The organism is Arthrobacter sp. zg-Y20, assembly GCF_030142075.1.
GTDB lineage: Bacteria > Actinomycetota > Actinomycetes > Actinomycetales > Micrococcaceae > Arthrobacter_B.
Genome location: NZ_CP126241.1, coordinates 1 through 909,249, shown reverse-complemented (window position 1 = coordinate 909,249; position 909,249 = coordinate 1). Strand labels below are relative to the sequence as shown.

The following is a 909,249-nucleotide window of genomic DNA, read 5'->3' as shown; positions in this document are numbered from 1 at the left end:
TTGGCAATGGGCTCGTCGCCCCACTTGCCGGAAGCCTCGAATTCGCCGTAGGCCACGAAGCCGCGGGCGTGTACAACACGCTCCGGGATGCGTTCCCGGTCGAAGTGGCTGATCTTCTCCAGAAGCTGGTAATTTTCCAGCGTGGCCGGGCCGCGGGCACCCACGGTGCGGGTGTTCTGGTTGTCGTAGACCGGGTGTCCCTGCCGGGTGGTCAGCGTCTTGGGGGCTTCGGCGTTGTTCTGGCCGTTGCCGGAATTCTGTGTTTCTGCGTCTGTCATCACGTGCTCTCTGAGTGTGAGGTCCATAGCTGGCTGACAATATCTACCCTTTCAACTCTCATGAAAACCGGAGCCTGAGTCAAGTTGATAAGCAGCCTGATAGTAGCGGCGGGAGGCCGGGATTGGCACACTGTGCTCATGACTAGTGAAGAGCGGCCCCCGGTTGTTGAACTCAGTCCCGAGCAGAGTTGGAAGTACCTTGAGCACACGCAGCACGGCCGGTTGGCCCTGAGCGTGCTCAACGAGCCCGACATTTTCCCGATCAACTACTTCGCGCACGACGGCGTGATCACCATCCGCACGGCTCCGGGCACCAAGCTCGCCGAACTTACGGTGAATTCCCGTGTGGCGCTGGAAGCGGACGGCATCACCAGCGACCAGGCCTGGTCCGTCGTCGTCCGGGGAACCATCCGGGAACTGGAAACTTCCGAAGAGATCACTGCCGCGGATCAGCTGCCGCTGCAGCCTTGGGTGCGCACGGAGAAATACCGTTATGTGGAAATCACTCCGATCTCCGTGACCGGCCGGTTCTTCAACCTGGGCCCGGAGCCGGACCGGGGCTGATCCCCTACGCCGAAGCCAGCGTGCGGGCGTCCGGGATCCGTACGCCGGCGGCCGCCAGCCGGTCCGCCGTCTCCTGCGGGCCCACCTGCTCCCCCACCGTGCCGGCCTGCTCCAGCGGCACCACGGAATGGACCACCGAGTCCTCGTACAGGTGCACCATGTTGAAAGACTGCCCGGCATCCTGGCCGCGAGTTCCCGGCGTCACCAGGTCCTGCGCGTAACAGGTGGCCGAAGCCACGGACACCGGGATCCCGGCGAAGGTGCTGAAGGTCGAGTAGTGCAGGTGTCCTGCGATCACGGCGCGTACGTCGCTGCCGGCGATTACCGCGGCCAGCTCCTGCTGGTTGCGCAGCTCCACCAGCACGGACAGGTCCTGCACGCTGGGCACCGGTGGGTGGTGCATGGCCAAAATGGTGCCGTCCGGCGCGGGGGTATGCAGTTCCCGGCGCAGCCAGGCCAGTTGCTCCGCCGTCAGCTCCCCGTGGTGGTAGCCGGGCACGGAAGTGTCCAGGGTGATGACCCGCAGTCCGTCCAGGTGGTGCACCTGATCCACCGGGGTCATCTCCGGGGCTCCGTTCAACAGAACCTGCCGGAAGGCCGCCCGGTCATCGTGGTTGCCCATGGCCCAAATGACCCGGGCACCCATGCGTTCGGCAGCCGGGACGACGACGTCGCGCAGCCGGGCATAGGCTCCCGCCTCGCCTCGGTCGGCCAGGTCTCCGGTGAAAACGATTGCTTCGGGCTGCTGGCCGCTTTCCTCAAGCCGTGCAAAGAGCCTTTTCAGATTGGTGAGGCTGTCCACGGCTCCGTAGAGCCGGCGCTCCCCGGCCAGCAGATGCGTGTCACTGAGATGGAGGATGAAATGGCGGGGGCGGGGATGCTCAGCCCGGAGGAAATCCATCAGAACCTTCTGTGTCGGCAGCTTGCTGCGGCGTATCTCCTCCATAAAAGCAGACATGGCGACCGGGGGGTAAGCACCTCGGGCGTGTTTCGCGTCCTTTTACTCCGGGCCGAGTTGGTTGTTCTTCGCCCGGCTGCTCTGGCGCCCGGACGGAGGCGGCCGTAGGCTCGATGCAGGTTTGCACCGTTCTGTGATCGTTCTGTGAAGGGACTCCCATGAAACTCAGCCATATTCCCCTGCGGCTCGTCACCGGCGCGTACATCCTTAATTCCGGCCTGAGCAAACGCGGGCTGGACGCCGAAAGCGCTGCAGGACTGCAGCACATGGCGGCCAACGCCTTTCCGCAAGTGGAGGACATGGAGCCGGTGAAGTTCGGCAAGCTGCTGAGCAACGCCGAGATCTGCGTGGGACTCACCCTCCTCCTCCCGTTTGTCCCCAGCCGACTGGCCGGCTTGGTCCTGGGCGCATTCTCCGGCGGCATGGTCCGGATGTACCTCAAGACCCCCGGAATGACGGGAGAGGACGGCATCCGTCCCACAGCCGACGGAACGGCCTTGGCCAAGGACATCTGGATGGCCGGCATTGCCGCAGCCCTGGTCCTGGACCGCAAGAAGCCCAAGGTCAAGACCGTCAAGGTTCCCACTCCGGTAAAGGGGGCCGCCGTGATTGCCGGAGCCCAGGGCGCCGGCAAGGCCGCGAAGGCTGCGAAAAAGGCTGCCAAGGCGGGCGTGACCGCCAAGGCCGTGGCCAAGGCAGGCAAGGCAGCCAAGGATCACGCCGGCAAAAAGTAGTCCGTTTTCACGGCACCCGCCGCGCACCGGCCCGGCGGTAGCGGTGTGACCCCCGCCTTTGCCAGGATCACCGCCGAGTTGGCGGTACGTTAGTGTCATCAAATTTGGGGGGGGGGGAACAGATGACAGAAAATGGTGCCGGCAAACACTCACTGCCTACTACGGCGGACGGCCGGCGAAAACGGCAATACAACCCTGCCGGGCTCCTCGTCGCGGGCTTCCTGTTTGTGCTGGTGGGGACGCCCCTGGGTATCAGCAGTCTCGTCGACGGTTATACCGACCAGCACTTGATCGACACCGGCACGAAGGCGCAAGGAACTGTCACCGATATCAGGGAGAGCCGCAGCAAAAACGGTCGGCATGAACACGTGACGGTGACCTATACAGCCAAGGGCGGGGAATGGACCGTGGAAGGTTCCCACCGGATGAAAACCCCCGGCTTCGAACCTACACTCGAGGATTCCAAGCAAACCGTCTATTACGATCCCGAAGACCCTGCGAAGGCAGTGATCCTCGGCTGGGATGCCAAAATGCTGGACGGCTACGCGGTAGGCGGCGGCTTCGTGGGGATAGGCGCCGTCATGATGGGCATCAGTCTTTGGCGAATAAAGAAGATGCCTCTTCCCCCTGCCGCCGACCACAGCAACGGGGCAGCGGTTAGCTAACCGGCCGGCGTCAGCCCCGAGCCACCTTGGCCAGCGAGGCACGCACGGTCGCCAGCTCGGCGGAATCCAAGCGGTCGATGAACAGGTCCCGGACCAGGGCCACGTGATCCGGGAGGACCCGTCCAATCAGTTCCAGGCCAGCAGGAGTGAGGGTCAAGCGGATGGCACGCTCATCCGCAGCGTCGGAGGTCCTGGCCACCAGCCCCTTGCCTTCGAGCTGGCCTGCCTGATAGCTCAAACCGCTTTTGGTGACCACCAGGGCCCCGGCGAGTTCGCTCATGCCCACTCCATCCGGCGCGGAGCTGAGCTGGGCGAGGATTGAGAACTGGACTTCGGTCAGTCCGTGCGTCCGGAGCTGCTGCGTGACGGCCCGCTGCAGGCGGTCCCCTGCGGCACGGAGCACAAAGTAGGCGGCAAGTTCATCCTCGTTGAGTGGAGTGGTCAAAAAGTTCCCCCGGCTATTGTTCAAATTTGAACAACATGTTATGTTTCCCGTGTTAGTTCAAATTCGAATATTAGCAGGCGGTACCCGCCGCTGGACAGGACACTCCAATGCGTATCTCAATTCTCGGCACCGGACATATGGGCCGCACCCTCGGAGAAGCTTTCTCCAAGGCAGGACATGATGTGGTTTTCGGTTCCCGTAACCCGGACCAGCAGGTGGACCTGCCCGGTCCGGCAACCGGGTACACCGAAGCGGCCCGCGACGGCGACGTTATCCTCAGCGCCCTGGCCGCGGCCCACTCGATGGATATCCTGCCCTCCCTGCGCGAGCCCCTCTCCGGGCGGGTTCTGATCGACATTGGCAACGCCGTGAATGAGCAGATGGAACTCATTTACCCAGATTCGAGCCTAGGGGAGCGCCTCCAGAAGGCCTTGCCGGAAACGAAGGTGGTCAAAACCCTCAACACCGTTGGCGGGCCCATCGGCGTTGACCCGGCACGGCTGTCCGCGCCGACCAGTATTTTCCTGTCCGGGGACGATCCGGAGTCGAAGGCACTGGTTTCCCGGCTGCTGGCCGACCTCGGCTGGGAACCCGAACGCCAGGTGGATCTGGGCGGAATTGCCACCGCACGCGCCGTCGAACACTATTTCCTGCTCTTCGCAGCGCTGATGGGCACCTTCCGCAGCCCGGCATTCAACATCGCGGTCACCCGGTAGCCGGCGGCGAATGGCGGACGGGCGGGCCGGGTAACGCCGCTGCGCGGTCCGCCACGGCGTCCAGCAGCACCACCAGCGCATGTCCCCCTCGCCCGGCCGCGTTGTTGGCGAACCGGTCCAGGGGAAAGGACACCGCGTGCAGTTCGGTCCCCTGCCCAGTGGAAACCAGCTCCACCTGCAGGACCAGCGTGATCGTGTTCTTCTGCCCGGTCCCCAACCAAAGGGTCCGGCCGGTTTCGGCCAGCAGCCGGTACACGCGGTGGTCGGCGAGCGCCAGCTCCAGAAGCTGGCGGGCTTCGGAGTACGGCCGGTCCAGCAGCACCCGGCTCCGGGCCACCCGGCCGCGGCCGGCCGCAGTGCTGTGGCGGCCCCTGCTTTCCACCTGCCGCCGTACGGCCAGCCAGCACCAGAGGAGGACACCCCAGAGCACCACTTCGGCCAGCAGTAAAATGCCCTCAAGCGCGTATCCGTCCCCCTGTTTGGGTTTCAGGAGGAGCACAGCTGCAAACATCCCCGCGATCAGGAGGTTGCCGGCCAACAGCCATCCCGGCAGCAACCGGTTGTCCTCCGCAAGCCGGCGGTCCTGCACATACCCCTGCGGATCAGCTTTCAGTAACTGGACCTGGCGGGTGTTTCTCCGGACGGCCGCAATGGCTACCAAGGCTGCGGCAGTCACTTGTCCAGCTACCGTCCACGGACTGCCGTCCGCGTCCCACTGGCGGATGAGCAGGCCCACAAGGTAACCAACCACCGCAGCGGCAACCAGCACCGCGGGCACCAGCCATCCCTGTTTCCATCTCCAAGACATGAGGGGCAAAGTAAGGAACGCAGCGGGAGCGGGCAAGCGTAGTGGCAGAATTTGGATATGCTCAGCGACCGCTATCCCATCCGGCAGGTCCGGGAACATCCGTTGGAGCCACTGGACCGGAAGACCTGGCCGGCCACGCTGCCGCCGGTGGCCCAGTTGCTGCAGTCGGGATTGGACCTGGCCGCGGCCACCGTGCTGGTCGGTGACAACGGCAGCGGGAAATCCACGCTGGTTGAAGCCATTGCCCTGGCCTACGGCCTGTCCCCGGAAGGCGGGTCTACCGGTGCCATGCACACCACCAGGCCCACGGAGTCCGCCCTCAGCGGGCATCTGCAGCTGGTGCGCAACCCCGGCGGCACCAAACGCGGTTATTTCCTGCGGGCCGAAACCATGCACGGCCTTTTCACCTATCTGGAGCAGAATCCCTCCACATCGCAGGCAGACGTTGAGTTCCATTCCCTCTCCCACGGGGAATCATTCCTCTCACTGGCCGTGGACCGGTTCCGGGGTCCCGGCTTGTGGATTCTCGACGAGCCCGAGTCTGCGCTCTCCTTCTCTGGATGCCTGGCCCTGCTGGGCATCCTCAAGGACCTGGTTGCCGATGGACGCTCCCAAGTGCTGCTCTCAACCCACTCGCCTGTGCTCGCGGCACTTCCGGGCGCCCGGATCCTGGAGCTGGGGCCGTGGGGATACCGGGAGAAGGACTGGGAGGACCTGGACCTGGTCAGTGGCTGGAAGAGTTTCCTGGACGCCCCGGAACGGTACCTGCGCCGGCTGTGATCCGGCCCGGGCAGGCCGCCCTCCCCCGCTGCCTTGGAATATTTCGCGGATCCGGCCGTTGAAGTGTTCATGAGCACATTGGAGAGCACCCCTCGGATTCGGACCATCGGCTTCATCGGCAGCGGGAACATCGGTTCGCAGTTGGCGCGCTTGGCGGTCAAGCAGGGTTACGACGTCGTCCTGAGCAACGCGAGCGGCCCCGAAAAGCTGCAACCGCTCCTTATGGAACTGGGTGACCATGCCCGCGCGGCCACGCCGGCCGAAGCCGCTGCCGCGGGCGAACTTGTGGTGGTCACCATCCCGCTGAAGAGCTACCCGGACGTGCCCGTGGAGGAGCTGCGCGGCAAGACGGTTATCGACACCATGAACTACTACCCGCAGCGGGACGGGAACATCGCCGAGCTGGACAACGAGTCCACCACCACCAGTGAGCTGCTGCAGAACCACCTGCCCGATTCACACGTGGTCAAGGCCTTCAACAACATCACTGCGGACCACCTCACCAGCCAGGGGACGTTGCCCGGAACGCCCAACCGCCGCGCGCTGCCCATTGCCGGCAACGACGCCCAGTCCAAGAAGCTGGTCACCTCGCTGATCAACGAGTTCGGTTTCGACGTCGTCAACGCCGGCCCGCTGTCCGAAGGCTGGCGCTGGCAGCGGGACACCCCGGCCTACGTTGCGGCGCTGGACGTCCCGGGCTTGGAAAAGGCGCTGGCCGAGGCCGTCCGCTACGCGGATATGCCCTAACACAGACGGACGCGCCCCGGCACCCCCTGCCGGCCAGCCCGGCCCGGATAACAAGGAAGCCTCCCGCCGGTACCGGCGGGAGGCTTCCTTCTTTAAAGAACGGCTACGGGATCAGCACCAGGCGGATCGGGTTGCCTTCCTTGGCGTCGAGGGCCTGAACGGCCTTCTCGGCGTCGGCCAGCGGAATGCGGCCGCTGACGGACTTGGCAAAGTCCAGCCGGCCAAGGCGGGCCAGGGACACCAGCTGCGGGACGTGGTGCGCCTCGGAGCCGTAATGGCCGCGGACCTGCTTGCGGGCATAGGAGAACCCGGTGCTGTCATTGATGGTCATCGGCTTGCCGGACAGGCCCACCAGCACCAGGCGTCCGTCCCGGCCCAGGCAGTTGATGGCCTGGGCGCGCACGGCATCCACGCCGGCGAAGTCCAGGGCTACATCCAGGCCCTTGCCGCCCGTGGCGGCCTTCATGGACTCGGCGAAGTCTTCCGCCATGGGGTCCAGGGCGATGTCCGCACCGAATTCCAGGGCGCGTTCCCGGGCCTCGGGAAGGGGATCAACGGCAATGATGGGCGCCGCGCCAACCAGGCGCAGCAACTGGACGCCGTGGGCGCCGAGCCCGCCGATGCCCCACACACCCACGGCTTCACCGGCGCGGACATCTGCCGTGGAGGCAATGGCGCCCCAGGGGGTGGAGACGGCATCGGGAATGATCGAGGCCTGGTCGAAGGGGATGTCATCGCCCAGCGGAACCAGCACGCCGGCGGGAACAACCAGGTACTCGGCCCAGCCGCCGTCGTAATCCACGCCCATGGTGAGCGTGACGCCGTTATATTCGTAGCCGGCCTGAACCACTACGCGGTCACCAGGCGCCACGGACGTGACGCCCGCACCGGGCAGGTCCACCGTGCCGGCCACCTCATGCCCGAGCGTCACTTCGCTGCCCTTGAGGAACTGCGGACGCAGCAGGCCCTGGATCAGGTGGACGTCGGAGAGGCAGACGCCGGCCGCCCCCACCTTGATGCGGACAAAACCGGGGCCGGGCTCCGGGATCGGAACTTCCTGCATGGCGAAAGTGCCCGTTTCAACATTGAGACGTCCGGCAATCATGGTGCCGGTAGAAGTGCCGTTGGACATGGAAAACCTCTTTTACGCGGAAACTGCGGCGGCAGATGCACGCCGCGGTTCCCATTATCTGCCCGCGTAACAAATGCGCAAAAAGGCGGACGGGCGGTAGTCTGTCCGGCCACCGCCCGCCCGTTTTCCGCTGGCTTCCGTGGAAGGCCCGGCTACGCCTGCAGGATCACTTTCAGAGCGCCCGTCTCCGCAGCCCGGGAGAAGGTGTCATACGCCTGCATGATGTCGTGCAGCGGATACCGGTGGCTGATGAATTCCTCAGCCGGCAGTTTCCCCTCGGCCACCAGTTTCAGCAGCATAGGCAAGGTGTTGGTGTTCACCAGGCCCATGCTGATGTCGATATTCTCGATCCACAGCCGTTCCAGGTCCAGGCTGACCGGTTTCCCGTGCACACCCACGTTGGCCACGTTCCCGCCGGGCCGGACAATGTTGGTGCACATCTCGAACGTGGTGGGGATACCCACGGCCTCCACGGCAACGTCCACGCCCCAGCCGTCCGTTTGGGCCATGACCTGCTCGCGCCAGTCCGCGTCCCCCGAGTTGACCCCGTGCGTAGCGCCGAACTTACGGGCCTGCTCCACCCGGTTGGCGTCCAGGTCCACCGCAATGACCTTGGCCGCCCCGTAGAGCCGGGCAGTGGATATGACCGCCAGGCCCACCGGCCCGGCCCCCACCACAGCCACCACATCACCGGGTTTGGTCTGCCCGTATTGCACCCCCATTTCGAAGCCGGTGGGGAAAATGTCGCTGAGCAGCACCCCATGCTCCTGGGAGACGTTCTCCGGCAGGTGGTAGAGCGAGGTGTCCGCATACGGGGCCCGCACGTATTCGGCCTGGGTGCCGTCGATTAGGTGACCAAAGATCCAACCGATCCCGACGGAGCCTTCCTCGCCCAGGCAGTGCGAATACAGGCCGTCGCGGCAGAAGGAACAGGAACCGTCAGCGGACACGCAGGAGAGGATGACTTTGTCCCCCACCTTGAAGTTGGTGACGCCGCTGCCAATTTCAGTAACCGTTCCCACCCCTTCATGGCCCAGGATCCGGCCGGGCGTCACGGCCGGTACATCGCCCTTGAGGATGTGCAGGTCGGTGCCGCAGATGGTGGTGGCATCAATCTTGACGATTGCGTCCCGCGTCTCCTGGATCTGCGGATCGGGAACGTCCTTCCAGGACTTCTGTCCGGGGCCTTCGTAAACGAGTGCTTTCATAATGTCCTCGCCTGCCGCTCATCCGACCCTGTGCAGTGCCTGGAATGCGCCTGCACTTCGGGAGCTTCCCGGAGCGTGCCTGCCGTGCGGCAGACCGCCGTCGGATGTCTTCCAGCGTAGGTCCTGCGTGGGCGGGGGTGGAAGAAGCGGGGAGCTATACGCCGTCAACATACAGCCATTGCCCGCCCTCGCGGACAAAGCGGCTGAGCTCCTGCTGCGTGCCGCGTTCTCCGGCCTGCCGGTAGTGCGCCGCAAACTCCACGGTGCCCTCGGAGTCCAGGGGCCCGCCGCCGGAAACCGCAAGGATGTCCAGGCGCCGCCATTCCAGCTCCGGGTCCAGTTCCAGATGGGCCGGACGGTGGTCCGGGTGCCAGGTCGCCAGCAGGTAGGGCACGTTGCCGACGGCGAAGGCACTGTAGCGCGAACGCATCAGGGCTTCGGCGGTGGGGGCGGTTGCGGAGCCGGAGTGGAAGCGGCCGCAGCAATTTCCATAGGTTTCGCCGCTCAAGCAGGGGCAGCGGGATTCGGCGGTGACGGGTGTATGGATACTCACCCCTCCAGTATCGCGCGGACGGCGGGGATACGACGGCGGGGATACGACGGCGCGGACGGCGGGGATACGCCGGCGGACGGGCGCTGCGGGCGCCCGGCGACTGCGCCCTAGCGGCCGAAGGCGTCCTGCAGCCGCTGCAGGTTCTGGCCGATCTCACCGGGAATGGTTCCGCCGTCCGGCAGGGCACCCACGCGCCCGAGCATCAGGACCACCGCTGCGGTCAAGACCGCCATCACGACAACGGCAAGCAGTGCCCGGGCTGCGGCTGACGGCCGTTGGTCCGCCATCACCTGTACCTGCGGCATCCGAACCGCGGACACTGCGGGGGCAGCTGGGATACCGACAGTTGGCGGCACGGCGGGCGGAGAGGTCACAGGCAGCGGCGCGGAGGGGTGCTGTTCCCCCGCGGCGGCTGCCGGTACCCGATCGGAGCCCGGAGCCTGGTCCAAGGCCGGTACCGGGTCGGACGATACGGGCTCCGATGCCGGACTCGATCGCTGCCGGGCTGCGGGGGCGGGACCGGGCACGGGCACGGGACCGGGACCGGACACTGGACCGCCGGATGCCGGCAGGGCCTCGGCGCTGCGCCCGGGTGGGAATGTGCGGGCCTCGACGGTAGCGGGACCGTTCCAGAGTTCTTCGGAAATGGGCGACGGGCCGGAGCGCTCGGACTGCGTCCGCGCCGCCCCTTCCGCCCAGCGGTGATCCAGCAGTGCCGCGGAGACTTCCGCCGCCGTTGGCCGCAGGTCCGGGTCCCGGGTGGTCATGGCAGCCAGCAGTCCCCGCCAGTGACTGTCCAGGGACGCGGGAACCTCCGGGTCCCGGCTCAGGCGGGCGACGGCGGATTCAATGGCGCTGCCGCTGAATTCCACCCGGCCGGTGACGCATTCCAGCAGGACCAGGCCCAGCGAGTAAATATCGCTGGGAGCCTCGGCCGCTACGCCGGATGCCTGTTCCGGGCTCAGGTAGTTCGCAGTTCCCAGGGTGGCCCCGGCCGCGGTGATGCGGGCGCCGTCGATAATCCGGGCAATACCGAAATCGGTTAGCTTAGCCCGTAGCGCGGTCCCGGGGATGGCCGGCGGAAGCAGGACGTTAGCCGGTTTGACGTCGCGGTGCACCACGCCCCGGCTGTGGATGTAGGCCAGCGCACCGGCAAGTTCGGCGCCGATGTAGCCGACGTCTTGGTGGCGGATATCGGTTTCCCGCAACCGCTTGCGCAGGTCCGAACCCTCCACCAGTTCCATCACCAGATAAGTGCGCGGCTCGCCGGCTTCACCGTCATCACGCCCGGCGTCGTCCTTACCGGCGTCGAACAGGGTCACAAGCCCCGGGTGGGATAAGGAGGCGAGCAGCCGCATCTCATTGTCCTGGCGGCCGACGTCATCTGCAGCGACGGCGCTGGCCCGGAAGAGCTTCACCGCAATGTCGCGGCCGAGCGCTTCGTCCAGGCCCCGGTAGACGGTGGCCATGCCGCCGTGGCCGATAGGTTCGATGAGTCGGTATCTGCCTGCAATGAGCCTGCCCAGGCCACCCGTTGCATTGGTTTCCATGCTGCAACCTTCTCTCGCCCTCCATATAGCGTAGCGGAGCAGATTCACGGCGTAGATGGCCCGTAGCGACTTTTTTTCTACTCAGTTTTACCCCTCGTGCAACCCCGGTTGCTGCGCTAAACTGGCCCGCCACCAATGAAGCGGCGGCGGGCCAGCGGAGTCCCGATCAGGTCGTCCCGGCGGCGGGACCGGCCAGGACGGACTTCGGGAGGCGGTGGATGGTGACAGCACCGACCGCGGAGAAGGGGTGCAGCGGATCCGGTTCAGCGGAACCGGTGGGGCCGCCCAGCTGGGAATGGCCCACGGCGCTCATGACGGCATACGCATCGCCGCGGTCCCATCCGTGGTCAGAGACCAGGAAGTGGAACATATCCTCATAGCCGCGCCTAATGCTCTCCTGCACCGGATCGCCGAGTCCCACGAAGATCCATTCATCGGCGGTCTCCACCCGGGGAGCACGCAGGTTCAGGTCCCGGACCACGTCCACACTCACGACGGCGATACCTTCCGCCTCAATCGCCACGAAGGAGGACTCCCCTTCGGCCATGATGGCGTGGATATCACCGATGGACAGGTAGGCACCCTCCACCATCACGGGGAGGTAGACCGTCGACCCCGGCCGGCACTGCACCAAATCCATGTTTCCGCCCTGCGGGGTGGAGGGCATGATGGTGGAATTGCTGCCCTCCGCCGGTGCCGTGCCAATGCAGCCGATCATGGGCAGCGGCTCGAAGGTGTGCCGGTCCGTGACGTGCACCCCGTCGTCATCGATCGGGACACGCCGGGTGAACATCTCCTCGCCCATCACGTACTGCAGGGCTCCTGAGCCCGGCAGGCTGACCGACCAGCCGCGGTCCTTCAAGCGGATGTCGTGGATGGTGACGGCCAGGGCATCGCCGGGCCGGGCGCCCTCCACATAGACGGGCCCGGTGACGGGGTTGATCCCCACCGTCAGTTTCTCCATGTCATGGAATTCATGGAGCTGGGCATACACCTCGTCGCTGGTCTCGAATCCGATAGTCTCGCCGGTGCCCGGAGTGATTTTCAGCGCCGGGCTGCCGGAGGCGGAAAACCCGAACCGGCCGTGTGTCTTATCCAGAAAGTGGTCCATGGGTTTATGCCTTTCCCGTGCCCGGAGCGGTTGCCGCGGGTACGGAGTCGTCGTCGCTGGAAATTTCGGTTTTCCGGCCCGTGGCGCGGTAATAGAGGAACACGCCGGCGCCGATGAGGAGCCACACAAGCCCGCCGACCTTGGCTTCGATGTTCGCGTTGACCAATACGTAGCCGATGATGAGGAAACCAACCACGGGTACGGCCAGGTGCAGCAGGAAGTTACGGGACTTCTTCCGGATGAGGTAAAACACGATCACCGCCAGATGCAGGAGCATAAAGCCGAACAATGCCCCGAAGTTCACCAGCGAAGAAATCAGGTCGATCTGGCCTACGAAGAACAGGACCAGGACTGCTGAGATACCCGAGACGAGCAGGATGGCGTTCTGCGGCACCTGCCGCGAGTTAATGCGGCTCAACATGGCCGGCAGCTGACGGTCGCGGCTCATCGAGTAGAGGAGCCGGGAAGTGGCTGCCTGGGCAGCCATGGCGTTAGCGATGCCCACCCCCACCACGTTGACGGCGAGGAAGGCGGTAGCCCATCCGCTGTTTGCGGCGGCCTCGACAATGGTGAAGAAGGCGTTTCCGGCTTCGTCATCCCCGAAGGTCTCCCGGCCGCCGGCCAGTGCGCTGGCCAGCCAGGTCTGCAGGATGAAGCAGGACGCCACGATGATCAGCGCCGCGATCATGGCCTTGCCCGCGCTGTTGCGGCTGCCGGTGGACTCTTCCGCCATGGTGGAGATGCCGTCAAACCCGAGGAAACTGAGCACGGCAATCGACAGGGCTGAGGCAATCAGCGGGCCCGACACAGTTTCCGGATTCCACATCGGGGCCCACGTGAGTTCCGCTCCGGGGACCGTTCCGCCGTTCAGTGCCGTGACCGCAATGACCACGAAAATGACGATGAACAGGAGTTCAACAGCCAGGAAGACCCGGTTCATCAGCTTGATCGAGCTGACACCGGCAAGATTGATGGCGGTATTGATGAGGACGAACACCACTGCCCAGATCCAGCGGGGGGTGTCCGGGAAGATGCCGACCATTGATTCGGCCGCAAAAACGTAGAGCAGAGTGGGTACCAGCAGGTAATCAAGCAGGATGGCCCACCCCGCGAAGAACCCGGCGGTGGGGTGGATTCCGCGGCCCACGTAGGAGAAGACCGAGCCGGCCAGCGGGATCGACTTCGCCATCTGCGCGTAGGCCAGTGCCGTGAAGATCATCGCAATGAGTCCGATGAGGTAAACGAGCGGGACCATGCCGCCGGACGCATTGTAGACCGTGCCGAAAATGGCCCACGGCGCGATGGGGAGCATAAAAATCAGGCCGTAAATGAGAAGGTCGGCCGTGGAAATGGAACGGCGGAGCTCCTGCTTGTAACCCAGGGACTCTAGCTCCTGCTGGGCATCGCGCTCCGGAGAGGGTGCAGAACGGTTCATTGCATCGGACTTTCGGACTCGGTGGGGGCCGGCGGGGAGCCCGACGGAAATAGCGGCGGTCGGGTCCGGCGAAAATCATCATTGCCGAGGAAAGGTATCGAGACAAGACCAATCAGCCCATTAGGATGTTTGTTACGCGCCGACGCCGCTTCGTCCGAAGGCTGTAGCGGCTTACCAGGAGGACTGCAATGACCGGTACCGTCAGCGGTCTGGACACGCCGCTTGAAAGCTCGTCCCGGGTGGACGAAATAGTGGACCGCCTGATCACCGCCATCGCCATCGGCGAGTACCTTCCCGGTTCCAAGCTGCCGGCTGAACGGGAACTGGCGTCCTCGCTGCAGGTTGGCCGGATGACGGTGCGCGCGGCCATCGCCCGGCTTGTGGAGCAGGGGCTGCTGCGGACCCAGCGCGGCCGGAACGGCGGATCCTTTGTCCGGGACGAAGGCCCGGATGCTTCCTCCGACCCGGCCGTCCGCCGGATCCTTTCCGGCCGGTGGGAAGCACTGCGGGATACCTGCGAAGCGGTGTCCCTGCTGCAGGGAACCATCTGCCGGGCAGCAGCGGAAAACCGGACGGCTGAGGATATCGCTGTGCTGAACGAGAGCCTGAACGCGTTCCGTGCAGCTGCCTCGGGCCTGGAGTCCCAGCGGGCGGACGGGCTGCTGCATCTGGCGGTCAGTGCCGCAGCCCACAATGCCACCCTGCAGTCCGTGCTCCAGGAGGTGGAGGCACGCGTCAGCATCGCTGCTCCGTCCCACGTGTGGGGGGATGCTGCGGGCATGCGGCACATGGAAGAACGGGCGCTCCGCGACCACGAGCTCCTCGTGTCCGCGATTACGGATCAGCGCTCCTCCGATGCCGAGCGGCTCGGACGCGAACACGCCCGGATTGACTTGGAGCTGCTCGAAAGTGCCCTGCACCGTTCGGCGTAGCCATGGTCCCCGATTCCGGCCCGGGCGCCCAGCCCACGGAGTGAGATTGCTCTCGCTGGAACTGCTGGTCCCGGTGCGGCTGACCGGACCGGGATGGATAAGTACTGAGGAAAATCCGCACCCTTAACCGTGCAGGAACGTAAAAAGCAGGGCGGGATTTCTCCCGCCCTGCTTTCGATTCACGCCGGCCCGTGAAACGGACCCGTAAGTCTAGTTAGACAGGCTGGATGTTGACGGCCTGCGGACCCTTGGGGCCCTGCTCGGTGTCGAAGCTAACCTTCTGGTTCTCTTCGAGAGACCGGTAGCCACTGGCGTTAATAGCGGAGTAGTGGGCGAAAACATCGGCGCTGCCATCATCGGGTTCGATGAAGCCAAAGCCCTTTTCAGCGTTGAACCATTTCACGGTACCTGTTGCCATTTTTAATCATCCTTCTAAACGAAACCAGCCCCGACCGTCGGGGAGTTTCATGCTGCGGTGTCCGTGGTGGCAAATTACAGAAAAAGCGGCTGGCCCTGGATCTGGGTTTCGCCGCTTGAACTTACATATTGCGCAACACCGCAACTGGTAAAAGTATACAACGGTGCCCCTGCCGAGTCACCCCTCCGGAAGCCCCTAGGGTGGAAGTATGGACTCCCCCATTGAGCACTACCTCCGCAGGATCCACGCTGAACTGGCCGGGCTGAAGGACGGCGCCCCGTACAGCGGCATACCCGCCATGGCCAAGGTGAACCCGAACAGCTTCGGGATTGCCCTGGCCACCGCGGACGGCTATGTCTACGAAGTGGGTGACACCCGCGAGGAATTCAGCATCCAGTCCATTTCCAAGCCCTTCACCTACGGTCTGGCCCTTTCGGACCTGGGCATGGACGCCGTGGACGAGAAAGTGGACGTGGAACCCTCCGGGGATTCATTCAACGAAATTTCCCTGGCAGAAGGAACCGGCAGGCCGGCCAACGCCATGATCAATGCCGGCGCCCTCACCGCCACTTCGCTGGTGAAAGGCTCCGGCGGCCGGACCCGCTTCAAGCGGATCCTGGACACATACTCCGCCTTCGCCGGCCGGGAGCTGTCCGTAAGCCAGCGCATCTACACGTCCGAACTGCGCACCGGTCACCGCAACACCGCCCTGGGCTACCTGCTGCGCTCCTTCGGCATCATCGAATCCGACCCGGCACCGATCATCAAGGACTACTTCCGTCAGTGCTCGGTCATGGTGAACGCCCGCGATCTGGCCCTGATGGCTGCCACCCTGGCCAACAGCGGCCGGCACCCGCTCTCCGGGGAAGAGGTCCTGGACCTCGTCTCGGTGGAACGCGTCCTGTCGGTGATGACCACGTGCGGCATGTACGACGACGCCGGCTCCTGGATCAGCAGCGTGGGGATGCCGGCCAAGTCCGGCGTGGCCGGCGGCATCCTGGCGGTCCTGCCGGGGCAGGTGGGCCTGGCCGTCTACTCCCCGCCCCTGGACGCCCACGGCAACAGCGTCCGCGGCGTGGCTGTCAGCCAGCGGCTGTCCCATGACCTGGGCCTGCACTTTGTCCGTGCTGCACGCACCGGCCGTTCGGCCATCCGCGCTGTGTATGACATCACGGCCACCCCCTCCGGCATCCGCCGCACGGACGAGGCCGCGGAGATCCTGGCCGGACACGGCCACCGCGTGCAGGTGATTGAACTCAACGGGGACCTGCTCTTTGCCGGTGCCGAGTCCATGGTGCGGGCACTGAGCGAACTGAACGACGACGTCGAGCTGGTGGTCGCCGATCTGCGCAGCGTAGACGAGGTGTCCGACGTCGCCATCCGGCTGATTGCCGAGGCCGAAGACATGCTGCGCCGGGACGGACGCGAACTGGCCCTGGTGGACATCGAAGGCTCGGTAACCGCTGCGCTCGAGGAGCTGGGCCGGGAAACAGCTTCCTTCACCACCCGCTCGGCCGCCATTGAATGGAGTGAGAACAAACTGCTGGAAGGTTACGGCACCGAACTGGTGCTGCCGGACAGCATAGAACCGGCGGACTCCCCCGCGCTCAGCCCCTTGGACGAGAATGACGCCCGGATGCTGCAGGACATGATGGAGGACCGCGAGTTCGACGACGGCGACGTGGTCCGGCGGGTAGGCCAGCGTTTTGGCGGAGTGTTCTTCATTGTCTCCGGGCACATCACCACGTCCATGCCCGGCCCCGACGGCAGCCGCGTGAAGCTGGCAACGCTGGGCCCCGGAATGACCTTCGGCGAAATGGCGATGGGTGAGGACAAGCGGCAGGAAACTACGGTCAAAGCTGCGGGGCCACTGAAACTGAAGGTGCTGACTGCCGAGGCCATTGAAGAACTGGCCGCGAAGGACCCAGTGCTGAGCATGAACCTGTGGAAGGCGCTGACCCAGGACGCGTACACGCGGGTGGAGCAGTACCTGCGCGAGGCTGCCGTGCGGATCCGGGACTGAGTCGTACCGGTCTCCGGGGGAAGGGGCGCGGTTCCGGTGTCCGGGACGACGGCAACGAACCCGGGCGGAGTCCCGGCCTGGAATATCGCCCGGTTAGTAAATCTGCTGACCCTTTGAAGTTCTGCTGCCCGTTTAAACCGGCAGCAGAAACCAAAACCGTCAGGAAAAACCCAACCCGGCAGCAGAACCTCCGGGCTCGGGAAAGGTGGGTGTCCTGGCCGGTGACGGCGCGTGGACACCGAGGGCGGCCATCAGCGGTTTCCACTCCACCGTCTGCACAATCCCGCTGCGGCCCACGGGAACCAGGGTGCCGCCGTCGGGCACCGGGGAAAGGGTCCGCGGTTCCGGTGCACCGCTCCCGCCGGCAGCCCGATGGCGGCACACCCCAGTCGCGGACAGCCCGCCCGTAGCACTGCAGCACCAGTCAGCGCGGCGTCGCCCCGCACTGCGGGACCGTAGTTAACGCAAAAGCAGGACGGGCGAACCCGTCCTGCTTTAGGCTGTTACGGCAGTGAAGCCGTTACAAAGTCTCTAAGAAATTAGAGGGCCTGGATGTTCGAGGCCTGCGGGCCCTTGGGGCCCTGCTCGGTGTCGAAGCTAACCTTCTGGTTCTCGTCCAGCGACTTGTAGCCGTTGGAGTTGATAGCGGAGTAGTGAGCGAAGACGTCGGCGCTGCCGTCGTCGGGCTCAATGAAGCCGAAGCCCTTTTCGGAGTTGAACCATTTCACGGTACCTGTAGCCATTTTAATATTCCTTCTGCATTGAAACGCATCCCGACTTTCGGGAGGTTTCAGTCGCGGTGTTCCTTTACCGCTTTTACAGAAAAGCAGCTAGACCGTTTGGTTTCGCCGCTTGAAATACAAAATGCGCAACACAACAACTGCGTTTCAGCCTACACGACCTTTGGGATAAGTCCAAACCGGGCCCTGATCACTGGCCCGGCAGCATCAGGTCCGCGGGTATCAAGTGACGGTTCGGCACCCTCCGCAGCAGCAGAGGATCGATACGCTGGCCCCGCCTAAGCACGGTGATGTCGCCCGTGGTTTCCAAGATGGCGACGGCCACTTCGTTGAAGTTCCGAACGCCCGCGGCCCGCAGTTTGAAGTACAGCTCGTCCTCCACGACGCGGGCTTTCTTCAGCCCGTCCTGGAGCACTTCGCTGCCGGCCATCAGCAGGATCGGGTTGCTGGACAGGAACCCGCTGTCCTTTTCCCGCACCCAACGTTCCAGCCGCAGCATGGCGAACAGGGTGGCCAGGCCAACAACGCCGGCCGCAAGGGTGGTGGTGTACCCCAGGACCACACGGCCAAGCAACGAGCCGAGGGCGATCACCACGGCCTTGTCCAGCGTTGACCAGGTTGCCAGCGCACGCAGGCCGAAGGCCCGGACCATAAGGTAGAAGGCCGCGTAGATACCTACGGCCCCCAGAACAACCCAAAGCGCTTCTACGGGGGTAATGCCGAGGCTATGCCACACGGCGCATCTCCTTATTCGCGGTATCCGCAGCGGTTCCTGAGATGCTAGCGCCGCGGCGGTGCCGCATATAAGGCGGCACCTGCCCTTACGCCGCCGGGGCCCCCTATTGGCGAGGCGCTCCGTGACTACCCGCCGGTCAGGGAAAGACCGGTTCCCCCATATGCGCGGCAGCCAGCTCGCGCTGAGCAGGCGTCAGCCGCTGCAGGGCGCCGGTGGCACCGTCGACAAACGCCAGTGTTGTCTCTGCCCGCACACAGGGCTTTGACGTCACCGGATCGGAGATCACGTAGCCCAGAGTGATGCTCGCGCCCTTGAGCGCGCTGATCCAGACGTCGACGTCGGCCGGGATGTTCCGGTAGGTCAGCTCGGCTACGTACCGGATGCGGTGTTCAACCACCAGCGACTGCGTGCCGGCCGGGACATCCGTGAACAGCGGCACGGCCGGTGCGTTGCCCGGCCCGCCTGTGCCGCCGGGAGGACCGAAAGCGTGGACACGCGCCTCTTCGAGCATGCGCACTATTTGCACGTTGTTGATGTGGCCGTAGGCATCCATATCTCCCCATCGCATGGGAACGGAGCAGTGGATGGCGGCAGGTGCGGTGTGGGAGTTAGAGCTCATCCCACATCTCTAGCACAGCGGGGCCCGCCTCCCGCCCGGCCGAGCCGGGCACGGGGATGCGAACAGCCGGGCATGCGAAAGGCGGGCAGGAAGAACCTGCCCGCCTTTCTTACGCTGCCTACGCGCTAACGGGCAGTGCTGCGGCTTCGGCCAACAGCTGGAAGGACCGCAGACGGCTTTCCAGGGTGGCGGTCTGCGTGGCGACGATCAGCTCATCTGCCTGGGCGTGCCCGGTGAACCAGTCCAGGTAGTCCCGGACTTCTTCAGGGTTGCCCACGGCGGAGTAACGGCCCATCTGCTTGACCTGCTGTCCGCCCGGGGACTGCAGGATGGCGTCCGCTTCCTCATCGGTGAAGGTGCGGTCGCGGCCGAAGAGCTGGGTTACCCGGCGGCGCTGGGAATCGGCAAACATCTGCTGCGCTTCTTCGCTGGTTTCCGCGGCCACCACGTTCACGCCGGCAATCACGTACGGCTCGGCCAGCTGGGCCGAGGGCTTGAAGTCGCGCCGGTAAATGGTGACGGCGTCCTGCAGCGCCTGCGGAGCGAAGTGCGAGGCGAAGGAGTACGGCAGGCCCAGGGCGGCGGCCAGCTTGGCGCCGAAGAGGGAGGACCCGAGGATGTACAGCGGCACGTTGGTGCCGGTGCCCGGCGTCGCGTGGATGCCCGGGATGAGGGTGTTGCCGGTCAGGTACCCCTGCAGTTCCTGGACGTCCTGCGGGAAGCTGTCCGAAGACATGGGGTCCCGGCGCAGGGCGCGCATGGTCTTCTGGTCACTGCCCGGGGCGCGGCCCAGACCCAGGTCGATGCGGCCCGGGAACAGGGTTTCCAGGGTGCCGAACTGCTCGGCGATGGTCAGCGGCGCATGGTTGGGCAGCATCACGCCGCCGGCGCCGAGCCGGATGCTTTCGGTGTGCGCAGCGATGTAGCCGATCAGCACGCTGGTGGCCGACGAGGCGATAGTGGGCATGTTGTGGTGCTCGGCGTACCAGATGCGGGTGTAACCCAGCTTTTCCGCTTCCCGGGCCAGTGCCAGCGAGGAAGCGAAGGAATCACGCGCGCTCTCGCCCTCATCGATGATGGCGAGATCGAGAATGGAGAGCGGGACAGTCATGGGGGCTTGCCTTTCAGTTGCGTGCGTGTCCGGCTGTTTGTCCGGGCACGGTAGATGCAACCGCGCGGGCCTCCGGCTTATTTCATCCGGGACGGACCACGGTTCTCCGCCGCCGTGAACCGTGGCACACTCCCGCCATGTCCCAGTCTCAGAAGCACCCCCTGTCCCCTGCCGGGCCGGCCAAACCGGTGCGGGACCTGCCGTTGCTGTCCCGCCTGGTGTTGTTCTTCACACCGTTCAGGCGGAAGGCCCTCGGCTTTCTCGGTGCGGCGGCCACCTGGCTGCTGCTCGGCCTTCTTCCGGAAGATGACCCATGGCATCCGGTCAGGGTGCTGCAGTCCGTGATCTGGTGGGGCGCGTGGACCTTCGCGACCGTAGTGCTCGCCAATCGGCTGCGCCGGCCGCTGGCTCTGCCGCAACAGCATATGCTTGCCCTCGCCCGGGAACGCTACGGGCAGGAGGAAAGCTGGCCGTCGCCCAAACATCCGGAACAGGTGCTGGACGCCGTGGTCCGGGCCTTCCCCTCCCCCGGCGCTACGGCTTCCCGGATAGGTGAGAGCGTGCTGGTGGAACTGGGCCGTGCGTACCGCCCGGCCACCGGGCATGCATGGCGGCATCAGGACGCCGTCGTGCACCTGAAGTTCCGGCCAGTTGTTCTGGTGTTCGCCGTTCCCGGACCGGACGGCACCGGAACCCAGGTCCATGCCTGGAGCCGGGATGAACAACGGACCGGCATGTTCGACGTACTCTCGCTGGCCGATGAGATGACAGCGAGCGCCGTGGAGGCTGTCCGTGCTGCCACCACCGGCTGATGCCTATTCCGCTGGTTCCTGTTGCCGGGCCAGGTAACCGGCCAGCCGGTGGAAGGCTTCACTCCATGCGCTCTCGTGTCCTACCAATTCCGAGCCTGGCTCGAAGGGACCTTCGCGGAACGTCATGCGGGTAAGCGCATGGTCCTCACCTGCTGCCAGGGGTTGCAGCTGAACATTGATCACCCGCAGGGGACCGGCCGGCACCCCGTCCGGCTGCCGCCACTGCTGGGTGACCTCCAAACTGTGCGGCGGATCCAGGATCCGGTACTGGCCGCTCCACCAGAGCTCGTCCCCGGTGATGGCATTGACCATGCAGGCCTGGTAATCGCCGCCCACCCGCTGCTGGGCCGAGATACGGTTCGGTGGAACCACAAAACCCTCGGCTCCCCACCAGGACGTAATCCGGGAAAGGTCCAGCCAGGCTGAGTAGATGGCAGCGGGGGCGGAAGGCAGATCCCGCACCATGTGCAGGAAGTCCACCCCGTCGTCGGGAAGCTCGTCATCCATGGGGCGCTCCTAGCGGCACGGGGACGGTAAGCGGCGCGAGTGGGTCTTCCTCCAGTGTGGAACCCCGGCCCGGCGGGCACAATCCCGCCGGGGTCCGGAGCCAGCCGTTAGGTTGGATGATGTGAGCATCCATATCGGAACTTCGGGCTGGGCCTACAACCACTGGCGGAACGTGCTGTATCCGAAGGGCGTACCGGCACGCGTCTGGCTGGAAAAGTACGCGGAGGAATTCGACACCGTGGAACTGAACGGCAGCTTCTACCGCTGGCCGCGCGAAGAAGCCTTCGCTGCCTACCGGGACCGGCTGCCGGAGGGCTACGTTTTTTCCGTGAAGGCCCCGCGCGGACTCACCCACGCCCGCAAGCTGCGGGATCCGGATGAATGGCTGGGACGCATTGACCGCTGCTTCCAGGCGCTGGGGAACCGTGCCGGTGTGCTGCTGTTCCAGCTGTCCCCCGACATGGAGCGCGACGACGAGCGGCTGGACTACGTCCTCGCCCACCTGCCGCAGGACATCCGGGTGGCGGTGGAGTTCCGGCACGAGAGCTGGAACACCGAGGACGTCTTCGGGCTACTCGAGCGGCATGGAGCGGCCTATACGGTGATGAGCGGAGCCCACCTGCCCTGCACCCTGCGCGCCACCGCAGATTTCGTTTACGTGCGCCTGCACGGACCCGACCCGGAACACCTGTACGCCGGTGCCTACTCCGAGGCAGACCTGCGGTGGTGGGCCGAGCGGATCCGGGAATGGGATGCCATGGGCAAGGATGTTTATGCCTACTTCAACAACGACGGCGAGGGGCACGCCGTGCGCAACGCCCGGCGGCTGCGCGAACTGGCGCAAAGTTGATTCCTGTCGGTCCCCGTGGCTGCAGGCCGCTGCTCCGCGGTGCCTAGGCGTCGATGTCCCGCCGTCGGAACCCCGCGAATCCGGCCAGCACGAGCACAACCGTGACCGCGGAGCCCCAGAGCAGTCCGCTCAGGTCCGGAACGCCGGAGGTCACAGTGGGAACATGCCAGAACGGGCTGAGCCCCAGGACCAGGTCCGACAACCGGAGGGTCGGACCCAGCAGGGTGAGGGCAAAAGAGAGCAGCACGCCAACCCAGGCTGCGATGCTGAATCGGGGACGCACTCCCACAACGGCCACGCCCACCGCGGCGGCGGTCCACACGGCAGGAATGGTCAGCAGCGCCTGCAGGAAGCTGGAGCCGAAACTGACGCCGGTGCCTAAGGCAGCAGCGATCGCGGCGATGACTGTGCCTGAGACCAGTGTCAGCAGCGCGGGCAGGAGCAGGGCTGGAACCGCGTTGGACGCGTAGTACGTGCCCCTGCCCAGAGGCGCGGCCAGCAGCGGTTCGAGCCGGCGGTCGAGTTCTTCCGTGCGCACCCGCAGCATGAGTTGGACGCCGGTGACGGCCGCGATGATCCCCACCAGGCTCAGGATGGTTTTGATGAAGGACCGGGTGAGCTCCGAGGAGGACGCCGCTCCCCCGGCCAGGAGCTGCTGCGCTCCCTGGTTCGTGCCGAGCAGGTCCTCGACGGACGTGGACAGGTATCCGAAAACCACACCGAGGACCAGGAACGCGATGACCCAGGTGAAAGCAGCAGCACGGTTAAGCCGCAGGGCCAGCGACCAGGGTCCCCGCAGCCCCCCGTCCACCGGTCCGGGCCGGGGAGCCAGGGCCCCCTGCCCGAAGTCCCGGCGGGCTGAAAGGGCAAAGGCTGCGCCAACCAGCAGCAGCGCCAGCACGGCGGCAGGCAACAGCGGCCACCAGTTGTCCGCTTCCGCCGGGGCCGTCTGGCTGATCCAGCTCATCGGGTTGAGCCACGTGGTCCACTCAGGCGCGGCAAGTGCCTCAAGTACCCCGCGCAGCAGGAAAAGGACACCGAGGACGCTGACGGCAAGACTGTTGGCCGTCCGGGCATCCGGTGCCAACTGGGCCGCCGCTGCCGCTACTCCGGCAAACATCCATCCGCTGGCCGTGAAGGTGGCACCCAGCAGGAGTGAGTCTTCCCAGGACCCGCCGCAGAGCCCGGTGACCACGCCCGAGATGCCGCCCAACAGCACCGATCCGGCCAGCGCCAGCAGGACGGCGGACACCAACCTGGTCCCGCGGCCCATCACCCCGGAAGCGAGAAGTTCCGCTTGTCCGGAATCCTCCTGGCCGCGGGTTGCCCGGGTGACGGTGAAGACAGCTGCGAGGGCGGCCATGAAACCGCCCAAGGCCAGGCTGCGCCACGCGGTGAAGCCGTCCGCGGTCAGGAGATCACCAGGCCTGCCGAAGATAATGCTCAGCGCCGGGTTTGATCCGACGGCGGCAGCCAGGCCTAGCCGGTCCTGCTGGGTGGGAAACACCCGGGGGTAAGCCAGCACCGATGAGGCACAGAGGGCTGTGACCAAGGCGATCCAAGGCACGAAGCGGCGCCCGTCGAACTTTGCCAGCGCGGGAAGCAGCACCCGCGTGCCCGCGAGTCGGTTGCTCATGCGGCCTCGTTGCCGTCCTCGTACAGGCTGAGGAACAGCGTCTCCAACGACGGCGGTTCAACACTCAAGGAGGTCATGCCCAGCTTTGCGAGCCCCGTCATGGCCTGGTCCAGGTCCGGGCCGGCGACGGTTGCGGTCAGTCGCGGTCCGTCCAGGTGCAGGTCATGGAGCCCGCGCACATCGGCTGCTCCGGCGGCGTACTCCAGGGTGGCGCGGACGGTGGACCGCGCCGTTCCGCGCAGTTCCGGCAGGGTGCCCGCGCGCACTATGGCGCCTTCGCGGATGATGCTGAGCCTGTCTGCGAGGTTTTCCACCTCGGCCAGCACATGGCTGCTGAGCAGCACCGTGGTTCCGCGCTGTCTCGCCTTGACGATCTCATTCTGAAACACGTTTTCCATCAGCGGGTCCAGGCCGCTGGTGGGCTCGTCCAGGATCAGCAGCTCGACGTCGGCGGCCAGTGCGGCCACCAGCGCCACCTTCTGCCGGTTGCCCTTGGAGTACTGGCGCCCGCGTTTGGCCGAGTCCAGTTCGAACCGCTCCAGCAGTTCCGCCCGCCGCCGCGGGTCCAGTCCGCCCCGCAGGGAACCCAGCAGGTCAATTGCTTCGCCGCCGCTCATTCCCGGCCAGAGGGACACGTCTCCCGGAACATAGGCCAGCCGCCGGTGCAGCGGGACTACGTCCGTCCACGGGTTGCCACCCAGCAGCCGGACCGTGCCGGCGTCGGCCTTGAGCAGGCCCAGGAGCACGCGGATGGTGGTTGACTTGCCCGACCCGTTGGGCCCGAGGAACCCGTGGACCTCGCCCTGCCGGACCTGCAGGTCCACTCCCCGCAGCGCCGGGAACCTGCCGAAGGACTTCCGCAGCCCTTCGGCGTCGATGAGGCGACCGTCTGCTGTCATGGTTTCCTCCGGCTACGGTGCCGTCCCGGACCCCGCCGCAAAGCGGGGCATCCAGGCGGGAGGGCTAGATGCCCAGCGAGGCCAGCGTGTTGCGCAGGGTTTCTGCCGAGTCCATCAGTTTCTTGGTTTCGGCTCCGTCAAGCGGCATTTCCAGCATTTTGTAAACGCCGTTGTGGCCCACGACGGACGGCAGGGACAGCGCTACGCCGCTAATTCCGTACTCCCCGTCCAGCATGGCCGCCACCGGCAGCACGGCGTTCTCGGCGTTCAGCACAGCTTCCACAATCCGCACGCCGGCCAGGCCGATGGCGTAGTTGGTGGCGCCCTTGCCCTCGATCACTTTGTAGGCGGCGTTGACGACCTCGTTGGTCGCGGCTGCCAGGAATTCCTCCGTGAAGACCTGCCGTCCGCTGACTTTCCATTCCCGGATGGGGACCGGGCCGATGGTCGCGTTGGACCAGACCGGGAATTCCGAGTCGCCGTGCTCGCCGATGATGGTGGCGTGCACGCTGGTCATCAGCACGTGCGCCTCACGTGCCAGCAGCAGGCGCAGCCGCGAGGTGTCCAGCACGGTGCCGGAAGAGAAGATCCGGTTGCGCGGCAGCCCGCCGATCTTCTGTGCTGCGACGGCCAGCACGTCGGCCGGGTTGGTCACCTGGATGTAGACGGCGTCCGGGGCCTGGGCCATCAGCTGCGGGATCAGTTTCTCCAGGATCCGGACGTTGGTGCCGGCCAGGTCCAGCCTGCTCTGGCCCGGTTGCTGGCGTGCTCCGGCAGTAATAACGATGACGTCGGCACCGGCCAGGGCCTCGATGTTGCCGCCGCCGGTGACGGTACTGGCTCCCGTGAACTGCGTACCGTGGGCGAGGTCCAGGGCTTCGGCTTCGGCCTTGGCTGCGTCAATGTCATAAATGGCGATCTCCCGAGCGGTGTCCCGGATGATCGCCGCGTAGGCCAGGGAGGTGCCCACGCTTCCGGCACCCACAATGCCGAGTTTTGTGACGGGTCGGGTGGTGATGTTTGCCATTCTCACGCCTCGCTCACAATAGGAAGGAATGCCCCCACATTAGGCGGGCGCACCGCCGAACGGAACGGCGTGCACGGCAAGGTCAGCGCCCGGCTGCATATCCCTGCATTCCGCGCGGATTGGCCGCAGCCTGCAGCAGGCCGGTTCCGGGGGCGCGGGTCACCGCGGACAGCCGTCCCAGCGCCCAGTCCCCCGCCCGGGTGACCACATGGCCGCGGGCTTCGAGCCCGGCAATGACGTCCTCGCCCAGGCGGTCCTCCACCACCGCTCCGCCGGGAGTCCAGGTCCTCGGCCAGAACGAACCGGGAATGGACGTGGTGTGCAGGGCCGGTGCGTCAATGGCCTGCTGCGGCGTGTAACCGCCCACTATGGTCCGCAGCAGGTACAGCAGCTGCCACTGGTCCTGCTGGTCCCCGCCCGGGGATCCCAGGGCGGCCACCGGCTGCCCGTCCCGCAGCACCAGGGTAGGGGTCAGGGTGGTGCGCGGCCGTTTGCCCGGTGTCAGGGTGGACGGCGCCCCTTCTTCCAGCCACGTCATCTGCAGCCGCGAGCCCAGGCAGAACCCCAGCTCCGGGATGGTGGGTGAGGACTGCAGCCAGCCGCCGGACGGGGTCACGGACACCATGTTCCCCCACTGGTCGGCGACGTCGATGTGGCAGGTATCCCCGCGCGTCTCGCCGGTGGGCGCCACCGTTGGTTCGCCGACGCCGGCGAACTCCCGGCCGCCGTCGGCCGGCGGACGGTACTCAGTACGCAGCGGGGGGACGAAGGGGCTGTGCCCGGGCACCGTGCCCGGCCGGAACTCGCCGGAAGCCGTGTCAGTGATCAGGGTCCGGCGCGCGGCTGCGTAGTCCTCGCTTAGGAGGAAATCCAAAGGAACGTCTGCATCCCCGTAGTACGCTTCCCGGTCCGCAATGGCCAGCTTCTGCGCTTCCAAGATGGTGTGGGCGCCCAGCTCGGTTGAGGGGTCCAGCCGTTCATCCTCAAAGCCGGCCAGGATGGCCAGGGTTTGCAGCAATGCCGGGCCCTGGCCCCAGGCGCCGGTCTTGGCGATGGTGCAGCCGCGGAATTCGAAGGTGACGGCAGGTTCGTAGCCGGCGCTGAACGCGGCGAAGTCCCCGGGTGTAATGACCGCGGCGTGGTCGGTTCCGGAGGAATGCCGGTGCGGTGTTGAGAGGAAGTCCGCGGCGGCGCGGGCCACGAAGCCTTCGCGCCATTCCCTCCGGGCAGCGTCAATCCTGCCCGCACGGGTGGCGTTACCGGACCCGGCCGCCACGAGCCGGTCCAGCACCGCTGCGTAGGTTTCGTTGCGGATGGTTTCCCCCTCCCGGGGTGGCCGGCCTTCCGGCATCCACTGTGCGGCGGAGGTAGGCCAATGGTCGGTGAACAGCTCCGCCACCGCCTCAATGGTGGCCCCAACCCGGCCCAGGACGGGATGCCCGTTGCGGGCGTAATCCACCGCGAATGCCAGGACGTCGGCCAGCTCCCAGGTGCCGTGGTCACGCAGCAGCAGCAGCCAGGCGTCGACGGCGGCCGGAACCGGAGCGGCCAGCCCGCCTGCCCCCGGGACCAGGTCCAGGCCTTCGGCAAGGTAGTGCTCCCTGGTGGCTGCCGCAGGGGCCGGCCCCTGCCCCATCAGCACCACCGGCTCGCCCGGATTCCCGGCAGTCGCGAAAATACCGGTCAGGTCACCGCCGGGGCCATTGAGGTGGGGCTCCACAACATGCAGCACAAACCCCGCCGCCACCGCGGCGTCAAAGGCGTTGCCGCCGCGCTCCAGGACGGCCTGCGCCGAACCGGTGGCCAGCCAGTGCGTGGAGGCGCTCATGCCAAAACGGCCCTGCAGCGTTGGGCGGGTGGTAAAGGATGCAGGCGCCGTATAGCTCACGGATGTCACTTTCAGCCGGGGATGGGTAGTGGCATCCTTGCACCGCCGGCTTTTGAATACAATCGGAGTTTCAGCCCCCGGTTCTGTCTATGTGCCGGTCCCTGCCTAAGGAGACAGCCCGCCAGTGAAGCGCCTGAACGACGTGCCCACCGAACGCGTGCACCTGTGGCTGATGCTGGCCCTGACGTTCTCCACCGGGGTGGTGGACGCCGTCGGCTACCTGGGGCTGGACCGGGTCTTCACCGGCAACATGACCGGCAACGTGGTGCTGCTGGGCATGGCCTTCGCCGGGGGCGCGGACCTGCCCATCCTGCGCCCGGCCCTGGCGCTGGTGTTCTTTATGCTCGGGGCCGCCCTGGCCGGGCGCATGCTGCGCGGGGGCCCGGAGGGCTGGTCCCGCCGTACGTCCGTCTCGCTCGTAGTGGTGGCCGGCTTCATTACCGTCCTCGCCGTCTTTACCCTGGTATTCGACGTCCAGGGCGACCGGGTCCTGGGCAGCATTACGACGTCGGCCCTCGCCGCCGCCATGGGTGTCCAGGCCGCCACGGCCAAGCGCCTGAAGGTCGCCGAGATCACCACGGTGGTGGTCACGTCCACCATCACGGGCCTCGCCTCCGATTCCCGGCTGGCCGGGGGCAACAGCCAGTACTGGGTCCGTCGCATGCTGGCCGTCGCGCTGATCATGCTGGGCGCCGTGGCGGGAGCGGCGGCCCTGAACGTGGGCGTCTGGCTGGGGCTGGTCATCTCGGCGCTGATTTCCATCAGCGTGGCAGCCGCCGGCTACGTTCGGCACCACCGCGAGCGCAGCGGCGCGGGCGAGGAACTGCCTGCGGGCTGACACCGGACGCGTGGGCGCATTCCGGCCTGGGAGCACTACTGCACCCTTCCCGGGGGTTACCTGCCGGAGGCACCGCCGTACGCTTAATGGACGCTTGCATGCTTTCTCCACCCAGCGGACTGACGCGAGGTGTCCATGGAGAGCTTCACTCCCAGCACGGATCCGGTAGCCAACAGCGTAGCCCTCTCAGCCCTTGTGGCCTTGCTGCCCCTGCTGACGTTTTTCCTGCTCCTGGCCTTTGCCAAAACCCGGGCCTACGTGGCCGGGGCCTGGGCGCTGCTGGTGGCCCTCGCCGTCGGAGTGTTCGGGTTCGGCATGCCGCTGGGACTGGCGCTGCTCTCGGCCACGCAGGGCGCCGCCTTCGGCCTGTTCCCGGTGGTCTGGATCATCGTGATGGCCGTGTGGCTGTACCAGGTGACCGTGCTCAGCGGCCGCTTCGAGGACCTGCGGCGGGTATTCGATGCGATAGGCGGCGGGGACCTGCGGGTCCAGGCCATCCTGGTGGCGTTCTGCTTCGGCGGTTTGCTGGAGGCCCTGGCCGGTTTCGGCGCTCCGGTGGCCATCACGGTGACCATGCTGCTGGCGCTGGGGATTGCCCCCATCCGGGCGGCGTCGGCGGTGCTGGTGGCCAACACCGCGCCGGTGGCTTTCGGCGCCCTGGCCATTCCCATCACCACGGCGGCGAACCTGACCGGCTACACCGGCGAAGATTTGGGCTCCATTGTGGGACGGCAGACACCTGTCCTTGCCCTGTTTGTGCCGCTGATCCTGCTCTTTATCCTGGACGGGCGGCGGGGCCTGCGGGACTGCTGGCCGGTGGCACTGTTTACCGGCGTCGTGTTCTCGATTTTCCAGTTCCTGTGCTCCAACTACTTCTCCTACGAGCTCACCGACATTGTGTCTTCGCTGGTGGCGATGCTCGCAGCGGTGGGGTTCCTGCGCTTTTGGCATCCCCGCAACGGTGCCGAGGCGGGCCGGCGGATGAACGCGGAACTTCAGGAGGCGCGGGCCAGCGGCTGGACTGCGGCCGGGTCCGGCGCGGCGGCCGCTGTGCAGACCTCGGCCCATGACACCGCAGCGGACCGGTTGACCCCGTCCCGCGCCTGGATGGCGTTGTTTCCATACGTTGCCGTGATTGTGGTGTTCGGCTTCGTGAACCTGTGGACCTGGGGCATCAACGTGCCCGAGGCCCTGGCGAAGACCATCATCAAGATCCCCTGGCCGGTGCTGCATGACGCCCTGCTGGACAGCAGCGGGCAGCGCCAGTCCTCCACCATCTACTCCTTCGAGTGGCTGATCAGCCCCGGCACGCTCATGCTGATCACCGGGCTGATTGTCACCCTGGTTTATTCGCGGTTCAACGAGGACGGGCGGTATCCGCTGTCCATCGGGGCGGCCCTGCGGGAAATCGGCACAACAGCGGTGCGGATGCGTTCGGCCGCGCTGACCATCCTGGCGGTCCTGGCCCTGGCCTACGTGATGAACTTTTCCGGCCAGACCGTCTCGATCGGCACCTGGCTGGCGGCCACCGGTTCCTTCTTTGCCTTCCTGTCCCCTGTGCTGGGCTGGATCGGCACGGCAGTGACCGGGTCCGACACTTCCGCCAACGCCCTGTTCGCCAAGCTGCAGCAGACGGCAGGCATCGAAGCGGGCCTGAATCCCCAGCTGCTGGTCGCCGCCAATACAGGCGGCGGCGTGATGGGCAAACTGATCAGTCCGCAGAACCTTGCCATCGGTGCCGCCGCGGTGAACATGAGCGGCCAGGAATCCGTACTGCTGCGCAAGGTGGTGGGGTGGAGCGCACTGTTGCTCCTGGCCATGTGCATCCTGGTCTATCTCCAGTCCACGCCGGTCCTGGAGTGGATGCTGCCCTAGGCTCTTCACTGCTGCGAGCTATTCACTGCTGAGCCCTGCCCGCCTTCCCCCTTCCCGTGGCCGGGGCTACACCTTCGTATGAGATCCGGCACGTTGCCCGGCTGGAAGCCATCGCTGGCGGCGAACTTCGAAAAAACGGTGCTTCGGCAGGTCCTAACTTAAAAAGCGTGAAGTTCCTGTCGCTGAAGGCAGCGGTGGTGTTGGCCGGGGCGGCCGCCGCTGCTGGAACAGCTGCCGCCGCTGCCCTGCACTGGGATCCCCGAACCTCTGCCATGCTGATCCGCGGAGTCTTCTCCGGCGCCGGCAAAATGCAGCCCTCGCAGCCGGTCCTGCACCTTCCGCGGGGCAGCGTCACCAGCCACATGGGACTGCGGTACCTCGGCTCCGCCGTGAACCCCTCCCTGGACCTTTTCCTGCCCGCGTCGGCGAGCGCGCCGCTGCCCGTAGTGGTCTGGGTCCACGGAGGTGCCTGGATCTCCGGTTCCAAGAAAGACGTGGAGCCCTACCTGCGGGTTCTGGCAGGCTACGGGTACGCCGTCGTCGGGCTTGGCTACACCATTTCCCCCAAGGCCTGTTATCCCACAGCCGTGCGGGAACTGAACTCCGCCCTCGGCTATTTGCGCGAACATGCGCAGAAGTACGGCCTGGACCCGGACCGGATTGTCCTGGCAGGCGACTCAGCCGGAGCCCAGCTCGCAGCCCAGCTGGCCCTGGGCATCACCAGTCCGGACTACGCGCGACTCACTGGCATAGTCCCCGCCGCCGCCCCGGAACACCTGCGTGGGATCGTGCTGAACTGCGGCCTGTACGACTTCAAATCCGTGGCCCGGCTCACCGGCACTTTCGGGTGGGGCCTGAAGAAGGCCCTCTGGTCCTATACCGGGTCAAAGGACTGGGCTGCCACCGAGGCAGCAGGGCACATGTCCATCTTCGAGCACGCCAACGGGAAGTTCCCGCCCGCCTACATAGCCGCCGGCAACAGTGATCCGCTGACCGAGAACCAGTCCCTGCCACTGGCCGACCGGCTGGAAGAACTTGGGGTCCCAGTGACCCGCCGCTTCTGGCCCAGGGACTACCGCCCGGCGCTGGGCCACGAATACCAGTTCCGGCTGGACCGGCCGGAGGCCCGCCAGACGTTGCAGGAAACGGTCCGGTTCCTGGACACCGTCACCCGGCCGACGGCGCAGGCGCAGTCCCCCAGCCGGCTATACCGGCAGCCGGCGAGGGAGAAAATCAGCGCCTAGGCTGCTGCCGCGGCGCTCAGCGGATAATCACCACGTCCAGGGTCCGCGGCCCGTGTACGCCTTCCACCCGTTCCAGCTCAATGTCGCTCGTGGCGCTGGGCCCGCTGATCCAGGTCAGGGGGTGGGTGGCGTCCAGCCGGCGCAATGCCTCGGGCAGCACTCCGGTGATGTCCCGGGCCCGGACCAGGCAAATGTGGTGGTCCGGAATCAGGGAAATAGCACGGCGGCCCTGATCCGGACTGCCGTCCAGGATGATGGTGCCGGTCTCCGCCACGGCGGCGGCGCTACCGGTCACCACGGCACCGGCAGCATCCAGTTGCGCCACGGAAAGCGGGTCCTCCGCGGAGTCCACCATTCGCCCGGGCGCCAACGCCGTCCAGCGTTCATCCAGCCCTTCCGGAACCACGTAGGAGGGAGCTCCCGCCAGCAGCTCCGCCACACGGACGGGCACCCCGGCCTCGTCCACCACGCTGACTCCCGCCTTGTAGTCAACCAGCCGGTCGCTGAGCAGTTCAATGAGTTCGTCCTCAGCCTTACCGGACTCGTGCCGGTAGTTCCGCGGGATGTCCCCAGCTGCCGGCGCATCATGAAGGGCCGACCGCAGCCGGTCCAGAATCTCCGTACGGGCGCTCATGCCTTCTCTTTCGACGATGTGTTCCCGCGTTCCTTAGCCCACCAGTCCCGGAAGGACCGGGCAGGCGGCGCCGGGAGGTCCCTGCTCTGTGTCCACCCGGCGGCAATGCCGGGAAGTTTCTTGATCTTCTTGTCCGGCCCCGCCGCCAGTTGTCCCAGCGGCAGCGCCTTTTCCACCAGTGCCATCCGGCGCCCGGACCCCATGGCCCAGGAGGCGGCCTTCATGGCCACGTCCATCTGCCCGGGCAGTTTCTTCTTCCCGGCCGCATTCCCGCGGCGGCTCTCCACGTCCACGGACCGCAGGTGGACCAGGATCTCCGGAATGTTGATCTTCACCGGGCACGCGTCGTAGCAGGCACCGCACAGGGACGACGCGTACGGAAGCGAAGCGTTTTCCTCCGAGGTGATGCCGGTCAGCAGCGGAGACAGGATGGCGCCGATGGGCCCCGGGTAGGTGGACCCGTAGGCGTGTCCGCCGGTCCGTTCGTAAACCGGGCAGACGTTCATGCAGGCGCTGCAGCGGATGCAGTGCAGGGCGGACCGCCCCATCTCATCGGCGAGCGCGGCGCTGCGGCCGTTGTCCAGCAGCACCAGGTGCACGTCCTGCGGTCCGTCCCCCTTGGTGACTCCGGTCCAGAACGAGGTGTACGGGTTCATCCGCTCCCCCGTGGAGGATCGCGGCAGCAGCTGCATAAACACTTCCAGGTCCTGGAAGGACGGCAGCAGCTTTTCCACCCCCATCACGGTGATCAGGGTTTCGGGCAGCGTCAGGCACATCCGTCCGTTGCCTTCGGATTCGACGACGCCGAGCGTCCCCGAATCGGCTATGGCGAAGTTCGCGCCGGAGATGGCCACTTTGGCGGAGAGGAACTTGCGGCGCAGGTGCATACGGGAGGCTTCTGCCAGCCGGGCCGGGTTGTCGGTGAGGTCCGGGTCCACGCCGGGCATCTCGCGCAGGAAAATATCGCGCACCTGGCTGCGGTTCTTGTGGATGGCCGGCACCAGGATATGGCTGGGCTTGTCGTGGTCCAGCTGGACAATCAGTTCAGCCAGATCGGTTTCGAAGGCTGCAATGCCCTGCTCTTCGAGGTATTCGTTCAGGCCGATTTCCTGGGTGGCCATGGACTTGACCTTGACCACTTCGTCGGCGCCGGCGTCGCGGATCAGGTCCCGCACAATCCGGTTGGCTTCGGCAGCGTCCCGGGCCCAGTGGATGGTCCCGCCGCGCGCGGTGAAGTTCGCTTCGAACTGCTCCAGCAGTTCGGGCAGGCGCGCCATGACCGAGGCCTTGGTGGCGGCGCCGGCATTGCGCAGTTCTTCCCAGTCCGGCAGTTCGGCCACCACGCGCAGCCGCTTGTCCCGGATGGTGTGCGTGGCGTGGCCCAGGTTGGCGCGCAGCTGGGTGTTGCCCAGTTCCCGTTGGGCCGCGGCCGGGAACGCCTCCGTGGCGTGCAGGTTGCCCTGCCCGTAGGCCGGCAGGGCAGGCATGCCCAGATAGGTGGAACTCATCTCCGGGCCCTTTCCGCGATGCTGCCGGCGGTGCTCCCGGCCGGCTTCCGGAGCGCGTCCGGTGCCGGTGCCGGGTCCTCGCGGGTGCTGGCAAGGATCTCGGCGAAGTGCAGGGTGGCGATGCTGCTGCCCTCCCGGGATAGCCCGCCGCCGATGTGCATCAGGCAGGATGCGTCGCCGCCGGTGCACAGCTGCGCGCCGGTGGCGGAGATATTCGCGTCTTTGTCCGCCAGCATGGCCGAGGACACATCGGCGTTCTTGAGGGAAAAGGTTCCGCCGAAGCCGCAGCACTGGTCCGCCTGCGGCAGGGGTTCCAGTTCCAGGCCTTCGACGGTGCGCAGCAGGTTCGACTGCCGGTCACCGAGCCGCAGCAGCCGCATTCCATGGCAGCTGGGGTGGTAGGTGATCCGGTGCGGATACCAGGACCCCATTTGCGCGGCCGCATCCGTCACGCCCAGGACGTCGGTGAGCAGGGCGGACAGTTCATAGGTGCGGGCGCCGACGGCGGTGGCGCGGGCTTCCAGGTCCTTGTCGCCGATGGCGCGGGCGAGCATGGCGTGCTGGTGTTTCACGGAGGCGACGCAGGAACCGGAAGGTGCCACGGCGACGTCGTAGTCCTCCGCCTCAAACGCCTCCACGTGGTTCCGGATGACCGGTACCGCCTCGGGGAAGTACCCCGAGTTCAGGTGCATCTGCCCGCAGCAGCCCTGGCCTGCAGGGAACACCACCTGGTGTCCGAGCCGCTCGAGGATGGACACCGTGGCGCGGGCAGTGGACGGATACATGGCGTCCACAATGCAGGTGGCAAAGAGTGCAATCTTCATTGGTTGCCTTTCGGCCGAGCCGGTCCTTCGCGTTCTGCCCATCTTCAAACATACTCCCCCGCATTGGTATGCCTGACGCCGGTTTCACGCCTGTTTGTCGTGCGCGAAACCGGGTAGTCCCTGCCCTGCTTGCTGCGTTAAGTGCGGGCGGTGAGGGCCTGCAGCAGCGCGGCGGCGGTGCCGGCGTCATCAACCGTGACCACAAACTGGCGGCCGGTGACGCGGTTCACCTGCAGGGCCGGACCGCTGCGCAGCACCACGCCAAACCGTCCGGGGACCCACCGCAGGCCCCAGCCGCCGAACTCGGCAACGGGGGAAACGGTAACTGCCTCGGCATCCCGAATCTCCGCCAGCGGAACATGGAAGCGGGGAAAACCGGCCACGGAGACCGCTGTGAGGCCGCTGCCGTCCACCCGCACCCGGAATGCTGTGGCGGTGGCCGCGGCGGCGAGGAGCACTACGGTCAGGCCGGTCATTGTCCAGGCCAGCTCCGGCTCCGCCCACAGCCACCCGATGACCGCCCCGGCGCCGACCGCAGTGACCGCACCCAGGATCAGCAGCAGGGCGGGCTTTGACAGGCTGGTCTCGCGGAACCACACGGCGCGTTCACCGGCAGCCAGCGGCAGTGGCTCGGACGGGCTGGCGGCGGGCCGCTGCTGTGCTTTGGGCTGCACGAGCCAGCAGACCGCTCCCACGGCCAGTCCGGCAAGCACGGAGTACAGCAGCGGCAGTCCCACCCCCGGGGCCTGGCGGGCATCGGAGAGCCCGGCCTGCATCAGCTGGGTCCAGGTAAGCAGGGTGCAAAGCATAGTGGTGATGGCAGGGACCGCGGCGCCGAGGAACCGATAGCTCGGTCCGTTATCCGCGTAGCCCGGCATGCTGGTACCTGCCATCAGGGCCGGAATACCCGCTCCCAGCAGCACGGTGAACAGCACAGTGGACCACGGTGAGCCAAAACCGTCCGGCCCCTGTACGCCCCAGTGGATAGCCACGGGGTCCGGCAGGGACGGCAGGGTTGCAAGCTGCAGGGCCAGGGCAATAACCACCACGACGGCGGGAACTCCCAGCGCCACCAGCAGGAACCGGCGGCGGGCAGAGGCACTAGCGTTCATGGGCAATTTCCTTTACGTAGGCGGACAGGGTTTCCGGCGACAGGCCGAGGTTCCGGGCTTTGGCCACCAGGGCCAGGACATCGGCGTGCAGGGCGGCGAGCGGCGCGGCAGCTTCAGTCACCACTGCGCCGCGCCCGCGGCGCAGCTCGATCAGGCCCTCCGCCCGCAGCTCCTGGTAGGCGTGCAGGACGGTGTGCACGTTGACGCCGAGCGACTCCGCGACGTCCCGCGCGGTGGGCAGCCGTTCGCCCGGCTGCAGGCGTCCGGCTGCAGCGTCCGCACGGATCGAGGCGGCCAGCTGCTCAAAGAGCGGCTGGTCGCTGGTTGCGTCCACTTTCATCAGCATGGAGTTATTCTACTACAACTAGAACAACTCCCTTTTTATGTTTGCGCTATTCTCTCTCGCATGACGAATATGGGGAATTCAAAAACGATCAGTCTCAACGTGACATCCAAACGGGCACGGGCACGCGGTGAAATGGTGGTTGCCGCACCGGCTGCCGCACTGCCTCCCGCCGTCGAACGGGCCGCCTTCCAGTTGCCGCGGATGACCGTCACCGGAATCTGGGCCGACCGCGCGGAAATGTCCGCCGCAACCAACTGGAAGTCCTTCGGGGCCAACATTGTGCTCACCTTCGAACCGCTGGACGCCGGCAACACACGGGTCCTGGCCACCAGCACGCCGCAGGTCCCCACCACACTGCTCGACTACGGCCAGGGCAAGTCCGACGTCACCGAAGTGCTGCAGGCGGTAGCCGCCCAGCTCTAGGACGAACTGCCTCTTGAGCTGCAGCGAGGAACTGTTGCCGCCCTCCCGGCCGCGTAGTCCGGTACCAGCGGGTCCAGCTAGGACTCCGACGGCAGGGTGGGCGGAATGGCCGGCAGTTCCTGCAGCGACCACTGATTGCCGTCCGGATCGCTGAAGTACACAAACGTGCCCCAGTCCAGCGGTGTGATGTCGCTGGTTGCCACGCCGTGGTCCACCAGGTGCTGGCGGGCGTCGGCGGCGCTGGGCACCACCACCTGGATCCGCTGGGTACCGGGGACCATGTCCGTGGTACCAGGTCCAATCACCACCGAGCAGGCCGAACCGGGAGGGGTCAGCTGCACAAAGCGCAGGCTTTCGTCGACCCGTTCGTCAAAGTCGGGAGTGAAACCCACCTGGTCCACATAGAAGGCCTTGGAGGCGTCGACGTCGGACACGGGCACCGGCACGAGCTCAATTTTCCAGTCCATCCGGCAAAGCTAAACCGGCCGGTGCCGCGCCGGAACCCTACTTGCGGACAGGACGTGTCCGCGTGTCTTATAAGGCTGCTGAGGAATAAACCCGGGGGCGCGCCGTGTTGGGCCTTACATGACTGATTCGACGGAAACTTCACCCGCCCTGTCCCCCACCATCGACCTCAAGGACCTCGGCACCGTACACCGCCTGGGCTTCGGCGCCATGCGGATTGTGGGACCCGGTGTATGGGGTGAACCCGAGAGCCGCGGCACCGCCGTCGACGTGGTGCGCCGCGCCGTCGAGCTGGGCGTCGACTTCATCGACACGGCCGACTCCTACGGTCCGAACATCAGCGAAGAGATCATTGCCGAAGCGCTCTACCCCTACCCGGACGGCGTCCGCATTGCCACCAAGGTGGGCTTTGTCCGCACCGGACCGGACGTCTGGGTTCCGGTGGGCCGCCCGGAGTACCTGCGCCAGCAGACCGAACTGTCGCTGCGCAAGCTGAAGGTCGAGTCCCTGGACCTGCTGCAGCTGCACCGCATTGACCCCAAGGTGGACCGCGACGAGCAGTTCGCCGTGCTGCGCGACCTTCAGCAGGAGGGCAAGGTGAAGGCCCTCGGCCTGTCCCAGGTCTCCGTCGAGGATCTGGAAGCGGCCGCCAAGTTCTTCACCGTGTCCACGGTGCAGAACCGCTACAACCTCACCGACCGTTCCTCCGAGGACGTGCTGAAGTACTCCGAGGACAACGGCATCGGCTTCATCCCTTGGGCACCCATCTCCGCCGGCGAACTGGCGAAGCAGGGCGGTCCCGTGGATGAGGCAGCCAAGCGCCTGAACGCCAGCACCTCGCAGGTGGCCCTGGCCTGGCTGCTGCGCCGCTCCCCCGTCATGATGCCGATCCCGGGCACCGGCTCCATTGCACACCTCGAAGACAACCTGGGCGCCGCCAATATCTCACTCGATGACGCGACGTTCGCCGAACTCGACGCCGCCGGCGCTGCCGCAGCGCCGGCCAAGTAAGCCTCCGGCATCCCCCCACAAGCAACATTTCCGCCAAGCAAAGGAGAAACAACGCATGGCTAACATCCTAATGGTCGTATCCGCCGCCGATTCCCTCACCATGAAGGACGGCAGCGAACACCCCACCGGTTACTGGGCCGAAGAGCTCGCCGAGTCCCACCGGGTACTGCGCGAAGCCGGACACACCGTCCGCATCGCCACCCCGGGCGGCGTTAAGCCCACCGTGGACCAGGTGTCCCTGGCCCCCGAGTCCGCAGGCAGCGCCGAAAAGGCCGCCGCGTTCACGCAGTACATTGCCTTCATCGACGCGGAGCTGTCCTCCCCGCTGGTGCTCGCCGACGCCGATGTGTCGGAATACGACGCCGTGGTGATGCCCGGCGGTCACGGCCCCATGGCAGACCTCGCGTTCGATAAGGACATGGGCCGGATCCTTCGGGAAGCCGACGCCGCCGGCAAGATCATTGCCCCGTTCTGCCACGGCCCGGCAGGACTGCTGGCCGCCGAAACCGAGGACGGCTTCATTTTCTCCGGCCGCAAGCTCACCGTCTTCACCGACGAGGAAGAGCTGAACGGCGGAACCGGCGAGAACACCCCCTGGTTCGTGGAGGACGTGCTGCGCAACAAGGGCGCCGTAGTGGAGACCGGCCCGGCCTGGACCAGCTACGTGGTCCGCGACCGCAACCTCATGTCCGGTCAGAACCCCCAGTCCAGCGAAGATGTGGCCAAGGCCGTCATCTCCGCCCTGGCCGAGTAACCATATGAGAGTCCTGATCGCCGGCTGCGGCGATCTGGGCACGGAAGCCGGCCTGCGGTTCGCCGCGGCCGGCTTCTCCGTGCTTGGCTGGCGCCGTTCCCCCGGCAATCTGCCGGCGGCCATCACCGGCCAGGCTGCTGACCTCACGGGCGAACTGCCGCGCATCCCCGCCGGCACCGACGTCGTCGTGATTGCCGTTGCAGCCGGGGAACGTACCGAAGCCGCCTACCGCGCCGCCTATGTGGACGGGACTGCAAATGTAATGGACGCACTGGAGCGCGACGGCGTCCGCCCGGCCCGCATCCTGTTTGTATCCTCCACCGCGGTGTACGGCGACGCCGACGGCGGCCAGGTGGACGAGGACACCCCGCCCGCACCCGCCTCGGCCACCGGAGCCGTGATCCTCGAAGCCGAGCAGCTGCTGCATGACCGGCGTCCGGATGCCGTGGTGCTGCGCCTCGCCGGGATCTACGGGCCGGGACGCACGCGGCTGATCGACGCCGTCACCGCCGGCACCGCCGTCATACCCGCCGGCAGCCAGCTGACCAACCGCATCCACCGGGACGATGCGGCAGCGGCCATAGTGCACCTCACCACCCGGGTTTCACATCCGGCACCCATTTATGTTGGAGTGGATAAGGAGCCCGTCGAAATGTCCGACGTGCTGCACTTCCTCGCCGGCGAGCTGGGCCACGACCTGCCCGCCGCGGCACCGGCTTCCAGCAGCCGCGGGGGCAACCGCAGGCTGAGCAGCGAGCGGCTGAGCAGCACCGGATTCGACTTCGCCTACCCGACCTTCCGGGACGGATACCGCGCGGTCCTGGCAGGCGAAGGCACCCGGCACCCGTAGTTCTTTCGTTCCACCGCAACCGCACCAGGAGTGTCTATGAGCGATACCCCGCCCGAAACCGGAAGCCCGGCACCCGCTGTTTCCGGAAACAGTTCCCGCGTCAGTACCCGAACCAGCATCAAATACATCCTGATGCTCGGCGCCCTGGCCGCCCTGCCCGCAGTGACCACGGACATGTACCTGCCGGCGCTGCCTCAGGTCGCCGAAGACCTGCACACCAGCGCAGCGGCCGCCCAGTTCACCCTCTCCGGCACACTGCTCGGCGCAGCGGTGGGCCAGCTCGTTATCGGCCCCTTCTCGGACCGTTTCGGACGGCGGCTGCCGCTGATCATCGGCATCAGCATGCACGTGGTGGTTTCACTGCTGTGCTTTGTGGCCCCGAACATCGGCGCCCTGATTGTGCTCCGCCTCCTGCAGGGCTTCTTTAACGCCGCCGCAGGCGTGGTGTCCCTTGCCGTGGTGCGGGACCGGTTCACCGGTTCCACCGCAGCGGCCATGCTGTCCCGGCTGATGCTGATCATCGGTCTGGCCCCGCTGCTGGCACCCTCCATCGGAGGTGCCGTTTCCGGGCTGTTCAACTGGCGGGCAGTGTTCCTGGCCCTGGCGCTGATCGGCGTGGTGCTCGGTGTCATTGTGCTGCGCTGGATGCCCGAGACGCTGCCGCCGGCACGCCGCCGGGCCAAAGGCGGCGCCAGTACCTTCAGCGGTTTCCGGGTCCTGCTGCGCGACCGGCAGTTCCTGGCCCTGGCCGCAATCCCCGGCCTGGGCATGGCCGTGATCATGAGCTACGTGGTGGGCTCACCGTTCGTTTTCCAGGAGGGCTACGGACTGAGCCCGGGCCAGTACGCCCTGGTGTTCGCCATCAACGGCGTGGGTATGGTCATTTCCGCGCAGCTTAATGCCTGGCTGGTCACCCGCTACTCCCCCATGGGCATCCTGCGGGCGGCCGTAATCCTGCTGCTGGGACTGGCCGCGCTGCTGCCGGTGATCGTGCTGACCGGACTCGGCGGGGCTGCGGGCCTTACCGCAGGGTTGTGGCTGGTGCTCGCCATGAACGGCTTCATCGCTTCGAACTCTTCGATCCTTGCCCTCAGCGACTACGGGCACATGGCCGGCAGCGCCGCAGCCATGATCGGCGCCCTGCAGGTGGGCCTGGCCGGCATTGTCAGCCCGCTGGTCGGCATCCTGGGCGGCAGCGCCCTGGCCATGGTGTCGGTGATCATTGGCTGCGCCGTGCTGATTGTGCTCATCTTGGCCACGGCGACGACGGCCTACCGCGGGGGCGGCTCGAACCGGCCGAACCGGCGCCGGCTGCGTCCCGGAGCTGCCGCGAGTGCGGGCGCTTCCATCCCGCCCGCATCCTAGCGGCCCGGATGAACGCCTAGGTCGCGGCACGGCAGCGGTGCGACTGGATCAGCCCATGGGAACGGGCGGGCCCAGGTAGAGCAGCACGGTGAAGACCGCGGCCACTGCCACCAAGGCAACGACGCCGGCCACCACCGGGCGGCGCAGCACCAGGGCTGCGACCTTGTCCACGGCGTTGGTGGGGTCTTCGCCGCCCGGGGCCATCCGCCAGCCGCCGTCCAGCAGGCCGCGCCGGTCCACCGACTTCTCGAACGGAATGGTGGCCCACGGAATCACGGTGGTCACCAGGCCGACGATGCCGGTGCGGACCGGCCACTTCTGGTTGGCCCACACAAACAGGGTGACCACACCGTAGGACAGGAACACGAAGCCGTGCAGGCCACCGAAGATGGGCGTGAGGGCTTCAAAGTCCAAGACGTATTTGGCGAACATGCCGATCAGGAGCAGTGTCCAGGTCACGGCCTCGGCCAGCGCCACGGTCCGGAAAAGTTTGCGGGGGGTCATGCGGGATCCACCTTCTGCTGGGATTTACCAACAGTATGTCAGCATGGCCCTGCGCGCGGCGAATCCCCTGCCGGCTTTGGGACAGCAATCACGACGACGCCGGTTAGCGGGCGGGGCGGGAGAAGAGGTTGACGAGATTCCCGTCCGGGTCGCGAAACAGCGTGGATCTGTTCCCCCATGGCATAGTGGCCGGTTCAAGCACAACGTCCTCCAGCATGCTCCGGAGCCGGGCGAACTCGGCATCCACGTCCGTGACGAGGAACTCGATGATTGCGGTGTTGTTGCTGCGCGGCACCGGGGCGCTGCCGCCCAGCATGGCGACGGTGGCCGTGCCTGCGATCGCCAGCGTGCCTGTGGCGGTTCGGAGCTCGGCGAAGACCGGTGCCGGCCGGACAGCGGAGGTTCCCGTCACGTTCTCGTAGAAGCGGGTGAGCCGGTCGACGTCGTGCGTGATGATGCGGATTGATGCGAGGTCCATGGTTTCCTTTCAGCCGGGCCGTCCGGCCCGAAGCATCCAGCATCCCCTTCCCTTGCGACACCGTCCTGTCGGTTTTTACGGCTGTTTTCCGTCCGGGCCCACCGTCCGGAGCTCCCCGTAGACAATGCCCAGGTCCTCCGGACGCAAAATCCGGCGCGGGGGCCGCTCCCCGGTGGGCTCCGCTGCGCTGATGCGGTCGCCGCGGAAGGCGCGAAGGCCGTCGCGTAGCCGGCACCATCCGATCAGGTACCAGTGGCTGCCTTTGCCGACACATTCCATGGGTTCCACCTCGCGCTCAGTGGGTGTCCCGTTGCGGTCAACGTAGGTAATCTGCAGGACCTCTCCGGTCCGCAGCACGCCGGCAATCGATTCCGGTGCCTTGTTGGGCGGGCCGGCGACGGGGCGCTCGTCCAGCAGGTGGATCCGGGTGGCGAGGTCCGTAGATTCCCTCAGCGTGCCGCCGTCCATAACGGCAACCACCTTGCGAAGGGCCGACGTCGCTGCAGCGTGGAACGGACTGGTGGCCAGCATTCCCAGTGAAATCATCACGGCCAGGGCCTCGTCCACGTTGAGGCCCAGGGGCGCCAGAGTGTGTACCGGGTCCAGGCAGTAGCCTCCGGTGCGGCCCGGTGCAGCCCAGATGGGCACCCCGCTTTGCTGCAGCGCCGAGAGGTCCCGTTCGATGGTCCGGGAACTGACACTGAATTTCTCTGCCAGCCAGCGCGCGCTTCTCGGCCGCGGCGCCACGGCCCGCAGTTCCTCGACAAGGGCGTAAAGACGGTCGGTGCGGTTCACACCTCGACCTTAGTCTCCGGCACCCTTACTCTTCGGCGCCGTTAGTCTTCAGCATCGGTCAGGGCGGAACTGGTGGCCGCGGCTCCCCGGCCTGCCGCTGCTTGTCGCGGTGAGCGGCAGCGGCCCCGCCCGGGCTCAAACGAGAAGGCAAGATTTACGGGTTTTGGGCGGGAAATTGGTAAATTTTGCCTTTTCGCGGGCCACGGCGGTAATTTTTGCCTTCTCGAACCGTCCGGCGCCCCTGAGGCTCTTAGCCCCTACGCAAAAGGCTGCCGCGGCCGGCACCGAAGGGGATCGGTTCCGGCCCGCAGCAGCCTCTTCCGGACCGCTGCGGTGGGGGACCGCTGCGGCCAAGCTGTTGGGTCGGCTCAGGCCGCGGTGTCCGCCCGGCCCTGCTTCAGGCCCTGCTCGAACTGCTCGCGCGTGGCGTAGGAAGTCTGCGTCCCGCGGCGGGTGACCGAATCCGCAGCGTAGGCATTCGCTGTGGACAGGGAACCCGGAACGTCTCCCGTTTCCACCAGGCAGTGGCTGAAGCAGCCGATGAACGCATCCCCTGCCCCCGTGGTGTCCAACGCGGCCACGGTGCGGCCTTCCACCAAGGTGGAACCGGCGGCGGAGAGCCACAGCACTCCGCGCGAGCCCATGGTGACAATAACGTTCTTCACCCCGCGGTCCAGGATGGTCTGCGCTGCAGCCTGCACTTCTTCCAGCGTCTGCACCGGCATGCCGGTGAGCAGCGCCAGTTCGGTTTCATTCGGCACGAAGTAGTCACACCGGGCTACCTGGGCGAAGTCCAGGTCCGGGCTGGCCGGTGCCGGGTTGAGCAGCACGGGGATGCCGTGCCGGTTCCCGAAGTCGATGGCGGCGTAGACGGTCTCCAGGTTCACTTCCAGCTGCAGCACCATCAGTTTGCACTGCGCAATGGCCTCGGCGGCGTCCTCAATGTCCGCCGCCGTCAGGAAGGCGTTGGCGCCCTTGGCAATGACAATCGAGTTGCGGGAGTTGTCATCCACGAAGATGGGCGCGACGCCGCTGGTGGCGTCCGTGTCCAGCACGTAGGTGGTGTCAATCCCGTTGGCCTCGAAGTTGCGCCGGGTGGTTTCGGCGAAGGCGTCGTTGCCCACCCGGGTCAGCATCAGCACCGAGGAACCCATGCGGGCGGCGGCCATCGCCTGGTTGGCTCCCTTGCCGCCGCAGCCCATGGCAAAGTCCCGGGCCTCAACGGTTTCCCCTTCGTCCGGCATCCGGCTGAGGTAGGACACCAGGTCCACCATGTTGGAACCGATTACTGCAATATCCATGGGGCTATGCCTTCTCTTTGATGCCGGTGCTGACGTGGAAGGAGCGGGTGGCTCCGGGCGCCAGTTCAATTAGTGTCCCTGCGGCCTTGGCTGCCAGGAAGCCTTCTGGCCGCGAGGTGCCGGGCAGGACAAACGAGGCCACTTTCTGGTCCGGGTTGTGCAGCAGCCAGCGGGTAGCCACCGGGAACTCGGCGCCGGAGAACCGGGTGCAGAACGTGACGCCGTCGGTGCGCTCCAGCCGGAATTCCAGCTCATCCCCTCCGGGCAGGTTATCCGCGAGGAACACGATTTCCGGGTCGTAGCCCTGTGAAGCGTCCACCACGTCGGCGGGAACCTTCCCGGTGCGGATGGCCTCATTCAGGACCGTCCATTCCGGCGTCGGGAATACGTGTGCCGGGACGGTTTCCCGCAGCCGGAACGCGCCGTCGGGCAGGGACTGCGTCATGCGGGCCCCGTCCGAGTAGGCGTAGTTCATGTGGCACATGTACTGCAGCGGCATGGTGCGGGCCGCGGACAGGTTGGTCACGGACAGGTCGATGTCGAACATGGCCGAACCGGCGGTCAGCCGGACAGCGGGAACGGCCTCGTAATGGTTCCCGAATCCCTTGACGTATTCGTAGCGTCCGGAGACGGCCACGGAATCGCCGGTGATTTCCAGCCACGCTTCGTCAAAATCCGCGCATGGGAACTCCCCGTGCAGCGGGTGGGTGTCTTCGGGTGCGGGGCAGCCGGCGGCAAGCAGTCCGGAGTGGAAGGCGAAGCAGCCGTAGGTGTCCTCGACGAGCGTGGCGGGATAGGGCTGCCGGAAGGGCGAGTCCATCCGCAGGCTCACGCCGTCGAACTCCGCATCCCAGACCATCTGGCCCAGGAACGGCAGGACCTCGACCCGGCCGCGGGAGTTTGCCACGGTGACGGATTCGACGCCGCTGGGATAGCGGAACGCGGTGACCGTGAACTCCGCGGACTCCACCAGGGTTGCCTTGACGGCGGAGAAGGAACTCCGGTCCAGGTTAATGCGATACATGCTCGGGATTCCTTTCCGGGGTGCCGGCGACGCCGGCGCGGGCTTCGCTGCGGCGCAGGTGGCGGAAGTGCATAAAGACCACCAGGAAGCAGACCAGGGAGACCACGAAGGAGATCTGCAGCGAGTCGGCCAGGTCCGAGGCCAGGCCCTGGACGACGGGGATGACCGCGCCGCCGACAATGGCCATGACCAGCACGGCGCCGCCGGTTTCGGTGTGCCGTTTGTCCGTGATGGTGTCCAGGGTGCGGCCGAAGATGGTGGCCCAGCAGGGTCCGAAGAGGCCGGAGACCAGGATGGCGGCCCAGACGGCGGTGATGTTCGGAACCAGGATCACGTAGACGAGGGCCAGGCTGCCGAGGACGGCGAAGCCCATCAGGACCGCATTGACGTCGAAGCGGGTAATCAGGAAGTTGGCAACAACCTTGCCCAGGAAGAACGCGATGAAGGCGAAGAACATGTAGTTGGTCGCGCTGCGTTCGTTGAGCGAATCGTCCAGGTTCAGGGCCAGCCGGATGGTGAAGGACCAAACGGCGGTCTGCATGCCCACGTACATGAACTGGGCGAAGATGCCACGCAGGAATTCCTTGTTCCGGGCCAGGTAGGCCAGCGTCTCGCCGATCCGCGCGGTTGCTTCATGGGTCTTGTCGCGCAGCGGCTTGCAGTGCGGGAACTTAGTCAGGGCCACCACAATGAACACGACCACGAGGATCATGATGATGTATTTGTACGGCATCAGGGTGCGCTGCAGCATGTCCGCGCTGAAGGCAACCTTCTCGTCCGCCGACATGGTGGCCATCTGGCTTTCCAGCTTGTCCCCGTCGGTGAAGACCAGGTACTTGCCCAGCAGGATGCCCAGGATGGAGCCGATGGGGGTGAAGGTCTGGGAGACGTTCAGGCGCCATGTGGAGGTGGGCTTGGGACCAAGCAGGGTGGAGTACGTGTTGCAGGCCGTCTCCAGGAAGCTGAGGCCAATGGCAATGGCGAACAGCGCCACCAGGAACATGCTGTAGGTGGCCATGTGCGAGGCCGGGAAAAACGCCGCGCAGCCCAGGATGTAAACGCCCAGGCCGATCAGGATGCCGGTCTTGTAGGTGAAACGGCGGATGATCCGTGAGGCCGGAATGGCGATGATGAAGTAGCCGCCGTAGAACGCCGACTGGACAAACGCGGTGGCCAGGTCCGAGAGGGTGAACACGGACTTGAACTGCGTGATGAGGATGTCGTTCAGGCTGGCAGCGGCGCCCCACATCGGAAAGCAGAGCGAAATGAGCAGGAACTGGAACCACGGGATACGGCTGAGGTAGCCGTCCGGCTGCTGGACGGCGGAGGTCTTGAAGAGCATCAGATGGTGCTGCCTGCGAGGATGCTTGCGCCGGCGGAAGCACCGATGCGGGTGGCGCCAGCCTCCACCATGCGGGCCAGGTCCTCGGCGGTGCGGACGCCGCCGGAAGCCTTCACGCCAAGGTCCGGGCCAACCGTTTCGCGCATGATGCGGACCGCTTCCACGGTGGCGCCGTGCTTGGAGAAGCCGGTGGAAGTCTTCACGAAGTCTGCACCCGCGGCAACGCTGCAGCGGGATGCTTCCTCGGTCTGCTCGGCGTCGAGCAGGCAGGTTTCCAGGATGACCTTGACCAGGGCCTTGCCCCGTGCGGCCTCGACGACGGCGCGGATCTCCGCTTCGACGTCGTCCCAGGCACCGGCGAGTGCCCAGCCGATGTTGATGACCATGTCCACTTCGTCCGCGCCGTTGGCGATGGCGTCGGTGGTTTCGAAAACCTTGACGGCGGTGGTGGATGCCCCCAGCGGGAAACCGACCACGGTGCAGATGCCTACCGGTGTGCCTTGGGCGGCGCGGCTGGCCAGGCCAACCCATGCCGGGTTGACGCACACCGTCTTGAACTCGTGTTCAACGGCTTCCTGGACAAGGGTTTCGATCTGCGTTGCGGTTGCCGTCGGGGCAAGCAGGGTGTGATCGATGAGCTGCGAAATCTTCGACATGTGAGCCTCCTCATTGAGGGTGTTCACTCACTGTAGAAGTGGCTCGGAACACATGTCAAATTGCTGTTTTACATGTGTTCAGACTGTCGAAACGGTCCGCTAGGAAGCCGCCCGCTGCCGGGTGGCGCGCAGCACCTGCCCTGCCGTTGCGGCGTCGATCACCAGGTGCGTGGCGTAGCCGGACCGCAGCGCGGCCTCGATGGCGGCCACCTTGTCCTCTCCCCCGGCCACCAGCAGCCGGGTGCGGATTCCGCGCAGGTCCCCCAGCGTGATCCCGACCGTCCGCTCGTCCAGTTGCGGCACGCAGGCGTTGCCGTCGTCGTCGATAAACCGGGAGCAGATATCCCCAACGGCGCGGGCTGCGATGCCGGCCTTCTCGGTCTCGCTGAGGTAGCCCAGGTTGAACAGCATGGCGTCGGCGCGGATGGCGCCCACGGTGAAGACGGCGACGTCGGCATCCCGGCCCATTTCGATGACGCGTTGAATGTGTTTCTCCGCCTCCACCAGCCGTTTGACCTCCACGCTGTCGAAAATCACCGGCAGCGGCAGGGTACGGGCAAAAGCACCGAAGGCATTGCAGAAGAGCGTGATGGTTTCAAAGTCGTTGGTCACCCGGGTGGTGTAGGACACCCCGCCCTTGAGCTGGATGATTTCCACGCCGCTGCGCTCCTGCCGGCTGAGGTTCCGGGCCACCGAATACATGGTCTGCCCCCAAGTCACGCCCACCGTGTCGCCGTCGTTCACGTTTTCGGCCAGCACGGCGGCGCCCACCTTCCCGAGCTGGCCCACCAGGTCCGTTCCGTTTTCGGGCACGACGGCGAGGCGGACGTCCCGGAGCCCGAACACCTCGCGCAGCTCTGCGGCGAGGGAGGACTCCGCTTCCCGCGGGTCGTGGATGCGGATGCTGACGTATCCGCGGTCCTTGCCGTACTGGATGAGCTTGGACACCGTGGGCCTGGACAGGCCCAGGCGCTCGGCCACCTCGCTCTGGGACAGCCCCGCTTCGTAGTAGAGCTTGACCGCGTCCAGCGCCTGGTTCTCGCGTGCGTCCATCAAAGTGACCCCCTTGTCGCTTCTCCCCATGAGTCGCATAGGTGATTGTTCCATCTTGCGACGCCAGTCACACAACAGGGCCGGCCGCGGCGGATTCCGCGGCCGGCCCTGTCCGGTGAAACCGGCTGGTCGGATGACGTCTTTTCGTGCCGGCGCTACACCGTTTCGTGCTCCGGCTCGGCGTCGGGAACCCGACGGTCATTGCGGCGGTGGCGCAGGTGCTGCAGGGCACTGACTACCAGTGCCGCGACCAGCACCAGGTAGAGCGTGACGGTGATGGGACTGCCCACCAGGATGCCGAGGTCCCCCTCGGATACAGCCAGGGCGCGCCGCAGTTCCGTTTCCGCCATCGGACCCAGGATGACGGCGATTAGCAACGGTGCCAACGGAATGCCGTAGCGGCGCATCATGAAGCCGACCAGGCCGATGCCGATGAGCAGCCACAGGTCGATCAGGGAGGAACTCACCGCGTAGACGCCCAGCACCGAGAACACGGTGATGCCGGCGTAGAGGTAGTGCCGGGGAATGCTCAGCAGCTTGGCCCACACGCTGGCGAACGGCAGGTTGATGATCAGCAGCATCACCAGGCCGATGAACAGCGAAGCCAGCAGCGCCCAGACCAGGTCTCCGCTGCGTTCGAACAGCAGCGGGCCGGGCTGCATGCCGTACTGCTGGAAGGCGGCCAGCATGATGGCGGCGGTGGCCGACGTCGGCAGGCCCAGGGCCAGCAGCGCGCCCATCGCGGTACCCGCGGTGGCGTTGGATGCCGCTTCCGGTGCGGCCAGCCCCTTGATGGAGCCGGTGGTGCCGAACTCCGGGTCCTTCCGGCGCTTGGCGAGCTGCTTTTCGGTGCCGTACGCCAGGAAGGTGGGGACTTCGGCGCCGCCGGCCGGGATCAGCCCGAAGGGGGCTCCGAAAGCGGTGCCGCGCAGCCAGGACGGCAGTGCCTTGCGGAAGTCCTTGAAGTTGATCCGGGCGTTGCCGCCGGACTCGATCCGGGTGGCGACGGGGTCGCGGTGGATCCGCGAGGCCACATGGAAGACTTCACCCAGCGCGAGCAGGCCCACGGTGATGACAATGACAGAGATCCCGTCAAACAGCTGCGGCATGCCGAGGGTGAACCGGGCGGTGCCGCTGGGGCCGTCGATGCCCACCAGCGCCAGGGCCAGGCCGATGCCCAGGGCAGCCACACCGCGGATCACGGATTCGGAGACCACCGCGGAGATGGCCAGGAACGCGAAGACGGCCAGCGCGAAGTATTCGGCCGGCCCGAACACGGTGGCCAGCTTCACCAGCGTGGGGGCGAAGAACACCACCAGGGTGGTGGCGATCAGGCCGCCGATGAAGGCGCCGATGGCCGCGGTGGCCAGCGCCTTGGCGGCGTGTCCGTTCTTAGCCATTCGGTGGCCCTCGAAGGTGGAGGCAATGGCTGAGGAGTTGCCCGGCGTGTTCAGCAGGATGCCTGCCGTGGAATCGCCAAACAGTCCGCCGAAGTAGATGCCGGCGAACATAATGAACGCCGCGGTGGGTTCCAGTGAGAAGGTCACCGGCAGCAGCAGGGCCACCGCCATGGCGGAGCCGAGGCCGGGCAGGACGCCGACGGCGGTGCCCAGCACCGCGCCGATAAGCACCCAGAGCAGGTTTACGGGGGTCAGCGCGTGGGCGAACCCTTCAAAAAGCAGTGCGAGCTGATCCATCAGAGCATCCCTCCCAGGAAGCCGGAGGGCAGGTTGAGGCCGAGGCCGGCGCTGAAGGCCAGCTGCACGGCAGAGGCGAAGAGCAGGGATACCCCCACGTCAAAGCCGGGGCGCTTGCTGCCCATGGCGTAGCAGATCACCCAGAACAGGAACGCGGCGCTGAGGATCCAGCCCAGGATGTTCAGCGCGGCGGTAAAGACCACCACGCCGCCCACCACCAGGCCCACGGTGCGCCAGTCGGAGTAGGTTTTCCAGTTCCGCTGCCCCTCCCCTGCTGCGGGGTGTTCGGCGGCGAATTCGTGTTCGCCGGAAAGGTCGTCCAGCATGGCGCCGGAGAAGTTGCCGCGGCCGGGGTGGATCCGGGTGTCGGGGATGACGGGACGGCGGATTATCGAGATCGCCAGGGCGGTGGCGACGGCGAACAGGGCCACGCAGACCAGGATGGGGAAGAACTGCGGCCCGGGTGTTGCACTGCCCTGCACGTTCATGGTGGCGGTGCCGACCGCCAGGAAGACGGCTATGGCGTAGAGGACCGCTACGACAATCAGTTCGCTGCGGCCTTCCAGTGCGCCCCCGCGCCGGTTGGTGGACTGCTGCACGGGTGCCGGTTTGTCCTGGGCGAGGCTCATAGTCCCAGCTCCTTCACGATTGACTGTGCCGTGGAAACTTCTTCTTCGATGAAGGCTTCGAATTCCTCGCCGGTGGCAAAGCTGTCCGTCCAGCTGTTGCGTTCCAGCGTGTCCTTCCATTCCTCGGAGTCGCGCATTTCGGTGATGATGGCGATGAATTCGGCCTTCGCCTCGTCCGAGATGCCGGGGGCTGCGACGACGCCGCGCCAGTTGGACATGGACACGTCCACTCCCTGCTCCATGAAGGTGGGCACATCAACGCCGTCGAGCCGTTCCTCCGAGGAGATGGCCAGTGCCCGGAGGGTGCCGGCTTCGATCTGGTCCGCCACCTCGTTGTAGCCGGACATGCCGGCCACGGTGGTGTGGGACAGCAGGGAGGTCAGGGCTTCGCCGCCGCCGGAGTACGCCACATAGTTCACGTCCCGGGGATCAATGCCGCTCTTTTGGGCCAGCAGTCCGCTGAGCAGGTGGTCGATGGATCCCAGGGACCCGCCGCCTATCGAGTTGGCGCCCGGGTTCGCCTTCCACGCGTCGAGGAAGTCGGCCAGGGTCTGGATTTCGGAGTCGGCCGGGACCACCAGCACGGCGTAATCGTCCGCGAGGCGGGCGATGGGCACGACGTCGGCCATGGACTCTGGATTGTCTGCCAGTTCGATGGCCCCCACCATCACGCCTCCGGTGACCAGCAGCGCGTCTTCGCGCCCCGGGGTCTGGACAAACTGGCTCAGGCCGATGGTGCCGCCGGCGCCGGGCACGTTGACTACCTGCGGATTGTTCACCACGCCGTTGCTGCGGAGCGCCTGCTGCGCCTCGCGGGCAAACCCGTCCCAGCCGCCTCCGGGGGCGGCCGGAGCGATGAGCGTGAGTTTGCTGCGTGCGGTTGCCGTGCCGCCGGATGCTGCTGCGTTGACGAACGCCAGCACCGTGACCACGGCTACGACCAGGGCGAAAAGCCCGGTGCGAATGGTCTTTTTCATGTTTCCCGTTCCATTACTTCGTTGTCGGAGGGGGTGGGGCGCGTTGTACACAATGCAATACAGCTATACCCGAAGTGACCCGCATCACTCTAGTCCCAAACGCGACTCCGGTAACAAAAGGAAGATGTCCCCCAATATTTCGCCGCCGTTGGATCGGGTAGGGAAACTGCGTAGACTCTTCCCCGTTCGCAGATTGAATGTATACAGTTGTATGCAACAGCAACCAGGAGTGCATCATGACAGAAGTTCCGGAGACCGTCAGGACCGAAGTAGTGGTGGTGGGCGGCGGCAACGCCGGGTTTACCGCCGCACACGCCGCAGCCGAACGCGGACGAAAGGTGATCCTCCTGGAGAAGGGTGCCGAGGAACTTTCCGGCGGCAACAGTTTCTACACCGCCGGCGCCACGCGGATTGTCCACGGCGGGCTGGAGGACCTGGCCGGACTGGTGGAACCCGATGACCGGCACGCCTCCACCGTGGTGCCGCCTTACACCGCAGAAAACTACGCCTCGGACCTGGCCAAGGTGACTGAAGGGCGCAACGACCCGGAGCTGACCGAGGTCCTGATCGCCGAAAGCCAGTCCACCCTGCGCTGGCTTAACGGCCTGGGACTGAAGTACCGGCTGATGTACGAGCGCCAGGCCTACGAGCGTCCGGACGGCAGCTACCTGTTCTGGGGCGGGCTGCACGTGGGAAACGTGGGCGGCGGCGACGGCATGATGGCGGACCACGTCCGGGTGGCCCGGGAGCTGGGCACTGACATCCGTTACGCCAGCCCCGCGACCCGCCTTGTGGTCGACGGCGGCCGCGTCACCGGCGTCGTCGTTAGCGGACCCGTTGGTGAGTACCGGATCGAAGCCGAGTCCGTAATCCTCACCGCCGGCGGCTTTGAATCCGATCCGCAGCTGCGCCGGGAACACCTGGGCGAAGGGTGGGAGAACGCGAAGGTGCGCGGCACCCCGTACAACACCGGCGACATGATCCTGGCTGCGCTCGACGCCGGCGCGGGCCGCGGCGGGGACTGGAACACCTGCCACAGCGTGCAATGGGATGCCTTTACGCCGGAGAACGAAAGCAACCGTGAGCTGACCAACCGGCTCACCCGGCAGAGCTACCCCCTGGGCATCATTGTGAACCGCGACGGCGAGCGGTTCCTGGATGAAGGTGCAGACTTCCGCAACTACACCTACGCCAAGTACGGCAAGGAAATCCTCCGCCAGCCCGGGTCCGTCGCCTGGCAGATATTCGACGCCGCGCTGCGCCCGATGCTGCGCACCGAGGAATACGACATGCCCGGTGTCTCCGTGGAAACAGCGGACACCATCGCGGAGCTGGCCGCCAAGACCGGCATCAGCCCCGAAGCGCTGGAGAAAACCGTCGCGGACTACAACTCCTCCATTGACCGCAGCGTGGAGTTCGATCCCAACGTGCTCGATGGCCGGGGTGCCCAAACCGCTCCGGTGAAGAGCAACTGGGCGAATCCGCTGGAAACCGGGCCGTTCTACGCGTTCGGTGTCACCTGCGGCATCACCTTTACGTTCGGCGGGGTCCGGGGCGATACCTCCGGTCGAGTGCTGGACACCGAGGGCAACGCCATCCCGGGGCTCTTCGCCGCGGGCGAGATGCTGGGCGGACTCTTCAGCATCAACTACCCCGGCGGGTCCGGCCTGGCCGCCGGCTGCGTCTTCGGCCGCCGGGCCGGCGCGCTGGCCTGACTGCGCCGCGCTGGCCTGACTGCGCCGCGCTGGCGTCACCGCGTAGGGCCGGTGCGACCGCGCAGGGCCGGTGTGACCGCGTAATGTTGGGACCGACAGTTTCGGTTATATTCCGTATCTCTTCGAGGACGTTCAGTGGCCCAAGCAGCATCAGCACGTATTGACGGTGAGGCGATCTTCGCAACGCTGCGCAGTGAGATCCTCTCCGGCGTGCACAGCCCCGGTACGCCCATGCGGGAAGTAACCCTGGCCGAACGCTTCGGCGTCTCCCGGACTCCGGTCCGGGAGGCGCTCTCCCGCCTGCAGCAGGAACGCCTGTTGGAGCGGGTGGCACGAGGGCTGCAGGTGCCCGAAATCGATCCGGCGCAGGTCATCCAAATCTATGACATGCGGATCATGCTCGAAGAAGAAGCGGCCGGACAGGCAGCCCGCGCGCGGCAGTTCACCGACCTGATGCGGCTGGAGGCCCTGCTGGAACGCGACCGGCAGCTGACGGAGCCTGATGACACCACGCGGATCACCACCAATCTGGAATTCCACGCGGCGGTGTGGGCTTGTGCGCACAATCCAGTCCTGACGGATCTGCTGGAGCGGCTCAGCACGCACCTGGTGCACGCCCCGCAGTCCACGCTGTCCGTGGAGACCCGCTGGGATACCGCACTGGCCGAGCATGCGGCCCTGATCGAGGCCATTGAGCGGCAGGACGTGGATGAGGCACGCCGCATTGCCCGTGCACACATGGAAACAGCCCGCCAGATCCGTCTGAAGCTCCTGCGCGAAGGGGCGCTGCGTCAGCCGCTCCGGCCGTTCACGCGCTAGTGCTGCGGGGCGTAGGTCAGCGGTTCCGTGATCCACTCAATGTCGCTCCACGGATCCATCCGCTGCAGGATGTCGAAGCTGGTGCGGCAGAAGTCCACCACCGCACGCTGGGGATCGGGGGTGGAGAAAGCGTCCTTGAGGGTGAGGATGAATTCGCTGGACTTGGTGAGGAACTCTGCCTGGGGCGGCGCCAGCATGCTGCCGTAGCTGCCGATGTTGGACAGGAACGGATAGGGCATCACGTAAAACGCCGGTTCGATGGAGGACGGGTCGCCGGGCCAGAAACCGAACTCGCAGAACCGCTCATCGAAGCTGTTTGCGGCAATGGCTCCCTTGCCCGGATAGGGAGCGGACTGGCCGCTGTAAATCGCTCCGGAGATGTCCATGGTGCCGAACCAGTACGCCGGCAGATGCACCTTGCCGCGCACCGGTGCCAGGAACTGTGACAGGCTCCGCTGGGCGAAGTGCAGGTTGTCCAGGAACAGTTCCACGGCATGCCTGTCGTAGCTGTGATGCTTGGTGTCGGCATCAAAAGGCACTGGATCATAGAATTCCTGCGGCTCCGTGTTGATGGGCGTGGGAGCTTCGATGAACTCAAGGGCATCCATTAGCTGCTGGTAGAAGCCGGCCACGCTGAGCCCGTCGGTGAGGTCCAGCCGGGTGCGGATGTAATTGGTGTTCTGCACATCGACGTGGTGCTCACGCAGGTTGAAATAGATCTCGAAGTTGGTGTCCGGACCGGGGATCACGCCGGTGCCGATACCCTGCACCGTCAGCGGCATCCGTACATGCGCCCACTCCGGTTCCGGACAGCTTCGTTCCACTTTCACCTTGCCGGCCATCTGCAGGAACAGGTGCAGGGTATCCGCGGTGGCCTGCCAGTCGGGATAGTTCAGGAAGTTCTTGTCCATGGGAAGCACCTCTGCTCGGGGACGGACCTCGCACCTGCTGCTCTTAGTGTGAAACCCGCCCCCGGACACGGTCAACGGCCGCGATTACGTGGACAGGGGTGTCCGGCGTTCGGCGTCGTCTGCCAGGACCGCCTCGCTGAGGGCCTCGCCGCGGCGCTCGTCGCTGTAGACCATAAGCGTTGATCCCACCAAGGCAAGGACAATGGCAATCAGCCCGTAGGTGGAAGGCAGCGTCTGGTACACCGCAAGGGATACAACAATGGTCAGTGCCGGCGCCAGCGCATTCGTGACCGGTGAAACGACGGACGCCTTCCCCCGGCTGAGCGCCATCACGAGGAACAGGGCACCTACGGCATTGAGCAGCTGGGTTGCGGCGGTCAGGGCCGGTGCCTGCCACGGGGCATCAAGCGGGATTCCGCCGCCGGCTACGAGTGCAACAGGTGCGAGCAGCAGGCCGGTGATCGCCATCCAGGCGAAGGTAGTCGCGTCATTCACGCCGATGGTTGCCGCTTTGCGCATAAAGAACGCCTGCACGCCCCAGGCTACGCAAATCAGGATTGAAAGGAGCAGCCAGGTCCCCGCACTGGCATCATCATCGCCGCTGGAGATACTGAAGAGGACCAGTGCGGCAAGGACGGCCACCAGCCCGAGTACTGCAATCTTGGTGAGTCTCTCCCGGAGGAAGACGATCGCCATCACAACAGTGATGGCCGGGGAGATCGAGATGATCGGAAAGATGAGGTATGCCGGTCCGCGGGACAGTGCCTCGAAAAGAAGCAGCTGGCCGCCTGCGCCGGTCAGCCCCACAAGTACGCCGTATACAGCCGCCATGGAACGCCGGTCGAATTTCTGCCGGCGGAGGGCAAACGCCGCCGGAATGATCATGGTTAGTGACCAGATCACGTACACCATTTCGTTCGGATATCCGTAGAGCGTGGTGGGAGAGGCGGAAAAGGCGCCCCAAACGCCCCAGAAAAGAATCAGGAGCGAAGCGTAGACAATCCAGGACTGGGTTTTCCTCATGGTGGTGTCCTTAGGTCGTGGGTTGCAATTGCTGGAGGTTCTCGAGCGCCGGATCGGACAACGGTTGGCCCGCAGTCCGTGCGGCATACAGGGCAGCCCCAATTCCCGGCCCGAGGAGAGGCGTGCGAAGTTCGTAGCGGAACGCGCGGAATCCGATCGCATCGCTGAACATGTTCCGCATGTAAGCGGAACCGAACATTCCGCCGGAATAGGAAAGCGGAACCGCTTCATCTGCGCAATAGCTGAGGTTCATAGCGGTGACGTCGACAATCTGCACAAGTTCACGGCACGCGTCACGGATGATTTCCGCGGCAAGTCCGTCGCCCAATTCCGCGGCCTGGACCACCGTCTTTGACAGGTCCGCGATTGCCATCCGCCGGCCGTGCCACTCGTTTTGGACAATGCCGACCAGGTCCAGGTCGTTGGAGATATTCATGCGTGCCCGCATCACGTCGTAGAGCTCGCTTCGCTGCTTCCGCCCGTCGCTCATCCGTGAAAAGGCGTTCAATCCGCGCACGGCAATCCAATATGCGGATCCTTCGTCCCCGAACAGCTCGCCCCACCCTCCTGCCCTATAGGTACGGCCTGCGCGCTCGCCGTAGGTCATGGAACCGGTCCCGCTGATGACGTTGATGCCGTCCGCTGCAGCGAGCGAGCCGGACCATCCGCAAATCATGTCGTTGTCGCACGAGTAGCGGGACGATCCCAGAATGCCCTCCGGCATGGCACGGAGTTCCGCCACATCCCCGCTGACCTCTCCGTAACCCGGGAGCCCGAAAAATGACTGTGTGATGTCTGCGGGGGCTATGCCTGATTGCAGGGATATTTCTTCTATGCCTTTGCGCAGAACTGTTGCTACAAGCTCAATGCCTTCGTCCACGTAGTAGCAGCTTGGCTGCTCCACTTCGGCCAGTACTCGGCCGGTTGCGTCAATCAGGACAAACGCTGTTTTCGTTCCTCCTCCGTCAACACCTAAATATGTACGCATTCCGGTGGCTGTAGGCGCAGTAAATCCAGGCATGGCCCGCTCCTTTTGGCGTTTGCGTCCCGCGTCGTACCTGCGATGAGTAAAGTGTTCGCTTTGCGCAATAAATATCAATACCCGGTGCTAAAGTGAGCAGAAATTTTGCGCGCGCATGGGAGGCGGGCCGCCATGTCAGACCTGGGAACAGAGGAACTCCGCCCCCATGCCATCAGCAGGAAACGCCTCAACCGTATGCACCGGATATTGTCCGTGCTTCACAACGAGCGCTACGCCTCCCTGGACGGTCTCGCCCAGCAATTAGGGCTATCCAAAGCGACCCTTCGACGCGACCTGGCCGCCCTGGATGAACAGGGGCTCTTGATCAGGACACACGGCGGCGCAAGGGCCAGGGGCTCGAGCAGGGAGATTCCAGTGCGGCTGCGGGACGCCCAGGCGCCGGGGGCCAAAAGCCTTATTGCACGGCAGGCGGCGCTCATGATCCCATCAGGGCCCCACGCCCTTGCAGTCAGCGGCGGCACCACGACGCAGGAAGTCGTACGCGCTCTCCACTATCGAACGAACCTGACCATCATTACGAACGCATTGACCATTGCCGTGGACTGCGCCGCGAATCCGAGGCTGAACGTCATCATCACCGGGGGTACCGTCCGCGCCAGCTCGCTCGAGGCGGTGGGGCCGCTATCCGAATCGGCCTTCGCGTCAATGAACATTGGCACTGCTGTCCTTGGCACTGACGGGATCAGCGTCGAGGGCGGAGTGACTACCCATGACGCCACGGAAGCCCGGACCAACCGGGCGATGGTCGAGGCGGCCCAGCGCGTTATTGTCGTTTCCGACGGATCAAAGGTCGGCAAAATGACCCTGGCGAAAATGGCGGACCTACGTCAGATCGACGATTTCCTGACAGATGAAACCGCAGACCCGACGGCGTTGGAGAAGATATCCCGGGCGGGTGTAAGGGTCCACGTTGTGGCCCGCGCCCGCTAGCCCGCGAGGGGAAGGAGGGACTGCTCCCTGCTGCCGCCGACAACTGTCCGCAGGTTTTCCGGGTAATCCGTAATCACAGCGTCCACCCCCAGCGCCAGGACCTTCGCGCTGTGTGCCGGAGCATTGACCGTGTAGACCCACAGGCCCAGTCCGGCAGCGCGGACCGCTGCGGCGCCGTCGTCGGTAAGGCACAGGTGATTAGCCACCACCCCGGCTGTCCGCGGATCCAACCCGTCCAGGAGCAGGGCGTCCGGATCGGCGTCGACCAGCTGCCATGCCTGCAGGTTGCAGTCAGCCGCCTTGCCCACGGCGGCGGGGTCAAAGGAACTGACCGTCACCGGCCGGGTTTCACGCAGCCGCATCCAGTCATCATGGTCGGCCAGCATTGAGGCAAGGGCCTGTTCAACGCCCGGCGAGCTGGCCGGCGCCTTGATCTCCAGGTTGATGCCCAGGTCAAAACCAACCGCCTCGGGAAGGTCGGCGAGGAAGAGCACCGGCTCTCCGGTGTACTGCGCGTCGAAATACGCTCCGCAATCCAGCTGGCGGAGCTCTCCTGCGGTAAAGGAGGTGATGGGGTCGCCGGCCCGTAACGGGTAGACCTGCGCCACGTTGGTAGTGCGGAAGCCGGTTTCGTCGTGGAAAAGGAACAACTCGCCGTCGGCCGTGAGGCGGACATCGGTTTCGATCATGTCGGCGCCAGCTGCACGCGCCCGGGCGAAGGAAGCCGCTGTGTTTTCGGGTGCCGAACCGCTGTTCCCGCGGTGCCCCACCACCAGCGGAGGGTGCCCTTGAAGTGCCGTCTGTCCTGTCCTGTATGCCACCTGCGGGGTACCTCGTCACACTTCGCACATTGATGTTGCAGCCGCCGCCGGACGGTGGCTCGTCCACTTCGACGTTAGGCCTCCCGCGGGCCTGGCGCCGAACTTCGTGCCGAACGCCACGGCTGTATGTGTGCCACGCTAACTGCCCGGATTTACGGGGTCGCGAACGCTAGGCTAACGGTGCATGAACACCCCGCTTGGGGGTGTTCGAGCAATGTTTGGGGGAAATATGCGGTTACACCATGTCCAGGTTTCAATGCCGGCCGACGGCGAAAACTCCGCCCGGCACTTCTACGGCGAGGCGCTGGGCATGACGGAGGTGCCCAAGCCGCCGTCGTTGGCCGGTTCCACTGCAAGGACCCGTTCGGGAACCGGGTGGAGATCCTCTCCCCTGCGGCAGAGGTCTCGGCGTTGAATATCCAGCAGCCGGTGGAAGAGATCCGGGACGAGATCCTTTCAGCCGCTGCCGCTGTCCGGGCCGCAGCCCGCCTGGAGAACGACGAGTGGCGATCCGGGGTGGCCGCACGGATCGAAGAGTTGTTTGCGGGCGTGACCGAAGCGGGCGACCTGCGGGAGCGCGCTGCTGACTGCCTTGGCCTCTATGGCGGAATGGGCTCCTTCTCAGACGTTGGAACCGAACTCATGTCTGATGCCGTGTCCAAGCTGCGCGTTCCCCTGGTCCGCGCGCGGGCCTTCGAGGCCGAATAGACCGGAGGCGTGATGGAACCTGCTGGCCCAAGTATCAGTATGCTGATCTTCGGTAAACGGAGAGAGGAACGTCTTTGGGCTCGTGGTATGACGCGTTGCTGTGGGGAACGGTGGCCGGATCGGCGCTGGTGATCGGGTCCGCCATTGCATGGAAATGGCATATCCCGCCGAAGATCGTCTCTTCGGTGATGGCTTTCGGCGCCGGTGTTTTGATTTCCGCCCTGGCCTTTGAGCTGGTGGACGAGGCCGTGGAATCCGGCGGCCTCGCGGCCACCGTTTGGGGTTTCCTCGCCGGCTCGGTGGCGTATGTCGGGGCCAATACCCTGCTGGCCCGGGCCGGTGCCCGGCACCGGAAGCGTTCCGGGGACAAGCACCCCCGCGAGGAGGACAGTCCGGGCAGCGGCGGCGCCATTGCCGTGGGTGCACTGCTGGACGGCATTCCGGAATCCGTAGTGCTGGGTTTGGGGCTGGTAACGGCGTCAGCGGTCAGCCCGGCCATGCTTGCTGCTGTCTTCATTTCCAACGTGCCCGAGGGGCTTTCCAGCACTGCGGGTATGAAGCGTTCCGGGCGCAGCGCCAAGTACGTTTTCGGTGTGTGGGGCGGTATCGCGATCTTGTGCGGACTGGCGTCGTTGCTCGGCTTTGTTGCCTTGCAAGGCGCACCCGTGGAGCTGATCGCCTTCATTACTGCCATTGCTGCCGGGGCCATCCTGGCCATGCTCGCGGACACGATGATTCCCGAGGCTTTCGAAGAGAGCCACGTGCTGACCGGTCTGATTGCTTCCTTCGGGTTCCTGGTCGCCTTTTCCATTCACCGTTTGGGCTGAGTACCGGGCAGGGGTGGCGTCAGGGCCGGGCGGGTTTCACGTTTCCGGAAAGTCCCGTCCGCGAATCAAGGCCAGCCCGAGGTTGTGGCCCGCTTCTGCCATGACAGCGCTGCCGTAGTCCGCAAAGCCGCCCGCTCCCCCGCGGTACAGTTCCAGCGCCTTGGCAGCAGATCGACACAGCGACTGCTCATCTGTAATTGCGTTGAACATGGCTTCCACCCAATCAGCCACGTTCTCCCGCTGTTCATCGTCGTCGGTGAGTGCTGCGTGGCGAAGCCCCCTGGCTGCCGAAAGAACGCCGTCACGCACTTCTGCCACGGCTTCCTGCCCGGTGGGCGGTGTTCCGTCCTCAGTCCGGTGAGCAGAAGTGAGTTGCCGGACCTCGAAGGAGGCAGCGGTAATTGGCGCCGGCTCGTCGCGGAGCCGTTCCATTCCTTGGACCGCTTCCGATCTGCTGGCGAACTGCGGGCTCCGGCGGATAAAGTCGCCGTTTTCTTCAAAAACCCGGTATTCCCACAACGGGCGCGGATACGAATGCTGGACCAAGGCCCACGTTCCGTCCCCTAGCTCGAAACGGGGGTTTGAATACCTCAAGATGCTCCTTCTGTATGACCTCACCAGCCGGAGCAATCAGCCGTCCCCTGCCACCTGCGGGCCGCGGGTCGCGGGTCGCGGGTCGCCCCCATGGCGAGCCTACCCCCGCCGCCAACGTTGCCGGGCAACCGGCGATGTGTGCCTTCCAGCGCGGCCCTCCGGGGAGAAACATGGTCAGTTTTTGGAGGGTAGGTAGCGGTGTCAAAAAGACGGGTATTTGGAGTTTCCTACAAGGTCGTTTTGACCCTCTTTTGGGGCCGGAATTGTCAGTGCCGGATGAAATCCTTGAGGCATGGATCAGCTCGGGAACACCGAACGGATAACTGAAGAATCAGAGACAAAACACCAGTCGGCTAAAGGCCAGGCTGGTAAGGCGGGTGCCTCCGACTCGGAGCGCACACTCGCAGTTTTCCGGGCTGATTTGCATGTAGCGGTTAACGACGCCGGACAAGTCGGCGGTGGCTTCGACGCCGCGGCCTCCACCACCGCCTATGCCGGCGCTGCCGGAAATCCAGGCGCTGCCGGAGATCCAGGTTTTGACGCCGGTTTTCCGGACGGCTTCAGCGGGGTGCTGGCCCTGCAGAACCTTGAATCCTTTGACGAACAGACCACCTGCGATGTTTTGGCCCGCGTGGTCCATCTGGTTCGGTGGACGCAGGCACAGGAGGCCCGCCTGATCCACCATATGGAGGAACTCTTTCGGTCCGGTCTCTGCAAGGATTTGGGCCGGGAAGAAGCCGGGCTCGCGTTCAGCCTCGCAGCTTCGGAATGCGCAGCTATTTTGAACGTCCCGCAGACCACCGCGCAGGGGATGATGTTCGAAGCGGACAGGCTCTGCGGCGTCCATACCGCCACCCTGGCCGGATTGGAAGACGGACGGTTCAGCTACGGGCACGCTCAAGTGGTGCTCGACCAGTGTGAGAACATTCCGGCGTCGGAGCTTCCCGGGTTCGAGTCCGAACTGCTGGCCAAGGCAGAAGGCGTAACGAGGAGCCAGTTCTGTGCCAAGGCCAGGCGGCTAAGGGAGCGCAAATACCCGGAGACCGTGCCCGAACGGCATCTGACTGCCTTTGATAAGCGGCGGGTTGTCCTGGACCGGGACGAGGACGGCATGTCGTGGCTGTCGGCGCATTTGCGGGCCGCGGAAGCCCAGCAGATCTACACGGCCTTGAGCACTGCTGCCCGCGGTGAACAGGCCGCCGGTGACTCCCGGACTGCGGACCAGCTGCGCGCCGATGTCCTGGCCCAGCTGCTGATGGGCGGCCTCGGCTCAGCCCCGTCAGGTGCACGAAGTGGAGCGGGCGCCGAAGCAGGCGGTCGAGCAGCCGGCGGAGCAGGCGGTCGAGCAGCCGGCGGAGCAGGCGGTCGAGCAGCCGGCGGAGCAGCCGACCGTGCAGGCGGTCGAGCAGCCGACCGTGCAGCCGACCGTGCAGGCGGTCGAGCAGCCGGCGGAGCGGGCAGTGGACCTGCCGAGGCCGATCCCGACGCCTCAGCAGTCCTGCCGCGGGCCGAAATCATGGTCCTGATCAACGCTGAAACCCTCTTCGGCGCCAACGAGGAGCCGGCTGAGCTCCACGGCTACGGTCCGATCAGCGCCGAAGAAGCCCGCCGACTGGCCCGCAACGCTGCGGGGTGGACGGGTCTGGCCCAGGATCCGAAGACCGGTGAAATCCTCGGCGTGGGCAGGCGTCGGAAAGTCCCCGCCGGACTGGCCCGCTGGCTACGCGCCCGGGACGGGACCTGCCGGTTCCCGGGTTGCAGGGTCAGCACCGCCGTCACGGAAATCGACCACACCATCGACTGGGCGGCAGGCGGTCCCACCGAGCACGGCAACCTTGAACACCTGTGCCGCCGGCACCACCGGTTCAAGACCCTGGGTTATTGGAAGGCCCGCCAGCCAACACCAGGTGTGATCGAGTGGACCTCGCCCACGGGACGGGTTTACCGCACTGATCCTTTCCTGGAATGCGGATCTGCACCCTCAACGCGTGAGCCCGGCGACGTGTTGGAACCCGCACCCTTCTGAACGCCTGTGCCCCAGCAGCCGGGGATCAACCTTCGCCTCCCAACCTCAGTTCCCCGATCCCCGCGACCCGACCGGTGCCGCCACCGGCGCCGTGCTCTGCCGCACCACCAGTGACGTGGCCAAATCCAGTCGCAGGTTGTTGGGCCGCTCCCCTTCGAACAACCGCACCGCCATCCGAGCTGCTTCTTCGGCCATCTCGATCAGCGGCTGGTGCACCGTGGTCAGCGCCGGGCTGGACCACTGCGCCACCTGCAGGTCGTCGTACCCAACAATGGACAGCTCCTCCGGAACGCTGATGCCCAGCTGCCGGGCGGCGTCGAGCACCCCGAGCGCCTGCAGGTCGCTGCCCGCAAAAATGGCGGTGGGCCGGTCCGGCAGGGAGAGCAGTTCCAAGGCGTGGTCGCGTCCGCCGTCCACATGGAAGTTCCCGTACCGGATCAGCTCCCGGTCCAGGGGCAGGGCTGCAGCATTGAGCGCGGAACTGTAGCCGTCAATCCGGGCCAGGGAACACATCATGTCCTCCGGCCCGGTAATGGCGGCAATGCGCGTGTGCCCCAAATCGATCAGGTGCCGGGTGGCCATCATGCCGCCGGACCAGTTCGCCGAACCCACAGAGGGCACATCCGGCGCCGGGTCACCCGCCGGATCGATGATGACAAAAGGAATGGACCGTGCTTCGAGTTGGCGGCGCGAGTCCTGGGCCAGGTCGGAGAACACCAGCACGACGCCGACCGGCCGGCGGGCAATCACGCCTTCCACCCACTCGGGCGACGGCGCGTGCCGGGTACCGCTTTCGGTCAGGACCACGCTCAGTCCCTTTTCACGGGCCACATTCTCCACCCCGCGGATGATCTCCAGCGCCCACGCACTTTCGAGTTCGTGGAACACCAGCTCGAGCAGCCGCGACTTCGCTCCTCCCTTCCGCCGGTAGCCGTGATCCTCCAGCAGCGCCTCCACTTTCGCCCGGGTGGCCCGTGAAACATCGGACCTGCCGTTCAATACTTTCGAAACTGTGGAGAGGGAAACATCGGCTTCCGCAGCCAGATCAGCCAGGGTGACCGGGCTCTGCGGGACGGATGACGGCATGAAGTGCCCTTCGGTGAGGCGATACAAAAACGGAAACCAGTTTATCGAAAAGTGTTGCGCATCACATTACGCCCAACTTATGCTGACCGCGTCAAGTAACTTTCGATCAATATACCGAAACTTTCGGAAGGTGTTCAAAGATGAACAAGCCCTCGCTACGGACCCCGGTCCTGGCCGCAGCCAGCACGCTGGCCCTCGGCCTCACGCTGGCCGGCTGCGGAGGAGGCGGCGAATCCGCATCCTCAGACCGTCCCGAGAACGAGGTTCACGTCCTCGTTTACGGAGACGCGAGCAACGACGTCGAAACCGCCATGGTGGACCGCTTCAACGAAACCTCCGATGTAAAGGTTGTCCTGGACACCATCCCCGGCGCCGACTACCAGCAGAAGCTCCAGACGGTGATGAGCACCGACGCCGCACCGGACATCTTCTTCAACTGGGGCGGAGGCAGCATCTCCAACTTCGTGGACGCTGACCTGCTGATGCCGCTGGATGACTTCATCGAAGAGGACCCGCAGCTCAAGGACGCCTTCCTGCCCTCGGTGTTCGACGTCGCCACGGTGGACGGCACTCCCTACGGGATCCCGATGCGCGGCACCCAGCCGGTCATGCTGTTCAACAACAAGGAAGTCCTCGCCTCTGTGGGCATCACCGAATCCCCGAAGACGTGGGATGACCTGCTCGCCGCCGTCGACAAGCTCAAGGCAGCCGGCAAGACGCCCATTGCCCTGGGCGGAGGCGATGAATGGCCCACCCAGATGTGGTTCTCCTACGTTTATGACCGGGTGGCAGGTCCGGAACTCTTCCAGACCGCACTCGACGGCGACACCAGCGTGTGGGACTCCGAAGAGAGCCGGGAAGCCCTGGGCAAGCTCCGCGACCTGGTGGATTCCGGCGCCTTCGGCACCAACTTCCAGTCCGTGAAGTTCACCGACGGCGGCTCCCCCGCGCTGCTGGCGGGCGGACAGGCCGGCTTCGAACTGATGGGCTCCTGGGAGTACTCCACCATCCGGGACACCAACCCTGACTTCGTGGCCACCAACTTGGGCTGGAGCACGTTCCCCGAGATTGAGGGCGGGAAGGGTGACGCCGCCAACCTGGTGGGCAACACCAATAACTACTATTCCGTCCTCAAGGACACCCGGTACCCGGACACCGTGCGGGACTTCCTGAAACTGATGTACTCGGATGAATTCGTCGAGGCGCAGATGGCCACCGGCAACCTGCCCACTACCACCAGCACCGAGCAGTTCCTGGACCAGGCGACCAACCCGGAGTATGCCCGCTACCAGTTCGAGCTGGTGCAGGACGCCCCGAACTTCCAGCTCTCCTGGGACCAGGCCTATCCGCCGGCTGCCACCCCCACCATCCACAGCGCCGTGGCCGATTTCTTCGCCGGAAGCATCGACGAAGACGGTTTCATTTCGGCCATGCAGTCCCTGAAGAAGTAAACCGGGGCAAAGGCCAGACCATGACCACTCTGCTTCCCCCGCGGCCGCCGGCCGCATCGGACCACCCCGCCAAGGGGCATCCGGTGCGGCCGGGCCGGGCCCGCCTCAACCGTCCCGGCGTGGCATGGACCCTGCCCGCCACCGTGTTTTTCCTGCTCTTCGCCGTGATCCCGCTGATCGCCGTCGTGGTCCTGTCCTTTATGACCTGGACGGGCCTCGGCGATCCGAAGTTTGTCGGCATGGAAAACTGGCAGGAGCTGGCCGGAGATCCGGTAATGCTCAAGAGCCTGTGGCTGAGCCTGCTGTTCATTGTGCTCGGGGTGGCGACCCAAACTCCGGTGAGCATCCTCCTCGGTGTATGGGCGGCCGGGCCGCAACGCAACCGTGCCGTGCTCAGCGCCATCTTCTTCCTGCCGCTGCTGCTGTCCTCGGCAGCCATCTCCGTGCTGTGGCGGGCGCTGCTTGATCCAAACTTCGGCGTCCCGGCGCAGTTCCGCTGGCTGTTCGGAGACGGCAACCTCTTCGGCCACCAGCCCACCGCGATAGGTGTCATCATCTTTGTGGGCATGTGGCAGTTCACCCCCTTCCACACCCTGATCTACCAAGGGGCCGCCAAATCCGTTCCGCCGGTGCTCTACCAGGCCGCGGAAGTGGACGGAGCCGGACGGGCCCGGCAGTTCTTTTCCATCACCCTGCCGCAGCTGCGCAACAGCATCATCACCTCGGTGATCCTCATGGTGGTGGGCGGCCTGACCACCTTCGAAACGGTGCTGATCCTGACCAACGGCGGACCCGGAACAGACACCACCATCACCGCCTTCTACATGTTCGAGGAAGCCTTCCGCCGCTACAACTTCGGCATGGGTTCGGCCATTGCCGTGGTGCTGGTGGTGGTGGCCACCGCCATTTCCCTGGTCATGGTGAAGCTCTCCGGCTACGACAAAATGCGCAGCACCATGGAGGGAGTCTGATGCGTACCCGTCCCAATTACATTGCCGGCGCCGCCGTCACCCTCTGGCTGCTGATCGTGGCCCTGCCGCTGTACGTAATGGTGGCCGCCAGCGTGCAGAGCCGCACCGAATTCAGCGCCAACGGCCCGGTTGCCCTGCCCACCGGTTTCACGCTGGACAACTTCCTGGAGGTGTTCCGCAGCGGCTTCGGCAAGTACTTCCTGAACACCTTTGTGGTCACCGCCGGGGTGGTGGGCATAGTCCTGCTCGTGGTTCCGCCGCTGGCCTACGCCATTGTGCGCAGCCAGTCCCGGTCCACCACGCTGATCTTCAGGTTCTTCCTGCTGGGGCTGGCCATTCCGGTGCAGGCGGTGATTGTGCCGATGTTCTACCTGATCAATTCCGTAGGGCTGTATGACACTCTGCTGGGCATCATCCTGCCCACGGCGGCGTTCGCCCTGCCGATTTGCACCCTGATCCTCTCCGGGACCATGCGGGACATCACCCCCGACCTCTACGAGGCCATGTCCGTGGACGGCGCCTCCACGGCGCGCACGTTCCTGCGCCTGGTGCTGCCGCTGTCCAAGGGCGGACTGTCCACCATCGCCGTGTTCGCCGCCCTGCAGGGCTGGAACGGGTTCCTCCTGCCCCTGATCCTTACCCAGTCCGACTCCACCAAGGTGGTCACCCTGGGCCTGTTCAACTTCCAAACCCAGTACGGCATCAACGTGCCGGGCATCCTCGCCGCAGTGATGCTCTCCATGATTCCGGTGCTGCTGGTGTACCTCTTTGCGCGTCGCGCGCTGGTCCAGGGCCTTATGGGCGTGGGCGGAAAGTAGACATGACAGATACAACAGTTGATTACCTGCCCTGGCGTGACACCTCCCGGACCGCCCGCGAGCGCGCCGCCCTGCTGGCAGCACAGATGACCAGGCAGGAAAAAGTGGCCCAACTCTTTGGCGTCTGGGTGGGTGCCTCCAGCGAGGGCGGCCAGGTCGCCCCGCATCAGCACGACATGAAGGAACCGGTCCCCCTCGAGAACCTGCTCCCTTCCGGGCTGGGCCAGCTCACCCGCCCCTTCGGTACGCACCCGGTGGATGCGGGGATGGGTGCCCTGTCCCTGATGCGCACCCAGCAGCGGATCGCCGGAGCCAACCGGTTCGGCATCCCTGCCATGGCGCATGAGGAGTGCCTGGCCGGATTCGCGGCCTGGGGCGCTACGGCCTACCCGGTTCCGCTGTCCTGGGGGGCCACCTTCAACCCTGAGCTGATTGCCCGGGTGGGCGCAGCCATCGGCGCGGACATGCGTTCCGTCGGGGTGCACCAGGGGTTGGCTCCGGTGCTCGACGTCGTCCGCGACGCCCGCTGGGGACGGGTCGAGGAAACCATCGGCGAGGACCCGTACCTGGTGGGGAGCATCGCCTCCGCCTACATCCGCGGCTTGGAAGGCGCAGGCGTGGTGGCCACGCTGAAACACTTTGTGGGCTACTCGGCTTCCAAGGCCGGCCGCAACCTGGCGCCCGTCTCGGTAGGTGTCCGCGAGCGCGCCGACGTGCTGCTGCCACCTTTTGAAATGGCGGTCCGGGAATCCGGCGTGCGTTCGGTAATGCACGCCTATACCGACGTCGACGGCGTCCCCTCCGCTGCGGACCGGGACCTGCTCACCGGCCTCCTGCGCGAGACCTGGGGATTTGAAGGCACCGTGGTGGCCGACTACTTCGGAGTGGGTTTCCTCAAGGAGCTGCACCGGGTGGCCGGCACCATGGGCGAGGCCGCCGCGGCGGCACTGACCGCAGGGGTCGACGTCGAACTGCCCACCGTGGACGCCTTCGGCGAGCCGCTGCTGGCGGAACTGGAGGCCGGCCGGTTGGATGAGTCCGTGATCGATACCGCCGTGCAGCGGGTGCTGGAGCAGAAGATCCAGCTCGGGCTGCTGGACGCGGACTGGTCGCCGGTTCCGCCCGCCCTGGCCGGCATAGCCCGCCTGGATCTGGACGGCGGCCCGGTGGACAGGGCCTCGGACGGCGCCCCAGCGGTCAGCGTAGCGGGATCCGTAAACCTGGACGGACCGGGAAACCGTGCCCTGGCCGCCGAAGTGGCCGAACAGGCCCTGGTGCTGACCGCGAACAACGGCATTCTGCCGCTGGCCGCACCGGGACGGATCGCCGTCGTCGGGCCCAATGGAGATAATCCGATGGCGTTCCTGGGCTGCTACTCCTTCCCCGCACATGTGGGGGTGCAGCATCCGGAGGTGGCCGCCGGCATCGAACTGCCCACGGTGGCCGCCGCACTGCGCACCGAATTCCCGGACAGCACGATCACCGTCGCCGAAGGCTGCAGCGTGGACGGACGCGCCACGGACGGATTCGACGCCGCCGTGGCCGCGGCCGGGGATGCGGACGTGGTGGTGGCGGTGCTGGGCGACCGGTCCGGCCTGTTTGGCCGCGGCACCAGCGGCGAGGGCTGCGACACGGAATCGCTGGTGCTGCCCGGGGTGCAGCAGCAGCTGCTCGAGGCCCTGCTCGACACCGGCACCCCCGTGGTCTTGGTGCTGCTCACCGGACGGCCCTACGCCCTGGGCCGGGCGGCCACCGATGCGGCTGCCATTGTGCAGGCCTTCTTCCCCGGCGAAGAGGGCGGACCGGCGGTGGCAGGCGTGCTCAGCGGACGGATTAATCCCAGCGGACGGCTGCCGGTCAGTGTGCCTGCCTCCCCCGGCGCGCAGCCCTCCACCTATCTGGCCGCTCCCCTGGCCCGGTCCAGCGACGTGTCCAGCATCGACCCCACCCCTGCTTTCCCGTTCGGGCACGGGATCGGGTACAGCACCTTCGCCTGGGCCGATGCTGCACTGGACGGTCCTGCGGAGTTCGGCGTCGACGGCGAAACAGCGGTCTCCGTGACCGTCACCAATACCTCCGGGCGCGACGGTACGGAGATAGTCCAGCTGTACCTGCACGATCCGGTGGCCTCGGTGGTCCGTCCGGAGCACCGCCTGGCGGGGTTCGCCCGGGTGCCGCTGGCCGCCGGGGCTTCCGCGCGGGTGAGCTTTGGCGTGCCGGCGGACGTTGCGTCCTTCACCGGCCGGAACGGGGTGCGGATTGTGGAACCCGGTGAGTTGCAGTTGCGGCTGGGCGCCTCCAGCACTGATATCCGTGCAACGGCCGGTGTTACCCTGACCGGTACCGTGCGGGAAGTGGACCACACCAGGCGGCTGCACTGCCCGGCGGAGGTGAGCCCGCTGGATTGAGCAGCATGGATTGAGCCGCACCGATTGAGCCGCACCGGTCCGCACCGCCTGCACCCCTACGACACCCGGGAGCCGCATGTATTACGATCTGCCGGCCGAAGAACTTGCCACCTACCGCGGCAGCACCAGCGCTCCGGAGGACCTGGACCGGTTCTGGGCGGACACCCTGGACCAGGCGCGCGTGCATCCTCTGGAGGTGGAGGTCACCCCCTTCCCCAGCGGATTGCGGACGGTTGAGGTCTACGACGTGGTGTTCCCGGGCTTCGCCGGTGACCCGATCCGGGCCTGGCTGCGGCTGCCCGCCCGGAGCATCCGCGGCGACGGCCCGCTGCCGGGCGTGGTGCAGTTTGTGGGCTACGGCGGCGGCCGGGGCGACGCACACGAGAGCCTGTTCTGGGCTTCGGCCGGCTTCGCGCACCTGCAGATGGACACCCGCGGGCAGGGTGCCGGCTGGAGCACGGGCACAACGCCGGATGCCGCCGGCAGTGCCGGTCCCCAGGTTCCGGGGGTGATGACCCGCGGGGTGCTCGATCCGCAGACGTATTACTACCGCCGGCTGATCACCGATGCCGTCCGGGCGGTGGAGGCCATGCGTTCACTTGCGGGCAGGGGTTTGGCGCCGGTGGATCCGGATCGGGTGGCGGTGCTGGGGATGAGCCAGGGCGGCGGGCTGGCTCTGGCGGCTGCCGCCCTGTATCCGGAGGTGGCCGCCGTCGTCGCCCTGGTCCCGTTCCTTTCGGACTTTCCGCGGGCGCTGACCGTTACCGATGCCTACCCGTACCGGGAAATCACCGATTTCCTGTCCATGCAGCGCGGGACGGCGCAGCAGGTGATGCAGACGCTGCGCTATTTCGACGTCGTGAACCTGGTGCCGCGCGCCTCCGCACCGGCGCTGTTCGCGGTGGGCCTGATGGATACCACCACTCCCCCGTCCACGGTGTACGCCGCCTACAACTCCTATGCCGGCCCAAAGGAACTCTCCGTCTGGCCCTTCAACCAGCACGAGGCCGGGGGCAGCGAGGATGAACTCGCCGCGCTGGCGTTCCTGCGCAAGCAGTTCGGGGAGGGCTAGCTCTCCGCACCGGCGTTGTTCCCGGCGGGATTGTCAGCGGTGAAGAGCTGGCAGGTCTTGTTGTAGTACCGGTCGGTGGTGCCCTGCGCCTGGAGCCCGATTTTCCCGCAGACCCGCATCGACGCCGTGTTGGCGGGATTGGTTACTGCCACAATGCGGGGAAGGCCGGCGTCGAACCCATGCTGCAGGACGGCGGCTGCAGCCTCCGGCGCATAGCCCCGCCCCCAGAAGTCCGGGTGGAAGTGCCAGCCGATTTCAATGTCGCCGGACTCCTGCAGTTCCGGGCCCGACGCCGGTATGGGCTTCAGCAGGAGCGTCCCGGTGAGCTGCCCGGCGACGTTGTCCTCCGCCGCCTTCTCCTGCACGGCCCAAATGCCGCAGGTTCCGTCGTCCCGGCGGGTCCACGCCTCGATGAGCGCAACTGCCTCGGTCCGGTCCTTCATCAGCTTCGGGGGGTGGCCGCTGATATAGCGCTGCACGTCCATCCGGGAGTACAGGTCGAGGACAAAGTCGGCGTTGTCGGCGGTGAACAGGCGGAGGGTCAGCCGGTCGGTCTCGAGGGCGCGCATTCGGGCAGTCTATGGTCGCTGCGGATGCACGGCAAGGCTGGCGCCGGCGCCGGCTGAAAGAAGAGGTCAGGGGACCGCGGGTCCCAAGACGTCAGGTGTCTCCCCCGCCGGGTTCGGTTCCTTGAGCTCCACGAAAAAAACGTGGGTTTCCGTCTCACCCGTGTTTTCGCCGTAATGCTCTTGGGCCGGAAGCCAGCGCACGGCACCAGCAGGCAGTTCCACATCCATATGGGATCCCGCCGGACCGGCACTCGAGTGCAACCGCCGCTGAAAGGAGCTGGCCGTAATCATGACGCTGTCGGGATGCCGGTGCGCAACGCTTATGTGCCCCGGGGTGTCCCGGTACTCCAGCACGCGCACACGCTCATTTTCAAACACCACGGCGTAGTGGTCTGGATTGGACTCCACTGGATCCTGGGTCATAGGCGCAATGCTAGAGCCGTGCCCTCCCCCGTAACAGGGGCTGCGGGTCAGGCAGCAGCGATGCCGAAGCCCAGCCGATGCTCCTCTCCCGGAGCCAGCACAATCAAGCCCTCCCCGGAATTGAAGGCATCCGGCGGGCAGGTCATCGGCTCGGCAGCCACACCCAGGCGGCCCATCTGCTCCCCGGAATAGATCTGCAGCCACGGCGCGTCCTTGCCAACCGCGGACAGCACCGAGCCGACGCCGGTTTCGGGGTCCGTGAGGCGGACCTGCCATTCGCCGTCGGGCAGGCCCGCATACGCATGGTCCGCAGTGCGGGCGCCGATGGGTCCGTCGGCCGTAAAGGCCAGCGCAGTGCCTTTCACATCCTGCAGCTCGGCCAGATCCAGCGGACGGCCCGGCTGCTCCAAGGTGCCAAGCACCTGCGCGGCAGGTACCTCCAGCACACACCGGTCCACCGGCACCAGATCCGCGGTGAGGTAGGGATGGGCGGAGACACCGTACGGTGCCGCGGAAGCCCCGGCATTGCGGGCGGCCAGTTCCACGCTCAGGCCGGCCTCGGCGTCGAGCGCGTACACCGCCTCGAGCTCCAGGGTGAAGGGATAGCCCGGCTGGCCCATCAGCCGGTGCCGCAGCACCACGCGGTCGGCAGCGGCCTCGGCTACCTGCCATTCGTCCCAGCACACCAGCCCGTGCAGGGCCATTCCGGTTTCAGGTTCGTTGACGGGCACCTGGTAGTCAGAGCCCTCAAAGGAGTAGCGTCCGCCAACGATTCGGTTGGGCCAGGGCATAAGCACCTTGCCGGTGTAGGCGTGCGGCACGGTGTCCTCGGGCAGCGGCAACACCAGATGCCGGCCGTCCCGGGTCAGCGCGGCCAGTGTGGCGCCAACCGGGTAGATGGTGGCGCGGTAGGAACCGGCCGCCAGTTCGATGGGGCTGCCGTTGGGACCTGTGCCGTGGAAACCGGTGTTCGTCATGGGCACGAGCCTACCGCGAGGCCGGAAGCGTAGGAGTGACAGCGGCCTGCCGGTAGCGGGCCAACACTTCCGGCGCCGGATCGGCCGTCACCACGGTGGACGTGCCGTCGTTCCAGGCCGGCCAGTCCCCGGTGAGGACAGCGGCCGCCTGCCGCGCGGCGCCGTCGGCCACGTATTCCCCCGGCCGGGGCACGGTGACGGGCAGGCCAAACACCGCGGCGATGGACTGCTGCACCGCCTCGGACCGGGCGGCGCCGCCCACCAGGATCACCCGCTGCGCGTCCACGCCGGTGTCCTTCAGCGCGGCGAACCCGTCCGCCAGCGAACAGGCAATGCCCTCGACTGCGGCGCGGGCCAGGTTCGCGGGGGTGAAATTGGCCAGCGTTACCCCGTGCAGGGAACCGGTTGCATCCGGCAGGTTGGGTGTCCGCTCGCCCTCGAAGTACGGCACCAGCACCAGGCCCTGCGCTCCGGTCGGGGCGGAGAGCGCCAGGCGGGTCAGTTCATGCAAGTCGACGCCGAGCATCGCCGCGGTGGCGTCGAGGACCCGGGAGGCGTTCAGCGTGCAGGCCAGCGGCAGGTAGTGCCCGGTGGCGTCAGCGAATCCTGCCACCAGGCCGGTGGCGTCCGACGTCGGCGCGTCGGCGACGGCGAACACAGTACCGGAAGTGCCGATGGAGACCACTACGTCCCCCACCCCGGCGGCAACGCCCAGCCCGGCGGCCGCGTTATCCCCCGCGCCGGGCCCGATCAGGGCTCCGGACGGCGTGCGCCCGGCAGCTTCCAGCGGCCCGAGCAAACGCGGCAGCAGCGGCACATGGCCCAGGACCTGCTTCAGGACCTCCGGCAGGTACTCGCCGTTCGCCGGGGACCAGTAACCGGTGCCGGAGGCGTCCGACCGGTCGGTGGTGAGGGCGGCCAGGCCCTCGGCGCCGCTGCCCGGCCCGTATCCGGCCAGCCGCCAGCTCAGCCAGTCGTGCGGCAGGCACACCGCGGCGGTGCGGGCGGCGTTGTCCGGTTCGTTCTCCGCCAGCCAGCGCAGTTTCGCGGCGGTAAAGGCGGCCACAGGAACCGATCCGGTGCTGTCCGCCCAGTAGCGCGCGCCGTCCGGGCCGGCGTCGGCCACCATTTGTTCAGCCGCTCCCGCAGAACGGACGTCGTTCCAGAGCAGGGCCGGGCGGACCACGGCCCCGGTCTCGTCCAGGCAGACCATGCCGTGCTGCTGCCCGCCCACGGACACCGCGGCCACGTCCGCCAGACCTCCGGCAGCGGCAAGCGCCTCCTGCAGAGCGGTCCACCATGCTTCGGGGTCCACCTCGGTGCCGGCGGGATGGCGTGCAGTGCCCTCGCGCAGCAGGGCGCCGCTCTGCGCATCGCGGATGACTACCTTGCAGGACTGGGTGGAGCTGTCGACTCCGGCGACGAGGGGCATGCCCGGCCTTTCAACAGGTGCTGCCGCCGGCTCCCCCCAGAGGGCCGGCGGCAGCACGGATGGAAGTACTTTTCCGCGTGTGATTCCGGTTAGGTCCGAGAGCCTAGCGGGCACCCATCAGGTGTTCCAGTGCCAGCTGGTTCAGCTTCACGAACCCGAAGTCGCGCTCCGCGGCCGCAGCAGCGTCGAAGTCCTCGAAAGCGGAGGCATCCTGCAGCAGGTCCGTGACGGTTTCCCCGGCGGCCAGCGTGGGCTGCGCCAGTTCGCCGATCCCGGCGTACTGCAGGGCTTCCTGCACCTCGGGGTCGGCCCGGAAAGCGGTGGCGCGTTCCTTGAGCAGCAGGTACATGTCCATATTGGCCTTGGCTGATTCCCAGACTCCGGGGTAGCCCTCGGTGCGGGAGGGCTTGTAGTCGAAGTGGCGCGGGCCCTCGTAGCGCGGACCGCCGTTGGGGAAACCGTTTTCCAGCAGGTCCACGGTGAAGAAGGCGCTGGTGAGGTCGCCGTGGCCGAAGACCAGGTCCTGGTCGAACTTGATGGACTTCTGCCCGTTGAGGTCAATGTGGAACAGCTTGCCGGACCACAGGGCCTGGGCGATGCCGTGGGTGAAGTTCAGCCCGGCCATCTGCTCGTGCCCCGTCTCCGGGTTCAGGCCAACAATGTCGCCGTTCTCCAGCTGGGCAATGAACGCCAGCGCGTGACCGATGGTCGGCAGGAAAATGTCGCCGCGCGGTTCGTTGGGTTTGGGCTCAATGGCCAGGCGCAGGCCGTAGCCCTTTTCCTTCACGTAGCCGGCTACCGTGTCCACGCCTTCCTTCATCCGCTCAAACGCCGCGGCGAAGTCCTTGGACCCGTCATATTCGCTGCCTTCCCGGCCGCCCCACATCACGAAGGTCTCCGCACCGAGTTCGGCGGCCAGGTCAATGTTGCGCAGCACCTTGCGCAGCGCGAAGCGGCGCACGGACCGGTCATTGGAGGTGAAGCCGCCGTCCTTGAAGACCGGATGGGTGAACAGGTTGGTGGTCACCATGGGCGCCTTTAGGCCGGTTTCGGCCAGGGCGTTGGTGAAGTTCTTCAGGATCAGGTCCCGTTCCTGCGCAGAGGCATCGAACGGCACCAGGTCATTGTCGTGGAAGGTCACCCCGTAGGCGCCCAGTTCGGCGAGCTTATGCATGCCTTCGATGGGATCCAGGTTGGCGCGGGTGGGAGTGCCGAAGGGGTCCGTTCCGGTCCAGCCGATGGTCCACAGGCCGAAGGTAAAACGGTCAGAAGGCGATGGCGTCATTGTCACGTTAGCTCCAGGTCGCAAGAATTAGTTGGTAGCCACAACATATTCCGGCGAAGCGGGGGTGTCAACGGTTTCAGCGGGTACGCTGAAAGCGGCAGCCGGGCCCAAGCAGGGGCTGGCAGGCTGGTACACGGGCAGCTTCACGGGCAGTTTCACGGGCAGGGGGATCGGCGGCATGGCCGGCAGGAACAGCAAGACCACGGGCCCGGCCGGAGGCGGGACCGACAGCCTGCGGGCAACTAACCTGTCCCGGGTGCTGACCCTGCTGCACCGGCACGGACCGCTGTCCCGGGCCGAGCTGACCCGCCGGACCGGTTTCAACCGCTCCACCGTGGGCGCCCTGGCCGGGGAACTGGCCGCCATGGGTTTGGCGTATGAAACCAATCCGCCCGCCGGACGGGTGGGGCGGCCCAGCCCCCTGGTGCACCCCAATGAGCAGGTGGCAGCCGTGGCGGTCCATCCCGACGTCGACGCCGTCACCGTGGGGTTGGTGGGCCTGGGCGGGCGCGTGCACCGGCGAATCCGCTGCGAAACACCCGCCGCCCCCGGCGTCCCGGACACCGTGGAGCTCACCCGTGCCGCCCTTGCCGCAATGTCCGGCGAGCTGGAAACCCTGGACCGGATTGTGGGAGTGGGCGTAGCCGTTCCCGGGCTCACCCGCACCACCGACGGCCTGGTACTGCTGGCTCCGCACCTGGGCTGGCGGAACGAACCGCTGGCCGCACCGCTGGCGGAAGCCCTGGACCTGCCGGTCTTCGCCGGCAACGACGCCACGCTGGCCTCCGTGGCCGAAAGCCTATTCGGCGCCGCCGTCGACGCCGGTAACGCCGTGTACCTCAACGGCAGCGCCAGCGGCATCGGCGGCGGAATCATCGCGGCCGGCGAACCCCTGCGCGGAGCCGACGGATACGCCGGCGAACTGGGCCACACCATGGTCCGCAGCAACGGGGCACTGTGCCACTGCGGCCGGCGCGGCTGCCTGGAAACGGAAGTGAACCTGCCCCGCCTGCTGGCGGCACTGGGTCTGGAACGCGCGGACCAGGACACGTTGGATGCCGCCATGGCCGAACCCCGTTCCGCCGCGGTTCGGGCCGAAGCGGACCGGCAGCTGGACCACCTCGCCGTGGCGCTGACCAACTTCGTGAACATCTTCAACCCGGAGACCATAGTGCTCGGCGGTTTCCTGGGCACGCTGTTTGCCTGCAACCCGGAGCGGCTGCAGGGCTCCGTGGCCGGCGACGCCATCGCCGGCCTGGGCGGGCGGGTGCAGCTGCGCCGAGCGGCCCTGCGCTCGGAGCTGCTGCTGGTGGGTGCCGCCGAACTGGTGTTCGCACCGCTGTTGGCCGCGCCGTCGGCGGACCCGGCGAACGGCGCCGCCGCACTCTCCGACGTCGAGGCTAGCTGAAGCGTTCCGCCCGGAACCCGGCCAGCAGCGGATGCCGGCGGCCAGTGAGGATTTCACCGGCCAGCAGCTCGCCGGCAATCAGGCCCAGCGTTGCACCGGAGTGGGTAAAGGCCACAAAACAGCCGGGCACGGTGGGGAGTTCCCCCAGCACCGGCTCGCCGTCGCCGGGAATCGGTTTGCGGCCGGCCAGATGCTCCGCCGCGCGCAGCTCCGGCTGCCCGGCCAGCACCTTGGACGCCTCTCCAATCAGCTCCTGCACCACGGCCGGATCAATGGCGTAGCTGCCGTCCGCGTTCCGCGTGATCCGGTCCAGGTACCAGGAGGAATCCATCGCCAGCCGGTTGCCCGGATGCGGACGGACCGAGACGCGCGGCGTGTTCAGCACCGCGGCCAGAGATGTTTCCACCGGCTCGGTGATGACCAGCAGGGCCAGGTCCGAGGCATCCGGAAGGTCCACCCCCAGCGGCCGCACCACGGCAGGAGTATCGGCACCGGCCGCCACCAGCACCGCATCAGCGGCAATCCCGCGTCCGTCCGCGAGCCTCAGTCCTGCTGCCCGCCCGTCCGCCAGGACGACGGCGGCCTTCCCGGCCCCGGTTACCAGTTCACCGCCGCGGGCGGTGAACTCCTGCATCAGGTGCTGCACCAGGTGCGGCAGGCTCACCCAGCCTTCGCCCGGGTTGTGCAACACCGGACCGGTGACGGCTTCCGGGGCCACCGCGGGGTCGATGCCCGGCAGCACGTTCACCGCGGTGTCCTGCGGCAGCAGCCGGGAGTCGTAGCCGTGCGCCGCCTCGGTGTCGTGCCGCTCCCGCGTGTCCGCCTCATCAGCGGCTGACGCCCAGTACAGTCCGCCGCCGAAACCCAGCCAGCCAATCCCCGGGTTCTGCGCCAGCAGCGTGCGGTAGCGGTCAATGCCGGCCAGCCGCAGCCGGTGGTAGGCCCCAGACTTTGGGCCCGCGGAATTCAGCCAGGCCAGGGACCGGCCGGACGCCCCGCTGGCAATGCCTGCCTCAGTCACCAACACCACCGCGGCCCCGCCGCGCAGCAGCTGCACCGCCGTCGAAACACCCATGATGCCGCCGCCCAGCACGGCAACGCGCCGGGTCCCGTTGGTGTCCGTCATGGCCATCCCCTTGTCCCTGCCCGAAGTGTCCTATTCTCTAGATACCTTCCCTGCCCGCGGGCAGCAGATCAAACGAAAGCCGGCGTGTGCCTTCCTCTCCTCCTTCCCCTCCCACGTCCCGGCCACAGCCGCCGGTTCCCGTCATTGCCGACGTCGACACCGGTATGGACGATGCCCTGGCCCTGACGTTCCTGGCCCGCAGCCCGCGAATCGACCTGCGGGCCGTCACCTGCGTTTCCGGGAACACCGACGTCGACCAGGTGCTGCGCAACACCCTCGATGTGCTGGCGGTGGCCGGGAGGCCGGACATCCCGGTGGCCCGCGGAGCCGAACGGCCGCTGATCAACGAACCGCGCAATGCGCACGCCTTCCATGGAGCCAACGGATTGGGCGGGCTGACCCTGCCGGTCAGTCCGGCGGCTCCCTCGCCGCTGGCCGCCGTCGAGCTGCTGCACCGCACCATCGAGGACTCCCCCGAACCCGTGACGCTTCTGGGCATCGGACCGCTGACCAACATTGCCGTGTTCCTGCGTGCCTATCCGCGCACGGCACGGAAGCTGGCCCGGATTGTGTTTATGGGCGGGTCGGCCGGGATCGGCAACGCCACGTCGCATGCCGAGTTCAACGCCTGGCAGGACCCGGAGGCACTGGCCGTGGTGCTGGATTCCGGCCTGCCCGTGACCATGTACGGGCTGGACGTTTTTACCCTCGCCACCGTGGACGCGCAGCAGTACCTGGCCTTGGAGGGGTCCGGCGATCCGGGTGCACGGCTGGTGGGGACGCTGCTCGCCTCCGGGGCGCGCGCGGCGGTGCAGGCGGCGGCACCGGCGGCGGTTCCGGCGGCGGCACAAACGCTGGCGCAGGCCGACGACGGCGGGCTGCCGCCGGTGACCATGGGCGACGCCGGGGCAGCCTGCCTGATCGCCGCACCCGAGACCGTGGTGCTGCAGGACTATCCGGTCCGGGTGGAACTGGCCGGGCACAGCCGGGGACAGACCCTGGTGGACCGCCGCGTGATTGCCGGCGAGGACACGGTGCACGGACTCCTGGCCCCGGCGCCCGTGATCTCGGTGGCCACTGCCCTGGACCACGCCGCCATAACGGAAACCTTCCTGCAGGCTGTGTCATCGCCGGCGCTTTGACTTCCTAGCGGACGCCCGGGATGCCGCGCTCAGGGCACCAGCGTCGCGTACACCACGTAGTTGTCGTCAAATTCGCCGCTGGCTGCGTCAAATCCGTCGCAGGTGATCAGCCTCAGCTCCGCCGCCTCGGTGTTGCCGTACACCTCCAGGGTCGGAAAGTCGGCCTTCCCGTACTGCTCTCCGCGGTCCACGGTGAAAACCGCCGTGGAACCGTCCTCGCGGGCAACGTTGATGCGGTCCCCCGGGCGGAGGTCGCGCAGGCCGGCAAAGACGCCCGGGCCGCCGCCGGTGGCATTGACATGTCCCAGCAGGACTGCCGGGCCGCGGTCGCCGGGCGCCGGCGAGCCTGTGTACCAACCCGCCGGTGAGCCCGGTGGTTCCGGGGGAACCTCAAGTGTGCCGTCATCGCGCAGCCCCAATGGCAGCAGCTGCGAGTTTGTTCCGATGGCCGGAATGGACAAGGAAACAGGGGCGGCAGCCGCAGGCTGCGCAGCGGACGGGGCCGCCGTCGCAGTGGGCGGGGCCGCCGGCGCAGCGGATTCAGCAGCCGGTGCCGGAAGGGCCGTGGACGCCGTGGACGCAGCCGGACTACTGCCCTCCGGCATGGTGTTTCCCGCACAGCCGCCCAGCAGGAGGAGGGCGGCCGCCGCGCCGGTCAGCACGCGGCGGCCGTGTGCAGATGCCTTCATGGCATCCGCTAGGCGCGCGCGCGGCGGCGGAGGACAGCTACCGCTGCACCGGCCAGCGCCAGGAAGCCAAATCCGGCGCCGGCGACGGCGGTGCCGGCAGCACCGTTGTCACTCTCCACTCCGGTATCAGCACCGCCGGCGGGCATGTCGGCCATCTGCGAGCCGACCAGCGTGCCGCAGGCGGCGGGCAGGGTTGCCGCTGCAGGCAGGGACGGGTCCAGGTCGGACATCTTCGCGGCCGCGGCCTCAGGCATCCGTGACGGGTCCACACCGTGCACCACAACCACCGCACTGCCGTCCTTGAGCGAAGCGGCCGTCTCCGGGCTCAGTTCCAGGGTCCGCTCGTAGGTGTAGGACGATCCGCCCGGGAAGCGTTCCACAGCCAGCGCGGAATCGGGGCTGCTGTCGCCCTCAGTGGTGAGTGAGGTCCCGATGTGTCCGTAGAACGGGTGGCCTTCGGTGGTGTTCACCACGCCGTCGCCGTCTGTATCGGCATCCGGCCCGGGGCAAACACCCTGGGCCGCGATGTGGATGTGCTGGGCATGCGGGAAGGGTCCGTCCATAAAGGTCTCGGCAGCACCGGACACGTTGACGGTGACCTGGGCTTCGGTTCCGTGGACCTCCACCATGGCTTGTCCCGTGGTGCCGGAATTGTTCATCGTGTTCAGTGTGGCCTGGCTGGACCAGGAGTCCTCGCCGTGGGCCATCGCCGGACCGGTGGACAGCGCCACGGCACCCAGGGCCAGGGTAGGAACAGCAAGCAGACGCATCTTCTTATTCATGATCGTGTCCTTCGTGAGGTCGGGTGTGTGTAACAGCACAGGTTCGGAGCCGAGCCGCGAGCGGATGGGTCGCGGGAAGAAAAACCTGCAGAAGCTTCCCGGACCGCCCGTTCCCGCCGGACCCGTCCGTTCGGCGTCCGGCGGCGAACAGTACATATGGACAGACAGCGGATAAACGGCGCACATGGGCCGGACAGCGGACGTGGATCCCGGTGCGGGTGGCGCCGCGGAGTGGTGATGTGACAGTCTTCTCGGCGGGAACGCCCGCCACCGCACCGCGGTTGGGGCGGGGTAGTCGAAGGGACAATCCGTGGAAGCGAATGAATGACCCGCGCATAGACCGGAGGGATCCCGGTCAACCGGCTTCCGCGGATACGTCCCCCGAAGGCGGCGAAAACCACGGGCCGGACCTCGCGGACCTGGTGCGGCGCAGCGGAAACGGAGATGAAGCGAGCTTCGCGGCGCTCTATGACGCCACCTCCTCGAAGGTCTACGGCTTGGCGTTACGCGTGGTCAGGTCCCCGGAGATCGCCGCTGAAGTTGTCCAGGAGGTTTATTTGATGGCCTGGCAGCAGTCGGAGCGGTTCGATTCGGCGCTGGGCTCGGTGCCGGCTTGGTTGTGTACCCTCGCCCACCGCCGGGCCGTGGACCGGATCCGCCAGTTGGTCCGTGAGCGTGAGCGGGAACAAACCTATGAAGAAGAGCGGACCGAACCGCCAGCTGACCAAACCTGGCAGGAAGTGGAACAGAGTATGGACGCCCACCAGGTCCGCGACGGGCTGGATACCCTCAGCCCCCTCCAGCGCGAGGCGGTGGCATTGGCCTACTATCAGGGATGCACGCACCGTCAGGTGGCCGAGCACCTCGGCATTCCACTGGGCACGGCCAAAGCCCGGATCCGTGACGGGTTGAAGAGTCTCAAATCAGTGCTGGGGGGAGAACGGTGAACAGCTCAGACCGCCATGTTGGCGCCGGCACCCTCCATGAGCTGGCGCCGCTGTATGCCGTGGACGCCCTTGAGCCGCAGGAACGCATCGGCTTCGAGCAGCACCTGGCAAAGTGCCCGCAGTGCCGGACCGAGGTGGCGGAGTATGCCGAGGTCGGCGCCTATCTGGCAGCCCAAACACAGGAAGAGCCTCCTGCGGAGCTGCGCAGTTCGGTGCTCGCGGCCATCCACGGCACCAAGCCGGGGCAGATGGCCGAGGTCGCTTCCCTGGACGAGCGGCGACGGAGCCGCCGTCGTTCCCTGCTGGCCACGGCGGCAGCCGCCGTCCTGATTCCGGGCATTGCCCTGGGCGGTTGGGGACTGGGCGTCCAGTGGGAGCAACGGCAGCAGGAGCAGTCCGCAGCAGCCGAACAGGTCCGTGAGAATTCTTTGTTGTCCGCACCCGATGTCACGACCCACCGGCTGGACGTGAACGGTTCGCCGGCCACACTGGTCATCTCGCAGGACCAGGACGCGGCGTTATTCGTGGCCGGCGGCCTGCCGGATGCGGGCGAGGGTGAGGAATACCAGCTGTGGCTGCTTGAGGACGATACACCCATCCCCAATGTGCGCTTCACCGGCGGTGATGTCCGGATCTGGGTCGACGGCGATGTGTCCGCTGCCGGGGCAGTGGCCATGACCGTGGAACCGGAGGGCGGCTCGGAAGCACCTACGCTGCCGATCCTCGCCGTCGCCGAGCTCTAGCATTCACCCGTGCGGCCCAAGGGCTATTCGTAGCTGAAGAACCCCTGCCCGGTCTTGCGGCCCAGCTCGCCGCGGGCCACCTTGTCGCGCAGGATCTGCGGCGGGGCGAACCGGTCCCCCAGCGTGGAGTGCAGGTACTCGGCAATGCCAAGCCGCACATCCAGCCCCACCAGGTCCGTGGTGCGCAGCGGTCCGGTGGGGTGCCGGTAGCCCAGCGTCATGGCAGCGTCGATGTCCTCGGCGGAGGCCACGCCTTCCTCCACCATGCGCATGGCTTCCAGGGCAATCGCAACACCCAGGCGGGAGGAGGCGAAGCCGGGGGCGTCATGGACCACGACGGCGGTTTTGCCCAGGGCGCTGATCCAGTCCCGGGCGGTGCGGGCCAGTACGTCGGAGGTGGCGGCCCCCAGGACCAGTTCCACCAGCTTGGAAGCAGGCACCGGGTTGAAGAAGTGCAGGCCGCAGAAGCGTTCGGGGCGGGACAGTTCGGCGGCCAGCTTGTCCACGGACAGGGAGGAGGTGTTGGTGGCCAGCCAGGCGCCGTCGTCGAGCTGTTCCTCCACAGCCCGCAGCGCGGCAGCCTTTAGCGCGAAGTCCTCCGGCACCGCTTCCACCACCAGCCCGCAGCGGGCAAACTCGGCATAGTCCACGGCAAACACGGCACGTTCGGCCAGCTCGTCGGCGCTTTCATCGGTATCGCCTCGTTCCACGCTTTTGGCGAGGGACCCGGTGACACGGGCGCGGGCGGCGTCGGCGGCGTCCCTGTCGCGTTCCACCACCACCACCTCCGCTCCCGCGAGCAGGAAGGCATGGGCTATGCCGGCGCCCATCCGTCCGCCGCCCAGTACACCCACCCGGTCCGGAACGACGGCGGTGTTCTCGTTTTCATCGGTCACGGCCGGTCTCCTTGCGGTCCAGGAACGCCTGCATGCGTTCAAACTTGGCGGCGGACTCAAACAAGATGCCCTGGGCCAGGTTGTCGATCAGCGGGTGGGCCTCCCGCGGAGCGGAAAACGCGCTTTTGGTCAGGCGGAGGGCCAGCGGATCCGCGGCACCGATCCGGTCTGCGAGCGCGTGGGCGGCCGGCAGCAGCTCGGCCGGTTCGTGCAGTGCGGTAACCAGCCGTGCGGCGAGTGCTTCATCAGCGTCCAGGATCCGGCCTGCCAGCAGCATTTCCTTCGCCAACGGTTCCCCCACCAGTTCCTTCAACCGCCAGGTGGCACCGGCGGCGGCCATGATGCCCAAGCCTGCTTCCGGCTGGCCGATCTTCAGCCGCGGAGTGCCCAGCCGGAAATCGGCAGCATAGGCCAGTTCAGCTCCTCCGCCCAGCGCGTACCCGTCCAGCGCGGCAATCACGGGCAGCGGCAAGGCGGCAAGGCGGGCGAAGATCCCGGAGTTGATGCCTGCCAGCGCGTCGTCGCGGCGCCGTTCGCGCAGCTGGGCAATGTCGGCTCCGGAGGCAAAGACTCCCTTCCCCGACACCTCGGTGCCGGAGAGGATCAGCGTGCGCGGCCGGCGTTCAAGCTCGGCGCATACTGCGTGGAGTTCATCCACCATGAGCTGGTCGATGGCATTGCGGACCTCGGGCCGGTTCAGCCGGACGTGGATCCGGTCATCTCCCTCGGTGACCAGCAGCGTCGAAAATCCGTCCAGCGCTGCAGCGCCTGGCGGGCGGTTTGTCACGGCGGCACGTCCTTTCGTTCCCCGCCCGCGTCCTTGCAGGCTGTCCCGGTCCAGTATTACCCAGCATGCCCGTCCGATATGACACGGCTCACTGGGTTCCCGGTGCCGGGTTCTGATCCGCCCAGCGGATCAGCTCACGGGTCATGGCCCGGTAACCGTCCCGGGTGGGATGCAGCAGCTCCTGGTCCGCGGCCCGTGAGCCGGCTGCCTCCAGCAGGCCGGAAACGTTGGCGGAATGGACATAGGGGTCCCGACTGCAGGCGCCGTGTCCGGTCAGGGCGCCCTCCACCTCATCCACGTAGAAGATGTTGGCGGCAGGGGAAGCAACCACGGCGGAGCGGATGGTCGCGTTCAGGTCGGTGATCAGCTGGCGGGCGAAGGCCTGTTCGCCGGGGTCCAAGCGTCCGCAGCCGTCCTGCGGAGCGTCGAACAGCTGCGGATACGGGAGCACCAGCACCGGTACGGTGACGGCGGCCGCCGTGCGGGCATAGGCCTCGGCCAGGGCCGGCTGCAGGCCCGCGAGCTGCTCTGTCGCGTCCTCCCGCAGCTGCGGGTTCTCGCTGCAGGACTGCGCCTCGAGCAGGCACGCCTGCAGGAGGCCGGCGAAGTCCAGGTCATTGCCGCCTACTGAAAGCAGTACAAGCGTGGGGTCTGCGGCCTGGAGCTGTGCGAGCTGGGCGGGCACAGATTCGGCGTCCCGGCCGGAATCGCCGGTCACCAGTTGCTGCAGCTCTTCAAGGTGGCCGGTGGTGGCACGGGAACAGGCGATATTTGTAATGTTCTCGGGCGCAAACAGGTCCGTTCCCACCGGGTGCAGGCTGCGGTGGCAGGAATCGCGGTAGCCCGGAACAGCCGGCCGATAATCTCCGGCGCCTTCACCCGCAGCGAAGGAGTCACCCAGCAGCACCAGGCGGCCGGCGTCGCCGCTTCTGCCGGCCAGCCAGCCGGAGGGCACCGGGAGGGCCGCCACGTTCGGGTCGGGGGTGGAGGACGGCGCCGGCGTCGAGGACGGGGCCGGGGGTGGCGCTGCCGAGCTGGGGGCGGCTGGCGTTGGGGCGGATGGGGCGGGCCGGTGCTCCGGTGTGGTGCCCGAACAGGCAACCAGGAACACGGCCATGCCCGCGGCGGCCGCCGTCCTGCGCCGCACCCTGATGTTCCTGCGGGACCGCCCGGAGAACAGCAGTTTCGGTGTCCTCATAATGCCCCTCAGGTGGTGTCGGATGAAAAGGCAGCCGGCGCCGTCGCTGGTGCGACGACGCCGGCTGCCGCAGTGCGGTGCGGTGCGGTACCTACTGCTGGCGGCGGTTCAATGCCTCATTCACAGCCGGATCGCCCAGCTGGCCAAGCCAGTTGAGCAGATCCGGGTACGTGGACGGGTTCGCCGCCACCGCTACCCGCGCCCGCGGATGGGTGGCCAGCTCCTGCAGCCGGGCCAGAGGCGTTGCCGGATCGGCTGCTTCTGCCAGGAGGGCGGCATCGGGATCGTCTGCGGGGACGCGGCGGACGGTTTCTTCGGCCGCTTCCTCTTCGGCGGGCGGCTGAACATCAGCCGGCGCCAGGTGCGCTTGCTGCTCCCGCGGGGTGTGCCCCTGAGGAGCCTGCTCCTGAACGGGTGCCTGCTCCTGAGCCGGGGCCTGCTGGTGCTGCGGCTGCCCAGGTGCCGGCTGGGTTCCCGGAGCGGACTGCTGCCCGGGGAACTGCTGGCCCGGTTGTCCGCCAAACTGCGGCGGCTGCTGACCCTGCGGACCAGCGAACTGCCCGGGCTGTGCCGGCTGCTGGAACGGAACCTGCTGCGCACCGTAGAGGGCTGCCGGCGTCGGAATGCCCGGAGTGTGCGACGGCGCCTGCTGGCCCGGAGCTCCTGCAAAGTTGAACCCGGTACGGCTGCCGGCAGCAGGCAGCGAGGTGAAGTGTGCGCGGACCGCACGGTTCAGCCACAGCACGGCAAGCACGCCGAAGGCCAGGATCCAGCCAAGCACCAGGACCATGGACTCGACTGGCGAGCTGGGAATACCCTCACTGAACGGTGAGCCATCGGATCCCGCGACCGCCCAGACAATCATCAGGATCAGGGCAATAACGAACAGCCCGACGGCGTAGGCACTGCCCATCACGAACGTGGACCGTCCGTCGCGGTAAAGCAGCCGCGGCGCCAGCACGGTGCCGACGGCCGCAACGAGGCCCAGGATCAGCGTGACTACCCAGGGGGCAATAACGTCGTACTCGTTCACCAAGGCCACGGTCAGGCCCACCAACGAAAAGACCACGACGGCGCAGGACAGGAGCAACGCCAGGAACAGGAACGGCTTAAGTGCAGCCTTGCGGTCGCCGGGGGCCGCGACAGTACGTTCCGTGAGACGGGCAACAGACGGTGCTGACATCACAACGCCGAACGCCATCCAGAACATCTGAGGGAAGCCGATCCAGCCCGGGGTGACTGAGATATCGAATGCTTGGGTTCGGGTCAGCGAGATAAGGGCCAGGAATGCGGTGCCCACGCCCAGGACGACACCCAGGAAGCGCCAGGGGTCTTCCCCACGCCGGACCCGCAGTGTGATGAAGGCCAGGATGAATACGGCAAGGCCCGAACCCAGGATGGCCAGGACCAGACTGACCCCCATGTGGTCGACATCGATGTCCTCCGACACAACCTGGATCGCTGCTTGGACAAGGTCAACAACTACGACAACTGCGGCGAGACCCACCACGCCAAACGCGATGAACAGCCAACGCCGGTTCCGGGCGCCGTCGGCGTCTCCATCGGCAATTTCCGCGCGCCGCGGTTGTGCGGCAAGCAGCGCTCCGGCCAGGCCGAAGGCCACCGCTGCACCCAGCCCGTAGAAGTTGGAGTAAGCGTCCTTGGCCAGCATGCTCAGGACCAGATACACGAGCACCAGCACCACGTACGGGACATTGGCCAGCAGCCTGATGTCCTGAATGGCCCGGTAACCAACCTTCTGTCCCAGCATTCCGGCACGCCAGAGGTAGCTGACGCCAAGGGAGAGCATGCTGAGGATGGTGATCAGCAGGACGTCGACCCGGCCCCAGGCCTTGGCCTCGTTCTCTTCGTAGGTGTCAAGTCCCCAGCACCAGGTCATAAACAGCGAAAAGAACAGGGCCAGGAACGCAATGCCGTCCCGGACATAGTCGCTGACCGGGACGCCGGCAAATGCGGACGGACGCTTGGGCGCCTGCTGCACGGGCGGCTGCGGGTAACCCTGCGGGTAAGGGTAGCCCTGCGGCGGCTGCTGCTGGCCATAACCCTGCGGCTGACCCGGCAGGCCGTAACCCTGCGGCGGCTGCTGACCGTAACCCTGCGGCGGCTGCTGACCGGGCTGGCCATAACCCTGCGGCTGACCGTAACCCTGCGGCGGCTGCTGACCGTAACCCTGCGGCCGACCCGGCTGCGCGAAGCCCTGCGGATGACCCGGCTGGCCCGGCTGACCGTAACCCTGACCCGGCTGGGCGAAGCCCTGGTGGGGGTGGCCTGCGGCGGGGGCACCGGCGGGGGCAAACTGCGGCTCACGTACCTCGGCGGCGGCTGCAGGGGTCCCCGCGCCGGCGGACTCCGGTCCGGCCGTTCCGGCTTCGCCGGCAGGACCGGCCGCAGGAGTTTCTCCGGAAGGACCCGAAACGGGCTGCGCCGGGGCGGAGCTGGTTTCCGGCGAAGTGTCGGCGCCCATGGCGTGCCCGCACTCCGGGCAGAACCGGCCTCCCGGTTCTTGTGGTTTACCGCATTCTGGACAGAATTTCATGGTGCCTTCCCTTGGGTTTCTACGTCGTGTGCGCCGGCAGTCGCCGGGAAATCTTGAAGAGTGGAGCACCGGTACCGGGACGGGCATGCGGTCCCGGTACCGGTGCACGTTACTTGCGTTCGATGCTGATGTTGTAGCTGAGCATCATGGAGCCGTCACCGCCGTCGATCATCCGGACGGTCATGGTGTGGCCCTTGCCGTCATTGGGATACGGGATGGGGAGCTCGCCGCGTCCTCCCTGCGCAATGTCCAGCTTGTGTTCCTGGCCGTCCAGGGTCACGCCGATGACAATCGGTGACGTGGAGGAACCCATCACAGTCACCACGGCCTCTGACTCGCCGTCGCTGGCAGCCATGTCGTGGCTCATGGTTTCCGCTGGCATCAGCAAGCCGTAGGCAGAGTCCTCCGGGGCGTCAGGCGCCGTCGAGGGCGAGGCGGAGGGTGACGGCGTCGTGGATGGCGACTTCGGCGACGTCGGGGACGTCGGGGACGTCGACGACGAATAGCCGTCGTCCTCGGTCAGCGTAAGTTCCTTGGAATAGTTGGTGTCGCTGCCGTTCTCGGCAAACTCGCCGTCCCATTCATAGCCGGCGAAGACCACCAGCTTGTAGTCACCTGCCGGAATCTCATCGCCGTAGCCCAGGGTGCCGATCTCTTCCTTGCCGTCCTCGGAGTACACGGTGATGGTGCCGAACTCGTATTCGTCTTCGGCCGTCAGTTCCATGTCCTCATCCAGGCTCAGGGAGAGCACCGCGTAACCGGCCGAGTTGAACTCCACCTCAGTGGCTTCATCGGGCACGATATCTCCGCTGGGATCCTCACTGCTGGCGAGCTGCATCAAGGCCAGGGCCTGCTCCCGGGTGAGCGAATCCGACCACCGAATCATCCAGTCAACAACGGTGTCCTCCATGCTGACCCGCCATTTGCCGTCCTCTTTGACCGTGGTCAGGGAGAACTCCTTCACCCCGCCGAACATCTCCGGCGACGCGTTCGAGGAGTAGCCGGAACCGTTCAGGCAGAAGCTGTCCGAATCTGTTTCACCCTCGATGCAGTCCTTGGTCACTGTGACCTCGTCGCCGTATCCGCTTTCCAGCGTGATGTTCTCGACGACGGCGCTGGCACGGTCTCCGTCCGTTTCACCTTCGGAGAAGCGCACGTCGCTCACGTTCAGTTCTTCCCCGGCCACACCCTCCAAGACCGAGTCGAACATTTCGCCGTAAAGGTACAGGAGGCCGCCTTCGTGGACGGACAGTGTTCCGGCCAGCGGCTCCACGCTCCCCTTGTCCATCACCTCGGGCAGCGACTCCACCATGGCCTGCGCCGCCTCGGCGGGACTGTTGCTGCCGCCTGCGGAATCCGGCACGGAGCCGTGGCCGAAGTCTTCGCTCTGGTTGACCATTTCCACCACGCTGTACGTGGGGCTGATGTACCAGCTGCCGTCACGCTTGGTGGCGACCAGTGTCAGGGCCGATCCGTCCGGTCCCAGCTCAGACAGCTTTGTGGTCTCGTCAATCTTTTCCTCGCCCGCGTCACCGGATGCTTCCAACAGGGACCGCAGCTGTCCGTTGGTGGCGTCCGGGTCCATCTGCACCCGGACTTCACCCTCGGTGTACTTGATCAGGGCCGTGTTCTCGTCAATCTCGGTGATTTCCGGCGCAACGTCCGTGAAGGTGATGTCGACGCCGTCGAACGTCAGTTCGTCCTCGTTTTCTTCCTCGCCGCGGCCAACCTTGTCCATGGCGTCTTGGATCCCGAATTCGTCCATCTTCTCTTCGACGTGTTCCTGCAGCCGCTGAAGCGGCTCACGCTCGTTCGGGGGAACCAGCCCGACCAGGGACACCACGTCCTTGGATTCGATAGATTCCAACAGCTTGTCTGCTGCAGCGTCCGGGGAGCCGGCGCCGCCGCGGACGATGTTCTGCACAAAGAAGTACGCTCCGATGCCCAAGGCAAGCAGGATCGCCAGGACCACAACCAGGATGATTACCTTGCGGTTGGGTTTTTTCGGCGTTTCGGAGCCCGACGGCGGCACACCGGGTCCGGCGGGGCCGTTGCCGTTGTTGTTCGCGCCGTTGCCCGGGCCGTTGAAGTTATTGCCGTTGCCCGGCCCGTATCCGCCGGGATTGGCGGAAGCGCCGGCACCCTGGCTCGGGGCGTGCTGGGCGAAGCTTCCGGCCGTTGCGTAGGCGCCGGTGGGGGCGACAACGGGCGGATCAAATACCGAGGTTGTCGGGGTGGACGCACCCGCTTGGGCCGGGGGTTGCTCGAAGCGCTGCGTCGGCTGGGGATCCGTAGGCCAGGGGGTCGGCTGCTCGAAGCGCTGCGTCGGCTGGGGATCCGTAGGCCCGGCGGCCGGCTGCTCGAAGCGCTGCGTCGGCTGCTCATTTTGGTCCCCGGAACCGGCTGTGCGCGAAGCATCCGGGTCGGCAGGAGCTGCGGTTCCACTGTCTTGCTGCGCCGGCTGAGGCGCCTGGCAGTTGGTACAGAATTTCCAGTGCGGCTGTAGTGCAGCGCCGCAGCTCGTGCAGTTTTTCAATTCTCCCCCAGGTAGTTACGCCCGGAAGGAGTAAGTGATGGTCCCCCCGAGCCAACAGATACGTATCGCAGAAGACCCTAGCACGCTGTTCGGCCCACTGTTGCGGCGGTCACAGGCGTGGGAACAAGGAATTCATCTGCGGATACAACCCGCCTGCAGCCAGCGGCGAAAGGTGCTGGTTTCCCCGGACCAGGACTCCCCCGGCGCACGCGGGTTCCCACACTCTGTTACTGAAGTGATTCGAGGGAACCCACCAGCCTCACCAATAACAGAGCGTGGGAAAAACTGCTCACCTAAGAAGCAGCGCCCCGCACTCCCCGCCCGCCGACCGACCCCGGTCCCTCCGCCCGCCGACCGACCCCGGTCCCTCCGCCGACCGACCCGACCCCGGATACAGGACATCCCGCCGCCCAGGTCCTGGTGCAGCGGGATGTCCCTTAGTTATGCAGTTAGTTGCAGTTAGTTGCAGTGATGCAGTGAGTTGCACCCGCCTCGGCTCGAGGCCGTGCAAAGCACAAACGGCCTGCAGCTAGGCTCCGCGCCGCGCGAGGGCCTCGTTTACACCGGCGTCGTCCAGTGCGGCCAGCCATTCAAGCAGTTCCGGGCCTGCCGCGGGGTTTGCGGCAACGGCAGGACGGGCCAGGGGATGATCGGTCGCCAGTTCCTGGAGCCGCAGATGGCTTGTGCCCGGATCCTCCGCTTCGGCAAGGATGGCCACCTCGGCCGGATCCACCTGCGAAGCCGGGGCAGCAGAGGCGCCGCCGTCAACAATGTCGGCCGCCGGAATGTTCATCACCGGGCTGGTGATCCGGCCCGCCTGGTCCTGGGGCAGCGCCTGGTCCTGCGGCAGCGTCTGGTCCTGCGGCTGAACATGATCCTGAGCCTGAGTGTGGTCCTGAGTGTGGTCCTGCATGCAGTCCTCCTTCAAACGGCGCCTTGGTAAGTAGGCTTTCCTTTATCCTTCCAGACGGCGGCCGCCCCTGCCCAATCAAGCGCCTCAGCAAGCACCCCAGGACCCCGGCCCACGGACGCCGCGCCGCGCGCCGCGGCACCGCCCCGCTCCGGCGTCCCCGCGGCCGCTACCGGTGGTAGTTGCCCGCGCCCTTTCAGGTGCGACATACTGAACCCCTAATTCCGTTTGGAACAAAGCCATCCTCTACCTAGTTTTTGCCTACCCCGGCCACCGGCTGCGTGCAGGAACTGAAGGAGCTGCAAGCAGAGTGTTTCTCAAGACTTTCGGTTGGTCGTTCGCCATTACGGCCGTCGCGCTGGTCATCGCGTTCTTCTACGGCGGGGTAGAGGCACTTGTCCTTTGCGCCATCCTGGGTGTTCTCGAAATCAGCCTCAGCTTCGACAATGCCGTGGTCAACGCGCGCATCCTCGAAAAAATGAGCCCCTTCTGGCAGAAGATGTTCCTCACCGTCGGCATCCTGATCGCCGTCGTTGGCATGCGCATCATCTTCCCGCTGCTGATTGTGGGCATCAGTGCCAGCATGAACCCCATCGATGCGCTGCAGCTGGCCCTGGAAAAGGGCGACCCGGAGCAGGAAGGCACCTACGGGTACATCCTGCACGAGGCACACCCGCAGATCGCTGCCTTCGGCGGCCTGTTCCTGCTGATGATCTTCCTGGACTTCATGTTCGAGGAACGCGACATCCGCTGGCTGCGCTGGCTTGAGGCCCCGCTGGGCAAGATCGGCAAGATCAACGGCGCCTCCCTCGTGGTTGGCCTCGCCGCCCTGCTGGCCGCAGCCCTGCTGGCCGATGACAAGCACACCACCGACATCTTCATTGCCGGTGTCGCCGGCCTGATCACCTACCTGCTGGTCACTGGGCTGGGCGACATGTTCGACGTCGACGGCGATGAGGATTACGACGCCGACGACGCCGAGGCGCACGAGCCGAAGAAGGGCCCCAACGGGCTGGTCAAGGCCACCGGCAAGGCCGCCTTCATGCTCTTCCTCTACCTCGAAGTCATTGACGCGTCCTTCTCCTTCGACGGTGTCATTGGCGCCTTCGCGATCACCTCGGACCCGATCATCATTGCCCTCGGCCTCGGCCTCATCGGCGCCCTGTTCGTCCGGTCCCTGACCGTCTTCCTGGTCCGCCAGGGCACCCTGGACGAGTTCGTGTACCTGGACCACGGCGCACACTGGGCCATCGGCGCCTTGGCCGCCATCCTGCTGCTCACCATCGAGCTCGAAATCAACGAGGTCATCACCGGTCTGATCGGCGTGGTCTTCATCCTCGCCGCCCTGACCTCCTCGATTGTCCGCAACAAGCGCGTGGCAGCGGCCAACGCCGCCAATGAACCCGCGTACACCAAATAACAAAGGAGAATCATGGGCCTGAGCCTGCAGAAAGGTCAGTCGCTGTCACTGACGAAGAAGGACGGCGGCGCACTGAGCAAGACGCGTCTGGGACTGGGCTGGGATTCCGCAGCCCCGGTCAAGCGTGGAATCTTCGGCACCAAGAAGGCCGCCGAAGTGGACCTGGATGCCTCAGCCATTTTCTTCGATGCCAACGGCAACGCCGTTGACCAGGTCTGGTACGGCCAGCTGGCCAGCAAGGACGGCTCCGCCAAGCACACCGGTGACAACCTCACCGGTGCCGGCGAGGGCGACGACGAGGTCATCCTGGTAAACCTGCAGGCCGTCTCCCCCGCCGTGCAGCAGATTGTCTTCGTGATCTCCAGCTACAGCCGGCAGACCTTCGACCAGGTGGAGAACGCCTTCTGCCGCCTGATCGACGACTCGACGCCGGGCAGCCCCGAAATTGCCCGCTACCAGCTGACCGACTCGGGCACCCACACGGCCATGGTCATGGCGAAGGTGTCCCGCGACGGTTCGGGCTGGAGCTTCACCGCTCTCGGCGAACGGGCCCAGGGCCGCACGGTCATGGACCTGATCCCCACCGCCGCCCGCTCGCTCTAACCGCACGTCTCAAAGGAGAGCACCTTGTCCAGCCTGACATTGTCCAAAGGAAGCAACCTTTCCCTCACGAAGGCCGATCCGGGGCTGGAACGGGCCCTGATCGGCCTGGGCTGGGACCCGCGCACCACCAGCGGGGATCCCTTTGACCTGGACGCGTCGGCACTGCTGCTGGGCGCCAACGGCAAGGTGCGCTCCCAGGACGACTTCATCTTCTACAACCAGCTGTCCGCCAAGGACGGCTCGGTGGTCCACCAGGGCGACAACCGCACCGGCCTGGGCGACGGCGACGACGAGCAGATCCTGATTGACCTCAGCATCCTGACCGACGACGTCGACCGCGTGGTCATTGTGGTTTCCATCGACCAGGCCGAAGCCCGCCACCAGAACTTCGGCCAGGTGCGCGACGCGTACTGCCGGGTGGTCAACCAGGACACGGACGCGGAAGTGGTCCGCTACGACCTCAGCGAAGACGCGGCAGCGGAAACCTGCATGATCTTCGCGGAGATCTACCGCAACCGCGGAGAGTGGAAGTTCCGCGCCATCGGCCAGGGCTACGCCTCCGGACTGTACGGAGTCGCCACCGACTTCGGCATCGCCCTCGACTAAACCCATCCCCCGTACTAGGAGCTGAATACCATGGCAGGTCTGACCCTCGCGAAGGGCAACAACCTTTCCCTCACCAAGACCGACCCCGGGCTGCAGAAGGCCGTTGTCGGCCTGGGCTGGGATCCCCGCACCACCACGGGCGAACCCTTCGACCTCGACGCCTCGGCCCTGATGATCGGCGCCAACGGCAAGGTGCGGTCCTCCGACGACTTCATCTTCTACAACCAGCCCGCAGCCAAGGACGGCTCCGTCACCCACCTGGGCGACAACCGCTCCGGCGCCGGTGAAGGCGACGATGAGCAGATCCTGCTGGACCTGACCTCTATGGCCGCCGACGTCGAGCGCGTGGTCATTGTGGTCTCCATTGACCAGGCCGACGTGCGCCACCAGAACTTCGGCCAGGTCCGCGGTGCATACTGCCGCGTGATCAACCAGGACAACGACTCCGAGATTGTCCGGTTCGACCTCAGCGAGGACGCCGCACCGGAAACCTCCATGATCTTCGCCGAGGTGTACCGCAACAACGGCGAATGGAAGTTCAAGGCCGTGGGCCAGGGCTACGCTTCGGGACTGGCCGGAATTGTTACCGATTTTGGAGTCCAGCTCAGCTAGGCTCTAGCTTCTCAGCTACACCCCTGCGGGGAGTGCTTCCGCGGGCCGGAACACTCCCCGCACCCATACCGCAGCTCACCTTACGAAAAGGCTGGACCATGACTTCACCGCTGACTCCCCCGGACGCCTCCGAAGCCCTGGTGCTTCAGGCACCCGAACCGCCCGCCCCGGTAGCGCCGAACGACGCTCCCGGAATGGTCCCGGTTCCGGAAGAACGCCGCAAGGAAATCGCCGCCCAGGCGCGTTCCTTCATGGAGGAAGTATCCAAGCTGGACGCCCGCAGCCCGGAGTTCACCGCCCAGGTGGATTCCATCAACAAGCTGGCCGGACAGGAAATGACCACGTCCGCCGGCTACTCCAGCCGCCTGCTGGACCGCTCCTCCACCTCGGTGGCCGGCGCCAAGCGCTCCGGCAACGACGCCCAGAAGAAGGTCGCCACCACTCTGGGCGACCTGCGCAGCACCGTGGAGGACCTGACCCCGAACCAGGCGAACCTGGGCACCGGCCGCAAGATCCTGGGCATCATCCCGGGCGGCAACAAGCTGGCCAAGTACTTCCAGAAGTACGAGTCCGCGCAGGTCCAGCTGGACAAGATCATCAAGTCGTTGATGGCCGGCCAGGACGAGCTGCTCAAGGACAACGCCTCCCTCGCCGGGGAAAAGGTGGAGCTGTGGAAGACCATGCAGACCCTGAGCGAATACTCCGTGCTGGCCGAGTCCCTGGACGCCGCCTGCGTGGAGAAGGTGGACAAGCTCAAGAACTCCGGGCAGATTGAACAGGCCAACGCCCTGGAAGCAGACGTGCTCTTCCCCATCCGGCAGCGCCGCCAGGACATCCTGACCCAGCTCGCCGTCTCCGTGCAGGGCTACCTGGCCATGGACCTGATCCGCAAGAACAACGTGGAACTGATCAAGGGCGTGGAACGGGCCCGCACCACCACCATTTCGGCACTGCGCACCGCCGTGATCGTGGCCCAGGCACTGGCGAACCAGAAGATGGTCCTGGACCAGATCGACGCCGTGAACGCCACCACGAACAACATGATCCTGAGCACCAGCGAAATGCTCAAGGACCAGACGGCGCGCATACACCAGCAGGCCTCCAGCTCCGGCGTGAGCGTGGAGACCCTGCAGCGGGCCTTCGACAACGTGTTCCAGACCATGGACGCCATCGACAACTTCCGTTCCGAGGCTGCCCGCAACATGGAGGGCACGGTGAAGTCCCTGGAGAGCACCATCACCCAGGCGAAGCCGTACCTGGAGCGCTCCCGCCAGAGCGAGTCCCGCTAAATGCCGGGCAGGGCAGCTTCCATGCATGAGGCACGGCCGTGGCGATAGGCAGGTTCTTCGGGTCCCTTTTCGGCAACACGCCGGAACCGGTGGCGGAGCTGGCGCAGCAAGGCGACCAGCCGCCGTCGGGCCCCGACGCCGAACACCGGGAGACCGTACGGTCACTGGTGAACCTGCGCACCGCCGTCCGCCGCGCCGGAGCTGCCCTGCCGCCGATGGTCTCTTCCATGGTCCGGCAGATCGATGACATCCTGGCCCCGCTGCTGGAATACGTGGGCAGCAACGGCGCGTCCACCGAGCAGCGGGTGCTGCTCAACGCCATCATCACCAACTACCTTCCGACTCCCCTGCGGGCCTACGTGGCCCTGAATGACCGGGAGCGGACCGACGATTCCGAGGCCACCGCATTGCTCGTTGAACAACTGACCATCCTCGAGGGCATCGCCCGGGATTTGGAGAACCAGGTCCGCACCGGTGCCATCGCCGAGCTGTCCACGCACGGCCGGTTCCTGGATGACAAGTTCTCCCCCTCCTCCCTGACCTTCGGGGAGCAGTAAATGGGTACCCTGGTGGCCGGCGCCAACGCCGCCCTGACCGCGGAAAACCCGGGCCTGACCTCGGTAATGGTGGGCCTGGGCTGGAATGTGATTCCCAGCCGCGGACCGCAGTCCGAGCTGGTGCCGCTGACCCTGCTCTGCGGCCCCGACGGCCGGGTCCTCTCCGATGACCATCTGGTGTTCTTCAACCAGATCGCCAGCCCCGAGGCTTCGGTGCAGTTCGCCGGCGACGAGGACGAAGAACAGATCGACGTCGACCTTTCCCGGGTGCCCGCGTCCGTTACCAAGATTGTGTTTGCCGTCTACGCGGACCCCGAGCTGCGCGGCCCGGGCACCTTCGCCGCGGTGCGCAGCGCCTACATCCGGGTGGCCCGGGCCGACGGCGGGGAACTGGTCCGCTTCGACCTGCCCGCCGCCAACCGGGACAGCATCACCGCCATGATGTTCGGCGAGCTGTACCGGCACCGCAGTGACTGGAAGTTCCGTGCCCTGGGCCAGGGATACACCACCGGGCTCCGCGGGCTCGCCGCCGACTTCGGATTCGACCTCTAGGCAATGGCCGTGAACCGTTCGCGTGCCGTGCGCACCGACCTCCCCTACCTGAGCCGCCGGGTCAAGCCGCGCGCCGCGGCAGCCCCGGTTGCTGCCGCACCGGCTGCCTCGACGCCGGTTTCGCCGTCGGCTCCGGTCTCGTCCGGGACGCCGGCAAGCCCGCCCCGCACGACGTCGGCTCCCGCAGCTCCGGCCCCGGGTTCCCTCTCACTTTCCCCGCCCCGGCAGCAGGCGGCACCGCCCACGGTCAGCACTTCGCTGTCCCTGGGGCTCTCCCCCAACGCCGAGGCGCACAGCAACCGGGCCACCGCCAACGACGCCGGCTCCCGCAGTTCCGGGTCCCGCGGTTCCGAGTCCCGCGGTTCCGGGGCGCCGTCGTCGTCCGCGCCGTCTTCCCCAGCCGCGCCCGCGGCCTCACCCTCCGCCCCCGCCCCGCTGCACACCCGGCTGTTCCCCGCCCCGGGCATCAAGGAGCTGCGCACCCTGGACACCGGCAACCCGGTCCTGCGCCTGACTCCGATGGAATCGGCAGTGGGCAGCCTTGCCGTCGCCGGGACCATCCGCGCCGTCTGGGAGGGCCGGGACTTCAGCACCGGCAGCCAGCCCGCACCCGGTCCCGGAATCCCCGCCGACGCCCTTGAGGGCGTGGCCGTGGACACCCCGGGCAACCGCCGGCTGGTCAGTTACGAAGATGACCTGGCCCTGATCGCGCTGCGCCATTCCGGGATGCTGCGCCGGGCACTGTTCTTCCCCAAGCCCAAACAGCCCATGAACGTGGGCCTGTTCAACGGGGAATCGGTCACCATCCCGGAAGCGGCCGGAGAACGCAGCTTCTACGTGCTCTCGGTCCTGCGGATCGGCAATGTGCTGGAGCTGCGCGCCGAGGTGATGCCCTACGGGATGGAACTCAAATCCATCTGGGAGGCCTTCGGCTTCAGCATGACCGCACGTTTCCCGTTCCGGGGGAACTGACGCCGTGCGCCACTTCTCCAGCCTCAGCGAGGCCGAAACCGCCCGCCTGTTCCACCGTCCGCCGCAGGACCTGGGCCTGGATTCCGACCCCGGCCTGCTGGCTACTGCGCTTGGCGCCACCCTGTACTGCCCCGGCACCCGCCCGGACCTGGTCAAGGATGTGCGCAAGCAGGCCGCCCGCGGCGTGCTGAGCATGGTGCTGTGCCTGGAGGATTCCATTGCGGACGCCGATGTTCCGGCGGCGGAAACCAATGTGGTGGGCGCCCTGGCCCAGCTGGAGCGGGAAAGCCGGAGCGGCGGCGCAGCGGACCTGATGCTTTTCGTCCGGGTACGCACCCCGGAACAGCTGCTCAGCCTGGCCGAACGCGCCGGCACGGCGCTGGACGTGCTCACTGGGTTCGTGATCCCGAAGTTCGAGAACACCACCGGGTCCGCGCAGCGTTTCCTGGACGCCCTGCACACCGTGAACGCGGCGCGTGAAGCTGCCGTGCCGGGGACCCGGCAGCTGCGGATCATGCCGATCCTGGAATCGCCGCTGATGATCCACGCCGAAACCCGCACATCCACCCTCACCGGGATACAGGACCTGCTGCAGGCAAACCGGGCTGATGTCCTCGCGGTGCGGATAGGCGCCACGGACATGTCCAGCGCCTACGGGCTGCGCCGGTCCCGGGACCTGACCATCTATGACGTCAAGGTGGTCTCCGCGGTGATCGGCGACATCGTGAACATCCTGGGCCGGCCGGACGGCTTCATCATCAGCGGACCGGTCTGGGAACACTACGGTTCCGGGGAACGGGTGCTGCGGTCCATGCTGCGCTCCACCCCGTTCGCGGAGGCGGACGAGCTGGGCCTGCGGCAGCGGTTGCTGACGGCGAACCTGGACGGGCTGATCCGCGAGATCGAACTGGACCTGGCCAATGGCCTGCTCGGCAAAACCGTTATCCATCCCTCGCACGTTCCGCTGGTCCACGCCATGTCCGTGATCAGCCACGAGGCCTACCTGGACGCCCTGCACATCTCCGGTGCGGCCGGCGGCGGGGCGGCGGCGTCCCCGTATAAAAACAAGATGAACGAAATGAAACCGCATCAGGCGTGGGCAGCTTCCACCCTCGTCCGGGCCGCCGCCTTCGGTGTGACCGCCCCCGACACCACCTATGTAGATCTTCTGGAAGCGAGCATGAATTGAGCCAGCACCCCTGGACCGGCGGGTTTGTCCACGAGGCCCTGGGCGTGCGGATCACCTCCGACCCCTCCGCGCTGCTGCCCGTGGAAGACCTGGTGGGCCTGGCGCTGCGCCGGAACCCGCGCCGGGCGCACCTCTTGGTCTCCCGCGTGCTGGCCAAGCACGTCCCCACCGAACCCGCCCTGGTGCTGGCCGCCGGCGAGCTGCTTGGCTCCCTGGCCGGCGCCGCGCTGGGCAGCACGGTGAACGAGGCCGTCCTGTGCTCGGTCGCGGCCGAGGTGCAGGCGGTGCTGCGCGGTGAAGGCGCGGCGGTCGACGGCGACGCCCGCGGCGCCGGCGCCCGCCCGGCTGCGGGCCGGTCGGCGCGCGCCCGGCTCATGCATGCCCGGGAACAGCTCTGGGACCTGCCGATTTCCCACCCCGAAGTATTGACCATCGGGTACGCGGAAACGGCCACCGGGCTGGGCCGGCTGGTCGCGGACACACTGGGCTCCTACTACATCCACTCCACCCGGCACGCCCCGGACGGCGCGCTGGCCTACGGCGCCTTCGAGGAAGCCCATTCGCACGCCACCTCGCACCGCCTGCTGCCCACCGACCCGGCCCTGCTGAACGGCAACGTCCCGGTGGTGCTCGTGGATGATGAGCTCAGCACCGGTGCCACGGTCATCAACACCATCGCCGAACTGCACGCCGCGGCCCCGCATCCGGTGTACGTGGTGGCCTCGCTGATTGACCTGCGTTCCGACGCCGACCGGGCGCGGTTCGACGAGCTGGCCGCCGCGCTGGGCTGCCGGATCGAAGTAGTTGCCCTCGGCACCGGCCGGATCGAGCTGGGCGAAGACATCCTGGCCCGGGCGCAGCAAGTCATCACTGCCCTGCCCGCCGCCGCAGGAAACGACGGCGCTGACCGCGCGGCAGTGGAGGCGACGGCGCAGAAACCGGGCACGCTGACCGTGCTGGACGCAGCGAAGGACTGCCAGCGGCCGCTGCGCAGCGACCGGTTCGGCAATCCCGCGGGAATGTCCTCTCAGTACCTGGGCACCCTGCCCGAGGCCCTGCCGGGCGCCGTGTCCGGCGAGGACCTGGCCGTCATCGCTGCCGCACTGCGCGCCGCCCTGCCCTCGAGCACCGGACCGGTGCTGGTGCTGGGCTGCGAGGAATTCATCCACGTGCCCCTAACCGTGGCCAACGCCCTGGCCGAAACCGGGCCGGTGCGTTTTTCCACCACCACCCGCTCCCCCATCGTGCCCATCGACCGGCCCGACTACGCCATCAACAACTCGGTGGACTTCGCCAGCCATGACCTCACCGAAGACGGCCCCGGCCCGCGGCACGCCTACAACGTGGGCCCGCGGCTCGGCACGGTCCAGGGCACGGGAGGGTCCGCGGTCGGTTTCGGCAGCATTGTCCTGGTGCCCGAACCTGGGACGGATCTGGCGTCCATCACCGGCCCGGGCAGCGTCACCGAGGCGCTGCGCACGGTGACTCCCGCCGTCGTCGTGCTGCTGGCCCCCGCGGACCTGCCCGCCGCCGATGAGTGGGCCGGACACCCGGCAGCCGCTCCCGCCGCGGTGCCGGTCTCCGCGGTGCCGGTTTCCGCGGTGCCGCTGACGGGACCGGAGTTCGGCTCCTATGCTGCCGAGGACGTGACCTGGCTGCTCAAGGACCTGCGCGATGCGCAGCTGGAGGCACCCACGGCCGAGCGGGAAGCGGCCATCCAGTCCGGCGGCGCGAATTATGCCGAGTCGCTGCCGATGGAATACCTGCCCTCGGCCCAGTACCAGGACCTGTACGAGGAGGCCCTGGTCCGCTCCGCACCCCGGGTGGCCGCCGCCGTCGGCACCGTCACCGAACTGGCGCTGGCGGCCCGTAACCGCGAGCCGGTGCTGGTGTCCCTGGCCCGGGCCGGTACACCCATCGGGATCCTGATGCGCCGCTGGGCGCAGCAGATGCACGGCCTGGACCTGCCGCACTACACCATGAGCATTGTGCGCGGGGTGGGCATGGATGAAACCGCGCTGCGCTTCCTCGCCTCCCGGTACGATCCGGCGCGGATCCTGTTTGTGGACGGCTGGACCGGTAAGGGCGCCATCACCCGCGAACTGACCGCCGCGTTGGAGAAGTTCGAGGCAACCGACGGCGTACGGTTCTCCGCGCAGCTGGCGGTGCTGGCCGATCCCGGGCATTCCGTGGAGCTGTTCGGCACCCGGGAGGATTACCTGATCCCCTCGGCCTGCTTGAATTCCACCGTTTCGGGCCTGGTATCCCGCACGGTGTTCAACAAGGAACTCATTGGACCGGAGGATTTCCACGGCGCGAAGTTCTACTCCCACCTGGCCGCAGCGGACGTTTCCCGGGACTTCCTGACCGCCGTGTCCGCGCATTTCGACGCCGTTCGGACCGCCGCCGTCGCGCATGCCGCCGAGCTGGCCGGCACCGACCGGACACCCACCTGGGTCGGCTGGGCCGCGGTGGAACGGCTGAGCGAGGAGTACGGCATCCATAACGTGAACCTGGTGAAGCCCGGGGTCGGCGAGACCACGCGGGTGCTGCTGCGCCGGGTGCCGTGGAAAGTACTGGTGCATCCGGCGGCCCGGACCGACGTGGCACATGTGCTGCTGCTGGCCGAACAGCGCGGCGTGCCGGTGGAGGAAGTCCCGGACCTGCCGTTCAGCTGCGTGGGCCTGATCCATCCCCTGTTCACCGCGGGGGCGGTGGGTGCGGACGGCAAGGCTGTTGCCGGTGCAGCGGCCGGCGCAGGGGCTCCAGCCGGTTCCGGAGCCGCCTCGGGGGCCGACGCGTGAGGACCCTCTTCGCCTCGGACCTGGACCGGACACTGATCTATTCCGCCAACGCCCTGTTCCTGGACACCGAGGATGCCGCCGCGCCGGGCCTGGTGGTCTCCGAGGTGTACGAGGGCAAACCGCTGTCCTTTATGACCCGTGCGGCCGAGGACCTGCTGGTGGCCGCCGCGGAGGCTGCAGTGTTTGTTCCCGTGACCACGCGCACGGTGGCCCAGTACCGGCGGATCCAGTTGCCCGCTCCGTCACCGGAGTACGCGGTGACCACCAACGGCGGGGTGATCCTGCACCACGGGGAGCCCGACGCCGACTGGCAGGACAAGGTCCGTTCCCTGGTGGCCGGCGGCTGCGCTCCCCTGGCCGAGGTGTCGGCGTATCTGGCCCGCCCGGAGTTCGCGGCCTGGACGCTGAAGCTGCGCACGGCTGAGGACCTGTTTGCCTACGCCGTGGTGGACCGGGCGGCACTGCCGGGGCAGTTCCTGCTGGAGCTGGAGACCTGGTGTACGGAGCGCGGCTGGACTGTCTCGCTGCAGGGCCGCAAGCTGTACTGCGTGCCGGTGCCCGTGACCAAGCAGGATGCCGTGGCCGAGGTTGCCCGCCGGACCGGGGCGGAGCGCATCATCACTGCCGGGGATTCGCTGCTGGACCGGCCGATGCTCCAGGCCGCCGACGTCGCCTTCCGCCCCGCGCACGGCGAGCTGGACGACGCCGGCTACCGCGACCGGCACCTGCAGGTCACCGCGGCCCGTGGAGTGCTGGCCGGGGAGGAGATCCTGCGGCGGGTGCTCGGGCTGGTGCGGGGCTAGAAACTGATGGGTGGCGGGGAAGGGACGGGTCAGGAGACGGGCCGGGTTATGCCGAGCGTCCCGGCCGCGTAACTGAGGAATTCCTCTATCCGCCGGTTGAACGTTTCCGGCACCCCGAAGGACTTGCCGCTTCCCATGCGGAAACCGAAGGTGTCTCGGGCATACACCTCCACCGCAGTGCCCGTGCCGAATCCGGAGGCAGTGAACGTCAGGGCGATCGGCAGGTGTTTGCGCCCTTCTTCGGTCATGTTGCCCCACATCCGGTATTCCGCATTGGACCCGAGGTGCACCTCCACCGAGGACTTTTCCCGCCGGACATCTTCACCGTGAAAGGAAAAGGCCGCGGCCAGGGTTGCCAGGACCGCCTGCGGAGGCTGAGGCGCTGTCCACTGTTCCTTCTTCTCCACAATCGGTTTGGTGCTGAACAATGCCATGGCAATTCCCCCTTTTGATGCCTGGATTAAGATTTAGCCGATACCGAGCGCATAGAAGGCCTGCTCATAAAGGGCGGCCGATTCGTCGCCGAGCTTTCCGGTCACGCGGAGGAGCGCCGTTCCCTGCAGATACATGTATTCCCGTTTGTAGGCGGCGCCCAGGGCCAAGTGCTCCTGCAGCTGGGCGAAGCGCGACTGGGCTTCTGCTTCGGTGGCGAAGACTTCCACCACAGCCCCTCCAACAACGCTGTTCTCCGGCGCGGCTGCGGAGGCGTCGGCGATCCACGCCGCCGAGGTGTAATAGCCCGGCTGGCCGATGAATCCGCCCGGGTCATTCTCCGGCGTTACTTCAGTGACCGAGGTGATGCCGGGGACAACTGCCTGCAGCTGCTGGGCAATGGCTATGGCGGTGACGGGCTCGGCCGGGGTGGCCGGCGCCGGCGGGGAAGGGGTTGGCGGGGGCGTTAGCGTCGGCGTCGGAGTGGGGGCGGGCGACGGCGGGGCCGGCGGAGTTGTCGCGGCGGACGACGACGCGCTCCGGGAAGGCGTGGCCGGAGCGGATTCCTTGGCTGCCTCGGCGGAGGATGAACATCCCGCTAATCCGACAGCCGCGGCGAGCAACAGCACGGCAATGCTTCCCTTTTGCATTCTTCCCCCCAATTAGAGACCTGGTATGAGCACAGCCTACTCCGCGGGATCGCTGCTTTCTCCGCCGGAAACCTAGACGGCGTACCGTTCCGCGTGGCTGCGCAGGATGCAGAATTCGTTGCCTTCCGGGTCGGCCAGTACCACCCAGCCGGTTCCATCCGGGCGGCGCTGGTCGTCGACCTGCGTGGCGCCCAGGGTCAGCAGCCGCGCGAGCTCCGCATCGCGGCCGCCCGCTTCGCCCGGCTGCAGGTCCAGATGCAGGCGGTTCTTGACCTGTTTGCGGTCCGGCACCTTGATAAACAGCAGCCGCTGGGAGCCGTCGGGCGAGTAGATCATGCACTCGTCGTCGCCGGGCCCAAAGGGCTCCTTCGGATCTGCATGGAAGTCGAGCACCTGTGCCCAGAACACGGACTGCGCGTACGGGTCGAGGCTGTCAAAGGTTGTGTGGGAGATCGAAGCAGTCATGCGGGGAAGCCTACGGCCCGTTGCGGAGGTTTTGTCGCCGGCCCGCCGGGCGGTCACCGCTCGGGCTGCTCCTCCGGCTGGGGAAGGTGAGCTGTTGCCCACTGCCCCAGTTGCCGCAGCAACGGCACCAGCTGCTCGCCGCTGGGCGTCAGGGTGTACGCCACCGAGATCGGCGGGCCGGGCTCCACAACGCGCGTCAGCAGCAGGGCCTCGGCCAGCTCGGTGAGTCGGTCGGAGAGTACGGCGTCGCTGATTCCCTCCACGGATCGCCGCAGGGCCGCGAAGGATAACGGCCCGGCGCTGAGGGCATCCACAATCATCCCGTTCCAGCGCTTGCCCAGGATGGTGAAGGCAAGGCTGACCGCGGAATCACATGTGTGCATTGAAACGGGGCCTCTATCCATACGGCGATTCTACCGCTACAGTCAGCCTAGTCGCTCTGGAAAACAGAGTTACTAAGGAACTTATTGATCGGAGACCCCCATGACTCTCTTCCGCCTGGATGCCAGCATCCTGCCCGCCACGTCCGCCAGCCGTGCCCTCGGCGACCTCGTCGAGGAGCAGTGGACTACCGCTCACCCTGATTCCAGCGTTCGACGCCGCGACCTTGCCGCTGAACCGATCCCCACCGGGGTCTGGCAGGACGCCGTCCTGGGCGGCTTCTCTCCGGAAGAGGCCCGCACCGAGGAGCAGCACCGGGCCCTCGGCTTCGCCACCGAACTGGCTGACGAACTGACCGGTGCCGATGCCCTGCTGTTCACCGTTCCCCTGTATAACTTCGGCGTCTCGCAGCATTTCAAGACCTGGTTCGACCTCGCCTACACCGATCCCCGGATCAGCCCGGAGGGCACCGCACTGCGCGGCAAGCCGGCCGTGCTGGTCACCTCGCTGGGCGGAAACTACAACCCGGGCACTCCCAAGGAGGGGTGGGACCACTCCACCCCCTGGCTGCGCCGTGTACTGGCGGACGTCTGGGGCCTGGACCTGCGCGTTGTCGAGCGCCCCTTCACCCTCGTGGGCATGAACCCCGCCCTGGATCCGTTCAAGGACATGGCCGCCGCCCTGAAGGAGGAAGCGGAAACCGCCGCGGTGAAGTTCGGCCGGGAACTGGCCGGGCTGCGCCCCAGCCCCCTCGGCTAGGCTCCCTCCGTACACGCACCACCACCACGCGCGCTGGTCGGCCGTCCGAGGACAAAGCGGCACCCGCCCAAAGGCCGGGTGCCGCTTTGCTGCCAGTGGCTACACCCGTTCCAACAGCATCGACACACCCTGGCCGAGCCCCACGCACATAGTCGCCAGGCCACGCGATGCACCCTCGCGCTCCATCCGGTTCAACAGGGTCACCGTGATCCGCGACCCGGACGAACCGAGCGCGTGCCCGAGCGCAATGGCCCCGCCGTCGCGGTTCACCAGCTCCTCGTCCAGGCCGAGTTGCCGGATGCAGGCCAGGGACTGCGCGGCGAACGCCTCGTTCAGTTCCACCGCACCGATGTCCCCCAGCGACCAGCCGGTCCGGTCCAGCACTTTCCGGGTGGCCGGCACCGGGCCGATGCCCATGACCGCCGGCTCCACCCCGGCGGAGGCGCCGTCCACAATCCGGGCGCGGGCGTGCAGCCCGAGCGTGCGCACCGCGTCGGCGCTGGCGACGACGACGGCGGACGCGCCGTCGTTCAGCGAGCTGGCGTTCCCGGCGGTCACCACGCCGTCGGGCCGCACGATGGGCCGCAGCTTCGCCAGCGCCTCGGCGCTGGTCTCCCGGCGCGGACCCTCATCGGTCTTCACCACGCCCTTTTTCGTTTCCACCGACACGATTTCCGCCGCGAACCGGCCCTCCTCCACGGCGGCGAGCGCCCGGGTGTGCGAGCGCAGCGCAAAGGCGTCCGAGTCTTCCCGGCTGATCCTTTCCCGGGAGGCCAGTTCCTCCGCGGTTTCGGGCATGGAATAAGTGGTGCCGGGCAGGTCGTAGAACTTCGGGTTGGTGAACCGGGCGCCGATGGCCGAGTCTGCCAGCTCCCCGGGCTTCGCAAACGCCTTCTCCGGTTTGGCCAGCACCCATGGCGCACGGGACATCGACTCCACTCCCCCGGCCACCACCACATCCGCCGCCCCGGACTTCACCATCTGGGAAGCCAAGAGGATCGCGCTGAGCCCGGAGGCGCAGAGCCTGTTCACGGTCATGGCCGGCACGGTGTCCGGGAATCCGGCCAGCAGGGTCGCCATCCGCGCCACGTTCCGGTTGTCCTCTCCGGCCTGGTTGGTGCAGCCCAGCAGCACCTCGTCCACGTCGGCGGGGTCCAGTCCGGCGCGGGCGACGACGTCGGCGAGCACCAGCGCAGCCAGATCGTCGGGCCGGACGGAGGACAGGGCACCGCCGTAGCGGCCCACGGGAGTACGGACGCCGGAAATCAGATAGGCCTCAGTCATGCTGGCCATCGTACTGTGATGCGGGCCACTTAGGGGTTCCGGCGGCGGTGCCTAGGTGCCGCTGGTTGGGGACTGTGGGGTGCCTGCCGGCGGGGTGCCCGACGGCGATGGTACGGACGGCGATGGGGTCGACGGCGGCGTTGGGGCGGTCGGGACCGGAACGGGGACCATCGTTGGTGTGGGCGTTGCGGTTGGAGTGGGTGCCGGAGCAGGCGGGGTCGGACATGGCGGCGGCGGAGTGGGCGGATCCGTAGGCAGTGGTTCCGCCGGCACTGGCGGTGCCGCGGGCAGCGTCGGCACTGGCTGGCTGGTGTGCTCCCGGGCTGCGTTCCGGCGCGCGGCATCCGCTTGGCGGTGCGCCTCCGCCCGCTCGGCGGCAACACGGGCGTTCTCCACCGCTGCCTGCTCAGCCGCCGCCTTCTCCGCTGCTGCACGCTGTTCGGCGGCCTGCCGATCTGCGTCGAGTCCGGCCCGCAGCCGTTCAGTTTCCGCACGGTCCGCGGCTGCCTGCCGGTTGAGCCGGTCGGTGGCGGCACGCGCCGCAGTGATCCGCTCCGCAGAGGCCCGGTCCATCCACACCAGCTTCCCGGCCATGTCCCGGGTGCAGCGGTAGGCCGTCCGGCCCTGCGTGCGCGCGGCCCCGTCCGGGGAACAGCGCCGGTTCATCAGCGATGCCTCCTGCCCGGCGGTCGGCGACGGCGGGCTCGCTGCCTTGCTGCGCGGCGGCGTCGGCGGGTCCACATCCACCTGCGGGCTGGGTGCCCGTTCCAGCAGGCCGCCGCGCTGCGGGGACGGCCCAGGTTCGAGCGGTGCGATAACGCCCAGTGCCGCGGCGGGCCGCTCGGTCCCCACCGAGGGGGCGGCCATGCTGGTGGCCACCGTACCGACAGCCAGCACGACGACGCTGCCGGCCAACGCCGCTTTCCGCTGCCTGCCGGTGTCCAGTCCGGCCCATGACTGCCGGTGCAGCGCCAGCGCGTACACCCCCGTGAGCAGCAGCAGGAAACCGGCCACCAGGATCCAGACGGCCAGGCCCATCACCCCGAAAAACGCCGCTACGCCAAGCAGAACTGCGGCGCCGACGACGACGGGCCAGGCCGAGCGCGGGGTTTGGCCCGGGACCTGCGGGCGGCGCCGGCGCGGACCGCGCGGCGGAGTGGGGTCGTAGAGCATAGCGCCTCGAGGAGGAGATTCAGCTCGTCAGCAGCGGCCGTCCGGACCCCATGCACCCGTCCACGGCCAGTGCCCTTGGCATCAACGGTAGGCGCGGCCACGGGCAAACCTCTAGGGGTGGGGCGAACATCGCCCGCCGCGACCGGCAACGACGGCGCCGTCGCCCCGCCGCCGCCCCGGTGCGACCGGCACCCCGACGTCCCCGCCTCGACGCCGCCCCTTTGCAGGCTAATCCCCGCACGCTCCGCTAGCATTCCTCATGCCCTTCTTTACCCTGCCAACGCGAAGGCCTCCCCGTGACAACTGTTGACTCCCTCCCGGATAGCTCACTGCCGGTTCCCGGAGACCTGATCGACTTCGACGGCCTCCTGACCGCGGAGGAGATCGCACTGCGCGACACCGTCCGCGCCTTCGTGGCCGCCGAAATCAAGCCGAACATCGCCCGCTGGTACGAGGACGCGGAGTTCCCGCTGGAGATCGTCCCTCAGCTGGCTCGGCTCGGGCTGCTCGGCATGCATCTGGAGGGCTATGGCTGTGCCGGCCGCTCCGCCGTCGAGTACGGGCTGGCCGCCGCGGAACTGGAGGCCGGGGACTCCGGGCTACGGACCTTCGTCTCGGTGCAGGGCTCGCTGGCCATGTCCGCCATCCACAAGCACGGCTCCGAGGAACAGAAGCAGCGCTGGCTGCCGGCTATGGCCGCCGGCGAGGCGATCGGCTGCTTCGGCCTCACCGAGCCCACCGCCGGGTCGGATCCCGCCGGCATGAGCACCTTCGCCCGGCGCGACGGCGGCGACTGGGTCCTCAGCGGCACCAAACGCTGGATCGGACTGGCCTCGGTGGCGCAGGTAGCCGTGATTTGGGCGCAGACCGACGGCGGCATCCGCGGCTTTGTGGTTCCCACCGACACCCCCGGCTTCACCGCCACCCCCATTGAACCGAAGCTCTCCATGCGCGCCTCCATCCAATGCGACGTCCGGCTCGACGACGTCCGCCTGCCCGCCGACGCTGTCCTGCCCGGCGTCGTGGGCCTCAAAGGGCCGTTCTCCTGCCTGAACGAGGCCCGCTACGGCATCATCTGGGGTGCCATGGGCGCCGCCCGGGATGCCTTCGAAGACGCGCTGGCCTATTCCCGGACCCGGATGCAGTTCGACAAACCCCTGGCCGGGTACCAGCTGACCCAGCAGAAACTGGTGGACATGGCCCTTGAAATTAACAAGGGCTTCCTGCTCGCCCTGCACATCGGCCGGAAGAAAGACGCCGGCACGCTGGGCCTGCACCAGATCTCGCTGGGCAAGCTGAACAACTGCCGCGAAGCCATTGCCGTCTGCCGCGAGGCCCGCACCCTGCTGGGCGGCAACGGCATCACCCTGGACTACTCGCCGCTGCGCCACGCCAACAACCTGGAATCGGTGCGCACCTACGAGGGCACCGACGAGGTCCACACCCTCATCCTGGGCCAGCACCTCACCGGAATGGCAGCGTTCCGCTAAACCGGTGCCAGGGTCTGCGCTGCCTCCAGGTCCTGCTGGTCGGTGTCCGCGTCCCGGGTCGGCGCCGGGGGCGACACCGGAGGCGTAACCGAGCGGCCCGACGGCGGCGGCACAGTCGGATCCGGAGGTGCGGGCGGGTTCGGGGGCACGCGGGGGTCCGGCGGCACAGTGGGGTCCGGCTGCGGCGGGGTCGGCGGTACGGTGGGGTCCGGCGTACCGGGGGCAGGCGGTGGCGTTACCGGGTCCGGCGTGCCCGGGGCGGGAGTTCCCGGGTCCGGTGTTCCCGGCGGTGGCGTGCCCGGTGCCGGGGTTGGCGTCGTCGGGTCCGGCGTTGCCGGTTCGGTGGGGTCAGGCGGGGACGGCGGATCCGGAGGTCCTGGCTCGCCCGGAACTTCGGGCGGAGGTGCAGGCGGCAGGGTGGTGGAGGGGTTTTGTTCGGCGGCCCGGCGCGCGGCTTCCCGGGCTTGCTGTTCGGCCCGGAGCCTGTCCGCTTCAGCGCGTTGCGCCACGGCCCGCGCTTCGACAAGCAGGTCCGCTGTTGCCCTATCCATCCAAACCAGCTCCCCTGCGGTGTTGGCCGTGCAACGGTATTCGATCTCGCGCTGCAGCCGCGTTGCACCGTCGGCGGTGCACGGCGAGTTGGCCAGTGCGGCTTCGGCCGCCGGGCTGCTTTCCGGTGTGTCCGCGGGCAGGCGAGCGCCCTGCACATCGGCGCGGACATCCTGCGGCCGCGGGTCTGCGGTCTCGGGCGAAGACGGCTGCGGCTGCGTCGCAGGGGGCGGCGGGGCCGCGGCGGCGCCGTCGTTGGTGGTGCGTGCCGGCTGCGGCACGGACATCACCCCCGCAACCACGCCCATCACCAGCACCACGCCGCTGACCGAGAGGGCGAATTTCCGCTGCTGCAGCGTGTTCAGCCCGGCCCAGCTGCGGCGCCGGAAACCCAGGGCATAGAGGGCGCTGCACAGCAGCAGGACTCCGGCGGCCAGGATCCACACCGCTACCCCGCCAACTCCCTGAAGTACCGCAACCCACAGCAGTGCCGCCACCACTCCGAGGACTGGCCAAGCGGTGCGGGGATTGCGGAGCGGTGAGGGTCGGGCATTGGCCGACGGGCCGGCGGAGGAAACGGACTCGGGATCCGGCTGGTCGGGCGTGGGCTGGTGGGACATAGGGCCTCGGCGGGACGGTGCCGGTGCGCTCCCGCCGCTGACGGTTGGGATTGGTCCGGCGTCTGTTGCAGCAGCTACCGTCCGGGTTCGAGGCTCCGTGAGCTCCGGCGGGGGCTGCCCTTGGAACCACGCTAGGCGGCTCCAAGGGCAACATCTAGGGGTTGCCGAAACTGGTTGCTACGACGCCGCGGTCAGTCACCGGCGCAGGCAACGCCGTCACCGTCGCGGTCCAGACGCGGAGTTTCATAACCTGGCTGGCCCGCATACAGGGGCGCGGCACCTGCGGCCTGAACGGCCTTGCAGTTCGCGTAGTAAACGTAGGCCGGGGCGGGCGGTGCAACATACTGCTGGCGTGCCTGTTCGTCCGCTACCCGCTGGGCTTCGGCAGCAGCGGCGGCGGCGTGCTCATCCGCTACCCGCTGGGCTTCGGCAGCCGCAGCGGCGGCGGCTTCGTCGGCAAGGCGCTGCTGTTCGGCCGCTTCGGCAGCTGCCGCCGCTTCCTCGGCTGCTTTCTTGTCAGCAGCCTCCTTATCGGCCTTTTCCTGGCGTGCGGCAAGGATCTTCGTGGAATCGTCTTTAGTCATCCAGACGAGCTTGCCGTTGTCATTTTCCGTGCATACATACACGGTGCTCTGCGCGCTGGGCGTCGCCGAGGGGGACGCCTTTATGGTCGTGGGTGAGGACGACGGCGAAGCGGTGGCCGATGCCTTGGCGGTCGAGCCCCTCGTGCTGCTGGACGGCGTCGGCGTCGCTGTCTGCTTGACCGTCTGCGTGACTCCGGCTGATTTGCAGGCCTGGTTGGCAACAACGGTCGGCGTCGGCGAAGCCGATGCGGTGGATTTGGTGGGCGACGGCGTTGCGGACGCCGTCGGCTCGGACCCTTCCGACCCGCCACCGCAAGCGGTGAGGGCCAGGACCGCAGTCAGGGTGACCGCGCCTAACGATAGTGAACGGGCGCGAGGCAGAAATGACATGGATCCCCCAGGAAAGAAAGCGTGTGAAAGTGGATGCGAACGCATCGAGTGACACAGTAGCAGCCCGCGGGCCGAAATGTTACCGACCAGTAACCAGATTCTCATCAGCCGTCCGAATCCAAGTAGTTGAGGCACCTTGACCGCCGATTCGAGGCCCGCAGCTCTTCTGCTCCCCCGGCTTCTCTGGCTTGTCCCCGCCCGGGCACGTAGCTTCCATCCCCCTGTGACCAGGCGCCACCGGCGCACGCACGGTGATCGGGTGAGCTTCGGAGGCGCGTTATGGACTGGCTGCTTGTTCTGACCGTGGTGCTGGTGCTTGCGGTCGGCTTTGCCACCGGCTGGCTGGCCAAGGCGTCCGTCGACCGGCGGGAGGGGTCGCGCGCCCTGAACGAGCTGGTGACGTACCTGCACCTGAAGCAGACCCTGGCGCCCATAGAGCCGCGGGCGGCAACCCCGGGGCCGGAGGTGGACCGAGCCCGGTCCGCAGTGGCCGACCTCCGGGAGAAAGTGATCGAAACCCTGGCACAGGTACACACCCGGTCCGGAGCCAACGAAGTGCTGATGCGCATGGCCGCAGCATGCACCCGGTATTTGCGCGTGGCCGGCGACGATCCCGCACGTTATCAGTTCGAGCTCATGGAACTGCGCCGGGGCCTGGTCGGGGAACTGCGGATCCTCAGCGACGGCCGGCGGGACGTGCTGTACCGCGGACCGGGCGAGCACGGAGCGGAACGTGCAGCCCGGAAAGCGGCGCCGAAAAAGAAGTCGGACCGGCCGCGGAAACGAGGCGACCACCTCGCCCGCTGACCCGGCCGCACCCCGCTGACGCTCCCCGGACGCTTCCCCCGTCAGCCGCCAACCCGGGGCAGGGGCACAACGCCGTTCCGGAACGCCCACACCACGGCCTGCATCCGGTCGCGGGCCCCGGTTTTCGTCAAGATTCCCGCCACGTGGTACTTCACGGTGGTGGCCTCCACGAACAGCCGCTCACTGATCTCCTGCGTTGACAGCCCTTCACACAGGAGCGTCAGGATTTCGGTCTCCCGCGCTGTCAGCGGCACAACCAGCGACGCCGGCGCGCTGCGCGGCCCGGCGGTCCGGTTAGCGAACTCAATCAGCACGCGGCGGGTCAGACGCTGATCCAGGGTGCCGTCCCCGCGGGCGACGGAACGGATTGCACCCAGCAGGGCGTCCTCGTCGGCTCCTTTCAGCAGGAACCCGGAGGCTCCGGCTTCGAGGGCACCGAAAACATAATCATCGAGTTCGAAGGTGGTGAGCATCAGCACCCCCGTAGTGTTCTGCGGATCGCCGGTGATGGTCCGCGTCGCAGCGATGCCGTTGAGGCCCGGCATCCGGATGTCCATGCAGATGACGTCCGGGCGCAGCTCGCGCACCAGCGCCACGGCCTCGTTTCCGTCGCTGGCCTCACCCACCACCTCGACGTCGGAGCCGGCTTCCAGGATTACCCGGAGTCCGGCCCGCACAATCGCTTGGTCGTCGGCAATGGCTACTGTGATCGTCATGTCTCGTCCTCATAGGGAATCACCAGGGTATTGGTCCAGCCGCCGTCGTCATCGGCCCCTGTGCGCAGGGTTGCGCCGATCAGTTCCGCACGCTCGGCCATGCCGATCAAACCGTACCCGGAACGCGATCCCTGCCGCGGTTTAGCCGACGGCGCGTCATTGGCAACCGTCAGCCGCACCGACGTCGGCCCGTAGTCCACGCGGACAGCACGGGATGCACCGGGAGCGTGGTTCAGCGCATTGGCGAGGGACTCCTGGACCATCCGGTACGCCGCGATCCCCGCCAGCGGCCGGAGCTCCCGCGGCGTCCCGGACTCTTCAAAGCGGACTTGGGTCCCCGCCTGCGATGCTTCGGCCACCAGCGCCGGAAGGTTCTCCATGGAGGCAACGGGCGCAAGCTCGCCTTCGGCGTCGGGCCGCAGGAGCCCCACCGTTTGGCGGAGGCTGTCCAGTGTGGTCCTCGCGGCGCGCTGCACCTGGCGGATGTATTCGCCGGCTTCCTCAGGGTCGGAGGTCCGCAGTGCCTGTGCAGCCTGGGCGCTGACAATGATGCCGGTCAGATGGTGGGCCGCGACGTCGTGCAGTTCCCGGGCCATCAGTGTCCGCTCCCGCAGCACGGCCTCTTCGGCCAGGCGTTCCTTTTCGCGTTCCGCGGCTTCGGCCCGCTCCTGCAGGGCCGCCAAGAGCCGGACCCGCCCGCCGATAATCTCGGCGGCAACCACTCCCAGCCCAAAGACCAAAGCGGTTCGTGCCGCCGCAAAGGTCGGAATGAGTTCGACAGGAACCACGGCGCTGGCCTGCACGGCGAACATCGTCACGACGACGGCGGCCGCGGCAAGCCCTGCCGGCACCAGATAACGTTTCGGGCCGGCGGTTTCACGGACATAGGCATACACGGCAACTATTACCGCAAGAGTTCCGGTGCCCACCTCGCCCGCGGAAAACAACAATGTGAGGCCGTCCAGGGCGGTGACCAAAAGGAGAACACCGAACGGAAAACGGTGGCGTGCGGGCAATACCGCTGCCTGGGCCAGCATCAGCAGAACCGGCATCAAATCCAGCGGACCTTTAACCGAATCCGCCTCGAAGGTGAGGACGCCCCACACATATCCCACTGCCAGCAAAACAATGAGCACGGTGGGCGCGAACTTCCAGCGGGCCTTCCGCGCCCGGGGCTGGGGCTGGGCCTGGGCCTGGGCCGGGGCCGGGCCGGAATTGATGAGCATCGGATCATTCTCGCTTACCCCAGACGGAGGGCGCCCTATCCGCGAGAACAGGTCCGATCCTGTTCGCAGGCCGGGGGCGCTGCGTTCCGCTTCCGGGAAGGCTGGTTCTCACCACCAACCGAGGGCAACGAGCACCAGGTGCCCCGCCATAACCGGAAGGAACGCCACCATGAATCCCGAAACAGAATCCGCGGCCACCACCCACGAGACCAGGGCGCCGTCGTCGTTCAAGCGCACCGTTGCCTTCGCGGCGACCGGCCTCCTGGCTGCCGGCACGGTCAGTGCCGGCGCTTGGTGGGGCATCAGCTCCGTTGCCGCCGCCGACACCACCGACGCCCCAACCGCGGCTGCCGGCAACACAGTGATCCAAACGCAGTTGGATCAACTGGTGGACCGCGGGTTTCCCGCAGCCCTGGCCTCGCTGACGCATCCGGACGGCAGCCATGAAGATTTTGTGTCCGGCGTCGGAAACGTCGAAACCGGGGAGGACGTTCCGGTGGACGGGGAGGTGCGCATTGGCAGCAACACGAAAATGTTCACCGCCGTCACCGTGCTGCAGCTGGTGGAGCAGGGACAGGTGGAGCTGGACGCTCCCATTGAGAAGTACCTGCCCGGCCTGCTGCACGGCGAGGGGATCGACGGCGCGAACATCACCGTCCGGCAGCTGCTGCAGCACACCAGCGGGCTGCCCGAGTATACGGACGCACTGGCCGTTGATTTCAAGCAGATGCAGCACTCCTACAAGTCTCCCCGGGACCTGATGGACATGGCCCTGGCGCAGCCGGCCCTGTTCAGCCCCGGGGAACGCTGGGAATACTCCAACACAAACTACATCGTGCTCGGGCTGCTCGTGGAAAAGGTGACGCAGCGCCCCCTCGGCGAGGAAATCACCCGCCGCATCATCGAACCCCTCGGCCTGCAGCACACCTATTTCCCGGCCCAGGGCGAACAGGAGTTCCGGGGGGCACACCCGTCCGGCTACCACATGGAGGCCGACCTCCAGCGATACGACGTGACCGAGCTGGATCCCTCCTGGGCCTGGGCGGCCGGGGAAATCATCGCCAGTCCCAGCGACCTGAACGAGTTCAACCGGGCCGTGGTCGACGGCCGCCTGCTCTCCGAGGCGTCAATGGCCGAAATGCAAAAGACGGTGCCCTCGGACGAGACCCTGTTTCCGGGCGCCCAGTACGGGCTCGGCCTGGAGCGCTACCCGCTGAGCTGCGGCGGCGAGATCTGGGGCCACGGCGGAGACATCCAGGGCTACGAGACGCGCAACGGGGTGACCGCCGACGGCACTGCCTTCACCATTGCCGTCACGTCCCTCCCCGCAGCCATCGGTGACCCGGCCAACGAGGAGCTGGTCCTGGAGAACTACAAGTCCGTGACGCAGGCCCTGGACACGGTCTTGTGCTCTAAGTAGCCGCTGGTCCTCGACGCGGAAAGCGGGTCCTCGCGGCAGGAGCCCGGGGCGAAAACGCCCCGGGCTCCCTGCTTTGCACTCCCGCCTTGCACTCCTGCTGTCAGCTCACCAGCAGCTACTCCACCGTGATGAACCCCGCGAGCCGGGTGTCATTCACGGAGCTGCCCACGTAAATGGGCACCTGACCGGTCGGTGTCACCCAGCCGTTCGCCGCAGTGTCCCAGTACTGCAGGGAACGCGGATCCAGGTAGATGTTCACCGTCCCGGCCGCGCCGGGAGGCAACGTGATGCTGGCGTACCCGGCCAGCTGCCGGGCCGGCGTCGGGATGACCGTGGGCAGGTTCCCCACGTACACCTGCACCGTTTCCTGCCCCTCGCGGGTGCCCAGGTTGGTGACCTGCACCGAGACTTCCGCCGCCGGATCCGCCGCGTCTACCACGGGGGTGGACAGCAGGTTCCCGTACTGGAACCGCGTGTAGGAGAGCCCGTGCCCAAACGGGAACAGCGGCGTCAGGCCCTGCGTGGTGTAGGACTTGTAGCCCACAAACACGCCCTCCACATACGGAACCACCGGATCCACCTCGTTGATCAGGTAGAAGGTGTTCTGCTGCCCGGCCTGCGTGGCCTGCTGTTCGGACACCGGGAAGGTGACCGGCAGCTTGCCGGACGGGTTCGCGTCCCCGTACAGCAGCGAGGCCACTGCGGTGCCCTGTGCCTGCCCGGGATACCAGGTTTCCAGTACTGACGGCACGGCATCCAGCCACGGCATGGTGACCGGTCCGCTGGTGGCCAGCACCACAATGGTGTTCGGGTTCACCGCGGACACGGCCCGGATCAGCCGGTCCTGGTCCTGCGGCAGGGTCAGCGTGCCGCGGTCGGCTGCCTCCCCGGTGTAGTCGCGGGCGACGACGACGGCCACCGAGTTGCGCGAGGCGACGTCCACCGCTTCCTGGATGGACGGGGACAGGGCGTTCTCCGGGGCGAACCAGCCCAGCCGCATCATGGCGCCGGGCTGGTCATTGAGGCCGCCGTTGAACTGGTTGGGGGCGTCCGTGGTGTATTCCACCCGGATCGGCACTTCCTGCCCCGCGGCCAGGTTGATCGCGGATTCGGTCTGGTTGTACGGCGCCGGCTCCCCGGTGCTGACCAGGGTGTTGTCGATGTACAGCCGGGCGGTGCCCAGATGCGCCATGGTCAGGGTGTAGTCTCCGGTGGCCGGAGCCACCAGGGTTCCGGTCCACACCACGGACATGGGCGCGGAAACCAGCGGAACCGGCAGTCCGGGCACCTGGGAGGTGTTGATGGTGTCCGCGGAAATACCGGTGCGCAGGTTGATCTGCCGTTCGGAGCGGGCCACCACCGTCTCGCCGGTGAAGTTGTTGATCCCGCTGCGGTACTCGGCCTGCACGTTGGTCAGCACGGTGCTGGGGATCGGCGGGGCGCCGGGCAGCGTGTCCGCCAGCGACACCGGGTCGGTGCCGGCAGCGTATTCCACCGTGGCGTCCCCGGCCCGGGCGGTGATCCCGTCCAGGATGGTGGTCAGCCGTGCCGGGTTGGGAATGGCTCCGGAGCCGCCGCCGTCGATGTACCAATCGGCGTCGGAACCGATCACCGCCACTGAAGGCGTGGTGGAGGCCAGCGGCAGCGCGCCGTCGTTCTTCAGCAGCACCGCGGCGTCCTCGGCAATGTCCTCGGCAATCACGGCGTGCGCGTCCAGCTGGTTCGCGGGCACCGGCACCTCGGTGGGCTGCGGGTTCACGAAGGATCCCGGAGGCGGGTTGTCGAAGATGCCCTTCGCGAACATGGTCAGGGCCACCCGCCGGGCGGCGTCGGTCACCCGCGCCTCGGACACTTCCCCGTTCTGCACTGCCGCCAGCAGCGCCGGCCCGGAGAACTCCAGGCCCGGCCCGGCGACGTCGAGCCCCGCGGCGTAGTCCGCGAAACTGTGCGCGGCGTTGAAGTCCGAGGAGACAAACCCCCGGAAGCCGAGCTGGGTCTTGAGGATTCCGTTGAGCAGCGGCGCGTTGCCGCAGGCGAACTCGGTGTTGACCTTGTTGAAGGAGCACATGATGGCGCCCGGATCGGCGTCGCGGACCACGGTTTCCCATGGCCGTGTGTAGGTCTCCTGCAGGGTCCGCTCGTCCACCTCCACGTCCACGTGCCCGCGCCGGGATTCGAAGTTGTTCAGGTTGTAGTGCTTGACCAGCGCCGAAATGTCCGCGCCCTGTTCGCCCTGCACCTGTGAGGCGGCGATGGACCCGCTGAGCAGCGGATCCTCGCCCAGATCCTCCCACATCCGCCCGTTGTACGGGGTCTTGACCAGGTCCATGGTGGGCCCGGCCAGCGCGTTCCAGCCGGTGGCGCGGGCTTCCTCCCCGCCCACTGCCCCGTAGGCGCGGGCGTAGGTGTTGTTGAAGGTGGAGGCCAGGCCGACGCCGACCGGCAGCGCCGTGGTCACGGTGTCTTCCAGCGCCAGGCCGCAGCAGCCGTCCTTGCTGCGGATGGCCGGCAGGCCGAGCTCGGGCACGCCGGGGCCGCCGCTTTGGACCAGATAGTTGACCTTCTGCTCCAGGGTCATGGCGTTGACCACCAGCAGGGCCCGCAGCTCCGGGGACAGCGACGCATCGCGCCAGGGCTGGTCCTCGATCTGCTGCGGTTCGGGGGCGTCCAGGTTGACCGCTGGAACGGTGGCCGGGACCGTGGCCGGGAAGCCGGCAGCACTGGCAGCCGGTAGGAAGCTGGTGGTGGCGAGCAGTGTCCCGGCCAGCAGCGCCATGGCCCTTCGCAGGATTTTGGCGGGGTTCGGGGAGGTGGATGTACGACGACGGCGGGGCGGCCCGCCGGTGCTGCGGTTTTCTTCCATGGTGGTTCCCTCATACGGGCCGCGTTCACCCCCTGGGCGCGGCGGCTACCGCTGGACATCCGCCGTGTGTTACGGGCGGATCAGGGCACGGCGGGGCGCTCGGTGTATCCCCCGGTGAGGCCGCCCCGGCCGCTGGACTGCCGGACCGAAAGTGCGGGTGCGGCGAGTGATGCCGGAGACGCTATGGACGCGTCCGGGCAGGGTCAACCGAGATGTGCGGGGTTGGCTGCGGGGCGTGCTAGATTGCTTGTCCCATCCGGCGACGCCAGGAGCACCACATGCAGGTTCACCCCCAGGCACAGGCTTTTCTCGACCTTCTGAAGGGCGCTCCGCCGCTGGACACCCAGACGGCCGAGCAGAACCGCGCTGATCTGGAGAATGCCCTGCCCCTGACCGGCGCCGCTGTTGACCTGTTTTCGGTCCGGGACCGGACTATTGCCGGGGTGCCGGTCCGGGTCTATTCGCCGGACGCGCCGAACGGGACGCTGCCCGGGGCGGTCGCCTACTTCCACGGCGGCGGCTGGGTCCTCGGCGATCTGGAGATCGCAGACACGACGGCCCGCGCCCTCGCGCGGCATTCCGGCGCCATCGTCGTCAGCGTGGATTACCGCAAGGCGCCCGAGCACGTGTTTCCCGCGGCAGCCGACGACGCCGAAGCGGTCACCCTTGCCCTGCTCTCCGGGGAGTCGGGGCTGGCCATCGATTCGAACCGGGTGGCCGTGGCCGGGGACAGTGCCGGCGGCAACCTGGCAGCGGTCACCGCCCAGCAGTTGGCCGGCCACATGCCGCCGCTGGCACACCAGGTGCTGGTTTATCCGGTGACCGATGCCCGCGTCGGCTCCACGGCGAGCTACGCCGAGTTCGCGGACGGGCACTTCCTGACCCGGCGGGACATGCAGTACTTCGTGGACACCTACGCCGGTGGTGCGGACCTGGAGGATATCCGGCTCTCCCCTGCCCGGAATCCAGATCTTTCCGGTGTGGCCCCGGCAACCGTGATCACCGGCGAGTGCGATCCGCTGCGGGACGAGGGCGAGGCGTATGCCCGTCAGCTGCGGGAGGCGGGCGTGCCCACCACCGCGGTGCGCTTCGGCGGGCAGGTGCATCCTTTCCTGTACATGGCCGGATTGATTGACGACGCCGGCGCGGCACGGGAGTTCATCGGCGCCCGGCTCCGGCAGGCCCTGGCAGCGGACACGGTCCTGCCCGGATAGGAAAACAGGGGCCCGGAGCGTAGCGCTCCGGGCCCCTGCGTCCGGGTTAGACCACCGTGATGAACCCGGCCAGCCGGATGTCATCCACGGAGCGGCCCACGTAGATGGGCACTTGGCCGGTGGGGGTGACCCAGCCGCCCGCGTTGACGTCCCAGTACTGCAGGGACTGCGGATCCAGGTCGATATTCACCGTCCCGATCCCGCCGGCCGGCAGCGAAATGCTGCCGTAGCCGGCCAGCTGCCGGGCCGGCGTCGGCACGCCGGTGGGCAGGTTCCCCACGTACACCTGCACGGTTTCCTCTCCCGGATAGGTGCCGATGTTGGTCACCTGCACCGCCACTTCGGCGTCCGGATCGTCGGCGTCCACCTCCGGCGTCGCGAACAGGTTCGCGTAGTCGAACCGGGTGTAGGAGAGCCCGTGCCCGAACGGGAACAGCGGCACCGCGCCCTGGGTGGTGTACGCCTTGTAGCCGACAAAAACGCCTTCGGCGTACGGCACCACCGGGGACACCGTGGTGAGGAAGTTGAACGGATACGGCGGGGTCACCGCAGACGCCTGCTGGTCGCTGACCGGGAACGTGACCGGCAGCTTGCCGGAGGGGTTCACGTCCCCGAACAGCACGGACGCCACCGCCCGGCCCTGCGCCTGCCCGGGGTACCAAGCTTCGAGGACGGAGGGTACCGCGTCGATCCACGGCATGGTCACCGGGCCGCTGGTGGCCAGCACGACCACGGTGTTCGGGTTCGCCGCAGTGACCGCGCTGATCAGCGCGTCCTGGTTCTGCGGCAGGGTCAGGGAACCGCGGTCCGCGGCCTCGCCGGTGTAGTCCCGGGCCACGATGACGGCCACGGAATTGCGGGAAGCAACGTCCACGGCCTCCTGGATGGAGGGCTGCAGCACGCCGCCCGGCGGGGTCCAGCCCAGCCGGATCATTGCGCCCGGCTGGTCGTTCAGTCCGCCGTTGAACTGGTTCGGGGCGTCGGTGATGTATTCGATCCGGATCGGAATGCGCTGGCCTTCGGCCATGTTCACGCCGATTTCCTGCGTGGCCAGGTTGTCCGCCGGCTCGTTGATCACTTCCGCACCGTCCAGGAACAGCCGGGCGGTGCCAAGGTGGGTCAGCGAGAACGTGTAGTTCCCGGTGGCCGGCGCCACGATGGTGCCGGTCCACACCGCCGTCATGGGCGAGGCGGCCAGCTCCCCACCCACGCCGGGCACCTGGGAGGTGTTGATCTCGTCCGCGGAGATGCCGGTGCGCAGGTTCACCTGCTGTTCGGTGCGGGCCAGGGTGGGGGTTCCCTCGAAGTTGTTCAGCCCGAGCCGGTATTCGGCATTCACGTCGGTCAGCACTCCGCTGGGCAGCGGGGGCGGGCCGGGGATGGTGTCGCCCAGGCCCACCGGGTCGGTGCCGCGGGCGTATTCCACGCTTGCGTCCCCGGCCCGGGCGGTGATGCCGTCCAGGATGGTGGTCAGCCGTGCCGGGGTCGGCACGGCACCGGAGCCGCCGCCGTCGATGTACCAGTCGGCGTCGGAGCCGATCACCCCGATGGATGGAGTGCCCGCTGCCAGCGGCAGGGCGCCGTCGTTCTTCAGCAGCACCGTGCCCGCCTCGGCGACGCTCTGTGCAATGGCGTCGTGCGCGTCCAGCATGTTCGCCGGGATGGGAATATCGGTGGGCTGCGGATTCACGAAGGTGTCGATGGGCGGGTTGTCCACAATGCCCTTGGCGAACATGGTGCGCGCCACCCGGCGGGCGGCGTCGGTCACCCGCGCCTCGGACACGGTGCCGTTCTGTACCGCGGCCAGCAGGTTCGGGCCGGAGAATTCCAGCCCCGGCCCGGAGACGTCCAGCCCGGCGGCGTAGTCCGCGAAGCTGTGTGCGGCGTTGAAGTCCGAGGTGACAAACCCGGCGAACCCGGTCTGCGTCTTGAGGATCTGGTTCAGCAGCTGGTCATTGCCGCAGGCGTACTCACCGTTGACCTTGTTGAAGGAGCACATGATGGAGCCGGGATCGGACTCCTCCACCATCTGCGCCCAGGGCCGGACGTAGGTTTCCTGCAGCGTCCGCTGGTCCACCAGCACGTCCACGTTTCCGCGCCGGGTCTCGAAGTTGTTGAGCATGTACTGCTTGGGAAGGGCGGAGACGGAGGCGCCCTGCTCGCCCTGCACCTGGGCGACGGCGCTGTCCCCGCTGACCAGCGGATCCTCGCCGAAGGCCTCCCAGAGCCGGCCGTTGTAGGGGGTTTTGCCCAGGTTCATGGTGGGGCCGGCAATGGTGTTGTAGCCGGTGGCGCGGGCTTCCTCCCCGGCAACGGCACCGTAGGCGCGGCCGAGGGTGGGATCGAGGGCGGATGCCAGGCTCAGCCCCACCGGGAGGGAGGTGCTGGGTTCGGTTTCCAGGGCCAGCCCGCAGCAGCCGTCCTTGCTGCGGATGGGCGGGATGCCGAACTCGGGAACCCCGGTGCCGCCGCTCTGGACCAGCAGTTCCACCTTCTGTTCCAGGGACATGGCGGCAACCACCAGGGTGGCCCGCAGGTCCGGGGAAAGGCTGGGATCGCCCCAGGGGAACTGGGAGATGTCCGGCGGGGCGGCCTGCAGGATGTCTACGCCGGTCTGCGCCGGTTCGGCGGCCACGGCGGCCACCGGCAGGAAGCTGCCCGCCATCAGCAGTCCGGCGAGCAGGGCGGTGGTTCTCTTGCGGATGCTTCTCTTGGGGATGGCTTTGCGGAAGATGTGTGGGGTTGGCCGGGACCGGGTGGCCCGGCGGCGGGGTGACTGGTTGATACTTCGCTTTGGTTCCATGGTGCTTCCCTCATACGGGCCGCGTTCACCCCCTGGGCGCGGCGGCTACCGCTGGAATCCGCCGCCACTGGCGTGCGGACAATACGCCGCCGGGGCTCCCCTGCGTCCCCCACGGGGTGCCCCGGCCGCTGACCTGCCGGCCCCGTCAGTGCGGGTGCGGCGAGTGATGGGGGAACGCTATGGAGGCGTCCGGGCAGGGTCAACCGAGATGGGCGGGGTTGGGAGCGACGCGGGCAGATTGGTGCTGCCGAGGGGGTGCGCAACCAAGGTGGACAACCAGGTTGAGCAGGGCCCGCCCTCCCCGGCAGGGGAACCACTGCCCACAGCGCGGCGGCCGGGCAGGATTTACAGGGTAATTACCGGAAGGTTCGTTCAAAGGGGTTGTCGCTGTCGCAGTCCTCGGGCAGCAGGGCCATGGAGAGCAGGTAGGCGACCTGTTCGGCGGCGCGTTCGGTTTCGTTCCAGTCCAACGAGCGGGCGAGCATCCGGCGGATGCCCTGCCGGCTGCCGACGTGCTGGAACACCGAGGGCATGGTGGTTTCCACTCCCCCGCAGCCGCGGTGACGCAGCAGGATGTGCCCGAATTCGTGGCAGGCGGCGTGCGTGCGGTGCAGCCGGTGGTCGCCGGAGGGCAGCAGGATGATGGACTTGGTTTCCTTCTCGATCCAGAGCCCGGTGACGGACGGGATCACGGAGGAGTCAATGTCGCGCAGTTCAATGGGTTTGCCGTGCGTTTTCGTCACGGCGGCGAGCAGGTCATCGAAGGTGACGTGCTCGTCCAGCTCCAGGGCGTCGACTACCGCTTTCGAGGTTGCCCGCTTCGGCTTCCGAAAACGCATTGGCATTGCTTCCCCCTGTTGTTTCACGCGTCCGTGTTTCACAAGTTGCGTCTATGGAAAGAGACTGAACCGACTTTATCGCACGTTGGGGTGGGAGTCGGTGGGGGGGCAGTGGCGTGGCGAGTGGGCGGGGGCGCCTGAGGAGCGAAGGTGGTCGCTCTCGCCGAACCGACACGATAATGGGGCATGCATAAGCGCAGGCTGCTGCTCCGGGCGGTGAAGGCGTTTCACACGTTCGTGTGGTTAACCGTTGAGGGCTGCATGCTTTACGTGCTGATCGCCGGAATACGGAAACGCTCTGACCGCAGGGCAGGGGCCGCGGCCGCGGTGGTCGCTGCTGAGACCTTGATCTTCGCCGGCAACGGATTTCATTGCCCGCTTACGGCGGTGGCGCGGGATCTGGGAGACGAAACCGGATCGGTCACCGACATCTATCTCCCGCAGTGGCTGGCGAAGAACCTTCCCGCGATTCACGTCCCGCTGATCGTTATTGCGCTGGTCCTTCATGGACGGAACATTGCCGCCCAGAAGGCTGTGGAGAGGAACAACGTGCAGCCAGGCCGCTTCACCGGTGCTGCAGAAAGCCCGTCGGCTGGCTGATCTCACGACCAGCGCCGCTCAGGCTCGCGGTGACGCCGGCGGTCAGGGCAGCAACAGGGCCGCGGCGAAGGCCAGGCAGCCGGCGGCATGACCGGCCAGGACCTGCGTGGGGGTGTGCGCGCCGAGCTTTATCCGCGACCAGCCCGTGGCCGAGGCCAGCAGCAGAGCCAGCGCCGCACCGAGCTCCGGGACCGGTGCCAGCAGGGCCAAGCCGACGTAGGCGGCGACGGCGGAATGCACCGAGAGCTTCCACACCAGGTTCGCTACCAGGCACAGCATCATGCCGATGAAAACGCCGCCAATTTCGCCGAACAATTCCGCCGGGGCGTCCAGCAGGACCAGGACCAGCGCACCGATGAGCATGGATGCTGCGGAAGCACCCAGGATCGGAGCCCGCTGGCTGCGCACGCCGATGTGGTGGTCGCTCACCTTGCCGCGGTGTTTCAGCACCAGGATCCCGGCGAAGGGCAGCCCGACGGTGAATAGCGCCGCGAGGATGCCCTGCAGCCAGGTCACGCTCGGGGTGAGCAGGGGCTGGAGCAGCAGGAGTATCCCCACCAGGACGGTCGGGGCGGTGACCTCCGTGACGATGCGGGCCACGCGGGTGGGGGCGGCGGAGGCTTGCGGGGTGTGCTGCTGCAGGGTTTCGGGCATCAGTCGATCCTACTGGGTGCGGAAGGTGTCGCCGTCGGGATAGTGGAGGTCGGGGCCCCCCGCTTCAGCCAATTCCCCAAGCACACTGATGATTTCGTCAGCGTCGTCGCCGGCTTCTGGTTCAACGACCACGCTGACGGTGTCTTCATCCATCAGGTGCGGGTACTTCTCCAGCAAGAATCGCCGCCTGTAAGCGGTGTCCGCAGCGTCGACAATAGATTCCAGCGTTGCCCAGTTGAATCCTCCGCCGATGACGATCCCCGCAGCCGGCACCACCTTTCCCAGTGACTGCTTCGTGAAGCGGACGCCGAATGCCTTCGCAAATTGGTGAGAAACCCGCGCAAGGACCGATTTATCCAGGATTTTCCACGCTTTGCCACGGACGAGTGCCTGCGTGAGGCGAGAAATGTCTGACAAGGCTGCGGTCTTCGCACTGGCCGACATCGCCGTGCCTGCATTCACCACGGACATCACAAACAACTTTTCACTGGGCTCTTCAGGGTCATAGCCGTAAAACAGCGATACATGTCCCACTGAACGGGAGGCCAATCCCAAAACAACGGCGGCGTCACCCGTTATGGCCCCGGCCACCGCAACGCCGGACGGTGCCGCCGCAGCACCGGCTGAGGCGACTGCGACCAAGGCCCCGCCCGAGATGACCAGTCCCGCGCCCATACCTGAGAGTGCCGCCGCGATCGGGTAGTACAGGTTCAATCCCCGACCCCTCACGGCGTCGATCTGCTCGAGATCCAGATGACGCAGCTCTAAGAGCGAGGACACATCATGCCCCCGCTTTTGGTGGGCTTCAACCACCCGGCGCGGGGAGAGCCCAATCCGTGCGGCCCGTGCAAGCATCCCCGTCACGGAGTCGAGAGCCGCGCCACCCCATTCCGTCATCGCTTCGGGAACGGCCTCTGCAGTTTTCCGGGCACCGGACCGAATGACTCCGGCGCCTTTGCCGACCATTTCCTGACCCTTGGAAAACGCCGCCTTCGCTCCTGGACGATCCTCTAGATACTGCCCGGCACGCTTACCGAGACCGACAGCTCCGTTGGCCACCTGCTCGCTGGCTTTTTTCATTACCCGCGACATCGGACGGGGCTTAGCCATCTGAAGGCGACGCCATGCATGAATCTCATAGTTCGAGGGTTTCGTCATGACGAGAACTCTATTCGCATTTTCAGACACCTCGGATGACTTCTCCGTGGCGAGTCCAATCTCGTCTATTCATTCCAAAGATGCCGGGAAGATTTCCTTGGAGCATTAGGTCAGTCGGCGAAAGCACTTCGGCGGCCATACCCCCCGTTCTCCCACAACCCGGCAGACGAGAACCGAAGACCTAGTTACAATGATGGTGAGTATCTCAATATTGGAGGAAATGCGTGCGCCGTCTTGCTGCTGGGCTAATTGGAGTTTCAATGATGGCAACTCTTTCTGCCTGTGGTTCCGCCTCCCCCAGTTCCGTTGAAGACCTGAGCGACGTGATCGAAGAGATGGGCTACGAGTGTGATGAGCCGATCATGGAGGATGCGGGAAATGAGAGTGTGGACTGCGGTGAGGAAATATATGCCTCTTGGTACCCGAGCGCGGCAAAAGAGGTAGCTTCGTTTGAGGCAGTATCGTCAGTTTACGAGGATATCCCCAGTGACTACTCGGTCGAGCTTTGGGTTATTCGCGGCAAGCAATGGCGCATTAGCGGCGATAAGGGTGCCGTCACAAAGGTCGCTGAGTCCCTGGATAAAGACATGGACATGATAAGCAACTAAGCCTGCAACTGGTTCAACTATTCATCGTACTTGAGATCGCTTCGTCTCGAGGCAGGTGGTGGGCTGCCGATTCCTCACATAAGTGATCTATCGGAGCGAAATCTGGAATAGGCCGGAGACCGGGCCAGCACGCATTACGTGCCTGGTCCGTCGCCATCAGTCCGGAGAAGTGTCATGCGCGCTTCCGCGTCACCCCGTCAGGTATTCGAGCCGAGTAGTCGGGGTGGAAGATAGATAGGCTGCGCCAGCAGGGGTCTGGTCTTGTCGTATGGAGCTGAGTAACCTCTAGCCAGCGGACCGCCCCCGCTCCGCCGCTTCCGCCGTCGTCGTTAATCCAGCGGATCCCGGATGATCGGGCAGGTCATGCAGTGCCCGCCGCCGCGGCCGCGGCCCAGTTCGGCGCCGACGATCGGGATGACCTCGACGCCGGCGTTGCGCAGCGCCGCGTTGGTCTGGGTGTTGCGGTCGTAGGTGAACACCACGCCCGGTTCCAGGGCGACGGCGTTGTTCGCGCTGTCCCACTGCTGGCGTTCGGTGGCGTGGTAATCCCCGGCGGTCTCCACCAGGCGCAGCTTTCGATAACCCATGGCTTCGGCGACCACGTCCACGAAGCGGCGGTCCCGGTGGTCCCGGATTTCCATCCCGGGGGCCTTGTCCGAGGGGTGGATGGTGAAGGGGTGGATGCCGTCCACGATGGCCGGGTGGATGGTGGCCAGGTCCCGGTCCGCGAAGGTGAACACGGTGTCCAGGTGCATCGCGGAGCGCAGCTTGGGCATGCCGGCGACGACGATCCGCTCCGCCGCTTCGTCCTTGAACAGGGCCTGCGCGAGCTGGGTGATGGCCTGCCGGGAGGTCCGCTCCCCCATGCCCAGCAGTACGGTGCCGTTGCCCACGGGCATGACGTCGCCGCCTTCCAGGTAAGCCTGGCTCCAGTCCTTTTCCGCGTCGCCCCACCAGATTTTCGCGCCTACGTAGTCCGGGTGGAACCGGTAGATGGCCTGCATCAGCAGGGTCTCGTCGTGCCGGGCCGGCCAGTACAGCGGGTTCATGGTCAGCCCGGAGCCGATCCAGCACGTGGTGTCGCGGGTGTAGAGGGTGTTGGGCAGCGGCGGCAGCAGGTACTCGGGCCGACCGGTGGATTCGCGGACCAGGGCAACGTAACTGCCGAGGTAGTCGTCGGGAACGTCCGACGTCGTCAGCCCGCCGATGAGGTAGCGCGCCAGCTCCGCGCCGGTGAGCGAATCCAGGAACGCACGTGTGCCGGCGACCAGCCCGAGGCCGACCCGGTTGGCGATGATCTTCCGGTCCAAGAGCCAGGTGCGGGCCTCGGGGATGTCCAGCGTGGCGCCGAGGAGGTCGTGGAGTTCAACGACGTCGACGCCGCGGTCGGTCATCTGGGTGACGAAGTCGGCGTGGTCGCGCTGGGCGTTTTCCACCCACATCACGTCGTCAAACAGCAGGTCTTCCCGGTTGGTGGGCGTGAGCCGCTCGTGGGCCAGGCCTGGGGCGCAGACCAGGACCTTGCGGAGTCTGCCGACCTCGGAGTGGACGCCGTAGGTGGAGGCAATGCCCTCTGGGGCGGCAGGGACGGGGGAAGGCATGGGTGACTCCTTTATCAGCAGGCTTAGGAGCATCCTTCCAGACGGAGGGGCGGGGACCGAATCGTTGCTGTTGACCTCCGGCTTTGCGGCTTTGTCAGTCAACACACTGGCGGGGTGCTTTCCGAACTTTCCCGCAGGATCGTCAGCGCAGACAGCCCGCGGCGCACGGATTCCTCGTCCAGCGATGCCAGCGACATGTTGGGCCGCCGGGTGGCGAACCTGCTGGCGCGCAGATTGCGGTGGACGCCAGTCAGCACCCCGACGTGTTTTTCCCGCTCACTCAGAAGCTCAACTGCGGCATCCGCTGGCCACTCGCCGTCGGGCAGCCGGGACATGGGAATGAGATTGAACTCCACCGAGGCGCCCTGGAGAGTCACGGTGCCGAGCCGTCCGCCCTGCGCATCGTGGATCTTCAACCCGCCCGACGAGTGACTGCTTTGGAGCCTTCGAAATCCACCCCAGTGCTGCGGCCTCGTCGATAAACGCAACGAAGTTTGGGACCGACACCTGTTCGTACCCATCCAGCCACTCCCGATAAGGCTCTGCGTCCCACGCTGTTCGATCGCGGGTGGCCGACGATGCTTTCGCTTCCGCCAGTTCCTCACCTTAGGTCTGTGCCATCAGCATCTCAATCGAGCCCTTCCTAAGCCGGGCGTATTCGACGGCAATCATCGACGCGTCCCGTCCCGACATGGCGGAGGTATTCGGTCATCCGCTTCAGCGGCTGCTCGTTGATCGCCTCGACCGACCAACACAATCCAAAGCCCCTGCATGAGACTCTTGGTAACGGCGTCACGCAGCCGGACGCCGTCGTCGGCAGGGAACGGGGATTGACGGGCCCGGTCTTGCCACCGAGCGTCAAGGTCCTCGATGCCTATCTTCCACCGTCGTGAGGAGTAGTCGAACATCTGTCCGACGATCTCGCGTCGGATCTGCGGATTGGAAGCCAGCTTGCACTCTACGAGCGGCACCTTTCCATCAGTCTCCACCATGACGTCCACGCACATGCCAACCGGCTGTCGGATGAGGATCTGTCCCATGCCCTCCGGTTTACCCGGCTTCGTCGCCCAGCGTCCAGATGGTGTGGAGCGTAAGCATCAGTAGTAGCTGGCGAAACCCGCGGCCGAGAATAATCACCGACGGACTAGTTCCACGGCACAATAGACAAGACGCATATGGATCTGAGAGGAACAGCGGTGACGACGGAGGATTCGACCAACCCCCAGAGCGCACCTCCGCCGAGCAAACCCGATGAACGCCTTGACGAAGGTACCGTTGCCACAGCCCCGCTTCGGGCCGAATCCGCATCCGGATCAAGCACCTACGCGACCGGAGGCGGCGGGGTGTCCCTTGCGCACCGCATCGCGGCCATATACATGGCTAGTCTCCTGGCAGGAGAACGCAGAACGGAAGCATCAGAGTTACCCCTCCGGCGTCTCTCATTCCAAACGGGGCCGGCTCATCCGGTCGATGACCTACTTCTCGAGTGCTCTGATGGAACGACCGAAGTCACCGTTGCGGTAGCATGCCGAGCCACCCCGAACTTCGTTCAGAGTGACGAACAGACAGTAAAACTGGTGGGTTCACTCCTAGCCGAGATAGCGAAATTCGATACTTACACACACCAGGTCGCTGTGGCAGTCGCTGGCTGGTCCAATCAGTGGGAGAGTCTCGCCACTGTATGTGACATCGCTCGCAGCACCGCTGACGCGACCTCATTCCAAGCATCCCTGGACGTGAACAAGAGATGGTCGAAAAAGGTCCGCGAACGCTTCGACCACTTCCTTCAAATGGTCACACTTGTCACAGAGGAGACGAGCACAGAGGCGGAGGTTCTCCGATTAGCGTTCAGACTTCTGTCTCGTCTCCGTATTCTGAGTTTCCGAGTGCAAAGCCCCGACGAACGTGACCGCACGGCAGCTGCAACCGCGCTCGACCTCGTTGCAGCAGACACATCCGACGGCATAACCATCAGAAATCGGCTGGAAGCCGAAGCGACCCGATACGACGCCACAGGGGCCGTCGTTGATCTGAACCTTCTCCGGCGAGACCTTCACGCACTCCTAAAGACCAGCGCAACGCGCAACAACCGAGCTTTCAGGGCGCTCTCAGAGCACCGCAGACTAGCAGCTGCCAGTGTCCGAGCCACCCTCGGAAGTGAGTCCACGACTTCCGGCTCACTCGAAATTGCGTTCGCCGACCGCCGCGACAGTCTCATCGCTGCGATCCGAAAGACTGGAACCGATACCGCGGCGCTCGTTGTGTCAGGCGAGTCCGGCACCGGAAAGAGCGCACTAACCCTCTCCTGCATTGCACAGCTCGAAGCCGAAGACCCCGCGGGTTTCGAGGCAATCGTCGTGAACTTCCGCGCTCTCCCCCAAACGAGCATGGAGTTCAGCGCTGCTGTCGGCGTATCTTTAACCGAAGTTCTCGCTGAGCTTTCCGCCCCGACCCGGGTGCTTGTGATTGACGCTGCGGACGCCGCTCTCGAACGCTCCGCCAGCCTCCTCAGCGACCTCGTCCTCGCAGCCGCACAGGCAGGCGTCGGTGTCATCGCGGTTGCCGCAGATACCGCGCGAGAGTTCGTCAACGAACAGGTAACTTTCGGATTCAGTAAGAACGCCAACTCCTTCATCATGGAGCCGCTCGGCAACACCGACATCGCAACAGTCGCAGAACACTTCCCGTTGCTGCGCAACGTCCTGCGTTCCCTGCCCGAAGTATCGCTGCTACGACGCCTGGTCGTCCTCGACCTCTTGGCCCGCACCGGAATCAGGCTCAAAGGTCCCTTGAGCGATTGGGATTGTCTTAGCCTCATCTGGAGCAAAATCGTCCGCAGGGAAGATGACCCAGCAGCAGGCTCCGCCGAAGCACGCGAGCAGACCCTCCTAGCCGTTGCTGCCGCAACGCTCAACCTTCCCTCGGACCGGCATCCCACGGTGATCCTCGTTCCCGCCGCAGTTGACGCATTGCGCCGCGACCACCTGTTGACCCCAGCCAGCCCGTACTTGAGTCGTCCCGAGTTCGCCCACGACGAAATACGTCGGTACGCCACCGCTGTACTCCTGGTTCGCGCACAGCGAGTGACCGACACGCTTCGGATCGCGGGAGGTCCACGATGGGCCCTCTCAGCCGCGACTCTCGCTTGTAAGGGACAACTCCGCGCGCCTGGAGCCCGTGCGCCCCAGGTGTTTGCCCGCATGGTCCAGGAGTTCAGCGCTATCGCAAGCCAGTTCGGACCACGCTGGTCGGATCTTCCAATTGAAGCTCTCCTCGACAACCCGAACGCATACGAGTGCCTGAAGGCCGAACTTGGCAACCAATCCTCCCCTATCAATCTCGACACCGTCGTTCGTGTTGTCGAACAACGCCACCGAGTCAACGGCCTCGTGGATCCCCTCGTGGCCGCACCAATCGTCAGAATTCTTCTCGACGACCCCGAACCCTGGCTGCTGTCGACACCATCGTTCGAGCTCCTCGCCAGCTGGCTGCAGGCTCTCGTAATGCTTCACGTGCCCGCTGGCAACCAGCTTCGTATTGACCTGCGGGACCGCCTAGTCGCTTACTGGAGATCATTCCCGCCACCAGTGCAGGCTCAGAACGATGATGAAGATGACCCGTTAGCGGGGCTGGGTTTTAGGCCCAGCCATGTACTTAGGAAGGAGCTCCCGCACGAGGTCACCAGGGAGGAGTACATCGAGTGCTTAGCACTTCTCGGGCCAGACATCGACGACAGTATCGAGCGATACCTCCTTGCGATCGCCGAGGACGCCCCTGCCTCCCTTGCGCCCGCCGCAGACTCTCCCCTGAGCGCGCGGGCCATCGCCCTGCATGACCCGGAGCTACTAGCCCAACTGATGGAGGCCTACTACATCGACGAGGAAGACACCGGCTGGCATTACGGAGATGGGGTCCGGGACCACCACGGCCGGTGGAAAGGCTTCCCCTCACCGTTCTACGAGTACTACTACGGCGGTTTCTGGGCACTTTTTAATACGGCCTCGTCCAAGACTTCAGCCCGTGTCCTAAACAAGATCCTCAACCACGGCGCCCAATTCCGTGTCTGTACCCTCGCTGGCTTGGACATAGCTCCATTCGAGGTAGCTGTCGACTACAAGCCTGGTTCCCAAGATGAGCGTGAATCCGGGGTGGAACTCAATCTGGACGGTGCCCGACGGCTCTACGTAGGCGACGACCATGTGTGGAGCTGGTATCGCGGGACCTCGGTAGGGCCGTATTCCGGGATGAGCGCTCTCCTCGCCATGGAACGTGTCGCCGAGAGCTGGCTCGACGCCGGGGAGTCTCCGGAACAAGTCCTCGAGACCCTCCTTGAGGGCTGCGAGAATCTCGCCGTGCCCGGGATGTTGTTCGGTCTTCTAACCAGACACCTCGACAAGGTCAAGGACGAGCTCGACCGGTTCCTAGCTGAACCGATCGTGTGGCAACTCGAATTTGCACGCTTAGCTGGTGAGTCCAACGGCCTCGCCCCTCATACCGACGATCTGAAACACCAAGAACGACGCCAATGGTCTCCTCGCGAAGTTTCCGTGACCCTCATGACGAGCGGAAATGGGGAACGTACTCAGGCGCTCAAAGCTGTCGGTGATCTCCTCGTCGCCAACGGATCCGGTCTTGGCATACCGGAGGAGCTTACAAAAAACTGGGCCGCGAGTCTCGACGCAGACCGGTACGAGGTCACTCAGCAGGGCGACCGCCTTTATCTTCAGGTCAACCTGCCGGAGGATCTTCAGGCGGCGCAGGCTCAGCACGCCATCTACGAGGAACAGGTGAACACCAGCCTGCGACTGCAGAACCGCTACTGGGGTTCTGCAAAGCACGACGCCGACTATGTGCCACCCACATCAGCAGAGATAGCCAAAGACCTCACAACTGCGCGCGAGCTCCTCGAAGCGGACACCGACATGATGCCGTCGCAGCCGGTTAACGCCGCCGCGCACGTCGTTCGGGTCGCCGTTCAACGGGCTGTCGCCGGCGAAGCTGCAGCCCTCGGTAACGAATCCAGGTTCGTAGCCCAACTTGTGTTCGATGTGGCCCTATCCTTCAAAGCCTCGGACGACCAGCGAAGAGAAGATCAGTACTTCGATCTTGGCGCCGACCGCGCGGTGGCCAACGCTCTCCCGGCATTCCTAACGCCCGCTCTGGCCGGCCTCCTCTCTCCCATCGGAGCAAGCACAGAAGATCTTTTCGCTGCCGGGATGGCCATTGCTTGCAACGCACCACTCGAAACCAGACTCTATCTATCCCGCGGGTGTGACGTCGTCTGGGCCACGCCGTGCCATGGGGAGCCTTGCATTCACGAGACTGCGCTCGGCTGGCTCCTCGAAACAGCGCGAGGGGCTGAGCTCGGTGAATGGGAGAAGCCCTCACAACGCCCGCGGAATGCCTACATCGACGGTGATATCTCAGCCCGGCTTCAAGAGCTCGATGGCACCTCCATCGATCTCAGAATGCTCGATGCTGCCATTCGAGGCTTTGGGAATGCCGCCGCCAACCGTCACTGCCACACCGCCGAAGCCAATCGGCTTCTCGCTCAGTTCCTCGACATCCAACGCCGGACTATGCTGAGCGATGAGGACCGTGGACGGCGCGCCGACCACCGCGGGACCCACGCCCTGGTCGGTGCCCGCGCACTTCTCGACAACTATGCGATTTCCCAAGACCCTCAACCCATCATCGAGCACCTCGATGCCCTCAGCGCGCACGCTGGCCTGTTGTCCGGACTTCTCCACGGCCTCACGGCTGCCGGCGCGGAGAACGATAGGCGCGCACAAGCGGCGCGCGATCTCTGGCCCTCGGTCCTTGACCAGGCCCTCACGTATACCCGTCGGGACCCCAACCCCTACCGGGATAGCCACTGGGGTGACTGGGCAGCCGCAGCACTTCTGCCCGAACCACTTTCTTGGGTTCAAGGCCTCTATAGGGAACTCAATGGGCCACCCATCGATTGGGTTAAGGGCGAAGACCTTCTCGGTTTCATCGATCAGTGGGTTTTGCTTGGTCACGGCAGAACTAAGTGTGTTGATGCACTCATTCGAATCCTTCGCAAGCTCCCGTTATCCGAACAGGTAACCCACGGTCTCGCTTGGATCACAGAGCTCTGCACCCGAGACGGCCTAATCATCGTAAAACAGACCTGGTACTCGAATGAATGGCTAAAGGAAATTCGAAACACCGCCGATGAATTCAGCAAACTTGAGGATTGGCAGGCGCTGGTCGACGCTATGGTAGTCGCCGGAAATGAAGGTCTTGCCCCTTACAGCCGGTAGCGAACGCATTGACCATGCGGGGACTCGTTCCAAAGTGCCAAGAATAATTGTGGTTTGCCCGGGACAACGGTGTGCTCCCTAGTGTCCCGGGAAGGCTCCTCTCTGAACCCGCGTTATGCCCGCCGGGATGCCACGTAGAATTCAGTACGAGTACGTGCATGAAAAGAACGCTGCACGACAGAGGGGGACCGCCATGAGCACGTCCACCCCCCCCGATTCCGTCAGCACAGAAAGTGGTAGCAGTGGCCGGCAACAACAATGCCAACCTCGTGTGGAGCATCGCAAATATCCTGCGAGGCACCTACAAACCCGCACAGTACGGGTCCGTGATCCTGCCCTTCACCATCCTGCGCCGCCTTGACTGCGTCCTGGAGGAGACCAAGGAAGCGGTCCTTGCGGAACAGGAGGCCAAGAAGGACCTGAACATTCCGCTGGACACCTTCCTGCAGAAGGCCGCGGGGTACAGCTTCTTTAACACGTCGCCCTTCAATTTTGACCGCCTGTTGAATGACCCCAGCAACATCAAGGCAAACATCGAGAACTACATCCAGGGATTCTCGGAGAACACTAGGGATATCTTCGAACGGTTCGAGTTTTACAAAACGCTCGAGAAGCTGGATGCATCGGACCTGCTCTACCACGTCACCAAAGCCTTCGACACGATTGACCTGCATCCGGACACCGTCAGCAACATTGAGATGGGTCTGATGTTCGAGGAGCTCATCCGCCGGTTCGCAGAAGCATCCAACGAAACCGCCGGCGAGCACTTCACTCCGCGCGAAGTCATCCAGCTTATGGTGAAGCTGCTGTTGAATTACGACGACGAAGTTCTCACCAAACCCGGCGTGGTCCGCAGCATCTACGACCCCACCGCAGGCACCGGCGGCATGCTCACCGTCGCCCAGGAACACCTGCACGAGCACAATCCGAGCGCGTCACTGGTGGCCTATGGCCAGGAAATCAACGACGAGTCCTACGCCATCTGCAAGGCCGACCTGCTGATCAAGGGCCAAGACATCACCAAGATCTCCGTCGGCGACACCCTGGCGAATGACCAGAATATCGGCGAGCAGTTCGACTTTATGCTTTCCAATCCCCCGTTTGGGGTGGAGTGGAAAAAGATCCAGCCGCAGATCCAACGCGAACATGAGCTGAACGGGTTCGACGGCCGGTTCGGCCCGGGCCTTCCCCGTGTCAGCGACGGATCGCTGCTTTTCCTGCTGCACCTGGTAAAGAAGATGCGCCCGGTGCACGAGGGTGGCTCCCGCATCGGCATAGTCCTCAACGGTTCCCCGCTGTTCACCGGCGGCGCTAGCTCCGGCGAATCTGAGATCCGCCGCTATCTGATCGAGAACGACCTCGTCTCAGCGATCATCGCCCTGCCGACGGACATGTTCTACAACACCGGCATCGCCACCTACGTCTGGATCCTGTCCAACGCCAAGAAGCAGAAAGCTCCCGGCCGTGCGGGCAAAATCCAACTCATCAACGGTGTGGAGTTCTACCGCAAGATGCGCAAGAGCCTCGGATCAAAGCGCAAAGAACTTAGCCCGGAGGATATCAACCGAATTGTCCAGCTCTACGGAGCGTTCGAGGACGACGGCGAAACCTCCAAAATCTTCGACAACCGCGACTTTGGCTATTCCACTATTACCGTAGAACGCCCGCTACGGCTGAACTTCGCGTTTGAGACCGAGCGCGTCAACGCGGTCTCGGCGCAGAAATCTGTCCTGAAGCTGGCTGCCCAGGACCGGGACATCCTGGAGAAGGTTCTCCGGTCCGCTGTCGAGGAACACCGCCACGTGTACAAGAACCGCGAGGCATTCCTGAAGGTCCTGAAACCGCTACTGAACAGCGCAGGATTCAAGCTGCCAGCACCGGTCTTCAAAGCCGTACTGGCTGGACTCTCGGAACGTGATGAAGCCGCGGACATCTGCACGGGCCCCATGGGCAACCCCGAGCCGGATCCTAATCTGCGGGACACTGAGAACGTGCCATTGAATGAGGACATCCAGACCTACTTCGAGCGCGAAGTCCTTCCGCATGTTCCAGATGCTTGGATCGATGAGTCCAAAACTAAAGTCGGTTATGAGATCCCTTTCACCCGACACTTTTACAAGTACATCGCACCGCGCTCACTGGAGGAAATCGACGTCGATCTGAACCAACTCATCGCGGAGATCACGACGCTGTTGGCCAAGGTGGAACGGTGAATACCCAGCTACGTCACTTATGGCGCGAAATTGATGACCGACTCGGTGACAGGTCCATGCCACCGCTGCTGTCAGTGTCGCAGACACTAGGTGTTGTGCGGCGTGAGCTCATAAGTGACAAACCTCCGCGCGCGGACAGCTTTGACAAGTACAAGATCTGCGACATTGGCGATTTAGTACTCAACCGCTTCAATGCCTACAGGGGATCTCTCGGAATCAGCACGGAACGAGGAATCGTTAGTCCCGATTACCTTGTACTTCGCCCAACCCGGAATTCGCATCCCAAATTCCTAGAATTTATGCTGCGCTCCGAAGAGTTGTCCAACTTCATGAAATCCACGATGGGAGGGCTTGGCGCATCGGATCCGGATGTCTCGGGATTTTCCCGGATAGATGTGGGATCTTTAGGGCAGTACGGCGTGCCAAGACTCGAGTTTCAAGAGCAGCTCGCCATTGCCGAATTCCTTGACCGCGAAATCTTGCAGATCGATGACCTGATCGACAAACAGGAGCGGCTCATCGAGTTGCTGGCCGAAAAGCGCCAGGCCGTCATCACCCAAGCCGTCACCAAGGGACTCGACCCATCCGCCTCCACCAAGAGTTCTGGCGTTCCGTGGCTTGGTGCTATCCCAACTCACTGGAAGATCGGTCCTGTTCGAAGATTCTACGAAATCGTACTCGGTAAGATGCGTCAGCGCGAGCAAGAAACCGCCTTGGACGTTCTTCGCCCCTATCTGAAAGCCGCAAGTGTGCAGCCGGACGGGATGGTCGCGGACGATACAAACAAAATGTGGTTCTCTCCCGCGGAGGTGAGCAACTTGTCCCTACGTCCTGGCGACGTTCTAGTGGTTGAAGGCGGCTCGATCGGACAGTCAGTGGTAGTTGACGCAACCGTCTCCGACTATGGCTTCGAAAAATCTCTAAATCGAGTCCGCCCCCAGAGAGACGCGTGCTCTGAATACTTCCACCTTTACATGGTCATAGCGCGGGCTTCTGGCTACGTGGCTATGCAGTGCTCCGGTGCTACTCTCATGCATTTACCGTCCGACAAGCTGGGCAGAATGGTCATGCCCTTCCCACCAGAATCGGAACAGAGAGAAATAGTAAAGACGGTACAACAACGCCTATCCGCGCTAAGTGGAGTGCAAGATCGGTGCCGGCGGCTTATAGGTCTCCTACAAGAGCGCCGCTCCGCCCTGATTTCCGCAGCAGTCACCGGCAAAATCGATGTACGCGAAGGAGCGGTGTAAGCATGGCATTGCCCCAGTGGCATGGGTTCGTAGACCCCGTTATTCGGATCATGGCCGACGGGCAGGTCCGGCGTAACGCAGAGATCCGGACAGCTGTCGCTGAGCGAGAGAAGCTCTCCGCCGAGGACATGGCGGAAGTCATGTCCTCCGGAGAAGCGCGCTGGGCCAACCGCATCAACTGGGCCGTCTTCGACTCCATGAAGGCGGGCCTCCTGGTCCGTCAGGCCCGGGGGCAGTACCGGATCAGCGATGAGGGACTGCGGCGCGCTAACGAGAGTACCCAGCTCACTCATCAGTCCTTGCGGGAATATGAGCCATACCGTGTGTATCAGGAAATTTCGCGCCGGCCTAAGGCTGCCTCAGCGGTCCCAGTGCCAGGCATCGACGTAGACGGTGCCGCAGTCGTCGAATCTGATCCATCCGAAGCATTGGAGCAGTCGGCCGCGCAGCTGAATCAGGTGGTCATCGAGGAGATCTACCGCAACCTGCTGGAGCTCTCCCCCGATGCCTTCGAGCACCTGATCCCCTTTGTGGTTCGGGCTCTCGGTTATGGCACGGACCGGGAGGACAACCTTAAACCTACGCAGCGTTCCGGGGACAAGGGCGTGGACGGCATCGTCTGGCAGGACGCCCTGGGCTTCGACCGGGTTTATCTGCAGGCCAAGCGGTATTCCGAAGGAAACAATGTCGGCGCGCCCGAGGTCCAGGCGTTCAGCGGTGCGCTGGGGCAGTTTCGAGCCACCAAGGGCATCTTTATCACCACATCCAGCTTCACCAGCGGTGCCCGGGCTGTAGCTCGGGATACCGCGCACTACACACTTATCCTGATCGACGGACAGCGCCTTGCGACACTGATGTTCGAATACGGGGTCGGCGTCCAGGTGGACCGCACCGTCGTCGTCAAGAAAGTCGATCAGGACTTTTTCGACAAGTTCTAGGGGGAAGAACATATGGCACAGCACAACGAAGTGATGTTCGAAGAGGAAATCTGCCAGGCACTCGCGGCCAAGGGATGGATCTACGAGCCTAACCGCAAGGCGAGTGACCTCTACGACGCCGAACGCGCTGTCGTACCCGAAGACATCATCGGCTGGCTGCAGGACACCCAGCCCCATGAGCTGGCCAAGGTCCTCAAACCCGGTGACTCCCTGGCCGAACGGACGCTGGCCGAGCACAACCTGCTCAACCGTCTGTGCAAGGTGCTGGACAAACCCGCCACCAAGGAAGCCGGGATGCTCTCCGTGCTGCGCACCGGGTTCAAGGATGTGGCCGCGAAGTTCGACATGTGCCAGTTCAAACCCGCCATGGGCCTGAACCCCGAAACGCTGGAGCGCTACGGCAAGGTCCGGCTGCGGGTGATGCGCCAGGTGCACTATTCCACGGTTGACACGAAAAAGAGCATCGACCTGGTCCTGTTCCTGAACGGGCTGCCCGTTGCCACCATCGAGCTCAAGACCGATTTCACCCAGAACATCAACGACGCCGTCGCCCAGTACCGCAACGACCGCCTGCCGCGGAACGCGAAGAACAGGGAAGAGCCGCTGCTGGCCTTCGGACGCCGCGCCCTGGTGCACTTCGCCGTCAGCAACGACGAAATCCAGATGACCACGGAGCTGAAAGGCAAGGCGACCCGCTTCCTGCCTTTCAACCTCGGCGACGGCGACCATGCCGGCAACCCGGTCAATCCCACCGGATCCGCCAGCAGCTACCTCTGGGAACAGGTGCTGCAGCCCGACCCCTGGCTCAACATCATCGGCAAGTTCCTGCACCTGCAGGTCAGCGACAAAACCGATCCGGTCACGGGTGAACGCGTTATCAGCAAGTCGCTGCTGTTCCCCCGCTACCACCAGTGGGATGTCGTCACCAAGCTCATCGAAACGGCACGCTCCGAAGGTCCCGGGCACCGGTATCTGGTGCAGCACTCCGCCGGTTCGGGCAAGACCAATTCCATCGCTTGGACGGCTCACCAGTTGAGCTCTCTGCACGATGAGAAGAACGAGAAGATCTTCGACTCGGTCATCGTCGTGACGGACCGTACCGTGCTGGACTCACAGCTGCAGGACGCGATCTACCAGATCGAGCACAAGTCCGGCGTCGTGGTTCCCATCAAGGGCACCGGCGGCTCCAAATCCGCCGAACTCGCTGAGGCCCTGATAGCCCGGACTCCCATCGTCGTCGTCACCATCCAGACCTTCCCCTTCGCGTTGAAGGCGATTGCTGAATCGCACGCTCTCCGGGGGCGCAACTTCGCGATCATCGCCGATGAAGCTCACTCGTCCCAGACCGGCTCCACAGCCAACAAGGTCAAGCAGGCCCTCTCGGTGGAGGAACTCGAAAACGTCAACGACGGCGGCGAGATCGATATTGAGGCCTACCTGGCCGCGGAGATGGCCGAGCGGGCAGAAGCCAAGAACATCAGCTACTTCGCGTTCACCGCCACTCCGAAGGCTAAGACCATGGAGCTGTTCGGCCGCCCGGGAGCCGACGGCCTTCCCGAGCCGTTCCACCTGTACTCGATGCAGCAGGCCATTGAGGAGGGCTTCATCCTCGATGTGCTGCAGAACTACACGAGCTACAAGGTGGCGTACCGGCTGGCACACAACGGCCGCGACTATGACTCCGAAGACAGCAAGGTGGAGAAGTCCGAGGCTCTGAAGTCGCTGATGACCTGGGTAAAGCTGCACCCGTACAACATCAGCCAGAAGGTCCAGGTCATCGTGGAGCACTTCCGCGCCAACATCGCTTGGCGCCTGGACGGCAAAGCGAAGGCCATGGTGGTCACCGGTTCAAGGAAAGAAGCCGTCCGATACAAGCTCGCCATCGACAAATACATCGCCGACGCCGGCTATTCCGATCTGGGCACGCTGGTCGCCTTCTCCGGTGAAGTGAACGACTACGACTCCGGAGTGGAGGCATTTACCGAGATCAACATGAACTCTGGCCTCAAGGGACGGACTCTGCCCGAGGCGTTCTCCACGGACGAGTACCAGGTCATGCTGGTGGCCAATAAGTTCCAGACCGGTTTCGACCAGCCGCTGCTGGTGGCGATGTACGTGGACAAAAAACTCTCAGGTGTATCCGCGGTACAGACGCTGTCCCGCCTGAACCGCACCGCCGTCGGTAAGGACCAGACGTTCGTGCTCGACTTCGTGAACAAGCCTGAAGAGATTCTGGAGTCGTTCAAGCCCTACTTCCGTCAGGCCCGGTTGGAGGGCACCTCGGATCCCAACGTGGTGCACGACCTGCAGAACAAGCTGGATGCCGCTCAGATTTACCTAGATTCGGAAGTTGATAGCCTGGTGCAGGCGTATATCCGGGTAGAGGGCAACAACGCCCTCTCGGGATGGGTGGCGCCTGCCAAGTCGCGCTTCAACACCAGGTACAACGCCGCAGTGGCAGCCGGCGACAAAACCGATCAGGACGAGTTGGATCTGTTCCGCAAGGATCTGGGCTCTTTTGTCCGCGCTTATGATTTCCTCTCGCAGATAGTGAACTTTGCTGATCCTGACCTCGAGAAGCGCTCCATCTACTACAAGCATCTGCTTCCGGTTCTTCGGGTGAACGATGCACCTGTGGCCTTGGACCTGTCCGGCGTCGTCCTGGCCAAGTACGCGTTAAAGGACAAGGGGCAGGCGCAGTTGACGCTCTTGGATGACGATGAGGCACTCCTGAGGCCGGCAACCGAGGTCGGTTCAGGGCAGACGAAGGACCCGGTGCTTGCGAGCTGGGAGGAGATCATCCAGCAGGCGAATCTGCCTTTCGAAGGCGAAGAGCTGGATGCCGTGGCGCACTTTGTGGAGGGCGTGCGGCGCGAGCTGGTGAAGAACGAGACCCTGCAGACGCAGGCGCGCAATAACTCTCGCAGCCATTTCGGCAGCAGTCCGCATCTCGAAAACGCAGTCAGTGACGCTGTGCAGAACTCCATGGAGAGCCACTACAGCCTGAGCCTGCAGGCCTTGGGTGACAAGACGAAAATGAAGGCGCTCTTGGCGATGCTCAGCGGACTGATCTACGAGGAGCTTCAGGAGTAGAGCTGTTTGTACGCGCGCCTAGCAGCGCTGGCTCTTTGAAACTCAAGACCGATATGTCAGTTGCATGAACTCTCTGCCGTCGCCACTCTCCACGAGGCGGGTGAGGATCCCAAACTGTCGGTAGAGAAGAACGGCAGAAAGTTCACTTGGCCGGTTCTTCCGGTCCAAAAAACGAAGCATTCGAGCTACATCTGCGTCACGGACGTCCCGGACCTTGAAATAAACGTAAGGGTATCGAGGCGCCTGTCCCGGGGTGATAACTCTTATAGTCGGCTCGAAGTTTGGGATTTCCCGACGAAGCAATGCGCTCAAATCCGGCACGGAAGTAAGCATCGAACGAAATGCTTCTGCGGCCTCTTGCTCTCCTTGTGCCCCAAACCCCGTGGTACATACGCGGAGTTCTACTACGATGGCCGGCTGATATGGGTCGAGGACTCGCTGTTCGAAGCCCTTTTTTACCCTAGTCCACGCCGTGCGAGCCCTAACCATCCCCGCCCAAACCGCAGATAGTGCTGCAGCGGCTAGTTCCCAGTTGTCTTGGAGCCACACCAATAGCTCGGCAAAAGGTTGACCCCCGGTTGCGGCGCTACCCATGCCTGCGGGGAAGCCTCTCCGATTTGCAAGGCCTCTCTCATTCAAGAACTTTTCTACTACCTCGATGACTTGTTCGGTGGCCGCATCAGAGTCGTAGATGACCGCACCCTTAAAAAACACGACGTACTCAATACCTTGAAAATCGCTCAAAACACTACCCTTCGTTGGCAGAAAGACTTAGGACATTCATCTCGGGCGCGGCCGTCTTATCGGTCTTCACTGGTCCTTCGAAGGATACATAAGGTCACACAAACAGAGTGCACGAACACGTAGGAGAGAAGACGCTAGAGAGCCACCGCACTAGCATCCACATAAACATCCCCAGGCATCGGCCTCTGCAGCTTCCAGGTGATCGCAACCGGCTTTGATCCCGTGTGCGACATGTAGTCCATTTGCCCCAGGCAGGTGTAGGCCATGGTCAAACCCGAGTCGTCGTTTTCACGTGGCCGGGTGAACAACAGCACCTGACTGCCTGCCTTCTTGTGGTTCAGATACCGCTGACCGGTAGGGCTGTCAGGAGACGTGGCGTTCTGGGATTCCCAGTGGAATACCTCAGGACTCATCGCGTAGTCCTTATACATGATCGACGCCGCCCTGTCCTTGGCATCCTTCTCAAGCGTGACGAAGAAGGCATCCGTATTCGTATCCTCGCACCAGGCAACACCTTCACGGTGGCGTGCCCGGCGCCCGTCCAGTGAGAGGTAGCCCAGGCCTGCCAGAACTTCCTCCCGCCGGTAGGTGGCATGCGAGTACAGCGGCACATACTGCAGTCCCCTGCCCAGTCCTTTCGGCGAGTAGCGGGACCGCTGAACACCCAATTCCATAAGCTGCCGGATTTCGGACACAACCGGTGACAGTGCGCGGACGAAGTCCAATCCGGCGTCGTAATCCTCAAAACCGCCGCCTTCCGGCCACAGAGCGAAAAAGAGCATGCGGGCCAGCGTCTGCTCCCGGTCCCCCAACCGGTCATAACGCAGGGTGTCATCCGACACCAGGCGGGCATACGTTTCAGCCCGTTCGGGATCGTCCACGCACAGGAAGGTCGTCATCCGGCGAAGCAGAAGCGCCTCCTCCGCCACGGACACCGTCGGTTTTCCCGCGACGACGGCCTCCGGCCCATACGCCAGATCCACGAGACCGGCGCCACGGAGCAGCGCCGTCCATGAGTCGCCGGTCTTCCGGTAAATGTCTGCCAGGCTCAGTCCGGATGCTTCCAGGAAGTCCTCCAACCTCAGTCCACCGTGGGACTTTACGTCCGCAATGAGCTGACGCTTGCTAAAGCGAAGCTGGGCGCGGATATTGTCGAGAATGATCTTCTGTGCCACCCGGTCCAGCACAATCTGCGAACCGGACGGCAGATGCGGGAATTCATCCTCGACGGCCTTTGCCAGTGGCTTCCGACCCAGCCCCGTGAGTGCCCGAAGCTTGGTCTCGAAGCGGAACTCGCGGTGCTGCTGGCCGATGTAGTCCAGCACTGTGAGCACCGATTTGTCCTTCGCCCGGCGCAGCCCCCGTCCGAGCTGTTGCAGGAAGACGGTGGAACTCTGCGTCGGACGAAGCAGCATGATGGTGTCGACTTCAGGGAGGTCGAGTCCCTCGTTGAAGAGGTCGACCGCGAAGATGCAGTTCAGTTCCCGGCTCCGGAGTCGCCTGAGCGCATCGGACCGTTCATCGCCCGGGGTGTCCCCCGATACGGCGACGGAGGGAATGCCTGCCCCGTGGAAGACCTTCGCCATGTATTCCGCATGCTGTACCGAAACGCAGAATCCCAGGGCGCGCATCTGCTGCGTGGACGAGACCTTGTCCCGCAGCTCGGTAATGACCTTCGCGGCCCGCGCGTCGTTGCCTGTGTACAGGTTGCTGAGCTCACCGACGTCGTAGTTTCCGCGCTTCCATTCAACCTGGGAGAGATCGACGTCGTCGGCCACGCCGAAGTAGTGGAAAGGCACAAGGAGATCGGCGTCCAGCGCGTCCCACAAACGGAGTTCACTGGCGACGCGGCCATCAAAGAACTGCTCCGCAACGTTGACGCCATCACCTCGCTCCGGGGTAGCGGTCAGGCCCAGCAGCTCCTGAGGACGCAGGCGGTCGATCAGTCGCCGATACGTTGGCGCCTGGGCGTGATGGAACTCGTCAATAACGACGACCTCGAACGCGTCGGCGTCGAGCTGTTCGATGCCGAGGGCGGCCAGGGACTGGACGCTGGCGAACACCTGTTTCCATTGGGTCGGCTTATTGTCACCGACGAACAACTCGCCAAAGGAGCCGCTCTGCATCACGTCGCGGTAAGTGCGCAGAGACTGCTCCAGGATCTCTTTCCGGTGGGCCACGAAGAGTAGGGAAAGCGGCCGTCCTTCTGCTTCGCACAGGCGCTTGTAGTCCAGCGCGGCGATAACCGTTTTCCCGGTTCCCGTCGCAGCAACGAGGAGGTTGCGGTGATGACCGTGGACTTCCCGCGCTGCGTCCAATTCCTCCAGCATTTCCTGCTGGTGGACGTAGGGCTGGATTTCCAATCCGGTAGCTGCCGCCGGGAGCGCCGTGGACTTGCCGCCGTTGCGGGCCAGGGCGGCGTCGAGTTTGTCGCCGTCGCGGATAGGGTCGTATGTCTGAAATGCGGGCTGCTGCCAGTAGCTGTCGAAAGTGACCTCGAATTTTTGCAGCAGCTCCGGCGTGCCGACTGCGGAAAGCCGGACGTTCCATTCCAGTCCGTCGAGCATGGCCGGCGCGCTGAGGTTGGAGCTGCCCACATAGGCAGTGTCGAACCCGGTGTTGCGCCGAAAGAGCCATGCCTTGGCATGCAGCCGAGTGGCATGGGTTTCGTAGTTGATTTTGATCTCGGCTCCGTATTTCAGAGCGAGTTCATCGATGGCACGGCGTTCCGTGGCGCCCATGTACGTGCTGGTGAGGACCCGCAGCTTCACACCGCGGTCCCGGAGTTCTGCCAGAGCCGGTTCGAGCAGGCGCAGGCCGCTCCAGCGGATGAAGGCACAGAGCATGTCTACCGTGTCAGCCGAACCCATTTCCGTGCGGATTTCAGCGGCAAGGTTGGGATCGTCCTTACCATTCGTCAGCAGGGCCGGCTGGCTGAGCGGCGTTGATGGTCGGCGCAGCTGGCGACGGCGCAGTTCCTCTGTCGGAAACAGAGAGGTTAGTTGTTGGGGGCCTGGCTGAATCGTGTCCGACACCAGCTGCTGGAGGATCTGATTAACCAGACTGACACGCCCCTCGGGCTTCGTATCGGTCAGGAAGTCACGAACTCTGGATGCGACGTAGTCCGCCAGAATGGCTGGAGACTCATCCTCAGGGATGGATCGGAAAACGGGCTGCAGTTCAGGGTTCTGATTTATCAGGTTCTGTAGGTGCCGCGTGTGCAGGGCTTCGTACAACCCTTGATTCAAGCCGCCGAATTCTCCAGTTACATCCACCTGTCAAGAATAAACGCACTCTCACCGTATGGCGCCGAAGCGCGGCTTGCGGTCCTGTACCAATCGGTTACAACCCGATTTAGTCCGCTGCTGCTCGAAAATCAAATACCACTCGTGGCCCAGCCGCTATGCATGGCTGGGCCACGAGTAATGCTAGGACTCTCCCTGCTCTTCAGCCAGAGTGCGCCCAAGCACCTGGATCAAACGATCCCTCATTCGACGTTTGCGCTCTTCAAAGAATTGGACGAAGCCCTCCAGATCAAGCGGCACACCGTCAAGGTCATTATCAGCAAGGTAAGCGTCCCGCTTCGACTGGCCTGCGAACGCTTTCCCGATCCATTCAGAGGGCAAGGAGTCCTGCTTTTCTATGTTCGCTGTTCCTGCCAGGAGCTGAAGGTTGGGCAGAAGATTCACCGCTCCGAGGTACTCCTCGATCTTGTCACTCTGTATTCCCGCGGCCTCCAGTTTCTTCCGCGTGAAGCGAGACTTCGGGAAAATATGGTCTTCGTGGAACTTCTTGCTGAGATCCAATCCGGGATAGAGGATGGACAGTACTGAGAAGGTGCGTTGCCCGGCATATTTGAGGTTGAGGAGCTCGTCCACCTCGGCCGCATCGAACGACAAGCTCTTTCCAGCGCCAGCCATGGCGCTCTCGATCGCGCCAACCGGAAAACTTGAATGGTTGTCCACGAGAATTTCCCGGATCCGAAGAAGCATCGTATCCAGCCCAGAGCCCCAAATCCCGCGCTTAATGAGTGACCGGGTGACCCACCGCTGTAGGACTTGGCGATCCGGTGCGTCAGCAGTCGAATCAAGGTACGAATCGTTCGCTCGGCGAAGGTACAGGTACTGCGCCATGGGGACGATGACACTGTTAGCCGTGAGATTACGCTCGTTATAACCAAACTGCTGGAGCAGGGTAGCGGCGCGAAGAAGCGCTCCCCTAATCTCTAGCCACGCCCCTTCTACCTTGCCCATGTTTGCCTGCGTGAAGTTGGATACCTTAAAACGGACATCCACACCGGCAATGCTGAGTGCAGTTTTAAGAACGACATCTTTAGAGAAGGAGAACTGACGTCCGGCGTTGCTGTTCAGCTCACTCACAATCGAGCGCACTTCCTCGCGGGCGTCGAGCTCCTTCCATTGGTTAGTGGCCATGGAGAGCAGCAAATCCGAATACGAAAGGGTCGTCCCCCCGCTGTTTACTCGAACAAAGATTTCGAGCACCTTATCGGGATCCTGGTCATTGACCAAGAAATAATTCATCGGCTTGAGAATGCGGACCGCCTGATAAAGATCGTACAGCCTTTGGAAAGCTTCGTCTGAGGCCTTAATTCCTCTCCGATTGAGCTCCTTCATGATCGCGGGGCCCGAGTCGGGAAGATCAAGGACTGTTCCTACTCGGAACCACTTATCTTCAGCGTTTGAGGCAGATTCTGCGTCGCTATCGGTTAGGAACCTAAGATCGTATTTAAGACCTAGCTCCTCATTTTCGGGCTCCTCAGTAAGGTTCATGTACAGCCGCTTTATAGGGAAAGCATCAGAGCTATTCCACCACGCGTACTTCTTTTTCTCTGCAAAACTGCCGTACAAGCCGATGTTCAGGGATGTCAACCGCTGCTGGCCGTCAAGGACTGCAGTGGTTCCAGTCCCCGCTGGCACCGTTGCTTTGGCTGCATACGGGTTGTCGCGCTCATGATAACGAGTCAAAAATTCATAAAACGTGTATGACTGCGCGGTTTCACGTTTAACATCCCAGAGCAAGAACGATCCCACTGGATAACCACGCATTAGGCTATCAAAGAGCCTAATAATCTGATCCGGACCCCACACAAACTCGCGCTGTATTGCAGGCATAAGATAGTCGCGTTGATGAATCGCAGTTAGAAACTCTTCAACGCTTTTTGGCGTCTGAAATGACATAATATTCTCTTTCTGAGTTTGATCAGGACGATCGGATGCCAGGTACCTCAATCAGCTGTCTGCATCCCATCAGCGACAGGTCGATGGCAACGGTCGGCAGGTCGGCGGGGCCACGCACGGCCCACTTTGACTACGGCTCCTGGTCCAGGACCGATGTCCTGGTCCGGCACCCGGACGACGACGGTGTCTGGCTTGGCGGCGTGGGCGCGCTGGGTAGGACGGCGGAGCTGGGCATTTGATGCAGTGCTCAGCCTGTGCCGACTAGGCACGGACAACGTCCCCGGGATTGCCCCGGAGAAGCATGCGACTTTCTGGCTGGTGGATTTCCGCGTCGGCGGAGTCCAATGCCTAATCCCTGCTCCGTGCTGCAGGAGACTGCTGCCGCCGTCGGACGCTTCCATGCCGAGGGCAAATCAGTGCTGCTGCAATGTGTGCGAACCGGCCGTTGCCGGCCCGTACGGGGCAGGCGCGGCCAGGGTCCGCCGCTGGAAGCCCTGCACTGTGTACGCCGGGTGCTGCCGAATGCCCATCCGAATCCGGCGTTCCGGGAGGTTCTGACGGCGGCGGCCGGTCCCGGCGTCGCCTGTTCTAGTTTCTAGTCGCCCGCCACAGACGTTGCCCCATTCGCGAGCCGGCCTTCAGCAATGCAGTCACGGCCTGCCCTGCTTTCTCCGGAATCGCGTCCGAGCTGACGCTCATGAAGGGATCGGAGCGGTCAGCATCGGTTGGGGCACCCTTGTCTGATAGAGGAGAAGCATATTGTCCGTCCGGGTCTTCGTACTGCCACTCAGCTGCGGCAGCGGGTTCCTCAAAACTGCCGTTGTGCTGCGAGGGAAGGAGGACGGCCTCGTCCGTGGTGGCATCTCTCGTCTGCACGGGCCTAAGGTCGGATACGGCTTCCATGTCTGGTTCCAACACGGCAGGCGCGTCTGAACTGACCAGCTGCAGGAAATCCGACTCCGTGAGCACGGTCAGGTCCTGACCGGCGGCCATATATGCCGCTGCCTTCTTCTCTTTGGTCGTCCCGTTTTCCAAATCCACACTTGCGTGGGTTTTGCCGTCTCCCACCAGCAGGAACGCAGTCTTTTTGGTGACGCCTTTGCCGTTGATGCCACCAAGACTCGCGATCTTCTCCATCGCATCCCACCTGCTGTAGGAAACGAGGTCTCCTGTCATGATTACTTGGCGTCCAAAGAACGGGTGCGACGGGTCCGCGGCAGGATCCGGTTGCGGCAGTTCGGATATAGGGCTCTTGTTGCCCCTGCTGAACGCGCTCGGCCTCAGCGACTGCTCGGTTCGTATGCCGCCGCCCGCGGGCGTCCAGAGGTCAGCAACCGTCCGAAGGCCATGACGTTCAGAAAGTGCCAGAACAATCTGTGCGCAGGCAGCGGCGTCGCTACCGGCGTCGTGGTGGGTGAATGAATCGAGTCCCAGTTCTGCCGCAACGAGAGGCAGCCGGTACTTTTCCATCGTCAGGAGACGCTTGGCTAAAGCCAGGGCACAGTGGAAATCGTTGCTGGGTGGCGTCAACCCACTGAACAGGCTGGATGCATGGAGCACTGATTTATCGAACGGTGCGTTGTACGCGACGAGCGGGTGGTCCTCCGCGAGCGTTTGGATAGCGTCGAGAGAGTCCGCCCAGGTGTTGTCAGCGGCCCGGACGATTTCCGGCGTAATGCCGTGGATCGCAATGTTGCGAGGGTGGAATGAGTCCAAGCCCGTTGGGGGCGTTACGTGCCACTCGAATGTCTCGGAGATCTTTCCGTTGCGAACCTGCACAATCCCGACGGCACACACTGATGCCCTTTGGTTGTTGGCCGTTTCGACATCAATGGCTGTGAAATTCAAACCGCTCACCGGTTCCCCCATAACTTCAGCCCTCGCACCCTGGACCGTCACTAGCTGGAGGTACTCATTGATGCGTAGGCTGAGTCAGTTTACGCCAGCCGCCAGCCGCCAGCCGGCGTGTTTAAAGGCTGGGAGTGCTTTTCCCTGTCCCCGTCACCCGAACCTTTCGGCAAGTTCAGATTCCATGCGGGATGCCCTATCCCGCTAATTAGTCAGTCCCGTGCGTCACTAATCAGGAAAAGCACTGCTAACTTCTATAATCGACTTGTGCCATATCGGCGCCTCGGACTACTTGGAGTAGACATGCAAGACGGGCAACCCTTCGGAATCGCTGTGCTAGATGTCTATGACAGCAAGTGGGCGATATGGCAGGTATCGGTTGACTCTTTCTACGGACGCTTGCGCGCATCAACGACTAACGCTGTGGTCCGGGATCGTTTCGAACGTACAGAATTCGAAGCGCTGGTCGGCAACCGTCAGCTACTGGTGACTCCTAGAGCTGCGGTTGCATGCCCGGAAGCTGATATCGCAGGGCCAGAACTGTTCGATGGCCAGCGTTTTGCCGACCTTTGTGGATCTTGGATTGACCTCCTCGACGGGATGTTTCAGGCCGAGAGTATGAGGCGCGAAACAGAAAACGAACGCCGCAAAGAGGCAAAACGAGCTGGAACAGGCGGGACCTATAAAAAGCTCTCCCCCTTGGTCGATCTCGGGCTGCCAGGGCTTCCAGCTGAGTCACTGTGGACCTCCCATGCCTCGTGTGTGGAAGAAGCTCGGCTTGAAGCCTTAAGGGTGGCGAATGGGTGCGTCCGCCTATTGGACTATTGGCTCGACATTGAAGCTGCTCGCACAAGGAAGAACCGCACCTACTTCAACGGTATCGGTGGACCTGATATTCGCTTATGGCCATGCGAAGTGCCGACACTGGCTGGGGTCTGAGCGACAGCCCTCGGCCGTAGCTTCCTTTAGGATTTCACGGAGCCCTTTATGAAGGGCCTCCTAAACGAAAACGAATCCACCTGGTCACGCCTTCCTCTGGCAATTGGCGGGCTACCTCAACGCAACTGGCCCGGCTACGAGCTCGTTCGATCGTAAGTAGGAAAAAGCATGGCATTGTCCTTCACGGCGATAGATTTTGAGACAGCAAATAGTAACCGGGGATCCATCTGTTCTGTTGGGCTGGCGAAAGTCGTCAATGGGAGCATCCTGGAATCCAAGTCCTGGTTGATCGCTCCGCCAGACGGAGGAGGATTTGATGCCTTCAACACCTCGATCCATGGGGTTACCGCTGCAGCAGTAGCCAATGCACCGGATTGGAGCACCTCGCTCCGCGACATCCTTGCCTTTGTGGACGACGACGTCGTCATCGCCCACAATGCAGCTTTCGATCTGGGAGCCCTGCGTAATGCGTGTACGCACGCCGGGTTACCCTGGCCGTCACTGAACTATGCATGCACACTGGTTCTTGCCAGAGCGATTCTGGACCTTCCCGTCTACAAACTCCCGTGGGTAGCGGACGCCCTGCAGATTCCCTCCTTTGATCACCACGAGGCCGGAGCGGACGCAAAGGCCTGCGCGCACATAGCCGTTGAACTCGCCAGGTCAGTTGGGGCAGGAACGGTCCCGGAGTTACTCGATCATGCATCGGTTCGGCTAGGCAGGGTAGAAAACAGCTACTGGTCGGGTTCCCGTAAGGCTCGCCCGATTTCCATGACTGCACCTCGTCCCTACTTGGAGCCTGGTGATATTGATCCCGATGGCCCTATGGCGGGGGAAGTGGTCTGTTTCACCGGCAAAATCTCCTGGTCCCGCAGCGATGCTCAAGAGCTAGTTGTACGTCATGGCGGCACCTTCAACTCGGGGAACCCGACAAAGAAGACGACGCTTTTGGTGACGGGAGACTATGACGAACGTTCTCTGCGTCCGGGAATGACCTTCGGCAGTAAATTGGCCCGTGCTTTCGCCCTAGTGCAGCAAGGCCAAAGACTTGAGATCCTAACTGAAGAGGACTTTCGTCAAAGACTCGCACCAGAGGAAGGAACCCGGGACTCTTCAGTGCGGGTCTCATTATGAGAATCCGCGGAGAGACTGGCGGTTAGGAGCCGGCGGCTGCTTAAACCAACAAACGGGCCCTCACCCGCAAACGCATACTTCGCGAAACGCTCCCCGATCAGCCGATGGGTGGCACCGTCCGGGTGGAGCGCGTCGGGCAACGGATACTCCTCGGCATCCGCTGCCCCGTACAGGCTCAGCCCGTCCAGATAGAACAGATTCGGATCCTCCGCCCGGCGCTCGACCAGCGACTCCAATGCCTCACGGATCACCCGCAGCGTCAGCTGGCCGGCGGCCACACCCGCCGGATCGCCGGTAGCCACAAACCGAATCTGGTCCGTCCCGAAGGACGCCGGATCGAACGCTCCCGGACCGGGAGTGTCCTCATGGATGCCGCAGAAAATCGGCGAAACGAGCACCAGCGGAGTCTCCGGATGCCCTTCGCGGATGGTGTCCAGGAACCCGTGCATCGCAGGCACAAAAGCACGCAGCCGCATCACGTCCCCATTCACCACGTTGATGCCCAGCTTCACGCTGATCAGGTCCGCCGGGGTATCCCGCATCACCTGCGCGGTGAACGGATCCACCATGGCGCTGCCACCCAGACCGAGGTTGTGCAACTCGACGCCGCCGATCCTCGCCGCCACCGCAGGCCAGATGCCCGACGGCGTCGCCGCATTGGAGCCGTGGCTTATCGAGCTGCCGTGATGCAGCCAGACCGGCCGCCCGGAGTCGTACGCCTCCACCGGAGCATCCGACCGCAGGTCCACCAGCTCCACCGACTCGTTGTGCGGCAGCCAGATCTCCACCAGCTTGGATCCCGCAGGCAAGGAAAACGCGCTGACGTGCGACTCCCCCTCCACCTGCCGGCTCGCCCCGGTGGACATGTTGACCTCGGTGTATGAGCCGCCGGCGAGCTCGTCGCTGTGCACCAGTTCGCCGTCGACCAGCAGGTCAACGAACCCCCGCGGCCGGTCCGCGCCCAGGTAGACCACACGCGTGGGATGCGTGACCAGCTCCAGCTGTTGCGCCGTCGTCGTGAACACCAGCCGGACGCCGGAGGGCTGGGACTCCGCCATCATCAGCTGCGGATCGGGGAAACGCTCCCGCACCGATGCGGGCAGCCGGTGCGGCCGCAGCCCCCGGGCGGTGGTTTCGAGTTCCGCGGCGCCGCGAACGAGTGAGGGCGTGATGACAGTGGTGATCATGGGTTAAGTCATATCGCAGGGTCGGTCACTTCCGAAAAGCGCCTGCGGTGCCCCTAGGAATCGGCCGCCGAGCGCCGGTAGCCGCTGGGCGTGAAGCCGAGTACCTCACGGAAGTCGGCGGCCAGGTGCGCGTGGTCGGCATAGCCCAGGTCGGCGGCAACGTCGGCAATGGGGGTTTCCGGATGCAGCCGCAACCGTTCCGCCGCCTCCTGCAGCCGGTAGCGGCGGATCATGGCCAGCGGCGGCAGCCCGACAAACCGCCGGGCCAGGCGCTGCACCGTCCGCACCGAGACGCCGAGCTGCCCGGCAAGCTGGTCCACCCGGGTGATCGACGCATCCGCCGGAATCAGGTCCTCCAGCCGGTTCGCGAGCCGCCCTTCGGCGTCAGGAGTGGGACCGTGTGCTTCCAGCCAACGGGAAGCCGCGGCGACGGCGGCAGCGCGGCGCACCTCAGCGGGGTCGACGACCGGTACGACGCCGGCCCCGGCACCCTCGCGGCCGGCCCCGGCGTCGTCGTCGTCCGTGGAGGGTACGACGTCGGCCATCGCCGCGACTACCGCGGCCAGCAGGTCCGGAGCATCGACGGGAATTTCAGTGTCGCGCAGGTTGCCCGGGTCGTCGGTGAATACCGGCACCGCGGCGGGACGCAGCAGCAGGCCCACCGCCCAGCCCCGGCCCGACAGGTCGCGGAAGGACCGCCGGGTGGCCGGACCGGAAAGCGTGACCCCGTCCTTATCCACCACAAGGTTCAACGCTGGAAAGGGCAGGACCTCCTGCCGGGACACCCGCCCCGGAGCAAGGTTCCATTCCGGAATCCACACCCAGCGGACCCGGTCCGCCAGTTCCGCCGCCGGAAGGATCCGGTGGAACTCCGGCAGCCGCGCCGGGTACAGGGTGCCGCGCCACTGCTCGACCATCGCTCCCCTATCCCCGCAACGAACTTCCTCAACCAGGAGCCCGCAAACCCTGTCGCGAATCTTCAAGCCCGGCCCCTGCCGCGCTGCCTACGCTGGCACCATGACTACAACAAACACACCGAATTCAAGCACACCGAACACCGGAACAACCGGCAAGACCCCAGCCGGCGTCACCGGAACCCACACCACCAACGGCATACCGCACGGTGCCACCAGCCTGACCCCGTTCCTGGCCGTACCGGATGCCCGGGCCGCCATCGATTTCTACCGGGACGTCTTCGGCGCCCGGCCCGTCGACATCACCGAGATGGGCGGGGTGGTGGTGCATGCGGACCTGGACTTCGGCACCGGGCGGCTCCAGCTGGGCGAACCGAACGCGCAGTTCGGGCTGGTCCCGATGCCGTCCGGCGACGAGGACTGTTACTCCATGGGCCTCTACTGCGCCAACGCCGATGAGACCGTAGCCCGGGCTGAAGCCGCCGGCGCGACCATCCGGGAGCCGCTGAGCACCTTCGTCTCGGGAGACCGGTTCGCCAGTATCCGCGACCCGTTCGGGGTGCGCTGGTCCGTGATGAGCCGGGTGGAAGACCTGTCCGAGGAGGAAAGCGCCCGCCGGGTCGCGGAATGGGCGGCAGAGCAGTCCGGCTAGGGGCGCGCGGCCATCAAGACCGCGTAGCTAGCAGTGATTTCATCCGCTGCTCGCTGGAACCGTCGGCCTCGGCCTCGTACACCACCAGTTGCTGTCCCGGTGCTTCTGCCACCTGGAAGGTATAGAAGGTCACCGCTATGGTCCCGGCCTGCTCGTGGTGCAGGACCTTGCCCTCGCGTGTTTTCGGCTCGATCGAAAACAACTGCCAGAGCCGGTCGAACTCCGAGTCGGTCCGCAGCTCGGCGAGCAGCGCATCCCGTTCCTGCCGATCGGGGTGGAAATCCATGGTGGTGCGCAGCGCGCCCACGCAGGATTCGGCCGCGCGGTTCCAGTCGGCGAAGAAGTGCCGGCCCGCCGGGTCCAGGAACACGTTCCGGGCAAAGTTCCCCTTGTCCGCAAAGCCGCTGAAGAGCGCCTCCGCCAACGGGTTGAGCTGCGTGATGTTCAGCAGCGAATCCAGGATGAAAGCGGCCGAATCCGTGGACGTTTCCAGCAGGTGTGCCAGCGAGGGATCCACCGCCCGAGGGGACGCAACCCGCTGCGGCGAGCGCCCGGCGAGCAGGTGCAGGCGCTCGTCCTGGTGCCGGGTCAGCTGCAGTGCCGCCGACAGGGCGGTGAGAACCTGCCCGGACGGGTTCTTCTCGCGGCCCTGCTCCAGGCGCAGGTAGTAGTCGGTGCTCAGCCCGGCCAGTTCGGCAACTTCTTCGCGCCGAAGCCCGGGCACCCGGCGCCGGGTGTGCCTGGCAAACGGATACAACGCTGCGTCCGCAGCGTTGCGGCGGGCCCGCAGGAACGCCCCCAGATTGTCTTCCCCCATGTCACCAGCCTATCGATTGCTGCCAAGGGTGGGTGAAGCGCACCCATGCTCGACGACGGGATTCTCCCTAGGCTCGAAACCAAGACTGCCGGGATCTACGTCGATTCTTCCTGACTCCCAATACTTCCCGGCACGGACCCTAGGAGAACTCAGCATGGCAACGCACGGCAGCAAGACCCAGGACCTCGACGTCGTCGGCATGTGGGTGACGGCGGACGGCTACATCCGGCAGGAACTGCTGCCCAACGGCCGCTATGACGAGGCACGCGGCGACCGGGCCAGTGCCTACACCGGCAGCTACACGGTCACCGGAGCCCACCTGGACTACCGGGACGACACCGGTTTCACCGCAACCGGCGACATCCGCGATGGAGTCCTTTACCACGAGCACCTCGTGCTCTACCGCGAGACTCCCGCTGGATAAGAGCCGGACCCTAGGAGTCCTGGCCCTCGATGCTGATCATCCAGCTCGTCCCGAACCGGTCCGTCAGCATCCCGAACAGGTCACCCCACGGCGCCCTCTCCAGCGGCAGGTCCATCTGGCCGCCGTCGAGCAGCCGATCCCAGTAGCCGCGCAGCTCCTCCGCGTCGTTGCCGCTCAGTGAAATGGAATAGCTGCTGCCCTCATTCAGGTTCATGCCCGACGGCGTGTCCGAGGCCATCAGCACAAAGCCGTTGTCGGTGGTCAGGGAGGAGTGCATGATCTTGTTCCCCTCAGCGGGGTCCTCGGCCATGTTCATGTCGGCGAACGTGCTGGATTCCAGCGTTCCGCCGAACACGCTCTGGTAAAAGTCCATCGCCTCCCGGGCGTTGTCCCGGAAGCTGAGGTAGGGATTCATCTGGCTGGGCATAGCTGTCTCCTTGCAGGTAAGTGCGGACAGTACCCCGCCAGATTAGGCCTCCCGCCCCGCCGGCGAAAAGGGCAAAAACCTACCGCGCCTTCCGCCGGCTGAACCCGAAGGCCACCGCGGCCAGCAGCACCAGGCCCTTGATCACCTGCTGCCAGGCGGCGTCCACGGACAGGATGGACAGGCCCTGGTTCAGTACGCCCATCACCAGAGCGCCGATCACGGCGCCGACCACGGTGCCCACGCCGCCCTGTACCGACGCTCCGCCGATGAACACGGCGGCAATCGCGTCCAGCTCAAACCCGCCGCCGGCCGAGGCCACGGCACCGCCGGCCCGGGCCGTGCTGACCACGGCGGCCAGCCCGGCCAGGAACCCCATGTTCACAAACACAAAGAAGTTCACCCACTGGGTCTTCACCCCGGACATCATGGCCGCGTTCAGGTTCCCGCCCATCGCGTAGACGTGCCGGCCGAACACCGTGCGGTTCAGCAGGAACGAATAGGCGAGCACCAGCACGGCCAGGATGACCACGATGATCGGCATGCCCCGGCTAAAGGCCAGCAGATAGCAGAGGTACATGATCGCCACCACGGCGAGCGCGATCTTGAAGATGAAGGACCCGTTGCGTTCGCGCGGCAGGTCCAGCCGGCGCAGGTCCGCCCGGCCCCGCAGCTGCTGCACCACCAGCGCCACGCACGCGAGCGCCCCGATGCCCAGCGTCACCAGGTCAGGGGTCCCGGTGGACGGCAGCGTGCCGGTGCTGATTGCCGTGTACGGGCGGGGCAGGCCGCTGATGGTGCCGCCGGTGAGCAGGATCAGGGCGGTGCCGCGGAACACCAGCATCCCGGCCAGGGTGACAATAAACGCCGGAATCCCGACGAACGCCACCCAGAACCCCTGCCAGGCACCGATCACGGCGCCGACGACGAGGGAGAGCAGCACCGCCGCCCACCAGGGCATCCCCCAGTTGTTCATGGCCAGCGCGGCAATGGCCCCGACCGTCGCCACCACTGACCCCACGGAGAGGTCGATGTGCCCGGCAATGATCACCATGACCATGCCGATGGCCAGGATCAGCACGTACGCGTTCTGCTGGAACAGGTTGCTGACGTTGCCCGGGTAAAGCAGCCGCCCGCCGGTGAGGATCTGGAACAGCAGGATGATCACGGCCAGCGCGCCGAGGATGCCGTACGCGCGCAGGTCTACCCGCCGTCGTTTCTTGCCGGTCTTGCCGGGCTTGGGCGGCAGCGGGGCCATGGCCTGCTCTGGAGTTGTGGTGGTCACGAGGCTTGTGCTCCTTGGGTCCGGTCAGCTTGGGTCCGGTCGGCGGTCATGTGGCGCATCAGTTCCTCCTGCGTGGCCTTGGCCCGCGGCACTTCGGCGGTGAGCCGGCCCTCGGCAATGGTGTAGATGCGGTCAGCGAGCCCGATCAGTTCGGGCAGTTCACTGGAGATGACAATTACTGCCTTGCCCTGCGCCGCCATTTCGTTGATGATTCCGTAGATTTCAAACTTGGCACCGACGTCGATCCCCCGGGTCGGTTCGTCCAGGATCAGCACTTCCGGCCCGGAGTAGATCCACTTGCTCAGCACCACCTTCTGCTGGTTCCCGCCGGAGAGGTTCTCCACCAGGGAGGAGACGCTGGGGGTGCGGATGTTCATCCGTTTGCGGTAGTCATCGGCCACCCCGTATTCGCGGTTCCGGTCGATGATGCCCAGCCGGGCCAGTTTGCCCAGCGCCGCCGCGGACACGTTCACGGTGACGCTGCCGATCAGGTTCAGCCCGTACCGTTTTCGGTCCTCGCTGACGTACGCAATGCCGTGGCCGATCGCCTCGTCCACGGTGCGGGTGCGGATTTCGACGCCGTCCTTGAAGACCCGCCCGGAAATGCCGCTGCCGTAGGCGCGGCCGAAAATGCTCATGGCCAGCTCGGTCCGGCCGGCGCCCATCAGCCCGGCAAACCCGACAATCTCCCCGGCCCGTACATTGAAGGACGCCCGGTCCACCACCACCCGGTCCACGTCGATGGGGTGGTGCACCGTCCAGTCCTCCACCCGGAACTTCTCCTCCCCGATCCGGGGTTCGCGTTCCGGGAACTGGTGGTCCAGCGGCCGGCCCACCATGGCCCGGATAATCCGGGTTTCAATTTCGTCGCTGTCCTGAACATCGAAGGTTTCAATGGTTTTCCCGTCCCGGATGACGGTGACGATGTCCGCGATGGAACGGATTTCCTTGAGCTTGTGGGAAATGATGATCGAAGTGATCCCGGTGTCGCGCAGCTGCCGGATCAGGCCGAGCAGGTGGGCGGAGTCGTCGTCGTTCAGGGCTGCGGTGGGCTCGTCCAGGATCAGGATCTTCACTTCCTTGGACAGCGCCTTGGCAATTTCCACCAGCTGTTGCTTGCCCACACCCAGTTCCACGATCTTGGTGGCCGGGTTTTCCGCCAGCCCCACCCGCTGCAGTAGCTTCGCTGCTTCCAGGTTGGTTTTGTGCCAGTCGATCACTCCCCCGCGCGCCACCTCGTTGCCCAGGAAAATGTTCTCCGCAATGGAGAGGAACGGGCTCAGCGCCAGCTCCTGGTGGATGATCACAATGCCGTCGCGCTCGGAGTCGTTGATCGAGCCGTAGCTGACCGGCCGGCCCTCCAGCGTGATGGTCCCGTCAAAGCTGCCGTGCGGGTACACCCCGCTGAGCACCTTCATCAGGGTGGATTTCCCGGCGCCGTTTTCGCCGCAGATCGCGTGCACACCGCCGCGTTCCACGTCCACGGAGACACCGTCGAGCGCCCGGACCCCGCTGAATTCCTTCACAATGCCGTCCATTTGCAGGATGACGTCACTCATACGCGTTCTCGCTATCGCTTACGCGGAGCCTGGGGGTACGACGACGGCGGGAAGCGGCCGCCGTCGTCGTGCCCCTGGTCCGGGCCGGAGGAGGGACGGGATCAGTCCGGAAGGGGGCCGGGTCAGAGGCCGGCGTCGGAAGCGGACATGAATTCGGAGTCCACCAGTTCCTCCTGGACCGTGTCCTTGGTGACGACCACCGGTTCCAGGATGTAGGTGGGGACCACTTTCACCCCGTTGTCGTAGGTGTCGGTGTCGTTGACCTCCACCTCGTTACCGGCCACGATCGCGTCCACCATGGTTTCCACCTGGGTGCCGAGTTCGCGGGTGTCCTTCCAGACGGTCATTGACTGGCGGTCCCCCTGCATGGCCTGGACGTTGGCGACGTCGGCGTCCTGACCGGTGATCACCGGCCAGTCCGTTCCCGGTTCGTAGCCGGCGGCGTCCAGGGAGGATTCGATGCCCAGGGCCAGGCTGTCATTCGGGGAGAGGACCACGTCAACCTTCTTGTCCCCCGTGTAGAAGGACTGCAGCCGGTTGTCCATTTCCGCCTGCGCATCTGCGGACTTCCAGCCGAGGATGCCGATGGACGTCCAGTCCTCGTTGCTGGCCGGGGATTTGCCGGAGGGAACCACCAACTGCCCGCTTTCAACGTACGGCAGCAACACGTCCCAGGCGCCGGCGAAGAAGAACGCCGCATTGTTGTCATCCGGGCTGCCGGCGAACGGTTCCAGGTTGTAGGGGCCTTCGCCGTCGGCCAGGCCCAGCTGCTCCTCGATGAACTCGCCCTGCAGCTGGCCCACCTTGTAGTTGTCGAAGGTGGCGTAGTAGTCCACCGCGTCGGTGCCGTTGATCAGGCGGTCGTACGCGATCACCTGGATGTCCTGGGACTTGGCGTCCTCGAGGGTGGGGCCGAGGACCTCGCCGTCGATGGCCGCGACCACCAGGATCTCCGCGCCGCCGGCAATCTGGTTCTGGATCTGGCTGATCTGCTGGTCGGTTTTGTCATCGGCGTACTGCAGGTCCACGGTGCAGTCCTTGGCCTCGAGTTTTTCCTTCAGGCCTTCGCCGTCATTGATCCAGCGTTCCAGGCTCCGGGTGGGCATGGAGATGCCGACGTTGCAGGAAGCGGCCTCACCCTCCCCCTCCCCGTCTCCCGAAGTTCCCGCCGGGGCACACGCGGCCATGCCGCTGGCAAGGCCAAAAGCGAGGAGGATAGCCGAGACATTTTTGATTCTGCTCATGCTGAAACCTTCGAAAAGGACCCTGCTGACGGAATTCGGGTACCCGGCTGCCTAAAGGACGGCGGTGGGGGCCCCGGCTGGCCCGGCGGCTGGATCGAGCGGATACAACGCTGTAACGCCCGTTGAGGGCCGCCGATCCTTCGACTGCAGGCCATCAACTATTTGTAGGCGGACACAACATATCCACATAATGTCGGTTTCGACAAGAGAAATCCGGCTACTTAATCATCCGTGCCGGGGATTTCCTCCCGGCGCGCAGCTACTCCCCGGCGGGGCGTCCCCGCACTGCCGACCACGCGCCGTCGAGCACGGTGTCTCCCACCGGTTCCCAGTCATTCGTCTCGAACAGGGACGCCACGGTGTCGCGGTTCAGGTCGGGGGCCACCCCGTCCACCTCTGCGGTGGGATAGCAGACCCAGAGCGTGCCGCCCGACTCCACCGAGGCCGCCGCGGTGGCCAGTTCGTGGGCCAGGTCCGCCGCCGTGGAAACGAACAGGACAACGACGTCGGCCGGGAACCGTCCGCTGTCCTCGGCCAGGAACGCGGTGGCGGGCACAAACGCGGACAGCTCGGGGCGGCCGTGCGCTCCATAGACGGTAACGCGGGCGCCGTCGGCAATGGCGAAGGGCGAGGCGGATGATTCGGATGACATGGAGGGCTCCTGCATGAGACTGACGGTGGCGCGTCGGCACGGGGAATTCCACAACGGGTTCTTCAGCTGAACTCCCCCGAGCCGGCTTTTGCCCATTCTTTCAGGTTTGACCACCTTCATGCCCCTCAACAGCACCCTTAGTGTCCCAAATCTCTGCGGCAGGCGCGGATCGGGAGGGGAGAACGCGTTCATAGTGCAGATAATGCTGCCTGCTGGCGGGCCAGGCCGCGTTATCTGCACACTGACGAGCCTGCCCCTGCTCCGCCCCTGATGAGCCTAAGCAACGTGGAACCGGAGGTGGGTTCCGCTGGCGAAAGCGGACGTTTACATCCGTTTCAATTGACCGGCTTGTGGGTCCCGTGGACAGCGAGTGAACGGCGTCGTCGTCCTCCGGAGCGGACGGGAGCCCGAACGTCCAGTCCCAGGGTTCGGGCAGCACAGTGGTGAGTCCATGGACTCACCACTGTGGAAAACTTGGCGCATTGACACGTGAACTCTCGGCAGTTGATGCTTCCCGCCGTCGCCGCCCTTGGACCGGTGGGCGGCGGGAAAGGGCAATCCCTGCCGGATTGATGGCCCAAATTAGACCAACTACCAGTTCAACACTCCCGCCCGCCTCTCTACGGACTCGAAGTTGTTGCGCGTCTTGACCGTATCCGCATGGTCATCCCCTAGCAGCCTGGTTCTTTCGACCAGAGCCGTATGGAGATACTGCTTACCCTCATTTAGATCACCTGTGAGCGCTAAAAAACATCCGAGGGTGTTTATTCGACCTAAGGTGTCTTCGTCTCCTATGCCGAAAAGGCCGATGCTCTTCTTTACTAAACCCTTGTATCGCGTCACTGCCTCTTCTGACTGCCCAGCTTTGAATAAGGTCTTACCAAGACTGGCTTCAATAATCAAAGTGTCAGGATTATCTTCGCGAGCTGCAGCCTGTGCATCTATCAACAGTTGCCGGTATTGCAGTAACGATTCCCCTAGTTGCCCCGCTTCCCCCAGGAACCTCGCCAAATTCGACCGAATCACCAGCGTGAGGGGATGCATAGAACCGATCGCTTCGATCGAGTCCTGGGCCAGCACTTCAAGTTGCTCAACTGCGAGCGCAAGGTTGCCCGCTTCGGCTTGCTCGCAGGCCAGGGAGTTCCTTGTTCCTAATGTATCTTCGTCATCCGCGCCTAGGACCCTCGTCTGATCAAGCAGCAAATTTTCATAGTCGTTGATGACCTCTTCTGAGCTTCCTACACCTGCTCGACGACGGTAGGCCACGAGATTACGTCTGGTCAGCAGGGTGCCCGGGGCGTCGGGCCCCAGGACACGAGACTCCATCATGAGTACTTCTTGCAGCTGCTCTACTGCCTCGGCTACGCGGCCGGTTTCGGCATACCAGCACGCGACGTTATTCTGCGCGATAAGCGTATCGGGGTGTTCGGCGCCCAAGACTTTTCGGCGGTCTGCCCACACCAGTTCTTCCTCAACGAGCGCCTCGACCTTCCTGCCAGTGTTGAACAGATTAAGCGCCAGATGGTGCCTCGTAGCAAGCACCGCTGGGTCTTCTGGACTCAGAGTCTGGAGCTGGTCGCCGAGCAGGGCCCGATACAACTCGAGTGCCTCCCCGTAACGGCCGCTGGCCCCCACCCAGAGGGCGAGTCTCGTGCGGACCTTCTGATTGGTATCGGAATCGAGCATTCCCTTGTCGAGGACAATTCTGGCTTTTTCGACCGCTGCGGCTAAGTCATAGTTCCAGTTCGCGGTTTCCGCGAGTGCCCACTGTGCAGCAGTATCTGCATCTGTCCACGCTGCTCCCTCAGCTGGCGGAAGACTATCGAGCCATTCCGCCGCAACAACCAGATCGGGCTCGAGTTGCAACTCGATCCCTTCCCGTCGTTCATCGATCCACTCGATCAGAACGTCACGTGTTTCCTTTTGAAGTTTTTTGTGTTCCGAATCCAAGAGACCCAGTCTTGAATCCCGGGTGTAACTCAAAACCACTTCCTGCAGATCGGTCTCACGCAACCATTGGGCGTTGGCATCCGTGTTGCACCATGCTCCGGGAGACACGGCCGAGCTAAACCCTGCTTCTAGATCCTGGAACGAGAATCCGGCTGCTTTAGAGGCTTTTGCCACGACATCGGGAAGGAACCTCGGCAGGGCCGTCGGCCCGGAATCAGAGGCCTTCGCCCTCGCTATGACTGCAAGAATCAAGGCCTGCTGCACTTCCTCGGGTAACTCAAGCCAGCGTTGCCGCAGCACGTCCATGACTTCAAGGGGCAGGCTCATCAGCTCGTCTTCGCTAAGCACCAGCGCTTGGTCGTGGGAGGCAATGAGTCTCATAGTTGAGCGCATCGTTAGCCACAGCTTCAAGAAGTGGGGGTTGGGCATACGCTCTACCACTCGCTTGGCCGTGTCTTCATCGGTGTTCTTGGCATAGTGACGGAGCAGAGTGATCAAATCGTCACCCTCCAGCTGCTTCACCATCATTGGCGCTGCCCGCCCCTCGTCCATAGCCTGGGCAGCCCAATTCTTATATCCGGGATTGTTATACCCCTCGGGCCAAGCCGTCCCGATAACGAGTACTGGATGTTTTTTGTCAGGCCTTCCTAATTCCGTCAACAGCTCAGCCAGATCATCGCCCATCCGGTGCATATCCTCGATAACTACGATTTGAGGCAGCCCTGGTTTGCCCGGAGAGGCCGTCAAGGCAGTGGAGCGGATGGCGGCGGCAAGCTCTTGTGCCACAGAGACGTGGGATTCGGATGCCGGAGCGACATCGGAGTCGAGCTGTTTGCGGTGCTGACGGTCTTTTGCGATTTTGTTACCGGCCTGGCCTGCCCACCGAATGAGGGTGCCCAGCCCGGGAAATGCTAGCCCGAATGCGCCCAACGCCTCGAACCCACCATCCGTGACGGTGCTTCGAACTTCCTCAATGACCTTCTCTCGAGCCCGGCCAAGTTTGTCCGAAAAACCTGCCTGATCGTTCCAGGCCAGTCCCAGGGGCAGCAGATGAGCGCGTAACTGGGGGTAGGCCGCACCCACCACGTTGACGGCATTCTGCGACTCCATGATCTCGCATTCAAAATGCCACCAGCCAAAGGATGGGAGGGCTTGCGAATGCCATTCAAACGATGTTGGGTCAGGACCTAGCACTTTACGGGATGCCATCGGGTCGATGGAATTATCGTCCTTATGACTGTCCGGCAGCATGCTGGGCCAGTATCCCGGTGCTGGCTGCTTTCTGCGCAGTTCTTCGTAGACTTCGCGCACGATACGGGATTTGCCAATGCCGGATTCCCCCGTCAACACCAGCACACGGGGAGCATCGGTATCCCCATTTTTTATGTCCTCAAGACGGTTCAATATGGCGTCAACAACGTGGTTGTGATCCCCCAGTAAATTATTCACTGCAACATCTTGCCAGCAAATAACCCAAAGGCCGCGTCTGATTAATAAATGCCCGTAACGATTGCCCTTATATCTCGGCGGCCGGATGGATATGCTAACCCATCCAGCGACGCTGGATCGCCTCGCAGGTACCCTTTCCGCAGAAGCAGCTCCTGCCGGCAGAACATCGCCATATTGTTGAACAATCCGACGTGACGGGGCACACTGTAGGAACACCATTGCACCACCGAGCGGGAGGCAGAACCATGACGGTCATTGATCTGAACAGCGACGTGGGCGAGTCCTTCGGCAATTGGACCATGGGCGACGACGCCGCCGTCTTCGAATCCGTCTCCAGCGCCAACGTGGCCTGCGGCTTCCACGCCGGAGATCCCTCCACCATCGCGCAGACCTGCCGCGACGCCGTCGCCGCCGGCGTCACCATGGGTGCCCACCCCGCCTACCGGGACCTGGCCGGTTTCGGCCGGCGCTTCCTGGACTGCTCCTACACCGAGCTGTTCGACGACGTCCTCTACCAGCTCGGCGCACTGCAGGGCCTGGCCCGCGCGGCGGGCTCGGAAATCCGCTACGTGAAGCCGCACGGCGCGCTGTACAACACCATCGTGCGCCACGAGGTGCACGCACGCGCCGTCATCGATGCGGTCCGCACCTTCGACAAAAACCTGCCTGTCCTGCTGCTGCCCGGAGCAGTTGCCCTGGACATCGCTGCCGACGCCGGCCTGCGTGGCGTGACCGAAGCCTTCGCCGACCGCAACTACAACCCGGACGGCACGCTCGTCTCGCGCCGCGAATCCAACGCGGTGATCCACGACGCCGGCCAGGTCACCGCCAACATGGTCCGCCTGGCCACGGAGGGCGTCATCACCGCCGTCGACGGCACCGAGATCCCGATGTCCGCTGAATCGATCTGCGTGCACGGTGACACCCCCGGTGCCGTGGCCATGGCCCGGGCCGTCCGTGCCGGGCTCGAAGAGGCCGGCGTCACCATCCAGAGTTTCGTATGAGTTCCCCCGTGGAGACGGACGCGGGCGGGCACATCCGCGGCATCCGTCCCGCCGGGACGAGGGCGCTGCTGGTTGAGCTTGGTTCGCTGGCCGACGTCGTCGCCCTCCACGCACAGCTGCAGTCCAGTCCGCTGCCCGGGCAAGTGGATGCGCTGGCCGCTGCCGGGACCGTGCTGGTCCGGTTCGACGGCCGCCGCGAAACGGTCGCCGCTGCCGCACTGCTGGAGAACCTGGACTTCTCCCATGCCGAGCTGCCGGACGCCCGCACGGTCACCATTGAGACGGTGTACGACGGCGAGGACCTGGCCGAGGTGGCGCAGCTCACCGGCCTCTCCGAAGAGGCTGTGGTCAACGCCCATACCGGCACGCCGTGGACCGGCGGGTTCGGCGGTTTCGCCCCCGGCTTCACCTACCTGGTGGGCGGCGACCCGGCCCTGAACGTCCCCCGCCGCACCACTCCGCGCAAGGCCGTGCCCGCGGGCTCAGTGGCCCTCGCCGGTGACTATTCAGCCATCTACCCCCGCACTTCTCCCGGCGGCTGGCAACTTATCGGCCATACCAACGCCCTTTTATGGGACCTCTCCCGTCCAAACCCTGCTCTCATCCGTCCTGGCGATTCAGTAATCTTCCATCCCGTCCGTGAATTGATCACCACCACTTCAAGTCCTCAGGCCGAGGCTCCGAGCACGGGCACCGAAGACCCGGCGTCTCCCGCGAGCGAGGGAACGAACGAGGGGCTGGGACACCTCGTGAGTCCCGCATCGCCGACCGAGGAACGACGAGGCAGCGAAGGATCAGGGTCCCCTCTCCGAGCTTGCGAGGAGGAGGGTGGATCCGCAGCGCTAAGGGGCGATGGGGCTTTCCCGCCCGCGCAAGGTGACGATGTGTCCCAAGCCAGCCCCACCTCCCTCGAGGTAACCAGCGCAGGCCTCCAGTCCCTCGTCCAGGACCTCGGCCGCCCCGGTTATGCGGACCTTGGCGTCTCCATAGCCAGTGCCGCGGATACCCGTTCCGCCCGTCAGGCGAACCGGTTGGTCGGCAATCCGGCCGACGCTGCCGTGATCGAGAACCTTCTCGGCGGCCTGGAGCTGACCGCCCGCGGGGACACCGTCCTGGCCCTGTCCGGGGCGCAGGTCCCGGCCGCCGTCGTTTCCCCCGGCGGCGAGCGGGACCGGCCCGCGCCGCTGGACACCCCCTTTGCCCTGCTGGATGGCGAAACCCTGACCGTGGGCACCCCGTTCCGCGGTGTCCGCTCCTACGTTGCCGTCCGCGGCGGCGTGGCCGTGGACCCGGTCCTGGGCAGCCGCAGCACAGACACGATGAGCGGTATCGGCCCGGCACCGCTCGAGGCCGGCACCCTGCTGCCCGTCGGCGCGGTTTCTGGTTCCGCACCGGTAGGCACCACCGAACCCTCTTCCCTGCCGGCAGGCACCGCCCCCGGCAGCCTGGGCGACGGCCGCACCCCCACCCTGCTGCGGGTCACGGCCGGCCCCCGGCAGGACTGGTTCGGCCCCGCCGCCGCGGCAGCCCTGACCGGACACACCTGGCTCGCCACCAACGAGTCCAACCGGATCGGCGTGCGGCTGGCCACCGACCCGCAGGACCCGGACGCCGCCCCGCTGGAACGCATCCGGGACGGGGAACTGCCCAGCGAAGGCGTGGTGGCCGGCTCGCTGCAGGTCCCGCCGTCGGGCCTTCCCGTCCTGTTCCTGGCCGACCATCCCGTCACCGGGGGCTACCCGGTGATCGCCGTCGTCGTGCCGCAGGACCTGCCCGTTGCCGCACAGTTGCCGCCCGGACATCCGGTGCGCTTTGTTTTCTCGAACCCCGACACCCTGGCCCCGCTGTCCGCGGAGGAAACCGCCGGGCTGTTCACGGAAGGAACCCCATGAAGAAGGTCCTGATCGCCAACCGCGGCGAGATTGCCGTGCGGGTTGCCCGCGCCTGTTCCGACGCCGGCATCGCCTCGGCTGCCGTGTACTCGGACCCCGACGCCGACGCGCTGCACGTCCGCATCGCGGACGAGGCCTATCCCCTGCACGGCTCCGCCAGCACGGACACCTACCTGAACATCCCCAAGCTGATCGACGCCGCCCGGCGGGCCGGCGCGGATGCCGTGCACCCCGGCTACGGGTTCCTGTCCGAGAACGCGGACTTCGCGCAGGCGGTGCTCGACGCCGGGCTGACCTGGATCGGCCCCTCCCCGCAGGCCATCCGCGACCTGGGCAACAAGGTCACTGCCCGCGAGATCGCCGTCCGCGCCGGTGCCCCGCTGGTGCCCGGAACGCAGGGCCCGGCTCAAAGTGCCGAAGAGGTCCGTACCTTCGCCGAGGAACACGGGCTGCCGGTGGCCATCAAGGCGGCGTTCGGCGGCGGCGGCCGCGGCATGAAGATTGCTCGTCGGCTCGAAGATGTGGAGGACGCCTTCGAATCGGCGGTGCGCGAAGCAGTGTCCGCCTTCGGCCGCGGTGAATGCTTCGCCGAACGGTTCCTAGATAAGCCCCGGCACGTGGAGGCCCAGGTGCTGGCTGACACGCACGGCAACGTCGTCGTCGTCGGCACCCGTGACTGCTCGCTGCAGCGCCGGAACCAGAAACTCGTGGAGGAAGCCCCCGCCCCGTTCCTCACCGAAGAGCAGCGCGCCACCATCCATGCCTCCGCCAAGGCCATCTGCCGCGAAGCCGGCTACACCGGTGCCGGCACCGTGGAATACCTCGTCTCCCCGGACGGGCTGATCAGCTTCCTGGAAGTGAACACCCGGCTGCAGGTGGAGCACCCCGTCACCGAGGAAACCGCCGGCGTGGACCTGGTCCGCGAGCAGTTCCGCATTGCCGACGGGCTGCCGCTCTCCAACACCTCCGACCCGGTGCCGCACGGGCACGCGTTCGAATTCCGGCTCAACGCCGAGGATCCCGCCCGCGGGTTCCTGCCCGGCCCCGGCCCGGTGGAAGCCTTCGAACCGCCCACGGGTCCGGGCATCCGGATGGATTCCGGCGTGCGGTCCGGGTCCGTGGTGCCCGCCGAGTATGACTCACTGATGGCCAAGCTGATTGTGTGGGGCGAGGACCGGCCGCAGGCGCTGCGCCGGGCCCGCGCGGCCCTGGATGAGCTGGTGATCCGCGGGGTGCCTACCGTGGTGCCGTTCCACCGGGCCGTGGTCCGCTCCGAGGCCTTCACCCGGGAGGACGCCCTTGGGGTGTACACCACGTGGATCGAGTCCGAATTCGCCGAACCGCTGGCCGCGTCCCCGGAAATCGCCGCATCACTGCCTGGCGCCGAACGGGAAACGCTGACCATCGACGTCGACGGCAAGGCTGTGGCCCTGGGCGTGCCGGCCGCGCTGCTGAACGCGCTGCGCGCCGGCGGCGGCACTGCCGCTGCGCCTGCCGGGTCCGGCGGTGCCGGCGCGGCGGCGGACGAGGCTGTGCTCGCCTCGCCGATGGCCGGGAACCTGGTGAAATGGGTGGCCGACGACGGCGCGCAGCTGGCCGAAGGCGATCCGGTTGCCGTGCTGGAGGCGATGAAGATGGAAACCACCGTCCGCGCCCACCGGGCCGGCAGCTTCACGCGGGCTGCGACCGAACCGGGCACCGCCGTCGGACGCGGTGACGCCCTGGGCGAGATCCGCCCCTAAAAGCTCCGGAGGATCGGCCGTCCCCCAGCGGCCGGTTCTCCGGGTTCCGCCTCTGGCGGCGGCACCGCCGCCGTCCGGCTAGATTAGGGAGATGCCTGTGAACCTGGGGGAAGCCACCGAGCGAGCCGACCACGCCAACACCACGGTGTGGGTGGCCGATGTGCTGCGCAGCAGCATTGCCGCCGGAGAACTGCTGCCCGGCACCAAGCTCTCCGAACAGCAGCTGGCCGCGTCGCTGCAGGTCTCCCGCAATACGCTGCGCGAGGCGTTCACCATGCTCAGCATTGAAGGCGCCGTCACCCGGTACCCCAACCGGGGCGTGTTTGTGGCCGCCCCCGGCGCGGACGCAGTGCGGGAAATCTACCGGGTCCGGCGGATGCTGGAACCCTCGGCCGTTCTCTGGGGTCCGGAACTGGACCTGGACCGGCTCGACGCCGTGATCGCCCGGGCCCGGGGCGCGAAGGAGCGCGGGGCCGTAGGCGAAATGGCGGCCGCCAACCAGGCCTTCCACCAGGCACTTGTTGCAATGTCAGGCAGCGAGCAGCTGCAGCAGGTCATGGGCCGGGTGCTGGCCGAAATGCGCCTGGTCTTCCACGCCATGAGCAGCCAGCCGGACTTCCACTCCACCTACGTGGAGCAGAACGCCCGCCTGGTGGAGCTGCTCCGCACGGGCAAACGCGCCAAGGCTGCGAAGGTGCTGCAGTCCTACCTGGATACCGCCGAGGCGGAGCTGCTCGCACACATGCACCCGTAGGTGCAGCGGGCGGGTACCCAGCCGACGCAACGAGGGAACGCTAGGGCACCAGGTACGAGCTGTCCCGGGCATCCGTGATGAGCATGTGGCCGGGTGCGTGGCCGATGGCCAGCGAGGGCTTGGATTCCATCACTGCGGCCTGCGGGGTGACGCCACAGGCCCAAAAGACCGGAACGTAGCCTTCGGTAATCTCCACCGGATCCCCGAAGTCCGGCCGGCCCAGGTCCGCAATGCCGATCTCGGCCGGGTTGCCCACGTGGACCGGAGCGCCGTGCACCGCCGGGTAGCGGGAGGTGATCCGCACGGCGCCGGCCACCTGTGAGGCAGGCACGGGCCGCATCGAGACCACCAATGGACCGGCCATGCTGCCGGCCGGTTCGCAGCGGACCGAGGTGCGGTACATCGGCACGTTGGTGCCCTGGTCGATGTGGGCCACCCCGATCCCGCCCTCCTGCAGGGCTGCCTCGAAGGTGAAGCTGCAGCCCACAATGAAGGTCACCAGGTCATCGCGCCAGTACCCGGTGATGTCGGTGGGTTCGGCAACCTTCACGCCGTTTTCGTACACGGTGTAGCGGGGCACGTCGGTGCGGATGTCGCCGCCGGTGAGCAGCGGGCCGGCGGTTTCACCGGCGTCGAGCACTCCCAGAATAGGGCAGGACTTCGGGTTGCGCTGGGCAAAGAGCAGGACGTCGAAGGCCTGTTCCTTGGGCACGATGATGAGGTTGGCCTGGGCGTAGCCCGCGGACCAGCCCGCCGTCGGGGTGACCAGGCCGTTCCGGAACAGTGCCCGGGCTTCCACCGGGGCCAGGCCGGCGGGGTGCGGAGGTACGGTGGGCGAGGTGGTGATGCCGGTGGGAGTCTCCATTGTCGGGTGTCCTTTCCGGAGTTGGCTACTGCCAGAGCTTGGCGAGGCCGGACAGGGAATTCCAGCCCAGGAACAGCGTCAGCGCCCAGGCCAGCACACCGATGATCAGCAGCCACTTGGGGTATACGTATCCCTGCAGCAGGTCACGGCGCCGCCATGCTGCCCACAGCAGGATGCCGAAGCCCAGCGGCAGGATCAACCCGTTGAACGCGCCGGCGAAGACCAGCAGGGTCTGCGGGGCCTGGCCCAGCAGGAGGTACGCGGCGGTGCAGAAGGCGATGAAGCCCACCGTAATCCAGCTGCGCGTGCGGTCCTTCGTTTCCGGCGTCGTCACGAAGGACACCGAGGTGTAGGCCGCGCCGATCACCGAGGTCAGGGCCGCGGCCCAGAAGACAATGCCGAACATCCGCAGCCCGATTTCGCCGGCGGCGTGCCGGAAGGCGTCGGCGGCCAGGTTGTCGCCGGCAAGGGTGACTCCGCCGGCGACGACGCCCAAGATGGCCAGGAAGAGCAGCGCCCGCATGATGCCGGTGACAATGATGCCCAGCAGCGAGACCTTGGTGATGTCCTTCACGTAGCCGGGGCCGGTGGTGCCGGAGTCGAGCAGCCGGTGCGCGCCGGCGTAGGTGATGTACCCGCCCACGGTTCCGCCGATCAGGGTGGTGATGGTCAGGAAGTCCACCTGCGCGGGCATAACGGTGTTCTTCAGCGCCTCCCCCACCGGCGGTGCGGCGCTGACGGCTACGTAGAGCATCAGCAGGATCATCACCGCGCCCAGGGCCACAACAATCCGGTCCAGGGCGAGGCCTGCCTTTTTGGACAGGAAAATGAAAATGGCGACGGCGGCGGAAATGGCGCCGCCGATTTTGGTGTCCAGCCCCAGCATGGCGTTCAGGCCCAGGCCGGTGCCGGCGATGTTGCCGATGTTGAACACCAGTCCGCCGATAAAGACGAGCCCGGCAAGGACCCAGCCGGCGCCGGGAAGGACCTTGTTGCCCAGGGTCTGGGCGCGCAGGCCGGAAACCCCGATGATCCGCCAGACGTTCAGCTGGACGGCTATGTCCACCAGGATTGAAACGAGGATGGCGAAGGCAAAGGCCGCGCCGAGCTGGACGGTGAAGACCGTGGTCTGGGTTATGAATCCTGGTCCGATGGCACTGGTGGCCATCAGGAACATGGCACCGAGCAGTGCGGTGCGCTTGGCGTTGGGCCGGACCTTTGCCTTAGTGGCCGTGCTGTCCATGCTGGTTCCGATCGCTGGAAGGTGTGGGGTGGGCCACAAGGGCTTCCAGCAGTCTAAAGGTTGTTCAACAATCTGCAAGCGTTTTGTTGAACGATCCGGGGATTGTTAACACGGGGTTTACACGTCGGTTGCGCCTAGGCCCAAAGGTCGATCAGCCCCGAGAGCGAGTTCCAGCCTAGATACAGGGTCAGCAGCCAGGCCAGCACCCCGGCAATCAGCAGCCAGCGAGGGTACCGGTAGCCGGCAAGCAGATCGCTGCGCCGCCAAGCAGCCCACAGCAGGATGGCGACGCCCAGCGGCAGGATGAGCCCGTTGAAGGCCCCGGCAAACACCAGGAGCGTCTGCGGCGGTTGTCCGGCGAGCAGGTAGGCGGCCGTGCAGACAGCGATGAAGGCTACCGTGAGCAGGTTCCGTGTCCGGGTGCTGGTGGTGAGCTTGGTGATGAAGGAAACCGAGGTATAGGACGCACCAATGACCGAGGTCAGCGCCGCGGCCCAGAACACGACGCCAAACAGCCGGATCCCGATCTCGCCGGCCGCCACCCGGAAGGCGTCCGCAGCGAGGTTGCTGCCGGTCAGCACTGCACCGCCGGCCACCACGCCCAGGACGGCAAGGAACAGCAGCACGCGCATCACGCCGGTGACGATCACGCCCAGCAGTGCGGCGCGGGTGATGGGGCGGATGTTCTCCAGCCCCGAGTTGCCCGAGTCCACCATGCGGTGCGCCCCGGCGTAGGTGATATAGCCGCCCACCGTGCCGCCGATCAGGGTCGTGATCGCCAGGAAATCCACGGTGTCCGGCAGCACCGTGTTCTTCAGGGCGCTGCCCACCGGTGGTCCGGCGATGACGGCCACGTAGAGCATTAGTGCGATCATCACCGCGCCGAGGACCACCACCACCCGGTCCAGCGCCAGGCCTGCCCGTTTGGACAGGAAAATGAGGATGGCCAGCACGGCCGAGATCGCCGCTCCAATCCGGGGTTCCAGCCCCAGCATGGCGTTCAGGCCCAGCCCCGTCCCGGCCACGTTGCCGATGTTGAACACAAGTCCGCCGACAAACACCAGGGCGGCCAGTACCCAGCCGGCCCCCGGCAGGACCTTGTTCCCCAGCACCTGGGCCCGCAGGCCGGAAATGCCGATGATTCGCCACACGTTCAGCTGGACGCAAATGTCCACCAGGATCGAGACCAGGATGGCGAAGGCGAACGCCGCACCCAGCTGGACCGTAAAGACCGTGGTCTGCGTGATGAAGCCCGGGCCGATGGCACTGGTGGCCATAAGGAACATGGCCCCCAGGATGGCGGCCCGCTTCGGGTTCGCCGGTTTCCGTTCCCGCTTACCCCCGGAGCGTGCCGATGCTCCCGCGGCCGGCGGATCATTGGGGGTAACCTGCTCATCCATGGCCTGTCCGTTCCACGGGGGTGCATTTCCGCCGCCAGTGTACGGCGGCCGGTTGAAGGGCAGGAAGAGCTATTCCGCCCCGGGCACCGCAGTGCCGGAATGTTCCACCCGTCCGTAGGTCGGCTCTCCCGCAAGGCCGCCCTTCCGGCCAGGAAGCAGCACCGGCCGGGGTGCCTTGACCGGCGTCGCCCGTTGCCGCCAGGCGGTATTCGCCGCCTCGCGGATGCCGGTCCGGACGGCGGGACCGTGTCCAGGCAGGAGCAGGCAGGCATCCAGTTTCGAAAGGATCGCGAGCGCACTGTCTGCCCGCGCGCCGTCGTGGTGGAACATGGGGTGCAGCAGCTGGGGACCGTTCCGGGCACTGATCGCGTGGCCGGTGACCAGTGCGTCGCCGGTGATCACGGCCTTGGCCCGGGACAGGTAAAAGGCGGTGTGCCCGGGTGTGTGTCCCGGCGTCGGGACCGCGACCGGAGAGCCGGGCAGACCCGCCAGCAGCGCATCGTCCCAGGCCGCCGCCGACGGCGCAGGGTGTCCTGCCGCTCCCCCGGACCGCAGCACGTGCACCGCCCAGCGGAAAACCCGGGGCTGCCAGGCCCGCCGCACTATCTGCAGCGGAGTCACGGAGAATTTCTCCTCGCCGCGCAGGTGGTTTAGTTCGCCGGAACTGCAGAGCACCGGGGTGCCGTAGTGCTGGGCGAAATGTGCTGCGGCGCCGGTGTGGTCAACGTGGGCGTGGGTGATGAGGACGGCGACGGCGTCGTCCGGCTCCAGGCCGGCTTCCCGGATGGAGGCCAGGACCAGCGGCAGGTCGCCGCGGTAGCCGCCGTCCACCAGGGTGAACTGCTTAGCCTCCCGCAGGATGATCCAGTTCGACGCCGGCCCCTGCACAAAGAAGATTCCTGCAGCCGGTTCGGTGAGGGTGTATCCGGCTCGTTTCACGGTTCTCTCCTCTCCGGCATGCGCCACCACCCTAACCCGGGTGCTGCGCTCGCGACTCTCATGCTGCCGGAATCAGGCCATCATGGGGTTGGAAAACGCCAGGATCACCCACAATCCAAAAACGGTCATGAAAAGAAGGCCACCCAGCCAATCTGCACCCTTGCGGTGGAACCAAAGGAAGAGAACCCAGGAGACAACTAAGGCAACCGGCCAGGCCAGCGCCGCGGTTAGCAAGAGCCAGACCGGCCCATTGGCGGCCTCGGAGTAATCGGTGGCAACGAGGAACATGAACAGGGCAGGAACGGCCGCGAGGAGATACAGCAGGTTGCCCACGATTAGCAGGCCCTTCATCCCTGCGTCCACCGGGTTGCCGGAGCCTGGACGGACTGCGGGATCATCGCTGCCCCGCAGGCGCTTTTGATCAGCCCTGGCGACCGACGTCCCCGATCCGCGCGTTCCTTTGCGACCGCTTGGATAATCCATGCCCCACCCCCGTGACGTTTCCAGCAGGACCGTGCGCCCGCGCGGCCCACACTACCTGCCGGCCCATGTCCTTCAACGTTTTTCGCCAAAGCTCTTGATTGCTGTCCGGCCCGCGCGTAGCTTCGTAATCAACCGCAAGGTTGAACAACCGGCACCTTGATGACCAGCACCACTACGGACACACAGAAGCTGACCGAACGCATGGACCCACTTGGCGATGACACCTCATCGGAGAACCTGGACCAGGCTTTCCTGGCCCTGGCGGACCCGGTCCGGCGGCACATCATTGCCCGGCTTTCCAAGGGGCCGGCAACGGTCAATGAACTGGCGGAACCCTTCGAGATCTCCAAGCAGGCGGTTTCGAAGCACATCCAGGTCCTCGAGCATGCCAAGCTCGTCACGCGTAGCCGTGACGCGCAGCGCCGGCCCGTCCACCTGAACCCCGCACGGTTGGAGGCGCTCACCGCCTGGATCGGCCAGTACCGGCTGGTCCGCGAGGAGCAGTTCCGCAGCCTTGATGCCGTGCTTCGCGCACAGGCCGCAGCGACAGGCGGCCTGCAGGCAAAGGATCCCCCATGACCAACGCACTGCAGCTCACCGTCCCCGACGGCGTTCCGTTCATCGATTTCAGCCGCGAGGTGGATTATCCCGTGGACCAGGTCTTCCGGGCCTACTCGGAGCCGGACCTGCTGGTCCAGTGGCTGGGACCGCGCGGAATGAAAATGGACATCAACCACTACGACTTCCGCACCGGCGGCTCCTACAGCTACATCCACACCGGCCCGGACGGGGTGCCCTACGAATTCCGGGGCATCTTCCACACCGTGCGGGAGAACGAAGCCGCCATCCAGACCTTCGAGTTCTCCGGCTATCCGGACATCACCAGCCTGGAATTCATGACGCTTGAGGCGCTCGACGGCGACCGGACCCGGATCACGGCGCATTCCGTCTATCCCTCCATGGAGGCACGGGACGGGATGGCCGCTTCCGGCATGGAAGCCGGAGTTGCGGAAGGCTTTGACCGGATGGACGAGCTCCTGGCCCAGCTGCAGCCGGAGGCGCTGCAGGGAAGGGGCGCATGATGAGCAACCCGTTGACGCTGAACGCGCCCGCCGGCGAGCCTGTTATGGACTTTTCCCGTGAGTTCGATTTCCCGGTAGGCACCGTCTTTAACGCCCATATCGATCCCGAGCTCTTTGCGCAGTGGATCGGGCCGAAGGACGTGGCCACGCGCATTGACCAGTTCGAAGCCCGTACCGGCGGCGCGTACCGTTTTGTGCACTCGAGGGGCGAGGACGAGTACGCCTTTCGCGGCGTCTTCCACACGGTGCGCCAGGACGAGTTTGTGCTGCAGACCTTCGAGTTTGAGAGCACTCCGGAGGTGGTGACGCTTGAGTACAGTACTTTCTCGGCGCTGCCCGATGGCCGGTGCCGGCTCACCGGACGCTCGCTCTATCCGTCGGTGGAAGCCCGCGACGGCTTCCTGGACAACGGCATGGAAGATGGCATGTCTGACGGTTATGACCAACTGGATGCCCTGCTCTCATCCGTCGGAATCGGAAGGCAGGCATAACCATGGACTGGACTCTTGAGTTGGTGGTTGTCCCGGTCAGTGACCAGGACCGGGCAATAGCGTTCTACCGCGACCAATTGGGCTTTAACCTGGACCACCAGACCTCAAACGACCAGATGAACTTCGCGCAGCTGACTCCGCCCGGCTCCGGCTGCTCGATCCTCGTGGGCGACGGTGCAGCCAGCCAAGGCATGGTGCCCGGGTCCCTTCGCGGCCTGCAACTGGTGGTCCCGGATGCACAGCTGGCCCGCCAGGAACTGCTGGACCGAGGCGTCGAGGCGAGCGAGGTCACCGTCTTCGACGAGCGCGACGGCGGGACCTTCTTCGGCTTCGCGGATCCGGACGGCAACGCCTGGACCGTGCAGGAAATGAAGGTCCGCGCGGGTTCCCCGCTGATTCCGCCCGAGGCACGCATCAGCTACGGCTCTGAGCAGCAGTGAGCGCTGGTCTGAACGGCAGGGCTTCCCCAACCGGGAAGCCCTGCCGTTCGCCTACTGCGCCTTCCAGTACGCGCGGTCGTTGTCGCTGAGCGTGAACGTCGGCTGGACGAAGATCTTGGCATCCGACAGCGCTTCGGCCGGGACATCCATGCAGATCTGGAAGGTGCCGGCGCCGCCCTTTTCCAGGGTGGGAACGTTGTAGGCCGGGTTGGGCAGGGTTGCCATGCAGGTGGTGGAATCGTACTGCCGGGCATCGGACCCAATGAATTTGGTGGACAGGTCAATCCACGGGTTGCCCTCACTGTCCCCGGAGTATTCCACGGCCAGGTCCACCAGCACGTACTGGCCTGCAGGAGCTTCGTTGTACTCGTTAGCTGCCATGATCGCGTCAACTGCGTTGGTGTTGACTCCGGTCACGGTGACACTGTAGTCACCCACCGTGGCTGCCGTGCCGATGGCCAGCGCGTCTGTTGCTGCGGCTTCCTGCTCCTCGTCGGAGGTGTCGACGACGCCGTCGGCCCCGTCTTCGATGGACTCGGCGACGTCGTCCAGCACCCGGCCGTAGTAGGCCTGGGTTGCCAGCACGCCCACCAGGGACAGCACCACAAGGATCAATGCGGCAATGGACATGCCCTTGGCGCGGGAACGGTTCTTGACGGCGATGACCAGGGCGGGGATGGCGAAGCCCAGCCCGATCAGGCCCAAGACAAAGACCAGGTTGTTCACGAACGGCACCCAGCACAGCAGCAGGGAAACGATCCCGATGACCAGGGCGGTGATCGCCAGGCCCTTGCCAGCTTCTGGGTTGGTGGGCTTGCCGGGCCCGGGAGCGCCGAATCCGGGGCCTCCGAATCCGGGGCCGGGTGCGCCCTGCCCGGGAGCCGGCTGCCCCGCCGGCGGGTTAGGTGTATTTGCGGTGTTCTCCATGGTTTTCTCCCCATTTTTACGAGTACGTACTGAGCGCGGTTTGACCCGCGCCAGGGTCCGATTTCGTTCCCGCGCAAAACGTATCTTCCGGCACTGACATTTCTGCCCGAGGGGTTATCCCCGCTGCCCGGACGGGGGCCATCGGCGCTGAACACCGCACCCTCCCTCGCCAGCCTCGAAAATGGACGTGCCGGCGGCGGGCGTACCATGGATAGGCCGACTATTCGGCTGATCCCCCCAATCTCCAAGGTGCGTTTTCTTTGAAGTCCTCCTTTACCCAGGCCTTGGCCCGCGGGCTGAATGTCCGGCACATCCGCTTCATGGCGCTTGGTTCGGCCATCGGCACCGGCCTGTTCTACGGTTCGGCGTCCGCCATCCAGTCGGCCGGCCCGGCCGTGCTGCTGGCGTACATGATCGGCGGGGCGGCTGTGTTCTTGGTCATGCGCGCCCTGGGCGAGATGGCCGTCAGGCATCCGGTCTCCGGCTCGTTCGGCCACTACGCCAGCCGCTACCTGGGCCCGTTCGCCGGGTTCATTACCGGGTGGACGTTCGCCTTTGAAATGGCCATTGTCGCCATTGCAGATGTGACCGCGTTCGGCATTTACATGGGCTTCTGGTTCGAGGACGTGCCGCGGTGGATCTGGATCCTCGCGGTGGTGCTGCTGATCGCGGCACTGAATCTGATGCGGGTGAAGGTGTTCGGGGAAACCGAGTTCTGGCTATCCATCGTTAAGGTGGCGGCCATCATCGCGATGATTGTGGGCGGCGCGGCCATTGTGGTGTTCGGCTTGGGCCTGCCCGACGGCGCGAACCCGGGCTTTGAGACCATGCTCGGCTCGGGCGGGTTCTTCGCGAACGGATTTTGGGGCCTGCTGGCGTCCTTCTCCATTGTGATGTTCGCCTTCGGCGGCATTGAAACCATCGGCATCACCGCCGGCGAGGCGGATAACCCCAAGAAGGCCATCCCCGCCGCAGTGAACACCGTGCCGGTGCGCATCCTGCTCTTCTATGTGTGCGCGCTGGGCATCCTGATGATGATCTTCCCCTGGCAGGACATCAACGGTGAAACCAGCCCGTTTGTGCAGATCTTCGACTCACTCGGCATCCCGGCCGCCGCGCACATCCTTAACGCCGTGGTGATCACGGCCGCAATCTCAGCCATCAACTCCGACATCTTCGGTGCCGGCCGCGTCCTTTACGGCCTCGCACAGGAGGGCCAGGCGCCGTCGTCGTTCGCCAAAATCTCCCGGAACGGCGTGCCGTGGATGACCGTGGCCACCATGGCCGTGGTGCTGCTGGCCGGTGTGGTGCTCAACGCGCTGCTGCCCGAGTCGCTGTTCACCATCATCGCCTCGATCGCCACGTTCGCCACCGTGTGGGTGTGGCTGATGATCCTGCTCTCGCACATCGCGATGAAGCGGGACATCAAGCGCCGGAGCCTGCCCGCCTCGGAATTCGGGGTGCCGTTCTGGCCGGTTGCTTCCTACGCCGCACTGGCCTTTATGGCCTTCATTGTGGTGCTGCTGGGCATCATCCCGGAGACCCGGGTGGCCCTTATTGTGGGCGCCGCCTGGATTGTGCTGCTGTTCGCTGCCTACCGGCTGTGGGTGCGCGGCGACGGGCTCAAGCGCGCCGAACTCGCGGACGAGACCGGGGTGCCCACGTCCACCACCCAGACCGAGGGCGCACTCACGGACCGGGCGTAGACCGGGCGTAACCGGCTCCGGGTTCAGCCCTACCCCCAGTGGATGGCGGTGGCGATGGCCGACGCGAGCAGACCCGCCACGGCGAGGATCCCGCCGATCATCCGGTTGGGCAGGTCCAGCCAGGAGGGCCGGTTGGTCAGGAACGTGTAGAGCCCGGTGCACAGGGCGATCAGGCCCGCCGAACCCAGCAGGCCGGTAAAGCCGGTTGCCACGCCCTGGGCAATGATGAGCAGCAGCATGATCACCCCCACCACCACGATGGTCCAGCGGGAGCCGCCCGACGTCGTCGTTCGCTTTCCACCCGATGAGCTGCGTCCCGCGTAAGTCATGGCATCAATCCCTACCGGGGCCGCCGTCCCGCCCAGCACGGGAGCGGCGGTAGCCTCGTCGCCCAAAACCGTACTCCGGCTAACCCGGGAGAACTCTGGGTGTCCCGTGTGAATCCCGGCCAGTGCCCGCGGGCAACCGGACCGTGCGGAACAGCGCCAGCCGCAGCGGCCCGAGCCGCAGCGTGAAAACCGGCCAGTCGATCTTGGGCCGCATGATCCCTTCCTGCCCTGTTCCTTCCTGTACCCGGGCCGGCCCCAGCTGTGCCCGTTCCCGGGCCGCCCGCCGGAAGCCGTGCCAGCGCTCCATTTCCCGGGTCCGCTGCCGGTGTTCAGCTAAGGCAAGTTCCACTTCCATGAGTCCCATACCCGCCACGCTAGGCAGCCGCGAAGGTCCTTTCCATGCCCTTGCGGACACCCTCGGTCCGGAATCACAAGCCCTCCGGTACGGTGTCCGGAAGCGCCCGGAACCACGGACCGCCCGCGCGGCTTTATAGACTGAGAGGGTGCCTACTTCCGACGCCGCCGGCCGCTTCGCCCCCAGCCCCACCGGGGAACTGCATGTAGGCAACCTGCGCACAGCCCTGCTGGCCTGGCTCTTCGCCCGCAGCACCGGCCGCCGGTTCCTGTTGCGGATGGAGGACCTGGACCGGGTCCGCTCCGGTGCCGAAGCAGCGCAGCTGCGTGACCTCGCCGCCGTCGGGCTGGACTGGGACGGGGACATCATCCGGCAGTCCGAACGGCTGGAGTTGTACCTGGAGGCAATCGCGGAACTGCGGGCAGACGGCCTGGTCTACGAGTGCTTCTGCACCCGCCGCGAAGTAGCCGAGGCCGCCTCCGCCCCGCACGCCCCGCCCGGCGCCTACCCCGGCACCTGCCGGCACCTCACAGAGGAACAACGCGCGGTACGACGGCGGGAGCGGCCCGCTGCGCTGCGCCTGCGCGCCCAGGTTCCCGAGTTCACCGTGACCGATGAGCTGCACGGCAACTACACCTCGGCCGTGGATGACCTGGTGCTGCTGCGCAACGACGGTGTGCCCTCCTACAACCTTGCCGTGGTGCTCGATGATGCGCTGCAGGGCATCGATCAGGTGGTGCGCGGTGATGACCTGCTCAGCTCTGCGCCCCGGCAGGCGTACCTCGGCTCGTTGCTCGGCCTGCCCCCGGGGCGTTACGCCCATGTGCCGCTGGCCCTGAATACCGCCGGGCAGCGGCTGGCCAAGCGCGACGGCGCCGTGACCCTTCCCGATTTGGCCGCCGCCGGCATGGACGAGGACGCCGCCCGTGAACTGATCCTGGCCTCCCTGGGCCTGCCCGGAAACCTCCAGGCGGCGCTGGCGGAGTTCAACCCGGCGAGCCTGCCCAGGGGACCCTGGATCTTCACCGCCGGGCCCAACGCCGGACCCACCGCCCGGCTGAATCCCTAGCCGTCCCCCACCACCCAACCAGCAAGGAGCAGCACATGAGCATGTCCCACCCGGACCGCACGGACGGCTACGTGGACCTGCGCTCCTACGGGGCAATCGGCGACGGACGGACCGTGGCCCTGGTGGCCCTGGACGGTTCCATCGACTGGTACCCCACCCCGGATCTGGACTCCACACCCGCCTTCGCCCGCCTCCTGGACGCGGAAAACGGCGGGCAGATTGAGCTGCGTCCAGTGGCGGACTTCACCGTGGAGCGCGCCTACGTGGCGGGCACCAACGTCCTGGCCACCACCTTCACCACCGGCACCGGCAGCGTGCGGGTCACCGACTCACTGAACACCGGCGTGGCCGGCCGGCTGCCGTGGGGTGAGCTGGCGCGGCGGATCGAGGGACTCGACGGCGAAGTCCAAATGCGCTGGGCCGTCACCCCGGGCAGCAGCTTCAACACCGCCTCCCCCTGGGTGCAGCAGACGGTGCACGGCCCGGTGCTGCAGGTGCAGGGCACCACCATTGCCGTCCGCGGCCGGGACATCGGCACGGAAGAAACGTCCGAGCGGGACATCAGCGGCACCTTCACCGCCCGGGCCGGCTCACGCCACCTGTTAGCCGTGATTTCCACCCACGACGAACCCCTGCCGCTGCCGGACCCGGACACCATCGACGACGGCGTGGACCGCACCATCGCCAACTGGCAGGACTGGTCCAGGGAGTTCCAGTACGAGGGCCGCTGGAGCGACGCGGTGGAACGCAGTGCTCTTGCCCTCAAACTGCTGCTGCACAGCCCCACCGGCGCGATTGCCGCTGCTGCCACCACGTCCCTGCCGGAGAACGTGCACGGCGGCAAAAACTGGGACTACCGGTACGCCTGGGTGCGGGACACGGCCTACACCCTGCACGCCATGATCCGCTTCGGGCTGCGCGAGGAAGTACACGCGGCGGTGTCCGGGATGCTCAAAAGCGTGCGGGAACAGGGCTCGGATCTGAAGGTGTTTACCCGGCTCAACGGCAGCCGTGCCGAGGACGCCGAGGTGCTGGATATGCCCGGCTGGCGCGGCATTGGACCGGTGGTCAACGGGAACGATGCCGCCGCTCAGCTGCAGATGGGCGTTTTCGGGGACCTGTTCAACATTGTCCAGATGTACGTGGACGCCGGGCATGTGCTGGACACCGGCACCGGCCGCTACCTGGCGGACCTCGCGGACATGGCCTGCGACGTCTGGCAGCGGCGCGATTCCGGAATGTGGGAACTGGACGAGGAGCGGCATTACACCACCTCCAAGCTGGGCTGCTGGCACGCGCTGAGCTGCGCTTCGCATCTGGCGGACCTGGGCCAGATTCCGGGTAACCCGGAACGCTGGCGGGCCGAGATGGAGCGGATCCGGAACTGGGTGGATGCCAACTGCTGGTCCGAGGAACGCGGCAGCTACGTCTGGTATCCCGGCACCGACCAGCTGGATGCCTCCATCCTGCTGCACGCCATCAGCGGGTTTGACCGGGGCGAGCGGATGTCCTCCACCCTGGATGCGCTGCGCGGTGAACTGGGCCGCGGTCCCCTGCTGTACCGGTTCAGCGGAGCCGAGAAGGAAGAAGGCACCTTTGTGGCCTGCGCCTTCTGGATGGCTGCGGCCCTGGACTGCGTCGGCCGCCGGGAGGAAGCCGCCACCCTGATGGATGAGCTGGTGCCGCTGGCCAACGATGTGGGCCTGTACACCGAGATGATCGCCGAAGAAGACTCCGCCTTCCTGGGCAACTTCCCTCAGGGCCTGTCCCATCTGGCCCTGATCACGGCTGCCCTGACGCTGGGCGAAGAAAGGGACTAGCGAAGGACCCCGCCCGGGCTTAGTGGGGCACCTTCCGTACAGCTGATGCGGCCACACGGAGAGGCCGTTGCGCCTTCTGTACAGCTGATGCGGTTCACAGGCCCGCCAGGCCGCATTGCCTGTACAGGAGGCGGGCCGCCCGGAGTCAGGACTCGCAGCCCACGCCGTCGCCGTCGCGGTCGAACTTCGGGTCCCAGCCGGCCTCTCCCACCCGGATGGGTGCCGCGCCGGCGGCCCGGACCGCCGCGCAGTTGGCGTACCCGGTGCCGGGCCCTGCCGCCGGGGCCGCAGGCGCCGGAGCTGCGGGAGCGGCGGCCTCGTCTGCGGCCGAACCAGCCCCAGCTCCGGTGGACACCGCAGCGGTGCCGGCCCGCACCGGCACCGGCTCCTCCGGGCAGCCGGAGAGGACGGTGGCGATGGCATCGTGCTCGGCCTGGGTCATCCACAGCCGGTATTCGGCCTTGACCGCCGTCTGGCGTGCCACGTATTCGCAGCGGAAGGCGTTGTTGGCGGGCAGCCAGGTGGCGGCGTCGCCGTCGGACTTGGCGCCGTTGGCCGGGCCGTCTGCCGCCATCAGGTTCAGCGGATCATTGGCCAGCATTCGGCGTTCCTCGGCGGAAAGCTGCTGGGCACCCTTCTGCCAGGCATCGGACAACGCCACCACATGGTCAATCTGCACCGCGGTGCTGGTGGTGTTGCCTCGGACAAAGCTGATGGTGGCGCCGGTGTACGGATCCTGGAACGTGCCCGAGGCGACCACGCATTCCTGCGTACCGTCCCTGTAAACCACGTCCACCAGGTCGCGGGCAAGGATGTCGTTGCGGGTATCGCAGCCGTTGTGGTCCACGTCTGCCCAGGCCGGGCCGAACTGCTCGCGGTCATACCCGGTCTTCGGGGCGCGGCCCTTGATGGGGATTCCGGCGAGCTGTTCCAGCGCTGTTCCGGCGGCAACCACGGAATCGGACGCGGCGGGCGGCGCGGCGGGCTCCGCAGGGGCCGGGACGCCGGAAGCGGTGTCAGTGGCCGTGGCAGTTGCTGCCGAAGGCGAGGCACCTGGACCGGCATCCGCGGCTGGGGTGCAGCCGGCGGCGCCGAGCAGGACCGCGGGCAGGGCAAGAAGGGACAGGACTTTGGTGCGTAGTGAAGTCATCGCCCTCCATTATCGGCGCCGGCCTCCCGGCATCGGCTCAGGCGCGCCGCACGCCGAACCGCGCCTGAGCCGCGCAGGAGGCGCGCAGGAGGCGCGCAGCGGGGTGCCGGAACCCTCTTCCAATATGCCCGCGGGTACGCGTAGTTTCGGAAGGACCGAACCCGCAGGGCAGAGGTCACCCGCAGGGCACATGTCATGGGAGATGTCGTGGCAACCAATAAGAACGGCACCAAAGAAGTTAAGGAACTGGCCGAGCAGCTGGCCGAACGGGATGGCCGCAGCTTGGGCGCGGCCGAGGGCAACGGCCAGCGGGTGGCCGTCACGGAGGACTACGCCCAGGAACTGGACGAGCTCCAGGAGCTGAACAGCAAGGCCAAGAAGCTCAAGATCAAGGTTGATGAGAACGCCTGGCGGCAGAACTACCCCTACGACACCAAGCTCAGCCGGCGGACCTATGACCGGCAGAAGCGGCTGCTGCAGATAGAGCTTTTGAAAATGCAGCTTTGGGTCAAAGAGAGCGGGCAGAAAATGCTCCTCATCTTTGAAGGGCGCGACGCCGCCGGGAAGGGCGGCGCGATCAAACGGTTCAATGAACACATGAATCCCCGCGGCGCCCGCGTGGTGGCCCTGGAAAAGCCCACTTCCGAAGAAGTCACCCAGTGGTACTTCCAGCGGTATGTCCGCACCCTGCCCAGCGGCGGGGAGATAGTGATGATGGACCGCTCCTGGTACAACCGCGCCGGGGTGGAACGCGTGATGGGTTACTGCACGCCGGCGCAGTATCTGGAGTTCATGCGCGAAGTCCCCGAACTGGAACGCATGCTGGTCAATTCCGGCACACTGGTGCACAAACTGTGGTTTTCGGTGGGCCGGGCCGAGCAGGTTGCCCGGTTCGCTGCCCGGGAAACCGACCCGGTGAAACAGTGGAAGCTCTCCCCCACCGACCTGGCGAGCCTGGACAAGTGGGACGCCTACACGCAGGCCAAGGAAGCCATGTTCTTTTACACCGACACCGGAGACGCCCCGTGGACGGTGATCAAGTCGAATGACAAAAAGCGTGCCCGGCTGGAGGCCATGCGCCATGTGCTGAACACGGTGGATTATCCGAACAAGGACAAGACCGTGGCGCATGCTCCGGATGCGCTCATAGTGGGTCGCGCCTCCAGCCACTTCGAGGAGGACGAGGAGCCGCACGGCAGCTTCCCGGTGGTCCGGCCGCAGGGCAACGCTGCAGCCGGAGCCTGACCCGGCCTGACCCGGCCCGCTAGGGACGCACCGCGTTGGACACCAGCCAGCTGTCCAGGTCCAGGGCACCGCGGGCAAGGGTGTTGGTGGCTTCGAAGTCCCCCTGGTAGGCCGGCAGCTGCCCGAACCAGCGGAACATTGCCTGCGAGTCTGCTTGTCCCGCCAGGGTTTCCAATGGCAGGGCCTCATAACGGCCGGGCATTCCGGCAGCGGCACCCAGGACGCTGGCGATTTCGGTGCCGGTCAGTTCATCTCCGGCAACCCCCACCGCACCGCCGGGAATGTCCGCCGGATCCAGCAGTGCCGCCGCCGCAACCCGGCCGACGTCGCGTACCGCCACCATCTGCAGCGGGATCCCGTCCGGCAACGGCATCCGCAGGACGGTTTCGGCGTCCTCGACGGCAGCGAGGTAGGGCAGGTTCTCCATAAAAAAGACCGGCCGGACCACAGTGAGGCCAATCGGCAGCCCTTGCAGGTACTGCTCGGCGTCGTATTTGCTGTCGAAATGCGGGACACCGCTGTTCCGCTCGGCACCGTCCACCGAACTGAAGACCAGGCGCCCGACGCCGGCCTCCACCGCGGCGTCGCCGAGCGCCTTGGCCATGGGCGCTTCCCCGGCCGGACCGTCCGGGGTATTCATGGTGGTCATGAACCAGAGCGCGTCCAGCCCGTCCATCGCCGGGCCGAGTGTCTCCGGCCGGTCGAGGTCCGCGAGGACCACTTCGGCGCCGCGGGCCGCCAGGTCCCCGGCCTGTTCAGACTCCGGCCGCCGCACCAGGGCCCGCACCCGGACACCCTGCTCCAACAGGGCCTGCGCAGTGGCGGACCCCTGCTTGCCGGTGGCGGCGAAAACGCCGTACAGCTCAGAATTGTCAGTGGACATTGGAATGACTCCTTTTTCGAGCTGGGTTTGTTCCGGTCACGCTATGGCTGCGGCCGTAAATACTCAACGGTTTTACGCCGCCCGCTGAGTGGGAATAAACGGGTGGCTACCGGCAGGTTATGGAGGGCGATTTCCGGCGGCCATCCGGAGGCCGCGCGCGCCGCCATGGACCAGATCATGCGCCGCCATGGAGGAAGCGGGCAGTGTATGGACGGACGAACCGCGGGATTTTACGCCGCTGCCCTAGGATGATCCGGTGATAGCACATGAGGTTGGACAGGGCAGGCCGCTGGTACTAGTACACGGGTTCGAGCTGGACCACCGCAGCATGCTGCCCCTCGAAGCCTCGCTGGCCGGCAGCTCGTGGCGGCGTATCTACCTAGACCTGCCGTGGACCGAACAGGCGGTTCCGGGATCTGCCGCCAGTGCCCAGGACGTGGCCGACGGCGTCGTAAATGAACTTCGGCACCGCCTGGGAGAGGAGCCGTTCGCGATCATCGGGCATTCATTCGGCGGCATGATCGCCCGCCATGTGGCGCACACGATGCGCAGCCAGGTGCTCGGGCTGGCCACCCTCGGGGCGGTGTTCACAGCCGATCACAGCAAGCGGGTGCTCCCGGAACGCGCCGTTATCCGTGCAGATGTTCCGGAGCATGCAGTCGACGACGATTTCCGGGACGTAGCGGTGACCCAGACTCCGGGCACCCTTGCCGCCTTCAACGAGTTTGTCCTTCCCGGCCTTCGCGGCACGAATCAGCAGATGACGGAGCGGATTGCCGCGGACTACGCGCTGCGCCGGGAACCGGAGGCTGCGTATCCGGAACCGTTCGAGGCGCCGTCGCTGCATATCTTCGGGCGGCAGGACCACGTGACCGGGTATGAGGACGGTCTGGCGCTGCGGGACCACTATGTGCGCGGCACGTTCGCAGTGCTCGACGCCGCGGGGCATCACGTGTACATGGAGCGTCCCGCAGTGGTTGCGGCGCTCGTGGACGACTGGCTGGCCAGCATCCCTGCGCCGTCGCCCGCTCTCCTCCGCTAGCCGCTACCCGGCGGCGGATGCCCGGTATTCCTGCTCCAGCATGCCCAGCAGCACCTGGTCGTGGAACGCTCCGCGGTGGAACACGGCAGCACGGCGGCGGCCTTCTTCGACAAACCCCAGTGATGTGTAGAGGTGCAGCGCCCGCTCGTTATAGGACCAGGTCTGCAGTTCCGCCTTATGCGCTCCCATTTCCTCGAACACAATCCTTAGGCCCAGCTGCATCGCTTCCCGGCCCATCCCCTGGTTCTGGAATTCCGGACCGATGATGATCGCCATGGTGGCAATCCGCTCGGGAACGGAGATGCCCCAGACGCTGAGGTGCCCCACCAGCCGTTCGGCGGGGTTCACGATGCTGTAGCCGAATCCCGAGGGTGAATCGTTTTTGCTCCAGGTCCGGAACATGGCCGCCGCCGACTCCTCCGGCCGTGCGGCCACCCGGTTCTGCTGCAGGACGGACTGGGAGGGGTCATTCCACCACTCGGCCAGGTGCGGCAGGTCCGGCTCGCGCAGCTCGCGGAAGCGGACCCGTTCGCCGGCGAGCAGTGCGGCGGACCAGTTCTGCAGATCACTGATGTTGTTCACGCGGCGATACTATCCCGGGCAGCAGAGGTTCCGGCGCACCGGTGCTGGTCGGGGAAGACAGCGGACGGGTAACCTGACCCCGCAGGACCTGACCGATGGGCGCAGCGAACCGCTGCAGAGAGGTCGCCGACCATGGAAAGCACCCAAACCCAGCGTCCAACCGTCGCGGAACGTGCGGCAGCAGGCAAGGACCACCGAAGGACGGTCCCCGTCTCAACGCATCAGGGGTGGGGTCCCGCTTCCGGCCGCCCGGACCCCGTGGCGCTCATCGAAGCACAAAACCGCACCCGTGACCCCGATCTGGTGCCGGTGCGGCACGGCCGGATGCTTGCCTCGCCGTTCACCTTCTACCGCGGCGCGGCCAAGGTCATGGCCGCCGATCTCAAGGACATGCCGCGGGCGGGCCTGACGGTCCAGTTGTGCGGGGACGCGCACCTGTCCAACTTCGGGGTCTTCGCCTCCCCCGAGCGGGCGTTGGTGTTCGACCTGAACGACTTCGACGAGACACTTCCGGGGCCGTTCGAGTATGACGTCCTGCGGATGGCCGCGAGTTTCACCATCGCAGCCCAAAACAACGGGTTCTCCGCAGAAGACGCCCGCACGGTGACCCGTGCAGCGGTCCGGTCCTACCGGGAAGCAATGCGGGACTTCGCCCAAATGGACACGATGGATATCTGGTACGCGCATCTTGCTGAAAAGGACATTTTGGAAACGATCCGGCAGGCGGCGGGTGCCGGCAAGGGCAAGGCGCATAAGAAGGCCGCCAAACACGCCCGAAAAACGGCGGAAGAGACCATTCGGAAGGCCCGGTCCCGGGACAGCCTGCAGGCACAGTCGAAGCTGGCTGAAGAGGTGGACGGGACGTACCGGATTCTCAGCCAGCCGCCGGTTGTCGTTCCCCTTCGGGAGCTCGAAGTTTCCTGGGGTTTGACTGCGGAGGAAATGGAAACCGCCATCCGGGACCAGCTGCGGTCCTACCGGGCGAGTTTGCAGGAGGATCGGCGCCGGCTCCTCGAGCGCTTCGAGGTGGTCGACGTCGCCCGCAAGGCAGTGGGGGTGGGCAGCGTGGGCACGCGGGGCTTCATCGTGTTGCTGCAGGGCCGCGATTCGGGTGATCCACTGTTTCTCCAGGTCAAGGAAGCCACCCGGTCCGTTCTGGAAGACCATCTGCCCAAAAGCAAGTACCGGCAGCCCGGTGCCCGGGTGGTGCAGGGCCAGCGCATGATGCAGGCGGCCAGCGATATTTTCCTGGGCTGGACCCGGGGCGTGCAGGACAACCGCTACCTCTACTGGCGCCAGTTGAGGGATATGAAGGGTTCGATAGTTGTCGAGGCGATGAAGCCTTTCGGCATGGAGCTTTACGCCCGCACCTGCGGCTGGACCCTGGCCCGGGCGCATGCCAGGTCCGGGGATCCCATCGCGATTGCCGCTTACCTGGGCAAAAGCGAAAAGTTCGACGACGCCGTCACCGATTTCTGCGCACGGTACGCCGCCCAAAATGAACAGGACTACTCCGCCTTCGCCTCCGCCGTGCAATCCGGGCGGCTCCGAGCGGTGGAAGGGGTCTAGCCGTGCCCGGGGAACACCGAACCGCCGGCCCAGCGCCAGCACAATGGCCAGCACCTGGACAGGGGCGGCATCCGTGGATGGGAACTTCGATACGGATCCTGCCGCTGTTTCGAATGTTGTTCTAGAAGTTGACGCGGGATATTGGACCTCGTGCGGATCTGGCAGCCTGACTTGGCGTCGTTTTCGACGTCCACCGGAATTCCGGAACTAGGCACGGCGGCATCGCAATTTGCGGAGCCATAGCGGCAATAAATCACATCTGTCCTCCATAAGATCGCACGGCGTCCGGCCCGACGACGGCGGTTACTGTGCCTGCCGGGCCGCGCGTGGGAGCGTGGACTCCATGTTCGTGCTGGGAGCGGCGGTCGCCGTCGTGGTGGGAACCGTGGTGGGCCTGGTCGGTGCCGGCGGGGCCATCATCGCTGTTCCGGCACTGGTCTATCTGGTGGGCCTGCCGCCCGACGACGCCGTGCCCACCTCCCTGATTGTGGTGGGCCTGTCCTCGCTGGCCGGGCTGCTGCCGCGTCTGCACACCGGGATCAACTGGATCCTGGTGGCCGTACTCGGCATTGCAGGTTTTCCGGCGTCCTGGGCCGGTGCTGCGTTGAGCGAACGGCTGGACCCCGATGCGCTGATGCTGCTGTTTGCGGCCCTCATGGTGGTGGCGGGGATCAGGATGCTGCTGGCCGGGCGGAGGATTCCCGGTGCCCGGCCAGCCGCCATACCGGTCCGGGGTCCGCTGCTCCGCGGAGTGGCAGTGGGGCTGGCCGTCGGCTTCCTCACCGGCCTGCTCGGGGTAGGCGGCGGGTTCCTGCTCATTCCGGCGCTGCCCATGTTCTTGGGGGTTCCGCTGCAGCAGGCCGTGGGAACGTCGCTGGCGGTAATCACCATTAATTCCGCCTCGGGGTTTTCCGCGCATCTGGCCGGCCTGGGCATGGACTGGACGCTGACCCTGGCCTTCGCGGCAGTGGCGGTGGCAGCCTCACTGGCAGCAGCACGGCTGTCCCGCCGGCTGGATGACCGGTTGGTGAGCAGGATCTTCGCCCTGCTGGTCTTGCTCGTTGCCGCCTGGGTGACGGTCCAGAGCTTGCCCGCCGTCGTCGGGCAGGCTGCCCCGCCGGAGGCCGGAGCCTACGAAGGCCAGGTCCGGCTGGCGGCGCCGGCGGAGTTCACGGCCAATGTTTACGCCTTTGTTCAGGGCGCGTGTGCAGCCCGGTAACGCTGCCCTTCCGGCCCCTCCGTCAGCTCTCGCTGCGGCGCAGCGAGAGCATCACATTGCGCAGCTGCATTTCCTTCGCTGTGCCCACTTCCTCCGGATCCACGGTGCCGGTGAACCCTACCGCCCCCAGACCGCCGATCTCGGCGGCCGTGTACAAGGGACAAATGTTCGGATGCGGCAGCCGGTCCGTCACGGCAAGGCTCAATGCGCCGTTGTCCTGCCGTTGCGTTTCCAGGTACGCCGGTGCAGTCCCAACCCGCTTGGCGACCTTGTTCAGGTGCGGCAAAGCAGTGGTGGCCTCGGGAACCGGTCCGCTGACAAAGTACGGGCAGGCCCCGCCCAATCCGGACATCCCCGTGATGATGCTCGCAGACTCGTCCCCTTCCGCGTCCTTCACAACATATGTGCTGCGCATGGGCCCCGGATCGCCGGGGCCCGGCGCGTACGCAATGCTCCACCCCTCGGGCAGATCCAGTGAGAACGGATCCCCCTCGGCGTCGTACTGCGTCCAGCCGGCAGGGAGCCCCGCCTCCCCGCCGGGGGCCGACGGCGACGGTGCGGTCACTGCCGGCAGCGGGCCCTCGGTGACCGTCAAGGGAATCACGGCAGTACGGGCGTCATAGCTCCCCACGGGATCGATGCCAAAACGCACCAGGACCCCCGCCTCGACAACACCGAGCACCTGCGCGCCGTGACCGCCCAACGCTTCCTTGCCGATCTCGGTACCCGTTTGGGCGTTGACTGCCAGCAACCCCACCGCAGGGTCATCAAATCCGAAAACATACGCACCTTGGAAACCTGCAGCGGTGGAGGGCAGTCCCGGCAGTACCCAGCTCAGCCGGCCTTCGGCGTCATACGCCTGCACTTCTCCGCTGCCGTCGGCGGCGGTAACGCGAAGCAGGACGTGGCCGGCGTCGGCCAGGAGGATCGCCGGTTCACGGCAGTCGGCGCTCAGGCAGTCGTTGAGCACTTTTTGGTACATGGGGCGGGGATCCACCAGGGCTCCACCGTCCGCGGCAGAGAGCCCGTGGGCAGCGGGCTGGTAGGTGGCATATTCGGAGAGGGAGTAGCTGTACCCCAGCAGTACGGATCCGCTGGCCGGAGAAGCTGTTCCGGTGCCCAGGTCAACAGCCTGCATACCTGCTTCAGTGGACACCAGGACGGCCGTGTCCGTGACCGTCAGGTCCAGCACCCGTCCGGTTTCGAGGGTCCACAGGGTGGCTCCATTGAAATCCGTGTGGAGCAGGGCATGGTGAACCCCGTCCCCATAGGCGAGCACAAAGCCCCGGTCGGTTGGTTCCACAGTCGCGATCCGGGCCTCGGCCGGCAGTCCCTGGAGCGGGGCAGGCGGGTTCTTATCCAAGGCCTGGGGGTCCCGGTACTGCTCAAACCCGTGGATTCCCCCAAAGAGGAGGGAATCAGCCCCAGTGCCGTCCAGGCCGTAGCTGTAGCAAAGCACCCTGAGGTTGACGGCCACGGCACACTGCTGGGTGTTTCCGGCGCCTGCCATGGTTCCGAGGTCCCCGCCGATGGCAGCGTCCACGCCGCCGAACTCCGCTTTTACCGGGCCGGTGGCGGGTTGTGGCGTGGACGAGGATGTTGCCGCCGGAGCCTGGCTTGCCGGGTCCTCGGCTACTTCTGCCGAGCAGGCGCTGGCCGCTACCACGACGGCGGCCGCAAGGAAGGCAAAGCGAAGGTTCTTGATTAGTCCAGCCACAACACTGTCCCCCGTCAGATGTTTTGCACGCAGATCACGCCATTGTGACCCGCGTTACCAATATCGTAGGCACGACACCCCGGAAGGCTCCAAACCGGCCTGCGGGGCCGGCCGCGCAAACCGTCGGCGCTGCGTGAGACGATAAAACCATGCCCGAAACCCTCCCGCTCGTCGACGTCACCGACGTCATCCGCGTGGTTGGCGGCTCGGCGTTCCAGCGCGGCCAGACCTACGCCAGGAGCGGCGCCGTGCAGGCCCTGGAATGGGATGCCCAGGGCGAAGTGCTGCGCGCGCAGGTACGCGGCACCGCCGCGGTTCCCTACCGGACCCTGTTGCAGCTCGGCGCCAAGCGCCAAGGCGATTACCGGCTGCTGGACAACCACTGCAGCTGCCCGCTGGGCTTTGACTGCAAGCATGTGGCGGCAGCAGCCCTGCAAAGCAATATGGACCATCTGCTAGCCCGGCAGGAACTATCCTCCCCCGCTCTGACCCCGTCCGTCCCGGCCTGGCAGCAGTCGCTGCAGACCCTCATTGACGCGGACCTGGCCGGAGCAGCACGGCCTGCCGAGACCACTCCGCTGGCACTGCAATTTGAATTGCGCAACGTAGTGGCGGCTGCTGATTCGCGCTGGGGTGCGCCGGCGCCGCGCAGCCGGCACCGGGCCACTCCCTTCCGCCTCGGGGTCCGGCCGGTTGTGCGCAATACCAAGGGCAACTGGGTCAAGAACAACCTGGCCTGGAGCAACATCAGCTATCAGACTTACGGCCTGCGGCTGGACCCGGACCAGCACCGCTGGTTCTCCCAGTTCCCGGCCCTGCACCGCTCCAACGGCGTGAGCTACTTCGGGCAGAACGACTCCTGGCTGTACCTGGACGACTTCGCCAATCCCCTGCTCTGGCAGCTTCTGGAGGAAGCTTCACGGCTGGGGATCCCGTTTGTGGGCAGCAAGAAAGACATGGACATCCGGGTGGGCAAACTGGCCGTACTGTCTCTGGACGTCCGTGCGGCCGGCGGCGATACACCGGCTCCGCTGCGGCTGCTGCCCACCCTGGAAATCGACGGCACTCCGGTTCCCCTGGAAGCCGCCGGCATCATCGGCAGCCACGGCATCTACGTCCGATCCGCGCAGAACACCGTCACGCTGGCGCCCACCGCCAAAACCCTGACCGAACAGGACAAGGGCCTGCTCCTGCAGGGTGCTCCCGTCACGGTTCCCAAAGCCGACGCACCGGTATTTTTGGAGAAGTTCTATCCGCGGCTGCGGCAGGTCCTGCCCGTCACCAGCAGCGACGAGTCCGTGGAGTTCCCGGAAATATCTCCGCCGGTGCTGGTCCTGTCGGCGTCATTCGGCGCCGACGATGAACTGGTGCTGGGCTGGGAGTGGGAATACCGGCACGGCAGCACCGTGACCCGGCTGCCGCTCACCGGCAAAGCCGCAGCGGCGGACGACGCCGACACCACCTACCGCGACATCCCCGCCGAAGGTGCGCTGCTGGCAGAAGCCGGCAGCACCATGTCCGCAGTGCCGCGGAACCGCACCCTGCGCGGCATCGAAGCCGCGGAATTCACCGAGCATGTCCTTCCCGACCTGGAAAAGGTCGAGGGCCTGCGGGTGGACGTCTTCGGCGAACGCCCGGACTACCGGGAATTGCTCGAAGCACCCAAGCTGAAAATCACCACCGTGGAAACTGAACGCCGGGACTGGTTCGACCTGGCCGTGATGGTCACTGTGGAAGGCCGGCTGGTGCCGTTCGCGGATATCTTCAAGGCCATCGCGCAGGGCAAAACCAAGCTCCTGCTGGTGGACCGCACCTACCTGTCCCTGGACCGCCCAGAGTTCGAGCACCTGCATGCCCTGATCAACGAGGCGCAGGGACTGCAGGAATGGGACACCGGGGAACTGGGGATCAGCCGCTACCAGGCCGGGCTGTGGGCGGAGCTGGAAGAGCTCGCGGAAGAAACCGAGGAAGCCGCAGCTTGGCGGGAATCGGTGTCCGCCCTGCTGGACCTGAAGAGCGTGGACCCGGTGCCGCTGCCGGCGGGGCTGCAGGCGGACCTGCGCCCGTACCAGCATGAAGGATTCAACTGGCTCGCGTTCCTCTGGGACCACGGCCTGGGCGGCATCCTCGCCGACGACATGGGCCTGGGCAAAACCCTGCAGACCCTGGCCCTGCTGGCCCACGCCCGGGAAAAGCAATCCCGGGAGCAGGAGGACCGGCAGCCGGTCCGTCCGTTCCTGGTGGTTGCCCCCACCTCGGTGGTGCCCAACTGGGCATCCGAAGCGGCGCGGTTCACGCCGGGCCTGAAGGTAGTCACCGTGGGCGACACCACTGCCAAGTCCAAGGTGCCGCTGGCCGAGGTGGTGGCGGGCGCCGACGTCGTCATCACCTCCTATGCCGTGTTCCGGCTGGACTTCGCCGCCTATCGGAAGACCGAATGGGACGGGCTGATCCTGGATGAGGCGCAGTTCGTGAAGAACCGCGTAACCCGCGTGCACCAGTGTGCCCGGGACCTGCCGGCGCCGTTCAAGCTGGCCATCACCGGCACGCCCATGGAAAACAACCTGATGGAACTGTGGGGACTGTTCGCCATTGTGGCCCCGGGCCTGTTCCCGTCCGCGCGCAAGTTCGCGGATGAATACCAGCGGCCCATCGAGCGCGGTGACAGCCCCGACCTGCTGGCCCGGCTGCGCAGCCGGATCCGGCCGCTGCTGATGCGCCGTACCAAGGAAGCAGTCGCCAAGGACCTGCCCGAGAAGCAGGAACAGGTCCTGGAAGTGGAACTGCACCCCAAACACCGGAAGATCTACGAGACGCATCTGCAGCGCGAACGCCAGAAACTCATGGGGCTGATCCAGGACATGGACCGGAACCGGATGATCGTTTTCCGCTCCCTGACCCTGCTGCGCATGCTGAGCCTGGATGCCTCCCTGGTGGAGGAGGAATACGAGGGCATCCCGTCAGCCAAACTGGATGTGCTGTTCGAGCAGCTCAACGACATTACCGCTGAAGGCCACCGTGCGCTGATCTTCAGCCAGTTCACCTCCTTCTTGAAGAAGGCAGCGGAACGGCTGGGTGAGGCAGGCATTAAATACGCCTATCTGGACGGCTCCACCCGCAACCGTGCCGACGTGATTGCCTCCTTCAAGGAGGGCGAGGCACCTGTGTTCCTGATCAGCCTCAAGGCAGGCGGGTTCGGCCTGAACCTGACCGAGGCGGACTACGTTTTCCTGCTCGATCCCTGGTGGAATCCTGCAGCCGAGTCCCAGGCCGTGGACCGCACCCACCGGATCGGGCAGAAAAACAATGTCATGGTCTACCGGATGGTCGCCCGGGACACCATCGAGGAGAAGGTGATGGCGCTGAAGGAGCAGAAGGCGAAGCTGTTCACCTCGGTGATGGACGACGACGCCGTTTTCAGTTCAGCGCTCACAGCCGAGGACATCCGGGCTCTGCTGCAATAGGTGCTGCGGTCCCCGGCCGCCCCATGTCCTTCCCGGGACGGGCATTGATTTGTACAGTGGAGTGATGGCCACTCAGGAGCGTCCCATCGGATTCTGGCTCAAGCTTGTCGACCAGCTGGTTGATGACCAGTTCGGTGCCAGCTTCGAAGAGCACGGCGTCACCCGCCGGCAGTGGCAGATGATGAACCTGCTGGTGGATGGCCCGGCCACCCAGAAACAGCTGTCGGACGGTTTGCGGCCGTTTTTCCCTGCCGTGGAGGCCGGCACTTCCGAAGAACTCATTGAAGAACTGCGCGAGTCCGGCTGGGTGGCACTTGAGGACGGCCAGTACCAGCTCACCGATCTGGGCAGCCGCAGCTTGGAGAACCTGCGCGGCGCCGTGGACCGGATCCGGCAGCTGATGACGGAGGATATCGCCGCCGAGGAATACACCGCCCTGCTGGCAGTGCTGCAACGGATGGCCCGGAACCTGGGCTGGGACGGCGACGTCGCCTCCGGGCCGAGGGTGGATACCTGAGTCCGGCGGACATTCGCTCCTAGCAGCGTGCGTTCCTAGTAACCGGCGCGGACGTCCACCAGTCCCTCCAAGACAAACCCCGCCGCCAAGTTCCGTACGTTGCGCTCCACCCGGGCAGTGAACAGCGGACGGATCATGTCCTGTGTTTCCCCGGTATGCGGCGTGATCAAAGCCCGGGGTTCGGACCAGAGGGGATGCCCGTCCGGCAGCGGCTGCGGATCAGTGACATCCAGTGCCGCCCCGGCAAGTTTCCCTTCCGCCAGGGCGGTAACCAGTGCCGCGGTTTCCACCAGCGGGCCGCGGGCGATGTTCACCAGGAACGCATCGGGCCGCAGCAGGGCCAACCGCCGGGCGTCCAGCAGATGCTCGGTTCCTGCCGTCATGGGTGCTGCGAGCACCAGGACATCGGCTTCCCGCAGGGCATCGTCCAAACCCTCGTCGGTGACGGTTTTCTCCGCCCCCGGTACCGGCTGGCGGTGCGCGCGGACCATGGTGATGTGTTCGGTGAACGCCGACACCAGCCGAAGGATTTCCCTGCCCACACCTCCGGCCCCCACAATCACCACGCGTTTTCCGTGCAGCGAGGTGCCCTGCGGCTTGCCCCAGCTCTGCGCCCGGGCAAAGGTATCCACAGATCGCAGCAGGGCCAGGACCAGCGCCAGGGCGAACTCCCCCACCGGCTGGCCGAACGCACCCTTGCCGCTGGTCCACTGGCGGTCGGGGTTGCGCTGCATCAGGTCCTCGTACTGGTCCACCCCGGCCAGGGGAAGCTGTATCCACGTTATGCCGGGATGCTCGGCCAAGACCGTTTCCAGGGCATCCTGGGACAGCCCTTCGGTCAGGACCAGCCCCCTGGTTGCCTCCGAGAGCGGTGCAACCACTCCGCCGCCGGCCTGCACGGCATTGACCAGGTAGTCCCTCGGTTCCGGAAGGATAACAACGCTCGGTTCCATGAACGGACCCCGTTCCGCGTGAGCTGACAGTCCCAGAAGTATAGGCGCGGCACCTACCGCCCCGGCAGGTGCCGGATCGGTTTGCGGTCCCGAACGGTTTACTTGCGCTGGATCTGCGCGAGCATCTCTTCGAACGGCAGCGACGCCGGCAACTGCTGGGCGGTTTCGCGCGGGGAGGGAGCCGGCTGGGAGACCGGGGAAGGCTGTGAGTTCCCGGACTGCTGGGCCGTACCTCCGGGGACGTTCCCCATCAGCGCGGCAAGTTCCCCTGCGGCACGGCGCACCCGGTCATCCAGGGGCCCGGCACCTGCTTCGCCTGCACCCCAGTCCCCGGGGGCGGCATAAACACCCGTGGGGACAACCCGTGCCCGCAGGTAGCTGAACATCGGCCGCATGGAGTAATCCAGCACCATGGAATGCCGGGCGCTGCCGCCGGTGGCCGCAATGAGGACCGGTTTGCCGTCCAGGGATTTGTTGTCGATGACGTCGAAGAAGGACTTGAAGAGCCCGCTCATGGACGCCGTAAAGACCGGCGTCACTGCCACGACCGCGTCTGCGGCCACCAGCTTGCTGATCAGGGCTTCCAATTTTGGCGGCGCATAACCGGTGACCATGGAGTTGGCTATATCAACGGCGTATTCGCGGAGTTCGAATGTGGAGACCGTCACCTGACGGCCCCGTGCTTCGATCTCCTCCCGTGCCGCCTGAGCCAGGGAATCGGCAAGCATCCGTGACGAGGACGGAACGCCCAAGCCACCCGAAACCACAACAAGATCAACCATCCGGTCCTCCTCCACATGCGTTTGCATGTAGTGGTCAACCCCGGTCCGACACCACTTATTCCTCCGGGTGGCGCCTTGGCAGTCCGGTACCGATGCCGACGGAGGCCCGGCAGCTACCCGGCGGCAGCCCGCCCGGCAGCTCTGCCGCTAAAGAGGCAACCGCCCAGGAACGTCCCCTCCAGGGACCGGTACCCATGCATTCCGCCGCCACCGAAGCCGGCGGCCTCCCCAGCTGCGAACAACCCCGGAACCGGCGCGCCGTCCTGGCCCAGCACCCGCGACTCCAGATCGGTTTGCAGCCCGCCAAGGGTCTTGCGGGTCAGCACCGACAGCCGTACGGCAATCAGGGGCCCGGCCTTGGGGTCCAGGATCCGGTGCGGTGCGGCCGTGCGGATCAGGCGGTCACCCAGATAGGTGCGGGCCCCGCGAATGGCCGTCACCTGCGAATCCTTGCTGAAGGGATTCCGGATCTCCCGGTCACGGGCCTCGATTTCACGCCGGACCGCGTCCGCGGAAAGTTGGGGCGCCTCGCCCTGTGCGGAGGAATCCTTGGCCAGCATATTCATTCCCGCCACCAGCTCCTCCACGGAATTGGCGGTAATGAAGTCCTCCCCATGGTCAAGGAAGGCCTGGACCGGGGCCGGCACTCCGGCTGTGGCCCGCTTCAGCACATCCCGAATGGACTTTCCCGTCAGATCCGGGTTCTGTTCGGAACCGGAGAGGGCGAATTCCTTGCGGATGATGGCCTTGTTAAGGATGAACCAGCTGTAGTCGGAGCCCGTGCGGCGCAGGTGTTCCAAGGTCCCCAAGGTGTCAAACCCCGGGAAAAGCGGCACGGGCAGCCGGTCCCCGGCCGCATCCAGCCACAGTGACGAGGGGCCGGGAAGGATCCGGATGCCGTGGTTTTTCCACACCGGATTCCAGTTGCGGATGCCTTCCACGTAATGCCACATCCGGTCCGGGTTGATCACCCGCCCGCCGGCCGCCTGCGCAATGCCGATCCCGCGCCCGTCCACATGTTCGGGCACGCCGCTGAGCATGTTCTTCGGTGCCGGTCCCATCCGGTCCGGCCATGCTGCCCGGACGGCGTCGTGGTCCCCGCCGATCCCGCCGGTAGTAAGCACCACTGCGGATGCGCTGAACTCAAAATCCCCCACGGCTGCCCGGGAGGACGCAGTGCCCCGCTCCGCCGTCGTTGGTTCCAACACTGTGCCGCGCACACCGGTCACGGCGCCGCCGGTGAGGACAAGGTCATCGAGCCGGTGCCGGAACGCCAGGCGCACCAGGCCGCGTTCGACGCCGTCGCGCACCTTGGCCTCGAACGGCGCGGTGATTCCCGGCCCGGTCCCCCAGGTGATGTGGAAGCGCGGCACCGAGTTGCCCGGCCCGCTGGCACCGTACCCGCCGCGCTCGGCCCAACCGACCACGGGAAACAGCCGGTGCCCCATCTGCTGCAGCCAGGCCCGTTTCTCCCCTGCCGCGAAATGCACATAGGCCTCGGCCCACTTACGCGGCCAGAAGTCTTCCTCGCGGTCAAAGCCGGCGGTGCCCTGCCAGTCCTGCCAGGCCAGTTCCACGGAATCCCGTACACGGAGCCGGCGCTGCTCGGGCGAGTTCACCAGGAACAGGCCGCCGAAGGACCACCAGGCCTGTCCGCCTATGCTCTGTTGGCCTTCCTGTTCCACCAGGATCACCGTGCGCCCGGCATCCACCAGTTCAGCGGTGGCTACCAGGCCGGCAAGTCCGGCACCAACAACAATGACGTCTGCGTCTTTTGGCTGCATCCGGCTCACGCTACCGGCAGCACCCGGTACAGGCCAGCATTGCTTGGCACGGTGTCCGGCGCCCTCATGGGACGCACCGCACGGGCACGGCCTGTTGCATCCGTACCGGGGTTCTTAGACTGGACGGTAGGGCCGCTCCTAGGAGAACCGGCGACTGCCGGTGCCGGCTGTGGAAGAAGTGGAGAATCGCATGAGCGAACAGGGCGCCAACGAGGAGAAGGACTCCAACCGGACCCACGGCCAGGAGGCCTCCGAGGGCGATAGCAGCACGAAGCAGAACGAACAGCGCGAACATTCCCAGGAAGCCGCCGAAGGCGACGAAGGGCAGAGCTGAGCGGGACACCCTAGACACGGAACAGGCCCTTGAACCTCCTTTTGGGGAGGGGCAGGGGCCTGTTCCGTGTCTTCGTTGACTTAGCTCGCCGCTGCCTTGCGTCCTGAGTTCTTCGCAGCGTCCAGCACATCTGCATCATGGCTCTGGTCCACCACGGGGCCCGTTCCGGCAATTTCCCGCAGCTGCGCAATTCCTGCCGCTGCGTCCTGCTTTGTGTCAAAGGTGGTGGACACAGCCATCAACGTTCCGTCGCCGGAAATGAGCTTGATCCGGTAGCTGCCTTCGTGGGCGTCCACCAGCTTAAAGTAGCCCGACATCACTTACCTCCTTGTAAGGGGTCTATCAGTGCCTCTAATAGTAAGCCACCTTAGGGCTTTACAACTCCCCCTCCCCTAAATCCGCGTAGCCTGAAACCAAACTGAAACCGGTTCCTACACTGGAACCATGGCCGATACCGTCAGCCCCGAACAGCGCAGCCGCAATATGTCGCGCATCCGCAGCAAAAACACCAAGCCCGAGCTGCTGGTGCGCAGCCTCCTGCACGCCGCCGGCTACCGGTTCCGGCTGCACGGCAGATTCGGCCAAACACGCCTTCCCGGCAAGCCGGACCTGGTGTTCGCCGGGCGCCGCAAAGTCCTGTTCGTCAACGGCTGCTTCTGGCATTTCCACTCCTGCCCGGCCGGCCGGCACGCTCCGCAAACCAACAGCGAGTTCTGGGCGGCCAAGCGGAACCGGACCGTGGAGCGCGACGCCGCAGCACGGGACCGGCTGGCAGCGGCCGGCTGGGAGGCCCTGGTGGTCTGGGAGTGCGAACTCCGTGACCGGAGTGTCCTGGAGCAGCAATTGCGCCGTTTTCTGGGCCCGCCGGGGGCAGCACCGGCCCCGAGCCCCGAGACACGGCACTAGACTCGACCACAGACATCTACAGCAACCAGTACTACGGAGGCGGCAGGCATGGGCAGTTCGGCTAACGGCAAACGGGGCGTCCTTTTTGATGTGGACGGAACCCTGGTGGATTCCAACTACCTGCACGCGGTTTGCTGGTGGCAGGCCTTCCGCCGAATGGAGCACGATGTGCCCATGTCCGCCATTCACCGGGCCATCGGCATGGGCGGGGACAAGCTCGTGGAACATCTGCTGGGCGAGGACCGCAACAAGGACGAGGACGAAAAAATGGACGCCACACACGGCGCCATTTTCTCTACGTGGTGGCCCGCACTGCGTTCCTTCGACGGTGCCAGCGACCTCCTGAAGGCCTGCGCGGATAAGGACCTCACCGTAGTCCTGGCCTCGTCAGCATCCGAAGCTGAACTAAAGTTCCTGCGCACCGTCATCGACGCCGATTCGGCCATCAGCGGTGCGACCAGCTCCGGGGATGCCGAAGCCAGCAAACCCTCCCCCGACATTCTGGAAGCAGCTTTGGAGTCCGGCGGACTGGAAGCGGCAAATACCGTTTTTGTGGGTGACTCGGTGTGGGACGTGAAGGCAGCGGGCAAGCTTTCCATTCCCACCATCGGCCTCACCTGCGGCGGCACCAGCGAAGCCGAACTGCTCGAAGCAGGAGCCGAAGAAATCTATGAGAACCCCCGGGCACTGCTTGCGGACCTGGAGAACAGCCTCCTGCGCACCTTGCTCCAGGACTAAGCCCCCCAGCCAAGGAAGGACCCCTCATGGCTCGCGAACCCCTTGAACACGGCCGGGCAGATGCGGAGGGACCGGCGAACGGCGCCAAAGATCCGCTCGGTCCCAGCGCGCCCCAGCCCGGCCCCACCGGCGAACCCCGCACTCCGGGCCACAAGGCCCACTCCGCCGGCAACATCCGCGATGACCAGGGCACACATGCCGCGGGTACGGTGCCCGCGTCTGGCGACCCACGGGACGCGGAACGGGACGGCGGATTGGATGAGGACCGGCCGGGCGACGCCGGCTGATCCTCCCAGCGGGATCGGGCTCAGGGATCGGGCTCCGCTGCCAGCCCGCTGCCGGCCTACTTCAACAGGCCGGCGGCACGCAGGGCATCGGCCATGGCACCGCCCGGTGCCGGTTCTGCCCTGCTAACCCGCGCTGCACCCTTCCCAGCTGCCTGGGCTGTGGCCTTGGCGCCGCCCTTCGCGGATGCCTTGGCCTTTGGTGATGATGCCGAAACCGGCCCCGGGCGGGACGCTGCCGGCGCGGGCACTGCTGCCCGCGGGCCCTGCCCCCGCGATGCCTGTCCCCGTGATGCCTGTCCCTGCGTTCCCTGCCCGCGCCGCGGCCGGCTCCCGGCCGGGTCTGCAGGGTCGTCGTCGAGCCGCAGGGTCAGCGAGATCCGCTTGCGCTCCGGATCCGCCTCCATCACCTTGACCTTGACCACCTGCCCGGACTTAACCACTTCCCGTGGGTCGGAAATGAAGGTGGTGGACATGGCGGAAATGTGCACCAATCCATCCTGGTGCACGCCCACATCAACAAAGGCTCCGAAGGCGGCAACGTTGGTGACCACCCCGTCCAGGACCATGCCCGGCCGCAGGTCCGAAATCTTCTCGATCCCCTCGGAGAAGGCCGCTGTTTCAAAGGCCGGGCGGGGGTCGCGTCCGGGTTTGCGCAGTTCGGCAATGATGTCCAGGACGGTGGGCAGGCCCACGTGATCGTCCACGAACGCCGCCGGATCCAGGCCGTCCAGGGACGCCCCGGACGGACTCATGGTGGCACCCGCGGCGGTCAGGACCCTGCGGGCAGTCGGATAGGACTCCGGGTGGACGCTGGTGCCGTCCAACGGCTCCGATCCCCCGCTCACGCGCAGGAACCCCGCGCACTGCTCATACGCCTTTGCCCCCAGCCGCGGCACCTTCAAGAGGTCCCGGCGGCGGGTAAAGGGACCGTTTGCGTTCCGGTGGGCCACGATGTTTTCGCTAAGCAGCGGCCCGACGCCGGCCACCCGTGCCAGCAGCGACGGCGACGCGGTGTTCACGTCCACGCCCACCGCGTTCACGCAGTCTTCGATCACCGCATCCAGGGCGCGCTCCAGCTTGGCCGGCGTCACGTCGTGCTGGTACTGGCCCACTCCGATGGACTTGGGATCAATCTTCACCAGTTCGGCCAGCGGGTCCTGCAGCCGGCGGGCAATGGACACGGCACCGCGCAGGGAAACGTCCATGCCGGGCAATTCAGCAGAAGCGAGCGCGGATGCGGAATACACCGATGCTCCGGCTTCCGAGACCACCAGCTTGCGCACGCCTGTCACCAGCTTGATCAGTTCGGCGGCCAGCTTGTCCGTTTCACGCGATGCCGTGCCGTTGCCAATCGCAATCAGTTCCACCCCGTGCGCTTTCACCAGCCCGGCCAGGGCTGCGAGGGCCTCGTCCCAGCGGCGCGCCGGGGCATGCGGGTACACGGTGTCGGTGGCCACCGCTTGGCCGGTGCCGTCCACCACGGCCACCTTCACCCCGGTGCGCAGGCCCGGGTCCAGGCCCATAGTGGCCTTGTTGCCGGCGGGCGCGGCCAGCAGCACATCACGCAGGTTCGCAGCGAAGACCCGGACCGCTTCGGTTTCCGCGTCGGTGAACAGCCGGACGCGCAGGTCCACGGACAACTTCGCCAGGATCCGCCGCCAGGCCAGCTGTACCGTCTGCATCAGCCAGGCGTCCGCCGGACGCCCCCGGTCCGCTACCCCCAGGCGCGCGGCCACCGAGCGTTCATAACGGGCCCGCGCGCCGGCCAGCGCCTCGGCGTCCGCCGGGTCCCCCTCGGTCAGGGCCAGTTCCAGGATGCCCTCCTTCTCCCCGCGCAGCAGTGCCAGCACCCGGTGCGACGGCATCCCGGAGGGCGACTGGGAGAAGTCGTAGTAGTCGGTGAACTTGCGGCCTTCGGTTTCCTTGCCGGGCCGGACCTGCGAGCGCATCCGCCCCTGCCGCCACAGCTTCTCGCGCTGCTCGGTCAGCAGGTCCGCATCCTGGGACACACGCTCGATGAGGATGGCCCGCGCGCCGGCGAGCGCCTCTACTGCATCGGGCACGCCGTCGCGCACATACGCTGCTGCCTCGGTTTCCGGCACGCGGCCGGGATCCGCCAGCAGGGTATCCGCCAGCGGTTCCAGTCCCGCTTCCCGGGCAATCTGCGCCTTGGTGCGCCGCTTGCTCCGGTAAGGCAGGTAGATGTCCTCCAGCCGGGACTTGGTTTCAGCCCCGACGACGGCGGCCCTCAGCTCCGGGGTCAGCTTGCCCTGGGCATCGATCGCCTCAAGGATGGTGCGCCGCCGTTCCTGCAGTTCGCGCAGGTACCGCAGCCGCTCATCCAGGTCCCGCAGCTGTGCGTCGTCCAGGGTGCCGGTGGCCTCCTTGCGGTACCGGGCGATAAACGGCACCGTGGCACCGCCGTCGAGCAGTTCCACGGCAGCACGGACCTGCCACGGCGCAACGCCGAGTTCCGAGGCGAGCTGGGCAATGACCTGCTCGTCCGATGCGGATAGGTGGGCGACGGGTTCTACGCTGCTTAGACTCACCCGCCCAATTCTTCCCCATGCACCCGCTTGTGGCGAGCGGCCGGCCGGGGCGGTTAGTCCTCTTCGGTGAAGAGCCGGCGCCGGGTGCTCAACAGCTCCACTTCCGGCCGGGCCGCCACCAGTCGCTCCGCGGCATCGAGCACCTCCACCACATGCGACCTGTCCGCCGACACCACACTTACACCCAAACCCGAACGGCGGTGCAGGTCCAGCGACCCGACCTCCGCGGCGGAGACGTCAAACTTCCGCCGCAGCTCAGCGAGGATGGGCCGCACCACCGAGCGTTTGCCCTTGAGGGAATGCACATCCCCCAGGAGCAGGTCCAGTTCCAGCGCGCCGATCCACATGGTATCCATCCTTGCCGCAGCGCACCGGCCTTGTCACGCACGCCTGCAGCCGCCGCCCGGTCGGTGTTATGTTCAAAAGATGGCAACGCAGCACCACACCCGCAGGTCTCCCCGCCCACGCAATCTGGTTTCCGGTCTCCTGTTTGGAATCGGGCTGGCTGCCTTCATGGATGAAGTGGTCTTCCACCAACTGCTGCAGTGGCACCACTTCTATGACCGCTCCACCACCTCGGTGGGCCTGTTCTCGGACGGACTGTTCCACGCCTTTGGCTGGTTTGCCGTGGTGGCCGGGTTGTTCCTGTTCGCCGACCTCCGCCGCTGGCACCAGCTCCTGTGGCCGCGCTGGATTGGCGGTGTCCTGCTCGGCGCCGGAGCCTTCCAGTTGTATGACGGCACCGTGCAGCACAAACTCATGGGCCTGCACCAGATCCGGTACGAGGTGGATCTGCTGGCCTATGACACCGTGTGGAACTCGGTGGCGGTGCTGCTGATCGTTGCCGGCGCATGGCTGACGTACCGTACCCGTGCCGCCGTTCCCCCGGGCACGGCAGAAACCACGGCCGATGCATAACCACGGCGGAGGCTTCGCCGCGGAGACGTTGTTCTTTATCCCCGCGGTTGCTGCCTTGGTGGCCTACTGGGCCGGAGCGCTCTCGCCGCGCTCGGGCAGCTGGCCCTGGTACCGGACCCTGTGCTTCACCTTGGGCGTGGGGGCGGTCCTGGTGACCGTGCTGAACCCGTTGGCCGAACTGGCGCATACGGATTTCGCCATACTCAGCTTCTCCCACCTGCTGGCCGGGATGGTCTCGCCGCTGCTGCTGGTGTTGTCCCGTCCCTTCACGCTCGCGCTGCGCAGCCTTGACGTCTTTCCGGCCCGACGGCTCTCCCGGCTGCTGCGCAGCAGGTTTGTCCGCTTCCTGGCTTTCCCCGTTACCGCGGCCGTGCTGAATACCGGCGGAATGTTCCTGATGTTCCGCACCCCGCTGCTGCAGGCCATGCAGGAGTCCATGCCGGTGCACTGGCTGGTGACGTTCCATCTGCTCGCTGCGGGGTATCTGTTTACCGCCGCCATCATCGGCCGGGATCCCTCACCGCACCGGGCCGGCTACCGGCTGCGGGCCATTGTGCTGGTCCTGTCCATTGCCGCGCACAACATCCTGGCCAAGGGCATTTATGCCGATCCGCCGCCCGGCGTGAGCGCGACCGCAGCGGAACAGGGCGCCCTGGTGATGTACTACGGCGGTGCGGTCCTGGAACTGGTGCTGGTTCTGCTCCTATGCCGCCAGTGGTTCCAGTGGTCCCGCCCACGGGCACGAATCGCATCCATATCCGGTCCTCAGTAAGCTTACTAAGTTGAATACCGGCTTTGGCCGGTTCGGTTCGCTGAAGGGTCATTCATGAACGTCACCAGGGAAACCCTGATCCGGACAGCGTCGGAGGTCTTCGGCTGGGAGACGCCCCGCGAAGGGCAGCTCGAAGCCATGACCGCCGTAGCCCAGGGCAGGGATGTCCTATGCGTTATGCCTACCGGACACGGCAAATCCGCCGTCTACCAGGTTCCGGCGCTTGCCCTGCCGGGTGTCGCCGTCGTTATTTCTCCCTTGGTCGCACTGCAGCGCGACCAAGCAGACGCCATTAACGCTGCCGCGGGCCGCACCCGTGCGTATGTAGTGAACTCCGGTCAGTCCCAAGCCCAGATCAACGACGCGTGGGCCGCGGTTGAGGACCCGGATGAGGAGCAGCGGGCCAAGTTCCTGTTCCTCGCGCCGGAACAGGTGGCCAAGGAGGACGTGGCACAACGCCTGAAGAGCCTGGATGTGTCCTTGCTGGTCATCGACGAGGCACACTGCGTCTCTGCGTGGGGCCATGATTTCCGGCCGGACTATCTCCAGCTCGGCGCCCTGGTCCAGGCCCTCGGGAAACCCGTGGTTGCCCTCACCGCCACCGCCGCTCCGCCGGTGCGCACCGAGATTGCCGGCGTCCTGCAGCTGAAGGACCCGTTCCTGATAGCCCAGGGCTTTGACCGGCCCAACCTGCACCTGGCGGTTCGCATGCACGTGGAGTCCGAGGACAAGCGGCGCGCCGTGGTGGACAGTGTTCCGGACCTGGAACACCCCGGCCTGGTGTACGTGGCAACGCGCAAGGAAGCCGAGCAATACGCCGAGGACCTGGAAAAGGCGGGCCTGCGGGCAGCGGCCTTCCATTCGGGCCGGCCGGCCGGGGAACGGGAAGACGTCCACCGCCGGTTCCTGGCTGACGAACTGGACGTAGTGGTGGCCACCACGGCGTTCGGCATGGGCATCGACAAGCCCAACGTCCGCTACGTGGTGCACGCCGGGATCCCGGATTCGGTGGACAGCTACTACCAGGAAATCGGCCGGGGCGGACGGGACGGCAAACCCGCCACCGCCATCCTGCACTACCGGCCGGAGGACCTGGGCCTGCGTCGCTTCTTTGCCAGCAACCGGCCCAGCGACGACGACCTGCGGCAGTTGTTCGCGGTGCTCCGGGCACAGAACGGCACCATCAGCCAGGCCCGGCTGCGGGAAACACTGAACCTCAGCGCGCGGAAACTCGCTGGCCTGCTGAACCTGCTGTACGAGGCCGGGGCCGTCACAGCCAGCAAAAAGGGCTACAAGGCAGGCACCATGAGCCCGGACGAGGCGGTATCCGCCGCCGCCGAGTACGCCGAACGGCGCGAGAACATCGACCAGTCGCGGGTGGATATGGCCCGGCAGTACGCCGAGACCTCGGGCTGCCGCCGCCAGTTCCTGCTCGGCTACTTCGGGGAGAATATGCCCGATCCCTGCGGGAACTGCGACAACTGCGAAAAGGCCGCTGCCGCGGCGGACGTCGCCCCGGAAGACCTGGCCGAGCTGTCCCCGGACGATGCGGCGGACCTCCCGTTCCCGCTGCAGTCCCCGGTGACGCACACCGAGTGGGGACCCGGCGTCGTGATGAGTTACGAGGATGAGACCGTCACGGTGCTTTTTGAAGCGGAGGGCTACAAGACCCTGTCGGTGGACCTCGTACTGGAAAAGGACCTGCTGCAGCCGCTAAACCAGTAGCCCACGGCAACCTTTGCAGCACTCCAACCATTGTGTGCCGGGTCACAGTCCCCTAAGAATGGACTATGACGGTTACCCTCAGGTCCTTGGAAACTGCAATTCCCCCCACTGTGCTGGTGCAGACTGAAGTCCGTGACTGCTTCGCCACCCAGCCGGGCCTGACCCGGCTGGGTGAACGGCTGGTCCGCACCTGCTTCGATTCCGCGGCCATCGACACCCGCCGCACGGCACTGGCCGAGCTGTCCCTCACCGACACCTCCGAGCATCCGGTGTTTTACGACGCCCGCAGCGGATTGCTGCTGAAGCCCAGCACCAAGGTTCGCAACGACATTTTCGCAGTGCAGGCCACCAAGCTTTTCATCGAGGCCGCAACCAAGGCCTTGGCGGCCGCCCCGGGAGTGACGGCGGCGGACATCACGCACGTCATCACCGTCTCCTGCACGGGGTTCTTCAACCCCGGCCCGGACTACAAAGTGGTCCGGGCGCTCGGGCTGGACCCCTCCGTCCAGCGCTACCACCTGGGCTTTATGGGCTGCTATGCCGCGTTCCCGGCCATGCGCGCCGCGAAGTCCTTCTGCGAGGCCGATCCCGGCGCCGTGGTGCTGGTGGTCAGCGCCGAACTCTGCTCCCTGCATGTGCGCACCTCCAATGACCCCGATGCCATCATGGGGTCCTCGCTCTTTGCCGACGGCGCCGCCGCCGCGGTGATCACTGCCCGCGATGACCTGCCCGAGGGCCCCGGCATCCAACTGGACCATTTCGAGACCATCCTTACCCCGGTGGGTGAGGAAGCCATGGCCTGGAATATCGGCGACGAAGGCTTCGAGATGGTGCTGGGCACCTATGTTCCGCACATCATCGACGACCACATTGTCGGCGCCCTTGACCCGCTGCTCGCCCACGACGATTCGTTGGGAACGCTGCCGTACCGGGAGATCGAGCACTGGGCCATCCATCCCGGTGGCCGCAGCATCCTGGACAAGGTGGAGGCCAAGCTCGAACTGAGCGAGGAACAGCTGTTCCCGGCTCGGGAAACGCTGCGCACAGTGGGCAACATGAGCAGCGCTACGGTGCTGTTTGTCCTCAAACGCATCCTGGATCTGCCCTCTGCAGGTGGCAACGAGCGGATTTGTTCCATGGCCTTCGGCCCGGGCCTGACCGTGGAAACAGGATTGTTCACCCGGGTCGGCGTGCCGGTCCAGCCGGCGGCAGCGGTGGCCGGAGAACGCGCTGAGCAGCCGGCGGTAGGCGTCCCTGCATGACGGGTGTGCTCCCGTCGCTGGCTGAACGCGCCGTGGATGCCGTGGAAGAAATGGACCGGCCCGACGCCGATCCCCGGCAATTGGAACGCACCTACGCCCGCTTCTGGCTGATCAACGCCGTTGTATCGGGATGGCGGCGCAACTACGTCCGGTACCTGCGCCCGCTGTTCCGGGAGAGCGGCGGCGGGAGTTTGCTGGATATCGGTTCCGGCGGCGGGGACGTGCCCCGCTGCCTTGCCCGCTGGGCGCGCCGGGACGGCTTCGCGCTGGACATCACGGCGATCGACCCGGATCCGCGGGCGCACGCCTTCGCCTCGGCCCGCCCCCCGGTGCCGGGGCTCGCCTACCGGCAGGCATTCAGCTCCGACCTGGTTGCGGAGGGCCGGTCCTACGACGTCGTGATCTCCAACCACATGCTCCATCACCTCGGCGCGGGGGAACTGGAGGCCCTGCTGGCCGATTCGGAAAAACTCGCCACCAGGCTGATTCTGCACAGCGACATTGAGCGCAGCCGGTGGGCGTACGTGCTGTTTTCGGTGGGGACCTGGCCGTTTTTCCCCGGCTCATTCATCCGCCGGGACGGGCTGACCTCCATCCGGCGCAGTTTCACGGCGGCGGAACTGGCGGAGGTAACTCCGGCCGGCTGGCAGGGCGTGCAGCACCGGCCGTGGCAGAACCTGCTGGTCCATCCGCCGCTGTCCCGGATCCCGGCGCTGGCCAGGGAGTCCTGATCACGGTGCACCAGCTCTCCCCCGCCCCGGCGCCGCAGGCGACCGCAGAACACGTTCCCCGGGCGGCATCCGACGTCGTTATTGTGGGCGGCGGACCGGTGGGAGCCTATCTGGCTGTCCTGCTGCTGCAGGCGGGCATCACCGTCCAGGTACTCGAACAGCGGACCGGGCGCAGCCGGCATTCGCGTGCCATCGGTGTCCACCCGCCGGCCCTGGCGTCCCTCGCCCGGGCCGGAATCGCCGATGCCATGACCGCCGAAGGCGTACGGATCACCCACGGTGAGGCCCGCAGCGCGGGCCGGACGGTTGCCCGGCTGGATTTCGCCGCCGCTTCGGCACAGTATCCGTTTGTCCTGACGCTGCCGCAGATCCGCACCGAGGAGCTGCTCGAGGAACGCCTGCGCGCCCTGGACCCAACGGCGCTGGTACGCGGCGCGCGGGTGGAGTCCTTTACCGACGACGGACGCTGCGTCCGGGTCTGCGGCCGCTCCGGCGGAAAGCCGTTCAACACGCGGGCATCCCTGCTGGTGGCGGCCGACGGCGCCCGGTCCGCCGTCCGTACCGCGCTTGGCACGCGCTGGTCCTCCCGGCAGCTTGCCGATACCTATTTGATGGGCGACTTTCCGGACCACACCGGTGACGGGCCGCTGGGAGTGCTGTATCTGGAGCCGGAGGGAATCGTGGAATCCTTTCCCCTGCCCGGCGGGCTGCGCCGGTGGGTGGCCCACACCGACTGCCTGCAGCGCGGTGCCACGGCCGAAATGCTGGCCGCCGTGGTTCTGCGCCGCACCGGATACCGGCTGGATGCCGGGGCCAACTCGATGCTCAGTGCCTTCGACGTGCGCATCGGCAGGGCGGGCCGGCTGATCCGCGGCCGGACCGTGCTGGTGGGCGATGCCGCCCACCAGATCAGTCCCATCGGCGGGCAGGGCATGAACCTGGGCTGGCTCGACGCCGCCGCCCTGGCCCCGCTGATCGCCGCGTCCCTGCGCGGCCGGCCGGTGGGAGCGGAACTGCGGGAATTTGAACGGCGCCGGCGGCGCGACGCGGTGATTGCCTCCGCGCAGGCCCGGACCAACATGGTCCTGGGCCGGCCGCTGCCGGCACCTGTGCTGGCAATGCGCAACGCCGGGCTGGAACGGGTGTTCCAGGTCCCGGCGCTGGGCAACGCGGTGGCACGGCGTTTCACCATGCAGTAGGTGCCGCGGGAGTTACTTCCGGGTTGCGGCATCCTCCGCGGGGGCGTCCGTTGCCATGGTGTCCTTGGCCTGGACATCGTCAGCCTGCACGGCGGACATGGCCCCGGTCTGGAGTATTTCCGTACCGCCGGTGAGGCCCGGCTCCACCGGGTTGCCGGTGGTCGGCTTGACGTCCAGGGTACGGCGCAGGGCCTGCTCCTTGATGAACAGCACGGCCACCAGCGCAACCACGGAGACTACAGCGGCAATCCGGAAGATGTCCGCGGTGCCCTCGGCATATGCGATGCGGAAGAAGTCCTGGATCTGCGGCGGCAGCTGGGCAAGGTCCAGCGTGGCGGTGGTGCCCCCGCTGGTCGGGATGCCGGCGTTGGTCAGTTCCTCGCTCACCCGGCGGCTGACCGAGCTGGAGAGTACGGCACCCAGCACGGAAACGCCGATGGCGCCGCCGACGGTGCGGAAGAAGGCGATGGAGGCGCTGGCCGAGCCAACCTCCGTGACCTTGACGGTGTTCTGGACTGCAAGGACAAGGTTCTGCATCAGCAGGCCCATGCCCACACCGAGGACGAAGATAAACAGGCTGACCAGGACCATCTGGGTTTCATGGTCGATGGTGCCGGCCAGCGCCGTGCCGATGATGACCAGGATGGTGCCGATGACCAGGAAGCGCTTCCACTTACCGAAGCGGGTGATCAGCAGGCCGGAACCGACCGATCCGAGCAGGTTGCCCGCGATCATGGGCAGCATCAGCAGTCCGGCTTCGGTGGGGCTGAAGCCGCGGGCCAACTGGAAGTACTGGCCCAGGAAGGTGGTGGAACCGAACATGGCGATACCCACGGCCACGGAGGCCAGGATGGCCAGCGCGGTGGTGCGCTGGCTGATGATCTTGAGCGGGATGATGGGTTCGGAAACCTTGGACTCCACCAGGACCAGCAGTGCCAGCAGGATCACGGAGCCGCCCACCATGGCGGCGGTTTCCCAGGAGGCCCACTCGTAGTAGTCCTCCTTGCCGGCAAACGAAACCCAGATCAGCAGCAGGGAGACGCCGGCGGTGAGCAGGATGGATCCGAGCCAGTCGATCCGGGCCGGACGGCGCACGTGTTCCAGGCGCAGGGTGAACTGGAGCAGGATCAGCGCGATGACGGCGAGCGGGACGCAGAGGAAGAAGGTCCAGCGCCAGCCCAGCGGGCTGTCTACGATGAAGCCGCCCAGCAGCGGGCCGCCGGCGGTGGCGACGGCCATGACCGCACCCATGTACCCGGAGTACCGGCCGCGCTCGCGCGGCGGGATGATTGAGCCGATGATCGCCTGCGCCAGGGCAGTCAGGCCGCCCATGCCCAGGCCCTGGATCACCCGCGCGGTGAGCAGCAGCGGCATGGATTCGGAGAACCCTGCCAGCACGGAGCCGGCCACGAAGACGATGATGCTCAGCTGCACCAGTACTTTTTTGTTGAACAGGTCAGCGAGCTTGCCCCAGATGGGTGTGCTGACCGCGTTGGCCAGCAGTGCGGCGGTGACGACCCAGGCGAAGTCGGTCTGGGTGCCGTGCAGCTCGCCCATGATGGTGGGCAGCGCGTTGGCCACGATGGTGGTGCTCAGCATCGCCGTGAACAGTGCGGCGAGCAGGCCGGTGAGGGCCTGGAGGATCTGGCGGTGGCTCATTTCCCCGGGGACGTGTTTCTTCCGGGCGGTTTTTGTTTCGCTCACTTAGTTGCTTGCTCCTGCGGAGATAGGTGTGTGGAGGTTCCGACGGCGGGGCCGGTGGTGCCCGGCGCGGCCGTACGGAGGGAGGTAAGGAGGGATTCGGAGAGCGCCCCGATGGACTCGGAGGCCAGCTGGGCCTGTTCCTCGGACCACTCCGACAGCGTCTGCTGCAGGACGGCGGCCCGCCGGTTCAGGGACTGGGCGAGGACGGACTCCCCCAGTTCGGAGAGGCGGATCAGGTTGGCCCGGCGATCCTGCGGATGGGGGCGGCGGTGGACGTACCCGAGCTCCTCGAGTTCGGCGACATGCCGGCTCAGTCCAGCGGCGCCGATTCCCAGTTTCGCGGCCAGTTCAGTGGCGCGCAGCTCACCGTCTTCGCCGATCATCCGCATGACGCCCTGCAGTGCGATGCCGGGACCGCCGTCGAGGATGCTGTGGTGGGTGAGGGCCCGCAGCGAACGCTGGAGGGCAAAAACACTGCGAACCAGCTCTTCTGCCGTGTGTTGCTGTACGGGCAAAGCAGGCCGCCTCCGAAACAATATTGATAGTTGACCTAGGCAACTATACGAACATTGTTTACCTAGGTCAACTAACTAAACCGCTTTGTGTCATGTCAGAGGTGGGTGGGAGCAAAGAGGCCTATCCGCGCCTCCACCACCACCACGTTGGGGCCTTCCGCAGCGAAAGATTCTTCCAGGGCCGTACGGATTCCGCCGGGAGCGCAACGGCGGGCCGGGACGCCGAACGATTCGGCCAGCTTGACGAAGTCGGGCCCGGCCAGCTCCGTGGCGGTGGCCTTGCCGAAGGCATCCTCCATGTATTCGCGCAGGATGCCGTAGCCGCCGTCGTCCACGATCAGCCAGGTCACCGGCAGGTGATGCTGCCGGGCGGTAGCCAGTTCCGCGATTGAGTACATGGCCGACCCGTCCCCGGATACTGCCAGGACCCGTTCCCCGAGCCCCACGGCTCCGCCAATTGCCCCCGGAAAGCCGTAGCCCAGCCCGCCGGCACCCTGGGCGGAGTGGAAGGCCCCGGCCTTAGCGTCCCAGCAGCTCCAGGCCCAGTAGGCGGAAATGGTCATATCCCAGTAGGTCTGCATCGTCTCGGGTACGGCCGCCCGGATATCTGCCATGAACTGCCGCTCCATGCCCAGATCCTGGCTGTCCAGCCTCGACTGCACCCGCGCCAGGGTTTCGGCCACCAGGTCCTCCGCCGCCTGGCCGTGCCAGTCCGGCAGGACGGCGGCCTGCGGCAGCGCCTGGTCCAGTGCTTGAAGTGCTTGCCGCGCGTCGGCCCGGATACCCAGTGCCGGCCGGTTGGACTCCAGCACCCGGGGCTCGGCGTCAATCTGGATGATCCGGCCACGCGGAGCCATGGTGAAGTAGTTGGAGGTCACCTCGCCCAGGGAGGAACCGATGACCAGGAGGACGTCGGCGTCCTCCAGCACGTCCGTCGTGTGCCGGTCCTCCACCCAGGACTGCAGCGACAGCGGATGGTTCCAGGGGAAGGCTCCGTTGCCGCCGGGGGTGCAGATCACCGGGGCATGGAGTTTCCCGGCAATGGAGAGCAGCTGGGCTTCGGCGCCGCTGCGGCGCACGCCGCCGCCGGCAATAACTGCCGGACGCCGGGCAACACCGAGCCAGCGGACAGCCTCCTTCACCAGCTCGCTGCGCGGCGGGTTGTCGAACGGCTCGGCCAGCGCATCTTCCACGGCCGGAACCATCACCGGATTCAGCAGCACGTTCTGCGGCACCTCGATCCACACCGGACCCATCGGTGCGGAAATGGCCTCGGTCCACGCATCCTGGATAGCGGACGGGATGCCGGAGGCGTGCTGGATCAGCCGCTGGCTCTTGGTGACGTTGGCCGCCGATGCCTTCTGGTCATCAAGCTGGTGCAGCATGCCGCGACGGCGGGCGCCCAGGCCGTCAATGGGAAGCTGGCTGGCCACCACGATCATCGGCACACCGGTGGCATAGGCTTCCTGGAGCCCGGCCAGGGAGGTCAGCGCGCCCGGCCCGGTGGAGAGGAACAGCACCCCCACCTGCCCGGTGGCCCGGGAAAAGCCGTCGGCGGCGAACGCCGAATTGTTCTCCACCCGGGAGGAGATGAACTCCAGCCGGGAGCGGGACAGCGCGTCAAAGAGGCCCAGGGCGTGCTGGCCGGGGATCCCGAAGACCGTGGTGGCACCGAGTGCTTCAAGGGTTTCCACCACCAGGTCCCCGCCGTTGCGCACGGGTGCGGAGGACGCAGCGGAAGGGTTGGCGGCAGCGTCGGCGCTCATGCGGACAGTCCCATCAGGGTGATCAGGTCATAGGCCACGTGCGAGGCGGCCACCGCCGTAATGTCGGCGTGGTCGTAGGCGGGAGCTACTTCGACGACGTCGGCGCCCACCAGGTTCAGGCCGCGCAGTCCGCGCAGGATCTCCAGCAGTTCCCGGCTGGTGATGCCGCCGGCTTCCGGAGTGCCGGTGCCCGGCGCGTGGGCCGGGTCCAAGACGTCAATGTCCACGGACACGTACAGCGGACGGGAGCCGATGCGGCTGCGCAACCTGTCCACCACCTCATCCACCCCCTGCCGGAAAACATCCGAAGAGGTCACAATGCCGAACCCGAACCGGCGGTCCTCCTCAAGGTCCTTTTTGCCGTAGAGCGGCCCGCGGGTGCCCACATGGGATATTGCCTCGGTGTCCAGGATGCCTTCCTCCACCGCCCGGCGGAACGGCGTTCCGTGGGTGTATTCGGCGCCGAAGTAGGTGTCCCAGGTGTCCAGATGGGCATCAAAGTGCAGCAGCGCCACCGGCTGCCCCGCACGTTCGGATGCTGCACGCAGCAGCGGCAGGGCAATGGTGTGGTCACCGCCCAGGGTCAGCAGCCTGCTTCCGGACGCCGTCAGGTCCAGCGCGTGCTGCTGGATGGTTTCGATGGCCTCGTTGATGTCAAAGGGATTCACGGCCATGTCGCCGGCGTCGGCCACCTGCAGGTTCGCGAACGGCGAGGCATCCAGCGCCGGGTGATAGGGGCGCAGCAGGCGGCTGGCCTCCCGGACGTGGTTGGCGCCGAAACGCGCCCCCGGCCGGTAGGACACCCCGCTGTCGAAGGGAACCCCCACCACGGCCACCTCGGCACGGTCCACCTGGTCCAGGCGCGGCAGGCGGGCGAAGGTCGCCGCTCCGGCATACCGGGGGATCCGCGCCGCGTCCACCGGCCCGGTGTTGCCGTTGGCGCTGACGCGGGGAAGCTCATCCATGGGTGTCTCCGGGATCCCCGGGGCGTCCTTGCCCCGGTGCGGTGGTGGTGTGCGGCGGTTGTGTGCGGCGGTTACCCGCGGTTATCTGCAGGTAATCAAATGTTTACCGAAAGGCTAAAGTGGAACTGCGCTCGCGGTCAAGACTAGGCTGAAGGCATGGCGGCCCACGATAACAGCGCAGACCCGAACTACGACGTCGACGTCCTGATTGTGGGCGCGGGCCCCACGGGGCTGGCGCTCGCCGCCCAACTCAGCGCCTTCGGCGCGAGCTTCCGCATCATTGACCGGCGGCAGAGCCCGGGCACCGAATCCCGTGCCATCGCCATCCAGCCCCGCACGCTGGAGGTACTGCGGCCCTTCGGCGTCAGCGCTGAACTGGCGGCAGCCGGCCGTCCCGCCCGGCAGCTGCACTTGCACCTGCCCGAGGAAACGCTGGAAGTGGACCTGTTCGACACCGGCATGGACGATACTGCTTTCCAGCAGCTGCTGTTCCTGTCCCAGACGGAAACCGAACGCATCCTGACGCAGTACCTGCTCTCCCGCCGCGTACGGATTGAACGCGGAGCGGAACTGCAGGACCTGGAGCGGCTGGACCCCGAGGATCCCTTTGCCGGCATGGAAGCCAAGATCCAGCGGATGGACCGCGGAATCGAACGCATCCGTGCGCGCTACGTTGTCGGCGCAGACGGGGCCGACAGCACCGTCCGAGCCAAGGCCGGCATGGATTGGCGCGGCGGGGCCTACCCCGACACCTTCATCCTGGCCGATGTCGAAATTGACGGCGCCGAACCCGAAACGGTGCACTCCTACCCCACCGAAGACGGTTTCCTGTTCCTGTTCCCGCTCGGCGGACCGGCCACCTGGCGGATGATCGGCATCAAGCCGCCGCATCGTCCGACAACGCTTGAAACCCTCCAGGGCATGGCGGACACCTTCACGCACGGACAGCTGACCGTCCGCGATCCGAAGTGGATCAGCACTTTCCGGCTGTCGCACCAGATGGCGGAATACTTCCAGCGGGGCTCCGTGTTCCTGGCCGGCGACGCCGCACACGTCCACTCCCCCGTGGCCGCGCAGGGCATGAACACCGGCATCCAGGACGCCCTGAACCTGGGCTGGAAGCTCGCACTGGGTGCCCGCGGACTGGCCAGCGAAGAGCTGATCGACAGTTACCACGCCGAGCGGCGGCCCGTAGGCCAGGAAGTCGTTTCCACCACGGACCGCGTTTTCAAGCTGGCCACCAGCCGCAACGGCCTGAAGAAGCTCCCCCGCACCAAGCTGCTGCCCGCCGTCGCCCCTAAGGCCATGGCCTGGGACGGGCTGCGCTCCCGCCTCTTCCGCTCCATGTCCCAGCTGAATGTCAACTACCGCGGCAGCAGCGTGGTGGACTCCGGAGCCTCACGGTTCCCGGCAGCACTGTCCCGCGGACCCCGCCCCGGTGACCGGCTGCCCGACGCCGACGTCATCTACCAGGACCGGGAGCGCCGGCTGCAGGACCTCCTGGCCACGCCCGGCTTCTCCGTGCTCCTCTGCGGGCCCGGCTGGCCGCAGGACGCACCGGCGCGGCTCGCCGCTGCCCTGCCGCAGCTCGCGGGCCTGCTGAACGTCCGGCAGCTCACCGCCGGCAGCAGCCTGATTGCGGACGACGCCGGCATCATCAAGGATGTCAGCGGGCTGGCGTTCCACCGCCTGGGCCTCAGCCCGCGCCGGGCCGAACTGCTCGTGGTCCGCCCCGACGGCTATGTGGGCTACCGTTCCGCAGGCCGGGACCTAAGCAGCGCCGTCGAATACCTCGAGGACCTGACCGGGACCGCCGACAGCACCGCTGTCAGCGCCTAGGAACCGCCGGGGCTGACCAGGGTCCAGAGCACAACGGTTTCTTCCCGGGACGGGTTGCGCCAGGAATGCGGCTCGCGCCCGGGGAACGTCACGGTGTCGCCCGTGCCCAGTTCCATGGACTCGTGCCCCAGGATGAGTTCGAAGGTGCCCTGGACCACGTGCAGCACCTCGACGTCGCAGTCCACCGAGTAGAGGTCCGCCTCCCCGGAACCGCCCGGTTCAATGACGGAGCGCACTATCTGCACCCGGCGCTCGGTGCGCGCGGTGAGCAGCCGTTCCTCAATGCCCTCCCCGCCCAAGTGAATCTTCGGGGCCTCGTCCCAGCGGGTCACGTGGGTCTCCGGCGCGGAAAACAGCTCGCCGATGGAGATGGACAGCACCTGGCACAGGGTGAGCAATGACGCGACGGACGGCGAGGTGAGGTCCCGCTCCACCCGGCTGAGGAATCCCTTGGTCAGGCCGGTGGCCTCAGCCACCTGCCCGATGGTCATCCTCCGCGCCTGGCGGGCGGAACGGATCCGCACGCCGATGGCCACCGGTGCGTTGCTCGGTTCTACAGGCAGGGCCTTCATGGTCGGCGCGGATCCTTTCCGGGTCAGTGCTTTTCGGCCGATTCCATTTCGGGCTGGTCCTCCGGGTTTGGGATCTCACCGGCTTCTTCGATGTCCTCGCCGGTGTCCTCCCCCGTCCACACCTTGATAACGGCCCAGCCGACGGCGGCGATGGGGACAGCCAGGATGGCACCGATGATGCCGGCGAGGATGGTGCCGGCGGTCAGCGCCAGCAGGATGACCAGGGCATGGATGCTCAGCGACTTGCCCATCACCACGGGCTGGAGGAAGTTGCCTTCCAGCTGGTTCACCAGGATGATCACGATCACCACAATCAGGGCGACCACGGGACCGTTGGCCACCAGGGCAATCAGCGCGGCAAAGACACCGGCCGCCGTGGCACCGACCAGCGGAATGAACGACCCGACAAAAACAATGACGGTCAAGGGCAGGGCCAGCGGCACACCCAGGAAGAACAGGGCCGCACCGATGCACACGGCGTCAACCATCGCCACGATGGCGGTTCCGCGGATGTAGCCGCCCAGCACTTCCATGACCCGGAAGCCGGACAAACGGGCTTTGTCCCGCCGGTCGTCCGGGAACAGCCGCAGGAAGAAGGCCCAAATGCGGTCCCCGTCCTTGAGGAAGTAGAACAGCACCACGGCCATCAGCAGGAAACCGGTGGCGAAGGACGTGGCTGCGGAGAGGCCTGCAAGCGCGCCGTTGCTGACGGTGCTGCTGGTGGCGAAGTCAATGGCACTGTCACGCGCGCTGCGCAGCATGTTGTCATCTATGGGCAGCGGCCCGTTCTCCACAAAGTCATAGAGCTTTTCGAAGCCCTGCACGGCCTGATCCACCAGTGAGGACCATTCGCTGCGGATGGCGAAGACAATCCCGGTGATCAGTCCGCCGAAGACGGCCAGCAGGAGCAGGAAGGAAAGGCCTGTGGCCAAGGCGCTGGGCCAGCCCTTCCGCCGCAGCCAGTTGACGAACGGGGCAATAGCCGCACCCAGGATCAGGGCCAGCAGCACCGGGATCACCACCAGGGTGATCTGCATCAGCCCGTACACGGCGACGGATACCAGCAGCAGGATCAACAGGATCTGGGCAGAGCGCTGGCCGGCATGGCCAAGTGCGCCGCTCCAGTACCGGGCAGGCCTGGTGTGGTCGGGGTGCCGTTCCGTCTGGTCCGGTTGTGATGCGCTCATGTCCGCTCTTTTCCGCTCAGGCATTGTTCTGGGCGTTGGTGGGGGCAGTACCTTCGTCTGGGGTGGCGGGGTGGCCGCCGTTTTGCAGGTTGTCGCGGACGTGGCGCCGCAGGACCTTGCCGATCAGGGATTTGGGTAGCTCCTGGATCTCCACGATGCGGCGCGGGACCTTGTAGGCGGCCAGCTCGTTGCGGACGTAGGTCCGCAACCCTTCGGCGTTGAAGCCGCTTCCGGGCTTGACCACAACTGCAGCAACCACATCCTCGCCGCCGCCTGAGCGGGCCAGTCCAACCACGGCGGCGTCCTCAACCGAGTCGTGGCGCTTCAGCGCCTCCTCCACCTCGGAGGGTGAGACGTTGAAGCCGCCGGTGATGATCAGTTCCTTGATGCGGTCGCGGATGGTGACAAACCCGTCCTCATCCACAGAGACAATATCGCCGGTCCGGAACCAGCCGCCGTTGAGCAGGACCGCTTCCGTTTCCTTGGGCTTGTTCCAGTAACCGTCAAACACCTGCGGTCCGCGGATCAGCAGTTCGCCGGGCGTGCCCTGGGCAACGTCCATGGCCGGGTTTTCGGGGTCCACAACACGGATATCCGTCAGCGGGAACGGCACACCCACCGTGCCCGGCTTCCGGGAAGGACTAAACGGGTTGCCCAGGGCAACCGGGGAAGTTTCGGTCAGCCCGTAGCCCTCAATGAGGTGTCCGCCGGTGGCCGCTTCCCAGGTTTCGACCGTTTCCAGGGGCAGGTTCATGGCCCCGGAAATAGCGAATCTGATGCCGCGCAGCGAGACGCCCTGTTCTGCTGCCGCGGCTGCCAGCCGGTCGTAGATGGGCGGCACCGCCGGCAGGAACGTGGCGGGGGACTTCTTCATCGCCTGCAGGGTGAGGTCCTCGTCGAACTTCGGGAAGAGGACCAGCCGTGACCCGGTCTTCATGGCGCAGGTCAAGCTCAGGGTGAGCCCGTAGGCGTGGAACATGGGCAGCACGGCGTAGAAGGTTTCCTCGCCGAGCCGGAGGCCCGACGCCCACGCGACACCCTGGGCAGCGTTGGCCATCAGGTTCGAGTGCAGGAGCATGGCGCCCTTGGGGTCTGCCGTGGTGCCGCTGGTGTACTGGATGGCGGCAAGGTCACCGGCCGCGGGACGCGGATACCGCCGGCGCAGCGGCCGGTTGTTCAGCAGGGTCTTCCAGGTGAGCACCTTTCGGGACCCGCTGCGGGGCTTCGTGTCCACGGTCAGCGCCGCGCGGGCCTTACGCGCCTTGGGGACCGGCAGCTTCAGCGCGATCCGGTTGGACAGGGGCATTGCGGAGATCAGGTCCACGGAAATGATGGTCCGCACGGGGATGTCTGCGGGCAGATTCTGGATCTGTTCCACCGTCTTGTCCCACACAATGGCCACCGTGGCCCCGTGGTCCTCAAACTGGTGCCGCAGTTCCCTGTCGGTGTACAGCGGATTGTGCTCCACCACCACTGCACCCAACCGCAGCACGGCGTAGAACGCGACCACGTGCTGTGGTGAGTTGGGCAGTACCAGTGCCACGCGGTCACCCTTGCGCACCCCCAGCTTCAACAGACCTGTGGCAACCCGGCGGATCTGCTCTCCGAGTTCCTCATAGCTGGTGGTGGCGCCGAAGAACTCAAGGGCGGTCTTGGACCGGTACTTGCGGATGGAGGTCTCAACCATGTCGACAAGGGATTCCTCCGGAAGGGTAAAGCCATCCAGGACTCCCTCGCTGTAATGGCGGGTCCACGGGCGGTCCGGATCCGTAAGAGGGTAGTTTTTGCTCACGCATTCGACTTTAGCGCCTGCCCGCCCCTTGACTTAAGTTATTGAGCCTCCAGCTCAACCGGGCCCGCGGCGGACCGCTCCGGGTCGGTCCCGCCTTGCGCCGGCTGATTGCATTACACTGGGACGTTGAAGGGGAGTAGCTCCGGCCCGGGCCTTTGGTTCCGTACGGCCGAGGCCTGTCGACATACTGGACGCCGCGGCGTCCCGGCAGTCCACCCGACGGCACGCAGCCCGGGCGAGCGAGACCTTCGGTCAGAGACCTTTTTAACTGGCCGGATCCCCCTGTTCCGGTCCCTGTCAGGAGCACCGTGAATTCCCAGTCACCGCCGGAGCCGCACAACGGGCCCAGCGTCCCTTCCAATGCCGACCTCAAGCGCTGGCGGCAGTACCTCGCCGACGAACAGGCCGAAGCCGCCACCTACCGTTACCTCGCCGAACGCCGCGACGGGGAGGAACGCGACATCCTCCTCGCCTTGGCCGAGGCGGAGGGCCGCCATGAGGAACACTGGCGCCAGCTTTTGGGCGACGACGCCGGCCGCCCGATGCGCGCATCCTTCCGTAACCGCGCCCTCGGCCTGCTGGCCCGGCGTTTTGGCTCGGTGTTTGTACTGGCGCTGGCCCAGCGTGCCGAGGGCCGATCGCCCTATGCCCAGGACCCTAACGCCACCAGCGCCATGGCCGCTGATGAGCAGATCCATGAAGAAGTGGTCCGGGGCTTGGCCACCCGCGGACGGACCCGGCTTTCCGGCAATTTCCGTGCCGCAGTGTTCGGTGCGAATGACGGCTTGGTCAGCAACCTCGCCCTGATTATGGGCATTGGCGCCGCCGGGGTTTCCAGCACATTCATCCTGTTCAGCGGGCTGGCGGGCCTACTCGCCGGCGCCCTGTCCATGGGTGCCGGCGAGTACGTCTCGGTCCGGTCCCAGCGGGAACTGCTGGACGCTTCCCGACCCACCCAGATCACCCTTTCCGCCGCGAAATCGCTGGATATTGACGCCAACGAACTGGTGCTGGTGTACCGCGCCCGCGGAATGACCAGGGAGGCCGCCGAGCACCGTGCGGCTGAACGAATGGGGCTCTACACCTGCGACTGTGACCCCAGCTTCTCCCTCAACCCCGAGGCCGACACCGAGGACCGCCGCGACGAGCACGAATCCGTCGGCACCGGGCTGGGTGCTGCGGCCTCCAGCTTCTGCTTCTTTGCCTCCGGTGCCGTGATCCCGATCCTGCCGTACATCTTCGGCCTCACCGGACTCACCGCCGTCGTTCTCTCCTGCATCTTGGTGGGACTGGCGCTGCTGATGACCGGCGCCGTCGTCGGTCTGCTGTCCGGTGCCTCGCCGCTCAAGCGGGCGCTGCGCCAGCTGGCGATCGGCCTCGGTGCTGCGGCCGCCACATATCTGCTGGGGATGCTTTTCGGCACCACGGCACTCTAGGGGAAGTACATGGGGAGTTCTCCCCATGTACGAATTCCTTTCGGCAGGTTATGTTCTTCCCGAAACGGGGGAACTGTTGAATATGGGCTCTCCCAACTGTGTCCGCATTTCCAGGGGCAGCAGGAAACCGGTTCAAGGGGGAGAGCATGAGCGAGTACGACATAGATGCCGCAATAGTAGGCAGGATCGTCACCGACACCGAGACGATTCTGACGGCGAGCCAGGGTGTCCACAGCCGTATCCAGGGTTTCATAGACGACGTCGAAGTTGCATTAGGCAGCAGCCCGGTCCTTTCCGCCTTTTCCAATTTCGCCGGAGAAACCCTGCTAAAGGATATTGAGACCGTTTTGACGCGCTCTGACAATGCTGTCTTCGCCACCCGGCGGGCGATTCGCGCCTATGTCATTGGTGACGAGGAAATGCTGGCTAACGCACAGCTGGCGGCTGGCAGTGTTGTCCCGCTGGATCCCCCGGGTTCAACAGCAGGCGTGACATGGGAACCCCCGTCACCCGCGCCGGCGCCTGAGGCGACCGTCCCCGTTCCCGTGCCGGTTGTTCAGGCTCCAGAGGCGACCGTCCCCGTTCCCGTGGCCCAGGCGCCCGAGCCTCCGTCTCCTGCTCCCGTGCCTGGTCCGGCTCCTATTCCCATCCCCGTCGCGGAAACACTGCCCGCCCACCTGCCAGCCGCGCACATCCCCGTCGCGGTAACACTGCCCGCCCACCTGCCAGCCGCGCACATCCCCGTCGCGGTAACACTGCCCGCCCACCTGCCAGCCGCGCACATCCCCGTCGCGGAAACACTGCCCGCCCACCTGCCCGCCGCGCACATCCCCGTCGCGGAAACACTGCCCGCCCACCTGCCCGCCGCGCTTCCGGAGGTCGTCGGCACTGCTCCGGGAGTGGTGACACCCGGGCACCCGGGCCCCATCCTGCACATTCCCGATCCTTCATTTCCGGGGATGGACCCCGGGCACGGGCACGTTACCCTTCCCCTGCCGCTGCCCCTGCCAGAGTCAATCCCGGGCGGTGTGGACCAGGGAACAACACCAGCCGTTCCGGGCCACCCCGGCCCTGCAACCCCCGGCCCCGGGACTACATGGCCGGGCATCGATCCGGGCTTCATTATCGACCCCGCTGACCACCCGTCCGCTGGAATCCCCATCCCCGAAACCGGAGGCGGAGAGCCCAGCGCGGCACCGGAGCCGGTTCAGTTATTCCAAGCAAGCTCCCAAGCGGACGCGGCCCCAACAGCTCCCGTCCAGACATCCCGCGGAAGGTGGGGCCTAACATGAGTTTGATTGCAGTTGACCTGAGCGGTACGGAGAATCTTCCGGATCCTGAAGCACTCAGCACGGCGGCTGCCGGCATAGCGGAGCAAACGGACCAGATGGCGCAAACGCTGAACGATGCGCAGGACAAGTGGCGCACGATCACGGACTACTACCGCGCGCCGGAACAGCAGGTTGTCTTCAGCGCGATGGACAAGCCAAGTGACCACGGCGAGGCAATCGGGCGGGTTGCGGCGTCCGCGCGTAACGCACTTGAGGAATTTGCCGACGCGGTACGGACCATCAAGGCTAAGCGCGCAATCTTGGATGCTGAGGTGGGAGCCGCCAAGGTTGCGGATAGAGCAAGGGAGAATTTGACTCCAGGCTTTGTGCCCGACTTCATTGCCGACTTCGTGGATGAAAAATCTGACGCACTGGTGAGCGCCCTTCTGCAGCGCCAGGCAGATGCGCTGGCAGCGGACCTGCAGGCCGCGGAAGAAACGTGCCGGACGGCGCTGCGGGCACTGCGCCGGCGCACCAGCGACGTCCTCCCGGCCGCCGCAGCGAATGAAAACGAATACGCTGCGTCCGACGCCACCCGTGCGCTGAATAAGGTCCTGAATGGCGACGACGGACCGGACGCCATGCGCCAACTCCTGGCCGCGTTGGCGTTGCTGACTCCTTCCCAAGCTGCGCAGTTCAAGCAGAGCAACCCGGAATTGTTTTCCGGACCGCACCCGGGGCTGGATCCGCGAAGCAATAAGGAGGCCTGGAGCCGGTTGACGGCGGAACAGCGGCAGTCCTTGGCCAAACAATTTCCGCTCATGGTAGGCAACCTCGAGGGAATCCCCTATTCCGACCGGACCGCCGCCAATGCCGTGGCCCTGCAGGCAGAACTGGACCAGACCCCTGATGGCCAGCGCAGGGATGCCCTCCTGGCTATCCAATTGGGAAGTGAATCGACCCATGGTGCAGCGCCCCGAGGCATCATTTCCCTGGATCTGGGCGCTCCGCCCCTTGCTGCGGTAGCCATCGGCAACCTGGACACTGCGGACAACGTCACGTGGAACGTCCCGGGCATGGGAACCGAATGGAAACCGGGTGAAAACTGGACCGATGCGTCCCAGAACATCTATGACGCACAGAGCATGTTGGGTGAGCGCAACCACGCGGTGGTCGCGTGGATCGGTTACGAGACCCCTCCGCAACTCTCGGTGGAACATCTGGAGGTCCTCGATACCGCTCACGCCAGAGCCGGCGGGGAGAAGTTCGCCGCTGCGTTGAACGGGTTCCACGCCGCTGGCGGCGGCCGCGATCCCTACGTGGCCGTGGCCGCACATTCCTATGGAACAACCACATCAGCCTACGGCTTGACCCAAACGGATTTTGACGTGGATTCCGTGACCTTCTTCGGTTCAGCAGGGCTGGACCAGGCGGTTGTTGACAACGCAGCGGACCTGCATATCAAACCGGCGTCAGACGGTACTCCGGCATTGTTTGCCACCAACGCACCGCAGGACGTGGTGGCACCCGGCGGGGCATACGGAGGCTACCGCATCAATCCTCTGGAGGAAGGTTTCGGGGCACACGAGTTTAGTTCATTGGGCGATCCGGCACGGGATCTCGTAGCGACGCGTGGACACTCCGTGATCGGTGGTGGCGCCACAAACCTGAATCCAATCGGCACGCAGAAGGGGCACGGATACCTCAATGATGGTACCCACAGCCTCGATTCGGTGGCGCGCGCTACAACAGGGCGGGGCGATAGTGTCCTGGAACGGGACCAACAGATCATCCCACCGCTCCATGACCCCGAAGAGATGGCCGAGTACCTATGACCTTCCCCCGACTAACCCCGGTTGCCACCACTGTCGCTGTGGCTCTCTCCCTTGTTCTGTCCGGCTGCACCAGCTCCATCGAATCCGAGGACCCTATGTATCAATCAGACAAATCCGGCAACGACGGCGCCATGGACACTTCCAAGCCGACTTCGGAGCTCCTCCAACGGATGCTCGACCTCAACGACGAGACCACAAAGGTCCACGGCGGCGATTGGACATTCTCCGGTCCGGACCGGGCGCCCTGGGAGAAGGGCACAGCCGGGTATTTCGGGCGTGCTTGTCCAGGATCGGACCCGGTGTCCTACCACTACGTCGGCATGATCATGGGACCGGCCGTTGAGGATCCGGAGGCAGCAATATCCAAGTACGTGTCCCACTTCGAAGACCAGGGATTCGAAGAGGTGAACCGCTACAGCGAGGACGTCCCGTCCGACATCGGGTCCGGCTCCTACATCGTCGTCACGCTCGAGGATGCCGAGGGGAACTCTTTGGTTTACCAAGCCGGCAACCACCTCAGCAGCCTGTCCTATGAGGGGCCATGCTCGGAGGATCCCAACATGCTGGTCCGCACCACCTGACAGCAGCTGCCATGGTCCCGACTCCTGCGCGAATTTGACTTGGGACGTTGCATACCGCAAATCTGGAAGGGACACACTCGCGAATTATGTAAAGGAACGCAGAGTCGGGACCGCGTTGCTTTGGGGATACCGGCGGGAAGCAGGCGCACTGATTGCGCCCTCCGCCGGGAGTGGTTGCCATTCTGCTTACCCGTGCCCGCCATCAGGGCCCGGGCCCTTTGCGCTGACATAAGGAAAGGCCTATGGCTACCACTGAAGGTCCCATACGCGACGCTGGAAGGAACGACGGCGATCCCGCTGAACCCGCCCGGCTCTCCATTACCGTTGAGGAATCCACTACCTCCTCCATCCCCGTGGTGGAGCAGGAGCATGAACTCGTCCAGCTGATGATTGAGGGGCAGCGCCAGCAGGAGAAGGCGTTGAGCCGCGAGATCCCGGCCAAGCTGGACAAGGTGCTTTTTGCCGTCACAGCAGTGCTGGCCCTGGCCTTCATCGCTTGGGGCTTCTTCGGCACCGACAACCTGGCCTCGGTATCCCAGACCGCCTTGGACTGGGTGATCACCAACGCCGGCTGGTTCTTTGTCCTGCTGGCTTCCTTCCTTGTGGTGTACGTGATCTGGCTTGCCGTGGGACGCTTCGGGCGGATCCCGCTGGGCAAGGACGGCGAAGAACCCCAGTTCAAGACCGTGTCCTGGATTTCGATGATGTTCTCCGCCGGCATGGGCATCGGCCTGATGTTCTACGGCGTCGCTGAACCGCTGTTCTACTACATCTCCCCTCCCCCGGGTACCGATGATCCGCAGACCGCAGAAGCACTGCAGACGGCGATGGGAACCTCCCTGTTCCACTGGGGCCTGCACCCGTGGGCCATGTACGCCGTCGTCGGCATCGCCATGGCCTACGGAACCTACCGGCTGGGCCGGAGGCAGCTGATCTCCTCCGCGTTCACCTCGCTCTTCGGTGCCAAGCGGGTGGACGGCCCGCTGGGCAAGGTCCTGAACATCTTCGCCATCTTCGCCACCCTCTTCGGCACCGCTGCGTCCCTGGGCCTCGGCGCCCTGCAGATCGGCAGCGGCATGGAGTCGTCCGGCTTCTTCGGCACAGTGGGTACGCCCATCCTCGTAGCCATTGTTGCCATCCTGACCGGCTGCTTTGTCGCCTCTGCCGTGTCCGGGATTTCCCGCGGCATCCAGTGGCTGTCCAACATCAACATGGTCCTGGCAGTGGTGCTGGCGGCAGTCATTTTCGTGGTCGGTCCGACACTGTTCATCCTCAATGTCATCCCGGCCGCCATCGGCGACTACGCAACCAACCTCGCCCAGATGGCTTCCCGCACTGAAGTTGCCGGCGATGAATCCATGCGCGCCTGGCTCTCCAGCTGGACCATCTTCTACTGGGCCTGGTGGCTGTCCTGGACGCCCTTCGTGGGCATGTTCATCGCCCGGATCAGCCGCGGACGTACCATCCGGCAGTTCGTGACCGGCGTGCTGCTGGTGCCGTTTGTGGTCAGCGTGGTCTGGTTCTCGATCTTCGGCGGCGCCGCCATCGGCACCCAGCAGAAGGCCGCAGCCAACGGGGAGCCGGGGCTGGTGACCATGGTGGACGGTGAACCTACCATTTCCTTCGATGGGTCGCTCTTCGACCTCTTCGCCGCCCTGCCCATGCCTAACCTCGTGGCCGGCGCCGTGGGCGTACTGGCCATGATCCTGGTGGCCATCTTCTTCGTCACCGGGGCGGACTCCGCCTCGATTGTGATGGCCTCCTTGAGCTCCAACGGCGCGGAGCATCCCTCCCGCGGCGTCGTGGTTTTCTGGGGCGTCCTCACCGGCGCCGTGGCGGCGGTGATGCTGCTGGCCGGCGGTGATGAACCCTCGGAAGCCCTGGACGGTCTGCAGCGGATCACCATTGTCGCAGCTCTGCCGTTCGCCGTGGTGATGCTGCTGATGACCATCGCCCTGGCGAAGGACCTGGCCCGGGATCCGCTCTCCCTGCGGCGCAGGCTCGCCGTGTCCGTGGTAGGCCGCGCCATCCAGGCCGGCGTGGAAGAGCACGGCTCCTCCTTCGACCTGCACACCCGCGAGCACGACGACGGCCCGGAAACAGGTGCGCCGGTAAACACTGACGAGCCGCAGCGAAAGTAGCTCCTCTGCAATCAGGGGCGGCGGCGCGGGGTTTCCCGTGCCGCCGCCCCTGTGTTGTTATCCAGCGGCGGCGGCCAGTCAGCGGCGCACAAGATTCGTCCGCCAAACTGCCCCCTATCGGGTCCAATACGCACTCGAAGGCTTGTGCCCGTTTCCCCTTCTTCATAGTCTGCGAAAGTTACCACGCGGTAACTATCAGCCCTTCCCCAAGACAATGAGGTCATCATGAGGAAACACCTGGCTATTCTGGGGGTGTCCGCCGCACTGTTGGGTACATCCCTGGCGGCTGCGCCGGCCATCGCAGCACCGGCGGCGCCCGCCATCCGCACCGACGTCGTCATCACCAGTTTTGACGGCACCCCCATCCATACCAACTTCTTCCCGGCCACGGGTCTTGCTGCCGGACAGCAGGCGCCTACCGTGATGGTGGGACCCGGGTTCGGCCTCCCCGGCGGACGCATCCCAACCACAACCACCAATACCCTGATCGGTTCCATCGGCATCGCTCCCCTGCGCGATGCCGGCTACAACGTAGTGACCTGGGACCCCCGCGGTTTCGGCTTCAGCGGCGGCGAAGCCTATGTAAACAATCCCGCTTACGAAGGCCGGGACGCATCGGCCATCGTGGACTTCATCGCCGCCCAGCCCGAAGCCCGCCTGGACGCCCCCGGCGATCCGGTACTCGGCATGGCCGGCGCCTCCTACGGCGGCGGCATCCAGTTTGTCCTCGCCGCCCAGGACCAGCGGGTGGATGCCATCACCCCGACCATCGCCTGGAACGATCTGACCACCAGCCTCTACAAGGCCGGCTCCTTCAAAACCGGCTGGGGTGCGCTGCTCTGCGGAGAGGGCACCGCGCTGGGGCAGCTGGGCTCCCTGGTGGGGAACGACGGCGCCCTCTCGGCTCCGGTGCGGAAGGCCTGCCAGGAGGGCCTGACCTACCCGAACCAGCTCAGTCCGGAATCCATCGCCTACTTTGCGTCCCTGACACCGGACGAAATGTTCACCTCGATCACCGCACCCACGCTGATCATCCAGGGCACCGCAGACACCCTGTTCACCCTCAATGAGGCCACCCGCAACTATGAACTCATCAGCAGCACCGGCACCCCCACCAAAATGCTGCAGTTCTGCGGCGGGCATGGCCTGTGCAACTCCACTGCGGGACCGGACCGGATCACTCCGGCGGTCTTGAACTGGTTTGCCAGGTATCTCCGGAATGAACCGGTGAACACCGGGGCAGCCTTTGAGTTCATCGACCAGAACGGCATCACCCGCGCCGCGCCGGGCTACCCGCAGGCCACCGGATCCCTGACAGGTACCGGGCGCGGCTCGATCCTGCTCTCCCCCGCAGCCATCAGCGGCGCCGTGATCGCCGCCGCTGTGGCGCCCGTGGCAGTGAACGTGCCGATCGTTTCCCCGGCGGTTCCGACGTCGGTCTTCGGGGCTCCGCAGCTGACCCTCACCTACCGCGGCTACGCACCGCGGGGCAACACCCACGTTTATGCCCAGATCATCGACAAATCCCGGGCATCACTTGTACTGGGCAACCAGGTGACACCCGTTCCGCTGATCCTGGACGGCACGGAACATACCCTGACGGTGCCGCTGGAAGAGGTCTCCTACACGGTGAATGCCGCCAGCCGGCTGGTGCTGCAAATTACCCCGGCCACGTCCGTGTATGCGCTGCCCAAGGCGACGGCACTGACCAGCTTCACCGCTTCGGTGGCTTTGCCGACCGTTGCCGCCTACCCGGCTGTGCCCTAGGGTCCACCGGGAACAGAAACGGAAGGGACCCCGCACCGTGGTGCAGGGTCCCTTCCGTTTCCGGCGTTGGGCTACTTGGTGCCGGCAGCGCGAAGCTGGGCTTCCACCTGCTCCAGGCTCTGTCCGCGGGTTTCCGGAACAAAGCGGCGGACAAACACCAGGGCCAGCAGCCCCAGCACCACGAAGATAAAGAAGGTCTTCGAGATCCCAATGGCGTCCATCAGGATGGGGAACGAGAAGCCGACCGCGAAGTTGGTCATCCACTGCACAAAGACGGACAGGCCGATACCGAGGCCACGGACCTTCAGCGGGAAGATTTCCGAGAGCATCAGCCAGGTCACCGGGGATACCGCGCCCTGCTGGAAGCCCAGGAACAGAACCGTCAGGGCCAGGATGATGTATCCGCGGGCATCACCTTCGGCAACGAAGAGCGACACCACGCCGATCAGCAGCAGCGAGGAACCGGTGCCGATGAGGCCGGTCATCAGCATGTGCCGGCGGCGGACCCGGCCCAGCAGCCAGATACCGAAGATGGCAGCCGCAACGGAGACCACGCCGTTGGCGATATTGGCGGTCAGGGCGGCTTCGGTGCCGAACCCCGCGTCCTCCAGGATCTGGGTGCCGTAGTACATGATGGCGTTGACGCCGGTGATCTGCTGGACAATGGACAGTCCCATGCCGATCAGGAGCACCCGCAGCAACCAGGGCTCGGCGAAATCGCGCAGCGTCCCGGTCTCCGCGGAGTCCTTTTCGGCCAGGGTGCGTACTTCTTCGTGTTCCGCCTGCGCGTCTTCCTCGCTGCGGATCCGGCGAAGGGCCGCGAGGGTCTCGGCGAAGCGGCCCTTGGACGCCAGCCAGCGCGGGCTTTCCGGAACAAAGCTGATGCCGATCCACAGGGCGATGGCAGGCAGGGTGGCCACCACGAGCATCCACCGCCACACGCCCTGGTCCTCGCCCCAGAGGTTGCCGATCACGGCATTGGCTATGAAGGCCACCAGCTGTCCGGTGACAATCATCAGCTGGTCGCGGGTAACCATCTGGCCGCGGCGCTCCGCCGGCGCCAGTTCGGCCAGGAACACGGGTACAAGCGCGGAGGCGCCGCCGACCGCCAGGCCAAGAACCACGCGGGAGCCCACCATTACGGCAATGGTGGGCGCCAAGGAGGTGCCCAGCGTGCCCAGCAGGAAGACGGCGGCCAGACCCATCAGGACCCTGCGCCGGCCGAACCGGTCCGTCAGCTTGCCGGAAATGGCTCCGCCGAAGGCTGCACCGAACAGCAGGCTGGACGTAACCAGGCCCTCGGTGACCGGGGTCAGGCCGAGATCGTCCTGCATGTACGGCAGTGCACCGTTGATAACGCCGGTGTCGTAGCCGAAGAGGAATCCGCCAAGGGTAACAATCCAGGACGCACGCCGGAGCGCCCGCCGGTGCGGTGTTGCTTTCGCGGGCTTGGTGGAGCCGTTTGATACTGAGGTGGACATGTCTAACTTTCTTACCGGATCAGTACGCACAAAAACCCCCGTCCTGCGGAAAAATCCGCAGGACGGGGGCATGCGCGGTGGAACTAGAGGGCTGCGAAAACTTCGCGCAGCAGGGTGGCGGTCTCGGACGGCGTCTTGCCGACCTTCACGCCGGCAGCCTCGAGGGCCTCTTTCTTGGCCTGGGCGGTTCCAGCGGAACCGGAGACAATGGCGCCTGCGTGGCCCATGGTCTTGCCTTCGGGAGCCGTGAAACCTGCCACGTAGCCGACAACCGGCTTCGTGACGTTGGCCTTGATGAACTCTGCGGCACGTTCCTCGGCGTCGCCGCCGATTTCACCGATCATCACGATGGCCTTGGTCTCGGGATCCGCTTCAAACGCAGCCAGGGCGTCGATGTGAGTGGTGCCGATGACCGGGTCGCCGCCGATGCCAATGGCTGTGGAGAAGCCAAGGTCGCGCAGTTCGTACATCATCTGGTACGTCAGGGTGCCGGACTTGGAGACCAAGCCGATCGGGCCCTTGCCGGTGATGTTGTTCGGGGTGATGCCAACCAGAGCTTCGCCGGGCGTGATGATGCCGGGGCAGTTCGGGCCGATGATGCGCGTGACCTGGTTGCCGTCAGCATCCACCTTGGACTGGGCGTGGGCCCAGAACTCGGCGGAGTCCTGCACGGGAACACCTTCGGTGATGACGACGACGAGGCCGATGCCGGCGTCGATCGCTTCCATGACGGCGTCCTTGGTGAAGGCCGGCGGAACGAAGACGATGGAGACGTCTGCGTTGGTCTTGTCCATGGCCTCAGTCACGGTGCCGAAAACGGGCAGTTCCACGTCGCCGTGGGTAACCGTGGTGCCGGCCTTGCGGGCGTTAACGCCGCCGACAACCTGGGTTCCGGCCTTGAGCATCAGGGCGGTGTGCTTGGTGCCTTCGCCGCCGGTGATGCCCTGAACGATGACCTTGGAGTCCTTGTTCAAAAAGATAGACATAAGGGGATTCTCTTTCTAAAGGTTCGACAGGCTCTTGGTCAGCGAGCGGCGTAAGCGAGCTCGGCAGCCTTGTCGGCGCCTTCGTCCATGGTGGTGGCCAGGGTGACCAGCGGGTGGTTGGCCTCGGCAAGGATGCGGCGGCCTTCTTCGACGTTGTTGCCGTCCAGACGGACAACCAGCGGCTTGTTGGCTTCGTCGCCGAGGATTTCCAGGGCCTTGACGATGCCGTTGGCCACGGCGTCACAGGCGGTGATGCCGCCGAAGACGTTCACGAACACGGACCGAACCTGCTCGTCATTCAGGATGACGTCCAGGCCGGCGGCCATGACGGATGCCGAGGCTCCGCCGCCGATGTCCAGGAAGTTGGCCGGCTTCACGTTGCCGTGCTTCTCGCCGGCGTAGGCGACGACGTCGAGCGTGGACATGACAAGACCGGCGCCGTTGCCGATGATGCCCACCTGGCCGTCAAGCTTGACGTAGTTCAGGTCATTGGCCTTGGCCTTGGCCTCGAGGGGATCCGCGGCGTCCTTGTCTTCCAGAGCGGCGTGGCCGGCCTGGCGGAAGTCGGCGTTCTCGTCCAGGGAGACCTTGCCGTCGAGGGCGAGGATCTGTCCGTCGCCGGTCTTCACCAGCGGATTGACCTCAACGAGGGTGGCGTCTTCCTTGGTGAAAACGTCCCACAGCTTCAGGATGGCGTTGACCACGCCTTCGCGCAGCTCGGGGGCGAACCCGGCGGCGTCGACGATCTCTTCGGCCTTGGCGGTGTCGATGCCGACGGCGGGATCAACAGCCACGCGGGCCAGGGCGTCGGGACGCTCCACGGCCAGCTGCTCGATCTCCATGCCGCCTTCGACCGAGCACATGGCCAGGTAGTTGCGGTTTGCGCGGTCCAGCAGGACCGAGAAGTAGAATTCCTCGGCAATGTCGGCACCCTGGGCGATCATCACCGTGTGAACGGTGTGGCCCTTGATGTCCATGCCCAGGATGTTGGATGCGTGCTCGAAAGCTTCATCGGCGGTCTTCGCGACCTTTACGCCGCCGGCCTTGCCGCGGCCACCAACCTTGACCTGTGCCTTGACGACGACAACGCCGCCGATCTTCTCAGCAGCAGCTTTGGCTTCTTCAGGAGTGTGCGCCACGATTCCGGCGAGCACGGGTACACCGTGCGCCTCAAACATATCGCGCGCCTGATATTCAAACAGGTCCACGGGCTAGTGTCCTTCTACGTCGAAGTAGGTTTACATTCGATCTGACGATCGCAGAGCAGATGCATCCAGCCGGTCTGCTCCATTGGGAACTTTAGTACCTCGGCGCTTGGCGCCGATCACAGACTACCTCTTTAGTGATGAAGGACACACTTCTATCGCTTGTAGAAATCGGCCGGTCTGCGTTATGAAGAACGGCGCGTTTCAGGACTCCTTCGTCAGCGGCGCATAGCGCAGCAGCAGGCGCTTTTCCCCGATGTCGAACTTCACCTTTGCCACTGTTTTGTCCCCCGCACCTTCCACGGCCAGCACGGTGCCGTGCCCGAAGGACGTGTGGTTGACCTTGTCCCCGGCTGCCACGGAGATGACTTCCTTTTGCGGCTGCACGCGGCCCATGGCCTTGGCCACCGGCGCATTGGCGGTGCTGCCGCCGGTTCCCAGCGGTGTACCGGCGCCCCAGGAGGACCCGGAGTAGCGGCTGGACGTGATGCTTCCCCCGCCGCCGCCCCAGGCCGGCCGCTCCATTCCTTCGCGCTTCCAATCGATCAGGTCCGCCGGGACCTCGCTCACGAACTGGCTGGCCGGGTTGTACTGGCTCTGTCCCCACATGCTGCGAACCTCGGACCTGGTCAGATACAGCCGCTGCCGCGCCCGGGTCAGCCCCACGTAGGCCAGCCGCCGCTCCTCTGCCAGTTCGGCCGGGTCTGTGGCCGAGCGCTGGTGCGGGAACAGTCCCTGCTCCATACCGGTCAGGAACACCACCGGGAATTCCAGGCCCTTGGCGGTGTGCAGGGTCATCAGGGTCACCACGCCCTGCCGGCGGGATTCCTCCACGGCTGCCGCAACTTCCTCCGCGGAGCCTTCCGGCGCGTCGGGGATGGAATCGGCGTCCGCCACCAAAGAGACCTGCTCCAGGAACTCGCCCAGGGACCCTTCGGGGTTGTCCCGCTCGTACTCGCGCACCACGGCCACGAGTTCGGCAAGGTTCTCGACCCGCGACTCGTCCTGCGGGTCGTTGCTGGAGCGCAGCTGGGCCAGGTAGCCGGTCTGTTCCAGTACTGCTTCCAGGGCTGCGGCGGCACCCGAGCCGGAGGCTACCTCCGAGAGGTCATCGATCAGTTTCACGAAGCCGTTGATCGAGTTCAGCGACCGGGTGGCCAGGCCCGGCGCCTCGGCGGCACGGCGCAGTGCGGCCATAAAGGAAATCCGTTCCCGTTCGGCCAGGGCCGCCACGGAGTATTCCGCGCGGTCGCCGATGCCGCGCTTGGGTTCGTTGAGGATCCGGCGCAGGTTCACGACGTCGTCGGAGTTCACCAGGACGCGCAGGTAGGCCAGCGCATCCTTGATTTCCTTGCGTTCGTAGAACCGGGTGCCACCCACCACTTTGTAGGGCAGCCCCACGCGGACCAGCACGTCTTCGAGGGAACGGGACTGCGCGTTGGTCCGGTAGAACACCGCGACGTCGCCGGGGCGCAGGTTTTCCTCGTCCTGCAGCCGGTCAATCTCCTCGGCAATGAACCGGGCTTCCTCGTGTTCGTTCTCGCCCACGTAGCCGATGATCTTCTCGCCGTCGCCCTCAGCGGTCCAGAGCCGTTTCTCCGGCCGGTTGGGGTTGCGGGAAATCACCGCGTTGGCCGCATTGAGGATGGTTTGGGTGGAGCGGTAGTTCTGCTCCAGCAGGATGGTCCGTGCTGCGGGGTAATCCTTCTCGAAATCGTTGATGTTCCGCACGTCGGCGCCGCGGAATGCGTAGATGGACTGGTCGGAGTCGCCCACCACGGTCAGTTCCGCCGGCGGAACGTCAAGGGCGTCGTCGTCGCTGCCCACCAGTTCGCGGACCAGCGCGTACTGGGCGTGGTTGGTGTCCTGGTACTCGTCCACCAGGATGTGCCGGAACCGCCGGCGGTAGTATTCGGCCACGCCAGGGAAGGCCCGGAACATAAACACCGTCTGGGCAATCAGGTCATCAAAGTCCATGGCGTTGGCCTGGCGCATCCGCTGCGCGTAGCCCTTGTAGACCTCGGCCACAGCGGATTCGAACGGGTCGGAGTAATTCGCCGATTCGGCGTAGGACTCTTCGTCCACCAGTTCGTTCTTCAGCGCAGAGATCTTGTTCATGATGGACTTGGGAGTGAACCGCTTGGGGTCCAGATCCAGGCCCTTGGCCACCAAGGTGATCAGGCGCAGCGAGTCCGCCGAGTCGTAGATGGAGAAGTTGGAGTTCATCCCCACCGTTTTGGCCTCGCGGCGCAGGATCCGCACGCAGGAGGAGTGGAAGGTGGAGATCCACATGGTCTTGGCGACGCCGCCCACCAGGTTCTCGATCCGCTCGCGCATTTCCGCGGCGGCCTTGTTGGTGAACGTAATGGCCAGGATCTGGCCGGGGTTCGAGCGGCCGGTGGCCAGGAGATAGGCGATGCGGTGGCTGAGGACCCGGGTTTTGCCCGATCCGGCGCCGGCCACAATCAGCAGGGGCGACCCGGCGTGTTTCACCGCTTCTTCCTGCTGCGGGTTCAGGCCCTGCAGCAGGTCCGCGGCACGGCTTTCGTCCGCATAGGAGGATCCCCGCCGGGTGTGTTCGGCCTGCGGTGCCTGCGCGGCAGGCTCCGGAGCGTTTTTGCGGGGTGCGGGAAAGAGTGGATCAAAGAGGTAGTCCATGATGGCTTTAAGTCTAGGCGCTGCGGCTGACAATCCGGTGAGCACCGCCTGCGGTCCGGTCCACGCCCGGACCACGGGCAGCCGGTCAGGCGGAGGTCAGGGCTTCGTGGATCTCCCGCACGGCGCCGGCGGAACCGGCAATGTGCCAGCGGAACCCGTTTACTTCGACGACGGCGGTGCTGCCGCCGGCAGCCAGCACAATGGCTTTTCCGGGCAGCCAGTCCCATTCCGGGCAGCTGTGCTGGAACCAGGCCCCGGGCTGGCCGGAAGCCACCCGGCCCAGGTCGCAGGAGCCCGAGCCCATCATCCTCAGGGTTGCTGCGCGCGACGCCGCTGCCGTCCACGGGCCCACCACTTCCGGGCGCTGCAGCCAAGTGGGGTGCAAGTAGGTGCCGGCGCATAGCCGGTTCAGCGGTTCGTCGGCCGGCGCACCGATCGGCTCGCCGTTGAGGGTGGCCGGGCGGCCCTTGCCGCCAACCCACAGCAGGTCTTCCTGCGGCTGGTAGATGGCGCCGAGCAGCACGTCGGGGTCACCCGGCAGTTCGTGCGGGCCCGGCTCGGACCGCAGTGCAATGGCCGAGCACCAGTAGGTGGACCCGGTGAAGAAGTTGTAGGTCCCGTCCACGGGGTCGATGACCCAGGACCGGCCGGAGGTGCCGTTGTGGCTGGCACCCTCCTCCCCCACGATGCCGTCGTCCGGACGCAGTTCCCGCAGCCGGCGCACCACCAGCGCCTCCGCCTCGCGGTCCGCGGCGGTGACGACGTCGGACACCGAGGTTTTCTGGCTGGCGGTCAGCCCCTCGGCACGCATCTGCAGGGCAAGCTGCCCGGCTTCGCGCACCAGGTCGGCGGCCAGTTGGAAGTCCTCGGGCAGGGCATTCTCACTCATGCCTCCCAGCGTAGCCGCCCGTCTCCGCCCCGGACAGGCGCAAACGGGCGGGCCTCCCCGGCACAGGAGGGCACAGACGGGGCATTTGGACGGGGTGCAGGTGTGCGGTGCGCGGGTGTGCGGGTGTGCGGGTGTGGCATGTGTACAGCTAATGCGGCTTGGAGGGCTGGCAGGCCGCATCAGCTGTACTTAAGGCACCAGGCAGGCCGCATCAGCTGTACGGAAGGCGACGGTGAAGGACCCCCAAACCCCGCAGCGCCCGGTCCCCGCGGCGCTGCAGGCCGGGCCTCCCCGGCAGTGCGGCCATACTGTACGTATGGGAAAATCAGCAGCACAGCGCGCCGCAAAACACGGAGCTCAGGCCGGCCTGCCGCGGCCCGGCACCCCCGGAGCCCCTGCCGGTCCGGGAACCCCGGGACCGCAGGGCAAGTCCAGCCCCGGCCTGGTGGTCATTGCGGGCGTGGTGACCACGCTCTTCCTCTTCTGGTACCTGCATCTGCTGGTCCTGGGCCAGCTGACCCAGCTCGCCGACGGCTTGGCCATGCCGGATTCGATGGTCTTCGGATACGGCGAAGACCATCTGGCCGCGCTGCGTGCGGCCATGGACGCCGATGCCCTGGGCCAACTCAGCTATGTGCACAAGACCGCCGGGGTGCTTTTCCCGCTGATCTTCGGCCTGACCTGGCTGCTGATAATCGGGCTGAACACCCAGCGCCGGACGCTGCGCTGGGTGCTCTTCAGTGCGCCGATCCTCTTTGTGGTCGCGGACCTGTGGGAGAACATCGCCATTGACAATGCCCTTGGCGCAGCCGAACTATCGGGAGGCGACGCCGCCCTGGCGTGCACGCTGACCGTCACCCGCTGGATCCTGCTGGCCCTCAGCCTTGCGGCGTCCGTGGTTGCCGTCTTCACGCGACGGGTGGGACGGCCACCAGAACCGCTCGCCAAGGATGAAGGTTAGGGCCGGTACCACCACGGTCCGCACCAGCAGGGTGTCGAACAGGACACCGACGGCCACGATGATGCCCACCTGCGTCAGGGTCACCAGCGGAAGCACTCCCAGCACGGCGAACACAGCGGCCAGCAGGATGCCGGCGCTGGTGATGACGCCGCCGGTGGAGCGCAGTGCCGCCAGCATGCCCTGCTTTGTTCCCATGGTGACCGCGTTTTCACGGGCCCGGGTGGTCAGGAAGATGTTGTAGTCCACACCCAGCGCCACCAGGAACAGGAAGGAATACAGCAGGGTCTGCACGTCCATGGCCGGGAAGTCCAGCACATTCTCGAAGACCAGCCAGCTCAGCCCGGTGGCGGCCAGGAAGGTCAGCAGCACCGAGGCCACCAGCAGCACCGGTGCTACTAGGGAGCGCAGCAGGATGGTGAGGACCAGGAAGACCAAGGCAATCACGGTGGTTCCCACCAGGACGGTGTCGTGCTGGTTGGCGGCGAGCTGGTCCACGCGTTCGGCGGCTTCACCGCCCACCAGAGCGCCGTAGTCCTCCCCGGCCAGGTCCGCGCGCAGGTCCGTGATGAAGGTGTTCGCCTCGTCGGTGCCTGCCTCGTAGCCGGTGATCAGTTCAATCCGGGTCTTGCCGTCATGCTCGGTGCCCGCCGTGGCCGCGGTAACGCCCTCGACATCCTGCAGCTGTGAAACGGCGTCGTCGGCCGCGGCAGTGTCCACCAGGACGGTGACCGGCGAGGAGGAACCTGCCGGGAAGCCTTCAGCGAGCGTCTCGGCGGCTGTGACGGCCTGCGGCTTTTCGCGGAACTGTTCGTTCTCGCTGAGGCCAATCTGCATGCTGAACAGGGCACTGCCCAGGGCCAGCAGGACGACGACGGCGATGCCGGCAATGGTCTTGGGGCGGCGTGCGGTGGCCTCACCCAGCCGGCCCCAGAACTTGCCTTCCTTGGCCGGGTCCCCCACCTTGGGCACAAACGGCCAGAACAGTTTGCGGCCCAGCAGCACCAGCGCCACCGGCAGGAGGAACAGGGCGCTGAAGATTGCCAGCACAATGCCGATGGCGGCGGAGAAACCCAGGCCCCGGTAGCTGGCGGTGTCAGTGAACAGCAGGGTCAGCAGCGCCAGGATCACGGTGCCGCCGGAGGCAATAATGGCCCCGCGGGTGCGGGTCAGGGCCTTGGCCATGGCTTCGTACACCGAGCTGTGGGCGCGCAGTTCCTCCCGGTAGCGGGCAATCAGCAGCAGCGCGTAGTTCGTGGCGGCACCGAAGACCAGCACGCTGGTGATGCCGACCGCGGACGGGTCCACGGTAATACCGGTGGCCGGGGCCAGCAGGTCCACCACCTTGGCGGCGAGCTGTTCAATGGCACCCACAATGGCCAGCGGCACAATCCACAGCCACGGAGAACGGTAGGTGATCAGCAGCAGCACGGCAACGACGCCGGCGGTGACGGTCAGCAGCACGAAGTTTGCCCCGGAGAACACTCCGGCCAGGTCCGCACTGAATGCGGCTCCGCCGGTCAGCTCCGCTTTGACCCCCTCAGGGGCTGCATCGGAAACGGCGCTGCGCAGGGCCTCCACTTCCGCGGAGACGGCGTCGCCGTCGTCGGCCGCGGCCTGCAGTGTCAGCGGCACGATCGCCACCAGCTTGTTTTCCGAAACCACAGGCTGAACCTGCGGCGGCGGGCCGGAGGCCCCGGCTTCGGTGGCCGCGGCATTGATCCCGGCAATGGCTGCAGTATCGGCATCGGTCAGCGGACCGCCGTCTTCCCGGGAGATGACCACGATGGCGGAGGATTCCTGTGCGTCTGGGAATTCCTCAAGCAGCTCCGCAACCTGGGTGGACTGGTACTTGTCGTCCAGGCCGCCCACCCCCGTGGTGTCGTTTTCCTCGACTGGCAGGGCAAAAAGGCCAATGATGACGGCCACCCCGATCAGCAGAGTGACCCACGCCGTCTTGGCGTTCTTCACTATCCCTGCGTACATGTGCTTCTCCCGTGACGTAAGTATCTCCATTCGAAAGTATCTCAGATATCGAGATACTTCAATTCCAAGTTAGTATGGATCTTGTGGAAGATCAGGAACTGAGGCGCGACATCGTCGACGCAATCCGCGGTATGAGCGTGGACGGACAGCGTGTGGCGGATGCCTTTGCGCACACCCACGGACTCAACGCCACGGACATGCGGGCCCTGGTGCTCATCATGGAGGCGGAAATCCGCCACGAGGCACTGACCGCCGGGCAGCTGAGCGCCCGGCTGGGCACGTCCTCGGGTGCCACCACCGCGGTGATCGACCGGCTTGAACGCATCGGCCACATCCACCGCAACCGCACCCACTCGGACCGGCGGAAAGTCACCCTGCACTTTGAACCGCTGGCCATGGAGCTGGCCGGAGCATACTTCGGCCCGCTGGGTGCCATGAATGACGAAGTGATGTCCCGCTACACGGACCAGGAGCTGCGCACCATACTCGGCTTTATGCAGTCCATCCGCGAGAGCTATTCGCGGTACCTGGCCCGGCTGGCGCCCGACGGCAGCCAGGCAGCCGGGCCCGACGGCGCCGCACCGGAAACGCTGCAAACGGGCCGCGGGAGAAACGGGTAAGCTGATATCGCCCGCCGGGAAGCCCGGCGGTCCGCCTCCGTAGCTCAGTAGGATAGAGCGGCCCTCTCCTAAAGGGCAGGTCGTCGGTTCGATTCCGGCCGGGGGCACTTTCTGTTTTAAGGCCCCCTGCCTGCCTTCACCCGAACCGGCTAGCGCTGCAGCCCGGGGAAGGCCCAGATTCCCGAGGAACGCATCAGGTCCCGCATAATGACCATTTCTTCGTCCGGGCCCATAACGGACGCCTCTTCGGCGGTGGGGTAGTCGAGGTAGACGGCGTTGCCGATGTCGCGCGGCTTGCTGCCGGACAGATGGGCCAGCAGTTTCTCGGTCTCCCCGAAGACCACCAGGGCACGCCGCATGTGGCTGGCGCTGCTGATGAGCGTCATGCTTTCCACGCCGGCGTCCTGCGCCCGTTCAAGCGAGAAGAGTGCGTTCTCCACCGTGTCCGTTGCCAGGCCCTCCTTGATGATCCGGTCCTCCGCCACGCCGTTCTCCGTCAGCCAGCGGGCCATCGCATCCGACTCCGTGATGCCGCCCTTGGGAACGCCGCCGGTCACGATCAGCAGGGAATCGGGATACTTGTCCGCTGCCGCCTTCGCTACTTTGAGCCGTTCAATCAGTGTTTCTTCCATTTCACCCGTGTCCGAAAGTGCATAGCCGAGGACAACGAAGGCGTGGTGCTGAGCGGGCACTCCGTCCGGGACCTTTGTGTTAAAGGGAACGGCGGCGACGTCGTCGACCGTCTGGATCCGCGCCTCAAAGTCCGCGGCACGTTCAGGGTCCAGCCGCCGCAGTTCTTCCATCCCGGCTGTGTAGGCCGCGGTGTCACCGGTCACCTTTGAGTACACGGTGTGCGTAAGCCGGGCATTGAAGTTTTTCGGATCCAGGGCGAGGATGCCGGCGTAGGTGTCCATGGCCTCCGGAAGCTTCTTCTGCAGCACCTGTGCCGAGGCCAGTGAATACCTCAGGTCCACGTCCCACGGGTCCATTTCCACCGCCTGCGCAAATGCCTGCGCCACCACGTCGTAATCCCCGTGCAGGGTGATGCCTTGGAAGATTTCCTCTTCGGCCTGCAACAGGTCGCCGCCGTACCAGTAGTAGTGCATCGCGATGGCCTCCAGGGCGTCGATGCGCTCGCCTGTGGGGGCGTTGTTGCGGACCGCGCTGAACAGTGACTCGAGCGACTCCCCCTCCCCGCCGGCGTCGGCCCCCGGAGAGGACATACCCGGGGAGGCCGTGGCCGAAGCAGTGGCGCCGGCCGGACCGGAACAGGCCGAAAGCGCAACGACTGAGGCGAGCAGGACGCCCGCAGCGAGTTTCATCATGTCCGCTCCTATGGATTGCTTACTTCACGGCACCCGCGGTAAGTCCGCCGATGAGGCGCTTTTCGATGACGGCAAAGAGAATAATCACCGGCACAATGGCGACGATTGACACGCCGAAAACGTACTGCCAGCTGGTGGCGTATTGGCCGATGAACTTAGTCAGCGCCACGGACAGGGGCTGGTTCTCCGCCGTGGACATAATCACGAGGCTCGCCGCGAACTCGTTCCAGGACGCCACAAAAGTGAAAATCACCGCTGTCACAATCCCCGGCCAGACCAGCGGCAGGTTGATCCGCATCAGCACTTTGAGCCGTCCGGCGCCGTCAATCTGTGCCGCTTCGTCAATCTCCTGCGGAATGGCGGCAAAGAAGCTGTGCATGATCCATAGCGCGAAGGAGAGGTTGAAGGCCGCGTTAATCAGGATCATGGCCACCCATGTGTCGTTCAGGTCCAGCCACAGCATCTGCCGGAACAGTCCGGCCGTGAGGACCGCCGGCTGGAGCATCTGGGTCACAATCACCAGGAACAGGAAGACCAGCCGGCCCGGGAACCGGAACCTTGCGGTGTAATACGCGGCCGGGGTGGCCACCAGCAGCACCAGCAGCGTGGCTAGGACCGCAATGATGATGGTGGACAGCAGGTTGTAGGTCAGCGGGGTTTCCGGGGTGGACCACATGGACTGGTAGTTGCCGAACTGCAGCCCGTCCCCGGGCAGGTACTCGGGGGGAACCGAAAGGATTTCCGACCTGGTTTTCAGCGACCCCACCAGCATGATGAGGTACGGGGTGAGGAAAACCAGGGCAATCAGCGCACCGATGACCGTGCGCGCCCACATCCGCCGGGCACTGACATTGTCGGCGCCGTAGCGCCGCTTCCGGGGTTCCGCAGCGGGCACGGAACCTGCCGGGGGCGCAGGGGCAGTGACGGCCATGTCAGGCCTCCTTCATGGGTCGAACGATCTTCACGTAGGCGGCCACTATCACCAGCACGACGGCGAAATTAACGACGCTGAGCGCACTGGCCACATCCAGGCGCCGGTCGAACTGCAGGACCTTGAAGATGTACGTCATCAGGGTGTCGGCGCTGTAGCCCGGAATGGACCCGGTCATGATCCTCAGGATGGGCAGGTTGTTGAACACGTTGATGATGTTGATCAGCACCGCCACCGCCAGGGCGCCGCGCAACTGGGGAAGCACCACGCTGAAGTAGGTGCGCGCCGGTCCGGCACCGTCCATCTTGGCCGCTTCCAGCGCGTCCCCCGGCACGGCCTGCAGGCCGGCCAGCAGCGTGTAGGTAGTAAAGGGGATGGATACAAACACACCCACCACAATGGCGGCGGCGAGCGCCGTGGCCGTGTTCTTGGTGAACCCGTAGGAGGCATCCATCAGCCCCACGTCCACCAGGAACTTGTTAATGATGCCGTAGTCGCGGTCCAGGCCGTAGTAGAACACGGTGGTAGTCATGACCACGCTGGCCGCCCACGGGACCACCACTGCCATCCGCACAAAGGTGCGTCCTGGAAACGGCTTGTTCAGGAAGTTCGCCAGGGCCAGTGAAATGGCCACGGTCAAGGTGACCACCACCACCACCCAGACCACTGTGTTAAGCAGGATCCGCGGCAGGTTGGGGTCCTCGAAGACGGTGAGGAAGTTCGCCGCTCCCACACCCTCCACATTGGTTCCGGCCTGGCTGATACGCCGGGTGGAGCTGTAGATCATGTAGCCGGCGGGGAAAATAACAATGCCGAAGATCAGCAGCAGGACCGGACCGATCCAGGGCAGCGCGGCCCACACGCTTTCATTGCTGCCCCGCCGCTTGCCGGTACGCAGGCGTACCTGCCGAAGTGTGCTCATGGAGTTCAACCTGTTCTGGGACTGGTGGGGCCGCCGCCTGCGCCGGGCAGCGGCCCCGGGCGGATCAGGCTGCGTCAGCCTTGGACTGGATCTGCTCCAGGACTGCCTTGGGCTCCTGGTCTTCAAGCTGGCCCATCAGCGACTTGAAGGCGCCGTCCGTGGTGTTCCAGGCCGGGTTGGTAGTGGGGTAGAACTTGGCGCTGGGGAGCATGTCCAGGAAGGTCGACAGGTCCTCATCCGAGGCCATCGCCTCGGAGCCGCTCTTGGTAGTCGGCAGGAACCCTTCGGTCTGGACCCAGTCCACGTAGTTGTCCTCGGCGTAGAAGAAGTCCATGAATGCGGTGATGGCTTCCTGCTTATCCTCGTCGTTCTTGAAGGCCATCAGCCGGTCCGCTACGCCCAAGGTGGAGGGCTCGCCGGTGCGGGTGGGAACACTGGCTATGCCGTAGTTCAGGTCCGGGTTGTCCTCGGCAATCTGGCCTACTGTCTGGGGCAGGGCGTAGACCATGCCGATCTTGCCCTGTGCGAACACGTTGATCATGGGGGTACGCTGCGTGGCTCCCGGATCCGGCTGGGTCACGCCTCCGGCAATCATTTTCTTCATGAATTCGGCGGCCTCGAGGTTCTCCGGGGTGTCCACGGCTATGGCGGATTCGTCGCCGAAATCTCCGCCGTTGCCAGCAAACCAAATCAGGCTTTCACCCTGTGCTTCCTCGGAGCCCAGCGGCATGCCGTAGCCGGGGGTCCCGGTAGCCGAGATTTTCTGCGCAGCTGCATACAGTTCATCCCAGGTGGTCGGAGGCTCGGCCACACCCGCAGCCTGGAACAGGTCCTTGTTGTAGAAAAGGGCGCGCACCGAGGCAATGAGCGGGAATCCGTACTGCGTGCCGTCCAGCGTCTCATTGGCCGCAAACGAGTCCTGGAAGTCGCTGATGGTTTCGTCGGACGCCACGTCCTCTGCCGGGTAGAGCAGTCCCTCATCGGCAAAAGCCGAAAACGCTCCGCCGTTGTAGATGTCCGGAGCTTCGCCGGACTGGATCTTGGTCTGCAGCACCGATTCGAGGTTTTCCCACGACTCAACCTGCAGGTTGACCGTGATCCCTTCATTGGCGGCTTCAAAATCCTCGATGACGCCCTCCCACAGCGCCTTGGTGCCGTCCGAGTAGCTCGGCACCAGCAGGTCGATGGAACTTGCGTCGCCGTCACCGTCGGAACCGCTGCCCCCGAAACCGCAGGAGGAAACGGCCAGTGCTCCGGAGGCTGCCAGCGCCACCAGGCCAATTCGAAGTGTGCTCTTCATTGGGTCCTCTTTCAATTGGTTCCCGCCCGGTGCCGAGGGTGCCGAGGGCGGGGAACCGGATAGTAGCGGCCGCATTCCGCGGCGGGGAGGAACGTGCTGGGGAAGGTAATGCTGAAGTAGGTGTGATGGAAGTTGATAAGTATGCAGGACTATCAATCAGGCTCCGTCAGCCTGTTGCAGGAAATAATTGCCCTCTCTGGGCGCGCAGTCAACCCCTTCTGCGGGATATTTACTGCTCGAGTTACCCCTGTCCCGCGGTTGCAGGGTCAACTTGGGCCTCCAGCAGGGTCGAAGTGCATGATTTTTATTGATCTATAGACACGCATACCAATCAAAGTCCATCATTGAGGGACTTTCCGTAGTTGCCGGGCCAGTCACACACCTAGGAGCACCATGTCCCATCTCCCGCCGAGCCGGCATTCCTTCGGGGAATCCGTCCTGGCCTTCGATGTGGGCGGGACAGATATCAAGGCCGCCCTCCAGGACAACGACGGCGTGTTCCACTCCCTGCAGCGGGTCCCCACGCCCCGGGACGCAGCGAGCCCCGGCGAGGCGATAATCCGCGAAGTATCCGGGCTGGCCCGTCGGTACGTGCGCGAGTTCCCGCAGGCATCGGTGCGGGCCCTTGGCTTTGTGGTGCCCGGCCTCGTGGATGAGCAGGCCGGGATCGGCATTGTTGCGGCGAACCTCGGGTGGCGGAACTTCCCGTTTGCCCGGCGGCTGCGCGAGGAGAACGGCATGCTGCCGGTAGCGTTCGGGCACGACGTCGGCCTAGCCGGTGAGGCGGAAATGCACCTCGGTGCCGGACGCGGGCTGCGGGATGCAGTGGTCCTGATCATCGGCACGGGGATTGCCGGAGCGGTGTTCTGTGACGGACGCAGGGTACGTGCAGGCGGTTTTGCCGGGGAAATAGGCCACTCACCTGTCCCGTCGGGTACGCAGTGCGCGTGCGGGGCCTACGGGTGCCTGGAAACGGTGGGCTCGGCCGGTGCCATCGTCCGGCGCTACAACGAACGAACGGGCAATCGGACAACCGGTGCGGAAGCGGTGCTCAGGGCAGCCCGGGCCGGGGAGCCGGCAGCCCGGGAGGTGTGGGACCAGGCGGTGGCAGCCCTGGCCGAGGGAATCTGCCAGCTGGCCGCGGTGCTGGGGACCGAGGCAGTGATCCTGGGCGGCGGACTGTCCCAGGCCGGAGACGAATTAACCGGGCCCCTGGTCCGGGCCGTGGACTCACGGTTGTCTTTCCACCGCCGCCCGGACATCCGGGTGTCCACCCTCGGACAGGATGCCGGGCTTATGGGCGCGGCGCTGCATGCACGGGGGATGCTGGGGGAACCGGCGTGAACGGGTGGGGCCGCGCAGGCGGTGTCCTGACCGTGACCGCCAATCCCGCCCTGGACGAGACCTATGCTGTTTCGGCCTTCACCCCGGGCGGCAGCCACCGGGTTTCCCCTCCCCTGGTCCGGGCCGGCGGCAAAGGCCTCAATGTTGCACGGGTGGCGCACCAGCTCGGCGCGCCGGTGCTGGCCGTTGCCACCTGCGGCGGGCTGACCGGCGAGCGCTGCCGTGAGGACCTCCTCGGCAGCGGAATCCCGCACCGGCTGGTGCCGGTCACCGCGGCAACGCGGCGGACCATGGCGTTCGTGGACAGCACCTCGGGCCTCACCAGCATCTTCAACGAAACCGGGCTGCCCCTCACCTCCGCCCAGTGGCAGGAACTTGAGCGCCAGGTGGACGCCGCCATGTCCGGGGCAAGCGTGGTGGTGGGCTCAGGCAGCCTCCCGCCGGGGGCCCCTGCCGGGTTCTACCCGGATCTGGTCCACGCCGCGGCCGGCCGGGACATCCCCTGCATCATCGACGCCTCGGGCGCGGACCTGGTGCGGGCGGCCGAGGCTGGTGCCTTCGCACTCAAACCCAACCAGCACGAGCTGAGGGAAGCCACCGGCGAAGAAGACCTGCGCCGGGCGGCGCGTTCCCTGCTCGACGCCGGCGCGCGGACGGTTTTCCTCAGCTGCGGGGAGGCTGGACTGCTCGCATTTTCCGCAACGGATCCGGACCACTACTTGCACGCCCGGCTGGGACGGACCCTGACCGGCAACCCCACCGGCGCAGGCGATGCGGCGGTGGCCGCCGTCGCGGTGACTCTGGCCGCCGGCAGCCGGGACACCGCCCGCATGCTCCGCCTGGCGGCCGCCTGTTCCTCCGCCGCCGTGCTGATGCCGGCGGCCGGTGAAATCCCGTCCAGCTACCGCTCCCTGCAGGAGCAGATCACCATCACCTCGCATCATGACCGCACCGCATCCGCTGTACTGGAGGAAAACTGATGGGTCTTACACCAACCCGGACACTCGTGGCGGACGCTTTTGCCGCAGGGACCGGCATCGGCAGCTTCAATGTCCTGCACCTGGAGACGGCGGAAGCCATTGTCGAGGGCGCCGAAGCGGCAGGGCTGCCGGTGATACTGCAGATTTCGGAGAACTGCGCCTCCTACCACGGCGCCCTTGAACCGCTGGCGGCAGCATGCCTGTCCGTGGCCTCGGCCGCAGCCGTGCCCGTTGCCCTGCATCTGGACCACGCGCAGGATGAGGACCTGGTGCACCAGGCGGTCCGGCTCGGCTTCGGCTCGGTGATGTACGACGGCGCGCACCTGCCGTACAGCGAGAACGTGGCGGCCACGGCACGGGTGGTTAAGCATGCTGAGCCGCTGGGCGTGTTTGTGGAGGCCGAGCTGGGGAAGATAGGAGGCAAGGACGGTGCACACGCTCCCGGGGTACGGACGGATCCCTTCGAAGCAGCGGACTTTGTGATGTCCACCGGCGTCGACGCGCTGGCCGTTGCCGTAGGTTCCTCGCATGCCATGGCGCAGCGCACTGCCGCACTGGACCTGGACCTCATCGCGGAACTGCACTCGGCCCTGCCCATCCCCCTGGTCCTGCATGGTTCCTCCGGGGTTGCGGATGCCATGCTGGCTGCCGCCATCGCCGCCGGGATGACTAAGATTAACGTTTCCACGCACCTGAACGGCTTCTTCACCCGCGCCGTGCGCCAGTCGCTTGGAACCGACCCGGACCTGGTCGACTCCAGGAAGTACTTCTCCGCAGGCCGCCGGGCGCTCGCCCCCGAAGCAAGCCGTTTGCTGTCCCTCTTCGCGCTGAGCGCGAACGCGGAAAAGGCTGTCACCCATGGAAAAGACTGAGCGGCTCAACTCCATCCTCGACCTCCTGGCTGCGCGCGGCCACGTGCAGGTTGAGGACGTCATGGCCGAGCTGAAGGTATCCCCCGCCACCGCCCGGCGGGACCTGGATACCCTTGCCGCCCAGCGGCTCCTCACCCGGACCCGCGGCGGTGCCACCATGGAGGCAGTGGCCTATGACCTGCCGACCCGGTACACCCGCGATGACCACACTGCGCAAAAGCAGGCCATCGCGCAGGCCGCCAGTGCGCTGGTGCCCAAGGGCGCGGTGATCGGACTTTGCGGCGGAACCACCAGCACGGCCATTGCCCAGGCCCTGGGCATGCGCCGGGACCTGATGGAACCGTCCAGCAAACCCACGCTCACGGTTGTCACCAATGCCATTAACATCGCCGTGCAACTGGTGGTCCGGCCGAATATCCGCGTTATGGTGACCGGCGGCGTCGTGAACCCGAGATCCTATGAGCTGGTGGGGCCCTACACCGATGTGATCCTTCAGCGCGTAGCCCTGGACCTGGCCTTTGTGGGGGTCAACGGGCTCGACGCCGAGGTAGGCCCCACAGTCAGCGATGAAGGGGAGGCTGCAGTGAATTCACTGATGTCGCAGCGGGCCTCCGAAACCTACATCGTGGCCGACTCCTCCAAAATCGGCACCCGGAGCTTCGCGACGCTGAGCGGCTACGTCTTCAGCAACCTGATCACCGACAGCGGTATCACCGAGGGCGAGAAAGCGGAGTTCGAAAGCCGCGGAACCCGGGTTATTGTGGCGCCGGCGAAAACGGTCACCGGGTCCGCCCAGCGGGCAGGGAGCTGACAATGCATGTGGTGATCCTTGACAGTCCTGCCGAGGTGGGGGATTTCGCGGCGCAGGAAATCCTGCGCGGTGTGGCGGCCGGGCAGCTCCGCACCCTGGGCGTCGCCACCGGATCCTCTCCGCTGGCGATCTACGAAGTCCTGGAGCGGCACCGCAGCCCGCAACTGTCCGCGCTGCAGGCCTTTGCCCTGGACGAATACGTGGGCCTGGACCCGCAGCACCCGGAGAGTTACGCCTCAGTGATCCGCCGCGAGGTCACCGAACGGCTGGGCCTGGACCCTGCCAACGTGCACGTGCCGAACGGTACGGCCGCGGATCTGGCTGCCGCCTGCGCGGATTTCGAGGCCGCCATCCGTGCAGCCGGCGGTATTGACCTGCAGATCCTGGGCATTGGCCGGAACGGGCACATCGGCTTCAACGAGCCCACGTCGTCGCTGGCGTCCCGCACCCGGGTCAAAACCCTCATGTCCGCCACCCGGCGGGACAACGCCCGTTTCTTCGCCGACGCATCGCAGGTGCCCGCCCTGTGCCTCACCCAGGGACTGGGTACCATCGGTGAAGCGCGGAAGGTGCTGCTGGTGGCGCAGGGGAAGGCGAAGGCTCGGGCCGTTGCGGACGCGGTGGAGGGCCCGCTGTCCAGCATGTGCCCCGCCTCCGTGCTGCAGATGCACCCGCACGCCACGTTTGTCCTGGACCCCGACGCCGCCGCGGAACTGAAGCTGCAGGACTACTACCGGGAGGTCCGCAGCGGGATGGACACCCTGCGGTAGGCCCGGCCTAGGACCTGGCGGCGGTATCGCTTTCCGCTGCCGGATCTGCTGCGAACTGTGTGTTGTAGAGCTCCGCGTAACGTCCTCCCTGTGCCAGCAGCTGCGAGTGCGTGCCCTGCTCCGCAATCCGTCCGTCCTCAATCACCAGGATGCGGTCCGCGTTGCGGATGGTGGAGAGCCGGTGCGCAATAACGACGGCGGTCCGGCCCTGCAGGGCCTCCCCCAGGGCGGCCTGGACCGCGGCCTCGGACGTCGAGTCCAGGGCCGCCGTCGCCTCATCCAGGATGACGATGCGCGGTTGTGCCAGCAGCAGCCGTGCAATGGTCATGCGCTGGCGTTCACCGCCGGAAAGCCGGTACCCGCGCTCCCCCACCATGGTCTCCAGCCCGTCCGGCAGGGAGCGCACCATGTCCTCGAGCCGGGCCCGGCGCAGCGCGTCCCAGACCTCTTCGTCGCTGGCCCCGGGGTTCGCCAGGAGCAGGTTGGCCCGGATGGTTTCGTGGAACAGGTGCCCGTCCTGCGTGACCATGCCCAGGGCCTGCCGGATGCCGGCAAAGCTCAGGTCACGGACGTCGGTGCCGGAGAAGCGCACGGCACCCGAGTCGACGTCGTAAAGCCGGGAGAGCAACTGCGCAATGGTGGATTTGCCGGCGCCGGAAGTGCCTACCAGGGCTACCGTCTGGCCAGGGTCCACCCGGAAAGATATCCCGTGCAGGACTTCCTCGCCGCCGCGTGTATCCAAAACGGCCACGTCCTCCAGCGAGGCCAGGGAAACCTTGTCCGCGGTGGGGTACGCGAAGCGCACGTCGTCGAACTCCACGCTCAGCGGACCGGCGGGCACCGGGGCGGGGCTGTCCTTTTCCCGGATGAGGGGGCGCAGGTCGAGGATCTCGAAGACCCGCTCGAAACTCACCACCGCGCTCATAACCTCCACGCGGGCATTGGCCAGGGAGGTCAGCGGCGCGTACAGGCGGGTCAACAGCAGGGCCAGGGTGACGACGTCGCCCGTGTTCAGGCTTCCCTGCAGGGCTAGATAGCCGCCCAGCCCGTAAACCAGGGCCAGCGCCAGGGCGGAAACCAGGGTCAGGGCGGTCACGAAGACCGACTGCATCATGGCGGTCTTGACGCCAATATCGCGGACCCGGGACGCGCGCAGGGCGAATTCCCGGGATTCGGCGTCGGGCCGGCCGAACAGCTTGATCAGGGTGGCACCGGGGGCGGAGAACCGCTCGGTCATCTGGGTGCCCATCGAGGCATTGTGGTTGGCGGCTTCGCGCCGCAGGGCGGCCAGCCGTCCTCCCATCCGCCGGGCCGGCAGCAGGAACACCGGCAGCAGCAGCATGGCCAGCACAGTCACCTGCCAGGACGTCCCGAGCATCACGATCAGGGTCAGCACCAGGGCGACGACGTTGCTCACCACTCCGGAGAGGGTGCCGCTGAAGGCCTGCTGGGCGCCAATGACGTCATTGTTCAACCGGCTGACCAGGGCGCCGGTGCGGGTACGCGTGAAGAACGCCACCGGCATTTTCTGCACGTGGTCGAACACCGCGGTCCGCAGGTCCAGGATGACGCTTTCACCAATGCGCGAGGAGAACCACCGGGTGGCGAGGGAGACGGCGGCGTCGGCAACGGCGACGACGGCGATCAGCAGGGCCAGCCGAACCACCACGCCGGGAGCGGTCCCGGCCACGATGGAGTTGACCACCTCGCCGGCCAGTACAGGCGTGGCCACGGCAAGGAATGCCCCGACCACCGACAGCAGGACAAAGCCCAGCAGCCGGAAACGGTAGGGAGCGGCGAAACGGATGATCCGCTTCAGGGTTTCCCGGGAGATCTTCCGGTCATTTCCGCTGCCGCGCGAGATTTTGTGAAGCGAGCTCCAGGCTGCGCCTTCCATACTCATGTGTTTTCCTCCGTTGTATGCACGTTCCAGCTTAAGCCCCTGTCCCGCTCCGGCCCGGCCGATCGCCAGGGGCTGAAACCGCCGGCGACTTTCCTTTCCACAGCGTGAAACATGTCACGGAATTGGCGCCGTGCGCTGATACACTTCGAAACGCTGCCCCCGTGCTGAACCGGGCACCTACGAAAGGCCGCTATGTCTCCGGCACTGAACCCCCCTGCTGCCCCCACGGAGGGCGTACCCACCTTGGACGCTTCCGTGCCGGAGGCGGCCCCCGGGGCTGTCCCCACGGACGGCGCCGCACGCCGCTGTACCGCGCTGGTGGCCGTGCAGCGGCCAGACGTGTTCTCGGTGACCGCCGGAATCCTCGCCGCCGCGGGGCTGGAACCTGTTGCCGTCCGGGACTTGGACGGGGCCGTTGCTTCCGCACGGGCTGCCGAACCGGTACTCGCCGTTGTCGATTCCAGTGTCCGCCGGATCGCTGGAATGGACCTGCTTAAGCGCCTGCGCCATGAAGTACCGGCCTTGACCAAGCTGCCGGTGATCCTGGTGGCGGACGAAGCCGGCCTCGACATAGACCTTATGGTCGAACTGGGAATTGCGGACTTTGTCGCCAGTCCGGTAGACCCCGATGACCTGACCCGCCGGGTGGACCTTATGCTGGCGACCGCCGAGGCGCGCCGGGGCCGCCGGATGACTGCAGCCCGGCTGCGCGAGGACACCCGCCGCATTTCCGCGTCCATCCGTGCCACCAATGATCCGCAGCAGATGTCGGAAGTAGTGGTCCACGGACTCGGCGAGACCTTCCAAGCGGACCATGTCTTCCTGATGACGTTCCCGGACGAGCGCGTTCCCGAGCTGGCACTGTCCTGGAGCCGTGAGGGAGCCACCGGTTCCATTCCAGCACTGGCGGGATCCACCGCCGTCGAGCTTGCGGAAAAGCTGTGGGTACGGGGCCGCGGACTCGCCGTCGAAGACCATCGCCAGCCGGCCGGCGACGAGCCGGTCCCGCTGAGCCCGGCGTCATTGGCCGCCGGGCTCGGGACGTCCATGATTGTGCCGCTGGGCCACGGGGATAAGGCCTTCGGTTTGGTGTGGCTTGCCGGTGAACGCGGCCCCCGGGACTGGACCAGCACTGAAACCTCCCTGATCCAGCATGCCAGCGGAAACCTCGCCCACGGGCTGGTGCAGGGAAACCTGATCACCGCGCAGCGGATGGTGCTCAAACGCCTGCGGGAACTGGACCAGGCGAAAACGGATTTCGTGGCCACCGTCAACCATGAGCTGCGGACCCCGCTGACCTCCATCACCGGATACCTCGACCTCATCCTGGACGGCTCCGGCGGCGACATCCCCGCCGACGTCGCGGAAATGCTGAAGATCGTAGGCCGCAACGCGGTGCGGCTCAACCAGTTGATTACCGACCTGCTCACCATCTCCCGCCAGGATGCCGACGAGGGCACCCTGGATGTTGAAGAGGTGGACCTTCATGAGCTGCTCCAGGCGGTTGCGGCGTCCCTGGCCCCTGCGGCCGGCGCGAACAACCTGGATCTGCGCTTGGAGCTCGGCCCGGATCCGCTCTGTGTGGACGGTGACAGCGCTGCCTTGGAGCAGGTTTTCACCAACCTCTGCTCCAATGCCGTGAAGTTCACCCCCGCTGGCGGATCCGTCCTGGTCCGGGCAGAGCTGGTGCGTGCCGAGGGCGCCGGGCCGAGCGTCCGAGTGCAGATCACGGATACCGGAATCGGCATCCCCGAAGCCGAGCTGCCCAATCTCTTCCGCCGGTTCTTCCGCGCTTCCAACGCCACCTCGGCCGCCATTCCCGGAACCGGGCTTGGCCTGGCCATTGTGCAGGACATTGTGCTGCAGCACGGCGGGGAACTGGGCGTCGAATCGAAGGTGGGTTCGGGCACCACCGCAACGGTCCTGCTGCCCGCAGGCCGTTAGGCGTACTCCGCACCGGCACCCGGACCCGGGGCCGGTTAGGCGGACACGGGACCGTCGGCGCTAGGCGCTTACCGCGGTGACCGGGGCCAGGATCCGTTCGGGTGCCGAATAGCAGTTGAGCGAGATGCCGCGGCTGAATCCAATCAGCGTGAGCCCCGCGTCCTGGGCCAATTCCACGGACAACGCCGACGGTGCGCTTACGGCGGCGAGCACCGGGATGCCGGCCAACTGCGCCTTCTGGACCAGTTCGAACGAGGCCCGGCCGGAGACCTGCAGCACCATGCCGCGCAATGGCAGCAGCCCGGCGCGAAGGGCCCAGCCCACCACCTTGTCCACCGCATTGTGCCGGCCCACGTCCTCACGCAGGCACAGCAGCTCCCCTTCGGCGCTGAAGAGCCCGGCCGCGTGCACGCCGCCGGTCCGGTCGAAGACCTTCTGCCCTTCGCGCAACCGGTCCGGCAGGGACGCGAGCATCTCCAGGGGCAACCGGACGCCGTCGCCCTCCAAATCAAAGTGGGAGGACTTGCGCACGGCCTCGATGGAGGCCGTGCCGCAGATGCCGCAGGAACTGGAGGTATAGACGTGCCGTTCCATTCCGGTATCCGGCAGCGGGGTCCCGGGCCTCAGCTGTACATCCACCACGTTGAAGGTCTGTTTGCCGTCCTCATCCACACCCGCGCAGTAGCGCAGGCTGATGAGCTGGCCGGGCTCCCAGATCACACCCTCCGAGACCAGGAAACCGGCTACCAGGTCAAAGTCGTCGCCGGGGGTGCGCATGGTGACGGTGAAACTCTTTCCTCCCACCCGGATCTCCAGCGGCTCCTCCCCCGCCAAGACGTCGTCGCGCCGGCTGACGTTTCCGTCCAGCCGGAATTTCGTGACCCGTCCCCGTGTGGTGACCCGTCCCATGATGCCTCCCTGATTCCTGTTTCCTGCTTCTATGTTGCCCCTCCGCGGCGGGATCCGCAGTCAGCGGGTGCCCGCGTACGGCACGTTATCCTGCGGGCGCCCGGTTGACCTGCCAGGGCAGGGGAAGGGCCATCACTGCTTGGTCCCTGATGCAGCCTTCGGGCGGCACCACCATCACGGCGTCCGCTTCGGCCAGGCCGCGCAGCATGCCGGAGCGGAAGTAGGGGGACGGCATGGCCCGGTCCTCCTGGATACTGCACGGCACCAGCCTGGTGCGGCCGGGCAGCGGTTCCAGGTCCACACCGGCCAGCACGTGGCGTTCCCGGGAAATCGGAGCGCCGCGCAGTCCGTCCAAGAGGGGCTGGAGGATGGTAAAAACGGCCATCATGGCTGCCAGCGGGTTACCCGGCAGGGCCACCAGGAGCCTGCCGTCCCGGAGCCGGGCGAGCATGGTGGGGTGGCCCGGACGCATCGCAATCCCGTCGATCAGGAGCTCGGCTTCCACTTCTTCCAAGGCACGGCGCAAGTGGTCGGCCTCGGAACGTCCGGTACCGCCGGTGGTGATGAGGACGTCGCCGGAGGACATCGCAATAGACATTTCGTCCGTGGCTTCGCTGCTGAGCGCTGCTACCACTTCCTCCAGCCGGTCCGGGAGCCGGCGCACCACATCCACCTTGCCGCCGAGCATTGACACCAGCTGCGGCAGCTGCGGTCCGAAGGTATCCCGGACCTGGCCCGGTTCCGGGAGCCCCGCATCAATCACTTCATCACCGGTCAGCAGCAGGGACACCCGCGGTGAACGCAGCACCGGCAGCGTGTCGTGGCCGCAGACGGCGGCCAGGGCAATATGGGCAGGGTTGAGCAGCTTGCCTGCGGGGATGGTGGTCTCTCCGGCAGATGCCTCTTCCCCGGCGGGCCGGATGTGCTCCCCGGCGGCCGGTTCGGATTCGCGGGCCCGGTCGTTGCGGGTCAGGCGCGGCGGCGTGGTGTTCGAAACAGAGCCGCTCTCGGACCGCAGGACGGCGTCGGCGCCTTCGGGAATCAATCCGCCCGTGAGGATTTTCACGGCTTCCCCGGGCTGCAGCGCCCGCCGCCCGGACTCCTTGTGGATCTGCCAGCGTTCCACTTCCGGTTCCTCCTGGGTGATGACCGTCCAGGGCGGAGGCCCGGCTATGGCCCAGCCGTCCATTGCGGCGGAAGCATAATGCGGGACGGGCTGCAGCGCGGAGGTCTCCAGGGCAAGGATCCGCCCCAGCGCTTCGTCCAGTGGAACGGTTTCGTAGGGCAGCGGGCGGGCGGCGGCATAGGCCGCGTGCCGGGCCTGGGCCCAAGACGCATTGGGTTGTGCGGGCAGGATAACGGGAGCGCTTTTTTCACTCATTGCGCATCCCCTTCGTCTGCTGCGTCCCGGCATTCGGCGGCTGCCACCGCCATGGCCGAACGCATGGACGCGGCGTCGGCCGCCTGTCCGCTGCCGGCAGCCAGTCCCGCTGCGTACCCGGCAATAAAAGTGGTCAACGGCGCTGCCGGCCGCACCACGTTGTGGGCTGCGGCCGCAGCGAGGTCAAGCACGGCGGAGATATCCACGGGTGTCCCCTCGAGCTCCAGTGCCTTGAGCAGTCTCCCGCTCCACGCCTCAAGTTGTTCCTGCTGGCTTGGCATTAGTGCTCCTTCGCTTCGCTGGACGATGCTGTTAACGCGGTTCCTTCGGTGCTTACGCCCAAGATCCGCGCGTCCGCCCAAGTGTCGACATCGGCGGTACTCATGGGGGGAACATCAACACCCCTCCATTGCACCCTAGCAAGCAGAGCCTTCATGGACATGTTCGTCAGGCCGCCGGGTGCATGGCCGAGGACGGCCTGACGAAGGTCTGCGGTCCGGTACAGGCCCGCCAGCGGCTGGCTCCTGCCGTCAGCGTCAAGGGCCAGAAGGGTGGAGTCGCCGTCGGAATCATCGCTGCCGGCCGCATCCAGCAGGACTCCGGCCGCAGAGGCAATTCGCGGCATATCGCAGGCCAGGACCAGCGTCCAGTCACCCGAGGCGGGCAGGGCTTCCAGCCCCGCTGCAACAGCGGCTGCCGGGCCGCCGAACACCGGTTCCTCCCGCACCAGCACGGTTTCGCGGGACGCGTCCTCAAGCAGCGGCAGCAGTGAGCCCGGTCCCACTACGGCCACACGCCGGGCCCCGGCAACCGCGTCCAAGGTGGTTTCCAGCAGGGTGCGCCCACCGGTATGCAGCAGTGCCTTGGGGCTGCCGCCGAGGCGGGAGGAACGGCCGCCGGCGAGGATTACGGCGTCGTACACCGGAACAACGGGCATCAGGCGGCAGTGTCGTTCTGCAGGAAGGGGTCCCATTGCGGTGACGGACGCTCCAGTTCGCGGATCTGCCAGCGCGCTCCACGGGGCGCCTTCGGGGAAATACGCAGCTGCCAGCCAAGCTGTGCCAACGTCCTGTCGCCCTTCGTATTGTTGCAGCGCAGGCAGCATGCAACCAGGTTCTCCCAGCTGTCATCGCCGCCGCGTGAACGGGGAACAACATGGTCCACCGTGGCTGCCGCCTTTCCGCAGTACGCGCATTCGTGGTTATCCCGGCGCAGCACGCCCCGACGGGTGGCAACGGTGCCCTCCCGGTACGGGACCCGGACGTACCGGTGGAGCAGGATAACCGAGGGTCTGGGGAGGATTTCAGAGGGCCCGACTACCGGCTCGCCGCTCTCCGCCACCACACTCGCTTTCCCGCTCAGGACCAGCACCAGCGCGCGGCGGAAGGTGATCACGGCCAGTGGTTCATATCCAGCATTCAGAACGAGAGTGCGCATGCACATACCTCTTCGTCGGCCGTCCATGAGCCAGTGAATACTAGACACCGGCACACTTACGGCACATCGGATTGTCTATGCAAGAGTATGACGGGAATGCAGTCTTGGCCATTTCCGGGGCCGAAACCTTGCCCTGGGCGCTGGCGCCTTCTTCCGCCGTCCGGGTCCGTCCCCGGGGACGGACCCGGACGGTTAACGGCAAAAGCTCCCCCCGAAGGAGGAGCTTTTGGCCGGAGAGAAAAGCCGTTATCCGCCTACGCGGATGTAGACGCCGCCCGAGCCGAGTTCTGCCGGTGCCACAACGGTGCTGTTGCCGTTGAAGCCGCCGTGCACGGCTTGGCCACCGCCTACGTATACGGCAATGTGGGCCAGGCCCATGCCGCCGTCGGCGTAGTAGATCAAGTCACCGGGCATGGCCTCGGCTGCGCTGACCGTCCGTCCAAGGGACAGGTAGCCTGCAGGCCATCCGTGGAAGTTGATCCCCGCAGCCGCCAGGGCATTGGTCACCAGCATGGTGCAGTCCTGGTTGACGCCCAGCTGGGCGTAGGCTGCTGCAGCAATGGTGGCGGCCAGCCCTGAGGGGCTGCCCTGCGGTGCCGGTGCGGCGGCGGTGTTGACCCCTGCCGCCGGAGCTGTGTTGGATGCCGGACGGGCAACCTGCGCAGCACCTGCGGCCGGCATTTCCTGAACCTGGAGAGCGGTCTGCGCCTCTTCCACCACAGGGGCTGCCGGCGCCGGCGCGGGAGTGGTGCCCGCAATGCCTTCGAACTCAAAGTGAAGCACAGCTTCTGCAGACACTTTGTCGAGCTTTGCTGCCGTGAGATCCAGGGTGCTCGTCTGGACATCCCGCAGGGGCTCCGTGCCGGAAGCATTGGCGGCCACACCGGTGGTGAGGACCAAGCCTGAGGCAGCTGCGATAACGGCAGCCTGGCGGCCAACCGTTCCTGCGTTTGCACTGACCGCACCTGCAAGGGCGTTCAGCGTGCTGGTGCGTTCAACCGGCGCCCGGTGGCGGGCGCGCTCAATTGTCGAGGTCATGATTGTTCTCGGAGACCAGGGCTTAGGAGACGCGGACGAAGCTGTAGCCGTGCAGGTCGGAGAGGCTGTGCAGACCGGTGTTCATACCGTTCAGACCGCCGCTGATGACCTGTCCGTTGCCAACGTAGATGGCGACGTGGGTAGCACTGATGACCAGGTCACCGGGAGCGGGGCTGCCAACAACGGTGCCGTACTGGAAGAACTGGCCGGGAGCCAGGTCGCCGACGGACTTGCCGACGGAGCGCAGGGCCTTCTCGACCATGGCGGTGCAATCCTGTGCCACGCCGATCTGGCTGTAAGCCGAGGCCACGAGGCCGGCGGCCACATTGCCCGGAGCTACGGCGTCAGCGGCCGGTGCTGCGGGAGTGGAGGATGCGGTCTGTACTGCGCCGTTTGCAACAGGTGCGGCAACACGGGAAGCAGCGGCACGCTGGGTTGCTGCTGCCTGCTGGGCCTGAGCCTCAGCAGCTGCTGCGACTGCGGCTTCTTCAGCTGCTACCTGTGCACGGTAGTCTGCGCCGGAGGTGGAGCTGGGTGCTTCCATGACCGCGAGCTTTACGTCCGCGTCCGCATTAGCCTTGACTGTCCCGGCTACAACGTTCAGCGGGGTGGATTCGAGTGCCTGGCGGTCCATGCTGACGGACGCTGCCTGTGCAGGGAGTCCTGCAGCCAGCACGAGGCCGGATGCTGCCACAACGACGGCGGCCTGACGGCCTACCATGCCTGCGTTGCTGCTGACTGCCTTGGAAAGTGCAGTGATCGGGTTGGTCTGAACGGTGGCTGCGCGACGGCGGCCATGAGCGTGTGATGACACAGGTTTGCCTCTCCCAATTGCCTACGAGGTGAGCTGTCGGATTCGGATGGGAGTCACCCGGTTGCCAGGCCTAAGGCCATTTGCAACTTAACCCCAAGGGCTTCTTGCGAAACCCGAAATTGGTTCCCCCGCCTCTGCCATGCGATTCTGCGAACGGACTTCAAACAGTGGCAGAGCTAGGCGATCTGTTCGAAGGTGCCCGATCTTTGGCCAATCGGGCACGAGGACGAGCGTACAGCAACATTTGCGCTATGTCACGTTCCGGTCACGAAATGATATTCGTGCGGTTACAACCAGTTCAGTGGGTCCACTACTTCGCCGTTTACCATGACCTCGAAATGCAGGTGGCAACCCGTGGAAGAGCCCGTTGTTCCGCTTGCTCCCACCAGGTTTCCGCGCTTGATTTCGCTGCCTACCGACACGGAAATGGCGGAGAGGTGGTTATAGGTGGTTTCGACCCCGTTGCCGTGGTCAATGACAACGCGGTTGCCGCCGCCGTAGGGGTGCCAGCCGGCAAAGACCACTTTTCCGGAAGCCGCTGCGTTTACTGCGGTGCCGCAGGTGGCGGCGAAATCCTGGCCGTTATGCATTTCCCCGGCTGCGCCCGTAATGGGGCTGACGCGGTGGCCGAATCCCGATGTCTCCACCAGCGCAGAATCCAGCGGGGTGGACAGCGTGCCCTTGGCGGCCGCGGGGACCGCGTGGGACCCTGCTGCCACGCCGACGGAAGCCAGCTTGGCGTCCGGGTCATAGCTGCTGCTCAACCCGGCGCGGGCAAATCCGATGTTCGCGTTGGCATCCGCGGAGACCGGCGTGTCGGCTGAAACCGGCTGCGGCTGGACGGGATCGTCAGCGGCCGCGGAGGTGGGCAGCGCTGCGGTGAGGATCAGGCCTGATGTGGCGGCGGTGATGGCCACCTTCTGGGCGGCTCCACCCATGGACAGGGTTTTTGTTTCAACCCGCCTGCGCCCGGAGGGCGGGGAGCTGCGCCGGCGGGCGGGCGCAACAGGGGCAGCCGCACGGCGGCGCCCCGAAGCAGCATGCTTCGACAAGTGTTTCCCTCTCTTGGAACGCCTGCGAAGTTAGCTGTCGGATTCGAGTAGAGAAACTCGGCCCTCGGCTCACCGCCGGCACTGCGTGCTTCTATGCACGTTTTGCCGCCGGCCTCCGGAAGGCTTCACCCCAAGGCAGTTCTACTGCCGGAAATTGGGTCCTCCGCCCCTGCCTGACGAGTTTGGTGCTCCGGTCCGTTGGCAGGGCTCGGCGGACAGACCGGATAACGATGGTGTTTCAACGTCGGAATTCACTATAGGGTAAATGTCCCAAAAGTAACCATTCCGTTACCCGGCGTGTGCCACAAAAACGTGTGCGGCCACTTCTGCCGGCAATTCAAGCGCTCCTTCGATGCCGGGGACACGCACGGAAATGTAGCCGCCTACGACTTCGGCGGTGATTTCCGCACCGGGGCGGAGCCCGGCTTCATCCAGCTGGGACAGCAGCTCCGGCTCCACCTGGATGGGTTCGGCCAGCCGCAGGAGGGTCAGCTTGGATCCTGCCTCTACGGCAGCCACGGCAGAGACCAGGTCATGCACGCCCTGGTGGAAGACCGGTGCCGGCTCTCCGCCGATGCCCTCGAGGCCTGGAATCGGATTGCCGTAAGGGGATTCCGTGGGATGTCCCAGCAGCTCATACAGCCGGCGCTCCACGCGCTCACTCATCACGTGTTCCCACCGGCAGGCCTCGTCGTGGACGTAGGCCCAGTCCAGGCCGATAACGTCCGAGAGCAGCCGCTCCGCGAGCCGGTGTTTGCGCATCACCTCGGTAGCGCGCCGGCGGCCCAGTTCCGTCAGTTCGAGCCGGCGGGTTCCCGCCACCACCACGAGGCCGTCACGCTCCATCCGGCCAACGGTCTGGGACACGGTGGGGCCTGAGTGCCTCAGCCGCTCGGCAATACGTGCCCGCAGCGCCACAATGTTCTCTTCTTCCAGCTCCAGGATGGTCCTGAGATACATCTCAGTTGTGTCAATGAGATCCGTCATGACGGGCCGCTCCTAGTAGAAGGCAAGAGGACAGCGGCAAAACGCGCTGCCCGGGTCTACGCCAACACGTTAGCCTACCGGCCGGACCGCCCGAAAATTGCGGGCTTTCCGCCACACATCCCTGTGGCGGCGGTCATAAACCGTCCGAAAGAATGCGGTGCGGCAGAATGGAAATGCAGACGCGCTTTCCTTTCGACACGCTTGGAGCGACACAATGGGCGACACCGCCGCACTGAAGATTCCCGCTGAACTCCTCCCGCAGGACGGCCGCTTTGGTGCCGGGCCGTCCAAAGTACGTCCGGAACAGATGGCGGCGCTGGAACGTGCCGGCACCGGGCTTCTGGGCACCTCCCACCGCCAGGCACCCGTACGGAACCTCGTGGGCAGCATCCGCGAGGGACTGGCCGAGCTGTTCTCCGCTCCGGAGGGCTACGAGGTAGTTCTGGGCGTGGGCGGCTCCACTGCTTTCTGGGACGTCGCCGCTTTCGGATTGGTTCAGGAGAAGGCCCAGCACCTGTCCTTCGGTGAGTTCGGCTCCAAGTTTGCGGCGGCTACCAATAAAGCGCCGTTCCTCTCGGCATCGAGCATCATCACGGCTGAACCGGGCACCCGTCCGGAACCGGCGGCTGAAGCGGGGGTGGATGTCTATGCTTGGCCGCAGAACGAAACTTCCACCGGCGTTGCCGCTCCGGTGCGCCGGGTGGAAGGTTCCGACGACGGCGCCCTGGTGCTGATCGACGCGACCTCGGCTGCCGGCGGCCTGGACGTGGACCTGGCGCAGTCCGATGTGTACTACTTCGCCCCGCAGAAGAACTTCGCGTCAGACGGCGGCTTGTGGCTGGGCATGTTCTCCCCCGCTGCGCTGGAACGCGCCGCGCGGATCAATGCCGGCGACCGCTGGATCCCGGATTTCCTCAACCTGCAGACCGCCGTGGACAACTCGCGGCTGAACCAGACCTACAACACGCCGTCGTTGTCCACGCTGGTGACCCTCAACGCCCAGATTGACTGGCTGAACGGCAACGGCGGGCTGGCGTTCGCCGCCGGTCGCACCGCGGAATCTGCCGGACGGATCTATTCGTGGGCCGAACAGTCCGCCGTTGCCACCCCGTTCGTGGCCCGCCCGGAGGACCGTTCCAACGTTATTGCCACCATCGATTTCGCAGCGGACATCGACGCCGCCGCCATTGCCAAGACGCTGCGGGCCAACGGCGTCGTGGACGTGGAGCCTTACCGCAAGCTCGGCCGCAACCAGCTGCGCATTGCCACCTTTGTCGCCATTGAGCCCGACGACGTCAGCGCCCTCCTGGCGTGCATCGACTACGTGATCGCGAACTCCTGAGCCTGATTACTGCCAACATGGCCATGCACTGCCCGCAGGGCCCGGACGCTACGCGCTGTCCGGGTCCTGCGCTTTTTCCGGCGTATCTGTGGTCATGCTGAGCCGCCGGGGCAGGTTCCGGTCATAGTGGAACCGCATCCCGTAGGTCCGCCAGGCCCATACGAAACCGATGGCGGCTGCCAGCAGCCCCGAGGCTGCGGCCACACCGAGGCTCCAACGGGGGCCGAACGAGTCCGAAACCCAGCCCACCACCGGCGCGCCCAGCGGTGTTCCGCCCATAAAGATGGCGAAATACAGCGCCATCACCCGCCCGCGCATGACCTGGGCGGTGGTGGTTTGAACATACGCATTGGCGCTCGTCATCAGGGTCAGTGCGGACAGGCCCACCGGGATCAGGGATAGACCGAACAAAATCAGGGTGGGCGCGGCTGCGGACAGGATGCAGGACAAGCCAAAGGCCCCTGCGGCTCCGAAGACAAAGCGCAGGCGCGGCCTGTCCCGCCGCGCGGAAAGCAAGGCGCCCGCGACGGAACCGATCGCCATCACCGAATTGAGGAGGCCGAACGTGCCCGCGTCCCGGCCGAACTCGGTACGTGCCATGGCCGCTATGTAAATGGCGAAATTCATGCCAAAGGTGCCCACGATGAAGATTGCCAGCATCACCATGATGAGGTCGGGCCGGTGCCTCACATAGGCCAGTCCTGCCCGGATGCGGCCCTTCCCCGGGGGCGCCTTGGGGAGCACGCGCAGTTCGCCGGCACGCATATTCAGCAGTGCGAGCACCATGGCGCCGAACGTCACGGCGTTCAGTACAAACACCAGCCCCGGCCCGACGGCGACGGTCAGGAGTCCGGCGACGGCGGGGCCGATCATCCGCGCCCCGTTAAAGGAGGCACTGTTCAGGGCCACGGCGTTGGGCAGATCCCGCTCGGAAACCACCTCGGAGACGAACGCCTGGCGCGCCGGTCCGTCCACCGCCGACACCACGCCCAGGGCCAGCGCAAATGCGTACACGTGCCACAGCTGCGCCTGGCCGGAAATCACGAGCAGGCCCAGGGCCAGACCCAGGGCACCCATGCTGATCTGCGTCATCAGCAGGACTTTGCGCCGGTTGTAGGAGTCGGCTATCAGCCCGGACCACGGGGCCAGGAGGAGCTGTGGCCCCAGCTGCAGCGCCATCACGATTCCCATGGCTGCGGCATCCTGGTTGGTGAGGATGTCGTAGACCAGCCAGTCCTGCGCAGTCCGCTGCATCCAGGTGCCGATATTGGAAACCAGTGCGCCGAAGAACCAGATCCGGTAGTTGAAGAGGCGGAGGGAGCGGAACATCAGCTCAGCGCCCCCTCAGGGATTGTTGAACCAGTTGCCGCAACCGCCACGGATTATTCGTCCTCCTGCGCGTCCGTCTCCTGATGATCCTGCGCGCCGGACTGCGCTGCATCGTCTTCGGGAGCGTCGTCTTCGGGAGCGCCGTCCCGCGCTTGGCCATCCTTGTCCCGGGATTCGGCGTGGGCGTGCTGTTCGTCGTCAACATGTTCCCGGGCGGCCTGTTCGAGGGCCAACTGTTCCTGCTCGGCAGCAATGTCTTCCGGACGCAGCCGCTCCGACCAGGGCACCCACTCCGGAGCCAGCAGCGCATCCTCCGACGGAAGCAGTCCTACTTCACTGACCGTCACCTTCTTGCTGCGCGGCATCCGGGCAACAGTGGCGTACCACTGCCAGCCGCGGTAACCGGGACGCAGCGAGGTGAACCGGTGGGTCACCAGCCGTTCGCCGTCGGCCGCGGCCCCCGCGTACTCCCCAACTTCAGCCGGGGACGCAACTTCGAGCAGGCCTGCACGTGCTTCCGCCACCGCGGCAGCCAGCACGGCGTCGGGCTTCCCCGACCGCCGGGGCGCACGTTTACGGGCCGCCGGTTCGGAGGGCGTTTCGGGAGAGGGAGTTACGGGTGTCATTGTCACTTCAGCGCACGAACCTTATATATCCAAGTCATCGGCAACGGCACGCAGCACAGCGGCCACCTTGGTGGCATGCTTCTTTTCCGGGTAGCGGCCGCGGCGCAGTCCGTTGGAAATGCCATCGAGCAGTTTGATCAGGTCTTCCGTTATAACGGCCATGTCTTCGGCGTCCTTGCGCGTGGCCTTGGCAACCGACGGCGGTGCCTCCAAGATGCGGGCGGAGAGGGCCTGCGGTCCGCGCCGGCCGTCGGCTACACCGAACTCCATGCGCGTACCGGGCTTAACCTCGCTGACGCCGGCCGGCAGGGCCGAGGCATGGAGGAAGACTTCCTGTCCATCGTCCGTGGCCAGAAAACCAAAACCCTTGCCGGTGTCGAACCACTTGACCTTGCCGATAGGCACTTCGGTTACCTCGTTCTTAGTTCCGATTGCGGCAGGACATCTGCCTTGTTGCATGACCGTTCAGTTCCGCCACCGTTTCGGCGTTGCCCAGCAAGCAGCGGGGGGGTACCCGTACCTCTGAGATACTACGGGGAAGTCTGTTCCCTTTAGAATATCCCGACAAGTGAATAGGGGCTCCAAGGCTGCCCCTTTGTCCCGCGGATTTCCGCTGTTAGCGTTAATCACCATGAACAAAACCCCGCCGGACTCCGTCCGGTCCGCCTCGGCCTCTGTTTCCGGCTCCCAGCCTGGGCCCCGCCGCACCCGCGCGTGGATTTCGGGGGCCCTGGCCGCGGCGGCCGGTCTTCTGGCCCTGTTCGGGCTGGGAACCCTGGCTGCCGTTTTGATCCTTGCCCTGCAGGGCCAGTCGGTTGCCCCGTGGCTGGTTGCTGCCGTCTACTTTGCGTTACCTCTCGCTTTCCTGCTGATGGCAGGTTTGGTCATCAGCGGAGTTCGGCGCAGACGCCGAGGCTGATCGGTCCGTTTCCCTTCCCACTCAGGTAACGTGGTGCTGATGTCCGCGATTCGAGCTTTGGCCGATGATCTAGCCGCACGCAGCGACGACCAGCTGCGTGAATTGTTCGCGGCCCGGCCCGATCTGGTCCTTCCTCCGGTCCCCGATTTCCAGGCCCTGGCGGCCCGCGCCTCCACTCGGGTCAGCGTGCAGCGCATCCTTGAAAAGCTGACTGCCCCCGAGCTGCAGGTGCTTGAAGCCGTTGACCTGACCACCAACGAAGATTCCCAGCTCAGCACCACCGCCTCATGGCTGAAGGCCGCAATTGCCGGGTCCACCATCAAGTCCCTGGACGCCATCCTGGCCCACCTCCATTCGCTGGCCCTGCTGCGGCGGGCCAAACCGCATCCGGGAGCGCCGAAAGCTGACGCTTCGCGCCGCTTCTACCTGCCGGTGTCCGTTCTGGGTGAGGCGCTGGGCGCCTATCCCGCGGGTCTCGGCCGGCCCTACTCCACCCTCGCCGCACAGCACCCGGAGTTCGGGCAGCGCCTGGTGGGCATCGTGGAAGGGTTGCGCAGCACCGGGCTGCCCTTGGAGAAAGCGGACACCCCCGCCACGGCTGCCCATTCCCTGCACCACTTGGTTTCGGATCCTGCCGGCTGGGCGGCGCTGATGAACGGGGCGCCTCCGGGCACCACGGAGCTGCTGCGGCGGTTCAAGTACTCCCCGGTGGGCACCATCCCGAAGAAAGCCACCATGGGACGGGCCGTCTTGGACAACCCCTCCCCCACACCGGTGGAGTGGCTGGTTTCCCGCGGCCTGCTGGTTCCCCTGGACGCGTTGCACGTGGAACTGCCCCGTCCCGTGGGCCAGGCGTCGCGCGGGCACGTCATTGTGTCCGATTTCCAGCTCGAAGCCCCCCGCCCCTCTCCCCGCAGTGTCACCCGAAACCTGAGGGATAACGCCGCGTTCGGTGCAGTGGCCGAGACCCTGCGCCTAGTCACGGAACTGCTGGCGCTGGCGGCCGAGAATCCGGTCGGCACCCTGCGTTCGGGCGGAGTGGGTGTACGCGAAGTGCGCCGCCTGTCCGAGTCGCTGCGGCTCGACGGCGCCACCACCTCCTGGCTGCTGGAGCTGGCCGCCATTGCCGGGCTGATCACCCTGGACGCAGCCACTTCCCGGTGGGGCGCCTCCGAAGGGAACTGGCTGAACGAGAACCGCGAAGAGCAGTGGCGCCGGCTGGTTGAAGCGTGGCTGGATGCGGACCGTGCACCTTCCCTCGTGGGTGCTCCCCTGCCGGCAGGCGGCGCGGTCAACGCACTGGCCGCCGAAGTATCCCGGCCCGACGCCCCCGTGGTCCGCCGTCGGGCCATGGAAATGCTTGCCCTCCTTTCCGAGCGCGACAGCGAAAACGGAACGGTGGGGGCGTTTGATCCGGAAGACCTCATCAGTGCCCTGACCTGGCACCAGCCGCGGCTGCAGCGGCGGTTCGCACGCCTGGTTCCGGGCATCCTCAAGGAAGCTGCGCAGTTGGGCCTGCTCGGCTCCGGTGCACTGACGCTGCTCGGCTCGTCCGTGGCCGCCGGGGACTATGCCGCTGCCACGCAGGTGCTGCGCGATGCGTTGCCCGCACCCCTGAATTCGTTCCTGCTGCAGGCTGACCTGACGGCAGTGGCACCGGGTTACCTGGAGCCGGACGTCGCGCGGGAACTGGCGCTGATCTCCACCGCCGAGGGTCAGGGCCCGGCGGCCATCTACCGTTTCTCCGCGGATTCCATCCGACGCGCGCTGGACGAAGGGCACGACGCCGACGGCATTCTTGCCTTCCTGCGCCAGCATTCAGCCACGGAGGTTCCGCAGCCGCTGCGCTATCTGGTGGAGGACACCGCCGCCCGGTACGGCAGGCTGCGGGTGGGAGCCGCCGGGTCATACCTCCGCAGCGACGACGAAGCCGGCCTTAATGCCCTGCTGGCCGATCCGCGGACAGCGTCGCTGGGACTGGTCCGGCTTGCACCCACGGTGGTTGCGGCCAATGTGCCGGCCAAGGAACTGACCTCGTCCCTGCGGGATCTGGGGTATCCCCCGGCACTGGAGGGCCCGGCCCGCAAACCGGTCGGCTCCCACCGGATGGTCCCGGTGGCCGCCCCGTCCTCCTCCAAGACGCGCCTGAACCCGTGGGAACTGACCGATGCGGATCTGGAACGGCAATTGGCAGCCCTGCGCGGCGAAGGACCGCCGCTGCAGGCGAACGGGGAAAGCCAATCCCTCGTCAGCCTGGAGACCCTGCGCAAGGCCATCCGGACCAAGAGTTCGGTGCGGATGGGCGTTGTGGACAGCCAGGGGAATCAGCGGCAGGAGATATTCGTTCCCCTATCGGTGACCGAGGGAAGGGTGCGGGTCTACGATCCGCGCCACGACGTGGAACGTACAGTGTCAGTACATCGGATTATGGATGTGGAAATAGTGGAGGGTAGCCCGGCGCATGGTTGACGGACCGTTGATTGTCCAGAGCGATAAAACGATTCTCCTTGAGGTCGACCATGAGCAGGCAACTGAGGCACGGCATGCAATTGCCGCGTTTGCCGAACTGGAGCGGGCACCCGAGCACATCCACAGCTACCGGCTGACCCCGCTGGGTCTGTGGAATGCGCGTGCCGCGGGGCTCGACGCCGAGCAGGTCCTGAACACGCTCCTCACCTATTCACGCTTCCCGGTGCCGCATTCACTGCTGATCGACATTGAAGAAACCATGTCCCGGTACGGCAGGCTGCGGCTGGAAAAGGACCCCCAGCACGGCTTGGTGCTGCGCACCACCGACTACCCGGTGCTGGAAGAAGTAATGCACGCCAAGAAGATCCAGCCGCTGCTCGGTCCGCGGATCGACGGCGAGACGGTGGTGGTGCAGTCCGCCATGCGGGGGCAGCTGAAGCAACTGCTGCTCAAGCTCGGCTGGCCTGCCGAAGACCTGGCCGGCTACGTGGACGGCACCCCGCATCCCATCATGCTGAATGAAGACGGCTGGGCCCTGCGCCCGTACCAGAAACTGGCCACCGAGAACTTCTGGGCCGGCGGGTCCGGTGTGGTGGTCCTCCCCTGCGGCGCCGGCAAGACCCTGGTGGGAGCCGCCGCCATGGCAACCAGCTCCACCACCACGCTGATCCTGGTCACCAACACCGTTTCCGCCCGTCAGTGGAAAGACGAACTGCTCAAGCGGACCTCGTTGACCGAGGACGAGATCGGTGAATACTCCGGTGCCGTGAAGGAAGTCCGCCCGGTCACGATCGCCACCTACCAGGTCCTGACGCTCAAGCGCGGGGGCCTGTACCCGCACCTGGAACTCCTGGACGCGAACGACTGGGGCCTGATAATCTATGACGAGGTGCACCTGCTGCCGGCCCCGATCTTTAGGATGACGGCGGATCTGCAGGCCCGCCGCCGGCTCGGCCTGACCGCCACGCTGGTGCGCGAAGACGGACGCGAGGGTGAGGTCTTCTCCCTGATCGGGCCCAAGCGGTACGACGCTCCTTGGAAGGACATTGAGGCGCAGGGCTACATTGCCCCGGCCGAATGCGTCGAGGTCCGGGTGGACCTGCCCCGGGATGAGCGGGTGGCTTACGCCATGGCCGAAGACGGGGACAAGTACCGGCTGTGCTCGACGTCGGAGACCAAGACCGGCGTCGTCGAGCAGTTGGTGAAGCGCCATACCGGTGAGCAGACCCTGGTGATCGGGCAGTACCTGGACCAGCTGGACGAACTGGCTGAACGCCTGGACGCCCCCGTCATCAAGGGCGATACCCCGGTGAAGGAGCGCCAGAGGCTGTTTGGCGAATTCCGCGAGGGCAAGCTGAACACCCTGGTGGTCTCCAAGGTGGCCAACTTCTCCATCGACCTGCCCGAGGCCTCCGTGGCCATCCAGGTGTCCGGTTCCTTCGGCTCCCGGCAGGAGGAAGCGCAGCGGCTGGGCCGGCTGCTGCGCCCCAAGGCGGACGGCAAGGCAGCCCATTTCTACACAGTGGTGGCCCGCGACACCTTGGACCAGGACTTTGCGGCCAAGCGGCAGCGCTTCCTGGCCGAGCAGGGTTATGCGTATTCCATCCTCGACGCCTCCGATATCGAAAAGCCTGTCTAAGTTCTCCGACGTTCCGGCAGCTTCCCCGGCTTTGCACCAGATGTTTACTGAGCACTTCCAGAATTCATCCGGCGCACCTACAGACAACGTCCAGCTAAATGTAAGAAACTGGGCAGGTGAACAAATCGTCTGCACCCGAAGCACGCCTCCTTGTTGTCGATGATGAGCCGAACATCCGCGAACTGCTGTCCACCTCGCTGCGGTTCGCCGGTTTCGACGTCGTCGCTGCCGCCAACGGCCGTGAAGCACTGGCCGCCGTGGACTCGCACAACCCGGACCTCGCCGTCCTGGACGTGATGCTTCCGGACATGGACGGGTTCACGCTCACCCGCAGGCTCCGCGCCGCCGGCCAGCATTTCCCCGTGGTCTTCCTGACCGCCCGCGACGACACCGAGGACAAGGTCACCGGCCTGACCGTGGGCGGCGACGACTACGTCACCAAGCCGTTCAGCCTGGACGAGGTGGTGGCCCGCATCCGCGCAGTGCTGCGCCGCACCCAGCCCCTGGAGGATGATGACGCCGTCATCCGCGTGGATGACCTGGAGCTCGACGACGACGCCCACGAGGTCCGCCGCGGCGGCGTCACCATCGATCTCTCCCCCACCGAGTTCAAGCTGCTGCGCTACCTGATGCTTAATCCCAACCGGGTGCTGTCCAAGGCCCAGATCCTGGACCATGTCTGGGAATACGACTTCAACGGCGATGCTTCGATTGTGGAGTCCTACATTTCCTACCTGCGCCGCAAGATCGACCGCAGCCCCGACGCCCCTGCCCTGATCCAGACCAAGCGCGGCGTGGGCTACCTGCTCCGCTCCTCGGAGAAGCGCTAGGGCCTTGGTACGGCGCTGGAAATCCGCTTCGCTGCGGTCGCAGCTGGTCGCCATCATGGCGGTGCTGATGGTGGTGACTGTAACCATCACCGGGTTGGCGACCATCTATGTGCTGCGCCAGATCCTGGTGGGCCGCCTGGATGCCGACATTAACGAGAACGCTCCTGCCGTATCCCGTTACCTGCTGGTTAATGACCCCAGCACCGATGCGTCCCTGTTCCGCTACTACGGCCTCTACCTGAACGAAGACGGCAGCCACGGTCCCGCAACCCACTCCGAGTCCGCGGCGGACATCCCAATGATCCCGGACTACACCTCCGACCAGGTCGCCGAAATGGGCACGCGTGGCTTTGACGTACGCGGCACCTCCCCCATGTCCAAGGGGTGGCGGGTACGGATCTACGACTTCCAGAACCTGCCCGGCTCCGTGGCCGTTGCCATTCCGCTGGATTCGGTGGCCGCTACGGTGGACGAGGCCGCCTCGTTGGTCTTCTCCGTGGGGCTGCTGGGCACCCTGGGCGCCACCGGTATTGCCTATTGGGCCGTGACCCGGCAGTTCCGGCCCCTGAGCCAGGTGGAGAAGACGGCAGCCGCCATTGCCGCCGGTGACCTGTCCCGGCGCGTGGAGGTCGGCAATCCCGCCACGGAAATCGGCCGCCTTTCCCGCTCGTTGAACGCAATGCTGGCGCACATTGAGACTGCCTTCGCCGCCCGGACCCAGTCCGAACGGAAGATGCGCCGCTTTGTCCAGGACGCCTCCCACGAGCTGCGGACACCCCTGGTGACTATTCGCGGATTCTCGGAACTGTACCGGCACGGCGCCCTGCAGAAACCCGATGAAGTTGCCGCGGCCATGGGACGGATTGAATCCGAGGCCAAACGCATGGGCCAACTGGTGGAAGACCTGCTCACCCTGGCCCGGGTGGATGAGCAGCGGCCGCTGGAATACGAACCGGTGGACCTGATGATCCTGGGGAACGACGCCGCCATGGATGCCCGCGCCAGCGCACCGGACCGGGTCATCAAGGTGGTGGGGCTGGACGGGAACGGTCCGCAGAGTGCGCCCACCATGGGGGACGAGGCACGGCTGCGCCAGGTGGTGGCCAACCTGATGACCAATGCGCTGCGCTATACCCCGGACGGCTCGCCCATTGAGGTGGCGGTGGGGGTTGCCCCGGTCATCCACGACCGGATGGACGCCGTCCTGGAGGTGCGAGACCATGGCCCCGGCATCTCGGAGGACGACGCCGCGCGCGTCTTTGAGCGCTTCTACCGCGCCGATTCCTCCCGCTACCGGGAAACCGGCGGCACCGGGCTTGGGCTGGCCATCGTGGCTGCCCTGGTGGCCCAGCACGACGGGACGGTGCGGCTCGCGGAAACAGAGGGCGGCGGCGCCACCCTCTCCATCCGGCTGCCGTACCGGGCACCCGAGCAGTTCCCGGAGAGCCCTGATGAGGTCGAAGACGCTGACGGGGCCGAAGAGGGCAAGGGAAACTGACGGGCGCCCCTGCGCTCCTCCACACCCCTTCCGGCCGTGTAACACCTGTTCCTGCCGTCCACAGGGGTTCCTCCCGGCATGCTCCGGTGCCCGGGGCTGCTTAGCCTTGCCGGTATCCGAACCGCACCCTTACCAGGAGGAAGACATGCCCTTATTCGCCGTGGACAGCGAGGCGCTGGCCGCCAAGAGTGCAGAAGTACAGGGAACCATCGAGCGCCTGAGGGCGGACGTCAACGGCATGCAGGCCGGGCTGGCGTCATTGGGCGAGATCTGGCGGGGCGCTGCCTCGGCCAACTTCCAGTCGCTGGTTACTGATTGGCGGGCTACGCAGGCCCGTGTGGAGGAGTCCCTGGACAGCATTAACCAGGCGTTGGCCTTCGCGTCGGCGCAGTATGCCGAAACGGAGGCAGCGAACACCTCACTGTTCCGCCACTAGACCCGGGTTAAACAAAGCAGGCACGACACCCCAACGGGGTGCCGTGCCTGCTTTACGCGTGGCGCAGAGGCTGAGCCGAGTCAGCCGGGGGCTTAGAAGCCGCCCATGCCGCCCATGCCGGCCATCTCGTCAGCGCCGCCCATGGCGGGAGCCGACTTCTCCGGCTTGTCCGCAACCACAGCTTCGGTGGTCAGGAACAGGCCGGCGATGGAGGCAGCGTTCTGCAGGGCGGAACGCGTCACCTTTACCGGGTCGTTGATGCCGGCAGCCAGCAGGTCTTCGTACTCACCGGTGGCTGCGTTCAGGCCGAAGCCTTCGGGCAGGCCGCGGACCTTGTCCACCACAACACCGGGCTCCATGCCGGCGTTGAAGGCAATCTGCTTCAGCGGGGCGTCGATGGCAACGCGGACGATGTTCGCGCCCGTTGCTTCGTCGCCCTCGAGGGAGAGGTTGGCGAAGGCCTTGAGGCCGGCCTGGATGAGGGCCACGCCGCCACCGGCGACGATGCCTTCTTCAACGGCCGCCTTTGCGTTGCGGACGGCGTCCTCAATGCGGTGCTTGCGTTCCTTCAGTTCCACCTCGGTTGCGGCACCGGCCTTGATGACAGCGACACCGCCGGCCAGCTTGGCAAGGCGTTCCTGCAGCTTCTCGCGGTCGTAATCGGAATCGGAGTTCTCGATTTCGGCGCGGATCTGGTTGACGCGGCCGGCGATCTCTTCAGCGTCGCCTGCACCTTCGACGATGGTGGTTTCGTCCTTGGTGACTACAACCTTGCGGGCCTTGCCCAGCAGGTCGAGCGTGGCGTTTTCGAGCTTCAGTCCAACTTCTTCGGCGATGACCTGGCCGCCGGTGAGGATGGCGATGTCAGCCAGCTGGGCCTTGCGGCGGTCGCCGAAGCCCGGAGCCTTGACGGCTACGGACTTGAAGGTGCCGCGGATCTTGTTGACCACCAGGGTTGCCAGGGCTTCGCCCTCGACGTCTTCGGCAATGATCAGCAGCGGCTTGCCGGACTGCATGACCTTTTCGAGGACGGCAACGAGGTCCTTGACGTTGGAGATCTTGGAGTTGACGATCAGGATGTACGGATCCTCGAGGACCGTTTCCTGGCGCTCAGCGTCAGTGACGAAGTAACCGGAGATGTAACCCTTGTCGAAGCGCATGCCTTCGGTGAGTTCCAGCTCCAGGCCGAAGGTGTTGGACTCCTCGACCGTGATGACGCCTTCCTTGCCGACCTTGTCCAGTGCTTCGGCGATCAGGTCGCCGATCTGCTGGTCACCGGCGGAGATGGAAGCCGTAGCCGCGATCTGCTCCTTGGTTTCGATCTCCTTGGCGGAAGAAATCAGCTCGGCGGTGACGGCTGCAACAGCCTTCTCAATGCCGCGCTTCAGGCTCAGCGGGTCGGCACCGGCGGCAACGTTGCGCAGGCCTTCGCGCACCAGCGCCTGGGCCAGGACAGTTGCCGTGGTGGTGCCGTCACCGGCAACATCGTCAGTCTTCTTGGCAACTTCCTTGACCAGCTCAGCGCCGATCTTCTCGTAGGGATCGTCCAGTTCGATCTCCTTGGCGATGGACACGCCGTCATTGGTGATCGTGGGAGCGCCCCACTTCTTTTCGAGGACTACGTTGCGGCCACGCGGGCCGAGGGTGACCTTGACGGCGTCGGCGAGGATGTTCAACCCGCGCTCGAGGCCGCGGCGTGCCTCTTCTTCAAATGCAATGATCTTGGCCATAACGGCTATCGTCCTTCCGGAACAGTCATGCTTGGAGCAAAAATTTCCATTCCCGGCTGAGGTGCCCGCGACGGACGGCCCGGCTAGCGCGATCTCTTTACGCGGTTCCCCGAACCTCACCCCAGTGGTTGCTGGTTCACTCAACGCCGGGGGACTTTTAGCAGTCATCCGGCAAGAGTGCTAAGTCAATAATTAGCACTCCCACACACTGAGTGCAAGCGATCACGCGTACCTGCTGCCCGCTTCACAGACCATGGCGCCTGCACCGGAGACCACAACTAAAAGCAGCGGCGGAACCAGCGCCGCTAGCGCTGGTTCCGCCGCTGCGGATCCCGTCCCCAAGCCGGGCGGCTGTAGTGCATAACGGGCCTAGACTGCCCGGACTTCCTCGGCCTGCGGACCTTTCTGCCCCTGGCCGATTTCGAACTCCACCCGCTGGCCCTCTTCCAGGGTCCGGTAACCGGAGGCCTGTATCGCCGACCAGTGGACGAACACGTCCGTTTCTGCCTCGTCGAGGGTGATGAAGCCGTACCCCTTCTCCCCGTTAAACCACTTGACGATCCCCTGCGCCATGATGTTTCTCCAACCTAGATTCCAATGCAGCCCTCCGGCGTCGCACTTGGGCTCCGGAGCCGCCGGCCACTGCGCAGGCTTTCGATTCCAGTGGAGACCGAGGCCAGCGCCGCAGACCGGCTGGCAACACTCTAACCACAGTGACGTACATCACAAGTGGGTTGTTGATAACGTTATGGTCTTTTTACACCCTTGGGGGTTGGCGCTCTTCCTACCGGAAGCCGGGGGCCAGGACCACGGTGACGTTCGTGAATCCGGGCGATTCCACCACTGTGGGAATACCCAGGTCGGCGCCCAGCTGCTGGGCGTTCACGGCTTGGGCCGGGTTGCCGTAGTAGACGGCTGTAACCTGCTGGGGTGCTCCGGTCCAGTTCCCAACCGTGCCCACGGCCCATCCGGCACCGGACACACGCCCGGAGACATTGGCGCCAAGCCCGCTCACGCCGCTGGCGTTCAGCACCACAACCGGCTGCGTACGGTCTACCGCAGGCTCAGGCGCAGGCTCGGGCACGGGTTCAGCAGTGTCGCTTGCCGCCGGCGTGGGCTCAGCACTATCTTCGGGCTCAGCCTCTGCGGGCTCACTCGATGCGCTCGGTGCCGGCGTAGCGGTGGACTGCGCTTCAGCGGACGGCCCGGGGTTGCCCGCGCCAATGCCCAGGCGCGGCAGCACGAAGTAGGCGGCGAGGCCGATCATGAGGGCAAGCACACCCACGGTGATCAACAACCCCAGTCCGCTCGAGCGGGTGGGGATAAGGCGTTCACGGTGCACGCCCTGCCGCGCCGAGGTCTCGGGGACCTTGTCGAACTCGTCCCGGGGATATTGGCTCATGGTGGAAATTTCATCCTTGCTCTGAAGGTGCCGTGTTCAACACGCCGGCGTTGGTGGCTAACGCCGGACTAGACGCCCGTGCCCAGTCGGCGGGCGGTACGGGCCTGCTGGCGGCTCGTTCGTAGTCTACGCAATCGCTTGACCAGCATCGGATCGTGGGCGAGGGCTTCTTCGGTGTCGATCAGTGCGTTGAGGACCTGGTAATACCGTGTTGCCGACATACCGAACAAATCACGGATTGCCTGTTCCTTGGCTCCGGCGTACTTCCACCAGGCCCGCTCCAAGGCGAGCATCTGCTGTTCCTGGGCCCCCAGCGGGCTGTCCGGATCCACGGTGCCGTCCAGCGAAAACCGTTCGGCTTCTGTCGATTCCGCCACATACGCTCCCAAAAAAGATCCCGTTTATACCTACCTGCCATGCTAATTGGCAATAACACAGTTGTCATTTAGGCGGCCTGGGGAGCTTCGCCGGGAGGCGCCGGTTGTCCTTCCGGAGAAAAATACCGAAAACTGGAGCAGTGACAACAAATGAACCACCGCTCTTTGCCTACAGCGCTGTTCCGGAACCGGCGGATGACATCCCGTTCCCTTTCGCCGCCCCCACCCCCCTGTCAGCGGTGATGGCGGCGGACTGGGCCGAGGCATTGGCTCCCGCTGTTACCGGCTTCCATGAGATCGCCGCGGATTTGGACGCCGAACGGCGTGCCGGCCACAGCATCCTGCCAGCCCCGGGGAACATCCTGCGGGCCTTCCAGCGCCCGCTGTCCGAAGCAAAGGTGCTGATTGTCGGACAGGACCCGTACCCCACGCCTGGACACGCCGTCGGACTGTCCTTCTCGGTGGACTCCCGGGTGCGCCCGCTGCCGCGCAGCCTGAACAATATCTTTACCGAGCTCCATGCCGACCTCGGCGTGACGCCCGGCCCGTCGGGAGACCTCACGCCGTGGGCGGAGCAGGGGGTGCTCCTGTTGAACCGGGTACTCACCGTCCGTGCCGGCGCAGCAGGGTCACACCGCCGCCGCGGCTGGGAGGAAATCACGGAGCTGGCGGTCCGGGCATTGGCCGCCAGGCGCCGCCCGGACGGAACCCGTCCCCCGCTGGTTGCCGTGTTGTGGGGCCGGGACGCTCGAAGCGTTGTCCCGTTCCTCGGGGGCTCGCCCACGGTGGAATCGGCCCATCCCAGCCCGCTCTCCGCTTCCCGCGGGTTCTTCGGTTCCCGGCCGTTCAGCCGCGTTAATGAGCTGTTGGCGGAGCAGGGCGCCGAACCGGTGGACTGGCGGCTGGGCGCGGTACGGTAGTTTGAGCGATTCCCTAGGAGATAAGTCCATGCCAGAAACTCCCCCGCGCCAGCAGCCCGGCGATTCCGCACCGCGGAAACCGCGGCCGCTGGTGACGCTGGAAGTCCTCCGCCGGGAGCAGATCAGCGAGCACATGGTCCGGATTGTTGCCGGCGGTTCCGGTTTCGACCGGTTCACGCCCAGCACCTGCGCCGATGCCTACTGCAAAATCTGGTTCGGGCCGGACGGAGCGCCGATCGACGGCACGGAGGACCTGGAGAGCATCCGTGCCCGGAGCGAGCGCGACCAGTGGCCGGTTTCGCGCACCTACACCATCCGGAGCGTAGACCGGCTCGCCCGCGAAATCAGCATCGATTTTGTGGTCCACGGCGATGAAGGCCTGGCCGGACCGTGGGCTGCACGGGCGCAGGCCGGCCAGCACCTGACCTTCTCCGGTCCGGGCGGAGCCTTCAACCCCAGCCCGGACGCAGACTGGTACCTCCTGGCAGGCGATGAGTCCGCGCTGCCCGCTATCGCCACCGTGCTCCGGGCGCTGCCGGCCGACGCCGTTGGCCAGGCCTTCGTGGAAGTGGCCGGTCCGGGTGACCGGCAGCAGATCAGCAAGCCGGCGGGCGTGGAAGTGACGTGGCTGTACCGCGGCAGCACTCCGGCCGGCCGAAGCGGGCTGCTCGCGGAAGCCCTCGCTGCAGCCCAGTGGCAGGACGGAACCGTGCAGGTCTTTGCACACGGCGAACGTGAGGCGATGAAAGCCCTGCGGGACATCCTGTTCAGCCACCGCGGGCTGGAGCGTAGCCAGGTCTCCCTCTCAGGCTATTGGGCCGCCGGGCGCACCGAGGATATTTTCCAGGCTGAGAAGCGCACCCCGGTGGGAAAGATCCTTTAGTCCTGCGCCTGCTGGTCACTGCCCCAAACTTCCCACGCTTTGGGACTGCTGTTGCCCGTGGGGTCACATTGGCCCCTCTGGTACCGAAGCGTGGGAATTCCCGTTCCCAGCCCGAACCGGTCGCCCACTTCCGCCCCGCTGGTGCCAAGTCCACCCCGGTGGTGCCAAGTCCACCAGCCGGTGGGCCTTCTTCCGGCTGGTGGATCCTCCACCCCCCTGCCCCCGCAGTCGGCCGATCCTGGTGTCCGATGTGCCGCCCGCACCCGAGCACAAAAAAGCCCGGCCCCTGCGGGCCGGGCTCTTTGCGGTCAGCGCCGCCGGTTGCGGCGGTCGTTGCCGTTGAGGTTCCGGGTGAAAGGCCGTCCCAGGTTGTCACCCAGGACCACGCCGCCGGAGATGGCCAGGATGACGGTAAGGGCGTCGAACAGTCCCACCGCACCTACATACATGTCCTCGGCATCGATGCTCAGCCCGTACATGGAGCGGAAGATCGCCAGCCCCGGGAACAGGAACAGGACCGCCGGCACCGCTACGATCAGCTGCGGCGCCTCCATCCGCAGGGCCACAATCCGCGCCACCATACCAATGAAGATGGCGGACACGGCCGGCGTCAGGCGCGGACCCACCCCGCCGGCGTCGGCCACCTGGTAGACCAGGAAACCGGCCACGCCAATCAGCACCGTGGGCAGGACCAGCCTGCGCGGCGACTGTTCCACAATGCAGATGGTGGCCAGGGCGATGGCCAGCAGCAGCACCGTCACCGGGAAGGAGTATTGGGATGAGGCCACGTCCGTGACGTTCAGCCGGCCCATCCCGAAAAGCGCTCCCGCCACGAGGGCGACGGCGATGCCGGCCACCAGGGCGCCGAAGGTCAGGAACGCGGACAGGAACCGGCCCGAGGCGGTAACCGGGAACCCGTTAATAGCATCCTGTACGGCCGAGACCAGCCGGCCGGTGGGCAGCATCAGCAGGATGCCGCCCGCCACCACGATGCCGGGCGAAATGGGAACCTGCATGGACCAGAACAGCATCGCCATGGCCGTAACCACGAATCCGCTGGCTGCCGTCGTAAAGAAGTCCGGCACACGCCAGCGGCCCAGCACACGCTGGAGGAGGCTGACCATCACCGTGCCGGCGAAACCCACCAAGGAGGCCAGCGGTCCCCCACCGATGAATCCGACAATGGCTGCGGAGAAGATCCCCGCGGAGAACGTGACGGCCCAGCGCGGGAACGGCTTGGGCTGGTGCGTGATCTCGCTGAGCCGGTTGGCGGCTTCCGCGCGGGTCAGGCCGCCGTCGATGATTTCGGTGACCAGCTGGTGGACCAGCCCCAGCCCGGCATAGTTGTTGGTCCAGGAGCGAACCACGCGCATCACGGTGATGGGTGTCTGGTCCTTGGGCGAATAGTTGAGCAGCACCGACTGGTTGGTGATGTCCACTTCAATGCTTTCCAGCCCGAAGGCAGCGGTGACCGCGATGATGGCGGTTTCCACTTCCAGCGCGCCAGCCCCGTAGCGGAACATGGTTTCGGCCATGCTGAGGGCCAGGTCCAGGGTTTTGCGCGCATTGGCGTCCGGGCCTCCGGTACGCACCAACGGATTGGCGTAGGGGCTGCCGGCCAGCCGCTCCACAATGGACATGGCCTGAGTGGGCGGGTTTTCGCCTTGGACGAGACGACGCAGCATCCGCTTGGCTGCTGCGGAGGACCGGTCTGTGCGGACGGCGGTGGAGCTCAGCGGCGACGTACCTGCCGGAACGTTTTTGCGTGTCCGTGCGGGCCGTTTTTCCCGCGGCACAGCCGGCTTGCGGCTACGTTCGGGCTGCGGCGGCCGAAGGGCCTTGGACCCCACCGGGCGTACCACGGACGTGGTGGGCGGCGGCGGCTTGGGCCGGGTGCTGCGCAGTGCCGCGGTGGGAACGTCTGCTGCCGGACGGGCCGAGCCCGGGGCCTTCGACGGCGGAGTGGGCGCCTTAACGCCGCCCCGCTGGGACCCGACGGGCCTTGCTTTCCCGGTCTGGGCCTTCCCGTCCTGCGCCTTTCCCGCGGAGGCCTTCCCTGTGGAGGCCTTCCCCGCCGGTCGCTGGCGCCCGGCGGGGATGCTGATCACCGGGATCAGCCCTGCGGACGGGTCCGGATTCGGTGCCGACTCCGGATTCGGTCCGGACTTGGGGCGGTCCGGACCGGACGTGTTCTCCAAGGGGCTCACCCTTTCGCCTCTGGTTCCGGGTCCTGCCCGGTTTATCTGGTGGTACGGCTTAGTAGAACGGCTGCTGGTGGCGGCGCCAGTAAATCTGCCGCGCCACCTTTTCGCCTATGGTGTTCCAGATCCGGTACCGGACGGGATCCACCACGTAGTCATAGCAGCCAACGAAGTCGGTGACCGTTTTCGAGAAACTGGTCTTGAACAGACCCAGCCCGTGATGCGGGTGGCTCTTGTCCTTGAGCTGGTTGCTCGGCGGGGTGCCGCAGAAGTCGTAGGACGTGATGCCGCATTCGTCCTTGAGCTCGTTGATGGCGGTCCACTGGACCAGGTGCGAATCTCCGTATTGGGACCGCTTGGGTTTGGAGCCGCCGTCCTTGTAAGTGCCCTTGTTCCCGTAGGCGATGACAAAGGCGCCTACGGTGGGTTCCCCGTCTTCAAAGGCGAAGTAGAAGCGGCCCTGCCCGGCGGCCACAAAGTTGGACCAGAACCGGTGGTAGTACTCGTAGGAACGCATCTTGGCCGAGGACCGGTCCTCGATGTGGGCCATCAACTGGTACATGGTCCGCATGTTTTCCTCCGTGGGTTCCACCCGGCGCACATCGGCGCCTTCACGGATGGCCCGCCGCACGGCGTTGCGGCCGCGGGAGGAGAGGTTCTTCAGCAGCTGCTCGGAATCCGGTGTGGTGTCCAGCAGGGCGGTGGAGTCGTTGGGCTGCAGGTTGAACGTTTTAATGAAGCCGGCACCGGTGAACAGTGCCTGCACCTCTTCGCTGTCCTCAATGTCGGGCTCGACTTTGATGGCGAAGACCTTGCGCCCGGTCTGCTTGATGAAGCGGGTCAAGGCGTTCACCACCAGCGGCACGTCTTCGGGCGCGGCGACGTCGGGGCCCTTGATCAGGTACCAGAGGCTGCCCAGAAGGGGAACCTTCTTCTCGATGGCGAGGGCGTAGGTGGTGTAGTCCGGTCCCGTAAAGGCCAGGTACACGGGGTTCCAGCCGTGGTGGGACTTCACCTCCGCGAAGGATGCGGACTGCAGGACGTTGCCGCCGCCGGGGTTCGCCAGCACGTGCTTATCCCAGTTGTCGATCTCCTCGGCAGTGGCCAGGCGTGCACTAAAATCTCGCAAAATACCTCAACTAATGGTTTGTTCACTGCTTCGTTTTCAGCGCATCCGGCAGGTGCGCCGGCCTGCTCGTGAAAAGCGGGCCTCGAACCGGCTCCCAGTCTATCTGTTGCAGCACCGCCCCCACGAAACTTCCTCACCGCCCTCAGCCCGGCGCCGGCAGGAACCAGCGGACCCACGGTTCTTCTTCCGTCAGGTCCCAGGCCCGCTGGATCAGCTGCCGGTCCTCCCCCGTAGTCCGGGTCTGTTCCTGCCTCAGGTACTCCCGCCAGCTGGGTACGTCGTATATCTCCCGGAACTGGTCCCGGTCGGTGATGGAATGCACCAGTTCCCAGTGCGTGGCGCCGGTCCGCATCCGGCTGAGCCGAACCTCATGCATGGCTTGGACAAAGGCGTCGGCCCGGTCCGCCGGCACTTCGTAAGCAATCAGCACGGTCACCGGCCCGGCATCCGGCGGGGGTTCAACGGGAGCGGGGATGTTGAGGTCCGGGTTCGGTGCCGCTGCCACACTGCGGTCCAACTTGCCGGTGCCCGGCAGCAGCGGCAGCACCAGCACACTGGCGCCAACCAGGGCCAGGACGACGGCGGCAAAAGCGAGGGTGGGGGCGTAACCGGCGCCGGTGGCTCCGGATCCCCAGAACACGGCTCCCACGGCCTGGGACCCCGCGGAGATCATCAGGTAGATGGACAGTCCGCGGGCACGCACCCATTCGGGCAAGGTCAGCTGCATAGCGGCGTTGAGGGTGGAGAAGGTGAAAATCCAGGCCATGCCGCTGGCTACCAGCAGGATTGCCACGGCCCAGGCGGGCCAGTACCCGGCGGCGAACGCGCCTGCGGCGAACACCACCGAGCTGATGCCCAGCAGGGCATTTTCACCCACCACCTTGCGTGCCCGCGGCAGGAGCAGGACGCCCAGGATCGCGCCGGCGCCCAGCGCACCGAGCAGCAGCCCGTAGCCGGTGGATCCCAGCCCCAGGTGTCCGTTGACGGCCACCGGAAGCAGGGCATACAGCGCGCTGGCCGGAAACACGAAGAGCCCTAGGCGCAGAAGGATCCGCCGGATCCGCGGCGCCGCCCGGATGTAGCGCATGCCGGCGGCGAGCGCTTCGCCCATATGCTCTCGGTCCGCGGCTCCCTGATCCGGGGCACGCCATAGGTAGATGGCTGCGGCTGTGCCAATGAAGGAGACGGCGTTGAGGCCGAACACAAAGGCCGGACCCACGAGGGAGACCAGCAGTCCGGCAATGGCCGGGCCCACGGCCCGGGCAGTGTTTATTGCCACGCTGCCCAGGGCAGACGCCGTCTGGATCTCCTTGCGGGGAACCAGTTCAGGGGTGATGGCTTGCCAAGCGGGGGTGCTCAGTGCAATGCCGCACCCGATCAGGAACGTATAGAGGAGCAGGGAATCAGGGTTTAGCAGGCCCAGGGCGGCCACTACGGTGAGCGTGGCTGCGGCACCGGCGGCAAAAACGTTAGCGCCCAGGATCAGCCGGCGGCGGTTGAAGGCATCCGCCAGGACCCCGGCAACCAGCCCCAGCAGCAGGGAGGGTGCCAGGTTTGCCGTCTGGACCAGGGACACCAGGGCAGGATTCCGGCTGTTCTCCACCAGGAACCATTGCGCGCCAACGGTCTGCATCCAGGTGCCGATATTGGAGCCGAGCTGGGCCAGCCACAGGATAAGGAACATCCTTCGCCGCAGCGGCGACCAGGGTGAGTCCATACCGGTTCCTTCCGTGCGGTGCATCCGGTCATCTGGTCAGGGGCTGGAGGGAAATCCCTTCCATGCATGGGCAAACCGCTCCCGCGCCGCCTCGGCATTGGCTTGTTCCAAGGCGTGCAGCCTGCCGTAGGTGAACCCGTTTTCCCCGGCCGCTGAAGCCGCAGCCCCCATGCGCCGCAGGTAGGCACGGGTCACCACGCTGTCCTGGTACTCGCCGAGGATTTTCTGCATGTGTTCAGCGGCTTCCACCGTGGCTCCGGCTTCCTTCGGCGCCACCGGTTCCCATACTTCGGCGGCGTAGCGCAGCCGCTTAGCGTCCTTGCGGGCCTCGTGCATGGCCTCGGCGTATTCGTCGCCGTCCAGGTCCCGGGCCTCACGGACCCTGCGGTGCAGCCGTTTCCGGTCCCGGCGGATCATCCGTGCGGCCGCCGGGCCTGCAGGGTCCGCCGCCGTCGTTGTCCATACCGGTTCCGCCAACAGGGTTTCCAGCCGGTCCAGCGCGGAGAAGTACCGTCCGGACCCCAGGGCCTCACGGATGCGTCCGTAGGCCTGGCGGTAGTCATGGAGCAGTTCCTCGTCGATCCGTGCCGCGACCGGCCCCATGACCAGGTCGACGGGTTCGGCTTCCACCAGGTCCCGAAGCCGGTGCCGCATCACCTGCGCGTCCCGGGCTTCGCCCAGGACCCGGGCCAGCCACCGCAGCTCCCCGCGCAGTGAACGCGCCGGTTCCCGCTCGACGGCGGTGCGGTAGCTGGCCAGCGCGGAGCGGAGCCGGCGGGTGGCCACGCGCATTTTGTGCACCCCGTCCGGTTCTCCCCGGCGGACCCGCGGCTCGTGCCGCAGAAGCTCGGCGAACTGCTCACGCAGATAGCGCTGCAGCAGATCCCCGACCGGGCTGTCGGCGTCCAGCGCTTCCTCCGGTCCGACGGCGGGTTCCTTCCCTTCCGCCGGCTCCGCTTCCGCCGGATCCGCCCCGGCCTGCCGCAACAGCGCCTCGAGCTGGTCGGCCAGCACGGTGTCCGGCGCCGCAGCAATCCAGTTCCGGCGGATCCGGGGCACTGCTCCCGGTGCCGCACCCGCGTCGTGGACCTCAACCGTTTCATCGGCAACCCAGCCTGCCGCGCCGCCGCCGCTGTCCAGCAGCGGATACGTCGTCACCCGCGCTTCGGCGGTTTCCACCGGTTCGAGCGGTCTGCCCCGCAACACCGCCTGGAATCCGTCCACCAGTTCCGGTGGCACATCAGCAGGATCCCCTGCCGCTGCGGTGCGTGCGTCCGCCTCCGATTCGCCGGGCAGGGCCGTGCGGACCCAGTGCGTCCCGTCCTCGTCGCTGATCCGGGACACCGCCAGCCCGTGCCGCCGCAGAGCGCTGTCCTCCGTGTCATACCGGGTCTCGGAGCGGTGCCCGGTGCGTGGTTGCCCTACCGCGGCCACTGCGGGGAGCTCGTGCAGCGGTGGAAGCATCAGCGCTTCGGCGGCGGAGAATCTCAGGGGGCTTTCGGTACCAGTTCCGGCAACCATGTGCGCCAGTATAGGTCGGCCGCGGCTGCTCCGGGGAGTCCCCCCGCACTACCGGCAGTGCGGGGCCGCAGGTAGCATCGCGGCATACGAAACTCGAATGGGAGCGGATATCCAACCGGCTCGGAGGCCTTCGATGAACTCAATGCGGTACGTCAAACTCGGAAATTCCGGAGCCACGGTATCGGCCATCGGCCTGGGCTGCATGGCTTACGGCGACCCCGACCGCGGCACCCACCGGTGGACGCTGCGGGAGGAAAGCGCCAGGCCGCTGATCCGGCGCGCGGTGGAACTGGGGATCAACTTCTTCGATACTGCCAATGTGTATTCGGCCGGGCACAGCGAGGAAGTCCTGGGCGCCGCCGTCGCCGAATACTGCCGTCGCGACGAGGTGGTGCTGGCCACCAAGGTGCACGGCGAGATGGGGCCCGGACCCAACGGATGGGGGTTGTCCCGCAAGCACATCCTCTGGCAGGTCGACGCCAGCCTCCGGCGGCTGGGCACCGACTACATCGACCTCTATCAGGTGCACCGCTGGGACGGGAGCACGCCGTTGGAAGAAACCCTGGCCACCCTGGATGAACTCGTGACCGCCGGCAAGGTGCGGTACCTGGGGGCATCCACCATGTATGCCTGGCAGTTCACCAAGGCACTGTTCCTGCAGAAACAGCACGGCTGGGCGCAGTTCATCACCATGCAGGACCACTACAACCTCTTCTACCGCGAGGAAGAGCGGGAAATGCACCCGCTGTGCCGGGACCAGGGGATGGGGGTGCTCCCGTACTCCCCCCTGGCCCGCGGCCGCCTCGCCCGCCCTTGGGGAGCACGGACCGCGCGGCTGGACTTCGACGAACCCGGCAACCAGTTCTACGCCGGAAACGAAGAGGTTGACCGCCGGGTTGCCGACGCCGTGGGTGAAGTGGCCGCCGGCCGCGGGGTAAGCCGCGCCCGGGTGGCGCTGGCCTGGGTGCTGGGCAACCCGGCGGTCACGGCGCCGCTGGTCGGCGCCACGGACGCGGCACAGCTCGACGACGACGCAGCGGCCCTGGGCCTGCAGCTCACCGACGAGGAGTTCCGCCGGCTGGAAGAGGACTATGTACCCCGCCCGGTGGCGGTTCTCTAGCCCTTGACGGACCCAGCGATCAGGAACCCGTCGGTGGAGGTAATGAAGGACAGCAGACCCACGATGGCCGGGATAGGCGTGGCCAGGCGCAGGATGATCGTGAAGAACACCTGGATGTGGCTGGCCCCGACACACGTCAGTGTAAGCGTGTGCACTCAATCCGTCCACCGACTTGCGCTGTGCCGTTGAAGTGGATCAGCTTGCTTACTGTTGCATGCCTCAAAAACCCCGGTATTGCGGTTCAAAAGAGGGCAAACGCGCGCTGCAGCGAAACGCAATGGAAGCGTTTGCATTTTCTGCCGGAACACACCCTAGGATGTGGGCATGCTCAGTTCTGTACTTCATGATTCTTCGGCCCTGGCCCTTGTACATCCCGCCCCTGCGGACCGTGAATGGTGGCGCTCTTCGGTGATCTACCAGATCTACCCCCGCTCGTTCCGGGACCTGAACGGTGATGGGATCGGAGACCTGCAGGGCATCACCGCAGAACTCGGAACACTGGCAGAACTGGACATCGACGCCGTCTGGCTGTCCCCCTTCTACCGGTCGCCCCAAAAAGACGCCGGCTACGACGTCGCCGACTACCGGTCCGTGGATCCCATGTTCGGCACCCTGGAGGATTTTGACGCCCTCGTCGCCGAAGCCGGCCGGCACGGCATCCGCGTCATCGTGGACCTGGTCCCCAACCACTGCTCCGACCAGCACACCCTCTTCCAAGCCGCCCTGGCCGCCGGCCCCGGCTCCCCCGACCGGGACATGTTTGTTTTCCGCGACGGCACCGGAGAGCACGGAAACAACCCGCCCAACAACTGGCAGTCCCACTTCGGCGGCCCCGCCTGGACCCGCGTCACCGAACCCGACGGCACCCCCGGTCAGTGGTACCTGCACCTCTTTGACTCCTCCCAGCCGGATTTCAACTGGGACTCTCCGGCAGTGCACGCGGAATTCGAGCAGACCCTGCGCTTCTGGCTGGATCGCGGCGTCGGCGGCTTCCGCGTGGACGTGGCCCACGCCCTGATCAAGAAATCAGGGCTGCCCGACTGGGGCGGCCGCGCCGACGGGTCCTCCTCCGAGGGCTACCCCGGAGCCGAGGCCCCCATGTTTGGACAGCCCGGCATCCATGACATTTACCGGTCCTGGCGGAAAATCCTTGACTCCTACGACGGAGACCGGGTGCTGTGCGCCGAAGCGACCATCGACCCGCTCGACCGGCTGACCGACTGGGTTCGGCCGGACGAAATGCACCAGACCTTCAATTTCGCCTACCTGCACCACCCCTGGCATGCCCCGGCAGTGCGCCACGTCATTGAATCCTCGCTGCGCGCCTTCGACAAGGTAGGCGCCCCTACCACCTGGGTGCTCTCCAACCACGACGTTGTCCGGCATGCCAGCCGGTTCGGCATCACCACCCATCAGGAACGGCCGGGCGACGGAATTGGATCATCGGATCCGCAGCCGGACTACGGCCTGGGCATCTCCAGGGCCCGCGCGGCAACCCTGCTGATGCTGGGCCTGCCCGGCGGCGTGTATCTGTATCAGGGCGAAGAACTGGGTTTGCCGGACCACACCACACTGCCGGATGAATACCGCCAGGACCCCACCTTCCACCGCACGGAAGGCGCACGCCTGGGCCGGGACGGCTGCCGGGTGCCGCTGCCCTGGACGCCGGACGCCCCGGCACTGGGATTCAGCGACGCCGGCCAGGCCTGGCTGCCCCAGCCTGAGGGGTGGAATGCCCTGGCCCGCGGCGTCCAGCAGGCCGATCCCGATTCCACGCTCAACCTCTACCGGACCGCACTGGAACTGCGCCGCAGCCTGGACCTGGGCAACGGTTCGCTGGCCTGGTACCCCGGGTACGATCCGGAGTCCGTCCTGGCCTTCGTCAACGGCGGCACCGCGGCCCTGATGAACATGGGCAGCGACCCTGTGCCGCTGCCCGACGGAGAGCTGGTGGCGTGCAGCATCAACGGCGCCGTCATGGACGGTTACCTGCTGCCCAACCACAGCGCCTGGGTTCGGCTAAGCTAGCCAACCGCACCCGCAATCGCTCCGGAGGAACACCCGTGCCAGGAATCAAAGACGTCGCAGCCCACGCCGGCGTCTCCGCAGCCACGGTGTCCCGCGCGCTCAGCGGCAACGGCGCGGTCTCCGCAAGCACCCGCCGGAGGGTGCTTGCGGCAGCTGAGGAGCTGGGATTCGTCATCTCCTACAACGCTTCCTCCCTTGCCTCGGGCCGGACGCGGAATGTGGGAGTGGTGATGCCCGGCGTGGGGCGCTGGTACTTTGCCAAGGTGCTGGAGGGCGCGGCGTCGGCCCTGATTGAGGCGGGCTACGACCTGACGCTGTACAACACCGGGGACGGCCCGGGGCACCGGGAAAGCGTGCTCAAGGAGATGCTGCGGCGAAAACGGCTGGACGCGGTAATCACCGTTGCCCTGCGGCTCACCGATGAAGAGCTGGCCCAGCTGCGGGCGGTGGACAAGCCCATTGTGGCCATTGGCGGTCCGCTCCCGGGCACCGCGGCCATCCGTGTGGACGAGGTAGGCATTTCGGCCCTGGCCACCGGGCACCTGATTTCCCTTGGACACACGAGGATTGCCCATATCGGCGGCGGTGAGGAACTGGAGCGGGACTTCCAGCTTGGCGGAACCCGGCGCACCGGGTACGAAGGAGCCATGCGCGATGCCGGCCTCACGCCCGAGCCGGGCTGGGTGGCCAGCGCTGAATTCTCTGTGGCCGGTGGTTTCCGGGCCGCCAAAGCCCTGCTGGCCCGGCCAGACGTCCGCCCAACGGCAATTTTCTGCGCCGCTGACGAGATTGCCGTCGGCGCCATCCTGGCCGCCCGGGACCTGGGGCTTCGGGTGCCGGAAGACCTCTCCGTGATTGGGATTGACGGCCACGACATGGGCGAAGTCTTCGGTCTGACCACCATCTCGCAGAGCCCCGAGGGGCAGGGGGCTGCTGCTGTGGCCGCCGTCCTGGCGCTGATGCGCAACGAGCCGGTGGACGATTTCGGGTTTTTCCCCACCGAGTTCGTGGTCCGTTCCAGCACAGCTGTTCCCGGCAGGTTGCGCGCCTGAACGATCCGGCGGACGCGTGTCACATTGGTTATTGCGCCACGCCCGTTATTGCAGAGATCCCGCGGGGACGGCCATGCTTAGGTTGAGATTGGTCCACTGCCTCCTTTTCCCGCGCCCTGTTACAGAAAGACGTCTGGATACGCATGCTGTCTTTGGTCTTATGGCTCATCCAGCTGGTGTTGGCACTGCTTTTTGCCGGGGTCGGATTCATGAAGCTGTCCCAGCGGCATGCCCGGCTTGTGGACAATCTTCGCTGGCCGGAGGACTTTCCCGCCGGCACCGTGAAGCTCATTGGGCTCCTCGAGGTTCTGGGCGCCGCCGGGTTGGTGCTGCCGGAGGCAACCGGGTGGCTGCCTGTGCTGACCCCCGTTGCTGCGTCCTGCCTGGCGCTGATGATGGCATTGGCCATAGTGGTCCATGTCCGCCGCGGAGAGCGTAACCGCATTGCCTTGGCGGCCATCCTGATGGCCCTCTCGCTGGTGGTTGCACTGGGCAGGTTCGGTGCCTTCTCCGCCCTGGGCATGTAGGAGCCTCGAGTGGCTGCCGCTTTCAAACAACCCGAAAATCCGCCCCTTGCCCGCGTGGTGGCGGACCTCTACGCGCTCCTGCCCTCCGAGTTCACCGCCGCCCGCAACGCCCGCGCCGCCGATGCCGGACGGAACGGAGACAAGGACCTGGCCAAACGCATCAAGGCCCTGCCTAAACCGTCCACCGCAGCCTGGCTCGTGAACCTGCTGGCGGACCGGAAGCAGGATGACCTCGCGGCGGTGCTTGACCTCGGTGCTGCCCTGCGGGAAGCGCAGGAGGACCTGGACCAGAAGCAGCTGCGCCGGCTGAGCACCGAACGCCAGCGGCTGCTGCGTGCCATCGTCCGATCGGCCCGGGACCTGGCCGCGGACCTGGGCCATCCCGTCAGCGAGGCCCTCGCCGGCGAGGCGGAGCAGACCCTTTGGGCCGCAATGACTGATTCAGCGGCCGCCGACGCCGTTGCCAGCGGACAGCTGGTCCGCTCCCTTGCTGCCAGCGGCTGGGAAGAAGTGGACCTCGACGGCGCAGTAGCGGATCCGGACTCGGTGCGGCCCGCCCGGAGCGGGTCCGGGGACCGTACCGCAGCCACCAGCGGGACAGCTCCAAGCCCGGCGAAGGGCGCCGGGAAAGATTCTGCCGCCGACAGCCGCCGCCGGGCCGCGGCCGAACGGTTGGTCCGGAAGCTGCAGTCCGAACTGCAGGACGCCGAAGGCGACGAACGGACAGCGCAGGAGGCGTTCGACACCGCCCAGCAGGAAGTAGATGAAGCAGCCGGCCGCCGCGACCGGCTGACGGATGAAATCGATGACCTGCGCGAACGGATCCGGGAGCTCGAACGGGAGGTCTCGGCAGCAGACCGGCAGGCCGGGCGGCTGGAACGCGAACGGGACACTGCCCGGCGGGCGGCCCGCTCTGCCCGCCGCTCCGTGGAAAAAGCCCGCCAGAAGCTCGCCGATGCCCGGGACGCAGCCGACGCCGGGAAATAGGTACGGAGAATGAAAGCGCCCTACGGGACCGGCCGGAGCATGCCGAACCGGCTGCGGATCCGGGCCAGGTCGGTGGGATGGCCCGTCCCGGGGAACACGCCGTCATAATCCGGCAGGCCGATCACATCCAGCCGGCACCCGGCGTCGTACAGCACGTCCACCACATTGCCGAAGCGCTGCCAGCCGTAGGGGCTGGAACCGCCGGTTTCCGGCACGCCGCAAATCACCCAGTGCCGCCGGGTGGAGGCGAGCTGCAGATAATCCGAGGTGGCGGACTGGGCGTGGCAGAGGTCCTCGAAGTCGAACCAAAGCTGCGTCCCGTCATCGCGCAGAGCCTGCAGCGTCCGGGTACCCGGGGTAAGCTGCGCCGCTTCCCCCGGCCCCGGCAGTGACAGCCCGGCGCGGGCCAGCAGGGCCGGAGCGCACCGGCGCAGGTGATGCCCCGCGGCGAACCCGTTGGTGTTCCGGGCGGTTGTTCCGGCGGTAGGCACGGTCCGGTAATCCACACCTGCATCCAGCGCCACTACCTGAATATTCCCGGTGATCAGTGCGATTCCCGGTTCGAAGAGGTGATGGAACATCGGATCGGGCAGCAGCTCGGCAGGGGCGTAGTTGGACGTGGCCACCAGGACTATCCCCCGATCCAGCACCATGCGCAGCATCCGGGTGATGAAGGCGGCATCGGCCGGATCATTGACGTGGAACTCGTCGAAGCACAGCAGACGCACGGTGCCCAGCATCTGGTCCAGTGCAGCGGCGAACGCTGACTCGCGCCGGTAGCCCGGGTTGCCGTAGCCGGCGAAAACGCGGGCGTGCAGTTCGCGGAAGAAATCGTGGAAGTGCAGGCGGCGTTTGGCCTGGATGTCCACCGACTCGAACAGGGTGTCCAGCAGCCACGTCTTGCCCCGGCCCGGCGGCCCCCACAGATAGACGGAGGCGTTCCCGGCGGCCGGTTCGGGCGAACGCGCTGCAGCGGCGGCGCTCACGAGGGCGGGCAGGGCGGCCAGCTGTCCCCGGTCCAGGTCCATGCCCTGCATGCCGGCGGCCCGGCGGAATTCCTCAGCGGCATTGTCAGCCTGGACGGTACACATGCTTCCGTTCTACCCAACCGGCAGTCCGGCACAAAATGCGTACCGGCTGTCCGGCCGGCTGCGCGCGGCATAACCGGGCCGCCTAACAAGGCTGCAAACCGGCACAAACCGGCACAAATAGGTGCAGGAAATTCGGCCTAATTATTCCAACCGGGCGGTGGTACGGTCGGAGTCCGGCACGGAACGAATAACCATTGCTGCAAGCGGACTAGCCCCGCTATGGAGGAATCATGACCGACCATGTTGCCAATGTCCAAGACTGCTCCGTCACCAACTGCGACTTCAACCATGAGGGCTGTACGGCTTATGCCATCACCGTGGGCGGATCGCGGGAGCATGCCAGCTGCTCCACTTTCATTGATACCTCGGCCACCGGCGGCCTGCCCAAGGTCCTGGCCCAGGTGGGCGCCTGCCAGCGCAACGAGTGCAGGTTCAACGACCACTTGATGTGCGACGCCCACGACGTACGGGTAGGGCCGGGCGCCGAACTGGCGGACTGCCTGACCTACCAGCCCCGGTAACCGATGCCCTCAGTTCTTCTCGCCTCCAACGTTGAGCTGCCCGAGCCCTGGCCCGGCGGTTTCGCCCCGGCCGTGGCCGCTCTGGCCGGCGGCGGAAAGGTGCAGCGGCGGTTTGGCGTGGCCGCCCGGAACCGGGTTCCGGTTCCCGCGGGGACCGAGGTCTGGCTGCTGCAGCGCGGCAGCGACCTGCGCGGCCCGCGCGGGTTGGTTGGCCACGGCACCGTGCCCGGCCCCCTTGCTTCCGGGGGCACCACCCTTGAGGTGGATTTCGATCTCTTGCTCCCCTTGGGCGAGCAGTTGCCCATCGCCCTCCTCCTTCAGCGGATGCCCGGGCTGCCTTGGGCTGGACGGGCCGGCCTGAGCGCACTTCCCGACGCCGCGGTTCCGGCCCTGCGGCGCATCTGGTCCGAATTCATCGGCCCCCAGCCGGACCCGGTGGTTCCCGGCCCGGGGTCCGTTGGCGGCCAGTGGCTGCGGCAGCAGCACGTGAACCGGTTTGAGCAGGACGCCGAGGCGCGGCGGGTGTGCCTGGCTTTCCACGGTGATGCCTGCGCTGCCTGCGGACTGGACCCCGCCAGCCGGTACGGCGCAGCAGGTGCCGGCGTGATTCAGGTGCACCTCCTGGTTCCGGGTCCGGATCTCGCCGAGGACTACCGCCTGGATCCGGTGAGCGATCTGGTGCCGCTGTGCCCCACCTGCCACGCCGTGGCCCACACCCGGGTGCCGGACCCGTTGACCCCGGCCGAAGTGCGCGGACTGCTGGCTGCTTCAGGAGAAGACGCAGGGACCGGCCCGGGAACCGCCGTCGTCGGCCGCGTTGTCAGTGCACGCCAGCTGCAGGCGCAGGAAGACGCTGACCGGCTGCGCGGATTTCGCTAGACTCGAAAATCCATGAGCATTCCAGCGAGCACCTCCAAATCCGTCCGCGTGGACGCCTGGCTGTGGGCCGTGCGTGCCTACAAAACGCGGTCCGCGGCCAATGCCGCCTGCCGTGCCGGGCACGTCCGGCTGAACGGCAACCCGGCCAAGGCCGCGCAGCCGGTACAGCCCGGCGACACCATCCGTGTGCGCCAGCCCGGTTTCGAACGGATCCTGGAAGTACGCCAGCTGATCAGCAAACGCGTGGGCGCCGAGGCGGCGTCGCACTGCTTCACCGACCACACGCCGGCCCGTCCAGCAGCCCCCGCGCTCGGCATTCCGGTGCGGGACCGGGGCGCCGGCCGGCCCACCAAAAAGGACCGCCGCGAACTGAACCGGCTGCGCGGCGGCAGCTAACCTGCTGCGGCGGTGTCACAGCTCACAGCGGGGGCAGCCGCACACGAGCATTTGCGTGCCTAAGATGGTGCCCAACTGTTCTCCGGGACGCTGCCGGCACCGCTGCGGACCACATCCAGCAGAAGGAACCCAGGTATGCCGCAAGCACCAACTCCTCCCCCGTCCCGGCTTGCGAACCTGCGCGATTTGGGTGGCATCGCGGTAGCGGGCGGACAGGTCCGGCCCGGCTTGGTCCTGCGCGCCGACGACGTCGCCACCACCACGCCGGAGCAGGTCGCCGAGCTGGTGGAGGCAGGCCTGCGCACCGTCATCGATCTCCGCTCCCCCGAGGAAGCACAGCGGACCGGGCGCGGTCCGTCCGCCAATCACGGTGTGGAGTATCTGGCCCTGCCCCTGACTGATGCCATGGGTGCTCCGACCGAGCGGGCCGGAGACCTCCTGGCCTCCGTCCGCACCCCTGAGCATGTGGGCCGCTGGTACGCGAAGATCTTCACCGCCCAGAAGGAAAGCCTGGTGCGCGGACTCGAAGCCGTGGCCGATTCCCCGGGCGCCGTGCTTTTCCATTGTGCTGCCGGCAAAGACCGCACCGGCCTGTTCGCCGCGGCGCTGCTTTCAGCGCTGGGAGCGGATCCGGAGGCCATTACCCAGGACTACGCCAAGACGCAGGAACGGTTGCCCGAGGTATACCGGCGGATGGGGTTGAAAGACCTCAGCGGCGGCCTGGATATTCCGATGGACCACCCGGTGCTTGCCGCGCATCCCGCAGCTATGCGGGCCATGCTGGACACGCTGGCCGGACGGGCCGGTGCTGCAGCCGGGGCTGGCGGGGCCGGTGGCGCCGGCGGGGCCGGGGCGATGGCGGTGCTGCGTGCCGGCGGACTGACCTCGGAGTTGGTGGGCAAACTTCGCAGCCGGCTGGTGCAGCCGGTGCCGGCCCAGGTGTAGGGGGCCTTCCGGTGTCCGCCCGCCCGCAGCGCATTGCCTCTGCCCCCGGGAGGGTCAGCACGGGCCCCAAACGGCCTGCTGCCCTGTTGCTGCTGGCCACGCTCGCAGCGGTGCTGTGGGCAAACGGAGTATGGGTGAGCCCATCACTAGCCGGCTCCTACGAGAAGTTCTGGGCGGCTACCGTAGAGGTGCGCGCCGGCGGAATGGACCTCGAACTGACCCTGCGCGAACTGGTCAACGATGTTTTGATGGCCGTTTTCTTTTTCGTCGTCGGGTTGGAGGTGCGCCGGGAATTTGCCCTGGGAGAACTGACCAACCGGTCCCGGGCCGTGGTCCCGGTGGTGGCCGCGGCCGCGGGTTTGGCGGTACCGGCAGTGATTTTCCTGCTCTTAACCATGGGGACGGACAACGCCGGAGCTTGGGGTGTGGTCATTTCCACGGACACTGCCTTCCTGCTGGGCGCCCTGGCCATAGTGGGCCCCAAAGTTCCCGGCCGGCTGCGGATCTTCCTGCTGACCCTGGCGGTGGTGGACGACGTCGCCGCCCTGAGCGTCATCGCTGTGGTCTACACCGATCACTTGAATCCCCTGGCCCTGATCCTGGCCTTCGCCGGATTGGGCGCCGTCTTCTGCACCCGGTACCTGCCCCGGGGCCGCGGTCCCGCCTATGCCGTCCTGGCGGTACTTACCTGGCTGGCCTTCTACGCTTCGGGCGTGCACCCGACCCTCGCCGGCGTCGGCATCGCCCTGCTGGTTCCGGTGTTTGCACCCGGCCGGCACCAGGTGGAACACGCATTGGACCTCGCCCGCGTTTTCCGCCAGTCGCCCAACTCCGGCTATGCCCGTGCTGCCGCGTCCAGCCTGCGGGAATCGATTTCCATTAATGAACGTCTGCACAGCGCATATACCCCCTATGTGGACTATGCGATTCTTCCGCTTTTCGCCCTTGCCAACGCGGGGGTCCGGCTGGATGGGCAGTCCCTGCTGCGGGCAGCGCAGTCGCCGCTGGCGTGGGGCATTGTGTGCGGCCTGGTACTGGGGAAGTTTATTGGCATTTTCGGGGCCTCGGCGGTACTGAAGCGGCTGCGGATTGGGGAATTCGGTCCCGGGCTGACTCTGGGCCGGATTGCCGGCGGGGCAGCGCTTTCCGGCATCGGCTTCACCATTGCCCTGTTCATCATCGGGCTGGCCATCCCCGATCCCGGCGTGCAGAACGAGGCACGCGTCGCTGTTCTGGCCGCGTCCGTCCTCGCTTTCGCCGCAGGGGCGGCGGTCTTCGGAGTCCTGGAGCGGCGGCGCCCCGCGGTTCCGCCGGGACAGGTCTTGGCGCGTCCGGTGAATCCGTCCCGGGACCATGTGGTGGGCCCGCCGGACGCCCCGCTTACGCTGGTGGAGTACGGAGACTATGAATGCCCGTTCTGCAGCAAGGCCACCGGCACCATCATGGAAGTACGGGAGCACTTCGGACCCCAGCTGCGCTACGTGTGGCGGCATTTCCCGCTCTCCCGCGTCCATCCGAATGCCGTGGCAGCTGCGGAAGCGGCCGAGGCAGCCGCTCTGCAGGGACAATTCCGTTCCTACAGCTCCTACCTCTTTGAGCACCAGGATGACCTGCTGCCCGAAGACCTGCTGCGCGCTGCGGAAGAGGTGGGACTCGACATGGAACGCTTCGAGGCGGACCAGCGCTCCGCCGAGGTCAGCAACCGGGTTTTGGATGATGCCCTCGACGCCGAGTCCATGGACCTGAACGGCACACCCACGTTTTTTGTCGGCACCCGCCGGCATCACGGGCCCTATGACGCCGCCACCCTCATTGCGGCATTGGAAGCGTCCCGGCCTTCCCCGTCCTGACCCGGCGCAGCCGGCTAGCCCCGGCGCAGCCGGCAAGCCCCGGTGCAGTCGGTCAGACCCGGTGCAGTCGGTCAGCCGGGTAGGCTCTGTAGCCATGGAAAAGAAGATTTTGGTCACCGGAGCGGGTCGGGGCATCGGCGCCGCAATCGCAGCGGCCCTCGCGGAGGCCGGCTGCACAGTTGCGCTGCATACGGGTCACGACGGCGAGGCGGCCCGCCGGGTGGCTGCCGCCCTTCCCGGGACCGGGCACGCCGTCGTCGTCGGCGATCTGTCCTCGCCGGAGGAATGCGAACGCGTTTTCGCTGAAGCAGTGGGGACCCTGGGCGGGTTGGATGTGCTGGTCAACAATGCCGGGGTGTTCCGGGCGCAGCCGGTGACGTCCGGGTCCTATACCGACTGGCAGCAGGCCTGGCGGCAAACCCTGGACGTGAACCTGGTAGCACCGGCGAACCTGTGCAGGCTGATGGCCGACCACCTGATGTCCCGTCCGCAGGGGCCCGACGGCGGCCGGCTGGTCAATGTGGGCTCGCGCGGGGCGTTCCGCGGGGAACCCGAGAATCCCGCCTATGCGGCCAGCAAGGCCGGACTGCACGCGCTCACCCAGTCCCTGGCCCTGTCCCTGGCTCCGCACGGCGTCTTCGCCGCCGCCGTCGCTCCGGGTTTTGTGGATACCCGGATGGGCCGGCCCGCTTTGGAGGGAGAGAGCGGTGTGGCGATCCGGGCGCAGAGTCCGTTCAACCGCGTGGCCGAGCCGGAGGAAGTCGCGGCCACCGTGGCGTGGCTGGCGACCGAGGCGCCGGTGTGGACCAGTGGCACCATCATCGATGTGAACGGTGCGTCCTACCTGCGGTGACCGGTGGGGGTCTCTGGGGCGTATTGAGCGGCGCCTTCCGGGGTGCCTTCCGGGGTGCCTTCCGGACCTAGGTAGTCGCGTTCGAAAGTCGGGTATTTGGACTTTTCCCAGGAGTCATTGTGGCCCTGTTTTGGGCGCGGAAATGTCAGTGCCTAGTGAAATTCTTGAGGCATGGATCAGCTCGGGAACACCGAACGGATAACCGAAGAGCCAGAGGCTGCACGCCGGACCGCCGAGGGGCGGGCTGGTACCAAGGATGCGTCGGACACGGATCGCACATTAGCGGTGTTTCGGGCGGACCCGGGTGCCGGCACTGCCGCCGACCAGACCAGTGCTGCCTCGGGATTTCCGGATGGTTTCAGTGGAACCCTGGCTCTGCAGAACCTCGAATCCTTCGACGACCAGGCCACCGGTGAAGTCCTGGTCCGGGTCGCACACCTGATCGCGTGGGCGGAGGCGCAGCGAACCCGGATGCTGAACCGGATGGAAACCATTTTCCGGGAGGATTACGCCGGCGCGACCGGCCGGGTGGAACCCGGGATGGCGTTCACCCTTGCCGCAGCGGAGTGTGCCGCCCTCCTGCAGATACCGCACGGCACCGCGCAGCGGCTGATGTTCGAAGCCGGCCTCCTATCTGGCGCCCATACCGCCACGCTGGACGCACTGCAGGACGGGCGCCTCAGCTACGGGCATGCCCAGGTGGTGCTGGACCAGTGCGAAAGTGTTCCTGCCGCCGAGCTGCCGGAGTTTGAAGCTGCCCTGTTGAAGGCCGCAGGTCAGACCCGGTCCCAGCTTTCCGCCAAGGCCCGCCGGCTGCGGGAGACGAAGTACCCGCAAACCATTCCCGTTCGGCACCAGAGTGCGTTCGAGAAGCGCCGGGTCACTGTGGACCGCGAAGAAGACGGGATGTCCTGCCTGTCCGCGCATCTTCGTGCCGCGGAAGCACAACAGATCTACACCGCGCTGAGCAGTGCGGCCCGTGGTGAACAGTCTGATGGGGATTCCCCGACCACGGACCAGCTGCGCTCGGACATTCTGGCCCAGTTGCTTATGGGCGGTCTTGGTTCTGCCCGGTTCAATGACGGGAGTGCACGCCGCGGATCGGGCACAGGACCCGACGCTGCCGGTGGTGGTCGTGCTGCTGGCCGCGCAGCAGGCAGCGGGCCGGAGAAAGCCATCGCTGACGAGGACGCGGATAAATCGGGTGTATTGCCACGGGCGGAAATCATGGTCCTGATCAACGCCGAAACCCTGTTCGGCGCCAACGAAGACCCAGCCGAACTGCACGGCTACGGGCCCATCAGTGCCGAAGCAGCCCGCCGGCTCGCCCGCAACGCGACCCGCTGGACCGGCCTCGTCCAGGACCCGGACACCGGGGAAATTCTGGGCGTAGGCAGGCGGCGGAAAGTCCCGGCCGGGCTGGCCCGCTGGCTGCGTGCCCGGGATGGGACCTGCCGGTTCCCCGGCTGCCGGGTCAGCACTGCACTCTCGGAAATTGACCACACTACGGATTGGGCGGCCGGAGGTCCCACCGACCACGGAAACCTGGCCCATCTGTGCCGGCGGCACCACCGGTTCAAAACCCTGGGATTCTGGAAGGCCCGGCAACCGGAACCGGGCGTGGTGGAGTGGACCTCACCGAGCGGACGGGTCTACCGAACCGAACCGTTTCTGGAACTGGCGCCACCACGCCCTGTACCGGACCGCTTAGGGGAAACAGTTCCGCCGTTCTGAGCAGAGCACCGTCAGCGAGCGCCGCAGTGGGATGTAATTTGCGAGCCGGCCCGGCTCCCCCCAGCAAAGCTCGCCGCCAAAACCCCAGCCAAAATCCCCAGCCAAAACTCCCTAGGCCTGCGGCGGCTGTCCGTTGCTGGCGGTCGTGCCGCCGTCCACGGGAAGGATCGCCCCAGTGATGAAGCGAGCGGCATCGGAGGCCAGGAACAGGATCGCGTCGGCCACTTCATCGGGCTGCCCGATGCGGCCCAGGGCAATCCGTTCCGCGAACTTGGCCTTCTGCTCCTCGTCGTCCTTCTTGTCCTCCACCAGATCGGTCCAGATCAGCCCGGGAGCCACGGCATTCACGCGTACCCCGTCCTTGCCGTGGTCCAGTGCCACTGCGCGGGTGAAGTTGGTGACCCCGCCCTTCGCAGCGTTGTAGGCGCTCATGTTCCAGTCCGCGGCCATACCGGAAACGGATGACGTGTTCACAATGCAGCCGCGGCTTTCGATCAGGTGAGGCATGGCCGCCTTGGTGCCGTAGAACACTCCGGAAAGGTCGGTGTCCAGCACCCGGTGCCATTCCTCGACGTCGGTCTCCTCCACCGGCCCTTGGGAGAGCGTACCGGCGTTATTCACGAGGATGTCCAGGTGCCCGTGCGCGGCGACGGTGTCTTCAACCAGCTTGCGGACATCGTCCCAGTTGCCCGAATCGGCGACGACGGCGGTGGCCCGGCCGCCCGGCAGATCGGCCAGGGTTTCATTGATTTTTTCGGCGACTGTGTCGGTCATGACCACGGTAGCTCCTTCGGCGGCGAACCCGCGGGCCGTAGCCTCGCCAATGCCCGATCCGGCGCCGGTGACAATTACGACCTTGCCCTCAAAACGGTTGTCCATGTGCAAGCCTTCCTCTCAATAAGCAGGTGCCAGCGGTAGTGCCAGTCCTTACGAACCTATCACCGGGCTTTTTGGGCCGTCTCCAGTTCGTCGTCCACATAGACCGGTGCAGCGGCCCGGATGCCCGCGCCCACCATCACCACGGCTGAGCCCAGCAGGATCGCCAACGGCAGGGTCCAACTGCCCGAAACATCGTGCAGCGCGCCAATGGCGAACGGCCCCAAAGCGGCCAGGAGGTACCCCACGGGCTGGATGAAGCCCGAAAGCCGGGCGGTGGTGCGAGGCTCCCGCGAACGGGCAGTGATCAGGGCCAGGGCGGTCGGGAAGGCAAACCCGGCCAGCCCCAGGCACAGCGCCCACAGCCAGGGCAGGGTGGCCGGTGCCAGCAGCAGTCCCGTGTACCCGGCCAGCATTAGAACGCCCAGGCCCGCAATGTAGAACCGCAGCCGGGAGGAGCGGGCCACGAGCGCCGGCATGATCAGCCCGCCGGGAATGCCGAGTGCTGCGATGATGGCCGCCATCAACCCCGCCTGCCCCTGCTCGAGGCCCGCATCGCGGTAAATCTGCGCCGCCCAGCCGAATTGCACGTAGGCGTGCATGGACTGCACCCCGAAGAAAATGCTCAGCGCGACGGCGGTGCGGGAGGAACGCATCTTCATTTCCCTGCGTTGCCGCTGTTCTCCCGCCACCACGTCGCGGCCGGTTTTAACCGCGACAAGGGTCCACGGGACAAAGGCCACCAGGGCCGCTGCACCCCAGATACCCAGGCTCAGCCGCCAGCCGTTGGGATCCCCTCCGGCCAGCACCCCGCCGAGCAGCAGCGGCAGGGTTGCTCCCAAAGCCAGGGTGGTTCCGTAGATCGAGTTCATCAGGGCCAGCCGCGCCCCTCCGTGGCGCTTGATGAACGCCGGAACCAGGATGTTGCCCACCGCCATGCCGGCGAAAGCCAGCACCGTCAGCAGCAGGAACAGGGCAGCGGAATTCACCAGGGACCGGAGCAGCAGCCCGGCAGCGATGGCGGCCAGAGCAAGGAGGATGGACCCGTTGATGCCTGCTTTGCGGGAAATCGCGACTGCGAGCGCCCCGACTACGGCGAAGGTCAACCCGGGCAGCGCAGTAAGCACTCCCGCTGCGGTGGCACCGATCCCCAGCCCGGCCTGCAGTTCTGCCAGCACCGGCCCCACGGACGAAGCACCGGGCCGCAGGTTCACCGCCACCAGGATGACGGCCAGCGCTGTCAGCAAGAGGGGAAGGGAAGGCCGGGTTCCGTGTCCTGCAGGGGTCTTCCGCGTCTGGCTCATTCGAAACTTTCTACCACGCCCTAGGGGCGCGGTGCGGGTTCGTCCGCGGCGATTACAACAAAAGCCGTGGCGGTGTCGGGAGCGATTTCGGTCATTCCGGCGTCGACAATCAGCGGACCGGTTCCGTCGCTTCCGGCCAGTGCAGCGAACCGTTCCCCTGCAGTGAAGCGGACGCCGGCGGGCTCGCCGGCCTCATGCCAGGCCAGTTGCTCGGCGAACGGCAGCTGCAGGAACCAGGACAGCAGGGCGTGGGCGGCCTGGGCTGAAGCCTTCCCCGTGGACATCTCAAGGTCCGCGTTGAGGACGATCACCGGCGCGGACCGCGGCCAGGGCACCGGTTCGTCGTCGGGCAGCTGTGTGCCCGAGACCTGCAGCTTGGCCAGGTCCTTGGGCATCTGTTCGTAAGTGACCGGTTCAAAGGCAATGGCCTGCGCCCGGCCCACGGTGACAGCGCCCGACGGCGCGGCAGCGGCCAAGCGGGCAAAGGTGGTGGGATTGGCACGGCGCACGGTTTTCGTGAACCGGCCGTAGAGCCAATTCTCCCAGGCCTCGCTGTCCCCGGTGGCGGCGTACGCGCGAACGCTGGCGACAGCGGCTGCCGCCACGGCGTCACGGTGCGCTGCGGGGTCGGTTTTGTCCACAAGCAGGACAATGGGCTGGACTTTGTCGAACGGCTGCATAACTCCAGTTTTCCATGACCGCCGGCGGGGAGGCGGACAACCGGGTTGCAGCGCTGCATTCCGGGGAAACGGACGGATCTGGGGATACTGGTTCCATGAGCATTGACGACACAGCCCGCACTGAGTGGCTCCGCTTCCGCGAACGGCGCAATGCGACCCTGGCAGAGGAGCACGGATGGCTCAGCCTGTCCGGTTTTTACTGGCTGCCGGAGCACCCCGCCAAGTTCGACGGCCTGCCCGGGCTCTGGTCCGGGTCCGACGACGGCGCGGTGCTGGCAGCCGCTGCCGCTGACGGCCTGCGGGTGCTGGCCTCTGGTGAACCGGCACAGGGCCGGCTGACGGCGTCGTTGGCGGACGAGGAATCACTGAACTGGGTCGGATTCGGGGCCGGAAGCGGCGGGCAGGTTGTGGTTGAACTTGCCCGCAGGGCCGGACGGTATGCGCTGCGTCCCCGTGACGCTGCCTCGCCCGTGCGGACGTCTTTTAGCGGCGTGCCCGTCTACGAATACGCGCCGGAGTGGGTTCTTTCCGGCCGGTTCGAACCCTACCGCCAGCCTGTGGAAGTGCCCATCCGGACGGCCCATCCGGAAGTTCCGGGGGTACAGCGTTCCGTGGGCGAGGTTCTCTTGTTCCTGCCAGGGGATGCAGCCGAACACCGGTTGCAGGTCAGCGCCGCCGGTCCGGGCACCCTCAACCTGACCTTCCACGACAAGACCAACGGCAGATCAACGGCCGGGTGGCGCAGCCTGACGTTCCCCGCACCTGCACCCGGGGCTGAAGCCGGAACCGGAACCGGGGCAGGCACAGCGGCGGGAGGCACCGTAGTCCTGGACTTCAACTTCGCCGTGAACTATCCCAGCGCCTTCACTGAATTCGGCACCTGCCCCATGCCCGTCGACGGCAACCGGATTGGTGCAGCCGTGGAAGCCGGCGAGAAGCGCCCGGACGCCGTCTAACCTGCCTGTGGTGGTTGCAGGGCCCAAAGTGGGCACCACCCCTGCCCCTGTCTCCGCTGCGGCGGTAGCGTTGGCCGCATGAGCGATCGTCAGCCCCAGCGGCACAGCTCCGAGAAGGCCCCCGCCGGCTCTGCTCCGGCGGCGAAACGCGGCGCCGAAAAGGCCACTGCTGCTGACCGCGACGCGGAGAAACAGTGGCAGGTCATGGAACGGGACGGCGGGCTGTTCACCATCTCGCAGATAGCCCAGCGGCTGGGGTTCGGCGGCGGACAGAACGCCATGGCGCGCCAGCTCACCGGCAAGGGCCGGATACTGGCCGTCCAGCGCGGCGGGCATTTCCTGTATCCGGGGTTCCAGTTCGAGCCTGCCGGCGGGCGGGTCATCCCTGCAGTCAAGGATGTCATCCGGATGGGACGCTACGCCGGCTGGCCGGACGAGCAGATTGCCCTGTGGTTTTATACCCCCAACCGGCAGCTGTCCGGCAAACGCCCTGTCGACGTGCGGGAGAACGAGGAACAGCTGCTGAGGGTGGCGGAAGAGAACATCTCAAAGTAGAACCCCGGTGTCAGGCCCGGCGGAAACGCAGTGTGACCAGTTCAAAGGGCCGCAGCCGCAGCACCGGTCCGGCAGCTCCGGAGACCGCCCCGGATACCTCCCCGCCCAGCACATCCGATTCGACCGTACGTTCCAGCAGGTCGGTGGCCTCGACCGCCATGTATGGGAAGTCAGTGCGCAGCTGGGCCTCCGCCCGGCTGCCGTGCGCTTCGTAGAGCCGCACCACCACGTCCCCGCTGCGGTCCTCGGCCAGCTTCACCGTTTCCACCACCACCGCAGGACTGCTGACCCTGATCAGCGGTGCCAGGTGGGTCCGGGCCGTTCCGGTCACGGTGCGCAGCGGCAGGTTCAGCCTGTAGCCCTCCGCCACGGCATCAGGAATCCCGGAGGCGGGCCGAAGCGAATACCGGAACCGGTGCAACCCCTGGTCGGTGTCCGGATCCGGAAACAGCGGTGCTCGGAGCAGGGACACCCGCACCATGGTGCAGGGCCGCCCGTCCACCACCTCGCGGAAAGTGTCATGTCCATAGGTTGAATCGTTGGCCACGGCGACGCCGAAGCCCGGCTCGCCCACATGGATCCACCGGTGCGCCACGGTTTCAAACCGGGCCGCATCCCAGGAGGTGTTGGCATGGGTGGGCCGGAAGATATGGCCGAACTGGATTTCCGACGCCGCCCGGTCGGCGTGCACGTCCAGCGGGAAGGCCAGCTTGAGCAGTTTTTGCCGCTCGTGCCAGTCCACCTCCAGGTCCAGGTCCACCGCTGAACCGTCCGGGCTCAGCGACACCCGTTCGGTGATCCGGGTGTGCCCGAAGGAGCGTTCAATCCGCAGCACCCGTCCGCCTGCTTCCGGCACCATGGCCTCGGGCTGCATCAAATCCGTACTGCTGAAGCGGTAGTGCGCGTCCAAGTCCCACGCATCCCATTGGTTGGGAGTGTCGCGGAAGAGCTGGAACAGGTTCCCGGGCCGGCCGGCCGGGAACGCCTCCCGGCCGGAGCCGGACTCGATCAGGGAACTGAACAATCCGTCGGCAGTGACCTGCAGCCGCAGCCGGCCGCTGCTGATGCGCCAGCCGCCGCCGGACGGTTCCCACGTCCCCATCCCCGGACCCGGCACCGGTCCCGCGCCCGACGCCGGCGTCCCCTCCAGCGGATACGGCCCCGCATTCAACACCGCCGATTCAGCGCCCTCCCCCAGCAGCGCCTGCGCCGCGTTGCCGATCAGCACTTCCAGTTCCGCGGCCACCCGGACATAGTTCCGCTCCGCCTCCTGATGGACCCATGCGATGGAGGTGCCGGGCAGGATGTCGTGGAACTGCTGCAGCAGCACCGTCTGCCAGGCCAGTTCCAGCTCCCGGTAGGGATAGGCGGCACCGGCACGGAGCGTGGCGGCAGCGGACCACAGTTCGGCCTCGTGCAGCAGGGCCTCGCTGCGGCGGTTTCCTTTTTTGGTGTTGGCCTGGCTGGTGTAGGTGCCGCGGTGGAACTCCAGGTACAGCTCACCGGACCACACCGGCGGGTCCGCCAGTTCTGCCGCGGCCGCCGCGAAGAACTGTTCGGGAGTAGCGAGCCGGACAGTCGGGGATCCTTCCAGGGACTGCGTCCGGTGCGCGGCGGCGAGCATTTCCCTGGTGGGTCCGCCGCCGCCGTCACCCCAGCCGAAGGGCACCAGCGAACTGTTGGCGAACCCCTTCTCCGCGAACTGCCGCTGCGCCCGTGCCAGGTCCTGCCCGGACAGCTCAGAGTTGTACGTGTCCACTGGCGGGAAGTGGGTAAACAGCTGCGTGCCGTCGATGCCTTCCCAGCGGAAGGTCGAGTGCGGCATGGTGTTGGTTTCGTTCCAGGAGATCTTCTGGGTCAAGAACCAGCGTGCTCCCGCAGCCCGCGCGATCTGGGGCAGCGCGGCTGAGTAGCCGAAGGAATCCGGCAACCACACCACTTCCGGCTCCACCCCCAGCTGCTCCCGGAAGAACCGTTTTCCGGCCACGAACTGGCGGGCCAGGGATTCCCCGGAGGGCATGTTGGTGTCCGATTCCACCCACATCCCGCCGGTCGGAACAAACCTGCCTTCACGCACCCGTTCCGCCACCCGGGCGAACAGCTCCGGGTAGTGCTCCTGCAGCCAGGCGTACTGCTGGGCGGAGGACGCCGTGAAAACGAACTCCGGTTCGGTGTCCATCAACTCCAGCACGTTGGCGAACGTCCGGGCCACCTTCCGGACGGTTTCGCGCACCGGCCACAGCCAGGCCGAGTCAATGTGGGCGTGCCCGACGGCGTATACCCGGTGCGCACCGGCATAGGCGGGTGAGAACAACACGGGCGCCAACTGCTGCCGCCCGGCCGCAGCAGTACCTGGTACATCCGCAGGGTCCACGGCAGTCACTGCCCGTTCCAGGGCCCGCAGGATCTCATACCGACGCGGCAGGTCCATGGGCAGTTCGTGCATCAGCCCGTTGAGCGTCCAGAAGTCCCGGACCAAGTTCCACACGCCGGCATCGAACAGGGCAACATCGGCGGACCGGAACACATACAGCGGCGCCTCCCCCGCGGTGTTCCGGTCTCCCAGCGGCGTAGGGGCGAAGGTGAACCCTGCGGCGACATTCGGGTTCGACGCCGCCTCCACGTAAAACTCAAAGGCCTCGCCGGGTGCCTGGGGCAGGGGAACAAACATGTTCCTCGGCTCCACCGCCTTCACAATGCCGCCGTCCGGCGTGTAGACCAGCGCCTCGGCCCCGAATCCGGGACCACCCCCGGGGAACCCCAGGTCGATCAACAGCTCTGCCCGGTTTCCGTTGCCCGGTTCCCAGCCTTCCGGCACGGTACCGGACACCCGGAACCAGGTGGTCCCCCACGGTGCGCCCCACGGCGAACCGGTGCTGAAGGGCCGGTAGTCCCGGCCCACCGCCAGGGAGAACGGCACCGGTTCCCCCGGCGCCTCCCAGACCGCGAGCGCCGCCGCCTGCCGCTCCCGCCATACCCGGCCCGGCAGACGTTCACGCAGGAAGCGGTTGATTCGGGCCTCGACCAGCTCACGGTTCTCGTGCATGCAGTGCCCCTTGGCTACTCCCGGCAGTGGGTCCGCCCGAGGCTAGTACATCCGGTGCCGTTTGAGCTATGCCCGGGAGGCTGCGGGGCCCCTTACAGGGCGATGGCCGCTTCCATCTCGCGCACGAAGTCTTCGGTCTCGGCGGCGTTGCGGAATCCGTAGGAGACCTCACGCACCGCTTCCTGCCGGGTGGACGGGACCGCGTAATACTTGGTCGCCGCGAAATTGCCGGGTTCTTCCACCGGCTCCACCAGGGGTTTGTGGTTCAGCTGCGCGAACTGGCGCAGGGTCGGATCAATCCGCCACTGCCCGGTTTCCACCCAGAAATGGTCCCCCATCCCCGAGCTGCCGCTGGCTACCCGGATGCCTTCCATGCCGCTGCGCGCCAGAAGCCAGGCCAGCGTAAACGACGTCGGAGCACCCAGCCCGGAACCGTAGGGAATATGGTCTTCGGCCACAGCGGCTGCCCGTTCGGCGAGGCTGATGGCGTCCTGGAGGCTGAGAGTTTGCATACCTCCATGATCCCAGCCGGAACGGGGGTCCGTTGCCGGGGCGCCGGCCGAGACTCAGGCAGCCCGGCAACCCCGGCAGCGGGTGTAGCCACCCGTGTGCTGTCAGGACGCGGCCCGGCCGGGTTCCGGGCGCCGCATCCGGTCCGTGGCACGGCGCACCGACGGATCACGTTCGGCGTTCTGCAGCAGGCGGTCGAAGTCCGCCAAGCCCACGTCCCCGCACCGGTAGGACAGCCGGGCCTCAGGCCGGCTGCCTGCAGGAGTTGGCTTCCGCCGGCCGGTGAGGGCGATGCGCAGCTGCCCGCCGCCGTCGTCGTTAATCTGCAGCTGCCGTGTTGCCGCCAGCTCCCGCACGCCCCGGGTATCGACGGCGGGTGCGTTGTAGAAGTATTCGCGGACTACACGGGTCAGGGACTCGGCGTCGGTGCGGTCCTGGCGGGGCCAGCGGACCAGCTTGTCGGTGGCTGCCTGCACCGGGTGGAGGATGAAGCCGAACCCGATAAGCACCGTCACCAGGTCCCCGCCGCCCAGGAAGAGGAACAGCATGGCGGCCATGCTCAGTCCGGCGACCGTGCGCAGCGAATGGCTCCGCCGCGGGCTGAGCGGTATGGGGACCAAAACCGGACTGGTCTGTGCGGGCATCATGACCAGCCGCCCTTCAGCCCCGCCAGCGCCTCGGCTTCGTGGGCGAGCCGCGCAGCTTCGTGCAGCTCCCGGTCATATCTGCTTCGGCTGTGGATCAGGGGATCCTGTTCGGCCCCTGCTTCCAGCAGACGCAGCCGGTTCCGGTGGTTCTCCGCAGTCTGGGCCAGCTTCAGCTGGGCTTTGGAACTTGTTAGCTTGTGCATCAATTCCTCCACACGGGATTCCTTGGTACGGACAACGTCAAAGTGGTGACGAGCCGTGGCTTCGATGCGCACCGCGAGGTCATACATGCGGTGCGCGGTTTGGGCGAGGCTGACAGCCTGGCCGCCGGCCAGATGCTCCTCGGCTATGACGGCTTCCAGGCTTTTCATGCGGGTTTCATAGGACCGCGTAACGGCACCGTAGTGCCGCACCACCTCCCATGCCGCCCGGGCCTGGTTCCGAAGCACCTCCTGACTCGCCGCCGTGGCGGCAATCGCCGCGTCAAGCCGGTCGCAGGTTTGGGTGTAATTGTCTGCGGGTTGCCCGGTCCCGAACTGCACATGCACTATTCGACGGACCCGCCTCAAGTTTTCGCCCACAGCTGCCTCTCTCATCGCCGGATCGGGAAGAGTTGCCGATACAGGGCGCTGCACAACAGCACTTTTCCCATAATTCTTCCGCTGATTACTTCCGCCGCCAAGGCCCTCACCCCTCCGGAAGCTGCCGGGCCAGCCGGTCCAGGTCCGCGGACGTGTCCTGCACCATCTTCTCGGCGGTCGCTATCAGGCCCTCCAAGTTGTCTTGGCTGGCATCGTCGGACGCATTGCTGGCCGCTGGCAGCAGGTCTGTCTGGATCCGGACATACCTGTCGCCCAGGATCAGCTGCAGGCAATCCCGGGCCAATTGTCCGGGCCCGCTCAACACCATGGCCAGGTCTTTTTCCAGGACCTGCAGTTCGGGGGTCTGCTGGGTCTGTTCCGCGCCCAGCCGCAGCCCCGCGTTACGGGTCCCGGTGCTGGTCCCGGTGCCCAGGGAGACCAGCAGGACGCCGTCCACAGCCTGCGGCAATACCGAACCCAGCGAATATCCCAGCAGTGCGGGATCATCAGCAGCCAGCCCGCCGTCTGCCAGTTGCCGGGCCGTCCCCTCCGGATCGGTGTAGGGCACCGCCGGGAAGTACCGGGGCAGCGACGCCGTTGCCTGGGCCGCCAGCGCCATGGATGCGTCGCCCAGGACAGAGGGTTCCAGCCCGCCGCCGGCAAAGTACAGGGCTTCGGTGCGGGCGAGGTCGCAGGTGGTCACTGCTACCGGCCGGACCGCCCGGGACAGGGGCTCATCACCAAGTGCCTCCCCCAGATAATGCTGCAGGGGTTCAGCAGCGTAGCGCGGGGCACCGGCATACTGGTCCGCGGTTTGAGGGGCACCGGCCTGCGGATCTCCGGCGTGCGGATCTCCGGGATCCTGGGGGAAAATTTCCTCGGCGCTGTCCAGATTCAACTGCCGCACCTCGTCGGCGCTGTACGGCGTTCCTCCGTTCCGCGGCGAGACCAGCGCGAGGGCAGCCATGCCGCCGGCCGAGGTGCCCACCACCAGGTCAAAGAGGTCAGCCGTCCGCCGTCCGGTCTGTTCCTCCAGCGCCATCAGCCAGGTGATTGGAATGATGCCGCGGATGCCACCACCGTCAATCGAAAGAATACGAAGCATAAACGGCTCCTGACGGCGGCAGCGGTGGTCCGGTCCCATTAACCCTGCCCGCCCCGGCATAGCCGGTCAATGGAGCGGGCCGTTTCCGGCACCTGCTCTCCGGCACTGCGGGACGGGTGTGGCAGACTGCGGGCATGCAAATCCATCCTGCCCCGCTGCTGGCCGGGTCCTTCCGCGTGCGCCGGGCCTGTCGGGCCGACGTCGGGCCGATCGCGGCGCTATTGGAGGCAGACGCGCTCGGGTCGCCGGAAGCACCGCACCCCGATCTGGACACCTACCGGCGCACCTTCGAAGCCATCGATGCGGACCCCGCCCATTTCCTCGCCGTCGTTGAGGACGGCGCCGGAACCATTGCGGCCACTGCCCAGCTGACTCTGCTCCCGTGCCTGGCGGCCGGAGCCGTAACCCGGCTGCAGGTGGAGGCGGTGCATGTTCGCGCCGATCTCCGGTCACGCGGTCTGGGAGCCGCGCTGATGGACTGGGCCCTTGTCCAAGGGCGGCAAAACGGTGCCGGACTGGCCCAGCTCACTTCCAATCTCAGGCGCGAAGACGCGCACCGGTTTTACCGAAGCCTTGGCTTCGAGCCCACACACATCGGGTTCAAGCACCACCTCACCGCGAACCCCAAGGAAACCGGCACCGAGCAGGAGGACCACAATGTCCCGCACAATCGGAACGGTGAGCCCGAACGGCGGGACACTGACAGTCCGGCCCGCCAACCAGGGCTCCCCGGCTGATCTGCAGGCCGTCTTCGCCGGGCGCGGGGACCCGCACCGCTGCCAGTGCCAGTGGTTCAAGGCCAGCCGGGAGCAGTGGCGGGCCATGCCGCAGGAAGAGCGGGCTTACCGGCTGCGGCAACAGGCCAACTGCGGCAGCCCTGACGCCGGATCAACCAGCGGGCTGCTGGCGTATCTGGACGCCGAACCTGTTGGCTGGTGCGCGGTGGAACCGCGCACCGCCTATCCCCGGCTGGAACGGCTGCGGGTTCCGTGGAGCGGGCGGACAGAAGACAAGACCGACGACGGCGTCTGGGCCGTCACCTGCTTCGTCACCCGGACGGGCTACCGGCGTCAGGGGGTGAGCTATGCACTGGCACGGGGTGCCGTCGGATTCGCCCGGGAGCGGGGAGCCAGGGCCCTGGAGGGCTACCCCATGCTGACCGAGCCGGGAAAGGAGGTGGCCTGGGGCGAACTGTTCGTAGGCAGCCGCAGTGTTTTCGATGCCGCTGGGTTCACGGAGGTCAGCCATCCCACCCTGCGGCGGGTAGTGATGCGGATCGATTTTGAGGCCGCGGCGCCTTCGTTCCCGGACACCGCCGGAGTTTCCCCCTAGGGCGCGGGCCACTTTCCGGTGGCGAAGAGTTCCTGCAGCCGGGCCTCTGCGGGAGCCGGATCCAGGCCCCGGGAAGCCAGCCAGTCGTCGTCGCCGTAAGACGCCGCATAGCGGTCCCCCGAATCGCACATCAGCGACACGATGCTGCCGGCCTTGCCCTGTGCTTCCATCTCGGCGGCGAGCTGCCATACGCCCCAGAGGTTGGTGCCCGTGGACGGCCCCGCATGCAGCCCGGCCACACTCCGCAGGTGCCTTGCAGCGGCCACGGAGGCGGCGTCGGGCACCTGGATCATGTGGTCGATCACGGCCGGAATGAAGCTCGGTTCAGGGCGCGGCCGGCCGATCCCCTCGATCCGGGACGGTCCGCCCACGGCGGGCACATCGGGGGTCTGCCAGGCGGGGAAGAAGGCCGAACGTTCCGGGTCCACCACCGCCAGCCGGGTGGGATAACGGTGGTAGCGGATGTACCGGCCCAGGGTCGCGCTGGTCCCGCCGGTGCCAGCGCCCACCACAATCCATTCGGGCACCGGATGCTCCTCCAGCGACAGCTGGGAAAAGATCGATTCGGCAATGTTGTTGTTGCCGCGCCAATCCGTGGCCCGCTCGGCGTAGGTGAACTGGTCCATATAGTGGCCGCCGGTGCTGCGGGCAAGGTCCTCGGCTGCGGCGTAGACCTCGGAAGGATCGTCCACAAAGTGGCAGCTGCCGCCGTACTGCTGGATCAGCGCGATCTTCTCCGCACTGGTGGTCCTGGTCATCACGGCGATGAACGGCACGCCCAGCAGCTGCGCAAAGTAGGCTTCGGATACGGCCGTGGACCCGCTGGAAGCCTCCACCACGGTGGTGCCTTCCCGGATCCAGCCGTTCACCAGTCCAAAGAGGAACAGGGACCGGGCCAGCCGGTGCTTGAGGCTGCCGGTCCGGTGCGTCGACTCGTCCTTGAGGTACACCTTGACCGCCCAGCCCGTGGGCACCGGAATTTGGAACAGGTGTGTGTCGGCGGAACGTGCCGCCTCGGCTTCGATCCGGCGGATGGCGTCTTCGGCCCAGCTGCGGTCCCGACTGGTATGGCTATTCACCTTCCCCACCCTACGTGGCGGCAGCCACCTCATCCGGCAGCTCGGCAGGCGTCGGGCCGCCCCGGCGTGGAACCCCCATCCGCAACAGGAATACGCCCTGCAGCAGGGCAATGGCCACGGCCGCCCAGAGCGTCGGCACGGCACCGGCCACGGCCAGCAGCATCGCACCCAGAAGCCCGCCAACCACAAAACTGCCCTGGGTGATGGTCCGGCGGGTGGCCGAGAACCGGGAGAGCATCGCGTCAGGGGTCAGCTGAGTGAACAGCGCCGTGCCGTTGACGCTCATGAACCCCAGCGCAAGTCCGAACAGCGTGAAGGAGACCCCTATGCTGGGCACCGCAAGCTGCGGCCACAGAGCGGTGAGCGGAATCAGGGCAAAGTTCAGCGGCATCATCAGGCCGGCAAGCAGCATGGCACGCAACGGCCCGATCGCCCGTCCTAGTCTCGGAGCGGCCACCGCGCCAAGGATCCCGCCGACGGCGCTGACGGACCAGACGGCACCGAAAACAGCCGGATCCAATGCCAGCTCCTCCAAGATGAACCAGGTTTCCGCGGCCTGGTACAGCCCCGCAGCAAAGTTGTTCGTAGCCGCGGTCAGGACCATGGCCAGCAGCAGCCGATGGCCGGTCATGAACCGCCAGCCGTCCGCGACGGCGGCTCGGACGGACGGGCGCTCAGTTTTCGCCGTGCCCGGTTCGTCGTCGGGCAGCCGGGCCAGGCCGACGGCGGCCACCAGCTGGGCCAGGGCGCTCAGCCCCAGCGCGGCGGGTGCCGGCAGCAGCTTCACCAGCTGCCCGGTGGCTGCCGGACCGACCAAGGAGATCACCTGGTCGGTTGCCATCAGGGATGAGGCGGCCTCAGGAATCCGTGGCCTTCCCACCAGTATGGGCAGCAGCGATGTCTGGGCGGCCATGAAAAACGAGTCCGCAATACTCACTACCACCAGCACCGCCAGCAGCTGCCATGCAGCCAACCAGCCCAGGCAGAACAAGGCCACGGCGCAGCCGTACGCAGCCGCCCGGATCCAGGTCATCGTGAACATGGTCCGGCGCCGGCCCCAGCGGTCCACCGCTACTCCGGCCACCAGCCCGAACAGCAGCGGCCCCGCGCTGCTCAGCGGCGCGACCAGGCCTACCTCGGCCTCGGTGGCGTCCAGGACGGTGATCATTGCTACCGAGACGGCGAACATGGCCACTGCATGCCCGGCATGCTCCACCGCGTTGGCCAGCCACAGCCCCCGGAAGGCACGCTTGGACCAGATGGAACCCGATGTGCTGCCCAATGCCGCTCCCCCGCTAGCCCGTCTGTTCACCCGGAGAGCGGACTGACCGGCACCAACGGGTCCAGTCACCCTAAGAGACCAGCGGCCGGGAAGTGCGCAAGACCACGGTGCGCCGCCCCGCAGGCATTTTCATAAGTACCCTGATAATCGTTATGGTCAAAGGGAACCATTCCGTACAGCAGGTCAGCACCAGGAGGACCGATGAATCAGGACAACGTCTCCGAAACCGCCGAATCGCACGCCGGCGCCAACCCGTTGCCCGGCATCATCGAGCAGGACCAGGCACGTTCGGCCGAGCAGGCAGCACCGGACCGGCCCTCATCCGGTGTGGTCCTCGTGGCGGGTGCCGGCGGCGTCATCGGACGGCATGCCGCGGACGAGTATGCCCGCCGCGGCTGGAAGGTCCGCGGTGCCAGCCGCCGCCCGGTCCCGGCCGCCGCATGGGAGCACCTCTCCGTGGACCTCCTCGACGCCGGCACGGCCCGCGACGGTCTTGCCGCGGCGTCGGACACCACACACCTGGTGTTCGGCGCCTACATTGAGCGCCCGACGTCGGCCGAACTATCCGAGGTCAACACAGCCCTGCTGCGCAACACCTTGGACGCGCTGCGCTCGGCCGGTGCTCCGCTGCGCCACGTGACGCTGTACCAGGGCGGCAAGGCCTATGGCGCGCATCTGGGCTATTTCAACGCCCCGGCGAAGGAACGCGACCCGCGGCTGATCCAGCCCAACTTCTATTACGACCAGGAAGACCTGCTCCGCCAGGCAGCCCGGGAGCGCGGATTCGAACTCACCGTGCTGCGCCCGGAAGGCGTGATCGGTTACGCCACCGGCAACCCCATGAACCTGCTGATGGCCATTGCCGTGTATGCCGCCGTCAGCCGGGAACTGGGCCAGCCGCTGCGCTTCCCCGGCACGGTGGCCGCCTACGATGCGCTCTACCAGGTCACCGATGCCGAGCTGCTGGCCCGGGCCGCGGTCTGGTCCGGGTCGGAGCCGGCGGCCGCCGGGGAAATCTTCAACATCACCAACGGTGACCAGTTCCGGTGGCGGCAGCTCTGGCCGGCATTCGCTAAGCATTTCGGCATGGACTACGCCGAACCGCAGCCCGTTCCTCTGGTGGACGCCATGCCGCAGTACGCCGAGCTGTGGGAGCAGATGACCGAGCGGTACGGCCTGCAGCAGACACCGTATGCGGATTTGGTGCGCTGGGAGTTCGCCGACTTCATTTTCCGCTCGGAGTTCGACAACGTTTCTTCCACCATCAAGGCACGGCAGGCCGGTTTCGGCGACTGCCTGGATTCGGAGGACCGCTTCCTGGAGCTCTTCGACGCCCTGGCAGCACAGAAAATCATTCCTGGCCCCGCCGCCTGACCTGTTCGGAAACCACCGGCACCACCCAAGAGGAGTTCCCCGTGAAGATTGTTGGCGTCCGCACCTTCGGCGGCCCCGAGGTCCTGGAGATCCTCGAGGCGCCCGAGCCGCATGCCGGCCCGGGCGAAATCCGCATCCGTGTCCGCGCGGCCGCGGTAAGCCCTACGGACACGGTGCTGCGCTCCGGCGCCCAGGATATGGGCAGGATGGAACCGCCCTACATTCCCGGCATGGACGCTGCCGGTGTTGTGGACGAGGTGGGCGACGGCGCCCGGTGGCGGATCGGTGACGAGGTCATGGCCCTGGCCCTGCCCCGGGAAGGACGCCGCGGCGCCTACGCCCAGTACCTGGTGGCCCCGGCAGACTCCGTTGCCCGCATTCCGGGCGGCATCGGCCTGGAGGCTGCCTCCACCCTGCCAATGAACGGCCTGACCGCCGTCCAGACCCTGGAAAAGCTGGCCCTGCCCGAGGGGAAGGTCCTGGCCGTCACGGGTGCGGCCGGAACACTGGGGAACTACCTGGTCCAGCTTGCCAAGGAGGCCGGGCTCACCGTGGTGGCCGACGCAGCGGACAAGGACGCCGATCTCGTCTCCGCCCTGGGTGCCGACTATGTGGTGGAGCGCGGCGACGACGTCGCGGAGCGGATCCTCGAACTCTTCCCCGAGGGTGTCGACGCCGTCGCTGACGCTGCCGTCATGAACGGGTTGGCTGCCCGGGCGGTGCGCGACGACGGCGGGTTCGCCACCTACCGCGGATGGGACGGTGATCCCGGCCGCGGCGTGAGGGTGCATCCGATCCGGGTGGTTCAGGAATACCATTCCGGCGCGAAACTGGACCGGCTGCGCGCCCTGGCCGAGGCTGACCTGCTGAGCCCGCGGATTGCCGACGTCATGCCGGCCGAGCGGGCCGCCGAAGCCCACCGACGGCTGGAAGCCGGCGGGCTGCGCGGCCGGATTGTGCTCACCTTCTAACGGTTTTTACGGCAGGGGGTATCCCCGGCACGCGCGGCACTGCTAGGGTCCGGGGCATGAAGATTCTGACTTTCGAGTAGCGCGCTGCTGCGCCCTCTCGAACTTTCGCAGACAACCATTTCCAGCTTGTTGAGGCGCGGCCTCCGAGTCCTTCCGTCTGCACTTCCCGCTTGCGGCAACGCTCTTTGGCCTGCCCGCGGAAGGCCCGTGCCGGCGTCGACGGCGCCAGTGACAGGAGTACCACCATGCGTGCACCAAAAAAGAAGGCAACCACCAGCCCGCTGCATGTTTCACCGGAATTATCCGGGCAGGCAGCGGACCTGCACATCAACCTGGCCCCTTCGGCCGAGGCACAGCTCGGAGGAGACGGACGCGACCGTCCTGCTCCCCCGGCTGAAGCCGGCCTGCCCGGCTGGCAGAGCCTGGGCAAGGACACCAAGCCCACCCGGGCCCACACCACCCGGCAAGGCCCCCGCGAGCGCAAGGTCCGCTGGTAGGCGTAGCCGCTCCACGGTTGGACCCACGGCCGGCCGGCACCTTCGGGTGCCGGCCGGTTCCGTTGCGGCCGCGGGCAAGGATAGGCACCGGTCTGCAGCGAGGCAAATCCGTGCCGACAGCCGGCCGGCGGCCGCGGAGCACCGCGGAGTTTAGGGCTCCGGACGCCGATATCGTTAAATGCAGTGCCCGCCCCAACTGGGGGTCCGGCGCTGTCCGGCACCCTCACCCAGGGGCCCTCCGGGCAGCGGCACGCCACTCCACTCCACTGACCGCCCGCAGCGCTGCGGGCCGGCCGGCGTGCCAGAGCGGGGCACTGCAACGCCGGGATTTCGGCCCCGGCGGGAGAACCCCAACGAAGCGGAGATGCAATGCCCCACAAAATCATCCTGGACTGCGATCCCGGCCATGATGATGCGGTCGCCATGCTGCTGGCCCACGGCAGCCCGGAGATCGACCTTCTGGCGGTGACAACCGTCGTCGGAAACCAGACCTTGGAGAAGGTGACACGCAACGCGCTGGCGATTGCCCGTGTCGCAAATATCACAGGCGTCCCCTTCGCGGCAGGCTGTGACCGGCCCCTGGTCCGCACCATCGAAAACGCCCCCGACATCCACGGCGATTCCGGCATGGACGGACCCGCGCTGCCCGAGCCCACCCTCGAACTGGACCGCCGGCACGCCGTCGACCTGATCATCGATACCGTGATGGCGCACGAGCCGAACACTGTCACCCTGGTCCCCACCGCAGGCCTGACCAACATTGCCCTGGCCGTGCGCAAGGAACCCCGCCTGGCCGAACGCGTGAAGGAAGTTGTCCTGATGGGCGGCGGCTACCACGTGGGCAACTGGTCCGCCGTGGCTGAATTCAACATCAAGATCGACCCCGAAGCCGCCCACATAGTTTTCAACGAGAAGTGGCCGCTGACCATGGTCGGGCTGGACCTGACCCACCAGGCCCTGGCCACGGACGAGGTGGCTGCCCGTATCGCTGCCGTCGGCACCAAGCCCGCCAAGTTCGTCGGCGAACTGCTGGACTTCTTCGGCCACGCCTACAAGGACGCGCAGGGCTTCGATTTCCCGCCGGTGCACGATCCGTGCGCTGTCGCCTACGTCATCGACCCCTCGGTGATGACCACCCGGCGCGTGCCGCTCGATGTGGAGCTGACCGGCACCCTGACCCTGGGCATGACGGTGGCAGACTTCCGCGCGCCGGCCCCCGAAGACTGCAACACCTCAGTGGCCGTGGACCTGGACCACCAGAAGTTCTGGGACCTGGTCGTGGACGCCCTCGAGCGGATCGGCGAGGTCGACCTGTGAGTGAAATCGCCCGCCGCCGGGTCAACGTCGGCGCCCTCATGGCCGCACTGCTGGCCGCCTGCGTGGCGTTCCAGCTCAACGCTTCAATGCTCTCGCCGGCCCTGGTCACTATCGAAGAGGAACTGGACACCACCTCCGCCGCCGTCGGCCTGACCCAGACGGCGTTCTTCACCGCCGCCGCCCTCTTCTCCCTGTTCCTGCCCCGGCTCGGCGACATCATCGGGCGCAAGAAAGTCCTGTCCGGGATGCTGGTGGTCCTGACCCTCGGTTCCGTGGTGGCTGCCCTGGCCCCGAACATTGAAGTCCTCTTCCTGGCCCGCCTGATCCAGGGCGTCTCCGGGCCCGTGGTGCCGCTGACGCTGATCATGCTTCGCGTGGAAATCCGCGACGCGAAGCTGTACGGCACCCTGATGGGCGTCATCACCGCCGTCAACGGCGGCATTGCCGGCATCGACGCCGTGGCGGGCGGCTATCTGGCGCAAAACCACGGCTTCTCCTCGGTGTTCTGGGCCATGGCCGCCGTGGGCGCCGTCGCCACCGCCCTTCTGCTTTTCCTGGCACCGGAATCCCGGGCCGAGAAGAAGGAAAAGATGGACTGGGTCGGTGTGGTGCCCCTGGTCATCTCCGTGGGTACCCTGCTCACCGCATTCAACGAAGCGGGCAAGCTGGCCGCAGCCAACTGGCCGCTGGTGATCGGGCTGATGGCCGTTGCCGTCGTGGCCTTCGCAGTGTTCTGGAAGGTGGAAAACCGCACGGAACAGCCGCTGGTGGCCACCTACCTGCTGAAACGGCGGTCCACCTGGGCGCTGCTGCTGACCACGCTGCTCACCATGACCGGCGTGTTTGCCATCATGAACGGCATCCTGCCTGCCCTGGCGCAGGACGGCGCAATCGGGTTCGGCATGGGCGCCGAGGAGTCCGCCTGGTGGACCCTCACCCCGTACGCCATTGCCGGCCTGGTTCTCGGCCCCATTGCCGGCCGCCTGGCAGCCAGCTGGGGTTACGGCAAGGTCCTGCGGATCGGCATGATCGGCTCCGTGATCGCACTGGCGCTGGTGCTGCTGGTGGTCGGCAGCGATTCCAAGGCAGGCCTGCTCGGCGTCTCGGTACTGATCGGCATCACCTACGCGGGCATCGGCAACATCATGCTCAACGGCCTGGGCATTGTGCTCTCCCCAAAGGAAAACCCGGGCTTCCTGCCCGGCCTCAACGCCGGCGCCTTCAATCTGGGCGCAGGCCTGAGCTTCGCCGTGATCTACGCGGTGAAGACCGCCGCCACACCGGCCGACGGCGGGGCCGGCGGCTACTACGGCGGTATTGTTGCCGGTCTGGTCATCCTCGTCCTGGCCCTGGCTGCGTCCTTCCTTATCCCCAAGCCGGCCGCTGCCGAAGTGGCTGCCGCCGCGCCGGCCGCCCGCTGAACCCCGCCCGCCCTCGTCAAGGAGAATTCCCCGCATGCCTGCCGGAAAAGTTGTAGTTGTAGGGTCGCTGAACGCTGACCTGACCGTGCGTACTGACCGTTTTCCCTCCCCCGGGGAAACCCTCAACGGTTCGGAGCTGGTGATTGTGCCCGGCGGCAAGAGCGCCAACCAGGCCGCCGCCGCAGCGATCCTGGGCGCCGATGTCCGGCTGTTCGGCGCCGTCGGTGCCGACGGGCACGGGGACCTGCTGCTGAAGGCCGCCGCCGGTGCCGGTGTGGACGCTTCCCGCGTCCTGCGCCGCACCGGCACTGCGACGGGCACAGCCATGATCGTGGTGGACGCCGCCGGAGAGAACACCATCATCGTTTCCCCGGGTGCCAACGGCACGGTCACCGGCGCCGAGCTTCCGGCGGACCTGTTCGACGGTGCCGCAGTGCTGACCCTCAGCCTGGAGGTTCCGCTCGAAGCGGTTGCCGCTGCTGCCCGGGCCGGGCAGCAGGCCGGAGCGCAGGTGCTCCTGAACCTCTCCCCGTACCAGGAAGTTCCCGCGGAGCTGCTGGCCCTGACGGACGTACTGCTGCTCAACACCCATGAAGCGGCCCTCGTGACGGGCCTTGCCGATCCGGCCGCGGACTGGGAAGAGGTCATCACCGCGCTGGGTGCGCTCGGCGTGCGGCGGACGATCATCACCCTGGGTGCGGACGGCGCCGTCGTGCTGGACGGGACGGCAGCCGGAAGCGAGCGGATACTCGCTGTGGCCCCCACCCGGGTCACTGCGGTGGACACGACCGGCTGCGGTGATGCCTTCACCGCAGCCACCGCCGCCCGGCTGGCAGCGGGCGATTCACTGGCGGAGGCGGCTACCTTCGCTGCCCGCGCCGGAGCGCTGGCAGCCACCCGGGAGGGAGCACAGTCCTCCTACTCCGCACTGCTGGAGCTGGCCGGCTGAGGCTGCTGCTGCCAACGGCCGGGTGCCGGGACGGGATGGCAATCCCCTTCCGGCGCCCGGCCGTTTTTGTGTGCGGTATTCTTCGTGGTTGAACCCGCCTTCTTGGGACAGGGTTCAGCTCTGCCGGGGGGAATGAGCACCAGGTACCCCCTGCGTAAATTCCTTACGAAAGAGGTTGCCGATGCCGTTGTTCCCCAAACGCCTGCTGCTGCCCGCAGCGGCCGTGGCCCTGGGCCTGTCCCTCGCCTCCTGCTCGGCCGGGAATCCGGGCGGTGACTCGGCCGGGGGTTCGGGCGGTCCGTCAGCCGAATCATCGGCGGACGCCGGCGATACGGCACAAACGCCCTCACGGAACACCTCGACGCAGGCAGCCGACATTGACGTCAACAACATTGGCGACACCGTCACCGTGCCCATGAGCAAGGGCAACGTAGCGAGCGTCACGGTCGTCGCCGTCGAGGAAGCCGAATCCGTGGCAGCCCGGAGCAGCACCACCATGCCGGAAAAGGGCTTCCAAAGGGTTCAGGTCATCTGGAAAACGGAAGAAGGCGTTACTGACGCCCGTTCCACCAATTTCACCTTCATGGACTCGGAAGGCCGCTTCAATGCGGCCGAAGCTCTATACATTGACGAAGGCACCCTGTGGGCCGACGGCGTTGCCGCCGGGGAAGAGGTAACCGGTTACCTCACCTTCGACGTCGAGGACGGACCGCACACCCTGATCCTGTCCGACAGCGAGCGCGAGGACGTCGCGCATTTCAAGATGCCCTAGCAGGACCTCCCGGCCGGTGCCGGGTAGACATAATGCGGCGGTCCCGCCGCACGACCATCTCATATGGGGGGAAAGATGCAAGGACAGCAGGAAAACAACAACGGCTTCAATGCCTATCCGCCGGCGCCGGAGCCGGCTTCGCCGCCGGTGCCGCCTGGACCGATGGGTGCTCCTCAGGGCATGCCGGGAGCCTCGGGCGCCTATGGTGCTCCCGGAGCCTATGGTGCCCCCGGTGCTCCGGGGACCCCGGTTATGCCGCAGCGGCCGAAGCAGGTGGACTCGTCCTTCTGGTTGCAGATCGTTGCCCTGGTGCTGACCGTGGTGGCCATTCCCGTCAACATTGCGGTGTTCTATGCAACGGTCAACGATGCCGGCGCCCGGGCAGATGACCCCGCCGTGGCGGTAGGCCTTGTCCTGCTGATCGCGATGGGCGTTATCTGCCTTGCCGTTAACGTACTCACTGCCGTTTTTGTCCGGAAGGGCCGCAACTGGGCCCGGATTGTGCTGACCATCTATGCCGCGCTCCATGTGGTGAGCCTCGTGACTCTGACAAACCTCCTGGCCTGGTGGGGAATCCTGGCGCTGGTTTTGGCCGCGGTGCAGCTCTACCTGACACCGGTTCCGGGGTACTTCAAGATGATGAAACAGTACCGGCTGCAGCAGAAGGCCGGTCTGGCTCCTTAGTCCGCGGCCAGCTCCGGGAATCCCAACGACGACGGCGCCCCCCTTTCGGGAGGCGCCGTCGTTCTGTGCTGGCTGACTGTTGTGTGTCCGCACTGCACCCGCTGCCGGGAAGGGAACGTAGCCGGCTGGGTCAGTTCCCGAAGGAGCCCAGGAGGAAATGCCGGTTCGCTTCTGCGCGTTCCATCAGCTCCTCCCCCGTGAAGTACTTCCGGTCAAACTCCTCCCATTCGCCGACAAACATGGTCCACTCGCCGTCGACGCACACCGGCCAGCAGCGGCGGACCCAGTTGAGCTTTTCACGGACATTGTTGCGGTTGTCCGGTTCGGTGCTGGTGTACTGCAGGACAGTGCAGTTGTGGATCAGCTGCTCCTTGTCGGCATCCCGTTTCAGGAACTCTTCATCGCTCCAGCGTTCCAGGACCAAGCGCGTGGCCCACATGAATTCTCCGTGGGTCACCAGCAGGACATTGTCCCGGGCGTTTTCCCGGTGCAGGGTGCTGAGGATGTTCCGGACACGGTTCTCGGCGACGTTGGCAATGGATTCCCCCGCCGGAGGGGCCCAGTACAGCGGGTCGCTGTCGCGGTACGCAGCATTCTGCGAATACTTCTGCGCGAAATCCTGCTTCGACATGGACCCTATCTCGCCCCAGGAACGCTCACGGATCACCCGGTTCTCCTCCCAGCGCACATCCAGCCCCAGATGGGCGGCGGTCTCGCGGGTCCGGGTGTAGACCGAGACCATGGCGCGGTCGAACTGGACATTCTGTTCCGCGATCCATGCTCCGGCGACCTTTGCCTGCTGCACGCCGAGGTCCGTGAGCCGCCAGGAGCGGTCCGGGACGGTCATCGTCTCTTCGGTATACAGGCTCGGGTCCCCGGCCTTGGCTGCCCGCTGCATCACATTCGCTTCACTCTGTCCGTGGCGAACGAGGAAGAGGTTCCGGGGCATGACCATGGAGGGCTCCTGATAGGTGGGACGACTATTTTGCGCTAGTACATCCTAAAGGCCGGGGCGGTTGCCTAACCGCAACCGGGCAGGAGTTGAATGGGAACCGCCGTGGCAATAAGATTCAGTGTCCGGCAAAGGGTCGGGTGTCAAGGGTGGCCCGCGGAAGCGGGCATCTGGAACGCGAGGTGTGGGCATGTCTGGCCGGATTCTCTATGTGACACGACGGGTTGGCCTCGTCGCGGCACATATCCTGGTTTATGCCCTGATCTGGCTTGGACTGGCGGCGCTCATCGCCGCCGTGGGCATCCGCTTCTTCTGGGGTGAAATCTCCGTCGGGCAGATGCTCATGAACCTCGTTTCCGTGGAGACCGACGGCGGCGGCGGGGCCATTGTATGGATCGGCATCCTGGGCATCGGTGTTGTCCCCCTCCTGATCACCGTCGCCATCGCCCTGTGGCGCTCCTCGAGGCGCCGCCGTCGCCTCCGCAACGGCAACCCGGACTCCCGTGGCACGCAGCCGTTCATGCGGCCCCTCTCCACGCTCCTGGTGGCCGCGGTGGTCCTTGCCGGTACCACCGCCTTCGCTACCACCGTGGGTTTGGGCGACTACATCAAGGCGGCGAACTCCAAGTACGACGTCGGTGACTACTACGTGGAGCCCACGGTCACCAGCGCGGATCAGAAGCGCAACCTTGTGGTCATCTACCTCGAATCCGGCGAAGCGACCCTGGAGGACGACCAGCTTTTTGAAAAGGACGCGTTCGCGCCCCTGAAAGAAGCCACGAAGGCCGAAGAGGGCTGGCAGACCGTGGCCGATTTCCAGCAGTACGAAGGCGGCGGATGGACCATGGCCGGCCTCGCGTCCACCCAGTGCGGCATCCCCCTGAAGGGCAACGGGGCAGGCGGAGGAAGTGCCACCGACAACGGGATCGATGAGGGGGCCGAAACGTACCTGGGCGGTGCCACCTGCGTGGGCGACGTCCTGGACGAGCAGGGCTACACCAACGTCTTCCTGGGCGGCGCCAATCCTTCTTTCGCGGCCAAGGACACCTTCCTGTACAGCCACGGTTATTCCGCGGTCAAGGGCCTCTCCGATTGGCGGGCTGCCGGCGAACCGGAGGAAAACTTCCGCAAGGACTGGGGCTTGAGCGACCAACGCCTGATGGCCCATGCCAGGGACACCCTGGACGACCTCCACGCCGAAGCTGAGAAGACGGGCCGGCCGTTCAACCTCACCATGCTGACGCTGGACACGCACGAACCGGTGCACATCTACGACTACTGCGACGTGGACACGGACAGCGAGGTCACGTCGGTCTTCTCCTGCTCCATGACCCAGGTGGCCTCATTCATCGGGTACATGAAGGAGCAGGGCTACCTCGACGACACCGCAGTGGTGATCATGGGCGACCACCTCAAGCACATGAGTGCCGGGGACGCTTTCCACGAGCAGCTGGACGACCACGAGAACCGGACCATCTTCAACCGGATCTGGGTTCCGGGCGAGACGCCGGCGAACAGTACGCTGCGCGCCGGCTCTGACCAGCTGAACATGTACCCCACCATCCTGGAGGCAGCAGGCCTCACCCTCGAGCGCGGAGAGGCCGGACTGGGCGTATCGGCCTTCGCCACGGAGGTTCCCGGGAGCTCGGCGCAGGCCATGGGCCAGGAGGCCTACACGGAGCTGCTGGAGTCACTTTCCCCGCGGTTCTATGCCAAGGCCTGGGCCGGGGCTGGCACCCAGCAGTAGCTCCGGCCGAGCCCGAAACCGTTCCGGGTGGGGATAGTCGTGCCCGGGGTTGAGGAAGACGTCGTCTTCCGAATTGCCGCCCGCTAGAGGGACGCAGACGCGCTGCGTCGTCAAAGAAAAACCCCTCCTGACCGAGCGTATTGCCGATCAGGAGGGGTTTGGTGGAGCCCCCTGCCGGATTCGAACCGGCGACCCCCTGTTTACAAGACAGGTGCTCTGGCCAACTGAGCTAAGGGGGCGTGCTGGCGGTCGAACAGACCCGCCATTCACGCAGCCGTTGCCAGCCGGATATACCAACCGGAGAAACGGCGCTAGACAAGATTAGCCCAGAGCGCCCGTCCCCGTGAAACCGGATGTGTTTCACGGGGAACGGACGCTCGGGTGGCTCCTGTTACTTGTTGGCGTCGATTGCCGCTTGGACCGTTTCCACGAAGGTATTCAGGTCGGCTTCGCTGCCGTTGACAAAGGCGGTGGGAGTGCCGGAAATGCCGTCGATCCGCGCCATCTGGTCCGCGTACTTCACGAAGGGACGGTAGGTGCCGTCGTCGATGCAGGATTCCACCGCGTCAGCGTCCGCGCCGGCGGCAGCGGCCATGTCCACCAGTCCGGCGTTATCCACCTCGCCATTGGCGTGCTGGGCAAAGATGGCCTTCATGAAGTCCCAGTAGGACTCGGGGCTCTCGGAGGCAACACAGGCTGCGGCATTGGCACCGCGTGAGGAGTAGTTGGTGGGCGAGCCGCCGTCCAGGAACGCGACCGTGCGGTACTCGTACGTGATCTCGCCGGCGTCGAGCCACTTGGCGATCTGATCGTCGTAAGTTGCAGCGAAATCAGCGCAGTGCACGCAGTTGATGTCGACGTACTCCACCAGCGGGATAGGCTGGCCCGGCTCGCCCGCGGTGATGCCCGGCGGGACCGGTGCATTTTCATCCGCCTGGTCCGGAGCTTCGCCGAGGGAATCCACGTCCACGTCGAACGGCTCGGTGGGTTCCAGCGCACTGGTCGAGGTCAGGGTGAAGCCGCCGTACTCGTTGGCATTGGCCGGCGATTCCCCGCTGGAGGGAACCTTGCTGTTGACGTTGTTGACCACAATTGCCGCCACCAGGGCAACCACTGCAAGGATGGCTACCACCACGCCCCAGCGGATCAGGAGCCGGTTGCGGTGTTCCTTCTTCTGCTGCGCCTCGCGCATGGCGCGGGCCTGTTCGCGCGCAGCAGCAGTCCGCTCCGACTTGGTCGGCTTAAGATTCCGGTCAGTCATAGTTCCTCATGTCTCTCAACGCCGGCCGCGTTTCCGGGGCCTCTGGGCACATCTCCAAGTGTAGGCGGAACATACAACCCGCCCGTTGGCCAACGCCCGGGGACGGTACAAAGTTTCCGCGCTTCGATAGAGTGGCAATATACGACTAACCAACTAAGGGGTGCCATTCGTGAACGCTGAGGCCGATCCGAGCAGCAAGGGCGACGTGCCGGACGGGTATGGCGACTTCGATTTCATCGTGGTTTCCAACCGGCTCCCTGTGGACCGGGTAAGCACCGACGACGGCGAGGCGTGGCGCCGCTCCCCCGGCGGGCTGGTTACCGCGCTGGCGCCGGTGATGGCCAAGGCGGACGGGGCCTGGGTGGGCTGGCCGGGCGCACCCGATGAAACCGTGGAACCGTTTGACCACGACAACATGCACCTGAAGCCGGTTCCGCTGAGCACCGACGAGGTGGAGCTCTACTATGAGGGCTTCTCCAACGCCACCCTCTGGCCCCTCTACCACGACGTCATTGCCACACCGGAGTTCCACCGCACCTGGTGGGATGCCTACCGCACCGTGAACCGCCGGTTCGCCGACGCCGCCGCCTCCGTGGCAGCGGAGGGCGCCACCGTGTGGGTTCAGGATTACCAGCTGCAGCTTGTTCCGCAGCTGCTGCGCAAGGCACGGCCGGACCTGAAGATCGGCTTCTTCAACCACATTCCCTTCCCGCCGCTGGAAATCTTCGCCCAGCTGCCCTGGCGCCGGAACATTATTGAAGGCCTGCTCGGCGCTGACTTGATCGGCTTCCAGCGGCCCTCGGATGCCAGCAACTTCCTGCGCTGCGTCCGCCGCTTCGCGGGCTACACCATCCGCCAGCAGCAGGTGCACGTCACCACGGAGGACGGGCTGTCCTACGTTTCCCGCGCTGAAGCGTTCCCCATCTCCATTGACGCTGCGCAGATCGCGGAACTGGCCCAGCGCGAAGACATTATTGAACGCTCCAAGCAGATCCGCCGTGAACTGGGCAACCCGGACACCGTGATGCTGGGCGTGGACCGGCTGGACTACACCAAGGGCATCAGCCACCGGCTCAAGGCCTACGGGGAACTCCTGGAAGACGGCGAAATCACCGTCGAGAACGCTTCGATGATCCAGGTCGCCAGCCCCTCCCGCGAGCGCGTGGAACAGTACCGCCTGCTGCGCGAGGAGGTGGAGGGCACCGTGGGCCGGATCAGCGGCACCTACGACACCATCTCCAATACCGCGCTGCGCTACCTTCACCACAGCTATCCGGTGGAGGAAATGGTGGCGCTCTACCTGGCCGCCGACGTAATGCTGGTTACTGCCCTTCGGGACGGCATGAATCTGGTGGCCAAGGAGTACGTGGCCGCCCGCACGGGCAACACCGGTGCGCTGGTCCTCTCGGAGTTCACCGGTGCCGCCGATCAGCTGCGGCAAGCTGTGCTGGTCAATCCGCACGATATTGACGGCCTGAAGGCCTCCATTCTCACGGCCATGAACATGCCGGCCCGCGAGGCCAGCCGCCGGATGCGGCTGATGCGCCGGCAGGTACTGCAGAACGACGTCGAACGCTGGTCCCGGAACTTCCTGGACGCGCTCGAACAGGACCAGGACCGGGAGGACTAATGATCGATCCTGCCTTGCAGGAAGCACTGGAATCGCTGGCACAGACCCAAAAGCTGCTGGTGGCGGTGGACTTCGACGGCACGCTTTCGCCGCTGGTGGAACGGGCAGAAGACGCCCGGCCGCTGGAAGGTTCCGCGGCTGCTGTACGGGCGCTGGCAGCCCTGCCCCGGACGGATACCGCGCTGATTTCCGGACGTGCCCTGGACAGCCTGCGCAGCGTGGCCTCCCCCGACCCGGAGACCCTGCTGATCGGCAGCCACGGCGCTGAGACCTGGACGGGGCCCAACGCCGAACCGCTGCAGTTGACCCCCGAGCAGGCGCAGCTGCTGGACCGCGCCCGCGCGGCCGTGGAATCCGTGGCCGCCCTGCACCCGGGTTCCCGGCTGGAAGACAAGCCGGCCGGGGTCGTCCTGCATACCCGCGGCATGGAAGCCGTGGTCGCTGCGGAGGCCACCGACGCGGTCCGGCGCGAATTGCAGCTGCTGGACGGAGTGCAGGTCACGGACGGCAAGTCGGTGCTGGAGGCTTCCGTGGTCCACACCAACAAAGGCGAAGGCATCACGGCGCTGCGGGAACTGACCGGTGCGACGGCGGTGCTCTTTGCCGGCGACGACGTCACGGACGAGCGCGGGTTCGAAGCGCTGGCGCCGGGCGACGTCGGCGTGAAGGTGGGCGAGGGCGACACCTCCGCCGCACACCGCGCAGCGTCCCCTGAAGCCTTCACCGAGGTGCTGGAGGAACTGGTGCGGCTGCGCCGCGCCGTCGTCGGCCGATAGCGTCCGCAGCTCCGGCACCCAGCAGTACGGAACCTATGCAATACTGACCCTGTGAACCAGCTCACAGCATCGTTGCCGATGCCTGCCGCCGGTTCATGACCTCAACTACATAGCTCTCCATTCACAACGGATCGTCGGGCACGTACCTGCCCGTGAAGGGAAATACCATGGCAACGGTAACGTTTGACCAGGCCACACGCCTGTACCCGGGGACGGAACGCCCCGCGGTTGACAACCTCAGCTTAGAAATCGCCGACGGCGAGTTCCTGGTTCTCGTAGGCCCCTCGGGCTGCGGAAAATCCACCTCGCTGCGCATGCTCGCAGGGCTCGAAGACGTGAATTCCGGCCGGATCCTCATCGGTGACCGCGACGTCACCGATGTTCCGCCCAAGGACCGCGACATCGCCATGGTTTTCCAGAACTACGCGCTGTACCCGCACATGACCGTTGCGGACAACATGGGCTTCGCCCTGAAGATCGCTGGCATCGGCAAGGAAGAGCGGATGGAACGCGTCCGCGAGGCAGCGAAGCTGCTGGACCTCGAGGACTATCTGGACCGCAAGCCGAAGGCACTCTCCGGCGGCCAGCGCCAGCGGGTGGCCATGGGTCGAGCCATTGTGCGTAATCCGCAGGTCTTCCTGATGGATGAGCCGCTGTCCAACCTGGATGCCAAGCTGCGCGTCCAGACCCGCACCCAGATCGCTTCCCTGACCCGCCGCCTCGGGGTCACCACCGTCTACGTCACCCACGACCAGGTTGAGGCCATGACCATGGGCGACCGGGTAGCGGTGCTCAAGGACGGAATCCTGCAGCAGGTCGATACCCCGCGGAACCTGTACGACCACCCCAAGAACGTGTTCGTGGCCGGCTTCATCGGTTCCCCTGCCATGAACCTCCTAGAACTGCCTGTGGTGGACCGCGGCGTCGCGTTCGGCGGCGCGGTGTACCCGGTGGAAAGTGCCGTCCTCGGCCAGGCTGCCGGCAACACGGTGACCCTGGGTGTGCGGCCCGAAGACCTGGAAATCGTCACCGAGGGCGAAGGCCTGCGGGTTGACGTGGACGTGGTCGAGGAACTCGGCGCCGACGCCTACGTGTACGGACACACCACGCTGGACGGCAACGAGCACGTTATTGTGGTCCGCGTTGACGGACGCCGTCCTCCGATGAAGGGCGACACCCTCCACGTACGTCCGCAGAAGGGCCATGTGCACCTCTTCGACACCTCCAGCGGAGAACGGCTGGCGGAACAGGCATAAGCGTCCTCAGAAAAATATGCGGTGGCTCCCTTGCTCAACTAAACTTTTGGGTGGGGAGCCACCGCTTTTTCGTTACCGCTTGCTCTAGACGTAAGGGCTTTCGCCTATGACAGATTCCGCTTCCGCCAACTGGCAGAACGAACCCACTGACTGGGACCAGGCCGGCAAGCTGCCCCGCACCACACGCGCCTCAACTGACCGGATCAATACCCTTGGTTCGCTGAACATCACGGCAGCCTCCATGGACCCCGCCCTGCTGGATTTGCCATGGCACATCCCGCTGGAGGAATGGCCCAAGGAAAACCTCGCCGCCCTCCCCCGCGGCATCTCCCGCCACGTGGTGCGCTTTGCCCGGCTGGGTGACTCCCTCATCGCCATCAAGGAAACCAGCGAGCACGTGGCGCGGCAGGAGTACCACATGCTGCGCAAGCTCCGCCGGCTCAATGTCCCGGCCGTGGCCCCGGTGGCAGTCATCACCGGGCGCTTGGACCCCAACGGGGAAGAACTGCAGCCCGTCCTCGTGACCCGGCACCTGCGTTTTTCCCTGCCCTACCGTGCTGTCTTCTCCCAGACCCTCCGGGAAGTCACCCTGACCCGGCTGATCGATGCTCAGGCGCTGCTGCTGGTACGCCTGCACCTGGCGGGTTTCTACTGGGGCGACGTTTCCCTGTCCAACACCCTGTTCCGGCGCGACGCCGGAGCGTTTGCCGCCTACCTGGTGGATGCAGAAACCGGGGAGCTATACCCCGAGCTCTCCAAAGGGCAGCGCGAATACGACCTTGAAATTGCCCGGGTCAACATTGCCGGGGAGCTCATGGACCTGGCCGAAGGCGGCCTGATCGAAGAGTCGGTGGACCCGCTGGCCACCAGCGAACGGATCATGGACTCCTACCGCGGACTCTGGGCAGAGCTGACCGAGCAGGAATCCTTCGGGCTGGCGGACCGCTGGCGGGTGGACGCCCGAATCCGGCGGCTGAACGATCTGGGCTTCGACGTCGACGAGCTCTCCATCAGCACGACGCCGGACGGCTCCCAGGTCCAACTGCAGCCCAAGGTGGTCGACGCCGGCCATCACCAGCGCCGGCTGCTGCAGCTAACGGGAATTGATGCCCAGGAAAACCAGGCCCGCCGGCTGCTCAATGACATGGATTCCTACCGTGCGACCAACCACCCGGAGCTGGATGAGGAACTGAGCGCCCATCTGTGGGTCACCCAAGTCTTCGAACCGATTGTCAAAGCTGTTCCACGGGACCTGGGCAGCAAGCTGGAAGCGGCCGAAGTAGTCCATGAGGTGCTCGAACACCGCTGGTACATGTCAGAGAAAGCCAACCGGAATGTGCCCATGGCCGAGGCCGTGCAGTCCTATATGGACACCATCCTGCGTCACCGGCGCGATGAAGCGGCCATCCTGCTCAGCACCGACACCCGGACCATGGAGATCCTTGACGCGGGTGGAGCCCCTTCCTAGGCCGGGGCTCAGTGGCGACGGCGGGGCTCAGTAACCGTAGCTGGGCGCGGAGAACGCAACAATGATGATGACAATGATGTAAATGATGAAAAGCGCGGTTAACAGGCTGCCAATCACGATGCCAGCCACGGCCATTCCGTTGCTCATACCCGCCTTTCGCGACTGCTTCAAGCCGATGATGCTCAAGATAAGCCCAACGAGCGGTGCGAAAAACGAGGTGATGAGCCCGGCCAGGCCCAGGGACTGACCCGGGTTGATTGGCGGCTGGCCGTATGAGGGGTAGGCGCCCTGCTGGCCGTATGAGGGGTAGGCGCCCTGCTGGCCATAGCCGGGGTACGGCTGCTGGCCGTACCCGGACTGATCCTGCTCACCGTAGCCAGGATACGGCTGCTGCACGTAACCAGACTGGTCCTGCTCGCCGTAGCCGGGATAACCGGGCTGCTGACCGTACGGCTGCTGACCGTAACCGTACTGATCTGCGTTGGCCGGTTTGCCGCCGTCCGGCGCGTTCCCCTGCTGCCACTCCGGCTTGTTCTCTGACACGACGCTTTCCCCTTGGAATAGGTGTACGTAGCACAGGGCGAATAGTTCCTGCGCAGGACGTCAGTGTGACGTAGCCCAATCCTAGCCAACACCCGCAAGCTGCCCTAAGCAGGGTGAGCCTAATCTCCTGTGACCTTCTACGCACAGCCCGGACTAGAGCTGGCAGGAGTCGTTAAATGGAAATGTACCCCCTGCCCTTTCTCCGGACCCTAGAAGGAGCCGCCAGATGGAGAACCAATTGGCTGAAACCTTCAGCCGTCCCGACCTGCGCCTGGTCCCCGTCCACGAGGCGACAGCCTCACGCGAATGGTGGCGCTCTTCAGTGATCTACCAGATCTACCCCCGCTCGTTCCGGGACCTGCGCGGGGACGGTGTGGGAGACCTGCAGGGCATCACCGCAGAACTCGGAACACTGGCAGAACTGGACATCGACGCCGTCTGGCTATCCCCGTTCTACCGCTCCCCGCAGAAGGACGCCGGCTACGATGTTGCCGATTACTGCTCCGTGGATCCCATGTTCGGCACGCTGGAGGACTTTGACGCCCTCGTCGCCGAAGCCGGCCGGCACGGCATCCGCGTCATCGTGGATCTGGTCCCCAACCACTGCTCCGACCAACATCCGCTCTTCCAAGCCGCCCTGGCCTCCGGCCCTGGTTCCCCCGAACGGGACATGTTTGTTTTCCGCGACGGCACCGGAGAGCACGGCGAAAACCCGCCCAACAACTGGCAGTCCCACTTCGGCGGCCCCGCCTGGACCCGCGTCACCGAAGCGGACGGGATGCCCGGTCAGTGGTATCTGCACCTCTTTGATACCTCCCAGCCGGATTTCAACTGGGACTCGCCGGCCGTGCATGCCGAGTTTGAACGCATCCTGCGCTTCTGGCTGGATCGCGGCGTCGGCGGCTTCCGCGTGGACGTCGCCCATGCCCTGATCAAGAAATCCGGGCTGCCGGATTGGGGCGGCCGCGCCGACGGGTCCTCCTCCGAGGGCTACCCAGGGGCCGAGGCCCCCATGTTCGGCCAGCCCGGCATCCATGACATTTACCGGTCCTGGCGGAAAATCCTGGACTCTTACGACGGAGACCGGGTGCTGTGCGCCGAAGCGACCATCGACCCGATAGACCGGCTGACCGACTGGGTGCGGGCCGCCGAAATGCACCAGACCTTCAATTTCGCCTACCTGCACCACCGGTGGGACGCACCGGACCTCCGGCACGTCATCGAGTCCTCGCTGCGCGCCTTCGACAAAGTGGGAGCCCCTACCACCTGGGTGCTCTCCAACCACGACGTCGTTCGGCACACCAGCCGCTTCGGCCTGACCGGAGCCGGACCGCGGACCGGCGACGGGCTTGGACCCCTCGACGAACAGCCCAACATGGAACTCGGCCTGGCCCGGGCGCGGGCCGCTACGCTGCTGATGCTCGGACTGCCAGGCGGTGTATACCTGTATCAGGGCGAAGAACTGGGCCTGCCGGACCACACCCTGCTTCCCAACGAGTTCCGCCAGGATCCCACCTTCCACCGCACCGCCGGCGAACGGGTGGGTCGGGACGGAAACCGGGTGCCGCTGCCATGGAAGGCCAACCGGCCCAGCTACGGATTCAGCGATGCAGGAAAGACGTGGCTGCCGCAGCCGCCCATCTGGGGCAGGCATTCCCGGGACATCCAGCAGCACAACCCCGAATCCACGCTGCACATGTACCGCAGAGCTCTGTCTTTGCGCCGGGAGCTGCGTCTGGGCGACGGCTCGCTGGCGTGGTGGCCGGAGCACGACGCCGAGGGGCTGGTTGCCTTTGTTAACGGCGGCATCCTAGTGGCCATGAACATGGGTGAATTCCCCGTGCAGCTGCCCCACCTTCCGTTGCTGCTGGGCAGCGCCGGCGACGCCCTGGAAGGCGACCGGCTGCGCCCGAACCGCACCGTATGGATGCGTCTGGATCCGTAGGCGGTTCCCTGCGGCGCTCCCTGCACCTCTGCCCGCCGCTGGAGCGAAGCCCCCGCCTGCAACTAAACCCCCGGAACGGCTTTGCCCGGGTTGAGAATTCCGGCCGGGTCGAAAAGCGTTTTGACCCGGCGCTGGAGCTCGAGCAGCTCCGCTGCCTGTTCTTCCGGCAGCCAGCGCAGCTTGAACTGGCCTATCCCGTGTTCACCGGTGATAGTGCCGCCCAGCGCCAGCGCAACGCGGATGGACTCGTCCAACGCCGCGTCCAGGCGCTGTCGGCCGTCCGTATCGCCGTCCTGCACCCAGAAGGTCGGGTGCAGGTTTCCGTCTCCGGCATGCGCCACCACCTTCAGGTTCACCCGGTGGTCCGCTGCCATGCGCTCAAGCTCTGCCACGTACCGGACCAGGAATGAACGCGGGACGGCGACGTCCTCACCGACACGCACGCGCCCGGTTACGGGGTCCCCTCGGCTGTGCCGGCGCAATTCGACCAGGTGCTCCGCCTCTTCCGAGCCTTCCATCGTGACGCTTCCGCCCAGTTCGGTGAGCACGGAACGCACCACCTGCGCCTCGGCGTCAGCGCCGAACCCATCCGTTTGAACCAGCAGAAGGGCATCACCCCGGTGCCGCAGGCTGCTGCCGTGCACCTCGTCCAGGGCCAGCAGCGTGGCGCCGTCCAGCAGTTCAAGGATGGCGGGCTGCACCCGTTGGGCGCCAATGGCGAGAACGCCTGCCGCCGCCGTCGGAAAGTCCGGGAAAAACGCAGCGATGGTGCAGGATTGGACCGGCATATACCGCAGCCGCACGGTGATGCCCACGATAACCCCCAAGGTGCCCTCCGAACCGGTGAACAGCCCCGTGAGGTCATAGCCGGCCACGCCCTTAAAGGTCCGGTGTCCGGTGCTGATCAGCGTTCCGTCCGCAAGGACAACGTCCAGGCGGAGTACGGCATCGCGGGTTACTCCGTACTTCGCGCAGCGCAGTCCCCCGGCGTTGGTTGCCACGTTGCCGCCGATGGTGGAAATCCGGTAGCTCGCCGGGTCCGGGCCGTACATCAACCCGTAACCTGCGGCCGCGGTGTTCAGGTCCGCATTGATAACACCGGGTTCGACGACGGCGGTCTCGTCCTCGGCATTTAGTTCCAGGATCCGGTTCATCCGCTCCAGGCTCAGGACGATGCACCCGGGCGTAGCGTGCGCCCCGCCGGACACTCCGGTGCCGGCTCCGCGGGTCACCACAGGCGTGCCGCTTTCCGTGGCCCAGCGCATCACCGCCTGGACATCCCGAACGCTTGTTGCCCACACAACGGCCAACGGCTCGATGTATTCAAGGACCGGGCCCTGATCCGTGGCATACATCGCCCGGATCTCCGGCGATGTATCTATGTGCAGCCCGGGGCCGGCGAGGGGCAGGTTCTGCAAGGCATCCAGGGACATGCCAGCAGACTACCGCGCGCCCATGAACCTCGCGTAGCGGTCCAGTATCTCTTCCCACTCGCCGTTGATCCGCTCGTATTCTTCGGCAGGTTCCGGAAGCCGCTCCAGTCCGCCGTGGCGGACGGTCACCTTGGTGCTTCCATCGGCATCCGGCGTGAACTCGACCCGTACGTCGGTAGGGATTCGGGGGCTATGGCCGGCCACCCAGTCCATTTCCAAGCTGTTGTCCGGCTCCTTGGTTCGCACCGTGGCCCACACCGCTGTTTCGCCGTCGGGTCCGGTTTCGGTCAGCACACCGCCCTCAAACTCGGGGTGGGTTCCCTCGCCAAACTCGGTCAGGTCTTCCGGCCACCACAGGTGCAGGTAGTCGGTGAAACCGTTAAAGGCCTCGTGCTGGTCCCGAGGCACCCGGCAGGAGGCAACTACCTCTGCAACGGCGGCCCGGGAAGCACCGTCGGCGGGGACGGAAACGGGTTCCTCCGCATGTGAAAACAAGGAAAAGCTCATGCCTTCCACCCTATCGCCACGGCCGCGGGGCTTCGAAAAGTCAGGGCACCGGAAGGCCGCCCAGGCATCGATTCCCGGGTTAAACAGGTGAGGCCCGTACCAACACTGGTACGGGCCTCACCCCACAATTTGTCCGGCGGTGACCTACTCTCCCACACCCTCCCGGATGCAGTACCATCGGCGCTGTGGGTCTTAGCTTCCGGGTTCGGAATGGGACCGGGCGTTTCCCCCACGCTATGACCGCCGTAACCCTTCCACCCGCACCACACACCCAAAAACAGTGTGCGTGGGGAAAACAATGGTCACGAACATCAAAAAATCAGACGTAAGTAATATTCAGTTATTGTTCCCAGGGGAACAACCCTTGACGGGTTGTTGTCCGGGAACCACATAGTGGACGCAAGCAGCATGATCACAACACCCTCTACATTGGGAAACCGTTTGAAGTCGTGTTTCCCCAGGTGTTGATGTGGTGTAAGTTATCGGCCTATTAGTACCGGTCAGCTTCACGGGTCTTTAGTCCCCGCTTCCACATCCGGCCTATCAACCCAGTGGTCTGGCTGGGGGCCTCTCACACACAAGGTGTATGGAAATCTCATCTCGAAGCGGGCTTCCCGCTTAGATGCTTTCAGCGGTTATCCCATCCGAACGTAGCTAATCAGCGGTGCACTTGGCAGTACAACTGACACACCAGAGGTTCGTCCGTCCCGGTCCTCTCGTACTAAGGACAGCCCTTCTCAAATTTCCTGCGCGCGCAGCGGATAGGGACCGAACTGTCTCACGACGTTCTAAACCCAGCTCGCGTACCGCTTTAATGGGCGAACAGCCCAACCCTTGGGACCTACTCCAGCCCCAGGATGCGACGAGCCGACATCGAGGTGCCAAACCATGCCGTCGATATGGACTCTTGGGCAAGATCAGCCTGTTATCCCCGAGGTACCTTTTATCCGTTGAGCGACGGCCATTCCACAATGTACCGCCGGATCACTAGTCCCGACTTTCGTCCCTGCTCGAGATGTCTCTCTCACAGTCAAGCTCCCTTGTGCACTTACACTCGACACCTGATTGCCAACCAGGCTGAGGGAACCTTTGGGCGCCTCCGTTACTCTTTAGGAGGCAACCGCCCCAGTTAAACTACCCATCAGGCACTGTCCCTGACCCGGATTACGGGCCGAAGTTAGATATCCAGTATGACCAGAGTGGTATTTCAACGATGACTCCACCCGAACTGGCGTCCGGGTCTCACAGTCTCCCACCTATCCTACACAAGCCACACCGAACACCAATACCAAACTATAGTAAAGGTCTCGGGGTCTTTCCGTCCTGCTGCGCGTAACGAGCATCTTTACTCGTACTGCAATTTCGCCGAGTTTATGGTTGAGACAGCGGGGAAGTCGTTACTCCATTCGTGCAGGTCGGAACTTACCCGACAAGGAATTTCGCTACCTTAGGATGGTTATAGTTACCACCGCCGTTTACTGGGGCTTAAATTCCCAGCTTCGCCCGTAAGGGCTAACCGGTCCTCTTAACCTTCCAGCACCGGGCAGGAGTCAGTCCGTATACATCGTCTTGCGACTTCGCACGGACCTGTGTTTTTAGTAAACAGTCGCTTCCCCCTGGTCTCTGCGGCCCCGATCCCCTCCGGACAGCAAGTGTCCATCAAGGTTGGGGCCCCCCTTCTCCCGAAGTTACGGGGGCATTTTGCCGAGTTCCTTAACCATAATTCTCTCGATCGCCTTAGTATTCTCTACCTGATCACCTGTGTCGGTTTGGGGTACGGGCGGCTAAAACCTCGCGCCGATGCTTTTCTAGGCAGCATAGGATCACCGGATCCCCCCGTGAGGGAGTCCCGTCAGATCTCAGGCACGTCATCAAAGACACCGTGACGGATTTACCTATCACGGACCCTACATCCTTAGACCAGGTCAACCATCGCCTGGCCCGGCTACCTTCCTGCGTCACACCTGTTAATACGCTTACCTCCCAGGATCAGGTCCCGTGCTCGGCCAAAACCCTCACACCACAAGGATGCTCGGGCAGGCTCCGGACGGTTAGTGTCCCCTGCTTGGTATGGGCGGTTTTTCGCCGGTACGGGAATATCAACCCGTTGTCCATCGACTACGCCTGTCGGCCTCGCCTTAGGTCCCGACTTACCCAGGGCAGATTAGCTTGACCCTGGAACCCTTGATCATTCGGCGGACGGGTTTCTCACCCGTCTTTCGCTACTCATGCCTGCATTCTCACTCGTGTAGGCTCCACAACTGGTTTACACCGCTGCTTCACTGCCCACACGACGCTCCCCTACCCATCCAGACGACTGAACCACGAAGGCTTATCTAATATCTGAATGCCACAACTTCGGCGGTGTACTTGAGCCCCGCTACATTGTCGGCGCGGAATCACTTGACCAGTGAGCTATTACGCACTCTTTCAAGGGTGGCTGCTTCTAAGCCAACCTCCTGGTTGTCTGGGCAACTCCACATCCTTTCCCACTTAGCACACGCTTAGGGGCCTTAGTTGGTGGTCTGGGCTGTTTCCCTCTCGACTATGAAGCTTATCCCCCACAGTCTCACTGCTGCGCTCTGACTTACCGGCATTCGGAGTTTGGCTGACGTCAGTAACCTTGTAGGGCCCATTAGCCATCCAGTAGCTCTACCTCCGGTAAGAAACACGCAACGCTGCACCTAAATGCATTTCGGGGAGAACCAGCTATCACGGAGTTTGATTGGCCTTTCACCCCTACCCACAGCTCATCCCCTCCATTTTCAACTGAAGTGGGTTCGGTCCTCCACGACGTCTTACCGTCGCTTCAACCTGGCCATGGGTAGATCACTCCGCTTCGGGTCTAGATCACGCCACTGCATCGCCCTATTCAGACTCGCTTTCGCTACGGCTTCCCCACACGGGTTAACCTCGCGACGTAACACTAACTCGCAGGCTCATTCTTCAAAAGGCACGCTGTCACAGCAATCAGAGCTGCTCCAACGGTTTGTAGGCACACGGTTTCAGGTACTATTTCACTCCCCTCCCGGGGTACTTTTCACCTTTCCCTCACGGTACTTGTCCGCTATCGGTCATCAGGGAGTATTTAGGCTTACCAGGTGGTCCTGGCAGATTCGCACGGGATTTCTCGGGCCCCGTGCTACTTGGGATCCTCTCCAAGCGGCAGCATACATTCCGGTTACGGGGCTAACACCCTCTACGGCCTGGCTTTCAAACCAGTTCACCTATGCACCTGCACTCACTTCACCAATCCGGCAGAATCGGTACGGAAAGTCCCGCAACCCCAGTGATGCAACGCCCGCCGGCTATCACACACCACTGGTTTAGCCTCTTCCGCGTTCGCTCGCCACTACTAACGGAATCACTGTTGTTTTCTCTTCCTGTGGGTACTGAGATGTTTCACTTCCCCACGTTCCCTCCACGCACCCTATGTGTTCAGATGCGGGTCACCCGGTCACTCGCGCGCCGGGCGGGGTTTCCCCATTCGGACATCCTGGGATCAAAGTTCGGTTATCAACTCCCCCAGGCTTATCGCAGATTCCTACGTCCTTCTTCGGCTCCTGATGCCAAGGCATCCACCGTGTGCCCTTAAAAACTTGACCACAAAGATCAATAATTAATATCGCTATCGAGAAAACCATGGAGGCCGGTAAAAACCGGTCACCAGGTTTATCTGAAATTGCACTTAATAATTTTTAAGATGCTCGCGTCCACTATGTAGTTCTCAAACAACAACCCCGTCACACCCATCCCCACCACCAACCAGCCCCCCAAAGGGAACCGGCACCCGTGATGTACCCGGCATGCGCAGGAACAAACAGAAACAAACCACAACCATGAACACCCCCACCCCCTCAAAGAGGGAAGAAGCCCCACAGCCCTGTTGTCTCAGGACCCAACAGTGTGCCAAACGGTCAACCGGTAACCTGCCCGCACCGCTTTCCAGAACCCCAAAGGGAACGTACTCACTGATGCCAGGCAATCATGCCGGCGCCTATCCATTGATATTCCACCCTTGAGCACCCACCGGAAAACATATGCTTCCGACATGGGCATCTCCTGCAAAGCACACATCCAACACTGTGGAAGGACATCCGCTTCGAGGTGCTCCTTAGAAAGGAGGTGATCCAGCCGCACCTTCCGGTACGGCTACCTTGTTACGACTTAGTCCCAATCGCCGGTCCCACCTTCGACGGCTCCCTCCCACAAGGGGTTAGGCCACCGGCTTCGGGTGTTACCAACTTTCGTGACTTGACGGGCGGTGTGTACAAGGCCCGGGAACGTATTCACCGCAGCGTTGCTGATCTGCGATTACTAGCGACTCCAACTTCATGAGGTCGAGTTGCAGACCTCAATCCGAACTGAGACCGGCTTTTTGGGATTAGCTCCACCTCACAGTATCGCAACCCTTTGTACCGGCCATTGTAGCATGCGTGAAGCCCAAGACATAAGGGGCATGATGATTTGACGTCGTCCCCACCTTCCTCCGAGTTGACCCCGGCAGTCTCCTATGAGTCCCCGCCATAACGCGCTGGCAACATAGAACGAGGGTTGCGCTCGTTGCGGGACTTAACCCAACATCTCACGACACGAGCTGACGACAACCATGCACCACCTGTAAACCGGCCACAAGTGGGGGACCTGTTTCCAGGTCTTACCGGTTCATGTCAAGCCTTGGTAAGGTTCTTCGCGTTGCATCGAATTAATCCGCATGCTCCGCCGCTTGTGCGGGCCCCCGTCAATTCCTTTGAGTTTTAGCCTTGCGGCCGTACTCCCCAGGCGGGGCACTTAATGCGTTAGCTACGGCGCGGAAAACGTGGAATGTCCCCCACACCTAGTGCCCAACGTTTACGGCATGGACTACCAGGGTATCTAATCCTGTTCGCTCCCCATGCTTTCGCTCCTCAGCGTCAGTTAATGCCCAGAGACCTGCCTTCGCCATCGGTGTTCCTCCTGATATCTGCGCATTTCACCGCTACACCAGGAATTCCAGTCTCCCCTACATCACTCTAGTCTGCCCGTACCCACTGCAGACCCGGGGTTGAGCCCCGGGCTTTCACAGCAGACGCGACAAACCGCCTACGAGCTCTTTACGCCCAATAATTCCGGATAACGCTTGCGCCCTACGTATTACCGCGGCTGCTGGCACGTAGTTAGCCGGCGCTTCTTCTGCAGGTACCGTCACTTTCGCTTCTTCCCTGCTGAAAGAGGTTTACAACCCGAAGGCATTCGTCCCTCACGCGGCGTCGCTGCATCAGGCTTTCGCCCATTGTGCAATATTCCCCACTGCTGCCTCCCGTAGGAGTCTGGGCCGTGTCTCAGTCCCAGTGTGGCCGGTCACCCTCTCAGGCCGGCTACCCGTCGTCGCCTTGGTGGGCCATTACCCCAACCAACAAGCTGATAGGCCGCGAGTCCATCCAAAACCGCATAAAGCTTTCCACGAACCGCCATGCGGTGGTCCGTCGTATCCGGTATTAGACCCGGTTTCCCAGGCTTATCCCGAAGTCAAGGGCAGGTTACTCACGTGTTACTCACCCGTTCGCCACTAATCATTCTGTGCAAGCACAGAAGTCATCGTTCGACTTGCATGTGTTAAGCACGCCGCCAGCGTTCATCCTGAGCCAGGATCAAACTCTCCGTAAATGTTCATACAGACACAATGCCGGGGCCAAGGAAAATTGGCCGCCAGGCACTGCACTAAATTCGAAACCAGCTAAAAAAACCATTCCAGCCCACGGGGTGGGCGGAACAGTCGATTCAACCAATTAAAATAAATTGGTATCAATAAACTTGGCACACTATTGAGTTCTCAAACAACAGACGCAATCCGAAAATACTCGGGAAAACAATGTTTTCCTTTTCTTCTTCGCTGCAAGGTTTTCCATCTTATTCCATTCCGGCGTTTTCCGCAATTCCCGGTTTTCCTTATCGGAAGCCCGGGAAAGCGTGTCAACCGCCGTTCCGGCCCAGCAAAAAGCCGGAGTCTTTCCTGCCGGCCCCGTGAAGGGCGCACCAGAGAAACTCTGTTTTTTGGTGGGTTTGGCCGCCATGCTTCGGGCGCTTATTTCAGCGTCCCGGCCGCGGCGACTTAGAAGACTTTACACAGGTTCTCCCGCCGGTGCAACTCGTCGGGAGGTGACGCCCGGCGCCCCGTCTCCGAGGTATCCATCCGTCATACGGCAATGCCCTCCGGACGCGGGACTGCCCGCAGCTCCGGCATGGAGCTGCGGGCAATCCTGGTTCAAACGGCGGGTTCCGCTACTGGGTTCGGCGCCGAACCGAAACGAAAACGAGGAAGGTGCCAAGAGCCAGAATGCAGATACCGGCAGTCCACACCCAGTTAGCGCCGTTCACGCCGGTTTTCGCCAGTGCGTCCCTGCCCAGCACGGAGTACGTGTTCGTGACCTCCGCGTTGACGGATGCGCCGCCTAGGACCGTGACCGTTTCCGGGAGAACCGAATCCACCGTCACCGAGGAATTCGCGCCAGAGGCGGGTTCAGTGACTGTGCACGAGCTGCCGGCCGGCACACGGTCAAACGCGGTGATCTGGTCTCCTGCCTGGGTTCCCGCCGGAATGAGGATCTCCTCAGTGAATGAATCCCCGCAAGTGACAACAATCCGCACGTCGCTTTGGAGACCTGCTCCCGGGCCGGTGATGGTTTTGGTCAGCACGAGTGAACCGTAGACGTTGGACACGTCATTGGTGACCAGCGCCTGGACGTCACCGCCCGGCTGGATCTCAACCACTTCCGGAAGACCGGTGGCCAACGCCACCAGTTCGGTAGCACCGGTTTGGGGCACCGTGACCGTGCATGCAGTGCCCGCGGGAATGTCGGTGATCCAGTGCCCGCGGGAATGTCGGTGATCGTTCCCGCGTAGTCACCTGCAGCGCTGCCCGCCGGAATGGTGAGGGCTTCTTCGATACCCACGGCATCGCAGGTCACTATCACCGTGATATCACCCTGCAGGCCGGCGGCGGCGCCCCTCACCGACTTCACAACGGTCAAGGACCCCGGATTGAGGTCCACAGTGTTGGCTACGTCGAGCACGTTCGGTCCGTTGGCGGTAATAGTGACCGTACCCGGCAGAACCGGTGTGACAGTCACCTGTGTGTTGGATCCCGTCACCGGCTCACTCACCTCACAGACCGTACCGACCGGCAGGTTGGGAATGGTCTGGGATACCGTTGCTGCGGTACCGGCCGGGATTTCAATGACGAAAACACCCGCAGCCCCGCAGGTAACGTTCAGGGTAATGGCACCCTGCAGTCCGGCACCTTCTCCGGCGAAAATCTTATTGACCACCAAGTCGCCCGGAATGAAGAACTCGGCCGTCGCCTGTGCGTTTGATTCAACCTGCGAATCCGCCGCCAGAATGAGTTTCTGCGCCGTTGTGACCTGTGGATTAGTGCCGGCATAGAGATAAACGTTTGCCGTTTGTACGGGAACCACTGCCGTGGCAGTGAGCTGCGCCGGATCGGTTGTCTGCGCAGTGTTCCGTACCCACAACTGCGTTCCTGCCGGCACAGTTGTCCCTACAAGGGGGACGGTTCCCGCCGCGTCGGTGTAAAGGGTGTATCCCGGGGTAACTCCAACGGTGAGCTCCGTAACCGTGCCGGACGTGACCGTGAAGGGACCCGCCACTCCGTCCACAGGACCTGCAGCTACCGGGGGCGTAATGCTGACATCTGGAGCGGGAGGTTCAGTGAGCGGTCCCGCGGCCAGGACGTCGGTGACAATCTGCGCGGTGAGTGCCCGGATGGAATCCGTGTCCTCAAGCACGTAGCCGTCACTGAAGAACCAGACTGCAGCCTGGACTGCTGCGGCCCGGATGTTGTCGTTAGCCGCTTCCGGAAGCCCTGGCTGGTCCGGATAGTAGCTGTTCAATACGCGGTTCACGTAGCCGATGTTGGGGACGTTGGACTCATCCCAGCTACCGTTCTCGTACCCGAGCCCCGTATAGGTGGGGTTACGGATGTCGATGCAATACATCTGTTGCGTATTGCCCTCGCCATCCACCGTCGTGATGACACCGGCAAAGGGCTCATCTGTCCGGACGTAACCCGCAGGAAGGTCGCTCGGATATCCAGAAGTGGGATCGAATGCCTGGCCAGCAGGCGGAAGGCCTCCAGTCACGCCTTGGCCCGGACCGGTCCCTGTCATGGTGACCTCGACATCGGCATTGGGAACCGCCCCTCCAGGCTGCGGGCCGGAAAAGACGGCCTGAGCGGTGCAACAGTCGAGAGCAGAAGTATGACCAGGGCTCCCAGAATGGCGAGCGGATAGCCGAGGCGCCGGCGCATCCTCCTTCGTACTCCCCCACCCGGTGTAAATGCTGTTCTTTGCCTCATAAGTCTTGAATCCTCTCTCCAGCTGACCCGAGGGGCTGCAAGGGACGCACTGCGCCCCAAGTTCGAGAGGCTATAGCGGGGATCGAAGAGACGTAAAAATAGGAGCCAACAGACGCACCTCTGGAAAGCCGTTTTTCCCAGAAGTAGTGCCCTGCGAGCTGCATTCGCTTGCGGTTCACGGGTACCGGGGCCGGCGTGTAGGCGCATGAATATAAACACAAAAGCCCGCACCAGGAACGGTACGGGCTTGCAGGGGGATCCCGGGCCGGCCGCTCGGGACCGGACCCCGGGACTAGGGTTGGCGGGTTAAACAGGTGAGGCCCGTACCAACACTGGTACGGGCCTCACCCCACAATTTGTCCGGCGGTGACCTACTCTCCCACACCCTCCCGGATGCAGTACCATCGGCGCTGTGGGTCTTAGCTTCCGGGTTCGGAATGGGACCGGGCGTTTCCCCCACGCTATGACCGCCGTAACCCTTCCACCCGCACCACACACCCAAAAACAGTGTGCGTGGGGAAAACAATGGTCACGAACATCAAAAAATCAGACGTAAGTAATATTCAGTTATTGTTCCCAGGGGAACAACCCTTGACGGGTTGTTGTCCGGGAACCACATAGTGGACGCAAGCAGCATGATCACAACACCCTCTACATTGGGAAACCGTTTGAAGTCGTGTTTCCCCAGGTGTTGATGTGGTGTAAGTTATCGGCCTATTAGTACCGGTCAGCTTCACGGGTCTTTAGTCCCCGCTTCCACATCCGGCCTATCAACCCAGTGGTCTGGCTGGGGGCCTCTCACACACAAGGTGTATGGAAATCTCATCTCGAAGCGGGCTTCCCGCTTAGATGCTTTCAGCGGTTATCCCATCCGAACGTAGCTAATCAGCGGTGCACTTGGCAGTACAACTGACACACCAGAGGTTCGTCCGTCCCGGTCCTCTCGTACTAAGGACAGCCCTTCTCAAATTTCCTGCGCGCGCAGCGGATAGGGACCGAACTGTCTCACGACGTTCTAAACCCAGCTCGCGTACCGCTTTAATGGGCGAACAGCCCAACCCTTGGGACCTACTCCAGCCCCAGGATGCGACGAGCCGACATCGAGGTGCCAAACCATGCCGTCGATATGGACTCTTGGGCAAGATCAGCCTGTTATCCCCGAGGTACCTTTTATCCGTTGAGCGACGGCCATTCCACAATGTACCGCCGGATCACTAGTCCCGACTTTCGTCCCTGCTCGAGATGTCTCTCTCACAGTCAAGCTCCCTTGTGCACTTACACTCGACACCTGATTGCCAACCAGGCTGAGGGAACCTTTGGGCGCCTCCGTTACTCTTTAGGAGGCAACCGCCCCAGTTAAACTACCCATCAGGCACTGTCCCTGACCCGGATTACGGGCCGAAGTTAGATATCCAGTATGACCAGAGTGGTATTTCAACGATGACTCCACCCGAACTGGCGTCCGGGTCTCACAGTCTCCCACCTATCCTACACAAGCCACACCGAACACCAATACCAAACTATAGTAAAGGTCTCGGGGTCTTTCCGTCCTGCTGCGCGTAACGAGCATCTTTACTCGTACTGCAATTTCGCCGAGTTTATGGTTGAGACAGCGGGGAAGTCGTTACTCCATTCGTGCAGGTCGGAACTTACCCGACAAGGAATTTCGCTACCTTAGGATGGTTATAGTTACCACCGCCGTTTACTGGGGCTTAAATTCCCAGCTTCGCCCGTAAGGGCTAACCGGTCCTCTTAACCTTCCAGCACCGGGCAGGAGTCAGTCCGTATACATCGTCTTGCGACTTCGCACGGACCTGTGTTTTTAGTAAACAGTCGCTTCCCCCTGGTCTCTGCGGCCCCGATCCCCTCCGGACAGCAAGTGTCCATCAAGGTTGGGGCCCCCCTTCTCCCGAAGTTACGGGGGCATTTTGCCGAGTTCCTTAACCATAATTCTCTCGATCGCCTTAGTATTCTCTACCTGATCACCTGTGTCGGTTTGGGGTACGGGCGGCTAAAACCTCGCGCCGATGCTTTTCTAGGCAGCATAGGATCACCGGATCCCCCCGTGAGGGAGTCCCGTCAGATCTCAGGCACGTCATCAAAGACACCGTGACGGATTTACCTATCACGGACCCTACATCCTTAGACCAGGTCAACCATCGCCTGGCCCGGCTACCTTCCTGCGTCACACCTGTTAATACGCTTACCTCCCAGGATCAGGTCCCGTGCTCGGCCAAAACCCTCACACCACAAGGATGCTCGGGCAGGCTCCGGACGGTTAGTGTCCCCTGCTTGGTATGGGCGGTTTTTCGCCGGTACGGGAATATCAACCCGTTGTCCATCGACTACGCCTGTCGGCCTCGCCTTAGGTCCCGACTTACCCAGGGCAGATTAGCTTGACCCTGGAACCCTTGATCATTCGGCGGACGGGTTTCTCACCCGTCTTTCGCTACTCATGCCTGCATTCTCACTCGTGTAGGCTCCACAACTGGTTTACACCGCTGCTTCACTGCCCACACGACGCTCCCCTACCCATCCAGACGACTGAACCACGAAGGCTTATCTAATATCTGAATGCCACAACTTCGGCGGTGTACTTGAGCCCCGCTACATTGTCGGCGCGGAATCACTTGACCAGTGAGCTATTACGCACTCTTTCAAGGGTGGCTGCTTCTAAGCCAACCTCCTGGTTGTCTGGGCAACTCCACATCCTTTCCCACTTAGCACACGCTTAGGGGCCTTAGTTGGTGGTCTGGGCTGTTTCCCTCTCGACTATGAAGCTTATCCCCCACAGTCTCACTGCTGCGCTCTGACTTACCGGCATTCGGAGTTTGGCTGACGTCAGTAACCTTGTAGGGCCCATTAGCCATCCAGTAGCTCTACCTCCGGTAAGAAACACGCAACGCTGCACCTAAATGCATTTCGGGGAGAACCAGCTATCACGGAGTTTGATTGGCCTTTCACCCCTACCCACAGCTCATCCCCTCCATTTTCAACTGAAGTGGGTTCGGTCCTCCACGACGTCTTACCGTCGCTTCAACCTGGCCATGGGTAGATCACTCCGCTTCGGGTCTAGATCACGCCACTGCATCGCCCTATTCAGACTCGCTTTCGCTACGGCTTCCCCACACGGGTTAACCTCGCGACGTAACACTAACTCGCAGGCTCATTCTTCAAAAGGCACGCTGTCACAGCAATCAGAGCTGCTCCAACGGTTTGTAGGCACACGGTTTCAGGTACTATTTCACTCCCCTCCCGGGGTACTTTTCACCTTTCCCTCACGGTACTTGTCCGCTATCGGTCATCAGGGAGTATTTAGGCTTACCAGGTGGTCCTGGCAGATTCGCACGGGATTTCTCGGGCCCCGTGCTACTTGGGATCCTCTCCAAGCGGCAGCATACATTCCGGTTACGGGGCTAACACCCTCTACGGCCTGGCTTTCAAACCAGTTCACCTATGCACCTGCACTCACTTCACCAATCCGGCAGAATCGGTACGGAAAGTCCCGCAACCCCAGTGATGCAACGCCCGCCGGCTATCACACACCACTGGTTTAGCCTCTTCCGCGTTCGCTCGCCACTACTAACGGAATCACTGTTGTTTTCTCTTCCTGTGGGTACTGAGATGTTTCACTTCCCCACGTTCCCTCCACGCACCCTATGTGTTCAGATGCGGGTCACCCGGTCACTCGCGCGCCGGGCGGGGTTTCCCCATTCGGACATCCTGGGATCAAAGTTCGGTTATCAACTCCCCCAGGCTTATCGCAGATTCCTACGTCCTTCTTCGGCTCCTGATGCCAAGGCATCCACCGTGTGCCCTTAAAAACTTGACCACAAAGATCAATAATTAATATCGCTATCGAGAAAACCATGGAGGCCGGTAAAAACCGGTCACCAGGTTTATCTGAAATTGCACTTAATAATTTTTAAGATGCTCGCGTCCACTATGTAGTTCTCAAACAACAACCCCGTCACACCCATCCCCACCACCAACCAGCCCCCCAAAGGGAACCGGCACCCGTGATGTACCCGGCATGCGCAGGAACAAACAGAAACAAACCACAACCATGAACACCCCCACCCCCTCAAAGAGGGAAGAAGCCCCACAGCCCTGTTGTCTCAGGACCCAACAGTGTGCCAAACGGTCAACCGGTAACCTGCCCGCACCGCTTTCCAGAACCCCAAAGGGAACGTACTCACTGATGCCAGGCAATCATGCCGGCGCCTATCCATTGATATTCCACCCTTGAGCACCCACCGGAAAACATATGCTTCCGACATGGGCATCTCCTGCAAAGCACACATCCAACACTGTGGAAGGACATCCGCTTCGAGGTGCTCCTTAGAAAGGAGGTGATCCAGCCGCACCTTCCGGTACGGCTACCTTGTTACGACTTAGTCCCAATCGCCGGTCCCACCTTCGACGGCTCCCTCCCACAAGGGGTTAGGCCACCGGCTTCGGGTGTTACCAACTTTCGTGACTTGACGGGCGGTGTGTACAAGGCCCGGGAACGTATTCACCGCAGCGTTGCTGATCTGCGATTACTAGCGACTCCAACTTCATGAGGTCGAGTTGCAGACCTCAATCCGAACTGAGACCGGCTTTTTGGGATTAGCTCCACCTCACAGTATCGCAACCCTTTGTACCGGCCATTGTAGCATGCGTGAAGCCCAAGACATAAGGGGCATGATGATTTGACGTCGTCCCCACCTTCCTCCGAGTTGACCCCGGCAGTCTCCTATGAGTCCCCGCCATAACGCGCTGGCAACATAGAACGAGGGTTGCGCTCGTTGCGGGACTTAACCCAACATCTCACGACACGAGCTGACGACAACCATGCACCACCTGTAAACCGGCCACAAGTGGGGGACCTGTTTCCAGGTCTTACCGGTTCATGTCAAGCCTTGGTAAGGTTCTTCGCGTTGCATCGAATTAATCCGCATGCTCCGCCGCTTGTGCGGGCCCCCGTCAATTCCTTTGAGTTTTAGCCTTGCGGCCGTACTCCCCAGGCGGGGCACTTAATGCGTTAGCTACGGCGCGGAAAACGTGGAATGTCCCCCACACCTAGTGCCCAACGTTTACGGCATGGACTACCAGGGTATCTAATCCTGTTCGCTCCCCATGCTTTCGCTCCTCAGCGTCAGTTAATGCCCAGAGACCTGCCTTCGCCATCGGTGTTCCTCCTGATATCTGCGCATTTCACCGCTACACCAGGAATTCCAGTCTCCCCTACATCACTCTAGTCTGCCCGTACCCACTGCAGACCCGGGGTTGAGCCCCGGGCTTTCACAGCAGACGCGACAAACCGCCTACGAGCTCTTTACGCCCAATAATTCCGGATAACGCTTGCGCCCTACGTATTACCGCGGCTGCTGGCACGTAGTTAGCCGGCGCTTCTTCTGCAGGTACCGTCACTTTCGCTTCTTCCCTGCTGAAAGAGGTTTACAACCCGAAGGCATTCGTCCCTCACGCGGCGTCGCTGCATCAGGCTTTCGCCCATTGTGCAATATTCCCCACTGCTGCCTCCCGTAGGAGTCTGGGCCGTGTCTCAGTCCCAGTGTGGCCGGTCACCCTCTCAGGCCGGCTACCCGTCGTCGCCTTGGTGGGCCATTACCCCAACCAACAAGCTGATAGGCCGCGAGTCCATCCAAAACCGCATAAAGCTTTCCACGAACCGCCATGCGGTGGTCCGTCGTATCCGGTATTAGACCCGGTTTCCCAGGCTTATCCCGAAGTCAAGGGCAGGTTACTCACGTGTTACTCACCCGTTCGCCACTAATCATTCTGTGCAAGCACAGAAGTCATCGTTCGACTTGCATGTGTTAAGCACGCCGCCAGCGTTCATCCTGAGCCAGGATCAAACTCTCCGTAAATGTTCATACAGACACAATGCCGGGGCCAAGGAAAATTGGCCGCCAGGCACTGCACTAAATTCGAAACCAGCTAAAAAAACCATTCCAGCCCACGGGGTGGGCGGAACAGTCGATTCAACCAATTAAAATAAATTGGTATCAATAAACTTGGCACACTATTGAGTTCTCAAACAACAGACTGCTTCCGGCACCAGCAGGCTGATCCATCAGGATCAAAGCCCTGCGTCGCTCCGGAGCAACTTTTCTATCTTAGCCGCGCTTCTGCGTGAGTGTCAAACCGACGTTTGTCCATCCGGCGAACCGGCGGGAAGACGTGCTCCCCAGACAAACAACCGTTCGAACCTCTCGATCAGCGCGGGAATTAAGCTTAGCACGGTTTCTGCCTGGCCGCTTACGCATGCCAGGCAGAAACCGATCCCACCGGCTTCACCGCCGGTGCGCAGTACTACTGCTTGGGCATCAGGTACAGGACACCGAGCGGCGGGACGGTCAGGGTGGCCGAGGCAGGCTGGCCGTTGCACGCCCCTTCAACCGCCTGGACCACTCCCATATTGCCGACACCGGAGCCGCCAAACTCGGCGGCGTCGGTGTTAAGCGCTTCAACCCACTCCCCCGACCACGGCATCCCCAACCGGAAGTTCTCGTGCGGAGCGCCGGCAAAGTTCGCCACGCAGACCAACGGATTTCCCTGATGATCCCATCGGATGAAGGACAGGACGTTGTGCGCCCCGTCGTTCTCATTGATCCACTGGAACCCGGCGGGCTCGTTGTCCCGGTCGGACAGGGCAGGGGTGTTGCGGTAAATCTCGTTGAGCTGCTTCACCATCAGCTGGATGCCCTTGTGCTGCGGGGTATCCGTCAGGTACCAGTCCAGCCCGTACTGCTCGGACCATTCCGCTTCCTGGCCGAACTCCGTGCCCATGAAGATCAACTGCTTGCCGGGGTGCGCCCACTGGAAGGCCAGGTAGGCGCGCAGGTTGGCCAGCTGCTGCCAGCGGTCACCGGGCATCTTGCGCAGCAGCGAACCCTTGCCGTGCACTACTTCGTCATGGCTGATGGGCAGCAGGAAGTTCTCGGTATACGCGTAAACCAGCGAGAACGTGAGCTTGGCATGGTGGTAGACGCGGTTGATCGGGTCTTCGGCCATGTACTCGAGGGTGTCGTGCATCCAGCCCATGTTCCATTTCAGCCCAAACCCGAGACCCCCCGTGCTCGTGGGGCGGGTGACACCGGGGAAAGCCGTGGACTCTTCGGCGATCATCACGATGCCCGGAACCCGCTTGTAAGCGGTTGCATTGACCTCCTGCAGGAAGGAGATCGCTTCCAGGTTTTCGCGTCCGCCGAACGCGTTGGGACGCCACTGGTCCGCAGGCCGGGAATAGTCGAGGTAGAGCATGGATGCAACGGCATCCACGCGCAGGCCGTCAATGTGGAACTCCTCGAGCCAGTAAAGCGCATTGGCCACCAAGAAGTTGCGCACTTCGCGGCGTCCGTAATCGAAGATCAGCGTGCCCCAGTCGGGCTGCTCGCCGCGCAGCGGATCGCCGTGCTCGTAGAGGGTCTGGCCGTCGAACTTGGCCAGCGCCCAGGAGTCCTTGGGGAAGTGTGCCGGCACCCAGTCCAGGATGACGCCGATACCGGCCTGGTGGAGCCGGTCCACCAGGTAGCGGAACTCATCCGGATGCCCGAAACGGGCGGTGGGGGCAAAGTACGAGGTGACCTGGTAGCCCCAGGAGCCGCCGAACGGGTGTTCGGCCACGGGCATGAATTCCACGTGGGTGAAGCCCTGCCATGCCACGTACTCCGCGAGCTGGTCGGCCATCTCGCGGTAGTTCAGGCCCAGGCGCCAGGAGCCCAGGTGCACTTCGTACACACTCATGGGCGAGTTGTGCGGATCGCGTGCTGCACGCGCTTCCATCCACTCGGCGTCCTCAAACGTGTAGGTGGACTCGACCACGCGGGATCCGGTCAGGGGCGGCACCTCGGTGCCCTTGGCCATGGGGTCGGCCTTTTCCCGCCACACGCCGTCGCTGCCCAGGATTTCGTACTTGTAGCGGGCACCGGGTTCGACGCCGGGAAGGAAAAGCTCCCAGACGCCGGATCCGCCGAGGGAGCGCATGGCATTAATGGCACCGTTCCAGCCGTTGAAATCGCCCTTGACGCGCACTGCCTGTGCATTGGGCGCCCAGACGGCGAAGCTCACGCCGTGGATGTCGCCGAGCACTGAGTTGTAGTGGTGCAGGTTGGCCCCGAGCACGGTCCACAGGTTTTCGTGCCGGCCTTCGCCAATCAGGTGCAGGTCCATATCCCCCAGTGAGGGCAGGAAGCGGTAGGGATCGTCGAACATCTGGGGTTCGCCGCCGTCGTAGGTCACCTCTACCCGGTAGTCGGGCACAGTACCGGGGGTCCCTGCCTGAAGCGCGCCTACCCAGATGCCGTTGTACTCGTGCCGAAGCGGCAGCCGCCCGTCGGGCGTCACGGCAACGACTTCCTGCGCCAGCGGGCGCAGCGTCCGGATGGTCACCGTTCCGGACTCGTTTGCGTGGGCACCGAGAACGGCGTGCGGCTGGTAATAGCGGCCTTCGGATACGGCCTGCAGCACGTCTTCGGTCACGGGTACGGGCGCCGGGGCCGGTGCTGCTGTGTCCGGGTTGCCGGCAGCCGGAACATCGGGAGCCTCGGGTTCGGCGGTGGCTGCTGCGGACCGCGGCTTGCGGGGCTTATTCATGGTGCTCTCTTCCTGGCTGTCGTCGTCCGCACGCATGGCGTTCTCGGCCTGGGCCAGAATCTGCCGAACGGCTTTAGCCGGCACACTGACCCAGCGGGGACGGTTTCGAATCTCGTACACAACTTCGTACAGCGCCTTGTCCAGCCACAGGGCCAGGAACAGCGGGTCGCTGCGGTTGATGGCGGTGCCGGTTTCCTTCTCGTAACCGCGCAGGAACGCATCCGAGGCGGCCGCAGCCCAGCGGTAGGCGGCCTCGTTGCGCTGCACGGCGTCAGCTCCATACTCTTCGCCGGCAGCATCTTCGCCGGCAGCGCCGTCGATCAGGGCGACGCCGGCTGCGTAGTCAATGGAGCGCAGCATTCCGACGACGTCGCGCAGCGGGGCATCCGGAACGCTTCGTTCCGCGGCAGGCCGCAGCGGCTCCCCTTCGAAATCCAGGACGATCCAGCCGCGCTCAGGTGCGCGCAGCACCTGGCCGAGGTGGTAATCGGCATGGATCCGCTGCAGGTTGGGCAGGGTCTGGAGGTTTCCGAGCTGCTCCAGCAGGTACTCCACGGCGTCCGCGAAGGGACCCACTGTTTCGCCGGCTTCTTTCCAAGCCCACCGGATCCGGGCGCTGAGCGCGGACAGGAACTCTGCGCGTTCAATCGCCGACGGCGGACGGCTGCCGAAAGCTGCCGCGAGCTGCTGGTGGATCCGGCCGGTGGCAGCCCCCAGCTCTTCGGCCTCTGCCGAGAAGTCCCTGCCCTCAAGGGCTGCCGCGGAGGCGATCCGCCAGGCGTCCTGGCTGCCGGGGAAGAATTCGCGCAGGACCGACAGGTGTCCGGTCAGCAGGGTTTCCCCCGTTTCGTCCGCAATATCCTTCCAGGTGCCCGTGACCCACCCGTACGTTGCCGGCACATCCACCGAGCCGACCTCGGTCAACCGGGCGCTGACCTCGACGTCGGGGCTGACGCCGGCGGCCACAACGCGGTAGAACTTGACGATCAACGGTGCCTCGGGAGCCTGTACGACCACCGAGGTGTTGGACTGTTCACCCTTAAGCAGCTTGGTGGGCAGCGGTTCCACAAACGGCTCCCAGTCCTCGAAGCCGTCCTGGGCAAAACCGTGGGTGTGGCCGTCCAGGGATGATGCCTGGGCCCGCATGAGTTCAAGCCAGGCTGTGACGAACACCGGGTCGGCGGTGGCGTCGTACAGCCACCGCTCCCCCAGTTCCTCGTGGTGCGCCCGTCCCAGCAGGGACGCTTCGAGTTCGGGCGCAGCGTTTGACCGGTAGCTCACCGGCACGCTGATCACATCCCGGCGGTCGCCGGAGACGACGGCGATGAGGTGCACTTCCATGCCCACCTCGCCGTCGGGATCCTCGAGGCGGATGCCGCCGACCCGTTCCAGCAGCACATCCCGGCCCTTGGCCGGGAACCATCGCTGGCCGGGCAGCCAGGACGTCAGGATTTCGGGCAGGGACGGGTTCAGCTGGGTCATCGCCGTGCGGCCTCCGAGATTGGAATCATGGGAATAGCTTCGGTCTGCGGCGAAGAGGTGTCGGATTTCACCGACCGCAGGCGCAGCCAGTAGAAGTCATGGCTGCCCAGGGTCAGGGTCAGCGCCCCGTCATCCCCAATGGTGGGGAAGAGAGTGCCGCCGAAGGCATCGCGCAGGCCGCGGTTGGCAAATTCAGGCAGCTTCATGGACGCGGAAATAGGGTGCTGGGACAGGTTGAAGATGCACAGCATCGTCTCCCCCGGCTCTCCTTCCGGGTTGTTGTCCGGAAGCTCACGCACGAAGGCCAGGGCTGCCTCTGCGTCCGTGGGCACGTTCCGGTAGGATCCCAGCCCGAAGGCAGGGTGGGCCCGGCGGACCATGATCATCTGCCGGATCCAGTGCAGCAGGGAGCTGGAGCTGGCCAGCTGCGCCTCCACGTTGACGTGGTTGTAGTGGTAGACCAGCGACTGGACCACGGGCAGGTACAGCTTTCCCGGATCAGCCGTGGAGAACCCGGCGTTGCGGTCCGGGTTCCACTGCATGGGCGTGCGCGAGGAGTCCCGGTCTTCGAGCCAGATGTTGTCGCCCATGCCCAGCTCGTCCCCGTAGTACAGGAACGGGCTGCCCGGCAGGGCCAGCAGCATCGCGTGGATCAGTTCGATTTCGGAACGGGAGTTGTCCAGCAGCGGAGCCAGCCGGCGCCGGATGCCGATGTTGGCCCGCATCCGCGAATCCGGGGCGTACCAGCCGAGCATGGCCTGGCGTTCCTCATTGGTCACCATTTCCAGGGTCAGCTCGTCATGGTTGCGCAGGAAGGTCCCCCACTGTGCGCCCGGCGGGATGGCCGGGGTTTCCTCCATGGTCTGGATGATGGGGGCTGCCTTCTGGTCCCGCAGCGCGTAGAACAGCCGCGGCATGATCGGGAAGTGGAAGCACATGTGGCATTCGTCGCCGGTCTCGTCGCCGAAGTACTCCACCACTTCGTGCGGCATCTGGTTGGCTTCGGCGATGATGACCCGGCCCGGATAGTTTTCATCCACCATGGTCCGCAGGTCCTTGAGGAACCGGTGCGTGGCGGGCAGGTTCTCGCAGTTCGTACCGTCTTCTTCGAACAGGTACGGGATGGCATCCGCACGGAACCCGTCGATGCCCTGGTCCAGCCAGAACCGGACGACGTCGAAGATCGCCTCGACAACCTTGGGGTTCTCGAAGTTCAGGTCCGGCTGGTGGCTGAAGAACCGGTGCCAGAAGAACTGCCGGCGGACCGGGTCGAAGGTCCAGTTCGATTCCTCGGTGTCCACGAAGATGATCCGGGCGTCTTCGTACTTCTCATCCGTGTCCGACCAGACGTAGAAGTCCCCGTAGGGGCCGTCCGGATCATTGCGGGACTCCTCGAACCAGGGGTGCTTGTCGGAGGTGTGGTTCAGCGGGAGGTCGATGATGACGCGGAGTCCGCGCGCATGCGCTTCGGCCACCAGGCGCTTGAAATCGCTGATGGTGCCGAACTCGTCCAGGACGTCGTAGTAATCGGAGATGTCATAGCCGCCGTCGCGCAGGGGCGACTTGAAGAACGGCGGCAGCCAGAGGCAGTCGATGCCCAGCCACTGCAGGTAGTCGAGTTTTTCGATCAGGCCGCTGAAGTCACCTGATCCGTCCCCGTTGGCATCCGCGAAGCCGCGGACAAGTACTTCATAAAAAACGGCCTTGCGGTACCAATGCGGATCATTGGTCAAGCCGGGTGCGTGCAGTTGAAACGGGTTGGGCACTAGGAGTTCCTCCGAACGGACAGGATGTGCGCGGGTTCAAAATGGGCGTCAAGTCGGACGTAGTTGTGGGCTCCCCAGCGCCAGCTCTGGCCGCTGATGAGGTCATCCACCCAGAAGGTGCCGTCTTCGTTGAAGTCCGCAGGGGTCAGGTGAAGGGCATCGAGGTCGAGGCTTACCGTGGATTCGCGGGCGCTGTGGGGGTCCACATTGACCACGATAATCAACGTGTCACTGCTGGACGGATCACCGGGCCGGACCTGCTTGTGCTTGGAGTAGACCACCGTCGCCTCGTCGGTGCTGGAGTGGACCGTCAGGTTCTCCAAGTCGCCCAGGGCGGGATGGCTGCGGCGGATCTCGTTCAGCCGGGTGATGTAGGGAGCCAGGCTGCGGCCCTCTGCTTCGGCGGCAGCGAAGTCACGCTGCTTGTACTCGAACTTTTCGTTGTCGATGTACTCCTCGGCCCCGGGCCGGGCCACATGTTCAAAGAGCTCGTAGCCGGCGTAGACGCCCCACAGCGGGCTGCCGGTGGACGCCAGCACCGCACGGATCTTGAAGGCGCCGGGGCCTCCGTACTGCAGGAACTCGGTGAGGATGTCGGGGGTGTTGACGAAGAAGTTCGGACGGAAGAACGCCGCCGAGTCATGGGAGACCTCGGTGAAGTAGTCCTCGATCTCCTTGCGGGAGTTCCGCCAGGTGAAGTAGCTGTAGGACTGCTGGAACCCGGCTTTGGCCAGGGCATGCATCATGGGCGGGCGGGTGAAGGCCTCGGCCAGGAAAATGACGTCCGGGAACTCGTCATTGACCGTGCTGATCAGCCATTCCCAGAAGCGCAGCGGCTTGGTGTGCGGGTTGTCCACGCGGAAGATGCGCACGCCGTGGCTGATCCACAGGCGCACGATGCGCAGGATCTCCTGCGCCAGGCCCTCGTAGTCATTGTCGAAGTTCAGGGGATAAATGTCCTGGTACTTCTTCGGCGGGTTCTCCGCGTAGGCAATGGAGCCGTCCACGCGGGTGGTGAACCATTCCGGGTGGCTCTGCACCCAGGGATGGTCGGGGGAAGCCTGGAGGGCGAGGTCGATGGCCACTTCCAGCCCAAGCCCGCGGGCGGTGTCCACGAAGGCATCAAAATCTTCGAAGGTGCCCAGGTCCGGGTGGATGGCGTCGTGGCCGCCTTCGGCCGCACCGATGGCCCAGGGCGACCCGGGGTCCTGCGGGCCGGCGACCAGCGTGTTGTTCGGGCCCTTGCGGTGGCTGGTGCCGATCGGGTGGACCGGCGGCAGGTAGATCACGTCGAACTGCATGTCCGCCACGCGCTGCAGGCTGCGGGCGGCCGTGCGGAAGGTTCCCGAAGTCCACTCCCGTGTGGCCGGATCAAGGACCGCGCCTTCGGAGCGGGGGAAGAATTCGTACCAGGCGCCCCGGCCGGCAAGTTCGCGCTCCACCAGGATCGGGAACCGGTCAGAGCTGGTGACCAGGTCGCGGATGGGATCGCGGTCCAGTACTTCGGTCACCGCGGGGATGGCGGCGGCGGCCAGGCGCTCCTCGACGGGCCGTCCGGTATCGGCGAGCGCTGCTGCAGCGGACCGCAGGACATCTGCGTCGGATCCGGTGCGCTCCGATGCGGCGGCTGCGAACAGGTGGTGGCCTTCGGTAAGCATCAGTTCGACGTCGACGCCGGCGGCAATCTTCACTTCCGCGTTGTGGTGCCAGGTGGCGTAGAGGTCGGCCCAACCCTCCACGGCGAAACTCCAGCGCCCGGTGTCTTCGGGGCGAAGCATTCCTTCCCAGCGGTCCAGGCCCAGGCCGACCGGGTGCATCCGGTTCCGGGCGGCAACGTTGCCCTGGGGGTCGTACAGCACGGCACTGGCACCCACGAGGTCATGGCCTTCGCGGAATACGGTGGCACCGATGACCAGGTCCTCGCCCGGAACGGCTTTGGCGGGGAAACGGCCGTACTCAACCACGGGGGACACATTGGTTACGGGTATCCGGCCAAACCGGAGGTCCTTGGGCGGCAGGTCTTCTGGTGTCAATGCGCTGGATGTGGTCACAGACTAGACGTTAGCGAGATTTTGGGCAGAATGCTAAGGCAACGTACTTTTTGCGGGAATCGCCGCAGGTGGGCCCGGGTTTCACCTGCTTTTCAAGGCCTGCGGGAAATTCCGTTGCTTTTGTCAGTTATTCCGGTTTATGCCGCCGCGAAGTGCGCTAGCCTAACCGGGGTGAAGGCAATCCGCAGATTTACCGTCCGCACTGTCCTACCTCCCAGCATTGAGCCCCTCGGGCGGCTGGCCTGGAATTTGCGTTGGTCCTGGCACCAGCCCACGCTCCGGCTGTTCGAGAGCCTGGACCCCGAAGCCTGGCGTACCAGCGGCGGCGATCCGGTGAAGCTGCTGGGCACCGTAAGCCGGGACAAGCTTGAGCGCATTGCCCAGGATGAGCATCTGGTCTCCGTCATCCAGGACCTGGGCAAAGACCTCGACAAATACCTCCATGAACCACGCTGGTACCAGGGACTGGGCGAGGACGCTCCGCAGTCCATTGCCTACTTCTCCCCCGAGTACGGCATCAGCGCCGTGCTGCCGCAGTATTCCGGCGGCTTGGGCATCCTGGCCGGCGATCACCTGAAGGCCGCCTCGGACCTGGGCGTGCCGCTGGTGGCCGTAGGGCTGCTCTACAAGGCCGGCTACTTCAAGCAGGCGCTGTCCCGGGACGGCTGGCAGCTCGAAACCTACCCCGTGCTGGATCCCAACGGCCTGCCGCTGACCCTGCTGCGGGAGGAGGACGGCAGCCCGGCCAAAATCACCCTTCCCCTGCCGGACAACCGCCAGCTGACGGCACAGATCTGGCGTGCCGACGTCGGGCGGGTGCCGCTGCTGCTGCTGGACTCCGACGTCATCGGCAACGACGACGCCGCCCGCGGCATCACGGACCGGCTCTACGGCGGCGGCGGAGACCACCGCCTGCAGCAGGAACTGCTGCTGGGCATGGGCGGGGCCAAGGCACTGCGGGTGTTCCAGCGGCTGACCCATGCTCCCGCGGCTGAGGTCTTCCACAGCAACGAGGGGCACGCCGGGTTCCAGGGCGTGGAACGGATCCGGGAGCTGATGGATGAGGGCATGACCTGGGAGGAAGCACTGACCGTTGCCCGCGCTTCCACGGTCTTCACGACCCACACCCCGGTGCCGGCTGGCATTGACCGGTTCGAGCAGGCCCAGATCCGCCATTTCTTCAGTGCCGGGCTGGCTCAGTCGGTCCCCACAGACCGGATCCTGGCCCTCGGCGCGGAGAACTATGAGGGCGGCGACCCGTCCAAGTTCAACATGGCCGTGATGGGCCTGCGGCTGGCGCAGCGGGCCAACGGCGTGGCGAAACTGCACGGAGAAGTGTCCCGGGAGATGTTCTCCGGCCTCTGGCCCGGCTTCGACGTCTCCGAGGTGCCCATCACCTCGGTCACCAACGGCGTGCACGTCCCCACCTGGATTGACCCGGAGGTGACGGCCCTGGCCAGCGAAAAGTTCGGTGTGGCCACCGTCCACGACCGCGACTGGGGCCGGGCATACGAGATCGATGACAAGGACCTGTGGGACCTGCGGCGGAGACTGCGCAGCAACCTGGTGCAGGACGTGCGGCAGCGGGTCAAGAACGCCTGGCGCAAGCGGGGGGCTTCGGACGCGGAACTGGCCTGGAGCGAGCACGTCCTGGACCCGGGCGTGCTGACCATCGGCTTTGCGCGGCGCGTGCCCACCTATAAGCGGCTGACCCTGATGCTGCGGGATCCGGACCGGCTGAAGGCACTGCTGCTGCATCCGACCAGGCCCATCCAGGTGGTGGTGGCGGGCAAATCCCATCCCGCCGATGAGCAGGGCAAAAAGATGATCCAGGACCTGGTGCGTTTCACGGACGACCCGGCGGTGCGTCACCGGATTGTGTTCCTGCCCAATTACGACATTGCCATGGCAAGGACCCTGTTCCCCGGCTGCGACGTGTGGCTGAACAACCCGCTGCGGCCGCTGGAGGCATCGGGAACGTCCGGCATGAAGTCGGCCATCAACGGCGGCCTGAACCTGTCCATCCTTGATGGCTGGTGGGATGAAATGTACGACGGCAACAACGGCTGGGCCATTCCCTCCGCCAACCCCAGCAAGGGCACCCGCACCCGGGAGGTGTACAGCGCGGACCAGCGCGACGACATCGAGGCGGCAGCACTGTATGACCTCCTGGAGAACTCGGTGGCACCCATGTTCTACGGTGCCGAGCCCCCCGCAGATGCGGGCGCGGCCGGCCCTTCCGAACCGCCCGCCGATTCGCTGCCGCACGAGTGGCTGGAAATGGTCAAGCACACCCTCGCGGACCTGGGCCCGAACGTCTCCGCCTCGCGGATGCTTAAGGACTATGTGAACCGGCTGTACCGGCCGGCAAGCTCATCGGGCCGGGCCATGGCGGCGGACGGATTCTCCGCCGCCAAGGAACTGGCCCTGTGGATCATCCGGGTCAGGGACGGCTGGTCCACCGTGCAGGTGGAGCGCGTGGATTCGGTGGGTGTCAGTGAGAACCCGCAGATCGGCGACAGCCTGACCGTACAGGCCTACGTTTCCCTGGGTTCGCTCCGGCCCGAGGATGTCAGCGTGGAAGTGGCCTACGGGATGGTCACCGAAAATGACCGCCTGAGCGGACACCGGCTTCAGGAACTGTCTCCGGAGGAGGACCTGGGCTCGGGACGGCACCTGTTCCAGGGAACCATCCGGATTGAGCAGGCAGGACCGTTCGGCTACACCGTCCGGGTGCTCCCGACCCACTCAGGCCTGGCATCCAAGGCGGAGCTGGGGCTGGTGGCCAACGCCTCCTAGACAACGCCTCCTAGACGGTGTTGCACGGACGGGCACCCTACCGGCGGGGCCCGTCCGTGACCGGCTAGGCGGCGCGGTAGAGGCTGATGGAATTCGCCGGCGCGGTGTCCGTCTCCCCGGCAGGCAGCCGGACACCGTGCCGGTTTGCCTCGCCCGGTACATCGGCGGTGGAAAACACCAGTTCGTACCCCAGGTCCGTACCGTCGGGTCCGGCTCCCGCGTCCTGGCGGATGCCGGCGTCCCGGCGCGCCGCTGACAGGGCTTCGGCGTCCGGCAGCCGGATCCCGACGTCGTGCAGCCCGCCGTTGAGCACCACCGACCCGTTCAGCGCCCCGTCGCCGGATCCGATCAAGACCTGCACCAGCCGGGTGTGCGGATCGTTCCAGCGTTCGGGGGTCATGGGTAAGCCGTCCTGGTCGAACCAGAGCAGGAAGGACTGCCGCGGGTCGGCCGGGAAATGGTACGGCTGCCTGGCCAGGTATTCGCGGCGCAGGCGCAGGAGCGTGCGGGTGGTCGAGAGCATCTGCCGGGCGGCGTCGTCGAAGTCCCAGTGCAGCCATGAGAGCTCACTGTCCTGGCAGTAGGCGTTGTTGTTGCCCCGCTGGCTGCGTCCGGTCTCGTCCCCGGCGGCCAGCATGGGAACGCCCAGTGACAGGGTCAGCGTGGCCATCAGGTTCCGGGCGGTCCGGGCGCGGCCGGCGTTGACCCGCTCGTCATCGGTGGGCCCTTCGACGCCGTGGTTGTAGCTGCGGTTCTCTCCGGTCCCGTCCCGGTTTTCTTCCCCGTTGGCCTCATTGTGCTTGCGCTCGAACATGGTTAGGTCTGCAAGCGTGAAGCCGTCGTGGGCGGTGACGAAGTTGATGGAGGCCAGCGGGGTGCGGCCGGACCCGGCAAACAGTTCGGACGAGCCGGCCAGCGCCCCGGCCAGCCGACCCATGGAACCGCCTTCACCGCCGGCAGCCAGTGCGGCCTGGTCCCGGAGCCAGAAATCCCGGGCGATGTCACGAAAATGGTCGTTCCAATCCGCCCAGCCCTGCGGGAAGCGGCCGGTCTGCCACCCGTCCGGGCCCACGTCCCACGGTTCGGAAATAAGTTTTACGTCCTGCAGCACGGCATCCGCCGCCACCGCCACCAGGAAGGGGTGCCGCGGGTTGAACTTTCCGTCACCGTCACGGCACAGCGTCGGTGCCAAGTCGAAGCGGAAACCGTCCACCCGGTACTCCTGCACCCAGTGGCGCAGCGAATCCAGGGCCAGCTGGACCACACGGGGCTCGCTGAAATCCAGGGTGTTGCCGCAGCCGGTGGTGTCCACGTACCCGCCGTCGGGACCGTGCCGGTAGTAGGTTTCATCCCCCAGGCCCCGCCAGCTCAAGGCCGGCCGTTCGGCCTTGCCCTCGGCGGTGTGGTTGTAGACCACGTCCAGCAGGACCTCGATGCCGGCTTCGTGCAGGGCCTTGACCATTGCCTTGACCTCGTCCTGCACGGCCTGGGCACCGGCCCGGCGGGCCGCCTCCGTGGCGTACCCGGCATGCGGGGCGAAGAACCCGAGAGTGTTGTACCCCCAGTAGTTGGTCAGGCCCAGCTCCTGCAGGTGCAGTTCATCTGCGTGGAAGTGCACCGGCAGCAGTTCCACGGCGGTGATGCCCAAGTCCTGGAGGTACTGGATCATCACCGGGTGCCCCATGCCGGCGTAGGTTCCGCGGAGCTCTTCGGGGATTCCGGGATGCAGCATGGTCTGGCCGCGGACATGGGCCTCGTATATGACCGTGTCCCGCCACGGGGTATGCGGCCGCGTTGAATCGCCCCAGTCGAAAGCCGAGCCCGTGTAAACGGAGAAATAGACGGGTTCGGAGCCACCGTCTGCTTCCTCTATGCCGCGGCCGTAGGGATCCAGCAGCAGCTGGAAGCCTCCCGGTTCCGCGGGGAGCTCCGTGCTCCGCGGCCAGAACCCGTACCGGCTGCCGTGCCGGAGCCCGAAGACCCGGCCGTGGTGGATACCCAGCACCGTGTCCGTGAGCCGCGCCGATGTCCAACTGCCCGGCGCTGTCTCGTAGTGGATGTCCAGCGCGGGCACGCCCGGAGCGTAAACGGACACGTTTACGGCTCCGGGCACCTCCGGCACACCGGGCACCGCGTGCCGGACGCCCAGCGGAAGGGGCCGCGAGTCCCGCTTCGGTGCGCTGCCCGCGGTGGTACCAGTAATCACGTGTGCCATGGTGCCCTTTGCTGCCGGAGGCGGAACCTGAGGACTAGGCGGAGCGCTGCCGGGAAATTTCGTACAGAGTAATGCCAACAGCCATGGAGGCGTTGAGCGACTCCATGGCGGAATCGATCGGAATGGATACAATCTGGTCGCAGTTCTCGCGGACCAGGCGGGACAGGCCCTTGCCCTCGGAGCCGACCACAATGCAGATCGGTTCCTTGGCCAGCACGATCGACGGCAGTGACACGTCGCCGTCGCCGTCCAGCCCGAGGACAAAGATGCCCATCTTCTTGAACGTCTTCAGGGTGTTGTTCAGGTTGCCTGCGCGGGCCACGGGAACGCGGACGGCAGCACCGGCACTGGTCTTCCAGGCCGACGCGGTGACGCCAACGGCACGCCGCTCGGGCACGATCACGCCGTGCGCGCTGAAGGCGGAAGCGGAGCGGATGATCGCGCCGAGGTTGCGGGGATCCGTGATTCCGTCCAGGGCCACGAAGAGCGGCGCGTTGCGGATGTGCCCCTTCTTCCAAGCCTCGATGGTTTCGGAGGCAAGGTCCGTGGGATCAGCGTATTCGTACGGCGGGATCTGCAGGACCAGGCCCTGGTGCACGGCCTCGTTGGTCATGCGGTCCAGTTCCGGCTTGTGCGTTTCCATCACCGGCAGGCCGCGTTCGGCGGCCATTTTCAGGGATTCGCGGACACGGTCGTCCATGTCGATGCGGACGGCAACGTGGAGGGCCTTGGCGGGGATGCCGGCACGCAGGGCTTCCACCACGGAGTTGCGGCCGGTGACGACCTCTTCGGCGACCTTGCCGCGGACGTTGGTGCCGCTGCGGCCGCCGGCGCGGGAGTCGCCGCGCTTGGCAGCGGAGCGCTCGGAGAGCTGCTTGTTCTTGAACGCCTTGTGGTAGGGGCGGTCTTCAGCCTTGGGTGTGGGGCCCTTGCCCTCGAGGGCCTTGCGGCCGAGCCCGCCGGTACCGCCGCTGGGGCCCTTCTTGGCTTTGCGCATTGCGCCGGGACGTCCATTGTTGGCCATCGGTTACACCTTTACTAGAAGAAAGCATTCCCTTTCAGTTTACGCAGTGTCCGGCCGGGCTGCAGGACACCCGCTCCCGGGTCCGGGGTTTGGCTCAGGCGAAGCTCCAGGACGCGCCGTCGGCAGTGTCCTCCACAGTGATGCCCACCGCGGCCAGCGCGTCACGGATCGCGTCGGCGCGGGCCCAGTCCTTCTCCGCCCGGGCCTGCCGCCGCTCGGCCAGGCGGTCCTGCACCAGGGCGTCCAGGGCGGCGTCGGCGGGCGACGACGACTCGGCCTCACGGGCATCGTCCAGTCCCAGGACGGACGTCATCGCCAGGACGGCGCGGAGCGCCTGCCCGGCAGCGTCGGCGTCGTTTTCGGCCAGCGCCGTGTTCCCGGCACGCACTGTCTCATGCAGCACGGCCAGGGCCTGCGGCACGTTCAAGTCATCATCCATTGCCGCAGCGAACGCCTCGGGAACGGCCTGTGGCCCGGCATCAGCCGCGGATGCCTTGGCGGATGCCTTGGCGATAAACCCGTCGATGCGCTCGACGGCGGCAGCGGCCTCCTGCAGGGAGGTGGGCCGGTAGTCCAGCACGGAACGGTAGTGGGCCTGGCCGAGGTAGTAGCGGACCACCCGCGGGCTGGCCGCCTCCAGCATTTGAGCCGGGCTGACGGTGTTGCCGATGGATTTGGACATCTTTTCGCCCTCGAAGGTGACCATGCCGTTGTGCATCCAGAAGTTGGCGAAGCCGTGGCCCGCGGCCTGGGACTGGGCCATCTCGTTTTCGTGGTGCGGGAACCGCAGGTCCAGTCCGCCGCCGTGGATGTCGAACTCGGTGCCGAGGTATTTGGTGACCATGGCAGAGCACTCCAGGTGCCAGCCGGGCCGGCCGCGGCCCCACGGGCTGTCCCATGCGGCCGTGTCCGGCTCACCCTCTTTATGCCCCTTCCACAGCGCGAAGTCCCGGGGGTCGCGCTTGCCGCGGGGTCCGGCGTCGGGCGCGGCCTGCATGTCCTCGATGCTCTGGTGGGTCAGGGACCCGTATTTTTCCCAGGAGCGCACGTCGAAGTACACGTCGCCGGAGTCATCCAGTGCCGGGTAGGCGTGGCCGCGCTCGATCAGCGTGGCGATCAGGGCGTGCATTTCCGGGATGTGCCCGGTGGCGCGCGGTTCATAGGTGGGCCGCTGCACGCCGAGGGTGTCATAGGCCCGGGCGAATTCCTGCTCGAAGCGGTACGCCAGCGCCCACCACGGCTCGTCCGGCACCACGCCGGGGGCCGGGTCCGCGCCGACGGAATCGGCGGCCTTGGCCAGGATCTTGTCGTCAATATCCGTCACATTGCGCACCACGGTGACCTGCAGGCCGCGGTACCGCAGCCAGCGGGTGAGCTGGTCAAAGGCGATGGCGGAACGGATGTGCCCTACGTGCGGGAGTCCCTGCACGGTGGCACCGCAGTAGTAGAGGCTGGCCTTTCCCTCCACCAGGGGAACGAAGTCCCGGACCTGCGCTGTCGCCGTGTCATAGAATCTCAAGCTCACTGCTCTAGGCTAGCCGAAACCGCCCGTGCCCGGTTCCCGGATTGGCTGGGGGTCAGCGGGTTGCGGAGGCGACGACGGCGGTGGCCACGGCGGCGATTCCCTCGCCCCGGCCGGTGAAACCCAGTCCGTCGGTGGTGGTGGCGGAGACGCTGACGGGTGCACCGGCCGCCGTACTGAGGACCGCTTCGGCTTCGGCCCTGCGGGGGCTGAACTTGGGGCGGTTGCCGATCAACTGCACGGCGATGTTGCCGATCTCGAACCCGGCCTCGCGCACGATCCGCGCCGCATCGCGGAGCAGCACCACACCCGCGGCGCCGGCATATTCGGGGCGATCGGTGCCGAAATGCGTGCCCAGGTCACCCAGGCCGGCAGCGGAGAACAGCGCGTCCGCTGCGGCGTGCGCCACCGGATCGCCGTCGGAGTGGCCGGCCAGGCCGCGTTCATCCTCCCAGTGCAGGCCCGCAACCCACAGCGGCCGGGGCGCGGATTCGGGGGTGAAGGCGTGGACATCCACGCCAATTCCGGTGCGGGGCATGCTCATGTCAGTTCTCCGGATGCCGGTAGCCGCCGGAAAGGATCGCTTCTGCGAGCACCATGTCCAGCGGGGTGGTGATTTTCAGGGACAGTTGGGAGCCTTCGACCACGTAGACCTCGACACCCAGGGATTCGGCCAGCATGGCGTCGTCCGTCACGGAGGCAGCCTGCGCCTCGTCGAAGGACAGTGCGGCGTCGTGGGCCCTGCGGAGCAGGGCGGCCTCGAAACCCTGCGGTGTCTGGACGGCGCGCAGCCGGGAGCGGTCCGGGGTACCGGTGACGCGGCGGGCGGCCCCCGCGCCGGCAGCCGGTTGGACGGGCTCGGTGTCCTTGATGGTGTCCACCACGGGCACAGCGGGGATGACTGCCTGCGCGCCGTCCGCCAGTGCGGCAACTACCCGCAGGAAAACCTCCGGAGGTGTCAGCGCCCGGGCGGCATCGTGGACCAGGACGGCGTCTAGGTCCTGCGGCAGCACGGCCAGCGCGGCACGCACCGATTCGGGCCGGCTGGCTCCGCCGTCGACGGCCCGGAGGTCCGGGCATCCGGGGGCGGTGAACTCGGGGGCGGCGCAGATGCCGCGCATCACGGTGTCGCCGGCAGGCACGGCAACCACAACCGCGGAGGCGATGCCTGCGGCAGATACCGCACGCAGGGTGTGGGCGAGCATCGGCTCACCGGCGAGCGGAACAGCTGCCTTGGGGATGCCGTAGCCCAGGCGCTGGCCGGAACCGCCGGCTACAACAACAACGCCGATGCGCCGTGGGGAGGAAAATGATGGGGACACCGTTCCACCTTAGCGGCGGAAAACGGCCGGAAAACAACAATTGCCGGCCCCGAAGGACCGGCAATTGCAGGAAAATGAATCGGTAGCCTAGCTTGCGAGTACCTCGTCAAGCACAACTGCCGCCTGGTCTTCATCCGTTTTTTCAGCAAGTGCCAGTTCCGAAATAAGAATCTGGCGTGCCTTGGCGAGCATTCGCTTCTCGCCTGCAGACAGCCCGCGGTCATGGTCCCGGCGCCAGAGATCGCGGACGACCTCCGCTACCTTGACAACATCACCTGACGCGAGCTTTTCCAGGTTTGCCTTGTACCGGCGCGACCAGTTAGTGGGCTCTTCAGTGAGCTCGGCCCGCAGTACGTCAAAGACGTGCTCCAAGCCTTCCTTGCCCACTACATCGCGCACCCCAACGAGGTCGACGTTCTCAGCCGGTACTTCAATGGTCAGATCACCCTGGGCCACCTTAAGCTTGAGATACATTTTCTCTTCGCCCTTGATGGTTCGCATCTTGATCTCTTCGATCTTCGCGGCACCGTGGTGAGGGTAAACAACTGTTTCGCCAACCTCAAAAACCATGTGGTCTTTCCCCTTTCCCGGCCCTCAGTTTACCAGAGATGCGACACGCCGAGTAGAGTTTTCGCAGGTCAGGTACCTCTTGGCGTCCCGGGTGGGTAGTATTCCGCCTCTTGCAGGTAGTTTGATGCGCCTGCCGCACCCTCCGGAACCGACCAAGGAATCCAGTTTTTCCCCGTTTAGCCGATAGGCTAGGCACCAAAGATAGCCTCAGGTCCGTAGACCGTAATACTTCAGGAGTTTGTGCTGTGAGATTCACACCCAAGAACCGGGTCCGCCGCGCCGCTGCGGCCGGCGTCATCGCGCTGGGCATGCTGGGCACGGCAGGTTGCAGCGCTGTGAACGAACAGGCGACCACCCGCGAGTACTCCCCCTCGGACGGCATCGTAGAGAACGTGGGCGACCTGCAGCTGCGCAACCTTTTGGTGGTCAGCAACGGCAACGGTGACCCGGGCCGGCTGATCGGCACCGTCCTGAACGATTCCTCGAACTCCCAGTCCTTCACGCTTGCCGTGGGCGGCTCCACGCTGACGTGGAACCTTCCAGCCGGAGACAAGGTCGTTTTCGAGAAGGAATCCCCCGAACGGGTCATGGTCAGTGCCGTCGAAGTTCCCGCCGGCGACGGCATCGACGCCCAACTGCAGATGGGCGCTGAGAAGACCGGCCTGAACATTCCCGTGGTCAACGGCGACCAGCCGTTCTACCAGCAGTACCTGCCCTCCCCCACGCCGTCGGAGTCCCCCTCCGAAGTCCCCTCGGACGAGGCCACCGACGCAGACACAGACACCAACAGCGAGACGGGAACGGCACCGACCAGCCCCTCCAACGGCTAGGACATTCCATTCCCCGAAGGGGGCCGGTGCTTCGGCACCGGCCCCCTTCGTCATTTCCCGCGTCGGAGCCGGTTCGACCCCTGGGTTCAGGCCTCGAACTTGTAGCCCAGCCCGCGGACGGTAACCAGGTGCCGCGGCGCCGAGGAGTCATCCTCGATCTTGGCTCGCAGCCTCTTCACATGTACGTCCAGGGTTTTGGTGTCGCCCACGTAATCGGCTCCCCAAACCCGCTCGATCAGCTGCCCTCGGGTCAGCACCCTGCCGGAGTTTCGCAGCAGCAACTCCAACAGCTCGAACTCCTTCAGCGGCAGCTGCACGCCGGCACCGTTGACCTGCACCACGTGCCGGTCAATATCCATCCGAACCGGTCCTGCCTCCAGTGCGGCCCCGCCGGAATCGGCAGCCTCACCGCGCCGGCGCAGGACGGCCCGAACCCGGGCCAGCAGTTCACGGGAGGAATAAGGCTTGGTTACGTAGTCATCCGCACCGATCTCAAGTCCCACCACCTTGTCAATCTCCGAATCACGGGCGGTCAGCATAATCACCGGCACGTCGGAACGCTGGCGGATCCGGCGGCAGACCTCGGTGCCGGAAAGCCCCGGCAGCATCAGGTCCAGCAGGAGCAGGTCCGCGCCGGACTGTTCATAGACGGCGATGGCGTCCGTCCCGTTGTCCACCACATCAACGTCGAATCCCTCCCGCTTCAGCAGATAGGAGAGGGGGTCGCTGAAGGACTCCTCGTCTTCGACAATCAAGATCCGGGTCAAGCGGTTGCTCCCTGCTTCGATTCATTTGTATCGGCTATGTCCATTTCCGGAAGCCGCACGGTAAAGGTTGATCCGTGCCCGAGCCTGGACCACAGGTCCACCTCGCCGCCGTGGTTGGCCACCACGTGCTTGACGATGCTCAGGCCGAGCCCGGTGCCGCCGGTATGGCGGGAACGTGCGGCGTCAATGCGGTAGAACCGTTCGAATATCCGTTCCTGTTCCTCCGGAGCAATACCGGCACCCTGGTCGGTGACCGCCACTTGGGCCATCCCGGCCCGGGACTGCAGACCTATTCCCACCCGGCTGCCCTCGGGAGAATACCGTATGGCGTTGTCGATCAGGTTCCGGAACGCAGTGGTGAGCATTTGGGCATCGCCGAAAACGGCGGCGTCGGACTTCCCGCCCAGGACCACCTCAATGTTCTTGTTCTCCGCGTTGGACCGGTTCGCTTCGACGGCGTCTTCCAGGACGCGGTTCACGTCCACCGGTTTCGCCCGGTCCACAATGTCGGTGCTCTGCAGCCGGGACAACTCAATGATGTCCTGCACCAGGGCGGTCAGGCGGCTGGACTCGCGGTGCATCCGCCCCGCGAACCGGCGGACCGCTTCCTCGTCTCCCGCGGCGTCGTCGAGCGCTTCAGACAGCAGCGAGATGGCACCCACCGGGGTCTTCAACTCGTGCGAGACGTTGGCGACGAAATCATTGCGCACTTCCTCCGTGCGGGTGATTTCGGTGCGGTCGTCAGCGAGGATCAGGACATATTCCTCCCCCACAGTGGCAACGCGCACCTGCAGGATCAGCGCCCCTTCCCCCAGCGGGCCGCGGGGCAGTTCCAGCCGCGCCTCCTCGATGACGCCGTCACGCCGAACCCGGGCGCACATGGCCAGCAGGCTGTCGTTGACCATGGTGTGCCCGCGCACCAGGCCGAAAGCGTACGCACCGGGACTGGCCCGGACCACACCGTCGACGGCGTCGGCCACGATATAGGCACGTCCGATGACGCCCAGGACCTCCGCCGCGCCCTCGGGCACCGTGGGTTCCGAAACGTCGGCCAATTCCCGGCGCTTGCGCTGGCTCACTTCGTAGGCGAGGACACCGAAGGCACCAACGGCCAGGCCGAGCGCTCCGGCCAGCAGCGCCAGCAGTACAGGATTCACCTTCCTAGCTTAGGCACGCGATTCCCGGCCGGAACGATTCCTGATGGCTTTGGCCGATTAGTTAAACTAACGTTCATCTAAGGGGTCCGTGCGGTTAACCCCGGGCTGACATCCTGCAGGAGCGGCGTGGCCGTACCGCCCCCGCATTTTTTCGCAGAAACCACCGCTTTCGAGAGGACGCTTCAGTGCGCAAGGTTTTCCAGGCCGAACTTCACCAGATCGGTGAAGAACTGACCCAGATATCGCAGCTTGTGACGGAGGCGATGCAGAAAGCCACCCTTGCCTTCGAGGGCGCCGATATTGAACTGGCGCAGGATGTCATTGCCGCCGACGCACGCATCGATTTCCTGCAGAACGACCTGGACGAGCGGGCCATCGACGTCCTGGCCCTGCAGGGTCCCGTTGCCAGTGACCTGCGGATGATTGTGGGCTCGCTGCGTATGAGTGCGTCGCTGGAGCGGATGGGCGACCTTGCACGGCACGTGGCCCAGCTGGCCCGGCTGCGCTACCCGGCCAACGTGGTGCCGGAGGCGATGGTGGAAACGTTCCGGGAAATGGCCCGGCTGGACATCCGCATTTCCGAACGGCTCACCGATTTGCTGGAAACCCGCAACTTGGAACTGAGCAAGGACATCTACGCCGCCAACACGCGGATCAACGAGCTGCATGCAGGGGTCTTCAAGTCCATCGCCTCCGCCGACTGGAATGTACCCGCGGTCAGCACGGTGGACCTCACCCTGGCCAGCCGCTACTTTGAACGGTTTGCCGACCACGGCGTCTCGGTGACCCGCAAGGTCAACTACCTGGTGACGGGAGAATGGCAGCCGCTGTCCGAAAGCGGCGTCTAGCACCGGCGGCAGGCCCCGGACACAGCAAGGGCGGCCCCGCGCGGGACCGCCCTTGCTGTTTGTTTGCCGGCACTGCCCGAGCGCTGCCGGGCAATACCTGCGAAAGTCCTACTTCTTTTTGCCCTGGTTGGCCACGGCCTTGATGGACTCGGCGGCGGCCTCGGGGTCGAGGTAGGTGCCGCCGGCCTTCACCGGCTTGAGGTTTTCATCCAGTTCGTACACCAGCGGGATGCCGGTGGGAATGTTCACCGCGGCAATATCGGCGTCGCTGATGCCGTCCAGGTGCTTGACCAGGGCCCGCAGCGAGTTGCCGTGTGCGGCGATCATCACGGTCTTGCCCGTGCGGATGTCCTTGGAGATGTCCGACTCCCAGTACGGAAGGAAGCGGTCCAGCACGTCCTTGAGGCACTCGGTGCGGGGCAGCACGTCCGAACTCAGGTCCGCGTAGCGCGGATCGTGGGCCTGGGAGAATTCGCTGTCGTCCGGCAGGGGCGGCGGGGGCGTGTCGTAGGAACGGCGCCAGAGCATGAACTGCTCCTCGCCGTATTCGGCCAGGGTCTGGGCCTTGTCCTTGCCCTGCAGCGCACCGTAGTGGCGTTCGTTCAGGCGCCAGCTGCGCTTGACGTCGATCCAGATGCGGTCGGCGGTGCCAAGGGCCAGGTTGGCGGTGTTGATGGCCCGCTGGAGCCGGGACGTGTAGAGGATGTCCGGGAGGATGTTGTTCTCAACCAGCAGCTCACCGCCGCGGATGGCCTCTGCGCGGCCGAGGTCCGTCAGATCCACGTCCACCCAGCCCGTGAAGAGGTTTTTTTCATTCCATTCACTCTGCCCGTGGCGCAGAAGGATCAGTTTGTAGGTCATATAAGCCATGGTATCGGAGAGCACACCTGTCAGGGAGGGCGGCACCTGCACGGACCCCACGCTGCCCCGAGGATTCCGAGCCGCCCCTGCCGCCCGCAACCGCGTCCAGGACGCACCCGCAGTAGGGCTAGCATTATCTGGTGCAAAAAGCCCAAAAACCCGTGGGAAATGTGACCAGGGGCACTACAAACCCCAACCGGCTCAGGCGGGTGGACCGGTGGCTTGCGGGGCCTGCCAAGTGGCGGCTGCGCCAGGCCGCGGACCCCCTGATCGTGGATCTGGGATACGGTGCCGCACCCACCACCGCCGTCGAGCTGCATGGCCGGCTCGGCCGCATCCGTGCCGACGTCGAGGTGATGGGCATCGAAATCGATCCTGCCCGCGTGCTGGCCGCCAAACCGCTGGAACGGGAGGGGCTGAGCTTCCGGCAGGGCGGGTTCGAGCTGCCCGTGGACGGACGCCGGCCGGTGATGGTCCGGGCGTTCAACGTGCTGCGCCAGTATGCGGAAGAGGACTATGCGCAGTACTGGGACATGGTGTGCTCCCGCCTGGCGCCCGGCGGCATTTTCATTGACGGCACCTGCGACGAGATAGGCCGCCGGGCCACCTGGGTGGAACTTGATGCCGGGGGGCCGGTTTCGCTGAGCATTTCGCTGCGGTTCGGCGCCTTCGAGCGGCCCTCCGACGTGGCTGAGCGCCTGCCCAAGGCACTGATTCACCGCAACGTTCCCGGTGAACGGATCCATGCTTTCCTGCAGTCAATGGACCGGGCATGGGAGGAAGCCGCACCCATGGCGTCCTACGGGAACCGGCAGCGCTGGCTCAGCATGTGCGCAGCGTTGAAGGCCGGCGGCGCGCCGCTGCTGACCGGTCCGTCCCGGTGGCGGTTGGGCGAGATCACTGTGGCGTGGGACGCCGTCCGGCCCGCTTAGTGCCCGGTGTTGCCCGGGCCGGTTGTTTACCAGGGGCCGTAGGGGCCCTGGTTGCCTCCCCTGCCGCGGGAGCTGCCAATGGCGGGCTTCACGTCGGCCAGGTACACGGAAGCGGCAATAACCGCGGCCAGCTGGAACAGCAGCAGGCTCAGGGACGGCACGGCAACCGCGAGGACCCCCACGGCACTGGCTCCGCCGGTCAGGCCAAGCCAGAACCCCTTGGTGCGCTTGTAAGCCCGTTCAAAGTCTGCGGGCTTGCGCCGGACGCAGTCCAGGAGCGCCCACAGCTCAATGGCGAGCGCGACTACGCCGAGCGCGAGGTAGAGGTAGTACTGGATCATGTACATGAGGGCCACAGCGCTAGCCTACCGCGTAAGTGCCTGTTGCAGGTCGTTCCAGAGGTCCCCGGGGTTTTCGATGCCGGTGGAAAGCCGCAGCAGGCCTTCGGGAACGGTGTGCGGCTCCCCGGGCTGGCGGCGCCGCCGTTCGATCAGCGACTCGACCCCGCCCAGGGACGTGGCCGGCAGCCACAGCCGTACCGATTCGGTCACCTTTTCCGCGGCTGCCGCGCCGCCGGCCACCTCGATGCACAGCACGGAGCCGAATCCGTTCATCTGCGCCTGGGCCCGGGCGTACCCCGGGTCTTCCGGCAGTCCCGGGTAGCGGACCGTCTCCACCTGCGGCGCCTCCCGCAGCCGCCGGGCCAGTTCCATGGCGGTGGCCTGCGAGCGCTCGATCCGCAGTGCCAGCGTGCGCAGCCCGCGCAGGGCCAGCCACACTTCGAACGGTCCGGCGACGGCGCCGTGCAGGGACCGGTATCGAAGCAGCTGGTCCCGGAGCCCGGGATCGGAGGTGGCCGCAGCGCCCAGGACCACGTCGGAGTGCCCGGCCAGGTACTTGGTCACGGAGTGGACCACGACGTCGGCGCCCAGCAGGAGCGGGCGGGTCACCAGGGGCGTGGCGAAGGTGTTGTCGGCAACCACCAGCGCCCCGGCGTCGCGGGCCGCTGCGGCCAGCACCGGAATGTCGGCGACTTCGAGCATGGGGTTGGTGGGGCTTTCGATCCACAGCATGGCGGCGCCGTCGAGCTGCGCAATCACCTCCCGGGTGTCGGCGATGTCCACGGTCCGCACCGAGAAGCGGCCGTTCGCGGCTTCCTCGGCTGCCAGCAGCAGCGAACCCTGGTAGCTGTGCCGGGGCATCACCACCACCCCGCCTGCCGGAACCAGGGACAGGGCGGCCATCACCGCAGCCAGGCCGGACCCGTAGACCAGGGCGGGCAGGGCGGCACCCTCCAGTTCGCCCAGCGCCTCTTCGAACGGGTCCCAGGTCGGGTTGGAATACCGGCCGTACCCGCGCTCGCCCGCAACGGGGCTGCCGGTGCCGAAGTAGGTGGAGGAGAGCACTATGGGCGGGTTCACCGGCGCATCGTGCTCGCGCACCGGCCGGCCGGCCGAGACAACGAGGGTATCGGGGGAAACAGCTGGTCCGTGCGGGGAAGAGGGGCTCATAGGGATCAGCCTAGTCCGGCGGAGCGTCCCCTCCGCCTACCGGATGCGGTGCGAAAGTGCTGCATGGGCTCCCAGCCGGACTAGGTAGGCTAGGCGGGTGAGCAATTCTAATCTCCCCGAAACCCGCGGCCTGTTCATTGCCATGGAGGGCGGAGACGGCGCCGGGAAGTCCACGCAGGCGCAGCGGCTGACCGAGGCCCTGGAACGCGCCGGGCACTGCGTCCTACGCACCCGCGAACCCGGCGGCACCCCGGTGGGCGAGGCGTTGCGCACACTGGTCCTGGAGCACGGCAACGGAGAAATCGACGCCCGAACCGAAGCGCTCATCTTCGCCGCCTCCCGGGCCGCCCATGTGCAGCAGGTGATTGCCCCCGCGCTGGCCGCCGGAACCGTGGTGGTGTGCGACCGGTACATTGACAGCTCGGTGGCCTACCAGGGCGCCGGCCGGGGGCTGGGCACCGACACCGTGCGCAGCCTGAACAACTGGGCCACCGGCGGGCTGGAACCGGACCTGACCGTCCTGCTCGACGTCGAACCCGAACGCGGGCGGGACCGGCGGACGGCGGGGCAGGGCACCGAAGACCGGCTCGAGTCCGAGCCGGACGCCTTCCACCTGCAGATCCGCCGCGCCTTCCTGGAAACCGCGCAGGCCGAGCCGGGCCGGTACCTGGTGCTCGACGCGGGCCGCCCCAGGGACGAACTGGCCGAGGCCATACTCCGCCGCGTGGAAAAGCTGCTGCCGTGAGTGTGTGGGATGACCTGCAGGGGCAGGACCCGGTGGTGGAGCAGCTGCGCCGAGGCGCCGCCGAACCCCGCCCGAACCACGCCTGGCTGTTCACCGGCCCGCCCGGTTCCGGCCGCTCCAATGCCGCCCGCGCCTTCGCCGCCGCCCTGGTCTGCGAGCAGGAAGACCTTTCCCTGCGCGGATGCGGAAAGTGCAAGGCATGCGTGACCGTACTGGCCGGGTCCCATGCCGACGTCACGTCCGTGACCACGGAGAAAGTCACCATCAGCATTGACGAGGCGCGTGACCTGGTGCGCAAGGCCCAGGACAAGCCGTCCACCGGCCGCTGGCGGGTCATCATCGTGGAAGACGCGGACCGGATGCAGGAACGCAGCACCAACGTGCTGCTCAAAGCCATCGAGGAGCCGCCGCCGCGCACCATCTGGCTGCTGTGCGCCCCCAGCCCCGGAGACGTCCTGGTGACCATCCGCTCCCGGTGCCGCCCGGTGGGCCTGCGGCTGCCCCCGGTGGAAGATGTCGCGCAGCTGCTGATCCGCCGCGACGGGATCGCCCCGGAGGTCGCTATGAACGCCGCCCGCGCCGCGCAGAGCCATGTCGGTGTGGCCAAGCGCCTGGCCACGGACGAAGGTGCGCGCAGCCGCCGGGAGAGCATTGTGCGGCTGCCGCTGTCGCTGCGGAATGTCTCCGGAGCCATGAAGGCGGCCGCTGACCTGGTGTCCCTGGCCGAGGCGGAAGCCGCCAGTTCCTTCGAAGAACGTGACGCTGCAGAGAAGCAGGCCCTGCTTGCCTCCCTGGGCGCACCCGAGGGCGGGACCCTGCCGCCGTCGCTGCGCAGCCAGGTGAAGCGGCTGGAAGAGGACCAGGTGCGCCGCGCGAAACGGTCCAAGAACGACTACTTCGACCGGGCGCTGACGGACCTGCTGTCCTTCTACCGCGATGTGCTGATGATCCAGATCGGCAGCCGCGGACCGCTGGTGAACGAGGCGATGCGCCGCGAGCTGGACGAGTTCGCCGCCTACGGGTCCCCGGAGCAGACCTTGATGCGGATGGAAGAGATCAACACCGTCCGCCGCCGCCTGGTGACCACCAATGTGGCGCCGCTGCTGGCCATCGAGGCGATGACCGTGAGCCTGCTGTAATGTCCACAGCAGGACCTTCCCGCCCTCTTCCGCCAGCCTTCGGACGCCGCAGGCCGAGCCGCACCAGGAGTAAGAAATGACTACCGCCACTGCCCGCCGCCGCTTTCCGCGGATGGCCGCCGCGGCCGTCTCGGCGCTGCTGCTGGCTGCTGCCACCGCCTGCACTCCCGGAGACGGGACGGACCCCGGGGCGGCGGAGCCCGGGCCCGCGGAATCGGCGACGACGGCGTCAGCGGACATCATCGGCGATGTGCCCGAAGAGCTGCAGGAGTTCTACAGCCAGGAAGTGGCCTGGGAGGAGTGCGAAGGGGACTTCCGCTGCGCAACCGTCACGGTGCCAATGGACTATGAAGATCCCGGTGCCGGCACGTTGGAGCTGTCCACCATCATGGCCAGCGCCGACGGGGAGGCCGAGGGCACCATTCTCATCAACCCGGGTGGTCCCGGCGGTTCCGGATACGACTTTGTCCGCCAGTCCCTGGACCAGGTGGCCAGCGACCGGCTGCGGGAGAACTACAACGTGCTGGGCTTCGATCCCCGCGGCGTTGGCCGCTCCTCGCCCGTGAAGTGCCTGGATGATGAGGAAATGGACGCGGCACGCGCCGAGTACGTCGACCCCGGCACCCCGGAGGGACTGGAAGAGGCACGGCTGAGCGCCAAGGCCTTGGCGGATGCCTGCGCTGCCGAAACCGGCGATCTGCTCGGCTTTGTGGACACCGCCAGCGCCGCCCGCGACATGGACGTGCTGCGCGCCGTCGTCGGCGATCAAAAGCTGAACTATCTGGGGTTCTCCTACGGCACCTTCCTCGGCGCCACCTACGCCGAGTTGTTCCCCGGGAACGTGGGGCGGCTGGTGCTCGACGGCGCCCTGGACCCGTCCTCCAGCAACGAGGAAGTGACCCTGGGCCAGGCGGCCGCGTTCGAGAAGGCCATCCGCGCGTATGTTCAGGACTGCCTGACCGGCCGGAACTGTCCGCTTGAAGGCACCCCCGACCAGGCGGTCCAGACCATCCAGGAGCTGCTGGCCTCGGTTGAAGCCAGCCCGATGACGGCGGCGGACGGCCGCGTAGTCACCGTCTCCACGTTCGTCAGCGGCTTCATCCTTCCCCTCTACGACGACGCCAACTGGCCGGTGCTGTCCCAGGCACTGGAGGGTGCGCTCAAGGACGGCGATCCCACCATGATGCTCCGGCTTGCGGACATCAGCGCAGACCGGGACGAGGACGGGCACTACAAGTCCAACAGCACCGTGGCCTTCAGCGCAGTCAACTGCCTGGACTACCCCATGGTCAGCGACGACGCGCAGATGGCCGCGGACGCCCGGGACCTTGAGGCAGCCTCCCCCACCATTGGCAAGTACCTTGCCTACGGCGGCATCACCTGCGAGGTGTGGCCGCATGCACCGGTCAACGAGCCGCATCCGATCAAGGCCGCCGGTGCCGCGGACCTCCTGGTGATCGGCACCACCGGCGACCCGGCCACCCCGTACGAATGGGCGCAGGCACTGGCTGCGCAGATGGACTCCGCCGTGCTGGTGACCTGGGAAGGTGAAGGCCACACGGCTTACGGGCGGGGCAGCCAGTGCGTGGAAGACGTGGTGGATGACTACTTTGTGGACGGCACGGTGCCCGAGGAGGACCTGGTTTGCAGCTGATCCCGTGCCCGGGTTCCGGAGCGCGGCAGGCAGCCATTTTGACCCGCACCGAAGGTGCGTATAAAGTAGTTCCTTGTGGATTCTGCCCGGCAACGGACAGCTGAAGCCCGCCTCCTTAGCTCAGTTGGTAGAGCGTCTCACTCGTAATGAGAAGGTCGCCAGTTCGATTCTGGCAGGAGGCTCCACTAAGCCCCCGGCACCTGTTGGTGCCGGGGGCTTTTGCGTGCCTGCATAAAACCCGCAGCGGAACAAGCAGTCCGCCGCCTATCCGCGGGGCGGGCGCATGATCGGTTCCGGCGCCGAACCATTTCGCTCCCGGGGCTGCCGTCGGCCCCCGTGCATGTTCCTCGCCGAAGGGGCAGCGCTTTACAGTTTCTGCCCGGGGGTAACAAGCGAAATCACCCATTTGGCGAGAGGTCCCTCCCATGAAAACCCGAAAACTATTCCTCGTTCCGGCGGCCGTGCTCGGCGCCCTTGTTGTCGCTGCCGGCCCTGCGGCCGCCGAAGACGGCACCTGGCAGGCGGAACTGGCACCGGCCAACAACAGCGGCACCAGCGGCAGCGTGATGGTCGAGGTCCACGGCAGCGAGGCCACGGTGCACATGTCCGTCACCGGCGCCGCCGAAACCTGGCGCGGCGCACCCTTCCCGCACACCCAGCACATCCATGTCGGCGGGCAGGGCGTGTGTGCCGGTCCGGAATCGGATTCCGACGGCGACGGCGTCGTCAGCTCGCCCGAAGGCGCTCCCCTGACCGGGCACATCAGCACGTCCCTGACCATCTCCGGAGACACCAGCCCGGCGTCCGCCGTCGCCGTCGACCGGTTCCCGGGCGGCGGAAGTTACAGCTACGAGCGGACCGTCATGCTGGATCCGGAAACCATGGCAGCCCTGCAGGCCGGAACCGCGGCCGTGGAAATGCACGGCGTGGATCCGGCACTCCTGCCGGCAGCGGCACAGCAAAAAACCAGTCCGGAAGATCCTTCGCTTCCGCTGGCGGCAACCCTGCCGGCAGCCTGCGGCGTGCTGATGCCCTCCCAGCTGGACGGTATGCCGCGCGGCGGAGCGGCCGCCGGGGTGGAGGTGGATACGGCGGCCCAAGGTGCCGCTGCATACACCGCGCCGGGCGCCGGGGCGGCGTTGGGCGCGGCCGGCCTGGCCGCCGCCCTGGCCGCCGCCCTGGCTGCCGGGGCGGCAGGTGCGGCTGCTGCCGGCAAGCGGCGCGCGGCACGGCGCAGCTGAGCCCGCTCCCCCAGTCCCTTGCGGAAACACTGTGCATAAATTGGGCCGCCCTTGTGCCGGGCTTGACCGTTTCCTGCCGGAAGCGGGCCTAGCCTCACAGGGAGGATAACAACCGGCGGCCCATCGCCGGAGGAAAGAGGGAATTCGCATGGACACAGCAATGAGCGGCCACACCATCCGCCGCTACACGCGCGTCCAGCGGGATGCCTTCGTAGGACCGGTATGCACCGAGTGCAACCGCCGCATGGTGCCCAGGTGGATCGAGGACCGGGGCCGTTGGATTATCAACGGGTTCCAGTACCCCGGCGTCCGCTGCAGCAACCATGAGCGCCGTGTCCTGCCCGAATACTTCGGACTCCCGCAGCAGGACCCGACCGCGGGCCTGACGGCGAGGAGCGAGTCCGCAGGGTCTGCCCGGCGTTCCAAAGCCGGCAGCCGGTTCCTGGGGCTGGGCACCAAACGCGCAGCGCGCGGCGTCGCCTAGCCTCCGGACCCTTGATATGCCCGGCCGTCCCCGGGCAACTGACCAGGAGCCCCCGCTGTTTTCCCCAAGAAACGGTGGGGGTTTCTGCTGTCCAAAGGGTGCCGGCAGCGAAAACCGGTTTGCCGGTCAGTCGGCAGGCCGGTCAGTCGGAAGGCCGGTCAGTCAGCAGGTGCCGGGGGAATCCGCCCGGCCAGCAGGGCCTTGATCCGCTCTTCGGCGCCCGGAAGGGTTTCGGTGGCGGCCACGTTGGCTTCTTCCACCGCACGCACAACCTCGTTGCGCTGGATCTTCACGCCGCGGGGAGCATCGATGCCGATGCGCACGCCGTCGCCGCGTGAGTCCAGAACGGTAATAACAATGTCATCCCCGATCAGGATCTGCTCTCCGGACCTGCGTGTTAGCACCAGCATCCGCTCACTCTACCGCAATCGGGGGCGCTGTCCGCCGAAGCGCGGGACGGCAGGTTCTCCGGGCTTCGCGGCCCGGCCCTGCGGCGAGGCCCGGCGGCGGGCTAGAGGACCGGCGTGGGCGACGGCCCGCCGTCGAGCCAGCCGATAGGCAGGCCCAGCGAGTTGACGGACTGGGGAGTCCCGGTGGTGTCGATGCCCTCGACGGCGGCGGCGTCCACCACCACCGCGGAGCGCACCGCGCCCACCCAGGCGGCGGTGTCTTCGGGCTTGCGGCCGGCGTCCACGGCCACCCAAACCTGGTCAGCGGCGAGAGCGGAAATCAGCGTGGAGTGCCGGCCCATCTCGGTTCCGGAGCGACCCAGCCCGTAGGCGAGGAAAATGGCGTGCCCGGCCATGACACCGGCGGCCCTCGCCGTGGCTACCGCCCGGCGGTCCGCCGCCCGGCCCACCCCGTCCGTCTCCAGCACACCGGCTACCCGGACCGCAGCCGCTCCGCTGCCGGCCAGATCCGCCATTGACCGGCAGACCTCCAGGGCTTCATCGCCCAGGCCGACCACCATGACAAGGTCCCCGGCGCCGCCGAGCGGCGCCGGGGGCAGTGAGGTGCGCTGGACCGGTTCCAGCGCCATGCCCGGCTGCTGGTTCCCCTGGAGCTGGCCGGCCTGCAGCTGGTTCAGCTGGATCCGGTTCAGGGGTACGGGAGCCGGCGGCTGGGCCGGGGCGAATGCGGCAGGTGCCTGCACCGGGGCCCCGGTGCTGGCGGCAAGGGTGTCCATCAGCTCGGCGAAGGCATGCGATCCGGTGGAAACGGACGGAGCAGCGGGTGCGGCCGGGTGCAGGGTGGATTCGGCCCGGTCCGCTTCTTCGAGCAGCGCCGAAAGGCCGGCGCGTTCCGACGACGCACGGCTGGGCAGGTCCGGCTCGACGGCGGCGCGGCGCCTGCCGCTGGGCGGCAGCTCCACCGTCACCTCATAGTGCTGGCGGGAGAGGAACCCGCCGATCCCGCCCACGGTGACCTTCTCGGCGGCGATAATCCTCGCCCGCGGCCCATGCTCGGCAAACACCTGGGCTTTCAGGGCGTCAAGCGACGTCCCTTCAAGCTGAAATCGTCTCGGTTCCACGCACCACCCCTACAGTCTCGATACTGACATTACCCGCTGTCGCTTCCTGGTAGGACAGTACCGGCAGTCCGCCCGCCTGCGCCGACACCAGCCGGCGGATAGCGGGGCGCAGTGCCGGGGCGCAGACCAGCACCGCATTGAAGCCGGCATTTTCGGCTCCGGCGACGGCGTTCCGCAGCGAGGCCAGCACGGTTTCGATCCGGGCGGGGTCGAGCAGGATCTGGCTGCCCTGGTCCGAGGGACGCAGCGCTTCGAGCATGGACTGTTCCAGAGACGGGTCAATCATGATGACCCGCAGGACGTTGTCGGCAACATACTGGGCGGCCAGGGCCGGGCCCAGTGCCGTGCGGGCCGTTTCGATCAGGCCCTCCGGGTCCGAGGAGACCTTCGCGCGCAGCAGCAGGGACTCATAGATCCGGGGCAGGTCATTGATGGGGATTTGCTCGGCCAGCAGGCCCTGGAGCACCCGCTGCACTTCCGCCAGGGACAGCACCCCGGGCACCAGTTCATCCACGGCCGAGGGGTTCACCTGTTTCACCCCTTCGGTCAGCACCCGCACGTCCTCGCGGGTCAGCAGCCGGGCGGCGTTGGCGGTGATCACCGCGGAGAGGTGCGTCACAAGCACGGATACCCGGTCGATAACAGTGGCACCGGCCATTTCCGCGGCATGCTGCATTTCCGCGGGAACCCACTTTCCGGCCAGCCCGAACACGGGTTCCACGGTGGCGGTGCCGGGCAGCCCGTCCAGGTAGTCGCCCAAGGCCAGGATCTTGCCGGAGGGCGCCTCCCCGCGGCCTGCTTCCACTCCGGCAATCCGGATGACGTAGGTGGACAGCGGCAGGTCCACGCTGTCGCGGGTGCGGACCGGCGGCACCACAATGCCCAGGTCCATGGCGATCTTGCGGCGCAGCGCCCGGACCCGGGCCAGCAGGTCATCGGAGCCGCCGGTGACAATGTCCACCAGGTCCGGAGCGAGCATGATCTCCAGGGCGTGCACCCGCATCTGCTCAATCAGGTCTTCGGTGGTCTCCGAGGCGGCCGGTGCATCCAGGGCGGCCTGGGTGCTGGCCTTCTCCGCCTCCGCCGCCGCTTCCTGTTTCTTGATCCGCTGCGACGCGAAGATCAGCAGCGCGCCGATGACAATAAACGGCATCTTGGGCATGCCCGGGATCAAGGCCATCACAATGGCCGCGCCGCCTGCGACCATCAGGGCGTTCCGGGACTGGCTCAGCTGCGCCCCCGCGGTGCTGCCCATATCGGCTTCGGCATTGGAGCGGGTCACGATCATGCCGGTGGAGACGGCCATCAGCAGCGCGGGGATCTGGGTGACCAGCCCGTCGCCGATGGTCAGCAGGCTGTAGGTGTTGACGGCTTCGCCAACGGACATACTGCGCTGGAGCATCCCGATGGCGATGCCGCCGATGATGTTGATGATGATGATGATCAGGCCGGCAATGGCGTCGCCCTTGACGAACTTGGAGGCACCGTCCATGGCGCCGTAGAAGTCGGCTTCGGCGGATACCTCGGCACGGCGTTCCCGTGCCTGGGTGTCGGTGATCAGGCCGGCATTCAGGTCCGCGTCAATGGCCATCTGCTTGCCGGGCATGGCATCGAGGGTGAACCGCGCCCCTACCTCGGCCACGCGCTCGGCACCCTTGGTGACCACCACGAACTGGATGACCACCAGGATCAGGAAGATCACCGCGCCGATGATCAAGGACCCGTTCACTGCCACGTGCCCGAAGGCTTCAATGACCTGCCCGGCATATCCCTCGCCCAGCACCAGGCGCGTGGAGGCCACGTTCAGTCCCAGCCGGAACAGCGTGGCAACCAGCAGCAGGGACGGGAACACCGAGAAGTCCAGCGGCTTGCGCACGAACATGGTGGTCAGCAGGATCACCAGGGCCAGCAGGATGTTGATGATGATCAGCACGTCCAGCAGCGCCGCAGGGATGGGGACCACCAGCAGCAGGATGATGCCGATGACGCCTACGGGGACGGCGAGTTTCAAGAGGTTGCGGTTGCGTTTCACTGCGCGGCCTTACGGTGTTGTGGGGTGGTCACGGGTAGGGGCGGCACGGCCGCCATGGTGTGCATTCCGGCAGCGGATCCGCGCCGCTTCAGGGACATAACGAAGGCCAGCACGCGGGCGACGGCGTTGTAGAGTTCCGCCGGGATTTCGGCGTTCAGTTCGCACGCGCTGTGCAGGGCACGCGCCAGCGGAATGTCGGACACCATGGGGACGCCCTTTTTTTCGGCTTCCTCACGGATCCGGGCGGCAATCACACCGGCGCCCTTGGCCACGACCCGGGGCGCGGATTTGCCCGGCTCGTATTTCAGGGCCACGGCCACGTGCGTGGGGTTCACCAGGACGACGTCGGCGTCCCCCACGGCAGCCATCATGCGGTTCCTGCTCATGGCCAGCTGCCGGGAACGGCGCTGGGACTTGACCAGCGGGTCACCTTCGCTGTTCTTGTTCTCGTCCTTGACTTCCTTCTTGGTCATGCGGGTGCGTTTCCGGTTGCGCTTCATCACCACGAAGATGTCCGCCGCGGCGAGGATCAGGCCCGCGGCCACCGCCGCCTGCAGCAGCAGGGCGGTGCCGCCGCCGGCTGCTTCCAGGACGGCGGACACGGGCAGCCCGCCGGCCGACATCAGCACCGGCATCATCTGCTGGATTACCGCATACAGGACCAGGCCCACCACCGCTGTTTTCGCAAGCGACTTCACGCCGTTCCAGAGCGCCTGGGTGCCGAAAACGCGTTTGACCCCGGCAAGCACATTGAACTGTTCGAATTTGCCCTTGAACTTCTTGATATGGATGCCGCCCTGCATGGCGGCGGTGAGCAGTACCGCCCCGGCCACTACCCCCAGCAACGGGCCGAGGATATAGGCCATGCTGCCGAGCCCGTCATTCATCAGGGTCACGGCCACCTGGGGATCCGGGTTCGCGATGATGGTGGAGACGCCGGTCAGCACCTCCCCGGCTGCCTCGGAGCCGCGGGAAATGGTGAACGGCATCATCAGGGCCGCCATGCCTACCCCCACCCATGCGGTGAGGTCTTCGGATTTGGAGAGCTGGCCCTTGGACCGGACTTCCTTCATCCGTTTCTCGGTGGCCTGTTCGGTCCGTTCGCCTGTGGGCTGTTCCGGCATTTATCCCACCCCCGTCACGGCACGCACAATGGTGGACACCATTGAGGAAACAATGCGCGGCAGGGCCAGGAAAACCATCGAGGCCAGGGTCAGCGTCAGCAGGATCTTCAGCGGGAAGCCCAGGGCGAACGCGTTCAGCGCCGGGGCCACGCGGGTGAGCAGGCCAAGCCCGGCGTCGGCCAGGAACAGCACCACCAGCAGCGGCCCGGCGATCTGCACCGAAGCAAGGAACATCTGGGACACGGACGTGGCCAGGGCAGAGACCGGCTCGGCCAGGTCCACTCCCCCGGCCAGCGGCAGGGCGGTGAAACTGCGCAGCAGCCCGCCGATGATCAGCTGGTAGCCGTCAGAGGCGAACAGCAGCGCCAGGGCGGTGATCTGGAAAATGCGGGTGAATTGGGCACCGTTGACCATGGATTGCGGGTCAAAGGCCTGGGCCAGCTGGAAACCGCCGAAGGTGTCGATCAGGTTGCCGGCGGACTGCACGGCGGAAAACACCACCATGACCAGGAAGCCCAGCAGCGCCCCCACCAGCAGTTCCAGCACCAGCGCCATGAAAAACGCTCCGGTGTCCAGCGCGCTGTACCCCTGGCTGAGCTGCGGGGCCACGGCCAAGGCCAGGCCCAGGCCGATCATGGCCTTCACGCGTGCGGGGAAGGCGTTGTAGGAAAACGGCGGAGCGATGACCAGGAAGGCCACCATCCGGACCGAGGCCAGCAGGAACGCCTCGATCCAGTCCTGGTCAAGGGGAATGTTCATCTAGCCGCCGCCGAGAAGGGACGGAATCCTTGAAAACATTTCGTGCGTGAAGGCCACTATTTCGGAGATCATCCAGTGTCCACAGACCAGCAGGGCTATGGCCACGGCGATGGCCTTGGGCACGAAGGAAAGCGTCACTTCCTGGATCTGGGTAATGGACTGCAGCAGCGAAATCGCGAAACCGACCACCAGCGCCGTGATCAGCACCGGTGCGGACAGCTTGGCCGCCACCCAGAGGCCCTGCATGGCGATGTCCAGGACGGCATTTGTATCCACTAGGTGCCGCCCTGGTAACTGTTGATCAGGGAGGTAATGATCAGGCCCCAGCCGTCCACGAGGATGAACAGCAGGATCTTGAACGGCAGGGAAATCATCACGGGGGGAAGCATCATCATGCCCATGGACATCAGCGCGGCGGAGACCACCAGGTCAATGACCAGGAACGGCACGAAGATCACGAAACCGATGATGAACGCAGCCCGCAGCTCCGAGATCATAAACGCCGGAATCAGGGTAGTCAGCGGCACGGATTCGGGGCTCTCGGGGTTTTCCTGCCCCGCGGCGCGGGTCATCAGGGCAATGTCCTCTTCGCGCGTGTGCGCGAGCATGAACTGCTGCAGCGGCCCGGAACCGGTGTCGATGGCGGTGTCGAAGTTGATGGAGCCGTCCAAATAGGGCTGGACGGCAATCGTGTTGATCTCGCTGATGACCGGGGCCATGATGAACAGCGACAGGAACAGGGCCAGCCCGGCGAGCACCTGGTTGGGCGGGATTGACGGCAGTGACAGGGCGTTGCGCGTCATCGCCAGCACCACGAAGATCTTGGTGAAGGACGTAAGCATCAGCAGCAGCGACGGTGCCACGGAGAGCAGCGTGATGCCGATCAGCGTGGTCACGGCCGTGGAGGGCGCGCCGTCCTGGCCGTTGATGTCGATGCTCAGCCCGCCGCCGTCGTCGGGCTCGGCGGGAGCCCCCGGAGCCGTGGGCGCCACGGGCGGCACCGGGTCAAAGGTGGTCGCGTGGCCGGCGGCAGCGCTGAGCAGCAGCAGGGCAGCCACGGCCAAAAGGAGTGCGGCGGCCAGGCCCAGGGCATTGCGGGTGCGGCGCACGGCGACGGCGGTGCTCATCCTTTGCGCCCCTGGCGCAGGAAGTTTCCGGTCTGGCGCCAGGTCTCCGGCGACAGGATGGAACCGCCCAGGACGGACTTGGCCGGCACCGGTTCGGTCAGGGGCAGGGCGTGGGCTGCGCGGTGCGCGCGCCGGGTGGGCGCCGCAGCGGCGTCCGCGGTGCCGTCCCCTGCGGCCTGCAGGGAAGCTGCAAACTCGGCGTCCGGCGCGGCGTCCGCTGTTTCCGGTTCAGGCGGAAGGTCCGAGGTGTGCAGCACATTGACCGCACCTTCGGTGACTCCCAGGAGGAAACGCTGCCCGCCGGTTTCCACCACAACCACGGAGGCCTTGGGAGTTATGGGCTGCCGGCTGACCACCCGGATCGGGACCTGCTCGCCGCGGTCAGTGCCGGCGACCTTGCTGAAACGCCGCTGCAGCCACCACAGCAGGCCCAGCACGGCGCCGAGCGAAACCAGGACACGCAGTCCCAGAAACAGGGTGTCCACTAATTAAGCCCCTCAACCACGTCCAGGATCTTGGTGATGCGCACGGCGTAGTCCTGGTCGATAACCACCACTTCACCGTTGGCAATGAGCCGTCCGTTGAGCAGGATGTCAGCGGGCGCTCCTGCGGAACGGTCCAGTTCCACCACGCGGCCGGGTTCGAGGTTCAGCACGTCGCGGACGGACATACGCGTGTGTCCGATCTCCACGGTCAGCGCCATCTCGATGTTGTTGATGCGGCCCATTTTGCCGACGATCGAATCGTCCGCGGAACCGCCGTGCACAGACGGGGTGTCCCGCAGCCTGATGGCAAACCAGCCGGCCGTGCCTTCAGCGGAACGGAGCTCGAACACCACGCTGGCGGGATCGGCGAACAGTGCGGACGCGTCTTCGGTGCGGGCCTCGCCCAGGACGCCGACGCCGAGGGTGGCGCTGGCGGCTTCGAGCGACGGGCGCAGGACGTCCGCGGCGGATACCAGCGGCGAGTCGGTGCCGGCGATGGCGGACAGCGGCGATGAGCTCGCCAGGACCACTGCCAGGTCGGCGGATTCGGCGCCCACGAAGGAGGCGGTTACCGCGGCAGCGGTTTCCGACGCCGGCACCCCCGCACCGTTGTGGGCAATAGGTTCCAGGACAAGCGGGGTGGGCAGGCCGCGCACCAGGGCGGAAACGGCGTCCGCGTGCAGGCTGTGGGGGCTGGTCATAACTACTTCTCCTCGATACTGACGATGCTGCCGGCAAGGCGGGACCCGCTGGCTCCTACGGCGGCCTGGGCCAGGGTCTGACCGTCAACGGTGACGTTCAGCGGACGGTGGCGGGGGTGGCCAAGATTCAGGACGTCCCCCACGGCCAGGCGAAGGACCATGGCGGGTTTCACCACGATGGGTTCCAGCTGCAGGCAGACCTTCACCGGCACGTGCGTCAGCTGCCGCTGGATAAGTTCGGCGGGGCTGGCGTGGGTGGACTGGGCGCCCAGCGGATCCAGCTGGGGCAGCAGGGCCGCTGCCGGTATGGCGACGGTAGCCGGCGCAGTGGTTTCGCCGACCACCATTTCGAAGGTCGCGACGATCATCGGGTCACCGGAGGCGGCCGCCTGCGCGAACTGGGAGTTGTACTGCACGGATGCCAGCGTCAGCGGAGACGTAAGCAGGTGGCCCAGGGAATAGTGCAGGTCCTCGACGGCGTCGTCCATGATCTTGCCCAGCAGGGCCTGTTCAATGTGGGTGAACTTGCGTTCGGGTGCGGACTGGAACCCGGTGCCGCCGAGCATGTGCCCCACCCAGGACAGTGCGGCGTCCATGGGGAACTGGATAACGGCCTTGGCCGAGGTAGCGGCCATGTTGAACAGCACCATGCCGGTGTTGTCCGGCAGGGACGCGGCGTATTCGTCGTAGCTGAGGACCTGGACCTGCTCGGAGGTAACCTGCGAGAGCACCCGCACCTTGGCAGTGAGCTGGGTTCCCCACTGGCGGGCGAACGTATCGAACGCCATTTCCAGTACCCGCGCATGTTCGCGGGCCAACGTAGTGGGCCTGCTGAAGTCGTAAACCTCTACCGGTTTGGCTTTAGCGGGCGTGCTTATAGGAGGTGATTCTTGGACCGTCACATCCGGGACTATCGGCAGCGCAGGCCCGCGCGTAAGGGACGCGGTCAGCTGCCCGCCGCAGCTTGCTGTTCGGCCACGATTCCGGGGATCAACGATCTCACGTCCTCGCTCTGTCCGGACAGGACCACAATGTCCACCCGCCGGTTGCGGGCCAGCTCCTCAGTTGTGGTGCCCGGGGTCAAAGGACGGGATTCGCCGTAGCCCACGGCCTTGATCTGGCCCTGGACCACGCCGCCCTTGGCCACGAGGTAACGGAGCACGTTGACGGAGCGCGAGGAAGACAGTTCCCAGTCCAGGGCGTCGGAAGCGAACTGCCGGACCTGGGCGGTGTGCCCCTCAACGGATACCTGGTAGGTGGTGGGTGCCAGCGCCGGGCCCACGGTGTCCAGCACCTGCGCGGCGGCTTCGGTGAGGTCCGCCAGATCCGGGGCGAAGAACATTTCGGAGCTGACCAGGCGGATGGTCAGGCCCCGCTCATCCATTTCAAACCGGACGGCGTCTTCGAGGCCTTTTTCCTGCAACCCGGCATAGATGGCGTCCTGCAGCGCCGTGAGGTCGTCCACTTCCTTGGCGGCCAGGGCGGCGTCGGGCTCAATGATTTCCTCATTGTCCACTTTGTCCGGCGGCACAATGATGCCGACGGCGGTGTCCACCGTATTGGTTTCCGTGGCACCGAATCCGGTGGCCAGGGATTCCTTGAGCTGATCGAACTTCTCCTGGTCCACGCTGGACATGGCAAAGAGGACGATGAACATACACATCAGCACGGTGACCATGTCCATGTAGGAGGCCATCCAGCGTTCGTCCGGGTGGCTCTCCTCCTCGACCTTCGGCTTGCGCCGCTTGCTGGCACTCACGCTGCGTCCTGGACCTTCTCGGCCTTCTCCGCCTTGTCGGCCTTGGTGCCCAGCGCGTGCGCGGGAACCATGGCCCGCAGGCGTTCGCCCAGCAGGCGGGGCTGGCTGCCGGCCTGGAGGGCCAGAACACCTTCCATCAGCAGGGTCATTTCTTCGGCTTCAAGATCTGCGAGGCGCTTGAGCCGGGAGCTGATCGGCAGCCAAATGAAGTTGGCCGAGAGCAGGCCCCACAGGGTCGCGACAAAGGCCGTGGCAATCATCGGGCCCAAGTGGTCCGGAGTGGAGAGGTTTTCCAGCACGTGGGTCAGGGACACCACTGTGCCGATGATGCCCACCGTCGGCGCGTAGCCGCCCAGGCTGTTGAAGAACTTGACCGGGATCTTGTCGCTGGCCGTCTTGGTGGCCACTTCGTCTTCGAGCAGCATCCGCAGTTCGTCGCCGTCAGTGCCGTCGGCGATGTTCTGCAGCGCGGTGCGCAGGAACGGGTCCTCCACTTCGGCAGCGTCCTGTTCCAGGGACAGCAGGCCCTCACTGCGTGCCTTCTCGGCCAGCAGGACCACACGGTCAATGGTTTCCTGCGGCTGCGGGGTTTTGCCCATGAAGGCCCGGGGCAGGGCCTTGAATGCAATGAGGAAGTCCTTGAGCGTTCCGCCCGCCAGGCCCACGGCGATGGTGGCGCCGAAGACAAGGATCATTGGTGCCGGCAACAGAAGCGCGCCAACATGCGCGCCTTCGAGGGTGATCATGGCGTAGAGCGAGCCGAAGGCTAGCACCAGGCCGATTATTGTTGCTGGATCCATTAGTTGTTCCTAGGGCGAAGGGGCACGGTCTTGCTGGGGGTCGGGACACCGGACGGTTCCGCGGAAAAGACTTCGGGCACTAGCCCCAACCCGGGTCTTTCACGGACCGGTGCAGGGGTGTCCCGCGCCATGGAAATCACCAGGGCCCGGTAGGCGGCGATCCGGTCGATCACTTCCTGCATGCTCTCGGTCACGATGTACTTCGAGCCGTCCACCATCACCAGCGTTGTGTCCGGGTTGGCGTGGATCCGCTCGATCAGATCAGGGTTGATCGCAAACTGGGCGTCGTTCAGACGCGTGAGTACAATCATTGCCCTGCCCTGGTTCGTTCCACGGGACTCCGATAAGCCCTCACCCCTACTTTCGGCCGGTGCGCCCGGATTGTAAGGAAGACCGCTGTTTCACGCATCACGCCCGGATCGCAGCGCCTTAAAAGCAGAACGGCCCCGGCTGCCGTGCAGCGGGGCCGTTCTGCGTGAAACTTCGGTTAGCGCTTCAGGTTGGTCAGTTCCTGCAGCACTTCATCCGAGGTGGTGATGATGCGGGCGTTGGCCTGGAAGCCGCGCTGGGCCACGATCAGGTTGGTGAATTCCTGGGAGAGGTCCACGTTGGACATTTCCAGGGAACCGGCAATCGCGTTGCCCATGCCGGGGTCGCCGGGGCCGCCCAGGACGGGGTTGCCCGAGTTCACCGTGGCGGTGAAACCGGAGTTGCCGGCCTTTTCCAGGCCAGCCGGGTTGGTGAAGGTGGCAACGGCAATACGCGCCAGTGCCTGCTTGGCCCCGTTGGTGAAGGAACCGATCAGCGTGCCGTCCTTGGCGATGGAGAAGGACTCCAGGGTGCCGGCGGCGCGCCCGTCCTGGCCGGTGACCGACGCGGTGCTGACGCCGGCATAGCTGGACAGGCCGGTCAGGTCCACCGTCGCGCCGCCCACGGTAATGGAGGCCGCGCTCCCGGCCACCTGCTTGCCGTCGGTGAAGTTCAGGTTCGCTGATTCAGGGGTTGAACCCGGCGCGGAGACGGACCAGCCTCCGGCGGTGCGGGTGAAGGTCAGCGGGATCACGCTGGCGACGCCGTTGTTGTTGTACACCGTCATGTCGCGGACGATCGTGCCTGCCGGCACCGGCGGCGTAGCAGCTGCGTCCCCGGCGGTGGTCTCAGAGGGAAGGTTTCCGCCCATGGTGACGTTCCCGGTGGCCTTGGCGGGGGAAATGGCGCCTTCCGGCAGGGTGACGTTGCCAACCGCACCGCCGGTGTTGATGACTCCGTCAACACCGGTCCAGCCCTGGACAATCTTGCCGTCCGTGGTGACCAGGCGGCCGGAGGCGTCGACGTCGAAAGCGCCGGCGCGGGTGTAGGTGGTCTGGTCGCCCTGCTTGGTGACGAAGTAGCCGTCGCCGGAAATCATCAGGTCGGTAGCACGCCCGGTGGACTGGGCCGAGCCCTGGGTGAAGTTGGTGGTGATACCTGAAACCAGCACGCCCAGGCCTACCTGGGCCGGGTTGGAGCCGCCGTTGTTGGCGCCCGGGGCTGTGGCGCCCTGGGTCAGCTGGGAGAGGGTGTCCTGGAACTGGACGGCCGTGGCCTTGTAGCCCGAGGTGTTGACGTTGGCAATGTTGTTGCCGGTGACGTCGAGCATGGTCTGGTGTGAACGGAGTCCGGAGATACCGGAGTAAAGAGAGCGAAGCATGGCATGCGCCTTTCAGCTTGGGTGATGCAGAGGGAAGGTTAGGCAGAGACTGGTGTTGTTGCGGAAGCAGGAGCCGGCGCAGCGGTATCCGGTGCGGCCGCTGTTGCGGAGACGACGCCGGAGATCCGGTCGAGCAGGACATCCTTGCCGTTGATGTTGACGGTCGGAACGCCGGCCGCATAGGAAACCGAGCTGGCTGTTCCGGTGACGGGCTTGCCGGCGTCGTCGGTGTAGGTGACGGTCTGGCCGATCAGTGCGGCGGCCGCGATGCGCATCTGGAGGGAGAAGTTCTCTTCATCCATCTTCGCCATGGAGGTGAGCTGTTCCATGGAGGCCAGCTGGGTGGTCTGGGCGATCATTTCGTTGGTGTCCATGGGTGAACTGGGGTCCTGGTTGCGCAGCTGGGTCACCAGCAGATGCATAAAGACCTCGCTGTCCATGGATTGTTTGGGTGCGCGGGTGGCTTCGGCGGCGGTATCAGTACCGCGTGTTGCCACTACTGCTTCGATGGGCACGGGGGTCTCCTTTTCTAGGCCAGGAAGTCGATGGTTGAGGCCGGTCCGGGAAGTCCGGGACGGTAAGTGCGTGGGCGTGCGTCATCCGCGGCAGGGCGCCGGGCTTCAGCGTTGGCATCGGCGGAAGCTCCGGGTTGGGTTTCCCCGTCGCGGCGGCCGGCAGTTCCGTCCCCTGCGCCCTCGCCCGGGGTGCCGGAAGAGGAAAGGGACAGGTTGGCGTTCATGCCCGAACCGGCCAGGTCCCGGCGCAGGTCCGTCATCAGGGTCCGCAGCGCGTCACGTCCGGCTTCCGACGGGGCAAAAAGTTCAATCCGGACACCGTCCGCGCCCACATGGGCACGCACCGTGACCGGTCCCAAATTGTCCGGCGTGACGCTGAGCGTCATGACGTGTTCTCCCTGCGGTGCCGCGGCCAAGCTGAACAGCGGCTGGGCCACCTGGGTCAGCAGCGGGGTTGCGGCGGGCGCGGGCGGCGCGGCGGATGCATGCACCGGAAGTGAGGCGATGGGAGCGGACGGCGACGGCAGTGCGGGGGCAGCGACCGGGCCCACGGCGGGAGCCGCGGTATCCGGTACGGCCGCCGCAGCGTCTGCGGTCCCGGTGGCCGGAACCGCCGCGGCAGCCGCGCCAGCCAGGAGCGGAGCCCCAGTTCCAGCAGCCGCGTCGGCGACGGAAACAGTATCGGCCGGGGCCTGCCCTGCTGCCGGAGCAGCCGCCGGGCTCCCAGCCGCCGGTATCCCGGAAAGGGAGGTGCCGGAAACGGGCGGAACGGAAACGGGTTCCGCAGCAACGGAGGCAGCGGCGCCTTCCGCGGCTCCTGCTGCCGCCGGGTGCGCGGATGCTGCCGTTGCGGACGCCTGGCTGCCCTGCGTGGGAGCAGCGGACATGCCGGAGCCTGCCGCGCCGCGGAAAGCGCCGGCAACGGAGGCCTGCATGGCTGTAGCAGCTGCGGGCACGGCAACGGAGGGGGCTGCACCGGGGGAAACTGCTGCGGCCGCCGGCCCGGCCGGTGCCGAAGTTGCTGCTGCCGCACTGCCGATGCCGCCGGCAGGGCCGGAGGTTGACGCCGGCATCGCTGCACCGGAAGCGCTCCCGGCGGCTGCGGATCCGCCCGAAAGCGTTGTTCCGGCCAGATTTGCGAAGGTTGCTGCCGGGGAAGCCGGAGCTGCAACCGGGACCGGCAGGGGTGCAGTCCCTGCCGTGGCCGCCGCCGAATCGGGATTGAGGACAGGGGTGTCCGGGGTGTCGCCGCCGGTTGCCGGCTTTTCGGCCGGCAGGGCCCAGGTTGTATCTCCCGTTGTGTTTCCGGTTTCTACCTGTGTTCCCCGCTGTGCTTCCAACTGGGCGGCTTCCAACTGTGCTTCCAACTGGGCTCCCGGCTGGTCGGCCGGGGCGCTCTTCCGGGCGGTACCAGGCGCTGCCGTCTGGGCCGACGCCGCCACGGCGTCCTCCAGGGAGGAGCCAAAGGATGCACCGGCGTCGGGCCGTGATGCACCGGCCTGCGGCGCTCCGGACGGAGCGGTCCGTGTAGCGGGTGCGGGGGCGGCGGGCCGCGGCATCCCGGTGGTCACGCTCATGCTGCGGATCCCATCAGGGCAGACTGCGCGGCCCGGGCGGAGGCCACCAGGTCGGTTACTGTCGAGGCGTCCATGGCTCCGGCCGTTCCCGAAGTTCCGGCGGCCGCGGCGGGCAGGATGCGGCGGATGGTGGTCAGGTTCGCGTCGGTTTCCCACGCATCGCGGATGGCAATGGTCTGGCCCGGTTGCGGGGCGTCCACTGCCTTTCCGTTGCCGAGATAGATGGCCACGTGGCCGCCGTCGTGGCTGAAGAGCAGGTCCCCGGCCTGTGCCTGTGCCAGGGACGCCACCTCGGTGCCGGAGCTCATCTGGTCCCAGGTCACCCGCGGCAGGGTGTAGCCCAGGTCCTTGTAGACGTTCTGCACAAAGGACGAGCAGTCCAGGCCCTGCGCCGGGTCGTTGCCGCCCCAGACGTAGGGCAGGCCCAGGTACTTCTGGACGGCGTCGAGCACCTTGCCGTCGGCAGGCGCACCGGTTCCGGTGGAGGCAGCGGCGGTCAGTGAGGACAGCGTAGAGGCGAACTCCGCGCCGGAACCTGCCACGGAGGAAGCCGAAGCGGAGGCAGCCTTCTTCACATCCGCGGTGCCGGAGAGCTGGGTCAGCGTGCTCCGGATTTCATCGATCCGCCCCAGGGCGTCGGTCATGCTCATCAGTTGGCTTCCTTCTGCCGGCGGTGCCAGGCGGAGCCGGCAAGTTCGTCCAGGATGTTTTGTTCGGTGCGCAGGTCCTCGGCGGCTTCGGCCGCGGCGTACTTGCCTTCCAGCTTCTCCAGCCCCACGGAGCGGGCCCGGGCGGCGGAGAATTCGGCGCGGGCCGCTTCCACTTCCGCGGTGCGACGGGCGCCCAGCGCGTTCAGGTCCGCCAGCATACTCCGGGACGAGGCCCGGGCGGCGGCAATGGCGATGAGGGTGGCTGAGTCCATGGCCTGGCTGTTGCTGGATTCCAGGGCACTGTAGGCCTCGGTGCGGGCCTGTACCGTTTCCTTCTCGCGGACGTTGGCGGCCGCCAGTTCACCGGCTGCGCGTTCCTGCTGCATTTGGCGCAGGCGAAGCAGGCCGGCCAGGGGAAAGGTGCGGGGCATCAGGACACCCCCAGCATTCGGGTCAGGTTGTTCAACTGCGCCCAGGCGGTTTCGGCCGGGGTCTGCTCGTCCATGCGCTGCTGCAGGAAGGCGTTGATGGCGTCTTCGTTGGTCACGGCAGCGTCCACCAGCGGATTGGAACCGCGCTGGTAGGCGCCGACGTCGAGCAGGTCCTGGGCGGCCCGGCGGGCTGCCATTACCCGGCGCAGCGTGGACGCGGCGTCGCTGCGTTCGCGCGGGTTGACCCGGGAGGCCACCCGCGAAATCGAGGCCAGGGCGTCGATGGACGGGAAGTGGCCGGATACGGCCAGCTTGCGGTCCAGCACCACGTGGCCGTCCAGGATGGACCGGGCGCTGTCGGCAATGGGTTCGTTGTGGTCGTCGCCGTCCACCAGCACCGTGTACATGCCGGTGACCGAGCCGTGTTCGCCGGTGCCGGCCCGCTCAAGCAGCTGTGCCAACAGGGAGAAGGTGGAGGGCGGGTAACCCCGGGTGGCGGGCGGTTCGCCTACGGACAAACCAATTTCACGCTGTGCCATGGCCACCCGGGTCAGTGAATCCATCATCAGCATCACGTGGGCGCCGCGGTCGCGGAAGGACTCGGCAATTCGGGTGGCCACGAAGGCGGCGCGCAGCCTCATCAGGGCGGGCTCGTCCGACGTCGAAACCACCACGATGGACCGGGCCAGGCCTTCAGCACCCAGGTCGTCTTCGAGGAATTCGCGCACTTCGCGGCCGCGCTCCCCCACCAGGGCAATCACGGACACTTCGGCGTCGGTGCCGCGGGCAATCATGGACAGCAGCGAGGATTTGCCCACACCGGAACCGGCGAACAAGCCCATGCGCTGGCCGCGGCCCACGGTGGTGAGGGTATCCAGGGCACGCACGCCCAGCTGCAGTGGAGTGTCAATGCGGGTGCGCAGCATCGCGGACGGGGTTTCGTGGTCAAGCGGCACCAGGGCCTCAATGTCCAGCGGTCCCTTGCCGTCGATCGGCCGGCCCAGCCCGTCCAGCACGCGGCCGAACAGTCCGGCTCCGGTGGGTACCAGCAGCGGCGTGCCCTTGGACCGGGCGGGTGTGCCGGCGGTCAGGCCGGTAAGCCGGCCAAAGGGCATGCAGCGGATGCCGTCGCGGGTGGCAGCCACTACCTCCGCGTCAATGGCAGCGCCGGGGTGCCCGATGGAAACCAGGTCCCCCACGCCGCAGTCCAGGCCGGCAATTTCCACGCTGAGGCCGAGCACGGAGGAAACCCGGCCCACCCGCTGGGGTGCGGCTTCGCGGAGGGCGGCGGCGAACCCCGCGGGGCGCGGGCGCCAGGCGGTGGCCGTCATGACCTGTCCTCAAGCAGGGCGGCGCGGGCGCGTTCGACGGCGCTGCTCAGCGAAGCGTCCAGATAGCCGTCAGGGAATTCAGTAACCGCGTCGCCGCGCGGCAGGCTTGGGTCGCCCACAAAGTCGACGCGGGCGCGGCGCAGGGTGTCTTCATCCAGTGCCGCCAGGTCCACCGGGTGCATCCGGACCCGCTGCACCAGGTCGGTGTCCACCCCTTCCAGGGCGCGGGCCAGGGCAGACCGGGCGGAGGCGTCGTCGTCGGCCAGTTCCCGGCGCAGCAGGGCTTCAGCCAGGTCCATCGCGGCAGCGGCCAGCGTGTCCTGCATCTCGGCCATCAGGGCCACGGTGCGGCCTTCGAGGCTGAATACCGCGGCGTTGAGCGCGGCGAGGCTGCGGTTCACGCGTTCCTGGCCGTGGCGCATTTCATCCTCGTACTGCTCCTGCAGGGTGCGGCGCAGCAGTTCGGTATCGGCGGCCGCCGCCCGCAGGCCTGCGGCGTAACCGGCAGCGTGGCCGCGTGCCTCCACCTGGGCGTTGAGCTGGGCTTCGTCGGCGGCGCCCAGCGCGGTGTAGACCAGGCGGGAGAAGGTCTCAGTAGACATATTCTTCCTCGTCCGCGTGGTGTACCTCGATGATGCCCTGGGCTTCCATTTCGCGGATGGCCCGGACAATGTTGGCGCGGGCCTCCTCCACCTGCGAGAGGCGGGCGGGGCCGGACACCTTGATTTCGTCGTCGAGCAGTTCCCGGTTGCGTTCGGACACGTTGGTGCGGATCGCATCCAGCACCGGCTCGGTGGCGCCCTTCATGGCCAGGGCCAGGGTGCCCACATCGATTCCGCGCAGCACCAGCTGCACGTCGCGGCGCTCGAGCTTGACCAGGTCGGCGAAGGTGAGCATGCGGGAGCGTACTTCCTCGGCCAAGTCCGGATCACGTTCCTCGAGGGATTCGAGCAGCGCGCGTTCGGTGACGGCGTCGGAGCGGTTGATGATGTCCACCAGCGGCTGGATGCCGCCGATCGCATCGGTGGCTTCGCGGGCGGCGCCCAGGGCGGAGGCCCGGGCGCGCAGGGTTTCGGCCACCACGCGTACGGCTTCGGGGGTTGCCCGGGCCATGGTGGCAATGGCCTGCGCCACGTCGGTGCGCAGGTCCTGGTTCAATCCGGTGAGGACCGCCGAGGCACGCTGGGGGCGCATGTGCGCCAGGACCAGGGCAATGGTCTGCGGCAGTTCACCGTCCAGGAGGGAGATCACCTGGTTCGGTTCGGCGCTCTCCAGGAATTCGAAGGATTTGCCGGCCATGGAGGAGGCCAGGCGCTCCATGACGCCGGAGGCACGCTCGACACCGAAGGAGGCTTCCAGCAGGCCCATGGCGACGTCGCGGCCGCCGTGGGCGCGGCGCCTGCCTTCAACGGTCATGTCATAGAACTCGTTGATGGCGTCTTCGGCCACGGACGCATCCACCCGGCGGAGCCGGACGATCTCCGCGGCAATGGACTGGGCCTCGGCTTCGGTGAACTGCTGCATCACGACGGCGGCGCGCGAGGTTTCCATCTGCATCAGGACAATGGCGGCCTTCTGGGTGCCGGTCAGTTCGCCCTTTGCCGGTACGTCATCCGGGACAGCCAGGCCGAGCCCCAGCCCGGCCGGGGCGGTAGCTAGTTCGGTCATGACCGGCTGTCCTCCATGAGGTTGCGCAGGTAGTCTGCGGTGCGTACCGGATCCTGCGCGGCGAGGGCGTCGAGTTCGGCGCGCTTACGGTCCTGGCCAACGGCTGCGGCAACAATCTGCATGGAGGCGGTGTCCGTGGGAAGGGGTTCCGGTTCCAGCATGGCCAGGCTGGTGGCCGGGGCCAGCGGATCCAGTTCGGGCAGCTCGCCCAGGTCCACGGCTTCGCGGTTCTGGCGGCGGGAGCGCATGGCGTAGGCCACCAGGGCCAGGATGATCACCAGGACGATGCCGGCCACGATAATACCCATCCGCAGCATTTCGGCGCGGCGTTCAGCCTCGTCGGCTGCTTCCGCTTCGGCCAGTGCGTCTTTGGCACTCGTGGCGCCGTCAGCGTTGAAGGACACCATTTCCACCGTGATTTCATCCCCGCGTTCGGTGTTGATGCCAGCGGCGGTGGAAACCAGGGCTTCCAGGTCCGCAACGTTTAGTCCGGCGGCGGCCTGGGTATTCAGGGCCACCGAGACGGTCTGCCGGTTCAGGGACCCTGCCGGGATGTCCCGGGTTTCGGTCACCTTGTTCACGGCGTTGTTCTTGGTGCTCGTTTCGGATTTGAAGGATCCGTCGTCGTTGGTGCCGTTGGGCACAGCGATGTTGTCCGGACCCAGGACCCCTGCGGCGGTACCGCCGTTGGCGCCGGTGTATTCCTCGGTGCTGGTGGATTCATTCAGCGCCGGGGTGTCCTGCGGTGCGGTGAAGGACTCTTCCACCCGGTTGGCGGATTCGTAGTTCATGTCCGCAGCCACTGCCACGGTGGCGTTGCCGGGGCCTACTACCCGGTCCAGCATGGTCTGCACCGAGGAGGTCACACGCTCTTCGTAGTCGGTGGCCTGTTTATCGGCGGAGCCGGTGGCGCCCACGCCAACTGCGGAGAGCACGGTGCCGCTGGCGTCGATTACGGCAACGTCGGTGGACTGCATGCCGTCAACCGAGGCTGAGGTCAGGTGCACAATGGCTGAGACCTGGTCTGCGCTGAGGGTGGTGCCCTTGGCGGTTTCCACAAAAACGGAGGCGGTGGGGTCGGATTTCTCCGACACAAAAACGGTGTCTTCGGGGATGGCGAGCTGCACGGAGGCGTTCTTCACGCCGTCGATGGCGCCCACCGTTTTGGCGATTTCGCCTTCCAGGGCCCGTTTGTAGGTGACGGACTGCTGGAATTCGGAGGAGGTGACCCCCATCTCATCCAGCAGGGAGTACCCGCCGGTGGATTCGGAGGGCAGGCCTGCACCGGCAGCCTTGAGCCGCTGGTCGTAGACGTTTTCTTCCGGAACCATGATGGTGCCGCCGCCGTCCGCTACTTCATACGGAACACCGTCCGTCTTGAGCTGCTCCACAATGCTGTTCGCGTCTTCGGCTTGCAGCCCGGAGAACAGGGGCGTGTAGGACGGTTTGGTCATCCAGGAGGCAAGCATGGCTATCCCGAGGGCCAATACGGCAATCCCAATGATGGCAATGGTTTTCTGGGCGAGGGTGAACTCGCGGAGGGTGGTGCCGATCCGGCCCGCCATCGCATTCATAGCCGGGGGCATCAGGCCTGCATCCGCATGATCTCGTTGAACGCGTCAACGCCCTTGTTGCGTACCGCGGCAACAAGTTCCAGCGTGAGGGAGGCGCGGGTGGAGGCGATGGTGGCGGCGTGGATGTCATCCAGGTCTCCGGTCACGGCCTGTACTGCCAGGGTCTTGGACGTGGACTGCAGTTCGGTGACGTTGTCCACGGCCCCGGTGAGGGACGTGCCGAAGGCCGAGCCGTCCGTGGAGACTGCCGGGGTGGCCGCCTCAATGTACGCCGTGGGCGTGGTGCCGCTGACGGCGGCGATGGCGGGAACGGGCATTAGGAGCGTCCAATCTGCAGTGCTGCTTCATACGTGCTCTTCGCACGGTCAACCACGGCGGCGTTGGCTTCGTAGCCGCGTTGGGCAAGGATCAGGTTGCCCATCTGTTCCGACAGGTCGATATCGGGGTACCGGACGTAGCCTTCGGCGTCGGCCAGGGCGTGGTCCGGCTGGTAGACCATCCGGCCTTCGGCGTCGCCGTACTGGACACCGGAGACGTAGACGCCGGTGCCTTCCGCGCCTTCCTGCGCCACAACGTAGCGGGCTTGGAAGGCCGCGCCGTCGGTGCTGGAGACGTTGTTGGCGTTGGCCAAGTTGTCGGAGACTGCGTCCAGCCATTTGCGGTGTGTGGTCAGTCCGGTGGCGGCAATGCCGATGGCATCAAAAGTCATTAGTTGGTCCTCATGGCCGTGCGGAGGGAGCTGGCTTCTCCGCCAACAGCCTGGGTGGCGAACTGGTAGCGCAGCACAGTGTCAATGTTGGACAGGGTTTCCGTGTCCAGGTTGACGTTGCTGCCGTCCAGGCGGGTGGGTTCCAGGGAGCGCGCGGTGGTGGCGGCGGCCGCTCCGTTGCCGGCTTTCACTGATTTAGCGAGGGCGTCTTCGAAGCTGACGCGCTGGGCCTTGTAGCCGGGGGTATTCACATTCGCGATGTTGTTCGCGATGGCCCGCTGACGGAGGGCAAGGCCATCCAAGGCACTTTGCAGCGCAATGGAGGAAACGGAATCGAACACGGTGGGACCCAGTTCTCGCTAAAGGGACGGTGCGGCCGATCCGTGGCCTTTTACGCGAGCGATCCATGCTCTCAATGGTGATTATCGGCAGTTAAATAAACCGCGTAAGGAATCACCGGGTAATTTTTTGATTTTTTTGAGTACTGGGTATATAGGCACTAAGTACCCTGTCTAATTCCGTGCTTTATTAGCCGTCGACTTCGAGGTAAACGGCCGACGACGTCGGGCCGGGAACGCTGCGGATCAACATGCTCTGCTTGCGGTTGGTACGCGACTCATTCCGCAACTGGGCGTAGGCGCGTGACTGTGCCTTGGACAGCAGCCGTGCGCGGGTGATGAGGGCTTCCGGCAGCGGGCCCAGTTCGGCCGGCGGCTCCCAGTCGGCGGCAGCTTCGCGGGCCTGTTCGGTGAGGGACTGGCCTTCGAGGAAGGACTCCAGGTTGTCTTCGAGCTGGGTCAGCACGGTTTCCCAGAGCATGAAGTTCTCCAGCTCCGCGGGGGTGCGGTAGGGCTCTGCCGATTCAGCCGACACCGAGGACTCCTCCGGGAGTTCCGGCTGCAGCAGGCGCGACACCCGCGGCGGGAAGCTGCGCGGCGGCCTCGTGCCAGGCGGCGCGGATTGGTTCGAGCAGGTCGATGCATTCGCGGGTCAGTTTCGCGTCCCGGCCGATGTTGGCGTTCATCAGCGTGGACAGCGAGTACGTGTAAATGGCGTGCAGGTTTTCCCCGCCCTCCCAAAGGTCCGTTTTCAGCGTGCCCAGCAGTTCGGTGATGATGGCCTGCGCGTGGAGCAGGTTTTCCGAGGCTACTTGCCAGTTGGCAGTGGTCTGGGCTTCTTCGGCACGGGCCAGGTCCAGCAGCAGCCGGTCGTAGAGCATGGTCAGCAGGCGCGCCGGGGAGGCGGAGAGCACTGCGTTGCGTGCGTATTCGGCACGCTTGGCGGCAAGTCCGTAGTTCACGGTCACTTCTTACTCGAGGAGGCGGAGAGGGAGTCGAGCTGGCCGGTGAGCCAGTCCATCTGGCTGTTCAGGGTGCCGAGCTTAACTTCCAGGTTGGACCAGATCATTTTCAGCGTGGATTCGCGGGAAGCCAGGCGCCGGTCCCAGTCCTCAACCTGCGTGTTGAGGGACTTCACCACGGTTTCCTGGCTGGTGATGCGCTTGGTTATGGAGCCGTCGTACTTATCTGAGGCAGCCTTGCCGGCCGCTTCGACCCGGGAGGCGATGGCCGTAAGCGCGGCCTGTGTTTTTTCCGGGTCCGCGGCCAGGGCGGTGCTGAACTTCTCGGCATCGAACTCGACCGTGCCGTATTTGGTGAGGGTGATACCGATTTCCGACGGCGAGCGTCCGTCCAGCGCACCGGTGGCGGCATCAATGATTGACTGCTTCAGCGAGCGGGTGGCCGAGTCTCCGGTAAATACTCCGCCGGTGGTCTTGGTGACGCCGTCGGACGTGTTCACTGATACGGCGGAGTTCCGGTCGATGTAATTGAACACGTCGGTGAGGCCGGTGACCAGCGAGGCCGCGACGTCGGAGATCGCCTTGGCGTCCCGGCTCACGGCCACGGTCACTGGCTGGGCGGAGACGGCAGACACCGTGATGTCCACGCCGGGCATCAGATCGGCAAAGGTGTTGGTGGCCGAGGTAATTTTCGTTTCCGCGCCGGGCACTCCGGCCCACAGCGTGACCTCGGCGTCGGATCCCGCGCGGATGGCACCCAGATCGGTGCCGTTCTGCGAGACGGTGAACGCTCCTGCTGCACCGGTTTCGGCGGCGGTGAACTGCATACGGTACTGCTGCACGCCGTCCACGCTGCCGGCGGCGATCTTGACGGCCGTGACACCCAGGTTGGCCTTGTTGACCGTGCTGATGACTTCGTCCATGCTCTTGCCCGCGGTGTCCAGCTCGGTGATGGCCCCGTCGACGGAAATCGACAGCGCGTCACCGTTGGGCCAGGCGGCCATGGCTCCGGACAGGGACACCTGCGCGGTGGCCAGCTTGTTCACCGTGAGGTCCAGCGACCCGGCGGCGGCACCGGTCTTGACGGTGGCCTTGATACTGTCCGAGCCGGAGACTGCGGTGTAGCGTTCCGTGCCGGCCGGCTTGGCGATCTTCCCGGCCGCCTCGGTCAGTGACGCGATCTTGCTATTCAGGTTCTGCAGGGCGGTAGCGAATAGTTTATTGGTCTCGACCTTTTGCTTCAGCAGCGCCTGGGGACGGGCTTCAACCTTCATGAGTTCGGTGATCATCTCGGTGGTTTTGATGCCGCTGATCAGCCCGTCAATGCCTAGCGCCATGAAAATGCTCCTTGAGAAGTCCTGCTGGAAAGGTTCTGCCGAAAAGGTTTGCGGTGAAAAAGCGAAGGCAGGGAATGGGCTGGCGGCGGGAAGCGTGAGGTCCAAGTCATGTTTCCCCGCCGCCAGCGGCCATTCACCTGCCGGTCATACGGTCACTGCTGATAAATCCGTGCTGCCCGATCTGCTACTGCAGGAGCGACATAACGCCGGAGTTCATCTGGTTGGCCTGGGCCAGCATGGCGGTAGCGGCCTGGGACAGGATCTGGGACTTGGTGAAGCTGCCCATTTCCGCTGCCATGTCCGTGTCGCGGATACGGGAGTTGGCCGAGGAGAGGTTCTCCACGGACACCGCGATGGAGCGCGAGGTGGACTCCAGGCGGTTCTGCTGTGCACCGAGGGTTGCGCGCTGATCCGAAGTGGACTTGATGGCAGCATCCAGCTTGGTGGTCGACGCGGCTGCGTTTACCTGGGAATCAACGGTCAGGTCGCCCATCGTGGTGAGCGTGGCGGCCACGTTGGCCAGAGTGACGTCGATGGTCTCGTTGGCATCAGCACCAACCTGGATCTTCAGCGTGCCTGCAGTAGCGCCGGAGGTCACGGTATTGTCCAGCAGCTGGATGCCGTTGAAGTTTGTCGTGTCCTTGATCCGTCCCAGTTCCGAGGTCAGGGCCGTGACTTCGGTCTGGATAGCGGTGCGGGATTCGGTGTTGTTCGTATCGTTGGAAGCCTGAACCGTCAGGTCACGCATACGGTTGAGGATGTTGTGGACCTCGGTCAGGGCGCCTTCAGCGGTCTGGATGAGGCTGATGCCGTCCTGGGCGTTGCGGCCGGCAACGGTGAGACCGGAAACCTGGTTCTTCAGGCCTTCGGAGATCGCCAGGCCGGCGGCGTCGTCAGCTGCACGGTTGATGCGCATGCCGCTGGAGAGGCGCTCGACCGACTTGGCCTGCGAGCTCTGGTTGAGCGTCAGGTTACGCATGGCGTTGAGCGATGAAACGTTGGTGTTAATTGTGAAACCCATGATGTATTCCTCCGTGAGTGGGCTGTACTAAGCGGCCCGTCCGTGGGCCTGCAACCATAGCTATCGGCGGAGCATCAAAGAGTGTTAGCGATTCGGAAAAGAATTTTTTATTCGTTTCCGTCTGCCAGGAACGCCGCTAGGAAGCGGCAGGATTAAATACTGCCGGCCGCCCCGGAATGCCGGGAAGCCCCACCGGAAATCCAGGAAGACCCGCAGCCCCGGGAAGCACCGGCGCCAGGTGGTGCCGGGTAATCCCGCCGGCCGTGCGGTCCCCCACAGAAGTGAGGTAGGCATTGCGGCGGGCCGGGGCAATCCGGGAGGAAATCTGCGGGGCATTGCCCTCGTCCGAGTAATGCGTGCCCAATCCGTCGCGGAGCAGGCGGACCGCTTCGGCACGCTGCTGTGAGACAGCCGAGTGCGTGCTGCCGAGTTCTTCGGCAATCTCCTTCACCGTACGGTCGTGGAAGTAGATTTCCTCCACGATGTACCGCATCTTCTCCGGCAGGGCAGCGACCGCTGCATTGAGGTACTTCAACCGTTCGGTAGCCAGCAGGGAGCCCTCCGGCGACGGCATGTCAGCGACCAGGAAGTCGGTCACCGACTCGTCCAAGCTGGACACCGTGCGGGAAGCATCCGAAAGGGCGTCTTCGGCGACGGTGCGGTCCACACCCAGAGCCGAGGCAATTTCATCCACATTGGGCGTGCGCCCAAGCGCTGCAGTAAGGGTTTCCTTGACCGCCAGTGTTTCCTTGATCCGGCGCCGGGCGGATCGGGTGGCCCAATCGCTGGAACGCATTTCATCAGCGAAAGCACCGACGATGCGGCGGCGGGCATACGCACCGAAAGGAACCCCAAGATTCGGGTCAAAGGAATCGGCCGACGTTATCAGGGCAATGGAGCCGGCGGAGGCCAAGTCATCACGCGAAAGGTGCGTGGCCTTGGCGCAGACTTCGGATACGAGATAGCCAACCAGCGGCAGGTTTTCCACCACGAGCGCATTGCGTTCGGTACGATTCAATCTTTGGACCCCCAAGCCCTTGTTCCCCAACTGTCCCCAACTGATCCCCCAGTTGTGCGCCTGCCCATGGTCAGTGGCTGAGTCCGCTGTGCTATCCACACGTGAGCGCTTTAGCTGAAACATACCACTAACATTCCGGATCAACCGGCCGATAGTGCTTTTTGACGGACAAATTGCAATGCGTCCGCCAATCCAAAGACTTTTGCCGCAGGTTGGGGCCTGGAACCAGACGTCTTTTCGTTATAGAGACATTCAGTGCACTACCTAGGAGGTGAGCCAAGCATGGGTACTCAGAGACTCTCCGCACTTCTTTGGGAGGAGCGTGAGTTATTGGAACTTCTTGTGTTCAAGCTCGAAGAAGAACAACTGCTGCTCACCTCCGGAAAAACCAAATGGCTGACGCACGCGACCCGCGAGGTGGAGCAGGTCCTGGAACGCCTCCGCGGGGCCGATCTGGGGCGGGCCGTGGCAGTAGCCGGCCTGGCCCGCGAATGGGGCACTTCCGAGGACGCCACCCTCCGCGAACTGGTGGCGGCAGCGCCGCCCGGGCCCTGGACGGAAATCTTCAACGCCCACCTCCAGGCCATGACGGAACTGACCGTGAAGATCCGCGAACTGCGCGATATCAACGAACAGTTCCTCCGCACGGCAGCCAGGTCGGCCCAGGAAACACTGGCGGGAATGAATCCCGAGGCCAACACCTACACAGCGTCCGGCACATCGGCCGCCCCCACCTCAGCCGCCCGGCTGGTTGACCAGAACATTTGACGTTAAGGACTCCTAAACAATGAGCACCTTCAGCGGCCTGAACACGGCATACACCGGCCTTTCCGCGGCCCGCAAGGGCATTGACGTGGTGGGCCAGAACATCGCCAACGCCAACGTTGCCGGCTACACCCGCCAGCGCCTGAACACCTCCGCTGCCCCCTCGCTGGCCCCGATGGGCAGGTTCTCCACCGGTACCGGCGTCGGCCAGGGCGTATCCGTGGACTCCATTGCCCGGCTGGGCAGCCTTCAGCTGGATACCCGGGTGCGCAGCACCGCCGCCGTGGCCGGCTACTCCGCCGTCCGCGCCAACGCCCTCATTGCCCTGGAGGACAGCTTCAACGAACCGGGCAAAAACGGGCTCTCCACCGCACTGCAGAATTTCTCCGCTGCTTGGCAGGGCGTAGCCAACAAGCCGGGCGACAATACCGCCGCTGCCGTGTTGCTGAGCGACACCGCAGCGGTGGCAGGCCAGATTGCCGACGGATACAACAACGTCCGCGACCAGTGGAACAGCACCCGCAGCGGGCTCAATGACATGGTCAGCGAACTCAATGACAGCGCCTCTCAGCTGGCCACGCTCAACGGAGCTATCCGGTCCACTCTTGCTTCCGGCGCATCCGCCAACGAGTTGGTGGACCAGCGCAACTCGTTGGCCACCACCATCGCTGCCCTGAGCGGTGCCACGGTCCGGGAAACTCCGGACGGCATGGTGGACGTGCTCATCGACGGCAACGCGCTGGTCACGGGCACAAACGTACGGACCCTGCAGGTCACCGGCGGAACATCCATCGATGACACCGCGGCACCCACCGTTTCCTGGACGGACCGTGCCGGCTCCGCCGGGATCAGCCGCGGCGAAATTGCCGGCGCCGTTTCACTGCTGGCTCCGGCAGGAGCCGGGGGGATCTTCGCAACCGCCGCCGCGTCCTACAACGAGGTTGCCGCCACCTTGGCGGCCACCGTCAACGAACTGCACAGCCAGGGCGCCACCACCGGCGGCGCCACCGGGCTAAACTTCTTCACCGTCGGCAGCCCCGCAGCCACCACGCTGAAAGCGATTCCCACAGACGCTTCCGGCATTGCCACGGGAACGCCCGGCGCAGGCACTTTGGACGGCAGCATGGCGGACAAAATCTCCCAGCTGGGTTCCAAGGCCGGCTCCGCTGACGCAGTGTGGAGCACCTTCGTGACAGCCACCGGTGCACTCAGCCGGTCCGAACTGCAGCAGGCAACGCTCGCCGGCGTGGCTTCCTCCTCGGCTGTCGACCTGCAGCTGTCCAACGCCTCAGTGGACTTGGATGAGGAAAACGTGAACCTGCTGATGTACCAGCACGCTTACCAGGGTGCTTCCCGCGTGATGAGCGCCATTGACGAAATGCTCGACACCCTCATTAACCGCACCGGAATTGTCGGAAGGTAACCCCGTGATCAGCCGCACCACCAACCAGACCATGGCCCGGACGGCCCAGCAGAACTTGCAGGCCAGCATGTCCCGCATGGCCAAACTGCAGGAACAGGTCACCTCCTCCGCCACCATTGGCCGCCCTTCGGATGACCCGACCGGCACGGCCAATGCGCTCAAGGTCCGGTCCGAAATCCGTGCGAACGTTCAGTACGGCTCCAACCAGAGCGACGCGGAGGGTTGGCTCAGCGTTACCGACAGCGCATTGAGCAATACCACCAAGATCCTGGGCCGGGTCAAGGACCTTGCCCTCAGCGCCACTACCGGCACTATGTCACCGAGCGACCGCAAGGCAATTGCCACGGAACTTGCCGGCCTGAAGACTGACCTGCTGCGCGAAGCCAATACCACCTACCTGGGCCGGACAGTGTTTGCCGGGACCTCGGACACCGGTAAGGCCTTCACCGAAGACGCGGGCTCCTACAACTACAGCGGAAGCGGCACCCCCACTACGCGCCGATTGGACGGCAGTACCCTGATGCGCGTTGATACCGATGGTGAAGCAGTGTTCGGCAGCGGAGAGGGATCAGTCTTTCGCCTGGTGGATGACCTGGTAAAGGATCTGAACGAAAATAACGATGCCAGCGGATACCTGACCAAGATCGATTCCGCCGCGGAAACGGTTCGGATGGAGCACTCCGCCCTTGGCGTCCGCCATGCCGCCACGATCAAGGCCAAGGACACCCTGGCGGAGCAGTCGATCAGCCTCGAATCCCGGCGCTCCGGCATCGAGGACCTGGACACTGCCAAAGTCATCATGGACATGAAGCTCCAGGAAGTCGCCTACCAGGCGGCTCTGGCGGTCACGGCGAAAGCACTGCAGCCCACACTGATGGACTTCCTGCGATGAGCACCGGCCTCACATTCCTGACGCCCCCTCCCGGGTTGGCTCCCGAGGTCCACTTCGACCTCGAGGAGATCGACGGCGCGGCCGGCCTGTTCGCCCTGAGCACCTCCGGCAACGGGGGCACCGCCCGGCTCTACGTGCTGGACGCCTCCGTGTACCTGCCGGACTACCACCCGGAAATCACCGATGAGCAGCGCCACCAGCTGCAGCTGGAAACCGCGGCCGACGCCGCCGTCCTGGTGGTTGCCAACCCCGCCCTGGACGGAACCACCGTCAACCTGCTGGCACCGATTGTGGTCAATCTGAACACCGGCAGCTGTGCGCAGGTGATCCTCGAAGGCCAGGACTGGCCGGTCCGTGCTCCATTGGACCCGGTAGCCGCCTGAACGCACGCACTGATAAACCAAAAGGCGCACACCCCGCGGGGTGTGCGCCTTTTATGTTTCGCGGAAAAGCTAAGGCTTAGGCGAAGTCGGCCGTTGCCGGATCGGCGCCGTAACGGGTGCCGTTGTCCAGGGCGTTGATGGCCTCGATGTCCTCAGCGCTGAGCCGAAGGTCCAGGGCCTCCCAGTTTTCCCGAATCCGGGACTCGGTCACGGACTTGGGGATCACAATGCTGCCCAGGGCCAGGTGCCAGGCGATGACCACCTGGGCCGGGGTGGCGCCGTCGTACTTCGCAGCGATCTCCACGAGCTTGGGGTCCTCGAGCAGGCCCTTGCCGGAGCCCAGCGGGGACCAGGACTCGTGCAGGATGTTGTGCTCGGCCTCGAAGGCGCGCAGATCGGCCTGGTTCAGGTACGGGTGGGTTTCCACCTGGTTCAGGACCGGGACAACGCCGGTGGCGTCGATGATTTCCTGCAGGGCTTCCTTGGTGAAGTTGCAGACGCCGATGGACTTCACGCGGCCCTGCTTCTGCAGTTCAACCAGCGCCTTCCAGGTGTCCACGTACTTGTTCTGCTTGGGCTGGAGCCAGTGGATCAGGTACAGGTCCAGGGTTTCCAGGCCCAGGCGCTCCATGGAAGCGTCAAAGGCCTTCAGGGTTTCTTCGTAGCCCTGGTCCGCGTTCCACACCTTCGTGGTGATGAACATGTCTTCGCGGGGGACGGACGTGGCGGCAATGGCGCGGCCGACACCGGCCTCATTGCCGTAGATCTTGGCCGTATCGATGTGGCGGTAGCCAACCTCGAAGGCCTGTCCCACTACCTTTTCGGCAACCTCGTCCTCAACCTGCCACACGCCGTAGCCGAGCTGGGGAATGGTATTGCCGTCATTAAAAGTCACAACCGGTGATGTAGTCATGGTCTCATCCTTGTCCGGAATGCGCCGAGGACAAAGCCGATATGCTCTGCGCGAAAACGGGCGGCAGCCTATTCCCGATTCCGCGAAGTATTTTGGGCGGCTAACTACAATTGCGGGGCTGCTGCCAGCGCACGCTCGGCTTCCGTAACGTCTTCGGCCACCAGCTCCGCGCGGCGTCGCACATTGTCCAGACCCGCCGAGGCGATTCCCCAGCGCTCTGACTCCAGCCGGGACATGGCGGCCGCTTCGGCCGCTGCGGCGAGCGAGTTCCCGCTGCGCGACAGTGCCCGGTGCACGGTCGTCAGGGCGCCGGGGATGTTCTGCCCACTGCTGGGCAGCTGCTGCTGGGCGCGGACGCAGACCTCGCGGATCCGCGGCAGCAGCGCAGCGAGTTCGTTGGCGACGGTGACCAGTTCGTTGTAGACGGCGTCGTCTTCCACGCCTTCGAGCATCTGGTAATACCGGTCCAGGCCCCGGGTAAACCGGTCATGGGCACGGCGCCACACGCCCTTGCCCAGTTCCGCGTCATCCTTCCGCCCCTGCCGGGCGGCTGCAAAAAGTGCCATCTACGTCCTTACAAGTACTGGCCGGGGCCCGCGTGCGGTTCCTGCCGCGGGCTGCCCGTCCCTTGGGAAGCACGGCGCGGCTCCCCGTCGTCTCCAACAACAATTCCAGGGGCTAGCATGGTCCCGGGCGGCAGCTGGCGCAACTGAAGCCGCCCGGCCGCCTGGCTGGCCGTCTGCTGCGCGGCAATGGCGGTCTGGATACCACGGAAGAGACCTTCCAGCCAGCCCACCATCTGGGCCTGCGCAATCCGCAGTTCCGCGTCGGTGGGGGTTGAATCATCCAGGAACGGCAGGTTGATCCGGTGCAGCTCGTCCACGAGTTCGGGTGCAAGCCCGTCCTCAAGCTCGCCGATGGAGCGGGCGTGGATCTCCGCCAACCGGTTGCGTGCGGCGTCGTCCAGCGGCGCGTTGCGCACCTCTTCAAGCAGCTGCTTGATCATGGTGCCGATGCGCATGACCTTCGCCGGCTCGTCCACCAGCTCGTTCAGTTTGGCCGGTCCGCTTTTGGCCTTGGCGTGCCCGTCCTGCGGGGCATCCGCTGCCCGGGCCACCGGGGCGGCGCCGCTTTCTGTTCCCGCAGCGCCCGAACGCGCAGTACCGTCCTCGGCCGGGGTCTGTGACTTCTGGGCAGGAGCGTCCGGGGCCGCGCCGGGGCCGTCGGAGGATCCGTTCTGATCAGTCATGGCATTAATGCTCTCACGCTTAGTGACGGTTGCCTCCTGTCCGGCCGGCTTTCCGGCCGTCCCGGCCGTATTGGCAGCAATAAAGCGACGCATATACGCACGACGGCGGCGCCGCGGGTAGGTGCGGCGCCGCCGTCGTTAGTGGTGCCGTTCTGGCGTGTGCAGGCTCAGCAGCAGCGGCCCTGCGGGTTGGCATCCTGGCGGTCCATCTTGTCCCGCCAGAACTCCTTCTCGCTCATCAGCGGGGACGCACAGCCCGACGCCGCGTGGAAGTCCGCGTACTTGCGGTACGCGTCTTCCCCCATCACGTCGCGGAAGAACCGCACGAGGCTGCGCACCCCCTGCCCGACGGCGACGGCGGCACTCATGAGTGCGCGGCTTTCTTCGCCGGCCGCTTGGCGTCCGGCAGGGCATCCCACTGGGCCAGGATCTCCTTTTCCGCCGGAGTGGTCAGGAACCCCGCAGGCGCGAACTTCCGGGACGGGATCGCCGGGTCTTCAGCGCTGGGGGCGCCCCCGGAACGGTAGGAGCGGATGGTGGCGATGATGGCCGTGATGATCACGATGATTGCCAGCGTCACGAACACCACGGACAGCGTGGTCTGGATCAAGGTGTTGCGCACCACCGCTTCCATGGCTTCCACGGTCTTGGCCGTGCCGAAGCTGGTCTTCCCTTCGGCCAGGGCCGCGGAGAAGGCCTCATGGTTGGCCCAGTAGCCGACGGCGGGAACCGGCGAGAAGATCTTGTAGAACGACGCCGTAATGGTCACCACCGCGGCGAAGGCCAGCGGCAGCGCCACGATCCACAGCCACCGAAACGCGTTCTTTTGGGCGATGATGGCCATGCAGACGGCCAGCGCAATGGCGGCGAGCAGCTGGTTGGCGATGCCGAAGAGCGGGAACAGGGTGTTGATCCCGCCCAGCGGGTCCGTGACCCCCATGATCAGGATCGACCCCCAGCCGGCCACCATAATGGCGGTGCTGATCCATGCGCCGGGCCGCCAGGACATGTCCTTGAACTTCGGGGCGACGTTGCCGATGGTGTCCTGCAGCATGAACCGTGCCACGCGGGTGCCGGCGTCTACGGCGGTGAGGATGAACAGGGCCTCGAACATAATCGCGAAGTGGTACCAGAAAGCCATCATGGACGGCCCGCCGATCAGGGAATGCATGATGGTGGCCAGGCCGACGGCGAGCGTGGGCGCGCCGCCGGTGCGCGACACAATGGACTCCTCCCCCACGTTGGAGGCAAGGCCGGAAAGCATGTCCGGGGTGAGGTTCACCCCCGTCAGGCCCAGGCTGTTGACGAAGGCGACGGCGCCCTCCACGGTTCCGCCGGTGGCGCCGGCGGAGGCGTTCATGGCGAAGTAGATGCCGCGGTCAATCGAGACGGCGGCGACGAGCGCCATGATGGCCACGAAGGATTCCATCAGCATGCCGCCGTAGCCGATGAACCGGGTCTGGCGTTCCTTCTCCAGCATCTTGGGGGTGGTGCCGGAGGAAATCAGGGCGTGGAAGCCGGACAATGCACCGCAGGCGATGGTGACGAACAGGAATGGGAAGAGCGGGCCGGCGACCACCGGGCCGTTGTCCTGGCCGGCGAATTCGCTGACCGCGGGAACGGAGATTTCCGGGCGGACAATGATGATCGCGACGGCGAGCATCACGATGGTGCCCACCTTCATGAAGGTGGAGAGGTAGTCGCGCGGGGCCAGCAGCAGCCAGACCGGCAGGACGGCGGCAATGAAGCCGTAGATGATGATGCCCCAGGCGATGGTTGTCGGTTCCAGGGTCAGGGCGTCGCCCAGCGGGGTGCCGGCAACCCAGCCGCCGCCGATGATCGCGGCCAGCAGCAGGACGAAGCCGATGATGGACACCTCGGTGACCTTGCCCGGCCGCAGGAAGCGCAGGTAGACGCCCATGAACAAGGCGATGGGGATGGTCATGCTGACGGAGAAGACGCCCCACGGGCTTTCGGCCAGGGCGTTCACCACCACCAGGGCGAGGATGGCCACGATGATGATCATGATGACCAGGGTGGCGATCAGTGCTGCGGTGCCGCCGATCAGCCCGAGTTCGTCGCGGGCCATCTGGCCCAGCGAGCGGCCGCCGCGGCGCATGGAGAAGAACAGGACAAGGTAATCCTGGACGGCGCCGGCCAGCACCACGCCCACAATGATCCAGATGGTTCCGGGCAGGTAGCCCATCTGCGCGGCCAGGACCGGGCCGACGAGCGGGCCGGCGCCGGCAATGGCGGCGAAGTGGTGGCCGTAAAGCACCCGCCGGTCGGTGGCGGCGAAGTCCTTGCCGTCCGCCAGGTACTCCGCGGGAGTGGCACGGCGGTCATTGGGCTTCAGCAGTTTGGCTTCAATGAGCTTGGAGTAGAAGCGGTACCCAATGAAATAGGTACACACCGCGGCGAACACGAACCAGATGGCGTTGACCGTTTCGCCGCGGACCACGGCCAGCATGGTCCAGCTCAGGCCGCCCAGCAGGGCGATGCCCGCCCACAGGGCAATCTTTCCCGGCGTCCACCGGCGGTCTTCCGCCGCCAGCATTTCCGGGTCCACGGCTACCGGCGGCAGTGCCGGGTCCTGTTCCAGGACGTCGCCGTCCGGTATTCCTTCAGTTTCGGCCCGGTGCCGATGGTTCTCGCTCATGATGATCCCTCTATCTGCGGTGGCTTGTCTGCGTTGACATTTCAACCGATGGGCAGGGAGTGACCCTGCTCCTAGAGATTATCAGCGGGTGAGTTGCACGTCACAGATACACGTGACGGCGGCCGCACAAGTGCAGCCGCCGTCGTTGTGCCCCTGGGGACTCCGGAACTAGAGGGTGAGCAGGATCTTGCCCGCGTGCTGCCCGGAGTCGAAGTACTCGTGGGCGGCGGCCGCCTCGGCCAGCGGGAAGGTGCGGTCCACCAGGGGCCGGATCTGCCCGGAGACCAGCAGCGGCCAGACATACTCACCCACCGCGGCCATGATGGCACTCTTTTCCTCCACCGGCCGTCCGCGGAGGGTGGTGCCCATGACGGCGGCGCGTTTGGTCATCAGCTGGTTCAGGTCCAGTTCGGCCTTGATACCGCCCTGCAGCCCGATGATCACCAGCCGGCCGGCGACGGCGAGCGCATCCAGGTTCTTCTGCAGGTACTTGGCGCCCACCACGTCAAGGATGACGTCGGCCCCGTGGCCTCCGGTGGCTTCGCGCACCGCTTCGACGAAGTCCTGTTCCTTGTAGTTGATCAGCACCTTGGCGCCCAGCGACTGAGCCAGTTCCAGCTTTTCCGCGGACCCGGCGGTCACCATGGGAACGGCGCCGAAGGCCGCGACCATCTGGATGGCCATGGTGCCGATGCCGCCGGTGGCCCCGTGGATCAGGACATAGTCCCCCTCCTGGACTGCGGCAGCCATAAAGAGGTTGGAAAAAACGGTGGCTGCCGTTTCCGGCAAGGAGGCGGAGGTGACGGCGTCGAAGCCGTCCGGCAGGGGCAGGACCTGGCCGGCGGGCACGGCCACCTGCTCGGCGTAGCCGCCGCCGGACAGCAGTGCAACCACTTCGGTTCCCACTGCCGGGCCGTCCACGCCTTCGCCGAGGGCGGCAATGCGGCCCGAAACTTCCAGCCCCGGATATTCGGAGGCTCCGGCCGGCACCGGATAGTGTCCCTGGCGCTGCATCGCGTCGGCGCGGTTGATGCCGGCGGCAATGACATCTATCAGCACTTCTCCCGGTCCGGCTGCGGGCGTGGGTACGTCCTGGAGTTCAAGCGCTTCCGGTCCCCCGGGCGTTCCAATAACGATCGCTTTCATGCTGTCCTTCCTGGTTCAGGGAATTTTGGTGAATTCATCCCTTCTGCCAGACTACTAGTGAGGAAGGTTGTCCGAGCGGCCGATGGAGCTGGTCTTGAAAACCAGTGTGCGGTAACCCCGTACCAAGGGTTCGAATCCCTTACCTTCCGCGTCGACACGGAAAAGCGGCCCCGGTAACGGGGCCGCTTTTCCTTTTGCCGGCACCTCCCGGGGCACTACGGTGATCCCATGACCGGGGTGGAGCAGCAGGAACGGACGCGGATCCTGCGCGCCCTGGAAGACATCACCGATTCACTCCAGTCCTCGGCCCTGTCCTCGTTCCTCGATCCGCTGCTCGCCACGGACCTGACTGTTCGGCAGCTCAAGGTCCTCACGGTGCTGGTCACCATCGAGGAGGGTGCGACGGGCAGTGGTTTGGCTCAATCCTTCGGCGTTTCCATGGCCTCCATGTCCGGACTGGTGGACCGGCTTGTGGCTCAGGGCGTAGCTGTCCGCTCGGAAGATCCCGTGGACGCCCGGGTGCGCAGGGTGAAGGCCACCCCGTGGGGCCGGACCGTGGTGCGCCGCCTGGTCGCAGGACGTCCGGAACTGAATTCCGACATCCTGGACCGGCTGCCGCTTGCTGACCTGCAGGCGCTTGAGCAGGGCTTGCGGGCGATCTCCGCCGAGGTAACCCGCAGGGCGCACGCCACGGGATGACTACCGTGCCGCTGCAGCGCCGGGGCCGCAGCGGCAGGGCCGTCATTGCCGTCCGGGCGCCGTGAGCTGAACGTGTCCGGCGCCGTCGGCCGGCAGGACGGCAAACAGGGCCGGCTCCCGGAATCCCCTGTCCGCGAAGGCCGACAGCACCCCGGCACGGACTGCGTCCTCGTCGTCGTGCCGGACCAGGGCAATGGCCGAACCGCCGAACCCGCCTCCGGTCATCCGGGCACCCATCGCGCCGGCAGCGAGGGCGGCGTCCACGGCTAGGTCCAGTTCCGGGCAGGAGACCTCGAAGTCATCCCGCAGGGAGATGTGCGAGGCGGTCAGCAGTTCACCGATGGAGTCCACCGCGCCGTCGCGCAGCTTCTGCGCCACCTGCAGCACCCGCTGGTTCTCACTCAGGATGTGCCGCACCCGCCGCTGCGTCTCATGGTCCAAGCCGGACAGGTCCGCGTCGGCAGGCACTTCGCGCAGCGACTCCGCGCCCAGCGCTGCCGCGCCCCGCTCGCAGGACTGCCGGCGCGCACTGTAGCCGCCGTCGGAGTGGCTGTGCTCCACCCGGGTGTCCATCACAAGCACTGAGAGGCCGTGCTCCGCTAGCGGCAGCGGCACAATTTCAGAGTCCAGGCTCCGGCAGTCCAGGAACAGGGCGCCGCCTTCGGCGCCCATCAGGGACGCAGACTGATCCATGATGCCTGTGGGTGCACCCACAAACTCGTTCTCCGCGTACTGAGTCAGGCGGGCCATCCCGGGACGGTCCAGCCCCAGGCCGAGCAGGTCATTCAGCGCCACGATTACGGCCACTTCCACGGCATGCGATGAGGACAGGCCGGCACCCACCGGAACGGTGGAATCCAGGAGCAGGTCGAATCCCGGTACGGACGCACCGGCATGCTGCGCCAAGGCGTACACCACACCGGCAGGATAAGCGGCCCAGCCGGCTGCCAGGCCCGGTTCCAGCCCACCGGTGGAGAACTCCGCCCGGGACAGGCCGGTCTGCGCATAGGTGGAGGCGAGGCGGACGACGTCGGTGTCCGCTTCCGGGTCCTGTCCCGGACGGCGCAGGCGCACAGCCACCAAGGCGCTGCGGTCAATGGCAAAGGGCAGGACGAAGCCGTTGTTGTAGTCGGTATGCTCACCGATCAGGTTCACCCGCCCCGGGGCGCACCACACGCCGTCGGGCTCCGCGCCGAAGACCCCGGCGAAGCGGCGGGCCAAGGCGCGGGCACGTTCCTCCCGCTGGACGGCGTTGGCGGCGGTGCTCATACCCGGATCTCCCGGAGTCTGGCGGCGGTCTGCTCCGCCGTGGTGTCGTTGATGAAGGCGCCCATGGCAGCCTCCGAGCCGGCGAGGAACTTCAGCTTGTCCTCCGCCCGGCGGGGACTGGTCAGCTGCAGGTGCAACCAGCCCGCCTCGCGGTCCGCGGCGGTAACCGGTGTCTGGTGCCAGGCGGAAATGTACGGGGTGGGAGTTTTATACAACCCGTCCACCCGCCGGAGCAGGTCCAGGTAGACGGCGGCGAGCTCATCGCGTTCCGCCCCGGTCAGCGCGGCCAGGTCCGGAACCTGCCGGTGCGGCACCAGATGTATTTCCAGGGGCCAGCGGGCCGCGTAGGGGACGTAGGCGGAGAAATGCTCGCCGGCCAGGACCATCCGGTCCCCGGCCTCCGACTCGGCGCGGAGCAGTTCTCCCATCAGGGGCCGGCCATGCTCAGCGAGGTGCCGGCGGGACCGTTCAGCCAGCTGCACGGCGTGCGGGGCGGCGTAGGGATAGGCGTAGATCTGCCCGTGCGGGTGGTGCAGCGTGACGCCGATGTCCTGGCCGCGGTTTTCGAACGGAAATACGTGTGCGATGCCCTCCAGCGCGGACAGTTCCTCCGTGCGCTGCGCCCACGCTTCCACCACGGTCCGCGCCCGGTTATAGGGCAGCGAGGCGAAGGACCCGGTGTGCTCGGGGGTGAAGACCACTACCTCGCAGCGGCCAAACGCGGGCTCGGGGCGGCCCCATAGTTCCCGGCCGCCCGCTTCTCCCGGCTCCGGCAGGGTGCCCAGGGCCGGGCCCAGGGAGGGGAACCGGTTTTCAAACACGACGACGTCGAAGTCTCCGGCAGGGATTTCCGACAGCCGGTCCGCGGTGGTGGGGCACAACGGGCACTGGTCCGCAGGAGGCAGGTAGGTGCGGGTTGACCGGTGGGCGGCAACCGCCACCCATTCACCGGTCAACCGGTCAAAGCGCACTTCTCCGTTGCCGGACCGGGGATCCAGCGGGCGGGCGTCATAGACAGAGTCCACCGGCCGGCCGCCGCGGTCCGTGAAGAACAGCGATTCGCGGCCGTCGGCGAGCCGGTGCCGCCGGTGGACGATGGGCGGCGGCACAGTTCCCTGCGCTGCGCCGGACGTGCTGGACACTTGCTGGCCTCCCAAACCGGATGTGGTGGATCCTGATGACTTCACCGTACCCAGTCCCGCCGGGAGGGACATGATTTCCGGGACATGCATCGCCGTAGGCGGCCTCGCCGCCACCAATGACCGGCCGGCCCAGCGGTGTGGTGGTGGACACAGCATGCCGGCAGGCCCCGTAGGATAGGCCCGTGGTTCCTGGCCGCCATGGGGGTGCGCCGCCACACCATTAGTTCCACAGGAGATACATATGAGCACCACAGCGCGGCTTCGCCGTCTGGCACTTCCGATTATTTTTGCCGGACTGTTGGCTGGCTGCTCCGGCGGCACGGCCCCGGGCAGCCTGGAAGTTGGAGACTGCTTCTCCGCTCCGGAACCGGACTCCGAAACCCGGGAAATCTTCGACGTTGACGTGGTCGAGTGCGAAGAGGCACACAAGCAGGAAGTTTTCGCTGTCGAGGAACAGGCTGAGGGTGACTACCCAGGCGTATCCGAGCTGGAGGCGAAGGCGCAGGAACTTTGCGCCGAAGAGTTCCAGGGCTACGTAGGCACGTCTTTCGACCTGTCGGAGCTGGAAGCCTCCTACATTGTTCCCACCGAGGATTCCTGGAAGAACGATGACCGGGACATCACCTGCACCCTCGGTGCCGCCAACGGCCCCGAGGTCTCCGAGTCCTACAAGGGTTCGAGCCGCTAGGGCAACCACCTTTCGCGTTAACTGAAAGGGCACTGCCGGCCTCTGGGGCTGGCAGTGCCCTTTTGTTACGTCCGGGACCGGTTGGCAAGTAGTGGGGGTGCCACCCCGTACACTGTGCTGGCGATCACTTTTCTGCTGTTCCGGGGGGTTTGGCAGAACTTGGGTGGCGTGCAGCGCAGCACGTCACCCTCCGGTCATCTGTACGTAACCTGCACCGTTTAACGTCATCTCCGTACAACCGCACCCGTTACCTGATCACCACTGTTCGCCATCACTTGCGCACCCCCTGCCGCCGCCCCTGGGCGCGGCCATAACCCGTCGGCCGCCACGGCCGACCAAGGAGTATGAGGCATGAGACCTTCAATCCGGAAGGCTGTGCTGGGAACAACCCTCTCAGCCGGCCTGCTCGCCGCGCCGCTGACCGCGTTCCCGGCCTACGCCGAGGAGGGCGGCGACCCCGCCGCTCCCGGCATCATTATTAACGAGGCGTACCTGTCCGGCGGCAGCGCCAACGCCCCCTTCAACACCAAGTTCGTGGAGCTCTACAACCCCGGCAGTGAACCCGTCAGCCTGGACGGCTGGTCCCTGCAGTACCGCGCAGCCGGCACCACAACCGCCCCCACCGGCATCGGCACCCTTTCGGGCACCATCGCACCGGGCGGCTACTATCTGGTCTCCGGCGCGAGCAACGGCACCACCGGAGCACCCCTGCCCACTGCCGACGCCACCATCGGCGCCAGTTTCGGCGGCGGAGGCGGCACCCTGATCCTCTCGAACCAGGGCACCCGCGTGGATCCGCTCCCCACCGGCTCGGTCACCGGCGCGCCCGGGGTGGTGGACCTGCTCGGATACGGCACCTCCAACACGTTCGAAACGGCCGCCGCCGCGGCACCGGCAGGCAACTCAGACCCGAAGTCGCTGAACCGCACCGGTTTTGCGGATTCAAACAACAATGCCGCTGACTTCACGCTGAACACCTCGGTCACACCCACCTCCACCGCCGGTTCCGTCCCCACCGAGCCGACCCCCACGCCCACGCCCACGCCCACGACGCCGGGCACTCCCGGAGCCGGGACCGTGCCGATCGCCGCGATTCAAGGCACCGGGGAGGCCAGTCCGCTGATCGGCCAAACCGTGACGACCCGCGGCAAGGTCACCGGCGTTTATCCCACCGGCGGCTTCAACGGGTACTACATCCAGACTCCCGGGACCGGCGGAGACCTTGATCCCGCTGCACACACCGCCTCAGACGGCATTTTCGTCTTCTCGGCGGCCACGGCCGGACAGGTTGCCGCCGGAGAGTACGTGGAGGTCACCGGCACCGTTGGCGAGTACAACGGGCTGACCCAGCTCACCGTCGCTGCAGGCGCCCTGACCAAGCTCAGCGAAGCGGCACCCGAGGTCAAGCCTGCGGCAGTGGCCTGGCCCGCCGCCGAAGCACAGCGCGAAACCCTCGAGGGCATGCTGCTGGCACCCCAGGGCAACTTCACCGTCACGGACAATTTCTCCCTGAACCAGTACGCCGAGATCGGCCTGGCCGCCGGCGACACCCCGCTGGTCCAGCCCACCGCAGTGGCCGCCGTCGGCACTCCCGAGCACGCCGCCGTCGTCGCGGATAACACTGCCCGTGCCGTCAAGCTCGACGACGGCGCCAGCACCAACTTCCTCAACGCCGCCAACCAGGGCAAGCCGCTCCCGTACCTGACCCCGGAGAACCCGGTCCGGGTGGGCGCTGCAGCCACCTTCAGCACCGGCGTGATCCTGGACTACCGCAACAGCGGCTGGAAGTTCCAGCCGCTTACGGAGCTGACCCCCGCCAATGCGGCCACGGTCCAGCCGGCGTCGTTCGAGAACACCCGCACACCGGCACCCCAGAGCGTGGGCGGCAACCTGAAGCTCGCCTCCTTCAACGTGCTGAACTACTTCACCACCACCGGTGACACGGTGCCCGGCTGCTCCTTCTACAAGGACCGCGCCGGCGCACCCGTCACCGTCCAAGGAGGCTGCGACGTCCGCGGTGCCGCCGATGCGGCCAACCTGGAACGCCAGCAGGCCAAGATCGTTGCCGCCATCAACGCCCTGGGCGCCGATGTGGTTTCGCTGATGGAGGTGGAGAACTCCGCCACCTTCGGCAAGGACCGCGACGAGGCACTTTCCCGCCTCGTCGCTGCCCTCAATGCGCAGGCGCCGGGAACGTGGGACTACGTCCGCTCCCCTGCCGATCTGCCGGCCGACGAAGATGTCATCCGCACCGCGTTTATCTTCCGCACCGCAACGGCCGAGCCCGTGGGCGAATCCACCATCCTCGATGACGAAACCGTCTTCTCCAACGCCCGTGAACCGCTGGCCCAGGCCTTCCGGCCCGCCGGCGGCGAAGAGGGCACCGAAATCCTGGCTGTTTCCAACCACTTCAAGTCCAAGGGCTCCGCACCGTCCTCGGGCGAGAATGCCGACACCGGGCAGGGCGGCTGGAACGCGGACCGCGTCCGCCAGGCGCAGGCCCTGGTGGCCTTTGCCGCAACTGCATCCGAGGCCGCCGGCACTGACAAGGTCTTCCTGCTGGGCGACTTCAACGCCTACCACGCGGAAGACCCCATCAAAGTGCTGGCCGACGCCGGCTACGTTGATCTTGGTGCCGCCACCGGCAAGCATTCCTACGCGTTCGGCGGCACGGTCGGCAGCCTGGACCACGTCCTGGCTTCCCCGGCGGCCAGCGACACCGTCACCGGCACCGACATCTGGAACATCAACTCGGTGGAATCCGTGGCGCTGGAATACAGCCGCTACAACTACAACGCCACCAACTTCTACGCACCGGATCCTTACCGGTCCTCGGATCATGACCCGATTCTCGTGGGCATGGACCTCACTCCCGAAGGTACCGGCACCGCCACGCTGAACCTGTTGAACATCAACGATTTCCACGGCCGGATCGACGCCAACACGGTGCCGTTTGCCGGAACCGTGGAGGAACTGAAGGCTGGTGCGCCTGCCGGCAGTTCACTGTTCCTCTCCGCGGGAGACAACATCGGTGCGTCCCTGTTCGCCTCCTCGGTGCAGCAGGACCAGCCGACCATTGACGTCCTCAACGCCCTCGGGCTGCGGGCCTCGGCAGTGGGCAACCACGAGTTCGACGGCGGCTTCGCGGACCTGACCGGGCGCGTGGCCCCGGCCGCCCAGTTCCCTTATCTGGGCGCCAACGTCTACACCAAGGGCACTACCACTCCCGCGTTGCAGGAGTACGAGATCCTTGACGTCAACGGCGTGAAGGTGGCCGTCATCGGCGCCATCACCCAGGAAACCGCCAGCCTGGTCAGCCCCGGCGGCATCAGCAACCTGGACTTCGGTGATCCGGTTGAGGCCGTGAACCGTGTGGCCGCGCAGCTGGTGGAGCAGGACCTGGCCGATGTGATCGTGGCCGAGTACCACGAGGGCGCCGGCAGCGGCACCCCCGACGGCGCCACCCTGGAGCAGGAACTCGGGGAAGGCGGCGCATTCGCTGAAATCGTCAACGAAACCACGCCGCTGGTGGATGCCATTTACACCGGCCACACCCATAAGCAGTACGCCTGGGACGCCCCCGTCCCCGGTGCGGGCGGCAAGACCCGTCCGGTGGTGCAGACCGGCTCCTACGGCGAGTTCATCGGCCAGATCAAGCTCGAATACAACGCCGGCACTGATGAGGTCATGTCCTACTCGGCAGCCAACGTGGCCCGCACCAAAACGACCCCGGCGGACCTGGTCGCCGCCTATCCGGCTGTCGCCGAGGTGAAGCGGATTGTCGACGCAGCCCTGGCGTACTCGGCCGAGGTGGGCAACCAGCCCGTTGGATCCGTCACCGCGGACATCACCACCGCCTTCGTGGGCACTGCCCGCGACGACCGCAGTTCCGAGTCGGCCCTCGGCGGGCTGGTGGCAGACTCCCTGCTGTCCACGCTCTCCGCACCCGAACGAGGCGGCGCCGAAATCGGCGTCACCAACCCGGGCGGACTGCGCGCCGAGCTCTACTACGGGCCCGACGGAGTAATCACCTATGCCGAGGCCAATGCCGTCCTGCCGTTCGTCAACAACCTCTGGACCACCACTCTCACCGGTGCCCAGCTGAAAACGATGCTTGAACAGCAGTGGCAGCCCGAGGGCAGCTCGCGGGCTTTCCTGGCCCTGGGACTCTCCGACAACATCACGTACACCTTCGATCCGGACCAGCCGCGCGGTTCCCGGATCCAGAGCGTCACCATTAACGGCGCCGCCATGGATCCGGCCCGCGACTACCGGGTGGGGACCTTCAGTTTCCTGGCGCAGGGCGGTGACAACTTCACGGTCTTCCGGGAAGGCACAAACACCCGGGATACCGGCCTGGTGGACCGTGACGCCTGGATCAGCTATATCTCGGCCAATAGCCCGCTCTCTCCCGACTTCGCCCGGCAGGGCGTAGCGGTCAAGGGCGCACCGGCTACGGCCAAGGCCGGTTCGGCCGTGAGCTTTACGGTGTCGCAGCTGAACCTGACCTCGCTGGGCAGCCCCGCCAACACCTCGCTGGCGGTCAGCTTTGTTAACGCGGCCGGCACGGCCACCGCCCTGGGCACCGTTCCGGTCTCCGCAGGATCCGCTGCCGTAACGGTGACCATTCCGGCGTCGGCGTCCGGGGCCGGCCGGCTCGTCCTCACGGCAGCTGAGTCCGGCACCACGGTGACCCTCCCGGTCACCGTGGAGAAAGCCGCTGCTCCCGCCCCGGTCTGCAAGGCACCGGTGGCGCCCAAGCACTGGTGGGACGTGCGCGGCTGGGCACGGTACGCCTACGAGCTGGCGCAGCACATCCTGTGCCTGACCGGGCGGCGGTAACCGCCCGGGCATGACCCGGCGGCCGTAAACCAGAAGCGCCGTCCCCTTACCCGGGGCGGCGCTTCTGCCGTTATGGTGGGGTTCCGTGCAGGCCGTGACAACGGCTGGAACAGGAGAAGGCACATGGACCACCGCCAGGACTTTCCGCCGGAACGGCACCGCACAGTGCGCAGCGGCGATGCCGAGCTCGCGGTGTACGAGTACGGTCCGCCGCCGTCGCCCGGGTCCCCGAGCGTGCTGCTGGTTCACGGATATCCCGACGACCACCTGGTTTTTGACGCCGCAGTGCGGCGGCTGGCCGCCGGACGGCACGTCATCACCTATGACACGCGCAACGCCGGTGCCTCCCGGGTGGACGACGGCACCGCCGCCGGGCTCTCCCCCTACCGCCTGCCGGCATTGGTGGACGATTTGTATGCCGTCCTGGCCGCAACCGGAACCGGGCCGGTTCACCTGGTCGGGCATGACTGGGGGTCCATCCAGGGCTGGGCTGCCATCTCCGATCCCCGTGCCGCGGACCGGATCCTCAGTTACACCAGCATCTCCGGGCCTGATCTGGCCCATTTCCGGCACTGGCTGAAAGTTCGGCTGCGTTCCCGGCTATGGCCCGAGGCGCTGAACCAGGCGCTGCGCAGCAGCTATGTGGCGGCTTTCCAACTGCCGGTCCTGCCCGAGGCCGCGTGGAAGTACGTCCTGACGCCGCGGTATGAAAAATCCGCGGGCCGGCGCATCGGTGACAACGCCGCCCGCGGACTGCAGTTATACCGGGCCAACATGTTTACCGCCGCCCGTCCGCCGGAGGGACGCTATACCGGCCCGGTTCAGGTGGTGGTCCCATTGAAGGACCCGTTCCTCTCGCCGAAGCTGGTTTCCGGGCTGCAGGAACGCTTCCCCGGGGTGGAGACGGTGGAGGTAGACGCCGGCCATTGGTGGCCCGAGCAGAACAGCAGCGAATTTGCCGATCTGCTGGATCGCTGGCTCGCCCGCCATCCCGGAACCGGCGGCTGATCGGAGCCCCGGGCTGATCGGAGCCCCGAAAACACCGAAAGCGGCAGCCGGCGCGGCTGCCGCTTTCGGGTTGGCACCCGCCGGTGTCAGGAACGGCGGCGCCGGTCCTTGCCGGAGGAACCGCCTTCGCCCTCCATCTCTATTTCTTCCTTGCTCACGTCTTCGCTCACCGTTGCCTCATCGGTGACGGTTTCGGTATCCAGCCGGACACGCTCCACCGGGACGGTCTTCTTATCCACAACCGGCTCTTCGGCGTGCAGCGTCACCTCGTGCTCCTCTTCGCTGATAGCCGGTCCGTCCATCGCAGCATCACGGTTGGCATCGGTGATGGGCTCGCGCTGGATCCTGGCTTCCTCGTGGCTCACCGGGACCGTCTTGGTGACGTTTTCGGTGGTGACGTACTTGCGCAGGCGGGCCCGGCCGGATTCCCGGCTCTGCTTGCCCACGTGCAGCTGCTCCTCGGACCGGGTCATCGCGTCATCGGTTGTGGGACCGGAGGTATCGTGGCCCACCTTGGGGGCATGCTGACCGTGGTTGGAATCCGCAAAGTTGCCGCTGGTGCCCGACGTCGTGGTGGTCCCTGACCTTGTACCTGACGTGGTCCCCGACGTTCCGGCGGTCCTCGAAGTGTCCGTTCCCGATCTGCCGGTTCCGCCGGAAGACGTACCGATGGAGTAGTAGCTGTAAAGCTCGTCCTGTTCCTGCTCGCTGATGTGTCCGTCCTCATCCACCCGGGGAGCATCTTTGATCATGCTCTTGGAATAGGGCACGTGAACCACGGATCCCTCGAGGGTGGCTTCAGCCAGCGGGACAAAGGTTTCGGACGAACCGAAAAGCCCGGTCTTGGTGGTGACCCAGGCCGGCTGCCCGGTTTCGTCATCCAGGTAGACCTCGCTGGCGGAGCCGATCTTTTCTCCGTTGGGCCCTTCAACGGTGCCCTTGTTCAGGATGATGTCGATCTGTTCGGTGGTGATCACAGTTGTCTCCGGTTTCTGCGCGGAAAGCGCTGGTGCTGTTGTGTATTCCCCGGCCCCCTCGAGACTTAGTCTGTTGCGTTAGTCGCCGAGCCCCGCCTTATCCACGCGGCGGTGGAAGCGCATGCCGCCCAGGCCGCCCAGGATGGCCCCGAGCAGTGCCACTGCCGCGGCAATGATCGCGGCGATAATCACCGATGCCGTGGCGTTGCCGCCGATCTCCGGGATCTGTGGGAAGCCGTTGAGCTGAACGAGGATGTTGAACTCGTTGCCGGCAATGGCGGCAATAATCGCCGCGACGATGGCGATGACGACGGCCCACACCCACACCGCAATTCCCTGTTTGATGCCGTTGAACCGGGCCATCCGGCCTGCCACATAGCCGCCGCAGTAGTAGGCGATGAAGAGAATCACCAGCAAGGTAATGGTCCCGGCCACGCTCACCGTGGTGGAGTCAGCGGATGCGGCGTCGTTGTTGTTGGCCACAAGCACCGCGCCGAATGCTGTTGCCAGCGCGCTGAGCAACACCGTGGTGCCGATGGCGGTAAGCCAGCCGAAAAAGGCCGAGCCGATCTTCACACCGCCGAAACTGGCCTTTTCCCGCTCAACCACACCCTGTCTGCTGGTGTCCGCTTCGCCGTCCGCGCCGGTCCGGAGTCCGTCCGGCGCTGGGTTCGCCCCTGCCCGCGGCCGCTGCCCTGCTTGAGGCCGGTCCGGTCCGGTCCCGGATCCCCGTGCGCGGTCTCCCGCCGCGCTGGCACCTGTGCTCATGAGCTGTGTCCTTCCCGCTGGAACTTCCTCAGTGACAGAAATATCTACAGAAGTACCCCCGGTATGGCTACGGTAGGCGTCTGCAGCCGGAAAAGACAGACTGCTTACTAAATTTTTGTCTTGACCTGGCGGAGCCCCCGGGTTCGGGAATGGAACGGGCATATACCGGCGTTACCATCACCAACACACGTCAAGATTAATCAAGGAGAAATCATGACAACGCAGCTCGAAGCAACCTCCCCGGCCCTCACCGATTGGATTCCCGCCAAGCAGTTCATTGGCGGCCAGTGGCGGGACGGACGCTCTGAAAAGGTACTCACCGACACCAACCCCTTCGACGGATCCCAGCTGCTGACCATGCAGCAGGCCTCCCGCGAGGACCTCGACGACGCGTACGCCGCCGCCGAGGAAGCACAGAAGGACTGGGCGGCCCGGACCCCCAATGAGCGCCGCGCCGTGATTGCCCGCGCTGCCGAAATCTTCGACGAGCGCCGCGATGAAATCGTTGCCTGGCTCAACGCCGAGTCCGGCAGCACCATGATTAAGGCCAACATTGAAGTTGCTTCCGCGGCTGCAATCACCCGTGAGGCGTCCACCTTCCCGCATCGCGTCTCGGGCAAGATCATGGACTCCAACACCCCCAACAAGGAGCTGCGGGTCTACCGCGGCCCCCTCGGCGTCGTCGGCGTGATCAGCCCCTGGAACTTCCCGCTGCACCTTTCCCAGCGCTCCGTGGCCCCGGCGCTGGCCCTGGGCAACGCCGTGGTGCTGAAGCCGGCCAGTGACACCCCTGTCACCGGTGCACTGATCATTGCCAAGATCTTCGAAGAGGCGGGCCTGCCCGCCGGCGTGCTGAGCGCCGTCGTCGGCGCCGGCTCCGAAATCGGCGACGCGTTTGTGGAGCACCCCACCCCGCGCATGATCTCCTTCACCGGTTCCACCCCGGTGGGCAAGAACATCGGCGCCCTGGCCGCCACCGGCGCCACCCTGAAGTACACGGCGCTGGAGCTCGGCGGCAACAGCCCGTTTGTTGTCCTCGCCGACGCCGACGTGGACCAGGCAGTCCGTGCGGCCGCCATGGGCAAGTTCCTGCACCAGGGACAGATCTGCATGGCAGTGAACCGGATCATCGTTGAAGACGCCGTCTACGACGAGTTCGTGGAGAAGTTCACCGCACACGTGAAGACGCTGAACGCCGGCGATCCGACCGACCCGAAGAACGTGGTGGGCCCGATCATCAACTCCAAGCAGCTTGACGGCCTGAAGAAGAAGATCGAGACCGCCAAGTCCGAGGGCGCACGCCTGGTGCTTGAGGGCGAAATCAACGGCCAGGTGCTGTCCCCGACGATCTTCGCCGACGTCACCAAGGACATGGAACTGGCACGCGAGGAAATCTTCGGTCCCATCGCGGGCATCATGCGCGCCAAGGACGCCGAGGATGCGCTGGCCCTGGCCAATGACACCGATCTGGGCTTGTCCAGCGCCGTGTTCACCTCCAACCTGGAGACGGGCGTGATGTTCGCCCGCCGCATCAAGGCCGGCATGACCCACGTCAACGATTTCCCGGTCCAGGACGAGGCGCACATTGCCTTCGGCGGCGAGCGGAACTCCGGCCTCGGCCGGTTCAACGGCGAGTGGGCCATTGACGAGTTCACCACCGACCACTCCATCAGCGTCCAGCACGCTCCGCGCGAGTACCCGTTCTAATCCGGTCAATGCACGCCCTCCGGTAGCCCTTAGCCACCGGTGGAACGACGACGGCGGTCCGCACCTTATTGGGCGCGGGCCGCCGTCGTATTACGGCTTGGCTACGCTTCACCGCGACACGCCCGGCGTGTCCGTTGTCCTGTTAGTGTCCCTCTCACCGGCCCGGACATGCCGTGCCGAACTACTGGGGGAATTGATTGGATTGACCGCTTCATTTGTGCGCCGTACCCGGGTGTTTTCCGTGGTTCTTGCATCCGTTGTTTTGCTGACCGCCTGCGGTACCGACAAGGCTTCCGAAGCCTCGCCGTCGAAGAGCGCAACGGCCACGCCGTCCGCTTCAGCGACATCATCGGCTTCGCCGTCTGCGCCGGCGCCTTCGGCGACGCCGACAGCGGCCCCGGTGCCCACGGAGGCGCCCGCTCCGGCAGCACCCACCGTCGTCACCACACCCAACGGCCTGCACAGCTTCACCCTGCCCGCCGGCTGGTCGGCCGTTCCGACCGAACCGCTATGGGTGCATCCAAGCTGCGCTCCATACGTCTCGCCGGCAGCTTTCACGATCTTGGACTCGACCGGAAACCCGGTTTCTGAGTTTTACAGCGGCATCTGCACGGACGGGGCGGCCACCCCCAGCCCCGGCCATGTCCTCTACGACGCCACGGAAATTCCTGCCTACAAGGACATGCACCGGCGGCCGGTCTACTTCCAGTTTGAATCCCGCCCGGTCCACGGTGGCGGGCGCACCTACCACGTCCAGCTCGAAACCGGACTGCCGGATGCAGAGGGGAACGACGCAGGCCCACAGTACGGCACCGTCTACATGGGCGATGGCGCAGCGACCTTCAACGCGCTCATCGAGCCGGGCGCCTTCGCCGACGACGCCGCGGCCCAAGCCTGGATGCAGACCGACATGTACCGGCAGCTCAAGGAAATGATGCTCTCGCTGACCTACAACGGCTAGGAACAGAACGACGGCGGCCCGCACCATTTGGTGCGGGCCGCCGTCGTTAACGCTGGATCGGCTGGCGCTTCCCCATGCACTGCAAGCTTTCAGACTGGTTTCCCCAGGACCTGCTGGGGACTGACTAGCGGCACGGCGGCACGCCCGGCGTCGTCCCACCCGGCGCCTGGACACCGCGCATCGGACGCGGCGGCCAGCACTGCGGCAGCAATGTCGTCGGCGTCCTGCAGCGTGCGCGAGCCTTCCGCGGCGGATGACCCCGCTTCGGCCGCGATGGCCGTGCCCCACTGCACCGAGGACAACTGCAGGCCCAGCACAAAGAGATTCTCCACCGGCTCGCCGCTGACGCCCACTGTCCGGTAGGGCGGCATAGTGACGTCCAGGCCGGGGGTCAGCACGGGGGTGCCGTCCGCGGACATCATGACCTTTGGCCGGGCCAGGCCGTCCCGGATGAGCCCGGCCAGCAATGGCGAAACGCTGCGGTCTACCCGGTTGGGCGGCATCATGGCCTCCATGAGCGTGCGTCCGGCGTACTCGGTACCTACCCAGGGCGAGGATGCGGTGAACACACCCCTTGCCTCGTCCACGTCGAACCGCGGATCCGGGCCCACAAAATGCACCACTCCTGCGCGGGTCAGGGCGGCCAGCTGCTCAATCCGTTCCGGCGGCGGGCCGCTTGCGAGGCCTTCCACCAGCGGCTCGAACCAGCCGCGCAGTTCCGCAAGCCATGATGCTTCGGCAAGCCCGCCGTCGGCCACTACCGACTTGAGCAGGGTCCGCCCGGCGTTCAGGGCACCGATGGCCATCTTCAGCGGATCGTCCTCACCGGCGGCGGAACCGGCGGCGTCCTCTTCAAGGTACGCAAGGACGACGTCGTCGAGGTCCTGGGCGCCGGCGAACGGACGCCGTCCCAGCGGCTGGGCCAGTGCTTCGAGGTTGGTCCGCCGGTCCGCGGGCACGTAGCGGTCCAACACGGCTTCCTTCGCCGCGTCCCACTCCGGACCCGGCAGGTACAGCGCTGCTTCCAGGTCGCCCAGGAAGGCGGAGGGCTCCCCCCGGAGCTCCGTGCCGGCCACCCGGGCCAGCGTGGAGTAGTACGCCCACACGGCATCGCGGTGCAGCAGCGGCCACAGGTCGTGGTCGAAGCCCGGCAACAGTCCGTCCGCACGGAACGCGAGCGCGGTTTCGCGGGTGAACCAACGCAGCCGGATGCTGCGGGGAATGTAGGACTCCAGCCGGGCCTTGGCACGGTAGGGCGTGCCGCGTCGGGAGGCGGCCACCAGCTTCGGTTCCCGGCCCGAGGGCTCATACCTCAGCGCGCGCCCGGCGGGCAGGCCGGTGGGCACGAACCGGCCGCCGCGGCCTATGGTCACTGCCGCCATCACGTCGAAGAAGTTCAGGCCGAGCCCGCGGATCAGCACCGGCTCACCGGCGGGCAGGCGGGAGAAGTCGACGTCGGCGGGAACCGCAGGCGGCAGGTAGGTAAGGCCGTGCCGCTCGGCGGCGTCCTGCAGCCGGGCCTGCTCCGCGGACAGCAGCGCCGGCAGGTGGCCCACGGCCAGGACGACGGCGTCAGCGGCCAGAACCTCCCGGCCCTCCACTTCCACCACCAGGCGTCCGTCCGCCGCCCGGGTTACGCCCAGGGCTTCGGTGCGCCGGTGGATCAGTTCCACTCCGTCCGCAGCGGCCGTTTCCTGCAGCTGCCCGTAGGTCCACTCCAGGTACCGTCCGTATAGTGCCCTGCTGGGGAAATCCGCCGGGCCCAGGGACGCCAGCTCGGCACGGTCACCGGCCGGAAGGCCGGCGGCGGCGCGGGTGCCGGCGGACATCATTTCACGCCACTGGTTAAAGGACAGCCCCGCCGGGGAGGGCAGCAGGTCCCGCACAGTGTCTCCGGCCGGCACCACGGTGGGGAACAGCGCGGGCGTGTTCATCAGGAACAGCCGGGACTGTCCGGTCCGCCACACATGCCCGGGGCCGGGATTAAACGGATCAATGAGCTCAATAGTCAGCGGTCCCGGCGTGCCAGCGGCACGGCGGCGGCTGAGCAGGCGGTCCACCACGGAGAGTCCGCGCGGGCCTGCGCCGATAACAGCTACCCGGAAACTCTGCGTGTGATCCATGCATCTAGGGTATCGGCAGGGAGAGTCCCTCTATGCCCCAGCTGCCCCGGCCGGGGCCGGCCGGGGCCTGCCGGCCCCGGCCGGGAACTAGGATGGGGCCCATGACACCGGCAAACCGCAACGTGGATTCCGCAGAGACCGACGAGTTCCTTTGGCTGGAGGACATCTACGGAGACAAGCAGCTGGACTGGGTGCGGTCCGAGAACAGCATCACCGAGGACCTCCTGTCCCGCACCGGTTTCGAGCGGACGCAGGAGCGGCTGCTGGAAGTCCTGGACTCCACGGACCGCATTCCCATGGTGTCCAAGCGGGGTGGGTACTACTACAACTTCTGGCGTGACGCCGGGCACCCCAAGGGCCTCTGGCGCCGCACCACGTGGGAGAGCTACACCGCTGCGGACACCGAGTGGGAGGTGCTGCTGGACCTGGACGCGCTCAGCGCCGCCGAGGGCACCGAATGGGTGTGGGCCGGCGCCCGGTTCCTGCGTCCCGCGGACGGCACCTCTTACCGCCGTGCCTTGGTGGTCCTCTCCCCCGACGGCGGTGACGCCTCCCGGTACCGGGAGTTCGACGTCGTCGAGAAGGCCTTCGTGCCCGGCGGCTTCGACATTCCCGCAGCCAAAAGCCGCATCAGCTGGGCCGGTGAGGACAGTCTGTACGTGGGCACGGACTTCGGTCCGGGTTCCATGACCACCTCGTCCTACCCCCGCACCAGCCGGGTCCTGCGCCGCGGGCAGGAGCTGCAGGACGCCGAACCGTACTTCGAGGTCCCCGAAGACCACATGATGGCCGTGGTGCAGCGTGACCAGACACCCGGTTTCGAGCGCGACATTGCCGTGGACATCATCGATTTCTACAACAGCCGCACCTTCCTGCGCGAAGGCGGCGAGTGGGTGCAGCTGGACGTGCCCCTGGATGTCACTGTGGACGTGCACCGGCAGTGGCTGCTGCTGCGCCCGCGCAATGACTGGGAGCTCGACGGCGAGACCCACCCGGCCGGGTCCCTGCTGGCCGCGTCGCTGGCGGACTTCACCGGCGGAACCCGGCGGGTGCACCGGATCTTCACCCCGGATGCCGCCGCCGCACTGCAGTCCTGGAGCTGGACCCGGGACCGGCTGCTGCTGAATGTGCTGCGCGATGTCAGCTCCGAGATCCTGGTGCTGAACCCGGCTGACGGGTGGACCGCGGAAATCCTGGATGCCTGCCCGCCGCTGCACGCCGTGGACGCCTTTGCGGTGGACGACGAGGATGAGGAAGCCGGCAATGACTACTGGCTGGTCAGCACCGGGTTCCTGACCCCGTCCACCGTCTCCCGCGGCACCCTGTCGGTCGGAGGGGAGGCCGGCTCTGAGGCGGTTGCCGTGAAATCCTCGCCGGCGTTCTTCGACACCAGCGGGCTCACCGTGGAGCAGCACTTTGCCGTGTCCGCAGACGGCACCCGCGTGCCGTACTTCCAGGTGGGCCCGGAGGACCTGGTGCTCGACGGCGGCAACCCCACCCTGCTGAACGGGTACGGCGGGTTCGAAGCTTCGCTCACCCCGGCCTACAGCGGCGTAGTGGGCCGCGGGTGGCTGGAGCGGCGCACCACGGATGCCGGCGGAGCCGAACGCCGGGGCGTGTACGTGCTGGCGAACATCCGCGGGGGCGGGGAATACGGTCCGGCCTGGCACCGTGCCGCCCTGCAGGAAAACCGGCACCGGGCGTACGAGGACTTCGCCGCCGTCGCGCAGGACCTCGTGGCCCGCGGCGTGACGTCACGGGAGCACCTGGGCTGCACGGGCCGCAGCAATGGCGGCCTGCTGGTGGGCAACATGCTCACCACCTACCCGCACCTGTTCGGGGCCGTCTCCTGCGGGGTGCCGCTGCTGGACATGCGCCGCTACACGAAGCTTTCGGCCGGATACTCCTGGATTGCCGAGTACGGCGATCCTGACGATCCCGAGCAGTGGGACTTTGTGAAGACGTTCTCCCCCTACCACCTGCTGAAGGAAGACGCGGACTACCCTCCCGCCCTGATCTGGACCGCCACCAGCGATGACCGGGTGGGGCCGGTGCAGGCCCGCAAGATGGCCGCCCGGATGAAGGCGCTGGGCGTGGACAACGTCTGGTTCCACGAGTCGCTGGAGGGCGGCCACGCCGGTGCGGCGGACAACCGTCAGTCCGCCCGGATGCACGCCAGGTCCTACGAATTCCTCTGGGAAGCGCTCACCGGCGGACTTGGCTGAGGCGTTTTGCCCTAACCGGCAAGTTGCCGGTAGTCTTGTCAGGCTGGCAGCGGAAGCTGCGGGCCATGCTGGATATGCAGGTTAAATCTGCAGGTTTGACGCATGTTGGAGACGTGCCAGAGCGGCCGAATGGGCTTCACTGCTAATGAAGTGTGGGCCTAAAGCCCACCGGGAGTTCAAATCTCCCCGTCTCCGCCACTAGTCCCCCGGTTTTCCGGGGGACTTTTTGCGTCTATCCCCCTCAAGACGCGATTCTGCCCCCTCGGACCCGGACAAATGACACCGCCGCGGTCGGGTAGATTCGCCTCTGTGACCACCAACAGCATTCGGCTCCAAGGCCCGCGCGTCACCCTGCGGGATATTGAGCCGGGCGACCTCGACGCCGTGCACTCCTTCACGTCCGACCCTACGGTCACTCAGTGGTCCACCTGGGGACCGAACACGCTTGCCGAAACCCGCGCCTTTATCGGCGCAGCCGCCGCTGAAGCCGGCCAGCCCGGGCGGACCCTGTTTACCCTCGCCGTAGTGGTCGAGGACCGGGTGGTCGGCACCGCCGGTGTTTGGGTAAAAAGTGCCGCCGACAGCACCGGCGAGCTCGGCTACACCTTGCACCAGGACATGTGGGGCCGGGGAATCGGCACCGAAACCGCCGGCCTGCTGCTGGCCCACGCATTCGGACCCATGGGGTTGGAGCGGGTGGAAGCCACCTGCCATCCGGAAAACACCGGTTCGGTGCGTGTGCTGGAGAAGAACGGCTTTGTCTTCGAGGGCAGGCTGCGGGCGCATAAGAAAGTCAACGGGACACGGCGTGATTCGTTGTTGTTCGCCGCACTGCTCTCGGACCGGCCCCGCGGATAAGCTGGCAGCCATCTCCCCTACCGTGAAGGAAGTTTCCATGGAAATGCGTCTTCTGGGCCGCAGCGGCACCGCAGTCAGCAACTATGCGCTGGGCACCATGACCTTCGGCAACGAGTCTGACGAACGGGCTTCACACGCCATCCTCAACGACTACGTCAACGCCGGCGGCAACTTCGTGGACACCGCTGATGTGTACACCTCCGGCGCCTCCGAAGAAATCATCGGCCGCTGGCTGCATGCCAATCCCCGCGCCGCCGCCGACGTCGTACTCGCCACCAAGGGCCGGTTCCCGATGGGGGCCGGCGCCAATGACCTCGGCACGTCCCGCCGGCACCTGCGCCGTGCGCTGGAGGATTCCCTGACCCGGCTGGGGGTGGACCATGTGGACCTCTACCAGCTGCACGCGTGGGACCCCTACACGCCGCTGGAGGAAACCCTGGGTTTCCTCCAGGACGCGGTAACGGCCGGGAAAATCAGTTACTACGGGTTGTCCAACTTCACCGGCTGGCAGCTCACCAAGGCGGTTTACACGGCCCGGGAGCACGGCTGGGCGCTGCCGGTTACGCTGCAGCCGCAGTACAACCTGCTGGAGCGGGAAATCGAGTCCGAAATTGTTCCGGCAGCGCTCGACGCCGGCCTGGGCCTGCTGCCCTGGTCGCCTCTGGCAGGCGGCTGGCTGACCGGCAAGTATGACCGCGAAACGGTGCCCGCCGGCAACACCCGGGTGGGCGACAACCCTACCCGGCAGTTCCAGGGCTGGGACCTGCGCAGCCACAACGAGCGGACCTGGCGGATTATCGACGAGCTGCGCGCCGTCGCCCAGGTGCACCAGGCGACGCCGGCACAGGTGGCGCTGGCCTGGCTGGCGGACCGCCCAGGGGTGACGTCCGTGATTCTGGGCGCCCGCACCACGGACCAGCTGGCCGACAATCTGGGCGCGGCTTTCCTGACGCTCACGCAGGAGGAAACCCAGCGGCTGACCGAGCTGAGCATGCCGCAGGTGGGCAACTATCCGTACGGCCCGGACGGGTTGAACCAGCGCGCCCGGCTACTCGAGGGCGGCCGCTAAAAACCGCTGAACGTCAGGGTTTGAGGAAGTCCTCGGGGCGCAGCTGCTGCGCCCACTTGCTGATTTCTTCTTCCTGCAGCTCATCCGGCTTCGCCGCCGGCGTCGGGTTTTCGGCGCTCGGTGCAGGCTTCCCGTCGGTCTCCGGGATCGGCCGCACGTACGGCTGCGGGTGGGCGGCCATGTTCTGGATGGCGGCCCCCGAGGCGCGGATGCCGGCACCGGTGAACTGTGCGTAAAGCTTCAGTGCCTTCACGGGCTGGCCCTGCGCCAGCGCGGCGTACACCTGCTGGTGCTGGGCCGCGTTCAGCAGCGACGCCGCTTCCTTGGCCGCCTGGGGGGAGGTGCCGGTTTCCGCCGTGGAACGGGGCCTGGCGGGACGCTGCGCTGCAGGCCGGGCCTTGCCGGTACTGTCCCCGTCGCCGCCCGGAGCTTCAGCTGCCCGGCGCTTCTGGATCCTGCCCACCAGCGCGCTGACAACTGCTATTGAGAGGACAAAAAGAAGAATCACCGCGAGCTCCATACCTCGATCCTAGCTTCGCTTTCTCCGCGCCTTAAAACGGCCGGTATATTGACGTTCACCACAGCCACGGCCTATCAACGGAGATGCCATGACAGCCAGCACCACCACCCAGTTACGGTCCCTCCGAGTCGATATCCGGGACGGGGTGGCGGAAGTGCAGCTGATCGGCCCGTCCAAGGGAAACGCCATGGGGCCGGACTTCTGGACCGAACTGCCCGAGGTGTTTGATGCGCTGAGCACCAACGACGGCGTCCGGTCCGTGCTGCTCTACGGTTCCGGCGGCACGTTCAGCTACGGCCTGGACCTCCCGGCCATGGCCCCGGTCTTCGCCCCGATGCTGGCTGCCGGCGGGATGGACGCGAAACTGCGCGAGGATTTCCGCCGCCGGATCAAGGCCCTCCAGGACTCGGTGAGCTCGCTGGCCCGCTGCGCCAAGCCCGTCATTGCCGCAGTGGACGGCTGGTGCATTGGCGGCGCCATTGACGTGATTGCCGCAGCGGACATCCGCATTTCCTCCCCTGCCGCACGGTTCAGCGTACGGGAGGTCAAAGTGGCCATTGTTGCGGATCTGGGCTCCCTGCAGCGGCTGCCGGCCATCATCGGCGAGGGAGCCACCCGGCACCTGGCCCTGACCGGCGAGGACTTTGATGCCGCCCGCGCCTATGCACTGGGGCTGGTCACGGAACTGGCGGACGACGTCGTCGCACGCGGCCGTGAACTGGCCGCCGCTGTGGCGGCCAATCCCCCGCTGGTAGTGCAGGGCGTCAAACAGGTGATGAACCGGCGGACGCAGGGACCGGTGCAGGACGGCCTGGATTATGTCCAGGTCTGGAACACCGCGTTCCTGGCCAGCCGCGACTTCGGTGAGGCCACCGCCGCGTTCGCTGAGCGCCGCCCCCCGGTCTACCGCGGGGAGTAGCCGGCACGGTCCCGGCGGGGCTCGTCACGGGTGCTTCCTAGCTGCACAACGACGGCGACGGCGGCCGCCGCGGTGAGGGCCGGGATGAGTGCCGCGCCGGTCAGGGACGGGCAAAATGCCAGGACCACGGCGGCAGCCAGTGCCGTCAGGCCGAGCGCGGCGGTCAGCGCCTCCCGCGTACGCAGGGCCAGGAGAATCAGCGCCCCGCCGAACACCGGGCTGAAGACCAGGTCCGGCGTAAAGGGAATGCACAGGACGGCCAGTGCAGCCAGTGCGGCCATGGCTCCGCGCTGAACCCGGAGGCCCTGCCGGGTTTCCGCCCGGGCGGTGAGGAACCAGACGGCGAGAAGCAGTGCCGCGGCCAGGATACCGGCGCCGAAACTCATCAGCTGCGTACCGGCCCAGTTCTGCGGGAGGAAGGGCAGCCTGCCGGCCCCGGCAAGCTGCCAGGCCGTGCCCAGCAGCGCGCCTATTCCGGTCGCTGCGGACAGGTGCCGGCCCGCCCGTCGGTCCGCCGGACGCGCATCCGCTGTGCCTGCCGTGACGATGCGCGTGTTAGATGCTGCGGCCATGCCGTCCCCCGGTCTGCGGCCCGGTTGGATACCGGGGTTCCGGGAAATCTAGCATGCCCCGGCCTGGTGCCCCGCCGGAACCCCGGCCGTAGAGCGGAACAGTCAGGCGGCAGGCCGCAGGGCGGCGTCGATCAGGACTTCCGCGGCGGCACGGGCCTGCACCGCGGCCGCGGAATCCCCCGCTATGGCAGCCGTGCTCTGGGCCCCTTCGGCCAGGATCGCCAGCTGTGCCCCCAGGGTTTCCGTGGCGCCGAGGTCCCGGGCCAGGCCGGCCATGTACCGCTGGAAGGATTGCTTGTGTTCCCGTGCGAGGGCGGCCACGGCAGGATTGGTCCCGCCCAGTTCACCGAAGGCGTTGATGAACGCGCAGCCGCGGAAATTCCCGGTACAGAACCAGTCCTGCAGGTAGTCGTAGACGGCCAGCAGCCGCTCTCGCGGGGCCTCCCCTGCCACGGCTACGCGTGCCTCAACCGCTGATTCCCATTCCTCGTGTTTACGCCGGAGCACTGCGGAAATAATGTCGTCCTTCGACGGATACAGGGAGTACAGCCGCCGTAGTGAAACGCCCGCGGCAGTACGCAGCTCGTCCATCCCGACGGCAGCGAATCCCTTGCGGTAGTACAGGTCATCGGCTGCCGAAAGGACGCGCTCCGCAATGTCTTCGTTCGTCATATCTCCAGTCTACTTGACGCGAGAACGAACGTTCTCTATTGTCTAGTTCACACCGTGAGAACGCTCGTTCTCGCGGGTACCGAAAAGAGGAGTCCATCATGGGTTACATCGCCGCAGGCACCGAGAACAGCACCACCACCCACCTCTACTACGAAGACCAGGGCACAGGCCAGCCGGTTGTGCTGATCCACGGTTACCCGCTGGACGGCTCCAGCTGGGAGCGCCAGACCCGCGAACTGCTCGCCGCCGGCTACCGCGTCATCACCTACGACCGCCGTGGCTTCGGCCAGTCCAGCAAGGCCGGCTCGGGCTACGACTACGACACGTTCGCAGCAGATCTGAATACCGTGCTGGAAACCCTGGACCTGCACAACGTGATCCTTGTCGGGTTCTCCATGGGCACCGGCGAACTAGCGCGCTATGTCTCCCGGCACGGGTCCGAGCGCATCGCCAAGCTTGCCTTCCTCGCCTCGCTCGAACCGTTCCTGGTGGCCCGGGAGGACAATCCCGAAGGTGTTCCGCAGGAAGTCTTCGACGGGATTGAAGCAGCCGCCCGGGCAGACCGCTTCGCCTGGTACACCAACTTCTTCTCCGACTTCTACAACCTGGAGGAGAACCTGGGCAGCCGGATCAGCCAGGAGGCCGTCACTGCCAGCTGGAACGTGGCCACCCGCAGCGCACCGGTTGCCGCCTACGCGGTAGTGCCCACCTGGATCGAAGACTTCCGCGCCGACGTCGACGCCGTCCGCGAGAGCGGCAAGCCCGTGCTGATCCTGCACGGCACGGCGGACAACATCCTCCCGATCGACGCCACTGCCCGCCGGTTCCGCAAGCTGGTGCCGGAAGCGGACTACGTGGAGATCGACGGCGCACCGCACGGCCTGCTGTGGACCCACGCTGCCGAGGTCAACGAGGCACTGCTGGGCTTCGCCGGCAAGTAGCGCAGCGCCAAACCCGGCTCTGACCGGCGGCGGCAGCGGGACGCGTCTGCGGCCCGCTGCCGCTGTTTTGGCCGAACCGCCCACCGAATAAAGCACGGCATGGGGCAGCTCACAGTATGGTGTGGGCATGTTCGCATCCGATGCATGGGGGGCCATCATTGAGGACGCCCACCGATATCCGTCACCGCACAACTCACAGCCGATGAAGATCCAGCTGCGCAGCCCGACCGAGGCCACGGTCTACTACGACCTGGACCTGGGGCTGCCCGCGGAGTCCTTTGGCATACCGTTCGGCCATGTATGCGCAGGGGTTTTCCTGGAATCTGTCCGTGTGTGCGCGCGGGTCCGCGGATATGACGTCCGTGAAGACCTCCACCACGATGACATGGACTTCGGGGCCGCTGACCGGCTTCACCTCATCGGTGACCTCACCCTGGTGCCGCGGCCTCCCGACGCGGAGGATGTGGCCTCCTTCGAGGCCTTCCAGGCACGGCAGACCTCCCGCCGGCCGTATGACAACACCGTGGTGGCACCCGCCGCTGTCGAGGAGGCCGAGGCCACGGCACGCCGGCACGGGCAGGAATTCCGCAGCACCAGCGACGCCGCCCTCGTCCGCAGGGTGGTGCACATCAACCAAGCCACCCTGTTCGACGATCTGCGCAAAGACGCCGTGCACCGCGAAATCCTCACGTGGCTGCGTTTCTCCCGCGCCGAAGCCCGGGAGAGCGGTGACGGCCTCAGTGCCGAAACCATGCTGATGCCCGGGCCGGTGCTGCGTTTCGCCATGCACCACCGGGGCCTGTGGGAAGCACCGGTGATCGGGGCGCTCATCCGCCGGATCTATCTGAACACCATGCGGGGCGTGCGCCAGCTGGGCTGGCTGGAGGGGCCCTTCAACGGACCCGCCGACTACGTGGCGGCGGGGCGCACGTTTATGCAGATCTGGCTGGGTTTCACCCGCCGGAATGTATACCTGCATCCGTTCGGCACCGTTATCACCAACCCTCGCTCGCACACCGAGTTCGTACAAGCTGCAGGAGCAACCGAGGGTAACGGGCGGATGGCCTGGATGCTCTTCCGGTTTGGCCACAGCACCCCGCCACCCCCGGCGCACCGGCGCCCTGCTTCTGCCATGATCGTTGACCCCGTCCAGGAGCTGCATCCGTGAAAAAGCTGTTGATCTTCGCCTTTGTTGCCGTGCAGGAACGCTTTGTGCGCCTCTTTATGCCTCGGGTTGCCACCCACAAGCTGCTCCTGCTGCCCGGAATCGAATCGTTCCGCTGGACCATGGGCCGCTGGCGAGCGTGGCGCACCTTTGAACTGGCGGCCCGCAAGGTTCCCGCTTACCGGCAGTTCCTGGCCAAGCAGGACTTCCCGGGCCGGCTCACCGGCAACGGCAAGGTCTGCGACGAGTTCGCGCAGATCCCGGAAATGGATAAGGACAGCTACATCCGCCCGTGGACCACCGCCGAGCGCTGCATCGGCGGCAAACTCCCCCGCCGCGGCGTGGTGGTTGATGAATCCTCGGGCAGCTCAGGGGTGCCCACCAGCTGGGTCCGGGGTCCCGACGAGCGCGAGGCCACCCGGCAGCTGCTGCAGCTGGGCTTTGCCCGGACCGCCGCCGAGCTGGACAAGCAGCCCTTTGTGCTCAATGCGTTCTCCCTGGGTGCGTGGGCCACCGGCATGAACGTCACCTCGTCGCTGACCGACGTCACTATGATCAAGTCGATCGGTCCGGACAAGGACAAGATCATTCAGACCATGCGGGAGTTCGGCCCGGGTTTCACCTACATCATCCTCAGTTACCCGCCCTTCCTGAAGGCCCTCTTCGAGGACCCACGGCTGGACTGGCAGGACTACGACATAGTTGCCGCCTTTGGCGGTGAAGGCATCAGCGAGAACATGCGCGCCCACATTAACCGCTACACGCACGGTGCCTTTGGTTCCTACGGGGCGTCCGACCTGGAGATCAACCTGGCCATTGAAACGGACTTTTCCGTGGCGCTGCGCCAGGCCGTGGCCCGGCATCCGGAACTGGCCGCGCGCATCACCAAGCAGGACGAGTACGGCGTCCTGCCGATGATCTTCCAGTTCAACCCGTACGGCTATTTGATCGAGACCAACGACGCCGGGGAACTGCTGGTGACGATTGTCCGGCGGGAGAACATCAACCCCCGGATCCGCTACAACATCCATGACCGCGGCCATGTGATGCGGGTGCGGGACCTGAAACCGGTGCTGCGCGAGTACGGCCTCCACGACGTGCTGCGCGAGCAGCTGCTGGACCTGCCACTGCTGTTCCACTACGGCCGTTCTGACCTGTCGGTGGACTTCAACGGGGCCGTGGTGGCCCCTGATGCCCTGCGGGACGTCATCTACAACGAGCCGGCGCTGCTCGACGCCGTGGAAAACCACCGGCTCATCAGTTATGAGGACGACGGCGGCAACCGCCAGCTGCACATTGCGCTGCAGCTGACCGAACAGGCAACCGCATCCGGGGCGCTCGACACGGAGCGGTTCCGTCCGCACGTGCTCGCCGAGCTGCGCCGGATGAACGGGGACTTCAACAACGCCATCCGCACCTCCCCCGCTTCATCCCTGCCCACGGTGGCCTTCTACGACTTCCGGACCGGCCCCTTCACCGCCGACGGGCGCAAGCTCAAGAACGAGTACGTATGGCAGCTGGACGGGGATGAAGCCACGCAGTGGGACCTGGATCTGTCCTACGCGGCGCAGCCCTAGCCGATTCCCGCAACCCGCCTAGGCCTTCAGCGCCAGCACAAAGGGCAGCACGGATTCAGCCCCGGCCTCGCGGAGCACCCGGCCCGCTTCGGTCAGGGTCCAGCGGCTGTCCGCAAAATCGTCCACCAGCAGCACCGGTCCCGGGTTGGCCGCGAACCAGGCTGCGCCCTCGGGCGGAACAGCAAACTGGTCCCAGACCGCGGCCAGCCGGAAGGCACTGTTGCCGCCGGGGCCGCCCGTGGGCCCGCCGTGCGGGGCCAGCAGCGCGCCCAGATACGGGATCCGGCCCAGCTCGGACAGGCCGCGGGCCAGGGAGTCCACCAGCTGCGGGTGGGACCGGGACGGAACACTGACTATGGCCACGGGCCGCTGCTCCCAGCCCCACTGCGCCAGCACCTGCACGCAGCCGTTGACCAGGGCGGGATCGGCCGGGGCATCCTCGACGCCGGGAGCGAAGATCTCCCGCAGCCGTCCGCCCCAGCCCAGATCCGTGAGGCGGGCCAGCGCGCGGCCGGAGGACACCGCCTGTGCGGGTTTGATCTTGCCCTTGACCGGCACCCCCAGCCGGTCCATGCCGGAGGGGTACATGCCGCGCGGATCCACTTCCACGCCCACTTTGCTCAGCGCACTGCCGGCGTTCTCGGTGGCCTCGGCAGCGACGTCGTCGGCAAACCAGCGCCCGGCACAGTTGTCGCAGCGCCCGCACGGCGCGGCGGCCGGATCGTCCAGCTGTTCGGAGAGGAACTGCATGCGGCAGCCGGTGGTGCTTTCATAATCGAGCATGGCCTGCTGCTCGCGTACCCGGGCGGCGGCAATGCGTTTGTAGCGTTCGCGGTCGTAATGCCAGGGCTGGCCGGTGCCCCGCCAGCCGCCGGACACCTTCTCCACGGCGCCGTCCACGGCCAGGACCTTCAGCAGCAGCTCCAGCGGCGAGCGCTTGAGGTTCACCCGGGTCTCCAGCACACCGGTGGAAAGCACCGTGCCGCCGGCCAACTCGGCGAGCACCGCGTTGGCGGGTCCTTCCGCGGGCATGGAGGAGGTGGCAAAGTACTGCCAGATGTCGCGGTCCTCAGCGCCGGGCAGCAGCAGCACGTCTGCATTGGGGGTGCCGCGGCCGGCACGTCCCACCTGCTGGTAGTAGGCCACCGGGGAGGACGGGGCGCCCAGGTGCAGGACAAACCCCAGGTCCGGCTTGTCAAAGCCCATGCCCAGCGCACTGGTGGCCACCAGCGCCTTGACCCGGTTCTCCTTCAGGGCCGCTTCGGCTTCCTCCCGGTCCGCCGGATCGGTCCGCCCGGTGTAGGCCAGGACCGGGTGGCCGGCCTTCTGCAGCAGCCTGGCGGTGTCTTCGGCGGCGGAGACGGTCAGGGCGTAGATGATGCCGCTGCCGGGCAGGTCGTCAAGGTGGGTGAGCAGCCAGGCCAGCCGGGAGCGGGCATTGGGCAGCCGCAGTACCCCCAGCCGCAGGCTTTTCCGCGCCAGCGGACCGCGGATGGTGAACACGTCTTCGCCGCCGGAGGCCAGCTGCTCCTCGATGTCCTTCACCACGCGGCTGTTGGCGGTGGCCGTGGTGGCCAGGACCGGCACGGAGGAGGGCAGCTGCTCAATCAGGCTGCGGATCCGGCGGTAGTCCGGGCGGAAGTCGTGGCCCCAGTCGGAAATGCAGTGCGCTTCGTCGATCACCAGCAGCCCCGAGCGGCGGATCAGTTCGGGCAGGTGCTGTTCCCGGAACCCGGGGTTGTTCAGCCGCTCCGGGGAGACCAGCAGCACATCCACCTGGTCGGCTTCCAGCTTGGCGGAAATGTCCTGCCACTCCAGCTGGTTCGCGGAGTTGATGGCCTCGGCGCGCACCCCGGCACGGGCCGCGGCTGCCACCTGGTCCCGCATCAGGGCCAGCAGCGGGGACACAATCAGCGTTGGTCCGGCCCCGCGGGCGCGCAGCAGCAGGCTGGCCACAAAGTAGACGGCGGATTTGCCCCAGCCGGTGCGCTGGACCACCAGGGCCCTACGGCCGCCGGACACCAGCGCTTCGATGGCTTCGAACTGGTCCTGGTGGAACTGCGCGGAATCATTGCCCACCAGCGCGCGCAGCAACTCCACGGCCTCCGCGTGCAGTGCGGAGGATTCCGGGGCACGGTCCTGCGCCGAGTCCTGCATCGAGTCCTGTGCCGTATTCTGTTCCGACTTGAAGGGGGTGCCGTGCGTATCCGTGCGTTCCATACCTTCCACTATCCCAGCCCCGTCTGACTGTTTTCTGCACAGGAATCGGCTTGTGGACAAGACCGCCGCGTCGGGCGCCCCTATAGACTGGCCCACGTGAACAATGCATTCGACCTCTCCGCGTCCTTCAAGGCCTACGACGTCCGCGGCGTCGTAGGCGAGACCATCACTGAACAGATCGTCGAGGCCGTAGGGGCCGCGTTTGTTGACGTTCAGGGCCTGGCCGGGCAGACGGTCCTGGTAGGCGGTGACATGCGTCCGTCGTCGCCGGAGTTCATCCGCGACTTTGCCCGCGGGGCCACCGCGCGCGGCGCCAACGTGCTGCTGCTGGACCTCATCTCCACCGATGAGCTGTACTACGCCTGCGGTGTGCTGAACGCCGCCGGCGTGACCTTCACGGCCAGCCACAACCCGGCCCAGTACAACGGCATCAAGATGGCCAAGGCCGGAGCGGTACCCATCTCCTCGGAAACCGGGCTGAAGGACATCCAGGCGCTCGCCGAGAAGTACCTGAATGACGGCGCCATTCCCGCCGGGGCGCAGACCGGGCAGATCTCGGTCCGCGACGTGCTGGCCGACTACGCCGGCTACCTGCGCAACCTGGTGGATCTCTCCGGCATCCGCCCGCTGAAAGTAGTGGTGGACGCCGGCAACGGCATGGCCGGCATGACCACCCCCGCCGTGCTGGGCAACACCATCCTCCCGGGCCTCCCCCTGGACATCATCCCCCTGTACTTTGAACTGGACGGGTCCTTCCCCAACCACCCGGCCAACCCGCTCGAGCCGGAAAACCTGCGCGACCTGCAGGCCGCCGTCGTCGAACACGGCGCAGACATTGGGCTGGCCTTCGACGGCGACGCCGACCGCTGCTTCGTGATTGACGAAAAGGGCGAGCCGGTCAGCCCCTCCGCCGTCACCGCCCTGGTGGCCCGCCGGGAAATCGCCCGCGCCAAGGCGTCCGGCGAAGAAACCCCGGTGATCATCCACAACCTGATCACCTCCCGCGCCGTTCCGGAGCTGGTGGCGCACGACGGCGGCCGCGCCGTCCGCACCCGGGTGGGCCATTCCTTCATCAAGGCCGTGATGGCCAGCGAAGGGGCGGTCTTCGGCGGGGAGCACTCCGCGCACTACTACTTCCGCGACTTCTACAATGCGGACACCGGCATGCTGGCTGCCATGCACGTCCTGGCCGCCCTGGGCGAGCAGACCCGCGTCCTTTCGGACCTGGCCCGCGAATATGAGCCGTACTTCTCCTCCGGCGAGGTGAACTCCCGGGTCGAAGACGTTCCGGCCGCCGTCGCCCGCGTCCGCGCCGAATACGAGCGCGAGGGCGTCACGGTTGATGCCATGGACGGGCTGACCTTCACTTCCGATGACGGCGCCTGGTGGTTCAACCTGCGCGCCTCCAACACCGAACCCTTCCTGCGGCTGAACGCTGAAGCAGAGGACCTGCCCACCATGGAGCGCGTCCGCGACCACGTACTTGAACTAGTGAGGAAATAAGAACATGGCTGATGTTGAACTGAACGGCAGCGAACCGTCCGCACAGGTCCAGGAGGACCTGAACTCCCTGCTCGGCACCGCGCTGGGCGTCACCCAGGAGCAGCTCGAGGCGCAGGGCGCCTTCCTGCCCGCCGCACTGGTGGTCCAGAACGACGGCGAGCTGCGCATGATCGCCGTCTCGCCGGAAGAAAGCGACGAAGACCTCGATGCCGATGCCATGATCGATGACCTCTACACGGTGCTCACCGAGCAGAAGGGTGAGAACCGTGCCGTGGCCGTGTTCTCCGACATCCACCTGCCGGAGGAAAACACGGACGCCATCCACGTGGTGACCGAGCACTCCGAAGGTGTATGCATTTCGGCCATCCAGACCTACTCCAACGACGGCGACGAGTGGACCTTCAATGAGCCCACCTGGGAATCCGGCGACCGGATTGTCTGGGCTCCCGAAGCCTAGTTAACGGATCCGGATCACGCCGGGTCAAAGCAGCAAAGCAGCAAAACAAAAGGGTGGCCCCGCCGGTTCCGGCGGGGCCACCCTTTTGCTTTTGGTACTGCTGACCGGTCTCAGGCTGCGGCGAAGCGCTCCTTGAGCTCGTCGAGGCGGTCCTGCAGTTCCTGCGGCAGGGTGGCACCGAAGCGGGCGTACCACTCGTCAATACCGTCCAGTTCGGTGGCCCATTCCTGAGGGTCCACCCGTACGGCCTGCTCCACGTCCTCAGGGGTCATGTCCAGGCCGGTGAGGTCAATCGAGTCCCCGGTGGGCACATAGCCGATGGGGGTTTCGACGGCGCCGGCGGTGCCTTCGAGCCGTTCAATGACCCACTTCAGCACCCGGGCGTTGTCGCCGAAGCCGGGCCAGGCGAACCCTCCGTCGGCGGTGCGGCGGAACCAGTTCACCAGGAAGATCTTGGGCAGCTTCTCCTGGTTGGCCTTGCCGCTGAGCTCAATCCAGTGCCGCAGGTAATCCCCGGCGTCGTACCCCATGAAAGGCAGCATGGCCATGGGGTCGCGCCGGACCACACCCACCGCGCCGGCCGCGGCCGCCGTGGTTTCCGAGGAGAGCGTGGATCCCATGAAGATGCCGCTGGCCCAGTCGCGGGCCTCGGTGACCAGCGGGACGGTGGTCTTGCGCCGGCCGCCGAAGAGAATGGCGGAAACGGGCACGCCGTTGGGCGAGTGGTACTCGTCCGCAAGCATGTCGATCTGGTCAATCGGGGTGCAGAAACGCGAATTCGGGTGCGCGGCGGGGTGCCCGGCATCCGGGGTCCACGCGTTGCCCAGCCAGTCGGTCAGGTGCGCCGGTGCCTCATCCGTCATGCCTTCCCACCACACACCGCCGTCGTCGGTCAGGGCGACGTTGGTGAAAATGGAGTTGCCCTTGGCGATGGCGCGCATGGCGTTGGGGTTGGTGCTCCAGCCGGTGCCGGGGGCGACACCGAACAGGCCGGACTCCGGGTTCACGGCCCGCAGTTCGCCTTCCTTGCCGAACCGCATCCAGGTGATGTCATCGCCCAGGGTTTCGACCTTCCAGCCCTCGATCGTGGGATCCAGGAGGGCCAGGTTGGTCTTGCCGCAGGCCGAGGGGAACGCCGCGGAAACGAAGTAGTCCTTCTGCTCCGGGCTGGTGAGCTTGAGGATGAGCATGTGCTCGGCCAGCCAGCCCTCGTCCCGGGCCATGATCGAGGCGATGCGCAGGGCATAGCATTTCTTGCCCAGCAGCGCGTTGCCGCCGTACCCGGATCCGTAGGACCAGATGGAACGGTCCTCAGGAAAGTGCACAATCCACTTCTCGTCGCTGCACGGCCACGGCACGTCCTGCTCGCCCTCGGCCAGCGGGTAGCCCACCGAATGCAGGGCCGGGACAAAGAAAGCGTCCAGTTCCTCCATCTTGCGCAGCACGTCGGTGCCGATGCGCGCCATGATCCGCATGGAGGCCACCACGTAGGCGCTGTCGGTGACTTCGACGCCGAACTTGGGGTCCTCGGCGTCCAGGTGGCCCATCACGAAGGGGACCACGTACATGGTGCGCCCGCGCATGGACCCGGCGAAGAGCCCGTCCAGCTTGGTCCGCATTTCGCCCGGATCCATCCAGTTGTTGGTGAAGCCGGCGTCTTTCCGCTTTTCGGAGCAGATAAAGGTCTGCTCCTCCACCCGTGCCACGTCCTTCGGGTCCGAGAACGCGGCGAACGAGTTCGGGAAGGTCTCAGGGTTGAGCCGGACCAGGGTGCCTGCGTCCACCAGTTCATCGGTCAGGGACCGGTTTTCCTCCTCGGAACCGGTTACCCAGTACACGCGGTCCGGCTGCGTCAGCTCGGCAACTTCGTTCACCCACGCTAGGAGGGCCTGGTGGGTGGTTGGGGCGGCTGCCCCACCCTTTGTGTCCAGCGGCTGGCTGGCAGCGTTTTCGCCGCTCTCATCGAGAACTAGCTGACGCGCGTCATCGCCCATGACTCTTCCCTTCGTTGGGTCAGTGGTGTGTTTTGATGCTAAGTGCGCCGTACCGACCGCTCCGGCGGCAAAGATCGCACCTTTACCGCCGCCGGAAGAGACGGACCCTGAAATCCAAGAGAAATGTGGCTCACAGCCTACTCCAGTGTGACTAACGTCACATAGACCGGTCTAGTGACGCAGCTGACACCTCCTCGAATTGGCGTTGCCCCGGAAAGCCCGCTATAGTTATCTACGGCCAAACAGCCACGAAAGAACTTGAAAGAGTCTTGAAGAACTGAAGAATCACCGGTGAAAATCGGCTCCAGAGGTTTGATAGAGTAGTTCTTATGCGTGCGTAGCTCAACGGATAGAGCATCTGACTACGGATCAGAAGGTTGGGGGTTCGAATCCCTTCGCGCGCACCACTCAGACCCGGTCTGATCAGGAGAAATCCTGGTCAGACCGGGTTTTTTGTTTGCCCGGAATCAGCCTCGTCGTAGTTTAGTCGTAGTTTATTCAGTGAACCCACAGCAGCCATGGGTACGGAAGATCCCTACGTCGAAGGCCAGAGACTTCGATGTGCCGCTTCTCGCCCAACACGCACGGGCCTAGATCAGTCCCCTCCGCGGGACGTCTCCAGCTGCACGGCTACCGTTTCCTTTTCAACGCTTTGAGGATGGCCCCCCTTGCTTCACGGAACTGGTCATGGGCAACCTCAGGACCCTGTTCGTCTGCCACTTGACCGGTCAACCCTGCCGTCGCCGCAACGAAATTGTTGGCGTGGAAAGCGAGGTCAGGCGTCGCAGAAATATCGAGATACCTAGCGATCGCCTGCATGGCGTCGATCCGCCCCCGCTGCAGATCAGCCGTTGTTTGGCTCTCCGCGTGGCGTCGCGGGTTCTCGTACATCCCGAGGGAGTACCTATCCCCCAGGGCAACCAGTTCGGCACCTTTACTGCGAATCCGTTCCAGGCTCTGGGCTTGGTGCTGCCACCACACGGCAACGAATCCAACGCCAGCGCCCAGAAGCGCCCCAATTATTCCTGTCCAGCCATCCATGGGAGGAGCCTTACTGTGGGACCGGGAGAAACCTCAGGATCACACTATGGCGGCCTGCACGGATCCGGAAGCCCACCCCCTAGCCCTGAGCAGGCCCCGATTTATCCGTGCGAGATCACCAGTTCCGCCGCCAGATGTGACCTCGGAGCTCCAGGGACCGGGAGCGCACGACGATCCCATGTGCGCGGACCCTGTAGGCTCGCGTGCATGTTTATGGGGATTGATAGAGACGCTTGGATCTCGCTCTGGGCCGGCGCGTTAGGCGCCGTGCCCGCAGCGGTTATGTCGGCCGCCGTAGCCGCATGGGTTGCGGTAACGGTATTGAACAGATCGAATGCGCACCAGCGACTAATTGCAGCGGACGCGGCCACGGAGCAAGCGCGACTCTCGAAAATGCAACTCGAAGAACAAAAGAGACTGAGCGAAGCACAGCTTGCCGAGCAACGGGACGAAGCGGAACGAGTTCGGCGCAACCAGGTCATGGCCGACTTGCTGGGATCAGCCAACGGCTTTGGCGTTGCTGCCGCTGTTAGTCCTGACGCCGTGGACGCCCAGCGGGTCCAATTTGCTACGCATACATACCGCTGGGAAATGGAGATCGACGATCGCAACAGCAATCTGGAGCTCCTGGCGTGGGCCAACATACTGTGGAAGCCTGCCCGGTATCTTGCGCAGCTGAATGAAGCACCTGCTGAGACGCGTAGTGCGTGGACGCGATTCCTCGGCGAAGTCGAAACAGCGTTCACCTCTTCCGGAATCGTCCTTTCTTCAGCGGACAGCCCGGGTCGCACTGAATTCCTCGGGTTCATGAAGGAAACGCGAGGCAACCTCGAGAACCGCTGGCGCGATGAACTGTCGAATATGCCAGGCGCTCCGTTCACGGTCGCGAGCGGATCGTCTTCCAATTGAAGAAGCACTACTCCACGCGGCGGAACTTGCCCAGAGCAGTGGAGCTGTCCGGTGCGAGTGTCTCGCGCTCGATGTAGTGCTTCCACGTCACGGAATCACCACCGCTATGTCCCAGTTGCGCGGCCGCGGTCATGGAATCCTTTTCCCGGGTGATAAGTGTGGCCACGGCACGGCGGAAGGCACGAGGTTCGACAGATCCCCACTTCGCGCCCCTGGCATCTCGCCATAGCCGATGGAAGTTCGCAGGCTCCAACGGACCGCCGAACTTATTCGGGAAGACCAGATCAGAGGCTGCGGCGATCCGCCGACGTCGCAGCATGGAGACCGCGAATTCGGGAAGCTTCAGGGTTCGGACGCTCGTTGCTGTCTTGGGGTGCGGCTGTCGGTGCAGGCCGTTCACGGAATCCCGTTTCACAGTGCCTGTCACGGTGAGTGTGCCGGCCTTCAAATCAACGTCCTGGTGCCGCACTGCCAGCAGTTCGCCCGGGCGAAGACCCGTGCCTATGAACAGGTCCACCATGTCCACCATCGAATCGCGGCCCTTCCTCCTGAGTGCCCAGGCAGCGATGTCGGCTCTCAGCTCCAGGACTTCCTCCACTGTCAACGCCTTCACCACACTCTTCGTGGCGCGCGGCAACTTCGTATCCGTCACCGGGTTGGCCGGTACAGCGTCATATCGGGACGCCATTGCGAACATCATGTTGAGCACTATTCGGGAGCGGCGAGCAACGGTAGGCATGTCCTCCGGGCAGCTGCGGAGGAATGAATCTAGTCGTGCCGTAGTGGCTTCCCGCAGGCGGACGTTGCTGAGCTGAGGGTTGATGTACTTCTCAATGATCTTGCCGTAGGCATCTTTGGTCGACTGCGATTGGTCTACCGTTGCTAGCCAGCTCTTAGCCAAGACTGGAATCAGGGTGTCGGGAGTGATCTCCTCACCCGAGACCCGGCGTCGGCCCTCCATTTTCTCGGTGATGTTTCGTAGGGCCGCCGCCCTGGAAGCACCGGTGGCTGTAATGCGACGGGATATCCCATCGAGATCTCTGTAGATCGTGCGTGCGGTAATGACTCGGCGCTCGCCTGTGACTATCGGAGAGGCCGGGAGCAGATTCCTCGAGCCGAGTTTTTCTTCGAGGCGCAGCTGTGCCTTCGCTGCCGTGTCTCCCTGCGCAGAGAGGGGACGGCTCTCGTCGTTCAGCCTGTAGGTGCAAGTGGCGTGCCACGAGGCAACGATGTCCACTTTGATCTCACCATGGCCGCCAATGGGCAGCGGGGCTCGCCCCCTCATCGGAAATAGCTGGGCGCTGTGGGCATCAAGCGCCCCTTTCCAATGTCCGCAGGGTTCGTTCGAGGACGAACTTCTCTTCGTCGGTGAGAGTCTCTATCCGGGCATGGAGCATGTCGAGGTCGACGTCCAGGTAGTGGGCGAGTTCCTCCGGGTGGCTGGAGCACCAGCGGAGACCGTCTTCGAGGAGATGTACTGGGATGAGCCGCCGGGCCGCCTCCAGTTCGACGATGCGTTCCTGCTTTGCGTCAAACCAGTGATCTTCGCATTGGCTGTCCCCGCGCTCTGCATGGACCCGTTCGTGGGCTTCCGTCGACCTGCGGGTTGCGGGGTCGCAGCGCGGGTCGATGATGATGATATCCAGCACCCTGTCATACACCCCCGTCATATCTCCTGGCAGATACGCGTAAACGACTTCAGTCGTCTTCGAGACCATCCTCTTTTTTCCCCTTACCCCTGCGTGCTGCTGCGCGTCCGACAATGCTAGAGACGTCCTCCGACGTTTCCCGACGGAGGGGAATCACGGGAGCGTAGTCGTCCGGGGTTTGAGCAGCGCGTTCGGCCTGGTCCATGACGGCGCCAACAGATACGCCGAGTGCGCGACAGATTTGCACGAGCTGTTCGAGGTCAACGACGCGCTGCCCGCTGAGGATGCGGGAAATTGTGGATTGCGGGATCCCTGTTTCGCGGCTCAGTGAGGACTGGCTGGCGTTGCGGTAAGCAATCTGGGCGCGGAGTACGGCCGGCACCGCGTCAAGGACAGGATCGTTAGACATGTCCAAAAATTACCACGACACGCATAAGTGTTTCAATACTTGACCTGCCTATGCGGATACGCATAGATTATGCGCATGACTTCAACTACCTACCCGAGACTGCCGGATGCACCGCCGGGTCCGAGTGAGGACGCGATCCTCGGGGAAATCCTCGCAGAAGCAGCTAGACAGGGCATCAGTACGTCGACACTCCAGCGGCAGGCGGGTATCTCAAAGAACATCTTCTGGAGGATCCGCCGCCGTGAGCGCCACCTGGAACTCACCCACTTCCTGGACCTGTGCCGGGTGGTGGGTAAGGGCCCGACGGAGATCATCCAGCAGGCCGAGCTCAACGCACTCCGCCAGATGGAGGCCGCCCACGGGCGCCCGCTAACTGCCATCCCCTGAACTCTCCGGCGGTCGACCCCCATGGGCCGCCGGAGTGCCGGGGCCGGTTGCTTCTTCCCCCAAGCGAGCAGCCGGCCCCACCCCACAACTAAAGAGGCGGCTCAGCATCTCGCCAAAGAATCACTGAGCCGCCTCACCCAATCCTCAAGCCGCCGCCCTCTCGGGTGTCCGGCTCTCGAATCAAGGCAAGGATACCAACGCCCATGGATGCTGCCACCCCCGAAGCCGGAGCCCTGACACAGTACTTCCGGCTCCTTCCCGCCTCCCCCGCCGGCCCTGAAAGCCCGGCCGTCCGGAAAGCAGCGTTCGAACAGTCCCGCCGGCAGCAGCTGGCGGAGCGCACGTTCAACGCAGCGAGCGACACAGTCAAGGCAATCGGCACGGTCCGCACCTTCGACCGGACCGGCCACATCCTGGACGCACTCGGGCACCTCATCGCAAACGCGGAAGCCACACTGGCCAGCGCCAAAGCACTAGAGGCAGACATCCGAGAGAAGGCCGGCTCGAAGTCTGCCGACAAGGGCACCGTCATTGACGTGCAGTTCGATCCTGCAACTCCCCTCCGCGTTGCCCAGGCCGACTTCAACCGGCGCGTCCGTCCCAATGCCTAGCGAGTACCGGACCAGGCGAGACGCCTACGTCCAACCCAAGGGCCACCGTCCTTTCAAAGACCCGGCCAAGCTCGACTTCCGCGACAAGGCAGAGCAGAAGGCCCAACTGACCAGCTACGCACGCTCGAAGTGGCCCCGTGCCCGCCGCATCGACATCGACCTGAACTCCCGGGAGATCGTCGTCGACGGCCGGCCGGTAGCCAACTTCGCACTCCACGAACCGAGGACACCATGACCCGACGCCCCTCCCCCGCTGTTGCAGCCCGCCGACGTCGCGCCTTGCTTTGGTTTCCGCTCATAGTCCTGGGTTCCTTCGTCTACCTCGCCGCGTACGAAGCGATGGGCTTGAACAGCCTGGCCATGCTGGGCGCTGCGGCCCTCATCGCTGGGGCCGCAGGCTTCGCCGCCGAGGTCGGCAAATGAGCGACACCAGCCCCGCGGCGCCTGACCTCGACGAGCAGCTGAAAGAGCAGCTGCTCGGAGCCGAACGCTCAGCCGCAGACGCCTGCAGGGCTTTCGCGGACGGCGACCGAGCCTCCGCCACGCTCCACCTGGTCAACGCCCTGATCTTCACCGAGACAGCAGACAGCATCACCGAACAGATGAAGGAACACCAGCCATGACGACCACGACCGCCGCAAAACCGGCGAAGGCCAAAGCCGCCGCCAAGCCCAAAGCCTCGCCCCGCACCGCCTCGCGCACGAAACCGCAGGTAGCAAATACCGCTTTCGAGATGCTGCCCCTCGCACAGGTCCGGCCCGCAGCGCACAACATCCGCATGGACGTCGGCGACGTTACCGAACTGGCCGACTCCATCAAGGGCCAGGGCGTCATCCAGCCACTGACCGTCTCGCCGCACCCCACCCTCGAGGGCGACTACATCCTGATCGCCGGCCACCGCCGCTTGGCCGCTGCCAAGAAGGCCGGTCTCGACGTCGTCCCCTGCGTCATCAACCGCACCCTCACCACTCAGGCCAAGCAGGTCCAAGCGATGCTGGTCGAGAACCTGCAGCGCGCCGACATCACCCCGGTCGAGGAGGCCAACGCCTACCAGTACCTCCTCGACCTTCCCGGCTACACGGTCCAGAGCATCGCAAAGGAAACCGGGCGCTCGCAGAAGACCGTCAGGGAGCGCGTGAAGCTGACCAAGCTCACCGACGCTGTGAAGGACGGCGTCGACGGCGGGCAGGTGACCTTGGAGCGCGCATTGGTCCTGGCTGACTTCGCAGGCGACGCCGAAGCCACGCAGGCCTTGGAGAAGGTTGTTGCCGGTGCGTCTCCGAACTCTTGGGAGTACGAGGTGAAGCGCCAGACCCGGCGCCGAGAGTGGGCGCAGCGCATGCCGAAGGTCCGGGAGGACCTCGAAGCGGCAGGGGTCCGGATTGTTGACCGCCCGAAGGGCCCGTCCCACGAATGGGAATACCAGCCGATCTACACGCCCAGCCAGCTGACCTATGGCCAGCGGGCGGAACTGGGCCACTACGCCCTCATCGATGCGACCTCCGTCGACGAGTACTACAGCGTGGACGGGGTCGTCTGGCTAAAGGACCGGGTGCAGGCCGAACCTGTGGAGAAAACCCCGGAAGAGGTTGCGGCCGACCAGCTCCGCGCCGACCTGAACCAGGGCCTGCAGCTGATGAAGGAAGTCCGCGACGAGCAGCTCCGCGCCGCCATCAAGGCAGCCACGGAGGATCAGGGCAAAGCCGCCCTCGTGCAGCTGATCATGCACCGGGCCCCGTACATCGGCCTGCACGCAATCGCCCGGGTCGCGGAGATCACCTACGCACACGGAGAAGACGAGGACGAGGGTGCTGCCCTTGAAGAGGTTGCCGGGCTCCTGGCCGGCCTTCCGCTGCCCCGTATTGCCCTTGTCCTGCACTTCCTCATGGTCCAGCAGGAGAACGAGCTTAGCCAGCTCACCGGTTGGAGCGGGGCCCATTACATGCGCTCGGCCCGCGTCTGGATTGACTCGCTGGCCCCGGTGTACGGGTACGAGCTTTCCGACGTCGAGAAGCAGGCCATCGAGTACCACCAGCCGAAGCCGGCTCCGACTGCAGAGGAGGCCGAGTAATGCCCAAGACCGAAGGAGCCAGCTCGAAGCCGGCCAACAACTACCCGCCCCTCGAACGGTGCAATTCCTGCCTCGGCGTAATCAACCTGCAAACCGGCGAATGTCGGTGCAGCTGACCATGGCCACGCTCCCGAATCTGCGGACGAAGAGCAGCGTTGCCCGCCTCGCCGGCCGGGAGGCCGCGAGCCCAGACCAGATCCGCCTCCTGCAGGCCACGTCCCCGTGGTTCACAGACTACCTGCTCGGCCGACGGCGCCGCGGCGTCCACGTCCTCGGGACCCGCTGGGAAGAACTCCTCCTGTGAGCCCGGTCCGGCAAGTCGACGGCTACTGGATCCGCGAAGCCAAAACAGGCCAGGAACACGCCGGCCGAATCACCTGCAATAACAACACGACCCGTCCTCAAACCAGCTCCGAAAGGCCAACGATGACCCCCGACCAGCTGATAACCAAAGCAATCCACTGCCTCAACACTGGCCAACCCAACCTTGCCAAGCTCTACATGAAGAAAGGCGCCGCCACCATCCGCGAGCAGCGCCGCCGAATAGCCACCGAAAAGTTCGAACTCATCTACGGGGCGTTTCTCCCGCGTGCCATGGGCGGAATCAACCTCAGCGCAGAGACCCCGGGAACCCCATCTGCAATCGCCTTGGCAGTCGACAGAGTCAGCCTCGCAGCACGCCTGGGCATCATTCCCGCACCGTTGCTAGTGGACGCCCCGTGACCATCATCAACGCAAACGACCTCCACACCGTGCTCGCCGGCGGACTCTCACGCAAGACCATCGACGTGAACACTAAGGACCTCCGCCAGGCGCTGCAGTCCGTACTCCCTCACGTCGCCACCGACGAGGCCTACGGCAGCCTCACCCGTGTCCATATCAACGTCACCGACACCAACCTCTACGTGCAGGCCACCAACACTGCTTCCGCAACGCTGGCCATCGCGTCCGTATGGGAATCCGAAGGACTCACCGGCGACCCCAACGAGGACTCCTTCGAGCTGGCGGCCGAGACAGCCAAGGAACTGCTTACCCTCTTCAAGCCCTCGAAAAAGTCACCCGAGGACGAGATAGGCGACGCGCTCCGCATCACCATCACCCCGAAGGAACTCCGCTTCCTCGATGTCTCCGGCCTCTTCCCCGGCAAGACCTTCACCGTCCCCAACGCCGAACCGGACCGCAGCTACCCCAACCTCCCCAAACTCATGCTCCACGCGCTCGCCGCTGAGGTCAGCGTTCCTGCGCGCATCGTGACTAACGGGAAGCTACTGCAGCTGTTCGCCCATGCGGCCGCGGCGTACAAGCAGCCGCTGACCATCGAACCCACAGAGATGACGTCCCGCATGCTCATCAGCTGCGGCGAATCCTTCCTGGGCATCCTCCTGCCGATCAAAGCGGAGGACGGCTCCGAGATCGCGAACGACCTCTACCAGTGGCGGACCGCTTGGTACGACCGGCTGCCCGAGCTGAGCAGCAGCGGCAGCCTGGACATCTTCAACGAACGTGCCCGGGACTTCCGGGCCAACGACTGACCGAGAGCGAGGAACCATGACCAGCATCATCAGGTGGCAGGAGCCGCCAGCCAGCGCCGCCGGCAGGAAGGCGAACCAGGAGCGCGTCAGCACGGTGGAACAGCTGAAGCTGCACCCCGGCAAGTGGGCACTGGTGGCTGAATCCGTCAACGGCTCAGCCGTTGGCCCGTGGAAGAAGCTCGGCTGCGAGGCCGTCGGCCGGCGAAACGCGAAGGACGCGAATAAGGCCGACATCTATGTGCGATGGCCGGCCCCGTCCAAGGGAAAGGCCGCGGCCTACCCGGCAACCCTCCCGGCATCGCTTCCAGCGGCCAAGGAGCCAGCACGCTCCGCGGCTGCCGCACCTGCCAGTCCGAAGGCGAAGCCAGCGAAGGCGTCCCTGCCGCTGTCCACCGCCGCACCCAGGCTGGACCCCAACGACCCGAAAGACGCCGCGCTTCTCCGGGAGCGGCAGCGCTTTGAAGCAGCACGAGCAACCCGACTCAACGGAGGCAGGAACGCGTGAAAAAGGATCTGCAAGTCGAAGCTATTGAGGAGCAGGTCAAGACCTGCGCCATCGACAGCGCCACAGCACTCCTGGAAGGCCGCCTGGACGATGCTCGCTGGAGCGCCACGCGTATGCAGGAGCACCGGCAAACGCTCACCAAGCACCGCGTCGCACAGACTCTGGGAGGCAAGCCGTGACCGACAGCAGCGAGGAGACGTACACCAACCGCCGGACAGAGGACTTCACTGTCAAAGCCCTGGACGAAGGCAAGGGCACCGTCACCATCCACACGACGCGCGCCAGCGGGTTCATCATTCCGCTGACCGAGGGCACCCGGCTGATCCGCGAAGGCGGGACCTACCTGCTGGAGCTGAAGGGCTTCAACGAGATCGGCGGCGTCCTGACCATGGACGGCAGCTACCTCATGCGCCGCAGCGATCAGTATTTTGAGCGGCAGCGCCAGCAGTTCCTTGCAGAGGCAGCCCGCCGGAGGCGGGAACAGCTGGAAGCCAACCGTGACGACTGGCAGGCCCGCGAGGATGCACTGCCAGCGTGGATCCGCCGCAGCCTGGAACGTTTCCACCAGGCCGGCGGCGAGCACTTCGCGCTGGAGGGCTGGGGCTACGAACTCACCATCTGCGAACTCGCGGTGATCTACGAACGCAACGGTCAGGTGGATGATGACGAGGTCGCCCGGTTCGCATCGCTGCACGGGACATCGGGCAACCAGCACCAGTGCGCCCTGACACTGGCCAGAAACAAGGAGCAAGCTGCTTCATTCCCGGCCGGACTGTCACCGCTCAGCGGAGACCCCGACTACAGCGCTGGCGCCAAAGCAGCCGCAGGGGCCGACCTGTGAGCGCGGCAAGCACCGAGGCCGTCTTGGGCCACATTCGGGACGAACGCGCTCTACAGAACACCAAGTGGGGCGAGCAGAACCACCCGGACGGCACCGGACCGGCCACAAGGCCACTGCTTGCCATCTGCTCCAACGAAACGGACGCTGCAGCCCTTGCCGACCTCGCCACGTTCTCAACAGGGACGGCGTCCGAGGTAGGAGTAGTGACGTGGCGGGACATCCTGCTCGAGGAAATGTTCGAGGCGCTCGCGGAGTCCGACCCCGCCAAGCTGCGGACCGAACTCGTCCAGGTGGCGGCCGTGGCCGCGCAGTGGGTCGAAGCTATCGACCGCCGGACTTCCGCGGGGGAAGCGCAGACCGACGAGTGAGCGTATCCAGCTGCAAGTGCGCCCGCCCGCACGTCCGGAAAGTCAGGACCTCCCCGTTATCCCCCAAAGGCGAGGGCGAGTACCGGCGCGCTGCCCGCCCCGGAAACCTCTACCTAGTCGGCCACGGCCTCCACTTCGACAACTGGCAGGACGCGATCAACTACGCCACTGCCACAGAGCCCGAGGCCAAAGTATGACCGCTAGCGCCGGGAGCGACTCAGGGGAAGCGCCGGCCGACTGGCTGGCAACTGCTCTCAACGACCCGAAAGGCCAAGCACTCGTGCAGGCTATCCACGACCGAAAGGCACAGACCGATGCATGACCCGCTGACAATGGTTTTCCAGATCCGGGCCCCTCTACTACGCCGCCCACGCAAGGACGCCTGGAACCGCCGGAGCCGGTGGACGTGGACCGCTGCCACCGTTTGGCACCGGGACCCGTCCGGGTACGACTCCACCACTTGCCGAATCCTCGACCACTGGAAGCACGTCCACCACTGGCGGCTGCAAGTGGACCTCTGGCAGACCTTCCGCCGCCGTTGGCTGGACCGCTGCGCCTGGTGCGGAACCGGCAGCCGGAAAGGCGACCCGGTGAACATCAGCCACCAATGGGATGCGCCGAAACGGCCTTTGTGGCGGCACACGGACTGCTTCCATCGGGACTGTTCCTCTATTGAGCGTGCCCACCGGACGTGCCTATGCGGCAACCCCCAGCTCCCACCGCACGGATACGGCGACTGCAACCGCTGCGGAAAGTTCCAAGCATGGATCACTAGGGAGAGGCCCGGTGACGCGGAAGCACTCGCCGCCACCCGCATTCTGGCCAGTATCCCGCAAGGCCATAGGGACGCGGACAAATACGCCCAAGCGCAAAGCCACTGGAAGCTATCCCGTGTCCGGCAGGGGACTGACTACTGACGCCGTGCGCGCAAACCGAACCAGCACCGTGCTCCCTCCATCACCCCCAGAACAAGCCGAACATCAGCAAGGAGAAATCCCGCCAATGAGCGCCAGACTTGAAGCCGCCGCGAAAGCAGCCTTCGTCGAACACTATGGAGACTTTGAGACCTGGGATCAGGTCTCTGAGTCCATGAGGAACCAGTGGCGCAACCGGGTACGCCCCGCGCTCGCAGGCGCTGACAACGTCGATCCTCTCCGCCACCCTGACGAGCAGACCGTAGAGAAGGCTGCCGAGGTCTTGGCCAAGGCCGATGGGTGGCTTTCCCTCAAGCACGCCAGCCCTCGGCACCAGCATCTGCTCCGCGAACGTGCCCGCACCGTCGTGGCCACGCTGACGGAGGCCGGCTAACCCTCATGCCCTGGCTCCGCACCGGCGACACCGCCGCCAACCACCCCATAGTGCTCGCACCCTTAGAGCACCACGACGTCGATGAAAGGCTGGTCAATGAAGTATTCGGATTCGTGAGCCGCTGCGCTCTCCAATCCACGGCCCACCTCACGGACTACGTCGTCAATCGGGGAACGGCGCTCGCCATCGGCGGCTTCCAGCGGGCCGACGCGCTCCTGCAGGTAGCCATCTTCGCCGGATACATGACCGAGGTGCAGGTAGACCTCGAGGACGGCCAGGGAACTCGCACCGCCTACAAGATCATCGACGATCCCGAGTTCATCCACATGCGCACCCGCGAGGAAATCGAGTGGGAACGCCAACGCAAGTCCGACAACTCCAACCCCGCCCTCATCATCCCCGTCCGCCTCCGCGACGGCGACGCCTGCCGATACTGCGGCATGGTCGTCAACTTCCGCGCTCGCCGCGGCCGCCTGGCAGGAACCTACGACCACCGCGAACCCGGCCGCGAGGCAACGGTAGACACATACGTAGTGGCCTGCGGCGCCTGCAACGCCGGCCGGAGCAACGACGCCGCAGCAGACAAGGCCTACCCACTGCTGCCCGTCCCCCGGAAGCCCTACTACTCACCGGAGACGGTCGAGTGGATCCAGAACAACGAATGGGCCATCAGCAACGGCTACAGGGCACCCAAGCCCCCGGCTAGGACCATTCGCCCAGGCCAACACTCCGGCAACGGCACCCCCGGCCGGAGAACCCCTAAGAGCAACGGCACCTCCGGCTCACCCACTGGCAACGGCACCCCCGGCCAGAAACCCACCCCAGAGGCTACGGAAAGCACCACCCCAGTCCACAGCGCCCCTGACCCCCAGCAGAGCCCCAAACAGCCGCCAGGGACACCGACCCAGCAGAACTCAGCAGAAACCGCAGAACAGCAGTCTGCAATATCTGGAAACTCCGGGACGGGTAGGGACGGGACGGGACGGGACGGGAAGGGAACCCAACACCCCACCCAACCTCCTGCCGCCTTCCCACCGTCAGCACCCGCCCAACCGAAGCGCAGCAACCGCAGACGCAATAGGCCCCGCAGCAGGAGAACCACCCCATGACCAGACGAACAGCACCTATCCAGTCCGGCCCCCAGCACCAAGCAGTCCTCACCTGGACCGAAGAGCAACTGCAGGCCAACGCCATCAACGCCGCCGAACAATTCGGCTGGTCCGCCTATCACACCTACGACTCCCGGCGCTCGCGGGCAGGTTTCCCGGACCTGGTCCTTTGGCATCCCCGCCAGAAACGTTTCCTGCTGCGCGAGCTGAAAACAGAACAGGGCGTGCTCTCGGCCACCCAGACGACCACGATCCAGACCATGCAAGCCGCCGGCGCCGATGTCGCCGTCTGGCGGCCGCGGGACTGGGTCAGCCAGCAGATCATCAAGGAACTGAGAGGGGCAGTAGTTGCCTGAGCACATCGAGGGATCAGGCTGCAGCTGCTGGGGTTGCATCAGCAGCAGGGCCACAACGACAGCACGACCAGGATCGACAGGAAGAGAGCACCGGCCAATGGCCCATCTGCAAGACGAGCTGATTCAGGCCGTGAACACCCTGACGCGCTCCACTCCCCACGGCATGAACAGGGAGCGGGAAGACGGCACGGCCTATATTCACTTCCTCTTGGAGGAGCCCCTGCTGTCCCAGCTTCGTGCAGCCATCCGTCCCGGCATGGAGCAGGGCGGCGGTGCCAGCGGCGGACGGCCGGCGCCGCTGGCCGTGAATGCACTGGACCTGTATCTCGACATCGAGCGGACCACGCACACCTTTTACTGGCTGCACTACTCCCCCGGTGGTGACAGGCAATCTCTTGAGGCGATGATCCAGTCCTGGGCCGCAACGGCTTCGGCGAAGGAACAGACCACGAAGGAAGCGCTGAAGATGATCGGCGGGTGGGTCACGCGTATCCGCGCACTGTTCGACCCGGGCAAGAGTATCGAGCTGCAGGGCGCTTGCCCGGCGGAGGGATGCGGTGCCCGCTACTACTGCCAGGAGGACGACGGCGAGAAGATCAGGAAGCCGGCGCTCACTGCCCACCCTGCCGCGGCCCGCCCGTTCGCTGTCTGCGGTGCGTGCGGCGCACGGTGGGAAGGTGAGTTGCAGCTGAACGTGCTGGCTACACTCATGCAGACGGCAGAGTTGCCGGCTACTTAACCTAGAAGGGCACAGCATATGACTGAAGACATTGCCAGCGCATTCCGATTCCCCTACGACTTCTCTACGGACCCAGACCGTGTCACGCTCGCTGATGTCCGCACCCACGACATATACCTTGACGCCCTACTAGATATGGTTTTGGGCCCTATCGGTGTCCACGACGACAATGACCGCTGGCTTTCGTTAACCGTGACTGCGGGCGGGGTGACTGTGAGTGGCAGAGCGATAGGTCCTGATACGTGGGCGAAGAAGATGGAATCGGAGGTGGCGAAGGTCCACCCCGGCGTGGCGGAAGGATTCACGAGTCTCCATGAGAACGTCAGCAAGTTGTTCGACGAGATGCGACGACGCCGGGAGGAGGAAAACCGGCCTCAAACTGCCCGCAGGTTCCTGCATATGAGTGATGTGACCATCTTTGCGAACACAGGAGCCCCGCTGCAGCTTCCACTTTGGCGTGGACAGATGTGCGAAGTCAGTAGCTGGACGCTTGGCACGCTCAGCTTCGATTAGGCAGCCAGCGTGACACGCTGCTGGTTGAGTTGTGATGTTAGTCATCGCCCGCTATCCTGAGAGGGCTTAGGACAACTGCATCCAAATACTTTCCAGAAGCCCCGCGAACTCCGGTTCCGGGGTTTCTGCCGTACCCGAGGTGATCCTGTGCCCGCGATGAGCGTCTGCCGCGTACCTGGTTGCCCTCGCCGGCAGCACGCCAAGCTATGTGCCGATCATGCCAAGCAAGCCGAAGCCTCGCGAGGATCCCGTCAAGCCCGAGGTTACGACGCGGCCCACGACAAGGAACGCGCTCGGATCATCCGCTCGGGCATCGAGTTCTACCGCTGCGCCCGATGCGGCGAGCCGTTCGACAAGGGCGACCCGTTCCAGCTCGGACACACCGACGACCGGCGCACCTGGTCAGGTCCCGAGCACATCAGGTGCAACACAGCGGCAGCAGGTATTGCATCGCATGCGATCTTCAACCGGCCGGGCCCGGAGACTGACGGGTGGGGGGCACCCCCTTCCGGCCCCCGAACCGCAGTACCGCCGGGGAGGGCTCTCGGAGGTTCGACAGGTTCATAAGACTTTTGGCCCCCGGCTGACAGGTTCAAAGCCGGGGGCCTGTCAGGTTCCAACCCACAACACCCATGCCCGTGACGGGCCAAACAATGGAGGCGAGATGCCGGCATCGGTCGGCTCATCAAAGCCCTGCAGAAAGCACGGAGCCAGATGAAACCCGTGAGCGGAGACAACTGAACCCTCGGCCAACAATTGCCAGCAACGCTGCCCGAGGGAACCAAGACGCAGCCAACCTTTAGGAGAACCGTGCGCCTGTACCGTGCACTTTGCGCCTGGCTCGAAGCCCACGCCGCACAGATGGGCCAGGATGATCCCACGGAACACAGGGAGGTCCAGCTGGATGCCCTTGTGGAGACCGCGCATTCGTACAGCACGGAGCCTGAACTCCATGCCGGCTACCGAGCAGAGCCTCTCTACTACGAGGACAGGTCCCGACGGCGCCTGCCCCTCGGGTTCCAGCCCCGCTGACAGGGTCCGCATCGCCGCGGCCCGCCTCCGAATCACCACTGACCGGAAGCTTGGACTTGTAACGCCTCAATGGGTGAAAGACCTCGCACAGACAACAGGAGTAAACATGAACCCCGAACAGATCGCCCATGTCTGCCACGAAGCCAACCGCGCCCTGCAGGTCATCCAGAAGGATCCGGCACCGTCCCCCGGCTGGGAGGACGCTCCTGAGTGGCAGAAGGCGTCCGCCGTCGAGGGCGTCGAGAAGGCACTCGCTGGAGAGACTCCGGAACAGCTTCACCAGTCCTGGTGCGACTTCAAGGTCGCTGATGGGTGGGCCTATGGCAAGACCAAGGACGCCGATCAGAAGACCCACCCATGCTTGGTGCCCTACTCCGAGCTTCCTGCGGACCAGCGCATCAAGGACGAACTGTTCCAGGCCATCGTCCGCTCACTCGCGGCCTAGTAACTTCCACAAGGGACCGCTACCCCCCCCGGATGGATGACAGATAGGAACAATCCCAAGGAGGACCTATCTCCCGCGCCAGGGCACGGCGCACGGCCTGCCGTCGAGAGACGTTGCCAACCGGCGGGCGCTACGCAAATAGGCAAAGCGATGATCTCCAGCAGTGGAGGCAACCATGTTGTTCCAGGTTCGAACCCTGGGCGCCCGACACCCTTCACAACATCAAACGCCGGCGCGCGATGCCCCGGCACTTTTTGCTGCGCGATGCAGTGAGAAAGCAGGTACACCTTGCCCCGAGGAGGAGCCCGGGTAAATTCCGGACCCGCACCGGATCCACAGGCTCTCCGACGCGAGCGGACCGCGGACAAAGAAGGATGGGTAGTCCTCCCCTCCGAGGGCAGGAAGGGAAACGCGCCTGCCTGGCCGCTGTCCAAGTGGCGGGATCAGGAGAAGGCCAAGCCAGTAGAGGAGCGAAACGACTCCGCAGCCCGAGCCCTGGACGACCGCGAGTTGAAAATTTGGCGGGAGATTTGGAAGACCCCGCAGGCAGCCCAATGGGAGAAGTTGGGTTGGAAGCACGACGTCGCCCTGTACGTCCGCATGCTTGTGGCCGCCGAGCAAGGCCACATGAAGGCAGCTGGCGAAGCACGGCAATGGTCAGACCGCCTCGGGCTCTCTCAGATGGCGATGCTCCGGAACCGGTGGCGGATCGCCGCCGACGAAGTGGCAGCCAAGCGAGGGCAGAGGCCGGCGGCCGCGGCGCCGAAGCGCAACTCATCCCGGGACAGGTTCAGTGTGGTTCGTGATGGCACAGGCGTCCGATGAGTTCCTCGTAGACTTCCCCACCATCGGCTTCCTGGTCGCGGACTGGCAGGAGCAACACTGCTCAGTGCCTACCGGCTTCCAGAAGGGCCAACCGTTCGTCCAGCCGGACTGGCAGCTGTGGTGCACGGTCAATCACTACCGGGTGAAGACCACCGCACGGTGGGTGCCCGAGCGTCCGATACTGGCACCGGCATTCCATAACAGGCGCTCGCTGATCGTGGGCCCGCAGAAGATCGGCAAGGGTCCGTGGTCTGCGGCGACCGTGTGCAATGAGGCGGCCGGCCCGGCTTTGTTCGCCGGGTGGGCGCAGGGTGGCGAGGTTTACGACTGCCGGCAGCATGGCTGCGGGTGCGGGTGGTTCTACGAATACGAGCCGGGCGAGCCGATGGGCATGCCTTGGCCGACCCCGCTGATCCAGCTGTTCGCTACCTCCCAGGAGCAGGTGGATAACGTCTACGCGCCCCTGCAGACCATGATCAAAGACGGCCCGCTGGGCGAGTTCATGCGCGTGGGTGAAGAGTTCATCCGTGTCGGCGGTGAAGGAAAGATCGAGGCGGTTACATCGTCGGCGTTGTCCCGTCTCGGTAACCCAATCACTGCCGCATTCTTGGACGAAACCGGCACCTATACCGCCCAGAACAAACTCAAGGGCGTCGCCAAGACAGCCCGTCGAGGTCTGGCAGGTATGGGCGGCCGCGCCATCGAGACCACCAACCTCTGGGATCCGTCCCAGGCTTCCACGGCTCAGGAGACCTACCACTCCCGAGCCGCGGACATCTTCCGCTACCTGCGGCAGCCGCCGGGGCACTTGAAGTTCAAGGACCCGCACCAACGCCGCAAAATCCTCGAGTATGTCTACGCCGGCACCCCTTGGGTGGACCTCGACGCGGTAGAGGCCGAAGCCTTCGAGCTGATGGAGAAGGACCCCGAGGAAGCGGAACGGTTCTTCGGCAACATCTTCTCCCAGGGCAAGGGCAGATGGATGCCCGAAGATCTGTGGACCAATAGCGAATCGGTGGCCAAGTGAGCGAACGCCTACGAGTGTGTCTGGGCTTTGACGGTTCAGACAAGGACGATTTCACCGGCATCCGGGCGGAGACAGTTGGAGGGTGGCAGTTCACTCCCACCTTCGGGCCCTCGAAGCTTCCCACGATCTGGGATCCGGCCGAGTCGCACGGGCGTATCCCCCGTCTGGAAGTCCACGCCGCCGTCGAGGAGCTGTTCGATACGTACGACGTCGAGCGGATGTACTGCGATCCGCCGCTCTGGAAGACAGAGATCGAGGAATGGGCGCTCAAGTACGGCGAGGAACGGGTCCTGATGTGGGAGACGTACCGGACCAAGCAGATGCACGCGGCCCTGGAACGCTTCATCGTGGACCTCCAAACCGGTGCGCTCACGCATGACGACTGTGCCGTCACGGCCCTGCATGTGAGCAACGCCCGGATGTTCGCACGGTCGGGCCAGTCCTACATCATTCTCAAACCGTCGCAGACGCAGAAGATCGACCTCGCGGTTACGTCCGTGATTACCCATGAAGCGGCCAGCGACGCCCGGGCCGAGGGCTGGTCCGCCATATGGCAACCGCCCACGGGGATTTCAACGGTGGCCTACGGATTCAACTAAAGAGAAGAGGTGATGGCGTGAAGGAAGCACTGGCACGCGATTACCTGATGCAGGGGCTGCGCGGCCTCTCCGATCAGGAGAAGGCGTGGACGCGCCGGCAGAACTACCTCGACGGAGACCAGGACCTGCCGTACGCGCCGGAGGGCGTAAGCGCGGAGTACCAGGCGCTGCGCGAGATGTCGCCGGCGAACTACCTCGACATTGCCATGAAGGCTCCGATTCAGCGGATGCAGGCGGATGGGTTCCGTACGCACCGGGACAAAGACGCGGACATCAGGACCTGGACGGAGATTTGGCAGCCCAACAAGCTGGATGCCAGGCAGCGGATCGTCTACGAGCAGATGTTCGTCCACGGCCGCGGCATCATGTCGGTCTCGCCGAATCCGTTGAACCGCAAGAGCCCGAAGATCCGGCCCGAGAACGCGAAGCGGGTCTGGATCGAGCCCAACCCCGAAGACCCGTTCGAGCCGTTGTTCGCCGTCAAGAACCTGGCGGTGAAGAAGTCAGCGCAGGCAGCCTCCGGGCTTATCCTGCCGGCCTCCATGGTCAGGGAGACGCTGCACGTTGCCTACGTCTATACCGCGACCGAGTGGGCACGGTTCGAGGCGTCCTCCCCGCAAGCCACGGCCACGGCATGGCATCTCGCAGAGATCGGCCGGCACAACCTGCGGACCATCCCCTTCGTGCCTTTTGATTTCAACGTTGATGCGGACGGGGTCCCCCATCCGGCTATCGACAAGCTGATGCCGCAGCAGGACGCCATCAACACCATCCGGTTCAACACGCTCCTGGCAATGCAGTTCAGCGCATTCCGGCAGCGGGTGTTCACCGGATACGACCCGGTGGTCCGGGACGACAAGGGCCAGCCGCTTCTTGTCACGGACGAGAAGACGGGCAAGCCCCTGCTGGACAGTAACGGCTTGGCGCAACCGGTCGTCCGGTCTCCCGGGCGCATGGGCGTAGACCGAGCGCTGGTGTTCCCAGGCGAACAGACGAAGGTCTTTGACCTTCCCGAGTCGAATCTGGATAACTACGTCAAGGTGCTGCAGCAGTTCCTCACGGACTTCTTCGCCACTGGGCAGATTCCGCCCTCGTACGCGCTGACGAAGATGGCGAACCTCACCGGAGACGGCATGGCAGGTGCCGAATCCACGTTCCAGTCGCTGATCAAGGACATCCAGCGCGCGGCTGGAGAGGGCCTGGAAAGCGTCATGCGGCTGGCCAACGTGGCACGAAACGAGCCGCATGAGGACCCCGCTTCCGAGGTCATCTGGGCAGACACAGAGATCCGGTCCTTTGCCCAGATTGTCGATGCCATCGGGAAGCTCATCACCTCCGGGATGTCCCGTCAGGACGCCTGGTCATTCCTGCCTTCGGCCACCCCTCCGAGGGTCGCTGACTGGGTCACGCGTTCCGATGCGGACCGAGCCAAGGCGGACAAGGCCGTAACGGAACTAGCGGACAGGATGGCCTACCCCGATGCCTAACGAACCGGCCGCCGTCGTCGCCCATGATGAGGCTGCGCGGCGGCTGGGTCTGGCAGCACTGGCAGCCGGCAGGGCCTCCTGGCGGCGGGTCGAGGTGTCGGACATCTCAGCCTCCTGGTCAGTGGCGCTGCGGCTGCTGCTGCCGACGCTGACCGCCATCCAGCGCAGCGCAGCGGTATCAGGCGGCAGTTACACGGCCGGCGCGCTGGCTGAGCAGGGTGTGTATGAGGCCCCGGAAGCTTTCGTTGACCCGGCCCGATTCGTTGGCGTTGCACCGGACGGCCGCTCTCTGGAAGCGCTGCTGTACTCCCCCGCTACGACGACCAAACGGCTCATCGGCGAGGGCATGGATCCCCTGCGTGCTCTGCAACACGGCGGCACCAGCTTGGACGTCATCACCCGCACGGTCGTGGCGGACACCGCGCGCGCGGCCGCCGGCGTCGACATCGCGGTCCGGCAGGACGTGGGCTACGTGCGAATGCTCGTCCCGCCGTCGTGCAGTCGCTGTGCGCTGCTGGCTGGCAAGTTCTACCGGTGGAACGCGGGCTTCCCGCGGCACCCGCGCTGCGATTGCAAGCACATCCCCACCCGGGAGAACCAAGCCAACGATCTCACCACCGACCCTTACGAGTACTTCCGCTCGCTTAGCCCGCAACAGCAGGAGAAGCAGTTCGGGCCCGCCGAGGCCAAGGCCATCCGCGACGGTGCCGACATCTTCCAGGTTGTCAACGCCCGCCGCGGCATGAAGCCCGGCGGTCTCGTCACAGCTGAGGGAACCTCGAAGCGGGGCGCCTACGGGCGCGGCAAGCCACCGCGGCTGACACCCGAGGGCATCTACTCGCAAGGGAAGTCCCGCGAGGAGACGTTGATACTGCTCGAGAAGAACGGCTACATACTTCCGGGCGGCCAGGACCCGGAGGGTGTCCTGGGCGGTGCCCGGGAAGGCTACGGCCAGATGGGCCGCGGCGGCACCCGGGTCGGGGCCCGCCAGGCGGTTGAGCGTGCGCGGGCTTCCGGCGTACGGGACCCGGCGGCACGGGCCACCATGACAGCTGCCGAGCGGCGCTACTTCGACGCCCAAATGAACTGGGACGCAGTATCCCGCGGCCGCAACCCGTTTGGCCGCGGGTCCCTCAGCCCGCAGCTGGCTGCAGCAGTGGAGAACGACTTCCGGCGCATCGTCCTGAACGGCGATACGACGGCGAACATCACGGCCCGCCAGAAGATGGCCGGCCGCTAAGTCCAGCCCGAGGCGCGAAGCCTGCGGGTCCAACCTCGCGACGAGGAGCACAAATGCACAATTCCTACCCCGCCCCTGCAAACACTGCGCACGGCATCGACCTGTACGCACCCGGGGGCCTCGCAGCACTGTTCGAGTTCCGCCGCCAGCAGTTCGGTGACGCAGTCATGGAGACCGACCCAGCCGGGGCGCCTCCCGCCGCGCCAGCCACTCCCCCTGCTGATCCTGCCGGTACGCCGCCGGCGGATCCTCCGGCCGGGAATCCGCCGGCAACCCCGCCGACGCCCACCCCGGCCCCGCCTGTGGCGCCGCTCCCGCCGGTACCCGCTAACCCGCCGAGCACACCGGCAGCGGAGGACGAACCACTGGGCGCGGCCGGCATGAACGCGCTGCGCGAAGAACGCGACACTAACAAGACCCTTCGGGCGGAAGTCACTGCCAAGGACACGGAGATCCGGGACCTGACGCAGTCCGGCACCCAGAAGGACGCCCTCATTCTCCGCTACCAGGTAGCGGCGGCCAAGGGCCTCGATCTCAATGCTGCGGAGCGACTCCAAGGCACCACGAAGGAAGAGATCGAAGCCGATGCGGACACCTGGGCCCGGACCTGGGGAACATCCCACGGGCCGGGCGTCGTACCCGGCGCGGGCGCTCGCGGCGAAACGAGCGTCATCACCACACCCGGCCTCGGGACTCTCCGGGCCGGATACGCCAACGCCAAGTAACACCCCAAGGGCGACAGCCCGCGGGCACACCTAAACAGAGAAGGAGCCATCCATGGCTGTCACCCTTGTCGAGTCGGCGAAACTGTCGACGGACACCCTCCAGCGCGGGGTCATCGAGACCTTTGTGCAGAACTCCCCCATCCTTGACCGCATCCCGCTCATGGACATCGAAGGCAACGCCTACGCCTACAACTCGGAAGGGGCCCTGCCCGGCGTCGCATTCCGTGGCGTCAACGAGGCCTACGTCGAGTCCACCGGCACGGTCAACCAGTCCACCGAGAAGCTGGTCATCCTCGGCGGCGACGCCGACGTTGACCGGTTCATCGTGCAGACCCGCGGCAACCTCAACGACCAGCGGGCCACCCAGACGGCGATGAAGGTCAAGGCGGCCTCCTACAAGTTCCAGGACCACTTCTTCAACGGCGACGTCGTCGTGGAGCCCAAGGGCTTCGACGGCCTACGCAAGCGCCTCACCGGCAACCAAGTACTGGACGCGGCCACCAACGGCTCCCCGGTCCTCGGTAACGGGGCATCCGACGCGCAGACGTTCTTCGACCTGCTCGACGACCTGATCTCCCGCGTCCCGGGAATTGACGGCAACAACGGCGCGATTTACGCCAACTCCGTCCTGCAGGGCAAAATCCGCTCGGCCGGCCGACGCCTCGGCGGCGTCGAGACGGTCCGCGAGGACCTGACGGGCAAGCGCGTGCTGATGTGGAACGGCATTCCCGTTCTGGATCCGGGCAACAACCTCGCCGGCGCGCCGATCCTGGGCCAGAACGAAACCCAGGGAACGGCCACGGACACCTCCTCCATCTACGCCGTGAAGTTCGGCCAGGACGAAGGCGACCAGGCCGTCACCGGCCTGACCAACGGCGGCGTCATGGTCGATGACCTCGGCCAGTTGCAGGAGAAGCCCGCCTACCGCACCCGCATCGAGTTCTACTGCGGCGTTGCCATCTTCGGAGGCAAGGCCGCGGCCCGCCTACGCGGCATCCGGAACTCCTAGTTCCCCTCACCCGCTCACGCTCCACCGCTTAGAAAGAGGAAACGCTCATGGCTACTGCCAGAAACGCCAAGGCAGCTGCAGCTGCCACCGCCGGCGACCAGTCCAGCGCCGAAACCCCCAAGATCGACGGGGGTGCAGAGGGCAACGGCACCGCTACCACCACCCTGGACTCGGACGTCACCAAGCCCTCCGTCACCGCACCGGGTGACGGGCCGGCCGACACCACAGATCCCACCGAAACGGCTCACTCCGTCCAGCCCAGCCCGGGCGAGGAAGCCATCAAGACGGGAACGGTCAACGCCGTGAAGCCGGGATTGAAGCGGACCGTACCCAAGACCACGCGCAAGCCCCGGACGGAAAGCTACACGGCGACCCGCCCGGACGGCACCGAAGTGACGGTCACGCGCAACATCGAAACCGGCGAATCGTCGGTTTCGGAATAACCACAGGAGAGAGGGGGCACCATGGTTGAGGTCAGCGCAGCCAATATTTCGGGGTCGTGGCGCCCCCTCTCAGCTGCTGAGGAGCGCGTCATTCCCGGCTTCTCAAAACGGGCTTGGACGCGGATCAAAGCCACGGTCACGGACATCGAAGACAAACTGGCGGCAACGCCGGCTGTCGTTACGGCCGAGACCGTCCAGGACGTCATGGTCTCCATGATCATCCGGGTACTGAAAAACCCGGACAGCGCCCGGCAGATCAGCAAATCGGCCGATGACTGGTCCAAATCCATCACGGTGGATGCGTCCGTCTCAACTGGCGAGCTGTACCTCACGGCCTACGAACTCGAGCTGCTCAACCCGGTGGCGAGGCTCCCCGAATACGGCATGTATATCGTGCCGTTGGGGGGTTGACCGCGGTGCCGTTCTTCAACCCAGAGGACATCTTCGAAGCGCGTCGGGACGTGGAAGAGCTGATGCTGGACACCTGCATTATCGACAGGCCCGGCAAGCCAGTAACGGACCCCCAGACTGGCGTCGTCAGCCCCAGCTACACGGCCGTCTATTCGGGAGCGTGCAAAGTCCAACAGACCCTGGCGGAATCCGTCGCAAGGACTTCCGCCGGAGCAGTGTTCACTATCGTCGACACCCGCTTGGACATCCCGGTGAATGCCGGCCCTGTCCAGACAGGTGACCGGGCACGAATAGTCGAGGCTCGCTTGAACCCGGCCCTGACCAACAGCGTGTACCGAATCGTCGGGCCGCATAAGAAGTCGGCGCAGACAGCTCAACGGCTGCGGGTGGAGGAGCTGGGATGAGCGACTACGACTTCACCGAGGTAGACCGGTTGGCTTCGCAGATGGCGTCGTTGAATATCGTGCCAGCTGTGCGGCAGGTGGTATCCAAGGGCAGCCTGCAGATCAAGAACCAAATCCAAAGGGACTTTGCCGGGTCCAGGCACTTCCGAAGTGTCCGGGAAATCAGCTACGACCTGAGCACGTCAGGCGACGTTGTTGAATCCGTCATAGGCCCGCACGTGGAGAACGAGGGCTTCGGTTCGCTGGTTGGCATTGCCATCTACGGCGGATCCCGCGGCGGCGGCGGGACCGTGCCCGATCCGCTGATTGCCCTGCGAGCTGAGGAACCGGCGCTTCTGGAAGCCATGGGGGACGTCGTGGAGAAGGTGCTGGATGAGTAAACCCCACTACGACGCCTTCAGTGCACTCCTGCCTGAGGACATTAGCTCCCATCTTGGGTATGTGGCGGGGAAGCTGACCTCTCCTGACTATCCCTACGTCGTTCTCGGTGGCGGCGGTGGGGAAGAGTCAGGATCAGCATTGGCGGGGGACGCAGACACGCTGAATTTTCGGCTGAAAGCCACGTACGCGGGCCTCACCTTCGATTCGGTGCTGATCGTCATGGAGCGCGTGCGGCGAGCATTTATCTCCCGACGATTGGATATTCCGGGGTGGAACTGCGGCCTTGTGCGCCACACGGCCTCACTGGCTGTCCAGCCCGATACCGATGTCGTACTCAGCGACACCGATCTGCGCCCGCTATTTGCCGTCGATGAGTTCACGGTCTTCTGCTCGCGCTGATTATTCATTTTCAGAATCTGGCTCCCGCTTGTGGGGGCTTTCTTTCCCCTAAGGAGGCCCCTGTGGCTACCCGAAAAAACGCAACCAATCCCGACACACCGGACGCAGCAGCAGCATCAGGTGAGACTGGCGAACCCGCCACGTCCGCCAAGGGCGCCGCGGTCCAGGTTACCGAGCCCGAACGCACCCCCTCGGTGCGCAAGGTCTATGTGTACGACACCAACACCCCGAAACCGCACTTCAAACTCTCGCACCCTGTGCCGGAGTCGTGGCTGTCCCGGTTCAAGAATCTCAAGCAGGTGCCCTCCGACAAGGGCGGCGCCGACACCCCGAAAGAAGGTAAGTAGCCCATGGGCCAGAAAATGCTCACCGACGCCAACCGCAAGCTGGTGTTCGTCCCCTCCCTCGTGAACTTCCGCAAGCCGACCGCGGCCGAACTGAACGCGGGCCTTGAGCTCTCGTGCATGGTTACCGCCGCCAACTACAACCTGGGCGCCACCGGTGATGATTCCATCACTGACCCGGCGCTGTGCTCCAGCTCCAACAGCTCCACGCCGGGGCGTACCAACTACGAGGCCGGCATGGATATGTTCCGCTGGAAGGACAAGGCGGATGACCTGCCGTGGGACACCTTCCAGGCCAAGGGCCTGCACGGCTACCTGGCGCAGCGCATCGGGCAGCTGGACGACGGCGAACGCGCCCAGGACGTGGACTTCCGCGACACGGACGAGGTGCAGGTGTACGAGGTGCTGACCAACACCCCGAAGATCCTTTCCCCGTCCGGCGCTGGCTATGAGAAGTTCCGCCAGGACTTCTCGGTCCAGGACAACGTGGACGAGCGTGCAGTTGTCGTGGGCACCGCGCCCGTCGGCGGTTAGCCCCTCCACCGCAGACCCAAGCGCCCGCCCGTCTAGGCTCCGGGCGGGCGCTTGCCTCCTCCCACACTGAGCCTGCACCGCACCCCGTTTTTTACTCCGAGCCTAGAAGGAAAAAATGACCACCGAGAACACCACCCCCGCCGCGCAGGACACCGAAGAACTGGACCTGGACGACTGGCTGACCGGGGGCCAGCGCAAGGCGCACCCCGTCACGCTCTACTCCCGCGCCGATCTGCTGGCCGACATCGAGGAGCTGGAAGCAGAACGCCGCATCCAGGAACGCATGGTATCCCCCGAGGACGCGCCACTGGGCGGCTCCCCCACCACGGACCTGGACGGGCGCATCGACGCGCTCTATGCGCAGCTGCACGCCAGTAAAAAAGAATTCCGGGTCTCCTCGCTGACCCAGCCCGAGGTGGAGGTCATCCGGGCCCAAGTGCGTAAGGACCTCAAGGAAGCCATCGATCTGGCCGCCGCTGAGGCGCGCGAGGAGGCCAAGAACACCGTCCGCCGCATGGGCGTTACCACGCCGGCTGAAGTCAACAACGTGCTGCGGGCGCAGGCACTGGAGGCCGCAAACAAGGTCATCGAGCATGAGACCACCGCGCGGGTCCTGGCTGCCTGCACCGTGATGCGCCGCGGTGCGGAGTGGGTGTCCCTCACCGTCGAGCAGGTCAAGCGTATTGAAAAGACCATCGGCAGCTCGCAGATCGACAACTGGAACCGCGCCTTCTCCCGGGCCGCCAACGAGGCGCCGGTGGTGACCGTCCCAAAATCGCGGAAGCCCTAGCGGACTCCCGCTGGGCGCACATCCTGCTGGAGGCCCGTACCGCGCGGGCGCAGGGCTGGCCGTTTACCGTCATGCGGGGCCGTGACCTGGACGGCAAGGTCAGCGATGTCGACCGGATGATGGCGCTGGCGCTCACGCTGTACGAGGACTCGCTGTGCCGGGGGTGCGGGCTGCCGCACTCCCGCACCCGCGGGGACGAGAACGTGGGCCGCTACGAGCTGCACGATGACGGCATCTGCCACGGCTGCGAAGCCTTGGAGGCCGCCCAGCAGGACAAGAACCGCAGCACGTTCCCGGGGCAGAAGCTGTACCTGGTGGAGACCGAATAACACGGCTCCGCCGGCATAAATACATAGAGAGTAGGAGGCCGCGGTGGCAGGTTCGGAGCGTCAGGTAACAGTCCGTATCCGGGCGGAGGTGGACCAGTTCCGGTCCAGCATGCGGCAGGCCACCCAGGCCACACAGGACCTGGCAACGCAGGGCCGGACCGCCGGCCAGCAGGTTGAGTCCGGGATGCGTCAGGCGCAGGGTGGGGCGGACGATGTAACGGGGGCACTGGATTCCGCCGCCGAGGCCAGCTCTTCGGCGGCGGAGGAGCTGACCGCCGCCGGTGAGGCTGCCGGGGCGTCCGCCGAAAACCTCGGCACCGCCACCCAGTCCGCCGAGGATCTGGCCGCCGCGCAGGCTGCCGCCGGGGAAGCCGCCACCGAGGCCGCGCAGAGCCAGGAGGCCGCCGGGGAAGCCGCTGCCGCCGCCACAGGGGAAGCCGCTGCCGCCGCAGACGAGGCGGGGCTGAGTCTCCGCCGCCTAGCGGAGGACGCCGAGGAAAACGACGAAGCCTGGAAAGAGTCCGGGGAAACCCTGATGGGGTTTGGCGCGGCCGCCGTTGCCGTCGCTGCGCTCTCGATTACCAAGTTTGCCGAGTTCGATAAGGCGATGTCCGGGGTAGAAGCCGCCACGCACGCCAGCGCGGACGAGATGGGCATCTTCCGCCAGGCCGCCATGGAGGCAGGCGCGGATACGGCCTATTCCGCCGAGGAAGCCGCCGGGGCCATCGAGGAGCTGTCCAAGGCCGGCGTCTCGGCGGACGACATCCTGGGCGGGGGCCTCACCGGCTCGCTGTCCCTGGCGGCTGCAGGTGCCATGGATGTGGGGCAGGCCGCTGAGCTGGCCGCCACGGCCATGACCCAGTTCGGCCTCTCCGGCCAGGACATCCCGCACATTGCTGACCTGCTGGCCGCGGGTGCAGGTAAGGCCCAGGGGTCCGTTGAGGACCTGGGCATGGCCCTGAACCAGTCCGGCCTGGTGGCTGCTGCCACCGGTGTGACCATTGAGTCCGCCACCGGCACGCTGGCCGCGTTCGCCTCGGCGGGGCTGGTCGGGTCCGACGCCGGAACGTCGCTCAAGTCGATGCTGCAGCACCTGCAGGCGCCGTCCTCCGTGGCGGCCGCCGAAATGGAAAAAATCGGCATCAACATGTACAACGCCAACGGCGAGTTCATCGGCATGACCGCGCTGGCCGAGCAGCTGCAGACCAACATGGCCGACCTTACCCAAGAGGAGCGGGACCACTCCAGCGCCGTGATCTTCGGCGCCGACGCCGTTCGGGCCGCCAACGTTCTGTACAAGCAGGGCGGCGAGGGCATCCAAGACTGGACCGACAAGGTAAACGACGCGGGCTATGCAGCTACCACCGCAGCCATCCTCCAGGACAACCTCTCCGGGGACCTGGAGAAACTGGGCGGCAGCATGGAGACCGTGTTCATCAAGGGCGGCGGCTCGGCGTCCGAGGCACTGCGCACACTGGTGCAGGCCGGCGAGTCCGCCGTGGATATGATCGGCAAAATCCCCACCCCGGCGCTGGAGTCCGGCATCGCCATGGCCGGCACCGCTGGTTCCGTGGCACTCGTGGGCGGCGCCTTTATGACGCTGCTTCCCAAGGTGATGGAGGGTGTGAAGAACTTCCGGAACCTGGGCTCTGAGGGCGGGCGTCTGCCCGGCACCTTGGGCAAGGTAGCCAAGGGCGCCACCATCGCGGCGGTGGCCATCGGGGCTCTGGCGGCGATAGGTAAAGCTACGTCCCACGATTTCTCCCCCAGCGTGGAGCAGATGGCTAACTCCGTGCTCAAGCTCTCCAAGAGCGGGGAGGGGGTGTCCTCGCTGGACGGCATGTTCTCCGAGTGGGGGACATTCTTCGGTAGCGAGACCATCCAAGGGGTGGACGGTGTCAGCGACGCCGTTAGCCGGCTGGTGGAGGAGAGCACCAACAAGATGGGCCGCTTCGAGAGCGGCGTGGTGGACCTTTTCCAAATGGTGGGCCACGAGGGTGGCGTGCTCACCCAGCTGAAGGACCGGTTCAACCAGGTGGGCGATAGCCTTGGGGACCTAGTCTCCAACGGCGCGGCCGACACCGCCGCCCTGTCATTCAACAAACTGGCCACCGAGTTCGAGAAGAATGGCCAGTCCGCGCAGGACGCCCTGGACATCATGCCCGGGTACCGGGACAGCCTGATCGCCCTCGGCCAGTCCGTTGGAGTGGACCTCCAGGACTGGGAAATCCTGGATATGGCAATGGGCAAGATACCGCCCCGCATGGAGGCCGCCGGCTTCTCCGCCGAGGGGTTAACTACGGTGGTGGGCTCCATGACCTCTGTAACCGGGGACGCAATCCCCATTACCGAGGATATGGCCAAGGCGCTGGAGGAAATGGGCCTCACCGCCAGCGGCGCCGTAGCGCAGCTGGACAAATACGTGGACCTGCTGGTGCGGGCCGGGCTGGCCAACCTGTCTAGCCGGGACGCGCAGCGCGGTGCCGTCGAGGCACAAGTTGCTTTCAACGAGGCGCTGGCTGCCAATGGCCCCAACCTGGACATCAACACCAAGGCAGGGCGCGATAATGCCGCGGCCATGGACGGGGTGGCCGGGGCGCGGATCGCGTTGCTGCAGGCGATGGCCAGTGAGACCGACGCCTACGGCAACAACATCCACACCCAGGAGGAGATGCAGGGCGTCCTTAGCGAGACGTACACGCAGCTCTATGACAACGCGCTGGCCATGACCGGCAACGCGGACGCTGCCAACGCTTTGGCCCGGGAAGCCATGGGCATCCCGAAGGAAGTGAACATCGACACCTGGATGTCGGACTACGCCAAGCAGATGGCGGAGGGCACCACCGGTGCCATCGCTTCGACCGGTGAACAGGCCACCGATCTGGAAATCCAGCTGGGCAACCTGCACAGCCAGATCCAGGGCCTGCCCAACAAAGAAATCATCATCACCGAGCCGATGTCCCCCGAGGTCAAGCTGGGCCTGGAGAACCTGGGCTACGTGGTGGAGACCCTGCCGGACGGCACCATCAAGGTGTCCGAGACAGGGACCGACGCCACCGGGCAGAAGATAACCGACGTCGCCAAGCAGGAACGCATTGCCCTGATTGACGCCCGGGCGCTAACCGACGCGGCCAACGCGGCGCTGAACAAGGTAGCGGAGAACCGCACTGCGGTCATCACCGCCACCATGAACATCCTCCGCGGGCGGGACGACACGGCCGGATGGGGCGGCACCCCCTACGCCCCGGGCAAGGGGCCGGGGGGCGCAGGCGGCGGCAAGGTGCAGGACCTGTTCATGGCGGGCCTGGCGGGTGGCGGCATCGTGCCAGGCGCTCCGCCCCGGGACCAGCGCGTAGACAACGTGCTGGCCTCAGTCAATGGGCGCCCGCTGGCGGTGCAGTCCGGGGAGTGGATCGTGAACGGGGCCAGCAGTCGCAAGCATGACCGGCTGCTGCTGGGCATAAACCGCGACGAGCCCTGGGTGTCCGAGCTCATGGGGTACGCCCGCGGCGGCGTGCCCTTCCGTTCGGAATACCCCGTAGGAGCCTCCCTCTCGGGAATGGCCACCGGGGCGGGGAACGTCTACTACCAGACCGTTCAGGTGGACTACTCCGGGCCGGAGGTTGGAGCCATCGTTGAAGCGGTGGTCCGCCGGCTGCAGAACATATGACCCACGGAAATAGGGAGCGGACACATGCAGGTAGCTGACGGCGTAGGGGTGTCGCTGGCGGGGCTGGATCTACAGTCCCGCCAGCGCCTGGGCTACGGGTACAAGGTCACGGATTTGACCGGCTGGTGGGAGCCCACGGCCTCCTCCGGAGCCCTTGAGCGGCGGGGCCAAGCGTCCGGCGGGGTGCTCTCCGAGGCGAACGCGGAGGGCCGCCGACTGGTGGCAAAGGGCACCCTGCTAGGCCGCACCGCGGACGAGGCAGCGGATCTGCTGGAGGATCTGGTGGACCACATCCCCCTGCAGTTCCCGCAGCCCTTTGTGGTTACTGAACGGGGGGTGCCCAAGTTCGTCCCCCTGCGCCAGGAGGACCGCCCGGTCATCAAGTGGGTGACCGACACGCTGGTAACTTTCGATCTCCAGTTCCACTCCCGGGAGTACCTCAAACGGGAAGGGGCCGGTCTGGGGTATTCCCGATCGGACACCGTGGGGTTGCCCTACACCAGCGGCGGCCGACGCCGCCCCTACCAGCTGCCCTCCGCCATACAGGCCACCGTGCTGTCCGGCGCGGTGGCCATCACCAGCCCGAACCGGCATCCGGTGGGCGCGGAGGTCACGTTCATCGGCCCGGGGTCCTCCCCAATAGTCCGCAAAGCGGCAACGGGGGAATCTCTCCGGTTCGACGGGCCGTTGCTGCCGGGGCAGCGTCTGGTTCTGGACCTCGACCACCATACCGCCCGGCTGGACGGCGTCCCCCGTGACGGGGCGGTGGAAGGCGAATGGTTCAACCTCACCGCCGGCGACGTGCTGCTCTTCGATGCCGCCGCATATGACCCTGACACCCGCATGACCGCCTCATGGTCACCTTCCTGGAAGTAGGACCCCATGTCTGTAACCCTCCCCCTATTCATCAACGGCGTGGACTACAGCGCCGAGGCCGAGCGGCGCGGGGTGTCCGGGCTGCTGGCCCGCAACGCCGACGGCAACCCCCGCACGGGCGTGCTGGGCCCGCCCCCCACCATCACCATCAGCGACAACACCGTTACGGTGGGGCAGTTCAGCGGGGCCATCGGAACCCCCAAGGGTGCGTACCTGCTGGGGCTAGACTCCGCCACACTGGTGGAAGGCACCATCGGTGCGGCGGACTCCACCAACCCCCGCCGGGACCGCATCGTGCTTGAGGTCCTGGACCCCGACAACGGATCCGGCGGCACCGACCGCAAGGGCCGCCTCCGCTTGGTACCAGGCACAGCATCCGCCGGCGCCGGGCTCCCCCCGCTGCAGGCTCGCCAGCTCCACGTTGGCAGCATCCTGACCCCCCGGGCCAACGGGGGCAACCCGTCCGCCCTGGAGGATCCGTTCTTCACTGCCGCCGCGGGGGCCCCTGTCCCGGTGCGGGACGCCGCCGATCTGGGCACCCTGCTGGCGTACCCCGGGGCCCTGGCCCTGCGCCTGGATCGGCAGGGTGCGCTGATGCGGGCCGCCAAGGAAGGCAACGGGGTGGGCTGGTACGAGCCCGGAGGGGTCCTGGGGTACCGGGCGCTCTCTGCAAATTCCCAACTGGCGGAGAAGTTCGAGTACGTGGAGCTGCCCGCGTTCAGTCTGGACTTCACCACATCCGTGTCCCGCGCGGTGGCCATCGAATTCTCGGGGGTTCTTTCCGCTATCGCGGGCAGCACCTATTTCTTTGACGTCCGGCTGGACGGGGTGCCGGTGCGTCGGTCCGAGGTGGTGGTTACCTCCACTCGGGTGGAAACCGGGTTCAGCTTCACCGGCCGGCGGCCGGCGCTGGCAGCGGGCAACCACCAGCTGAGGGTGTACGGTGCCCAGCACACTGGGGCCGGGGCCTTCCTGCTGCACGGGCCGACGGACAATTACGGGGCCACTTACGTGGCGGTCCGCGATGACGGTGTGGGGGCGGTATGAGTCTTAGATTCTTGGCCTTCGGACTAAAGTCCCGTGAGCTGCTGGGGGAGGTCCCCGTCACCCCCGAGGGGGACCTGAGTGTCCTGCTCCAGGCGTTCGGAACCGGCAAGCTGAGCCTGGCCTTGGGGGACCCCCAGTGCCCGCCAAACTGGCGGGAGACACTGATCCCTTGGCGGGTCCTGTATATCGCAGTGGACGAGCAGAAACGCATCGTTTGGCACGGGGTCCCTTATCACCGCTCCCGCCCCGGGGATGGCCGGGTATCGTTTCCCACCCGCACGCTGGAGGGCTACCTGCTGGAGCGGTACACCCGCACCCGGACGTACGCGGACCGCGACCAGACCGCCATTGCCCAGGACCTGGCCAGCATCGCGGGGGACGCGGCGGGGCTACCCCTGGAGTATGACTGCCCGCCCAGCGGGGTGCGACGCACCGTGGACTACGAGGACAGCGAGAACGTTCGCCTCTATGACACCCTGCAGGAGCTGGCCGCGCTGGAGAACGGGTTCAACTGGCAGATAGCGGTGGAGTGGGCGGACGGGACCCACCGGCGCCTCCGGTACGTGTTCCGCACCGGGTACCCGTATCTGGGCTACCGTACCGACCGGCCGGAGCGGGTGTTCTCCCTCGTTTCCGAGGGAGAGCGGACCGCGGGGAACATCCTGCTGCCCGCGTTGGAGGAGTCCTGGGATACCGGCTCTGCGGCCACCCATGTGGAAATCCTGGGCGCGGGGGATGGCGCCGGGAAGCCCCGCTCCGCGCCCGTGGTGGACACCCTCCGCGAGGCCACGGGGTGGGTCCGGCTGGAGCAGCGGGAGCAGCTCTCCTCCGGGATCCAGGACCAGCTCACCCTGGACGACCGGGCGCGGGAACTGGCCGCGGAGCTCTTTGGGGGTCAGTCGGTTCTGACCATTACGGTGGAGGACGCCCCGGGCTCCCGGCTGGCGGACGTCACGCCTGGCGATTCTGCACGGGTGACCGTCAAAACCGCAGACCTGCAAGAGGATGGGGTGTTCATCGTGGTGGGTAAATACTTCGGGGCCGGCGGCGGGCAGTGGCGCCCCGTCCTGGCCAAGTTGGGGGGAGGGGCAGCCGATGGGTTCTAACGGCGTGCCCCAGGCACTAACCCCGGAGAAGTTCAGCCGTGACCTGGCGGAGCTCCGCCGCCTGGTTGACCGGCTGCTCTCCCGCAGGCCGTATGTCTCCACGGACCGGATCGTGGAAGGCGCGCCCCTGAGCGAGGGGGTGAGCCGGCAGCTCACTGAGACGGTGCAGGAAAAGATAGTGGTGGGCCGGGACAACCTGCCGGACGCAGTCCTGGATGACCGGGTACTTACCGGGTCCACCGTCCAGTCCAGCCCGGAGCCCGATGTGGGCAGCAAGCTGACTGATGACGGGCTGACCTCCCACGGGCAGGCCGCGGTGAAGTTTGGTGATGGCACTTCGGTGCGGCACAAGGTCCGGGCGCAGGTGGGCAAACACCTGACCCGGTGGTCGATAGGCGCTGACGACGCGCAGCCGGGGTTCTGGTTCGAGAGTGAACGTCTGGACGGCCTCTCCCCGGCCGCCAAGTGGCCTGCGGGCTTCACTCTGGGCCGGGATGACCCGCTGGCCATGCAAGGAATAAGCGGTGCTAAGTCCGAGGTGGACGCCTACAGTACGGTGACGTTCGCCCCGGCGGGCGTGGGCATGGATGCTTTCGGAACCCAGCCTGGCGGCGCCCCCGGGGCGCGGCGTTACCAGTCCACCATCTACGTGTACGACAGCGGGTTCCGGCTGGCCTCCTACGACCTGGGCGGCGCAATGGTGTCCGGCGTCTCGCACACCGCAGACGGCTATCTGCGGTTGACCGCCGACAAGGGCATCCTCGTGAACGGTGCCCCCTTGGGGGCCGCGGCCAAGATCCCCTCCACCATGGCCACCTTGTCTGGGGGGTTCACCCATTTCGCTCAGTCCGGGTGGTCCGGTGTGCGGTACAGCCGCTCCGGGGATATCGCGCAGGTATCCGGGGCCTACGAGCGGGGCTCCTACGGGACCCAGGAAGTGGTGGGAACTCTCCCCAAAGAGCTTTGGCCACCCTCAAAGGTCAAGGGAACAAACGTCGAAATCAACACGGCCGGGCAGATCCTGACCGTAGTCGCAGGCTCAGGGCCCCAGTCCCTGGGCATCACCTATCTGCTGTAAAGGACTCACCGCATGGCCAATATCAATCTCACCATTACCAAGGGCGCAGGCTCCGTAACCCTAAACGGGACCATCGGGGAGTGTGTCGCGGACCAGCTGGTGGAAGTAGTCACCGGCATCCTGTTTGACGCCAAAGCCGACGGAACTCTGTTCGCAGAGACCTCTCCTCCCGCCACGAACTAAGCCCATGTCATCGAGCACCCTGCGGGGTGCTTTTCTTTTGCCCACCCCGCAGGGAGGACCAACGTGTGGATCCCGCACTTCTTACCGCGCTCGTGCCACTCCTTGCCGCAATCGGCGGCGGCCTCGCGTTCCTCATCAACAGGGCCGATAAGCGCCGCATCCGAAATGAGGACCTCTTGATCGCCCACCTTGAACAGCAAATCAAAGAGAAAGACCGCCAACTGCGCCGCAAGGAGCGGGAGCTGCGGGCACTGAAAGCCGATGCCACAGCCTGGCGCGAACAACTCATCGAGAACGACATACGACCCATCCCCGACAAATGGACCGAACTAGCGGAGGAACCCGATGCAAACTGACGAAGACGCCCTAGCCGCGGATTTGAAGCAGAAAGCATCGCGGGACCGCCGGCGGATTCGGAGGCTACTTGTGGGGCTGGTCGCCCTTCTGGCCATCGTCGCGGGCCTCTCCGTGGCCCTATACCTGGTGCTGTCCGCGGAGAAGGACGCTGCCGATCAAAATGCGGCGAGCCAGCAATCCCAGAAGCAGGAGATCGCGCAGGAAGCCCAAGCCGTCATCTGCACAGCGGACGACGTCCAGGTCTATGACCAGGACTTGTGTGCCCGACTTGAAGCTGTTGCTGAGGAACCCTCCAACCCCGCGACCGGGCCGAAGGGCGACAAGGGCGACCCGGGACGCGACGGGCGGGACGGCCAGGACGGCGCCCCAGGGGCAAAGGGCGACAAGGGCGACGCCGGAGAGGCTTCTACCATCCCCGGCGCAACCGGCATCAACGGCACAAACGGACTCGACGGTGCCCCCGGCCCGCCAGGCAAGGATGGGATCGACGGCAGGAACGGCACTGACGGTACGGACGGCGCCCCGGGTGCCGACGGCCGCGGCATCAGCTCCGTCACCTGCGAGGGCACCGGCGAGTCCTCCTACTGGGTCGTCACCTACACCGATGGCACCAGCCAGACCAGCACCGGTCCCTGCCGGCTTACCGCCCTTACCCTCCCGACAGGAGCGCCATGATCCTCACTCATCTCCCAGTACCACACGACATAAGCGCGGTGTTCGGCAGCAACGCCACCGCCGGTGTTAGCCCCAACCCGAACGGCAGCTCCGCGCAGCAGCTGGTGTACCTGTTCGGCAACTACCAGCCCGTCGGGCACCTGGCCGTGGACTTTGCATGCCCGGTAGGCACACCAATTGTGGCGGCGGCGCCCGGCACCGTTGTTTGGGCTGGCCCCGGCCAGAACATGCCCAAACACATCGCCGACAAGTACGGCTACCTTTCCGGCGCTGCCGGTGCCGACTCGGGCAACATCACCATCATCGACCACGGGGACGGCAGCGCCACCGCCTACAGCCACCAGTCCGAGGTGGAGGTTCTGACCGGCCAGTGGGTGAACGGGGGCCAGCAGATCGGCCTCTCCGGCAAGACCGGCCGGATTACCGGCCCGCACCTGCACTTCGAGTACATGACGCTGCCCATCAACTATGGCAGCCCCTACTACTCACGCTCCGACCCGATGAAACAGTTCGGGTCCGCAAGCATCATTCCAACTGGCTCCACAACTTCCGAGGAGGAAGACATGGCAACACCGGAAGAAATTTGGTCGTACCGGACCAAGGTTCGCGGCAGTGACGAACAGGCCATCGACGTGCTGGTGTACGCCAACCAGTTCGCCAGCGAGGCCAATGATCAGGCCACGGCAGCAAACCATGCAGCGCACAGGGCAGAAGCGAAAGCCGAAGCGGCAATCAACGCCGTCGCCGGCCTGCTGTCCATTCAGGTGCCCCACCCGTTCGAGGAGGGGAAGACGTACGCGCTGGTCGATTACATCCGGTACGGGAACGCGTTCGCCGGGCAGGCCGCCGACGCATCCAAGGCGGTCATGGCGAGCAGCGATCCGAAGGCGCTGGCCGAAGCCGTTGCGCAGGCAGCCGGTGCCGTCAACGCGCAGACCCTCATCGACCAGGTGAAGGTCACCCTCGAAGTCAAGGAGAACTGATGTTCATCAAAGACCCGAACACCCGCAAATGGATTTACGGCATCGTCGCGGCCGCCATCCCCGTGCTCGTCATCCTCGGCTTCGTCAGCGGCGAAGACACCCAGGTGTGGCTGAACCTCGCCGCCGCGGTCCTCGGCCTCGGCACCGCCGGGCTCGCCGTGCCCAACACGGCGCCGGCACCGACAAGTCCGCGCCAGGTGAACATCTACGCCAGTCCGGATGCTGATCCGGAGGCGCCGACCCTTGCAGTTGCCCGTCAGCTCGACGACGGCGAGCCCAGGCACCGTTTGTGACTTGCCCAGGCGATATAGAACCGCGGCTAGTCGGCTATCCGCCGGATAGTTTCGACATGTGCTCTGGGCAAAAGGCAGCCACAGCGGCACCATGCATGGCCGCGAACTCGGAGGCGGTGTAGGTCACGCCGGCGGCCGTCAGCAGGAAGTTGTTTACCTCTGAGCTTGTCGCGCCGTTGTCGTAGAAGGTGCACACGCCTTCGCCTATGGTAATAAGTCCCTCATCGGGCGCGGTCAGAAGACTCGCGTGGGCCTTACGTAGCTCAGCAAGATAAACAGTCTGGTGGCTGACGCTGGCCCGTGCTGACGATGCACCCGAACCAGGCGTGGACGCGAGAGTCGTTGGCGGCGCCTTGGGCTCGGCGGCTGTCGATGCTGGGGGACTGCTTGTCTGTTTCGAGGTCGGAGAAGCTTGTTCTCCACCGCATGCGGTCAACGCGGCAATCGTAATTCCTATGGATGCAGCTGCAATTAGCCGGCGATACCGGCTTCCCCCCATGATCATGCAGCGGAGTCTAGCATCACGACAGGTAGGCCCCCACTCTCCGGAGTGGGGGCCTACTGCCGTTTAAGTCAGTGCTGGGTGAGAGAGTCCCGGGGTGAATAAAGTTGATGTCATGTCCACGCCGTACAGCTTGGCACCTGCGCGTTCCTGCCCGCCTGGGCGCGTCGTGCACGCCCCGTACCGTAGCGAGCCGTACATTCGGGCCAGCTTCCCAGACGGGCATCGAGACGGCAAAGCCTTAGCCTGGACACGGGACTATGTGTTGTTCCATGCCGAGCCAAACGGGGTTGTTACCGACGAGTGGGTGCCGGCGGCGGCCGTGGTCCGCATCCGTTGGGAGGAATCGCGGTGGGTCGATCCATACGACCTGATCGGCTAGAAACAGATACCCACGACTACCCATCCAGCTCGTAGTTTAGTCGTAGTTTATTCCGTAAACCGGGGTTGAAAATATAAAACTATGCGAACCTGCATAGCGAGCCAGCCACCAAATCCGCATGAGAACAGGCCACAATGCGGCTTAGCGTATGAAATCTCGAACTGTCAAGGATGGACGACTACGGACCAGAAGGTTGGGGGTTCGAATCCCTTCGCGCGCACCACTCAGACCCGGTCTGATCAAGGAAACTTGATCAGACCGGGTCTTTTGTTTTCCCGGTGCGAATCACGGTGCCTCCCCATACCGCCGCCGGGTTGCCCCTCCCGGCACGTGATGCAAGGCTCAATCCATGACTGAGACCATGCATACAGACGTAGTTGTCATCGGCGCCGGCGCCGTGGGCGAAAACGCGGCCGGCCGCGTTGTTCAAGGCGGGCTGTCCGCCGTCCTCGTTGAGGCGGATCTGGTGGGCGGGGAGTGTTCCTATTGGGCCTGCATGCCATCCAAGGCGCTGCTGCGCCCGGGCACCGCATTGAACGAGGCCCGTTCCCTGGCCGGTTCACGGGAAGCCGTCACCGGCACCCTTAATGCCGCTGCCGTACTGGCCCGCCGGGATTCCTTCACCTCGCACTGGAACGACGAGGGCCAGGTCGAGTGGGTGCACAGTGCCGGAATCGAGCTGGTGCGGGGCCGCGCCCGCCTAACCGGGCCGCGCGAAGTGGAAGTGGCCGCCACTGACGGCCGGACCCTGCAGATCACCGCCCGGCACGCCGTCGTCCTGGCCACCGGATCCACGCCCACCGCTCCCCCGCTCGACGGCTTGGACGCGGTCGACTATTGGGGCACCCGGGAAGCCACCTCCGCACAGGAAATTCCCGGCCGGCTGGTGGTTATCGGCGGCGGGGTCGCCGGCGTCGAACTGTCGCAGGCCTACGCCCGGCTGGGCTCCACCGTTACGCTGCTCGCCCGCGGGCCGCTGCTGAAGTCCTTTCCCGAACCCGCCCGCGCCCTGGTGGAAGAGGGCCTGCGCTCGGCCGGCGTGGATGTCCGCACCTCCACCTCCCCTGCCTCGGTCCGGAAGTCCGACGACGGCGGCGTGGAGGTGACGCTGGAGGACGGCGGCACGGTGAGCGGAGACAGGCTGCTCGTTTCCACCGGACGCCACCCCAACCTGGCGGGGCTGGGACTGGAAGAACTGGGCCTGGATCCGCGGAAACTGGACACCGACGATACCGGCCGGGCCACCGGCGTCGACGGCGGCTGGCTGTACGCCGTCGGCGACGCGGCCGGGAAGGTGCTGCTGACCCATCAGGGCAAGTACGAGGCCCGCGCCACCGGTGATGCCATTGTGGCCCGGGCGGGAACGGATGCCGTGAACCCGGCACCGTGGAGCCGCTTTACGGCCACGGCGGATAAGTACGCCGTCCCGCAGGTGGTGTTCACCGATCCGGAGGTGGCCATGGCGGGCCGGACCCTGGAGCAGGCCCGGTCCGACGGTATCAACGCCTCGGAGACATCGCTGGAGATCGCCGTCGCCGGTTCATCCCTCTTTGCCGACGATTACAAGGGCTGGGCGCAGATGGTGGTGGACGAGGACCGCAAGGTGCTGGTGGGAGTGACCTTCGCGGGTCCGGGCGTTTCGGAACTGCTGCACTCGGCCACCATCGCCATTGTCGGGGAAGTGCCGCTGGACAGGCTGTGGCATGCCGTCCCCGCCTACCCGACCATCAGCGAGGTGTGGCTCCGGCTGCTGGAAAAGTACGGCCTCTGACCCGGATGGCTTCGGCCCCGCCGGTGTGGCAAACCTCTCGCCGCCGTCATTTGCACTGACTAGTCAGTTTCACCTAGGTTGGCAGATGCGCCTCTCTGCGTGCCAGGCGCGCGACATCTCGCTACATCCCAGGACAAAGAGGCGAAGACACCATGCTCAGTGCGGAAGACTTATTCATTAAGGGGCGCCATAGTGCGCTCCTGCCGCCCACGTCCCTCCGCCTGGAAGCCGGCGGTTTGCTGCTGATCCAGGGGGATGACCAGTCCACCCGCACCGCACTGGCCCTGGCGCTCTCCGGCAGGATGCGTCCCACCTCCGGCACCGTGGCCTGGGGCCGCAGCGACCGGCTGGAGAACCTGCGCCGGCACGCGGCCCTGGTGGATTCGCCGGAGGTAAACGAACCGGAGCGGCATTTCCGCGTGCGCGACCTGGTGGCTGAGGACCTGGCCCTGATTCCGCGCCGCAGCCGGCCGCACGCCGACGCCGGGGCCTGGCTTGCCGCCGAAGGCCTCGCGGAGCTGGGCCCGCTGTGGATCGAGGAACTGGAACCGGCGGCCCGGCTGGACCTGCTGGTCCGGCTGGCGCTGGCGGACTTCGCCGTCGAACTGCTGGTTTTTAATTCCCCTGACCGCCACCTGGCGGATCCGGACGTTTGGCTGCCCATCCTCACGGACAGTGTGGCGTCCACTGAACGGCTGGTTACCGCCGTCGCTGTCGTGGCGCAGATTCCTGCAGACTGGACCGGACCGGCAGCCTCCGCCGGCGCATCGGCCGGCGCCACCGCCCAGGAGGTGTCCGCGTGACCGTCTTCCGCCTCGCCCTGAGCGAGCTTAAACGCATGACCGGCGGCATCCTGCCGAAGCTGGCCATCCTCGCCCTGTCCCTGGTGCCCCTGCTGTACGGCGCCATTTACCTCTATGCGAACTGGGACCCGTACGGGAACCTGGACGGCATCAAGGCCGCCCTGGTGGTGGACGACGACGGTGCCGACACCACTGACGGGCGTCTGGAGGTCGGTGCCACCGTGCAGGAGAACCTGCTGGAGGACGGCACCTTCGACTGGGAGATCGTGGACAGTGCCGACGCCGCCGAGACCGGGGTCCGGGACGGCACCTACGAATTTGCGCTGACCATCCCGGAGGATTTTTCCGCGAACCTTGCCTCTGCGTCGGATCTCGGGAATGCCCGCCAGGCCAGCCTGCATGTGACCACCAATGACGCGAACAACTACCTGCTCAGCAGCATCGTGGACAAACTCACGGGCTCCGTGCACGACAGCGTGGCGGCCGAAGTGGGTGAGGAAACGGCCAACCAGCTGCTCACCGGGTTCAGCACCGTGCACACGCAGCTGGAGAAGGCCGCCGACGGCGCGGGGCAGCTGGCCGACGGCGCGGGCTCAGCGGATTCCGGCGCGGCGGAGCTGAAGTCCGGCCTGGACACTCTCTCCACCGGGGCGCATTCGCTGGTGTCCGGCCAGGAGCAGCTGGCAACCGGCGCCAACAGCCTGGCCACGGGCGCCACCCAGCTTTCCGGCGGAGCGAATGAGCTGTCCACGGGTGCGGGGCAGCTGTCCAGCGGACTGGGCCAGCTCTCCTCCTCCACGGCTGCGCTGCCGCAGCAGACCCGGCAGCTGGCTGACGGGGCGAGGCAGGTTGCAGATGCAACGGCCGGCTTGAACAGCAAAATCACCGCAGCCACGCAGGCCGCCCAGCAGAACGTCACGGACAGCGTGACCCGGCTGGTGGCCAGCGGCGTGCTCACTCCCGCGCAGGCCGCCGCACTCCAGCAGGAGCTGGCCGGGGCGCAGACCGGAACCGCCGGCCAAAACCAGCTGGCACAGCTGCAGACGCTGGCCACGGGCGCTGAGAGCGTCGCTGCCGGCGCAGAGCAACTGGCCGCCAACGCGCAGCCGCTGACTGACGGCATCAGCGCCGCCAACACCGGCGCCGCCAAGCTTTCCACCGGAGCGTCGGATCTGGCCGCCGGTGCGGACAAGCTCGCTGCGGGTGCAGGTGATCTGGCAGCCGGCGAACAGCAGGCCCTGGACGGTTCCCGGCAGCTGGCCGACGGCGCGGACTCCGCTGCCGCAGGCGCCGGCACCCTGAAGGACGGGCTCACCCAGCTGAAGGACGGCTCCGCGGAGCTGGCCCAGCAGCTCGATGAGGGCGCCGGAAATGTGCCCAACCCCAGCGACGAGGAGCGCGCCAACGCTTCCTCGGTGATTGCCGATCCGCTGACGGTCAGCACCGTGGACCAGGCCGAAGCGGGCACCTACGGCGCCGGCCTCGCCCCGTACTTCCTGACCCTGGCCATGTGGGTGGGCATCTTTATGCTCGCCCAGGCCATGCGGCCCATCAGCCGCCGCGCCCTGGCATCCAACGCTCCGGCGTGGAAGATAGCCCTGGGCGGCTGGCTGCCGTTCCTGGTGGTCTCCCTGGTCCAGGCCACCCTGCTGTACGCGGTGGTGCGGTTCGGCCTCGGACTGGACCCGGCGCACCCGGTCCTGGCGTGGGTACTGCTGCTGATGGCCGCCATGGCATTCTCGGCCCTGATCCAGGGCATCGTGGCGCTGCTGGGTTCAGTGGGCAAGTTCGTAGTGCTGATCCTGCTGGTGCTGCAGCTGGTGTCCTCCGGCGGCACCTTCCCGTGGCAGACCATTCCCGCCCCGCTGCACGTGGCCCACGACCTGCTGCCGATGGGTTACATGGTGAACGGCCTGCGTCAGCTGCTGTACGGCGGGGAACTGGCCCAGGTCACCTCGGTGGCGGCGGGGCTGCTGGCCTACACCGCCGTCGGGCTCCTGCTGTCCCTGCTGGCGGCACGCAAGCACCGGCTGTGGACGCTGAAGACGCTGCAGCCGGAAATCGACATCTAGCCTCGCCGGCACCTAGGTGCCGCGTGCTGCCTCAGGCGCGCGGCACCACAAAGTCGGTGATCCGCGAGTCTCGGCCGTCCAGCTCCGCCCAGGGCAGCGCGGTTTCCATCACGGTGAGGCCCGACGTCGGATAGCGGGTGGCCATCTCCATTACGGCCTCTTCATCCGAGTCGGCCGAGGCAAGGCGCATGGCCAGGTCCTGGACGCCGGGCAGGTGGGCGATTACCAGCAGGCTGGTCACCGTTTCCGGCACGTGGTTGATCAGGCTGAGGATCCGCTCGGGGCTGGCGTCATAGAGCCGGTCCTCGAGTTTTGCGGTGGGTGCCTTGTCCCCGAGTTCCTTGCACACCCAGGTGCAGGTCTGCCGTGCCCGCAGTGCGGAGGAGCAGAGAATGAAGTCCGGGATGCTGCCGTGCTCGCGCATCCACACGCCGGCCAGCGGTGCGTCCCGGTGCCCCCGGCCGGAGAGCGGACGCTCGTGGTCTGCGACGTCGCGGGGCCAGTCGGCCTTGGCGTGGCGCAGGAGCTGGAGTTTCTTGAGGTGGTGGCCGGTCATTGGTTCAGCTTAGCCGCGGACGGAATGAACGCGGTCCGTCCGCGGCTGCGGTTGTCACTTCGGGGCTGCGGGCCCGCCGCTGGCTAGATGCTGTATTCCGGTGCGGCCCAGACAACAACCTCGGGGTGCTCGTAGAAGCGGTACCCCTGTCCGCGCACGGTGCGCACGGTGTTGGCCAGGCGACCCAGTTTGGAGCGCAGGCGGCGGATATGGACATCGATGGTGCGCTCGTTGGGCACCTCTTCGGCGTTGCGCCACAGGCCGGCCAGCAGCTCTTCGCGGCCGACGGTCCGGCTGGCGTTTTCCACCAGGTAGTTCAGCAGCTCGAATTCCTTGAACGTCAGGTTCAGGGTGTCGCCGTCCAGGTGCACCTCACGGCGGGACAGGTCGATCAGGACGCCGGAGGGCCGGGTCGCTGCCGGAACCGGCGGCGCCGGGGTGGGCTGCTGGACGGGCTGGCGGCGGGCGACCGTGGGGTCTCCCAGTGCCTGGCGGACAACCTCGATGTCCGTGCCGGTGGCACCGGCCGGTGCGAGGGCGACGGCGGCGTGGCTCTGTGCGCCGGGCACCAGGGTCTGGACGTGTGACCGGATTTCGGCGGCCAGCTTGCTCAGCGAGGTGCCGTTGGCTGCGGCGGTTTCCTCATCGAGGCCAACATAGATAACGAATCCGCGGGCCGTGGTGTCATTGCTGACCGCCTGGGGTCCGGGAATGCCGTTGGGAGTGACCACCGGGGTGGGGGCGGTGACGGGGTTGGCGTCCTGGCCGGTGACGGCGCGCAGCGGACGCGCTGCGGCACTGCTGGACGGCTGGACACCGTAGGACTGGTTCCCGAACGGCTGTGCGCCGTAGGAGCGGGGGAAACCGCCGGAGGCGGGGCGCTGGGAACCTGATCCGGCGCGGTTCTGCGCGGCGCGCAGGGAGATGTGGACGTAACCGGATGCTACTGACATGTGGGACCTACTCATCGTGAATCGCCGTCATCACGGCTCGAAAGCGGGGGGTGTGCCCGGTCGAGATGGCGGCTATTATGCCCAATGCTTGGGCCTGAGTCTTACCTGAGGATGGGGGTGGTTCCAGAGGTATGCATTCGACAACAGCACGTCTCCTGCGTGGCGCGGGCGCCACCGGGGAAGACTGCGACTGGTGCTGCCGTGTTGGTGTTCACGCTTCGGATTATTGCATGTAACAAAGGGTAGCGCGCAAGTAACAATGCCACTCTTGTCTCACATAGTGGACAGATTGCGTAGTTTTGTGACGCACTTCACATAAAGACACAATGAATAGCTATGCATAATTATGCATAAGACCTAAGCGGATTCCGCACGTAGACGATAAGACCGATGACTAGTTTCAACATGGAGGAGCAAAAAAGCGCCCGCCCCCGAACCGTAGGTCAGGGAGCAGGCGCCATCAAACTGAAAGTGTTTGTCCACATAATGGACGGAGATTGCAGGGCCGGCCAGGAGCGGCCGTCCCGTCCCGGAGAACCCGGGACGGCAGGTTAGACGACGCCGTAGAGGCGGTCGCCGGCGTCGCCCAGGCCGGGAACAATGTAGGCCTTCTCATCGAGTCGCTCATCGATGGAGGCCAGCACCACGGTGACGTTGGCGTCCTGGAGTTCCTCCTGAAGCACGGAGAGGCCCTCCGGGGCGGCCAGCAGGCAGATGCAGATCACTTCTGCGGCACCGCGGTTGAACATGAACTTGATCGCTTCGCGCAGGGTGCCGCCGGTGGCCAGCATCGGATCCAGCACGTAGACCTGGCGGCCGGTGAGGTCATCCGGCAGCCGCTCGGCGTACGTGATGGCTTCGAGGGTCTCTTCGTTGCGGGCCATGCCGAGGAAACCAACCTCGGCGGTGGGCACTAGGCGGGTCATGCCTTCGAGCATGCCCAGTCCGGCACGCAGGATCGGCACCACCAGCGGGGTGGGCTTAACCAGTCCGGTGCCGATGGCGGAGGTGACAGGGGTCTCGATGGGGACCGGCTCCACGCGGACGGTCCGGGTGGCTTCATAGGCCAGCAGGGTAACCAGTTCTTCGGTCAGCTGACGGAAGATCGGTGACGGGGTGTCCTTGTCGCGGAGAACGGTGAGTTTGTGGGCAACGAGGGGGTGATCCACTACAAGTACGCGCATACTTCAAAACTACCATTCCGGCCCTGCCCTTACCGCGTTGCCCTTACCGCGTTCGCCCGCAGGCGCGCGGATGCGGGACGATGGGAGCATGGAGTCCCTTTCCCGCAGGCACGAGGCCTGGATGGATCTTGCCCTGGACCAGGCCCGGCTGGCACTGGACACTTCGGACGTGCCGATCGGCGCCGTCGTACTGGGGCCGGACGGCGAGGTGCTGGGCACCGGGCGAAACGAACGCGAGGCGACCGGGGACCCGACGGCGCACGCGGAGGTCCTGGCCATCCGCGACGCCGCGGCGAAGGTGGGCGAGTGGCGGCTGGCCGGCTGCACCCTGGTGGTGACCCTGGAGCCGTGTGCCATGTGCGCCGGGGCGATTGTCCTTGCCCGGGTGCCGAAGGTGGTCTTCGGGGCCTGGGATGAGAAGGCGGGGGCCTCCGGTTCCGTGTTCGACATCCTGCGCGAACGTCGCCTGAATCACTGGGTGGAGGTCTTCCCGGGCGTCCGCGAGGAGGAAGCGGCGCGGCTGCTGCGGGACTTCTTCGGCTCCAAGCGAAACGTCTGAGCCGCCGTTCCGTCTGCCTGCGTTTATACGTAGGCTTACTAAATCCGGAACGCGACAAGCAAAGGAGTTTCCGCAATGGCATCAGAGCAGGACGGACGAGACATTGTTGTCAGCATCCTCGAGAAGGCCAAGATCGCCACGGTGACCACCGTGGACCTGCAGGGAAACTTGGTCAGCCGGCCGCTGCAACTGCAGGAGGCGGACAAGGACGGGAACCTGTGGTTCTTCACCCCGGATCCCTCCCCCAAGGCTGATGAAGTCCGGGCGAATCCTCATGTGAACGTAGCCATCCAGGATTCCAAGGGCTTCCTGTCCATCAGCGGAACCGCCACCATGACCAGGGACGTGGAGAAGATCGACGAACTCTGGAAAACCTCGGTGGAGGGCTGGTTCGAAAAGGGCCGCGAGGATCCGGCGGTGGCGCTGCTGAAGGTGGATTCCCACACGGCCGAATACTGGGCCTCGGACGAACCGAAGATCGCCAGCATGTTCAAGATCGGCAAGGCTGCGGTGACCGGCGGGACGCCCAACGTCGGCAAGAACGACGTCGTCGACCTCTAGTTCCGGCGGCTTCGGCGGCGGCGGCAGGGCCGCTTTTGGGTGTTGGGCCTCTAACCCGGTAAGGTTGTCGCGTTGGTGACGTGTCCGAGCGGCCGAAGGTGCAACACTCGAAATGTTGTTTGGTGTAAAAGCCAACGTGGGTTCAAATCCCACCGTCACCGCCAATGAAAACCCCGTAGATCTTCGGATCTGCGGGGTTTTCTTTTTATCTGGACCGGCTCGACTCAGAAGCTGTGCGCCTAATACTCCTTGTCCGGAGTCAAGAAGCTCGCTAGCCTCGGTCCGGTGAAGCTTCAGAGCGCCGCAGCCTGGCCGTCCCGCCACACCATCAGCAGGTTTATCAGGGTGGTCCTGGTCTGCGGCATGATCCTTCTGGCCGGGGGCCTGATTGCCGCAGCCGGCGCACGTATGGACCCTGCACCGCTCGCGGCCCTGACGGGCGGCGCGGTCTGTGTTGCGGGGATCTCGGGAATTGTGTTTCAGGGTATGGGCAGGTGGGACCGCGATCCCGGGTACTTGCTCACACGGAAGACACTTGCCACCATCTTCATTCTCAGCGCTGCCGGAATGGCGCTGTTGTTCTGGTCCAGCATTCTCTGACATGGTGCCCTCGAAACGACTCCATACAAATGCAGAGGCCCGGACACCGGCGTGGATTCCACGCCCGGTATCCGGGCCTCTCTGTTGCGGGCAGTTACTCCCGGTTCACAGACTTACTCGCGGTGGAGTTTGTCCTGAACCGTGCCGGCAACCTTCTCCACTACGTTAGGGATGTCGGTGGTGCCGTAGTAGCGCGCATCCGGGCGGGTGACGTCCGGCATGGGGGCCGTCGTCGTCGGGCCCTCGTGGTAGCTGAACTCGCCCTTGCCGTCCGGGGTGGGGCCGGAAGCCCACGAGCCCTCGGAGGCGTGCTTGCCGTCGGAGAAGTTCAAGTACTGGTAGGACACTTCGCGCTCTTCCTTCTTGATCGGGAAGTTGCTCGGGACCGGCAGGAGCTCGTAGCCCTCTTCCTGCAGTTCCTTCGCAGCAGCGGTCCACATGTTCTGGTGCATGGTGTCGCGGGCCAGCAGGAAGGAGAGCAGGTCCCGGACGCCCTTGTCATCGGTCATGTGGTAGAGGCGGGCGACGGCGAGGCGTCCCTGCATCTCCGCATTGGCGTTGGACGTGAAGTCGGCCAGCAGGTTGCCGGAAGCAGTTACGTAAGCGGCGGTCCACGGGTTGCCGTTGCTATCCACGGGACGGGCGCCGGCACCGGCCACAATGGCGTGCTGGACATCCATGCCGCCAACAACGGCTGCAATGGTGGGGTCCGACTGGACTGCGTCGTCGGTAATTCCCAGCGGAGCCTTTTCCAGCAGCTGGGCAATCATGATGGCCAGCATCTCGACGTGGCCCATTTCTTCGGCGGCAATGCCGTAAAGAAGATCCCGGTATTTGCCGGGAAGGTGCGAGTTCCATGACTGGAACCCGTACTGCATGGCTACGGTAATTTCACCGTACTGGCCACCGAGCACTTCCTGGAGCTTGCGTGCGTAGACGGCATCCGGCTTATCCGGTGTTGCCTTGAACTGAAGTTCCTGTTTGTGAAAGAACACTATTCACCTCCGCATATCTGGCCCGCATCGAATGGTCGCCGCTTTGCCGACACCGCGCGCCTGTAGCTAGAACCTAGCCCAGAAGATAACTAATAAGCAAACTTATTATCTCCAAATAAGCACTGATGAGCAGCCGCCTTTGTAGGATGAAGCATGGACAACAACGGATCACAGCCCACACTCACCCAGCTCCGCAACCGCCAGACCGAGCTGGTGCTGGCCCTGGCCAACGAAACCCGGTCCGACCGGCTGCAGCAGTACAGCGACGAACTCGAGTTCCTGGTCAAGCACATCCAGGAACGCGAGGAAGCCGAAGCGGCCGGAACCGCCACAGCACCCCAGCAGACCGCTCCTGCCGAAGAGCGCGCAGCAGATGCGCAGGGCGCAGGCGTCGGACAGCGGGAAGACGGCGTCGTGATCGAGCCCGGTTCGAATCTGGCGGACGACATCGACCGCGACAACCGCTAAGCGGCCCGCCGGTACGCTAAGCCGCTAGCCCTCCCAGAACCGCCGGACGTCGTCGGCGATCTCCTTTGCCTGCCGCCGGCCGGCGGCCAGGGAGGGCTTGCGTGTCGAATCAAGCAGCATGTTGGTGCCGAAGGCCTGCAGGGCCTGCGCATCCGCTTCGATCAGGAACGACGCACCTTCCTTATTAATGGTTTTCAATGCCTGCGGCAGCGTCGGTCCGAACGGACTCTGCGGCGCCTCGAGCCCGCAGGAAATCACCAGGACCTTCCCATGCCCGGCCGCGACGTCGGCGTTGGTCCCCGAACGCATCCCGCCGTCCATGTACACGTGGCCGTTGATGTGCACCGGCGGCCACACAGTAGGCACCGTGCAGCTGGCCGTCACCGCCAGGCCCAGATCCACGCCCGAGCTGCCGTCAAAGACCTTGAACCGGCCGTCCTCGGCATCCACGGCGGTGACGCCCAGGGCCTTTTCCGGCCACACCGGATACGGAACCAGCATCCGGATGCTGCTCACCCAGGCTTCCTCGGTCAGCTGGGTATCGGCCTTCAGCGCCAGTTGCCCCAGCCGGGTTCGGGCCGCTTTTTCCCCGCCGCCGCCCTGCCCGACCGCGCCCATGATGTTCATGAACCGTTCGCCGTCGAACGAGTCCGGCTCCTGGTAATCCGGCGCACTGGCCCCGTCCTCCGCGGTTTCCTGCGCTGCCACGGCGGCCGGCACCTGACCGAACCGCAGCGCGGTGCCCACCACGGAACCGGCGGAGGTTCCCACCACCAGGTCCGCCTCATTCAGATCCACCCCCAGGTCCAGCAGCTCCGCCAGCAATCCGATTTCCCAGGCAATACCGGCCACTCCGCCGCCGCCCAGCACCACAGCACGCGTTGAACGCATGGTTGTTCCTCCCTGGCTTCCGCCGTTAAAGACAAGCCGGAGAGGTCCGGCCTCTCCTTGTTGGGCAGTGTAAGCCCGATCTTCCGTCGCCGGGACATACCGGCGGTAGGTTGTACCGGTTCGCTCCGGGGCAGGGTTCCGGGCTTGAATGGTTCCATGGCATTGAGAGTTTTGATGGTGGGCCGCAAGCACGAGGACTGGGTGGTTGACGGGATCCGCCGGTATGAAAAGCGGCTGAAGAAGCCCTTTGACCTGACCTGGGTGCCCATTCCGCATTCCGCCCGGGAAGGGGACGCCGCCCGCAAGGAAGAGTCCGAGCGGCTGCTGGGCAAGGTTGGTTCGGACTACGTGGTCCTGCTGGATGAACGCGGCAAGGCCATCACGTCCCCTGCCCTGGCAAAGACCCTGCAGAAACCGCTGGATTCCTCCCGCAACGTCACCCTGATCATCGGCGGGGCGTACGGCGTGGACCAGAGCGTGCATGACCGCGCCGACTTTGTGTGGTCCCTCTCCCCGCTGGTCTTCCCGCACCAGCTGGTCCGGCTGATCCTGGCCGAACAGGTATACCGGGCCCAGGAGATTGCCGGCGGCCGCCCCTACCACCACGAGTAGGCTCCCCCTCCCTGCACCGGATGGTCAACCGGGCCGGTCAACCGGGCCGGTCAAGCGCGCACGGTAAAGTGGGAGCAGTTTTTCAGCAGTCCGGCAGGCCCTGCGCCGCGGCCGGCGGGACCGGAAAGGGAGCCATGCCCCAGCGCACTGACCCCTTTCGCATGCTGCGTGCCGCCGCGGCCACCGCTGTAATCCTGGCCCTGGCCGTCGGTGCGCACACGGCCGGCGGAGGGACCCTCCCGGCCCCGGTCCTCCTGCTGGCCCTCGGCGCCTTCACTCTGGCCGGCGTCACCATCACCACGGGGCGGCGGTTCCGTCCCGGCCGCCTGTTCCTGGTGCTCGGTTCCGCCCAACTCGGCCTGCATCACGCCCTTGCCGTCCTGTCACCGGCCGCTCCGGTGTCCTGCGCGCCCGGCGCCGCCGCTGGCCACAGCGGCATGGCCAGCCACCACGCAACGGCGCTGGAGTGCCTGCCGGCCGCCCTTCCGGCCGCTGCTGGACACGGCCTGCACGACGCCGGCCCCGCACTGTTCCTGGCGCACCTCGCCGCCGTGGTCCTCAGCACGCTGGCGCTGGCCCGCGGCGAGGACGCACTGCACGCCGCGGCGGCCTGGCTGCGCCCCCTGTTCACGGCGCCGTCACCCGTTTCTTTCCCGACCGCCCGACCCGCAGCCATTTCCGCTCCGGCTCCCGGCCGGGTCCGGTCCCGGCACTGCCCCTCACGGCCGGTGCGCGGACCGCCGTCGTACGCGTTGGCCTAATCCCTTTTTCTTCTTCCGTGCCGCCCCGCGGCCCCCGGCGCCTGCGCGCCATTGAAAGGTTTTCCCATGCGTACCTCCACTTCTGCCCTCCTCGCTGCCGGCGGCACTGCCGCCCTGATGGCCCTTGGCCTGGGCCCGGCTGCCGCCCACGTCCACATCACCCCGGACACCACCGCTGCCGGCGAGACGGCGCTGCTGACGTTCGACCTCTCGCACGGCTGCGAAGGCTCCCCCACCACGGCCCTGACCTTCACGCTGCCCGATGAGCTGACCGATGCCACCCCCACCGCCCACGCAGGCTGGGACGTCAAGAAGGTCACCGAGGAACTGCCCGAACCGCGCACCCTGCCCAACGGGTCGCAGGTCAGTTCCCGGACCAGCGCCATTGTGTACACCGCCCAGCAGCCGCTCGCCGACGGCGTCCGGGACACCTTCACGCTCAGCGTCACCCTGCCCGAGGAAGAGGGCACCACACTGGCGTTCCCCGTGCTGCAGACCTGCGCGGAAGGCCAAACAGATTGGGCGCAGGTGCCGGCCGAGGGCCAGACCGCCCACGACCTGGACTCCCCCGCCCCGGCCCTCACCGTCACCGAGGCCGATGACGACGACGACCACGGCGACCACGGCGACGGGCACAACCCGGGCGCACCGGCGTCGTCGACGGACCGGGACGATGATGACGGCGACGTCGAAGCCGCGCAGACCGCAGGCTACGTGGGTCTGGGTGCCGGCCTGCTCGGCCTGGCCGCCGGCGTCACTGCACTGGTCCGTACCCGGGGCCGCAGCAAGGCCTAGCGCACTGAATTCCAGGGTTTGCTCACAGCGATGCCCGTCCCAGCACTGAGCAGGGACGGGTATCGCTGTTACTTGCGGTCCAGACCTTCATCTATGCCGCGGAGGTCCAGCACGAAACGGTAGCGGACATCGTTCCGCGCCAGCCTCTCCAAGGCGAGGTCCGCCTCCTTCCACGGAAGGGTCTCAACGTCGGCAACAATGCCGTGCCGGGCACAGAAGTCCAATAACTCACGTGTGCGCCGGTGTCCCCCGCTCCCCGCCGAAGCCAACCGCTTCCGCCCGATCAGTAGATCCGTAGTGGCCAGGGTGAACGAGCCGAGATAGCCGAGGGAGTACAGGATGCCGTCGAGGTCCAGCGTCCTCAGGTACGGAACCAGGTCATGCTCAACAGCCACCGTATCCAGGACGACGTCGAGAGTGCCCCGGCTCTCCTGCATGGCCCGCGCATCGGTTGAAACTATTACCTTCCCGGCACCCAGGGCCCGGGCATCTGCAGCCTTGGCCGGGGTGGTGGTAAAGACCGTAACCTCTGCTCCAAGCGCCCGGCCCAGCCGCACGGCGAGGTGCCCGAGGCCGCCCAGTCCGACGACACCGAGTCTGGTACCGGGCCCAACACCGGCTGCCCGAAGCGGCTCCCACACGGTCACCCCGGCGCACATCAGCGGTGCGGCACCGGCTGGATCAAGTCCGTCGGGCAGCGCATAAACGAAGTTTTCCCGGGCCACGTACCGCCCGGCGTACGCGCCCGCGGTTGTGCTCCCGTCCACGCGGTCCTGCCCGCCGTACGTCAAAGTCGGAAATTCCTCGCAGAAGTTCTCCTGCCCGGCCCGGCACATCCTGCAGGCCCCGCAGGAGTCAACGATATTGCCTACTGCCACCGTGTCCCCCGGTGCGAACCGCGTCACGGCGGGACCGACCGCTGCTACTTCCCCGATGAACTCGTGTCCCGGCACCAGCGGATAGGTGCCCCCGGCACCCGCGTGCAGGGCGTGAAGGTCTGAATGGCAGACCCCGCAGAAGGTAATCCGGATGTCTACATCGTCGTCGCGCAAGGGACGGCGCCGGATAACAGCCGTCTGCAAAGGACCGCCGGGAGTAAATGCCTGAAGGGCTATGGTTTCCATTCCCGCCACACTACCTACTAGTTGGTAGTAAAGATATACTCTTCCCATGCCAAACGCTGAGGAAACCCGCCGCCGCATCCTCCATGCAGCAACCGAGGAATTTGCTGTCCGGGGCATCGCCGGAGCCAGGGTAGACCGGATCGCCGCCGCATCCGGGGCTAGCAAGCCCATGCTGTACGCCTATTTCGGCTCCAAGGAGCAACTGTTCGAGGCAGTATTCACCTCGCACGTGCTAGCCAACAGCAACCGGGTTCCGTTTACTGCGCATGACCTTGCCGGCTATGCGGTGCGCTTGTATGACGACTATGTCGCAGATCCGGCGCTTGTCCGGCTGATTGCCTGGAAGCGCCTCGAACGTGAATCCGCGGGCTATCTATACCCCGGACTGCAGGAGAATGATGCGGCACACCTGCGCGACATCGAGCAAGAGCAACGAACGGGGGGAATCCGTTCGGATATCGAGGTGGAGGATGTCTGGTCGCTCCTGATTTCAATGGCCTCCACTTGGGCTCAGGCTTCAATCACCGCTGTCGCCGGCGGAGGGGATCCCGCCCACGTCCATCAGAGGCGCCGGGCAGCGCTGGCCGCCGTGGTGAAATCCGGCCTGTGCGTTCCGTAATCGTCAGCGCGGGCCGCCCGACGGCCGCGTATGCCCGTAACGGTTATGCGTCTTTCCGCCCCGCCCAGCGGGGCGGATTGACGCGCCCCGGCCGCAGGGACAGGGTGAGAGCATGAACAGCCGAAACGCCGCCTCCCGTCCCGCCTCCGCCTCCCGCCGGGCACTGTCCCTCCTGGCCCTGCTGGCCCTTTCCGGCTCCGCGCTGGCCGGCTGCGGATCCCGGGATGACGACGGCGGCGGCGACGCGGCGTCGTCGTCCTCACCCTCTGCAAGCGCGACACCGACTGTTGGCGCCACGCCCGCTCCGGCAACCTCTCCTGCCGGCACCGGCGGGGCGGCTGCGACGGGACCGGCGCTGTGCACCGCTGACATGCTCAGCGGAACGGTGGAAGACATCCCCGGCGGCGCGTCTGCCGGCGGGGTGGCACGTGCCCTGGTGCTGACCAATACGTCCGGCGGGGGCGCCTGCACCATGATGGGTTACCCCGGCGTCTCCTACCTGGATGCTGCGGGCCAGCAGGTCGGGGCTGCCGCCGGGCGGGTCGATGATGTTGCCACGGCCCCCGTGACGCTGGAGCCCGGCCAGTCCGCCGCTGCGGAACTGCGCGAAACCGTGGCCCAGAAATACGGTGAATGCCAGGTACAGGACACCGCTTCCCTGCTGGTGTACCCGCCGGAGGACACCACGTCCCTGACCGTCGCCTACCCCTCCACGGGGTGCCTGAACGGTGACATTGAACTGCTGCAGGTAGGCGCACTGCAGGCCCGCTGATATTCGGCCTGCAGCCAAACCTGGCCGGCTGCGGGAAAACTGTCAGCGGTGTGGGGAAGAATAGTGGCATGACATCGGCGTCCTCGGTGCAGGCCCTTTCCCGGCAGGCCCGGTCCGTGCTCGGCAAATTCACCCCCGCCACCCGGGAATGGTTTGAGGGTGCCTTCGCTGCGCCCACCCCCGCCCAGCTGGGCGCCTGGGATGCGGTCAGCGAAGGCGCCAATGCCCTGGTGGTAGCCCCCACCGGCTCCGGAAAGACGCTGGCCGCTTTCCTGTGGGCGCTCGACAGCTTCATTGCCGCTGCCGCGCAGACCACGCCGGCGGATCCCACTCTGGACATTCCCCTGCCTGCGGCCGGAAAGGCGTCCGGCTCCCGGCGCGCCAAGGAACCGAAACGCAAAACAAAGGTCCTGTACATTTCCCCGTTGAAGGCCCTGGGCGTGGACGTGGAACGAAACCTGCGTTCCCCGCTGATCGGCATCACGCAGACCGCCAAGCGGCTGGGCCTGCCCGCGCCGTCCATCACTGTGGGCGTCCGCTCCGGCGACACCCCGCAGAATGAGCGCCGCGCGCTGCTGACCCGGCCGCCGGACATCCTCATCACCACCCCTGAATCCCTCTTCCTGATGCTCACCTCCCAGGCCCGGGAAACCCTGGCCGAGGTGGAAACCGTCATTGTGGACGAGGTCCACGCCGTGGCCGGCACCAAGCGCGGCGCACACCTGGCCGTGACCCTGGCCCGGCTGGACGCCATGCTTGAAAAGCCCGTGCAGCGGATCGGGCTCTCCGCCACCGTGGAACCGCACGAAACCGTGGCCCGCTTCCTGGGCGGCAACGCGCCGGTGCGGATTGTGGCGCCCGAATCCAAGAAGAACTGGAACCTCACCGTCACCGTCCCGGTGGAGGACATGACGGACCTCGGCGGGGCTCCGGCCGCCGAAGACACCGCGGAGGGCGGCTACGCCCCGCAGGCGAGCATCTGGCCGCATGTGGAGGAGAAGATTGTCGACCTCATTGAGGCCAACCGCTCCACCATCGTCTTCGCCAACTCCCGGCGCCTCGCCGAACGGCTGACCGCCCGGCTCAACGAGATCCATGCCTTCCGGCTCGAAGCGGCAACCGCGGCCACCGGGACCGACGACGCCGCGCCGGTGCCGGCCGTCGGACCCGGGACATCCCGCCCGCCGGCCCAGATCATGGCGCAGGCCGGAGTGTCCGTGCTGCGCCGCGCAGACCTGGCGGTGGAGGACGACACTCCCCTGCTCGCCCGCGCCCACCACGGCTCCGTGTCCAAGGATCAGCGCGCCCTGATTGAAGATGACCTAAAATCCGGCCGGCTGCGCTGCGTGGTGGCCACCAGTTCCCTGGAACTGGGCATCGACATGGGTGCGGTGGACCTGGTGGTGCAGGTCGAGTCCCCGCCCTCGGTGGCCAGCGGGCTGCAGCGGGTGGGCCGTGCCGGGCACCAGGTCGGGGAAATTTCCCAGGGCGTGATGTTCCCCAAGCACCGCGGTGACCTGCTCAATTCCGCTGTCACCGCCGAACGGATGCTGGCCGGGCAGATCGAACCGCTGTCCATTCCGGCCAATCCGCTGGACATCCTCGCCCAGCAGACCGTGGCCGCCGCCGCCCTGGGCTCCATCGACGTGGAGGAATGGTTCGACGTCGTCCGCAATTCGGCACCGTTTGCCGGCCTGCCGCGCTCTGCGTTCGATGCCACCCTGGACCTGCTCTCCGGCCGCTACCCGTCGGACGAATTCGCCGAACTGCGCCCGCGGATCGTCTGGGACCGCACCGAGGGGACCATCACCGGGCGGCCCGGAGCCCAGCGCCTGGCCGTGACCTCCGGCGGCACCATCCCGGACCGCGGACTCTTCGGCGTCTACCTGGTGGGCGATTCCGAGGGCAAGAACAGCCGCCGGGTCGGCGAACTCGACGAGGAAATGGTCTACGAATCCCGGGTGGGGGACATCTTCGCCCTGGGCGCCACCAGCTGGCGGATCGAAGACATCACCCATGACCGGGTCCTGGTCTCCCCCGCCTTCGGCCAGCCGGGCAAACTGCCGTTCTGGCGCGGGGACTCCCTGGGCCGGCCGGTGGAACTGGGCCGGGCACTGGGCGCGTTTGTGCGCGAGATGGCCGGCTCCGACGACGACGCCGCCCGCGAACGGCTGGCCGCCGTCGGACTGGACGAGTGGGCGGCCGGGAACCTCATCACCTATCTGCGCGAGCAGCAGCAGGCCACCGATGTGGTCCCCAATGACAAGTCCCTGGTGGTGGAACGCTTCCACGATGAACTCGGCGACTGGCGGGTCGTCCTCCACAGCCCCTACGGCATGCCGGTCCACGCGCCCTGGGCGCTGGCCGTGGGCGCGCGGCTGCACGCCCGCTACGGACTGGACGGCTCCGCGATGGCCTCCGACGACGGCATTGTGCTGCGGGTGCCGCTGATGGAAGACGAACCGCCCGGCGCCGAACTGTTCCTGTTCGACCCAGAGGAACTGGACTCCATCGTTACCGCCGAGGTGGGCGGCTCCGCCCTGTTCGCCTCCCGCTTCCGCGAATGCGCGGCCCGCGCCCTGCTGCTGCCGCGGCAGAACCCCTCCAAGCGCACCCCGCTGTGGCAGCAGCGGCAGCGCTCGGCGCAGCTGCTGGATGTCGCCAAAAAGTACCCTACGTTCCCCATCGTGCTCGAAACGGTGCGCGAATGCCTGCAGGATGTCTACGATCTGCCGGCTTTGAAGGACATTGCGTCCGGCATCGAGCGCCGCGAGATCCGCCTGGTGGAAACCACCACGCCCTCGCCGTCGCCGTTCGCCCGCTCGCTGCTGTTCGGCTACGTGGGGGCCTTCCTCTACGAGGGTGATTCCCCGCTGGCCGAACGGCGGGCCGCGGCCCTGTCGCTGGACCCCACGCTGCTCAATGAACTGCTGGGCCGGGCCGAACTGCGCGAGCTGCTGGATGCACGGATCATCAGCCGCATCGAGCAGGAGCTGCAGCGCCTGGCACCGGACCGGAAGGTCCGCGGGCTCGAAGGCGTGGCCGATCTGCTGCGCCTGCTCGGCCCGCTCTCCGTCCCCGAGGTCGCCGCAAGGCTGCAGCCGGCCGAACCCGCACCGGAGGGCACCGCACCGGAACCAGCATCCCAGGACTACGCGGAAGAGCTGCTGGACCAGCTGGTCCGCGCCAACCGCGCGCTGCGGATCGGTATGGCCGGCACCGCCCGCTACGCCGCCATCGAAGACGCCGCCCGGCTCCGCGACGCCCTGGGCGTCCCGCTGCCCATGGGTGTGCCGCTGGCCTTCATCGAGCCGGTGGCCGATCCGCTCGGTGACCTGGTGGGCCGCTACGCCCGCACGCACGGGCCCTTCACCGCGGCGGAGGCGGCGGCCCGGCTGGGACTGGGCGTCGCCGTCGTCACCGGCACCCTGCAGCGCCTGGCCGGTGAAGGCCGGGTGGCCGAGGGCGAGTTCCGCCCCGCGGAAACCCTGCTGCTGGACGCGAACGACGGCGTGGACTCCACTCCCCCGGTCACCGTCACAGTGCCCGGCGCGCCCGGCGGCACCGAATGGTGTGACGTGGAGGTGCTGCGGCGGCTGCGGCGCAGCTCGCTGGCGGCGCTGCGCTCCGAAGTGGAACCGGTGGACCCGGCCACCTACGGACGGTTCCTGCCGGCCTGGCAGAACGTGGGTTCCGGGCTGCGCGGGCTCGACGGCGTGGCCACCGTTATTGACCAGCTCTCCGGGGTGCCCATCCCGGCGTCGGCGTGGGAACCGCTGATCCTGGGCTCCCGGGTGCGGGACTATGCGCCGGCCATGCTGGATGAACTGACCGCCACCGGCGAAGTGATCTGGTCCGGCAGCGGCTCCCTGCCCGGCAACGACGGCTGGATTTCCCTGCACTTGGCCGAAAACGCTCCCCTGACTCTTGCCCCGTCCCCGGACTTCGAGCCGGGCGCCCTGCACCTGCGGCTGCTGGAGGTCTTGGGCAACGGCGGCGCGTATTTCTTCCGCCAGCTCAGCGACGGCCTGGCCGGAAACGGTCCCGCGGAAACCGATGCCAATGTGGTGTCCGCGCTGTGGGAGCTGGTCTGGGCCGGACGGATCAGCAACGACACCTTCACCCCGGTGCGCTCCCTGCTCTCCGGAGGGAAAACAGCGCACAAGCAGCGGGCCGCTACCCCGCGCGCCCGTACCGCCCGGATGGGTCGGCTGGGCCGGGCGCCGGGCGCTTCATTGACCGGCAACTCCCTGCGGCTGGCCGGCGGCGGCACCGCGGCCGCCACGCTGCGCAACGCCCCGCCCATGGTGGCGGGTCGGTGGAGCATGCTGCCGGCGGTGGAAACCGACACTACCCTGCACGCCCATGCCACGGCGGAGCTGATGCTGGACCGCTACGGTGTGGTCACCCGCGGCTCCGTTGCCAGCGAGGGTACGGCCGGCGGCTTCGCCCTGCTCTACCGGGTGCTGGCCCGGCTGGAGGAGATGGGCCGCTGCCGGCGCGGCTACTTCATTGAACAGCTCGGGGCCGCGCAGTTTGCGGTCCCGGCCACGGTGGACCGGCTGCGCTCCTTCTCCGAAGACGCGCAGCTGAAGCAGCCCGAGCCCACCGCCGTCGCCCTGGCCGCCACCGACCCCGCCAACCCCTACGGCGCGGCCCTGCCCTGGCCGGCTCTGGAGGGCGGGCACCGGCCCGGCCGGAAGGCCGGCGCGCTGGTGGTCCTGGTCGACGGGGACCTGGCGCTGTACGCCGAGCGCGGCGGCAAGACCCTGCTGACCTTCACGGAGGATCCGGCGGTGCTGGAACTATCCGCCGCCGCCCTGGTCCGGATTATCCGGCGCGGCGCTGCGGAGAAAATGGCCATTGAGAAGGTCAACGGCGCCGACATCCTGGACACCGAGGCCGCCCGGGCGCTGACCGCCGCCGGTTTTTACACCACCCCCAAAGGCCTGCGGTACCGTGTCTGAGATGTGCGGCACCGTCCGCGGCGAACGGAGGGGACGTGCCTGAGGGCGATACCATCTGGCGGGCAGCCCGGGACCTCAACGCCGTTTTGGCCGGCCAGGAGCTGACCCGTTGCGATATTCGCGTGCCGAAATTCGCCACCACGGACTTCACCGGCGACACGGTGCAGGACGTGGTGTCCCGCGGCAAGCACCTGCTGATCCGCGGCGGCGATCCGGTGGATGGCTGGATCCTGCATTCGCACCTGAAAATGGAAGGGCTCTGGCACGTCTACGCCCGAGGCGAGAAGTGGCGGCGTCCGGCCTTCAAGGCGCGCGCCGTCCTGGAAACCGCCACGCACCAGGTGGTCGGGTTCGACCTCGGTTTCCTGCGGGTGCTGGCCCGCAAGGATGAGGAGGACGCCGTCGGCTACCTCGGTCCCGATCTGCTGGGTCCGGACTGGGACGCTCAGGAGGCGCTGCGCCGGCTGCGGGCCGAGCCGGAGCGGCCCATCGGCCTGGCGCTGCTGGACCAGCGCATCATGGCCGGGATCGGCAACATTTACCGGTGCGAACTGTGTTTCCTGGCCGGCGTCCACCCGCTGACCCCGGTCTCCGACGTGCCGGACCTGCCGCGGCTGGTGGACCTGTCCAAGCGGCTTCTAGAGGTCAATAAAGCCCGCCCCCGCCGGATCACCACCGGCGCCATGGGGCGGGACCAGCTTTGGGTGTATAACCGGGAACGGCGGGGGTGCCTGCGCTGCGGCACCAAGGTGGCCCACGAACTGCTCGGCGACAACGAACTGGAACTCCGGGACCTGTACTACTGCCCGCACTGCCAGCCGCTGCGGGGTTAGGTCTTCTACCGCAGCCGGGCGGCGGCCTGCCGGATGGCGGCACTGATGCGGCGCAGGCGTTCCGAATCGAGCTTCCAGGCCTGCCAGTACAGCTGCACATCCTCGTAGGCGCTCCCGTCCAGCAGCACCAGCGTTCCGTCGTCGAGGTCCGAACCCAACTGCAGTTCCGGCAGCATGCCCCAGCCCAGCCCCGCGCGGACCGCGGCCAGGAACGCCTCCGAAGACGGGATGGTGTGCCGCGGCGGAAGGCCGGTGACGCCGCGGGCCGCCAGGAACCGCCCCTGCAGGTCATCCTTGGAGTTAAAGCGAACCACGGGCATGGTGTCCCAGCTGACCCCGTCCGCCCCGGTGTATTGCTGCCGCAGGGCCGGCGTGGCCACCGGGAGATACCGCATGGCGCCCAGCAGCTCGGCCCTGCAGCCGTTGACCGGCACGGGATCGGCAGTGACGGCACCAATGACGTCGCCGCTGCGCAGGAGCCGGGCACTGTGGTCCTGGTCCTCTACCTGCAGTTCCAGCGTGCCGTCCGTCCACGCGGCAGCTTCGGAGAGGACCGGCCGGAACCAGGTGGCAAGTGAATCAGCGTTAACGGCCACCGGCGTCGACGTTCCGGCTCCGGCGCCTGTGGATAGTGCCGTCCGGGCCTCGGATTCCAGCAGCTGTATCTGCCGCGCCATCCGGAGCAGGACCGCCCCCGCCTCGGTCGGAGTACATGGAATGCCGCGCCGGACCATGATTTGCCCCTCCGCATTCTCCAGGGCCTTGATCCGCTGGCTGACCGCTGACGGACTGATATGGAGGCGCTCGGCAGCCGCTTCGAAGGTTCCTTCGTCCACGACGGCGGTCAGGGCCCGTAGTTGCTCGAGGTTCATGAAGCAAAGCTAATGCATCCGAAGAATAATTCGTTGGCCTGAATTCAGCGTGCTGGTTACGGTGAACATATGTGGAGCATCGCGGCAACCGGCATGGTCACCGGCCTTGGACTCATCGTGGCTATCGGCGCGCAGAACGCCTTTGTGCTGCGGCAGGGCATCCGGCGGGAACACATCGGCACGGTGGTGCTGCTGTGCGCGCTCAGTGATGCCATCCTGATCCTGGGCGGCACAGCCGGTATCGGTGCACTGGTCTCCCGGTTCCCGCAGGCACTGGATTTGCTGCGCTGGGCCGGCGCCGCCTATCTGGCCTGGTTCGGCATCCGATCCATCCGCTCGGCACTGAAGCCGTCCTCGCTCGGCGCACAGGAACCCCGTTCCCGCGGATCGGTGGTCAGCACCGCGCTGGCCCTGACCTACCTGAATCCGCACGTTTATCTGGACACGGTGGTGTTTCTGGGCAGCCTTGGCAACCAATACGGCACCAGCGGCCGCTGGATCTTCGCGGCCGGGGCAGTGGCCGGCAGCGTCCTGTGGTTTTCGGCCCTGGGCTACGGCGCCCGGTCGCTGGCGAAGTTCCTCAGCAGCCCCCGCACCTGGCAGATCCTTGACGTGTTGATCGGCATTGTGATGCTGGCGCTGGCCGTGCTCCTGCTCCTGCGCTGACATTATGTCGACGCCACCGGTGGACGCTTATCTGCGGCTGCGCACCGAGTCCGGTTTGACACCTAAGCGGCCGGACCAGGCAGCAGCGGCCCTTGCCGGCAGCTGGGCCGCGGCTCACATCGTGGAAGCCGAAACGGGACAGCCGGTGGCCATGGGACGGGTGGTCGGTGACGGCGGCTGGTATTTCCTTATCGCAGACATGGCCGTCCTGCCCGGGCACCAGCGGCAGGGCCTGGGCGACCGCGTACTCACGGCATTGCTGGAAACCATCCGCGCCGAGGCACCCGCCGGGGCATGGGTCACGCTCATGGCCGATCCTCCGGGGCGCCGCCTCTACGCCCGGCACGGATTCCGCGAAGTCGCCCCGGATTCACTGGGCATGGCCCTGACCCTGTAGCTGCGGCGAACCTGCTGCCGGCTCACGTTCCTGCTGCCCAGTCACGTTTCTGCTGCCGGTTCAAACCGGCAGCAGAAACGCAAAGCGGCAGGACAACCGAAATGTGTCGCAGCGATCCCTAGGCGGGCTACCTTCCAGCAGGGCTAGGATTATTCGAATGGACACCCCGCAGCAGGACCCCGAACGCAACGGGTACTGGTATTCGCCGGACCCGGAACACCCCCGGGCCCGGGACGTTTTGGATGCAGTGCGCAGCTACCGGGCAGCGGAAACCCGGGTCCGCCGGCACACCCAGGACTCCATGGGGATGAACGAGAATGACCTGCTGGCCATGCGCCACCTCATGCAGGCCCGGCAGTCCGGCGGGAGTCTTGGCCCGAAGGACCTGAGCCGGCTGCTGGGCATTTCCACCGCCTCCACCACGGCACTGATCGACCGGCTCGAGAAGGGCGGCTATGTGCGCCGGCGCGCCCGCCCCAATGACCGCCGGGCCTGGGAAATTGTCCCCACCGAGGTCTCCGACACAGAAGTCCGGCAGACCGTAGGCGACATGCACGGGCGGATGCTGCAGGCAGCTGCAGAACTATCCCCGGAGGAAGCCGATACCGTGATCCGGTTTATGGACCGGCTCCGGCAGGCTCTGGGCGGGACACCCGGCGAACCCGCTCCGGACGGTTCCGCCGAGGCCGCCGGTACCGCCCAGTAGCTATCCAGGTAGTCCGCACCGCCACGTGCCGCTGGACAGCTGGACACCACTCGCACGCCCATTTATGGTTAGCTCAGCTACTAGCTAGACAGGCTAACTAAAGTATCGGGGGAAGCATGGCGAGAAGCGCGCCCGGACACCTGTCCCAGGCACCGTCCCTGCCGCGGACGGATACCTCCGGATTCAGCCCCCACGTACTCATTGAGGGCCGCTTCTGCCTGGATGAGCCGATCGGCCGCGGTACGGCCGCCTATGTATGGCGGGCCACCGATCTGGCAACCCTGGACAAAGTTGCCGTGAAGATCTATTCCGCTCCGCTGGGCCACTCGCCGTCGGGCCGTGAAGCCGCACGCGAGGCCGAAGCCCTCACAGCGGTGCGCAGTCCGCGGGTAATCCAGGTGATTGCCACCGGAACCGTCGGGCATCCCGTGACCGGAGTGCAGACGCCGTTCCTGGTCCTTGAACTGGTGCCGGGACCCAACCTCCGCCAGCACCTCGCCGGGAGCGGTGCGCTGCCGCCCGCGGCCGCCGCACAGCTTGGCACCGACCTTACGGAGGGCCTGGCCGCTATCCACGCCGCGGATTATCTCCACCGCGACATCAAACCCTCGAACATCCTGCTGGCCCCCGGAACCGGCGCGAAAGTCGCCGACCTCGGCACCGCCGTCAGCACGCTCCTGCCTGCCCGCAGCGCTTCGTCCTACGGCAGCTTGCCGTACATGAGCCCGGAGCAGGTCACCGGTTCCCGGCTAACCCCCGCCACGGACATCTACTCGCTGGGCCTGGTACTGCTGGAAGCGCTGGCCGGGCGGCGGGCATTTGACCTGCCGCAGGTTGAATCCATGGTGGCCCGGACCGTCCGGGCACCGGAGATTCCGTCAACGCTGCCCGCCGGGTGGCGGTCACTCCTCACCGCTATGACCGCACTGTCCCCGCAGGAACGCCCGACGGCGGAGCAGTGCCGGCGCGCCCTGTCGGCTCTGTTTGAGGACGCCCCGGCAGGATTCCGGGACATGGACCTCAACGCCGCCTGAACCGCGGTCGCCGGCTGCGAACCGGTCATGCGGCTACCAGATCAGCCCAGGCGGCCTGCCATCCGGTCGCGCATTTTGCCCGAGGCCGCGTTCAGCCCCACTACTTCCACTTCAGTGCCGCGCCGCCGGTACTTTTCCGCCACCGCATCCAGTGCCGCCACCGTGGAGGCATCCCATACATGGGAGCTGCTGAGGTCAATGACCACGCGCGCCGGATCCTGGACGTACTCGAACTGCGAGTACAAGTCATTCGAAGAAGCGAAGAACAACTCGCCGTTGACCGTATAGGTGGCGGCCGCGTTGCCGGCGTCGTCCTCCGCCACGCTACGCTCCACCGTCACGAAGTGCGCCACCCGCCGGGCGAAGAGCACCATCGCCACCAGCACACCGACGCCGACGCCAGCGGCCAGGTTGTGGGTCCAGACGGTCACCACCACGGTGGACAGCATGACGGCTGTTTCGCTCTTGGGCATCATCTTGAGGGTGGACGGACGGACGCTGTGCCAGTCGAAGCTGGTCACGGCGACGAAGATCATGACGGCCACCAGGGCGGCCATCGGAATGAGCGCCACAACGTCCCCGAGGACCACCACGAGCAGCAGCAGGAAAACGCCGGCGAGGAAGGTGGAAATCCGGGTCCGGGCGCCGGAGCCCTTCACATTGATCATGGTCTGGCCAATCATCGCGCAGCCGCCCATGCCGCCAAAGAAGCCCGTCACGATGTTGGCAACCCCCTGACCCCACGCTTCCCGTGTCTTGTTGGACCGGGTATCCGTGACGTCATCCACCAGTTTCGCCGTCATCAGCGACTCCAGGAGTCCCACGAAGGCCACGGCCAGCGCGTACGGAAAGACCACTTGCAACGTATCCAGGCTGAGGGGAACATCCGGCAGCAGCAGTGACGGGAGGCTGTCCGGCAGGTCGCCTTTGTCACCCACGGTGGGGACAGCGATGGAAGCTGCCACCGTGATCGCCGTGATGACGACAATCGCTACCAGCGACGCGGGCACCGCCGTCGTCAGCCGCGGCAGCCCGAAGACGATGAGCACTCCAAGGGCCGTGAGCGGATACACCAGCCACGGCACCCCCAGCAGCTCGGGCACCTGGGCGATGAAGATGAGGATGGACAGCGCGTTGACGAAACCCACCATGACCTGGCGCGGGATGAAACGCATCAACTTAGCCACACCGAGCAACGCGAGCAACACTTGGAAAACCCCTGCCAGCAGCACTGCGGCAATCATGTACTGCACACCGTGGGACGCCACCAGCGGGGCGATAACCAGGGCGACGGCGCCGGTCGCGGCGGAAATCATGGCCGGGCGGCCGCCCAGGAAGGAAATGGTGACAGCCATGGTGAAGGCTGAAAACAGCCCTATCCTCGGGTCCACGCCGGCAATGACGGAGAAGGCCAGCGCCTCGGGGATGAGCGCGAGGGCCACTACCAATCCGGCCAGCACCTCGGTCTTGAGCAGCTTGGGCGTTCGCAGCGTCCGCCGCACCGATTGGCGTTCCTCCGGCGTCAGTGCCGGTACGGAAGAGGTTTGCGGGTTCTGTGCTGCACGAACTGGTTTAGCGGCCACCGGGCTCCGTTTCCAAGGGGTCTGCGGGCGGAATCGCCCAACCCAATTTACGTCCGGGCACCGGATATCCTGAAATGGTGATGCAATCCCCGCTACCCGTGCGCAACGGAGTTAATGCCACCCGCCTGCGCCTGCCCGACGAGGGTCCGTGGGAAACCGCCATGGACTATGTCCTGGAGCGCTTCGGCCATGTGGATCCGGACGGGATTGTGGACCGCTTTGAGCGGGGCGAGGTGGTGGGCCTGGGCGGGATTCCGCTGACCCGGGCCACGCCCCTAAACGCGCACACGTTCATTTGGTACTACCGGGAACTGCCACCCGAGGAGCGGATTCCGGTGGAGATCGGCATCCTGCACCAGGACGAGGACCTGCTGGTAGTGGACAAGCCGCATTTCCTGCCGACGACGCCGGGCGGTATGTACGTGGCCGAGTCGGCGCTGGTGCGGCTGCGGGTCCAGCTCGGCATTCCGGACCTGATTCCCATGCACCGCCTGGACCGGATGACCGCCGGCGTGCTGCTTTTCTCCACCAACCCCGCCAGCCGGGGCAAATACCAGGTGCTGTTCGAAAAGCGGCGCATCGACAAGGAGTACGAGGCCGTTGCCCCGGTGCGGGAGGACCTTGAGCTGCCGCGGATTGTGCGCAGCAGGATGATCAAGTCGCGGACGTATCTTCTGGCGCAGGAAATCGAGGGCGAGCCGAACGCCGAGACCCGGATTGAGCTGATGGAACGTGCCGGCGGGCTGGGCCGGTACCGGCTGTTGCCGCACACCGGCAAGACCCACCAGCTGCGGGTGCACATGGCGTCGCAGGGGATCGGGATCCTGAACGATTCGTTTTATCCGGAGCTGCTTCCGCAGGCGGCGGACGACTATTCGAAGCCGCTGCAGCTGCTGGCCCGATCCGTGCGGTTTACCGATCCGCTGACCCGGGAGCCGGTGGAATACCGCAGCCGCCTCACCCTGGACGCGTTCCCGGGCTGACGATGTTGCCGGGCTGTCGCTGGCATTTCCCGCCGAAGAGCCGGTTACAACACCGTCCAGCGCCCGCGCATCCGCCGCAGCACCCGCAGGTCCTGCCCGTTGGCGACTTCCTCCACGGCGGCACGCATGTTGATGGCTGCCCGGCGCGCCCGTGAATTCTCCACGGAGAACTCGTCATCCGGCACCGTAAACCGCAGCGTGATCCGCGGAACCCCGGACACAATGTCGAGCTGATTCGCTTCCACGTGGTGTGCTGTGCCCAGCGCCGCTACCGCGGTTTCCATGACGGCCTCGGGCTGGTTGCCCGGCTTTAGTCCCAGGATGTTCAGCTGGACGCGGAAGGAAGGCATAGCTCCAGCCTAGTGCCGCGGGGCCCGGTGCCGGTCCGTGGACCAGGGCTGCCGGACCCCGCAGGTTGACCAGGAAAGCTGGCTAGACCTGCTCTTCGGGATTGAAGTCAGCAAGGGGATCGCCGCCGCGGTGGGAGGGATCATCGCTTGCGTCTTCCTCATCACCTACAGTCGGGTCACCGAAGTCGACGTCGTTGGCTGCCTCACCGATGGTGGGCTCCTCCGGCGGAACCTGGTCGGCGCCGGTGAGGAAGCGTTCCTCGGCGGTCTCGTCCCGCAGGGTCTGATCGGAGAGCTCGCCCGGTTCGTTCAGGGGCTCCTCTCCGCGGATCAGGGGATCTTCCTGCCAGTTGTCCGGGTTGTCCTCTGCGGCGCCGGGGTACGTCAGGTCTTCGGCGTCCACCAGTTCGTCCTGCTCCAGCAGTTCGTCTTCGGAGACCACCGAAAGCTCGTCGGGGGTGGCAACCGCGGCTACGTCGTCGGCCAGGACCGGATCGTCGCCCAGCTCGGGGTCAGGAATGCTCTGCTCGCTCATAAACCATGCCTTTCGGTCCGGTAAACCGGGCCGCCGTTGCTGCGACCCATTTAGTAAGCCTACTGATCCTTTACTCGCTCTGCCACCCGGCCTCTTCCGGGCCGCCGGACAATCTGCTGCCAGTTTGGGAAATCCCTCCGGTTTGCAGTGGCAGGGATTTCCCAAACCGGTCGATTTTTCCCGGACCGGAGGGGAATCCCCCATACCCGAGCCGGCCAGCACAACCGCAGAGGCCTATCGCAGCGCGGAAACCCCGGTAACGTCCCGGCCGACAATCAGCGTGTTGATCTCGTACGTTCCCTCGTAGGTGTAGATGGCTTCGGCGTCGGCGAAGATCTTGGCCATCCGGTAGTCGGTGACAATCCCGTTCCCACCCAGGATGCTCCGGCCCAGCGCCACGCTTTCACGCATCCGGGCACTGGCGTAGGACTTGGCCAGCGCTGCCCGGGCCATGCCTCCGCTTACTTCGCCGCCCGCGTATCCCCCGTGCTCAAGCTCCGTAACCCGGGCCAGCATCCCCGTGCTGGCCACGGCGTTCCCCAGGATCTGCACCAGCTGCTGCTGGATGAGCTGGAAGGAAGCCAGCGGGCGGCCGAACTGCAGGCGTTCGACGGCGTAGGCCCGGGCGACGTCGAACGCCGCCAGCTGTGCGCCCACGGCCTGCCAGCCGACCATGATCCGGGACCCGCGCAGCAGCTGCTTGGTGTCGTCGAAGCTTTCCACTCCGGCCAGCAGATCCGACTCCGGCACCCGTACGTTGTCGAGGAAGATGTCGGCGTTCTGCACGGTGCGCAGCGCGGTCTTGTTTTCAATCCGGGTCCGGGTCACCCCGGGCAGGTTGGCGTTGAGCAGGAAACCGCGGGTGCGGCCCGTTTCCGGTTCCAGTGCCCACAGCACCATGTAGTCGCAGAACGTACCGTTGCCGATCCAGCGTTTGGCACCGTTGAGGACCCAGGTGTCGCCGTCGCGCACTGCCGTGGTGGCCATGCCGCCAGCCACGTCCGAGCCGTGCTCCGGCTCGGTGAGGGCAAACGCGCCTGTTATGCGCAGGGCGCGGGCGTCCTCCAGCAGCCGGGCCTTCTGCTCCTCGGACCCAAAGGCGTGCAGGGCCTCCACAAACAGGTCATGGTGGACCATAAAGAAGGTGGCCAGGGACGTGTCCGCACGGGTCATTTCCGCAATGACGAGACCCGCAAACAGCGGTGAGTGGCCCTGCTGCACGGGGGTGGACAGGTCCAGTTCAGCCAGCTTGGGCAGCAGCTCGGCGGGGAACCGGGCCTCATTCCACCAGGTGTCCGCGTGCGGAAGCACTTCCGCGGCAAGGAAGCGCCGCAGCTGCGCCAGCTTGTCCTTTTCGGGATCGGAGAGCAGGTCTTCAAAGGCGTAGAAGTCGGCGTCCGGCAGATCCGGCAGGGCCTCGGCCGGGAAAGGGTTCGTTTCCGTCATCAGGCTCAGCGCGGTCCCATCCGGATGGCGCCGTCCAGGCGGATGGTTTCCCCGTTCAGCATCTGGTTTTCAATGATGTGCGCGGCCAATGAGGCGTATTCGGTGGCGCGGCCCAGACGGGAGGGGTGCGGCACCTGCGCGGCCAGGGAGTCCTGGGCAGCCTGCGGCAGGCTGGCCATCATGGGTGTCTCGAAGATGCCCGGGGCAATGGTGACCACCCGGATCAGGTGGCGGGCCAGCTCGCGGGCCAGCGGCAGGGTCATGGCAGCCACCCCGCCCTTGGACGCGGCGTAGGCCGGCTGGCCGATCTGCCCGTCGAAGGCCGCCACGGACGCGGTGTTGATGATGATGCCGCGCTCCTCGGTGCCGTTAGCCGTTACGGGTTCGGTTTCCGCCATGGCGGCCGCGGCCAGCCGGGTCACGTTGAAGGTGCCGATCAGGTTCACGCTGATCACGCGGGCGAAGTCCTCCAGCGGCAGCACGCCGTCACGGCCCAGCACCTTGCCGGGGGTCGCGATGCCGGCGCAGTTCACGGCCACCCGCAGCGGTCCGGCGGCCATGGCGGCTTCGACGGCGGCCTGCATCTGCTCGGGGTCGGTCACGTCGCCGGGCACGAAGCGGGCGTTGTCGCCCAGTTCCCCGGCATAGGCCAGGCCGTTGGACTGCGGCAGGTCAACCAGCACCACGGAGGCACCGGCGTCGTACAGTTTCCGCGCCGTTGCGCGCCCGAGTCCGGACGCTCCTCCAGTGACTATTGCTGATGCGCCTGCGATGTCCATGCGTTCCTCCTGCTTGCCAATTCCCCGTGCTGATCCGTCTGCCGCAGCAACTGTAGTGCAGCTCACACGGCAGGATCCGAGCCTACTGTGCGTCGGCTGGTGCCGCATCCTCCGCGGCTGGTCTAGGGTTGGCGCATGCTCTTCGAGGACCCTGCCCTGGACGCCGACGACCGCGCCGAGGCAGCCGCACGCACGGTTAGTGCGGCTTTCGGCCGGCAGCTGGCCGGATTGCCCGGCACCCATCTGGCTGCCACCCGGCACCCGTTGTCCCGGCTGGCGGAGCTGCGCCAGCCCTGGCATTACTGGTGGCAGGCACACTATCTGGACTCACTGGTGGATGCGGCTCTGCGGGAACGCCGCACCGGCACCCCGTTCCGCGGACCGGAGCATCCCGCCGCCGCCGAGCTGGCCCCCGCGCTGGTGCGTACCATCGGGCTGCGCAACCGGATGCGGTACACCAACCGGTTCTACGACGACATGGCCTGGCTGGCACTGTCTGTGGGACGCCTGAACTCCCTGTCCGGGTCCCGCGACCGGCAGCGTCCCTACCGCAAGGTTCTGCAGACCCTGGACGCGGCCCTGGTATCGGCCCACACGAATGACCTGGGGGGCGGCATCTATTGGAACCGTGACCGGAACTTCAAGAACACGCCGGCAACCGCCCCGGCTGCCCTGCATTTTGTTCGGACCGGGTCCCGGGACCGGGCCCAGGCGCTGGTGGACTGGCTCAACGCCACCTTGCTGGATCCGGAAACCGGCCTGTACATGGACGGGGTGAAGGTGGTCCGCGGCCGCCCGCAGCTCGAATCCCGGATCTTCACCTACAACCAGGGGCCGGTGCTGGCTGCCCTGCTGGAACTGGGCGGCAGCGCCAACCTCGCCCGGGCACAGGAGCTGGTAGCTGCCGTTCGGCAGCATTTGACCGACGACGCCGGCCCCTCGCCGGTGCTGCGGACCCACGGTACCGGGGACGGCGGGTTGTTCACGGGAATCCTGGCCCGGTACCTTGCCCAGGCCGCAGTGTCACCCGCCCTGCCCGAACCATCCCGCCGCACAGCGTCGGAACTGGTGGACGCCACCGCGCAGGCCCTGTGGGAGGGGCGGGCCAAACGCGGGGAATGGGAGCTGTTCTCCACCCATCCCCTGCAACCGGCCGCCAACACCTATCCGGGCGGCTCCACGGTGGAGCTCTCCACCCAGCTGCAGGCGTGGATGGTGCTGGAAGCGTCGGCCCGGGTGCGGCGGGCCGACCTGGACGGGTAACCCGGCCCGGGCACCGTACCGGTGGTACGCCGGGGTCAGCTGACTTTCAGTGGATGCTGCGACGCCGCGGCCTTGCCGTCCAGGTCCGCCAGGGTGATCAGGTGTTCCGGGTGCTGTGGAAGCGGGAACAGGCGGTCCATGGTGAGGCTGCTGTCCACGTGCAGCACTTCGCCGGAATCCAGCAGCCGCCAGTTGGGGTCCTCGTCCATTTTTTCGGTGGCCACCATCACGGCCGGTCGGTTTTCCTGCCGCATCTGGTCGCTGTGGACGCTGATGCGGTCAGTGCGTTTGTCCCCGTGCTGGTTTCCGGAGGCCACCTGCAGCACATACAGCGGATGGGTGTCCGGGTAGCGGACCGCCCACAGATCGGTGGCGGTGGTGAGGACGAGGTTGACCGCGTACAGCCGGAGGTTTTCCGCCACCCAGGCCACGGCCGCGCCGATGGCTTCGGTGACGTTGCCGCCGTTGGCCCTTGCTTCGGCGGTGATGAGCGCGAAGACACGTTCGCTGTCCGTGTCCCCCTTCACCAGGCCATACACATCCAGTTGCCGCAGCCGGTCATCGAGCTTGTCCAGGTCCTCCACCACGCCGTTGTGGGCCAGCAGCCGGCCGTCCTGCTCAAAGGGGTGGGTGTTGACGGCGGTGTCAGCGCCGGTGCTGGCGTAACGCACGTGGGCAATGAACGTGGTGCTCTCCAGGTCCCGTGCGGCCTGGGCGTACTGAACGTCCTCGTAGGCCGCAATGGGTGCCTTGTCCGTGTGCGGCTTCCCGTCGGGGCCGAAGGTGCCGATGCCGAAACCGTCCGCTTCCTTCCGGCTTTGCCGGGCCAGGCTGTCCGGTGCCGTGAGGAGCCAGAAGGTGGCCGCGACCGGGGTTTTTCCTGCGTGCATACCGAAGAGCCGGCACATCTGGACCTCCTGGTGGAACCGGTTGGACGGCCGGCTGCTGCTTCTGTCCCGGCCCGGTGGGATGCCCCTATGCGTCCGACGGCGTGTCCGCCGGGGACGGGGGCGGGGGTGTGCGTTTCTGCGGATAGGGACTGCGGTGTTCCCGGAGCATCTGGACAAAGGCCTCAATGCGGCGTTCCCTGCCCTGCTGCGTTTTGAGGTTCTTGAGCCGGAAATACATGGCATAGCGGTTCTGCGCGGTCAGTACGTCGAACATCCGCTGGGCTTCGGGATCGGCGGCAATGGCTGCCTGCAGGTCCGCCGGGAGCTCCGCCGCCGCAGGTCCGGCGTAGGCGGCGTCCCAGCGTCCGTCGACTTTTGCGCTGAGGACCGCGTCGCGGCCGGCCGGGTGCATCCTGCCCTCTGCCTCCAGCCGGTTGATGTGCCCCACGTTCCGCAGCGACCAGACGCTGCGCGCTCCCCGCGGCTGGAACCGCTGAACATAGCTCTGCTCGTCGCGTTTGTCCGCCTGGGCGTCAATCCAGCCGAAGCAGAGGGCCTCGTCCAAAGCCAGTTTGTAGGTCAGCCCCGTTACGGTGCCGCCCTTGCGGCCCAGCACCAGCCGTACGCCGGAAGATCGGGCATAGTTGTGCTCCAGCCACTCCCGCCAAGCCCCGGCATCCGGCAGGAGGAGCTCCGGGAGCTCCCGTGTCATGGATCAAGCGTAGGGCGGCCGCGGCGCGGCCCGAAAGGCCCCGGGGCTGTATTGGAGCCGTTCAGCCGATGGCCGAAGCGCAGCGTGCCGAATGACTGGCAGGGCCTGTTTGGGGTAGAACACTGCTATGAACGTTCGTACTCCTGACCCTTATCCAGGCTGGCTTTCCGAGGAAGACCTCTACGAAGCCCGGCAGCGCCTGCCCATGGTTTACGTTGAAGCCGTCCCGGTCCGGTGCGACCCGCTGGGCTACGTCACGGAGGTGGGGCTGCTGCTGCAGGCCACCCCCGAGGGCCGGATGGTGCGTTCCTTCGTCTCCGGGCGGGTGATGTACCGCGAAACCATCCGCGGCGCGCTGCTGCGCCACCTGGAAAAGGACCTCGGCCCAATGGCGCTGCCGCAGCTGCCGCCCACTCTGGTGCCGTTCGCCGTCGCCGAGTACTTCCCCTCCCCCTCCCAGAGCGGGCTCACTGACGAGCGCCAGCACGCCGTCGCGCTGGCCTACCTGATTCCCGTGACCGGTGAATGCGATCCGCGCCAGGATGCCCTGGAGCTGTCCTGGCTGACGCCGGAGGAGGCCCTCAGCCCGGCCATCTACGCCGAGTTCTCCGGCGGGCGGGGCGACCTGCTCCGCCAGGCGCTGGCCTCGGCCGGCTGGGGCCGCTGACCGGGACGCTGACGAACCGGCGTTACCGGAGCTTTATATAATGGGAGGTCTGGGGAGCCGAGGTCCAACCACGAAGGAATCGCCATGTCTGAGAGTGCGCCGGAAACGTATACGTTCCGGGTCAATGCGGAACTGCTAGCCCCCGGCCAGAAACTGGTTCCCGGTGACGGGCCCGCGGCACCGCTGGCTCCGGTCGCCGGCACCAGTGTGGAGGAAGACGACTTCGGCACTCCCGCGCTGGTGATCGTGAAGCTTGAGGACGGCAGCTCGCTGCGGCTGGCGCACGGATCATCCGTCCGGGTGCAGGCCCCGGCACCGGAGGGCGCGCCGTCGGACGCCGTGCGCCAGGTGCCCTCCGAAGAGGACAACGCTGCCGAAATCATCGCCGAAGCCGCCGCAGCGCATCCCGGCCATGCCGCCGTGCAGGAGATCGCCGGCCGGCTGGAACGCGGCCTGAATGTGAAGTCCGGCAGCAACCTCCAGGATGTCCGCGACTTGGCCTACCTGCTGTTCGTGGACCTGGGCGATTCCGGGAACGCCCTAAAGGTCTGCAACGTCATCACCGGGCTGCCCTTTGACGGGAACTTCGGGCGGTGGAACTGGATCCAGGGTGCGTTGAGCCTGGCCGCACACATCACCCACGAGGCCGGCGACGACGAGAGCGCTGCCGCGTACAGCCAAGCAGTGCGCGCGGCGGACGCAACCGAGACGGACCCCTTGAGGGCGAAAGTCGCAGCCGAACTGCTGCAGCGCCAGCTGAATGAACCCAACTTGTATGACCGGGAAATCCATCGTGCCGCTGAGGCCGGCAACGAGGACAGCGAGAAGGAATGGCGGGTCCTGCGCCTGAACGCCCTGCTGTATTTGCGGGCCCACGGCGGTTCGCAGACCCTCACGGACGCGGAAATCGACCGCCGGATCCAGACCGAACTTATCGCTGTCCGGGGCTAAGGCGCTTCCGGCGCAGGTGCACAACAACCACCACGGCCATGCCGACGGCGGCACCAATCAGGGTCTCAATCCCCCGGTCCCGCAGCAGTTCCACGGGATTGCTGGGATGCGCCAGTTCCGTGCTGACCAGAGCCAGGGGCGTGACCACTGCCTGGGCCAGCGCGTACTGGCGGGCAATCAGCATTTCAGCGCCGAACTGGCAGGCTGCGATGACCAGCACCATCTGCCAGGGTTCCAGGCCGGGAAACAGGATCAGGGCCGTTAGGACCAGGCCCGCGAACGTGCCCAGGATCCGCTGCAGGCCGCGGTAGACCCCGTGGCGGGCGGTTTGGCCCACCAGCGGAACCGTGGCGGCCACCATCGCCCAGTAATTGTGGCCGATGCCCAGCATCGTGGCAATGGATCCGGCCAGAAGCGCGGCCACCGCGTACTGCAGCCCGTCAATATAGATGAGGCGGCGCTGTGCAGCGGAGAACCGGGGACGGACCGGACGGCTCCAGTCCGTGCGGTAGTGCCGGGCAAGCATTCCGGACTGGCCAACCAGGATGGAGAACGCCACCGTCAGGACGGCAACGAGCATGCCCTGCCAGACCGGCGGCTGGTTCGGCACCGAGGAGATAGCCGCAAACGCAAAGATGTGGAACAGCGAGCCGGCCGGCCGCAGCCGCCAGAATCCGGTGACCACGGTGCCCAGCCCCGCCACAAGGGTGGTGCCTATAACGGTTCCGCACTCATCCAGGTCCAGCCGTGCGCACAGGGCTGCGGCCAGGATGACGGCCAGCATCAGCGCTCCGGCGCGGACCTGGTGGCCAAGGCGCTGGCGGTGCGGTTCGTTGCGCCCGTAAATGCCGGTGAAGGCACCGAAGGAGGCAAAGATCGCCAGGTCGATGCGTCCCAGGAACAACACCAGCAGAAGCGGCAGGCCAATACCGATGGCACAGCGGATGGCCACGTGGTGGTCATTGTTGGCCGGAGCAATCCGGAACATTTCTTTCAGGTGCGTCAAGGGGGCAGACACAGCCTTTCTTGCCGTGGACATCGCAGAAGGAGTGGGCCGGTGACCCGGATGTGCCTTCCGAACCCGCACCTTCCAACGTATCCCCGGAGAAGTTCGGGCTGAAATAAATGTGGGGAACGTCCCACACCGTCCCCTCCGCCGCCCGTAGCCCCCGCGGCGCCCCCAGCGGCCCGGCGCCGTCCCCGGAAACCGAGCCGCCCGGGGTAGGGCAAAATGGAAGGGTGTCTTCTTCAGCCTTCTCCTTCACCCTCGGTAAGCGCCTGCGCGAAACCGCCCCCGTAGCGGCCGAAGCCCGCGTAGAGGCGAACGGAGGCGGCTTCCAAGGCCGGACGGGCACCATCTCCACTCCGCACGGCGAGATCAAGACCCCGGCGTTCATCGCGGTGGGGACCAAGGCCACGGTCAAGGCCGTGCTGCCCGAGTCGGTTGCGGAGCTGGGCGCGCAGGCAGTGCTGGCCAACGCGTACCACCTGTACCTGCAGCCCGGCCCGGACATCCTGGACGAGGCCGGCGGGCTGGGAAAGTTCATGAACTGGTCCGGCCCCACCTTCACCGATTCCGGCGGTTTCCAGGTCATGAGCCTGGGTGCCGGGTTCAAGAAGGTCATCAACATGAATGCCGACGGCACCACCCATGCCACGGGAGCGGACGACGACGTCGCGCCCGGCAAGGAGCGCCTGGCCCACATTGACGACGACGGCGTCTGGTTCAAGTCGCACCTGAACGGAGACAAGCACCGGTTCAGCCCGGAGATTTCGATGCAGGTCCAGCACAAGATCGGCGCGGACATCATGTTCGCCTTCGACGAGCTGACTACCCTGATGAATTCGCGCGGCTACCAGGAAATGTCGCTGGAACGCACCCGCCTGTGGGCGCTGCGCTGCCTGGCCGAACACGAGCGGCTCACCAAGGAGCGGGCTGGAAAACCATACCAGGCGCTGTTCGGGGTGCTGCAGGGCGCCCAGTACGAGGACCTGCGCCGCAAGGCTGCCCGGGACCTGGGTGCCATGGACTTTGACGGCTTCGGCCTGGGCGGCGCCTTCGAAAAGGAGAACCTGGGCACCATTGTCCGCTGGTGCACCGAGGAACTGCCGGAGAATAAGCCGCGGCACCTGCTGGGCATTTCCGAACCCGATGACATTTTCACGGCCATCGAGAACGGTGCCGACACCTTTGACTGCGTCTCCCCCACCCGGGTGGCCCGCAACTCCGCGTTCTACACGCCGTACGGGCGCAAGAACCTCTCAAACTCCAAGTTCAAGAAGGACTTCGGTCCGCTGGTGGACGGCTGCGACTGCTACACCTGCACCAACTACACCCGGGCGTACATCCAGCACCTGTTCAAGTCGAACGAGATGGTCAGCCACACGCTGATCTCCATCCACAACGAACGGTTCACGGTAAAGCTGGTGGATGACGCCCGGCTGGCCATCGAGGACGGGTCCTTCTTCGACTTCAAGGCCGAGGTGCTGGGGAAGTACTACAGCGCCTAGTTCCAGGTGCGCGGCAGCGGTTCGTTCGGTTAGGAATTGTCCGGCTTGGCCACGGTCTGCTCGTCCTCTTCCAGGGCGGGCTGGGAATCACGTTCCTCGTCGCCGGGGCTCTTGTCCTCCTGCGCATCCTCGAGCAGCACCTTGGTGACTTCGTCGTTGAACTCGTCGCGGGTTCCCGCAAGGTTCTCGTCTACTGCCCGGGCTCCGGGGTTGGGGACCTGTTCGGAACTGCTCATGTTTTTTCTCCTGCCGTAGTGGGGAAGTGAAACGCGTGCGTCTGTCCACCCTTGCACAAACCGGTGCAGATTTCGCCCCGCGGTTATCCGGCAAGCGCCGGTTCCAGCTCCGGTCCGGCATACGTCGGTTCGCGCCTCTTAATCACCCGGATGACCATGGCGGTCACCGGCACAAACAGGAACTCGACCAGTGTCTTGTACAGGAACCCGAACACCACATAGTTGAGGAACCCGCCGGCGTCGGTAATCCCGATCACCGGTGCGGCGATGGCGCAGAAGATGAGTGTGTCGGCGAATTCACCCACCCCGGTGGAGGCCATCAGCCGGCCCACCAGGGCTTTTTCGCGGAACCGTTCCTTCATCCGCACCAGCACCATGGAATTCAGCAGCTGCCCGGCCAGGAACCCGAGCAGGCTGGCGGCCACAATCTGCCAGACCGGGCCGAGGGCCACCTCCAGCGCGGCCTGCTTCTGGAGCCCGTACGCGTCAGTGAACCCGGGCAGCGCAATGATGATGGCAAAACTGACGACGGCGAGCAGCGCCATGGCGAACCCGGTGAAGATCGCTCGTCGGGCGGCCTTGAAGCCGTACACCTCGCTGACCACGTCGCCCAGGATGTAGGCCAGCGGGAAAAGGAAGAACCCGCCGTCGGTCACAATCTCCCAGCCGCCCGGGAGGGCAAACTGCACGCCTTTGGTGGCGCCGATGTTGGAGATAACGATGACCACGCACATGAGCGTCAGGATCAAGTCGTACTGGGAGCTCCCGCGGGAGGCGTAGGTTGCAGCGGTTTTCGCAGCTGCCCGTGGCTGTGCAGTCATGGCATTTTCCGTTTCGGTAGTGGTTCGCCTGGCTTCCGCCGGCTGTATTAGCACTGTGCCCGCTGCCCCGGGCGGCCCTTCAGGACCGCATCCATTCTGCCATGCCCCGGAGGCCGTCGCGGGCCCGCCCCGCTTCCCGCTGATTCCCCGGCATCCCGGCCCGCTGAATGCCTCTTTCCCCCTGCGGCTTTCCCCTCCGGCGCGCCTTTTTGAACGCGTTCAATTCTGTGGTCTACTAAACGCTGAAATTACTGCAAAAGGGAGCATCATTGGCCGTCACCGTCAAGAGCGAACAGACGCGCCGGCTCCTCATCGAAACGGCACTTCGACTGTTCACCGTCCAGGGCTACGAGCAGACCACCATGCGTGCCATTGCGCAGGATGCCGGGGTCTCGGTGGGCAACGCGTACTACTATTTCCGCTCCAAGGATGACCTCATCCACGAGCTCTATTCATCGCTGCAGGACGAGCACCGGTCCCTGGCACTGCCGCTGATCCGCGAGGGGCAAAACCTCGGTGAGAACTTGATGGTGATCCTTTCCTCGGGTTTGGCCACCATGGCCCCCTACCATGCCTTCGGCAGCCACTTCCTGCGCGACGCCATGGCCTCGAACCGCCGCGCCGACGCCGCCGTCGGCCGCGGGAAGTCCATCGCCTTGTTCCGCCAGGCCGTCACGAGCGCCCGGCCGCAGCCGCCGCTGGCCATCCGCGACGACCTGCCGGAACTGCTGTGGCTGATGTACATGGGCATCACCCTGTTTTGGGTTTACGACCGTTCCCCTGACCAGCGCAGGTCCCACAGCCTGGCAGCGGGCCTTGCCCCGCTGGTGGCGAAGCTGGTGATCCTCTCCCGCCTGCCCGTGGTCCGGAACATCGTCGAAGACGTGGTGCACCTGCTGCGCGGCGTCCGCCGGGACGGCTAACCCCGGGACCGCTAACCCCGGGACGGACAACCAGCACGACGGCGGGTGGCGGCGGGCAGCTCCAAGGCGCCCGGTTACGGCGCGATTTATCAGGGTGGCCGGTTCCGCCGGTTTAGGTGGAAGATAGAGCCATGTCTGCAAACACACACTCTGCCGCGGCCGCAGCTCCGGCCGTCACGCTCACCATCGCCGGTTCCGAAGCCACCGGCGGCGCCGGCGCACAAGCCGATCTGAAGACCTTCCAGGAACTGGGCGTCTACGGCATCACCGCCCTGACCTGCATTGTGTCCTTCGATCCCAAGGACTCCTGGAACCACCGCTTCGTGCCCGTGGACCCGCAGGTGATCGCCGACCAGCTCGAAGCCATCACCACCGCCTATGACCTGGACACGGTGAAGATCGGGATGCTCGGCACCCCGGCCACCATCGACGTCGTCGCCAAGGCCCTGCAGGCCCAGGACTGGAAGAACCTGGTCCTGGATCCGGTGCTTATCTGCAAGGGCCAGGAACCCGGCGCTGCGCTGGACACCGACCAGGCGCTGAAGGCACAGATCCTCCCCCTGGCCACGTTCGTCACCCCCAACCACTTTGAATCCATGTCCCTTTCCGGCATGGACTCCATCGAAACGGTCGAGGACCTGAAGGAAGCAGCCCGCCGCATCCACGAGGCCAGCGGCGCGGTGGTCCTGGCCAAGGGCGGTGTCCGGCTGGAAGGCGAGGACGCGGTGGACGTCTTCTACGACGGCGAGACCATGGAGGTGCTCCGCGCTCCCAAGGTGGGCGACGTCGCCGTCAGCGGTGCCGGCTGCACGCTGGCCGCCGCCATCACTGCCGAACTGGGCAAGGGTGCCACCCCGCTGGAAGCGGCCAAGACCGCCAAGGCATTCGTCACCGAAGGCATCCGCAACCGCGTCTCCTCGAACGCGCCGTTTGACGCGCTGTGGCAGGGCAACGCGGGCCAGGGCCCGACCCTCTAGCGCCACCCCGGCCGGCCGAACGGGCAAAAGTTACCGTTGGGAGCGTCGAAAGGGCACGATTTACCGTTTTGTGCTGCGAAAACGGTAAATCGTGCCCTTTCGTTTTGCCCGGGAGACGGATCGAGATTACTCACGGCTGGATTTCTCCGGTTCCCGTGCGGCGTTGCCAGTCCGCGGGCGCACCGGATAGCCGCTGAGGATGGAAACCCGGTTGAAGGCATTGATGGCCACGGCGGCCCACTGCAGGCAGGAGTACTGATCATCGGTCAGGGCTTTCCGCGCCGTCTGCAGTTCCTGGTGCAGTGCCTCGGTTCCTGACTGCAGGGTGGACGCTTCGGCGATGGTGAGGGCAGCGCACTCCACCTCACTGAACACCGCAGCGTCCCGCCAAGCCGGAAGCACCGCCAGCTGCTGCCCGCTGACGCCGGCCTCACGGGCCAGCCGGACGTGCAGGTCCAGGCAGTAGGCACATCCGTTGAGCTGGGAGGTGCGGACATTCAGCAGCTCCATTACGGACCGGGGCAGCCCCGCCTGCTCGGCCGCCTCAGCGACCTTCAGGGCCAGTCCGTTTAATGCCCGCCAACTGGCCGGGTCCGACTTATCAAGAAAAAACCCTGGCATCGTGCTCCTTGGTGTCCTTCAACCCGGCGGCCGGTTCCGGCACATTGAGGGTCTCATTGCTGTTGCCCCTAAGTCTGGCGTATGTCCGCTTATCACACGGTGTGCTGTTCAATCACCGGGCAAGGGGCCGATAAAGCCCGCTTACCTGCTTCCATCCGCCTATTGGAAACGAGGAATCGTGAAATCCCGTAATTCGCTCCGCTCACTCAAGGTCCTGCCGGGCAACCAGGTGGTCCGCCGGCGGCGCAGCACGGGCATAAATTCTCCGGAGAATAGCGCGAAAGATAACTGCTCAACGGGCATAAAACAATAGGCCGGCAAGTAATTCGCATTGTGGGACACCAACCTTTGCAGGGCGGGATTGCTCGTCTATTGTGTGCCTACGGCTGCTTGGTTTGGGGGCCGTTACGTGCACGCTGACACTCCTGACGGGGGTTGGAGGCACAACGGAAACCTGCCGCAGTGTGTCAGCAGCCGGTGCAAAGTCTCTTGGACATGCCCGGTAGCGCTCGGCGGAATGTTCAAGGAGCGCAATGAGATTGTCCATCCACCACAAACCCGGCGCGGTTCTCACTGCCGCATTCGCCGGGATCGCACTCACAGCGTCCCTGGGCCTGCCGGCCCAGGCCACCGCGGTACCAGAGGCACCTACCAACAACGACGGACTCGCCCAGGGCATATCGCTTGAGCAGTTCCAGGCGCAGAAGGTATCCCCGAGCCTGCGCGACGCCTCAGGCCAGGTCTCCGTCTACGTCCAGTTCACCGGTGAAGGCGCCTTTGAACAGACGCAGCCCCAAGAGGTCAAGGAAGGCAAAGCCGAGCCGGTGGTGAACAAGCCGCTGGTGGAAGAAATCCGCAGCAACATCGCTTCCCAGGCTGAATCCGTGGCTCAGGAAGCCGAGGCCAGCACCCTCTACACCACCACTAACACCCTTCCCGGCACGGCCATCGTGGGTGACGCTGAGGCCATCCGTGCCCTGGCCGCGCGTGACGATGTCCAGCGCATCACCAAGATTGTGTCGAAGTCCGTGGACAACAAGGGAACGGACATCGACACCCGTGCACTGAACACCTGGGTGGAGCGCCAGCAGACCGGCAAGGGCATCACCATCGCCGTCCTGGACACCGGCATTGACTACACCCACAGCGATTTCGGCGGTCCCGGCACGCTGGAGGCCTACGCAGCAGCGCAGGCATCGCCCATCATTCCCACCGCGGACAGCGGTCTGCTGGATGCGGCCAAGTTCATCGGCGGCTATGACCTGGTGGGCGACGACTACAACGCTGATCCAAGATCCCCCACGTACCAGCCTGTCCCCAAGCCTGACCTGAACCCGCTGGACTGCGGCGGTCACGGCAGCCACGTCTCCGGCACCGCAGCAGGCTACGGTACCAACAATGACGGCACCACTTTCCGCGGCGACTACTCCAAGCTGACGGCGGAACAGGTCAATTCGATGCGGATCGGACCCGGCTCCGCCCCCGAAGCGTCCCTGGTGGGCATCCGCGTCTTCGGCTGTGAGGGCTCCTCCGACGTGGTGGGCCAGGCCCTGGACTATGTACTCGATCCCAACGGTGACGGTGACTTCTCCGACCGCGCGCAGGTTGTGAACATGTCCCTGGGCTCTGACTACTCCCCCGTGGACGATCCCGAAAATGACATTGTCAACAAGCTCACCGAGCAGGGCATCCTCTCTGTTGTCGCATCGGGCAACGCCGGAGATGTCTACGACGTCGGCGGTTCCCCGGGCAATGCCAAATCCGCGCTGACGGTGGCCAGCACCATCGGTTCCCAGGTCACCCTGGACCGCGCCGATGTCATCGCCCCCGCCGAGCTCGCAGGGACGGCTTCCGGCCAGTACTCGTCGAACTTCAACTATTCCAACCCGGACGTCACGGAAGCCCAGCTCACCGGAACCGTGGTCGCCGCCCCGGCGGACAACGCCTTTGGCTGCAACCCGTTCCCTGCCGGCTCACTGACCGGCAAATGGGTTTGGCTCCAGTGGGAAGCGGACGGTGCGTTCCCCTGCGGCTCCGGCGTCCGTTTCAACAACGCCCAGGCTGCCGGTGCCACCGGTGTCGTCTTGGATTCCCCGCGGGCGGTCTTTGACGCCGGAATCGGCGGCAACGCCACCATCCCCGGTATCCAGCTGAACGCTGCCTCCTCCGACCGGCTGCGTCCGGCCGCGGTGGCGGGCACCCTGACCCTGCGTTTGTCCCCCGCGTACAAGGCCACCACATCCGGTCCCTCCGGCGTCGGTGACACTGTCAGCTCCTTCTCGTCCCGCGGCGTGCACGGCTCCAACGGCGTGGTGAAGCCCGACGTCGCTGCTCCCGGCTCTGCCATCGGCTCCGTAGCCGTGGGCTCGGGCGACGGCGCCGCCGTCAACAGCGGCACGTCCATGGCCACTCCCCATGTGGCCGGCATTGCCGCCCTGGTCTACGCCGCCACGGACCTGAACCCGTATCAGGTGAAGACGGCCATCATGAACACCGCAACCCATGACGTGATCGCCGCCAACGGAGCCGTCCACGCTCCGAACCGCGTCGGTTCAGGCCGTGTGGATGCCTTGGATGCCGTCAGCACCAAGGTGCTGGCCTACGCCACCGAGGATCCCGCCCTGACCAGCGTGAACTTCGGTGTGTTGGAACTCGGCAAGGAAGCACTTGTCCTCACCAAGCAGATCACGGTGGAAAACAGGTCCGACCGGCCTATGTCCTACAACGTCAGCTACCTGCAGGCCTCGGCCATGCCCGGCGTCGTTATCAGCACCACCCCCTCGGTGAACGTGCCGGCCAACGGCAAGGCCTCCGTGGATGTCACGCTGAGCATTTCGGATCCGGCAGCCCTGGCCAAGACCATGGACCCGGCCGCTGACGCCACACAGCTGGGCATCACCCGGCAGTTCCTGGCCGATGTGTCCGGGCGGGTGCAGCTGACCGCCAACGGCACGCCTACCCTGCGTGTCCCGGTCTACTCTGCCCCGAAGCCGACCTCGGACATGAGCGCGGGCAAGGAAATTGCCTTCGCAGATTCCGAGGCGCTGAAGAGCACGGTCACCCTGCAGGGACGCGACCTCAACCAGGGCACGGGTGCTTCACGCTACCTGTCCCTGGTCTCGCCCCTGGTCCTGGGCGCCGAGAGCCCGCGGTTGGCATCTGTAAAGATGGATTCCATGTACGCCCTCGACGTGCAGGCGGTGGGCGCTTCGTCCACTGTCCCGACCGTAAAGGCCGCCGGCGGTGACCTGCAGCAGTCCCTGGTCAACTTCGGCGTAAGCACATGGGATAACTGGCCCATCCTGGGCGGCGCCACCGAGATCGATGTGGAGATCGACACCAACGGTGACTCGGTTCCCGACTTCGTGACGTTCACGAGCCGCGCCGACGACGTGGACATTGTCCTCATCTCGACCTACCGCCTGAACGCCGACGGAACTGCGGTGCAGGTGGACCAGACCGCAGCCAACGGGGTCCAGGGCAACACGGACACCAACACGTTCGACACCAACGCAGTGACCCTGCCGGTGCGGGCTGCAGCCCTGGGCCTGGACGTCAACGCCGCATCGGCGCCGCTCCAGTACCGGGTCACCACATGGAGCCCGTACAACGTGAATGACGCAGGTCAGAGTGTGGCCGTGGACAGCACCGGATACGTGGCGTTCGACGCCGCCAACCCGGCGTTGACCTTCAACGGTGCCACGCCGAGCGCCCTGTTTGCGGACGTGAACGGCGGCAAAATCGATGTAACCCGCCGTGCGGGAACCACCGATGCCAAGGCGCTGTTCCTGCACCTGCACAACGCTACCGGTGACCTCAGCGGCACCAACGGCGACGGCGGGCGTGCAGAAATCCTGCCCATCAAGGTTCCGGCCAAGGCAACGCCTACGCCCACGCCGACGCCTACCCAGACGGCCACGCCGAAGCCGACGGCTACACCCAAGCCGACTCCGACGTCTACGCCCAAGCCCACGGCCACGCCCAAGCCGACCGCCACGCCCAAGCCCACGCCGGCCAACCCGGTCAGCGCGGTCAGCAAGTGCTCCGGCTCCGGCGCGGAGATTGCAGTGACGGTCAAGAACACCGGCACCAAGCAGGCTGACATCACGGTGAAGTCGAGCTACGGCACCGTGACGGTCAAGAACCTGGGGGCCGGCAAGAGCAAGTCCGTGACCATCAAGACCAAGCAGTCCTCCATCAAGGGCGGCGAAGTCACGGCCAACTACACCTTCAACGGCAAGGGCAAGACCGAGAAGGCAAGCTACAAGGCCAAGTTCGAAGGCCAGAAGTGCAAGGGCGGACACGGTGGTGGCCACGGCCACGGCCGCAGCTAACCCGTAATCCCGGTGCGGAGGTAACCCCGCACCGGGATACAACCCCTGGTTAGACAGCAGCGGACTCCGGCACACGCCGGGGTCCGCTGCTTTTTCCGAGGCCCGTAGGGGCCTGGAGGAAGGCGGCTTTAATATTCCCCGCGAGCTCTGCGAGCGCGGGAATTTCGTTGCCGCCGATCCAGGCCCCGAAGGGGCCATCCCTTTGGCCCTACTTGTCCAGTTTGGACATCCGCCGGTCCGCGAGGACCTTGCCGCCGGTCTGGCAGGTGGGACAGTACTGCAGCGACGAATCGGCGAAGGAGACTTCCCGGACGGTGTCTCCACACACCGGGCACGGCTGGCCCGTGCGGGCATGGACCTGCATGGCCTGCCGCTTGGAGTCCTTGAGTTCCGACGCCGGGCGGCCGGAGGCTGCGGCAATGGCCGCCTCCAGCGTGGTCCGCATGGCAACGAACAGCCGGCCTGCCTCGTCTGCGTCCAGCTTGGAGGCGTTGGCGAACGGTGAGAGGCGGGCTGCATGCAGGATTTCGTCGCTGTAGGCATTGCCGATCCCGGCAATGGCCGACTGGTCCCGGAGCAGGCCCTTGATCTGGCCGCGGTGGGCGGAAAGCAGCACAGCAAAGGCATCAAATCCGACGTCGAGCGCTTCAGGCCCCAGCCGCTCCACCCCCGGCACTTCCTCCAGGTTCCGCGCCAGGTACACGGCCAGTGACTTCTTGGTTCCAGCTTCGGTGAGGTCGAAGCCGGGCTCTTTGCCGTCGTCGCCGGCCGCGAACCGCACCCGCAGTGCCATGGCGCCTTTCCCTGGCCGCAGCCGGCCCGGCTTCAGCGCGTCGGACCAGCGCAGCCAGCCGGCCTTGGCCAGATGCATCACCAAATGCACGCCGCCCGCCGTGACCACCAGGAATTTGCCCCGCCGCTCCACCGCCTCCACCGCCTGGCCGTGGAGCGCGTCCAGCGGCACCCCGGCAGTCTTCAGCACGGCGAAGGAAAGCACTTCCACGTCGGAAACGACGGCGGGTGCCGCCTCGGCCGGGAGGAGCTTGGTTCGCAGGAAATCGGCAAGTCCCTGCACTTCGGGCATCTCAGGCATGGCCCTACCCTATGCGGTGGTCACGGACGCGTCACTGCTCCGAATGGGACTGCAGGAAGGAGTACACCTCGGTCTCGTCCACACCGGGGAACGCACCCGGCGGCAGTGCGGCCAGCAGATGTGAATGTGCCCGGGCGCTGGGCCACGCGAAGCCGGACCACTCCGAAGAGAGCTCGCCGGGAGGCGTGCGGCAGCAGTCCGGATCCGGGCAGCGGGATTTGGACCGCTCGGCGGTGTCCCGGCCGCGGAACCACTTCACATGCTGGTACGGCAGCCCGATGCTGACGGAGAACTTGCCGGCCGAGCCCCGCTCCACCCGGGCGGTGCACCAGTAGGTCCCGGCCGGCGTGTCCGTGTACTGGTTGAACGCGCTGAACTGGTCCGGCACCGAAAACACTTCCCGCGACGTCCAGTACCGGCAGATCGGCTGGCCCTCGATGGCGCCGGTGTGGTCCGCAGGGAACGTCACGCCGTCGTTCTCATAGGCCTTGTACACAATCCCGCTCTCGTGCACCTTTTGGAAGTGCGTGGGGATGCCCAGGTGCTCGGTGGCAAGGTTGGTGAACCGGTGCGCCGCCGTTTCATAGGACACCGCAAACGCGTCGCGGATATCTTCCACCGCAATTTCCTTGGCTGCCTTGGCCCGCTGCAGGAAATCGACTGTGGCCTTCTCCGGCAACAGCAGCGCCGCGGCGAAGTAATTGGTAGCCACCCGCTGGCCGAGGAACTCGCCGTAACTGCTGGGCGTCTGGTGCTGCAGGACAAAGTGGCCCAGCGCCTGCAGCAGCACCGAGCGCGGATCATGGTCCGAGCGCTGGGACTGGGTCAGGTAGATGCGGCGGTTCTTCAGGTCGGTCACGGAGCGGGTGGAGTGCGGCAGGTCGTTCACGTGGTGCAGGCTGAAGCCCAGGTGGGCGGCAATGTCAGCTATGACGTGCTGGGACAGCGGCCCGGAGGTGTGCCCCACGGACTTCAACACCTTCTGCGCCTCGGCCTCGTATTCCGGGAAGTAGTTGTTCCGCTCACGCATCATGGCCCGCAGTTCACCGTTGGCCCGGCGTGCCTCCTCGGGTGTGGCCACCTGCTCGTCCAGCCGGCGCTCCAGTTCGGCCTGCAGCCCCACGAGGGATTCGAGCACGTCCAGCGGCAGCCGCGAGCCGATGCGCACCTTCGGCAGGCCCAAAGAGGCGTAGAGGGGCCCGCGCTGCGCCCGTTCCAGTTCGATCTCCAGCGCTGCCCGGCGGCTTGGCGGCTCCGAGCCCAGCAGCGAGTCGATGCTGACATCCAGCGCAGCCGCCAGCGCCTGCATCATGCCCAGCTTGGGTTCGCGCTTGCCGTTTTCAATCAGGGACAGCTGCGACGCCACAGTTCCGACGGCGGCGCCCAGGTCATCCAGGGTCATGCCCTTGGCCTTGCGCAAATGCCGTACACGGCGCCCCAAGCTGATGACGTCCAGGGTGCTATCGGTGTCGCTTGCGGACTGCTTGCCGGTGGCGGCACCCGGCTTCCGGGGCGTGGGATTGGGCCGGTTCCATGTTGTACTCGTCACATTTTTCACCATACGCGAAGAACTGCATTTCTTTCCACACAAAAACCCTAGAAGAGGGGTTGTTGTTGGCACAGGCTTAGTTCACAGCAGGAAATTCCCGGTTTGAAGCGGACCGGAATGAATGAAATGAATTCGAGGAGATTTAGCAATGAGCCAGGACCAGAACACCGCCCCCACGGCCGAGCAGCTCACCCAGGAATGGGCCAGTGACCCCCGCTGGGAAGGCATCGAGCGGGACTACACCGCCGAAGACGTTGTGAAGCTGCGCGGCCGCGTGCAGGAAGAGCACACGCTGGCACGCCGCGGCGCCGAGAAGCTCTGGGACCAGCTGCGGGGCGCCGGCGATGAGGGCTACACCAATGCCTTGGGCGCCCTCACCGGCAACCAGGCCGTGCAGCAGGTCAAGGCCGGCCTGAAGGCCATCTACCTTTCCGGCTGGCAGGTAGCGGCCGATGCCAACAACTCCGGCCACACTTACCCGGACCAGTCCCTGTACCCAGCCAACTCGGTGCCCACCGTTGTCCGCCGCATCAACAACGCCCTGCTGCGCGCCGACCAGATCGAGTTCGCCGAAGGCATCCAGAGCGTGGATGACTACATGGTGCCGATTGTGGCCGACGCCGAGGCAGGTTTCGGCGGCCCGCTGAACGCCTACGAGCTGATGAAGTCCATGATCCAGGCCGGCGCCTCCGGCGTGCACTGGGAAGACCAGCTCGCCTCGGAGAAGAAGTGCGGCCACCTCGGCGGCAAGGTCCTGATCCCCACCGGCCAGCACATCCGCACCCTGAACGCAGCCCGCCTCGCGGCCGACGTCGCCGGCACCCCCACCGTGGTTATTGCCCGCACCGATGCCGAGGCAGCCACCCTGATCACGTCCGACGTCGACGAGCGGGATGCCGAGTTCATCACGGGCGAGCGCACAGCCGAAGGCTTCTACAAGGTCCGCAACGGCATTGAGCCCTGCATCGCCCGGGCCAAGGCCTACGCGCCCTACTCGGACCTGATCTGGATGGAGACCGGCACCCCGGATCTGGAGCTGGCCCGCAAGTTCGCCGAGGCTGTCCGCTCCGAATTCCCGGACCAGATGCTGGCGTACAACTGCTCGCCGTCCTTCAACTGGAAGAAGCACCTGGATGATGACACCATCGCCAAGTTCCAGCGCGAACTCGGCGCCATGGGCTTCAAGTTCCAGTTCATCACCCTGGCCGGCTTCCACGCCCTGAACTACTCGATGTTCGACCTGGCCCACGGCTACGCCCGCAACGGTATGAGTGCCTACGTGGAACTGCAGGAAAAGGAGTTCGGCTCCGAGTCCCGCGGCTACACCGCCACCAAGCACCAGCGTGAGGTTGGCACCGGTTACTTCGACGCCATCGCCACCGCGCTGAACCCCGAGGGCAGCACCCTGGCCCTGGCCGGTTCCACGGAATCCAGCCAGTTCCACTAACCCCGGCTCTTCAGCCGGATTCTGCGGGGGCGCCGGCCGCACCGGCCCCGCCCCCGCAGAATCACCCCACTGCTTTGAATTACCCCAAGGAGAACGCCATGAATGACCCGATCACCCTGAACGGAATTTCGCTGACCGCCCCCGCCGTGCGGCGTCAGGAAGAGATCCTCACCCCGCAGGCGTTGGACTTCGTCAAGGCGCTGCACAAGGCCACGGCCAGCCGCCGGCAGGAACTCCTGCAGCAGCGCCAGGCTCGCCGGACGCAGATCTCCAACGGCGCGGACCCGACGTTCCTGGCCGAAACCCGCAGCATCCGCGAAGACGGGACCTGGCGGGTGGCTCCCACGGCCCCCGGGCTGGAGGACCGCCGGGTGGAAATCACCGGCCCGGTGGACCGCAAGATGACCATCAATGCACTGAACTCCGGTGCCAAGGTCTGGCTGGCTGACATGGAGGACTCCTCCACGCCGTCGTGGTCCAACGTGGTCAACGGACAGCTGAACCTGCGCGACGCCCTGGACCGGAAGATCGACTTCACCTCCCCGGAAGGCAAGGAATACAAGCTCAGCGGTTCCTCTTTGACGGACCTGCCCACCATTGTGGTCCGTCCCCGCGGCTGGCACCTGCCCGAAAAGCACATGCTGATCGACAACACCCCCATTGCCGGCGGCATCGTGGACTTCGGCCTGTACTTCTTCCACAACGCGCAGCGTCTGATCTCGCAGGGCCGCGGCCCCTACTTCTACCTGCCGAAGATTGAAAACCACCTCGAAGCCCGCCTGTGGAATGACATCTTTGTGCTGGCACAGGACCTCATGGGCATCCCGCAGGGCACCATCCGGGCCACCGTGCTGATCGAAACCATCACCGCGGCCTTCGAGATGGAGGAAATCCTCTACGAACTGAAAGACCACGCCGCCGGCCTGAACGCCGGGCGCTGGGACTACATCTTCTCGGTAATCAAGAACTTCCGCACCCGCGGCCCCCGGTTTGTCCTGCCGGACCGCAACATGGTGACCATGACGGCGCCGTTCATGCGCACCTACACCGAACAGCTGGTGCGTGCCTGCCACCGGCGCGGGGCACACGCCATCGGCGGCATGGCCGCCTTCATCCCGAACCGCAAGGACGCCGCGGCCAACGACGTCGCCATGGAGAAGGTGCGCGCCGACAAGACCCGCGAGGCCGGCGACGGCTTCGACGGCTCATGGGTGGCACATCCGGACCTGGTGCCGGTGGCCATGGAGGTGTTCGACGGCGTACTCGGCGAGCGCCCGAACCAGCTGGAGCGGACCCGCGAGGACGTGGTGCCCGATGACAAGGCGCTGCTGGACATTGCTTCCACCCCGGGGGTTATCACCGAGGCCGGCATCCGCAGCAACATCGAGGTGGGCATCCGCTACATCGAGTCCTGGCTGCGCGGCAACGGTGCAGCGGCCATCAACAACCTGATGGAGGACGCCGCCACAGCGGAAATCTCCCGCTCGCAGATCTGGCAGTGGATCCACACCTCGGCCGTGACTGACGACGGCGAGATCGTGACGCACCAGTGGGTGGAGGAACTGCTCGACGAGGAGTTCGGCAACCTGCAGCGTTTCGACGGTGACCGGTTCAAGGACGCCCGTGAACTCTTTGAGGAAGTGGCGTGCGGGGAGCATTTCCCGACCTTCCTCACCGTGCCTGCCTACGCCCGCTTCCTGCACGAATCGCAGGAGCTGGCGCCGGCCTAACCCCTGGGGGTAGGGGTTAGTGCGGATACCGCTTCAGTATCCGCGCAGGCAGGGACCGGGAGCGCGTTCTGCACTGTTTCGACAGTGCGGGAATGCCTCCCGGTCCTTTCTGCGTTGGAGCCGGTATGAAGATTGATATCTGGTCCGACATTGCCTGCCCGTGGTGCTACATCGGCAAGCGCCGCTTCGAGGCCGCACTGGCCGCCTTCCCGCACCGGGACGAGGTGGAAGTGCAGTGGCGCAGCTTCCAGCTCGACCCCTCGCTGCCCGAACACTACGACGGCACCGAGGCCCAGTACCTGAGCGAGCGCAAGGGCATCGATCCCGGGCAGCTGGCCGGAATGCTGGAGCAGGTCACTGTCCAGGCCGCCGGTGAGGGCCTGTCCTATGACTATGACTCGCTGGTGGTTGCCAACAGCTTCTCCGCGCACCGGCTGATCCATCTGGCCCGCGCCGAGGGCGGCAACAGCGCTGCCGACGCCGCCAAGGAGGCGCTGCTCTCCGCCCACTTCGAGAAGGGGCAGGACATCGGAGCGGTGGATACCCTTGCCGAGATCGGCAGCCGGGTAGGCCTGGATCCCGAGCGGGTGCGGTCCATGCTGGCCGCCGAGGAGTTCGCCGAGGACGTCAACGCCGACATTGCCCAGGCCCGGTCACTCGGCATCAGCGGCGTGCCGTTCTTTGTGCTGGATGACAAGTACGGCATTTCCGGTGCCCAGCCCACTGACCTCTTCGCGTCGGCGCTGGACCAGGCCTGGCAGGAATCCCATCCGGCCTAGGCGGGGCGGGCGGCCGGCAGCGCCTGTTCGTACAGCCATGGAGTGAGCAGCCCGGCGGCCGAAACGCCGGCTGAACCGCAAATGCGCTCGGCCAGGTCCAGGAAGTTCCCGGTATCCGCACAACCGTGCCGGTATCGGGACGTCCACTCCTGCAGGAGATAAAAGAAGGCCCCGTCCCCGGCGGCACGGCGCAGCAGATGCAGGGCCACGGCACCACGGCGGTACACCCGTTCGTCGAACAGGGCTGCCGGGCCGGGATCGGCCAGCTGCAGGTCCTGCCGCTGGCCCCGCAGCCACGCCAGCTCGCGGTGGGCCCGCTCGTCGGTATCCTCGCCGTCGGCGGCTTCGGCCCACACCCATTCCGCGTAGGTGGCAAAACCCTCGTGCAGCCAGATGTCCTTCCAGCTGCGTGCAGTCACTGAATTCCCGAACCACTGGTGGGCCAGTTCATGGGCCACCAGCGGCTCCCCAGCGGTCTCCAAATGGTTGCGGCCGAAAACGGACACCGACTGGGCTTCCAGGGGGATCTCCAGCCGGTCATCGGCGACCACCACAGTGTAGGTTTTGAACGGATACGGTCCGAACCTAGCCGTGAACAGATCCATCATGGATTCTTGCCGGCCTAGTGCGGTCCGGGCTGCGCCTGCCAGCGAGGGCGGTACGAGAACGGACTGCGGCACCCGCCCCGGCAGACCCATGTTCCGATACCGGCCGATCTGCACGGTGGCCAGATACGTCGCCATCGGCTCGGTCTGCTCAAATACCCAGGTTTCCCGCCCCTTCCCGGCGGTCCGCGACACCAGAGCGCCGTTGCCGGCCACCCGGTAGCCTTCCTCAACGGTCACACTGAGGCGGTACCGCGCCTTTTCAGAAGGCAGGTCATTGCAGGGAAACCACGACGGCGCCCCGGTTGGCTGCCCTGCCACCAGCACCCCGTCGGTCAGTTCCTCCCAGCCGATGTCCCCCCACTGCCCGGCGTCTGGCCGCGGTTTTCCGCGGTAGCGGATGGACAGCACGAAGTTTTCGCCGCCCGCCAGCGGACGTTCCGGCAGTACCTCCAGCTTTGCCCGGCGCTGCCGGAAACTGCGGACGGCCACCGGATCCCCGGCCGTGGGGTCCGCCGGGGCGAAGCCGGCATCGGCGCCTTGCCGGCACACCAGCCGCACTTCTTCCACCCGCAACCGCCGGTCCAGATCCAGGACAATCCGGTCGGTGCGGTCCGTGCGGTCCGGATGATTTCGGACGGTTCCGGCCAGGTGGGCCACGGCCGCCAGCCGGTTGGACCTGACGCTGTAGTCCAGCCGCAGGTCATAGTGGTGAATGTTCACCTCATCGCTGCCGTGGGTGGGGGTGTAAGGATCAGGGGCGCTCCGCTGCTCTCCGGCCTGCTGCATGCCGGAGAGCATGCCACGGCGGCGGGGCGGCAGGTACGCGTAGTCGGGGTCAGGGCTGCCCCGACTGGTTTACCCGTCCGGAGTTTACCCGTCCGAAGTTTTCCCGTCCCGGGGGGCAAACTAGTCGTCGGAGCCGGAAAGGCCCTCTGCCGGGAGTTCTGAGGCGTATCGGATCCAGCGCAACCGGTCTTCTTCCGGCAGGCTCTCCCACGCCGGGGCTTCGGGCATCCATAGCCCGGGCAGGAACGCCATGCGTTCCTCATACAGCCGCCGGCCTGCTTCCGCTGCGTCAGCGTCCATTCAGGTAGCCCGGGGCGGCGGAAATTCGGTTCACCCCAGCAGTTTATTCAATCCAGCAGCCCAATGCAGGCCCGGCTCACCGGCTAGTGCCGCGAACGGAAGAGCCCGTCCGGGATTCTTCCGCAGCAGACCCTTCCGCCGGCGGTCCCTCCGGCAGCGGTCGTTCCGTTGGTTTCTCGGTTGGTTTCTCCGTTGATGACTCCGTTGACGGCTCCGGCCGGGTGCCGCCCGCGCCGCCGTCGGGCCTGTGTTTGCGGCCGGCGCTCCGGAAGGCCAGCCGGATCACAAACGCCATCGCGGCAACCACCGCCAGGGTGGCTGCACCGGTGGTCATGGTCTCGGCCCGATCCTGCGCGGCTTCTGCTTTTTCTTCCGCGCGGGCCGCCGCGGAGGCCACGCCGTCGGCAGCTGCCGTGGAGGCAGTGAAAACGTCATCCACCGTGCCCATCACGATGCGATCCCCGGGGACCGCGGTTTTCAGCAACCGCACCACCGTGGACAAATCCGTGGATATGCACCCCCAGGTGGGCGCGTACCCGGCGTGGAAGAAGATGGCAAAAGAGGCACCCTGGCGGGTGGGCATGTCCGGCGGGCGGTTCCAGTTGATGACGGCCGCCTGCTCGTATAGTCCCTGCTGCATGTACCCCCAAAGGTTTTCATCCGCCGGCCCGCCCGTGCCCTCGAAGTACTGGTTGTAGCTGGGACCGTGTTCCCCGCCCCACCGCGAGGCGGGGTTCAGCGTGTAATAGGTCAGCTGCGTTCCGGGATTGGCACGTCCCAGGGCCTCCGTTATCGTGAAGGACCCGGTCGGCGAATACAGCGTGTTCTCCCACATGCTTCCCGGCGGGGCGAACCCGTTGCGGCCGCTGAACCCCCACGACTTCCACTCCTGCACGTAGCTGTCCCCTTGGCGTACACAGCCGATTAGGCGGGTCTCCGTGGCGCCGTACGTTTCCGCCGTTGCGAAGGTGACGCGCTCGGCGTCGGCCACGTCGTACCGCACCTCCCCTGCGGTGAGGCGGGCGCACGGGTCCGCTTCCTGTGGAGAGGCAGCAGCTGGCGCCGCGAGCAGCGCCGAGCCGAACACAGCGCCCAGCACAGCCCTCAGCATCCGCTGCCGGGAGGTTAAAGGCATCAACTGCGCTGCCGGTTACGGTGCCTGCCCCGGGCCTCTGCTTCCAGCGCCTGCCGCCTCCCCATGGGCGGCGGCGGTGGTGCAGTCGAGGCGGAAGCGGCGGAAGGGGAAACTCTGTCCGGCTGGATGGACGGCGGAGTGGATGGCGGCGGTGGTGCCGCGCTGCGGATCGAAAACGGCTGCCCTTCCGTCCCGGCCGGCGTCCCGGAGGGGAGCCGGGCCTCGCCGGGCTTCCGTTCCGCTCCGTATTCGGCAGTCCGTTGAGCGGCCGCTTTTCTGCCCGCCCGTTCCAGATATGTGCTGCGGACCCGTTTAGACGCTTCGGATACAACCCGTTCGAGCGGGCCCTGCGCGTTGAACCGTTGCCAGGCGTAGGCGAAGCCTGCCACGATCATGAGCTGCACAATCAGGGACAGGGGCGGCCGGTCCTCGAACAGGCCGGTGGCCAGGAGCAACAGATGCAGTGAGTACAGGGTCAGGGTCATTTTCCCCAGGACGGCCAGTGGGGCAAGCACTGCGGAGGCTGCCTTGCCCAGCAGGAGGAGGATTCCGAGGAACGCCACCGCCGTGCCGATTGTATTGAGCAGGACCAGCGGCGTGCTGGAGTAGGGCGTCAAGGAAGCCAACCACCACCACGTGTCCGTTGGCAGCGTGGGATCCGGGCCCCACATCAGGGTGTCGTACACGGTCTCCTCGGGGGTGGAGGACCACACAGAGGCAGCGTCCACCAGCTGGTCCCGGCCGCCCAGCGGTCCCAGCAGAAATGCCGACAGGGCCGCTGTGGCTACGGCGAGGCCCACTCCGGCCACGACCAGCCGGAGCTGGACCTTGCGCTCGGCGAGGTCCAGCCGCCCAATCGCCAGTCCCGCGCATACATAGGCCATCCAAGGCAGGGCCGGATAAGTGCCGCTGAGCAGCACCTGGCCCAAGACATCCCCCGGCGCCTGCACCAGCGTGGAAAAATTCGGTTCCACTCCGCCCATGTCGGCCAGTGAGTCCCGGGTTGCCTGCATCAGCACCGGAGCGGTGAGGGCGATCAGCGCTGACAGGATCAGGAGTGTCCGCGCACGCAGCCGAAGCAACGGCAGCGCCAGCAGGAACATCACCCCGTAATAGACCAGGATGACCTGCGCGTAGATCACCAGGAATCCCAGCAAAAGTCCGATGACGGTGATCAGGACTGCGCGCACGGCAAGCCCCAGCCTCGCCGCCGTCATGCGCTCGCCGCGCGGCGGATACTGCCCTCCGGACATAAAGGCCAGGGATACCCCGGCCAGGAGGGCAAACAGTGCAGCGCCCCGTCCTGCGAATACCAGCCAGGTGAAGGTGGGTTCAAAGTCTTCGTTCCAGCCGGGAAGGACGTGGATGGCCATCATTGCCACCAACGCCGCCCCCCTGGCTGCGTCGACGCCCCCTATGCGGCGCTTGGCCGCGCCTGTCCGGGTCGGTTCACTCACCGCCACCCCCCTTCCTCCGCCACAGTCAATGCGTCGGAGCTAGAGCATCAGGGACCGCCGTGCCGTGCGCAAGCGTAGTGGGCAACCCAGCCGCGGAGAGGTCTGCGAGCAGCAGCGCGGTTTCATCCGCATCGAGGTCTGCAAGCGGACCGCGCACAGGACCGGCCGGAAGACCCAGTTTCCGCAGTGCGGCCTTGGCGGACGCAGCCCCCGGGCAGCGGAACATTCCGGTGTAGATAGGCAGCAGTTCGCGGTGGATCCGAAGCGCCTCGTCCACCCGGCCCCCGGCGAAGGCTGCGGCGAGCGCCCGCAGCCGGTCAGCGGCGACGTGCCCCACCACCGAGACCATGCCGACGGCGCCGATGGAGAGCAGGGGCAGGTTCAGGACGTCGTCTCCCGAGTAGTAGACCAGGGAGCTGTGCTGCATGACCCATGAGGAGGAGGCCAGGTCTCCCTTGGCATCCTTGACCGCCACGATGTTCGGGTGTTTCCCGGCGGCCACCAGGGTTTCCGGTGCAATGGCGACGCCGGTGCGGACAGGGATGTCATAGAGCATGACCGGGAGGTCGGTGCTGTCGGCTATGGCCTCGAAGTGGCGCAACAGGCCCTTTTGCGACGGGCGTGAGTAGTACGGAGCCACTACCAGCAGCCCGTCCGCCTGCTGCTCGGCGGCGGCGCGCGCCAACGCAATGCTGTGCCGGGTGTCGGTGGACCCCACGCCGGCGATGACCCGCCGCCCGGTTCCCTGCGTGACGCGTTTGGCCGAATGGACCATGGACGCCTTTTCCCAGTCCGAGGTCGCAAAGGACTCGCCGGTGGTTCCATTGACCACCACGGCATCGTTCCAGCCGTCCCGCAGGAGCCAGCGGGTGAGTTCCTCGGCGCCGTTCTGGTCCAGCTGGCCGTGCTCGTCCAGCGGCGTAACCATGGCGGTGAGGATCCGCCCGAACCGGCGGCAGACCATGTCCGCTGCGGTTTCCCCGGTGCTGCCCGTATAAATGTTCATACCCTTGCTCCTGCGGATTTGTACTGGTTCATTTTGCGGTGCCGTGCCCGCCGCTGGGCAGGACGGCTTTGGTCCCAGTGCGCCAGCGGGTTTCCGCACCAGGCGCTGTTGACCGGGACGCTCTCGCCCCGCATCAGCAGCGAGCAGCCGCCCACGGTGCCGCCTTCTTCGATGGCGCTGCCCGGCAGGACGATGCTGTTCGGGCCAAGGGTGGCGCCGTCTTCCAGCCGCACCTCGTCCAGCCGCATGATGCGGTCGTGGAAGAGGTGGGTCTGCAGGACGGTTCCGCGGTTGATGCTGGCACCGTCGCCCACTTCTATCAGGTCGAACTCCGGAAGCCACCACGTTTCACACCACACGCTGCGGCCGATCCGTGCGCCCATCCAGCGCAGCCAGGCGTTGAGCATGGGGGTGCCCAGGCTCATCCGGACCAGCCCCGGTACGGCCAGCGATTCGGAGAACACATCGGCCAGTTCATTGCGCCACACAAACGAGCTCCACAGCGGATGTTCGGTGGCCTCGAAACGGCCCACCAGGAGCCATTTCGCCGCCACGGCAAGCAGCGCCGCGGCAATACCGCTGACCAGCAGCACCGGCCCGGACCATATAACGGCGGCCAGGAAACCGAAGGTATCCCACAGGGCGGACAGCACCCACACGGTGGCCAGGGCCAGCCAGGCGGTGATCACCGCCGGCAGGATCCGGCAGGCTTCCACGGCGCTGCGGGCTACCAGTAACCGGCGGGGAGGTTCGTAGGTCCGTGAGGTGTCCCCGACTTGCACCGGACGGGGCAGTTCCACGGCCGGGCGGCCGAACCACGAGGTACCCGCAGGCATCTGCGGAGGCGCCGAGGACAGGACAGCGATGAGGGAATTCTCCGGCACCCGGGTGTCCGGCCCCACTATGGCGGAGTTACCCACGAAGGATTTTTCACCCACACCCGCCGGCCCCAAGTGGAGCCAGCCTTTCCGGACCCGCCGCATGGAGACCATGGAGTGGTCCGCCAGGAAAGACCGGTCGCCCAGGTCCGTGAGGTGCGGAACGGTTTCCATGGTGGAGATTTCCACGTGCCGGCCCACTTTGGCTCCCAGCAGGCGCAGCCATGCGGGGGTAAGCACACTGGCGTACAGCGGGTACATGGTGATCAGGGAGCGGCTCAGCAGCAGGGTGCTCAGCCAGGAGGCCCACCCGGACACGCCATTAGCCGGGTGCATGCCCGGGGGCATCAGCCTGGCCGTGGAGCGGACCACGGCGGCTATCAGCATCAGATAGGTGACCATGGCGCTGACCACAAAAACCGGTGACCAGAGGGCAAGGATCCACAGGGCTTCCGTCAAGGAACCAACCCCGTTCAGGAGCCACAGCATCAGGGCAGAGCCGGGGACCAGGGAGGCCAGGTTAAGCAGGGTCAGTCCGCCCAGCGCCGCAGAGTAGAGCAGCCGCACACCGCGTGTCTGCGGTGCGGTTGCCGGGTCCGCGGGCCAGCCGCCGCCGGCCGTGCCCACCTTCTGCATCTGCGATCCCGCCCAAAGCTCGCCGGCGGGGACTTCCCCGGAGACCAGGGTTCCCGGCTCGGTTTCGGCTCCCCGGCCGACCTTCGCGCCGCCCATCAGCGTGGAGCGGGTGCCGATCCGGGCGTCGTCGGCCACGTGCACCGCACCAATGTGCAGCTGTCCGCCCTCCACCCAATGCCCGGCCAGGTCCACTTCATACTCGATGGAGGACCGGTCGCCGAAGGAGGCGAAGCCGGTAACCGGCGGCATGGCGTCCAGGTGCACGTCCTCACCCACCCGGCAACCCAGCGCGCGGGCGTACCAAGTGCCCAGGGGTGTGCCCATGATGGGTTCCAGCTTGCAGTACGTCACAATCCGTTCAGCAGCCCACAGCCGCAGGTGCGTGCTGCCGCCGCGGCGGTAGATCCCGGGACCCACGCCTACCAGCAGGAGCCGGCAGGAGACCACCGCGCCCAGCATCCGGGCCGGCAGGCTGTACAGGGCGAGCCAGGCGGCCAGGGTCGGAATCAGCGGCGGATCCGGTGTCCACGGGCTGCCCACCGTGTGGGTCATGACCATGCACACCACGGCGATGCCGGTGACGTACCGGAGGCCGGTGATCCCGTAGAGGGCAATAATCAGCGGGGTCTGGGCCAGGCCCAGCCACCACGGTGACTGCGGCGTGGGCCGGACATCCAGCTCTGAATCGCGCAGGGACGCCAAGTGCTCGGACATGGCGCTGAGGGTTGGATGCTCGTAGATGTCAGCCACGGAAACCTTTGGATACCGCTCGCGCAGGGCTGAAACCAGTTGGGCCGCGGCGAGGCTGGCACCGCCGAGGGCAAAGAAATCGCTCTCCTCGGTGAGCGGCAGCGGGCCGAGGAGGTCCGTCCAGCGCTGTCCCAGCCACCGGAGGTCGGCGTTGAGCTCCACCCGGACGTCGGCGGGTGTATCGACCATGGGCAACGGCCAGGGCAGCGATTTGCGGTCCACCTTGCCGGAGGCCTTCAACGGCAGCTCGTCCACAATACCGAGGGACGGAACCAGGGCAGCGGGCAGCTGCTTGGCCAGCTGCGCGCGAGCCGCTGCCAGGTCCAGTGCCGCTCCGGCAGCAGGAACCAGATATCCGGCCAGGACCTTGTTGCCGGATTTCGTCGCATGGACCGCAGCGGACGCGGCCGCCACCCCCGGCAGCCGGCTCAGCGCGTCGTCGAGCTCCCCCAGTTCGATCCGGCGGCCGCCAACCTTGATTTGCTCATCCACCCGCCCCACGAAAACCAGGCCTTCGGGTTCAGCCCGGACATGGTCCCCGCTGAAATAGGCCCGTTCCCAGCCCAGCGCGGGAAGGGGCGTGAACTTCTCTGCATCCTTCTGCGGGTCGAGGTAGCGGGATACTCCTACTCCGGAGATCACCAGTTCGCCTACCTCGCCCCACTTCACCGGCTGCCGGTCTTCCCTGACCACGGCCAGATCCCAGCCGGCCAAGGGCAACCCGATGCGGACCGGAGGTTTCCCGTCCAGGAGCGCGCCGCAGGCGATGACCGTGGTTTCGGTTGGACCGTACGTATTCCACACTTCCCGCCCGGGCCCAAGCAGGCGCCGGACCAGATCCTCGGGGCAGGCCTCTCCGCCGAAGATCAGCAGCCGCACCCGCTGGAGGGTCTCCGTGGACCAGTGCGCGGCGAGGCTGGGCACCGTGGAGACGGCGGTGATCCGGCGTTCCACCAGCCACGGCCCCAGGTCCGCGCCGGAACGGACCACCGACCGCGGTGCCGGGACCAAGCAGGCGCCGTGCGCCCAAGCCAGCCACATCTCCTCGCAGGAGGCATCAAAGCTGACCGACAGGCCGGCCAGCACTCGGTCCCCGGGGCTGAGCGGCGCATCCACGCAGTAGAGCGAAGACTCAGCATCCACCAGGGCTGCGGCGGAACGGTGCGTGACGGCCACGCCCTTGGGTTTCCCGGTGGAACCCGAGGTGAAAATGATCCACGCATCGTCTTCGGGGTGCGGGTGGGGGCTGTGTCCGCCCACGGGCACGCCCTGCAGCAGGTTCAGTTCCAGTCCTGCCTCGACGACGGCGCATACCCCGCCCTCGGCCCAGACCAGGTCTGCTCGGCCGGCCGGTTCGTCTGAATCGACCGGGACATAGGCGGCCCCGGCATAAAGCACACCGAGTATGGCCACGTAGAGGTCCACGGAGCCGGACGGCACATAGATTCCCACCCGGTCTCCGGCCCCGATGCCGCCGGCCCACAACCTGCGGGCCAGTGCCTGCACCTGGAACTCCAGCTCCGCGTAGCTCAGCGATACGGCGCCGTCGTCGATGGCGGGTGCGCCCGGATAGGCGGAAACGGTTTCGGTAAGGATGTCCATGAGCGTGCGCTGTTCCGGAGTGCGGTCTCCGTGGAACACCGCCAAGCCGTCGCGTGCGGGAGGCGGATTGGTGATCACCTGGGTGGCGGCTCCGCCTTTGCTGCTGCCGGCATTCGCCGCTTCCTGCGCCGTGGCGTGGAGGGAAGGGTCATTGCCGGGTCCTGCTGGGGTCCGGACGGTTTCGAATTCGGCCGCCGAGCCCTGGGGGATTTCGGGCATATTCATGTAGAGCGGTTCTCCCTGCTGGTGCTGCTCAAAACCGCGGCCGTTCGGGCCGCGCATCCGTCCCTGCAGAAGGCTGGGACCGAGCAGAAACATAGGCAACCAGCGGCCGCCTTACACGAGTACCGCAGCCGCGGGAAGCACTCGGGACCGGCGTTAATCACTCCCGTGGGGGCCGGGATTACTCGCATGGCTACCTGACCTCATAACGGCCGGATGGGCAGGTGCCGTGAGCGGCTGGGCCGGGAGGCCGCAGGTATTTCGCCGCCCAGAAAGCTCACAGGTTGGTCTCAGATTTCAAACAGGTTACGAACAGGTGGCATTGATTGCGTGTGTCTTCCCGGTGCCCCGCGTCTGACGGGCCCGGGACCGGAAACTTCGCCGGATGGGATGTTCCAGATGTCACCTACAGCATCGCCGCGGTTCGCCGGGGTGGACGCAGCCCGAGGGCTCGCTCTTTTCGGGATGATGGCCGTCCATGTCCTGCCCGAAGCAGGCAGTGATTTGGAGCCGACCCTGCCCTGGCTGTTGTTCGCGGGAAAGGCCGCAGCTCTTTTCGCGGTGCTTGCCGGGGTCTCCCTGTCCTTCATCACCAGGACGGCACGGGTTGAGCGGGGCGGCGCCCTCACGGCGGTCCGGTGGGCAGTGGCGGCCCGCGCCGGAATGATCTGCGCCCTGGGCCTGACCATTGCCTACGTGGACATGCCGGCGTTCATCATCCTCGCGTACTACGGGGCCATGTTTGCCTTGGCCATACCGTTCCTGGGTGTTTCCACTCGAACGCTGCTGGCGGCGGCCGGCGTGTTTGCCCTGCTCGGTCCGGTCCTTATGCAGGCCCTGCGGGATTCGCTCCCCGAACCCGGTTACGACCCGACTTTCAGCACGGTGCTGACCGAGCCCGGCGTTTTCCTGAGCCAACTGCTGCTCACCGGCACGTACCCGGCCATCCCTTGGATGGCCTACATCTGCACCGGCCTGGCCGTGGGCCGGCTCCGGCTGAATGAATCCGCGGTGCAGTTGAAGCTGCTGGCGGGGGGCACGGCGCTGGCTATCGGTGCCTGGCTCGCCTCGGTCCTGCTGTTGGACGGCCCGGGACAGGGTTTTGACCGGTTGGTGGAGGTGGATCCGGATCTGGTGGCCGCGCAGATCCGCGACGCCGCCGTCTGGGGTCCCGAGGGTTACCTGCCGACGTCGTCCTGGTGGTGGCTGGCGCTTGTATCCCCGCACACCACCACTCCCCTGGACCTGCTGCACACCACCGGTGTTGCCGTTGCAGTGCTGGGCGCCTTGTTGTTCCTGGCCCGCTACGCGGGCAAGGCCCTGCTGGTGTTATCCGCGCCCGGCCGGATGACGCTTACCCTGTACTGCGCCCACCTGCTGTTCCTGGGCACGGGCGCCCTGGCCGTCCTTCCGTATCTCTCACTCTGGCTGCAGATTGCGGTGTTCATCGTTTTTGCCGTGTTCTGGCAGCGGGCAGGGAAACAGGGGCCGCTGGAGAAGTGGATCTCGCGCGGCTCCGGAGCGGCCCGGCAGGCGGCGCTCCGACGCTATCCGGATCCCCAGCCCGAACACTAGGCCGGCTGGGCGCCCGCCGCCGGGGCCAGGACTTCCACCGTGTGCCGGAGCACCCCGACGGCGTAGGACAGCACAAATCCGGCCGGAAGACCCAACTGTTCCGGCCCGACGTCGTACGCCCGCATGGACGCCCGCAGAGACTTACCCGGAACGGCGGATGCGGCCGTCTCCACCGTGCGCGGGTCCACCCGCAGCCCGTGGCCGGCCGCCTTGAGCAGCGCTTCCTTGCGCACCCACAGCTGGGCGCGCAGCCTTGGGCGGTCCGGTTCGGCGAGCTCGGCGATGGCCGCCTTTTCCGCCGCAGTGGCCATTACATCTTCCAGACCGGCCCCCTGGAAGGCCTCCGCGCCCGCGTCCTCCAGGTCCACCCCGACGCCGGCCGGCGCCGCCGCCGCGGCCAGCCATCCGCCGCTGCGGCTGAAACTGAACTGCAGGGGCGCCGGCTGCCCGTCCACGAAATAGAGCGGCCGGCCGTGTGATCCGTCGTTGCCGTGCGTGCAGTCCGCGCAGTGCGCGGTGGCGGTGACAGCTGTTTCGGGTACCCCCAGCAGTCCGGCCACCAAGGCGCGGGCTGCCAGCCGTCCGGCCAGGAAGCGGTGCCGGTCCGCCTCGCGGTACATGGCGGCTGCACGGGCGCGCACCGGTTCGGCAAGGCTGCCGGCAGCGCTGATATCCGCCGCATCCAGCCACCGCGTGGCAATCCGGACCGCCATGCTCCCGGCCCCGGCCCTTTCATCCCCGGCCCCGGTTTCCCCTGTCCCGGTTGCCGCGGCCGCCTCCCCCACTGCCCCCACTGCCGGCTACTGCCCGTCCGCGGGCGTGGCGTTCCCGGGACAGCTCAGTGCTCCGGGGCCGGCTGCTGCCGCCTGCTCCGGCGGCTGCAGTTCCGTGAAGCCGGCTCCGATGACCATATCCACGGAAGCGTCGGTGCGGTCATCGCGGACGTACTCGGTGTCCGGAATGTGCTGCTGCAGCGTGTAGGCGGAGGCGAATCCCGAGGGCCCGGACAGGATCAGCGCGGTCATGCCTGCCCGGTTGACGCTGCTGTTGCCCACCTGCGCTACCTGGAACCCCCGGGTGCCCAGCTCGGCCCCCACCGTATTGGCCAGCCCGGCAGCCGCCGTCGAGTTGTAGATGTTGACGGTCACCGTGGCCGGATCCAGATACGGAAAAGGCCCGGCCGGACATTCGTCCGCCGGACCTGCAGGTGCTTTGATCTCTGTTGCGGCGGGCAGCTTCACCCAGCCGGACACCAGTCCCTGCGCGAGGATCACCGCTGAAAGCAACAGCAGCGCCAAGACGCCGATCACCGAGTTGTGCAGCCGCCGCCGTCGTCGTGCCCGCCGGACCATCTCTGGTTCGTCGGTGGGCGCGAAAACCGCGCCCAGCTCGCCGCCGGTAACAATCCGGTGCCCGTGCCACTGCCTCGAATCGTCCCGATCGTCCATGGCGGCCAGGCCGCCCGGAGCTCCGTCGGGAGGTTCCTTAGTCATCGAGGACCAGCACGCGTGCGTGCAAAATGGTCCGCTGGTGCAATGCCGTCCTCACAGCCCGGTGCAGTCCGTCTTCGAGATACATGGTGCCCTTCCATTGGACGACGTGCGGGAACAGGTCTCCGAAAAAGGTGGAGTCCTCGGCCAGCAGCGCACCGAGGTCCAGCGTGGCCTTCGTGGTCACCAGTTCATCCAGGCGAACCTGCCGGGGAGGTACCGCTGCCCAGTCCTTAGGTGTGACATATCCATGGTCGGGGTAGGGGCGTACGTCGCCAACAGCTTTGAAGATCACTAGTACAGAGTAAAGAACATCTGGGGCCAAAGAAACAACGCCGCTCGGTGCGGGGCGGGGTTAAACGGCTGAATCGGTCCTTCCGGCGCCCGCAGGGCCGTCCGGGCGGTCCGCGGGCACTGGAATACTGGAGGGGTGAATACCCCTGCCCCGCGCTTTGGCCTGCTGCTCGACGTCGACGGACCCGTTGCCAGCCCCGTTTCCCGGACCGTTCGTCCGGCCATCATCCGCAGCCTGGTGGCACTGGCGGCCGCCGGCTGGCCCGTTGTCTTCAACACGGGGCGCTCCGATGCCTTCATCCGGGAGCAGGTGATGCAGCCAATGATGGCAGCAGGGCTTCCCGCCGGCGTCCGGGTGCACGCCGTGTGCGAAAAAGGCGCCGTGTGGTTCTCCTTCGACGGCACGGGGCCAGGGCAGCCGCAGGTGGATCCGGAGCTGAAGGTCCCGGGCGACTATGCCGAGACCATCCGCGGCCTGGTGGACGCCAAATACTCGCGGACCATGTTCTTCGACGAAACCAAGCTCGCCATGCTCTCCGTGGAGCAGCATGTGGCCGCGGACAACGCTGAGTACCTCACCGAGCAGCGCAGGTTCGACGCCGACGCCCTGGAGCAGCTGTCCCTCGCCGGCCTGGGCGGGCAGCGGCTGGACCATGCCATCCCGGACGCTGCCGGCACGGTGGCGTACCGGATCGATCCCACGATCATTTCCACCGACATTGAAGCTGTCGGGGTCGGCAAGGACCTCGGCGCCCGCCGCGCCCTGGCGATGCTGGAGGCCGACGGCACGCCGGTTCCGCGAGGGTGGCGGACCATGGGTGATTCGCGCACCGACTATGCCATGGCCGATGAGCTGTTCCGGCTCGGTTTCGACGTGGCGCACGTGGACGTGCGGCCGGCGGACGGCGTGCCCGCCACGCCGTATCCGGTGCTTCCGGTCGGCGCACTGACCCACGACGACGCCGGCGCGGCCTACTTTGATCGCTGGGAGGCCATGGCTGCGGGGCAGGCCGCGGACGACGCCGTCGTCCTCTAGCGCGGCCGGCTCCCTGCTGCGGCCGCTACTCCAGGCGCAGGACCGCCTCGACGGACTCCTGGATTTCCGGCGAGCCCGGTGCGACGTCGGAGGCGAAGCGGCCAACCACCTCGCCGCTGTCGGTGACCAGGAATTTCTCGAAGTTCCAGCCAATGTCTTCGCCCAGTTCGCCGTCGCGGAACTGGGTCAGGGCGGCGTAGAGCGGGTGGCGGTCCGGTCCGTTGACGTCGGTCTTGGCCGCGAGCGGGAAGGTGACGCCGAAGTTGGTGCTGCAGAACTCGGCAATCTCCTCGGCGCTGCCCGGCTCCTGTCCGTTGAACTGGTTGCTGGGCACGCCCAGGACGGTGAAGTTCCGTTCCTGGTATGTCTCGTAGAGCGACTGCAGGCCTTCGTACTGCTTAGTGAACCCGCAGCGGGAGGCGACGTTGACTACCAGCACGGCCTTGCCGCGGAACAGCTCTCCGAAGGTGGTTTCGGTGCCGTCCAGCAGGGTGAGCGGGATGTCGTACAGGTTGGCGGTTTCCACGGTGAACCTTTCGCTTGGCGTATCTCCATTGCATCCCATGGGCGTCCGGAACGCCCAATCCGGCGGCCACCGCTTTTTAAGGGGACCTGTTCCACCGCACTTCGTAACAATTGGTTCATAGTTGACAAGGCCCGGTGGTAGCTTGCCGGAATGAGCGAGATTCCCGAGGCAATTCCCGTCCTGGACCTGAGTACCGCCCGCAATCCGGACGGCTCCTTCAGCCCCGAATTTATTGACCGGCTGCGTGACGCGACGCATCGGATCGGTTTCTTCCAGCTGGTGGGCTACGGCGCCGGTGAGGCGATGGTGGAGAAGCTGTTCGACGTCACCAAGCAGTTCTTCGACCTGCCGCTGGAGGACCGGCTGGCACTGGATAACCGCAAGTCCCCGCACTTCCGCGGCTACACCCGGCTGGGCACCGAAATCACCCGGGGGCGCCCGGATTCGCGTGAACAGATCGACTTCGGCCCCGAACGCGCACCTGCTGCCGGCTACCCCGCAGACCAGCCGTACTGGCTGGTGCAGGGGCCCAACCTGTTTCCGGACAACGTACTGCCGGAACTGCGCAGCACCTCCATGGCCTGGGCCGCGCAGATGGAACTGGTGGGCGCGGAACTGCTTTCCGCCATCGCCGTGTCCCTGGAGCTGCCGGAAGACCACTTCACGGAACCGTTTGTTGGCGCCCCGGCGTGGATGGCCAAGCTCATCCACTATGTGGGCGGCGTCGTGCAGGAAGCCGGCACCCAGGGCGTCGGCGCGCATGCCGACTACGGTTTCATCACCCTGCTGCTGCAGGATTCTGTGGGCGGCCTGGAAGTAAAACCGCATGAATCAGACACCTGGCTGCCGGTGGAACCGATCCCCGGCGCACTGGTCGTCAACCTGGGCGAGATGCTGGAGGTGGCCACCCAGGGCTACCTCTCGGCCACCATCCACCGTGTATCCGCACCGGCTCCGGGCGTGGACCGCTACGCGATCCCGTTCTTCTGGTCCCCTCGCCTGGACACCGTGATTGACCCGGTGCAGCTGCCGCCGGCCCTGGCCGCGCAGTCGCGCGGGATCTCCGATGATCCGGAGAACCCCATGCTCGCCTCCTACGGTGCCAACGTGCTGAAGGGTTGGCTGCGGGCGCACCCGCAGGTGGCCAAGCTGCACCACCCGGAGCTGCTTCCCGGGGCCTAAGCGGGAATTCCCGCGGTTTGTCCGGAATTCCCGCGGTTTGGGTAATTCCCCGCGCCGCGCGGCGCGGGAACCGGCACAAACTGCGGGAACCCGCCCGGTCCCATGCATCGTCCTGCACCAGTCCTCCGGCCCGCCGGTCCAGCCCGGGCGGCACGGGTCCGCCGGTGCGGAGTGCGGTCGGGGCGGTCAGCTCAGCCGGGAGGCGGCGTCGTCGTCGGCCAGGACGGTGACGTGCCCGTGGGTCTGGAGGACCGAGGCGGGGCAGTCCGTGCCCACCGGTCCGGTCAGTGCCCGGGCCAGCGCCTCGGCCTTCCCTGCGCCGCGGACAATCAGCAGCAGGTGCCGGGCCTCCAGGATGGTGCCGAGCCCCTGGGTGAGGCAGTGCGTGGGCACGTCGCCGAGGGAGGCAAAGAACCGCTGGTTGGCCCGGCGGGTGTCCTCAGTCAGGGTTTCCAGCCGGGTGCGGGAGTCCAGCGGCGCCCCCGGCTCGTTGAAGGCCAGGTGACCGTTGCGGCCGAGGCCCAGGATCTGCAGGTCAATTCCGCCCGCGGCGGCAATCTGCCGTTCATAGCGGCGGGCGGCGTCCTTCAGGTCCACCCGGTGCGGGTCCGGCAGGTGGACACGCTGCGGGTCGAGCCCCAGCGGTTCCACGATTTCCCGGCGAAGCACTTCGGCATAGCTTTCCGGATGTCCCGGCGGCAGGCCCACATACTCGTCCAGGGCGAACCAGTCGGCGGAGCTGAAGTCCGCCCCGCTGGCGGCCAGCGCCTTGTACAGGGGCGACGGCGAGGAACCCGTGGCGACGCCGATGACCGGCTCCGGTGCGGCGGCCAGGGCTGCCAGGACGACGTCGGCCGCGGCCTGCCCGAGCGCGGCGGGATCGGAGCAGCGGATTAGGTTCAAGGTGCGGGAGCTCATGAGGCCTCGTGCAGCTTGGCGAGTTCGGCGCGGATGCCGTCAAAGTGCCGGCGGAGCCGCTCGGAGGCCAGCTCTTTGTCCCCGTCTTTCACCGCTTCGAAAATGTCTCGGTGGACGGCCGCGGTCTCCCGCAGGTTGATCAGCGGATCAACCCCAAGTTCGGAGTGGATCTTCCCGTAGACCTTCCAGAACACGGACATCAGGTTGGATAGCAGTTCGTTGCCCAGGGGTTCGAACAGCTGGTAGTGGAAGGTTTCGTCCACCTCGGTGAAGATTTCCCCGCGTTCGGCCAGCGCCTCCATCTGCCGGACGGTGGCTTCGATGTCGGCCAGGTGTTCGGGTGTGAAGAGGTCCATCGCCTCGCCCACCAAACCTGCTTCCAGCGCCTGCCGCACGTCCACCAGCTGCAGGGCTTCCTTGCCTTCGTGGCGGAGCGAAAGCCGCCCCCGGAAGGTCAGCCCGTCCGCCAGCGCGTCAAAATTGGCCGGAGCCACGAACATGCCGAATCCGTGGCGGATTTCCACCACACCCAGCGCCTGCAGCACCTTCAGCGCCTCCCGCAGCGTGTTCCGGCCAATGCCGAGCGCCCCGGCCAGTTCCGCTTCCGTGGGCAGGGCGTCGCCGGCTTTTAAGTCGCGGTCGAGGATGAGCTCCATGATCTCCGCCTGCAGGGCACGGGAACGGTTTTGGGCACTGAACCGCGCCGGCGGCAGTGATGCGTCGGGCAGACTCATTGAGATCCTCCTGGGACAGAGTTGCAGGTGGTGCACAAGCAGAACCCGGTGGGGTTGCCGCCAACGATATAGGATGTCCTACCTATCCGGAAGGGGACCTGGTTTTTCCAAAGTGAAGGGTTGACGGAGCGATGTGACGAAGCTTACAGTTTCCGGGACAGCCATCGGACATCCTACGTCCGATAAGTGACTTCCGGATGTGAGGCAGTAGATGAGCACTTCGTTTGAATCCAGCGGGCTTTTGAAAGATTCCAGCCGGCGGAATTTCCTCAAGCTGGCCGGCGTATTGGGCACGGCGGCAGCATTTGCCGGCTCCCTTTCCGCCTGCAGCCCGGGCGGTAACCCTGCTCCCGCCGGCAGTGCCGCCGCAGAGGGCACCGGTTCCATCGAAGCCGGCATTTCCTATCAGCTCTCCACGGGCTTTGACCCGATGCTCTCCACCGGCGCCACTCCGCAGGCCGCCAACCTGCACATCTTCGAAGGCCTCACCGAGCTGCACCCGGCCACCCGGGAGTCCTACCTGGCCCTGGCCAAGGCGGACCCGGTCAAGGTGGATGACACCACGTACGAAGTGCAGCTCCGCGACGGCGCGAAGTTCCATAACGGCGAACCCGTCACCACCGCCGACGTTGTCTTCTCCTTCCAGCGGGTCATGGATCCGGCCAATAAATCACTGTTCGCGGGATTCATCCCCTTCATTGACTCGGTCTCCGCCAAGGACGACTCGACCGTGCAGTTCAAGCTCAAGTACCCGTTCCCGGGCTTCAGCTCCCGCATCTCGGTCATCAAGGTAGTGCCCGAAGCCGCGGTCAAGGCCGACCCGGCCGGTTTCGACCTCAAGCCCATCGGCTCCGGCCCCTACAGCCTGGTCTCGGCGGTCAAGGAAGACCGCATCGTGTTCAAGAAGTTCGACGACTACAACGGCAAGTACCCGGCCCGCGTGGCGGATATGACCTGGCTGCTGCTGGCCGACCCGGCGGCCCGCGTGGCGGCGGTCCCCTCCCGCACGCAGGCCATCGAGGACGTCCCGTACCTGGACGTGGACCAGCTTGCGGCCAAGGTGGACGTGGAATCCGTCCAGTCCTTCGGCCTGCTGTTCCTGATGTTCAACTGCGCGTCTGAAAAGTTCGCAGACAAGCGCGTCCGCCAGGCGCTGCACTACGCCATCGATACCGACGCGGTGATCTCCAAGGCCCTGCTGGGCAACGCTACGGCGGCGTCGTCGTACTTCCAGGAGGGGCACCCGTCCTACACCAAGGCCTCCACCACCTACGGCTTCGACGCCGCCAAGGCCAAGTCGCTGCTGGCCGAGGCAGGCATGCAAGACATGACCATCACGCTGACCTCCACCGACACCGGCTGGGTTACCCGCGTGGTGCCGCTGATCAAGGAATACTGGGACGCCATCGGCGTGACCACCACCCTGGAAATCCTGCAGTCCGCTGCCGTGTACGCCCCGGAAAAGGTGGGCGGCAAGAACTTCGACGTCCTCTGCGCTCCCGGCGACCCCTCTGTCTTCGGCAACGACGGCGACATCCTGCTCAGCTGGTTCTACCGTGGCGCCACCTGGATGGAAGGCCGCGCCGGATGGAACACCACCCCCGAATACGCCACCGTGCAGCAGAAGCTGGACCAGGCCGTGCAGGTGGACGGGGACAAGGCGAAGAAGCTCCACGCCGAAGTGGTCGACATCGTCTCCGAGGAAGCCCCGCTGTACCCGCTGTTCCACCGCAAGCTGCCCACCGCCTGGGACAGCAATGCGCTGGACGGCTTCCAGCCGCTGCCCACCACCGGCGTGTCCTTCATCGGGGTAGGACGCAAGTAGCACCGCACACTTGGCGGGATGCCTGCCCCTGGGCGTCCCGCCAGCACCTCCCCCTGCATTGGAGCTATTGAGTGACAACGTTTTTCCGCCTGCTGGGCCGCCGGCTGGCCGCCCTGCCGATCATGCTGCTGGGCGTAACCATCATGGTCTTTGTGGTGCTCTCCGTGGTCCCCGCGGATCGCGCCACAGCCGTTCTGGGTGAGAACGCCAGCGAGGACGCCAAGGACGCCTGGCGTGAGGAACGGGGGCTCAACGACTCCCTGGTGATCCAGTTCTTCCGCTACCTCGGCGGGGTTATCCGGCTGGACTTCGGCACCACCAACCCGCCGGAAGAGTCCGTGGCCGCCAAGATTGCCGCGGCTTTCCCCGTCACCCTGCAACTGACCTTCCTGGGCATCCTGCTGGCTGTTGTCCTCTCACTCACCCTCGGTGTGGCCGCTGCCCTCTACCGGGACCGCTGGCCGGACCAGGCCATCCGCATCTTCTCGATCGCTGCTATTGCCACCCCCTCCTTCTGGCTGGCGATCCTGCTGATCCAGTGGTTTGCCCTGCCGGAAGGCTCCATTTTCCCCACCGGCGGCCTGGCCTGGGCGGACCAATACGGGTTTGTCGGCTGGCTCTACTCCATGGCGCTGCCGGCCCTGGCCCTGGGCATCCCCGTCTCGGCCTCCCTGATCCGCGTGGTCCGCACCTCCATGGTTGAGGAACTGGACCGCGACTACGTGCGCACTGCCATCGGCAACGGCGTGCCCTACCGCACCGTGGTGGCCCGCAACGTGCTGCGCAACGCGCTGGTCACCCCGGTGACCGTGCTGGGCCTGCGCGTGGGCTACTTGCTGGGCGGCGCCGTCGTCATCGAGAAAATCTTCAGCCTCAACGGCATGGGCGACCTCATTGTGGTGGGCCTGACGACGTCGGACACCAACCTCGTGCAGGGTGCCGTACTCACCATCGCCGTCGCGTTTGTGCTGGTCAACATTGTGGTTGACCTGCTGTACCTGCTCATCAACCCTCGAATCCGGACGGTGTAACCCATGCGCAACGGACTTACCGAACGGCTCAGCAACACCGGGGCCCGCTTCACCGCGCTGAGCATCAGCTCCAAGCTCGCCCTCGGATTCCTGGCCTTCATTGTGCTTGTGGCCGTCTTCGGGCCCTTCCTCGCCCCCTTCGGCGAAAACGAATCCAGCGTTCCCGTCCTCTCCCCCACCGGAGAGCATTTCTTCGGCACGGACGGTTCCAGCTATGACGTATTCTCCCGGATGCTCTACGGGGCACGGGTGTCCATTTCCATCGGCCTGGGCGCCGTCGCACTGGCCCTCATCCTGGGTGCCATCCTCGGCGCCATTGCCGCCACCTCACGCAAGGCCGTCAGCGAGACCGTGATGCGGATCCTGGACATCATGATGGCTTTCCCCGGCATCGCCCTGGCAGCAGCCCTGCTGTTCGCCCTCCGGGAGCACTCCCTGAACCTCTTCGGGTCCACCGTTCCGGTGCTGATCCTCGCGATCGCCATTGTCTACACCCCGCAGCTGGCCCGCGTGGTCCGTGCCAACGTCCTGGCCCAATACGGCGAGGACTATGTGCGCGCCGAACGCGTCATCGGTGCCGGCCGCACCTACATCCTGCTCAAGCACATTGCCCGCAACTGTGCTGCCCCGGTGCTGGTCTTCGCCACCGTGATGGTGGCGGACGCAATCATCCTCGAAGCGTCCCTGTCCTTCCTCGGTGCCGGCGTGCAGCAGCCCGCCGCGTCCTGGGGCAACGTGATGGCCGACGGCCGGAACGTGGTGTTCAGCGGCGCCTGGTGGCCCACCACCTTCGGCGGCATCACCATCCTGCTCACGGTCCTGGCGCTGAACGTCCTCGCCGAAGGGCTCACCGACGCCATGGTCAACCCCGGCACCCGGCGCTCCAAGAAGCGGGCCGCCGAAGCCGTGGCCACCACCGCCCAGCCCTCCGTGCTGGATCCTGCCGGCACCTCTCTGGCCGACTCTCCGCTCACCGCGTCTGCCGCCACCGGAACCGACGCCGACCTTGCAGCCGGTATCGCGGCAGCCGGTATCGCGGCGGCCGGGCAGGCGCGGTCCGACGCCGGAGCCAACGTCACCAAGGCCGGTTCCCTTGAGGCGCTGGCCGCGGAACTGGAGCTGCTGGCCGCCGCTGAGGCCCGCCGCTCCGACCGGCTGCCTCCGGTCAGCGACGACGCTCCGGTGATCCTGGAAGTGAAGGACCTCTCCATCCGGTTCCCGGAACGCTACGGCGACACCGCCATTGTTGACCGGGTCAGCTTCACCGTCCGCGAGGGCGAAACCATGGGCTTGGTGGGTGAATCCGGCTGCGGCAAGTCCATCACTTCCCTGGCGATCATGGGCCTGCTTCCGGCCACCGCCCGGCTGACCGGCTCCATTAAGTACCGCGGCAAGGAACTGCTCACCAACAACCCCAAGGACCGCGACAAGCTCTACCGGGGCCTGCGCGGTGAGCAGATTGCCATGGTGTACCAGGACGCCCTCAGCTCGTTGAACCCGTCCATGCTGATCAAGGACCAGATGCTGCAGCTGACCCGGCGCGGCGGGCGGAAGAGCCCGCGCGAGCTGCTGGAGATGGTGAAGCTGGACCCGGACCGTACGCTCAAGAGCTACCCGCACGAGCTTTCCGGCGGACAGCGTCAGCGCGTGCTGATTGCCATGGCCCTCTCCCGGTCCCCGAAGATCGTGGTGGCGGACGAGCCCACCACTGCCCTGGACGTCACCGTGCAGAAGCAGGTGGTGGACCTGCTCAACGAGCTGCGCGAACAGCTCGGCTTCGCCATGGTCTTTGTCAGCCATGACCTGGCCCTGGTCGCCTCCCTGGCCCACCGGGTCACCGTGATGTACGCCGGGCAGGTGGTGGAATCCGCCGATGTCCCCGAGCTGCTGGGCAACCCGCGGCACGAATACACCCGCGGCCTGCTGGGCGCGGTGCTCTCCATCGAGGCCGGCGCGGACCGGCTGCACCAGATCCGGGGCACCGTCCCCTCCCCCAAGGACTTCGCTCCCGGGGACCGGTTTGCCGAACGCTCGCTGCGCCCGGATGCCGATCCGAACCAGGTGCTGCAGTTTGTCCGCGTGGGCACCAAGGACCACTTCTGGGCCAGCCATGAAACCGGCACGGAAGCACCGGCTCCGGCCGCCCTGGCGAACTCCGGCACTACAGCAAGGCAGGACTCATGAGCAGCAACGCGATCCACGCCGACACCAGCCCGGTGCTGGAACTGAAGGACGTTAAGGTCCACCACCGGGCCCGCTCCGGTTCCCTGTTCCGCCCGAACATCGTCAAAGCGGTGGACGGCGTGGACTTCACCGTCCGCCGCGGCGAAACCGTGGGCATCGTGGGCGAATCCGGCTGCGGCAAGTCCACCCTCGCCTCCGTGCTCGTGGGGCTGCAGGAGCCGACGTCTGGCTCTGTCCTGTTCCATGGCCAGAAGGTGAGCACCCGGGCCTCCGTCTCGAAGAAAACCTTCGGCCGCGACGTCGGCGTGGTGTTCCAGGACCCGGCCACCGCCCTGAACCCGCGGATGACCATCCATGACATCCTCACCGACCCGCTGCAGGTGCACGGCATCGGCAACCAGCAGACCCGCGACGCGAAGGTGAAGGAGCTGCTCAGCCTGGTCGGCCTGCCGCAGTCCGCCGCCGAGGTCACCCCGCACCAGGTCTCCGGCGGCCAGCGCCAGCGCGTGGCGATTGCCCGGGCGCTGTGCCTGGACCCGTCGGTGATCGTGGCCGACGAGCCGACGTCGGCCCTGGACGTGTCGGTGCGGGCGCAGGTGCTGAACCTGCTCTCGGACCTGAAGAAGGACCTGAACCTGGGCATGGTCTTCATCTCGCATGACATCCAGACCGTCCGCTACGTCTCGGACCGGATCTGCGTCATGTACTTCGGCCGCATCGTCGAGGAAGGTCCCGCCCGGCAGGTCTTCGACTCACCCGCCAATGACTACACCAAGAGCCTGCTCGGCGCCGCGCCCAGCCTGCTGCACACCTGAGCGTCCAGACCGTTTTATCTATCCCCCGCACCAACACCAAGCACTGGAGAAGTTTTTGTCACACGCACCACAGCCCCGCTTCCACGGCGTTATCCCGCCGGTTGTCACGCCCCGCACCGCGGACGGCGCCATTGACACCGCCTCGCTGGAGAAGCTGACCAAGTACCTGCTCGACGGCGGCGTTTCCGGCCTGTTCGTGCTGGGCTCCTCCGGCGAGGTCCCCTACCTGACCAACAGCGAGCGCGACACGGTGATGCGCACCATCGCCGGGGTCAATGCCGGCGAAGTGCCGCTGATCGCCGGGGCCAGCGAGCAGACCACGCCCCGCGTCATCGAGGAGGGCCGGCGGCTGATCGGCCTGGGCGCCGACGCCATCGTGGCCACCTCGCAGTTCTACGCCATCTCCGACATGGCCGAGACCGAAACCCACTTCCGTGCCCTGCACGCCGCCTTCGACGTGCCGCTGTTCGCCTACGATGTGCCGGTCCGCACCCACTTCAAGCTGCCGCTGCCCATGCTGGTGACCCTGGCGCAGGACGGCGTCCTGGCCGGTGTGAAGGACTCCTCTGGCGACGACGTCTCCTTCCGCCAGCTTCTGCTGGCCACCCGGGACCTGCCGGACTTCGCCGTATTCACCGGGCACGAGGTAGTGGTCGACGGCGCCCTGCTGGGCGGAGCGCACGGCGTGGTTCCCGGACTGGGCAACGTTGACCCGGCCGGTTACGCGGCACTGTACGCCGCGGCGCAGGCCGGCAACTTCGCCGAAGCCGCCCGGATCCAGGACCGTCTGGCCAACCTGTTCAACATTGTGTATGCGCCCACCCCGGGCCGCGTTTCGCCCGGCGCCGCCGGACTGGGTGCCTTCAAGACCGCGCTGATGCTGCTGGGCGTCATTGACACCAACGTGATGTCCGCGCCCATGACCGCACTCAACGAGGCCGAAACCGCGGCCATCCGCGTGGTCCTCGAGCACAACGGCCTGCTCTGATCGCCATGCGGCACGTCATCGGGATCGATCTGGGCGGCACCAAGACCGCGGGCGGGATTGTCGACGCTGAAGGAAACGTGGTCTTCTCCTTCTCCGTAGCCACCCCCTCGCAGTCCGGTGCGGAGGAGGTCGTGGAGACCGCCGCACGGCTGGTCCGGTCCCTGCAGGACGAAGCGGCCCGGCGCGGCCTGGCCGTGGACGCGCTGGGCATCGGCTCCGCCGGCGTGATCGACTCCGGCCGCGGCACCGTGGTGTCCGCGACCGACGCGATCCTCGGCTGGACCGGCACGGCGCTGAGCGCCGGGCTCACTGCCCGGACGGGGCTGCCCGCCGCCGCCCTGAACGATGTCCACGCCCATGCGCTCGGCGAGAGCTGGCTGGGCGCCGGCGCCGGTGTGGACAGCGTCCTGTTCATCGGGCTGGGCACGGGTGTGGGCGGCAGTTACGTGCTGAACGGCGAGCCTGTCGAGGGCGCCACTTTCACCGCCGGGCATGTGGGGCACTTCGCTTCCCCGTTCGCCTACGAGGCCGGTGTTCCGCTGGCCTGCAGCTGCGGCGGCGCCGGACATGTGGAAGCGATTGCCTCCGGGCCCGGCATCTTTGCGCTGTATGCCCGGCTGGGCGGCAGCGCGGCCGGGGACACCCGCGAGGTCTACCGGCTGGCCGCTGCCGGCGATCCGGTTGCTGCCGAGGCCCTGCACCGCGGTGCATCGGCCGCCGGGTCCGCCATCGGCGGGCTGGCCAACATCCTGGACCCCGCCGCCGTTGTGGTGGGCGGCGGACTGGCGTTCGCCGGCCCGCTCTGGTGGGAAACCATGGAGCGCACCGCGCGGCACGAACTGCTCCGCCCGCTCACCGAGCTGCCCATAGTGCCTGCGCAGCTGGGCCAAACCGCGGCCATCCGCGGTGCAGCCCGCCGGGCACTGTCCCTCACTACCGTTCCCGAAGGTTCCCATGTTTGACCTTGATTCCCTCCGCTCCCGTCTGATCGTCTCCTGCCAGGCCTACCCCGGCGAGCCCATGCGGGATCCGCGCACCACCGCGCAGGTGGCGCAGTCGGCAGTGATCGGCGGGGCAGCGGCCGTCCGGGTGCAGGGCATCGGGGACATCCAGGCGGTGCGTTCGGCCGTGGAGGTGCCGGTGATCGGTTTGTGGAAGGACGGGCACGACGGCGTCTTCATCACTCCAACGCTGCACCATGCGTTGGCCTGCGCGAGCGCCGGCGCGCACATAGTGGCGCTGGACGGCACCCGCCGGGAACGGCCGGACGGGTTGACGCTGGCCGAGACCGTCGCCGGGGTGCACCGGCAGTCCCCGGCACTGGTGATGGCCGACTGCGGTTCGGCGGCCGACGCCGTTGCTGCCGCCGAGGCCGGGGCGGACATCATCGGCACCACGCTGGCCGGCTACACCGGGGAACGGCCCAAAACAGACGGACCCGACCTGGAGCTGCTGCACGAGCTGGCCGGGCTGGATCTGGGCGGCCGTCCGGTCATTGCCGAAGGACGGATCCACAGCCCGGGACAGGGCCGTGCCGCCCTGGACGCCGGGGCCTTCGCGGTGGTGGTTGGTACGGCCATCACCCATCCGGCCACCATCACCGGCTGGTTCGCGGACGCGCTGGCCTCATGAAACCCTTCCTGGCACGGGTGGATCCGGAGCTGCTCCCCGGCTTGGAGTACTCGCTAATGCACCCCCCGCCCACCACACTGCCGGGACTGGCAGCCTTCCGGGCGAACGCCGCAGCTCCGGCCGGTACCGCCCTGCCGGAGGGTGTCACTGTCCGCGACTGCACCGTGGACGGGCTGGCCCTGCGGGTGTTCACGCCGCCGGGCGCGGGTCCGCATCCGGTTATCTACTGGCTCCACGGCGGCGGCCTGATTGCCGGCACCGTGGATCTGGACACCCCGTACTGCGCTGCCCTGTGCGCCCGGACAGCTGCCGTGGTGGTGGCCGTGGACTACCGGCTGGCACCGGAACATCCCTACCCTGCCCCGTTGGATGATGCGGCCGCGGGGCTCGCGTGGCTCTTCGCCTCGGCTGCGGAACTATCCGTGGATCCGTCGCGGGTGGCCGTGGCCGGCTCCAGCGCCGGCGGCGGCCTGGCCGCGGCCCTCACTCTGCAGAACCGCGACGCCGGCGGACCGGCTCTTGCCTTCGCCTACCTGATGTACCCGATGCTTGATGCCACGCACACCTCCCCCTCCGCCCGGGAGTTTGCTGCCCTTCCCACCTGGAACCGGGCCCACAGCGAGTTCGCGTGGAAGTGCTATCTGGGCGCTGCTGCAGAACTTTCTCCTTATGCCGTCCCCGCACTGGCCAAGGATCTGTCCGGCCTCCCGCCCACCCTGATCCAGACCGGCGAACTGGACCTGTTCCGGGACGAGGACATCACCTACGCGTCCCGGCTGCTGCAGGCAGGCGTGCCCACCGAGCTGCACGTGTATCCCGGCGCGTATCACGGCTTCGAACTGAACTGTCCGGAGTCCGCCGTCGGGCGCCAGAGCCTGCGCGACCGTGACCGCTCCCTGATCCGGGCGCTGCATGGCCGGCCGGCGGATCCCGTTACATCTCCCGTTTCATCCATCTCCACCCCCGCGGAAGGTTCCCTGTTATGAGGCTCGAAGGCTGGCAAATCCTAGTTGTTGTTGTTCTGGCGATTGTGCTGTTCGGCGCACCCAAACTCCCCGGCCTGGCCCGCAGCCTGGGCCAGTCCATGCGCATCTTCAAGTCCGAGGTGAAGCAGCTCAAGGATGAAAACAACGAGCCCGCAACCGGAGCGGATCCCCTGCCTGGCGCCCGTGACGCGGACGGCCCTGCGCTGCCGAAATAAGGCAGAAAACCCAGCCTTCTTTCCGCAGATGTTTACAGTGTAAACATCAGCTGTAAAGTACCACTGTGAGTACAAAAACCTTCCCCCATTTGATGTCCCCGGGCCGCATCGGCCCCATGGACACGCACAACCGGATTGTCCTGCCCGCCATGGACATGAACGTTTCCGAGCACGGTGAAATTGAACAGACGGAGATCGACCACTACGTCTCCCGCGCCGCCGGCGGCGCCGGTCTGATCATCACCGGTGCCTGTGCCATCGCCTTCCCGCACGGCGCCGCTTCCATGAAGGAGCCCGGACTCTCAGATGACAAGTACATCCCCGGACTGAAGGCCCTCGCAGACGCGGTCCACGCCGCCGGAAGCAAGCTGTGCATCCAGTCCACCCACCACGGCAAAGTCGCCCGCGTGGATGTGGCCAATGACCGCCCGGTGCTCGCCCCCAACCAGCCGGACTACACCTATGACATGTCCGCCCTGGCCGACAGCACCCGCGAAGAGCTCGGCAAGATGGGCGCGGCCACGGCCGGCAAGAAGACCGAATACCGCGACATGACCGGCGAGGACATCGCCTGGCTCGTCTCCACCTGGGCCGACGCCGCCGAGCGCATCGCCAAGGCCGACGCCGACGCCATCGAGATCCACGTCGCTCACGGCTACATCCTCGGCGTGTTCCTGAACCAGCGCGACAACAAGCGCACCGACGAATACGGCGGATCGCTGGAAAACCGCGCCCGGCTGGCCTGCGAGGTCATCAGCGCAGTCAAGGCGCGGGTGGGCGACCGCCTGGCCGTGCTGGTCCGTGTTGCCGGTGAGGAATACGGCCAGGAAGGCGGCCTCTCCCTCGAAGAAGCCGTGGAGGCCTCCAAGCTGTTCGAACAGGCCGGCGCAGACGCCATCCACGTCACCGGCTGGGGACGGAACCCGTTCGACAACTTCACCGACGGCCCCCTGCCCAACAAGGTGGGCGCCTACCTGGAGAACGCTGCCGAAATCAAGAAGCACGTCAGCGTTCCCGTCATTGCCGTCGGCCGGATGCTGCCGGAGGTTTCCGAAAAGGCGCTGGCCGCCGGACAGATCGACTTCGCGGCCATGGGACGCCAGCTGCTGGCCGACCCGGAACTGCCGAACAAGCTCCGCGACGGCAAGTTCGACCAGGTCCGCCCCTGCATCAACTGCTACCTCTGCGTTGCTGAGAACTTCTTCGACGACACCCCGTTCTGCGCGGTCAACCCGGCGCTGGGCAATGAAGCGCTGCTGCCGCTGAAGCCGGCCTCCGCCACCAAGCACGTGGTAGTTGTGGGCGCCGGTCCGGCCGGGCTGGAAAGCGCGCGCGTGCTCACCGAGCGCGGCCACCGGGTCACCGTTGTCGACAAGTCCGACCGCCTCGGCGGCACCATGTGGTTCTCGACCATGACCACCCCGGACAACGAGCGCCTGCTGAAGTGGTTCAAGTCCGAAATTAAGCGGCTGAACATCGCGGTGAAGCTGAATACCAAGGCCACGGTGGAATCCATCAAGGCCCTGCACCCGGACCACGTCATCATCGCCACCGGCGCCGTGCGCCCGAAGCCGGATTTCCCCGGCGGCGACCTGCCCAACGTGCAGACCGGCGACACCCTGCGGGCCATGATGCTCGGCACCGCCACCGCTGAAGAGGCCGGCGCCCTGCTGAGCACCCTCGGCAAGCTCGGCCGGCTCTCCGGCGTCACGAAGAGCCCGGAGTTCGTCCGCCAGTTCACCAAGTTCTGGCTGCCCATGGGCAAGAACATCGTCGTGATCGGCGGGTCCCTCGTGGGCCTGGAACTGTCCGAATTCGTGGCTGAACGCGGCCGCAATGTCACGCTGCTGCACGAAAAGCAGCAGCTCGGGCTGCCGCTGGCCATGCCGCGGCGCTGGACCGCGGTGAAGGACGCCGAAAAGCACGGCGTGAAGATCCACCGCAACGTCTCCGTCACGCGGATCACCCCCAAGAGCGTGGAGTGGACCGAGGACGGCGAGAGCTTCTCGGCTCCCGCGGACATGGTGGTCTACGCAGACGGCACGACGTCGGCCTCGCCGCTGGCGGACGAGCTGCGGGCCGCGAACCTGGGCATCGACGTCGACGTGGTTGGTGACGCGGGTGCGGTCAACTACATCCACGGCGCCATCCACTCCTCGTGGAAGGTCACCACGGAGCTCTAGACCGTAGGAGCGGCTGCGCCCCGCGTGGGTGCAGCCGCCCTGCCTTTTCGGCAGCGGAGCCTGTAGCCGTGGCACTATCGACCCATGACACCGGCTGAAGACGTTCCCGTTGCCCTCCGCGCCACGGCCTTTATTGCCCCGTCGCGGTGGCTGCACCGGCCCAGGCGCCGACTCCGCTACGACGCCTGGTGGAGCGACGGACGAGTGGAGTTCGACGTGGATCTCTTCGCCCTGCTGCGCGGACGGCACACCACGGACGCCGGGACCATCCGGGAAAACCTGCATCGGCATTGCCCCCGGGCGGGAACCGGACCCTGGATAAACGAGGCCGGAAGCGTCACCGACGGGCCCGCCGCTTTGGCGTAACCGCCATGATTCAGGATCCGGCTGCGGGAGCCAGCAGCCGGCAGGCCGCCGCGACGGCGGCCTCCCGGCGCCGTGCCCGGGAACTGTGGTCCGCTGCCGCTTCCCCGGTGAAAAGACGTTCCGGAGAATGCGCCCAAGACGTGGCCAGCCCGAACAGCAGCGTCATCAGTTCATGCGGATCCCACGCGGGATCGATGAGGCCCTCGGCTTGCGCACGGGCAACGTCCTGGTCAGTTGGCCCCGGACGTCCGAAGGAGGCCTGCGGCAGCAGGTCCTGCGCCCCCTCCAGGCGAGCCCAGTCGAGGATGCGCAGGTGCTCGGGGCTTTCTGCAGCGTGGTCAAACATGGCGCCGACAAACCCGGGCAGGTCCTGTGCATCCCGTGGAATACTCGCCGTGGTCTCCTGCAGGTTGCCCGCCAGCACAGCGGTGAACAGGGCGTTCTTGCTGCCGAAATACGCGTAGATCCGCTCCTTGCTGGCCCGGGCTTCTCCCGCGATGCGGTCCACCCGGGCACCGGCCAGCCCGTACTGCGCAAACTCCTTACGTGCCGCTGCCATGACCCTGGCACGGGTAGCTTCGCCGTCGCTTCTCATCCCTGTAGTCTAACTAAGCCAACCAACCAGTTCGTTTGATGAGGAATTCCCCTTTATGGACCGCACCACCCCTGCCGGAGCCCCTCCGGCGCACGACCACTCCGCGCACCCGCACCGCTGGCTGCTGCTGGCCGTGCTGGCCCTTGCCCAGCTGATGGTGGTCCTGGACGGCACCATCGTGAACATTGCCCTGCCCGACGCGCAGCGTGAGCTCGGGATGTCCGACGGCGACCGCACCTGGGTGGTGACCATCTACGCGCTGGCCTTCGGTTCGCTGCTGCTGCTCGGCGGCCGGATTGCCGACTACTGGGGGCGCAAGCGCACCTTCATGGTGGGCATGGCCGGTTTCGCCGTCGCGTCCGCCATTGGCGGCTTCGCGGAAAGTACCGAAATGCTGCTGGCCGCCCGCGGACTGCAGGGCGCCTTCGCCGCCCTGCTCGCCCCGGCGTCGCTGGCCATCCTGACCATCACATTCCCCACCGGCAAGGACCGGATCAAGGCCTTCGCCGTGTACGGCGCCATCGGCGGCGGCGGCGCGGCCATCGGCCTGCTGCTCGGCGGCGTGCTGACCCAGTACGCCAGCTGGACCTGGTGCCTGCTGGTGAACGTGCCCATCGCCGTCGTCGCCATGGCCGCCGGCCTGCCGCTGATCCGCGAGAGCAAGGCGCACGGCAACACGCGGTACGACCTGCCCGGCGCCATCCTGGTGGTGGCCGGCCTGGCGTCCCTGGTGTACGGCTTCTCGCAGGCCGAAAACGGCTGGGCCCGCGTGGAAACCATTGCCTTCCTGGCTGCCGGCGCCATAATCCTGGCGCTGTTTGTGTGGGTGGAGAGCCGCGTCTCGAATCCGCTGCTGCCCCTGCGCGTACTGGCCAACCGGGTCCGCGGCGGTGCGTTCCTGACCTCTGCGCTGACCGGTGCCGCACTGCTGGGCGGCATCCTGTTCCTGATCTTCTACTTCCAGATTGTGCTGGGCTACTCGCCGCTGAAGTCGGGTCTGGCCTCGCTGCCGATGACCCTGGCCATCATGGTGGGCGCCGGCGTGCTGTCCAACCTGCTGCCGCGCACCGGCGTCCGCCTGCCCATGACCGTGGGTCCGGTGGTGGGTGCGGCCGGTCTGGTGTGGCTGTCCTTCATCTCGGTGGAGGGCAACTACGCCGTGGAGGTCCTGCCCGGACTGATCCTGCTGGGCCTCGGCCTGGCAATGATCTTCGTGCCGCTGCAGAACGTGGCGCTGGCCGGGATCGATGAGCACGACGCCGGTGTGGCCAGTGCCGCTGTCTCGGCCACCCAGCAGATCGGCGGGTCTATCGGCACCGCGCTGTTCACCGCCGTCTACACCGCTGCCATCACCGCCTACATGAGCAGCGCCAACGCGGCCCAGCCCGCCGCACAGCTGGAGGCGCTGGTCAGCGGCTACTCCACCGCGTTCATCTGGGCCGGCGTCGCGCTGTTCCTGGCCGCACCCATCGGGTTCTTTATGATCCGTCCGGCCAAGGAGGACCTGTTGAAGGTTCCCGACGCGGCACACGTGGGCTAACGGAATTATTCGGCACCCTAACCAGTTGTAAGCACCATGACTACAATCGCGATCATTGGTGCAGGACGCGGCCTCGGAGCTGCCGTCGCTCGACGGTTCGGCGCGGAGGGATTCTCCGTTGCGCTGATTTCCCGGAACCAGGCCAAGCTGGATGCGCTTGCCGAAGACCTCGGCAAGGCCGGTGTCCAGGCCCGCGGCTTCGCTGCCGACGTCCGCAACCCGGAATCGATCGCTGCGGCCCTTGAGGCCGCTGCCGAAACCCTCGGCCCGGTAGAGGTGCTGCAGTACAGTCCCCTGCCGCAGAAGGACTTCATGCGGCCCGTCCTCGAGACCACCCCGGCGGACCTGGTGGGTCCCGTTGAGTTCTCAATCTACGGACCGGTGGCTGCAGTCCACCAGGTGCTGCCCGGCATGCGGTTCCTGGGCGGGAACCGCGGCACCATCCTCTTCGTCAACGGTGGATCGGCCGTTAAGCCCGGACGCGGCGTCACCGGAACCTCGGTGGCGTTCGCGGGCCAGGCGGCCTACGCGCAGCTCCTCAATGAGGTCCTCGGCGAGGAGGGCATTCACGTGTCCCAGCTCATCATCGGCGGACGCATCATCGAGGGCGATCCGGAAAAGGATCCCGACGTCCTCGCAGGCGTCCTGTGGGACCTCCACACCCGCCGGGACACGTTCCGCCACCAGATCAGCACGGACTGATCCGGGTGACTGAGATTTCAGGGCAGCCCTCCGTTCCCGCCAGCCTGAGCCTGCTCCAGGACGAGCTTGCCGCGGCGGCGGACGGCCTGCAGGAAGACCAGCTTGCCGGTCTGGTGAACGAGATCCGGCAGGCCCGGCGGGTCTTCGTCACCGGCGGCGGACGCAGCGGCCTTGCGCTGCGCATGCACGCCATGCGCCTCATGCACCTCGGACTTACCGTGCACGTCGTAGGCGAAACAACGACGCCGGCCATCGGCCCCGGTGACCTGCTGATTGTTGCCTCGGGATCCGGAACCACTGCCGGCGCAGTAGCCGCTGCGGAAACAGCCGTCTCCGTGGACTCCCGCGTGGCCGCGCTGACCACCGACGGCGAGTCGAAGCTGGCCGGGATAGCGCACCATGTGGTCCTCATTCCCGCAGCCCAAAAGACCGATCACCGCGGCACGGCCTCACGCCAGTACTCCGGCAGCCTCTTCGAGCAGGCACTGCTCCTGGTGCTCGACGCCGTCTTCCACACCCTCTGGAAAATCGACGGCACCCCCGCCGAGGACCTCTGGCCCCGGCACGCGAACCTCGAATAACGCGTGCCCCCTCAACTTCCATCCCCAGTTAGCAAAGGAAACACCATGAAACTTCAACTCGCCATGGACGTACTGACCGTCGAAGACGCCCTCGAGCTCTCCGGGAAGGTCGCCGAGTACGTCGACATCATTGAACTCGGCACACCGCTGGTCAAGAACGCCGGACTGTCCGCCGTCACGGCCATCAAGGAAGCCCACCCGGACAAGATTGTCTTCGCGGACCTCAAGACCATGGACGCCGGCGAACTCGAAGCCGACATCGCTTTCAAGGCCGGCGCCGACCTCGTGACTGTCCTCGGCGTCGCCGATGATTCCACCATCACCGGAGCCATCAAGGCCGGCAAGGCCCACGGCAAGGGCGTGGTGGTGGACCTCATCGGCGTCGATGACAAGGCGGCCCGCGCCAAGGAGGTCACCGACCTCGGTGCCGAGTTCGTAGAGTTCCACGCCGGTCTCGACGAGCAGGCCCAGGACGGCTATGACCTCAACACCCTGCTGACCGCCGGCAAGGAATCCGGTGTCGCGTTCTCCATCGCCGGCGGCGTCAAGCTGGCTACCCTGGCTGATGTCCAGGCCTCGGGTGCGGACGTGGCCGTCGTCGGCGGCGGCATCTACAGCGCCGATGACCCCGCTTTGGCCGCCAAGGAACTGCGCGCCGCCATCAGCTAGCAGGACAAGCACCGCAGGAAAGAGGCCCGGGACACCGGGCCTCTTTCCGTGTCCGGAGCCGCTATCCGTTCTCCGGACCGCCGTTCTTCGCGCGGGCGCGGAACATGCCGAACCCCACCAGCAGGGCAGCCAGCGCGGTGAGCGTGCAGGCGGCGAGCGTGGTTCCGTCCCGAAACTGCCCGGCCTGGGCGGCTGTCCACTCCCCCGCGGCAATGCTGCCCGTGAAGGCGGCAGCGATGAACGTGCCGGCAAGGGTGATGCCGACGCCGGTGGCCAACTCCCCGGCCGTGTCAACGAGGGCCGCGCCCACGGTGGTGCGGTCCGCCGGCAGCCCGCGCATCACGTTGTTGCCGGAGACCACGCCCACCACGCGCATTCCCGCCGCGACCAGTACCATGGCCACGGCAGTCCAGGGATAGCTGCGCTGGCCGAACACGGCGTAAACGGCAAGCCCGGCCACCACGGCGGCAGCGCTCAGCCGGGCGGCGTGCTCAAGACCGATCCGCTTAATGAGCGGGCCAATCAGCGCACCCCCGGCAATAAGGACCGCAACCTGCGGAAGCAGCCCCAGAGCTGCCTGGGCGGGGGTCCATCCCCACTCGAGCTGCAGCTGCAGGGTCACCATGTAGCCCAGGCCGGCAACGGCCAGTGCCGCCGCGGCTTTGAAGGCCAGGCCGCTGGACACCAGCGGGCGGGCCACCAGGGCGAAGTCCAGCAACGGGTTGGCCGCATGCCGCTGGCGGAACGCGAAGCCCGCCCCCGCCAGGACCGCCACCGCGGCCACGGCTTCCGGGCGCCCGGAAGCTGCGCCGTCTCCGACCAACAGCGCGGGCACGGCCAGCACGGACACGATGGTGATGGTGCCGGCGAGGGCACCAATCAGGTCAAGGGGCTGGGCGTGGAGTTCGTCGGCGCGGTCCGCGGGGATTGCGGCGCGGATGCAGATGACGGCGACGACGGCGATCGGCACGTTGACCAGCAGCAGCGCCTGCCACGGGGCAGCGGCCAGCAGGAACCCTCCGGCTGCGGGGCCGATTGCCAGGCCAACCAGCCCCACGGTCGAGATGAGCGTCAGGGCCCGCACGCGCAGCCTCTCATCGTCAAAGAGGCGGAAGGCCAGGGCCATCGAACCCGGGGTGGTCATGGCGGCAGCAACGCCCATCACGGCGCGGACCCCAATCAGCTGCCCTACGGAGGTAACAGCCAGGGTGGCCATGCTCGCAGCGGCTAGGAGCACCAGCCCGGCCAGCATGACCTTGCGGCGGCCGGCCCGGTCGGCGAGCGCACTGAGCGCGATCATCAGCCCGCCGAAGACCACGGAATACGAGCTGGTCACCCACTGCAGGGCCGCCGTCGACGCACCCAGGTCGCGGCCGATCGTGGGCAGCGCAACGTTCAGGACCGAGTTATCCAGCATCTCGAAGAGGAACACCGCGGACAGCCCGGTCAGGGCGAGCCACGCCGCGCGCAGCGACTGCGGGGATTTCCCGGGCGGTCCGGCGGGGCCGGGTGCGGTCGCGGCGGCAAGTGCCTGGCCGGGTCCGGAAGCAGGTGGGCGGTTATCCATAGCGCACTCCTCTGATTAGGGAGAAGTGGCTGCCCGGCGGGCGGCGTATGCGTACAGACCCAGGGCCGTATTTTTACTTCCGGTAACAGGAGGTTACTGCCGTGCGGTGTTTGGGCGCAACGGCTCCAAAAACTACCCGGCGGGCGGTCGCGGAGCAAGCGGCGCGGAGCACAGCACACGGCCATTACTGTATGCGGGGAGCTTCGCTCCTGAGACTTTAACCGGCTGCGCCGTTCCGTTTCGGCTTTGGATGGTACTGCCCGCCCTTCTCTTGGCAAGCCGGCGCCGGGAGCTTTCGCGGCATATCCTCACTCGCTTCGCGCCCTCCGGTATTCCACGGTCCCCCGGCTCCGGCTGGCCAATTCACTTCGCGGGCAAGTCTTGACGGCGTTGCCGAAAGGAACGGTGGCAAAGAGAAAAGGAGCAAGTCCGTGAAGCAACTCATCACCCCGGAACAGGTATCCCGTAAATACGGTGTCAGTGTCCAGGAGCTGGCCGAATGGCGAGGCCGAAACATCGGCCCGGACTACTATCTGCTGGGTAAGCGGGTCATCCGCTACCAAACGTCGACCAATGGTTCCGCGACCCCGCCAACGCACGCTGGCATGATTTCCCCGCAGTGGCATTCGCCAACACAAATAAAGGCCTGGAGGACAGCACCATGCCGTGGTTAAGTATCGACATACACCGCCCGCTCACCTGGTGGCGGGCAACACCGGATCAATTGGATCAATTGGCTCCGCGAGTGGCGGATCCGGATGTGTGAGCCCGAGTGCCCCGCTGGGAGTCATACGACCAGAACTGGAAAGCCATCGGGCAGGCCCTCGAGGATGTCGGAGACATTCTCGCCTGCGGCTCGTACGAGGACAGCCCCGCACCGGCGGAACTTTACCGCTGCCCCGCTGCTACACATAGGTTGGGGCGACGGCTGGTGACTTAGATCCTGAAGGTAGTCTGCAGCTGGCGTGCGCTCCGGGGGAACAGAGCCGGCATTGCCGACCCTGAAACGGAACCGGGGGCGATTCACACCGCGGCACGGGCAATCCCTACGCTAAAGGGGCACGTAGAACACGTCTCATGAATTCTAGTGCTGGGGACCTCCAGGAATCCGTATCTAACTTTTCAGCGAACTCTAGGTTTATATTTTGGCTTGTAACAAGTTTTCTATACAGCTATAGTCATAAGCGCAGACCCCCCCACACACGTGGATCAGGGGGTCTAGCTGTTTAACCGACTCATATTTCTTGCGGGCTGCGTCTGGGATCCCGTTCGCTGAGGTACTTCTCAAACCACTCCCAGGCAAACTCGTTCCTCGGATGCCGGTCTATCGAAGAGTTGGCGCACCAAGCCACGAGGTCCGCCATCTGCACGAGCTGTGAGCTTCGGGAGTCCAGGTGGATCGCGTCTTCGATCACGCGCCGCTGACTGAGCCGCAGGTTCCGGTGGGTGCTGCGGTATGAGGTGTCGCTTCCGTCACCGTCCATGAAAACAAGCGCCAATGAATCGGATCGTGCCAGTTCCGCTTCCAGACGATCAACTAGTGCCGCATAGGCCTGCTGGCGCGTGTGCGCGATGTCCTCGGGTTTCCCTTTTCGGTACACCGCTCCAAGACTCAGTCCCTCGGTGTTTCGTAGCGTTTCCAGACACTCCAAAGCAACCTCCCGTCCGAAGTCTTTCCAATACTCGACTCCGTTGTGGATATGCCGATCCGGGATTTGCGTGGAAATACGGCCGCGCCCGTTTACATACTCAGTGGTGTGCAGCTCCTGAGTGAGAGGGATCCTGTGCTCTCGCCAAAGGCGTTTACGCATCTGCAGCCAGTTACCTAGGGCGGAGGGCCAATGGTCGGGAGTGAACTCCACCCATCCATATACGACTAGTCCTGACCGAGGGTTGCCGGAGTCATCAACATAGATGAGCCGGTTGAGAAGCGAAGGCACCGTCATACTCTATTCGCATTTGGCCACCGGCTTACGGGCGTTCTCATGCAAACTCCAAGAACCATTTACTCATCAGGTCCGGCGTCGCCATCTCCAGTTGTGTCAGTTTTTGCTCATACACTGGGTTCAACGCAATCAGGGGGACCAGTATGGCAAACTTTCAAAGCTACGATCTGAAGCAGGTTAAGCGCGGATCCACGGTTGTGGTCACCCTAAAGGGCAGCGCCGCTAACGTGCGCCTACTTAATTCGTCCAATTTCTCCGCTTATAAAGCAGGAAGGCGGCACCGTCTACACGGCGGAGGGCTCGTCAAAAGGTCTCCCCACCGGATGACGGTGCCTCGTGATGGACATTGGTACGTGACAGTTGACCTCATCGGCATGGCCGCGAACGCTCGGGTGAAGTCATCAGTGTCTGTAGATCCGCCACCATTGCCTGTCGCACGTAGCGCGAAGCCATCTACGCTTTCTCAGGTACGGGCGGAGCTTCCGCCGGCTGTAACATCCAACGCCTCTCTCGAGGTGTGGGATGTTTTCATCTCCCACGCCAGTGAGGATAAAGTCGCCGTAGCCCGTCCCCTACGAGAGGCGCTTGAAGGATTCGGCGTACGAGTTTGGTTCGACGAGTTTCAGATGGGAATCGGTGACAGCCTGCGAAGGAAAATTGACCAAGGTCTAGCTCGGAGCGCTTTCGGAGTAGTCATTTTATCTGAGCACTTCTTCTCAAAAGGATGGCCTCAATACGAGCTGGACGGGATGGTAACTCGCTCGGTTTCAGGCGAGCAGAATCTTCTTCCGATCTGGCACAAAGTAACAAGAGACGAGGTCATGGCGGAAAGCCCCTCGCTAGCTGACAAGGTCGCCAGGTCCACTAGTCAGTACACTGTGGCCGCAATAGCTGAAGAGATTGCGCGTCGGGTACGGCCGGACCTGTTTGATGACTCTGAGCAGCTCCTCAAAGAGGACCTGTAGGCGTGTGACATTGAGTCCAAACCCGATCAGAGCATGTGACGAAACAACGGCCTTATTGTGCCCCGCCGATCTACCTGACAAGAGCCGGGGAAGGTGGCGAAACTGGCCAGTTGTCCCGCTTAGGGATCCTTGACAGCACACTTTTCAACGGACTCTCACTTGACCTTTAGACCGGCTTGCGGACACTTCGGCGGGAGGGACGTCATGTCGCCTCGAATGCAGGCGCAGCCACCCGTAGCATGAATTCATGACAGAGCTGCAGAAGATTGGCGTTACTGTCGGGACCGATTGGTTGCCGCCTGGCAGCTCAGCAGAAACATGGGTGGGAAGCAACTGTCCTGCCGCAGAGCCAGCAGTGGTCACGCGGCTGCTCATCATCCGACGGATCCTAGGCCAGGAGCCGGAATTCTTCTGTGTTCCAACTACCAGAGGACTAAATCTCCCGACCCGTTATTTGTACGACCGATCTAGCCGCGAGTCCCTATCTTTAGGTACTTCGCGACTGATATGGGAGATTTTCGAGAAAGCTGACGTCATGGTCCACTGCATTGGCTTTGTTCGAAATGTGGTCTCGACTCCCAACTCCAACTACATCTACCCTGTGCCCTGGGCTCACGTGCCCGTATTTCTAGTTGCCAGCTCCGAACAACCGATTGCTGTTGGAGAGTGGATTGGAGTTGACCGTGCCCGATTAGAGCTAGCCGACCGACACTGGTGGCCAATCGTCGAACATTACTTTGCCGGGGACGACGGCTGACGCTTGAGCAAAGCTCTCGCAAGCTCCCAGGCCGACCGTACAGGGATCCCTCTATGGCGTATGTGACGCACCGGCCTAGCTCAATGAGCAACAATGATCACAATTCCCACCAGGAGGCAGAGGTTGTGAAAAGGTTCTATGTCGCGTCGAGCTTCAGCAATAGAGCTGGGAGCGAAGCTCCCTTCAAACTCGACGAGCAAAGCAACCAAGTCAAAGGCAGGATCCACCGTGGGGATGGGCTGATCCGTACCGGTTGGAGCTGCCTCTCGTCGAGAGAGGCGGATCCAACCTGACTCCTACTACCTGCTTCGCGACTGGACCGCTTAGCAAAACATACTGCAGGGGCTTCCGGGCACGGTCGGACTATGCCATTTCCCGATGTTGGAAAACGACCGTTCGCCGACGCACGACGCTTCAACCTCCGATACGGCCCACACGAGTCCTGCTCTTGGGAAGATTAATCACAGAGCGCAAGAGCGGCATCAATGACCGGGCTGATGTCTTTTTTTAGCCCGGAAACATCTGGATTCGACGCCCAAATCGGATCAATGTCGAGAAAGTTGCCGTGATCCTTGGCTGTTCCGTTTACTGCGTAGGTCTTGCCATTTGAATCATCTACGGTCGCCACTTGGAGGGATCGTCCTGACACTGTGATGTCCTCACAGTGTGCAACTACATAAGGAACGGTCAGCGGCCACTCATCTCCGAATGTGGTGCTGACCATCAGACCGGGATCTTTAGCCACCTCAGAGGGCACGTCGACAGGGGCCTGTACTTTTTCGTCTGTTGGTAGATAGCTTGCGCAAAGTCCGTCCTGAGGCTCTCCCAGCGTGACCATTGGGAACCTGACGACAACATAGCCAGCACTCCCACCAAGACCATCCAGGCCCCCTCCTGGCTCGTAGGTGCGGTCAACGCAGACCTCGGATTCATTGACGATGACCCCCTCAAAGCTCATACCTTTCCAAATGGGAGCATCGGGGAGTTCAGCCTGAACTGCGGCCTCTGCCGCGGCCACACGTTCCGTATCAGTCATCTTCACGGCCGGAGTCGCTGGTGCCGACGGTGTCGGAACCGCTGGGGCGGAAGTCTCCTCTGCGGTTGAGGGAGCCGGCGCGGCGCAGCCGGCGAGAAGCAGAGCGGAAAGAGCGACACCGGAAAGGGCCTTAAACCCAGAAGTAATCATGCGCTCACTGTACCGAGACCATTGGGATCACCCGCTCTGAACCATTCGTACGGTTTGGGGGTATCCGGATGAATTTTCCGGAGATGTGATTAAAAGCCGATAATAGCGCATATGTCAGTCCTCTCCGGGGAAAGCTTTCCGAGCTTATCCGTAAGGGCGGAAGCGGGCCGGCCTGTTTAGGAGCTGGCTGCTTGATAGGCCTCGACGATGACTTTGCTGATCCGGCCCCGACTGCTGGGGCTGTAACCGTTCTTCTCCGCCTCACGGATACGGTGGGTTTCATCCCGAGAAGAAATCTTTGAGCGCTGCTGGGGCCCCGCCCTGCCACGAACTTTACGACCCTTTTCCAAGTAAACGCTCAACTCGTCGCACCAGAACACCTGATCGCCATCCCACAGGAACACAGATTTCCGTGTTTCCGTGTTAGTGCCTCTTGAGAGGGGCGGAAGACCACCATGGGGAAAACACCTGTTTCTATTCGCAAAGACAGGTACTGTCTCGCCGCAGACAAGCGCATAACGCCGGGTTTAGCGTGCACTCACCGGAGCAATCAGCCTCCGCGTCAGTCTCGATTTCTTCGGGGGTCATCATGTCCATAGCGTTATCCCGCCGTGCCCAAAAAGGACGGCGCCGGGAACCTCACCGCCGACCCCTCCGGGACGTACAAGTACAACGGGGCCGAACAGATGACGACGGCCACTGTTGGCGGGAAGGCCTACACCTACAAGTACGCAGGCCCAGCCCAGAACGAGCTGCTGTCCCAGACCACGCCTCAGGGCACCTATCAGCTCACCTACGGCCGCACGGACGCGCAGGGACTACCGGTGATTGAGCAGTTGAAGAAGGACAACCTCACCGCCTATGTGGAACATGATCCGGTCACCGGTGAGCCGCTGATGCTGCGTACCAGTTCCGGCATGCAGTCCCTGTATGTTTACGACGGCACCGGTAACCCTGCCGCCCTGATCACCAGCGGCAAGTATGTGGCCTTCGCCTATGCCTACGATCCCTACGGCAGGCCCGCCCTCACCGAAGACTCTGGGGGCCTGGGCGTGCCGCAGAACCCGTACACCTTCAAGATCGGGCTCCAAGACCGGGCCACGGGGTGGGTGAAATACGGCCAACGCTGGTACAACCCCGGCATCGGACGGTGGACTCAAATGGACACCCTGGACACCCCCCTTAACCCGGCTAATGCCAACCGCCATGCGTACGCAGCTAACGATCCCGTCAACAACTCTGACCCACTCGGTCTCTTCTCACTGGGAGACGCTGTTGGAGGACTAGCCGACGCCGTAGTGGGCGCTGTAGGCACTGCTATAGGTGTAGGTTTGAAAACTTCTATAGGTGGCTGGGTCGCCGGCGCTGCCGGCAGTTGTTTAGCCGGTGCCCTAGGTGAAGGAATCGGCAATGCCATCGATGAGGAGTCAACGTCTCTAGGAGACGTAGGTGCCGCCTGTGCTGTAGGAACAGGGGCATTCGTTGCTGGAGGACTCGTGGGGGCAGGTATTGGCAAGGTGACGGGAGCGGCACAGCCGTGATCTGGTGGTATCTAATACCCGCTGCCCTTTTGTGCCTCACAGCACTATCGCTCGCGGTTCTTCCCTCCCATATGGGAGGGACACCATCGCAACGACGAAAATATTATGCCGCTTCCGTGGTTTGCACTCTCATAGGAGCCGCCCTCCTCCTAGCGACGGTAAACTGGTGACGCTTCTTCACTAGCATTACCGGTGAGGGGCCGAGTCTTCCGCGGAAGGACTCGGCCCCTTTCTCGCGTCCTCATAAGTTCCCAAAATACCGGCGGTGTCCTTCTGGCTGGTAAAGGCCGCATTACCGTGTTGGCCAACGATCTTCTGACGGGGGCGCGTTGTCGGCGGCCCGGTGACCTTGGCTTGGGTGTGGTGGACGCGCAGCGTGTCCTTGCGGCGGCCGGGGAGCGCGCGGCGGAGGCCGCCGCACGCGCACCCAGGGAATTTCGGGGCACACGACGGAAGGGCCCGGAATCCCTTGATCTGCGATTCCGGCCCCTCCCCCCCCGGCCTTTCTATCTACCCGGCTTCGGGCACGGCTGGTTTAGCGGAGTGAACAAGAGTGTCGGTGCGGACCTGCTGGCCGGCCTGTCCGATATCCGGCAAACCGCCCTCGCCAAGTTGAAGGAGGAGGCCTACGCGCTCGGATGCAACGCCGTGATCGGCGTGGATTTCGATTACCTGACCATGGATCCCGAAACCGCAACCAGTTCCGGCGGCACCCTGTATCTCCCCTTCCTCTTTGCGGTCACCGCAAACGGCACCGCCGTGGTGCTCGAAAAGAACTAGCAGTCCGGGCAAAGCCGGCGGTTAGGCCCGGCCCAGCACCGCCACCAGGAAATCAGACTCCGGCGTAAACAGCCGCAGGTCCCAGGTGCCGAAGCGCTGCTGCACGGCCAGCCCGGCCGCGGCGGCGTCGTCGAAGAACGTGTCGAAGGCGTAGCCGCGGTTTCCGCCGAAGCCCGCCACAATCCGGCCGTCGCGGGCCAGATGGTTCCGCATCCGCGTGAGCACGTCGACGGCGGTGCCCGGCGCCAGGAATGTCATGACGTTTCCGGCGCACACAATCAGGTCAAAGGGCTCGGCCACGCCGGCGGCGGGCAGGTCCAGTTCCGCCAGGTCGCCCACAAACCACTGCACCTCGGGAAAGTCCTGCCGGGCGGCGTCGATCAGTTCCGGGTCCACATCCACGCCCACGACGGTGTGGCCGCGCCGGGCCAGTTCCCCGCCCACCCGTCCGGGACCTGCTCCGGCGTCGAGGATCCGGGCACCCCGCGGCAGCATTGCATCCACCAGCCGGGCCTCGCCGTGCAGATCAGCGCCGTCGCGGCGCATCTGCTCAAACCGGGAGATGTACCAGGCCGAGTGTCCCGGATTCTGTCGCTTCTTGGCTTCCCACAGGGTTTCGTGTCGCATGCTTCCAGCCTACGTCCGCAGAACGGACGCGGCCGTCCGGGCAGCCGCGAAGGCTGACCGGACGGCCGCAGTCCACGCTCGGCCTAGGCCTGCGCCGCTGCCTTGCTCTTGCGGTGCTGCTTCCTGGCCTTGAAGTAGTCACTGGACGGCTTCAGGAACAACAGCACGGTTGCCGCCAGGGTCAGGACAACGGATACCAGCGTCACCCAGGCAACCTCGTAAACATCCACAAGGCTCCCGGAGAACTGCACCCGGGTGTTCAGCGCGGTCAGGACCACAACCACAATGAGCACAATCCTCGGCCAGCCGTGGCCCATCCGGGACAGCAGTGCCAACGCGATGAGGACGAGGGCGGTGATGATGCCCGCCGTGGTAAAACCTTCGATCTGGTTATTGGCCCAGATCTCAGCGTTTTCCGGCCCGAGGGAGCGCTCCATCTGGGATTTGTACCGGTCCTGGTTTGCGGTCACGATCGCCACCGGAATGCGGATCAGCACCGTAGCCGCTGCAGCCAGCAGGAGCCAGAAGGCGGTTTCCACCGTCTTCGCCCGAGCCGGAGCCATGGCTTGGGTTGGTGCCGGAGCTGCGGGCTGGAATCCTCCGGAATTGCTGTAACTGGTCTCTTGAGACACGTTTCTTTCCCCCATAGAACTGACGTATTCAACGGCGGATCCGCCGCGTCGGTAGGTAGCATAACGGACAGTGTGCTGACTTTTTCATTCCGGGCGGGAATAGAAGAAGGGCGCCGTGTCTTGTACCGCAAATGAAAGCAATCGTGTACTCCACCACAGGCCCCTCATCCGTCCTCACGCTCGAGGAGCGCGACGTCGCCTCGCCCGGTCCGGGGGAGGTGCGGGTCCGCGTCGTGGTCTCCGGCGTGAACCCCACCGATTGGAAGGCCCGCGCCGCGGGAAACCTTGCCTTCCCCGAGGTGGTGCCGAACCAGGACGGCGCCGGCACCATCGACGCTGTCGGCGAAGGGGTGTCTGACCTGCAGCCCGGTGACCGGGTGTGGATCTACCTCGCGGCGCACGGCCGCCCCACCGGCACCGCACAGGAACTCACGATTCTGCCGGCCGACCGTGCGGTGAAGCTGCCCGAGGGCATCGGATTCGACGTCGCGGCCAGCCTTGGCGTCCCGGCCATGACTGCGCACCGCGCGCTGACCGTGCATGAAGAAGGTCCCACCCGGCTCGCCCCGGGCGCCCTCGCCGGACGGACCGTCCTCGTCCAGGGCGGCGCCGGCGCTGTCGGGCACGCCGCCATCCAGCTTGCCGTGTGGGCCGGTGCCACCGTGATTGCCACGGTCAGCAGCGATGCGAAGGCCGAGCTGGCGCGCGCTGCCGGCGCCCAGCACATTGTCCGCTACCCGGACGACGCCGAGGCGGACCGGATCCGCGAGATCGCCCCGGACGGCGTCCACCAGATCGTGGAGGTCTCCCCCGCGCAGAACGCGGCACTCGACGTGGACGTAATCGCCAACCACGGCAGCATCGCCTACTACGCGAACAACAACGGCGAGGAATTCACCGCGCCGATCGTCGCCAGCTTCGCCAAGAACGTCCGCTGGCAGGGTGTGCTCATCTACACTGTCGGTGAAGCGGCCCAGCACGCCGCGGCAGAGGACATCACCGCAGCTCTGCGCGACGGCGTCCTGCCGGTGGGTGAATCCGCCGGGCTCCCGCTCACCTGGTTCCCGCTGGAGGAAACCGCTGCCGCGCACGACGCCGTCGAGAACGGCACCACCGGAAAGATCCTCATCCGCGTGGCCGAAGAAAACGCTTAGTCAAGGGAAGTAAGGTCCGGTGCCGGACCGTGCGGGGGTTACGCCCGGCCGCGGCCGGGTGCAGGATGGGTGATACCCACCGAGGCAGCTGGACCTGAGCCTCAACCCCCAGTGAGGAAAGGCAGAATCCCATGGCAGATTTGGGCGGCATGGCAGACAAGGCCAAGGACGCGGCCAAGGATCATCCCGAGCAGGTTGATCAGGCCAAAGACAAGGTCAAGGACAAGATGAGCGGCAACAAGGACGACGAGCAGAAGTAGCTGCAGGCAGGAGGCCGGGCCATCCCCAAGGGATGGCCCGGCCTCCTCGCTTTCGGCGTGTTGGATAGGCTTAGAACATGTCAGTCCATACCCCGGGAACCTCAGTCGCCGCGCAACTGCAGAAGCTTATTCTCGACCACCCGGTAGTGAGTCCGTTCCTGGAGGCCTTTGCCGTCCATGCGGCTGACCTGTTCAGTGACCCGACCAAGCTTCTCTGCAGCATTACCCTCAAGCGGGACAAACACGCCCAGACCGTGGCCACCAGCGGGCCGGAGGCGATCGAACTGGACGAGCTGCAGTACGGGTACGGCGACGGGCCCTGCCTGCACGCGGCGGAGACTGATGAACAAAGCCTGGTGGACGACACCGGCACGGACCCCCGCTGGCGGGAGTATTTCGAAGAGATCCGCAGCCGGGGCTATCACTCGATGCTTGCTGTGCCCTTGCTCATTGGGAACGACGGCGGCGCCGCCCTGAATCTCTATGCCCGGGCCAAGGGGATCTTCTCGGAAGAGCTGACCGGCCGCGTTCAGGAGTATGCGGAGGAAGCTGCCATCACCCTTCAGGTTGCCGTTCAGATCGCCAACCACCAGGACATGGGTGAGAACCTGCGCAAGGCCATGGAATCCCGCACCGCCATTGACGTTGCGGTTGGCATTGTCGCCGGCCAGAACCGCTGCAGCCAGGAGGAGGCCTTCGCCATCCTCGGCCGCGCCTCCAGCAACCAGAACATCAAACTGCGCGAACTGGCCGAGCGTTTGGTGGAATCGGTCACCGCCGCCAAGGTGGCAACCCACTTCGCCTAGGCGTCTTTCGGAGTGCAGCGTCCGGTGATTCTGCTGGTCGCGGCAGCCGCGCCTGCGGCACACTGGTCGCGTGAGCGGAAACCATTGGGTGCTGCACGTTGACCTCGACCAGTTCATTGCGGCCGTTGAAGTGCTGCGGCGCCCGGAACTGGCGGGCAAACCGGTGATTGTGGGCGGCCGGGGCGACCCGACCGAACGCGCCGTGGTCTCCACCGCGTCCTACGAAGCGCGGGCGTTCGGCGTGGGCTCCGGGATGCCGCTGCGGATCGCCGCCCGCAAGGTGCCCGACGCCGTCATCCTCCCCGTGGACACCGAAGCCTACCTGGCCGCGTCCGACGTCGTGATGGCCACCCTGCGTGCCCAACCCGGCGCCGTCGTACAGGTGCTGGGGTGGGACGAAGCCTTTGTCGGCACGCAGACGGAAGATCCGGAAGCCTACGCCCGGCACCTCCAGTCCGCCGTGCTGGAGCAGACGCAGCTGCACTGCAGCGTGGGCATCGGCGACACCCTGGTCCGGGCCAAAAACGCCACCGACCTGGGCAAGCCCGCCGGCGTCTTCCGGCTCACCCGGGAGAACTGGCTGGAGGTGATGGGTGCCCGCCCCACCCGGGAGCTGTGGGGTGTCGGCGCCAAGATTTCCGGCCGGCTGGCCAAACTCGGCATCAGCACCGTTGCGGAGCTGGCCGCTGCCGATCCGCAGGCCCTGGTGCCGGAGTTCGGCCCGAAGATGGGGCCGTGGTACGCGGAGCTGGGCCGCGGCGACGGGTCCAGCACGGTGGATGACACGCCCTGGGTGGCGCGCGGGCACAGCCGGGAAACCACCTTCCAGCAGGACCTTACCGAGCCGGCACAGGTGGAAGCCGCCGTCCGGGAGCTGGCCGCGAACGTCCTGAAGGACGTCGCGGCCGAGGGCCGTCCGGTGATCGGCTTGACCCTGAAAGTCCGGTACGCACCGTTCACCACCAAAACGCACGCGCGGAAAATCCCGGAAACCTTTGACCGGGACGAGGTCCTGGCCCGATCGCTGGACCTGGCCGGCGCCATTGAGCCCGGTCGTCCCATCCGGCTGCTGGGCCTGCGTGCGGAAATGCCGATGCCCGATGACGCGCGGAAGGGACACACGCCCACCCGCGGCGGTTGTCGAGCGCGGCCGCGGCCGGCGCGGGGGCCTCCGCTCAACCGTCCAGCTGAAGTGCCGTCGCCGTGACAGCCGAGACGCGCAGGAAATCGAGTTTTCCTGCCGCCTCGGATCCGGCGGCAGCCGTGTAGGCGACAATGTGCAGGTCCGTGCCGGCCACGGTGAAAATGTCGCAGTCCAGCTCCACATCCCCGACGACGGCGTTCTGCACCACTTTCATTTCGGACTGGTGCTCGCTGACGGTTCCGCTGTCCCACAGTGCACGGAACCGTTCACTGGAGGCAGTCAGATCAGTAATTAGCTCCTGCACCCTGCGGTCATGCGGGTACCGTCCGTAAGCGCGGCGCAGGTCCGACACCAGGGACGCTTCAAAAAGCTCCAAGCTGTCCTTCGGACAGATGATCCGAATTCCGCTGCTGCCCAGCGTTCGCCCGGCAAAGTGCGAGCGCAGGAGATTGGGACGCCCCTTGTCGGGCGGGATGGGCTCCCCGAGAAGGGCCGCCCACAGCGGACTGAAGGACAGCAGGTCCCAGGCGGCGGTGAACACGGCCACCGGTACTTCACCAAGCCGCGCCACCAGCCGCTGCACGCCGGGCGGGATATGCGTCGGAACTTCTCCGGGCCCGGGCGGAAGCAGCCCGGAAATCTCGAAGAGATGCGAGCGTTCGGTGTCGCTCAGCTGCAGCGCACGTGCCAGTGCCGCCGCCACCTGGGCGGAGGGCCGGCGGGCACGGCCCTGCTCAAGGCGCACCAGGTAATCAACACTGACACCTGCCAGCTGGGCCAGCTCCTCCCGCTTCAGCCCCGGCGCCCGCCGGAACCCGTAAACGGGCAGGCCCGCGTCCGCCGGCTGCAGCCGGTTCCGCCAGGAACGGAGAAGGGCACCCAAGTCAGAATCCTGCATGGCTAGAGTGTGACAGCCGCAAACCGGTTCTGGGTGGCACTGGCAGTCCCTATGCTGGCCCGTGCCACGACATCAGTCCGCAGCGGATCAAGACTAAGGCCATGACAACAACACTGATTACCGGCACCAACAAGGGCCTGGGTTATGAAACAGCACGCCGTCTCCTCGAAGCGGGGCATACCGTCTGGATGGGGGCACGCGATGAAGTCCGCGGGCGGGAAGCGGCCGAGGCACTCGGCGGCATGTTCGTCCAGCTCGATGTCACCAGTGATTCCTCCGTGGAGGCCGCCGCCAAGACGGTGGCAGCTGCCGGCGGCTTGGACATCCTGGTCAACAACGCGGGCATTCCCGGACCCTTCGCCAAGGCGGAGGAACTGACGGCCGCCGATGCAGAGGCGGTGTACGGCACCAATGTGGTGGGCATTGTCCGCATGATGCACGCTTTCCTGCCGCTCCTGCGGAAGTCCGCCGCAGGAACGGTTGTGAACGTCACCAGCGGAGTGGGTTCCTTCGGCTTTGCGCACGACCCGGAGCGTGTCGAGTCCACCGTGGTGATGCCGGTGTACACCTCCTCGAAGTCCGCGGTGACCATGCTGACCGTGCAGTATGCCAAGGCGTTCCCGGAGCTGCGCATTAATGCGGCGGACCCGGGCTACACCGCCACTGATTTCAACCGGCGGCAGGGCACCCAGACGGTACGCGAGGGAACGGACGCCATCGTGGAGCTGGCCACCCGCGGCGGCTCCGGTCCCACCGGCACGTTCATCGACAGGTCCGGTGCCGCCCCGTTCTAGTATTACCGGCGCATCATCGTGCATGCGTGGCCGGGCGGGGTTTCTTCAGCACCCGCTCGGCCAGCTGATTGCCTGCGGGGTCCGGGTCCATCTCCATCCGCAGGCCCATCAGGGTATTGACGAGCATGCCGCGGGCAATGAAGCCGTCGGCCTCGTCGGGGGCCAGCTCCGCTTCCTCCAGCAGGAATTTCAGCAACCGAACAAAACCCGCACGTGCTGCGGCCCCGATCACGGGATCCGAGCCCATCGCAAAGGCATGCATCAGGGGAAGATGGACGCCGCGCTGCTCAGCCAGCCGGATGTACGCGGCACCCAGGCGCTCCGACCTTGACGGCTCATCCCCGGGCAGGGCCTTGCGGAATTCGTCCAGGATGAAATCCAGGGACTGGCCGATAACCGCGAGGAAAAGCTGTTCCTTGGTCCCGAACATCCGCACCACGTAGGCCTGGCTGATGCCCGCTTCACGGGCGATCCGGTCCGTCGTCGCACCGTGGTAGCCGTGTTGCGCGAAGACCTCGGCTGCCGCACCCAGGGTCTCCTGGCGCCGCTCTGCCGCGGACAAACGGGGAACAGTCTGGCGGGGGGCTTGCTTATCCATGCATTGAGGTTATCATTCGATTACTTGTTAAGTAATCAGTTGATTACAACCTAAAGGGGACATCATGAGCTTATCCAAGCCCGCCACGCCATCGCCGGGACCAACCGGAGCCCGCCTAGTGGCCATGCTGGGGAGCCAGATCATCGTCACGGCCCTAGTTGCCGCCGCCTTTGTCGGCCTATATGTGGGGCTTCAGCGGGACCCGCAGCCGCATCATCTGCCCCTGGTGGTGGTGGGCACGGATCTGGTCGACGGCGCCTCCCGCGCCTTGGGCGCGAGCGCGGCCGTGGTTCCGGCCACTGACGAGGCGGCGGCCCGGCAGCTGCTCCAAGAGCATCAGGCCGTGGCGGCGCTGATACCCCGTTCCGATGCGGCGGGTTTGGATCTGATCACGGCCGGGGCTAACGGGCGCAGTGCGGTGGGGGCGGCAAGCGCCATGGCCGCAGGGGTGGCTGAAGCGGCACATTTGCCGATCGTGTCCACCACGGACGCCGTACCGCTCGCCCGGCAGGACCTGCAGGGACTGTCCGGCTTCTATCTCGTCTTCGGTGTCACCCTCGCCTCATTCATCCTGGCGCAGATCATGTACTCGGTTGCCGCCCTCGTCCGGCTCCGCTGGCGGGTCCTAACCCTCGTGGCCGGCGCGGTGGCGATTGCCGCAGCAGCCGCCATCCTCGCCGGGCCGGTATACGGGGCCGTCCCCTCCCCTGCGGTGGCGGTGATCCCGATACTGACGCTGCTGGGCATCGGGGTCTCATTCTCCTCCCTGGCTTTCGCCAGCCTGCTGGGCCCCTTCGGCAACATCATCTCCACCCTCCTGTTCACCACGCTGGGCAACGCCGCCGGCGGCGCCACCGTCAGCGCCTTCCTGATGCCGGCCGCGATCGCCCGCATCGGCGCCGGCCTACCGCCGGGTGCCGCGTTCCGGGCCATCACCGACACGAGCTACTTTGGCGGGCGCGGCACGCTGGCGCCGGTCCTCATTCTCCTGTGCTGGGTTCTTGCAGCGGGCGGCGCCCTGGGCCTGCATGCGGCACGTGATCGGCGCAAGTCCGGTGCCGCGTCGACGGCGGAACGGGCCGACACCCTGCATCTGGGGGCAGCCACTGCGTCACCGGCCTGACCACGGCCCGGCAGCAACAGCTACCGTTTGCTGAATGGTTAACCCGTTGTGCTTTGTAGCTAAGGATGTTAGCTTTGCCGTACACACCTAGCCGGAGGGCACACCATGACCGAGTACATGAGCATTGGATCACACCGCCTCGCCTACGACCTGCAGGGGGACGGCCCGCTTGTGGTCCTCGCCCACGGCATGGGCGACAGCCGCCGCTCCTACCGCTTCGTTATGCCGGCGCTGGTCGCCGCCGGCTACCGGGTTGCCAACCTGGATATCCGCGGCTGCGGCGAGTCCAGCACCGACTGGCCCGGCTACAGCCGGACGGACATCGCCGGGGACCTCGTGGCGCTGGTGAAACACCTCGGCGGGCCGGCGGTTCTCGTGGGACAGTCCATCAGCGGCGGCGCCGGCACCATCGCGGCCGCCGATGCCCCGGACCTGATTGCCGGCGTCGTTGAGCTTGCCCCGTTCACTCGGAAACAGTCCATGGACCTGGCCGGCATGCTCCGCGTCCAGCCCTACCGCGCCGCCTCGGTCCAGCTGATGCTCACCATGCTCCGCGGGAACGTGGCGAACTGGCTGAAGTACCTCGACACCGCAATCCCCGTGAAGCCCGCCGACTGGGCTTCCGAACGGTCACGGATCGCCGCAACCATGCAGGACCCGGGGCATATGAAGGTCCTGCAGGCCATGATGAAGACCACGCCCGTCGACGCCGGTGCCCGCCTCGCCGATGTTGCCTCCCCCGTCCTCATCATCCAGGGCTCCGCCGACCCGGACTGGGCGGACCCCCGCGCCGAGGGCGAACGCATCATCGCCGACCTCCCCGCGGGCCTCGGCCGGCTCGAGGTCATCGAGGGAGCGGGCCACTACCCCCATGCGCAAACGCCCAATGAGGTTCTGGACCTGATGCTGCCGTTCCTTGCCGGCATCTTCGGGGAACCCGATCATGCCTAGGGCCGGGCTCAGTACGGCCGCCGTCGTCGAACGCGCGGCACAGATGCTGGACGAGCCGCACAGTGAGGGCCTGAACCTCGCGGCGGTTGCCGAAAGCTTCGGCGTCCGGGTGCCCTCGCTGTACAAACACGTCGACGGCGTGGCCGGCCTCCAGCGCGGCGTTATCCTCCTGGCGAAGCGTTCACTGACACGCGCCATCACCCAGGCCGCGATCGGCCGGTCGAGGGACGAGGCGATCATCGGCATTGCGGACGCGTACCGCGGATGGGCACTGCAGCACCGCGGACAGTACCCCCTGACAATGCTGCCCCTGGCCGGCGAGGACCCTGAGGAAGCTGAGGTCGCAGCCGCTTTCCTGGAGGTCATGAACAGTGTCCTGGCGGGCTACCAGCTGACTGGGGAGGATGCCGTTGACGGAATCCGGTTCCTGCGGGCGGCGCTCCACGGTTTCGTTTCCCTCGAAACCATGGGCAGTTTTGAGCTGCCCAACAGCCTCGAACGCAGCTTCAACCGTCTGGTGGAGAGCATCACCACCGCCCTGGACAGCTGGGGGCGCCCGTAAACGCCGCTGCGGCAAATAGTCACCATGCTTCCGTTTTGACGCTGGGCTGTGACCGGTGCCATAGTCTACGGGTGCATTTGTTAGTGCCCCGAACAACCAGAGGGCACAAGTAAGCGCATGCCAACGCCCTTCAACGCCTGCCGCTGCGGCTTTTAACTCCGGCGGCAACCCGGCCGGATCACATAGACAAAAGGACAACGACCGATGACACAGCAAGCGGCCAGCCCGGAGCAAAAGGCTCCCGACCGCACGGCCGAAACCAGCATCGAGCACGAGGATGCGGGGTACCAGAAGGGCCTCAAACCCCGTCAGGTGCAGATGATCGCCATTGGCGGCGCCATCGGCACCGGCCTGTTCATGGGTGCCGGCGGGCGCCTGGCCACGGCAGGGCCGTCACTGGTCATCAGCTACGCCGTCTGCGGTTTCTTCGCCTTCATGATCCTGCGGGCCCTGGGCGAACTGGTCATGCACCGGCCCACCACCGGCTCCTTCGTCTCCTACGCCCGCGAGTTCTTCGGCGAAAAGGCCGCCTTCGTGTCGGGCTGGCTGTACTGGTTGAACTGGGCAATGACCGCGATCGTGGACATCACCGCCGTCGCGCTGTACATGAACTTCTTCAAGAAATACTGGGCGCCCATCGCCGAGGTGCCGCAGTGGAGCTGGGCGCTGGCCGCCCTGCTGCTGGTACTCGGCCTGAACCTGATCAGCGTCAAGGTGTTCGGTGAACTGGAGTTCTGGTTCGCCCTGATCAAGGTGGTGGCCCTGGTTGCCTTCCTGATCGTGGGCATCTGCTTCGTGATCTTCGGTACTCCGGTGGACGGCCAGCAGGTTGGCTTCAGCCTCATCTCCGACAACGGCGGCCTGTTCCCCAACGGCCTGCTGCCCGCCGTCGTCGTTATGCAGGGTGTGGTGTTTGCCTACGCCTCGATCGAACTCATCGGCACCGCCGCCGGCGAGACGGAACACCCGGAAAAGATCATGCCCCGCGCCATCAACACGGTGGTTATCCGTATCGCCGTGTTCTACGTCGGAACGCTGGTCCTGCTCTCGCTGCTGCTGCCTTACAGCTCCTACCACGCCGGGGAAAGCCCGTTCGTCACCTTCTTCGGCTCCATCGGCGTCGGCGGCGTGGACGCGATCATGAACCTGGTGGTCCTGACCGCGGCGCTGTCCTCGCTCAACGCCGGCCTGTACTCCACCGGCCGCATCATGCGCTCCATGTCCGTGGCCGGTTCCGCCCCGAAGTTCGCGGCGCGGATGAACAAGGCAGGCGTCCCCTACGGCGGCATCGCCATGACCGCCGTGGTGGCCCTGCTCGGCGTCATCCTCAACGCCGTGGTCCCGGCCGATGCCTTCGAAATTGTGCTGAACGTGGCGTCGCTGGGCATCATCAGCACCTGGGCCATGATCGTCCTGTGCCAGATGGAGCTCACCAAGCGGGCTAAGAAGGGTGACCTGGAGCGCCCGGCATTCCGGATGCCCGGCGCTCCCGTCACCGGATGGATCACGCTGGCGTTCCTGCTCGCAGTGCTGATCCTGATGGCCTTCGATTCACCTGTGGGCACCTGGACCATAGCCTCCCTGGTGGTCATCATCCCTGCGCTGATGCTCGGCTGGCGGCTCTGCCGCGACCGCGTCCTGGAAATCGCCGCCTCCCGCGGGGGCGACGGCGAGTAAGCGGTTGTAGCGGGACGTCCGGCCCCGGGGCGTCAGCTCCGGGGCCGGACGTCCCAGAGGTGGTGGAGTGCGTCGTGGATGAAATAGCGGGCCAGGGAGTCGACGGTAAAGGCACTGCCGTCCGAGCGCAGCCCGCGCCGGGCCAGCTGGCCGGGGCCGACGGCGGCAAAGGCTGCCGCCGTCGACTCCGCTTCCGCACCCAGCTCGGCAACCACCACCGCCGGATCCTGTTCCGCGTACCGTTCGGCCACTGCGGTGGCGTCCTGGTCCCAGTCGGCGAATCCGACGCCGTCGTTCTCCAGCATCAGGCCTAACCTCGTCCGATAGACCCGGCACAGATCCCGCACGTGCGCACCGTATTCCAGCGGCGACCAGGTGGCGTCGTCCGGACGCTGCACAGCCGCCGGGTCGGCGAGGATGCCCTGCCACTGGTCCGCGCTGTCGCGGAGCAGGTCCGGCACGTCATCGAAGGCCGCGGCCGCAGCATCGAAACCGCATTCCGGGCAGGGACGGTACAGGACCCAGGTCCAGTTCTTGGTGTCGGGGGTTATCGGCATGCGCACATCCTGCCATACGCCGTCTGAAGGAACTGCTCCGGGCGAGGCTGCTAGGGCGAAACCGATCCGGCTAAGAGGTCATCACCCGCGCGGCGTCCGCGTTGCCCTCAACCCAGAAGATGCGCTGCTTGAGGCGGTTGATCTTCCACCCCTCGGCAGTCCGGACCATGTGGTTTTCGTACGATCCGCGCATCAGGTAGAACTCCCCGCCGGGAGCCCCTTCCTTGTAGTGCTGGGCATACATATAGGAAGTGCAGAGCGCTTTGTCCGGGTCCTGGTCGTCGAACTCCACAATATGGTTGGGGCTCAGGTGCTGACGGGCATCCCAGGCGCCCAGGCCAGCTTCGGCAAAACCGACGAACTGGTCCCGGGCGAAGTCTGCGGCTGGAAGGCCCGCTTCGGAAAAGTCAATGTGGACAGGATCGGTGAAGAGTTCCGCGTACCGCTCCCAGTCCGCAGCATCAATCGACATGGCGTAACGGATCACCACGTCAGTGATTTCCTGGCGGTCTTCGATGCGCTGGATGCGGAGGGACAAATCGGCTGTTGTCATGGGGATTTCCTTCTTGAGGGGGCCAGTACGTTGGGGCCTGCATGCTCCGGGAAAAAGAGGCAGAATAGATTGCAGGCAAGTAGGTTGGCTACTTATTGTTGGTTACTCGTAAAAAGTAAGCGTGGAGGACGGGAATGTCAAGGACACCAGCACCGGATCTGTTCTCCCCAGGGGAGCAGGCGAGCGCCTGCGACGTACTCAGTGAGCCCCTGGCCCGCGTCATGACCATGCTGGGAAAGCGTTGGACGGGCGTAGTGCTCAGCACCCTCATGCAGGGGCCGGTGTTCTTCAACGATTTGAAGCGCGGCATTCCGGGGATTAGTGACCGCATTCTCAATGAACGGCTGGTCGAGCTGGCGGAACTCGGCCTGGTCACCCGCACCGTCGTCGACGCCGGCCCTGTCCGGGTGCAGTACGAGTTGACCGGGCACGGAGCTGCCATGCGCCCGGCTCTTCTCGAACTCACACGCTGGGCCGAAGAGCACCTGCGGTAACCCCCGCACCGGCAGGGCATTCGGCCCAGCGTGAAATGTGTTGGTGCTGGACCACGGCGCAAGGAAACTGCGGTGAAGATCCTGGTGCCGCCGTCGGGCAGTGGTAGTACGGTCACAGGATTCACGGCGGCATCCGGGAGGCTCTCATGGAACTGACCAAGTACGGGCACGCCTGCGTCCGGCTCACGGCGGGTTCCGACACCGTGGCCATCGACCCGGGCGGCCTGACCCCGCAGCCGGAGGCGTGGCGCACCGCCCGGGCGGTGCTGATCACGCATGAGCATTTTGACCACTTCGACCCGCGCCTCCTTTGATGCCGCGCTGGCTGAAACTCCGGACCTGCGCATCCTCACCTGCGCCGGGGTGGCTGGAAAGCTCGACGCCGCCCCGCACCTGCGTGAGCATGTGGAGGTGCTGAAGGACGGCCAGGCCGCCACGGTTGGGAACTTGGCCGTAGCGGCCGTCGGATCGCTGCACAACTACAGCCATCCGGATGTGGAGCCCGTCAACAACATCGGGTTCCTGATCAATGACACCGTGCTGCACCCCGGGGACGCCCTCACCGCCATGCCGGCGCCGGTGCTCCTCGCTCCCGGACAGGCACCGTGGCTGACGGTGCCGGACCTGATTGGCTATCTCCGGGGTGCGGAGAGTGAGCGGATTTATCCGGTTCATGACGGGCTGCTGAACGAGGCGGGCCTGCAGGTGCTGGACGCCCCCACGAAAAAGCAATATTTACCGTTTTCCGGCCGGAAAACGGTAAATCGTGCCTTTTCGAGCGCGACGACGGTAATTTTTGCCTTCGTTTCGCGACCCCCAGCCGCCCGCGCCGTCGTCGCTCCCGGAAAAGTTTGTCAATCCCTCTTGACACTGCTCAGACCGTCAATCACAGTTGACGGCATGGAAGACCATTCACAAACGGCCGCCGCGGCGGCAAGCCCCGATCCGGCAACCGGCCTGCGCGCCGTCGTCGCCCTCGGCAGGCTGCGTGACCGGCTCGAGGCCGTTCAGGTGGCCAACGCCCGCGCACAGGGCTGGTCCTGGCAGGCAATCGCGGACCAGCTGGGCATCAGCAAGCAGGCCGTCCACCAGAAATACAACCGGAAAGCGAAGTAGCGCCATGTTTGAACGGTTTACTGAACAGGCCCGGCAGGGCGTCATCAACGCCCAGGAGGAAGCCCGCTCCCTGGACGCAACCCAGATCCTTCCGGCTCATCTGCTGGTGGGCATAGTTGCGGCGGCGGAACAATCCGCACCACCCCTGGCTGCCCTGCTGGGCGGGTACGGGCTCACTTCTACCCAGCTGCGCTCGGAACTGCAGGGGCAGGGTGAGGAGCACGACGACGCCGCAGCGCTCGGGTCCCTGGGCATCGACCTGGAGGAGGTGCGCCGCGCCGTCGACGCACAGTTTGGCGAGGGCACCCTGGACGCTGCCGGCCCCGCCAATGCTCCGCGGCGCCGCCGTTTCGGCTTGGGCGGCGGGCATATTCCGTTTACTGCCGCGGCAAAAGCGGTCCTGACGTCCAGCCTGCGTGAATCGACGGCGCGCCGGGACGGCTCCATCGGCGTGGAGCACCTGCTTCTGGGGCTGCTGCGCGGCGCCGACCCGGCCGCCCTGGCCCTGGTCCGCCGGCATGTGGGGCCGGACGAACTCAGGGCGCGGATCCTGGATGCGATGGACGCGGCGGCCTGAGCAAACGGCCGGCGGGGCGGGGCGAGACAGGTCGGGGCGAGGCTGGGAGCGAACACAAGGCCCGCGCCCGCCCACGCCGCCAGGTTCGCGGCTAGACTGAAATGGACCCTGGCAACAGTGCAGCCACCCCGCCCCGCAGAATCCGGGCGACGCCGGCAGCCCTGCAGGCACTCATCTCACGAGAGGATCATGATGTCTCGTCTTACTCTGGGGAACATCTTCAAGGTCGCCGTCGCGCTCTTCTTCTTCCCGTTCCTGCCGCTGCTGGTGCTGATGATCGGCGTGCGCAGGAGGAACATCAAAGTGATTCTCGAGGGTGCCCTTTATGTCGGCCTGGTCCTGGCCGCCGTCGCCGCCGCGGACACCACGTCCTTCCTTCTCACCACCTTTGTGGTCCTTGGGATGATTGCCGTGTCGGGCATCCGGTCCTACAACCTTCGCGACCTCTGGCTGCATCGGCGGGTCCGCGCATGGCAACGCAATGGCATGGCCCCGTTCCCCGCAGCCGAGCAGCCCGCCGACACCCCGGCTGGGGCAGCCTCTTCAACACTGGGACTGTCACCGGCCCTGAAATGGTCATCCTCAGTAGCCAAGCAGAACAGGAACAGGCTTCCGGCCGAGGCGTATGCCAGCGTCCTGGAAATATGCCGGACGCTGGACTCGGTGATCGAGACCGAAACGCGGCAGCCTTCGGGCGACCCCCAGTTCGAGTACGAACTTTCGGCCACCGTGCGCGATTACCTGCCCAGCGTCCTGCGGAGCTACCTGGCCATCCCGGCCAACATGCTGGACAGCAAGCAGGCGAGCGGGCGGACCCCCAACCAGGAACTCGTTGAGCAGCTTGAGCTCCTGTCCGGGCAGGCCAACACGCTGCACGCCAGCCGGCACCGCCGCTCTTCGGCGGACCTGACCACCAGCGGAAACTTCCTGCGGGACCGGTTTGGTTACCGTCAGGGCGGCTACGACTTCGGGATCAAATAACCGCCGCGGGATCACCAGAAGCTGGAAAAGCGGACGATGAAGAAAAACGCCGCGCAAAAGACCGCTAGGCCAGACACCCACAGGGCACCCTTCTGGAGGGCCCGGCTCCCAACATGGCGCCTCAGCCGAACGATTGCCCAGATGAGCATCGCGACCGAGATCAACGGGAAGAGGAAGTACACCAACCCGATAATGGAGCCCACGAGGAGCCAGATATCGGCCCAGGAACGTGCGGGATCAGACGGGGCGGCCGGTGCGGGCGTGGCGGCCGCGGCAATCTGCTCGACGGGACCGAAATCCGCGATGACGCGTTGGGCGGTCTCCTCCGATGCTCCGTACCGGTTGAGCATCTCGGCGGCATCCTCGCGCATGGCCTGGACCGTCTCTGCGTGCTCGCGCGGATCGGTGCCGATCAGCGCCCGGTCCAGATCGGCGAAGTAGGCCTCCAGCAGTGCCGGCATCGGTTCAGTGGTGGTCATGAGGTTTCCTTAGTCATGGTCGTAACGTCTGCGGCGAACTGGTGCCAGGTCCGGGTAAAGACCTTCAGTGCGCTCTCGCCCGCATCGGTGAGGTGGTAGTAGCGGCGGGGCGGCCCAACCGGTGACGGCTCCAGCGTTGTGATTACCCAGCCTTGCTGCCGCAGGCGCGAAAGCAACGGATAGAGGGTGCCCCCGCTGGCGAACAGCACTTCACCCTCCCCGAGACGCTCCGCGATCTCCAGCCCGTACGCGGGACCGGAGCGCAGGCAGGCGAGGACGCAGTAGTCCACTGTGCCTTTGCGAAGTTGAGTCAGAATGGACTCAGCGGTAGGTGTCATGCACTGCACGGTACCGGTATCTTGCAGTGCATGCAACCGGCAACCGCCGTCTTCGGTGGTGAACGGCCGGACTCGCCTCGACCTGCCGGATTTACAGCCGGACGGTTCCCTTGATGCAGCTCGTGACATGGCCGCCCACCCAGATTTTCCCGTCGCGCTGGCTTATATGCACCCGGCCCCGGCGGCCGAGGACGGTTCCCTGCGACGCCGTGTAGGGCGGTGCCGCGTTAGCCGTGTCGGTGAGCCACTGCCCCAGGCCCGCGTTGAGGCTGCCCGTTACCGGGTCTTCCCATACGGGGTCTCCGCCCACAAAGGCACGCACCTCAAAGGCAGCCTCACCCGCGGCGTCGTAGGGTCCCACAACACCGATTTCCAGCTCGCCCGCTTTCCCCGGATCGGGCTGCAGGTCCAGGACCTCCCGGGCCGAGGCAAGCCGGACCCCAATCCACTGCGGACCGTTCACCAGCCACGACGCCGCAAGGATTTTCTCCCGCTGGATCCCCAGGATGTCCGCCAGCCGGCGGATCAGCGGCTCGTCAACCGGACCGTAGCGGGTCAGCGGCGGCGCCTGGAAAGCCAGTGAATCCCCGTCGGCCCGGACCGGGATCAGTCCCGCGGCGCATTCCTGCCTAACCGTTCCGTCCACCCCGGGGCGCCCGCCGGCGTCGAGCCAGGCCCGGGCCGTTCCCAGAGTGGGATGGCCAGCGAACGGCAGTTCTTCCTTGCCGGTGAAGATCCGCACCCGGTAGTCAGCCTCGGGGCTGCTCGGGGGTAGGAGGAACGTAGTCTCGGACAGGTTGGTCCACGCCGCGAAGCGCTGCATCTGCTCGGCACTGAGACCGTCGGCATCGTGGACCACCGCCAGTGCGTTGCCCCGGTAGGGCTCATCCGAGAAGACATCGACTTCGCTGTAGGGGCGCGTTCTCACCCCGCCACTGTAACAAGGTCCCCGGACACCGCGGCGCCCGGGGACCATGCTTACAGCTCAGCCGTTGTAGGGGGCTTCGACGTCGATCACCCAGGTCACGCCGAAACGGTCCGTGAGCATTCCGAACCCCGGGCTCCACGCCGAAGCCGCGAGCGGCTCGATGATCTGCGCGCCGTCGGCCAGTGCACCCCAGAGCTTCTCCACTTCCTCCATGCTCTGCCCGCGCAGTGACTGGAAGAAGGTGCGGTCGGTAACGGTGGTGCCGTTTTCCCGGCGGGTAGTGCCGGCGGCCCCGGCGGTGTCCGTACCGTCCTGGCCGGGGATGTCGTAGGCCATCAGGCGGAAGCCGTCCGCGGTTTCAAGCTGGCCGAACACTATCTTGTCCGCCCCCGGCATGTCCTTCGGCATTCCGAAGTCGCCGTACGTGGCGGCAGTGACGTTGCCGCCGAAGACCGACTGGTAGAACTCAAGCGCAGGAGCAGCGGTGCCGCGGAAGTTCAGGTGGGTTGTGGTGGTGATGCTCATGGGATCTGTCCTTTTCAGTGACGGCGAGAGCCGCTGTTTGCGGCTCTGAGAACACACTGAACCCGGTAGCGGACAGGTTGTGTCCTCTACTCCGGGCATACTCGGACCATGCCCGGAACCTCGTCCCGAATGCTCGCCCTGCTCTCGCTGCTGCAGTCCCGCCGGGACTGGCCGGGGCAGGTCCTGGCCGAGCGCCTGGACGTAACCGCCCGGACCGTCCGCCGCGACGTTGACCGGCTGCGCGAGCTCGGCTATTCCATCGCCGCCATCAAGGGGCCCGACGGCGGCTACCGGCTGGCGGCCGGCTCGGAACTGCCGCCGCTGCTCTTTGATGACGAGCAGGCGGTGGCCATTGCCGTTGCACTGCAGAGCGCACCCTCAAGCGGAGTGGAGCTCGACGACGCCGCGGCCAGGGCGCTGACCACGGTGAAGCAGGTGATGCCCTCCCGGCTGCGGCACCGCATTGAGGGAATCCGGTTCACCGACACCGGCTCTTCCGCGCGGGTGGACCCGAAGGTCCTCGAAGCGGCCAGCACCGCCGCCCGGGACCGGCGGATCCTCCGCTTCGACTACGGCGGGGACGAGTCCGGGCCGCCGCGGCGCGTAGAGCCGCACGCCGTCGTCGCCCGGCAGGGCCGCTGGTACCTGATCGGCTGGGACCTGGAAAAGGCCGACTGGCGGATCTTCCGGCTGGATCGCATAACGCCCAAATTCCCGGGAGGGGCGGTGTTTGCGCCGCAGCCCATCCCCACCGGCAGTGCGGCCACGTTCCTCGCCGCCCGGATGAAGGGCTCCGACGACGGCGACGCCTGGCCTTGCTACGGGGAGCTGCTCATCGAACTCCCTGCCACCGGGATTGCGCCGTGGCTGGGTGACGGCGAATTAGAGCAGGTCTCCGACACTGCCTGCCGCGTGCGGGTAGGTTCGTGGTCATGGGCGGGGCTGATCTCCTGGGCACTGCGCTTCGACACTCCGTTCACCGTCCTTGGCCCAGACGCGTTTCGGAACTCGCTCGCCGGCTTCGCCGCCCGGATCACCGCCGCCCACGCCGACCCGAGGAGCACCGCCGATGCCTGACACACCCGGACCACCCGAGCTCCTGGTTGCCGACGCCGCCGCCTGGCGGGCCTGGCTGGATGAGCACGAATCCACCAGCAACGGGGTGTGGCTGATCCTCGCCAAGAAGGGCGTGCTGCTGCCGACCTCGCTGACGTACGCCCAGGCCCTGGACGAAGCGCTGTGCAGCGGCTGGATTGACGGCCGCAAGCAAAGCGTGGACGCCACCACGTACCGCCAGCACTTCACGCCCCGGCGGGCACGGTCGCTGTGGTCGCAGCGCAACATCGGTCACGTCGGCCGGCTCATCGACGCCGGGCGGATGCGCGAGCGCGGCTTCGCCGAAATCAGCCGCGCGCAGGCGGACGGGCGGTGGGACCGGGCCTACGCCGGGGCCGGAACCGTCGAGGTCCCGGTCGATTTGGCCGCAGCGCTCGACGCCGATCCGGCGGCCGCCGCTGCGTTCGCCGGCCTCAGCCGGGCCGCCCGCTATCCGATCCTGCTGCAGATTGTCACCGCGCCGAACGACGCCGTGCGTGCAGCGCGCATCGTTCGGGAAGTTGGCAGGCTGGCAGGTGATTGATCTGGCCTGCGGAACTGGACACCCGGCGGCGGTGTTGGCGCGCTCCCGATCAGACCTCGAGATCATCGGAGTTGACAGCACGCCGGCCATGATCGAGCGGGCCCGGCAAAAGTCGGCCGAGGAGAGCGACCACGTCCGCTTCGAGGTGATGAGTCTTGAAGCCCGCAATCACAATGCCGCATTTTGATGCTGTCGCGCGCGGGCTGCAGCAGCCCGCCACCTATGGGCCGGGATCAACGCGGCTCCGCCCCTGGAAGATAGGCTCCGCCCCTGGAAGATAGGCTCCGCCCCTGGAAGACATAGGTCTAGTGGTGGGTTGGCGGGTGGAGGAGCGTATCGAAGTCCGGGGCGGTGTTGGCTGGTGCGGCAGGCCCCTCCGGGATGTTTTGAAGTGCTGCGATTAGTTCGGCGGAGGCTCGTTGAACACGGGTTTCAAGGGATTGTTCCGTAGCCGAGCCGGCACCCCAGTCTTCAGGCGACGCGTAGACCGCCGTGGGCATGACGGTGGCGCGCAGGTAGATGAACAGGGGCCGCATGGCATGCTCCAACATGAGTGCGTGGCGCGGGCTGCCTCCTGTTGCTGCGAGGAGGACGGGCTTGCGGGCAAGGGCTGCGGTATCCAGAAGGTCAAAAAAGGACTTGAAGAGCCCACTGTAGGATCCGGAGAACACAGGACTGACGACGATGAGGGCGTCAGCCCGGCTGATCCGATCGATGATCGCTGCGAGCTTTGGTGCGGGGTATCCGGTGATGAAATTGCCCGCGACGTCCAGGGCGTGATCACGCAGTTCCACGGTGTCCACTTCGAGTGAAGTGCCCGGTGGGCTTATCCGGACCACGGTCTCCGACAGTTGATCTGCCAGCATCCTGCTCGAGGAGGGATCTCCCAGGCCAGCGGTTACGACCATTAGTTGTGTCATTGCTAATCCTTCTACTTGCCATTTTATGTTGCCGGGCACATAGTTGAACGGTACCTCCGGTCCGTTCATTCCCAGCCCGAAGCATCCAGGTGGTGGGAATACATTTCATTTCCACCCAGTTACGTGGTTGGCAACATAAATTCATACTGCTCCACCCACCGTGACCATGGCCGCGAAAGGGATGAAGCTACTTCGAGGGGAGAGATCATGCAGATAGGCATTTTCAGCGTCGGCGACCGCAGTGCTGACCCGGCAACGGGCCGGGCACCTACTGAACAGGAACGGATCAAAGGAACCGTTGAACTGGCGCTTCGGGCCGAACAGGCAGGGCTTGACGTGTTTGCCACCGGCGAGCACCACATCCCTCCATACATCGCATCCTCACCCACGACCCTCCTCGGTTTCATCGCGGCCAGGACAAGCACCCTGCGTCTGTCGACGTCGACGACCCTGATCACAACGAACGACCCGGTAAGAATTGCCGAAGACTATGCGATGCTCCAGCACCTGTCCGACGGCCGTCTTGACCTGATGCTCGGGCGCGGCAACAGCGCCCCCGTCTACGGCTGGTTCGGGAAGGAACCCCGCCACGGCATCGATCTAGCGGTTGAGAACTATGCACTGCTGCGCCGCCTGTGGGACGAGGAGCGTGTCACATGGGCGGGAAAGTTCCGCACACCGCTGCAGAACTTCCAATCCACACCTCGGCCCCTGGACGGCAAAGCCCCCTTTGTTTGGCACGGCTCGGTGCGCAGCCCGGAAATCGCCGAGCAGGCCGCCTACTACGGTGATGGGTACTTCGCGAACCATATTTTCGGCCCTCCCCAGCACACGGCGCGCATGATTGACCTGTACCGCGGCCGGTTCGAACACTACGGACACGGCACGGCAGACCAAGCGATAGTCGGCATCGGTGCGCACGCATTTATCCGCAAGAATTCACAGGACGCAGTCCGTGAGTTCCAGCCGTACTTTGACAATGCGCCGATGTTCCCGGGCGGCTCGGCACTGTCCGACTACATGTCGCAGACCCCCACTATCGTCGGAAGCCCGCAGCAAGTCATTGAGAAGACCCTGTCTTTCCGGAGCTACACAGGTGATGTGCAGCGCATCCTGTTCGCCCTCGAAGTCGGAGGGGTTCCCTTGAAGACGACCCTGGAGCAGATCGACATGCTGGGGGAATACGTCGTTCCTGTCCTCCGGAAAGAGCTGGCCGTCGCGTCGGCCTGACTATTCCCATCTGAACGAACGGCTGCGCTGAGTAATCGGAGGCGGCCGACGCCGGCGCTGAGCCGGCACCCCGGCGGCAGGGCATGCATTCGGAGTAACCAACCCAAATCGACCACTCAAAATGTGGTCGGCAACTTATAGGAGAAATCATGAACTCTAATCGAGTAGTAGTTATCACCGGCGCCGCCGGTGGAGTCGGATCCGTCCTCGTTGAACGGTTCCTCGCCAATGGCGATGCCGTCATCGCCGCTGACGCCAGTGAGGACGTCCTGGCGGCTTGGCGTGAGCGGTGGGATGCCGACGCAAGACTGTTCACTATTGCGGGGGATATTTCCACCGACGAGGACGTTGCCCGTCTGGCCGAGTTCACCCGCACGAGCACGGGACGCGTCGATGTACTGATCAATGCCGCTGGATTCTTCCCTTTCGCTCGGGTGGAGGACATGAGCGCCGCTCAATGGCGAAGAATCATTGACGTCAACCTCACCGGAACCTTCCTGGTCACTCAGGCGCTCCTTCCCCTGATGAAAGAGCAGGGTTCGGGGCGGATTATCAATTACGGCTCCGGATCGGTGTTTGACGGCACACCGGGACAAGCCCACTATGTGGCTGCCAAGGCGGGAGTTGTCGGGTTTTCCCGGTCCCTGGCTCGGGAAATCGGCGGTTACGGCATCACCGTCAACGTCATTACCCCGGGGCTGACCGTCACGAAGGCCGTCCGCGACAGCTTCCCCGAATCGATCCTCCAGGCACAGCGCGATGCCCGTGCGCTCAAGCGCGACGAGACCCCCGAGGATCTCGTCGGGCCAACTTTCTTCCTAGCCTCGGAGGACTCGGCCTTCATTACCGGGCAGACCCTCAACGTGGACGGCGGTGCATACATGTACTGACCTCCAGTCCCCCTCGCCATCCCGGCGGCCCCCGGGGCAGCCCCCGTGGCCACCGCGGCAACCAGCAGAAAAATGCAACATCCAAAACAAGAACAGGAAAAATCATGACCACTCTTTGGGACCCCATCACCGTCGGCAATGTCCACCTCAACCACCGTCTCGCCATGGCTCCAATGACCCGGAGCCGTGCTCGGGCCGATGGAACCCCGGGGGAGCTGACGGCCGAGTATTACGCCCAGCGTGCCTCGCTCGGCCTGATTATCACCGAAGGTGTGCAGCCCTCGGATGACGGGCAGGGGTACATCAATACTCCCGGCATCTACACCGACGCGCATGTAGCGGGCTGGCAGCCCGTAACCGACGCAGTTCACAGCGCGGGAGGGGCGGTCTTCATGCAGCTGATGCATGTGGGCCGCATGTCCCACCCGGACAACACTCCGCACCACCGTACCCCCGTGGCTCCGTCAGCGATCGCACCCGGACTTGCGATGTTCACTGCGAAGGGGATGCAGGAAGCCCCCACCCCTCGGGCACTCACCGTTGCCGAAATCCAGTCAACGGTGCAGGACTTCCGAACCGCCGCTGCAGCGGCAATCCGCGCGGGAGCCGACGGCGTCGAAATCCATGCCGCAAATGGTTACCTGCTCCACCAGTTCTTCGCACCCAACGCCAACGAGCGTACCGACGAGTACGGGGGCTCTGTCGAGAACCGCGCCCGATTCGCTCTCGAAGTGGCCGCAGCAGTGGTGGAGGAAATCGGGGCGGAACGAACCGGCATCCGCATCTCTCCCGCTGCAAAGATCGGAGGGCTGAATGAAGGGCCGGGAAGCGCGGATCTTTACCGGCACCTCGTCAGGGAGCTTGCTCCGCTCAACCTCGCCTATGTTCACCTGATGCACTCCGGAGACGAAGAGCTGCTCCGGGACATCCGGAGGATCTGGCCCAACGCACTCCTAGTGCTGCGGCCCGGACGAGCACGTGCCGACCTGGCCAAGGACGTTGAAGCTGGTTTGGCTGACATTGCCCCGATTGGATCATGGGCGCTGGCGAACCCGGACGTTGTGGAACGTCTCCGAACCGGAGCGGACTTCAACGAAGGAGACCGGACGACCTTCTACGGCGGAGGCGCAGCGGGATACACGGACTACCCAACCTTGGACACTGCCACTGTCCGGTAACGACTATGGAGGTCCCGGACCGGGTCGGCCCGGTCCGGGACCTCCAAGCGTGCCACTGGTACAGTGGATGCGCTCGGGCCGCGCACGAGATGCGGCGTGAAGCTGTTTCTCTCGAGACCACCCACCAGAGAGTGAGACATGAAAGCTTCACAACGAACTGCGGAGACGGAGCTCTCGACGGCGATCGATTTCCCCGCGAGCTGGGCCATCTTCAGCGTCGCACGGTCCCACCGCGCGCTGGCCGCTTCCAAGTTGGCTGCAGTCGGGCTCTTCCCCAGCCAGGAGCTAATTCTCATGCAGTTGTGGGATGAGGACGGCCAATCACAGAAGGCCCTTGGCCAGACCCAGCGGTTCGACCATTCCACGATCGCCAAGTCGGTCCGGCGCCTGGAGAATGCCGGGCTGGTGCGGCGGGAGAAATCCCACGCGGACGGCAGGGTGACATTGGTTTTCCTCACTGACGCCGGACGGGCTCTTAAGGAACCCGTCCTGGAGATCTGGGCCGAGTTGGAGCGCCGGACGGTGGAGGGATTGTCGGCAGACGAGAAGAACCAGCTTGTGTCACTCGTTGCCAAGATCCTCCCCAATCTTGAGTAGGCATCCGGCTGCCACTAATTCGTGAGTAGCGGAGAAACTCGCGCCGCACGCACTAGACCACCGTGGTCAGCACTCCCCCGTCCACGCGCACCGCGGCGCCGTTTGTTGCGGAGGCGGGAGACGGCACCCTCGGCCGGTGCACAAACCAGAAGGGTTGTGATTCCGGGTTCATGCAGTCCTCACCTAAACGTTGCGGGGGGACACGGCGCTTTGCTGGGTGCTTTTCTGTATCGCCCGTTCGGCTGCCTCTATGACGGCCTCCCGGCTGATCCCTTTGCGTCGAAGTACCTCCGAACCGTTTCCCGAAAGTCCGAACCCTTCCACTGACACTGTCTCTCCGGTAGCACCAACGAAGCGGTACCAACCTTGCGCTATTCCCGCCTCGACGCTGACGCGTGCGGTAACAGAGGACGGCAGCACCGATTCCCTGTACTCCTCTGGCTGGGCATCGAACCACTCGATGCAGGGCATGGAAACAACGCGCGCGGCAACGCCGCGTTCAAGGAGAACGGTTGCGGACTCAACGGCTACGTGAAGCTCCGAACCGGTTGCGATGATGATAATTTCTGGATCGTTTCCGTCCCCAATGAGCACGTAACCGCCCCTTCCAGTTCCGGATTGTACGGAATCCACTTGCTGCAGAGTGGGCAACTCCTGCCGGCTAAGGACCAGTGCCGTGGGTCCTGAGCGTTCCTGAAAGATTTTTTCATAAGCAGCCACCGTCTCATTTGCGTCACCGGGACGAACCACTGCCAAGCCTGGAATGGCCCTCGCAGCCCACAAGTGTTCGACAGGTTCGTGGGTAGGCCCGTCCTCGCCGACGGCAACCGAGTCGTGTGTCCAAATGTAGGTAACCGGTAGCTTCATGAGGGCCGCCAGACGAACAGATGGCCGCATGTAGTCGGAAAAGACGAAGAACGTCGCTCCGAAAATACGGGTTAGTCCGTTCAGGGCGATGCCGTTGAGGATTGAACCCATCGCGTGCTCGCGGACCCCGAAGTGCAGGACCCGGCCGTACTCGTCTCCGGGCCAGTCAGCATTTGCCGTGTTTGGGGGGAGCATTGATGGAAACTCCGCCGACCATGTCCCGTTTGTTTCGGCTAGGTCCGCAGAACCGCCCCAGAGTTCTTCCATGTTCTTCCCTGCAGCGGCAAGCACCTTTGCTCCGGCGACCCGGGTGGCCAGGTGCGAACCTGGGGAAAACGTGGGAAAGCCCGAGTCCCATCCCTCCGGGAGATCGCCCTTGCGTAGGCGTTCCAACAGTTTTGCCTGTTCAGTATGGGAACCTGCCCAGGCATCGAACTTCGCCTCCCATTCGTTCTTCAGCGTGTTCGCACGAGTGGCGGAAGCGGATCGCGTCGCCGCCAGCAGGTTCTCCGGCATAAAGAAGGCCTTTGCGGGATCCAGTCCCAACAAAGCTTTGGTCGCAGCCACTTCCTCGGCACCTGGTGCACCGGAGTGTGCCTTCGCCGTTCCGCCCAGGCCTGGCATGGGGAAGCCAATACGTGTCTTGAGGCGAATGAAGACCGGCGACCCTGTAAGCCGGAGTGTCGAATCAAGCACCGTGCGGATATCTTCCCGAGACTCAGCGTCTGAGATTTCCAGGACCGTCCACCCGTAGGAGGCCATTCGGGCGGATACGTCATCGCTGGTGGCTGTCGCGGTAGGTCCTTCTATTGAAATCTCGTTGTCATCCCAGATGAGAACCAAATTCTCGAGCTTCAAATGCCCAGCGAGTGAAGCAGCCTCGTGGCTGATGCCTTCCTGCATGTCCCCATCTGAAGCGAGGCAATAGATCCTGTAGTCAAAGGGACTGGTGCCCCGTTCGGCATCCCGATCCAGCATTCCACGCACCCGGCGCGCCGCCATGGCCATGCCGACCGCGTTGCCGATGCCTTGACCCAAGGGCCCTGTGGTGGTTTCGACGCCCGGAGTATGGCCATATTCAGGGTGACCTGGAGTGATCGAATCCAAGGTCCGGGTTGCCTGGAGATCGGACATCTCGAGGCCATAGCCATGCAAGTACAGCTGCATGTACAGGGAAAGGCTGGTATGGCCGCATGAGAGAACAAACCGGTCTCGTCCTAGCCATGCAGGATCAGCCGGATCGTGGCGCAGATATTCCTGGAACAGGGTGAAGAGAAAGGGTGTTAAGCCAACTGCTGTTCCAGCGTGGCCTGACCCTTTGGCCTGGACCACGTCCAGTGGGATCACCCGTGCATGCCGAATGGCATCTTGGTTCATAGTTTCAGTGCCAACCGGAGTGGAAAAGGTCATTTTCTATCTTTCTGGGGCCATCTGCTGGCACGCTCGGGATGGATGTAGGGCGAATGGGGTCTGCGGGAAGACGACTGCCGCAGTTGAGGCGGCTGGGGCCCGGCTTCGCCGCCACCATCCGGCGCCCCTTGTTCTGCCGGTGGATTAGTCGGCGTCGAGATCCGTCTCCAAGAGGCGCACGAGCCGCTCGAGCGCCTCATCGGCGTCAGGGTTCTCCGCGCGAAGCACCACTTCCTCGCCGTATCCCGCGCCCAGAGCCATGAGGGAGAGGATGCTGGCAGCGTCAACGGCTTCACTGGCAGGATCATCCGCACGTGCAATCGTGATGTCGAAGTCGAATTCTCCAACGGCTTCGACAAAGATCGTCGCCGGTCGGGCGTGCAGGCCAACCTTAGTGGCAATGGTCGCGATACGTTCAGCCATGTTTGTTCCTTTGTGTTAGTGGTGTTGTTAGTGCGGTGATGGTCAGAGGCCAAGAACTTCGAGAATGGGAAGCTCAGCGCGAACCAGCAGCCGGGCCGCTGAGGCTTCCGGGGCCTCCAAAGCTGCCGCTGCCAGTCGCCGTGCATGTTCGAGGGTGACTGTTGTCAACACGGCAGAAACGGGAGCAAGTGCCCGTGCACTCATGGAAAGTGTTGAAATCCCCAAGCCCACGAGGACGACGGCGAGAGCAGGATCCGCAGCTGCCTCTCCGCAAACGCCCACAGGTTTGGAATCGCCTGCGTTACAAGCACCTTCGACGGTCAACTTGATGAGTTGGAGAACAGCCGGTTGCCAGGGATCATTTAGTCCAGCAAGCTGGCCCAACTGGCGATCGGCCGCCATGGCGTATTGCGTGAGGTCGTTTGTACCAATGGACGCGAAGTCGGCATGCCTCATTACGGCCCCTGCGGTTAATGCCGCTGAAGGGACTTCCACCATGACGCCCGTCGTGCGCAATCCTGCTGCCGCAGCCAGTGCGGCGAAGTCATGTGCCTCCTCCGCCGTGGAAACCATGGGAGCCATGACCCATACCTCGGCAAGATGCGCCGCTTCAGCCGCCGCAATGGCAGCGAGCTGGCGCGCAAGCACCCCCGGATTGCTGCCATCCGTGCGGAATCCGCGCACGCCAAGCGCCGGATTTGGCTCATCTGCATTGGTCAAAAATGGCAGAGGTTTATCGGCACCCGCGTCGAGAGTGCGAACCACCACCTTCTTGCCGGCGAAGGCGGCAAAGACTGCACCATATGCGGAAATCTGTTCATCTACCGTGGGCTCTTCGTTACGGTCCAGAAAACAAAACTCAGTGCGCAACAGGCCAACGCCCTCTGCGCCGGCGTTTGCCGCCTTTATGGCGTCGGCTCCCGTGCCGACATTAGCTAGCAACGGGACTTGGACGCCGTCAGCCAACCTGTTTTCACCGCTAAAGGCAGGCACGGCCGAAGCCTGGGCGGTCCATATCTGGGCGCTTGAGATGAGTTCTGCATCAGGATGCAACGTGATGGTCCCTGATGAGCCGTCCAGGTAAACTTCGGATCCACTCTCAATGCCGTCCACGCCCCGGGCGGCCACCACAGCCGGCAGCCCAAGGGCTCGGGCCAAGATGGCGGTATGTGACTGGGGTCCGCCGTCGGACGTGATCAACGCGAGCACCTTGGACGCATCCAGGGTGGCCGTGTCCGCGGGTGCCAGATCAGTCGCTGCCAGGACAAAAGGATGATCGGCAACCGGGACACCCGGTGCCGGCAGACCCCTCAGTTCGGAGACTATACGGGCACGGACATCCAGGACATCCATTGCCCGCTCGGCCATGTATCCGCCATGCGCTTTCAGAGTCTCCGCGATAGTTTCTCCCGCTTCCCAGATGGCCCGCTCCGGTGACCGAGGGCCTCCGGGAGCCTCCGGCGAAAGCATCTTGACGGCCGACTTGATCAACATCGGGTCGGCAGCCATGGCCGCGCTGGCTTCTAGGATTTTTTTGCCGTCACCTGTCGTCGTCAGCGCCCGGTCCCGTAACTGCGTTTGAACCGCTTTTGCCGCTGCTCGGAGTCGAAGCTCAGCAGCTTCCGCGTCGAGGATGGAAGCGCCCTGCCCGCCGGCGGGGGGCTCCTGTACGGGCTTGGGCATTTGTTGCACCGGACCCACAACACGTCCCGCAGATACTCCTACACCCTGAAACGTGAGGGCCGGTTTTGTCGGAACCTGCATATCAGCACGTGAGTCACGGATCGCGTCCTCAGTGCCGGTCAAAGGTGAGGTAGACATACCAAACTCCTGATTGTTCGCTTGTGCCATGCACAAAAAATGAGTCTGCCGGGAGTCGGCGCTCCCGGCAGACTCACGACGGGATGCAGCGCGAATTGGCTTGGCATCACATAAGACGCGTCACATCAAATGGTGATCACAGTGCCGGATCAGTGAGCAGCGGTTTCCGTCCCGGGGGCGATCCGCTCGCTCTCTGCAGCTTTTTCTTTCGCGCGGGCGATCCGCTCGTTCTCTGCAGCTTTTTCTTCGGCCAGCCATGCGTCCCGCTTTGCGCCGGGAACCCAGCCTCGGTCTACGACCTTGACTTGGAACACGATTGCTGCGGTAACGAGGACGATGGCAATAATGACCGTCAGGATGGCTCCAAGCGCGGTTCCGCCCCGCAGGCTCACACCGATCAGGCTGCCGAACCAACCAAAGTCAGCGTCACCGAATGTGCTGTTCGACAGGCCGAAGTCACCGAGCACCAGCAGCAGGATGGCCGGCAGGATGGTGATGATGACTCCATTCACGAATCCGCCAAGAACCGCACCACGCCGCCCACCGGTGGCATTGCCGTAAACGCCGGCTCCACCGCCGGTAAAGAAGTGGGGGACCATGCCGGGCAGGATCAGCGCAAGCCCGAAGGCCGGGTTGAGCCAGACTGCGAGCAGTCCGAGAGCGATGAGGCCGCCTGCGAAGGAACTGAGGAAACCAATAAGAACGGCATTGGCACCAAAGGGGAAGACAATCGGGATATCCAGCGCTGGCCTTGCTCCCGGCACGACCTTCTCCGCAATACCCTGGAAGGCGGGAATGAGTTCGCCCAAGACAGTGCGCACACCGTACAGAATGATGGCCACACCTACGCCGAACTGCAGTGCTTGAGCGAAGCCTGCCATGATGAATGCTCCGGCGTCGGGAACATCAAAAATAGCCAGGGCCTCATCCGTGGGCAGGGCGATGAGCCCCCAAATGGTAAACACCATGTAGATGAGAACCATGGACAGGGACGTCGCCACCATTGAGTCGCGAAGGAACTTCAGGCTCTGGGGAAACTTGATGTCCTCAGTCGACTTACTGCGGCGCCCAGCGGCCTGCCCTGCGGCACCGGCGGCCAGATAGCCCAGCGACCCAAAGTGTCCGATGGCAATGGAGTCATTCCCCGTGATCTTCTTCGTCCAAGGGTGCAGGAACGCAGGCATGACAACCATGATCACGCCGAGCAAAACAGCACCGATCAAGACCACGAGCCAGCCGAGCTTTTCACCGAACCCGACGGACAGGACAACCGTCAACATGGTTGCCATAAACACCATGTGATGCCCGGTGAGGAATACGTACTTCAGGGGAGTGAAACGGGCAAGCACGAGCATCACCAGGAAGCCCAGCGTGAGCACGTAAGCGCTCTGGGCACCGAACTGCTCCTGGGCCATTGCGGTGATCACTTCATTAGTGGGAATGACTCCCTGCGCACCTGTAACCTCAAGGATGAGACGGCCGAGCGGATCCAAGGACCCGGTGACGACTGTTGCCCCGGCACCCAGAATGAGGAAACCGATGGCTGCTTTGAGCGCTCCACCAATAACCTGTCCTGAATTCCGGCGTAATGCCATCAAACCGATAGCGGTAATAATGCCGATGAGATAAGCGGGCACATTCAGAATTTGTTGCCCGATAAAATTTAGTACGACTACGAGCCACTCCATGGCAGCGAGTCCTTTCGAGGTGTTGGGACCAGGCTACTGGATGGCTTCTGTGAGCTTCGCGGTGATCTCATCGGTGTCAAAAAAGTTGTCGATGATAATCACGCGTGCCGGGACTTCGCCAAGCTCGGTGGCCAGCTCTTCTGAGGTGAGCACAATCTGCGCAGTCTGAGCCGCACCCTTGGCAACTCCCAGATCTGCTGCTTCAACATCAGCGTCGATGCCAAGCTTGGATAGCACTTTTTCTGCGTTCATTTTGAGCAGCACCGAAGTGCCGATACCCATGCCACACACTGCAACGATCTTCATGGTGGAGCCTTTCGTTGGGGTTGGTTGAAAAGGTCTAAATCGAAGAGGCCTTGCTGAGAAGCGAGCGCAGTTCATCTGCCGTGGTGACGGCTACCAGCTGATTGAGGATGTCCTTCTGGGAGAGGACACCGGCCAAGGCCCTCAAAACGTCAATATGGGTTGTGTGGTCCACCGCAGCCAAACCGATAACCAGGGAAACCGGATCGTTTTTCGAATGCCCGAACTCAACAGGTTGCTCCAGACTTACCCAGCTCAGCCCGCCCTGAAGAACAGCTTCAGATGGGCGTGCGTGCGCGAGCGCAATGCCGGGCGCAATCACGATATAGGGTCCATGAACCTCGACCGCATCAATCATCTGCGCGGTGTACTCATCCGTTGCCGCCCCGCCTGCAACCAGCCCCTCGCCGGCCAACCGAATGGCATCCCGCCAATTAGCTGCGGTTGCTTTCGTCGCGATGGAACATACGGCTTCCGCCAAATCTAGGGCCACGATCATTCTTTCGTCAGTGAAAAATGTCTACGACACCAGCGGATACCGACTGTGTCTCAAGTCACCCTACAACCTCGTCCGCCCTTTCGCCTATAAATAGACCAAAGGGCGTGTTGTTATCGCAAGGGCACTGACGGGGCGCTTAGGCCTCGGAGTGCGCTAATCGCTCTTCACGGCATCTCGGGTCAATTTGCTGATTCTGTCGGGAGCAAAGAGGGCATCCTGTGCAATCAGCGATGCCCCGGTGACGCCGGCAATTGCCCCCAGGCGGGAAGGCTCGACGACGAGCCCGGCCAAGGCATAGTCCCTAGCTCCGGCAAAAATCGCCTCGCGGATGCTCGCCAGAAACGCTTCGCCCGCTTCTGCCAAGTTGCCGCCTACTACAACCGCTTGAGGATTCAGCAACCCCACAACGTCAGCGAGAGCCTCCCCAATAACTGACCCCGTTTCCGAGAGAAGCCTCAGAACCTCTCGATCGCCCACACGGGCAAGATTCACAATGTCTTTGCTCGTCCTGACTTTGTATCCGCGGGAGCGTAATTCCTCGCGGATCACGCCGCCGCTGGCCACCTCTTCCAGGCGCTGGAGCCTCCCCGCCCGCTTCGGCGGATAACTTAGGTCTCCCGCCCCGCCGCGGTACCCGTGATAGATGGAGCCGTTGAGTACGAACGCCGAGCCCAACCCGATGCCTGCCTTGACTACGACAACGTCTGTGTACTCCCGCCAGCCGCGACGCGCTTCCGCCAGGGCCAGAATGTTAACGTCCCGATCAACTGCAAAGATGGCGTGCGCATACCTTTTCGCAAAGAACTCCTGAACGAGCACGCCTTCCCACTGCGCATCAACCTGTGGTGTCCCAAGACGCCCAGTTTCACGGTCCACAGGCCCGGGAACGCCAACTCCGACGCCGACCACGTCTTGATGGGTTTTTCCAAGCCGAGCCAGCATGTGATCGAACACCTGACCCGCCCAATCAAAGATGTCATCCGGTCCCTGGCTCGGACCAATGTCAGCCTCATCCTCGCTCAACACGTTTGAGGTCAAGTCGGTAATGGCCAGTCTCGTGTGTGAGCCGCCGATATCCATGGCAAGCAGCAGGCCCGCACTCGGATTTACTGCAAACTCTTCAGGCGGCCGCCCTCCCTGAGAGTCTGACGGTCCCACACTGATGATGATTGACGACTCAAGCAGTTCTTTGAGTCGCCGTTCCAGCGTGATCCTGGACCAGCCGAGTTCATCCCTTAGGCTCCGTCTTGAAGTGGCTCGCCCGGATCGTATGAGGTTCAGGGCTACTCCGGAACCAGTGGCCATGACGTGCGGCATGGGGTCCTGCTCCATTCTGGCGGCAGACTGAAGCCTGCTGAGCGAAGAGATACGTTCATTTATGTACCAAAGGTAGCAGAACGACCGCATTCATCCGCCGTTTCCTAGACCACCGCGGTCAGCACTCCCCCGTCCACGCGCACCGCGGCGCCGTTTGTTGCGGAAGCGACCGGGCTGGCCAGGAACGCCACCATCGCGGCAATCTCTTCGGGCTCGATAAAGCGCTCCAGCAGCGAGGTCGAGTTCGTCCCGATGATCGCCTGCTTCATGGCCTCCTCGGACTGCCCGGTCGAGGCGGCCAGGGCCTGAACGGTGCGGGCCACGCCGTCGGAATACGTGGGCCCGCCCAAGACCGAGTTCACAGTCACGCCGGTGCCTTTGGTGAGTTTCGCCAGCCCGTTGCCCAGGGCGAGCATGGCGGCTTTGGACGCACCGTAGTGGATCATGTCGGCCGGCACGTTGACGCCGGATTCGCTGCTGATGAAGACCACCCGGCCCCAGCCGCGGGCCAGCATGGCCGGCATCAGCCGGCGGGCGAGCTGCGCCCCGCTCAGGGTGTTGACCTCGAAATACCGATGCCACTCGTCGGCGGTGATCTCCGTAAACGATTTCAGTTCGAAGAGGCCGACATTGTTGATGAGGATGTCGACGTCGGACAGTTCCGCGCAGAGCCGCTCGACGTCGTAGGGCACGGCGAAGTCGGCCGCCACACCGTCCACCGCCGCTCCCGGGACCTCGCGCTGCAGGGTTTGAACCGCGGCGGCCAGCCGTGCGGCGTCCCGGCCGTTGAGCGTCACGCCCACACCCTCGCGGGCCAGCGTCCTGGCGGCGGCGTAGCCGATCCCTTCGGTGGAACCGCTGATGAACGCGGTCTTTCCGGTGAGCTGCAGGTCCATGGGTGGTGCTCCTTCGTGTGGTGCGTCGTGTCGGTGCGTGGCGTAGCGCGGGCGTTGCAACCACACTCCCCCGCCCCGATCAGCGCCCAATCAGCGCGCGGCCGCGCCTACTAGAATCAGCTGGTGAGTAAGCTGTGGATCCGCGTTCTTGGCCCCATCGGCGCCGAGCTCGCCGGCACCCCGCTGCGCCTGTCCAAAGCCCGGCACCGTGAACTGCTCGGCATCCTGGCGGCCGCCCGCGGCCGCACCGTTTCCACCCAGCGGCTGGTCGATGAGTTGTGGGAGGACGCTCCGTCCGGCGCCGTGGGAGCCGTCCGCACCTTCATCGGCGAGCTGCGCCGGATCCTGGAGCCGGACCGCCTGCCCCGCACTCCCCCGGCGGTCCTGCTCACCGTCGGCAGCGGGTATTCGCTGCGGCTGGGGGCGGACGACGTCGACCTCTGGCGGGTTGAACAGGATGCGGAGGCCGCGGCAGGACTGGAGCCGGCAGCACGCGAACGGGTGTTGGCCGCGGCGCTGGGGCAGTGGCGCGGCACCGCCTTCGAAGAGTTCGGCACCCGTCCGTGGGCAATGGCCGAACGGGCGCGGATCGCGGAATTGCGGGCAACTACGGTGGAGCAGCTGGCGGACGCCCGGCTGGAGCTGGACCGGCCGCAGGAGGTGCTTGCCCTGCTGGATGCGCATATCGGCGAGCATCCGTGGCGCGAAGAGGGCTGGCGGCTGCTCGCGCTGGCGCTCTACCGCACGGCACGGCAGGCCGACGCCCTCGCCCTGCTGGCCCGGGCCCGCGCGACGCTGCGGCAGGATTTGGGCCTGGACCCCGGGCACCGGCTGGCCGAGTTGGAACAGCGCATCCTGCGCCAGGATCCGGCGCTGGATCTGGCGTCCGGGCCGGTGCCCGGTGCGGACGCGGCGCCCGACGACGGCGGCTCGCTCCTGGCGCGGACCGCCGCCGCCGCTTCGGGAACCGGCACACGTGCACAGCTGGAGAGTGTGGCCGGCCTATTGCCGGTGCTGGCGGTGTCCGGATCTGTCCGGTTGGCGGCGGAGCAGCGGCTGGCGGCCATTGCCGCCGCCGAGCAGTTCGGCGATCCGGAGCTGGCGGCGCGCGTGATCGGCGGCTTTGAGGTGCCCGGGAGCTGGACCCGTTCTGACGATCCCGCACAGTCGGCCGCCGTCGTCGACGCCGCGTTGCGGACGCTGCGGATCCTGCCCTCCGGGGCCTCTGCCCGGGTGCGGGCGCGGCTGCTGGCCACCATTGCGATGGAATCCCGCGGCACGGCGGACCGGCTGGCGGAGGCCGTTGAAGCGGAACAGATTGCCCGGCAGCTGAACGATCCCGCGCTGCTGTGTTTCGCGCTGAGCGCCCGGTACCACCAGACGTTTTCCACCGCCGGGCTGGCCGCCGAGCGGGCTGCGATCGGCGCCGAGATTGTTGCGCTGGCGGTGGAGGCCGAGTTGCCGACGTTCGAGATCCAGGGACGGCTGATCCGGATGCAGGCGCTCTGCGCCCTCGATGACCTTGCGGCGGCTGAGCAGGAGGCTGACCTGATCGACGCGCTGGCCGCCCGTTTCGACCGGGGCCTTGCAACGGTGTTTACCGGCTGGTTCCGCTGGACTTTCCTGCAGGGGCCACGGCCGCCGGACGGAGAGGAGATGCCGGGCTTCCGGACCGGCCTGCCTGCCCTGGCGGAACTTACTGCTGCCGTCCGTGCGGGAACCGAGCTGCCGGACGGGGACTTCGGCCCGCATGAACCATGGGTCCGTCCGCTGCTGCTGGCCCGCTCCGGCCGGCTGGCCCAAGCCCGTGCTGCCCTTGACGTCCTGCCCGGGCCTCCGCGGGACCTGCTCCTGGAAGTGTTCTGGTTCCTGACCGGGCTCGCCGCCGTGGAAACGGGTCACCGGGATGCGGTCCGCCGTGCGCGCAGCGCCCTCCTGCCGGCGGCCGGGGAACGAGCTGCGGGCAGCGCGGCAATCGATCTGGGACCGATCCGTCTTCTGCTGGAGCGGCTCCGCTAGACAGGCGCCGCAGTTAGAGCGCCCGGGCCGCCCGCGCCCGGGCCTTGATCGCCGAAATGACGTCGGTTTTGGCGTCGGCGTAGTCGTTCATGTCATCCCACCGCCTGTTGAGCAGTGTTCTTTTGGTCGCCTCGTAAAGGGCACGGTCCTCCGCATCCGCCCGCAGATGGTCGCGCAGCAGGAGGTAGTCCTCCACCGCGGGATCACCCTGCTCATACAGGTGCACGTGCACGTCCCGGGCCGGCGTCCGGACCAGGCGATGCCCCGGTTCACGTACCCGCAGCTGGTATCCAGCGGCCAGCAGCTGATCGAGGTAGTCCTCTTCGGCGGTGATGTCCTTCACCGCAACCACAATGTCGATGATCTGTTTCGCCGCCAGTCCGGGCACCGACGTCGAGCCGATGTGTTCGATGCCGACGCGGGCTGGTGCGAGGGCGGCCTCGATCCGGTGACGGTGGGTCAAATACACCGCCGGCCACTCGGCGTCGTAGTCGTGCAGCGCAATCTCGAGTTTCTCGGGGCCGCCGATCAGCTCCACGGTCGTCACATCCGGCCGGCGCTGTTTTCTTCTGTTGCTCACCAGGTGATCCTCTCAGGGCTTCGCCCCTAAATTATGTCCGGGCTTGGGCCCGGCGCGCCCCGTATTCGTGCCAGGTCAGCCCCACGACAAAAATATCGAACAGGGTCAGCAGCACCAGGGCCCATGAGAACGAGGCAAAGATTTCGTAGGCCTGAAAGGCAATGAAAACCAGCAGGAACCCGATCATCCAGGGATAGGCCCAGAGGTAGTCCTTGAGCACCGCCCAGACCAGGACTATTTTCACCAGGCCATGCAGCAAGAGGTACGCCGCTCCAAAGAGTGACGCGGAGACGGTCAACGAGTCGGCCCAGTGCTTCAGCGCGTTGGCGATCAGGTTTCCCGGGTCTTCGGAGAGTTCATGCTGGGTCAGAAATTGAACGATGGACCCGATCTCGCGGGGGGTAACGAGCAGCAGGAATATTCCACCAACAAACTCCAGCAGTCCGTCCAGTCCCTTGAGGGTCAGGCTGATCCGAAAGGTCCGGCCCAGCAGCGTCTTGTCCGGCCCACCGTCTGCCGGTTGTTCCACCAGGGCCTCCCTCGTTGCCGCTGTTGCTCTTATGCGTCTGACGCCTTAACGACTGAGTCCTCCGCTCCGTGCGGATATCTCGACCGCACGCGTTTCACAGCTTCCGACGGCGGTGTTACGGTCACAATTCGTTGTCCGTTTTCCTGCCGTGGGGCTTTCGGAAGAAACCCTTTCGCCCGCCCGCAGGCCTGTCGGCTAACCGACCGGTGGGACGCGATGCTACTTTTGGCCGTAGTGACATACCTATTTTCTCTGTGATCCAGAGTCGATGCAGCAATTTCCGCCCGCTTCCCTTGGGAGTGGTGATTTTGTGTGCCCTGGAGGGGAACTCCTTCACGAGTTCCCCTGGCACCCGGTCCTTCATTGAACTCACTGAGAAAAGATCACATGCCCTTCACATCGAACGATCCCACCGCGTCCTCCGCACCTGTCCTCGACCGGCAGTCCTTGCGCCCCGATTGCAGTAACTGCTTCGCGCTCTGCTGCACGGCCCTGGGGTTTTCCCGCACCTCGGACTTCGCCATCGACAAACCGGCAGGGACTCCCTGCAAAAACCTCGATACCGGTTTTTCCTGCACCATCCACGACAGTCTGCGCCCGCGGGGCTTCCGCGGATGCACCGTTTTTGATTGCTTCGGCGCCGGCCAGAATGTCTCCCAAAACCTTTTTCAAGGAGTCAGTTGGAAAGCGGAGCCGGCTACATCAAAAGATATGTTCCAAACGTTCAAAATTGTCCGGCAGCTTCACGAGATGCTCTGGTACCTGGCAGAAGCCGCCGGCAGGACCTTTGACCCGGATACCTCTCACCAGGTTAACGACCTCAGAAGGGCGATCGAGAAGGCGATGGGCGGTGTGCAGCAGACGTTATCCCTCGATCTTGGCAGCACGCACGAGCGGGTTCGGTCCATACTGATGAGCGTCAGCGAAGAAGTGCGGTCCGCATATCTTGCCACTGGTGATGATCACCTGGATTCCTGGCTTGTCCCGGGAGCGGACCTCATGGGCAAGACGATGAAGTCCCGTTCGTTGTGCGGAGCGGACCTCCGGGGCGCGTATCTCATTGCCGCGGACCTGCGGGGCTGCAACCTTTCAGGGGCTGACCTCCTTGGGGCTGACCTCAGAGACGCCCGGCTTGAAGGGGCCGACCTCTCCAAAAGCCTTTACCTGACACAGGCGCAGCTGAATGCCGCCCACGGTGACGGGTGCACGCGCCTACCCCCGGAACTCGACATTCCTGCTCATTGGCCAAGCAACAGCTAAGGGCGATACGAGCGGCAGCCAATACCCGGCTGACGGGATCGGACGGCGAGGCTGGGAACGGGCTCTCCAGCAGCTGCCGCGCCTTGGCCTGCGTGCTTGGCACGCTGGTGATGAGGGAATCAGGCGAGAACGACGACGTGTTTCCCCGGCCGGTGCCCCGGGAACCCTTCTGCCAACCTGGCACACGCGGGTACGAGCGGGCCATTGCCGCTCCGGGCAGCGGCATCCGGATCGTCCGAACCCTAAATCAAGACCGCAGGGGTTATGTCACAGCGTCCGTGCGCTTGCGGCGTGTGGGGCCGGTAAGGCGGTGCATCATCGCGGCGCGCAAGGTGCACCCGTCGGCCAGAGAATGAAGTCGTCGCAGACTAGCCGTACCGGGTCCGGACCTGCAGCGTCCAGGGCAGATCGCAGCATGTGCAGATGTTTGGTTGTCATTTCGAGGGGCGGCTCGTCAGGCTGGTAGGTCGTGCGTTCCGGATAGTCGACGCCCGCCGTGCTTGTCATTTCGATGTGACACCCCACGACGTAGGTCACGGGGTGCGAATTGCAGAACTTGATGAGGCGGTCAATGCTCTGGGAGAAGGCCGGCCAGTCATTGATGTACAGCCGGCCCCGGTACACCGAGTCACCGGTAAAGAGGATCCCGGTCCGCGGGTCGTAGAACGTGACGGCACTACTATCGTGACCCGGCGTGGGGAGAACTGTGAGTATCCGTCCACCCAGGTCAATTTCGCCGGACTGATCCGGGGCGTCAGCGAACCCAAAGTATTGCCAGGCGGCCATCTGGTGTGCCGGCACGAGCGTTGTGCGGGGGCGGCCGGAGAACTGGGCGTCACCGGCGACGTGGTCTCCATGTGCATGTGTATGCAGGATCAGGAGTTCGTAGGAAGGGTCTACGCCGGATTGACGGTGAAGCCAGAACTCGATGAGTTCGTCGACGACGGCGCGCAGCGGGAAGTGTTGGTGGTCGGCCGTTGCTCCAGTGTCGAGCAGCACCACGCGCTCCTCTCCAAAAAGGAGGAACATGAAGGGAGCCTCGTAATGAACCGCCTTATTCTGCCGCAGGACAACCGTGTCGTCGTCGTACCAGTAGACCTGCACATCGGGGTCCGCATTGTGTTTCGAAGACTCCGACCCATGGATCCATCGCGTCGGTAAAGGACGCGCAACGGGTCCCCCTGCAGATCGAAACTTCATTGCTCTCGCCACAACAGCAGGTGAAGCCCGCTGTGTGCGACGGCGCTGGCATCCGTTCGGCGTTCAAGGTGCTCCCTGAAGAGCGCCGCCTCCGGCCCCTCGGGGCGGGCCAGCCTGGAACCGGCTGCAATTAATGCCGCCCCGAGGCGGATCAGGGCACGGGAGGTGAACCCCGCATGCACGTTGAGGGTGGCGGGAGGGCAGTACCCGAGGCTGGCAGAACTCATGGCTGCTCCTGGAAATCGGTAAGGGGAAAGGCGTTGAAGTGCAGCTGCACTGGGCGGGCCCTGGCTGCTCCGGGTTCACTGCGGTAGGTCTCGAGCTTCTCGCGCAGGAACGCTTCCATGTCGCGGTTGAGTGCCTTGAGTTGGTCCGGGGTGAAGTAGGCGTTGAGCGTGCTGAGCATGGCGGCGTCGGCCCACTCTTCCGGCAGTGCAGACGGGTCGCTTGCCGTGAATGCCGCCAATGCCTCTGCACGTCCCTGGGCGAAGTGCCGGTTGACCTGCCGGGAAGCCTCCCGGAGGGCGGGGTCTTGTTCCGACGCGGAGGTACTGAGGATCAGGGAGCCGCGCGGACGTTCCCACCACCGCTCACGCGCGGACCCTCGATCCGGGACTTCGCGGACCAGGCCGTGCCGAGCCAGTTGCCGCAAGTGGTAGCTCGTCGCTCCGCTCGATTCCCCAACCCGCTTACCCATGCTGCTCGCTGTCTGCGGCCCGTACTGGGACAGGATGTCGAGCAGCTGCACCCGGAGGGGGTGGGCGAGGGCCTTGAGAACGGGGCCGTCGAGGGTGCGGTCGCCGTCGCGGGTTGGTTGCGGATCAGTCTGCGGGGTCATGCCCTCATCATGACAGTGCAAAGGTTTATTTGCAAACGTTTCTTTGCACTGCCGATCCGGGGTACAACTCCGCCAGGATCGCAGCAACCCCCGGGACGACGTCGCTCCTCTGCGGGAGAAACGGTGAGCCTTCCGGAAGGGGCGGGCGACGACGACGGCTCGGACCTGCCAGAACCACAATTGTCCTCACACGCGCCACGGACGGGCTCGGAAGAGCGCCGGCCACACCCGCCAGCTTGTGGGAGATCAGCGAGAACCTCTGCCCCGACGCGGCCACCCCGATGCAGGACCAGACCCTCAAATAGTGCGGCAGATCGTCCCGGCTACACGCGGTGCGTGCTGGCCAGCGGGCAGGCCCACGTATCCACGCCTCCGCGGCCCACCTTGTTGATGTAGGCGGTGACATCCCGCAGGGATTGGCCCAACGCGGTTTCGGTATACCGCACGCCCAGCTGCTCACAGTGCTGGCGGACCAGCGGGGCAACTTTTCGCAAATTCGGGCGGGACATGGAGGGAAACAGGTGGTGCTCCACCTGGAAGTTCAGGCCTCCCATAAAGGTATCCACCCACCGGCCGCCGGTGATGTTTCGGCTCATCAACACCTGGCGGCGCAGGAAATCGATGCCCGCGTCCCGGGGCGCAATCGGCATGCCGATGTGGTTCGGCGCGAAGGAAATACCCATATACAGGCCGAAAACGGCGAGCTGGACGCCGATGAACGCTGCCCCCTTGCCCGGTGACAGCACTACGAAAACCAGCACCGCATAACTGGCCAGGCGGACACTGATGAAACCGAGTTCCACCCACCGCCGCTTGACCCGGCCGGGTCCCAGTACTCGCTTGAGGCCCTGGACATGCAGGTTGACGCCCTCAAGCAGGAGCAGCGGGAAGAAAAAGTAACCCTGTTTCATGGCAAGCCAGCGTGTGAAACGGTTTTTGCGCGCGTCGGCCGCCTCGGGGGTGAAGGCCAGGACGCCGGGCGCGATATCCGGATCCGTGCCGATCTTGTTCGGTGCAGCATGATGCTTGCTGTGTTTTGAATTCCACCAGCCCAGGCCCATACCGGCAAAAAGGTTAACCACGATCAGTGAGACCCATTCATTCCACTTCGGCGACACGAAGATCTGCCGGTGCGCGGCGTCGTGCCCCAGAAACGCGATCTGTGTCATCAACAGCGCCAGCACCACCGCGGTCACCATCTGCCACCAGGTGTTCCCCAGCAGGACGAAGGCCAAGGCCAGCACCAGGCCAATCAGCGTCAACCCGATCAACTTGCTCCAGTAGTAGCCGTAGTTCCGGCGCATGTAGCCGGCTTCCTGGACCTGCCGGGTCAAAGCCGTAAAGTCACTGATGTGCCGCTGGCGGGCCGGGCCAGATGGTCGGTGTTTGCCTTCTCCACTCGAATCCACACTGGTACCCGTCATAAGGGCGTCTTCCATAATTCACTCTCATATCGGCGGACAAAGTCCGTGTCATATTAAGGAACAGCACCGAATCCGCTCCTTTGGCTGGGGCGCAGATCCGCTGCTGTGTGCATTTCCGGCTGATGGCCGGCCTAAACTAAGGGTGCTTAGTATATACGGAAGACGGCAACTCCGTTTACACATAGACACGGCGCGCCGCGCTTACTCGGCTGCCAAGCTACGGGCGGAGGAGCGACGAGGTGACCCCCTACGGGGCCGAAGTGGTGGTGGTCCACTTTGTCCTTTTTGAGGACTAGGGTTCGTCACGGCGTTCTACGAGTCGGGAGGAATCAGAGAGCAAGACTTCCCGTCGGCGCGGAACCGAGAATCGCTTCCTGGTTTGAGGTGGTGCTCCGGTGGCCGAGTGTCGTCATCAGGAGGATCACGCCCAGCACGGCACCCCACATGGTGAGGGTATCGAAGGCGAGGCGCTCGATAATGCCGAGGCCCAGTGAAATCGATGGCCCACCGCTGATCGCATCAATGAAAAGAACAAAACCGGCAATCGAGAGTGCGAGACTCACCAAGGTCAGGGCTGACGCCCATCGTGCGGCCGCGCTGCCTCTGAGTGCGAAGGCAAGGAAGGCCATCCCGATCCACTGCATCAGGGCCTGGGCAAGGGCCACGGCGTCATGAGCCTCCGGGTGAACATCCCAAGGCAGGAAGCCGACCAGCATCACAAGTACACCGCCCGCGGCGAGGAATGACATCGCGGTTTTCCCTGTCCGCTGCCGAGGCCAGGCCGACCACAGCAGGATGGCTCCGACGGCCATGAGGGCTCCGTTGGCGATCGTGGAACCGTTGGCCAGCAGATGGCCGGGGGAACAAATGTATCGCTCAACGCGCGTGCCGGCGTCGAACGTCCTGCACGCAGTCACGCCCAGATCGCTGATGAAATTTGCGGACCAGGAGTACGGGTTTGGCCACTGCGCGGCCGCAATTACCTGAGCCGGAAAGGTCAGCAGGCACAGAGTCCATAGCGCGGCGCCCAAACGAAGTCGTGTCATGCCCCGAGCATACAATACGAACGTATGGTTTGGTTCGGAGTAATCTCGAATCATGACCTCGGCGGGCGCGCAGCGCATTCTTACGGCTGTGCAGGACATTCTTGTTGAGCGGGGCCTTGAGGATGTGACGATCCGCAACGTCGCCGCAGCCGCCGGCCTCTCCATAGGTGCCGTCCAGCATCACCATAAGACGAAAGACGATTTGATCATGGCGGCCATGAACGAGGTCTCCAGGAACTTCATCGAGCGGGTGGCCTCCGCCGTGCACCCGGAGGCATCAGCGCGGCAGAATCTGGGCGCGGTGTGCAGGATTCTCGGAGGGGTGGACGACGAATCCCGCACCGCTTCGGTCATTTGGTTGTCCTACGCCTCGAAGGCGACAACCAGCAGCGCAGTTGCCAGCGCCCATCAGGCATCCTGGCGGCTTATGGAAGAAGGCCTGACAACTCTGCTCCGACAATGGAACCCGGACCTCGCGGAGGATGACGCCGCCATGCTCATGGCGCTGCTCGACGGCCTGGCCATCGCCAGGGTAACCGAGACCGACCGAATGACGTCCGAGCGGGCTCAGCGCCTCATCGACCAACACCTCAAAGGGCTCGAACCTCCGTCCCGCTAAGGCGATCCAGGAGCGGACACCCCTTACTATCGCACTGCGGCACTGAGTTGCTGCAGCCAGGACTGGAACTGTTCGGGGCTGTCGAAGTGGGCGCCGGCTATATTGCTTACTTCCGGAGCCATGTCAGCGCCGTCAATAACTAGCGCGTGCCCGCCTGCTGCGGTTGCCGCTTCGAACGCTGGCATGTCTCCTCTATCATCACCTGCGTACGCGACAGTCTGGATATTCCCAGCATTGATGATCCTCTGAAGGGCAGTGCCTTTGTCCTGTTTGAGAGGCATTCGGAGTTCCTCGACGAACTTGCCGGGTTCATGGCGCAGCCCATGAGTGTCGATCACTTCTTGGACGAGCGGGGTGATTCGTTTCGTGGCGCTGTCACGATCTGGTGCCCGCCGCCAGTGGACAGCGACTGCGAGGGACTTTTCTTCGACGTAGATACCCTCAAGGTTGTCTAGTTCCCGGTGCAACACCTGAGTGGCTGCTCTCACCGCTGTCATCCACTGTTGAGCTTCGGGGACAACCTCGATGCCATTTTCAGTGAGGTGTTCAAGACCGTATGAACCATAAAGTTCTACTCCTGGAATGGATGCCCGCGCCGCCAGAAAGCCGGCAGGTCGCCCGGAGAGGAGCGCTACAACCGAGAGTCTGGTCGCCAAGCTTGAGAGGATCTCCTTCGTGCCTGGCAACAGCTCGCTGGCATCGGGATCCTCGGTTATTCGAGAAAGAACGCCGTCAAAATCCATGACCAACCCAGCGTTCTCATTGGCTATCAGAGCTTGCATCACCGTGGTCGCTGCATCCATACATTCACCCTAGCCGAGAGCATTCAGCGCTATTCGGCGGAGACCCGATCCCCACCGCAACAGTCCCGTGCCATTCCAGCGAGGACAGCAACAGAAAAGCTGTCCCGCTCACGGATCCCCTCATGGAGCGGAGTCCACCACGGAAGTCCGCACCGATCGCCAGGACGAAACGGTACCGGCGGGGGCGCCGTCGTAATCCTGCAGCGAAACAACCTGCTCACCGATCACCAGTCCCGTGGCAGGATCGATGACGAGATCACTGCGCCATATGCCATCGAGGCTGACCATGCCGAGGGCGACGCCCTCCCTGCCGTCGGCCATGACCACGCTGCCCACAGCGTCGACGCCGGGAATCAGCGCGGCGGCCCGGTACAGGGCTACACGGAGATCCGACGGGATCACGCCCGTGCGAAGGATTTCCTTGACCATCTCAAATGCCTTGTCGTCCGGGGTCCCACGGTCCTTCGTGTACTCGTATATCCGGTCGAGGAGCTTGGCCGGATCCCGGGGCAGCCCGCTGGTATCGGCCGGCGGCACGCCAAGTATCGTGTAGCCGGCACCGTCGAAGTCACCGCCCGGCGCCCGGAAAACCCCCACCATGGCGGCTTCTGTTCGCGGATCATTAACCGCCCGGTTGCGGGCGAGTTCCTTGACCACCTCGGGTGCCGAGTCTGCCGGAACCTGAGCTTCCCGGTTCCACACCCACTCACCCTCCAGATCGGAGGGAACATAGAGCTGATCGCGGGAAAGCGCATCCCAGGAAAGCACTACGCCGTCCGCCGCGAAAGTGTTGGAGAACAACTCCTCCCTTTCGATTTTCAGATACTGCCCCGGAAGGAGCACCGGATCCGCGGTACTCATCGCGGCCGCTTCCACGTCATCAAGCAGTTGGGTTGCCTCCGCTGTTGCCCGGCCGCGATCAGGCAGAACGACGTCGGCCGTCACCAGGACGCCGACGAGGAAGGCCGCCGCTGCCGCCAACAGAGTGATGCGGCGGCGCGCCTTGCCGCGGCCGGCTGCCCGAGGCGGTGCCGCGACTGCGGTGTCCACGGAGGAAACAACCCCTATGCCTGCCAGAACTTTGCGGCGGTGGCGGGCCAGTGTTGCCGGCGGAGGGGAGGCAATGCCGCTGCGCATTCCGCGGAGCAGTGTTATTTCGTCCATGCTTGTTCTCCTTTGTCTGCAAGCTGCACGGCGTCAAGCGCGCTGCGCAGGGTCCGCCGTGCCCGGTTCAGACGGGACCGGACGGTACCGATCGGAACGTCCATAGCGGCGGCAATACCCTCGTAGGTCAGGTCTCCCCAGGCATAGAGAAGCAGCGTGTCCCTGTCGATGACGGGCATCGACTTCAACGCCACGGCGATCTGGCCTGTGGCCACCAGGGCATCCGTCTGGGCAGCGACCCTGTCGGATTCATCCGCCACGGAGTCCCGCAGACCTGCCTTCGCTGCGGCTTTCAGCATCCTGGCTTCTGTCCGGTGGTGTCGACGCAGCAGGTTGGTAGCGATGCCGAACAGCCAGGGCCGCGCGTCGTCGTGGTCGTAGTCGTAGCTCTCGAGCCGTTCCCATGCGACCAGGAAGGTTTCGGCAATAACATCGTCGGCAGCGAACTCCCCTGCCCGGCGCGCTGCATACCGGTAAAGGCCGGCAGCGTGCCTGTCATACAGTTCCCCGAAGACGGCCGGGTTGTCCCGGGCAAGGCGAATGATTTCGCCGTCAGTGTCTGTGCTCACACTATGTATTGCCCGAACATCGCTTTAGGGTTCACGGACCCAATACCGGCACGGCTCTCACTCAGGATGTCGGATTTCACCTGACCACTAATGGAACCAGCAGTTTTTTGAACACCAGTCATCACTGCATTCACAGTTTGGTTGCCTGCCTCAATGCCGACCTCCGCCACCCCTTGGCAGCACACGGCGAGCTATGACGAAAGCCCAACACCCGCCGCTCAGCAACGGTAAGAGCACCCAAAAAACAAAAGCCTGCCCGAGTGTCATGGAACCCACAACCGCCTGCCACAGGACAGGGACGGCTAACGCCGCTAGCGTAGCCGCGAGAAAACAGGTGCACAGAGCAATCCACGGCGGCCGACTAGATGCCGCATGCATCAGAAGAACCACCGGTCCCCCCACGAGGAGTGAAAAAATAAACCAGGGAACTGCAACCCATGCAGCGAAGATAAAACCCATGCCAGCAGGACCGAAATCATCCGTGGCACCGGGTGGACTCATCACCACCAACACCCAGACAAGCCCGCCAACAGAGACAGCATTGAGCCATGCACCACGAAAATAAAGACGCCAGCTGGATCCTGACACTCCTCGTTCTATGTGGGCTCCCGTCTCTTTTTCATTGGACACGTACCAGAACATACAGGAGCTCGAACGCCAATCCGTCTGATCGGACGCCTCCGGGTTCCAGTTGATGATGATCAGAAGAAACTCTGGCATCGGCGGTAGCTGACTGGTTGTTGTTCGACGCGCCCCCCATACTGTCAGTTTCTGAAACGGTGAGTTCTGCGCCAGTTGCATTCCAGTCCAGTGTGTAGGACCCTTCTTCGATTGGCCGGTATCCGTCGTCAGTGCTCTATGTCTGCGATTGGTGTTCAGCTTCCGCTTCTCCAATTGGATCTATCAAATAAATGAAAGCTGAACGTGCCACGCGAAGAGACTCGTGACATGCGTGGATAAGTTCCTGAATGGACGGCTGAGGGCAGCACCGGGACTTCGAGTGCATCTCGGTGAATGCTCCCACACCGAGCTCGGCCGACGACATAGCTGAACTCTTCAGGGGCGCGATCCGTTCCGGGCAAACGGTCAGAGAAACCATGCGTACACTCGTCGAAGCCAGTGACACCGCTGGAGTATCACTGGATGATGTCATCGCGATACTGCGCAACATCTGGACTGCATCGTCTGAAACAAACAAGGGTGACGATGAAATGCAGTCTCCTTTAGTCCCCAGGCGTTGGACGCCGCTAATTAGTAGCAGCTCGCAGTGATCCTTGTCCTGAATTGCACGCATTACCCCATTTCGCCCGCGAGAATGTTACCCATAAGGCGTTTGGTGATCCTCCTGCGCGCTGGCATTATGGCCCACCAAAATAAGGGCACGCGAACGCTCGTCACACCGGGAGTCATCGGGCTGAATAACCTGGACATGTCATGGATGAAGCAGCACTGAAGCGCGCTGGAGCCCAATGGCCTATTAGATCCTGTTGTACAGTCGGTCATAAATCGCCGTAGGGTAAGTTCGCGAGGCGAGGTTATGATCACTAACGAATGGAGGGGATTCGATGCGGTCGACCAAGACTCTGAAGCACATCAGTGCAGGGAGCTTAGTATCAGCTCTGACATTGTCAGTTTTCCTATTAAGCGGTTGTGGCAGTAGTAACTCGGAAGCGCCGACAGCGACGCCCAGTCCGACGGCGAGTCAAAGTTCGACAGCAAGTCCGAGCCCAACGCAGAGGCCCTCTGCCACGCCGACGGCCTCTGAGCCGGTGTCTGAAACACCGGCGGCAGAAGCGCCGGCCGCTGAGGCTCCCGCTCCTGTTCCACCTCCAAACCCGGCGATTAACCCCCAGCCGGCTACTGTGGAGTTTGTTTCGGCGGAGGAAGCCGTAGACATCATTGCGGAACACCTCCAGTACAGTCCCGACCTTAGGTATGACGTTACCGATAATGGGGACGGGACCTACAGTGTGCAGGTCACTGTTCTGTCTATCGTGGCGCAGGGAGGATCCGGGGACGCAGGGACATACCTGGTGAGGCAGGATCGAGCCTATTTCTTGAAGTAGATCAAGAGGCGGGCCTGAGGCTGTTGCGACAGGTCCTGGAGTCCGTTTCTCTGTTTAGCGAAGCGATCTTGCCACCACCCCTATGGTGATGCGTCCGTAAGCAGCCACGATATTTGAAGTAGTTCAGTCATCCTCAGAGTGTTTCAGAGGAAAGTTCGCCGGTTAGTCGATCCTTCCTCGATGACTCCGGATGGTTTGATGTGGTGCGGCAGAGGCTGGCTAGGGAACCCTGCTGGTCATTAGTCTCGGCCGACGGCGAGATCCTCGCCAAGGGCCGCTGTACGTTTGCGCCGGCCTAACTGCCGTTCGCTGCAGAGACCGTTGAGTAACACAGGTAAGACTTCCTTGTCCGGTAGGGTGGGGGCGTCGCGCCCGTGGGGCGCGAGGGAGAGGTTCGGGGGGGAACGTTTTGCTTCGGAGACCGTCAGTAGGAATGGTCGTTACTCTGTCGATGTTGGGTGGTTTCGCCCTCGGGATCGGCACGCTACCCGCCCATGGGCTCGATGAATCCGAGACGGAGTCCACGACAAGCTCATCGGCTGCTGATGAGCTTGTGCCCTCACCTGCTTCGGCTACAGGATTTCGTGGGCTCAAGGATGATCCAAAGACAGCTGTGTACGAACCGTTCATCGGTTGTTCTGCTGAGTATGTAAATGGTCCAGGCGCTGCCCTGGACCGGAGCAGCATGATCGGTCCGGAGAATAGCGTGATGGTTTCTCCCGCTGAGATGAGTTCCATGGGTCGGCCCGGAACTGAGGTTGAGGCACAAGCTCAGGCCTGGAATGAGCTAAGCCAGGAAGAACGCGGTGAACAGTTGTGCCGCGCGGCTCAACAGAACGCTGTTATCGACGAGGTGCGTTGAGTACCGAACGCAGGGCTACGAGCCTCCATGGACCGGCCCGGTCAATTAGGCCCGACCTTTTGGTAAGAATAGTGCTGATTGCCACCCTTCTTCCCATACTTCTCTTGGTCATGCTTTCAGCCGCCACCATTGTCTCCTTTGCCCGGGGAACGGGTGCCGTGTGGGCCCAAGTAACGATATATCTGCCGTTCCTCGCAGCGGTTCTCGCCGCGGTCGTGACCGGTGTCCTAATGAGACGAGCTGAGACGACCCGGAGGGCATGGGCGATGTCCCTTTGTACGGTCACGCTGCTCCTCGTCGCGGCGTTTCCGCCCATTTATAGCTTCAGTAAGGCAATGGCTGAGGAGTTATGCGAAAACGCGCCCGGCGGCAGGGGGTACTACGGGGCACCTCATGAAGCTCCCGGCATCTGCCACTGGGCCAGAAACTAATTGCGCTTGGGGCAACGTTGATGGGGGTGACTGTTCTCGGCTACGCTCACGAACTCGTCGAGATTGAGGCTCTGGCAGCGGCAGTTGACTAGCAGCTGCCCTCTCAGGCCGTCGCTATAAACGATCCTCCATCGGGCGCTGAAGCCGTCTCTGCTGAACCGGTCCTTGCCGCCTGCTCTTAGTCTCCGTGTGTTTTGCGGAAAGATGACGGGGATGTTTTCGCTTTACGGTCCTACCTGAGCAGAAGACCAACGACCCACAGAACGATTGCGATCGCGCCGGCGATCGCAACGGCGAAGCCGCGACGACGGGAGATCGTTAGGCCTTGGAAGATCATTCGCAAGAAGAGCTCAATGCAGAGACCAATTGCTACGAGAGCACAAACTAACGCCGCACCCATCACTAGGGCAAAGTGGCTTGAGTGATGAGGGATCGCCTCAAAATATCTACCGGTAAGCATGACCCCGCCTAGAAGCATGACGACGATCTGTATCCAAACCCATGATCGGGCTTCCCGTACATCGCCCTGATTCCGGTTTTTCGAAGAATCGCTCATCTAATTGCTGGCTTCCCTATGTGAGTCCGCCATCCCTGATGAGAACGGCACCGACTAGTGGTAACTACTTGAAGGTCTCGAGCAGCTTTTCTGGTCATCCTATAGTCAGCATCGCGCGGTGTTGTCGGTGTACAGCTGTCCGTAAGCCGGTCCCTAGCCGCGGCACAGGCACCCGCACCTACTCGAACTGACACGCCCAGATACCTGTTTGACCTCGCGGTTCGCGTATACCCCGCCCGGGCACGTGCCCGGTGAAGGTAGCCCAACCGCTACATTCGCAACCATGAGCGCCCACGTCGTCGGTTACGCCCGTGTATCCACCAGCGAGCAGGACCTCACAGTCCAGCAGAACCAACTTGCAGCCCTCGGCGTCCCCAAGGATCTGGTTTATACCGACCACGGACTAAGCGGCACCAACCGTGACCGGCCTGGGCTACGTCAGGCCTTGGCAGCGGTTCGTGACGGGGACACGTTGGTCATCACCAAACTCGACCGGCTCGCCCGCTCCCTTCCCGACGCCCGCGACATCATCGAAGAACTTACGAAGAAAAACGTGAAGCTGAGTATCGGCGGATCCGTCCATGATCCTTCGGACCCTGTCGGCCGGCTGCTGTTCAACGTCCTCGCCATGGTCGCCGAGTTTGAATCCGATCTCATACGCGCCCGCACACGAGAAGGCATGCAGGTTGCCAAAGCCAAGGGCAGGCTTCGCGGCAAGCAACCCAAACTCTCCAGATTGCAAGAAGCGCACGTGGTGTCCCTCTATAGCGCGGGAGAACACACCACCGCCGAGATCGCCGAACTCTTCAAGGTCGCCCGCAGCACGGTGTACCGCATCATCCAGCGCACACACCCGTCAGGCAGTTGACGCACGGTGCCCACAGTCAGCGTCCAGCCCGCCCCCCATGACTACGCTAAGGACATGGCAACACTCATCCTCGTGCGGCACGGCCGCACCACCGCGAATGCCTCCGGGCTGCTGGCCGGCCGGACCCCCGGCGTCGAACTCGACCAGGTGGGCCGCGACCAGGCCGCCGCCACCGCCGACCGGCTGGCCAAAGTCCCCGTCGTCGGCGTGGTGTCCAGCCCGCTGGAGCGCTGCCGGCAGACCGCGCAGTTCATCCTCGACCGCCAGGCCGGAACCCCGCACACCCCGGTCGAGGACGGACTGACCGAGTGCGACTACGGCTCCTGGCAGGGCCGTACCCTCGAGGAGCTGGCGAAGGAGGACCTGTGGAAGACGGTGCAGTCACAGCCCTCCGCCGTCGTTTTCCCCGGCGGCGAGTCCATGGCCGCGATGCAGGCCCGCTCCGTGGCCGCTATTCGGCGCCACGACGCCGCGTTCGAGGCTGAACACGGACCGGGAGCGGTGTGGGTGGCGGTGAGCCACGGCGACATCATCAAGTCCGTCCTCGCCGACGCGCTCGGCATGCACCTGGACATGTTCCAGCGCCTCCACGTGGGCCCGGCCTCCGTGTCGATTGTGCACTACGGCACCGGGCGCCCCACCGTCCTGGCCACCAACACCGACGCCGGGGACCTGTCCTGGCTGGCGGCCAGCCCGACGCCGGACGACGCCCCGGTGGGCGGTGGTGCCGGTCACGAGGCGCCGCCGGCCGGATGAGCCTAGAGTAGTTCCATGCCTACAACCGTTCACGATTTCGACTGGCCCGACCGCGTCGTCATCGGCACCGTCGGCGTCCCGGGCCAGCGCACGTTCTACCTGCAGGTGCGCGCCGGGAAGCAGATTGTCAGTATCGCCCTGGAAAAGCTCCAGTCCGCCCAGCTTGCCGAGAAGATCGACGAGATCCTCGACCAGCTTATGACCGTCGACGGCAACCCCTTCCACGTGCCCGCCAGTACCCCCATCGAGCTTGTCGACAATGACGATCTCGACGCTGTGGAGGAACAGTTCCGCGCCGGCGTCATGAGCCTGGGCTGGGATCCGACGACGGCGCAGCTCGTCATCGAGGCCTACCCCCTCGATGAGGTGGACGAGGACGATGACGGCGGCTTCCTCGACGAAGACGACGACGAGACTGACGCCTCCGACGCCGAAGAGGTGCTGCGCGTGCGGATGCCCGTGGGCACCGCCCGGGCCTTCGCCAAGCGCACCCGCGAAGTGGTGGGCGCCGGGCGGCCGATCTGCGTGATCTGCGGGCAGCCGATCGACCCCGACGGGCACACCTGCACCTTCCCCGAGTCCTGATGCCCGCGCCCGACCTGGTCACCGACGAGCTCACGCTCACCGGACGCCTGACGACGGCGTCCAACGCCACCTTCCTGGGCAGCATCGGCGACGCCGCGGTGGTCTACAAACCGATTGCGGGCGAGAAGCCGCTCTGGGATTTCCCCGACGGCTGCCTGGCGCACCGCGAGGTGGCCGCCTATGTGGTCTCCGAGGTGCTGGGGTGGAACATCGTGCCGCGCACCTGGCTGCGGGACGGCCCGCTCGGTGAAGGCATGGTCCAGCTCTGGCAGGAGACCGACCCGGAGCAGGCTCCGGTGGACCTGGTGCCGGAAGAGGACGTTCCGGAGACCGGGTGGAAAGAGGTCCTGCAGGGCCAGGACGACGTCGGGCGGATCGTCTCCCTCATCCACGAGGACACTCCGGTACTGCGGCGGATGGCAGTGTTCGACGTCCTCACCAACAACGCCGACCGCAAGGGCGACCACGTCCTGGCCATGGCCGGCGGGCACCGGTACGGCGTGGACCACGGTCTGACCTTCCACCAGGAGCACAAGCTGCGGACCGTGCTGTGGGGCTGGATCGGCGATGCGCTGAGTGCCGAGGAACTCGAAGGCATCGACCGGGTTCTCGACGGACTGCACGGTGAGCTGGGCTCGCAGCTGGCGAAGCTGCTCACCGCCGAGGAGATTGCGGCGTTCGCTGCGCGTTGCGCCTTGCTGCGATCGGCCGGGCAGTTTCCGGCTCCGAGCGGTGACATGCCGGCGGTTCCCTGGCCGCTGTTCTAAGTCAGCGGCACTTGACCTACACCGCAGCTACGAGACGCGCCCGGCCACGGCGGAAACGTCGAGCTGCACCGGTGGAAGCGCCTCGAAGGCCGGTTTGGCGAACCAATACCCCTGGAACAGGCGGATGCCGGCGGCTTTGAGCACCCGGAACTCCGCCTCGGTTTCGATGCCTTCGGCCAGCAGGGTGATGCCAAGGTCCTTGGCAATGCCGATGATTCCGGCCAGGACGGCCCGGCGGGCCGGGCTGGTGTCGATTCCACGGATGAGCTGCATGTCGATCTTGATCAGGTCCGGCTGGAAATCGACCAGCAGGCCCAGCCCCGCGTGCCCGGCACCGAAATCATCCACGGCGGTGGTGAAGCCGTGCTTGCGGTATTCGGTAATGATGTTGGTCAAATGCTCGGTATCGGCCACCTCCTCGTTTTCGGTGAATTCGAACATGATGGACGACGTCGGAAAGTTGTACCGTTTAGCGGCCAGCAGGGTGGCACGCAGGCAGGCGGCCGGTTCGTACACCGCCTTCGGCATGAAGTTGATGGAAAGCATCAACTCCTCGCCGGCCGGGAACAGCCGCGATGCCAGCTCCACGGCCTTGACCCGGCAGTCCTGGTCGAAGCGGTATTTCTGTTCGGGCGAGACCTTTGACAGCACCTCGAACGCGCTCTCCCCGACCACACCGCGGACCAGTGCCTCGTAGCCCCAGACTCGGCCGGCGCCGGCGTCGTAAATCGGCTGGAATGCCATGCTGAACTCGAAGTCGAGCTGTGACCCTGTGCTGCAGCCGGCGCATGCCATGCGGTGTCCCCCTGAGGAAGTAAGTTCCCAGCAGTCTACGGGCGCCTGGAGCAGGAAGCCGGAGGCCACGGGGAGCCGGGGCAGCGTCACTCACCTGCATGACGAGCGCCGGCAGCAGCAACACCGCCCGCAGCTTCAATTAATTCCGTTTGGGCCCGCCGTTCAACGAAGGCTTTCGAACACCATGGTCGCCTGGATACGGTCACCACCGCCAAGACCCTTGCTGCCGCTGCTGGCTGTAGTGATCGTGTGAAGCCGGTAGCCTTTTGCGGCTTGATCATTGATGGATTTCTCCACGGCTGTCAGGTTCCCTGAGCCGGTCCCCAACAGTTTCTCTTTCAGGATCACCTGTAAAACGACGTAATGCGGCACTTGTGTTATGTCCTTCCACTGTCTGGTTGATTGGGAGCAACCCTACTCGATGCCGCCCGCGATCATTCCGGTGGAGTGAGGCCATTTCATCCGTTAGGAACCGACATTTCATCCTCCGCGAGGTTCGGCGGATAGACTGCAGGTCTGCTTGGATCAAACACAGGAACCATGCGGCCACAATAGTCTTGCGGCTCGGAAACAACAGTTCTGGCCGACCCTTTTGCTCGAGAGGATAACGATGTCCCGGCACACCGTTGCGAACATCGTCAAGGTCACCCTTGCCATCGCCTTTTTTATTTTTATGCCCTTCATCGTGCCAATTCTCGGCATAGTCAAAAAGAACTGGAAAGTGATCGTCGAGGGCGTCCTTTACTCCGTCCTCTTCGTAGCCGCTCTCTCAATCGACGCGGAGAGCCCGCTTAGCACTTTGTCTTCCTTTGTTGGTCTCGGTTCCATCGTTGTATCAGCCGTACGGTTCTACATGCTTCGAGATCTTTGGCTCAGTCGAAAGGCTAAGGGCACGGGACGGAATGCCACTTCTCAGCCCAATACAGCGTGGCCGGCTGCATCGCACCCGTCCGCCGTGGCGGCGCCGGTGACCCCCTCCACGGAACACTTGTCGCAGTCATTGGCATGGGTCGCCACGCAGGCCAAGCAGAACAAGCATCGCCTTCCCGCAGACGCGTATGTTTCCGTCTTGGAAATCTGCCATACCCTGGACGCTGTTGTTGACGCGGAAACGCGTCAGCCGCTGGGTGACCCACAATTTGAGTACGAGCTGACAGCCACAGTGCGGGAGTACCTGCCGGCCGTCGTCCGGGGTTACTTGGCCATCCCGCCCAGCATGGTGGAGAACCGGCAGGCGAACGGACGGACTGCCAACGAGGAACTGGTCGAGCAGCTCCAGCTGCTCGCCCGGCAGGCCGAGACGCTGCACGCCAGCCGCCACCGCCAGACCTCGATGGACCTGTCCAACACCGGGAACTTCCTCCGGGAGCGGTTCGGCCACCAGCAGGGCGGGTTCGACTTCGGGATCAAGTAGCCGCTTGGGCTTACGGCGGAAGGTGGAATCCTGATGCCGGTTTGTCGCCCGGTGCGCCCCTCCGGTCTACCAGACTCAGCGCTGCGGCGGGACGGGGTAGTGGTCGCGGAGGTATTCGCGCACCGTCTTCGGCTTGCGGCCAAGGAGTTTCTCCAGGTCGCCACTCGGGTTATCTGAGCACTCTCCGAGATCGGGACCAAGAGGACTGCAGTCCGTAGAGCAAAACGCTGCCTCACGGCATCCAGTCCACCCCACTGCTCCCCTAGTTCACCACGTCCACGTCCTTGCGGCGCGCGGGGTCGGTCACGCGATGCATCATCGCAGCGGTTCCGCGCCGGCTCATCAGCCGGGCGGCGGCCGCACCGACCCGGTTTAGCCGGCCGTCGATCACGCTCGGGCCCGGGTTGCGCCGGGCCAGGTGAGTGAGGGCGGTGGCGACGACGTCGTCCGGCGTGCGCATCCGGGCTCCGGCAGTGGCATCGTCGGTGCCGACGACGGCGTTGAACTCCGTGCTGGTGGCGCCGGGCGACAGGGCGAACACGGTGACGCCCGTGCCGCGGCTCTCGGCCCACAGTGACTCAGTGAAGCTCAGGACAAAGGCTTTGGCCGCGCCGTAGACGGCCATCCGCGGGGTGGGCGTGTACGCGGCCATGCTGGCGACGTTGATCAGAAAACCGGTGCCTGCCTTCACCATGCCGGGCAGGAACGCCGCACTGATCTGGACCGGTGCGCTGATGTCGACGGCGATTTCCTGGGCCAGCCGGCCGGGATCCTCTTCGACGAAGTCCCCGAACGTGCCGAAACCTGCATTGTTAATGATCCCGGTGACCTGCAGCCCTGCCTCGGCAACCGCTGCCGAAAGCTCCGCGCCCGCCGACGGCGAGCCCAGGTCCTGGGTGATCGCGGTGACGGTCACCCCATGCGCCGCCCGAAGCTCGGCGGCGAGGGCGTCGAGGCGGTCCCGGCGCCGGGCGACCAGTACGAGGCCGGCTCCGCGGGCGGCCAGCGCGCGGGCAAAAGCAGCGCCGATGCCGGATGACGCTCCGGTGATGAGAATGGTGTGGTTCGGAAAGTCCAGTACCGGCATGAGGAGCTCCAATATTTCCGGGGTGGATAGCGCATTGCTGCGACCGTATGCCTTGCTGGCACTCAGTGTCAATGAGTCATTGGGGTACGCTGAACCCGTGACCGAAGAATCGACTCTATGGCAGCGATCGCGCCAGGCGGCCTATGCCGAAATCACGGGCACGGCCATGCGGCTGTTCCTGGAGCAGGGCTTCGAACAGACCACGATCGATCAGATCGCGACGACGGCGGGGATCTCGCGGCGCTCGTTCTTCCGGTATTTCGGCACCAAGGAAGACGTGGTGCTGGGCGGTCTGGCGCACCAGGGCGAGCTCATGGCCGATGCGCTGGAAAATGTTCCCCTGACGGTGGAGCCGTGGGACGCACTGCGGCAGGCGCTGCACGCGGTGGATGCCCTCGCCGTCGAGCCGGGCGTTACGTTGAAGATCGCGAAGATGATGTACGGCACGCCGTCGCTCCGGGCGCGCAGCATCGAGAAGCACCTGCACTGGCAGTCGCTGCTGGTGCCCAACATCCGCCGGCGCCTCGGGCTCGCCGACGACGACGCGGCAGACCCGGCGCCCGCTGCGATTGTCGCGAGTGCGATTACCTGCCTGGACGTGGCCGGCGAATTGTGGGTTCACGGAGGAGGCACGGAAGATCTGGGCGCACTCTACGATCGGGCTGTTGCGGCAGTGCGTTCCGGCGCATAAGTAATGCGCCCGGGACTCCTCTGGTTCGTCCCCCGTGCGAGCTACTCGCAAGTGTCCACTCCAGGGTGACGATTCCGAGACCGGAGCTCCGTAGCGTGAAGTGGTGTCGCGGCAGGTTGCCGACGGCCTCACTTTCGGAGGACCACATGAAATTTGTACTGCAGCTGCTTGCCGTGACAGCGGTCGCTGTCCTTGGCAACCTTGCCCTTCAGGCGGTGGACGGAAGCCCCTGGCCCGCTCTGGCCGTTGGCGTGGCAGTCGCCGTACTCGCTGTCTTGGCGTACCGCCGGATAGTGCGGGTAACAGAGCGGCGCTCTGTGGCGGAACTGGCGTGGCCGGGCGCCGCGCGGGCGGCCGGCCGCGGCACCGTGGCCGGCGTCGTACTCTTTGCCGCCGCCATTGGAATCATCGCAGCCTTCGGCGGCTACCAGATCACGGGGCTCGGCTCCGCAGCCGGAGCAGTCGGGCTGATCGGTCTTATGTGCGCTGCAGCCGTCACCGAAGAATTGATCTTCCGCGGTGTGCTGTTCAGATGGGTGGAGGTCGCAACCGGTACCTGGTGCGCGCTGGTCCTGACGGGATCATTGTTTGGCTTGGTGCACCTGCTGAATCCCCATGCATCCCTCTGGGGCGCCGTCGCGATTGCCGTAGAAGCCGGCGGGATGCTCACTGCGGCGTACATCGCCACCCGCAGCCTCTGGCTTCCGATCGGACTGCACTTTGGCTGGAATGCCGCCGCCTCGGCCCTGTTCAGCACGGAAGTGTCCGGCAACAACACTCCGCAGGGGCTTCTGGACGCCGCCACGTCCGGCCCGACGCTGCTCACCGGGGGTGATTTTGGACCGGAAGGCAGTATCTTCGCAGTCCTGTTCTGCGGGCTGGCCACCCTGGCCTTCCTGCACCTGGCGGCACGGCGCGGCAACATTGTGTCATTCCGTGCGGCCCGCGGCACCGCACGGGCTAAAGTGGCGCAGTGACTACGATCACCGATAGATGGCGCCGGCTCGACGTCGTCGTGCGGGATCTACCGCTTGCGGCGGCACTGTTTGTCCTGGCCCTTCTGCCGGTGACCCACGGATACGGAACAGTGCTCGGCGGGCTGCCTGACCGCCCCTTTTCCGGCCCGGCCCTAACCGCAGTGGCTCTGCAATCCCTTCCTCTTGCCGTCCGCCGTCGGTGGCCGGCTCTCTGCCTGTCCCTGGTTTCAGCGGGGTTCGCCCTGGACCAGCTCAACGGCTTTCACACCTTCGCCGGCACCGGCCTGGTGGTGGCCCTGCTGAGCGCCGGCTCCTATCTTGAGCGGCACCGCAGGCTTGCCGTAGCGGTTTTCACCGTCGGGTACACCGTCCTGGTTGCCGGCATGTACCGGCTGGAAACCCCCGAGCCCCTCAGCGAGTTCGTGACGTTCTACGTGGCCATGGCCTTCGCCGTCGGCGTCGGGGCATGGCAGCGGGCCGGACGGATCGCTGAGCAGGACCGCCTTGACCGCATCGCCGAGGACACGCGCTCCGCGGAACGCACCCGGATGGCGCGGGAACTGCACGACGTCGTCACCCACCACGTCACCGCCATGGTGGTGCAGGCGGAAGCGGCACGCTACCTCAGCGGGTCTCCCGACCGGCTCGACGGCGCTTTGGAAACCATCGCAGGCACCGGACGGCGGGCGGTCTCGGATCTGCGGCAGGTGCTGGACGTGCTTAATCCCGGCCATAAGGAGCCCGGCCGCACCCCGGGCACCGCCGAACTGCGCAGCCTTGTGGAGCACGCGCGCCGCACCGGCCTGCAGGTCGACTTTGCCGAGGAGGGCGGGCCGCCCGGGGACATGGATGACGGAGCCCAACTGGCCCTGTACCGGGTGGTGCAGGAAGCGCTGACCAACGCGCGGAAGCATGCAGCCGGCAGCCGTACCGCTGTCAGCATCTGCTACAAACCAACGGAGACCACAGTTTTGATTCATTCGGACGCCGCGGCGCCACCGTTTCCTGACACCGCCCAGTTGCCTGCCGGCAGCGGCCGCGGTCTGACCGGGCTTCGCGAACGGCTGGCGGCAGTGAGCGGCGATTTCAGCGCCGGACGGCAGGAGGACGGCAGCTTTACGGTGTCTGCCCGCGTGCCGACGGAAGGCCCGGCATGAGCCTGCCGACCAGGGTCCTGGTGTGCGACGACCAGCCGCTGATCCGGACCGGATTCGCCACGATCATCGGCGCGCAGCCGGATATGGAAGTGGTGGGCGAGTGCGGTGACGGACGGGCCGCCGTCGAACTGGCCCGGCAGCTGCTGCCCGACGTCGTCGTGATGGACATCCGGATGCCGCAGCTGGACGGCATCGAGGCCACCCGCGCACTCGCCGGCGCCGGCGTTTCCATCCCCGTCAAGGTGCTGGTGGTGACCACCTTCAACCTGGATGAGTATGTCTATGAGGCGCTGCGCGCCGGGGCCAGCGGCTTCCTGCTCAAAGACGCGCCGCCGGCACAGCTGCTCAGCGGTATCCGCACCGTAGCTTCGGGGGCCGCCCTGCTGGCACCGGAGGTGACACGGCAGCTCGTGGGCCGCTATGCCGAACGTATCCGGCCGGTGGGCAGCGCAACCGCCGATTCCGGCCTCACGCCGCGCGAGCGCGAAGTGCTGCAACTCATCGCCGCCGGACTGTCCAATGCCGAGATCGCCGCAGCACTGGTGATCAGCTCGGAAACAGTGAAGACCTTTGTCTCTCGGATCCTCGCCAAGCTCGGCCTCCGCGACCGGGTCCAAGCCGTGGTGTACGCCTACCGGCACGGCCTGGTTTCCTAAGCGGATGACGCTGCGAGAAGGCCAAGGAGTCACTGTTGTTGACGGGATCGTTGGCGGCGTAGGCGTATAAGTCGGCAGCCCGGCCCTGATGCCTCAGCCGGGCAGACGGGTCGCCTTGACGGGTGCGTCCTCGAGGGCGTTCGATGCCGCAGCATGGACGGGGTCGCCCGCGAGGGCTTGCGCGACCGCCGCGTTGACCCGTTCATCCTCGCGTTCCTTCTCAGCGGCGATACGGTGCCTACGACGGCGGATGTACAGATACGTCGCGGCCGCCAGCAGCAGGATGATCACCATCGCGGCCCACGGGATCGCCGCGCCGACAGCGGTTCCCGATACCTCGGCGAGCGGCGTGGTGGAACCGGATGCATCGGTCATCACCGGGGTCACGGTCGTGCTCGCCAGCAGGACGAACAATGGCAATATGCCGTCCACGGTCACCGTCCGTGTCCAGCTCTCCCCGGGTAGTAGCTCGGGCACCTCCTCGCCCTCGGCGGCGTCCACCGGGAACCAGCCGAACGGCCCACTCACCACGTCGGCGGGCTGTACGGACAGCGCCGCATTACCGGTGTTATGCAGCGTGTACGTCATGGCGGCGTCGCCGCCCGCGAAGGGGTTCCAGCCGCCGTTCCAGGACACGGACGGGTCCTCGACGGCGAGTGAGGGCGCCAAATCGCCGCCGACGCGCAGGTTGACGCGTATGCCCAGCCGTCGGTCGACGCTGACGCCGGAAGGCGCGTCCGGGACGGTGAGTGAGGTCACCAGCCCTCCGACGTAGTCCCCGGGGGTGGCGTTGGCAGGGATGTCCACGGTGAACGGGATAGTGGTGACCGTGTCAGGGCCGATGGTGACAGTCTTCGTTTCGGCAGTGATCCAGGTTCCGACCGCCTGCGAAGTCTCGCCTGCGACGAGTAGCGAGAGCTCCCCGTCGTCGGAGGTGAAACCGTCGGCCGCGTACACGGAGAGAGCCACCGGTTCGTCGCCGCGGTTGGTGATGACCATAGCGTCCGTCAGCGAACCGCCCGGATCGACTGTGTAGGTGAAAGTTGTGCGGTCGGCACCGAGGTCGTTGGACGCAGTGCGGACGGTCCATGTCACGTCGTCGGGGCCCTCGGCATGGGCGGGGAAAGCGGGGAGAAGGAGAGCAAGGGCCGCGAGGGCGGCGACCCGGAGCGCCCGGCGGCGCGGGCGCCGGTATACGAGGGAAGCGTTCACGTGAGATCTTTCGGGAAGGGCGGAAACGGGGGCGATCCGTGGGAGTGGGGCAGCCCTCCCCCACGGATCTGAGGACATGTTGTTGTCAGCCCGCGAGCGCGGTGACCGTCAGGGTTGCGCGGTAGCTTCCCTTTTCCGTGCCGGCTGGCAGCTTCAGGTCGAGACCGGCACCGAGGAGCGCCGAACCCTTCTCGTGGCCGTTCGCGGCGGAACCGAGCGCCCGGCTAACCGACAGTCCGCTACCGCCGAAGTATCCGGAAGCGACGGGGGCGCCCGCGACGGCACCGGCACCGGGGATGAGCACCTTCGGGGTCCAGCCCAGGTAGCTGCCGGAGAAGGTCTTGCCACCGTCGGAGAAGTCGCTCACCACGGCCGTCAGCGACCAGGGTGCATGCGAAGAACGGCTGTCGGAGACGTTGATCGGGTTAATCTCCCCGTTGGCCACGAGGGAACCTTTGGATTCCTGTGCGGTGCCGAGGTCCACAAGACCGTTCTGTCCGTCAATCGTCCACCCGAATTCACCCGGCGCGGCCGTAGGAACAGTCACCTGAATCTCCTCGGAATTGCCGTGGAAGGGGTGGATGGTGACGCTGTCGATGACACTTCCAACACCATCCACCGCCGTTGAGGATCCGGCGGTACCGCACCAGGACGACTGCCCGCCTTCGACCGTCGAGTCGCAGGTTCCGCTGCGGATGCCTTCGACGACGAGCTCGTCCGCCTTCACCTGGACCTTCACATAGCTGCGTACATGCTCCTGGTTCTGCACCGAGTTGTACCAGTAGTTAGCCGGGTTCAGCGGGTCCCCTCCGTTGCCGGCACCGCTGGTGCCGGTTGCGTCAGGCGCCGAGATGTCGTAGTACTTCGACCCCGATGCCGAGTTCGCGGTCATATAGATCACGCCGCCCTCGCCAACGAAAACCTCGTTCTGGCCGGGCACCTCGTCCGCGTTCGCCTTCGCACCATCGTTGATTTCATAGCTGCGCGTGTACACATGATCGTGACCCTGCAGCACGAGATCGACGCCCAGGTCCGAGAATACGGTGGGGAAATCGACACGGCGCACCTTGGCGTCCTTGTCCTTGGCGTGCGCCGCTGCCGAGTAGATCGAATGGTGGTAGGTGAGCACCTTGTACTTGGCGTCCGCACCGTGCGCGTTCACCACATCCGTGACGTACTGCACGTGAGCCTGGTCGCCGCCACCGGTAGCGGAGTCGTAGCTGTTGCTGTTCAGATCGATAAACAGCACATCCTTGTAGATGTACCAGTAGTCACCGCCCGAGGTGGTCGACTTCTGGGCAGCCTTGGCGTAGTACGCATCCGAGTAATCGGTGTTGGGGGTGTGGAAGTGCTGCTCGTATGCCTTGCCGCCCACGTCGTGGTTACCGATAGTTGCCGCCCACGGGTACTGCCGCAGCTGGTCGGGGGCAAGGAAAGCGTCCCACTGCGACTCGGTGTTCGCCGCTTCGACCTGGTCGCCGCCTGAGACGAGGAGCTCGGCGTTCGGGTTGGCATTGAGGGCGACGTTGAGGGTGTCAGCCCAGCCCGCCCCGTCCTGTGCGGTGTTCCCGGAGGCGCCGATCTGCGGATCCCCGAAGAACAGGAAATCGAAGTCCCCTTCAAATGACTGGGTCTTGAAGGAGTAGGTGGTCGACCAGTTTCCAGCAGAACCGACACGGTACGAGTACTGCGTGTTCTCCTGCAGGCCCGAGACGACCGCATGGCGGTTATACCCGCCGCTGGTGGCGATGTTGGCGGCGCCGGTTGCTGAGAACGTGGTCACGGACGGGCCGAATTCTCCGTTCACCAGCGAGGCTGTCGGTGCAACCTGCACAACCTGCGCGCTGTCGGAGCTGGTGTACCAGGCGAGCGTGCGCTGGGTCTCATCGGAACCGACGCCGAGCACAATGCCGGTGTAGGACACAGGGTCAGCGGCGTGGGCTGCAGACGGTGCGACGGCGATAACGCTACCGGCGGCCAGTGCCGCCGTGAGGGCCACAGTCGACAGCCACCGTGCCGCGCGGCCCGCGGGCCGAGGGGGTGCTACCAGGAACATGTGTATTCCGTTTCTCTCATGGAGGTGCGGTGATGGGGGAACCGGACGCGCTCTCGCGGCCGCGTCCGCCCCAAGGATCTAGGCGGCAGATTGACGACAGGTGAACAATCGGCGGTCCCGCCGCATCGCAAACGGAAACATCTGGCGGCCGGCGGTTTCCATGCATGGCGTCACCAGCCCAGGCGAACATGAGGAGCCCATCCGGTGAACAGCCCGGTAACTTGTCCGTGGCGAGTCGGCTCCAGCGCATTTGCAGATGCACTCTGGAATCGCTCGCCGCTGTCCAACCGATGAGGATATTTCCGTGCATCACCGCCCCGCGATCGCGACCACCCTGAGCGTCGCTGTCCTGCTCCTGTCCGGCTGCGCTGCCAGCGACTGGGACGACGCCCGCCCCACGACCACTGCGACGGGTCTGCCCGCCGCGGGCTTCATCCCAACACCGTTACCGTCCCCGGAGGGGACCGTAACGCCGGCGTCCGGCTCTTGGGCGGGTGTCGACCCTGCGCCCGGTTACCGCGTAGTCCTCCTCACCAGTGGCGAGGAGGAGCGCACGGCAACACTTTCCGCAGCCGTAGTCGAGTGGGCCGACGCCGTGTCGGCGGATCTGCGTCAAGTGGATGCCGGCGAGGACACGATCCGCAGCATCACCGAGGCGATGGATATGAAGCCCGAGCTGATTGTCGCCGCCGGTGACGGCCTGATCGATCCGCTCGCCATCGTGACACCCAACCATCTGGATATACCGTTCCTCGTGCTCGGTGCTGAGCTGGCCGAGCCGACCGCCAACGTCACGGCTGTCGAATGGACGGGAGCGGGGTTCCGCGGCTCCGGCCTCGGGTCAACCACGCAGTTTGATGCGGCCTCGTTCACCCCGGAGCGTAGCGCGGAGGCGATCCGGGCCGGCGTCGCCGCCGTGCTCACCCGCATGACCGGCGTCGTACTCTGGCTCGATTGAGCGTTTGTTTGGGGTGGCCTCGCGGGTTCTGAGCCACAGTGCGGCAACCACTGCCACGAGTCCGAGGTAGAAGGGTACGGGGAAGTGCGCCATGGCATCGAACAGGGGCTGGAGGACAGAATCCTGACCGGTGCTGATGCCAACGATCCAAGCGATCGCGGCGACCACTGCCAGGGAAGCGGTCACGAGGCGGAACCCGGCGTACGCATGGGAGTGTGACAACCAGATCAGCAGTGGCAGAACCAAAGCTGCTGCGATGATTTGTGCCAGCTCAATGCCTATGTTGAACCCGATGATGGCGACGAGTTTTTCGCTGAACCCGAGGTTCAGCTCGAGGATAGTCGTGGCGAAAGCGGTGCCGTGGACGAGGCCGAAGCCTCCCGCTATGAGGAGCTCACCGCGGGACAGAAGCGGCCGGGCGGCATGGATGGCGGCCACGATGATGGAGACCGCCACCAGGACCTCAACGGGCTTGGTCGGGAAGGAAATCAGTCCGAGCGACACCAACGCGAGAGTGACCAGGTGTCCGGCGGTAAACGCGGTGATGATGAGCGTTGCCCGCCCGATCGTCCGCTTTGTTGCGATTGGCTCGTTCCACCGCAGCCCCCGCGCGCCGCGTCCAGCAACCGATGGAGCCACCACCAGCAGCGTCGTGAGAAACAGCAGGTGATCAGTGCCCTCGGCAATGTGGAGCATCCCCAGCCGGATCACGGCGACGAATCCGTTCGTGGGCGTGGACGCATTCCGGTCGAGGACCATCTCAGTCACCCCGCCGCCGAGGACGCCCACCACGCTCGGCTCGCCCTCTGTAAGAACGCCGTTGTTCCAATCGCTAACCAGGGACACATACACCTGGTGCGAGGGGACCACATCCAGGATGAAGCGGTAATCCAGCACGATGTTTCCCTCGATCGCACGGTTACCGTTCGCAAACCGGACTGTCGTGACAATGGCGTCCTCGCCGTTGATGCTCTTGAACTCGGGTTCACTTACGACTGTCGGCTCGAGAGCCGACACGCTGTCGGCGACGGTCACGCGATTGAGGATGAATGACAGGAGGTTGTCAGCGATGTCATCGAGCGCGGCTTGGTCGGATCCGATTTCCATGCCGGTTGCGGCGGTGAAACCGGCGTTGTGGATCTGCATCTCGAGGTCGACTGAGTCTGCCCGCACGGTCACCTGCACGCCGGTGGTTCCCGTGGGGTGGGCGGATGCGGTTTGAGCGGGCATCACGATGAGAAGCAAAGCGAACACAGCGGTAAGGCAGACAAGTATCGGCCGGGAGAGGCGGGGGGAAATAGCAATCACGACGCGACAGTAACCGTCGTGTGCGAACGGGAAGCAAACCCCCGGTGACGGCGGCATGGAGAGCTCCTGCCGCTCCACTGCGACGGTGACGAGCGCGCAGCTGCCGCGTTGGCTCGGGCCAGACCTAGCGTCCGTCGGGTTTGCTTCAGCCGACGAAGATACGGAATGGATGGCCAGCCGGATCGGCGTAGACGTATAACGGCTCGTCCGGGTCTTCCGTGCGGTTGAGGAGGAGCTCATCAAGGGTCTCCTCACCAGTGTTCGCAAAGCCGGGGCAGTCCCGGGTGTGGGCGGTTGAGTCGGGTCATGAGCCCGCGGTTGGCGCCACCTGTTTGGTCGTTAGGCAGCCCCTGGACTATGTTGACGGCGGCGGAAGCAGCTACTTCGAGCGTGCGTTAGGACGATTAGTGAATACAAAAGCACAGGTCGATGAACGAAATGCCAGACAGCCCTTGATCATCGACCGCGTCTTTTCAATCGTTTTCTTAGTCGCGCAGCCGTTCGTCGCCGTCGCGCAGTTCTTGATTGTCGCCCTCGGCGCGTCCGACTGGATGGACGGAACCCGTTCAATACCGCAATGGGCGGCAACGACTGCCTACGTTCTGATCTTCCTCATTGCTCTCGCGGCGACAATCGCCACGATCACGATGCTCGCCAAGCGCCGGATCGCGTTCTGGGTACCGCTCCTCGCGATGGTGGTTACGTCCGTGATGGTACTCGTCCTCAGTGCATATGATCAGAAACCTGACATCCAGTAAACCTCGGTCCTGAGCACACTACGAGATCGGGACCATTGGGACTGCAAACCGTAATGTCTCAATCGGACCTAGGAGCATCGTCTGCCACCAGCCGGTGTGCATCCACGGCTTCTTTGCCGGGGTTGCTATCGGCTGCGCCGCAGGAGCTGCAGGTACGACTATTTCAAGCGGGGCGGATGGAGGCGTGGATGGCACCGAGGTCGGCAAGGGTTGTCTATCGGGTGGAATTGCTGGTGGCGTGACTGGTGGCCTTGGAAATCTGCTGAAAGGCGCATTTCCTAAATGACTATGACACCTGACCTCCGGCTCGGGCTGCTAGCTACTGTTTTCCTGATTGGGGCCGTTGTAGCGCTATACGTGCCGATCATTCGGGGTGGAACGATCAAAAACGCTTCACTGACCAGAAAGCAGTGGACGATCTTCATTGCACTCATGGCTGCTGCGGCTTTGCCGATATTCATCGCGCTGATCAATTAGTTAGGATTCATGAAGGGCCGGAGTGCACTCAAGATGCACCCCGGCCCTTCGCTGTATTCCGTAATCGGCTGTTCACACCGTCTGGCCGAATTTCCTGAACTATGCGGGCGCTATTTGGTGACGTTGGGATGGTGGGTGTGGACATCGGTCAGGACCACGGTGCGGTCACAGACGTAGAACCAGATCCGGGCTCCATTGCTCAGTGCGTATGCCGTATCCGCTGGATGGTTCCGGCGTCGGTGATGAATTCCATTCTGACGTACAAAATAAACAACCTGTGGTGGAAGCACGGCGCCGATGAGGCGTCCGCGCAGGGCGAATGACCTCGGGGGCGCGCAAGCCTTACAGCAACTGCCGCGCGTTGGCCTTTGCCAGGTCAATGAGTTCGCGGCCGTTCCCGGCGAGCACCGTGCGCATCGCGTAGACCGCAAAGCCCGTGGCCTGCTTCGCGTCGATCTTCGGCGGCATGGAGAGTTCCTGCCGCTCCACCGCGACGGAGACGAGGGCGGGGCCGTCGTACTCGAACGCCCGGCGCAGGGCGCCTTCGAGGTCCTCCGGACGCGTGACGCTTTCGCCGTGCATCCCCACCGCCTGCGCCACCTTGCCGAAGTCCGGGTTCTGCAGTCCGGTGCCGAAGTTGACGATGCCCGCCGCCTTCATCTCCACCTCCACGAAACTGAGCGCGGCGTTGTCGAACACCACGATCTTGATCGGCAGACGATGCTGCACCGCCGTCAGCAGCTCGCCGAGCATCATCGCCAGCCCGCCGTCGCCCGCCAGGATTACCACCTGCCGGTTCCGGTCCACCGCCTGGACGCCCAGGCCGAGCGGGGTGGCCGCGGCCATGGTGCCGTGCCAGAAGGAGCCGATCAGGCGCCGTCGTGCGCCGATGTGCAGGTGCCGGCACGCCCAGATGACCGGGGTGCCGACGTCGGGCAGGAAGACCGCGTCGTCGTCGGCGAGTTCGTCGATCAGGTGCGCCAGGTGCTGCGGGTGGATGGCGCCCGGGCCCTGCTTCTCCAGGTCGTCAAGCTGCCGCCGGGTGCGGCGGTAGTGATCCAGCGACTTCTCCAGGTGGGTGCGGCTGGACTTGCGCTCGAGCAGCGGCAGCAGCGCCTCGGCCGTCTCCCGCACTCCGCCGACCATGCCCTGGGTGAGCGGCACGCGGCGGCCGAGCTGTTCGCCGCGGATGTCGACCTGCAGGATCTTCGCGTGCTTCGGGTAGAACTGCTGGTAGGGGAAGTCGGTGCCGAGCATCAGCAGCGCGTCGCAGTCCTCCATCGCCCGGTAGCCGGACGCGAAGCCCAAGAGCCCGGTCATGCCGACGTCGAACGGGTTGTCATGCTCGATGAATTCCTTGCCGCGGAGGGCATGCACAATCGGCGCGCCCAGGGCGTCGGCGAGGGCGAGGACCTCCTCGCGCGCCCCCTCGACGCCGGCGCCCGCCAGGATGGTGACCTTCTCGCAGGAGTTCAGGGTGGCGGCGGCCTCCTGCAGCTCCGCCGGGGAGGGCACGGTGACCGGGTTGGTGCGGCGGACCGTGAAGACGCGCTCGTCCTTGGCGTCTTCCAGCGCGGTGTCGCCCGCCATTATGAGCACGGCTACGCCCCGCTTTTCGATGGCCGTCCGCATGGCGATCTCCAGCAGCCGTGGCATCTGCTCGGGGCTCAGCACCATTTCGCAGAAGACCGTGCAGTCGCGGAACAGTTCGGTGGGCCGGGTCTCCTGGAAGTACTGGCTGCCGATCTCGTCGCTCGGGATGTGCGAGGCGATCGCGAGCACGGGAACCCGGCTGCGGTGCGCGTCGTAGAGCCCGTTGATCAGGTGCATGTTGCCGGGCCCGCAGCTTCCCGCGCACACCGCCAGCTCGCCGGTCAGCGCCGCCTCCCCCGCGGCAGCGAACGCGGCTTCCTCCTCGTGCCGGGTGAGCATCCACTCGATGCCCTTCTCCCGGCGGATCGCCTCGGTCACCGCGTTCAGGGAATCGCCGGGGACTCCCCAGATCCGCTGGATCCCGTTGGCGGCGAGGTTGTGGACGACGGTTTCGGCGATCGTGGGCATGCTGCTCCTCAGCTGGTGCGTTCAGACGGCCCCGCCAGTCTAGGCACCGGGGATCTGGCTATGCCAGAGGTGTGACGGGTGTTACGCAGAGACTGAGGCTCTGCGTCCCCGCTCGGGAGTCTGGTACCACTATTCGACGAATAGAGCGTCTGGAGGGGTTGCCACGGTTGACGGGGAAGCATAAGGTGGTTGCTCAGGTTGACAAGGAGGGTACTGAATTGACTCCACCTACGAGTAGACGCCTCAAAACACGAATTGCTAGGAATCCCGGTCAGAAGACTGAACAACTTTCAGGCATCGAAGATATACACAACTTCGATGCCCAGCAATCGCGGGCTGATCGTTCTTCGCAACCAAAATCTTTGCCTGAGGTGTTCTGGCGGAAGACCGATGAGCCTTGGACGCCCGCCACTCCCTCAATCATGTACGCGATTGCCTTACACACCAATGATGACTGGGTAGAGCCTCTAGGGCGAACGAGATACCAGGACACTACTATTCCTCGGGATGTCATCCAATCTTCATGGAACCGAGCCGTCCAGCGTTTTGGTAAAGCTGGCACTAAGGCCCAGACAGTTCGTGCCCTCACAGACGCTTTGTATAAAGAGCTAGTTGAAGCTGACATCGATATGAAAACATTTGATTCAAAACGCCTCGCTCGGGCCATGATGCGTCTTGTTCCGCTGCGCTCCAGCACGCTGGCGGATCGGGTTGGACCGTTCTATGACACGGCGGCGATGAGCGAGTGGTTGGGAATCACGCGGCAGGCCTTGGATAAAAAAGTCAAAACTGGCAAGCTCATCGGACTAATGACTTCGGACCGCAAGAGGTTCTACCCGGAGTGGCAGTTCACCGCAGAGGGTGAACTGATTCCTTATCTACCCGAGGTTCTCGCCGAGCTGCGGAATGGGACCAGTGATGAATGGATGATCGCACTCTGGATGCGCAGCCCGAAAGAGGCGCTCAAGGACGAATCCGCAGCGGAATGGTTGGTCAAGAGAAACGATCCTGAAGCGGTCCTCGAGTTGGCCCGCCACGACGCAGCAGCTTGGGCCTCATGACGCGTGAGAATGCCGCACTGAAGAAACCCGACGACGTCACCGATTTCCCTGTACACAAACAGGGCGTATCAGACGACCTCTTCCGCGCGGTGGCCAAGGGGAACGGTAGTTGGTACTTTGCCTCGACACCGACTGGCAGGTTCAACCTGTCATCACCCAGAGGGACCTGCTACATGGCCACGGACATCCCGACAGCGATTCGGGAAAGGCTAGGAGAGACCTTCACCCGGGAGCGCTTGGTGCCACAGGCGACCGTCGACGCGATGGAAGTAACGACACTTCGTTTGCCGGCTGAAGCAAAGCTAGCTGACACCGGTGCTGAGGCGGCCGCCAACTTCGGAGCTATTCGAGAGCTTGGATCCATATCTAACGCCTATGCATTAACTTGCCAATGGGCGACGGCCTTTGATTCCGCTGGATTAGACGGTGTGCTCTACGGATCACGATTTACCAGCATCGCGAGGTCGACGGCTATTGCATATTTTGGAGCAGAAGGACCAAAGCCGACTTGGGACGATTCGGGTGACAGGTACACGGGTGAGGAGGCCTTCATCCTGGCAGACATGGAGGCATTCATCGAGCCGATTCCAACATCTTCCGCAATGCGAATGGCCTCCACGCCAAAACTCGCCTCGACTCCAAAATGGATAAGCAGTTAGTGTAGGAATTGAGGCGACGACCTAGTATCTCCGTTCTAATCTTTAACGAATACAGCAATGTCAAGCAAACAAAATTGGATGATGTTTGTGAACGGATCTGCCGATATGGATCACCTGCCAGGGCTTTGACCTATAACTCTGGTTGCCCAAGTGTGACTCGACTTTTCCTGCCGATGAGCTTAGGGCTCTAGAGGGCGCCGCATATTTGCTGCCCATAGCAATATTCCGTATGCATGAGAGCAACGTGCCGAGGGCGCCGCTGGACCGCGCTTCTGAACGGATGCTCCTCTAAACCGAAACCGCAGGCACCCCTCCAGCGCCGTATTGCCGGATACCGGTGCTGGCCCTCTTCCGCGAAGCCTTCACCCGCACCAGGCCCCGGGTCCCGCTGGACGATTTCCACGCCATGACGGACAGCTTCCTGAACCGGCTACGGATGGACAGCGTCCAGCTGCGCGAGGACTGGACCGGCCGCAACTACGCCGATGACAGGGTGGCCCGCCGCTTCCTGGACCGTCCGCGTGCGGACGGAAAGTTTGTCGGTCGGCGCAGCCGGTCTAAGCGGCGAGGTCGGGCTGGGCCAGAGGGGTGGTGGTAGCCAAATGCTTGGCTACAGGTTCCAGCGGGCACTCCAGACGACTGGTCGATGCTGCGGTCGAGGAGGCTTGCGACTGTCCCACTTACTCTTAGCCGCCAAGCCGTCCTCAACTCATGTCGGGCTCGTCGCTGGGGCTCAATCTCGTACCCAAGACACTGCCAGAAGGATCACCGTCGTGCAGTGTGAGTACAACTGAATCGCTGAACACCGACCGCACAGAGAACTCCTGCCAAGGCACATTGTCGCTATTCATGGTCAATAGATGTTGGTAGCCAAACTCGCTTGCGGATGCAGACGCTACCTCAATGGCTTTTGCAGTCTGTCTTTCATCCACGTCCGCAAAAATCGCGCTGTCATGGAGTAGGAACCCAGGACCTCGTCCGCGAGCTGCCAGATCCTCCGCTAGTGCTACGTCATAGGCAAAGATTGCCATCAAATGGACCCCGCCCGACCCAGTCTTCGGTAAGGCAACCTTGAACTGAATTCCGCCCCTTCCCGGGGATACTCGAAGATCAGCTGGCTCCCCGTAAAGCGACTCCATGATCTCACCAAAGCGTGCAATCACTCCAGAACGCAATTCGAAACGCTCCTGCAGGTCGAGTTTGGTCCTGGTGACTAGGTCCAGCTCGAGTGATTTAAGCTTGGACTTGCGATCCCCCAGCTCGCGCAACGTCCGGATCTGTTCCTCAACCTGAGCAACCTGCACTTGAGATTCGGCAAGCCGCTTTTGCAGAGCTGCGAAGTCATCAAGCGCACCTCCACTGCGCAGCAGTCGCATGTCTTGCTCTTGGCGAACTGCATTTTCAGCTTGCTCAGCTTCGCGTTGAGCGATCCGTTCCCGAATCCGGCGCGCTTCATCTTCCAGATACGAGGCCCGGTTGGCTGCCACCTGTCGCTGAAACTCAGATGCTTCATCAAGGCTACGGACGATGGCATCGCCCAAGACCATTCCAGCTTCGGCGAATAGCCTCTGGACGCTGATGTTGCTCGTCGTGAACTCGTCGCGTACCTGCGACTCATACAAAGCAAGCTGTTGACGGTCAGTAAAGTTTTGGTTCGCTAGAGATTTGATCCTAGACGTAGCCTCCTGAACCCGGGATTCGATCTTCCGATACTCAGGCAAAACCGAGAAGGTGCGTATGTCTTCTGTTAGGGATTCCGCACGCCGCTTTAGCCGGACAAGCTGAGGTTCTAACGCGGCGATGCGTGCGTCGATTGTGTTGTCTGGGTCATCGGCCAGTGCGACACGGGCCTTACGTTCCTTGAGTTCAGACCATTCCTTCGCAAACCGCCAGTCGAGATTGAGGAGGTAAGCGTTTTCGGCTTGGACAGCCTCGGCGCGCTGGTTCGCGAGGGTGCGGAATGGATCGATCAGCGAGTCTGTCCGGTAGCGAGCAAAATGACGCACGAGGCTTCGAAACGACGGGGGCGCCGCCGGCATTCCTTCCCTCACGAAACACTCTTGCCCTAGCCAATTCGTCCATTGGCGCGACCCTATGGTGGTTGTTTCATCCAGGTTGGCACCTTCTCGCAGGACAATCCCTGCCGTGACGACGTCACCCTCGATATGGACTTCACCGGGAGAGTCAGGACTACGAGAAACACTAAGTGCTATGCCTGCCCTCGTCGCGAATGACAGCGTGAAGTACCATTCATTACCCTTCATCTGCTCCAAGCGGGCACTCATGTTTGCGCCCAAACAAAAGTCGATAAGAGCAATAACAGTGGTTTTCCCGAGCCCATTCCTAGAATCGGTCTTAGTCGATTCCTTAGCTCTATCCGCAACAACTATGTTTAGCCCGTCCTGGAAAGTGACGGCACGAAACTCCTCAAAGTTCGCTGTCAGTGAGTTCAAGCGCATTTCACACCCTCCATTCGAGGACACCGGAGTCGAGAGATACAAATCCGAGCAAGTACAGCAATGTCAACGCTTCCGTAAATGTGTCAAAGGACGAATCTGGGCTGGCTACCCTGTACGAGTGCCACAGCTCACTGACTGTGGGGTTTTTGCCCCTCAACGGCAGGACTGAGGCTGCTCGCCCTAGAACGCTGTCGGATGCGGGGATGTATTTCGTGGGCAGTATCATGCGGGTGGCTCAAAGACATCGCAAACCTCGAATAGGTGGCAAAGCACGGCAGCGGCAGCGGCACGGATGACGAACATCCTCGACAGGTCGGTTTGAGGACTGACAGCGCTGTTCGCACCGAAGTCCAGAAGCGATAGGAAGAGCTCGTCGCCCACCCGCCCCTTCGAATGCAGGCGGTCATACTCTTGAACGAAACCAGCCCGGATTCGAGCTGGAAACCTGGACGATAGCTGAGCTTGGCGACGAATAAAGTCCGCGGCTTGTGGAGCCTGTGCAAGGCCGATGGTCATGGTCGGGCGGATCGCTTCAGTCAGACCGTTCGCATCCATCTTTTCTTGAGGCGGGACGGCAATCATAGGAGTGGACGGAAGGTCTATGTCGCCGTCAGCAAAGGCATTACAGACGATCTGCAACTCAGCAAAAGACACCGATGTTGCGCCAATTGAAAGCCTTTCCGCAGTCGCTTGCTCGGCAGCTCGCTTCCATTCCTGCAAAGTCTCTACGGGATAGGCGGAATCTATCTTGTCGACCAGATTATGGTGGTGAGCGCATAGGATAACGAGGTTGCCGTAACCGTCGCGTGAACTCGAACTTAGCGACGGATTAGGCCGCGGCCCGTCATCAGATGATCCCTCGATATGAGCGATTTCACCCAGAACAACCGGGCCAGAATCAGTGAAGTGCACGATTGCGGATGTGCACTCGGGAAAAGCACAATAATGGCCGGAAGTTAGGAAGAGTTGCTTCAAGGTTAGAGGTGAATAGTTCCTCGGCATCAATCCCCCAATTTCATTGTGCGGCATCTCTCGACTATGGCGCAGATGTGTGCGCCATACGCGAAAGATGCGAGACTTGCTGAATCATCTTCTCATCATCACCCAGCGCGCCCGTCAATTCAGTTTGAATCGGCGTGGCTACATCGGGGTGATTAGTGCTAGGGCCACTGCTAGGTGCATTACCGTTGCCGAAGCTTCCCGTCCCCGGACGCCCTTGCCCCATCCCACCCTCCCACCCGGCTAAAATCGAGGAGGCCCGTTTTACCCCACCGCACGGGCGGAAAGCGCAGAATGTCCTTCATCGAGAACGCCGTTGCCCGCTGGGCCGAACTGCAGCGGCTCCAGGCGGCCCCCGGCTGGAAACTGACCAACGCCAACGCCTGGGTGCTGGCCCTCTTCCGCGAAGCCTTCACCCGCACCCGCCCCCGGGTCCCGCTGGACGACTTCCACGCCATGACGGACTCCTTCCTGACCCGGCTCCGGATGGACGGCGTATCCCTGCGCGAAGACTGGACCGGCCGGAACTACGCCGATGACTGGGTGGCCCGCCGCTTCCTGGCCCGGCCCCGCGCGGACGGAAAGTTCGTCTACGAACTCACCGAATCCTCCGCCCGCTTCCTCTCCTATCTGGACGGCTTCAGCAGCGACAAAACGTCCCTGAACTCCTCCCGTCTGGCCACCCTGCTGGACCGGGTGGAAAACCTGGCGCAGGAATCCAACCCGGATCCGGCCGCGCGCATCGCCGTGCTTAAGGAAGAGGTCGCCCGGCGTGAGGACATGATCCGCGCCCTGGAAACCGGGGAGGCTCCCCCGCCGCTGCCGGAGGACACAGCCGTCGAAGCCGCCCGCGACATCCTGGACCTGGCCGCCGCCCTGCCGGCCGACTTCAAACGCATGCGCGACGGCCTGGAAAAGATGCTGCACAACCTGCGCCAGGAAATGGTGGAATCAAACGCCGCCAAGGGCCTGACCATGGGCGAAATCCTCGAAGCCGACAAAAAGCTGCGCAGCACCGCCGAAGGCCGCACCTATGAGGGCTTCACCGCCTTCCTGAACGACGCCGACCAGCAGGCCCGCTTCCGCGCCGCGATCGCCGAGGTCCTCGAACGGGACTTCGCGGACAACCTGACCCCGGAGGACCGGCAGAGCCTGTACCGGCTGATTTCCGACATGCGGGACCAGGCCACCGAAATCCACCGCATCTACGGCCGGCTCTCCGAATCCATGCACACCTACGTGCAGAGCGACGAGTACCGCGAATCGGTGCAGCTGCGCCAGCTCATCCGCGCCGCCGAGGCCGCCATCCACAAGGCCCCGCGCGGACGCCGCCGCGCCGCCGTCGTGCCCGCACCGCAGCTGTACGGGTCGGGCTTCGAGTCCCTGAGCATGGTCCGGGTCTACAACCCCGAAGACCACGCTGCCCCGCGCACCCTGCCCGAACCGCCGCAGTTCACCGAGGCGGACATCCACCGCTCGGCCCGCACCCCGCGCGCGGACCGGCGGGTACTGGCCGACGCCGTCTCCCGGGCGACGGCGTCACGCCCCACTGCCACCGTGGCCCAGGTGTTCGAGCAACTGCCCCCCGAACACCGGCACCTGAACAGCATCCGTGCCCTGCTTGCCGGCGGCTCTGCCGCAGGCGACACGCTTGAATCCGTTACCTTTACCCAGATCGACGGCAGCGAGCGCACCGCGCTGCTGCCCGCCGTCGCCGTCGCGAAAGCCCCCGAAAAATGAGCGAGACCATCCACGCCGCCCCGGACGAGAACGTCATGGAAGAGAACCTCCCGGAAAACCCGGAGCTGGACGCCGAAGACGCTGAGGAACAAGACACAGAAGCCCCGCGCGACCTGCTGGTCGACGGCCCCGAACTGTTCCCCGGCGACACCGGCACCCTGCCGCTGAAGCTGCGCCAGGCCCTGATCCGGCTGCTGCGCGGCCCCTATCTGGACGCCACCTCGAGCGACAACGTGTACGAGACCGTGGTGGACAACCAGGAGCAGCTGCGCGTGCGGCTGAGTGAGCTGTTCCTGTCCCTGGTCATTGACGAGGACCGCAAGGTCGCGCTGCTGCGCCCGGTGGACATGGCCGAACCGCACACCTCCGCCCTGCAGCGCCAGCGCGAAATGACCCGCGAGGAAACCCTGCTGCTGCTGCGCCTGCGGCTGATCCTGGACCGGCACACCGGCACCGGGAACGAGGCCACCATTGCCCGGCAGGACATCCTCGAGGTGCTCGAGGCCTACGTGGACCCGGGCCAGCGCGACGCGAAGTCCGTGGAGGACACCGCGGATGCCGCCATCCGCAAGCTCGTCCAGGAACGCCGGCTGCTGATCCCCACCGAGCTGGACAACGTCTGGGTCATCTCCCCCGCCCTGCCGCTGGCCCTGCCCTACAGCCAGATCGGCGACATCGTCACCTTTATGCAGACCCTCTCCGGCGAGGATCCAGACGGCGCCCCCGCGCTGGATCTGGGCGACACCGACACTGAACCCGCCACGAACGACGGCGAGGAGCCGGCATGAGCATCGAAACCACCCTCCCCATGGGAGACCTGATCAACCCCGGCCAGAACCGGCTCTCCTCCGTGCAGATCGTGAACTGGGGAACCTTCGACGGCGCGCACACCATCAAGGTGGACCGCGCCGGCACCCTGCTCACCGGCGATTCCGGCGTGGGTAAATCCACCGTCTTCGACGCCATGCTCCTGGTCATGGACGCCCGCCCCCGCATGAACGAGGCCGCGCAGAACAACAACGGCACCAACGCCGAGGAAAAGCGCACCGCCTTCTCCTACATGCGCGGCCGGCTCGGCACGCAAGGAGCCGACGACGGCGCGGGCACCGCCTACCAGCGCCCCGGCGCCACCTGGTCCGCGGTCTGCCTGACCTTCGACAACGGGCTTGGCCAAATCACCAGCCTCTCCGTGGTGATGGACCTGCCGGCCACCGGCACCGAACACAACCTGGGCCGCTTCTACCTGGTGCACAACAAGCCCCTGGACATCACCACCCTGCAGACCGGCATCCGCGGCCGCTTCACCAAGGGCAGCCTCGAAGCGCTGCTGCCCGGCGCTGCCGTGTTCGATTCGCACAAGATGTTCGCCGAACGCTACCGCTCGGCGCTGGGTGTGGAGGATGAGAAGGCCTTCAACCTGCTGCGCATCCTGCAGACCGGCAAGGGCCTGGGTGGCACCGTTAATGACTTCTTCCGCACCAACGTGCTGGACACCCCGCGCACCCTCACCGCCGCCGAAGAAGCGGTGGAGGACTTCAGCCACCTGCGCAGCATCCGCCGCCAGCTCGAACGTGCCCGCCAGCAGCGCGACCATCTGGCCTCCGTTCCCGAGCTGCACACCCGCTACCGGCAGGCCGCCGACGCCCTGGCGCACAACCGCGCCCTGACCACCGAGGGCCTGCCCGCCTACCGGCAGCGCCTGGCCCTGGAAGGCGCCTCCCGCACCGCGGAGAAGCTCGACGCCGCCGCCTCTGCCGCCCGCGCCGAACTGTCCGCCGCGGAAACCCGCCGTGCCACGCTGAAGGACCAGCGCGACGCGCTCAGCGCCCGTTACGCCGCGGAGGGCGGCGGCGCCATCGCCACCCTGGAACGCGAACTCGCCGCCGCCGCCGCGCAGCTGCGTTCCCGTGAAACCGTGGAAACCGCGTTCCGGGACGAGCTCGCCGCGGCGGGGATCGACGTCGACTTCTCCCCCGCCGGGCTGGTCACCGCCCGCAGCCGCGCCACCGAGCTGGTGAAGTCCCTCGGCGCGGACCTGGAGTCTGCCAAGGAGCGCAGCAGCAACGCGCACGGCGAGGCGTGGTCCCTGAAGGGGCAGATCGCGAAGCTGGAAAACGAGATCGGCTCCTTCCGCCGCCGCAAGTCCAACATCCGGCAGGAATCCCTGGACCAGCGCACCCGGATCTGCGCCGCCACCGGCATCCGAGAAGCCGACATGCCCTTCGCCGCGGAACTGATCGACCTGCCCGCCGAGCACGCCCAGTGGCGCCCGGCCGCCGAGCGCACCCTGCGCTCCCTGGCCACCGCCCTGCTGGTCCCCGGCGAGCACATGGCCGCCGTCACCCGGTACCTGAGCGAGAACGACATGCAGGGCTACGTGCGCTGCATCGATGTTTCGGTGCCGCTGGACGGTCCCGCCGAACCCGGCCCCGATGACCTGATCACCAAGCTGCTCACCCACGACTCCGAGATGGGCGACTGGGTGCGCCGGAAAATCACCGCGCACTACGACTTCGTGTGCGTGGAGGATCCGGCCGGGCTGGCCGGCGTCGCCAAGGGCGTGAGCAGAGGCGGTGCGGTCAAGCGCAACCGCAGCACCACCGAGAAGGACGACCGGCACACCAAGGCCTCGGACAACGTCCTGGGCTTTGACAACAAGGACACCGTCGCCGCGCTCGGCAACGAACTGCTGGCCCTGCGCACTGTGTTCGAAGAGGCGGACACCGTCTCGAAGCAGCACGCCGCAGAGCAGGATGAGCTGATCCGCCGGCTCGCCGCCGTCCGCCGCGTCGCCGAGGACGCACGGAGCTGGGAGGACCTGTCTGCAGACGAGGCCCGCGCCGCCGTCGAACAGGCCACCGACCGGCTGGACGCGGCCCGGGACGCCAACGCGGACCTGGAACAGATCCGCTTCGAACTGGACACCGCCGAGCTGGACCTGACCGCTGCCACGGAGAAGGTGGGCGGGCTCAAGGGCGAAGCGGCGAGGCTCGACGCCGACCTTGCCGCCGCCGTCGAACGCCGCACCGCGCTCTCCGCGAAGGCACCGGACGCGCTGTCCGAGGGTCTGCGGACCGCGCTGGCCGAGCTGTTTGACCCGTTCGGTGACCTGACGGACGCCGCCCGGCTGAAGGAAGCCGCCGGCGAGGTGGAGCGTGCCCTGATCACCGAACAGGCCCGGCTGGAGAAGACCCTGCTGGAAACCCGCGCGAAGCTGGAGCGGACCTTCGAAACGTTCTCGGACAAGTGGGGTTCGGACTTCGGCACCTCCGTGGAGGCTGCCGGCGCGTACGAGGACCGGTTCGAGGGCATCATCACCGAGGGCCTGCCGCAGCGCGAGGCCGAATTCAGCGAGTACTTCAACAACCGCACCTATGAACGGTTCAGCGACCTGCTGCAGCTGCTGGACGAGGAACGCCGCAGCATTTCCTCCCGCCTGCTGCCGCTGAACTCCGTGCTCCGCCGGGTGGAATACCACGCCGGCAGCCACCTGGAGATCGAGGTGGCCACCACCATTCCCGACGCCGCGTACAAATTCCGCACCGAACTGAAGAACGCGCTGCCGATGATGGGCTCACGCCAGGATCGGGCGGACATGGATGCCCGGTATGCCGCGCTGGAGGCGCTGGTGGACCGGCTGAAGGATCCGGAGGAGAAGCGCTGGCGGGCCGAGGTGCTCGACGTCCGCTCGCACGTGACCATCACCTGCACGCACCGCCTGGCCAACGGGCACACCTACACCAACCTGCAGGCCTCGCTGATGTCCGGCGGCGAGGGCCAGCGGTTCACCGCGTTCATCATGGCGTCCGCGCTGGCCTACCAGCTGGGCATTGTGTCGCAGGGCTTCAGCACGTACGGCACGGTGATGATGGACGAGGCGTTCGTGAAGTCGTCGCTGTCCTTTGCGGAGGCGTCCATCAACGCGCTGCACGAGTTCGGCTTCCAGCTGCTGCTTGCCGCGCCGGAGGACAAGGTTGACCTGTCCCGCTTCCTGGGCTCGGTCACCGAAATCCTGCGCGACGACGTCACCAACCGTTCCGGCGTGCTGGAACGCGGGCTGGGGAACTCCCGGTCGGTGGACATCCTGCTGCGGTAGGCGGTTCCTCTGGCATTGCGGGGGCGCCGGGATGGAGACTGGGAGACGTGATTCCTCTTCTCGAGTCCTGGCGCCGCCAGTTGATCGGCACGTTCAGCAACAACGCCGCCGAAATCCCGCAGTGGGAGCTCGAGCTGGCGAAGGGCGACGACGTCGGCCACTTCGGTCCGGAGTCCGCCGTCTGGGCGGTCCACGGCTCCATGACGCCGATCATCGCGGGTATCCGGGCGCTGCTGCTGCAGGCCCTGCATCCCGGGGCGATGGCCGGAGTGCATGATTTCTCCGACTATAAGGAGGATCCGCTGGGCCGGCTCGCCGGGACCATCCGCTGGATCTTCACCGTCACCTACGGGGACACACATGCGGCGAAGTCCGGGTCGGACTGGGTGCTGCGCCTGCACGAGCGGGTGCACGGTGAGTATGTCGACGCCGACGGGGCGGTCCAGCCGTATTCGGCGAACGATCCGGAGATTGCCCGCTGGGTCCATCTGGCGTTCACCGACGCGTTCCTGTCCTCGCACCAGCGCTACGGCGGGGAGATACCCGGCGGTCCGGACGCGTATGTGGCCGAGTGGGCCGTGGCCGGGGAGTTGATGGGCATTCCGGATCCGCCCCGCTCCGAGGCGGAGCTGCGCAAGCAGATGGCCGGGTTTGATTCCCAGCTGCGCAGCAGTGACTACGTGCAGGAGGCACTGGGGTTCCTGCGGCGGCCTCCGTTGCCGGGGAACCAGAAGCTGGGTTACCGGGTGCTGTTTGCCGGGGCGGTGGCCAGCCTGGAGCCGAAGCACCGGGAGTTGTTGGGGTTGCGGGCGCCGCGCTTGGGGCCTGTTCCGCTGCCGATGACGTTTCCCGTGAAACTTGTTTTGGGTGTTATCCGGTTCGGTCTGGGTCCTATGGGGCCCAGCGAGCGGTCGGCGCGGGAGCGGATTGCCCGGCTGGCCGGGCGGGTGTGAGGGCGCGAGTGGTGCTTCCGCGGGCAGCTTTTGGGGCGCTAACTGAGGCAAGTAGTGGGCCTTTAAAAGACGGGTAAATGAAGCTCCGTCGTGGACCGTTTTTGGCAGTTTTTCGGCCCTGAAATGTCAGTGCCGGATGAAAACCTTAGGCATGGACCAGATCGGGAACACCGAACCGACAACTGAAGAACCAGGGATTGGGCACTGCACGGACGAAGGCCACGCCGGCACCAAGGACGAGCCCACACTTGCGGTATACCGGGCGGGTACAGATACGGCCGACGACGACGGCGCACGTGCCAGCGGAACCGCCGGCGCGGCGGGTCCCGGCACCACTGACCCCGGTTTTCCGGATGGTTTCAGCGGAACCCTGGCTCTGCAGAACCTCGAATCCTTCGACGACCAGGCCACCGGTGAAGTCCTGGTCCGGGTGGCGCACCTGATCGCGTGGGCGGAGGCTCAGCGGGCCCGGATGCTGAACCGGATGGAAACCCTCTTCCGGGAGGATTACGCCGGCCCGACCGGCCGGGTGGAACCCGGGATGGCGTTCACCCTTGCCGCAGCGGAGTGTGCCGCCCTCCTGCAGATACCGCACGGCACCGCCCAGCGGCTGATGTTCGAAGCCGGCCTCCTCACGGACACCCACACCGCCACGCTGGAAGCGCTGCAGGACGGGAGGCTCAGTTACGGGCATGCGCAGGTGGTGCTGGACCAGTGTGAGAGTGTTCCTGCCGCCGAGCTGCCTGAATTTGAAGCAGCCCTGTTGAAGGCTGCAGAAGGTCAGACGCGGTCTCAGTTCTCCGCCAAGGCCCGCCGGCAGCGGGAGCGGAAGTATCCGCAGACCATTCCAGAGCGGCACCTGACAGCCTTTGATAAGCGCCGGGTTGTTTTGGAACGGGATGAAGACGGCATGTCGTGGCTGTCCGCCCATCTGCGGGCGGCCGAAGCCCAGCAGATCTACACGGCACTGAGTACCGCTGCCCGCGGCGAGCAGGCCAACGGCGATCAGAGGACTGCTGACCAATTGCGCAGCGACATCCTGTCCCAGCTGCTCATGGGCGGCTGCGGATCCACCCGTGTCACTAGTGCGGCCAGTGAGGAAACCACCGTCCTGCCGCGGGCGGAAATCATGGTCCTGATCAACGCCGAAACACTCTTCGGAGCCAACGACCAGCCCGCCGAACTGCACGGCTACGGACCCATCAGTGCCAAAGCTGCCCGCAGGCTCGCCCGCAACGCCACCCGCTGGACCGGCCTCGTCCAGGACCCGGACACCGGGGAAATCCTCGGCGTGGGCAGGCGGCGGAAAGTCCCTGCCGGACTGGCCCGCTGGCTGCGTGCCCGGGATGGGACCTGCCGGTTCCCCGGCTGCCGGGTCAGCACTGCACTCTCGGAAATTGACCACACTACGGATTGGGCGGCCGGAGGTCCCACCGACCACGGAAACCTGGCCCATCTGTGCCGGCGGCACCACCGGTTCAAAACCCTGGGATTCTGGAAGGCCCGGCAACCGGAACCGGGCGTGGTGGAGTGGACCTCACCGAGCGGACGGGTCTACCGAACCGAACCGTTTTTGGAACTGGCGCCACCACGCCCGGTACCGGTTCACGCATGGGAAGCAGCCCCGCCATTCTGAACAGGAGGCTGTTCCGCGGAGGCCGGTCCAACGCTTCACCAACGGTCCGGCCCTGGAACTCATCGGCCCCACCCGGTGAACTACGCCCTGCGCCGCTCGATCAAGATCACAGGATAAGAGCGAAAAACCCCTTTCGAACCCCCGGAACCGCTGGAAAAATGGAATAGAAGCATCTTCCAACCCCCGTACCCGAGCGTGCTCCCGCGCGCTTCCCCGATACTGGAAAGGAATTATGCGCAGGGTCGTACCCTCTCTGATCATCGCTGGAATGCTGGTTGGCGGAGGGGTGGTGTCCTGCGGGACGCCGGCAGAATCCCCCGCCCCCGAAGCATCGGCCAGCGTCTCCGCTTCCCCCAGCACCTCCGCCTCCGCAGAAGTCACCGTACCGGCGGACCAGATGGACAAGCTGGTCCCCTCAGACGCCCGGACCATCACCGATCCGGCAGATCCGCAGGCCACCCTGGTCCTCTTCACCGATTACCAGTGCCCCTACTGCGCCATGATGGACCCCTTGATCCAGCAGGCCAAGGCCGACTACGGCGACCAGGTGCGCATCGTTATCCGGAACTACCCACTGCCAAAGCACCAGAACGCGGAGCCGTCCGCCCGAGCCGTGGAAGCCGCTGCTGAGCAGGGCAAGCTGGAGGAAATGGCGGCAAAGGTCTTCGAGCATCAGGAGGACTGGAAGACCGAATCCGATGTGGACGGAATCTTCGCCTCCTACGCCGAGGAGTTGGGGCTGAACATGGATCAGTTCAACGCTGACTACTCTTCCGATGCCATCAAGGACCGCGTCGCCCGGGATCTGCAGGACGCCCAGGATCTCCAGGTGAAGGGCACTCCCACGCTGTACCTCGACGGGCAGGCCGTCCAGCTGGAGTCCGGCGCTTACAGCGAGATTTCCGAACCACTCGACAACGCACTGGCAAAGTAGCGCCTCAACTCAGGCCGGCACGTCTCGACGACGCCGGCAGCCAAACCCTAGCGACCGGCGGTTTCGGAACCGCCGGTCGCTACCTTCAACAGGCACCTTTAACAGGAACCCATAACAGGCACCACAAAGGCCCACTAACCCGCGGCACCCCCAGGCACGGCCAACAGCTGCCAACAGCTGCCACACCCGTACCACGACGGCGGCACACCGCGTCATAATGTGATCGAAAGCATACTGAATATCAGGGCCCCTAATAACATGTTTTGCCGCCCCCATGGGGTAAAACAGTCTAATGACTATCGAAGCCGGGCCTGCCCGATCCGCCTGGCGCCGCCTTTTCGGCGTGCCGCTGCTGGTTGCAGCAGCTTTCACCGTAATCATGCTGGTGACCGCCGTCGTCGCCGATCTCCCCGTCCGTGACCCGGAAGGATTCCTCGGCCCGAGCTATGTGCGGCTGCCGCTGATGGTGATCCTGATGATCGCCGCCGACGTGGTTCCCCGGGTCTTCGCCCGACGCCGGGACCTGGGCGGCGTAGGCGCCGCCGCGTCCCATGTGCTGCGCACGCGCTGGGCGGGACCGCGGCTGGCTGTGGCCATCGCCGGACTGGCCACGTTCTACCTGGCCTACATGTCCTACCGGAATATGAAGAGCTTCCTGCCGTTCCTGCGGGACGGGCTGACCGATTCGATGCTGGAGGCTTCGGACAAGTGGTTCGCCGGCGGGCATTACCCGGCCGATGTGCTCCAGGAAGTCCTGGGCACCGGTTCCAGCGCGGACCTGCTCTCCGGCGTTTACATGCTGTTCATGGTGTTTGTGCCGATTTCCCTGGCCGCTTCACTGGTGTGGTCCGACAACCTGCAGCGCGGCGCTTGGTACGCCACAGCACTGTCCTTCAACTGGATCCTGGGCACGGTCAGCTACTACGCACTGCCTTCGCTGGGGCCGGTCTACGCCGATGCGACCCCGTTCTATGACCTGCCCGAAACCACGGTCTCCACCCTGCAAGACACCCTGTATGAGAACCGCGCCGAAGTGCTGACGGATCCGTTCGCCACCGAAAACGTGCACGGCATCGCTGCCTTTGCATCCCTGCACGTATCCATCATCTTCACCGCCGCTTTGGTGGCCCAGCTGACCCGGCTGCCCAAGCCGGTCCGCTGGATCATGTGGATCTACGTGGCACTGACCACCCTGGCCACGGTCTACTTCGGCTGGCACTACGTCCTGGATGTCTTCGCCGGCTTCGCGCTGGGCGCGGTGTCCGTCTGGCTGGCGTCCAAGGCCGTCGGTACCAACCGCCAGGACTTCGCCCCGCGCATTGAGCTGGCGGACCCCGACGTCGAGCCTGAGCTTTCCGCAGCCATGCGCTAGGCTCCCCAGCAGCGGGAAATGCCCGCCGGTGTTAGGGGGAACGCTGAGTGGATGTCCAAGTTGAGCCGCCCGACTATCTACGTCCGCCAGCGAAGCGCAGGTTCAGTCTGCTCCGAGTGACCCTGACCGCTGTCCTGGCCATCTTCGCCGTCGTTATCTTGGCCGCGGGCTACGTAGCGGTTCTCAAAGCGAGCACCCGGCAGGCCGATGAAGATGCGCGGACAACGGGCATCATTGTCGTGGCCGCACGAACCTACCTGCATGCATCCTCCGATCCCCTTCCCGCAGGTATGAGCGAAGAAGACTATGCAGCCTTCTGGAGCGAACCGGCGATGAACACCCCGGATGCCGCAGCCCTGCTGGACCTCCTCAACCAGAGCTGGAAGGAGGACCTCCGAAGGAACCAGGAGTACTGGCAGGACCGGGCGGCAACCATCCAGGATCCCGTCAAACGCACCAGCGCCCAGACCGCCGTGGACGAAGTATCGGCCCTCCTCTCCCAGGGCACGGCCCAGCGGGCCAAACGGATCGTCTTCGACGACCTGGCAGAGCTGGCGAGGCGGACCTGCCACCGCGCCAAGGTGAACGGTGTGACGTATCTGGACAACGGCCGGCCCATCATCAACTGGTATGCCACCGGCTACGGCAACGCCGGAGCGCGGGACCCGCTGGAATCCGAAGACCGGCGGACGCAGGCCCTGGTGGAAAAGGTCTATCCCGTGGCCTTTGAAGCGGCCCATCCCTATGTCTGCACCTTTCCGCCGCCGCCGGAAAGCGACTACCCGGCGGACGAGGAGCATCTATCGAACATTGTCCAGGAGGCAGAGAATCTACTCCGCACCGTGCATGTCCACCCCAACGCCGAGGGGCACCTCTCCGAAGAAGACTACGAAGCTTTCTGGAACGGGCCGGTCATGACTTCGCCGAACGCCCAGTCCTACCTTGACCGGGTGGGGGAACAAGCGGTCAGCGACTCCCGCGGGTCGGCAATGCACCTGCAGGCGGAGATCGACCAGATCCAGGACTCCGGCGTCCGGGACCATGCCCGGCAGTACCTCGACGCGGCCCTCAGCGAGGTGGCGAAGGACAACGGCAGGCGGCTTGCCGTAGGTATGGTCCATGCGGACCTCGAACAGTACTGGGAGGACACGTGCGTTAGCGAACCGGACAGCTGGACGTATCCGAAGTCCGTAAAACGCAACCGCTGGACCTCACAGATGGAACCGGAGTTCAGCTCCCGCTATCTTCACTCAGCGTGGAGCGGACGGGATACCGGCTGGAGCGAGACTACGTTTGAGCTGGCCCTGCAGTTCTACCCGGAAGCGTATGAGGCCGGACTTGAGGAGTACTGCACATAGCGAGCCATTCCTACCGGCACCGCCCTAAACAGCCCCAAACGCCGCCACCGCGTTTTGCCCGCCGAACCCGAACGCATCGGTCACGGCAAAGCGCACCGGGGTTTCGCGCGCCGTACCCGGGACATAGTCCAGGTCGCACTCCGGATCCGGAGTGCTGTAGTTGATGGTGGGCGGAATGACGCCGTCCCGGATGGCCATCGCGCACAGCAGGGACCCCAGGGTGCCGGCCGCCCCGATCAGGTGCCCGGTCATGGACTTGGGCGCGGTCACCGCCAACGACGACGCGTGCTCACCGAACGCGGTATGCAGGGCCAGGGTTTCGGTCCGGTCATTGGCGAGGGTGGAGGTGCCGTGGGCCGCGACCAGGTCCACGTCTTCGGGATTCAGCCTGGCCCGGCTAAGGGTCTGCGTGATGGCCGCGGCAGCGTACCGGCCGCTGGGATCCGGAGCCACAATGTGGAAGGCGTCGCTGGTCATCGCCCCGCCCAGTACCTCCGCATACACCTCTGCTCCTCGGGCCCGGGCATGGCTGAGCAGCTCCAGCACACACACCACGGACCCCTCGCCGAACACAAACCCGTCCCGGCCGGCGTCGAACGGGCGGCTGGCCTCCTGCGGTGAGTCATTGTTCCGGGACAGTCCGCGCATGGCGGACAGCCCCGCAAACATCACCGGCGTGATGGCGGCATCCGTGCCGCCGGCCACCACCACGTCCGCCTCCCCGGCCAGCAGGGTGCGGCGGGCCTCCAGCAGGGCCGCGGTACCGCTGGCGCACGCCAGGGCACTGGCGTTCACCGGACCATGGACGGCCAGGTCAATCGCCACCTCGCAGGCGGGCATGTTGGTCAGCGACGAGGCCACAAAACTGGGGCTGATGGGCCGCAGCCCGTCCCGGTGCAGGGTTTCGGTGGCGTCCTGAACCTCCGGATAGCCGGAGACAGCACTGTTGAGGATCACCGCCGCCTCGGTGCCCTCCAACGTGCCGCCAAGCCCGGCATCGGCCACCGCTTCCCGTGCCGCCGCCACCGCCAGGTGCGAGGCCCGGGAGGAGCGCCGCAGCCGTTTGACCGGCAGGATCTGTCCGGGATCGAAATTCTTCACCTCCCCGGCAATCCGCGTGGGAAAGTCCGAGGCGTCAAACGCGGTGATCTTGTCGATCCCGCTGCGCCCGGCCAGCAGCCCGGACCAGGTGTCGGGCCAGGTGTTCCCGAGCGGAGTCAGCGCCCCCATCCCGGTAATGACAACCCGCTCAGCCATCCGTCGGCGCCTTCTGGGCCGCACCCGCCGCACCCGCCGCACCCGGCACAGCCGCGCCCGCCGCCCCCGGCACATCCATCCGGCCGTCCAGCCAGTCCTGGGCAGCGGCGTCGGACACTTTGTAGTGCATCTTTTTGCCCGTGGCGGTCATCGGCAGTTCCTCGACAAAACGGTAGCCGCGCGGCCGCTTGAAGTCCGCCAGCCCCGGATGCTCCCGGCAGAAAGTGTCCAGCCCGGAGGCATCCACGCCCTCGTCCCGACGGACCACGTAGGCCACCACGCGCTGTCCCCACTGGTCATCGGGCACCCCCACCACCACCGAATCCAGCACCCCGGGATGGTCCGCGAGCGCCGCCTCCACCTGCACCGGATGCACGTTCTCCCCGCCGGAGAGGATCATGTCATCGGTCCGGCCCATGATGGTCACATACCCTTCGGCGTCCCAGGTGGCCATGTCCCCGGGATACAGCCACCCGTCGTGGAACTTCTCCTCCTCCACATCCGGCAGGTTCGCGTAGCTGAATCCCGATTTCGGCGAGCGCATAATCACCTCGCCTATCTCGCTGCCGTCCCGGGCCGCCAGCTCATCCGGACGGGCACGGCGGCCTTCGAACACGCGGACAACGGCGACGTCGTCGTCCGTGCAGGAGCGTCCGGCGCTGCCCGCATGGGCCGGGAGGTCCTCCGGCCGCAGGAAGGTGTTCCAGAACCCCTCAGTGGTCCCGTAGCCGTTGAAAATCCGCGGAGTCAGCAGCTCCTGGTACCGGATGGCGGCCGCCCGGTCCAGCGGCGCCCCCATGGTCACGATGCCGTGCAGGGTCTCCAGGTTCCGCGGGTTCTTCTCCTGCTCGGCGGCGATCATTTCCAGGGTGGTGGGCGCCCCGATCAGGTAGGTCAGGCCCTGCTCCCCCACCCAGTCCAGCACCGTAGCCGGGTTGAAGTTGCGCAGGGGCACCACCGAGCCGCCAATGTAGAACACCGGGTTGGGTCCGCCGGAGTGCAGCCCGCCGCGGTGGAACCAGGGGGTCATGTTCAGGGTGCGGTCCGCCGGGGTGAGCGGAAAGTGCATGATCACGTCGTGCGCGCTCATCAGCTCCGCAATGGAGGGAAGCGGCACCCCCTTGGGCATCCCGGTGGTGCCCGAGGTGTAGAACCGGGTGCTCTCCTCGAAGGTGGACAGCTCCCCGGCCAGGTCCGGCAGGGTTCCGGACGCACTGTCCACGGCAGCGTCGAAATCCTGCCCCAGCTGCCCGGACCCCATCCCCCAGTGCGCTGCCTCGTCACCGCCGGCCACCAGCACCACCGGCGACACTTCTGCCAGCTCCAGCGCGCGGGCTGCGCCGTCCACGTGCTCGGCGTCCACCACAAACACTGCCGGATCACTGTCCCGCAGGATGTGCGCGGTTTCCGCGGGCGCCAGCCGGTAATTCACCGGCACGCTCACCGCACCCAGCCGCTGCGTGGCCAGGTACAGCAGGGCGAACTCCACACCGTTGTAGAGCTGGTACAGCACCCGGTCCCCGCGCCCGACGCCGCGTTCGGCCAGTCCGCGTGCCACCTGGTCCACGGCCACCCCCAACTGGGCGTAGGTCCATTCCCGGCCCGACGGCGGATCGGCAAGCGCCACATTGTCGGCATACCGCGACACGTTGCGCGAGAAGCCGGACGCATAGGTGAGGCTGTGTTCGAAGTAGTCCCGGTAGCGGCTGGAATCGTAACTCACTGTGCGTCCTTTCAGTAACGCTCAATCCGGTCCGGAGAAGGGGCGGTTACCGGTTGCGGTCCCGGGTGGGTTTCTCCGGCAGGGTGACCGGCGGGCCGGAGGCTTCGGAGTGGAAGGGCGGAGCAATCACGGACAGGCCGCCGTCCACGGCCAGCACCTGCCCGGTGATGTACCCGGCACCGGGCGAGAGCAGGAATTCAACGGTGGCGGCCATTTCATCCACGGTTCCGGGCCGCCGCTGGGGTATGCGGGACAGGACGCTCTCCATGGAGGCCATCCCCTCCATCGAGTAGAAGTAGTCCAGCGAGTCCGACTCGATCAGCCCGCCGTTCACCGCGTTGACGTTGATGCCGTAGGGGGCAAACTCCACGGCCATGAACCGTACAAAGGACTCCACGGCAGCCTTGTAGGAGCCCAGCGCAGCATAGGTGGGGAAGGCACGGATGCTGCCGTAACTGGTCAGCGCCACTATGCGGCCGCCGTCGTCCATCAGCTTCACCGCTTCCTGCGCGCCGAGGACAAAGGGCCGCACGTTCACCGCATAGGCCCGGTCCAGGTGGTGGGGTTTCAGGTCCACCACGTTCTTGAACGCGGCGGCAGCAGCATTGTTGATGAAGTAGTCCAGCCGGCCGTATTCATCCGCGGCGGCGTCGAAGAGCCGGACAATGTCTTCGGGGTTCTCCACGTCGGCCTGCACCGCAATGCCGCCGCCGCCGAGCTCCTGCAGCCGGGACACCGTGTCCTTGGCCATTTCGGCGTTCTGCCGGTAGCCGACCACCACGTGGGTTCCGTGCTCCGCGAGCCGCTCCGCCACCCGCCGCCCGATTCCGCGGGACGCACCGGTGATCAGCGCAATCTTTGCCTCGCCTTGTTCCACGTGGATGCCTCCTGCGCCGGTCCGTGCATCACACCTTGTCACCGGACGCCGCCGGGAAACAAGACCCGGCGCGCTACAGGCTGCGGGAAAACAGCTAGGAACGCAGGTAGGCCAGCGTTGCGAGCACCCTCCGGTGGCCGCTGTCCGACGGCGAGAGCCCCAGTTTCGTGAAGATGTTGCCGATGTGTTTGCTCACCGCGGTTTCGGACACCGTGATGGCGGACGCAATGGCGGTATTGCCCAGGCCTTCGGCCACCAGGCCCAGCACCTCGAACTCCCGGGGCGTCAGTGAACGGATGGGGTCCTCGGTGCCGCGGCGGCTGAACAGCTGGGCAATCACCTCGGGATCCATCACGGTGCCGCCGCCCAGCACGCGGCGCAGCCCGTCCACGAACTCCCCCACGTTGCCCACGCGTTCCTTCAGCAGGTAGCCCACTCCCTGCGCTCCCGAGCCCAGCAGCCGGCTGGCGTACCGGTCCTCCACATAGGCGGAGAGCACCAGGACGGGGAAATCGGGTACCTGGGCGCGCAGTTCCAGGGCGGCCTTGAGTCCTTCGTTGGTGAAAGTGGGCGGCATCCGGACATCCAGGATGGCGCCGTCCGCGCTGCCGGGCTCAAAGGCGGACAGCAGGTCATCGGCGTTGTCCCAGGCACCGGCCACCTCGAAGCCTTCGCTCTGCAGCAGCAGCTGCATTCCGGCCCGCAGCAGGGCGTCGTCCTCGGCAATCAGAAGGCGCATGGCAGTTCCACCCTTATGTGTGTTGGTCCGCCGGGCGGACTCGTGAGGATCAGTTTTCCGCCGAAGGCCGCAGCGCGGCGGGCAATTCCGGCCAGCCCGGTGCCGGAGCCGTCGTCTTTGCCGCCGCCGTGGCCGGTGCCCGACCCGTCGAGGGGGCCCACCGACGCACCGCCGCGGCCGTCGTCGTCCACCTGCACCACCAGGATGTCCTCCCGGCCGGAGGTTTCGGTGCGCAGCACCACGTCAATCCGGGAGGCATTGGAATGCTTGGCCGCGTTGGTGAGGGCTTCGGCGAGGACAAAGTACGCGGCCGACTCCACCGCGGCCGGCGCCCGCTGCAGTCCGCTGACGTTCAGCGAACAGGGGATGGGCGAGCGGCTGGTCAGCGCCGAGGCGGCCCCGCCCAGGCCGAGCTCGTCCAGGACTGGCGGATAAATGTCGTGTACCGCAGCCCGCAGCCCGGCCAGGGCCTCGGACGCGGCGTCCTGTGCCCGGCCCAGGAACGGCACGGCGGCGGCCGGGTCGGTCTCGGCGGCACGCTGCGCCAGCCCGAGCATCATCACGACGCCGACCAGCCGGTTTTGCGCGCCGTCGTGCAGTTCCCGTTCGATGCGGCGCAGCTCGGCGCCGTGTGCGGCGAGCGCGCTGGCACGGGCCGCGGAGAGGTCGGAGATCCGGCGGGCTAGGTCGGCGTACCGGCGGGGCGACAGGATGCCCAGGGTGGCTCCGGTCAGGCGCCGGGCCATCCACGGCAGCAGGATCCACCCGGCAACCATATAGATGCCGCCCAGCAGAACCATCAGGACGGCGTCGCTCCAGCTGGTAACAGTCACGGTGAGTTCCAGCGGTGTTTCCGGCGGGAACAGGAACCAGAACGGCGCGGTGAGCACGTAGAACAGGCCGCCCAGCGGCAGTGCCAGGGCCAGCAGGGCTGCCAGCACCGCAAAAGCGCAGTGGAACAGCAGCCAGGACACATCCCGTTTCGTTTCCGGGGCGCTGACCATGGCGGCGAGTTCGCCGAAGGTGTGTTTACCGGCCAGGCGGCGCCGGTCGAAGGGAATCACGGCGGACGTAAAGCCCGCTGCCCGTGCCTGGGCCCGGGCAGCCAGGCTATCCACGGCACCCAGCAGGCCAGGCACCGCATACAGGCCCACCCCCAGGGGCAGGAAGGGCAGCAGCGCCAGACCTGCCGTCGCCACGGCCAGGGACGCCGCCCAGTAACCGCCTTCGCGCAGCACAAACGCGGCATCCCGGAAGCGGGAGCGGAGGCCGGCGCGGATAGTCACCTGCTTGATTATGCCGGAGGAGCACGGCCGTGTCGGTATAGCCAGCTATACCCCAAACCGGCCGGTTGGCTGTATCGGAACGGGGTTTGCACATCCGTAGCGTCGAAGACAGCAGATTTATCCGCCCGAATCGAAGGATGCTTCCCATGTTTACCGATGCCACTGAATTCTCAGCCCCCGCGGCCCTGCAGCTGCAGGGCGTGTCCAAGAGCTACGGGTCCGGCCCCTCCGCCGTGCCGGCCCTGCGCAACGTTTCCCTGGCTGTTCCGCAGGGCAGCTTCACCGCGGTCATGGGTCCCTCCGGCTCGGGCAAATCCACCCTGCTGCAGGCTGCTGCCGGGTTGGACGCCCCGGATCACGGCCGGGTGCTGCTGGGCGACACGGAAATCTCCGCCCTGCGCGGCAAGGCCCTGACCCGGTTCCGCCGGGACCACGTCGGTTTTGTTTTCCAGTCCTACAACCTGCTGCCCCAGCTCACCGTGGCCCGCAACGTCACCCTTCCGCTGCTGCTCGCCGGACGCGCCCCGGACACGGCCTGGCTCAACCATGTGCTGGACGCCGTGGGCCTGAGCGGGTTCGGGGAGCGTAAACCGCAGGAGCTCTCAGGCGGCCAGCAGCAGCGGGCAGCCATCGCCCGGGCCCTGATCACCCGCCCGGCGGCGGTCTTCGCGGACGAACCCACCGGAGCCCTGGATTCTGCGACCGCCCGGCAGGTCCTGGACCTGTTGCGGCACACCGTCTCGGAACTGGGACAGACCGTGGTGATGGTGACCCACGACCCCGTGGCCGCCGTCTCCGCAGACACCGTCATTTTCCTGGCGGACGGACAGCTGGACGGCAGCTTGTCCGGCGCCACCGTCCATGAAGTCACCGAGCACGTCGCCTACCTGGGAGAGCGCTGATATGTGGTCATTTGCCAAAGAATCGATCCGCCACCACCGCGGCGGCTTTGCCGGCGTGTTTGTGGCCGTGTTCCTGTGCGCGGCGCTGATCACCGCCATGGGCGTCCTGATTGAGTCCGGACTGCGCGGCGGCACCGCCGCCGACAAGCTGCGCGGCGCCGACGTCGTAGTGGGCGCCCCGCAGTCACTGCCCGTGGTGGAAGACGTGGACGCTCCGCTCTCCGAGCGGGTCCTCCTTCCCGAAAACGCAGCGTCCCGCATCGCCGATGTGCCGGGGGTGGAGCAGGCCGTAGGCACCGTCACCGTTCCCCTGGCCGACGACGCCGGCAGGAGCCTTTCCGCCTCGGCCTGGGACTCCGCCGTGTTGGCCCCGTACACGCTAACCTCCGGGGAAGAACCCCGGACCGTCAACGAGGTGGTGGTGGACGGATCCTTCGGGGTATCCCCCGGTGACCGGTTGGTCCTCTCCCACGGCGGCGAGCCGTCCGAGTACACCGTGTCCGGCATCGCGGAAGCGGAAAAGGCCGGCGGCGCCCCCGCGGTGTTCCTCAGCTCCGCCGGCGCGGCCGCCCTGTGGCCGCACGGCGATACGTACGCCACTGTCGGCGTGATTGCCGACGGATCCGTGGCACCGAAGGAACTGGCCGCGGACATCGAAGCCGGCGTGGGCGGCGTCGTCACTTACACCGGCGACCGCCGCGGTGACGTGGAGGACCTGGGCGGCTCCGCTGCCCGCTCCACGCTGCTGCTGCTCAGCGGCTCCCTGGCCGGTGTGGCCCTGATGACCGCCGTGTTCGTGACCGCCGGAACCCTGTCCCTGTCCATCCTGGCCCGCCGCCGGGAGTTCGCCATGCTGCGGGCCGTCGGTGCCGGCAGCGGGCAGACGCTGGGCATGATCATCCGCGAAGTCCTGCTGGTGTCCGGTGCCGCTGCCGTCCTGGGTGCTGCGCCGGGCTTCGGGCTGGCGTACTTTCTGGGCGCGCAGTTCACTGCCGGGGGTGTCATCCCTGAGGACTTCGCCTTGGCCTACGGTCCGCTGCCGGCACTGGCCGCGGTGGCCCTCAGCGTCACAGCCGCGGTTGGAGCGTCGCTGGTTTCGGCGCGCGGAACTGTCCGCATGTCACCCACTACCGCCCTGCGCGAGTCGGTCACCGAAGCCGCAGGGCTGGGCCGTGGCCGCAAGATGAGCGGGGTGGTCCTGCTGGCGGCCGGATTGGTTGCGGCAATGCTTCCCCTGGCCATTCCGGGCACCGGCGGCCTGGCCATCGCGGCCTCGAGCGTGCTGCTGCTGATCATCGGCGCGGGCATGCTGGGACCCTGGATTGTGGCCGGCGTACTCCGGCTGGTGAAGCCCCTGCTGGGCCGCAATCCCTCCGCGTCCCTGGCCCTGGCCGAAGCCAACGCCTCTGCCTTCCCCCGGCGGCTGGCCGGCGGCATCATTCCCCTGGCCCTGGCCATCGCGCTGGGCTCGGTGCAGCTGTTTATGCCCACCACGGTGGAAACCGAAGCCGAGCGGCAGTCCCGCGACGGCATGATGGCCGACTACATGGTCACCGCACCCGGCTCCGGGATCTCCGCTGGCCTGGCCGAGGAAGTCTCCAGCCTGCCGGCAGTGGACACCGCCACACCGGTGGCCCATTCGGCGGTGCTGGCCGATCTGCGGTTCCTCGGCACCGAGGACGGCATGGAGTCCTACGGCATCCAGGGCGTGGATCCCCGGAACCTGGACTCCACCCTGGACCTGGGCGTGGGCGATGGCGGGCTGGACGGGCTGTCCGAACCGGAGACGGTGGCGCTAAGCGTGGATCTGGCCCGGGAATCCGGTGTCGGTGTGGGTGACCAGTTCGCCTTCCACTACGGCGACGGAATCGAAACGTCCGCCGTCGTCGTCGCCACCTACTCCCGGGGACTGGGATTCGGTGACGTGACGGTAGCCAATGACACCCTGCTGCAGCACACCACTGCGGGCCTGAACGACTACCTGCTGGTGAGCGCTGCACCGGGCACCGATGACACCGCCATGGCGGACCAGCTGGAAGACCTGGGCCTGACCGTGGTGGACCGGGAGTCCGCCGGCGCTGCGGGTGCGGCGGGTGCGGCGGACCGCAAAGCCCAGTCCTGGGTGAACATTGTGGCCATGCTGGTCCTGCTCGGCTACGTGGGCCTGTCCGTGGTGAACTCGCTGGTGATGGCCACCGCCCGGCGCCGGCCGGAACTGATGCTGCTGCGCTCCCTCGGTGCATCGGACCGCCAGCTGCGCCGGATGACCGGCGCGGAGTCGCTGCTGCTGGTAGTCGCCGCCGTCGTCCTCGGCACCGTCCTGGCCATACCGCCGCTGATGGGCATCGCCGTGAACGTGTCCGGGCTGCCGATGCCCACCATCCAGCCGCTTGTGTACCTGGCTATTGCCGGCGCTGCGGCGGCCATCGGGTTCGGTTCAGTAGCCGTGGCCACCCGCGCGGCCCTGCGGCCGGAGGCGCGGGTCTAGGGTCAGCAGATAAAGAAACACCCCGGTCCGAGGACCGGGGTGTTTCTTTTTGGCGGAGGATGGGGGATTTGAACCCCCGAGGGCGTTAACCCAACACGCGTTCCAGGCGTGCGCCATAGGCCGCTAGGCGAATCCTCCAGGCTTGCTCCGTAAGAAGCAGATATAAGACTACCCGACGCAGGGCCAAACCAACGAATCGGCGCCAGGACGGCACTTGGTGGCCCCTTCCCGGCGCTTCCTACTGTGGCTCGGCATGCCGGCGCCCGTAGAAGCGGAGCAGGAAGTTCAGGGCGATAATCGCCAGCCAGGACAGGGCGCCGGCCCGAGGCCCCCAAATGAGCGTGATTGGAATGGAGGCAAAAAACACCACGGGCGTGACCGGCGCGCGGACCGTCGCGAAGGCAGGGAGCCGGGGATCGACGTCGTCGGCAAACAGCCCCATGTACCGGCAGTAGACCCACAGCCCGGTGTTGGCGGTGCCGATCAGGCCGAGCGCCGCCGCATAGATCACGACGCCGAGGGCCTGGTCGCCGTAGAAGGAGAGCATATCGGTGGCGTACCCAATCAGGCCGACAAAGAGCAGCAGCACCAGGTTCAGCTGCTGCAGTCGGCCGGTGAAGCCTGTCAGCAGCCGGAACAGCCGGTGGTGGCTCAGCCAGTAGGCGGCGGTGACCGCAAAGGACAGGGCATACGCACCGAATTCGGGGAACTGCTCGACGACGGCGGCACCCAGCTGGTCCGGCGGCACCTGCGGGACCTTGATGTCAACGGCAAGCAGGGTCATGGCGATGGCGAAGACCGCATCACTGAAGAACGTGGTGCGCTCGAGGTCAGGCCCGGAGTTGACCCGGCGGTAGGGCTTGTTGATGTCCGGCACGTCACCATTGTTGCCCTGCTGCGGGGCCGCCGGTGAGGGGGCAGGGGATAAACGGCAGGGCCGCCAAACAGATAGAGCCGTTAAACAGATAAGGACCCGCACGTCCTTGTGCGGATCCTTATCTTGAACGTATGTCCGGCGGTGACCTACTCTCCCACACCCTCCCGGATGCAGTACCATCGGCGCTGTGGGTCTTAGCTTCCGGGTTCGGAATGGGACCGGGCGTTTCCCCCACGCTATGACCGCCGTAACCCTTGCTCCGGCTGCCTTCGCGGCGGGAAAACCATGGTTACAGGCTGCCCTTACGGGTTTTGCTGCTCCTATAGTCTACCGCGTCTCCGGCGCGGTTTTGACCACCCAGTTTGGCGAACCGCCTGTTGGGCTACTACCCACACCGCGTCTTGGCACAGCGGCCCGTCAGCCCGCGGCGTCGTACTCCCTGCGGTGGGCGGAAACCTCGCCCATGTTCTCCTGGGCCCAGTACCGCAGGCCCTGAACCACGTTGTAGAGGGATCGGCCCAGATCCGTCAGCTCGTAGGTGACGGTCACCGGAACGGTCGGCGCAACGGTGCGGGTCAGCAGCCCGTCACGCTCCAGTGCGCGCAGTGTCTGGGTGAGCATCTTCTGACTGACCCCGCCCAGCAGCCGGGATAGTGCCGAATAACGCATGGTGATGCCGGCGGCCGGGTCGCTGGAGTTCCCGGCGACGGCGGCGGTGGCGGTGGTGCCTGCGGCGTCGCCGGTGGCGGTGGTGCCTGCGGCGTCGCCGGCGAGGGCGCAGAGGACCAGCACCACCCACTTATTCGATATCCGGTCCAGAAGCTGGCGGCTGGGGCACACTGCCAGGAACGCGTTATAGCTGGCTTGAGCGTCCGCCTGTTCTACGGACTTAGGTGGAATCACGGTGTCCCCTTTATCGGATGGTGGGCTACGCACTTCAAAGTGCCTACTTCCCAGAAGGAAGCAACTCTCTAATACTGGTGCAGGAAGTGCCTCAGCACCACCCTTTACCGAAAGGCAACACCATGGATGCATCCACCTCACCGGCCACACTCCTGCCCGGCGGAACATGGACATTGGGAGACCGAACCGTTTCACGGTTCGGCTACGGTGCCATGCAGCTGGCCGGCCCCGGGGTTATGGGCCCGCCGTCCGACCATGCCGGAGCCATGGCCGTCCTGCGGGAGGCCGTAGACCAGGGCATTACCCATATCGACACCAGCGGCGCGTACGGGCCCCATATAACGAACCAGTTGATCCGCGAAGCGCTCTACCCCTATCCGGAGACCTTGTTCATCGCCACCAAGGTGGGGGCCGAGCGTGATGCGCAAGGAGGTTGGCCCACCAAACGGCAACCGTCAGATCTGCGTGATCAGGTTCATGAGAACCTGCGGACCCTCGGAGTGGAGCGCCTGGATCTCGTCAACCTGCGCATGGGCGATGCCGGCAGCCCCCGCCCCGGATCCCTGGCCGAGCCGCTCCACGCCCTGGTGGAGCTCCAGCAGGAGGGGCTGATCGGCGAACTCGGACTCAGCAACGTTACGGATGCGCAGGTTGCCGAGGCACAGGGCATTGCCCGGATTGTGTGCGTGCAGAATATGTACAACGTCGCCTACCGGCAGGACGACGCCCTCATCACCCGGCTCGCCGAGGAACGGATAGCCTACGTTCCATTCTTCCCGCTGGGAGGCTTTACGCCGCTGCAGTCCGCAGCCCTTTCCCGGGTGGCCGCAGCAGCAGGCGATTCACCGCTCTCCGTTGCACTGGCCTGGTTGCTGCAGCGCTCACCGAATATCCTGCTCATTCCCGGAACATCCTCGGCGGCACACCTGCGGGAGAACATTGCCGGAGCAGGGCTGGTGCTCTCCGCGGAAGACGTCAGGGAGCTGGACGCCATCGGCGGCTGACACCCGGTGACGGAGGGGCCAAGCGGCCGTTCCGCCGCCGCTGACGAGCAGCCGACGGACCGCGGGACTAGGGTTGGCGGGTTAAACAGGTGAGGCCCGTACCAACACTGGTACGGGCCTCACCCCACAATTTGTCCGGCGGTGACCTACTCTCCCACACCCTCCCGGATGCAGTACCATCGGCGCTGTGGGTCTTAGCTTCCGGGTTCGGAATGGGACCGGGCGTTTCCCCCACGCTATGACCGCCGTAACCCTTCCACCCGCACCACACACCCAAAAACAGTGTGCGTGGGGAAAACAATGGTCACGAACATCAAAAAGACGTAAGCAAATATTCAGTTATTGTTCCCAGGGGAACAACCCTTGACGGGTTGTTGTCCGGGAACCACATAGTGGACGCAAGCAGCATGATCACAACACCCTCTACATTGGGAAACCGTTTGAAGTCGTGTTTCCCCAGGTGTTGATGTGGTGTAAGTTATCGGCCTATTAGTACCGGTCAGCTTCACGGGTCTTTAGTCCCCGCTTCCACATCCGGCCTATCAACCCAGTGGTCTGGCTGGGGGCCTCTCACACACAAGGTGTATGGAAATCTCATCTCGAAGCGGGCTTCCCGCTTAGATGCTTTCAGCGGTTATCCCATCCGAACGTAGCTAATCAGCGGTGCACTTGGCAGTACAACTGACACACCAGAGGTTCGTCCGTCCCGGTCCTCTCGTACTAAGGACAGCCCTTCTCAAATTTCCTGCGCGCGCAGCGGATAGGGACCGAACTGTCTCACGACGTTCTAAACCCAGCTCGCGTACCGCTTTAATGGGCGAACAGCCCAACCCTTGGGACCTACTCCAGCCCCAGGATGCGACGAGCCGACATCGAGGTGCCAAACCATGCCGTCGATATGGACTCTTGGGCAAGATCAGCCTGTTATCCCCGAGGTACCTTTTATCCGTTGAGCGACGGCCATTCCACAATGTACCGCCGGATCACTAGTCCCGACTTTCGTCCCTGCTCGAGATGTCTCTCTCACAGTCAAGCTCCCTTGTGCACTTACACTCGACACCTGATTGCCAACCAGGCTGAGGGAACCTTTGGGCGCCTCCGTTACTCTTTAGGAGGCAACCGCCCCAGTTAAACTACCCATCAGGCACTGTCCCTGACCCGGATTACGGGCCGAAGTTAGATATCCAGTATGACCAGAGTGGTATTTCAACGATGACTCCACCCGAACTGGCGTCCGGGTCTCACAGTCTCCCACCTATCCTACACAAGCCACACCGAACACCAATACCAAACTATAGTAAAGGTCTCGGGGTCTTTCCGTCCTGCTGCGCGTAACGAGCATCTTTACTCGTACTGCAATTTCGCCGAGTTTATGGTTGAGACAGCGGGGAAGTCGTTACTCCATTCGTGCAGGTCGGAACTTACCCGACAAGGAATTTCGCTACCTTAGGATGGTTATAGTTACCACCGCCGTTTACTGGGGCTTAAATTCCCAGCTTCGCCCCAAAGGGCTAACCGGTCCTCTTAACCTTCCAGCACCGGGCAGGAGTCAGTCCGTATACATCGTCTTGCGACTTCGCACGGACCTGTGTTTTTAGTAAACAGTCGCTTCCCCCTGGTCTCTGCGGCCCCGATCCCCTCCGGACAGCAAGTGTCCATCAAGGTTGGGGCCCCCCTTCTCCCGAAGTTACGGGGGCATTTTGCCGAGTTCCTTAACCATAATTCTCTCGATCGCCTTAGTATTCTCTACCTGATCACCTGTGTCGGTTTGGGGTACGGGCGGCTAAAACCTCGCGCCGATGCTTTTCTAGGCAGCATAGGATCACCGGATCCCCCCGTGAGGGAGTCCCGTCGGATCTCAGGCACGTCATCAAAGACACCGTGACGGATTTACCTATCACGGACCCTACATCCTTAGACCAGGTCAACCATCGCCTGGCCCGGCTACCTTCCTGCGTCACACCTGTTAATACGCTTACCTCCCAGGATCAGGTCCCGTGCTCGGCCAAAACCCTCACACCACAAGGATGCTCGGGCAGGCTCCGGACGGTTAGTGTCCCCTGCTTGGTATGGGCGGTTTTTCGCCGGTACGGGAATATCAACCCGTTGTCCATCGACTACGCCTGTCGGCCTCGCCTTAGGTCCCGACTTACCCAGGGCAGATTAGCTTGACCCTGGAACCCTTGATCATTCGGCGGACGGGTTTCTCACCCGTCTTTCGCTACTCATGCCTGCATTCTCACTCGTGTAGGCTCCACAACTGGTTTACACCGCTGCTTCACTGCCCACACGACGCTCCCCTACCCATCCAGACGACTGAACCACGAAGGCTTATCTAATATCTGAATGCCACAACTTCGGCGGTGTACTTGAGCCCCGCTACATTGTCGGCGCGGAATCACTTGACCAGTGAGCTATTACGCACTCTTTCAAGGGTGGCTGCTTCTAAGCCAACCTCCTGGTTGTCTGGGCAACTCCACATCCTTTCCCACTTAGCACACGCTTAGGGGCCTTAGTTGGTGGTCTGGGCTGTTTCCCTCTCGACTATGAAGCTTATCCCCCACAGTCTCACTGCTGCGCTCTGACTTACCGGCATTCGGAGTTTGGCTGACGTCAGTAACCTTGTAGGGCCCATTAGCCATCCAGTAGCTCTACCTCCGGTAAGAAACACGCAACGCTGCACCTAAATGCATTTCGGGGAGAACCAGCTATCACGGAGTTTGATTGGCCTTTCACCCCTACCCACAGCTCATCCCCTCCATTTTCAACTGAAGTGGGTTCGGTCCTCCACGACGTCTTACCGTCGCTTCAACCTGGCCATGGGTAGATCACTCCGCTTCGGGTCTAGATCACGCCACTGCATCGCCCTATTCAGACTCGCTTTCGCTACGGCTTCCCCACACGGGTTAACCTCGCGACGTAACACTAACTCGCAGGCTCATTCTTCAAAAGGCACGCTGTCACAGCAATCAGAGCTGCTCCAACGGTTTGTAGGCACACGGTTTCAGGTACTATTTCACTCCCCTCCCGGGGTACTTTTCACCTTTCCCTCACGGTACTTGTCCGCTATCGGTCATCAGGGAGTATTTAGGCTTACCAGGTGGTCCTGGCAGATTCGCACGGGATTTCTCGGGCCCCGTGCTACTTGGGATCCTCTCCAAGCGGCAGCATACATTCCGGTTACGGGGCTAACACCCTCTACGGCCTGGCTTTCAAACCAGTTCACCTATGCACCTGCACTCACTTCACCAATCCGGCAGAATCGGTACGGAAAGTCCCGCAACCCCAGTGATGCAACGCCCGCCGGCTATCACACACCACTGGTTTAGCCTCTTCCGCGTTCGCTCGCCACTACTAACGGAATCACTGTTGTTTTCTCTTCCTGTGGGTACTGAGATGTTTCACTTCCCCACGTTCCCTCCACGCACCCTATGTGTTCAGATGCGGGTCACCCGGTCACTCGCGCGCCGGGCGGGGTTTCCCCATTCGGACATCCTGGGATCAAAGTTCGGTTATCAACTCCCCCAGGCTTATCGCAGATTCCTACGTCCTTCTTCGGCTCCTGATGCCAAGGCATCCACCGTGTGCCCTTAAAAACTTGACCACAAAGATCAATAATTAATATCGCTATCGAGAAAACCATGGAGGCCGGTAAAAACCGGTCACCAGGTTTATCTGAAATTGCACTTAATAATTTTTAAGATGCTCGCGTCCACTATGTAGTTCTCAAACAACAACCCCGTCACACCCATCCCCACCACCAACCAGCCCCCCAAAGGGAACCGGCACCCGTGATGTACCCGGCATGCGCAGGAACAAACAGAAACAAACCACAACCATGAACACCCCCACCCCCTCAAAGAGGGAAGAAGCCCCACAGCCCTGTTGTCTCAGGACCCAACAGTGTGCCAAACGGTCAACCGGTAACCTGCCCGCACCGCTTTCCAGAACCCCAAAGGGAACGTACTCACTGATGCCAGGCAATCATGCCGGCGCCTATCCATTGATATTCCACCCTTGAGCACCCACCGGAAAACATATGCTTCCGACATGGGCATCTCCTGCAAAGCACACATCCAACACTGTGGAAGGACATCCGCTTCGAGGTGCTCCTTAGAAAGGAGGTGATCCAGCCGCACCTTCCGGTACGGCTACCTTGTTACGACTTAGTCCCAATCGCCGGTCCCACCTTCGACGGCTCCCTCCCACAAGGGGTTAGGCCACCGGCTTCGGGTGTTACCAACTTTCGTGACTTGACGGGCGGTGTGTACAAGGCCCGGGAACGTATTCACCGCAGCGTTGCTGATCTGCGATTACTAGCGACTCCAACTTCATGAGGTCGAGTTGCAGACCTCAATCCGAACTGAGACCGGCTTTTTGGGATTAGCTCCACCTCACAGTATCGCAACCCTTTGTACCGGCCATTGTAGCATGCGTGAAGCCCAAGACATAAGGGGCATGATGATTTGACGTCGTCCCCACCTTCCTCCGAGTTGACCCCGGCAGTCTCCTATGAGTCCCCGCCATAACGCGCTGGCAACATAGAACGAGGGTTGCGCTCGTTGCGGGACTTAACCCAACATCTCACGACACGAGCTGACGACAACCATGCACCACCTGTAAACCGGCCACAAGTGGGGGACCTGTTTCCAGGTCTTACCGGTTCATGTCAAGCCTTGGTAAGGTTCTTCGCGTTGCATCGAATTAATCCGCATGCTCCGCCGCTTGTGCGGGCCCCCGTCAATTCCTTTGAGTTTTAGCCTTGCGGCCGTACTCCCCAGGCGGGGCACTTAATGCGTTAGCTACGGCGCGGAAAACGTGGAATGTCCCCCACACCTAGTGCCCAACGTTTACGGCATGGACTACCAGGGTATCTAATCCTGTTCGCTCCCCATGCTTTCGCTCCTCAGCGTCAGTTAATGCCCAGAGACCTGCCTTCGCCATCGGTGTTCCTCCTGATATCTGCGCATTTCACCGCTACACCAGGAATTCCAGTCTCCCCTACATCACTCTAGTCTGCCCGTACCCACTGCAGACCCGGGGTTGAGCCCCGGGCTTTCACAGCAGACGCGACAAACCGCCTACGAGCTCTTTACGCCCAATAATTCCGGATAACGCTTGCGCCCTACGTATTACCGCGGCTGCTGGCACGTAGTTAGCCGGCGCTTCTTCTGCAGGTACCGTCACTTTCGCTTCTTCCCTGCTGAAAGAGGTTTACAACCCGAAGGCATTCGTCCCTCACGCGGCGTCGCTGCATCAGGCTTTCGCCCATTGTGCAATATTCCCCACTGCTGCCTCCCGTAGGAGTCTGGGCCGTGTCTCAGTCCCAGTGTGGCCGGTCACCCTCTCAGGCCGGCTACCCGTCGTCGCCTTGGTGGGCCATTACCCCAACCAACAAGCTGATAGGCCGCGAGTCCATCCAAAACCGCATAAAGCTTTCCACGAACCGCCATGCGGTGGTCCGTCGTATCCGGTATTAGACCCGGTTTCCCAGGCTTATCCCGAAGTCAAGGGCAGGTTACTCACGTGTTACTCACCCGTTCGCCACTAATCATTCTGTGCAAGCACAGAAGTCATCGTTCGACTTGCATGTGTTAAGCACGCCGCCAGCGTTCATCCTGAGCCAGGATCAAACTCTCCGTAAATGTTCATACAGACACAATGCCGGGGCCAAGGAAAATTGGCCGCCAGGCACTGCACTAAATTCGAAACCAGCTAAAAAAACCATTCCAGCCCACGGGGTGGGCGGAACAGTCGATTCAACCAATTAAAATAAATTGGTATCAATAAACTTGGCACACTATTGAGTTCTCAAACAACAGACGCAATCCGAAAATACTCGGGAAAACAATGTTTTCCTTTTCTTCTTCGCTGCAACCTTCGTTTATCTGTGCCATTCCGTGGGCCATAAGGCGCACCGGAACTACTCACATTTCCGAAGGGGTTTGGCCGCCATGCTCAGGCGCTTTCTCAGCGTCCCGGCCGCGGCGACTTAGAAGACTTTACACAGGTTTCACCCCGGTTGCAACTCGGCCCCAGCCGCCCGCTTCAGCGCCGGGTTTTGCCCATCTGGCGGGGAGTAAGAGCCCGGCGCCGGCAGGGCGGCCGCTCGGAGCGGATCCGTGGCAGGGAACCGGACGCTGGCATCGGGCTCTACCCACCAAGGGTCGGCTGTGTACAGGCCACTGGCCCGATCAGTTGGGGCTTCCAACCGCGACATGCCTCCTGATCCACCGCCGCCGGTCCCGTGAATAGTGCAGGTAGCGGCCCTGGTCCCGTACGACTTCCTCCATCGGAGCTGCTCGTTGCTTCCCCCAGTGGGCGTTCGCGTGAACGCGGCAGAGCAGCGCGATCCACCAAGTATTCGGCTCCCTGTCGACATGCCACGGCAAGGGACCACCAATGCTGCGGGGAGCCAAGGACTCCGCAGCGGGAGATGCAACGGTTGATGTGCCCGTCACGGTCGTAGCCAAACAAACAATGCTTCACTGCACCCTGGCCTCGAGAGCTTCTGGGATGAAGCCGGCACCGGCAGTCTTTCGCTTATGCAGCTCGTGCGGTGTGGCCACCCGATGTGGGATCGGAATGCTTTCCACCGACAATCTCCCGCCCATTGATAGGTTGTGGCAACTGAACAAATGTTTGAACAATAATCAGTTCCTGCGTGCAAGGCCCTGCCGACGGTTTCCCGTAGATTTTGAGAGCGATGGTGCCTTCGCTTTCCTCAACGGAGGCTGACTTAGGAAAGCTGCATTCAAAGTTCTGGGTTGTGAGATGAATTCTCTGCTCTGATTCGTCAACCTCGTTTAGAGTCCAGGGTATTTCTTTCAGGGTTCACTCGGTGTCTTCTGGATTGGGATACCACCGCTAAATGTAGGCAGAGACGGCTCAACCGGGGACGGAGGGTCTTGCCCGCAGGAACTTAGAGTGGTCACGAGGCAGCCAACAACAGCAACTCGGGCAAGTTGCCTGACTCGTGACCAGAAAAGCCTAGTAGCTGGCAACCGATACACCCCCCCGACCGCAAACCATATTCCCGTACGCAAAATTGGTACAAGTGTCTAAAGGGCCTACCGTACCTACGCCGGAAAAGCCTGTGAAGGATCCTGCTGCGCAATTTGACCTGCTGTTGCCTGCGGACGCTCGGCCCATGACAGCCAGGGCGGAGCTGGAGGGTGTCCAGATGGTTGGCGCGTAGGAATTCCCGGAGAGAATAGCTGCATCGATGACCCCATAGCCGCAGCCGAAACCGATACGAGCACGGCACCGGCCTCGTTTGGCGAATCGGCGGACCCAATAGGTTGTTCATGACCGCGGCTTGGGGATCATTTGGCCGGCGTGCGAAATCCGTGCTGGGACCCACGGCCGTTGCACCCGGTACTCGAGGCCCGGCGTGGCCGGGAGCCGTCCAGGCCGTTAGTGTTCGCTTATGGCCGGCTTTCCCCAACTCCTCCACACGGTTCTGGATACTCCCGATGTCCGGGGTCTGGCGGAGTTCTACCGTCAGCTTCTCGGGCACAAGTACCGCCCCGGAGACGAACCGCAACCGGGCAGCGCCGGCGATGGCGTTGATTGGCTGGTACTGACCGATGCCCGCGGCAACCGAAAGCTGGCGTTCCAGCATGTGGATCAGCTCGCGCGGACTACCTGGCCCCGGCCGGATGTGCCCATGCAGATGCACCTGGACCTCACTGTCCCCAACCGGAAGACCCTCGCAGACCAACATGCCAGGGCACTGGCGTTGGGCGCGGAGCTCCTCTTTGATCGCACGGATGACCGCGAAGAACCGTTGTATGTCTACACCGATCCGGCCGGACATCCATTCTGTATCTTCGTAGCCTGACCCACACAGACCGGCGTGGCCTGCAGGGGGATCCCGGGCCGGCCGCTCGGGACCGGACCGCGGGACTAGGGTTGGCGGGTTAAACAGGTGAGGCCCGTACCAACACTGGTACGGGCCTCACCCCACAATTTGTCCGGCGGTGACCTACTCTCCCACACCCTCCCGGATGCAGTACCATCGGCGCTGTGGGTCTTAGCTTCCGGGTTCGGAATGGGACCGGGCGTTTCCCCCACGCTATGACCGCCGTAACCCTTCCACCCGCACCACACACCCAAAAACAGTGTGCGTGGGGAAAACAATGGTCACGAACATCAAAAAGACGTAAGCAAATATTCAGTTATTGTTCCCAGGGGAACAACCCTTGACGGGTTGTTGTCCGGGAACCACATAGTGGACGCAAGCAGCATGATCACAACACCCTCTACATTGGGAAACCGTTTGAAGTCGTGTTTCCCCAGGTGTTGATGTGGTGTAAGTTATCGGCCTATTAGTACCGGTCAGCTTCACGGGTCTTTAGTCCCCGCTTCCACATCCGGCCTATCAACCCAGTGGTCTGGCTGGGGGCCTCTCACACACAAGGTGTATGGAAATCTCATCTCGAAGCGGGCTTCCCGCTTAGATGCTTTCAGCGGTTATCCCATCCGAACGTAGCTAATCAGCGGTGCACTTGGCAGTACAACTGACACACCAGAGGTTCGTCCGTCCCGGTCCTCTCGTACTAAGGACAGCCCTTCTCAAATTTCCTGCGCGCGCAGCGGATAGGGACCGAACTGTCTCACGACGTTCTAAACCCAGCTCGCGTACCGCTTTAATGGGCGAACAGCCCAACCCTTGGGACCTACTCCAGCCCCAGGATGCGACGAGCCGACATCGAGGTGCCAAACCATGCCGTCGATATGGACTCTTGGGCAAGATCAGCCTGTTATCCCCGAGGTACCTTTTATCCGTTGAGCGACGGCCATTCCACAATGTACCGCCGGATCACTAGTCCCGACTTTCGTCCCTGCTCGAGATGTCTCTCTCACAGTCAAGCTCCCTTGTGCACTTACACTCGACACCTGATTGCCAACCAGGCTGAGGGAACCTTTGGGCGCCTCCGTTACTCTTTAGGAGGCAACCGCCCCAGTTAAACTACCCATCAGGCACTGTCCCTGACCCGGATTACGGGCCGAAGTTAGATATCCAGTATGACCAGAGTGGTATTTCAACGATGACTCCACCCGAACTGGCGTCCGGGTCTCACAGTCTCCCACCTATCCTACACAAGCCACACCGAACACCAATACCAAACTATAGTAAAGGTCTCGGGGTCTTTCCGTCCTGCTGCGCGTAACGAGCATCTTTACTCGTACTGCAATTTCGCCGAGTTTATGGTTGAGACAGCGGGGAAGTCGTTACTCCATTCGTGCAGGTCGGAACTTACCCGACAAGGAATTTCGCTACCTTAGGATGGTTATAGTTACCACCGCCGTTTACTGGGGCTTAAATTCCCAGCTTCGCCCCAAAGGGCTAACCGGTCCTCTTAACCTTCCAGCACCGGGCAGGAGTCAGTCCGTATACATCGTCTTGCGACTTCGCACGGACCTGTGTTTTTAGTAAACAGTCGCTTCCCCCTGGTCTCTGCGGCCCCGATCCCCTCCGGACAGCAAGTGTCCATCAAGGTTGGGGCCCCCCTTCTCCCGAAGTTACGGGGGCATTTTGCCGAGTTCCTTAACCATAATTCTCTCGATCGCCTTAGTATTCTCTACCTGATCACCTGTGTCGGTTTGGGGTACGGGCGGCTAAAACCTCGCGCCGATGCTTTTCTAGGCAGCATAGGATCACCGGATCCCCCCGTGAGGGAGTCCCGTCGGATCTCAGGCACGTCATCAAAGACACCGTGACGGATTTACCTATCACGGACCCTACATCCTTAGACCAGGTCAACCATCGCCTGGCCCGGCTACCTTCCTGCGTCACACCTGTTAATACGCTTACCTCCCAGGATCAGGTCCCGTGCTCGGCCAAAACCCTCACACCACAAGGATGCTCGGGCAGGCTCCGGACGGTTAGTGTCCCCTGCTTGGTATGGGCGGTTTTTCGCCGGTACGGGAATATCAACCCGTTGTCCATCGACTACGCCTGTCGGCCTCGCCTTAGGTCCCGACTTACCCAGGGCAGATTAGCTTGACCCTGGAACCCTTGATCATTCGGCGGACGGGTTTCTCACCCGTCTTTCGCTACTCATGCCTGCATTCTCACTCGTGTAGGCTCCACAACTGGTTTACACCGCTGCTTCACTGCCCACACGACGCTCCCCTACCCATCCAGACGACTGAACCACGAAGGCTTATCTAATATCTGAATGCCACAACTTCGGCGGTGTACTTGAGCCCCGCTACATTGTCGGCGCGGAATCACTTGACCAGTGAGCTATTACGCACTCTTTCAAGGGTGGCTGCTTCTAAGCCAACCTCCTGGTTGTCTGGGCAACTCCACATCCTTTCCCACTTAGCACACGCTTAGGGGCCTTAGTTGGTGGTCTGGGCTGTTTCCCTCTCGACTATGAAGCTTATCCCCCACAGTCTCACTGCTGCGCTCTGACTTACCGGCATTCGGAGTTTGGCTGACGTCAGTAACCTTGTAGGGCCCATTAGCCATCCAGTAGCTCTACCTCCGGTAAGAAACACGCAACGCTGCACCTAAATGCATTTCGGGGAGAACCAGCTATCACGGAGTTTGATTGGCCTTTCACCCCTACCCACAGCTCATCCCCTCCATTTTCAACTGAAGTGGGTTCGGTCCTCCACGACGTCTTACCGTCGCTTCAACCTGGCCATGGGTAGATCACTCCGCTTCGGGTCTAGATCACGCCACTGCATCGCCCTATTCAGACTCGCTTTCGCTACGGCTTCCCCACACGGGTTAACCTCGCGACGTAACACTAACTCGCAGGCTCATTCTTCAAAAGGCACGCTGTCACAGCAATCAGAGCTGCTCCAACGGTTTGTAGGCACACGGTTTCAGGTACTATTTCACTCCCCTCCCGGGGTACTTTTCACCTTTCCCTCACGGTACTTGTCCGCTATCGGTCATCAGGGAGTATTTAGGCTTACCAGGTGGTCCTGGCAGATTCGCACGGGATTTCTCGGGCCCCGTGCTACTTGGGATCCTCTCCAAGCGGCAGCATACATTCCGGTTACGGGGCTAACACCCTCTACGGCCTGGCTTTCAAACCAGTTCACCTATGCACCTGCACTCACTTCACCAATCCGGCAGAATCGGTACGGAAAGTCCCGCAACCCCAGTGATGCAACGCCCGCCGGCTATCACACACCACTGGTTTAGCCTCTTCCGCGTTCGCTCGCCACTACTAACGGAATCACTGTTGTTTTCTCTTCCTGTGGGTACTGAGATGTTTCACTTCCCCACGTTCCCTCCACGCACCCTATGTGTTCAGATGCGGGTCACCCGGTCACTCGCGCGCCGGGCGGGGTTTCCCCATTCGGACATCCTGGGATCAAAGTTCGGTTATCAACTCCCCCAGGCTTATCGCAGATTCCTACGTCCTTCTTCGGCTCCTGATGCCAAGGCATCCACCGTGTGCCCTTAAAAACTTGACCACAAAGATCAATAATTAATATCGCTATCGAGAAAACCATGGAGGCCGGTAAAAACCGGTCACCAGGTTTATCTGAAATTGCACTTAATAATTTTTAAGATGCTCGCGTCCACTATGTAGTTCTCAAACAACAACCCCGTCACACCCATCCCCACCACCAACCAGCCCCCCAAAGGGAACCGGCACCCGTGATGTACCCGGCATGCGCAGGAACAAACAGAAACAAACCACAACCATGAACACCCCCACCCCCTCAAAGAGGGAAGAAGCCCCACAGCCCTGTTGTCTCAGGACCCAACAGTGTGCCAAACGGTCAACCGGTAACCTGCCCGCACCGCTTTCCAGAACCCCAAAGGGAACGTACTCACTGATGCCAGGCAATCATGCCGGCGCCTATCCATTGATATTCCACCCTTGAGCACCCACCGGAAAACATATGCTTCCGACATGGGCATCTCCTGCAAAGCACACATCCAACACTGTGGAAGGACATCCGCTTCGAGGTGCTCCTTAGAAAGGAGGTGATCCAGCCGCACCTTCCGGTACGGCTACCTTGTTACGACTTAGTCCCAATCGCCGGTCCCACCTTCGACGGCTCCCTCCCACAAGGGGTTAGGCCACCGGCTTCGGGTGTTACCAACTTTCGTGACTTGACGGGCGGTGTGTACAAGGCCCGGGAACGTATTCACCGCAGCGTTGCTGATCTGCGATTACTAGCGACTCCAACTTCATGAGGTCGAGTTGCAGACCTCAATCCGAACTGAGACCGGCTTTTTGGGATTAGCTCCACCTCACAGTATCGCAACCCTTTGTACCGGCCATTGTAGCATGCGTGAAGCCCAAGACATAAGGGGCATGATGATTTGACGTCGTCCCCACCTTCCTCCGAGTTGACCCCGGCAGTCTCCTATGAGTCCCCGCCATAACGCGCTGGCAACATAGAACGAGGGTTGCGCTCGTTGCGGGACTTAACCCAACATCTCACGACACGAGCTGACGACAACCATGCACCACCTGTAAACCGGCCACAAGTGGGGGACCTGTTTCCAGGTCTTACCGGTTCATGTCAAGCCTTGGTAAGGTTCTTCGCGTTGCATCGAATTAATCCGCATGCTCCGCCGCTTGTGCGGGCCCCCGTCAATTCCTTTGAGTTTTAGCCTTGCGGCCGTACTCCCCAGGCGGGGCACTTAATGCGTTAGCTACGGCGCGGAAAACGTGGAATGTCCCCCACACCTAGTGCCCAACGTTTACGGCATGGACTACCAGGGTATCTAATCCTGTTCGCTCCCCATGCTTTCGCTCCTCAGCGTCAGTTAATGCCCAGAGACCTGCCTTCGCCATCGGTGTTCCTCCTGATATCTGCGCATTTCACCGCTACACCAGGAATTCCAGTCTCCCCTACATCACTCTAGTCTGCCCGTACCCACTGCAGACCCGGGGTTGAGCCCCGGGCTTTCACAGCAGACGCGACAAACCGCCTACGAGCTCTTTACGCCCAATAATTCCGGATAACGCTTGCGCCCTACGTATTACCGCGGCTGCTGGCACGTAGTTAGCCGGCGCTTCTTCTGCAGGTACCGTCACTTTCGCTTCTTCCCTGCTGAAAGAGGTTTACAACCCGAAGGCATTCGTCCCTCACGCGGCGTCGCTGCATCAGGCTTTCGCCCATTGTGCAATATTCCCCACTGCTGCCTCCCGTAGGAGTCTGGGCCGTGTCTCAGTCCCAGTGTGGCCGGTCACCCTCTCAGGCCGGCTACCCGTCGTCGCCTTGGTGGGCCATTACCCCAACCAACAAGCTGATAGGCCGCGAGTCCATCCAAAACCGCATAAAGCTTTCCACGAACCGCCATGCGGTGGTCCGTCGTATCCGGTATTAGACCCGGTTTCCCAGGCTTATCCCGAAGTCAAGGGCAGGTTACTCACGTGTTACTCACCCGTTCGCCACTAATCATTCTGTGCAAGCACAGAAGTCATCGTTCGACTTGCATGTGTTAAGCACGCCGCCAGCGTTCATCCTGAGCCAGGATCAAACTCTCCGTAAATGTTCATACAGACACAATGCCGGGGCCAAGGAAAATTGGCCGCCAGGCACTGCACTAAATTCGAAACCAGCTAAAAAAACCATTCCAGCCCACGGGGTGGGCGGAACAGTCGATTCAACCAATTAAAATAAATTGGTATCAATAAACTTGGCACACTATTGAGTTCTCAAACAACAGACGCAATCCGAAAATACTCGGGAAAACAATGTTTTCCTTTTCTTCTTCGCTGCAAGGTTTTCCATCTTATTCCATTCCGGCGTTTTCCGCAATTCCCGGTTTTCCTTATCGGAAGCCCCGGGAAAGCGTGTCAACCGCCGTTCCGGCCCAGCAAAAAGCCGGAGTCTTTCCTGCCGGCCCCGTGAAGGGCGCACCAGAGAAACTCTGTTTTTTGGTGGGTTTGGCCGCCATGCTTCGGGCGCTTATTTCAGCGTCCCGGCCGCGGCGACTCGTCTATCTTTGCACACCCTGCCCGGTCCCCGCAAACCGTTTCGAAGTGACCTGTCACACCCCTTCCGAGGGTCGCAGACCACCGCCCGGCGGGCAGCGGCAAGGCCCGGAATCCGACACCCGCTCCCCGTGCGCAATCCCTTATAGAGGCGCACGTAGAGAGGTGCATATAGAGGGGTACATGCTTACGGGTTTTCGGGACCACTATGGATGAAGTACAGCTCCTCTGCTGCCAAGCCGGTGGCCGGAACGCCGAGCCTCCGCGCTTCAGCCAGGACGTCCCGGCAAATCACCTTCGGTTCCTGAGTCTCCGGGTCTGCGTGCGCCTCGAAGTTGGCGCGCGCCGGCGGGAAGTGGGCAAGGACCCAAGCCAGGATGGTAGCCGTCAACCATGCGGGTGCCCTGAATGGAAGCACCAAACCTCGGTGGCGGCGCAGATCGACGCCGCGGGCCTGCAGCAGCGCCAGCAGTTCCCGGCTGGTTTTCATCGCTCTGCGCAGGCCGGCCTTGTTCCCCACCAGCCCCGCCATCGACCCCGCCTTCAGACCCTGGGCGTGCAGTCCTGCGTCCGAAACGAAGTGGGTCCACAGCCAGCCGCGAAAGTCGGGTTGCTCGCGAACCCGGAACCCGGACTGGCGAAACATTGCCCGGACCGCCCGCTCCCGCTCCTGTTGAGGACGGCCGAACGTGCCAAAGATGACCGTGGCCAGCAATGTTCCCCGCAAGACGCCGTCGGAGCCGAACCCGCCTCCGCCCTGGGGGAAGCCCCACACCACACGCTCAGGATCAAGAGCCGCGACGGCCTCGAGCGGCTCATCCCATACGTTGCCGAAAACCAGCACCGACGCACTGCCGATTCGGGGAGCCAGGAACGCTGCCGCTTCCGCCAAGCGGTAATGCGGCACGCTCAGCACAACGAGGTCGAAGCCGTCCTCAGGCGTCAACTCTTCCCGGAAGCGCAGCGGCATTTCTCCGGTGCGGCGTCTGCCCCACGGCCGGCGCCGGGCATCCAGGAGGTCCAGTTCAACGCCGTCGCCGTAGTGCGCCGCGCGGCCGGGCCGGACATGGAATTCCACCTCGTGGCCAGCTTGCTCAAGTGCCCACCCGTACATAGTGGCAATAACGCCTCGTCCGAACATCAGGATCTTCATGCAGTACCTCCCGGAATCGGTGGAAGTGGAGACTGTCTCCACTTGGTACGATATGGAGATCGTCTCCATTTGTCGATCCCGAGGAGTGCCATGACCGCCACCAAGCAGCTGCGCGCCGATGCCCGGCGGAACAGGGATGCTCTCATCGCTGCGGCGCGGCATGTATTTGACGCCGGCGACGTCGAGCTGCGCTTTGACGACTTCGCCCGCTTGGCCGGTGTTGGCACGGGAACCCTGTATCGCCACTTCCCCACCCGGGAAGCGCTGGCTGAGGCCGTTTACCAGGAAGAGATCGACTCCCTGTGCGAACGGGCAGGGGAATTGCAGGACGCTATGCCCGCCGAAGAAGCACTGGAGGCATTCCTGCACGGGATGGTCGATCATATGGAGTCGCAGAAGGGACTCGGGGCAACCCTGGCGGTCCTCCTGTCCGGCAGTACGACGGCGATCGCCGACGGCACCCGGAAGCTCACGTCAGCGGTGGACACCTTGGTGACCGCAGCCGCTGCCGCTGGGACCATACGGAAGGACATAGGAGCGGGGGCCGTCCTGCTTGCCTTGCACGGCATCGGAACCGCCTACGGCCAACCGGGTTGGCGCCATGACGCAGACGGCATGATCACCCTTCTGATGGACGGAATGCGCACAACCGGCTCCGGCCGCAGTTAACAAGGGCCTGCAAGCCCGCGCGGTCCCGCGGCTCAAGGAGCCCGCCAGCGCGCATTCGGCACCCTCAAATATCGGGTAGACTGGTTCCCGGCCCCTCATGTGGTGTCATCCTGTGAACTCCCCCAGGACCGGAAGGTAGCAAGGGTAAGCGGGCTCTGGCAGGTGCATGGGGGGTCTTTAATTTTCCCCGGAGAGCGCTTCGTCACGCACCGGGCGCCGGAGTGAAAACCGTCAGTGCCAACCGATAGGCTTCTATCTGTGAGTACAGCCCTTTACCGCCGCTACCGTCCCGAGAGCTTCGCGGATGTGATCGGCCAGGAGCACGTCACGGAGCCGCTGATGGCGGCCCTGCAAAAGAACCGCGTGAACCACGCGTACCTGTTCTCCGGTCCCCGTGGTTGCGGCAAAACCACTTCCGCGCGCATCCTGGCGCGCTGCCTGAACTGCGCTGAAGGCCCCACTCCCGTTCCCTGCGGCAAGTGCGACAGCTGTATTGAGCTTGCCCGTGACGGTTCCGGCAGCCTCGACGTCATCGAGATCGACGCCGCCAGCCACGGCGGCGTGGACGACGCCCGCGACCTCCGGGAGCGGGCCACCTTCGCTCCGGTCCGTGACCGCTACAAGATCTTCATCATCGACGAGGCCCACATGGTCACGTCCGCCGGCTTTAACGCCCTTCTGAAAATCGTTGAAGAGCCCCCGGAACACATCAAATTCATCTTCGCCACCACGGAGCCGGACAAGGTCATCGGGACCATCCGCTCCCGCACCCACCACTACCCCTTCCGCCTGGTCCCGCCGGAGCCGCTGCTGGCCTACCTGGAAAAGCTCTGCGCCCAGGAACAGGTAGCCGTGGCACCCGGTGTGCTTTCCTTGGTGATCCGGGCCGGCGGCGGGTCGGTGCGTGACACCCTGTCCGTCCTCGACCAGCTCATGGCCGGTGCCGGCCCCGAGGGACTGGACTACGAACTAGCCGTTTCCCTGCTGGGTTACACGCCGGTATCCCTGCTCGACGACGTCGTCGACGCTGTGGCCGCAGCGGACGCAGCAACGGTATTCCGCGCCGTCGACCGTGTCATCCAGACCGGCCAGGACCCGCGCCGATTTGTCGAAGACCTGCTGGAACGCTTCCGCGACCTGATCATTGTCAACGCCATGCCGGACAGTGCCGCTGCCGTGCTGCGCGGCATGCCGGAGGACCAGATCAGCCGGATGCAGACCCAAGCTGCGCAGCTGGGCGGCAGCGAGCTTTCCCGGGCCGCAGACATCACCAACACCGCTTTGACCGAGATGACCGGCGCCACCTCGCCGCGCCTGCATCTGGAGCTGCTCTGCGCACGCATCCTGCTGCCGGCCGCAGACCAGACCGAACGCGGAACCGCTGCACGGGTGGACCGCCTCGAGCGGCGCCTGAGCTACGCCGGCGATCCCACCGAAGCCATGGGCCGCGCAGCCGCTGCTGCCTCGCCGGTAACCACCATCCCGGCCGCCGCACCCACCGCATCGCAGTCGGGTGCTTCCGCGCCGTCCGTGGATGAAGCACCTTCCTCGCCGCGGGGCATCGACTTTGCCGCCACCCCCTCCCCCGGGGAAACTTCGGACCAGGGCGGATCGGATGCACCTGCGGCAGATAGTGCTCCTGCTGCGGGGGGCAGCTCCCTGGACTGGGGCGGTACCTGGTCCACTCCCGTGGATGCACCCGGCCAAAGCTCTCCCGCTGCCAGCAGCACTGCCGGCGCTGCGTCCGCACCCGCGCAGAGCCCGGCCGCTGACCGGAGCGGCTCGGCTCCGTCGTCCGCAGCTGCGCCAGCGGGACCGGCCGGAAGCAACGGTTCCTCCACCAACGGCTCACAGGCGCCGGCACAGCAGCCTGCCGCCGGCAGCCCTGCACAGCAGCCTGCCGCCGGCAGCCCTGCACAGCAGCCTGCCGCCGGCAGCCCTGCAGTCGGCAGCCCTGCAGCCCCCTCCCGTCAGGCACCCGCCGCGGGGAACGGAGCTGCTCCCGCAGGCGGAGGCGGGCAGATCGAGATGATCCGCCGCGCCTGGCCCGAAATCATGGATGCCCTCACGAGTATCCGCCGGGCCACTTGGCTGAACGTCAGCAAGAACTCCAGCCCTCGCTCCTTTGACGGCAAGGTCCTGGAACTGGCGTTCTCCAACCCGGGGGCAGCCACCAACTTCAACCGGCCAGACCACTTGGATAACCTGCGCAAGGCCATCCATCAGGTCCTGGCGCTGGACTGCCAGATCAATCCGATCCATGACAGCTCGGCGTCAGCGGGTGAGTCGGGCCCAAAAGCCGATAGCCGGCGCGCGCCGGCATCCGCCCCGGCTGCAGCGGTTTCTGCGGGTGGCCCCGGCAGCTCCGCAGCCAATGCACCGGCTGGGCAGGCACCCTCCGCGCCGTCGGCTGGGCGCCCTGACGCTCCGGCCACTGCCGAGCACCCGGACGAACCGTTTGCGCCTGGCACCCCTGCGAGTGCCATTGTTGGCACCGTTGCAAGTGCCCCTACGGTCGGCCCGGCCGGCGCCGCACGTACGGCAGAAGCCCGTCCGGATGCTGACACCGCAGCGGCTGGCAACGCCCGCACAACATCGCCTGGCTCCGGAACTCAGGACGCCGGGGGCTCCGGCGCACCGGCTTGGCCGCTGGCAGCTGCGGCAGTTTCGTCCTCAGCCGCGACGGTAGCACCCTCGGTTGCGCCCTCCCCCGCAGCCCCCACCCACGCCGCCGGCCCGAATCCGGAAGCTGCGGACACGAAGGCATCAGAACCTGCTGCGGCCGCGCCGGTGAATGCGGCATCTGCTGCACTGCGCCGTCGGACCGTCTCGCCGTCCAACGCGCCGGGAGCTTCTGCCTCCCGGGGCACAGGCGCCGGCCGTGGCGGCGGACGGGCAGCCCAGTCCGGACCGCAGCCGGGTCCGTCGGACGAGCCGTGGCCGGACGAGCCTTCCGATCCCTTCAACGACGCACCGGAAAGCAATGCCTGGGAAACCGCCGAGGCACCTGCCGATGTGTACTCCGGTGGCCACCTCTCCGATTCCGAGTGGGCCACCACCAACTGGGCGGGCACCGGATCGAGCGCCGCTCCAACGACCGGAGCAAACGGCCAGACGGCAGCAGCCTCCGCGCCGGCGGCTGCGAAGCCCGCAGTGGAGGCAGCAGCCCCAGCCGCGCGGGCCTCGGCTCCTGCGGCCCCAGCAGCACGAGCTTCGGCTCCTGCGGCGCCGGCCGCTCGGGCTTCCGCTCCTGCCGCACCGGCCACACCCGCAGCACCCGCCGGCCCCAACCAACCGCTGAGCCGCTACCAGAAGCTGCTCAACGAAGCCGCCCAGCGCGGCGGCGGAGCCCCCGTCAGGGGGAGCCGCCCAGTAGACTCGGCATACGTCGAAGACGTTCCCAGCGCCGATGACATCACGCTGGAGGACTCGGGACTGGTGGGCCGCAAGGCCATTGAGCGGATCCTGGGCGGCCGGCTGATCGAGGAACGCAGCGTCGACGGCCGCTGACCGGACGGCACCAACGACGGCGGTCCCCGCCAAACATTCCGGCAGCGGCTCCAGCCGGCTGCCGGCAGCAGATGATTGAGCAACAAATGCAATTCAACCCAGCAGAGAAGGTTACGTGTACGAAGGTGCGGTTCAGGAACTCATCGATGAACTAGGCCGCCTGCCCGGCGTGGGGCCGAAGTCCGCCCAGCGCATTGCGTTCCACATCCTCGAGTCCGATCCCGATGACATGAAGAAGCTGGCCACGGCCATCGTCACGGTCAAGGAGCGGGTGAAATTCTGCACTGTGTGCGGCAACGTCACGGAGCAGGAAACCTGCGCCATCTGCCGCGATCCGCGGCGCGATCCCACCATGATCTGCGTGGTGGAGGAATCCAAGGACGTCATCGCGGTGGAACGCACCCGGTCCTTCCGCGGCCGCTACCACGTGCTGGGCGGCGCCATTAACCCCATCGGGGGCATCGGCCCGGACCAGCTGCGCATCCGTGAACTGCTCAGCCGGCTCTCCGACGAACAGATCTCCGAAATCATCATCGCCACCGATCCGAACCTCGAGGGTGAAGCCACCGCCACCTACCTGGTGCGGATGCTCAAGACCCTAGGCATCAAGGTCACCCGCCTTGCCTCCGGGCTGCCGGTGGGCGGAGACCTGGAATACGCCGACGAAATCACCCTGGGCCGGGCCTTCGAAGGCCGCCGCAGCATGTCCTAGGCGATCCGCGTTCCGGCAGAGAGGTTCCGCACCGGCGTCACCAGCCGGCGTCGTCCCAGGAAGAGCAGCAGCGCGGCCACGGCAAGCTGGATTCCCAGCCCCAGCGGCCAGATCGGCGTGACGGCCAGTGAGCCGGCCGTGACGCCCGGTTTCTTCTCGCCGTTCACGCACGGCATCCCGCTCTCGGGACCGGCCTGGGCCTCGCGGACGAGAATGCTGATGCTTTCCATGACTCCGCTCTCGACGCCGGGTTTTCCGCTCTGCGCCGGCATGGCGTCGGCAACAATCACAAAGGGATTGGCGGCGAGGATCCAGGCGACCCGTTCGGTGCGCAGCGCCGGCATATCCTGCACTTCTCCCACGCACTCGTAGTTTTCCGGGTCGAAAGGCACGGACTGGGAGTACTGGACCGGACTGGCACGAACCGTTCCCTCGGTCAGTGTGGTGCTGAGCCCAAAGGCAATCAGGGTACCCAACCCCAGTAGGGCCACCAGCATGTAGGTCACCACAATGGAGAACAGCGGACGGGCGGCCAGCGCCGAAACTCCCACCCCCACGGCGCACACAATCCCCAGTTCCACGGCCAGCATCACTACGGCCACGAGCGCGGAGAGCGGACGGACCCCGCCCAGGACGAGCGCCCAGAGCAGGAACGGTACGCTCGCTACCAGGAAACCGAGCGAAGCCACCCATGCCGCCAGCCACTTGCCGGCCAAAATTTGGCCGGGCCGCAGCAGCGTGACCTGCAAAATAGCCAGGGTGCCCGCGGCGCGGTCACCGTTCACCCCGTTGGCTGACAGGGCCGGGGCCAGCAGCAGGCCGAAGAACAGGACAAAGCCGACCATCAGCTCGAACAGGACCGGGCCTCGCTGGCCCTGCTGGGAGCCGGCGTTCAAGGCCGTCAGCATCGCGACGAGCCCAATGACGAAAAACCAGACCGTCAGCAGGACGTACCAGCTGCGCGTGCGCAGCCGCTGCTTCATTTCCAGGGCAAACACGGACCGCACGCCGCTGGCGTAACCAAGCGGGGAAACAACCGGACTTTGGCTCAGGGTACTCATCGGCGATCGGTTTCCAAACTCATGTAGGTCTCTTCCAGGGCACCGCCGGACGGGGCGAAGGCGGTGACGCCGACGTCGGCAAGCACCAGGTTGCGCAGCAGTTCGGCGGCTGCGTCCTCGCCGGACACCCGGATCTGTACGTGGGGCCGCTGCTGGTCCTGCGGCTGCCGGTATTGGAGCTGCTGCGCATCCACCTGCCGCAGCAGTTTCCCGGTGTCCAGCGCACGGACGGTGTACCAGCGTTCCTGCGTGCCGGCGTCGGAAAGCGACTGGGTCTTCACGGTTTCACCGCGCGCCACGAAAACTGCCCGGTCCGCCATTTCATCCAGCTCGGAGAGCACATGCGAGGAGACCAGAATCGTTTTACCCTCGCCGGTCAGCCGTCGCAGCAGCACCCGCAGGTCCACCCGAGAGGCCGGGTCAAGGCCGGACGCGGGCTCGTCCAGCAGCAGTACGGAGGGGTCGTGGATCAGCGCCCGGGCCAGGCTCAGCCGCTGCTGCTGCCCCCGGGACAGAACGCGTGCGGGCTGGTCCGCGTATTCGGTCAGGTGCACGGTGTCCAGCAGTTCGGCAGCACGGGCAGCGGCAGCGGACCGGCCCAATCCGTAGAAGGCCCCCATGGTGGTCAGGATTTCCGTGGCGGTCAGCGATTCCCAGGTTCCCAGCGTGTCCGGCATCCAGCCCACGGTGGCGCGCACCGCACCGGCTTGGGTCAGCGGGTCGAACCCGTTGATCCGCACGGAACCGGCATCGGGTGCCAGCAGGGAGGCAAGAATGAGCAGGAGCGTGGTTTTGCCTGAACCGTTCGGGCCGATCAGCGCCGTCACTTCCCCGGCGGGTGCCGTGAAATCCATGGCACGGATCGCCTGCACGCTACCGAAACTGCGCTGGATTCCCTCGGCGACTATGCCCGTGCTCTCGGCACTGTTATTCCCCATGGCGCCCACCATAGGGTCCGGCAGTCCGGGACTACGGTACAAACTCGCCGCAAAGTGACGTTAAGTGCATGTTGCCGTGATATTTCAGCCCGGCCCAAGCGCGGCTATAGACTTTCTGGACGGACGTCGTGGGTAGCGCGGCCCGTTTTCCAGGGGAATACCTGCCACGCCGAAGATGCCGGGCACACCAGAGAACAACAAAACTCAGAAAGTGTACGCATGAGCCTGATAGTGCAGAAATTCGGCGGTTCCTCCGTAGCGGACGCCGAAGGCATCAAGCGCGTGGCCAAGCGCGTGGTGGATACCCATGCCGCCGGCAACGAAGTGGTGGTAGTGGTTTCCGCCATGGGCGACAGCACCGATGAGCTCCTCGATCTGGCCGGACAAATCACCACCCTGGGCAACGCCCGGGAAATGGACATGCTGCTCAGCGCCGGAGAACGCATTTCAATGGCCCTGCTGGCCATGGCCATCAACCAGCTGGGCGGCTCCGCGCAGTCCTTCACCGGCAGCCAGGCCGGCATGATCACGGATGCCATCCATGGCAAGGCCCGCATCATCGATGTCTCCCCGCACCGGATCAAAACAGCCATTGAGCGCGGCGACATCGCCATCGTGGCCGGCTTCCAGGGCGTCAGCCAGGACAGCCACGACATCACCACCCTCGGCCGCGGCGGCTCGGACACCACTGCCGTAGCGCTGGCCGCTGCCTTGGATGCCGATGTCTGCGAGATCTACACCGACGTCGACGGCGTGTACACCGCCGATCCGCGGGTGGTTTCGAGCGCGCAGAAGATCGAGAAGATTTCCAGCGAGGAAATGCTGGAACTGGCCGCTTCCGGGGCCAAGATCCTGCACCTGCGCTGCGTGGAATACGCCCGCCGCTTCGGTGTGCCGCTGCACGTCCGCTCATCCTTCAGCTCACACGAGGGAACCTGGGTACTGCCCAGCCCCGACGACAAGATCAAGATTCAAGAGGGAGAACCCTTGGAACAGCCCATCATCTCCGGTGTTGCCCACGACCGTTCCGAAGCCAAGGTCACGGTGGTGGGTGTCCCTGACATCCCCGGCAAGGCTGCTGAGATCTTCGGCATTGTGGCCGGGGCGAACTCCAACATCGACATGATCGTGCAGAACGTCTCCACCAAGGGTTCGGGACGGACCGACATCTCCTTCACGCTGCCGATCATCGACGGCAAGGAGGCCATTGATGCGCTGAACGCCGCCAAGGACGAGGTCGGTTTCGACACCATCCAGTACAACGAGCAGATCGGCAAGCTTTCCCTCATCGGTGCCGGAATGCGTTCCAACCCGGGTGTATCGCACCGCTTCTTCGAGGCCCTGCACCACGCCGGGGTCAACATCGACATGATCTCCACCTCGGAGATCCGGATTTCCGTAGTGACCAGTGCCAAGTTGCTGGACACGGCCGTGCGCGCGGTCCATGCGGCGTTCGGGCTCGACGGCGAGGACGAGGCCACGGTTTACGGCGGCACCGGGCGCTAGGGTTCCGGCTTAACCGGTTGGAGCGGGGATTCCGCGGGTAGCCGCCGCCGGGTGCGGGCCCGGTGGATCCACAGGGCGGCTGCCGCCAGCACGGCTCCTGTCAGGGCGCCGGCACTGTTGGCCAGCCAGTCCGTGGCGGTGCAGCTGCGGCCGAGCACGGGGACGAACGCCTGGACCGCCTCGATCAGTGCCGACAGACCGACACCGGCAAGGAACATGGCCACAGGTAGTGGGAAACATAGTCAGCAGCAGGATGGCGGCCGTGTACAGATTCAGCAGTACGCGGGCCGCGCGCGTCCGGGTATCAGCCACGCCCCCAGCAGGGGCCAGGCGATGACGAGCGCTGCGAACGCGGTCTGCACCAGCCACATATGGGTGCCCAGGAAGTGGCTAATGACGCTCGCGGGAGACGATGTAACTGCTGCCGTCGGCCCGGGTCTTGGTCTCCCACATGACCTTTTCCTGCTCCTGCTGCGCCTTGAGCAGTGCCTTATTTTCCTCGGTCATGGGGTGCTCGGTGGAACCCTGCTGCGCCGGACCGAAGATCAGCCGCACTTTGCCCGTGGTCCGCATGAACCGGGACACGAAGCTTTCCTTCTCAACCATGCTGCACCTTTCGAACGGGCTTCCGTTCACATCCTACTAATGATCACTCGGGAAGGATCCGGCGGCGGCAGGCGGACGCTCCGCAGATGCCGACGACGTCCATGCCGGCAGGCAGGATAATGGAGGCGTGATACCTTCCGCCCATCCCGTTGTCCTCCCCCAGGACCAGTGGCTGCCTCGCCAGGCAGCGCACGAAGCACGTGTGCGCCCCTTCACCGAGGACTACCTGCAGCGCCGCTCCGCCGGACGCAAGCACCCCGTGGAAGATTTCCTCTTCACCTACTATTCCCAAAAGCCGGGCCAGCTGCTGCGCTGGCACCCGGGCGCCGGCGTCGTCCTGACCGGTGAGGCTGCACGCGAACGTGCGGGCTGGAAGTTCTACCGAAACCTCACGGCAGACGAAACGGCCGCGGCCGGACTGGACGGCGCCACCCCGGCCGTGACGGTGGACGTGGCCGGGTTCGCCGCAGCACGAGGTGAAGCGGCGGCCTTTACCGCCATGCTGCTCTCCCGCACGGCCGCCCGGAAACCGGTGCTGGGCTGCTTCGGCATGCACGAGTGGGCCATGGCGTACAAGTCCGAGGACAACGGGATCCGCCACGACTACCTGCAGCTGCGGCTGGGTGCGCAGGGCACCGACGAACTGGTGGAGCGCAGCAAAATCCGCTGCACCCACTTCGACGCCTTCCGGTTCTACACCCCCGAAGCCGTACCCCTGAACGAACTGACCCCCACCCGTGAAAACCAGCGGGACCTGGAACAGCCCGGCTGCCTGCACGCCAACATGGACCTGTACAAATGGGCGTACAAGCTTGTCCCGCTGCTGCCCAGCGAGCTGGTGATGGATTGCTTCGAGCTGTCCTGGCGGATCCGGATGATGGACATGCGCGCCTCGCCATATGACCTTGAGGACTGGGGTTATGCACCCATTCCAGTGGAGACACCGCAGGGGCGGGCGGAGTATGCTGCCGCGCAACGGGCATTTGCCGAGGAATCACAGCAGCTCCGGGCCCGCATCCTGGACCTGCTGGCCCAATTGGGAGAGCAGCCATGGAGCCAGAGCCCACCGGCCGGGTCCTCCGCACCGGAGACCAGTCCTACCAGCTGATCCTTACGCGCGGTTTTCCGGTGCCCCCGGCGGACATATGGTCCGCCCTCACCGATCCTGCTCAGGCGGCGGCGTGGTTCGGCCGCTGGGAAGGGCACCCGGCCCGGAACAGCAGTTTTGACCTGCAGATGCTTTACGAAGAGGGTCTGCCCTGGAGCCGGGTGCAGGTCCGGGATTGCGCGGCGCCTGAGCTGCTGCGGCTGCTGGTCGGGGACGACGACGGCGCCTGGGACCTGGAGATCCGGTTGCAGGACGCTGCCGGCGGAACGCGGATGGAATTCATCCAGCATCTGGCCGACCCCACTGCGGCCGGCAGCTACGGTCCGGGCTGGGAATACTACCTGGACCGGCTCAAAGCGGCACTGAACGGCACTCCTGCGCCGGAGTTCGGCGATTATTATCCGGCGCAGGGTCCTTACTTCGAGGAGCAGGCCCGGACCGCACTGGGAGCGGGTTACGCCGGTTGAGCGTGCGGGCCGATTTGGGTGGTCCGCCGCTTGACGGGGCCACTAGGCTGGGTGCCACCGACTGATGGAGGTCTCACCATGATCCGTCCCCGCCGCACCGGCTTCCCCCTGCTGCTGCTCTGTTCCGTGCTGGTTTTGGCCGCCTGCGGCTCTAACGCCGGCACCCCTGGCGATGACAGCTCGGCCTCCGCCTCTGCCACTCCCGGGGTTTCGCCCTCCGCAGCATCCCCAACTGCCTCCGCTCCGGCTCCCACCTCCGCTCCGGCCCCCGTCCCCGGTCAGGCAGCCGCAGCCTCCCTCACGGTGGAATTCATGGCGGACGGCCAGAACACCACTGACACTTGGACCCTGCAGTGCGAGGGCACCACCCCGCTCCCCGGCTCAAATGTTCCCGATCCTGCGGCGGCCTGTGCCCTGCTGGCCGGGCAGGGGGCAACGCTTTTCGCCGAACCGGAGGCCGGCATGATGTGCACGCAGATCATTGCCGGCATGCAGCGCGCCCATGTAACCGGGACCGTCAACGGGAGCGCGGTGGACGCGTCCTTCGCGTTAACCGACGGCTGCCAGATCTCCCGCTGGGAAAACCTGACCGCCCTGCTGGGCCCGGCCAACGGCAGCCTGTAACGGGCTGTAACCGGGCAGCCCCTAACCTGCTGCGGTGTCCCCCGCGGCGGGAGCAACGGCGTCCCGGCTCTCCCGCTTCCGTCGGATGTAGACCTGCTTGCGCACCCGCGCCACCACCGCACCGGTCTTGTCCGTGATGTCCACCGAGAACCACTCAAGGACCTTGTCCCCGTTAGCAGCCAACTTACGGAGACGCTCGACGTCGGCCTTAGCCAGCGTGAACTCGGCGGTGACCTCGCCGTTGCCGGGCTTGATGAAATCGACTTCCGCGGACTTGTCCCACACCACGTGGTCTTTGCCGAGGTGGTGCAGCAGGAGCATCATCCAGAACGGGTCGGTCATGGCGAAGAGCGAACCGCCGAAATGCACACCGGCAACATTCCGGTTCCACCAGTGCTCACGCAGCCGCACCGAAACGCCCAGATAGTCCGGATCCAGGCGGGTGACCCGGATTCCGGTGAAGGCGAACGGCGGCCAGATGTTCATAAACCGGCGGACGGTACCCGGTTGTGCTTTGAGCAGTTTCACCGCTCCACTGTAGCCACCCGTGATCCAGGTCTCCGTCAGGCGGGGCCTGTACATGCCACCGCGGTTCGTGGCATATTATGAGTAAGCATGCTTACTATCCGTTCTGGACGATGGAACTGTCCGTCCGGACCTGACTTGAAGGTCTCGTATTATGTCCATTGAAATCAGTCCCGAAGATCTCTCCGGGGCAGGCTCTGCCGCTCCGGGTGAGTTCTACGGCCACGGCATCGGGCATTCCTTGGTCTGGGCACGCGGCCTGGCCGAACCCGCGGACGCCGAGTACATGCACTGCGGCGAACCCATGCGGCCCCGCGACGGCCGCCAGCTCTCCATCTTCGAACCGGTCAGCACCGAATCCATGCCGGCGAACGCCCCCGCCGAAGTGCAGCTCGAGACCACGGTGCTGCGCTGCCGCTGCGGGTTCCAGCTGGAAATCCCGGCCTGACCGGGCACGTCCACGTAACGCGCGTAACGCCGCTAGACTGAGTCGTGCAAGCTCGCGGAGCGCTGAATCAGCGTGAGACGGCAGGGTCCGCGGCCACCCATTTCACTCACAGGAGTTGCCGGATGCCCCGGATCGTTGTTGATGTAATGCCCAAACCCGAGATCCTGGATCCGCAGGGAAAAGCCATTGCCGGGGCGCTGCCCCGCTTGGGGCTGACCGGGTTCACCGGCGTCCGGCAGGGCAAGCGTTTTGAGCTCACCGTGGACGGGGAGGTCACCCCGGAAATCCTGGAGCAGGCCCGCAACGCCGCCGCGACGCTGCTCTCCAACCCCGTGATCGAAGACGTTACCCGCGTCGAAGTTCTCCCGGAGGCCTGACCTTGAGCACTCCCCTCATTGGTGACTTCTCCGTCGCCCCTGAAAATGACGCCCTGCGGGCGGTCCGGGTTGGTGTGATCACCTTCCCCGGCACATTGGATGACCGCGACGCTGCCCGGGCCGTGACCATCGCCGGCGGCACCGCCGTCGGGCTGTGGCATGCCGAAGCGAACCTGCAGTCGGTGGATGCCGTAATCATTCCCGGCGGCTTCTCCTACGGCGATTACCTGCGCGCCGGTGCGATTTCCCGCTTCGCTCCGCTGATGGAAAAGGTGGTGGATGCCGCCGCGGGCGGCATGCCCGTGCTGGGCATCTGCAACGGCTTCCAGATCCTCACCGAGGCGCACCTGCTGCCCGGCTCCATGATCAAGAACAACCATTTGAAGTTCTCCTGCGCGGACCAGCTGCTGCGCGTGGAGAACAACACCACCGCCTGGACCTCGGCCTACGAGCCCGGTGCGGGCATGGTCATTCCGCTGAAGAACCAGGACGGCCAGTACGTTGCGGATGAAAAGACGCTGGACGAACTCGAGGGCGAAGGCCGGGTGGTGTTCCGTTACGACGGCGAAAACCCCAACGGCTCCCGCCGCGGCATTGCCGGCATCAGTAACGCCGCAGGCAACGTCGTCGGCCTGATGCCGCACCCCGAGCACGCCGTGGAACCGGGCTTCGGCCCGGATTCCTCCGCCTACGGCGAGGTGGGCCTGGGCTACGGCACCGACGGCCTGCGCATCTTCTCCTCAGTTCTCAACTCGCTCGTTGCCGGAGGCAAGTAATGACCGTTTCCCCTGCAGCGGACCAGAAGAAGTTCCGCATCGACACCGTTGAGCACGCCGCGGCCACCCCGGACACCGAGCTGCCCTGGGCTGAACTGGGCCTGAAGGAAGACGAATTCAGCAAGGTCGTGGAGATCCTTGGCCGCCGGCCCACCGCGGCGGAACTGGCCATGTACTCGGTCATGTGGTCCGAGCACTGCTCCTACAAGTCCTCCAAGGTGCATTTGAAGCAGTTCGGTGACAAGGTCACCGAGAAGATGAAGGAACACCTGCTCGTGGGCATCGGCGAGAACGCCGGCGTCGTCGACATCGGTGAAGGCTGGGCCGTGACCTTCAAGGTCGAATCCCACAACCACCCCTCCTTCGTGGAGCCCTACCAGGGTGCCGCCACCGGCGTCGGCGGCATTGTCCGCGACATCATCTCCATGGGCGCACGCCCGGTGGCCGTAATGGACCCGCTGCGCTTCGGCGCCATTGACCACCCGGACACCGCCCGGCTGGTGCACGGCATCGTCTCCGGCATCGGCGGCTACGGAAACTCCCTGGGCCTGCCGAACATCGGCGGGGAACTGGTCTTCGACTCCGTTTACCAGGGCAACCCGCTGGTCAACGCCCTGGCCGTGGGCGTGCTGCGGCACGAGGACATCCGCCTGGCCAACGCTTCCGGCGCCGGCAACAAGGTGGTGCTCTTCGGCGCACGCACCGGCGGCGACGGCATTGGCGGCGCCTCCGTGCTGGCCTCCGAGTCCTTTGACGCGGACAAGCCCTCCAAGCGCCCCGCCGTGCAGGTGGGCGACCCGTTCGCCGAAAAGGTACTCATTGAGTGCTGTCTGGAACTGTTCAAATCCTCCGTGGTGGAAGGCATCCAGGACCTGGGCGCGGCAGGGATTTCCTGCGCGACGTCGGAACTGGCCTCCAACGGCGACGGCGGCATGCACGTGGAACTGACCAACGTGCTGCTCCGCGATCCCACCCTCACCCCGGGCGAGATCCTGATGTCCGAGTCCCAGGAACGCATGATGGCCGTAGTGACCCCGGAGAACGTCGAGGCGTTCGAAGCCATCATGGACAAGTGGAACGTGGAGTACTCCTGGCTTGGCGAGGTCACCGGCACCGGCCGGCTGATCATCGACTGGGACGGCGAGACCATTGTGGACGTGGATCCGCGCACCGTGGCCCATGAAGGCCCGGTCTACCAGCGCCCCATGTCCCGGCCCGCCGCGCAGGATTCCATCCAGGCCAGCTCCTTCAGCGCGGAACGCCCGTTCGGCAGCGCCGCGGTCAAGGACGCCATCCTGGAGCTGATGGCCTCCCCCAACATGTGCGACAAGTCCTGGGTCACCAACCAGTACGACCGCTATGTGCAGGGCAACACCGCCCTGGCCATGCCCGATGACGCCGGGGTGATCCGCGTGGATGAAACCACCGGACTGGGTGTGGCCATTTCCACGGACGCCAACGGCCGCTACTCCTACCTGGACCCGTACGAGGGTGCCAAGCTGGCGCTGGCCGAGTCCTACCGGAACGTCTCCACCGCCGGTGCCACGCCACTGGCCGTCACCGACTGCCTGAACTTCGGCTCCCCCGAGGACCCCGAAGTGATGTGGCAGTTCGCCGAGTCCGTGCGCGGACTGGCCGACGGCTGCAAGGAACTCGGCGTACCGGTCACCGGTGGCAACGTCTCGCTCTACAACCAGACCGGCGGCGTCGCCATCCACCCCACCCCGGTGGTGGGCGTCCTGGGCGTGTTCGACGACGTCGCCCGCCGCACGCCGTCGGGCTGGCGGCAGGATGGACAGGCCATCTACCTGATGGGCACCACGCAGGACGAGCTGGACGGCTCCGAGTTTGCCAACCTGCGCGGACACCTGGGCGGCCGGCCGCCTAGGGTGGACCTGCAGGCCGAGAAGCTGCTGGGCGAACTGCTGGTCAACGCCTCCCGCGACGGCATGATCGACGCCGCGCACGACCTCTCCGAGGGCGGCCTCGCAGCGGCCCTGTCCGAAATGGCGCTGCGCTTCGGCGTCGGCGCCCGCATCGGGCTCGGCGAGGTTTGTGAGCGGGACGGGGTGGACCTGTTCACCATGCTCTTCTCCGAGTCCCAGGCCCGTGCCGTGGTGGCCGTGGCCCGCAGCGAAGAGGTGCGCTTCAACGACATGTGCTCGGCCCGCGGCTTCCCGTACGCCCGGATCGGCGTGGTGGACACGGAGATCGGCGCGCTGGATTTCCAGAGCAACTTCGTGCTGCCGCTGGACGAGCTGAAGGCTGCGCACGAAGGAACGCTGCCGCGGCACTTCGGCTAACCCTGCGCGGATGAGCAGCAAGGGCCCGGCGGTCTTCCACCGGGCCCTTGCACGTTCCCCATGTAGGCTCCGGGGGTATGGAGAAAACACTCGAGGCCCGGACCGCGCGGGCACGGCTGCTGTGCGGGCTGGCGAGCCTGGCAGTCGGCTCCGTCCCCCTGATCCTGTCCTGGCCGTACCTGTTCACCGGCGGCGATGAGCAGATTTCCGCCTGGCTGGCATCCGCAGCCGGACTCATCGCAGTCGGCACCGGGGTATGGCTCTTGACCGGTGCCCGGAGCCGGGGCGAAGAGCAGGTGCTCACCCAGGACCGGTCCCGGACCGGATACGCGGCCGTCATGATCGGCGTATGCGTCCTCCTGCTCGCCGGTTCGCTCAGCCTTGATCAGCCCACCGTTTCCACGGGCGTGGCACCCCTGCTGATAACGAACTGTTTCCGAATGCTTTTCGAGCGCGATGAGCGTGCAAACAAGTAGTGTCCGACACCGTTCAGGGCGTCGGATGGGGGCAAATGCGCATGCAGCGTGCAAAATTAGCTCGTGAGCATAATCCCCGAAAACCGCGCAGCCGACGCCGGCCTCCCCACTGAGCGTTTGTCGTTGGACCTGATGACGGTGAACGAGGTGGACGCCCTGATCATCCAGACCCGGGGGACGGACTGGGCGCCGGACTTTCCGCAGCCCGCGGACTACGACGCAGCCCGGCGTGCGTTTGAAGCCGGGCTGCTGACTCCGGCGGCCGCTGCCTTCGGCATCCGCATGATCCGTGAACGCTCCACCTCCCTGGTGGTGGGCACCATCGGCTTCGAAGGGATCCCGCTGGACCGGGCTGTGGAGGTCACGTACAACGTGGTGCCGTCCTGCCGGGGCCAGGGGTATGCGGCCGAGGCGCTGATCACCCTCACCCGGTTCGTCCTGACCCGTCCCATGGTGGAAGAGGTCCTGGCCTTCACCGAACCCACCAATGAAGCTTCCCAATCGGTGCTCCTGAGCGCCGGATTCCTGCCGCAGGAAGAAAGCGACATGGTGCTGCGGTTCAGTTTCCGCCGCTCTCAGCTGTCGGACACCAGCCGGTAGGCAGCCGCAAAATACCGGTTGGTGAAGAACTGCTGAACCCGGACGTTGACGGCATTGGCTGCACCGATCATGGCGTTGGCCGGACGGCTGTAGGCCGCGATCCGGAAGTACAGGCGCCCGTCGTCGTCGAGCTCCGCATAAAACCCCTCTTCGCCCCTTTCCGGGTGCCAACGCAGTGTCCCGTAGCCGAACCCGGCCCGTTGCCCGGGCAGCGGCGTCCCGGCGTCATCCAGCACCGGTTCCGCCGCCCACAGCACCCGGCACGGAGCGTAGTACCGCACCTTCCCCAGCCCGATCCCGGAGGCCATCTCAACGCCGGGCGCAGCCCGCGGCGTCGCCGGAGCCACCCACAGGCCCGCCCCGCGGTGCACGTCCCAATCCAGCAGGCCGCCCGCAAGCCGCAGGAACGCTGCTGCCGGATCAGCCACGGCCAGCTCCTCCTTGCGCAGGACCAGCCGGTATCCCGCCGGCCAGCGGTCCGTCATGGGCGAGGGGTATGGCCGCTCGGTCCGCCCGGGGTCCGGGTAGGTCAGCTCCCGGTGCTGGCTGTTCATGCCTCCGCGAGTCCCTTCCAGGCCAGTGATTCGCGGTCCTTTTTCGGCAGCGAAGCCACCACCAGGTCATAGGAGTCTTCCACCAGGTCCCGGATCATGTCCCGGGCCAGCCCGGCGGCCACCTCCACCTGGTTCCAGTGGGTTTTGTTCATGTGCCACGCGCCGGTGATCTCCGGATGAGCGGCACGCAGCTGCAGCGCCAACTCCGGCTCGCATTTGAGGCTGACCAGCAGGGGGTCCACCTGTAATGACGACATGGCGAACATCTTCGCCCGCCCGCCGGCTGCCCGCACCTTGAACACGGATGTTTCCGGCCCGAACGGAAAGTCCTCGAACGCCCCGGGCAGGGCCAAACACATCTGCCTCAGCTCACGCGCATCCATGCCGAAAGCCTAGCCCCGGTTGCCGCGCCGCGGCACTCCCGCCCACTACGGATGACAGGATAGAGGAAGGAGGTACGTGTCCCGCGTATCGCAGGTAGAGCAGAGGACGGTTGGTGTGGCGCAGGAGAACGGCAACGGCGGGCCCGTGGCGGAAACAGCGGAGCGTGCCGCGGATTCCCGGACCTTCGAGCGGATTGCCCGGCTGGGCTATGTGGCCAGCGGGATAGTGCACGTGGTCATTGGTGCCATCGCCCTGCAGATCGACGCCGGCCGGTCCGGCAACGCGGACACCAACGGCGCCGTGGCCGCTCTGGCGCACCAGCCGGCGGGTTACCTGCTGCTCTGGTTCTGCTTCATCGGCTGCTTCGCCCTGGCGCTGTTCCAGTTCAGCCGGATCTTCTTGGCGGGCCAGCGACTGTCGGACAAGGAGCTGTGGAAGGACCGCGCCCGCGACGCCAGCCAGGCCATTGTGTACGCGGGCATCGGCAGCATCTTTGGCTCCTTCGCCTTGGGCCGCGGCAGCAATGACGGCAGCTCATCCTCCGTCAGCTGGACCGCACGGCTGCTGGCCGTTCCGGCCGGGCAGTGGCTGCTGGGGATCGCCGGCCTGGTGGTTGTGGGCATTGGCGGGTACTTCATCTTCAAGGGAGCCACCCGGCGCTTCCGCGGCAACCTGACCGGAGTGGCCGGACGGGTTTGGAATCGTGCCGTGGATATCACCGGCGTAGCCGGCTACATCGCCAAGGGCATCTCGCTGGTGGTCCTGGGCATCCTGCTGACCCTGGCCGCCGTGAAGTCGGATCCGGAACAGTCCACCGGCCTCGACGGCGCCCTGCACACGCTGCGCGACCAGCCGTTCGGTGTGGTTGCCCTGGCTGCGGTGGGCATCGGCCTGATGCTCTACGGTCTGTACATCGGCATCATCAGGGCCCGTTTCGCGAAGCTGTAGGCGTTACAGGCCAAAGCGCGGGGCTTCGATCACAGGGCAGGTGTCCATCACGACGTCGAGTCCGGCGGCCTTCGCGCGGGCGACCGCCGCTTCGTCCACTACGCCCAGCTGCAGCCACACCGCCTTGGCACCCACCGCGATGGCCTGGTCCACAATGTCACCCACCCGGGAGGAATTCACGAAGCAGTCCACCACGTCGATACTGCCCGGAACCTCGCTGAGTTTCCGGTACCCCTTGTTGCCGTGCACGTCATCCCCTTTGAGGCTGACCGGGATGATCTCCATGCCCAGGGTGTCCTGGACGTAGCGCGAGACGCCGACGGCGGTGCGCAGCGGGTTGTTTGACAGGCCCACCACGGCCCACCGGGCAGGCGTGGTCAGGAGCCGGCGCAGAACCTCCGGATCGTTGGCGTGTGCGGTGCTGGCGGAATTGAGCTGGGACATCTGCCGTCCTTCGTGGTTGCCCGAAGATGGGGCTCCAGCTTACGCCCGGACCAATCAGTCCAGGAAAGACTCGATGGCCTCTGCCACCGCGGCGTCGGGCACGCCGCCCGCATCCGCCTCCAGCAGCCGGAACTCCCCGGATTCCAAGGCATCGGCAGCCCGTTGGGCAAGATCCCGCGTCTCATCGGCACTGCCGCTGCCCGCCAGGATGAGGACCGGGACGCTGATGCCGCCGAGTCCTTCGATTTCGGTCTGCATCACGAGCAGTTCGTCCTCGCCCTCCGCCGGGGCGAGGGCGGGTTCCAGCGCCACCACCCGGTTGACCACCACCGACTCCTCGGCGGCCCGCAGCGCCAGGAACGCTCCCTCGTCAAAGCCGTAAAGGTCCGTTGATTCGCCGGCCACCTGGAGCACGGCCAGCAGGTCATCCACGTCGGATTCGGCCGTGTATTCCTCACCGATCCCGCTTTCCCCGATACCCCGGCGGTCATAGGTGTACACAGTGTGGTTCCGGGACAGGATGCCTGCGAGGGCCGCCGTCGCGCGGCTGCTCCGGTGCGCCAGGAGGGGACCGACTATGGCCAGCGGCGGGCCGCTGCCCTGGCGGGACCAGGCGATGGGCGTTCCGTCTGCGGACGAAACAGTTCCGGAGGCGCTGGGTTCCATGACCGCTCCTGCTCGTTGGATGCTCTTTGGTGCTCACTGGGCCGGTGCTGCTGGGCCGGGGCCGGAATTCAACGGTAGGAGCCGGTGCCGGACAAGGTCAATGCCCTGCACGCCGCCGTGCCCGATGCCGGAACATGTCGTTTTGTGAACCGGCTCACAGGCCAACACTTGTCGGATGTGCGGATCCGGCGTTTAGTTGTGCGTGACCATCCCGAGCGGCTGAGAGACCTGGATCGATGAAGCCGCAGCAACCCTGGTTGCCGCATTTCCTCCTTGAAGTGCGGCAATAACGAGGCTGGTGTCGCAGGAAGCCGTTATCCCGGCTCAGGACACTTTCCGTAGGGTGCTACTGCCAGGAACGATGGAGTGTTTCTATGACAGCAGTTCTGGCTTCTTCCACGCCCGCTTCCGGCACCGCCCAGCCGGCCGGGCCCGCCCTTCCGATCACGTTTGACCGGCTCGGCCGCAGCTTCGGCACCGGCAATGACGAACACGTAGTCCTGCGGGACGTCAGTTTCGACGTTGTCCCGGGGGAGGTACTGGCCGTTCTCGGGGCCAGCGGCTGCGGCAAATCCACCCTGCTGCGCGCTGCGGCCGGCCTGGACCGGCCTTCCTCCGGCGCCGTCCTGATCGGCGGCAAGCCGGTGAACGGCATCAGTGAGCAGTGCGCCGTCGCCTTCCAGGAGCCGCGGCTGCTGCCGTGGCAAACCCTGCAAGCCAACATTGCAATCGGCCTGCCCAAATCCTCAAGCGCCAGCCGGGGCAAGGCCCGCGTGGCCGAACTTTTGGACCTCGTGGGGCTGACCGCCTTCGCCAAGCACCGGCCCCGGGCGGTGTCCGGCGGCATGGCGCAGCGGGCTTCACTGGCCCGGGCACTGGCGCGTGAGCCCGGTGTCCTGCTGCTGGACGAACCCTTCGGGGCCCTGGATGCCCTGACCCGGCTGAAGATGCAGGACCTGCTCCTGTCCCTGCACCGGGCAGCCCCCGCCACGGTACTGCTGGTCACCCATGACGTGGATGAGGCCCTCCAGCTGGCGGACCGCATCATTGTGCTGGGCACCGAACCGGGGGCACCCGGCGCAACCATCACCAACGTTGTCGCTGTACCCGGCGACCGTCCGCGGGACCGCGCCTCGGCGGAACTGGCCCGAATGCGCGGCGAGCTCCTGGCCCTGCTGGGCGTCGAACGCCGCTAGCTTCCCGCTTTCCAGCCTGCTTTTCAGGCTCCTCTTTCCGGCCCTCAGCCGTCCTCAACTGCTCCCTGCCCGCCCTGTCCCCGCATGCGCGTACCCGCGGGCCCTCTGCTAAGGAACCCACATGTTCAGCCGATCTTCCCTCCCTGCCCGTTTTTCCCTCCCATCCCGCACGGCCCGCACCCTTGGCGCCCTCGCCGCCGTCGCCGCCCTGTCCCTGACCGGCTGCGTGGCCGGAGAAGACACCACCGGCGCGTCCGCCGTCCAGGACGCCGACGGCGGAACGCTCACCATCGACTTCGCTACCTACAACCCGCTGAGCCTGATCATCAAGGACCAAGGCTGGCTGGAGGACTCCCTGGCGGATGACGGCGTGACGGTCGAGTGGGTACAGTCCGCCGGCTCCAACAAGGCCAATGAGAACCTGCGTTCCGGGGCCATCGATATCGGTTCCACCGCCGGCTCCGCGGCCCTGCTCAACCGGGCCAACGGCTCGAAGATCAAGGCCATTGACGTGTTCTCCCAGCCGGAATGGTCCGCCCTGGTGGTGGGCGCGGATTCCGGCATCACCTCCGTGGCGGACCTGGCCGGCAAGTCCGTGGCTGCCACCAAGGGCACCGACCCGTACTTCTTCCTGGTCCAGGCCCTGGACGAGGCGGGACTCAGCCTGTCCGACGTCACGGTGGAACAGCTGCAGCACGCCGACGGGCGTGCTGCCCTGGACAACGGTTCCGTGGATGCGTGGGCGGGGTTGGATCCCATCATGGCCGGGGCGGAACAGAACGGGGCCCGGCTGGTCTACCGCAATCTGGACTTCAACACGTACGGCCTGCTCGCGGCCAACGAATCCTTCCTCGAGGAGAACCCGGAGCAGGCGCAGGCAGTGGTCAACGCTTATGAAAAGGCCCGCGCCTGGGCCGCGGAGCACCCGGACGAGACGGCAGGGATCTTGGCCGACGTCGCAGGACTGGACCCCGCCGTCGCCAAGACCGTGATCCTCGAACGCAGCAACCTGGACGTGGACCCGGCTCCGGGAGAGGACCAGCGCCGCGTCCTGGCCAAAATCGGCCCGACCCTGGTGGAAACCGGGGACGTCGCCAGCCAGGAACAGGTTGATGAGGCGCTGGCCGGCCTGCTGGAGGATACCTACGTCAGCAAGGCCGACCCTGATGCCGTGGCGGCGTCCCGATGAGTACTGCTGCCGCCCCGGTACCGGCCACACCCACCCTCTCTCCGGCCAGCGCACCGGCAGTTCCTGCAGTACCGGCGGCCGCAGCGGCACCGGGCCGCGCCGGATCATTACTGCACCGCCGGCCGGTGCGGCTGGCCCTGGGCCTGCTGGTTCCGGCCCTGCTGCTGGCCGCATGGCAGCTCGCCGCCACTGCCGGGACCTTCAGCCCGGTCCAGCTGCCCTCCCCCGCCGCGGTGTACACCGCGGCCGCGGACCTGCTCCAGCGCGGACAGCTGGGCCGCCATGTTGCCATTTCCACCCAGCGGGTCCTGATCGGCTTCGCGCTCGGCTCCACCCTGGGCCTGGCATTGGGGGCACTGCTGGGTCTGTCCCGGCTGGCCGAGACCCTGCTGGGACCGGCCATCGGCGCCCTGCGGGCCGTGCCCTCCCTGGCCTGGGTGCCGCTGTTGATCCTGTGGCTGAAGATCGGCGAGGATTCGAAAATCACCCTGATCACCATCGGCGCGTTTTTCCCGGTGTTCACCACAGTGGCCTTGGCCCTGCGGCATGTTGACCGGAACCTGGTGGAGGCCGCGCGGGCCTTCGGCCTGCACGGGCTGAAGCTGCTGACCACCGTGCAGCTGCCCGCCGTGGTGCCGGCGGTTTTCTCCGGACTGCGGCTGGCCCTGGCCCAGTCCTGGCTGTTCCTGGTAGCCGCCGAACTCATCGCTTCCTCCATGGGGCTGGGGTTCCTGCTGACGGATTCCCAGAACAACGGGCGGACCGACCGGTTGTTCCTGGCAATCATCCTGCTGGCCGTGCTCGGCAAGGCGACCGACGCCGTCCTGGGGCTGGCACAGAACCGGGCGGTGAAGAAATGGACGTGAGCGCCGTTGCCGGACCGGCCGCGGCATGCTGAGGGCGGAAAGGGCGGGGCTAGTGCTTGCGGGTCAGCGTGACACGGTCCAGCACCACGGATCCGCCCATGGCCTGGTGCACGCGCAGGAACTCCGTGGCCGACACCTCCAGGATGTGGCTGTCGGTCCGGGCCGGCAGCAGGTCCTCATGCCTGCCCTCCATCAGTTCCAGGAACGTGCGGGTCGCTTCCCAGCGCGCCATCGGTTCCGTGAACGTCATCCGGTGCGCGGCCGAGGCCATCTTGTAGCCGGTTTCCACAACTATCACGTATTCGTCCACTGCGGCCTCCCTGCGCCCCATGCATCCGTGTCCGGCCCTGCCTACCGCAACCTAAGCCCACACCCGGCGCAAACCGCAACGGGGAACCGCCCCGCGGCGGCCCGGCACCGCCAAGTTCAGCAGCACCCTCCGTCAACAGCAACGAAAGGCCCCCATGAGTGAGCACCAGTTCGGGTTCCGCACCCGCGCCCTGCACGCCGGCGGCACCCCCGACGCCCTGCACGGGGCACGCGCGGTACCCATCTACCAGTCCACGTCCTTTGTCTTCAAGGACACGGCCGACGCCGCGAACCTGTTCTCGCTGCAGAAGTACGGCAGCATCTACTCTCGGATCGGCAACCCGACTGTTGCGGCCTTCGAAGAACGCATCGCCTCCCTCGAAGGCGGAATCGGAGCCGTGGCGACGGCGTCGGGCATGTCCGCTGAGTTCCTCACCTTCGCCGCACTCTGTTCCGCCGGCGACCACATTGTCGCCTCCGCCCAGCTGTACGGCGGCACCGTCACCCAGCTGGACGTCACGCTGCGCCGGTTCGGCATCGAAACCACATTCGTGCCCGGCACGGACCCGGCGGACTATGCCGGCGCGGTGCAGGAGAACACCAAGGCCGTTTATGCCGAAGTCGTGGCCAACCCAAGCGGAGACGTCACAGACATCGAAGGCCTGGCCCGGGTGGCGCATGACGCCGGGGTGCCGCTGATCCTGGACGCCACCCTCAGCACGCCTTACCTGGTGCAGCCCTTCACGCATGGTGCGGACATTGTGATCCACTCGGCCACGAAGTTCCTCGGCGGGCACGGCACCACCCTGGGCGGCGTCATTGTGGAAAGCGGCCGGTTCAACTGGGGCAACGGGAAGTTCCCGGCCATGACCGAACCGGTGCCCAGCTACGGCAACGTTTCCTGGTGGGGCAACTTCGGGGAATACGGTTTCCTGACCAAGCTGCGCTCGGAACAGCTGCGCGACATAGGCCCCTCACTCAGTGCGACGTCGGCGTTCGCCCTCCTGCAGGGAGTGGAGACGCTGGCCCAGCGCCTCGACGAACACGTGCGCAACGCCTTGGCGGTGGCGCAGTGGCTGGAAGCGGACCCGCGGGTGTCCTGGGTCAGCTACGCCGGACTGCCCTCCCATCCGCACCACGAACGGGCGCGCAAATACCTGCCCAAGGGCCCCGGGTCAGTGTTCAGTTTTGGCGTGGCCGGGGGCCGGGCAGCTGGACAGGTGTTCATCGAATCCCTGCAACTGGCCTCGCACCTGGCCAACGTAGGTGATTCCCGGACGCTGGTGATCCACCCGGCCTCCACCACCCACCAGCAGCTCTCCCCTGACCAGCTCTCCGCCGCCGGAGTATCCGAGGACCTGGTGCGCATTTCCGTGGGGCTGGAGGACCTGGCGGACATCCTCTGGGACCTGGACTCGGCCCTGACCGCAGCCGCCGGCACCAGTGCCGCCGGTGCCGCCGCCAGCGGTGCCGCCGACCTTTCGAAGGAGACCGCCGATGTCCGCTGAAACTCCTTCCGGCACCGCCGGAGATTCCGGAACCAGGACTTGGACCGGTCCGACGGCGGCGGAACGCCTGGCGCTGCTGCGCGGTGCCCGGACCATCGCCATTGTGGGAGTCTCGGACAAACCATCGCGTGCCTCTTACTTCGTGGCCACGTACCTGCTCTCCTCGTCCCGCTACCGGGTCTATTTCGTGAACCCCGCGGCGAAACGGATCCTGGGCCAGCCCGTGTACGCCGCGCTGGCGGACCTTCCCGAAGCACCGGACATTGTGGATGTGTTCCGCCGCCACGAAGACCTGCCCGGGGTGCTGGAGGAAGCAAAGGCTGCGGGGGCAAAGAACCTGTGGCTACAGCTGGGGTCATGGCACGAAGAAGTGGCCAGGGACGCCGAAGCAGCCGGCATTGGGGTGGTAATGGACCGGTGCGTGAAGATCGAGCACGCCCGGTTCCACGGCGGGCTGAACCTCGCCGGCTTCAACACCGGAGTGATTTCCTCCCGGCGCCAGCTAACGGTGTAGGCGGTGTAGGCGGGTCCGTGCGGAGGCGGACTACCGTCCTCCGCCGGGCCAGCCGTAGCCGTTGTTGCCCTGTCCGTTGTGGCCCCGGCCGTTGCTGTTGTGCGCGCCGTTGCCGGACTGTCCGCCGTTGAACATCGCCGCCGCACCGCCGCCAGGGCCCATGGTGTCCCGTACACCGCCGTCGTTGCGCCGGTTCTGGCCCGGGATATAACCGGTAGGCGGCCCGTCGAATGTGCCGGGGTTCTTCCCGGCGTCTTTCCCGCTGCCCGGATATCCGGGCGCGTGCTGAACTGGGGGTGCGGGCACTGCTTCCACCGGTGCGGCTGGCGCCGGCATGGGAACCGGTGCCGGATCAGGCACCGGCTCAGGTGCGGGAGCAACATTTTCTGGTGTTGACGGCACACTTTCCGCGGCCACCGGGGCGAAAGTTTCTTCCGGAACAACGAGTTCTGTCGTGCTTCGTTCGGCTGTGGGCGCAGGCTCCGGCGTAAAGCTGACAACTGGTGCCGGATCCGCGCGCACCAGGAAATCCTGCGTGGCAGCAACGCCGGTGGCTCCGGCCGCCATGGCGCCGATCAGCGCGGTGCTGAGAATGATCCCCCGGCGGCGCTTGGACTTCAGGGGCACCGGAGCGCCGTCCAGCAGTGCGGCCAGCTTCCCGCTCGGTTCCGGTGCAGCGGTATGCGCCTGTGCCCGCAGGGACAGGAGGCCCGCGAGCAGTTCGGGGGATTCCTCCACCCCGGCTTCGGTCAGGAGGCCGCGGATATACCGGGCGTCTTGGTCGTCAGGATGCTCGCTCATTGTCCGGTGCCTCCTTCCCTTCCAGTTGGCCTTTCAGTATCCCCAACGCACGGCGTTGCAGCTGCTTCACCGCTCCGGGAGTGCGTCCCATGATTTTGGCCGATTCGTCGATGGACAGGTCCGCCACCACCCGCAGCAGCAGCACTTCCTGCTGCTGGGGTGTTAGTCCCTGCAGCAACGAGGCGACGCCGGTGTCTGCGCCCAGCGCGCTTTCCTCGGCGGACTGCGTTGACCTGCTGTCCAGTTCCGGGTCAAACACGGCCGTCGCCGGTTCACGTTCCCGCCGGCGGATGTCATCCACCATGCGGGCATGGGCTACGGAAAAAGCGAAGGTGCGTGCCCCGCGAAGGCCGCCGGATAGTGAGTCCAGCTTGGCGAACAGCGTCAGGAACACTTCCTGGGTGAGGCCCTCGGGATCTTCACAGCCTTTGGACCGGAGGTAACCGAGGATGCCGGGTGCGAAGTCGTCATAGAGTTCCCGCAGCGCGGCCGGTTTCCGGGCGCGCGCATCACGGAGCGTCTGCTCGGCAAGCGCTGCGGCCACGACGGATCACTTTCGTAGGAAGCGGGGTGGTGCAAATGCTACCTTGCTCCGAGCCGTAGACGCATGTGCAACGGCCGCACCGATGCTCGTTGGGGGGATAAGCCTCGGCGCGGCCGTTACAAACAGGTAATCGCCGGGGGGTACGAAAAGGTTACGCACCTGGAAAATTTTTTTCAGCAGGTGCTTCGGTGCTTATCCGGCGTCAATAATCCGGGTGTTTTCGGCGAAACGGCGGTTCTTGAGCACGGGCAGGAACTCCCGGACCTCGCTGATGCGCTGCCGGGTGACGTCCGCCGTCGCCACTGCCTCGCGTTCCTCCGCCAGGGAGGCCTGCGGCACACCCATGGGATCAAGGATGACGGAGTGGCCCACAGTGTGCCGGCTGGAAGTGCCTGCTGCCGCCACCCAGACCGTGTTCTCAATGGCGCGTGCCTTCAGCAGCGTCTCCCAATGATCAATCTTGTGTTCGCCCCGGAACCAGGCGGCCGGCACCGCCAGCAGGTCCGCCTCCTGGTCCGCGAGCGCCCGGGCGAGTTCCGGGAAGCGCAGGTCATAGCACGTCATGACCCCCACCCGCAGTCCGCCCGCCTGCAGAACCTTCACGCCGCCGTCGCCCGGCTTGATCCGGTCCGATTCGGCGTAGCTGAACGCGTCATAAAGGTGCAGTTTCCGGTACGTGCCGGCAATCCGCCCGGTCGCTTCGATCAGCACCAGGGTGTTGTACGGGCGTTCCTCGCCGCTGGACTCGTATCCACCGGCCACAATGGCGATCTCCAGTTCGGCGGCCAGCAGGGACAGCTGCTGCACGAACGTGCTCCAGGACGCGTCGACGGCGGCGGCGAGCGGCCCCTGGACCTGCCCGATGCTGAACATGGACTCTTCGGGAAAAATGACAAGCTCCGCGCCCTCGGCCCGGGCCTTGCCGGCCAGGGCACGCATGGTATCCAGGTTCTCGCGCACTTCACCGGACGGACTGAACTGACCGACGCTGACTAACACTGCGGACCACCTTCGTCTCGGGCTTGGGTGCTCCCAGCCTAGACCAGGTTGCATTGCCCGGCCCCCGCGCTCCCCTACACTTGGTCGGCATGGAAGAACTCACCGCCCCCGTTGACCTTGGCACCCCCGGCGGGCTCCTGAACCCCGCGGCGGTCGCGTTTTCCCGCACTCCGCTGCACCGCCCGGTAGTACCCTCAGGGGCCCGCGGGGGTTGGCGGACCAAGCGCTGGGAATACTGGGGCATCCTCACCCCGGAACTGGCCGTCGGTCTGACCATTGCGCACCTGGACTATGCCGCCACCCTGCAGCTCTACGTCTTCGAGCGCAGCACCGGCAACGAGATCAGTGCCGACCCCCTGAAGCTGCTGCCCTCCTATGCGGACATTTCCCTGCCGGATACCCTGCCGCCGCTGACCGCGTTCGGTTCCTTCGGCGGATCATCGCTGCGCTTCCACGACGCCGACGGCGGCACCCGCCTGACCGCGTCGTCGCCCCGGGTTTCCGCGGACCTCTTCGCCGAGGCGGACGGCGATGTGCTGGGCGTGGTGGTGCCCTGGTCCGGGCGCCGCTACCAGTACACCCTCAAGGACGTGGCCCGCCGGGTCTCCGGCACCGTCACCGTGGACGGCCGGGAGTATTCCGTGGGCGGCGAGGATTCCTTTGCCGTCCTGGACCGCGGGCGCGGCCGCTGGCCGTATTCGAGGCGCTGGAACTGGGGCGCGGGTGCCGGCACGGTGGACGGGGTGCGGCTCGGGCTGCAGGTCGGCGGGAAGTGGACGGCAGGCACTCCCGCCACGGAGAACGCCCTCATTGTTGACGGACGCCTGCACCATTACGACGGCGAACTGGAGTTTCAGTACGATCTGGCCGATCCGGCGTCGGCCTGGCGGGTCCGCGGCGAGTGGATCGATGCCGTCCTCACCCCGTTCCACCGGCGGGTGGCCGCCACCAACGCCGTGGTGATCAGTGCCCGGACCTGGCAGGCCTTTGGCACATGGACCGGAACCGCCCGCACTCCGGACGGGACCGAGTATGCGCTGGACGGGCTGGGCGGCTGGATCGAGGAGGCCAGGAACCGCTGGTAGCCGGCAGAAAGGCCCCGCAGCATCACATGCTGCAGGGCCTTCCTCAAGGGACCTACTCGTTGATCAGGTCCCGCACCACAATGGTCTGGTCCCGGTCCGGGCCCACGCCGATAGCGGAGAACCGGGTGCCGGACATCTTTTCCAGCGCCAGCACGTAGTTCCGGGCATTTTCGGGCAGGTCCTCCAGGGTCTTGGCCCCGGTGATGTCCTCGGTCCAACCGTCGAAGTACTCGAAGATCGGCTTCGCGTGGTGGAAGTCGGTCTGCGTCATCGGCATCTCGTCAAAGCGCACGCCGTCGACGTCGTAGGCCACGCATACGGGGATCTTCTCGATGCCGGTGAGGACATCGAGCTTCGTCACGAAGTAGTCCGTGAACCCGTTGACGCGGGACGCGTGGCGGGCCAGGACGGCGTCGTACCAGCCGCAGCGGCGGGGCCGGCCGGTGTTCACACCGAATTCGCCGCCGGTCTTCTGCAGGTACAGGCCCATGTCGTCGAACAGTTCCGTGGGGAACGGTCCGGCGCCCACGCGGGTGGTGTACGCCTTGATGATGCCCACGGCCCGGTTGATGCGGGTGGGGCCGATGCCCGAGCCCACGGACGCGCCGCCGGCGGTGGGGTTGGAGGAAGTGACAAACGGGTAGGTGCCGTGGTCAACGTCCAGGAAGGTGGCCTGGCCGCCCTCCATGAGGATTACCTTGCCCTCATCCAGGGCAGTGTTCAGCTCATAGGTGGAGTCGATGACCATGGGGCGCAGCCGGTCCGCGTAGGAGAGGAAGTACTGGACCATCTCTTCGGCGTCGACGTCGCGGCGGTTGTAGACCTTCAGCAGCAGCTGGTTCTTCTGCTTCAGGGAGCCTTCGACCTTCTGGCGCAGGATGGATTCATCGAAGATGTCCTGCACGCGGATGCCCAGCCGGGCGACCTTGTCCATGTACGCCGGCCCGATGCCGCGGCCGGTGGTGCCGATGGCCCGCTTGCCCAGGAAGCGTTCGGTGACCTTGTCCATCACCTGGTGGAACGGGGCCACCAGGTGCGCGTTGGCGGAGATCCGCAGCTTGGATGTGTCTGCGCCGCGGGACTCAAGGCCGTCGATCTCGGCGAAGAGCGCCTCAAGGTTCACCACGCAGCCGTTGCCGATCACGGGAATGGCGTTGGGGCTGAGGATGCCTGCAGGCAGCAGCTTGAGTTCGTATTTTTCACCGCCGACGACGACGGTGTGGCCGGCATTGTTTCCGCCGTTGGGCTTGACGACGTAGTCGACGCGCCCGCCGAGCAGATCGGTGGCCTTACCTTTACCTTCGTCGCCCCACTGGGCGCCGACGATGACTATAGCTGGCATGGGATCCTCCCCCATTAGTTACGGGGCAGACCTGCTAGGTGCAGATCCGCTACCGTGCATGAGAACGCCCCTGAACTCGCCGGTCAAGCCGTGGTGGCCTGGCTACGCGCAAGTCGCGGGGCTCTTACCTGCCAAGTTTAGCCGATCACGCTTTGCCCGCCCCGGAATTACGACATCAGGGGCAGTATCCGGTACGGGGGCGCAGGTACCGTAGCGTCATGGACCGATTCCGCGGGTACATTGCCGGGCTGGGAACCTCCTCCGGTGTGCGGCTGGTGGTGGGGCATTGGCTCGACTCACCCTTTGGTGCCTTCACGGACGTTATGGCGGAGCACGACGACGGCGTCCGGACACTGCTCGCCCCCTCAGACACGGTGGCGGAGTATGTGGGCGGGACGTACCGGTTTGACCGGACCGTGGTGGCACCGGTGGACGCGGTGCTGTCCGCGAGCGCACTGCGGGTGGCCGCCGGTCCGCTGCGGCTGGAGGTGGAATTGGGTCCGGTGACGGTTCTGGGCCGGCTGCTCGAACATGTGCCGGCTCCGCTGGCCGTTGCGCCATGGTGGCTGCGTGCCGTCAACCCCGTGGCCGGATTGATTGTTCCCGGCGTGCAGACCGCCGGTTCCGCCGGCGGCGGGCGGCGGGAGTTCTACGGCGTCCGGTCCATCCGCTCCCTCGTTGCAGCGACGGCTGCCTGGGACGGTGCTGATCTGGGGCAGCTGCGCCGGATCGATCCGCCCGTGAAGTTCGGTTTCAGCTCCGTTCCGGCCACACCACAGATGGTCGCCGTCACCACCACGATCCTGCCCTGAGACCACCACCCGGCGTTCATAGTGCACCTAATGCCGTGTGGCCCCACCCTGGGCAGCATTAACTGCACTATGGACAGCCTGGGCGGGCACTTGACGGACCGTGGCGGCGGATTCCCTGCAGTTTGGGAAATCCCCTCCAATTTGGGCATTTCCTGCCACTGCGCAGCGCAGGGATTTCCCAAACCGGTCGATTTTTCCCATCCCGGAGCTTTTAACCTGCCTGACGGCCCCAGACAACCCCACCCACCCGTCCTGGGTTGTTGCCGGAGGACAACTTTTGCCCGTGCGAACTAATTGGCGGCTCTGCGGACCAATATCTGCCTGCGGGGAAGCGCGCCGATTACGCGAGTACCTACGCTTTCAGGGTCATCCTCTCCTGGATGCCCTCCTTTACTCAGAAAGCAGGGAATCGCATGAAAAAGACGACAGCAGGCCTCACTTTTACGGCCATCACCGGGTTCGGGCTCCTCACCGCCGGACCGGCGCTGGCAGACGGCCCCGGCGGCGGCGATCACCGGCCGCCGCCCACAGCCCCCTATGTCAACTGTGACGAGGCAGCCGCGGAGGGCGTCTACAACATCCCGGCCGACCACCCCCGCTATGGTCCGCATTTGGACAATGACGGGGACGGCATCGGCTGCGAGGATTCCACCAAGCCGATGGCCCAGGTACCCATGAAACAGGGACATTTGGATGCGGACGGCACTTGGATGGATGCGCAGGTCGGCCAGATGCCGGCAGGCGGGGCCAACACCGGCATCACCCAGGAGCCCGAGGAATCCAATGCCGGAATCCTTGCCCTGAGCGGTGGCCTGGTCCTGGCTGCGGCCGCCGGCGGAACCTACGTGGTGCGCCGCCGTCGTACAGCTGACTAAGACCCACCGTTTACACCGGACTCTCCGAAAACCGACAGGACATCCCATGGCACATGCATCCGGCACTGGGGACGGACAGACATGACCAGCACCGTTAGGGGCGGCCGCCGCAGGGGCCTGCGGGCAACTGCGGCGGCTGCCGTCCTGCTTCCGGCAATGGTCCTCGCCGGGGGATGCGCCGCGAACTCGGACCCTAAGGGTGGGGTTCCCCTGCTGGCTCCGTCGCCGGCGGCCACGGCACAGGTGTCGTCGCTGCCCGCGGCCCCCATGACGTCCGCCGAACCCGCCGCACCCCCGCTGCCTGAGTCCACGCCGGTGTCGCTGACTATCCCCTCGATCGGCGCGCAGTCGAAAGTGATCCGCCTTGGCCTCGATGCCCAGGGCGCGCTGGAAGTGCCGCCGGGAGAGCCCGGGTCGCCCGCAGGATGGTACGAACACTCCCCCACCCCGGGTGAGCTCGGCCCTGCCGTGTTGCTGGGCCATGTCAACGCCGAGGGCGGCGGACCCGGAATATTCGCGGACCTGCGCCGGCTGGCCGCCGGGGACCGGATCGAAGTTGCCCGCGAAGACGGCAGCACGGCTGTATTCACGGTGCAGGCAGCGGAGCAATACGCGAAGGACAATTTCCCAACGCTGAAGGTCTACGGAAACACGGCAGGCCCTGAACTGCGCCTGATCACCTGCGACGGTTACGATCCGGAAACCGGAAAGTTTGACGACAATTACGTGGTCTACGCCGTGCTGGCACCGGTAGACGTGCAGTAACCCTAGGACGGTGACCGGGCGGATTACCCCGAATCCGGCCGGACCGGCTGGCGCAGCACCGTCCGCAGTTTCGCCGGGGCGGTGCGCCGGGGATCGTTCAGGTAAACCTCGTGGTGATCGCCGTTGAACGCCAGATCATGTTCCGGCATCCAGGCATCGTGCAGCCGCGCCAGGACCGGCGCCTCGTCGTCGTAGGGGCCTACAAAAAGGATCTGCGCGGACAGCCCTTCATCGAGGGGCAGCAGCCGCACCCGGTCGATGCCGGGCGGATCCTTTTTCGCGGCCACCGCGGCCACCGCCTGTTCCACCATCCCGGCGGTGATCCATTCCGGCTGGGCAATCAATGCGGTCCAGTCCCACGAATCCTTGTCCCCGGCAGTGAACGCGCTCATGTCCGCCGCCCGCCATAGCGCTTCGAGCGGCGGCACCGTGAAGTCCTGCTCCAGCTCGTTCTTGGACCGGAACTTCACTGCGTACGCGACGGGATAGAGGCAATCCAGGGCCTGGGCGTATTCGGGCGAGGTGTTCGGGTTCCCGTGTCCATCCACGGCCAGGTACTGCAGGTGCGGAACCTGCACCAGGGTGAAGTCCCGCCGGCCGGGTGAGTACAGCTCCGGGTAGGACTTCCGGAAGTCGAACTTATCCATGCCCGCACCGGCCTTTCGCGTCGGGTCCAGCCTACGCACCGTCCCCGGCGGTGCACTACACCCCTACTACCCGGCTGATGCCCGCGGGAACAACCTGTGCCGGGGCCTGCAGATCCACCCGCCGTACCCGGCACTGCGTACACCGGACATAGAGGAGGACGCCGGCGGATACCTGGTGGCGGGATTCCGTTATCCAGGAATGTTCGTGGCTGACACCAACTACTTGGAGATCGTGGTTCGAGACCGGACTGATATGCATGGACTCAACAATGCTGTAATGGCCTTATGCATCTCAACCCTTACGGCGAGTACGCCGTGCTGCTGGCCGCGTCGCTGGCGAACAACTGGCCGGGCAACCGGGACGCCCTGGTGGAGCGGACGTTGGAGGCCGGCATGACCATGACCTTCCCCGCCCGCCCGGACGATCTTGCGCGCACCCGCACCTTCATTGACGAGTGGCTGGCAGTGGTGGACACACCTGCTCCGGGGCAGCGGGCGGCACTGCTGAACGCTCAGATGGCCGACGCCGCGGCCTACCCTCGGCTTACGAACCACGACGGCGAAGGCTGGCACCTGCACTACCGCGACAATGACGAATCCCTGCCGTCGGTACTGCGGGCCATCATCAGCGTCGGAACTTCCCTGCATCTGGTCACCCGCGGCATGCACCGGCTCGGACGGTGCGCCGCGGAGCCGTGCCGAGCGGTGGTTGTGGACGTCACCCGCAACGGCCGGCAGCGGTATTGCTCGGTCCGCTGTGCCAACCGGGCGGCTGTCCGCCGGCACCGTTCCCGCCCCCAAGCCGGATAGGGATGGGCAGGCGGGCACAAAAAACCGGCGGCCCCTGCCTCAGGGACCGCCGGTTTTCCAGCAGGAACGGCTAGAGGGCCTGGCCTTCAATGGCTGCCTTGGCCTGCGGATCGGAATCGTCGAGGAACTTGCGGATCCGGTCCACTTCCTCGGTCTCGCCGATGGCTGCTGCGGCGCGGCCGAGGGCGTACAGCGAGCGCAGGAAACCGCGGTTGGGGACGTGCGACCACGGGATGGGGCCGATGCCGCGCCAGCCGGCACGGCGCAGGGAGTCCAGTCCGCGGTGGTAACCCACCCGGGCGTAGGCGTAGGACTCGACGTTCCGGCCCTCCTCGAACGCCTCGTCGGCGAGTGCAGCCCACACCTGGGAGGAGGTGGGGTACTTGGCGGCAAGGTCCACCGGTTCGTCGCCTGCTTCCAGGCGGGCGACGACGTCGGTCTCCTCAGGCAGGTACGTGGCGTCGGGGCCGAGCAGGTTCTTGCGGAATTCGTCTGACATTAGAGCGCCTTGCCTGCCGATCCGAGGTTCTGCGCGGCTTCGACCACGCGGGCGGCCATGCCCTTTTCGGCGGAGGCACCCCAAACACGCGGGTCGTACTGCTTCTTGTTGCCCACTTCGCCGTCCACCTTCAGCACGCCGTCGTAGTTCCGCAGCATGTGGTCGGCCACCGGGCGGGTGTACGCGTACTGGGTGTCGGTGTCGATGTTCATCTTCACGACGCCGTAGGAGACGGCGTCGGCGATCTCCTGGGCGGAGGAGCCGGAGCCGCCGTGGAAGACCAGGTCAAAGGGCCGGTCCTTGCCGAGGGATTCGCCGACTGCGTCCTGGATCTCCTTGAGGATCTCCGGGCGCAGCTTCACGCCGCCGGGCTTGTACACGCCGTGCACATTGCCGAAGGTCAGGGCCGTGAGGTAGCGGCCCTTGCTGCCGTCGCCGAGGGCTTCGATGGTGGCCATGCCGTCCGCCACGGTGGTGTAGAGCTTTTCGTTGATGGCGTTTTCCACGCCGTCCTCTTCACCGCCCACAGTGCCGATTTCCACTTCGAGGATGATCTTCGCGGCAGCGGTGCGCGCCAGCAGTTCCTGCCCAATGCGCAGGTTGTCGTCCAGGGTTTCGGCGGAACCATCCCACATGTGCGAGTTGAAGATGGGGTCCTCGCCGCGCTTCACCGCAGCTTCGGACGCGGCCAGCAGCGGCAGGACGAAATCTTCGAGCTTGTCCTTGGGGCAGTGGTCGGTGTGCAGTGCAACGTTCACGTTGTAGCTCTTGGCTACTTCCTTGGCGTACGCCGCAAACGCGAGGGAACCGGCAACCATGTTCTTCACGGTGGCGCCGGACCAGTAGGCCGAGCCGCCGGTGGAGACCTGGACAATGCCGTCCGAGCCGGCCTCGGCGAACCCGGCCAGGGCTGCGTTCAGGGTCTGCGAGGAGGTGACGTTGACTGCCGGGTAGGCGAAGCCTCCTGCCTTGGCACGGTCGATCATCTCGGCGTAAATCTCCGGGGTTGCAATAGGCATGCTGACTCCAAGTGTCGTGCGGCAGGGCCTGGCGCCCTCTCTGGCTTCCTACATCCTAGCCACAAGTACCCGCGCGGCATCAGGTGCGCCCGGCGGATAACCGCGGCCGGTTGAGGGGCGGCAGGTCCGGGGCCTACCCCTGCTCTGGCAGCATCAGCCAGGAACGGTCCGGGTTGATGTCCACATGCACGTAGGTTCCGGCTTCCATCAGGTCCTCAGGGGCAGGATCACTGACCACGGAGGTGACGTTTCCGGCCTCGCTCTCCACGTCATACTCAATCCAGGAACCGTAAAAAACAGAGTTCAGCACCCGACCGACCCGCCCGGATACCTGCCGCTCGACGTCGGAAGCCGCCGGCTCGATCTTGGTCACCGCCACCGATTCAGGCCGGACCAGCAGGGTTGCGGCGGAGTTGTCGGTGACGGCATCGTGCGCGGGCACCAAGTACTCGCTGCCCAGGACCGTCACCTTCGCCATCTTGTCCCCGGCGGTCCCTGATACAACATGTTCCTGGATATCGATGAAATTGGCCCGACCGATGAAGTCGGCAACAAACACCGAGGCGGGGCGCCGGTACACCTCGGTGGGAGCGGCAACCTGTTCGATCCGCCCCTGCCGCATTACGACGATCCGGTCCGAGAGCGTCATGGCTTCATCCTGGTCATGCGTCACGTAGACGCTCGTGATGCCGAGCTTGTGCTGGAGGCTGCGGATCTCAGTGCGCATCTGGACGCGCAGCTTGGCATCGAGGTTGGACAGCGGTTCGTCGAAGAGCAGCACCTTGGGCTTCATCACCATGGCCCGTGCCAGGGCCACACGCTGCTGCTGACCGCCGGAAAGCTGGTTCGGAGCACGATCCGCGTACGGGGAGAGGCTCATGGAGGCGAGGGCGAAGTTGACCTCTTGCTCAAGGGTTTTGGCCGGTGTTTTCTTCAACCGCAGCCCGTAGGCGACGTTGTCGAAAACGCTCATGTGGGGAAAGAGCGCGTAGGACTGGAAGACCATCGACATGGGCCGCTTATCCGGAGTCAGGTTGACCATGTCCTCGCCGTCGAGGGTCAGCTGCCCGGTGGTGGGCTGCTCGAAACCGGCGATCATCCGCAGCGTTGTGGTTTTGCCGCAGCCCGACGGGCCGAGGAGGGTGATGAACTCTCCAGGGCGGATCACCAGGTCAATGCCGTCTACAGCGGGGGCGGCATCCGGGCCGGCGAAGGTCTTGACCAGGTTGTGTAGGCGAAGCTCGCCCGTTTCCGCCGGTCCGGTGCGTGCGGTGGGCCGGTCATCAAGTGTTGTGCGTGCCATGCTGTCCTCAGGTTCAGGTAGTCAGGGTGGAATTTTGGCGGGGTGCTGATGGTCAGCGGGAGCGGGTTTTGACCCTGGGTTCGCGGATCAGGAGGTTCATCAGGCCGATGACCGTCAGGACAATCGCAATCAGGATGGTGCAGTAGGCGAAGGCGTTGCCAAAGCGGCCCGCGTCTACCTCCGAGAGGATCTGGGAGGTCATGATCTTGGTTTTGGGCGTGGTGATGAAAATGATCGGCGACAGCGTGGTCATGGCCCGGGCGAACGCATAGGTGAGGCCGGAGAGCAGGGCAGGCCGGATCAAGGGCAGGGTTATGGTGCGGAACGTCGTCAGGGACGAGGCACCCAGGGAAGTGGACGCTTCGTCGATGGCAGGATCAATCTGCTGCAGGGCGGCGACGCCGGAGCGCTGGCCCGAGGGCATGGAGCGGATCACGTAGACCATCACAATCGCGAGCGCACCGCCGAACATTCCCGCGCCTCCAGCCAGCGCCGGCAGGAACTGCAGGTTCCCGATGATGAAGGGCTTGTTGAAGGCGACGGCGTACCCGATGCCCAGGACAGTGCCGGGCACGGCCAAGCCGAGCATGCCGATGAAGTCCAGGACGCCCCTCCCACGATTGACCTTACGGACAATCAACCAGGCCATCACCATGCCCAGGACGCCGGCCACGGGGGTGGCGATGAGCGCCAGGATGGTGGTGGTAAACATGGCATCCGAGCCTATGCCCGAAAGGACATAACGGTAGTTGGCCAGGGTGACGCTGTTGTTGATGCCCAGGATCTTGGTGAAGGCACCCACGAAGACGGTGAGGTAAATGCCCACGATCAGGGCTGCGACGAGTCCCACGAAGGCCAGCAGCGGGACCCGGCCGGCCGCAGAAGTGATCATCAGGATGTTGCCCGACGGTTTGCCGGAGACCGAAACCACGCTCTTACGTTCGGCCCAGTACCGCTGCACCAGGAACACCAGGAGGCCGGGCAACAGCAGGACGAGCGAATAGGCTGCCCCGGCGGCGACGTCGTATTCCCCCGTGATCGCGATGTAGGCGCGCGAGGAAAGGACGGTGAAGTCGCCGCCGATCACCAACGGGTTGGCGAGGTCGGCAATGGCCTCGACAAACAGCAGCAGGAAGCAGCTGGCGAAGCCCGGGACGAGCATCGGGATGGTCACGCTGCGGAAGATTTTCCATTTGCTCGCGCCCAGGTTCGCCGCGGCCTCGTCCAGCGAAGGATCCAGGCTGCGGAGCATTCCCAGCAGGTTCATGTATGCCACCGGGAAGAAGGACAGCGACAGCACCAGGGTGAGTCCCGTCAGCCCGTAGATGTTGTATTCCAGGCCGAGGAGCTTGTTGGTGACCAGCCCGCCGCGCCCAAAAAGGGTGATGACGGCAGTTGCCACGGCGAACGGCGGGGAAACAATGGGCAGCAGGGCAATCAGGTGGAGGAGTTTCTTGCCCTTGAACTTCAGCCGCGCCTGGGCGTACGCGAAAGCGAAGCCGATGACCGTGCCAACTGTCCCCACCAGCAGGCCCAGCACCACGGTATTGAGCAGGATGGTCCGGTTGGTGCTTGAAGTGAAAATCCGGCCGAGGGTTTCACGGCCGTCCGAGCTGAAGGCCTGGGCCAGGATCCGGACCAGCGGATAGGCGATCAGCACGGCGAGGATGAGCACCACCAAGGCGATGACCACCTTGGTGAGCGGATCCAGGCGGGCGCCGGCCGCCCTGATCCTGCTGCTCCGGCCCGGTGCGGGGACGGGAACAGCAACCGGCTGCAAGGTTTCTAGACTCACGAAAATCTCCTACTGTGCACGGCCGGGGTCCCGGCCGTGCACCTAGTGGATAAAAGGCATGGCAGGAGGCGGCTACTCTCGCGGTTGGGCAGCGATCTCGGCGTCGAAGCGCTGCGTCAACTCCTTCTTGGCCTTCGAAGCGGCATCGAAGTCGTAATCGACCAGCTTCACCTCGTCGAGGTTGACCATGCGCTCATCCCTCGTTGAGTCCGGATTGGTGGGGATCTGGTAGGAACCGACAGTGACGCCGAGGTTCTGCGCCTCGGGGGTCAGGGTCCAGTCCACATATGCCTTCGCAGCAGCGGGATTCTTGCTCCCCTTGACCACGCCCACCCCGCCGATTTCATAACCGGTGCCTTCTTCGGGGAAGGACACCACCAGATCCGTCATTCCGGCCTCCTGGTACTTCACGCAGTCATGCGAGAACACCAGGCCTACGGCAACTTCTCCGCGCCCTGCCGTCTGGCCGGGTGCGGTGCCGCTCTTTGAGTACTGCAGGATGTTGTTGTGCAGGCCGCGCATGTACTCCATGGCCTTGTCTTCATCTCCGCCGTTCAGCGTGACCTGGGTCCACAGTGCCGTGAAGGCCGTTCCGGAAGTGGAGGGATGCGCGGTGGAGACCTGTCCCTTCAACTTCGGATCCAGCAGGTCCCGCCAGGATTCCGGGGCGTCCACGCCCAGCTTGTCCAGGACTGACTGGTTGGAGCAGAACCCGAGGGCGCCTACGTAGACACCCGTCCAGTACCCGTCGGCGTCCTTGTATTTTTCCGGGATGGCATCTGCGTTGGGTGAACTGTACTGCTCAAGCAGGCCGGCATCCCGGGCCATGCCGTACCCGTCCGCCGGTCCACCGTGCCACACGTCAAACTCCGGGGAGTCCTTGGCTGACTCCAGACGGGCAACGGTTTCTCCCGAGGAGAGCCGGACAAAACTGGTTTCCACTCCGGTTTTCTCCTGGAAGGCCGCCGTCATGGCCTGGCACCAGTCCTCCATGGCCCCGCAGGCCACGGTCAGGCTTCCCCCGAGCTCCTCACCTTCGGAGGCGGGTTCGGCGTCGTTCACTACACAGCCGCTCAAGGCGAGCAGCGCAGCGGTCCCCATAGCGAATGTGAGCGCGGCTTTGCGCTTCATGGCGTCCCTTTCGTTGAGGGGCGACTCTGCCCCTGACTACGCGGCCGGGTAGCACCGGCCAAGCCCCAATCTATGGAGGGAACGCACCCAGCCGGTGCCCGGTTCGGTCACAGTTGGTCACAGTGCCGTGACTTTTACAGCGACGGCGCCTTCGTGCCCGGCCCCGCCGGCACCGGTGCCGTGAAGGTCAACTGATACCCGGCGCCCCGCACCGCCCCGACCGCTTTCTGATAACCGTGTTCGGCCAGTTGGAGCCGCAGCCGGTAAACCGCCGTCTTCAGCATCTCCTTGGCCCCGGGGCCCTCCTCCATTTGCCAGCCGGCCAGCAGGAGGTGGCGGAAGCTCACCGGTTTCCCCTGTTCCGAGGCCAGCCTGGCCAGGAGACGGAATTCCGTTGGTGTCAGGTTGAGGATCCGCCCGTTCAAGCTGGCCGAAGAGCCGGCAATCTGCAGCGGCCCGTACACCAGGGTCCCCGGTGCAGGTTGGCTTCGGGTACGCCGGACGATCGCCTCGGCGCGGAGCGCGAGTTCGCGGGGATGGAACGGCTTGGTGACATAGTCATCCGCTCCGGCTTCCAGTCCTTCCACACGGTCTTTGGTCTCCCCGCGTGCGGTGAGAAGGAGAATGGGAACGCTGCTGACCTCCCGGATACGGCGGCACAGGCTCAGCCCCGATGCCTGCGGCAGCATAACGTCCAAAACCAGCAGGTCCAGGTCCCGGACCTTGAACATCTGCCAGGCCTTCTCCGCATCGCGGGCCGTTACGGTTTCGAATCCCTGTGTTTCCAGTGCGAAGCTGACGATGTCGATCATCTGCGGTTCGTCGTCGACCACTAGGGCAAGGGGCTGGGCGGTCATTGCAGTGCTCCGTTCCTGCCGGCTGTGACGGCCGGTTGGGGCGTTTCCCGCGGAAGGCTCAACAGCATGGTTGTCCCGCGTTTGGGTGTGCTGTCCACAAAGATGTCGCCTCCGTGCATTTGCACGATCGCCCGCGTGATCACCAGCCCAAGCCCCGTTCCGTCGCGCAGCGGACGGCCGCTTTGGAACCGTTCAAAAAGCTGCTGTCTTTCCTCGTCAGGAATCCCGTCGCCGTCATCCGAGACCGAAATGAGGATCTGTGCGTCTGCGTTGACCACCCTCACCGTGATGAGCTTGGCGTTGTAGGCATGCCCCACAGCATTGTTGATGAGGTTGGTCAGGGCCTGGCGCAGCAACTGCGGATCGGCCCAGACGCGCGGCGGAGCTCCGGGACAATCCAGTGCGAGCGGCAGCCCGTGCAGGTGCCGGAGTTCGGCGATCACGGAAGCACTGAGCGTACGGAGGTTGACCCGCTGGGGGTGAAGCGTGAACATTCCAGCGTCCATCCGTGCCTGGGCCAGGAGGTCCTCCGCCAGTGCGATCACGGAGTGGCAGTTGGAACTAATGGTCTCTACGAACCGCGTCTGACTGGCTGTGAGCGGCCCCGGTGATCCTTCGGCAAGCAGGTCCGAAGCGCCCTTCATCAGCGCCAGCGGAGTCCGGATCTCGTGGCTGACCACGGAAATCTGATCGGCATTGCGGCGGGCAATGCTGCGCAGCCGCTGCACTTCGGCCCGGTCCGAGGCCCAGGCCCGCAGCAGGAGGTAAATGACGAACAGCGCCAGCACCAGGATGGCTTCCAGCACTCCGGCCTCCTCTGCGAGGAGGCCGGAGGGGCCCAGGGCTGCTGTGGCGGCCGCTGTCAGGACCAGGAGTATGGCCACTCCGACGACGGAGGCTCGGGGCAGTTTTGCCCGCACCAGCGGAACCAATCCGGCCAGCGGAACCAGAGCGACGAAATACCATAGCCAGTCCACCCTGTGATCCTAGTCGCACCCGAACCGCGGCCGGTTTTTGCGTGCCCGACCGTCCTACCCGCCCGCTCCCGGGTTAGCCGGCCTTCTGGCCGAAAACGTGGCGGCGGATCCAGCTGTGCATGGCGATGGCCGCGGCCGAGCCGGCGTTGATGGACCGGGTGGAACCGAACTGGGCAATGGACAGGGTGGCGTCTGCGGCGGCGTGGACCTCGGGGCTCAGGCCCGGGCCTTCCTGCCCGAACACCAGGACGCAGTTTTCCGGCAGCTCATAGGTTTCCAGCGGCACGGAATCGGGAAAATTGTCGATCCCGATGATGTGCAGGCCTTCGCCGTGCGCCCAGGCGACAAAGTCCTCGACCGTGGGGTGGTTGCGGATGTGCTGGTAGCGGTCGGTGACCATGGCGCCGCGGCGGTTCCACCGGCGTCGTCCGATGATGTGCACTTCCTTGGCCATAAACGCGTTGGCGGTGCGGACAACGGTGCCGATGTTGAAGTCGTGCTGCCAGTTTTCGATGGCCACATGGAAGGGATGCCGTTTGGTGTCCAGGTCCGCCACGATCGCGTCATGTTTCCAGTACCGGTATTCGTCCACCACGTTGCGGGCATCGCCGTTCGCCAGCAGTTCCGGATCCCAGTGCTCCCCTTCGGGCAGCGGCCCTTCCCAAGGGCCTACACCCACCTGGTGCATTGGGGCGGCGGTTGCATCCGTGGCGTCATCAAGGGGTTCCCGGGGGCTGCTGTCTATCACCCTTCCAGCCTAAGGTGAAAGACTGGCTGTGCCCGCCGCAGCGTGCCCGTCACGGGCCGGTTGTGGGCGGGGCCACCTAGGCAATGAAGCGAGAAATGGGAGACCGTGGGCGAAAACGAGAACATTGAGTGCTGGCTGACGGACATGGACGGTGTCCTGGTCCACGAAAACCATCCGATTCCGGGCGCGGCGGAGCTCATTGAGCGCTGGGTAGCAACGAGCAAGCGGTTCCTGGTGCTGACCAACAACTCCATCTACACGCCCCGGGACCTGGCCGCACGGCTGCGCGCCTCGGGCCTGGAGGTCCCGGAGGAGAACCTGTGGACCTCCGCCCTGGCCACAGCGGAGTTCCTCAAGGACCAGGTCAAGAACTCCGGCGCCCCGGGCCGCTGCTTTGTGGTGGGCGAGGCCGGGCTGACGACGGCGCTGCACGAGGCGGGCATGATCCTCACGGACACGAACCCGGACTATGTGGTGCTGGGCGAGACCCGCACCTACTCCTTCGGCACCATCACCAAGGCCATCCGGCTGATCCTGGGCGGCGCCCGGTTCATCGCCACGAACCCGGACGTCACGGGCCCTTCGCAGGAAGGCGTCCTGCCGGCCACCGGTGCCATCGCGGCGCTGATTACCGCGGCCACCAAGATGGAGCCGTACATTGTGGGCAAACCCAACCCCATGATGTTCCGTTCCGCCATGCGCAAGATTGACGCGCACTCGGAGACCACCGCCATGATTGGCGACCGGATGGACACCGACATTGTGGCCGGCATCGAAGCGGGCCTGCACACGGTGCTGGTGCTCAGCGGCATCACGCAGCGCGAGGACATCAACCGGTACCCGTTCCGGCCCACGCAGATCATGAACTCGGTATCGGACCTGATCAACACCATCTGACCCGACCGGCCCGGTTACTCCACCGGCCGGACACCGCCGGAGGGGGCCGGCTCGTAAAGCCGCAATACCTGCAGCAGGACCTCTTCGTAGATCTCCGGGTTCCACTGCGGGCTGGCATGTGCGGGGCGGGCCCCTTCGGTCACCGGGGAACCGGGCAGCAGGTTCGAACCGAAGGCGTCCGTCCAGCCCGCCCGGGCCGACGCGTAATTCACGGTTTCATCCCGCGGATTCCCGATGAACGCGGCCTTGGTGCCGGCGAGCGCCGCCGTGAAGCGTGCGGCGCTGAAGTGGTAGATGAACGAGGCCTGGGACTGGATGAGGGTGCTGGAAGGGGCCAGAGGTGAGAGCTGGGCCAGTGTCTGTTCGCCGATGGTCCGCCAGGACCGCTCGTCTTTGTGCACCAGGCGCTCGCCCAGTTCGTAGCCGCCGCGCAGTCCCAGCGGCACCCGGTAGCCGGCGTCGTACAGGAACACCGCTCCCTCGAACATGGCCCGGTCCAGGACGTCCTTCTTCCCGGACGGGCTGGAGTCCAGGATGATCAGTTCGACGGCGACGCCGCGCTCGCGCAGGCCGGCCGCCACCTGCACGGCCACCATGCCGCCGAAGCTGTGCCCGTAGAAGTAGATCCGTTCCAGCCGCAGGTCGAGGATGCAGCGGTGGACGGCGTCGAGGATGTCCTGCACCCTCAGGCCCAGGTTCGAGTAGCCCACCGCGGCCAGCTGTCCGCGGGTGGTGAGCGCCGGGCGCAGTGAGCCGAGGATCCAGCGGGTTTCCTCCCAGCTGGTTTTGTACCCCGGGAAAAGGAACCACATGGCCCGGGGAAACCTCCGCTGCGCCTCTTTGTCCGGCACCCGCAGGATTTCCAGTTCCTCGCGGTAGCGCTGGATCCGCGAGGTGACGGCCAGGTCCGTGGCCAGCAGCAGTCCGGCGGCGGAACCGGCCAGGAACCGGCGGCGGGAAATCCGGTGCAGGTCTGAGACCTTGCGGAGGAATGCTCCCGGGTCGCCGGGCGTCCCAGGGGCGGGCAGCATTTCCGGGTCCCGGACGCTCTCCGGTTCCGGGTCGCCGCTGCCGCGCCGGTTGCCGCGGCTACTCGAGGCCGAGTTCATCCTTGCCGAACGCAAACAGGTACGGCACCCCGGCCTCGGCCTCGATGCGTTCCTTGGCACCGGTATCCCGGTCCACAATCACGGCTACGGCCACCACGTTGCCGCCGGCCTTCCGCACACCCTCGACGGCGGTCAGGGCCGAGCCGCCGGTGGTGGAGGTGTCCTCAAGGACCACCACGTTGCGTCCGGCGACGTCGGGGCCTTCCACCTGGCGGCCCATGCCGTAGGACTTCTGCGCCTTGCGCACCACAAAGGCGTCCACGGGGCGGCCGGTGCGGGCGGCGGCGTTCATCAGCGCGGTGGCCACCGGATCGGCGCCCATGGTCAGGCCGCCGGCGTTTGTGAACTCGACTCCTGCGCTGTCCAGCAGTTCCAGCATCACCTCGCCCACCAGGGCGGATGCTTCGTGCTGCAGCGTGACGCGGCGCAGGTCTATGTAGTAATCGGCCTCTGCGCCGGAGGACAGCACCACCTTGCCGCGGACCACCGCCAACTCCTGGATCAGGTCCAGCAGACGGGTACGGGCGGGCGCAATGGCGGGCGATGTCATGCCTTAATCCTAGCCATGGCCATGCCGCGCACGGATGTTTGTGCATCTTTGCGACGGCGCGGCGGACCAACTCGCGCCGGCCGTTGCCCGGGCAGGGCGCCGGTGACGGATATAGGCTGAGGTCCATGCGGAAACTACAAGAGGAAATCATTGCCGAATTGGGAGTTCAGCCCACTATTGATGCGGCCGCGGAAATCCGCCGCCGGGTGGACTTCCTCAAAGAATATCTGCACGCCTCGCACACCAAGGGCTACGTTCTGGGCATCAGCGGCGGCGTGGATTCCACGCTCGCCGGCAAGCTGGCCCAGATGGCCGTGGATGAGCTGAAGGCCGAAGGTACCGAGGCAACGTTCATTGCCCTGCGCCTGCCGTACAAGGTCCAGCATGATGAAGCGGACGCCCAGGCTGCGCTGGAATTCATTGCCCCCGACCAGTCCCTGGTCTACAACGTGGGCCCGGCAGTGGACGGTTTCGAAGACGAGTACGTGAAGATGACCGGCGAGAAGATCACCGATTTCAACAAGGGCAACATCAAGGCCCGGGTGCGCATGACCGCGCAGTACGCCGTGGCAGGCCAGCACAACCTGCTGGTGATCGGCACGGACCACGGCGCCGAATCCGTTACCGGTTTCTTCACCAAGTTCGGCGACGGCGGCGCGGACCTGCTGCCCCTTTCCGGCCTGGACAAGCGGCAGAACCGTGCACTGCTGACCGAGCTGGGAGCCCCGGAGAAGCTGGTAGCCAAGGCCCCCACCGCCGATCTGCTCGATGACAAGCCCGGGCAGACGGACGAGACGGAGCTGGGCCTGAGCTACGACACCATTGACGGCTATCTGGAGGGCGAGGACACCCCCGCCGACGCGGCGGAAAAGATCGAGGCCCGCTTCGTGATGACCCGGCACAAGCGCACCATCCCGGTCACGGTGCACGACACCTGGTGGAAGTAACACCTGACCCTGCCTGTGCTGCACCGCACTGCGCCGCGCATCCGGCCCCGCCGGGCCCGCGGCGCAGTGTGGGAGCGGGCCGGATTGGGTAACGTAGCAGTGTGAAGATTGCTACCTGGAACGTAAACTCCATCCGCGCCCGAGCCGACCGCATCGAGGCCTGGCTGCAGCGCTCCGACGTCGATGTCCTGGCCATTCAGGAGACCAAGGCGAAGGACGAGAACTTCCCCTGGGAACTGTTCGAGAAGAACGGCTACGAAGTGGCGCACTTCGGCCTGAGCCAGTGGAACGGCGTGGCCATTGCCTCCCGCGTGGGCCTCGACGACGTCGAACGCACCTTCCCCGACCAGCCGCACTTCGGCAAGACCGCGGAGACCACCGTGGCCGAAGCCCGTGCCATCGGTGCGACCTGCGGCGGAGTGCGCGTGTGGAGCCTGTACGTTCCCAACGGCCGGGCGGTGGAGGATCCGCACATGCCGTACAAGCTGGAATGGCTGAAGACCCTCAAGAACCATGCCGCCGAGTGGATCACCAAGGATCCGTCCCTGGAACTGGCCCTGATGGGTGACTGGAACATCGCCCCGGAAGACGACGACGTGTGGGACATCGACTGGTTCCGCGCCCAGAACGCCACCCACATCACCGATCCCGAACGGCAGGCCTTCAAGGACTTCCTCGACGCCGGCTTCACCGATGTGGTCCGTCCCTTCCACCCCGGGCCCGGCGTCTACACCTACTGGGACTACACCCAGCTGCGTTTCCCCAAGAAGCAGGGCATGCGCATCGACTTTGTCCTGGGCTCCCCCGCCCTGGCGAAGCGGGTCACCGGCGCGGTGATCGACCGGGAGGAACGCAAGGGCAAGGGCGCCTCGGACCACGCTCCCGTGATTGTGGAACTGGACTAGCCGTGGCGCGGCATCCCTCGCTGTACCGGACCTTCCCGTTCGTCTCTTACCTGCGGGTCTACGAGCCGCTGGATGCCTTCGATGACGTCCAGCAGCTGGCCATCATGGAGCAGCGGGCCCGCGGCCGGCACGAAACCGAGGTCCTGGAGCGCACCGACGCCGTCCGCCGGCTGGTACGCGTGGTTTCGGATCCGTTTCCGCACAACGCCACGGACCTGGTCCGGGTGCTGCACTACCCCGCGCAGGAGGGGGTGACCAACCGCCTTTACTGCCCCAACCAGCTGGCGGTGCGCACTTCCCTGGCCGCTGAATCCCTGGGCGAGTCCATCCGCGGACCGCTGGTGGACGTGCTGGTGCCCGAGGTGGCCCGCGAGGCCCACGCAGCGCGGCTGGATCCGGATTCCTTTGCCGATTCGCTGGCCAAGCTGCACACCCGCTCCGCCACCTGGGGTGTGCCGTTCGGCTGGTTCGTGCTGCTGCACGAGGAGGACCACACCGAAGTGGTGGAGGACGACGGCCATGTGCAGACCGTGCGGCTGTCCGCACCGGTGCTGCAGTGCATCGAACGGGCCCGGGCGGCGTCGGCGTCGCTGTCCATGGCCGCGCCGGAACTGGACCTGCTGGATGAACTGGCGGAACTGATCGCCTGGCTGGAGGTCTTCGATCCGGACGCCGTGCTGGAGCTTGACTACGGACCGGTGGCGGACCTGGTGTTCCCCGACGATTCCCCCTCGGACGTCCGGCTGGGCATCGAGTCCCTGGCCGACGGCGACATGACCGGCGCGGCTGCGGCCTACCGCCGCCTCGCCTCCCGGTGGATTCCCATCCGGCAGCTGGCCCGGGCCTCCTAGCGGCGGGCGGCTGGCCGCCCTAGCGGACCCGGTCCTCCCGGCCCAGACGGATCCGTCGGCCCGCTTCCAAGCTCAGCAGGACCGGTGTTTCATGACCCAGGGCCAGGTCCAGGCTTTCCACCAAAGCGGTGGCATCAGCGGCAATCAGGTGCGGGGCTGCCCCCTGGCGCGGGGTGATCCGCACCCGCAGGGCACTGCGTCCCCTCACCCGGTAGGTGCTCACTGCGGAACCCGCGACATCCGGGTCCTGCTGCAACGCGTTGCGCAACGCCTGCTCAGCCACGCCGCCGCTGATCGCCACCCGCCCGGGGGCGCCGTCGTCGTCGTATTCGGAGACCAGCGTGTCCGTGCGGCCGCCGCCCTGGGCAGCCATCCACAGCACCATCAGCACTATGCCCACAAAGGACAGCACTGCGGCGGCCCCCCAGATCCAACTGGCACCGCTGCCGGGCATGACCGTGGATGAGAAGGCGGCGGCTCCTTCTGTGCCCGCCCGGGCGGCGAAGCCGTGCCAGGCACGGGCAGCGGCCGGCCAGGCGGAAATCAGCGCCAGCCCGCCGCCGACACCCATCAGCAGCAGGCCCAGCAGTGCGAGCAGGAAACGGTTCAGGGCCCGCGGTGTGGCGTTCACTGTCCGATCACCCCGGACGAGGCAACCTGCACGCGTACAGCCGGCTGCGGGTTCAACTTGGTCAACTGCAGTTCCTCCTCCACAGCGGCCCGGACGGCCTCGGGGTCAACAGGGGTACCCGACGTCGGCCGGATCTGCACATCCACCGCCGTGCGGCCCACGGTGACCAGCACCTGCTGCGGCGTGACGCCGGCACTGGTGCGGGCGCAGCGGGCCAGGGACGCGGCCAGGACTTCGCCGTCCACCACGACGGCGGCACGCGGGTTGGGCAGCGCGTAGCGGGCACGCCATCCCGGCAGCACCGCCTGCAGGAAAAAGAGCAGGCCGGCAAGGAAGATCAGCCCGCCGGACAAGCCGAGGATCAGCGGGTCAGAGCGGGCGGGCAGGTTCGCCAGCCAGCGCCAGAAGGTGGGCGGGTCGATCAGCCAGGCGTCCTGCCCCAGGGCCTGAAGCACGGTTTCCAGCAGGACATAGGCGAAAAAGAGGATGCCGATGGCTGCCGCGGTCACCGCTGCCGGCGTGCGGGCGGAGTGGGTTTCGCGTTTGACGATCCGGTCCGTCAGTTCAACGTCGGCGCGCTTCACCGCACCCGCCTGCCTTCGGCCGGGAGGGCGCCGGTGATCCGGATATCCACGCGGGACAGCCGTGATCCGGTGAGCTCGGCCACGCGCTGCAGCAGCACCGGCTTGGCGGCGTGCGCCCGCTGCCATACCGTGCCGCCGGCAAGCTCCAGCATGGCCGGCGTCAGGGTATTGAGCGGCGGCAGCGCTATGGGCAGGGATAGGGACAGTGCCAGCAGTCCCTGGTCATCTCTCCACAGCACCCGGATCTGCTGCGCCGGCACACCGAAGTATTCCGCCGCGGCGGCCTTTGCCGTGCTGGTCAGTGCCTGGGTGCTGATCCGGTTGTGCCCGGCGAGGACGGCTCCGGTGTCCAGCGCCGGCGGTGCGGACATAACAGTGCTGCTCACGAAGAGGAGCGGCGGCCGGTCAGGGCGTCCGAAACGCTGCGGAAATCAATCTTGCCCTCCGCTGCGCGGCCGAGCAGCGCGCCGAGGGCAATAAACAGGGCGGTCAGCAGAAAGCCCCAGAAGTCGAATATCAGCGCCGCGAAAGCCAATACGGCGCCCGTTGCCATGCCCACCACAGTTGCTTTCATTTGCCTGCCTCATAACCTGCGTCTAACGGCCAAACGGCCTGGTGCGTCCTTTCGAGGAACGTGCTTTTGACCCTATACCGCTTTGGCGCCGGCCACCGGTTTGGCGGCAGCCTCAGCATTGTCGGTGGGCAGGTGGACATCGGTGATGTCCACGTTCACCTCCACCACGCGCAGCCCCACCAGTTGCTCCACGGATCCGTAGACCGCTGCGCGGACATTGTTGGCCACGGTGGTCAGCGCGTTTCCGTACACGGCAACCAGGGCAATATCCACGGCCACCTCCCGTTCCCCGACCTCCACGTGAACTCCCTGCGTGGCGCTGGAGGCACCGACAGCGTCACGCACGGCACCCAGTGCCCGCCCGGTCGGGTTGCCCAGGGCGAATACGCCGGGCACTGCGCGGGCGGCGATGGCGGCGACCTTTGCCACTGCCTGCTCGCTGATGGCGGTGCGGCCGACGACGACGGCGGCATCAGTGGCGCCGGCGGGGTCAGCAGACGGTGTGGCCGGGGCTGCGTGTGCCGGGGAAACGGGGGTAGTTGCCGGTGATGTGTTGCGAAGCTCATCCATGGCTTCAGCGTATCCCGGGGGCCGGACCTTTGTGCAGGGCGCGTGGCGCGCATGCGGGGAACGGGAATTCCCACGCTTCGGTACCAGAGGGGCCAATGTGACCCCACGGGTAACAGCAGTCCCACAGCGTGGGAAGTTTGGAGCAGCCGCGTCGACGCTCTCCGAATTGGCGGGACGGGACCCCGGACAAAAGGACCCCGGACAAAAGAAAAACCCCGTCCTGCCTCTTGCGAGGCAGCTACGGGGTTTTAGCTGGTGGCTCCGACCGGCGTCGATCCGGTGACCTTTCGATTTTCAGTCGAACGCTCTACCAACTGAGCTACAGAGCCTGGCATCATCAACCGATGATCACCGTGATCTTCCAAATCGCTTCAGAAAATCTGAGCGACCCTGACGGGACTTGAACCCGCGACCTCCGCCGTGACAGGGCGGCGCGCTAACCAGCTGCGCTACAGGGCCTTGCTTTTCACGAGTGTAAACTCTACCAGATTATTTCCAGCGGATTTACCACTCCTGAGTACCCCCAACGGGATTCGAACCCGTGCCGCCGCCGTGAAAGGGCGGTGTCCTAGGCCGCTAGACGATGGGGGCCAACAGAACACACATTGCTTGAAGCGGCTGGAGAACCAGTCGTTTCGCGCCGTTGTGGACTCTAAAACTATAGGTCTATTTTCCGGAATATCCAAAACGGCTGAGGTGAGGCGTGCGCCACTACAGTGGAAGGGTGCCAATCGAGATGAACCCGGACGAGTTCGAGACCTGCGTGGAAGCAGCGCTGGACTCGATCCCGGCGGACCTGTCCTCCGCCATGAACAACGTGGCCGTCTTCATCGAAGACGAGTACGTACCCGGCCCGCACGAGGACCCTGACACCGAACTGCTCGGCGTCTATGAGGGCACGCCGCTGACCGAGCGCGACTCGTGGTGGGATGCCGGTTCCCTGCCGGACCGCATTGTGGTGTTCCGGGGTCCGCTGCTGCGGATGTGCTCCAGCCGGGAGGAAGTAGTGGACGAAGTGCGCATCACCGTGATCCACGAGGTAGCCCACCACTTCGGGATCGACGACGAACGCCTGCACGAATTGGGTTGGGGCTAGCCTTAAAGCATGAGCGCCCCCACCGGCCACACGCATTCGCACGGCCTCGGCTCCGGAACCGCCACCGGAAAGCACCGCCGCCGCCTGCTGACCGTTTTCATCATCACCATGTCCGTGGTGCTGATCCAGGCTGCCGGCGCCCTGCTGTCCGGTTCACTGGCGCTGCTGGCCGACGCCGGGCACATGCTGTCCGACGCCGCCGGGGTGTCCATTGCCCTGCTGGCCGCCTGGATTGCCGGGCGGCCGGCCACGGCCCGGCGCACCTACGGCTACCAGCGGGCCGAAGTCCTGGCCGCGCTGGCCAACGCCGTGCTGCTGATTGTGATTGCCGCAGTCATTTTCATCGAGGCGGTACGCCGGTTGGGAAGCGACCCCGCGGATGTCCACACCGGGCTGATGCTGGCTGCGGCTGTAGTGGGCGGGCTGGCAAACCTGGCGTCCCTGCTGGTGCTGCACTCGGGACGGAAGGAGTCCCTGAATGTGCGGGGCGCCTATCTGGAGGTGCTCGGCGACCTCCTGGGCTCGGCCGCAGTGGTGGTTTCCGCCGTCGTGATTATGGCCACCGGCTACCAGCGGGCGGACGCCTGGGCCTCGATCCTGATTGCCCTGATGATCCTGCCCCGCGCCTGGTCGCTGCTGCGCGAAGTCATTGACGTCCTCCTTGAGGCGACCCCGGAAGGGGTGGAAGTGGCACTGATCCGCGACCACATAGTGTCGGTGGACGGGGTGGCCGACGCGCACGATATCCATATCTGGACCATCACGTCCGGGGTGCCGGTATTCTCAGCGCATGTGGTGGTCGAGGATGAGCATCTGACGTCGGAGGGCATGGACCGGGTCCTGGACCGGCTTACCCGGTGCCTGAGCAGCCATTTCGACACCGAGCACTGCACCTTCCAGCTGGAGCCGGCCAGCCACGCCGTGCACGAGGGCCAGCAGCACGCCTAGCGGCCGGCCTTCCCGCAGGGAACCCCGCGGCCGGGGCTACTCCATCACCATGGGTCCGAAATTGGGGCGGTCCAGCAGGCGGGGGTCCTCATGGTCCGGCACCACCATCATGGGCCCCTTGGCATGGTGCAGCACGCTCTGGCTGGTGGACCCGAGCAGCATGCCGGCAAAACCGCCGCGTCCGCGGGTACCCATCACCAGCAGTTCCACCTTGGCGGTGCGCTCCACCAGGATTTCCGGCGGTGTGCCGTCCACCAGCTCAACGCTCATTTCCAGGTTCGGGAAGTGGCTCTGCAGCCAGTCCTTCCCGGCGTCGAGCTGCTCCCGCAGCTCTGCGTGCAGGGCCTCGATGTCCAGCGGCGCAGGCACCCACGCCAGCGAACCGGTGAACGGGGGAAGCGCGCACAGGATGCGCAGCGGCAGGCCCATGCCCTGCGCCTGTTCCGCGGCCACCAGGGAAGCTGCCCGGCCCTGTTCGGAACCGTCCACTCCCACCACCACGGCTTGGTGCACCGCACCGGGATCGGGTGAGTTGGCCGGGGGCCGCACCCCGGAGTCCGGCAGCCGCCCGGCGGTGCGCAGCGGGACCACTACGGTGGGGCACTTTGCGTGTGCGGGCAGGGCGCTGGAAACGGATCCGAGCAGGCGCCCGACAAATCCGCCGCGGCCCCGGGAACCAACCACCATCAGGTCGGCGTCTTCGGACAGTTCCAGCAGCACGGCGGCTGCGTCCCCGGTCTCCACCCGCGGGATCACTTCCACGCCGTAGTGGCTGATGCGCTCGACGGCGTCATCCAGGACCTGCTGCGCGCCCTCGCGGATCATCTCGTCATCCACCGTGGTGTACCCGGCGTCCATGGAGGACGCGGCGAAGATGGGCACCGTGTAGGCGGTCACCACGTGCAGCGGGCATCGCCGCCGCCGGGCCTCCCGCGCCGCCCAGAACAAGGCGCAGATGCTCTGATCGGAACCGTCCACACCCACCACAATGCCCGCGGGTCCTTCCGCACCGTTCCCGGCTCCCCAGGTCGAATCAGTCATGTGCTGCTCCTTCCGGTCCCCAACCGGTACACCTTCCGGCTGTCCTTAGCAGTAGCGTACCGCGCACGGGCTCCGGGCTACGCTACCGCTGGCCAGCATCTGCCTATATGGTTCGTCGGCAGGGCGCTGAGGCTCTGGGGGTGGGCTGAGGTTCCGGAACCAGGACTCTCGGAAAGAACCGCCGATGAACATGCCTGACACAGATACCAACGACGACGCCGCGGCGCCGCTCACTGAACTGACCGGCGCCGTCGTCATCGGCTGCGGCCTCAGCGGCATGGCGGTGGCCCGGGAGCTGAGCCGGCAGGGTGTGGACTCCATTGTCATCCATGGTCCGGTGGCGGATGCGGATGCCATCCGTGAAACGTCCGGAGAGCCCGCGGTTTTCCCCGAGCGGGTGGAGCTGGTGCGGCTGCTGCAGGCCTACGCGGCAGGGCACCACCTTGATGTCCGGGAGGATTCCGAGGCCCGGGAGATCAGCCTCGCCTCTCCCGCGGACGGCGTGCTGCCGGCACCGGTGCCGGCCCCCGCCGCGGGGAAATGGGCGGTCCGCACGGGCAGGGAACTGCTCTTGGCGGACTACGTTGTCCTCACCAGCTGCTCCCGGGCCGATCTGCGGAAGCTTTCCCGCGCCGTGGGCGCCGGCTCAGGCCCCGGGGCAGCCACGGCCCTGCGCGGCATTGGCGTGTATTTGGTGGGCGTGGATCCGCTGCCCGTCGGAAGCCTCATCCGCCAGGCCCGGGCAGCGGGCGAAGCGATCGCGGACGCCGCACCGCCTGCTTAGTCCTCGCGCAGCCGCCTGCGGACCACCAGGGCAATCAATACGGCAACGGCAATCAGCACCACTACGGCCGGAACCGCCACAAGCCACGGAGATCCGCCCTCCTCCGGCTGGTTCAGGACCGGGGTCTGCGTCATGCCGGTGGGCCCGGCGGCATTGGTCTGCGCCGTGCCGGTGGGTGAGGCGGAACCGGAACCGGTGTCTGCTCCGGCGGCCACACTGAAAGCGAAGGTCCCCTCAATGGGATGGGCGTCGGAAGACACAACACGCCACTGCACCGTGTAGCTGCCCGCGGGCGCACCGGGCCTCAACTGCTGGGTTGCACTGTTGTCCAGGATCCGCACGTCCCCCTCAGCCCAGTCCATGCCTTCCTCGTCCAGCACCCGCACTTCGGAACCGATGGCGGCAGGGACGTTGGAAAAGGTCAGTTCCACGGACTGCGGCGGAGCGGGAAGCACTGCACCGTCCACGGGGGTGGAGCCCGTCAGCTCATCGTGCGCGGCAGCTGGCGGAGCGGTCAGCAGCAACCCGGCAAACAGCGTCAGTGCTGCAACGGCGGCGGCGGCGCAACCGGACCGGGAAAGGAAACTGCGTGCAAAATTCATCACAGCTTCAGCCTAGCGGCACGGGATCAAAGGGACCGCCATGCGCCCGCGATAAGATCAAGATGCAGGATTTCCCCTCACCATCCCACCATTTGTTCAGTTCAGAGGACGCGTCATGCTCAAACAAGGTTCAAAGCTGGACCGCTACTTCGAAATCACTAAACGTGGTTCAACCCTTTCCACCGAAGTGCGCGGCGGCCTGGCCACCTTCTTCGCGATGAGTTACATCGTGGTCCTGAACCCGCTGATCCTTGGCGGCGAAGACTCCATGGGGAACACCCTTCCCGGCCCGGCCGTCGCCGCCGGCACCGCATTGGTGGCCGGCGTGCTGACACTGATCATGGGTATCTGGGCCAAGCACCCCTTCGCCATTGCCACCGGCCTGGGCGTCAACGCCTTCGTGGCCGTTACTGTTGCCACCAATGACGGGCTCACCTGGCCGGACGTCATGGGCCTGGTGGTCATTGCCGGCCTGGCGATGGTCATCCTGGTGCTCACCGGTTTCCGCACCGCGGTGTTCCGCGCGGTTCCGCCCAGCCTGAAGACCGCCATTGTGGTGGGCATCGGCCTGTTCGTGGCGCTCGTGGGACTGGTCAACGCCGGGTTTGTGCGCCGCAACCCGGACGACGCGGGCACCACCGTTCCCCTGGGGCTGGGCAACGGCGGCGAGCTGCTGGGCTGGCCCACCCTGGTATTCGTCTTCGGCCTGCTGCTGACCATTGTGCTGATGGCACGCAAGGTCCGCGGCGCCATCCTCATCGGTATCGTGGCCTCCACCATCTTCGCGGTAATCGTTGAGTGGCTGGCCAGCCCGGGCAGCCAGGGCGCCGGAACCGCCACCGGCTGGTCGCTGGTGACCCCCAGCATGCCGGAATGGGGCGCACCTGATCTTTCCCTGATCGGCGACGTCAGCCTCATTGGCTCCTTCCAGACCCTGGGCGGCATTGCCGCCTCGCTGCTGGTCTTCGTGATCCTGCTGAGTATCTTCTTCGACGCCATGGGCACCATGGTGGGCCTGGCCAGCGAGGCCGGGAGCCTCGACAAGGACGGCAACATCCCCAACGTTGAGCGCGTGCTGCTGGTCGACGCAGCGGGTGCAGTAGCCGGCGGCGGCGCCGGTGTTTCCTCCAACCAGATCTTCGTGGAATCCGGCGCCGGCATCGGTGAAGGTGCCCGGACCGGCCTGGCCTCCGTGGTAACCGGCCTGCTGTTCATCGTGGCCATGTTCCTGACCCCGCTGATCTACCTCGTCCCCTTCGAGGCCGTGGCTCCGGCCCTGGTGGTGGTGGGTTACCTGATGGTCTCCCAGGTGGGCAAGATCGACTGGACGGACATTGGACTGGCCCTGCCGTCCTTCCTCACATTCGCACTGATGCCCTTTACCTACTCCATTGCCAACGGACTGGGTGCCGGGTTCATCTCCTACACCGTCATCAGGCTCTGCCAGGGCCGCGCCCGGGAAATCCACCCGCTGATGTACGTGGTGGCTGCTGCGTTTGTCCTGTACTTCGGAGTGGGTCCCATCACCGAGCTCCTCGGAGTCTAGGCCGGTTCCGAACAGGACGAATAAGGGGATCTGCGGCTGCTGCCGCAGATCCCCTTATTCGTTCATCATTCGTTCGTCCGCGGATTGGCGGGACAGGTCAGGCTATGGGGAAGCGCTCCCAAACCCGGTGGTTGGCGAGCAGCCCGGTCACTCCGGACACAACCTCGGCAGCACCGCCCACAACTACGCCGGGCGTTTCCGCAGGGATGCCCGCAGCCGCAAGGACTGATGCTCCGTCGCCCCAGGCCCCAATAGCCTTGACATGGCGGAAGGCTTCGGCCAGGAGCATGGTGACCCGTGGGTCCTGGGACGGATGGCCCTCCGGGTTGCCGGCCTTCGCGTCCAGGCTGTCCGCCACGTCGGGTGCCGGAGCACCCGACGCTGCTACAACAACGGCGTCGAACTCGGTGGAGCGGGCCGTCAGGTAGGTCCGCTGGATCGTGACTTCCCCGCCGAGCTTGCCGCCGTGAGGAGCGACGACCAGCGGAACCATGCCCGCCGCGTTCAGGGAAGTGAGCACGTCGGACAGTGCTCCCAAGTCGGTGGAATCGTCGGCAACTACGCCCACCACGCGCCCTGCCACGGGCCACGAAGCCCCGATCTGGCTCAGCGCGGGGCTTGGGTCCGTGTCTTCAACCGCGGTGTCAGGGGCAGGCGCTTCGAGTCCCAGTCCGGTTGCCACTTCGGCGGCCAGCCGTTCGTCGATGTTCGCCAGTGACTGGAGCTGGCGCAGGCGGATGTTCTCCTCATAGCACTTGCCCAGCTCAAACGTGTAGGCCTGGACCACATGGTCCTGCTCCACCGGCGTCAGGGAGCGGAAGAACATCCGCACCTGGCTGTAGTGGTCATCGAAGGTGGCCGGGTTCTCGCGGACCTTGCGGGAGGCGGGCACCGGCGCGGGAACATCAATGAACGCCCCCATGTCCGCCCCCGCCATGAATGGGCATCCGCCGTCCAGCGAATTGGGCTGGTACGGTGCGACGCCGGCATGGTCGGCATCCTGGTGGAAGCCGTCCCGGAGCATGTCATTGACGGGTGCATGCGGCCGGTTGATGGGGATCTGGCTGAAGTTCGGTCCGCCCAACCGCGTCAGCTGGGTGTCGATGTACGAGAACAGCCGGCCCTGCAGCAGCGGGTCGTTGGTGACGTCGATGCCGGGCACCAGGTGACCGGGATGGAAGGCCACCTGCTCGGTTTCGGCGAAGTAGTTGGTGGGGTTCGCATTGAGCGTCATGGTGCCGATGATTTGCACCGGCGCCAGTTCCTCGGGTACCAGCTTGGTTGGATCCAGCAGATCGATGCCCTCGAACATTTCGTCCTCGGTGTCCGGGAACACCTGGATGCCCAGGTCCCACTGCGGGAACGCGCCGGCTTCAATGGCGTCGGCAAGATCGCGGCGGTGGAAGTCCGGATCCATGCCGTTGATGATCTGTGCCTCTTCCCAGACAAGGGAATGCACGCCTTGCCGGGGCTTCCAGTGGAACTTCACCAGCGTGGTTTGGCCGGCGGCGTTCGCCAGGCGGAAGGTATGGACGCCGAAGCCTTCCATGGTGCGGTAGGAGCGCGGAATTCCGCGGTCCGACATATTCCACATGGTGTGGTGCTGTGCTTCGGTGTGGAGGGAAACGAAGTCCCAGAAGGTGTCATGTGCACTCTGGGCCTGCGGTATTTCGCGGTCCGGATGCGGCTTGCCCGCATGGATAACGTCGGGGAACTTGATGGCGTCCTGGATGAAGAACACCGGAATGTTGTTGCCGACCAGGTCATAGTTGCCCTCGGCTGTGTAGAACTTGGTGCTGAATCCGCGGGTGTCCCGAACGGTATCCGCGGAGCCGCGGGAGCCGAGCACGGTGGAAAAGCGCACAAAAACGGGGGTCTCCACGCCCTTGGCGAGGAAGCCCGCCTGCGTGACTCCTTCGGCGGTGCCGTTGGCCACGAATGTTCCGTGGGCCGCCGCGCCGCGCGCATGCACCACCCGCTCCGGAATACGCTCATGGTCAAAGTGGGTGATTTTCTCCCGCAGATGGTGGTCCTGCAGCAGCACTGGGCCGCGGGGTCCGGCTTTGAGGGAGTGGTCGGTATCCCGGAGCCGGGCTCCCTGGGCGGTGGTCAGGAACGGTCCACTCTGGGCGCGTGCAGCCTTCGCGGCGCCGGTTGGAACACCCGTGGCGGAGACGGTTTCAGGCCCGGTCTGATCCGGCTTGGGCGGAAGCGGTTCGCGCGGCGAGGTGGGTTCGGCCAACTCGGGCGCCTGGGATGCCGGAGCGCCGGGGACGGGCGGATTGGTTTCGGATGAGTTCTTGCTGAACATGCAGCCTCCATCATGGGTCGGTCCAGGCCCCGCAGAAGCGGCGCCCATTCCTCCACCCTACCCAGGTAATAAGTATGCTGACTACTTGCCGGGCCGGGACCTCTCCCCGGGTGCCCCTGCCCCAGGCAGTTCGGGGGCTTCCCCGTCCTCCGGAGCGGGGGCGTCATGCAGGGGACGGGCACCGGCAGCGAAGCTGCGCATTTTCGCGTCGTCCCACAGGTGCGCGGGCACACCGCCGCCCAGCAGGGTGCGCGGCAGCGACGGGTCCTGCGCAAACGGGGCATCGCTGCCGGCGAGGATGATGTTGCCGTAGCGGCGGCCCTTCAGCATGGCCGGATCGGCGATGGCCGCCGTGTATTCGAAGGCTGCGCAAATGGTTGCTGCCTCGGCCCGCGCTCCGCGCAGATCCGGAGTGTCGCCGCAATTGACCACATACACACCGCCCGGCGCCAGTACGCGCCGTACATGCTCGGTGAACTCCGCCGTCGTCAGTGAAACCGGGGTCTTGGCGCCGGCAAACACGTCGCGGATGATCAGCTCCCGGCTGTCCTCGTGCAGCGTTTCGGTGACGGCGCGGGCCTCCCCCACCCGCAGCCGCAGCAGCGGCGCCCGCGGAAGGTCGAACCAACCGCGGACCAGCTCGGCCAGCCGGCCGTCCAGTTCCACGGCCACTTGCCGGGCCCCCGGATATACAGCGGCAAAATAGCGTGCCAGCGAGCACGCGGCACCGCCCAGGTGCAGGGCACGCAGGGTGGCATCCGGTTTCCAGCGGGACTCGACCAGGGCCGCGATCCACCGCATGTATTCGAAGTCCAGATGGCGCGGATCGGCCAGGTCAATGTGGGAGCTGTGCACCCCGTTGACCATCAGGATCCACCCGTCCGGGTTAAACGAATCAGGCACCAGCTCACACGTGCCGGTGTCAATCGGATAGCTGCCGGCCACGGGGCCGGTTCCCCCGCCGGCCGGCGCTGCCGGTTCCTTGCCCGGCCGTTGGCGCCCCATCAGCGCCGCACCATGCGGATTTCGAGCATGCCGGTTCCGGCCCATACCTGGGGAAGGTTTTTGGACGCACCGTCCGGGATGAAACCGTTGCGGCGGTAAAAGGCCTGGGCGCGTGGATTGTCTTCCAGCACCCATACATATGCCGGTTTGTCGCCGACGGCGTGCTCCAGCAGACCCTGGCCTACGCCGCTTCCATATGCCTCCGCGAGGATGTAGATGGACCACAGCTCCAGCGGAACATCAATGCCGGTGTCACGGGCAGGACCGGCAGAGGCAAAACCGAGGAGCCGGCCGTCGCCTGCGTGCGCCACCCAATTTCCGATCTCCGGGTCCAGTGCCTGCTCGGCCAGCCGGGCACGCCGGTGGTCGACGGCGGCGGCACGGTCCGCTTCCCGGCGGGTGAAAACCTCGTCCCCCAGCACATGGGCGTAGCTTTCCCGCCAGGCCTGCAGATGGACGGAAACGAAATCCTCGGCGTCGCCTGCCGCGGCGCGCCGGATGCTAAAGCTCATAACTACAGCTTAGGACGGCCGCGGGCGGGTTACCCGACAGTTACCCGACCACGGCCAGCGCGAAGCCGTCCCAGCCCTTGGATCCCACCGTCTGCAGGGCCGTAGCCTCCAGCCGCGGATGAGATCCGAGCACGGACAGGGCTTCCCGGGTGCCCTGCACGGCGTCGTCACCGGAAGCGTCCAGGACACTGCCGCCGCGCACCACGTTGTCCACCACAATGACGCTGCCGGGCCGGGACAGCTTCACTGCCCAGTCCACGTAGGCCGGATTGTTGGCCTTGTCCGCATCGATGAAGAACAGGTCAAACGGCCCGGCAAGTGCCGGCAAGATGTCCAGTGCCGCACCCACCCGCACCGTGACACGGTCCGCGAGTCCGGCGGCGGCCAGGTTGGCGCGGGCCACCTCCGCATGGCGGGGCTCATATTCACAGGTGACCAGTTCTCCCCCGGGCGGCAGTGCCCTGGCCAGCCACGCGGTGCTGAAACCGCCCAGCGTGCCGATCTCCAGGATCCGCCGGGCACCGGACAGGCGGGCCAGCAGCATCAGGAGCTTCCCCTGCGCAGCGGAGACCTCGATGGGCGGCAGTCCTGCGGCGGCGGTCGCTGCGACGATGGCTCTCAGGTCATCGTCCGGCTGCACGATCACGCCGGCCAGGAAGTCCTCTACCTGTTTCCACTGCTCCATTGCAGGCTCCGTTCATTCGGATAAGCGGCCGCTAGGCGTGGCCGCCGTATTCGTCCTGTTCGGCCAGCACCTTCTCAAGCCGTTCCACCTTGCCGGTGAGCTCGCCGGCGTGCCCGGGGCGGATGTCCGCCTTGAGCACCAGCGATACCCGGCTGCCGTACCGGCCCACCGCTTCCGTGGCGCGGCGGACCACGTCCATGACTTCATCCCACTCACCCTCGAGGGTGGTGAACATGGCATCGGTGGAGTTTGGCAGCCCGGACTCGCGGACAATCCTCACGGCGGCGGCTACGGCGTCGTGCACCGAGGCATCACCTGTTCCGGCGGGAAGGGTCTGCGGTCCGGTTCCGGACGGGGCAACTGAGAAGGCAACTAGCATCCGCCCAGTGTGCCACCCCGCCCGGAACCGCGCACGGGGAAACGCGCTACGCTTCCGCGGCGTCCCTGCCTGCGCCGGCACGGGCCACGTCTGAGAACTTCTCGTTCAGGCGGGAGTGCCGCTGGCCGTAGGCGAAGTAGAGCAGGAAACCGATCAGCAGCCAGCCGGCAAAGTAGAGCCAGGTTTCCACGGCCAGGTTGGTCATCAGGTACAGGCACAGCACGGCGGAAAGGACCGGAATGACGGGCCCGAACGGAACCCGGAAGGCCGGCCGCAGGTCGGGGCGCTTCTTCCGCAGGACCAGGATGCCCAGGCTGACCACCACAAAGGCGGACAGCGTGCCGATGTTGATCATTTCCTCCAGCACGTCCACCTGCGTGAACCCGGCCACGAAGGCCACCAGTGCGCCGCAAAGGATCTGCAGCCGCGCCGGGGTGGAGTGCTTGTCGCTGGTGCGGGACAGTCCACGGGGCAGCAGGCCGTCGCGGCTCATGGCCAGCACCACCCGGGCCAGGCCCATCAGCAGCACCATGATCACCGTGGTGAGTCCGATGAGTGATCCAACGGCGATGACCTTCGCGGCGGCCGTGTTGCCCACCATGGTGAAGGCGGTGGCCAGGTTCGGGTTTTCCGCCGTCGCCAGATCCGTGTAGGAGACCATGCCCGTCAGGGCCAGGGATACACCGATGTAAAGCAGTGTCACTACGGCCAGCCCGGCGAAAATGCCGCGCGGCAGGGTCCGGCCTGGATCCTTGACCTCTTCGGCGGAGGTTGCCACCACGTCGAAGCCGATGAAGGCAAAGAACACCACGGCGGCGCCGGCGAAAACGCCGAGCATTCCGTACTGGGCCGGCGCTGCGCCGGTCAGGAAGGAGAACAGGGACTGCTGCATAACGCCCGAGCTGCCTTCACTGGCAGTGGACACCGAATCCGGGATGAACGGGGAGTAGTTCTCCGCCTTGACGTAGAAGAAACCGGCAACGATCACAAAGAGGACCACGCCCACCTTGATCAGCGTAAAGACGTTGCCCACCTGTGCGGAGAGCTTGGTGCCCATCACCAGCAGGATGGTGAACGCGGTGACAATCAGGAACGGACCCCAGGTGAGGTCAATGGGTCCAAGGTGAAGGGTTGCCGGGATATCCACCCCGATCAGGGCAAACACCTCGCTGAGGTAGATGCCCCAGTACTTGGCGATCACCGCTGCGGCGGTGAACAGTTCGAGGATGAGGTTCCAGCCGATGATCCAGGCGACGAACTCGCCCATGGTGGCGTAGCTGAAGACGTACGCCGAACCCGCAACGGGAATGGCGGTGGCGAACTCGGCGTAACACATGATGGCCAGCGCACAGGTGACGGCCGCCAGCACGAAAGAGATGGTGACGGCGGGGCCGGAGAACTCCGCCGCAGCTTTGGCACCCACCGAGAAGATGCCGGCACCCACAGCGACGGCGACGCCCATGATCATCAGGTCCCACGCGGTGAGTGACCGCTTCAGCCGGCGGCCAGGTTCGTCGGCGTCCGCCAGGGAAGCTTCGATGGGTTTGGTACGGAAGAGACTCACGTGGTCCTCGCCTTGTCTTGAGGAATATAACCGGTCAATCGTAGGCTGGGCGTCCGGCGGCACTTATTTTAGTCTCACATCCTGAGACAGAAGAGTCCACGAAGCCTTGTACCGCGCCTGGGGTGAAGCGTGCTCCGCTGGCAACTGCCGCACGCTTTTGCGAGTATGGATGTGACCTGATCCACCCCGCCCCCGGGATGGGAAGAACCCCGCTACGAACGGATCACAGCTATGGCCCGCGGAATCTATGTAAGCGCCATGACGCCCGGATCCGGCAAGTCCCTGATCAGCCTCGGCTTGGCCGACATGCTGGGCCGCCACGCGGACCGGGTGGGTTTCTTCCGCCCCATCGTCGAAGGCGACGATCCGGCGCAGGACCCCATGGTGGAACTGATGCAGAGCCGCTTCGACCTTGGCCCCGCCACCTGCCGCGGGGGGCTGACCCGGGCCCAGTTGCGTGCACTGCTGGTCGCCGGTGAGCGCGGCGAGGTGGATGCCCGCTGCCTGGCCGTCTACAGCGAGATCGCCGCCAACTGCGACGTCGTGATCGTGGAGGGCACGGACCTTTCCGGGCACGACGTCGCCCTCGAGTTCGATCTCAACGCCCGCCTGGCCAATGACCTGGGCACCGTGGTGCTCGCCGTCGTCAACGCCCAGGAAATGAGCGCCGCAGAAACGGCGGATGCCGTGGACGTGGCCCGCCGCCAGCTGGCCGATGCCAAATGCGATCTGCTGGCCATGATGGTCAACCGCGCCGCGCCGTCGGAAGTCGAACCCATCGCTGCGGCCATGCGCCCGGGCAACAGCGGACGCCCGGTTTATGTCATTCCGGAACAGAGCGAAATCTCCCAGCCGTCCATCGCCGAGGTACAGAAAGCGCTGCAGGCGCGCCAGGTGGCCGGCAGCGCCACCCTGGAGCGGGATGTTTCAGCAGTGAAGGTGGCGGCCATGACGGTTGGCAACTTCATCCCGCAGCTCACTGACGGCACGCTGGTGATTGTGCCGGCGGACCGTGCCGACGTGATGGTGGCTACCCTTGCTTCCTCCTTCTCCTCCGACTTCCCGGTGGCGAGCGGCATGATCCTCACCGGCGGCATGGAGGTGGAGCCGGCCATCCTTGAGTTGCTGGCCTCCGCGCCGTTCCCGGTGTTCGATGTCAGCACGGATACCTATACGACGGCGCGCCGGGTCAGCCGCGTCCGCGGAGAGATCTCCAGCGGCCACCGGCGCAAGGTGGCGGCCGCCCTGGGTACCTGGTCCCGGCACGTGGACGAAGTGGAACTGCTGGAACGGCTGGCGCTTCCCCGGCCGGCCACCACCACCCCGCTGCGGTTCCTCAACGAGCTCATTGTGCGCGCCCGCGCCAGCCGGCAGCGCATTGTCCTGCCGGAGGGACTGGACGTGCGGATCCTGCAGGCAGCGGAGATCCTCAGCCGGCGCGACGTATGTGCGCTGACGGTCCTGGGACCGGAGGGGCAGATCCGCGAACTGGCGGCAAGTGAAGGCATTGACCTCTCCAACGTCAACATCATCAACCCCGCCACCAGTGCCCTGCGGGACGAATTTGCCCGCGAATACGCGGCACTGCGCCAGAAAAAGGGCGTCACCCTGGAGGACGCGCAGGAGCGTATGCTCCATGGGGCATACTTCGGCACCATGATGGTCCAGCTGGGCCGGATGGACGGCATGGTCTCCGGCGCCGCCCACACCACCGCCAACACCATCCGGCCCGCCCTGGAGTTCATCCGCACCAAGGAGGGCGTAAAGATTGTGTCCTCGGTGTTCCTTATGCTGCTGGCAGACCGGGTCCTGGTCTACGGCGACTGCGCCGTGAATCCGGAACCGGACATGGAGCAGCTGGCGGACATCGCACTGGCCTCGGCCGCCACCGCCGAACAGTTCGGCGTCACGCCCCGGGTGGCCATGCTCTCCTACTCCACCGGTTCCTCCGGCACCGGCGGTTCCGTGGAGAAGGTCCGCAAGGCCACCGAGCTGGTCCGCCGCGCCCGGCCGGATCTTCCGGTGGAAGGCCCCATCCAGTACGACGCCGCCGTAGACGCCTCGGTGGCGGCCTCCAAGGCGCCGGGATCCTCCGTGGCGGGGCAGGCAACGGTCTTCATTTTCCCGGACCTGAACACCGGCAACAACACCTACAAGGCCGTCCAGCAGTCCGCCGGGGCGGTGGCGGTGGGACCGATCCTGCAGGGGCTGCGCAAACCGGTCAACGACCTCAGCCGCGGCTGCACCGTGGAGGACATCGTCAACACCGTGGCCATTACCGCCGTCCAGGCACAGGAGGACTAAATGCTGGTGCTGGTCATCAACTCAGGCTCGTCGTCACTGAAATACCAGGTGCGGGACACAGACAGCCAGGAGCTGCTCACAAAGGGCCTCATCGACCGGATCGGTGACGTAATCCCGGACCACACCGCGGCGCTCGAGGAACTCAGTACCCGGCTGCGGCGGGAACTGGACGGGCGGAGCATCGACGCCGTGGGCCACCGGGTGGTGCACGGCGGCGAGCGCTTTAGTGAACCGGTCCTGGTGAACAACGAGATTGTCCGTTCCATTGAGCGGCTGAGCCCGCTGGCACCGCTGCACAATCCGGCCAGCGCCATGGGTATCCGGGCAGTACACGACAAGTGGCCGTCAATTCCCCAGGTTGCCGTTTTCGACACCGCCTTCCACCGCACCCTGCCGGAACGGGCCTGGCGCTACGCGCTGCCGGACAGCCTGTACCGCCGGCACGGCATCCGGCGCTACGGCTTCCACGGCACCAGTTACGGCTTCGTGGCTCCGGCCGCCGCGCGTTTCCTGGGCATAGAGCCCGAACGGTTCCGCGCCGTCATCGCCCATCTGGGCAACGGCGCCTCCGTTGCGGCCATTCAGGACGGCAAGAGCATCGACACCTCCATGGGATTCACGCCGCTGGAGGGCCTGGTGATGGGTACCCGCAGCGGAGACGTTGATCCGTCCATCCTGGTGTTCCTGGCCCGCCAGGGTTATGACGCCGACACCCTGGACAATATGCTCAACCGCGAATCCGGGTTAAGGGCCCTGGCCGGCGAGTCAGACATGCGCAGCATCGAGGAGGCCGCGGACGCCGGCGATGAACGCTCGCGGCTGGCCCTGGCCGTTGCCGCCTACCGGCTGGCGAAGTACATCGGCGCCTACCATGTGGCCGTGGGCGGTGCGCAGGCGGTGGTCTTTACCGCGGGAATCGGAGAAAACTCCGGGAAGTTCCGGGAGTTGGTGGTGGACCAGCTCGGCCCGCTGGGTATCCGGCTGGATCCGGAGGCCAACCTTGCCCGGGGGAAGCAGGCCCGGCGGATCAGCACGCCGGACTCGGCAATTCCGGCCCTGGTAGTGCCCACGGATGAAGAGGAAGCGATCGCAGAAGCCACGGCCGCCGTCGTCGCCGGGAGCCGGAAACCCGCCGCTTCATTCTGATCCACCCCTGCTGCCCGGCGGTTGCCCTGCCGGCCTTGCCGCCGGCAAGGCCAAAGACGGGGTAAACGGCAGACAGCAGGGCAACGGCCGTTGTACGGTGGGATACCCGGTTGAGCAGTGGCCGGGAGCACTGTCGGCGTGGAGATGACATGGAAGATCCACTGCGGGTCCTGGTCAGCGTAGATACGAAGAACGCAGCCGCCTCCATTGAAGTTCGGGGTGCCCTGACCGGCTCCAACTGCGGCACCCTGCTGAATATCCTGCGCCATACGGCAACGCTCGGTGCCAACATCCTCATTAACCTCACGCGTACTGCCGGCATCGAGGACGCGGCACTGGAGGTCCTGGCAGATGCCGCCCGCGAGGTCGAACGCGCAGCTCCCACCGTCCCGGCGCTTCATGTGGGCGTACAGCTGCCCCCGGCAGACGCCGCGCGGGCCGTATTGCAGCCGCCACCCTTGTCCGCGCGGCAAACGCTGGATAATGCAACCGCGCTGGACATGATCCTGGCGCGGGACCCCCGGGTACTCCCGGGACCGCGCCCGAGCCGGACCGGCCGAAACTCCTAGCCTCCACGCGCCCGCTCACCTGCAGACTTTCCGCAAACCCCTGACTGCGGCCTGTTTTGTCAGTACGCTTATGAATTGGCACAATGGGGATAAGTTCTTTCAACGCACTCAGAATGCAACCAGCAGGAGGATCGCACGTGAAAGCAGTTACATGGCAGGGGAAAAACTCCGTAAGCGTGGAGCAAGTACCTGATCCCACCATCCAGGAACCCACCGACGCCATCATCCGGGTCACCTCCACCGCTGTATGCGGCTCCGACCTCCACCTTTACGGAGTGCTCCTGCCCTACATGAAGGAAGGCGACATCCTCGGCCACGAAGCCATGGGCATTGTGGAAGAGGTCGGCTCCGCCGTCACCAGCCTGAAGAAGGGCGACCGCGTGGTTGTTCCCTTCCAGATCGCCTGCGGCAGCTGCTTCATGTGCCGCCAGGGCCTGCAGACCCAGTGCGAGGTCACCCAGGTCCGCGAAAAGGGCTCCGGCGCTGCCCTCTTCGGCTTCTCTGAGCTGTACGGCTCCGTTCCCGGCGGGCAGGCCGAGTACCTCCGGGTGCCGCTGGCCGACTACAACCCCATCAAGGTCGGCACCGAACTCCCGGACCACCGTTACCTGTTCCTCTCCGACATCCTTCCCACTGCCTGGCAGGGCGTCCAGTACGCCAATGTGCCCGACGGCGGCACCCTCGCCGTGTACGGCCTGGGCCCGGTCGGCCAGTTCGCCGCCCGCATCGGCACACATCTGGGCTACCGTGTCATCGGCGTCGAGCCGGTGGAGGAACGCCGGAAGCTCGCCGGCCAGTACGGCGTGGAAACCCTGGACCTGCACAAGGACGTCGCCGACGAGCTGCGTGAAATGACGGACGGCCGCGGACCGGACTCCGTGGTGGACGCCGTCGGCATGGAGGCCCATGGCTCCCCCGTGGGCAAGGCAGCCCAGACCATCGTCGGACTGCTGCCGGACAAGCTGGCGCAGAAGGCAATGGAGACCGCCGGAACGGACCGCCTGTCCGCCCTGCACGGTGCCATTGACGCGGTCCGCCGCGGCGGCACGGTGTCCCTGAGCGGCGTTTACGGCGGCACGGCCGACCCGATGAACCTGATGGCCATGTTCGACAAGCAGCTGAACCTGCGGATGGGCCAGTGCAACGTCAAGCGCTGGACCGAGGACCTGATGCCGCTGGTCGAGGATCCCGCCGATCCGCTGGGCGTCACCAACCTGGTTACCCACCAGGCCTCCCTTGAGGATGCACCGGAGCTGTACGAGAAGTTCCAGAAGAAGGAAGACGGCTGCATCAAGGTTGTCTTCCAGCCGGGCGCCAGCAACTAGGGCACCAGCAGTACCAAGCACCACCGGCAAAGGCCGGGGCAGCCGCAAGGCACCCCGGCCTTTGCCGTTTAAGCGCTACCCGCGTTAAGCGGCCCTCCGCGGCGGAAGCCGCCGGAGGTCGGCAGTGATGCTCTTCCCGTCGAGGTCCAGGCGCAAATAGGTGCAGAAGGGCTGCCGACGCCGGTCGGTGGGCGAGCCGGGGTTCAGCAGGCGCATCCCGGACGGGGCGGTGGAATCCCAGGGGATGTGGCTGTGCCCGAAAATCAGCAGGTCGGTATCCGGGAACTGCGCGTCCATGCGTTCTTCCCGCAGCCGTGCGGGACCGGTTTCATGCACGACGGCGAGCCGCACCTCCTCGACCACCGCCGTCGCCACCAGCGGCAGGCGGGACCGCAGCCCGGCGCCGTCGTTGTTTCCGTAGCAGGCCAGGAGGCTGCGGGAACGGGCCTGGATCTCCTCCAGCAGTTCAACGTTCACCCAGTCCCCGGCATGCACCACGATGTCTGCGGCTTCAATGTCCTGCCAGAGCACCTCGGGAAGTACCTTGGCACGGGTGGGCAGATGGGTGTCCGAAAGGACCAGCAGCTGAGTGGCCACGTGCTATTTCCGCAGGTTCCACGCCCAGAGGATCAACGGGACCTGGAGCGGCAGCCGCAGGCTGTGGACCAGCTTTTCCTTGTCCCCGCCGCGCGGACCGAAGGCGCGCTGGAGGGCGCTGATGTGGCCGGCGATAAAGGCCACGTACATGGCGGCGGTGCCGGTGGCCGCCAGCCGCCTCGTTGCGGGCAGGAGCAGGCCCAGTGCCGCAGCGAACTCCAGCACACCGCTGGCATGGGTCCACTGCCGGCGGGTCATCACGCCGTACCTGCCCTCCGTATCGGTGCTGATGCTGCGCGGCACCACCGCGTTGTAGAAACGCGGGTTACGGAAGTGGTTGACGGCGCTGGTGGTCAGTAGCGCTGCCATGGCCGCGGCAGAGAGCGTCTTGCGGTTCATCGGGTTCCTTCGGTTGGGGCTGCTGTCCGGGAGCGGGCAGGGGACGGCGGCCGGGATTCGGCACCCGCGAGGGCGTCCGCAGCCCGGACCAGTGCCAGATGCGAGAAGGCCTGCGGGAAGTTCCCGGCCATGTGTCCACTGGCTGCATCATATTCTTCGCTGAGCAGGCCCAGCTCATTCGAATAGCCCACCAGCTGGTCCATGAGCCTGCGCGCCTCCGGCAGCCTGCCGGTGAACGCATACTGTTCCACCAGCCAGAAGCTGCACGCCAGGAACGGGTTCTCACCCGCCGGGAGCCCGTCCGCACCGGTTTCGGTGGCGTAACGCAGCAGCAGTCCGGAGGGGTCCAGCAGTTCCTTCTCCAACCGGGCCACGGTGCCCAGCATCCGTTCGTCGTCGTAGTCGATGAACCCCACCTGCGGCAGCTGCAGCAGCGCCGCGTCCACCGTGGTGCTGCCGTAGTACTGGGTGAAAGAGTTCAGCTCCGGATCAAAGCCCCGTTCCATCACCTCCCGGCGCAGTCCGTCCCGGAGCCCCTCCCAGACCTCCACCGGGCCTTCCAACCCGTATTTCCGGGCGGCCTCCGCGGCCCGGTCAAACGCAGCCCACATCATCACCCGCGAGTGCGTGAAGTGCTGCGGCTCCCCGCGCATCTCCCAAATTCCGTGGTCCGGCTCCTCCAGGTGCTTTTCGAGGAAGTTCAGCAGTGCACGCTGCAGCGGCCAGGAAAAGTGGTCCTCCGGCACGCCGCGGTCCCGCAGCCGGGCCAGCGCCACCATCACGTGTCCCACCACGTCCGCCTGGTACTGCCCCACGGCCCCGTTGCCCAGCCGAACCGGTGCCGCGCCGCCGTAGCCCGGAAACTGCGGCAGGATCTGTTCGGGCAGGTCCCGCCCGCCGTCCACGGCGTAAAGGATCTGCAGGTCCTCCGGATCCCCGGCCACGGCCCGGAGCAGCCAACTGCGCCATTGCAGCGCTTCGTCCTGGTAGCCGTGGGTCATCATGGCCACCAGGGTCAGGGCGGCATCCCGCAGCCAGCAGTAGCGGTAGTCCCAATTCCGTTCCCCGCCGGCCACCTCCGGCAGGGAGGTGGTGGGAGCGGCCACAATACCCCCCGTGTCTTCGTGCGTCAGGGCCCGCAGCACCAGCAGCGAGCGCCGCACCGCATGCTCGTAGCCGCTTGACTCCAGGCAGCGGTTCCCCCAGTTCTGCCAGTACGCGGTGGTGCGGGCCAGGGCCGCATCCAGGTCCTGAGGCGCCGGGACGGGGCGGTGAGAGGGGTACCAGGTCAGTTCAAGGTCGAAACACTCCCCCGCCGCGACGTCGAACCGGCCAATGTGGCTGTGGTTGCTGGCCACGGGCAGGTTGGTGCCGCGCAGCACCAGCGCTCCGGGGCCGGCGATCGCGGAGAGGTGCTCCCCGGCGCTGTCGGTGCCGCGGAAGACCCACGGCAGCACCAAACCGTAACCGAACCGGATCTTCAGTTCCTGCCGCATGGGGACGGTGCCGCTGATGCCCTCGATCCGGCGTACCAGGGAGGCGCGGCGGTCTCCGGTGGGCATGTAGTCCGTGACCCGTACCGTCCCCGTGGGGGTCTGCCAGTGGGTGCGCAGCACAAAGGTGGATTCCAGGTAGGCCCGGTGGGTGACCACGGCAGCCGGATCGTCCGGCGCCAGGCGCCACCGGCCGTGGTCACTGTCGCCGAGCAGGGCGCCGAACACTGACGGCGAATCGAACCGCGGCAGGCACAGCCAGTCCATGCTCCCGGTGCGGGAAATCAGCGCTCCGGTGTGCAGATCGGAGATCAGCGCATAGTCCTCGATGGGACAGGGAAGCTGCGGCGGTGCGGGCGCCGGCTCGGCAGGGAAGTCCACGGGGGATGCCATGGCACTACTCAACCACACCGCCCTCGTAGCGCGGGTGCCCAAATCACTGATTAGATTGGGAAGAGGTGGTCCGGCTCGCCGAAGTTGCCTTGCCGGACCCGCACTGGAAGATGAGGGAGCGGTATTGAAAGACGCGTCAGCCATGTCCATGCAGGCCGGGGAGGTGCACGCGTGAGCACCCAAGTGGTCCCCACCGATGAAGAACGCGCCTACGCCCTGCGGCGGATGAAAATGCTGGCCACGGGCCTGCTGATCCTGCTCGCGGTCATCTTCCTCTTTTCCTTCGCCCTGCAGGACCGCTATCCCTGGCTCGAGTACGTCCGCGCCGCGGCGGAAGGCGGGATGGTGGGCGCTCTGGCGGACTGGTTTGCCGTCACCGCCCTGTTCAAGCACCCCATGGGGATCAAAATCCCCCACACCGCGATCATCCCGGAGAAAAAGGACCAGATCGGCGCATCGCTGGGCCAGTTCGTGGAACAGAATTTCCTCTCCGAGGAGATCATCCGGACGAAGCTGGACTCTATGCAGGTGGCACGCAAGGCGGGCATCTGGCTGTCCCGCCCCGAGGGGGCGGAGCGGGTGGCCACCGAAGGCGCCGCGGCCATCCGGGGCGCACTGCGGGTACTGGACGACGACGCCGTCCGCGACGTCCTCGAATCCATGTTCCGCCGGCACGTGGTGGACCCGCAGTGGGGACCGCCGGCCGGACGAATGGCCCAGCGCATCTTCGAGGAGGGCCACCACCACCAGCTGGTGAACCTGATCGTGGACAGCCTGGCAGACTGGGTGCTGGCCAACCCCGAGGTGATCGGACGCCTGGTAGCCGAACGTTCGCCGTCGTGGGTTCCCGCGTTCGTGGATGACCTGGTGGGTGAACGGGTGCAGATCCAGGCCGAGCGGTTCCTGATCGACGTGCAGGAAAACCCCAACCACCAGCTGCGCGTGGCGCTGGACAACTACCTCACCGGGGTGGCCAAGGACCTCCAGGAGGATCCGGCAACCATGGCCAAGGCCGACGCCGTCAAGGAGCAGGTGCTGGACGATCCGCGCGTGCGCGAGCTGATGACGCAGACCTGGACCACCATCAAGAACGCCCTGATGACCGCGGCCGAGGACCCGGACAGTGAACTGACCCGCAACTTCAAATCAGCACTGCAGGACTTCGGTACGCGCCTGGTGGAAGAACCGGAGCTTGCTGCCAAGATCAACGGTTACGTTGCCGACGCCGCCGGGTACCTGGTCCGGACCTACCGCAGCGACATCGCCGGTGTCATCACTGAAACGGTGGAACGCTGGGACGCCAAGGAGACCTCGGAAAAGATTGAACTGCAGGTCGGCAAGGACCTGCAGTTCATCCGAATCAACGGCACCGTGGTGGGATCCCTCGCCGGTCTGGCGATCTTTACGGTCGCCACGGCGGTCTTCGGCTAGGCGGTCTTGGGCTGGTTCTCCAGCCGCTCCAACTCACCGGCCAGCTCGCCCGGAATAGTGGCCGGCGGTTCACCGAAGGCTGCACGGGTGGCCTTGATGACGCCCTTGCCCATTGCCCGGTTGCCGACTCCGCCAACGACGGCGCCCACACCGAGCGGCAGGGCACGTCCCAGCATGGCGGTGCCCTGGCGTGCCATGACCCGCTTCAGGAACTGCTTGCGGATGCTTGAGCCGACCGACCCCATCAGGCCCGAGGGCATGGCGCCGATGGTGCTGCCCCAGGACTGCGCGCTGCCGCGGCCGGCAAGGGACTGCATCATGGAGGTTCCTTCTTCACCCAGCATGATGGCCATCACCATGGTCCGGGACTTCTCCGGATCGGCGAGCCGTACACCATGCAGTTCAGCCACTGACTGCGCGTACAGGGCGGTGGCTTCCAGGAAACCGACCGTCGCTGCGGCGGAGAGTCCGAGGGCGGCCACGGTTCCGACGGCGGGAACCACCGCCGTGGCACCCACGGCCGCGCCGCCGCCCATCACCGCGTTCAGGTAGTGGCGGTCGAGGATGGCAATCAGCTCTGCGGCGGACGCTTTGGGGTGCTTGCGCTGCATCCGGCGGATGTTCGCCAGGACCAGTGGGCGCTGGACCTCCACGGCCCGCTCGATCGCCTTCACTACGTGCGGCTTGGGTTGCCCGTCGGGTCCGAAGGTGGCCTTCCCGGCCAACTTGGCTGCGGGGTTGAACTTACGTCGCTTCACAAGAACTCTCCTTGGGGAAATCCGGTGCAGGCTTCAACTCTACGGGGCGCGCCCGGAGCCGGGGGTCCCCCTGCACCTGGTTGCTTAAAGCAAAGGGCGGGGTCCGGCGGAAAATTCCGCGCGGGCCCCGCCCTTACTAATCAACACGCCGGGTTAGCGGCGCTCACGCACTACTTAAGCGCGGTTGCTGCTCTTGCGGGTTACGAAGCCGTAGATCACCAGAACGATGATCGCGCCAACGATGGCTACGAGCCAGGTCTGGATGGACCAGAACTCTTCGAGACCGACGCCGAAGACGGCGCTACCGATCCAGCCGCCCAGAAGGGCGCCAATGACACCCAGGACCAGGGTGGCGATCCAGCCGCCGCCCTGACGACCCGGGAGGATCATCTTTGCAATTGCACCTGCGATGAGACCCAGAATAAGGAACGCAATGAAACCCATTTGATTCTCCTTGCTGTGTGAGTGACAGTGATTTCAGCACTGCTTTGTGGGCAGCGCTTTCCTCCAGCCTACTTGATAAGCATGCTTAGGCGTAGTTTTTCCGAGAATTTTCATCTGGGTGAATGTGTGTTAGTTACCGCGGGCGTGTGGCCTGCGGCTGAGATACGGCATGGCTACGGCGTGTCGGAGCGCAGATACGCGGACAGAAATACGGACACGTCGGAAATCTCCGCCGAGGAAAGCGCGTGGCCCATTCCCTCGTAGGTACGGGCGGTGAGGGCCGTATTCTCCTCGAGCCACTCGCCGGTGTACTGGAGCGCATCGTCATTGATTACCCAGTCCTGCCGGTCCCGTCCCCAGAAGAACGGCACGCGCACAGGCAGCGGTTCGGCGACGGCCAAGATCTCGTTCGGGGCTACAAAGCCCGACAGCCCGACGACGGCGCGGAAGTCCCGGGGACGCAGGCGCAGCAGTGTGGCGGCCATGGCCATGCCCTGGGAAAAACCGACGAGCGAGACCGCAGTGAAGCCGTATTCGGTCCGGACCCGGTCAATCCAGGCCAGCACGGACAGCGCCGTCTCCAGCACCTCCGAGGTGTCAGAGTTCAACAGCGGATCGAGCAGGAACCAGCCGCTGCCCTCGCCGACCGGCAGCGGTCCGCGCACTGCCGCCCCCACAGCGGTGTCCGGCAGCGCGGCAAAAAGCCGCTCCATTGCCTGTTCCCCGGATCCGTACCCGTGCAGGAGGACCACCAGGGAGCGTCCATGGCGCCGGTCCGCGGGCAGTGACCAGATGACGTTTTCCGCCGGCACGGTTTTCATCGGCCCAGCCTAGCCGGGGCACACCGTTTCCGGGCGGCGGGGGCCGGGCGGTCCGTGTCCCATTGCCACGGGCAGCGGACCAAAAGTAAAGTCGCATCAGCGAAGAAGCAGTGGCAGTCGCCACGGATCGCAGGTGTGCAGGTATCTGTGCAGGTATCCGTACAGCGGCCGCCCCAGGACCGGGAAGCATCCCGAGTTCCGCCCGAATACCGGCCGTTTCCACGGGAACCACGGCCTGGATGGATCTCATTTATGATCGTTACCCTTACCGCCAATCCCAGCCTGGACCGCACTGTCGAGCTCCCGGGCGCGCTGGTGCGGGGCGCCGTCCAGCGTGCGGCGGGAACCACAGAAGAATCCGGAGGCAAGGGCGTCAACGTGTGCCGGGCACTGACGGCGTCCGGGGTCGCCTCGCTTGCAGTCCTGCCGGGGGCTGACGAGGATCCGGTGACCGCCGGCCTGCGGCAGGCCGGAATTCCCTACCTGAATATGCCCATCACCGCTCCGGTGCGGAGCAACATCACGCTGACGGAACCGGACGGCACCACCACCAAGGTCAATGCCCCGGGCCCCTCGCTCAGCCCGGTGGAGCAGGAAGCCCTGATCGCATTGGTGGTGGGGGCCTGCACGCCGAAAGAGGGCAGCGGACCGGTGTCCTGGTTGGTGCTGGCCGGATCGCTTCCGCCCGGAGTGCCGCCGAACTTCTATGCCCTGGTGGCGCAGGCGGTGCGGGAGCGGCTGGGCGCTGAAGCCCCGCTCATCGCGATGGACTCCTCCGGCCCGCCGCTGACGGGTGCATTGATGCACGGTGCAGCACCGGACCTGCTGAAGCCCAATGCCGAAGAACTGGCCGAGGCGGCCGGTTTCTCCAACGAGGCGGCACTCGAGGCGGACCCGCTTCTCGCCGCCCGGGCCGCCGGCGTCCTGCGCGAACGCGGCGTCGGTGCCGCCCTCGTCACGCTCGGCGCCAAGGGCGCACTGCTGGTGACTGCCGACGGGAGCTGGTTGGCAACCCGCCCGCCGGTGCAGGCACGTTCCACGGTTGGTGCCGGCGATTCGGCCCTTGCCGGTTACCTGCTCGCCGAAGTGGCCGGCGTCCCCCCGGCGGAGTGCCTGCGCCAAGCCGTGGCCCACGGAGCAGCCGCGGCTGCCCTGCCGGGAACGGCAGTTCCCACCCTGGCCCAAACGGATCCCGGTGAAGTGACCGTTACCGCACTCAGCATTGAGCCACAAGGCCCGATTGCCGGGAGGGCCGCCGCTGCGCCTCAAAAGGAGGAAAGCTAATGTCGGACCTCATCACCCCGGATCTGGTCACCCTGGACTCGGATCTGGGCGCGGACAAAGGCGGGGTCATTGAGCATCTGGCCCGCAACGTGGTCTCCGCCGGCCGTGCAACCAGCTATGACGAGCTGTACGCCGACGCCATGGCCAGGGAAGGCAAAACGGCCACCGGCGTTCCCGGCGGCATTGCCATCCCGCACTGCCGGTCAGCTGCCGTCACCAAGGCCACCCTGGCAATGGCCCGGCTTCGTCCCGCAGTGGACTGGGGCGCGAAGGACGGTCCGGCGGACATCGTCTTTTTCATTGCCGCTCCCGAAGGTGCGGATCAGGAGCACCTCCAGCTGCTGGCCAAGCTCGCGCGCTCCCTGATCCGCAAGGACTTCACCGGTGCGCTCCGTTCCGCAGGCTCCCCGCAACAGATTGTGGAGCTGGTGGACGGCGCGCTGGGCCTTGGCCCTGCCCCGGCGGAGGCGGGGTCCGCTGCCGGTGCGGGCGGGGCGGCAGCGGCCGGCACGGCCACCGGGGCCACGGCTGCGGGCACCGACGCCGGCTCCCGCGGCGGCGGGCAGGCCGCCGGTACGGGGGGATCCGGCGGAGACCGTGGAGGTGGTCACGGAGCAGATGCCCCGGCATCCGAGGGCGGTACGGGGGCCACGACGTCGGACACCTCCAAGTCCCCGCACATTGTTGCGGTGACCGCCTGCCCCACCGGTATTGCCCATACCTATATGGCGGCGGATTCCCTGGCCGCAGCGGCCGCCGAACGCGGCATCGACCTGCAGGTGGAAACCCAGGGCTCGGCCAAGTCCACGCCGTTGGACCCCACCGTGATCCGCAACGCCGACGCGGTGATTTTTGCCACTGACGTGGACGTCCGGGACAAGGGCCGCTTCGCGGGCAAACCCGTGATCAGCGGGCCGGTGAAGCGCGGCATCGACGAGCCGGGGGTGATGATCGATGAAGCCCTTGAATCGATCAACAACCCCAACGCGCGGCGGGTGTCCGGCGGCGGAGGCGGCGGCGAGGAACGCGAAGGGGCCGCCTCCGGAGGGGAGAGCTTCGGCGGCCAGCTCAAGCGCGCCCTGCTGACGGGCGTCAGTTACATGATCCCGTTCGTCGCCGGCGGCGGACTGCTGATTGCCCTCGGGTACCTGCTGGGTGGTTATGAACTGGCCCTGGCCTCGGACGGCGGGGACGGTGTCGCCAACGGCGACGTGATGCTGGACGGGACGTCGCTCTTCAGCTTGCCGCCCGAGGGGCTGATCCCGTACCTGGGTGCGGTGTTCTGGAAGATCGGCAACCTGTCCCTGGCATTCCTGGTGCCCGCACTGGCCGGCTACATTGCCTACGCACTGGCGGACCGCCCCGGCATTGCCCCGGGCTTCACCGCCGGTTCCGTGGCCCTGTTCATGGATGCCGGGTTCATTGGCGGCATCATCGGCGGCCTGCTTGCCGGGTACATGGCCCGGTGGATCGGCAACTGGAACGTACCTTCCTGGATGCGGGGACTGATGCCGGTGGTCATCATCCCCCTTCTGGCCTCTCTCATCGCCTCCGGCCTGATGATCCTGGTCCTTGGCGGCCCCATTGCCGCGCTGACCCTTGGGCTGAACAACTGGCTCACCAGCCTCACCGGTGTGGCGGCCATTGGGCTGGGTGTCATCCTGGGGCTGATGATGGGCTCGGATCTGGGCGGGCCCATCAATAAGGTGGCCTACGCCTTCGCTGTGGCCGGCCTGGGTGAAGGCAGCTTCGAGAACCAGGTGCCGTGGGAGATCATGGCCGCAGTGATGGCGGCGGGCATGGTTCCCCCGCTGGGCATGGCCTTTGCTTCAACGGTGCTGGCCAAGAACCGGTTCAGCATGGCTCTGCGGGAGAACGGCAAGGCCGCCTGGCTGTTGGGCGCCGCCTTCATCTCGGAGGGTGCCATTCCGTTCGCCGCGGCCGACTTCTTCCGGGTTATTCCCTCCACGATGCTCGGAGGCGCCGTGGCCGGTGCCATCTGCATGGCAACCGGCGTAACCTCACAGGCACCCCACGGTGGGATATTTGTCTTCTTCGCTATCGGCAACCTCCTGATGTTCGTGGTGGCGATCCTGGCCGGGGCTGCGGTCACAGGCTTCGTATACGTGGGCCTGAAACGGTTTGTCGCTCCCCGCAGGAAAGTGGAGGAACCCGTTGCTGCGTAAGGCACCGACTCAAACAGGAAGGCATGGATGATGCGGACCATCAAGGGAATCGGAGTCAGCGCCGGGCGGGTCCTGGGTCCTTCGCGCCGGATGCCCCCTCCGGTGCCCGAGCCGGACGCAGACGCGAAGTTCGGTCCGGAGGCAACGGTGGACGGTGAAAAGGCCCGGCTTAAGGACGCTGCGGAAACCGTCCGGGAGGATCTGAAGCACCGCGCCGAAACCGCGTCCGGAGACGCTAAGGCGGTGCTGGATGCCACCGCCATGATGGCCACGGATCCCATGCTGCTCAAAGCCGCCGGCAAACACATCAACGCCGGCATGGCTCCCGACCGGGCCGTCTGGGAGGCGGGCATGGAAGTGGCCGCGATGCTCCAAAGCCTGGGCGGGTACATGGCCGAACGGACCCAGGACGTGCTGGATGTGCGCGGCCGGATTGTGGCTGAACTCAACGGGCTGCCGGCCCCGGGAATCCCCGGCTCCGACGCGCCCTTCATCCTGACCGCTGTGGAACTGGCGCCGGCGGATACCGCCACGCTGGACCCGGCCAAAGTGGTGGGCCTGGTGACCAGCGAGGGCGGACCGCAGTCCCACACCGCCATCCTGGCCCGCTCGCTGGGACTGCCCGCCGTCGTCGGCGCTCCGGGTGCGGACGGTATTGCGGACGGGGCGGAAATCTACCTGGACGGCGCCTCCGGGACGGTGGTGGAGGACCCAGGCGCGGCAGAGCGTGAGGCCGCGCAGAAATACGCCTCCCGGTCCGCACTTCCGACCTTCAACGGCACCGGAACCACCTCCGACGGACACCGGGTACCGCTGCTGGCCAATGTGGGCTCCGGCAAGGACGCCCGCGCCGCCGCAGAAGCGGGCGCCGAAGGCGTTGGCCTGCTCCGCACGGAATTCTGCTTCCTGGGCAGGGATTCCGAGCCCAGCGTGGAGGAGCAGGTGGATGCCTACGGCGCCGTGTTCGCGGCCTTCCCGGGCCGGAAGGTGGTGATCCGGACCCTCGACGCCGGCGCGGACAAGCCCCTGCCTTTCCTCACGGACGCGTCGGAACCCAACCCGGCCCTCGGGGTGCGCGGTTTCCGTACCGACCGGACCTCTCCCGGCGTGCTGGCCCGCCAGCTGGAAGCCATTGCCGTAGCGTCCGGGGCGCACGAGGCCGACGTCTGGGTCATGGCCCCCATGATTTCAACCGCCGAAGAAGCGGCGGACTTCGCCGTACTCTGCACGGCAGCCGGGCTGGGCATGCCCGGCGTGATGGTGGAAGTACCTGCCGCGGCCGTGATGTCCGAGGCCATCCTGTCCCGGGTCCGGTTCGCGTCCCTGGGCACCAATGACCTGACGCAGTACACCATGGCCGCGGACCGCCAGCTGGGCTCCCTGGCGACCCTCAACGACCCCTGGCAACCGGCGGTCCTGCAGCTGATCTCCGCCACCGTTGCCGGTGCCGCCCGCGCGACGGCGGCTCTGCCGGCGGAACCGGGCACCGCGACGGCCGCTGCCGGAGCCAAAACCGTTGGAGTGTGCGGCGAGGCAGCCGCAGACCCGGCCCTCGCCGTCGTCCTGGCCGGCATGGGGGTAAACACGCTCTCCATGACGCCGCGGGCCTTGCCCAGCGTTGGTGCGGTCCTGGGCTCGGTGACCCTGGAGCAGGCGCAGGAGCTCTCCGCCCGCGCACTGGCGGCGCATTCCGCAGCCGAGGCCCGCACCATTGTGCGCAGCAGGCTGCCCGTCCTTGAACAGCTGGGCTTGTAAGCGCGGCCGGACATCCGGCACAACCACGGAAGGAAAAACAATGGCAGAACGCAAAGCCACAGTGGCCAGCCGGGTGGGGCTCCATGCCCGTCCGGCATCAATATTCGCCGAAGCTGCCGCAGCCTCACCGGTGGACGTGACCATAGCAATGGAAGGGACTCCGGCTGAGGAGGCTATGGACGCCTCCAGCATGCTTTCGCTGATGAGCCTGGGTGCCTCGCACGGAGACGTGGTGGTGCTCCGCTCGGACGGCCCCGGCGCTGAAAATGCCTTGGAGGATCTGGCCCGGGTGCTGGAAACGGACCTGGACGCACAATGATCCCGGGGCTGGCGATCCGGCCTTCCGCCTTAAAGTGACGAAGCCAGCGGCGCTGCCGCTGGCTTCGTTGCAACCTCACGCTGACCCCCCACAGGCAGCGGATGTTACATATTCATTATTCTGACACATGCGCATGAAAATGTGAACAAGTTTATCTAATCGTCACTTTACGTATGTTTGCATCAGAGGCGTTTGCTTAATTCGCTTCTTTGAGGCGATCCGCTGGCTGCCCAGCAAGGCCAGGCCCACGGTCGTGAGAATGATCGAGGAATACGGCACCAAGTGGTCCCAGGGATTCACGTCCAGGGGCGTAACGTCCTGGATTGCATAAAGCACGACGCCGATCAGACCGACACCCAGCAGTCCGGCTCCGGCCCGCATCAGGGACGGACGCCGGCGGTGCGCGGCTATGCGCAGGGCAGGGCCAACGAGACAGGCAGCTACATATCCCGGATAGACCCGCCCAAGCATCCCGTAGAGCATCACCGGCAGCTGCCCGCCGTAGCTCCGCAGGCCCGGCGAGGATACCGGCAGGTCCGCCAGGATAAACAGCACCACGGTGGCAATCCCCACTGCGATTACGACGGCGACACCGGCCGGGCCGGCGATCAGGCGGCCTGCTCCGGGGGCACGGAAGGCAACAGCAGCCTTCACACCAAGGATCAGGAAGAAGCCGTACATCGCGAAACGGATAATCACATTTGCAATGTTGACGCCGCCCAACGCGTTGTCGACGGCCAAATAGACCGGCGAGATCCCCAGTGCAATGGCAATGCAGAGCATCAGGAGTGCCCAAAAGAGCAGCGGGTTCCGCCCCTTCACCGCCGAGGGCAGGCGGGTCAATGCGAAAAGGCCGGATACGGCGAGCGCACCAACCTGAAACGCGGTGGCAATGCTCATCCCAGGTTCTCCAACAACGTCAGTTCATTTTCATTATCGTGTTCAAGCTTTTTCATCATCTTCCCCAAGTAATCCAGCCGGTCCCGGGCCAACAGGACCAGTTCGGAATCGCTGAGGGAGGCCAGCGCCTGCTCCTGTCCACCCTGGGGCCATCCGGCCTCGTCCGGGGTGACCAGGCCAATGGCAACCAATCCGCCGGGCAGGGACACGCCGGCGATCCGCGCCGCTTCCACGGCAAGCTCGGGTGCGAGGCGGCCTGCAGAGAGCTGCGCCGAAATGTTCTGCGGCGCAACCCCGGACTTGGCGCTGAGGCGTTGGCGCAGGTCTCCCGGATCCACCGCCTCGAACCAGGAGCGGATGGCGTTCCCGTGTCCGAACCCGGCGAGATCGGGCCCCTCCGGCCCAGCCGGTCCTTCCTGGGTAGCACGGGCCAAAATCATCTTCAGGATGCAGACGTAGGACACCTGGCTGATCAGTTCGGCGGTGGTGGGACGCCACGGTCCGCTGAGCAGATCGGCGTATTCCTCAAAGTCGGAGAGGGCTTCCACCGGGTTCTTACCGTAGGCGCGGGCCACGCGGACCACGGTGATTTCGGTGACCTTGCCGCGGACAATCTGCTGGGCAAGCGTGGAGCGCTTGATGCCGGTCCGGCGGCAGAGGGCGGCATTGGACTCACCCGGAGCAACTGCAGCCCGCCAACTCTGGAAAGACCTGGCAGGCAGCGCCATCCCGTCCCCCTCAATTGGATTTACTCCGACAACTGGAAGTATACTGTTGGAACTGGCTTCCCCTTCTGCGTTCCCCCCATATGCAGAGCGGGAAGCCAGCTCCAATTAACGCACACTTTGCGGATGGTCCTCAGCCCTGCGGCCAGGACACGTGATGGCTGTACTCCGGGTGTTTGCCGAGGTAAACGGCCATATAGGAGCAGTAGGGCTTGATCCGCCGGCCGTCGCTGATGATGTCATCCACGGCATATTTGGCCAGCCGGGACGAGTAGCCCTGATGGCGGAAGGCCGGCTCCACCACCGTGTGGGTCAGCGCCACCGCATCAGGTTCAATCCGGTAGTCGGCAATACCCACCAGTTCTCCGTCCAGCCGCAGTTCGTACCGGTCCTGCCCGTCATTGCGCGAGACACTGATGTCTTTGGTTGTCATAGGCCGAGACTGCCACGTCAATCCCCCGCGGTCCACCCCGTTCCCGGCGCGGCCGCAGCTACGCTGCCCGGCCTCCCCCGGCAGCCCTTTCCGCCGCTTCCAGGCACCCGGCCAGCCGATCCACCGCTTGGCTGTATGCTGCTGCGTCCTCCGGTGTCCGCACCCCTGCACGCAACTGGTCCGCTGTTTTCAGGGCCCGGATGAAGTCCCTGGTCTCCGGGCTGCGTACATCCTGCAGACGGGGATACTCTGCGGCGAGCCACGGGTCCAGCTCATAAGCACTCCAGCGGGAAAGAACATCCCGGTGCCGCAGCGTGGTGCCGTGCACCTGAACCGCGGTGCGGTTCCGTTCCTGCTCCACCGCGCGGCGGCGGTTCCGCCACACCACCCACGCTGCCGCCGCCGTACTGCCCGCCGCGACCGCCCATCCCGCCACAGGGGTGTAATCCGGGGAAGCGGCCACCGCCCAGGCTGCGGTCATGAGCACACCCAGAAACGCCGTGAATCCCACCCAGAATAACCGCTCCCCGTCGCGGGCACGAAGCGCACGGTCAACGCCGGCGGCACCGGTCACCAGGACCAGTGCGAGCAGGAGCAGCGGAGGGATGACGGACCACACCGTACCGGACATCAAATGCTCCTTCCCGCTGGCCCGGGGCCGGCTCTTTCCTCCATTGCATCCAACGGGGCGGCAAAGGTCAATGCCGCAACTGCCGTTGCGGACAGGGTGCCTTGAGCCCATACCAAGTATGCTGACCTGTGGATTTGTCCCAGCCGTCCCGATGACTACTGCCGTCAAACGCGCCTTCAGACGTAAGGAAAGCAATGAAGATTCCCGCCCCGAGAGGGCGCGTCAGCGCCACCCTGATCGACCTGCTCCACGCCGGCCGCAGCACTGCCGGTTACGCTGCCCTGGACTCCGCAGTAACCGAGGCCCTGTCGGCCGGCGGCGACCTGCTGCGCGATGAAGACCTGCAGCTGGCCCTGTTCTGCCTGTACGAGCTGCACTACAGCGGCCTGGACGGCGTAGCGGACGACGCCGAATGGGAGCCGGACCTGATCCGCATCCGTGCCCGGCTGGAGGCCGCTTTCGAAGAGGTTCTCCGCCGCACCGTATCCCTTCCCGAGCTGCCCACACCGCGCAGCGAAGACGTTGCCGAAACCCTCTTTGCCCTCGCCGCCAAGGACGACGGACCCAGCGTGTCCCGTTTTATCGCCAGCAAGGCAAGCGTCGAGCAGCTGCGCGAATTCCTTGTCCTGCGCTCGGTTTACCAGCTCAAGGAAGCCGACCCGCACAGCTGGGCCATTCCGCGGCTGCCGGTGGGCCGCGCCAAGGCCGCCCTGGTGGAGATCCAGGCGGACGAGTACGGCGGCGGCCGCCAGGAGCGTATGCACTCCAAGCTGTTCGCCAACACCATGGAGGGCCTGGGACTGGATGCCGGCTACGGGCACTATATCGACCTGGTGCCGGCCCTGACCCTGGCGTCATCCAACGCCATGTCCCTCTTTGGCCTCAACCGCCGGCTCCGGGGCGCGATCGCCGGGCACCTTGCCGCCTTTGAGATGACGTCCTCAATTCCCAATTCGTTCTACGCCCGGGGTTTCCGGCGGCACGGATTCAGCGACGAAGTCACCTATTACTTCGACGAGCATGTGGAAGCCGACGCCGTGCACGAACAGATCGCCGCCAGGGACCTGGCCGGCGGCCTGGCCGAAGCCGAGCCTGACCTGCTTGAAGACATCATTTTCGGGGCAGCAACCGTCCTGGCCATTGATGCCATGCTGGGCGAAGACCAGCTGCTGGCCTGGCAGGCCGGCAGCCCGGCGCTGCTTGCGCCCCTGCCCGACGGCGGCCCGGAAGAGGCCGGCCCTGCAGGATCCGCCTTGGCTGCGGCGGCCATCGCCGGCGGTGTAACCCCGTGAGCACCGAATCCGGCGCTCCTGTTCCCGACGGCGAAGGCACCCCGGCTCCGGGCGCTCCGGCGTCGATCGTTGCCTGCCCCAACGGCCCGCTCCTGGTCCGCGGCAACTTCGAGATAGTCACTCCGGACGGTGTCCCCGTGCCCAGGGACCGGGAAACCGTGGCGCTGTGCCGGTGCGGGGCCTCCGCCATAAAGCCTTATTGCGACGGCACGCACAAACTGATCAAGTTCGATACCGCCCGGCGTCGTCCGGTCCCCGGACCTGCACGCAAGGCGGGGCAGGACGCGGCAGCGGAATAGGACGGCTTCCCGTTTTACCCGCTGCACCAACCGCTGCCAACCAACAGAAATGGCCTGCCTTCCGAAGAAGGCAGGCCATTTGTTTTGGGTGCGCCCAGCAGGGCTCGAACCTGCGACCCACGACTTAAAAGGACGTTGCTCTACCAACTGAGCTATAGGCGCACGCCGGGCTGCTGTGCAGACCGACTGTCCCACTTTATCGCACACCGCACAATCGCGGAAAACCCGTGCCGCCGGCCGTCCGGAAGTACCCCCGGGCAGGGGAAATCGGTTCCGCGGAGCGGCCTTGCCGAGGGCTGTCCACCGTCCCGGAACCCGCCTCGATTCTGCCCAAGGGCGGGAGTATTCTCGGATTATGAGTGAGTCCAATTCAACGCCGCGCCATCACAAGCCAAAGCCTCTTGCACCTGTGGACTTCGCCAATTTCCCCGGCGGCGCCGATCCGGCCCGCGTCTCGGAAGCGGCCCACCTGGCCGCGCAGGCCCTGGTCCACCACGGCCGGGAGAGCACCGATCCCGAGGTAACCCGCCGCCTGGTGGAACTGGCGGACCAGCAGGGGTTGGAAGCCGTGGCCGAGATGTGGGCCGAAAGCCCTGCCCGGTCGCTGCCCGGCGCGCTGTGGCGGCTCTATGCCCTGCGCACCTCCATCCAGCAGAACCCGGAGCGGGTGGCCTCCTTCTACACCGCAGGCAAGGACGTTGCCCAGGTCTCCAAGGTTGTCGCCGGAGTGGCGGAACCGCTGGGCGCAGACGAAGTACGAACCATGGCTGACACCATCCTCTCCGGCGCCTTTGAGGGGGATTTCGACGTCGCGCTGGAACGCTTCGCCGCGTTCTGCCGGGTGGTCGCCCTCGGCCAGACGAACCACGCCGATTCCTCGGAGGCTTCCGACGCCAACCGTGCCACCATGCTGACCCGCAACGCCCGCCAGCTTGTCCGCACTGCAGAGGACCTGGAACATTCCGCGGCGGCGTGGCGGCGGGGTGAACTCGACTGAGGGGAAAACGGCCGCGCAGCACCGTGCCGGTGTGGCGGCCATCACGGTCCCGCCGCTGCGCGGGCGGCCGTGTTGACATCCCCGGCTGAGCGTAGAAAACTGAAATTGGTGTCGGACTGCGGAACCCCCGGGCTTCAACTCTGAGCCGCTTCGAGCGGCCTTCCGCCGAGAGGCGCTCCCGGTCCGGCACCGTTACTTTTCCCCGCAGCCTTCCGTAGCCCGCACGGGCCAATCGGATACTCTTGGGCCTGTGAGAATTTCTGTCCCGCCCCCCGCCAATGTGCGGCAGCCGGCGTGAAACTTAGACTCTTCCCGCAGGAAAACGCCGGACTTGAGCTGCTCGCCCGGATGGCCGCGCAGTTGCTGCGCGGAACCGGCGTGCTGGCCGAAATCCTGGGCGCGGACCCTGAGGAATTCGACCGCCTCACCGAACAACTGCACCAGATCGATGCCGATACCACTGATCTGCACTTCGCCTTGATGACGCAGATGCGGACCAGCTTCGTCAATCCGCTCCCGCGTGAGGACCTGTACGAGCTGTCCCTGATCCTGATGTCCGCCATGGACTGCCTGGATGCTTCCGCTGAAACCATCTCGCTGTACAAGCTGGCGGGCGTGTCCCGCCGGGCATCCGAACAACTTGAAGTCATCGGCCGGCAGGCTGAGCTGACGGCCTCGGCCATGCGCCGGCTGGCATCCTTGGACGATCTTGAGGAGTACTGGATCGAAATGCTCCGCCTGGCCCGGCGTGCCGAGCGCACCCGCCGGATCTGGGTGGCGGAGCTGATGCGCGAGCACAAGCCGATGGCCTATGCCAGGCACCGGGACCTGGCTGACCAGCTTTCCGGCACGACGGCGCAGCTGCGGCGCGCCGCCACATTTGTGGGCGGCGTCCTCGTGCGGGAATCCTAGGTGGCCGCCGTCCTCCTGGCGGGCGTTGTCCTGCTGGCCGGCGCCTATGCCTTCCTCAACGGCTTCCACGACGCCTCCAACTCCGTGGCGACGTCGGTCCGGACCAGGGCGCTCACTCCCACCGTGGCGGTCCTGCTGGCTGCCGGCTTCAATATGCTCGGCGCACTGGTCAGCACGGCACTGGCCGTAGCCCTGACGGTCCGCTTTGTGGACCTGCCGCCGGGCCCCGAGGGGCTGGGCATCCTGATTGCCAGCCTCGGAGCGGCCTGCGCGTGGGGCGTCTGGACCTGGTGGCGGCGGATGCCGTCGTCGTCCACCCACGCCCTGGTTGGCGGGCTGGTGGGTTCCGGTGCCGCCTCAACCCTGGTGGGCGGGCAGAACATTGCCGAGTCCTACCGCCTGATCTGGGAGCAGATTGCCCTGCCCCTGCTGCTCTCCCCCGTCATCGCCTTTGTGCTGGCCTACCTGCTGGTGTTTCCGGCGACCTGGCTGATGCGGTACAGCTCTCCGCGCCGCGGGGACGCCGGAAACCGGATTGCCCAGTCGGTCTTCACGTCCGCTTTCTCCTTGGGGCACGGCATCCAGGACGGGCAGCGGACCATGGCCGTGCTGGTGCTGGCACTGCTTGCTGCCGGCCAAACCACGGACACCGGCATACCGTTGTGGGTGCAGCTGTTCGCGGCGCTGGCCCTGGCTGCCGGCACCCTGTTCGGCGGCTGGCGGATCACCCACACGCTTGGCTACCGGCTGGTACGGATGGACCCGCTGCGGGGCATGAGCGCCCAGGCCGTCAGTTCGGCCATGCTCTTCCTCGGCGCACTGTGGCTGCACATCCCGCTATCCAGTACGCAGACCATGACGTCGGCCATCGTCGGGGCCGGCGCCAACCAGCGTTTTTCCACGGTGCGGTTCATTCCGCTGCGCGAAATCCTGGTGACCTGGCTGACCACCGCCCCGGTGACGGCCCTGCTGGGCGGCATCCTGCTGCTGGCACTGAGCCCGCTGCTCTAGGCCCGCTTCTCTAGGCCCGTCCGCTTACCCGAAGCGCCCGGAGACGTAGTCTTCCGTGGCTTTCTCGGCCGGGTTGCTGAAGATGACGGGCGTGTCCGCATACTCGATGAGCCGTCCCGGCTGGCCGGTGCCGGCAATGTTGAAGAAAGCCGTTTTATCCGACACCCGTGCCGCCTGCTGCATGTTGTGGGTCACGATCACCACGGTGTAGTCGCTCTTGAGTTCCTCGATCAGGTCCTCAATCGCCAGCGTGGAGATGGGGTCCAGGGCCGAGCAGGGCTCGTCCATGAGGATCACCTCCGGGGATACGGCAATGGCCCGGGCAATACACAGGCGCTGCTGCTGGCCGCCGGACAGTCCGGAGCCGGGCTTGTCCAAGCGGTCCCGTACTTCCTTCCACAGGTTGGCTCCGGTGAGGGAGCGTTCCACCAGGTCATCGGCGTCGGACTTGGAAATCCGTTTGTTGTTCAGCTTCACGCCGGCCAGCACGTTGTCCCGGATGGACATGGTGGGGAACGGGTTGGGCCGCTGGAAGACCATGCCCACATGGCTGCGCACCGTCACCGGATCAACGCCCGGGGCGTAAAGGTTCTCCCCGTCCAGAAGCACTTCGCCCTCCACGCGGGCGCCGGGCAGGACTTCGTGCATCCGGTTCAGGGTGCGCAGGAAGGTTGACTTGCCGCAGCCTGAGGGGCCGATGAAGGCAGTAACCGAGCGGGGTTCAATGTTGATGTTGACGTCCTGGACGGCAAGGAAATTGCCGTAATAGACATTCAGGTCTTTGACGTCGATGCGCTTGGACATGGGTTCCTTCAGGGTTGTTTCGCGTCTAGCGGGAGGTGCGGGGGGCGAAGATGCGTGCGATAAGGCGTGCAGCAAGGTTCAGCAGCATGACCATAACGATCAGGATCAGGGCCGCCGCCCAGGCCCGCTGGGTACTGGGATCCGTATTTGTCGGCGAGGTGGGGCTCATCAGCTGCCGGTAGATGTAGGTGGGCAGTGTGCTCATCCAGCCCGCAAACGCGTTGAAGTTGATCGTGTTCACAAATCCTGCCGTCACCAGCAGCGGCGCTGTTTCGCCGATGACGCGGGCAATGGCCAGGGTAACGCCGGAGGCAATGCCGGAGATGGCGGTGGGGACAACCACCTTCAGGATGGTCCGCCACTTGCGTACTCCCAAGGCGTAGGAGGCTTCCCGCAGTTCATTGGGCACAATCTTCAGCATTTCCTCGGTGGACCGCACCACCACCGGGATCATCAGCACGGACAGGGCGACGGCGGCTACAAAGCCGGTCCGGGTACCCGGCCCGAACACCAGGCCGAAGAAGGCCGCGGCAAACAGGCCGGCCACAATTGAGGGAATGCCCGTCATCACGTCCACAAAGAAGGTGATGGCCCGTGAAAGGGCGCCGCCGCGGCTGTATTCCACCAAGTAAACGGCGGCCAGCAGGCCTACCGGCACCGAGATCACAGTGGCCCAGAAAGTGATCAGCAAGGTGCCCACAATGCCGTGGTAGACGCCGCCGAGCACCGCTGTGCCGTTCTCCGCCGAGGCATTGTCCACGGCGCCGGTCATCCCGCCCATGGAGGTCAGCAGGAAATCCGGGCTGAGGCCGGGCAGTCCGCGGACCAGGACGGTGAAGATCACCGAGACCAGCGGCACCAGGGCCAGCAGGAACGCGCCGCAGACCAGGTTCGTCGCGAGCCTGTCCACGGCGTGCCGGCGGCCCTCCACCAGCCACGTGACGGCGGTGCCGCCCAGGGCAAACAGCACGGCGGAAAATACCGCGAAGGAGGCAACGGAGAACCCAATCAGGGCCGACAGTGCCGCTCCCAGCACCAGCGCCGCAGCGAGGACCAGCCAGGGCGTGTACCGGGGCAGCCGGTTTTTGGTCAGCATGGATCCGGGACGGTTGAGGACGGGCGGTGTATCAATCATCAGTTGGCTCCCGAAAATTCTTTGTGGCGGCTGATGATCCAGCGGGCAACCATATTCACTGCCAGCGTGATCAGGAACAGCACGAGTCCTGCGGCAATCAGCTCCGAAAGCCGGAGCCCGTAGGCTTCGGGGAAGTTGAGGGCAATTTCGGCGGCGATGGTCTGGTTGCCGGGCCGTATCAGGCTGGCGATCAGGCTGCCGGAGGAGAGCACCAGGGCCACTGCCATGGTCTCGCCCAGCGCCCGCCCCAGGCCGAGCATCACCGCACTGATCACGCCGGGACGCGCGAACGGGAAGACCGCCATGCGGATCATTTCCCAGCGGGTGGCGCCCATGGCCAGCGCTGCCTCTTCGTGGAGCTTGGGGGTCTGCAGGAAGATCTCGCGGGTCAGCGAGGTGATGATCGGCAGCACCATCACGGATAGCACTATGCCGGCGGTGAGCATGGTCTTGCCCGTCTGGCTGGCGGGCCCGGCAAATATCGGGATCCAGCCGGCGTTCTCCGCCAGCCAGTTGTACGGCCCTACCAGCGCCGGGGCCAGCACCGTCATGCCCCAGGCACCGTAAACCACGGACGGGATCGCGGCGAGCAGGTCCACCAGGTAGCCAAGCCCCTGCGCGAGCCGGCGCGGAGCGTAGTGGGAGATGAACAGGGCGACGCCGATCCCCACGGGGGTGGCGATCAGCAGGGCGATGGCGGCGGCAATCACTGTTCCGATGACCAGCGGCAGGATGTATTTGCCGAACCCGCCGCCGGAGATCTCGGCGGGGTCGGCGGCGAAAGTCGGCAGGGCCTGCCACAGCAGGAACACGGCCACGCAGAAGAGCACAAAAAGGATCAGGCAGCCGGCGGCAACGGTTACGCCGGAGAAAACCTTGTCTCCTGCACGGCCGGTGCCGCTTTCACCTGTTATTGACTTGCTCGACACTGCTCAAACCCTTCGACGTGATGGCGGGGCTTCTTCTATCAGTTTAAGTACTGCACCGCGGAAGCGGAGGGTGCCTGCCCTCCCCGCCCGCATAGGAGGAAGGCAGGCGTGCCTGCGTTGCTAGGGACCGACCTTGATGGTCTCCAGCGCTGCTCGAGCCCGGCCGCGCAGGTCCTCGGACAGGGGTGCGCTGCCGGCAGCGTCAGCCGCCGCGTCCTGGCCTTCGGTACTGATGACGTAGTTTCCGAAGGCCTTCACCAGGTCCACCGTGCCCTGGTCCGGGTAGGCCGTGCAGAAGACGTGGTAGCTCACCAGCACCACCGGGTAGGCACCGGACTGCGCGGTGTCCCGCTCCAGGTCCATGGCCATGTCCGCTTCCGGCCGCCCCGGCCCGGTGACGTCGGTGGAGGATTCGACGGCGAGCGCAGCCGCCTCGGCGCTGACGGGAACGTAGTCCCCGCCCACTTGGACGTGCACCAGTCCCAGGTCCCCGACGGCGGAGGCATCGGCGTAGGTCACGGCGCCTTCGGTTGCGGTGACGGTGGAAATGACGCCGCCGGTCCCCGACGCATTTTCACCTGCCGGCACCTCTGCGGGCCATTCGCCCGAGGCCTTGTCCGGCCAGGCATCCGGTGCCGCCTTGGCCAGGTAGTCGGTGAAGTTCTTGGTGGTGCCGGATTCATCGCCCCGGTGCACGGCCGTGATGGGGGTGGCAGGCAGGTCGACGCCCGGGTTCTGGGCCGTGATGGCCGGATCGTTCCAAACCGTGATTTCGCCGCGGAAGATTCCCGCGATGGTGGCCGCGTCCAGGTTCAACTCCTTGACGCCGTCCAGCCGGAAGGCCACCGCGATGGGAGAAATGTAGACGGGCACGTGGATGGCGCCCTCCGGGCCGCAGACCTCTGCAGCGGCGGCGGCTTCGTCATCGTCGAGATACGCGTCGGTGCCGGCGAACTGCACACCGCCGGCCAGCAGCGCTTCCCGGCCGGCACCGGAGCCGTCCGGGGAGTACTGCACTGATGCCTGCGGGTTGGCGGCACTGAAACCGGCAATCCATGCCTGCATGGCTGAATCCTGGGAGGTGGCGCCGGCACCCGAGAGCGTGCCGGCAACGGTGCTTTCGGTGCCACCGGAGGGTGTGGCGGCCGGCGCCGCGGTATCCGTGCCGCAGGCGGCCAGGCCCAGCACGGCCGCTAGGGAAATACTCAGTACGGAGGCATAGCGGCGTGGATGTGAAACCTTCACCATCGTGTCCCTTTCAAGGGGTTGTCCGGCACCGATGTGCCGGAAGCTGTTCGCATGGACTTGCTGGAACCACGAACACGTTCCTGTCCCAGCGTGGCGAAGCAAGGTGAACGGAAAGTTAACGCCGTCAGGGCATCCGGGGAACATCCCATTGCCTGTCGGAGGTGACACCGGATACAGCTTGCCTGTCCCTCCCCCTAGACTGGATCCATGCCCCAACGCAGCTCCTTCGCCAAAAGCCGGGGTTTCCTGCGGAACCGGGCCCGGGTAGGTCTGCAGCGCAGCCGAAACTCCGTGGTTCCGGCCCTGCAGATGACGGTCTGCGCCGTGGGTGCGTATGCCTTCGCGGAATACGTCCTGGGCCACCAGGGCCCGCTCTTCGCGGCCACAGCCGCCCTGATCTCGCTCGGCTTTTCCCGGGAACCGCGCACCCGCCGCGTCCTGGAAGTCGGGGTGGGCTGCACCTTGGGCATCACGGTGGGGGAAATCCTGCTGACGCTGCTGGGCAACGGGCTGATTCAGGCCGCAGTGGTCCTGTTTGTATCCGTGATGCTGGCGCGCTTCCTGGACCGGGGCGTCATCTTCACCACGCAGCTTGGCCTGCAGTCCCTGCTGGTGGTTCTGCTGCCTGCACCGGACGGCGGCGTTTTCACCCGCAGTGTTGATGCCATTGTGGGCGGGGTGTTTGCCCTGCTGGTAACCATGCTGGCGCCGCGGGATCCGCGCCGCGAACCCAAGTCCAATATCCGCGAACTGCTGAACGAGCTCTCCGCCGTGCTGCGCCAGTGTTCCGAAGCGATCGCCAAGAGCGATTCCACCATTGCCTGGCATGCGCTGGTCCGGGCCCGCAACACCCAGCCGCAGCTGGACACCTTGGCCCGCAGCGTCCGGGACGCCCGCGAAGTGGCACGGATTTCGCCGGCTTACCGGAGGTACTTGGCGGAACTGGGAGATCTGCGCGGATCCATCGGCTACCTGGACCTGGCGGTCCGCAACAGCCGGGTCTTCGCCCGCCGCACGACGTCGGCCATCAACCATGCCTCGCTCAACGACGACGCGATCGAGAACGTGGCGGAGATCCTGACCGACACGGCCGACGCCGTCGACATCCTTGCCCGGGCACTGGGCGGCGGGGAAAGCGGAGACGCACGGCTGCGGCACCTGCGGCAGGCACGCAACGAACTGGCCGTCGTCGGATCGCGGCTGCATCCCGCGGCCCTGGGTATTACTGACCTGCAGGGCGATGCGCTGATCATGCTGTTCCGGCCGTTGGTGGTGGACCTGCTCGAGTCCACCGGCCTCACCCACGAAGAAGCCGTCGGCTACCTTTCCGAGGTCTGACCCGCGCTGGTGGCCGGCCATGCCCGCTTCTGCCCGCAGGCAGGACTGTCAGTGCCCCGGGATAGCCTGAGGTCATGGCAACAAAGACTGCACGGCCGAAGACCGCCAATTTCCGCTGCTCGGAATGCGGCTGGACCACGGCCAAATGGGTGGGACGCTGCGGCGAGTGCCAGGCGTGGGGAACGGTGGAGGAATCCGGCGAGGTCCTGGCCCGCACCACAGCCGCCACCGTGGTGGCCCGTCCGGCGCAGCGGATCGGCGAGGTGGATGCCACCACCGCCGCCTACCAGGCCACCGGTGTGGGCGAACTGGACCGGGTGCTGGGCGGCGGCCTGGTGCCCGGCGCCGTCATCCTCCTGGCCGGCGAGCCGGGGGTGGGCAAGTCCACACTGCTCCTGGATGTGGCCTCGCGCGTGGCAGGCGCCGGCCGCGACGTCCTGTACGTGACGGGCGAGGAATCCACGGCGCAGGTGAAGCTGCGCGCCGAGCGCATCGGTGCGGTATCGGACAACCTCTACCTCAGTGCCGAAACAGACCTGGGCCAGGCGCTGGGGCAGGTGGAGCAGGTGGCTCCGGGGCTGCTGATCGTGGACTCGGTCCAGACCCTGAGCAGCACCGCGGTGGACGGCAGCGCAGGCGGCGTCAGCCAGGTCCGTGAAGTTGCCGCGTCACTTATCAATGCCGCCAAGACCCGCAACATGACAACCCTGCTGGTTGGGCACGTCACCAAGGATGGTTCCATTGCCGGCCCGCGGCTGCTGGAACACCTCGTGGACGTTGTATGCCAGTTCGACGGTGACCGGCACTCCCGGCTCCGCCTGCTGCGGGCGGTCAAGAACCGGTACGGACCCACCGACGAGGTCGGCTGCTTCGACCTGACCGAAGACGGCATCGAGGGGCTGGCCGATCCCAGCGGCCTGTTCGTATCGCGCACCAAGGACCCCGTGTCCGGCACCTGCATCACCGTTACCCTCGAGGGCAAGCGGCCTCTGGTCGCCGAGGTGCAGTCCCTCGTGGCTGAAACCGGGAACGCCCAGGCCCGGCGTGCCACCAGCGGCGTGGACGCCTCCCGGGTGGCCATGCTCCTGGCCGTCCTGCAGCAGCGGGCTTCCATGAGCCTGGCCAAGGATGACAGTTACGTGTCCACCGTGGGCGGCGTGAAACTGGGCGAGCCCGCCACGGACCTCGCAGTGGCCCTGGCCGTTGCCTCGGCAAAAATGAACAAACCGCTGCCGGCGCAGCTCATAGCCTTCGGCGAGGTCGGCCTGGCCGGCGAGGTCCGCCCCGTCCCGGGCATCGGACGCCGCATCAACGAGGCTGAGCGCCTTGGTTTTACGCACGCCGTGGTTCCCGCTTCCCCCAACGGACCGGGAAACGTGCCCGCCGGGTTCAAGGTCCGCGAGGTCTCCACCCTGGCCGAGGCACTGGAGTTGCTGTTCTAGCCCCTGGCCGGACCTGACTGAAGCGACCGGACGTGACCGGACCTGCCGGTGGCGGTGCCGGTGCGGCTGACCCTTGCCAACTCGCACTAGTATAGGGACGGGCAAGCCTTGCCCAGGATCGTCCAGGGCCCCCGGGCCGGAAGGAAGTGACCATGGCCCGCAGCCCGGAAGACGCGCTGAAAGCAACACTGGCGCGGGTTGCACCCGGAACCGAACTGCGCGACGGGCTGGAACGCATCCTGCGCGGACGCACCGGCGCCCTGATTGTGCTCGGCTTTGACCGGACCGTGGATTCCATCTGCTCCGGCGGTTTCGACATCGGCATTGACTTCTCCCCCACCCGGCTTCGTGAGCTCGCCAAGATGGACGGCGCGATTGTATGCGACCGCGATGCCAAGAACATCCTCCGGGCGGCAGTGCAGCTGGTCCCGGACCACACCATCGAAACGCATGAGTCCGGCACCAGGCACCGGACCGCCGAACGGGTGGCCATCCAGACCGGATTCCCCGTGATTTCGGTCAGCCAGTCAATGCAGATCATCCAGCTATATGTGGGCGGGCTCCGGCACGTCCTGGAGGGTTCGGAACCGGTCCTGGCTCGTGCCAACCAGGCGCTGGCCACCCTGGAACGCTACCGGGCAAGGCTGGACCAGGTCACCAATTCCCTCTCCGCACTGGAAATCGAAGCCATGGTCACCGTCCGCGACGTCGCGGTTACGCTCCAGCGCCAGGAAATGGTCCGCCGGATCTCCGAGGAAATTTCCCAGTACGTCCTGGAACTCGGCCTGGATGGCCGGTTGCTCTCCCTCCAGCTCGAGGAACTGACCACCGGGCTCGGCCCCGGCAGCGAAATGATCCTGCGGGACTATGCCGACCTCAACAACGGCCAGCGGAACATCGAGGAGCAGATCGCCACTCTGCAGAACATGAGTTCCTCGGAAATGGTTGATCTGGGCAAGATCGCCTCGGTGGTTGGTTTCCATCCCGGCCAGGACTCTCTGGAAGCAGTGGTTCAGCCGCGCGGTTACCGCCTGCTGAGCAACATCAAATCCGTGCCGCCGGCAGTGTCCAACCGCCTTGTGGACCACTTCGGCGGTCTCCAGAACCTGATGGCCGCCAACATTGATGACCTGATGACCGTCGACGGCATCGGTGAGCAGCGGGCGCGCACCGTACGCGAGGGACTGTCCCGGATCGCCGAGACCAGCCTGCTGGACCGGTTCATGTAGCCGGCCGCCGGGCTACTCCAGCTGGAAAACGGCGTTTTCGCTGCTGGTCTGCCCCAGCCGGGCGGTGAAGATGTAGTACCCCGGGTTGGGGTTGGAGGCCACGGCGGCACAGCCCGGTGCGGACCGGTTGCGCTCCCACGGGAAGTTGGCCGTCTCCGAAGCGCCCGGCTCCACCTTCTTGACGTAGTCCTGGGCCCCGTCCTGGCAGTCCATTGACGAGAAGATCCGGTCGGATCCGCTGGCAACGATGAACTCCATCTGCGTGGTGCCGACGTTGATCTCGCACGCCGTGTCACTGGTGTTGGTCACGGTCATGGTCAGCAACGGGCTGGAGCCGGCCGGATAGACCACCGCGTCGGTGGAGGCGCTCACCTTCACCTTGTCGGCCGGGCAGGCGGACCCCGCCGGCTTCGCGGCCGTCGGGGTGGCAGAGGGCGTTGCCGGGGCGGGCGCCGCGGCAACGGGTGTTCCGGCGGGTACGCTGCCTGCCGGACTCTGGGTTGGTCCGGGAACGGTTGCAGGGACGGACTGTTCATCCGGGGACAGGGCCCTGACCACCGAGGTCACGGCGAGGATCAGTCCGACCAGGACCAGCACGGCAAGAACGCCGGCCACCAGCCTGCGCCGGCGGTAGACCGCCGGGTTTGGCCGCCTGGGCGCACCCGGGCGCTGCAGCTGCTCAGTTCCTTTCCCGTCCATGCTTCAAGGCTAGGTATTAGGGGTGCGATTACTGGGCACACCACGCCGATCAGTAGAGTATTGCTGGTCATAACAAGGGAGCGCCGGATGGATCCGCAGGCAGAAACGCTGCACCGCAGTATTACTGAGTGGTTCGCGGCCAATGCCCGCACGCTGCCGTGGCGGGATCCCGAATGCAGCCCTTGGGGCGTATTGGTCAGCGAAATCATGCTCCAGCAGACACCTGTGGTCCGTGTCCTGCCCGTCTGGGAGGAATGGATGCGGCGCTGGCCCACCCCCGCAGCTCTGGCCGCCGAGCCCAGCGGTGAGGCCGTGCGGGCGTGGGGCCGGCTCGGCTATCCGCGCCGCGCGCTGCGGCTGCATGCCGCCGCCACCGCCATTACCGCGGATTCCGCCGGCGAGGTTCCCTCCACTCACGCCGCACTGTTGGCCCTCCCCGGCGTCGGGGACTACACCGCGGCGGCGGTGGCGGCTTTCGCCTTCGGCAGGCGCGAGTGCGTGGTGGACACCAATATCCGACGGGTGCATGCCCGCGCCGTGACCGGCGACGCCCTGCCCTCGCCTTCCCTCACTGCTGCGGAAATGCGGCTGGCCCGTTCCCTCCTGCCCGCCGACCGCGTCGAATCAGTAGCCTGGAACGCGGCGGTGATGGAACTGGGCGCGCTGATCTGCACCGCCCGCAGCCCGCGGTGCGCCGAATGTCCGGTCCTGGACCGCTGCGCATGGGTGGCCGCCGGCCGTCCCGAACCGCACTATACGGCCAAAGGCCAGGCCTGGGCGGGAACGGACCGGCAGGTACGCGGCGCCATGATGGCCGTGCTGCGGCACGCGACGGAACCGGTACGCCGGGAACTGCTGCTGCACGCTCCCGTTGACCTGGCAACGGAGCCGCGGGCGGCAGCGGAACTGTCTCCGCTGCAGGCCCTGCACCGGCTGCAGGCGCCCCAGGAGCAGCTGGAACGTGCCTTGGCCGGGTTGATCAAGGACCGGCTCGCCGCCGAAGATCACCACGGAGTGTCGCTTCCGCTGTAATGCCGGCTGCGGCGGCCGGCCCCGCGCTACATTTCTCCGAAACCGTTGCGGACCTCTGCACCGAGCAGCTCAATGGCCCGGTCAGCGTCCGGTCCCGTTGCGGTGGCACTGAGCGTTTCACCCGGTTTCAGCCCGAGGGTCATCAGCATCATGACGGATTTTCCGTCCACGCCGTTGATGGTAATTTCCGCATCGAGATCCGCCAGCAGCTGCGCCACCGCAGCGGCCGGGCGCGCATGCAGGCCCATCGGGTTCACCAGCGTCCACGAACCGCTGGCTTCATCCCCCGCCTCGGTCCCGGCGTCAGTCCCGGCCGCTTGCCCGGTGTCAGTGCCGGGTGCCGCAGGCTGCACAGCTGCTTCGGCGGCAGCCAGCACCTCGGGCAATCGCTTTCCGGTCTGCGCGGCGACGGCGGCGGCCACGGTACCTTCCACCAACGCGGCGTCGGCCATCCGCACCCGCTGCTGCTGATCCGGGTCGAGGAACTCCAACGCCATCTCCGCGGTCATCACTGCCGAACCGAGGTCCGTCAGCAGGAGCACCCCGTCGCCGGTGTCGGCCGAGGCGATGCCGGCCTGGATTTTCTCCAGGCTGGTGCCGATGCCGTCGTCGTCGGTACCGCCTGCGGCCGCAAGATGCACGTCCGCCGCCATTTGCGCTGCCAATTCGCACACTCCTTCGGCCAATTTCCGGCTGTGCGAAACAACCACCAGCCCTACGCTCATGCCGCGGCCTCCGCCGCTTGCACGGCCGCCTGCAGGATCAGGGCCGTGGATGCCGCCCCCGGATCCAGGTGCCCGGCGCTCCGCTCACCCAGATAGCTGGCCCTGCCCTTGCGGGCAACCAGCGGCTCGGTTCCGGCCAGGCCGGCCTCGGCGGCATTGGCGGCGGCAATCAGGATCCCAACGGGCGTGGCATCGGCCGCTTGCGCCGTGGCCGCGGCATCCACCGCGGGCGTCCAGGCATCGATCATCGTTTTATCGCCGGTTTCCGCCTTCCCGCGTGCCACAATGCCATCGCGGGCGGCAGTCAGGACGGCCACCAGCTCCTGCGGCCCCAGGGCGGCAGAGCTTCCCGCGGCCGTGGAGGCTCGCAGGAAGGCGGTTCCGTACAGCGGCCCCGCCGCCCCGCCCACCTTCGACATCAGCGTCATGGCAGCGGTCTTGAACACCTCCCCCGGAGTGTCCGGCGTGCCGTCGGTATCCATCTTCTCCACAATGGCGGTGAAGCCGCGTTCCATGTTCTCCCCGTGGTCCGCGTCTCCGATTTCCCGGTCCAGGGTGGTCAGGCGCTGACGGTTTTCGGTCATGGCCTGCGCGCTCAAACGCATCCAGCGGTCTGCCCATGCTGCGTCCAGTTCCATCCCCTACACTCCCCACCGCATGGCCGGCGTGTTGACCGGCGAGTCCCACAGCTCCGTCAGCTCATCATCCAAACGCAGGACAGTGACTGAGGCCCCCTCCATTTCCAGGGCGGTGATGTAGTTGCCCACCAGAGACCGTTGAATGTCCACCCCGCGTTCTGCCAGGATCTGGGCGGCGCGGCGGTACACGATGTAGAGCTCACTCAGGGGTGTTCCGCCCATCCCGTTCACAAAGAGCAGCACCTTGTCCGAACCGGTGATGCCCAGGTCGCTCAGCACGGGTTCCATCAGCTGGTCGGTAATCGAATCCGCATTGGTCATGGGCACCCGGTGCCGGCCCGGTTCCCCGTGAATGCCCACCCCCATCTCGATCTCGTCCTCGGCGAGGGTGAAACTCGGCTCACCGGCATGGGGCACCGTGCACGGGGCAAGGGCCACACCCATGGACCGGACATTCGCGTTGACCCGTTCGGCAACCTCCGCCACCTTCGCCAAATCATCCCCGCGGTCCGCCGACCCGCCGGCTATCCGCTCCAGCAGCACGGTGCCGGCCACCCCGCGCCGTCCGGCGGTGTAGGTGGAGTCCTCCACTGCGACGTCGTCGTTCACCACCACGGTACGGACGTCGATGCCTTCCACGCCGGGCAGTTCGGCGGCGGTTTCGAAGTTCAGGATGTCCCCGGTGTAATTCTTGACCACGAGCAGCACACCCGAACCCGAGTCACTCTTCACGATGGCGGGAAGGATCTGGTCCGGTGTGGGTGAGGTAAACACAGCGCCGGGAACCGCCGCTGTGAGCATGCCCGCCCCAACGTATCCGCTGTGCAGCGGTTCGTGGCCGCTGCCGCCGCCCGAGACCAGGGCCACCTTGCCCTGCACCGGCGCGTCCCGCCGCACCACATAGTCGGGATCCAGGTGGACTTCCACCAGGTCCCGGTGGGCCTGCCCGAACCCCTCCAGCGATTCCGCAACCACGGATCGGGGGTTGTTGATCAGTTTCTTCATGGCGCTGGAACTCCTTCGTAGAACTTCCTCCGGCACAGAACGACCCCCACGTCCGGTCTCGACCCTACCCGCGCCGGGCGCGGTGCAACAGGGTCAGCGCGGACAGCCCGCCCGGGCGTCCGGACAACAAAAACATCCGGACAACAAAAAGCGGGAGGGGTTACCCCTCCCGCTTTCCATGCCTTGGCGCCCGCTTCAGCGGGCCGGCTACGCTACTTGCCCTTGAAGGCGTCCTTCACGTTTTCGCCGGCATCCTTGAGCTTGGACTTGGCCTGGTCGCCGTGGCCCTCGGCCTCCATGCGCTCGTTGCCGGTGGCCTTGCCAACGCCTTCCTTCACCTTGCCGCCAAGGTTCTCAGCCTTATTCTGCATCTTGTCATCTGCGCCCATTACTGAACTCGCTTTCTGATCGGCTTCCGGAATTACCTGCCGCGAAGGTCCATAGTGCGGCTGGCTTTCCGTCGGCATCGGATGATGCTAAGTACCCTTACACTATCGCGTAAGCCGCCCAATCGCCACCGGAGGCCGGCCGGGACTTACGGCAGCGGACACTAGAGCCAGCGGATCATCCGCGTATTTCCAAGGGTGTTGGGCTTCACCCGGGCCAAATCCAGGAACTCCGCAACACCCTCGTCATGGGAGCGCAGCAGCTCGGAGTACACCACTGGATCCACCGCATTCTGGTTCTCCATGACCTTGAAACCGTGCCGCTCGAAGAACTCCACCTCGAAGGTCAGGCAGAAGACGCGCGCCACTCCAATATCCAGGGCATCCCCCAGCAAGGTCTCCAGCAGGGCATGCCCCACCCCTTGTCCGCGGGCCGCGGGATCGGTCGCCAGTGTGCGCACCTCGGCAAGGTCTTCCCACATCACGTGCAACGCTCCGCAGCCGATGACGTTGCCGTCGCCGTCCTCCGCGATCCGGAATTCCTGCAGCCCTTCGTAGTAGGCAACCGCTTCCTTCGCAATCAGGACCCGCTCGCGGGCCAGCGGCGCCACGAGCCGTCGGATGTCATGGACATCTGCGGTTCGGGCACGGCGGACGGTGATTTGCGAAGCGGACATCATCGGACCAGTCTAGGACTTCCAACCGAGCCTGCCGCCGCGCGGCCGTAACAGGCGGACTCGCGGCGGTGGACCGGGTTCCGGGTCGGGAGCCTGCCGGGAACACAAAGGGAGCCCCGGATTGCTCCGGGGCTCCCTTTGGTGGAACCTTGCGCCTGCAGGGCGGGCTTAGGGGTTACTCCCCGACGCCGGCCTCGATGGCAGGATTAGCTTCCTCGATGGCCTTCGGCACGCCGTGGCCAACAAAGGTGAACTGTGCTTCGTCACCTTCACCCTCGACGTCCACCGAAATCAGCTCGCCGGGCTTGATCTCCCCGAAGAGGATCTTCTCGGACAGCTGGTCCTCGATTTCGCGCTGGATGGTCCGGCGCAACGGACGGGCACCCATGGCGGGATCGTAGCCGCGGGTGGCCAACAGCACCTTGGCCGCCGGGGTGAGCTCGATGCTCATGCCCTTCTCGGCCAGGCGCTTGCCCAGGCGGTCCAGGAAGAGGTCCACAATCTGGACAATCTCGTCCTGGGTCAGCTGCGGGAACACCACGGTGTCATCCACACGGTTGAGGAACTCGGGGCGGAAGTGCTGGCGCAGCTCTTCCGTGACCCGGGCCCGCATCCGGTCGTAACCGGTCTTGGTGTCCGTGCCGGACTGGAAGCCGGTCATGACGCCCTTGGAAATGTCCTTGGTGCCAAGGTTGGTCGTCATGATGATGATGGTGTTCTTGAAGTCCACCATCCGGCCCTGTGCATCCGTCAGGCGGCCGTCTTCGAGGATCTGCAGCAGCGAGTTGAACAGGTCCGAGTGGGCCTTTTCAACTTCGTCGAACAGCACCACGGAGAAGGGCTTGCGGCGGACCTTTTCGGTCAGCTGGCCACCCTCTTCGTAGCCCACATATCCCGGAGGGGCACCGAACAGGCGGGACACAGTGTGCTTCTCCGCGTACTCGGACATATCCAGGGTGATCAGGGCGTCTTCGTCTCCGAACAGGAACTCCGCGAGTGCCTTGGCCAGCTCGGTCTTGCCGACGCCGGTGGGGCCGGCGAAGATGAACGAGCCGCCCGGACGCTTGGGGTCCTTCAGCCCGGCCCGCGTGCGGCGCATGGCCTGCGAGATGGACTTGATGGCCTGGTCCTGGCCGATGACGCGCTTGTGCAGTTCGTCTTCCATCCGCAGCAGTCGGGTGGACTCTTCCTCGTTCAGCTTGACGACGGGGATGCCGGTGGAGTTGGCAAGCACCTCGGCAATGAGTTCTTCATCCACCTCGGCAATGTCATCCAGGCCGCCGGACTTCCACTGGCGTTCCTTCTCGGCGCGCTGGTCCTGGAGCTTCTGCTCCTTGTCGCGCAGCGAGGCGGCACCTTCGAAGTCCTGGGAGTCGATTGCCGACTCCTTCTCCATCTTCAGGGCGGAGATCCGCTCATCGATTTCCTTCAGCTCCGGCGGCGCAGTCATCCGGCGGATGCGCAGGCGGGCACCGGCTTCATCGATCAGGTCGATCGCCTTGTCCGGGAGGAAGCGGTCACTGATGTACCGTTCCGCCAGGGTTGCGGCCGAGGCCAGCGCAGCGTCGGTGATGGATACCCGGTGGTGCGCTTCGTAGCGGTCACGCAGGCCCTTGAGGATCTCGATGGCGTGTGCCACCGAGGGCTCGGCAACCTGGATCGGCTGGAAGCGGCGCTCGAGGGCTGCATCCTTTTCGATGTGCTTGCGGTATTCGTCCAGCGTGGTCGCACCGATGGTCTGCAGCTCGCCGCGGGCCAGCATTGGCTTCAGGATGGAAGCGGCATCGATTGCGCCCTCGGCGGCACCGGCACCTACAAGGGTGTGGATTTCGTCGATGAACAGGATGATGTCGCCGCGGGTGCGGATTTCCTTGAGGACCTTCTTCAGACGTTCCTCGAAGTCGCCGCGGTAACGCGAGCCGGCAACGAGGGAACCCAGGTCCAGGGTGTAAAGCTGCTTGTCCTTCAGGGTCTCGGGCACGTCGCCGCGCACGATCGCCTGGGCGAGCCCTTCAACGACGGCGGTCTTGCCGACGCCGGGCTCACCGATCAGGACCGGGTTGTTCTTGGTCCGGCGCGAGAGCACCTGCATCACGCGTTCCATTTCGTGCTCGCGCCCGATAACCGGGTCGAGCTTGGCTTCGCGCGCCGCCTGTGTGAGGTTGCGGCCGAACTGGTCCAGCACCACGGATCCGGCGGGCTGGCCTTCCTGCTGCTGGCCGCCGGTGGAGACGGGCTCCTTGCCCTGGTAGCCGGACAGCAGCTGGATGACCTGCTGGCGCACACGGTTCAGGTCGGCACCGAGCTTGACCAGGACCTGCGCGGCAACACCTTCACCTTCGCGGATCAGGCCGAGCAGGATGTGTTCGGTACCGATGTAGTTGTGGCCGAGCTGCAGGGCTTCACGGAGCGAGAGCTCCAGCACCTTCTTGGCCCGCGGGGTGAAGGGGATGTGGCCGGTCGGGGCCTGCTGGCCCTGACCGATGATCTCCTGCACCTGCTCACGGACAGCACCAAGCGAGATGCCCAGGGATTCAAGGGCCTTAGCTGCAACACCTTCGCCCTCATGAATGAGGCCAAGCAAAATATGCTCGGTGCCGATGTAGTTGTGGTTGAGCATGCGGGCCTCTTCTTGGGCAAGCACGACAACGCGACGGGCACGGTCGGTAAATCTTTCAAACATGAGGCACACTCCTAGCTAACGCGTAATTCGATGCTACGTGCCTGAGGGGTGCAATAGGGGCTTGTTCGCCGTCGGCGTGAGACCTGCGCGGAAACCCGCCTGTGCAGGCCTAGCCCTGGGCGGCGCGGTAGGCGTCGATGATCTCGCTGTTGACGCGGCCGCGCTCGGAAACGTTGTATCCGTTCTTGCGGGCCCATTCGCGGATCTGCGCCGCTTCGTTGCTGCGGGCGGAGCCGGCGCTGCGCGGACGGCCGGTGCGGCCACCCACCTTGCGGCCTGCATCTACATAGGTCTTCAGCGCATCGCGGAGACTTTTCGCATTGTCCTTCGACAGATCAATCTCGTACTGTGACCCGTCGAGGGCGAACCGAACGGTCTCATCCGCACTTCCACCGTCGAGGTCGTCCACGAGAATGATTTTTACCTTTTGTGCCATGACAGGCTCCTAAGCAGCTAAAAACGGGAAGACTTAATATGAGACCACTTAGAGTATGGCGCAATTAGCAAAGCCCCGTCAAAGCACTCGGGTATTAATTCTCTTCTTCACCTGTTTTCTTCAAAGGTTGCTGGTCTACACTCTGGTCAACTTCACGTTCCGCCTCCGCCAGCGCCTTCCGTTCGGCGCGGTCCGAGTTCAGGAGAGCCTTCATCACGAAATAAAAGAGAGCTGCAACACAAACTGACGGCAAGAGTACTTCTACATATTCCATGTCTAACCCATTTCCGGCTTAAGGAGGGGAAACAGAATTGTTTCCCTGATTCCGGTATTCGTGAAAAGCATCACAAGGCGGTCAATTCCCAGGCCAATGCCACCCATGGGAGGAGCGCCGTATTCCAGTGCCCGCAGGAAGTCCTCGTCCAATGCCATGGCCTCGTCATCGCCGTTGGCGGCAAGACGTGACTGCTCGGTGAGGCGCTCCCGCTGGATTACCGGGTCAATCAGCTCCGAGAACGCCGTACCCCGTTCCATGCCCCCGATGATCAGGTCCCAAGCTTCAATCAGCCGGGGATCGTCCCGGTTGGGACGGGCCAGCGGCTGGGCTGAGGGCGGGTAGTCATAAACGAAGGTGGGCTGGAGCAGCGTCGGTTCAACAATTTCGCCGAACAGCTCAATGACAAGCTTTTCCGCATCCCACTTGGGATCCACCTTCACGCCGTGCTTATCGGCAATCTCCCGCAGCTGCTCAGCGTCGGTGTCAGGGGTGATTTCGGTGCCTACGGCTTCGGACAGGCCGGGGTAGACGCTCAGCCAGCGCCATTCGCCGTCGAGGTCGATGGTTCCCGCAGCGGTCTCGATCTGCCTGCTGCCCATCAGGTCGGCGCAGTGCAGGATGATTTCCTTCATCCGGTCGGCCATCACGTACTGGTCGGCATAGGCCTCGTAGCATTCAAGCGTTGTGAATTCCGGGGAATGGGTGGAGTCCACGCCCTCGTTGCGGAATATGCGCCCGATTTCGAAGACGCGCTCGATACCGCCCACCACTGCACGCTTGAGGTACAGCTCGGTGGCGATGCGCAGGGTCATTTTCTGGTCAAAGGCATTCAGGTGCGTCTCGAACGGCCTGGCAGCGGCACCGCCGTGCACCAGCTGCAGCATGGGGGTTTCCACTTCCACGTAGCCGTGGCCGTGCAGGGTGTCGCGGACCCCGCGGATGATGGCGGCGCGGTTGTAGACCATGTCCCGCGCCTCATCGCGGACCATCAGGTCCACGTAGCGCTGCCGGACGCGGGTTTCCTCATTCAATCCGGCATGCAGCACGGGCAGCGGCCGCAAGGCCTTGGAGGCCATGGACCAGGACTGGGCCATCACGGAGAGTTCACCTCGGCGGGAGGAAATAACTTCGCCGCGGATGAAAACAATGTCGCCCAGATCCACCAGGGACTTCCAGTCCGCCAGGGACTCCTCGCCCACCACCGCGAGGCTGAGCATGGCCTGCAGCCGGGTGCCGTTGCCCTCCTGGAGCGTTGCAAAGCAGAGCTTGCCGGTGTTGCGGATAAACACAACGCGGCCGGTGACTCCCACCGTCTCCCCGCTGGCTTCATCAGCCTGCAGGTGTCCGAACTTTTCCCGGACCTCTTTGAGTGAGGACGTGCGTTCCACCCCTACCGGGTATGCCTCGTCTCCGCGGTCAATGAGCCGCGAACGCTTTTCGGCGCGGATGCGCATCTGCTCGGAGGTATCAGCGGCTTCGGGAACGGAGTTAGATGTGGTCACGGTTATTAAGTTTACAGAGCAAAGCGCCGCTGCCTCTCCCGCACTCCGGGCACCCCGTCGGGATGCGTGCGGAGCACGGGAGAAATGCCCGGGTATTCCTCCAGGACCACGGCCCGCGGGCCCTGCTCAGGCCAGGACGGCATTGTCGATCAGCCGGACCGGGCCCACCCGTGCGGCCAGCAGGGCCAGGGCCGGCCCGGCCAGGGGTTCGTCCGCGGCGAGCGGTTCCAGCGTGCGCGGATCCACTACTTCGAAATAGTCCAGGTCCACGCCGGGCTGGGAGCGGACCAGGTCGACGGCGGCTGCCAGGTCCAGCGCTTCGCCGGCGGCAGCCCGGTCCTTCAGCATGGTCAGGGCCTTGGACAGCACCAGGGCTGCCTGCCGCTGGCCGGCGTCCAGGAACCGGTTGCGGCTGGACTCGGCCAGGCCGTCCGCGGCCCGGACAATGGGCACCGCGGTGATTTCGACCGGGAAGTCCAGGTCGGCGACCATCCGGCGGATCAGGGCAACCTGCTGGGCGTCCTTCTGCCCAAAGTAGGCCCGGAAGCGGGCGGGCACCGGCGGGGCGGCGTAGTGGAAGAGCTTGGCCACCACGGTGAGCACTCCGTCGAAGTGTCCGGGCCGGGATGCTCCCTCCCAGCGGGTGCCCATGGTGCCGGCGCTGAGCCGCACCTGCGGCACCCCGTCGGGATACACCTCCTCCACGGAAGGGGCGAACACCAGGTCCACCCCGGCCCGGCCCAGCAGTTCCAGGTCCGCGTCGAGGGTGCGGGGGTAGCGCTCAAGGTCGGCGGGGTCGTCGAACTGGAGCGGGTTGACGAAGACCGAGGCGGTGACGACGTCGTTGTCCGCCCGGGCGGCGGACATCAGGGAGGCGTGGCCTTCGTGCAGGGCACCCATGGTGGGCACCAGGGCGAGGCTGGGCAGACGGGCGGGATTCGCGGCCGCCGCCCGGGTGAGCAGCTCCGCAGTGGCGGAGCGCAGTTCTGCAGCAGTGGTGACAAGGCGGGGGGTGTTCAACGCTGTCCTTCTGGGTTTGGTTCTTGTGGGTTTGGGCTTCTGGAACTTATTCTTCCGGACTTATTCTTCCGGGCCCGGCAGTTCCGGCTGCAATGCCTTGAGGATCGCATCACGCTGTTCGGTACTGAGCAGGCCTCGGTCCGCAGCCCGGGAGGCGGTGGCCGCTGAAAGCGCGCCGTATGCGGCGCGGAAGTCTTCGGTGCCGGCATCGGCAAGGGCACGGGTGTGCGCCTCAACGGTGCCGACATCGCCGCGGGCCACCGGCCCGGTCAGTGCACCTTCACCGGAGGCGAGGGCATTTTCCAGCGACGCGCGCATCAGCGGTCCCAGCAGGCGGTCCGGGTGTTCGACGCCGAGGGACGCCAGCAGCTGGGTGGACTGGGCGGCGAGCGTGACCAGGTGGTTTGAAGCATGGGCCAGGGCTGCGTGGTAGAGCACCCGGTCTTCGTCGTCGATGACCACCGGCTCGGCGCCCATTTCCACCACCAGCGCCTGGGCAATGGGCAGGACGGCCGCCGGGGCGCTGATGCCGAAGGAGCAGTCCGCCAGCCGGGTCAGGTCCAGGCTCATGCCGGTGAAGGTCATGGCGGGGTGCAGGGCCAGCGGGATGGCCCCGGCCGCCCGGGCAGGCGCCAGGATCTCGGTGCCGAACCGGCCGGACGTGTGGGCCACCAGCTGGCCGGGCTGCCATGCACCGGTTTTGGCCAGCCCGGAAACAAGCGGGCCCAGGGCGTCGTCCGGGACGGCCAGGAGCACGAGCTCGGACCGTTCCACAATGTCGGGAATGTCCAGGATCGGCACCCCGGGCAGCAGGTTCTCGGCCCGCTCCCGGCTGGCTTCGGACACGGCGGAGACGCCGACGACGGCGTGTTCGGCAGCGCGCAGGGCGGCACCGAGCACGGCACCGACGCGGCCCGCGCCGATCACCCCGATACCCAGCCGGCCGCGGCGCCGTCGTTCTTCTGCGCTGTGGGACTCAGGGGTGTTCATGCTCCTCCTTGGAGAGGGATAGCGGGTAGTTGGGGTTGTGCCGCAGCCACTGTTCGGGCAGGTCGCGGTGCCGGGCCGCACGGGCCCGGGCCGCCTGTTCGTCCAGCAGCGCCAGGGCAGTGCCGGCGTCGAGCTCCACCACTTTGGGGGACACCGGGCCGGGCGTGGAATGCAGCACCAGGCTGGCCAGCCGCAGCCGGCGCTGCACCGGACCCTGTTCCAGCGCCAGGGACTGGGTGCGGCTGTGCGGCACCACGTCCAGGGAGCGCCAGAAATAGCCGCGGCGCGCCAGCAGCGCGGAACCGGTCACCAGGAAACCGTTCCGGCGGCGGGACAAAGGGGACAGCCAGCGTGCCCGCCGCGGAGAGACGGTATATCCGGCACGTTCCCCGCTGCCGTTCATTCCGGCCGTGAAAACTTCCACGGGGTCCTTGGTCCCGGGATCGGGAAGCACCAGGGCGAGCATGCGGAACACCTCCTCGGCTGTGCCCACCGGCAGGAGCCGGGTACGGGCGGCGCTGTCCCCGGTGGAGGAACCTGCACCGTAACCGGCCACGTTCACTGACACCGAGTACCAGCCGGCGAGCCGCCACAGCGGTGACTGCCGCACGGCCACAGCCTGGATGCGGCCCGGGGGAACCGTTTGGGCCCGCGTGTCCAGCAGGCCCGAGCGGATCCGGATCCCGTCACGGGACACGGAGGCCCGGAAGTTGAAGGAAGAACTGAACATGCCCCAGTAGGCACTGCCAAAACCGAAGATGATCGGGACCATCGCGGCCACTGAGCCGAGCTCGCCGGTGACTTTGGTCAGGATAACCACGGCGGCCACGGCCAGCAGCAGCAGCACCGTGGTGCTGGAGAGCACGGCCGAGCCGATGACCCGCCCGGCGGAAAGGGACAGCACCTCCTGCTCACCGGGCACTGTGGGCGTACTGCCGCCGGCGGCGGCCTCCTCCGGATCTTCACCGGCGCCGGACGCCCCCCGGAGGATCCGTTCCCGCAGTGCCTGCGCATCCGGAAGCCGGAGGTAGGCCAGGCGCACTGCGGATTCGCCGGCGTCGGCCACCTCGAAACGCAGTTCGGCCAGGCCGAAGATGCGCGCCAACAGCGGCTGGACAATGTCTATGGCCTGGACGCGGTCCAGCCGGGCCTGGCGCTGCTGGCGGAAAAGCACGCCCGAATGTACCCGGATGTGTTCGGAAGCGAGCTGGTAGCGCGTGAACCACCAGGACAGGAAAAAAGCGCCGGCAATCAGGACCAGCACCGCGCCCAGGATCAGCAGGGTCCAGAACAGTGCTTCGCCATGCGGGAGCCGCATGCCGCCGCCCGAGAACCAGCCTTCGGCCTGGTCGCGGCCCACGAAGTAGGCCACGGCGGCCAGTGCTATCCAGCCGTGGACCAGCGGGGATACCGGATGCACCCGGTTCCAGGCCGGTTCCGCGGCGGTACCCGCCGGTTCAGGGGCGTCCGGCGGCCCGTCCGGGACGGGAGCTGCTTCTCCCCCGGTCACAGTCCGGCCAGCTGCGCTTCGCCGCGCGCGGACAGGTGCTCACGCAGGCGGGCGCCCTCGGCGGCGGGCAGTCCGGCGATGGAGGCGTTGGTGCCCGGTGAGGCGGTGTGCAGTTTGAGGGTACACAGGCCGAACGCCCGCTCCAGCGGACCCACCGCCACATCCACGTACTGCATGCGGCCGTACGGGACCACCAGGGTGCGCTGGAAAAAGATGCCGCGGCGCAGCAGCAGGTCCTCGTTGCGTTCGGCATAGCCGATGGCCCGGACCTGGCGCGGCAGCAGCAGTCCGCGCCACAGCAGGGTCACGGCGAAAAAGACCGGCAGGGCCCAGGCCAGCCAGGCTGGGTATCCAGGCCAGATCCCGGTCAGCAACAGCACCAGCGGCACGCCGGTCACCAAGAGGGTGATGACGGTTTCCAGGCCCCAGCCCAGCAGCCGCAGCCGCAGGTACCGGGGCGAGACCCGCTGCCATTGAAGTGCCGGCGGGTCAATGGCTTCGCTAGGCAAGTTGTCCTCCGCCTTCTGAGCCGCCGTCTTCCCCGGTGCCGCTCCCGGACGCCGGTCCGGTGCCGTTCCGGTCATCGGGCGGCAATTTGCAGAACCGCTCCACGGTCAGCCCGGTCGCCACCATCAGGATCCCGCCCGCGGTGACGGCCAGGGAAGCCAAGGTGGCGGCATGGCCCGGCCGCAGCTGCCACAGCGGCAGCAGGTCCAGGAAAACGCCCGCGTGCCAACCCAGCAGCAGGGCACCGGCGTAGGCCACGGCCTGCGCCAGGACCACTGTCCGGGCAGCGGCCAGCGGGTCCAGTTCACGGTCCCGCCGGCCGTTGCGCCACCGCCGCACCCGCAGTCCCAGGACAAGCGTGGCAGCCGTCACCAGGATGATGGCCACCAGCGCCACCGGGTTGAGGACGGGCGAGGGGTAACCGTTGTCCGCGAGGAAGGTGTTCACGGCCCAGCCCACAATCCCGGCGGCAAGGGCAATCACGGCCAGCCACCGGTAGCGGATGGTGATCACGGGCTCATTCTCCTTCGAAGATTTCCAGTCCGGGGAGATCCTCGGCTTTGGCGGCCAGTTCGGCCACCGGCACCCCGTTCAGCACGGCGTCCGGCTCCATCCAGGCCCAGGGCTGCAGGACAAAAGCGCGTGAGGCCGCGCGCGGGTGCGGAATGGTGAGATCTTCATCCTCAAGGCGCAGGTCACCGTAGGCAATGATGTCGACGTCGAGCGTGCGCGGGCCCCACCGTACTATCCGTTCGCGGTGATGGCGTGCCTCAACCGCTTGGCAGTGTGCCAGCAGGGCGTGCGGTTCCAGGCCGGTTTCCACCGCCACCACCAGGTTCAGGTAGTCCGGCTGCTCGGGCCCGCCCACCGGGCGGGTGCGGACCACCGGTGAAACGGCGGTCAGTACTACCTGCGGATGGTCGGCCAGCTCGGCGACGGCGCTGGAAAGGGTGTCCCGGCTTTCGCCCAAATTGCTGCCCATGGCCAGGATGGCGTGCACGGTGCTCATGGGCGCTCCCGGTAGATGGTGACAGCGACGTCGCCGAACTCCACGGCGATGGGCGCCTTCGGTTTGTGTACGGTGACTTCCACTGCTGCGAGGACACTGAAGGACGTGAGAACGGCACCGGCGATGCGGCCGGCCAGGGCCTCGATGAGGTTCAGGGGTTCGCCCGTAATGACCTGGACCACCAGTTCGGCCACCTCGCCGTAATGCGCGGTCTTGGTCAGGTCATCGCTTTGGGCTGCCGGGGCAAGGTCGGTGAACAGCACCAGGTCCACCACAAACGGCTGGCCGTCACGCCGTTCCTCAGGGAAGACGCCGTGGTAGCCGGTGGCCGTGATCCCGCGCAGTGAGATCCGGTCCAAACCCGTGGTTTCCGGTGTTTGCCGCAGTGCAGGCCGCCCCGGAGCCGTGCCGGTCATCCCTTAGCCTTTCCAGGCAGCGGCGACTTTGACCGCGTCCAGATTGGCGGGCACGTTGTGCACGCGCACCGCCCAGGCGCCGGAGCGGGCGGCCAGGGCGGATACAGCGGCCGTTGCGTTGTCGCGTTCCAGCGGCGGGGCAGCCTTGCCGAAAGATGTGAGCAGCGAACCCAGGAAACGCTTGCGGGAGGCACCCACCAGGACACGGTGGCCGAGGGACCCCAGCCGGTCGAGGCCGCGCAGCAGCTGCCAGTCATGCTCAGCATTCTTGGAGAAGCCCAGCCCGGGGTCAACAATGATCTGCTCGGGGGCTACCCCTGCGGCATAGAACCGGTCACGCACCTTCGCCAGTTCAGCGACCACTTCCTCGACGACGTCGTCGTAGCTGGCATTGGGATCATCGCTGCGTACACTGCCGCGGCTGTGCATCAGCACATAAGACACGCCTGTGCGGGCCACCAGTGCGGGCATGTCAGAATCGATTTCAGTGCCGGACACGTCATTGACTATCGCCGCGCCGGCATCGATGGCCTGCTGGGCAGTGGAGGCGTTCATGGTGTCAACGCTGACCAGGGCGCCGGCCCGGACCAGGGCCTGAACCACGGGCAGCACGCGTGCCTGCTCTTCTTCGGGCGGAACCCGGACGGCGTCCGGCCTGGTGGATTCGCCGCCGACGTCGATGATGTCCGCACCCTCGTAGTGCATTTTGAGTCCGGCGCGGATGGCCGCGTCAGTATCGGCGAACTGTCCGCCGTCGCTGAAGGAATCGGGCGTGACGTTCAGGATGCCCATCACCAGGGTGCGGTCCGTCGGCAGGTCCGCCAGCTTCCGCGGCGAACGGGCGGGGCGCAGTACGGGCAGCGGCGACGTGGCCGGTCCGGTGCCGGGCGCGGCAGCGAGTGAATCCATGGTGGTCCTATCGTCCGAGTATCAGGCTCATTGCTTCGGCGCGGGTCGCGGTCTCGCGCAGCTGGCCGCGCACCGCCGAAGTCACGGTTTTGGCGCCCGGCTTGCGGACCCCGCGCATCGACATGCACAGGTGCTCGCATTCAATAACCACTATGGCACCGCGGGGGGAAAGATTAGTCATCAGCGCGTCCACGATCTGGGTAGTCAGCCGCTCCTGCACCTGCGGACGGCGGGCGTAGACCTCCACCAGGCGGGCCAGCTTGGACAGGCCCGTCACCTTGCCCTCGTGGGAGGGGATGTAGCCAATATGCGCCGTGCCGTGGAAAGGCACCAGATGGTGCTCGCACGTGGAGTAGAAGGCAATGTCCTTCACCAGGACCATTTCCTCATGGTCCAGGTCAAAGGTGGTGGCCAGCAGGTCCGAGGGACTCTCGTGCAGCCCGGCGAAGATTTCCGTGTAGGACTTCGCCACCCGGCTGGGGGTGTCCTTCAATCCGTCCCGGTCCGGGTCCTCCCCGATGGCGATGAGTATCTCCCGGACCGCCCGTTCGATGCGGGGCTGGTCCACCGGGGAGTCTTCTGCCGCGGGCAGTAGTTCGTCGTCGAAATCCGTCACTGGTCGATCCTATCGCGCCCGGGCATGCGTCCCGGCGGACGGCAGACGAAAGCGGGCGGCCCCGAAGGACCGCCCGCACTGTGGTATTTCCCGGTGCCTACGCTTCCGGTGCCGAGCTGCCGGAGCTTCCGCCGCGGCCGGAATGGCTGCCCTGGCCGCTGCTTTCGGGCTGCGGCAGGCCGTTGCCGGAGACATCGAAGTCCTGCGGCAGGTCGGCGTCGGCAATCTGGTCCTGCGGAGCAACCGATGCAGGGTCCGGAGCGCCGAGCTCCTTGGCTTCGCGCCGTTCCTTCGGGGACACCACGGGCGGCATGCTGTGCACCGGGCGGGTGGGCTTGGACAGCCAGACCTCGCGGACGTCGCGCTTGCGCACGTCGGAGAAGACCTCGGCGATTTCCTGCTGGTTCAGCGTCTCGCGTTCCAGCAGTTCCAGGGCCAGCCGGTCCAGCACGTCGCGGTTCTCCGTGAGGATCTGGTACGCCTCGTCATGGGCGTTGTCCAGCAGGCGCCGGACTTCTTCATCCACCACGTAGGCCACCTGGTCGGAGTAGTTCCGTTCCTGGCTCATGTCGCGGCCCAGGAACGGTTCGCCGCCGCCGGAGCCCAGCTTGACGGAGCCGATCCGCTCGCTCATGCCGTACTGGGTGACCATCTTGCGGGCCGTGGAGGTGGCCTTTTCGATGTCGTTGGAGGCACCGGTGGAAGGATCGTGGAAAACGATCTCCTCCGCTACCCGGCCACCCATTGCGTAGGCCAGCTGGTCCAGCAGTTCGTTGCGCGTGACCGAGTACTTGTCGTCCTGCGGCAGCACCATGGTGTAGCCCAGGGCCCGGCCGCGCGGCAGGATGGTCACCTTGGTGACCGGGTCCGTGTTCCGCAGCGCCGCCGCCACCAGGGCGTGTCCACCCTCGTGGTACGCGGTGATCTTGCGTTCCAGTTCCTTCATCACGCGGCTGCGCTTCTGCGGCCCGGCAACCACGCGGTCGATCGCTTCGTCCAGGGCGCGGTCGTCAATGAGGTCCGCGTTGGAGCGGGCGGTCAGCAGCGCGGCTTCGTTGAGTACGTTGGCCAGGTCCGCGCCGGTGAAGCCCGGGGTCTTGCGGGCCACGGTCTCCAGATCCACGCCGTCGGCCATGGGCTTGCCCTTGGCATGGACCTGCAGGATGCGCAGGCGCCCCTGCATGTCCGGCGCCTCGACGCCGATCTGCCGGTCGAAACGGCCCGGGCGCAGCAGGGCCGGGTCCAGGACGTCGGGCCGGTTGGTGGCGGCAATCAGGATGACGTTGGTGTTGCCGTCAAAACCGTCCATTTCCACCAGCAGCTGGTTCAGCGTCTGCTCGCGTTCGTCATTGCCGCCGCCCACGCCGGCACCGCGGTGGCGGCCGACGGCGTCAATTTCATCCACGAAGATAATGGCCGGGGAGTTGGACTTCGCCTGCTCAAAGAGGTCGCGGACACGGGAGGCGCCCACGCCAACGAACATTTCCACGAAGTCGGAACCGGAAATCGAGTAGAACGGCACGCCGGCCTCACCGGCAACGGCGCGCGCCAGCAGGGTCTTGCCGGTGCCGGGAGGGCCGTACAGCAGCACGCCCTTGGGAATCTTGGCGCCCACGGCCTGGAACTTGCCCGGGTCCTGCAGGAACTCCTTGATTTCGTGCAGTTCCTCCACGGCCTCATCGGCACCGGCGACGTCGTCGAACGTCACCTGCGGCATGTCCTTATTGGTCAGCTTGGCCTTGGACTTGCCGAACTTCATGACCTGGGAACCGCCGCCCTGCATGCGGGACATCAGGAACCAGAAAATCAGGCCAATGATGATGAACGGCAGGAACAGGCCCAGGAAACTGGTGAACCAGTTGGTCTGCACCGGCTGGTCCGTGTAGTTCGCACCGGAATTATTGACGGCCTGGACTATTTCCTCGCCGCGCGCAGTGCTGAAGTAGAACTGGACGTCGCTGGTGCCCTGTTCCTTGACGGCGTCGTCCTTGAGGGTCAGATCGACCCGCTGCTCGCCGTCGTAAATCTTGGCCTGGGACACGTCCGGACCCCTGAGCAGATCCAGGCCCTCCTTGGTATCCACCTGTTTGGTGTTCCCTGCAGAAAGGCTGGGCAGGATGATCAAAAGAGCGGCCAAGGCCAGCACGATCCATATCAGCGGACCCTTGAAGAAGTTCTTGGATTTCATTCGTCGTCAGGGCTTGTGCCCCGTCCCTCCTGATCAACAACGCTGCTTTGCGCGGAATTTACCTACTAGCTATACACCGTCCCCCAGAGGAACACGGTCCAAGGCGGGGTTTAGTTCCCTGTGGGCGTAGCGGTATTTCCGTGACGGTCATCGCTTTTGCGAGGCCGCGGGACGGGGAGTCCGGCGTTTACTCGTAGACGTGCGGTGCCAGCGTGCCGATGAAGTCCAGGTTGCGGTAGCGCTCGGCAAAGTCCAAGCCGAAGCCCACCACGAATTCGTTGGGGATCTCGTAGCCGACGTACTTGACGTCGATTTCCACCTTCGCAGCGTCCGGCTTGCGCAGCAGGGTGCAGATTTCCACGCTGGCCGGGCCGCGGGATTCCAGGTTCGTGCGCAGCCAGGACAGCGTGAGGCCGGAGTCGATGATGTCTTCGACAATGAGCACGTGCTTGCCCAGCAGGTCCGTTTCCAGGTCCTTGAGGATGCGGACGACGCCGGAGGACTGGGTGCCGGAGCCGTACGAGGACACTGCCATCCAGTCCATGGTGACGTGGCTGTGCAGGGCCCGGGAGAGATCGGCCATCACCATGACGGCGCCCTTGAGGACACCCACAAGGAGGACGTCGCGGCCGGCGTAGTCGCGGTCAATTTCGGCCGCCAGTTCCGTGATCCGGGTTTGGATCTGTTCCTTGGTGTAGAGAACGTGCTTGAGGTCTGACTGGACGTCGTGTGAATCCACGAATGACTCCCGGGTGCGCAGTGTTGCAGCTTTGGATGTTAGGTGCTGCTCTTTTTCCTAAAAACAAGATTGCCATAGCTTGCGGTGCCGTGGTGAACCGATGTAGAGCGGGGCTGGCGGTACACACTGACTTTGCCCACCAGCTGCACGGGCCCGGCCGAGCCGGTCCGGCGCAGCAGCGACTCCACGGCGGCGAGCCGCTCATAGCTGGGCTGCGCACCGCCCAGGGCGAGCGCGGCGAGCGCCAGGACGCGCTGCCGCACGGCAGGAGCGAGCCCGCGAAGCTGTGCTTCGGGCAGCAGCAGCTCTTCGGCTCCGGCCCCCTCGCCGGCCGGCGGAGCGGCCCGCAGTTCCTCGAAGGTACGCGCAGCCACGGCATCCATATAGTCGGCGTCGGCGGAGAGGATACGTGAGGAACGGAACAGCGCCTCGGCGATGCCGGGCCCGAGTTTCTCCTCCAGGAACGGCAGCACCTCGGTGCGTACCCGCGACCGGGCGTAGGCCGGGTCGCTGTTGCTGGGATCCTGCCACGGGTCCAGCCCGGTGTGCGCGCAGATTTCCAGGGTCTGTTCCCGGCGCAGCCCCAGGAAGGGCCGCAGGTAGATACCGCGCACCGCGGGCATCCCGGCCAGGGAACGGGTGCCGGAGCCCCGCATCAGCCCCAGCAGCACCTGCTCGGCCTGGTCATCCAGCGTGTGCCCCAGCAGGACGGCGGAGGCGCCCAGCTCGGCTGCGGCGGCATCCAGGGCGGCGTACCGGACCGTACGGGCGGCCGCTTCCGGTCCCATCCCGGAGGCGGGCACGGTAACCCGGCGGACCAGCACGGGGTCCAGCCCCATCCGCTCGAGCTTGCCGCGGGCCTGCGCTGCCACCTCGGCGCTGCCTTCCTGCAGTCCGTGGTCCACAACGACGGCGCCCACGCGGTAGTCCCCGCGCCGGGCGAAGAAGGAGGCGGCTTCGGCCAGTGCCAGGGAATCGGGTCCGCCGCTGCAGGCGACCAGGATCAGCGGCGGGCGCTCCCCGCCCGGGGCCAGGCCGGCGTCGCGCAGTGCATCACGGACCGCGTTCCGGGCGTTGCCCAGGGTGGGCAGGAGCCGCTTGCGGACCCTCGGGGCACGCTGGGACATGCCGGACAGGTTTCCGGTTTTATTCTCTTCCAGCACGTTCGGTTACAGTCCCATCCGAGTGATCCAAAGGTCGGCCGAGTGGATTTCCGCCTCGGACGGCAGGTTTTCTGCGCGTTCCCATACCCGGTTGAAGCCCTCCATGCCCACCTGGTCGGTGACGGCGCGGACAAAGCGGGCGCCGTCGCTGTACTGGCGCATCTTGGCGTCCAGGCCCAGGACCTGGCGGAGGAACCGGTCGATCCAGCCGCGCTTGGCACCGCGGTTGTTGAACCGCTGCCGGATGGTCTTGACGCTGGGCACAATGCTCGAGTCGACGGCGTCCATCACAACGTTGGCATGGCCCTCCAGCAGGGACATCACCGCGGTCAGGTGCGATAGCCGTTCCTTGTCCTCCGGGTCCTGCAGCAGGGACAGCAGGTCCGCCGGCTTCTGCGGCACGCCGTCGCCGTCGTTGCCGTCCTTTCCGTCCTTGCGGGCAGTCAGGGCCTTGACTGCGGTGCCCAGGCGTTCGGAGAGGGTTTCCGCCTTGTCCATCATGCCGTTGGAAAGCTGGCTGATCTGCTCCAGCATGTGTTCGCGCAGCCAGGGGGCAGCGGCAAACTGAACCCGGTGGGTCTGCTCGTGCAGGCAGACCCACAGCCGGAAGTCGTCCGGGTCTACGTTGAGTTCCCGCTCCAGGGTGATGATGTTCGGTGCCACGAGCAGCAGGCGCCCGCCGGGCTTGCCCACGCCGCCCAGCGCGGCAAACGGATCATACTGGCCCAGGACCTTGCTCGAAAGGAAGGCCAGGACAGCACCGAGCTGCGCGCCGGTCAGGGTGCCGCCCAGGGCTGTATTGGCTGCTTCCAGCTGCTCCGGACGTGTGGTGGCCAGGTGCTCCAGGGCCGGACCCATCAGCACGGAGAAACTCTGCGAGTTCGCGCGGGCCCAGGACGCACGGTCCACAATCAGCACGTCGGAGTCGCGCAGGTCGCGTGCTGCTTCGAGGCCGGTAATCCGGTGCACGTGGGCCACTGATGCGTCGGCGGCGGCACGCAGGTCGGCCACGGCATCGCGGATTTCACGGGCGGACATCTTCGGGCCGGGCGCCACCATGGCTGCTGCGGTGGACGCGGCAAGGTCCCAGTTCACCAGGGACGGAACGGAGGATGCGGACGGAGACTTCTCGGTGGACGGACTGTGGTCAGGTGCCAGGCTTCGATCGTTGCTCTCCATTGGTCCATTCGACCACATGAGGACAATGTCCACACCTCCTCCGCAGGCGGGCGGAAGCTGATGCGGGTCAGCGGCAGCCGCAGCCGGCGAGAACCGCGGCGGCCGCATCCACGGCATCACGGGCCGCCATGGTGTTCCCGTCCAGCCCGGTGGCCACGAAGGTGAAGACCAGGACCCTTCCGTCCGCGTCAGTGGCGTAGCCGCTCAGCGCCGTGACGGCCAGCAGGGTGCCGGTCTTGGCCCGGACAATACCGGCGGCACCGGAGTCGGCGGCCTCGTCGTAGCGTCCAGCCAGCGTCCCGCTCAGCGCGGCAACGGGCAGGCCGCCGGCCACCGAGCGCAGATCCGGATCCGAAGTGGTCAGCAGGATCCGCATCAGCGAGGTCAGCTGGGCCGCCGAAACGGAGGTTTCGGCGGACAGTCCGTTGGTGTCGCCGAGCACCATGGCCGAAGTGTCCACTCCCAGTTCGGCTATTTCCGCCTGGACGGCCTCGATGCCCCCGGCAAAGGAGGCGTCCCTGCCGGTGGCGGAAGCGGTCAGCCGGGCCAGTGCTTCGGCCAGGTAGTTGTCGGAGTTCAGCAGCATGTAATCCACCTGCTCGGCGAGCGGTGCCGAGCGGACCTCTGCCAGGGCTGCGGCGTCGGCGGGGGCGGTGCCGCGTTCCGCCACGGGTTCCACGTCGATGCCGGCCGGGGCCAGGGCCTCGGCGAGGGCGTCCCGGTAGGACTGTGCGGCGGCCAGCGCGGCGTCGTCCACCCGCGGCCCTGGACCGGTGCCTTCCTCCGCCCACGCGGAGCTGACGGCAAGGGCATGGACGGGGGCAATCTCGCCGGCTTCCACGTCAGCGGCTCCCCACGCGTCGGACAGTGCGGGCCCGGTGAACAGCGTGTCATCAACGCGGACCCGCACCGGCGAACCGGTGCCGTCTGCGGTGAGGGCGGCAGCGGTCCGCTGCGCCAGGGTCGCCAGGCCGGCGCGGCCGGCCACCGTGTCCGGGCTGGAGGCCCCGGCCGTCAGCAGCACATCGCCGCCGCCGCGCAGCACCACGGTGCCGGGCTCTTCCCCGGCCAGCACGGTGGTGGCAAAGCGGGTGTCGGCATCCATGGCGGACAGTGCGGCCGCAGCGGTGAGGACCTTCAGGTTCGACGCCGGTGCGAGACCCGTGCTCCCCCCGCGCTCATATAGCACCGTGCCGGTCAGCGCATCCGAAACCACCGCATGGAAACTGCCGCTGCCCTCGATGGACAGCTCCTCGTCCAGCAGCTGGCCCAGCCGCACTGCGTCCGGCATCGGGTCTTCGGGGCGCGGTGCGGACACCGGGCCGGTGCCTTCGAGCTCCGACGGCGGCTCCTGGTAGTCCGGCACCGCCTCGGCCCGCTCCACCCCGGACCCGGCCATGGACTCGGCAACGGGAGGCAGGACATAGCAGGCCAGAGGAACCAGCAACACCGCAAAGGCAAGCGCCAGCAGTGCGCCGGAGAACACCCGAGACATGTCCTCACCGACTCTTTCCGTCCGCCGGTTTCCCCGGCCCGTCCGCCCCCATGCACCGTTCAGCGCACAGGACATATATCTTTAAGACTAGACCGACGCCGGCGTCTTCCCTGACCCCGCCCCGCGGGCCGTCCACGGACGCGTCGGCGCATGATCCTTTAGCAAGTCTTTCCAGTGGTTCCTCCGCGGGCCACGCCAGTGAGGAGTCGCAATTATGAAGCTCGACGTAACCATCGAGATCCCCAAGGGATCCCGGGTCAAGTACGAAATTGACCACGAAACCCACCGCCTGCGCCTGGACCGGGTCCTGTTCACGTCCATGGCCTACCCCACGCACTACGGGTTCTTCGAGAACACCCTGGGTGAAGACGGCGATCCGCTGGACGCCCTGGTGATGCTGCAGGACTTCGACCTGATGCCCGGCGTCCTGGTGGAATCCCGCCCCATCGGTGTATTCAATATGGTGGATGACGGCGGCGGAGACGCCAAGGTCCTCTGCGTGCCGGTGGATCCGCGCTTCGACCACATCCAGGACCTCTCCGACGTGTCCGACTTCCTGCTGGACGAAATCAAGCACTTCTTCACAAAGTACAAGGACCTGGAGCCCGGCAAGTGGGTTGAAGCCGCTGACTGGGCCGGCCGCGAAGCAGCCGAAGCTGAGGTTGAGGCTTCCCTCGCCCGCTTCAAGGCGCTTGGCGAAGGCCACGAAGAGGACCAGTCCCAGGGCCGCGACGTCGACGCCAACCCGGTCAACAACTAGCGTTTCCTTCCACCGGCCCGGCCGGTACGACGGCGGCTGTTCCCTTCCGGGGGCGGCCGCCGTCGGCGTTTAACCCGGCTTCTGCTGCCGCCTCCGGTTTCTGCTGCCGCATGGAACGGGCAGCAGATGTTCAATACGGCAGCGGATCCCCGAAAGAGGCCTTACCCCCGGCGGTCCTGCCGCCGGGCCCAGGCACGCACATCCGAGGCATGGGTCCGTGCAGGGAAAAGGGCTACGGCAACCGCAACTGCAAGGACCACCCAGCTCGAAGTCAACCACGCCGCCCAGAGGCCCAACAGGATGACCCCGCAGGCAAACAGCAGGGGCAGCAGCGGGGGGCGGTTCGATCCAGGGCGGTTCGGTCCAGGGCGGTCAGGCCCGGTGTGCTCCGGCGGGGTGCTGGTCATGCGGCAGACTCTACCCGCGTCCGGTTCCTCCGGGCCGGGCTGCAGGAACCAGGCTTCCCACCCTCCGGTACGCATGGGGCTGATGGGACCCCGCCAGCCCCATCTGTAACGAAGCGTGGGAAGTCCGGCGCACAGCGGCACGGCTCGGGCGCGCCGCAACCGCATTCGGTTGTTTGTGCACGGGGTCTGCGATGCTGATGCCATGCATTTTGTGCTGACCATCAACCAGCGGGACTCCCGCGAGGCAGGGGACCTGGTCCCGCAGCTGATCCGCTCACTGCGGCACCTGCCGGCGGCCCTCCCCTTCCAGCGCACAGTGGGCGACGAGGCTTCCGGTGTGCTGAACGACGCGTCCGCGGCGGTGGCTGCCGCGCTGTCCGCAGTTAGGGAACGCCGCTGGCACGTGGGCATCGGCGTCGGGGAACTGCATGTTCCATTGCCCGCCGACCTCACGGACGCCCGCGGCTACGGACTGGTTTATGCCCGGCGCGCCGTAGAACGGGCCCAGCGCAGCGGCGACCGGGTTCCGCTGGCCGTCGAGGGACCGGACGCGGAACTGGCCGCAGAAGCCGAAGCGGTGCTCCGGCTGCTGGGCCTGATCGTGGCGGCACGGACCGAAGCGGAATGGAAGGTACTGGACCTGATGACCCCCGGCGCCCGCGGGCAGCAGAAATTCGTGGCCCAGGAACTGGGCATCACCGCCCAGGCGGTGAGCAAGGCGGTGGTCCGCTCGCATTGGAACGAGGAATGGGCCACGCGCCCCGCGGCCGCCCGGTTGCTGGGACTGGCCTACGGCCCGGCGTCGCTGCCGCCGGCCGTGCTGCCCTACCGTGCCTGAGCGGACTAGACGCCGCGTTCCAGCACACTGTTGAGCACGCTCGCGGCGCCGTCTTCGTAAACCGTCCCGGTTACCTCGGCAGCCACAGCGAGCACTTCGTCCGGCGCCTGGCCCATGGCGACCCCGCGCCCGGCCCAGCCCAGCATCTCAATGTCATTCCGCCCGTCGCCAAGGGCAACGGTCAGGGCGGGATCCACCTCAAGCCGGGAGCGGACCTGCTCCAGCGCGCTGGCCTTGGTAACGCCGGCGGCGGCGATATCCAGCCACGCCGTCCAGCCCACGGAATACGTCACCCCGTGCAAGCCGATTGAAGCCACTGCGGAGCCAAACTGCTCCGCCGTGCTGTCGGTGCTGAAAACCACCACGCGCACAGCGCGGGCATCCAGCAGGGACTCGAAATCCACGGCGTGGGCTTCGGCCCCGAAACTCGCGTCCTGGAAGCGTTCAGTGGACAGGAAACGCCCCTCCGCATCTTCCAGGGCGAACTTGGCCGTGGGGAGTTTGTCGCGCAGCGCGGCCAGCGCAGGTTTCGGATCGAACACCACGCGGTCCACCACTTCGTAGCCGTCCTCCAGCGCCGGATCCAGGCGCAGGGTCACAGCGCCGTTGGAGCAGACGCAGTAGCCCTCGGTCAGTCCAAGCAGCTCAAGGATGGGCAGGGCCGCCCCGTAGGACCGTCCGGTGGCAATGACCAAGTGGTGCCCGGCGGCGATGGCGTCCCGCGCGGCACGGCGCACGCCCGGGGACATGTGTCCGTCGTGGTCCACGAGGGTCCCGTCAACGTCCAGTGCAACAAGGTGTCTTTTGTCAGGAATTTGCTGGTCTTCGATGCCAGCAGTACTCAGAGTTGTCATCGTTTTATCTAAGCAGATTCCGGGCAAAGGCGGCTAGGACGCAGACCACGCGCGGTTCTCAGGCCGCACAGAAGACCCCTTACAGAACCGGCAGGACTTCCAAGCCGCCAAGGTAGGGCTGCAGCGCAGCCGGCACGTTGACGGAGCCGTCCGGGTTCTGGTGGTGCTCCAGGATGGCCACAATCCAGCGGGTGGTGGCCAGCGTTCCGTTCAGGGTAGCGACGGCGCGGGTTCCCTTGCCTTCGGCCTGGCGTTCGCGGATGTTCAGGCGCCGGGCCTGGAACGTGGTGCAGTTGGAGGTTGAGGTCAGCTCGCGGTACGCGTTCTGGGTGGGAACCCAGGCTTCGCAGTCGAACTTCCGGGCGGCGGACATGCCCAGATCACCCGCGGCCGTGTCGATGACCCGGTACGGCAGTTCCACCTTGGCCAGCATTTCCTCTTCCCAGGCGAGCAGCCGCTTGTGCTCTTCGGCAGCATCCTCGGGGCGGGTGTAGACGAACATTTCCACTTTGTTGAACTGGTGGACGCGGATAATGCCGCGGGTGTCCTTGCCGTGCGAGCCGGCTTCCCGGCGGTAGCAGGAGGACCAGCCGGCGTAACGGACAGGGCCGCCGTCGAGCTCAAGGATTTCATCGGCGTGGTAGCCGGCCAGCGGCACCTCGGACGTGCCCACCAGGTACAGGTCGTCTTCAGCCAGACGGTAGATCTCGGCGTCGTGGGCCACGTCGAAGCCGGTGCCCTGCATGGTTTCCGGGCGGACCAGGGTGGGGGTGATCATGGGAACGAAGCCGGCCTTCACGGCCTGGTCCATGGCCATGTTCAGCAGGGCCAGTTCCAGGCGGGCTCCGACGCCGCGCAGGAAGTAGAAGCGGGAGCCGGAGACCTTGGCGCCGCGCTCCATGTCGATGGCGCCCAGCATCTCGCCCAGTTCCAGGTGGTCGCGGGGCGCAAAACCCTCGGCCTCGAAGTTCCGCGGCGTGCCGACCGTCTTGACAACCTCGAAGTCGTCTTCGCCGCCGGTGGGAACGCCGTCGGACACCAGGTTCGGGATCCGGCGCAGGAGGGCATCGGATTCGGCCTGGATGGTGTCGGCTTCGGCGCCGGCAGCCTTGACGGCTGCGGCCAGTTCCTTCACCTCGGCCAGCAGGGCCTGCTTTTCCTCGCCCTTGGCCTGCGCCACGCGCTTGCCGAAGGCGTTCTGCTCGGCGCGCAGGGTCTCGTAGCGGGTCCGGGCGTCACGGCGGGCAGCGTCGGCGGAAATGATCGCGTCCACAATGCTCTCGTCGGCCAGCCGGGCGCGCTGCGAGGCTCGGAATTTTTCGGGGTTTTCGCGGAGCTCATTTACATCGATCACGTCTCAAGAGTACCGAAAAGCGGCCGGGCCTTTGGTTCGCCGGGCGGGGACTATTCTGGGAAGCATCATGCCCGTAGAAATTACCCTCCTCCTTGTGCTGTTCGCGGCCCTGCTGGCCTCCGCGGCAACCTGGGCCATCCTTGCAAAGCGAAGCCGACGGCGGCTTGCGGCCGAGGCGGCCGTCTTCGCCCCGCGCGGGGCAGCCCACCAGCGGGTGGCGATGGTCATTAACCCGATCAAGGCGCAGGCAGACGAGGCCCGGGCACTGCTGGAAGCGGCCTGCGAGCTGGCCGGCTGGGACGCTCCCCTGATCCTGGAGACCACCGTGGATTCTCCCGGCTACCTGCAGGCGGTGCGGGCACTGGAAGCCGGTGCCGATGTCGTTGTGGCGGCAGGCGGGGACGGCACCATCCGCGAGGTCTCCCGGGCCGCGGCGCATTCCAACGCCTCGCTGGGGCTGGTGCCGCTGGGCACCGGCAACCTGCTGGCGCGGAACCTCGACATTTCGGTGGCCGACCTGACGGGCAATGTCCGCAACGCACTGCACGGGGATACCCGCCGGATCGACATGGCCACCATCCAACTGGAGGATTCAACCGCCGGAACGGCCTCCCGCAACGCTTTCCTGGTGATGGGCGGCATCGGCTTGGATGCCGAAGTCATTGCCGCGACGCGCGACGAGCTGAAAAAGCGGGTCGGCTGGCTGGCCTACAGCGAAGCCGGTGTGCGCCTGCTGCCGGGGCGCCGCACCCGCATGAACATCAGCATTGACGACGCCCCGGTCCATTCGCAGAAAGTGCACAGCGTGCTGGTGGCCAATACCGGACGGCTGCCTGCCGGAATCGACTTCATCCCGGATGCCGTAGTGGATGACGGGTTGCTGGACATCATCATCATGAGTCCGCGCAGCGTCCTGGGCTGGGCCTGGGTGGCCGGCAAGGTGATGACGCGCTACCCCAAGGACCTGCCGGTCATCCACCACCACCGGGCCCGGAAAGTGACCGTGTCGGTGGCCGAACCCACGCAGACCCAGCTCGACGGGGACCTGACCGGGGCGGCCACGTCCATCACCGTCCAGGTGGATCCCGGGGCCTTGCTCGTGCGGGTACCGCAGGCCCCCGCGCTGCCTGTACCGAAGAACCGCAGCAACGCCGCCGCAACGGCCTAGCCAGGGAATATGCAACGGGGCCGCACCCTTTCGGATGCGGCCCCGTTGTTACCGGAGTTGATGCCGGCGGCGGAACCGGGACGGACTACTTCCCGTCCTGGGTTCCCTCGGAATCGGTGTAGCCGCCTTCGCGGTTGCGGTCCGTCCGGGCGCCGTCGGCGTCGGTGTACTCGCCTTCTTCCTTAGGCAGGGAGGATCCGGAGGACTGTTCCCGGATCAGTGCCTCTTCCTCGGCAAAGCGGATGTCGTTGCCCTGGTCGCCGACATCGCCGCGGTAGTTGTCATCATTGGTGGAAACACCGCTGGGCTTCGGGTCCTTGAGCTGTTCTTCTTCATTGGGGTACTCGCTCATGCCGGCACCTTCCTTCTTGGGGTGGTTGTCCAGTGCGCCAATACTGCGCGCGCCTTCCATCAGCATACTTATTGCCGGGCGCCGCGGAAACCCGGTTAGTCCTCGAGCATCAGGCGCACCGCGGTCTCCGACGCCGAAAACCCGGTAACGGGGATGACGTCGCCGTCAAAGAACCGGTCCACCACGCGGGGATCAATGTAGGACTTGCGGGCGATAGCCGGCGTGTTGCCCAGGTGGTCCGCGACGTCCCGGGCGGTTGCCGCCACGGCCTTCAGCTTGGCCCGTTTAGTGACGGCTTCGGGCGCGAGCCGGGCCAGGGACATTGCAGCAACTACCGTGGCCTGCCAGGTGCGGAAGTCCTTGGCGCTGAAATCCCCGCCGGTTACTTCCTTCAGGAAAGCGTTCAGCGCTGCGGCGTCCACACTGTGCCAGCTGCCGTCCGAACCGATGTAGGCCAGGGCCGTGTCGGCGCCGGGCCGTTCGAGCATGGGCTCCAGCGCTGCGGCGAGGTCCTCGTCATTGATGGACGTGTGCCATTCCTGGCCGCTCTTGCCCGGGAAATCGAAGCGGACCTCGGTGCCGGCCAGATTCACGTGCTCAATGCGCAGGGTGGTCGTGCCGTAGGAACCGTTGGCCTCGGCATACCGGGTGCCGCCCACCCGCAGGGCACCGGCGTCGACAATGCGCAGCGCGGCGGCGAGGGCACGTTCGGGACCCACCCCTTCGGCACGCAAATGCTTGGTAATCAGGCGGCGGGCCGGCGGAAGGGACTGCGCAAAGGCCAAGGCGCGGTCGAACTTTTCCCGGTCCTTCATTTCCCGCCAGTGCGGATGGTAGATGTACTGCTTCCGCCCGGCCCCGTCTGTGCCGGTGGCCTGGATGTGGCCGTTGGCGTAGGGGCTGATCCAGACGCTGGTCCACGCCGGCGGGATCGCCAGCGAACGGATGCGTGCCAGCACCTGCCGGTCAGTGATCACCCCGCCGCGGATGTCCCGGTAGCTGAAGCCTTTTCCCCAGCGCCGCCGGGAGTAGCCGGGATGCTCGCAGTTGCTGCGCCTCAGTCGAGCCATGGTGCTTCCCTTTCACCCGGCGCCGCAGCCGGTCCGGCCGCGGCATGCTTCCAGCCCTAGTATCCGTTCAGCAGGGATTCGAGCCAAATATCCGCGTCCCGGAAAGCTTCGTCGCTGGTGTGCCGGGAGACCTCGGGCTCCCGGCGGTCCGCCCGGGGGTAGGAGCCTAGGAAACGCATTTCCGGGCTGATCCGGTGCAGGCCCTTCAACGCATCCGCCATCCGGGCATCGGCCACGTGTCCGTCGGCGTCAATGCTGAAGAAGTAGTCGCCGAGGAACATGCCGGTGGGGCGGGACTCGATCCGGCTCAGGTTTACCCCGCGGGTGGAGAACTGCTCAAGGATTTCCATCAGGGCACCCGGGTGGTCCTCCGGCAGCGGGATCACCAGGGTGGTCTTGTCCGATCCGGTGGGCTCGGGCAGCAGGCCAGGCTGGCTGATCATCACGAACCGGGTCACGGCGTCGCGCACGTCTCCGATGTCTTCCCGCAGCACCGTCAGCCCCAGCCGTTCGGCGACCAGCGGCGCGCAGATAGCAGCGTCGAAGGAGGGCTCCGCACCGCTAAGTTCCACGGCGGCTGCGGCAGTGGAGGACGCAGGGAGATATTCCGCTTCGGGAATATTCGCCGCGGCCCATTCGCGGCACTGGGCCCAGGCATGCGAGTGGGTAGACACCGTGCGGACATCCTCAAGCGCCACTCCCGGCCGGGCTGCCAGCACAAAGGTAATAGGTACCAGGATTTCGCGCAGGATCCGAAGAGTGGCGCCGGCCGAAAGCGCATCGAGGGTGGCGCTGACGCCGCCCTCCACCGAGTTCTCGATCGGAACCACGGCGGCATTGGCCTGACCGGAGCGGACCATTTCCAATGCGGTGTTCACGCTGGCGGACGGTACACGGACGGCATCCTTCGCGCCGGGCACCTGCAGCAGGGCCGCTTCCGTGAACGTTCCTTCCGGGCCGAGATAGGTGTACACCACGGTCTCGCCCGACGGGCCGGAATGGTGCGGAGCAGCTTGGGCGTGCGCCGTGTGCGTCATCGAACGGTCGGCTCCTGGCCATTGTCCGAAACCATGGGCTTGCCCGCTTCCAGCCAGGCGCCCATTCCGCCGTTGACGTTAACGGCCGAGTAGCCCTGTGCGTCCAGCCACGCAGTGGCGCGGGCGCTGCGGCCGCCGGTGCGGCAGATAACGGCCAGATCCTGGTCGGGGTCCAGGCTGTCAAGGCTTTCGGGCAGCTGGTCCAGCGGGATATGGACGGCGCCGTCCACGTGACCGGCCTCCCATTCATAGTCCTCCCGCACATCGAGGATTTTTGCGCCCGCCGGAATGCTGTCTACGGATACGCTCTGCATCTCACTCATTGCTGCCCTCACTGTTGAACCGGGTTGTTCCGCGCCGCCGCCGCACCCGAGCTTCTTGGGCCGCGGCGTTCGTTTTGTCCAGCCTATAGTGGGACGCGGCCCGAAGAAATAAACGTCCAGGTCCCATGCACCGGAGGTACAAATTGCCCGCTCCCCACGAGATGACCGCCGTCGAGCTGCGGGATGAACTGGCAGCCGGCCGGCTCGGCGCCGAAGAGTTGACCACCCACTACCTGCAGCGGATCGAAGAGCTCAACCCCGCGCTGGGCGCCTTCCTCACGCCCACCCCTGAGCTTGCCGTGGCCGAGGCGCGGGCCGCTGATGCGCGGCGCGCCCGGGGAGAAAAGCTGGGCATGCTGCACGGCATGCCGCTGGCCCACAAAGACCTGACCGATGTGGCCGGCGTCCGTACCACCATGGGCAGCGCCGCGTTGAAGCCGTGGACGGCGGACACCGACGGCCCGCTCCCGGCCGTACTGCGCCGGGCCGGAGCCATCAGCCTCGGCAAAACCCAGGTGCCGGAATTCGGGCTGAGCAGCTACAGCGAAAACCTGGTGGGCCCGCCGGCGCGGAACCCGCGGGATCTGCGGTTGAGCCCCGGCGGATCCTCCGGTGGCAGCGCAGCGGCCGTAGCTGCCGGGCTGATTCCCTTCGCACCGGGCACCGACGGCGGCGGTTCGGTACGCATCCCCGCCGCCGCCACCGGGCTGGTAGGGCTTAAGCCCAACCGCGGCAGGGTCCCCTCCGGCTCCGCCCAGCAGGATTTGGGCCAGTTTGTGGTGGCCGGTCCACTGGCCCGAACCGCGGCCGACGCCGGACTGCTGCTGGACGCCATGGTTGCCGGGCCGAACCACCGCGCCACCAGCGCACCGCCGTCCACGGACGGCTTCCTGGCCGCTGCGCAGCGGGCCGAAGGCACATTCCGGATAGGCGTCAGCACCCGCTCACCCTTCGAGTCCAGGCTGGAGATCCGCCTTGATCCCGAGGCGCTTCAGGCGCTCGACGCCGGGTCGGCCGCGCTAAGTGCGGCAGGCCACGACCTGGTGGACACGGACCTGCGCTACGACGAACGGTATCCGGATGCGTTCGAGGCGGTGTGGACGGCGTTCCTGGCTACGGCTGTGCTGGAGCCGGGGGCCGAATCGGAACTCACCGGCATTGCAGCGTCCAAGCGGCAGCGGGCACTGGGCCGAAGCGCTGCGGACCTGGTCACGGCCATTGACATCCTGCGCACCTTCGAAACCGACGCCATCCGGCAGTTCGGTGCCTATGACATGATCCTCACGCCGTCCCTGGGCATGACGCCGCGGCCCATCGGCTGGTACACGGACGGCGGCGGGGAGGAAGACTATGTACGGCAGTGCCTCTACTCGCCGTTCACGTCCATGGTTAATGTGTGCGGACTTCCCGCCATCTCCGTCCCCGTGTACAACACGGAGGCCGGACTGCCGATGGGTATCCAGCTCATCGGCCGTCCGGGGGCCGAAGCCGACCTGCTCGCCGTCGCCGCGCAGCTTGGCTACTGACCCCGGTTCCCCATCCAGGCGGGGCCGCTAATCCGTGAACAGGCCGGCGAGCAGCCGGTCGGACTCCCGTTGGCCCGCGAGGTCATAGGCTCCCCCGGTGGCCAGGAGTTCATCGGCACCGGTTGCGGCCACGAGCCCGCCCAGCTTCTCGCGGACCTGGTCCGGGGTGCCGTGGATGGAATTGGCCAGTGATTCCCGGATAAGTTCCTGCCGGCGTTCCGGGCCTTCCGCAGCGCTGCCGCTCCCGGCCAGGGCGGGGAACACACCCTTGGTACGTGAATCGGCCAGGGCCGCGGCCTCGGGGAGGAGCAGTTCAGCGGCTGCCCTTTCCGTGCCGGCAACCGCCACGTTCACCGCGGCCAGCACGTAGGGGCGCGGGAACCGGTCCGAGGGGCGGAAGGATGTCCGGTACCGTTCCAGCACCTGCCCGGGGTTGTTTCGGAACAGGCCCGGCCCGCCGAAGACCAGGCCCAGGCCCGCACGCGCAGCGATATCGGCACCGGCTCCGGTGGCCATCACAAAAACCGGGGTTTGGCCGGAGTCCCGCGGCCGCACCGCGATCGGTGCCGTGCCGTCGAGGTAGGCCAGCAGTTCCGCCAGGTCCGCTTCGAACCGTTCGGCCTCAGCCGTTCCTGCCTTTAGTGCCCGCCGCACCGCCTGCGTGAAACCCACCGAACGGCCCAGCCCCAGGTCAATGCGGTCCGGGTAGAGGGCGGACAGGGTGGCGGCCTGCTCGGCGACCAGCAGCGGCGGATGGTTGGGCAGCATGATGCCGCCGGAACCGATGCGGATGCTGCTGGTCCGGGCGGCAAGGGCGGCCATCAGCACCGCCGGTGCTGAACCGGCAATACCGGCCACGGCATGGTGTTCGGCCACCCAGAAGCGCCGGTACCCAAGCGCTTCAGCGGCTTCGGCACGCTCGAGGACTGCCTGCAGGGCATGGGCCTCGGAAAAGCCCAGCCGTGAGTTGGCGCGGTCAAGGATCGAGAGGGGGACGCGGGTGGGCATACCGGTGGCAACCCTGCACACTCCCCCGGAATTCCGGCTGCTTGTAGGCAGCGCCCCGGGTTTGCGCAAAATCCGGGCGTAACGGGGGCCCTATTGCACGTAATCTCGCGGAAATCGACCTGCAAACGGGTGACCTTCAGCACATGGCCAAGGGAAACCTGCCCGGTTCGGGGCGGAATACGCCGGTTTTCCCGGCGCTTACCCCCGCGGGGAGTGGGACCATTAATCCGTGAGCCATACCCCCAGTAACCCAGGCGTCCAAGAAGCGCGTAAAACCTTCTTCGGCCATCCCCGGATGTTGGCCAATCTTTTCAGTGTCGAGTTGTGGGAACGCTTCTCGTTCTACGGCATGCAGGGCATCCTGCTGTACTACATGTACTACAGCGTCACCGAGGGCGGCCTTGGCATCGACAAAGCCATCGCCACCTCGCTGGTGGGCGCATACGGCGGTGGTGTGTACCTGTCCACCATCATTGGTGCGTGGCTTGCGGACCGGGTCCTCGGATCCGAACGCGTGCTCTTCTACTCCGCCGCGATTGTTGTGCTCGGCCACATTTCGCTGGCCGTGCTCCCGGGCGCAGTGGGACTGGCCGCCGGCCTGATCCTGATTGCCCTGGGTTCCGGCGGCGTCAAAGCCAACGCCACTTCGCTGGTGGGGACCCTGTACGACGAAAAGGATGAACGGCGCGACGCCGGTTTCTCCCTCTTCTACATGGGCATCAACCTCGGCGCCCTGGTCGGCCCCCTCCTCACCGGCCTGCTCCAGGTGAAGCTCGGCTTCCACTACGGCTTCGGCCTGGCCGCCATTGGCATGGCCATCGGCCTCGTCCAGTACGGCCTGACCCGCAAGTACCTGCCCGAGGCAGCCCACCAGGTGACCAACCCGCTGCCGCGCCGCAAGTACGCCACCATGGGCGGCGTTGCCGCCGGCGTTGTGGTCATCGTTGCCCTGGCCGTGGTCTTCGGCCTGCTCAAGGCGGAGAACCTCGCAGTGGTCATGGCGACCGTGGCCATCCTTGCCTCGATCGCATACTTCGTGATCATCCTGCGCAGCCCGAAGGTGGGCGCCGTCGAACGCCGCCGCGTGTACTCCTTCATGCCGCTGTTCATCGCCAGCGCCGCTTTCTGGGCCCTGTTCCAGCAGCAGTTCACCGTGGTGGCGCTGTACGCGGACACCTCGCTGGACCGGTCCATCTTCGGCTTCACCATGCCGGCGGCCTGGGTGCAGTCCATCAACCCGATCTTCATCATCATCTTCGCGGCCGTCTTCGCCGCGGTCTGGACCAAGCTGGGCGACCGGCAGCCGTCCTCGCCGCTGAAGTTCTCCCTGGGACTTGCCGTAATGGGCCTGGCCTTCCTGGCCTTCATCCCGTTCTCCGGCGGCGGCCCCAACAGCACCCCGCTGCTGGCGATCGTCGGCATCCTGCTGCTGTTCACCTTCGCTGAGCTGTTTATCTCCCCGATCGGCCTGTCCGTGGCAACCAAGCTGGCGCCGGAAATTTTCCGGACCCAGATGGTGGCGCTGTTCTTCCTTTCGGTCTCCCTGGGCACCACGCTGGCCGGCTGGCTGGCACAGTTCTACGACCCCGAAACCGAGGTCAGCTACTTCCTGTTCAGCGGCGGAACCGCCATTGTCCTGGGCATCGCCCTGGCAGCGGCGACCCCGGCCATCAAGAAGCTGATGAGCGGCGTGCGCTAACCGACCGGCGCAACAGTTTCAGTTCCACCAGGACGGCGGCACCGGGCAACCCCGGGGCCGCCGTTCTTTTTGCCTGCCGTCACATGCTTGGCCTGCGCCCGGCGTCGTGGTTAGGATGGGCACCAGCTTCAGGAGACACGGCCGCCAAGCTCCGACTTGGCCGTGCACCAACCCCATGCTTCGCGGGTGGTTCGGATGACGAAGCGGCCTGCACCGCCTTTTCCAGGCATCCGGTGCAGGCAAGAGCACGTGAATCCCAAGGATTATTTCCATGCGCAAAAGCACCGACCGTATCCTGGCCACCCATGCCGGTTCCCTGCCCCGCACCCCCGAACTCCTCGCGGCCAACGCGGCTCGGGACGCGGACCCCTCCGACACCGGGGGCTATGCCGAACTGCTCAGCGAGGCCGTCGCCGACCTGGTGCTGCGCCAGCAGCGGGCCGGCATCGACATCCCCAACGACGGCGAGTACGGGCACTCAATGTCCGCCGAGGTGGACTACGGGGCCTGGTGGTCCTATTCCTTTGCCCGGCTCAGCGGCCTGACCGTGGCGGAGACCGGCATCTGGGAGATGGAGCCCGTCCGTTCCGAGCCGGGAAAACCGGTCCTCACCAGCTTCGGTGACCGCCGCGACCGGGGGCGCTTCCGCGAGGCCTACACCGACCCGTCGTCGGGCATCACCACCGGCGCCCAGAAGGTCTTCCCGAAGGTCACCGGCAAGGTGGAATACACCGGGTACGACGCCGTTGCCGGCGACATCCGCAACCTCAAGTCAGGGCTGGCGGCGGCGGGGCTGGAGGAAGGTTTCCTCGCCTCGCTTTCCCCCGGTTCCTGTTCACGCATCGCCAACGAGTACTACGCCACCGAGGAGGAGTTCATCTACGCCTGCGCGGACGCGATGCGGGAGGAATACAAGGCGATTATCGACGCCGGCCTGATTGTGCAGATCGACGATCCGTCCATTGCGGAGAACTGGGACCAGATCAATCCCGAGCCGTCCGTCGAGGACTACCTGCGCTTCACCGAAATCCGGGTTGAGGCCCTGAATTACGCACTGCGCGGCCTTCCCGAGGAGCAGATCCGCTTCCACCTGTGCTGGGGCTCCTGGCACGGACCGCACACGACGGACATCGAGTTCCGGCACCTGGCGGACACCCTGCTGAAGATCAACGCCGGCGGTTACAGCTTCGAAGCCGGCAACGTACGGCACGAGCACGAATGGCGGGTCTGGGAAGACACCAAGCTGCCGGACGGCAAGGTGATCATTCCCGGCGTCGTCTCCCATGCAACGAACGTAGTGGAGCATCCGCAGTTGGTGGCGGACCGGATTGAGCGCTTCGCCCGGCTGGTCGGCCGCGAAAACGTGATTGCGTCTACGGACTGCGGGCTGGGCGGCCGCGTGCACCCGCAGATCGCGGCGGCCAAGCTCGAAGCCCTCGGCGAAGGTGCGCGGCTGGCCAGCAGCCGTCTATGGTGACCCGGTGCGGGCAGGCTTGGTGTGCCCTAGAGTGGGATTCGTAAGGCTACTGATGAATTACCTTCAAGGAGCTGATGATGACTGATCCGAAAGCCGGCGACCCTAAGAACGAGTCCGCGAATCCGATTGAGAACGCGGTGGAAAACCTGATGTCCACCTCCGCGGAAGTTCCCGACGGCAGCGGCAGCCAGGACCACTCCGACCCGCGCACGGAGGTCCACTCCAACCTTGCGCAGGGCCTGAACTCCGACAACGAGAATTTCAAGGCCAAGCACAACGACAAGTGAGGGCTTCCTAGCTGTCCAGCCCGGCGGCGGCCAGCGCCAGCATTCCGCTGGCCGCCGCCAGCAGGCCCAGGCCGCCCAGGGTGCTAAAGGCGCTGCCGCCGTCTTGGCGCCGGCCCCGGCTAAACAGGACCGCTGCGCTCAGCCAAGCTGCCAGGAACACCAGGACCGGCAGGACACCGGCGGCGAATCCGGCGGCCTGCTCGGCCCAGGCCGGGAGGTCGAACTGCCGGCGCTGGCTCCAAAAGAACCAGAAAACCGGGGCGGCGCATACGTAGATGATGTTCAGGACCGCCATGGCTGCCCGGGTGCCGCGGCGCATTCCGGGCTGAAGCTGCGCCGGTACCGCACTGGCCGCCATGGTGTTCCCCTCTCCGCCGCGCCCTCGCGGCTGTCCGATCGAGCATACGGCCGGACGGGCAGCTTTACACGTAGGCGGGTGTCTGCCGCACCTGCCGTTTCTTTGGCATGCTTAGGGGTATGTCTAATCGTGCAGGAAAACCCGCTGAACCATCCGACCTTGTAGATCTCACCGCGCTGTTGGACGCCTATTACGACGTCGCGCCGGATCCTTCGAACGTGGCGCAGCGCGTTGCGTTCGGTACTTCCGGGCACCGGGGATCATCGCTGAACGGCGCCTTCAACGAGCAGCACATTGCCGCCATCACCCAGGCGATCGTTGAGTACCGCCGTTCTGCGGGCATCACCGGACCCCTGTTCATGGGCAAAGATACCCATGCCCTTTCCGAACCGGCGCAGAACACCGCACTGGAGGTCCTGGCGGCCAACGGCGTGAACGTGCTCATTGATGCGCGGAACGGCTTCACCCCCACCCCGGCCGTCAGCCACGCCATCCTGAAGTACAACGCGTCACGGACGGACCAGTCCGACGGCATTGTGGTGACGCCCTCGCACAATCCCCCCGCTGACGGCGGCTTCAAGTACAACCCGCCCACGGGCGGGCCTGCCGGTTCGGACATCACCAACTGGATTGCCGACCGCGCCAACGAACTGCTGGAAGCCGGCCTGAACGGAGTGAAGCGCATTCCGCTGGGCGAAGCACGCCTGGCCGATTCCGTGGGCACGTACGACTTCCTGCAGAACTACGTCGAAGACCTCCCCTCGGTGCTGAACCTGGATGCGATCCGCAGCGCCGGCCTGCACATCGGCGCCGATCCGCTGGGCGGTGCTTCTGTGGACTACTGGGGCGCCATTGCGGAGCAGCACCAGCTGAACCTGACCGTAGTGAACCCCAACGTGGATCCGCAGTGGGCATTCATGACCCTGGACTGGGACGAGAAGATCCGCATGGACTGCTCCTCCCCGTACGCCATGGCCTCCTTGATTGCCCGCGCCGACGAATACGACATAGCCACGGGCAACGACGCCGACGCCGACCGGCACGGCATTGTCACCCCCGACGGCGGGCTGATGAACCCGAACCACTACCTGGCCACGGCCATCGACTACCTTTACCGCAACCGCTCGGGCTGGAGCGCAGACGCCATGGTGGGCAAGACCCTGGTGTCCTCCTCCATGATCGACCGCGTGACGGCGGACCTGGGCCGGGTGCTGATGGAGGTTCCCGTGGGCTTCAAGTGGTTTGTCCCGGGCCTGCTCTCCGGCGAGACCGCTTTCGGCGGCGAGGAATCCGCCGGCGCTTCCTTCCTGCGCCTGGATGCCAGCCCGTGGAGCACCGACAAGGACGGTCTCCTGCTGGCCCTGCTCGCCTCGGAAATGACCGCAGTGACCGGCAAGACCCCGTCCCAGCGGTACCGCGAACTGACCAACAGGTTCGGCGACCCGGAGTATGCCCGGGTGGACGCCCCGGCCACCCGGGAGCAGAAGGCGGCGTTGGCCAAGCTCTCGCCGTCGGACGTCACCGCCACCACCGTGGCCGGCGAGGAAATCACCGCCCGCCTGACTGAAGCTCCCGGCAACGGTGCACCCATCGGCGGACTGAAAGTGACCACGGAAAACGCCTGGTTCGCCGCGCGCCCCTCCGGAACGGAGGACGTATACAAAATCTATGCCGAGTCCTTCAAGGGGTTGGAGCACCTGCACCAGGTGCAGGCTGAAGCCAAGGCCATTGTTGACGGCGTCATCTCCTAGCGATACCGCGTTAACGGCAAAAGGGCGGACCAGGAGGTCCGCCCTTTTGCCGTTAACGGGCGCTAGAGCAGCCGGCGCAGGATCTGTTTCTTCACTCCGTTGTACGGCGGGTACGCGAACCGGAGCGTATCCAGCAGGGTGCCCTTGCTGAAGACCGGGCGCAGCTGGCTGAACGTATCGAAGGAGTACTTGCCGTGGTACGCGCCGGTTCCGCTGGCCCCGGCGCCGCCGAACGGCAGCCCCGGCACGGCCAGCTGCACGGTGCTGGCGTTGTGGTTGATGCTGCCTGCCCGTACGCCGGCCTCGAACGCCTGCCGCGCAGCTGCCGAATTGGTGTACAGGTAGGCGGAGAGCGGAACCGGGCGGGCGTTGATGAACTCCATCGCCTCGTCCAGGTCCTTCACGGTCAGCACGGGCAGGATGGGTCCGAAAATCTCTTCCTGCATCACCGGCGACTGCGGATCCACGTCCGTAAGAATGGTCGGTTCAAGATACAGGCCGGCACGGTCGCTGCGGCCGCCGGCCAGGATTGTCCCGCTGTCCAGCAGCCCCACCAGCCGCTCCCAGTGCTGTTCATTCACGATCCGGCCGAAGTCCCTGCTCTTGGCCGGGTCCTTCCCGAACAGTTCCGCCACGGCCTTGACGAGGTGTTTGCGCAGTGCGGGCGCGGCTTCCTCGGTGACCAGCACGTAGTCCGGCGCCACGCAGGTCTGTCCGGCGTTGAGCAGCTTGCCGAACACCAGACGCCGGGCGACGCCGGCCCAGTTGCCGTCCAGCACCACGGCTGGGGATTTGCCGCCCAGCTCCAAGGTGACCGGAGTCAGGTGCTCGGCTGCTGCCTGCAGCACAATCCGTCCCACACGCTCCCCGCCGGTGAAGAAGATGGAATCAAAGCGTTCCCGAAGCAGTGCGGTGCTGATGTCCTGCCCGCCCTCGACCACCGCGACGGCGTCGGAATCCAGGTAACGCGGTACCAGGTCGGCGAGTACCGCAGAGGTGGCCGGGGCCAATTCACTGGGCTTGAGCACGGCCGCGTTACCGGCCGCCAAGGCGCCCACCAGCGGGGCCAGCACCAGCTGCACCGGATAGTTCCACGGCCCGATGATCAGCACCACGCCCAGCGGCTGCGGCTCTGTTTTGGCCGACGCAGGCAGCAGCCCCAGCGGCACCGGAACCCGGCGGCTGCGGGTCCACTTGTCCAGGTGCTTCAGCGCATGCCCGGCCTCGGCCCGGACCAGCGAGAGTTCCGTGACGTAGCTTTCCAGCGGGTTCTTGCCCAGGTCCGCTGCCAGTGCGTCCGCCAGCTCCTGTTCGCGTTCCCGGAACAGGCGGATGAGGCCCGTGAGCTGGGCACGCCGCCACGCCAGCGGACGGGTACGCCCGGATGCGTAAGCCTTCCGGACCCGCGCCAGGACGGCCGGCACCACTGCCGCTGATTCGGCGGACAGGGAGGATTCCGGGTCCGAAAAGGCGGAAACCATTTCGCTCATGCCCTGGCCTCTTCCTTCGCGCCATCGTCCGCCGGTTTCCGTCCGGTGAAGTGGTCCATGGACTGGTAAACCTTGAAAACACGGCCGGCAACCACGTCCCAGGCCGGCTGCGGCAGCACATTGCGCAGGGCACTGCCCAGGGCCACGGTCCACGGCAGCTGGATCCGTGCCTTGCCGGCCAGCATCGCGCTCCAGGCCCGGTCCACCACGTGCTGCGGTTCCATCAGCGGGGTCAGCAGCGGCCCGCGGGCACCTTCGAACATCCCGGTCTTGATGTAGCTGGGGATCAGGGTGGTGACGGCCACGTGGCCGTTGCCGGATTCATTCAGCTCCAGGCGCATGGAGTCGCTCCAGCCAATCACGGCCCATTTCGACGCCGTGTACACACTCATCTTCGGCACGGACAGTGTGCCAGAGGCGGAGGCAACGTTGAGGATCCGGGCCGGGGTGCGGCGCTCGATCATCCCGGGCAGGAAGGCCCGGGTGACCTGCATGGGGGCCAGGGTGTTCACGGCCATCACGGCGTCGATGTCTGCCTTCGGGGCGTGCTCCCAGAAGTATTTGCCGCGCACAATGCCCGCATTGTTGATGAGGATGTCCGGAACGCCGGCGTCGCGGATCACCTTTTCCGCCGCAGCCTCAATATCCGGCAGTGAACTGACGTCCACCGCATAGGGGTAGACAGCCGATGCGCCCTGCTCGCGCAGTTCGGCGGCGGTGCGTTCCAAGGCCTCGGCGTTGAGGTCCCACAGCACCACGCCAGCCGCGCCTTCGCGGACGGCGCGTTCGGCATAAAGCCTGCCCATGCCCATTGCCGCGCCCGTGATAAGGACCACCCGTCCTGAAACTGAAATGCTCATGCTGCTCCATCGTCTAGCGGTACGGATCCAACGTTGTGACCGGTCCGCGCGGCGCGCGGGTCTTATTGCAACGTAACATCCCGGCAATCGTTGCCGGTTAGAATTTTGGTAAAACCCCCTGTCTTCGGAAGGCACAACCATGAGCAGATTCGGTACGGCCTGGACCCTCCATGGAGACGGTAAGACCATCAAGCCCGGCGCCTATGTTGCCCCGGAGGAGCGCCTGAGCTGGCCGCGCACCATCGGCATTGGTTCCCAGCACGTTGTGGCGATGTTCGGCGCGACGTTCCTGGTTCCGCTGCTGACCGGCTTCCCGCCGGCCACCACCCTGCTGTTCTCCGGTATCGGTACGATCCTGTTCCTGATCATCACCGCCGGGAAAGTGCCCAGCTACCTCGGTTCCTCCTTCGCCTTTATCGCCCCCATCACCGCGGCCACCAGCCAGCACGGGCCCGGCGGTGCGCTGGGCGGCATCATCATGGCCGGCGCGGCGCTGTTCCTCATCGGCCTGGCCGCGCAGGTGGCCGGCACGCGCTGGATCCAGCTCCTGATGCCGCCGGTGGTCACCGGTACCATCGTGGCGCTGATCGGGTTGAACCTGGCCGGCTCGGCCCGGACCAACTTCGAAAAGGGGCCGGTGACGGCTGTGGTCACGGTAGCCGTGATCCTGCTGGCCACGGTCCTCTTCCGCGGCTTCTTCGGCCGGCTGTCCATCCTGATCGGCGTCCTGGCCGGCTACGGGGTGGCCATGCTGCGCGGCGAAGTGGATTTCGAGGCGATCAGTTCCGCGGCCTGGTTCGGCCTGCCGGACTTCCACGCGCCAAGCTTCCACTTCTCCGTGATCGGCTTGTTCGTGCCGGTGGTGCTGGTGCTTGTGGCCGAGAACATCGGGCATGTGAAGTCCGTGGCCGCCATGACCGGCCGGGACCTGGACCCGTACGCGGGCCGGGCGCTGATGGCCGATGGCCTGGCGACCATGCTGGCCGGTTCAGGCGGCGGTTCGGCCACCACCACCTATGCCGAGAACATCGGCGTGATGGCCGCCTCCCGGGTGTACTCCACGGCGGCCTACTGGGTGGCCGGCATTGTGGCCGTCCTGCTCAGCCTGTTCCCGAAGTTCGGTGCGCTCATCGCCACCGTTCCGCCCGGTGTGCTCGGCGGCGCCGGCGTCGTGCTGTACGGCATGATCGGCATCCTGGGTGTGCGGATCTGGGTGGATAACCGGGTGAACTTCTCCAACCCGATCAACCTGTCCGCCGCCGGCCTTGGCCTTATCGTGGCCATCGCGGACTTCACCTGGGTCATTGGGGACCTGACTTTCGGCGGCATTGCCCTGGGCACCGGCGCGACCCTGGTGGCCTACCACGGCATGCAGGCCATCGCCCGCTGGCGGGGCACCGACCCCGACGAGCCGGCGGAGGACGCCGGGGCCACCCCCAGCCGGCTGGGCTAACGGCGGCGGAACGGCGGCCGCGGGCGCTCAGGCGCCTTCGAGGACCTGCCGGGTTGCCCAGGCAACGTATTTTGCCGCCTGGGACATTGCATCCTGCGGCCGCTGCACCACATCCAGCAGGCTGACGGCCGCAACAATCCCGTACTCCTGCAGTTGGTCCGGGGTCAGTGTAATCTGCCCGGCCACGGCAACCACGGGAATACCGGCATCCCGGGCCCGGGCCGCAACTTCCAGCGGAGCCTTCCCGTAGCGGGACTGGTTGTCCAGGGAGCCTTCGCCGGTGAGGACCAGATCGCAGCGGGTCAATGATTCATCAAGTCCGGTGAAGGCCGAGAGCAGTTCGAATCCCGGGTGCAGGGATGCCCCGGTGAAGGCCAGGAACCCCGAGGGGAAGCCGCCGGCCGCACCCGCCCCGGGGACATCAACGTCGACGCCGGTGGCCTCCTTCAGGAGCCGCGCCCAGTTGTCCAGCGCCTCTTCGAGCAGCTGCTGCTCCGCTGCGCCCGCGCCTTTCTGGCCGCTGAAGACCGCCGCCGTTCCTTCATAACCCAGGAGCGGGTTCCGGACGTCGGCGGCAATCCGCAGGTCCACCCCCGCCAGCCGCGGATCCAATCCGGACGCATCCACTGATGCCGCGTTCAGCAACCCCGCGCCGCCGGGCGGCACAGGATTTCCATCCCGGTCCAGGATCTTCAGGCCCAGCGCGCACAGTGCCCCGGATCCGCCGTCGGTCATGGCCGAACCGCCGATGCCCAGGATGATGGTTTTCGCCCCCGCCTCCAGCGCGTGGGCGATCAACTGTCCGCTGCCGTAGCTGCCTGCAGCCAGTGCCGTCTCCGGGGAAGGATCCAGCAGGACCAGCCCCGAGGCGCGTGCGGTTTCGATCAGGGCCGTGTCGCCGGACAGGGCCCAGACGGCCGTGGTGTCCCGGCCCAGCGGCCCCGTGACGCGGGCCGTGCGGGGTTCGGCACCGGCGCCCAACGCGGCATCCAAGGTGCCCTCGCCGCCGTCGGCCACCGGAACCACCGTCACGGTGGCCTCGGGGTACACCGCGAGCACTCCCTCAGCCATGGCTGCCGCGGCTTCTGCGGAGGTGAGGGAGCCTTTGAACTTGTCCGGGGCAATAACTACGCGCATGTCTTCATCCTGCCAGCCGGGGGTGACATGGCGGCTACCTGTCTTCGACGCCGCCGCACCCCTACCGCCACTGCCCGCGGTCCTTGAGCACCTTCACCAGGAGGTCTGACCGGTCCGAGACAATGCCGTCCACACCCAGGTCCAGCAACCGGTTCATGGTCTCTTCGTCATTGACGGTCCACACATGGACCTGCAATCCGGCACGGTGGCAGCGGCTCAGGAAGTACGAGGTGACCACGCGGACCGGTCCGAATGCCACCGGCACCTGGATGCATTGGAACCGGCCCAGCCGGGATACCAGGCCGGCGGCGCCCAGCGGCGCCAGCAGCCGCAACAGGACGGTCAGGGCAGTGCCCGCCGAGCTGGCCGCGGGCCGGCCCAGGTGCTTCAGTGTGCGGAGGCGGCGTCGGTCCGAGAAGGACGCCACCAGCACCCGGTCCTGCGCCGAGTGTTTTTCGATCAGCGCGGCGAGCAGTTTTGCGCCTGGTGCGTCCTTGACATCCACGTTCAGCCGCATATCCGGCCATTCGGTCAGCAGTTCCTCGAAAGTGGGGATCCGTTCGGAGCCGGCCACCAGGACCTCGTTGAGCTCACGGCTGGTGAGTTGGCTGATCTTTCCCGCCACTCCCCCGGAAATCCGGTCCACCGTCTCGTCGTGGAAGGCCATCAGGACGCCGTCCCGGCTGGTGCGCACGTCCGTTTCCAGGTAGCTGATGCCTAGGTCGGCGGCGGCGCGGAACGCGGCGAGTGTGTTCTCGTACCCGTCCGGAGAAAAGCCGCGGTGCGCCAGGGCAATGGGCTCGGGCCGGTCCGCTGCGCCGGACGGCGGATTGTCACGGGGCGCACGGAAGTACGGATGCATTGCGTTCACGCTCGTACTTTATCCAACCTGCGGCACGCACTGGGCCGGGCAGCACCGCTCCCGGACTCCGCGGCCCTAGAATGGCAGGACCCCGACCCCGGCTGGCTCCGGGCTGATGGAGGTTCCGTGGCTGACGTTCTTCCCGCCCCACGCCGCTTTGAGCGGTTTGTGCACTGGCCGCTGCAGTGGCTTCGGGGCAGTGTCCGGCGGTCGCCGGCCACCTTGGTTTTTATTGCCTCCTTCTGGGTGCTCGGAGCGCTCACTTCCTCGCTGGTTACGGGCCCGGAAGGGCACCTGCAGGACTGGGCCACCCTTTCCGCGCATACCTTGACCGGGAACCCGGCGGCCCTGCTCCTGTGCTGTCTCTGGGCCAGCGGAATCGGAGGCTATATAGGCGGCACGCTGCTGGCCCTGATGGCCGGTTTGTCCTGCGAGCGGCTGCTGGGCACCGGACGGTTCCTTATGGTTGGTTTCACCGGGCAGATTGTTGGCGCGCTGCTTGCCATCGGTTTCGCGTCTGCCACCAGTGCCTCGATCGGTGACTGGTCCCGCGCATTGGTGTCAGAATCCTATGTTGGTCCGCTTGCCTTCATCGCCGCGGTTGTGGCCGCAGCCAGCGCACAGGTCAGCACTTTGTGGCGCAGGCGCCTGCGGATCACCATGTTCACCCTGCTGGTATTGCTGGCCCTTTACGCCGGGAGTTTCACAGACCTGATGGTCCTGGGCGCGGCCGTTACGGGTGCGTTCATGGGACCGTTCCTGGCCGGACGGCGGCCCACGGTCCCGGAGCGGCTGGTCACCAGCCGGCGTGAGGCCGCAGTCCTGGTGGCGCTGGTGGTCCTTGCCTCCGCCGTCGGACCCGTTATTGCCGCGCTCAGCACCTCCGCAGTGGGACCGCTTGCAGTGCTGCGGTATCTGTTCACCAGCGTCGAGGTGAATACTCCGAACGAGTTGGCGGAGCTCTGCAATGGATCTGCCGCCGCCCGCGAGTGCGCCGTGGCCCGCATCCAGTTGCGCGCCGGACCGGCCGGGTTCTTCCTGGCCGTCCTGCCCCAGGTCCTGTTGGCCACCTTCTCCGAGGGGCTGCGGCGCGGCCGCCGGTTTGCCTGGCTGGCAGCATTGCTGCTGCAGGGCACCATGACGGTGCTGGCCACCGTCCGGCTCGGGCGGGCCCTCGCCCGAGGTGAGCTTGCCCTCCTGCCGCCGGGACCAGGCATTGTCATTGCGCTGGTACTGCCCATGGTGGTTCCATTGGCGGTCTTTGTGCTGCTGCTTTTCACCCGCCGGTTGTTTCCGGCCCGCGCCCCCGACGGAACCTACCGCCGGGTGGCCGCGGCTGTCGGGACATCCGCGGCGGTGCTGGCCTCTCTGTATCTCGGTGCCGGACTGCTGAACCGCGACGGTTTCAGCCCGGCTGCCACCCTGGGGCTGCTCGCAGCGGACCTGCCCGGGCGGTTTCTTCCCATTGCCGAGGTGGCCTACAGTACGCCTGCCCTTGACCCGGAGAATCTTCCCGCCGTCCTGGTCTACGAAGGCGTGGGCGTGCTGTTCTGGGTATTAACCTGCCTGCTCCTGCTGCGTTCCTTCCTGGTCCCGCCACGGAACCTGACAGCCCGGGATGAAGAGCGGGCCCGTTCGCTGCTGAAGACCCATGGTGGAAGCACCATGGCCTGGATGACCCTCTGGCAGGGCAACACCTATTGGTTTTCCCCCACCGGCAACTCCTATGTGGCCTATCGGGTGGACAGCGGCGTGGCGGTCACGGTGGGAGACCCCGTGGGGCCGCCCGGTGAACTTCAGCAGACGGTGGCGGGCTTTGCTGAGTCCTGCACGGACAACGGCATCACGCCCTGCTTCTACTCGGTGGGCGGGAAGGTGCGTGAGTTGACTGCTGCGCTGGGGTTTTTATCCCTGCAGGTGGCCGAGGAAACCGTGCTTCCGCTGGGCTCACTGGCTTTCAAGGGCAAGAAATTCCAAGACATCCGCACCGCACTGAACGCTGCCCGGAAACAAGGCATCAGCGCGCAGTGGATCAGCTATCCCACCGCTCCCCTGGCCGTTCTGGACCAGTTGCGGGCCATCTCCGAGGAATGGGTGGCAGATAAGAAGATGCCGGAAATGGGCTTCACTTTGGGCGGGCTGCAAGAGTTGGATGATCCGGAAGTCCGCTGCCTGGTGGCCGTCGACAATGACGGAACGGTCCATGCCGTGACATCCTGGCTGCCCGTGTACCGGGACGGGATTGTGACCGGCTGGACGTTGGACTTCATGCGCCGGCGCGGTACCGGTTTCCGTCTGGGAATGGATTTTCTGATCGCGTCCGCAGCCCTGTCCCTGCAGGATGAAGGGAGCCGGTTCCTGAGCCTTTCCGGAGCACCCCTGGCCCGGGCGGTGGCCCGGGAGCCGGACGTCGACGGTTCACCGGTGATGGACCGTCTGCTGGATCTGCTCGGCGCAACCCTTGAGCCGGTTTACGGCTTCCGTTCCCTTCTGGCCTTCAAGTCCAAGTTCGCCCCGCAGTACGTGCCGCTTTTTATGACCTACCCGGATCCGGCCGCACTGCCGGCCATCGCCAACGCCCTGACCCGGGCCTACCTTCCGGATCTGTCCCTGGGCCAGGGGCTTGTCCTCGCCCGCCGGATCGTGGAACGGACAGGATGATGTCCCTGTCACTGGTCGACGGCATCCTTCCGATCGTCCTGCTGATCCTGGGCGCTGTCTCCTTGGTCTGGCTCGGCGTCAGCGGGCAGCGCCTGGGCTGGAAGCGCGCCCTGGCCGTTGTGCTGGCGGCATGCGCCCTTACCGCACTGATCTACGTGCTGGCGGAGTATGTATTCCGTTGGTGGAATGCTTCCCTGCCGCGGCTGCTCTACCTGTTCAGCGCCCTGACCATCCTCGGGGTCCAGCTGGCGGTGTTGCGCGTGCTCGCGTCCGGCATCCGGATCCGCCGGCGGGTAGCCGGCGTCGCGGCGGGTCTCCTGGTGCTGCTGGCCCTGGCCGGCACGGTGAATATCGCCTACCACCAGTACCCCACGGTAGCTGCACTGTTCACCCCACCGCCGGTCACGGATGATCCGCTGCCGCGGCCGGCGGAGGTCCGCCGGGACCTGCCTGCGGCGTCTGCGGAAAACTGGACTGCGCCCCCGGGCATGCCTGCCGCCGGCAAGGTGTTCCACCAGCAGATCCCGGGGGGCCGGTCCGGATATGCCTCAAATCCGGCGCTGATCTACCTTCCGCCGGCTTATCTGGCCGATCCGGGCAACGTGAACCTGCCGGTCCTGGTTCTGGTCCACGGGCAGCCGGGGTCCCCGGAGGATTGGCTGGTCAGCGGCGGACTGGCGGAGATCATGGATTCATTTGCCGCGCGGCACCACGGCCTGGCCCCGGTAGTGGTGCTTCCGGACCTCAGCAATGCCGGGAACAGCAACTGGCCGTTGTGCCTGGATACCACGGTCAGCAACTCGGCCACCTATTTGGCCCAGGACCTGCCGGCCTGGGTACAGGACAATCTGGGCACCGGCACCGCGGGGCCGCAGCAGTGGGCGATCGGCGGTTATTCCTACGGCGGCACGTGCGCCGTCCAGCTGGCCGCAAACTATCCGGGGGTTTATCCCACCTTCCTGGATATCGCCGGGGAGAACGAGCCGACCGTCGCCGGCGGCCACCACGAACTGTTGGACACCTACTTCAACGGTGACGAGGACGCATTCCGGAAACAGAACGCCGCGGACCTGTTTGCCGCAATGCGGTTTCCGGATACGGCGGGAATCGTCGTCGTCGGCCAGGATGACAAGGTCTACGCGCCGGAGGGAAAGACGGTGTACGACGACGCCACGGCGGCCGGTGCCAATGTGCAGTTCCAGACGCTTCCGGGCGGGCACTCCTGGCAGGTGTGGGGGGCCGGATTGGAAAACAACCTGAGCTGGTTGTGCACCCGGCTTGGGATACTGGAACCATGACCCGCGACCCTGGACCACACACCCGCACCGGCCGGACCGGCGGCGGACCGGGCAGCCGGATCCGGGACCTGCTGCAGTGGATCAGCCGGGTATCCTCCCCGCATTTAACCCTGCTGCTGATCCTGGCCGTGGGTTTGGTGCCCGCACTGGCCCTGACCCTGGTCTCCGCCGAGGTTTACGAATCAGTGGCCGAATCCGACGGTATTGCAGGCCTGGACCGGCCGGTTCTGGAATACGCCCTGACGCTGCGGTCCCCCGGCCTGGACGCCGCCGTCACGGGGTTCACCAACCTGGCCGGCAGCATCGGCATGCCGATCATCGCCGGGCTGATAGTGCTGGGGATGTGCCTGCGCTGGCGGTCCTGGACACCGCTGGTGCTCACTGCAGCGGCGGCGGCCGGCTCCCTCCTGATGACGATTTCCGGGAAGGCGATTATCGGGCGCACCCGCCCGGACCTGGCCGACGCCGTTCCTCCGTATGAGTCCTCCGCCTCATTTCCGAGCGGACACACCCTGAACTCAATCGTGATCGCCGGGATCCTTGCCTATTTGGTGATCCTGCATGTGCACACCCGCCGCGCGAAGGCCGCTGCGGTGCTGGCGGCCGCCGTGTTTACCCTGGCCGTGGGGCTAAGCCGGGTCTATTTGGGCCACCACTGGCTTACGGACGTTCTGGTTGCCTGGACCCTTGGAGCGGCCTGGCTGGCGGTGGTGATTACCGCACACCAGCTTCTGCGGCGCCTGCACGGTCGCCGAGAAGCCGTTCCAGGATCACCGCCACGCCGTCGTCGTTGAAAGCGGGGGCCGTGAAGTCCGCCGCCGCACGGGCTGCGGCATGGCCGGAGGCCATCGCATAGCCGTGCCCGGCCCAGTCCAGCATCTGGATGTCATTGGGCATATCGCCGAAGGCCACGGTCTCCTCGGCGGTGATCCCCTTCTGCGCGGCGTAGTCCGCGAGTGTGACGGCCTTGTTCAGCCCTGGCAGGGACATTTCCAGCAAGGGCATGGTGGGTGCGGAGTGGGTGGTGGCCACCAGTGATGAGACCGCCGGTGCCACCCGGTGCAGGAACTCGTCCGGCGAGATCCCGGAGGCACGGGCCAGGAACTTGGCCACGCCGGCCTGGCCGTTCAGGGATTCGTGAAGCGGGCGGGGAACAATGCCGCCGAGGATTTCGGTGGATCCGGTGTCTGAGAAACCGGGTTCCAGATGGATCCCGTCCACGGTTTCGGCTGCGAAGGTGACTGCGGGGAACAGGTCCCGGATGACTTCCGCGGCGGAGAACATCTGCGCAAGCGGAAGCAGGCTGCTGGCCAGCACCTTCCCGGCCCCGAGGTCATACGTGATGGCTCCGTTGGAGCAGATGACGGTACCTGTGTGGCCGATCCGCTCGCGCAGCGGATCCAGCCAGCGGGGCGGGCGTCCGGTGACGAAAACGACGTCGATCCCCGCGTCCCGGCAGGCCTGGAAGGCGCGCACCGTCCGGTCGCTGATACTGTTGCCGGCTCCCACAATGGTGCCGTCCATGTCACTTGCTATCAGCCGCACCGGGCCACGCTGCTCCTGCATGCCTTTTAGCTTACGTCCCGCGCCGGCGTCAGTCCGCGGGGATTTCGGCCGTGCCGACCATGACGGCGCGGCCCAGGGTATGCGTATACAGGGCGAATCCCAGTGCGGCGGGACTGGCGTCAGGGGCCACGTCCAGTTCCTCCGTGTCCACCGCGTGGACCACCACGTAGTAGTGGTGCCGGCCGTGTCCGGCAGGCGGGGCGGCACCCACAAAACCGGCGAACCCGGCGTCGTTGGCCAGCTGCACCGTGCCCCCGGGCATCTGCCCGCTGTTGGCTGCGTCCCCGTCGAGGCCGGTGACGGCCGCGGGGATGTTGAACGCCGCCCAGTGCCAGTAGCCGCTGGCGGTGGGCGCGTCCGGGTCATACATGGTGAGGGCGAAACTGCGCGTCCCTTCCGGGAACCCGGACCAGGCGAGCTGCGGGGAGGCATCCTTGCCTCCGGGCACACCCAGCCTGGCGCTGTACTGGGCGGGCGCGAAGGGACAGCCGCTGGTGAATTCCTCGCTCTCAACGGCGAACTGCGGCACCTGCGGAAGGTCCTTGTACGGGTCTCGGCTTTCCACTGCTTCTCCTCTGGCGGTTCTTGACCGGGCGGCCCGCGGGCCGGAACCGGGGACTTACGGAAGTTCGTTGCGGTAGGGCGGGTTCGCCCCGGCGCGGGAGACGGTCACTGCGGCGGCCCGGGCGGCGAAGGAGAGCAGTTTCTCGACCTCATCGACGCGGATCCGCGCCAGATCGCTGCGCCGTGCACCGCCGTCGAGCTCCCGGTCCATCAGGCCCACCAGCAGCGCGGACATAAAGGAATCACCGGCGCCCACCGTATCCACTACGGTGACCGTTGGCGCGGGGACAGCGCATTCCCCTGCCGCCGCCACGGCCCACGGCCCCTTGGACCCGCGGGTCAGGACCACTAGGGATGGCCCGGCGGCAAGCCAGCGGCGGGCGGATTCCTCCGGGGACTCATCGGGGTACAGCCATTGCAGGTCCTCGTCCGAGGCCTTGACCACGTCGGCAAGGGCTACGAACTTTTCGGCCTGTTCCCGGGCATAGGATACGTCGGTGATGATGGAGGGCCGGCAGTTGGGGTCATAGGTGACGGTGGCGGCGGGCCGGGCGTGCTCCACGGCGCGGAGCACATGGTCGGCACCCGGTGAGAGCATGGCGGCGATGGAGCCGGTGTGCAGCATGGTGGTGCCGTCCAGCAGCACCGGCAGGTCCAGGCCAGGCAGTTCCCATTCGAGGTCGAAGGTGTAGCGGGCGCCGCCGGCCGGATCGAGGACCGCGGTGGCCACGCTGGTGGGCAGGTCGTCGGCGGCGAAGGCGGTAAGCACGGAGTTGGCGCGCAGGTGCTCGGCGATCAGGGCGCCGTAACTGTCGGAGCCGAAACGGCCCACAAACTGCACCGGCCGCCCCAGCCGGGCCACGCCCACAGCGACGTTCAGGGGACTGCCGCCCGGGTGGGAGCGCCGCGGCGCAGTGTCGCTGACCACTTCATCCACCAGGGCTTCACCGATCACTGTAAGCATGCTGTCAAACCTAACAGAGCCGGGTACCCGTTTCTCTAAGGAACCCGGTTTCCTGCTGCTTCGTGAAGCGCCTCGACGACGGCGGCCCAGGCGGCGGTGCCGGGGGTGATCATGGCGAAGTGGTCCCCCGGGATGGTGCGCAGCTGCACACGGGTGCCGGCTGCGGCGGCCGCCTGGGCCCAGGAGGTGGAGAATCCTGCCGGAACCGTGGTGTCTTCCGCTCCGTGGAGCACCCAGGCCGGTACGGGCAGCGGCAGCGCCTGCATAGGGTCCGCGTCCACATAGCGTTGCGGATCCAGGCCCGGTGGGCAGCCCAGGAAGTTTTCCACGGCGCCGTCGCTGAGGCCCAGCCGGTGCGCCGCGGCCAGGTCCAGCACCCCTGACTGGCTCACGACGCCGGTAACGGTTACCGCGGACGGTTCGGCCTTGGCGGCTTTTGCGGCCAGCACGGCCAGGTGGCCGCCGGCCGAGTGGCCCAGCAGGGTGACCCGGGACAGGTCCGCGCCCTCGGCCTCTGCCGCCGGGGACAGGGCGTTGATGCCGGCCAGGACATCTTCGAGCGTTTGCGGCCAGCCGCCGCCGTTCCCGGCCCGCCGGTACTCCATGTTCCAGCAGGCAAAGCCGCGGGCGGCGAGGTCCCGGGCCAGCGGCCAGCCAAGCTCAGCGGTGTATTTCGAGCGCCAGTAGCCACCGTGGATGATCACGACGGTCCCGTTGCGCGGGGCACCCTCCCGGCCGGACGGGCCTGAGGCCGGGAGGGTTAGTTCGGCATACTGTTCCGGCCCGGGACCGTACGAATACTTCATGGCAGGCATGTCATCCTCTTCACGGTCCGGACGGGGCCGGGTCCTAGACGAACTGGTACAGCAGGGCGGCCATTCCGAAGCCCACGAGGGACAGGACCGTTTCCAGCACCGTCCAGGTCTTCAGGGTGTCCTTGACCGACATATTGAAGTACTTCGCGATAATCCAGAAACCGCCGTCGTTCACATGGCTGGCAATGATGGACCCGGAAGAAATCGCCATGGTAATCAGGGCAAGCTGCGGCTGGGAGTACCCGCCTTCCAGCAGGCCCGGCGCGAGGATGCCGCCGGTGGTGACAATGGCAACGGTCGCGGAGCCCTGGGCAATACGCATCCCGGCGCTGATCACAAAGGCCGAAACCAGCAGCGGAAGTCCCGCCGTGGCCAGCGATTCGGCCACTGCGGTGCCAACACCGGTTGCCGTGAGCACGGCTCCGAAGAACGCCCCGGCGCCGACTACCAGCAGGATCATGCCCACCGGGCGAAGCGAGGAGGAGGTGAGCTCCGCCAGTTCGGAGGAGGTCATCCCGCGGTTCGTACCCAGGAGCCACATGGCAATGAGCACAGCCACGGTCAGGGCGATTGCCGGGTTCCCGAAGAACTGCAGGGCGGAGCGGAACGGGCTTTCGGGCAGGAAGATGTTGCCGAAGGTTCCACCCAGGATGAGCAGCATGGGCAGTCCGATGCAGGCCAGCACCACCGCCAGGGACGGAGCCCCGAATCCGCGGTCTTCAGCGGTTTCGGGGACAATGCGGTCTTCGGGCACGTTGATGTGCACGCGCTTGCCGATCCAGGTACCCCACAGGATGCCTGAGGCGAACCATGCGGGAATGCCGCAGGCGAGACCCATGATGATGATCCAGCCCAGTTCCACGTGCAGCAGCCCGGCGGCGGCCACCGGGCCGGGGTGCGGCGGCAGGAAGGCGTGGGTGACCGAGAGGCCCGCCAACAGGGGCAGGGCGTAGAGCAGCAGTGACTTGCCGCCGCGGACCGCCGCAACGTACACCAGCGGAGCCAGGACAAAGATACCGATGTCGAAGAACACCGGGATGCCCAGGACAAACCCGGTAATGCCCATGGCCAGCGGGGTGCCCTTCTCCCCGAAGATTTTCACCAGCCGCCCCAGCAGCACTTCTGCGCCGCCGGACCGCTCGAGGATGGCACCCAGAACCGTGCCCAGGCCAATGATCAGGGCAATGTGGCCCAGGATGCCGGCGAAGCCCTTTTCAATGAGGGCGTCGCTGCTCTTGGTCGCTGTGCCCACCAGATCATTGATCGGCACACCGCCGGCCAGAGCCACGAGGACGCCGGTGGCCACCAGTGCAATGAAGGGTTCCAGCTTGATCCTGATAATCAGGAAGAGGAGCAGCGCAATGCCGGCAGCCGCCAGCAGGAGGAGGCCGGCAGTATCTTCGCGCAGCCAGCTAATTACATCTTGCATGAGGTTCTCTCTACTCGGTGTTCGAGACAGGAAGGAAAGGAAAGGTCTAGCGGAGTGTGCCGGTGAAACCGGCTGCACGGACCTGGATGTCCGTCCAGTCACCGGCAGCCACTGCAGCCGGTGGGACGACACTGGTCCCGCAGCACACGGCAATGGCCCCGGCACGGAGGTAATCGGAAGCATTGCCGGCGTCGATGCCGCCGGAGGGAAGCAGCGCAATACCCGGATACGGGCCCTGGAGATCCTTCAGGTACGCGGGCCCCAGCTGCCGGGCGGGGAAGATCTTGACGGCGGTAGCGCCCAGGTCCACCGCCTGCGCCACTTCCGTGGGCGTCATGGCGCCAAGGCTGAAGGGAATGCCCGCCTCGGCTGCGACGGCGGCAACCTCCGGCCGCAGTCCGGGAGTCACCAGGAAACCCGCCCCGGCGTCAATGGCAGCACGGGCCTGGTCTGCCGTCAGCACCGTGCCCATGCCCACCAGGGCACCATGGTCGAGGGCGGCGTCCACCGCCGTGCGCAGGTGCTTGAGCGCGTCCGGGATGGTGTAGGTGAGTTCCACGGTGCGGATGCCTCCCGCGACCAGCGCGGTGCACAGCGCCGCCGGGTCGGGGATGCCGGGAGCCCTGACCACGGCCAAGGTGGCGTCCTCGCGGAGCTGGCGGGTGAATTCTTCCGGGGTCATATGCTTGTTTTTCCAATCCGGGTTTTGCCGTCGGGATGGCGGCGGAGGGCACGGCCGGCACGGGCACCGGTCGGCTTTCCGCCGTCAATCGCCGCGGTGCCGTTGACGAATACATAGGGGATGCCGGCAGCCGGCTGGCGCGGCTGGTCGAAAGTGGCCCGGTCCGCAATGGTCCGGGGGTCAAATAACACCAGGTCGGCGGCCCAGCCGGGGCGGACAAGCCCCCGGCGGTCCAGCTTCAACCGGGCAGCAGGACGGCCGGTGAGGTGGTGGACGGTCTCTTCGAGCGTCAATAGCCCCAATTCCCTGCAATAACGGGAAAGGTAACGGGGGAAAGTGCCCCATGACCGGGGATGGGGCTTGTCCCCCACCAGGATGCCGTCGCTGCCGCCCGTGTGGGAGCGGTGGGTCATGATGGTCCGGACGTTCTCCTCGTGTCCCACATGCTGGAGGATGCCGGTACCCAAGCTGTCCGCGCGCAGGATGTGCACGAAAACGTCGAAAGGTGCTGTATCGCTCTCTGCAGCGATGGCGGCGATGGTCCGCCCCACAAAACCGCCCAGAGCCGGGTTGCGGACGCCGCTGATTTCCAGCGTGTCCCATTCCGCCACCACTCCGTGGCATCCGTCGGACCCGTTGACTTCCACATCCTTGCGGATGCGTTCCAGGCTCGCCGGGTCCGCCAGCCGCTGCAGGGTTTGCGCCGTCCCGCCCGATGACGCCCAACTGGGAAGGATCGCCGAAAGCGTCGTAGCGCCCGGCAGGTAGGGATACGTGTCCAACGTGATGTCGACGCCGTCGTCAAGCGCCTCGTCGATCAATGCCAGGAGTTCACCGGCACGCCCCTTGTTTTCGGCAAAGTTCATGGTGGCGTGGGAGAGGTGGAGCGCGCACCCGCTGTCCCGGCACAGGCCGATCATCTCGGCGTAGGCAGCGAGTGCATTTTTCCCGTAGGACCGGTGATGCGGAGCATAAAAGCCGCCGTGCTCAGCTACCACCCGGCACAGGGCCGCCAGTTCCTCGGTGTCGGCGTACATTCCGGGCGTGTATGTCAGGCCCGAGGACATTCCCACGGCCCCCTCCGCCAGCCCGGTGCGTACGGCGTCCTCCATCTGCTCCATCTGTGCAGCGGTTGGTGTGCCCTCCGCAAAACCCATCACCATTGCCCGGACCGTGCCCTGCGGGACCAGGTACGCGGCGTTCGTGGCTATGCGGCCGCATGGACCGGCAGCGTCAAGACGGTCCAGATACTCACCGACACTGCGCCAGTCGTAGGCAAATCCCTGCGGGTCGTCGTTCCACCCTGCAATCTTCTGGCGGATGCCCTCCAGGGTTGGAGTGTCCACGGGAGCGTAGGACAGTCCGTCCTGTCCCAGCAGCTCAGTGGTTACCCCTTGGCTGAGCTTGGCGTAGTGGCCCGGCTCCGCGAGCAGCTGGAGGTCGGAATGGGCGTGCATGTCGATGAACCCCGGAGCCAGGACCAGCCCGGAAGCGTCAATAACCCGCTCGGTGCCGGGGGCTGAAGGGTCCGCTTCGCCGGCAGCTGTGACCGCGGCAATTGCGGTTCCCTCCACCACGACGTCGGCGGCACGGCGCTCATTGCCCGTGCCGTCCACCAGGGTTGCGTTGCTGATGAGGATGCTCATGTCCGGCCCCCTAAAAGAATGTCTGGATGAGGTCCACAACCGCGCCGTCGCGGTCCGTGTCGGCCAGCACCGGAATGAGTGTCCATTTGTCCAGGGCCGTGCAGGGGTGGGACAGCCCCAGCCGGACCACGTCCCCCACCCGTATCGATTCCCCCGCATCGACGGCCAGGAAGCAGTGCTGGTCATTGACCGCCGTGATCCGGCCCTTCAGGGGCCGCATCGGACCGCCCAGCGCCGGGCCAACCAGCTGCGGCTCCGGCAACCCTTCGTCCACCGGGAGATCACGTTTGCCGGCATCGAGAATGGCCAGCCCGGGTTCCGGCCGGGACACTACCCGCGCCCAGCCGTGCATACCGGCCGCAAGCGGCGTTCCGCCGTCGCGGGAAAGCGGTGAGATTTCCCGGTAAAACCCGTCATCGTGGATGACGTAGGCTCCGCTGCGGATCATGAGCTGCACGGCGGGTCCGTTGGCATCGCCCGGGGTGCAGAGCGGAGACAGGACCTGGACCACATCGTCAAAATACGCGCTGCCGCCGGCGGTGAGGATTACTCCCGCACCCGGGGTGTACAACCCCTCCTCCAGCACGGCAGCGTGCAGGTGCGCCATCTGCTGCAGGTAACCGCGCACCGCTGCCAGTCCCGCGGCGTCGGCGGTATGCGCCAAGGCGCCTTCGTACCCGGAAATTCCCACCAGGTTCAGGACGGGCGACGAACCCGCCGCTCTGGCAACCTCCAGCGCCGCCTCGACACTCCGGGCTCCGGTCCGCCCGCCATGGCCGCCCAGCTCCACCAGCACATCCAATACGGCACCGTCGTGCCGCTTGGACAGGATCAGTTCGAGGTTTCGGACACTGTCCACGGAGTCCACCCAGGACAGGATGGGCCGCCCGGCGGCCGCTTCATCCGCGGCCCAGCTGATCGCTTCGGGGTCGGCCAGGGTGTTGGCCAGCTGCAGCCGGTGGACGCCAAAGGCACGTGCCACGCGCAGCTGTGCCAGGTTCGCCAGGGTGATTCCCCACGCACCCTCCTCCAACTGCCGGGCCCACAGCTGCGGTGCCATGGTGGTTTTCCCGTGCGGCGCCAGCAGCACATTGTGGTCCCTGCACCACTGGGCAAGCCGGCGCATGTTGTACTGCACGGCTGTCCCGTCCAGGGTGAGCAGCGGGGTGTGGAAGTCCGAAAGGTGCGGAGCAGACGCCAGGAAGTCCTTTACCGTGCGGCCCTGCGAGCTTGAGGGGGCTGCCTTGTGCCGCCAGCCCAGGACGGTGGACTGCAGGTCTGATACCGCGTCGGCGTTAATGGCCGGCGCCTGGATGGGGGTTGACACCGCTGCGGATCCCTTCAAAGGACTGCGGAGCAGATAGCCACCCCGTTGCGTATTTTGCAACGTTCGTTGCAAATCTGATGGTGATATGTCTAACATGGTGGCGAATCGTGAGTCAAGGAACGCTCAGCAGTGTCCGCCGCATTTTCTCCCGGGCTTCAGTGCCCGGCGATCGCAGGACGACGCAGCCCAGGGTGAGAACAGGAAACAAGTGCTTTCAGCCGTATGCCTAGGCGAGTCAATGGCCATGCTGACTCCTGCAAGCGAACAGACACTCGAGCAGGCAGATGTCCTGCAGGTGGGGCTGGGCGGGGCCGAATCCAACGTCGCCATGGGCCTGGCCGCCATGGGCATCGAGACCCACTGGATAGGCCGGGTGGGCGAGGACGGCTTCGGCTCCCGGATCCTGGCGGACCTCCGCGCCCACTCCGTGGGGACAACAGGCGTCCAGCGCGACCCGCTGCGCCACACCGGGCTCTACGTCAAAGTTCCCGCGCAGGAAGGGCAGAGCGGGTCCGGCAGCTCAATGCTGTATTACCGGCAGGACTCCGCAGCCTCTGCCATGGGACCGGACCTGCTCTCGGACAAAGTGGTCGCCGGCCTGCTGGCTGATGCCCGCCTGATCCACCTCAGCGGCATTACGCCCGCCCTCTCCCCCGACTGCCTGGAATTGTGCCGTGCAGTGCTTTCCCTGCCGAGGAACGGCCGCATCATCAGCTTTGACGTCAACTGGCGGCCCGCCCTTTGGCACGGCAAGGACCACGGCGTCCTCCAGGAGCTCGCAAACCTTGCCGATGTGGTCCTGGTCGGCAGTGACGAAGCCGAACACGCCTTCGGGACGGGCAACGAGCAGGAGCTTCGTGCACTCCTCCCGGACCCGGAGGTACTGGTGATCAAGAACGAGGCCTTCACCGCCGTCGCCTTGGAGCGCAGCGGTGCCCGTGAAGAAGTTCCAGCCTTGTCGGTCGAGGTGCTTGAACCCGTGGGGGCAGGTGATTCCTTCGCTGCCGGATACCTGAGCGGGATGCTGCTGGGGCTCGATTTAAAGGCAAGCCTGCGGCGCGGGCACATCAGCGCCGCCTGCACGCTGACCGTTCCCGGCGACCGCGGCCCGCTCCCGCCGGCGCCGCTGCTGACGGCACTCGTCGGGTGCAGCGACGCGGACTGGGGAAACACCTCCGTGGCTGCGGGCGAAATCCGTTCTCCCGCCGTTGATAACCTTGCAAGTTCGACTATTTCCCCAATCCCTGGAAAGGCGGACCCGTGAGCCAAAGCCTTATGCGGGCCATGGACCTGCTGGGCGAGCTTGCCGAGCAGCCTGCAACCCTGGACGAACTGGCATCCCGGGCCACCGTGCACAAAACCACCATCATGCGCCTGCTGCATGCAATGGAAGAGCGGCGTTTCGTGGTCCGCGACAAGGAGCAGCGTTTCCGGCTGGGACCCAAGTTCTTTGAACTGTCCTCGCTGGCACTGGAGCAACGCGACATCCGCGCCGTCGCACGTCCGCACCTGGCCGACCTGAACGCCCGCACCGGACACACGGTCCACCTGGCCGCCTTCGAGGGCAACGACGTCATCTACATCGACAAGTTCGAGTCCCACCATCCGGTCCGGATGTATTCACGGATCGGCCTGACGGCGGCACTGCACTCGGCGGCGGTGGCGAAGGTCCTGCTGGCGGACCTGCCGCGTGCCGAGCAGGAACACATCGCGGCCGGACTGGACTACGTCAGGTTCACGCCGAACACCCTGGCCGGCCCGGAAGCATTGCTGGCCGAACTGGAACAGGTCAAGGCGCAGGGCTGGGCGCATGACAACGCCGAACACGAATCCTTTGTCCACTGCATTGCCGCCCCCATCCGGGACGGCCGGGGAAACGCCGTTGCCGCCGCGTCCTTCTCCGTACCCATAGTCATGCTCAGCTACGAGGGACTTCTCGGTATGCTGCCGCAGCTCCAAGCCTGCACCGAGGCCATTTCGTCGGACCTCGGCTGGATCAACCCCCGAAAGGACAACCATGAGTGAAAAGACCGTTGTACTGACCGAGAACGCCCCCGCGCCCGCGCACGTTTTCTCCCAGGGAGTTCGGAAGGGGGGCTTCCTGCAGGTGTCCGGACAGGGCCCCATGGACCCGGCCACCAACAAGTACATTGCCGAAGGGGATGTCCGGGCACAGACCCGCCGGACCCTCGAAAACGTCAAGGCAATCCTTGAAGCCGGCGGCTCCTCCGTGGAGGACGTGCTGATGTTCCGTGTCTATCTCACCACCCGCGGGGATTTCGCGGCCATGAACGAAGCCTACGGAGAGTTCATCAAGGAAAACGTACCCAGCGGCGCCCTTCCGGGGCGGACCACCGTTTTCGTTGACCTTCCGCACGAAGTCATGCTCGTGGAAATCGACGCCCTGGCAATCACCGGCTAGCAGCGGAGCACCGGTGCCGCGTGCAGCGGCACCGGGCCGGCCTGCACTGCAGCCCCGCTCAAAGCGGAGCGGTCAGGCGCCCGCGTGCACGGCGGGAACCCAGTTTCGCGGAAATCCGCAGGCTGGTTTCCACGGCCATTTGCCCTACTTCCCGCACCCGCCGCGGTGTCATGCGCGAGGAAAGCGCTGAAACGCTCAGCGCGGCCACTACGGTGTCTTCGTGTCCGAAAATGGGCGCCGCCACGCACCGGACGTCCGGTTCGTTTTCCCTGTCGTCAATGGCATAGCCGCGCCGCCGGACCGCTGCCAGTTCCGCCCTAAGGACCTCCGGATCGGTAATGGTCCGGGGAGTGATGGGGTGCAGTGTCTTCGCAAGGATTGGGGCAACAACATCCTCGCGGCTGTAGGCCAGCATGGCCTTTCCCACCGCCGTGCAATACGCCGGCATGGTTGCCCCCACCCGGGAGGCCATGCGGACGGTGGCTTCGTCCTCCACCTTGTCCAGGTAAACAACGTCCTCTCCGGACAGCACCACCAAGTGGCAGGTGCTGTGAACCGAACGCATCAGGAGCCGCAGCTCGGCATTTGCCGCACTGCGCAGATCCAGGCTGTCCACGTAGGACTGGCCAAGCTGGAGGCACCCGTGGCCCAACCGGAAACGGCCGCTTTCATGGTCGCGGTCCAGCAGGTTCTCTTCGAGCAGCGGCGCGGCCAGGCGCAGGACAGTACTTTTGTTCAGGCCGGACGCCTGGCTCAGTTCATTCAGCGCCAGTCCTTCCGCATTGTCCGAAAGCTCCGAAACCACACGCAGGAGCGTCAGCGCCTTACGCAGCGAGGCGGAGGAATTCCGTCCTTCCTGCCCATCAACCGCTACCACCATCAGCCTCCCATTTCTGCGGGCTCATCGGCATGATCCCGGATCCACCCTGCCACGCCGGGACGCTGTTGCCACGGATGCGGACCCTCCAGCGGACGGTATTCCACCCCCATGGCACCCAGCCGAGCCAGGTGGGACGGTGCCAGGCGCTGCAGGAACCCTGCATAATTGCGGCGGTCCTGCGGCGACCACAGAACCTCGGCCAGCGCGCACAGCCGGGGATAGGCGGCAAACTGTACCCGTCGGGGCGAGTCCAGGTGTTCGGTCCAGATATTGGCCTGGGCCCCCAGCAGCCGTCCCGAAGAAGCACCGGCACCGGATGCAAGAAGCGGCTCGAACCCGTAGACGGATTCCAGTGTGGTCAGGAATCCGACGGGAACGGGCTCCTGGTCCCCCTCGGCCTGCCGATGGTCCAGATATAGGTGCTGCTCCGGGCACATCACCACGTCATACCCCTTCGCCAGCGCGTCCAGGCCGCCCTGGAAGCCCCGCCAGGAGCTGACCAGGGCGCCGTCGGGCAGGCCGCCGTCGCCCACCTCGTCCCAGACGGCGGCAGTGCGCCCCCGCCGGGACAGGTGCTGCGCCAGCTGGCCGACGAACCAGCTGTGCAGGCCCGCCACGCCGTCCAGTCCCAGGTCCCGGGCCTTGGCCCGCGCAGTTTCGCTTCGTTCCCACTGGACCACGGGCACCTCGTCACCGCCCAGGCTGATCCACTGTGCCGGAAATACCTCCAACACCTCGTCAAGCACGTTGCGGTAAAAATCCAGTGACGCTTCGGAGATGTCCAGAACCGTCTCGTTGATGCCCCACCGCGTCCACACCTCCGGGACAGCCGTACCGGATCCCAGCTCCGGATACGCGGCGATGGCTGCCTGGCTGTGGCCGGGAACGTCAATCTCGGGAATGACCGTGATGTGGCGTTCAGCAGCAAATGCCACGATTTCCCGCAGATCCGCCTGCGTGTAGTACCCGCCGTGCGGCACGCCGTCGTAAACCCCGGCCCGCCAGGTTCCCCGCGAAGACTCGCGCCGCCAGGCCCCGGTCCTGGTCAGTTCCGGGTAGCGGCGGATTTCCATCCGCCACCCCTGGTCATCGGTCAGGTGCAGGTGCAGCACGTTCAGTTTGTGCAGCGCCATCACGTCCAGGAAACGGAAAATGTTGTCCTTGGGCATGAAGTGCCGCGCAACGTCGAGCATGACGCCCCGGTACCCGTAGCGGGGGCTGTCCGCCACGCTGCCCTGCGGAACCCTGTGGGTAACCGGCCCCGCCGTGGCCGGCGCCTGCCGCAGCGCGTCCGGGCCCATCAGCTGCAATAGTGTCTGGGCGCCGTAGAAGGCACCCGCTGCTCCAGCGGCGCGGATGACGATCCGGTCCTCAATGTCCAGCCGGTACTCTTCCGCCGCGAGGGAAGGATCCAGCAGAAGCTCGAGGGTGGGATTTTCCGCTGCGGGCAGCAGCTCCCAGCCGGTGGCCGATCCCAGTGCCGAGGCGAGCCAGCGGCGGACGGATCGCAGTCCGGGGTCGGCGGACAACGTTGCCTCCGGGCCCACTTCCAGGTCCCCGCCCCCAAACTCCGTGCTCCGCGGCAGGGGAATAAGCGTATGGTTCTCTGCGGTCATGCGGCCTCCGTCGGATGGCATCTGCACTCAGCCCTTCACTGCCCCGGCAAGACCGGATACCAGCCTGCGTTGCACGGCTATAAAGAAGATCAGCACCGGAATGGTCATGATCACGGAACCGGCCATGATGGCGCCCCAGTCATTCTGGTCGGGTTTGAAGAAGGTCAGCAGGGCCATGGGCAGCGTTTGGTTCTCCTGCGCGGAAATGATGAAGGTTTTGGCGAACAGGAAGTCGTTCCAGGTGGAGATAAAGGAGAACACGGAACAGGCCACCACGCCCGGCGCTACCAGCGGGAAAAGGATGGAGCGCACGAAGCGGAAGCTGCCGGCGCCGTCGATCCGGGCGGCTTCTTCGATTTCCACCGGCACCGCAGCCACGAATCCGCGCAGCATCCAGATGGCAAAGGGAATGCTGAAGCCAACGTGCACGAGGACCAGGGAGCCCAGGTGGTTCAACCCGACCAGGGGAATTGCTTCACCCGCATTGCGCAGCAGGAAAAACAGCGGAATGGTCAGTGCTTCCACCGGGACCATTTGGGCCACCAGGATGATAATCAGCAGTTTTGTGCGCAGCTTGAAGCTGTAGCGGGTCAGGGCGACGGCGGCCAGGAACGCCAGGATCGTGGAAATAACCACCACCGCCAGTGCCACAATCACGCTGTTCAGGAAGTACTGGCCGAAGTTGTTGACGGACAACACCCTGCCGAACGAGTCCAGGGACGGTTCCAGCGTGTAGGGCGCGGAATCGCCCGCATCCAGTGCGGTCCGCGGTTTCAATGCGGAGAGCACCATCCAGAAAAGCGGAAAAGCCACGCAGGCGGCTATCGCCAGCGCAACTGCATCGGCACCGAAACGCGGCCGGCGGCGTGTTCGGGCGGGACGCACTGTGGCCGCTGCTGCGGTGGGCCGTGTGTCGGTAGTGGGAACGGCGGTCACAGGACCTCACCTGACTTCCGTAGAAGACGCAGATAAACCAGGGTAACCACCATCAACAGGACGGTCATGATGACCCCCAAGGCTGACCCGAGCCCGTACAGGCTCGCGGCGAAGGCCTGCTGATAGCCGTAGACGTTGAGCACAAGGTTCTGCCCGGCTATGCCGCCGCCCCCGGTCATGATGTAGATCTGCGAGAAGATTTTGAAATTCCAGATAATCGACTGGATTGTCACGATGATGACCACTGGACGCAGCATGGGCAGCATGATGCTCCGGGCAATCCGGGGCATGGACGCTCCGTCAAGGGTGGCGGCCTCCACCAATTCCGCAGGGATCGCCTGGATGCCGGCGTAGATGGTCACGAGCACAAACGGAAAGGAACACCAGACAACTTCGCTGGCTACCAGGCCGAATCCCGACCATTTGTCATACGTCCATGAATGGCCTGCGAACCCGTCAAACCCCACGGAGACCAAGAGCTTGTTGATCAGGCCCAGCGTCGGGTCAAAGAGGAAAAGCCATACCGCACTTCCGGTCACTGCGGGGGTGGCCCATGCGCCGAGCGACACAATAAACAGTACCGAGCGGACCCATGGCCGCAGGCGGGTGGCCAGGACGGCAAGGGCACCTCCCACCGCGAGGGTAAGGACTACGCATGCCGCCGCGAAAACCACGGTGTTGCCCAGGACGGTCCAGAACTGCCGGTCGGCAAACAGCTTCCGGTAGTTTTCCAGGCCGGTGAACCGCAGGGGTGCATTTCCGCTTACCTGCGCCTGGCCGTAGTCATACAGCGAGACATTTACCAGCTGGAAAATCGGGTATGCCAGCAGGGCAGCGAGCACCAGCAGCGCCGGGGCCAGATAAAGCCACGGTTCCAGCCGGCTGCGGTTCATGGCCCGGCGGCGGCCGCTGCTGCGGCCGCCGCCGGCGGGCGGGGTCTTGGGCAGAACCGGCAGAACCGCGCTCATCCCTGGACCCTGCCCGCAGTGCGGTCAACGGTTTTGTGCATCATTTGGATCCGAATGCCTGGTTCATGGCGTCGGCTGCTTCTTTGGTGGCCGTCTCCACGTCGCTCTTGCCCGTGACGATCTTCTGGTACATCCCGGTGAAGACGCCCTGGGCATCAATGGTGGACCAGGTGTCGGTGACGGGTACGAAATTCGTTCCCGCTTCCAGTGTTGCGATGAACGGGGCCACCTCCGGGTGGGCGTCGGCTACATCCTTCTGCACGTCGCTGAAGGTGGGCAGGTTGCCCATCGCATCGAACATCTGCTGCTGGTATTTCTTGCTGGCGAGCAGCTGGACAAAATCGGTGGCCAGGGTGCGGTGCTCGCTGCTGTTGAAGACGCCCAGGTTGTTGCCGCCGGCAAACGCCGGAGCAATGGATCCTTCGGTGGTACCCGGAAGCGGCACCACGGCAAAGTTGTCCTTCACAGCGCTTTCGGCCACTGCCTTGTAGTTGAAGTCCCCGCCGATGGTCATTGCGGCATTGCCTGCAATGAACTGCTGGACACTGGCGTTGCCGCCGAACTCAGCGCAGGTCTGGGGCGGGCAGATGTCGTCCTGCATCAGCCTGGTGTAGGCGCTGACCCCTTCCCGGGAGGCGGGCGAATCCAGTCCGGAGACGAACCCTGATTCCTCTTCGTCGGCGATGCTGCCGCCGGCCGCCCAGAGGTAGGGCATGGCGGCGAACTGCGCGGCTCCGCCTACCGAAATTCCAAGCATCTGCGGGTTTGCGGCGCGGGCTGCGCGGGCCGTCTCCTCCACTTCCGCGAGGGTTTTGGGCACCTCTGCGCCCAGCTGGTCGAGGATGTCGGTTCGGTAGTACAGGGCCCGCACGCCCACGAACCACGGCACCCCGTAGTTTTTTCCATCAATTTCAGTGGTGGCCAGGACCTTCTCGTCGAGGTCCTGGCCTTCCTCCCACTGCTCTATATCCGAGGTGATGTCCGCGAGGCCTCCGGAGGCCACGTAGCTCGCCAGGTCGGTGTTACCGAATTCGGCGACGTCGGGGGCGCTCGACGGATCGTTGAAGGCGGCTTTGAAGCGTTCGGCCCTGGTGTCCACGGGAATGTACTGGACGTCCACTTCCGCGCCCTCGTGGGCTGCTTCAAATTCTTCGACTGCGGCATCCACCACGGCGGACTTGGGGTCCTGGTTCACCTCGGAGAACAACCAGACGCGGATGGTTCCGGTGTCCTGGTCCTCATTTGCCGCCGCATTGTCAGAAGTGGGCGGGGCGCAGGCAGATAGCGCCATGGTGAGGGAAAGGGCGGCCACCGCCGCAGTGCGTGCAATCTTCAAGGGTCCTCCATAGGTGCGAGCAGTGACGTGCCCTGCCCCCGGTGCGGTCCCGGTCCGGGCATTGGGAAGACCATATAGCGGCGGGAATCGGGCGGAAATATACATCGGCATAAGTTTTGCTCTGCAAAATGCCAATTTGTTTTTGCGCCTATTTCGCGTCAAATCCTTGGAATACCGGGGGTGGTGATCGGCAGGAACCGCTCCGTCCGCCTCGGCCGGTGTCCGCCCGGCCCCGGGTCTGCGGTCCCGTCCGTGCTGGCATAGGCTTGTTGGAGATGCGGTGCCGCCCTCGGCGCCGTTTCGTAAGGACGGGGAGGACATGAGCGCCTGGGACACATTGGATGAGCGGCTGCGGCCGGTTGTCCAAGCCAGTACGGATGAATACGCCCGGGTTCGGCCGGGTCTGGAAGCGGTGACCGCCGAGATGGAGGCGCACCTGCGCAGCGTCTTTGCGGACAGCCCTGTCCAGCCCCTGTTTGTTGCTTCCCGGACCAAGACCGTGGAGTCATTCCGGGCCAAGGCCGCCCGTACGCTGCCGGCGGAGAACCCCGGAGAGCTGCCCACGCTGCTCTTCCCGGACCCGCTGCGCAACCTCACCGACCTGGTGGGGGTCCGCGTGATTATGACCCTCCCGCACGAGGTGGATGAGGCCGCGAACCTCATCAAGCGCCAGCGGGCCGAGTTCGACTGCCGCGGTGACCGTGAGAAGGACATCGGCTCCATCGAGTCCGGCACCTACGGCTATTCCAGCCGGCACCTGATCCTGCGCACCATCCAGAATGAAACGGTGCGCGAATTCCATAAACTGCTGGAACCGGACCAGCGGCCCAACGGCAGCTACCTGTTCGAAGTGCAGATCCGCACCGTGCTGGCCCATGCCTGGTCCGAGATTGAGCACGACATCCGGTTCAAGGCCGGGGATCCGCGGGCCTGGAGCCCCTATTTCGACCGCCAGTTCACCTCCACGGCGGCCATGCTCGAGACCGTGGAAACGGCGTTCGCCGAACTGCACGAGCGCTATGAGACGGTGACCGGGTTCTGGGACGAGGAAGGGGAAGGCAGCGCCCCCCTGACCCCGAACCGGATCCGGCACGTCTGGATGACCCTGCTGCCGCATGTGAACCGGAAGGCCGGCGATGACTGGGGCTGGGCGGCGGAACTGCTGGCTGCGCACGGCATGAAGACCACCATGGACCTGGCCGGGCTGCTGCAGGCCGATGCGATCACCAAGGTCCGCGCGGCCCTGGACCACCGCTACTCCCCCGGCCCGGACCGGCTGCTGGATGACCTGCTGCTCTGGCGCTTCGGCAAAAAGCACATTGACCTCACCGCCGAACCCGAAGACGCACCGGTCAAGCCGCGGCGTGAATCACTGGGCCGGCGGTACCGGCAGATGCAGATGTACCGGGCCCGGGAAGCCGAACAGTCCTAGCCCCTTAGCCGACACCCTTAGGCGGGATCCTCGAGCCGGCGCTGTCAGGCCGAGGCCCGCCGGACCAGGCTGACCGGCGGCAGCATGTCCGCCGGTTCCGCCGGTTCCCCGCTCCGGGCACTGGTGTCCGGAGCGGACGGCTCACCCAGCGCCATCCTTGCAAAACGCTCCCCCAGCAGCCGGGCATCCACCCGGACAGTGGTCAGCGGCGGCACGGCGAGCCCGGCCAGGGGAATATCTTCCGCACCCATCACCGCCAGGTCCGCCGGTGCGGACAGTCCGCGGGCGGCAAGGCCTGCCAACAGCGCAAACGCATGGTCGTCGTCGAACGCGCACACTGCCTCCGCCGGCTCCGGCCCCTCCAGCAGGTGCCCGACGGCGGCCCGCGCCTGTTCCGCGTCCAGTTCAAGGTATTCGACGGCGGGCGCCGGCAGCCCGAGCCGCGCGCAGGCATCTTCGATGGCCGCCACGCGCACCCGGACCCGGTAGGCGTACGCCGGACCTGCGGGCACGGCCACCCCGATCCGCCGGTGTCCGGCCGCGGCCAGGTGCGCCACCTGCAGGGCGCCGATGCCCAGGTCCGGTCCCAGCGGATCATCCAGCGCCGGATATAGCGAGGCCACACGCAGCCCGGCAGCTTCCATGCCCGCCAGCTCAGCCTCCTCGAGGGGGGTGATGAGGATCAGCGCAGCGGGGGCCAGCGAATGCACCAGTGACGCGGCGCCGCCCTGCCGCGGCAGCCGGTGTGCAACCAGGCGCAGCCCGTGCTGCTCCACGTATTCGGAGGCGGCATCGATGATGATGGCCAGCGCCCGGCCGAGCGGCTCCGGCGGGAGCAGCATCAGCACCAAGTCGCTGCGGCCGCTGCGCAGTGTGCGGGCAGCGGTGGAGGGAATGTAGCCAAGCTCGCGGGCGGCGGCCAGCACGCGGTCCCTGGTGCCGGCCGAAATGCTCTGCCCGTTCCGCCCGTTCAGCACGTAGCTAACCGTAGCCCGGGAAACCCCCGCCGCCTTAGCGACGTCGTGGGAGGTGGCCCTGCGTTCCACCGGCTGTCCTTTCGCTGTGGACTGCGCCTTAATTGCGCCTTGATCTGCCGGAGAACTCCGGTAGTCTGACCTTACAGGGAACTTACACGTGTAACCCGCGAGATGGTCACACGCGTAGACGCCCGAATATCCCGCGGCCGCGTTGCACGGCCGCCCCATCGAAAGGACCGGCTCGTGGCAAACCAGCCCATCACCGCCCAGAACACCGTCCAGCAGTGGCTCGATCACCCGGCAGGCGGCCCCGCCATCCGGGGCATGCTCGCGCAGGCCGGCAGCGACGAGTCCAGTCTGGGCCCGGCACTGACCCTGAAGCTGCAGCAGCTGGTGGATCTGAGCCAGGGCCAGTTCCCGCAGGCCGCAGTGGATGAACTCGTCAAGGCAGCCAACGGCGGCGTGATGCCGGAGACCGAAGCAACCGTGCTGCCCGCCGTTCCCGGCCGCTTCGAAGGCCGCACCATCATCGTCACCGGTGCCGGCTCCGGCATCGGCCGGGCCACTGCCGCCCGGATCTCCCGCGAGGGAGGGCGCGTCATTGCGGTCGACATTGCCGAGGGCCGGATCAAGGAGCTCGCCGACGAGCTCGGCGAGTCCATCGTTCCGGTGGCAGCTGACCTGACCGACCTGTCCGCCGTCGAGCGCATCATTGCCGCCGCCGGCACCAGTATTGACGGCTTGGCCAACGTGGCCGGCATCAATGACGACTTCTCCCCGCTGCACGAGGTGTCCGATGCCATGTGGCAGAAGATCTTCGCCGTGAACGTGGACGGCCTGGTCCGCCTGACCCGCGCCGTGCTGCCCACCATGCTCGAAGCCGGCAAGGGCTCGATCGTGAACATCACCTCCGAAGCGGGCCTGCGCGGCTCCGCTTCCGGCGTGGCCTACACCGCATCCAAGCACGCCGTTGTTGGCATCACCCGCAGCACCGCGTTTATGTATGCCCGTGAAGGCATACGCGTCAATGCCGTGGCTCCGGGCGGCGTAGCCACGGGCATTCCGATGGGCGGCAAGGTCAGCGAGTACGGCGAAGCCCGCCTCTCCCCGGCCCGCGTGAACATCCCCGGCCTGGCCTCGGCCGAGGACCTGGCAGCATCCATCACGTTCCTGCTCAGCGATGACGGCGTGAACATCAACGGCGCCATCCTGCCCTCCGACGGCGGCTGGTCCGCGGTCTAACCTCCGAACGGCAGTACGACGGCGGCCGGTTCCCTTCGAAAAGGAAACCGGCCGCCGTCGTACTGTTATTTCGTGCTGCTATGCGGACCCGCTACGAACCGGAGACCGCGGCGGCGAGCTTGTTCAGCGATTCCTCCAGGTCATCCTTGGACACCATCGGGAAGGACACCTTTTTCAGGGTTTCCTTGTCCGTGACGTGGGACCAGTCGTAGGTCAGGGTGACTTCGGTGGAGTCGGCACCCTCGGCCTGCAGCTCCCATACCCACTGCCAGCCCTTGGGCTCGGTGCCGGCCGGGGCGGTCTGCCAGGCCAGGATCTTATTGTGGTCGTACCCGGTGACGTGGTTTTCCGTCTGGTAGTCGCCCATTTTTTCGTTGTGCATGTTCATGGTGAACACCTGGCCGGACGCGGTGATGCGGTCGGTCTTCTCATCCGAGACCACCATGCCGGAACCGTCCAGCTCGTGGTGGCGCTCGGGGTTGGACAACAAGTTGAAAATGTCCGCTGCCGAGGCATCGATGACCCGGGAAACTACAATGCTCGTCTGATCAGTGGTCAATGAACTCTCCTTCTGTGGATGGATCGTACTTTTCCACGGCGTGACGCCCGGTGGGGCGCCGCCGAAGCCGTGCTGCCGCCCTACCCCGGGGTGTCCTGCTCGGCTTCCTGCAGGTTCCAGCCGCTGATGTACGGCGGGTCCTGGCCTTCATCCCGGGTGTACTGGCGGGCACGTGCCCGTTCATCCTGCAGGTACTGCCGAAACGGTGCCTGTGTGGATCCCAGCGACGCTACCCGGTCCAGCACGTCTATGGCCAATTGGAACCGGTCAATCTGGTTCAGCATGGCCATGTCGAAGGGCGTGGTGGTGGTGCCCTCTTCCTTGTAGCCGCGCACATGCAGGTTCGCATGGTTGGTGCGCCGGTAGGTCAGCCGGTGAATCAGCCAGGGGTAGCCGTGATAGGCGAAAATGACCGGCTTGTCCGTGGTGAACAGGGTGTCGAAATCGCGGTCTGACAGCCCGTGCGGGTGCTCGCCCGGATCCTGCAGCCGCATCAGGTCCACCACATTGACCACCCGGATTTTCAGCTCCGGCAGTTGCTCCTGCAGCAGCGCCGCAGCGGCCACGGTCTCGAGGGTGGGCACGTCGCCGGCGCACGCCATCACGACGTCGGGGTCGGACTTCGCGCCGGGACTGGTGTCCTCGCTGCCGGCGAAGTCCCAGACGCCGATGCCGCGCTCCACATGCAGGCGTGCGGTCTGCGGGTCCAGCCAGACCGGGGCGGGCTGCTTGCCGGAAACCACCACATTGACCCGGTCGCGGGTGCCCAGGATGTGCTCGGCAACGGCCAGCAGGGTGTTGGCGTCCGGCGGCAGGTAGACCCGGATAACGTCCGCCTTTTTATTCACCACGTGGTCAATGAAGCCGGGGTCCTGGTGCGAGAACCCGTTGTGGTCCTGCTGCCAGACGTGACTGGAGAGCAGGTAGTTCAGGGATGCGACGGGCTGGCGCCAGGACAGCGCGCTGCTGACCTTCAACCACTTGGCGTGCTGGTTGAACATCGAATCCACAATGTGGACAAAGGCTTCATAGCAGTTGAACACCCCGTGCCGGCCGGTCAGCAGGTAGCCCTCCAGCCAGCCCTCGCAGAGGTGTTCGGAGAGCACCTCTGCCACCCGGCCGCTGCGCGCCAGATGCTCGTCCAGCTGATCGATCCGCTGCTGCCAGGACTTGTCCGTGACGTCGTAGACGGCCTGCAGCCGGTTGGACGCAGTTTCATCCGGGCCGAAGATCCGGAAGTTGGACGGGTTCTTCCGGATGACCTCGCGCAGGTAACCGCCCAGGTTGAACATCGGACTGACCCGTTCTGAGCCCGGATGATCAATCTTCACCGCATGCTGCGCGTACTCGGGCAGGTGCAGGTCCTGCAGCAGCCGGCCGCCGTTGGCGTAGGGAGTGGAACTCATCCGCAGGTCACCGGCAGGTGCCAGGGCGGCGATCTCCGCCGCCAACCGCCCCTCGGCGTCGAACAGTTCCTCCGGCCGGTAGGAGCGCATCCAGTCCTGCAACTGGGCCAGGTGCTCCGGCTTCTCATGGATTTCGGACAACGGCACCTGGTGCGCCCGCCAAGTGCCTTCCACGGGCAGACCGTCCACTTCCTGCGGGCCGGTCCAACCCTTGGGCGAGCGGAACACGATCATGGGCCAGCGCGGGGCGTGCACTTCCCCGGTGTCCGCACCGGGCACATCCGGCGGCACCGCGGTGCGCTCCCCGCTGCGGTACTGCGCCTGGATGGCCGTGATTTCGGCCAGGCAGGTTTCCAGCACGGCCGCGAAGTCCTCGTGTGCCTGCTGCACCGCGGCCGGGTCCTCCACGGTGACGACGTACGGCCGGTAGCCGTAGCCTTCGAGCAGTTTCAGCAGCTGCTCCTCGGGCATCCGGGACAGGATGGTGGGGTTGGCAATTTTGTAGCCGTTCAGGTGCAGGATGGGCAGCACCGCTCCGTCCACGGCCGGGTCCAGGAAGCTGTTGGAATGCCAGCTGGCCGCCAGCGGCCCGGTTTCCGCTTCGCCGTCGCCAATGACGGTGGCGGCAATCAGGTCCGGGTTGTCGAACACCGCCCCGTAGGCGTGCGCCAGCGAATACCCCAGCTCGCCGCCCTCGTGGATGGAGCCCGGGGTTTCCGGCGCCGCATGGCTGGGTATTCCACCCGGGTAGGAGAACTGCTTAAAGAGGGTCTGCAGCCCCGCTTCGTCTTTCCCCACATGGCTGTAGATCTCGGAGTAGGTGCCTTCCAGCCACGCGTTGGCCACATTGGCCGGGCCGCCGTGGCCGGGTCCGGTGATGAACAGGACCTTGCGCTGCTGTTCGCGGATCAGACGGTTCAGGTGCGCGTAGATGAAGTTCAGGCCGGGTGTGGTGCCCCAGTGGCCCAGCAGCCGTGCCTTCACGTCTCCGCTTTCCAGGTCCCGGCGCAGCAGCGGGTTGTCGCGCAGGTAGATCTGCCCGACCGAGAGGTAGTTCGCCGCCCGCCACCAGGCGTCGACGCCGGCGAGGTCGCCGTCGTGGTGCGGTTCGGTGCCGGGGATGCGTTCGCTGCCGGGAACATGCTCCGGTCCCGAAGGATGGTCGGTTCCGGGAATGCTGCTGTCGGTCATGGTGCGGGTCCTTTCACTGGTGGGGAGGGCCGCGGCTACACGGTCTCCACCACGACGTCGGACGGTTTCTTATCCGGGCGCAGGCCGCGCCAGACGGGGTGGCGCAGCTTGCCGCTGCCGGTGCGCTCGGAGAAGGTCACTTCGCCCACCAGGGCCGGGCGCACCCACTGGGCATCCGAGGCATCCGCGCTGGGAACATCATCCAGGGGTGGGGTTTTGCGGGACATTTTCTTCAGCCGCGGGCCAATCAGTGCCAGGTCTTTTTCGCTCAGGCCCGAGCCGACCCGGCCGATGTATTTCAGGTCCACGCCGTCCGGAATGGCCACCAAAAGGGAGCCGACCTTCTTCTGCCGGTTGCCCTGCCCCGGGCGCCAGCCCACCACCACCACTTCCTGGCTGAGCTGGTTTTTCAGCTTCACCCAGTGCTTCGAGCGCCGGCCCGGGGAATACGTACTGCTCCGCCGCTTGGCCATGACCCCTTCCAGGCCCAGTTCCTTGCTGGCGGCCACGGCCTCGTCCATGCCCATCTCCAGGGCCGGGGGTACCTGCAGATGTCCGTCCGGGGTGGCTTCCACGGCGGACTCAAGGATTTCCCGGCGCTGCTCGTAGCTGAGGTCCGCCAGGGACCGGCCGTCCAGCCAGAGCAGGTCGAAAACCATCAGGTGCACCGGCGTACGCTCGGCAGCCGCCCCAATTTCGCGGGGTTTGGTGAGGTGCATGCGCGGCTGCAGCAGCCCGAAGTCCGGGCGTCCGGCTTTGTTGAGTGCCACGATTTCAGCGTCCAGCACTGCCCGCTCCCCGAACAGGTGCGCGCTGAGATCCTGCAGTTCCGGATACGCGGCGGTCATGTCGTTGCCGTTGCGGCTGATCAGCCGGGTGCCTTCGGGAGTAACGGTGACGACGGCGCGGACACCGTCCCACTTCATCTCGAACGCCCAGTCCTCGTCGTCGTTGATTTCGGCGCGGGTACCCAGGGTGGCAAGCATCGGCTCGATAAGCGGGACCGAGGCATCCTCCGCGCCGCTGCCGTCCCCGGCCGGGACCGTCACTGCCGTTTCCGTGCCGGCAGCAGCAGCAGCGGCGACGGCGGCCTGGGGCGTAGCGGGCTGGTCCGTCTCCCCCGGCTCTGCTTGGCCCTTCTCGCCGGGCTTGGGCTGGTCCTTCATCAGGTGGATCAGCCAATTGTTGTCGCCTTTGCCGCCGCCGGACCCGGTGTGGATCAGGGCGTAGCGCCGGTCCGCGGCACCTTCCCGGGCCAGGCCGCCGTCGGGCTGGCCGTGCAGCACCGCGATGACTTCCTTGCCGTCGCGCCATTTTTCCCGCTCGTAGGTGCCGTGATCCCAGATGGTCACATCGCCTCCGCCATATTCCCCTTTGGGAATATGTCCTTCAAAGCTCCCGTAATCCAGCGGATGGTCCTCGGTCTGCACCGCCAGGTTGTTCTTGCCGGACGTGGCAGGCGGCCCCTTGGGCAGTGCCCAGGAGACCAGCACGCCGTCGTGCTCCAACCGGAAGTCCCAGTGCAGCCGGCGGGCGTGGTGTTCCTGGATCACAAAGCTGTTGCCCTCCGACGGCTTGGAGGGTTCCTCGGGAACCGGCTCGGGCGTCTTCGCGGCGTCACGCATGCTGCGGTACTTGGTCAACCGGTCCGCGCCGGCCGCGGATCCGCGGCCGTCGGTTCCTGTCCCGGCTTCTTCGGTGGCCTCTTCCAGCGCCTCCTCGTCGAACGCGCCGCTTTCCATTCCCGCCAGCGGGTCCGGGCCGCTGCGGACCCGTTCCATCACCTGCTCGTAATCCAGCTGCGCCAAGTCCGGATCGTCGAGTTCCGACCAGGTCCGCGGGGCGGCGACCGTCGGATGGAACCGTCCGCGCAGTGAGTAGGGGCAAATGGTGGTTTTGTTGCCGTTGTTTTGGCTCCAGTCCACCAGCACCTTGCCCTTGCGGAGCGTCTTTTTCATGTCGCTGACCACCAGGCCCGGGTGGTCCGCTTCCAGTGCACGGGCCAGCTCATGCGCCACGGCGTTGATCTCGTCGGAGTCCTGGCTGCCGTCCAGGGCCGCATACAGGTGGATGCCCTTGGACCCGCTGGTCACCGGGCGGGCATCCAGGCCCATGTCATTGAGGATGGCCCGCGCCAGGCGCGCCACCTCAGCGCATTCGGCCAGGCCCACTCCCTCACCGGGGTCCAGGTCCAGCACCATCCGGTCCGCGGCGCCGATTTTTCCGCGCGGCCCGAACCGCCACTGCGGTACGTGGATTTCCAGGGCCGCGGACTGCGCCAGCCAGGTCAGTGTGGCCAGATCATTAACCACCGGATAGGTGTTCGTGTGGTCCTTGTGCTCAATCGGAAACCGCTTTACCCAGGATGGTGCGGAGTCTTCAATGTTCTTCTGGAAAAACACCTGCCCGGGATGCTCCGGCGTACCCACACCGTGTACCCAGCGTTTGCGGGTGGCGGCGCGGTTGCTCGAATGCGGCAGCATGTATTCGGCTACAGCGGCGTAGTAGGAGAGCACATCTGCCTTGGTGGTTCCCATTGCGGGATACAGCACCTTATCCAGGTTGGTCAGGCGGAGCCGGTGCCCCTCCACACTGACGGTTTCCTGCTTGTTCCCTCCGCCTGTCGCCATGCCCCCTAGTCTTACCGGGATACGGAACAAACGCCAGTATTTCATCAGGGGGCTTACCAATCTGCCACCGGTTCGGGATGGTTTCGCGCAGAGCGTGCCGCAGCCCTGACTATCCGTGGCGGCCCCTGTGTATGTTGGAAAAATGACTGAACGCCAGCATGTCCTGGTTACCGGCGCCACCGGCTACATCGGCGGCCGCCTGGTGCCGCTGCTGCTTGAAGACGGACACCGGGTCCGGGTGCTGGCCCGCTCCCCGGAAAAGCTCTCCGATGTGCCGTGGGCGTCCGACGTCGAGGTGGTCAAGGGGGACCTCTCGGACCGAGATTCCACCGCCGCCGCGTTCGAGGGCATCGACACCCTGTATTTCCTGGTGCATTCGATGGCCTCCGGGAAGGGGTTCAGCGACCAGGAGTCCGCGATTGCCCACCTGGTGGCCGAGACGGCAGCGGAAGCGGGCGTGAAGCGGATTGTGTACCTCGGCGGCCTGCATCCCGAGGGGGAACTGTCTCCCCACATGAAATCCCGCACCGAGGTGGGGCGGATCCTCCTGGAAGGCGAGGTGCCGGCGGTGGTCTACCAGGCCGGCGTCGTCATCGGCTCAGGCTCCGCGTCCTTCGAGATGATCCGGCACCTGACCGAAACCCTGCCCGTGATGCCGGCGCCCAGCTGGGTGCGGCGCCGGATTGAACCGATTGCCGTCCGGGACGTGCTGCATTACCTGGTGCGGGCCGTGGATATTCCCGCCGAAGTGAACCGGACCTTCGATATCGGCTCGCGCGAGGTCCTCACCTACGCGGAGATCATGAACGGCTACGCCGAAGAGGCCGGGCTGCCCCGCCGGCGCATTTACGCCCTGCCGCTGCCGGCACCGCGGCTGGCGGGTATGTGGGTGGCGCTGGTGACCCCTATTCCACGTGCCATGTCCCTGCCGCTGGTGGAGTCCCTGCAGCACGACGCCGTGGCCAAGGAACACGACATCGACCAGTACGTGCCACAGCCCGACGGCGGGCTGACGAGCTACCGCGACGCCGTGAAACGAGCGCTGGGCAGGGAAAAGCGGGGTGAGGTGGAAACCACGTGGGCCAATGCCTCAGCCTCTGCCGACCTGGCCTCCGACCCCCTCCCCAGCGACCCGGACTGGGCGGGCCAAACGGTGTACGTCGACTCCCGGGAGCGCCGGGCCGCGGTGGACCCGGCAGCGGTGTGGCAGGTCATCGAAGGTGTGGGCGGGCGCAACGGCTGGTATTCGCTGCCCATGGCCTGGGCCATCCGCGGGGTGCTGGACAAAACCGTGGGCGGAGCCGGTTTGACCCGGGGCCGGCGCAATCCGACCACTTTGTACACCGGGGACGTGGTGGACTGGTGGCGGGTGGAACTGCTGGAGCGCGGCACGTTGCTGCGGCTGCGGGCCGAGATGCGGGTACCGGGCAAGGCCTGGCTGGAGATGCGGGTGGACCCGGACGGCCACGGCGGCAGTGTCTACCGGCAGCGCGCCATTTACTTCCCCAAGGGGCTGGCAGGGAAAATGTACTGGTGGCTGATCGCCCCGTTCCACGGACTGATCTTTCCCTCCATGGCCAGGAACATCACCCGGCAGGCCGCCCGGTTGGCCCAGCCTGCGGGACAGCCGGCGGGACAGCCGGCGGGACAGCCGGAACCGGCTTAGGCCGCAGTTCTGTAACGCCGGTCCCGGCGGGGCACGGCATCGAATATCATCGGTAGAACAACGGGCACCGGCCAGCCGGGCCATACTTGTTGGCGCCGCCGGTGACACTTTTGAGCTGACGGCTTTTGACTATGAGGGGACCGCCGCAGTGCAGGAACGCGCCGTGCAGGATAAGAAGAGCCGCAAGTGGGTAATTGCAGCCGCCGTTGCCGGTGTGCTGGTAGTAGGTGGCGGCATCGGCGCTGCCTACGCAAACGGTGTCTTCGACCCGTCTGCCGATGAAAGCTCCCCCGCAGCGGAAAGCCCGGCTTCACCGTCCGCCAGTGCAGCACCGGTATCCATCACAGCTACTCCCGCTGACGGTGCGGTTGCGGTCAATCCTGCAACCGCGGCAACCGTCACGGCCACCAACGCCGAAATTGAGTCGGTCAGCCTGAAGCCGGCCGCGGGCGGCCCGGCCATCCCCGGTGTCCTGTCCGGAGACAACACCGTCTGGACGGCGGACGCCCAGCTGGCGTTCGACACCACCTACGCAATGGATGTGGTGCTGACCGACCAGGCCGGCAAGGAAACCACCCGGTCGCAGAGTTTCGAAACGGTCAAGCCCGCTAATGAGGCCAACGCCTTTATGTACCCGCAGAACGCGGCCGACGTCGGCGTGGGACAGCCAATTGAAATCAACTTCAGCGAACCCGTAACCAACAAGGCCGCCGTGGAGCAGGCCATCAAGGTCAGCAGCACCTCCGGACAGGCCGGCGCCTTCTACTGGATCACCGACAACAAGGTCCGCTACCGTCCCGAGGCCTTCTGGGCCCCCAACAGCTCCATCACGGTGGACATGCAGCTGTTCGGCGTGGACTTTGGCAACGGCATGATCGGCAACTTCAACGAAACCCGCACGTTCACCACGCACAACACCCGCCTGGCCGTGGTGGACAACTTCACCAAGACAATGCAGGTATTCATTGACGGCCAGCTGGTCCGTACTTTCCCCGTGACACTCGGCGAACCCACCTGGCCCTCCCCCAGCGGATACCAGGTAGTGGTCAGCCAACACGAGAAGCTGCCGTTCCGGGCCGAAAGCATCGGGCTGAAGCCGGGCGACCCGGATTACTACGAACCGTTCGATGCGTCTTGGGCCAGCCGCCTGACCAACAGCGGCGTCTTTGTCCACCAGGCGTTGAACGGCGCGGTAGGGGCCCTTGGCCGGATCAACGTTTCCCACGGCTGCGTGGGCATGTCCGCCGAAGGCGCCAAGTACTTCTATGACACCTTCGACGCCGGGGACGTGGTGCAGGTGCTGAACACCGAGGCCGGCCCCGTCTCGATTGATGACGGCTACGGCGACTGGAACATCCCCTGGGACCAGTACGCCGGACAGCCCTAGCTCTGAACCCGCAGGCCCAGCTGGGCCGCGAGGAGCGGAGCGAGCTGCAGCAGCTGCTCCTCATCCACGGTGAAGCCCTTCAGGCCGGCCAGCCCGGTGATGCTCCGCAGGGCGGATCCGCGCAGGTCCGCGTCCACAGCCGAGCCGCCGTTGCCCAGCAGCAGGCTGTCGATGCGGCAATCCCGGAAGGCCACGCGGTTCAGCCGGGCTCCGTCCAGGTCCAGCTCACCGATGATGCAGTTGGTAACCAGCACATTGGTCATGGTGCAGCCGCGCAGGTTCAGGTAGTCGATTTTGCCGCCGTCCACCCGAACGGAGTTCCAGCTGCCGCCGTACAGTTCAGCCGAACCCAGCCGGGGGTTGGTCAGTTCCACGTCCCGGAAAGTCGTCCGCGGCGCCCGGAACACCGGGGCATACAGGTTTTCCAGCAAGGTTTCCAGGAAACGGGCCGCCGTCAGGTCCGCGTCATCCAGGGACACCGAGACCAGGCTGCATTCGGAAAAGACCGCCCCGCGCAGTTCCAGTCCCGCGAACGATTCGCCCGTCCAGGCGGTCGCTTCCTGCTGGCTGCCCGCGGGCACGCCGGTACCGTCGGCCAGATCCTGCAGCCGGAGGGGATCCACCAGCGGCGCTTTGGTTCCCGTACCGCTTCGCTGACGCACCACCGCTAGGCCCTGCGCCGGCCGAAGAGGAAATACGCCGCCGGGCCGGCGAAGTTAATCCCGCAGGCCAGGGTCCACAGGCTGCGGCTGCCGCGGATCAGGTCCGCGGGGCGTCGCCGGATGTCCCAGAGTGCCGCCGCTGCCAGCAGGATCTGGACGCCCGTCAGGACGCTCAACCCCTTTTTCTGCCCGCTGGTCAGGTCCTTCAACTTCTTTTTGGCCATGGCCGTGCCTTCCGTGGTTCGGTCCCGCGCAGGCACTTGCCGGCAGGGTGCTGAACCAATTATCCAGCCTTCCCGCCCGGGGTGGGGTTTACCCCAGGGCCGAGTGCGTGCCCAGGCGGTGGTAGGTGCGGTTGTGATAGACCAGCGGTTCCTGCCCGGGCGCTCCGGGGAGGATCTCGAGGACGGAAGCGGCAATGAGGATGGATCCGCCCACCGGGATCCGCCCGTCGATGCGGCAGCGCAGGGCCACGGGGGCCTCTTCCAGCAGCGGCTCCCCGCTGGGAAGGGTACGGGTACGGGTGGCGCCGAAACGGTCCGCCCCCGGCCGGGCGAACAGGGACGCCAGTTCCGCGTTTTCGGCGCCCAGGAGGTGCACGACGACGGTGCCGGACGAGGCAATGACCCCGGCGGTGCCCTGGGTGGAGGCAAGGGAGAAGGAAAGGATGGGCGGTTCGGCCGATACCGAGGAGACCGAGGAGGCGGTCAGCCCCACCGGGCCGCTGCCGCCGTCGGCCGTAATGATTGCCACGCCCGCAGGGTGCGCCCGGAAGGCGTCCTTGAATGCTTCCGTTACATTCCGCTCGCACAGAGCCGTATTCCGCGTCATTAGTGTCCTTCCGCAGACCAGCCCAGCGAGGGCATACTTCAACGGTAAAACCTCAACCAATGTTGAGGTCAAATCGTCAGACGTCGAAGGCCCTGGCGCCGGTGCCGCTGTCGGCTGAGGCGTCCTTGGGGTTAACGAACCGGCACTCCGCAAGGGAGAGGCAGCCGCAGCCTATGCAGCCGCCCAAGCGGTCGCGCAATGCCTGCAGGTGCCGGATGCGGAAGTCCAGTTCCTGCCGCCACGCGGCGGATAGCCGCTGCCAGTCTGCCTGGTCCGGCACTCCCTCCGGCGGCAGTTCCGCGAACGCACGGTTAATCACGGACAGCGGGATACCCGCCTGCTGGGCAGCCCTGATGACCGCTACGCGGCGCAGCACCGAACGGTCAAAGCGCCGCTGGTTGCCCTGGGTCCGCCTACTGGAGAGCAGGCCTTGGCGCTCATAGAAGTGCAGGGCCGAGACGCTCACGCCGCTGCGTTCAGCTACCTGCCCCACCGACAGTTCGCGGCGTTCCATTCCAGCCTCGGGTGCTCCGTTTTCGGGTGCGGGACTTTCCGCCGGCCCGTGGTTTGCGGTCCCGCTACTTGCCGCTCCGTTGTTGGTCACAGCCTCGCCTTCCTGACTGGATCCATTATCCGCCCCCGTGCGCGGCGGAACGGTTACTGGCGCAGGGGTGCCCTGCGTGTGAAAGTATCCCCAACGCGTGAAAGCATCCGTTCCTCCGCTGTCCGCCCGTTCCCCCGCGGGCCGGCGGGGACGGCTGAAGCCCGGCGCAGCAGAGGAGACCGCCATGGACCCCGTCACCGTAGGACCGGCCGAAAAACCCGGAACCCTCGTTTACCTGCCCGGGACCGGACGGACCAATCCGCAGCTGGCGGACCGGATCCGGGAGCAGCTCGCTGCCGTTCCGGGTTTGTCGGACTACTCCGTGCTGACCGTTGACTGGGCAGCCGATGCCGCAGAGGACGTCAGTTCCGTTCCGGCCCTGCCACCGCGGTACGCCGCGGAAGACCCGCCAGCACAGGCCGATGCCACCTTGGCGCTGGCGCTGTTCGGCATGCAGGTGGGCGCCGGGGATCCCCTGCGCCGGGCAACGGTTGCCGGGGCGCCGCCGGCTGCACCGGAAGCTGCCCTGCTGGGACATACACTCCAGGACCTGGTACTGGATGTGCTCACCGATGCTGCGGTGCGGCACCGGATTCGACTGACCGATGCGGCCGGTGAATTCTTCAGCAAAATAGCCTTCTACCTGCGCCGGGGCGAAACGGCGCGTGCCGTCACCGCGGAAGCCCTCGGCAGCGTCAGCCAGGACGCGCCCGTGGTGCTGTTCGCACACAGCCTGGGCTCGGTGGCCGCCGTCGACCTGCTCTGTGCCCCCGAATCCGGCCGCTTCCGGACGGACCTGCTGGTCACTGTGGGGTCGCCGGCACCGTGGTTCTTCCTCCTGGATGCCCTGGCCTATCTGGGGCCCCGGCGCGGCGGCGATGGCCCGGGAATCCCCTGGCTGAATATCTGGGATGAGCGCGACCTGCTCGCCTTTTGCGCCGAACAGGTCTTCGCCGGGCGTGGGATGACGGTCACGGACCGCGAGGTGGGCTCCGGGCAGCCGTTTCCCGAGTCCCACAATGCCTATTTTTCGGACCCCCGGGTGTACCGGCTGATCCGGGAGCATCTTGAGCAGGGACAGCCCGGGCAACCCCGCTCTGGCAACGGCACCGGAGTTTAGTGTTCACTGGACTACATGAGAGCGATCTGGAAAGGCGCCATTGCGTTTGGGCTGGTCAACGTGCCGGTTAAGGTTTATGCCGCCACCGAAGACCACGATGTAAGCCTGCACCAGGTACACGGCAAAGACGGCGGACGCATCCGCTACCAGCGCCGGTGCGAAATATGCGGCGAGGTGGTGGAGTACAAGGACATCGCCAAGGCCTACGACGACGGCGAGCAGACGGTGGTCCTCAGCGACGAGGACCTGGCATCCCTTCCGGTGGAGAAAAGCCGCGAGATCGACGTCGTCGAATTCGTGCCCAGCGAGCAGGTGGATCCCATCCTGTTCGACCGGACGTACTACTTGGAACCGGATTCGAAATCGACCAAGTCCTACGTGCTGCTGCGCCGCACCCTGGAAGACACGGACCGCACGGCCATTGTGCAGTTCTCCCTTCGCCAGAAAAGCAGGCTGGGCGCCCTGCGCGTCCGCGGCGACGTGCTGACCCTGCAGACGCTGCTCTGGGAGGACGAGGTCCGCGAAGCCGCTTTCCCCTCACTGGACGAGAAGGTGCGGATTTCCGCTAAGGAACTCGAGATGTCCTCGGCCCTGGTGGATTCCTTCAGCTCAGACTTCGACCCGTCCGAGTTCACTGACGACTACCAGGAACAGCTCAAGACCCTTATAGATGCCAAGCTCGAACAAGGCGACTCTCTCGACACCGGGGAAACCTTCGGGGAAGAATCCGAAGACGAAGGCGGAAAGGTGCTGGACCTGATGGAAGCCCTGCGCCGCAGCGTGGAGAAAAACCGGGACAAAAAGACCGGCAAGGGCACCAAATCCGACAGTACAAAATCAGCCAGCACCAAGTCCGACGGCGCCGGAAAGGCTCCGGCCAAGGCAAAGTCCCCAACCACCAAGAGCTCTGCTAAAACCAGGAAAGGCGCCTGAATACGATGGCATCGCCCAATTTCTTCACGGATAAGTTCGGCCGGCAGACAGTTTTCGAGGTACCCAACGCTCCGCTGATCGGCTGGGGGGTGTTTGGGCTGGCGTCACTGATGGCGCTGACGCCCCGCAATGCTGATCTGTTCAAGACCCTCAGTAAAGGCAGCCTGGTCCTCTGGGCGCTGGGCGAGGCCCTCCGCGGCCAAAGCGGATTCCGGCGCAGCGTCGGAGCGGCCACCCTGTTCCGGCAGCTGATGCCGGCTTCGAGCGACCATGCGAAAAAGAAGCCGGCTCGCGCGAAGGCCTGAAAGCCTTTACTGCCGGTAGCCCTCAACCTCGCCCACCGGGCGGGCCTGGGCCTCATCCGGGTTCTGCCCGGCGTCGATCTTGGCGCGCCGCTGGCGGAGGAGGTCCCAGCACTGGTCAAGCTGTTCCTCCACCCGGCGCAGTTGCTCGGCGTGCTTCTCCGGTTCTGCGGCGGGGTCCGCTTCGCGCAGGGACTGTTCCTGCTCTACCAGTTCCGCGATCCTGTGCTGAATCTCCAGTGCATCCATGCCCCTACGCTAACCGGCCCGGGCCGTCGAATTCCAGCCCGGACCGGTGCCCGCAAGGGAATAGCGGAGATGCCTAGGATTCGTTGCTGTTGAAGAAGTCCTTGAGGTCAGCGTTGCTCTGAACCGGCTGGCGGTACTCGTCGGAAAGCATCCTCAGGATCGCTTCCTCGTATTCCTCGTTGGTGGAGGCGAGTGCTTCCCGGGCAAAACGGACCCGGAAGTTATTCGCGAAGGCGTCAGCGGCGGTCTGCGCCACACAATTGTGGGTTGCGACGCCGGCCAGCACCAGTGTCTGGACATCCCAGTTCCGCAGGCGCAGCAGGACGTCGGTGCCCACGAAGGCGCTGTCGCGGGTCTTCACCAGCCGCGGCAGGTCGGCGTGATCCAGGCCGGGGACAAAGTCTGCCTGCTCGCTCCCGCTGAAAATGAAGCCCTGGTCATCATCGAGCATGCTCAATGTCCAAGTGGACTTGTCCCGCTCGTGCTCCGTGCAGACCATCAGGACGGGGACCCCGGCAGCTTTCGCCAAGCCAATGAGCTCATTGGTTTTTTCAACAACCCGTTCCTGGTGCTTCTGCAGGGCAGGGCTCTCGAAGTAGGCATTCTGCATGTCAATGACCATTAGTGCGGCGGACAAACCAGGTTCCTTTCGCAACGGGCCGCCCGGTGCGGGCGGTGTCTGCATCCAGTCTGCCAGCACCCCGCCGCCGGGCACCAAATGGCCGCTGCGGTCCCGCCGGGGCCGGTCCTGCCGTTGTCCCTGGGCTGTCCGGATCAGTTCGGGATCGAGCCCTCGCCTGGGTTGCCACTGCTGCGGTACGTCCGGTTGTCGGTCCGCCGGCCAAGGAAGATGCCCAGCAGGATCATCAGCACCGCCAGGATTACGTGCAGCCAGTTGTCCGCGGTGTTAAGGGGGACAAAGTTCGCTGACGTGTCGAACGGAACCAGGAGCCCATAGATAAAGAGCAGGGCGTAGAGGATACCCGCACCGACCAGGTAAAGCTTCGCCGAGGAATTGGACCGGGCCATGGCCAGGCCCGCAAAGCCCAGCAGCATGTGGACTACGTTGTGGAGTACCGACACCTGGAAGATGCCCAGAAGCGTTGCCTCGGAGGTGTAACCGGAAAAGTAGAGCTGGCTGTAATTGGCGGTCAAACCCGGAATGAAGCCCAGGACACCAATCAGCAGGAAAACAATTCCGAAGGCAATTGCCGCTTTCTGCGCGCTGGTCCGGCGGGCCGAAAGACCGCCGCCGGAGCTGTAACTGGGGTATGCCATGATGACTCCTCTGCACCGCGGCACCGGGGACCGGACCGGGAGGATTAGGTAATCAGGACTTTAAACTGTTGCACAATTGGGGCAAGGTGGGAAGCATACTGACTTTCCACGACCACGAGGGGGTACCAATGAGCTTTGAGCCGAAAACGGCCATCGTGACCGGGTCTGATTCCGGGATAGGACGCGCCACGGCTGTCGCGCTGGCCAAAGCCGGAATGGATGTGGGAGTGACCTGGCATTCCGATGAGCAAGGAGCCCGGGACACGGCGGAAGAGATCCGATCGCACGGCCGCAACGCCGTCGTCGCGCGTCTGGACACCACGGACCTGCCCGGCTGCGCCGATGTCGTGGATGCACTGGCGGAGCAGCTGGGCGGGTTGGACGTTTTTGTCAGCAACGCCGGCACCGGTGACGGGCAGAAGTTCCTTGACCTGGCCTATGACGCGTGGCGCACCACCGTGGACACAAACCTCAGCGGGGCCTTTGTGTGCCTGCAGCGGGCAGCGCAGCGGATGGTCGCGGCCGGCAACGGCGGCCGGCTGATAGCTGTCACCAGCGTCCATGAGGTGCAGCCCCGCGTGGGCGCCGCCGCCTACACCGCCTCCAAGCATGGTCTGGGCGGCCTGATGAAAACCATCGCGCTGGAACTGGGCAGCTACGGGATTACCGCGAATTCGGTGGAGCCGGGTGAAATCGCCACTCCCATGACGGATCAGGAAGACACCGATCCGCGGAGCGAGGACCGCCCCGGCATTCCCCTCGGCCGTCCCGGTGATGCCCGCGAAATCGCCGACGTTGTCGCTTTCCTGGCTTCGCCGGCGGCGTCCTACGTCACCGGCGCTTCGTGGGCCGTCGACGGCGGCATGCTCCAAATGGGCCCGCAGGGCGGCTCCCACATCACCTCATCAGAATGGCGGGAAGGCTGACATGTTATCCCTTTGGCTCGACTCCGCACCCGCCATCCCCTCCGGCCCGTTTGAACCCGGGGCCGCCTACGACACCGTGGTTGTAGGTGCCGGCCTGACCGGCCTGACCACCGCAGCACTGCTGGCCCGCAGCGGCCAGAAGGTGGTGATCCTGGAAGCCCGGACGGTGGGCGCCGTTACCACCGGCAACACCACGGCAAAGCTCTCACTGCTGCAGGGGACCATCCTCTCGGGAATCACCTCGCATCACAACGCCGAAATTGCCGGGCAGTACGTGGAAGCTAACCGGCAGGGACAGAGCTGGCTGCTGCGCTTCTGCGACGAGAACGGCATTGGGTACGAGACCCGCGACGCGTACACCTATGCCACTACCGAACAGGGGCGGAAGTCCCTGCTCAAGGAACAGGAAGCCGCCCGGGCGGCCGGCCTGGACGTTGAACTGACCGAGGACACCGAGCTGCCCTATGAGGTCACGGGGGCGCTGCGGCTGACCGGCCAGGCGCAGATCCATCCCCTGGAAGTGTTGGCCGGGCTGGCTCAGGATTACCGCGCGCATGGGGGAACACTGGTAGAGGGCGTCCGGGTGACCGGGGCCAAACACCAGGAGGGGGCCGGAATCACGGTACTGACCGGACAGGGCGAGGTTAGTGCCCGGAACCTCGTGCTGGCCACCGGCATTCCAATCCTGGACCGCGGCGGCTACTTCAGTGTCCTGAAGCCCGAACGGTCCTATGCCGCGGCGCTGCCCGTCACCGGCGCGGTGCCCCAGGGTATGTACCTGTCGGTGGATTCCCCCACCCGCTCGCTCCGGACCGCCGAGGTGGACGGCATGTCGTACCTGCTCGCCGGCGGCAACGGACACACCGTGGGGCGGAAGAAAAACACCCAGGAGCTGGTCGATGACCTGGTGGGGTGGACCGTGGAGAACTTCGAAGTGGGCACCGCAGCGAGCTACGCCTGGTCGGCGCAGGACTACGCGCCGGCGCGGAGCCTTCCCTACGTGGGCCAACTGCCGCTGATGGGCGCCAACATCTATGCCGCCACCGGCTACAACAAGTGGGGCATGACCAACGCGGTTGCCGCCTCACTGGCCCTGAGCGCGGAAATCCTGGGCGGCGAGAACCCGTGGGCAAGGGAACTGTACAAGCCCCGGGTCGCACCGCTGGATGCCGCCTCCACCCTGCGGGACAACGCCGAAGTGGGACTGGAAATGCTCACCGGCTGGGCAGCCGGGCTGGCCCGGAGCACGGACACCGCTCCGCCGGAGGGGCAGGGTGTGGTTGCCCGGGAGAACGGCAAGCCCGTGGGCATCTGCACGGTTCGCGGAGAAACCAGCCGGGTATCGGCGGTGTGCCCGCACTTGAAGGGCGTCCTGAACTGGAACGATGCTGAACAGTCCTGGGACTGCCCGCTGCATGGTTCGCGCTTCAGCGCCCAAGGCGCGCTGCTCGAAGGGCCTTCCGTGAAGGATCTTGACCCGGCCTGACCTGTCCGGCCGGTTAAGCCAAAAACTGCGGATGCCGGACCGGCATCCGCAGTTTTTGTGTCCGGCTAGAAGCCGGCGCGGGGACCGCCCGATTCGGGATCGTCCATGGCCGGATCGGCTTCCGGCGCGGCAGCAAGGCGTTCGGTGCTGGTGGAGGTTGCCGAAGCGGCGGGCGCCGCGGCGGGACCACCGGAACCCGTGGCAGCGTTTCCTGGTGCGTCCACGTTGCCGCGCCAGGAACCGGTCTCTGACCCGCGGCTTTCAATGAATTCCTTGAAGCGTTTAAGATCGGACTTCACCTGCCGGTCATCGGCTCCTACGGCGGAGCCCAGCTTTTCGACCAGGGTTTCCGGGTCCCAGTCCAGCTGCACGGTGACCCGGGTCTGGGCATCGCCCAACCGGTGGAACGTGACGACGCCGGCGTGGGACTTGCCGTCCGTGCTCTTCCAGGCGACGCGCTCATCCGGATGCTGTTCGGTGATCTCGGCGTCGAACTCCCGCTCCGTGCCGCCGATCTTGGTCACCCAGTGGTTGGTGGTGTCCGAAAGCTGGGTAATCGAGATTACGCCGTTCATGAAGTGCGGGAACGACTCAAACTGGGTCCACTGGTTGTAGGCAGTGGTTACCGGTACTGCTACGTCGATTGACTCTTCTACGGTGGTCATACTGTCCCTCCGGTAGTGCGAATCCTGCCTCTGGCCGGGCCCCTTTACCAGCAGCCCCGTTCTCCTCACCGTACACAGCAGCACCAACCGGTTCAAGCGGAAGGTAAGGTTGCTTATATTGGCATCTGCGGGTTCCGCAGGTTCTGGTCCGGCACGGCGGCCCGGGTTAGGGTGGGAAGCGATCCACCCGCCGGCGCACCGGAACCGGAACCGGCAACCGGCATCCCGGCAGGTGCAGAAGTACTCATTTTTCGTCACCATCGGAGGAAAACATGAAGGCATCAGAAGAGCTGGCCACAAACCTGCAGGCGGTCCTGGTCGATATGATCGAACTGCATCTGCAGGGCAAGCAGGCCCACTGGAACGTGGTGGGCAAGAACTTCCGCGACCTGCACCTGCAGCTGGACGAAATCATCGAAGACGCACGTACCTTTACCGACGAGCTGGCGGAGCGGATGCGCGCACTTTGGGCCGTTCCGGACGGCCGCAGCGCAGCCGTCGCTTCGGGCACCACCCTGCCGCCGTTCCCCGCCGGCCTCGTGGACACCCGCGACACCGTGACGCACGTGGTGGCGATGCTGAACGCCGTCGTCAAGACCATGCGCGACGTCCACGACCAGGTGGATGAAGAGGATCCGACCACCGCCGACATCCTGCACGGCTTCATTGCCAAGCTGGAGCAGTACGCCTGGATGGTGGATGCCGAAAACATCTCCGCCACGGCACAGGTGGTAACGCCCGAGGACAGCAACCTCGAGGCCACCCGCTAAGCACTGGTTCGCTGAGGACCCGCGCCGCCGTTCCCACGGAGGTGCGGGTCTTTTGCATTCCCGGCCGGTCAGCCTGAGACGGCCAGGCGCACTTCCTCCAGCAGTCCGGCCATATGCGCCAGCGCAGCGGCGTCGTCGCCGCCGGCAACCGCTGCGGCCACCAGGGCATGTCCGCTCAACGCTTCCTCGGTGGGGTGCGGCGGCATCATTTTGTGGATGGTGCGGCCGGTCAGGACCGCGGCAACCACTTCCTGCAGCGAAGCGAACATATCGTTGCCGCTGGCGCGCAGCAACAGTGTATGGAATTCAATATCAGCCTGCAGGAAACCTTCCAGTTCCCCGGCTTCGCCCAGCCGGCGCAGCTCTGCCGCGAGTTCCACCAAGCGCGCCCGGTCGACGTCGGAGGCCCGGCGGGCGGCGCCCGCGGCAGCCACTGGTTCCACACCCACCCGCAGTTCAGTCAGGGTCCGGAACTGCTCCGTCCTCCCCGGACCCTGCAGCCGCCACTTAATGACGCGCGGATCAAACACGTTCCACAACCCGGGTTCCAGAACCACAATGCCCACGCGGCGCTTGGAGTACACCAGGTTCATCGATTCGAGGATCCGCATGCAGTCCCGAACCACGGTCCGGGAAACACCGAATTCCTGCTGGAGTCCTTCCAGGGTCAGCCGGTCCCCCGGCATCAGCACGCCGGACACTATGTCCTGCCCCAGCACCTCTATGATTCTGCCGTTCAGGACCACCGCTGCTTGGGGAGCGGGTGCGGCGCGTTCACTCATGTCTGCATCATTCCTGTTATATTCCGTACACGGCATCAATTGGCATTGCGGGCTGCACACAACCCCAAAAGACGGATCGATGCCGCAGACCTCGCTTCACCCTAGTTGTCCAGTGCTCCTCCCCATAGCGTCGCGGCGTTTGGTGATACCTTTGTGACGAATTGCTTTCAGCATTCACAAAACCCTCGACAACGGCGTCCTCCAAGGAGTTGGAAATGGCCTCCACCGCTCAGCACCTCGTGATTATGGGTGTTTCCGGCTCCGGTAAAACCACCATCGCCAATCTGCTCTCCAAGCGGCTCGGCTGGATCGCCGCCGAGGCCGATGAATTCCATCCCCCGGCCAACATTGCCAAGATGTCCGCTGGAACCCCGCTGGACGATGAGGACCGCTGGCCGTGGCTGTATTCGATCAGGGACTGGATGGGCACCCAGGCCGGCAACGGCCGGTGCACCATCGTGACCTGCTCGGCCCTCAAACGGACCTACCGCGACGTGCTCGCCCAGGCGCCCGGCACCGTCCATTTCGTCCATCTGGACGGCAGCAGTGAAGTGCTGGAAGAACGCATGAAAACCCGCAGCGGCCACTTCATGCCGCCCTCTCTGCTGCCGTCCCAGCTGAGCACCCTGGAGCCGCTGGCACCGGACGAAGACGGCCTCCGCCTGGACATCACTTCGTCTCCGGCGGAAATAGTGGACACGGTACTGCGGCACCTGGGGTACGCCGTCGCCTGAGGCGCCATCGTCACGGCGGCGTCGCCGTGAACCGCTGCCGCCCGAAACCGTGGAAAAATAGAAAGCTTTCTATTTTTCCGCCCTTTATCACCGGCGCCTGCTCCGCCCTTTCGAAGGATTTCTTACACCATGATGGGTGGCCACCATGCCGCTAGCGGCGCCGCGGCCTGGGTTGCCGTTGCTTCCACTGCCCCGCACGCCCTTGGCTGGTACCCGGTCACACCGCTGGGCGTGGTGACGGGTGCCCTGTTGACGGCCGGTGCGGCACTGCTGCCGGACCTTGACCACCACAGCGGCACGATAGCCCATTCACTGCCGCCGATTACCAAGATCCTGGCCCGCCTCACCGAAACCATCAGCGGGGGGCACCGGCGCGGGACGCACTCGCTCCTGGGGCTTGCCGTGTTTGTTGCCCTTGCTACTGCGTTGGGCAAGGTGACGGCGGACGTACCCGTCTTCGGTTCGGTGGCGCTGGGTGCGGGCATCCTGTCCGTCCTGCTGATGGGTTTCGCTTTCAAGGCCCTGAAGATCGCCGGCGGACCGGCCCGCAGTTGGTTCCTCGCCTTGGCGTTTTCCGTTTTCATTGCCGTGTACGCACCGGAGAACAATGACTGGCTGCCAGTTGCCGTGGGCCTGGGTGTAGCCGTGCATATCCTGGGTGATCTGCTGACCCACCAGGGCGTGATGGTCCTGTGGCCGCTGCGGATCAAACGTCCGCGTTCCCTGGCCCGCTTCCCGGTGGTCAACAAGCTCTGGCGCAGCAGCGGCAGTTTCTCCCTCCCCCTGATCGGAGCGGCCGGTTCCTGGCGGGAATGGGCCATCATGGTTCCGGTCACTGTCTATGCGATCTTCGGGGTCACCATGGCGGCTCTGAGCGCAGTCACCGGCTGGTCACCGTACACCTAGCCGTCCCGGCTGCAGCCTTCCCTGTGTGCAGGGCTAGGGTTGAAGTGTGGAACTGGCTCTCTTCGCAGTAGTAGGCGTTTCGGTGATTGTGACCGTAGCGGCTTTCTCCAAACGTCTCGGCATCGCGGCTCCCATCATCTTGGTGGTTGTGGGATTTGCCCTGTCGTATACCCCCGGCGTGCCGGCGTTCTCCGTTCCGCATGAGTGGATCCTGATGGGTGTGCTGCCGCCGTTGCTCTACGCGGCGGCTGTCAACGTGCCCGTGGTCGATTTCAGGCGGAACATCGGCGCGATTTCCTCCCTCTCGGTGTTCCTGGTGCTCGTGTCCGCCTTCGCCACCGGGACGGTGCTTTATGTGCTGCTCCCGGACCTGAATTTCGCAGCCGCCGTGGCCCTGGGCGCCGTCGTCAGCCCGCCCGACGCCGTCGCCGCCACTGCGATCGGCAAGCGGCTGGGACTGCCGCCGCGGCTGGTGACCGTCCTGGAGGGCGAAGGGCTGGTCAATGACGCCACGGCGCTGGTGCTGCTGCGCTCCGCCGTGGCTGCCTCGGCCGGTGGGCTGTCGAGTATCTGGGCAGGCATCGGAGACTTCGGATTTGCCGTCATCACGGCCATTGCCGTGGGACTGCTGGTAGGCGCCGCCACAGTCTTTCTCCGTTCCAAGCTGCACGACCCGGTGCTGGACACCGCTATTTCCTTTGTGGTGCCGTTTGTGGCGTTCATTCCCGCCGAAGAAGTGGGCGCCTCGGGTGTGCTGGCCGTGGTGGTTGCCGGGCTATACACGGGACACCGCAGCGCTTCAGCGTTCACGGCGCAGGTGCGGATCAATGACAGCATCAACTGGCGCACCATCTCGTTCCTGCTCGAAAACGGCGTATTCCTGCTGATGGGCCTTGAATTGCGCCATTTGGTGGAAAACGTGGACACGGCACTGCTTTCGGTCTGGGACGCCGTGCTGATCGGACTGATCACCACCGGCCTGCTGGTCCTGGTCCGTTTCGCCTGGGTCACTCCGCTGATCTACGTGCTGCGGGCCAAAGTACGGTACCAGGACCTGCGGACCCAGCGGTTCCGGCTGGGCTTGGACCGCATCAAGGCCGGTGGCTTCACCAATGAGCGCAAACGCAGGCGCCATCGCCGCGCTGAGCTGCTGTATCGACGGCGGCGGGCCGACGTCGAACAGTTGCGCCGCGAGGGTCTGGGCTGGCGCGGCGGCGTAGTGATTTCCTGGTCCGGCATGCGCGGAGTGGTGACGCTGGCCGCCGCCCAGTCCCTGCCGGAACAGACCCCGTACCGCGAACAGCTGGTGCTGATTGCCTTTACCGTGGCTGTGGCCACCCTGCTGCTGCAGGGTGGAACCCTGCCGTGGGTGATCCGGGTCCTGGGTGTCCAGGGACGCGACGTCGCGGCAGACCAGCGGGAACTGGCCAAACTCCTGGATGAACTCAGCGGCGCCGGACTGACGATTCTGGAAGAACCGGCGGAATGCCTGGGTGCGCGGGAGGAAGTTGATCCGGATGTGGTGGAACGGGTCCGGCAGAGCACCTTCCTGCGCAGCGAACTGGCTTGGGAACGGGTACGCGCCTTGGGCATGAGCGAGGAGGCGACGCCGCAGCTGCAGTACCGCCGGCTTCGCCGCGCCGTCGTGGAAGCCGAACGTGACCAGCTGCTGGTGGCCCGGCGCGAAGGGCGTTACGCATCCCGGACGCTGGCGGAGGCGCAGCGCCTGCTGGATCTGGAGGAATCACGGCTGCGCCCGCGGCTGGGCGAACGCTAGGACTTCCGGGGATGGTCAGAGCAGCAACATGGCCAGTTCAGTCTTGGTGCAGCTGGATGTAGTTGCCGCAGCCGTCGTCGAAAACAGCCTGCGTGCCCATTGCATCCAGGGTCGGTTCGCCGATGAACTCCACCCCCAGGCCGCTGAGCCGGTCGTACTCCGCCTGCACATCCCGGACACCAAGCACCAGGACCGGGAGCTGCTGTGCGTACAACCCGGCCCGGTAGGCTTCCGCCACAGGATCTTCGCTGGGTTCAAGCAGGAGCCCTGGCCCTCCCGGTTCCTCCGGGGAGCACACAATGAACAGGTTGTACTCCGGCATGGCCATCTGGGGTTCCATGCCGAGGGTCCCCGTGTAGAACCCGTAGGCCCGCTGCGGGTCCAGCACGTGGATACTGCTCATCTTGATTCGCATCCGCGAAGAGTACCGCCAAATCCGTCCGGAGCGGTACGCGGTACAAGTCAGCGGCTGCGACGCGGTTTGCCGCTCTTGCCTGCACCCTTGGCGGCACCCTTGCCTGTGGCTTTTCCCTTGCCGCCGGCGCCCTTGCCTGCCGTGCGGCCGCCGGACTTGGCCGCCGGCTTGCCCTCGCTGCGGGACTGGCGTGCCTTCGTCCGCTGCCGCGCCGTCGTTTTCTGCTCTTCGAGGACAGAAGGCTGGCGGGAACTGTTGGCAGTGCGCCCCCGCACCACGCCCACAAACTCTTCGACGTCATCGCCGTCCCGTTCCTGCAGCCACGCGATGCCAATCCTCGTGGGCGGCACCCCGTTCACGGGGCGGGCCGTGACATCCTTGCGCGAATACAGCCGCGCCACGGACATGGGCAGGATAACGACGCCGCTGCCCGCCGCCACTACTTCCAGGGCGACGGCGGCTCCGCCCATTTCTTCCACGTCCAGGAGGGTTTCGCCGTCCAGATCCGCCAGTTCAACCTCATCAAAGGCCGTAAGGGGGTGGTCCTTCGCCGCTGCGGCAACCGGCTGCTCCTCATAGAGGGGAATGAGGTTCAGCCCCTCCGGACGCGTGAAGCCGGAAGCGGGAAGGCGTACAAAAGCGAGATCGGCGCGGCCGGAGGACAGTTCCTCCACAGCGGCAGCTTCCTCACACTGGAACGTCCTCAGTTCCTGGTCCTTGCGTTCCTGCCAGCGGGTGATCCATTTGCCCGGGGTCACGCCCGGAACATAGGCCACGGTCAGCGGCCGCGGAGTCGCCCCGTTCTGAAGAGCTGAAGTGTCTGTGGGCATCAGAACACCTTAGCCCACCGGCCCGGGCGGCGGCGTGCGGATACCCTTGGAATATGACCACCGAGAAATCCTCCCAAACCATGAAGCCTGCCACGGCAGCCAAGAAACTGGGCATCTACCTGCCCGCCGCGCCGCAGGACTTCCAGGACGGGCCCATTTCACGCGCCCAGTTTGACGAACTCCAGTCCAACCCGCCGGAGTGGCTCAGCGAACTGCGCCGCAACGGGCCGCACCCGCGGCCGGTGGTGGCCCAGAAGCTCAACATCTCCATTGGCGGCCTGACCCGGTCCGGCATTACGGAGCCGCTCACCACAGAGGAAATCAAGGCACTGCTCGCCCAGCCCCCGGCCTGGCTCGTGGAAGAGCGGGCCAGTTTTGCCGCCGTCCGCGCCGAAACCCAGCGGGTCAAGGACGCAGAGGCGAAGAAGGCCGAACGCTCCTAAATACCGCTCTGCTTCCAAAGGAGGGGACCGCCTGCTGCCAGGCGGTCCCCTCCTTTGTGCTCTGCCTGCGGATGCACCGTTTCTATACGTGCACCCTGCTGGATCAACGCACCCGGGCATAAAAAATGACCCCGGCTGGTGAGCCGGGGTCATTCCTAACTGTGCGCGAGGGGGGATTTGAACCCCCACGCCCTTTCGGACACTGGCACCTGAAGCCAGCGCGTCTGCCGTTCCGCCACTCGCGCAAAATGGTTTCCCTCGGAAGCTATGTGCGAATGATCTCAAATCTTCCTGAGACCATCTGCGTTGCGTTTCCTCGGGAACAGCAGAATCAAGCATACCGGCATTTTGGCGAAACACCTAAACGCCCCCTCGACACCCCTGAAATCCGCGTCATTGCAGGGATGTAGGTGCGGGACGGCCCGCAGCCGGCGCCCAGGTGCGCGGTCCGGACACTTCCAATAAATGCACCGCAAAGATCCCGCGGGGGCTTGACGGACACGGAGTACCGGGAGGCGCGGTAAGACATTTATCAGCGCTCCCCAGTAGTATCGAAGTGGACGTATGTACCTGTGACCTGCCGGAACCAGTCCCAACGCAGTCCCGGCGGTTCATTCCGCCCGGCGCCCCGGCGCCGGGAGACGGGTGGCAGGCGTGGCTATTCACCGGACAGGACGCGGAAGGAGACGGACATGGGCTTACTCGACAATGTCGAACGCGGCATCGAAAAGATGGTCCGCGGCGCTTTCACGTCCGGCTCCTCAGGCCGGGTAGAACCGCTGGAACTGGCCATTGCGCTGCGCCGGGAGCTTGATGAGCGCTCCATGGTCCTCGGGCAGGGACGCACCTTGGCTCCCAACGTTTTCACGGTGCGGCTGTCCAGCTCGGACTTCACACAGGCCCAGCAGTGGGGTGCCCCGCTGGCGGAAGAACTGTGCGACGTCGTCATTAAGCACGCGCGCAGCCAGTCCTACAGCCTGCAGGGTCCCGTCCGGGTGTCCTTCACCCGTGACGCCTCATTGAAGTCCGGGGTACTGGAAGTGGATTCCGCCACCGAGAAATCCCCCTCAGCCACGCCCAGGGTTCCGCAGCCGCCGGCACCCCGGCAAGGCCCTTCGGCCCGGGTGCAGCCGGTCCTGGACATTGACGGACAGCGTTATTCCTTGAATGCGCCGTCGGTGGTCCTGGGACGCTCTTCCGAGGCCGACATTCTTGTGGATGACACCGGTGTTTCCCGGCGGCATCTGGAAATACGCACCGAGAACGGTGCAAGCCGCGCCATTGACCTGGGCTCCACCAACGGCAGCTTCGTCAACGGCCAGAAAGTTCAGGGTGAAGCAGTGCTTACCGACGGATCCACCATTGCCATGGGACGTACCCGGATAGTCTTCCGGCTGCTGCCTGTCCGGGCCGGAGGACGTTAGTGCTGGGCGAACTGACCGAAACCCTTTTGCGGTACGGCTTCCTACTGGTCCTGTGGATCATGGTGATCTCCGTAGTGGGCGCCATCCGCCGCGACCTTGCCGTGGGCAGCCGTAACCGGACCGGAACCCCCACCGCCCGGCAGATGCGCCGGAACCCCGAGTTGGAGAAGCGCGCCCCGGCCCCGGCCAAGGTCACGCCGCGGGAACTCGTTGTCACGGAAGGTCCGCTGCGCGGCACCACCCTGGACCTCGCCGCCAGTCCCATCCTGCTCGGCCGCGCACAGGAAGCGACCCTCGTCCTTGAGGACGATTACGCTTCCGGCCGCCACGCACGCCTGTTCCCGCAGGGCAGCCGCTGGTTCATCGAGGACCTGGGTTCCACCAACGGCACCTATCTGGGCGGCAGCCAGCTCACCCGGGCGCTGCCCGTGGAACCCGGCGTACCTGTCCGAATCGGCAAAACGGTCATTGAGCTGAGGCCCTGACCGTGGCTTTGGTCCTTCGATATGCAGCACGTTCCGACGTGGGCATGGTTCGTTTCAAGAACGACGACTCCGCCTATGTGGGGCGGTACCTTGCAGTGGTCGCTGACGGAATGGGCGGCCACGCCGGCGGCAATGTCGCGTCTGCCTCCACCGTGCTGGATTTGGTGCATCTGGACAGCCGGGTCCAGGAGGACGAGCCGCTGACCGTCCTTGCGGACGAAATCCAGGCCGCAAACTCCCTCCTTTCCGAACTGGTGACCACAAGCCCGCAGCTCTCCGGCATGGGCACCACCGTCACGGCACTGCTGCTCCATGACCGGCGGCTGGCCCTGGCCCACATCGGCGATTCCCGCGCCTACCGGCTCAAGAACGGCGAGTTCAGCCAAGTCAGCATCGACCACACATTCGTCCAGCGCCTCATCGACGAGGGCCGGTTGCGGCCCGAAGAAGCTGAGGTCCATCCGCATAAGAACGTCCTGATGCGCGTACTGGGCGACGTCGACGCGAGCCCTGAACTGGACCTGGCCACTTTCGATGTGGAACCGGGCGAACGCTGGCTGCTGTGCTCGGACGGTCTCACCGCCGTGCTCCGCGACTCCGATATCGAGGGCGTCCTGCGGGGCACCTCCAACCTGCAGCAGTGCGTCGACACGCTGGTGGAACTGACCCTCGCCGGCGGCTCCCCGGACAACGTCACTGTTGCAGTGATCGAGATCGACGATGATCCCGACGCCGGGTCCGCTCCGTCCACTGCGGCGATGACAGAGCTTCCTGCCGGGCAGGGCCGTCCCCGTCAGGCAACCATCTCGGCAGCCCCTGCCGTGAGTACCCCGGCACCGGCCGTGACCGAAGGCAAGGACGAGGCCGATTCTTCCGGCGAAGATAAAGAAGACGACGAAAGTCTTCAGGAACGCGCGGAGCTGATCCGGCAGGACCTCTCCTCGCGCCCCCATGTCCTGGTAGGTGCAGCATCGCTCGCCACCGAAACCGGCCAGATTCCCATTGTCACTAAGCGCTCGGCCGAGCGCCGCGCCGCCCGCATGCTGACGCACAAGGCCGACGACGCACAGTCCCCGGGACTCGCTCCGGAGGACACCAAGCGGCCCGGTTGGCGCCGCTGGCTGCTCCCGGCTTTCCTGACCGTACTGGCCCTGTTGCTCGCGGCTGTGATGTGGCTCGGGTACACCTGGACCCAAACCCGTTACTACGTGGGCTCCTATGACAACCGGGTGGCCGTCTTCAACGGTGTTTCCCAGACGATCGGCCCCATCCATCTTTCCCACGTCACGGATATCTCTGACATTCCCGTGGACAGCCTTTCCGAGTACCACCGCAACCGGGTGGAAGACACTCTTCCCGCGCGGGACCTTGAGCATGCCGACCAGATCGTAGAGGATCTGCGGGACACTGCCAAGGCTGTCATGTGTCCCCCTGTGGATCCGGCTCCGGGACCCAGCTCCACGCCGTCCACTTCCACACCGGCGCCCACTTCCACGGCGCAGCCCGACGCTGCGGCCAACAGTGCCTGCGGAGGTAAGCAGTAATGTCTGATCTCCTGACCGTTGCCAAACCCCGCCGCAACATCGAAGCCCTGCTCCTGCTGGTCGCCCTGCTCGTCGGGGTGGGTGCCAACATGATCGTCGGCCTGGATGAGGACCGCGGGTTCGACTCCGACTTCTGGGTGCAGGGCGGCACGCTGATGGCCCTGGTGGTTGTTTTCCACCTGGTCCTGCGCTTCCGGGCGAAATATGCCGACCCGGTAATACTTCCCATTGTCACCGCCCTCAACGGCATCGGTTTGGCAATGATCCACCGCTTGGACATCACCAACGGCGACACCGCAGCGGACCGGCAGCTGCTGTGGAGCACCGTGGCCGTTGCCGCGGGCATCGCCGTGATGTTCGTGATCAAGGATCATCGGATCCTGCGGCGCTACACCTATATTTCGCTGATCGTCAGTGCCATCCTCCTCCTGCTGCCGCTGACGCCGCTCGGAACCACCATTAACGGTGCACGGATCTGGATCAATGTTGGTGTGGGTACCTTCCAGCCCGGCGAAATCGCCAAGATCACCCTGGCTATATTCTTCGCCGGGTATCTATCCACCAACCGGGATCTGATCCTCCTGGCCGGCCGCAAGGTCGGCCCCCTGCAGTTCCCGCGCATGCAGGACATGGGTCCCATGATCGTTGCCTGGCTGGTCAGCATCGGAGTGCTGGTCTTCCAGCGGGACCTCGGCTCATCCATTCTCTTCTTCGGACTCTTCATGGCGATGATCTACGTGGCTACCAGCCGGGTGAGCTGGGTGGTCATCGGACTCGGCCTGCTCGCCGTAGGCGGGTTTGCTGCCCTGCAGCTGTTCGGCCATGTTCAGCAGCGTATCCACGGCTGGCTCAACGCCTTTGACCCCGAGGTCTACAACGCGGTGGGTGGAAGCTACCAAGTGGTTCAGGGTCTCTTCGGACTGGCGAGCGGCGGACTGATCGGCACCGGTTTGGGCCAGGGCCGCCCGGATCTGGTGACCTTCGCCAACAGCGACATGATCATTGCCGCCCTGGGCGAAGAACTGGGCCTGATCGGCATCTTCGCGATTGTCCTCATGTATGTACTTCTCGTATCCCGGGGCTTCCGTGCCGCTCTGGGGACCAAAGACGGGTTCGGAAAACTGCTGGCGTGCGGGCTCTCGTTCACCATTGCGCTGCAGTGCTTTGTGGTCATTGGCGGTGTTACCCGGTTGATCCCGCTGACCGGCCTAACCACGCCGTTCATGTCCGCCGGCGGTTCGTCGCTGCTGGCGAACTGGATCATTGTGGCCCTGCTGCTGCTGATTTCGGACGCCTCTCGGCGCCCGGTGGCCTCCGGACCGGTGTCCACGGACATGGTTCCGGCCATGAGTGAATCCCCGATCGGTGCTTCTGCACGCGGCCGGCGCACCCCTAAGGAAGGAGTCGAATGAACCAGGCCATCCGGAACAGCTGGGTAGTAGCCCTGGCAATGTTCGCGCTCATTCTCGGGTCGCTGACCTACGTGCAGTTCTTCGCGGCTGAGGACTTGAACAAAAATACTGACAACCGGCGTTCCATTTACCGGGATTTCGGCGAGAACCGCGGCTCCATCCTGGTGGACGGCAAGGCCGTTGCCGAGTCGGTTCCTTCCAATGATGAGTTTAACTACCAGCGGGTCTACAACAACCCTGAGTTGTATTCGCAGCTGACCGGCTTCTTCAACCTCAACGGCACCTCCCAGCTGGAAACGGCGATGAATGAAGAACTTTCCGGCAACAGCCCGCAGCAGTTCTACGACAAGCTGGTCCAGGTCTTTTCCGGGGCCCAGAGTCAGGGCGCTTCGGTGGAGCTGACCATTGATCCGGAGCTGCAGCAGCTGGCCTACGACCTCATTCCGGACGGTCAGAAGGGCTCCATCGTGATGATGGACCCGAAGACGGGCGACATCCTCGCCATGGTCTCCAAGCCCACCTATGACACGAATGCACTGGCTGTGCACGACACCGGCCTGATCGAATCGACCATGGCTGAACTCACCTCCATCCCCGGACTGTCTCCGTACATCAATCCGGCCACCGAATCGCTGCTGGCTCCCGGCTCGGTGTTCAAGCTGGTAGACACGGCCGCAGCCCTGGAATCGGGAAAGTACGACGCCGACAGCGTGATTCCGAATCCGCAGGAATTCCTGCTCCCGGGAACCAATACCTACCTGCCGAACTTTGTCACGGGTGCGTGTTCTTCCCGCTCCGAGGCCGACTTCGCATTTGCCCTGGCGCAGTCCTGCAACACGGTCTTTGCCCAGGTGGCCCTTGAACTCGGGCAGGACAACTTGGCGGCACAGGCAGAGAAGTTCGGCTTTGACACTCCGCTGACCATTCCCACACCCGTGGTTCCCAGCCACTTCCCGGATAACGAGGACCAGGCCCAGCTGGCACTATCCTCCATCGGTCAGGGAAGCGTCACGGCCACGCCGCTGCAGGTCGCCATGATCTCCGCTGCCATCGCCAACAACGGCGAGCAAATGACCCCCAATTTGGTCCGCAGCGTCCGTGCCCCGGACCTGTCCGTGATTGACGAGCCGAAGCCCACCAAGCTCAACACCTCCATCAGTCCTGACACTGCTCGGCAACTCACCGAATGGATGGTGGGTGTTGTGGATAACGGCAGCGCCAGTGCCGCCCGTATTCCCGGCGTAAAGGTGGCCGGGAAAACCGGCACTGCCGAGGTGGAGGGCCGGGGCGACAACGCCTGGTTCACTGGCTTCGCACCCGCCGACGATCCCCAAGTTGTCATTTCCGTCGTCATGGAAGACGTGGACTTGACCACCGGTGCCCAATTGACCACTCCAAGCGCGCAGAAACTCCTAGAGGCGGTGTTGAATAAGTGAGGCCTACATCGGGTATCACCTTAGGCGGCAGGTTCCAGCTGACCGACCGTATTGCCATCGGCGGTATGGGCGAGGTCTGGAAGGCACGGGACCTTGTCCTGGGCCGCATTGTTGCCATTAAGATCCTCAAGGAGGAGTACACCGGCGACCCCGGATTCCTCAACCGCTTCCGTGCGGAGGCCCGGCATACGGCGCTGCTGAACCACCCCGGCATTGCCAATGTCTTTGACTACGGCGAGGAAGAGGGCTCCGCTTACCTCGTGATGGAGCTTGTCCCCGGACAGCCGCTTTCCACCATCATCGAACGCGACAAGGTCCTATCGCCGGACCGGACCCTGTCCATCATCGGCCAGACCGCCACTGCCCTGGCCGTTGCCCACCATCAGGGACTGGTGCACCGAGACGTCAAGCCGGGCAACCTGCTCATCATGCCCGACGGCAAGGTCAAGATCACCGACTTCGGGATTGCCCGTATCGCCGACCAGGTGCCCCTGACCGCCACCGGCCAGGTGATGGGCACCGCCCAGTACCTGGCACCGGAACAGGCCACCGGGCAGCAAGCCACCGGTTCCAGCGACATCTACGCCCTTGGCGTTATCGGCTATGAGCTGCTGGCCGGCCGCCGGCCGTTCTCCGGCGAATCCCAGATCGCCATCGCGCTGGCCCAGGTCAATGACACCCCGCCGCCGCTGCCCGAGTCCATTCCCGTGCCGGTCCGCGCCCTAATCATGTCCATGCTCGCGAAGGACCCGGCGGACCGCCCGGCCGACGCCGAGGCCCTCGCCCTGGCCGTTGCGGCCATCCGCCGCGGCGACATCAAGGCAGCTGAAACCGCTGTGCCCGGAATGCTGCTGTTCACATCCGGTGCCGTGACGGCCCCGGTTCCCACTGCGGGCACCGCTGCCACGCGCGTGGTGGACACGGCACCGTCCACGTCGGCACTGCCCACCGTTGCCGGCGCCACGGTAGCGGGCGATGCCTCCACCGGCCAGCTCGCCGCGTCCCGTGAGTGGACCGACGAAGATGACGACGTCGACTACGACGGCGCCGACGATAACGGTGACGTCGAGGAAGAAAAGCGCGGGCGCAGCCCGTGGACCATTCCGCTGATTGCCCTGCTGGTACTCATTTTGGCCGGTGTGGTGGCCTTCTTCGTCCTGACCGGTTCAGACGACAATGCAGACCCGGATCCGGCCGCCAGTTCCTCCGCTGCCAGCCCGTCCAAGAGCGCTTCGCCCTCCAAGTCGCCCTCCAAGTCGCCGTCGGCCACGCCGTCGGAATCTCCCAGCGATGAGGAAATCTTCGTTGACTCCACCGCCTATGCGGGCCGGCCGGTCAATGATGTCTACGCGGAACTGCTGGATCTCGGACTGCAGGTCAACCGGCTCCCGGTTTCCGACGCCGATGTTCCCGAGGGAATGGTCATTGAGGTTAATCCCTCCGGCAGCCTCGTTCCGGGGTCTGCGGTGACCGTCGTCTACTCCTCCGGACCGGAACTTGTTTCGGTACCGTCGCTGACGGGGCTTGACGAAGCGACTGCACGCCAGCGGATCGCCGACGCCGGTTTGGTGGCAAGGAACGGCGGCAGCGAGACGTCAAACGCCAGGGCCGGCACGGTCACCCGCGTGGACCCAAGCGAAGGCGCCGCGGTACCCCAGGGCTCCCCGGTGACCTACTTCATTGCGCAGGCACCTGCACCCGCCCCGGCACAGCCCTCTCCCACCGCCCCGTCACCCTCCACCAACGGCGGCGCCAGCATCGGCGACACCGCCCAGTCCGATCCCAGCACCACGACCGGCAACCAGTAACCATGAGCGCAGATTTCCTTCGAGGGCAACCCACCCTCAACACCGACAACGTCCTGAACGGACGTTACGAGGTCGGTGAACTGATCGGACGCGGCGGCATGGCCGACGTCTACCTTGGCCGGGATATCCGCCTGGGCCGGACTGTCGCCATCAAGGTGCTGCGCCCGGACCTGGCACGGGATCCACTGTTCCAATCCCGTTTCCGGCGTGAAGCGCAGGCAGTCGCGGGGCTGAACCATCCCTCCGTTGTATCGGTTTACGACACCGGGGACCAGGAGTCAGCGTCTACCCGCGACGATGTCCGGCTGCCCTATATCGTGATGGAATACGTGCCGGGCCGGACCCTGCGGGACCTCCTGAAGGCGGACGAGCTCACCATCGACAAATCGGTGGAGTATGTCCTGGGCGTCCTGGCCGCTTTGGATTACAGCCACCGTTCCGGGATTGTCCACCGCGACATCAAGCCCGCCAATGTGATGGTTACGGTCGACGGCGGCGTGAAGGTCATGGACTTCGGCATCGCCCGTGCCATGGCGGATTCAGCTGCCACCATGACGCAGACCCAGGCAGTGATCGGCACCGCCCAGTACCTTTCTCCGGAACAGGCACGCGGTGAAACAGTGGACGCACGCAGCGATCTCTACTCCGCCGCCTGCCTGCTTTTCGAATTGCTCACCGGCAGGCCGCCGTTCACCGGTGACAGCCCGGTGTCAGTTGCCTACCAGCACGTCCGCGAACTGCCCGTGGCGCCCAGCAGCCTCAACCCCGAGGTTTCAACGGCCCTGGACGACGTATTGGAACGCGGTTTGGCCAAGGACCGGAACCACCGTTACCAAACGGCGCGCGAGTTCCGTGAAGCTCTGCTGGCAGTGCGCGACGGCGGACCCGCCACGGCTGCCACACAGGCGATTGCGGTGCCCCCGCATGCCGTACATCCGGCTGATCCGCAGGATGAGGAACCGCGTACCCGCGCCATGGCCAAGGTTCTGGCGGGCGGTTCGCTTACTGCCGAGGAAGACGCGGATCGTCCGGTCCTGAACATCGGTTCCACGGGGGAGCGCGAGCCGCAGCAAAAGGCACGGCGGCGTGCCTGGACCACCGTTTTCGTCATTCTCCTTGTCCTGGTCTTGGGCGCGGCCGGGGTTGTGGGCTGGAACGTGCTTAACGCCAAGCCCGCGGCTCCCACCACGGCCTCGGTCCCCCTTGTGGAAGCGATGTCGCAATCCGATGCCTTCAACGCGATAGTGGACGCCGGTTTCCGTGCGCCGTCCATCAGCGAGGAGTACAGCGATACCGTGCAGGACGGGCTGGCAATACGAACCTCCCCCGCCGCCGGTGCAATGGCCCATCTGCAAGAGGACATCACGCTCTATATCTCCAAGGGACCCTCCACCGCAGAGATCCCGGGCGACCTGATCGGAATGACCGAGTCCGGTGCCCGTGATGCGCTGCGCGAGCTGGACCTCAAGGGCGGGGCCACCAAAACCGACAACAGTTCCACCATGTCCGAGGGGCGTGTGCTGGGGACGGAACCCGCTGTCGGGGAGCGAGTGCCCGTTGGTACCGAGGTGAACATCATTGTGTCCACCGGCAAAGTGGTGGTCCCGGATCTGGCCGGCCTCACACGTGAGCAGGCTGAAGCCACGCTGTTGGATCCCACGCTGCTGCTTACGCCGAAGCTGGTGGAGGTGGAGTCCGCCGAAGCTGCCCCGGGTATGGTGCTCTCACAGAGCGTTATGCCGGGAACCGAGGTCGCGCCGGGGACAAGCATTGTGGTGAATGTAGCGAAGGCCCCGGCTGAGCCCAGCCCGTCCCCCTCGCCGTCGTCCCCCAGCCCGTCTCCGAGCGCCGCCCAGCGCTAGGCGGCGTTCGGTTCCTGCGCCGGTCGGCCGGTGCGGGAGATCAGCGGGCTGAGGGTCGATGCATGGGCGGCGGCGCCGGCCAGGCCGCAGGACTCCAACCAGTTTCCCAGCATCTGGTAGCCGCCCTCCGTGAGGACGGACTCGGGATGGAACTGAACCCCGGACAAAGGCGCCTCGGTGTGGCGCAGGCCCATGATGATGCCGCTGGCGGTGCGGGCGGTTACCTGCAGCGAAGCCGGCACACTGTCCGCTACGGCCGCCAGGGAATGGTAGCGGGTGGCGGTCAGCGGGCTGTTCAGCCCGGTGAACACATCCTCACCTCCATGTTGCACCAACGAGGTCTTGCCGTGCATTAGTTCCGGAGCGTGCGTTACCGTTCCCCCGAAAGCCTCGGCCAGGGCCTGATGCCCCAGGCAGATGCCGAGCATGGGGGTTCCGGTGGTCCCGCACCAGCGGATCAGGTCAATGGACACACCGGCTTCGGCCGGGGTCCCCGGACCGGGGGACACCAGCACGCCGTTGTGCCCTGCCGCCAGTTCCAGTGCCTGTGCCGCGTCCAAGTCATCGTTGCGGACCACCGTGGTTTCCGCTCCAAGTTCCCGCAGATAACCCACCAGCGTGTATACAAAGCTGTCATAGTTGTCGATCACCAGGATGCGCGTGGTCATAGTGCTAGGAACCGCCAATCGTTGACTCCGTGAAGGATGGAAGAAGGCTGGTCTCTGCAAGCCACGGGAAAACAAACTCCATGAGCACCAGCACAGCTGCGGCAATAAGCACCGCGGAAAGGAAAATCCGGACCCACAGCGGGCCGGGCAGGCGTCGGAAGAGCCATGCATACATTTTAGCGACCTCCTTGCACATTAGCGGCGACGGCGTCTGCTATCTCTGCAGGCGGCCCGGCAGACTGAGGCTGCCACGAGTCCATCAGTGCGTAGGCAATGATCCGTTCCTGTGAGCCAAAGCGGGGATTGCAGCTGGTCAGCGTGAGGAACCGTTCCGTGGGGACCGCCTCCGGTTTTGTAGGCACCGGTGCCAAAACATCGACCTGGTCCGGCAGGACAAACTGCGTGTTGCGGTACACGTAGCTGTAGTACCCGTCCTTTGTCTGCACATAGATCCGGTCTCCGGGTACCAATGTGTGGATGGCGTCCAGGGCCTTGCCGTGGCTCTGCCGGTGTCCGGCCACCGCAAAATTGCCAACCCCGCCGGGCATGGCCGTGGCGGAGTAGTGGCCCAGTCCCAGCGTGTCCAGGACCCGGGTACCCACACCCGAGCTGACCGGCACCGCATAGTCCTCCCCGAAGCGCGGAACGTAAACGACCGCGAAAGTGGTTCCCTCATCAGCCGGCGGTTCCATCACTACCGGTTCGCCGTAGCCGGCCGGCGCGGGGGCCGGCGCGTCCTCAGGAGGCAGGTCAAAATCCTTGTACAGGTCCTGCACGGCCTCCTGCTGGGACCTGTTTGCTTCCAGATCCGTCCACCACAGCTGCCAGGCCACAAACAGGCCCAGGATAACCCCCAGGGTCACCAGGATTTCCCCTAGGACGTGGACCACCATGCGTACCGGGCCGCCCGCGGGGGACGGGCGGGAGCGTGGGCGGTGCTCCTCGCGGACTGCTGGGGACTGGTCCATACGCTCCTCGGCGGGATGGTCTTCGAAGCTTAGTGTGCCCAAGGATACTCTGCCCCGGGAATTCGCTAGGATAATCAGGAACGGGAAGCCGTGCCATGCAGCGCCTGCAGCCATGCAGTGTTGTCCCCGCCCCTGAGACCGCCACCAACAAACCGCCGGCATCCGCAGAGCCGGTTCTGCCAGGAGGATCCGTGCCTGAGTCCAAGTCCCGCAAGAAGCCGCCGCGCCCCGCTGCCGAGCCCCGTGTTAATTCCGCAGCCAAGCCGAACCCCGTTTGGTACAAGCCGGTGATGTTCGGCCTGATGATCATCGGGTTGCTGTGGATCATCACCTACTACATCACCCAGGGAGGCTTCCCCGTCCCGTCTCTGGGTGCCGCCAACATCCTGGTGGGCTTTGCTATTGCCATTGTGGGGTTTCTGATGACTACGCGCTGGCGCTGACTCCGTTCAGCCTCGCAACCTTAGGGGCCTTCCCGCTGCCACCCGCAGCCGGAGGGCCCTTTCTGTTGGCCTGAAGTCGTTATCCCCGGTTTTCCTGTTGTTCACAGGTTGTGCACGGAGTTATCCACAGGTGTGGGTAACTCTGTGGGTTACTTCCGCAACTTCCGCGCAAACAAAGGGATCCGGGTTATCCACAGCTGTGGAATTACATGTGTGTAAGTCCGTTCAGGCTATGGATAACCCTGTGGATCGCTGGTCCGGAGGAGAAACTACACGCTTGTTAGTTATTAACACTGTGGGTATCTCTGTGGATAACTTTGCCTTAATGCACAGTGCCCGCCGTCACAAGGACAGCGGGCACGCACGGGCAGGCAAGCGCTACACGGGAGACGGCCAAAGGATGGTTGCCACCACCAGGAGCAGGGCTATGGCCGCCAGCCCCAGCAACTGGACAACCGTCCGGTTCTTACCCCGGGGCGCATAGGCAATGATGGCCGCGCAGGCGGCCCCGGTCACCAGTCCACCCACGTGGGCCTGCCAGGCGATATTCGGGAAGACAAAGCCCATCACCAGGTTGAGCAGGAGCAGGATCACCAGGGAACGCAGTTCACCCCTCCGCTGGCGGATCACCACGAACAGTGCACCGAAGAGCCCGAAGATCGCTCCCGAGGCTCCCACGACAGGTGTTCCGGGGTCGGCAAGGTACATAACGCCCACCGAGCCGCCTACGGCCGAGATCAGATAGAGCAGGGCGAAGCGCGCCCGGCCGAACATCGGCTCCAGCGTCCGGCCCAGGAACCACAGCGCATAGAGGTTGAAAGCAATGTGGACGAAGCCGCCTGCTGAATGCAGGAAGGCAGACGTCAGCATCCTCCACGGCTCATAGTCCGTGTAGACCGGCCGGTACCAGAAGTCGGAGGTAAAGCCGGGGACCGCCAGCTGCAGGAGGAAGGCAGCGGCGCAAATCGCCATGATGGTGATGGTTACTACCGGTTTGCCCGTCCCGGCAGCCGGGGCCGTGCGTCCGCCGTACACGGTGCGGTAGGCCGGCTGCTTCCGGTTCTGTTCGGCAAAGCAATCCACGCACTGCACGCCTACGGCGGCGTTGTGCTGGCATTCAGGGCAGGCCGGGCGTCCGCAACGCTGGCAGCGGATATAGCTGACCCGGTCCGGATGGCGCGGACACACTGGAACCTGCGACGCCGGCGCTCCGGCCGGCACTCCATATGACATTGCTCGAAACTCCCGGATTGACGAAAGGCCCCGGCCGGATAGTCCGGCCGGGGCACCCTTCGAACAGGTTAGAGCTGCTCGACGGTAATGCTGTTGATAACCACGTCTTCGGTCGGCTTGTCGCGTCCGTCGGTGGAGACCGCATTGAGCTGGTCGACCAATGCGCGGGACTCGTCGTCGGCAACCTCACCGAAGATGGTGTGCTTTCCCTGCAGCCACGTGGTGGGCACCGAGGTGATGAAGAACTGCGAACCGTTGGTGCCGCGTCCCATCTGGATGCCGGCGTTGGCCATGGCCAGCTTGTACGGGGTGGCGAAATCAAGGTCGGGGTTGATTTCGTCGTCGAACTGGTAGCCGGGTCCGCCGGTGCCGCGGCCCAGGGGATCGCCGCCCTGGATCATGAAATCCTTGATGATGCGGTGGAAGATCGTACCGTCGTAGAGCGGGCGGCTCGTCTTTTCACCCGTTGCCGGGTCGGTCCACTCGATCTCACCGGTGGCCAGGCCAACGAAGTTCTTGACCGTCTTGGGGGCATGGTTGCCGAACAGGTTGATACGGATATCGCCCATGGACGTGTGGATGGTCGCTTTTGCTGTAGGAATAGCAGTCATAACAACATTCTTCCACGGCGCTTGCGCACAGGGGCGGAAACCGGCAGGTTCAGCGCACAGTGAAAACCGCGGCCTGCCGCGGCCTCCGATAGCAGAGATCAGCTCGAACACGTAGGCTAAGGCTGAAACGACACTATCCCGGGAGGTAGTTTTGAAGAAGGACCGCATCACCCATGACCTTGAAGCCAATGTGGCTGCTGGCCTCGTAACGGCCCGCGACTGGGCTTCGCCCAAGGTGGACGCAGCCAAGGGCTGGGCCGTTCCGCGCATTGAGAAGGGGATCGAAACCGCATCTCCGAAGATCCAGGACGGTATCAAGCGTGCTGCTGACGAGCTTGCCCAGGGCGTAGCCACCGTAACGCCCCGCATCCAAGGCGGGCTTGAGAAGGTTGGGCCGCGGATCAGCCACGCTGTGGATGAAGCCGCTCCGCGGATCCAGAGCACCCTGGACCGGGCTACACCGGCCCTGAACACCGCGAAGGACCGCGTCGTCGACGATTACCTCCCGGCGCTTTCCACCCGGATCGGTGTGGCCGCGGACAGCGTTTCGCGCAGCCTGACGGCAGCCAACGTTCCTGTACAGACCGCGGTTTCCAAGGTCACGGGCAACAAGAAGGCGCTCAAGCGCGCACAGAAGGCTGCAGCCCAGGCTGCCAAGCAGGCCCGCAAGAACCAGAAGGGCGGCGGCAAGGGGTGGCTGGTCTTCGGCATCATCGCCGCTGCCGTCACCGCCGGCGTAGCTGCCTGGCGTGCCTCGCGTCCGGTTGAGGATCCTTGGAAGACCCCCGCACCGAAGCCGGCTGCTGCCACCACTCCCGCCACGGCTCCGGCACCGGCGGCTACCGGGACCTCCTCCGGGGCCTCCACGGCCAAGCCCGCTGAGCCGGCGACGCCGGCACCGGTCGAGGTGCCCAAGCCGAAGGCTGCGGCTGCCTCCACTCCGGCCGAGAAGGCCGGCACGAACGCTGCGGCTGCCTCCTCTGAGACCAAGGAAACGGTCGCCAGTATCAAGGAAGCAGCCGAGCGTGCTGCCTCCCGTTCCGGCGACAAGGCATCCGAAGCCGGCAAGCACAGCAAGGAAGCCGCGGGCGAGGCCAAGGAAGCTGCCAAGCCTTCAGGCGCCCACTCAGATAACAACACCGGCAAGAAGTAACACCGGTTAGAAAAAATACCGGCAAGAAAAAACAGGGAGGTCCCCGCTGCGGCGGGGACCTCCCTGTTTTGGTTCCGGCCTTATGTGCCGGGCTGCTCTCTGAACTAGGGTTGCACGTCTCCGCCCAGGGCCGGTGGTGCCGGGGGGATAGGTTCGGTGCCGGGCCGGCGTCGTGCCCTGCCCTGTCCGGCCACTACCACCGTTAATCCGGCGAGGATAAGGCCCAGCCCGGCGTATGTGCCCGCCGGAAGCTGCTCGTGCAGGAACACCGCCGCCAGGATGGCCGCGCCGGGGATCTCCAGCAGGATAATCATGGAAACCACCAACGGGCTGATGACAGCCAGCAGGTGGTTGAACACCGAGTGGCCCAGGATCTGCGCCACCACGGTTACACCGAGGATCCCCAGCCACGCCGCCGGCGGAAAGCCGACCAGCGGCTGCCGGAAGACCGCACAGAGCGCCAGGAGCAGCACGGCGCATGCTCCGTAGCAGAGAGTGGTGTACGTGCCCGTAGACATGGACTCACGGGCTTTTCCGCCTGCGATGGTGTAGACACCCGCGAGGGCACCGCCGGCCACCGCCAGGACATCCCCGATCAGTGCCTCCCGCGAAAGACCCAGGTCAAAGCCGGAAATCACCACAACTCCGGCGAACGCGGCGGCCAGCCCTGCCAACACAACAGGCGCAACCCGGATACCGCGCAGCACATTAAACAGGGCGATCCACCCCGCTTGGAGGCAGACAAGCGCCGTAGCCGCGGCCACGGACGTCAGCTGCAGTGAAGTGATGAAGCAGGCGAAGTGAAATGCCAGGGCCACCGCCGCAACGGCAGTCCACCGGTACTCGCGTGCCCCAAGCCGTGCGAATTCCCGGCGCCGTCCCAAAGCTGCGGGACCGCCCATGAGTACCGCGCCCAGGGCATTGCGCCAGAAGGCGATGGCAAGGGCGGGGGCAGCCGTAGCGGCCATAATGGGCCCGGACGCGGACACGCCCAGGACACCCACTGCGGCCAGGAAAATATTCACAGGCCAACAGTAGTGCAGCCCCGCTCCTGCACCGGCGCCGGACTGTTTCCGGGAGTCACAGCGGCTTAACGCAGAAGGTCCCCGCTCCAAGGAGCGGGGACCTTCTGTCTATTCTTTCGGTGGAGGCACGGGGACTCGAACCCCGAACCCCCTGCTTGCAAAGCAGGTGCGCTACCAATTGCGCCATGCCCCCGAAATGAGAACCTATCCAGTATAACCCACCATTACCGGCCGGGTTACCAGATTCGACCTTTTGGCGGTTAGCCGACCTTGTCGGTCGATTCCTTCCAAACTGTCTTCTCAGCGGCAGTTTCCTGCCACTTCTTATAGGCGAAGACTCCAGCAGCAGCCGCTGCCATGACCGTCAGCAACTTCTTCATGGAATCCTCCTTGCCGTTCCGGTTCACCTTTTGCAAGGTGTTCCGTGGGCGTACCAGGACTTGAACCTGGGACCTCTTCGTTATCAGCGAAGCGCTCTAACCGCCTGAGCTATACGCCCCGAACCTCTTCGGGCCGAGATATGACTCTACCGTACCTTTGCCCGGAAGAACAAATCGGGCTGTTTTCCGGTTCCGGAGCGGCTGCAGGAGCGCGTCCGGAACCGGAAAACACTAGTCGTCGGTGAGGGTCACACCAATGCCGCCGACCAGCGTGGAGGCAATGTTGTAGAGCACGGCGGCCAGCATGGACAGTGCCGTCAGCAGCAGCACATTCACCACGGCGATGATGGTCGCGAAGGACACCACCTGGCCCAGGGAAGCGAAGTCCCGGAGGTCGAAGCCGCCGGACTCGCTGCCGGCAATCTCGCCCAGCAGGGTGTTAACCCGGTCGAAGATGCCGGTCAGGTCCAGCACGGTCCACAGCACGATGGCTGCCACCACGGTGACCACGCCCAGTGCAACCGACAGCAGGAACGCCATCTTCAGGACGGACCAGGGATCGATCTTGCTGACCAGTAGCCGGGCCTTGCGGGCTTTGGCCTTGGGTACGGGTTTCACCAGCGGCTGGCGGTTCCCCGCTGCGCTCTGACCTCCCCCAGGGCGCTGGGCCGGCCGTGCCGGGGTCTTCACCCGCGGCCCGGCGCCCGAGGACGACCTAGGGCTTGAGTTGGTCGAGCTCACTCGTTACCTCCATCTTGTGCTGACTGTGCATCGCGCCCAGCCGTTTCGTCTGTAGACAACGGTACTTCATCGCCTGCGGCCCCCACAGGTTCGGTTCCGGCGGTTACCGGTGCCGTGCCTGATGTTCCGTCTTCGGAGTTTTCGTCCTCTTCGACCGCCAAGTCGCGCTCGGAGTTCCGCGCAACGGCGATAATCCGGTCATTCTTGTCCGGCTTGGCGAAGATAACACCCATGGTGTCGCGGCCCTTGGCGGGCACACCGGTCACGGAGGACCGGACTACCTTGCCGCCCTGCATAACCACCAGGACCTCGTCTTCTTCCTGGACCACCATGGCACCGACCAGATGGCCGCGGTCCTCGGCGTACTTGCCCACCTTGATACCCAGGCCGCCACGGCCCTGGACCCGGTATTCGTCCGCGCTGGTGCGCTTGGCGTAGCCGCCCTCGGTCACGGTGAAGACAAAGGAGTCCTCGGTGACGACGTCGGCCGCCAGCAGTTCGTCATCCTCACGGAACTTCATGCCCGTGACACCGGAGGTGGCACGGCCCATGGGACGCAGCGCGTCGTCGGTGGCCGTGAAGCGCAGCGACTGGCCCAGCCGCGAAACCAGCATCAGGTCATCGGTTTCGGAGACCAGCTGGGCGGAAACCAATTCGTCTTCGTCGCGGAGGTTGATGGCAATAACGCCGGCAGAGCGGTTGGTGTCGTAGTCCGCCAGACGGGTCTTCTTCACCAGGCCGCGCTTAGTGGCCAGCACCAGGTACGGGGCGGCGTCGTAATCCGGCAGCGCCAGGACCTGGGCAATGTGCTCGTCCGGCTGGAAGGCCAGCAGGTTCGCCACGTGCTGGCCCTTGGCATCCCGCCCGGCTTCGGCCAGTTCGTAGGCCTTGGCACGGTAAACCCGGCCAAGGTTGGTGAAGAACAGCAGCCAGTGGTGGGTGGTGGTGACGAAGAAGTGCTCCACGACGTCGTCCCCGCGCAGCTGGGCGCCCTTGATGCCCTTGCCGCCCCGGGCCTGCTGCCGGTAGTTGTCACTGCGGGTGCGCTTGACGTAGCCGCCGCGGGTGATGGTGACCACCATTTCCTCTTCGGGAATGAGGTCTTCCATGCTCATGTCGCCGTCATAGCCCATGAGGATCTTGGTGCGGCGGTCGTCACCGTATTTGTCGGCGATTTCCTGCAGTTCCTCGCTGACAATGGAACGCTGGCGTTCTTCGGAAGCCAGGATGATGTTGTATTCGGCGATTTCAGCTTCAAGCTTCGCGTGCTGGTCCTGGATCTTCTGGCGTTCCAGGGCAGCCAAGCGGCGCAGCTGCATATCGAGGATGGCCTGCGACTGGATTTCGTCGATTTCCAGCAGGCCCATCAGGCCGGTCCGTGCATCTTCCACCGTGGAGGACCGCCGGATCAGGGCGATGACCTCGTCGAGGGCATCCAGGGCCTTGAGCAGGCCGCGCAGGATGTGCGCAGCTTCCTCGGCCTTGCGCAGGCGGTACCGGGTGCGGCGGACAATCACTTCGAGCTGGTGGGTCACCCAGTGCCGGATGAAGGCATCCAGGCTCAGCGTGCGGGGCACCCCGTCCACGATGGCCAGCATGTTGGCACCGAAGTTGTCCTGCAGCTGCGTGTGCTTGTACAGGTTGTTCAGGACCACCTTCGCCACGGCGTCACGCTTGAGCACGATCACCAGGCGCTGGCCGGTGCGGCCGGAAGTTTCATCGCGCATGTCGGCGATGCCGGTGATCTTGCCGTCCTTGACCAGTTCGGCAATCTTGACGGCCAGGTTGTCCGGGTTGGCCTGGTAGGGGAGTTCGGTGACCACCAGGCAGGTACGGCCCTGGAGTTCCTCCACGTTCACCACGGCACGCATGGTGATGGAGCCGCGGCCGGTGCGGTAGGCGTCCTCGATTCCCTTGTGGCCCAGGATGGTGGCGCCGGTGGGGAAGTCGGGGCCCTTGACCCGCCGGATCAGTTCCTCAAGCAGCACATCGTTCGGTGCGTCCGGGTTCTGCAGGTACCACTGGACACCGTCCACAACCTCGCGCAGGTTGTGCGGCGGGATGTTGGTGGCCATGCCGACAGCAATGCCGGAGGAACCGTTGACCAGGAGGTTCGGGAACCGGGAGGGAAGAATGGTCGGTTCCTGGTTGCGGCCATCGTAGTTGTCCTGGAAATCGACGGTTTCCTCGTCAATGTCCCGGACCATTTCCATGGCCAGCGGCGCCATCTTCGTTTCGGTATACCGCGGCGCCGCAGCGCCGTCGTTACCCGGCGAACCGAAGTTGCCCTGGCCCAGGGCCAGCGGGTAGCGCATGGTCCAGTCCTGGATCAGGCGGACGAGGGCATCATAAATCGCCGAGTCGCCGTGCGGGTGGTACTGGCCCATGACCTCGCCCACCACACGGGCGCACTTGTTGAAGGAACGGTCCGGGCGGTACCCGCCGTCGAACATCGCGTACAGGACGCGGCGGTGCACGGGCTTGAGCCCGTCGCGCACGTCGGGCAGCGCACGTCCCACAATGACAGCCATGGCGTAGTCAAGGTAGGAACGCTGCATCTCGGTCTGCAGGTCGATTTGCTCGACCCTGTCGGTCAGTGCGGTCCCGGCCAGGGGAGCCGTGTCCCCGGTTACCTCGGGAGTCTCATCACTCATTGGTTCTGCTTCCGTTCTATGTCGCTAAAGTCCATGTTCGCCGGCAGCGGGGGCCGGCTGGGCGAATCCGCTAGATGTCCAGGAAGCGCACATCCTTGGCGTTCTGCTGGATGAAGCTGCGGCGGGATTCGACGTCTTCGCCCATGAGGACCGAGAAGACCGAGTCCACGGCGGCTGCGTCGTCCATGGTGACCTGCAGCAGCGTGCGGTGCTCGGGGTCCATGGTGGTGTCCCAGAGCTCGGTGTAGTCCATCTCGCCCAGGCCCTTGTAACGCTGGATGCCGTTTTCCTTCGGCAGGCGCTGGTTGTTGGCCAGACCGCGGGCAATCACTTCGTCCCGTTCCCGGTCGCTGTAGACGTAGTCGTGGGCGTGGTTGGACCACTTGATCCGGTACAGCGGCGGCTGGGCCAGGTACACGTAACCGCTTTCGATCAGCGGACGCATGTAGCGGAACAGCAGGGTCAGCAGCAGCGTGGTGATGTGCTGGCCGTCAACGTCTGCATCGGCCATCAGCACGATCTTGTGGTAGCGGGCCTTTTCGACGTCGAAGTCCTCACCGATGCCGGCACCGAAGGCGGTGATCATGGCCTGGACTTCGGCGTTGCTCAGTGCCCGGTCGAGGCGGGCCCGTTCCACGTTGAGGATCTTGCCGCGCAGCGGCAGGATGGCCTGGGTCTCGGGGTTGCGGCCGCGGACGGCGGAGCCGCCGGCCGAGTCACCTTCCACGATGTAGATTTCGGACCTGGACGGGTCCTTGGAGGAGCAGTCCTTCAGCTTGCCGGGCATGCCGCCGGATTCCAGCAGGCCCTTCCGGCGGGTGGATTCACGCGCCTTGCGGGCAGCCATCCGGGCCTGCGAGGCCTGGATGGACTTGCGGATGACGTCGCGGGCCGGGCCGGGGTTGCGCTCAAGCCAATCGCCGAGCTGGTCGGTGACCACACGCTGAACAAAGCCCTTGACCTCGGAGTTGCCAAGCTTGGTCTTCGTCTGGCCCTCGAACTGCGGTTCGGCCAGCTTGACCGAGATGACTGCGGTCAGGCCTTCGCGGATGTCGTCACCGGTGAGGTTGTCATCCTTTTCCTTGATGATGTTCTTCTCACGGGCGTACCGGTTGATCAGCGACGTCATGGCGGCGCGGAAGCCTTCTTCGTGCGTTCCGCCTTCATGCGTGTTGATGGTGTTCGCGTAGGTGTGGACGCTCTCCGAGTAAGCGGTGGTCCACTGCATGGCCATCTCCACGGCCATCTTCTTATCCGAATCCTCGGTTTCAAAGGCGATGACGTCGTCGTGGACTACTTCAACCTTCTTCGAGGAGTTCAGGTGCTTGACGTAGTCCAGGAGGCCGTCCGCGTACAGGTAGTCCACCATGCGGTGCTTCGGCGCCGCGTCTCCGGCTCCGTCGGGAGCCTCGGTGATTTCCTCGGTTTCCTCTTCGAGCGTCCGCTCGTCGGTGAGCCGGATCCGCAGGCCCTTGTTCAGGAAGGCCATCTGCTGGAAGCGGGCACGCAGGGTTTCAAAGTCGAACTCGGTGGTTTCGAAGATTTCCGGGTCCGGGTAGAACGTCTGGGTGGTGCCGGTTTCCTCGGTTGCCTCGCCCTGGCGCAGTTCACCCACGGGGTGGCCGCCGTTCGCGAAGCTCTGGTGCCAGGTGTAACCCTGCCGGCGTACTTCGGTTTCCACCCGTTCGGAGAGGGCGTTGACCACTGAAATACCCACGCCGTGCAGGCCGCCGGACACGGCGTACCCGCCGCCGCCGAACTTGCCGCCGGCGTGCAGGATGGTCATAACCACCTGGACGGTGGGGATGCCCTCGGTGGGGTGCATGTCTACGGGGATGCCGCGGCCGTTATCAGTAACTCTGACGCCGCCGTCGGCCTGCAGCACCACTTCAATGTGGTCGCAGTAGCCAGCCAGGGCCTCATCAACCGAGTTGTCCACCACTTCGTACACCAGGTGGTGCAGCCCTCGGGGGCCGGTGGAACCGATGTACATGCCCGGGCGCTTACGGACTGCCTCAAGGCCTTCCAGGACCGTAATTTCATTCGCGCCGTATTCCACGGGGGTGGAGTTTTCCGGGGCGGTGTGGTCCTCTGGTGTTACCTCTGAGTTGTCCATCTCATTGTCGTTAGCCACAGGTGCTGTCGACTCCTCTTGTGTTCGTCAGAATTGAAGCCTCCCCAGCGGACAGGCATCTCCACCGTCAATTCTACCGCGCTGCGAGCCGTAAACCTGCCCAAAACACCCTCTGGCAGGCCACTAATGACGGTTTGCAGCCAACCGCACCGCCCCGGATAAGGCCGGATACCGGTCCGGGGGTCCCAAAGCCCCTGACCGGCTCCTGCAAGGCTTCGAATTACGCTGCCGGAGAAGGGCCGGGTGGCGTGGATCACGGCGGGGCCTGCGGCCGGGATTTATCCGTAGGTATCACGGGGGCCGCGGCCCTTGACGCTTCTCAAGCCCTTGCGCCAGTTGGGTGCCGCGGGTCCGATCACTTCGATCTTGGTAACGACGCCGGGACCCAGTTCGGAGTCGAAGCGGGCAATCAGGGCATCACGGAGCAACCGCAGCTGCGTGGCCCAGGCCGTGGAATCACAGCGGACCTGGACGGTGGTGTCCTGGAAGGACTCGGGCTTGCAGTGGGCACTGACCTCGCTTCCCACCAATTCCTCCCACCGGGAAATCACCGATCCGACGGCAACGGGGGAGTTCCAACCGCGTTCGCTGACGAACCGGGTGAACACCTTGCCCAAGCCCTGCGGGTCCCGGCCTACATATTCGCCCGGGATGAACGGGCCCTGCTGCCGCTTCCCTGTTTTGCGCCGGGTTGCCGGCGTGCGCTGGTTGCCGCGGGCAAGTGCGGCCTGGCGCATGCGGTTCAGCTGTTCGCGTGCGGCATCGGGGCGTTCGTCCGGATTGTCTGCGTCAGGAGACGGGCACACTGATGCCTCCGGGAACCACCGTGATGATGCGCCCCGCCAGCGCCTCCGGAATGTCATCTCCCACCGCTGCGGTGACCAGCACCTGCTCTGCTCCGGCAACGATTCCGGCAAGACGCTGCCGGCGCTGCACATCCAGTTCGGCAAATACATCGTCGAGGATCAGGATGGGCCCGGCCCCGGGCGTGGGATCGTCGCTGGTCAGCAGGTAGTAGGAACCCAGCCGAAGGGCCAGGGCAAAGGACCAGGTTTCTCCGTGCGAGGCGTACCCCTTGGCCGGGGCCTGCCCGAGGATGAGTTCCAGCTCGTCCCGGTGCGGGCCGACCAGCGAAATGCCGCGGTCAATCTCCCGCCGCCGGTTGGCGGCAAAGGCCTGCAGGAAGCGTTCGGTCAGTTCCTCCGTGCCGAGGGCGTACAGCTCATCGGGGTCCTGGGCACCTTCGACCGCGCCGTCGTCGTTTACCGCTCCCTGCAAGGTGGAGCGGTAAACCGCCTTTGCCGCCTTTGAACCGTCTGTCAGGTCCCGGTAGGCCGCCTGCAGATGCGGCTGCAGCCGTTCCAATGCCTGCAGCCGGGCAGCGACCAGCCGTGCGCCCGCCTCGGCCATGTGCTGGTCCCATACCTCGAGCGTGGCTTCGTGCGCTGCAGTGAAACGGCCCGTGGCGCGCGCCGACTTCAACAGCGCGTTCCGCTGTTTCAGCACCCGTTCATAATCGGCACGCGTAGCGGCATGGTGGGGGACCAGGGAAACAATGAGTTCGTCGAGGAACCGCCTGCGGCTGCCCGGATCACCCTTGACCAGGGCCAGGTCCTCCGGGGCAAAAAGGACAGTGCGGCACAGGCCGAGAATGTCACGGGCCCGCACCGGATTGGCACGGTTGATCCGCGCCCTGTTGCTGCGGCCAGGGTTGAGTTCCAATTCCACCGAGGTGGCCTGGGAACCGCGGACCAGCCGAGCCCGGACCAGTGCCTGACCGGCGTCGAAGTTCACCAGCGGCGCATCTGTGCTAACCCGGTGGGAAGAGAGTGTGGCCAGGTAACCGATGGCTTCGACGATGTTGGTCTTGCCTGTTCCGTTTGGCCCGACAAACACGGTGACGCCGGGCTCGAGCCGCACGTCCAGCTGGGGATAACTCCGGAAACCGGTCAGCGACAGATGGTCAACGTACATCGGTTCCGTGCTCTCCCATCCTGTAGGTCTCAGTTGGTTCCGGTCTTTTTACCTTACGCGCTCGGCAGGTCCGGATCCGGGCGGACAACTTTGTGCACCTCATGGCCGCCGAACTGGCGGCGCAGTGCGGCCACCATCCGCATGGCCGGCGCGTCCTGCTGCCGGGAGGCAAACCTGGCATACAGGGCGGCCGTGATCGCAGGAGCCGGGATGCCCGAGGCCACGGCCTCTTCCACAGCCCAGCGTCCCTCCCCCGAATCATCAGCCCGGCCGGCGGTTCCGCTTAGTCCGGGGTCCTCCTGCAGTGCCTTGACCGCCAGCTCCAGCAGCCAGGACCGCACCACCGTTCCCTGCTGCCAAGCCCCGAGGATACCCGGAACATCTTCGATGATGTCTTTGGCTGCCAGGAGTTCATATCCCTCTGCATAGGACTGCATCAGCCCATATTCAATCCCGTTGTGGACCATCTTCGCGTAATGCCCGGCACCCGTACGGCCGGCGTGGACGAAGCTTTCCGCCCGGTCACCGTCCGGGCGGAGGGCGTCAAAGACAGGCATGGCCCGATCCACATCTTCCGCCGAGCCGCCGACCATCAGCCCGTACCCGTTGTCCTGGCCCCGGATACCCCCGGAAACGCCGCAGTCCAGGAAACGGATCCCTTTCAGGCCCAGCAGCCGGGAGGCTTCCCGGTCATCACTGAACCTGGAGTTCCCGCCGTCGATCACCAGGTCTCCGGTTTCGAGTACCTCCGAAAGCTCGGCGAGGGTTCCGTCCGTGGGATCACCGGCCGGAACCATGACCCACACAATCCGCGGAACCGGCAGCTCGGCAACCATTTCCGCCAGCGATCCCACGTCACTATGAACGGGGTCCCTGTCAAATCCTGTTACATCCACATTGTTACGGCGCAGTCTTGCACGCATTCCGTAACCCATTTTCCCGAGTCCGATGAGGCCGATGTGCATTTCTGCTCCTCTGATTGGGCTCCCGGGCAGCGGATCCGGTGACCGAGGCCTTACTGGTTGGGAAGCCGCACCGGCATCAACAGGTACCGGTAGTCGGCCTGGTCCTCGCCGGTGAGCTCTTCCTGGGCCGAAATGACCGCCGGTTTGGGAGGTGTGGTGAAGGAAAAGCGGACGTATTTGCTGGGGAAGGCACCAAGGCCTTCGCTCAGGTAGTGCGGGTTGAAGGCAACAGTGATGTCGTCGCCGACAAGTGCGGCCTCAAGCGCTTCGGAGGCCTGCGCATCCTCGCCGGTGCCGGCGTCGAGTGTCAGCTGGCCGTCGGTGAAGGCCAGACGCACCGGGGTATTGCGCTCGGCAACCAGGGATACGCGGCGGACCGCCTCAACCAGGGCATGTGTTTCCACGGTGGCGTGGATGGGGGTGTTTTCCGGGAAAAGCGACCGGATCTTGGGGTAGTCGCCGTCAACCAGAAGCGACGTGGTCCGCCGGCCTCCGCTTTCAAAGCCGATCAGTTCGCTGTCCTCGGACAACGCGATGTTCAGGTCGCCGGCGCTGCCAAGTGTCTTGGCAACTTCGTTGAGGGTTTTGGCCTTGACCAGCGCACTGGTGGAGATGCCCGGAACCGTAGGCTTCCAGGCCAGTTCACGCAGGGCCAGCCGGTAACGGTCAGTTGCCAGGAACGTAATGAGATCGTCTTCAATTTCCATCCGGACACCGGTCAGGATGGGCAGCGTGTCATCCCGGCTCGCGGCGATGATGACCTGGGAAACAGCCTGCGCGAAGGCATCGCCGTCGACTACGCCGCTGACTTCGGGAAGCGCGGGAAGTTCCGGATATTCCGCCTCGGGCATGGTGGCCAGGTTGAAGCGGCTGTTGCGGCAGGTCAGCGTCACCTTTGCGCCGTCGGTCTCGACCTCCACCGGGGCGGATGGCAGGCTGCGACAGATCTCCGCAAGGAGGCGGCCGGAGACCAGGATGGTGCCTTCTTCGCTGACATCGGCAGGAATCTGCAACCGGGCCGAGATTTCGTAATCGAAACTGGCCAGGCTCAAGGAACCGTTTTCGGCTTTGATAAGCAGCCCCGAAAGGACAGGAACCGGCGGGCGCGGGGACAGGGATCGTGCTGTCCACGTGACGGCCTCTGCCAGGACATCCCGCTCAACTCTGAACTTCACTGAAGGGTGCCGCCTTTCGCAACGTACTTCTCAGTACAACTGAACTTGTTTCAGAACTCGAGGTGAGTTCCGTGGTGGAACATGTGTGGAACTTGGTGGGGTGGCATGTCCGCCACCGCCTGTGTCCGCCCTCATCCCTCCATCTGTGGATGGGTTGGAGGCGGATGCATGCGAATGACAACCATACTCTGTGACAGCTTAGCCCGGTCCTGGCCAACGATGTACCGGGTTTGTGATTCAACAGGCGGCAGCACGGGTGCATGCTCGTCTTTGATGTATTTGAGCTGCCGGATGGCTGGTTGGTCCGAGGGGTCTTGAGCTTAGTTGTTATTTGGTGGAACCGAATTGCTTAAGGTCCGTAGTGTTAATAACTCCTGTGGATACTGTGGATAACCCGCGGTGTCCCCGCATCCCGGCTGTTTAAGCCTGTTGATAACCTGTGGATCCTCTGCAGCGGTTGGCGGCGGGGGTGTTGGAAACTTTTCGAGGGTTCCGCGTATCCACAGGGAAGTGTGGGTAAACACGGGTTGTCCACCGGGTTATCCACACCCTTGTCCACAAATGTTAATTCGAGCCCCTGCGGGGCTCTGTAAACCGGGCGGATCAGGCCTCGCGCTGCTGTTGCTTGATGCGGTTGGTGAGCTCCGTGACCTGGTTGTAAATGGCGCGGCGTTCAGCCATCAGTTCACGGATCTTCCGGTCCGCATGGATCACGGTCGTGTGGTCGCGCCCGCCAAGCTCCTGGCCGATCTTCGGCAGGGACATGTCCGTGAGCTCCCGGCACAAGTACATGGCAATCTGCCGCGCGGTCACCAGGGTGCGCGTCCGCGACTTGCTGCACAGTTCCTCCAGGCTGATCTGGAAGTACGCCGCAGTCTGCCCGAGGATGGACGCGGCAGTGATTTCCTGCGCGCCGTCGTCGGTGATCAGGTCCTTCAACACAATCTCTGCCAGTCCGACGTCGACCTGCTGGCGGTTCAGGCTGGCGAACGCAGTGACTCGGATCAAGGCGCCTTCAAGCTCGCGAATATTGGTGGAGATTTTGGAGGCGATGTACTCCAACACGTCGTCCGGGGCACTAAGGCTGTCTCCGATGGCCTTTTTCCGGAGGATGGCAATGCGGGTTTCGAGTTCCGGCGGCTGCACATCAGTGAGCAGGCCCCATTCGAACCGTGAGCGCATGCGTTCCTCGAATCCGGAAAGCTGCTTGGGCGGCAGGTCGGAGGTGATGACCACCTGCTTGTTGTGGTTGTGCAGCGCATTGAAGGTGTGGAAGAACTCCTCCTGCGTTGCATCCTTGTTGGCCAGGAACTGGATGTCATCAATCAGCAGGATGTCCACGTTGCGGTAGAGCTGCTTGAAGCTGGCGCCTTCGTCGTACCGGATGGAGTTGATGAAGTCGTTGGTGAATTCTTCCGAGTTGACGTACCGGACCCGGATGCCCGTGTACAGGTGGCGTGCATAGTGGCCGATGGCGTGCAGCAGGTGGGTCTTGCCCAGCCCGGAATCGCCGTAGATAAAGAGCGGGTTGTAGGCCTTGGCCGGTGCTTCCGCCACGGCCACGGCGGCGGCGTGGGCAAAGCGGTTGGATGAACCAATCACGAAGGTTTCAAAGACATACTTCGGATTGAGCCGGCCGAATTCCTGGCTGGTGCTGGGCGGAGTAGGTGAAGGGGCGCTTTCCCCGGACGGTACCGGGCTGGGCGCCGCTGCCTCTTCCTCGGGTTCGGGCTCAGCCTCGACAACGGGTGTGAGGTCCGCATCGATAACAAACGCGCACTGAATGTCCGCCTGGAAGACGCCGCGCAGGACCTCATCGAGGATGTTCTTAAGCTGCGTCTGCAGTACTTCCCGCGTCAACTCATTCGGGACGGCGACCAGCAGGGTGGTGCCGATGAGGCCCTGGGCCTGCGCCAGCACAACGAATCCGCGCTGTCGTGGGGTGACCCTGTCGTCGGTCTCCAGGGTCCGAATGACCTTGCGCCAAGAGCTGCCAACATCGTTGATTTCGTCCGTACCCACAAAAACCTCTCGTGACGCCTCGCGGCGGTCTAAGAAAACCAGGGATCCCGGCGGGGATCCCGGCACTTCATCCACAGAGTTATGCACAGATAGTGGATAAAGTACCCGACGCCAAGCCTAGAGGATGATTTCCCGTCGTGGTAGCTGGAATTCCGCTGGTTCA

Annotated in this window: 847 protein-coding genes, 16 tRNA genes, 13 rRNA genes, 1 other RNA gene, 4 pseudogenes and 3 riboswitches (1 of these 884 only partly in view); of the genes and pseudogenes, 414 read left to right on the top strand and 467 right to left on the bottom strand. The window is 65.6% G+C overall.

What is annotated here, in order from left to right; all coding sequences use genetic code 11:
* On the bottom strand, positions 1 to 278 hold the beginning of the coding sequence (locus tag QNO06_RS04395) for a catalase (protein WP_227914272.1). 1,396 nt of this gene lie to the left of the window's left edge; only the first 278 of its 1,674 coding nucleotides appear in the window; the start codon lies at positions 276 to 278; its stop codon lies off the left edge, out of view.
* 138 nt (positions 279 to 416) lie between these two features.
* Between QNO06_RS04395 and QNO06_RS04390 the strand changes: the two genes are divergently transcribed.
* A complete protein-coding gene (locus QNO06_RS04390; RefSeq protein ID WP_227914273.1) occupies positions 417 to 842 on the top strand; it encodes a pyridoxamine 5'-phosphate oxidase family protein in 426 nt (141 codons plus the stop codon).
* A gap of 4 nt (positions 843 to 846) precedes the next feature.
* On the opposite strand, the gene QNO06_RS04385 is transcribed toward QNO06_RS04390, so the two are convergent.
* Positions 847 to 1,743, bottom strand: coding sequence for a phosphodiesterase (locus QNO06_RS04385; RefSeq protein ID WP_227914274.1), 897 nt, complete (start codon positions 1,741 to 1,743; stop codon positions 847 to 849).
* A gap of 215 nt (positions 1,744 to 1,958) precedes the next feature.
* Here QNO06_RS04385 and QNO06_RS04380 point away from each other — a divergent pair, with 215 nt between their 5' ends.
* Together QNO06_RS04380 and QNO06_RS04375 are read left to right on the top strand one after the other, a co-directional pair.
* Positions 1,959 to 2,534: a hypothetical protein gene (locus QNO06_RS04380; RefSeq protein ID WP_331461485.1), complete on the top strand. Its 576-nt coding sequence runs from the start codon at positions 1,959 to 1,961 to the stop codon at positions 2,532 to 2,534.
* 122 nt (positions 2,535 to 2,656) lie between these two features.
* Positions 2,657 to 3,199: a DUF3592 domain-containing protein gene (locus tag QNO06_RS04375; protein WP_227914275.1), complete on the top strand. Its 543-nt coding sequence runs from the start codon at positions 2,657 to 2,659 to the stop codon at positions 3,197 to 3,199.
* Positions 3,200 to 3,209: 10 nt separating this feature from the next.
* On the opposite strand, the gene QNO06_RS04370 is transcribed toward QNO06_RS04375, so the two are convergent.
* Positions 3,210 to 3,644 carry a MarR family winged helix-turn-helix transcriptional regulator gene (locus tag QNO06_RS04370; RefSeq protein ID WP_227914276.1) on the bottom strand — a complete coding sequence of 145 codons (435 nt, stop codon included), beginning with the start codon at positions 3,642 to 3,644 and terminating at the stop codon, positions 3,210 to 3,212.
* Between the two features lie 107 nt (positions 3,645 to 3,751).
* On the opposite strand from QNO06_RS04370, the gene QNO06_RS04365 reads away from it, so the two are divergent.
* On the top strand, positions 3,752 to 4,360 hold the full coding sequence (locus tag QNO06_RS04365) for an NADPH-dependent F420 reductase (RefSeq protein ID WP_227914278.1): 609 nt from the start codon (positions 3,752 to 3,754) through the stop codon (positions 4,358 to 4,360).
* On the opposite strand, the gene QNO06_RS04360 is transcribed toward QNO06_RS04365, so the two are convergent.
* Positions 4,350 to 5,168 (bottom strand): hypothetical protein, encoded by an 819-nt coding sequence (locus QNO06_RS04360; RefSeq protein ID WP_227914281.1) that lies wholly within the window; start codon positions 5,166 to 5,168, stop codon positions 4,350 to 4,352. The two genes, QNO06_RS04365 and QNO06_RS04360, sit on opposite strands and share 11 nt — an antisense overlap.
* A gap of 57 nt (positions 5,169 to 5,225) precedes the next feature.
* Between QNO06_RS04360 and QNO06_RS04355 the strand changes: the two genes are divergently transcribed.
* On the top strand, positions 5,226 to 5,948 hold the full coding sequence (locus QNO06_RS04355; RefSeq protein WP_227914282.1) for an AAA family ATPase: 723 nt from the start codon (positions 5,226 to 5,228) through the stop codon (positions 5,946 to 5,948).
* A gap of 96 nt (positions 5,949 to 6,044) precedes the next feature.
* Positions 6,045 to 6,695, top strand: coding sequence for an NADPH-dependent F420 reductase (locus QNO06_RS04350; RefSeq protein ID WP_227914390.1), 651 nt, complete (start codon positions 6,045 to 6,047; stop codon positions 6,693 to 6,695).
* 103 nt (positions 6,696 to 6,798) lie between these two features.
* On the opposite strand, the gene QNO06_RS04345 is transcribed toward QNO06_RS04350, so the two are convergent.
* From QNO06_RS04345 to QNO06_RS04320, 6 genes are all read right to left on the bottom strand, one after another.
* Positions 6,799 to 7,827, bottom strand: coding sequence for a zinc-binding dehydrogenase (locus QNO06_RS04345; protein WP_227914283.1), 1,029 nt, complete (start codon positions 7,825 to 7,827; stop codon positions 6,799 to 6,801).
* A gap of 152 nt (positions 7,828 to 7,979) precedes the next feature.
* Positions 7,980 to 9,035, bottom strand: coding sequence for a zinc-dependent alcohol dehydrogenase family protein (locus QNO06_RS04340; RefSeq protein ID WP_227914284.1), 1,056 nt, complete (start codon positions 9,033 to 9,035; stop codon positions 7,980 to 7,982).
* Positions 9,036 to 9,189: 154 nt separating this feature from the next.
* Positions 9,190 to 9,588 carry a YchJ family protein gene (locus QNO06_RS04335; protein WP_227914285.1) on the bottom strand — a complete coding sequence of 133 codons (399 nt, stop codon included), beginning with the start codon at positions 9,586 to 9,588 and terminating at the stop codon, positions 9,190 to 9,192.
* A 107-nt stretch (positions 9,589 to 9,695) separates the two neighbouring features.
* Complete coding sequence (locus QNO06_RS04330) at positions 9,696 to 11,138, bottom strand: serine/threonine-protein kinase (protein WP_227914286.1); 1,443 nt, start codon at positions 11,136 to 11,138, stop codon at positions 9,696 to 9,698.
* Between the two features lie 166 nt (positions 11,139 to 11,304).
* Positions 11,305 to 12,249: an acetamidase/formamidase family protein gene (locus QNO06_RS04325; RefSeq protein ID WP_227914287.1), complete on the bottom strand. Its 945-nt coding sequence runs from the start codon at positions 12,247 to 12,249 to the stop codon at positions 11,305 to 11,307.
* Positions 12,250 to 12,253: 4 nt separating this feature from the next.
* Complete coding sequence (locus tag QNO06_RS04320; RefSeq protein WP_227914288.1) at positions 12,254 to 13,684, bottom strand: APC family permease; 1,431 nt, start codon at positions 13,682 to 13,684, stop codon at positions 12,254 to 12,256.
* A gap of 188 nt (positions 13,685 to 13,872) precedes the next feature.
* Here QNO06_RS04320 and QNO06_RS04315 point away from each other — a divergent pair, with 188 nt between their 5' ends.
* Positions 13,873 to 14,616 (top strand): FadR/GntR family transcriptional regulator, encoded by a 744-nt coding sequence (locus QNO06_RS04315; RefSeq protein ID WP_227914290.1) that lies wholly within the window; start codon positions 13,873 to 13,875, stop codon positions 14,614 to 14,616.
* 214 nt (positions 14,617 to 14,830) lie between these two features.
* Here QNO06_RS04315 and QNO06_RS04310 read toward each other — a convergent pair whose 3' ends face one another.
* On the bottom strand, positions 14,831 to 15,034 hold the full coding sequence (locus QNO06_RS04310) for a cold-shock protein (RefSeq protein ID WP_191809052.1): 204 nt from the start codon (positions 15,032 to 15,034) through the stop codon (positions 14,831 to 14,833).
* A gap of 208 nt (positions 15,035 to 15,242) precedes the next feature.
* Between QNO06_RS04310 and glsA the strand changes: the two genes are divergently transcribed.
* Entirely contained in the window at positions 15,243 to 17,057 is a 1,815-nt protein-coding gene (glsA, locus tag QNO06_RS04305) for a glutaminase A (protein WP_227914291.1), read from the top strand.
* Between the two features lie 539 nt (positions 17,058 to 17,596).
* Here glsA and QNO06_RS04300 read toward each other — a convergent pair.
* The 4 genes from QNO06_RS04300 to QNO06_RS04285 form a co-directional block, all read right to left on the bottom strand.
* Positions 17,597 to 17,800: a cold-shock protein gene (locus tag QNO06_RS04300; RefSeq protein WP_146362594.1), complete on the bottom strand. Its 204-nt coding sequence runs from the start codon at positions 17,798 to 17,800 to the stop codon at positions 17,597 to 17,599.
* 187 nt (positions 17,801 to 17,987) lie between these two features.
* Positions 17,988 to 18,533, bottom strand: a complete 546-nt coding sequence (locus tag QNO06_RS04295; protein WP_227914293.1) for a DUF421 domain-containing protein — start codon at positions 18,531 to 18,533, stop codon at positions 17,988 to 17,990.
* Positions 18,534 to 18,669: 136 nt separating this feature from the next.
* A complete protein-coding gene (locus QNO06_RS04290) occupies positions 18,670 to 19,152 on the bottom strand; it encodes an acyl-CoA thioesterase (RefSeq protein WP_227914295.1) in 483 nt (160 codons plus the stop codon).
* A 118-nt stretch (positions 19,153 to 19,270) separates the two neighbouring features.
* Positions 19,271 to 20,263: an LLM class flavin-dependent oxidoreductase gene (locus tag QNO06_RS04285; RefSeq protein WP_227914296.1), complete on the bottom strand. Its 993-nt coding sequence runs from the start codon at positions 20,261 to 20,263 to the stop codon at positions 19,271 to 19,273.
* 137 nt (positions 20,264 to 20,400) lie between these two features.
* On the opposite strand from QNO06_RS04285, the gene QNO06_RS04280 reads away from it, so the two are divergent.
* Entirely contained in the window at positions 20,401 to 21,075 is a 675-nt protein-coding gene (locus QNO06_RS04280; protein ID WP_227914298.1) for a hypothetical protein, read from the top strand.
* A 3-nt stretch (positions 21,076 to 21,078) separates the two neighbouring features.
* Here QNO06_RS04280 and QNO06_RS04275 read toward each other — a convergent pair whose 3' ends face one another.
* Complete coding sequence (locus QNO06_RS04275) at positions 21,079 to 21,582, bottom strand: SRPBCC family protein (RefSeq protein ID WP_227914300.1); 504 nt, start codon at positions 21,580 to 21,582, stop codon at positions 21,079 to 21,081.
* A gap of 121 nt (positions 21,583 to 21,703) precedes the next feature.
* Here QNO06_RS04275 and QNO06_RS04270 point away from each other — a divergent pair, with 121 nt between their 5' ends.
* Positions 21,704 to 22,432, top strand: coding sequence for a DUF72 domain-containing protein (locus QNO06_RS04270; protein WP_227914302.1), 729 nt, complete (start codon positions 21,704 to 21,706; stop codon positions 22,430 to 22,432).
* Between the two features lie 43 nt (positions 22,433 to 22,475).
* On the opposite strand, the gene QNO06_RS04265 is transcribed toward QNO06_RS04270, so the two are convergent.
* The 4 genes from QNO06_RS04265 to QNO06_RS04250 form a co-directional block, all read right to left on the bottom strand.
* Positions 22,476 to 24,068, bottom strand: a complete 1,593-nt coding sequence (locus tag QNO06_RS04265; protein ID WP_227914308.1) for an ABC transporter permease — start codon at positions 24,066 to 24,068, stop codon at positions 22,476 to 22,478.
* The gene (locus QNO06_RS04260) at positions 24,065 to 24,967 is read right to left on the bottom strand and encodes an ABC transporter ATP-binding protein (RefSeq protein ID WP_227914310.1); all 903 of its coding nucleotides are present in this window, start codon (positions 24,965 to 24,967) and stop codon (positions 24,065 to 24,067) included. The genes QNO06_RS04265 and QNO06_RS04260 overlap by 4 nt, the downstream gene beginning before the upstream one ends.
* Before the next feature lie 64 nt (positions 24,968 to 25,031).
* Positions 25,032 to 25,994 (bottom strand): L-lactate dehydrogenase, encoded by a 963-nt coding sequence (locus QNO06_RS04255; protein ID WP_227914312.1) that lies wholly within the window; start codon positions 25,992 to 25,994, stop codon positions 25,032 to 25,034.
* Between the two features lie 82 nt (positions 25,995 to 26,076).
* The gene (locus QNO06_RS04250) at positions 26,077 to 27,822 is read right to left on the bottom strand and encodes a gamma-glutamyltransferase family protein (protein ID WP_231708870.1); all 1,746 of its coding nucleotides are present in this window, start codon (positions 27,820 to 27,822) and stop codon (positions 26,077 to 26,079) included.
* A gap of 184 nt (positions 27,823 to 28,006) precedes the next feature.
* On the opposite strand from QNO06_RS04250, the gene QNO06_RS04245 reads away from it, so the two are divergent.
* The 3 genes from QNO06_RS04245 to QNO06_RS04235 all read left to right on the top strand — a co-directional run bounded on the left by QNO06_RS04245 (position 28,007) and on the right by QNO06_RS04235 (position 31,839).
* Positions 28,007 to 28,720, top strand: a complete 714-nt coding sequence (locus QNO06_RS04245; protein WP_227914315.1) for a YoaK family protein — start codon at positions 28,007 to 28,009, stop codon at positions 28,718 to 28,720.
* A 135-nt stretch (positions 28,721 to 28,855) separates the two neighbouring features.
* Positions 28,856 to 30,595 (top strand): L-lactate permease, encoded by a 1,740-nt coding sequence (locus QNO06_RS04240; RefSeq protein WP_227914316.1) that lies wholly within the window; start codon positions 28,856 to 28,858, stop codon positions 30,593 to 30,595.
* 167 nt (positions 30,596 to 30,762) lie between these two features.
* On the top strand, positions 30,763 to 31,839 hold the full coding sequence (locus QNO06_RS04235; RefSeq protein ID WP_227914317.1) for an alpha/beta hydrolase: 1,077 nt from the start codon (positions 30,763 to 30,765) through the stop codon (positions 31,837 to 31,839).
* Between the two features lie 16 nt (positions 31,840 to 31,855).
* On the opposite strand, the gene QNO06_RS04230 is transcribed toward QNO06_RS04235, so the two are convergent.
* The 5 genes from QNO06_RS04230 to QNO06_RS04210 form a co-directional block, all read right to left on the bottom strand.
* The gene (locus tag QNO06_RS04230; RefSeq protein ID WP_227914319.1) at positions 31,856 to 32,473 is read right to left on the bottom strand and encodes a LutC/YkgG family protein; all 618 of its coding nucleotides are present in this window, start codon (positions 32,471 to 32,473) and stop codon (positions 31,856 to 31,858) included.
* A complete protein-coding gene (locus QNO06_RS04225; RefSeq protein ID WP_227914320.1) occupies positions 32,470 to 33,981 on the bottom strand; it encodes a LutB/LldF family L-lactate oxidation iron-sulfur protein in 1,512 nt (503 codons plus the stop codon). Before QNO06_RS04225 ends, QNO06_RS04230 begins: the two co-directional genes overlap by 4 nt.
* Positions 33,978 to 34,805 carry a (Fe-S)-binding protein gene (locus QNO06_RS04220; RefSeq protein WP_227914321.1) on the bottom strand — a complete coding sequence of 276 codons (828 nt, stop codon included), beginning with the start codon at positions 34,803 to 34,805 and terminating at the stop codon, positions 33,978 to 33,980. The genes QNO06_RS04225 and QNO06_RS04220 overlap by 4 nt, the downstream gene beginning before the upstream one ends.
* A gap of 137 nt (positions 34,806 to 34,942) precedes the next feature.
* Entirely contained in the window at positions 34,943 to 35,917 is a 975-nt protein-coding gene (locus tag QNO06_RS04215) for a DUF1648 domain-containing protein (protein ID WP_227914322.1), read from the bottom strand.
* Positions 35,907 to 36,263: a GntR family transcriptional regulator gene (locus QNO06_RS04210; protein ID WP_227914323.1), complete on the bottom strand. Its 357-nt coding sequence runs from the start codon at positions 36,261 to 36,263 to the stop codon at positions 35,907 to 35,909. Before QNO06_RS04210 ends, QNO06_RS04215 begins: the two co-directional genes overlap by 11 nt.
* Positions 36,264 to 36,362: 99 nt before the next feature.
* Between QNO06_RS04210 and QNO06_RS04205 the strand changes: the two genes are divergently transcribed.
* On the top strand, positions 36,363 to 36,686 hold the full coding sequence (locus QNO06_RS04205) for a hypothetical protein (protein WP_227914326.1): 324 nt from the start codon (positions 36,363 to 36,365) through the stop codon (positions 36,684 to 36,686).
* A gap of 77 nt (positions 36,687 to 36,763) precedes the next feature.
* Here QNO06_RS04205 and QNO06_RS04200 read toward each other — a convergent pair whose 3' ends face one another.
* Positions 36,764 to 37,153 carry a VOC family protein gene (locus QNO06_RS04200; protein ID WP_227914329.1) on the bottom strand — a complete coding sequence of 130 codons (390 nt, stop codon included), beginning with the start codon at positions 37,151 to 37,153 and terminating at the stop codon, positions 36,764 to 36,766.
* Between the two features lie 118 nt (positions 37,154 to 37,271).
* On the opposite strand from QNO06_RS04200, the gene QNO06_RS04195 reads away from it, so the two are divergent.
* From QNO06_RS04195 to QNO06_RS04180, 4 genes are read left to right on the top strand one after another with little or no spacing between them, the layout of a single operon-like run.
* The gene (locus QNO06_RS04195; protein ID WP_227914332.1) at positions 37,272 to 38,162 is read left to right on the top strand and encodes an aldo/keto reductase; all 891 of its coding nucleotides are present in this window, start codon (positions 37,272 to 37,274) and stop codon (positions 38,160 to 38,162) included.
* A gap of 55 nt (positions 38,163 to 38,217) precedes the next feature.
* The gene (locus tag QNO06_RS04190) at positions 38,218 to 38,916 is read left to right on the top strand and encodes a type 1 glutamine amidotransferase domain-containing protein (protein WP_227914334.1); all 699 of its coding nucleotides are present in this window, start codon (positions 38,218 to 38,220) and stop codon (positions 38,914 to 38,916) included.
* A 4-nt stretch (positions 38,917 to 38,920) separates the two neighbouring features.
* Positions 38,921 to 39,766: an SDR family oxidoreductase gene (locus QNO06_RS04185; protein WP_227914335.1), complete on the top strand. Its 846-nt coding sequence runs from the start codon at positions 38,921 to 38,923 to the stop codon at positions 39,764 to 39,766.
* A gap of 36 nt (positions 39,767 to 39,802) precedes the next feature.
* Positions 39,803 to 41,131: a multidrug effflux MFS transporter gene (locus QNO06_RS04180; RefSeq protein ID WP_227914344.1), complete on the top strand. Its 1,329-nt coding sequence runs from the start codon at positions 39,803 to 39,805 to the stop codon at positions 41,129 to 41,131.
* 48 nt (positions 41,132 to 41,179) lie between these two features.
* Here the strand turns inward: QNO06_RS04180 and QNO06_RS04175 are convergent, their stop codons facing one another.
* The 11 genes from QNO06_RS04175 to QNO06_RS04125 form a co-directional block, all read right to left on the bottom strand.
* Positions 41,180 to 41,635, bottom strand: coding sequence for a DUF3817 domain-containing protein (locus QNO06_RS04175; protein WP_227914347.1), 456 nt, complete (start codon positions 41,633 to 41,635; stop codon positions 41,180 to 41,182).
* A gap of 103 nt (positions 41,636 to 41,738) precedes the next feature.
* Positions 41,739 to 42,113 carry a VOC family protein gene (locus QNO06_RS04170; protein ID WP_227914348.1) on the bottom strand — a complete coding sequence of 125 codons (375 nt, stop codon included), beginning with the start codon at positions 42,111 to 42,113 and terminating at the stop codon, positions 41,739 to 41,741.
* 75 nt (positions 42,114 to 42,188) lie between these two features.
* Positions 42,189 to 42,908 carry a helix-turn-helix transcriptional regulator gene (locus tag QNO06_RS04165; protein ID WP_227914349.1) on the bottom strand — a complete coding sequence of 240 codons (720 nt, stop codon included), beginning with the start codon at positions 42,906 to 42,908 and terminating at the stop codon, positions 42,189 to 42,191.
* Between the two features lie 368 nt (positions 42,909 to 43,276).
* Positions 43,277 to 44,209, bottom strand: a complete 933-nt coding sequence (gene rbsK / locus QNO06_RS04160) for a ribokinase (RefSeq protein ID WP_227914350.1) — start codon at positions 44,207 to 44,209, stop codon at positions 43,277 to 43,279.
* A 4-nt stretch (positions 44,210 to 44,213) separates the two neighbouring features.
* Positions 44,214 to 45,233, bottom strand: a complete 1,020-nt coding sequence (locus tag QNO06_RS04155; RefSeq protein WP_227914351.1) for an aldose 1-epimerase family protein — start codon at positions 45,231 to 45,233, stop codon at positions 44,214 to 44,216.
* Positions 45,220 to 46,575 carry an L-fucose:H+ symporter permease gene (gene fucP / locus QNO06_RS04150; RefSeq protein ID WP_227914352.1) on the bottom strand — a complete coding sequence of 452 codons (1,356 nt, stop codon included), beginning with the start codon at positions 46,573 to 46,575 and terminating at the stop codon, positions 45,220 to 45,222. Before fucP ends, QNO06_RS04155 begins: the two co-directional genes overlap by 14 nt.
* Positions 46,575 to 47,231, bottom strand: coding sequence for a deoxyribose-phosphate aldolase (gene deoC, locus QNO06_RS04145; protein ID WP_227914353.1), 657 nt, complete (start codon positions 47,229 to 47,231; stop codon positions 46,575 to 46,577). Before deoC ends, fucP begins: the two co-directional genes overlap by 1 nt.
* Positions 47,232 to 47,330: 99 nt before the next feature.
* On the bottom strand, positions 47,331 to 48,284 hold the full coding sequence (locus QNO06_RS04140; RefSeq protein WP_227914356.1) for a sugar-binding transcriptional regulator: 954 nt from the start codon (positions 48,282 to 48,284) through the stop codon (positions 47,331 to 47,333).
* A gap of 155 nt (positions 48,285 to 48,439) precedes the next feature.
* Entirely contained in the window at positions 48,440 to 49,981 is a 1,542-nt protein-coding gene (locus tag QNO06_RS04135; protein ID WP_227914358.1) for a tripartite tricarboxylate transporter permease, read from the bottom strand.
* Positions 49,981 to 50,610, bottom strand: coding sequence for a tripartite tricarboxylate transporter TctB family protein (locus QNO06_RS04130; RefSeq protein WP_227914360.1), 630 nt, complete (start codon positions 50,608 to 50,610; stop codon positions 49,981 to 49,983). The genes QNO06_RS04135 and QNO06_RS04130 overlap by 1 nt, the downstream gene beginning before the upstream one ends.
* Positions 50,607 to 51,587 carry a tripartite tricarboxylate transporter substrate binding protein gene (locus QNO06_RS04125; RefSeq protein WP_227914362.1) on the bottom strand — a complete coding sequence of 327 codons (981 nt, stop codon included), beginning with the start codon at positions 51,585 to 51,587 and terminating at the stop codon, positions 50,607 to 50,609. Before QNO06_RS04125 ends, QNO06_RS04130 begins: the two co-directional genes overlap by 4 nt.
* A 236-nt stretch (positions 51,588 to 51,823) precedes the next feature.
* Here QNO06_RS04125 and tcuA point away from each other — a divergent pair, with 236 nt between their 5' ends.
* Entirely contained in the window at positions 51,824 to 53,302 is a 1,479-nt protein-coding gene (tcuA, locus tag QNO06_RS04120; protein ID WP_227914364.1) for an FAD-dependent tricarballylate dehydrogenase TcuA, read from the top strand.
* 135 nt (positions 53,303 to 53,437) lie between these two features.
* Entirely contained in the window at positions 53,438 to 54,121 is a 684-nt protein-coding gene (locus QNO06_RS04115; protein ID WP_227914365.1) for a GntR family transcriptional regulator, read from the top strand.
* Here QNO06_RS04115 and QNO06_RS04110 read toward each other — a convergent pair.
* The 3 genes from QNO06_RS04110 to QNO06_RS04100 form a co-directional block, all read right to left on the bottom strand.
* The gene (locus tag QNO06_RS04110; RefSeq protein ID WP_227914368.1) at positions 54,118 to 55,032 is read right to left on the bottom strand and encodes a DUF5996 family protein; all 915 of its coding nucleotides are present in this window, start codon (positions 55,030 to 55,032) and stop codon (positions 54,118 to 54,120) included. The genes QNO06_RS04115 and QNO06_RS04110 overlap by 4 nt on opposite strands.
* Positions 55,033 to 55,116: 84 nt before the next feature.
* Positions 55,117 to 56,055, bottom strand: a complete 939-nt coding sequence (locus QNO06_RS04105) for a DMT family transporter (RefSeq protein ID WP_227914369.1) — start codon at positions 56,053 to 56,055, stop codon at positions 55,117 to 55,119.
* Positions 56,056 to 56,065: 10 nt separating this feature from the next.
* On the bottom strand, positions 56,066 to 57,043 hold the full coding sequence (locus QNO06_RS04100) for an N-acetylglucosamine kinase (protein WP_227926856.1): 978 nt from the start codon (positions 57,041 to 57,043) through the stop codon (positions 56,066 to 56,068).
* A 165-nt stretch (positions 57,044 to 57,208) separates the two neighbouring features.
* Here QNO06_RS04100 and QNO06_RS04095 point away from each other — a divergent pair, with 165 nt between their 5' ends.
* Entirely contained in the window at positions 57,209 to 58,027 is an 819-nt protein-coding gene (locus QNO06_RS04095; RefSeq protein ID WP_349774850.1) for a DeoR/GlpR family DNA-binding transcription regulator, read from the top strand.
* Here QNO06_RS04095 and QNO06_RS04090 read toward each other — a convergent pair.
* Entirely contained in the window at positions 58,024 to 58,797 is a 774-nt protein-coding gene (locus tag QNO06_RS04090; protein WP_227914392.1) for a glycerophosphodiester phosphodiesterase, read from the bottom strand. The two genes, QNO06_RS04095 and QNO06_RS04090, sit on opposite strands and share 4 nt — an antisense overlap.
* Positions 58,798 to 59,223: 426 nt before the next feature.
* Here QNO06_RS04090 and QNO06_RS04080 point away from each other — a divergent pair, with 426 nt between their 5' ends.
* Complete coding sequence (locus QNO06_RS04080) at positions 59,224 to 59,556, top strand: DUF6966 domain-containing protein (protein WP_227914393.1); 333 nt, start codon at positions 59,224 to 59,226, stop codon at positions 59,554 to 59,556.
* Positions 59,557 to 59,630: 74 nt separating this feature from the next.
* On the top strand, positions 59,631 to 60,383 hold the full coding sequence (locus QNO06_RS04075) for a ZIP family metal transporter (RefSeq protein ID WP_227914373.1): 753 nt from the start codon (positions 59,631 to 59,633) through the stop codon (positions 60,381 to 60,383).
* A 36-nt stretch (positions 60,384 to 60,419) separates the two neighbouring features.
* Here the strand turns inward: QNO06_RS04075 and QNO06_RS04070 are convergent, their stop codons facing one another.
* Positions 60,420 to 60,815, bottom strand: a complete 396-nt coding sequence (locus QNO06_RS04070; RefSeq protein WP_227914374.1) for a hypothetical protein — start codon at positions 60,813 to 60,815, stop codon at positions 60,420 to 60,422.
* 454 nt (positions 60,816 to 61,269) lie between these two features.
* Here QNO06_RS04070 and QNO06_RS04065 point away from each other — a divergent pair, with 454 nt between their 5' ends.
* The gene (locus tag QNO06_RS04065) at positions 61,270 to 63,003 is read left to right on the top strand and encodes an HNH endonuclease signature motif containing protein (RefSeq protein ID WP_284162689.1); all 1,734 of its coding nucleotides are present in this window, start codon (positions 61,270 to 61,272) and stop codon (positions 63,001 to 63,003) included.
* A gap of 45 nt (positions 63,004 to 63,048) precedes the next feature.
* On the opposite strand, the gene QNO06_RS04060 is transcribed toward QNO06_RS04065, so the two are convergent.
* Complete coding sequence (locus QNO06_RS04060) at positions 63,049 to 64,089, bottom strand: LacI family DNA-binding transcriptional regulator (protein WP_227913353.1); 1,041 nt, start codon at positions 64,087 to 64,089, stop codon at positions 63,049 to 63,051.
* Between the two features lie 140 nt (positions 64,090 to 64,229).
* Here QNO06_RS04060 and QNO06_RS04055 point away from each other — a divergent pair, with 140 nt between their 5' ends.
* The 5 genes from QNO06_RS04055 (at position 64,230) to QNO06_RS04035 (ending at position 70,809) form a co-directional block, all read left to right on the top strand.
* Positions 64,230 to 65,540, top strand: coding sequence for an ABC transporter substrate-binding protein (locus QNO06_RS04055; RefSeq protein WP_227913354.1), 1,311 nt, complete (start codon positions 64,230 to 64,232; stop codon positions 65,538 to 65,540).
* A 20-nt stretch (positions 65,541 to 65,560) separates the two neighbouring features.
* Positions 65,561 to 66,511 carry a carbohydrate ABC transporter permease gene (locus QNO06_RS04050; RefSeq protein WP_227913355.1) on the top strand — a complete coding sequence of 317 codons (951 nt, stop codon included), beginning with the start codon at positions 65,561 to 65,563 and terminating at the stop codon, positions 66,509 to 66,511.
* The gene (locus QNO06_RS04045) at positions 66,511 to 67,329 is read left to right on the top strand and encodes a carbohydrate ABC transporter permease (RefSeq protein ID WP_227913356.1); all 819 of its coding nucleotides are present in this window, start codon (positions 66,511 to 66,513) and stop codon (positions 67,327 to 67,329) included. The genes QNO06_RS04050 and QNO06_RS04045 overlap by 1 nt, the downstream gene beginning before the upstream one ends.
* Positions 67,330 to 67,331: 2 nt before the next feature.
* Entirely contained in the window at positions 67,332 to 69,737 is a 2,406-nt protein-coding gene (locus QNO06_RS04040; RefSeq protein WP_227913357.1) for a beta-xylosidase/alpha-l-arabinosidase, read from the top strand.
* Between the two features lie 76 nt (positions 69,738 to 69,813).
* Positions 69,814 to 70,809: an acetylxylan esterase gene (locus QNO06_RS04035; protein WP_227913358.1), complete on the top strand. Its 996-nt coding sequence runs from the start codon at positions 69,814 to 69,816 to the stop codon at positions 70,807 to 70,809.
* Here the strand turns inward: QNO06_RS04035 and QNO06_RS04030 are convergent.
* From QNO06_RS04030 to xylA, 5 genes are all read right to left on the bottom strand, one after another.
* Entirely contained in the window at positions 70,806 to 71,378 is a 573-nt protein-coding gene (locus tag QNO06_RS04030; protein ID WP_227913359.1) for a GNAT family N-acetyltransferase, read from the bottom strand. The two genes, QNO06_RS04035 and QNO06_RS04030, sit on opposite strands and share 4 nt — an antisense overlap.
* 66 nt (positions 71,379 to 71,444) lie before the next feature.
* Positions 71,445 to 71,801 (bottom strand): cytoplasmic protein, encoded by a 357-nt coding sequence (locus QNO06_RS04025; protein ID WP_227913360.1) that lies wholly within the window; start codon positions 71,799 to 71,801, stop codon positions 71,445 to 71,447.
* A 47-nt stretch (positions 71,802 to 71,848) separates the two neighbouring features.
* Entirely contained in the window at positions 71,849 to 72,778 is a 930-nt protein-coding gene (locus QNO06_RS04020; protein ID WP_227913361.1) for an aldose-1-epimerase, read from the bottom strand.
* 10 nt (positions 72,779 to 72,788) lie between these two features.
* A complete protein-coding gene (gene xylB / locus QNO06_RS04015; protein WP_227913362.1) occupies positions 72,789 to 74,210 on the bottom strand; it encodes a xylulokinase in 1,422 nt (473 codons plus the stop codon).
* A 103-nt stretch (positions 74,211 to 74,313) separates the two neighbouring features.
* A complete protein-coding gene (xylA, locus tag QNO06_RS04010) occupies positions 74,314 to 75,495 on the bottom strand; it encodes a xylose isomerase (RefSeq protein ID WP_231706310.1) in 1,182 nt (393 codons plus the stop codon).
* 31 nt (positions 75,496 to 75,526) lie between these two features.
* Between xylA and QNO06_RS04005 the strand changes: the two genes are divergently transcribed.
* Positions 75,527 to 76,903 carry an ROK family transcriptional regulator gene (locus tag QNO06_RS04005; RefSeq protein ID WP_227913364.1) on the top strand — a complete coding sequence of 459 codons (1,377 nt, stop codon included), beginning with the start codon at positions 75,527 to 75,529 and terminating at the stop codon, positions 76,901 to 76,903.
* Here QNO06_RS04005 and QNO06_RS04000 read toward each other — a convergent pair.
* Entirely contained in the window at positions 76,896 to 78,029 is a 1,134-nt protein-coding gene (locus QNO06_RS04000) for an NAD(P)/FAD-dependent oxidoreductase (RefSeq protein ID WP_227913365.1), read from the bottom strand. The two genes, QNO06_RS04005 and QNO06_RS04000, sit on opposite strands and share 8 nt — an antisense overlap.
* An 86-nt stretch (positions 78,030 to 78,115) precedes the next feature.
* Between QNO06_RS04000 and QNO06_RS03995 the strand changes: the two genes are divergently transcribed.
* On the top strand, positions 78,116 to 79,171 hold the full coding sequence (locus tag QNO06_RS03995) for a nucleoside hydrolase (RefSeq protein WP_227913366.1): 1,056 nt from the start codon (positions 78,116 to 78,118) through the stop codon (positions 79,169 to 79,171).
* A gap of 29 nt (positions 79,172 to 79,200) precedes the next feature.
* On the opposite strand, the gene QNO06_RS03990 is transcribed toward QNO06_RS03995, so the two are convergent.
* Both QNO06_RS03990 and QNO06_RS03985 read right to left on the bottom strand, forming a co-directional pair.
* Positions 79,201 to 79,860 (bottom strand): class F sortase, encoded by a 660-nt coding sequence (locus QNO06_RS03990; RefSeq protein ID WP_227913367.1) that lies wholly within the window; start codon positions 79,858 to 79,860, stop codon positions 79,201 to 79,203.
* 8 nt (positions 79,861 to 79,868) lie between these two features.
* Positions 79,869 to 80,642 (bottom strand): hypothetical protein, encoded by a 774-nt coding sequence (locus QNO06_RS03985; protein ID WP_227913368.1) that lies wholly within the window; start codon positions 80,640 to 80,642, stop codon positions 79,869 to 79,871.
* Between the two features lie 320 nt (positions 80,643 to 80,962).
* Here QNO06_RS03985 and QNO06_RS03980 point away from each other — a divergent pair, with 320 nt between their 5' ends.
* Positions 80,963 to 81,589, top strand: coding sequence for a sigma-70 family RNA polymerase sigma factor (locus QNO06_RS03980; protein ID WP_227913369.1), 627 nt, complete (start codon positions 80,963 to 80,965; stop codon positions 81,587 to 81,589).
* The gene (locus tag QNO06_RS03975) at positions 81,586 to 82,332 is read left to right on the top strand and encodes an anti-sigma factor (RefSeq protein WP_227913370.1); all 747 of its coding nucleotides are present in this window, start codon (positions 81,586 to 81,588) and stop codon (positions 82,330 to 82,332) included. The genes QNO06_RS03980 and QNO06_RS03975 overlap by 4 nt, the downstream gene beginning before the upstream one ends.
* Before the next feature lie 23 nt (positions 82,333 to 82,355).
* On the opposite strand, the gene QNO06_RS03970 is transcribed toward QNO06_RS03975, so the two are convergent.
* The 6 genes from QNO06_RS03970 to QNO06_RS03945 form a co-directional block, all read right to left on the bottom strand.
* The gene (locus tag QNO06_RS03970) at positions 82,356 to 83,228 is read right to left on the bottom strand and encodes a 3-hydroxyacyl-CoA dehydrogenase family protein (RefSeq protein ID WP_227913371.1); all 873 of its coding nucleotides are present in this window, start codon (positions 83,226 to 83,228) and stop codon (positions 82,356 to 82,358) included.
* The gene (locus QNO06_RS03965; RefSeq protein WP_227913372.1) at positions 83,218 to 84,015 is read right to left on the bottom strand and encodes an enoyl-CoA hydratase/isomerase family protein; all 798 of its coding nucleotides are present in this window, start codon (positions 84,013 to 84,015) and stop codon (positions 83,218 to 83,220) included. The genes QNO06_RS03970 and QNO06_RS03965 overlap by 11 nt, the downstream gene beginning before the upstream one ends.
* Before the next feature lie 88 nt (positions 84,016 to 84,103).
* On the bottom strand, positions 84,104 to 85,213 hold the full coding sequence (locus QNO06_RS03960) for a GDSL-type esterase/lipase family protein (RefSeq protein ID WP_227913373.1): 1,110 nt from the start codon (positions 85,211 to 85,213) through the stop codon (positions 84,104 to 84,106).
* A gap of 91 nt (positions 85,214 to 85,304) precedes the next feature.
* Positions 85,305 to 87,698 carry a DUF7937 domain-containing protein gene (locus QNO06_RS03955; protein ID WP_227913374.1) on the bottom strand — a complete coding sequence of 798 codons (2,394 nt, stop codon included), beginning with the start codon at positions 87,696 to 87,698 and terminating at the stop codon, positions 85,305 to 85,307.
* 181 nt (positions 87,699 to 87,879) lie between these two features.
* A complete protein-coding gene (locus tag QNO06_RS03950) occupies positions 87,880 to 90,306 on the bottom strand; it encodes a hypothetical protein (protein ID WP_227913375.1) in 2,427 nt (808 codons plus the stop codon).
* Positions 90,307 to 90,835: 529 nt separating this feature from the next.
* Entirely contained in the window at positions 90,836 to 91,219 is a 384-nt protein-coding gene (locus QNO06_RS03945) for a variant leucine-rich repeat-containing protein (protein WP_227913376.1), read from the bottom strand.
* A gap of 307 nt (positions 91,220 to 91,526) precedes the next feature.
* On the opposite strand from QNO06_RS03945, the gene QNO06_RS03940 reads away from it, so the two are divergent.
* The 11 genes from QNO06_RS03940 to QNO06_RS03890 all read left to right on the top strand — a co-directional run bounded on the left by QNO06_RS03940 (position 91,527) and on the right by QNO06_RS03890 (position 102,623).
* Entirely contained in the window at positions 91,527 to 92,636 is a 1,110-nt protein-coding gene (locus QNO06_RS03940; protein WP_227913377.1) for a DUF475 domain-containing protein, read from the top strand.
* Positions 92,637 to 92,648: 12 nt separating this feature from the next.
* Positions 92,649 to 93,239: a TerD family protein gene (locus QNO06_RS03935; protein ID WP_227913378.1), complete on the top strand. Its 591-nt coding sequence runs from the start codon at positions 92,649 to 92,651 to the stop codon at positions 93,237 to 93,239.
* Positions 93,240 to 93,263: 24 nt separating this feature from the next.
* Positions 93,264 to 93,845, top strand: coding sequence for a TerD family protein (locus QNO06_RS03930; RefSeq protein ID WP_227913379.1), 582 nt, complete (start codon positions 93,264 to 93,266; stop codon positions 93,843 to 93,845).
* Positions 93,846 to 93,875: 30 nt separating this feature from the next.
* The gene (locus QNO06_RS03925; protein ID WP_227913380.1) at positions 93,876 to 94,457 is read left to right on the top strand and encodes a TerD family protein; all 582 of its coding nucleotides are present in this window, start codon (positions 93,876 to 93,878) and stop codon (positions 94,455 to 94,457) included.
* A gap of 98 nt (positions 94,458 to 94,555) precedes the next feature.
* A complete protein-coding gene (locus QNO06_RS03920; RefSeq protein ID WP_227913381.1) occupies positions 94,556 to 95,746 on the top strand; it encodes a toxic anion resistance protein in 1,191 nt (396 codons plus the stop codon).
* A gap of 38 nt (positions 95,747 to 95,784) precedes the next feature.
* Positions 95,785 to 96,303, top strand: coding sequence for a hypothetical protein (locus QNO06_RS03915; protein ID WP_227913382.1), 519 nt, complete (start codon positions 95,785 to 95,787; stop codon positions 96,301 to 96,303).
* Positions 96,304 to 96,855, top strand: a complete 552-nt coding sequence (locus QNO06_RS03910) for a TerD family protein (protein WP_227913383.1) — start codon at positions 96,304 to 96,306, stop codon at positions 96,853 to 96,855.
* A 9-nt stretch (positions 96,856 to 96,864) separates the two neighbouring features.
* The gene (locus QNO06_RS03905; RefSeq protein ID WP_227913384.1) at positions 96,865 to 97,827 is read left to right on the top strand and encodes a hypothetical protein; all 963 of its coding nucleotides are present in this window, start codon (positions 96,865 to 96,867) and stop codon (positions 97,825 to 97,827) included.
* A 4-nt stretch (positions 97,828 to 97,831) separates the two neighbouring features.
* Positions 97,832 to 99,016 (top strand): HpcH/HpaI aldolase/citrate lyase family protein, encoded by a 1,185-nt coding sequence (locus tag QNO06_RS03900; RefSeq protein WP_227913385.1) that lies wholly within the window; start codon positions 97,832 to 97,834, stop codon positions 99,014 to 99,016.
* Positions 99,013 to 101,820, top strand: a complete 2,808-nt coding sequence (locus tag QNO06_RS03895) for a phosphoribosyltransferase domain-containing protein (protein WP_227913386.1) — start codon at positions 99,013 to 99,015, stop codon at positions 101,818 to 101,820. Before QNO06_RS03900 ends, QNO06_RS03895 begins: the two co-directional genes overlap by 4 nt.
* A complete protein-coding gene (locus tag QNO06_RS03890; RefSeq protein WP_227913387.1) occupies positions 101,817 to 102,623 on the top strand; it encodes an HAD family hydrolase in 807 nt (268 codons plus the stop codon). Before QNO06_RS03895 ends, QNO06_RS03890 begins: the two co-directional genes overlap by 4 nt.
* Before the next feature lie 29 nt (positions 102,624 to 102,652).
* Here QNO06_RS03890 and QNO06_RS03885 read toward each other — a convergent pair whose 3' ends face one another.
* From QNO06_RS03885 to QNO06_RS03870, 4 genes are all read right to left on the bottom strand, one after another.
* Positions 102,653 to 103,057, bottom strand: coding sequence for a hypothetical protein (locus QNO06_RS03885; RefSeq protein WP_227913388.1), 405 nt, complete (start codon positions 103,055 to 103,057; stop codon positions 102,653 to 102,655).
* A 33-nt stretch (positions 103,058 to 103,090) separates the two neighbouring features.
* Entirely contained in the window at positions 103,091 to 103,705 is a 615-nt protein-coding gene (locus QNO06_RS03880; protein ID WP_227913389.1) for a hypothetical protein, read from the bottom strand.
* A 72-nt stretch (positions 103,706 to 103,777) separates the two neighbouring features.
* Positions 103,778 to 104,170, bottom strand: a complete 393-nt coding sequence (locus tag QNO06_RS03875; RefSeq protein WP_227913390.1) for a VOC family protein — start codon at positions 104,168 to 104,170, stop codon at positions 103,778 to 103,780.
* Between the two features lie 53 nt (positions 104,171 to 104,223).
* Positions 104,224 to 104,574, bottom strand: a complete 351-nt coding sequence (locus tag QNO06_RS03870) for a winged helix-turn-helix transcriptional regulator (RefSeq protein WP_227913391.1) — start codon at positions 104,572 to 104,574, stop codon at positions 104,224 to 104,226.
* A 79-nt stretch (positions 104,575 to 104,653) separates the two neighbouring features.
* On the opposite strand from QNO06_RS03870, the gene QNO06_RS03865 reads away from it, so the two are divergent.
* Positions 104,654 to 105,310, top strand: coding sequence for an FMN-dependent NADH-azoreductase (locus QNO06_RS03865; RefSeq protein ID WP_227913392.1), 657 nt, complete (start codon positions 104,654 to 104,656; stop codon positions 105,308 to 105,310).
* Between the two features lie 99 nt (positions 105,311 to 105,409).
* Here the strand turns inward: QNO06_RS03865 and QNO06_RS03860 are convergent, their stop codons facing one another.
* Both QNO06_RS03860 and QNO06_RS03855 read right to left on the bottom strand, forming a co-directional pair.
* Positions 105,410 to 106,594 (bottom strand): thiolase family protein, encoded by a 1,185-nt coding sequence (locus tag QNO06_RS03860; RefSeq protein WP_227913393.1) that lies wholly within the window; start codon positions 106,592 to 106,594, stop codon positions 105,410 to 105,412.
* Positions 106,595 to 106,645: 51 nt separating this feature from the next.
* A complete protein-coding gene (locus QNO06_RS03855) occupies positions 106,646 to 107,767 on the bottom strand; it encodes a hypothetical protein (RefSeq protein ID WP_227913394.1) in 1,122 nt (373 codons plus the stop codon).
* A 296-nt stretch (positions 107,768 to 108,063) separates the two neighbouring features.
* On the opposite strand from QNO06_RS03855, the gene QNO06_RS03850 reads away from it, so the two are divergent.
* The gene (locus QNO06_RS03850) at positions 108,064 to 109,257 is read left to right on the top strand and encodes an acyl-CoA dehydrogenase family protein (RefSeq protein ID WP_227913395.1); all 1,194 of its coding nucleotides are present in this window, start codon (positions 108,064 to 108,066) and stop codon (positions 109,255 to 109,257) included.
* On the opposite strand, the gene QNO06_RS03845 is transcribed toward QNO06_RS03850, so the two are convergent.
* Positions 109,254 to 110,426, bottom strand: coding sequence for a hypothetical protein (locus QNO06_RS03845; RefSeq protein WP_227913396.1), 1,173 nt, complete (start codon positions 110,424 to 110,426; stop codon positions 109,254 to 109,256). The genes QNO06_RS03850 and QNO06_RS03845 overlap by 4 nt on opposite strands.
* Positions 110,427 to 110,617: 191 nt before the next feature.
* Positions 110,618 to 111,010 carry an excalibur calcium-binding domain-containing protein gene (locus QNO06_RS03840; protein ID WP_227913397.1) on the bottom strand — a complete coding sequence of 131 codons (393 nt, stop codon included), beginning with the start codon at positions 111,008 to 111,010 and terminating at the stop codon, positions 110,618 to 110,620.
* On the opposite strand from QNO06_RS03840, the gene QNO06_RS03835 reads away from it, so the two are divergent.
* Positions 110,991 to 111,452: a hypothetical protein gene (locus QNO06_RS03835; protein ID WP_227913398.1), complete on the top strand. Its 462-nt coding sequence runs from the start codon at positions 110,991 to 110,993 to the stop codon at positions 111,450 to 111,452. The genes QNO06_RS03840 and QNO06_RS03835 overlap by 20 nt on opposite strands.
* Before the next feature lie 227 nt (positions 111,453 to 111,679).
* Positions 111,680 to 112,207 (top strand): hypothetical protein, encoded by a 528-nt coding sequence (locus tag QNO06_RS03830; protein WP_227913399.1) that lies wholly within the window; start codon positions 111,680 to 111,682, stop codon positions 112,205 to 112,207.
* A 41-nt stretch (positions 112,208 to 112,248) separates the two neighbouring features.
* Here QNO06_RS03830 and QNO06_RS03825 read toward each other — a convergent pair whose 3' ends face one another.
* Both QNO06_RS03825 and QNO06_RS03820 read right to left on the bottom strand, forming a co-directional pair.
* Positions 112,249 to 112,923 (bottom strand): response regulator transcription factor, encoded by a 675-nt coding sequence (locus QNO06_RS03825; protein ID WP_227913400.1) that lies wholly within the window; start codon positions 112,921 to 112,923, stop codon positions 112,249 to 112,251.
* A complete protein-coding gene (locus QNO06_RS03820; protein ID WP_227913401.1) occupies positions 112,920 to 114,149 on the bottom strand; it encodes a sensor histidine kinase in 1,230 nt (409 codons plus the stop codon). Before QNO06_RS03820 ends, QNO06_RS03825 begins: the two co-directional genes overlap by 4 nt.
* Before the next feature lie 169 nt (positions 114,150 to 114,318).
* Here QNO06_RS03820 and QNO06_RS03815 point away from each other — a divergent pair, with 169 nt between their 5' ends.
* Positions 114,319 to 115,569 carry a serine hydrolase domain-containing protein gene (locus QNO06_RS03815; RefSeq protein ID WP_227913402.1) on the top strand — a complete coding sequence of 417 codons (1,251 nt, stop codon included), beginning with the start codon at positions 114,319 to 114,321 and terminating at the stop codon, positions 115,567 to 115,569.
* Between the two features lie 115 nt (positions 115,570 to 115,684).
* Here the strand turns inward: QNO06_RS03815 and QNO06_RS03810 are convergent, their stop codons facing one another.
* Positions 115,685 to 118,432, bottom strand: coding sequence for a glycoside hydrolase family 3 protein (locus QNO06_RS03810; RefSeq protein WP_227913403.1), 2,748 nt, complete (start codon positions 118,430 to 118,432; stop codon positions 115,685 to 115,687).
* A 278-nt stretch (positions 118,433 to 118,710) separates the two neighbouring features.
* Here QNO06_RS03810 and QNO06_RS03805 point away from each other — a divergent pair, with 278 nt between their 5' ends.
* Complete coding sequence (locus tag QNO06_RS03805) at positions 118,711 to 119,646, top strand: alpha/beta hydrolase (protein ID WP_227913404.1); 936 nt, start codon at positions 118,711 to 118,713, stop codon at positions 119,644 to 119,646.
* 46 nt (positions 119,647 to 119,692) lie between these two features.
* Here the strand turns inward: QNO06_RS03805 and QNO06_RS03800 are convergent, their stop codons facing one another.
* On the bottom strand, positions 119,693 to 122,449 hold the full coding sequence (locus QNO06_RS03800; protein ID WP_227913405.1) for a beta-glucosidase: 2,757 nt from the start codon (positions 122,447 to 122,449) through the stop codon (positions 119,693 to 119,695).
* 356 nt (positions 122,450 to 122,805) lie between these two features.
* Entirely contained in the window at positions 122,806 to 123,294 is a 489-nt protein-coding gene (locus QNO06_RS03795) for a hypothetical protein (RefSeq protein ID WP_284162666.1), read from the bottom strand.
* A 231-nt stretch (positions 123,295 to 123,525) separates the two neighbouring features.
* On the opposite strand from QNO06_RS03795, the gene QNO06_RS03790 reads away from it, so the two are divergent.
* Positions 123,526 to 123,888, top strand: a complete 363-nt coding sequence (locus QNO06_RS03790) for a hypothetical protein (RefSeq protein WP_227913407.1) — start codon at positions 123,526 to 123,528, stop codon at positions 123,886 to 123,888.
* A 42-nt stretch (positions 123,889 to 123,930) separates the two neighbouring features.
* Here QNO06_RS03790 and QNO06_RS03785 read toward each other — a convergent pair whose 3' ends face one another.
* Complete coding sequence (locus QNO06_RS03785; protein ID WP_227913408.1) at positions 123,931 to 124,542, bottom strand: phosphatase PAP2 family protein; 612 nt, start codon at positions 124,540 to 124,542, stop codon at positions 123,931 to 123,933.
* Positions 124,543 to 124,551: 9 nt separating this feature from the next.
* On the bottom strand, positions 124,552 to 125,700 hold the full coding sequence (locus QNO06_RS03780) for an EcsC family protein (RefSeq protein WP_227913409.1): 1,149 nt from the start codon (positions 125,698 to 125,700) through the stop codon (positions 124,552 to 124,554).
* Between the two features lie 260 nt (positions 125,701 to 125,960).
* Here QNO06_RS03780 and QNO06_RS03775 point away from each other — a divergent pair, with 260 nt between their 5' ends.
* Positions 125,961 to 126,308: a hypothetical protein gene (locus QNO06_RS03775; protein ID WP_227913410.1), complete on the top strand. Its 348-nt coding sequence runs from the start codon at positions 125,961 to 125,963 to the stop codon at positions 126,306 to 126,308.
* A gap of 329 nt (positions 126,309 to 126,637) precedes the next feature.
* Here QNO06_RS03775 and QNO06_RS03770 read toward each other — a convergent pair whose 3' ends face one another.
* Positions 126,638 to 127,909 (bottom strand): arginine deiminase, encoded by a 1,272-nt coding sequence (locus QNO06_RS03770; protein ID WP_227913411.1) that lies wholly within the window; start codon positions 127,907 to 127,909, stop codon positions 126,638 to 126,640.
* 98 nt (positions 127,910 to 128,007) lie between these two features.
* Positions 128,008 to 128,325, bottom strand: a complete 318-nt coding sequence (locus tag QNO06_RS03765) for a hypothetical protein (RefSeq protein WP_227913412.1) — start codon at positions 128,323 to 128,325, stop codon at positions 128,008 to 128,010.
* Between the two features lie 759 nt (positions 128,326 to 129,084).
* Between QNO06_RS03765 and QNO06_RS03760 the strand changes: the two genes are divergently transcribed.
* From QNO06_RS03760 to QNO06_RS03740, 5 genes are all read left to right on the top strand, one after another.
* Positions 129,085 to 134,196 carry a hypothetical protein gene (locus QNO06_RS03760; RefSeq protein ID WP_227913413.1) on the top strand — a complete coding sequence of 1,704 codons (5,112 nt, stop codon included), beginning with the start codon at positions 129,085 to 129,087 and terminating at the stop codon, positions 134,194 to 134,196.
* Positions 134,197 to 134,438: 242 nt separating this feature from the next.
* Positions 134,439 to 136,409 carry a type I restriction-modification system subunit M gene (locus QNO06_RS03755; RefSeq protein ID WP_227913414.1) on the top strand — a complete coding sequence of 657 codons (1,971 nt, stop codon included), beginning with the start codon at positions 134,439 to 134,441 and terminating at the stop codon, positions 136,407 to 136,409.
* A complete protein-coding gene (locus QNO06_RS03750; protein WP_227913415.1) occupies positions 136,406 to 137,659 on the top strand; it encodes a restriction endonuclease subunit S domain-containing protein in 1,254 nt (417 codons plus the stop codon). The genes QNO06_RS03755 and QNO06_RS03750 overlap by 4 nt, the downstream gene beginning before the upstream one ends.
* 2 nt (positions 137,660 to 137,661) lie before the next feature.
* Positions 137,662 to 138,597 (top strand): restriction endonuclease, encoded by a 936-nt coding sequence (locus QNO06_RS03745; RefSeq protein WP_227913416.1) that lies wholly within the window; start codon positions 137,662 to 137,664, stop codon positions 138,595 to 138,597.
* A 12-nt stretch (positions 138,598 to 138,609) separates the two neighbouring features.
* Entirely contained in the window at positions 138,610 to 141,690 is a 3,081-nt protein-coding gene (locus QNO06_RS03740) for a type I restriction endonuclease subunit R (RefSeq protein WP_227913417.1), read from the top strand.
* Between the two features lie 42 nt (positions 141,691 to 141,732).
* Here the strand turns inward: QNO06_RS03740 and QNO06_RS03735 are convergent, their stop codons facing one another.
* The 3 genes from QNO06_RS03735 to QNO06_RS03725 all read right to left on the bottom strand — a co-directional run bounded on the left by QNO06_RS03735 (position 141,733) and on the right by QNO06_RS03725 (position 147,632).
* Positions 141,733 to 142,434, bottom strand: coding sequence for a hypothetical protein (locus QNO06_RS03735; RefSeq protein ID WP_227913418.1), 702 nt, complete (start codon positions 142,432 to 142,434; stop codon positions 141,733 to 141,735).
* A gap of 134 nt (positions 142,435 to 142,568) precedes the next feature.
* On the bottom strand, positions 142,569 to 145,682 hold the full coding sequence (locus QNO06_RS03730; RefSeq protein ID WP_269437429.1) for a DEAD/DEAH box helicase: 3,114 nt from the start codon (positions 145,680 to 145,682) through the stop codon (positions 142,569 to 142,571).
* Positions 145,683 to 145,862: 180 nt separating this feature from the next.
* Positions 145,863 to 147,632, bottom strand: a complete 1,770-nt coding sequence (locus QNO06_RS03725) for a DUF262 domain-containing protein (RefSeq protein ID WP_227913419.1) — start codon at positions 147,630 to 147,632, stop codon at positions 145,863 to 145,865.
* A gap of 35 nt (positions 147,633 to 147,667) precedes the next feature.
* On the opposite strand from QNO06_RS03725, the gene QNO06_RS03720 reads away from it, so the two are divergent.
* Positions 147,668 to 147,871, top strand: a complete 204-nt coding sequence (locus QNO06_RS03720; RefSeq protein WP_227913420.1) for a hypothetical protein — start codon at positions 147,668 to 147,670, stop codon at positions 147,869 to 147,871.
* A gap of 349 nt (positions 147,872 to 148,220) precedes the next feature.
* Here QNO06_RS03720 and QNO06_RS03715 read toward each other — a convergent pair whose 3' ends face one another.
* Positions 148,221 to 149,489, bottom strand: a complete 1,269-nt coding sequence (locus QNO06_RS03715) for an exonuclease domain-containing protein (RefSeq protein WP_227913421.1) — start codon at positions 149,487 to 149,489, stop codon at positions 148,221 to 148,223.
* 294 nt (positions 149,490 to 149,783) lie between these two features.
* Here QNO06_RS03715 and QNO06_RS03710 point away from each other — a divergent pair, with 294 nt between their 5' ends.
* Together QNO06_RS03710 and QNO06_RS03705 are read left to right on the top strand one after the other, a co-directional pair.
* On the top strand, positions 149,784 to 150,419 hold the full coding sequence (locus tag QNO06_RS03710) for a hypothetical protein (RefSeq protein ID WP_227913422.1): 636 nt from the start codon (positions 149,784 to 149,786) through the stop codon (positions 150,417 to 150,419).
* A 168-nt stretch (positions 150,420 to 150,587) separates the two neighbouring features.
* Positions 150,588 to 151,553 carry an exonuclease domain-containing protein gene (locus QNO06_RS03705; protein ID WP_227913423.1) on the top strand — a complete coding sequence of 322 codons (966 nt, stop codon included), beginning with the start codon at positions 150,588 to 150,590 and terminating at the stop codon, positions 151,551 to 151,553.
* Here QNO06_RS03705 and QNO06_RS03700 read toward each other — a convergent pair.
* Both QNO06_RS03700 and QNO06_RS03695 read right to left on the bottom strand, forming a co-directional pair.
* Complete coding sequence (locus QNO06_RS03700; RefSeq protein WP_227913424.1) at positions 151,496 to 152,740, bottom strand: GDSL-type esterase/lipase family protein; 1,245 nt, start codon at positions 152,738 to 152,740, stop codon at positions 151,496 to 151,498. The two genes, QNO06_RS03705 and QNO06_RS03700, sit on opposite strands and share 58 nt — an antisense overlap.
* A gap of 53 nt (positions 152,741 to 152,793) precedes the next feature.
* Positions 152,794 to 153,657, bottom strand: coding sequence for a helix-turn-helix transcriptional regulator (locus QNO06_RS03695; protein ID WP_227913425.1), 864 nt, complete (start codon positions 153,655 to 153,657; stop codon positions 152,794 to 152,796).
* Positions 153,658 to 153,757: 100 nt separating this feature from the next.
* Here QNO06_RS03695 and QNO06_RS03690 point away from each other — a divergent pair, with 100 nt between their 5' ends.
* On the top strand, positions 153,758 to 154,306 hold the full coding sequence (locus QNO06_RS03690; protein ID WP_227913426.1) for a VOC family protein: 549 nt from the start codon (positions 153,758 to 153,760) through the stop codon (positions 154,304 to 154,306).
* Between the two features lie 13 nt (positions 154,307 to 154,319).
* Here QNO06_RS03690 and QNO06_RS03685 read toward each other — a convergent pair whose 3' ends face one another.
* The gene (locus tag QNO06_RS03685; RefSeq protein WP_227913427.1) at positions 154,320 to 155,123 is read right to left on the bottom strand and encodes a helix-turn-helix domain-containing protein; all 804 of its coding nucleotides are present in this window, start codon (positions 155,121 to 155,123) and stop codon (positions 154,320 to 154,322) included.
* A gap of 154 nt (positions 155,124 to 155,277) precedes the next feature.
* Here QNO06_RS03685 and QNO06_RS03680 point away from each other — a divergent pair, with 154 nt between their 5' ends.
* The gene (locus QNO06_RS03680; protein ID WP_227913428.1) at positions 155,278 to 155,547 is read left to right on the top strand and encodes an Atu4866 domain-containing protein; all 270 of its coding nucleotides are present in this window, start codon (positions 155,278 to 155,280) and stop codon (positions 155,545 to 155,547) included.
* Positions 155,548 to 155,557: 10 nt separating this feature from the next.
* Here QNO06_RS03680 and QNO06_RS03675 read toward each other — a convergent pair whose 3' ends face one another.
* From QNO06_RS03675 to QNO06_RS03650, 6 genes are all read right to left on the bottom strand, one after another.
* A complete protein-coding gene (locus QNO06_RS03675) occupies positions 155,558 to 155,974 on the bottom strand; it encodes a VOC family protein (protein WP_227913429.1) in 417 nt (138 codons plus the stop codon).
* Positions 155,975 to 156,053: 79 nt separating this feature from the next.
* Entirely contained in the window at positions 156,054 to 157,229 is a 1,176-nt protein-coding gene (gene mmsB / locus QNO06_RS03670) for a multiple monosaccharide ABC transporter permease (protein ID WP_227913526.1), read from the bottom strand.
* Positions 157,230 to 157,252: 23 nt separating this feature from the next.
* Positions 157,253 to 158,815: a multiple monosaccharide ABC transporter ATP-binding protein gene (gene mmsA / locus QNO06_RS03665; RefSeq protein ID WP_227913430.1), complete on the bottom strand. Its 1,563-nt coding sequence runs from the start codon at positions 158,813 to 158,815 to the stop codon at positions 157,253 to 157,255.
* Between the two features lie 122 nt (positions 158,816 to 158,937).
* On the bottom strand, positions 158,938 to 160,059 hold the full coding sequence (gene chvE / locus QNO06_RS03660; protein ID WP_227913431.1) for a multiple monosaccharide ABC transporter substrate-binding protein: 1,122 nt from the start codon (positions 160,057 to 160,059) through the stop codon (positions 158,938 to 158,940).
* A 259-nt stretch (positions 160,060 to 160,318) separates the two neighbouring features.
* Positions 160,319 to 160,711 carry a hypothetical protein gene (locus QNO06_RS03655; protein ID WP_227913432.1) on the bottom strand — a complete coding sequence of 131 codons (393 nt, stop codon included), beginning with the start codon at positions 160,709 to 160,711 and terminating at the stop codon, positions 160,319 to 160,321.
* 591 nt (positions 160,712 to 161,302) lie between these two features.
* The gene (locus QNO06_RS03650) at positions 161,303 to 164,110 is read right to left on the bottom strand and encodes a tetratricopeptide repeat protein (protein WP_227913433.1); all 2,808 of its coding nucleotides are present in this window, start codon (positions 164,108 to 164,110) and stop codon (positions 161,303 to 161,305) included.
* Between the two features lie 245 nt (positions 164,111 to 164,355).
* Here QNO06_RS03650 and QNO06_RS03645 point away from each other — a divergent pair, with 245 nt between their 5' ends.
* The 4 genes from QNO06_RS03645 to QNO06_RS03630 all read left to right on the top strand — a co-directional run bounded on the left by QNO06_RS03645 (position 164,356) and on the right by QNO06_RS03630 (position 169,502).
* Positions 164,356 to 165,114: a LamB/YcsF family protein gene (locus QNO06_RS03645; protein WP_227913434.1), complete on the top strand. Its 759-nt coding sequence runs from the start codon at positions 164,356 to 164,358 to the stop codon at positions 165,112 to 165,114.
* Positions 165,111 to 167,006: a 5-oxoprolinase subunit B/C family protein gene (locus QNO06_RS03640; protein ID WP_227913435.1), complete on the top strand. Its 1,896-nt coding sequence runs from the start codon at positions 165,111 to 165,113 to the stop codon at positions 167,004 to 167,006. Before QNO06_RS03645 ends, QNO06_RS03640 begins: the two co-directional genes overlap by 4 nt.
* Complete coding sequence (locus QNO06_RS03635; protein WP_227913436.1) at positions 167,003 to 168,748, top strand: acetyl/propionyl/methylcrotonyl-CoA carboxylase subunit alpha; 1,746 nt, start codon at positions 167,003 to 167,005, stop codon at positions 168,746 to 168,748. The genes QNO06_RS03640 and QNO06_RS03635 overlap by 4 nt, the downstream gene beginning before the upstream one ends.
* 91 nt (positions 168,749 to 168,839) lie before the next feature.
* Positions 168,840 to 169,502 (top strand): GntR family transcriptional regulator, encoded by a 663-nt coding sequence (locus tag QNO06_RS03630; RefSeq protein WP_227913437.1) that lies wholly within the window; start codon positions 168,840 to 168,842, stop codon positions 169,500 to 169,502.
* A 40-nt stretch (positions 169,503 to 169,542) separates the two neighbouring features.
* Here the strand turns inward: QNO06_RS03630 and QNO06_RS03625 are convergent, their stop codons facing one another.
* The 5 genes from QNO06_RS03625 to QNO06_RS03605 all read right to left on the bottom strand — a co-directional run bounded on the left by QNO06_RS03625 (position 169,543) and on the right by QNO06_RS03605 (position 174,432).
* Positions 169,543 to 170,367 carry a putative hydro-lyase gene (locus QNO06_RS03625; protein WP_227913438.1) on the bottom strand — a complete coding sequence of 275 codons (825 nt, stop codon included), beginning with the start codon at positions 170,365 to 170,367 and terminating at the stop codon, positions 169,543 to 169,545.
* Between the two features lie 25 nt (positions 170,368 to 170,392).
* Positions 170,393 to 171,610: an NRAMP family divalent metal transporter gene (locus QNO06_RS03620; protein ID WP_227913439.1), complete on the bottom strand. Its 1,218-nt coding sequence runs from the start codon at positions 171,608 to 171,610 to the stop codon at positions 170,393 to 170,395.
* A gap of 134 nt (positions 171,611 to 171,744) precedes the next feature.
* A complete protein-coding gene (locus QNO06_RS03615; RefSeq protein ID WP_227913440.1) occupies positions 171,745 to 173,010 on the bottom strand; it encodes an NRAMP family divalent metal transporter in 1,266 nt (421 codons plus the stop codon).
* A 69-nt stretch (positions 173,011 to 173,079) separates the two neighbouring features.
* On the bottom strand, positions 173,080 to 173,949 hold the full coding sequence (locus QNO06_RS03610) for an MBL fold metallo-hydrolase (RefSeq protein ID WP_227913441.1): 870 nt from the start codon (positions 173,947 to 173,949) through the stop codon (positions 173,080 to 173,082).
* Positions 173,950 to 174,021: 72 nt separating this feature from the next.
* A complete protein-coding gene (locus tag QNO06_RS03605) occupies positions 174,022 to 174,432 on the bottom strand; it encodes a hypothetical protein (protein WP_227913442.1) in 411 nt (136 codons plus the stop codon).
* A gap of 201 nt (positions 174,433 to 174,633) precedes the next feature.
* Between QNO06_RS03605 and QNO06_RS03600 the strand changes: the two genes are divergently transcribed.
* The 4 genes from QNO06_RS03600 to QNO06_RS03585 are packed head-to-tail and all read left to right on the top strand — an operon-like array spanning position 174,634 to position 176,445.
* Positions 174,634 to 175,011 (top strand): ArsR/SmtB family transcription factor, encoded by a 378-nt coding sequence (locus QNO06_RS03600; protein WP_227913527.1) that lies wholly within the window; start codon positions 174,634 to 174,636, stop codon positions 175,009 to 175,011.
* On the top strand, positions 175,008 to 175,514 hold the full coding sequence (locus QNO06_RS03595) for an SRPBCC family protein (protein ID WP_227913443.1): 507 nt from the start codon (positions 175,008 to 175,010) through the stop codon (positions 175,512 to 175,514). The genes QNO06_RS03600 and QNO06_RS03595 overlap by 4 nt, the downstream gene beginning before the upstream one ends.
* Positions 175,511 to 176,005, top strand: coding sequence for an SRPBCC family protein (locus QNO06_RS03590; protein ID WP_349774830.1), 495 nt, complete (start codon positions 175,511 to 175,513; stop codon positions 176,003 to 176,005). Before QNO06_RS03595 ends, QNO06_RS03590 begins: the two co-directional genes overlap by 4 nt.
* 2 nt (positions 176,006 to 176,007) lie before the next feature.
* Positions 176,008 to 176,445: a VOC family protein gene (locus QNO06_RS03585; protein WP_227913445.1), complete on the top strand. Its 438-nt coding sequence runs from the start codon at positions 176,008 to 176,010 to the stop codon at positions 176,443 to 176,445.
* A 51-nt stretch (positions 176,446 to 176,496) separates the two neighbouring features.
* Here the strand turns inward: QNO06_RS03585 and QNO06_RS03580 are convergent, their stop codons facing one another.
* Positions 176,497 to 177,372 carry a DUF4352 domain-containing protein gene (locus QNO06_RS03580; protein WP_227913446.1) on the bottom strand — a complete coding sequence of 292 codons (876 nt, stop codon included), beginning with the start codon at positions 177,370 to 177,372 and terminating at the stop codon, positions 176,497 to 176,499.
* A 320-nt stretch (positions 177,373 to 177,692) separates the two neighbouring features.
* On the opposite strand from QNO06_RS03580, the gene QNO06_RS03575 reads away from it, so the two are divergent.
* Complete coding sequence (locus tag QNO06_RS03575; protein ID WP_227913528.1) at positions 177,693 to 179,078, top strand: amino acid permease; 1,386 nt, start codon at positions 177,693 to 177,695, stop codon at positions 179,076 to 179,078.
* Positions 179,079 to 179,107: 29 nt separating this feature from the next.
* Here QNO06_RS03575 and QNO06_RS03570 read toward each other — a convergent pair whose 3' ends face one another.
* On the bottom strand, positions 179,108 to 179,473 hold the full coding sequence (locus tag QNO06_RS03570; protein ID WP_227913447.1) for a hypothetical protein: 366 nt from the start codon (positions 179,471 to 179,473) through the stop codon (positions 179,108 to 179,110).
* A gap of 13 nt (positions 179,474 to 179,486) precedes the next feature.
* Positions 179,487 to 179,771, bottom strand: a complete 285-nt coding sequence (locus tag QNO06_RS03565) for a hypothetical protein (protein WP_227913448.1) — start codon at positions 179,769 to 179,771, stop codon at positions 179,487 to 179,489.
* Between the two features lie 139 nt (positions 179,772 to 179,910).
* Here QNO06_RS03565 and gluQRS point away from each other — a divergent pair, with 139 nt between their 5' ends.
* On the top strand, positions 179,911 to 180,831 hold the full coding sequence (gene gluQRS / locus QNO06_RS03560) for a tRNA glutamyl-Q(34) synthetase GluQRS (RefSeq protein WP_227913449.1): 921 nt from the start codon (positions 179,911 to 179,913) through the stop codon (positions 180,829 to 180,831).
* 35 nt (positions 180,832 to 180,866) lie between these two features.
* Positions 180,867 to 182,651: a glycoside hydrolase family 15 protein gene (locus QNO06_RS03555; RefSeq protein WP_227913450.1), complete on the top strand. Its 1,785-nt coding sequence runs from the start codon at positions 180,867 to 180,869 to the stop codon at positions 182,649 to 182,651.
* Positions 182,652 to 182,796: 145 nt separating this feature from the next.
* Here the strand turns inward: QNO06_RS03555 and QNO06_RS03550 are convergent, their stop codons facing one another.
* The gene (locus QNO06_RS03550; RefSeq protein WP_227913451.1) at positions 182,797 to 183,801 is read right to left on the bottom strand and encodes a GmrSD restriction endonuclease domain-containing protein; all 1,005 of its coding nucleotides are present in this window, start codon (positions 183,799 to 183,801) and stop codon (positions 182,797 to 182,799) included.
* 282 nt (positions 183,802 to 184,083) lie between these two features.
* Here QNO06_RS03550 and ppk2 point away from each other — a divergent pair, with 282 nt between their 5' ends.
* A complete protein-coding gene (ppk2, locus tag QNO06_RS03545) occupies positions 184,084 to 185,046 on the top strand; it encodes a polyphosphate kinase 2 (protein WP_227913529.1) in 963 nt (320 codons plus the stop codon).
* A 19-nt stretch (positions 185,047 to 185,065) separates the two neighbouring features.
* Here the strand turns inward: ppk2 and QNO06_RS03540 are convergent, their stop codons facing one another.
* On the bottom strand, positions 185,066 to 185,929 hold the full coding sequence (locus tag QNO06_RS03540; protein WP_227913452.1) for an NmrA/HSCARG family protein: 864 nt from the start codon (positions 185,927 to 185,929) through the stop codon (positions 185,066 to 185,068).
* A 256-nt stretch (positions 185,930 to 186,185) separates the two neighbouring features.
* Here QNO06_RS03540 and QNO06_RS03535 point away from each other — a divergent pair, with 256 nt between their 5' ends.
* A complete protein-coding gene (locus QNO06_RS03535; protein ID WP_227913453.1) occupies positions 186,186 to 186,971 on the top strand; it encodes an alpha/beta fold hydrolase in 786 nt (261 codons plus the stop codon).
* Positions 186,972 to 186,974: 3 nt separating this feature from the next.
* Here QNO06_RS03535 and QNO06_RS03530 read toward each other — a convergent pair whose 3' ends face one another.
* Positions 186,975 to 187,553, bottom strand: a complete 579-nt coding sequence (locus tag QNO06_RS03530; protein WP_227913454.1) for a GNAT family N-acetyltransferase — start codon at positions 187,551 to 187,553, stop codon at positions 186,975 to 186,977.
* A 132-nt stretch (positions 187,554 to 187,685) separates the two neighbouring features.
* On the opposite strand from QNO06_RS03530, the gene QNO06_RS03525 reads away from it, so the two are divergent.
* The gene (locus QNO06_RS03525; protein ID WP_227913455.1) at positions 187,686 to 189,122 is read left to right on the top strand and encodes a DUF2252 domain-containing protein; all 1,437 of its coding nucleotides are present in this window, start codon (positions 187,686 to 187,688) and stop codon (positions 189,120 to 189,122) included.
* Between the two features lie 343 nt (positions 189,123 to 189,465).
* Positions 189,466 to 190,341 carry a sulfite exporter TauE/SafE family protein gene (locus QNO06_RS03520; protein ID WP_227913530.1) on the top strand — a complete coding sequence of 292 codons (876 nt, stop codon included), beginning with the start codon at positions 189,466 to 189,468 and terminating at the stop codon, positions 190,339 to 190,341.
* Between the two features lie 22 nt (positions 190,342 to 190,363).
* Here QNO06_RS03520 and QNO06_RS03515 read toward each other — a convergent pair whose 3' ends face one another.
* Positions 190,364 to 192,058 (bottom strand): hypothetical protein, encoded by a 1,695-nt coding sequence (locus tag QNO06_RS03515; protein WP_227913456.1) that lies wholly within the window; start codon positions 192,056 to 192,058, stop codon positions 190,364 to 190,366.
* Between the two features lie 149 nt (positions 192,059 to 192,207).
* Here QNO06_RS03515 and QNO06_RS03510 point away from each other — a divergent pair, with 149 nt between their 5' ends.
* A complete protein-coding gene (locus QNO06_RS03510; RefSeq protein ID WP_227913457.1) occupies positions 192,208 to 195,522 on the top strand; it encodes a DEAD/DEAH box helicase in 3,315 nt (1,104 codons plus the stop codon).
* Positions 195,523 to 195,586: 64 nt separating this feature from the next.
* The gene (locus tag QNO06_RS03505) at positions 195,587 to 196,039 is read left to right on the top strand and encodes a MarR family winged helix-turn-helix transcriptional regulator (RefSeq protein WP_227913458.1); all 453 of its coding nucleotides are present in this window, start codon (positions 195,587 to 195,589) and stop codon (positions 196,037 to 196,039) included.
* 35 nt (positions 196,040 to 196,074) lie between these two features.
* On the opposite strand, the gene QNO06_RS03500 is transcribed toward QNO06_RS03505, so the two are convergent.
* The 3 genes from QNO06_RS03500 to QNO06_RS03490 all read right to left on the bottom strand — a co-directional run bounded on the left by QNO06_RS03500 (position 196,075) and on the right by QNO06_RS03490 (position 199,558).
* A complete protein-coding gene (locus QNO06_RS03500; RefSeq protein ID WP_227913459.1) occupies positions 196,075 to 196,992 on the bottom strand; it encodes an NAD(P)-dependent oxidoreductase in 918 nt (305 codons plus the stop codon).
* Positions 196,993 to 197,090: 98 nt separating this feature from the next.
* Positions 197,091 to 197,774, bottom strand: coding sequence for an FMN reductase (locus tag QNO06_RS03495; RefSeq protein ID WP_227913460.1), 684 nt, complete (start codon positions 197,772 to 197,774; stop codon positions 197,091 to 197,093).
* A gap of 113 nt (positions 197,775 to 197,887) precedes the next feature.
* On the bottom strand, positions 197,888 to 199,558 hold the full coding sequence (locus QNO06_RS03490; protein WP_227913461.1) for an FAD-binding dehydrogenase: 1,671 nt from the start codon (positions 199,556 to 199,558) through the stop codon (positions 197,888 to 197,890).
* Positions 199,559 to 199,748: 190 nt separating this feature from the next.
* Here QNO06_RS03490 and QNO06_RS03485 point away from each other — a divergent pair, with 190 nt between their 5' ends.
* Entirely contained in the window at positions 199,749 to 199,892 is a 144-nt protein-coding gene (locus tag QNO06_RS03485; RefSeq protein WP_227913462.1) for a hypothetical protein, read from the top strand.
* Between the two features lie 80 nt (positions 199,893 to 199,972).
* Here QNO06_RS03485 and QNO06_RS03480 read toward each other — a convergent pair whose 3' ends face one another.
* Positions 199,973 to 200,209, bottom strand: a complete 237-nt coding sequence (locus tag QNO06_RS03480) for a YegP family protein (RefSeq protein ID WP_227913463.1) — start codon at positions 200,207 to 200,209, stop codon at positions 199,973 to 199,975.
* A gap of 127 nt (positions 200,210 to 200,336) precedes the next feature.
* Between QNO06_RS03480 and QNO06_RS03475 the strand changes: the two genes are divergently transcribed.
* From QNO06_RS03475 to QNO06_RS03465, 3 genes are read left to right on the top strand one after another with little or no spacing between them, the layout of a single operon-like run.
* Positions 200,337 to 200,798 carry a very short patch repair endonuclease gene (locus tag QNO06_RS03475; RefSeq protein ID WP_227913464.1) on the top strand — a complete coding sequence of 154 codons (462 nt, stop codon included), beginning with the start codon at positions 200,337 to 200,339 and terminating at the stop codon, positions 200,796 to 200,798.
* 48 nt (positions 200,799 to 200,846) lie between these two features.
* A complete protein-coding gene (locus tag QNO06_RS03470) occupies positions 200,847 to 201,536 on the top strand; it encodes an HAD family hydrolase (protein WP_227913465.1) in 690 nt (229 codons plus the stop codon).
* Between the two features lie 26 nt (positions 201,537 to 201,562).
* Entirely contained in the window at positions 201,563 to 201,823 is a 261-nt protein-coding gene (locus QNO06_RS03465) for a hypothetical protein (protein ID WP_227913466.1), read from the top strand.
* A 56-nt stretch (positions 201,824 to 201,879) separates the two neighbouring features.
* Here the strand turns inward: QNO06_RS03465 and QNO06_RS03460 are convergent, their stop codons facing one another.
* On the bottom strand, positions 201,880 to 204,372 hold the full coding sequence (locus tag QNO06_RS03460) for a Tex family protein (RefSeq protein ID WP_227913467.1): 2,493 nt from the start codon (positions 204,370 to 204,372) through the stop codon (positions 201,880 to 201,882).
* A gap of 53 nt (positions 204,373 to 204,425) precedes the next feature.
* On the bottom strand, positions 204,426 to 204,719 hold the full coding sequence (locus QNO06_RS03455) for a DUF503 domain-containing protein (RefSeq protein WP_227913468.1): 294 nt from the start codon (positions 204,717 to 204,719) through the stop codon (positions 204,426 to 204,428).
* A gap of 79 nt (positions 204,720 to 204,798) precedes the next feature.
* Here QNO06_RS03455 and QNO06_RS03450 point away from each other — a divergent pair, with 79 nt between their 5' ends.
* The 6 genes from QNO06_RS03450 (at position 204,799) to QNO06_RS03425 (ending at position 210,979) form a co-directional block, all read left to right on the top strand.
* The gene (locus QNO06_RS03450) at positions 204,799 to 205,290 is read left to right on the top strand and encodes a DUF2243 domain-containing protein (protein ID WP_227913469.1); all 492 of its coding nucleotides are present in this window, start codon (positions 204,799 to 204,801) and stop codon (positions 205,288 to 205,290) included.
* Positions 205,283 to 206,062 carry a cytochrome c oxidase assembly protein gene (locus QNO06_RS03445; protein ID WP_227913470.1) on the top strand — a complete coding sequence of 260 codons (780 nt, stop codon included), beginning with the start codon at positions 205,283 to 205,285 and terminating at the stop codon, positions 206,060 to 206,062. The genes QNO06_RS03450 and QNO06_RS03445 overlap by 8 nt, the downstream gene beginning before the upstream one ends.
* Positions 206,063 to 206,116: 54 nt before the next feature.
* Positions 206,117 to 207,787, top strand: coding sequence for a RecQ family ATP-dependent DNA helicase (locus QNO06_RS03440; protein WP_227913471.1), 1,671 nt, complete (start codon positions 206,117 to 206,119; stop codon positions 207,785 to 207,787).
* 65 nt (positions 207,788 to 207,852) lie between these two features.
* On the top strand, positions 207,853 to 209,049 hold the full coding sequence (locus QNO06_RS03435; RefSeq protein WP_227913472.1) for a type III polyketide synthase: 1,197 nt from the start codon (positions 207,853 to 207,855) through the stop codon (positions 209,047 to 209,049).
* Positions 209,046 to 209,780: a class I SAM-dependent methyltransferase gene (locus QNO06_RS03430; RefSeq protein ID WP_227913473.1), complete on the top strand. Its 735-nt coding sequence runs from the start codon at positions 209,046 to 209,048 to the stop codon at positions 209,778 to 209,780. The genes QNO06_RS03435 and QNO06_RS03430 overlap by 4 nt, the downstream gene beginning before the upstream one ends.
* Positions 209,717 to 210,979: an FAD-dependent oxidoreductase gene (locus tag QNO06_RS03425; RefSeq protein ID WP_227913474.1), complete on the top strand. Its 1,263-nt coding sequence runs from the start codon at positions 209,717 to 209,719 to the stop codon at positions 210,977 to 210,979. The genes QNO06_RS03430 and QNO06_RS03425 overlap by 64 nt, the downstream gene beginning before the upstream one ends.
* A gap of 12 nt (positions 210,980 to 210,991) precedes the next feature.
* On the opposite strand, the gene QNO06_RS03420 is transcribed toward QNO06_RS03425, so the two are convergent.
* From QNO06_RS03420 to speB, 4 genes are all read right to left on the bottom strand, one after another.
* A complete protein-coding gene (locus QNO06_RS03420; protein WP_227913475.1) occupies positions 210,992 to 212,683 on the bottom strand; it encodes an MDR family MFS transporter in 1,692 nt (563 codons plus the stop codon).
* Positions 212,680 to 213,198 (bottom strand): MarR family winged helix-turn-helix transcriptional regulator, encoded by a 519-nt coding sequence (locus QNO06_RS03415; RefSeq protein WP_227913476.1) that lies wholly within the window; start codon positions 213,196 to 213,198, stop codon positions 212,680 to 212,682. The genes QNO06_RS03420 and QNO06_RS03415 overlap by 4 nt, the downstream gene beginning before the upstream one ends.
* 95 nt (positions 213,199 to 213,293) lie before the next feature.
* Positions 213,294 to 214,964, bottom strand: coding sequence for a thiamine pyrophosphate-binding protein (locus tag QNO06_RS03410; protein WP_227913477.1), 1,671 nt, complete (start codon positions 214,962 to 214,964; stop codon positions 213,294 to 213,296).
* Positions 214,961 to 215,929 (bottom strand): agmatinase, encoded by a 969-nt coding sequence (speB, locus tag QNO06_RS03405; RefSeq protein WP_227913478.1) that lies wholly within the window; start codon positions 215,927 to 215,929, stop codon positions 214,961 to 214,963. The genes QNO06_RS03410 and speB overlap by 4 nt, the downstream gene beginning before the upstream one ends.
* Before the next feature lie 156 nt (positions 215,930 to 216,085).
* Between speB and QNO06_RS03400 the strand changes: the two genes are divergently transcribed.
* Positions 216,086 to 217,768, top strand: coding sequence for an FAD-dependent monooxygenase (locus tag QNO06_RS03400; RefSeq protein ID WP_227913479.1), 1,683 nt, complete (start codon positions 216,086 to 216,088; stop codon positions 217,766 to 217,768).
* Here the strand turns inward: QNO06_RS03400 and QNO06_RS03395 are convergent.
* From QNO06_RS03395 to QNO06_RS03385, 3 genes are read right to left on the bottom strand one after another with little or no spacing between them, the layout of a single operon-like run.
* The gene (locus QNO06_RS03395) at positions 217,765 to 218,340 is read right to left on the bottom strand and encodes a helix-turn-helix domain-containing protein (protein ID WP_227913480.1); all 576 of its coding nucleotides are present in this window, start codon (positions 218,338 to 218,340) and stop codon (positions 217,765 to 217,767) included. The genes QNO06_RS03400 and QNO06_RS03395 overlap by 4 nt on opposite strands.
* A gap of 23 nt (positions 218,341 to 218,363) precedes the next feature.
* Positions 218,364 to 219,527 carry an AI-2E family transporter gene (locus QNO06_RS03390; RefSeq protein WP_227913481.1) on the bottom strand — a complete coding sequence of 388 codons (1,164 nt, stop codon included), beginning with the start codon at positions 219,525 to 219,527 and terminating at the stop codon, positions 218,364 to 218,366.
* A gap of 16 nt (positions 219,528 to 219,543) precedes the next feature.
* The gene (locus QNO06_RS03385) at positions 219,544 to 221,319 is read right to left on the bottom strand and encodes a long-chain-fatty-acid--CoA ligase (protein ID WP_227913482.1); all 1,776 of its coding nucleotides are present in this window, start codon (positions 221,317 to 221,319) and stop codon (positions 219,544 to 219,546) included.
* A 308-nt stretch (positions 221,320 to 221,627) separates the two neighbouring features.
* On the opposite strand from QNO06_RS03385, the gene QNO06_RS03380 reads away from it, so the two are divergent.
* The 6 genes from QNO06_RS03380 (at position 221,628) to QNO06_RS03360 (ending at position 230,350) form a co-directional block, all read left to right on the top strand.
* Positions 221,628 to 222,755, top strand: a complete 1,128-nt coding sequence (locus QNO06_RS03380; protein ID WP_227913483.1) for a VIT1/CCC1 transporter family protein — start codon at positions 221,628 to 221,630, stop codon at positions 222,753 to 222,755.
* Between the two features lie 146 nt (positions 222,756 to 222,901).
* Positions 222,902 to 224,047, top strand: coding sequence for a DUF6507 family protein (locus QNO06_RS17025; RefSeq protein WP_227913484.1), 1,146 nt, complete (start codon positions 222,902 to 222,904; stop codon positions 224,045 to 224,047).
* Positions 224,044 to 225,861 carry an alpha/beta hydrolase gene (locus tag QNO06_RS03375; protein ID WP_227913485.1) on the top strand — a complete coding sequence of 606 codons (1,818 nt, stop codon included), beginning with the start codon at positions 224,044 to 224,046 and terminating at the stop codon, positions 225,859 to 225,861. Before QNO06_RS17025 ends, QNO06_RS03375 begins: the two co-directional genes overlap by 4 nt.
* A gap of 95 nt (positions 225,862 to 225,956) precedes the next feature.
* The gene (locus tag QNO06_RS03370) at positions 225,957 to 226,442 is read left to right on the top strand and encodes a hypothetical protein (RefSeq protein ID WP_227913486.1); all 486 of its coding nucleotides are present in this window, start codon (positions 225,957 to 225,959) and stop codon (positions 226,440 to 226,442) included.
* Positions 226,443 to 226,684: 242 nt separating this feature from the next.
* Positions 226,685 to 228,583, top strand: a complete 1,899-nt coding sequence (locus tag QNO06_RS03365) for a BCCT family transporter (RefSeq protein ID WP_442860176.1) — start codon at positions 226,685 to 226,687, stop codon at positions 228,581 to 228,583.
* A 225-nt stretch (positions 228,584 to 228,808) separates the two neighbouring features.
* Positions 228,809 to 230,350: an alpha/beta hydrolase family protein gene (locus QNO06_RS03360; protein ID WP_227913487.1), complete on the top strand. Its 1,542-nt coding sequence runs from the start codon at positions 228,809 to 228,811 to the stop codon at positions 230,348 to 230,350.
* A gap of 71 nt (positions 230,351 to 230,421) precedes the next feature.
* On the opposite strand, the gene QNO06_RS03355 is transcribed toward QNO06_RS03360, so the two are convergent.
* The 5 genes from QNO06_RS03355 to QNO06_RS03335 all read right to left on the bottom strand — a co-directional run bounded on the left by QNO06_RS03355 (position 230,422) and on the right by QNO06_RS03335 (position 237,569).
* A complete protein-coding gene (locus tag QNO06_RS03355; protein ID WP_227913488.1) occupies positions 230,422 to 231,831 on the bottom strand; it encodes a sugar porter family MFS transporter in 1,410 nt (469 codons plus the stop codon).
* Positions 231,832 to 231,914: 83 nt separating this feature from the next.
* Entirely contained in the window at positions 231,915 to 232,817 is a 903-nt protein-coding gene (gene sucD, locus QNO06_RS03350) for a succinate--CoA ligase subunit alpha (protein ID WP_227913489.1), read from the bottom strand.
* 38 nt (positions 232,818 to 232,855) lie between these two features.
* Positions 232,856 to 234,025 (bottom strand): ADP-forming succinate--CoA ligase subunit beta, encoded by a 1,170-nt coding sequence (sucC, locus tag QNO06_RS03345; RefSeq protein ID WP_227913490.1) that lies wholly within the window; start codon positions 234,023 to 234,025, stop codon positions 232,856 to 232,858.
* A gap of 201 nt (positions 234,026 to 234,226) precedes the next feature.
* The gene (gene pcrA, locus QNO06_RS03340; RefSeq protein ID WP_227913491.1) at positions 234,227 to 236,680 is read right to left on the bottom strand and encodes a DNA helicase PcrA; all 2,454 of its coding nucleotides are present in this window, start codon (positions 236,678 to 236,680) and stop codon (positions 234,227 to 234,229) included.
* Between the two features lie 85 nt (positions 236,681 to 236,765).
* Positions 236,766 to 237,569, bottom strand: a complete 804-nt coding sequence (locus tag QNO06_RS03335) for an inositol monophosphatase family protein (protein WP_227913492.1) — start codon at positions 237,567 to 237,569, stop codon at positions 236,766 to 236,768.
* Between the two features lie 316 nt (positions 237,570 to 237,885).
* On the opposite strand from QNO06_RS03335, the gene QNO06_RS03330 reads away from it, so the two are divergent.
* Positions 237,886 to 238,530 carry a hypothetical protein gene (locus QNO06_RS03330; RefSeq protein WP_227913493.1) on the top strand — a complete coding sequence of 215 codons (645 nt, stop codon included), beginning with the start codon at positions 237,886 to 237,888 and terminating at the stop codon, positions 238,528 to 238,530.
* A gap of 21 nt (positions 238,531 to 238,551) precedes the next feature.
* On the opposite strand, the pseudogene QNO06_RS03325 reads toward QNO06_RS03330, so the two are convergent.
* Positions 238,552 to 240,513 (bottom strand): annotated as a pseudogene (locus QNO06_RS03325) (MMPL family transporter); the annotation flags it as partial.
* 83 nt (positions 240,514 to 240,596) lie between these two features.
* Here QNO06_RS03325 and QNO06_RS03320 point away from each other — a divergent pair.
* Together QNO06_RS03320 and QNO06_RS03315 are read left to right on the top strand one after the other, a co-directional pair.
* Positions 240,597 to 241,133 carry a MarR family winged helix-turn-helix transcriptional regulator gene (locus tag QNO06_RS03320; RefSeq protein ID WP_227913494.1) on the top strand — a complete coding sequence of 179 codons (537 nt, stop codon included), beginning with the start codon at positions 240,597 to 240,599 and terminating at the stop codon, positions 241,131 to 241,133.
* 33 nt (positions 241,134 to 241,166) lie between these two features.
* A tRNA-Arg gene (locus QNO06_RS03315) sits at positions 241,167 to 241,240 on the top strand.
* 42 nt (positions 241,241 to 241,282) lie between these two features.
* Here the strand turns inward: QNO06_RS03315 and QNO06_RS03310 are convergent.
* From QNO06_RS03310 to QNO06_RS03295, 4 genes are all read right to left on the bottom strand, one after another.
* Positions 241,283 to 242,458, bottom strand: a complete 1,176-nt coding sequence (locus tag QNO06_RS03310) for an ElyC/SanA/YdcF family protein (protein ID WP_227913495.1) — start codon at positions 242,456 to 242,458, stop codon at positions 241,283 to 241,285.
* Positions 242,459 to 242,477: 19 nt separating this feature from the next.
* Entirely contained in the window at positions 242,478 to 243,389 is a 912-nt protein-coding gene (locus tag QNO06_RS03305) for a carbohydrate ABC transporter permease (protein WP_227913496.1), read from the bottom strand.
* Between the two features lies 1 nt (position 243,390).
* Positions 243,391 to 244,311, bottom strand: a complete 921-nt coding sequence (locus QNO06_RS03300) for a carbohydrate ABC transporter permease (protein ID WP_227913497.1) — start codon at positions 244,309 to 244,311, stop codon at positions 243,391 to 243,393.
* A gap of 64 nt (positions 244,312 to 244,375) precedes the next feature.
* Positions 244,376 to 245,611 (bottom strand): extracellular solute-binding protein, encoded by a 1,236-nt coding sequence (locus QNO06_RS03295; protein ID WP_227913498.1) that lies wholly within the window; start codon positions 245,609 to 245,611, stop codon positions 244,376 to 244,378.
* 393 nt (positions 245,612 to 246,004) lie between these two features.
* Between QNO06_RS03295 and QNO06_RS03290 the strand changes: the two genes are divergently transcribed.
* Genes QNO06_RS03290 through QNO06_RS03270 form a run of 5 tightly spaced genes read left to right on the top strand, consistent with a single transcriptional unit; the run spans position 246,005 to position 250,388 of the window.
* Positions 246,005 to 246,955, top strand: a complete 951-nt coding sequence (locus QNO06_RS03290) for an ROK family protein (RefSeq protein WP_227913499.1) — start codon at positions 246,005 to 246,007, stop codon at positions 246,953 to 246,955.
* A gap of 32 nt (positions 246,956 to 246,987) precedes the next feature.
* Positions 246,988 to 247,935, top strand: a complete 948-nt coding sequence (locus tag QNO06_RS03285) for a 1-phosphofructokinase family hexose kinase (RefSeq protein WP_284162624.1) — start codon at positions 246,988 to 246,990, stop codon at positions 247,933 to 247,935.
* Positions 247,935 to 248,807 (top strand): class II fructose-bisphosphate aldolase, encoded by an 873-nt coding sequence (locus tag QNO06_RS03280; RefSeq protein ID WP_227913501.1) that lies wholly within the window; start codon positions 247,935 to 247,937, stop codon positions 248,805 to 248,807. Before QNO06_RS03285 ends, QNO06_RS03280 begins: the two co-directional genes overlap by 1 nt.
* Positions 248,794 to 249,618: a DeoR/GlpR family DNA-binding transcription regulator gene (locus QNO06_RS03275; RefSeq protein ID WP_227913502.1), complete on the top strand. Its 825-nt coding sequence runs from the start codon at positions 248,794 to 248,796 to the stop codon at positions 249,616 to 249,618. Before QNO06_RS03280 ends, QNO06_RS03275 begins: the two co-directional genes overlap by 14 nt.
* Before the next feature lie 2 nt (positions 249,619 to 249,620).
* The gene (locus tag QNO06_RS03270; protein ID WP_227913503.1) at positions 249,621 to 250,388 is read left to right on the top strand and encodes a glucosamine-6-phosphate deaminase; all 768 of its coding nucleotides are present in this window, start codon (positions 249,621 to 249,623) and stop codon (positions 250,386 to 250,388) included.
* A 7-nt stretch (positions 250,389 to 250,395) separates the two neighbouring features.
* Here the strand turns inward: QNO06_RS03270 and QNO06_RS03265 are convergent, their stop codons facing one another.
* Positions 250,396 to 252,291: an ABC transporter ATP-binding protein gene (locus QNO06_RS03265; protein WP_227913504.1), complete on the bottom strand. Its 1,896-nt coding sequence runs from the start codon at positions 252,289 to 252,291 to the stop codon at positions 250,396 to 250,398.
* A 192-nt stretch (positions 252,292 to 252,483) separates the two neighbouring features.
* Here QNO06_RS03265 and QNO06_RS03260 point away from each other — a divergent pair, with 192 nt between their 5' ends.
* Positions 252,484 to 254,235: a sensor histidine kinase gene (locus QNO06_RS03260; protein ID WP_227913505.1), complete on the top strand. Its 1,752-nt coding sequence runs from the start codon at positions 252,484 to 252,486 to the stop codon at positions 254,233 to 254,235.
* A gap of 60 nt (positions 254,236 to 254,295) precedes the next feature.
* On the opposite strand, the gene fdhD is transcribed toward QNO06_RS03260, so the two are convergent.
* The 9 genes from fdhD to QNO06_RS03215 form a co-directional block, all read right to left on the bottom strand.
* The gene (gene fdhD, locus QNO06_RS03255; RefSeq protein ID WP_227913506.1) at positions 254,296 to 255,144 is read right to left on the bottom strand and encodes a formate dehydrogenase accessory sulfurtransferase FdhD; all 849 of its coding nucleotides are present in this window, start codon (positions 255,142 to 255,144) and stop codon (positions 254,296 to 254,298) included.
* A gap of 85 nt (positions 255,145 to 255,229) precedes the next feature.
* Positions 255,230 to 256,525 (bottom strand): molybdopterin molybdotransferase MoeA, encoded by a 1,296-nt coding sequence (locus QNO06_RS03250; RefSeq protein WP_227913507.1) that lies wholly within the window; start codon positions 256,523 to 256,525, stop codon positions 255,230 to 255,232.
* Entirely contained in the window at positions 256,522 to 256,806 is a 285-nt protein-coding gene (locus QNO06_RS03245) for a DUF6457 domain-containing protein (RefSeq protein ID WP_227913508.1), read from the bottom strand. The genes QNO06_RS03250 and QNO06_RS03245 overlap by 4 nt, the downstream gene beginning before the upstream one ends.
* On the bottom strand, positions 256,806 to 257,462 hold the full coding sequence (mobA, locus tag QNO06_RS03240) for a molybdenum cofactor guanylyltransferase (protein ID WP_227913509.1): 657 nt from the start codon (positions 257,460 to 257,462) through the stop codon (positions 256,806 to 256,808). Before mobA ends, QNO06_RS03245 begins: the two co-directional genes overlap by 1 nt.
* Positions 257,462 to 257,962: an HNH endonuclease gene (locus QNO06_RS03235; RefSeq protein ID WP_227913510.1), complete on the bottom strand. Its 501-nt coding sequence runs from the start codon at positions 257,960 to 257,962 to the stop codon at positions 257,462 to 257,464. The genes mobA and QNO06_RS03235 overlap by 1 nt, the downstream gene beginning before the upstream one ends.
* A gap of 246 nt (positions 257,963 to 258,208) precedes the next feature.
* Complete coding sequence (locus QNO06_RS03230; protein WP_227913511.1) at positions 258,209 to 259,000, bottom strand: NlpC/P60 family protein; 792 nt, start codon at positions 258,998 to 259,000, stop codon at positions 258,209 to 258,211.
* Positions 259,001 to 259,022: 22 nt separating this feature from the next.
* Complete coding sequence (locus tag QNO06_RS03225) at positions 259,023 to 259,814, bottom strand: NlpC/P60 family protein (protein WP_227913512.1); 792 nt, start codon at positions 259,812 to 259,814, stop codon at positions 259,023 to 259,025.
* 3 nt (positions 259,815 to 259,817) lie between these two features.
* Positions 259,818 to 259,976: riboswitch (cyclic di-AMP (ydaO/yuaA leader) on the bottom strand.
* A gap of 125 nt (positions 259,977 to 260,101) precedes the next feature.
* Positions 260,102 to 260,752 (bottom strand): M23 family metallopeptidase, encoded by a 651-nt coding sequence (locus tag QNO06_RS03220; protein ID WP_227913513.1) that lies wholly within the window; start codon positions 260,750 to 260,752, stop codon positions 260,102 to 260,104.
* 117 nt (positions 260,753 to 260,869) lie between these two features.
* A riboswitch (cyclic di-AMP (ydaO/yuaA leader) is annotated at positions 260,870 to 261,064 on the bottom strand.
* A 90-nt stretch (positions 261,065 to 261,154) separates the two neighbouring features.
* Positions 261,155 to 261,853, bottom strand: coding sequence for an iron-dependent transcriptional repressor DtxR (locus QNO06_RS03215; protein ID WP_227913514.1), 699 nt, complete (start codon positions 261,851 to 261,853; stop codon positions 261,155 to 261,157).
* 214 nt (positions 261,854 to 262,067) lie between these two features.
* Here QNO06_RS03215 and serC point away from each other — a divergent pair, with 214 nt between their 5' ends.
* Positions 262,068 to 263,195 (top strand): phosphoserine transaminase, encoded by a 1,128-nt coding sequence (gene serC, locus QNO06_RS03210; protein ID WP_227913515.1) that lies wholly within the window; start codon positions 262,068 to 262,070, stop codon positions 263,193 to 263,195.
* 48 nt (positions 263,196 to 263,243) lie between these two features.
* On the opposite strand, the gene QNO06_RS03205 is transcribed toward serC, so the two are convergent.
* The 3 genes from QNO06_RS03205 to QNO06_RS03195 are packed head-to-tail and all read right to left on the bottom strand — an operon-like array spanning position 263,244 to position 265,555.
* Positions 263,244 to 264,524, bottom strand: coding sequence for an MFS transporter (locus tag QNO06_RS03205; RefSeq protein WP_227913516.1), 1,281 nt, complete (start codon positions 264,522 to 264,524; stop codon positions 263,244 to 263,246).
* A 53-nt stretch (positions 264,525 to 264,577) separates the two neighbouring features.
* Positions 264,578 to 265,150 carry a DUF3027 domain-containing protein gene (locus QNO06_RS03200; protein ID WP_227913532.1) on the bottom strand — a complete coding sequence of 191 codons (573 nt, stop codon included), beginning with the start codon at positions 265,148 to 265,150 and terminating at the stop codon, positions 264,578 to 264,580.
* A gap of 21 nt (positions 265,151 to 265,171) precedes the next feature.
* Positions 265,172 to 265,555, bottom strand: coding sequence for a cold-shock protein (locus QNO06_RS03195; protein WP_227913517.1), 384 nt, complete (start codon positions 265,553 to 265,555; stop codon positions 265,172 to 265,174).
* Positions 265,556 to 266,108: 553 nt separating this feature from the next.
* Here QNO06_RS03195 and QNO06_RS03190 point away from each other — a divergent pair.
* From QNO06_RS03190 to QNO06_RS03170, 5 genes are all read left to right on the top strand, one after another.
* Complete coding sequence (locus QNO06_RS03190; protein WP_227913519.1) at positions 266,109 to 268,538, top strand: helicase-associated domain-containing protein; 2,430 nt, start codon at positions 266,109 to 266,111, stop codon at positions 268,536 to 268,538.
* Positions 268,531 to 270,177 carry a DNA repair helicase XPB gene (locus QNO06_RS03185; RefSeq protein WP_227913520.1) on the top strand — a complete coding sequence of 549 codons (1,647 nt, stop codon included), beginning with the start codon at positions 268,531 to 268,533 and terminating at the stop codon, positions 270,175 to 270,177. The genes QNO06_RS03190 and QNO06_RS03185 overlap by 8 nt, the downstream gene beginning before the upstream one ends.
* Positions 270,178 to 270,293: 116 nt before the next feature.
* Positions 270,294 to 271,007, top strand: coding sequence for a response regulator transcription factor (locus tag QNO06_RS03180; RefSeq protein ID WP_227913521.1), 714 nt, complete (start codon positions 270,294 to 270,296; stop codon positions 271,005 to 271,007).
* Between the two features lie 4 nt (positions 271,008 to 271,011).
* Positions 271,012 to 272,505 carry a sensor histidine kinase gene (locus QNO06_RS03175; RefSeq protein WP_227913522.1) on the top strand — a complete coding sequence of 498 codons (1,494 nt, stop codon included), beginning with the start codon at positions 271,012 to 271,014 and terminating at the stop codon, positions 272,503 to 272,505.
* A gap of 145 nt (positions 272,506 to 272,650) precedes the next feature.
* Positions 272,651 to 272,941, top strand: coding sequence for a WXG100 family type VII secretion target (locus tag QNO06_RS03170; RefSeq protein ID WP_227913523.1), 291 nt, complete (start codon positions 272,651 to 272,653; stop codon positions 272,939 to 272,941).
* 92 nt (positions 272,942 to 273,033) lie between these two features.
* On the opposite strand, the gene groL is transcribed toward QNO06_RS03170, so the two are convergent.
* The 4 genes from groL to QNO06_RS03150 form a co-directional block, all read right to left on the bottom strand.
* Positions 273,034 to 274,671, bottom strand: a complete 1,638-nt coding sequence (gene groL / locus QNO06_RS03165; protein ID WP_227913524.1) for a chaperonin GroEL — start codon at positions 274,669 to 274,671, stop codon at positions 273,034 to 273,036.
* Between the two features lie 369 nt (positions 274,672 to 275,040).
* Positions 275,041 to 275,244, bottom strand: a complete 204-nt coding sequence (locus tag QNO06_RS03160) for a cold-shock protein (protein ID WP_227913533.1) — start codon at positions 275,242 to 275,244, stop codon at positions 275,041 to 275,043.
* Positions 275,245 to 275,455: 211 nt separating this feature from the next.
* Entirely contained in the window at positions 275,456 to 276,073 is a 618-nt protein-coding gene (locus QNO06_RS03155; RefSeq protein ID WP_227913534.1) for a LytR C-terminal domain-containing protein, read from the bottom strand.
* 68 nt (positions 276,074 to 276,141) lie between these two features.
* On the bottom strand, positions 276,142 to 276,450 hold the full coding sequence (locus QNO06_RS03150) for a DUF3263 domain-containing protein (RefSeq protein ID WP_227913535.1): 309 nt from the start codon (positions 276,448 to 276,450) through the stop codon (positions 276,142 to 276,144).
* 140 nt (positions 276,451 to 276,590) lie between these two features.
* On the opposite strand from QNO06_RS03150, the gene QNO06_RS03145 reads away from it, so the two are divergent.
* Together QNO06_RS03145 and QNO06_RS03140 are read left to right on the top strand one after the other, a co-directional pair.
* Positions 276,591 to 277,370 (top strand): uracil-DNA glycosylase, encoded by a 780-nt coding sequence (locus QNO06_RS03145; protein WP_227913536.1) that lies wholly within the window; start codon positions 276,591 to 276,593, stop codon positions 277,368 to 277,370.
* A gap of 28 nt (positions 277,371 to 277,398) precedes the next feature.
* Positions 277,399 to 278,253 carry a siderophore-interacting protein gene (locus QNO06_RS03140; protein ID WP_227913537.1) on the top strand — a complete coding sequence of 285 codons (855 nt, stop codon included), beginning with the start codon at positions 277,399 to 277,401 and terminating at the stop codon, positions 278,251 to 278,253.
* 308 nt (positions 278,254 to 278,561) lie between these two features.
* Here the strand turns inward: QNO06_RS03140 and QNO06_RS03135 are convergent, their stop codons facing one another.
* The 4 genes from QNO06_RS03135 to QNO06_RS03120 form a co-directional block, all read right to left on the bottom strand.
* Positions 278,562 to 280,460: a threonine/serine exporter family protein gene (locus tag QNO06_RS03135; protein ID WP_331461477.1), complete on the bottom strand. Its 1,899-nt coding sequence runs from the start codon at positions 280,458 to 280,460 to the stop codon at positions 278,562 to 278,564.
* A 49-nt stretch (positions 280,461 to 280,509) separates the two neighbouring features.
* Positions 280,510 to 281,583: a lipid II:glycine glycyltransferase FemX gene (locus tag QNO06_RS03130; protein WP_227913538.1), complete on the bottom strand. Its 1,074-nt coding sequence runs from the start codon at positions 281,581 to 281,583 to the stop codon at positions 280,510 to 280,512.
* Positions 281,584 to 281,725: 142 nt separating this feature from the next.
* Entirely contained in the window at positions 281,726 to 283,300 is a 1,575-nt protein-coding gene (locus tag QNO06_RS03125; protein WP_227913539.1) for an MFS transporter, read from the bottom strand.
* Between the two features lie 36 nt (positions 283,301 to 283,336).
* Positions 283,337 to 284,821, bottom strand: coding sequence for a CYTH and CHAD domain-containing protein (locus tag QNO06_RS03120; RefSeq protein WP_227913540.1), 1,485 nt, complete (start codon positions 284,819 to 284,821; stop codon positions 283,337 to 283,339).
* A gap of 142 nt (positions 284,822 to 284,963) precedes the next feature.
* On the opposite strand from QNO06_RS03120, the gene QNO06_RS03115 reads away from it, so the two are divergent.
* Positions 284,964 to 285,941 (top strand): aldo/keto reductase, encoded by a 978-nt coding sequence (locus QNO06_RS03115; protein WP_227913586.1) that lies wholly within the window; start codon positions 284,964 to 284,966, stop codon positions 285,939 to 285,941.
* On the opposite strand, the gene QNO06_RS03110 is transcribed toward QNO06_RS03115, so the two are convergent.
* On the bottom strand, positions 285,938 to 286,096 hold the full coding sequence (locus QNO06_RS03110) for a hypothetical protein (protein ID WP_442860178.1): 159 nt from the start codon (positions 286,094 to 286,096) through the stop codon (positions 285,938 to 285,940). The two genes, QNO06_RS03115 and QNO06_RS03110, sit on opposite strands and share 4 nt — an antisense overlap.
* Positions 286,097 to 286,265: 169 nt before the next feature.
* Here QNO06_RS03110 and QNO06_RS03105 point away from each other — a divergent pair, with 169 nt between their 5' ends.
* The 4 genes from QNO06_RS03105 (at position 286,266) to QNO06_RS03090 (ending at position 290,535) form a co-directional block, all read left to right on the top strand.
* Positions 286,266 to 287,969 (top strand): glycoside hydrolase family 13 protein, encoded by a 1,704-nt coding sequence (locus QNO06_RS03105; protein WP_227913541.1) that lies wholly within the window; start codon positions 286,266 to 286,268, stop codon positions 287,967 to 287,969.
* 35 nt (positions 287,970 to 288,004) lie between these two features.
* Positions 288,005 to 289,021: a LacI family DNA-binding transcriptional regulator gene (locus QNO06_RS03100; protein WP_227913542.1), complete on the top strand. Its 1,017-nt coding sequence runs from the start codon at positions 288,005 to 288,007 to the stop codon at positions 289,019 to 289,021.
* A gap of 143 nt (positions 289,022 to 289,164) precedes the next feature.
* Complete coding sequence (locus QNO06_RS03095) at positions 289,165 to 289,548, top strand: DoxX family protein (protein WP_227913543.1); 384 nt, start codon at positions 289,165 to 289,167, stop codon at positions 289,546 to 289,548.
* 9 nt (positions 289,549 to 289,557) lie between these two features.
* Entirely contained in the window at positions 289,558 to 290,535 is a 978-nt protein-coding gene (locus QNO06_RS03090; RefSeq protein WP_227913544.1) for a hypothetical protein, read from the top strand.
* Between the two features lie 20 nt (positions 290,536 to 290,555).
* Here QNO06_RS03090 and zapE read toward each other — a convergent pair whose 3' ends face one another.
* Positions 290,556 to 291,626, bottom strand: a complete 1,071-nt coding sequence (gene zapE, locus QNO06_RS03085) for a cell division protein ZapE (RefSeq protein WP_227913545.1) — start codon at positions 291,624 to 291,626, stop codon at positions 290,556 to 290,558.
* A gap of 230 nt (positions 291,627 to 291,856) precedes the next feature.
* Between zapE and QNO06_RS03080 the strand changes: the two genes are divergently transcribed.
* The 7 genes from QNO06_RS03080 (at position 291,857) to QNO06_RS03050 (ending at position 298,804) form a co-directional block, all read left to right on the top strand.
* Positions 291,857 to 292,147, top strand: a complete 291-nt coding sequence (locus QNO06_RS03080; protein WP_227913546.1) for a DUF1540 domain-containing protein — start codon at positions 291,857 to 291,859, stop codon at positions 292,145 to 292,147.
* A gap of 3 nt (positions 292,148 to 292,150) precedes the next feature.
* A complete protein-coding gene (locus QNO06_RS03075) occupies positions 292,151 to 293,026 on the top strand; it encodes an HNH endonuclease (RefSeq protein ID WP_227913547.1) in 876 nt (291 codons plus the stop codon).
* 12 nt (positions 293,027 to 293,038) lie between these two features.
* Complete coding sequence (locus QNO06_RS03070; protein WP_227913548.1) at positions 293,039 to 293,422, top strand: RNA-binding S4 domain-containing protein; 384 nt, start codon at positions 293,039 to 293,041, stop codon at positions 293,420 to 293,422.
* A 135-nt stretch (positions 293,423 to 293,557) separates the two neighbouring features.
* Entirely contained in the window at positions 293,558 to 294,367 is an 810-nt protein-coding gene (locus QNO06_RS03065; RefSeq protein ID WP_227913549.1) for a tyrosine-protein phosphatase, read from the top strand.
* 11 nt (positions 294,368 to 294,378) lie between these two features.
* Complete coding sequence (gene nhaA / locus QNO06_RS03060; protein ID WP_227913550.1) at positions 294,379 to 296,217, top strand: Na+/H+ antiporter NhaA; 1,839 nt, start codon at positions 294,379 to 294,381, stop codon at positions 296,215 to 296,217.
* 94 nt (positions 296,218 to 296,311) lie between these two features.
* Positions 296,312 to 297,070 carry an SDR family NAD(P)-dependent oxidoreductase gene (locus QNO06_RS03055; protein WP_227913551.1) on the top strand — a complete coding sequence of 253 codons (759 nt, stop codon included), beginning with the start codon at positions 296,312 to 296,314 and terminating at the stop codon, positions 297,068 to 297,070.
* A 171-nt stretch (positions 297,071 to 297,241) separates the two neighbouring features.
* A complete protein-coding gene (locus QNO06_RS03050) occupies positions 297,242 to 298,804 on the top strand; it encodes an HNH endonuclease signature motif containing protein (protein WP_227913552.1) in 1,563 nt (520 codons plus the stop codon).
* A gap of 111 nt (positions 298,805 to 298,915) precedes the next feature.
* Here QNO06_RS03050 and budC read toward each other — a convergent pair whose 3' ends face one another.
* From budC to QNO06_RS03035, 3 genes are read right to left on the bottom strand one after another with little or no spacing between them, the layout of a single operon-like run.
* Positions 298,916 to 299,683 carry a meso-2,3-butanediol dehydrogenase gene (budC, locus tag QNO06_RS03045; RefSeq protein ID WP_227913553.1) on the bottom strand — a complete coding sequence of 256 codons (768 nt, stop codon included), beginning with the start codon at positions 299,681 to 299,683 and terminating at the stop codon, positions 298,916 to 298,918.
* Between the two features lie 59 nt (positions 299,684 to 299,742).
* Positions 299,743 to 300,984 (bottom strand): MFS transporter, encoded by a 1,242-nt coding sequence (locus tag QNO06_RS03040; RefSeq protein ID WP_227913554.1) that lies wholly within the window; start codon positions 300,982 to 300,984, stop codon positions 299,743 to 299,745.
* Between the two features lie 20 nt (positions 300,985 to 301,004).
* Positions 301,005 to 301,664 carry a peptidyl-tRNA hydrolase gene (locus QNO06_RS03035; protein ID WP_227913555.1) on the bottom strand — a complete coding sequence of 220 codons (660 nt, stop codon included), beginning with the start codon at positions 301,662 to 301,664 and terminating at the stop codon, positions 301,005 to 301,007.
* Positions 301,665 to 301,759: 95 nt separating this feature from the next.
* On the opposite strand from QNO06_RS03035, the gene QNO06_RS03030 reads away from it, so the two are divergent.
* Positions 301,760 to 302,620, top strand: a complete 861-nt coding sequence (locus QNO06_RS03030; protein ID WP_227913556.1) for a DUF1684 domain-containing protein — start codon at positions 301,760 to 301,762, stop codon at positions 302,618 to 302,620.
* A gap of 78 nt (positions 302,621 to 302,698) precedes the next feature.
* Entirely contained in the window at positions 302,699 to 303,175 is a 477-nt protein-coding gene (locus tag QNO06_RS03025; RefSeq protein ID WP_227913557.1) for a hypothetical protein, read from the top strand.
* A gap of 10 nt (positions 303,176 to 303,185) precedes the next feature.
* Here the strand turns inward: QNO06_RS03025 and QNO06_RS03020 are convergent, their stop codons facing one another.
* The 5 genes from QNO06_RS03020 to QNO06_RS03000 form a co-directional block, all read right to left on the bottom strand.
* Positions 303,186 to 306,221, bottom strand: a complete 3,036-nt coding sequence (locus QNO06_RS03020; protein ID WP_227913558.1) for an alpha-mannosidase — start codon at positions 306,219 to 306,221, stop codon at positions 303,186 to 303,188.
* A gap of 92 nt (positions 306,222 to 306,313) precedes the next feature.
* Positions 306,314 to 306,733, bottom strand: a complete 420-nt coding sequence (locus tag QNO06_RS03015) for a hypothetical protein (RefSeq protein ID WP_227913559.1) — start codon at positions 306,731 to 306,733, stop codon at positions 306,314 to 306,316.
* A 102-nt stretch (positions 306,734 to 306,835) separates the two neighbouring features.
* Positions 306,836 to 307,375: a hypothetical protein gene (locus QNO06_RS03010; RefSeq protein ID WP_284162598.1), complete on the bottom strand. Its 540-nt coding sequence runs from the start codon at positions 307,373 to 307,375 to the stop codon at positions 306,836 to 306,838.
* Positions 307,375 to 307,749 (bottom strand): hypothetical protein, encoded by a 375-nt coding sequence (locus tag QNO06_RS03005; protein WP_227913561.1) that lies wholly within the window; start codon positions 307,747 to 307,749, stop codon positions 307,375 to 307,377. The genes QNO06_RS03010 and QNO06_RS03005 overlap by 1 nt, the downstream gene beginning before the upstream one ends.
* Before the next feature lie 316 nt (positions 307,750 to 308,065).
* The gene (locus QNO06_RS03000; RefSeq protein WP_227913562.1) at positions 308,066 to 309,064 is read right to left on the bottom strand and encodes a patatin-like phospholipase family protein; all 999 of its coding nucleotides are present in this window, start codon (positions 309,062 to 309,064) and stop codon (positions 308,066 to 308,068) included.
* Between the two features lie 134 nt (positions 309,065 to 309,198).
* Between QNO06_RS03000 and QNO06_RS02995 the strand changes: the two genes are divergently transcribed.
* Positions 309,199 to 309,801 carry a GNAT family N-acetyltransferase gene (locus QNO06_RS02995; RefSeq protein WP_227913563.1) on the top strand — a complete coding sequence of 201 codons (603 nt, stop codon included), beginning with the start codon at positions 309,199 to 309,201 and terminating at the stop codon, positions 309,799 to 309,801.
* Positions 309,722 to 310,396, top strand: a complete 675-nt coding sequence (locus tag QNO06_RS02990) for a GNAT family N-acetyltransferase (RefSeq protein ID WP_227913564.1) — start codon at positions 309,722 to 309,724, stop codon at positions 310,394 to 310,396. Before QNO06_RS02995 ends, QNO06_RS02990 begins: the two co-directional genes overlap by 80 nt.
* On the opposite strand, the gene QNO06_RS02985 is transcribed toward QNO06_RS02990, so the two are convergent.
* Positions 310,393 to 311,475, bottom strand: coding sequence for a PLP-dependent cysteine synthase family protein (locus tag QNO06_RS02985; protein ID WP_227913565.1), 1,083 nt, complete (start codon positions 311,473 to 311,475; stop codon positions 310,393 to 310,395). The two genes, QNO06_RS02990 and QNO06_RS02985, sit on opposite strands and share 4 nt — an antisense overlap.
* A 10-nt stretch (positions 311,476 to 311,485) precedes the next feature.
* Complete coding sequence (locus QNO06_RS02980) at positions 311,486 to 312,757, bottom strand: MFS transporter (protein WP_227913566.1); 1,272 nt, start codon at positions 312,755 to 312,757, stop codon at positions 311,486 to 311,488.
* Positions 312,758 to 312,958: 201 nt separating this feature from the next.
* Between QNO06_RS02980 and QNO06_RS02975 the strand changes: the two genes are divergently transcribed.
* From QNO06_RS02975 to QNO06_RS02940, 8 genes are all read left to right on the top strand, one after another.
* Positions 312,959 to 314,131: an SDR family oxidoreductase gene (locus QNO06_RS02975; RefSeq protein WP_227913567.1), complete on the top strand. Its 1,173-nt coding sequence runs from the start codon at positions 312,959 to 312,961 to the stop codon at positions 314,129 to 314,131.
* A gap of 41 nt (positions 314,132 to 314,172) precedes the next feature.
* Positions 314,173 to 315,102 carry an NADP-dependent oxidoreductase gene (locus tag QNO06_RS02970; RefSeq protein ID WP_227913568.1) on the top strand — a complete coding sequence of 310 codons (930 nt, stop codon included), beginning with the start codon at positions 314,173 to 314,175 and terminating at the stop codon, positions 315,100 to 315,102.
* Positions 315,103 to 315,347: 245 nt separating this feature from the next.
* Entirely contained in the window at positions 315,348 to 315,599 is a 252-nt protein-coding gene (locus tag QNO06_RS02965; RefSeq protein ID WP_227913569.1) for a hypothetical protein, read from the top strand.
* A gap of 369 nt (positions 315,600 to 315,968) precedes the next feature.
* Complete coding sequence (gene uriH, locus QNO06_RS02960) at positions 315,969 to 316,916, top strand: uridine-preferring nucleoside hydrolase UriH (RefSeq protein ID WP_227913570.1); 948 nt, start codon at positions 315,969 to 315,971, stop codon at positions 316,914 to 316,916.
* Positions 316,913 to 318,337 (top strand): uridine transporter UriT, encoded by a 1,425-nt coding sequence (gene uriT / locus QNO06_RS02955; protein ID WP_442860179.1) that lies wholly within the window; start codon positions 316,913 to 316,915, stop codon positions 318,335 to 318,337. The genes uriH and uriT overlap by 4 nt, the downstream gene beginning before the upstream one ends.
* Before the next feature lie 34 nt (positions 318,338 to 318,371).
* The gene (locus tag QNO06_RS02950) at positions 318,372 to 319,286 is read left to right on the top strand and encodes a PfkB family carbohydrate kinase (RefSeq protein ID WP_227913571.1); all 915 of its coding nucleotides are present in this window, start codon (positions 318,372 to 318,374) and stop codon (positions 319,284 to 319,286) included.
* Between the two features lie 181 nt (positions 319,287 to 319,467).
* Positions 319,468 to 320,058, top strand: a complete 591-nt coding sequence (locus QNO06_RS02945) for a DUF4352 domain-containing protein (protein WP_227913572.1) — start codon at positions 319,468 to 319,470, stop codon at positions 320,056 to 320,058.
* 75 nt (positions 320,059 to 320,133) lie between these two features.
* Positions 320,134 to 320,742 carry a collagen-like triple helix repeat-containing protein gene (locus QNO06_RS02940; RefSeq protein WP_227913573.1) on the top strand — a complete coding sequence of 203 codons (609 nt, stop codon included), beginning with the start codon at positions 320,134 to 320,136 and terminating at the stop codon, positions 320,740 to 320,742.
* Positions 320,743 to 320,872: 130 nt separating this feature from the next.
* Here QNO06_RS02940 and QNO06_RS02935 read toward each other — a convergent pair whose 3' ends face one another.
* Positions 320,873 to 321,697: a histidine phosphatase family protein gene (locus QNO06_RS02935; RefSeq protein ID WP_227913574.1), complete on the bottom strand. Its 825-nt coding sequence runs from the start codon at positions 321,695 to 321,697 to the stop codon at positions 320,873 to 320,875.
* 187 nt (positions 321,698 to 321,884) lie between these two features.
* On the opposite strand from QNO06_RS02935, the gene QNO06_RS02930 reads away from it, so the two are divergent.
* Entirely contained in the window at positions 321,885 to 323,441 is a 1,557-nt protein-coding gene (locus QNO06_RS02930; RefSeq protein ID WP_227913575.1) for an LTA synthase family protein, read from the top strand.
* Positions 323,442 to 323,603: 162 nt separating this feature from the next.
* Here the strand turns inward: QNO06_RS02930 and QNO06_RS02925 are convergent.
* Positions 323,604 to 323,680: transfer RNA gene (locus tag QNO06_RS02925), tRNA-Thr, on the bottom strand.
* A 152-nt stretch (positions 323,681 to 323,832) separates the two neighbouring features.
* Entirely contained in the window at positions 323,833 to 324,702 is an 870-nt protein-coding gene (locus QNO06_RS02920; protein WP_227913576.1) for a DsbA family protein, read from the bottom strand.
* Between the two features lie 169 nt (positions 324,703 to 324,871).
* On the opposite strand from QNO06_RS02920, the gene QNO06_RS02915 reads away from it, so the two are divergent.
* The 4 genes from QNO06_RS02915 to QNO06_RS02900 all read left to right on the top strand — a co-directional run bounded on the left by QNO06_RS02915 (position 324,872) and on the right by QNO06_RS02900 (position 329,832).
* Positions 324,872 to 326,332 carry an alpha,alpha-trehalose-phosphate synthase (UDP-forming) gene (locus QNO06_RS02915; RefSeq protein WP_227913577.1) on the top strand — a complete coding sequence of 487 codons (1,461 nt, stop codon included), beginning with the start codon at positions 324,872 to 324,874 and terminating at the stop codon, positions 326,330 to 326,332.
* A complete protein-coding gene (gene otsB, locus QNO06_RS02910; RefSeq protein ID WP_227913578.1) occupies positions 326,332 to 327,108 on the top strand; it encodes a trehalose-phosphatase in 777 nt (258 codons plus the stop codon). Before QNO06_RS02915 ends, otsB (QNO06_RS02910) begins: the two co-directional genes overlap by 1 nt.
* 167 nt (positions 327,109 to 327,275) lie before the next feature.
* The gene (locus QNO06_RS02905) at positions 327,276 to 328,364 is read left to right on the top strand and encodes an ABC transporter ATP-binding protein (RefSeq protein ID WP_227913579.1); all 1,089 of its coding nucleotides are present in this window, start codon (positions 327,276 to 327,278) and stop codon (positions 328,362 to 328,364) included.
* Between the two features lie 106 nt (positions 328,365 to 328,470).
* A complete protein-coding gene (locus tag QNO06_RS02900) occupies positions 328,471 to 329,832 on the top strand; it encodes a DUF4032 domain-containing protein (protein ID WP_227913580.1) in 1,362 nt (453 codons plus the stop codon).
* A gap of 27 nt (positions 329,833 to 329,859) precedes the next feature.
* On the opposite strand, the gene QNO06_RS02895 is transcribed toward QNO06_RS02900, so the two are convergent.
* Positions 329,860 to 330,375 carry a DUF4190 domain-containing protein gene (locus tag QNO06_RS02895; RefSeq protein WP_227913581.1) on the bottom strand — a complete coding sequence of 172 codons (516 nt, stop codon included), beginning with the start codon at positions 330,373 to 330,375 and terminating at the stop codon, positions 329,860 to 329,862.
* Between the two features lie 226 nt (positions 330,376 to 330,601).
* On the opposite strand from QNO06_RS02895, the gene QNO06_RS02890 reads away from it, so the two are divergent.
* Positions 330,602 to 332,320 (top strand): glycoside hydrolase family 13 protein, encoded by a 1,719-nt coding sequence (locus QNO06_RS02890; protein ID WP_227913582.1) that lies wholly within the window; start codon positions 330,602 to 330,604, stop codon positions 332,318 to 332,320.
* Positions 332,321 to 332,382: 62 nt separating this feature from the next.
* Here QNO06_RS02890 and QNO06_RS02885 read toward each other — a convergent pair whose 3' ends face one another.
* The 15 genes and pseudogenes from QNO06_RS02885 to QNO06_RS02820 all read right to left on the bottom strand — a co-directional run bounded on the left by QNO06_RS02885 (position 332,383) and on the right by QNO06_RS02820 (position 356,513).
* Positions 332,383 to 333,753: an FAD-binding oxidoreductase gene (locus QNO06_RS02885; RefSeq protein WP_227913583.1), complete on the bottom strand. Its 1,371-nt coding sequence runs from the start codon at positions 333,751 to 333,753 to the stop codon at positions 332,383 to 332,385.
* Positions 333,754 to 333,762: 9 nt separating this feature from the next.
* Entirely contained in the window at positions 333,763 to 334,260 is a 498-nt protein-coding gene (locus QNO06_RS02880; protein WP_227913584.1) for an SRPBCC domain-containing protein, read from the bottom strand.
* 131 nt (positions 334,261 to 334,391) lie between these two features.
* Positions 334,392 to 334,508 (bottom strand): 5S ribosomal RNA (gene rrf / locus QNO06_RS02875).
* Between the two features lie 221 nt (positions 334,509 to 334,729).
* Positions 334,730 to 337,865: ribosomal RNA gene (locus QNO06_RS02870) — 23S ribosomal RNA — on the bottom strand.
* Positions 337,866 to 338,378: 513 nt separating this feature from the next.
* A 16S ribosomal RNA gene (locus tag QNO06_RS02865) occupies positions 338,379 to 339,906 on the bottom strand.
* Together the 16S, 23S and 5S rRNA genes form the textbook arrangement of a ribosomal RNA operon.
* Before the next feature lie 155 nt (positions 339,907 to 340,061).
* On the bottom strand, positions 340,062 to 340,313 hold the full coding sequence (locus tag QNO06_RS02860; RefSeq protein ID WP_227912427.1) for a hypothetical protein: 252 nt from the start codon (positions 340,311 to 340,313) through the stop codon (positions 340,062 to 340,064).
* A gap of 208 nt (positions 340,314 to 340,521) precedes the next feature.
* Positions 340,522 to 341,010, bottom strand: a complete 489-nt coding sequence (locus QNO06_RS02855) for a DUF5979 domain-containing protein (protein WP_284015238.1) — start codon at positions 341,008 to 341,010, stop codon at positions 340,522 to 340,524.
* A 6-nt stretch (positions 341,011 to 341,016) separates the two neighbouring features.
* A pseudogene (locus QNO06_RS17020) lies at positions 341,017 to 341,064 on the bottom strand (hypothetical protein); the annotation flags it as partial.
* Positions 341,065 to 341,297: 233 nt separating this feature from the next.
* Positions 341,298 to 342,254: pseudogene (locus QNO06_RS02850) on the bottom strand (thioester domain-containing protein); the annotation flags it as partial.
* A gap of 717 nt (positions 342,255 to 342,971) precedes the next feature.
* Positions 342,972 to 343,088 (bottom strand): 5S ribosomal RNA (gene rrf, locus QNO06_RS02845).
* A gap of 221 nt (positions 343,089 to 343,309) precedes the next feature.
* A 23S ribosomal RNA gene (locus tag QNO06_RS02840) occupies positions 343,310 to 346,445 on the bottom strand.
* A gap of 513 nt (positions 346,446 to 346,958) precedes the next feature.
* Positions 346,959 to 348,486 (bottom strand): 16S ribosomal RNA (locus QNO06_RS02835).
* A 445-nt stretch (positions 348,487 to 348,931) separates the two neighbouring features.
* Complete coding sequence (glgB, locus tag QNO06_RS02830; protein ID WP_227913334.1) at positions 348,932 to 352,696, bottom strand: 1,4-alpha-glucan branching protein GlgB; 3,765 nt, start codon at positions 352,694 to 352,696, stop codon at positions 348,932 to 348,934.
* On the bottom strand, positions 352,693 to 354,462 hold the full coding sequence (treS, locus tag QNO06_RS02825) for a maltose alpha-D-glucosyltransferase (RefSeq protein WP_227913333.1): 1,770 nt from the start codon (positions 354,460 to 354,462) through the stop codon (positions 352,693 to 352,695). The genes glgB and treS overlap by 4 nt, the downstream gene beginning before the upstream one ends.
* Entirely contained in the window at positions 354,462 to 356,513 is a 2,052-nt protein-coding gene (locus QNO06_RS02820; protein WP_227913332.1) for an alpha-1,4-glucan--maltose-1-phosphate maltosyltransferase, read from the bottom strand. The genes treS and QNO06_RS02820 overlap by 1 nt, the downstream gene beginning before the upstream one ends.
* A gap of 171 nt (positions 356,514 to 356,684) precedes the next feature.
* On the opposite strand from QNO06_RS02820, the gene glgP reads away from it, so the two are divergent.
* Positions 356,685 to 359,312 carry an alpha-glucan family phosphorylase gene (gene glgP, locus QNO06_RS02815; RefSeq protein WP_227913331.1) on the top strand — a complete coding sequence of 876 codons (2,628 nt, stop codon included), beginning with the start codon at positions 356,685 to 356,687 and terminating at the stop codon, positions 359,310 to 359,312.
* Between the two features lie 64 nt (positions 359,313 to 359,376).
* Here glgP and glgX read toward each other — a convergent pair whose 3' ends face one another.
* From glgX to QNO06_RS02785, 6 genes are all read right to left on the bottom strand, one after another.
* Positions 359,377 to 361,527 (bottom strand): glycogen debranching protein GlgX, encoded by a 2,151-nt coding sequence (glgX, locus tag QNO06_RS02810; protein ID WP_442860173.1) that lies wholly within the window; start codon positions 361,525 to 361,527, stop codon positions 359,377 to 359,379.
* Positions 361,528 to 361,561: 34 nt separating this feature from the next.
* Positions 361,562 to 362,551 (bottom strand): 23S rRNA (guanosine(2251)-2'-O)-methyltransferase RlmB, encoded by a 990-nt coding sequence (gene rlmB, locus QNO06_RS02805; RefSeq protein WP_227913330.1) that lies wholly within the window; start codon positions 362,549 to 362,551, stop codon positions 361,562 to 361,564.
* Positions 362,552 to 362,645: 94 nt separating this feature from the next.
* Positions 362,646 to 364,076: a cysteine--tRNA ligase gene (cysS, locus tag QNO06_RS02800; RefSeq protein ID WP_227913329.1), complete on the bottom strand. Its 1,431-nt coding sequence runs from the start codon at positions 364,074 to 364,076 to the stop codon at positions 362,646 to 362,648.
* A gap of 52 nt (positions 364,077 to 364,128) precedes the next feature.
* Positions 364,129 to 364,617, bottom strand: coding sequence for a 2-C-methyl-D-erythritol 2,4-cyclodiphosphate synthase (gene ispF / locus QNO06_RS02795; RefSeq protein ID WP_227913328.1), 489 nt, complete (start codon positions 364,615 to 364,617; stop codon positions 364,129 to 364,131).
* A 1-nt stretch (position 364,618) separates the two neighbouring features.
* On the bottom strand, positions 364,619 to 365,395 hold the full coding sequence (ispD, locus tag QNO06_RS02790; RefSeq protein ID WP_227913327.1) for a 2-C-methyl-D-erythritol 4-phosphate cytidylyltransferase: 777 nt from the start codon (positions 365,393 to 365,395) through the stop codon (positions 364,619 to 364,621).
* A gap of 87 nt (positions 365,396 to 365,482) precedes the next feature.
* Positions 365,483 to 365,965: a CarD family transcriptional regulator gene (locus QNO06_RS02785; RefSeq protein WP_227913326.1), complete on the bottom strand. Its 483-nt coding sequence runs from the start codon at positions 365,963 to 365,965 to the stop codon at positions 365,483 to 365,485.
* A gap of 245 nt (positions 365,966 to 366,210) precedes the next feature.
* On the opposite strand from QNO06_RS02785, the gene QNO06_RS02780 reads away from it, so the two are divergent.
* The gene (locus tag QNO06_RS02780; protein ID WP_227913325.1) at positions 366,211 to 366,795 is read left to right on the top strand and encodes a hypothetical protein; all 585 of its coding nucleotides are present in this window, start codon (positions 366,211 to 366,213) and stop codon (positions 366,793 to 366,795) included.
* Positions 366,796 to 366,881: 86 nt separating this feature from the next.
* On the opposite strand, the gene QNO06_RS02775 is transcribed toward QNO06_RS02780, so the two are convergent.
* Together QNO06_RS02775 and QNO06_RS02770 are read right to left on the bottom strand one after the other, a co-directional pair.
* Entirely contained in the window at positions 366,882 to 367,562 is a 681-nt protein-coding gene (locus QNO06_RS02775; protein ID WP_227913324.1) for a response regulator transcription factor, read from the bottom strand.
* Positions 367,559 to 368,719 carry a sensor histidine kinase gene (locus QNO06_RS02770; RefSeq protein WP_227913323.1) on the bottom strand — a complete coding sequence of 387 codons (1,161 nt, stop codon included), beginning with the start codon at positions 368,717 to 368,719 and terminating at the stop codon, positions 367,559 to 367,561. Before QNO06_RS02770 ends, QNO06_RS02775 begins: the two co-directional genes overlap by 4 nt.
* Before the next feature lie 185 nt (positions 368,720 to 368,904).
* Here QNO06_RS02770 and phoU point away from each other — a divergent pair, with 185 nt between their 5' ends.
* Complete coding sequence (gene phoU / locus QNO06_RS02765; protein WP_227913322.1) at positions 368,905 to 369,567, top strand: phosphate signaling complex protein PhoU; 663 nt, start codon at positions 368,905 to 368,907, stop codon at positions 369,565 to 369,567.
* A gap of 108 nt (positions 369,568 to 369,675) precedes the next feature.
* Here the strand turns inward: phoU and QNO06_RS02760 are convergent, their stop codons facing one another.
* Positions 369,676 to 370,428, bottom strand: coding sequence for a phosphoglyceromutase (locus tag QNO06_RS02760; protein WP_227913321.1), 753 nt, complete (start codon positions 370,426 to 370,428; stop codon positions 369,676 to 369,678).
* A 161-nt stretch (positions 370,429 to 370,589) separates the two neighbouring features.
* Between QNO06_RS02760 and QNO06_RS02755 the strand changes: the two genes are divergently transcribed.
* Positions 370,590 to 371,360, top strand: coding sequence for a class I SAM-dependent methyltransferase (locus QNO06_RS02755; RefSeq protein ID WP_227913350.1), 771 nt, complete (start codon positions 370,590 to 370,592; stop codon positions 371,358 to 371,360).
* A gap of 26 nt (positions 371,361 to 371,386) precedes the next feature.
* On the opposite strand, the gene QNO06_RS02750 is transcribed toward QNO06_RS02755, so the two are convergent.
* Both QNO06_RS02750 and QNO06_RS02745 read right to left on the bottom strand, forming a co-directional pair.
* Positions 371,387 to 371,707, bottom strand: a complete 321-nt coding sequence (locus QNO06_RS02750) for a DUF2516 family protein (RefSeq protein ID WP_227913349.1) — start codon at positions 371,705 to 371,707, stop codon at positions 371,387 to 371,389.
* A gap of 18 nt (positions 371,708 to 371,725) precedes the next feature.
* Positions 371,726 to 372,871 carry a trans-sulfuration enzyme family protein gene (locus QNO06_RS02745; RefSeq protein ID WP_227913320.1) on the bottom strand — a complete coding sequence of 382 codons (1,146 nt, stop codon included), beginning with the start codon at positions 372,869 to 372,871 and terminating at the stop codon, positions 371,726 to 371,728.
* Between the two features lie 97 nt (positions 372,872 to 372,968).
* On the opposite strand from QNO06_RS02745, the gene tmk reads away from it, so the two are divergent.
* The 6 genes from tmk (at position 372,969) to QNO06_RS02715 (ending at position 378,134) form a co-directional block, all read left to right on the top strand.
* A complete protein-coding gene (gene tmk, locus QNO06_RS02740) occupies positions 372,969 to 373,616 on the top strand; it encodes a dTMP kinase (RefSeq protein WP_227913319.1) in 648 nt (215 codons plus the stop codon).
* Positions 373,613 to 374,755, top strand: coding sequence for a DNA polymerase III subunit delta' (locus QNO06_RS02735; protein WP_227913318.1), 1,143 nt, complete (start codon positions 373,613 to 373,615; stop codon positions 374,753 to 374,755). Before tmk ends, QNO06_RS02735 begins: the two co-directional genes overlap by 4 nt.
* Positions 374,756 to 374,831: 76 nt before the next feature.
* Positions 374,832 to 376,409, top strand: a complete 1,578-nt coding sequence (locus QNO06_RS02730) for an alpha/beta hydrolase (RefSeq protein ID WP_227913317.1) — start codon at positions 374,832 to 374,834, stop codon at positions 376,407 to 376,409.
* A gap of 109 nt (positions 376,410 to 376,518) precedes the next feature.
* Positions 376,519 to 376,594: transfer RNA gene (locus tag QNO06_RS02725), tRNA-Thr, on the top strand.
* A 240-nt stretch (positions 376,595 to 376,834) separates the two neighbouring features.
* Positions 376,835 to 377,650 (top strand): hypothetical protein, encoded by an 816-nt coding sequence (locus tag QNO06_RS02720; protein WP_227913316.1) that lies wholly within the window; start codon positions 376,835 to 376,837, stop codon positions 377,648 to 377,650.
* A 148-nt stretch (positions 377,651 to 377,798) separates the two neighbouring features.
* The gene (locus QNO06_RS02715; protein WP_227913313.1) at positions 377,799 to 378,134 is read left to right on the top strand and encodes a hypothetical protein; all 336 of its coding nucleotides are present in this window, start codon (positions 377,799 to 377,801) and stop codon (positions 378,132 to 378,134) included.
* A 158-nt stretch (positions 378,135 to 378,292) separates the two neighbouring features.
* Here QNO06_RS02715 and csrA read toward each other — a convergent pair whose 3' ends face one another.
* The 30 genes from csrA to QNO06_RS02565 all read right to left on the bottom strand — a co-directional run bounded on the left by csrA (position 378,293) and on the right by QNO06_RS02565 (position 403,273).
* Positions 378,293 to 378,544 carry a carbon storage regulator CsrA gene (csrA, locus tag QNO06_RS02710; RefSeq protein ID WP_227913311.1) on the bottom strand — a complete coding sequence of 84 codons (252 nt, stop codon included), beginning with the start codon at positions 378,542 to 378,544 and terminating at the stop codon, positions 378,293 to 378,295.
* A gap of 101 nt (positions 378,545 to 378,645) precedes the next feature.
* The gene (locus QNO06_RS02705) at positions 378,646 to 379,665 is read right to left on the bottom strand and encodes a hypothetical protein (RefSeq protein WP_227913309.1); all 1,020 of its coding nucleotides are present in this window, start codon (positions 379,663 to 379,665) and stop codon (positions 378,646 to 378,648) included.
* Positions 379,640 to 381,697 carry a flagellar biosynthesis protein FlhA gene (locus QNO06_RS02700; protein ID WP_227913306.1) on the bottom strand — a complete coding sequence of 686 codons (2,058 nt, stop codon included), beginning with the start codon at positions 381,695 to 381,697 and terminating at the stop codon, positions 379,640 to 379,642. Before QNO06_RS02700 ends, QNO06_RS02705 begins: the two co-directional genes overlap by 26 nt.
* The gene (locus tag QNO06_RS02695) at positions 381,694 to 382,821 is read right to left on the bottom strand and encodes an EscU/YscU/HrcU family type III secretion system export apparatus switch protein (protein WP_227913304.1); all 1,128 of its coding nucleotides are present in this window, start codon (positions 382,819 to 382,821) and stop codon (positions 381,694 to 381,696) included. The genes QNO06_RS02700 and QNO06_RS02695 overlap by 4 nt, the downstream gene beginning before the upstream one ends.
* Complete coding sequence (locus tag QNO06_RS02690) at positions 382,822 to 383,580, bottom strand: flagellar biosynthetic protein FliR (protein ID WP_227913302.1); 759 nt, start codon at positions 383,578 to 383,580, stop codon at positions 382,822 to 382,824.
* A complete protein-coding gene (gene fliQ / locus QNO06_RS02685) occupies positions 383,581 to 383,856 on the bottom strand; it encodes a flagellar biosynthesis protein FliQ (RefSeq protein WP_227913300.1) in 276 nt (91 codons plus the stop codon).
* Positions 383,856 to 384,707 carry a flagellar type III secretion system pore protein FliP gene (gene fliP / locus QNO06_RS02680; protein WP_269437409.1) on the bottom strand — a complete coding sequence of 284 codons (852 nt, stop codon included), beginning with the start codon at positions 384,705 to 384,707 and terminating at the stop codon, positions 383,856 to 383,858. Before fliP ends, fliQ begins: the two co-directional genes overlap by 1 nt.
* Positions 384,704 to 385,192: a FliO/MopB family protein gene (locus QNO06_RS02675; RefSeq protein ID WP_227913298.1), complete on the bottom strand. Its 489-nt coding sequence runs from the start codon at positions 385,190 to 385,192 to the stop codon at positions 384,704 to 384,706. The genes fliP and QNO06_RS02675 overlap by 4 nt, the downstream gene beginning before the upstream one ends.
* Positions 385,192 to 385,893 carry a flagellar motor switch protein FliN gene (fliN, locus tag QNO06_RS02670; RefSeq protein WP_227913296.1) on the bottom strand — a complete coding sequence of 234 codons (702 nt, stop codon included), beginning with the start codon at positions 385,891 to 385,893 and terminating at the stop codon, positions 385,192 to 385,194. Before fliN ends, QNO06_RS02675 begins: the two co-directional genes overlap by 1 nt.
* A 2-nt stretch (positions 385,894 to 385,895) precedes the next feature.
* Positions 385,896 to 386,795 carry a flagellar motor switch protein FliM gene (locus QNO06_RS02665; RefSeq protein WP_227913294.1) on the bottom strand — a complete coding sequence of 300 codons (900 nt, stop codon included), beginning with the start codon at positions 386,793 to 386,795 and terminating at the stop codon, positions 385,896 to 385,898.
* Between the two features lie 44 nt (positions 386,796 to 386,839).
* Positions 386,840 to 387,652, bottom strand: a complete 813-nt coding sequence (locus QNO06_RS02660; RefSeq protein WP_227913292.1) for an OmpA/MotB family protein — start codon at positions 387,650 to 387,652, stop codon at positions 386,840 to 386,842.
* Entirely contained in the window at positions 387,649 to 388,452 is an 804-nt protein-coding gene (locus QNO06_RS02655) for a motility protein A (protein ID WP_227913291.1), read from the bottom strand. Before QNO06_RS02655 ends, QNO06_RS02660 begins: the two co-directional genes overlap by 4 nt.
* Positions 388,452 to 388,763 (bottom strand): flagellar FlbD family protein, encoded by a 312-nt coding sequence (locus QNO06_RS02650; RefSeq protein ID WP_227913290.1) that lies wholly within the window; start codon positions 388,761 to 388,763, stop codon positions 388,452 to 388,454. The genes QNO06_RS02655 and QNO06_RS02650 overlap by 1 nt, the downstream gene beginning before the upstream one ends.
* A 176-nt stretch (positions 388,764 to 388,939) precedes the next feature.
* Positions 388,940 to 390,142 carry a flagellar hook protein FlgE gene (locus QNO06_RS02645; RefSeq protein WP_227913289.1) on the bottom strand — a complete coding sequence of 401 codons (1,203 nt, stop codon included), beginning with the start codon at positions 390,140 to 390,142 and terminating at the stop codon, positions 388,940 to 388,942.
* Positions 390,143 to 390,180: 38 nt separating this feature from the next.
* Complete coding sequence (locus tag QNO06_RS02640; protein WP_227913288.1) at positions 390,181 to 390,657, bottom strand: flagellar hook assembly protein FlgD; 477 nt, start codon at positions 390,655 to 390,657, stop codon at positions 390,181 to 390,183.
* Between the two features lie 14 nt (positions 390,658 to 390,671).
* Positions 390,672 to 392,234: a flagellar hook-length control protein FliK gene (locus QNO06_RS02635; RefSeq protein ID WP_227913285.1), complete on the bottom strand. Its 1,563-nt coding sequence runs from the start codon at positions 392,232 to 392,234 to the stop codon at positions 390,672 to 390,674.
* The gene (locus QNO06_RS02630; protein WP_227913284.1) at positions 392,231 to 392,884 is read right to left on the bottom strand and encodes a C40 family peptidase; all 654 of its coding nucleotides are present in this window, start codon (positions 392,882 to 392,884) and stop codon (positions 392,231 to 392,233) included. Before QNO06_RS02630 ends, QNO06_RS02635 begins: the two co-directional genes overlap by 4 nt.
* A complete protein-coding gene (locus QNO06_RS02625) occupies positions 392,884 to 393,315 on the bottom strand; it encodes a flagellar export protein FliJ (protein WP_227913283.1) in 432 nt (143 codons plus the stop codon). The genes QNO06_RS02630 and QNO06_RS02625 overlap by 1 nt, the downstream gene beginning before the upstream one ends.
* Entirely contained in the window at positions 393,315 to 394,646 is a 1,332-nt protein-coding gene (locus QNO06_RS02620) for a FliI/YscN family ATPase (RefSeq protein WP_227913282.1), read from the bottom strand. Before QNO06_RS02620 ends, QNO06_RS02625 begins: the two co-directional genes overlap by 1 nt.
* Positions 394,643 to 395,248: a FliH/SctL family protein gene (locus QNO06_RS02615; RefSeq protein WP_227913281.1), complete on the bottom strand. Its 606-nt coding sequence runs from the start codon at positions 395,246 to 395,248 to the stop codon at positions 394,643 to 394,645. The genes QNO06_RS02620 and QNO06_RS02615 overlap by 4 nt, the downstream gene beginning before the upstream one ends.
* Positions 395,238 to 396,314: a flagellar motor switch protein FliG gene (fliG, locus tag QNO06_RS02610; RefSeq protein WP_227913276.1), complete on the bottom strand. Its 1,077-nt coding sequence runs from the start codon at positions 396,312 to 396,314 to the stop codon at positions 395,238 to 395,240. The genes QNO06_RS02615 and fliG overlap by 11 nt, the downstream gene beginning before the upstream one ends.
* On the bottom strand, positions 396,311 to 397,900 hold the full coding sequence (gene fliF, locus QNO06_RS02605) for a flagellar basal-body MS-ring/collar protein FliF (RefSeq protein WP_227913275.1): 1,590 nt from the start codon (positions 397,898 to 397,900) through the stop codon (positions 396,311 to 396,313). The genes fliG and fliF overlap by 4 nt, the downstream gene beginning before the upstream one ends.
* Positions 397,900 to 398,205 (bottom strand): flagellar hook-basal body complex protein FliE, encoded by a 306-nt coding sequence (fliE, locus tag QNO06_RS02600; protein WP_227913273.1) that lies wholly within the window; start codon positions 398,203 to 398,205, stop codon positions 397,900 to 397,902. The genes fliF and fliE overlap by 1 nt, the downstream gene beginning before the upstream one ends.
* A complete protein-coding gene (gene flgC / locus QNO06_RS02595; RefSeq protein ID WP_227913272.1) occupies positions 398,205 to 398,597 on the bottom strand; it encodes a flagellar basal body rod protein FlgC in 393 nt (130 codons plus the stop codon). Before flgC ends, fliE begins: the two co-directional genes overlap by 1 nt.
* Complete coding sequence (locus QNO06_RS02590) at positions 398,597 to 398,938, bottom strand: flagellar basal body rod protein FlgB (RefSeq protein ID WP_227913271.1); 342 nt, start codon at positions 398,936 to 398,938, stop codon at positions 398,597 to 398,599. Before QNO06_RS02590 ends, flgC begins: the two co-directional genes overlap by 1 nt.
* Before the next feature lie 187 nt (positions 398,939 to 399,125).
* On the bottom strand, positions 399,126 to 399,470 hold the full coding sequence (locus tag QNO06_RS02585) for a hypothetical protein (RefSeq protein WP_227913270.1): 345 nt from the start codon (positions 399,468 to 399,470) through the stop codon (positions 399,126 to 399,128).
* Positions 399,460 to 399,897, bottom strand: coding sequence for a flagellar export chaperone FliS (gene fliS / locus QNO06_RS02580; protein ID WP_227913268.1), 438 nt, complete (start codon positions 399,895 to 399,897; stop codon positions 399,460 to 399,462). Before fliS ends, QNO06_RS02585 begins: the two co-directional genes overlap by 11 nt.
* A gap of 2 nt (positions 399,898 to 399,899) precedes the next feature.
* Positions 399,900 to 401,234, bottom strand: coding sequence for a flagellar filament capping protein FliD (fliD, locus tag QNO06_RS02575; protein ID WP_227913267.1), 1,335 nt, complete (start codon positions 401,232 to 401,234; stop codon positions 399,900 to 399,902).
* A 184-nt stretch (positions 401,235 to 401,418) separates the two neighbouring features.
* On the bottom strand, positions 401,419 to 402,255 hold the full coding sequence (locus QNO06_RS02570) for a flagellin N-terminal helical domain-containing protein (RefSeq protein WP_227913266.1): 837 nt from the start codon (positions 402,253 to 402,255) through the stop codon (positions 401,419 to 401,421).
* Positions 402,256 to 402,391: 136 nt separating this feature from the next.
* Positions 402,392 to 403,273 carry a sigma-70 family RNA polymerase sigma factor gene (locus QNO06_RS02565; protein ID WP_227913264.1) on the bottom strand — a complete coding sequence of 294 codons (882 nt, stop codon included), beginning with the start codon at positions 403,271 to 403,273 and terminating at the stop codon, positions 402,392 to 402,394.
* Between the two features lie 282 nt (positions 403,274 to 403,555).
* Between QNO06_RS02565 and QNO06_RS02560 the strand changes: the two genes are divergently transcribed.
* From QNO06_RS02560 to QNO06_RS02545, 4 genes are read left to right on the top strand one after another with little or no spacing between them, the layout of a single operon-like run.
* Positions 403,556 to 404,041, top strand: coding sequence for a flagellar protein FlgN (locus QNO06_RS02560; RefSeq protein WP_227913262.1), 486 nt, complete (start codon positions 403,556 to 403,558; stop codon positions 404,039 to 404,041).
* A gap of 19 nt (positions 404,042 to 404,060) precedes the next feature.
* Positions 404,061 to 405,461, top strand: coding sequence for a flagellar hook-associated protein FlgK (flgK, locus tag QNO06_RS02555; protein ID WP_227913261.1), 1,401 nt, complete (start codon positions 404,061 to 404,063; stop codon positions 405,459 to 405,461).
* A gap of 4 nt (positions 405,462 to 405,465) precedes the next feature.
* Entirely contained in the window at positions 405,466 to 406,353 is an 888-nt protein-coding gene (gene flgL, locus QNO06_RS02550) for a flagellar hook-associated protein FlgL (protein ID WP_227913257.1), read from the top strand.
* The gene (locus tag QNO06_RS02545; protein WP_227913255.1) at positions 406,350 to 406,736 is read left to right on the top strand and encodes a flagellar assembly protein FliW; all 387 of its coding nucleotides are present in this window, start codon (positions 406,350 to 406,352) and stop codon (positions 406,734 to 406,736) included. The genes flgL and QNO06_RS02545 overlap by 4 nt, the downstream gene beginning before the upstream one ends.
* Before the next feature lie 76 nt (positions 406,737 to 406,812).
* Here QNO06_RS02545 and QNO06_RS02540 read toward each other — a convergent pair whose 3' ends face one another.
* The 6 genes from QNO06_RS02540 to QNO06_RS02515 form a co-directional block, all read right to left on the bottom strand.
* Positions 406,813 to 407,649 (bottom strand): aldo/keto reductase, encoded by an 837-nt coding sequence (locus QNO06_RS02540; RefSeq protein ID WP_227913253.1) that lies wholly within the window; start codon positions 407,647 to 407,649, stop codon positions 406,813 to 406,815.
* A 104-nt stretch (positions 407,650 to 407,753) separates the two neighbouring features.
* Positions 407,754 to 408,215 carry a hypothetical protein gene (locus tag QNO06_RS02535; protein WP_227913249.1) on the bottom strand — a complete coding sequence of 154 codons (462 nt, stop codon included), beginning with the start codon at positions 408,213 to 408,215 and terminating at the stop codon, positions 407,754 to 407,756.
* Positions 408,216 to 408,223: 8 nt separating this feature from the next.
* A complete protein-coding gene (locus QNO06_RS02530; RefSeq protein ID WP_269437407.1) occupies positions 408,224 to 408,898 on the bottom strand; it encodes a bacterial proteasome activator family protein in 675 nt (224 codons plus the stop codon).
* A gap of 167 nt (positions 408,899 to 409,065) precedes the next feature.
* On the bottom strand, positions 409,066 to 409,266 hold the full coding sequence (locus tag QNO06_RS02525) for a YbdD/YjiX family protein (protein ID WP_227913248.1): 201 nt from the start codon (positions 409,264 to 409,266) through the stop codon (positions 409,066 to 409,068).
* Entirely contained in the window at positions 409,263 to 411,557 is a 2,295-nt protein-coding gene (locus QNO06_RS02520) for a carbon starvation CstA family protein (protein ID WP_442860170.1), read from the bottom strand. The genes QNO06_RS02525 and QNO06_RS02520 overlap by 4 nt, the downstream gene beginning before the upstream one ends.
* A gap of 168 nt (positions 411,558 to 411,725) precedes the next feature.
* Positions 411,726 to 412,703: an NAD(P)H-quinone oxidoreductase gene (locus QNO06_RS02515; RefSeq protein ID WP_227913247.1), complete on the bottom strand. Its 978-nt coding sequence runs from the start codon at positions 412,701 to 412,703 to the stop codon at positions 411,726 to 411,728.
* Positions 412,704 to 412,764: 61 nt separating this feature from the next.
* Here QNO06_RS02515 and QNO06_RS02510 point away from each other — a divergent pair.
* Positions 412,765 to 412,852: transfer RNA gene (locus QNO06_RS02510), tRNA-Ser, on the top strand.
* A 79-nt stretch (positions 412,853 to 412,931) separates the two neighbouring features.
* Positions 412,932 to 413,402 carry a MarR family winged helix-turn-helix transcriptional regulator gene (locus tag QNO06_RS02505; RefSeq protein WP_227913246.1) on the top strand — a complete coding sequence of 157 codons (471 nt, stop codon included), beginning with the start codon at positions 412,932 to 412,934 and terminating at the stop codon, positions 413,400 to 413,402.
* Between the two features lie 42 nt (positions 413,403 to 413,444).
* Here the strand turns inward: QNO06_RS02505 and galK are convergent, their stop codons facing one another.
* Both galK and galT read right to left on the bottom strand, forming a co-directional pair.
* Positions 413,445 to 414,671, bottom strand: a complete 1,227-nt coding sequence (gene galK, locus QNO06_RS02500) for a galactokinase (RefSeq protein WP_227913245.1) — start codon at positions 414,669 to 414,671, stop codon at positions 413,445 to 413,447.
* Entirely contained in the window at positions 414,668 to 415,780 is a 1,113-nt protein-coding gene (galT, locus tag QNO06_RS02495; protein ID WP_442860174.1) for a galactose-1-phosphate uridylyltransferase, read from the bottom strand. The genes galK and galT overlap by 4 nt, the downstream gene beginning before the upstream one ends.
* A 274-nt stretch (positions 415,781 to 416,054) precedes the next feature.
* Here galT and QNO06_RS02490 point away from each other — a divergent pair, with 274 nt between their 5' ends.
* The 3 genes from QNO06_RS02490 (at position 416,055) to QNO06_RS02480 (ending at position 422,351) form a co-directional block, all read left to right on the top strand.
* A complete protein-coding gene (locus QNO06_RS02490) occupies positions 416,055 to 416,501 on the top strand; it encodes a septum formation family protein (protein WP_227913241.1) in 447 nt (148 codons plus the stop codon).
* 351 nt (positions 416,502 to 416,852) lie between these two features.
* Positions 416,853 to 421,343 (top strand): ExeM/NucH family extracellular endonuclease, encoded by a 4,491-nt coding sequence (locus QNO06_RS02485; protein ID WP_227913239.1) that lies wholly within the window; start codon positions 416,853 to 416,855, stop codon positions 421,341 to 421,343.
* 123 nt (positions 421,344 to 421,466) lie between these two features.
* Positions 421,467 to 422,351 (top strand): alpha/beta fold hydrolase, encoded by an 885-nt coding sequence (locus QNO06_RS02480; protein ID WP_227913236.1) that lies wholly within the window; start codon positions 421,467 to 421,469, stop codon positions 422,349 to 422,351.
* 86 nt (positions 422,352 to 422,437) lie between these two features.
* Here QNO06_RS02480 and QNO06_RS02475 read toward each other — a convergent pair whose 3' ends face one another.
* The gene (locus QNO06_RS02475; RefSeq protein ID WP_227913235.1) at positions 422,438 to 423,328 is read right to left on the bottom strand and encodes a DUF2382 domain-containing protein; all 891 of its coding nucleotides are present in this window, start codon (positions 423,326 to 423,328) and stop codon (positions 422,438 to 422,440) included.
* Positions 423,329 to 423,406: 78 nt separating this feature from the next.
* Positions 423,407 to 424,096, bottom strand: coding sequence for a hypothetical protein (locus QNO06_RS02470; protein ID WP_227913234.1), 690 nt, complete (start codon positions 424,094 to 424,096; stop codon positions 423,407 to 423,409).
* Positions 424,097 to 424,309: 213 nt separating this feature from the next.
* Here QNO06_RS02470 and QNO06_RS02465 point away from each other — a divergent pair, with 213 nt between their 5' ends.
* Both QNO06_RS02465 and QNO06_RS02460 read left to right on the top strand, forming a co-directional pair.
* Positions 424,310 to 425,803, top strand: a complete 1,494-nt coding sequence (locus QNO06_RS02465; protein WP_227913233.1) for an aldehyde dehydrogenase family protein — start codon at positions 424,310 to 424,312, stop codon at positions 425,801 to 425,803.
* A 241-nt stretch (positions 425,804 to 426,044) separates the two neighbouring features.
* Positions 426,045 to 426,764, top strand: coding sequence for a hypothetical protein (locus QNO06_RS02460; protein ID WP_284162547.1), 720 nt, complete (start codon positions 426,045 to 426,047; stop codon positions 426,762 to 426,764).
* A gap of 89 nt (positions 426,765 to 426,853) precedes the next feature.
* On the opposite strand, the gene QNO06_RS02455 is transcribed toward QNO06_RS02460, so the two are convergent.
* Positions 426,854 to 428,887, bottom strand: coding sequence for an FAD/NAD(P)-binding protein (locus QNO06_RS02455; protein ID WP_227913231.1), 2,034 nt, complete (start codon positions 428,885 to 428,887; stop codon positions 426,854 to 426,856).
* A gap of 101 nt (positions 428,888 to 428,988) precedes the next feature.
* Between QNO06_RS02455 and QNO06_RS02450 the strand changes: the two genes are divergently transcribed.
* The 4 genes from QNO06_RS02450 to QNO06_RS02435 all read left to right on the top strand — a co-directional run bounded on the left by QNO06_RS02450 (position 428,989) and on the right by QNO06_RS02435 (position 433,039).
* Positions 428,989 to 431,112, top strand: coding sequence for a prolyl oligopeptidase family serine peptidase (locus QNO06_RS02450; RefSeq protein WP_227913229.1), 2,124 nt, complete (start codon positions 428,989 to 428,991; stop codon positions 431,110 to 431,112).
* A gap of 107 nt (positions 431,113 to 431,219) precedes the next feature.
* Positions 431,220 to 431,310 (top strand) — tRNA-Ser (locus QNO06_RS02445).
* Positions 431,311 to 431,421: 111 nt separating this feature from the next.
* Positions 431,422 to 431,970, top strand: coding sequence for a GNAT family N-acetyltransferase (locus QNO06_RS02440; protein WP_227913227.1), 549 nt, complete (start codon positions 431,422 to 431,424; stop codon positions 431,968 to 431,970).
* 37 nt (positions 431,971 to 432,007) lie between these two features.
* Positions 432,008 to 433,039 (top strand): aldo/keto reductase, encoded by a 1,032-nt coding sequence (locus tag QNO06_RS02435; RefSeq protein ID WP_227913225.1) that lies wholly within the window; start codon positions 432,008 to 432,010, stop codon positions 433,037 to 433,039.
* Positions 433,040 to 433,052: 13 nt separating this feature from the next.
* Here the strand turns inward: QNO06_RS02435 and QNO06_RS02430 are convergent, their stop codons facing one another.
* On the bottom strand, positions 433,053 to 433,559 hold the full coding sequence (locus QNO06_RS02430; RefSeq protein WP_227913223.1) for a hypothetical protein: 507 nt from the start codon (positions 433,557 to 433,559) through the stop codon (positions 433,053 to 433,055).
* Between the two features lie 88 nt (positions 433,560 to 433,647).
* On the opposite strand from QNO06_RS02430, the gene QNO06_RS02425 reads away from it, so the two are divergent.
* Positions 433,648 to 434,478, top strand: a complete 831-nt coding sequence (locus QNO06_RS02425; RefSeq protein WP_227913221.1) for a crotonase/enoyl-CoA hydratase family protein — start codon at positions 433,648 to 433,650, stop codon at positions 434,476 to 434,478.
* On the opposite strand, the gene QNO06_RS02420 is transcribed toward QNO06_RS02425, so the two are convergent.
* Together QNO06_RS02420 and QNO06_RS02415 are read right to left on the bottom strand one after the other, a co-directional pair.
* Positions 434,463 to 435,050, bottom strand: coding sequence for a hypothetical protein (locus QNO06_RS02420; RefSeq protein WP_227913219.1), 588 nt, complete (start codon positions 435,048 to 435,050; stop codon positions 434,463 to 434,465). The two genes, QNO06_RS02425 and QNO06_RS02420, sit on opposite strands and share 16 nt — an antisense overlap.
* Before the next feature lie 102 nt (positions 435,051 to 435,152).
* Positions 435,153 to 435,722, bottom strand: coding sequence for a TetR/AcrR family transcriptional regulator (locus QNO06_RS02415; protein ID WP_227913217.1), 570 nt, complete (start codon positions 435,720 to 435,722; stop codon positions 435,153 to 435,155).
* 98 nt (positions 435,723 to 435,820) lie between these two features.
* On the opposite strand from QNO06_RS02415, the gene QNO06_RS02410 reads away from it, so the two are divergent.
* The 3 genes from QNO06_RS02410 (at position 435,821) to QNO06_RS02400 (ending at position 439,405) form a co-directional block, all read left to right on the top strand.
* Positions 435,821 to 436,663, top strand: a complete 843-nt coding sequence (locus tag QNO06_RS02410) for an alpha/beta fold hydrolase (RefSeq protein WP_227913215.1) — start codon at positions 435,821 to 435,823, stop codon at positions 436,661 to 436,663.
* 127 nt (positions 436,664 to 436,790) lie between these two features.
* Positions 436,791 to 437,831, top strand: coding sequence for a nitroreductase family protein (locus tag QNO06_RS02405; RefSeq protein WP_227913211.1), 1,041 nt, complete (start codon positions 436,791 to 436,793; stop codon positions 437,829 to 437,831).
* On the top strand, positions 437,828 to 439,405 hold the full coding sequence (locus QNO06_RS02400) for a phenylacetate--CoA ligase family protein (RefSeq protein WP_227913210.1): 1,578 nt from the start codon (positions 437,828 to 437,830) through the stop codon (positions 439,403 to 439,405). The genes QNO06_RS02405 and QNO06_RS02400 overlap by 4 nt, the downstream gene beginning before the upstream one ends.
* An 18-nt stretch (positions 439,406 to 439,423) precedes the next feature.
* Here the strand turns inward: QNO06_RS02400 and QNO06_RS02395 are convergent, their stop codons facing one another.
* A complete protein-coding gene (locus QNO06_RS02395) occupies positions 439,424 to 441,562 on the bottom strand; it encodes a RecQ family ATP-dependent DNA helicase (protein ID WP_227913346.1) in 2,139 nt (712 codons plus the stop codon).
* Between the two features lie 159 nt (positions 441,563 to 441,721).
* Between QNO06_RS02395 and QNO06_RS02390 the strand changes: the two genes are divergently transcribed.
* Entirely contained in the window at positions 441,722 to 443,128 is a 1,407-nt protein-coding gene (locus QNO06_RS02390) for a phosphomannomutase/phosphoglucomutase (protein ID WP_227913209.1), read from the top strand.
* 4 nt (positions 443,129 to 443,132) lie between these two features.
* Positions 443,133 to 443,585, top strand: coding sequence for a hypothetical protein (locus QNO06_RS02385; protein WP_227913207.1), 453 nt, complete (start codon positions 443,133 to 443,135; stop codon positions 443,583 to 443,585).
* A 110-nt stretch (positions 443,586 to 443,695) separates the two neighbouring features.
* Here QNO06_RS02385 and QNO06_RS02380 read toward each other — a convergent pair whose 3' ends face one another.
* Entirely contained in the window at positions 443,696 to 445,579 is a 1,884-nt protein-coding gene (locus QNO06_RS02380; RefSeq protein WP_227913206.1) for a phosphoenolpyruvate carboxykinase (GTP), read from the bottom strand.
* 331 nt (positions 445,580 to 445,910) lie between these two features.
* Between QNO06_RS02380 and QNO06_RS02375 the strand changes: the two genes are divergently transcribed.
* Positions 445,911 to 445,986 (top strand) — tRNA-Arg (locus tag QNO06_RS02375).
* Positions 445,987 to 446,209: 223 nt separating this feature from the next.
* On the opposite strand, the gene QNO06_RS02370 is transcribed toward QNO06_RS02375, so the two are convergent.
* Entirely contained in the window at positions 446,210 to 446,620 is a 411-nt protein-coding gene (locus tag QNO06_RS02370) for a hypothetical protein (RefSeq protein ID WP_227913205.1), read from the bottom strand.
* Between the two features lie 207 nt (positions 446,621 to 446,827).
* Between QNO06_RS02370 and QNO06_RS02365 the strand changes: the two genes are divergently transcribed.
* Entirely contained in the window at positions 446,828 to 447,529 is a 702-nt protein-coding gene (locus QNO06_RS02365; RefSeq protein ID WP_227913204.1) for a hypothetical protein, read from the top strand.
* 7 nt (positions 447,530 to 447,536) lie between these two features.
* Here QNO06_RS02365 and QNO06_RS02360 read toward each other — a convergent pair whose 3' ends face one another.
* The 3 genes from QNO06_RS02360 to QNO06_RS02350 form a co-directional block, all read right to left on the bottom strand.
* On the bottom strand, positions 447,537 to 448,766 hold the full coding sequence (locus QNO06_RS02360) for a site-specific integrase (RefSeq protein WP_227913203.1): 1,230 nt from the start codon (positions 448,764 to 448,766) through the stop codon (positions 447,537 to 447,539).
* A 73-nt stretch (positions 448,767 to 448,839) separates the two neighbouring features.
* A complete protein-coding gene (locus tag QNO06_RS02355) occupies positions 448,840 to 449,247 on the bottom strand; it encodes a hypothetical protein (protein ID WP_227913202.1) in 408 nt (135 codons plus the stop codon).
* Positions 449,228 to 449,587 carry a helix-turn-helix domain-containing protein gene (locus QNO06_RS02350; protein WP_227913201.1) on the bottom strand — a complete coding sequence of 120 codons (360 nt, stop codon included), beginning with the start codon at positions 449,585 to 449,587 and terminating at the stop codon, positions 449,228 to 449,230. Before QNO06_RS02350 ends, QNO06_RS02355 begins: the two co-directional genes overlap by 20 nt.
* Positions 449,588 to 449,662: 75 nt before the next feature.
* On the opposite strand from QNO06_RS02350, the gene QNO06_RS02345 reads away from it, so the two are divergent.
* The 47 genes from QNO06_RS02345 to QNO06_RS02115 all read left to right on the top strand — a co-directional run bounded on the left by QNO06_RS02345 (position 449,663) and on the right by QNO06_RS02115 (position 482,619).
* Positions 449,663 to 449,974: a helix-turn-helix domain-containing protein gene (locus QNO06_RS02345; protein ID WP_227913198.1), complete on the top strand. Its 312-nt coding sequence runs from the start codon at positions 449,663 to 449,665 to the stop codon at positions 449,972 to 449,974.
* Between the two features lie 203 nt (positions 449,975 to 450,177).
* Positions 450,178 to 450,585 (top strand): hypothetical protein, encoded by a 408-nt coding sequence (locus QNO06_RS02340; protein WP_227913196.1) that lies wholly within the window; start codon positions 450,178 to 450,180, stop codon positions 450,583 to 450,585.
* Positions 450,578 to 450,820 carry a hypothetical protein gene (locus QNO06_RS02335; RefSeq protein ID WP_227913195.1) on the top strand — a complete coding sequence of 81 codons (243 nt, stop codon included), beginning with the start codon at positions 450,578 to 450,580 and terminating at the stop codon, positions 450,818 to 450,820. The genes QNO06_RS02340 and QNO06_RS02335 overlap by 8 nt, the downstream gene beginning before the upstream one ends.
* Complete coding sequence (locus tag QNO06_RS02330; RefSeq protein WP_227913194.1) at positions 450,817 to 451,008, top strand: hypothetical protein; 192 nt, start codon at positions 450,817 to 450,819, stop codon at positions 451,006 to 451,008. Before QNO06_RS02335 ends, QNO06_RS02330 begins: the two co-directional genes overlap by 4 nt.
* Positions 451,005 to 451,208, top strand: coding sequence for a hypothetical protein (locus QNO06_RS02325; protein ID WP_227913192.1), 204 nt, complete (start codon positions 451,005 to 451,007; stop codon positions 451,206 to 451,208). Before QNO06_RS02330 ends, QNO06_RS02325 begins: the two co-directional genes overlap by 4 nt.
* A complete protein-coding gene (locus QNO06_RS02320) occupies positions 451,205 to 452,656 on the top strand; it encodes a ParB/RepB/Spo0J family partition protein (protein WP_227913189.1) in 1,452 nt (483 codons plus the stop codon). The genes QNO06_RS02325 and QNO06_RS02320 overlap by 4 nt, the downstream gene beginning before the upstream one ends.
* A 100-nt stretch (positions 452,657 to 452,756) precedes the next feature.
* Positions 452,757 to 452,960: a hypothetical protein gene (locus tag QNO06_RS02315; RefSeq protein ID WP_227913187.1), complete on the top strand. Its 204-nt coding sequence runs from the start codon at positions 452,757 to 452,759 to the stop codon at positions 452,958 to 452,960.
* A 122-nt stretch (positions 452,961 to 453,082) separates the two neighbouring features.
* Positions 453,083 to 453,379 carry a hypothetical protein gene (locus tag QNO06_RS02310; protein WP_227913186.1) on the top strand — a complete coding sequence of 99 codons (297 nt, stop codon included), beginning with the start codon at positions 453,083 to 453,085 and terminating at the stop codon, positions 453,377 to 453,379.
* Positions 453,376 to 454,188 carry a hypothetical protein gene (locus QNO06_RS02305; protein ID WP_227913185.1) on the top strand — a complete coding sequence of 271 codons (813 nt, stop codon included), beginning with the start codon at positions 453,376 to 453,378 and terminating at the stop codon, positions 454,186 to 454,188. Before QNO06_RS02310 ends, QNO06_RS02305 begins: the two co-directional genes overlap by 4 nt.
* A 16-nt stretch (positions 454,189 to 454,204) precedes the next feature.
* Complete coding sequence (locus QNO06_RS02300; protein WP_227913184.1) at positions 454,205 to 454,693, top strand: hypothetical protein; 489 nt, start codon at positions 454,205 to 454,207, stop codon at positions 454,691 to 454,693.
* Positions 454,690 to 454,872 (top strand): hypothetical protein, encoded by a 183-nt coding sequence (locus QNO06_RS02295; protein ID WP_227913179.1) that lies wholly within the window; start codon positions 454,690 to 454,692, stop codon positions 454,870 to 454,872. Before QNO06_RS02300 ends, QNO06_RS02295 begins: the two co-directional genes overlap by 4 nt.
* On the top strand, positions 454,869 to 455,534 hold the full coding sequence (locus QNO06_RS02290) for a hypothetical protein (protein WP_227913178.1): 666 nt from the start codon (positions 454,869 to 454,871) through the stop codon (positions 455,532 to 455,534). Before QNO06_RS02295 ends, QNO06_RS02290 begins: the two co-directional genes overlap by 4 nt.
* Positions 455,531 to 455,902 carry a hypothetical protein gene (locus QNO06_RS02285; RefSeq protein ID WP_227913177.1) on the top strand — a complete coding sequence of 124 codons (372 nt, stop codon included), beginning with the start codon at positions 455,531 to 455,533 and terminating at the stop codon, positions 455,900 to 455,902. Before QNO06_RS02290 ends, QNO06_RS02285 begins: the two co-directional genes overlap by 4 nt.
* A complete protein-coding gene (locus QNO06_RS02280; protein WP_227913176.1) occupies positions 455,899 to 456,099 on the top strand; it encodes a hypothetical protein in 201 nt (66 codons plus the stop codon). Before QNO06_RS02285 ends, QNO06_RS02280 begins: the two co-directional genes overlap by 4 nt.
* 805 nt (positions 456,100 to 456,904) lie before the next feature.
* Positions 456,905 to 457,210 carry a hypothetical protein gene (locus QNO06_RS02275; RefSeq protein WP_227913173.1) on the top strand — a complete coding sequence of 102 codons (306 nt, stop codon included), beginning with the start codon at positions 456,905 to 456,907 and terminating at the stop codon, positions 457,208 to 457,210.
* A 5-nt stretch (positions 457,211 to 457,215) separates the two neighbouring features.
* Positions 457,216 to 458,319: a hypothetical protein gene (locus tag QNO06_RS02270; protein WP_227913172.1), complete on the top strand. Its 1,104-nt coding sequence runs from the start codon at positions 457,216 to 457,218 to the stop codon at positions 458,317 to 458,319.
* Complete coding sequence (locus QNO06_RS02265; RefSeq protein WP_227913171.1) at positions 458,316 to 458,675, top strand: VRR-NUC domain-containing protein; 360 nt, start codon at positions 458,316 to 458,318, stop codon at positions 458,673 to 458,675. Before QNO06_RS02270 ends, QNO06_RS02265 begins: the two co-directional genes overlap by 4 nt.
* Positions 458,676 to 458,772: 97 nt before the next feature.
* Positions 458,773 to 459,414 carry a DUF7341 domain-containing protein gene (locus tag QNO06_RS02260; RefSeq protein ID WP_227913170.1) on the top strand — a complete coding sequence of 214 codons (642 nt, stop codon included), beginning with the start codon at positions 458,773 to 458,775 and terminating at the stop codon, positions 459,412 to 459,414.
* A gap of 18 nt (positions 459,415 to 459,432) precedes the next feature.
* Positions 459,433 to 459,927 (top strand): GvpU-like protein, encoded by a 495-nt coding sequence (locus QNO06_RS02255; protein WP_227913169.1) that lies wholly within the window; start codon positions 459,433 to 459,435, stop codon positions 459,925 to 459,927.
* Between the two features lie 810 nt (positions 459,928 to 460,737).
* Positions 460,738 to 460,959 carry a hypothetical protein gene (locus QNO06_RS02250; protein ID WP_227913168.1) on the top strand — a complete coding sequence of 74 codons (222 nt, stop codon included), beginning with the start codon at positions 460,738 to 460,740 and terminating at the stop codon, positions 460,957 to 460,959.
* 106 nt (positions 460,960 to 461,065) lie between these two features.
* Positions 461,066 to 461,404, top strand: a complete 339-nt coding sequence (locus QNO06_RS02245) for a RyR domain-containing protein (RefSeq protein WP_227913166.1) — start codon at positions 461,066 to 461,068, stop codon at positions 461,402 to 461,404.
* Between the two features lie 124 nt (positions 461,405 to 461,528).
* A tRNA-OTHER gene (locus tag QNO06_RS02240) sits at positions 461,529 to 461,612 on the top strand.
* A 597-nt stretch (positions 461,613 to 462,209) separates the two neighbouring features.
* A complete protein-coding gene (locus tag QNO06_RS02235; RefSeq protein WP_227913165.1) occupies positions 462,210 to 463,256 on the top strand; it encodes a terminase in 1,047 nt (348 codons plus the stop codon).
* On the top strand, positions 463,253 to 463,855 hold the full coding sequence (locus QNO06_RS02230; protein WP_227913164.1) for a terminase large subunit domain-containing protein: 603 nt from the start codon (positions 463,253 to 463,255) through the stop codon (positions 463,853 to 463,855). The genes QNO06_RS02235 and QNO06_RS02230 overlap by 4 nt, the downstream gene beginning before the upstream one ends.
* A gap of 17 nt (positions 463,856 to 463,872) precedes the next feature.
* The gene (locus QNO06_RS02225) at positions 463,873 to 465,342 is read left to right on the top strand and encodes a phage portal protein (RefSeq protein ID WP_227913163.1); all 1,470 of its coding nucleotides are present in this window, start codon (positions 463,873 to 463,875) and stop codon (positions 465,340 to 465,342) included.
* Complete coding sequence (locus tag QNO06_RS02220) at positions 465,335 to 466,582, top strand: VG15 protein (protein WP_227913162.1); 1,248 nt, start codon at positions 465,335 to 465,337, stop codon at positions 466,580 to 466,582. Before QNO06_RS02225 ends, QNO06_RS02220 begins: the two co-directional genes overlap by 8 nt.
* 53 nt (positions 466,583 to 466,635) lie before the next feature.
* Positions 466,636 to 467,307, top strand: a complete 672-nt coding sequence (locus QNO06_RS02215) for a hypothetical protein (RefSeq protein ID WP_227913161.1) — start codon at positions 466,636 to 466,638, stop codon at positions 467,305 to 467,307.
* Between the two features lie 52 nt (positions 467,308 to 467,359).
* Positions 467,360 to 468,316 (top strand): major capsid protein, encoded by a 957-nt coding sequence (locus QNO06_RS02210; RefSeq protein ID WP_227913159.1) that lies wholly within the window; start codon positions 467,360 to 467,362, stop codon positions 468,314 to 468,316.
* Positions 468,317 to 468,363: 47 nt separating this feature from the next.
* Complete coding sequence (locus QNO06_RS02205; protein ID WP_227913158.1) at positions 468,364 to 468,759, top strand: hypothetical protein; 396 nt, start codon at positions 468,364 to 468,366, stop codon at positions 468,757 to 468,759.
* 21 nt (positions 468,760 to 468,780) lie between these two features.
* A complete protein-coding gene (locus tag QNO06_RS02200; protein WP_227913156.1) occupies positions 468,781 to 469,170 on the top strand; it encodes a Gp19/Gp15/Gp42 family protein in 390 nt (129 codons plus the stop codon).
* Positions 469,171 to 469,175: 5 nt separating this feature from the next.
* The gene (locus QNO06_RS02195) at positions 469,176 to 469,574 is read left to right on the top strand and encodes a DUF6093 family protein (protein WP_227913154.1); all 399 of its coding nucleotides are present in this window, start codon (positions 469,176 to 469,178) and stop codon (positions 469,572 to 469,574) included.
* The gene (locus QNO06_RS02190; RefSeq protein WP_227913153.1) at positions 469,571 to 469,954 is read left to right on the top strand and encodes a hypothetical protein; all 384 of its coding nucleotides are present in this window, start codon (positions 469,571 to 469,573) and stop codon (positions 469,952 to 469,954) included. The genes QNO06_RS02195 and QNO06_RS02190 overlap by 4 nt, the downstream gene beginning before the upstream one ends.
* A complete protein-coding gene (locus QNO06_RS02185; RefSeq protein WP_227913151.1) occupies positions 469,947 to 470,354 on the top strand; it encodes a hypothetical protein in 408 nt (135 codons plus the stop codon). The genes QNO06_RS02190 and QNO06_RS02185 overlap by 8 nt, the downstream gene beginning before the upstream one ends.
* A gap of 62 nt (positions 470,355 to 470,416) precedes the next feature.
* Positions 470,417 to 470,701 (top strand): hypothetical protein, encoded by a 285-nt coding sequence (locus QNO06_RS02180; RefSeq protein WP_227913149.1) that lies wholly within the window; start codon positions 470,417 to 470,419, stop codon positions 470,699 to 470,701.
* Between the two features lie 3 nt (positions 470,702 to 470,704).
* A complete protein-coding gene (locus tag QNO06_RS02175) occupies positions 470,705 to 471,232 on the top strand; it encodes a phage tail tube protein (protein ID WP_227913148.1) in 528 nt (175 codons plus the stop codon).
* Between the two features lie 115 nt (positions 471,233 to 471,347).
* Positions 471,348 to 472,022 carry a hypothetical protein gene (locus QNO06_RS02170; protein ID WP_227913147.1) on the top strand — a complete coding sequence of 225 codons (675 nt, stop codon included), beginning with the start codon at positions 471,348 to 471,350 and terminating at the stop codon, positions 472,020 to 472,022.
* A 71-nt stretch (positions 472,023 to 472,093) separates the two neighbouring features.
* Positions 472,094 to 472,351 (top strand): hypothetical protein, encoded by a 258-nt coding sequence (locus QNO06_RS02165; RefSeq protein ID WP_227913146.1) that lies wholly within the window; start codon positions 472,094 to 472,096, stop codon positions 472,349 to 472,351.
* A gap of 43 nt (positions 472,352 to 472,394) precedes the next feature.
* Positions 472,395 to 476,021 (top strand): phage tail tape measure protein, encoded by a 3,627-nt coding sequence (locus QNO06_RS02160; RefSeq protein WP_227913145.1) that lies wholly within the window; start codon positions 472,395 to 472,397, stop codon positions 476,019 to 476,021.
* 24 nt (positions 476,022 to 476,045) lie between these two features.
* Positions 476,046 to 476,897, top strand: coding sequence for a phage distal tail protein (locus QNO06_RS02155; RefSeq protein ID WP_227913144.1), 852 nt, complete (start codon positions 476,046 to 476,048; stop codon positions 476,895 to 476,897).
* A 6-nt stretch (positions 476,898 to 476,903) separates the two neighbouring features.
* The gene (locus QNO06_RS02150) at positions 476,904 to 477,944 is read left to right on the top strand and encodes a hypothetical protein (RefSeq protein ID WP_227913143.1); all 1,041 of its coding nucleotides are present in this window, start codon (positions 476,904 to 476,906) and stop codon (positions 477,942 to 477,944) included.
* Positions 477,941 to 479,050 carry a hypothetical protein gene (locus QNO06_RS02145; protein WP_227913142.1) on the top strand — a complete coding sequence of 370 codons (1,110 nt, stop codon included), beginning with the start codon at positions 477,941 to 477,943 and terminating at the stop codon, positions 479,048 to 479,050. The genes QNO06_RS02150 and QNO06_RS02145 overlap by 4 nt, the downstream gene beginning before the upstream one ends.
* The gene (locus QNO06_RS02140) at positions 479,040 to 480,128 is read left to right on the top strand and encodes a hypothetical protein (protein WP_227913141.1); all 1,089 of its coding nucleotides are present in this window, start codon (positions 479,040 to 479,042) and stop codon (positions 480,126 to 480,128) included. The genes QNO06_RS02145 and QNO06_RS02140 overlap by 11 nt, the downstream gene beginning before the upstream one ends.
* A 12-nt stretch (positions 480,129 to 480,140) precedes the next feature.
* Positions 480,141 to 480,311, top strand: a complete 171-nt coding sequence (locus QNO06_RS02135) for a hypothetical protein (protein WP_227913140.1) — start codon at positions 480,141 to 480,143, stop codon at positions 480,309 to 480,311.
* Positions 480,312 to 480,376: 65 nt separating this feature from the next.
* Entirely contained in the window at positions 480,377 to 480,667 is a 291-nt protein-coding gene (locus tag QNO06_RS02130; RefSeq protein WP_227913139.1) for a hypothetical protein, read from the top strand.
* A complete protein-coding gene (locus tag QNO06_RS02125) occupies positions 480,657 to 481,343 on the top strand; it encodes a collagen-like protein (RefSeq protein WP_227913138.1) in 687 nt (228 codons plus the stop codon). Before QNO06_RS02130 ends, QNO06_RS02125 begins: the two co-directional genes overlap by 11 nt.
* The gene (locus QNO06_RS02120; protein WP_227913137.1) at positions 481,340 to 482,326 is read left to right on the top strand and encodes a M23 family metallopeptidase; all 987 of its coding nucleotides are present in this window, start codon (positions 481,340 to 481,342) and stop codon (positions 482,324 to 482,326) included. The genes QNO06_RS02125 and QNO06_RS02120 overlap by 4 nt, the downstream gene beginning before the upstream one ends.
* Positions 482,326 to 482,619, top strand: coding sequence for a phage holin (locus tag QNO06_RS02115; protein ID WP_227913136.1), 294 nt, complete (start codon positions 482,326 to 482,328; stop codon positions 482,617 to 482,619). Before QNO06_RS02120 ends, QNO06_RS02115 begins: the two co-directional genes overlap by 1 nt.
* Positions 482,620 to 482,653: 34 nt before the next feature.
* On the opposite strand, the gene QNO06_RS02110 is transcribed toward QNO06_RS02115, so the two are convergent.
* Positions 482,654 to 483,118, bottom strand: a complete 465-nt coding sequence (locus QNO06_RS02110; protein ID WP_227913345.1) for a DUF732 domain-containing protein — start codon at positions 483,116 to 483,118, stop codon at positions 482,654 to 482,656.
* Positions 483,119 to 483,852: 734 nt separating this feature from the next.
* Here QNO06_RS02110 and QNO06_RS02105 point away from each other — a divergent pair.
* From QNO06_RS02105 to QNO06_RS02095, 3 genes are all read left to right on the top strand, one after another.
* The gene (locus tag QNO06_RS02105; RefSeq protein ID WP_227913135.1) at positions 483,853 to 485,274 is read left to right on the top strand and encodes a dihydrolipoyl dehydrogenase family protein; all 1,422 of its coding nucleotides are present in this window, start codon (positions 483,853 to 483,855) and stop codon (positions 485,272 to 485,274) included.
* Positions 485,275 to 485,426: 152 nt separating this feature from the next.
* The gene (locus QNO06_RS02100) at positions 485,427 to 486,077 is read left to right on the top strand and encodes a heme ABC exporter ATP-binding protein CcmA (RefSeq protein WP_227913134.1); all 651 of its coding nucleotides are present in this window, start codon (positions 485,427 to 485,429) and stop codon (positions 486,075 to 486,077) included.
* A complete protein-coding gene (locus QNO06_RS02095; RefSeq protein ID WP_227913133.1) occupies positions 486,074 to 488,149 on the top strand; it encodes a YhgE/Pip family protein in 2,076 nt (691 codons plus the stop codon). Before QNO06_RS02100 ends, QNO06_RS02095 begins: the two co-directional genes overlap by 4 nt.
* Positions 488,150 to 488,180: 31 nt before the next feature.
* On the opposite strand, the gene QNO06_RS02090 is transcribed toward QNO06_RS02095, so the two are convergent.
* From QNO06_RS02090 to upp, 3 genes are all read right to left on the bottom strand, one after another.
* A complete protein-coding gene (locus QNO06_RS02090; protein ID WP_227913132.1) occupies positions 488,181 to 488,705 on the bottom strand; it encodes a SixA phosphatase family protein in 525 nt (174 codons plus the stop codon).
* 83 nt (positions 488,706 to 488,788) lie between these two features.
* Positions 488,789 to 489,658 carry a winged helix-turn-helix domain-containing protein gene (locus QNO06_RS02085; RefSeq protein WP_227913131.1) on the bottom strand — a complete coding sequence of 290 codons (870 nt, stop codon included), beginning with the start codon at positions 489,656 to 489,658 and terminating at the stop codon, positions 488,789 to 488,791.
* Between the two features lie 551 nt (positions 489,659 to 490,209).
* Positions 490,210 to 490,842, bottom strand: coding sequence for a uracil phosphoribosyltransferase (upp, locus tag QNO06_RS02080; RefSeq protein ID WP_227913130.1), 633 nt, complete (start codon positions 490,840 to 490,842; stop codon positions 490,210 to 490,212).
* An 88-nt stretch (positions 490,843 to 490,930) separates the two neighbouring features.
* Here upp and tadA point away from each other — a divergent pair, with 88 nt between their 5' ends.
* The 4 genes from tadA to QNO06_RS02060 all read left to right on the top strand — a co-directional run bounded on the left by tadA (position 490,931) and on the right by QNO06_RS02060 (position 492,562).
* A complete protein-coding gene (gene tadA, locus QNO06_RS02075) occupies positions 490,931 to 491,401 on the top strand; it encodes a tRNA adenosine(34) deaminase TadA (RefSeq protein WP_227913129.1) in 471 nt (156 codons plus the stop codon).
* Positions 491,402 to 491,476: 75 nt separating this feature from the next.
* On the top strand, positions 491,477 to 491,962 hold the full coding sequence (locus QNO06_RS02070; protein ID WP_227913128.1) for a pyridoxamine 5'-phosphate oxidase family protein: 486 nt from the start codon (positions 491,477 to 491,479) through the stop codon (positions 491,960 to 491,962).
* A gap of 74 nt (positions 491,963 to 492,036) precedes the next feature.
* Positions 492,037 to 492,126, top strand: a tRNA-Ser gene (locus QNO06_RS02065).
* 121 nt (positions 492,127 to 492,247) lie between these two features.
* On the top strand, positions 492,248 to 492,562 hold the full coding sequence (locus tag QNO06_RS02060; RefSeq protein ID WP_227913127.1) for a hypothetical protein: 315 nt from the start codon (positions 492,248 to 492,250) through the stop codon (positions 492,560 to 492,562).
* Positions 492,563 to 492,675: 113 nt separating this feature from the next.
* On the opposite strand, the gene QNO06_RS02055 is transcribed toward QNO06_RS02060, so the two are convergent.
* Positions 492,676 to 493,557, bottom strand: a complete 882-nt coding sequence (locus QNO06_RS02055) for a manganese catalase (protein WP_227913126.1) — start codon at positions 493,555 to 493,557, stop codon at positions 492,676 to 492,678.
* Positions 493,558 to 493,710: 153 nt separating this feature from the next.
* On the opposite strand from QNO06_RS02055, the gene QNO06_RS02050 reads away from it, so the two are divergent.
* Complete coding sequence (locus QNO06_RS02050) at positions 493,711 to 494,025, top strand: hypothetical protein (RefSeq protein ID WP_227913125.1); 315 nt, start codon at positions 493,711 to 493,713, stop codon at positions 494,023 to 494,025.
* Between the two features lie 24 nt (positions 494,026 to 494,049).
* Here QNO06_RS02050 and QNO06_RS02045 read toward each other — a convergent pair whose 3' ends face one another.
* Complete coding sequence (locus QNO06_RS02045) at positions 494,050 to 494,916, bottom strand: patatin-like phospholipase family protein (protein ID WP_227913124.1); 867 nt, start codon at positions 494,914 to 494,916, stop codon at positions 494,050 to 494,052.
* A gap of 156 nt (positions 494,917 to 495,072) precedes the next feature.
* On the opposite strand from QNO06_RS02045, the gene QNO06_RS02040 reads away from it, so the two are divergent.
* The 3 genes from QNO06_RS02040 to QNO06_RS02030 all read left to right on the top strand — a co-directional run bounded on the left by QNO06_RS02040 (position 495,073) and on the right by QNO06_RS02030 (position 497,084).
* Complete coding sequence (locus QNO06_RS02040) at positions 495,073 to 495,528, top strand: 23S rRNA (pseudouridine(1915)-N(3))-methyltransferase RlmH (protein ID WP_227913123.1); 456 nt, start codon at positions 495,073 to 495,075, stop codon at positions 495,526 to 495,528.
* A gap of 134 nt (positions 495,529 to 495,662) precedes the next feature.
* Positions 495,663 to 496,289, top strand: coding sequence for a hypothetical protein (locus QNO06_RS02035; RefSeq protein WP_227913122.1), 627 nt, complete (start codon positions 495,663 to 495,665; stop codon positions 496,287 to 496,289).
* 66 nt (positions 496,290 to 496,355) lie between these two features.
* Complete coding sequence (locus QNO06_RS02030) at positions 496,356 to 497,084, top strand: YcnI family copper-binding membrane protein (protein ID WP_227913121.1); 729 nt, start codon at positions 496,356 to 496,358, stop codon at positions 497,082 to 497,084.
* A gap of 68 nt (positions 497,085 to 497,152) precedes the next feature.
* On the opposite strand, the gene QNO06_RS02025 is transcribed toward QNO06_RS02030, so the two are convergent.
* Complete coding sequence (locus QNO06_RS02025) at positions 497,153 to 498,208, bottom strand: NAD(P)-dependent alcohol dehydrogenase (RefSeq protein WP_227913120.1); 1,056 nt, start codon at positions 498,206 to 498,208, stop codon at positions 497,153 to 497,155.
* A gap of 46 nt (positions 498,209 to 498,254) precedes the next feature.
* Here QNO06_RS02025 and QNO06_RS02020 point away from each other — a divergent pair, with 46 nt between their 5' ends.
* The 4 genes from QNO06_RS02020 (at position 498,255) to QNO06_RS02005 (ending at position 505,399) form a co-directional block, all read left to right on the top strand.
* Positions 498,255 to 498,827, top strand: a complete 573-nt coding sequence (locus QNO06_RS02020) for a TetR/AcrR family transcriptional regulator (protein ID WP_269437405.1) — start codon at positions 498,255 to 498,257, stop codon at positions 498,825 to 498,827.
* Between the two features lie 112 nt (positions 498,828 to 498,939).
* Positions 498,940 to 499,599, top strand: a complete 660-nt coding sequence (locus QNO06_RS02015; protein WP_227913119.1) for a DUF4232 domain-containing protein — start codon at positions 498,940 to 498,942, stop codon at positions 499,597 to 499,599.
* A gap of 68 nt (positions 499,600 to 499,667) precedes the next feature.
* The gene (locus QNO06_RS02010) at positions 499,668 to 504,566 is read left to right on the top strand and encodes an ATP-dependent helicase (RefSeq protein WP_227913118.1); all 4,899 of its coding nucleotides are present in this window, start codon (positions 499,668 to 499,670) and stop codon (positions 504,564 to 504,566) included.
* A gap of 35 nt (positions 504,567 to 504,601) precedes the next feature.
* Positions 504,602 to 505,399 carry an Fpg/Nei family DNA glycosylase gene (locus QNO06_RS02005; protein ID WP_227913117.1) on the top strand — a complete coding sequence of 266 codons (798 nt, stop codon included), beginning with the start codon at positions 504,602 to 504,604 and terminating at the stop codon, positions 505,397 to 505,399.
* 5 nt (positions 505,400 to 505,404) lie between these two features.
* On the opposite strand, the gene QNO06_RS02000 is transcribed toward QNO06_RS02005, so the two are convergent.
* Entirely contained in the window at positions 505,405 to 506,271 is an 867-nt protein-coding gene (locus QNO06_RS02000) for a LysR family transcriptional regulator ArgP (RefSeq protein ID WP_227913116.1), read from the bottom strand.
* Between the two features lie 69 nt (positions 506,272 to 506,340).
* On the opposite strand from QNO06_RS02000, the gene QNO06_RS01995 reads away from it, so the two are divergent.
* The 4 genes from QNO06_RS01995 to QNO06_RS01980 all read left to right on the top strand — a co-directional run bounded on the left by QNO06_RS01995 (position 506,341) and on the right by QNO06_RS01980 (position 509,074).
* Positions 506,341 to 506,937, top strand: coding sequence for a LysE/ArgO family amino acid transporter (locus QNO06_RS01995; protein ID WP_227913115.1), 597 nt, complete (start codon positions 506,341 to 506,343; stop codon positions 506,935 to 506,937).
* Between the two features lie 4 nt (positions 506,938 to 506,941).
* Entirely contained in the window at positions 506,942 to 507,334 is a 393-nt protein-coding gene (locus QNO06_RS01990; protein ID WP_227913114.1) for a GNAT family N-acetyltransferase, read from the top strand.
* Positions 507,335 to 507,491: 157 nt separating this feature from the next.
* Positions 507,492 to 508,040: a MarR family winged helix-turn-helix transcriptional regulator gene (locus QNO06_RS01985; RefSeq protein ID WP_227913113.1), complete on the top strand. Its 549-nt coding sequence runs from the start codon at positions 507,492 to 507,494 to the stop codon at positions 508,038 to 508,040.
* A 116-nt stretch (positions 508,041 to 508,156) separates the two neighbouring features.
* On the top strand, positions 508,157 to 509,074 hold the full coding sequence (locus QNO06_RS01980; RefSeq protein WP_227913112.1) for a serine/threonine-protein kinase: 918 nt from the start codon (positions 508,157 to 508,159) through the stop codon (positions 509,072 to 509,074).
* Positions 509,075 to 509,115: 41 nt separating this feature from the next.
* Here QNO06_RS01980 and QNO06_RS01975 read toward each other — a convergent pair whose 3' ends face one another.
* Positions 509,116 to 510,657 (bottom strand): SulP family inorganic anion transporter, encoded by a 1,542-nt coding sequence (locus tag QNO06_RS01975; RefSeq protein ID WP_227913111.1) that lies wholly within the window; start codon positions 510,655 to 510,657, stop codon positions 509,116 to 509,118.
* 80 nt (positions 510,658 to 510,737) lie between these two features.
* On the opposite strand from QNO06_RS01975, the gene QNO06_RS01970 reads away from it, so the two are divergent.
* Positions 510,738 to 511,640: an RluA family pseudouridine synthase gene (locus tag QNO06_RS01970; RefSeq protein ID WP_227913343.1), complete on the top strand. Its 903-nt coding sequence runs from the start codon at positions 510,738 to 510,740 to the stop codon at positions 511,638 to 511,640.
* 44 nt (positions 511,641 to 511,684) lie between these two features.
* Here the strand turns inward: QNO06_RS01970 and QNO06_RS01965 are convergent, their stop codons facing one another.
* The 4 genes from QNO06_RS01965 to QNO06_RS01950 form a co-directional block, all read right to left on the bottom strand.
* A complete protein-coding gene (locus QNO06_RS01965; protein ID WP_227913110.1) occupies positions 511,685 to 511,990 on the bottom strand; it encodes a hypothetical protein in 306 nt (101 codons plus the stop codon).
* Between the two features lie 82 nt (positions 511,991 to 512,072).
* On the bottom strand, positions 512,073 to 512,525 hold the full coding sequence (locus QNO06_RS01960) for a hypothetical protein (RefSeq protein ID WP_227913109.1): 453 nt from the start codon (positions 512,523 to 512,525) through the stop codon (positions 512,073 to 512,075).
* A gap of 234 nt (positions 512,526 to 512,759) precedes the next feature.
* On the bottom strand, positions 512,760 to 513,971 hold the full coding sequence (locus tag QNO06_RS01955; protein WP_227913108.1) for an acyl-CoA dehydrogenase family protein: 1,212 nt from the start codon (positions 513,969 to 513,971) through the stop codon (positions 512,760 to 512,762).
* A 5-nt stretch (positions 513,972 to 513,976) separates the two neighbouring features.
* Complete coding sequence (locus QNO06_RS01950; protein ID WP_227913107.1) at positions 513,977 to 514,750, bottom strand: SDR family NAD(P)-dependent oxidoreductase; 774 nt, start codon at positions 514,748 to 514,750, stop codon at positions 513,977 to 513,979.
* Positions 514,751 to 514,885: 135 nt separating this feature from the next.
* Here QNO06_RS01950 and QNO06_RS01945 point away from each other — a divergent pair, with 135 nt between their 5' ends.
* Positions 514,886 to 516,013, top strand: a complete 1,128-nt coding sequence (locus QNO06_RS01945) for a glycoside hydrolase family 76 protein (protein WP_227913106.1) — start codon at positions 514,886 to 514,888, stop codon at positions 516,011 to 516,013.
* 35 nt (positions 516,014 to 516,048) lie between these two features.
* On the opposite strand, the gene QNO06_RS01940 is transcribed toward QNO06_RS01945, so the two are convergent.
* Both QNO06_RS01940 and QNO06_RS01935 read right to left on the bottom strand, forming a co-directional pair.
* The gene (locus QNO06_RS01940; RefSeq protein ID WP_227913105.1) at positions 516,049 to 516,921 is read right to left on the bottom strand and encodes a class II glutamine amidotransferase; all 873 of its coding nucleotides are present in this window, start codon (positions 516,919 to 516,921) and stop codon (positions 516,049 to 516,051) included.
* 67 nt (positions 516,922 to 516,988) lie between these two features.
* A complete protein-coding gene (locus QNO06_RS01935) occupies positions 516,989 to 517,615 on the bottom strand; it encodes a YdeI/OmpD-associated family protein (protein ID WP_227913104.1) in 627 nt (208 codons plus the stop codon).
* Positions 517,616 to 517,742: 127 nt separating this feature from the next.
* Between QNO06_RS01935 and QNO06_RS01930 the strand changes: the two genes are divergently transcribed.
* Positions 517,743 to 518,282: an NUDIX hydrolase family protein gene (locus QNO06_RS01930; protein ID WP_227913103.1), complete on the top strand. Its 540-nt coding sequence runs from the start codon at positions 517,743 to 517,745 to the stop codon at positions 518,280 to 518,282.
* A gap of 84 nt (positions 518,283 to 518,366) precedes the next feature.
* Positions 518,367 to 519,233: a DUF6707 family protein gene (locus QNO06_RS01925; RefSeq protein ID WP_227913102.1), complete on the top strand. Its 867-nt coding sequence runs from the start codon at positions 518,367 to 518,369 to the stop codon at positions 519,231 to 519,233.
* Here the strand turns inward: QNO06_RS01925 and QNO06_RS01920 are convergent.
* Entirely contained in the window at positions 519,214 to 520,239 is a 1,026-nt protein-coding gene (locus QNO06_RS01920; RefSeq protein WP_227913101.1) for an FUSC family protein, read from the bottom strand. The genes QNO06_RS01925 and QNO06_RS01920 overlap by 20 nt on opposite strands.
* Before the next feature lie 119 nt (positions 520,240 to 520,358).
* Between QNO06_RS01920 and tgt the strand changes: the two genes are divergently transcribed.
* Entirely contained in the window at positions 520,359 to 521,744 is a 1,386-nt protein-coding gene (gene tgt, locus QNO06_RS01915) for a tRNA guanosine(34) transglycosylase Tgt (protein WP_231708743.1), read from the top strand.
* A gap of 29 nt (positions 521,745 to 521,773) precedes the next feature.
* Here the strand turns inward: tgt and QNO06_RS01910 are convergent, their stop codons facing one another.
* Both QNO06_RS01910 and QNO06_RS01905 read right to left on the bottom strand, forming a co-directional pair.
* Entirely contained in the window at positions 521,774 to 521,980 is a 207-nt protein-coding gene (locus tag QNO06_RS01910; protein ID WP_227913099.1) for a hypothetical protein, read from the bottom strand.
* Between the two features lie 83 nt (positions 521,981 to 522,063).
* A complete protein-coding gene (locus QNO06_RS01905) occupies positions 522,064 to 522,801 on the bottom strand; it encodes a queuosine precursor transporter (protein WP_227913098.1) in 738 nt (245 codons plus the stop codon).
* Positions 522,802 to 523,070: 269 nt separating this feature from the next.
* Here QNO06_RS01905 and QNO06_RS01900 point away from each other — a divergent pair, with 269 nt between their 5' ends.
* Together QNO06_RS01900 and thiD are read left to right on the top strand one after the other, a co-directional pair.
* Positions 523,071 to 523,724, top strand: coding sequence for a TetR/AcrR family transcriptional regulator (locus QNO06_RS01900; RefSeq protein WP_227913097.1), 654 nt, complete (start codon positions 523,071 to 523,073; stop codon positions 523,722 to 523,724).
* Between the two features lie 131 nt (positions 523,725 to 523,855).
* Positions 523,856 to 524,701, top strand: coding sequence for a bifunctional hydroxymethylpyrimidine kinase/phosphomethylpyrimidine kinase (gene thiD, locus QNO06_RS01895; RefSeq protein WP_227913096.1), 846 nt, complete (start codon positions 523,856 to 523,858; stop codon positions 524,699 to 524,701).
* 126 nt (positions 524,702 to 524,827) lie between these two features.
* Here the strand turns inward: thiD and QNO06_RS01890 are convergent, their stop codons facing one another.
* Complete coding sequence (locus tag QNO06_RS01890) at positions 524,828 to 525,322, bottom strand: carboxymuconolactone decarboxylase family protein (RefSeq protein ID WP_227913095.1); 495 nt, start codon at positions 525,320 to 525,322, stop codon at positions 524,828 to 524,830.
* 533 nt (positions 525,323 to 525,855) lie between these two features.
* Between QNO06_RS01890 and QNO06_RS01885 the strand changes: the two genes are divergently transcribed.
* Complete coding sequence (locus QNO06_RS01885; RefSeq protein ID WP_227913094.1) at positions 525,856 to 529,656, top strand: S8 family peptidase; 3,801 nt, start codon at positions 525,856 to 525,858, stop codon at positions 529,654 to 529,656.
* Between the two features lie 208 nt (positions 529,657 to 529,864).
* Here the strand turns inward: QNO06_RS01885 and QNO06_RS01880 are convergent, their stop codons facing one another.
* Both QNO06_RS01880 and QNO06_RS01875 read right to left on the bottom strand, forming a co-directional pair.
* Entirely contained in the window at positions 529,865 to 530,749 is an 885-nt protein-coding gene (locus tag QNO06_RS01880) for an Fpg/Nei family DNA glycosylase (protein ID WP_227913093.1), read from the bottom strand.
* Between the two features lie 31 nt (positions 530,750 to 530,780).
* Positions 530,781 to 532,298 (bottom strand): helix-turn-helix domain-containing protein, encoded by a 1,518-nt coding sequence (locus QNO06_RS01875; RefSeq protein WP_442860168.1) that lies wholly within the window; start codon positions 532,296 to 532,298, stop codon positions 530,781 to 530,783.
* A 148-nt stretch (positions 532,299 to 532,446) separates the two neighbouring features.
* On the opposite strand from QNO06_RS01875, the gene aceA reads away from it, so the two are divergent.
* The 3 genes from aceA to QNO06_RS01860 all read left to right on the top strand — a co-directional run bounded on the left by aceA (position 532,447) and on the right by QNO06_RS01860 (position 536,254).
* Positions 532,447 to 533,745: an isocitrate lyase gene (gene aceA, locus QNO06_RS01870; protein ID WP_227913092.1), complete on the top strand. Its 1,299-nt coding sequence runs from the start codon at positions 532,447 to 532,449 to the stop codon at positions 533,743 to 533,745.
* 98 nt (positions 533,746 to 533,843) lie between these two features.
* Positions 533,844 to 535,475, top strand: a complete 1,632-nt coding sequence (gene aceB, locus QNO06_RS01865) for a malate synthase A (protein WP_227913091.1) — start codon at positions 533,844 to 533,846, stop codon at positions 535,473 to 535,475.
* A gap of 125 nt (positions 535,476 to 535,600) precedes the next feature.
* The gene (locus QNO06_RS01860) at positions 535,601 to 536,254 is read left to right on the top strand and encodes a DsbA family oxidoreductase (RefSeq protein ID WP_227913090.1); all 654 of its coding nucleotides are present in this window, start codon (positions 535,601 to 535,603) and stop codon (positions 536,252 to 536,254) included.
* Here QNO06_RS01860 and QNO06_RS01855 read toward each other — a convergent pair.
* From QNO06_RS01855 to QNO06_RS01830, 6 genes are all read right to left on the bottom strand, one after another.
* Positions 536,251 to 537,648 carry a M1 family metallopeptidase gene (locus tag QNO06_RS01855; RefSeq protein WP_227913089.1) on the bottom strand — a complete coding sequence of 466 codons (1,398 nt, stop codon included), beginning with the start codon at positions 537,646 to 537,648 and terminating at the stop codon, positions 536,251 to 536,253. The two genes, QNO06_RS01860 and QNO06_RS01855, sit on opposite strands and share 4 nt — an antisense overlap.
* A gap of 120 nt (positions 537,649 to 537,768) precedes the next feature.
* Positions 537,769 to 537,948: a hypothetical protein gene (locus QNO06_RS01850; RefSeq protein ID WP_227913088.1), complete on the bottom strand. Its 180-nt coding sequence runs from the start codon at positions 537,946 to 537,948 to the stop codon at positions 537,769 to 537,771.
* Positions 537,949 to 538,024: 76 nt separating this feature from the next.
* Complete coding sequence (locus QNO06_RS01845; protein WP_284162494.1) at positions 538,025 to 539,083, bottom strand: hypothetical protein; 1,059 nt, start codon at positions 539,081 to 539,083, stop codon at positions 538,025 to 538,027.
* The gene (locus QNO06_RS01840) at positions 539,083 to 540,540 is read right to left on the bottom strand and encodes a heparan-alpha-glucosaminide N-acetyltransferase domain-containing protein (protein WP_227913086.1); all 1,458 of its coding nucleotides are present in this window, start codon (positions 540,538 to 540,540) and stop codon (positions 539,083 to 539,085) included. Before QNO06_RS01840 ends, QNO06_RS01845 begins: the two co-directional genes overlap by 1 nt.
* A 25-nt stretch (positions 540,541 to 540,565) precedes the next feature.
* Complete coding sequence (gene dapA / locus QNO06_RS01835; protein ID WP_227913085.1) at positions 540,566 to 541,546, bottom strand: 4-hydroxy-tetrahydrodipicolinate synthase; 981 nt, start codon at positions 541,544 to 541,546, stop codon at positions 540,566 to 540,568.
* Positions 541,543 to 545,730 carry a Pls/PosA family non-ribosomal peptide synthetase gene (locus QNO06_RS01830; RefSeq protein ID WP_227913341.1) on the bottom strand — a complete coding sequence of 1,396 codons (4,188 nt, stop codon included), beginning with the start codon at positions 545,728 to 545,730 and terminating at the stop codon, positions 541,543 to 541,545. Before QNO06_RS01830 ends, dapA begins: the two co-directional genes overlap by 4 nt.
* Positions 545,731 to 546,033: 303 nt before the next feature.
* On the opposite strand from QNO06_RS01830, the gene QNO06_RS01825 reads away from it, so the two are divergent.
* Positions 546,034 to 547,209 carry a heparan-alpha-glucosaminide N-acetyltransferase domain-containing protein gene (locus tag QNO06_RS01825; protein WP_227913084.1) on the top strand — a complete coding sequence of 392 codons (1,176 nt, stop codon included), beginning with the start codon at positions 546,034 to 546,036 and terminating at the stop codon, positions 547,207 to 547,209.
* Here the strand turns inward: QNO06_RS01825 and QNO06_RS01820 are convergent.
* The 3 genes from QNO06_RS01820 to QNO06_RS01810 all read right to left on the bottom strand — a co-directional run bounded on the left by QNO06_RS01820 (position 547,206) and on the right by QNO06_RS01810 (position 548,994).
* On the bottom strand, positions 547,206 to 547,922 hold the full coding sequence (locus QNO06_RS01820; protein ID WP_227913083.1) for a 4'-phosphopantetheinyl transferase superfamily protein: 717 nt from the start codon (positions 547,920 to 547,922) through the stop codon (positions 547,206 to 547,208). The two genes, QNO06_RS01825 and QNO06_RS01820, sit on opposite strands and share 4 nt — an antisense overlap.
* Positions 547,923 to 548,009: 87 nt before the next feature.
* The gene (locus tag QNO06_RS01815; protein WP_227913082.1) at positions 548,010 to 548,702 is read right to left on the bottom strand and encodes a LytR C-terminal domain-containing protein; all 693 of its coding nucleotides are present in this window, start codon (positions 548,700 to 548,702) and stop codon (positions 548,010 to 548,012) included.
* Complete coding sequence (locus QNO06_RS01810; protein WP_227904874.1) at positions 548,695 to 548,994, bottom strand: type II toxin-antitoxin system VapB family antitoxin; 300 nt, start codon at positions 548,992 to 548,994, stop codon at positions 548,695 to 548,697. Before QNO06_RS01810 ends, QNO06_RS01815 begins: the two co-directional genes overlap by 8 nt.
* A gap of 135 nt (positions 548,995 to 549,129) precedes the next feature.
* Here QNO06_RS01810 and QNO06_RS01805 point away from each other — a divergent pair, with 135 nt between their 5' ends.
* Positions 549,130 to 550,029: a Cof-type HAD-IIB family hydrolase gene (locus QNO06_RS01805; RefSeq protein ID WP_227913081.1), complete on the top strand. Its 900-nt coding sequence runs from the start codon at positions 549,130 to 549,132 to the stop codon at positions 550,027 to 550,029.
* A 25-nt stretch (positions 550,030 to 550,054) separates the two neighbouring features.
* Here the strand turns inward: QNO06_RS01805 and QNO06_RS01800 are convergent, their stop codons facing one another.
* Complete coding sequence (locus QNO06_RS01800) at positions 550,055 to 550,555, bottom strand: glutathione peroxidase (protein ID WP_283997817.1); 501 nt, start codon at positions 550,553 to 550,555, stop codon at positions 550,055 to 550,057.
* Positions 550,556 to 550,705: 150 nt separating this feature from the next.
* Between QNO06_RS01800 and QNO06_RS01795 the strand changes: the two genes are divergently transcribed.
* Positions 550,706 to 551,737 carry an isopenicillin N synthase family dioxygenase gene (locus QNO06_RS01795; RefSeq protein ID WP_227913080.1) on the top strand — a complete coding sequence of 344 codons (1,032 nt, stop codon included), beginning with the start codon at positions 550,706 to 550,708 and terminating at the stop codon, positions 551,735 to 551,737.
* Positions 551,738 to 551,923: 186 nt separating this feature from the next.
* On the opposite strand, the gene QNO06_RS01790 is transcribed toward QNO06_RS01795, so the two are convergent.
* Together QNO06_RS01790 and QNO06_RS01785 are read right to left on the bottom strand one after the other, a co-directional pair.
* Positions 551,924 to 552,655: a glucosamine-6-phosphate deaminase gene (locus QNO06_RS01790; protein WP_227913079.1), complete on the bottom strand. Its 732-nt coding sequence runs from the start codon at positions 552,653 to 552,655 to the stop codon at positions 551,924 to 551,926.
* Positions 552,652 to 553,389, bottom strand: coding sequence for a FadR/GntR family transcriptional regulator (locus QNO06_RS01785; RefSeq protein ID WP_227913078.1), 738 nt, complete (start codon positions 553,387 to 553,389; stop codon positions 552,652 to 552,654). The genes QNO06_RS01790 and QNO06_RS01785 overlap by 4 nt, the downstream gene beginning before the upstream one ends.
* Before the next feature lie 211 nt (positions 553,390 to 553,600).
* On the opposite strand from QNO06_RS01785, the gene QNO06_RS01780 reads away from it, so the two are divergent.
* The 11 genes from QNO06_RS01780 to QNO06_RS01730 all read left to right on the top strand — a co-directional run bounded on the left by QNO06_RS01780 (position 553,601) and on the right by QNO06_RS01730 (position 565,614).
* Positions 553,601 to 555,214, top strand: coding sequence for an ABC transporter substrate-binding protein (locus tag QNO06_RS01780; RefSeq protein ID WP_227913077.1), 1,614 nt, complete (start codon positions 553,601 to 553,603; stop codon positions 555,212 to 555,214).
* Between the two features lie 71 nt (positions 555,215 to 555,285).
* On the top strand, positions 555,286 to 556,245 hold the full coding sequence (locus QNO06_RS01775; protein ID WP_227913076.1) for an ABC transporter permease: 960 nt from the start codon (positions 555,286 to 555,288) through the stop codon (positions 556,243 to 556,245).
* Positions 556,246 to 556,248: 3 nt separating this feature from the next.
* Positions 556,249 to 558,429 (top strand): dipeptide/oligopeptide/nickel ABC transporter permease/ATP-binding protein, encoded by a 2,181-nt coding sequence (locus QNO06_RS01770; RefSeq protein ID WP_227913075.1) that lies wholly within the window; start codon positions 556,249 to 556,251, stop codon positions 558,427 to 558,429.
* Positions 558,426 to 559,244 carry an ATP-binding cassette domain-containing protein gene (locus QNO06_RS01765; RefSeq protein ID WP_227913074.1) on the top strand — a complete coding sequence of 273 codons (819 nt, stop codon included), beginning with the start codon at positions 558,426 to 558,428 and terminating at the stop codon, positions 559,242 to 559,244. The genes QNO06_RS01770 and QNO06_RS01765 overlap by 4 nt, the downstream gene beginning before the upstream one ends.
* Positions 559,245 to 559,299: 55 nt before the next feature.
* The gene (locus QNO06_RS01760; RefSeq protein WP_227913073.1) at positions 559,300 to 560,232 is read left to right on the top strand and encodes a dihydrodipicolinate synthase family protein; all 933 of its coding nucleotides are present in this window, start codon (positions 559,300 to 559,302) and stop codon (positions 560,230 to 560,232) included.
* 5 nt (positions 560,233 to 560,237) lie between these two features.
* A complete protein-coding gene (locus QNO06_RS01755; protein ID WP_227913072.1) occupies positions 560,238 to 561,194 on the top strand; it encodes an ROK family protein in 957 nt (318 codons plus the stop codon).
* The gene (locus QNO06_RS01750) at positions 561,187 to 561,864 is read left to right on the top strand and encodes an N-acetylmannosamine-6-phosphate 2-epimerase (protein WP_227913071.1); all 678 of its coding nucleotides are present in this window, start codon (positions 561,187 to 561,189) and stop codon (positions 561,862 to 561,864) included. Before QNO06_RS01755 ends, QNO06_RS01750 begins: the two co-directional genes overlap by 8 nt.
* On the top strand, positions 561,861 to 562,850 hold the full coding sequence (locus tag QNO06_RS01745; protein WP_227913070.1) for an alpha/beta hydrolase: 990 nt from the start codon (positions 561,861 to 561,863) through the stop codon (positions 562,848 to 562,850). The genes QNO06_RS01750 and QNO06_RS01745 overlap by 4 nt, the downstream gene beginning before the upstream one ends.
* Positions 562,847 to 563,065 (top strand): Sec-independent protein translocase subunit TatA, encoded by a 219-nt coding sequence (tatA, locus tag QNO06_RS01740; protein WP_227913069.1) that lies wholly within the window; start codon positions 562,847 to 562,849, stop codon positions 563,063 to 563,065. The genes QNO06_RS01745 and tatA overlap by 4 nt, the downstream gene beginning before the upstream one ends.
* A 65-nt stretch (positions 563,066 to 563,130) precedes the next feature.
* Positions 563,131 to 565,248 (top strand): NAD(P)/FAD-dependent oxidoreductase, encoded by a 2,118-nt coding sequence (locus tag QNO06_RS01735; protein WP_227913068.1) that lies wholly within the window; start codon positions 563,131 to 563,133, stop codon positions 565,246 to 565,248.
* An 84-nt stretch (positions 565,249 to 565,332) separates the two neighbouring features.
* Positions 565,333 to 565,614 (top strand): hypothetical protein, encoded by a 282-nt coding sequence (locus QNO06_RS01730; protein ID WP_227913067.1) that lies wholly within the window; start codon positions 565,333 to 565,335, stop codon positions 565,612 to 565,614.
* A 10-nt stretch (positions 565,615 to 565,624) separates the two neighbouring features.
* On the opposite strand, the gene QNO06_RS01725 is transcribed toward QNO06_RS01730, so the two are convergent.
* Positions 565,625 to 566,209 carry a TetR/AcrR family transcriptional regulator gene (locus QNO06_RS01725; RefSeq protein WP_227913066.1) on the bottom strand — a complete coding sequence of 195 codons (585 nt, stop codon included), beginning with the start codon at positions 566,207 to 566,209 and terminating at the stop codon, positions 565,625 to 565,627.
* 55 nt (positions 566,210 to 566,264) lie between these two features.
* Here QNO06_RS01725 and QNO06_RS01720 point away from each other — a divergent pair, with 55 nt between their 5' ends.
* Genes QNO06_RS01720 through hxlA form a run of 4 tightly spaced genes read left to right on the top strand, consistent with a single transcriptional unit; the run spans position 566,265 to position 569,701 of the window.
* On the top strand, positions 566,265 to 567,749 hold the full coding sequence (locus QNO06_RS01720; RefSeq protein WP_227913065.1) for an MFS transporter: 1,485 nt from the start codon (positions 566,265 to 566,267) through the stop codon (positions 567,747 to 567,749).
* Between the two features lie 36 nt (positions 567,750 to 567,785).
* Complete coding sequence (locus tag QNO06_RS01715; RefSeq protein WP_227913064.1) at positions 567,786 to 568,451, top strand: SDR family NAD(P)-dependent oxidoreductase; 666 nt, start codon at positions 567,786 to 567,788, stop codon at positions 568,449 to 568,451.
* Positions 568,452 to 568,456: 5 nt separating this feature from the next.
* The gene (gene hxlB / locus QNO06_RS01710) at positions 568,457 to 569,032 is read left to right on the top strand and encodes a 6-phospho-3-hexuloisomerase (protein ID WP_227913063.1); all 576 of its coding nucleotides are present in this window, start codon (positions 568,457 to 568,459) and stop codon (positions 569,030 to 569,032) included.
* A 45-nt stretch (positions 569,033 to 569,077) separates the two neighbouring features.
* Positions 569,078 to 569,701, top strand: a complete 624-nt coding sequence (gene hxlA / locus QNO06_RS01705) for a 3-hexulose-6-phosphate synthase (protein ID WP_227913062.1) — start codon at positions 569,078 to 569,080, stop codon at positions 569,699 to 569,701.
* 61 nt (positions 569,702 to 569,762) lie between these two features.
* On the opposite strand, the gene QNO06_RS01700 is transcribed toward hxlA, so the two are convergent.
* Positions 569,763 to 571,268: an MFS transporter gene (locus QNO06_RS01700; RefSeq protein WP_227913061.1), complete on the bottom strand. Its 1,506-nt coding sequence runs from the start codon at positions 571,266 to 571,268 to the stop codon at positions 569,763 to 569,765.
* 1,235 nt (positions 571,269 to 572,503) lie between these two features.
* Positions 572,504 to 573,208, bottom strand: coding sequence for a DUF3800 domain-containing protein (locus QNO06_RS01695; RefSeq protein ID WP_284162483.1), 705 nt, complete (start codon positions 573,206 to 573,208; stop codon positions 572,504 to 572,506).
* A gap of 149 nt (positions 573,209 to 573,357) precedes the next feature.
* On the opposite strand from QNO06_RS01695, the gene QNO06_RS01690 reads away from it, so the two are divergent.
* On the top strand, positions 573,358 to 574,179 hold the full coding sequence (locus QNO06_RS01690; RefSeq protein WP_227913058.1) for a DUF1883 domain-containing protein: 822 nt from the start codon (positions 573,358 to 573,360) through the stop codon (positions 574,177 to 574,179).
* 1,214 nt (positions 574,180 to 575,393) lie between these two features.
* Here the strand turns inward: QNO06_RS01690 and QNO06_RS01685 are convergent.
* Together QNO06_RS01685 and QNO06_RS17015 are read right to left on the bottom strand one after the other, a co-directional pair.
* On the bottom strand, positions 575,394 to 576,122 hold the full coding sequence (locus tag QNO06_RS01685; RefSeq protein ID WP_227913057.1) for a DUF2511 domain-containing protein: 729 nt from the start codon (positions 576,120 to 576,122) through the stop codon (positions 575,394 to 575,396).
* A gap of 176 nt (positions 576,123 to 576,298) precedes the next feature.
* Entirely contained in the window at positions 576,299 to 576,502 is a 204-nt protein-coding gene (locus QNO06_RS17015) for an Lsr2 family DNA-binding protein (RefSeq protein ID WP_227913339.1), read from the bottom strand.
* 231 nt (positions 576,503 to 576,733) lie between these two features.
* Here QNO06_RS17015 and QNO06_RS01680 point away from each other — a divergent pair, with 231 nt between their 5' ends.
* Both QNO06_RS01680 and QNO06_RS01675 read left to right on the top strand, forming a co-directional pair.
* Entirely contained in the window at positions 576,734 to 577,663 is a 930-nt protein-coding gene (locus tag QNO06_RS01680) for an RHS repeat-associated core domain-containing protein (RefSeq protein ID WP_227913056.1), read from the top strand.
* A 543-nt stretch (positions 577,664 to 578,206) separates the two neighbouring features.
* Positions 578,207 to 578,443, top strand: a complete 237-nt coding sequence (locus QNO06_RS01675; RefSeq protein ID WP_227913055.1) for a YbjQ family protein — start codon at positions 578,207 to 578,209, stop codon at positions 578,441 to 578,443.
* Positions 578,444 to 578,464: 21 nt separating this feature from the next.
* Here QNO06_RS01675 and QNO06_RS01670 read toward each other — a convergent pair whose 3' ends face one another.
* Positions 578,465 to 579,070, bottom strand: coding sequence for a class I SAM-dependent methyltransferase (locus tag QNO06_RS01670; protein WP_227913054.1), 606 nt, complete (start codon positions 579,068 to 579,070; stop codon positions 578,465 to 578,467).
* Positions 579,071 to 579,153: 83 nt separating this feature from the next.
* Positions 579,154 to 579,702: a hypothetical protein gene (locus tag QNO06_RS01665; protein WP_227913053.1), complete on the bottom strand. Its 549-nt coding sequence runs from the start codon at positions 579,700 to 579,702 to the stop codon at positions 579,154 to 579,156.
* Between the two features lie 131 nt (positions 579,703 to 579,833).
* Here QNO06_RS01665 and QNO06_RS01660 point away from each other — a divergent pair, with 131 nt between their 5' ends.
* The 4 genes from QNO06_RS01660 (at position 579,834) to QNO06_RS01645 (ending at position 583,129) form a co-directional block, all read left to right on the top strand.
* Positions 579,834 to 580,856 (top strand): NADPH:quinone reductase, encoded by a 1,023-nt coding sequence (locus QNO06_RS01660; RefSeq protein ID WP_227913052.1) that lies wholly within the window; start codon positions 579,834 to 579,836, stop codon positions 580,854 to 580,856.
* A 131-nt stretch (positions 580,857 to 580,987) separates the two neighbouring features.
* Entirely contained in the window at positions 580,988 to 581,116 is a 129-nt protein-coding gene (locus QNO06_RS01655; RefSeq protein ID WP_269439735.1) for a hypothetical protein, read from the top strand.
* Positions 581,117 to 581,193: 77 nt separating this feature from the next.
* Entirely contained in the window at positions 581,194 to 581,922 is a 729-nt protein-coding gene (locus QNO06_RS01650; protein ID WP_227913051.1) for a GAF and ANTAR domain-containing protein, read from the top strand.
* Positions 581,923 to 581,992: 70 nt separating this feature from the next.
* Entirely contained in the window at positions 581,993 to 583,129 is a 1,137-nt protein-coding gene (locus QNO06_RS01645; RefSeq protein ID WP_442860167.1) for a DNA polymerase IV, read from the top strand.
* Here the strand turns inward: QNO06_RS01645 and QNO06_RS01640 are convergent.
* Positions 583,098 to 583,964 carry a helix-turn-helix domain-containing protein gene (locus QNO06_RS01640; RefSeq protein ID WP_227913050.1) on the bottom strand — a complete coding sequence of 289 codons (867 nt, stop codon included), beginning with the start codon at positions 583,962 to 583,964 and terminating at the stop codon, positions 583,098 to 583,100. The genes QNO06_RS01645 and QNO06_RS01640 overlap by 32 nt on opposite strands.
* A 101-nt stretch (positions 583,965 to 584,065) precedes the next feature.
* On the opposite strand from QNO06_RS01640, the gene QNO06_RS01635 reads away from it, so the two are divergent.
* Entirely contained in the window at positions 584,066 to 584,758 is a 693-nt protein-coding gene (locus QNO06_RS01635; protein WP_227913049.1) for an SDR family NAD(P)-dependent oxidoreductase, read from the top strand.
* Positions 584,759 to 584,771: 13 nt separating this feature from the next.
* Here QNO06_RS01635 and QNO06_RS01630 read toward each other — a convergent pair whose 3' ends face one another.
* A complete protein-coding gene (locus QNO06_RS01630) occupies positions 584,772 to 585,356 on the bottom strand; it encodes a TetR/AcrR family transcriptional regulator (protein ID WP_227913048.1) in 585 nt (194 codons plus the stop codon).
* 64 nt (positions 585,357 to 585,420) lie between these two features.
* On the opposite strand from QNO06_RS01630, the gene QNO06_RS01625 reads away from it, so the two are divergent.
* The 4 genes from QNO06_RS01625 to QNO06_RS01610 all read left to right on the top strand — a co-directional run bounded on the left by QNO06_RS01625 (position 585,421) and on the right by QNO06_RS01610 (position 589,669).
* Positions 585,421 to 586,479, top strand: a complete 1,059-nt coding sequence (locus tag QNO06_RS01625) for a hypothetical protein (protein WP_227913047.1) — start codon at positions 585,421 to 585,423, stop codon at positions 586,477 to 586,479.
* Positions 586,480 to 586,596: 117 nt separating this feature from the next.
* Positions 586,597 to 587,430, top strand: coding sequence for an alpha/beta fold hydrolase (locus QNO06_RS01620; RefSeq protein ID WP_284162482.1), 834 nt, complete (start codon positions 586,597 to 586,599; stop codon positions 587,428 to 587,430).
* Complete coding sequence (locus QNO06_RS01615) at positions 587,423 to 587,992, top strand: TetR/AcrR family transcriptional regulator (protein WP_227913045.1); 570 nt, start codon at positions 587,423 to 587,425, stop codon at positions 587,990 to 587,992. Before QNO06_RS01620 ends, QNO06_RS01615 begins: the two co-directional genes overlap by 8 nt.
* A gap of 204 nt (positions 587,993 to 588,196) precedes the next feature.
* Complete coding sequence (locus QNO06_RS01610; RefSeq protein WP_227927168.1) at positions 588,197 to 589,669, top strand: amino acid permease; 1,473 nt, start codon at positions 588,197 to 588,199, stop codon at positions 589,667 to 589,669.
* Positions 589,670 to 589,701: 32 nt separating this feature from the next.
* On the opposite strand, the gene QNO06_RS01605 is transcribed toward QNO06_RS01610, so the two are convergent.
* Together QNO06_RS01605 and QNO06_RS01600 are read right to left on the bottom strand one after the other, a co-directional pair.
* Entirely contained in the window at positions 589,702 to 590,226 is a 525-nt protein-coding gene (locus tag QNO06_RS01605; protein ID WP_284162481.1) for a DinB family protein, read from the bottom strand.
* A 70-nt stretch (positions 590,227 to 590,296) separates the two neighbouring features.
* The gene (locus QNO06_RS01600) at positions 590,297 to 590,779 is read right to left on the bottom strand and encodes a nuclear transport factor 2 family protein (RefSeq protein ID WP_227913042.1); all 483 of its coding nucleotides are present in this window, start codon (positions 590,777 to 590,779) and stop codon (positions 590,297 to 590,299) included.
* Positions 590,780 to 590,913: 134 nt separating this feature from the next.
* Between QNO06_RS01600 and QNO06_RS01595 the strand changes: the two genes are divergently transcribed.
* From QNO06_RS01595 to QNO06_RS01575, 5 genes are all read left to right on the top strand, one after another.
* A complete protein-coding gene (locus QNO06_RS01595; RefSeq protein WP_227913041.1) occupies positions 590,914 to 591,273 on the top strand; it encodes a winged helix-turn-helix transcriptional regulator in 360 nt (119 codons plus the stop codon).
* 146 nt (positions 591,274 to 591,419) lie between these two features.
* Positions 591,420 to 591,587 carry an MBL fold metallo-hydrolase gene (locus QNO06_RS01590; RefSeq protein WP_227913040.1) on the top strand — a complete coding sequence of 56 codons (168 nt, stop codon included), beginning with the start codon at positions 591,420 to 591,422 and terminating at the stop codon, positions 591,585 to 591,587.
* The gene (locus QNO06_RS17010; RefSeq protein WP_442860166.1) at positions 591,550 to 592,389 is read left to right on the top strand and encodes a helix-turn-helix domain-containing protein; all 840 of its coding nucleotides are present in this window, start codon (positions 591,550 to 591,552) and stop codon (positions 592,387 to 592,389) included. The genes QNO06_RS01590 and QNO06_RS17010 overlap by 38 nt, the downstream gene beginning before the upstream one ends.
* A gap of 4 nt (positions 592,390 to 592,393) precedes the next feature.
* A complete protein-coding gene (locus QNO06_RS01580) occupies positions 592,394 to 592,966 on the top strand; it encodes a Clp protease N-terminal domain-containing protein (protein WP_227913039.1) in 573 nt (190 codons plus the stop codon).
* Between the two features lie 192 nt (positions 592,967 to 593,158).
* Positions 593,159 to 593,947 carry a hypothetical protein gene (locus QNO06_RS01575; RefSeq protein ID WP_227913038.1) on the top strand — a complete coding sequence of 263 codons (789 nt, stop codon included), beginning with the start codon at positions 593,159 to 593,161 and terminating at the stop codon, positions 593,945 to 593,947.
* A gap of 11 nt (positions 593,948 to 593,958) precedes the next feature.
* Here the strand turns inward: QNO06_RS01575 and QNO06_RS01570 are convergent, their stop codons facing one another.
* From QNO06_RS01570 to QNO06_RS01555, 4 genes are all read right to left on the bottom strand, one after another.
* Positions 593,959 to 594,426, bottom strand: a complete 468-nt coding sequence (locus QNO06_RS01570; protein WP_227913037.1) for a hypothetical protein — start codon at positions 594,424 to 594,426, stop codon at positions 593,959 to 593,961.
* Positions 594,423 to 594,764 carry a PadR family transcriptional regulator gene (locus QNO06_RS01565; RefSeq protein ID WP_227913036.1) on the bottom strand — a complete coding sequence of 114 codons (342 nt, stop codon included), beginning with the start codon at positions 594,762 to 594,764 and terminating at the stop codon, positions 594,423 to 594,425. The genes QNO06_RS01570 and QNO06_RS01565 overlap by 4 nt, the downstream gene beginning before the upstream one ends.
* Before the next feature lie 91 nt (positions 594,765 to 594,855).
* Positions 594,856 to 595,692, bottom strand: coding sequence for a PhzF family phenazine biosynthesis protein (locus QNO06_RS01560; protein WP_227913035.1), 837 nt, complete (start codon positions 595,690 to 595,692; stop codon positions 594,856 to 594,858).
* A 57-nt stretch (positions 595,693 to 595,749) separates the two neighbouring features.
* Positions 595,750 to 596,217, bottom strand: coding sequence for a VOC family protein (locus tag QNO06_RS01555; RefSeq protein ID WP_227913034.1), 468 nt, complete (start codon positions 596,215 to 596,217; stop codon positions 595,750 to 595,752).
* A 108-nt stretch (positions 596,218 to 596,325) separates the two neighbouring features.
* Here QNO06_RS01555 and QNO06_RS01550 point away from each other — a divergent pair, with 108 nt between their 5' ends.
* From QNO06_RS01550 to QNO06_RS01540, 3 genes are read left to right on the top strand one after another with little or no spacing between them, the layout of a single operon-like run.
* Entirely contained in the window at positions 596,326 to 597,294 is a 969-nt protein-coding gene (locus QNO06_RS01550) for a helix-turn-helix transcriptional regulator (RefSeq protein WP_227913033.1), read from the top strand.
* Positions 597,287 to 597,856, top strand: a complete 570-nt coding sequence (locus tag QNO06_RS01545) for a YdeI/OmpD-associated family protein (protein ID WP_227913032.1) — start codon at positions 597,287 to 597,289, stop codon at positions 597,854 to 597,856. Before QNO06_RS01550 ends, QNO06_RS01545 begins: the two co-directional genes overlap by 8 nt.
* The gene (locus QNO06_RS01540) at positions 597,849 to 598,043 is read left to right on the top strand and encodes a class I SAM-dependent methyltransferase (RefSeq protein WP_227913031.1); all 195 of its coding nucleotides are present in this window, start codon (positions 597,849 to 597,851) and stop codon (positions 598,041 to 598,043) included. Before QNO06_RS01545 ends, QNO06_RS01540 begins: the two co-directional genes overlap by 8 nt.
* A 118-nt stretch (positions 598,044 to 598,161) precedes the next feature.
* On the opposite strand, the gene QNO06_RS01535 is transcribed toward QNO06_RS01540, so the two are convergent.
* The gene (locus QNO06_RS01535; RefSeq protein ID WP_227913030.1) at positions 598,162 to 598,776 is read right to left on the bottom strand and encodes an FMN reductase; all 615 of its coding nucleotides are present in this window, start codon (positions 598,774 to 598,776) and stop codon (positions 598,162 to 598,164) included.
* Positions 598,777 to 598,983: 207 nt separating this feature from the next.
* Here QNO06_RS01535 and QNO06_RS01530 point away from each other — a divergent pair, with 207 nt between their 5' ends.
* From QNO06_RS01530 to QNO06_RS01515, 4 genes are all read left to right on the top strand, one after another.
* Complete coding sequence (locus tag QNO06_RS01530; RefSeq protein ID WP_227913029.1) at positions 598,984 to 600,006, top strand: CE1758 family FMN-dependent luciferase-like monooxygenase; 1,023 nt, start codon at positions 598,984 to 598,986, stop codon at positions 600,004 to 600,006.
* A gap of 149 nt (positions 600,007 to 600,155) precedes the next feature.
* Complete coding sequence (locus tag QNO06_RS01525; RefSeq protein ID WP_227913028.1) at positions 600,156 to 600,896, top strand: SDR family NAD(P)-dependent oxidoreductase; 741 nt, start codon at positions 600,156 to 600,158, stop codon at positions 600,894 to 600,896.
* A 104-nt stretch (positions 600,897 to 601,000) separates the two neighbouring features.
* Positions 601,001 to 602,074, top strand: coding sequence for an alkene reductase (locus QNO06_RS01520; RefSeq protein ID WP_227913027.1), 1,074 nt, complete (start codon positions 601,001 to 601,003; stop codon positions 602,072 to 602,074).
* A 138-nt stretch (positions 602,075 to 602,212) separates the two neighbouring features.
* On the top strand, positions 602,213 to 602,671 hold the full coding sequence (locus QNO06_RS01515; RefSeq protein WP_227913026.1) for a MarR family winged helix-turn-helix transcriptional regulator: 459 nt from the start codon (positions 602,213 to 602,215) through the stop codon (positions 602,669 to 602,671).
* Positions 602,672 to 602,854: 183 nt separating this feature from the next.
* Here QNO06_RS01515 and tkt read toward each other — a convergent pair whose 3' ends face one another.
* The 8 genes from tkt to QNO06_RS01475 form a co-directional block, all read right to left on the bottom strand.
* A complete protein-coding gene (gene tkt / locus QNO06_RS01510) occupies positions 602,855 to 604,948 on the bottom strand; it encodes a transketolase (RefSeq protein WP_227913025.1) in 2,094 nt (697 codons plus the stop codon).
* Positions 604,949 to 605,092: 144 nt separating this feature from the next.
* Complete coding sequence (locus QNO06_RS01505; RefSeq protein WP_227913024.1) at positions 605,093 to 605,371, bottom strand: HPr family phosphocarrier protein; 279 nt, start codon at positions 605,369 to 605,371, stop codon at positions 605,093 to 605,095.
* A gap of 42 nt (positions 605,372 to 605,413) precedes the next feature.
* On the bottom strand, positions 605,414 to 607,135 hold the full coding sequence (ptsP, locus tag QNO06_RS01500) for a phosphoenolpyruvate--protein phosphotransferase (RefSeq protein WP_227913336.1): 1,722 nt from the start codon (positions 607,133 to 607,135) through the stop codon (positions 605,414 to 605,416).
* Positions 607,136 to 607,341: 206 nt separating this feature from the next.
* Positions 607,342 to 608,880 (bottom strand): PTS ascorbate transporter subunit IIC, encoded by a 1,539-nt coding sequence (gene ulaA / locus QNO06_RS01495; RefSeq protein ID WP_227913023.1) that lies wholly within the window; start codon positions 608,878 to 608,880, stop codon positions 607,342 to 607,344.
* A 33-nt stretch (positions 608,881 to 608,913) separates the two neighbouring features.
* Positions 608,914 to 609,186 carry a PTS sugar transporter subunit IIB gene (locus QNO06_RS01490; RefSeq protein ID WP_227913022.1) on the bottom strand — a complete coding sequence of 91 codons (273 nt, stop codon included), beginning with the start codon at positions 609,184 to 609,186 and terminating at the stop codon, positions 608,914 to 608,916.
* 34 nt (positions 609,187 to 609,220) lie between these two features.
* Positions 609,221 to 609,676, bottom strand: a complete 456-nt coding sequence (locus QNO06_RS01485) for a PTS sugar transporter subunit IIA (protein ID WP_227913021.1) — start codon at positions 609,674 to 609,676, stop codon at positions 609,221 to 609,223.
* A 159-nt stretch (positions 609,677 to 609,835) separates the two neighbouring features.
* Positions 609,836 to 610,999, bottom strand: coding sequence for an ROK family protein (locus QNO06_RS01480; protein ID WP_227913020.1), 1,164 nt, complete (start codon positions 610,997 to 610,999; stop codon positions 609,836 to 609,838).
* Between the two features lie 104 nt (positions 611,000 to 611,103).
* Entirely contained in the window at positions 611,104 to 611,895 is a 792-nt protein-coding gene (locus tag QNO06_RS01475; RefSeq protein ID WP_227913019.1) for an SDR family NAD(P)-dependent oxidoreductase, read from the bottom strand.
* A 123-nt stretch (positions 611,896 to 612,018) separates the two neighbouring features.
* On the opposite strand from QNO06_RS01475, the gene QNO06_RS01470 reads away from it, so the two are divergent.
* On the top strand, positions 612,019 to 613,914 hold the full coding sequence (locus QNO06_RS01470; RefSeq protein WP_227913018.1) for an AfsR/SARP family transcriptional regulator: 1,896 nt from the start codon (positions 612,019 to 612,021) through the stop codon (positions 613,912 to 613,914).
* A gap of 13 nt (positions 613,915 to 613,927) precedes the next feature.
* Here QNO06_RS01470 and QNO06_RS01465 read toward each other — a convergent pair whose 3' ends face one another.
* Complete coding sequence (locus QNO06_RS01465) at positions 613,928 to 614,494, bottom strand: GrpB family protein (protein ID WP_227913017.1); 567 nt, start codon at positions 614,492 to 614,494, stop codon at positions 613,928 to 613,930.
* A gap of 31 nt (positions 614,495 to 614,525) precedes the next feature.
* A complete protein-coding gene (locus QNO06_RS01460; RefSeq protein WP_227913016.1) occupies positions 614,526 to 615,023 on the bottom strand; it encodes a DUF2127 domain-containing protein in 498 nt (165 codons plus the stop codon).
* Between the two features lie 387 nt (positions 615,024 to 615,410).
* On the opposite strand from QNO06_RS01460, the gene QNO06_RS01455 reads away from it, so the two are divergent.
* Positions 615,411 to 616,283 (top strand): pentapeptide repeat-containing protein, encoded by an 873-nt coding sequence (locus tag QNO06_RS01455; protein ID WP_227913015.1) that lies wholly within the window; start codon positions 615,411 to 615,413, stop codon positions 616,281 to 616,283.
* A 315-nt stretch (positions 616,284 to 616,598) separates the two neighbouring features.
* Here QNO06_RS01455 and QNO06_RS01450 read toward each other — a convergent pair whose 3' ends face one another.
* From QNO06_RS01450 to QNO06_RS01430, 5 genes are all read right to left on the bottom strand, one after another.
* Positions 616,599 to 617,387 (bottom strand): MBL fold metallo-hydrolase, encoded by a 789-nt coding sequence (locus QNO06_RS01450; protein ID WP_227913014.1) that lies wholly within the window; start codon positions 617,385 to 617,387, stop codon positions 616,599 to 616,601.
* A gap of 92 nt (positions 617,388 to 617,479) precedes the next feature.
* Complete coding sequence (locus QNO06_RS01445; protein WP_227913013.1) at positions 617,480 to 617,710, bottom strand: hypothetical protein; 231 nt, start codon at positions 617,708 to 617,710, stop codon at positions 617,480 to 617,482.
* Positions 617,707 to 618,321, bottom strand: a complete 615-nt coding sequence (locus tag QNO06_RS01440; protein ID WP_227913012.1) for an ArsR/SmtB family transcription factor — start codon at positions 618,319 to 618,321, stop codon at positions 617,707 to 617,709. The genes QNO06_RS01445 and QNO06_RS01440 overlap by 4 nt, the downstream gene beginning before the upstream one ends.
* Before the next feature lie 323 nt (positions 618,322 to 618,644).
* Positions 618,645 to 619,745, bottom strand: a complete 1,101-nt coding sequence (locus QNO06_RS01435) for a fatty acid desaturase family protein (protein WP_227913011.1) — start codon at positions 619,743 to 619,745, stop codon at positions 618,645 to 618,647.
* A 329-nt stretch (positions 619,746 to 620,074) separates the two neighbouring features.
* Positions 620,075 to 620,791, bottom strand: coding sequence for a DUF998 domain-containing protein (locus QNO06_RS01430; RefSeq protein WP_227913010.1), 717 nt, complete (start codon positions 620,789 to 620,791; stop codon positions 620,075 to 620,077).
* Positions 620,792 to 620,843: 52 nt separating this feature from the next.
* Here QNO06_RS01430 and QNO06_RS01425 point away from each other — a divergent pair, with 52 nt between their 5' ends.
* Positions 620,844 to 621,410, top strand: a complete 567-nt coding sequence (locus QNO06_RS01425; protein ID WP_227913009.1) for a TetR/AcrR family transcriptional regulator — start codon at positions 620,844 to 620,846, stop codon at positions 621,408 to 621,410.
* 26 nt (positions 621,411 to 621,436) lie between these two features.
* Here the strand turns inward: QNO06_RS01425 and otsB (QNO06_RS01420) are convergent, their stop codons facing one another.
* The 3 genes from otsB (QNO06_RS01420) to QNO06_RS01410 all read right to left on the bottom strand — a co-directional run bounded on the left by otsB (QNO06_RS01420) (position 621,437) and on the right by QNO06_RS01410 (position 623,946).
* Positions 621,437 to 622,213 carry a trehalose-phosphatase gene (gene otsB / locus QNO06_RS01420; RefSeq protein WP_227913008.1) on the bottom strand — a complete coding sequence of 259 codons (777 nt, stop codon included), beginning with the start codon at positions 622,211 to 622,213 and terminating at the stop codon, positions 621,437 to 621,439.
* A 120-nt stretch (positions 622,214 to 622,333) separates the two neighbouring features.
* Complete coding sequence (locus QNO06_RS01415; protein ID WP_227913007.1) at positions 622,334 to 623,377, bottom strand: CU044_5270 family protein; 1,044 nt, start codon at positions 623,375 to 623,377, stop codon at positions 622,334 to 622,336.
* Entirely contained in the window at positions 623,365 to 623,946 is a 582-nt protein-coding gene (locus QNO06_RS01410) for an RNA polymerase sigma factor (protein ID WP_227913006.1), read from the bottom strand. The genes QNO06_RS01415 and QNO06_RS01410 overlap by 13 nt, the downstream gene beginning before the upstream one ends.
* A gap of 2,499 nt (positions 623,947 to 626,445) precedes the next feature.
* On the opposite strand from QNO06_RS01410, the gene QNO06_RS01405 reads away from it, so the two are divergent.
* The 5 genes from QNO06_RS01405 (at position 626,446) to QNO06_RS01385 (ending at position 630,837) form a co-directional block, all read left to right on the top strand.
* The gene (locus QNO06_RS01405) at positions 626,446 to 626,874 is read left to right on the top strand and encodes a hypothetical protein (RefSeq protein ID WP_227913005.1); all 429 of its coding nucleotides are present in this window, start codon (positions 626,446 to 626,448) and stop codon (positions 626,872 to 626,874) included.
* 1,270 nt (positions 626,875 to 628,144) lie between these two features.
* Positions 628,145 to 628,729, top strand: a complete 585-nt coding sequence (locus QNO06_RS01400) for a recombinase family protein (RefSeq protein ID WP_227913004.1) — start codon at positions 628,145 to 628,147, stop codon at positions 628,727 to 628,729.
* 54 nt (positions 628,730 to 628,783) lie between these two features.
* Positions 628,784 to 629,485 carry a histidine phosphatase family protein gene (locus QNO06_RS01395; protein ID WP_227913003.1) on the top strand — a complete coding sequence of 234 codons (702 nt, stop codon included), beginning with the start codon at positions 628,784 to 628,786 and terminating at the stop codon, positions 629,483 to 629,485.
* A gap of 15 nt (positions 629,486 to 629,500) precedes the next feature.
* On the top strand, positions 629,501 to 630,070 hold the full coding sequence (locus QNO06_RS01390; protein WP_227913002.1) for a DUF3090 domain-containing protein: 570 nt from the start codon (positions 629,501 to 629,503) through the stop codon (positions 630,068 to 630,070).
* Entirely contained in the window at positions 630,070 to 630,837 is a 768-nt protein-coding gene (locus tag QNO06_RS01385; RefSeq protein ID WP_227913001.1) for an SCO1664 family protein, read from the top strand. The genes QNO06_RS01390 and QNO06_RS01385 overlap by 1 nt, the downstream gene beginning before the upstream one ends.
* 27 nt (positions 630,838 to 630,864) lie before the next feature.
* On the opposite strand, the gene QNO06_RS01380 is transcribed toward QNO06_RS01385, so the two are convergent.
* Together QNO06_RS01380 and QNO06_RS01375 are read right to left on the bottom strand one after the other, a co-directional pair.
* The gene (locus QNO06_RS01380; RefSeq protein WP_227913000.1) at positions 630,865 to 631,581 is read right to left on the bottom strand and encodes an EAL domain-containing protein; all 717 of its coding nucleotides are present in this window, start codon (positions 631,579 to 631,581) and stop codon (positions 630,865 to 630,867) included.
* A gap of 213 nt (positions 631,582 to 631,794) precedes the next feature.
* Entirely contained in the window at positions 631,795 to 632,004 is a 210-nt protein-coding gene (locus QNO06_RS01375; protein ID WP_227912999.1) for a DUF4177 domain-containing protein, read from the bottom strand.
* 238 nt (positions 632,005 to 632,242) lie between these two features.
* Between QNO06_RS01375 and QNO06_RS01370 the strand changes: the two genes are divergently transcribed.
* On the top strand, positions 632,243 to 633,046 hold the full coding sequence (locus tag QNO06_RS01370; RefSeq protein WP_227912998.1) for a hypothetical protein: 804 nt from the start codon (positions 632,243 to 632,245) through the stop codon (positions 633,044 to 633,046).
* A 262-nt stretch (positions 633,047 to 633,308) separates the two neighbouring features.
* Here QNO06_RS01370 and QNO06_RS01365 read toward each other — a convergent pair whose 3' ends face one another.
* Positions 633,309 to 634,133: an SDR family NAD(P)-dependent oxidoreductase gene (locus QNO06_RS01365; RefSeq protein WP_227912997.1), complete on the bottom strand. Its 825-nt coding sequence runs from the start codon at positions 634,131 to 634,133 to the stop codon at positions 633,309 to 633,311.
* Between the two features lie 97 nt (positions 634,134 to 634,230).
* On the opposite strand from QNO06_RS01365, the gene QNO06_RS01360 reads away from it, so the two are divergent.
* The 4 genes from QNO06_RS01360 (at position 634,231) to QNO06_RS01345 (ending at position 637,614) form a co-directional block, all read left to right on the top strand.
* The gene (locus QNO06_RS01360; protein ID WP_227912996.1) at positions 634,231 to 634,824 is read left to right on the top strand and encodes a TetR/AcrR family transcriptional regulator; all 594 of its coding nucleotides are present in this window, start codon (positions 634,231 to 634,233) and stop codon (positions 634,822 to 634,824) included.
* Between the two features lie 146 nt (positions 634,825 to 634,970).
* A complete protein-coding gene (locus QNO06_RS01355) occupies positions 634,971 to 635,801 on the top strand; it encodes a CPBP family intramembrane glutamic endopeptidase (protein ID WP_227912995.1) in 831 nt (276 codons plus the stop codon).
* Complete coding sequence (locus QNO06_RS01350) at positions 635,798 to 636,958, top strand: sensor histidine kinase (RefSeq protein ID WP_227912994.1); 1,161 nt, start codon at positions 635,798 to 635,800, stop codon at positions 636,956 to 636,958. Before QNO06_RS01355 ends, QNO06_RS01350 begins: the two co-directional genes overlap by 4 nt.
* Complete coding sequence (locus QNO06_RS01345) at positions 636,955 to 637,614, top strand: response regulator (protein WP_227912993.1); 660 nt, start codon at positions 636,955 to 636,957, stop codon at positions 637,612 to 637,614. The genes QNO06_RS01350 and QNO06_RS01345 overlap by 4 nt, the downstream gene beginning before the upstream one ends.
* 93 nt (positions 637,615 to 637,707) lie before the next feature.
* Here QNO06_RS01345 and QNO06_RS01340 read toward each other — a convergent pair whose 3' ends face one another.
* Together QNO06_RS01340 and QNO06_RS01335 are read right to left on the bottom strand one after the other, a co-directional pair.
* Positions 637,708 to 638,826: a WxL protein peptidoglycan domain-containing protein gene (locus QNO06_RS01340; protein ID WP_227912992.1), complete on the bottom strand. Its 1,119-nt coding sequence runs from the start codon at positions 638,824 to 638,826 to the stop codon at positions 637,708 to 637,710.
* A gap of 85 nt (positions 638,827 to 638,911) precedes the next feature.
* A complete protein-coding gene (locus QNO06_RS01335; protein ID WP_227912991.1) occupies positions 638,912 to 640,882 on the bottom strand; it encodes a purple acid phosphatase family protein in 1,971 nt (656 codons plus the stop codon).
* A gap of 304 nt (positions 640,883 to 641,186) precedes the next feature.
* On the opposite strand from QNO06_RS01335, the gene QNO06_RS01330 reads away from it, so the two are divergent.
* On the top strand, positions 641,187 to 641,840 hold the full coding sequence (locus QNO06_RS01330; protein ID WP_227912990.1) for a hypothetical protein: 654 nt from the start codon (positions 641,187 to 641,189) through the stop codon (positions 641,838 to 641,840).
* Here QNO06_RS01330 and QNO06_RS01325 read toward each other — a convergent pair.
* Complete coding sequence (locus QNO06_RS01325) at positions 641,724 to 643,148, bottom strand: HupE/UreJ family protein (protein WP_227912989.1); 1,425 nt, start codon at positions 643,146 to 643,148, stop codon at positions 641,724 to 641,726. The genes QNO06_RS01330 and QNO06_RS01325 overlap by 117 nt on opposite strands.
* Before the next feature lie 407 nt (positions 643,149 to 643,555).
* Between QNO06_RS01325 and QNO06_RS01315 the strand changes: the two genes are divergently transcribed.
* Together QNO06_RS01315 and QNO06_RS01310 are read left to right on the top strand one after the other, a co-directional pair.
* Entirely contained in the window at positions 643,556 to 643,906 is a 351-nt protein-coding gene (locus tag QNO06_RS01315) for a hypothetical protein (RefSeq protein WP_227912988.1), read from the top strand.
* A 282-nt stretch (positions 643,907 to 644,188) separates the two neighbouring features.
* Positions 644,189 to 644,383 carry a hypothetical protein gene (locus tag QNO06_RS01310; RefSeq protein WP_227912987.1) on the top strand — a complete coding sequence of 65 codons (195 nt, stop codon included), beginning with the start codon at positions 644,189 to 644,191 and terminating at the stop codon, positions 644,381 to 644,383.
* 342 nt (positions 644,384 to 644,725) lie between these two features.
* Here the strand turns inward: QNO06_RS01310 and poxB are convergent, their stop codons facing one another.
* On the bottom strand, positions 644,726 to 646,444 hold the full coding sequence (gene poxB / locus QNO06_RS01305; RefSeq protein WP_227912985.1) for a ubiquinone-dependent pyruvate dehydrogenase: 1,719 nt from the start codon (positions 646,442 to 646,444) through the stop codon (positions 644,726 to 644,728).
* Positions 646,445 to 646,629: 185 nt separating this feature from the next.
* Here poxB and QNO06_RS01300 point away from each other — a divergent pair, with 185 nt between their 5' ends.
* Both QNO06_RS01300 and QNO06_RS01295 read left to right on the top strand, forming a co-directional pair.
* Entirely contained in the window at positions 646,630 to 647,505 is an 876-nt protein-coding gene (locus QNO06_RS01300) for a hypothetical protein (RefSeq protein WP_227912984.1), read from the top strand.
* The gene (locus QNO06_RS01295; RefSeq protein WP_227912983.1) at positions 647,502 to 648,164 is read left to right on the top strand and encodes an RES family NAD+ phosphorylase; all 663 of its coding nucleotides are present in this window, start codon (positions 647,502 to 647,504) and stop codon (positions 648,162 to 648,164) included. The genes QNO06_RS01300 and QNO06_RS01295 overlap by 4 nt, the downstream gene beginning before the upstream one ends.
* A gap of 704 nt (positions 648,165 to 648,868) precedes the next feature.
* Here the strand turns inward: QNO06_RS01295 and QNO06_RS01290 are convergent.
* The 3 genes from QNO06_RS01290 to QNO06_RS01285 are packed head-to-tail and all read right to left on the bottom strand — an operon-like array spanning position 648,869 to position 651,652.
* On the bottom strand, positions 648,869 to 650,617 hold the full coding sequence (locus QNO06_RS01290) for a DUF2326 domain-containing protein (protein WP_227912981.1): 1,749 nt from the start codon (positions 650,615 to 650,617) through the stop codon (positions 648,869 to 648,871).
* 7 nt (positions 650,618 to 650,624) lie between these two features.
* Entirely contained in the window at positions 650,625 to 650,849 is a 225-nt protein-coding gene (locus tag QNO06_RS17005) for an ABC-three component system middle component 6 (RefSeq protein ID WP_442860165.1), read from the bottom strand.
* Positions 650,846 to 651,652 (bottom strand): ABC-three component system protein, encoded by an 807-nt coding sequence (locus tag QNO06_RS01285; protein WP_227912980.1) that lies wholly within the window; start codon positions 651,650 to 651,652, stop codon positions 650,846 to 650,848. The genes QNO06_RS17005 and QNO06_RS01285 overlap by 4 nt, the downstream gene beginning before the upstream one ends.
* A gap of 264 nt (positions 651,653 to 651,916) precedes the next feature.
* On the opposite strand from QNO06_RS01285, the gene QNO06_RS01280 reads away from it, so the two are divergent.
* The 8 genes from QNO06_RS01280 (at position 651,917) to QNO06_RS01245 (ending at position 663,711) form a co-directional block, all read left to right on the top strand.
* Complete coding sequence (locus QNO06_RS01280) at positions 651,917 to 653,362, top strand: DUF3375 domain-containing protein (protein WP_227912979.1); 1,446 nt, start codon at positions 651,917 to 651,919, stop codon at positions 653,360 to 653,362.
* Positions 653,359 to 654,150, top strand: coding sequence for a DUF4194 domain-containing protein (locus tag QNO06_RS01275; protein WP_227912978.1), 792 nt, complete (start codon positions 653,359 to 653,361; stop codon positions 654,148 to 654,150). Before QNO06_RS01280 ends, QNO06_RS01275 begins: the two co-directional genes overlap by 4 nt.
* On the top strand, positions 654,147 to 657,458 hold the full coding sequence (locus QNO06_RS01270; protein WP_227912977.1) for an ATP-binding protein: 3,312 nt from the start codon (positions 654,147 to 654,149) through the stop codon (positions 657,456 to 657,458). Before QNO06_RS01275 ends, QNO06_RS01270 begins: the two co-directional genes overlap by 4 nt.
* Before the next feature lie 47 nt (positions 657,459 to 657,505).
* Positions 657,506 to 658,411, top strand: a complete 906-nt coding sequence (locus QNO06_RS01265) for an oxygenase MpaB family protein (RefSeq protein ID WP_227912976.1) — start codon at positions 657,506 to 657,508, stop codon at positions 658,409 to 658,411.
* 151 nt (positions 658,412 to 658,562) lie between these two features.
* Positions 658,563 to 660,047, top strand: a complete 1,485-nt coding sequence (locus QNO06_RS01260) for an HNH endonuclease signature motif containing protein (protein ID WP_227912975.1) — start codon at positions 658,563 to 658,565, stop codon at positions 660,045 to 660,047.
* A gap of 232 nt (positions 660,048 to 660,279) precedes the next feature.
* Positions 660,280 to 660,981: a DsbA family protein gene (locus tag QNO06_RS01255; protein WP_227912974.1), complete on the top strand. Its 702-nt coding sequence runs from the start codon at positions 660,280 to 660,282 to the stop codon at positions 660,979 to 660,981.
* A gap of 292 nt (positions 660,982 to 661,273) precedes the next feature.
* Positions 661,274 to 662,353 (top strand): phosphatase PAP2 family protein, encoded by a 1,080-nt coding sequence (locus QNO06_RS01250; protein WP_227912973.1) that lies wholly within the window; start codon positions 661,274 to 661,276, stop codon positions 662,351 to 662,353.
* Between the two features lie 116 nt (positions 662,354 to 662,469).
* Complete coding sequence (locus QNO06_RS01245) at positions 662,470 to 663,711, top strand: hypothetical protein (protein WP_227912972.1); 1,242 nt, start codon at positions 662,470 to 662,472, stop codon at positions 663,709 to 663,711.
* A gap of 24 nt (positions 663,712 to 663,735) precedes the next feature.
* Here the strand turns inward: QNO06_RS01245 and QNO06_RS01240 are convergent, their stop codons facing one another.
* From QNO06_RS01240 to QNO06_RS01220, 5 genes are all read right to left on the bottom strand, one after another.
* Entirely contained in the window at positions 663,736 to 664,968 is a 1,233-nt protein-coding gene (locus QNO06_RS01240) for a beta-ketoacyl-[acyl-carrier-protein] synthase family protein (RefSeq protein WP_227912971.1), read from the bottom strand.
* Positions 664,961 to 666,691 (bottom strand): class I adenylate-forming enzyme family protein, encoded by a 1,731-nt coding sequence (locus QNO06_RS01235; protein WP_227912970.1) that lies wholly within the window; start codon positions 666,689 to 666,691, stop codon positions 664,961 to 664,963. Before QNO06_RS01235 ends, QNO06_RS01240 begins: the two co-directional genes overlap by 8 nt.
* Before the next feature lie 46 nt (positions 666,692 to 666,737).
* A complete protein-coding gene (locus tag QNO06_RS01230) occupies positions 666,738 to 667,568 on the bottom strand; it encodes an SDR family oxidoreductase (RefSeq protein WP_227912969.1) in 831 nt (276 codons plus the stop codon).
* Positions 667,569 to 667,662: 94 nt separating this feature from the next.
* On the bottom strand, positions 667,663 to 668,307 hold the full coding sequence (locus QNO06_RS01225) for a response regulator transcription factor (protein ID WP_227912968.1): 645 nt from the start codon (positions 668,305 to 668,307) through the stop codon (positions 667,663 to 667,665).
* On the bottom strand, positions 668,295 to 669,593 hold the full coding sequence (locus QNO06_RS01220) for a sensor histidine kinase (RefSeq protein WP_227912967.1): 1,299 nt from the start codon (positions 669,591 to 669,593) through the stop codon (positions 668,295 to 668,297). The genes QNO06_RS01225 and QNO06_RS01220 overlap by 13 nt, the downstream gene beginning before the upstream one ends.
* A 146-nt stretch (positions 669,594 to 669,739) precedes the next feature.
* Here QNO06_RS01220 and QNO06_RS01215 point away from each other — a divergent pair, with 146 nt between their 5' ends.
* On the top strand, positions 669,740 to 670,495 hold the full coding sequence (locus QNO06_RS01215; RefSeq protein WP_227912966.1) for an ABC transporter ATP-binding protein: 756 nt from the start codon (positions 669,740 to 669,742) through the stop codon (positions 670,493 to 670,495).
* 1 nt (position 670,496) lies between these two features.
* Entirely contained in the window at positions 670,497 to 672,983 is a 2,487-nt protein-coding gene (locus QNO06_RS01210; RefSeq protein WP_227912965.1) for an ABC transporter permease, read from the top strand.
* Between the two features lie 50 nt (positions 672,984 to 673,033).
* Here QNO06_RS01210 and QNO06_RS01205 read toward each other — a convergent pair.
* The 4 genes from QNO06_RS01205 to QNO06_RS01190 form a co-directional block, all read right to left on the bottom strand.
* Positions 673,034 to 673,121: transfer RNA gene (locus QNO06_RS01205), tRNA-Ser, on the bottom strand.
* A gap of 100 nt (positions 673,122 to 673,221) precedes the next feature.
* The gene (locus QNO06_RS01200; RefSeq protein ID WP_227912964.1) at positions 673,222 to 673,860 is read right to left on the bottom strand and encodes a TMEM175 family protein; all 639 of its coding nucleotides are present in this window, start codon (positions 673,858 to 673,860) and stop codon (positions 673,222 to 673,224) included.
* 133 nt (positions 673,861 to 673,993) lie between these two features.
* Positions 673,994 to 674,110: ribosomal RNA gene (rrf, locus tag QNO06_RS01195) — 5S ribosomal RNA — on the bottom strand.
* 167 nt (positions 674,111 to 674,277) lie between these two features.
* On the bottom strand, positions 674,278 to 674,763 hold the full coding sequence (locus tag QNO06_RS01190; protein WP_227912963.1) for a winged helix-turn-helix transcriptional regulator: 486 nt from the start codon (positions 674,761 to 674,763) through the stop codon (positions 674,278 to 674,280).
* A gap of 122 nt (positions 674,764 to 674,885) precedes the next feature.
* Here QNO06_RS01190 and QNO06_RS01185 point away from each other — a divergent pair, with 122 nt between their 5' ends.
* Positions 674,886 to 675,767, top strand: a complete 882-nt coding sequence (locus QNO06_RS01185; protein WP_269437403.1) for an oxidoreductase — start codon at positions 674,886 to 674,888, stop codon at positions 675,765 to 675,767.
* Positions 675,768 to 675,900: 133 nt separating this feature from the next.
* Here the strand turns inward: QNO06_RS01185 and rrf (QNO06_RS01180) are convergent.
* The 3 genes from rrf (QNO06_RS01180) to QNO06_RS01170 all read right to left on the bottom strand — a co-directional run bounded on the left by rrf (QNO06_RS01180) (position 675,901) and on the right by QNO06_RS01170 (position 681,412).
* Positions 675,901 to 676,017: ribosomal RNA gene (gene rrf / locus QNO06_RS01180) — 5S ribosomal RNA — on the bottom strand.
* Between the two features lie 218 nt (positions 676,018 to 676,235).
* Positions 676,236 to 679,371: ribosomal RNA gene (locus QNO06_RS01175) — 23S ribosomal RNA — on the bottom strand.
* Positions 679,372 to 679,884: 513 nt separating this feature from the next.
* A 16S ribosomal RNA gene (locus QNO06_RS01170) occupies positions 679,885 to 681,412 on the bottom strand.
* A 1,784-nt stretch (positions 681,413 to 683,196) separates the two neighbouring features.
* On the opposite strand from QNO06_RS01170, the gene QNO06_RS01165 reads away from it, so the two are divergent.
* Positions 683,197 to 683,610: a VOC family protein gene (locus QNO06_RS01165; protein WP_227914606.1), complete on the top strand. Its 414-nt coding sequence runs from the start codon at positions 683,197 to 683,199 to the stop codon at positions 683,608 to 683,610.
* Positions 683,611 to 683,741: 131 nt separating this feature from the next.
* Here the strand turns inward: QNO06_RS01165 and rrf (QNO06_RS01160) are convergent.
* The 4 genes from rrf (QNO06_RS01160) to QNO06_RS01145 form a co-directional block, all read right to left on the bottom strand.
* A 5S ribosomal RNA gene (gene rrf / locus QNO06_RS01160) occupies positions 683,742 to 683,858 on the bottom strand.
* Between the two features lie 218 nt (positions 683,859 to 684,076).
* A 23S ribosomal RNA gene (locus QNO06_RS01155) occupies positions 684,077 to 687,212 on the bottom strand.
* A gap of 513 nt (positions 687,213 to 687,725) precedes the next feature.
* Positions 687,726 to 689,253, bottom strand: a 16S ribosomal RNA gene (locus QNO06_RS01150).
* A 632-nt stretch (positions 689,254 to 689,885) separates the two neighbouring features.
* Positions 689,886 to 690,851, bottom strand: a complete 966-nt coding sequence (locus QNO06_RS01145; protein ID WP_227912428.1) for a ketopantoate reductase family protein — start codon at positions 690,849 to 690,851, stop codon at positions 689,886 to 689,888.
* Positions 690,852 to 690,941: 90 nt separating this feature from the next.
* Between QNO06_RS01145 and QNO06_RS01140 the strand changes: the two genes are divergently transcribed.
* The 4 genes from QNO06_RS01140 (at position 690,942) to recR (ending at position 695,742) form a co-directional block, all read left to right on the top strand.
* Complete coding sequence (locus QNO06_RS01140) at positions 690,942 to 691,520, top strand: TetR/AcrR family transcriptional regulator (RefSeq protein WP_227912429.1); 579 nt, start codon at positions 690,942 to 690,944, stop codon at positions 691,518 to 691,520.
* Between the two features lie 86 nt (positions 691,521 to 691,606).
* Positions 691,607 to 691,702, top strand: an RNA gene (gene ffs / locus QNO06_RS01135) — signal recognition particle sRNA small type.
* A gap of 76 nt (positions 691,703 to 691,778) precedes the next feature.
* On the top strand, positions 691,779 to 695,030 hold the full coding sequence (locus tag QNO06_RS01130; RefSeq protein ID WP_227912430.1) for a DNA polymerase III subunit gamma and tau: 3,252 nt from the start codon (positions 691,779 to 691,781) through the stop codon (positions 695,028 to 695,030).
* 115 nt (positions 695,031 to 695,145) lie between these two features.
* Positions 695,146 to 695,742 carry a recombination mediator RecR gene (recR, locus tag QNO06_RS01125; RefSeq protein WP_227912431.1) on the top strand — a complete coding sequence of 199 codons (597 nt, stop codon included), beginning with the start codon at positions 695,146 to 695,148 and terminating at the stop codon, positions 695,740 to 695,742.
* On the opposite strand, the gene QNO06_RS01120 is transcribed toward recR, so the two are convergent.
* Positions 695,739 to 696,803, bottom strand: a complete 1,065-nt coding sequence (locus QNO06_RS01120; protein ID WP_227912432.1) for an ABC transporter permease — start codon at positions 696,801 to 696,803, stop codon at positions 695,739 to 695,741. The two genes, recR and QNO06_RS01120, sit on opposite strands and share 4 nt — an antisense overlap.
* Entirely contained in the window at positions 696,800 to 697,741 is a 942-nt protein-coding gene (locus QNO06_RS01115) for an ABC transporter ATP-binding protein (RefSeq protein ID WP_227912433.1), read from the bottom strand. The genes QNO06_RS01120 and QNO06_RS01115 overlap by 4 nt, the downstream gene beginning before the upstream one ends.
* A gap of 219 nt (positions 697,742 to 697,960) precedes the next feature.
* Between QNO06_RS01115 and QNO06_RS01110 the strand changes: the two genes are divergently transcribed.
* The gene (locus QNO06_RS01110) at positions 697,961 to 699,247 is read left to right on the top strand and encodes an aspartate kinase (protein WP_227912434.1); all 1,287 of its coding nucleotides are present in this window, start codon (positions 697,961 to 697,963) and stop codon (positions 699,245 to 699,247) included.
* Here the strand turns inward: QNO06_RS01110 and QNO06_RS01105 are convergent.
* Together QNO06_RS01105 and QNO06_RS01100 are read right to left on the bottom strand one after the other, a co-directional pair.
* A complete protein-coding gene (locus tag QNO06_RS01105; protein WP_227912918.1) occupies positions 699,244 to 699,465 on the bottom strand; it encodes a VanZ family protein in 222 nt (73 codons plus the stop codon). The genes QNO06_RS01110 and QNO06_RS01105 overlap by 4 nt on opposite strands.
* 172 nt (positions 699,466 to 699,637) lie before the next feature.
* Complete coding sequence (locus QNO06_RS01100; protein ID WP_227912435.1) at positions 699,638 to 699,853, bottom strand: hypothetical protein; 216 nt, start codon at positions 699,851 to 699,853, stop codon at positions 699,638 to 699,640.
* 127 nt (positions 699,854 to 699,980) lie between these two features.
* On the opposite strand from QNO06_RS01100, the gene QNO06_RS01095 reads away from it, so the two are divergent.
* The 3 genes from QNO06_RS01095 (at position 699,981) to QNO06_RS01085 (ending at position 702,052) form a co-directional block, all read left to right on the top strand.
* Entirely contained in the window at positions 699,981 to 700,961 is a 981-nt protein-coding gene (locus QNO06_RS01095; protein ID WP_227912436.1) for a 3-methyladenine DNA glycosylase, read from the top strand.
* The gene (locus QNO06_RS01090; protein WP_227912437.1) at positions 700,904 to 701,428 is read left to right on the top strand and encodes an SRPBCC domain-containing protein; all 525 of its coding nucleotides are present in this window, start codon (positions 700,904 to 700,906) and stop codon (positions 701,426 to 701,428) included. Before QNO06_RS01095 ends, QNO06_RS01090 begins: the two co-directional genes overlap by 58 nt.
* Positions 701,429 to 701,506: 78 nt before the next feature.
* Complete coding sequence (locus QNO06_RS01085; protein WP_227912438.1) at positions 701,507 to 702,052, top strand: serine protease inhibitor; 546 nt, start codon at positions 701,507 to 701,509, stop codon at positions 702,050 to 702,052.
* 21 nt (positions 702,053 to 702,073) lie between these two features.
* Here the strand turns inward: QNO06_RS01085 and QNO06_RS01080 are convergent, their stop codons facing one another.
* Positions 702,074 to 702,580 carry a DUF4442 domain-containing protein gene (locus QNO06_RS01080; RefSeq protein WP_227912439.1) on the bottom strand — a complete coding sequence of 169 codons (507 nt, stop codon included), beginning with the start codon at positions 702,578 to 702,580 and terminating at the stop codon, positions 702,074 to 702,076.
* Between the two features lie 151 nt (positions 702,581 to 702,731).
* Here QNO06_RS01080 and QNO06_RS01075 point away from each other — a divergent pair, with 151 nt between their 5' ends.
* The 6 genes from QNO06_RS01075 to QNO06_RS01050 all read left to right on the top strand — a co-directional run bounded on the left by QNO06_RS01075 (position 702,732) and on the right by QNO06_RS01050 (position 707,557).
* Positions 702,732 to 703,025, top strand: coding sequence for a hypothetical protein (locus QNO06_RS01075; RefSeq protein ID WP_227912440.1), 294 nt, complete (start codon positions 702,732 to 702,734; stop codon positions 703,023 to 703,025).
* A gap of 122 nt (positions 703,026 to 703,147) precedes the next feature.
* On the top strand, positions 703,148 to 703,402 hold the full coding sequence (purS, locus tag QNO06_RS01070; RefSeq protein ID WP_227912441.1) for a phosphoribosylformylglycinamidine synthase subunit PurS: 255 nt from the start codon (positions 703,148 to 703,150) through the stop codon (positions 703,400 to 703,402).
* Positions 703,399 to 704,178: a phosphoribosylformylglycinamidine synthase subunit PurQ gene (purQ, locus tag QNO06_RS01065; RefSeq protein ID WP_442860163.1), complete on the top strand. Its 780-nt coding sequence runs from the start codon at positions 703,399 to 703,401 to the stop codon at positions 704,176 to 704,178. The genes purS and purQ overlap by 4 nt, the downstream gene beginning before the upstream one ends.
* On the top strand, positions 704,178 to 706,481 hold the full coding sequence (gene purL / locus QNO06_RS01060; RefSeq protein ID WP_227912442.1) for a phosphoribosylformylglycinamidine synthase subunit PurL: 2,304 nt from the start codon (positions 704,178 to 704,180) through the stop codon (positions 706,479 to 706,481). The genes purQ and purL overlap by 1 nt, the downstream gene beginning before the upstream one ends.
* A gap of 77 nt (positions 706,482 to 706,558) precedes the next feature.
* Entirely contained in the window at positions 706,559 to 706,957 is a 399-nt protein-coding gene (locus QNO06_RS01055) for a hypothetical protein (RefSeq protein ID WP_227912443.1), read from the top strand.
* A 63-nt stretch (positions 706,958 to 707,020) separates the two neighbouring features.
* Positions 707,021 to 707,557, top strand: a complete 537-nt coding sequence (locus QNO06_RS01050; protein ID WP_227912444.1) for a GNAT family N-acetyltransferase — start codon at positions 707,021 to 707,023, stop codon at positions 707,555 to 707,557.
* On the opposite strand, the gene QNO06_RS01045 is transcribed toward QNO06_RS01050, so the two are convergent.
* Together QNO06_RS01045 and QNO06_RS01040 are read right to left on the bottom strand one after the other, a co-directional pair.
* Complete coding sequence (locus QNO06_RS01045; RefSeq protein ID WP_227912445.1) at positions 707,533 to 708,111, bottom strand: DUF1990 domain-containing protein; 579 nt, start codon at positions 708,109 to 708,111, stop codon at positions 707,533 to 707,535. The two genes, QNO06_RS01050 and QNO06_RS01045, sit on opposite strands and share 25 nt — an antisense overlap.
* The gene (locus QNO06_RS01040) at positions 708,108 to 708,494 is read right to left on the bottom strand and encodes an MmcQ/YjbR family DNA-binding protein (protein ID WP_227912446.1); all 387 of its coding nucleotides are present in this window, start codon (positions 708,492 to 708,494) and stop codon (positions 708,108 to 708,110) included. Before QNO06_RS01040 ends, QNO06_RS01045 begins: the two co-directional genes overlap by 4 nt.
* Positions 708,495 to 708,570: 76 nt before the next feature.
* Between QNO06_RS01040 and QNO06_RS01035 the strand changes: the two genes are divergently transcribed.
* The gene (locus tag QNO06_RS01035) at positions 708,571 to 709,443 is read left to right on the top strand and encodes a DUF1206 domain-containing protein (protein WP_284162480.1); all 873 of its coding nucleotides are present in this window, start codon (positions 708,571 to 708,573) and stop codon (positions 709,441 to 709,443) included.
* 3 nt (positions 709,444 to 709,446) lie between these two features.
* On the opposite strand, the gene QNO06_RS01030 is transcribed toward QNO06_RS01035, so the two are convergent.
* Positions 709,447 to 709,887 (bottom strand): CoA-binding protein, encoded by a 441-nt coding sequence (locus tag QNO06_RS01030; protein ID WP_227912448.1) that lies wholly within the window; start codon positions 709,885 to 709,887, stop codon positions 709,447 to 709,449.
* Between the two features lie 54 nt (positions 709,888 to 709,941).
* Entirely contained in the window at positions 709,942 to 710,553 is a 612-nt protein-coding gene (locus tag QNO06_RS01025) for an alpha/beta fold hydrolase (protein WP_227912449.1), read from the bottom strand.
* Between the two features lie 374 nt (positions 710,554 to 710,927).
* Here QNO06_RS01025 and QNO06_RS01020 point away from each other — a divergent pair, with 374 nt between their 5' ends.
* From QNO06_RS01020 to QNO06_RS01010, 3 genes are all read left to right on the top strand, one after another.
* Positions 710,928 to 711,749 (top strand): ABC transporter ATP-binding protein, encoded by an 822-nt coding sequence (locus QNO06_RS01020; protein ID WP_227912450.1) that lies wholly within the window; start codon positions 710,928 to 710,930, stop codon positions 711,747 to 711,749.
* A gap of 121 nt (positions 711,750 to 711,870) precedes the next feature.
* On the top strand, positions 711,871 to 712,938 hold the full coding sequence (locus QNO06_RS01015; protein WP_227912451.1) for an aliphatic sulfonate ABC transporter substrate-binding protein: 1,068 nt from the start codon (positions 711,871 to 711,873) through the stop codon (positions 712,936 to 712,938).
* Complete coding sequence (locus tag QNO06_RS01010) at positions 712,935 to 713,804, top strand: ABC transporter permease (RefSeq protein ID WP_227912452.1); 870 nt, start codon at positions 712,935 to 712,937, stop codon at positions 713,802 to 713,804. The genes QNO06_RS01015 and QNO06_RS01010 overlap by 4 nt, the downstream gene beginning before the upstream one ends.
* Positions 713,805 to 713,853: 49 nt before the next feature.
* Here the strand turns inward: QNO06_RS01010 and QNO06_RS01005 are convergent, their stop codons facing one another.
* A complete protein-coding gene (locus QNO06_RS01005; protein ID WP_227912453.1) occupies positions 713,854 to 714,114 on the bottom strand; it encodes a hypothetical protein in 261 nt (86 codons plus the stop codon).
* A gap of 154 nt (positions 714,115 to 714,268) precedes the next feature.
* On the opposite strand from QNO06_RS01005, the gene QNO06_RS01000 reads away from it, so the two are divergent.
* Both QNO06_RS01000 and QNO06_RS00995 read left to right on the top strand, forming a co-directional pair.
* Entirely contained in the window at positions 714,269 to 715,621 is a 1,353-nt protein-coding gene (locus QNO06_RS01000) for an O-acetylhomoserine aminocarboxypropyltransferase/cysteine synthase family protein (RefSeq protein WP_227912454.1), read from the top strand.
* Positions 715,611 to 716,135, top strand: a complete 525-nt coding sequence (locus QNO06_RS00995; RefSeq protein ID WP_227912455.1) for a CoA-binding protein — start codon at positions 715,611 to 715,613, stop codon at positions 716,133 to 716,135. Before QNO06_RS01000 ends, QNO06_RS00995 begins: the two co-directional genes overlap by 11 nt.
* A 30-nt stretch (positions 716,136 to 716,165) precedes the next feature.
* On the opposite strand, the gene QNO06_RS00990 is transcribed toward QNO06_RS00995, so the two are convergent.
* The 3 genes from QNO06_RS00990 to QNO06_RS00980 all read right to left on the bottom strand — a co-directional run bounded on the left by QNO06_RS00990 (position 716,166) and on the right by QNO06_RS00980 (position 718,479).
* Positions 716,166 to 716,936: a hypothetical protein gene (locus tag QNO06_RS00990; RefSeq protein WP_227912456.1), complete on the bottom strand. Its 771-nt coding sequence runs from the start codon at positions 716,934 to 716,936 to the stop codon at positions 716,166 to 716,168.
* Complete coding sequence (locus QNO06_RS00985; RefSeq protein WP_227912457.1) at positions 716,920 to 717,480, bottom strand: RNA polymerase sigma factor; 561 nt, start codon at positions 717,478 to 717,480, stop codon at positions 716,920 to 716,922. The genes QNO06_RS00990 and QNO06_RS00985 overlap by 17 nt, the downstream gene beginning before the upstream one ends.
* 192 nt (positions 717,481 to 717,672) lie before the next feature.
* Positions 717,673 to 718,479: a carbon-nitrogen hydrolase family protein gene (locus tag QNO06_RS00980; RefSeq protein WP_227912458.1), complete on the bottom strand. Its 807-nt coding sequence runs from the start codon at positions 718,477 to 718,479 to the stop codon at positions 717,673 to 717,675.
* 89 nt (positions 718,480 to 718,568) lie between these two features.
* Between QNO06_RS00980 and QNO06_RS00975 the strand changes: the two genes are divergently transcribed.
* A complete protein-coding gene (locus QNO06_RS00975) occupies positions 718,569 to 719,564 on the top strand; it encodes a DUF2804 domain-containing protein (RefSeq protein WP_227912459.1) in 996 nt (331 codons plus the stop codon).
* Positions 719,565 to 719,616: 52 nt separating this feature from the next.
* On the opposite strand, the gene QNO06_RS00970 is transcribed toward QNO06_RS00975, so the two are convergent.
* Entirely contained in the window at positions 719,617 to 720,906 is a 1,290-nt protein-coding gene (locus tag QNO06_RS00970) for an adenylosuccinate synthase (RefSeq protein ID WP_146359322.1), read from the bottom strand.
* A 218-nt stretch (positions 720,907 to 721,124) separates the two neighbouring features.
* Here QNO06_RS00970 and QNO06_RS00965 point away from each other — a divergent pair, with 218 nt between their 5' ends.
* The 3 genes from QNO06_RS00965 to QNO06_RS00955 all read left to right on the top strand — a co-directional run bounded on the left by QNO06_RS00965 (position 721,125) and on the right by QNO06_RS00955 (position 723,358).
* Positions 721,125 to 721,718: a hypothetical protein gene (locus QNO06_RS00965; protein WP_227912460.1), complete on the top strand. Its 594-nt coding sequence runs from the start codon at positions 721,125 to 721,127 to the stop codon at positions 721,716 to 721,718.
* Between the two features lie 413 nt (positions 721,719 to 722,131).
* A complete protein-coding gene (locus QNO06_RS00960) occupies positions 722,132 to 722,593 on the top strand; it encodes an excalibur calcium-binding domain-containing protein (protein ID WP_227912461.1) in 462 nt (153 codons plus the stop codon).
* Positions 722,594 to 722,674: 81 nt separating this feature from the next.
* A complete protein-coding gene (locus QNO06_RS00955; protein WP_227912462.1) occupies positions 722,675 to 723,358 on the top strand; it encodes a class F sortase in 684 nt (227 codons plus the stop codon).
* 23 nt (positions 723,359 to 723,381) lie between these two features.
* On the opposite strand, the gene QNO06_RS00950 is transcribed toward QNO06_RS00955, so the two are convergent.
* A complete protein-coding gene (locus QNO06_RS00950) occupies positions 723,382 to 724,005 on the bottom strand; it encodes a GyrI-like domain-containing protein (protein ID WP_227912463.1) in 624 nt (207 codons plus the stop codon).
* A gap of 285 nt (positions 724,006 to 724,290) precedes the next feature.
* Between QNO06_RS00950 and QNO06_RS00945 the strand changes: the two genes are divergently transcribed.
* Entirely contained in the window at positions 724,291 to 724,815 is a 525-nt protein-coding gene (locus tag QNO06_RS00945; protein WP_227912464.1) for a CGNR zinc finger domain-containing protein, read from the top strand.
* A 70-nt stretch (positions 724,816 to 724,885) separates the two neighbouring features.
* Here QNO06_RS00945 and QNO06_RS00940 read toward each other — a convergent pair whose 3' ends face one another.
* From QNO06_RS00940 to QNO06_RS00905, 8 genes are all read right to left on the bottom strand, one after another.
* Positions 724,886 to 725,314: a DUF3151 domain-containing protein gene (locus QNO06_RS00940; protein WP_227912465.1), complete on the bottom strand. Its 429-nt coding sequence runs from the start codon at positions 725,312 to 725,314 to the stop codon at positions 724,886 to 724,888.
* A complete protein-coding gene (gene fbaA, locus QNO06_RS00935; RefSeq protein WP_227912466.1) occupies positions 725,314 to 726,333 on the bottom strand; it encodes a class II fructose-bisphosphate aldolase in 1,020 nt (339 codons plus the stop codon). The genes QNO06_RS00940 and fbaA overlap by 1 nt, the downstream gene beginning before the upstream one ends.
* 133 nt (positions 726,334 to 726,466) lie before the next feature.
* The gene (locus QNO06_RS00930; RefSeq protein WP_227912467.1) at positions 726,467 to 727,636 is read right to left on the bottom strand and encodes an ABC transporter ATP-binding protein; all 1,170 of its coding nucleotides are present in this window, start codon (positions 727,634 to 727,636) and stop codon (positions 726,467 to 726,469) included.
* A 52-nt stretch (positions 727,637 to 727,688) separates the two neighbouring features.
* Complete coding sequence (locus QNO06_RS00925) at positions 727,689 to 729,431, bottom strand: ABC transporter permease (RefSeq protein WP_227912468.1); 1,743 nt, start codon at positions 729,429 to 729,431, stop codon at positions 727,689 to 727,691.
* A gap of 72 nt (positions 729,432 to 729,503) precedes the next feature.
* A complete protein-coding gene (locus tag QNO06_RS00920) occupies positions 729,504 to 730,562 on the bottom strand; it encodes an ABC transporter substrate-binding protein (RefSeq protein ID WP_227912469.1) in 1,059 nt (352 codons plus the stop codon).
* 134 nt (positions 730,563 to 730,696) lie between these two features.
* Complete coding sequence (locus QNO06_RS00915; protein ID WP_227912470.1) at positions 730,697 to 731,419, bottom strand: response regulator; 723 nt, start codon at positions 731,417 to 731,419, stop codon at positions 730,697 to 730,699.
* Positions 731,416 to 732,396 (bottom strand): sensor histidine kinase, encoded by a 981-nt coding sequence (locus tag QNO06_RS00910; RefSeq protein WP_227912471.1) that lies wholly within the window; start codon positions 732,394 to 732,396, stop codon positions 731,416 to 731,418. The genes QNO06_RS00915 and QNO06_RS00910 overlap by 4 nt, the downstream gene beginning before the upstream one ends.
* A 73-nt stretch (positions 732,397 to 732,469) precedes the next feature.
* A complete protein-coding gene (locus QNO06_RS00905; protein ID WP_227912921.1) occupies positions 732,470 to 733,084 on the bottom strand; it encodes a TrmH family RNA methyltransferase in 615 nt (204 codons plus the stop codon).
* 204 nt (positions 733,085 to 733,288) lie between these two features.
* On the opposite strand from QNO06_RS00905, the gene QNO06_RS00900 reads away from it, so the two are divergent.
* Complete coding sequence (locus tag QNO06_RS00900) at positions 733,289 to 734,041, top strand: HAD-IIA family hydrolase (protein ID WP_227912923.1); 753 nt, start codon at positions 733,289 to 733,291, stop codon at positions 734,039 to 734,041.
* Positions 734,042 to 734,055: 14 nt separating this feature from the next.
* On the opposite strand, the gene QNO06_RS00895 is transcribed toward QNO06_RS00900, so the two are convergent.
* Positions 734,056 to 735,150 carry an alpha/beta fold hydrolase gene (locus QNO06_RS00895; protein ID WP_227912472.1) on the bottom strand — a complete coding sequence of 365 codons (1,095 nt, stop codon included), beginning with the start codon at positions 735,148 to 735,150 and terminating at the stop codon, positions 734,056 to 734,058.
* Complete coding sequence (gene pyrE / locus QNO06_RS00890) at positions 735,131 to 735,700, bottom strand: orotate phosphoribosyltransferase (RefSeq protein WP_227912473.1); 570 nt, start codon at positions 735,698 to 735,700, stop codon at positions 735,131 to 735,133. The genes QNO06_RS00895 and pyrE overlap by 20 nt, the downstream gene beginning before the upstream one ends.
* A 125-nt stretch (positions 735,701 to 735,825) precedes the next feature.
* Here pyrE and nadE point away from each other — a divergent pair, with 125 nt between their 5' ends.
* The 3 genes from nadE to QNO06_RS00875 all read left to right on the top strand — a co-directional run bounded on the left by nadE (position 735,826) and on the right by QNO06_RS00875 (position 738,403).
* A complete protein-coding gene (gene nadE, locus QNO06_RS00885) occupies positions 735,826 to 736,647 on the top strand; it encodes an NAD(+) synthase (RefSeq protein ID WP_227912474.1) in 822 nt (273 codons plus the stop codon).
* 101 nt (positions 736,648 to 736,748) lie between these two features.
* Positions 736,749 to 737,552: an exodeoxyribonuclease III gene (locus QNO06_RS00880; RefSeq protein WP_227912475.1), complete on the top strand. Its 804-nt coding sequence runs from the start codon at positions 736,749 to 736,751 to the stop codon at positions 737,550 to 737,552.
* Positions 737,553 to 737,554: 2 nt separating this feature from the next.
* Positions 737,555 to 738,403, top strand: coding sequence for a DUF8083 family protein (locus tag QNO06_RS00875; RefSeq protein ID WP_227912476.1), 849 nt, complete (start codon positions 737,555 to 737,557; stop codon positions 738,401 to 738,403).
* 19 nt (positions 738,404 to 738,422) lie between these two features.
* Here QNO06_RS00875 and QNO06_RS00870 read toward each other — a convergent pair whose 3' ends face one another.
* The 8 genes from QNO06_RS00870 to QNO06_RS00835 form a co-directional block, all read right to left on the bottom strand.
* Positions 738,423 to 739,034 (bottom strand): hypothetical protein, encoded by a 612-nt coding sequence (locus QNO06_RS00870; RefSeq protein WP_227912477.1) that lies wholly within the window; start codon positions 739,032 to 739,034, stop codon positions 738,423 to 738,425.
* The gene (locus QNO06_RS00865; RefSeq protein WP_227912478.1) at positions 739,031 to 739,618 is read right to left on the bottom strand and encodes a DUF6286 domain-containing protein; all 588 of its coding nucleotides are present in this window, start codon (positions 739,616 to 739,618) and stop codon (positions 739,031 to 739,033) included. Before QNO06_RS00865 ends, QNO06_RS00870 begins: the two co-directional genes overlap by 4 nt.
* A complete protein-coding gene (locus QNO06_RS00860; RefSeq protein ID WP_227912925.1) occupies positions 739,615 to 739,989 on the bottom strand; it encodes a hypothetical protein in 375 nt (124 codons plus the stop codon). The genes QNO06_RS00865 and QNO06_RS00860 overlap by 4 nt, the downstream gene beginning before the upstream one ends.
* An 11-nt stretch (positions 739,990 to 740,000) precedes the next feature.
* Positions 740,001 to 740,192 (bottom strand): DUF2273 domain-containing protein, encoded by a 192-nt coding sequence (locus tag QNO06_RS00855; protein ID WP_227912479.1) that lies wholly within the window; start codon positions 740,190 to 740,192, stop codon positions 740,001 to 740,003.
* 72 nt (positions 740,193 to 740,264) lie between these two features.
* Positions 740,265 to 740,762 carry an Asp23/Gls24 family envelope stress response protein gene (locus tag QNO06_RS00850; RefSeq protein WP_227912480.1) on the bottom strand — a complete coding sequence of 166 codons (498 nt, stop codon included), beginning with the start codon at positions 740,760 to 740,762 and terminating at the stop codon, positions 740,265 to 740,267.
* Between the two features lie 253 nt (positions 740,763 to 741,015).
* A tRNA-Phe gene (locus QNO06_RS00845) sits at positions 741,016 to 741,091 on the bottom strand.
* A gap of 56 nt (positions 741,092 to 741,147) precedes the next feature.
* Positions 741,148 to 741,221, bottom strand: a tRNA-Asp gene (locus QNO06_RS00840).
* 59 nt (positions 741,222 to 741,280) lie between these two features.
* Positions 741,281 to 741,353, bottom strand: a tRNA-Glu gene (locus QNO06_RS00835).
* Between the two features lie 145 nt (positions 741,354 to 741,498).
* Between QNO06_RS00835 and QNO06_RS00830 the strand changes: the two genes are divergently transcribed.
* Both QNO06_RS00830 and QNO06_RS00825 read left to right on the top strand, forming a co-directional pair.
* Positions 741,499 to 741,858, top strand: a complete 360-nt coding sequence (locus tag QNO06_RS00830) for a metallopeptidase family protein (RefSeq protein WP_227912928.1) — start codon at positions 741,499 to 741,501, stop codon at positions 741,856 to 741,858.
* Between the two features lie 9 nt (positions 741,859 to 741,867).
* A complete protein-coding gene (locus QNO06_RS00825) occupies positions 741,868 to 742,806 on the top strand; it encodes a cation diffusion facilitator family transporter (protein WP_227912481.1) in 939 nt (312 codons plus the stop codon).
* Positions 742,807 to 742,842: 36 nt separating this feature from the next.
* Here QNO06_RS00825 and QNO06_RS00820 read toward each other — a convergent pair whose 3' ends face one another.
* Positions 742,843 to 743,847, bottom strand: a complete 1,005-nt coding sequence (locus QNO06_RS00820) for a universal stress protein (RefSeq protein ID WP_227912482.1) — start codon at positions 743,845 to 743,847, stop codon at positions 742,843 to 742,845.
* A gap of 190 nt (positions 743,848 to 744,037) precedes the next feature.
* Between QNO06_RS00820 and QNO06_RS00815 the strand changes: the two genes are divergently transcribed.
* Positions 744,038 to 744,631 (top strand): NAD(P)/FAD-dependent oxidoreductase, encoded by a 594-nt coding sequence (locus QNO06_RS00815; protein ID WP_227912483.1) that lies wholly within the window; start codon positions 744,038 to 744,040, stop codon positions 744,629 to 744,631.
* On the opposite strand, the gene QNO06_RS00810 is transcribed toward QNO06_RS00815, so the two are convergent.
* On the bottom strand, positions 744,628 to 745,233 hold the full coding sequence (locus tag QNO06_RS00810; RefSeq protein WP_227912929.1) for a copper resistance CopC family protein: 606 nt from the start codon (positions 745,231 to 745,233) through the stop codon (positions 744,628 to 744,630). The two genes, QNO06_RS00815 and QNO06_RS00810, sit on opposite strands and share 4 nt — an antisense overlap.
* A 115-nt stretch (positions 745,234 to 745,348) precedes the next feature.
* Here QNO06_RS00810 and QNO06_RS00805 point away from each other — a divergent pair, with 115 nt between their 5' ends.
* The gene (locus tag QNO06_RS00805) at positions 745,349 to 746,779 is read left to right on the top strand and encodes an NCS2 family permease (protein ID WP_227912484.1); all 1,431 of its coding nucleotides are present in this window, start codon (positions 745,349 to 745,351) and stop codon (positions 746,777 to 746,779) included.
* 97 nt (positions 746,780 to 746,876) lie between these two features.
* Here QNO06_RS00805 and QNO06_RS00800 read toward each other — a convergent pair whose 3' ends face one another.
* The 6 genes from QNO06_RS00800 to QNO06_RS00775 all read right to left on the bottom strand — a co-directional run bounded on the left by QNO06_RS00800 (position 746,877) and on the right by QNO06_RS00775 (position 753,235).
* Positions 746,877 to 749,090 carry a catalase gene (locus tag QNO06_RS00800; RefSeq protein WP_227912485.1) on the bottom strand — a complete coding sequence of 738 codons (2,214 nt, stop codon included), beginning with the start codon at positions 749,088 to 749,090 and terminating at the stop codon, positions 746,877 to 746,879.
* 81 nt (positions 749,091 to 749,171) lie between these two features.
* On the bottom strand, positions 749,172 to 750,095 hold the full coding sequence (locus tag QNO06_RS00795; protein ID WP_227912486.1) for a spermidine synthase: 924 nt from the start codon (positions 750,093 to 750,095) through the stop codon (positions 749,172 to 749,174).
* Positions 750,095 to 750,607, bottom strand: coding sequence for a GNAT family N-acetyltransferase (locus QNO06_RS00790; protein WP_227912487.1), 513 nt, complete (start codon positions 750,605 to 750,607; stop codon positions 750,095 to 750,097). Before QNO06_RS00790 ends, QNO06_RS00795 begins: the two co-directional genes overlap by 1 nt.
* 40 nt (positions 750,608 to 750,647) lie before the next feature.
* Complete coding sequence (locus tag QNO06_RS00785; protein ID WP_227912488.1) at positions 750,648 to 751,292, bottom strand: O-methyltransferase; 645 nt, start codon at positions 751,290 to 751,292, stop codon at positions 750,648 to 750,650.
* A 31-nt stretch (positions 751,293 to 751,323) separates the two neighbouring features.
* A complete protein-coding gene (locus QNO06_RS00780; RefSeq protein ID WP_227912489.1) occupies positions 751,324 to 751,671 on the bottom strand; it encodes a thiamine-binding protein in 348 nt (115 codons plus the stop codon).
* Between the two features lie 46 nt (positions 751,672 to 751,717).
* A complete protein-coding gene (locus tag QNO06_RS00775; protein ID WP_227912490.1) occupies positions 751,718 to 753,235 on the bottom strand; it encodes an amino acid permease in 1,518 nt (505 codons plus the stop codon).
* Positions 753,236 to 753,466: 231 nt separating this feature from the next.
* Between QNO06_RS00775 and pta the strand changes: the two genes are divergently transcribed.
* From pta to QNO06_RS00755, 4 genes are all read left to right on the top strand, one after another.
* Positions 753,467 to 755,539 carry a phosphate acetyltransferase gene (pta, locus tag QNO06_RS00770; RefSeq protein WP_227912491.1) on the top strand — a complete coding sequence of 691 codons (2,073 nt, stop codon included), beginning with the start codon at positions 753,467 to 753,469 and terminating at the stop codon, positions 755,537 to 755,539.
* The gene (locus QNO06_RS00765) at positions 755,540 to 756,685 is read left to right on the top strand and encodes an acetate/propionate family kinase (RefSeq protein ID WP_227912492.1); all 1,146 of its coding nucleotides are present in this window, start codon (positions 755,540 to 755,542) and stop codon (positions 756,683 to 756,685) included.
* Between the two features lie 149 nt (positions 756,686 to 756,834).
* The gene (locus tag QNO06_RS00760; RefSeq protein ID WP_227912493.1) at positions 756,835 to 757,254 is read left to right on the top strand and encodes a hypothetical protein; all 420 of its coding nucleotides are present in this window, start codon (positions 756,835 to 756,837) and stop codon (positions 757,252 to 757,254) included.
* Positions 757,255 to 757,391: 137 nt separating this feature from the next.
* On the top strand, positions 757,392 to 758,579 hold the full coding sequence (locus QNO06_RS00755; RefSeq protein ID WP_227912494.1) for a zinc-dependent alcohol dehydrogenase: 1,188 nt from the start codon (positions 757,392 to 757,394) through the stop codon (positions 758,577 to 758,579).
* 84 nt (positions 758,580 to 758,663) lie between these two features.
* Here the strand turns inward: QNO06_RS00755 and QNO06_RS00750 are convergent, their stop codons facing one another.
* From QNO06_RS00750 to QNO06_RS00740, 3 genes are read right to left on the bottom strand one after another with little or no spacing between them, the layout of a single operon-like run.
* The gene (locus QNO06_RS00750) at positions 758,664 to 759,176 is read right to left on the bottom strand and encodes a metallophosphoesterase family protein (protein ID WP_227912495.1); all 513 of its coding nucleotides are present in this window, start codon (positions 759,174 to 759,176) and stop codon (positions 758,664 to 758,666) included.
* Between the two features lie 3 nt (positions 759,177 to 759,179).
* Positions 759,180 to 759,575, bottom strand: a complete 396-nt coding sequence (locus tag QNO06_RS00745; protein ID WP_227912496.1) for a DoxX family protein — start codon at positions 759,573 to 759,575, stop codon at positions 759,180 to 759,182.
* Positions 759,572 to 761,461: a glycoside hydrolase family 15 protein gene (locus tag QNO06_RS00740; RefSeq protein WP_227912497.1), complete on the bottom strand. Its 1,890-nt coding sequence runs from the start codon at positions 761,459 to 761,461 to the stop codon at positions 759,572 to 759,574. The genes QNO06_RS00745 and QNO06_RS00740 overlap by 4 nt, the downstream gene beginning before the upstream one ends.
* Before the next feature lie 171 nt (positions 761,462 to 761,632).
* Here QNO06_RS00740 and QNO06_RS00735 point away from each other — a divergent pair, with 171 nt between their 5' ends.
* A complete protein-coding gene (locus tag QNO06_RS00735) occupies positions 761,633 to 762,892 on the top strand; it encodes a DUF445 domain-containing protein (protein WP_442860154.1) in 1,260 nt (419 codons plus the stop codon).
* On the opposite strand, the gene QNO06_RS00730 is transcribed toward QNO06_RS00735, so the two are convergent.
* The 3 genes from QNO06_RS00730 to QNO06_RS00720 all read right to left on the bottom strand — a co-directional run bounded on the left by QNO06_RS00730 (position 762,889) and on the right by QNO06_RS00720 (position 764,915).
* A complete protein-coding gene (locus QNO06_RS00730; RefSeq protein WP_227912498.1) occupies positions 762,889 to 763,650 on the bottom strand; it encodes a hypothetical protein in 762 nt (253 codons plus the stop codon). The genes QNO06_RS00735 and QNO06_RS00730 overlap by 4 nt on opposite strands.
* Before the next feature lie 174 nt (positions 763,651 to 763,824).
* The gene (locus QNO06_RS00725; RefSeq protein WP_227912499.1) at positions 763,825 to 764,094 is read right to left on the bottom strand and encodes a GlsB/YeaQ/YmgE family stress response membrane protein; all 270 of its coding nucleotides are present in this window, start codon (positions 764,092 to 764,094) and stop codon (positions 763,825 to 763,827) included.
* Positions 764,095 to 764,267: 173 nt separating this feature from the next.
* Complete coding sequence (locus QNO06_RS00720; RefSeq protein ID WP_227912500.1) at positions 764,268 to 764,915, bottom strand: alpha/beta hydrolase; 648 nt, start codon at positions 764,913 to 764,915, stop codon at positions 764,268 to 764,270.
* 252 nt (positions 764,916 to 765,167) lie between these two features.
* Here QNO06_RS00720 and QNO06_RS00715 point away from each other — a divergent pair, with 252 nt between their 5' ends.
* Genes QNO06_RS00715 through QNO06_RS00700 form a run of 4 tightly spaced genes read left to right on the top strand, consistent with a single transcriptional unit; the run spans position 765,168 to position 770,459 of the window.
* Positions 765,168 to 766,199, top strand: a complete 1,032-nt coding sequence (locus QNO06_RS00715; RefSeq protein ID WP_227912501.1) for a 1-phosphofructokinase family hexose kinase — start codon at positions 765,168 to 765,170, stop codon at positions 766,197 to 766,199.
* A complete protein-coding gene (locus QNO06_RS00710) occupies positions 766,199 to 768,385 on the top strand; it encodes a PTS fructose transporter subunit IIABC (RefSeq protein ID WP_227912502.1) in 2,187 nt (728 codons plus the stop codon). The genes QNO06_RS00715 and QNO06_RS00710 overlap by 1 nt, the downstream gene beginning before the upstream one ends.
* 30 nt (positions 768,386 to 768,415) lie before the next feature.
* Entirely contained in the window at positions 768,416 to 770,140 is a 1,725-nt protein-coding gene (ptsP, locus tag QNO06_RS00705) for a phosphoenolpyruvate--protein phosphotransferase (protein WP_227912503.1), read from the top strand.
* Between the two features lie 40 nt (positions 770,141 to 770,180).
* Positions 770,181 to 770,459 (top strand): HPr family phosphocarrier protein, encoded by a 279-nt coding sequence (locus QNO06_RS00700; protein ID WP_227912504.1) that lies wholly within the window; start codon positions 770,181 to 770,183, stop codon positions 770,457 to 770,459.
* Between the two features lie 162 nt (positions 770,460 to 770,621).
* Here the strand turns inward: QNO06_RS00700 and QNO06_RS00695 are convergent, their stop codons facing one another.
* The 4 genes from QNO06_RS00695 to QNO06_RS00680 all read right to left on the bottom strand — a co-directional run bounded on the left by QNO06_RS00695 (position 770,622) and on the right by QNO06_RS00680 (position 773,148).
* Positions 770,622 to 771,359: a hypothetical protein gene (locus QNO06_RS00695; protein ID WP_227912505.1), complete on the bottom strand. Its 738-nt coding sequence runs from the start codon at positions 771,357 to 771,359 to the stop codon at positions 770,622 to 770,624.
* Positions 771,356 to 772,087 carry a hypothetical protein gene (locus tag QNO06_RS00690; protein WP_227912506.1) on the bottom strand — a complete coding sequence of 244 codons (732 nt, stop codon included), beginning with the start codon at positions 772,085 to 772,087 and terminating at the stop codon, positions 771,356 to 771,358. Before QNO06_RS00690 ends, QNO06_RS00695 begins: the two co-directional genes overlap by 4 nt.
* 130 nt (positions 772,088 to 772,217) lie before the next feature.
* Positions 772,218 to 772,517 (bottom strand): GNAT family N-acetyltransferase, encoded by a 300-nt coding sequence (locus QNO06_RS00685; RefSeq protein WP_227912507.1) that lies wholly within the window; start codon positions 772,515 to 772,517, stop codon positions 772,218 to 772,220.
* Positions 772,518 to 772,575: 58 nt separating this feature from the next.
* Positions 772,576 to 773,148, bottom strand: coding sequence for a hypothetical protein (locus QNO06_RS00680; protein ID WP_227912508.1), 573 nt, complete (start codon positions 773,146 to 773,148; stop codon positions 772,576 to 772,578).
* 194 nt (positions 773,149 to 773,342) lie between these two features.
* Here QNO06_RS00680 and QNO06_RS00675 point away from each other — a divergent pair, with 194 nt between their 5' ends.
* A complete protein-coding gene (locus QNO06_RS00675; RefSeq protein WP_227912509.1) occupies positions 773,343 to 774,440 on the top strand; it encodes an iron-containing redox enzyme family protein in 1,098 nt (365 codons plus the stop codon).
* The gene (locus QNO06_RS00670; RefSeq protein ID WP_442860155.1) at positions 774,437 to 774,739 is read left to right on the top strand and encodes a CDGSH iron-sulfur domain-containing protein; all 303 of its coding nucleotides are present in this window, start codon (positions 774,437 to 774,439) and stop codon (positions 774,737 to 774,739) included. Before QNO06_RS00675 ends, QNO06_RS00670 begins: the two co-directional genes overlap by 4 nt.
* 89 nt (positions 774,740 to 774,828) lie before the next feature.
* Here QNO06_RS00670 and QNO06_RS00665 read toward each other — a convergent pair.
* A tRNA-Lys gene (locus QNO06_RS00665) sits at positions 774,829 to 774,901 on the bottom strand.
* 193 nt (positions 774,902 to 775,094) lie between these two features.
* Here QNO06_RS00665 and QNO06_RS00660 point away from each other — a divergent pair.
* From QNO06_RS00660 to QNO06_RS00650, 3 genes are all read left to right on the top strand, one after another.
* On the top strand, positions 775,095 to 775,736 hold the full coding sequence (locus QNO06_RS00660) for a hypothetical protein (protein ID WP_227912510.1): 642 nt from the start codon (positions 775,095 to 775,097) through the stop codon (positions 775,734 to 775,736).
* A 294-nt stretch (positions 775,737 to 776,030) separates the two neighbouring features.
* Positions 776,031 to 776,648: a DUF47 domain-containing protein gene (locus QNO06_RS00655; RefSeq protein WP_227912511.1), complete on the top strand. Its 618-nt coding sequence runs from the start codon at positions 776,031 to 776,033 to the stop codon at positions 776,646 to 776,648.
* A complete protein-coding gene (locus QNO06_RS00650) occupies positions 776,649 to 777,659 on the top strand; it encodes an inorganic phosphate transporter (RefSeq protein ID WP_227912512.1) in 1,011 nt (336 codons plus the stop codon).
* A gap of 24 nt (positions 777,660 to 777,683) precedes the next feature.
* Here QNO06_RS00650 and pstB read toward each other — a convergent pair whose 3' ends face one another.
* The 4 genes from pstB to pstS all read right to left on the bottom strand — a co-directional run bounded on the left by pstB (position 777,684) and on the right by pstS (position 781,775).
* Positions 777,684 to 778,463 (bottom strand): phosphate ABC transporter ATP-binding protein PstB, encoded by a 780-nt coding sequence (pstB, locus tag QNO06_RS00645; RefSeq protein ID WP_227912513.1) that lies wholly within the window; start codon positions 778,461 to 778,463, stop codon positions 777,684 to 777,686.
* A 25-nt stretch (positions 778,464 to 778,488) separates the two neighbouring features.
* Entirely contained in the window at positions 778,489 to 779,598 is a 1,110-nt protein-coding gene (gene pstA / locus QNO06_RS00640) for a phosphate ABC transporter permease PstA (RefSeq protein WP_227912514.1), read from the bottom strand.
* The gene (pstC, locus tag QNO06_RS00635) at positions 779,598 to 780,527 is read right to left on the bottom strand and encodes a phosphate ABC transporter permease subunit PstC (protein ID WP_227912515.1); all 930 of its coding nucleotides are present in this window, start codon (positions 780,525 to 780,527) and stop codon (positions 779,598 to 779,600) included. Before pstC ends, pstA begins: the two co-directional genes overlap by 1 nt.
* A gap of 120 nt (positions 780,528 to 780,647) precedes the next feature.
* Positions 780,648 to 781,775: a phosphate ABC transporter substrate-binding protein PstS gene (gene pstS, locus QNO06_RS00630; protein ID WP_284162479.1), complete on the bottom strand. Its 1,128-nt coding sequence runs from the start codon at positions 781,773 to 781,775 to the stop codon at positions 780,648 to 780,650.
* Between the two features lie 207 nt (positions 781,776 to 781,982).
* On the opposite strand from pstS, the gene QNO06_RS00625 reads away from it, so the two are divergent.
* From QNO06_RS00625 to disA, 3 genes are all read left to right on the top strand, one after another.
* The gene (locus QNO06_RS00625) at positions 781,983 to 783,113 is read left to right on the top strand and encodes an FUSC family protein (RefSeq protein ID WP_227912517.1); all 1,131 of its coding nucleotides are present in this window, start codon (positions 781,983 to 781,985) and stop codon (positions 783,111 to 783,113) included.
* 74 nt (positions 783,114 to 783,187) lie between these two features.
* Positions 783,188 to 784,555, top strand: a complete 1,368-nt coding sequence (gene radA / locus QNO06_RS00620; RefSeq protein ID WP_227912518.1) for a DNA repair protein RadA — start codon at positions 783,188 to 783,190, stop codon at positions 784,553 to 784,555.
* A 152-nt stretch (positions 784,556 to 784,707) separates the two neighbouring features.
* The gene (gene disA / locus QNO06_RS00615) at positions 784,708 to 785,784 is read left to right on the top strand and encodes a DNA integrity scanning diadenylate cyclase DisA (protein ID WP_227912519.1); all 1,077 of its coding nucleotides are present in this window, start codon (positions 784,708 to 784,710) and stop codon (positions 785,782 to 785,784) included.
* Between the two features lie 12 nt (positions 785,785 to 785,796).
* Here the strand turns inward: disA and QNO06_RS00610 are convergent, their stop codons facing one another.
* Positions 785,797 to 786,483 (bottom strand): hypothetical protein, encoded by a 687-nt coding sequence (locus QNO06_RS00610; RefSeq protein WP_227912520.1) that lies wholly within the window; start codon positions 786,481 to 786,483, stop codon positions 785,797 to 785,799.
* Between the two features lie 87 nt (positions 786,484 to 786,570).
* On the opposite strand from QNO06_RS00610, the gene QNO06_RS00605 reads away from it, so the two are divergent.
* A complete protein-coding gene (locus QNO06_RS00605; RefSeq protein ID WP_227912521.1) occupies positions 786,571 to 787,515 on the top strand; it encodes an iron-sulfur binding domain-containing protein in 945 nt (314 codons plus the stop codon).
* 26 nt (positions 787,516 to 787,541) lie between these two features.
* On the opposite strand, the gene dhaM is transcribed toward QNO06_RS00605, so the two are convergent.
* The 23 genes from dhaM to dacB form a co-directional block, all read right to left on the bottom strand.
* Entirely contained in the window at positions 787,542 to 788,240 is a 699-nt protein-coding gene (gene dhaM, locus QNO06_RS00600) for a dihydroxyacetone kinase phosphoryl donor subunit DhaM (protein WP_227912522.1), read from the bottom strand.
* A complete protein-coding gene (gene dhaL / locus QNO06_RS00595; protein ID WP_227912523.1) occupies positions 788,237 to 788,878 on the bottom strand; it encodes a dihydroxyacetone kinase subunit DhaL in 642 nt (213 codons plus the stop codon). Before dhaL ends, dhaM begins: the two co-directional genes overlap by 4 nt.
* A 3-nt stretch (positions 788,879 to 788,881) precedes the next feature.
* On the bottom strand, positions 788,882 to 789,883 hold the full coding sequence (dhaK, locus tag QNO06_RS00590; RefSeq protein ID WP_227912524.1) for a dihydroxyacetone kinase subunit DhaK: 1,002 nt from the start codon (positions 789,881 to 789,883) through the stop codon (positions 788,882 to 788,884).
* A 212-nt stretch (positions 789,884 to 790,095) separates the two neighbouring features.
* Positions 790,096 to 790,272, bottom strand: a complete 177-nt coding sequence (locus QNO06_RS00585; protein WP_227912525.1) for a CsbD family protein — start codon at positions 790,270 to 790,272, stop codon at positions 790,096 to 790,098.
* A 161-nt stretch (positions 790,273 to 790,433) separates the two neighbouring features.
* A complete protein-coding gene (locus tag QNO06_RS00580) occupies positions 790,434 to 790,949 on the bottom strand; it encodes an amino-acid N-acetyltransferase (RefSeq protein WP_227912526.1) in 516 nt (171 codons plus the stop codon).
* A gap of 172 nt (positions 790,950 to 791,121) precedes the next feature.
* A complete protein-coding gene (locus QNO06_RS00575; protein WP_227912527.1) occupies positions 791,122 to 793,629 on the bottom strand; it encodes an ATP-dependent Clp protease ATP-binding subunit in 2,508 nt (835 codons plus the stop codon).
* Between the two features lie 109 nt (positions 793,630 to 793,738).
* Positions 793,739 to 794,065, bottom strand: a complete 327-nt coding sequence (locus tag QNO06_RS00570; protein WP_227912528.1) for a histone-like nucleoid-structuring protein Lsr2 — start codon at positions 794,063 to 794,065, stop codon at positions 793,739 to 793,741.
* 94 nt (positions 794,066 to 794,159) lie between these two features.
* On the bottom strand, positions 794,160 to 794,339 hold the full coding sequence (locus QNO06_RS00565) for a hypothetical protein (RefSeq protein WP_227912529.1): 180 nt from the start codon (positions 794,337 to 794,339) through the stop codon (positions 794,160 to 794,162).
* Positions 794,340 to 794,341: 2 nt separating this feature from the next.
* The gene (gene lysS, locus QNO06_RS00560; protein WP_227912932.1) at positions 794,342 to 795,796 is read right to left on the bottom strand and encodes a lysine--tRNA ligase; all 1,455 of its coding nucleotides are present in this window, start codon (positions 795,794 to 795,796) and stop codon (positions 794,342 to 794,344) included.
* A 174-nt stretch (positions 795,797 to 795,970) separates the two neighbouring features.
* Positions 795,971 to 796,864 (bottom strand): pantoate--beta-alanine ligase, encoded by an 894-nt coding sequence (panC, locus tag QNO06_RS00555; RefSeq protein WP_227912530.1) that lies wholly within the window; start codon positions 796,862 to 796,864, stop codon positions 795,971 to 795,973.
* A 60-nt stretch (positions 796,865 to 796,924) separates the two neighbouring features.
* On the bottom strand, positions 796,925 to 797,854 hold the full coding sequence (locus tag QNO06_RS00550; protein ID WP_227912531.1) for a Rossmann-like and DUF2520 domain-containing protein: 930 nt from the start codon (positions 797,852 to 797,854) through the stop codon (positions 796,925 to 796,927).
* Entirely contained in the window at positions 797,841 to 799,364 is a 1,524-nt protein-coding gene (locus QNO06_RS00545) for a PH domain-containing protein (RefSeq protein ID WP_227912532.1), read from the bottom strand. Before QNO06_RS00545 ends, QNO06_RS00550 begins: the two co-directional genes overlap by 14 nt.
* A complete protein-coding gene (locus QNO06_RS00540) occupies positions 799,361 to 799,873 on the bottom strand; it encodes a PH domain-containing protein (RefSeq protein ID WP_227912533.1) in 513 nt (170 codons plus the stop codon). The genes QNO06_RS00545 and QNO06_RS00540 overlap by 4 nt, the downstream gene beginning before the upstream one ends.
* Entirely contained in the window at positions 799,866 to 800,384 is a 519-nt protein-coding gene (locus tag QNO06_RS00535) for a DUF3180 domain-containing protein (RefSeq protein WP_227912534.1), read from the bottom strand. Before QNO06_RS00535 ends, QNO06_RS00540 begins: the two co-directional genes overlap by 8 nt.
* A 4-nt stretch (positions 800,385 to 800,388) precedes the next feature.
* Complete coding sequence (gene folK, locus QNO06_RS00530; protein ID WP_227912535.1) at positions 800,389 to 800,880, bottom strand: 2-amino-4-hydroxy-6-hydroxymethyldihydropteridine diphosphokinase; 492 nt, start codon at positions 800,878 to 800,880, stop codon at positions 800,389 to 800,391.
* Complete coding sequence (folB, locus tag QNO06_RS00525) at positions 800,877 to 801,239, bottom strand: dihydroneopterin aldolase (protein ID WP_284162478.1); 363 nt, start codon at positions 801,237 to 801,239, stop codon at positions 800,877 to 800,879. Before folB ends, folK begins: the two co-directional genes overlap by 4 nt.
* 60 nt (positions 801,240 to 801,299) lie before the next feature.
* The gene (gene folP, locus QNO06_RS00520) at positions 801,300 to 802,205 is read right to left on the bottom strand and encodes a dihydropteroate synthase (protein ID WP_227912537.1); all 906 of its coding nucleotides are present in this window, start codon (positions 802,203 to 802,205) and stop codon (positions 801,300 to 801,302) included.
* Positions 802,206 to 802,212: 7 nt separating this feature from the next.
* Positions 802,213 to 802,821: a GTP cyclohydrolase I FolE gene (folE, locus tag QNO06_RS00515; RefSeq protein ID WP_227912538.1), complete on the bottom strand. Its 609-nt coding sequence runs from the start codon at positions 802,819 to 802,821 to the stop codon at positions 802,213 to 802,215.
* A 97-nt stretch (positions 802,822 to 802,918) separates the two neighbouring features.
* A complete protein-coding gene (gene ftsH / locus QNO06_RS00510) occupies positions 802,919 to 805,009 on the bottom strand; it encodes an ATP-dependent zinc metalloprotease FtsH (protein WP_227912539.1) in 2,091 nt (696 codons plus the stop codon).
* Between the two features lie 187 nt (positions 805,010 to 805,196).
* A complete protein-coding gene (hpt, locus tag QNO06_RS00505) occupies positions 805,197 to 805,748 on the bottom strand; it encodes a hypoxanthine phosphoribosyltransferase (protein ID WP_227912540.1) in 552 nt (183 codons plus the stop codon).
* A 38-nt stretch (positions 805,749 to 805,786) separates the two neighbouring features.
* Positions 805,787 to 806,875: a tRNA lysidine(34) synthetase TilS gene (gene tilS / locus QNO06_RS00500; protein WP_227912933.1), complete on the bottom strand. Its 1,089-nt coding sequence runs from the start codon at positions 806,873 to 806,875 to the stop codon at positions 805,787 to 805,789.
* Positions 806,876 to 806,917: 42 nt separating this feature from the next.
* Positions 806,918 to 808,090, bottom strand: coding sequence for an Rv3626c family coenzyme F420 biosynthesis-associated protein (locus QNO06_RS00495; protein ID WP_227912541.1), 1,173 nt, complete (start codon positions 808,088 to 808,090; stop codon positions 806,918 to 806,920).
* Between the two features lie 67 nt (positions 808,091 to 808,157).
* On the bottom strand, positions 808,158 to 809,585 hold the full coding sequence (gene dacB / locus QNO06_RS00490) for a D-alanyl-D-alanine carboxypeptidase/D-alanyl-D-alanine endopeptidase (protein WP_227912542.1): 1,428 nt from the start codon (positions 809,583 to 809,585) through the stop codon (positions 808,158 to 808,160).
* Positions 809,586 to 809,799: 214 nt separating this feature from the next.
* Between dacB and QNO06_RS00485 the strand changes: the two genes are divergently transcribed.
* Complete coding sequence (locus QNO06_RS00485) at positions 809,800 to 810,345, top strand: inorganic diphosphatase (protein ID WP_227912543.1); 546 nt, start codon at positions 809,800 to 809,802, stop codon at positions 810,343 to 810,345.
* A gap of 161 nt (positions 810,346 to 810,506) precedes the next feature.
* Here QNO06_RS00485 and QNO06_RS00480 read toward each other — a convergent pair whose 3' ends face one another.
* A complete protein-coding gene (locus QNO06_RS00480; protein ID WP_227912544.1) occupies positions 810,507 to 810,752 on the bottom strand; it encodes a hypothetical protein in 246 nt (81 codons plus the stop codon).
* Positions 810,753 to 810,954: 202 nt separating this feature from the next.
* Here QNO06_RS00480 and QNO06_RS00475 point away from each other — a divergent pair, with 202 nt between their 5' ends.
* Positions 810,955 to 811,590 carry a hypothetical protein gene (locus QNO06_RS00475; RefSeq protein WP_227912545.1) on the top strand — a complete coding sequence of 212 codons (636 nt, stop codon included), beginning with the start codon at positions 810,955 to 810,957 and terminating at the stop codon, positions 811,588 to 811,590.
* A 5-nt stretch (positions 811,591 to 811,595) separates the two neighbouring features.
* Here the strand turns inward: QNO06_RS00475 and QNO06_RS00470 are convergent, their stop codons facing one another.
* Both QNO06_RS00470 and serS read right to left on the bottom strand, forming a co-directional pair.
* Positions 811,596 to 812,444 (bottom strand): HAD family hydrolase, encoded by an 849-nt coding sequence (locus tag QNO06_RS00470; protein ID WP_227912546.1) that lies wholly within the window; start codon positions 812,442 to 812,444, stop codon positions 811,596 to 811,598.
* A gap of 79 nt (positions 812,445 to 812,523) precedes the next feature.
* Complete coding sequence (serS, locus tag QNO06_RS00465; RefSeq protein WP_227912547.1) at positions 812,524 to 813,798, bottom strand: serine--tRNA ligase; 1,275 nt, start codon at positions 813,796 to 813,798, stop codon at positions 812,524 to 812,526.
* 67 nt (positions 813,799 to 813,865) lie between these two features.
* Between serS and QNO06_RS00460 the strand changes: the two genes are divergently transcribed.
* Positions 813,866 to 814,966, top strand: coding sequence for a diacylglycerol/lipid kinase family protein (locus tag QNO06_RS00460; RefSeq protein ID WP_227912548.1), 1,101 nt, complete (start codon positions 813,866 to 813,868; stop codon positions 814,964 to 814,966).
* A gap of 85 nt (positions 814,967 to 815,051) precedes the next feature.
* On the opposite strand, the gene QNO06_RS00455 is transcribed toward QNO06_RS00460, so the two are convergent.
* Genes QNO06_RS00455 through QNO06_RS00440 form a run of 4 tightly spaced genes read right to left on the bottom strand, consistent with a single transcriptional unit; the run spans position 815,052 to position 817,748 of the window.
* A complete protein-coding gene (locus QNO06_RS00455; protein WP_284162477.1) occupies positions 815,052 to 815,384 on the bottom strand; it encodes a hypothetical protein in 333 nt (110 codons plus the stop codon).
* A 29-nt stretch (positions 815,385 to 815,413) separates the two neighbouring features.
* Positions 815,414 to 816,388 (bottom strand): DNA topoisomerase IB, encoded by a 975-nt coding sequence (locus tag QNO06_RS00450; protein WP_227912550.1) that lies wholly within the window; start codon positions 816,386 to 816,388, stop codon positions 815,414 to 815,416.
* Between the two features lie 56 nt (positions 816,389 to 816,444).
* Positions 816,445 to 817,425, bottom strand: coding sequence for a prephenate dehydratase (pheA, locus tag QNO06_RS00445; RefSeq protein WP_227912551.1), 981 nt, complete (start codon positions 817,423 to 817,425; stop codon positions 816,445 to 816,447).
* Positions 817,422 to 817,748 (bottom strand): rhodanese-like domain-containing protein, encoded by a 327-nt coding sequence (locus QNO06_RS00440; RefSeq protein WP_227912552.1) that lies wholly within the window; start codon positions 817,746 to 817,748, stop codon positions 817,422 to 817,424. The genes pheA and QNO06_RS00440 overlap by 4 nt, the downstream gene beginning before the upstream one ends.
* A gap of 143 nt (positions 817,749 to 817,891) precedes the next feature.
* On the opposite strand from QNO06_RS00440, the gene QNO06_RS00435 reads away from it, so the two are divergent.
* Entirely contained in the window at positions 817,892 to 819,274 is a 1,383-nt protein-coding gene (locus tag QNO06_RS00435) for an amidase (protein WP_227912553.1), read from the top strand.
* 27 nt (positions 819,275 to 819,301) lie between these two features.
* Here QNO06_RS00435 and QNO06_RS00430 read toward each other — a convergent pair whose 3' ends face one another.
* Positions 819,302 to 820,282, bottom strand: a complete 981-nt coding sequence (locus QNO06_RS00430) for an MsnO8 family LLM class oxidoreductase (RefSeq protein WP_227912554.1) — start codon at positions 820,280 to 820,282, stop codon at positions 819,302 to 819,304.
* Between the two features lie 295 nt (positions 820,283 to 820,577).
* Between QNO06_RS00430 and QNO06_RS00425 the strand changes: the two genes are divergently transcribed.
* The 3 genes from QNO06_RS00425 (at position 820,578) to QNO06_RS00415 (ending at position 823,745) form a co-directional block, all read left to right on the top strand.
* Entirely contained in the window at positions 820,578 to 821,981 is a 1,404-nt protein-coding gene (locus tag QNO06_RS00425) for a peptide MFS transporter (protein ID WP_229958754.1), read from the top strand.
* Between the two features lie 126 nt (positions 821,982 to 822,107).
* Positions 822,108 to 822,233: riboswitch (SAM riboswitch) on the top strand.
* A gap of 19 nt (positions 822,234 to 822,252) precedes the next feature.
* Complete coding sequence (locus QNO06_RS00420; protein WP_227912556.1) at positions 822,253 to 823,458, top strand: cobalamin-independent methionine synthase II family protein; 1,206 nt, start codon at positions 822,253 to 822,255, stop codon at positions 823,456 to 823,458.
* Positions 823,459 to 823,535: 77 nt separating this feature from the next.
* Positions 823,536 to 823,745: a hypothetical protein gene (locus QNO06_RS00415; RefSeq protein WP_227912557.1), complete on the top strand. Its 210-nt coding sequence runs from the start codon at positions 823,536 to 823,538 to the stop codon at positions 823,743 to 823,745.
* Positions 823,746 to 823,752: 7 nt separating this feature from the next.
* On the opposite strand, the gene QNO06_RS00410 is transcribed toward QNO06_RS00415, so the two are convergent.
* On the bottom strand, positions 823,753 to 824,103 hold the full coding sequence (locus QNO06_RS00410) for a hypothetical protein (protein ID WP_227912558.1): 351 nt from the start codon (positions 824,101 to 824,103) through the stop codon (positions 823,753 to 823,755).
* A 119-nt stretch (positions 824,104 to 824,222) separates the two neighbouring features.
* Between QNO06_RS00410 and pgm the strand changes: the two genes are divergently transcribed.
* Positions 824,223 to 825,854 carry a phosphoglucomutase (alpha-D-glucose-1,6-bisphosphate-dependent) gene (pgm, locus tag QNO06_RS00405; protein WP_227912559.1) on the top strand — a complete coding sequence of 544 codons (1,632 nt, stop codon included), beginning with the start codon at positions 824,223 to 824,225 and terminating at the stop codon, positions 825,852 to 825,854.
* Between the two features lie 62 nt (positions 825,855 to 825,916).
* Here the strand turns inward: pgm and QNO06_RS00400 are convergent, their stop codons facing one another.
* Together QNO06_RS00400 and QNO06_RS00395 are read right to left on the bottom strand one after the other, a co-directional pair.
* Positions 825,917 to 827,344, bottom strand: a complete 1,428-nt coding sequence (locus QNO06_RS00400; protein WP_227912560.1) for an aldehyde dehydrogenase family protein — start codon at positions 827,342 to 827,344, stop codon at positions 825,917 to 825,919.
* Complete coding sequence (locus QNO06_RS00395; RefSeq protein WP_227912561.1) at positions 827,341 to 828,204, bottom strand: SDR family NAD(P)-dependent oxidoreductase; 864 nt, start codon at positions 828,202 to 828,204, stop codon at positions 827,341 to 827,343. The genes QNO06_RS00400 and QNO06_RS00395 overlap by 4 nt, the downstream gene beginning before the upstream one ends.
* A gap of 139 nt (positions 828,205 to 828,343) precedes the next feature.
* Here QNO06_RS00395 and QNO06_RS00390 point away from each other — a divergent pair, with 139 nt between their 5' ends.
* Complete coding sequence (locus QNO06_RS00390; protein ID WP_227912562.1) at positions 828,344 to 829,657, top strand: uracil-xanthine permease family protein; 1,314 nt, start codon at positions 828,344 to 828,346, stop codon at positions 829,655 to 829,657.
* A 27-nt stretch (positions 829,658 to 829,684) separates the two neighbouring features.
* Here QNO06_RS00390 and QNO06_RS00385 read toward each other — a convergent pair whose 3' ends face one another.
* Complete coding sequence (locus QNO06_RS00385) at positions 829,685 to 830,794, bottom strand: glycerate kinase (RefSeq protein ID WP_227912563.1); 1,110 nt, start codon at positions 830,792 to 830,794, stop codon at positions 829,685 to 829,687.
* A gap of 61 nt (positions 830,795 to 830,855) precedes the next feature.
* Complete coding sequence (locus tag QNO06_RS00380; RefSeq protein WP_231708710.1) at positions 830,856 to 831,656, bottom strand: glycerophosphodiester phosphodiesterase family protein; 801 nt, start codon at positions 831,654 to 831,656, stop codon at positions 830,856 to 830,858.
* A gap of 126 nt (positions 831,657 to 831,782) precedes the next feature.
* On the opposite strand from QNO06_RS00380, the gene QNO06_RS00375 reads away from it, so the two are divergent.
* Genes QNO06_RS00375 through QNO06_RS00365 form a run of 3 tightly spaced genes read left to right on the top strand, consistent with a single transcriptional unit; the run spans position 831,783 to position 836,409 of the window.
* On the top strand, positions 831,783 to 834,317 hold the full coding sequence (locus QNO06_RS00375) for a bifunctional lysylphosphatidylglycerol flippase/synthetase MprF (protein WP_227912565.1): 2,535 nt from the start codon (positions 831,783 to 831,785) through the stop codon (positions 834,315 to 834,317).
* Positions 834,317 to 835,615 (top strand): alpha/beta hydrolase, encoded by a 1,299-nt coding sequence (locus tag QNO06_RS00370; protein WP_227912566.1) that lies wholly within the window; start codon positions 834,317 to 834,319, stop codon positions 835,613 to 835,615. The genes QNO06_RS00375 and QNO06_RS00370 overlap by 1 nt, the downstream gene beginning before the upstream one ends.
* Positions 835,612 to 836,409 carry a phosphatase PAP2 family protein gene (locus QNO06_RS00365; RefSeq protein WP_227912567.1) on the top strand — a complete coding sequence of 266 codons (798 nt, stop codon included), beginning with the start codon at positions 835,612 to 835,614 and terminating at the stop codon, positions 836,407 to 836,409. Before QNO06_RS00370 ends, QNO06_RS00365 begins: the two co-directional genes overlap by 4 nt.
* Here QNO06_RS00365 and QNO06_RS00360 read toward each other — a convergent pair.
* From QNO06_RS00360 to QNO06_RS00325, 8 genes are read right to left on the bottom strand one after another with little or no spacing between them, the layout of a single operon-like run.
* A complete protein-coding gene (locus QNO06_RS00360) occupies positions 836,330 to 837,181 on the bottom strand; it encodes an HAD family hydrolase (protein ID WP_227912568.1) in 852 nt (283 codons plus the stop codon). The genes QNO06_RS00365 and QNO06_RS00360 overlap by 80 nt on opposite strands.
* A 28-nt stretch (positions 837,182 to 837,209) precedes the next feature.
* Positions 837,210 to 837,746, bottom strand: coding sequence for a YbhB/YbcL family Raf kinase inhibitor-like protein (locus QNO06_RS00355; protein ID WP_227912569.1), 537 nt, complete (start codon positions 837,744 to 837,746; stop codon positions 837,210 to 837,212).
* A gap of 54 nt (positions 837,747 to 837,800) precedes the next feature.
* Positions 837,801 to 838,709, bottom strand: coding sequence for a carbohydrate kinase family protein (locus tag QNO06_RS00350; protein ID WP_227912570.1), 909 nt, complete (start codon positions 838,707 to 838,709; stop codon positions 837,801 to 837,803).
* A 35-nt stretch (positions 838,710 to 838,744) separates the two neighbouring features.
* Positions 838,745 to 839,515, bottom strand: coding sequence for an alpha/beta hydrolase (locus QNO06_RS00345; RefSeq protein ID WP_349774820.1), 771 nt, complete (start codon positions 839,513 to 839,515; stop codon positions 838,745 to 838,747).
* 43 nt (positions 839,516 to 839,558) lie between these two features.
* A complete protein-coding gene (locus QNO06_RS00340; RefSeq protein ID WP_227912572.1) occupies positions 839,559 to 840,953 on the bottom strand; it encodes a GntP family permease in 1,395 nt (464 codons plus the stop codon).
* A gap of 46 nt (positions 840,954 to 840,999) precedes the next feature.
* The gene (locus QNO06_RS00335) at positions 841,000 to 841,635 is read right to left on the bottom strand and encodes a bifunctional 4-hydroxy-2-oxoglutarate aldolase/2-dehydro-3-deoxy-phosphogluconate aldolase (protein ID WP_227912573.1); all 636 of its coding nucleotides are present in this window, start codon (positions 841,633 to 841,635) and stop codon (positions 841,000 to 841,002) included.
* Positions 841,632 to 843,281: an N-acyl-D-amino-acid deacylase family protein gene (locus QNO06_RS00330; RefSeq protein ID WP_227912574.1), complete on the bottom strand. Its 1,650-nt coding sequence runs from the start codon at positions 843,279 to 843,281 to the stop codon at positions 841,632 to 841,634. Before QNO06_RS00330 ends, QNO06_RS00335 begins: the two co-directional genes overlap by 4 nt.
* 10 nt (positions 843,282 to 843,291) lie before the next feature.
* The gene (locus QNO06_RS00325; RefSeq protein ID WP_227912575.1) at positions 843,292 to 844,608 is read right to left on the bottom strand and encodes a type III PLP-dependent enzyme domain-containing protein; all 1,317 of its coding nucleotides are present in this window, start codon (positions 844,606 to 844,608) and stop codon (positions 843,292 to 843,294) included.
* A 244-nt stretch (positions 844,609 to 844,852) separates the two neighbouring features.
* Between QNO06_RS00325 and QNO06_RS00320 the strand changes: the two genes are divergently transcribed.
* Genes QNO06_RS00320 through QNO06_RS00310 form a run of 3 tightly spaced genes read left to right on the top strand, consistent with a single transcriptional unit; the run spans position 844,853 to position 847,030 of the window.
* Positions 844,853 to 845,872, top strand: coding sequence for a sugar kinase (locus QNO06_RS00320; protein ID WP_231708694.1), 1,020 nt, complete (start codon positions 844,853 to 844,855; stop codon positions 845,870 to 845,872).
* 11 nt (positions 845,873 to 845,883) lie between these two features.
* A complete protein-coding gene (locus tag QNO06_RS00315; RefSeq protein ID WP_227912934.1) occupies positions 845,884 to 846,633 on the top strand; it encodes an IclR family transcriptional regulator in 750 nt (249 codons plus the stop codon).
* A complete protein-coding gene (locus QNO06_RS00310) occupies positions 846,626 to 847,030 on the top strand; it encodes a RidA family protein (protein ID WP_227912577.1) in 405 nt (134 codons plus the stop codon). The genes QNO06_RS00315 and QNO06_RS00310 overlap by 8 nt, the downstream gene beginning before the upstream one ends.
* 58 nt (positions 847,031 to 847,088) lie before the next feature.
* Here the strand turns inward: QNO06_RS00310 and QNO06_RS00305 are convergent, their stop codons facing one another.
* Genes QNO06_RS00305 through QNO06_RS00285 form a run of 5 tightly spaced genes read right to left on the bottom strand, consistent with a single transcriptional unit; the run spans position 847,089 to position 852,766 of the window.
* Entirely contained in the window at positions 847,089 to 847,910 is an 822-nt protein-coding gene (locus QNO06_RS00305) for an IclR family transcriptional regulator (protein WP_227912578.1), read from the bottom strand.
* The gene (locus QNO06_RS00300; RefSeq protein WP_227912579.1) at positions 847,910 to 849,526 is read right to left on the bottom strand and encodes a beta-N-acetylhexosaminidase; all 1,617 of its coding nucleotides are present in this window, start codon (positions 849,524 to 849,526) and stop codon (positions 847,910 to 847,912) included. Before QNO06_RS00300 ends, QNO06_RS00305 begins: the two co-directional genes overlap by 1 nt.
* A gap of 27 nt (positions 849,527 to 849,553) precedes the next feature.
* Positions 849,554 to 850,411: a carbohydrate ABC transporter permease gene (locus QNO06_RS00295; protein WP_502850447.1), complete on the bottom strand. Its 858-nt coding sequence runs from the start codon at positions 850,409 to 850,411 to the stop codon at positions 849,554 to 849,556.
* Between the two features lie 47 nt (positions 850,412 to 850,458).
* Complete coding sequence (locus QNO06_RS00290; protein ID WP_284162475.1) at positions 850,459 to 851,430, bottom strand: carbohydrate ABC transporter permease; 972 nt, start codon at positions 851,428 to 851,430, stop codon at positions 850,459 to 850,461.
* 40 nt (positions 851,431 to 851,470) lie between these two features.
* Complete coding sequence (locus QNO06_RS00285; RefSeq protein ID WP_227912396.1) at positions 851,471 to 852,766, bottom strand: extracellular solute-binding protein; 1,296 nt, start codon at positions 852,764 to 852,766, stop codon at positions 851,471 to 851,473.
* Positions 852,767 to 853,085: 319 nt separating this feature from the next.
* Between QNO06_RS00285 and QNO06_RS00280 the strand changes: the two genes are divergently transcribed.
* A complete protein-coding gene (locus QNO06_RS00280; RefSeq protein ID WP_227912395.1) occupies positions 853,086 to 854,198 on the top strand; it encodes a GTP pyrophosphokinase in 1,113 nt (370 codons plus the stop codon).
* A gap of 44 nt (positions 854,199 to 854,242) precedes the next feature.
* On the opposite strand, the gene QNO06_RS00275 is transcribed toward QNO06_RS00280, so the two are convergent.
* Positions 854,243 to 855,244, bottom strand: a complete 1,002-nt coding sequence (locus QNO06_RS00275; RefSeq protein WP_227912394.1) for a LacI family DNA-binding transcriptional regulator — start codon at positions 855,242 to 855,244, stop codon at positions 854,243 to 854,245.
* A 174-nt stretch (positions 855,245 to 855,418) separates the two neighbouring features.
* Here QNO06_RS00275 and QNO06_RS00270 point away from each other — a divergent pair, with 174 nt between their 5' ends.
* Entirely contained in the window at positions 855,419 to 856,417 is a 999-nt protein-coding gene (locus tag QNO06_RS00270; RefSeq protein WP_227912393.1) for an SDR family NAD(P)-dependent oxidoreductase, read from the top strand.
* Between the two features lie 91 nt (positions 856,418 to 856,508).
* On the opposite strand, the gene QNO06_RS00265 is transcribed toward QNO06_RS00270, so the two are convergent.
* From QNO06_RS00265 to QNO06_RS00255, 3 genes are all read right to left on the bottom strand, one after another.
* On the bottom strand, positions 856,509 to 856,976 hold the full coding sequence (locus QNO06_RS00265; protein ID WP_227912392.1) for an SRPBCC family protein: 468 nt from the start codon (positions 856,974 to 856,976) through the stop codon (positions 856,509 to 856,511).
* Positions 856,977 to 857,056: 80 nt separating this feature from the next.
* The gene (locus QNO06_RS00260; protein ID WP_227912391.1) at positions 857,057 to 859,573 is read right to left on the bottom strand and encodes a phosphoketolase family protein; all 2,517 of its coding nucleotides are present in this window, start codon (positions 859,571 to 859,573) and stop codon (positions 857,057 to 857,059) included.
* A gap of 35 nt (positions 859,574 to 859,608) precedes the next feature.
* Positions 859,609 to 862,203: an ATP-dependent DNA ligase gene (locus QNO06_RS00255; protein ID WP_227912390.1), complete on the bottom strand. Its 2,595-nt coding sequence runs from the start codon at positions 862,201 to 862,203 to the stop codon at positions 859,609 to 859,611.
* Positions 862,204 to 862,345: 142 nt separating this feature from the next.
* Between QNO06_RS00255 and QNO06_RS00250 the strand changes: the two genes are divergently transcribed.
* Together QNO06_RS00250 and QNO06_RS00245 are read left to right on the top strand one after the other, a co-directional pair.
* Positions 862,346 to 863,869, top strand: a complete 1,524-nt coding sequence (locus tag QNO06_RS00250; protein ID WP_227912389.1) for an SDR family oxidoreductase — start codon at positions 862,346 to 862,348, stop codon at positions 863,867 to 863,869.
* Positions 863,870 to 864,032: 163 nt separating this feature from the next.
* Positions 864,033 to 865,256: a L,D-transpeptidase gene (locus QNO06_RS00245; RefSeq protein ID WP_227912388.1), complete on the top strand. Its 1,224-nt coding sequence runs from the start codon at positions 864,033 to 864,035 to the stop codon at positions 865,254 to 865,256.
* Here the strand turns inward: QNO06_RS00245 and QNO06_RS00240 are convergent.
* The 4 genes from QNO06_RS00240 to soxR all read right to left on the bottom strand — a co-directional run bounded on the left by QNO06_RS00240 (position 865,253) and on the right by soxR (position 867,263).
* The gene (locus QNO06_RS00240; protein ID WP_227912387.1) at positions 865,253 to 865,879 is read right to left on the bottom strand and encodes a pentapeptide repeat-containing protein; all 627 of its coding nucleotides are present in this window, start codon (positions 865,877 to 865,879) and stop codon (positions 865,253 to 865,255) included. The two genes, QNO06_RS00245 and QNO06_RS00240, sit on opposite strands and share 4 nt — an antisense overlap.
* 44 nt (positions 865,880 to 865,923) lie before the next feature.
* Positions 865,924 to 866,142 (bottom strand): PLDc N-terminal domain-containing protein, encoded by a 219-nt coding sequence (locus QNO06_RS00235; protein WP_227912386.1) that lies wholly within the window; start codon positions 866,140 to 866,142, stop codon positions 865,924 to 865,926.
* Positions 866,143 to 866,230: 88 nt separating this feature from the next.
* The gene (locus QNO06_RS00230) at positions 866,231 to 866,749 is read right to left on the bottom strand and encodes a flavin reductase family protein (RefSeq protein WP_227912385.1); all 519 of its coding nucleotides are present in this window, start codon (positions 866,747 to 866,749) and stop codon (positions 866,231 to 866,233) included.
* Between the two features lie 76 nt (positions 866,750 to 866,825).
* Positions 866,826 to 867,263: a redox-sensitive transcriptional activator SoxR gene (soxR, locus tag QNO06_RS00225; protein WP_227912384.1), complete on the bottom strand. Its 438-nt coding sequence runs from the start codon at positions 867,261 to 867,263 to the stop codon at positions 866,826 to 866,828.
* Positions 867,264 to 867,450: 187 nt separating this feature from the next.
* Here soxR and QNO06_RS00220 point away from each other — a divergent pair, with 187 nt between their 5' ends.
* Genes QNO06_RS00220 through QNO06_RS00210 form a run of 3 tightly spaced genes read left to right on the top strand, consistent with a single transcriptional unit; the run spans position 867,451 to position 869,711 of the window.
* Positions 867,451 to 868,473, top strand: coding sequence for a hypothetical protein (locus QNO06_RS00220; protein WP_227912383.1), 1,023 nt, complete (start codon positions 867,451 to 867,453; stop codon positions 868,471 to 868,473).
* A gap of 15 nt (positions 868,474 to 868,488) precedes the next feature.
* Positions 868,489 to 869,406, top strand: coding sequence for a non-homologous end joining protein Ku (ku, locus tag QNO06_RS00215; protein ID WP_227912382.1), 918 nt, complete (start codon positions 868,489 to 868,491; stop codon positions 869,404 to 869,406).
* A gap of 5 nt (positions 869,407 to 869,411) precedes the next feature.
* On the top strand, positions 869,412 to 869,711 hold the full coding sequence (locus QNO06_RS00210) for a hypothetical protein (RefSeq protein ID WP_227912381.1): 300 nt from the start codon (positions 869,412 to 869,414) through the stop codon (positions 869,709 to 869,711).
* A gap of 6 nt (positions 869,712 to 869,717) precedes the next feature.
* Here the strand turns inward: QNO06_RS00210 and QNO06_RS00205 are convergent, their stop codons facing one another.
* From QNO06_RS00205 to QNO06_RS00195, 3 genes are all read right to left on the bottom strand, one after another.
* The gene (locus tag QNO06_RS00205; RefSeq protein ID WP_227912380.1) at positions 869,718 to 869,957 is read right to left on the bottom strand and encodes a DUF2630 family protein; all 240 of its coding nucleotides are present in this window, start codon (positions 869,955 to 869,957) and stop codon (positions 869,718 to 869,720) included.
* Between the two features lie 73 nt (positions 869,958 to 870,030).
* Positions 870,031 to 870,594: a cysteine hydrolase family protein gene (locus QNO06_RS00200; protein ID WP_227912379.1), complete on the bottom strand. Its 564-nt coding sequence runs from the start codon at positions 870,592 to 870,594 to the stop codon at positions 870,031 to 870,033.
* 137 nt (positions 870,595 to 870,731) lie between these two features.
* Complete coding sequence (locus QNO06_RS00195) at positions 870,732 to 871,235, bottom strand: DUF4383 domain-containing protein (protein WP_227912378.1); 504 nt, start codon at positions 871,233 to 871,235, stop codon at positions 870,732 to 870,734.
* 128 nt (positions 871,236 to 871,363) lie between these two features.
* Between QNO06_RS00195 and QNO06_RS00190 the strand changes: the two genes are divergently transcribed.
* Positions 871,364 to 872,161: an SDR family oxidoreductase gene (locus QNO06_RS00190; RefSeq protein ID WP_227912377.1), complete on the top strand. Its 798-nt coding sequence runs from the start codon at positions 871,364 to 871,366 to the stop codon at positions 872,159 to 872,161.
* Position 872,162: 1 nt separating this feature from the next.
* A complete protein-coding gene (locus QNO06_RS00185) occupies positions 872,163 to 873,647 on the top strand; it encodes an FAD-dependent oxidoreductase (RefSeq protein ID WP_227912376.1) in 1,485 nt (494 codons plus the stop codon).
* 215 nt (positions 873,648 to 873,862) lie between these two features.
* Here QNO06_RS00185 and QNO06_RS00180 read toward each other — a convergent pair.
* Positions 873,863 to 874,312 (bottom strand): annotated as a pseudogene (locus QNO06_RS00180) (SRPBCC family protein); the annotation flags it as partial.
* A gap of 272 nt (positions 874,313 to 874,584) precedes the next feature.
* Here QNO06_RS00180 and QNO06_RS00175 point away from each other — a divergent pair.
* Complete coding sequence (locus QNO06_RS00175; protein ID WP_227912375.1) at positions 874,585 to 875,082, top strand: Dps family protein; 498 nt, start codon at positions 874,585 to 874,587, stop codon at positions 875,080 to 875,082.
* A 68-nt stretch (positions 875,083 to 875,150) separates the two neighbouring features.
* Here QNO06_RS00175 and QNO06_RS00170 read toward each other — a convergent pair whose 3' ends face one another.
* On the bottom strand, positions 875,151 to 875,864 hold the full coding sequence (locus tag QNO06_RS00170; RefSeq protein ID WP_227912374.1) for a FadR/GntR family transcriptional regulator: 714 nt from the start codon (positions 875,862 to 875,864) through the stop codon (positions 875,151 to 875,153).
* A 215-nt stretch (positions 875,865 to 876,079) separates the two neighbouring features.
* Between QNO06_RS00170 and QNO06_RS00165 the strand changes: the two genes are divergently transcribed.
* The 3 genes from QNO06_RS00165 to QNO06_RS00155 all read left to right on the top strand — a co-directional run bounded on the left by QNO06_RS00165 (position 876,080) and on the right by QNO06_RS00155 (position 879,281).
* Positions 876,080 to 876,598 carry a gluconokinase gene (locus QNO06_RS00165; protein ID WP_227912373.1) on the top strand — a complete coding sequence of 173 codons (519 nt, stop codon included), beginning with the start codon at positions 876,080 to 876,082 and terminating at the stop codon, positions 876,596 to 876,598.
* A 129-nt stretch (positions 876,599 to 876,727) separates the two neighbouring features.
* Positions 876,728 to 877,504 (top strand): metal-dependent hydrolase, encoded by a 777-nt coding sequence (locus QNO06_RS00160; RefSeq protein WP_227912372.1) that lies wholly within the window; start codon positions 876,728 to 876,730, stop codon positions 877,502 to 877,504.
* Positions 877,505 to 877,550: 46 nt separating this feature from the next.
* Positions 877,551 to 879,281 carry a cation:proton antiporter gene (locus QNO06_RS00155; RefSeq protein ID WP_227912371.1) on the top strand — a complete coding sequence of 577 codons (1,731 nt, stop codon included), beginning with the start codon at positions 877,551 to 877,553 and terminating at the stop codon, positions 879,279 to 879,281.
* Positions 879,282 to 879,318: 37 nt separating this feature from the next.
* Here the strand turns inward: QNO06_RS00155 and QNO06_RS00150 are convergent, their stop codons facing one another.
* Together QNO06_RS00150 and QNO06_RS00145 are read right to left on the bottom strand one after the other, a co-directional pair.
* Complete coding sequence (locus QNO06_RS00150; RefSeq protein WP_227912370.1) at positions 879,319 to 879,696, bottom strand: VOC family protein; 378 nt, start codon at positions 879,694 to 879,696, stop codon at positions 879,319 to 879,321.
* 47 nt (positions 879,697 to 879,743) lie between these two features.
* Positions 879,744 to 880,526, bottom strand: coding sequence for a LysR family transcriptional regulator substrate-binding protein (locus tag QNO06_RS00145; protein ID WP_227912369.1), 783 nt, complete (start codon positions 880,524 to 880,526; stop codon positions 879,744 to 879,746).
* Positions 880,527 to 880,606: 80 nt separating this feature from the next.
* Here QNO06_RS00145 and QNO06_RS00140 point away from each other — a divergent pair, with 80 nt between their 5' ends.
* Positions 880,607 to 880,969 (top strand): DUF5997 family protein, encoded by a 363-nt coding sequence (locus tag QNO06_RS00140; protein WP_227912426.1) that lies wholly within the window; start codon positions 880,607 to 880,609, stop codon positions 880,967 to 880,969.
* Positions 880,970 to 881,131: 162 nt separating this feature from the next.
* On the opposite strand, the gene QNO06_RS00135 is transcribed toward QNO06_RS00140, so the two are convergent.
* Positions 881,132 to 881,214 (bottom strand) — tRNA-Leu (locus QNO06_RS00135).
* A gap of 447 nt (positions 881,215 to 881,661) precedes the next feature.
* Between QNO06_RS00135 and QNO06_RS00130 the strand changes: the two genes are divergently transcribed.
* The 7 genes from QNO06_RS00130 to pknB are packed head-to-tail and all read left to right on the top strand — an operon-like array spanning position 881,662 to position 890,940.
* The gene (locus tag QNO06_RS00130; protein ID WP_227912368.1) at positions 881,662 to 882,393 is read left to right on the top strand and encodes an FHA domain-containing protein; all 732 of its coding nucleotides are present in this window, start codon (positions 881,662 to 881,664) and stop codon (positions 882,391 to 882,393) included.
* 2 nt (positions 882,394 to 882,395) lie between these two features.
* Entirely contained in the window at positions 882,396 to 882,878 is a 483-nt protein-coding gene (locus QNO06_RS00125; protein ID WP_227912425.1) for an FHA domain-containing protein FhaB/FipA, read from the top strand.
* Positions 882,879 to 882,880: 2 nt separating this feature from the next.
* A complete protein-coding gene (locus tag QNO06_RS00120; protein WP_331461472.1) occupies positions 882,881 to 884,422 on the top strand; it encodes a PP2C family protein-serine/threonine phosphatase in 1,542 nt (513 codons plus the stop codon).
* Positions 884,422 to 885,834, top strand: a complete 1,413-nt coding sequence (locus QNO06_RS00115) for an FtsW/RodA/SpoVE family cell cycle protein (RefSeq protein WP_227912367.1) — start codon at positions 884,422 to 884,424, stop codon at positions 885,832 to 885,834. Before QNO06_RS00120 ends, QNO06_RS00115 begins: the two co-directional genes overlap by 1 nt.
* On the top strand, positions 885,831 to 887,270 hold the full coding sequence (locus tag QNO06_RS00110; protein ID WP_227912366.1) for a peptidoglycan D,D-transpeptidase FtsI family protein: 1,440 nt from the start codon (positions 885,831 to 885,833) through the stop codon (positions 887,268 to 887,270). The genes QNO06_RS00115 and QNO06_RS00110 overlap by 4 nt, the downstream gene beginning before the upstream one ends.
* Positions 887,267 to 889,078 (top strand): protein kinase domain-containing protein, encoded by a 1,812-nt coding sequence (locus tag QNO06_RS00105; RefSeq protein ID WP_227912365.1) that lies wholly within the window; start codon positions 887,267 to 887,269, stop codon positions 889,076 to 889,078. The genes QNO06_RS00110 and QNO06_RS00105 overlap by 4 nt, the downstream gene beginning before the upstream one ends.
* A 2-nt stretch (positions 889,079 to 889,080) precedes the next feature.
* Positions 889,081 to 890,940: a Stk1 family PASTA domain-containing Ser/Thr kinase gene (gene pknB, locus QNO06_RS00100; protein WP_227912364.1), complete on the top strand. Its 1,860-nt coding sequence runs from the start codon at positions 889,081 to 889,083 to the stop codon at positions 890,938 to 890,940.
* Here the strand turns inward: pknB and QNO06_RS00095 are convergent.
* From QNO06_RS00095 to QNO06_RS00085, 3 genes are read right to left on the bottom strand one after another with little or no spacing between them, the layout of a single operon-like run.
* Entirely contained in the window at positions 890,937 to 891,608 is a 672-nt protein-coding gene (locus QNO06_RS00095) for an aminodeoxychorismate/anthranilate synthase component II (protein WP_227912363.1), read from the bottom strand. The two genes, pknB and QNO06_RS00095, sit on opposite strands and share 4 nt — an antisense overlap.
* Positions 891,609 to 891,612: 4 nt before the next feature.
* Positions 891,613 to 891,783, bottom strand: a complete 171-nt coding sequence (locus QNO06_RS00090) for a hypothetical protein (RefSeq protein ID WP_227912362.1) — start codon at positions 891,781 to 891,783, stop codon at positions 891,613 to 891,615.
* A gap of 1 nt (position 891,784) precedes the next feature.
* Positions 891,785 to 892,576: a class E sortase gene (locus QNO06_RS00085; protein WP_227912361.1), complete on the bottom strand. Its 792-nt coding sequence runs from the start codon at positions 892,574 to 892,576 to the stop codon at positions 891,785 to 891,787.
* Between the two features lie 191 nt (positions 892,577 to 892,767).
* Here QNO06_RS00085 and QNO06_RS00080 point away from each other — a divergent pair, with 191 nt between their 5' ends.
* On the top strand, positions 892,768 to 893,019 hold the full coding sequence (locus QNO06_RS00080; protein ID WP_227912360.1) for a cell division protein CrgA: 252 nt from the start codon (positions 892,768 to 892,770) through the stop codon (positions 893,017 to 893,019).
* Positions 893,020 to 893,397: 378 nt separating this feature from the next.
* On the opposite strand, the gene QNO06_RS00075 is transcribed toward QNO06_RS00080, so the two are convergent.
* The gene (locus QNO06_RS00075) at positions 893,398 to 894,102 is read right to left on the bottom strand and encodes a rhomboid family intramembrane serine protease (protein WP_331460635.1); all 705 of its coding nucleotides are present in this window, start codon (positions 894,100 to 894,102) and stop codon (positions 893,398 to 893,400) included.
* Positions 894,103 to 894,320: 218 nt separating this feature from the next.
* Positions 894,321 to 894,863, bottom strand: coding sequence for a peptidylprolyl isomerase (locus tag QNO06_RS00070; protein ID WP_227912358.1), 543 nt, complete (start codon positions 894,861 to 894,863; stop codon positions 894,321 to 894,323).
* 151 nt (positions 894,864 to 895,014) lie between these two features.
* On the opposite strand from QNO06_RS00070, the gene QNO06_RS00065 reads away from it, so the two are divergent.
* The gene (locus QNO06_RS00065) at positions 895,015 to 896,016 is read left to right on the top strand and encodes a hypothetical protein (RefSeq protein ID WP_227912357.1); all 1,002 of its coding nucleotides are present in this window, start codon (positions 895,015 to 895,017) and stop codon (positions 896,014 to 896,016) included.
* Between the two features lie 104 nt (positions 896,017 to 896,120).
* Here QNO06_RS00065 and QNO06_RS00060 read toward each other — a convergent pair whose 3' ends face one another.
* The 12 genes from QNO06_RS00060 to dnaA all read right to left on the bottom strand — a co-directional run bounded on the left by QNO06_RS00060 (position 896,121) and on the right by dnaA (position 909,086).
* Positions 896,121 to 897,041, bottom strand: a complete 921-nt coding sequence (locus tag QNO06_RS00060; protein ID WP_227912356.1) for a DMT family transporter — start codon at positions 897,039 to 897,041, stop codon at positions 896,121 to 896,123.
* A 120-nt stretch (positions 897,042 to 897,161) separates the two neighbouring features.
* Positions 897,162 to 897,234 (bottom strand) — tRNA-Ala (locus tag QNO06_RS00055).
* Positions 897,235 to 897,301: 67 nt separating this feature from the next.
* Positions 897,302 to 897,421: a DLW-39 family protein gene (locus QNO06_RS00050; RefSeq protein WP_227912355.1), complete on the bottom strand. Its 120-nt coding sequence runs from the start codon at positions 897,419 to 897,421 to the stop codon at positions 897,302 to 897,304.
* Between the two features lie 45 nt (positions 897,422 to 897,466).
* Positions 897,467 to 897,540: transfer RNA gene (locus QNO06_RS00045), tRNA-Ile, on the bottom strand.
* A gap of 112 nt (positions 897,541 to 897,652) precedes the next feature.
* Complete coding sequence (locus tag QNO06_RS00040) at positions 897,653 to 898,162, bottom strand: DUF3566 domain-containing protein (protein WP_227912352.1); 510 nt, start codon at positions 898,160 to 898,162, stop codon at positions 897,653 to 897,655.
* A complete protein-coding gene (gene gyrA / locus QNO06_RS00035) occupies positions 898,159 to 900,816 on the bottom strand; it encodes a DNA gyrase subunit A (protein WP_227912350.1) in 2,658 nt (885 codons plus the stop codon). Before gyrA ends, QNO06_RS00040 begins: the two co-directional genes overlap by 4 nt.
* Before the next feature lie 70 nt (positions 900,817 to 900,886).
* Positions 900,887 to 902,932 (bottom strand): DNA topoisomerase (ATP-hydrolyzing) subunit B, encoded by a 2,046-nt coding sequence (gyrB, locus tag QNO06_RS00030; protein WP_227912423.1) that lies wholly within the window; start codon positions 902,930 to 902,932, stop codon positions 900,887 to 900,889.
* Between the two features lie 296 nt (positions 902,933 to 903,228).
* Positions 903,229 to 903,756: a DciA family protein gene (locus QNO06_RS00025; protein ID WP_227912348.1), complete on the bottom strand. Its 528-nt coding sequence runs from the start codon at positions 903,754 to 903,756 to the stop codon at positions 903,229 to 903,231.
* Entirely contained in the window at positions 903,740 to 904,924 is a 1,185-nt protein-coding gene (recF, locus tag QNO06_RS00020) for a DNA replication/repair protein RecF (protein ID WP_227912344.1), read from the bottom strand. The genes QNO06_RS00025 and recF overlap by 17 nt, the downstream gene beginning before the upstream one ends.
* 53 nt (positions 904,925 to 904,977) lie before the next feature.
* The gene (gene gnd / locus QNO06_RS00015) at positions 904,978 to 905,889 is read right to left on the bottom strand and encodes a phosphogluconate dehydrogenase (NAD(+)-dependent, decarboxylating) (RefSeq protein WP_227912342.1); all 912 of its coding nucleotides are present in this window, start codon (positions 905,887 to 905,889) and stop codon (positions 904,978 to 904,980) included.
* 50 nt (positions 905,890 to 905,939) lie between these two features.
* Positions 905,940 to 907,064: a DNA polymerase III subunit beta gene (dnaN, locus tag QNO06_RS00010; protein ID WP_227912340.1), complete on the bottom strand. Its 1,125-nt coding sequence runs from the start codon at positions 907,062 to 907,064 to the stop codon at positions 905,940 to 905,942.
* 603 nt (positions 907,065 to 907,667) lie between these two features.
* On the bottom strand, positions 907,668 to 909,086 hold the full coding sequence (gene dnaA / locus QNO06_RS00005) for a chromosomal replication initiator protein DnaA (RefSeq protein WP_227912338.1): 1,419 nt from the start codon (positions 909,084 to 909,086) through the stop codon (positions 907,668 to 907,670).
* Positions 909,087 to 909,249: the final 163 nt, after the last annotated feature.

Bases quoted from the DNA above. Each gene is read 5' to 3' on its own strand.
- QNO06_RS04390 (WP_227914273.1), top strand. From the start codon at position 417: ATGACTAGTGAAGAGCGGCCCCCGGTTGTTGAACTCAGTCCCGAGCAG.
- QNO06_RS04385 (WP_227914274.1), bottom strand. From the start codon at position 1,743: ATGGATTTCCTCCGGGCTGAGCATCCCCGCCCCCGCCATTTCATCCTC.
- QNO06_RS04380 (WP_331461485.1), top strand. From the start codon at position 1,959: ATGAAACTCAGCCATATTCCCCTGCGGCTCGTCACCGGCGCGTACATC.
- QNO06_RS04375 (WP_227914275.1), top strand. From the start codon at position 2,657: ATGACAGAAAATGGTGCCGGCAAACACTCACTGCCTACTACGGCGGAC.
- QNO06_RS04365 (WP_227914278.1), top strand. From the start codon at position 3,752: ATGCGTATCTCAATTCTCGGCACCGGACATATGGGCCGCACCCTCGGA.
- QNO06_RS04360 (WP_227914281.1), bottom strand. From the start codon at position 5,168: ATGTCTTGGAGATGGAAACAGGGATGGCTGGTGCCCGCGGTGCTGGTT.
- QNO06_RS04355 (WP_227914282.1), top strand. From the start codon at position 5,226: ATGCTCAGCGACCGCTATCCCATCCGGCAGGTCCGGGAACATCCGTTG.
- QNO06_RS04345 (WP_227914283.1), bottom strand. From the start codon at position 7,827: ATGTCCAACGGCACTTCTACCGGCACCATGATTGCCGGACGTCTCAAT.
- QNO06_RS04340 (WP_227914284.1), bottom strand. From the start codon at position 9,035: ATGAAAGCACTCGTTTACGAAGGCCCCGGACAGAAGTCCTGGAAGGAC.
- QNO06_RS04330 (WP_227914286.1), bottom strand. From the start codon at position 11,138: ATGGAAACCAATGCAACGGGTGGCCTGGGCAGGCTCATTGCAGGCAGA.
- QNO06_RS04325 (WP_227914287.1), bottom strand. From the start codon at position 12,249: ATGGACCACTTTCTGGATAAGACACACGGCCGGTTCGGGTTTTCCGCC.
- QNO06_RS04320 (WP_227914288.1), bottom strand. From the start codon at position 13,684: ATGAACCGTTCTGCACCCTCTCCGGAGCGCGATGCCCAGCAGGAGCTA.
- QNO06_RS04315 (WP_227914290.1), top strand. From the start codon at position 13,873: ATGACCGGTACCGTCAGCGGTCTGGACACGCCGCTTGAAAGCTCGTCC.
- QNO06_RS04310 (WP_191809052.1), bottom strand. From the start codon at position 15,034: ATGGCAACAGGTACCGTGAAATGGTTCAACGCTGAAAAGGGCTTTGGC.
- glsA (WP_227914291.1), top strand. From the start codon at position 15,243: ATGGACTCCCCCATTGAGCACTACCTCCGCAGGATCCACGCTGAACTG.
- QNO06_RS04300 (WP_146362594.1), bottom strand. From the start codon at position 17,800: ATGGCTACAGGTACCGTGAAATGGTTCAACTCCGAAAAGGGCTTCGGC.
- QNO06_RS04290 (WP_227914295.1), bottom strand. From the start codon at position 19,152: ATGAGCTCTAACTCCCACACCGCACCTGCCGCCATCCACTGCTCCGTT.
- QNO06_RS04285 (WP_227914296.1), bottom strand. From the start codon at position 20,263: ATGACTGTCCCGCTCTCCATTCTCGATCTCGCCATCATCGATGAGGGC.
- QNO06_RS04280 (WP_227914298.1), top strand. From the start codon at position 20,401: ATGTCCCAGTCTCAGAAGCACCCCCTGTCCCCTGCCGGGCCGGCCAAA.
- QNO06_RS04275 (WP_227914300.1), bottom strand. From the start codon at position 21,582: ATGGATGACGAGCTTCCCGACGACGGGGTGGACTTCCTGCACATGGTG.
- QNO06_RS04265 (WP_227914308.1), bottom strand. From the start codon at position 24,068: ATGAGCAACCGACTCGCGGGCACGCGGGTGCTGCTTCCCGCGCTGGCA.
- QNO06_RS04260 (WP_227914310.1), bottom strand. From the start codon at position 24,967: ATGACAGCAGACGGTCGCCTCATCGACGCCGAAGGGCTGCGGAAGTCC.
- QNO06_RS04255 (WP_227914312.1), bottom strand. From the start codon at position 25,994: ATGGCAAACATCACCACCCGACCCGTCACAAAACTCGGCATTGTGGGT.
- QNO06_RS04250 (WP_231708870.1), bottom strand. From the start codon at position 27,822: ATGAGCGCCTCCACGCACTGGCTGGCCACCGGTTCGGCGCAGGCCGTC.
- QNO06_RS04240 (WP_227914316.1), top strand. From the start codon at position 28,856: ATGGAGAGCTTCACTCCCAGCACGGATCCGGTAGCCAACAGCGTAGCC.
- QNO06_RS04230 (WP_227914319.1), bottom strand. From the start codon at position 32,473: ATGAGCGCCCGTACGGAGATTCTGGACCGGCTGCGGTCGGCCCTTCAT.
- QNO06_RS04225 (WP_227914320.1), bottom strand. From the start codon at position 33,981: ATGAGTTCCACCTATCTGGGCATGCCTGCCCTGCCGGCCTACGGGCAG.
- QNO06_RS04220 (WP_227914321.1), bottom strand. From the start codon at position 34,805: ATGAAGATTGCACTCTTTGCCACCTGCATTGTGGACGCCATGTATCCG.
- QNO06_RS04215 (WP_227914322.1), bottom strand. From the start codon at position 35,917: ATGAACGCTAGTGCCTCTGCCCGCCGCCGGTTCCTGCTGGTGGCGCTG.
- QNO06_RS04210 (WP_227914323.1), bottom strand. From the start codon at position 36,263: ATGCTGATGAAAGTGGACGCAACCAGCGACCAGCCGCTCTTTGAGCAG.
- QNO06_RS04200 (WP_227914329.1), bottom strand. From the start codon at position 37,153: ATGGACTGGAAAATTGAGCTCGTGCCGGTGCCCGTGTCCGACGTCGAC.
- QNO06_RS04195 (WP_227914332.1), top strand. From the start codon at position 37,272: ATGACTGATTCGACGGAAACTTCACCCGCCCTGTCCCCCACCATCGAC.
- QNO06_RS04190 (WP_227914334.1), top strand. From the start codon at position 38,218: ATGGCTAACATCCTAATGGTCGTATCCGCCGCCGATTCCCTCACCATG.
- QNO06_RS04185 (WP_227914335.1), top strand. From the start codon at position 38,921: ATGAGAGTCCTGATCGCCGGCTGCGGCGATCTGGGCACGGAAGCCGGC.
- QNO06_RS04180 (WP_227914344.1), top strand. From the start codon at position 39,803: ATGAGCGATACCCCGCCCGAAACCGGAAGCCCGGCACCCGCTGTTTCC.
- QNO06_RS04175 (WP_227914347.1), bottom strand. From the start codon at position 41,635: ATGACCCCCCGCAAACTTTTCCGGACCGTGGCGCTGGCCGAGGCCGTG.
- QNO06_RS04170 (WP_227914348.1), bottom strand. From the start codon at position 42,113: ATGGACCTCGCATCAATCCGCATCATCACGCACGACGTCGACCGGCTC.
- rbsK (WP_227914350.1), bottom strand. From the start codon at position 44,209: ATGGATATTGCAGTAATCGGTTCCAACATGGTGGACCTGGTGTCCTAC.
- QNO06_RS04155 (WP_227914351.1), bottom strand. From the start codon at position 45,233: ATGTATCGCATTAACCTGGACCGGAGTTCCTTCTCCGCCGTCAAGGCA.
- fucP (WP_227914352.1), bottom strand. From the start codon at position 46,575: ATGCTCTTCAAGACCTCCGCCGTCCAGCAGCCGGACGGCTACCTCAGC.
- deoC (WP_227914353.1), bottom strand. From the start codon at position 47,231: ATGTCGAAGATTTCGCAGCTCATCGATCACACCCTGCTTGCCCCGACG.
- QNO06_RS04140 (WP_227914356.1), bottom strand. From the start codon at position 48,284: ATGGACGCACGCGAGAACCAGGCGCTGGACGCGGTCAAGCTCTACTAC.
- QNO06_RS04135 (WP_227914358.1), bottom strand. From the start codon at position 49,981: ATGGATCAGCTCGCACTGCTTTTTGAAGGGTTCGCCCACGCGCTGACC.
- QNO06_RS04130 (WP_227914360.1), bottom strand. From the start codon at position 50,610: ATGAGCCTCGCCCAGGACAAACCGGCACCCGTGCAGCAGTCCACCAAC.
- QNO06_RS04125 (WP_227914362.1), bottom strand. From the start codon at position 51,587: ATGAAAAAGACCATTCGCACCGGGCTTTTCGCCCTGGTCGTAGCCGTG.
- tcuA (WP_227914364.1), top strand. From the start codon at position 51,824: ATGACAGAAGTTCCGGAGACCGTCAGGACCGAAGTAGTGGTGGTGGGC.
- QNO06_RS04110 (WP_227914368.1), bottom strand. From the start codon at position 55,032: ATGGACAAGAACTTCCTGAACTATCCCGACTGGCAGGCCACCGCGGAT.
- QNO06_RS04105 (WP_227914369.1), bottom strand. From the start codon at position 56,055: ATGAGGAAAACCCAGTCCTGGATTGTCTACGCTTCGCTCCTGATTCTT.
- QNO06_RS04100 (WP_227926856.1), bottom strand. From the start codon at position 57,043: ATGCGTACATATTTAGGTGTTGACGGAGGAGGAACGAAAACAGCGTTT.
- QNO06_RS04095 (WP_349774850.1), top strand. From the start codon at position 57,209: ATGTCAGACCTGGGAACAGAGGAACTCCGCCCCCATGCCATCAGCAGG.
- QNO06_RS04070 (WP_227914374.1), bottom strand. From the start codon at position 60,815: ATGGAACGGCTCCGCGACGAGCCGGCGCCAATTACCGCTGCCTCCTTC.
- QNO06_RS04065 (WP_284162689.1), top strand. From the start codon at position 61,270: ATGGATCAGCTCGGGAACACCGAACGGATAACTGAAGAATCAGAGACA.
- QNO06_RS04060 (WP_227913353.1), bottom strand. From the start codon at position 64,089: ATGCCGTCATCCGTCCCGCAGAGCCCGGTCACCCTGGCTGATCTGGCT.
- QNO06_RS04055 (WP_227913354.1), top strand. From the start codon at position 64,230: ATGAACAAGCCCTCGCTACGGACCCCGGTCCTGGCCGCAGCCAGCACG.
- QNO06_RS04050 (WP_227913355.1), top strand. From the start codon at position 65,561: ATGACCACTCTGCTTCCCCCGCGGCCGCCGGCCGCATCGGACCACCCC.
- QNO06_RS04045 (WP_227913356.1), top strand. From the start codon at position 66,511: ATGCGTACCCGTCCCAATTACATTGCCGGCGCCGCCGTCACCCTCTGG.
- QNO06_RS04040 (WP_227913357.1), top strand. From the start codon at position 67,332: ATGACAGATACAACAGTTGATTACCTGCCCTGGCGTGACACCTCCCGG.
- QNO06_RS04035 (WP_227913358.1), top strand. From the start codon at position 69,814: ATGTATTACGATCTGCCGGCCGAAGAACTTGCCACCTACCGCGGCAGC.
- QNO06_RS04030 (WP_227913359.1), bottom strand. From the start codon at position 71,378: ATGCGCGCCCTCGAGACCGACCGGCTGACCCTCCGCCTGTTCACCGCC.
- QNO06_RS04025 (WP_227913360.1), bottom strand. From the start codon at position 71,801: ATGACCCAGGATCCAGTGGAGTCCAATCCAGACCACTACGCCGTGGTG.
- QNO06_RS04020 (WP_227913361.1), bottom strand. From the start codon at position 72,778: ATGACGAACACCGGTTTCCACGGCACAGGTCCCAACGGCAGCCCCATC.
- xylB (WP_227913362.1), bottom strand. From the start codon at position 74,210: ATGCCCCTCGTCGCCGGAGTCGACAGCTCCACCCAGTCCTGCAAGGTA.
- xylA (WP_231706310.1), bottom strand. From the start codon at position 75,495: ATGACGCCATCGCCTTCTGACCGTTTTACCTTCGGCCTGTGGACCATC.
- QNO06_RS04000 (WP_227913365.1), bottom strand. From the start codon at position 78,029: ATGACGGACACCAACGGGACCCGGCGCGTTGCCGTGCTGGGCGGCGGC.
- QNO06_RS03990 (WP_227913367.1), bottom strand. From the start codon at position 79,860: ATGAAGGCATCTGCACACGGCCGCCGCGTGCTGACCGGCGCGGCGGCC.
- QNO06_RS03985 (WP_227913368.1), bottom strand. From the start codon at position 80,642: ATGAATAAGAAGATGCGTCTGCTTGCTGTTCCTACCCTGGCCCTGGGT.
- QNO06_RS03980 (WP_227913369.1), top strand. From the start codon at position 80,963: ATGAATGACCCGCGCATAGACCGGAGGGATCCCGGTCAACCGGCTTCC.
- QNO06_RS03960 (WP_227913373.1), bottom strand. From the start codon at position 85,213: ATGAGGACACCGAAACTGCTGTTCTCCGGGCGGTCCCGCAGGAACATC.
- QNO06_RS03955 (WP_227913374.1), bottom strand. From the start codon at position 87,698: ATGGGCGCCGACACTTCGCCGGAAACCAGCTCCGCCCCGGCGCAGCCC.
- QNO06_RS03945 (WP_227913376.1), bottom strand. From the start codon at position 91,219: ATGCAGGACCACACTCAGGACCACACTCAGGCTCAGGATCATGTTCAG.
- QNO06_RS03935 (WP_227913378.1), top strand. From the start codon at position 92,649: ATGGGCCTGAGCCTGCAGAAAGGTCAGTCGCTGTCACTGACGAAGAAG.
- QNO06_RS03925 (WP_227913380.1), top strand. From the start codon at position 93,876: ATGGCAGGTCTGACCCTCGCGAAGGGCAACAACCTTTCCCTCACCAAG.
- QNO06_RS03920 (WP_227913381.1), top strand. From the start codon at position 94,556: ATGACTTCACCGCTGACTCCCCCGGACGCCTCCGAAGCCCTGGTGCTT.
- QNO06_RS03910 (WP_227913383.1), top strand. From the start codon at position 96,304: ATGGGTACCCTGGTGGCCGGCGCCAACGCCGCCCTGACCGCGGAAAAC.
- QNO06_RS03885 (WP_227913388.1), bottom strand. From the start codon at position 103,057: ATGGCATTGTTCAGCACCAAACCGATTGTGGAGAAGAAGGAACAGTGG.
- QNO06_RS03880 (WP_227913389.1), bottom strand. From the start codon at position 103,705: ATGCAAAAGGGAAGCATTGCCGTGCTGTTGCTCGCCGCGGCTGTCGGA.
- QNO06_RS03875 (WP_227913390.1), bottom strand. From the start codon at position 104,170: ATGACTGCTTCGATCTCCCACACAACCTTTGACAGCCTCGACCCGTAC.
- QNO06_RS03870 (WP_227913391.1), bottom strand. From the start codon at position 104,574: ATGGATAGAGGCCCCGTTTCAATGCACACATGTGATTCCGCGGTCAGC.
- QNO06_RS03865 (WP_227913392.1), top strand. From the start codon at position 104,654: ATGACTCTCTTCCGCCTGGATGCCAGCATCCTGCCCGCCACGTCCGCC.
- QNO06_RS03860 (WP_227913393.1), bottom strand. From the start codon at position 106,594: ATGACTGAGGCCTATCTGATTTCCGGCGTCCGTACTCCCGTGGGCCGC.
- QNO06_RS03855 (WP_227913394.1), bottom strand. From the start codon at position 107,767: ATGCTCTACGACCCCACTCCGCCGCGCGGTCCGCGCCGGCGCCGCCCG.
- QNO06_RS03845 (WP_227913396.1), bottom strand. From the start codon at position 110,426: ATGTCCCACCAGCCCACGCCCGACCAGCCGGATCCCGAGTCCGTTTCC.
- QNO06_RS03840 (WP_227913397.1), bottom strand. From the start codon at position 111,010: ATGACTAAAGACGATTCCACGAAGATCCTTGCCGCACGCCAGGAAAAG.
- QNO06_RS03830 (WP_227913399.1), top strand. From the start codon at position 111,680: ATGGACTGGCTGCTTGTTCTGACCGTGGTGCTGGTGCTTGCGGTCGGC.
- QNO06_RS03825 (WP_227913400.1), bottom strand. From the start codon at position 112,923: ATGACGATCACAGTAGCCATTGCCGACGACCAAGCGATTGTGCGGGCC.
- QNO06_RS03820 (WP_227913401.1), bottom strand. From the start codon at position 114,149: ATGCTCATCAATTCCGGCCCGGCCCCGGCCCAGGCCCAGGCCCAGCCC.
- QNO06_RS03815 (WP_227913402.1), top strand. From the start codon at position 114,319: ATGAATCCCGAAACAGAATCCGCGGCCACCACCCACGAGACCAGGGCG.
- QNO06_RS03810 (WP_227913403.1), bottom strand. From the start codon at position 118,432: ATGGAAGAAAACCGCAGCACCGGCGGGCCGCCCCGCCGTCGTCGTACA.
- QNO06_RS03805 (WP_227913404.1), top strand. From the start codon at position 118,711: ATGCAGGTTCACCCCCAGGCACAGGCTTTTCTCGACCTTCTGAAGGGC.
- QNO06_RS03800 (WP_227913405.1), bottom strand. From the start codon at position 122,449: ATGGAACCAAAGCGAAGTATCAACCAGTCACCCCGCCGCCGGGCCACC.
- QNO06_RS03795 (WP_284162666.1), bottom strand. From the start codon at position 123,294: ATGCCAATGCGTTTTCGGAAGCCGAAGCGGGCAACCTCGAAAGCGGTA.
- QNO06_RS03785 (WP_227913408.1), bottom strand. From the start codon at position 124,542: ATGCCCGAAACCCTGCAGCAGCACACCCCGCAAGCCTCCGCCGCCCCC.
- QNO06_RS03780 (WP_227913409.1), bottom strand. From the start codon at position 125,700: ATGACGAAACCCTCGAACTATGAGATTCATGCATGGCGTCGCCTTCAG.
- QNO06_RS03775 (WP_227913410.1), top strand. From the start codon at position 125,961: ATGATGGCAACTCTTTCTGCCTGTGGTTCCGCCTCCCCCAGTTCCGTT.
- QNO06_RS03770 (WP_227913411.1), bottom strand. From the start codon at position 127,909: ATGCCTTCCCCCGTCCCTGCCGCCCCAGAGGGCATTGCCTCCACCTAC.
- QNO06_RS03760 (WP_227913413.1), top strand. From the start codon at position 129,085: ATGGATCTGAGAGGAACAGCGGTGACGACGGAGGATTCGACCAACCCC.
- QNO06_RS03745 (WP_227913416.1), top strand. From the start codon at position 137,662: ATGGCATTGCCCCAGTGGCATGGGTTCGTAGACCCCGTTATTCGGATC.
- QNO06_RS03740 (WP_227913417.1), top strand. From the start codon at position 138,610: ATGGCACAGCACAACGAAGTGATGTTCGAAGAGGAAATCTGCCAGGCA.
- QNO06_RS03725 (WP_227913419.1), bottom strand. From the start codon at position 147,632: ATGTCATTTCAGACGCCAAAAAGCGTTGAAGAGTTTCTAACTGCGATT.
- QNO06_RS03720 (WP_227913420.1), top strand. From the start codon at position 147,668: ATGCCAGGTACCTCAATCAGCTGTCTGCATCCCATCAGCGACAGGTCG.
- QNO06_RS03710 (WP_227913422.1), top strand. From the start codon at position 149,784: ATGCAAGACGGGCAACCCTTCGGAATCGCTGTGCTAGATGTCTATGAC.
- QNO06_RS03705 (WP_227913423.1), top strand. From the start codon at position 150,588: ATGGCATTGTCCTTCACGGCGATAGATTTTGAGACAGCAAATAGTAAC.
- QNO06_RS03700 (WP_227913424.1), bottom strand. From the start codon at position 152,740: ATGATCACCACTGTCATCACGCCCTCACTCGTTCGCGGCGCCGCGGAA.
- QNO06_RS03695 (WP_227913425.1), bottom strand. From the start codon at position 153,657: ATGGTCGAGCAGTGGCGCGGCACCCTGTACCCGGCGCGGCTGCCGGAG.
- QNO06_RS03690 (WP_227913426.1), top strand. From the start codon at position 153,758: ATGACTACAACAAACACACCGAATTCAAGCACACCGAACACCGGAACA.
- QNO06_RS03685 (WP_227913427.1), bottom strand. From the start codon at position 155,123: ATGGGGGAAGACAATCTGGGGGCGTTCCTGCGGGCCCGCCGCAACGCT.
- QNO06_RS03680 (WP_227913428.1), top strand. From the start codon at position 155,278: ATGGCAACGCACGGCAGCAAGACCCAGGACCTCGACGTCGTCGGCATG.
- QNO06_RS03675 (WP_227913429.1), bottom strand. From the start codon at position 155,974: ATGCCCAGCCAGATGAATCCCTACCTCAGCTTCCGGGACAACGCCCGG.
- mmsB (WP_227913526.1), bottom strand. From the start codon at position 157,229: ATGGCCCCGCTGCCGCCCAAGCCCGGCAAGACCGGCAAGAAACGACGG.
- mmsA (WP_227913430.1), bottom strand. From the start codon at position 158,815: ATGAGTGACGTCATCCTGCAAATGGACGGCATTGTGAAGGAATTCAGC.
- chvE (WP_227913431.1), bottom strand. From the start codon at position 160,059: ATGAGCAGAATCAAAAATGTCTCGGCTATCCTCCTCGCTTTTGGCCTT.
- QNO06_RS03655 (WP_227913432.1), bottom strand. From the start codon at position 160,711: ATGTCATCCGAATCATCCGCCTCGCCCTTCGCCATTGCCGACGGCGCC.
- QNO06_RS03645 (WP_227913434.1), top strand. From the start codon at position 164,356: ATGACGGTCATTGATCTGAACAGCGACGTGGGCGAGTCCTTCGGCAAT.
- QNO06_RS03640 (WP_227913435.1), top strand. From the start codon at position 165,111: ATGAGTTCCCCCGTGGAGACGGACGCGGGCGGGCACATCCGCGGCATC.
- QNO06_RS03635 (WP_227913436.1), top strand. From the start codon at position 167,003: ATGAAGAAGGTCCTGATCGCCAACCGCGGCGAGATTGCCGTGCGGGTT.
- QNO06_RS03630 (WP_227913437.1), top strand. From the start codon at position 168,840: ATGCCTGTGAACCTGGGGGAAGCCACCGAGCGAGCCGACCACGCCAAC.
- QNO06_RS03625 (WP_227913438.1), bottom strand. From the start codon at position 170,367: ATGGAGACTCCCACCGGCATCACCACCTCGCCCACCGTACCTCCGCAC.
- QNO06_RS03620 (WP_227913439.1), bottom strand. From the start codon at position 171,610: ATGGACAGCACGGCCACTAAGGCAAAGGTCCGGCCCAACGCCAAGCGC.
- QNO06_RS03615 (WP_227913440.1), bottom strand. From the start codon at position 173,010: ATGGATGAGCAGGTTACCCCCAATGATCCGCCGGCCGCGGGAGCATCG.
- QNO06_RS03605 (WP_227913442.1), bottom strand. From the start codon at position 174,432: ATGGATTATCCAAGCGGTCGCAAAGGAACGCGCGGATCGGGGACGTCG.
- QNO06_RS03600 (WP_227913527.1), top strand. From the start codon at position 174,634: ATGGACCCACTTGGCGATGACACCTCATCGGAGAACCTGGACCAGGCT.
- QNO06_RS03595 (WP_227913443.1), top strand. From the start codon at position 175,008: ATGACCAACGCACTGCAGCTCACCGTCCCCGACGGCGTTCCGTTCATC.
- QNO06_RS03590 (WP_349774830.1), top strand. From the start codon at position 175,511: ATGATGAGCAACCCGTTGACGCTGAACGCGCCCGCCGGCGAGCCTGTT.
- QNO06_RS03585 (WP_227913445.1), top strand. From the start codon at position 176,008: ATGGACTGGACTCTTGAGTTGGTGGTTGTCCCGGTCAGTGACCAGGAC.
- QNO06_RS03580 (WP_227913446.1), bottom strand. From the start codon at position 177,372: ATGGAGAACACCGCAAATACACCTAACCCGCCGGCGGGGCAGCCGGCT.
- QNO06_RS03575 (WP_227913528.1), top strand. From the start codon at position 177,693: ATGGCGCTTGGTTCGGCCATCGGCACCGGCCTGTTCTACGGTTCGGCG.
- QNO06_RS03565 (WP_227913448.1), bottom strand. From the start codon at position 179,771: ATGGGACTCATGGAAGTGGAACTTGCCTTAGCTGAACACCGGCAGCGG.
- QNO06_RS03555 (WP_227913450.1), top strand. From the start codon at position 180,867: ATGAGCATGTCCCACCCGGACCGCACGGACGGCTACGTGGACCTGCGC.
- QNO06_RS03550 (WP_227913451.1), bottom strand. From the start codon at position 183,801: ATGACTTCACTACGCACCAAAGTCCTGTCCCTTCTTGCCCTGCCCGCG.
- QNO06_RS03540 (WP_227913452.1), bottom strand. From the start codon at position 185,929: ATGTCCACTGACAATTCTGAGCTGTACGGCGTTTTCGCCGCCACCGGC.
- QNO06_RS03525 (WP_227913455.1), top strand. From the start codon at position 187,686: ATGGAAAGCACCCAAACCCAGCGTCCAACCGTCGCGGAACGTGCGGCA.
- QNO06_RS03520 (WP_227913530.1), top strand. From the start codon at position 189,466: ATGTTCGTGCTGGGAGCGGCGGTCGCCGTCGTGGTGGGAACCGTGGTG.
- QNO06_RS03510 (WP_227913457.1), top strand. From the start codon at position 192,208: ATGCCCGAAACCCTCCCGCTCGTCGACGTCACCGACGTCATCCGCGTG.
- QNO06_RS03505 (WP_227913458.1), top strand. From the start codon at position 195,587: ATGGCCACTCAGGAGCGTCCCATCGGATTCTGGCTCAAGCTTGTCGAC.
- QNO06_RS03500 (WP_227913459.1), bottom strand. From the start codon at position 196,992: ATGGAACCGAGCGTTGTTATCCTTCCGGAACCGAGGGACTACCTGGTC.
- QNO06_RS03495 (WP_227913460.1), bottom strand. From the start codon at position 197,774: ATGGTTGATCTTGTTGTGGTTTCGGGTGGCTTGGGCGTTCCGTCCTCG.
- QNO06_RS03490 (WP_227913461.1), bottom strand. From the start codon at position 199,558: ATGCAGCCAAAAGACGCAGACGTCATTGTTGTTGGTGCCGGACTTGCC.
- QNO06_RS03485 (WP_227913462.1), top strand. From the start codon at position 199,749: ATGAGCGAACAGGGCGCCAACGAGGAGAAGGACTCCAACCGGACCCAC.
- QNO06_RS03480 (WP_227913463.1), bottom strand. From the start codon at position 200,209: ATGTCGGGCTACTTTAAGCTGGTGGACGCCCACGAAGGCAGCTACCGG.
- QNO06_RS03475 (WP_227913464.1), top strand. From the start codon at position 200,337: ATGGCCGATACCGTCAGCCCCGAACAGCGCAGCCGCAATATGTCGCGC.
- QNO06_RS03470 (WP_227913465.1), top strand. From the start codon at position 200,847: ATGGGCAGTTCGGCTAACGGCAAACGGGGCGTCCTTTTTGATGTGGAC.
- QNO06_RS03465 (WP_227913466.1), top strand. From the start codon at position 201,563: ATGGCTCGCGAACCCCTTGAACACGGCCGGGCAGATGCGGAGGGACCG.
- QNO06_RS03455 (WP_227913468.1), bottom strand. From the start codon at position 204,719: ATGTGGATCGGCGCGCTGGAACTGGACCTGCTCCTGGGGGATGTGCAT.
- QNO06_RS03450 (WP_227913469.1), top strand. From the start codon at position 204,799: ATGGCAACGCAGCACCACACCCGCAGGTCTCCCCGCCCACGCAATCTG.
- QNO06_RS03445 (WP_227913470.1), top strand. From the start codon at position 205,283: ATGCATAACCACGGCGGAGGCTTCGCCGCGGAGACGTTGTTCTTTATC.
- QNO06_RS03440 (WP_227913471.1), top strand. From the start codon at position 206,117: ATGAACGTCACCAGGGAAACCCTGATCCGGACAGCGTCGGAGGTCTTC.
- QNO06_RS03435 (WP_227913472.1), top strand. From the start codon at position 207,853: ATGACGGTTACCCTCAGGTCCTTGGAAACTGCAATTCCCCCCACTGTG.
- QNO06_RS03430 (WP_227913473.1), top strand. From the start codon at position 209,046: ATGACGGGTGTGCTCCCGTCGCTGGCTGAACGCGCCGTGGATGCCGTG.
- QNO06_RS03410 (WP_227913477.1), bottom strand. From the start codon at position 214,964: ATGAGCGCCGACGCTGCCGCCAACCCTTCCGCTGCGTCCTCCGCACCC.
- speB (WP_227913478.1), bottom strand. From the start codon at position 215,929: ATGGATGAGCTTCCCCGCGTCAGCGCCAACGGCAACACCGGGCCGGTG.
- QNO06_RS03400 (WP_227913479.1), top strand. From the start codon at position 216,086: ATGGCGGCCCACGATAACAGCGCAGACCCGAACTACGACGTCGACGTC.
- QNO06_RS03395 (WP_227913480.1), bottom strand. From the start codon at position 218,340: ATGAAGGCCCTGCCTGTAGAACCGAGCAACGCACCGGTGGCCATCGGC.
- QNO06_RS03390 (WP_227913481.1), bottom strand. From the start codon at position 219,527: ATGAGCGCATCACAACCGGACCAGACGGAACGGCACCCCGACCACACC.
- QNO06_RS17025 (WP_227913484.1), top strand. From the start codon at position 222,902: ATGAGCGAGTACGACATAGATGCCGCAATAGTAGGCAGGATCGTCACC.
- QNO06_RS03375 (WP_227913485.1), top strand. From the start codon at position 224,044: ATGAGTTTGATTGCAGTTGACCTGAGCGGTACGGAGAATCTTCCGGAT.
- QNO06_RS03370 (WP_227913486.1), top strand. From the start codon at position 225,957: ATGTATCAATCAGACAAATCCGGCAACGACGGCGCCATGGACACTTCC.
- QNO06_RS03365 (WP_442860176.1), top strand. From the start codon at position 226,685: ATGGCTACCACTGAAGGTCCCATACGCGACGCTGGAAGGAACGACGGC.
- QNO06_RS03360 (WP_227913487.1), top strand. From the start codon at position 228,809: ATGAGGAAACACCTGGCTATTCTGGGGGTGTCCGCCGCACTGTTGGGT.
- QNO06_RS03355 (WP_227913488.1), bottom strand. From the start codon at position 231,831: ATGTCCACCTCAGTATCAAACGGCTCCACCAAGCCCGCGAAAGCAACA.
- sucD (WP_227913489.1), bottom strand. From the start codon at position 232,817: ATGTCTATCTTTTTGAACAAGGACTCCAAGGTCATCGTTCAGGGCATC.
- pcrA (WP_227913491.1), bottom strand. From the start codon at position 236,680: ATGGACTACCTCTTTGATCCACTCTTTCCCGCACCCCGCAAAAACGCT.
- QNO06_RS03335 (WP_227913492.1), bottom strand. From the start codon at position 237,569: ATGAGTGAGAATGCCCTGCCCGAGGACTTCCAACTGGCCGCCGACCTG.
- QNO06_RS03330 (WP_227913493.1), top strand. From the start codon at position 237,886: ATGGGAAAATCAGCAGCACAGCGCGCCGCAAAACACGGAGCTCAGGCC.
- QNO06_RS03310 (WP_227913495.1), bottom strand. From the start codon at position 242,458: ATGATGAAACTCGCTGCGGGCGTCCTGCTCGCCTCAGTCGTTGCGCTT.
- QNO06_RS03305 (WP_227913496.1), bottom strand. From the start codon at position 243,389: ATGGCCGTCACTGCCCCTGCGCCCCCGGCAGGTTCCGTGCCCGCTGCG.
- QNO06_RS03300 (WP_227913497.1), bottom strand. From the start codon at position 244,311: ATGAGCACACTTCGGCAGGTACGCCTGCGTACCGGCAAGCGGCGGGGC.
- QNO06_RS03295 (WP_227913498.1), bottom strand. From the start codon at position 245,611: ATGAAGAGCACACTTCGAATTGGCCTGGTGGCGCTGGCAGCCTCCGGA.
- QNO06_RS03290 (WP_227913499.1), top strand. From the start codon at position 246,005: ATGTCCCATCTCCCGCCGAGCCGGCATTCCTTCGGGGAATCCGTCCTG.
- QNO06_RS03280 (WP_227913501.1), top strand. From the start codon at position 247,935: ATGGGTCTTACACCAACCCGGACACTCGTGGCGGACGCTTTTGCCGCA.
- QNO06_RS03275 (WP_227913502.1), top strand. From the start codon at position 248,794: ATGGAAAAGACTGAGCGGCTCAACTCCATCCTCGACCTCCTGGCTGCG.
- QNO06_RS03270 (WP_227913503.1), top strand. From the start codon at position 249,621: ATGCATGTGGTGATCCTTGACAGTCCTGCCGAGGTGGGGGATTTCGCG.
- QNO06_RS03265 (WP_227913504.1), bottom strand. From the start codon at position 252,291: ATGAGTATGGAAGGCGCAGCCTGGAGCTCGCTTCACAAAATCTCGCGC.
- QNO06_RS03260 (WP_227913505.1), top strand. From the start codon at position 252,484: ATGTCTCCGGCACTGAACCCCCCTGCTGCCCCCACGGAGGGCGTACCC.
- fdhD (WP_227913506.1), bottom strand. From the start codon at position 255,144: ATGGGACGGGTCACCACACGGGGACGGGTCACGAAATTCCGGCTGGAC.
- QNO06_RS03250 (WP_227913507.1), bottom strand. From the start codon at position 256,525: ATGAGTGAAAAAAGCGCTCCCGTTATCCTGCCCGCACAACCCAATGCG.
- QNO06_RS03245 (WP_227913508.1), bottom strand. From the start codon at position 256,806: ATGCCAAGCCAGCAGGAACAACTTGAGGCGTGGAGCGGGAGACTGCTC.
- mobA (WP_227913509.1), bottom strand. From the start codon at position 257,462: ATGCCCGTTGTTCCGGTGTACGACGCCGTAATCCTCGCCGGCGGCCGT.
- QNO06_RS03235 (WP_227913510.1), bottom strand. From the start codon at position 257,962: ATGCGCACTCTCGTTCTGAATGCTGGATATGAACCACTGGCCGTGATC.
- QNO06_RS03230 (WP_227913511.1), bottom strand. From the start codon at position 259,000: ATGACCTCGACAATTGAGCGCGCCCGCCACCGGGCGCCGGTTGAACGC.
- QNO06_RS03220 (WP_227913513.1), bottom strand. From the start codon at position 260,752: ATGGGTGGAGCCGCCCAGAAGGTGGCCATCACCGCCGCCACATCAGGC.
- QNO06_RS03215 (WP_227913514.1), bottom strand. From the start codon at position 261,853: ATGACGGATCTCATTGACACAACTGAGATGTATCTCAGGACCATCCTG.
- serC (WP_227913515.1), top strand. From the start codon at position 262,068: ATGGGCGACACCGCCGCACTGAAGATTCCCGCTGAACTCCTCCCGCAG.
- QNO06_RS03205 (WP_227913516.1), bottom strand. From the start codon at position 264,524: ATGTTCCGCTCCCTCCGCCTCTTCAACTACCGGATCTGGTTCTTCGGC.
- QNO06_RS03200 (WP_227913532.1), bottom strand. From the start codon at position 265,150: ATGACACCCGTAACTCCCTCTCCCGAAACGCCCTCCGAACCGGCGGCC.
- QNO06_RS03190 (WP_227913519.1), top strand. From the start codon at position 266,109: ATGTCCGCGATTCGAGCTTTGGCCGATGATCTAGCCGCACGCAGCGAC.
- QNO06_RS03185 (WP_227913520.1), top strand. From the start codon at position 268,531: ATGGTTGACGGACCGTTGATTGTCCAGAGCGATAAAACGATTCTCCTT.
- QNO06_RS03170 (WP_227913523.1), top strand. From the start codon at position 272,651: ATGCCCTTATTCGCCGTGGACAGCGAGGCGCTGGCCGCCAAGAGTGCA.
- groL (WP_227913524.1), bottom strand. From the start codon at position 274,671: ATGGCCAAGATCATTGCATTTGAAGAAGAGGCACGCCGCGGCCTCGAG.
- QNO06_RS03160 (WP_227913533.1), bottom strand. From the start codon at position 275,244: ATGGCGCAGGGGATCGTCAAGTGGTTTAACGGGGAGAAGGGGTACGGC.
- QNO06_RS03155 (WP_227913534.1), bottom strand. From the start codon at position 276,073: ATGAGCCAATATCCCCGGGACGAGTTCGACAAGGTCCCCGAGACCTCG.
- QNO06_RS03140 (WP_227913537.1), top strand. From the start codon at position 277,399: ATGCCAGAAACTCCCCCGCGCCAGCAGCCCGGCGATTCCGCACCGCGG.
- QNO06_RS03125 (WP_227913539.1), bottom strand. From the start codon at position 283,300: ATGGACTCACCCTGGTCGCCGCTGCGGCGAAGGATGTTCCTTATCCTG.
- QNO06_RS03120 (WP_227913540.1), bottom strand. From the start codon at position 284,821: ATGGTTGCCGGAACTGGTACCGAAAGCCCCCTGAGATTCTCCGCCGCC.
- QNO06_RS03115 (WP_227913586.1), top strand. From the start codon at position 284,964: ATGCGGTACGTCAAACTCGGAAATTCCGGAGCCACGGTATCGGCCATC.
- QNO06_RS03105 (WP_227913541.1), top strand. From the start codon at position 286,266: ATGCTCAGTTCTGTACTTCATGATTCTTCGGCCCTGGCCCTTGTACAT.
- QNO06_RS03095 (WP_227913543.1), top strand. From the start codon at position 289,165: ATGCTGTCTTTGGTCTTATGGCTCATCCAGCTGGTGTTGGCACTGCTT.
- zapE (WP_227913545.1), bottom strand. From the start codon at position 291,626: ATGTGTACCGTCCAGGCTGACAATGCCGCTGAGGAATTCCGCCGGGCC.
- QNO06_RS03080 (WP_227913546.1), top strand. From the start codon at position 291,857: ATGACCGACCATGTTGCCAATGTCCAAGACTGCTCCGTCACCAACTGC.
- QNO06_RS03075 (WP_227913547.1), top strand. From the start codon at position 292,151: ATGCCCTCAGTTCTTCTCGCCTCCAACGTTGAGCTGCCCGAGCCCTGG.
- QNO06_RS03070 (WP_227913548.1), top strand. From the start codon at position 293,039: ATGAGCATTCCAGCGAGCACCTCCAAATCCGTCCGCGTGGACGCCTGG.
- QNO06_RS03065 (WP_227913549.1), top strand. From the start codon at position 293,558: ATGCCGCAAGCACCAACTCCTCCCCCGTCCCGGCTTGCGAACCTGCGC.
- QNO06_RS03055 (WP_227913551.1), top strand. From the start codon at position 296,312: ATGGAAAAGAAGATTTTGGTCACCGGAGCGGGTCGGGGCATCGGCGCC.
- QNO06_RS03050 (WP_227913552.1), top strand. From the start codon at position 297,242: ATGGATCAGCTCGGGAACACCGAACGGATAACCGAAGAGCCAGAGGCT.
- budC (WP_227913553.1), bottom strand. From the start codon at position 299,683: ATGGACAACCGTTTTGAGGGCAAGGTCGTAATTGTCACCGGCGCCGGA.
- QNO06_RS03040 (WP_227913554.1), bottom strand. From the start codon at position 300,984: ATGAGCCAGACGCGGAAGACCCCTGCAGGACACGGAACCCGGCCTTCC.
- QNO06_RS03035 (WP_227913555.1), bottom strand. From the start codon at position 301,664: ATGCAGCCGTTCGACAAAGTCCAGCCCATTGTCCTGCTTGTGGACAAA.
- QNO06_RS03030 (WP_227913556.1), top strand. From the start codon at position 301,760: ATGAGCATTGACGACACAGCCCGCACTGAGTGGCTCCGCTTCCGCGAA.
- QNO06_RS03025 (WP_227913557.1), top strand. From the start codon at position 302,699: ATGAGCGATCGTCAGCCCCAGCGGCACAGCTCCGAGAAGGCCCCCGCC.
- QNO06_RS03020 (WP_227913558.1), bottom strand. From the start codon at position 306,221: ATGCACGAGAACCGTGAGCTGGTCGAGGCCCGAATCAACCGCTTCCTG.
- QNO06_RS03015 (WP_227913559.1), bottom strand. From the start codon at position 306,733: ATGCAAACTCTCAGCCTCCAGGACGCCATCAGCCTCGCCGAACGGGCA.
- QNO06_RS03010 (WP_284162598.1), bottom strand. From the start codon at position 307,375: ATGCCCGCACAGACCAGTCCGGTTTTGGTCCCCATACCGCTCAGCCCG.
- QNO06_RS03005 (WP_227913561.1), bottom strand. From the start codon at position 307,749: ATGAAAAGCCTGGAAGCCGTCATAGCCGAGGAGCATCTGGCCGGCGGC.
- QNO06_RS03000 (WP_227913562.1), bottom strand. From the start codon at position 309,064: ATGCTTCGTATTCTTTCGATTGACGGTGGTGGCATCCGCGGCATCATT.
- QNO06_RS02995 (WP_227913563.1), top strand. From the start codon at position 309,199: ATGCAAATCCATCCTGCCCCGCTGCTGGCCGGGTCCTTCCGCGTGCGC.
- QNO06_RS02990 (WP_227913564.1), top strand. From the start codon at position 309,722: ATGTCCCGCACAATCGGAACGGTGAGCCCGAACGGCGGGACACTGACA.
- QNO06_RS02975 (WP_227913567.1), top strand. From the start codon at position 312,959: ATGAATCAGGACAACGTCTCCGAAACCGCCGAATCGCACGCCGGCGCC.
- QNO06_RS02965 (WP_227913569.1), top strand. From the start codon at position 315,348: ATGCGTGCACCAAAAAAGAAGGCAACCACCAGCCCGCTGCATGTTTCA.
- uriH (WP_227913570.1), top strand. From the start codon at position 315,969: ATGCCCCACAAAATCATCCTGGACTGCGATCCCGGCCATGATGATGCG.
- QNO06_RS02950 (WP_227913571.1), top strand. From the start codon at position 318,372: ATGCCTGCCGGAAAAGTTGTAGTTGTAGGGTCGCTGAACGCTGACCTG.
- QNO06_RS02945 (WP_227913572.1), top strand. From the start codon at position 319,468: ATGCCGTTGTTCCCCAAACGCCTGCTGCTGCCCGCAGCGGCCGTGGCC.
- QNO06_RS02940 (WP_227913573.1), top strand. From the start codon at position 320,134: ATGCAAGGACAGCAGGAAAACAACAACGGCTTCAATGCCTATCCGCCG.
- QNO06_RS02935 (WP_227913574.1), bottom strand. From the start codon at position 321,697: ATGGTCATGCCCCGGAACCTCTTCCTCGTTCGCCACGGACAGAGTGAA.
- QNO06_RS02930 (WP_227913575.1), top strand. From the start codon at position 321,885: ATGTCTGGCCGGATTCTCTATGTGACACGACGGGTTGGCCTCGTCGCG.
- QNO06_RS02920 (WP_227913576.1), bottom strand. From the start codon at position 324,702: ATGACTGACCGGAATCTTAAGCCGACCAAGTCGGAGCGGACTGCTGCT.
- otsB (WP_227913578.1), top strand. From the start codon at position 326,332: ATGATCGATCCTGCCTTGCAGGAAGCACTGGAATCGCTGGCACAGACC.
- QNO06_RS02905 (WP_227913579.1), top strand. From the start codon at position 327,276: ATGGCAACGGTAACGTTTGACCAGGCCACACGCCTGTACCCGGGGACG.
- QNO06_RS02900 (WP_227913580.1), top strand. From the start codon at position 328,471: ATGACAGATTCCGCTTCCGCCAACTGGCAGAACGAACCCACTGACTGG.
- QNO06_RS02890 (WP_227913582.1), top strand. From the start codon at position 330,602: ATGGAGAACCAATTGGCTGAAACCTTCAGCCGTCCCGACCTGCGCCTG.
- QNO06_RS02885 (WP_227913583.1), bottom strand. From the start codon at position 333,753: ATGTCCCTGGATGCCTTGCAGAACCTGCCCCTCGCCGGCCCCGGGCTG.
- QNO06_RS02880 (WP_227913584.1), bottom strand. From the start codon at position 334,260: ATGAGCTTTTCCTTGTTTTCACATGCGGAGGAACCCGTTTCCGTCCCC.
- QNO06_RS02860 (WP_227912427.1), bottom strand. From the start codon at position 340,313: ATGGCGGCCAAACCCACCAAAAAACAGAGTTTCTCTGGTGCGCCCTTC.
- glgB (WP_227913334.1), bottom strand. From the start codon at position 352,696: ATGACCCAGCTGAACCCGTCCCTGCCCGAAATCCTGACGTCCTGGCTG.
- glgX (WP_442860173.1), bottom strand. From the start codon at position 361,527: ATGGCACACGTGATTACTGGTACCACCGCGGGCAGCGCACCGAAGCGG.
- rlmB (WP_227913330.1), bottom strand. From the start codon at position 362,551: ATGGCCAACAATGGACGTCCCGGCGCAATGCGCAAAGCCAAGAAGGGC.
- ispF (WP_227913328.1), bottom strand. From the start codon at position 364,617: ATGAGCATGCCCCGCACCGGAATTGGCGTGGATGTCCACGCCTTCACC.
- QNO06_RS02785 (WP_227913326.1), bottom strand. From the start codon at position 365,965: ATGGTTTTTGAGGTTGGCGAAACAGTTGTTTACCCTCACCACGGTGCC.
- QNO06_RS02760 (WP_227913321.1), bottom strand. From the start codon at position 370,428: ATGACCTACAAACTGATCCTTCTGCGCCACGGGCAGAGTGAATGGAAT.
- QNO06_RS02750 (WP_227913349.1), bottom strand. From the start codon at position 371,707: ATGTACATGATCCAGTACTACCTCTACCTCGCGCTCGGCGTAGTCGCG.
- QNO06_RS02745 (WP_227913320.1), bottom strand. From the start codon at position 372,871: ATGAGCCCCTCTTCCCCGCACGGACCAGCTGTTTCCCCCGATACCCTC.
- QNO06_RS02730 (WP_227913317.1), top strand. From the start codon at position 374,832: ATGACTACCGCCACTGCCCGCCGCCGCTTTCCGCGGATGGCCGCCGCG.
- QNO06_RS02720 (WP_227913316.1), top strand. From the start codon at position 376,835: ATGAAAACCCGAAAACTATTCCTCGTTCCGGCGGCCGTGCTCGGCGCC.
- QNO06_RS02715 (WP_227913313.1), top strand. From the start codon at position 377,799: ATGGACACAGCAATGAGCGGCCACACCATCCGCCGCTACACGCGCGTC.
- csrA (WP_227913311.1), bottom strand. From the start codon at position 378,544: ATGCTGGTGCTAACACGCAGGTCCGGAGAGCAGATCCTGATCGGGGAT.
- QNO06_RS02695 (WP_227913304.1), bottom strand. From the start codon at position 382,821: ATGCCGGAACAGCCCACAGGCGAACGGACCGAACAGGCCACCGAGAAA.
- QNO06_RS02690 (WP_227913302.1), bottom strand. From the start codon at position 383,580: ATGAACATTCCCCTTGACCAGGACTGGATCGAGGCGTTCCTGCTGGCC.
- fliP (WP_269437409.1), bottom strand. From the start codon at position 384,707: ATGAGCACCGCCGTCGCCGTGCGCCGCACCCGCAATGCCCTGGGCCTG.
- fliN (WP_227913296.1), bottom strand. From the start codon at position 385,893: ATGACCAGCCCCCACAGCCTGCACGCGGACGCCGTTTCCGCCCTGGTG.
- QNO06_RS02655 (WP_227913291.1), bottom strand. From the start codon at position 388,452: ATGGATCCAGCAACAATAATCGGCCTGGTGCTAGCCTTCGGCTCGCTC.
- QNO06_RS02650 (WP_227913290.1), bottom strand. From the start codon at position 388,763: ATGATTGTACTCACGCGTCTGAACGACGCCCAGTTTGCGATCAACCCT.
- QNO06_RS02645 (WP_227913289.1), bottom strand. From the start codon at position 390,142: ATGCTTCGCTCTCTTTACTCCGGTATCTCCGGACTCCGTTCACACCAG.
- QNO06_RS02635 (WP_227913285.1), bottom strand. From the start codon at position 392,234: ATGAGCGTGACCACCGGGATGCCGCGGCCCGCCGCCCCCGCACCCGCT.
- QNO06_RS02630 (WP_227913284.1), bottom strand. From the start codon at position 392,884: ATGAGCATGACCGACGCCCTGGGGCGGATCGATGAAATCCGGAGCACG.
- QNO06_RS02625 (WP_227913283.1), bottom strand. From the start codon at position 393,315: ATGCCCCGCACCTTTCCCCTGGCCGGCCTGCTTCGCCTGCGCCAAATG.
- QNO06_RS02620 (WP_227913282.1), bottom strand. From the start codon at position 394,646: ATGACGGCCACCGCCTGGCGCCCGCGCCCCGCGGGGTTCGCCGCCGCC.
- QNO06_RS02615 (WP_227913281.1), bottom strand. From the start codon at position 395,248: ATGTCTACTGAGACCTTCTCCCGCCTGGTCTACACCGCGCTGGGCGCC.
- fliG (WP_227913276.1), bottom strand. From the start codon at position 396,314: ATGACCGAACTAGCTACCGCCCCGGCCGGGCTGGGGCTCGGCCTGGCT.
- fliF (WP_227913275.1), bottom strand. From the start codon at position 397,900: ATGCCCCCGGCTATGAATGCGATGGCGGGCCGGATCGGCACCACCCTC.
- fliE (WP_227913273.1), bottom strand. From the start codon at position 398,205: ATGCCCGTTCCCGCCATCGCCGCCGTCAGCGGCACCACGCCCACGGCG.
- flgC (WP_227913272.1), bottom strand. From the start codon at position 398,597: ATGACTTTTGATGCCATCGGCATTGCCGCCACCGGACTGACCACACAC.
- fliD (WP_227913267.1), bottom strand. From the start codon at position 401,234: ATGGCGCTAGGCATTGACGGGCTGATCAGCGGCATCAAAACCACCGAG.
- QNO06_RS02570 (WP_227913266.1), bottom strand. From the start codon at position 402,255: ATGGGTTTCACAATTAACACCAACGTTTCATCGCTCAACGCCATGCGT.
- QNO06_RS02560 (WP_227913262.1), top strand. From the start codon at position 403,556: ATGGGTACTCAGAGACTCTCCGCACTTCTTTGGGAGGAGCGTGAGTTA.
- flgK (WP_227913261.1), top strand. From the start codon at position 404,061: ATGAGCACCTTCAGCGGCCTGAACACGGCATACACCGGCCTTTCCGCG.
- QNO06_RS02545 (WP_227913255.1), top strand. From the start codon at position 406,350: ATGAGCACCGGCCTCACATTCCTGACGCCCCCTCCCGGGTTGGCTCCC.
- QNO06_RS02540 (WP_227913253.1), bottom strand. From the start codon at position 407,649: ATGACTACATCACCGGTTGTGACTTTTAATGACGGCAATACCATTCCC.
- QNO06_RS02535 (WP_227913249.1), bottom strand. From the start codon at position 408,215: ATGGCACTTTTTGCAGCCGCCCGGCAGGGGCGGAAGGATGACGCGGAA.
- QNO06_RS02530 (WP_269437407.1), bottom strand. From the start codon at position 408,898: ATGACTGATCAGAACGGATCCTCCGACGGCCCCGGCGCGGCCCCGGAC.
- QNO06_RS02525 (WP_227913248.1), bottom strand. From the start codon at position 409,266: ATGAGTGCCGCCGTCGCCGTCGGGCAGGGGGTGCGCAGCCTCGTGCGG.
- QNO06_RS02520 (WP_442860170.1), bottom strand. From the start codon at position 411,557: ATGAGCGAGAACCATCGGCACCGGGCCGAAACTGAAGGAATACCGGAC.
- QNO06_RS02515 (WP_227913247.1), bottom strand. From the start codon at position 412,703: ATGAAAGCGATCGTTATTGGAACGCCCGGGGGACCGGAAGCGCTTGAA.
- QNO06_RS02505 (WP_227913246.1), top strand. From the start codon at position 412,932: ATGACCGGGGTGGAGCAGCAGGAACGGACGCGGATCCTGCGCGCCCTG.
- galK (WP_227913245.1), bottom strand. From the start codon at position 414,671: ATGAGCACCGCCGCCAACGCCGTCCAGCGGGAGGAACGTGCCCGCGCC.
- QNO06_RS02490 (WP_227913241.1), top strand. From the start codon at position 416,055: ATGAGCACCACAGCGCGGCTTCGCCGTCTGGCACTTCCGATTATTTTT.
- QNO06_RS02485 (WP_227913239.1), top strand. From the start codon at position 416,853: ATGAGACCTTCAATCCGGAAGGCTGTGCTGGGAACAACCCTCTCAGCC.
- QNO06_RS02480 (WP_227913236.1), top strand. From the start codon at position 421,467: ATGGACCACCGCCAGGACTTTCCGCCGGAACGGCACCGCACAGTGCGC.
- QNO06_RS02470 (WP_227913234.1), bottom strand. From the start codon at position 424,096: ATGAGCACAGGTGCCAGCGCGGCGGGAGACCGCGCACGGGGATCCGGG.
- QNO06_RS02465 (WP_227913233.1), top strand. From the start codon at position 424,310: ATGACAACGCAGCTCGAAGCAACCTCCCCGGCCCTCACCGATTGGATT.
- QNO06_RS02455 (WP_227913231.1), bottom strand. From the start codon at position 428,887: ATGGATCACACGCAGAGTTTCCGGGTAGCTGTTATCGGCGCAGGCCCG.
- QNO06_RS02450 (WP_227913229.1), top strand. From the start codon at position 428,989: ATGACACCGGCAAACCGCAACGTGGATTCCGCAGAGACCGACGAGTTC.
- QNO06_RS02435 (WP_227913225.1), top strand. From the start codon at position 432,008: ATGGAAATGCGTCTTCTGGGCCGCAGCGGCACCGCAGTCAGCAACTAT.
- QNO06_RS02430 (WP_227913223.1), bottom strand. From the start codon at position 433,559: ATGGAGCTCGCGGTGATTCTTCTTTTTGTCCTCTCAATAGCAGTTGTC.
- QNO06_RS02425 (WP_227913221.1), top strand. From the start codon at position 433,648: ATGACAGCCAGCACCACCACCCAGTTACGGTCCCTCCGAGTCGATATC.
- QNO06_RS02420 (WP_227913219.1), bottom strand. From the start codon at position 435,050: ATGGCCGCAGCATCTAACACGCGCATCGTCACGGCAGGCACAGCGGAT.
- QNO06_RS02415 (WP_227913217.1), bottom strand. From the start codon at position 435,722: ATGACGAACGAAGACATTGCGGAGCGCGTCCTTTCGGCAGCCGATGAC.
- QNO06_RS02410 (WP_227913215.1), top strand. From the start codon at position 435,821: ATGGGTTACATCGCCGCAGGCACCGAGAACAGCACCACCACCCACCTC.
- QNO06_RS02405 (WP_227913211.1), top strand. From the start codon at position 436,791: ATGTTCGCATCCGATGCATGGGGGGCCATCATTGAGGACGCCCACCGA.
- QNO06_RS02395 (WP_227913346.1), bottom strand. From the start codon at position 441,562: ATGCAGGACTCGGCGCAGGACCGTGCCCCGGAATCCTCCGCACTGCAC.
- QNO06_RS02385 (WP_227913207.1), top strand. From the start codon at position 443,133: ATGGCTGATGTTGAACTGAACGGCAGCGAACCGTCCGCACAGGTCCAG.
- QNO06_RS02380 (WP_227913206.1), bottom strand. From the start codon at position 445,579: ATGGGCGATGACGCGCGTCAGCTAGTTCTCGATGAGAGCGGCGAAAAC.
- QNO06_RS02370 (WP_227913205.1), bottom strand. From the start codon at position 446,620: ATGGATGGCTGGACAGGAATAATTGGGGCGCTTCTGGGCGCTGGCGTT.
- QNO06_RS02365 (WP_227913204.1), top strand. From the start codon at position 446,828: ATGTTTATGGGGATTGATAGAGACGCTTGGATCTCGCTCTGGGCCGGC.
- QNO06_RS02355 (WP_227913202.1), bottom strand. From the start codon at position 449,247: ATGGTCTCGAAGACGACTGAAGTCGTTTACGCGTATCTGCCAGGAGAT.
- QNO06_RS02350 (WP_227913201.1), bottom strand. From the start codon at position 449,587: ATGTCTAACGATCCTGTCCTTGACGCGGTGCCGGCCGTACTCCGCGCC.
- QNO06_RS02345 (WP_227913198.1), top strand. From the start codon at position 449,663: ATGACTTCAACTACCTACCCGAGACTGCCGGATGCACCGCCGGGTCCG.
- QNO06_RS02340 (WP_227913196.1), top strand. From the start codon at position 450,178: ATGGATGCTGCCACCCCCGAAGCCGGAGCCCTGACACAGTACTTCCGG.
- QNO06_RS02335 (WP_227913195.1), top strand. From the start codon at position 450,578: ATGCCTAGCGAGTACCGGACCAGGCGAGACGCCTACGTCCAACCCAAG.
- QNO06_RS02330 (WP_227913194.1), top strand. From the start codon at position 450,817: ATGACCCGACGCCCCTCCCCCGCTGTTGCAGCCCGCCGACGTCGCGCC.
- QNO06_RS02325 (WP_227913192.1), top strand. From the start codon at position 451,005: ATGAGCGACACCAGCCCCGCGGCGCCTGACCTCGACGAGCAGCTGAAA.
- QNO06_RS02320 (WP_227913189.1), top strand. From the start codon at position 451,205: ATGACGACCACGACCGCCGCAAAACCGGCGAAGGCCAAAGCCGCCGCC.
- QNO06_RS02315 (WP_227913187.1), top strand. From the start codon at position 452,757: ATGTCGGTGCAGCTGACCATGGCCACGCTCCCGAATCTGCGGACGAAG.
- QNO06_RS02310 (WP_227913186.1), top strand. From the start codon at position 453,083: ATGACCCCCGACCAGCTGATAACCAAAGCAATCCACTGCCTCAACACT.
- QNO06_RS02300 (WP_227913184.1), top strand. From the start codon at position 454,205: ATGACCAGCATCATCAGGTGGCAGGAGCCGCCAGCCAGCGCCGCCGGC.
- QNO06_RS02275 (WP_227913173.1), top strand. From the start codon at position 456,905: ATGAGCGCCAGACTTGAAGCCGCCGCGAAAGCAGCCTTCGTCGAACAC.
- QNO06_RS02270 (WP_227913172.1), top strand. From the start codon at position 457,216: ATGCCCTGGCTCCGCACCGGCGACACCGCCGCCAACCACCCCATAGTG.
- QNO06_RS02265 (WP_227913171.1), top strand. From the start codon at position 458,316: ATGACCAGACGAACAGCACCTATCCAGTCCGGCCCCCAGCACCAAGCA.
- QNO06_RS02260 (WP_227913170.1), top strand. From the start codon at position 458,773: ATGGCCCATCTGCAAGACGAGCTGATTCAGGCCGTGAACACCCTGACG.
- QNO06_RS02255 (WP_227913169.1), top strand. From the start codon at position 459,433: ATGACTGAAGACATTGCCAGCGCATTCCGATTCCCCTACGACTTCTCT.
- QNO06_RS02245 (WP_227913166.1), top strand. From the start codon at position 461,066: ATGAACCCCGAACAGATCGCCCATGTCTGCCACGAAGCCAACCGCGCC.
- QNO06_RS02235 (WP_227913165.1), top strand. From the start codon at position 462,210: ATGGCACAGGCGTCCGATGAGTTCCTCGTAGACTTCCCCACCATCGGC.
- QNO06_RS02220 (WP_227913162.1), top strand. From the start codon at position 465,335: ATGCCTAACGAACCGGCCGCCGTCGTCGCCCATGATGAGGCTGCGCGG.
- QNO06_RS02215 (WP_227913161.1), top strand. From the start codon at position 466,636: ATGCACAATTCCTACCCCGCCCCTGCAAACACTGCGCACGGCATCGAC.
- QNO06_RS02210 (WP_227913159.1), top strand. From the start codon at position 467,360: ATGGCTGTCACCCTTGTCGAGTCGGCGAAACTGTCGACGGACACCCTC.
- QNO06_RS02205 (WP_227913158.1), top strand. From the start codon at position 468,364: ATGGCTACTGCCAGAAACGCCAAGGCAGCTGCAGCTGCCACCGCCGGC.
- QNO06_RS02200 (WP_227913156.1), top strand. From the start codon at position 468,781: ATGGTTGAGGTCAGCGCAGCCAATATTTCGGGGTCGTGGCGCCCCCTC.
- QNO06_RS02190 (WP_227913153.1), top strand. From the start codon at position 469,571: ATGAGCGACTACGACTTCACCGAGGTAGACCGGTTGGCTTCGCAGATG.
- QNO06_RS02185 (WP_227913151.1), top strand. From the start codon at position 469,947: ATGAGTAAACCCCACTACGACGCCTTCAGTGCACTCCTGCCTGAGGAC.
- QNO06_RS02175 (WP_227913148.1), top strand. From the start codon at position 470,705: ATGGGCCAGAAAATGCTCACCGACGCCAACCGCAAGCTGGTGTTCGTC.
- QNO06_RS02170 (WP_227913147.1), top strand. From the start codon at position 471,348: ATGACCACCGAGAACACCACCCCCGCCGCGCAGGACACCGAAGAACTG.
- QNO06_RS02165 (WP_227913146.1), top strand. From the start codon at position 472,094: ATGCGGGGCCGTGACCTGGACGGCAAGGTCAGCGATGTCGACCGGATG.
- QNO06_RS02155 (WP_227913144.1), top strand. From the start codon at position 476,046: ATGCAGGTAGCTGACGGCGTAGGGGTGTCGCTGGCGGGGCTGGATCTA.
- QNO06_RS02150 (WP_227913143.1), top strand. From the start codon at position 476,904: ATGTCTGTAACCCTCCCCCTATTCATCAACGGCGTGGACTACAGCGCC.
- QNO06_RS02145 (WP_227913142.1), top strand. From the start codon at position 477,941: ATGAGTCTTAGATTCTTGGCCTTCGGACTAAAGTCCCGTGAGCTGCTG.
- QNO06_RS02140 (WP_227913141.1), top strand. From the start codon at position 479,040: ATGGGTTCTAACGGCGTGCCCCAGGCACTAACCCCGGAGAAGTTCAGC.
- QNO06_RS02135 (WP_227913140.1), top strand. From the start codon at position 480,141: ATGGCCAATATCAATCTCACCATTACCAAGGGCGCAGGCTCCGTAACC.
- QNO06_RS02125 (WP_227913138.1), top strand. From the start codon at position 480,657: ATGCAAACTGACGAAGACGCCCTAGCCGCGGATTTGAAGCAGAAAGCA.
- QNO06_RS02120 (WP_227913137.1), top strand. From the start codon at position 481,340: ATGATCCTCACTCATCTCCCAGTACCACACGACATAAGCGCGGTGTTC.
- QNO06_RS02115 (WP_227913136.1), top strand. From the start codon at position 482,326: ATGTTCATCAAAGACCCGAACACCCGCAAATGGATTTACGGCATCGTC.
- QNO06_RS02110 (WP_227913345.1), bottom strand. From the start codon at position 483,118: ATGGGGGGAAGCCGGTATCGCCGGCTAATTGCAGCTGCATCCATAGGA.
- QNO06_RS02105 (WP_227913135.1), top strand. From the start codon at position 483,853: ATGACTGAGACCATGCATACAGACGTAGTTGTCATCGGCGCCGGCGCC.
- QNO06_RS02100 (WP_227913134.1), top strand. From the start codon at position 485,427: ATGCTCAGTGCGGAAGACTTATTCATTAAGGGGCGCCATAGTGCGCTC.
- QNO06_RS02090 (WP_227913132.1), bottom strand. From the start codon at position 488,705: ATGACCGGCCACCACCTCAAGAAACTCCAGCTCCTGCGCCACGCCAAG.
- QNO06_RS02085 (WP_227913131.1), bottom strand. From the start codon at position 489,658: ATGTCAGTAGCATCCGGTTACGTCCACATCTCCCTGCGCGCCGCGCAG.
- upp (WP_227913130.1), bottom strand. From the start codon at position 490,842: ATGCGCGTACTTGTAGTGGATCACCCCCTCGTTGCCCACAAACTCACC.
- tadA (WP_227913129.1), top strand. From the start codon at position 490,931: ATGGAGTCCCTTTCCCGCAGGCACGAGGCCTGGATGGATCTTGCCCTG.
- QNO06_RS02070 (WP_227913128.1), top strand. From the start codon at position 491,477: ATGGCATCAGAGCAGGACGGACGAGACATTGTTGTCAGCATCCTCGAG.
- QNO06_RS02050 (WP_227913125.1), top strand. From the start codon at position 493,711: ATGGACAACAACGGATCACAGCCCACACTCACCCAGCTCCGCAACCGC.
- QNO06_RS02045 (WP_227913124.1), bottom strand. From the start codon at position 494,916: ATGCGTTCAACGCGTGCTGTGGTGCTGGGCGGCGGCGGAGTGGCCGGT.
- QNO06_RS02040 (WP_227913123.1), top strand. From the start codon at position 495,073: ATGGCATTGAGAGTTTTGATGGTGGGCCGCAAGCACGAGGACTGGGTG.
- QNO06_RS02035 (WP_227913122.1), top strand. From the start codon at position 495,663: ATGCCCCAGCGCACTGACCCCTTTCGCATGCTGCGTGCCGCCGCGGCC.
- QNO06_RS02030 (WP_227913121.1), top strand. From the start codon at position 496,356: ATGCGTACCTCCACTTCTGCCCTCCTCGCTGCCGGCGGCACTGCCGCC.
- QNO06_RS02025 (WP_227913120.1), bottom strand. From the start codon at position 498,208: ATGGAAACCATAGCCCTTCAGGCATTTACTCCCGGCGGTCCTTTGCAG.
- QNO06_RS02020 (WP_269437405.1), top strand. From the start codon at position 498,255: ATGCCAAACGCTGAGGAAACCCGCCGCCGCATCCTCCATGCAGCAACC.
- QNO06_RS02015 (WP_227913119.1), top strand. From the start codon at position 498,940: ATGAACAGCCGAAACGCCGCCTCCCGTCCCGCCTCCGCCTCCCGCCGG.
- QNO06_RS02010 (WP_227913118.1), top strand. From the start codon at position 499,668: ATGACATCGGCGTCCTCGGTGCAGGCCCTTTCCCGGCAGGCCCGGTCC.
- QNO06_RS02000 (WP_227913116.1), bottom strand. From the start codon at position 506,271: ATGAACCTCGAGCAACTACGGGCCCTGACCGCCGTCGTGGACGAAGGA.
- QNO06_RS01995 (WP_227913115.1), top strand. From the start codon at position 506,341: ATGTGGAGCATCGCGGCAACCGGCATGGTCACCGGCCTTGGACTCATC.
- QNO06_RS01990 (WP_227913114.1), top strand. From the start codon at position 506,942: ATGTCGACGCCACCGGTGGACGCTTATCTGCGGCTGCGCACCGAGTCC.
- QNO06_RS01985 (WP_227913113.1), top strand. From the start codon at position 507,492: ATGGACACCCCGCAGCAGGACCCCGAACGCAACGGGTACTGGTATTCG.
- QNO06_RS01980 (WP_227913112.1), top strand. From the start codon at position 508,157: ATGGCGAGAAGCGCGCCCGGACACCTGTCCCAGGCACCGTCCCTGCCG.
- QNO06_RS01970 (WP_227913343.1), top strand. From the start codon at position 510,738: ATGCAATCCCCGCTACCCGTGCGCAACGGAGTTAATGCCACCCGCCTG.
- QNO06_RS01965 (WP_227913110.1), bottom strand. From the start codon at position 511,990: ATGCCTTCCTTCCGCGTCCAGCTGAACATCCTGGGACTAAAGCCGGGC.
- QNO06_RS01960 (WP_227913109.1), bottom strand. From the start codon at position 512,525: ATGAGCGAGCAGAGCATTCCTGACCCCGAGCTGGGCGACGATCCGGTC.
- QNO06_RS01955 (WP_227913108.1), bottom strand. From the start codon at position 513,971: ATGACGGAAACGAACCCTTTCCCGGCCGAGGCCCTGCCGGATCTGCCG.
- QNO06_RS01950 (WP_227913107.1), bottom strand. From the start codon at position 514,750: ATGGACATCGCAGGCGCATCAGCAATAGTCACTGGAGGAGCGTCCGGA.
- QNO06_RS01945 (WP_227913106.1), top strand. From the start codon at position 514,886: ATGCTCTTCGAGGACCCTGCCCTGGACGCCGACGACCGCGCCGAGGCA.
- QNO06_RS01940 (WP_227913105.1), bottom strand. From the start codon at position 516,921: ATGTGCCGGCTCTTCGGTATGCACGCAGGAAAAACCCCGGTCGCGGCC.
- QNO06_RS01935 (WP_227913104.1), bottom strand. From the start codon at position 517,615: ATGACACGGGAGCTCCCGGAGCTCCTCCTGCCGGATGCCGGGGCTTGG.
- QNO06_RS01930 (WP_227913103.1), top strand. From the start codon at position 517,743: ATGAACGTTCGTACTCCTGACCCTTATCCAGGCTGGCTTTCCGAGGAA.
- QNO06_RS01925 (WP_227913102.1), top strand. From the start codon at position 518,367: ATGTCTGAGAGTGCGCCGGAAACGTATACGTTCCGGGTCAATGCGGAA.
- tgt (WP_231708743.1), top strand. From the start codon at position 520,359: ATGTGGGGAACGTCCCACACCGTCCCCTCCGCCGCCCGTAGCCCCCGC.
- QNO06_RS01910 (WP_227913099.1), bottom strand. From the start codon at position 521,980: ATGAGCAGTTCCGAACAGGTCCCCAACCCCGGAGCCCGGGCAGTAGAC.
- QNO06_RS01905 (WP_227913098.1), bottom strand. From the start codon at position 522,801: ATGACTGCACAGCCACGGGCAGCTGCGAAAACCGCTGCAACCTACGCC.
- thiD (WP_227913096.1), top strand. From the start codon at position 523,856: ATGTCTGCAAACACACACTCTGCCGCGGCCGCAGCTCCGGCCGTCACG.
- QNO06_RS01890 (WP_227913095.1), bottom strand. From the start codon at position 525,322: ATGCCAGGGTTTTTTCTTGATAAGTCGGACCCGGCCAGTTGGCGGGCA.
- QNO06_RS01885 (WP_227913094.1), top strand. From the start codon at position 525,856: ATGAGATTGTCCATCCACCACAAACCCGGCGCGGTTCTCACTGCCGCA.
- QNO06_RS01880 (WP_227913093.1), bottom strand. From the start codon at position 530,749: ATGCCTGAGATGCCCGAAGTGCAGGGACTTGCCGATTTCCTGCGAACC.
- aceA (WP_227913092.1), top strand. From the start codon at position 532,447: ATGAGCCAGGACCAGAACACCGCCCCCACGGCCGAGCAGCTCACCCAG.
- aceB (WP_227913091.1), top strand. From the start codon at position 533,844: ATGAATGACCCGATCACCCTGAACGGAATTTCGCTGACCGCCCCCGCC.
- QNO06_RS01860 (WP_227913090.1), top strand. From the start codon at position 535,601: ATGAAGATTGATATCTGGTCCGACATTGCCTGCCCGTGGTGCTACATC.
- QNO06_RS01855 (WP_227913089.1), bottom strand. From the start codon at position 537,648: ATGCAGCAGGCCGGAGAGCAGCGGAGCGCCCCTGATCCTTACACCCCC.
- QNO06_RS01850 (WP_227913088.1), bottom strand. From the start codon at position 537,948: ATGGACGCTGACGCAGCGGAAGCAGGCCGGCGGCTGTATGAGGAACGC.
- QNO06_RS01845 (WP_284162494.1), bottom strand. From the start codon at position 539,083: ATGCCTTTAACCTCCCGGCAGCGGATGCTGAGGGCTGTGCTGGGCGCT.
- dapA (WP_227913085.1), bottom strand. From the start codon at position 541,546: ATGAACATTTATACGGGCAGCACCGGGGAAACCGCAGCGGACATGGTC.
- QNO06_RS01830 (WP_227913341.1), bottom strand. From the start codon at position 545,730: ATGTTTCTGCTCGGTCCCAGCCTTCTGCAGGGACGGATGCGCGGCCCG.
- QNO06_RS01825 (WP_227913084.1), top strand. From the start codon at position 546,034: ATGTCACCTACAGCATCGCCGCGGTTCGCCGGGGTGGACGCAGCCCGA.
- QNO06_RS01820 (WP_227913083.1), bottom strand. From the start codon at position 547,922: ATGGCGGTCCGGATTGCCACGCGGTGGCTGGATGCGGCGGATATCAGC.
- QNO06_RS01815 (WP_227913082.1), bottom strand. From the start codon at position 548,702: ATGACTAAGGAACCTCCCGACGGAGCTCCGGGCGGCCTGGCCGCCATG.
- QNO06_RS01795 (WP_227913080.1), top strand. From the start codon at position 550,706: ATGAGCGAGATTCCCGAGGCAATTCCCGTCCTGGACCTGAGTACCGCC.
- QNO06_RS01790 (WP_227913079.1), bottom strand. From the start codon at position 552,655: ATGAGCTCCCGCACCTTGAACCTAATCCGCTGCTCCGATCCCGCCGCG.
- QNO06_RS01785 (WP_227913078.1), bottom strand. From the start codon at position 553,389: ATGAGTCTGCCCGACGCATCACTGCCGCCGGCGCGGTTCAGTGCCCAA.
- QNO06_RS01780 (WP_227913077.1), top strand. From the start codon at position 553,601: ATGAGCACTTCGTTTGAATCCAGCGGGCTTTTGAAAGATTCCAGCCGG.
- QNO06_RS01770 (WP_227913075.1), top strand. From the start codon at position 556,249: ATGCGCAACGGACTTACCGAACGGCTCAGCAACACCGGGGCCCGCTTC.
- QNO06_RS01765 (WP_227913074.1), top strand. From the start codon at position 558,426: ATGAGCAGCAACGCGATCCACGCCGACACCAGCCCGGTGCTGGAACTG.
- QNO06_RS01755 (WP_227913072.1), top strand. From the start codon at position 560,238: ATGCGGCACGTCATCGGGATCGATCTGGGCGGCACCAAGACCGCGGGC.
- QNO06_RS01750 (WP_227913071.1), top strand. From the start codon at position 561,187: ATGTTTGACCTTGATTCCCTCCGCTCCCGTCTGATCGTCTCCTGCCAG.
- QNO06_RS01745 (WP_227913070.1), top strand. From the start codon at position 561,861: ATGAAACCCTTCCTGGCACGGGTGGATCCGGAGCTGCTCCCCGGCTTG.
- tatA (WP_227913069.1), top strand. From the start codon at position 562,847: ATGAGGCTCGAAGGCTGGCAAATCCTAGTTGTTGTTGTTCTGGCGATT.
- QNO06_RS01730 (WP_227913067.1), top strand. From the start codon at position 565,333: ATGACACCGGCTGAAGACGTTCCCGTTGCCCTCCGCGCCACGGCCTTT.
- QNO06_RS01725 (WP_227913066.1), bottom strand. From the start codon at position 566,209: ATGAGAAGCGACGGCGAAGCTACCCGTGCCAGGGTCATGGCAGCGGCA.
- QNO06_RS01720 (WP_227913065.1), top strand. From the start codon at position 566,265: ATGGACCGCACCACCCCTGCCGGAGCCCCTCCGGCGCACGACCACTCC.
- QNO06_RS01715 (WP_227913064.1), top strand. From the start codon at position 567,786: ATGACTACAATCGCGATCATTGGTGCAGGACGCGGCCTCGGAGCTGCC.
- hxlA (WP_227913062.1), top strand. From the start codon at position 569,078: ATGAAACTTCAACTCGCCATGGACGTACTGACCGTCGAAGACGCCCTC.
- QNO06_RS01700 (WP_227913061.1), bottom strand. From the start codon at position 571,268: ATGGATAACCGCCCACCTGCTTCCGGACCCGGCCAGGCACTTGCCGCC.
- QNO06_RS01690 (WP_227913058.1), top strand. From the start codon at position 573,358: ATGGCAAACTTTCAAAGCTACGATCTGAAGCAGGTTAAGCGCGGATCC.
- QNO06_RS01685 (WP_227913057.1), bottom strand. From the start codon at position 576,122: ATGATTACTTCTGGGTTTAAGGCCCTTTCCGGTGTCGCTCTTTCCGCT.
- QNO06_RS01670 (WP_227913054.1), bottom strand. From the start codon at position 579,070: ATGCGACACGAAACCCTGTGGGAAGCCAAGAAGCGACAGAATCCGGGA.
- QNO06_RS01660 (WP_227913052.1), top strand. From the start codon at position 579,834: ATGAAAGCAATCGTGTACTCCACCACAGGCCCCTCATCCGTCCTCACG.
- QNO06_RS01655 (WP_269439735.1), top strand. From the start codon at position 580,988: ATGGCAGATTTGGGCGGCATGGCAGACAAGGCCAAGGACGCGGCCAAG.
- QNO06_RS01650 (WP_227913051.1), top strand. From the start codon at position 581,194: ATGTCAGTCCATACCCCGGGAACCTCAGTCGCCGCGCAACTGCAGAAG.
- QNO06_RS01640 (WP_227913050.1), bottom strand. From the start codon at position 583,964: ATGCAGGATTCTGACTTGGGTGCCCTTCTCCGTTCCTGGCGGAACCGG.
- QNO06_RS01635 (WP_227913049.1), top strand. From the start codon at position 584,066: ATGACAACAACACTGATTACCGGCACCAACAAGGGCCTGGGTTATGAA.
- QNO06_RS01630 (WP_227913048.1), bottom strand. From the start codon at position 585,356: ATGGATAAGCAAGCCCCCCGCCAGACTGTTCCCCGTTTGTCCGCGGCA.
- QNO06_RS01625 (WP_227913047.1), top strand. From the start codon at position 585,421: ATGAGCTTATCCAAGCCCGCCACGCCATCGCCGGGACCAACCGGAGCC.
- QNO06_RS01620 (WP_284162482.1), top strand. From the start codon at position 586,597: ATGAGCATTGGATCACACCGCCTCGCCTACGACCTGCAGGGGGACGGC.
- QNO06_RS01615 (WP_227913045.1), top strand. From the start codon at position 587,423: ATGCCTAGGGCCGGGCTCAGTACGGCCGCCGTCGTCGAACGCGCGGCA.
- QNO06_RS01610 (WP_227927168.1), top strand. From the start codon at position 588,197: ATGACACAGCAAGCGGCCAGCCCGGAGCAAAAGGCTCCCGACCGCACG.
- QNO06_RS01605 (WP_284162481.1), bottom strand. From the start codon at position 590,226: ATGCCGATAACCCCCGACACCAAGAACTGGACCTGGGTCCTGTACCGT.
- QNO06_RS01600 (WP_227913042.1), bottom strand. From the start codon at position 590,779: ATGACAACAGCCGATTTGTCCCTCCGCATCCAGCGCATCGAAGACCGC.
- QNO06_RS01595 (WP_227913041.1), top strand. From the start codon at position 590,914: ATGTCAAGGACACCAGCACCGGATCTGTTCTCCCCAGGGGAGCAGGCG.
- QNO06_RS01590 (WP_227913040.1), top strand. From the start codon at position 591,420: ATGGAACTGACCAAGTACGGGCACGCCTGCGTCCGGCTCACGGCGGGT.
- QNO06_RS17010 (WP_442860166.1), top strand. From the start codon at position 591,550: ATGAGCATTTTGACCACTTCGACCCGCGCCTCCTTTGATGCCGCGCTG.
- QNO06_RS01580 (WP_227913039.1), top strand. From the start codon at position 592,394: ATGTTTGAACGGTTTACTGAACAGGCCCGGCAGGGCGTCATCAACGCC.
- QNO06_RS01575 (WP_227913038.1), top strand. From the start codon at position 593,159: ATGTCTCGTCTTACTCTGGGGAACATCTTCAAGGTCGCCGTCGCGCTC.
- QNO06_RS01570 (WP_227913037.1), bottom strand. From the start codon at position 594,426: ATGACCACCACTGAACCGATGCCGGCACTGCTGGAGGCCTACTTCGCC.
- QNO06_RS01565 (WP_227913036.1), bottom strand. From the start codon at position 594,764: ATGACACCTACCGCTGAGTCCATTCTGACTCAACTTCGCAAAGGCACA.
- QNO06_RS01555 (WP_227913034.1), bottom strand. From the start codon at position 596,217: ATGAGCATCACCACCACAACCCACCTGAACTTCCGCGGCACCGCTGCT.
- QNO06_RS01550 (WP_227913033.1), top strand. From the start codon at position 596,326: ATGCCCGGAACCTCGTCCCGAATGCTCGCCCTGCTCTCGCTGCTGCAG.
- QNO06_RS01545 (WP_227913032.1), top strand. From the start codon at position 597,287: ATGCCTGACACACCCGGACCACCCGAGCTCCTGGTTGCCGACGCCGCC.
- QNO06_RS01535 (WP_227913030.1), bottom strand. From the start codon at position 598,776: ATGACACAACTAATGGTCGTAACCGCTGGCCTGGGAGATCCCTCCTCG.
- QNO06_RS01530 (WP_227913029.1), top strand. From the start codon at position 598,984: ATGCAGATAGGCATTTTCAGCGTCGGCGACCGCAGTGCTGACCCGGCA.
- QNO06_RS01525 (WP_227913028.1), top strand. From the start codon at position 600,156: ATGAACTCTAATCGAGTAGTAGTTATCACCGGCGCCGCCGGTGGAGTC.
- QNO06_RS01520 (WP_227913027.1), top strand. From the start codon at position 601,001: ATGACCACTCTTTGGGACCCCATCACCGTCGGCAATGTCCACCTCAAC.
- QNO06_RS01515 (WP_227913026.1), top strand. From the start codon at position 602,213: ATGAAAGCTTCACAACGAACTGCGGAGACGGAGCTCTCGACGGCGATC.
- tkt (WP_227913025.1), bottom strand. From the start codon at position 604,948: ATGACCTTTTCCACTCCGGTTGGCACTGAAACTATGAACCAAGATGCC.
- QNO06_RS01505 (WP_227913024.1), bottom strand. From the start codon at position 605,371: ATGGCTGAACGTATCGCGACCATTGCCACTAAGGTTGGCCTGCACGCC.
- ptsP (WP_227913336.1), bottom strand. From the start codon at position 607,135: ATGCAGGTTCCGACAAAACCGGCCCTCACGTTTCAGGGTGTAGGAGTA.
- ulaA (WP_227913023.1), bottom strand. From the start codon at position 608,880: ATGGAGTGGCTCGTAGTCGTACTAAATTTTATCGGGCAACAAATTCTG.
- QNO06_RS01490 (WP_227913022.1), bottom strand. From the start codon at position 609,186: ATGAAGATCGTTGCAGTGTGTGGCATGGGTATCGGCACTTCGGTGCTG.
- QNO06_RS01480 (WP_227913020.1), bottom strand. From the start codon at position 610,999: ATGCCGCACGTCATGGCCACTGGTTCCGGAGTAGCCCTGAACCTCATA.
- QNO06_RS01475 (WP_227913019.1), bottom strand. From the start codon at position 611,895: ATGGACCTGCAGCTCACCGGAAAGACCGCGTTCATCAGCGGTTCCACC.
- QNO06_RS01455 (WP_227913015.1), top strand. From the start codon at position 615,411: ATGCCCTTCACATCGAACGATCCCACCGCGTCCTCCGCACCTGTCCTC.
- QNO06_RS01445 (WP_227913013.1), bottom strand. From the start codon at position 617,710: ATGAGTTCTGCCAGCCTCGGGTACTGCCCTCCCGCCACCCTCAACGTG.
- QNO06_RS01440 (WP_227913012.1), bottom strand. From the start codon at position 618,321: ATGACCCCGCAGACTGATCCGCAACCAACCCGCGACGGCGACCGCACC.
- QNO06_RS01435 (WP_227913011.1), bottom strand. From the start codon at position 619,745: ATGACGGGTACCAGTGTGGATTCGAGTGGAGAAGGCAAACACCGACCA.
- QNO06_RS01430 (WP_227913010.1), bottom strand. From the start codon at position 620,791: ATGACACGACTTCGTTTGGGCGCCGCGCTATGGACTCTGTGCCTGCTG.
- QNO06_RS01425 (WP_227913009.1), top strand. From the start codon at position 620,844: ATGACCTCGGCGGGCGCGCAGCGCATTCTTACGGCTGTGCAGGACATT.
- otsB (WP_227913008.1), bottom strand. From the start codon at position 622,213: ATGGATGCAGCGACCACGGTGATGCAAGCTCTGATAGCCAATGAGAAC.
- QNO06_RS01415 (WP_227913007.1), bottom strand. From the start codon at position 623,377: ATGGACGAAATAACACTGCTCCGCGGAATGCGCAGCGGCATTGCCTCC.
- QNO06_RS01405 (WP_227913005.1), top strand. From the start codon at position 626,446: ATGGTCGTTACTCTGTCGATGTTGGGTGGTTTCGCCCTCGGGATCGGC.
- QNO06_RS01400 (WP_227913004.1), top strand. From the start codon at position 628,145: ATGAGCGCCCACGTCGTCGGTTACGCCCGTGTATCCACCAGCGAGCAG.
- QNO06_RS01395 (WP_227913003.1), top strand. From the start codon at position 628,784: ATGGCAACACTCATCCTCGTGCGGCACGGCCGCACCACCGCGAATGCC.
- QNO06_RS01390 (WP_227913002.1), top strand. From the start codon at position 629,501: ATGCCTACAACCGTTCACGATTTCGACTGGCCCGACCGCGTCGTCATC.
- QNO06_RS01385 (WP_227913001.1), top strand. From the start codon at position 630,070: ATGCCCGCGCCCGACCTGGTCACCGACGAGCTCACGCTCACCGGACGC.
- QNO06_RS01380 (WP_227913000.1), bottom strand. From the start codon at position 631,581: ATGGCATTCCAGCCGATTTACGACGCCGGCGCCGGCCGAGTCTGGGGC.
- QNO06_RS01370 (WP_227912998.1), top strand. From the start codon at position 632,243: ATGTCCCGGCACACCGTTGCGAACATCGTCAAGGTCACCCTTGCCATC.
- QNO06_RS01365 (WP_227912997.1), bottom strand. From the start codon at position 634,133: ATGCCGGTACTGGACTTTCCGAACCACACCATTCTCATCACCGGAGCG.
- QNO06_RS01355 (WP_227912995.1), top strand. From the start codon at position 634,971: ATGAAATTTGTACTGCAGCTGCTTGCCGTGACAGCGGTCGCTGTCCTT.
- QNO06_RS01345 (WP_227912993.1), top strand. From the start codon at position 636,955: ATGAGCCTGCCGACCAGGGTCCTGGTGTGCGACGACCAGCCGCTGATC.
- QNO06_RS01335 (WP_227912991.1), bottom strand. From the start codon at position 640,882: ATGTTCCTGGTAGCACCCCCTCGGCCCGCGGGCCGCGCGGCACGGTGG.
- QNO06_RS01310 (WP_227912987.1), top strand. From the start codon at position 644,189: ATGACTATGACACCTGACCTCCGGCTCGGGCTGCTAGCTACTGTTTTC.
- poxB (WP_227912985.1), bottom strand. From the start codon at position 646,444: ATGCCCACGATCGCCGAAACCGTCGTCCACAACCTCGCCGCCAACGGG.
- QNO06_RS01295 (WP_227912983.1), top strand. From the start codon at position 647,502: ATGACGCGTGAGAATGCCGCACTGAAGAAACCCGACGACGTCACCGAT.
- QNO06_RS17005 (WP_442860165.1), bottom strand. From the start codon at position 650,849: ATGATACTGCCCACGAAATACATCCCCGCATCCGACAGCGTTCTAGGG.
- QNO06_RS01285 (WP_227912980.1), bottom strand. From the start codon at position 651,652: ATGCCGCACAATGAAATTGGGGGATTGATGCCGAGGAACTATTCACCT.
- QNO06_RS01280 (WP_227912979.1), top strand. From the start codon at position 651,917: ATGTCCTTCATCGAGAACGCCGTTGCCCGCTGGGCCGAACTGCAGCGG.
- QNO06_RS01275 (WP_227912978.1), top strand. From the start codon at position 653,359: ATGAGCGAGACCATCCACGCCGCCCCGGACGAGAACGTCATGGAAGAG.
- QNO06_RS01270 (WP_227912977.1), top strand. From the start codon at position 654,147: ATGAGCATCGAAACCACCCTCCCCATGGGAGACCTGATCAACCCCGGC.
- QNO06_RS01260 (WP_227912975.1), top strand. From the start codon at position 658,563: ATGGACCAGATCGGGAACACCGAACCGACAACTGAAGAACCAGGGATT.
- QNO06_RS01255 (WP_227912974.1), top strand. From the start codon at position 660,280: ATGCGCAGGGTCGTACCCTCTCTGATCATCGCTGGAATGCTGGTTGGC.
- QNO06_RS01250 (WP_227912973.1), top strand. From the start codon at position 661,274: ATGACTATCGAAGCCGGGCCTGCCCGATCCGCCTGGCGCCGCCTTTTC.
- QNO06_RS01240 (WP_227912971.1), bottom strand. From the start codon at position 664,968: ATGGCTGAGCGGGTTGTCATTACCGGGATGGGGGCGCTGACTCCGCTC.
- QNO06_RS01225 (WP_227912968.1), bottom strand. From the start codon at position 668,307: ATGCGCCTTCTGATTGCCGAGGACGACGCCCTGCTGCGGGCCGGAATG.
- QNO06_RS01215 (WP_227912966.1), top strand. From the start codon at position 669,740: ATGTTTACCGATGCCACTGAATTCTCAGCCCCCGCGGCCCTGCAGCTG.
- QNO06_RS01210 (WP_227912965.1), top strand. From the start codon at position 670,497: ATGTGGTCATTTGCCAAAGAATCGATCCGCCACCACCGCGGCGGCTTT.
- QNO06_RS01185 (WP_269437403.1), top strand. From the start codon at position 674,886: ATGGATGCATCCACCTCACCGGCCACACTCCTGCCCGGCGGAACATGG.
- QNO06_RS01165 (WP_227914606.1), top strand. From the start codon at position 683,197: ATGGCCGGCTTTCCCCAACTCCTCCACACGGTTCTGGATACTCCCGAT.
- QNO06_RS01145 (WP_227912428.1), bottom strand. From the start codon at position 690,851: ATGAAGATCCTGATGTTCGGACGAGGCGTTATTGCCACTATGTACGGG.
- QNO06_RS01140 (WP_227912429.1), top strand. From the start codon at position 690,942: ATGACCGCCACCAAGCAGCTGCGCGCCGATGCCCGGCGGAACAGGGAT.
- QNO06_RS01120 (WP_227912432.1), bottom strand. From the start codon at position 696,803: ATGAGTACCCTGAGCCAAAGTCCGGTTGTTTCCCCGCTTGGTTACGCC.
- QNO06_RS01115 (WP_227912433.1), bottom strand. From the start codon at position 697,741: ATGGGGAATAACAGTGCCGAGAGCACGGGCATAGTCGCCGAGGGAATC.
- QNO06_RS01110 (WP_227912434.1), top strand. From the start codon at position 697,961: ATGAGCCTGATAGTGCAGAAATTCGGCGGTTCCTCCGTAGCGGACGCC.
- QNO06_RS01105 (WP_227912918.1), bottom strand. From the start codon at position 699,465: ATGTTCCTTGCCGGTGTCGGTCTGTCGGCACTGATCGAGGCGGTCCAG.
- QNO06_RS01100 (WP_227912435.1), bottom strand. From the start codon at position 699,853: ATGGTTGAGAAGGAAAGCTTCGTGTCCCGGTTCATGCGGACCACGGGC.
- QNO06_RS01090 (WP_227912437.1), top strand. From the start codon at position 700,904: ATGGAGCCAGAGCCCACCGGCCGGGTCCTCCGCACCGGAGACCAGTCC.
- QNO06_RS01085 (WP_227912438.1), top strand. From the start codon at position 701,507: ATGATCCGTCCCCGCCGCACCGGCTTCCCCCTGCTGCTGCTCTGTTCC.
- QNO06_RS01075 (WP_227912440.1), top strand. From the start codon at position 702,732: ATGTCCATTGAAATCAGTCCCGAAGATCTCTCCGGGGCAGGCTCTGCC.
- purS (WP_227912441.1), top strand. From the start codon at position 703,148: ATGCCCCGGATCGTTGTTGATGTAATGCCCAAACCCGAGATCCTGGAT.
- purL (WP_227912442.1), top strand. From the start codon at position 704,178: ATGACCGTTTCCCCTGCAGCGGACCAGAAGAAGTTCCGCATCGACACC.
- QNO06_RS01055 (WP_227912443.1), top strand. From the start codon at position 706,559: ATGGAGAAAACACTCGAGGCCCGGACCGCGCGGGCACGGCTGCTGTGC.
- QNO06_RS01045 (WP_227912445.1), bottom strand. From the start codon at position 708,111: ATGAACAGCCAGCACCGGGAGCTGACCTACCCGGACCCCGGGCGGACC.
- QNO06_RS01040 (WP_227912446.1), bottom strand. From the start codon at position 708,494: ATGGATGCGCGTGAGCTGAGGCAGATGTGTTTGGCCCTGCCCGGGGCG.
- QNO06_RS01030 (WP_227912448.1), bottom strand. From the start codon at position 709,887: ATGTCCCAGCTCAATTCCGCCAGCACCGCACACGCCAACGATCCGGAG.
- QNO06_RS01025 (WP_227912449.1), bottom strand. From the start codon at position 710,553: ATGGAACCCAGCGCCTCCGGAACTGTTTCGTCCGCAGACGGAACGCCC.
- QNO06_RS01020 (WP_227912450.1), top strand. From the start codon at position 710,928: ATGACAGCAGTTCTGGCTTCTTCCACGCCCGCTTCCGGCACCGCCCAG.
- QNO06_RS01015 (WP_227912451.1), top strand. From the start codon at position 711,871: ATGTTCAGCCGATCTTCCCTCCCTGCCCGTTTTTCCCTCCCATCCCGC.
- QNO06_RS01010 (WP_227912452.1), top strand. From the start codon at position 712,935: ATGAGTACTGCTGCCGCCCCGGTACCGGCCACACCCACCCTCTCTCCG.
- QNO06_RS01000 (WP_227912454.1), top strand. From the start codon at position 714,269: ATGAGTGAGCACCAGTTCGGGTTCCGCACCCGCGCCCTGCACGCCGGC.
- QNO06_RS00995 (WP_227912455.1), top strand. From the start codon at position 715,611: ATGTCCGCTGAAACTCCTTCCGGCACCGCCGGAGATTCCGGAACCAGG.
- QNO06_RS00990 (WP_227912456.1), bottom strand. From the start codon at position 716,936: ATGAGCGAGCATCCTGACGACCAAGACGCCCGGTATATCCGCGGCCTC.
- QNO06_RS00975 (WP_227912459.1), top strand. From the start codon at position 718,569: ATGGAAGAACTCACCGCCCCCGTTGACCTTGGCACCCCCGGCGGGCTC.
- QNO06_RS00970 (WP_146359322.1), bottom strand. From the start codon at position 720,906: ATGCCAGCTATAGTCATCGTCGGCGCCCAGTGGGGCGACGAAGGTAAA.
- QNO06_RS00965 (WP_227912460.1), top strand. From the start codon at position 721,125: ATGGACCGATTCCGCGGGTACATTGCCGGGCTGGGAACCTCCTCCGGT.
- QNO06_RS00960 (WP_227912461.1), top strand. From the start codon at position 722,132: ATGAAAAAGACGACAGCAGGCCTCACTTTTACGGCCATCACCGGGTTC.
- QNO06_RS00955 (WP_227912462.1), top strand. From the start codon at position 722,675: ATGACCAGCACCGTTAGGGGCGGCCGCCGCAGGGGCCTGCGGGCAACT.
- QNO06_RS00950 (WP_227912463.1), bottom strand. From the start codon at position 724,005: ATGGATAAGTTCGACTTCCGGAAGTCCTACCCGGAGCTGTACTCACCC.
- QNO06_RS00945 (WP_227912464.1), top strand. From the start codon at position 724,291: ATGCATCTCAACCCTTACGGCGAGTACGCCGTGCTGCTGGCCGCGTCG.
- QNO06_RS00940 (WP_227912465.1), bottom strand. From the start codon at position 725,314: ATGTCAGACGAATTCCGCAAGAACCTGCTCGGCCCCGACGCCACGTAC.
- fbaA (WP_227912466.1), bottom strand. From the start codon at position 726,333: ATGCCTATTGCAACCCCGGAGATTTACGCCGAGATGATCGACCGTGCC.
- QNO06_RS00930 (WP_227912467.1), bottom strand. From the start codon at position 727,636: ATGGCACGCACAACACTTGATGACCGGCCCACCGCACGCACCGGACCG.
- QNO06_RS00920 (WP_227912469.1), bottom strand. From the start codon at position 730,562: ATGAAGCGCAAAGCCGCGCTCACATTCGCTATGGGGACCGCTGCGCTG.
- QNO06_RS00915 (WP_227912470.1), bottom strand. From the start codon at position 731,419: ATGACCGCCCAGCCCCTTGCCCTAGTGGTCGACGACGAACCGCAGATG.
- QNO06_RS00905 (WP_227912921.1), bottom strand. From the start codon at position 733,084: ATGCACCAGGTGGGTGTAGGCCCTTGGGAAGGGCCGCTGCCCGAAGGG.
- QNO06_RS00900 (WP_227912923.1), top strand. From the start codon at position 733,289: ATGGACGGTGTCCTGGTCCACGAAAACCATCCGATTCCGGGCGCGGCG.
- QNO06_RS00895 (WP_227912472.1), bottom strand. From the start codon at position 735,150: ATGAACTCGGCCTCGAGTAGCCGCGGCAACCGGCGCGGCAGCGGCGAC.
- pyrE (WP_227912473.1), bottom strand. From the start codon at position 735,700: ATGACATCGCCCGCCATTGCGCCCGCCCGTACCCGTCTGCTGGACCTG.
- nadE (WP_227912474.1), top strand. From the start codon at position 735,826: ATGCGGAAACTACAAGAGGAAATCATTGCCGAATTGGGAGTTCAGCCC.
- QNO06_RS00860 (WP_227912925.1), bottom strand. From the start codon at position 739,989: ATGTCCGCACCGCCGGCGCTGGACACCGGAGCCGTCCTCGCCGGGCAC.
- QNO06_RS00855 (WP_227912479.1), bottom strand. From the start codon at position 740,192: ATGAAAGCAACTGTGGTGGGCATGGCAACGGGCGCCGTATTGGCTTTC.
- QNO06_RS00850 (WP_227912480.1), bottom strand. From the start codon at position 740,762: ATGGATGAGCTTCGCAACACATCACCGGCAACTACCCCCGTTTCCCCG.
- QNO06_RS00830 (WP_227912928.1), top strand. From the start codon at position 741,499: ATGAACCCGGACGAGTTCGAGACCTGCGTGGAAGCAGCGCTGGACTCG.
- QNO06_RS00825 (WP_227912481.1), top strand. From the start codon at position 741,868: ATGAGCGCCCCCACCGGCCACACGCATTCGCACGGCCTCGGCTCCGGA.
- QNO06_RS00820 (WP_227912482.1), bottom strand. From the start codon at position 743,847: ATGACTGATTCGACCTGGGGAGCCGGGAACGGTGCGGAAGGACCCGCG.
- QNO06_RS00815 (WP_227912483.1), top strand. From the start codon at position 744,038: ATGCCTGACACAGATACCAACGACGACGCCGCGGCGCCGCTCACTGAA.
- QNO06_RS00810 (WP_227912929.1), bottom strand. From the start codon at position 745,233: ATGAATTTTGCACGCAGTTTCCTTTCCCGGTCCGGTTGCGCCGCCGCC.
- QNO06_RS00805 (WP_227912484.1), top strand. From the start codon at position 745,349: ATGCTCAAACAAGGTTCAAAGCTGGACCGCTACTTCGAAATCACTAAA.
- QNO06_RS00800 (WP_227912485.1), bottom strand. From the start codon at position 749,090: ATGTTCAGCAAGAACTCATCCGAAACCAATCCGCCCGTCCCCGGCGCT.
- QNO06_RS00795 (WP_227912486.1), bottom strand. From the start codon at position 750,095: ATGGGGCGCCAACGGCCGGGCAAGGAACCGGCAGCGCCGGCCGGCGGG.
- QNO06_RS00790 (WP_227912487.1), bottom strand. From the start codon at position 750,607: ATGAGCTTTAGCATCCGGCGCGCCGCGGCAGGCGACGCCGAGGATTTC.
- QNO06_RS00785 (WP_227912488.1), bottom strand. From the start codon at position 751,292: ATGGAGCAGTGGAAACAGGTAGAGGACTTCCTGGCCGGCGTGATCGTG.
- QNO06_RS00780 (WP_227912489.1), bottom strand. From the start codon at position 751,671: ATGCTAGTTGCCTTCTCAGTTGCCCCGTCCGGAACCGGACCGCAGACC.
- pta (WP_227912491.1), top strand. From the start codon at position 753,467: ATGGCCCGCGGAATCTATGTAAGCGCCATGACGCCCGGATCCGGCAAG.
- QNO06_RS00765 (WP_227912492.1), top strand. From the start codon at position 755,540: ATGCTGGTGCTGGTCATCAACTCAGGCTCGTCGTCACTGAAATACCAG.
- QNO06_RS00760 (WP_227912493.1), top strand. From the start codon at position 756,835: ATGGAAGATCCACTGCGGGTCCTGGTCAGCGTAGATACGAAGAACGCA.
- QNO06_RS00745 (WP_227912496.1), bottom strand. From the start codon at position 759,575: ATGAACCGCAAGACGCTCTCTGCCGCGGCCATGGCAGCGCTACTGACC.
- QNO06_RS00740 (WP_227912497.1), bottom strand. From the start codon at position 761,461: ATGGCATCCCCCGTGGACTTCCCTGCCGAGCCGGCGCCCGCACCGCCG.
- QNO06_RS00725 (WP_227912499.1), bottom strand. From the start codon at position 764,094: ATGGGTTTCATTGCGTTCCTTATTCTGGGTCTCATCGCAGGTGCAATT.
- QNO06_RS00720 (WP_227912500.1), bottom strand. From the start codon at position 764,915: ATGAAAACCGTGCCGGCGGAAAACGTCATCTGGTCACTGCCCGCGGAC.
- QNO06_RS00715 (WP_227912501.1), top strand. From the start codon at position 765,168: ATGATCGTTACCCTTACCGCCAATCCCAGCCTGGACCGCACTGTCGAG.
- QNO06_RS00710 (WP_227912502.1), top strand. From the start codon at position 766,199: ATGTCGGACCTCATCACCCCGGATCTGGTCACCCTGGACTCGGATCTG.
- ptsP (WP_227912503.1), top strand. From the start codon at position 768,416: ATGCGGACCATCAAGGGAATCGGAGTCAGCGCCGGGCGGGTCCTGGGT.
- QNO06_RS00700 (WP_227912504.1), top strand. From the start codon at position 770,181: ATGGCAGAACGCAAAGCCACAGTGGCCAGCCGGGTGGGGCTCCATGCC.
- QNO06_RS00695 (WP_227912505.1), bottom strand. From the start codon at position 771,359: ATGAGCATTGCCACCGCGTTTCAGGTTGGTGCGCTCGCCGTATCCGGC.
- QNO06_RS00690 (WP_227912506.1), bottom strand. From the start codon at position 772,087: ATGGCGCTGCCTGCCAGGTCTTTCCAGAGTTGGCGGGCTGCAGTTGCT.
- QNO06_RS00685 (WP_227912507.1), bottom strand. From the start codon at position 772,517: ATGACAACCAAAGACATCAGTGTCTCGCGCAATGACGGGCAGGACCGG.
- QNO06_RS00680 (WP_227912508.1), bottom strand. From the start codon at position 773,148: ATGTCCGGTACGGTGTGGTCCGTCATCCCTCCGCTGCTCCTGCTCGCA.
- QNO06_RS00675 (WP_227912509.1), top strand. From the start codon at position 773,343: ATGAAGATTCCCGCCCCGAGAGGGCGCGTCAGCGCCACCCTGATCGAC.
- QNO06_RS00660 (WP_227912510.1), top strand. From the start codon at position 775,095: ATGAGTGAGTCCAATTCAACGCCGCGCCATCACAAGCCAAAGCCTCTT.
- pstB (WP_227912513.1), bottom strand. From the start codon at position 778,463: ATGTCCAAGCGCATCGACGTCAAAGACCTGAATGTCTATTACGGCAAT.
- pstA (WP_227912514.1), bottom strand. From the start codon at position 779,598: ATGATTGATACACCGCCCGTCCTCAACCGTCCCGGATCCATGCTGACC.
- pstS (WP_284162479.1), bottom strand. From the start codon at position 781,775: ATGGTGAAGGTTTCACATCCACGCCGCTATGCCTCCGTACTGAGTATT.
- QNO06_RS00625 (WP_227912517.1), top strand. From the start codon at position 781,983: ATGCCCCAACGCAGCTCCTTCGCCAAAAGCCGGGGTTTCCTGCGGAAC.
- radA (WP_227912518.1), top strand. From the start codon at position 783,188: ATGGCAACAAAGACTGCACGGCCGAAGACCGCCAATTTCCGCTGCTCG.
- disA (WP_227912519.1), top strand. From the start codon at position 784,708: ATGGCCCGCAGCCCGGAAGACGCGCTGAAAGCAACACTGGCGCGGGTT.
- QNO06_RS00610 (WP_227912520.1), bottom strand. From the start codon at position 786,483: ATGGACGGGAAAGGAACTGAGCAGCTGCAGCGCCCGGGTGCGCCCAGG.
- QNO06_RS00605 (WP_227912521.1), top strand. From the start codon at position 786,571: ATGGATCCGCAGGCAGAAACGCTGCACCGCAGTATTACTGAGTGGTTC.
- dhaM (WP_227912522.1), bottom strand. From the start codon at position 788,240: ATGAGCGTAGGGCTGGTGGTTGTTTCGCACAGCCGGAAATTGGCCGAA.
- dhaL (WP_227912523.1), bottom strand. From the start codon at position 788,878: ATGGAACTGGACGCAGCATGGGCAGACCGCTGGATGCGTTTGAGCGCG.
- dhaK (WP_227912524.1), bottom strand. From the start codon at position 789,883: ATGAAGAAACTGATCAACAACCCCCGATCCGTGGTTGCGGAATCGCTG.
- QNO06_RS00585 (WP_227912525.1), bottom strand. From the start codon at position 790,272: ATGGGCGCAGATGACAAGATGCAGAATAAGGCTGAGAACCTTGGCGGC.
- QNO06_RS00580 (WP_227912526.1), bottom strand. From the start codon at position 790,949: ATGATGTCCGCTTCGCAAATCACCGTCCGCCGTGCCCGAACCGCAGAT.
- QNO06_RS00575 (WP_227912527.1), bottom strand. From the start codon at position 793,629: ATGTTTGAAAGATTTACCGACCGTGCCCGTCGCGTTGTCGTGCTTGCC.
- QNO06_RS00570 (WP_227912528.1), bottom strand. From the start codon at position 794,065: ATGGCACAAAAGGTAAAAATCATTCTCGTGGACGACCTCGACGGTGGA.
- QNO06_RS00565 (WP_227912529.1), bottom strand. From the start codon at position 794,339: ATGGAATATGTAGAAGTACTCTTGCCGTCAGTTTGTGTTGCAGCTCTC.
- lysS (WP_227912932.1), bottom strand. From the start codon at position 795,796: ATGCGCATCCGCGCCGAAAAGCGTTCGCGGCTCATTGACCGCGGAGAC.
- QNO06_RS00550 (WP_227912531.1), bottom strand. From the start codon at position 797,854: ATGAACACCCCTGAGTCCCACAGCGCAGAAGAACGACGGCGCCGCGGC.
- folK (WP_227912535.1), bottom strand. From the start codon at position 800,880: ATGAGCACCGTGCACGCCATCCTGGCCATGGGCAGCAATTTGGGCGAA.
- folP (WP_227912537.1), bottom strand. From the start codon at position 802,205: ATGGATTCACTCGCTGCCGCGCCCGGCACCGGACCGGCCACGTCGCCG.
- ftsH (WP_227912539.1), bottom strand. From the start codon at position 805,009: ATGAAATCCAAGAACTTCTTCAAGGGTCCGCTGATATGGATCGTGCTG.
- tilS (WP_227912933.1), bottom strand. From the start codon at position 806,875: ATGTCCCAGCGTGCCCCGAGGGTCCGCAAGCGGCTCCTGCCCACCCTG.
- QNO06_RS00495 (WP_227912541.1), bottom strand. From the start codon at position 808,090: ATGGAGAGCAACGATCGAAGCCTGGCACCTGACCACAGTCCGTCCACC.
- dacB (WP_227912542.1), bottom strand. From the start codon at position 809,585: ATGTCTCGGGTGTTCTCCGGCGCACTGCTGGCGCTTGCCTTTGCGGTG.
- QNO06_RS00485 (WP_227912543.1), top strand. From the start codon at position 809,800: ATGAAGCTCGACGTAACCATCGAGATCCCCAAGGGATCCCGGGTCAAG.
- QNO06_RS00480 (WP_227912544.1), bottom strand. From the start codon at position 810,752: ATGACCAGCACCCCGCCGGAGCACACCGGGCCTGACCGCCCTGGACCG.
- QNO06_RS00475 (WP_227912545.1), top strand. From the start codon at position 810,955: ATGCATTTTGTGCTGACCATCAACCAGCGGGACTCCCGCGAGGCAGGG.
- QNO06_RS00470 (WP_227912546.1), bottom strand. From the start codon at position 812,444: ATGACAACTCTGAGTACTGCTGGCATCGAAGACCAGCAAATTCCTGAC.
- QNO06_RS00460 (WP_227912548.1), top strand. From the start codon at position 813,866: ATGCCCGTAGAAATTACCCTCCTCCTTGTGCTGTTCGCGGCCCTGCTG.
- QNO06_RS00455 (WP_284162477.1), bottom strand. From the start codon at position 815,384: ATGCTGATGGAAGGCGCGCGCAGTATTGGCGCACTGGACAACCACCCC.
- QNO06_RS00450 (WP_227912550.1), bottom strand. From the start codon at position 816,388: ATGGCTCGACTGAGGCGCAGCAACTGCGAGCATCCCGGCTACTCCCGG.
- pheA (WP_227912551.1), bottom strand. From the start codon at position 817,425: ATGACGCACACGGCGCACGCCCAAGCTGCTCCGCACCATTCCGGCCCG.
- QNO06_RS00440 (WP_227912552.1), bottom strand. From the start codon at position 817,748: ATGAGTGAGATGCAGAGCGTATCCGTAGACAGCATTCCGGCGGGCGCA.
- QNO06_RS00430 (WP_227912554.1), bottom strand. From the start codon at position 820,282: ATGCCCACCCGCGTCCCCCTCTCGATCCTTGACCGCGCCAACTCACGG.
- QNO06_RS00425 (WP_229958754.1), top strand. From the start codon at position 820,578: ATGTTGGCCAATCTTTTCAGTGTCGAGTTGTGGGAACGCTTCTCGTTC.
- QNO06_RS00420 (WP_227912556.1), top strand. From the start codon at position 822,253: ATGCGCAAAAGCACCGACCGTATCCTGGCCACCCATGCCGGTTCCCTG.
- QNO06_RS00415 (WP_227912557.1), top strand. From the start codon at position 823,536: ATGACTGATCCGAAAGCCGGCGACCCTAAGAACGAGTCCGCGAATCCG.
- QNO06_RS00410 (WP_227912558.1), bottom strand. From the start codon at position 824,103: ATGGCGGCCAGTGCGGTACCGGCGCAGCTTCAGCCCGGAATGCGCCGC.
- pgm (WP_227912559.1), top strand. From the start codon at position 824,223: ATGTCTAATCGTGCAGGAAAACCCGCTGAACCATCCGACCTTGTAGAT.
- QNO06_RS00400 (WP_227912560.1), bottom strand. From the start codon at position 827,344: ATGAGCGAAATGGTTTCCGCCTTTTCGGACCCGGAATCCTCCCTGTCC.
- QNO06_RS00395 (WP_227912561.1), bottom strand. From the start codon at position 828,204: ATGAGCATTTCAGTTTCAGGACGGGTGGTCCTTATCACGGGCGCGGCA.
- QNO06_RS00390 (WP_227912562.1), top strand. From the start codon at position 828,344: ATGAGCAGATTCGGTACGGCCTGGACCCTCCATGGAGACGGTAAGACC.
- QNO06_RS00385 (WP_227912563.1), bottom strand. From the start codon at position 830,794: ATGCGCGTAGTTATTGCCCCGGACAAGTTCAAAGGCTCCCTCACCTCC.
- QNO06_RS00380 (WP_231708710.1), bottom strand. From the start codon at position 831,656: ATGCATCCGTACTTCCGTGCGCCCCGTGACAATCCGCCGTCCGGCGCA.
- QNO06_RS00370 (WP_227912566.1), top strand. From the start codon at position 834,317: ATGTCCCTGTCACTGGTCGACGGCATCCTTCCGATCGTCCTGCTGATC.
- QNO06_RS00365 (WP_227912567.1), top strand. From the start codon at position 835,612: ATGACCCGCGACCCTGGACCACACACCCGCACCGGCCGGACCGGCGGC.
- QNO06_RS00360 (WP_227912568.1), bottom strand. From the start codon at position 837,181: ATGCAGGAGCAGCGTGGCCCGGTGCGGCTGATAGCAAGTGACATGGAC.
- QNO06_RS00350 (WP_227912570.1), bottom strand. From the start codon at position 838,709: ATGCTTACAGTGATCGGTGAAGCCCTGGTGGATGAAGTGGTCAGCGAC.
- QNO06_RS00345 (WP_349774820.1), bottom strand. From the start codon at position 839,515: ATGAAGTATTCGTACGGTCCCGGGCCGGAACAGTATGCCGAACTAACC.
- QNO06_RS00340 (WP_227912572.1), bottom strand. From the start codon at position 840,953: ATGCAAGATGTAATTAGCTGGCTGCGCGAAGATACTGCCGGCCTCCTC.
- QNO06_RS00335 (WP_227912573.1), bottom strand. From the start codon at position 841,635: ATGACCCCGGAAGAATTCACCCGCCAGCTCCGCGAGGACGCCACCTTG.
- QNO06_RS00330 (WP_227912574.1), bottom strand. From the start codon at position 843,281: ATGAGCATCCTCATCAGCAACGCAACCCTGGTGGACGGCACGGGCAAT.
- QNO06_RS00320 (WP_231708694.1), top strand. From the start codon at position 844,853: ATGCTGACTCCTGCAAGCGAACAGACACTCGAGCAGGCAGATGTCCTG.
- QNO06_RS00315 (WP_227912934.1), top strand. From the start codon at position 845,884: ATGCGGGCCATGGACCTGCTGGGCGAGCTTGCCGAGCAGCCTGCAACC.
- QNO06_RS00310 (WP_227912577.1), top strand. From the start codon at position 846,626: ATGAGTGAAAAGACCGTTGTACTGACCGAGAACGCCCCCGCGCCCGCG.
- QNO06_RS00305 (WP_227912578.1), bottom strand. From the start codon at position 847,910: ATGGTGGTAGCGGTTGATGGGCAGGAAGGACGGAATTCCTCCGCCTCG.
- QNO06_RS00300 (WP_227912579.1), bottom strand. From the start codon at position 849,526: ATGACCGCAGAGAACCATACGCTTATTCCCCTGCCGCGGAGCACGGAG.
- QNO06_RS00290 (WP_284162475.1), bottom strand. From the start codon at position 851,430: ATGAGCGCGGTTCTGCCGGTTCTGCCCAAGACCCCGCCCGCCGGCGGC.
- QNO06_RS00280 (WP_227912395.1), top strand. From the start codon at position 853,086: ATGAGCGCCTGGGACACATTGGATGAGCGGCTGCGGCCGGTTGTCCAA.
- QNO06_RS00260 (WP_227912391.1), bottom strand. From the start codon at position 859,573: ATGACCGACAGCAGCATTCCCGGAACCGACCATCCTTCGGGACCGGAG.
- QNO06_RS00255 (WP_227912390.1), bottom strand. From the start codon at position 862,203: ATGGCGACAGGCGGAGGGAACAAGCAGGAAACCGTCAGTGTGGAGGGG.
- QNO06_RS00250 (WP_227912389.1), top strand. From the start codon at position 862,346: ATGACTGAACGCCAGCATGTCCTGGTTACCGGCGCCACCGGCTACATC.
- QNO06_RS00235 (WP_227912386.1), bottom strand. From the start codon at position 866,142: ATGGCCAAAAAGAAGTTGAAGGACCTGACCAGCGGGCAGAAAAAGGGG.
- QNO06_RS00230 (WP_227912385.1), bottom strand. From the start codon at position 866,749: ATGACGCGGAATACGGCTCTGTGCGAGCGGAATGTAACGGAAGCATTC.
- soxR (WP_227912384.1), bottom strand. From the start codon at position 867,263: ATGGAACGCCGCGAACTGTCGGTGGGGCAGGTAGCTGAACGCAGCGGC.
- ku (WP_227912382.1), top strand. From the start codon at position 868,489: ATGAGAGCGATCTGGAAAGGCGCCATTGCGTTTGGGCTGGTCAACGTG.
- QNO06_RS00210 (WP_227912381.1), top strand. From the start codon at position 869,412: ATGGCATCGCCCAATTTCTTCACGGATAAGTTCGGCCGGCAGACAGTT.
- QNO06_RS00205 (WP_227912380.1), bottom strand. From the start codon at position 869,957: ATGGATGCACTGGAGATTCAGCACAGGATCGCGGAACTGGTAGAGCAG.
- QNO06_RS00195 (WP_227912378.1), bottom strand. From the start codon at position 871,235: ATGGCATACCCCAGTTACAGCTCCGGCGGCGGTCTTTCGGCCCGCCGG.
- QNO06_RS00190 (WP_227912377.1), top strand. From the start codon at position 871,364: ATGAGCTTTGAGCCGAAAACGGCCATCGTGACCGGGTCTGATTCCGGG.
- QNO06_RS00185 (WP_227912376.1), top strand. From the start codon at position 872,163: ATGTTATCCCTTTGGCTCGACTCCGCACCCGCCATCCCCTCCGGCCCG.
- QNO06_RS00175 (WP_227912375.1), top strand. From the start codon at position 874,585: ATGAAGGCATCAGAAGAGCTGGCCACAAACCTGCAGGCGGTCCTGGTC.
- QNO06_RS00170 (WP_227912374.1), bottom strand. From the start codon at position 875,864: ATGAGTGAACGCGCCGCACCCGCTCCCCAAGCAGCGGTGGTCCTGAAC.
- QNO06_RS00165 (WP_227912373.1), top strand. From the start codon at position 876,080: ATGGCCTCCACCGCTCAGCACCTCGTGATTATGGGTGTTTCCGGCTCC.
- QNO06_RS00160 (WP_227912372.1), top strand. From the start codon at position 876,728: ATGATGGGTGGCCACCATGCCGCTAGCGGCGCCGCGGCCTGGGTTGCC.
- QNO06_RS00150 (WP_227912370.1), bottom strand. From the start codon at position 879,696: ATGCGAATCAAGATGAGCAGTATCCACGTGCTGGACCCGCAGCGGGCC.
- QNO06_RS00145 (WP_227912369.1), bottom strand. From the start codon at position 880,526: ATGCCCACAGACACTTCAGCTCTTCAGAACGGGGCGACTCCGCGGCCG.
- QNO06_RS00140 (WP_227912426.1), top strand. From the start codon at position 880,607: ATGAAGCCTGCCACGGCAGCCAAGAAACTGGGCATCTACCTGCCCGCC.
- QNO06_RS00130 (WP_227912368.1), top strand. From the start codon at position 881,662: ATGGGCTTACTCGACAATGTCGAACGCGGCATCGAAAAGATGGTCCGC.
- QNO06_RS00115 (WP_227912367.1), top strand. From the start codon at position 884,422: ATGTCTGATCTCCTGACCGTTGCCAAACCCCGCCGCAACATCGAAGCC.
- QNO06_RS00110 (WP_227912366.1), top strand. From the start codon at position 885,831: ATGAACCAGGCCATCCGGAACAGCTGGGTAGTAGCCCTGGCAATGTTC.
- pknB (WP_227912364.1), top strand. From the start codon at position 889,081: ATGAGCGCAGATTTCCTTCGAGGGCAACCCACCCTCAACACCGACAAC.
- QNO06_RS00095 (WP_227912363.1), bottom strand. From the start codon at position 891,608: ATGACCACGCGCATCCTGGTGATCGACAACTATGACAGCTTTGTATAC.
- QNO06_RS00090 (WP_227912362.1), bottom strand. From the start codon at position 891,783: ATGTATGCATGGCTCTTCCGACGCCTGCCCGGCCCGCTGTGGGTCCGG.
- QNO06_RS00085 (WP_227912361.1), bottom strand. From the start codon at position 892,576: ATGGACCAGTCCCCAGCAGTCCGCGAGGAGCACCGCCCACGCTCCCGC.
- QNO06_RS00070 (WP_227912358.1), bottom strand. From the start codon at position 894,863: ATGACTGCTATTCCTACAGCAAAAGCGACCATCCACACGTCCATGGGC.
- QNO06_RS00050 (WP_227912355.1), bottom strand. From the start codon at position 897,421: ATGAAGAAGTTGCTGACGGTCATGGCAGCGGCTGCTGCTGGAGTCTTC.
- gyrA (WP_227912350.1), bottom strand. From the start codon at position 900,816: ATGAGTGATGAGACTCCCGAGGTAACCGGGGACACGGCTCCCCTGGCC.
- gyrB (WP_227912423.1), bottom strand. From the start codon at position 902,932: ATGGACAACTCAGAGGTAACACCAGAGGACCACACCGCCCCGGAAAAC.
- recF (WP_227912344.1), bottom strand. From the start codon at position 904,924: ATGTACGTTGACCATCTGTCGCTGACCGGTTTCCGGAGTTATCCCCAG.
- gnd (WP_227912342.1), bottom strand. From the start codon at position 905,889: ATGCACATCGGCCTCATCGGACTCGGGAAAATGGGTTACGGAATGCGT.